This window comes from Vibrio sp. CB1-14 (assembly GCF_040412085.2).
Classification (GTDB): Bacteria; Pseudomonadota; Gammaproteobacteria; order Enterobacterales; family Vibrionaceae; genus Vibrio; species Vibrio chaetopteri.
In genome coordinates, this window is the sequence record NZ_CP115920.1 from 749,727 (window position 1) to 1,672,472 (window position 922,746).

Annotated in this window: 783 protein-coding genes, 31 tRNA genes, 3 rRNA genes, 2 other RNA genes, 18 pseudogenes, 3 riboswitches and 1 other annotated feature (1 of these 841 cut by a window edge); of the genes and pseudogenes, 467 read left to right on the forward strand and 370 right to left on the reverse strand. The window is 46.1% G+C overall.

Annotated features, from left to right (window positions below):
• Positions 1-66 precede the first annotated feature (66 nt).
• The 5 genes from PG915_RS03395 to gltB (PG915_RS03415) form a co-directional block, all read right to left on the reverse strand.
• A complete protein-coding gene (locus PG915_RS03395) occupies positions 67-507 on the reverse strand; it encodes a DUF1499 domain-containing protein (protein WP_353497872.1) in 441 nt (146 codons plus the stop codon).
• 81 nt (positions 508-588) lie between these two features.
• Complete coding sequence (locus PG915_RS03400; protein WP_353497873.1) at positions 589-2,001, reverse strand: FAD-dependent oxidoreductase; 1,413 nt, start codon at positions 1,999-2,001, stop codon at positions 589-591.
• Between the two features lie 18 nt (positions 2,002-2,019).
• Positions 2,020-6,483: a glutamate synthase large subunit gene (gltB, locus tag PG915_RS03405; protein WP_353497874.1), complete on the reverse strand. Its 4,464-nt coding sequence runs from the start codon at positions 6,481-6,483 to the stop codon at positions 2,020-2,022.
• A gap of 407 nt (positions 6,484-6,890) precedes the next feature.
• Complete coding sequence (locus tag PG915_RS03410; protein ID WP_353497875.1) at positions 6,891-8,360, reverse strand: glutamate synthase subunit beta; 1,470 nt, start codon at positions 8,358-8,360, stop codon at positions 6,891-6,893.
• A complete protein-coding gene (gltB, locus tag PG915_RS03415; protein WP_353497876.1) occupies positions 8,360-12,907 on the reverse strand; it encodes a glutamate synthase large subunit in 4,548 nt (1,515 codons plus the stop codon). Before gltB (PG915_RS03415) ends, PG915_RS03410 begins: the two co-directional genes overlap by 1 nt.
• Positions 12,908-13,432: 525 nt before the next feature.
• Here gltB (PG915_RS03415) and PG915_RS03420 point away from each other — a divergent pair.
• The 3 genes from PG915_RS03420 (at position 13,433) to PG915_RS03430 (ending at position 17,254) form a co-directional block, all read left to right on the forward strand.
• Positions 13,433-14,371: a TIGR01212 family radical SAM protein gene (locus PG915_RS03420; RefSeq protein ID WP_353497877.1), complete on the forward strand. Its 939-nt coding sequence runs from the start codon at positions 13,433-13,435 to the stop codon at positions 14,369-14,371.
• 68 nt (positions 14,372-14,439) lie between these two features.
• On the forward strand, positions 14,440-16,791 hold the full coding sequence (gene arcB / locus PG915_RS03425) for an aerobic respiration two-component sensor histidine kinase ArcB (protein ID WP_353497878.1): 2,352 nt from the start codon (positions 14,440-14,442) through the stop codon (positions 16,789-16,791).
• 94 nt (positions 16,792-16,885) lie between these two features.
• Positions 16,886-17,254 carry a hypothetical protein gene (locus PG915_RS03430; RefSeq protein ID WP_353497879.1) on the forward strand — a complete coding sequence of 123 codons (369 nt, stop codon included), beginning with the start codon at positions 16,886-16,888 and terminating at the stop codon, positions 17,252-17,254.
• 80 nt (positions 17,255-17,334) lie between these two features.
• Here the strand turns inward: PG915_RS03430 and arcA (PG915_RS03435) are convergent, their stop codons facing one another.
• Positions 17,335-18,051 carry a two-component system response regulator ArcA gene (gene arcA, locus PG915_RS03435; RefSeq protein WP_112459845.1) on the reverse strand — a complete coding sequence of 239 codons (717 nt, stop codon included), beginning with the start codon at positions 18,049-18,051 and terminating at the stop codon, positions 17,335-17,337.
• 329 nt (positions 18,052-18,380) lie between these two features.
• Here arcA (PG915_RS03435) and PG915_RS03440 point away from each other — a divergent pair, with 329 nt between their 5' ends.
• A complete protein-coding gene (locus tag PG915_RS03440; RefSeq protein ID WP_353497880.1) occupies positions 18,381-18,773 on the forward strand; it encodes a DUF3293 domain-containing protein in 393 nt (130 codons plus the stop codon).
• A gap of 95 nt (positions 18,774-18,868) precedes the next feature.
• Positions 18,869-19,351: a putative 4-hydroxy-4-methyl-2-oxoglutarate aldolase gene (locus PG915_RS03445; protein WP_353497881.1), complete on the forward strand. Its 483-nt coding sequence runs from the start codon at positions 18,869-18,871 to the stop codon at positions 19,349-19,351.
• Positions 19,352-19,386: 35 nt separating this feature from the next.
• Here PG915_RS03445 and PG915_RS03450 read toward each other — a convergent pair whose 3' ends face one another.
• On the reverse strand, positions 19,387-19,875 hold the full coding sequence (locus tag PG915_RS03450) for a ribonuclease regulator (RefSeq protein ID WP_353497882.1): 489 nt from the start codon (positions 19,873-19,875) through the stop codon (positions 19,387-19,389).
• A 418-nt stretch (positions 19,876-20,293) separates the two neighbouring features.
• Here PG915_RS03450 and thrA point away from each other — a divergent pair, with 418 nt between their 5' ends.
• The 4 genes from thrA (at position 20,294) to PG915_RS03470 (ending at position 25,989) form a co-directional block, all read left to right on the forward strand.
• Entirely contained in the window at positions 20,294-22,753 is a 2,460-nt protein-coding gene (thrA, locus tag PG915_RS03455; RefSeq protein ID WP_353497883.1) for a bifunctional aspartate kinase/homoserine dehydrogenase I, read from the forward strand.
• Between the two features lies 1 nt (position 22,754).
• On the forward strand, positions 22,755-23,717 hold the full coding sequence (gene thrB, locus PG915_RS03460; protein WP_353497884.1) for a homoserine kinase: 963 nt from the start codon (positions 22,755-22,757) through the stop codon (positions 23,715-23,717).
• Complete coding sequence (thrC, locus tag PG915_RS03465; protein ID WP_353497885.1) at positions 23,714-24,994, forward strand: threonine synthase; 1,281 nt, start codon at positions 23,714-23,716, stop codon at positions 24,992-24,994. Before thrB ends, thrC begins: the two co-directional genes overlap by 4 nt.
• A 164-nt stretch (positions 24,995-25,158) precedes the next feature.
• A complete protein-coding gene (locus PG915_RS03470; protein WP_353497886.1) occupies positions 25,159-25,989 on the forward strand; it encodes an arylamine N-acetyltransferase family protein in 831 nt (276 codons plus the stop codon).
• A gap of 120 nt (positions 25,990-26,109) precedes the next feature.
• On the opposite strand, the gene PG915_RS03475 is transcribed toward PG915_RS03470, so the two are convergent.
• Both PG915_RS03475 and PG915_RS03480 read right to left on the reverse strand, forming a co-directional pair.
• Positions 26,110-26,538 (reverse strand): GNAT family N-acetyltransferase, encoded by a 429-nt coding sequence (locus PG915_RS03475; RefSeq protein WP_353497887.1) that lies wholly within the window; start codon positions 26,536-26,538, stop codon positions 26,110-26,112.
• A gap of 168 nt (positions 26,539-26,706) precedes the next feature.
• Positions 26,707-28,191 carry a carbon starvation protein A gene (locus PG915_RS03480; protein ID WP_353497888.1) on the reverse strand — a complete coding sequence of 495 codons (1,485 nt, stop codon included), beginning with the start codon at positions 28,189-28,191 and terminating at the stop codon, positions 26,707-26,709.
• A gap of 278 nt (positions 28,192-28,469) precedes the next feature.
• Between PG915_RS03480 and PG915_RS03485 the strand changes: the two genes are divergently transcribed.
• A complete protein-coding gene (locus PG915_RS03485) occupies positions 28,470-28,823 on the forward strand; it encodes a DUF2799 domain-containing protein (protein ID WP_353497889.1) in 354 nt (117 codons plus the stop codon).
• An 83-nt stretch (positions 28,824-28,906) separates the two neighbouring features.
• On the opposite strand, the gene murQ is transcribed toward PG915_RS03485, so the two are convergent.
• Both murQ and PG915_RS03495 read right to left on the reverse strand, forming a co-directional pair.
• Entirely contained in the window at positions 28,907-29,836 is a 930-nt protein-coding gene (gene murQ, locus PG915_RS03490; RefSeq protein ID WP_353497890.1) for an N-acetylmuramic acid 6-phosphate etherase, read from the reverse strand.
• 8 nt (positions 29,837-29,844) lie between these two features.
• Positions 29,845-30,963 carry an anhydro-N-acetylmuramic acid kinase gene (locus PG915_RS03495; protein ID WP_353498657.1) on the reverse strand — a complete coding sequence of 373 codons (1,119 nt, stop codon included), beginning with the start codon at positions 30,961-30,963 and terminating at the stop codon, positions 29,845-29,847.
• 102 nt (positions 30,964-31,065) lie between these two features.
• Here PG915_RS03495 and nagZ point away from each other — a divergent pair, with 102 nt between their 5' ends.
• A complete protein-coding gene (gene nagZ / locus PG915_RS03500; protein WP_353497891.1) occupies positions 31,066-32,049 on the forward strand; it encodes a beta-N-acetylhexosaminidase in 984 nt (327 codons plus the stop codon).
• A 241-nt stretch (positions 32,050-32,290) separates the two neighbouring features.
• On the opposite strand, the gene btsR is transcribed toward nagZ, so the two are convergent.
• Both btsR and PG915_RS03510 read right to left on the reverse strand, forming a co-directional pair.
• Positions 32,291-33,016: a two-component system response regulator BtsR gene (btsR, locus tag PG915_RS03505; RefSeq protein ID WP_353497892.1), complete on the reverse strand. Its 726-nt coding sequence runs from the start codon at positions 33,014-33,016 to the stop codon at positions 32,291-32,293.
• Positions 33,013-34,716, reverse strand: coding sequence for a sensor histidine kinase (locus PG915_RS03510; protein ID WP_353497893.1), 1,704 nt, complete (start codon positions 34,714-34,716; stop codon positions 33,013-33,015). Before PG915_RS03510 ends, btsR begins: the two co-directional genes overlap by 4 nt.
• Positions 34,717-34,965: 249 nt before the next feature.
• Between PG915_RS03510 and PG915_RS03515 the strand changes: the two genes are divergently transcribed.
• Positions 34,966-36,039 carry a 3-deoxy-7-phosphoheptulonate synthase gene (locus PG915_RS03515; protein ID WP_353497894.1) on the forward strand — a complete coding sequence of 358 codons (1,074 nt, stop codon included), beginning with the start codon at positions 34,966-34,968 and terminating at the stop codon, positions 36,037-36,039.
• A gap of 8 nt (positions 36,040-36,047) precedes the next feature.
• On the forward strand, positions 36,048-37,175 hold the full coding sequence (tyrA, locus tag PG915_RS03520) for a bifunctional chorismate mutase/prephenate dehydrogenase (RefSeq protein ID WP_353497895.1): 1,128 nt from the start codon (positions 36,048-36,050) through the stop codon (positions 37,173-37,175).
• A 59-nt stretch (positions 37,176-37,234) separates the two neighbouring features.
• Here tyrA and PG915_RS03525 read toward each other — a convergent pair whose 3' ends face one another.
• The gene (locus PG915_RS03525; protein ID WP_353497896.1) at positions 37,235-38,242 is read right to left on the reverse strand and encodes a M23 family metallopeptidase; all 1,008 of its coding nucleotides are present in this window, start codon (positions 38,240-38,242) and stop codon (positions 37,235-37,237) included.
• Between the two features lie 148 nt (positions 38,243-38,390).
• Positions 38,391-40,058 (reverse strand): energy-dependent translational throttle protein EttA, encoded by a 1,668-nt coding sequence (gene ettA / locus PG915_RS03530; protein WP_353497897.1) that lies wholly within the window; start codon positions 40,056-40,058, stop codon positions 38,391-38,393.
• 302 nt (positions 40,059-40,360) lie between these two features.
• On the opposite strand from ettA, the gene sltY reads away from it, so the two are divergent.
• Positions 40,361-42,340 (forward strand): murein transglycosylase, encoded by a 1,980-nt coding sequence (gene sltY, locus PG915_RS03535; RefSeq protein ID WP_353497898.1) that lies wholly within the window; start codon positions 40,361-40,363, stop codon positions 42,338-42,340.
• Positions 42,341-42,412: 72 nt separating this feature from the next.
• The gene (trpR, locus tag PG915_RS03540) at positions 42,413-42,700 is read left to right on the forward strand and encodes a trp operon repressor (RefSeq protein WP_353497899.1); all 288 of its coding nucleotides are present in this window, start codon (positions 42,413-42,415) and stop codon (positions 42,698-42,700) included.
• Between the two features lie 56 nt (positions 42,701-42,756).
• Here trpR and yjjX read toward each other — a convergent pair whose 3' ends face one another.
• Positions 42,757-43,272 carry an inosine/xanthosine triphosphatase gene (yjjX, locus tag PG915_RS03545; protein WP_353497900.1) on the reverse strand — a complete coding sequence of 172 codons (516 nt, stop codon included), beginning with the start codon at positions 43,270-43,272 and terminating at the stop codon, positions 42,757-42,759.
• A gap of 191 nt (positions 43,273-43,463) precedes the next feature.
• Between yjjX and PG915_RS03550 the strand changes: the two genes are divergently transcribed.
• A complete protein-coding gene (locus PG915_RS03550; RefSeq protein WP_353497901.1) occupies positions 43,464-44,123 on the forward strand; it encodes an OmpA family protein in 660 nt (219 codons plus the stop codon).
• A 59-nt stretch (positions 44,124-44,182) separates the two neighbouring features.
• On the opposite strand, the gene pheA is transcribed toward PG915_RS03550, so the two are convergent.
• The 4 genes from pheA to bamD all read right to left on the reverse strand — a co-directional run bounded on the left by pheA (position 44,183) and on the right by bamD (position 48,565).
• A complete protein-coding gene (gene pheA / locus PG915_RS03555) occupies positions 44,183-45,373 on the reverse strand; it encodes a prephenate dehydratase (protein ID WP_353497902.1) in 1,191 nt (396 codons plus the stop codon).
• A gap of 10 nt (positions 45,374-45,383) precedes the next feature.
• Positions 45,384-45,505: a sequence feature (Phe leader region), on the reverse strand.
• 139 nt (positions 45,506-45,644) lie between these two features.
• Positions 45,645-45,977: a ribosome hibernation-promoting factor, HPF/YfiA family gene (hpf, locus tag PG915_RS03560; protein WP_112459827.1), complete on the reverse strand. Its 333-nt coding sequence runs from the start codon at positions 45,975-45,977 to the stop codon at positions 45,645-45,647.
• 287 nt (positions 45,978-46,264) lie between these two features.
• Positions 46,265-47,728: a lytic transglycosylase F gene (locus PG915_RS03565; protein ID WP_353498658.1), complete on the reverse strand. Its 1,464-nt coding sequence runs from the start codon at positions 47,726-47,728 to the stop codon at positions 46,265-46,267.
• A gap of 111 nt (positions 47,729-47,839) precedes the next feature.
• On the reverse strand, positions 47,840-48,565 hold the full coding sequence (bamD, locus tag PG915_RS03570) for an outer membrane protein assembly factor BamD (RefSeq protein ID WP_353497903.1): 726 nt from the start codon (positions 48,563-48,565) through the stop codon (positions 47,840-47,842).
• A gap of 130 nt (positions 48,566-48,695) precedes the next feature.
• Between bamD and rluD the strand changes: the two genes are divergently transcribed.
• The 13 genes from rluD to PG915_RS03635 all read left to right on the forward strand — a co-directional run bounded on the left by rluD (position 48,696) and on the right by PG915_RS03635 (position 61,461).
• On the forward strand, positions 48,696-49,670 hold the full coding sequence (gene rluD, locus PG915_RS03575) for a 23S rRNA pseudouridine(1911/1915/1917) synthase RluD (protein ID WP_353497904.1): 975 nt from the start codon (positions 48,696-48,698) through the stop codon (positions 49,668-49,670).
• Positions 49,670-50,398, forward strand: coding sequence for a peptidoglycan editing factor PgeF (gene pgeF / locus PG915_RS03580; protein WP_353497905.1), 729 nt, complete (start codon positions 49,670-49,672; stop codon positions 50,396-50,398). Before rluD ends, pgeF begins: the two co-directional genes overlap by 1 nt.
• Before the next feature lie 84 nt (positions 50,399-50,482).
• Positions 50,483-53,056 carry an ATP-dependent chaperone ClpB gene (gene clpB, locus PG915_RS03585; RefSeq protein WP_353497906.1) on the forward strand — a complete coding sequence of 858 codons (2,574 nt, stop codon included), beginning with the start codon at positions 50,483-50,485 and terminating at the stop codon, positions 53,054-53,056.
• A 524-nt stretch (positions 53,057-53,580) separates the two neighbouring features.
• Positions 53,581-55,130, forward strand: a 16S ribosomal RNA gene (locus PG915_RS03590).
• Positions 55,131-55,197: 67 nt separating this feature from the next.
• Positions 55,198-55,274 (forward strand) — tRNA-Ile (locus PG915_RS03595).
• Between the two features lie 41 nt (positions 55,275-55,315).
• Positions 55,316-55,391: transfer RNA gene (locus tag PG915_RS03600), tRNA-Ala, on the forward strand.
• 312 nt (positions 55,392-55,703) lie between these two features.
• A 23S ribosomal RNA gene (locus PG915_RS03605) occupies positions 55,704-58,588 on the forward strand.
• A gap of 127 nt (positions 58,589-58,715) precedes the next feature.
• A 5S ribosomal RNA gene (gene rrf / locus PG915_RS03610) occupies positions 58,716-58,832 on the forward strand.
• Together the 16S, 23S and 5S rRNA genes with 4 tRNA genes alongside form the textbook arrangement of a ribosomal RNA operon.
• 40 nt (positions 58,833-58,872) lie before the next feature.
• Positions 58,873-58,949, forward strand: a tRNA-Asp gene (locus tag PG915_RS03615).
• A gap of 36 nt (positions 58,950-58,985) precedes the next feature.
• Positions 58,986-59,062, forward strand: a tRNA-Trp gene (locus tag PG915_RS03620).
• 280 nt (positions 59,063-59,342) lie between these two features.
• The gene (locus PG915_RS03625) at positions 59,343-59,678 is read left to right on the forward strand and encodes a DUF1904 domain-containing protein (RefSeq protein ID WP_353497907.1); all 336 of its coding nucleotides are present in this window, start codon (positions 59,343-59,345) and stop codon (positions 59,676-59,678) included.
• Between the two features lie 179 nt (positions 59,679-59,857).
• Complete coding sequence (locus PG915_RS03630; protein ID WP_112460995.1) at positions 59,858-60,166, forward strand: hypothetical protein; 309 nt, start codon at positions 59,858-59,860, stop codon at positions 60,164-60,166.
• Between the two features lie 101 nt (positions 60,167-60,267).
• The gene (locus PG915_RS03635; RefSeq protein WP_353497908.1) at positions 60,268-61,461 is read left to right on the forward strand and encodes an ISL3 family transposase; all 1,194 of its coding nucleotides are present in this window, start codon (positions 60,268-60,270) and stop codon (positions 61,459-61,461) included.
• Between the two features lie 36 nt (positions 61,462-61,497).
• Here PG915_RS03635 and PG915_RS03640 read toward each other — a convergent pair whose 3' ends face one another.
• The 3 genes from PG915_RS03640 to rdgC form a co-directional block, all read right to left on the reverse strand.
• Positions 61,498-61,752, reverse strand: a complete 255-nt coding sequence (locus PG915_RS03640; RefSeq protein WP_042500690.1) for a YfhL family 4Fe-4S dicluster ferredoxin — start codon at positions 61,750-61,752, stop codon at positions 61,498-61,500.
• A 2-nt stretch (positions 61,753-61,754) separates the two neighbouring features.
• The gene (gene yegQ / locus PG915_RS03645; protein WP_353497909.1) at positions 61,755-63,137 is read right to left on the reverse strand and encodes a tRNA 5-hydroxyuridine modification protein YegQ; all 1,383 of its coding nucleotides are present in this window, start codon (positions 63,135-63,137) and stop codon (positions 61,755-61,757) included.
• 162 nt (positions 63,138-63,299) lie between these two features.
• Positions 63,300-64,208, reverse strand: a complete 909-nt coding sequence (rdgC, locus tag PG915_RS03650; protein WP_353497910.1) for a recombination-associated protein RdgC — start codon at positions 64,206-64,208, stop codon at positions 63,300-63,302.
• Positions 64,209-64,402: 194 nt separating this feature from the next.
• Here rdgC and phoB point away from each other — a divergent pair, with 194 nt between their 5' ends.
• The 4 genes and pseudogenes from phoB to PG915_RS03670 all read left to right on the forward strand — a co-directional run bounded on the left by phoB (position 64,403) and on the right by PG915_RS03670 (position 68,803).
• Complete coding sequence (gene phoB / locus PG915_RS03655) at positions 64,403-65,092, forward strand: phosphate regulon transcriptional regulator PhoB (protein ID WP_042500693.1); 690 nt, start codon at positions 64,403-64,405, stop codon at positions 65,090-65,092.
• A gap of 19 nt (positions 65,093-65,111) precedes the next feature.
• Positions 65,112-66,410 carry a phosphate regulon sensor histidine kinase PhoR gene (gene phoR, locus PG915_RS03660; protein ID WP_353497911.1) on the forward strand — a complete coding sequence of 433 codons (1,299 nt, stop codon included), beginning with the start codon at positions 65,112-65,114 and terminating at the stop codon, positions 66,408-66,410.
• Complete coding sequence (locus PG915_RS03665) at positions 66,410-67,378, forward strand: PstS family phosphate ABC transporter substrate-binding protein (RefSeq protein WP_353497912.1); 969 nt, start codon at positions 66,410-66,412, stop codon at positions 67,376-67,378. Before phoR ends, PG915_RS03665 begins: the two co-directional genes overlap by 1 nt.
• A gap of 131 nt (positions 67,379-67,509) precedes the next feature.
• A pseudogene (locus PG915_RS03670) lies at positions 67,510-68,803 on the forward strand (IS4 family transposase).
• A 90-nt stretch (positions 68,804-68,893) separates the two neighbouring features.
• Here the strand turns inward: PG915_RS03670 and ppx are convergent.
• Together ppx and ppk1 are read right to left on the reverse strand one after the other, a co-directional pair.
• Positions 68,894-70,426 (reverse strand): exopolyphosphatase, encoded by a 1,533-nt coding sequence (ppx, locus tag PG915_RS03675; protein ID WP_353497913.1) that lies wholly within the window; start codon positions 70,424-70,426, stop codon positions 68,894-68,896.
• Positions 70,398-72,512 (reverse strand): polyphosphate kinase 1, encoded by a 2,115-nt coding sequence (gene ppk1 / locus PG915_RS03680; RefSeq protein WP_353497914.1) that lies wholly within the window; start codon positions 72,510-72,512, stop codon positions 70,398-70,400. Before ppk1 ends, ppx begins: the two co-directional genes overlap by 29 nt.
• A gap of 287 nt (positions 72,513-72,799) precedes the next feature.
• Here ppk1 and PG915_RS03685 point away from each other — a divergent pair, with 287 nt between their 5' ends.
• The 4 genes from PG915_RS03685 to phoU are packed head-to-tail and all read left to right on the forward strand — an operon-like array spanning position 72,800 to position 78,226.
• Entirely contained in the window at positions 72,800-75,004 is a 2,205-nt protein-coding gene (locus tag PG915_RS03685; protein ID WP_353497915.1) for an ABC transporter permease subunit, read from the forward strand.
• Positions 75,005-75,024: 20 nt separating this feature from the next.
• Positions 75,025-76,671, forward strand: a complete 1,647-nt coding sequence (gene pstA, locus PG915_RS03690) for a phosphate ABC transporter permease PstA (protein WP_353497916.1) — start codon at positions 75,025-75,027, stop codon at positions 76,669-76,671.
• A gap of 2 nt (positions 76,672-76,673) precedes the next feature.
• A complete protein-coding gene (pstB, locus tag PG915_RS03695; protein WP_353497917.1) occupies positions 76,674-77,492 on the forward strand; it encodes a phosphate ABC transporter ATP-binding protein PstB in 819 nt (272 codons plus the stop codon).
• A gap of 38 nt (positions 77,493-77,530) precedes the next feature.
• Positions 77,531-78,226 carry a phosphate signaling complex protein PhoU gene (gene phoU, locus PG915_RS03700; protein WP_338163601.1) on the forward strand — a complete coding sequence of 232 codons (696 nt, stop codon included), beginning with the start codon at positions 77,531-77,533 and terminating at the stop codon, positions 78,224-78,226.
• A gap of 20 nt (positions 78,227-78,246) precedes the next feature.
• Here the strand turns inward: phoU and PG915_RS03705 are convergent, their stop codons facing one another.
• The 5 genes from PG915_RS03705 to PG915_RS03725 all read right to left on the reverse strand — a co-directional run bounded on the left by PG915_RS03705 (position 78,247) and on the right by PG915_RS03725 (position 82,142).
• A complete protein-coding gene (locus PG915_RS03705) occupies positions 78,247-78,750 on the reverse strand; it encodes a hypothetical protein (protein WP_353497918.1) in 504 nt (167 codons plus the stop codon).
• A gap of 85 nt (positions 78,751-78,835) precedes the next feature.
• Entirely contained in the window at positions 78,836-79,777 is a 942-nt protein-coding gene (locus tag PG915_RS03710) for a LysR family transcriptional regulator (protein WP_353497919.1), read from the reverse strand.
• Entirely contained in the window at positions 79,770-80,558 is a 789-nt protein-coding gene (ppk2, locus tag PG915_RS03715) for a polyphosphate kinase 2 (RefSeq protein ID WP_353497920.1), read from the reverse strand. The genes PG915_RS03710 and ppk2 overlap by 8 nt, the downstream gene beginning before the upstream one ends.
• Positions 80,559-80,591: 33 nt before the next feature.
• A complete protein-coding gene (locus PG915_RS03720) occupies positions 80,592-81,341 on the reverse strand; it encodes a copper homeostasis protein CutC (RefSeq protein WP_353497921.1) in 750 nt (249 codons plus the stop codon).
• Positions 81,342-81,533: 192 nt separating this feature from the next.
• Positions 81,534-82,142, reverse strand: coding sequence for a peroxiredoxin (locus tag PG915_RS03725; protein ID WP_042476179.1), 609 nt, complete (start codon positions 82,140-82,142; stop codon positions 81,534-81,536).
• Positions 82,143-82,329: 187 nt separating this feature from the next.
• On the opposite strand from PG915_RS03725, the gene PG915_RS03730 reads away from it, so the two are divergent.
• On the forward strand, positions 82,330-83,235 hold the full coding sequence (locus PG915_RS03730; RefSeq protein ID WP_353497922.1) for a hydrogen peroxide-inducible genes activator: 906 nt from the start codon (positions 82,330-82,332) through the stop codon (positions 83,233-83,235).
• 668 nt (positions 83,236-83,903) lie between these two features.
• Here PG915_RS03730 and PG915_RS03735 read toward each other — a convergent pair.
• Complete coding sequence (locus tag PG915_RS03735; RefSeq protein WP_353497923.1) at positions 83,904-84,374, reverse strand: CBS domain-containing protein; 471 nt, start codon at positions 84,372-84,374, stop codon at positions 83,904-83,906.
• A 255-nt stretch (positions 84,375-84,629) separates the two neighbouring features.
• Between PG915_RS03735 and queA the strand changes: the two genes are divergently transcribed.
• The 8 genes and pseudogenes from queA to PG915_RS03775 form a co-directional block, all read left to right on the forward strand.
• Complete coding sequence (gene queA, locus PG915_RS03740) at positions 84,630-85,682, forward strand: tRNA preQ1(34) S-adenosylmethionine ribosyltransferase-isomerase QueA (RefSeq protein WP_353498659.1); 1,053 nt, start codon at positions 84,630-84,632, stop codon at positions 85,680-85,682.
• 183 nt (positions 85,683-85,865) lie between these two features.
• Positions 85,866-87,011, forward strand: coding sequence for a tRNA guanosine(34) transglycosylase Tgt (gene tgt, locus PG915_RS03745; protein ID WP_353497924.1), 1,146 nt, complete (start codon positions 85,866-85,868; stop codon positions 87,009-87,011).
• 169 nt (positions 87,012-87,180) lie between these two features.
• Positions 87,181-87,510: a preprotein translocase subunit YajC gene (gene yajC, locus PG915_RS03750; protein ID WP_353497925.1), complete on the forward strand. Its 330-nt coding sequence runs from the start codon at positions 87,181-87,183 to the stop codon at positions 87,508-87,510.
• 20 nt (positions 87,511-87,530) lie between these two features.
• Positions 87,531-89,387, forward strand: coding sequence for a protein translocase subunit SecD (gene secD, locus PG915_RS03755; protein ID WP_353497926.1), 1,857 nt, complete (start codon positions 87,531-87,533; stop codon positions 89,385-89,387).
• A gap of 9 nt (positions 89,388-89,396) precedes the next feature.
• Entirely contained in the window at positions 89,397-90,344 is a 948-nt protein-coding gene (secF, locus tag PG915_RS03760; RefSeq protein WP_353497927.1) for a protein translocase subunit SecF, read from the forward strand.
• A gap of 193 nt (positions 90,345-90,537) precedes the next feature.
• A complete protein-coding gene (locus tag PG915_RS03765) occupies positions 90,538-90,930 on the forward strand; it encodes a DUF6973 domain-containing protein (protein WP_353497928.1) in 393 nt (130 codons plus the stop codon).
• Positions 90,927-91,268 carry a hypothetical protein gene (locus PG915_RS03770; protein WP_353497929.1) on the forward strand — a complete coding sequence of 114 codons (342 nt, stop codon included), beginning with the start codon at positions 90,927-90,929 and terminating at the stop codon, positions 91,266-91,268. The genes PG915_RS03765 and PG915_RS03770 overlap by 4 nt, the downstream gene beginning before the upstream one ends.
• Positions 91,269-91,305: 37 nt before the next feature.
• Positions 91,306-91,398, forward strand: a pseudogene (locus tag PG915_RS03775) (protein translocase subunit SecF); the annotation flags it as partial.
• A gap of 312 nt (positions 91,399-91,710) precedes the next feature.
• On the opposite strand, the gene suhB reads toward PG915_RS03775, so the two are convergent.
• On the reverse strand, positions 91,711-92,514 hold the full coding sequence (gene suhB, locus PG915_RS03780; RefSeq protein ID WP_353497930.1) for an inositol-1-monophosphatase: 804 nt from the start codon (positions 92,512-92,514) through the stop codon (positions 91,711-91,713).
• Positions 92,515-92,691: 177 nt separating this feature from the next.
• Between suhB and trmJ the strand changes: the two genes are divergently transcribed.
• The 21 genes and pseudogenes from trmJ (at position 92,692) to PG915_RS03885 (ending at position 112,527) form a co-directional block, all read left to right on the forward strand.
• Positions 92,692-93,423, forward strand: coding sequence for a tRNA (cytosine(32)/uridine(32)-2'-O)-methyltransferase TrmJ (trmJ, locus tag PG915_RS03785; protein ID WP_353498660.1), 732 nt, complete (start codon positions 92,692-92,694; stop codon positions 93,421-93,423).
• A gap of 111 nt (positions 93,424-93,534) precedes the next feature.
• Complete coding sequence (gene iscR / locus PG915_RS03790; RefSeq protein ID WP_042476234.1) at positions 93,535-94,041, forward strand: Fe-S cluster assembly transcriptional regulator IscR; 507 nt, start codon at positions 93,535-93,537, stop codon at positions 94,039-94,041.
• Between the two features lie 28 nt (positions 94,042-94,069).
• Positions 94,070-95,284, forward strand: a complete 1,215-nt coding sequence (locus PG915_RS03795; RefSeq protein WP_353497931.1) for an IscS subfamily cysteine desulfurase — start codon at positions 94,070-94,072, stop codon at positions 95,282-95,284.
• 33 nt (positions 95,285-95,317) lie between these two features.
• The gene (gene iscU / locus PG915_RS03800) at positions 95,318-95,698 is read left to right on the forward strand and encodes a Fe-S cluster assembly scaffold IscU (RefSeq protein ID WP_042476238.1); all 381 of its coding nucleotides are present in this window, start codon (positions 95,318-95,320) and stop codon (positions 95,696-95,698) included.
• A gap of 73 nt (positions 95,699-95,771) precedes the next feature.
• On the forward strand, positions 95,772-96,095 hold the full coding sequence (iscA, locus tag PG915_RS03805; protein WP_042476242.1) for an iron-sulfur cluster assembly protein IscA: 324 nt from the start codon (positions 95,772-95,774) through the stop codon (positions 96,093-96,095).
• Between the two features lie 56 nt (positions 96,096-96,151).
• Positions 96,152-96,667, forward strand: a complete 516-nt coding sequence (gene hscB / locus PG915_RS03810; protein ID WP_353497932.1) for a co-chaperone HscB — start codon at positions 96,152-96,154, stop codon at positions 96,665-96,667.
• Positions 96,668-96,690: 23 nt separating this feature from the next.
• A complete protein-coding gene (hscA, locus tag PG915_RS03815) occupies positions 96,691-98,541 on the forward strand; it encodes a Fe-S protein assembly chaperone HscA (RefSeq protein WP_353497933.1) in 1,851 nt (616 codons plus the stop codon).
• A gap of 18 nt (positions 98,542-98,559) precedes the next feature.
• A complete protein-coding gene (fdx, locus tag PG915_RS03820; RefSeq protein WP_006072576.1) occupies positions 98,560-98,898 on the forward strand; it encodes an ISC system 2Fe-2S type ferredoxin in 339 nt (112 codons plus the stop codon).
• Between the two features lie 15 nt (positions 98,899-98,913).
• Entirely contained in the window at positions 98,914-99,114 is a 201-nt protein-coding gene (gene iscX / locus PG915_RS03825; RefSeq protein ID WP_042476251.1) for a Fe-S cluster assembly protein IscX, read from the forward strand.
• 202 nt (positions 99,115-99,316) lie between these two features.
• Positions 99,317-100,612 carry an aminopeptidase PepB gene (pepB, locus tag PG915_RS03830; RefSeq protein ID WP_353497934.1) on the forward strand — a complete coding sequence of 432 codons (1,296 nt, stop codon included), beginning with the start codon at positions 99,317-99,319 and terminating at the stop codon, positions 100,610-100,612.
• A 52-nt stretch (positions 100,613-100,664) separates the two neighbouring features.
• Positions 100,665-101,090: a nucleoside-diphosphate kinase gene (gene ndk, locus PG915_RS03835; RefSeq protein WP_042476257.1), complete on the forward strand. Its 426-nt coding sequence runs from the start codon at positions 100,665-100,667 to the stop codon at positions 101,088-101,090.
• A 189-nt stretch (positions 101,091-101,279) separates the two neighbouring features.
• Positions 101,280-102,407: a bifunctional tRNA (adenosine(37)-C2)-methyltransferase TrmG/ribosomal RNA large subunit methyltransferase RlmN gene (locus PG915_RS03840; RefSeq protein WP_353497935.1), complete on the forward strand. Its 1,128-nt coding sequence runs from the start codon at positions 101,280-101,282 to the stop codon at positions 102,405-102,407.
• A gap of 514 nt (positions 102,408-102,921) precedes the next feature.
• Positions 102,922-103,862: pseudogene (gene rodZ, locus PG915_RS03845) on the forward strand (cytoskeleton protein RodZ).
• 8 nt (positions 103,863-103,870) lie between these two features.
• On the forward strand, positions 103,871-104,995 hold the full coding sequence (gene ispG / locus PG915_RS03850; protein WP_353497936.1) for a flavodoxin-dependent (E)-4-hydroxy-3-methylbut-2-enyl-diphosphate synthase: 1,125 nt from the start codon (positions 103,871-103,873) through the stop codon (positions 104,993-104,995).
• A 26-nt stretch (positions 104,996-105,021) separates the two neighbouring features.
• Positions 105,022-106,290 carry a histidine--tRNA ligase gene (gene hisS, locus PG915_RS03855; protein ID WP_353497937.1) on the forward strand — a complete coding sequence of 423 codons (1,269 nt, stop codon included), beginning with the start codon at positions 105,022-105,024 and terminating at the stop codon, positions 106,288-106,290.
• Between the two features lie 79 nt (positions 106,291-106,369).
• A complete protein-coding gene (locus PG915_RS03860) occupies positions 106,370-106,984 on the forward strand; it encodes a YfgM family protein (protein ID WP_353497938.1) in 615 nt (204 codons plus the stop codon).
• A 12-nt stretch (positions 106,985-106,996) separates the two neighbouring features.
• Positions 106,997-108,154, forward strand: a complete 1,158-nt coding sequence (bamB, locus tag PG915_RS03865) for an outer membrane protein assembly factor BamB (protein ID WP_353497939.1) — start codon at positions 106,997-106,999, stop codon at positions 108,152-108,154.
• A 175-nt stretch (positions 108,155-108,329) separates the two neighbouring features.
• Positions 108,330-109,814, forward strand: a complete 1,485-nt coding sequence (gene der / locus PG915_RS03870; RefSeq protein ID WP_353497940.1) for a ribosome biogenesis GTPase Der — start codon at positions 108,330-108,332, stop codon at positions 109,812-109,814.
• Positions 109,815-109,891: 77 nt separating this feature from the next.
• Positions 109,892-110,758, forward strand: a complete 867-nt coding sequence (locus tag PG915_RS03875) for an alanyl-tRNA editing protein (RefSeq protein ID WP_353497941.1) — start codon at positions 109,892-109,894, stop codon at positions 110,756-110,758.
• A 407-nt stretch (positions 110,759-111,165) separates the two neighbouring features.
• Entirely contained in the window at positions 111,166-112,164 is a 999-nt protein-coding gene (locus PG915_RS03880; protein ID WP_353498661.1) for a sensor domain-containing diguanylate cyclase, read from the forward strand.
• A 132-nt stretch (positions 112,165-112,296) separates the two neighbouring features.
• Entirely contained in the window at positions 112,297-112,527 is a 231-nt protein-coding gene (locus PG915_RS03885) for a zinc ribbon domain-containing protein (protein WP_353497942.1), read from the forward strand.
• Positions 112,528-112,542: 15 nt separating this feature from the next.
• Here PG915_RS03885 and xseA read toward each other — a convergent pair whose 3' ends face one another.
• Complete coding sequence (xseA, locus tag PG915_RS03890) at positions 112,543-113,919, reverse strand: exodeoxyribonuclease VII large subunit (RefSeq protein WP_353497943.1); 1,377 nt, start codon at positions 113,917-113,919, stop codon at positions 112,543-112,545.
• Between the two features lie 208 nt (positions 113,920-114,127).
• Between xseA and guaB the strand changes: the two genes are divergently transcribed.
• Positions 114,128-115,591 (forward strand): IMP dehydrogenase, encoded by a 1,464-nt coding sequence (gene guaB, locus PG915_RS03895; RefSeq protein WP_353497944.1) that lies wholly within the window; start codon positions 114,128-114,130, stop codon positions 115,589-115,591.
• Between the two features lie 152 nt (positions 115,592-115,743).
• Complete coding sequence (gene guaA / locus PG915_RS03900) at positions 115,744-117,297, forward strand: glutamine-hydrolyzing GMP synthase (protein WP_353497945.1); 1,554 nt, start codon at positions 115,744-115,746, stop codon at positions 117,295-117,297.
• Between the two features lie 260 nt (positions 117,298-117,557).
• On the opposite strand, the gene PG915_RS03905 is transcribed toward guaA, so the two are convergent.
• Complete coding sequence (locus tag PG915_RS03905) at positions 117,558-118,103, reverse strand: hypothetical protein (protein ID WP_353497946.1); 546 nt, start codon at positions 118,101-118,103, stop codon at positions 117,558-117,560.
• A gap of 280 nt (positions 118,104-118,383) precedes the next feature.
• On the opposite strand from PG915_RS03905, the gene PG915_RS03910 reads away from it, so the two are divergent.
• Complete coding sequence (locus PG915_RS03910; RefSeq protein ID WP_112460970.1) at positions 118,384-118,977, forward strand: acetate uptake transporter; 594 nt, start codon at positions 118,384-118,386, stop codon at positions 118,975-118,977.
• A gap of 139 nt (positions 118,978-119,116) precedes the next feature.
• Here PG915_RS03910 and PG915_RS03915 read toward each other — a convergent pair whose 3' ends face one another.
• The 6 genes and pseudogenes from PG915_RS03915 to thiD form a co-directional block, all read right to left on the reverse strand.
• Positions 119,117-120,664, reverse strand: a complete 1,548-nt coding sequence (locus tag PG915_RS03915) for an alanine/glycine:cation symporter family protein (RefSeq protein ID WP_353497947.1) — start codon at positions 120,662-120,664, stop codon at positions 119,117-119,119.
• 330 nt (positions 120,665-120,994) lie between these two features.
• Positions 120,995-121,657: a thiaminase II gene (tenA, locus tag PG915_RS03920; protein WP_353497948.1), complete on the reverse strand. Its 663-nt coding sequence runs from the start codon at positions 121,655-121,657 to the stop codon at positions 120,995-120,997.
• Positions 121,658-121,665: 8 nt separating this feature from the next.
• Positions 121,666-122,613: an ABC transporter substrate-binding protein gene (locus PG915_RS03925; protein ID WP_418641727.1), complete on the reverse strand. Its 948-nt coding sequence runs from the start codon at positions 122,611-122,613 to the stop codon at positions 121,666-121,668.
• A gap of 18 nt (positions 122,614-122,631) precedes the next feature.
• Positions 122,632-123,360, reverse strand: a pseudogene (locus PG915_RS03930) (ABC transporter permease); the annotation flags it as partial.
• A gap of 65 nt (positions 123,361-123,425) precedes the next feature.
• Positions 123,426-124,193, reverse strand: coding sequence for an ABC transporter ATP-binding protein (locus PG915_RS03935; RefSeq protein ID WP_353497950.1), 768 nt, complete (start codon positions 124,191-124,193; stop codon positions 123,426-123,428).
• Between the two features lie 4 nt (positions 124,194-124,197).
• A complete protein-coding gene (thiD, locus tag PG915_RS03940) occupies positions 124,198-125,025 on the reverse strand; it encodes a bifunctional hydroxymethylpyrimidine kinase/phosphomethylpyrimidine kinase (protein ID WP_353497951.1) in 828 nt (275 codons plus the stop codon).
• Positions 125,026-125,083: 58 nt separating this feature from the next.
• A riboswitch (TPP riboswitch) is annotated at positions 125,084-125,184 on the reverse strand.
• A 364-nt stretch (positions 125,185-125,548) separates the two neighbouring features.
• On the opposite strand from thiD, the gene PG915_RS03945 reads away from it, so the two are divergent.
• Entirely contained in the window at positions 125,549-128,071 is a 2,523-nt protein-coding gene (locus PG915_RS03945) for a glycosyl hydrolase family 18 protein (RefSeq protein ID WP_353497952.1), read from the forward strand.
• A gap of 145 nt (positions 128,072-128,216) precedes the next feature.
• Here PG915_RS03945 and ribB read toward each other — a convergent pair whose 3' ends face one another.
• Positions 128,217-128,879, reverse strand: a complete 663-nt coding sequence (ribB, locus tag PG915_RS03950; RefSeq protein ID WP_353497953.1) for a 3,4-dihydroxy-2-butanone-4-phosphate synthase — start codon at positions 128,877-128,879, stop codon at positions 128,217-128,219.
• Positions 128,880-129,062: 183 nt separating this feature from the next.
• A riboswitch (FMN riboswitch) is annotated at positions 129,063-129,207 on the reverse strand.
• 249 nt (positions 129,208-129,456) lie between these two features.
• Here ribB and PG915_RS03955 point away from each other — a divergent pair.
• From PG915_RS03955 to PG915_RS03970, 4 genes are all read left to right on the forward strand, one after another.
• A complete protein-coding gene (locus PG915_RS03955) occupies positions 129,457-129,966 on the forward strand; it encodes a GNAT family N-acetyltransferase (RefSeq protein WP_353497954.1) in 510 nt (169 codons plus the stop codon).
• Between the two features lie 66 nt (positions 129,967-130,032).
• Positions 130,033-131,097, forward strand: coding sequence for a threonine aldolase family protein (locus PG915_RS03960; protein WP_353497955.1), 1,065 nt, complete (start codon positions 130,033-130,035; stop codon positions 131,095-131,097).
• Positions 131,098-131,507: 410 nt separating this feature from the next.
• Positions 131,508-131,831 carry a helix-turn-helix domain-containing protein gene (locus PG915_RS03965; RefSeq protein ID WP_353497956.1) on the forward strand — a complete coding sequence of 108 codons (324 nt, stop codon included), beginning with the start codon at positions 131,508-131,510 and terminating at the stop codon, positions 131,829-131,831.
• Positions 131,831-133,087 (forward strand): type II toxin-antitoxin system HipA family toxin, encoded by a 1,257-nt coding sequence (locus PG915_RS03970; protein ID WP_367357778.1) that lies wholly within the window; start codon positions 131,831-131,833, stop codon positions 133,085-133,087. The genes PG915_RS03965 and PG915_RS03970 overlap by 1 nt, the downstream gene beginning before the upstream one ends.
• 368 nt (positions 133,088-133,455) lie before the next feature.
• Here the strand turns inward: PG915_RS03970 and PG915_RS03975 are convergent, their stop codons facing one another.
• From PG915_RS03975 to PG915_RS03985, 3 genes are all read right to left on the reverse strand, one after another.
• Positions 133,456-134,757, reverse strand: coding sequence for a type II toxin-antitoxin system HipA family toxin (locus PG915_RS03975; RefSeq protein ID WP_353497958.1), 1,302 nt, complete (start codon positions 134,755-134,757; stop codon positions 133,456-133,458).
• Positions 134,757-135,005 carry a type II toxin-antitoxin system antitoxin HipB gene (hipB, locus tag PG915_RS03980; RefSeq protein WP_017034177.1) on the reverse strand — a complete coding sequence of 83 codons (249 nt, stop codon included), beginning with the start codon at positions 135,003-135,005 and terminating at the stop codon, positions 134,757-134,759. Before hipB ends, PG915_RS03975 begins: the two co-directional genes overlap by 1 nt.
• 251 nt (positions 135,006-135,256) lie before the next feature.
• Complete coding sequence (locus PG915_RS03985) at positions 135,257-136,195, reverse strand: competence protein CoiA family protein (protein ID WP_353497959.1); 939 nt, start codon at positions 136,193-136,195, stop codon at positions 135,257-135,259.
• Positions 136,196-136,345: 150 nt separating this feature from the next.
• Here PG915_RS03985 and PG915_RS03990 point away from each other — a divergent pair, with 150 nt between their 5' ends.
• From PG915_RS03990 to PG915_RS04005, 4 genes and pseudogenes are all read left to right on the forward strand, one after another.
• The gene (locus PG915_RS03990) at positions 136,346-138,682 is read left to right on the forward strand and encodes a TOTE conflict system archaeo-eukaryotic primase domain-containing protein (RefSeq protein WP_353497960.1); all 2,337 of its coding nucleotides are present in this window, start codon (positions 136,346-136,348) and stop codon (positions 138,680-138,682) included.
• A gap of 42 nt (positions 138,683-138,724) precedes the next feature.
• Positions 138,725-138,916 (forward strand): MbcA/ParS/Xre antitoxin family protein, encoded by a 192-nt coding sequence (locus PG915_RS03995; protein WP_065606511.1) that lies wholly within the window; start codon positions 138,725-138,727, stop codon positions 138,914-138,916.
• 1,704 nt (positions 138,917-140,620) lie between these two features.
• A complete protein-coding gene (locus PG915_RS04000; protein WP_353497961.1) occupies positions 140,621-141,211 on the forward strand; it encodes a recombinase family protein in 591 nt (196 codons plus the stop codon).
• Positions 141,212-143,347: 2,136 nt separating this feature from the next.
• Positions 143,348-143,434 (forward strand): annotated as a pseudogene (locus PG915_RS04005) (recombinase family protein); the annotation flags it as partial.
• A gap of 330 nt (positions 143,435-143,764) precedes the next feature.
• Here PG915_RS04005 and PG915_RS04010 read toward each other — a convergent pair.
• The 10 genes from PG915_RS04010 to PG915_RS04055 form a co-directional block, all read right to left on the reverse strand.
• Positions 143,765-144,844: a 5-methylcytosine restriction system specificity protein McrC gene (locus PG915_RS04010; RefSeq protein WP_353497962.1), complete on the reverse strand. Its 1,080-nt coding sequence runs from the start codon at positions 144,842-144,844 to the stop codon at positions 143,765-143,767.
• On the reverse strand, positions 144,844-146,238 hold the full coding sequence (locus PG915_RS04015) for an McrB family protein (RefSeq protein ID WP_353497963.1): 1,395 nt from the start codon (positions 146,236-146,238) through the stop codon (positions 144,844-144,846). Before PG915_RS04015 ends, PG915_RS04010 begins: the two co-directional genes overlap by 1 nt.
• A gap of 156 nt (positions 146,239-146,394) precedes the next feature.
• On the reverse strand, positions 146,395-147,261 hold the full coding sequence (locus tag PG915_RS04020; RefSeq protein WP_353497964.1) for a hypothetical protein: 867 nt from the start codon (positions 147,259-147,261) through the stop codon (positions 146,395-146,397).
• A gap of 108 nt (positions 147,262-147,369) precedes the next feature.
• A complete protein-coding gene (locus PG915_RS04025; RefSeq protein WP_353497965.1) occupies positions 147,370-148,146 on the reverse strand; it encodes a M48 family metallopeptidase in 777 nt (258 codons plus the stop codon).
• The gene (locus tag PG915_RS04030; RefSeq protein ID WP_353497966.1) at positions 148,146-151,424 is read right to left on the reverse strand and encodes a type I restriction endonuclease subunit R; all 3,279 of its coding nucleotides are present in this window, start codon (positions 151,422-151,424) and stop codon (positions 148,146-148,148) included. The genes PG915_RS04025 and PG915_RS04030 overlap by 1 nt, the downstream gene beginning before the upstream one ends.
• A gap of 8 nt (positions 151,425-151,432) precedes the next feature.
• On the reverse strand, positions 151,433-152,218 hold the full coding sequence (locus PG915_RS04035; protein ID WP_353497967.1) for a retron system putative HNH endonuclease: 786 nt from the start codon (positions 152,216-152,218) through the stop codon (positions 151,433-151,435).
• Positions 152,218-153,552 carry an AAA family ATPase gene (locus tag PG915_RS04040; protein WP_353497968.1) on the reverse strand — a complete coding sequence of 445 codons (1,335 nt, stop codon included), beginning with the start codon at positions 153,550-153,552 and terminating at the stop codon, positions 152,218-152,220. The genes PG915_RS04035 and PG915_RS04040 overlap by 1 nt, the downstream gene beginning before the upstream one ends.
• Positions 153,553-153,631: 79 nt before the next feature.
• Positions 153,632-154,885, reverse strand: a complete 1,254-nt coding sequence (locus tag PG915_RS04045) for a restriction endonuclease subunit S (RefSeq protein WP_353497969.1) — start codon at positions 154,883-154,885, stop codon at positions 153,632-153,634.
• Positions 154,875-156,407 carry a type I restriction-modification system subunit M gene (locus PG915_RS04050; RefSeq protein WP_353497970.1) on the reverse strand — a complete coding sequence of 511 codons (1,533 nt, stop codon included), beginning with the start codon at positions 156,405-156,407 and terminating at the stop codon, positions 154,875-154,877. Before PG915_RS04050 ends, PG915_RS04045 begins: the two co-directional genes overlap by 11 nt.
• 6 nt (positions 156,408-156,413) lie before the next feature.
• Positions 156,414-157,013 (reverse strand): restriction endonuclease subunit S, encoded by a 600-nt coding sequence (locus PG915_RS04055; RefSeq protein ID WP_353497971.1) that lies wholly within the window; start codon positions 157,011-157,013, stop codon positions 156,414-156,416.
• Positions 157,014-157,168: 155 nt separating this feature from the next.
• Between PG915_RS04055 and PG915_RS04060 the strand changes: the two genes are divergently transcribed.
• Positions 157,169-157,927 (forward strand): PD-(D/E)XK nuclease superfamily protein, encoded by a 759-nt coding sequence (locus PG915_RS04060; protein WP_353497972.1) that lies wholly within the window; start codon positions 157,169-157,171, stop codon positions 157,925-157,927.
• Between the two features lie 13 nt (positions 157,928-157,940).
• Complete coding sequence (locus PG915_RS04065; protein WP_019823954.1) at positions 157,941-158,279, forward strand: hypothetical protein; 339 nt, start codon at positions 157,941-157,943, stop codon at positions 158,277-158,279.
• An 82-nt stretch (positions 158,280-158,361) separates the two neighbouring features.
• On the opposite strand, the gene PG915_RS04070 is transcribed toward PG915_RS04065, so the two are convergent.
• The 5 genes from PG915_RS04070 to smpB all read right to left on the reverse strand — a co-directional run bounded on the left by PG915_RS04070 (position 158,362) and on the right by smpB (position 163,849).
• The gene (locus PG915_RS04070) at positions 158,362-160,707 is read right to left on the reverse strand and encodes a hypothetical protein (RefSeq protein WP_353497973.1); all 2,346 of its coding nucleotides are present in this window, start codon (positions 160,705-160,707) and stop codon (positions 158,362-158,364) included.
• Positions 160,708-160,833: 126 nt separating this feature from the next.
• A complete protein-coding gene (locus PG915_RS04075) occupies positions 160,834-161,100 on the reverse strand; it encodes a helix-turn-helix transcriptional regulator (protein WP_065607447.1) in 267 nt (88 codons plus the stop codon).
• A gap of 416 nt (positions 161,101-161,516) precedes the next feature.
• Complete coding sequence (locus PG915_RS04080; protein ID WP_353497974.1) at positions 161,517-162,746, reverse strand: integrase domain-containing protein; 1,230 nt, start codon at positions 162,744-162,746, stop codon at positions 161,517-161,519.
• 182 nt (positions 162,747-162,928) lie between these two features.
• Positions 162,929-163,295, reverse strand: a transfer-messenger RNA (tmRNA) gene (ssrA, locus tag PG915_RS04085).
• A 68-nt stretch (positions 163,296-163,363) separates the two neighbouring features.
• Positions 163,364-163,849 carry an SsrA-binding protein SmpB gene (gene smpB, locus PG915_RS04090; RefSeq protein ID WP_112460957.1) on the reverse strand — a complete coding sequence of 162 codons (486 nt, stop codon included), beginning with the start codon at positions 163,847-163,849 and terminating at the stop codon, positions 163,364-163,366.
• A 175-nt stretch (positions 163,850-164,024) separates the two neighbouring features.
• Between smpB and PG915_RS04095 the strand changes: the two genes are divergently transcribed.
• A complete protein-coding gene (locus PG915_RS04095; RefSeq protein WP_338163649.1) occupies positions 164,025-164,465 on the forward strand; it encodes an SRPBCC family protein in 441 nt (146 codons plus the stop codon).
• On the forward strand, positions 164,455-164,817 hold the full coding sequence (locus tag PG915_RS04100) for an RnfH family protein (RefSeq protein ID WP_353497975.1): 363 nt from the start codon (positions 164,455-164,457) through the stop codon (positions 164,815-164,817). The genes PG915_RS04095 and PG915_RS04100 overlap by 11 nt, the downstream gene beginning before the upstream one ends.
• Before the next feature lie 63 nt (positions 164,818-164,880).
• On the opposite strand, the gene bamE is transcribed toward PG915_RS04100, so the two are convergent.
• From bamE to nadK, 3 genes are all read right to left on the reverse strand, one after another.
• Positions 164,881-165,240: an outer membrane protein assembly factor BamE gene (bamE, locus tag PG915_RS04105; protein ID WP_042500816.1), complete on the reverse strand. Its 360-nt coding sequence runs from the start codon at positions 165,238-165,240 to the stop codon at positions 164,881-164,883.
• A gap of 169 nt (positions 165,241-165,409) precedes the next feature.
• Positions 165,410-167,074, reverse strand: coding sequence for a DNA repair protein RecN (gene recN, locus PG915_RS04110; protein WP_353497976.1), 1,665 nt, complete (start codon positions 167,072-167,074; stop codon positions 165,410-165,412).
• Positions 167,075-167,289: 215 nt separating this feature from the next.
• Positions 167,290-168,174, reverse strand: coding sequence for an NAD(+) kinase (nadK, locus tag PG915_RS04115; RefSeq protein WP_353497977.1), 885 nt, complete (start codon positions 168,172-168,174; stop codon positions 167,290-167,292).
• A 155-nt stretch (positions 168,175-168,329) separates the two neighbouring features.
• Here nadK and grpE point away from each other — a divergent pair, with 155 nt between their 5' ends.
• The 4 genes from grpE to dnaJ all read left to right on the forward strand — a co-directional run bounded on the left by grpE (position 168,330) and on the right by dnaJ (position 174,135).
• Entirely contained in the window at positions 168,330-168,938 is a 609-nt protein-coding gene (gene grpE, locus PG915_RS04120; protein WP_353497978.1) for a nucleotide exchange factor GrpE, read from the forward strand.
• A 273-nt stretch (positions 168,939-169,211) separates the two neighbouring features.
• Positions 169,212-170,492, forward strand: coding sequence for a dicarboxylate/amino acid:cation symporter (locus PG915_RS04125; protein WP_353497979.1), 1,281 nt, complete (start codon positions 169,212-169,214; stop codon positions 170,490-170,492).
• Positions 170,493-170,773: 281 nt separating this feature from the next.
• Positions 170,774-172,687, forward strand: coding sequence for a molecular chaperone DnaK (gene dnaK / locus PG915_RS04130; protein WP_353497980.1), 1,914 nt, complete (start codon positions 170,774-170,776; stop codon positions 172,685-172,687).
• 305 nt (positions 172,688-172,992) lie between these two features.
• Positions 172,993-174,135: a molecular chaperone DnaJ gene (gene dnaJ / locus PG915_RS04135; RefSeq protein WP_353497981.1), complete on the forward strand. Its 1,143-nt coding sequence runs from the start codon at positions 172,993-172,995 to the stop codon at positions 174,133-174,135.
• A 91-nt stretch (positions 174,136-174,226) separates the two neighbouring features.
• Here the strand turns inward: dnaJ and PG915_RS04140 are convergent, their stop codons facing one another.
• Positions 174,227-174,643, reverse strand: a complete 417-nt coding sequence (locus PG915_RS04140) for a type IV pilin protein (RefSeq protein ID WP_353497982.1) — start codon at positions 174,641-174,643, stop codon at positions 174,227-174,229.
• 114 nt (positions 174,644-174,757) lie between these two features.
• On the opposite strand from PG915_RS04140, the gene PG915_RS04145 reads away from it, so the two are divergent.
• The 6 genes from PG915_RS04145 to PG915_RS04170 all read left to right on the forward strand — a co-directional run bounded on the left by PG915_RS04145 (position 174,758) and on the right by PG915_RS04170 (position 179,506).
• A complete protein-coding gene (locus PG915_RS04145) occupies positions 174,758-175,270 on the forward strand; it encodes a GspH/FimT family pseudopilin (RefSeq protein ID WP_353497983.1) in 513 nt (170 codons plus the stop codon).
• Position 175,271: 1 nt separating this feature from the next.
• Positions 175,272-175,880 (forward strand): PilW family protein, encoded by a 609-nt coding sequence (locus PG915_RS04150; RefSeq protein WP_353497984.1) that lies wholly within the window; start codon positions 175,272-175,274, stop codon positions 175,878-175,880.
• Positions 175,877-176,611, forward strand: a complete 735-nt coding sequence (locus PG915_RS04155) for a hypothetical protein (protein ID WP_353497985.1) — start codon at positions 175,877-175,879, stop codon at positions 176,609-176,611. The genes PG915_RS04150 and PG915_RS04155 overlap by 4 nt, the downstream gene beginning before the upstream one ends.
• A gap of 44 nt (positions 176,612-176,655) precedes the next feature.
• A complete protein-coding gene (locus tag PG915_RS04160) occupies positions 176,656-177,144 on the forward strand; it encodes a hypothetical protein (protein WP_353497986.1) in 489 nt (162 codons plus the stop codon).
• On the forward strand, positions 177,134-177,544 hold the full coding sequence (locus PG915_RS04165) for a type IV pilus modification PilV family protein (RefSeq protein WP_353497987.1): 411 nt from the start codon (positions 177,134-177,136) through the stop codon (positions 177,542-177,544). The genes PG915_RS04160 and PG915_RS04165 overlap by 11 nt, the downstream gene beginning before the upstream one ends.
• A gap of 402 nt (positions 177,545-177,946) precedes the next feature.
• Positions 177,947-179,506, forward strand: a complete 1,560-nt coding sequence (locus tag PG915_RS04170) for an AbgT family transporter (protein ID WP_353497988.1) — start codon at positions 177,947-177,949, stop codon at positions 179,504-179,506.
• 94 nt (positions 179,507-179,600) lie between these two features.
• On the opposite strand, the gene fghA is transcribed toward PG915_RS04170, so the two are convergent.
• Both fghA and PG915_RS04180 read right to left on the reverse strand, forming a co-directional pair.
• Positions 179,601-180,446 (reverse strand): S-formylglutathione hydrolase, encoded by an 846-nt coding sequence (gene fghA / locus PG915_RS04175; protein ID WP_353497989.1) that lies wholly within the window; start codon positions 180,444-180,446, stop codon positions 179,601-179,603.
• Positions 180,447-180,500: 54 nt separating this feature from the next.
• Entirely contained in the window at positions 180,501-181,625 is a 1,125-nt protein-coding gene (locus tag PG915_RS04180) for an S-(hydroxymethyl)glutathione dehydrogenase/class III alcohol dehydrogenase (protein ID WP_112461206.1), read from the reverse strand.
• 197 nt (positions 181,626-181,822) lie between these two features.
• Between PG915_RS04180 and PG915_RS04185 the strand changes: the two genes are divergently transcribed.
• Positions 181,823-182,692, forward strand: coding sequence for a LysR family transcriptional regulator (locus PG915_RS04185; RefSeq protein ID WP_353497990.1), 870 nt, complete (start codon positions 181,823-181,825; stop codon positions 182,690-182,692).
• Between the two features lie 7 nt (positions 182,693-182,699).
• Positions 182,700-183,275 (forward strand): tRNA adenosine(34) deaminase TadA, encoded by a 576-nt coding sequence (gene tadA / locus PG915_RS04190; protein ID WP_353497991.1) that lies wholly within the window; start codon positions 182,700-182,702, stop codon positions 183,273-183,275.
• Positions 183,276-183,355: 80 nt separating this feature from the next.
• On the opposite strand, the gene PG915_RS04195 is transcribed toward tadA, so the two are convergent.
• Together PG915_RS04195 and mltF are read right to left on the reverse strand one after the other, a co-directional pair.
• On the reverse strand, positions 183,356-183,493 hold the full coding sequence (locus tag PG915_RS04195) for a hypothetical protein (RefSeq protein WP_156110205.1): 138 nt from the start codon (positions 183,491-183,493) through the stop codon (positions 183,356-183,358).
• A gap of 338 nt (positions 183,494-183,831) precedes the next feature.
• Positions 183,832-185,406 (reverse strand): membrane-bound lytic murein transglycosylase MltF, encoded by a 1,575-nt coding sequence (mltF, locus tag PG915_RS04200; protein ID WP_353497992.1) that lies wholly within the window; start codon positions 185,404-185,406, stop codon positions 183,832-183,834.
• Positions 185,407-185,699: 293 nt separating this feature from the next.
• Here mltF and purL point away from each other — a divergent pair, with 293 nt between their 5' ends.
• Together purL and PG915_RS04210 are read left to right on the forward strand one after the other, a co-directional pair.
• Positions 185,700-189,599: a phosphoribosylformylglycinamidine synthase gene (gene purL / locus PG915_RS04205; protein ID WP_353497993.1), complete on the forward strand. Its 3,900-nt coding sequence runs from the start codon at positions 185,700-185,702 to the stop codon at positions 189,597-189,599.
• 193 nt (positions 189,600-189,792) lie between these two features.
• Positions 189,793-190,065 carry a DUF3622 domain-containing protein gene (locus PG915_RS04210; protein WP_353497994.1) on the forward strand — a complete coding sequence of 91 codons (273 nt, stop codon included), beginning with the start codon at positions 189,793-189,795 and terminating at the stop codon, positions 190,063-190,065.
• Positions 190,066-190,131: 66 nt separating this feature from the next.
• On the opposite strand, the gene PG915_RS04215 is transcribed toward PG915_RS04210, so the two are convergent.
• The 3 genes from PG915_RS04215 to tsaA all read right to left on the reverse strand — a co-directional run bounded on the left by PG915_RS04215 (position 190,132) and on the right by tsaA (position 193,479).
• On the reverse strand, positions 190,132-190,803 hold the full coding sequence (locus PG915_RS04215; protein WP_353497995.1) for a tellurite resistance TerB family protein: 672 nt from the start codon (positions 190,801-190,803) through the stop codon (positions 190,132-190,134).
• Between the two features lie 112 nt (positions 190,804-190,915).
• Complete coding sequence (locus PG915_RS04220; protein WP_353497996.1) at positions 190,916-192,631, reverse strand: proline--tRNA ligase; 1,716 nt, start codon at positions 192,629-192,631, stop codon at positions 190,916-190,918.
• Positions 192,632-192,780: 149 nt separating this feature from the next.
• Positions 192,781-193,479, reverse strand: coding sequence for a tRNA (N6-threonylcarbamoyladenosine(37)-N6)-methyltransferase TrmO (gene tsaA, locus PG915_RS04225; protein WP_353497997.1), 699 nt, complete (start codon positions 193,477-193,479; stop codon positions 192,781-192,783).
• 367 nt (positions 193,480-193,846) lie between these two features.
• Between tsaA and PG915_RS04230 the strand changes: the two genes are divergently transcribed.
• Entirely contained in the window at positions 193,847-195,433 is a 1,587-nt protein-coding gene (locus tag PG915_RS04230; RefSeq protein ID WP_353497998.1) for an AbgT family transporter, read from the forward strand.
• A gap of 134 nt (positions 195,434-195,567) precedes the next feature.
• A pseudogene (locus PG915_RS04235) lies at positions 195,568-196,879 on the forward strand (IS4 family transposase).
• Between the two features lie 61 nt (positions 196,880-196,940).
• Here the strand turns inward: PG915_RS04235 and PG915_RS04240 are convergent.
• The 3 genes from PG915_RS04240 to map all read right to left on the reverse strand — a co-directional run bounded on the left by PG915_RS04240 (position 196,941) and on the right by map (position 201,123).
• Positions 196,941-197,324, reverse strand: a complete 384-nt coding sequence (locus PG915_RS04240) for a DUF3461 family protein (protein ID WP_353497999.1) — start codon at positions 197,322-197,324, stop codon at positions 196,941-196,943.
• Positions 197,325-197,504: 180 nt separating this feature from the next.
• On the reverse strand, positions 197,505-200,129 hold the full coding sequence (gene glnD / locus PG915_RS04245) for a bifunctional uridylyltransferase/uridylyl-removing protein GlnD (protein WP_353498000.1): 2,625 nt from the start codon (positions 200,127-200,129) through the stop codon (positions 197,505-197,507).
• Between the two features lie 115 nt (positions 200,130-200,244).
• On the reverse strand, positions 200,245-201,123 hold the full coding sequence (map, locus tag PG915_RS04250; protein WP_353498001.1) for a type I methionyl aminopeptidase: 879 nt from the start codon (positions 201,121-201,123) through the stop codon (positions 200,245-200,247).
• 384 nt (positions 201,124-201,507) lie between these two features.
• Between map and rpsB the strand changes: the two genes are divergently transcribed.
• From rpsB to PG915_RS04355, 21 genes and pseudogenes are all read left to right on the forward strand, one after another.
• Positions 201,508-202,239, forward strand: a complete 732-nt coding sequence (rpsB, locus tag PG915_RS04255; protein WP_353498002.1) for a 30S ribosomal protein S2 — start codon at positions 201,508-201,510, stop codon at positions 202,237-202,239.
• A 129-nt stretch (positions 202,240-202,368) separates the two neighbouring features.
• Complete coding sequence (gene tsf / locus PG915_RS04260) at positions 202,369-203,214, forward strand: translation elongation factor Ts (protein WP_353498003.1); 846 nt, start codon at positions 202,369-202,371, stop codon at positions 203,212-203,214.
• Between the two features lie 153 nt (positions 203,215-203,367).
• On the forward strand, positions 203,368-204,099 hold the full coding sequence (gene pyrH, locus PG915_RS04265; protein WP_353498004.1) for a UMP kinase: 732 nt from the start codon (positions 203,368-203,370) through the stop codon (positions 204,097-204,099).
• An 83-nt stretch (positions 204,100-204,182) separates the two neighbouring features.
• Positions 204,183-204,740 carry a ribosome recycling factor gene (gene frr / locus PG915_RS04270; protein ID WP_042476355.1) on the forward strand — a complete coding sequence of 186 codons (558 nt, stop codon included), beginning with the start codon at positions 204,183-204,185 and terminating at the stop codon, positions 204,738-204,740.
• Positions 204,741-204,834: 94 nt separating this feature from the next.
• The gene (locus tag PG915_RS04275; protein WP_353498005.1) at positions 204,835-205,590 is read left to right on the forward strand and encodes an isoprenyl transferase; all 756 of its coding nucleotides are present in this window, start codon (positions 204,835-204,837) and stop codon (positions 205,588-205,590) included.
• Between the two features lie 12 nt (positions 205,591-205,602).
• Positions 205,603-206,445, forward strand: coding sequence for a phosphatidate cytidylyltransferase (locus PG915_RS04280; RefSeq protein ID WP_353498006.1), 843 nt, complete (start codon positions 205,603-205,605; stop codon positions 206,443-206,445).
• A gap of 61 nt (positions 206,446-206,506) precedes the next feature.
• A complete protein-coding gene (gene ispC, locus PG915_RS04285; protein WP_353498007.1) occupies positions 206,507-207,706 on the forward strand; it encodes a 1-deoxy-D-xylulose-5-phosphate reductoisomerase in 1,200 nt (399 codons plus the stop codon).
• 62 nt (positions 207,707-207,768) lie between these two features.
• Positions 207,769-209,128 (forward strand): annotated as a pseudogene (rseP, locus tag PG915_RS04290) (sigma E protease regulator RseP).
• Positions 209,129-209,175: 47 nt separating this feature from the next.
• A complete protein-coding gene (gene bamA / locus PG915_RS04295) occupies positions 209,176-211,614 on the forward strand; it encodes an outer membrane protein assembly factor BamA (protein WP_353498008.1) in 2,439 nt (812 codons plus the stop codon).
• 71 nt (positions 211,615-211,685) lie between these two features.
• Positions 211,686-212,186 carry an OmpH family outer membrane protein gene (locus PG915_RS04300; RefSeq protein ID WP_042500989.1) on the forward strand — a complete coding sequence of 167 codons (501 nt, stop codon included), beginning with the start codon at positions 211,686-211,688 and terminating at the stop codon, positions 212,184-212,186.
• A gap of 22 nt (positions 212,187-212,208) precedes the next feature.
• Positions 212,209-213,240, forward strand: coding sequence for a UDP-3-O-(3-hydroxymyristoyl)glucosamine N-acyltransferase (lpxD, locus tag PG915_RS04305; RefSeq protein ID WP_353498009.1), 1,032 nt, complete (start codon positions 212,209-212,211; stop codon positions 213,238-213,240).
• A gap of 179 nt (positions 213,241-213,419) precedes the next feature.
• Entirely contained in the window at positions 213,420-213,851 is a 432-nt protein-coding gene (fabZ, locus tag PG915_RS04310) for a 3-hydroxyacyl-ACP dehydratase FabZ (protein WP_418642295.1), read from the forward strand.
• A gap of 1 nt (position 213,852) precedes the next feature.
• On the forward strand, positions 213,853-214,641 hold the full coding sequence (gene lpxA, locus PG915_RS04315; protein ID WP_353498010.1) for an acyl-ACP--UDP-N-acetylglucosamine O-acyltransferase: 789 nt from the start codon (positions 213,853-213,855) through the stop codon (positions 214,639-214,641).
• 95 nt (positions 214,642-214,736) lie between these two features.
• Complete coding sequence (lpxB, locus tag PG915_RS04320; protein WP_353498011.1) at positions 214,737-215,879, forward strand: lipid-A-disaccharide synthase; 1,143 nt, start codon at positions 214,737-214,739, stop codon at positions 215,877-215,879.
• Complete coding sequence (gene rnhB, locus PG915_RS04325; protein ID WP_353498012.1) at positions 215,876-216,502, forward strand: ribonuclease HII; 627 nt, start codon at positions 215,876-215,878, stop codon at positions 216,500-216,502. The genes lpxB and rnhB overlap by 4 nt, the downstream gene beginning before the upstream one ends.
• Before the next feature lie 77 nt (positions 216,503-216,579).
• Entirely contained in the window at positions 216,580-220,059 is a 3,480-nt protein-coding gene (dnaE, locus tag PG915_RS04330) for a DNA polymerase III subunit alpha (protein WP_353498013.1), read from the forward strand.
• Between the two features lie 51 nt (positions 220,060-220,110).
• Positions 220,111-221,070 (forward strand): acetyl-CoA carboxylase carboxyl transferase subunit alpha, encoded by a 960-nt coding sequence (gene accA, locus PG915_RS04335; protein ID WP_353498014.1) that lies wholly within the window; start codon positions 220,111-220,113, stop codon positions 221,068-221,070.
• A 69-nt stretch (positions 221,071-221,139) separates the two neighbouring features.
• Positions 221,140-222,459: a tRNA lysidine(34) synthetase TilS gene (gene tilS, locus PG915_RS04340; RefSeq protein ID WP_353498015.1), complete on the forward strand. Its 1,320-nt coding sequence runs from the start codon at positions 221,140-221,142 to the stop codon at positions 222,457-222,459.
• A gap of 108 nt (positions 222,460-222,567) precedes the next feature.
• Positions 222,568-222,879, forward strand: coding sequence for a c-type cytochrome (locus tag PG915_RS04345; protein ID WP_353498016.1), 312 nt, complete (start codon positions 222,568-222,570; stop codon positions 222,877-222,879).
• Between the two features lie 174 nt (positions 222,880-223,053).
• Complete coding sequence (glnB, locus tag PG915_RS04350; RefSeq protein WP_042500895.1) at positions 223,054-223,392, forward strand: nitrogen regulatory protein P-II; 339 nt, start codon at positions 223,054-223,056, stop codon at positions 223,390-223,392.
• A gap of 65 nt (positions 223,393-223,457) precedes the next feature.
• Positions 223,458-224,306 (forward strand): endonuclease/exonuclease/phosphatase family protein, encoded by an 849-nt coding sequence (locus PG915_RS04355; RefSeq protein ID WP_353498017.1) that lies wholly within the window; start codon positions 223,458-223,460, stop codon positions 224,304-224,306.
• A 14-nt stretch (positions 224,307-224,320) separates the two neighbouring features.
• Here the strand turns inward: PG915_RS04355 and PG915_RS04360 are convergent, their stop codons facing one another.
• Positions 224,321-225,091 (reverse strand): DUF1853 family protein, encoded by a 771-nt coding sequence (locus tag PG915_RS04360; RefSeq protein WP_353498018.1) that lies wholly within the window; start codon positions 225,089-225,091, stop codon positions 224,321-224,323.
• 84 nt (positions 225,092-225,175) lie between these two features.
• Here PG915_RS04360 and PG915_RS04365 point away from each other — a divergent pair, with 84 nt between their 5' ends.
• A complete protein-coding gene (locus PG915_RS04365; RefSeq protein ID WP_353498019.1) occupies positions 225,176-225,934 on the forward strand; it encodes a Nif3-like dinuclear metal center hexameric protein in 759 nt (252 codons plus the stop codon).
• Positions 225,935-225,999: 65 nt separating this feature from the next.
• On the opposite strand, the gene PG915_RS04370 is transcribed toward PG915_RS04365, so the two are convergent.
• Complete coding sequence (locus PG915_RS04370) at positions 226,000-227,289, reverse strand: citrate synthase (RefSeq protein ID WP_353498020.1); 1,290 nt, start codon at positions 227,287-227,289, stop codon at positions 226,000-226,002.
• Between the two features lie 394 nt (positions 227,290-227,683).
• Here PG915_RS04370 and sdhC point away from each other — a divergent pair, with 394 nt between their 5' ends.
• From sdhC to sucD, 8 genes are all read left to right on the forward strand, one after another.
• The gene (gene sdhC / locus PG915_RS04375; protein WP_112480477.1) at positions 227,684-228,076 is read left to right on the forward strand and encodes a succinate dehydrogenase cytochrome b556 subunit; all 393 of its coding nucleotides are present in this window, start codon (positions 227,684-227,686) and stop codon (positions 228,074-228,076) included.
• The gene (sdhD, locus tag PG915_RS04380) at positions 228,070-228,417 is read left to right on the forward strand and encodes a succinate dehydrogenase, hydrophobic membrane anchor protein (protein ID WP_353498021.1); all 348 of its coding nucleotides are present in this window, start codon (positions 228,070-228,072) and stop codon (positions 228,415-228,417) included. Before sdhC ends, sdhD begins: the two co-directional genes overlap by 7 nt.
• Positions 228,418-230,184: a succinate dehydrogenase flavoprotein subunit gene (gene sdhA / locus PG915_RS04385; protein WP_353498022.1), complete on the forward strand. Its 1,767-nt coding sequence runs from the start codon at positions 228,418-228,420 to the stop codon at positions 230,182-230,184.
• 15 nt (positions 230,185-230,199) lie between these two features.
• Positions 230,200-230,910, forward strand: coding sequence for a succinate dehydrogenase iron-sulfur subunit (locus PG915_RS04390; RefSeq protein ID WP_353498023.1), 711 nt, complete (start codon positions 230,200-230,202; stop codon positions 230,908-230,910).
• A gap of 99 nt (positions 230,911-231,009) precedes the next feature.
• Entirely contained in the window at positions 231,010-233,817 is a 2,808-nt protein-coding gene (gene sucA, locus PG915_RS04395; protein ID WP_353498024.1) for a 2-oxoglutarate dehydrogenase E1 component, read from the forward strand.
• A gap of 29 nt (positions 233,818-233,846) precedes the next feature.
• A complete protein-coding gene (odhB, locus tag PG915_RS04400; protein WP_353498025.1) occupies positions 233,847-235,052 on the forward strand; it encodes a 2-oxoglutarate dehydrogenase complex dihydrolipoyllysine-residue succinyltransferase in 1,206 nt (401 codons plus the stop codon).
• Positions 235,053-235,235: 183 nt separating this feature from the next.
• Positions 235,236-236,402, forward strand: coding sequence for an ADP-forming succinate--CoA ligase subunit beta (sucC, locus tag PG915_RS04405; RefSeq protein WP_042476405.1), 1,167 nt, complete (start codon positions 235,236-235,238; stop codon positions 236,400-236,402).
• On the forward strand, positions 236,402-237,274 hold the full coding sequence (gene sucD / locus PG915_RS04410; protein ID WP_042476406.1) for a succinate--CoA ligase subunit alpha: 873 nt from the start codon (positions 236,402-236,404) through the stop codon (positions 237,272-237,274). Before sucC ends, sucD begins: the two co-directional genes overlap by 1 nt.
• An 88-nt stretch (positions 237,275-237,362) precedes the next feature.
• Here the strand turns inward: sucD and znuB are convergent, their stop codons facing one another.
• Both znuB and znuC read right to left on the reverse strand, forming a co-directional pair.
• Positions 237,363-238,166: a zinc ABC transporter permease subunit ZnuB gene (gene znuB, locus PG915_RS04415; RefSeq protein WP_353498026.1), complete on the reverse strand. Its 804-nt coding sequence runs from the start codon at positions 238,164-238,166 to the stop codon at positions 237,363-237,365.
• Entirely contained in the window at positions 238,159-238,947 is a 789-nt protein-coding gene (znuC, locus tag PG915_RS04420; protein WP_353498027.1) for a zinc ABC transporter ATP-binding protein ZnuC, read from the reverse strand. Before znuC ends, znuB begins: the two co-directional genes overlap by 8 nt.
• 79 nt (positions 238,948-239,026) lie before the next feature.
• Here znuC and znuA point away from each other — a divergent pair, with 79 nt between their 5' ends.
• Together znuA and PG915_RS04430 are read left to right on the forward strand one after the other, a co-directional pair.
• Entirely contained in the window at positions 239,027-239,911 is an 885-nt protein-coding gene (gene znuA / locus PG915_RS04425; RefSeq protein WP_353498028.1) for a zinc ABC transporter substrate-binding protein ZnuA, read from the forward strand.
• Positions 239,912-240,220: 309 nt separating this feature from the next.
• Entirely contained in the window at positions 240,221-243,559 is a 3,339-nt protein-coding gene (locus PG915_RS04430; protein ID WP_353498029.1) for a helix-turn-helix domain-containing protein, read from the forward strand.
• A 9-nt stretch (positions 243,560-243,568) separates the two neighbouring features.
• Here PG915_RS04430 and PG915_RS04435 read toward each other — a convergent pair whose 3' ends face one another.
• Genes PG915_RS04435 through PG915_RS04445 form a run of 3 tightly spaced genes read right to left on the reverse strand, consistent with a single transcriptional unit; the run spans position 243,569 to position 245,978 of the window.
• Entirely contained in the window at positions 243,569-244,546 is a 978-nt protein-coding gene (locus tag PG915_RS04435) for a biotin-dependent carboxyltransferase family protein (protein WP_353498030.1), read from the reverse strand.
• Positions 244,547-244,548: 2 nt separating this feature from the next.
• Positions 244,549-245,226, reverse strand: coding sequence for a 5-oxoprolinase subunit PxpB (gene pxpB / locus PG915_RS04440; protein ID WP_353498031.1), 678 nt, complete (start codon positions 245,224-245,226; stop codon positions 244,549-244,551).
• On the reverse strand, positions 245,223-245,978 hold the full coding sequence (locus PG915_RS04445) for a 5-oxoprolinase subunit PxpA (protein ID WP_353498032.1): 756 nt from the start codon (positions 245,976-245,978) through the stop codon (positions 245,223-245,225). Before PG915_RS04445 ends, pxpB begins: the two co-directional genes overlap by 4 nt.
• A gap of 650 nt (positions 245,979-246,628) precedes the next feature.
• On the opposite strand from PG915_RS04445, the gene PG915_RS04450 reads away from it, so the two are divergent.
• From PG915_RS04450 to PG915_RS04460, 3 genes are read left to right on the forward strand one after another with little or no spacing between them, the layout of a single operon-like run.
• Positions 246,629-246,856 (forward strand): FeoA family protein, encoded by a 228-nt coding sequence (locus PG915_RS04450; RefSeq protein WP_112480466.1) that lies wholly within the window; start codon positions 246,629-246,631, stop codon positions 246,854-246,856.
• Positions 246,856-249,126, forward strand: coding sequence for a Fe(2+) transporter permease subunit FeoB (feoB, locus tag PG915_RS04455; protein ID WP_353498033.1), 2,271 nt, complete (start codon positions 246,856-246,858; stop codon positions 249,124-249,126). The genes PG915_RS04450 and feoB overlap by 1 nt, the downstream gene beginning before the upstream one ends.
• Positions 249,123-249,353: a FeoC-like transcriptional regulator gene (locus tag PG915_RS04460; protein ID WP_353498034.1), complete on the forward strand. Its 231-nt coding sequence runs from the start codon at positions 249,123-249,125 to the stop codon at positions 249,351-249,353. Before feoB ends, PG915_RS04460 begins: the two co-directional genes overlap by 4 nt.
• Before the next feature lie 80 nt (positions 249,354-249,433).
• Here the strand turns inward: PG915_RS04460 and PG915_RS04465 are convergent, their stop codons facing one another.
• Positions 249,434-249,862 carry an HIT domain-containing protein gene (locus PG915_RS04465; protein ID WP_353498035.1) on the reverse strand — a complete coding sequence of 143 codons (429 nt, stop codon included), beginning with the start codon at positions 249,860-249,862 and terminating at the stop codon, positions 249,434-249,436.
• Between the two features lie 84 nt (positions 249,863-249,946).
• A complete protein-coding gene (gene argS / locus PG915_RS04470) occupies positions 249,947-251,680 on the reverse strand; it encodes an arginine--tRNA ligase (protein ID WP_353498036.1) in 1,734 nt (577 codons plus the stop codon).
• A 175-nt stretch (positions 251,681-251,855) separates the two neighbouring features.
• Here argS and PG915_RS04475 point away from each other — a divergent pair, with 175 nt between their 5' ends.
• A complete protein-coding gene (locus PG915_RS04475; RefSeq protein ID WP_353498037.1) occupies positions 251,856-252,452 on the forward strand; it encodes a VOC family protein in 597 nt (198 codons plus the stop codon).
• Positions 252,453-252,595: 143 nt separating this feature from the next.
• The gene (locus PG915_RS04480) at positions 252,596-253,411 is read left to right on the forward strand and encodes a hypothetical protein (RefSeq protein ID WP_353498038.1); all 816 of its coding nucleotides are present in this window, start codon (positions 252,596-252,598) and stop codon (positions 253,409-253,411) included.
• 69 nt (positions 253,412-253,480) lie between these two features.
• Here the strand turns inward: PG915_RS04480 and purU are convergent, their stop codons facing one another.
• Complete coding sequence (gene purU / locus PG915_RS04485; RefSeq protein WP_353498039.1) at positions 253,481-254,314, reverse strand: formyltetrahydrofolate deformylase; 834 nt, start codon at positions 254,312-254,314, stop codon at positions 253,481-253,483.
• 333 nt (positions 254,315-254,647) lie between these two features.
• On the opposite strand from purU, the gene PG915_RS04490 reads away from it, so the two are divergent.
• From PG915_RS04490 to rnd, 7 genes and pseudogenes are all read left to right on the forward strand, one after another.
• The gene (locus PG915_RS04490) at positions 254,648-256,606 is read left to right on the forward strand and encodes an ATP-dependent DNA helicase (RefSeq protein WP_353498040.1); all 1,959 of its coding nucleotides are present in this window, start codon (positions 254,648-254,650) and stop codon (positions 256,604-256,606) included.
• Entirely contained in the window at positions 256,607-257,308 is a 702-nt protein-coding gene (tsaB, locus tag PG915_RS04495) for a tRNA (adenosine(37)-N6)-threonylcarbamoyltransferase complex dimerization subunit type 1 TsaB (protein WP_353498041.1), read from the forward strand. It abuts the gene before it with no gap.
• 43 nt (positions 257,309-257,351) lie between these two features.
• Complete coding sequence (locus tag PG915_RS04500) at positions 257,352-257,669, forward strand: chromosome partitioning protein ParA (protein ID WP_353498042.1); 318 nt, start codon at positions 257,352-257,354, stop codon at positions 257,667-257,669.
• Between the two features lie 117 nt (positions 257,670-257,786).
• Positions 257,787-258,263: pseudogene (locus PG915_RS25085) on the forward strand (Slp family lipoprotein); the annotation flags it as partial.
• Between the two features lie 51 nt (positions 258,264-258,314).
• Positions 258,315-259,181: an alpha/beta fold hydrolase gene (locus PG915_RS25090; protein WP_418641685.1), complete on the forward strand. Its 867-nt coding sequence runs from the start codon at positions 258,315-258,317 to the stop codon at positions 259,179-259,181.
• Positions 259,182-259,341: 160 nt separating this feature from the next.
• Positions 259,342-261,042: a long-chain-fatty-acid--CoA ligase FadD gene (gene fadD / locus PG915_RS04510; protein ID WP_353498044.1), complete on the forward strand. Its 1,701-nt coding sequence runs from the start codon at positions 259,342-259,344 to the stop codon at positions 261,040-261,042.
• Positions 261,043-261,114: 72 nt separating this feature from the next.
• A complete protein-coding gene (rnd, locus tag PG915_RS04515) occupies positions 261,115-262,236 on the forward strand; it encodes a ribonuclease D (protein ID WP_353498045.1) in 1,122 nt (373 codons plus the stop codon).
• 68 nt (positions 262,237-262,304) lie between these two features.
• Here rnd and minE read toward each other — a convergent pair whose 3' ends face one another.
• From minE to minC, 3 genes are read right to left on the reverse strand one after another with little or no spacing between them, the layout of a single operon-like run.
• Entirely contained in the window at positions 262,305-262,568 is a 264-nt protein-coding gene (gene minE, locus PG915_RS04520; protein WP_353498046.1) for a cell division topological specificity factor MinE, read from the reverse strand.
• Between the two features lie 3 nt (positions 262,569-262,571).
• The gene (gene minD / locus PG915_RS04525; protein ID WP_353498047.1) at positions 262,572-263,384 is read right to left on the reverse strand and encodes a septum site-determining protein MinD; all 813 of its coding nucleotides are present in this window, start codon (positions 263,382-263,384) and stop codon (positions 262,572-262,574) included.
• 20 nt (positions 263,385-263,404) lie between these two features.
• Entirely contained in the window at positions 263,405-264,067 is a 663-nt protein-coding gene (gene minC / locus PG915_RS04530; RefSeq protein ID WP_353498048.1) for a septum site-determining protein MinC, read from the reverse strand.
• A 215-nt stretch (positions 264,068-264,282) separates the two neighbouring features.
• Here minC and PG915_RS04535 point away from each other — a divergent pair, with 215 nt between their 5' ends.
• Entirely contained in the window at positions 264,283-264,558 is a 276-nt protein-coding gene (locus tag PG915_RS04535) for a YcgL domain-containing protein (protein ID WP_353498049.1), read from the forward strand.
• Positions 264,559-264,582: 24 nt separating this feature from the next.
• Entirely contained in the window at positions 264,583-265,560 is a 978-nt protein-coding gene (locus PG915_RS04540) for a lytic murein transglycosylase (RefSeq protein ID WP_353498050.1), read from the forward strand.
• A gap of 100 nt (positions 265,561-265,660) precedes the next feature.
• Here the strand turns inward: PG915_RS04540 and PG915_RS04545 are convergent, their stop codons facing one another.
• Together PG915_RS04545 and folD are read right to left on the reverse strand one after the other, a co-directional pair.
• Complete coding sequence (locus PG915_RS04545; RefSeq protein WP_112461249.1) at positions 265,661-265,912, reverse strand: HPr family phosphocarrier protein; 252 nt, start codon at positions 265,910-265,912, stop codon at positions 265,661-265,663.
• A gap of 216 nt (positions 265,913-266,128) precedes the next feature.
• Positions 266,129-266,992 (reverse strand): bifunctional methylenetetrahydrofolate dehydrogenase/methenyltetrahydrofolate cyclohydrolase FolD, encoded by an 864-nt coding sequence (gene folD / locus PG915_RS04550; protein WP_042501001.1) that lies wholly within the window; start codon positions 266,990-266,992, stop codon positions 266,129-266,131.
• A gap of 205 nt (positions 266,993-267,197) precedes the next feature.
• Here folD and PG915_RS04555 point away from each other — a divergent pair.
• Positions 267,198-267,274, forward strand: a tRNA-Arg gene (locus PG915_RS04555).
• 176 nt (positions 267,275-267,450) lie between these two features.
• On the opposite strand, the gene PG915_RS04560 is transcribed toward PG915_RS04555, so the two are convergent.
• The 3 genes from PG915_RS04560 to PG915_RS04570 all read right to left on the reverse strand — a co-directional run bounded on the left by PG915_RS04560 (position 267,451) and on the right by PG915_RS04570 (position 269,772).
• Positions 267,451-268,497, reverse strand: coding sequence for a hypothetical protein (locus PG915_RS04560; RefSeq protein WP_353498051.1), 1,047 nt, complete (start codon positions 268,495-268,497; stop codon positions 267,451-267,453).
• A gap of 95 nt (positions 268,498-268,592) precedes the next feature.
• Positions 268,593-269,198 carry a helix-turn-helix transcriptional regulator gene (locus tag PG915_RS04565; protein ID WP_353498052.1) on the reverse strand — a complete coding sequence of 202 codons (606 nt, stop codon included), beginning with the start codon at positions 269,196-269,198 and terminating at the stop codon, positions 268,593-268,595.
• Positions 269,152-269,772, reverse strand: a complete 621-nt coding sequence (locus PG915_RS04570) for a hypothetical protein (RefSeq protein WP_353498053.1) — start codon at positions 269,770-269,772, stop codon at positions 269,152-269,154. Before PG915_RS04570 ends, PG915_RS04565 begins: the two co-directional genes overlap by 47 nt.
• A gap of 362 nt (positions 269,773-270,134) precedes the next feature.
• On the opposite strand from PG915_RS04570, the gene PG915_RS04575 reads away from it, so the two are divergent.
• The 6 genes from PG915_RS04575 (at position 270,135) to PG915_RS04600 (ending at position 276,813) form a co-directional block, all read left to right on the forward strand.
• A complete protein-coding gene (locus PG915_RS04575; RefSeq protein ID WP_353498055.1) occupies positions 270,135-270,761 on the forward strand; it encodes a DUF1007 family protein in 627 nt (208 codons plus the stop codon).
• Positions 270,751-271,680, forward strand: a complete 930-nt coding sequence (locus PG915_RS04580; RefSeq protein ID WP_353498056.1) for a hypothetical protein — start codon at positions 270,751-270,753, stop codon at positions 271,678-271,680. The genes PG915_RS04575 and PG915_RS04580 overlap by 11 nt, the downstream gene beginning before the upstream one ends.
• A 298-nt stretch (positions 271,681-271,978) precedes the next feature.
• The gene (locus tag PG915_RS04585) at positions 271,979-272,467 is read left to right on the forward strand and encodes a gluconokinase (RefSeq protein ID WP_353498057.1); all 489 of its coding nucleotides are present in this window, start codon (positions 271,979-271,981) and stop codon (positions 272,465-272,467) included.
• Positions 272,468-272,537: 70 nt separating this feature from the next.
• Positions 272,538-274,340 carry a phosphogluconate dehydratase gene (gene edd / locus PG915_RS04590; protein ID WP_353498058.1) on the forward strand — a complete coding sequence of 601 codons (1,803 nt, stop codon included), beginning with the start codon at positions 272,538-272,540 and terminating at the stop codon, positions 274,338-274,340.
• A 199-nt stretch (positions 274,341-274,539) separates the two neighbouring features.
• Positions 274,540-275,544 (forward strand): substrate-binding domain-containing protein, encoded by a 1,005-nt coding sequence (locus tag PG915_RS04595; protein WP_353498059.1) that lies wholly within the window; start codon positions 274,540-274,542, stop codon positions 275,542-275,544.
• A gap of 75 nt (positions 275,545-275,619) precedes the next feature.
• Positions 275,620-276,813 (forward strand): DEAD/DEAH box helicase, encoded by a 1,194-nt coding sequence (locus PG915_RS04600; RefSeq protein ID WP_353498060.1) that lies wholly within the window; start codon positions 275,620-275,622, stop codon positions 276,811-276,813.
• A 50-nt stretch (positions 276,814-276,863) separates the two neighbouring features.
• Here PG915_RS04600 and PG915_RS04605 read toward each other — a convergent pair whose 3' ends face one another.
• The 5 genes from PG915_RS04605 to PG915_RS04625 form a co-directional block, all read right to left on the reverse strand.
• A complete protein-coding gene (locus PG915_RS04605; RefSeq protein WP_353498061.1) occupies positions 276,864-277,316 on the reverse strand; it encodes an NfeD family protein in 453 nt (150 codons plus the stop codon).
• On the reverse strand, positions 277,313-278,248 hold the full coding sequence (locus tag PG915_RS04610) for an SPFH domain-containing protein (protein ID WP_353498062.1): 936 nt from the start codon (positions 278,246-278,248) through the stop codon (positions 277,313-277,315). The genes PG915_RS04605 and PG915_RS04610 overlap by 4 nt, the downstream gene beginning before the upstream one ends.
• Before the next feature lie 204 nt (positions 278,249-278,452).
• Positions 278,453-279,307: a co-chaperone YbbN gene (locus PG915_RS04615; RefSeq protein WP_353498063.1), complete on the reverse strand. Its 855-nt coding sequence runs from the start codon at positions 279,305-279,307 to the stop codon at positions 278,453-278,455.
• A gap of 383 nt (positions 279,308-279,690) precedes the next feature.
• On the reverse strand, positions 279,691-280,518 hold the full coding sequence (locus PG915_RS04620; RefSeq protein WP_353498064.1) for an SDR family oxidoreductase: 828 nt from the start codon (positions 280,516-280,518) through the stop codon (positions 279,691-279,693).
• A gap of 65 nt (positions 280,519-280,583) precedes the next feature.
• A complete protein-coding gene (locus tag PG915_RS04625) occupies positions 280,584-281,498 on the reverse strand; it encodes a TIGR01777 family oxidoreductase (protein WP_353498065.1) in 915 nt (304 codons plus the stop codon).
• 250 nt (positions 281,499-281,748) lie between these two features.
• On the opposite strand from PG915_RS04625, the gene PG915_RS04630 reads away from it, so the two are divergent.
• The 5 genes from PG915_RS04630 to yfcE all read left to right on the forward strand — a co-directional run bounded on the left by PG915_RS04630 (position 281,749) and on the right by yfcE (position 284,670).
• Positions 281,749-282,483, forward strand: coding sequence for a DUF1538 domain-containing protein (locus PG915_RS04630; protein ID WP_353498066.1), 735 nt, complete (start codon positions 281,749-281,751; stop codon positions 282,481-282,483).
• Complete coding sequence (locus PG915_RS04635) at positions 282,480-283,322, forward strand: DUF1538 domain-containing protein (RefSeq protein ID WP_353498067.1); 843 nt, start codon at positions 282,480-282,482, stop codon at positions 283,320-283,322. Before PG915_RS04630 ends, PG915_RS04635 begins: the two co-directional genes overlap by 4 nt.
• The gene (locus PG915_RS04640) at positions 283,312-283,662 is read left to right on the forward strand and encodes a P-II family nitrogen regulator (RefSeq protein ID WP_353498068.1); all 351 of its coding nucleotides are present in this window, start codon (positions 283,312-283,314) and stop codon (positions 283,660-283,662) included. The genes PG915_RS04635 and PG915_RS04640 overlap by 11 nt, the downstream gene beginning before the upstream one ends.
• Positions 283,659-284,063: a CBS domain-containing protein gene (locus PG915_RS04645; RefSeq protein WP_353498069.1), complete on the forward strand. Its 405-nt coding sequence runs from the start codon at positions 283,659-283,661 to the stop codon at positions 284,061-284,063. Before PG915_RS04640 ends, PG915_RS04645 begins: the two co-directional genes overlap by 4 nt.
• A 61-nt stretch (positions 284,064-284,124) precedes the next feature.
• The gene (gene yfcE / locus PG915_RS04650; protein ID WP_353498070.1) at positions 284,125-284,670 is read left to right on the forward strand and encodes a phosphodiesterase; all 546 of its coding nucleotides are present in this window, start codon (positions 284,125-284,127) and stop codon (positions 284,668-284,670) included.
• A gap of 89 nt (positions 284,671-284,759) precedes the next feature.
• On the opposite strand, the gene crr is transcribed toward yfcE, so the two are convergent.
• From crr to miaB, 9 genes are all read right to left on the reverse strand, one after another.
• Positions 284,760-285,269: a PTS glucose transporter subunit IIA gene (gene crr / locus PG915_RS04655; protein WP_042476521.1), complete on the reverse strand. Its 510-nt coding sequence runs from the start codon at positions 285,267-285,269 to the stop codon at positions 284,760-284,762.
• Positions 285,270-285,310: 41 nt separating this feature from the next.
• Positions 285,311-287,038 carry a phosphoenolpyruvate-protein phosphotransferase PtsI gene (gene ptsI / locus PG915_RS04660; protein ID WP_353498071.1) on the reverse strand — a complete coding sequence of 576 codons (1,728 nt, stop codon included), beginning with the start codon at positions 287,036-287,038 and terminating at the stop codon, positions 285,311-285,313.
• A gap of 137 nt (positions 287,039-287,175) precedes the next feature.
• The gene (locus PG915_RS04665) at positions 287,176-287,433 is read right to left on the reverse strand and encodes an HPr family phosphocarrier protein (protein WP_042476528.1); all 258 of its coding nucleotides are present in this window, start codon (positions 287,431-287,433) and stop codon (positions 287,176-287,178) included.
• Positions 287,434-287,731: 298 nt separating this feature from the next.
• A complete protein-coding gene (cysK, locus tag PG915_RS04670) occupies positions 287,732-288,700 on the reverse strand; it encodes a cysteine synthase A (protein ID WP_353498072.1) in 969 nt (322 codons plus the stop codon).
• Positions 288,701-288,894: 194 nt separating this feature from the next.
• Positions 288,895-290,400: an apolipoprotein N-acyltransferase gene (lnt, locus tag PG915_RS04675; protein WP_353498073.1), complete on the reverse strand. Its 1,506-nt coding sequence runs from the start codon at positions 290,398-290,400 to the stop codon at positions 288,895-288,897.
• A 47-nt stretch (positions 290,401-290,447) separates the two neighbouring features.
• On the reverse strand, positions 290,448-291,344 hold the full coding sequence (corC, locus tag PG915_RS04680; RefSeq protein ID WP_353498074.1) for a CNNM family magnesium/cobalt transport protein CorC: 897 nt from the start codon (positions 291,342-291,344) through the stop codon (positions 290,448-290,450).
• Between the two features lie 66 nt (positions 291,345-291,410).
• Positions 291,411-291,875: an rRNA maturation RNase YbeY gene (gene ybeY, locus PG915_RS04685; protein WP_353498075.1), complete on the reverse strand. Its 465-nt coding sequence runs from the start codon at positions 291,873-291,875 to the stop codon at positions 291,411-291,413.
• Positions 291,875-292,969 carry a PhoH family protein gene (locus PG915_RS04690; protein ID WP_353498076.1) on the reverse strand — a complete coding sequence of 365 codons (1,095 nt, stop codon included), beginning with the start codon at positions 292,967-292,969 and terminating at the stop codon, positions 291,875-291,877. Before PG915_RS04690 ends, ybeY begins: the two co-directional genes overlap by 1 nt.
• Before the next feature lie 116 nt (positions 292,970-293,085).
• On the reverse strand, positions 293,086-294,510 hold the full coding sequence (gene miaB / locus PG915_RS04695) for a tRNA (N6-isopentenyl adenosine(37)-C2)-methylthiotransferase MiaB (RefSeq protein ID WP_353498077.1): 1,425 nt from the start codon (positions 294,508-294,510) through the stop codon (positions 293,086-293,088).
• A 265-nt stretch (positions 294,511-294,775) separates the two neighbouring features.
• Here miaB and PG915_RS04700 point away from each other — a divergent pair, with 265 nt between their 5' ends.
• Positions 294,776-295,930: a 2-octaprenyl-3-methyl-6-methoxy-1,4-benzoquinol hydroxylase gene (locus PG915_RS04700; protein ID WP_353498078.1), complete on the forward strand. Its 1,155-nt coding sequence runs from the start codon at positions 294,776-294,778 to the stop codon at positions 295,928-295,930.
• Positions 295,931-295,941: 11 nt separating this feature from the next.
• Here the strand turns inward: PG915_RS04700 and PG915_RS04705 are convergent, their stop codons facing one another.
• The 25 genes from PG915_RS04705 to lolB all read right to left on the reverse strand — a co-directional run bounded on the left by PG915_RS04705 (position 295,942) and on the right by lolB (position 304,325).
• Positions 295,942-296,955 (reverse strand): lactonase family protein, encoded by a 1,014-nt coding sequence (locus PG915_RS04705; RefSeq protein ID WP_353498079.1) that lies wholly within the window; start codon positions 296,953-296,955, stop codon positions 295,942-295,944.
• Between the two features lie 222 nt (positions 296,956-297,177).
• Positions 297,178-297,262: transfer RNA gene (locus tag PG915_RS04710), tRNA-Leu, on the reverse strand.
• Positions 297,263-297,341: 79 nt separating this feature from the next.
• Positions 297,342-297,418 (reverse strand) — tRNA-Met (locus PG915_RS04715).
• Positions 297,419-297,459: 41 nt separating this feature from the next.
• Positions 297,460-297,544 (reverse strand) — tRNA-Leu (locus PG915_RS04720).
• Positions 297,545-297,598: 54 nt separating this feature from the next.
• A tRNA-Gln gene (locus PG915_RS04725) sits at positions 297,599-297,673 on the reverse strand.
• Between the two features lie 51 nt (positions 297,674-297,724).
• Positions 297,725-297,809: transfer RNA gene (locus PG915_RS04730), tRNA-Leu, on the reverse strand.
• 54 nt (positions 297,810-297,863) lie between these two features.
• Positions 297,864-297,938, reverse strand: a tRNA-Gln gene (locus PG915_RS04735).
• A 68-nt stretch (positions 297,939-298,006) separates the two neighbouring features.
• Positions 298,007-298,091, reverse strand: a tRNA-Leu gene (locus PG915_RS04740).
• Positions 298,092-298,145: 54 nt separating this feature from the next.
• A tRNA-Gln gene (locus PG915_RS04745) sits at positions 298,146-298,220 on the reverse strand.
• A gap of 51 nt (positions 298,221-298,271) precedes the next feature.
• Positions 298,272-298,356 (reverse strand) — tRNA-Leu (locus PG915_RS04750).
• A 54-nt stretch (positions 298,357-298,410) separates the two neighbouring features.
• Positions 298,411-298,485 (reverse strand) — tRNA-Gln (locus tag PG915_RS04755).
• Between the two features lie 51 nt (positions 298,486-298,536).
• Positions 298,537-298,621: transfer RNA gene (locus tag PG915_RS04760), tRNA-Leu, on the reverse strand.
• A gap of 54 nt (positions 298,622-298,675) precedes the next feature.
• Positions 298,676-298,750, reverse strand: a tRNA-Gln gene (locus PG915_RS04765).
• 51 nt (positions 298,751-298,801) lie between these two features.
• Positions 298,802-298,886 (reverse strand) — tRNA-Leu (locus PG915_RS04770).
• Between the two features lie 83 nt (positions 298,887-298,969).
• Positions 298,970-299,046, reverse strand: a tRNA-Met gene (locus PG915_RS04775).
• A 39-nt stretch (positions 299,047-299,085) separates the two neighbouring features.
• Positions 299,086-299,170: transfer RNA gene (locus tag PG915_RS04780), tRNA-Leu, on the reverse strand.
• A gap of 83 nt (positions 299,171-299,253) precedes the next feature.
• Positions 299,254-299,330, reverse strand: a tRNA-Met gene (locus tag PG915_RS04785).
• Between the two features lie 79 nt (positions 299,331-299,409).
• A tRNA-Gln gene (locus PG915_RS04790) sits at positions 299,410-299,484 on the reverse strand.
• A gap of 51 nt (positions 299,485-299,535) precedes the next feature.
• Positions 299,536-299,620 (reverse strand) — tRNA-Leu (locus PG915_RS04795).
• A gap of 38 nt (positions 299,621-299,658) precedes the next feature.
• Positions 299,659-299,735: transfer RNA gene (locus PG915_RS04800), tRNA-Met, on the reverse strand.
• 293 nt (positions 299,736-300,028) lie between these two features.
• A complete protein-coding gene (ychF, locus tag PG915_RS04805) occupies positions 300,029-301,120 on the reverse strand; it encodes a redox-regulated ATPase YchF (RefSeq protein ID WP_353498080.1) in 1,092 nt (363 codons plus the stop codon).
• An 11-nt stretch (positions 301,121-301,131) separates the two neighbouring features.
• Positions 301,132-301,722 carry an aminoacyl-tRNA hydrolase gene (gene pth / locus PG915_RS04810; RefSeq protein ID WP_353498081.1) on the reverse strand — a complete coding sequence of 197 codons (591 nt, stop codon included), beginning with the start codon at positions 301,720-301,722 and terminating at the stop codon, positions 301,132-301,134.
• Between the two features lie 120 nt (positions 301,723-301,842).
• Positions 301,843-302,793 (reverse strand): ribose-phosphate pyrophosphokinase, encoded by a 951-nt coding sequence (locus PG915_RS04815; RefSeq protein ID WP_042503361.1) that lies wholly within the window; start codon positions 302,791-302,793, stop codon positions 301,843-301,845.
• A 27-nt stretch (positions 302,794-302,820) separates the two neighbouring features.
• Entirely contained in the window at positions 302,821-303,693 is an 873-nt protein-coding gene (gene ispE / locus PG915_RS04820) for a 4-(cytidine 5'-diphospho)-2-C-methyl-D-erythritol kinase (RefSeq protein WP_353498663.1), read from the reverse strand.
• Between the two features lie 11 nt (positions 303,694-303,704).
• Complete coding sequence (lolB, locus tag PG915_RS04825; RefSeq protein WP_353498082.1) at positions 303,705-304,325, reverse strand: lipoprotein insertase outer membrane protein LolB; 621 nt, start codon at positions 304,323-304,325, stop codon at positions 303,705-303,707.
• A gap of 172 nt (positions 304,326-304,497) precedes the next feature.
• On the opposite strand from lolB, the gene hemA reads away from it, so the two are divergent.
• The 8 genes from hemA (at position 304,498) to ybaK (ending at position 312,427) form a co-directional block, all read left to right on the forward strand.
• Entirely contained in the window at positions 304,498-305,757 is a 1,260-nt protein-coding gene (gene hemA / locus PG915_RS04830; protein ID WP_353498083.1) for a glutamyl-tRNA reductase, read from the forward strand.
• A gap of 26 nt (positions 305,758-305,783) precedes the next feature.
• On the forward strand, positions 305,784-306,872 hold the full coding sequence (gene prfA, locus PG915_RS04835) for a peptide chain release factor 1 (RefSeq protein WP_353498084.1): 1,089 nt from the start codon (positions 305,784-305,786) through the stop codon (positions 306,870-306,872).
• 3 nt (positions 306,873-306,875) lie between these two features.
• Positions 306,876-307,730 (forward strand): peptide chain release factor N(5)-glutamine methyltransferase, encoded by an 855-nt coding sequence (prmC, locus tag PG915_RS04840; RefSeq protein ID WP_353498085.1) that lies wholly within the window; start codon positions 306,876-306,878, stop codon positions 307,728-307,730.
• A gap of 30 nt (positions 307,731-307,760) precedes the next feature.
• Positions 307,761-308,144: a SirB2 family protein gene (locus tag PG915_RS04845; protein ID WP_112462325.1), complete on the forward strand. Its 384-nt coding sequence runs from the start codon at positions 307,761-307,763 to the stop codon at positions 308,142-308,144.
• Between the two features lie 3 nt (positions 308,145-308,147).
• Positions 308,148-308,957, forward strand: a complete 810-nt coding sequence (locus PG915_RS04850; RefSeq protein ID WP_353498086.1) for a SirB1 family protein — start codon at positions 308,148-308,150, stop codon at positions 308,955-308,957.
• 17 nt (positions 308,958-308,974) lie between these two features.
• Complete coding sequence (gene kdsA, locus PG915_RS04855) at positions 308,975-309,826, forward strand: 3-deoxy-8-phosphooctulonate synthase (protein ID WP_353498087.1); 852 nt, start codon at positions 308,975-308,977, stop codon at positions 309,824-309,826.
• A 379-nt stretch (positions 309,827-310,205) separates the two neighbouring features.
• On the forward strand, positions 310,206-311,870 hold the full coding sequence (gene ushA / locus PG915_RS04860) for a bifunctional UDP-sugar hydrolase/5'-nucleotidase UshA (RefSeq protein WP_353498088.1): 1,665 nt from the start codon (positions 310,206-310,208) through the stop codon (positions 311,868-311,870).
• 80 nt (positions 311,871-311,950) lie between these two features.
• Positions 311,951-312,427 (forward strand): Cys-tRNA(Pro) deacylase, encoded by a 477-nt coding sequence (gene ybaK / locus PG915_RS04865; protein WP_042503374.1) that lies wholly within the window; start codon positions 311,951-311,953, stop codon positions 312,425-312,427.
• Between the two features lie 5 nt (positions 312,428-312,432).
• Here ybaK and PG915_RS04870 read toward each other — a convergent pair whose 3' ends face one another.
• From PG915_RS04870 to PG915_RS04890, 5 genes are all read right to left on the reverse strand, one after another.
• Complete coding sequence (locus PG915_RS04870; RefSeq protein WP_353498090.1) at positions 312,433-312,771, reverse strand: hypothetical protein; 339 nt, start codon at positions 312,769-312,771, stop codon at positions 312,433-312,435.
• Positions 312,771-313,295, reverse strand: a complete 525-nt coding sequence (locus PG915_RS04875) for a hypothetical protein (protein WP_353498091.1) — start codon at positions 313,293-313,295, stop codon at positions 312,771-312,773. The genes PG915_RS04870 and PG915_RS04875 overlap by 1 nt, the downstream gene beginning before the upstream one ends.
• Before the next feature lie 122 nt (positions 313,296-313,417).
• Positions 313,418-314,548 carry a 23S rRNA pseudouridine(2604) synthase RluF gene (gene rluF, locus PG915_RS04880; RefSeq protein WP_353498092.1) on the reverse strand — a complete coding sequence of 377 codons (1,131 nt, stop codon included), beginning with the start codon at positions 314,546-314,548 and terminating at the stop codon, positions 313,418-313,420.
• A gap of 71 nt (positions 314,549-314,619) precedes the next feature.
• On the reverse strand, positions 314,620-315,201 hold the full coding sequence (gene smrA / locus PG915_RS04885) for a DNA endonuclease SmrA (protein ID WP_353498093.1): 582 nt from the start codon (positions 315,199-315,201) through the stop codon (positions 314,620-314,622).
• 137 nt (positions 315,202-315,338) lie between these two features.
• Positions 315,339-315,479 (reverse strand): DUF3149 domain-containing protein, encoded by a 141-nt coding sequence (locus PG915_RS04890; RefSeq protein WP_042473952.1) that lies wholly within the window; start codon positions 315,477-315,479, stop codon positions 315,339-315,341.
• Between the two features lie 257 nt (positions 315,480-315,736).
• Here PG915_RS04890 and PG915_RS04895 point away from each other — a divergent pair.
• Positions 315,737-315,813 (forward strand) — tRNA-Pro (locus PG915_RS04895).
• Positions 315,814-316,085: 272 nt separating this feature from the next.
• On the opposite strand, the gene PG915_RS04900 is transcribed toward PG915_RS04895, so the two are convergent.
• Positions 316,086-316,499 (reverse strand): hypothetical protein, encoded by a 414-nt coding sequence (locus PG915_RS04900; protein ID WP_353498094.1) that lies wholly within the window; start codon positions 316,497-316,499, stop codon positions 316,086-316,088.
• 432 nt (positions 316,500-316,931) lie between these two features.
• Here PG915_RS04900 and fdhF point away from each other — a divergent pair, with 432 nt between their 5' ends.
• Positions 316,932-321,047: a formate dehydrogenase subunit alpha gene (gene fdhF, locus PG915_RS04905; RefSeq protein WP_353498095.1), complete on the forward strand. Its 4,116-nt coding sequence runs from the start codon at positions 316,932-316,934 to the stop codon at positions 321,045-321,047.
• On the opposite strand, the gene PG915_RS04910 is transcribed toward fdhF, so the two are convergent.
• The 5 genes and pseudogenes from PG915_RS04910 to PG915_RS04930 form a co-directional block, all read right to left on the reverse strand.
• Complete coding sequence (locus tag PG915_RS04910; RefSeq protein ID WP_353498096.1) at positions 321,028-322,161, reverse strand: EscU/YscU/HrcU family type III secretion system export apparatus switch protein; 1,134 nt, start codon at positions 322,159-322,161, stop codon at positions 321,028-321,030. The two genes, fdhF and PG915_RS04910, sit on opposite strands and share 20 nt — an antisense overlap.
• Positions 322,154-322,933 (reverse strand): flagellar biosynthetic protein FliR, encoded by a 780-nt coding sequence (gene fliR, locus PG915_RS04915; protein ID WP_353498097.1) that lies wholly within the window; start codon positions 322,931-322,933, stop codon positions 322,154-322,156. Before fliR ends, PG915_RS04910 begins: the two co-directional genes overlap by 8 nt.
• A 15-nt stretch (positions 322,934-322,948) precedes the next feature.
• A pseudogene (locus tag PG915_RS04920) lies at positions 322,949-323,500 on the reverse strand (flagellar type III secretion system pore protein FliP); the annotation flags it as partial.
• Positions 323,501-323,555: 55 nt separating this feature from the next.
• On the reverse strand, positions 323,556-323,945 hold the full coding sequence (locus PG915_RS04925; protein ID WP_353498098.1) for a FliM/FliN family flagellar motor switch protein: 390 nt from the start codon (positions 323,943-323,945) through the stop codon (positions 323,556-323,558).
• Entirely contained in the window at positions 323,938-324,351 is a 414-nt protein-coding gene (locus PG915_RS04930; protein ID WP_353498100.1) for a FliM/FliN family flagellar motor C-terminal domain-containing protein, read from the reverse strand. The genes PG915_RS04925 and PG915_RS04930 overlap by 8 nt, the downstream gene beginning before the upstream one ends.
• On the opposite strand from PG915_RS04930, the gene PG915_RS04935 reads away from it, so the two are divergent.
• The 15 genes from PG915_RS04935 to PG915_RS05005 all read left to right on the forward strand — a co-directional run bounded on the left by PG915_RS04935 (position 324,351) and on the right by PG915_RS05005 (position 339,637).
• Positions 324,351-324,662, forward strand: a complete 312-nt coding sequence (locus tag PG915_RS04935) for a flagellar biosynthesis sigma factor (RefSeq protein ID WP_353498101.1) — start codon at positions 324,351-324,353, stop codon at positions 324,660-324,662. The two genes, PG915_RS04930 and PG915_RS04935, sit on opposite strands and share 1 nt — an antisense overlap.
• A gap of 5 nt (positions 324,663-324,667) precedes the next feature.
• Positions 324,668-325,378: a sigma-70 family RNA polymerase sigma factor gene (locus PG915_RS04940; protein ID WP_353498102.1), complete on the forward strand. Its 711-nt coding sequence runs from the start codon at positions 324,668-324,670 to the stop codon at positions 325,376-325,378.
• Positions 325,366-326,232 (forward strand): flagellar motor stator protein MotA, encoded by an 867-nt coding sequence (gene motA / locus PG915_RS04945; protein WP_353498104.1) that lies wholly within the window; start codon positions 325,366-325,368, stop codon positions 326,230-326,232. Before PG915_RS04940 ends, motA begins: the two co-directional genes overlap by 13 nt.
• 48 nt (positions 326,233-326,280) lie before the next feature.
• Positions 326,281-327,228, forward strand: a complete 948-nt coding sequence (locus PG915_RS04950; RefSeq protein WP_353498105.1) for an OmpA family protein — start codon at positions 326,281-326,283, stop codon at positions 327,226-327,228.
• On the forward strand, positions 327,221-327,511 hold the full coding sequence (locus PG915_RS04955) for a hypothetical protein (RefSeq protein ID WP_353498106.1): 291 nt from the start codon (positions 327,221-327,223) through the stop codon (positions 327,509-327,511). Before PG915_RS04950 ends, PG915_RS04955 begins: the two co-directional genes overlap by 8 nt.
• A gap of 406 nt (positions 327,512-327,917) precedes the next feature.
• The gene (locus tag PG915_RS04960) at positions 327,918-329,375 is read left to right on the forward strand and encodes a protein adenylyltransferase SelO (protein ID WP_353498107.1); all 1,458 of its coding nucleotides are present in this window, start codon (positions 327,918-327,920) and stop codon (positions 329,373-329,375) included.
• A 148-nt stretch (positions 329,376-329,523) separates the two neighbouring features.
• A complete protein-coding gene (locus PG915_RS04965) occupies positions 329,524-330,252 on the forward strand; it encodes a response regulator transcription factor (protein WP_353498108.1) in 729 nt (242 codons plus the stop codon).
• A 3-nt stretch (positions 330,253-330,255) separates the two neighbouring features.
• A complete protein-coding gene (locus PG915_RS04970; protein WP_353498110.1) occupies positions 330,256-331,710 on the forward strand; it encodes an ATP-binding protein in 1,455 nt (484 codons plus the stop codon).
• Between the two features lie 139 nt (positions 331,711-331,849).
• Positions 331,850-333,103 carry an ABC transporter substrate-binding protein gene (locus PG915_RS04975; RefSeq protein ID WP_042498997.1) on the forward strand — a complete coding sequence of 418 codons (1,254 nt, stop codon included), beginning with the start codon at positions 331,850-331,852 and terminating at the stop codon, positions 333,101-333,103.
• Between the two features lie 119 nt (positions 333,104-333,222).
• Positions 333,223-334,152 (forward strand): carbohydrate ABC transporter permease, encoded by a 930-nt coding sequence (locus PG915_RS04980; RefSeq protein WP_353498111.1) that lies wholly within the window; start codon positions 333,223-333,225, stop codon positions 334,150-334,152.
• Positions 334,149-335,006, forward strand: coding sequence for a carbohydrate ABC transporter permease (locus PG915_RS04985; protein WP_353498112.1), 858 nt, complete (start codon positions 334,149-334,151; stop codon positions 335,004-335,006). The genes PG915_RS04980 and PG915_RS04985 overlap by 4 nt, the downstream gene beginning before the upstream one ends.
• A 5-nt stretch (positions 335,007-335,011) precedes the next feature.
• Positions 335,012-336,124: an ABC transporter ATP-binding protein gene (locus PG915_RS04990; RefSeq protein WP_353498113.1), complete on the forward strand. Its 1,113-nt coding sequence runs from the start codon at positions 335,012-335,014 to the stop codon at positions 336,122-336,124.
• 421 nt (positions 336,125-336,545) lie between these two features.
• Positions 336,546-337,544, forward strand: coding sequence for a TRAP transporter substrate-binding protein (locus tag PG915_RS04995; protein WP_353498115.1), 999 nt, complete (start codon positions 336,546-336,548; stop codon positions 337,542-337,544).
• Between the two features lie 75 nt (positions 337,545-337,619).
• Positions 337,620-338,273, forward strand: a complete 654-nt coding sequence (locus PG915_RS05000) for a TRAP transporter small permease (protein ID WP_353498116.1) — start codon at positions 337,620-337,622, stop codon at positions 338,271-338,273.
• 2 nt (positions 338,274-338,275) lie between these two features.
• Positions 338,276-339,637: a TRAP transporter large permease gene (locus tag PG915_RS05005; protein ID WP_112462278.1), complete on the forward strand. Its 1,362-nt coding sequence runs from the start codon at positions 338,276-338,278 to the stop codon at positions 339,635-339,637.
• A gap of 29 nt (positions 339,638-339,666) precedes the next feature.
• Here PG915_RS05005 and PG915_RS05010 read toward each other — a convergent pair whose 3' ends face one another.
• From PG915_RS05010 to PG915_RS05020, 3 genes are all read right to left on the reverse strand, one after another.
• The gene (locus PG915_RS05010; RefSeq protein WP_353498118.1) at positions 339,667-339,852 is read right to left on the reverse strand and encodes a hypothetical protein; all 186 of its coding nucleotides are present in this window, start codon (positions 339,850-339,852) and stop codon (positions 339,667-339,669) included.
• 85 nt (positions 339,853-339,937) lie between these two features.
• Positions 339,938-341,281: a sigma-54-dependent transcriptional regulator gene (locus PG915_RS05015; RefSeq protein ID WP_353498120.1), complete on the reverse strand. Its 1,344-nt coding sequence runs from the start codon at positions 341,279-341,281 to the stop codon at positions 339,938-339,940.
• Positions 341,278-343,104 (reverse strand): sensor histidine kinase, encoded by a 1,827-nt coding sequence (locus tag PG915_RS05020; RefSeq protein ID WP_353498121.1) that lies wholly within the window; start codon positions 343,102-343,104, stop codon positions 341,278-341,280. The genes PG915_RS05015 and PG915_RS05020 overlap by 4 nt, the downstream gene beginning before the upstream one ends.
• Before the next feature lie 536 nt (positions 343,105-343,640).
• Between PG915_RS05020 and tig the strand changes: the two genes are divergently transcribed.
• The 7 genes from tig (at position 343,641) to PG915_RS05055 (ending at position 352,544) form a co-directional block, all read left to right on the forward strand.
• Complete coding sequence (gene tig / locus PG915_RS05025) at positions 343,641-344,945, forward strand: trigger factor (RefSeq protein WP_353498123.1); 1,305 nt, start codon at positions 343,641-343,643, stop codon at positions 344,943-344,945.
• A gap of 105 nt (positions 344,946-345,050) precedes the next feature.
• Positions 345,051-345,674, forward strand: coding sequence for an ATP-dependent Clp endopeptidase proteolytic subunit ClpP (clpP, locus tag PG915_RS05030; RefSeq protein ID WP_042499015.1), 624 nt, complete (start codon positions 345,051-345,053; stop codon positions 345,672-345,674).
• A 123-nt stretch (positions 345,675-345,797) separates the two neighbouring features.
• Positions 345,798-347,078 carry an ATP-dependent protease ATP-binding subunit ClpX gene (gene clpX, locus PG915_RS05035; RefSeq protein WP_042474030.1) on the forward strand — a complete coding sequence of 427 codons (1,281 nt, stop codon included), beginning with the start codon at positions 345,798-345,800 and terminating at the stop codon, positions 347,076-347,078.
• A gap of 118 nt (positions 347,079-347,196) precedes the next feature.
• Positions 347,197-349,548 carry an endopeptidase La gene (gene lon, locus PG915_RS05040; RefSeq protein WP_353498125.1) on the forward strand — a complete coding sequence of 784 codons (2,352 nt, stop codon included), beginning with the start codon at positions 347,197-347,199 and terminating at the stop codon, positions 349,546-349,548.
• A 193-nt stretch (positions 349,549-349,741) separates the two neighbouring features.
• A complete protein-coding gene (locus PG915_RS05045; protein WP_006075676.1) occupies positions 349,742-350,014 on the forward strand; it encodes an HU family DNA-binding protein in 273 nt (90 codons plus the stop codon).
• A 185-nt stretch (positions 350,015-350,199) separates the two neighbouring features.
• Positions 350,200-352,059, forward strand: a complete 1,860-nt coding sequence (ppiD, locus tag PG915_RS05050; RefSeq protein WP_353498127.1) for a peptidylprolyl isomerase — start codon at positions 350,200-350,202, stop codon at positions 352,057-352,059.
• A 224-nt stretch (positions 352,060-352,283) separates the two neighbouring features.
• Positions 352,284-352,544, forward strand: coding sequence for a ComEA family DNA-binding protein (locus tag PG915_RS05055; protein WP_418642294.1), 261 nt, complete (start codon positions 352,284-352,286; stop codon positions 352,542-352,544).
• On the opposite strand, the gene rrtA is transcribed toward PG915_RS05055, so the two are convergent.
• Positions 352,534-353,091: a rhombosortase gene (gene rrtA / locus PG915_RS05060; RefSeq protein ID WP_353498129.1), complete on the reverse strand. Its 558-nt coding sequence runs from the start codon at positions 353,089-353,091 to the stop codon at positions 352,534-352,536. The genes PG915_RS05055 and rrtA overlap by 11 nt on opposite strands.
• Here rrtA and PG915_RS05065 point away from each other — a divergent pair.
• Positions 353,090-353,701, forward strand: coding sequence for a tRNA-uridine aminocarboxypropyltransferase (locus tag PG915_RS05065; RefSeq protein ID WP_353498130.1), 612 nt, complete (start codon positions 353,090-353,092; stop codon positions 353,699-353,701). The two genes, rrtA and PG915_RS05065, sit on opposite strands and share 2 nt — an antisense overlap.
• Positions 353,702-353,745: 44 nt before the next feature.
• On the opposite strand, the gene PG915_RS05070 is transcribed toward PG915_RS05065, so the two are convergent.
• The 3 genes from PG915_RS05070 to PG915_RS05080 form a co-directional block, all read right to left on the reverse strand.
• Positions 353,746-355,098: an anti-phage deoxyguanosine triphosphatase gene (locus tag PG915_RS05070; protein ID WP_353498132.1), complete on the reverse strand. Its 1,353-nt coding sequence runs from the start codon at positions 355,096-355,098 to the stop codon at positions 353,746-353,748.
• Between the two features lie 14 nt (positions 355,099-355,112).
• A complete protein-coding gene (gene yfbR, locus PG915_RS05075) occupies positions 355,113-355,697 on the reverse strand; it encodes a 5'-deoxynucleotidase (protein ID WP_353498133.1) in 585 nt (194 codons plus the stop codon).
• An 81-nt stretch (positions 355,698-355,778) separates the two neighbouring features.
• On the reverse strand, positions 355,779-356,993 hold the full coding sequence (locus tag PG915_RS05080; protein WP_353498134.1) for a pyridoxal phosphate-dependent aminotransferase: 1,215 nt from the start codon (positions 356,991-356,993) through the stop codon (positions 355,779-355,781).
• Between the two features lie 228 nt (positions 356,994-357,221).
• On the opposite strand from PG915_RS05080, the gene PG915_RS05085 reads away from it, so the two are divergent.
• From PG915_RS05085 to PG915_RS05115, 7 genes are all read left to right on the forward strand, one after another.
• Positions 357,222-358,529 carry an isochorismate synthase gene (locus PG915_RS05085; RefSeq protein WP_353498135.1) on the forward strand — a complete coding sequence of 436 codons (1,308 nt, stop codon included), beginning with the start codon at positions 357,222-357,224 and terminating at the stop codon, positions 358,527-358,529.
• Positions 358,526-360,244, forward strand: coding sequence for a 2-succinyl-5-enolpyruvyl-6-hydroxy-3-cyclohexene-1-carboxylic-acid synthase (gene menD / locus PG915_RS05090; protein ID WP_353498136.1), 1,719 nt, complete (start codon positions 358,526-358,528; stop codon positions 360,242-360,244). The genes PG915_RS05085 and menD overlap by 4 nt, the downstream gene beginning before the upstream one ends.
• 8 nt (positions 360,245-360,252) lie before the next feature.
• On the forward strand, positions 360,253-361,107 hold the full coding sequence (menH, locus tag PG915_RS05095) for a 2-succinyl-6-hydroxy-2,4-cyclohexadiene-1-carboxylate synthase (protein ID WP_353498137.1): 855 nt from the start codon (positions 360,253-360,255) through the stop codon (positions 361,105-361,107).
• Positions 361,108-361,119: 12 nt separating this feature from the next.
• A complete protein-coding gene (gene menB, locus PG915_RS05100) occupies positions 361,120-361,986 on the forward strand; it encodes a 1,4-dihydroxy-2-naphthoyl-CoA synthase (RefSeq protein ID WP_353498138.1) in 867 nt (288 codons plus the stop codon).
• Positions 361,987-362,180: 194 nt separating this feature from the next.
• Positions 362,181-363,185: an o-succinylbenzoate synthase gene (menC, locus tag PG915_RS05105; RefSeq protein WP_353498665.1), complete on the forward strand. Its 1,005-nt coding sequence runs from the start codon at positions 362,181-362,183 to the stop codon at positions 363,183-363,185.
• Complete coding sequence (menE, locus tag PG915_RS05110) at positions 363,185-364,627, forward strand: o-succinylbenzoate--CoA ligase (RefSeq protein WP_353498139.1); 1,443 nt, start codon at positions 363,185-363,187, stop codon at positions 364,625-364,627. Before menC ends, menE begins: the two co-directional genes overlap by 1 nt.
• 78 nt (positions 364,628-364,705) lie before the next feature.
• Positions 364,706-364,903 (forward strand): hypothetical protein, encoded by a 198-nt coding sequence (locus tag PG915_RS05115; RefSeq protein WP_353498140.1) that lies wholly within the window; start codon positions 364,706-364,708, stop codon positions 364,901-364,903.
• Positions 364,904-364,915: 12 nt separating this feature from the next.
• Here the strand turns inward: PG915_RS05115 and PG915_RS05120 are convergent, their stop codons facing one another.
• From PG915_RS05120 to PG915_RS05130, 3 genes are all read right to left on the reverse strand, one after another.
• Positions 364,916-365,842 carry a YeiH family protein gene (locus tag PG915_RS05120; RefSeq protein ID WP_418641656.1) on the reverse strand — a complete coding sequence of 309 codons (927 nt, stop codon included), beginning with the start codon at positions 365,840-365,842 and terminating at the stop codon, positions 364,916-364,918.
• 164 nt (positions 365,843-366,006) lie between these two features.
• Positions 366,007-367,881, reverse strand: a complete 1,875-nt coding sequence (locus PG915_RS05125) for an MFS transporter (protein WP_353498141.1) — start codon at positions 367,879-367,881, stop codon at positions 366,007-366,009.
• 15 nt (positions 367,882-367,896) lie between these two features.
• Positions 367,897-368,487, reverse strand: coding sequence for a TetR/AcrR family transcriptional regulator (locus PG915_RS05130; protein ID WP_353498142.1), 591 nt, complete (start codon positions 368,485-368,487; stop codon positions 367,897-367,899).
• Positions 368,488-368,779: 292 nt separating this feature from the next.
• Here PG915_RS05130 and PG915_RS05135 point away from each other — a divergent pair, with 292 nt between their 5' ends.
• A complete protein-coding gene (locus tag PG915_RS05135; RefSeq protein ID WP_353498143.1) occupies positions 368,780-369,661 on the forward strand; it encodes a Tim44 domain-containing protein in 882 nt (293 codons plus the stop codon).
• Between the two features lie 293 nt (positions 369,662-369,954).
• Positions 369,955-371,124, forward strand: coding sequence for a BamA/TamA family outer membrane protein (locus tag PG915_RS05140; RefSeq protein ID WP_353498144.1), 1,170 nt, complete (start codon positions 369,955-369,957; stop codon positions 371,122-371,124).
• Positions 371,125-371,195: 71 nt separating this feature from the next.
• Here PG915_RS05140 and pta read toward each other — a convergent pair whose 3' ends face one another.
• Positions 371,196-373,340 carry a phosphate acetyltransferase gene (gene pta, locus PG915_RS05145; protein ID WP_353498145.1) on the reverse strand — a complete coding sequence of 715 codons (2,145 nt, stop codon included), beginning with the start codon at positions 373,338-373,340 and terminating at the stop codon, positions 371,196-371,198.
• A gap of 131 nt (positions 373,341-373,471) precedes the next feature.
• Positions 373,472-374,668: an acetate kinase gene (locus tag PG915_RS05150; protein WP_112462262.1), complete on the reverse strand. Its 1,197-nt coding sequence runs from the start codon at positions 374,666-374,668 to the stop codon at positions 373,472-373,474.
• A gap of 335 nt (positions 374,669-375,003) precedes the next feature.
• On the opposite strand from PG915_RS05150, the gene yfbV reads away from it, so the two are divergent.
• Positions 375,004-375,456, forward strand: coding sequence for a terminus macrodomain insulation protein YfbV (gene yfbV / locus PG915_RS05155; RefSeq protein WP_353498146.1), 453 nt, complete (start codon positions 375,004-375,006; stop codon positions 375,454-375,456).
• 158 nt (positions 375,457-375,614) lie between these two features.
• On the opposite strand, the gene PG915_RS05160 is transcribed toward yfbV, so the two are convergent.
• Positions 375,615-376,709 carry a PQQ-dependent sugar dehydrogenase gene (locus PG915_RS05160; protein WP_353498147.1) on the reverse strand — a complete coding sequence of 365 codons (1,095 nt, stop codon included), beginning with the start codon at positions 376,707-376,709 and terminating at the stop codon, positions 375,615-375,617.
• A gap of 381 nt (positions 376,710-377,090) precedes the next feature.
• Here PG915_RS05160 and PG915_RS05165 point away from each other — a divergent pair, with 381 nt between their 5' ends.
• From PG915_RS05165 to malZ, 4 genes are all read left to right on the forward strand, one after another.
• The gene (locus PG915_RS05165) at positions 377,091-378,056 is read left to right on the forward strand and encodes an ABC transporter substrate-binding protein (RefSeq protein ID WP_353498148.1); all 966 of its coding nucleotides are present in this window, start codon (positions 377,091-377,093) and stop codon (positions 378,054-378,056) included.
• A gap of 94 nt (positions 378,057-378,150) precedes the next feature.
• Entirely contained in the window at positions 378,151-379,092 is a 942-nt protein-coding gene (locus PG915_RS05170; RefSeq protein WP_353498149.1) for an ABC transporter permease, read from the forward strand.
• Complete coding sequence (locus tag PG915_RS05175; protein WP_353498150.1) at positions 379,089-379,883, forward strand: ABC transporter ATP-binding protein; 795 nt, start codon at positions 379,089-379,091, stop codon at positions 379,881-379,883. The genes PG915_RS05170 and PG915_RS05175 overlap by 4 nt, the downstream gene beginning before the upstream one ends.
• Positions 379,884-380,020: 137 nt before the next feature.
• The gene (gene malZ / locus PG915_RS05180) at positions 380,021-381,853 is read left to right on the forward strand and encodes a maltodextrin glucosidase (protein ID WP_353498151.1); all 1,833 of its coding nucleotides are present in this window, start codon (positions 380,021-380,023) and stop codon (positions 381,851-381,853) included.
• A gap of 23 nt (positions 381,854-381,876) precedes the next feature.
• Here the strand turns inward: malZ and dusC are convergent, their stop codons facing one another.
• Complete coding sequence (dusC, locus tag PG915_RS05185) at positions 381,877-382,839, reverse strand: tRNA dihydrouridine(16) synthase DusC (RefSeq protein ID WP_353498152.1); 963 nt, start codon at positions 382,837-382,839, stop codon at positions 381,877-381,879.
• Positions 382,840-382,961: 122 nt separating this feature from the next.
• Between dusC and PG915_RS05190 the strand changes: the two genes are divergently transcribed.
• Complete coding sequence (locus PG915_RS05190; RefSeq protein WP_353498153.1) at positions 382,962-383,564, forward strand: YecA family protein; 603 nt, start codon at positions 382,962-382,964, stop codon at positions 383,562-383,564.
• A gap of 673 nt (positions 383,565-384,237) precedes the next feature.
• On the opposite strand, the gene dsbB is transcribed toward PG915_RS05190, so the two are convergent.
• Positions 384,238-384,780: a disulfide bond formation protein DsbB gene (gene dsbB / locus PG915_RS05195; RefSeq protein WP_353498154.1), complete on the reverse strand. Its 543-nt coding sequence runs from the start codon at positions 384,778-384,780 to the stop codon at positions 384,238-384,240.
• An 80-nt stretch (positions 384,781-384,860) separates the two neighbouring features.
• Positions 384,861-386,453, reverse strand: coding sequence for a Na(+)/H(+) antiporter NhaB (nhaB, locus tag PG915_RS05200; RefSeq protein WP_353498155.1), 1,593 nt, complete (start codon positions 386,451-386,453; stop codon positions 384,861-384,863).
• 690 nt (positions 386,454-387,143) lie between these two features.
• Here nhaB and fadR point away from each other — a divergent pair.
• Entirely contained in the window at positions 387,144-387,983 is an 840-nt protein-coding gene (gene fadR / locus PG915_RS05205; protein ID WP_353498156.1) for a fatty acid metabolism transcriptional regulator FadR, read from the forward strand.
• A gap of 45 nt (positions 387,984-388,028) precedes the next feature.
• On the opposite strand, the gene PG915_RS05210 is transcribed toward fadR, so the two are convergent.
• From PG915_RS05210 to metG, 3 genes are all read right to left on the reverse strand, one after another.
• Positions 388,029-388,817, reverse strand: a complete 789-nt coding sequence (locus PG915_RS05210) for a hypothetical protein (RefSeq protein WP_353498157.1) — start codon at positions 388,815-388,817, stop codon at positions 388,029-388,031.
• A 121-nt stretch (positions 388,818-388,938) separates the two neighbouring features.
• Positions 388,939-389,745 carry a hypothetical protein gene (locus tag PG915_RS05215; protein WP_353498158.1) on the reverse strand — a complete coding sequence of 269 codons (807 nt, stop codon included), beginning with the start codon at positions 389,743-389,745 and terminating at the stop codon, positions 388,939-388,941.
• 204 nt (positions 389,746-389,949) lie between these two features.
• Positions 389,950-392,010 carry a methionine--tRNA ligase gene (gene metG, locus PG915_RS05220; protein ID WP_353498159.1) on the reverse strand — a complete coding sequence of 687 codons (2,061 nt, stop codon included), beginning with the start codon at positions 392,008-392,010 and terminating at the stop codon, positions 389,950-389,952.
• 177 nt (positions 392,011-392,187) lie between these two features.
• On the opposite strand from metG, the gene apbC reads away from it, so the two are divergent.
• The 3 genes from apbC (at position 392,188) to PG915_RS05235 (ending at position 396,360) form a co-directional block, all read left to right on the forward strand.
• On the forward strand, positions 392,188-393,264 hold the full coding sequence (apbC, locus tag PG915_RS05225) for an iron-sulfur cluster carrier protein ApbC (protein ID WP_353498667.1): 1,077 nt from the start codon (positions 392,188-392,190) through the stop codon (positions 393,262-393,264).
• Positions 393,265-393,453: 189 nt separating this feature from the next.
• A complete protein-coding gene (gene udk, locus PG915_RS05230) occupies positions 393,454-394,095 on the forward strand; it encodes a uridine kinase (protein ID WP_353498160.1) in 642 nt (213 codons plus the stop codon).
• 165 nt (positions 394,096-394,260) lie between these two features.
• Positions 394,261-396,360 carry an AsmA family protein gene (locus PG915_RS05235; RefSeq protein WP_353498161.1) on the forward strand — a complete coding sequence of 700 codons (2,100 nt, stop codon included), beginning with the start codon at positions 394,261-394,263 and terminating at the stop codon, positions 396,358-396,360.
• Between the two features lie 63 nt (positions 396,361-396,423).
• Here the strand turns inward: PG915_RS05235 and PG915_RS05240 are convergent, their stop codons facing one another.
• The 8 genes from PG915_RS05240 to PG915_RS05275 form a co-directional block, all read right to left on the reverse strand.
• Positions 396,424-396,690 (reverse strand): hypothetical protein, encoded by a 267-nt coding sequence (locus PG915_RS05240; protein ID WP_353498162.1) that lies wholly within the window; start codon positions 396,688-396,690, stop codon positions 396,424-396,426.
• A 100-nt stretch (positions 396,691-396,790) separates the two neighbouring features.
• Positions 396,791-397,399 (reverse strand): cob(I)yrinic acid a,c-diamide adenosyltransferase, encoded by a 609-nt coding sequence (cobO, locus tag PG915_RS05245; RefSeq protein ID WP_353498163.1) that lies wholly within the window; start codon positions 397,397-397,399, stop codon positions 396,791-396,793.
• A 159-nt stretch (positions 397,400-397,558) separates the two neighbouring features.
• Positions 397,559-398,041, reverse strand: a complete 483-nt coding sequence (locus PG915_RS05250) for an arginine repressor (protein ID WP_353498164.1) — start codon at positions 398,039-398,041, stop codon at positions 397,559-397,561.
• Between the two features lie 199 nt (positions 398,042-398,240).
• Complete coding sequence (locus PG915_RS05255; RefSeq protein WP_353498165.1) at positions 398,241-399,251, reverse strand: ornithine carbamoyltransferase; 1,011 nt, start codon at positions 399,249-399,251, stop codon at positions 398,241-398,243.
• An 82-nt stretch (positions 399,252-399,333) separates the two neighbouring features.
• Entirely contained in the window at positions 399,334-400,245 is a 912-nt protein-coding gene (gene arcC / locus PG915_RS05260) for a carbamate kinase (protein WP_353498166.1), read from the reverse strand.
• A gap of 36 nt (positions 400,246-400,281) precedes the next feature.
• A complete protein-coding gene (arcA, locus tag PG915_RS05265; protein ID WP_353498167.1) occupies positions 400,282-401,502 on the reverse strand; it encodes an arginine deiminase in 1,221 nt (406 codons plus the stop codon).
• A gap of 542 nt (positions 401,503-402,044) precedes the next feature.
• On the reverse strand, positions 402,045-403,496 hold the full coding sequence (locus tag PG915_RS05270) for a YfcC family protein (RefSeq protein WP_353498168.1): 1,452 nt from the start codon (positions 403,494-403,496) through the stop codon (positions 402,045-402,047).
• Between the two features lie 361 nt (positions 403,497-403,857).
• Positions 403,858-404,487, reverse strand: coding sequence for a glutathione S-transferase family protein (locus tag PG915_RS05275; RefSeq protein WP_353498169.1), 630 nt, complete (start codon positions 404,485-404,487; stop codon positions 403,858-403,860).
• A 430-nt stretch (positions 404,488-404,917) separates the two neighbouring features.
• On the opposite strand from PG915_RS05275, the gene nikA reads away from it, so the two are divergent.
• From nikA to PG915_RS05305, 6 genes are all read left to right on the forward strand, one after another.
• A complete protein-coding gene (gene nikA, locus PG915_RS05280) occupies positions 404,918-406,504 on the forward strand; it encodes a nickel ABC transporter substrate-binding protein (RefSeq protein WP_353498170.1) in 1,587 nt (528 codons plus the stop codon).
• 107 nt (positions 406,505-406,611) lie between these two features.
• Complete coding sequence (gene opp1B / locus PG915_RS05285; RefSeq protein ID WP_353498171.1) at positions 406,612-407,556, forward strand: nickel/cobalt ABC transporter permease; 945 nt, start codon at positions 406,612-406,614, stop codon at positions 407,554-407,556.
• Positions 407,553-408,377 (forward strand): nickel/cobalt ABC transporter permease, encoded by an 825-nt coding sequence (gene opp1C, locus PG915_RS05290; RefSeq protein WP_353498172.1) that lies wholly within the window; start codon positions 407,553-407,555, stop codon positions 408,375-408,377. Before opp1B ends, opp1C begins: the two co-directional genes overlap by 4 nt.
• Positions 408,377-409,186 carry an ABC transporter ATP-binding protein gene (locus PG915_RS05295; protein ID WP_353498173.1) on the forward strand — a complete coding sequence of 270 codons (810 nt, stop codon included), beginning with the start codon at positions 408,377-408,379 and terminating at the stop codon, positions 409,184-409,186. The genes opp1C and PG915_RS05295 overlap by 1 nt, the downstream gene beginning before the upstream one ends.
• Entirely contained in the window at positions 409,180-409,962 is a 783-nt protein-coding gene (locus tag PG915_RS05300) for an ABC transporter ATP-binding protein (RefSeq protein ID WP_353498174.1), read from the forward strand. Before PG915_RS05295 ends, PG915_RS05300 begins: the two co-directional genes overlap by 7 nt.
• Positions 409,959-411,263 (forward strand): MATE family efflux transporter, encoded by a 1,305-nt coding sequence (locus PG915_RS05305; RefSeq protein WP_353498175.1) that lies wholly within the window; start codon positions 409,959-409,961, stop codon positions 411,261-411,263. Before PG915_RS05300 ends, PG915_RS05305 begins: the two co-directional genes overlap by 4 nt.
• A 155-nt stretch (positions 411,264-411,418) precedes the next feature.
• On the opposite strand, the gene PG915_RS05310 is transcribed toward PG915_RS05305, so the two are convergent.
• The 3 genes from PG915_RS05310 to PG915_RS05320 all read right to left on the reverse strand — a co-directional run bounded on the left by PG915_RS05310 (position 411,419) and on the right by PG915_RS05320 (position 415,101).
• On the reverse strand, positions 411,419-413,089 hold the full coding sequence (locus PG915_RS05310) for an ABC transporter permease (protein ID WP_353498176.1): 1,671 nt from the start codon (positions 413,087-413,089) through the stop codon (positions 411,419-411,421).
• A gap of 64 nt (positions 413,090-413,153) precedes the next feature.
• The gene (locus PG915_RS05315) at positions 413,154-414,116 is read right to left on the reverse strand and encodes an extracellular solute-binding protein (RefSeq protein ID WP_353498177.1); all 963 of its coding nucleotides are present in this window, start codon (positions 414,114-414,116) and stop codon (positions 413,154-413,156) included.
• 10 nt (positions 414,117-414,126) lie between these two features.
• Positions 414,127-415,101: an ABC transporter ATP-binding protein gene (locus PG915_RS05320; RefSeq protein ID WP_353498178.1), complete on the reverse strand. Its 975-nt coding sequence runs from the start codon at positions 415,099-415,101 to the stop codon at positions 414,127-414,129.
• Between the two features lie 428 nt (positions 415,102-415,529).
• On the opposite strand from PG915_RS05320, the gene PG915_RS05325 reads away from it, so the two are divergent.
• From PG915_RS05325 to PG915_RS05345, 5 genes are all read left to right on the forward strand, one after another.
• On the forward strand, positions 415,530-416,495 hold the full coding sequence (locus PG915_RS05325; protein WP_353498179.1) for a LacI family DNA-binding transcriptional regulator: 966 nt from the start codon (positions 415,530-415,532) through the stop codon (positions 416,493-416,495).
• Positions 416,496-416,606: 111 nt separating this feature from the next.
• Positions 416,607-418,340 (forward strand): glycoside hydrolase family 13 protein, encoded by a 1,734-nt coding sequence (locus PG915_RS05330; protein WP_353498180.1) that lies wholly within the window; start codon positions 416,607-416,609, stop codon positions 418,338-418,340.
• A gap of 59 nt (positions 418,341-418,399) precedes the next feature.
• A complete protein-coding gene (locus PG915_RS05335) occupies positions 418,400-420,028 on the forward strand; it encodes a PTS transporter subunit IIBC (protein WP_353498181.1) in 1,629 nt (542 codons plus the stop codon).
• Between the two features lie 85 nt (positions 420,029-420,113).
• Positions 420,114-420,920, forward strand: a complete 807-nt coding sequence (locus PG915_RS05340; RefSeq protein ID WP_353498182.1) for an endonuclease/exonuclease/phosphatase family protein — start codon at positions 420,114-420,116, stop codon at positions 420,918-420,920.
• A gap of 276 nt (positions 420,921-421,196) precedes the next feature.
• Entirely contained in the window at positions 421,197-421,664 is a 468-nt protein-coding gene (locus PG915_RS05345) for a low molecular weight protein-tyrosine-phosphatase (RefSeq protein WP_353498183.1), read from the forward strand.
• Positions 421,665-421,754: 90 nt separating this feature from the next.
• Here PG915_RS05345 and PG915_RS05350 read toward each other — a convergent pair whose 3' ends face one another.
• The 3 genes from PG915_RS05350 to sppA form a co-directional block, all read right to left on the reverse strand.
• Positions 421,755-422,963, reverse strand: a complete 1,209-nt coding sequence (locus tag PG915_RS05350; protein ID WP_353498668.1) for a NupC/NupG family nucleoside CNT transporter — start codon at positions 422,961-422,963, stop codon at positions 421,755-421,757.
• A gap of 403 nt (positions 422,964-423,366) precedes the next feature.
• The gene (gene ansA / locus PG915_RS05355; protein WP_353498184.1) at positions 423,367-424,380 is read right to left on the reverse strand and encodes an asparaginase; all 1,014 of its coding nucleotides are present in this window, start codon (positions 424,378-424,380) and stop codon (positions 423,367-423,369) included.
• Positions 424,381-424,486: 106 nt separating this feature from the next.
• The gene (gene sppA / locus PG915_RS05360) at positions 424,487-426,340 is read right to left on the reverse strand and encodes a signal peptide peptidase SppA (RefSeq protein ID WP_353498185.1); all 1,854 of its coding nucleotides are present in this window, start codon (positions 426,338-426,340) and stop codon (positions 424,487-424,489) included.
• Positions 426,341-426,629: 289 nt separating this feature from the next.
• Between sppA and PG915_RS05365 the strand changes: the two genes are divergently transcribed.
• The 3 genes from PG915_RS05365 to PG915_RS05375 all read left to right on the forward strand — a co-directional run bounded on the left by PG915_RS05365 (position 426,630) and on the right by PG915_RS05375 (position 431,438).
• The gene (locus tag PG915_RS05365; RefSeq protein ID WP_353498186.1) at positions 426,630-428,633 is read left to right on the forward strand and encodes an NADPH-dependent 2,4-dienoyl-CoA reductase; all 2,004 of its coding nucleotides are present in this window, start codon (positions 426,630-426,632) and stop codon (positions 428,631-428,633) included.
• Between the two features lie 162 nt (positions 428,634-428,795).
• Positions 428,796-429,344 carry an NAD(P)H nitroreductase gene (locus PG915_RS05370; RefSeq protein ID WP_353498187.1) on the forward strand — a complete coding sequence of 183 codons (549 nt, stop codon included), beginning with the start codon at positions 428,796-428,798 and terminating at the stop codon, positions 429,342-429,344.
• A gap of 129 nt (positions 429,345-429,473) precedes the next feature.
• A complete protein-coding gene (locus tag PG915_RS05375; RefSeq protein WP_353498188.1) occupies positions 429,474-431,438 on the forward strand; it encodes a DNA topoisomerase III in 1,965 nt (654 codons plus the stop codon).
• A 55-nt stretch (positions 431,439-431,493) separates the two neighbouring features.
• Here PG915_RS05375 and PG915_RS05380 read toward each other — a convergent pair whose 3' ends face one another.
• Positions 431,494-432,180 carry an SDR family oxidoreductase gene (locus tag PG915_RS05380; protein WP_353498189.1) on the reverse strand — a complete coding sequence of 229 codons (687 nt, stop codon included), beginning with the start codon at positions 432,178-432,180 and terminating at the stop codon, positions 431,494-431,496.
• A 59-nt stretch (positions 432,181-432,239) separates the two neighbouring features.
• Between PG915_RS05380 and PG915_RS05385 the strand changes: the two genes are divergently transcribed.
• The 4 genes from PG915_RS05385 to PG915_RS05400 all read left to right on the forward strand — a co-directional run bounded on the left by PG915_RS05385 (position 432,240) and on the right by PG915_RS05400 (position 435,836).
• Positions 432,240-433,151, forward strand: a complete 912-nt coding sequence (locus PG915_RS05385; RefSeq protein WP_353498190.1) for a histone deacetylase — start codon at positions 432,240-432,242, stop codon at positions 433,149-433,151.
• Entirely contained in the window at positions 433,148-433,642 is a 495-nt protein-coding gene (locus PG915_RS05390; RefSeq protein ID WP_353498191.1) for an NUDIX domain-containing protein, read from the forward strand. Before PG915_RS05385 ends, PG915_RS05390 begins: the two co-directional genes overlap by 4 nt.
• A gap of 81 nt (positions 433,643-433,723) precedes the next feature.
• Positions 433,724-433,921: a DUF2986 domain-containing protein gene (locus tag PG915_RS05395; RefSeq protein ID WP_353498192.1), complete on the forward strand. Its 198-nt coding sequence runs from the start codon at positions 433,724-433,726 to the stop codon at positions 433,919-433,921.
• A gap of 256 nt (positions 433,922-434,177) precedes the next feature.
• Positions 434,178-435,836, forward strand: a complete 1,659-nt coding sequence (locus PG915_RS05400; protein ID WP_353498193.1) for a PKD domain-containing protein — start codon at positions 434,178-434,180, stop codon at positions 435,834-435,836.
• A 97-nt stretch (positions 435,837-435,933) separates the two neighbouring features.
• On the opposite strand, the gene PG915_RS05405 is transcribed toward PG915_RS05400, so the two are convergent.
• From PG915_RS05405 to PG915_RS05415, 3 genes are all read right to left on the reverse strand, one after another.
• The gene (locus tag PG915_RS05405) at positions 435,934-436,377 is read right to left on the reverse strand and encodes a hypothetical protein (protein WP_353498194.1); all 444 of its coding nucleotides are present in this window, start codon (positions 436,375-436,377) and stop codon (positions 435,934-435,936) included.
• 12 nt (positions 436,378-436,389) lie between these two features.
• A complete protein-coding gene (locus PG915_RS05410; protein ID WP_353498195.1) occupies positions 436,390-438,168 on the reverse strand; it encodes a S8 family peptidase in 1,779 nt (592 codons plus the stop codon).
• Positions 438,169-438,488: 320 nt separating this feature from the next.
• Complete coding sequence (locus PG915_RS05415) at positions 438,489-438,983, reverse strand: peptidylprolyl isomerase (protein ID WP_353498196.1); 495 nt, start codon at positions 438,981-438,983, stop codon at positions 438,489-438,491.
• Between the two features lie 142 nt (positions 438,984-439,125).
• On the opposite strand from PG915_RS05415, the gene ascB reads away from it, so the two are divergent.
• Positions 439,126-440,556, forward strand: a complete 1,431-nt coding sequence (gene ascB, locus PG915_RS05420) for a 6-phospho-beta-glucosidase (protein ID WP_353498197.1) — start codon at positions 439,126-439,128, stop codon at positions 440,554-440,556.
• Between the two features lie 131 nt (positions 440,557-440,687).
• On the opposite strand, the gene PG915_RS05425 is transcribed toward ascB, so the two are convergent.
• The 4 genes from PG915_RS05425 to PG915_RS05440 all read right to left on the reverse strand — a co-directional run bounded on the left by PG915_RS05425 (position 440,688) and on the right by PG915_RS05440 (position 443,157).
• Positions 440,688-440,778: transfer RNA gene (locus PG915_RS05425), tRNA-Ser, on the reverse strand.
• A gap of 160 nt (positions 440,779-440,938) precedes the next feature.
• Positions 440,939-441,015: transfer RNA gene (locus PG915_RS05430), tRNA-Pro, on the reverse strand.
• Between the two features lie 65 nt (positions 441,016-441,080).
• Positions 441,081-442,901 (reverse strand): DUF3413 domain-containing protein, encoded by a 1,821-nt coding sequence (locus PG915_RS05435; RefSeq protein WP_353498198.1) that lies wholly within the window; start codon positions 442,899-442,901, stop codon positions 441,081-441,083.
• 28 nt (positions 442,902-442,929) lie between these two features.
• Positions 442,930-443,157, reverse strand: a complete 228-nt coding sequence (locus tag PG915_RS05440) for a YejL family protein (RefSeq protein WP_042474173.1) — start codon at positions 443,155-443,157, stop codon at positions 442,930-442,932.
• An 84-nt stretch (positions 443,158-443,241) separates the two neighbouring features.
• Here PG915_RS05440 and yejK point away from each other — a divergent pair, with 84 nt between their 5' ends.
• The 4 genes from yejK to asd all read left to right on the forward strand — a co-directional run bounded on the left by yejK (position 443,242) and on the right by asd (position 448,333).
• Entirely contained in the window at positions 443,242-444,240 is a 999-nt protein-coding gene (gene yejK / locus PG915_RS05445) for a nucleoid-associated protein YejK (protein ID WP_112462213.1), read from the forward strand.
• 89 nt (positions 444,241-444,329) lie between these two features.
• Complete coding sequence (locus PG915_RS05450; RefSeq protein ID WP_353498199.1) at positions 444,330-445,682, forward strand: Hpt domain-containing protein; 1,353 nt, start codon at positions 444,330-444,332, stop codon at positions 445,680-445,682.
• A 163-nt stretch (positions 445,683-445,845) separates the two neighbouring features.
• Positions 445,846-447,039, forward strand: a complete 1,194-nt coding sequence (locus PG915_RS05455) for a chemotaxis protein (RefSeq protein ID WP_353498669.1) — start codon at positions 445,846-445,848, stop codon at positions 447,037-447,039.
• 175 nt (positions 447,040-447,214) lie between these two features.
• Positions 447,215-448,333 carry an aspartate-semialdehyde dehydrogenase gene (asd, locus tag PG915_RS05460; RefSeq protein WP_353498200.1) on the forward strand — a complete coding sequence of 373 codons (1,119 nt, stop codon included), beginning with the start codon at positions 447,215-447,217 and terminating at the stop codon, positions 448,331-448,333.
• A 63-nt stretch (positions 448,334-448,396) separates the two neighbouring features.
• Here the strand turns inward: asd and PG915_RS05465 are convergent, their stop codons facing one another.
• Positions 448,397-449,251, reverse strand: coding sequence for an ion transporter (locus PG915_RS05465; RefSeq protein WP_353498201.1), 855 nt, complete (start codon positions 449,249-449,251; stop codon positions 448,397-448,399).
• A 196-nt stretch (positions 449,252-449,447) separates the two neighbouring features.
• Entirely contained in the window at positions 449,448-450,086 is a 639-nt protein-coding gene (locus PG915_RS05470) for a YchE family NAAT transporter (protein WP_353498202.1), read from the reverse strand.
• A 657-nt stretch (positions 450,087-450,743) separates the two neighbouring features.
• Between PG915_RS05470 and adhE the strand changes: the two genes are divergently transcribed.
• Positions 450,744-453,443: a bifunctional acetaldehyde-CoA/alcohol dehydrogenase gene (adhE, locus tag PG915_RS05475; RefSeq protein ID WP_353498203.1), complete on the forward strand. Its 2,700-nt coding sequence runs from the start codon at positions 450,744-450,746 to the stop codon at positions 453,441-453,443.
• 124 nt (positions 453,444-453,567) lie between these two features.
• Here adhE and PG915_RS05480 read toward each other — a convergent pair whose 3' ends face one another.
• The 3 genes from PG915_RS05480 to sodB form a co-directional block, all read right to left on the reverse strand.
• Positions 453,568-454,242, reverse strand: coding sequence for an SDR family oxidoreductase (locus PG915_RS05480; protein ID WP_353498204.1), 675 nt, complete (start codon positions 454,240-454,242; stop codon positions 453,568-453,570).
• 226 nt (positions 454,243-454,468) lie between these two features.
• Entirely contained in the window at positions 454,469-454,972 is a 504-nt protein-coding gene (locus PG915_RS05485) for a VC2046/SO_2500 family protein (RefSeq protein WP_353498205.1), read from the reverse strand.
• A gap of 111 nt (positions 454,973-455,083) precedes the next feature.
• Positions 455,084-455,668 carry a superoxide dismutase [Fe] gene (gene sodB / locus PG915_RS05490; RefSeq protein ID WP_042499104.1) on the reverse strand — a complete coding sequence of 195 codons (585 nt, stop codon included), beginning with the start codon at positions 455,666-455,668 and terminating at the stop codon, positions 455,084-455,086.
• Between the two features lie 299 nt (positions 455,669-455,967).
• Here sodB and PG915_RS05495 point away from each other — a divergent pair, with 299 nt between their 5' ends.
• Entirely contained in the window at positions 455,968-456,306 is a 339-nt protein-coding gene (locus tag PG915_RS05495) for a Grx4 family monothiol glutaredoxin (protein WP_353498206.1), read from the forward strand.
• Between the two features lie 748 nt (positions 456,307-457,054).
• Positions 457,055-457,798, forward strand: a complete 744-nt coding sequence (locus PG915_RS05500) for a methyl-accepting chemotaxis protein (protein WP_420884616.1) — start codon at positions 457,055-457,057, stop codon at positions 457,796-457,798.
• A gap of 70 nt (positions 457,799-457,868) precedes the next feature.
• Here PG915_RS05500 and PG915_RS05505 read toward each other — a convergent pair whose 3' ends face one another.
• Positions 457,869-458,936 carry a PLP-dependent cysteine synthase family protein gene (locus tag PG915_RS05505; protein WP_353498208.1) on the reverse strand — a complete coding sequence of 356 codons (1,068 nt, stop codon included), beginning with the start codon at positions 458,934-458,936 and terminating at the stop codon, positions 457,869-457,871.
• Positions 458,937-459,059: 123 nt separating this feature from the next.
• On the opposite strand from PG915_RS05505, the gene PG915_RS05510 reads away from it, so the two are divergent.
• From PG915_RS05510 to PG915_RS05520, 3 genes are all read left to right on the forward strand, one after another.
• Positions 459,060-459,521 (forward strand): Lrp/AsnC family transcriptional regulator, encoded by a 462-nt coding sequence (locus tag PG915_RS05510; RefSeq protein ID WP_353498209.1) that lies wholly within the window; start codon positions 459,060-459,062, stop codon positions 459,519-459,521.
• 172 nt (positions 459,522-459,693) lie between these two features.
• Positions 459,694-460,869: an iron-containing alcohol dehydrogenase gene (locus PG915_RS05515; protein ID WP_353498210.1), complete on the forward strand. Its 1,176-nt coding sequence runs from the start codon at positions 459,694-459,696 to the stop codon at positions 460,867-460,869.
• Positions 460,870-462,318 carry a coniferyl aldehyde dehydrogenase gene (locus PG915_RS05520; RefSeq protein WP_353498211.1) on the forward strand — a complete coding sequence of 483 codons (1,449 nt, stop codon included), beginning with the start codon at positions 460,870-460,872 and terminating at the stop codon, positions 462,316-462,318.
• 59 nt (positions 462,319-462,377) lie between these two features.
• On the opposite strand, the gene tesB is transcribed toward PG915_RS05520, so the two are convergent.
• A complete protein-coding gene (tesB, locus tag PG915_RS05525; RefSeq protein ID WP_353498212.1) occupies positions 462,378-463,238 on the reverse strand; it encodes an acyl-CoA thioesterase II in 861 nt (286 codons plus the stop codon).
• 222 nt (positions 463,239-463,460) lie between these two features.
• On the opposite strand from tesB, the gene PG915_RS05530 reads away from it, so the two are divergent.
• Positions 463,461-463,934, forward strand: coding sequence for a YbaY family lipoprotein (locus tag PG915_RS05530; protein WP_353498213.1), 474 nt, complete (start codon positions 463,461-463,463; stop codon positions 463,932-463,934).
• Between the two features lie 19 nt (positions 463,935-463,953).
• On the opposite strand, the gene PG915_RS05535 is transcribed toward PG915_RS05530, so the two are convergent.
• Positions 463,954-464,256, reverse strand: coding sequence for an MGMT family protein (locus PG915_RS05535; protein WP_353498214.1), 303 nt, complete (start codon positions 464,254-464,256; stop codon positions 463,954-463,956).
• A 51-nt stretch (positions 464,257-464,307) separates the two neighbouring features.
• On the opposite strand from PG915_RS05535, the gene PG915_RS05540 reads away from it, so the two are divergent.
• The 5 genes from PG915_RS05540 to PG915_RS05560 all read left to right on the forward strand — a co-directional run bounded on the left by PG915_RS05540 (position 464,308) and on the right by PG915_RS05560 (position 469,015).
• Positions 464,308-465,048: a hypothetical protein gene (locus PG915_RS05540; RefSeq protein WP_353498215.1), complete on the forward strand. Its 741-nt coding sequence runs from the start codon at positions 464,308-464,310 to the stop codon at positions 465,046-465,048.
• Positions 465,049-465,265: 217 nt separating this feature from the next.
• An RNA gene (ffs, locus tag PG915_RS05545) (signal recognition particle sRNA small type) lies at positions 465,266-465,362 on the forward strand.
• 122 nt (positions 465,363-465,484) lie between these two features.
• Positions 465,485-466,111, forward strand: a complete 627-nt coding sequence (locus PG915_RS05550; protein ID WP_353498216.1) for a TnsA endonuclease N-terminal domain-containing protein — start codon at positions 465,485-465,487, stop codon at positions 466,109-466,111.
• Between the two features lies 1 nt (position 466,112).
• Positions 466,113-468,029, forward strand: coding sequence for an integrase catalytic domain-containing protein (locus PG915_RS05555; protein WP_353498217.1), 1,917 nt, complete (start codon positions 466,113-466,115; stop codon positions 468,027-468,029).
• A gap of 2 nt (positions 468,030-468,031) precedes the next feature.
• Positions 468,032-469,015, forward strand: a complete 984-nt coding sequence (locus tag PG915_RS05560; RefSeq protein WP_367357779.1) for a TniB family NTP-binding protein — start codon at positions 468,032-468,034, stop codon at positions 469,013-469,015.
• A gap of 19 nt (positions 469,016-469,034) precedes the next feature.
• Here PG915_RS05560 and PG915_RS05565 read toward each other — a convergent pair whose 3' ends face one another.
• The gene (locus PG915_RS05565; protein ID WP_252011408.1) at positions 469,035-469,343 is read right to left on the reverse strand and encodes a helix-turn-helix domain-containing protein; all 309 of its coding nucleotides are present in this window, start codon (positions 469,341-469,343) and stop codon (positions 469,035-469,037) included.
• A 383-nt stretch (positions 469,344-469,726) separates the two neighbouring features.
• On the opposite strand from PG915_RS05565, the gene PG915_RS05570 reads away from it, so the two are divergent.
• From PG915_RS05570 to PG915_RS05590, 5 genes and pseudogenes are all read left to right on the forward strand, one after another.
• Positions 469,727-469,948: a hypothetical protein gene (locus PG915_RS05570; protein ID WP_353498748.1), complete on the forward strand. Its 222-nt coding sequence runs from the start codon at positions 469,727-469,729 to the stop codon at positions 469,946-469,948.
• Positions 469,903-470,160: pseudogene (locus PG915_RS05575) on the forward strand (tyrosine-type recombinase/integrase); the annotation flags it as partial. The gene PG915_RS05570 and the pseudogene PG915_RS05575, both read left to right, overlap by 46 nt.
• A gap of 93 nt (positions 470,161-470,253) precedes the next feature.
• Positions 470,254-471,672, forward strand: a complete 1,419-nt coding sequence (locus tag PG915_RS05580) for an SIR2 family protein (RefSeq protein WP_353498219.1) — start codon at positions 470,254-470,256, stop codon at positions 471,670-471,672.
• Positions 471,669-473,708 carry an ATP-binding protein gene (locus PG915_RS05585; RefSeq protein ID WP_353498220.1) on the forward strand — a complete coding sequence of 680 codons (2,040 nt, stop codon included), beginning with the start codon at positions 471,669-471,671 and terminating at the stop codon, positions 473,706-473,708. The genes PG915_RS05580 and PG915_RS05585 overlap by 4 nt, the downstream gene beginning before the upstream one ends.
• 182 nt (positions 473,709-473,890) lie before the next feature.
• Positions 473,891-474,103: a hypothetical protein gene (locus PG915_RS05590; RefSeq protein ID WP_353498221.1), complete on the forward strand. Its 213-nt coding sequence runs from the start codon at positions 473,891-473,893 to the stop codon at positions 474,101-474,103.
• Between the two features lie 40 nt (positions 474,104-474,143).
• On the opposite strand, the gene PG915_RS05595 is transcribed toward PG915_RS05590, so the two are convergent.
• Complete coding sequence (locus PG915_RS05595; protein ID WP_353498222.1) at positions 474,144-474,425, reverse strand: hypothetical protein; 282 nt, start codon at positions 474,423-474,425, stop codon at positions 474,144-474,146.
• A gap of 444 nt (positions 474,426-474,869) precedes the next feature.
• Between PG915_RS05595 and PG915_RS05600 the strand changes: the two genes are divergently transcribed.
• The 5 genes and pseudogenes from PG915_RS05600 to PG915_RS05620 all read left to right on the forward strand — a co-directional run bounded on the left by PG915_RS05600 (position 474,870) and on the right by PG915_RS05620 (position 481,165).
• Positions 474,870-476,081, forward strand: coding sequence for a TniQ family protein (locus PG915_RS05600; protein WP_353498223.1), 1,212 nt, complete (start codon positions 474,870-474,872; stop codon positions 476,079-476,081).
• Positions 476,082-476,083: 2 nt separating this feature from the next.
• On the forward strand, positions 476,084-478,171 hold the full coding sequence (locus PG915_RS05605) for a type I-F CRISPR-associated protein Csy2 (protein WP_353498224.1): 2,088 nt from the start codon (positions 476,084-476,086) through the stop codon (positions 478,169-478,171).
• A 6-nt stretch (positions 478,172-478,177) separates the two neighbouring features.
• A pseudogene (csy3, locus tag PG915_RS05610) lies at positions 478,178-479,214 on the forward strand (type I-F CRISPR-associated protein Csy3).
• Between the two features lie 8 nt (positions 479,215-479,222).
• On the forward strand, positions 479,223-479,825 hold the full coding sequence (gene cas6f / locus PG915_RS05615; RefSeq protein ID WP_353498225.1) for a type I-F CRISPR-associated endoribonuclease Cas6/Csy4: 603 nt from the start codon (positions 479,223-479,225) through the stop codon (positions 479,823-479,825).
• A gap of 1,040 nt (positions 479,826-480,865) precedes the next feature.
• The gene (locus tag PG915_RS05620; RefSeq protein WP_353498226.1) at positions 480,866-481,165 is read left to right on the forward strand and encodes a hypothetical protein; all 300 of its coding nucleotides are present in this window, start codon (positions 480,866-480,868) and stop codon (positions 481,163-481,165) included.
• 353 nt (positions 481,166-481,518) lie between these two features.
• Here the strand turns inward: PG915_RS05620 and PG915_RS05625 are convergent, their stop codons facing one another.
• On the reverse strand, positions 481,519-481,905 hold the full coding sequence (locus PG915_RS05625; RefSeq protein ID WP_353498227.1) for a hypothetical protein: 387 nt from the start codon (positions 481,903-481,905) through the stop codon (positions 481,519-481,521).
• Between the two features lie 505 nt (positions 481,906-482,410).
• Between PG915_RS05625 and PG915_RS05630 the strand changes: the two genes are divergently transcribed.
• The 7 genes from PG915_RS05630 (at position 482,411) to PG915_RS05660 (ending at position 493,396) form a co-directional block, all read left to right on the forward strand.
• Complete coding sequence (locus tag PG915_RS05630; RefSeq protein ID WP_353498228.1) at positions 482,411-484,639, forward strand: AAA family ATPase; 2,229 nt, start codon at positions 482,411-482,413, stop codon at positions 484,637-484,639.
• Positions 484,640-485,194: 555 nt separating this feature from the next.
• Positions 485,195-486,697, forward strand: coding sequence for a DNA/RNA helicase domain-containing protein (locus tag PG915_RS05635; protein ID WP_353498229.1), 1,503 nt, complete (start codon positions 485,195-485,197; stop codon positions 486,695-486,697).
• Positions 486,698-486,843: 146 nt separating this feature from the next.
• Positions 486,844-487,614, forward strand: a complete 771-nt coding sequence (locus tag PG915_RS05640; RefSeq protein WP_038229868.1) for a hypothetical protein — start codon at positions 486,844-486,846, stop codon at positions 487,612-487,614.
• A gap of 379 nt (positions 487,615-487,993) precedes the next feature.
• On the forward strand, positions 487,994-488,296 hold the full coding sequence (locus PG915_RS05645) for a hypothetical protein (protein WP_353498230.1): 303 nt from the start codon (positions 487,994-487,996) through the stop codon (positions 488,294-488,296).
• A gap of 109 nt (positions 488,297-488,405) precedes the next feature.
• On the forward strand, positions 488,406-488,789 hold the full coding sequence (locus PG915_RS05650; protein ID WP_353498231.1) for a hypothetical protein: 384 nt from the start codon (positions 488,406-488,408) through the stop codon (positions 488,787-488,789).
• A 553-nt stretch (positions 488,790-489,342) separates the two neighbouring features.
• Positions 489,343-491,031 (forward strand): ATP-dependent nuclease, encoded by a 1,689-nt coding sequence (locus PG915_RS05655; RefSeq protein ID WP_353498232.1) that lies wholly within the window; start codon positions 489,343-489,345, stop codon positions 491,029-491,031.
• A 490-nt stretch (positions 491,032-491,521) separates the two neighbouring features.
• Positions 491,522-493,396: a site-specific integrase gene (locus PG915_RS05660; RefSeq protein ID WP_353498233.1), complete on the forward strand. Its 1,875-nt coding sequence runs from the start codon at positions 491,522-491,524 to the stop codon at positions 493,394-493,396.
• 155 nt (positions 493,397-493,551) lie between these two features.
• Here the strand turns inward: PG915_RS05660 and PG915_RS05665 are convergent, their stop codons facing one another.
• Together PG915_RS05665 and PG915_RS05670 are read right to left on the reverse strand one after the other, a co-directional pair.
• Positions 493,552-494,967 (reverse strand): UvrD-helicase domain-containing protein, encoded by a 1,416-nt coding sequence (locus PG915_RS05665; RefSeq protein ID WP_353498234.1) that lies wholly within the window; start codon positions 494,965-494,967, stop codon positions 493,552-493,554.
• 9 nt (positions 494,968-494,976) lie between these two features.
• A complete protein-coding gene (locus PG915_RS05670) occupies positions 494,977-496,686 on the reverse strand; it encodes an ATP-dependent nuclease (protein WP_353498235.1) in 1,710 nt (569 codons plus the stop codon).
• A 108-nt stretch (positions 496,687-496,794) separates the two neighbouring features.
• Between PG915_RS05670 and PG915_RS05675 the strand changes: the two are divergent.
• A pseudogene (locus PG915_RS05675) lies at positions 496,795-497,190 on the forward strand (transposase); the annotation flags it as partial.
• 33 nt (positions 497,191-497,223) lie between these two features.
• On the opposite strand, the gene PG915_RS05680 reads toward PG915_RS05675, so the two are convergent.
• From PG915_RS05680 to PG915_RS05695, 4 genes are all read right to left on the reverse strand, one after another.
• The gene (locus PG915_RS05680) at positions 497,224-497,751 is read right to left on the reverse strand and encodes a hypothetical protein (RefSeq protein ID WP_353498236.1); all 528 of its coding nucleotides are present in this window, start codon (positions 497,749-497,751) and stop codon (positions 497,224-497,226) included.
• Positions 497,752-497,915: 164 nt separating this feature from the next.
• On the reverse strand, positions 497,916-498,836 hold the full coding sequence (locus tag PG915_RS05685; protein ID WP_353498237.1) for a DUF2971 domain-containing protein: 921 nt from the start codon (positions 498,834-498,836) through the stop codon (positions 497,916-497,918).
• A gap of 558 nt (positions 498,837-499,394) precedes the next feature.
• Positions 499,395-500,033 carry a recombinase family protein gene (locus PG915_RS05690; protein WP_353498238.1) on the reverse strand — a complete coding sequence of 213 codons (639 nt, stop codon included), beginning with the start codon at positions 500,031-500,033 and terminating at the stop codon, positions 499,395-499,397.
• 133 nt (positions 500,034-500,166) lie between these two features.
• Complete coding sequence (locus PG915_RS05695) at positions 500,167-501,870, reverse strand: site-specific integrase (protein ID WP_353498239.1); 1,704 nt, start codon at positions 501,868-501,870, stop codon at positions 500,167-500,169.
• 1,309 nt (positions 501,871-503,179) lie between these two features.
• Here PG915_RS05695 and PG915_RS05700 point away from each other — a divergent pair.
• Both PG915_RS05700 and PG915_RS05705 read left to right on the forward strand, forming a co-directional pair.
• Complete coding sequence (locus PG915_RS05700; protein WP_353498240.1) at positions 503,180-503,308, forward strand: hypothetical protein; 129 nt, start codon at positions 503,180-503,182, stop codon at positions 503,306-503,308.
• A gap of 21 nt (positions 503,309-503,329) precedes the next feature.
• Entirely contained in the window at positions 503,330-505,126 is a 1,797-nt protein-coding gene (locus PG915_RS05705; RefSeq protein ID WP_353498241.1) for a trypsin-like serine protease, read from the forward strand.
• A 355-nt stretch (positions 505,127-505,481) separates the two neighbouring features.
• On the opposite strand, the gene PG915_RS05710 is transcribed toward PG915_RS05705, so the two are convergent.
• Complete coding sequence (locus tag PG915_RS05710) at positions 505,482-505,625, reverse strand: hypothetical protein (protein ID WP_353498242.1); 144 nt, start codon at positions 505,623-505,625, stop codon at positions 505,482-505,484.
• Positions 505,626-506,583: 958 nt separating this feature from the next.
• Here PG915_RS05710 and PG915_RS05715 point away from each other — a divergent pair.
• The 3 genes from PG915_RS05715 to PG915_RS05725 all read left to right on the forward strand — a co-directional run bounded on the left by PG915_RS05715 (position 506,584) and on the right by PG915_RS05725 (position 509,272).
• On the forward strand, positions 506,584-507,513 hold the full coding sequence (locus PG915_RS05715) for an integrase domain-containing protein (protein WP_353498243.1): 930 nt from the start codon (positions 506,584-506,586) through the stop codon (positions 507,511-507,513).
• 389 nt (positions 507,514-507,902) lie between these two features.
• Entirely contained in the window at positions 507,903-508,349 is a 447-nt protein-coding gene (locus tag PG915_RS05720) for a hypothetical protein (RefSeq protein WP_353498244.1), read from the forward strand.
• 269 nt (positions 508,350-508,618) lie between these two features.
• Positions 508,619-509,272, forward strand: a complete 654-nt coding sequence (locus tag PG915_RS05725; RefSeq protein WP_353498245.1) for a DUF6538 domain-containing protein — start codon at positions 508,619-508,621, stop codon at positions 509,270-509,272.
• A 39-nt stretch (positions 509,273-509,311) separates the two neighbouring features.
• Here the strand turns inward: PG915_RS05725 and PG915_RS05730 are convergent.
• The 21 genes and pseudogenes from PG915_RS05730 to PG915_RS05835 form a co-directional block, all read right to left on the reverse strand.
• Positions 509,312-510,230: pseudogene (locus PG915_RS05730) on the reverse strand (IS5 family transposase).
• A gap of 360 nt (positions 510,231-510,590) precedes the next feature.
• Positions 510,591-510,741 (reverse strand): annotated as a pseudogene (locus PG915_RS05740) (integrase); the annotation flags it as partial.
• Positions 510,742-510,897: 156 nt separating this feature from the next.
• Positions 510,898-514,002 (reverse strand): efflux RND transporter permease subunit, encoded by a 3,105-nt coding sequence (locus PG915_RS05745; protein ID WP_353498246.1) that lies wholly within the window; start codon positions 514,000-514,002, stop codon positions 510,898-510,900.
• Positions 513,999-515,321, reverse strand: coding sequence for an efflux RND transporter periplasmic adaptor subunit (locus PG915_RS05750; RefSeq protein WP_353498247.1), 1,323 nt, complete (start codon positions 515,319-515,321; stop codon positions 513,999-514,001). The genes PG915_RS05745 and PG915_RS05750 overlap by 4 nt, the downstream gene beginning before the upstream one ends.
• Positions 515,322-515,446: 125 nt before the next feature.
• On the reverse strand, positions 515,447-515,797 hold the full coding sequence (locus PG915_RS05755) for an EF-hand domain-containing protein (protein ID WP_353498248.1): 351 nt from the start codon (positions 515,795-515,797) through the stop codon (positions 515,447-515,449).
• A 421-nt stretch (positions 515,798-516,218) separates the two neighbouring features.
• On the reverse strand, positions 516,219-517,304 hold the full coding sequence (locus PG915_RS05760; RefSeq protein WP_353498249.1) for a protein-glutamate methylesterase/protein-glutamine glutaminase: 1,086 nt from the start codon (positions 517,302-517,304) through the stop codon (positions 516,219-516,221).
• 5 nt (positions 517,305-517,309) lie between these two features.
• Positions 517,310-517,582, reverse strand: coding sequence for a CheR family methyltransferase (locus PG915_RS05765; protein WP_353498250.1), 273 nt, complete (start codon positions 517,580-517,582; stop codon positions 517,310-517,312).
• A 13-nt stretch (positions 517,583-517,595) separates the two neighbouring features.
• The gene (locus PG915_RS05770) at positions 517,596-518,132 is read right to left on the reverse strand and encodes a CheR family methyltransferase (protein WP_353498251.1); all 537 of its coding nucleotides are present in this window, start codon (positions 518,130-518,132) and stop codon (positions 517,596-517,598) included.
• On the reverse strand, positions 518,132-520,960 hold the full coding sequence (locus tag PG915_RS05775; protein WP_353498252.1) for a methyl-accepting chemotaxis protein: 2,829 nt from the start codon (positions 520,958-520,960) through the stop codon (positions 518,132-518,134). Before PG915_RS05775 ends, PG915_RS05770 begins: the two co-directional genes overlap by 1 nt.
• 10 nt (positions 520,961-520,970) lie before the next feature.
• Positions 520,971-521,483 carry a chemotaxis protein CheW gene (locus PG915_RS05780; RefSeq protein WP_353498253.1) on the reverse strand — a complete coding sequence of 171 codons (513 nt, stop codon included), beginning with the start codon at positions 521,481-521,483 and terminating at the stop codon, positions 520,971-520,973.
• A 147-nt stretch (positions 521,484-521,630) separates the two neighbouring features.
• The gene (locus PG915_RS05785; protein ID WP_353498254.1) at positions 521,631-523,766 is read right to left on the reverse strand and encodes a chemotaxis protein CheA; all 2,136 of its coding nucleotides are present in this window, start codon (positions 523,764-523,766) and stop codon (positions 521,631-521,633) included.
• 240 nt (positions 523,767-524,006) lie between these two features.
• Positions 524,007-524,261 carry a hypothetical protein gene (locus tag PG915_RS05790; protein ID WP_353498255.1) on the reverse strand — a complete coding sequence of 85 codons (255 nt, stop codon included), beginning with the start codon at positions 524,259-524,261 and terminating at the stop codon, positions 524,007-524,009.
• A 112-nt stretch (positions 524,262-524,373) separates the two neighbouring features.
• Positions 524,374-526,110 carry an ABC transporter permease subunit gene (locus PG915_RS05795; RefSeq protein WP_353498256.1) on the reverse strand — a complete coding sequence of 579 codons (1,737 nt, stop codon included), beginning with the start codon at positions 526,108-526,110 and terminating at the stop codon, positions 524,374-524,376.
• Between the two features lie 5 nt (positions 526,111-526,115).
• On the reverse strand, positions 526,116-527,621 hold the full coding sequence (locus tag PG915_RS05800) for an ABC transporter substrate-binding protein (RefSeq protein WP_353498257.1): 1,506 nt from the start codon (positions 527,619-527,621) through the stop codon (positions 526,116-526,118).
• Positions 527,622-527,633: 12 nt separating this feature from the next.
• Entirely contained in the window at positions 527,634-528,488 is an 855-nt protein-coding gene (locus PG915_RS05805) for an ABC transporter ATP-binding protein (RefSeq protein ID WP_353498258.1), read from the reverse strand.
• A complete protein-coding gene (locus tag PG915_RS05810; RefSeq protein WP_353498259.1) occupies positions 528,488-529,243 on the reverse strand; it encodes an ATP-binding cassette domain-containing protein in 756 nt (251 codons plus the stop codon). Before PG915_RS05810 ends, PG915_RS05805 begins: the two co-directional genes overlap by 1 nt.
• A gap of 202 nt (positions 529,244-529,445) precedes the next feature.
• Positions 529,446-530,750 (reverse strand): MATE family efflux transporter, encoded by a 1,305-nt coding sequence (locus tag PG915_RS05815; RefSeq protein ID WP_353498260.1) that lies wholly within the window; start codon positions 530,748-530,750, stop codon positions 529,446-529,448.
• 209 nt (positions 530,751-530,959) lie between these two features.
• Entirely contained in the window at positions 530,960-531,595 is a 636-nt protein-coding gene (locus PG915_RS05820; protein WP_353498261.1) for a hypothetical protein, read from the reverse strand.
• 9 nt (positions 531,596-531,604) lie between these two features.
• Complete coding sequence (locus tag PG915_RS05825) at positions 531,605-532,606, reverse strand: 5'/3'-nucleotidase SurE (protein WP_353498262.1); 1,002 nt, start codon at positions 532,604-532,606, stop codon at positions 531,605-531,607.
• 104 nt (positions 532,607-532,710) lie between these two features.
• The gene (locus PG915_RS05830; protein ID WP_353498263.1) at positions 532,711-533,670 is read right to left on the reverse strand and encodes a hypothetical protein; all 960 of its coding nucleotides are present in this window, start codon (positions 533,668-533,670) and stop codon (positions 532,711-532,713) included.
• A gap of 87 nt (positions 533,671-533,757) precedes the next feature.
• Complete coding sequence (locus PG915_RS05835) at positions 533,758-534,609, reverse strand: hypothetical protein (protein ID WP_353498264.1); 852 nt, start codon at positions 534,607-534,609, stop codon at positions 533,758-533,760.
• Positions 534,610-534,783: 174 nt separating this feature from the next.
• Here PG915_RS05835 and PG915_RS05840 point away from each other — a divergent pair, with 174 nt between their 5' ends.
• The 3 genes from PG915_RS05840 to PG915_RS05850 are packed head-to-tail and all read left to right on the forward strand — an operon-like array spanning position 534,784 to position 537,496.
• Positions 534,784-536,118, forward strand: a complete 1,335-nt coding sequence (locus tag PG915_RS05840) for a dihydroorotase (protein WP_353498265.1) — start codon at positions 534,784-534,786, stop codon at positions 536,116-536,118.
• A 24-nt stretch (positions 536,119-536,142) separates the two neighbouring features.
• Positions 536,143-536,499: a DapH/DapD/GlmU-related protein gene (locus PG915_RS05845; RefSeq protein ID WP_353498266.1), complete on the forward strand. Its 357-nt coding sequence runs from the start codon at positions 536,143-536,145 to the stop codon at positions 536,497-536,499.
• Complete coding sequence (locus PG915_RS05850) at positions 536,489-537,496, forward strand: CobW family GTP-binding protein (RefSeq protein WP_353498267.1); 1,008 nt, start codon at positions 536,489-536,491, stop codon at positions 537,494-537,496. Before PG915_RS05845 ends, PG915_RS05850 begins: the two co-directional genes overlap by 11 nt.
• Positions 537,497-537,564: 68 nt before the next feature.
• On the opposite strand, the gene PG915_RS05855 is transcribed toward PG915_RS05850, so the two are convergent.
• Positions 537,565-538,437 carry an aspartoacylase gene (locus tag PG915_RS05855; protein WP_353498268.1) on the reverse strand — a complete coding sequence of 291 codons (873 nt, stop codon included), beginning with the start codon at positions 538,435-538,437 and terminating at the stop codon, positions 537,565-537,567.
• A gap of 136 nt (positions 538,438-538,573) precedes the next feature.
• A complete protein-coding gene (locus PG915_RS05860; protein WP_353498269.1) occupies positions 538,574-539,857 on the reverse strand; it encodes a DEAD/DEAH box helicase in 1,284 nt (427 codons plus the stop codon).
• Positions 539,858-540,202: 345 nt separating this feature from the next.
• On the opposite strand from PG915_RS05860, the gene PG915_RS05865 reads away from it, so the two are divergent.
• Positions 540,203-542,392 carry a putative bifunctional diguanylate cyclase/phosphodiesterase gene (locus tag PG915_RS05865; RefSeq protein WP_353498270.1) on the forward strand — a complete coding sequence of 730 codons (2,190 nt, stop codon included), beginning with the start codon at positions 540,203-540,205 and terminating at the stop codon, positions 542,390-542,392.
• A gap of 285 nt (positions 542,393-542,677) precedes the next feature.
• Positions 542,678-543,313 (forward strand): murein L,D-transpeptidase catalytic domain family protein, encoded by a 636-nt coding sequence (locus PG915_RS05870; protein ID WP_353498271.1) that lies wholly within the window; start codon positions 542,678-542,680, stop codon positions 543,311-543,313.
• 91 nt (positions 543,314-543,404) lie between these two features.
• Here PG915_RS05870 and PG915_RS05875 read toward each other — a convergent pair whose 3' ends face one another.
• On the reverse strand, positions 543,405-544,799 hold the full coding sequence (locus PG915_RS05875; RefSeq protein WP_353498272.1) for a DEAD/DEAH box helicase: 1,395 nt from the start codon (positions 544,797-544,799) through the stop codon (positions 543,405-543,407).
• 269 nt (positions 544,800-545,068) lie between these two features.
• Here PG915_RS05875 and PG915_RS05880 point away from each other — a divergent pair, with 269 nt between their 5' ends.
• From PG915_RS05880 to PG915_RS05895, 4 genes are all read left to right on the forward strand, one after another.
• Entirely contained in the window at positions 545,069-546,451 is a 1,383-nt protein-coding gene (locus PG915_RS05880; protein ID WP_353498273.1) for an MATE family efflux transporter, read from the forward strand.
• A 440-nt stretch (positions 546,452-546,891) separates the two neighbouring features.
• Positions 546,892-547,104, forward strand: a complete 213-nt coding sequence (gene cspE, locus PG915_RS05885; protein WP_353498274.1) for a transcription antiterminator/RNA stability regulator CspE — start codon at positions 546,892-546,894, stop codon at positions 547,102-547,104.
• A gap of 326 nt (positions 547,105-547,430) precedes the next feature.
• Positions 547,431-547,577, forward strand: coding sequence for a hypothetical protein (locus PG915_RS05890; RefSeq protein ID WP_353498275.1), 147 nt, complete (start codon positions 547,431-547,433; stop codon positions 547,575-547,577).
• 1 nt (position 547,578) lies between these two features.
• On the forward strand, positions 547,579-547,779 hold the full coding sequence (locus PG915_RS05895; RefSeq protein ID WP_353498276.1) for a hypothetical protein: 201 nt from the start codon (positions 547,579-547,581) through the stop codon (positions 547,777-547,779).
• 270 nt (positions 547,780-548,049) lie between these two features.
• Here PG915_RS05895 and dgcA read toward each other — a convergent pair whose 3' ends face one another.
• The 8 genes from dgcA to mnmC all read right to left on the reverse strand — a co-directional run bounded on the left by dgcA (position 548,050) and on the right by mnmC (position 557,887).
• Complete coding sequence (gene dgcA / locus PG915_RS05900) at positions 548,050-549,015, reverse strand: N-acetyl-D-Glu racemase DgcA (protein WP_418642292.1); 966 nt, start codon at positions 549,013-549,015, stop codon at positions 548,050-548,052.
• 31 nt (positions 549,016-549,046) lie between these two features.
• Positions 549,047-550,051 (reverse strand): N-acetyltransferase DgcN, encoded by a 1,005-nt coding sequence (gene dgcN / locus PG915_RS05905; RefSeq protein WP_353498278.1) that lies wholly within the window; start codon positions 550,049-550,051, stop codon positions 549,047-549,049.
• Positions 550,052-550,159: 108 nt separating this feature from the next.
• On the reverse strand, positions 550,160-551,053 hold the full coding sequence (locus tag PG915_RS05910; protein WP_353498279.1) for a LysR family transcriptional regulator: 894 nt from the start codon (positions 551,051-551,053) through the stop codon (positions 550,160-550,162).
• Between the two features lie 133 nt (positions 551,054-551,186).
• The gene (locus tag PG915_RS05915) at positions 551,187-551,561 is read right to left on the reverse strand and encodes a diacylglycerol kinase (protein ID WP_353498280.1); all 375 of its coding nucleotides are present in this window, start codon (positions 551,559-551,561) and stop codon (positions 551,187-551,189) included.
• Positions 551,562-551,564: 3 nt separating this feature from the next.
• Positions 551,565-552,638 carry a DUF4056 domain-containing protein gene (locus PG915_RS05920; RefSeq protein ID WP_353498281.1) on the reverse strand — a complete coding sequence of 358 codons (1,074 nt, stop codon included), beginning with the start codon at positions 552,636-552,638 and terminating at the stop codon, positions 551,565-551,567.
• Positions 552,639-552,781: 143 nt separating this feature from the next.
• On the reverse strand, positions 552,782-554,605 hold the full coding sequence (locus tag PG915_RS05925; RefSeq protein ID WP_353498282.1) for a GGDEF domain-containing protein: 1,824 nt from the start codon (positions 554,603-554,605) through the stop codon (positions 552,782-552,784).
• A complete protein-coding gene (locus PG915_RS05930) occupies positions 554,602-555,678 on the reverse strand; it encodes an ABC transporter substrate-binding protein (protein WP_353498283.1) in 1,077 nt (358 codons plus the stop codon). The genes PG915_RS05925 and PG915_RS05930 overlap by 4 nt, the downstream gene beginning before the upstream one ends.
• Before the next feature lie 205 nt (positions 555,679-555,883).
• Positions 555,884-557,887: a bifunctional tRNA (5-methylaminomethyl-2-thiouridine)(34)-methyltransferase MnmD/FAD-dependent 5-carboxymethylaminomethyl-2-thiouridine(34) oxidoreductase MnmC gene (gene mnmC / locus PG915_RS05935; protein WP_353498284.1), complete on the reverse strand. Its 2,004-nt coding sequence runs from the start codon at positions 557,885-557,887 to the stop codon at positions 555,884-555,886.
• A gap of 175 nt (positions 557,888-558,062) precedes the next feature.
• Here mnmC and fabB point away from each other — a divergent pair, with 175 nt between their 5' ends.
• From fabB to purF, 10 genes are all read left to right on the forward strand, one after another.
• Positions 558,063-559,274 carry a beta-ketoacyl-ACP synthase I gene (gene fabB, locus PG915_RS05940; RefSeq protein ID WP_353498285.1) on the forward strand — a complete coding sequence of 404 codons (1,212 nt, stop codon included), beginning with the start codon at positions 558,063-558,065 and terminating at the stop codon, positions 559,272-559,274.
• Positions 559,275-559,516: 242 nt separating this feature from the next.
• Entirely contained in the window at positions 559,517-560,650 is a 1,134-nt protein-coding gene (locus tag PG915_RS05945) for a 4-phosphoerythronate dehydrogenase (RefSeq protein ID WP_353498286.1), read from the forward strand.
• The gene (locus PG915_RS05950) at positions 560,647-561,660 is read left to right on the forward strand and encodes an aspartate-semialdehyde dehydrogenase (RefSeq protein WP_353498287.1); all 1,014 of its coding nucleotides are present in this window, start codon (positions 560,647-560,649) and stop codon (positions 561,658-561,660) included. The genes PG915_RS05945 and PG915_RS05950 overlap by 4 nt, the downstream gene beginning before the upstream one ends.
• A 252-nt stretch (positions 561,661-561,912) precedes the next feature.
• Positions 561,913-566,202: a FimV/HubP family polar landmark protein gene (locus PG915_RS05955; protein ID WP_353498288.1), complete on the forward strand. Its 4,290-nt coding sequence runs from the start codon at positions 561,913-561,915 to the stop codon at positions 566,200-566,202.
• 222 nt (positions 566,203-566,424) lie between these two features.
• The gene (gene truA, locus PG915_RS05960) at positions 566,425-567,228 is read left to right on the forward strand and encodes a tRNA pseudouridine(38-40) synthase TruA (RefSeq protein ID WP_353498289.1); all 804 of its coding nucleotides are present in this window, start codon (positions 566,425-566,427) and stop codon (positions 567,226-567,228) included.
• Between the two features lie 175 nt (positions 567,229-567,403).
• Entirely contained in the window at positions 567,404-568,330 is a 927-nt protein-coding gene (accD, locus tag PG915_RS05965; protein ID WP_353498290.1) for an acetyl-CoA carboxylase, carboxyltransferase subunit beta, read from the forward strand.
• Between the two features lie 42 nt (positions 568,331-568,372).
• Entirely contained in the window at positions 568,373-569,647 is a 1,275-nt protein-coding gene (folC, locus tag PG915_RS05970; protein ID WP_353498291.1) for a bifunctional tetrahydrofolate synthase/dihydrofolate synthase, read from the forward strand.
• Positions 569,648-569,667: 20 nt separating this feature from the next.
• Positions 569,668-570,210, forward strand: coding sequence for an SPOR domain-containing protein (locus PG915_RS05975; RefSeq protein ID WP_353498292.1), 543 nt, complete (start codon positions 569,668-569,670; stop codon positions 570,208-570,210).
• 61 nt (positions 570,211-570,271) lie between these two features.
• Positions 570,272-570,760 carry a CvpA family protein gene (locus PG915_RS05980; protein WP_353498293.1) on the forward strand — a complete coding sequence of 163 codons (489 nt, stop codon included), beginning with the start codon at positions 570,272-570,274 and terminating at the stop codon, positions 570,758-570,760.
• Positions 570,761-570,796: 36 nt separating this feature from the next.
• The gene (purF, locus tag PG915_RS05985; protein ID WP_353498294.1) at positions 570,797-572,311 is read left to right on the forward strand and encodes an amidophosphoribosyltransferase; all 1,515 of its coding nucleotides are present in this window, start codon (positions 570,797-570,799) and stop codon (positions 572,309-572,311) included.
• 82 nt (positions 572,312-572,393) lie between these two features.
• Here the strand turns inward: purF and PG915_RS05990 are convergent, their stop codons facing one another.
• Entirely contained in the window at positions 572,394-573,269 is an 876-nt protein-coding gene (locus tag PG915_RS05990) for a LysR family transcriptional regulator (protein WP_353498295.1), read from the reverse strand.
• A gap of 355 nt (positions 573,270-573,624) precedes the next feature.
• Between PG915_RS05990 and PG915_RS05995 the strand changes: the two genes are divergently transcribed.
• From PG915_RS05995 to recR, 6 genes are all read left to right on the forward strand, one after another.
• Positions 573,625-574,719: a response regulator gene (locus tag PG915_RS05995; protein WP_353498296.1), complete on the forward strand. Its 1,095-nt coding sequence runs from the start codon at positions 573,625-573,627 to the stop codon at positions 574,717-574,719.
• 334 nt (positions 574,720-575,053) lie between these two features.
• Positions 575,054-575,428: a YbaN family protein gene (locus PG915_RS06000; RefSeq protein ID WP_353498297.1), complete on the forward strand. Its 375-nt coding sequence runs from the start codon at positions 575,054-575,056 to the stop codon at positions 575,426-575,428.
• Between the two features lie 158 nt (positions 575,429-575,586).
• Positions 575,587-576,132 carry an adenine phosphoribosyltransferase gene (apt, locus tag PG915_RS06005; protein WP_042499230.1) on the forward strand — a complete coding sequence of 182 codons (546 nt, stop codon included), beginning with the start codon at positions 575,587-575,589 and terminating at the stop codon, positions 576,130-576,132.
• Between the two features lie 12 nt (positions 576,133-576,144).
• A complete protein-coding gene (gene dnaX / locus PG915_RS06010) occupies positions 576,145-578,379 on the forward strand; it encodes a DNA polymerase III subunit gamma/tau (protein ID WP_353498298.1) in 2,235 nt (744 codons plus the stop codon).
• A gap of 119 nt (positions 578,380-578,498) precedes the next feature.
• The gene (locus tag PG915_RS06015; protein WP_042474318.1) at positions 578,499-578,828 is read left to right on the forward strand and encodes a YbaB/EbfC family nucleoid-associated protein; all 330 of its coding nucleotides are present in this window, start codon (positions 578,499-578,501) and stop codon (positions 578,826-578,828) included.
• A 23-nt stretch (positions 578,829-578,851) separates the two neighbouring features.
• Positions 578,852-579,451: a recombination mediator RecR gene (recR, locus tag PG915_RS06020; RefSeq protein WP_353498299.1), complete on the forward strand. Its 600-nt coding sequence runs from the start codon at positions 578,852-578,854 to the stop codon at positions 579,449-579,451.
• 121 nt (positions 579,452-579,572) lie between these two features.
• On the opposite strand, the gene aqpZ is transcribed toward recR, so the two are convergent.
• Positions 579,573-580,286: an aquaporin Z gene (gene aqpZ / locus PG915_RS06025; protein WP_353498300.1), complete on the reverse strand. Its 714-nt coding sequence runs from the start codon at positions 580,284-580,286 to the stop codon at positions 579,573-579,575.
• 84 nt (positions 580,287-580,370) lie between these two features.
• Positions 580,371-580,619, reverse strand: a complete 249-nt coding sequence (locus tag PG915_RS06030) for a YkgJ family cysteine cluster protein (RefSeq protein WP_353498670.1) — start codon at positions 580,617-580,619, stop codon at positions 580,371-580,373.
• 137 nt (positions 580,620-580,756) lie between these two features.
• On the opposite strand from PG915_RS06030, the gene PG915_RS06035 reads away from it, so the two are divergent.
• The gene (locus tag PG915_RS06035) at positions 580,757-581,194 is read left to right on the forward strand and encodes a YcgN family cysteine cluster protein (RefSeq protein ID WP_353498301.1); all 438 of its coding nucleotides are present in this window, start codon (positions 580,757-580,759) and stop codon (positions 581,192-581,194) included.
• Between the two features lie 77 nt (positions 581,195-581,271).
• On the opposite strand, the gene PG915_RS06040 is transcribed toward PG915_RS06035, so the two are convergent.
• The 6 genes from PG915_RS06040 to gap all read right to left on the reverse strand — a co-directional run bounded on the left by PG915_RS06040 (position 581,272) and on the right by gap (position 587,772).
• Positions 581,272-583,146 (reverse strand): BCCT family transporter, encoded by a 1,875-nt coding sequence (locus PG915_RS06040; RefSeq protein WP_353498302.1) that lies wholly within the window; start codon positions 583,144-583,146, stop codon positions 581,272-581,274.
• A 94-nt stretch (positions 583,147-583,240) separates the two neighbouring features.
• Positions 583,241-583,627: a hypothetical protein gene (locus PG915_RS06045; protein WP_353498303.1), complete on the reverse strand. Its 387-nt coding sequence runs from the start codon at positions 583,625-583,627 to the stop codon at positions 583,241-583,243.
• Between the two features lie 148 nt (positions 583,628-583,775).
• A complete protein-coding gene (locus PG915_RS06050; RefSeq protein ID WP_353498304.1) occupies positions 583,776-584,720 on the reverse strand; it encodes a ChaN family lipoprotein in 945 nt (314 codons plus the stop codon).
• 126 nt (positions 584,721-584,846) lie between these two features.
• A complete protein-coding gene (gene rlmA / locus PG915_RS06055) occupies positions 584,847-585,665 on the reverse strand; it encodes a 23S rRNA (guanine(745)-N(1))-methyltransferase (RefSeq protein ID WP_353498305.1) in 819 nt (272 codons plus the stop codon).
• 88 nt (positions 585,666-585,753) lie between these two features.
• On the reverse strand, positions 585,754-586,638 hold the full coding sequence (locus tag PG915_RS06060) for a D-hexose-6-phosphate mutarotase (RefSeq protein ID WP_353498306.1): 885 nt from the start codon (positions 586,636-586,638) through the stop codon (positions 585,754-585,756).
• 138 nt (positions 586,639-586,776) lie between these two features.
• Positions 586,777-587,772 carry a type I glyceraldehyde-3-phosphate dehydrogenase gene (gene gap, locus PG915_RS06065; protein WP_265673358.1) on the reverse strand — a complete coding sequence of 332 codons (996 nt, stop codon included), beginning with the start codon at positions 587,770-587,772 and terminating at the stop codon, positions 586,777-586,779.
• A 338-nt stretch (positions 587,773-588,110) separates the two neighbouring features.
• Here gap and msrB point away from each other — a divergent pair, with 338 nt between their 5' ends.
• The gene (msrB, locus tag PG915_RS06070; protein WP_353498307.1) at positions 588,111-588,533 is read left to right on the forward strand and encodes a peptide-methionine (R)-S-oxide reductase MsrB; all 423 of its coding nucleotides are present in this window, start codon (positions 588,111-588,113) and stop codon (positions 588,531-588,533) included.
• Positions 588,534-588,763: 230 nt separating this feature from the next.
• Complete coding sequence (locus PG915_RS06075) at positions 588,764-589,327, forward strand: hypothetical protein (protein WP_353498308.1); 564 nt, start codon at positions 588,764-588,766, stop codon at positions 589,325-589,327.
• A gap of 66 nt (positions 589,328-589,393) precedes the next feature.
• Here PG915_RS06075 and PG915_RS06080 read toward each other — a convergent pair whose 3' ends face one another.
• Positions 589,394-590,434, reverse strand: a complete 1,041-nt coding sequence (locus PG915_RS06080; RefSeq protein WP_353498309.1) for a polysaccharide lyase family 7 protein — start codon at positions 590,432-590,434, stop codon at positions 589,394-589,396.
• A gap of 629 nt (positions 590,435-591,063) precedes the next feature.
• On the opposite strand from PG915_RS06080, the gene PG915_RS06085 reads away from it, so the two are divergent.
• The 8 genes from PG915_RS06085 (at position 591,064) to pyrF (ending at position 599,050) form a co-directional block, all read left to right on the forward strand.
• Positions 591,064-592,026, forward strand: a complete 963-nt coding sequence (locus PG915_RS06085; protein WP_353498310.1) for an alpha/beta fold hydrolase — start codon at positions 591,064-591,066, stop codon at positions 592,024-592,026.
• Between the two features lie 61 nt (positions 592,027-592,087).
• Complete coding sequence (locus PG915_RS06090; RefSeq protein WP_353498311.1) at positions 592,088-593,158, forward strand: MBL fold metallo-hydrolase; 1,071 nt, start codon at positions 592,088-592,090, stop codon at positions 593,156-593,158.
• Between the two features lie 487 nt (positions 593,159-593,645).
• Positions 593,646-594,326 carry a (d)CMP kinase gene (cmk, locus tag PG915_RS06095; RefSeq protein ID WP_112478152.1) on the forward strand — a complete coding sequence of 227 codons (681 nt, stop codon included), beginning with the start codon at positions 593,646-593,648 and terminating at the stop codon, positions 594,324-594,326.
• A 120-nt stretch (positions 594,327-594,446) separates the two neighbouring features.
• Positions 594,447-596,117, forward strand: a complete 1,671-nt coding sequence (gene rpsA / locus PG915_RS06100) for a 30S ribosomal protein S1 (protein ID WP_353498312.1) — start codon at positions 594,447-594,449, stop codon at positions 596,115-596,117.
• A 195-nt stretch (positions 596,118-596,312) separates the two neighbouring features.
• The gene (gene ihfB, locus PG915_RS06105; RefSeq protein WP_237484779.1) at positions 596,313-596,597 is read left to right on the forward strand and encodes an integration host factor subunit beta; all 285 of its coding nucleotides are present in this window, start codon (positions 596,313-596,315) and stop codon (positions 596,595-596,597) included.
• A 206-nt stretch (positions 596,598-596,803) separates the two neighbouring features.
• Positions 596,804-597,085, forward strand: coding sequence for a LapA family protein (locus PG915_RS06110; protein ID WP_112461991.1), 282 nt, complete (start codon positions 596,804-596,806; stop codon positions 597,083-597,085).
• Positions 597,086-597,115: 30 nt separating this feature from the next.
• A complete protein-coding gene (gene lapB, locus PG915_RS06115; RefSeq protein ID WP_353498313.1) occupies positions 597,116-598,285 on the forward strand; it encodes a lipopolysaccharide assembly protein LapB in 1,170 nt (389 codons plus the stop codon).
• Between the two features lie 69 nt (positions 598,286-598,354).
• Positions 598,355-599,050, forward strand: a complete 696-nt coding sequence (gene pyrF, locus PG915_RS06120; RefSeq protein ID WP_353498314.1) for an orotidine-5'-phosphate decarboxylase — start codon at positions 598,355-598,357, stop codon at positions 599,048-599,050.
• An 87-nt stretch (positions 599,051-599,137) separates the two neighbouring features.
• Here the strand turns inward: pyrF and miaE are convergent.
• Positions 599,138-599,907: pseudogene (miaE, locus tag PG915_RS06125) on the reverse strand (tRNA isopentenyl-2-thiomethyl-A-37 hydroxylase MiaE).
• 56 nt (positions 599,908-599,963) lie between these two features.
• Entirely contained in the window at positions 599,964-600,725 is a 762-nt protein-coding gene (locus PG915_RS06130) for a DNA repair protein (RefSeq protein ID WP_353498315.1), read from the reverse strand.
• Between the two features lie 262 nt (positions 600,726-600,987).
• Here PG915_RS06130 and cysB point away from each other — a divergent pair, with 262 nt between their 5' ends.
• Positions 600,988-601,962 carry an HTH-type transcriptional regulator CysB gene (gene cysB / locus PG915_RS06135; protein ID WP_353498316.1) on the forward strand — a complete coding sequence of 325 codons (975 nt, stop codon included), beginning with the start codon at positions 600,988-600,990 and terminating at the stop codon, positions 601,960-601,962.
• Positions 601,963-602,039: 77 nt separating this feature from the next.
• Positions 602,040-603,236 carry a methyltransferase gene (locus PG915_RS06140; RefSeq protein ID WP_353498317.1) on the forward strand — a complete coding sequence of 399 codons (1,197 nt, stop codon included), beginning with the start codon at positions 602,040-602,042 and terminating at the stop codon, positions 603,234-603,236.
• A 94-nt stretch (positions 603,237-603,330) separates the two neighbouring features.
• Here PG915_RS06140 and ald read toward each other — a convergent pair whose 3' ends face one another.
• A complete protein-coding gene (gene ald, locus PG915_RS06145) occupies positions 603,331-604,455 on the reverse strand; it encodes an alanine dehydrogenase (RefSeq protein ID WP_353498318.1) in 1,125 nt (374 codons plus the stop codon).
• 156 nt (positions 604,456-604,611) lie between these two features.
• Between ald and lrp the strand changes: the two genes are divergently transcribed.
• From lrp to PG915_RS06175, 6 genes are all read left to right on the forward strand, one after another.
• The gene (lrp, locus tag PG915_RS06150) at positions 604,612-605,106 is read left to right on the forward strand and encodes a leucine-responsive transcriptional regulator Lrp (protein WP_004734558.1); all 495 of its coding nucleotides are present in this window, start codon (positions 604,612-604,614) and stop codon (positions 605,104-605,106) included.
• A 160-nt stretch (positions 605,107-605,266) separates the two neighbouring features.
• On the forward strand, positions 605,267-608,320 hold the full coding sequence (locus tag PG915_RS06155) for a DNA translocase FtsK 4TM domain-containing protein (protein ID WP_353498319.1): 3,054 nt from the start codon (positions 605,267-605,269) through the stop codon (positions 608,318-608,320).
• 34 nt (positions 608,321-608,354) lie between these two features.
• Positions 608,355-608,972: an outer membrane lipoprotein chaperone LolA gene (gene lolA, locus PG915_RS06160; RefSeq protein WP_353498320.1), complete on the forward strand. Its 618-nt coding sequence runs from the start codon at positions 608,355-608,357 to the stop codon at positions 608,970-608,972.
• A gap of 77 nt (positions 608,973-609,049) precedes the next feature.
• Complete coding sequence (locus tag PG915_RS06165; protein ID WP_420884617.1) at positions 609,050-610,339, forward strand: replication-associated recombination protein A; 1,290 nt, start codon at positions 609,050-609,052, stop codon at positions 610,337-610,339.
• A 103-nt stretch (positions 610,340-610,442) separates the two neighbouring features.
• A complete protein-coding gene (gene serS / locus PG915_RS06170) occupies positions 610,443-611,750 on the forward strand; it encodes a serine--tRNA ligase (protein WP_353498322.1) in 1,308 nt (435 codons plus the stop codon).
• A 209-nt stretch (positions 611,751-611,959) separates the two neighbouring features.
• Positions 611,960-612,226, forward strand: a complete 267-nt coding sequence (locus PG915_RS06175; RefSeq protein WP_353498323.1) for a DksA/TraR family C4-type zinc finger protein — start codon at positions 611,960-611,962, stop codon at positions 612,224-612,226.
• 56 nt (positions 612,227-612,282) lie between these two features.
• Here PG915_RS06175 and bioA read toward each other — a convergent pair whose 3' ends face one another.
• The gene (gene bioA / locus PG915_RS06180; protein ID WP_353498324.1) at positions 612,283-613,560 is read right to left on the reverse strand and encodes an adenosylmethionine--8-amino-7-oxononanoate transaminase; all 1,278 of its coding nucleotides are present in this window, start codon (positions 613,558-613,560) and stop codon (positions 612,283-612,285) included.
• A gap of 120 nt (positions 613,561-613,680) precedes the next feature.
• Here bioA and bioB point away from each other — a divergent pair, with 120 nt between their 5' ends.
• The 7 genes from bioB (at position 613,681) to PG915_RS06215 (ending at position 621,534) form a co-directional block, all read left to right on the forward strand.
• A complete protein-coding gene (gene bioB / locus PG915_RS06185) occupies positions 613,681-614,733 on the forward strand; it encodes a biotin synthase BioB (protein ID WP_353498325.1) in 1,053 nt (350 codons plus the stop codon).
• Positions 614,717-615,871: an 8-amino-7-oxononanoate synthase gene (locus PG915_RS06190; protein ID WP_353498326.1), complete on the forward strand. Its 1,155-nt coding sequence runs from the start codon at positions 614,717-614,719 to the stop codon at positions 615,869-615,871. Before bioB ends, PG915_RS06190 begins: the two co-directional genes overlap by 17 nt.
• Entirely contained in the window at positions 615,872-616,675 is an 804-nt protein-coding gene (bioC, locus tag PG915_RS06195; RefSeq protein WP_353498327.1) for a malonyl-ACP O-methyltransferase BioC, read from the forward strand. It abuts the gene before it with no gap.
• Complete coding sequence (gene bioD / locus PG915_RS06200; protein ID WP_353498328.1) at positions 616,672-617,349, forward strand: dethiobiotin synthase; 678 nt, start codon at positions 616,672-616,674, stop codon at positions 617,347-617,349. The genes bioC and bioD overlap by 4 nt, the downstream gene beginning before the upstream one ends.
• A 561-nt stretch (positions 617,350-617,910) precedes the next feature.
• Positions 617,911-619,128 (forward strand): glucose-1-phosphate adenylyltransferase, encoded by a 1,218-nt coding sequence (glgC, locus tag PG915_RS06205; RefSeq protein ID WP_418641588.1) that lies wholly within the window; start codon positions 617,911-617,913, stop codon positions 619,126-619,128.
• A 1-nt stretch (position 619,129) separates the two neighbouring features.
• Entirely contained in the window at positions 619,130-620,587 is a 1,458-nt protein-coding gene (gene glgA, locus PG915_RS06210) for a glycogen synthase GlgA (RefSeq protein WP_353498329.1), read from the forward strand.
• A gap of 149 nt (positions 620,588-620,736) precedes the next feature.
• Positions 620,737-621,534, forward strand: coding sequence for an alpha/beta fold hydrolase (locus tag PG915_RS06215; RefSeq protein ID WP_112462002.1), 798 nt, complete (start codon positions 620,737-620,739; stop codon positions 621,532-621,534).
• Here the strand turns inward: PG915_RS06215 and PG915_RS06220 are convergent.
• The 5 genes from PG915_RS06220 to torD form a co-directional block, all read right to left on the reverse strand.
• Positions 621,515-621,847 (reverse strand): putative signal transducing protein, encoded by a 333-nt coding sequence (locus PG915_RS06220; protein WP_353498330.1) that lies wholly within the window; start codon positions 621,845-621,847, stop codon positions 621,515-621,517. The two genes, PG915_RS06215 and PG915_RS06220, sit on opposite strands and share 20 nt — an antisense overlap.
• Positions 621,848-622,531 (reverse strand): TVP38/TMEM64 family protein, encoded by a 684-nt coding sequence (locus tag PG915_RS06225; protein ID WP_112462003.1) that lies wholly within the window; start codon positions 622,529-622,531, stop codon positions 621,848-621,850.
• A gap of 120 nt (positions 622,532-622,651) precedes the next feature.
• On the reverse strand, positions 622,652-623,242 hold the full coding sequence (locus PG915_RS06230; RefSeq protein ID WP_353498331.1) for a TfoX/Sxy family DNA transformation protein: 591 nt from the start codon (positions 623,240-623,242) through the stop codon (positions 622,652-622,654).
• Positions 623,243-623,357: 115 nt separating this feature from the next.
• Positions 623,358-623,445: riboswitch (cyclic di-GMP riboswitch) on the reverse strand.
• Between the two features lie 176 nt (positions 623,446-623,621).
• Positions 623,622-624,626 carry an HTH-type transcriptional repressor PurR gene (purR, locus tag PG915_RS06235; protein WP_353498332.1) on the reverse strand — a complete coding sequence of 335 codons (1,005 nt, stop codon included), beginning with the start codon at positions 624,624-624,626 and terminating at the stop codon, positions 623,622-623,624.
• A gap of 360 nt (positions 624,627-624,986) precedes the next feature.
• Entirely contained in the window at positions 624,987-625,625 is a 639-nt protein-coding gene (torD, locus tag PG915_RS06240) for a molecular chaperone TorD (protein ID WP_353498333.1), read from the reverse strand.
• Between the two features lie 280 nt (positions 625,626-625,905).
• On the opposite strand from torD, the gene torR reads away from it, so the two are divergent.
• The gene (torR, locus tag PG915_RS06245) at positions 625,906-626,616 is read left to right on the forward strand and encodes a two-component system response regulator TorR (protein ID WP_353498334.1); all 711 of its coding nucleotides are present in this window, start codon (positions 625,906-625,908) and stop codon (positions 626,614-626,616) included.
• Between the two features lie 414 nt (positions 626,617-627,030).
• Positions 627,031-629,505 (forward strand): Ig-like domain-containing protein, encoded by a 2,475-nt coding sequence (locus PG915_RS06250; protein ID WP_353498672.1) that lies wholly within the window; start codon positions 627,031-627,033, stop codon positions 629,503-629,505.
• Between the two features lie 85 nt (positions 629,506-629,590).
• Here the strand turns inward: PG915_RS06250 and elyC are convergent, their stop codons facing one another.
• Complete coding sequence (gene elyC, locus PG915_RS06255) at positions 629,591-630,499, reverse strand: envelope biogenesis factor ElyC (protein WP_353498335.1); 909 nt, start codon at positions 630,497-630,499, stop codon at positions 629,591-629,593.
• Between the two features lie 114 nt (positions 630,500-630,613).
• On the opposite strand from elyC, the gene cmoM reads away from it, so the two are divergent.
• The 5 genes from cmoM (at position 630,614) to pdxY (ending at position 638,936) form a co-directional block, all read left to right on the forward strand.
• Positions 630,614-631,396 carry a tRNA uridine 5-oxyacetic acid(34) methyltransferase CmoM gene (cmoM, locus tag PG915_RS06260; protein WP_353498336.1) on the forward strand — a complete coding sequence of 261 codons (783 nt, stop codon included), beginning with the start codon at positions 630,614-630,616 and terminating at the stop codon, positions 631,394-631,396.
• Between the two features lie 11 nt (positions 631,397-631,407).
• A complete protein-coding gene (mukF, locus tag PG915_RS06265) occupies positions 631,408-632,745 on the forward strand; it encodes a chromosome partition protein MukF (protein WP_353498337.1) in 1,338 nt (445 codons plus the stop codon).
• Entirely contained in the window at positions 632,726-633,469 is a 744-nt protein-coding gene (gene mukE / locus PG915_RS06270) for a chromosome partition protein MukE (protein WP_353498338.1), read from the forward strand. Before mukF ends, mukE begins: the two co-directional genes overlap by 20 nt.
• Entirely contained in the window at positions 633,466-637,914 is a 4,449-nt protein-coding gene (mukB, locus tag PG915_RS06275; RefSeq protein WP_353498339.1) for a chromosome partition protein MukB, read from the forward strand. Before mukE ends, mukB begins: the two co-directional genes overlap by 4 nt.
• A gap of 167 nt (positions 637,915-638,081) precedes the next feature.
• Entirely contained in the window at positions 638,082-638,936 is an 855-nt protein-coding gene (gene pdxY, locus PG915_RS06280) for a pyridoxal kinase PdxY (RefSeq protein WP_353498340.1), read from the forward strand.
• Positions 638,937-638,981: 45 nt separating this feature from the next.
• On the opposite strand, the gene rsmS is transcribed toward pdxY, so the two are convergent.
• The 4 genes from rsmS to dinG are packed head-to-tail and all read right to left on the reverse strand — an operon-like array spanning position 638,982 to position 642,530.
• Positions 638,982-639,140: a pleiotropic regulatory protein RsmS gene (gene rsmS, locus PG915_RS06285; RefSeq protein ID WP_353498341.1), complete on the reverse strand. Its 159-nt coding sequence runs from the start codon at positions 639,138-639,140 to the stop codon at positions 638,982-638,984.
• Positions 639,140-639,643 carry a primosomal replication protein PriC gene (priC, locus tag PG915_RS06290; protein WP_353498342.1) on the reverse strand — a complete coding sequence of 168 codons (504 nt, stop codon included), beginning with the start codon at positions 639,641-639,643 and terminating at the stop codon, positions 639,140-639,142. Before priC ends, rsmS begins: the two co-directional genes overlap by 1 nt.
• A 25-nt stretch (positions 639,644-639,668) precedes the next feature.
• On the reverse strand, positions 639,669-640,439 hold the full coding sequence (locus PG915_RS06295) for a sulfite exporter TauE/SafE family protein (protein ID WP_353498343.1): 771 nt from the start codon (positions 640,437-640,439) through the stop codon (positions 639,669-639,671).
• Positions 640,440-640,454: 15 nt separating this feature from the next.
• Complete coding sequence (dinG, locus tag PG915_RS06300; RefSeq protein ID WP_353498344.1) at positions 640,455-642,530, reverse strand: ATP-dependent DNA helicase DinG; 2,076 nt, start codon at positions 642,528-642,530, stop codon at positions 640,455-640,457.
• Between the two features lie 534 nt (positions 642,531-643,064).
• On the opposite strand from dinG, the gene PG915_RS06305 reads away from it, so the two are divergent.
• From PG915_RS06305 to PG915_RS06315, 3 genes are all read left to right on the forward strand, one after another.
• The gene (locus PG915_RS06305; RefSeq protein WP_353498345.1) at positions 643,065-644,036 is read left to right on the forward strand and encodes a porin; all 972 of its coding nucleotides are present in this window, start codon (positions 643,065-643,067) and stop codon (positions 644,034-644,036) included.
• Positions 644,037-644,211: 175 nt separating this feature from the next.
• On the forward strand, positions 644,212-644,895 hold the full coding sequence (locus tag PG915_RS06310; protein ID WP_353498346.1) for a DUF2057 domain-containing protein: 684 nt from the start codon (positions 644,212-644,214) through the stop codon (positions 644,893-644,895).
• Between the two features lie 240 nt (positions 644,896-645,135).
• On the forward strand, positions 645,136-647,442 hold the full coding sequence (locus tag PG915_RS06315; RefSeq protein ID WP_353498347.1) for an MMPL family transporter: 2,307 nt from the start codon (positions 645,136-645,138) through the stop codon (positions 647,440-647,442).
• Between the two features lie 23 nt (positions 647,443-647,465).
• Here PG915_RS06315 and PG915_RS06320 read toward each other — a convergent pair whose 3' ends face one another.
• From PG915_RS06320 to PG915_RS06330, 3 genes are all read right to left on the reverse strand, one after another.
• Complete coding sequence (locus PG915_RS06320) at positions 647,466-648,347, reverse strand: TonB-dependent receptor (RefSeq protein WP_353498348.1); 882 nt, start codon at positions 648,345-648,347, stop codon at positions 647,466-647,468.
• 145 nt (positions 648,348-648,492) lie between these two features.
• Positions 648,493-649,845: a DUF4397 domain-containing protein gene (locus PG915_RS06325; RefSeq protein ID WP_353498349.1), complete on the reverse strand. Its 1,353-nt coding sequence runs from the start codon at positions 649,843-649,845 to the stop codon at positions 648,493-648,495.
• A gap of 120 nt (positions 649,846-649,965) precedes the next feature.
• The gene (locus PG915_RS06330) at positions 649,966-650,403 is read right to left on the reverse strand and encodes a dCMP deaminase family protein (RefSeq protein ID WP_353498350.1); all 438 of its coding nucleotides are present in this window, start codon (positions 650,401-650,403) and stop codon (positions 649,966-649,968) included.
• Between the two features lie 301 nt (positions 650,404-650,704).
• Between PG915_RS06330 and PG915_RS06335 the strand changes: the two genes are divergently transcribed.
• Positions 650,705-651,484 carry a tetratricopeptide repeat protein gene (locus PG915_RS06335; protein ID WP_353498351.1) on the forward strand — a complete coding sequence of 260 codons (780 nt, stop codon included), beginning with the start codon at positions 650,705-650,707 and terminating at the stop codon, positions 651,482-651,484.
• Positions 651,485-651,527: 43 nt separating this feature from the next.
• Here the strand turns inward: PG915_RS06335 and PG915_RS06340 are convergent.
• Together PG915_RS06340 and PG915_RS06345 are read right to left on the reverse strand one after the other, a co-directional pair.
• A pseudogene (locus tag PG915_RS06340) lies at positions 651,528-652,920 on the reverse strand (IS4 family transposase).
• A 167-nt stretch (positions 652,921-653,087) separates the two neighbouring features.
• A complete protein-coding gene (locus PG915_RS06345) occupies positions 653,088-654,011 on the reverse strand; it encodes a pyridoxal-phosphate dependent enzyme (RefSeq protein WP_353498352.1) in 924 nt (307 codons plus the stop codon).
• Between the two features lie 446 nt (positions 654,012-654,457).
• Here PG915_RS06345 and arnB point away from each other — a divergent pair, with 446 nt between their 5' ends.
• From arnB to arnF, 7 genes are all read left to right on the forward strand, one after another.
• A complete protein-coding gene (gene arnB / locus PG915_RS06350; protein WP_353498353.1) occupies positions 654,458-655,618 on the forward strand; it encodes a UDP-4-amino-4-deoxy-L-arabinose aminotransferase in 1,161 nt (386 codons plus the stop codon).
• A 3-nt stretch (positions 655,619-655,621) separates the two neighbouring features.
• Positions 655,622-656,620: an undecaprenyl-phosphate 4-deoxy-4-formamido-L-arabinose transferase gene (gene arnC, locus PG915_RS06355; RefSeq protein ID WP_353498354.1), complete on the forward strand. Its 999-nt coding sequence runs from the start codon at positions 655,622-655,624 to the stop codon at positions 656,618-656,620.
• A gap of 24 nt (positions 656,621-656,644) precedes the next feature.
• The gene (gene arnA / locus PG915_RS06360; protein WP_353498355.1) at positions 656,645-658,627 is read left to right on the forward strand and encodes a bifunctional UDP-4-amino-4-deoxy-L-arabinose formyltransferase/UDP-glucuronic acid oxidase ArnA; all 1,983 of its coding nucleotides are present in this window, start codon (positions 656,645-656,647) and stop codon (positions 658,625-658,627) included.
• Complete coding sequence (arnD, locus tag PG915_RS06365) at positions 658,627-659,541, forward strand: 4-deoxy-4-formamido-L-arabinose-phosphoundecaprenol deformylase (RefSeq protein ID WP_353498356.1); 915 nt, start codon at positions 658,627-658,629, stop codon at positions 659,539-659,541. Before arnA ends, arnD begins: the two co-directional genes overlap by 1 nt.
• Before the next feature lie 227 nt (positions 659,542-659,768).
• Positions 659,769-661,421, forward strand: coding sequence for a lipid IV(A) 4-amino-4-deoxy-L-arabinosyltransferase (gene arnT / locus PG915_RS06370; protein ID WP_353498357.1), 1,653 nt, complete (start codon positions 659,769-659,771; stop codon positions 661,419-661,421).
• Complete coding sequence (locus PG915_RS06375; RefSeq protein ID WP_353498358.1) at positions 661,421-661,768, forward strand: 4-amino-4-deoxy-L-arabinose-phospho-UDP flippase; 348 nt, start codon at positions 661,421-661,423, stop codon at positions 661,766-661,768. Before arnT ends, PG915_RS06375 begins: the two co-directional genes overlap by 1 nt.
• On the forward strand, positions 661,768-662,193 hold the full coding sequence (gene arnF / locus PG915_RS06380; protein WP_353498359.1) for a 4-amino-4-deoxy-L-arabinose-phosphoundecaprenol flippase subunit ArnF: 426 nt from the start codon (positions 661,768-661,770) through the stop codon (positions 662,191-662,193). Before PG915_RS06375 ends, arnF begins: the two co-directional genes overlap by 1 nt.
• A gap of 35 nt (positions 662,194-662,228) precedes the next feature.
• On the opposite strand, the gene PG915_RS06385 is transcribed toward arnF, so the two are convergent.
• The 18 genes from PG915_RS06385 to PG915_RS06470 all read right to left on the reverse strand — a co-directional run bounded on the left by PG915_RS06385 (position 662,229) and on the right by PG915_RS06470 (position 685,209).
• Positions 662,229-662,870, reverse strand: a complete 642-nt coding sequence (locus PG915_RS06385; RefSeq protein WP_353498360.1) for a sugar transferase — start codon at positions 662,868-662,870, stop codon at positions 662,229-662,231.
• Positions 662,857-664,062, reverse strand: a complete 1,206-nt coding sequence (locus PG915_RS06390) for a glycosyltransferase family 2 protein (RefSeq protein ID WP_353498361.1) — start codon at positions 664,060-664,062, stop codon at positions 662,857-662,859. Before PG915_RS06390 ends, PG915_RS06385 begins: the two co-directional genes overlap by 14 nt.
• Positions 664,063-664,092: 30 nt before the next feature.
• The gene (locus tag PG915_RS06395) at positions 664,093-665,217 is read right to left on the reverse strand and encodes a glycosyltransferase (RefSeq protein ID WP_353498362.1); all 1,125 of its coding nucleotides are present in this window, start codon (positions 665,215-665,217) and stop codon (positions 664,093-664,095) included.
• Positions 665,218-665,390: 173 nt separating this feature from the next.
• Positions 665,391-666,815, reverse strand: coding sequence for a GumC family protein (locus PG915_RS06400; protein WP_353498363.1), 1,425 nt, complete (start codon positions 666,813-666,815; stop codon positions 665,391-665,393).
• A complete protein-coding gene (locus PG915_RS06405) occupies positions 666,812-667,933 on the reverse strand; it encodes a glycosyltransferase (RefSeq protein WP_353498364.1) in 1,122 nt (373 codons plus the stop codon). The genes PG915_RS06400 and PG915_RS06405 overlap by 4 nt, the downstream gene beginning before the upstream one ends.
• A gap of 12 nt (positions 667,934-667,945) precedes the next feature.
• The gene (locus PG915_RS06410; protein ID WP_353498365.1) at positions 667,946-668,674 is read right to left on the reverse strand and encodes an acyltransferase; all 729 of its coding nucleotides are present in this window, start codon (positions 668,672-668,674) and stop codon (positions 667,946-667,948) included.
• Positions 668,675-668,785: 111 nt separating this feature from the next.
• Complete coding sequence (locus PG915_RS06415) at positions 668,786-670,195, reverse strand: O-antigen ligase family protein (RefSeq protein ID WP_353498366.1); 1,410 nt, start codon at positions 670,193-670,195, stop codon at positions 668,786-668,788.
• Between the two features lie 169 nt (positions 670,196-670,364).
• Complete coding sequence (locus PG915_RS06420; RefSeq protein WP_353498367.1) at positions 670,365-671,414, reverse strand: glycosyltransferase family 4 protein; 1,050 nt, start codon at positions 671,412-671,414, stop codon at positions 670,365-670,367.
• Positions 671,404-672,915 (reverse strand): sigma-54-dependent transcriptional regulator, encoded by a 1,512-nt coding sequence (locus PG915_RS06425; RefSeq protein WP_353498368.1) that lies wholly within the window; start codon positions 672,913-672,915, stop codon positions 671,404-671,406. The genes PG915_RS06420 and PG915_RS06425 overlap by 11 nt, the downstream gene beginning before the upstream one ends.
• 130 nt (positions 672,916-673,045) lie before the next feature.
• A complete protein-coding gene (locus PG915_RS06430; protein WP_353498369.1) occupies positions 673,046-673,762 on the reverse strand; it encodes a chromosome partitioning protein ParA in 717 nt (238 codons plus the stop codon).
• The gene (locus PG915_RS06435; protein ID WP_418642289.1) at positions 673,762-675,825 is read right to left on the reverse strand and encodes an SLBB domain-containing protein; all 2,064 of its coding nucleotides are present in this window, start codon (positions 675,823-675,825) and stop codon (positions 673,762-673,764) included. Before PG915_RS06435 ends, PG915_RS06430 begins: the two co-directional genes overlap by 1 nt.
• Before the next feature lie 38 nt (positions 675,826-675,863).
• The gene (locus PG915_RS06440) at positions 675,864-676,739 is read right to left on the reverse strand and encodes an OmpA family protein (RefSeq protein ID WP_353498371.1); all 876 of its coding nucleotides are present in this window, start codon (positions 676,737-676,739) and stop codon (positions 675,864-675,866) included.
• Positions 676,740-676,785: 46 nt separating this feature from the next.
• Positions 676,786-677,118 carry an STAS domain-containing protein gene (locus PG915_RS06445; protein ID WP_353498372.1) on the reverse strand — a complete coding sequence of 111 codons (333 nt, stop codon included), beginning with the start codon at positions 677,116-677,118 and terminating at the stop codon, positions 676,786-676,788.
• Positions 677,119-677,407: 289 nt separating this feature from the next.
• On the reverse strand, positions 677,408-678,343 hold the full coding sequence (locus PG915_RS06450) for a glycosyltransferase family 2 protein (protein WP_353498373.1): 936 nt from the start codon (positions 678,341-678,343) through the stop codon (positions 677,408-677,410).
• A gap of 11 nt (positions 678,344-678,354) precedes the next feature.
• A complete protein-coding gene (locus PG915_RS06455) occupies positions 678,355-679,773 on the reverse strand; it encodes a lipopolysaccharide biosynthesis protein (RefSeq protein ID WP_353498374.1) in 1,419 nt (472 codons plus the stop codon).
• On the reverse strand, positions 679,770-680,957 hold the full coding sequence (locus PG915_RS06460; protein ID WP_353498375.1) for a glycosyltransferase: 1,188 nt from the start codon (positions 680,955-680,957) through the stop codon (positions 679,770-679,772). Before PG915_RS06460 ends, PG915_RS06455 begins: the two co-directional genes overlap by 4 nt.
• Positions 680,958-680,966: 9 nt before the next feature.
• A complete protein-coding gene (locus PG915_RS06465; RefSeq protein WP_353498376.1) occupies positions 680,967-682,634 on the reverse strand; it encodes an asparagine synthase-related protein in 1,668 nt (555 codons plus the stop codon).
• Positions 682,635-682,878: 244 nt separating this feature from the next.
• Complete coding sequence (locus tag PG915_RS06470) at positions 682,879-685,209, reverse strand: YgiQ family radical SAM protein (RefSeq protein WP_353498377.1); 2,331 nt, start codon at positions 685,207-685,209, stop codon at positions 682,879-682,881.
• Positions 685,210-685,371: 162 nt separating this feature from the next.
• Here PG915_RS06470 and PG915_RS06475 point away from each other — a divergent pair, with 162 nt between their 5' ends.
• Together PG915_RS06475 and PG915_RS06480 are read left to right on the forward strand one after the other, a co-directional pair.
• Positions 685,372-686,055, forward strand: a complete 684-nt coding sequence (locus tag PG915_RS06475) for a hypothetical protein (RefSeq protein ID WP_353498378.1) — start codon at positions 685,372-685,374, stop codon at positions 686,053-686,055.
• A 76-nt stretch (positions 686,056-686,131) separates the two neighbouring features.
• Positions 686,132-686,332, forward strand: coding sequence for a DUF4250 domain-containing protein (locus PG915_RS06480; protein ID WP_353498379.1), 201 nt, complete (start codon positions 686,132-686,134; stop codon positions 686,330-686,332).
• A gap of 90 nt (positions 686,333-686,422) precedes the next feature.
• On the opposite strand, the gene PG915_RS06485 is transcribed toward PG915_RS06480, so the two are convergent.
• The 4 genes from PG915_RS06485 to PG915_RS06500 form a co-directional block, all read right to left on the reverse strand.
• On the reverse strand, positions 686,423-686,911 hold the full coding sequence (locus tag PG915_RS06485) for a YchJ family metal-binding protein (protein WP_353498380.1): 489 nt from the start codon (positions 686,909-686,911) through the stop codon (positions 686,423-686,425).
• 28 nt (positions 686,912-686,939) lie between these two features.
• Positions 686,940-688,172, reverse strand: a complete 1,233-nt coding sequence (locus PG915_RS06490) for an EAL and HDOD domain-containing protein (protein WP_353498673.1) — start codon at positions 688,170-688,172, stop codon at positions 686,940-686,942.
• Between the two features lie 90 nt (positions 688,173-688,262).
• Positions 688,263-688,994, reverse strand: a complete 732-nt coding sequence (lpxH, locus tag PG915_RS06495; protein WP_353498381.1) for a UDP-2,3-diacylglucosamine diphosphatase — start codon at positions 688,992-688,994, stop codon at positions 688,263-688,265.
• A 39-nt stretch (positions 688,995-689,033) separates the two neighbouring features.
• Positions 689,034-689,528 carry a peptidylprolyl isomerase gene (locus PG915_RS06500; protein WP_353498382.1) on the reverse strand — a complete coding sequence of 165 codons (495 nt, stop codon included), beginning with the start codon at positions 689,526-689,528 and terminating at the stop codon, positions 689,034-689,036.
• 239 nt (positions 689,529-689,767) lie between these two features.
• On the opposite strand from PG915_RS06500, the gene cysS reads away from it, so the two are divergent.
• Both cysS and PG915_RS06510 read left to right on the forward strand, forming a co-directional pair.
• Complete coding sequence (gene cysS, locus PG915_RS06505) at positions 689,768-691,150, forward strand: cysteine--tRNA ligase (protein WP_353498383.1); 1,383 nt, start codon at positions 689,768-689,770, stop codon at positions 691,148-691,150.
• 61 nt (positions 691,151-691,211) lie between these two features.
• Positions 691,212-691,790: a thymidine kinase gene (locus PG915_RS06510; RefSeq protein ID WP_353498384.1), complete on the forward strand. Its 579-nt coding sequence runs from the start codon at positions 691,212-691,214 to the stop codon at positions 691,788-691,790.
• 86 nt (positions 691,791-691,876) lie between these two features.
• On the opposite strand, the gene PG915_RS06515 is transcribed toward PG915_RS06510, so the two are convergent.
• On the reverse strand, positions 691,877-692,719 hold the full coding sequence (locus PG915_RS06515) for an NAD-dependent epimerase/dehydratase family protein (protein WP_353498385.1): 843 nt from the start codon (positions 692,717-692,719) through the stop codon (positions 691,877-691,879).
• Between the two features lies 1 nt (position 692,720).
• Positions 692,721-693,605 (reverse strand): LysR family transcriptional regulator, encoded by an 885-nt coding sequence (locus tag PG915_RS06520; RefSeq protein ID WP_353498386.1) that lies wholly within the window; start codon positions 693,603-693,605, stop codon positions 692,721-692,723.
• Positions 693,606-693,702: 97 nt separating this feature from the next.
• Between PG915_RS06520 and PG915_RS06525 the strand changes: the two genes are divergently transcribed.
• Entirely contained in the window at positions 693,703-694,149 is a 447-nt protein-coding gene (locus PG915_RS06525; protein WP_353498387.1) for a PACE efflux transporter, read from the forward strand.
• Positions 694,150-694,257: 108 nt separating this feature from the next.
• Here the strand turns inward: PG915_RS06525 and PG915_RS06530 are convergent, their stop codons facing one another.
• On the reverse strand, positions 694,258-694,491 hold the full coding sequence (locus PG915_RS06530) for a TIGR02647 family protein (protein ID WP_353498388.1): 234 nt from the start codon (positions 694,489-694,491) through the stop codon (positions 694,258-694,260).
• A gap of 260 nt (positions 694,492-694,751) precedes the next feature.
• Between PG915_RS06530 and PG915_RS06535 the strand changes: the two genes are divergently transcribed.
• Positions 694,752-695,933 (forward strand): hypothetical protein, encoded by a 1,182-nt coding sequence (locus PG915_RS06535; protein ID WP_353498389.1) that lies wholly within the window; start codon positions 694,752-694,754, stop codon positions 695,931-695,933.
• 220 nt (positions 695,934-696,153) lie between these two features.
• Complete coding sequence (focA, locus tag PG915_RS06540) at positions 696,154-696,996, forward strand: formate transporter FocA (protein WP_353498390.1); 843 nt, start codon at positions 696,154-696,156, stop codon at positions 696,994-696,996.
• 112 nt (positions 696,997-697,108) lie between these two features.
• Here focA and PG915_RS06545 read toward each other — a convergent pair whose 3' ends face one another.
• The gene (locus PG915_RS06545; protein ID WP_353498391.1) at positions 697,109-697,285 is read right to left on the reverse strand and encodes a hypothetical protein; all 177 of its coding nucleotides are present in this window, start codon (positions 697,283-697,285) and stop codon (positions 697,109-697,111) included.
• Positions 697,286-697,525: 240 nt separating this feature from the next.
• A complete protein-coding gene (locus tag PG915_RS06550; protein ID WP_353498674.1) occupies positions 697,526-698,320 on the reverse strand; it encodes an ABC transporter permease in 795 nt (264 codons plus the stop codon).
• 428 nt (positions 698,321-698,748) lie between these two features.
• Between PG915_RS06550 and torE the strand changes: the two genes are divergently transcribed.
• The 4 genes from torE to PG915_RS06570 all read left to right on the forward strand — a co-directional run bounded on the left by torE (position 698,749) and on the right by PG915_RS06570 (position 704,493).
• Complete coding sequence (torE, locus tag PG915_RS06555; RefSeq protein WP_042499363.1) at positions 698,749-698,925, forward strand: trimethylamine N-oxide reductase system protein TorE; 177 nt, start codon at positions 698,749-698,751, stop codon at positions 698,923-698,925.
• Between the two features lie 42 nt (positions 698,926-698,967).
• Positions 698,968-700,149 (forward strand): pentaheme c-type cytochrome TorC, encoded by a 1,182-nt coding sequence (gene torC, locus PG915_RS06560; RefSeq protein WP_353498392.1) that lies wholly within the window; start codon positions 698,968-698,970, stop codon positions 700,147-700,149.
• 23 nt (positions 700,150-700,172) lie between these two features.
• Positions 700,173-702,635 (forward strand): trimethylamine-N-oxide reductase TorA, encoded by a 2,463-nt coding sequence (torA, locus tag PG915_RS06565; RefSeq protein WP_353498393.1) that lies wholly within the window; start codon positions 700,173-700,175, stop codon positions 702,633-702,635.
• Positions 702,636-702,738: 103 nt separating this feature from the next.
• The gene (locus tag PG915_RS06570; RefSeq protein WP_353498394.1) at positions 702,739-704,493 is read left to right on the forward strand and encodes a glycoside hydrolase family 36 protein; all 1,755 of its coding nucleotides are present in this window, start codon (positions 702,739-702,741) and stop codon (positions 704,491-704,493) included.
• A gap of 9 nt (positions 704,494-704,502) precedes the next feature.
• Here PG915_RS06570 and PG915_RS06575 read toward each other — a convergent pair whose 3' ends face one another.
• A complete protein-coding gene (locus PG915_RS06575; protein WP_353498395.1) occupies positions 704,503-705,732 on the reverse strand; it encodes a putative manganese transporter in 1,230 nt (409 codons plus the stop codon).
• A 220-nt stretch (positions 705,733-705,952) separates the two neighbouring features.
• Here PG915_RS06575 and PG915_RS06580 point away from each other — a divergent pair, with 220 nt between their 5' ends.
• The 3 genes from PG915_RS06580 (at position 705,953) to PG915_RS06590 (ending at position 708,010) form a co-directional block, all read left to right on the forward strand.
• Positions 705,953-706,858, forward strand: coding sequence for a manganese-dependent inorganic pyrophosphatase (locus tag PG915_RS06580; RefSeq protein ID WP_353498396.1), 906 nt, complete (start codon positions 705,953-705,955; stop codon positions 706,856-706,858).
• A gap of 130 nt (positions 706,859-706,988) precedes the next feature.
• Positions 706,989-707,375, forward strand: a complete 387-nt coding sequence (locus PG915_RS06585) for a DUF2750 domain-containing protein (RefSeq protein WP_042499372.1) — start codon at positions 706,989-706,991, stop codon at positions 707,373-707,375.
• Between the two features lie 101 nt (positions 707,376-707,476).
• Entirely contained in the window at positions 707,477-708,010 is a 534-nt protein-coding gene (locus PG915_RS06590) for a phosphatase PAP2 family protein (RefSeq protein ID WP_353498397.1), read from the forward strand.
• A gap of 67 nt (positions 708,011-708,077) precedes the next feature.
• On the opposite strand, the gene PG915_RS06595 is transcribed toward PG915_RS06590, so the two are convergent.
• Together PG915_RS06595 and yeiP are read right to left on the reverse strand one after the other, a co-directional pair.
• Positions 708,078-708,395: an HI1450 family dsDNA-mimic protein gene (locus PG915_RS06595; RefSeq protein WP_338164042.1), complete on the reverse strand. Its 318-nt coding sequence runs from the start codon at positions 708,393-708,395 to the stop codon at positions 708,078-708,080.
• Positions 708,396-708,398: 3 nt separating this feature from the next.
• Positions 708,399-708,965, reverse strand: a complete 567-nt coding sequence (yeiP, locus tag PG915_RS06600; protein ID WP_042499378.1) for an elongation factor P-like protein YeiP — start codon at positions 708,963-708,965, stop codon at positions 708,399-708,401.
• A 160-nt stretch (positions 708,966-709,125) separates the two neighbouring features.
• Here yeiP and PG915_RS06605 point away from each other — a divergent pair, with 160 nt between their 5' ends.
• Together PG915_RS06605 and PG915_RS06610 are read left to right on the forward strand one after the other, a co-directional pair.
• The gene (locus PG915_RS06605) at positions 709,126-709,905 is read left to right on the forward strand and encodes a nucleotidyltransferase domain-containing protein (RefSeq protein WP_353498398.1); all 780 of its coding nucleotides are present in this window, start codon (positions 709,126-709,128) and stop codon (positions 709,903-709,905) included.
• Positions 709,906-710,164: 259 nt separating this feature from the next.
• Positions 710,165-711,232, forward strand: a complete 1,068-nt coding sequence (locus tag PG915_RS06610) for a DUF3089 domain-containing protein (RefSeq protein ID WP_353498399.1) — start codon at positions 710,165-710,167, stop codon at positions 711,230-711,232.
• Positions 711,233-711,417: 185 nt separating this feature from the next.
• Here the strand turns inward: PG915_RS06610 and PG915_RS06615 are convergent, their stop codons facing one another.
• Entirely contained in the window at positions 711,418-713,796 is a 2,379-nt protein-coding gene (locus tag PG915_RS06615) for a DNA polymerase II (RefSeq protein ID WP_353498400.1), read from the reverse strand.
• A gap of 484 nt (positions 713,797-714,280) precedes the next feature.
• On the opposite strand from PG915_RS06615, the gene uvrY reads away from it, so the two are divergent.
• From uvrY to PG915_RS06685, 14 genes and pseudogenes are all read left to right on the forward strand, one after another.
• Positions 714,281-714,925 carry a UvrY/SirA/GacA family response regulator transcription factor gene (uvrY, locus tag PG915_RS06620; RefSeq protein WP_006075673.1) on the forward strand — a complete coding sequence of 215 codons (645 nt, stop codon included), beginning with the start codon at positions 714,281-714,283 and terminating at the stop codon, positions 714,923-714,925.
• A 13-nt stretch (positions 714,926-714,938) separates the two neighbouring features.
• Positions 714,939-716,773: pseudogene (uvrC, locus tag PG915_RS06625) on the forward strand (excinuclease ABC subunit UvrC).
• A gap of 48 nt (positions 716,774-716,821) precedes the next feature.
• A complete protein-coding gene (gene pgsA, locus PG915_RS06630; protein WP_353498401.1) occupies positions 716,822-717,376 on the forward strand; it encodes a CDP-diacylglycerol--glycerol-3-phosphate 3-phosphatidyltransferase in 555 nt (184 codons plus the stop codon).
• Between the two features lie 316 nt (positions 717,377-717,692).
• A tRNA-Cys gene (locus tag PG915_RS06635) sits at positions 717,693-717,766 on the forward strand.
• An 18-nt stretch (positions 717,767-717,784) separates the two neighbouring features.
• Positions 717,785-717,860 (forward strand) — tRNA-Gly (locus tag PG915_RS06640).
• Positions 717,861-717,924: 64 nt separating this feature from the next.
• Positions 717,925-718,011, forward strand: a tRNA-Leu gene (locus tag PG915_RS06645).
• Between the two features lie 26 nt (positions 718,012-718,037).
• Positions 718,038-718,113, forward strand: a tRNA-Gly gene (locus tag PG915_RS06650).
• A gap of 239 nt (positions 718,114-718,352) precedes the next feature.
• Positions 718,353-719,075, forward strand: a complete 723-nt coding sequence (locus PG915_RS06655) for a riboflavin synthase subunit alpha (RefSeq protein WP_353498402.1) — start codon at positions 718,353-718,355, stop codon at positions 719,073-719,075.
• Between the two features lie 501 nt (positions 719,076-719,576).
• The gene (locus PG915_RS06660; RefSeq protein ID WP_353498403.1) at positions 719,577-722,474 is read left to right on the forward strand and encodes a pyridoxal phosphate-dependent class III aminotransferase; all 2,898 of its coding nucleotides are present in this window, start codon (positions 719,577-719,579) and stop codon (positions 722,472-722,474) included.
• 21 nt (positions 722,475-722,495) lie between these two features.
• Positions 722,496-723,740 (forward strand): carboxynorspermidine synthase, encoded by a 1,245-nt coding sequence (locus PG915_RS06665; protein WP_353498404.1) that lies wholly within the window; start codon positions 722,496-722,498, stop codon positions 723,738-723,740.
• A 195-nt stretch (positions 723,741-723,935) separates the two neighbouring features.
• A complete protein-coding gene (gene nspC / locus PG915_RS06670; RefSeq protein ID WP_353498405.1) occupies positions 723,936-725,069 on the forward strand; it encodes a carboxynorspermidine decarboxylase in 1,134 nt (377 codons plus the stop codon).
• 122 nt (positions 725,070-725,191) lie between these two features.
• A complete protein-coding gene (locus PG915_RS06675) occupies positions 725,192-725,752 on the forward strand; it encodes a DUF1439 domain-containing protein (RefSeq protein WP_353498406.1) in 561 nt (186 codons plus the stop codon).
• 124 nt (positions 725,753-725,876) lie between these two features.
• Positions 725,877-726,326 carry a DUF1499 domain-containing protein gene (locus tag PG915_RS06680; RefSeq protein ID WP_353498407.1) on the forward strand — a complete coding sequence of 150 codons (450 nt, stop codon included), beginning with the start codon at positions 725,877-725,879 and terminating at the stop codon, positions 726,324-726,326.
• Positions 726,327-726,390: 64 nt separating this feature from the next.
• Entirely contained in the window at positions 726,391-727,338 is a 948-nt protein-coding gene (locus tag PG915_RS06685) for a DUF3179 domain-containing protein (RefSeq protein ID WP_353498408.1), read from the forward strand.
• 65 nt (positions 727,339-727,403) lie between these two features.
• Here PG915_RS06685 and PG915_RS06690 read toward each other — a convergent pair whose 3' ends face one another.
• Positions 727,404-728,078, reverse strand: a complete 675-nt coding sequence (locus PG915_RS06690; RefSeq protein ID WP_353498409.1) for a type 1 glutamine amidotransferase domain-containing protein — start codon at positions 728,076-728,078, stop codon at positions 727,404-727,406.
• A 133-nt stretch (positions 728,079-728,211) separates the two neighbouring features.
• Here PG915_RS06690 and PG915_RS06695 point away from each other — a divergent pair, with 133 nt between their 5' ends.
• Entirely contained in the window at positions 728,212-729,096 is an 885-nt protein-coding gene (locus PG915_RS06695; protein ID WP_353498410.1) for a LysR family transcriptional regulator, read from the forward strand.
• A 5-nt stretch (positions 729,097-729,101) separates the two neighbouring features.
• On the opposite strand, the gene PG915_RS06700 is transcribed toward PG915_RS06695, so the two are convergent.
• From PG915_RS06700 to PG915_RS06725, 6 genes are read right to left on the reverse strand one after another with little or no spacing between them, the layout of a single operon-like run.
• Positions 729,102-729,872: a LytR/AlgR family response regulator transcription factor gene (locus PG915_RS06700; protein ID WP_353498411.1), complete on the reverse strand. Its 771-nt coding sequence runs from the start codon at positions 729,870-729,872 to the stop codon at positions 729,102-729,104.
• A gap of 13 nt (positions 729,873-729,885) precedes the next feature.
• A complete protein-coding gene (locus PG915_RS06705) occupies positions 729,886-730,923 on the reverse strand; it encodes a sensor histidine kinase (protein WP_353498412.1) in 1,038 nt (345 codons plus the stop codon).
• The gene (locus tag PG915_RS06710; RefSeq protein ID WP_353498413.1) at positions 730,923-732,239 is read right to left on the reverse strand and encodes a hypothetical protein; all 1,317 of its coding nucleotides are present in this window, start codon (positions 732,237-732,239) and stop codon (positions 730,923-730,925) included. Before PG915_RS06710 ends, PG915_RS06705 begins: the two co-directional genes overlap by 1 nt.
• Positions 732,236-733,021, reverse strand: coding sequence for an outer membrane lipoprotein-sorting protein (locus tag PG915_RS06715; protein WP_353498414.1), 786 nt, complete (start codon positions 733,019-733,021; stop codon positions 732,236-732,238). The genes PG915_RS06710 and PG915_RS06715 overlap by 4 nt, the downstream gene beginning before the upstream one ends.
• On the reverse strand, positions 733,014-734,252 hold the full coding sequence (locus tag PG915_RS06720; RefSeq protein ID WP_353498415.1) for an ABC transporter permease: 1,239 nt from the start codon (positions 734,250-734,252) through the stop codon (positions 733,014-733,016). Before PG915_RS06720 ends, PG915_RS06715 begins: the two co-directional genes overlap by 8 nt.
• Complete coding sequence (locus tag PG915_RS06725) at positions 734,249-734,953, reverse strand: ABC transporter ATP-binding protein (protein WP_353498416.1); 705 nt, start codon at positions 734,951-734,953, stop codon at positions 734,249-734,251. Before PG915_RS06725 ends, PG915_RS06720 begins: the two co-directional genes overlap by 4 nt.
• Positions 734,954-735,148: 195 nt before the next feature.
• Here PG915_RS06725 and PG915_RS06730 point away from each other — a divergent pair, with 195 nt between their 5' ends.
• Complete coding sequence (locus PG915_RS06730) at positions 735,149-735,376, forward strand: TIGR02450 family Trp-rich protein (RefSeq protein ID WP_418641559.1); 228 nt, start codon at positions 735,149-735,151, stop codon at positions 735,374-735,376.
• 675 nt (positions 735,377-736,051) lie between these two features.
• On the opposite strand, the gene PG915_RS06735 is transcribed toward PG915_RS06730, so the two are convergent.
• Positions 736,052-737,437 (reverse strand): hypothetical protein, encoded by a 1,386-nt coding sequence (locus PG915_RS06735; RefSeq protein WP_353498417.1) that lies wholly within the window; start codon positions 737,435-737,437, stop codon positions 736,052-736,054.
• Between the two features lie 207 nt (positions 737,438-737,644).
• Between PG915_RS06735 and PG915_RS06740 the strand changes: the two genes are divergently transcribed.
• On the forward strand, positions 737,645-737,878 hold the full coding sequence (locus PG915_RS06740; RefSeq protein WP_420884618.1) for a BCCT family transporter: 234 nt from the start codon (positions 737,645-737,647) through the stop codon (positions 737,876-737,878).
• Positions 737,879-738,382: 504 nt separating this feature from the next.
• Positions 738,383-739,597 (forward strand): phosphoribosyltransferase family protein, encoded by a 1,215-nt coding sequence (locus PG915_RS06745; RefSeq protein ID WP_353498419.1) that lies wholly within the window; start codon positions 738,383-738,385, stop codon positions 739,595-739,597.
• Positions 739,598-739,672: 75 nt separating this feature from the next.
• On the opposite strand, the gene PG915_RS06750 is transcribed toward PG915_RS06745, so the two are convergent.
• Positions 739,673-740,602 carry a DUF808 domain-containing protein gene (locus tag PG915_RS06750; protein ID WP_353498420.1) on the reverse strand — a complete coding sequence of 310 codons (930 nt, stop codon included), beginning with the start codon at positions 740,600-740,602 and terminating at the stop codon, positions 739,673-739,675.
• Positions 740,603-740,667: 65 nt separating this feature from the next.
• Positions 740,668-741,321 carry a glutathione S-transferase family protein gene (locus PG915_RS06755; protein WP_353498421.1) on the reverse strand — a complete coding sequence of 218 codons (654 nt, stop codon included), beginning with the start codon at positions 741,319-741,321 and terminating at the stop codon, positions 740,668-740,670.
• 107 nt (positions 741,322-741,428) lie between these two features.
• Here PG915_RS06755 and PG915_RS06760 point away from each other — a divergent pair, with 107 nt between their 5' ends.
• The 6 genes from PG915_RS06760 (at position 741,429) to PG915_RS06785 (ending at position 747,707) form a co-directional block, all read left to right on the forward strand.
• Positions 741,429-742,241, forward strand: a complete 813-nt coding sequence (locus PG915_RS06760; protein ID WP_353498422.1) for a LysR family transcriptional regulator — start codon at positions 741,429-741,431, stop codon at positions 742,239-742,241.
• A 266-nt stretch (positions 742,242-742,507) separates the two neighbouring features.
• On the forward strand, positions 742,508-744,955 hold the full coding sequence (locus PG915_RS06765; RefSeq protein ID WP_353498423.1) for a DmsA/YnfE/YnfF family dimethyl sulfoxide reductase: 2,448 nt from the start codon (positions 742,508-742,510) through the stop codon (positions 744,953-744,955).
• 10 nt (positions 744,956-744,965) lie between these two features.
• Entirely contained in the window at positions 744,966-745,580 is a 615-nt protein-coding gene (locus PG915_RS06770; protein ID WP_042477459.1) for a DMSO/selenate family reductase complex B subunit, read from the forward strand.
• A 1-nt stretch (position 745,581) separates the two neighbouring features.
• On the forward strand, positions 745,582-746,424 hold the full coding sequence (locus tag PG915_RS06775; protein ID WP_353498424.1) for a DmsC/YnfH family molybdoenzyme membrane anchor subunit: 843 nt from the start codon (positions 745,582-745,584) through the stop codon (positions 746,422-746,424).
• Positions 746,425-746,505: 81 nt separating this feature from the next.
• Positions 746,506-747,114 (forward strand): TorD/DmsD family molecular chaperone, encoded by a 609-nt coding sequence (locus tag PG915_RS06780; RefSeq protein WP_353498425.1) that lies wholly within the window; start codon positions 746,506-746,508, stop codon positions 747,112-747,114.
• A 29-nt stretch (positions 747,115-747,143) separates the two neighbouring features.
• On the forward strand, positions 747,144-747,707 hold the full coding sequence (locus PG915_RS06785; RefSeq protein ID WP_353498426.1) for a 4Fe-4S binding protein: 564 nt from the start codon (positions 747,144-747,146) through the stop codon (positions 747,705-747,707).
• Positions 747,708-747,774: 67 nt separating this feature from the next.
• Here PG915_RS06785 and dbpA read toward each other — a convergent pair whose 3' ends face one another.
• On the reverse strand, positions 747,775-749,157 hold the full coding sequence (gene dbpA / locus PG915_RS06790; RefSeq protein ID WP_353498427.1) for an ATP-dependent RNA helicase DbpA: 1,383 nt from the start codon (positions 749,155-749,157) through the stop codon (positions 747,775-747,777).
• A gap of 120 nt (positions 749,158-749,277) precedes the next feature.
• Positions 749,278-749,748, reverse strand: a complete 471-nt coding sequence (locus PG915_RS06795; RefSeq protein WP_367357780.1) for a WbuC family cupin fold metalloprotein — start codon at positions 749,746-749,748, stop codon at positions 749,278-749,280.
• Between the two features lie 227 nt (positions 749,749-749,975).
• On the opposite strand from PG915_RS06795, the gene PG915_RS06800 reads away from it, so the two are divergent.
• The 8 genes from PG915_RS06800 (at position 749,976) to PG915_RS06835 (ending at position 758,581) form a co-directional block, all read left to right on the forward strand.
• Positions 749,976-750,149 carry a hypothetical protein gene (locus PG915_RS06800; protein WP_042498055.1) on the forward strand — a complete coding sequence of 58 codons (174 nt, stop codon included), beginning with the start codon at positions 749,976-749,978 and terminating at the stop codon, positions 750,147-750,149.
• A 215-nt stretch (positions 750,150-750,364) separates the two neighbouring features.
• Positions 750,365-750,961, forward strand: a complete 597-nt coding sequence (locus PG915_RS06805; protein ID WP_353498676.1) for a GTP cyclohydrolase II — start codon at positions 750,365-750,367, stop codon at positions 750,959-750,961.
• Positions 750,962-751,119: 158 nt separating this feature from the next.
• Complete coding sequence (locus tag PG915_RS06810; protein ID WP_353498429.1) at positions 751,120-752,379, forward strand: imelysin family protein; 1,260 nt, start codon at positions 751,120-751,122, stop codon at positions 752,377-752,379.
• 64 nt (positions 752,380-752,443) lie between these two features.
• Positions 752,444-753,841, forward strand: coding sequence for a di-heme oxidoredictase family protein (locus PG915_RS06815; protein WP_353498430.1), 1,398 nt, complete (start codon positions 752,444-752,446; stop codon positions 753,839-753,841).
• 9 nt (positions 753,842-753,850) lie between these two features.
• Positions 753,851-754,882 (forward strand): imelysin family protein, encoded by a 1,032-nt coding sequence (locus tag PG915_RS06820; RefSeq protein WP_353498431.1) that lies wholly within the window; start codon positions 753,851-753,853, stop codon positions 754,880-754,882.
• Positions 754,863-755,984 (forward strand): DUF1513 domain-containing protein, encoded by a 1,122-nt coding sequence (locus tag PG915_RS06825; protein WP_353498432.1) that lies wholly within the window; start codon positions 754,863-754,865, stop codon positions 755,982-755,984. The genes PG915_RS06820 and PG915_RS06825 overlap by 20 nt, the downstream gene beginning before the upstream one ends.
• 88 nt (positions 755,985-756,072) lie before the next feature.
• Positions 756,073-757,728 (forward strand): L,D-transpeptidase family protein, encoded by a 1,656-nt coding sequence (locus tag PG915_RS06830; RefSeq protein ID WP_353498433.1) that lies wholly within the window; start codon positions 756,073-756,075, stop codon positions 757,726-757,728.
• A gap of 199 nt (positions 757,729-757,927) precedes the next feature.
• Entirely contained in the window at positions 757,928-758,581 is a 654-nt protein-coding gene (locus PG915_RS06835) for an MBL fold metallo-hydrolase (protein WP_353498434.1), read from the forward strand.
• Here the strand turns inward: PG915_RS06835 and PG915_RS06840 are convergent.
• On the reverse strand, positions 758,578-759,249 hold the full coding sequence (locus tag PG915_RS06840) for a DUF2982 domain-containing protein (RefSeq protein WP_353498435.1): 672 nt from the start codon (positions 759,247-759,249) through the stop codon (positions 758,578-758,580). The genes PG915_RS06835 and PG915_RS06840 overlap by 4 nt on opposite strands.
• Before the next feature lie 210 nt (positions 759,250-759,459).
• Between PG915_RS06840 and PG915_RS06845 the strand changes: the two genes are divergently transcribed.
• The 8 genes from PG915_RS06845 (at position 759,460) to PG915_RS06880 (ending at position 768,211) form a co-directional block, all read left to right on the forward strand.
• Complete coding sequence (locus PG915_RS06845; protein ID WP_112461504.1) at positions 759,460-759,822, forward strand: MarR family transcriptional regulator; 363 nt, start codon at positions 759,460-759,462, stop codon at positions 759,820-759,822.
• A gap of 390 nt (positions 759,823-760,212) precedes the next feature.
• Positions 760,213-761,307, forward strand: coding sequence for a TRAP transporter substrate-binding protein (locus tag PG915_RS06850; protein ID WP_353498436.1), 1,095 nt, complete (start codon positions 760,213-760,215; stop codon positions 761,305-761,307).
• A 107-nt stretch (positions 761,308-761,414) separates the two neighbouring features.
• Positions 761,415-761,957 carry a TRAP transporter small permease subunit gene (locus PG915_RS06855; protein WP_353498437.1) on the forward strand — a complete coding sequence of 181 codons (543 nt, stop codon included), beginning with the start codon at positions 761,415-761,417 and terminating at the stop codon, positions 761,955-761,957.
• A gap of 10 nt (positions 761,958-761,967) precedes the next feature.
• Positions 761,968-763,251, forward strand: a complete 1,284-nt coding sequence (locus PG915_RS06860) for a TRAP transporter large permease (RefSeq protein WP_353498438.1) — start codon at positions 761,968-761,970, stop codon at positions 763,249-763,251.
• Between the two features lie 155 nt (positions 763,252-763,406).
• Entirely contained in the window at positions 763,407-764,756 is a 1,350-nt protein-coding gene (locus PG915_RS06865) for a cache domain-containing protein (RefSeq protein WP_353498439.1), read from the forward strand.
• Positions 764,756-765,391, forward strand: a complete 636-nt coding sequence (locus PG915_RS06870; RefSeq protein WP_042498079.1) for a response regulator transcription factor — start codon at positions 764,756-764,758, stop codon at positions 765,389-765,391. The genes PG915_RS06865 and PG915_RS06870 overlap by 1 nt, the downstream gene beginning before the upstream one ends.
• A gap of 445 nt (positions 765,392-765,836) precedes the next feature.
• A complete protein-coding gene (locus PG915_RS06875; protein WP_112461507.1) occupies positions 765,837-766,313 on the forward strand; it encodes a MarR family winged helix-turn-helix transcriptional regulator in 477 nt (158 codons plus the stop codon).
• Between the two features lie 326 nt (positions 766,314-766,639).
• Positions 766,640-768,211, forward strand: a complete 1,572-nt coding sequence (locus PG915_RS06880) for a BCCT family transporter (protein WP_353498440.1) — start codon at positions 766,640-766,642, stop codon at positions 768,209-768,211.
• A gap of 56 nt (positions 768,212-768,267) precedes the next feature.
• On the opposite strand, the gene PG915_RS06885 is transcribed toward PG915_RS06880, so the two are convergent.
• Positions 768,268-768,897: a CatB-related O-acetyltransferase gene (locus tag PG915_RS06885; protein WP_353498441.1), complete on the reverse strand. Its 630-nt coding sequence runs from the start codon at positions 768,895-768,897 to the stop codon at positions 768,268-768,270.
• A gap of 387 nt (positions 768,898-769,284) precedes the next feature.
• Between PG915_RS06885 and PG915_RS06890 the strand changes: the two genes are divergently transcribed.
• Together PG915_RS06890 and PG915_RS06895 are read left to right on the forward strand one after the other, a co-directional pair.
• The gene (locus PG915_RS06890) at positions 769,285-771,168 is read left to right on the forward strand and encodes a methyl-accepting chemotaxis protein (protein ID WP_353498442.1); all 1,884 of its coding nucleotides are present in this window, start codon (positions 769,285-769,287) and stop codon (positions 771,166-771,168) included.
• A gap of 125 nt (positions 771,169-771,293) precedes the next feature.
• Entirely contained in the window at positions 771,294-771,899 is a 606-nt protein-coding gene (locus PG915_RS06895) for a DNA-3-methyladenine glycosylase I (protein WP_353498443.1), read from the forward strand.
• Here the strand turns inward: PG915_RS06895 and PG915_RS06900 are convergent.
• Complete coding sequence (locus PG915_RS06900; RefSeq protein ID WP_353498444.1) at positions 771,891-772,694, reverse strand: fumarylacetoacetate hydrolase family protein; 804 nt, start codon at positions 772,692-772,694, stop codon at positions 771,891-771,893. The two genes, PG915_RS06895 and PG915_RS06900, sit on opposite strands and share 9 nt — an antisense overlap.
• A 112-nt stretch (positions 772,695-772,806) precedes the next feature.
• On the opposite strand from PG915_RS06900, the gene PG915_RS06905 reads away from it, so the two are divergent.
• Positions 772,807-773,487: a DNA-3-methyladenine glycosylase I gene (locus PG915_RS06905; RefSeq protein ID WP_353498445.1), complete on the forward strand. Its 681-nt coding sequence runs from the start codon at positions 772,807-772,809 to the stop codon at positions 773,485-773,487.
• Between the two features lie 112 nt (positions 773,488-773,599).
• Here the strand turns inward: PG915_RS06905 and PG915_RS06910 are convergent, their stop codons facing one another.
• The gene (locus tag PG915_RS06910) at positions 773,600-774,115 is read right to left on the reverse strand and encodes a glycine cleavage system protein R (protein ID WP_353498446.1); all 516 of its coding nucleotides are present in this window, start codon (positions 774,113-774,115) and stop codon (positions 773,600-773,602) included.
• A 408-nt stretch (positions 774,116-774,523) separates the two neighbouring features.
• Between PG915_RS06910 and PG915_RS06915 the strand changes: the two genes are divergently transcribed.
• The 5 genes from PG915_RS06915 (at position 774,524) to PG915_RS06935 (ending at position 778,848) form a co-directional block, all read left to right on the forward strand.
• Positions 774,524-775,702: an iron-containing alcohol dehydrogenase gene (locus PG915_RS06915; protein WP_420884612.1), complete on the forward strand. Its 1,179-nt coding sequence runs from the start codon at positions 774,524-774,526 to the stop codon at positions 775,700-775,702.
• Between the two features lie 93 nt (positions 775,703-775,795).
• Positions 775,796-776,182, forward strand: a complete 387-nt coding sequence (locus PG915_RS06920; RefSeq protein ID WP_353498447.1) for a hypothetical protein — start codon at positions 775,796-775,798, stop codon at positions 776,180-776,182.
• Between the two features lie 169 nt (positions 776,183-776,351).
• Positions 776,352-776,819: a hypothetical protein gene (locus tag PG915_RS06925; RefSeq protein ID WP_353498448.1), complete on the forward strand. Its 468-nt coding sequence runs from the start codon at positions 776,352-776,354 to the stop codon at positions 776,817-776,819.
• A gap of 106 nt (positions 776,820-776,925) precedes the next feature.
• Positions 776,926-777,327, forward strand: coding sequence for a DUF4345 domain-containing protein (locus tag PG915_RS06930; RefSeq protein ID WP_353498449.1), 402 nt, complete (start codon positions 776,926-776,928; stop codon positions 777,325-777,327).
• Positions 777,328-777,345: 18 nt separating this feature from the next.
• Positions 777,346-778,848 carry an arylsulfatase gene (locus tag PG915_RS06935; RefSeq protein ID WP_353498450.1) on the forward strand — a complete coding sequence of 501 codons (1,503 nt, stop codon included), beginning with the start codon at positions 777,346-777,348 and terminating at the stop codon, positions 778,846-778,848.
• Between the two features lie 58 nt (positions 778,849-778,906).
• On the opposite strand, the gene PG915_RS06940 is transcribed toward PG915_RS06935, so the two are convergent.
• The gene (locus tag PG915_RS06940; RefSeq protein ID WP_353498451.1) at positions 778,907-779,482 is read right to left on the reverse strand and encodes a TetR/AcrR family transcriptional regulator; all 576 of its coding nucleotides are present in this window, start codon (positions 779,480-779,482) and stop codon (positions 778,907-778,909) included.
• 164 nt (positions 779,483-779,646) lie between these two features.
• Between PG915_RS06940 and PG915_RS06945 the strand changes: the two genes are divergently transcribed.
• From PG915_RS06945 to PG915_RS06960, 4 genes are all read left to right on the forward strand, one after another.
• Positions 779,647-780,888, forward strand: coding sequence for a CinA family nicotinamide mononucleotide deamidase-related protein (locus PG915_RS06945; RefSeq protein WP_353498452.1), 1,242 nt, complete (start codon positions 779,647-779,649; stop codon positions 780,886-780,888).
• A 191-nt stretch (positions 780,889-781,079) separates the two neighbouring features.
• Positions 781,080-781,319: a hypothetical protein gene (locus PG915_RS06950; protein WP_353498453.1), complete on the forward strand. Its 240-nt coding sequence runs from the start codon at positions 781,080-781,082 to the stop codon at positions 781,317-781,319.
• 187 nt (positions 781,320-781,506) lie between these two features.
• Complete coding sequence (locus PG915_RS06955; RefSeq protein WP_353498454.1) at positions 781,507-782,526, forward strand: DUF2804 domain-containing protein; 1,020 nt, start codon at positions 781,507-781,509, stop codon at positions 782,524-782,526.
• Between the two features lie 28 nt (positions 782,527-782,554).
• Positions 782,555-783,427, forward strand: coding sequence for a sterol desaturase family protein (locus PG915_RS06960; protein ID WP_353498455.1), 873 nt, complete (start codon positions 782,555-782,557; stop codon positions 783,425-783,427).
• A gap of 110 nt (positions 783,428-783,537) precedes the next feature.
• On the opposite strand, the gene PG915_RS06965 is transcribed toward PG915_RS06960, so the two are convergent.
• The 6 genes from PG915_RS06965 to ubiG form a co-directional block, all read right to left on the reverse strand.
• Positions 783,538-783,747, reverse strand: coding sequence for a hypothetical protein (locus PG915_RS06965; RefSeq protein ID WP_353498456.1), 210 nt, complete (start codon positions 783,745-783,747; stop codon positions 783,538-783,540).
• A 305-nt stretch (positions 783,748-784,052) separates the two neighbouring features.
• On the reverse strand, positions 784,053-784,265 hold the full coding sequence (gene cspE / locus PG915_RS06970) for a transcription antiterminator/RNA stability regulator CspE (protein ID WP_353498457.1): 213 nt from the start codon (positions 784,263-784,265) through the stop codon (positions 784,053-784,055).
• 278 nt (positions 784,266-784,543) lie between these two features.
• The gene (yfaE, locus tag PG915_RS06975) at positions 784,544-784,819 is read right to left on the reverse strand and encodes a class I ribonucleotide reductase maintenance protein YfaE (protein ID WP_353498458.1); all 276 of its coding nucleotides are present in this window, start codon (positions 784,817-784,819) and stop codon (positions 784,544-784,546) included.
• Positions 784,819-785,952: a class Ia ribonucleoside-diphosphate reductase subunit beta gene (gene nrdB / locus PG915_RS06980; RefSeq protein WP_353498459.1), complete on the reverse strand. Its 1,134-nt coding sequence runs from the start codon at positions 785,950-785,952 to the stop codon at positions 784,819-784,821. The genes yfaE and nrdB overlap by 1 nt, the downstream gene beginning before the upstream one ends.
• A gap of 89 nt (positions 785,953-786,041) precedes the next feature.
• Positions 786,042-788,330 (reverse strand): class 1a ribonucleoside-diphosphate reductase subunit alpha, encoded by a 2,289-nt coding sequence (nrdA, locus tag PG915_RS06985; protein WP_353498460.1) that lies wholly within the window; start codon positions 788,328-788,330, stop codon positions 786,042-786,044.
• A gap of 548 nt (positions 788,331-788,878) precedes the next feature.
• The gene (gene ubiG, locus PG915_RS06990; RefSeq protein ID WP_353498461.1) at positions 788,879-789,589 is read right to left on the reverse strand and encodes a bifunctional 2-polyprenyl-6-hydroxyphenol methylase/3-demethylubiquinol 3-O-methyltransferase UbiG; all 711 of its coding nucleotides are present in this window, start codon (positions 789,587-789,589) and stop codon (positions 788,879-788,881) included.
• Positions 789,590-789,979: 390 nt separating this feature from the next.
• Between ubiG and gyrA the strand changes: the two genes are divergently transcribed.
• Positions 789,980-792,613 carry a DNA topoisomerase (ATP-hydrolyzing) subunit A gene (gene gyrA, locus PG915_RS06995; RefSeq protein ID WP_353498462.1) on the forward strand — a complete coding sequence of 878 codons (2,634 nt, stop codon included), beginning with the start codon at positions 789,980-789,982 and terminating at the stop codon, positions 792,611-792,613.
• 216 nt (positions 792,614-792,829) lie between these two features.
• Positions 792,830-793,396, forward strand: a complete 567-nt coding sequence (locus PG915_RS07000; protein ID WP_353498463.1) for a sugar O-acetyltransferase — start codon at positions 792,830-792,832, stop codon at positions 793,394-793,396.
• 61 nt (positions 793,397-793,457) lie between these two features.
• Here the strand turns inward: PG915_RS07000 and PG915_RS07005 are convergent, their stop codons facing one another.
• Positions 793,458-795,209, reverse strand: coding sequence for a methyl-accepting chemotaxis protein (locus tag PG915_RS07005; protein WP_353498464.1), 1,752 nt, complete (start codon positions 795,207-795,209; stop codon positions 793,458-793,460).
• Positions 795,210-795,359: 150 nt separating this feature from the next.
• On the opposite strand from PG915_RS07005, the gene PG915_RS07010 reads away from it, so the two are divergent.
• Positions 795,360-796,457: an ISAs1 family transposase gene (locus PG915_RS07010; protein WP_353498678.1), complete on the forward strand. Its 1,098-nt coding sequence runs from the start codon at positions 795,360-795,362 to the stop codon at positions 796,455-796,457.
• Between the two features lie 3 nt (positions 796,458-796,460).
• On the opposite strand, the gene PG915_RS07015 is transcribed toward PG915_RS07010, so the two are convergent.
• The 4 genes from PG915_RS07015 to PG915_RS07030 all read right to left on the reverse strand — a co-directional run bounded on the left by PG915_RS07015 (position 796,461) and on the right by PG915_RS07030 (position 801,280).
• Entirely contained in the window at positions 796,461-796,769 is a 309-nt protein-coding gene (locus tag PG915_RS07015) for a hypothetical protein (protein WP_353498465.1), read from the reverse strand.
• Positions 796,770-796,974: 205 nt separating this feature from the next.
• Positions 796,975-798,762: an ABC transporter ATP-binding protein gene (locus PG915_RS07020; RefSeq protein WP_353498466.1), complete on the reverse strand. Its 1,788-nt coding sequence runs from the start codon at positions 798,760-798,762 to the stop codon at positions 796,975-796,977.
• Positions 798,756-800,519, reverse strand: a complete 1,764-nt coding sequence (locus PG915_RS07025) for an ABC transporter ATP-binding protein (RefSeq protein WP_353498467.1) — start codon at positions 800,517-800,519, stop codon at positions 798,756-798,758. Before PG915_RS07025 ends, PG915_RS07020 begins: the two co-directional genes overlap by 7 nt.
• Positions 800,520-800,653: 134 nt before the next feature.
• The gene (locus PG915_RS07030) at positions 800,654-801,280 is read right to left on the reverse strand and encodes a DsbA family protein (protein WP_353498468.1); all 627 of its coding nucleotides are present in this window, start codon (positions 801,278-801,280) and stop codon (positions 800,654-800,656) included.
• A 145-nt stretch (positions 801,281-801,425) separates the two neighbouring features.
• Between PG915_RS07030 and PG915_RS07035 the strand changes: the two genes are divergently transcribed.
• Positions 801,426-802,061 (forward strand): SDR family NAD(P)-dependent oxidoreductase, encoded by a 636-nt coding sequence (locus tag PG915_RS07035; RefSeq protein ID WP_353498469.1) that lies wholly within the window; start codon positions 801,426-801,428, stop codon positions 802,059-802,061.
• 47 nt (positions 802,062-802,108) lie between these two features.
• Here PG915_RS07035 and PG915_RS07040 read toward each other — a convergent pair whose 3' ends face one another.
• From PG915_RS07040 to cls, 3 genes are all read right to left on the reverse strand, one after another.
• Positions 802,109-802,423: a DUF6693 family protein gene (locus PG915_RS07040; RefSeq protein ID WP_112461530.1), complete on the reverse strand. Its 315-nt coding sequence runs from the start codon at positions 802,421-802,423 to the stop codon at positions 802,109-802,111.
• A 56-nt stretch (positions 802,424-802,479) separates the two neighbouring features.
• Positions 802,480-803,685 (reverse strand): cystathionine beta-lyase, encoded by a 1,206-nt coding sequence (locus tag PG915_RS07045; protein ID WP_353498470.1) that lies wholly within the window; start codon positions 803,683-803,685, stop codon positions 802,480-802,482.
• A 116-nt stretch (positions 803,686-803,801) separates the two neighbouring features.
• Positions 803,802-805,256 carry a cardiolipin synthase gene (gene cls, locus PG915_RS07050; protein ID WP_353498471.1) on the reverse strand — a complete coding sequence of 485 codons (1,455 nt, stop codon included), beginning with the start codon at positions 805,254-805,256 and terminating at the stop codon, positions 803,802-803,804.
• A 472-nt stretch (positions 805,257-805,728) separates the two neighbouring features.
• Between cls and PG915_RS07055 the strand changes: the two genes are divergently transcribed.
• From PG915_RS07055 to PG915_RS07070, 4 genes are all read left to right on the forward strand, one after another.
• Complete coding sequence (locus PG915_RS07055) at positions 805,729-807,072, forward strand: sodium-dependent transporter (RefSeq protein ID WP_353498472.1); 1,344 nt, start codon at positions 805,729-805,731, stop codon at positions 807,070-807,072.
• An 85-nt stretch (positions 807,073-807,157) separates the two neighbouring features.
• Positions 807,158-807,844, forward strand: coding sequence for a TIGR01621 family pseudouridine synthase (locus PG915_RS07060; RefSeq protein WP_353498473.1), 687 nt, complete (start codon positions 807,158-807,160; stop codon positions 807,842-807,844).
• Between the two features lie 38 nt (positions 807,845-807,882).
• Entirely contained in the window at positions 807,883-808,815 is a 933-nt protein-coding gene (locus PG915_RS07065) for a class I SAM-dependent methyltransferase (RefSeq protein WP_353498679.1), read from the forward strand.
• 569 nt (positions 808,816-809,384) lie between these two features.
• Entirely contained in the window at positions 809,385-811,772 is a 2,388-nt protein-coding gene (locus PG915_RS07070; RefSeq protein WP_353498474.1) for a hypothetical protein, read from the forward strand.
• Between the two features lie 331 nt (positions 811,773-812,103).
• Here the strand turns inward: PG915_RS07070 and PG915_RS07075 are convergent, their stop codons facing one another.
• The 4 genes from PG915_RS07075 to PG915_RS07090 all read right to left on the reverse strand — a co-directional run bounded on the left by PG915_RS07075 (position 812,104) and on the right by PG915_RS07090 (position 814,222).
• Entirely contained in the window at positions 812,104-812,292 is a 189-nt protein-coding gene (locus PG915_RS07075) for a DUF1289 domain-containing protein (protein ID WP_353498475.1), read from the reverse strand.
• 30 nt (positions 812,293-812,322) lie between these two features.
• Entirely contained in the window at positions 812,323-812,616 is a 294-nt protein-coding gene (locus tag PG915_RS07080) for a Fis family transcriptional regulator (RefSeq protein WP_353498476.1), read from the reverse strand.
• 61 nt (positions 812,617-812,677) lie between these two features.
• Positions 812,678-813,547: a patatin-like phospholipase family protein gene (locus tag PG915_RS07085; protein WP_353498477.1), complete on the reverse strand. Its 870-nt coding sequence runs from the start codon at positions 813,545-813,547 to the stop codon at positions 812,678-812,680.
• Positions 813,548-813,763: 216 nt separating this feature from the next.
• Positions 813,764-814,222, reverse strand: coding sequence for an META domain-containing protein (locus PG915_RS07090; RefSeq protein WP_353498478.1), 459 nt, complete (start codon positions 814,220-814,222; stop codon positions 813,764-813,766).
• Between the two features lie 291 nt (positions 814,223-814,513).
• Between PG915_RS07090 and PG915_RS07095 the strand changes: the two genes are divergently transcribed.
• Positions 814,514-814,768, forward strand: a complete 255-nt coding sequence (locus PG915_RS07095) for a DUF1289 domain-containing protein (protein ID WP_353498479.1) — start codon at positions 814,514-814,516, stop codon at positions 814,766-814,768.
• 39 nt (positions 814,769-814,807) lie between these two features.
• On the opposite strand, the gene PG915_RS07100 is transcribed toward PG915_RS07095, so the two are convergent.
• The 6 genes from PG915_RS07100 to PG915_RS07125 all read right to left on the reverse strand — a co-directional run bounded on the left by PG915_RS07100 (position 814,808) and on the right by PG915_RS07125 (position 822,669).
• Positions 814,808-815,524, reverse strand: coding sequence for a 3'-5' exonuclease (locus tag PG915_RS07100; protein WP_353498680.1), 717 nt, complete (start codon positions 815,522-815,524; stop codon positions 814,808-814,810).
• Positions 815,525-815,532: 8 nt separating this feature from the next.
• Positions 815,533-817,422 (reverse strand): putative nucleotidyltransferase substrate binding domain-containing protein, encoded by a 1,890-nt coding sequence (locus tag PG915_RS07105; RefSeq protein ID WP_353498480.1) that lies wholly within the window; start codon positions 817,420-817,422, stop codon positions 815,533-815,535.
• A 99-nt stretch (positions 817,423-817,521) separates the two neighbouring features.
• Complete coding sequence (locus tag PG915_RS07110; protein ID WP_353498481.1) at positions 817,522-818,712, reverse strand: amino acid aminotransferase; 1,191 nt, start codon at positions 818,710-818,712, stop codon at positions 817,522-817,524.
• Positions 818,713-819,009: 297 nt separating this feature from the next.
• Positions 819,010-819,318 (reverse strand): hypothetical protein, encoded by a 309-nt coding sequence (locus PG915_RS07115; RefSeq protein ID WP_353498482.1) that lies wholly within the window; start codon positions 819,316-819,318, stop codon positions 819,010-819,012.
• A 205-nt stretch (positions 819,319-819,523) separates the two neighbouring features.
• Entirely contained in the window at positions 819,524-820,924 is a 1,401-nt protein-coding gene (asnS, locus tag PG915_RS07120; RefSeq protein ID WP_353498483.1) for an asparagine--tRNA ligase, read from the reverse strand.
• 125 nt (positions 820,925-821,049) lie between these two features.
• On the reverse strand, positions 821,050-822,669 hold the full coding sequence (locus PG915_RS07125; protein ID WP_353498484.1) for a methyl-accepting chemotaxis protein: 1,620 nt from the start codon (positions 822,667-822,669) through the stop codon (positions 821,050-821,052).
• 289 nt (positions 822,670-822,958) lie between these two features.
• Here PG915_RS07125 and PG915_RS07130 point away from each other — a divergent pair, with 289 nt between their 5' ends.
• Together PG915_RS07130 and PG915_RS07135 are read left to right on the forward strand one after the other, a co-directional pair.
• Positions 822,959-823,546 (forward strand): hypothetical protein, encoded by a 588-nt coding sequence (locus tag PG915_RS07130; RefSeq protein ID WP_353498485.1) that lies wholly within the window; start codon positions 822,959-822,961, stop codon positions 823,544-823,546.
• A complete protein-coding gene (locus PG915_RS07135; RefSeq protein ID WP_353498486.1) occupies positions 823,543-824,754 on the forward strand; it encodes a mannosyltransferase family protein in 1,212 nt (403 codons plus the stop codon). The genes PG915_RS07130 and PG915_RS07135 overlap by 4 nt, the downstream gene beginning before the upstream one ends.
• Before the next feature lie 63 nt (positions 824,755-824,817).
• Here PG915_RS07135 and PG915_RS07140 read toward each other — a convergent pair whose 3' ends face one another.
• From PG915_RS07140 to PG915_RS07155, 4 genes are all read right to left on the reverse strand, one after another.
• Complete coding sequence (locus PG915_RS07140; protein WP_353498487.1) at positions 824,818-826,179, reverse strand: L-serine ammonia-lyase; 1,362 nt, start codon at positions 826,177-826,179, stop codon at positions 824,818-824,820.
• A gap of 104 nt (positions 826,180-826,283) precedes the next feature.
• Positions 826,284-827,534 carry an aromatic amino acid transport family protein gene (locus PG915_RS07145; RefSeq protein WP_353498488.1) on the reverse strand — a complete coding sequence of 417 codons (1,251 nt, stop codon included), beginning with the start codon at positions 827,532-827,534 and terminating at the stop codon, positions 826,284-826,286.
• Positions 827,535-827,759: 225 nt separating this feature from the next.
• Positions 827,760-828,353: a CoA pyrophosphatase gene (locus PG915_RS07150; RefSeq protein ID WP_353498489.1), complete on the reverse strand. Its 594-nt coding sequence runs from the start codon at positions 828,351-828,353 to the stop codon at positions 827,760-827,762.
• A gap of 15 nt (positions 828,354-828,368) precedes the next feature.
• Positions 828,369-828,704 (reverse strand): Hpt domain-containing protein, encoded by a 336-nt coding sequence (locus PG915_RS07155; protein ID WP_353498490.1) that lies wholly within the window; start codon positions 828,702-828,704, stop codon positions 828,369-828,371.
• A gap of 323 nt (positions 828,705-829,027) precedes the next feature.
• On the opposite strand from PG915_RS07155, the gene PG915_RS07160 reads away from it, so the two are divergent.
• A complete protein-coding gene (locus PG915_RS07160) occupies positions 829,028-829,900 on the forward strand; it encodes a sigma-70 family RNA polymerase sigma factor (RefSeq protein ID WP_353498491.1) in 873 nt (290 codons plus the stop codon).
• A 47-nt stretch (positions 829,901-829,947) separates the two neighbouring features.
• Here the strand turns inward: PG915_RS07160 and PG915_RS07165 are convergent, their stop codons facing one another.
• Entirely contained in the window at positions 829,948-830,367 is a 420-nt protein-coding gene (locus PG915_RS07165) for a hypothetical protein (protein ID WP_353498492.1), read from the reverse strand.
• A gap of 120 nt (positions 830,368-830,487) precedes the next feature.
• Entirely contained in the window at positions 830,488-830,835 is a 348-nt protein-coding gene (locus PG915_RS07170) for a hypothetical protein (RefSeq protein WP_353498493.1), read from the reverse strand.
• A gap of 164 nt (positions 830,836-830,999) precedes the next feature.
• Here PG915_RS07170 and PG915_RS07175 point away from each other — a divergent pair, with 164 nt between their 5' ends.
• The 4 genes from PG915_RS07175 to PG915_RS07190 all read left to right on the forward strand — a co-directional run bounded on the left by PG915_RS07175 (position 831,000) and on the right by PG915_RS07190 (position 836,385).
• A complete protein-coding gene (locus PG915_RS07175) occupies positions 831,000-832,961 on the forward strand; it encodes an EAL domain-containing protein (protein ID WP_353498494.1) in 1,962 nt (653 codons plus the stop codon).
• Between the two features lie 33 nt (positions 832,962-832,994).
• Positions 832,995-833,960 (forward strand): hypothetical protein, encoded by a 966-nt coding sequence (locus tag PG915_RS07180; RefSeq protein WP_353498495.1) that lies wholly within the window; start codon positions 832,995-832,997, stop codon positions 833,958-833,960.
• A gap of 171 nt (positions 833,961-834,131) precedes the next feature.
• Positions 834,132-834,671: a heme NO-binding domain-containing protein gene (locus tag PG915_RS07185; protein WP_353498496.1), complete on the forward strand. Its 540-nt coding sequence runs from the start codon at positions 834,132-834,134 to the stop codon at positions 834,669-834,671.
• Positions 834,672-834,678: 7 nt separating this feature from the next.
• Positions 834,679-836,385: an ATP-binding protein gene (locus PG915_RS07190; RefSeq protein WP_353498497.1), complete on the forward strand. Its 1,707-nt coding sequence runs from the start codon at positions 834,679-834,681 to the stop codon at positions 836,383-836,385.
• A gap of 19 nt (positions 836,386-836,404) precedes the next feature.
• On the opposite strand, the gene pabB is transcribed toward PG915_RS07190, so the two are convergent.
• Positions 836,405-837,775 (reverse strand): aminodeoxychorismate synthase component 1, encoded by a 1,371-nt coding sequence (gene pabB / locus PG915_RS07195; protein ID WP_353498498.1) that lies wholly within the window; start codon positions 837,773-837,775, stop codon positions 836,405-836,407.
• A gap of 259 nt (positions 837,776-838,034) precedes the next feature.
• Here pabB and PG915_RS07200 point away from each other — a divergent pair, with 259 nt between their 5' ends.
• The 14 genes from PG915_RS07200 to mnhG all read left to right on the forward strand — a co-directional run bounded on the left by PG915_RS07200 (position 838,035) and on the right by mnhG (position 852,198).
• Complete coding sequence (locus PG915_RS07200) at positions 838,035-839,555, forward strand: fumarate hydratase (protein WP_353498499.1); 1,521 nt, start codon at positions 838,035-838,037, stop codon at positions 839,553-839,555.
• Between the two features lie 141 nt (positions 839,556-839,696).
• On the forward strand, positions 839,697-839,882 hold the full coding sequence (locus PG915_RS07205) for a hypothetical protein (protein WP_006073687.1): 186 nt from the start codon (positions 839,697-839,699) through the stop codon (positions 839,880-839,882).
• 132 nt (positions 839,883-840,014) lie between these two features.
• Positions 840,015-841,388: a YcjX family protein gene (locus PG915_RS07210; protein ID WP_353498500.1), complete on the forward strand. Its 1,374-nt coding sequence runs from the start codon at positions 840,015-840,017 to the stop codon at positions 841,386-841,388.
• Positions 841,385-842,404: a YcjF family protein gene (locus PG915_RS07215; protein ID WP_353498501.1), complete on the forward strand. Its 1,020-nt coding sequence runs from the start codon at positions 841,385-841,387 to the stop codon at positions 842,402-842,404. The genes PG915_RS07210 and PG915_RS07215 overlap by 4 nt, the downstream gene beginning before the upstream one ends.
• Before the next feature lie 129 nt (positions 842,405-842,533).
• The gene (locus PG915_RS07220) at positions 842,534-843,952 is read left to right on the forward strand and encodes an SLC13 family permease (protein WP_042498225.1); all 1,419 of its coding nucleotides are present in this window, start codon (positions 842,534-842,536) and stop codon (positions 843,950-843,952) included.
• A 6-nt stretch (positions 843,953-843,958) separates the two neighbouring features.
• Entirely contained in the window at positions 843,959-845,284 is a 1,326-nt protein-coding gene (locus PG915_RS07225; protein ID WP_353498502.1) for an ATP-binding protein, read from the forward strand.
• On the forward strand, positions 845,271-845,744 hold the full coding sequence (locus PG915_RS07230; RefSeq protein ID WP_353498503.1) for a response regulator: 474 nt from the start codon (positions 845,271-845,273) through the stop codon (positions 845,742-845,744). Before PG915_RS07225 ends, PG915_RS07230 begins: the two co-directional genes overlap by 14 nt.
• 48 nt (positions 845,745-845,792) lie before the next feature.
• Positions 845,793-846,143 (forward strand): rhodanese-like domain-containing protein, encoded by a 351-nt coding sequence (locus PG915_RS07235; RefSeq protein ID WP_353498504.1) that lies wholly within the window; start codon positions 845,793-845,795, stop codon positions 846,141-846,143.
• Positions 846,144-846,600: 457 nt separating this feature from the next.
• Positions 846,601-849,258, forward strand: a complete 2,658-nt coding sequence (gene mbhE, locus PG915_RS07240; RefSeq protein ID WP_418642288.1) for a hydrogen gas-evolving membrane-bound hydrogenase subunit E — start codon at positions 846,601-846,603, stop codon at positions 849,256-849,258.
• Positions 849,258-849,611, forward strand: a complete 354-nt coding sequence (locus tag PG915_RS07245; protein WP_353498506.1) for a Na+/H+ antiporter subunit C — start codon at positions 849,258-849,260, stop codon at positions 849,609-849,611. The genes mbhE and PG915_RS07245 overlap by 1 nt, the downstream gene beginning before the upstream one ends.
• Positions 849,611-851,116, forward strand: coding sequence for a proton-conducting transporter membrane subunit (locus PG915_RS07250; RefSeq protein WP_353498507.1), 1,506 nt, complete (start codon positions 849,611-849,613; stop codon positions 851,114-851,116). Before PG915_RS07245 ends, PG915_RS07250 begins: the two co-directional genes overlap by 1 nt.
• Positions 851,113-851,589 (forward strand): Na+/H+ antiporter subunit E, encoded by a 477-nt coding sequence (locus PG915_RS07255; protein WP_353498508.1) that lies wholly within the window; start codon positions 851,113-851,115, stop codon positions 851,587-851,589. The genes PG915_RS07250 and PG915_RS07255 overlap by 4 nt, the downstream gene beginning before the upstream one ends.
• Positions 851,582-851,905, forward strand: coding sequence for a cation:proton antiporter (locus tag PG915_RS07260; RefSeq protein ID WP_353498509.1), 324 nt, complete (start codon positions 851,582-851,584; stop codon positions 851,903-851,905). The genes PG915_RS07255 and PG915_RS07260 overlap by 8 nt, the downstream gene beginning before the upstream one ends.
• Positions 851,902-852,198: a monovalent cation/H(+) antiporter subunit G gene (mnhG, locus tag PG915_RS07265; RefSeq protein ID WP_042498239.1), complete on the forward strand. Its 297-nt coding sequence runs from the start codon at positions 851,902-851,904 to the stop codon at positions 852,196-852,198. Before PG915_RS07260 ends, mnhG begins: the two co-directional genes overlap by 4 nt.
• Before the next feature lie 296 nt (positions 852,199-852,494).
• Here the strand turns inward: mnhG and PG915_RS07270 are convergent, their stop codons facing one another.
• Positions 852,495-852,827, reverse strand: coding sequence for a hypothetical protein (locus PG915_RS07270; protein WP_353498510.1), 333 nt, complete (start codon positions 852,825-852,827; stop codon positions 852,495-852,497).
• 278 nt (positions 852,828-853,105) lie between these two features.
• Here PG915_RS07270 and PG915_RS07275 point away from each other — a divergent pair, with 278 nt between their 5' ends.
• The 3 genes from PG915_RS07275 (at position 853,106) to PG915_RS07285 (ending at position 854,850) form a co-directional block, all read left to right on the forward strand.
• Positions 853,106-853,561: a GNAT family N-acetyltransferase gene (locus tag PG915_RS07275; protein ID WP_353498511.1), complete on the forward strand. Its 456-nt coding sequence runs from the start codon at positions 853,106-853,108 to the stop codon at positions 853,559-853,561.
• Between the two features lie 113 nt (positions 853,562-853,674).
• Entirely contained in the window at positions 853,675-854,100 is a 426-nt protein-coding gene (locus tag PG915_RS07280; protein ID WP_353498512.1) for a phosphate-starvation-inducible protein PsiE, read from the forward strand.
• 63 nt (positions 854,101-854,163) lie between these two features.
• On the forward strand, positions 854,164-854,850 hold the full coding sequence (locus tag PG915_RS07285) for a glutathione S-transferase (protein ID WP_418642287.1): 687 nt from the start codon (positions 854,164-854,166) through the stop codon (positions 854,848-854,850).
• 4 nt (positions 854,851-854,854) lie between these two features.
• Here the strand turns inward: PG915_RS07285 and PG915_RS07290 are convergent, their stop codons facing one another.
• Entirely contained in the window at positions 854,855-855,646 is a 792-nt protein-coding gene (locus tag PG915_RS07290; RefSeq protein ID WP_353498514.1) for a CLCA_X family protein, read from the reverse strand.
• A gap of 289 nt (positions 855,647-855,935) precedes the next feature.
• Between PG915_RS07290 and PG915_RS07295 the strand changes: the two genes are divergently transcribed.
• Complete coding sequence (locus PG915_RS07295; protein WP_353498515.1) at positions 855,936-856,727, forward strand: class I SAM-dependent methyltransferase; 792 nt, start codon at positions 855,936-855,938, stop codon at positions 856,725-856,727.
• A gap of 109 nt (positions 856,728-856,836) precedes the next feature.
• Here the strand turns inward: PG915_RS07295 and PG915_RS07300 are convergent, their stop codons facing one another.
• From PG915_RS07300 to PG915_RS07325, 6 genes and pseudogenes are all read right to left on the reverse strand, one after another.
• A complete protein-coding gene (locus PG915_RS07300; RefSeq protein WP_353498516.1) occupies positions 856,837-857,964 on the reverse strand; it encodes an AI-2E family transporter in 1,128 nt (375 codons plus the stop codon).
• Positions 857,957-858,643 carry a potassium channel family protein gene (locus PG915_RS07305; protein ID WP_353498517.1) on the reverse strand — a complete coding sequence of 229 codons (687 nt, stop codon included), beginning with the start codon at positions 858,641-858,643 and terminating at the stop codon, positions 857,957-857,959. The genes PG915_RS07300 and PG915_RS07305 overlap by 8 nt, the downstream gene beginning before the upstream one ends.
• A 59-nt stretch (positions 858,644-858,702) precedes the next feature.
• Positions 858,703-859,578 carry an HlyD family secretion protein gene (locus PG915_RS07310; protein ID WP_353498518.1) on the reverse strand — a complete coding sequence of 292 codons (876 nt, stop codon included), beginning with the start codon at positions 859,576-859,578 and terminating at the stop codon, positions 858,703-858,705.
• Between the two features lie 10 nt (positions 859,579-859,588).
• Positions 859,589-859,792 carry a DUF1656 domain-containing protein gene (locus PG915_RS07315; RefSeq protein WP_353498519.1) on the reverse strand — a complete coding sequence of 68 codons (204 nt, stop codon included), beginning with the start codon at positions 859,790-859,792 and terminating at the stop codon, positions 859,589-859,591.
• Positions 859,793-861,394: a TolC family protein gene (locus tag PG915_RS07320; protein WP_353498520.1), complete on the reverse strand. Its 1,602-nt coding sequence runs from the start codon at positions 861,392-861,394 to the stop codon at positions 859,793-859,795.
• A gap of 10 nt (positions 861,395-861,404) precedes the next feature.
• A pseudogene (locus PG915_RS07325) lies at positions 861,405-863,611 on the reverse strand (FUSC family protein).
• Between the two features lie 224 nt (positions 863,612-863,835).
• Here PG915_RS07325 and PG915_RS07330 point away from each other — a divergent pair.
• Together PG915_RS07330 and PG915_RS07335 are read left to right on the forward strand one after the other, a co-directional pair.
• A complete protein-coding gene (locus tag PG915_RS07330) occupies positions 863,836-866,019 on the forward strand; it encodes an ATP-binding protein (protein WP_353498521.1) in 2,184 nt (727 codons plus the stop codon).
• A 393-nt stretch (positions 866,020-866,412) separates the two neighbouring features.
• Positions 866,413-866,751 (forward strand): HopJ type III effector protein, encoded by a 339-nt coding sequence (locus tag PG915_RS07335; RefSeq protein ID WP_353498522.1) that lies wholly within the window; start codon positions 866,413-866,415, stop codon positions 866,749-866,751.
• A 132-nt stretch (positions 866,752-866,883) separates the two neighbouring features.
• On the opposite strand, the gene PG915_RS07340 is transcribed toward PG915_RS07335, so the two are convergent.
• The 5 genes from PG915_RS07340 to PG915_RS07360 all read right to left on the reverse strand — a co-directional run bounded on the left by PG915_RS07340 (position 866,884) and on the right by PG915_RS07360 (position 872,396).
• Positions 866,884-867,792 (reverse strand): ABC transporter permease, encoded by a 909-nt coding sequence (locus PG915_RS07340; RefSeq protein ID WP_353498523.1) that lies wholly within the window; start codon positions 867,790-867,792, stop codon positions 866,884-866,886.
• Entirely contained in the window at positions 867,789-868,757 is a 969-nt protein-coding gene (locus PG915_RS07345; RefSeq protein WP_353498524.1) for an ABC transporter permease, read from the reverse strand. The genes PG915_RS07340 and PG915_RS07345 overlap by 4 nt, the downstream gene beginning before the upstream one ends.
• Positions 868,758-868,823: 66 nt before the next feature.
• Entirely contained in the window at positions 868,824-869,654 is an 831-nt protein-coding gene (locus PG915_RS07350; protein ID WP_353498525.1) for an ATP-binding cassette domain-containing protein, read from the reverse strand.
• Complete coding sequence (locus PG915_RS07355; protein WP_353498526.1) at positions 869,654-870,643, reverse strand: ABC transporter ATP-binding protein; 990 nt, start codon at positions 870,641-870,643, stop codon at positions 869,654-869,656. The genes PG915_RS07350 and PG915_RS07355 overlap by 1 nt, the downstream gene beginning before the upstream one ends.
• A 76-nt stretch (positions 870,644-870,719) precedes the next feature.
• On the reverse strand, positions 870,720-872,396 hold the full coding sequence (locus PG915_RS07360; RefSeq protein ID WP_353498527.1) for a peptide ABC transporter substrate-binding protein: 1,677 nt from the start codon (positions 872,394-872,396) through the stop codon (positions 870,720-870,722).
• A gap of 370 nt (positions 872,397-872,766) precedes the next feature.
• Here PG915_RS07360 and PG915_RS07365 point away from each other — a divergent pair, with 370 nt between their 5' ends.
• The 4 genes from PG915_RS07365 to PG915_RS07380 all read left to right on the forward strand — a co-directional run bounded on the left by PG915_RS07365 (position 872,767) and on the right by PG915_RS07380 (position 877,650).
• Entirely contained in the window at positions 872,767-873,444 is a 678-nt protein-coding gene (locus PG915_RS07365) for an ABC transporter ATP-binding protein (RefSeq protein ID WP_353498528.1), read from the forward strand.
• Complete coding sequence (locus PG915_RS07370; RefSeq protein WP_353498529.1) at positions 873,431-875,926, forward strand: ABC transporter permease; 2,496 nt, start codon at positions 873,431-873,433, stop codon at positions 875,924-875,926. The genes PG915_RS07365 and PG915_RS07370 overlap by 14 nt, the downstream gene beginning before the upstream one ends.
• Positions 875,926-877,029 carry a lipocalin-like domain-containing protein gene (locus PG915_RS07375; protein ID WP_353498530.1) on the forward strand — a complete coding sequence of 368 codons (1,104 nt, stop codon included), beginning with the start codon at positions 875,926-875,928 and terminating at the stop codon, positions 877,027-877,029. The genes PG915_RS07370 and PG915_RS07375 overlap by 1 nt, the downstream gene beginning before the upstream one ends.
• Positions 877,030-877,161: 132 nt before the next feature.
• Entirely contained in the window at positions 877,162-877,650 is a 489-nt protein-coding gene (locus PG915_RS07380; RefSeq protein ID WP_353498531.1) for a DUF3995 domain-containing protein, read from the forward strand.
• Positions 877,651-877,660: 10 nt separating this feature from the next.
• Here the strand turns inward: PG915_RS07380 and glpK are convergent, their stop codons facing one another.
• Together glpK and PG915_RS07390 are read right to left on the reverse strand one after the other, a co-directional pair.
• Entirely contained in the window at positions 877,661-879,178 is a 1,518-nt protein-coding gene (glpK, locus tag PG915_RS07385) for a glycerol kinase GlpK (RefSeq protein ID WP_353498532.1), read from the reverse strand.
• Between the two features lie 54 nt (positions 879,179-879,232).
• Positions 879,233-880,093 (reverse strand): MIP/aquaporin family protein, encoded by an 861-nt coding sequence (locus PG915_RS07390; RefSeq protein ID WP_042498305.1) that lies wholly within the window; start codon positions 880,091-880,093, stop codon positions 879,233-879,235.
• Positions 880,094-880,409: 316 nt separating this feature from the next.
• Between PG915_RS07390 and PG915_RS07395 the strand changes: the two genes are divergently transcribed.
• From PG915_RS07395 to PG915_RS07440, 10 genes are all read left to right on the forward strand, one after another.
• A complete protein-coding gene (locus tag PG915_RS07395) occupies positions 880,410-881,171 on the forward strand; it encodes a DeoR/GlpR family transcriptional regulator (protein WP_353498533.1) in 762 nt (253 codons plus the stop codon).
• A gap of 215 nt (positions 881,172-881,386) precedes the next feature.
• Complete coding sequence (glpA, locus tag PG915_RS07400; RefSeq protein ID WP_353498534.1) at positions 881,387-883,069, forward strand: anaerobic glycerol-3-phosphate dehydrogenase subunit A; 1,683 nt, start codon at positions 881,387-881,389, stop codon at positions 883,067-883,069.
• Positions 883,066-884,448: a glycerol-3-phosphate dehydrogenase subunit GlpB gene (gene glpB / locus PG915_RS07405; RefSeq protein WP_353498535.1), complete on the forward strand. Its 1,383-nt coding sequence runs from the start codon at positions 883,066-883,068 to the stop codon at positions 884,446-884,448. Before glpA ends, glpB begins: the two co-directional genes overlap by 4 nt.
• A gap of 23 nt (positions 884,449-884,471) precedes the next feature.
• Positions 884,472-885,698: an anaerobic glycerol-3-phosphate dehydrogenase subunit GlpC gene (gene glpC, locus PG915_RS07410; protein WP_420884619.1), complete on the forward strand. Its 1,227-nt coding sequence runs from the start codon at positions 884,472-884,474 to the stop codon at positions 885,696-885,698.
• 373 nt (positions 885,699-886,071) lie between these two features.
• Positions 886,072-887,259 carry a glycine betaine/L-proline ABC transporter ATP-binding protein ProV gene (gene proV / locus PG915_RS07415; protein ID WP_353498537.1) on the forward strand — a complete coding sequence of 396 codons (1,188 nt, stop codon included), beginning with the start codon at positions 886,072-886,074 and terminating at the stop codon, positions 887,257-887,259.
• Positions 887,260-887,263: 4 nt separating this feature from the next.
• On the forward strand, positions 887,264-888,382 hold the full coding sequence (gene proW / locus PG915_RS07420; protein ID WP_353498538.1) for a glycine betaine/L-proline ABC transporter permease ProW: 1,119 nt from the start codon (positions 887,264-887,266) through the stop codon (positions 888,380-888,382).
• Complete coding sequence (gene proX, locus PG915_RS07425; protein ID WP_353498539.1) at positions 888,375-889,382, forward strand: glycine betaine/L-proline ABC transporter substrate-binding protein ProX; 1,008 nt, start codon at positions 888,375-888,377, stop codon at positions 889,380-889,382. Before proW ends, proX begins: the two co-directional genes overlap by 8 nt.
• A gap of 390 nt (positions 889,383-889,772) precedes the next feature.
• Entirely contained in the window at positions 889,773-891,092 is a 1,320-nt protein-coding gene (locus tag PG915_RS07430) for a hypothetical protein (protein WP_353498540.1), read from the forward strand.
• A gap of 4 nt (positions 891,093-891,096) precedes the next feature.
• Positions 891,097-891,471, forward strand: coding sequence for a hypothetical protein (locus PG915_RS07435; RefSeq protein WP_353498541.1), 375 nt, complete (start codon positions 891,097-891,099; stop codon positions 891,469-891,471).
• A gap of 402 nt (positions 891,472-891,873) precedes the next feature.
• The gene (locus PG915_RS07440; RefSeq protein ID WP_353498542.1) at positions 891,874-892,434 is read left to right on the forward strand and encodes a hypothetical protein; all 561 of its coding nucleotides are present in this window, start codon (positions 891,874-891,876) and stop codon (positions 892,432-892,434) included.
• A 121-nt stretch (positions 892,435-892,555) separates the two neighbouring features.
• Here PG915_RS07440 and PG915_RS07445 read toward each other — a convergent pair whose 3' ends face one another.
• From PG915_RS07445 to PG915_RS07470, 6 genes are all read right to left on the reverse strand, one after another.
• Complete coding sequence (locus PG915_RS07445) at positions 892,556-895,381, reverse strand: glycine betaine ABC transporter substrate-binding protein (protein ID WP_353498543.1); 2,826 nt, start codon at positions 895,379-895,381, stop codon at positions 892,556-892,558.
• 431 nt (positions 895,382-895,812) lie between these two features.
• Entirely contained in the window at positions 895,813-896,016 is a 204-nt protein-coding gene (locus tag PG915_RS07450) for a hypothetical protein (protein WP_353498544.1), read from the reverse strand.
• Between the two features lie 20 nt (positions 896,017-896,036).
• The gene (locus PG915_RS07455) at positions 896,037-897,122 is read right to left on the reverse strand and encodes an ABC transporter ATP-binding protein (RefSeq protein ID WP_353498545.1); all 1,086 of its coding nucleotides are present in this window, start codon (positions 897,120-897,122) and stop codon (positions 896,037-896,039) included.
• 4 nt (positions 897,123-897,126) lie between these two features.
• Entirely contained in the window at positions 897,127-898,035 is a 909-nt protein-coding gene (locus PG915_RS07460) for a carbohydrate ABC transporter permease (RefSeq protein WP_420884613.1), read from the reverse strand.
• Between the two features lie 3 nt (positions 898,036-898,038).
• Entirely contained in the window at positions 898,039-898,932 is an 894-nt protein-coding gene (locus PG915_RS07465) for a carbohydrate ABC transporter permease (RefSeq protein WP_353498546.1), read from the reverse strand.
• A gap of 80 nt (positions 898,933-899,012) precedes the next feature.
• Positions 899,013-900,239 (reverse strand): ABC transporter substrate-binding protein, encoded by a 1,227-nt coding sequence (locus PG915_RS07470; protein WP_353498547.1) that lies wholly within the window; start codon positions 900,237-900,239, stop codon positions 899,013-899,015.
• A 256-nt stretch (positions 900,240-900,495) separates the two neighbouring features.
• Between PG915_RS07470 and PG915_RS07475 the strand changes: the two genes are divergently transcribed.
• Both PG915_RS07475 and PG915_RS07480 read left to right on the forward strand, forming a co-directional pair.
• On the forward strand, positions 900,496-901,500 hold the full coding sequence (locus tag PG915_RS07475; protein WP_353498548.1) for a LacI family DNA-binding transcriptional regulator: 1,005 nt from the start codon (positions 900,496-900,498) through the stop codon (positions 901,498-901,500).
• Positions 901,501-901,534: 34 nt separating this feature from the next.
• On the forward strand, positions 901,535-903,901 hold the full coding sequence (locus PG915_RS07480; RefSeq protein WP_353498549.1) for a GH36-type glycosyl hydrolase domain-containing protein: 2,367 nt from the start codon (positions 901,535-901,537) through the stop codon (positions 903,899-903,901).
• Positions 903,902-904,052: 151 nt separating this feature from the next.
• Here the strand turns inward: PG915_RS07480 and aroQ are convergent, their stop codons facing one another.
• Complete coding sequence (gene aroQ, locus PG915_RS07485) at positions 904,053-904,496, reverse strand: type II 3-dehydroquinate dehydratase (protein ID WP_353498550.1); 444 nt, start codon at positions 904,494-904,496, stop codon at positions 904,053-904,055.
• Between the two features lie 14 nt (positions 904,497-904,510).
• Complete coding sequence (locus PG915_RS07490; protein WP_353498551.1) at positions 904,511-905,350, reverse strand: shikimate dehydrogenase family protein; 840 nt, start codon at positions 905,348-905,350, stop codon at positions 904,511-904,513.
• A 347-nt stretch (positions 905,351-905,697) separates the two neighbouring features.
• On the opposite strand from PG915_RS07490, the gene PG915_RS07495 reads away from it, so the two are divergent.
• From PG915_RS07495 to PG915_RS07515, 5 genes are read left to right on the forward strand one after another with little or no spacing between them, the layout of a single operon-like run.
• Entirely contained in the window at positions 905,698-906,375 is a 678-nt protein-coding gene (locus PG915_RS07495; RefSeq protein ID WP_353498552.1) for a 4-carboxy-4-hydroxy-2-oxoadipate aldolase/oxaloacetate decarboxylase, read from the forward strand.
• Complete coding sequence (locus PG915_RS07500; RefSeq protein ID WP_353498553.1) at positions 906,368-907,441, forward strand: 4-oxalomesaconate tautomerase; 1,074 nt, start codon at positions 906,368-906,370, stop codon at positions 907,439-907,441. The genes PG915_RS07495 and PG915_RS07500 overlap by 8 nt, the downstream gene beginning before the upstream one ends.
• Before the next feature lie 18 nt (positions 907,442-907,459).
• On the forward strand, positions 907,460-908,338 hold the full coding sequence (locus PG915_RS07505) for an amidohydrolase family protein (RefSeq protein ID WP_353498554.1): 879 nt from the start codon (positions 907,460-907,462) through the stop codon (positions 908,336-908,338).
• Between the two features lies 1 nt (position 908,339).
• The gene (locus PG915_RS07510; protein ID WP_353498555.1) at positions 908,340-908,690 is read left to right on the forward strand and encodes a protocatechuate 4,5-dioxygenase subunit alpha; all 351 of its coding nucleotides are present in this window, start codon (positions 908,340-908,342) and stop codon (positions 908,688-908,690) included.
• Positions 908,691-908,692: 2 nt separating this feature from the next.
• The gene (locus PG915_RS07515; protein WP_353498556.1) at positions 908,693-909,532 is read left to right on the forward strand and encodes a class III extradiol dioxygenase family protein; all 840 of its coding nucleotides are present in this window, start codon (positions 908,693-908,695) and stop codon (positions 909,530-909,532) included.
• A gap of 412 nt (positions 909,533-909,944) precedes the next feature.
• Here PG915_RS07515 and PG915_RS07520 read toward each other — a convergent pair whose 3' ends face one another.
• The 7 genes from PG915_RS07520 to PG915_RS07550 form a co-directional block, all read right to left on the reverse strand.
• Positions 909,945-911,879 carry a TRAP transporter permease gene (locus PG915_RS07520; RefSeq protein ID WP_353498557.1) on the reverse strand — a complete coding sequence of 645 codons (1,935 nt, stop codon included), beginning with the start codon at positions 911,877-911,879 and terminating at the stop codon, positions 909,945-909,947.
• Between the two features lie 11 nt (positions 911,880-911,890).
• Positions 911,891-912,829, reverse strand: a complete 939-nt coding sequence (locus PG915_RS07525; protein WP_353498558.1) for a TAXI family TRAP transporter solute-binding subunit — start codon at positions 912,827-912,829, stop codon at positions 911,891-911,893.
• Between the two features lie 245 nt (positions 912,830-913,074).
• Positions 913,075-913,806, reverse strand: a complete 732-nt coding sequence (locus PG915_RS07530; protein ID WP_353498559.1) for a PIG-L deacetylase family protein — start codon at positions 913,804-913,806, stop codon at positions 913,075-913,077.
• 64 nt (positions 913,807-913,870) lie between these two features.
• Complete coding sequence (locus tag PG915_RS07535) at positions 913,871-914,875, reverse strand: aldo/keto reductase (RefSeq protein WP_353498560.1); 1,005 nt, start codon at positions 914,873-914,875, stop codon at positions 913,871-913,873.
• Between the two features lie 9 nt (positions 914,876-914,884).
• Positions 914,885-915,838: a Gfo/Idh/MocA family oxidoreductase gene (locus PG915_RS07540; RefSeq protein WP_353498561.1), complete on the reverse strand. Its 954-nt coding sequence runs from the start codon at positions 915,836-915,838 to the stop codon at positions 914,885-914,887.
• A 64-nt stretch (positions 915,839-915,902) separates the two neighbouring features.
• A complete protein-coding gene (locus PG915_RS07545) occupies positions 915,903-916,787 on the reverse strand; it encodes a DUF1932 domain-containing protein (protein WP_353498562.1) in 885 nt (294 codons plus the stop codon).
• A 118-nt stretch (positions 916,788-916,905) separates the two neighbouring features.
• Entirely contained in the window at positions 916,906-918,123 is a 1,218-nt protein-coding gene (locus tag PG915_RS07550; RefSeq protein WP_353498563.1) for a LysR family transcriptional regulator, read from the reverse strand.
• 416 nt (positions 918,124-918,539) lie between these two features.
• Between PG915_RS07550 and PG915_RS07555 the strand changes: the two genes are divergently transcribed.
• The 5 genes from PG915_RS07555 to PG915_RS07575 all read left to right on the forward strand — a co-directional run.
• Positions 918,540-919,544: a DctP family TRAP transporter solute-binding subunit gene (locus PG915_RS07555; protein WP_353498564.1), complete on the forward strand. Its 1,005-nt coding sequence runs from the start codon at positions 918,540-918,542 to the stop codon at positions 919,542-919,544.
• A gap of 62 nt (positions 919,545-919,606) precedes the next feature.
• Positions 919,607-920,104, forward strand: a complete 498-nt coding sequence (locus PG915_RS07560; RefSeq protein ID WP_353498565.1) for a TRAP transporter small permease — start codon at positions 919,607-919,609, stop codon at positions 920,102-920,104.
• A gap of 9 nt (positions 920,105-920,113) precedes the next feature.
• Complete coding sequence (locus tag PG915_RS07565; RefSeq protein WP_353498566.1) at positions 920,114-921,379, forward strand: TRAP transporter large permease; 1,266 nt, start codon at positions 920,114-920,116, stop codon at positions 921,377-921,379.
• Between the two features lie 9 nt (positions 921,380-921,388).
• The gene (locus tag PG915_RS07570; protein ID WP_353498567.1) at positions 921,389-922,315 is read left to right on the forward strand and encodes an AEC family transporter; all 927 of its coding nucleotides are present in this window, start codon (positions 921,389-921,391) and stop codon (positions 922,313-922,315) included.
• Between the two features lie 46 nt (positions 922,316-922,361).
• A protein-coding gene (locus tag PG915_RS07575; protein WP_353498568.1) for a Gfo/Idh/MocA family protein crosses the window boundary here: on the forward strand, positions 922,362-922,746 show its start. 689 nt of this gene lie beyond the right edge of the window; 385 of the gene's 1,074 nt are visible here — the first part of the coding sequence; the start codon lies at positions 922,362-922,364; its stop codon lies off the right edge, out of view.

The following is a 922,746-nucleotide window of genomic DNA, read 5'->3' on the forward strand; positions in this document are numbered from 1 at the left end:
AAACGTATTTTGGCGTGCAGTATAGCAACAGTCGCCGCGCTTCCCAACCTTTGCGAGATGGAGCGATTAGGGATTTGCGATGACTAATCCAGTTTCGATGAGCTTAGCGCGAAGCGCTTCAACTCGTTTTCTGTTTACGTCGAAATCGTAGTAGCCAATTCGTGCTTCGGAGCGCACTAGTAGCTCACCGTCTTGGATTTTAACCTCCATATCATCTACATACCGAAACACACTTGAGGTGTATTCCACGCGTAGATAGTTGCCTTCGAATGCAGCTACCTCGGCGTTATCGAAACTAAGCGCTACGGTTTCAATCTGATTGATGTTGGTATCCGGGGCGAGCTTAAATGGCGCGAGTTTAAATTCTTCACGGCTATCTTGGGTGGAGACGCAGCGCGGACTATCGCCGCAAGGCTCCTCAGTTCGATCTGTGGTGGTCTTATAGCCTGCACCGCAAGCGGTAAGCAAAATGACAGAAGAGAGGGTAATTAGCTTTGTTATTGTCATAACGTTCCCTTGCAAAATGTAGCGCTTTAAAAAAACCCAGCAGTAGTGCTGGGCTTAGTCTTGGTTTATGTACTGGCAACCCTATACTTCTAGGAAGTCTAGTATGCCTTCAGCGGCTTTGCGTCCTTCATCAATGGCCGTAACGACTAAATCTGAGCCTCGCACGGCGTCACCACCGGCAAAGATCTTCTTATTAGTGGTTTGATACATAAACTCTTGAGATACTGGCGCTTTGATGCGGCCCCATTGGTCAAGTTCGACGCCATAAGGTTCCAACCACGACATTTGATGCGGCTGGAAGCCAAATGCCATGATGACAGCGTCTGCTTCCAGCACATGCTCACTGCCTTCCACAGGTTCAGGTCGGCGGCGACCCGCGTCATCTGGCTCACCTAAGGCTGTTTTCACCACTTTCACGCCGCAAGCGTTGCCGTTGGCGTCCACTTCGATACCAAGCGGCTGAAGGTTAAACATAAAGTTAACGCCTTCCTCGCGAGCGTTTTTCACCTCTCGGCGAGAGCCTGGCATGTTGGCTTCATCACGGCGGTAGGCACAAATAACGCTGCTCGCCGTTTGGCGAATTGAGGTGCGCACACAGTCCATGGCTGTATCACCACCGCCAAGGACGACGACTTTTTTACCTTTCATATCAATAAACGGCTGCTCTTCACCTAGATCCATTACCTTATAGGTATTGGAAACCAAAAACGGCAGGGCATCAAAAACACCAGGAGCATCTTCGTTCTCTAAACCTGCTCGCATATTTTTGTAAGTTCCGACGCCAAGGAACACCGCATCGTAATCTTCAACTAAGCTTGCCATTTCAACGTCTTTGCCGACTTCGGTATTGAGGCGGAACTCAACACCCATCTCAGTGAAGATGCGGCGGCGGTTGAGCATGACATCTTTTTCTAGCTTGAATGATGGGATGCCAAAGGTAAGTAGGCCACCAATCTCTGGATAGCGATCAAATACAACCGGCTTGACCCCATTGCGCACTAAAATATCAGCCGCCGCAAGACCAGCGGGTCCCGCACCGATAATGGCGACCTTTTTATCCGTCCACTCCACATGAGACATGTCCGGTTTCCAACCCATCTCGAAGGCTTTGTCGGTGATGTATTTTTCGATGTTTCCGATAGTGACGGCACCAAAGTCATCGTTCAGGGTACATGACCCTTCGCAGAGACGATCTTGCGGACATACGCGACCACAGACTTCGGGCAGGCTGTTGGTTTGGTGCGAAAGTTCAGCCGCTTCGATGATACGTCCCTCATTGGCGAGCTTTAGCCATTGCGGGATGTAGTTATGAACAGGGCATTTCCATTCACAGTATGGGTTACCGCAGTCAAGGCAGCGATCGGCTTGAGCCGTCGCTTGCTGTTTAGTGAAGGGTTCGTAGATTTCCACGAATTCGATTTTGCGAATCTTAATCGGCTTTTTAGCAGGGTCGACGCGATTCACATCAATAAATTGGTATACGTTCTGGCTCATTATTCTGGCTCCTTCCAATTACTGTGCTTGAACGCGCAGCTCTGCAGCGCTTCGGCTTTGGTGACCAAGCAAGGTGCGAAGATCCGCAGCTTTTGGCTTGACGAGATAGAACTTCGGAATCCATTCATCGAAGTTCGCCAGAATGTGTTCGGCGTGCACTGAGCCTGTCTCTTCTAGGTGCTCAGCAATAAGGCCGCGCAGATGCTCTTGATGGATATACAAATCAGACAGCGAAATCGCTTCTACTGATTCCGTGTTGACGCGACCTTCAAAGTCGTCGTTACTGTCCATCACATAAGCAAAGCCGCCAGTCATACCTGCGCCAAAGTTAACCCCCGTAGCGCCAAGGATGGCGACAATACCGCCAGTCATGTATTCACAAGCGTTGTCACCGGCGCCCTCAATCACAGCAATAGTGCCTGAGTTACGCACCCCAAAGCGCTCGCCAGCGGTACCTGCTGCATACAATTTTCCGCCTGTTGCGCCGTACAAACAGGTGTTACCGACGATAGTGGCATCGTTACAAGTGAAAGTAGTACCGACGTGTGGTTTGATAACGAGCTTACCGCCCGCCATGCCTTTACCGACATAGTCATTGGCATCACCCGTTAGGTAGATTTCCACCCCACCAGCGTTCCAAACGCCGAGGGATTGGCCTGCAGTACCATCGAGATAGAGTTTGATTGGGCTGGTCGCCATGCCTTGGTTGCCATAGCGCTTAGCCACACTGCCAGAAAGTCTCGCACCAACAGAGCGATCGGTGTTTCTGACATCAAAGTAGAAACTGCCTCCGGATCTGTTTTCAACGGCCGTTTTGGTTTGCTCAACAATCTTCTGGTTAAGCTCTGCTTTATCAAAAGGTTGATTTGGCTCAGTCCAATACAGTGGATGAGATTGCGGAGACACTGGCGCTTCGAGAATGTTCGACAGATCGAGCTTGGATTGCTTCGCGGTCATCCCTTCGACAGCTTCTAATAAATCGGTACGACCAATTAAGTCAGTGAGCTTTTCTACCCCGAGTTCAGCGAGCAGTTCGCGTACTTCATCGGCAAGTCCCGTGAAGTAGTTGACCACCATTTCTGGTAGACCTTTGAAGTACTCTTTACGCAGCGTTTCATCTTGCGTGGCAACGCCCGTCGCGCAGTTGTTCAGGTGACAGATTCGTAAGAATTTACAGCCCATCGCGACCATAGGTGCAGTGCCGAAACCGAAACTTTCAGCACCAAGGATGGCCGCTTTAACAACGTCTAAGCCGGTTTTTAAACCCCCATCTACTTGCAATCGGATCTTATGGCGCAGGTTATTGGCCACTAGAGCTTGTTGCGTTTCAGCAAGGCCGAGTTCCCAAGGACAACCCGCGTATTTCACTGATGTCAGTGGACTTGCTGCTGTGCCACCATCATAGCCTGAGATGGTGATGAGATCGGCATAGGCCTTGGCAACTCCTGTGGCAATCGTGCCGACACCCGGCTCGGAAACCAGTTTTACCGATACCAGCGCGTCGGGATTAACCTGCTTCAAATCGAAGATAAGCTGGGCTAAATCCTCAATAGAGTAGATGTCGTGATGCGGAGGTGGGGAAATAAGCGTGACCCCTTGTACTGAGTGACGCAGCTTAGCGATTTCCGCTGTGACTTTATGTCCTGGCAGCTGGCCACCTTCGCCGGGTTTCGCCCCTTGCGCAACTTTGATTTGCAGCACGTCGGCATTGGTGAGGTAGTGTGGCGTCACGCCAAAACGGCCGGAGGCAATCTGCTTAATGCGAGAGTTACGGTTAGTTCCAAAGCGGCGGGGATCTTCGCCGCCCTCACCAGAGTTGGAATAGCCCCCAAGCTTGTTCATTGCCATGGCAAGCGCTTCGTGCGCTTCTGGGCTCAATGCGCCAATGGACATTGCCGCTGAGTCAAAGCGTTTGAACAGCTCCGTGTTAGGTTCAATTTGCTCAAGTGGCAGCGCGTTGTCCGCCTTTTTCAACTGCATCAGGTCACGTAGCATCGCGACAGGGCGGTCATTCACTTGCTTGGCATACGACTTGTAGTCGGAGGCTTCGCCCGATTTCACCGCTTGTTGCAGCGTACCAACGACATCAGGGTTGTAGGCGTGATATTCGCCATCGTGAACGTATTTAAGCAGGCCGCCATGTTCCACGGGTTTGCGTTTTGCCCATGCCTTGCGAGATAGGTTGAACAAGTCTTGTTGGAAGTCTTCAAAGCTTGCACCTTGAATACGTGTCGTTACGCCAGTAAAGCACAGGTCGACCACATCACGATGCAGACCAACCGCCTCAAACAGCTGTGAGCAGCGATAAGAGGCGATGGTCGAGATACCCATCTTTGACATTATCTTATACAGACCCTTGTTGATACCATACTGATAGTTTTGCATCACATTGCGGTAGCTCTTATCAATGGCACCATCATCAACAAGTTTTCCTAGCGCCTCATAAGCGAGGTAAGGGTAGACAGCAGTCGCGCCAAATCCAAGCAGAACCGCAAACTGATGTGGGTCACGAGCGGTTGCAGTTTCAACAATAATGTTGGCATCGCAGCGAAGGTTCGCGTCAATCAATCGAGTTTGTACCGCGCCAACCGCCATAGCTGCTGGAATAGGCAACTTGCCTTTAACAAGGGCACGATCGGAAAGCACCACCAGAACCGTCCCTTCTTTAACGACGGTCTCCGCGTGATCGCAGAGATCGAGCAGAGCTTGTTTGAGATCTTTCTCATTTGGATCGTAATTGATATCGAGGATCGTGTTGCGATAGTGCTTGTCACTTAGCTCAAGGAGTTGCTGCATATCAGAGTAAAGCAGTACTGGTGAATCGAACGTCACACGGTAGGCGTGGCCATCGGTTTCACAGAACACATTCATCTCTTGACCGACACTGGTTGCAAGCGACATCACGTGTTTTTCGCGCAGTGGGTCGATAGGTGGGTTGGTGACCTGAGCAAACTTCTGACGGAAGTAGTCAGTCACCAAGCGCTCTTTAGAGGAGAGCACTGCCATTGGAGTATCATCGCCCATGGAGCCAACCGCTTCTTGAGCCATATCGCCAAGCACGCGAAGAACCTGATCGGTCTCTTCGTTGGTCATAGCGAACTGTTTTTGATAGGTCTTCAGCACCGTTTCATCAAAGCTGCGCTCGCCAACTTGGTCATCTTCGAGAGCGCTAAATGGCGTTAACTTGTGGACGTTGTTTTCCATCCACTCGCGGTATGGGTGACGGCTCTTGAGATCGTTATCGATGTCATCTGAATGCCACAGTTCGCCCTCTTGAGTATCGACAACCAGCAGTTCGCCTGGGCCGACACGCCCTTTCTCTGCTACTTCATCTGGAGCGTAATCCCATATACCGACTTCAGATGCCAGCGTGATAAGGTTGTCTTTGGTAATCACGTAACGTGCTGGGCGTAAGCCATTGCGGTCAAGGTTACAGGCCGCATAGCGACCGTCGGAAAGGACGATACCAGCAGGGCCATCCCAAGGCTCCATGTGTTTTGAGTTGAAGTCATAAAAGGCGCGCAGATCTGCATCCATATCTGGGTGATTTTGCCATGCTGGCGGAACCAGCATTCGCATAGCTCGGAAGATATCCATACCACCAGATAAGAATAGGTCGAGCATGTTATCTAGGCTCGAAGAGTCTGAGCCCGTTTCATTCACGAAAGGAGCGGCAGTTTGTAGATCCGGTAAGAGTGGTGACGCAAATTTGTAGGCGCGAGCCTTTGCCCATTGGCGGTTGCCTTCAATGGTGTTGATCTCACCATTGTGCGCTAAGTAGCGGAAAGGCTGTGCCAATGGCCAACGGGGCTGAGTATTGGTAGAGAAACGCTGGTGGAACAAACAGATCGACGATTCCATACGAAGATCGGCAAGATCGAGGTAGAATCGCGGAAGATCGGCCGGCATGCATAGACCTTTGTAGACGATCACTTGAGTCGATAAACTACAAATATAGAAGTCTTGATCTTCCGTAATGCGTTTTTCAATGCGACGCTTAGCGATGTATAGACGTCGTTCAACATCTTGCTCCCGCCAACCTGCCGGTGCCGAGATAAAGACCTGAACAATATTGGGTAGCGAACTTAACGCGATTGGGCCGAGTACGTCTTCGTTGGTTGGCACGTCACGCCAGCCAGAAATGGTCAGCGTTTCTTTAGACAGTTCTTGGTGGATGATGTCTTTTGCAGATTGGGCTTTGACCGGATCTTTGGAGAGAAACATCATACCGACGGCATATTGCTTAGCCAAGTTCCATTGGTTTTCTTCTGCAATTAAGCGGAAATATGAATCGGGTTTTTGAAGTAATAAGCCACAACCATCGCCGGTTTTTCCATCTGAGTTGATGCCGCCACGGTGAGTCATGCGGTCCAGTGCTGAGATTGCGGTGCGAACCAGTTTGTGACTGGGTTGACCTTGCATATGCGCAATCAGGCCAAATCCACAGTTGTCTTTTACAAGACTTGGATCGTAAAGAGCCATTGCCTTTCTCCCTTTGAGCTTGCTGTCATCCTGACAGTAAATTAATGCTTTTTAATGACTTTTTATTGTTATGTGAGTCAAATTTTTAACTGTTAGTTATTAACAAATTGCATTTATTTTATTTTCACGAACTTCACAACGTATAGCTTATGGCAAGAAAGGTCAAGTTTTCAGAAATTTGTTGTGTATGTCTCGAAAAAACAAACAAATAATCTAGTTACTTTACAGTCGGTTGCTGTGTAAAAGGAGATAAGGTTAACAAGTTGCGCGTGATTTATGCGTGTCGCCCGTCAATGATGTGCTTTTGCCTAGGCTGAGTTATAGATAGAAAAAAGGCCAGCATAAAGCTGGCCAAATTAGGAAGGAATGCTGTTAATTACTTATCCGCGTAACTAGACAGTCTACCTTTAAGCGGAAAGCATCAACGAGTTGGCTTTCGCTTCTAGGTTAGTGTTGCCCATTAGGTATTCATCGATAGCACGCGCACACTCACGGCCTTCGTTGATACAGCGTACAACCAGAGACTGGCCAGTACGCATGTCACCTGCGGCAAATACACCTTGTTGGTTAGTTTGGAAGTTCTCTGCAGCAACGTTGCCACGCTCATCCAGTTTGATGTCAAGCTGAGCCAGCACACCGGTAGGTTCTGGGTGTAGGAAGCCCATTGCTAGGAACGCCATGTCACATGGGATCACACGTTCAGAGCCGGCTACTTCATCAAACCCAGGACGCTCACCTGGAGCGGCATCTTGCCAAACGATATCAGCGATACGAAGACCCGTTACTTGACCTTCATCGTTACCGATAAACTCTTTGGTTAGGATGTTCCAATGACGATCACAGCCTTCTTCGTGAGAAGTTGTGGTCTTCATGATCATTGGGTATTGCGGCCAAGGCATGTTAGCTGGGCGCTTCTCTGGCGGAATTGGCATGATTTCTACCTGAGTGACGCTTGCTGCTTTATGACGGTTAGAAGTACCTACACAGTCAGAGCCAGTATCACCACCACCGATGACCACTATATGCTTATCTTTCGCGTGGATCTCTTCACCTTTCAGATCCATGTCGTTAGCACGGCGGTTGTTTTGCGCTAGGAATTCCATCGCAAAGTGAACGCCGTTCAGCTCACGTCCTGGAACCGGTAGGTCGCGAGGTACAGTAGAGCCACCGGTTAGCAGCACAACATCAAACTCTTGACGAAGCTGCGCAGCGTTTACATCAACACCGATGTGTTGGTTAACCTTGAACTCAACGCCCGCTTCAGCCATTAGGTTGATCTTACGGTCAATGATATCCATGCCTAATTTGAAGTCAGGAATACCAAAGCGCAATAGCCCACCGACTTTCTCATCGCGTTCAAACACTGTCACTGAGTGACCAGCGCTGTTTAGCTGCTCAGCCGCAGACAGGCCCGCAGGACCTGAACCAATGATAGCCACCGTTTTACCCGTACGAGAGCGAGGCGTTTTTGGTTTCGCATAGCCTTCACGGTAAGCCGTTTCAACGATCGTCTTCTCAATGTTACAGATAGTGATTGGGTCTTGGTTAATACCAAGTACACAGGCACTTTCACACGGAGCAGGACACACACGACCTGTAAACTCTGGGAAGTTGTTTGTTGTGCTTAGGATGCGCCAAGCTTCTTCCCAGCTGTCACGATACACGGCATCGTTAAACTCAGGGATGATGTTGCCGATAGGGCAACCGTTGTGACAGAAAGGTACGCCACAATCCATACAACGAGAAGCCTGAGTATTGATCTTATCGCCAAACTCTTCGTTAAGAACGAACTCTTTGTTGTCTTCAATACGAACTGCTGGGTCGAGCTTCCCTGGAAGCTCGCGACCATGTTCTAAAAATCCAGTAGGCTTACCCATTATACTGCCTCCACTTCTTCCGTTTGAGCTTGCTCAGCTTCTGCTTTGCGCTTTAGTAGCACCGCTTTGTAGTCGCGTGGCATCACTTTCACTAGCGATGCAATGCTGGCTTCAAAGTTGTCTAAGAACGACTGAGCGACTTCACTTCCTGTGAACTCCACATGCTTAGTTAGCATGTCTAGTAGTAGTTCGCGATCTTCTTGTTCGATTGGGTCTAGGTCGACCAATTCTGGGTTTAGCTTGGTTTCAAAGTCACCGGCTTTATCCCAAACATATGCCACACCACCACTCATGCCGGCAGCAAAGTTACGACCTGTTGAGCCTAAGATAACCGCCACACCGCCAGTCATGTATTCACAGCCGTGGTCACCCACGCCTTCAACCACAACTTTCGCGCCAGAGTTACGAACACAGAAGCGCTCGCCAGCCATACCGCGGATGTACGATTCACCAGACGTTGCACCGTAGAAACAAACGTTACCAACAACGATGTTGTCTTCAGCAACAATGCTCGATTTCGCATCTGGGTACAGTACTAGCGTACCGCCAGATAGACCTTTACCCCAGTAATCGTTCGCGTCACCTTCTACTTCGAACTTCACGCCCTTAGCAAGGAAAGCACCGAATGACTGACCAGCGCTGCCGTTAAACTTAACGTTCATTGGCTGTGGTAGACCCTGGTCTTTGTAAACTTTAGAGATTTCGTTCGATAGCATGGTACCTGCAGAGCGATCCGTGTTGATGATTGGGAATTCAGCGTTAACGGCTTCACCCTTCTCAAGTGCTGGGATAGCCGCTTGAATCAACTTACGGTCTAGAACCTGTTCTAGGTTATGGTTTTGCTCTGTTTGGTTGTAAACACCGTCTTCTTCACGTGCAGGTTGAATGTGCAGAACTGGCGATAGGTCTAGGTTCTTGTATTTCCAGTGGCCGATGTCGTCACGGATCTTCAGTTTCTGAGACTGACCAACCATTTCGTCGATAGTGCGGAACCCAAGCTCTGCCATTACTTCACGCAGGCCTTCAGCCATGTATTGGAAGAAGGTGACGACATCTTCTACGCGGCCATCAAAGCGCTCACGTAGCGTTTTGTTTTGTGTTGCGATACCGACAGGACAGGTGTTCTTGTGACACTTACGCATCATGATACAGCCTTCAACAACCAGAGCGGCTGTTGCTACACCCCATTCCTCTGCACCTAGCAAGGTCGCAACGGCAAGGTCACGTGGCGTTTTCATCTGACCATCAGATTGAACCACGATACGGTTACGTAGACCGTTCTTCAGAAGCGTTTGGTGTGTTTCTGCCAAACCGAGCTCCCAAGGAAGACCAGTGTGGCGAATGGAAGACATTGGTGATGCACCTGTACCACCATCGAAACCTGCAATAAGGACAACGTCCGCTTTCGCTTTCGCTACACCTGAGGCGATAGTACCAACGCCTGCTTCCGATACCAGTTTTACGTTTACGCGACCAGCACGGTTCGCATTCTTCAAGTCGTAGATCAGCTGAGCCAAATCTTCGATTGAGTAGATATCGTGGTGCGGCGGTGGCGAGATTAGACCAACGCCTGGAGTGGAGTGACGAGTCGCACCGATCCAGTCATCGACTTTATCACCTGGTAGCTGACCACCTTCGCCCGGTTTTGCACCCTGTGCCATCTTGATCTGAATTTCTTCAGAGTTGGTTAGGTAGTAAGAGGTAACACCAAAGCGACCTGATGCAACCTGCTTGATCGCAGAGCGTTCCCAATCGCCGTTTTCTTTACGTTCGAAACGAGTTGGGTCTTCACCACCTTCGCCTGAGTTCGACTTAGCGCCAATGCGGTTCATTGCTACAGCAAGAGTAGAGTGAGCTTCGTACGAGATAGAGCCGAACGACATTGCACCCGTTGCAAAACGCTTAAGGATGCTTTCAATTGGCTCAACTTCCTCTAGAGGGATTGAACCTGCTGGGTTCTTAACAAAGTCTAGCTGGCTACGCAGTGTTGCAGCGTTGTCGCCTTGGTCATCAACCGCTTTCGCGTATTGCTTAAACTGAGCGTAATTTTTGCTGCGAGTCGACTCTTGTAGTAGCGAGATAGTTTCTGGGTTAAACAGGTGTTTCTCACCACGTTGTTTCCACTGGTAAACACCACCGACATCAAGAACTTGTACTGGGATCTCACGCGTTGGGAAGCCAACACGGTGACGGATCAGTACTTCTCTCGCGATGTCATCAATGGTTAGACCTTGAATACGAGAAACCGTGCCAGTGAAGTATTTCTCAACCACTGACTTGCTTACGCCAAGTGCCTCGAAGATCTGTGCACCGTGGTAAGACTGCAGCGTTGAGATACCCATCTTCGAGAAGATCTTCAGAAGACCGCCGTTGATAGACTTACGGTAGTTCTCGAACAACTCAGAGATGCTAGCTTCTGGATCAAGCTTCTTAGTGCGCTGTAGCTCTACCATAGTTTCGATAACTAGGTATGGGTTCACTGCGTTCGCGCCGTAGCCCACTAGTGTTGCAAAGTGGTGCGTTTCACGTGCGTCGCCCGTTTCAACCACGATGTCACACTTAGCACGCAAGCCTTTACGGATTAGGTGGTGGTGAACTGCGCCAACCGCCAGCATCGCTGGGATAGCGGCGTGGTTAGAGTTCACGGCACGGTCAGTTAGCAAGATGATTGAGTAACCATCGATAACCGCGTCTTCCGCGTATTGGCAGATACGTTTTAGGGCGCGCTCTAGCTTGCCTTCGTCTTCGCTAGCTTGGAATACGATATCCAGTGTCTTAGCTTGTAGGTGCTCATTATCGATAGCACGCAACTTCTCAAGTTCTGAGTTAGACAGAACAGGAGACTCAAGCTCAACTTTTTGGCAGTGCTCTGGCGATTCTGCCAGTAGGTTCTGATCTTTACCTAGGTAAGTGTTCAGAGACATCACCATACGCTCACGAATCGGGTCGATTGGTGGGTTGGTTACCTGAGCAAATAGCTGTTTAAAGTAGTTGGACAGATGTTGTGACTGGTGCGAAAGGATCGCCAGTGGCCAGTCAGCACCCATTGCAGAAAGTGGCTCTTTGCCATCTTTTGCCATAGGGACAATGATTTCGTTTACTTCTTCCGAGCTAACACCAAACGCTTGCTGTTTGTGCAGTAATTTCTCTGGAGAAGGTTGGCTGAATTCGTTGCTCGCATCTGGAAGCTTCTTCAGGCTAAGTAGGTTCTCTTCCACCCATTTCTGGTATGGCTGAGCACTTGCAATGCCATCTTTCACTTCTTCATCAGAGATGATACGACCTTGCTCTAGGTCAGCAACGAAGATACGACCTGGCTGTAGACGACCACGGAACTCAACGTTCTCTGGCTCAATGTCGACAACACCAGATTCGGACGCCATGACTAGGAAGTCATCTTTGGTCACGGTATAACGTGATGGACGCAGGCCGTTACGGTCAAGCGTTGCACCTACCTGAACACCGTCAGTGAAACAGACCGATGCTGGGCCATCCCATGGTTCCATAACGTTGGCGTGGTACTGGTAGAACGCACGACGGGTTGGATCCATGTTTTTGTTTTCTTGCCACGCTTCAGGAATCATCATCATTAGCGCGTGTGGCAGGCTACGACCAGACAGAACTAGGAGCTCAAGTGCCATATCGAAGTTTGATGAATCCGAGCTACCTTCTTGACAGATAGGAAGCAGCATGTCGATTTCTGCTTGTGTGAACAAGTCAGATTCGATGATAGCTTCACGCGCCTTCATCCAGTTCAAGTTACCGCGAACTGTGTTGATTTCACCGTTGTGGGCAATGTAACGGAAAGGCTGCGCTAGGCGCCATCTTGGGAAAGTATTGGTAGAGAAACGAGAGTGAACCAGCGCAAGTGCTGTCACCATCGTTGGATTTTGTAGATCTAAGAAGTACTGAGGTACTTGCTCTGTCGTCAGCTGACCTTTATACACCAACGTCTTGTAAGACATCGAGTTGATGTAGAAGTCATCACCGATGTTTGACACGCTTTCTAGACATACACGAACCGTGTAGTTGCGAAGGACGTAAAGCTTGCGTTCAAGTTCTTCCGGTGTGCAGCCAGGGCCGCCCGTTACGAATACGTGTTCAAATTGAGGCTCTGTGCTTAGTGGGTCAGCACCAATCATAGAGTTGTCGGTTGGCAGCACGCGGTAGCCAATCACTTCTAGATCTAGGCGCTGTGCATTGCGCTCTAGGATGTCACGACATTGTGCGCGTTTGTGTTCGTCTTTAGGGAACAACACAACACCTACACCGTATTTCTCAAACGATGGCAGTTTAATGCCAAGCTTCACGGTCTCTTCTAGCAAAAATTCGTGTGGCTTTTGAAGTAGGATACCTGCACCGTCACCGCTGCATGGGTCACAACCTTGACCGCCACGGTGCTCCATTCGCGCTAGCATATCCAGGGCTTGAGTCACTACATCGTGAGATTTACGGTTTTTTAGGTGAGCAACAAAACCGATACCACAAGCGTCATGCTCCAATTCAGGAGTATACAGACCTTGTGTATTCTGCTCTCTATCTACCATAGATACTTCCTTCCAGTTAAATCTAGACGCAATTAGAGTGTGTGATTGCGTCTTGTCCTTTGTAATTTTGATTCTTGACTGCCAGAGGGGGCAGTGTTCGAGTCCATTCTGCATCTCGCAGGAAAAGTGTCGCGAGAAAAACATTCCGTGGTGATATTCAATGTCTTCATTCCACAATCTAGTGAAATCTGTTGGTGGGAGTAGAATATCGACCCTAATCTACCAATTCGTACTGTAATAAAAACGGCAAATACAGCAGAATTGTGTAAGTATCCTACAATTTTGTCCTCGTTAATTCCAACGAAACTTACGTCTGTTACACATTTTTTTTATCTTGTTTTGAATATGTTTTATAACATCGGTGCAACATTTCGGGTTTTTTGCTTGTTTTTCTGCATATTTATTGATTTTGGTTAAGAGCGTTTAAAACGCTGATTGCTACTATTCATGGTTTTCTTTTGCAGGGATGTAATTTAGTTTCACAAATTAGAGTGAGATTCATTCTTATTAGTAGGTTTTTTGAACATGCAATTACATGAGTTAGTGAATACCATCGGCCAAGATCTGCAGCGTCGATATGGAGAAAAGGTTCACAAGCTAACCCTGCACGGCGGCTTTAGCTGCCCAAATCGCGATGGCACTATTGGCCGTGGCGGCTGTACATTCTGCAACGTGGCCTCTTTCGCCAGCGAAGAGACCCAGATCCAGTCTATTCACGACCAGCTTACCGACCGAGCCGGTGAGGTTAAGCGCGCTAAGAAGTATCTGGCGTATTTTCAGGCCTACACCAGTACCTATGCTGAAGTTCAAGTGTTGAAAAACATGTACGAAGAAGCGCTCAAATACGCGGATATCGTTGGTTTGTGTGTGGGAACCCGCCCAGACTGTGTGCCAGATTCGGTGTTAGAGCTACTTGCCGTTTATGTTGAGCAAGGCTATGAGATTTGGCTCGAGCTAGGTCTGCAGACAGCGAACGATCAAACCTTAAAACGCATTAATCGTGGTCACGATTTTGCGGTTTATGATGAAATTACCAAGCGCGCTCGCGCTTTAGGTATTAAAGTGTGCACGCATTTGATTGTCGGTCTGCCGAACGAAATCAAGCAAGATAATCTACAGACGCTAGAAAAGGTGCTGGAAACCGGTACCGATGGCATCAAGCTGCATGGCCTTCATATTGTAGAAGGAAGCACCATGGCGAAAGCTTGGAGAGCAGGACGCCTTGAAGCGCCAAGTCTAGAATTTTACTTAGATGTCGCCAGTGAAATGATTCGCCGAACGCCGGCCGAGATTGTTTATCACCGCGTTTCTTCCTCAGCAAGACGCCCAATGCTGCTCTCACCATTATGGTGTGAAAACCGTTGGCTGGCGATGACCGAACTTGGCAGAACTCTAACGGCAGAAGGTGCTCAGGGAGCACTGACCGAGAATCCGTTTACTTATCACAAACCTGTTCTCAAATAATTCGCCTTCCGTGTGCAAACTTGGGCTTAGTGATAGACTTAGCCCAGTTGTAACGCACGGAGTGCTGAATGAAACCCATCAAAAATCTCGCGCAATACTATGTCGACCTATTGGTGAAACTCGGTATTGTGCGCTTCTCTATTATATTGGCGCTAGCTCTTGTCGCCTTGGCCGTTGTGGTTCAGGTTGGCATTACCTTGGTACTCAATGGACGCGTTGATGATATCGACATTGTTCGCTCGGTGTTCTTTGGACTATTGATCACCCCTTGGGCGGTCTATTTCCTGTCAGTTGTGGTCGATCAGCTTGAAGAATCTCGTCAGCGTCTCGCTAAGATGGTGTCTAAGCTCAAGGAGATGCGCTCACGCGACCAAGATCTTAACCATAAACTTCAGCAAAACATTCGTAAGCTCAACCAAGAGATTGAAGAGCGTCAAAAAGCGGAAGAGGCTCGTGAAGAAGCGATGAAAGATCTCGAAAACGAAGTCTTTCAACGTGAACGTACCCAGCTTGAACTTGCGGAACGAACCGCGCTGCTGCGCTCGTTCATCGATGCATCACCAGACCTTATTTACTACCGCAATGCAGAAGGTGTGTTCTCTGGCTGTAACAAGGCAATGGAGGAGCTTACCGGTCGTAAAGAGCAAGACTTGGTCGGCCTCACTCCATGGGATGTCTATTCAGAAGAAGTCGCTAAACAAGTCGTGGAAACCGACCACAAGGTGATGGGTGATAATCAGGCACTGACGTATGAGCAGTGGCTGGAATACCCTGATGGCAAAAAATGCTTCTATGAGCTTCGTAAAGTGCCGTTCTACAGTAAGGATGGTCGCCATCTCGGGCTGGTGGGCTTTGGCCGTGATATCACCGAGCGTAAACGCCATGCTGAGTCATTGGAAAAGGCGAGCAGAGACAAGACCACATTTATCTCAACCATCAGTCACGAGCTTCGCACACCGCTCAACGGCATTGTTGGCTTAAGCCGCATGCTCCTAGATGGGCAGTTGGATGGTGAGCAGCGCAAGCAGCTGCAAACGATTAACGTCAGCGCCATCACTCTTGGTCATATCTTTAACGATATTATCGACATGGATAAGTTTGATAGACGCAAGCTTGAGCTATTCCCAGAGCCGTTGAACTTTGAAGATTTTGTCGCAGAGCTAGAGAGTATCTCAGGCTTGATGGCGGAGCAAAAAGGGCTGCGTTTCGACCTTGAGAGGCTTACCGACCTGCCGGAAGGCGTCGTCGTTGATGCAACGCGTCTACGTCAGGTAATTTGGAACTTGGTGAGCAATGCCATGAAGTTCACTAAGCAGGGCGGCGTGGTAATGACCATCAGCGCGGATATCGAGGATGGCCGCGCGTACATTACGATCGAAATTGAAGATACCGGTATCGGCATTCCGCAAAAAGAGCTCGATAAAATTTTTGCTATGTACTACCAGGTGAAGTCGGGCAAAGACAACCTGCACGCGGTTGGTACTGGTATTGGCCTTGCGGTATCGAAACAGCTTATCCAAATGATGGATGGCGATATTACGGTCGATAGTGAAGAGGGCTTTGGCAGTACGTTCACTGTGACCATCAATGTTCCATGTGCCGATGAAATGCAGCTTGCACCGGTTGAGGTGAAGCGACAAGGTAGCCTGCGTATTTTCTTACTGGAAGATATTGAACTTAACATAACCGTCGCACGTTCTTTGCTAGAGAGCCTTGGTCATAGCGTCGAAGTTGCCATGACGGGTGAAGAAGCGTTAGCGAACTTTAATCCAGCAAGTTTTGATTTAGCGCTGCTGGATATTCAGCTTCCAGATATGACGGGTTTCGATGTCGCCCAGGAGCTAAGATCTCGTTATTCTGAGGTACCACCGCTTGTGGCACTCACAGCCAATGTGCTCAAAGATAAGCAGGAGTACCTGACAAACGGCATGGATGATGCCATTAGTAAACCGCTCAGCGTGAAAGCGCTCACAGAAGTGATTAACAAATGTCACGGTGACGACACCTTGCAAGAGCCGCAACCAGAGGAAAAAGAAGTGGAAACGAATATCAACAGTGAAGTATTTAATCGCTTACTCGATCTGGACATGCTGGAGTCGTATGTCGATATTGTTGGCAGTGCACCCGTACTCGATAGCATCACAATGTTTGAGCAGATGATGCCAGACTATATCGATATCCTCGACTCAAATATGACGGCCAAAGATCAGCCTGGTATCGCCTCTGAAGCGCATAAGATAAAAGGCGCGGCAGGGTCGATTGGTCTTAAGCGTATTCAGTCGATTGCTCAAAAAGCACAGTCCCCAGAGCTTCCAGCTTGGTGGGAGAATATCGAAGATTGGGTTGAAGAGATCAAAAACGAGTATCAGAATGATATTCAGATACTAAAATCGTGGTTGGAAAGTAGGGAATCAAAATGAAAAAATAGTCTCAGCGGTCGCACTTTCTATCGCTCTTATTGGTTGTGCGTCATCACCAACAGGAAATGCTATCTGGGCATCCAGCGATACTGTCATGGTTGAAAAAGAAGCGGTGCGTTTAGAGTCGACGCTTTGGATTGATATGATGCCCAAAGTAGGGGAAACGTCGGCGCTGTTAAAAGAGCAAAATCTCTATGGGGCGCTCTATCTGCGTACCGATAAGCAGCTGCCTGCTGGGATGGACGTGAGTAAAGTCGTACTTAAGCAGGACGACATGGTATGGGAATTTGAAGGTGATGATTTTGAGTTGAGAACTCAATCAGAAAGTCAATGGGAAGTGGCGTTCAACTGGCAGCTTGAAGTCAACATCACCAAGCCTATCGATGTGGCGGTGCAGCTAACCGATAGTGGCCGCGAAATCTGGGTAGTCAACGGTGAAGTGCCAGTGGATACCGTGTATTAAGCTTTGCTTGTGAATAGTCAGAGAAAAACAAAAAGGGACGCGAATGCGTCCCTTTTCCATATTCAATAATCGATGGTCGATTACTCTTCTAGATCACCACAGAAGCGGTAACCTTCACCGTGAATCGTAGCGATGATTTCTGGTGTACCAGATACTGATTCAAAGTGCTTACGAATACGACGAATAGTTACGTCTACAGTGCGGTCATGTGGCTTAAGCTCACGACCAGTCATCTTCTTAAGAAGGTCGGCACGAGTTTGGATCTTGCCTGGGTTCTCACAGAAGTGCAGCAGTGCACGGAACTCAGAGCGTGGCAGCTTATAGCTGTCGCCGCTTGGGCTAACGAGTGAACGGCTGTTGATATCTAGAACCCAACCATTGAACTCGTATTTTTCAACGCTGCGTTTTTCTTCTGTCGCTGCGCCGCTGCTCATAGAGCGAGTCAGTAGGTTGCGTGCACGGATAGTCAGTTCACGTGGGTTAAATGGTTTAGTGATGTAATCATCAGCACCAATCTCTAGGCCAAGGATTTTATCAACTTCGTTGTCACGACCAGTTAGGAACATAAGAGCAACGTTAGCTTGCTCACGTAGTTCACGTGCTAGCAGTAGACCATTCTTACCAGGAAGGTTGATATCCATGATAACTAGGTTTACAGAGTTTTCTGACATCACCTGGTGCATTTCCTGACCGTCGCTGGCCTCGAATACAGCGTATCCTTCTGCTTCAAAAATGCTTTTTAGGGTGTTACGGGTTACTTGCTCATCTTCAACAATAAGAATCTGCGGGCTTTGCATCGGCGGTACCTAAATTAAACTTGTGAAAATTCTGTCTGTAGTAGAATAAATTCTAGGCAAAAAGTTAACATATAGGTAATGTTTCTTGGAGCTTTTACTCACCATCACTGAAACAGTTACGTTTTACGTCGCCATCCATGATGTTGCCAAAAAACGAGAAATCCCTGTAATCTCTTATTATTCTGCTAGGTCATTGAGGCGAATTCTATAATGTTAACAGCATGCTAACAATGGTCAAATGTTAATTCCATGCAGTTTGTTGATTTAAATCAATAGGCGCTTTGTAACAAATATTAATAGTATTGGGCAGAGGCTAAATTTTAGATAGTATGAGTATCGATGCACAACTTTGGAGTGCTTATTCAAGCATTGTGATGCGGTTTCTCACTGAGTGGGAATGCGAGAGCTACGCTGTTATAACGGCTTTTAACCCACGAAGCCGTAAGCTGAGTGATGAAGAAAACTGCATAAAAAACCGAGAGCTAGAACGAAATTTAGCAGATTTTCATCATGTAAGTGTAAACGTTGGTGACCCCAGCTTTGAGTGGGTGGAAGCGAGTTTTGCAGTGGACATCTCGTTTTCACAAGCGTGTGAGTTAGCGCAAAAATATGAGCAAAATGCCATCTACTGGGTCGAAAATGGTGTACTGTTTCTGGTCTCCTGTGATGAAGACCAGACGAAAAAAAATTTAGGCTTGCTGAGTCAGTACGTGCGTCAATGACCGTTTGGCTGGGCAAGTGAAAAGGGATTTTACTTTAATGCTCTCTAAAGGTGCGGCTATTTTTGCGTCTATTGAGCTATTATCACGGAGGAAACATGAGAGATATCACACCTGATATTTGTGACCAACACGAAGACAAAGTGATGCTGCTGAACATACCACTGCAAAACTTTGGTCAACGCGCTGCCTTTTGGGGCGAGATTGTCACGGTACGTTGTTACCACGACAATTCCATGGTGCGAGAAGTGTTAGGCCACGATGGAAAAGGGAAAGTACTCTTTGTTGATGGGAATGGCTCATGTGCGAAAGCGCTTTTGGGCGACCAGTTGGCGATCATGGCCATTGAGAATGGCTGGGAAGGCGTCATTGTTAATGGTGCCATTCGCGATGTTGCCGCAATGTCGGAGATGGATCTTGGGGTGAAAGCACTCGCAGCGTGTCCATTTAAGACGGAAAAGCGCGGAGCTGGGCAAATCAATGTCACACTGACCATGAACAATCAAATTGTTCAGCCTGGTCACTATGTGTATTCAGATTGGAATGGCGTGCTAATCAGTAAAGAAGCACTGGAATTTTAGTTTGTGAGCGATAACAGCAGTATCTAGATACTCAACTAAAAACGGAAACCTAGGCCGACTTCGACCCCTTGCTGAACCTTTTCAAAGTCAAAGGTGGCGTGAACGTCTAGGTTTTCTGTTAGCCTCATTCGGCTGGAAATCTCGGCCGCCATCGCACCTTGTGTTTCATTATTCTCTTCGTACTGATACCCGCGTAGCGTACTCTTCACAGAGATACGATCAGACACTTGATAGTTCACGCCACTTAAAAAACCACGATCATTGGTGATGTCTGAATTGTTGAGACGGGCACCAATGTAAACATCTAGAGAATCAAACACGGCATAAGAGTACCCACTATCAACGTTCCAAACATCAAATGAGTCTGCACCGCCGGATTTACTGCCGGAAGACAAGAAAAAGCTGTGGGGTGACTGGTTATGCTGAGAGGGAAGCGCTGGAAGCTCAACAGAGAGTGCAGAGGCGCTGAACAACAAACCACTAAAAAACAATAACGCTGAGGCGTATAAAGACACTGCTCTCATGGCACCACTCCTTGGTTATAGTTTTTATAGTTTATTGATTTCTAATTAAAGCACAGAATCTAAGCAAAAAGTTGTAAAACTATATAGCATTTAGTTATGTCTAAAGATCTCAAGTGCATATAAATGCAATAGTGGCTATTTTCATGGTTTTAAGAAAAAATCACATGATAAGCAACAAAAGCACAAATTTTGATTGACTAATCGCCAACAAATGCGGTACACGTATGGGTAAGCACATAACAGAATCTGAAGCACGACCTATTATGTTTAATCACCAGCACGTAGTAATGACCACCATTATTATTACCGACATTATCGTTGGGGCAGGCTGGTAGACGAAAGAAATTCAAAAACAAGGCCTGTATCACCGAGATACGGGCCTTTTTTTTACCTGTTTTGAGTATTTCGGGAGGAAAGGATGCGAGTACTAAAATTTGGAGGCTCATCGTTAGCCGATGCGGACCGTTTTTTAAGAGCGGCGGACATCATCGCCAACAATGCCCAGCAAGAAGACTTAGCCGTGGTGCTATCAGCACCAGGTAAAACGACCAACAAACTAGTAGCAGTCATTGAAACTGCACTCAAGAACAGTGAAGTTGAACTGCAAATCTCTGAACTAGAGACGTCATTCAATGAGTTGTTCTCCAACATTAAGAAAGTCCTCCCGAATATCGACAGCACAGATTTTGACAATCAAGTCAAAACATCGCTGTTCCAGCTTCACCAGTTCGTCCATGGCATTCGCCTTCTTGGCACTTGTCCAGATCATGTTAATGCTCGCATCATCTCTAAAGGTGAGCGCATTTCTATCCAGTTGATGAAAGCGGTGCTTATCGCGAAAGGCCAAGCGGCGGATCTTATCGACCCTGTGAAATACCTGTTTGCCAACGGCGACCACCTAGAAGCCATGGTTGACGTTGAAGTGTCGACTCAAAACTTCCGAGCGAATCCGCTTGCTGAGGGTGTTGTACACATCATGCCAGGTTTCACTGCAGGCAATGCTAAAGGTGAGTTAGTGACTCTAGGTCGTAATGGCTCGGACTACTCAGCAGCGGTACTAGCCGCATGCTTGCGTGCTGATTGCTGTGAAATCTGGACCGATGTCGATGGTGTTTACAACTGTGACCCTCGACTGGTTGACGATGCGCGCCTTCTTAAATCGCTTAGCTATCAAGAAGCGATGGAGCTCTCTTACTTCGGTGCTTCGGTACTTCACCCGAAAACTATTGCCCCAATTGCTCAGTTCCATATCCCTTGTCTTATCAAGAACTCCTTTAACCCACAGGGTGCGGGTACTTTGATCGGCCAAGACACTGGCGAAGACAACTTGCCAATTAAAGGTATCACCACGCTTTCTAACCTCATCATGGTTAACGTATCTGGCCCTGGTATGAAAGGCATGGTAGGTATGGCAAGCCGCGTATTTGGTGCGATGTCATCAGCGGGTGTGTCGATTGTTCTTATTACTCAATCTTCATCAGAGTACAGCATCAGCTTCTGTATTGAAGAGGAAGACAAGCTAGAAGCTGAGCGTGCGCTCAGTGAAGCATTCGAACTTGAGTTGAAAAACGGTCTACTTGAGCCAGTAGAGTTTATGGATGATGTTGCGATTGTGACGCTTGTGGGTGACGGTATGCGCACTTCTCGTGGCGTCGCATCTCAGTTCTTCTCATCACTTGCTGAAGTAAACGTCAACATTGTGGCTATCGCTCAGGGCTCATCAGAGCGCGCGATTTCAGCGGTTATTCCAGAAGATAAGATTTCTGAAGCCATCAAAGCTTGTCACGAAAACCTATTCAATTCTAAGCACTTCTTAGATGTGTTTGTTGTTGGTGTTGGCGGCGTAGGTGGTGAGTTGGTGGATCAAATCCAAAGACAGCAAGCGAAGCTGGCCGAGAAAGGCATCATCATTCGTGTTTGCGGTCTGGCAAACAGCAAAGGTGTATTACTTGATGGTAATGGTTTGCCGCTTGAGCAGTGGCGTGATCGCATGGGTGATGTCAGTGAAAAATTCACCGTCTCTAGCCTAGCTGCACTTGTTCAACGTAATCACATCATTAACCCTGTATTAGTGGACTGTACATCAAGCGAAGATATCGCTAACCAGTATGCTGAGTTCTTAGCTGCAGGTTTCCACGTAGTAACGCCAAACAAGAAAGCGAACACAGCAAGCATGTCATACTACCATCAGCTTCGCGATGTGGCTCGCAGCTCTCGCCGTAAGTTGATGTATGAAACGACAGTGGGTGCAGGTCTGCCAGTTATCGAAAACTTACAGAACCTGATTGCCGCTGGTGACGAACTTGAGAAGTTCAACGGCATCCTGTCTGGCTCTCTATCATTCATCTTCGGTAAGTTGGATGAAGGACTAACACTAAGTCAAGCAACCAATGTTGCGAAAGATAAAGGCTTTACTGAGCCAGACCCACGTGACGATCTCTCGGGTATGGACGTGGCACGTAAGCTACTTATTTTGGCACGTGAAGCGGGTATGGCACTCGAGCTTGAAGATGTAGAAGTTGACCAAGCTCTGCCACCAGGCTTTGATGATTCTGGTTCTATCGATGAGTTCATGGCTCGATTACCAGAAGCTGATGCTTACTTTAGTGAGTTGGTAGAAAACGCAGCTAAAGAAGGCAAAGTATTGCGTTACGTTGGCGAGATCGCTGACGGTAAGTGCCGAGTTCGTATTGCAGCTGTCGATGAAAACGATCCGATGTTTAAGATCAAAGATGGCGAGAACGCACTGGCCTTCTACAGCCGTTACTATCAGCCAATTCCATTGGTTCTTCGCGGCTACGGTGCAGGTACAGAAGTCACGGCCGCGGGCGTGTTCTCTGATGTGATGCGTACGTTAGGCTGGAAACTAGGAGTATAAGATGAGTGATAGCGTTGTCGTTTATGCGCCTGCCTCGATTGGCAATGTGAGCGTTGGCTTTGATGTGTTGGGCGCGGCGGTATCACCTGTTGATGGTACCTTGCTTGGCGATTGTGTTGAGGTGAGACCGGGCGATAAGCCGTTCGATCTTGCGGCCAAAGGCAGTTTTGTTGATAAGCTGCCAAGCGATCCAAAAGAGAACATCGTTTACGATTGTTGGAAGGTTTATGCCCGTGAACTAGACAAAAAAGGTGTGGCACTCAAGCCTGTGTACATGACGCTTGAGAAGAACATGCCGATTGGTTCTGGACTAGGTTCAAGCGCCTGTTCTATTGTTGCTGCGCTCGACGCTTTGAACCAGTTCCACGGTAATCCACTGAATGAAACTGAGCTTCTCGCACTAATGGGCGAGATGGAAGGTCAAATTTCTGGTGGCATCCATTATGACAATGTGGCACCTTGCTACCTAGGTGGCGTGCAGTTGATGCTGGAAGAGTTAGGTATCATCAGCCAAGAAGTCCCCTGTTTCGATGAGTGGTACTGGGTTATGGCTTATCCAGGCATCAAGGTGTCAACTGCAGAAGCGCGTGAGATCCTACCATCTCAGTATCGCAGACAAGATATCATTGCCCATGGTCGCCACTTAGCTGGTTTTATCCATGCTTGTCACTCGAATCAACCTGAGTTGGCAGCGAAGATGATCAAAGATGTCATCGCCGAACCTTATCGCGCTAAACTGCTTCCAGGGTTTAGCAAAGCTCGTGAATACGCTGCGACCGCGGGCGCACTAGCAACAGGAATTTCAGGCAGCGGCCCGACGCTATTTAGCATCTGCAAAGATAAAGATGTCGCGGACAGAGTGGCTCGCTGGCTAGAAGAGAATTACGTACAAAATAACGAAGGATTCGTCCATGTTTGTCGTCTCGACAAGCAAGGCTCGAAGGTAACAGGAAGTAAGCTATGAAGCTGTACAACATCAAAGAGAACGACGAGCAAGTCTCGTTTGGCCAAGCCGTTCGCCAAGGCTTAGGTCGTAACCAAGGTCTATTTTTCCCATCTGAACTGCCAAAGTTCGATGATGTAGACGCACTTTTGGCAGAAGACTTTGTCACGCGTAGTGCAAAAATCTTGTCTGCGCTGATCGGTGATGAGCTTCCAGCAGAAAAAGTGAATGAGTTGGTCGACAATGCATTCCAGTTCCCAGCTCCTATCAATCAAGTAAAAGACGGCGTATACGCGCTTGAGCTTTTCCACGTCCCAACATTAGCGTTTAAAGACTTCGGTGGTCGCTTTATGGCTCAGTCTCTGGCTGCAGTCTCTGATGGTGGAAAGATCACTATCCTAACAGCGACATCCGGCGATACGGGTGCGGCAGTTGCTCATGCGTTTTACGGCATGGAAGACATCAATGTTGTTATCCTTTATCCAAAAGGTAAGATCAGCCCGCTGCAGGAAAAGCTATTCTGCACACTAGGTAAAAACATCCATACTGTAGCGATAGACGGCGACTTCGATGCCTGTCAGGCGTTGGTTAAGCAAGCCTTTGACGATGCAGCATTGCGTGAAGAGATCGGCCTTAACTCGGCGAACTCAATCAACATCAGCCGTCTGATGGCGCAAATTTGTTACTACTTCGAAGCGGCATCTCAGATGTCTAAACAACAGCGTGAGAACCTAGTGGTGTCGGTACCAAGTGGTAACTTTGGTAACTTAACGGCAGGTCTATTGGCGAAAGCACTAGGTCTTCCTATCAAACGCTTCATTGCGGCAACCAATGCCAACGATACCGTTCCTCGTTACCTAGAAACGGGCGAGTGGGATCCTAAGCCAACGGTTGCGACAACTTCAAATGCAATGGACGTAAGCCAGCCAAACAACTGGCCACGTATCGAAGAGCTATGCCAAATCAAAGGTTGGGGTCTAGATACGTTAGGTAAAGGCATGGTGACGGATGAGCAAAGTGCTGAGTCAGTGCGTGATCTCAATGCTCATGGCTACCTGTGTGAGCCACACGGCGCGATTGCTTACCGCCTGCTCGACGAGCAACTGCAAGAAGGCGAAACCGGCCTGTTCTTGTGTACTGCGCACCCAGCCAAGTTTAAAGAAGTGGTGGATGATATCCTCGAGTCAGACATCGACCTTCCAGGACCTCTAGCGAAACACGCAGTGATGGAGCTGTTATCTGAAGATCTTGATAACGACTTTGATGCACTGAAAGCCGTATTACGCCGAGTTCAGTAATCAGATTTGTTGGTATCAATGCCCGAGCCTATGCAGCTTGGGCATTTTTTATCTTCAGTAAATGATAAAGAGCGGATAAACCGAATTGAAATCATTGACCTCAGGTTAGGTTGAGGTTTTATGCTTGTGGCCAATCAGCTTAATACCAAACAACAGGAACCCCCATGACACCAAACCAGTTGCAGCAGTACTTAGATAAATTGGATATCACGCTCTGTGGCGTAGATAGCGGTGTGGTGAGAAATACGTTTTTAGCCAGCAATGCCGATTTGAGCAAGCTGCAAAAAGCTCAACACCGCACGATCCCTTTTGAAAACTTTGATGTGTTTGCTGGTGACAGTATCAGTCTCGAATCTGAGGTGAGATTTGAAAAACTTGTCACGCACTCTCGCGGTGGCTACTGCTTTGAGGTCAATGCACTGTTTTTAGAAGTGCTTAAGACTTTAGGTTATCACGTTCAGCCTAAGCTTGCTCGCGTACACCTCTCTGGCACGCCATCGGGACGAAGCCATCAAGTGACGCTGGTGACGGTTAGTGAAGAGCAATGGGTTGTCGATGTCGGCTTTGGTTCGAATACGCCACGTGCGCCCATCAAGCTGGTGGCCAATGTTGAGCAACAGGCTGATTTCCAAGTGTTTCGGTTTATTGAGCTAGAGGACTTTGGCTACCTTTTACAGCGTAGAGTTGAAGAAGGGTGGCTGGATCTGTATAGCTTAGATTTAGCGTTTGCTGCAAAGGGCGACATCGAGCACGCCAATCACTATACATCGACTAGCCCCAATGCGGTGTTTACCCAGTCTATTACGGCGGCACTTGCTACTGCTGAGGGTAATGTGACGCTACTTGATACCACACTTCGTCATCGTCAGGGGGAGCAAGAAACTAAAGTGAGTGAGCTTGATAAACACGGTTATTTTGACGTTGTGGAGCGGGAGTTTGGGATAGTGGTACCTGAAGAAAAGCGAGCACTCATCTTAGCTCGGCTGTATTCATAAGCTGGTCACTGGGAGTGTGCTTTGGTGAGAATCTGTCTTTAAGAGCTGACTGAAGTTAAAAAGGCAAAGGGACACAATGCCCCTTGGTCTTTGATTGTGATTTCGTTGGGATCTTTCCAATTAGCTACTAAGTGTTTTTCGAAGCCCGATACGGCTGTGGCCTTTTGGAAAATCATCAAAGCGTGTGAATTCCACAAATCCCAGTTTTTGATAAAACACTGGCGCTTGCCAGCTTTGAGTCCACAACCAAAGCCCAGATAACTTGCTTATAATGGCATATTGCTCTGCGTGTTTCATCAGCTTACTGCCCATTCCTGTTCCTCGGCAGCGGTCATCGACCCAAAGTTCATCGATATACATCCAGTCCCAAAGAAGGTCTGCGGTCAATGCAGCAATTAGCTCACCATTGTTATCGCGAACTGTCCAATTGACATGCTGCTTGTCATAGTTTGGCGCTACCTGCATTTGACTATGAGACTCAAGACCTGCAGTAAGCTTACGTTGTGATTTGTCATCCAGGCGACCTTGGGTGAATTCGATATTAGGCATTGTGCACCTCTACTGCTTTATACGGGGGTTGGAAGATAGTGACCGCAAATAGTACTAGAGTTGATAGGCTTTTCCTATGAGTGTGAAAAAGCCCTCAACAGATGTTGAGGGCTTTAGAGTGTTCAGCTCAAATTTTGAGTTCAGTAGAACTTAGCGTTGAGGGATAACTTACGCCGTCTCTGTTTCACCGGTCGGTTTCTCTTCATCTGCCAGGTCAATATCACCTTTGCCTTTTGATTTCTTAATCACGTAGCCCGCGATAGAAAGTGAAGACACGATACCTAGGATGGTTGATAGCTGCATTGGCAGACCGAAGCCTAGTGTCGCGTTGTTCAGGATGAAGGTGATCACTACCGTTGTCATGAATACCGCTGGTACTGTGGTTACCCAGTGAAGCTTGTTGTGACGCAGCAGGTAAGCCGACGCAGTCCAAAGCATCATCACTGCTGTGGTTTGGTTTGCAAAACCGAAGTAGCGCCAGATAACACCGAAGTCTACTTGAGTTAGGATGCCACCGATAATGAACAGTGGGATAGCCATCATCAGGCGGTTACGCAGTGTCTTCTGCTCCATGTTGAAGTATTCAGCAAGGATAAGACGGCTTGAACGGAACGCTGTGTCACCAGAAGTAATCGGTAGGATAACCACACCTAGGAAGGCAAGCACACCACCAAACACACCCAGTAGACCGAATGACGCGCTGTAAACCACGTTACCAGGACCACCGTTCTTCACTGCTTCTGCAAGAGAATCGATAGAGCCGAAGAAAGATAGAGCCAGTGCACACCAGATTAGCGCGATAACACCTTCACCAATCATTGCACCGTAGAATACGAAGCGACCGTTCTTTTCATTTTCCATACAGCGAGCCATCAGCGGAGACTGGGTTGCGTGGAAGCCCGAGATAGCGCCACAAGCGATGGTGATGAATAGTGCAGGCCAAAGTGGCAGGTCATTCGGGTTCATGTTGGTAAACATGTCACTGATTTCAAAGCCGCCCATGATTTGGTGCTCGCTTGACAGTGCAACCGCCGTGATAAGGCCAACAGACATGAAGATAAGCAGCGCGCCGAACAGTGGGTAGAAACGGCCGATGATTTTATCTACAGGAACAATTGTCGCGATGATGTAGTACGCGAAAATAATCACTACCATAGTGGTCATGCTCATCGACATGTCCATTTGGTCGTTCACTAGGTTAGTAATCATGCCAGCTGGAGCTGAAACGAAAACCACACCAACCAGCAGTAATAGGACGATGGCAAAAATGTTCATAAAGTGTTTGGCGCCATTGCCTAAGTAACGACCGGTTATGGTAGGTACAGATGCACCGCCATTGCGAACAGACAGCATACCTGAGAAGTAATCGTGAACCGCACCTGCGAAGATACAGCCGATAACAATCCAAAGCATTGCTGCAGGACCATATAGAGCACCCATGATTGGGCCGAAGATAGGGCCGACACCTGCGATGTTCAGTAGTTGAACCAAGTAAACTTTCTTGGTTGACATTGGAACGTAATCCACACCGTCAGCTTTCGTATGAGCGGGGGTTTGACGTTTTTCGTTAATACCAAAGACCTTCTCAATGAAAGCCCCGTAGATAAAGTAGCCGCCAATCAAGGCTGCAACACAAGTTAAAAACCACAACATAACTGTTATCCCTAGTTTGTGATGACATTAATTTCTGGTAACTATTATAAAAATGATGAATTAACTCCACATTGGCTTATTCGGTCAGTGGCGAAATAGCTGATTAAGTGGTCAATAGCTAAGTTAAGTGGTTTTGCTGATAACTAAGCGGTCGAATTTATCGGCTGAGTGGCAGAATAAAAGCGTGAAGCGGGTCACTTTCGCTGTTTGAGAGTGGCAAAACTGCGTGAGAACTGGCATTGTTACCGGCAGACATTTATCGATCATAAAGGGAAATCATGAGAGCGCTAATCATCGTTGCGACCAGCTTGCTGGCATTCGGTTGTGCTAAAGGTGTGGACGATCTTGCCCAAGAAGGAAGCTGGGATCAGATCGGCTATCAAGATGGCGTGAGAGGTCAGCTATCTCGCAGTTATTCAGATTTGAATAAGCTCGGTGAAGCGGTGCATACTGAGTATGATGCGGGTTATCAGCGCGGTGTTATCGAATTTTGTGATGCCGACTTTGCATACCAAATTGGTTTGTCAGGACAGTACTATACGGGGGCGTGTGAAGGTCTGCCTGAAGCGCAGCGTTTTCGAATGGAATGGCAACGAGGCTGGACGGATTACTCTCAGCAAAGTGGCTTTTAATAGCGCCGATCGATCGCAGTAAAAAGGGTTAGCTTAGTGCTAACCCTTTTCGTTTTTATGAGCTTTAAGTTTAAGGTCACGTATTAACTAGCGCTTGTCTCGTTATCCACAGCCTTACGAAGAAACCCGTCTTGCTTTGTAAGCTGCTTCTCAGCATTGGCTTTGTCTAATCCCGTTAGAATCATGAGTATCGATAGTTTCACATCATAGTCCGTTTGTTTGAGTGCTGTCGTCGCAGCGTCTTTGTTGCAGTCGGTCGCTTGCATCACAATGCGCGTTGCACGGGCAACCAACTTTGCGTTGGTCGCTTTCACATCTACCATCAGGTTTTGATAGCTCTTGCCTAAGCGGATCATGCTTGCAGTAGTTAGCATGTTCAGAACCAGCTTTTGCGCAGTGCCAGACTTTAAACGTGTCGAGCCGGTCAGTGCTTCTGGTCCCACAACTGGGCTAATGGCAATATTCGCTACATTCGCAATATCAGAAGCGGGATTACATGACAGTGCCACTGACGTCGCGCCAACTTCGTTGGTATATTCAAGAGCACCAATCACATAAGGTGTTCGGCCGCTTGCCGCGATGCCCACCACCACATCTTTGTCGGTAAGCACGATATCTTTTAAGTCTTGCGCACCAAGCACTGGGTCATCTTCTGCCCCTTCTTTGGCTTTAAACATTGCCTCTTTACCGCCTGCTATAATGCCAACTACCATATCAGGGTCGGTCCCAAAGGTTGGCGGGCACTCCGATGCATCCAACACGCCAAGACGACCGCTGGTTCCTGCGCCAACATAGAGTAAGCGCCCCCCCTGTTTGAAGGCTTCTGTGATGGCATCGACGGCCTCGGCTATTTCTGGAATCACTTTTTCGACGGCGAGCGGAACTAGGCTGTCTTGCTGGTTCATACGCATCAGGATGTGCTCAGACGAGAGCAGATCGATATCCATGGTTTCCGGGTTGCGCCCTTCAGAGACGAGTTGGGAAAGCGCATTTAATAAAGCGTCGTTTGTCATAGTGAGTCCTAGTTAGCAGGGTAAAACACACCTAGCGATACGGCTTTGCTGGCGCCGGTCACCGAAGGTAGATTACTTGGTATTTTATTTATAAAACAGTGTGCCAGCCAAGCGAAGGCCATCGACTCCATGTAGTCACCGCTGATCGCTTCACTATCGGTAGAATCGACATGCCAGTTTGCGAGTAGCTCGCTCATGCGGCTCATGATAATCGGGTTGTTCGCGCCGCCGCCACAGACGAGCAGTTTTGGACAGGCACCAACGCAGTATGGCTTGACTGCTTGGGCGATGGTTCTGGCGGTAAATTCGGTGAGCGTGCGTAATACATCGTGGTTGTTAACGGCGCTATCTAGTTTTGCTAGCTGAGTTTGCAACCACTCACCGTGATAATACTCACGCCCGGTACTTTTTGGTGCGCTGCGCTTGAGGTAAGGGTCGGTGAGCATCTGTGCCAACAAGCTATCGTTAACGTTTCCTTGTTTGGCAAGGTGTGCATCTTGGTCAAAAGCTTGCAAGAACGCGTGGGAACACCAATGATCCAATAGCACATTGCCAGGCCCTGTATCAAATCCTACGACATCACCATTTGGTTGCAGAACGGATACATTGGCAATACCGCCAATATTAAGGATCACTTGAGTCGATTCACTGTCACTAAAAAGGTAGCGATGAAAAGCAGGTACTAAGGGCGCGCCTTGACCACCTAGCGCCATGTCTTTGCGTCTGAAATCACCGACAGTATTAATGCCAGTGAGCGCGGCAACCAGGTTGTTATCGCCCAACTGGGTGGTAAATGGCATTTCGCCGTCTGGCTGGTGAAAGACCGTCTGCCCATGGTTGCCGATTGCGGTGATGTCACCAGCGCTGTAGTTCGATTTAGCCAGTAGTGATTCCACCGCATGCACATAGAGTTTTCCGAGTTTATGGTCGAGTTCACCGACTTGTTTTAGGCTGGTGGTTTGTCCTTGGCATATCGCTAGCACCTCACTTTTAAGGGCGTCGGGATAGCTCAAGAAATCGCTGTCTACGAGACGAATCTGCTTGTCCCTAATCGCAACAATGGCGGTGTCGACACCATCTAGGCTAGTGCCAGACATGATACCGATATACAACGCTTCCTTTGACATCATAAACTTACTCCGTTTTTACGTAGCTTTATTGTAAATCAAAAACAATAGGAATAACCTCTGGGGATGCCCATTTGATAATAAATTTGCAGAGGAGCAACTATGGGACCGCTATGGATTGATGTGGCAGGCTACGAACTGACTGCGGAAGATCGCGAAATTTTAGAGCACCCAACCGTCGGTGGCTTGATTCTGTTTGCTAGAAACTACCATGACTCCGAGCAGCTTATTGAACTCAATCGACAAATCCGTCAAGCGGCGAAGAAGCCTATCGTCATTGGTGTTGATCAAGAGGGTGGGCGAGTACAGCGTTTCCGTGACGGGTTTACTTTGCTGCCGCCTGCGGCGCGTTATGCCAAGCTTAAAGACGAAGCCTTGGCGCATCAAGCGGGTTGGCTGATGGCCGCTGAGCTGATTGCTCATGATATTGATTTAAGCTTTGCGCCAGTCTTAGACCAAGGCGAGCAAAGCAAAGCTATTGGTAATCGCGCCTTTGGGGATAATTTCCAAACTATCGTGCAATACACCACTGCTTTTATGGCGGGTATGAAGTCTGCGGGTATGGCGACAACCGGAAAGCATTTTCCTGGGCACGGCGGCGTGACTGCAGACTCGCATCTTGAAACGCCAGTGGATAATCGAGACTCCATTTTTGAGGACGACATGCGTATCTTCCAAGCGCATATCAAAGCTGGCGTGCTTGATGCGATGATGCCAGCCCATGTGGTGTTCCCGCATTACGATGATAAACCAGCAAGCGGCTCAAGCTACTGGTTAAAAGAGGTACTTCGTAAACAGCTTGGTTTCAACGGTATCGTGTTTTCTGATGACCTCTCTATGGAAGGTGCTGCGATTATGGGCGGCCCTGCGGCGCGCGCCCAGCAAGCACTCGATGCGGGCTGCGATACGCTGTTAATGTGTAATAACCGCAACTCGACAATTGAAGTATTGGATAACTTGCCGATTACCAAAGTGAAGCAGGCAAGTCGCATGCTTAGAAAGAAGAACTTTGACTTAGAAGAGCTTAAGAAAAGTGCTCAGTGGAAAGCGGCGAATAGTAAGGTGTTGTCGGCGCTGGAAGGTTAGAGGGTCGTTTCAGGATTAGAACCCTGCCTGCGCAGGGGTGACGGCTATTTTAGGTAAATGGATCTAAAGAGCATGTCATTCCTGCGTAGGCAGGAATCTACTTGAGGCTTGGTGCGAGAGTTGAGTAGACCCCTGCCTACGCAGGGGTGACGATGCCTTTGGATATTGACTGGGCTCATAGGTAACAGTTCTAACCGGGCACATGGGTAACAAGTGCTAATGTGTAAGCTAGTTGAGAGAATCAGTGAAACCCCAACGTCTCTTTCAACGCCTTCAAATACCGGCGACTCACTGGTATTGGATGGTCACTTTGGGTAATGATTTCCGCCAGCCCGTTCTCCAATAACTTGATCTCTTTAATTGCCTTCACATTGACCAAAAACTGGCGATGACAGCGAATCAGAGATGTCTTGTCTTCAATCACTTTCAGTGTTAATTGCGAGGTGGCTTTCTGGGTCGCCGTTTGTACATGCACGCCAGACAGGTCACTGTAAGCAAACTCCACATCTTTAGTGGCAATAATGACGATACGGTTGTGACCAGAACAGGGAATTTGATCGAGTGTAGGCGGTGCGATGGGATCAAAGCTTTCTGTTTGGGTTGTATCGCGTTTGTTTAGGCGCTTGACGGTTTTAGCTAGGCGGCAAGGGTCGACGGGCTTGAGCAGATAATCGAACGCATTGTCTTCGAAAGCTTGGATTGCGTACTGGTCATACGCGGTGACAAACACGACATTCGGCATAGTATCTGGATCTAACATGCTCAAAAGCTCAATGCCGGTGATCTGTGGCATCTGAATATCGAGGAACACCACATCAGGTTTGTGTTGATTTATTTTCTTCAAACCTTCTATGGCGTTGCTGGCTTGATCGATGATCTCAATTTGATCAAACTCAGATAAAAGCTCAATAAGCTCCTCACGAGCAAATAACTCATCATCAATTACTATTGCGGTTAACCGTGTCATGAGGCGATAGCCGTCCTTTTATCGTCTGAATTTGCGGGCGCTGGAATAATAAAGCTCATCCGTGTGTGCTGGTGTGTTTCAACTTCAATTTTTAGCGCTGAGTCACGTCCAAATTGATTGCGTAGGCGTTTATCTACGATTTGCATCCCCAGACCTTGGTGATCTTGCTCAGGTGGCTGGTAGGTGCCAGCGTTATCTTCTACCGTCAGCCGATAACCTTGCTCACACGGTGCACTGAATATTCGAATTGAACCACCCTCGAGTAGATTAGAGATGCCGTGCTTGATGGCATTCTCAACTAGGGGCTGCAAGGTAAAGCTGGGCACGGTTTGTTCGAGTAGCTCGGGGCTGATATCGATATCCACTTCCAAGCGGTCGGTAAACCTTGCCTTCTCAATCGTGAGGTAAGCATTGACGTGCGCGAGTTCTTCTTTGAGGGTCACCGTTTCGATGTTTTGCTTGAGGTTACTGCGAAAGAACTGCGATAAATGCTGAATTAAACTGCGAGCCTTGTCTGGGTCTCGGCGTGTAATAGCACTAATGGTATTGAGCGCGTTAAACAGAAAGTGCGGATTCACTTGTGCATGCAGCAGTTTAATTTCTGCTTGATTGAGTAGGGTCTGCTTGTGGATGTAGTCACCATGCAGAATTTGGCTGGAAAGAAGCTGAGCAATGCCTTCAGCCATCGACATATTGATGGTTGAAAACAGTTTACGCTTCGGCTCGTACAGCTTTATGGTGCCAATAACCTCGTCTCCGGTACGCAGCGGTATGATCAGGGCCGAACCTAGCTTGCAGTCCTTGGAAATCGAACATTGATATGGGGTTTCTTTACCGTCGAGGTAGATGATGTCGTTGTTGTTCATCGAGTCGAGGGTGCTTTGTGATGAGATTGGGCGGTTCAGTTTATGGTGGTCGGCGCCAATGCCAACAAACGCTAAGATCTTTTCTCTGTCGGTGATGGCAACGGCGCCAACATTGGTCTCTTCGTAAATGATACGCGCAATTTTACTGGCGTTGTCGGAGTTAAAACCGTGCACCAAAATCCCCACTGAGCGCTCAGCAATGTTTAATGCGCGACGTGAAAAGGTTGCTGAGTACTCTTCAAAGATGGTTTTTCGATCTTGCAGTATGCTCATAAATAGCGCGGCGCCTACCGAATTGGCAATAATCATTGGCGCTGCGATATTAGAGACGAGCGTGTAAGCTTGATCGAACGGCTTAGCGACAATCAAAATAATCAACATCTGTACCACTTCGGCGACAAAGGTCACGTAGAACACCACTAATGGATTAAATAGCTGCTCTTTCTTGCCTTTATGAAGGAAGTAAAGGTGCATAATGCCGCCAATTACCCCTTCAGCGGTGGTTGAGATAGCACAAGCGACATCCGTGAAGCCGCCCAACGTGTAGCGGTGCATCCCCCCAGTAAAGCCCACAGCAAAACCGACGACCGGCCCTCCGAATAGGCCGCCCATTACTGCACCAATGGCTCGTGTATTGGCAATCGCATCGTCGATCTGAAGGCCAAAGTAAGTGCCAAGAATACAAAATGAAGAGAACAGCACATAAATGCTGAATTTATGACTCAAGCGATTGGTTACGCTAAACAGTGGCAGAAACAGCGGCGTTTTGCTGAGCATATAAGCTAACATTAGATACACACACATCTGTTGCAGCAGAGAGATAATTAAGTCCATGGATACCACCTCAACCTCGATGGTTTTATTGTAACCCAAGTACGAATAAAGAGGAGGGGAACATCTCTAAGTCTGATAGTAGAGTGAAAGCAGAATAGAGATAAGTTAGTGTACAATTATGTTTACGCTAAGTGTTTTTTAAAGTTTACGCTTGCATGTGTTTTTTATCTATGTATATTACCAATTAAAGCTTAGCCGAACGTGGAAGTGACAAAAGTTCGGTGTAAAAATAAATTTACAGGTGACGAGATGAAAAAGAGCGAACTCAGTAATATTAATATCAGTGACGAACAGGTACTGATTACGCCGGAACAACTAAAACAAAAACTGCCGCTTAGTGAAAAAGCGCGTAAGTTCATCCAAGACTCTCGTGAAACCATCGCTGACATCATCCATAAAAAAGACCATCGCCTATTGGTTGTATGTGGCCCTTGTTCTATACATGATGTGGATGCAGCAAAAGAATATGCTAAGCGCCTAAAAGCACTCTCAGAGCAGTTGAGTGATCAGCTTTACATCGTGATGCGTGTTTACTTTGAAAAGCCTCGTACCACAGTGGGTTGGAAAGGTCTTATCAACGATCCTCAACTTGATGGCACGTTCGACATTGAGCACGGTCTGCATGTAGGTCGTCAGTTGCTGGTGGAACTGGCAGAAATGGAAATCCCTCTGGCAACAGAAGCGCTTGATCCAATCAGCCCACAGTACCTAGCGGATACCTTCTCATGGGCAGCGATTGGTGCACGTACAACAGAATCACAAACTCACCGCGAAATGGCGAGTGGTCTGTCTATGCCTATCGGCTTCAAAAACGGCACCGATGGCAGCCTAGCAACCGCAATTAATGCGATGCAAGCGGCATCTTCAAGCCACCGCTTCATGGGTATTAACCGTGAAGGACAGGTAGCACTATTGACGACCCAAGGTAATGCTAACGGTCACGTAATTTTGCGTGGCGGTAAACAAACTAACTACGATTCAGTGTCTGTGACTGAATGTGAACAGGAGCTTGCCAAATCGAACCTAGACGCATCCCTAATGGTCGATTGTAGCCACGCGAACTCACGTAAAGACTACCGTCGCCAGCCATTGGTTGCTGAAGATGTTATCCATCAAATCCGTGAAGGTAACAAGTCGATTATCGGGCTAATGATTGAAAGTCACCTCAACGAAGGTAACCAGAGTAGCGATATTCCTCTAAGCGAAATGAAATACGGTGTGTCTATCACCGATGCGTGTATCAATTGGGATTCAACTGAGGCACTATTACGTCATGCTCATACTGAGCTTGTCCCATTCTTGGAAAATCGTATTAAGGAATAATGACATCCATGGCTGCTGAACTGAACGCATTGCGTGACCAAATCGATGACGTTGATAAGCAGATGCTTGAGCTTTTGGCAAAGCGTCTATCTCTTGTGGAGCAAGTTGGTGAAGTAAAGAGCCGACATGGCTTACCCATCTATGCCCCTGACAGAGAAGCAGCCATGCTGGCCTCTCGCCGTGAAGAAGCGGCAAAAAAGGGTGTGCCGCCGCAACTTATAGAGGACATCCTACGCCGCACTATGCGAGAGTCTTACGCCAGTGAAAAGGACTCAGGCTTCAAGTGCCTCAACCCAGAATTGCGCTCGGTTGTGATTGTTGGTGGTAAAGGACAGTTGGGTGGCTTGTTTGGTCGTATGTTTACCTTGTCTGGCTATCAAGTAAAAGTACTTGGCAGCCAAGATTGGGATCGCGCCGACGAGATCTTAGACAATGCCGGTCTAGTGGTAGTGACGGTGCCCATTCACCTAACAGAAGGGGTGATTGAGAAGCTTGGTAACCTGCCAGAAGATTGCATTTTGTGTGATTTAACGTCAGTTAAGTCTAAGCCACTCAATGCCATGCTTAACGTGCACCAAGGTCCTGTTGTAGGTCTGCACCCAATGTTTGGTCCAGACGTTCCAAGTCTTGCTAAGCAGGTTATTGTTTACTGTGATGGTAGACAAGACACAGAGTACCAATGGCTGCTTGAGCAGTTTAAAATTTGGGGCGCAAGTCTATGCCAGATCTCTGCTGAGCAGCACGACAAAGGCATGACGCTTATCCAGGCACTACGTCACTTCACCTCGTTCGCATACGGCCGTCACCTAAGCCAGCAGAACCCAGATCTTGATACTTTGGTGAAACTAAGTTCACCTATCTACCGCCTTGAGCTTGCTATGGTCGGCAGACTGTTTGCTCAAGATCCAACGCTTTACGGTGATATTATTATGTCGTCGGATGAAAACATTGAGATGATTAAGTGTTTCCACAAACAGTTCGGCGAAGCGTTAGCGCTGCTCGACAGCAAGGACAAAGCCCAGTTCGTGACAGAGTTTAATGAGGTCAGCGATTGGTTTGGTGATTACTCACAGCAATTTATGTCTGAGAGTCAGAACTTGCTCAAGCAGGCGAATGATGCGATTCATCGTGGCTAGTTGACTAAATATATCGAGTGAATGAGATAGAAAAAACGCAGCGAGTTAGCTGCGTTTTTTTAATTGGTTTGTTCGGTGTCTATCGCGTCGACTTCTTCATTGCCAGCGGTCTTAATCGATGAATCCACATAAGGCGCATTGGTCAGGTTAATCTGAAGCTTAACCACACTACTAACCAACTCAATCAATGGCGCCCATTGTACTTTCTTCTCTTTTTCAAAGACATAATCGAAGTTTTCTGGACTCCAATCGATAAAGTACTGAGGGTTTAAAGTACGACCCAAGAAGCGGATTTCATAGTGAAGGTGTGGGCCTGTCGAGGTGCCACTGTTGCCGCAAGTGGCCAGCACATCGCCTTTACTCACAAACTGACCGCTCTTCGCTTTGAACTTGTGTAGGTGAGCGTAAGAGCTCATAAAACCAAAGGCGTGACGCACGGTGAGATAGTTACCATAACCTTGGCGGCTGGGTCTTACGGTTTCAACGACGCCGTCTGCGGGCGCTAAGATCTGTTCACCAGTTTTACAGGTTAGGTCGATACCGCTATGTACATGACGCTTACCGGTAATAGGGTGTGTACGCCTGCCATAAGAAGAAGAGATGCGCTGATAAGTCATCGGACTATCATTGGGAATGAGTCTGAGCATGGTCGCGCGCACTGCTGAATCAATGGCTGCCGCATCAATGCGCTCTTCTAATGGCATCTCACTGTCATACTGCTCTTCATCAACAAGACCAAGTACCGCTTCCACATCGTTAACACGTTTACCCAGAAGCTGTAATGAATCACGTTTCTCTTCAAGCTCTTGAGAGAGCGCGTGCATTTCATTCACTTGCTGTTCCAGCTTCACCTCGAGCATCGCTTTTTCTTGATTAAGACTCGCTAATGAACCTTCAGTTGAGGTCAGTTCGAGTTGCGATTGTTGATATGAATAGCCAACTAAACCCAAGCCAACAGGAAAAGCCGCAGCAAGTAAGATCGCTGTATAGGTGCGCTTTTTCCCTAGGCGCAGCGTTCTCTTCTTTCCTTGTTGTGTCGGGATAACCACCCGGATCTTATTAGGCATAGTGACAGTTCATAAAAGACAGTGTGTCTATAAAATAAGGTGAATTTTCAGTAAATTTCGCTGATTTATGGTGCAAAATCACAAAAAAAGAGGGCGCTATTATCGGCGCCCTCTAGGAAAAAAACAAGTTTATCTCAAATATGGGTGATTATTTTGAGATACGCTTGTATTTGATACGGTGTGGTTCAGCGGCTTCAGGGCCAAGTGTCTTCTTCAACCATTCCATGTATTCGGTGTAGTTACCTTCGTAGAAGTTAACCTGACCTTCGTCACGGTAGTCGATGATGTGCGTTGCAATACGGTCTAGGAACCAACGGTCGTGCGAGATAACCATGGCACAGCCAGGGAACTCAAGCAGTGCTTCTTCTAGTGCACGTAGCGTTTCAACATCAAGGTCGTTGGTTGGCTCATCGAGTAGCAGCATGTTACCGCCAGCTTTAAGAAGCTTAGCAAGGTGAACACGGTTACGCTCACCACCAGATAGCTCACCGATGATCTTCTGTTGGTCACTACCTTTGAAGTTAAAGCGCGAACAGTAAGCACGAGCTGGGATCTCAAAGTTGTTGATCTTGATAATGTCAGCGCCTTCAGAGATCTCTTGGAATACAGTGTTACTGTCATTCATTGAGTCACGGAACTGCTCAACAGACGCCAGCTTAACGGTGTCACCTAGATCAATCGTACCTGAATCTGGCTGCTCAGTGCCGCTTAGCATTTTGAATAGCGTTGATTTACCTGCACCGTTGGCGCCGATAATACCCACGATAGCACCCTTAGGAATGCTGAATGATAAATCATCGATAAGTACGCGGCCGTCGAAAGACTTAGTCAGGTTGTTCACTTCAAGAACTTTGTCACCTAGACGCTCACCTGGCGGGATGAACAGCTCGTTAGTCTCGTTACGCTTCTGGTGATCGCCGCTTTGCAGTTCTTCAAAGCGCGCCATACGTGCTTTAGACTTCGCTTGGCGACCTTTAGGGTTTTGACGAACCCACTCAAGTTCTTTCTCGATGGTCTTTTGACGAGCTTTCTCTGATGACGCTTCTTGTTGTAGACGCGCATCTTTTTGCTCAAGCCAAGAGGTGTAGTTACCTTCCCATGGAATACCTTCACCACGGTCAAGTTCTAGAATCCAACCTGCTGCGTTATCTAGGAAGTAACGGTCGTGGGTAATCGCCACAACGGTGCCAGTATAATCAACAAGGAAGCGCTCTAGCCAAGCGACAGATTCAGCATCCAAGTGGTTGGTTGGTTCGTCAAGAAGCAGCATGTCTGGCTTCTCAAGCAGTAGGCGACAGATAGCAACACGGCGACGCTCACCACCAGAAAGGTGTTGGATCTTCGCATCCCACTCAGGAAGACGAAGTGCATCTGCAGCGCGCTCCAGTGCATTTTCTAGGTTGTGGCCTTCTTTCGCTTGAATCAGCGATTCTAGTTCACCTTGTTCTTTTGCTAGCGCATCAAAGTCTGCATCTGGTTCTGCGTAAGCCGCGTAAACTTCATCAAGACGCTTCATAGCGCCAGCAACATCAGAAACGGCTTCTTCTACGATTTCGCGAACCGTTTTTGACTCGTCTAGTACTGGCTCCTGCGGTAGGTAACCTACGTTAAGCCCTGGTTGTGGGCGAGCTTCACCATCAATGTCAGTATCAATACCTGCCATGATGCGTAGCAGTGTCGATTTACCTGCGCCGTTAAGACCAAGTACACCGATTTTCGCGCCTGGGAAGAAGCTTAGAGAAATGTCCTTGAGGATTTGTCGCTTTGGTGGCACCACTTTGCTCACGCGCGACATAGTATAGACGTATTCAGCCATTGCCGATCGTTCCTAATTTTGAAGTCAATAAAGTTTCTATTTTACACCACCGAGCGGAATCCTTTCAATTTTACTTCAGAGATTACTTTGAAGAATGCGTACATCGAATGCGCTACTGGCCCCAGTCGCCGCGTAACAAACAGTCAGAAACAAATTCTTAATGACAAAGCCATTGGAAAGTTGACCTATTTGGTCTTAAATTGAAGTTTGACCATGCACTCAACACTGGCTGACATAGCGGTACAGAAAACAATAACAATACTTCTCTTGGTCAACTGTTACAACATCGAAGGAACGGTTACATGAACTCTAAACAACGATACCGGAAGCCGCTCGTCAGTACCGCTTGCGGAGCTATCGTGACTTTGGCTTTACCAGCGCTAATGAGTAGCGCGATTGCCTCTGAAACTAATGCGTCAGCCTCTGAAAATAAGCTCGAGCGCCAGCGTGCAGCTTACGATATGGCGCAAGAACTGATTGATAGTAGAAACATCAACGGTTATAACAAAATCCGCCCGAAAATTGCGGATTACTCTTTAACACCTTATGTCGATTATCGCGTATTTTCGCTGCAGTTAGCTGACAAATCTGTATCGCAAGTGAACCGTTTTATCGAGAAACATCAGGCTTTTCCTTTTTCATCACGCATTCGAGCCCCCTATGTAGACCAGCTCGCCAGGCAAAAGCGTTGGGACGATTTGCTCTCGTTTCAAACCCGCTACCCAAGTGGTGAACGTTACCAATGTCACTACCACTATGCGCAGTTAAAAACAGGTAATACGGATTCAGCCTATGATGGAGCAAAGACATTGTGGAAAAGTGGTGACAGTGTTGATAGTGCTTGTGATCCTCTATTTGATTCGTGGACCAAAGCGGGGCTGCGCAGCGATGAACTGGTTCTCGAGAGAATGACACTGGCGTTTCAACGTCGCAATGGCTCTTTGATTAACTATCTGAATAAACAGCTCAAAACTTCCAAGGGCAAACAGCAAGGTAAGCAAATTCAAAGTTTGTTTAAATCACCGAAAATGGTGACCAAGTTTGCTTCAAGCAGCTTCCCTGAGCCCAATCGTTCCACTCTCACCGAACTTGCTTTGCAAAAGCTTGCTCGCAGTGACAAAGAGCAAGCTCGCACAGCGCTAGTTTCACTTAATAAAAACAGTCAATTGACCCCAGAGCTCAAACAATCGATGAATGAGTACGTGGCAATGCGGTTTATTACTACTGACTCAGATAGCGAAGCCAAATGGCGCGACAGTATTTTGGCGAAATCTAGCAGCGATGGATATTTAGAACGCCGCGCTCGACTAGCGGTGCAGCAAGCCGATTGGAGGGGGTTGGAGCAATGGATTGGTAAGCTCAGTGACAAAGCTAAGCAGACTAGTCGCTGGCAGTATTGGCTTGCGAGAGCGGAGATCAGTCGTGGCGATAAGGCGCAGGGTGAAAAACGGTTGGAATCAATTGTCGGGCAGCGCAATTTCTATAGTGCGGCGGCTGCAGTACAGCTTAAGCATTCGATTGTCTATCCTATTTCTACCACCACGCTCGATAACGCCGCGATAGCGCCATACCAAACGAGCTTAACACGCATCGAAGAGTTAATTGCGCGCGATAAAATTGCTGCAGCAAAATCTGAGTGGCGCTTTTTGCTGTCTAGAGTATCCACAACAGATAGAGAGATGCTGGCAGCGTATGCAGGCAAAAAGCGTTGGCATCATCTGACGGTGGTCGCAACCATTTCAGCTAAAATGTGGGACAACATGAGTCTTCGCTTTCCACAGGCACATGCATGGTGGTTTAACTTTTATGGCGAGAAGCTTGACCTAGACAAGGATCTTCTTATGTCTTTGGCAAGGCAGGAGAGTGCAATGGATGTGGAGGCTCGTTCATCTGTTGGCGCAAGAGGGGTTATGCAAATTATGCCCGCTACGGCTAAGTACACCGCTAAGAAGCATAAGATTGCCTACAAGCGCACTAGCGAGCTTTATCAGGTCGCAAAAAACATTGAAATCGGTTCGCATTACTTGAATGAATTACTAGGGAACTACGACTATAATCGTATTTTTGCGCTTGCGGCTTACAACGCTGGACCCAACCGCGTTAAGCGCTGGCGTGCGGCATCCGATGGTAATTTAGATGCTATCGCGTTTATAGAAGCGATACCGTTTAGAGAGACTCGTGGCTATGTTCAGAACATTCTGATGTTCCAGGTTTATTACCGTGATCTGATGGGTGTTCAGGGAAGTTTCCTAACCGATGCTGAGGCGAAAAGACGTTACTGATGACCCTGGGCTAGGCATTGGCGCGAGCTTGGGGTTAGAATGGAGTATTGCAAGTATCTAATGGAATGATTCATGGAACCTCAATACCAAGACTGGCAACAAGTTCTCGACCTGATCCAACGCTCACAAAGTACAGAGCAGCAAGCGCAGTTAATGACTCTTTTGTTGACTCCTGACGAACGTGAAGCGGTGACGGCTCGCGTCAACATTTTGTGTGAGCTGTTAAAGGGCGATTTATCTCAGCGTCAAATTAGCCAGATGTTAGGGGTGGGTGTTGCGACAATTACTCGTGGCAGTGCAGAAGTGAAACGTCTTGAGGACGCCGACAGGAACGCGCTTAGCGACTTATTACTTAAATAGCGAGACCTTTGAGTCTCGCTCATTCTTTTTATCGCTAAGCGATAGAAAATAGGCGGTTAGAAATGCTCGGGGTTAACGAAAGGAATTAAAGCCAGTATTAACGCTTGATGATACACCGAGCTTCGAGTGAGCTGGTGCTGTGTGAGCAGCGCAATGGCTCCACCTTTTTGCTTGATGTTGTCGGTACCAAATGTTTTGTCCATCACGTCTCCAAGCTCGACAGTGGGTGACAGCTGCTCGACGACCGCAGGGGGCAACATCAAACTGGCGCTTCGCGATTCACCAATCAAGCCTTGAGATTCAATCACCATCCACGCAAACGTGCAGCCGCCGTCAAGTCCGGCTTCTATCCCTATGTAATAATCGCTACCTTTCTTGACCTGCTTCGCGTTATTGACTCGGTTTACTGCACCGCGGTGTGTTTCTTCGTTATCCATGGGCTGATCTGCTACATCGCTAGGGACGCTGACGCCCTCAAACTCAAAACTTTGGTTCGGAAAAGCCGACTCAAACGCGCTTTTTACAGCATTAATTTTGGCGGGATTAAGAGAGGCAATGACAACCTTTTTCATGACAGACATATCCATGTAGAGAACGTAACAACCTAATTCTAACGTAAATCTTCCTTATTCATGTCATTAAATTTTTCAATATTCGTACTCTGGTAATGAGCTTATTTGAAGTTCAATTAACAACGAATATAATTTTTATAGTATGATGTTCTGTTTTTCTAGGTAAGAAGCATCGACAAGAGACAATGGATATGAAATTAAAACAAGTAGTGGTGGCTTTAGGGATTATGACGCTGGCAGGTTGTCAGGCAACGCAGCGTCAAAATGCCACAACCGGTGAATACGAAACGAACTCTGTAACCAAAGGTGCCGTAATTGGTGCCATTGCAGGCACTGCAGTGGGTATCGCCTCCGGTGGCGATAGTAAGGGCATTCTGTTAGGTGCAGCGAGTGGTGCTGCCATTGGTGGTGGCGCGGGCTACTACTTCGATCAACAGGAAAAAGCACTTCGCCAAGAGCTGTTAAATTCTGGTGTGCAAGTTGAACGTACTGGTGACAACCAGCTCGTACTTCGCCTTGAAAACGGTATTGGCTTTGCCAGCAACTCACACGCGTTAGATCGCAATATTCATAAAACGCTGCAAGGCGTGGCGCGTATTTTGGTTGAATACCCAGATACTAGTCTAGTGATTGATGGCTATACCGATAGCACTGGTAGTGCGAGTTACAATCAAGAATTATCTGAGAAGCGCGCTGAACAAGTTCGTGCTTTCCTCGTGAGCCAAAAGGTTGCCCCCGGCCGCGCAGTAGCGCGTGGTATGGGGGAGCGCTTTCCAATCTGTAGCAACTCTACGACGGAAGGACGCCAATGCAATCGACGCGTAGAGATCAAAATCTTGCCTCTTACATAAGCAGCGCTTTCTAAGATGACATAAAAAAATCCCTAGGTCGTGCCTAGGGATTTTTTGTTTTAGTCTTTCTTATCGGTCAGGTCTGGAATGACCGGTTTGACATTGTCGATAGGGTAGCAGCCAAGCACTTTTAAGTGCTTAGTGATCTTCACTAGCTCATCGACCGCGCACTTCATCGCTTCAGAATCCTTATGGCCTTCTACATCGACATAAAACATCTCTTCCCACGGGTTACCAATAATAGGACGCGACTCAAGCTTGGTCATATTGATGCCATAACGCTGCAGCACCAATAGGGTTTCCACCAGTGAGCCAGCTTCCTGTGACGTTGCCATAATGAAAGTGGTTTTCGCCGGAATTTGTGCAGACACTTCGACAGGCTTTCTCGCCACGATAATAAAGCGCGTATGGTTTTCTGTTTGGTTAGCAATATTGCCTTGAATAGATTGCAAGCCATAAAGCTTACCGCTTGCGGCATGACCAATTGCTGCTACGTCATCGCGATTTAACTGTTGTACCTTTTGCATCGCATCAGCAGTGCTCGCACAAGACTCTAATGTCACGTCTTTTAGGCGGCTCAAAAACTCACTACATTGCTGATGCGGCTGTGGGTGTGAATAGAGCGTTTTGATGTTTTCGAGACGAAGCTCTTTGGTTGCAACAAGACAATGTTCAATCGGTTGGGTGATTTCGCCAACGATATGCAGTGTCGTGTGTTGAAGTAAATCAAACACCTCGTTGATCGAACCTGAGCTGGTGTTCTCAATGGGAAGCACACCGTAATCCGCATGACCGGATTCAACGGTTTTGATGACTTCTTTAAACTGATCGCAGTTAAGCTCAACCAATTCGGTGTTCTTGCGCGAGAAGTAGTCACGACTTGCCAAGTGCGAGTATGAGCCTTTGGCGCCTAAGAATGCGACGCGTGCCACTGGCTTTCTGCTCTGGTCTGGGTTGGCGAGATTTTGCAGGTAGACCTGTTGAAGCAACACTGAGTCTTCAATGATAGTGTGAAAAATCTTGGTGATGTATGGCGCATCAAGCTCGTATTTATCTTTACCATTGTTAATCAGCTTGACGAGTAGCTGCTGCTCACGAGCGGCATCACGAACCGGCTTCGAAGTCTGTACCTTACTTTTAGCAACTTCAATACTGAGCTGACGGCGCTCGGATAGCAGTTGCAGCAGGTTGTCATCCAACTCGTTGAGTCGCAGGCGAATGTCGTCAAGAGAATACTTAGTGTCGGTCATCAAATAATCCTTATAAAAAGCCTCCCAATTGGGAGGCTTTCCGTTCGTTTTTGACTTTTCTTTCGAAAACGAAGAAGCCTCCAAGCCTAGTGGAGAAAAAAGAAGTCAAAAAAGAACAGAATAATTGGGCGCATAAATCGTTGTTTATCAGTTTGTATTGGCTAAGCCCCACAATAAGCAAGGGAGCATGGGGCGTCAAGCAAAAAAATAGCGCCCGTAGGCGCTATATAATGATGACTAAATTGAATTGCTATTCGCTAAGACGACCGAATTATTCGACTTCTTCTACTTCAGCTAGCTCTGGCTTCTCTGTGCGGCGAGCTTCCGGTTTGTGTCTTAGTTTGTTTAGCTGACGTTCTAGCTTCTGTTCAACCTCGTTCACGGCAGCGTATAAATCTTCATGAGTAGCGGAAGCGACAAGTTTGCCTTTGGGTACCGTAATGGCCGCTTCGAATTTCATCTGTTTGTTTGGCTCTTCGTTGAAAGCAGTTTGGCAGCTGATGATGTCGACTTGCCACTTTTCTAACTTCTTAAATTTGCTTTCGATATGCTCACGGATTGCAGAGGTGATCTCAATGTTTTTACCAGTGATGTTTACTCTCATATGTTTTTTCCTCTGTTGCATCCCTCATGGGTTAACTCCAGATTACTCATCCAGACCGAAAAGAACGTGATCTAGATCACTCTTGTGTAATGGTTTTTGATGTCCAAATCTAAATGTGATCTATCGCAAAACTTTGTATCGTTAACAGTAAAAAAGCCTTTTCTTTCCTCCAAAAGTCATTAATTTGGATAGAGTAGCGTTCTGAAAATTCCCCATTTTTGGCGACTTAGTACGACCTAAGAAAAGTTGCTGTCTATTAAATGCTCACTAATGAAATGTGATCTTTGTCACTTAACGGTTTCCTCCTTGTTACTCCCCAATACTCTGTAGAATTCAATGTCTTGATTTTTGGCTTGTTGCTCTTCGCGGATCTCCTGCAATGACTCCAACTGTTTGTAGATAACAAAGTACCGGTTGATGTTGGCCACATAGGTGACAGGCTCTGAGCTGATGTTGCGTCGCGCCATAAGTTCGACGTTGCCAAACCATTTATTGGGATCGTAACCGTGCTTTTCGGCTAAGCGTCTCATGCGTGATATGTTGCCGGGGCCAGCGTTATAAGCAGCCAGCGATAGATAGACTTTGTCATCTTCGCTAATGGCATCATCACTGAAATAGCGATCGCGAATAAAGCGTAAATATTTCACCCCAGCATGTACGTTGTTGTCGATGTTGTTGATGTTCTTTATGTTGACGTTCTGATCTCGTGCTGTGCTCGGCAGCACCTGCATAATACCGACAGCACCTTTTGGAGACACCTTGTTTTGATTAAGTTTTGACTCTTGAAATGCTTGTGCTGCAATCATTAGGAAGTCAAAGTCGTATTGGTCTGCGTACTTTTTAAATAGTGAAACCAGCTTCTCTAATTGATCAATGTTTTTGGGATCAAGCGCTTTGGCAAACCATGACGTGTTCTCCAGATACTTGTTATAGATAACATTACCTAGCAGCGTCCCCTCCTTAGCTGTTTTGATGTAAGCATTAACTTGCTCTGCAAGCTTCGGGCTACCTTTGCGCATCGCCCAAGCTATCTGTCCGCCGCTGCGCAGGGGAATGCCGCTGTGAATGTTCAAATCATCAAAGGTTTTGTTCCAGAAGTAAGCTTTGTGGCTATCAAGAACAGTAGCGCTGACTAAGCCTTGTTTGACCATCTCAACCAGTTCGTAATCTTGTAATGTTTCTTCTAAGTACTGAACCAATACAGGCGGGCGTCCGTCTCCGGTGAGTGTTTTATTGAGTTCTTGCAGACTCTCAAAATAGCTTGAACTGGCACGTACCCAGACTTCTTTGCCACTTAAGTCTTCGGGGCTTAAAAGAGTAGGGTAGTCGTCGCTGGTGATGATGAGCTCATCGATATTGTCGAGTATGGGGCGACTGAATTCGATTACGGCTTCACGGGCTGGGGTTACGGTAAGATTGGCAACAATCAGGTCGCCGTAACCATTGACCAGTGCAGGGATAAGATCGTCGCGCGGTACGGGTATGACTTGTACTTTGAGTTTGGGGAATCTTTTCTTTAGGTAATTTTCAAAGTGATAGAGCTGCTCGGCACCGATGCCTCTTGGTTGCCCTTTTTCGATGTAGTAAAAACCGAGATCGGCAGACACCAATACACGTAGTACTCGCTTTTCTGTGAACGTGTCTAAGTCCCCTGTATAAGGGGTGTTGCTTAATGGGCTTAGTTCTAGTGCTCGCAGTGGTAGCGAGAAGACAACGAAAACAAAAAACAGTAATAGTGCTTTCACTTCTATTCCTTTTTCACTACATATCTAATGATAACTATATAAATGAAAACGGATTTTCGCCAACTTAGACACAAAAAAAGCGCTGATAAGACAGCGCTTTTTTAAAGGTATAATCTATTATTGCGGGTTGAGTTCTATGAGCTTTTCAGTGCGCTCAACTTGCTCTTTCATGCCTAGCTTTTCGTAGGCTTGCTTTTGAATGCTGAGTGACTTACGCGCAGCTTCAGTATCTGGGTAGGTCTTTTGAAGCTCTTGTGTGCGGTTAATGGCAGCAATCCAGGCTTCACGTCGCAGGTAAAAATCTGCCGTTGCCAAATCGTAATTCGCGAGGCGATTCTTCAGTGCTACCATGCGCTTTGCAGCATCTTCGGCATAGGCACTGTTCGGATAGCGCTTCAGCAAGCGGTCGAAATCTGCGAACGCGGCTTTTACTGGCTCAGGGTCTCGGTCAGAACGGTCGATACGGAAGATATCGTGCATAAAGTTACGATCTTGCGCCATATGGCTTAGACCGCGCATATACAGAACCCAATCCGAACGCTCATGCGTAGGATTAAGGCGAGAAAAACGTTCGATGGTCGCAAGCGCTAATGGCAGGTCATCGTTCTTATAGTAGGCATAGATGAGATCAAGTTGCACCTGCTCAGTGTAAGCACCAAATGGGTAACGAGAGTCTAGTGCTTCAAGGCGCTCAATGGCCGACGTCCAGTTACCACTTTGCAGTGACTCTTGGGCTTCTGAATACAACTGAGACGGCGGGACATCTGGGACGGTGACTTCTTTGTCAGCACAACCAAACAACAAAGCTATAGAAAGCAAGCCTGTTAGTTTAAGTAGTTTCATACGAGAACGAGTTTCCTTGACGTAAATATTTTTCCGCTTCCATTACTTTTCTTGTCAGTAACAGATACAATGATGAGCTATATTATCCACACTCGTGGTATTAGTCCCAAGGTTTTTTAAAAAGTTCGATATGGCTCAGCAGATTGAATTAACAAATACAGTAAAAGACAGCCAGTTAGGTCAACGTTTAGACCAAGCTGTAGCTGAACTCTTCGCAGATTTTTCTCGCTCGCGCCTGAAAGAATGGCTACTTGACGGAAAAATTGCGGTTAACGGTGAAGTGGTTACCAAGCCTCGCACTAAGGTGATGGGCGGTGAACTGATTACCGTTCAAGCTGAACTAGAAGATGAAGAACGCTTCGAAGCGCAAGATATTCCTCTAAACATCGTTTACGAGGATGATGACATCATTGTTATCAATAAGCCAAGAGATTTCGTTGTCCATCCTGGAGCAGGGACACCAGATGGCACGGTTCTGAATGCGCTTTTGCATCATTACCCAGCTATCGCGGAAGTACCTCGTGCAGGTATCGTTCATCGTCTCGATAAAGACACCACAGGTTTGATGGTAGTGGCGAAGACGGTTCCATCGCAAACGCGTTTGGTTCGTGCTCTGCAAAAACGTAATATTACTCGTGAGTACGAAGCGATTGCGATCGGCAAAATGACCGCGGGTGGTATGGTGGATAAGCCAATTGGTCGCCATTCTACGAAACGTACGTTGATGGCGGTGAATGAGCTCGGTAAACCAGCGGTGACTCACTACCGTGTTGCAGAACACTTCCGTGAGCATACCCGTATTAGATTGCGTCTAGAGACGGGTCGTACCCACCAGATCCGTGTACACATGTCTTATCTACAGCATCCACTTTTAGGTGATACCGCTTACGGTGGTCGCGCACGCATCCCGCGCGGTGCAAGTGAAGAGCTAACGGATATGATCCGTAGTTTCGATCGTCAAGCGCTGCACGCGGTAATGTTGAGGTTTGCTCACCCAGTGACTGGCGAAGAGATGGAGTTCCATGCACCAGTGCCTGACGATATGGTGGCAATGGCAGAAGCGCTTCGCGAAGACACTAAGCTAAATAAAGAAGAAGACTATTAATGTCGACTCTTAAGCCAAATTGGCACACCGCACCGAATGTGAGTGCGGTGACTTCAACTCGAGAAGGCGGTGTATCAAAAGCGCCGTTTTCTGGGTTGAATCTAGGGATGCATGTCAGTGATAACCCTGCGGATGTTGAAGCGAATAGAGCTCAACTAGCTGCGTTAGCGAACATGCCAACCGCGCCAGTTTGGCTTAATCAAACCCACTCTACTGTGGTTGCCAATATTGCGACTCCCACTGATGTCGTTATCGATGCCGATGCGAGTTTTACGACTCAGCCAGGTGTCGTGCTCAGTGCAATGACCGCGGACTGTTTGCCGATTTTGCTAGCGGCTAAAGACGGCACTGCCGTTGCTGCTGTTCATGCCGGCTGGCGCGGCCTTGCTGATGGTATTGTTGAAAATGCAGTGTCTCTTTTCGAGACTGAGCTGCAAGCTTGGATTGGCCCTGCCATTGGCTTTGATAGTTTTGAGGTCGGTGAGGATGTTCGTGAGGCATTTTGTGCAAGTCATTCTGAATACGCTATTGCATTCAAACCCCACTCGTCATCAGGTAAGTGGCTGGCGGATCTAGCATCGATTGCTGAGATGAAGCTCAAGTCACTTGGAGTCAATTCAGTTACTCAGAGCGGGCTATGTACCTTCAAGGATCCTACTCGCTTTTATTCTTATCGACGCGATGGGCAAACTGGCCGTATGGCGAGCTTTATTTGGATCAACGCCTGATTTTCTATTTCCACTCTTGAAATCCTCAATGTGAGTAACCATCTTATTTGCATATCAAGCCGTATGTAATTAAAGGGGGTTGCTGTGCGCTTAGATCGATTTACTAGCAAATTCCAAGTCGCTATTTCTGATGCTCAGTCTCTAGCTCTAGGGCGAGACCATCAATATATTGAACCTGTCCATCTCATGGTTGCTTTGTTTAACCAAGAGGGAAGTTCTATTCGTCCATTGCTGACAATGTTGAACGTCGATGTGGTTCATTTACGTTCAAAACTGGCCGAGCTATTGGATAAGCTTCCAAAAGTGACAGGCGTAGGTGGTGACGTTCAGCTATCTAGTTCAATGGGTCAGCTCTTCAACCTATGTGATAAGGTGGCTCAAAAACGCCAAGATTCGTATATCTCATCTGAGATTTTCTTGCTTGCGGCTATCGAAGACAAAGGCGCATTAGGACAACTGCTTAAAGAGCAAGGTCTTACGGAAGCGAAAATCAACCAAGCCATTGAGCAGATTCGTGGCGGTCAAAAGGTTGATGACCCAAACGCAGAAGAAAAACGCCAAGCGCTAGAAAAGTTCACTATTGATCTTACCGAACGTGCTGAGCAGGGCAAACTTGATCCGGTGATTGGTCGTGACGATGAGATCCGACGAACGATTCAAGTATTGCAGCGCCGTACCAAAAATAACCCGGTCATTATTGGTGAGCCTGGTGTGGGTAAAACCGCCATTGTTGAAGGGTTAGCTCAGCGCATTATCAATAATGAAGTACCGGAAGGCTTACGTGGTCGCCGAGTTCTTTCCCTTGATATGGGCTCTTTGGTGGCTGGCGCTAAATATCGTGGTGAATTTGAAGAACGTTTGAAATCGGTACTCAATGAGCTTGCCAAGGAAGAAGGCAACATCATTCTATTTATCGATGAACTGCACACCATGGTTGGGGCGGGTAAAGGCGAAGGTTCAATGGATGCTGGCAATATGCTCAAACCAGCGCTTGCCCGAGGTGATCTGCATTGTGTTGGCGCGACTACTCTAGACGAATACCGTCAATATATAGAGAAAGATGCTGCACTTGAGAGACGATTCCAAAAAGTGCTGGTAGATGAGCCAAGTGTTGAAGACACGGTGGCGATTCTTCGTGGATTGAAAGAACGTTACGAATTGCATCATCACGTGGAAATCACGGACCCAGCGATTGTTGCGGCGGCCAGTCTTTCCCATCGTTACGTAACCGATAGACAGCTACCTGATAAGGCGATTGATCTTATTGACGAAGCCGCTTCAAGCATTCGTCTGCAAATTGATTCTAAGCCAGAGTCATTAGATAAGCTTGAGCGTAAAATCATCCAGCTTAAAATAGAGCAGCAAGCACTGAAAAACGAGTCGGATGATGCAAGTAGTAAGCGTCTCTCTGCCTTAAATGAAGAGCTGCACACTAAAGAGCGTGACTATGCTGAGCTTGAAGAAGTATGGAATGCAGAAAAAGCGGCGCTTTCGGGTACGCAACATATTAAAGCTGAGTTAGAACAAGCAAGATTGGATATGGATGTGGCAAGACGTGCTGGTGATCTAAACCGTATGTCTGAGCTTCAATATGGGCGTATCCCAGAGCTAGAGAAACAACTAGACCTAGCGACGCAAGCTGAGATGCAAGAGATGAGCCTGCTTCGTAACAAAGTGACAGACGCTGAAATTGCAGAAGTATTGTCGAAGCAAACCGGTATTCCTGTATCTAAGATGCTAGAAGCAGAAAAAGACAAACTGCTTCGTATGGAAGAGGTTCTACATAAACGCGTCATTGGTCAAGCGGAAGCGGTGGAAGTGGTTTCCGATGCGATTCGTCGTAGTCGTGCAGGCCTTGCCGACCCGAATAAGCCTATTGGTTCGTTCTTATTCTTAGGTCCGACAGGTGTGGGTAAAACTGAGCTGTGTAAAACGCTCGCCAACTTTATGTTCGACAGTGAAGATGCCATGGTGCGTATCGACATGTCTGAGTTCATGGAGAAACATTCGGTGGCGCGCCTAGTCGGTGCTCCTCCTGGTTATGTTGGCTATGAAGAAGGTGGCTATTTAACGGAAGCGGTGAGACGTAAGCCATATTCGGTGATCTTACTTGATGAGGTAGAAAAAGCGCATCCAGATGTCTTTAATATTCTTCTACAAGTATTAGATGATGGTCGCCTTACCGATGGACAAGGTCGCACGGTGGATTTCAGAAACACTGTCGTCATCATGACGTCGAACTTAGGGTCGTCGAGAATCCAAGAGAATTTCCAAGTTCTCGATTATGAAGGCATTAAGCGAGAAGTGATGGATGTAGTGACGTCTCACTTTAGACCTGAGTTCTTAAACCGTGTGGATGAAAGTGTGGTATTCCACCCACTAGGTCAGCAACACATTAAGTCGATTGCTAGCATTCAGCTTGAGCGTTTAGGTAAGCGCATGGAAGACAGTGGCTACTCGTTAGTCGTGGCAGATACAGCTCTCGATTACATTGCGAAAGTGGGCTATGACCCGGTATACGGAGCTAGACCTCTAAAACGAGCGATTCAGCAAAGTATAGAGAACCCACTCGCTAAAGAGATACTAGCAGGTAAGGTGGATCCCACTAAACCGGTCAAACTTATCGTCAATAACGACAAAATTGCGGTTGGCCAATAGCTATTACTAGCGTTTTGGCAAATAAAAGGGGAGGTCACTCCCCTTTTTTGTGTCTTTTTTGGGCGTTCTGATTCATTTGTGTGCGAATGGAAAGAAAAAGCGAATTTAGTGCAAATTAGCGCTTGCCAAGTGAATGGCGATCTCTATAATGCCACCTCGCTGACACGGGAACGGAGAGAGAAATCTCCAACGAGTCAGAAGGTCAAAAGCTTCTGAGGAAGCCAAGCAAAATAAGTTGAAAAAAGTGGTTGACACTAAAGCTTATCTCGCTAAAATGGCCGTCCGTTTTGAAGCAAGCTTCGAAACAAGCTCTTTAACAATATAAACCTATCAATCTGTGTGGGCACTCGTTGATGATAATCAAATTAGATACCTCGGTATCAAATTAGGTTTTCAATGAACTGAGTGACCAATCAAGTCGAAAGACTTGGCACAGTCAATTCATTATCGTTCTGTTGGAACGATAATAGCTTTAGATTACTTATGTAGTTTAAAGTCAGTATTCATTGAGCCGACAAAATCTTAAATTGAAGAGTTTGATCATGGCTCAGATTGAACGCTGGCGGCAGGCCTAACACATGCAAGTCGAGCGGAAACGAGTTAACTGACCCTTCGGGTGACGTTAACGGCGTCGAGCGGCGGACGGGTGAGTAATGCCTGGGAATATGCCTTGATGTGGGGGATAACCATTGGAAACGATGGCTAATACCGCATAATGCCTTCGAGCTAAAGAGGGGATCTTCGGACCTCTCGCGTCAAGATTAGCCCAGGTGGGATTAGCTAGTTGGTGAGGTAATGGCTCACCAAGGCGACGATCCCTAGCTGGTCTGAGAGGATGATCAGCCACACTGGAACTGAGACACGGTCCAGACTCCTACGGGAGGCAGCAGTGGGGAATATTGCACAATGGGCGCAAGCCTGATGCAGCCATGCCGCGTGTGTGAAGAAGGCCTTCGGGTTGTAAAGCACTTTCAGTCGTGAGGAAGGTGGTGTAGTTAATAGCTGCATCATTTGACGTTAGCGACAGAAGAAGCACCGGCTAACTCCGTGCCAGCAGCCGCGGTAATACGGAGGGTGCGAGCGTTAATCGGAATTACTGGGCGTAAAGCGCATGCAGGTGGTTCGTTAAGTCAGATGTGAAAGCCCGGGGCTCAACCTCGGAACTGCATTTGAAACTGGCGGACTAGAGTACTGTAGAGGGGGGTAGAATTTCAGGTGTAGCGGTGAAATGCGTAGAGATCTGAAGGAATACCGGTGGCGAAGGCGGCCCCCTGGACAGATACTGACACTCAGATGCGAAAGCGTGGGGAGCAAACAGGATTAGATACCCTGGTAGTCCACGCCGTAAACGATGTCTACTTGGAGGTTGTGGCCTTGAGCCGTGGCTTTCGGAGCTAACGCGTTAAGTAGACCGCCTGGGGAGTACGGTCGCAAGATTAAAACTCAAATGAATTGACGGGGGCCCGCACAAGCGGTGGAGCATGTGGTTTAATTCGATGCAACGCGAAGAACCTTACCTACTCTTGACATCCAGAGAACTTAGCAGAGATGCTTTGGTGCCTTCGGGAACTCTGAGACAGGTGCTGCATGGCTGTCGTCAGCTCGTGTTGTGAAATGTTGGGTTAAGTCCCGCAACGAGCGCAACCCTTATCCTTGTTTGCCAGCGAGTAATGTCGGGAACTCCAGGGAGACTGCCGGTGATAAACCGGAGGAAGGTGGGGACGACGTCAAGTCATCATAGCCTTACGAGTAGGGCTACACACGTGCTACAATGGCGCATACAGAGGGCGGCCAACTTGCGAAAGTGAGCGAATCCCAAAAGTGCGTCGTAGTCCGGATTGGAGTCTGCAACTCGACTCCATGAAGTCGGAATCGCTAGTAATCGTGGATCAGAATGCCACGGTGAATACGTTCCCGGGCCTTGTACACACCGCCCGTCACACCATGGGAGTGGGCTGCAAAAGAAGTGGGTAGTTTAACCTTCGGGAGGACGCTCACCACTTTGTGGTTCATGACTGGGGTGAAGTCGTAACAAGGTAGCCCTAGGGGAACCTGGGGCTGGATCACCTCCTTATACGAATAGATTATTGCGATGAGTGTTCACACAGATTGATTAGGTTTATGAATTAAAGACGATGCTTGGGTCTGTAGCTCAGGTGGTTAGAGCGTTCGCCTGATAAGCGAGAGGTCGGTGGTTCAAGTCCACTCAGACCCACCAATCTTCCTCCCAGATGATTGGCGATAAGCATCAACACTGATGGGGCTATAGCTCAGCTGGGAGAGCGCCTGCCTTGCACGCAGGAGGTCTGCGGTTCGATCCCGCATAGCTCCACCATCTTTAAGTGTTTTCTCTTTGAGAATATTTAAAAATGGTTTCTTTCTTTAACTAGAAAGCAAATCTCGTTCTTTAACAATTTGGAAAGCTGACGAATAACATTTGATTAATGTTATTCATTTAAAAGTTCTCAAATCCTAGATGATTTAGTCATTTAGGTACCAACACACATTCAAGTGTTCTTGGGAATAGCGAAAGCTATTCATATTTGAGTCCGGCAAAATCGAGTCTGCATCATGTATAAAAATTGCAGACAACTTTGGTTGTTTAACGACAATCTCGAGGTTTCTTTGAGACTCTTTGGGGTTGTATGGTTAAGTGACTAAGCGTACACGGTGGATGCCTTGGCAGTCAGAGGCGATGAAAGGCGTAATAACTTGCGATAAGCCCAGATTAGGTAGTAATAACCTTTGAGTCTGGGATTCCTGAATGGGGAAACCCAACTGCATAAGCAGTTATCGCTGAGTGAATACATAGCTCAGCGAGGCGAACCGGGGGGAACTGAAACATCTAAGTACCCCGAGGAAGAGAAATCAACCGAGATTCCGAAAGTAGCGGCGAGCGAAATTGGATTAGCCCTTAAGCTTTTAATGAGACAGACGAAGGCTCTGGAAAGTGCCGCAGTAAAGGGTGATAGCCCCGTAGTCGACATCTCATCATCAGTGAAATCGAGTAGGGCGGGACACGTGATATCCTGTCTGAATATGGAGAATTCATCCTCCAAGGCTAAATACTACTGACTGACCGATAGTGAACCAGTACCGTGAGGGAAAGGCGAAAAGAACCCCTGTGAGGGGAGTGAAATAGAACCTGAAACCGTGTACGTACAAGCAGTAGGAGCACCTTCGTGGTGTGACTGCGTACCTTTGTATAATGGGTCAGCGACTTATATTCAGTGGCAAGGTTAACCGTTTAGGGGAGCCGTAGGGAAACCGAGTCTTAACTGGGCGTTCAGTCTCTGGATATAGACCCGAAACCAGGTGATCTAGCCATGGGCAGGTTGAAGGTTGAGTAACATCAACTGGAGGACCGAACCGACTAATGTTGAAAAATTAGCGGATGACTTGTGGCTAGGGGTGAAAGGCCAATCAAACCTGGAGATAGCTGGTTCTCCCCGAAATCTATTTAGGTAGAGCCTCGGACGAATACTACTGGGGGTAGAGCACTGTTAAGGCTAGGGGGTCATCCCGACTTACCAACCCTTTGCAAACTCCGAATACCAGTAAGTACTATCCGGGAGACACACGGCGGGTGCTAACGTCCGTCGTGGAGAGGGAAACAACCCAGACCGCCAGCTAAGGTCCCAAATTATAGCTAAGTGGGAAACGATGTGGGAAGGCTTAGACAGCTAGGATGTTGGCTTAGAAGCAGCCATCATTTAAAGAAAGCGTAATAGCTCACTAGTCGAGTCGGCCTGCGCGGAAGATGTAACGGGGCTAAGCTATAAACCGAAGCTGCGGCAATGACTTAGGTCATTGGGTAGGGGAGCGTTCTGTAAGCCGTTGAAGGTGGACTGTAAGGTCTGCTGGAGGTATCAGAAGTGCGAATGCTGACATGAGTAACGATAATGGGGGTGAAAACCTCCACGCCGGAAGACCAAGGGTTCCTGTCCAACGTTAATCGGGGCAGGGTGAGTCGACCCCTAAGGCGAGGCCGAAAGGCGTAGTCGATGGGAAACGGGTTAATATTCCCGTACTTCTTACAATTGCGATGGGGGACGGAGAAGGCTAGGTAGCCTGGCGACGGTTGTCCAGGTTCAAGTGCGTAGGCTTGAGGGTTAGGTAAATCCGGCTCTCTTTAAGGCTGAGACACGATGTCGAGCTACTACGGTAGTGAAGTCATTGATGCCATGCTTCCAGGAAAAGCCTCTAAGCTTCAGATTGTAAGGAATCGTACCCCAAACCGACACAGGTGGTCGGGTAGAGAATACCAAGGCGCTTGAGAGAACTCGGGTGAAGGAACTAGGCAAAATGGTACCGTAACTTCGGGAGAAGGTACGCTCCTCGCGGTGAAGTCCCTTGCGGATGGAGCTATGGGGAGTCGCAGATACCAGGTGGCTGCAACTGTTTATTAAAAACACAGCACTGTGCAAAATCGTAAGATGACGTATACGGTGTGACGCCTGCCCGGTGCCGGAAGGTTAATTGATGGGGTTAGACTTAGGTCGAAGCTCTTGATCGAAGCCCCGGTAAACGGCGGCCGTAACTATAATCGATCCTAAGGTAGCGAAATTCCTTGTCGGGTAAGTTCCGACCTGCACGAATGGCGTAATGATGGCCACGCTGTCTCCACCCGAGACTCAGTGAAATTGAAATCGCTGTGAAGATGCAGTGTACCCGCGGCTAGACGGAAAGACCCCGTGAACCTTTACTACAGCTTGGCACTGAACATTGACCCTACATGTGTAGGATAGGTGGGAGGCTTTGAAACGAGTACGCCAGTATTCGTGGAGCCGTCCTTGAAATACCACCCTTGTAGTGTTGATGTTCTAACGTTGGCTCTTTATCGGGGCTGCGGACAGTGCCTGGTGGGTAGTTTGACTGGGGCGGTCTCCTCCCAAAGAGTAACGGAGGAGCACGAAGGTGGGCTAAACACGGTTGGACATCGTGTGGTTAGTGCAATGGCATAAGCCCGCTTGACTGCGAGAATGACAATTCGAGCAGGTGCGAAAGCAGGTCATAGTGATCCGGTGGTTCTGAATGGAAGGGCCATCGCTCAACGGATAAAAGGTACCCGGGGATAACAGGCTGATACCGCCCAAGAGTTCATATCGACGGCGGTGTTTGGCACCTCGATGTCGGCTCATCACATCCTGGGGCTGAAGTTCGATCCCAAGGGTATGGCTGTTCGCCATTTAAAGTGGTACGCGAGCTGGGTTTAGAACGTCGTGAGACAGTTCGGTCCCTATCTGCCGTGGGCGTTGGAAGATTGAAGGGGGCTGCTCCTAGTACGAGAGGACCGGAGTGGACGAACCTCTGGTGTTCGGGTTGTCATGCCAATGGCATTGCCCGGTAGCTAAGTTCGGAATCGATAACCGCTGAAAGCATCTAAGCGGGAAGCGAGCCCTGAGATGAGTCTTCCCTGGCACTTTAAGTGTCCTAAAGGGTTGTTCGAGACTAGAACGTTGATAGGCAGGGTGTGTAAGCGTTGTGAGGCGTTGAGCTAACCTGTACTAATTGCCCGTGAGGCTTAACCATACAACACCCAAAGGGTTTTGATTGGACTCAAAGCAAGAACAAATTGAATGTGTAGAGAACGCATTAACAGCTTTCCGGATTTATTGTTTTCAGATTTTCAGAAAATCTGAAGGCAAAACAGAATTTGCTTGGCGACCATAGCATTGTGGACCCACCTGATTTCCATGCCGAACTCAGAAGTGAAACGCAATAGCGCCGATGGTAGTGTGGGGTTTCCCCATGTGAGAGTAGGACATCGCCAGGCTTTGAATTTTGGACACTTGCAATAGCAAGTATGCCACTGCGGAGTGGTAGTTCAGTTGGTTAGAATACCGGCCTGTCACGCCGGGGGTCGCGGGTTCGAGTCCCGTCCACTCCGCCACTTATTTAGACAAAGTTAAGTCTTAAAAATAACTACAGGGGTGTAGCTCCAATTGGCAGAGCAGCGGATTCCAAATCCGCGTGTTGGGAGTTCGAATCTCTCCACCCCTGCCATATTCAAAGGCTCTGACTTAGGTCGGAGCCTTTTTCGTTTTTGCTTTTTCAAAGCAATGTGTTGGGAGCTGGGTCGCCGGCCCGGTCGAACCTCCGGAATGCCGGCCCAGTCCACCCCTGCCATCTTTAAAGCCTCGTCTTTCGACGAGGCTTTTTTACATCTGTAGTATTCAAAGGCTCTGACTTAGGTCAGAGTTTTTTTGTTTCCGCACTCCTATATTCTCGAATCTTATAGTTCACTGATATACTCATAATCATCATTACATATATGGATATGATTATGCCCCATTTACGTTTTAGAGCTCTGGAGTCAGAGATAGTCAAAACCCTTTCTAGCCCATTAGTTGACGAGCTTCAACCGCTTATGGATTGCCCAAGAGAAGACTTCACTATTGAACACGTTAGCTCAACGTTTTACTTCGATGGTAAGTTAAGTCACGCTTATCCGTTTGTGGAAGTGCTGTGGTTTGATCGTGGGCAGGAGGTGAAGGATAAGGTTGCTGTTGTTATTACTGAACAGATCCGATCTGCTCTGGGCAAAGAGCTCGATGTTGCAGTCATATTCGTCGCACTTGAGCCTGCAAGCTATTACGATAATGGTAGCCATTACGGTTAACTAACTGATTGGTATCGCTCTCACAAATGCGACTGGTGAAGTGGCTAGTTGTTGACTATTGTTATCAGTACTTCAGTGGATTAGTCGTTGTTTTCTAGGTTTTATTGTTTTCTTACTTAGGGCTGTTCTGCTGCTTTATAGGGGGTGTTCCCCTATGATTTTGGGTAAGGACTACTGTTATGACAATGATATCATCAAGGCAGTTTGCCCGATGGCTAAGAGAGAGGTTCGCGACGGAAAAAGACGGAGTGATCCTAACCAGAGAGGACATTAATCAATTATCTGGTAGGCAAAGCTTTACGTTAGGGTTTGTAAACGACATTCACTACGAATTGATGCAACATGGCATTGCCTTTGTGACTGATACAAGCAGAGAGAAATTCTATTTGATTCCCATAAACTCTGCGGAAAACTGGCGCAAAAAGCTGGAGATACAGTACGAGAAAGAGTTGTACTGCAATGTGTTCCCAATCGAAAAGTCTGGGTAATAAAAAAGGTTCATCGCGGATTAGCGGGGACTTAAAACAAAAACGGTAGTAAGTGATAAGGTTACATCGCCAAACACAACCTTACACAAACTACCGTTTTCATGCCGAATCATACTTTCCTATCATCGTTCTGGGAAGGCTTTCATGTCGTAAAGTCTGTCCAAACATCTTCTCTCATCACGATTACTCTCAAACCCAGTACGACTGCTCGATGTTCATGTGGGCAACATGTCCAAGCCACACATGATTCTCAGTGGCGCACGATTAAGGAAGCGATGATTCTCGGCGTACCCGTCGAGCTATCCCTACAAACAAGGCGTATCAAGTGTCCTGACTGCGGTATCAAAACCGAATCTATTTCTTGGCTTGAACCTTTCGCTCGCCTTACTAACCGCTTGCGTAGTTATATTGAACTGTTGCTGCCTCTTCTCCCTATCAAACATATTTCCCAAATGACGGGCGTTCATTGGCATACAATCAAGGAGATAGATAAGCGCAGGCTGCAAAATGTGGTGCCAGAGGTTAACTGGGCAGAGCTGAGACAACTGGTCATGGATGAGTTTGCTCTCTTCAAGGGGCATCGTTATGCCACTGTTATCGCGGATGCTAAGACGCATCAAGTGCTTTGGATAGGCGTCGGACGCAGCCGAAAAGATATCCGTCCCTTTTTTGAGTTACTCGGTGAGCATGGTCAGAACATAGAAGCCGTTGCGATGGATATGAATACGGCTTTCGACCTCGAAGTGCAACAACATTGTCCTAATGCCCGCATTGTGTACGACTTATTCCATGTGGTCGCTAAGTTTGGACGGGAAGTGATGGATAGAGTCAGAGTTGACCAAGCTAATCAACTCAAACATGACAAGAAAGCGCGTCAATGGATTAAACGTTCACGTTGGGTTCTCCTCAAAAACAGAGGCAATTTAGACAGTAAGCAGGAGAGCTATTTAAATGAGATCTTAACTATGAACAAGGACTTAATGGTGACGTATTTACTTGGCTCTCAGCTTAAAGAGTTGTGGAGGTGCCAGTCAGAAAGCGAAGCGGAAGACTTATGGAAGGTATGGTGGGAGCAAGTTCAAGAAAGCGGGATCAAACCGCTTATGGACTTCGCGAGAAAGCTCAAACCGTATCTTCATGGCATAGTTGCTTCTGCAAGTTACCCACTCAATACTTGTACGCTCGAGGGGATAAATAACAAGATAAAGTTAATCAAACGAATGGGCTACGGTTACCGAGATATCGATTATTTCTTTTTAAAGATAAAGGCGGCTTTCCCCGGAAAGCCGCGATGAACCATAAAAAAGCCTCCATTGGGAGGCTTTTTACGTTTAGGCCATGCCTTGAATAATCACGAACTTTTCTAACAGCTCTTCATCCGTTTCCACATGATTGGGATCGGTGATGATGCATTTCGTGATTGGGCATACCGATTGACAAGTTGGTTTCTCGTAATGGCCTTTGCACTCAGTACACAGCGCAGGATCGATCTCAAAAATCTCACTGCCCATTGTAATAGCGCCATTTGGGCATTCCGGGTCACACATATCGCAGTTAATGCACTTGTCAGTAATGAGCAGCGCCATGATTACTTACCCGTTGGGTTACGTGTATCTTGTCCTGAGTTTAGGTTACGCATAAGTAGTGCGTAGTCCAGATCCAATTCCTCTGGTACTGGAATAAAGACAAAGTGGCCGTTACCTTTCGCGTCATCAATGCTTTCTGACTTGCGGTTTTCCATCACTTCTAGGTTGAAGACAACGTTGCCTTTCGGTGTCATCAGCTCAAGGCTGTCGCCAACGATAAACTTGTTCTTCACTTCTACTTCTGCCAATTGACCACGACGTTTACCAGTAAATTCGCCAACAAATTGCTGAGAGTCTGATACAGAGTAGCCGTAATCGTAGTTCTGGTAGCTGTCGTGTGTGTGGCGACGTAGGAAGCCTTCGGTATAACCACGGTGAGCTAGGCTTTCTAGCGTACCCATTAGTGACTCATCGAATGGCTTACCTGCAACGGCGTCGTCGATCGCTTTTCGATACACCTGTGCAGTACGAGCACAGTAGTAAAAAGACTTAGTACGACCTTCAATCTTAAGCGAGTGAACGCCCATCTTCGTCAAACGCTCTACATGCTGAACCGCACGTAGGTCTTTTGAGTTCATGATGTACGTACCATGCTCGTCCTCAAACGCCGCCATTTTGTCTTCAGGGCGGTGGCTTTCAGAGAGCAGTACAACGTCGTCAATTGGTTTACCGCGACCAATTGTGGTCTCTGGGCGCTCGTCAACGACTTCAACAGCTTGAGCTTCTGGAGTGAACTCTTCTACGATTTGACCTGCATCGTTTTCTGTTGCTTTCTCAACTTTGTACTCCCAACGACATGCGTTAGTACATGTGCCTTGGTTTGGATCGCGCTTGTTGATGTAGCCAGACAGTAGACAACGACCAGAGTACGCCATGCAAAGTGCACCGTGTACGAATACTTCTAGTTCAGTTTCAGGGCAATGTTCACGGATCTCTTGGATCTCTTCTAGTGATAGCTCACGAGAGACGATTACGCGCTCGACGCCATTCGCAGCCCAGAATTTAACCGTCGCCCAGTTTACTGCGTTCGCCTGTACCGATAGGTGAATAGGCATATCTGGGAAGGCTTCACGAACCATCATGATAAGGCCTGGGTCAGACATGATTAGGGCGTCTGGACCCATTTCTACTACTGGTTTAAGGTCACGGATGAACGTCTTTAGCTTTGAGTTATGTGGTTGAATATTGCATACCACATATAGCTTTTTACCTTGAGCGTGCGCTTCATCGATACCGATTTTTAGGTTTTCGTGGTTAAACTCGTTGTTACGAACACGAAGGCTGTAACGAGGTTGACCTGCGTAAACTGCATCTGCGCCGTATGCGAATGCGTAACGCATGTTTTTGAGGCTGCCAGCTGGTGACAGAAGTTCTGGAGTAAACATTGCTTTATATCTCTAATCTGATTACAAGTCAGTGTTGTGCCACCTAATGGCACTAAGGGGCGCAAATTTTACGCTAGTATGGGGAGATTTCCAAGTTTTGAATCAGGCTCGCTACTCAAGAGCAACAGTTAGGGCTGAGAAGCGAGCTTGATAGAGAAGGGGTTATTGCTTAGGTAGGCCGCCTAACGCGTCGTACAAGTTAGGTAAGAAGGCACCAAATTCACCACATAGAAGTGAGAAGTCAGCGTCAATACGCGCAGCAGCATCTTCACGTGGGATATCATCGTTTTGATCCTTCAGCTCGTCACTGAATTTCAAGCGTTTGATACTGCCGTCATCGGCTAATATAAACTCGATACGATCTTGCCAGTTGAGCGAAAGTTTAGTCACAAACTTGTTGGCTTCAATGTGACCAAGGATTTCGTCGCTAGACAGCTCTTGTTTCTTACAGCGTATAACGCCGCCGTCTTCTAGGACTGATTTCAACTCAGCTTCATCAAGAAGGTTAAAACCTGTTGGTGCTTCGTTGGTTTTTACCCATTCGGTTAGCGTGTTCTCAATTGGCTGCTCTGGGAATGCTGGAATAACAGGAAGGCTACCCATGGTCTTTCGCAGTAGCGCAATCACGTCTTCAGCTTTTTTGTAGCTACTGGCATCAACAATCACAAAGCCTTCTTTCGGCATGATAAGAAGGTGAGTAAGATTGCTGCGGCTAAATGCACGTGGCAGAAGGTCTATGATGATTTCGTCTTTGAGATCGTCTTTCTCTTTCTTCTTAAGAGGGCGACCTTCTTGAGTCTCAAGTGCGTCTACTTTGCTAGCTAGAGAGTCTTTGATAACCGATGCAGGTAGCATTTTCTCTTCTTTTTTGGCGCACAGTAGAATTCGGTTTTCAGAAACATGGGTCATCATATCGCCATGCTTACCCAGTGCCGTGACCCAGCCAAACTTCTGTTTGTCTTGGCTACCACAAGGAGTAAAGCGAAACTCTTCAAGCTGCTGCTCTAGCTTATCTGCATTAAACTCAAGTTCCTTGTTGAATCGATAGACCAAACAGTTTTTAAACCACATATTACTCTCACCTTTAGAATAGATAGCTGCACATAATAGGCAATTTTGCTTAAATTGTCCTAGCTTAAATCTCGATTATCGCAATAGATCTTGTGCGAAAGTTATATTAAAAATTGTTTTCAATGGTCACAAAAGTGTCATAATAATTCTTGATAATGCATGAAGTTGATTAGATTCCAAAAGGTTATTCAGATATGTCTAGAAGGATCCTGGTGGTCGAGGATGAAGCACCAATTCGCGAAATGCTGTGTTTCGTATTAGAGCAGAAAGGCTACCAAGCTGTAGAAGCTGAAGATTACGATACGGCAGTTAACAAACTGGCTGAACCTTTCCCAGATCTTGTTCTACTAGACTGGATGCTACCTGGCGGTTCTGGCATTAATTTTATCAAGCACATGAAACGCGAAGAGCTGACTCGCAATATCCCTGTTGTGATGCTTACTGCTCGTGGTGAAGAAGAAGATAAAGTGCGCGGCCTAGAAGTGGGTGCGGACGACTACATCACTAAACCATTTTCACCAAAAGAGCTGGTTGCTCGCCTTAAGGCGGTGATTCGTCGCGTGACACCAACAGCACTCGAAGATGTGATTGATGTACAAGGCCTTAAGCTAGACCCAGTCTCTCACCGCGTTACCGCGAATGACCAGCCTCTTGATATGGGGCCAACCGAGTTTAAGATGCTGCACTTCTTTATGACTCACCAAGAGCGCGTCTACAGCCGTGAGCAGCTACTAAACAATGTATGGGGCACCAACGTTTACGTTGAAGACCGTACCGTCGATGTACACATTCGTCGCCTACGTAAAGCTCTTGAATCAGCAGGTCATGATAAATTGATTCAAACCGTTCGAGGCGCTGGCTACCGTTTCTCAACCAAGGGCTAGCATCGAACTGGAGAGGTAAATGGTTGAAAGGTTAACCTGGAAAAAGCTGGCCTGGGAGCTGGCTTTTTTTTACACCCCATGGATTGTCGTTGGGTGGATATTTGGATACATGCCGTGGTTGCTTCTGGTTGCCACGGTTTTGCAGTTGATATGGCACCTACATAATCAGCTGCGTTTGTCTGCTTGGCTGTGGGATGAAAAGCGCCTTACCCCGCCATCCGGTACCGGAAATTGGGAGTCGTTATTTAACGGCATCTATCGCCTTCAGCAAAGGCAGCGCCGCAAGCGCAAAGAGTTAACAAACCTTATCCGCCGCTTTAAAAACGGTGCGGAATCGCTTCCCGATGCCGTCGTTGTATTTAGAAGTGAAGGCAATATCGTTTGGTGCAACAAGCTCGCTCAACATCTATTAGGATTCCGTTGGCCTGATGATTCGGGGCAGCCTATCTCCAATTTGATCCGCACGCCTGATTTTATCAAATACATTAGTAAGCAAGATTTCTCCGAACCGTTAGAGATGCGCTCACCTCTAAACGTTGAGCGGATGCTCGAACTGCGTATTGTGCCGTACACAGAAGGAGAACACTTGATGGTGGTGCGTGATGTCAGCCAGCTGAAACAGCTTGAAGGCATGCGTCGTAACTTCTTTGCTAACGTTTCTCATGAGCTTCGTACGCCAATGACGGTGTTGCAAGGTTACTTAGAGATGACCGAAGACCCAGATATGGTTGTCGATCCTATGTGGACCAAAGCGCACGGTGTCATGACTGAGCAGCTCAACCGCATGAATAGTTTGGTTAACCAACTGTTGACGTTATCGAAAATTGAAGCTGCACCCATGCACGAGCTTGATGAGGTCGTTAATGTTCCCGCAATGCTTGAGGTGTTAGAAAAAGAAGCGGTGAGTTTAAGCGGTGACGATCAGCATAAGATCAGCTTCGATGTCGACAATAGCTTGCGCGTATTTGGTGATGATGATCAACTGCGCAGCGCGATTTCAAATCTGGTTTACAACGCAGTGAAATACACTCCACCAGGGGCGAATGTCAAAGTGCGTTGGTATCAGTCTTCTCAAGGTGCACATCTAGAGGTTGAAGATACCGGTGATGGTATTGAAGCGCAGCATTTGCACAGATTGACGGAGCGCTTTTATCGTGTCGATAAGGCGCGCTCTCGTGATACTGGCGGCAGTGGACTCGGCTTAGCGATTGTAAAACACGCTCTATCGCATCACGACTCACACTTGGAAATTCACTCTGAAGTAGGTGTGGGCAGTAAGTTCTCGTTCATTTTACCTGAACGATTGGTGGTTCAGTGATGACGACGTTAGTAGCGCGCGTCGCTAAGGGATTAATGTTGTGTGTACTGTTGTCGGGCACCGCTTTGGCACAGGAACTTCCCAAGTACAGTAAGCTCTCTGGCGTATCGGGTAACCTCTCTTCTGTAGGTTCAGATACGCTCTCCGGCATGACCACATTATGGCTCGAAGAATTCAAATATCTTTACCCAAATGTGAACCCGCAGATCCAAGCTTCTGGCTCGTCGACGGCGCCACCGGCATTGACCGAAGGGACTGCGCAGTTTGGCCCTATGAGCCGAGAAATGCGCTCGCGTGAAATCGAAGCCTTTGAGCGCCAATATGGTTATAAGCCAACAGCGCTTAAAGTCGCTATCGATGCAATTGGGTTGTTTGTTCACCTCGACAACCCGATTGAAGGACTTAACTTTAAGCAGCTTGATGCAATTTTCTCATCAACCCTTCGCTGTGGGGGGGCTGAGTATCTGCAAACTTGGAAGCAGCTTGGTATTGAAACACCTTGGGATGAACGTGCGATTCAAATCTTTGGGCGCAACTCTGTTTCCGGTACCTACGGCTACTTTAAGGATAAAGCACTATGTGGCGGAGACTTTAGACGTAATGTTAATGAGCAGCCGGGTTCTGCCTCTGTGGTGCAGTCGGTCGCTTCATCGATTAACACCATAGGTTACTCTGGGATTGGTTATCAGGTATCAGGTGCTAAGCTTGTGCCTATTGCCAACCATGGGGAGCAATACGTACTGCCGACTCAGGTGAATGTTCAGTCGGGGCATTATCCGTTATCGCGCTTTCTCTATGTGTACGTGAATAAAGACCCTAACCGCGCTCTCTCGCCGATTGAAGAAGCCTATATTCGTTATATCTATTCTCGAGAGGGGCAGCGGATCGTTCAGAAAGACGGCTATGTTCCGGTGAGTCTTGAGTTTGCAAAAGGTGAATTGGCCAAAGTGGGGCTGAGTATCGAATAATCTGGTGCTCTAACGGACAAAAAAAGCGGCCTATTTGCCTAATGCCGATCAGTTAACAACTAAATGATCGGTTGAACGATCCATTCAAAGTGTCAAAATCCGAGTGTATTCAATGCACTCGGATTTTTTTTATGTTTTTAAGACAGGCTCTTAACCAAGTTCATCAATTCTCTGCAGAGCAACTTTCGGGTTTATCTGATCTGCTTTCTCCAGAACTCATTTCCCAGTGTTTGGAAGATACAGGAATTACGACTATTCGCAGACGAAGGTTACCAATGGAAATGATGGTTTGGAGTGTTGTTGGGATGTCTCTGTATCGCCATTTGTCCATGGAGAAGGTCGTCTCGAAGCTGGATATTCTTCTCCCAGGTAAGAAGCCATTTGTTGCTCCGAGTGCAGTAATTCAGGCAAGACAAAGGCTGGGCTCCGATGTCATGAAATCCGTCTTTACTCAAACGCAGAAACTATGGAATGACAAAACGCCCCACCCAGACTGGCATGGTTTAACACTTCATGCGGTCGACGGTGTAGTCTGGCGAACCCCTGATACTAAAGACAATGATGAGCGCTTCAGTCGAACTCGGAATCAAAAGTGCTCGTCCGAATACCCTCAGATCCGAATGGTCTGCCATATGGAGCTGACAAGTCACCTTCTAAATAGTGCATCGTTCGACTCTACATCAAAGAGCGAAGTGGACTTAACTACGGAGCTCATTGAGCGCTCTCCCGACCATAGCCTAACTATCTTCGATAGAGGTTTTTACGCTCTAGGACTATTGCACCGTTGGCAGACAACAGGGTAGAGAGGCATTGGCTTATTCCAATGCGTAAAGGAGCTCAATACACAATGCTTCGCAAGTTAGGGCGTGGGCAAGAGTTGGTCGAATTAAAGCTATCCCCTCAAGCTAGGAAAAGTGGCACGATGCACCAGAAACACTGGAAGCTCGATTGATAACTAAGACTATTAAGGGTAAGGAGGTACGGTTGTTAACCTCGATGACTGACCCCTTGCGCTACCCAGGAAAAGACATCTCAGAGCTTTATGGACATCGATGGGAGATAGAGTTGGGTTATCGAGAGATGAAACAATATATGCTTCAAAACAACCTGACTCTAAGAAGCAAAAAGCCCGAACTAATAGAACAAGAACTGTGGGGGATGCTGTTGGCCTATAACTTACTTCGGTTCTTAATGTGCCAAATGGCCTACGACCAAAACAAGGTAATGCCTTACCAGATAGGCTTTAAACAAGCTTCGTTGTTCTTAATAGGACAGTTACAACTCCTTCCTGCCGTCGCACCTGGAAGAATCCCGGAGGTGATGAACTATATCCTAGATATGGCTGAGAGTTTTACGTTGCCAGAAAGGCGAGATAGGAGCTATCCAAGAGCGGTAAAAAAGAAGGCCCAGTCGCTATGCGACTAGGCCTTCTAAAAGGTGTTAGCTTCTTAACTTACAAGCATTAGGCCTATTTGCCGCTTTTTTTAGTTTTAGTTGTCAGTCACATCTAGGCGCTTAGAATACAAGATTCCAGCCTGCTGACTCCCAGTAGATTTGTTCGGTTTGTAAATCCGCTTGCAGCAGCTTGTTTTGCTCTAGCCAGTCGCTTTGGGTGCTGGTAAGTGTCCAAGTCTCATCGTCGATGGAAAGCTCAAGTGGCAACAGCTCCTCATTGCGCTGGCCATTAACGATGATCGCCAAACGCAAAATACCAATTAGGCCGACAATGTGCTTTTTCTTGAAGAGGGTAAACTCAGGCAGCTCTTGCAGTTTAAGCGCTTTGCGCTGAAAGCGGGTCAAGGTGGCGAGCACCAACTGCTGTTCGCTGTTAAAGCCAGGCATATTAGTATGGTTGAGAATATAACTCGAGTGCCGGTGGAAGGCTTGATAACTAATACTCAGTCCAACTTCGTGAAGCAGAGCGCTCCATTCCAATAAGCTGAACAATTCACTTTTCTTTTTAAGCCCCAGCGACTCGTGCACTTGATTCAAAAACTCGTGTGCTTGACCTCGCACTCGCGCGGCGTGCTCAAGATCGACAAAGTGTTTTTTGGCTAAGTTCTCAGCAGTGCGCATACGAATATCAGAGCGCTCAAAACGTTCTTCCATTTCATATAGTAAGCCTTCACGCAGCGCACCAGAAGAAAAGTGCATCTCTTTGATTTTAAGACTCTCGAAGATAGCGGTGAGAATGGCAACGCCTGCCGCAAACACAGGTTTGCGCTCAGGGGTTAGTCCTTGCAGTGCGATATCATCGATGCTGTCGAACTCACACAGTTTGTCGATGAGCTTATAAAGTCGCTTATTATTGATGATGCCATCTTCATAGCCAATCCCAACGAGCACCTCTTTGATGGCTTTGATGGTGCCAGAGGAGCCGAGCGACACTTCCCAGCCTTTCTTTTTGTAACGCGGCGTCAAAGCTTCAAGGCGTTGTCTGGCCGAGAGAATGGCTTTGGTGAAGTTCTTAGACGAAAGCTTACCGTTGGCGAAGTACTTACTGGTATAACTGACGCAGCCCATTTGAGTACTGTTAAGCAGCACAGGCTCAAACGCCTTTCCAATAATAAGTTCGGTACTACCACCACCAATATCAACGACTAACTTTGAGTTGGACTCGGTTTGCGTATGAGCAACACCGGCATAGATAAGACGTGCTTCTTCTTCACCAGGAATGACTTCGATGGGGAAAGGCAGAACATCACGAGCTTTTTGCAAAAAGACATGGGCATTGGCTGCGATACGAAGAGTATGGGTTGCGGCAATACGAACATTGTCGACCTCGAAGCCTTGTAGACGTTCGGCAAACATCGCGAGGCACTCCAGGCCTCGCTCCATTGCGGCGTCATCTAAGTTTCCATGCTCATCCAAACCGGAAGCCAGTCTGACGCGTTGCTTGTGCCTGCTGACTAGTTGCAAGTCTTGGTCGACGACTTTGGCGACCACCATGTGGAAGCTGTTTGACCCAAGGTCAATCGCTGCCACATCTTTGGTGATAACGTCATTCGTCGGTTGATCTTTAGTGTTCGTGTCCGTGGTTTGACTCATTATGTTCTAGTTTTTGTTTGCGTTTTCTAGTTTGCTTCTCTACCTGTTTAAGATAGTCGTAAATAGCAATTTGTGAACGAACTTTCTTGCGATTACCACGAGGAACATAGGTGTTGCTCATCTCTTTATCAATCCAACGAGCCTTTACCGTATCGGTAAAGTGGATGTTGACGATATCGATAATACGTTGCTTTAAGCGTTCATCTCGCACAGGTGCAGCCACTTCAATTCGGTGGTCGATGTTTCGCGTCATCCAATCTGCAGAGGAGATGTACACCTGTGGATCACCATCGTTATGAGCAATAATAACGCGAGGATGTTCTAAAAAGCGATCGACAATACTGATAATTTTGATGTTATCACTGACACCTTCAATTCCTGGTACCAGTGAGCACATACCACGGATGATCATATTGATTTTTACGCCTGCGCTGCTTGCTTCATACAGTTTACTCACCAGACCTTTGTCGACAAGGTTGTTTACTTTGAGCGTCAACGCCGCTCTTTTGCCGATTTGTGCGTTGGCGATCTCGGTATCAATTAAGCGATAGAGCTGCTTACGAGAGTTACGCGGTGAGACAATCAGTTGGTTAAACCTGACCGGACGATAAGGATTTTCGATATAACCGAACACATTGCGCACCTCATTGGTGATCTCTTGATCCGCAGTGAGCAGCGAAAAGTCGGTATAGATCCGTGCCGTTCTCTCGTGGAAGTTCCCTGTCCCTACGTGAGCGTAACGAACGATTTCTCCTTCCTCGCGTCGACTTATCAGCAGCAGCTTAGAGTGGATTTTCAAGCCCGGCGCACCGAAAATTACGTGGACGCCATTCTCGGTCAGTACTTTTGACCACTCAATGTTGGCCTCTTCATCGAAGCGAGCTTGCAGTTCTACCACCACAGTCACGCTCTTGCCATTGTGCATGGCATCAATCAGAGAGTTCATCAAACGTGAGTCTTTGGCAACACGATAGATGTTAATCTTAATGCTCAGCACTTTAGGGTCGAACGAGGCTTGGCGAACCAATTCCGTAATGTGCTCAAACGTGTGGTATGGATAGTAGAGCAGAATATCTTGAGCGCGGATGGCATCGAAGGTGTTGTCATAGCCGTCAAAATCAGCGCAGCGCATTGGCGGCAGGGGCTTATTTTCTAGATAATCACGACCGACATTAGGGAAGCCGATAAAGTCTTTGAAATTGTGATAGCGGCTGCCTGGGATCAAACTGTCGTAGTTCGAGATACCCAGCTTGTCACACAGCGTGGTTAACATTTCTTCTGGCATATCGCGCTCGTAAACAAAGCGTACCGGCATTGCCGTTAAACGCTGGCTTACCCCTTCTGACATTTGCTCTAACAGGCTGTGTTCAACCTCATGGCTTAAATCGTATTCTGCATCACGGGTCATTTTCATTGCATAACCGTTGAGCTCGTCGTAGTCGAAGAAACCACGAAAGAGTTCATCAAGGCAGTAGCGGATAATGTTATCAAGCAGAATGATGGTCTTACGGCGTTTGCCTTTTTGCTCCGGCACCATGACAAAGCGAGGTAGGTGATCGGTTGGGATCTCTAAGATCGCATATTGAGAACTGTCGTTGGTTTTAAGGTCGACGACGATATACGCGTACTCGTCTTTCAGAAACTGTAAAACATCAATGTCGTCTTTGAGCATAAGTGGGGTGATGTGCGGCAGCACTTCTTTTTTAAAGTACTTTTTAATCCACTTCTGCTGGGTGTCATCAAGCTGAGTTTCATTGACGAGGAAAATGCGTCGGCGAGCCATCTCCATGATCAGCTCGCTATACAGTTCATCAAAGCGCTGGTTAAGTTTGAGCGCCTTGCTTTGCATCTTCCCAAGCAGGTGTTTAGAGTTGTCATTAACGCCGCGGTCTTGGTTGATCAAAATACGACGTTTGACGTCTGAAAAACGAACTTTATAGAACTCATCCAAGTTGTTGGAAAAGATCCCCAAAAAACGGATCCTTTCGACCAGTGGAACTGTTTTATCCGCGGCTTCTTGCAACACGCGCTCATTAAACGATAACCAACTAAGTTCTTTTTCTATATAGAGTTTTTCTGCGCTCATGTACTCAACCACCGACGTTTGGGCTCACTACTGGGAAGCAGCAAAGCGGAATGTAAGATGAATCTTGTCGTGAACCTTAGAGATTGTATATGACATTTTTATTTCAAAAAGCGTGCAACGCGACACATTTCATTATTTTCAGCACCTTAGATGCTATGTAATATAACTGTCATCTAAACGAAATATTATGTTGAGGCAATTCGTGCATGCTGTTCACTTGCCTCTCGTCCTTGAAGGCAAACGCCTGATAACACTCAAACTGCATCATAAGAGAACATTAGTAGATTATGGCAACGGCCAATTTTTCACTTCATACCAAAGATAGAAAACGTCTGATCAAAGATCGTTTGGTGCGTTGGATCGTCTCATTTGGTGGCTTGAGTGTACTCGCTGGGCTTATCTTCATCTTCGTCTACTTAGCTTATGTCACACTGCCTCTATTTTCCGATAACGAGGTCACATGGCAGCCCGCGATCAGCTCTGATATTGCAGAAACGCCAGTTTTAACCTTAGTCAGCGATAGTGGTCATGACGGCTTATTCTTTTTTGCCGATGGTGGTTATATCCAACAGTCGCTTGTTACGGGTGAACAGACTTCACATCGTTTGCCAGATAACATTGTGCGCTTGCAGGCCGTCGATGAAAAAATACTGCTAGCGGTGGATAGTAAAGGTCGTTACGCCGCGCTAAAACCTAAATTACAACTGGATCAAAGTAGTGGTGATGCACAGTTGATTGTTCCTGATCTTGATGAGGAGCAATGGATCTCGCTGCCTAACGCGAAGCTGGTCAATGCAGTGGTCAATAAAGGTGAAACTGTCATTGCTAGTATCGATGAGCGCGGCATGCTGCAAGCTGGGTATTCACACCACGCCACGGAATCAAGCAGTGGTGAGTTCTCTTTTGCTACCTTACCAACCACGATTGAGGGCGCAAAAGAGCTGGTCGTTACGCCAGATGGTCGCACCTTATATGTTCGCTTCGGCAATCAGCTGGTGGTGATTAACCGCAATGGACATTCGCTATACGCACGTGAGGTGGTTGACTTATCGGCGCCGAATGGTGTCAACGTCAGTGGTGTACATTTGTTGTCTGGGGCATATTCGCTGCTGGTGCAATATGACAATCAGCAGGTTTGGCAATGGTTTGATGTATTGATTGAAGGCGAGCGTAAACTTACGCCGATTCGCTCATTTCAGTTTGATGCTGATATCGCGTTTTTGACGGCAGAGGCTACGAGTAAGGGCTTCAACGTACTGCTTGCGAGTCCACAGACTTCTGAATCAGCGTCAAACAGCTTTCAGTTGCAAAGTCTCTATACCACGAGCGAAAAGCTCGTTTCCGAGAGCCCAGTGCCTAGTTCAGACGTGCGTGATTTCGCCTTGTCCAACAATGGCCATTACGCGCTAGTGTTGTCTGAGGGTGCAATGTACCGCGCCTATCTACCTAATGAGCACCAAGAGATTTCGCTGAGTGCATTGTGGCAAAAGGTGTGGTACGAAAGCTACCCTGAGCCGGAATTTATTTGGCAAACCACCGCCGCTTCCGATGATTTTGAAGCCAAATACAGTCTGGTTCCGATTGCGTTTGGTACCATAAAGGCAGCTCTATTTGCGATGCTGTTTTCTGTGCCGATTGCGGTGTTTGGCGCCATCTACACCGCGTACTTTATGTCGTCGAAAATGCGCCGCGTGGTTAAGCCGACGATCGAGCTAATGGAAGCGTTGCCAACCGTCATTATTGGCTTTTTGGCAGGACTTTGGTTCGCCCCTATCGTGGAAACGCATTTACCGGCGATTTTGCTGTTGCTGGTGGCATTACCGCTGCTCTCTTTGTTGTCTGGCGCGGTGTGGTACGCCATCCCTAAAGCGTACACATCAAAGCTGCCAAGCGGCTTACATCCTTTCACCCTCATACCTGTCATCTTGATTGCCATCTATTTGGCAATGGCGTTATCTAGTGATATGGAAGTGATGTTGTTCAATGGTGATGCAAGAGTATTTCTCGCGACACATGGAATTGATTTCGATCAGCGCAATGCTTTAGTGGTGGGCTTTGCTATGGGCTTTGCGGTTATCCCAACTATTTTTACCATTGCCGAAGATGCCATTTTCTCAGTTCCCAAACACCTGTCTGATGGCTCGCTAGCGCTAGGAGCGACACAGTGGCAAACACTGATCTATGTAGTGCTGCTTACCGCCAGTCCAGGCATTTTCTCTGCGGTCATGATGGGACTAGGGCGCGCCGTTGGCGAGACGATGATCGTGCTGATGGCAACGGGTAATACGCCGATCCTCGATTGGAATATTTTCGAAGGTATGAGAACGCTATCGGCCACTATGGCTGTCGAGTTACCTGAATCTGAGGTTGGTAGCAGTCACTACCGCTTGCTGTTCCTGATGGCGCTTATCTTGTTTAGTTTTACCTTTGTAGTGAACTCGCTAGCGGAGTGGGTGAGACAACGACTCCGGGAGAAATACAGTGCGCTTTAATTGTATAGGGGAGCCGGAGCATGTTTAAGTGGTTCAAATCTGGGTCACCTTGGGTTTGGCTCACTGGTGGTGCGGTCAGCATCAGCTTGATTTCCGTGCTTGGTTTATTGCTGCTTATCGGTTGGCGAGGGCTGACCTACTTTTGGCCAGCGCCGCTCTATCAGTGGCAAGATGACCAAGGCGGGGCATTAATTGGGCAAGTCTATTCAAAGACTTGGGTACCCACTTACAATATTCCTAACGCACAGTTGTTGCTACCAACTGACATCCTAGAGCAGGGTAAGGTAGAGCGCTATAGCATCAAAGTGGCCAACCGAGATTTGTATGGCATCGACTTTGTGTCTCTGCTTTCATCACAGCTTCATGATTCTCAGACTCCAGCGGATCTGGTGGTGATTGAACGTACTCGTGGCGGAAACTTCTTCGGTCGTATCCTTGATCTTAAAGGTGTAGAGGGGCTACAAGAAACGGCGATAGCCGAGACGTTAACGTTTGAGCTTCAACAGATCGCGCTGATCCGCGATCGCATAGACGGTATTACCGAGCGCCGATTAAAAGGATTGAATCACCAACTTGAAGCTCTGCGTTTGAAGCAGCGCCGTGATAGCTTGAATGGCGTGCTGACGGAAGAGTTAACGCTTCGCTATCAGCAGCAAAATGCGATCATCCGGGAGCAACTGAGCCAAACTGACATTGAGCTTGACGAGCTAAGGGCTGAGTTAGCGAGCAAAACTTTGGTTGTCGAAGATATGCGCGGCGAGCGATTAGAAATTGGCCTCAATCGCGTGTTGGATTTTTGGTATCCGAATCAAATGAGCTACGCCGATAAGCTTTCTCATTGGGGACATCAGGTTTGGAAGTTCTTATCGGATGATCCGCGTGAATCGAACTCTGAAGGTGGCGTGTTTCCTGCAATCTTTGGCACCGTACTGCTGGTGATTATCATGTCGGTCATGGTGATGCCGCTCGGTGTGCTGGTGGCGGTGTATTTGCACGAATACGCTGAGAACAATTTACTGACGCGCATGATACGGGTCGGGGTTATCAACTTGGCAGGTGTGCCGTCGATTGTTTATGGTGTATTTGGATTGGGTTTTTTTGTCTACACCATTGGCGGCTCTATCGATTCTTTGTTTTATGCCGAGCGGTTGCCGGCGCCAACGTTTGGAACGCCAGGCCTGCTATGGTCATCGCTGACCCTTGCAATTTTGACGCTGCCGGTGGTGATTGTGGCGACAGAAGAGGGTTTAAATCGTATTCCAACGTCTGCTCGTCATGGCTCACTTGCACTTGGTGCTACGCAGTCGGAGACCCTGTGGCGAATCGTACTACCCATGGCAAGCCCTGCCATCATTACCGGCTTAATCTTAGCGGTTGCTCGCGCGGCGGGTGAGGTGGCGCCATTAATGCTGGTAGGCGTGGTAAAATTGGCATCAAGTCTACCGGTGGACTCACAGTTTCCGTTTTTGCACCTTGAGCGTAAATTTATGCATCTCGGTTTTCATATTTACGATGTGGGTTTCCAGACATCCAACATTGAAGCAGCGAGACCATTGGTTTACGCAACCTCGTTCTTGCTGGTTACCGTCGTGGTTGGGCTAAACTTAACGGCAATAGCGATACGAAATAACCTGCGTGAAAAATACCGCACACTAGGACAAGATTAACCATGTTTTCTATCAACCAGACTCTGGGCTATCCAACGCCTTTAGATGTGAACAACCTAAGTGATGAGCAAACTGCCATTGCTATTGAAAACTTGAACTTGTACTACGGTAATAAGCAGGCATTGGATGATGTATCGATGCGTATTCCCAAAGGACAAGTTACGGCGTTTATCGGCCCGTCAGGCTGCGGTAAATCAACCTTGCTGCGCTGCATTAATCGAATGAATGATTTGATTGAAGGGTGCACGGTTGAAGGTAAAGTGAAGCTTCATGGTGGCAATGTCTATCATCCTAAAGTCGATGTAGCGACGCTGCGCCGCCGCGTAGGCATGGTGTTTCAGCGCCCGAATCCTTTTCCTAAATCCATTTATGAAAATGTCGTGTATGGACTCAGGCTGCAAGGCATCAAAAACAGTCGTAACCTCGATGATGCGGTTGAGCGCTCTTTGCGAGCAGCTGCGCTGTGGGATGAAGTAAAAGATCGCTTACATGAAAACGCATTTGGGTTATCTGGTGGTCAACAGCAGCGATTGGTCATTGCCCGTGCTATCGCCATTGAGCCTGAGGTATTGCTGCTGGATGAGCCGACATCGGCGCTCGATCCTATCTCTACTCTGACTATTGAAGAGCTGATTAACGACCTGAAAACCAAGTACACGGTTGTGATCGTGACCCATAATATGCAGCAAGCGGCTCGAGTGAGTGATCATACCGCGTTCATTCATCTTGGAAAACTGGTAGAGTACGCCGATACAGATACTATATTTACTTCACCGATAGAAAAACAAACCGAAGACTACATCACGGGTCGCTACGGCTGATTGACAGGCTTTAGGGTTACAACAGGAAATTTTCACACATGCATTTTGGTCGTCATATCTCAGGTCAATTCAACGCCGAGCTTGAGTCTATTCGTACCCACGTTTTGACCATGGGAGGCTTGGTTGAGCAACAGCTGTCGTTTGCAATGCAGGCTCTGCATAAAGACGATATTGAGCTTGCCCGAAAAGTGGTAAGAGACGATCACAAAGTCAATGCAATGGAAGTGTCTATCGATGAAGCGTGCACTCGTATCATTGCCAAGCGTCAGCCCACCGCCAAAGATCTTCGTTTGGTGATGGCCATTATCAAAACCATAACGGATTTAGAGCGCATTGGTGATGTGGCAACCCGTATCGCGCGTGTAGCCATAGAGCAGCCATCAACTAAGCACCAAAAGTTCCATGTTTCTTTGGAGCCGTTATGCCGACAAGCCATTGCTATGCTGCATCAAGTACTTGACGCGTTTGCTCGCATGGACGTTGATGCGGCGGCAGAAGTCTACAAGCTGGATGATAAGTTAGACGCGGAATACGAAGCGGTGATCCGTCAGTTGATGACCTATATGATGGAAGACCCAAAGAACATCCCTAACATTCTTCAGGTCATGTGGTCAGCACGTGCTATCGAGCGTGTTGGCGATCGCTGTCAAAATATCTGTGAGTACATTATCTACTTCGTGAAAGGGAAAGATGTACGCCACTTAGATGAGAAGGCCATCAAGGACATTTTGTAATCTGTCGCCTCCGTTTCGAGTTAGAAGCGACCAACCACGCCAAAGCTTAATGAGAAGTGCGAGCCCATAGAGATGAAGGTGTTGCTCGCACCGAACACGTCATAATCAAAGCCGGTTCTTAGACCAAAGCTTGGATTTAGCATGTACACGTAACCCGCACTGATGCTAAGTCCGTTAGCACTGCGATTAAGCAACTCACTGTTGATGCGCTTCTCGCCACGATAGTTGGCGAGGCCGATCTCTGCTTGCAGTCCATAGTTCTCACGATCGCCAAACATATGCTGTAGGCCTAGACGATAAGAGTCGATGGTCTCGTCATAGCGGTCGGTATCGTAATACTTGCGCGCATAGCTTACGTAAACCGCATCCATTCCTAGAGCATCAGCGACACCAAGCTGAACGCCAGCACCGTTAAAAGCACCAATTTTTACATCTGGAGACAGATGGATGCTTTGCGCTTGAGCTTCCGACGCTATGGCGGTGAGGGGCAAGGTAGCAAGGATGGGTAGTAGCAGCTTTTTCATGGTCATATCTAATCGCAAACAGGAGGAGCGCCGATGGTAGCGGCTCCTGTTTATGCTGACTAAGTAGCGCCACTAATAGCTTTAATTAGCTGTGCTTATTGGCTTGCTGCGGCAATCTTTCTTCGATGATGGATTCTATCCATTTTGCTTTTGCAGAGTGGCGGTTTTTGTTGTGCAAGTAGCCAAATAGGCGCTTGGTATAAATCTGCCCATCTATTTCCACTTTGAGTGAGCGTAATTGGGAGTAATTGTGGATCGGAAACAAATTAGAATGCGGAAGTAGCATATCAGTAGATTCAATCACATCGATAAGTGCTAACAGCATCTCTGAGCGAAATCCCACTTTAGGTGTGTAGCCTTGTCGCTCTAGGATTTGGCTGGCATAGGTGAAGTGATCATTCCATCCCGGGGAGATAAGTGAAGCCAGCTCGTAACCGACGGAGTCTTTAGGCGTGATGAGTGGTTTAGTAATGGGGTGGTCTTGACGTACGATAATGCGCGCTTCTAAATCAAACAGAGGATCACGAGCCAGCTCTTTAGACAGATGTTCAAGATCGTAATGCACGCCGTAAAACACCTCTCCATTGCGAATTTTCTCCGCCGTGGTTTGATTCCAGCTGAGTAGCTCCAAATTTAGCAGTGGCGCTTGCTGCCTAAAAGCAGTAAATAACGCACCCGCAAGGCTTGTCATGACGATCGGAGCTAACGCGATGCGTATCGTCCCTGTAAGTGTCGCTGGATCAAACTCCTCCAGCTGATTGAGCGCTGCTTCTAAACCATCAACAAATGGTGCGATTTTATCCTCAAGATCTAAAGCAAAGGGTGTTGGCTCAAGGCCGCCTTGGACTTTGACAAACAGTTCATCTTCAAACACGGTACGAAGTTTTTGTAGAGCTTGGCTAACTGCAGGCTGCGTGACGTAAAGCCGTTCCGCTGCCTTACGGGTATTGCGCTCTTGCAGCAAAATACGAAAGGTTTTTAACAGATTTAGGTCGAGTCGACTAAACAGTTGCGTTGATTCAGTCATAGTTATCCGGCACAAACGATTGTTCTTCAATAGGTGTTCGCATATAGCCTTCTTTGTTGATTTCTGGCAAGTCAATCTCTGGGTAGGCGACTTCTTGGTAATCTATTTGGCCGAGCAGGTGAGTAATGCAGTTTAATCGAGCGCGTTTTTTATCATCGGAGGGGACTACCCACCATGGGCATTGCTTAGTATCCGTGTAAGAAAACATGGTGTCTTTGGCCTGCGAGTACTCTGCCCAGCGGTTGCGAGACTCCAAATCCATGGGGCTGAACTTCCAACGCTTAATCGGAGTATTTACACGCTCTAAAAAGCGCTTTTCTTGTTCTTCATCGGATACAGAGAACCAATACTTAAGAAGAATAATACCCGAGCGAACCAGCATGCGTTCAAACTCAGGGCAAGAGCGTAAGAACTCTTGGTACTGCTCATCGCTGCAAAACCCCATGACTTTCTCAACGCCAGCGCGGTTGTACCAGCTGCGGTCAAACAGCACGATTTCACCCGCCGCAGGTAGGTGAGCGACATAGCGCTGAAAATACCATTGGGTTTTCTCTTTTTCTGTTGGAGCGGGTAGGGCAGCAATACGACAAACGCGAGGATTGAGCTTTTCAGTAATGCGCTTAATGACGCCACCTTTTCCCGCAGCATCACGACCTTCAAATACTACAACGACTTTAAGCCCTTCTTGTTTGACCCACTCTTGTAGCTTAACCAGCTCGATCTGCAATCGAGCGAGTTCACTTTCATAGTGCTTTTTGTCCATTTTGCTTTTCTTGCCCATAGAAGTCCTTCTCCGATTTTCTTTGTGTTTGTTTTATAGAGAGTTTAGCACCCTAGTTACTGCGCGGATCTTGTCGCTACTGGTAACTGGGATGGCAAAATCATCAATATCGCCTGCCCCCATTTTGGCCTCGTTGGCGATAAAGTGCATTTTGCTGTTGCGAGAAGATTTGCCTGACAGGTGTACTTCCTGCACTTGGCTGGTGGTTATGATGGTGGCGACGTTATCGGCGCAAACACCCGCTCCGGCCATGAGAGATATGCGGCCATCCGCTTGTTTAACCAGCTCAGCTAACTTTGATGCGCCATCTAGCGCATTGGATGCCAACCCAGAAGTGAGTATTCGCTCACATCCCAGTGTAATCACGTCTTCAAGCGCCTGTTCTGGTTTTTTGCATTGATCAAATGCACGGTGGAAAGTAACGCCAAGAGCCAGCTCATGTGCCAGTTTCACTAGGCGAATTGAACGCGGCATGTCGATGTACCCGTCTTTGTCTAAAAGTCCAAGCACTACCCCTTGCGCGCCATATTTTGCAGCTGTACGAATGTCTTCTGCCATGATTTCGACATCATCACAGTCATACAGGAAGTCGCCTTGGCGAGGTCGAATCATGACGTAGATGGGAATGCTAGACGACTGAACGGCTTGTTTGATTAATCCTGCGTTTGGAGTAAGGCCGCCTAAAGCAAGTGATGAACACAGTTCAATGCGGGTAGCGCCGCCAGCGATGGCATAAGCGAGTGACTCGATATTGTCGATACAGACTTCAAGTTGGTAGCTCATTTTAATTCTCAATAGAAAGACTGCTATCAATATATCGCTGACCAAGAAATCTGAAAATAAAAAAAGCCCGAGTCGGTGACTCGGGCTTCGTTTTTTGGCTAACTCGTTTCTTCTTCAATGATTGGCGTGCGTTTTTCGCTTTATATTTGTCCAACCATCACCCCTGGTTTGAGCGCAGGGTGAAGGGTCGAATTACTTAGATAGGTCTTCTGCGTGCTCAGATAGGAACGCTGCAACACCTTTCGGAGATGCGTCCATACCTGCTTTGCCTTCTTCCCATTGTGCAGGGCAAACTTCGCCGTGCTTCTGGTGGAAGTTTAGAGCGTCAACCATGCGTAGCATTTCGTCGATGTTACGGCCTAGTGGTAGGTCGTTAACAACTTGGTGACGTACAAGACCGTCTTCGTCGATTAGGAAAGAACCACGGAAAGCAACACCTGCTTCTGGGTGCTCAACGTCGTACGCTTTGCAGATTTCGTGCTTAACATCAGCAACTAGTGGGTATTTCACTTGACCGATACCGCCATCTTCGATAGCAGTGTTACGCCATGCGTTGTGAGAGAACTGAGAATCGATAGAAATACCGATAACTTCACAACCTTTAGCTTGGAAATCAGCTAGACGGTTGTCGAATGCAATCAGCTCAGATGGGCAAACGAATGTGAAGTCTAGTGGGTAGAAGAAAACAACCGCTTTCTTACCTTTAGTGAACTCAGCGAAGTTGAAGTTCTCAACGATGTCACCGTTGCCTAGAACAGCTGCTGCAGTAAAGTCTGGGGCTTGACGACCAACTAGTACCATTTTTTTTGCTCCTAAATAGGGATAATTTCAAACCATTTCGGTTTGGTCCGTGTTTGTACGAGACAAACTATAGTACACATTGTAGTATTGAAAAAAGCGAAAATATTAGATTAATTCCATCGAAAAAAGCGATGAAGCCACACGGTCGATTCCTTTTTTGATATTGGTTCAAAAACAGGCAGTTGAAATGAATAAATGGCCAAGCTTAAAGCAGCTTCATTACCTGGTTACACTTCATGAAACCCGGCACTTTAGCGAGGCAGCTGAGCGCTGTTTTGTCAGTCAATCGACCTTGAGTAAGGGAATCCAAAATCTTGAAGAGCTTATCGGTTGTCCACTTTACGAAAAGAAAGACAAGAAAAGCCCATTAGTCTTTACTCAAGCAGGCGAGATGGTAGTGTCTCAAGGCCGTGAGCTGCTGGCTAAAGGCCAGGATCTGATTGAGCTGGGTAACCTCTGCCAAGGTGACGTGATGCAAGGTCAGTTAAAACTCGGCTGTATTCCAACGATCGCCCCTTTCTTATTGTGTGATTTGGTACAAGAGATCAATGCCCGCTACCCGCAGCTCAACTTACTATTAAGAGAAGATACTACAGCTAATTTGCTGGCGGCGCTGCGCCACGGTGAGTTGGACGTGCTCATCCTTGCGCTGCCAATGGATATTGGCACGATGGAAAGCTGCATTGTCGGCCACGACCCATTTAAGATGGTCATTAGCCGTAACCAAGCCGACAGTATTCGGGTGCCAATCAAATATGATGATTTGCCTGATGAGTCGGTCTTTTTGTTAGAGAACGAGCACTGCCTGACTGAACATGCGGTTTCAGCGTGTAAGCTCACTGAAAAAGAGAAGATCAACCCATTTAGCGCTACGAGTTTACATACCCTAGTACAAATGGTGGCTAACGGTTTGGGAACCACGTTCATTCCACAAATGGCGATTGATCACGGTTTGCTTGAGAACCAAAATCTCATCGTGATTGAGCCGCCAGGTCAACAGGCTCATCGCGATATTGGTTTGGTATGGCGACCAAGCTCCTCGCGAAGAGATTCGTTTTTGCAGCTTGCAGATGTGGTTTCTGAGTTGTTGTAGCCAGTTTTGTAGAAACCGATCGATATGTACTAGTGAAAGGCACCAGTTTAGGTGCCTTTTTTAGTATTTATAACTGGAGATTGGAATTATTTTCGAACCGTGAATCATGTCGGCGTTGAATTAGTTTTCAATCATTTCAGTGAGTTGACCATGTGAATTTTACACTGTGACATTTTGAAAAAGTGTTGTTGGCTTTGTCGATGCTAGTCTAGCTAAGTGGATAGGAGGGCTCTCGTCGTTGGCTGGTTTATACATACAACATTTCACAATGTTCTTTTTGAAATTAATTTACGTAACTCACAACGAAAATGACTTGAAATAGCGAGTTTGATACAGAAAGAGGAAACTATCGAATTCGCAAAAACACCCACTTTAGAGTTGCAACTCTAAAGTGGGTTACGGTAATGTAGATAGACGGTTTTGAGGTTTTTAAGGCAATGAGAAATCAGCACTTTGTATACTGAGCCATCAAAGAGTTGGCTTGCTAATTCGCCAAGCTGGAAAAACGACAGTTCATCACCTGTTGTTTAAAAGCTACAAATGAAAACTGATACTAAACCTGTTTTGAGCACTGCCCCTTGTGGTCGAATAAGACCACAGAATGTCGGTAGATTTGAGCGGCGTCAGCCGCTTCTTTTTTCTACAATTCCCCAACCCTAAGTAATGCCTTACGGGCTGACGCTTTCGCTATTATTTTCCGGTTGAATCTCTTCTGGTTCACTATCTTCTTGAAGCTCTAAAAGGTTGATTGCAATCGCGACAAAGTCACTGTCCGTGATAATGCCGACCAACTGCTTGTTATGTACTACAGGTAAGCATCCGACCTTATGTTTTTGCATATATAAGGCGCTTTCTTTCAAACCCGCTCGTGGTTCTGCGGTCATAATGTTGGTGCGCATCACTTCACTAAGCGGTGTCGACAGTGTGTAAGATTGATCGCTAGGTATTTTCTGCAATATGGACTCTTGCGCCGCGAGAACGTCACGCTGTGAAACAATACCTAGTAAATGACGTTCTGCATCGACGATTGGAATGTGGCGGATATCGAGCGCTTCCATCGTGTGTTTGGCGTCGGCTAATGAGTGAGACCGCAATAGGGTGTGAGGGTTGCGAGTCATCATGTCTTGGACCTTAATCATATGGCCTCCAACTCGTTCTGTTTGTGTACTTTAACTATAGGTTTTTTCACCGATTAAATCTGAGATTAACATCGTTTTTTGCCGTTTAACTCACAAAATATCCCTATTGATAAAATGGTTTAAATGGCGCGTGGTAATTCACTGGTTAACTGGTCGCAAACGTCGGTTCAGCTTGCTATTCCAACGGGTCACTTTATACTATGCGGCTGCGAATTTTTTCGCCGTTTTAGTCGCTTAATAAAGAAGATTGGTGTTATGCAAGTTTCAGATTTTCACTTCGAATTACCTGATGAGCTGATTGCTCGTTACCCAAAGGCAGAGCGTAGCTCAAGCCGACTGCTTCAATTGACCGGTAACACGGGTGAAGTTGTAGATGGAAACTTCACTGATATCGTCAGCCAAGTTCAGCCTGGCGACCTTCTTGTGTTCAATAACACGCGCGTGATCCCGGCACGTATGTTTGGTCGCAAAGCTTCTGGCGGTAAGCTAGAAGTATTGGTAGAGCGTATGCTTGATGACAAGCGCGTTCTTGCGCACGTACGTTGTTCAAAATCACCAAAACCAGGTACCGAGCTGTTTTTGGGTGAAAACGACGAATACCAAGCGATCATGACGGCGCGTCACGATGCCTTGTTTGAAATTGAAATGCAGTCAGATAAGACAGTGCTTGAGATCCTAAACGATGTTGGTCACATGCCATTGCCGCCATACATCGATCGTCCAGATGAAGATGCCGACAAAGAACGTTACCAAACGGTTTATAACGAAAAACCCGGTGCGGTTGCGGCGCCTACTGCTGGTCTTCACTTTGACGATAGTGTTCTCGAGCAAATTAAAGCCAAAGGCGCCAACTTTGCGTATGTGACGCTTCATGTTGGCGCAGGTACATTCCAGCCTGTTCGCGTTGAAAATATCCATGACCACCACATGCATGCTGAATATGTAGAAGTGCCTCAAGAGGTGGTGGATGTGATTGCAGAGACTAAAGCGAACGGCGGTCGCATTATTGCAGTGGGTACCACCTCGGTACGTTCACTCGAGAGTGCGGCGCAAGATGCACTGAAAAATGGTACTGAGCTGGTGCCTTTCTTTGGTGATACCGAGATTTTCATCTTCCCTGGCTATGAGTATCAGCTGGTGGATTGTCTCGTGACCAATTTCCACCTACCAGAATCAACGCTGATCATGCTGGTGAGTGCGTTTGCTGGCTACGACAATGTTATGAATGCCTACCTTCATGCGGTAGAGCAAAAATATCGCTTCTTTAGCTACGGTGATGCGATGTTCATTACCAAGAAAACGGCGTAGTTGACGCCTGTAGCGAGCGACAGTTTTTATTTCACTCAAGGACTCAGTGGAATACGGTAGGGAACACCAAAACCTTTCGCCAAACGAACTATGTTAGGTGAGCGGATCTAAGTGCGGCAAGCTACGCTTGTTAGTGCGTTTTAAGATTGAGTCAGACTGTGTCTCTGGCAATTTGGAGGCTTCGTGAAATTACAATACGAACTTAAGAAAAAAGATGGCCATGCGCGTCGTGGTCAGTTGACGTTTGAACGCGGTACAGTACAAACTCCGGCATTTATGCCAGTAGGTACATACGGTACCGTTAAAGGTATGACACCTGAAGAAGTACGCGGCACAGGTGCCGAAATTCTTCTTGGTAATACTTTCCACCTATGGCTTCGCCCAGGTCAAGAGATCATGAAGATGCACGGTGACTTGCACGACTTTATGAACTGGCATGGTCCTATCCTAACTGACTCTGGTGGCTTCCAGGTATTCAGTCTTGGTGATATCCGTAAAATCACAGAAGAGGGTGTGCATTTCCGTAACCCTGTAAACGGTGACCGTATTTTCATGGATGCAGAAAAATCTATGGAAATCCAAAAAGATCTTGGCTCTGATGTGGTGATGATCTTTGACGAGTGTACGCCATACCCAGCGACTCACGCAGAAGCGAAGAAGTCGATGGAAATGTCACTACGTTGGGCGCAGCGCTCTCGTGATCACTTCGACAAGTTAGACAACGAAAACTCGCTGTTCGGTATCGTTCAGGGTAGCGTATACGAAGACTTGCGTGATGTGTCGGTGAAAGGTCTGACTGACATCGGTTTCGATGGTTACGCGGTTGGTGGTCTTGCTGTTGGTGAACCAAAAGAAGAGATGCACCGCGTTCTTGAATTCACAACCCCTAAGCTTCCTGAAGATAAGCCTCGTTACCTAATGGGGGTAGGTAAACCTGAAGACTTAGTTGAAGGTGTTCGTCGTGGTATCGACATGTTTGACTGTGTGATGCCAACGCGTAACGCACGTAACGGTCACTTGTTCGTGACTGGCGGTGTGATTAAGATTCGTAACGCGACAAACAAAACTGACACAGGTCCTCTAGACGAGAACTGTGATTGCTACACTTGTAAAAATTACTCAAAAGCGTATCTACATCACCTAGATCGCTGTAACGAAATCTTGGGTGCACGTCTAAACACCATTCACAATCTGCGTCACTATCAAATGCTGATGGAAAGCATCCGTAAGGCAATTGATGAAGACCGTTTTGAGCAGTTTGTGGAAGAGTTTTACGCACGTCGCAACCGCGAAGTGCCACCACTAGATATGAAGGTCGACGCTCAATAGTTGGCTAAATAGTCGGCTATCCCTGCAATAGGTAACAAATCCTAGCTCTAGGTCACACTTTTTGTGCCTCTAAGCGAATAAGAAACATTGAGTTACCGTTTGCTTCTTGAAAAGATAGGGGGATAGCCCAATTTTGGATATGTATTTACATTAAAGAGGATGTTCTCCGATGAGTTTGATCTCTGCAGCTCACGCAGCTGAAGCAGCACCACAAGGTGGCGGTTTCGAAATGCTAATCATGCTAGGCATGTTCGCGGTAATTTTTTACTTCATGATTTACCGCCCACAAGCGAAGCGTGCAAAAGAGCACAAAAACCTAATGGCTTCTATGGGTAAGGGCGACGAAGTCCTAACTAACGGCGGTCTAATTGGTAAAATCACTAAAATCGCTGAAGACAACGACTACATTGCTATCGCATTAAACGACAACAATGAAGTAGTTATCAAGAAAGACTTCATTACTGCAGTGCTACCAAAAGGTACGCTGAAGTCTCTATAAAACAGCTATAGGATCTCGCTGTGCTAAATCGTTACCCTTTGTGGAAGTACCTGATGGTGATATTCGCCATTGCGGCAGCGGCGTTATACGCACTTCCCAATCTATACGGTGAAGATCCGGCTATTCAAATTACAGGGGCGCGTGGCGCCTCTGTTGATATGTCGACGCTGGATACTGTCACTAAAGCTCTTGAAGAAGAGCAACTATCTCGTAAGTCCATTGCTCTAGAAAATGGCTCCATTCTTGTTCGTTTCAATGATACTGATACTCAGATCAGTGCTCGCGACATTATCAGTGAAGCATTAGGCAAAGACTCTATTGTTGCACTTAACCTTGCTCCTGCTACTCCAAACTGGCTAGAGTCGATTGGCGCTGCGCCAATGAAACTCGGTCTTGACCTTCGTGGTGGTGTTCACTTCTTGATGGAAGTGGATATGGACGCTGCGATGGAAAAGTTGGTTGGTCAGCAAGAAGAGGGCTTCCGTAGTGATCTTCGTGAAGAGCGTATTCGTTATCGCTCTATCAGACCTGCAGGCAAAGATGGCGTAGAAGTATTACTTCGTGATGCTGAGCAACTTGCAGAGGCGAAGACAGTACTGGAAGCAAAATACCCAGATATGGACTTCTTCGATTCTGACTCAAACGGCCGCTTTGCTTTGGTCGCTCGATTCAAAGAAACTCGCCTTCAAGAAATCCGTAATTACGCTGTAGAGCAGAACATCACTATCCTACGCAATCGTGTAAACGAACTGGGTGTGGCAGAGCCATTGGTTCAGCGTCAGGGTGCGAGCCGCATCGTGGTTGAGCTACCAGGTGTTCAAGACACTGCGCGCGCGAAAGAAATTTTGGGTGCAACAGCAACACTAGAGTTCCGTGAAGTAGACAGTTCGGCTGACTTGGCTGCCGCAGCAAGTGGTCGTGCGCCAGCGGGTAGCGAGATTAAGCTTGATCGTGACGGTCGTCCGGTTGTGCTTAAGAAGCGCGTTATCCTAGGTGGTGCCAGCATTACTGATGCAAGCTCTAGCGCAGACGAATATGGTCGCCCACAAGTTAACATCTCGCTAGACAGCGAAGGTGGTAACAAGATGGCAGCGTTCTCACGTCAGAACATCGGTAAGCTAATGGCAACGGTTTTCGCTGAATATAAAGACAGCGGCAAGCGTACGCCAGAAGGCAAAGTTATCCTTGATAAGCATGAAGAAGTGATCAACCAAGCGACAATTCAGTCTGCACTTGGTCGTAACTTCCGTATCACAGGTATCGATTCTGCTGCTGAAGCCCACAACTTAGCGCTACTGCTTCGTGCAGGTGCTCTGATTGCGCCGATTTCTATTGTTGAAGAACGTACTATCGGTCCATCAATGGGTCAGCAAAACATCGATATGGGTATCAAAGCGTGTATCACAGGTATGATTGCCGTGATGCTATTTACGCTGGTTTACTATCGTCGATTTGGTCTGTTTGCCAACATGGCGTTGATGGCGAACATTGTTCTTATCGTTGGTGTTATGTCGATGATTCCAGGTGCGACGATGACGCTGCCAGGTATCGCTGGTATCGTACTGACGGTTGGTATGGCGGTGGATGCGAACGTTCTGATCTTTGAACGGATACGTGAAGAACTGAAAGATGGGCGTAACCCTCAGCAGGCGATTCACCAAGGCTATGCTAACGCTTTCAGCACCATCGCCGATGCGAACATCACCACCTTGATTACAGCGATTATTCTATTTGCTGTGGGTACAGGTGCGATCAAAGGCTTCGCGGTAACACTATCTATCGGTATTATTACTTCTATGTTTACAGCCATCATCGGTACACGTTGTCTCGTGAACCTGGTTTATGGCGGTAAGCGTATCAACAAATTGTCGATCTAAGGGTTAGTTATGTTTCAGATAATGAAAGCAGACAAAACGATCGACTTTATGCGTTGGTCAAAAGTTGCGTTCGTTCTATCCATTGTGATGATCGGTGCAGCTATTTTTACACTGTCGACGAAGTGGCTTAACTGGGGTCTAGACTTTACTGGCGGTACACTTATTGAGGTAGGCTTTGAACAGCCAGCAAACCTTGAGGAAGTCCGTTCAGCACTAGATGCGAAAGGCTTTGGCGATGCCACGGTACAGAATTTCGGTTCTGCTCGCGATGTTATGGTTCGTCTGCGTCCTCGTGATGACATGCAGGCAGAGGCGCTGGGCAACCAGATCCTAGATGCCATTCGCGTCGGCACGGGTGAAGACGTTGAAATGCGTCGTATCGAGTTCGTAGGTCCAAACGTCGGTGATGAGCTTACAGAAGCGGGTGGTCTTGCGATCCTTGTATCGCTTATCTGTATCTTGATATACGTCTCAGTGCGATTTGAATGGCGTTTGGCAGCGGGTGCGGTGCTCGCGCTTGCACACGACGTTATCATCACGCTGGGCATCTTCTCGCTTATGCAGATTGAAGTTGATTTGACGATTGTCGCAGCACTTCTAACGGTTGTCGGTTACTCACTCAACGATACCATCGTTGTATTTGACCGTATCCGTGAGAACTTCCGCAAGATGCGTAAGGGTGAGTCAGCTGACATCATGAACAGCTCCATCACGCAAACGCTAAGCCGTACCTTGATTACGTCTGGTACTACCTTGTTCGTAGTTATTGCACTGTTTACTCAAGGTGGTGCGATGATCCACGGCTTTGCGACTGCATTGCTACTGGGTATCACGGTCGGTACTTACTCTTCTATCTACGTAGCATCTGCGCTAGCTCTGAAACTGGGTATCCAGAGAGAGCACCTAATGCCGCCACAGATTGAAAAAGAAGGCGCTGAGTTTGATGAGATGCCATAAGGCAAATTGTCGGATTTGATGAAACGGCTCTGCATTTGCAGGGCCGTTTTTGTAACGAGGGTTTTTACTCAATTACAAAGCCATTCGATGTCTTTCCAATAACGAACGTTTAAAAGAGATTTTTCAACCTAACTTTATTACAAGAGTATTGTATTAGCTTCTCTATTTTGGACTGGAAGAAGGAGGTTATGTAATGCTACAACAGTACGAAAGACTCACAGAAGACGAGAAACTTTACCTGAAAAATCATCCTCATCATGTAGTTGCTATAGCTAGATCTAAAGATATTGCTTATGAGGAAACTAAAGTTCGATTTGGTTGTAACAGGTGCAATGACAAAAGCGATGCTTTTAGACATTGTTTTTGGTCAGCGATTTTGGCGAGAGATATTGGTTATAAGAATGCTTTAGAGTTTACATCAGCACATGAAAGCTCTGAGGACAACGACGCTTCAGAGAAGAATATGGATCTTCATAATAATCTTGTAGGGCTGAGGATTGGTTTATCAAGAGCAGGTGATGAAAAGTTGTCGCACTACTGTCGCACGGCTCTTTTGGTTGGGCGATTGAAGGTGCTTAGAGAATGAAAAAACTAACATTACTCATAGTCACGTTATTGATATCAGCCTGTAGTGAGGAAGTTACTTTTACTAACTCTGAACGCTCATTTGATAGCAATATTTGGAAAAGTTCTCCGAACCAACGCTACAGCATGCTAGAGGATTTTTACAAGCAATCTGCCATGACTCTAGATAGTAGTGAAATTATTGATAAATTGGGTCAGCCTGACGCGTACTATTTATATGATGAGTTTCCGGCATACCGCTTGAGCGAAAGCCAAGATTGTCTAGTTGCATTTGTGATTGATCGCTCGACAAAAAAGGTCTCAGAAGTGTTATTAGAGCCTGAAGGATGTATGGACTAAATTACTTTGGTTTCTGAGCTCTCCTATTTACTAAACATCTGCGCTAGCTCTGAAATAGGGCATCCAGAGAGAGCACCTAATGCCGCCACAGATTGAAAAAGAAGGCGCTGAGTTTGATGAGATGCCTTAGGGTATTTCTGTCCGAGTGCAGTGATCCCGTCATCCCACTAGCCGTGCGCCTGCGTACGCAGGGATCTACTCACAGCGATCACCAAGCCTCGAATAGATTCCTGCCTACGCAGGAATGACACACATGTAAGCGACAAGCACAAAAAAGCCACTCTTCGGAGTGGCTTTTCTTTTATCCAGGAAAAATGATTCTTAGTGAAAACACGTAACTTCCTTGGCACTAAACAAAAAAATCCCGACCATAGGTCGGGATTTCAAATTCAGCTGTGACGGGCTGTGCTTTCTTTTACGGAACTACTTAAGCTCTAAAGAATTACTTAAGGATAGCTTCGTTACCGTTTTCACGGATGTGTTTTAGCATCGCTTTCACGCCGCGAGCGCTTGAAGCAACAACGTTACCAGACTTCATGTACTCAGTACCGCCAGAGAAGTCAGTCACGATAGCGCCAGCTTCACGAGCAATCAGTTCGCCTGCCGCCATGTCCCATGGTTTTAGACCAAGCTCGAAGTAACCGTCTAGACGACCCGCTGCAACGTAACATAGGTCTAGAGCTGCAGAGCCAGCACGACGGAAGTCAGAGCACTCGTTGAACATAGAAGACATGATCTTGAAGTAGCTTTCAGAATGTTGCTTCTGCTTGAATGGGAAGCCAGTACCGATAACAGTACCTTTGATATCTTTAAGCTGAGTTACACGGATACGTGCATTGTTAAGCTGAGCGCCAGCACCACGTTGTGCAGTGAAAAGCTCGTTAACCATTGGGTCGTAAACACACGCTACTTCTGTTTTACCTTTGATGCGAACTGCAATAGATACAGCGAAAGTAGGAATGCCTCGAACGAAGTTATTAGTGCCATCCAGTGGGTCGATGATCCATTGTACGTCACTATCTTTACCTTCAATGAGTCCACCCTCTTCAGCAATGATGCTGTGGTCTGGGTATGAAGCTTGGATAGTGCTGATGATGATTGCTTCGGCGTCTTTGTCTACGTTAGTAACAAAGTCATTAGTGCCTTTCTGTACTGACTCAATCTTGTCAGTGTTTTCTAGTGATTTAGCAATATGGTTGCCCGCTTTACGCGCAGCGCGTATAGCGATGTTTAGCATTGGATGCATACGAATTTTCCCAACGGATGTTAAAGAACAAAAAGCGGCGCGAAGTATACCAAAGATTTGGCAAAAGGGAAGTGGTTATTTTTTGTGCTGTTAATTTTATGAATAGAAAGATCCTGACTACTTTAGTCAAGATTATGTTACCATTCTGCGATTGTGTAAAATGAGTGCAACGTGACAATGCTAGACAACGTAAAAATCGTCCTGGTGGGGACTTCTCATTCTGGAAATATCGGCTCGGCAGCTCGAGCGATGAAGGTAATGGGACTAAGCCAGATGGTGCTTGTGGACCCTCAATGTGAGGTAGACTCGCAGGCGGTTGCGTTGGCAGCGGGTGCGAGTGATATCGCGTTAGGTGCAAAAGTCGTTTCGACTTTAGAAGAAGCGGTGGAAGATTGCGGCCTAGTAGTTGGCTCAAGTGCACGCTCTCGTACTCTTGATTGGCCAATGATTGAACCACGTGAGTGCGGTAAAAAGTTTGCGGTCGAAGGCGAAAAGCATGCGGTGGCATTGGTATTTGGGCGCGAGCGCACCGGCTTAACCAATGACGAGCTGCAGCTGTGTCATTATCATACGTGTATTCCCGCAAACCCAGAATACAGTTCGCTCAATCTTGCTATGGCGGTGCAAACACTGAGCTATGAAGTAAGAGTTGCGCATTTAGAGCGAGAAGCTCAGCAGTACTCAGAGCCAAGTGAAGTCGATTATCCGCGTCACAAAGAACTGGAATTATTCTACCAACACCTTGAAAAAGTCATTATGGATACCCAGTTTATCTCGAAGGAGAAGCCGGGGCTTGTCATGAATAAGTTGCGAAGAATGTTTAGTCGAGCACGTCCTGAAACCACGGAAATCAATACGTTGCGCGGTATTTTAACCTCAGTTGAAAAAGCGATAGGGGTTAAAGAATAACCATTTCTTTTATTGGGTTAAATACCTGAGTATTTTAGTCAATTAAATACTTGACTAAAATACTCAGGTATGAAAATATTTATGCCACATAATCAATGTGGATAGTGTGATATGAGACTTACATCAAAAGGAAGATATGCAGTAACAGCGATGCTTGATGTCGCACTGCACTCACAGCAAAGCCCAGTACCTCTAGCTGACATCTCAGAACGTCAAGGTATCTCTTTGTCTTATCTAGAACAGCTGTTCTCCAAACTTCGCAAAGCGGGCTTGGTGGCGAGTGTTCGTGGTCCAGGTGGTGGTTACCGCTTAGGCGCAGAAGCCAACGAGATTTCAATCGGTACTGTCATCGCTGCAGTTGATGAGTCCGTTGATGCAACAAAATGCGCTGGCAAAGGAGATTGCCAGGGTGGTACACGTTGCCTCACACACACACTGTGGAGAGATTTAAGCTCTCGCATCAGTGACTTCCTAAACAACATCACTCTTGGTGAGCTGATGGTAGATAACGAAGTATTAGAAATTTCAGACCGACAAGACGTAGATCTCGCGGTAAATCATGGGTTCTCAAGAAAAAGTACAAGCACCGCACCCATCGGAATCAATGTTCGCTCGTAGTAGTGTCGCTTATACATTGGAGTAAAGAATGAAACTGCCTATTTATCTAGACTACTCTGCCACTTGCCCTGTCGATCCAAGGGTTGCAGAAAAAATGGTTCAATACATGACGATGGACGGTACCTTTGGTAACCCAGCGTCACGTTCTCACCGTTTTGGTTGGCAAGCAGAAGAAGCAGTAGATAACGCTCGTGAACAGATCGCTGATCTGTTGAACGCAGACCCTCGCGAAGTCGTATTTACGTCTGGCGCTACTGAATCTGACAACCTTGCTATCAAAGGTGCAGCGCACTTCTACAGCAAGAAAGGTAAGCACATCATCACGGTTAAGACTGAGCACAAAGCAGTTCTTGACCCATGCCGTCAGCTTGAGCGTGAAGGCTTCGAAGTGACCTACCTTGAACCTGAATCAAACGGTATTGTTGACCTAGCTAAACTAGAAGCGGCGATGCGTGAAGACACAGTGCTTGTGTCAATCATGCACGTAAACAACGAAATCGGTGTTGTACAAGACATTACAGCTATCGGCGAACTTTGCCGTAGCAAGAAAATCGTATTCCACGTAGACGCAGCGCAATCTGCAGGCAAACTGCCTATCGACGTTCAAGAAATGAAGGTTGATCTGATTTCAATGTCTGCTCATAAAGCATACGGCCCTAAAGGTATTGGTGCGCTTTACGTGCGTCGTAAGCCACGTATTCGTCTAGAAGCGCAAATGCACGGTGGCGGTCATGAGCGTGGTTTCCGCTCTGGCACATTACCTACGCACCAGATCGTGGGTATGGGAGAAGCCTTTGCTATCGCTAAGCAAGATATGCAGAAAGACTACGACCACGCAAAAGCATTGCGTGACCGTCTACTGAACGGCGTTAAAGATCTTGAAGCCGTGACAGTCAATGGTGACCTAGAGCAGCGTGTTCCACACAACCTAAACGTAAGCTTTGCGTTCGTTGAGGGTGAGTCGCTACTAATGTCGCTTAAAGACTTGGCAGTATCTTCTGGTTCTGCATGTACATCAGCAAGTCTAGAGCCTTCATATGTGCTGCGTGCACTTGGCCTTAACGATGAGCTAGCACACAGCTCGGTTCGCTTCTCATTTGGTCGTTTCACCACAGAAGAAGACATCGACTTTGCGATTGAGCAGATCAGAACAGCAGTAAACAAATTACGTGACATGTCTCCTCTATGGGATATGTATAAAGAAGGGATTGACCTAGACACGGTTGAGTGGGCACACCACTAATCTCACGGAAGTAGAGGATTCGAGGAAGTTATTATGGCGTATAGTGAAAAAGTAATTGACCACTATGAGAACCCACGCAACGTAGGTTCATTTGATAAGAATGATCCGGCTGTGGGAAGTGGTATGGTTGGCGCACCAGCTTGTGGTGACGTAATGAAACTGCAGATCAAGGTGACACCAGAAGGTATCATCGAAGATGCTAAGTTTAAGACCTACGGCTGTGGTTCAGCGATCGCGTCAAGCTCACTGGTTACTGAATGGGTTAAAGGCAAATCGATCGATGAAGCAGCAGCTATCAAAAATGCTGAAATTGCAGAAGAGCTAGAGTTGCCACCAGTGAAAGTACACTGCTCAATTCTTGCTGAAGATGCAATCAAAGCAGCGGTTGCAGACTACAAGAAAAAGCACGACTAAACTGCTTGGATAACCGAGCCCTTTAGCTTTATTAGATACAGTATCATCAAGAGAAACGAACAAAGGTTGTAGTATGGCCATCTCAATGACAGACGCAGCAGCGAGCCGAGTTAAGACATTTTTAGATAATCGCGGCAAAGGTATTGGACTACGCTTAGGTGTAAAGACCACGGGTTGCTCTGGTATGGCTTACGTTCTTGAGTTCGTTGATGATCTGGATGAAGGTGATTCAGTGTTTGAGCACTCAGGTGTGAAAGTGATCATCGATGCTAAGAGCTTGGTTTATCTAGATGGCACAGAGCTCGATTATGTAAAAGAAGGCTTGAACGAAGGTTTTGAGTTCAACAACCCAAATGCGAAAGGCGAGTGTGGTTGTGGTGAAAGCTTTAATGTTTAACCTTTGACGAGCTTGGCTGTTGTATCGGTCAAGCTCATTAGTTGCGAGTCAATGCTATGAACCATTTCGAATTATTTGGGCTACCTGTTCAGTTTCAGTTGGACGGTAGCCTTCTTTCTTCTCAGTTCCGAGAACTGCAAAAACGCTTTCACCCAGACAACTTCGCCACTGCCTCTGAGCGCGACCGCTTACTTGCAGTGCAGAAGGCTGCGCAGATTAATGATGCCTATGAAGTGCTGAAAAAGCCTATCTCTCGCGCCGAATATCTGTTGGCGGAGAACGGTGTCGATATTCGCGCTGAGCAGCAGACATTGCAAGATCCATTGTTCTTAATGGAGCAGATGGAACTTCGAGAAGAATTGGAAGATCTCGCGTCTTCAAGTGACCCTGAATCAGAACTTTTTGACTTTGAAGCTAAGGTCAGCAAAATGTTCAAGGTACAGTTATCAGAATTAGAAGGTCAGCTTTCGCAAGCTGAATGGCCTGTCGCTGCTGATAGCGTTAGAAAACTAAAATTTATCGCCAAGTTGCAAAGAGAAATAGAACAGCTAGAAGATAAGCTGCTTGGTTAATGGAAGCTCCCAAGGATATTTGAATGGCATTACTTCAAATCGCAGAGCCGGGTCAAAGCTCCGCGCCACACGAACATAAACTGGCAGCGGGCATCGACCTAGGTACGACCAACTCCCTTGTCGCGACAGTAAGAAGTGGTGAAGCCGCGACATTACCAGATGCCAACGGCAATAAGATCCTCCCATCAGCGGTTCGCTATGCGGATGACAGTATCACTGTCGGTATTGAAGCTCGTGATAACGCAGCACTTGATCCTGTTAACACCATCATTTCTGTGAAGCGTCTACTCGGCCGTTCACTTGCAGACGTGCAGGCTCGTTACCCGTCAATGCCATATTTACTGACAGAAAGTGATAATGGTTTGCCCGTTCTGCAAACCGCAGGCGGCGCAAAGAACCCGATTCAAGTCTCTTCTGACATTCTTAAAACACTTGGCAAGCGCGCAGAAGACTCTCTTGGTGGCGAGTTGGCTGGCGTGGTGATTACGGTTCCGGCGTATTTCGATGATGCTCAGCGTCAAGGCACCAAAGATGCTGCAAACCTAGCGGGTATGCATGTATTGCGTCTTCTTAATGAACCGACTGCTGCAGCTATTGCTTATGGGCTAGACAGTGGCCAAGAAGGCGTGATTGCAGTGTATGACCTAGGTGGTGGTACCTTCGATATCTCTATCCTGCGTTTATCGCGCGGTGTATTTGAAGTACTGGCGACTGGCGGTGATTCCGCACTGGGCGGCGATGACTTTGACCACCTCGTTGCCGACCACTTGCAGCAGCAAGCTGGCAAGTCTGAGCTTAATGCTCATGAGCAACGTGAACTACTGGACGCAGCTACACAGGCCAAAATCGATCTGAGCCAAAATGACGTTGCGACGGTAAACGTTCTCGGCTGGCAGGGTGAACTGACGAAGGCTCAGTTTGAAGACCTAATTCGTCCGCTTGTGAAAAAGACCCTGCTTTCATGTCGCCGTGCATTGAAAGATGCTGAAGTTGATGCAGAAGATGTTCTAGAAGTTGTCATGGTTGGCGGTTCAACTCGTACACCATTGGTTCGTGAAATGGTTGGTGACTTCTTTGGTAAAACGCCACTGACCAACATCAACCCAGATGAAGTTGTCGCAATTGGTGCGGCGATTCAAGCGGACATTCTTGCAGGTAACAAGCCCGACTCTGAGATGCTGCTGTTGGACGTTCTTCCACTGTCATTGGGTATTGAAACCATGGGTGGTTTGGTCGAGAAGATCGTTCCACGCAACACTACGATTCCCGTGGCACGTGCCCAAGAATTTACCACATTCAAAGACGGTCAAACGGCGATGTCTGTGCACATAGTGCAAGGTGAGCGTGAAATGGTGGACGATTGCCGTTCATTGGCTCGTTTCTCACTCAAAGGTATTCCTCCTATGGCAGCAGGTGCCGCACACATTCGAGTGACGTACCAAGTTGATGCGGACGGTCTACTGTCTGTAACAGCGATGGAGAAGAGCACGGGTGTTCAGTCGGAAATCCAGGTGAAACCATCTTACGGTCTCAGCGATGATGAAGTGACCAACATGCTCAAAGACTCGATGACTTATGCCAAAGATGACATGTTAGCGCGTGCATTGGCCGAGCAGCGTGTTGAAGCTGATCGAGTGATTGAAGGTCTTATCGCTGCGATGCAAGCGGACGGTGATACACTTCTAAACGAAGAAGAAAAACAGGCATTGGTTACAGCGATTGAAGCTCTGATTGAACTTCGCAATGGCGATGACGCCGATGCTATTGAACAAGGTATTAAAGACACTGATAAAGCGAGCCAAGAGTTTGCGTCACGTCGAATGGACAAATCCATCCGTGAAGCATTGGCGGGTCAATCAGTTGATAACATTTAGATCGAGGACTAAGTAGTCATGCCAAAAATTGTTGTTCTGCCCCATGAAGATCTCTGCCCAGAAGGCGCAGTGTTAGAGGCAAATGAAGGCGAAACTGTATTAGACGTAGCGCTAAAGAACGGTATTGGAATTGAGCACGCTTGTGAAAAGTCGTGTGCATGTACCACTTGTCACGTCATCATCCGTGAAGGGTTTGATTCACTAGAAGAGAGTGAAGAGCTTGAAGACGATATGCTTGATAAAGCATGGGGTTTAGAGCCTGAGTCGCGTCTAGGTTGCCAAGCGGTCGTTGCGGATGAAGATCTTGTGGTAGAGATTCCAAAGTACACCCTAAACCACGCATCTGAAGATCACTAATTAACTGGAGGATTCATGAGCTTAAAATGGACTGACTCTCGTGATATCGCTATCGAGCTGTGCGATCAATTCCCAGAAACCGACCCAAAAACGGTTCGTTTCACAGATTTGCATAAATGGATTACGGACTTGGAAGACTTTGATGACGATCCTAATCGCTCAAATGAAAAAATCCTCGAAGCTGTGATTTTATGCTGGATGGATGAGTACGATTAAACAGACTCACTAGTTAGTTTTACAAAAACGGGCCTTTGGCCCGTTTTTTTGTCGCACCATGTTACATTGTTATTAATTCCCATGGTGCAGTCATTGGTATTGTCTCTACATAGTGATAACATCATTTGATACACAGAATGCGACACAGCAGCTGAACTCAATCGGCAAGCTGCAATAATTAGATTTAAGACAAGGAGAGACCATGTCTAGCACAATGTCGGTATTTATTAGCCAAGAAGCGGCAGCGCCACAATGGGGCGAAAAGGCTATCATTTCATTCTCGGAGCAAGGTGCGACAATCCACATCGGTGAAGGTCACGATCTTGGCGCGATCCAACGCGCGGCTCGCAAGTTAGATTCACAAGGCATTTCAAACGCCACACTTGCAGGCGAAGGTTGGGATTTAGAGTCTTCTTGGGCGTTTTATCAAGGTTACCGTAATTCTAAGAAAAGCACTCAAGTTGAGCTTGCTGAACTAAACGAGCAAGATAAGAAAGAGCTAGACGCGCGCATCAAGGCGTCTGATTGGACGCGTGACATCATTAATAAAAGCGCAGAAGAAGTCGCACCGCGTCAACTGGCAACAATGGCGGCAGAATTCATTAAGTCAGCAGATCCAAAGCATGTGACTTACCGCATCGTTAAAGACAAAGATCTACTAACTGAGGGTTGGGAAGGCATTTTTGCTGTTGGTCGTGGCTCTGAGCGCACCTCTGCGATGCTACAACTGGATTACAACCCGACTGGTGATGAAAACGCGCCAGTATTTGCTTGTTTAGTGGGTAAGGGTATTACCTTTGATTCAGGTGGCTACAGTCTAAAACCGTCGAACTTTATGACGGCAATGAAAGCAGATATGGGCGGTGCGGGAACCATTACTGGTGGTCTAGGTCTTGCAATCATGCGTGGCCTAAACAAGCGTGTAAAACTGATCCTCTGCTGTGCTGAAAACATGGTATCGGGTCGCGCGCTCAAGTTAGGTGACGTAATTACCTATAAAAATGGTAAGACGGTAGAAATCATGAATACCGACGCAGAAGGCCGTTTGGTATTGGCTGATGGTCTTATCTACGCTAGCGAACAAAACCCAGAGCTTATTATCGACTGTGCGACACTTACAGGCGCAGCTAAAAACGCACTTGGCAATGATTATCACGCCATCATGTCATTTGATGACGAGCTAACGCATCAAGCGCTAACGAATGCGAACCAAGAGAAGGAAGGCTTATGGCCTCTACCATTGGCAGACTTCCATCGCGGCATGCTGCCATCGAACTTTGCTGATTTGTCGAACATCAGCAGTGGTGACTACTCTCCGGGCGCAAGCACGGCAGCGGCATTCCTGTCTTACTTTGTGGAAGACTATAAGAAAGGTTGGTTGCACTTCGATTGTGCTGGTACTTACCGTAAGTCGGGAACTGACAAATGGTCTGCTGGTGCAACCGGCATGGGTGTGCGCACACTCGCTCGTTTGCTAACCGAGCAGGCTAACAAGTAATTCAAGAAAATTATTACTAATAAAAGAACAACACGAAAGAAAAGGAACACCAATGGCCCTAGAAAGAACATTCTCTATCGTTAAACCGGATGCAGTTAAGCGTAATTTGATTGGTGAGATCTATCACCGTATTGAAAAAGCAGGTCTGTCTATCATCGCAGCTAAGATGGTTCATCTTACCGACGAGCAAGCAAAAGGCTTTTACGCTGAGCATGAAGGTAAACCGTTTTTCGATGATCTTCGTGCATTTATGACCTCTGGCCCAATCATGGTTCAAGTACTTGAAGGTGAAGATGCGATTTGTCGTTACCGTGAGCTGATGGGCAAAACTAACCCAGAAGAAGCTGCTTGTGGCACTATCCGTGCAGACTACGCGCTGAGCATGCGTCATAACTCAGTACATGGTTCAGATAGCCCAGAATCAGCAGCACGTGAGATTGAGTTTTTCTTTCCACAGTCAGAAATTTGTCCTCGTTAATTGAGTGCAGTTATGAGTAAAAAGGAGGCGTTGCCTCCTTTTTTATTACCTGATGCTTTTGTTGTGCAAAAAATGTTCACTTGGAAATGAACACCTTAATATTTTAGGGTTTTGTAACGCTTGTTGTAGGGGGCTAAAGCCTGTACAATTCGCGCCCTTAATACCATTTACCGTCATCGAAGAGGCACCATGACCACACAAAAAGTCAATCTACTCGATTTTGATCGCAAGGGCATGCGTCAGTTTTTCCAAGAGGAACTGGGCGAAAAAGCCTTCCGTGCTGATCAGATAATGAAGTGGATCTATCATTTTGGTGTCGACGACTTCGAGAAGATGACCAACATCAATAAGAAGCTGCGTGAGAAGCTGATTCGTTTGGCGGAAATCAAAGCGCCAACCGTATCTGAAGCTCAGCACTCTTCTGATGGCACCATTAAATGGGCAATGCGTGTTGGCGATCAAGACGTAGAAACCGTTTATATTCCTGATGATGATCGCGCGACGTTGTGTGTTTCTTCGCAGGTGGGTTGTGCGTTGGAATGTAAGTTCTGCTCAACGGCTCAGCAAGGCTTTAACCGCAACCTAAAAGTATCGGAAATCATTGGTCAGGTGTGGCGCGCTGCGCGCGAAGTCGGTCTTGAAAAAGAGACGGGTCGTCGCCCAATCACCAACGTGGTAATGATGGGTATGGGTGAGCCGCTGCTTAACATGAAAAACCTAATGCCAGCACTTGAACTGATGCTTGATGATCTGGGTTTTGGTCTGTCTAAGCGTCGTGTAACGGTATCAACCTCAGGTGTTGTCTCTGGTCTGGATCAGATGACGGGTCAAATTGACGTTGCGCTAGCGATCTCTCTGCACGCGCCAAACGACAAGCTTCGTAGCGAAATCATGCCAATTAACGATCGCTGGGATATCCAAGACTTTCTGGCATCTGTTCGTCGCTACATTGCGTCTTCCAACGCGAACCGTGGCAAGGTAACGGTTGAGTATGTGTTGCTTGACCATGTGAATGACGATATGGATCACGCACGCGAACTAGCGGAGCTTCTTAAAGATACGCCGGCGAAGATCAATCTGATCCCGTTCAACCCGTACCCAGGCTCTCCATATAAAAAGCCGAGCAACTCGCGTATCGACCGCTTTATGAAAACTCTAATGCAGTATGATTATACTGTGACGGTTCGTAAGACTCGTGGTGATGATATCGATGCCGCTTGTGGTCAGCTTGTCGGTGATGTGATTGACCGTACCAAACGTACGCAGCAAATTGCGGCTCAAAAAGGCCAGCAAGCAATACCGGTTAAAGCCGTATAATTCGCGTACTCAGATTGTGTTATTCAAAGCCAAGTTTCGACTTGGCTTTGTTGTATCCAGAGGTGAGTAAAAATAGCCGCTTCAATTCATCTCACAAACTCTGATCTTTGCCACATTTTCTAGATAAATAATTGAACAGTAACGGAACAAATATTGTTTTCGTTAATCAAATACTACGAAATGTAGCCAGAAAAATATGAGTCGTGTTAATTTTTAATCAAAATTGTCACTATTTGCGCTGTTTTTACTCTGGACATTTTAACTCGCGTGGAGAATCGACTATGATGAGCAGTTCCAATCGAGATGATGCTGGCTAACTCAATCAGTCAGACAGAAATCATAATAAAATCGAGCGCTTTACAAACAGAGAAGTGCCGCAGTTGGCCATTTGGGACTATGCTGTATTGAACAGCTAGTGCGAGCGATTTACCAAACTAAGATCACGAACACCAATTAAAAATAACGAACGAAGCGTGTTGTGTCGAAGTGACAACCAATAAGAAGTACAACATCAATGAGTACTGAGCAAAATAACGCCACAGAACAGTCACCGCAAGCCGAGCAAGTGATACTTGCCGGTACCATTCTAAAGCAAAAGCGTGAGGCATTGGGTCTTACGCAGAAACAAATCGCCGATCGCTTGCGTTTGCGTGTCGCGATCATTCAGAAAATAGAATCGAACGAGTTCGATGGTGAACAAGTTGCAACGTTTACGCGTGGCTACTTACGATCTTACGCAAAAGCCGTAGGTATTGACGAACAAGAGGTGCTCGGCACCATCGAAAATCACAGTGCAGCCCAGCACTCCGAACAGCCCATGCAGAGTTTTTCGAAAAAACCAATAAAGAAAGACACGATAGCCGCATCATGAAGCTCACTTGGGGTATTGGTGTGGTCATTATCGGTATTTCTTCGGTTTGGTGGCTGCAAAACCAACAAAAAGATACCTTGTCTGAAATCGCGGACACTACAAGCAATGATCCTGCATTTGAAGTGGAAGCCCCAGCAACTGAAAAAATCGCCACACTTGAGGCAGAGCTTGTTGCCAATGAGCCAGAAGTGAAGACGCTCGATGTGTCAGCGATCGTTGCCACACCTGAAGAGCCACAAATTGAAGCACCTGAAGCTAGCCAAACTGAAGCGCCTGCTGAAGTAGAAGTTGCTGAGGTAGTGGAGCAAGCTGAACCTGCTGTAGCGGAGCCAAAGCCTGCTAATGGGCTGACAAATCTGACGATGTCGTTCTCTGGTGATTGCTGGATCCAAGTGAAAGACGCTGATGGCAAAACGGTATCGACCGGCATTAAAAAAGCGGGAGACAACCTAAGTCTGGAGGGCAAAGCGCCTTTCAAAGTTATTTTAGGTGCGCCTGAGAAGGTTTCTATGACATTAGCGAGTGAACCTGTCGACCTTTCTGGGTATACTTCAGGCAAAGTAGCTCGATTCACCTTACCTTAGAAAACACTATGCATCACGAATCACCAATTAAACGTCGTCCCTCTACGCGTATTTATGTGGGCGATGTACCTATCGGCGATGGCGCACCTATCGCCGTTCAGTCAATGACGAACACGCGCACGACCGATGTAGCCGCGACGGTTGCTCAAATCAAAGCTTTGGAAAACGTAGGCGCTGACATCGTTCGTGTCTCTGTTCCTACCATGGATGCGGCGGAAGCCTTCCGTGAGATCAAAAAGCAGGTTTCTATTCCGCTGGTCGCTGATATTCACTTCGACTACCGTATCGCGCTGAAAGTCGCTGAATACGGCGTTGACTGTTTGCGTATCAACCCAGGCAACATTGGTAATGAAGAGCGTATTCGTTCGGTTGTTGACTGTGCTCGCGATAAGAACATTCCAATTCGTATTGGTGTCAATGGTGGCTCTCTGGAAAAAGAGATCCAGATGAAATATGGCGAACCTACGCCAGAGGCTTTAGTTGAATCTGCAATGCGTCACGTCGACATTCTTGATCGTCTTAACTTTGACCAGTTCAAAGTGAGCGTGAAGGCGTCAGACGTATTCCTGGCGGTGGACTCTTACCGCCTACTGGCTAAGAAAATCGACCAACCGCTTCACCTAGGTATTACGGAAGCGGGTGGTGCTCGTGCGGGCTCGGTGAAATCATCGGTTGGCCTTGGCATGCTGTTAGCAGAAGGTATCGGTGACACGCTGCGTATTTCTCTGGCTGCGAACCCAGTAGAAGAAATTAAAGTGGGTTTCGATATTTTGAAATCACTGCGTATCCGTTCTCGCGGCATCAACTTTATTGCTTGCCCAAGCTGTTCACGCCAAGAGTTCGACGTGATTAGCACCGTCAACGCACTAGAAGAGCGATTGGAAGATGTGATCACACCAATGGACGTATCGATCATTGGCTGTGTGGTTAATGGTCCAGGTGAAGCCGAAGTGTCTCATCTTGGCCTAGCCGGCAGTAACAAAAAGAGTGCTTTTTATGAAGACGGTAAACGTCAGAAAGAGCGCTTTGATAACGATGACCTCGTTAATCAGCTCGAAGCAAGAATTCGAGCTAAAGCATCGATGCTAGATTCCGCAAATCGCATCGAAGTAAATGAAGTAGAAGACAAATAATCTCAACGAAATTACGGTATTAAACTGTGGCAAAAACTATTCAAGCAATCCGAGGCATGAACGACTGCCTCCCAACACAATCTCCACTTTGGCAAAAAGTTGAGAATACAGTGAAGCATGTGGTCAGCGCATATGGCTACAACGAAGTACGTATGCCAATCGTTGAGATGACCCATCTATTCAGCCGCGCTATCGGTGAAGTGACCGACGTGGTAGAGAAAGAGATGTACACCTTTGAAGACCGCAACGGCGATAGCCTAACACTGCGCCCAGAAGGTACAGCTGGCTGTGTTCGTGCAGGTATTGAAAACGGTCTGCTTTACAACCAAGAGCAGCGCTTGTGGTACATGGGCCCAATGTTTCGTCACGAGCGTCCGCAAAAAGGTCGCTACCGTCAGTTCCACCAATGTGGTGTGGAAGTATTTGGTCTAAACGGCCCTGACGTTGACGCTGAACTTATCATGATGACAGCACGTCTTTGGCGTGAGCTGGGTATCGACAAGCATGTTCGTCTAGAGCTGAACTCTATTGGTTCTCTAGAAGCGCGTGCTAACTACCGTACGGCACTGATTGCTCACCTAGAGCAGCACGTTGATGTGTTGGATGAAGACAGCAAACGTCGCATGCATACTAACCCGCTACGCGTATTGGATAGCAAGAACCCAGACGTTCAAGCGATCTTGGTGGACGCGCCTGAGCTTTCTGACTATCTAGATGAAGAGTCGAAAGCACATTTTGCAGGTCTGTGTGAACTTCTTGACGCGGCAGGTATCGAATATACGGTTAACCAACGTTTGGTTCGTGGCCTGGATTACTACAACCGTACTGTTTTTGAGTGGATCACTGAAAGCCTAGGAGCACAAGGTACAGTTTGTGGCGGTGGCCGCTACGACGGCCTTGTTGAACAGCTTGGCGGCAAAGCAACACCAGCAGTTGGTTTCGCTATGGGTCTTGAGCGTCTTGTACTGATGATGGAAACGCTTGAACTGACCGACGTTCGTCGTAGTGTTGATGCTTATGTCGTTACGGCCGGCGAAGGGACTATGATGGCAGGTATGAAGCTTGCCGAAAGTCTTCGTGAAGCAATCCCTGGTATTCGAGTGATGAACCACTTTGGTGGTGGTAACTTCAAGAAACAATTCAAACGCGCGGACAAAGTAGGCGCGGTTTATGCACTTGTGCTTGGTGAGACTGAAGTGGCTGAGAATACGGTCGTCGTCAAAGATTTGCAGGGTGGAGAGCAAGAAACTGTTGCTCAAACCGAGTTAGCCGCTAAATTAGCAGATATTATTTAAGTTTAAACCCAAGACAATAGGCAGCGAGGTTTCAGCTGCCTATTCGTTTAGGTAACGATTTCTTTTAAGAGGACAGGAAGTGGAACTCTACGATTCTGAAGAACAACAAGTTGAAGCGATCAAAGACTGGTGGAAAGAGAACGGCAAAGCCGTTGTGCTTGGCGTTGTTGTTGGTCTAGGTGGTTTATTTGGCTGGCGTTATTATCAAGATTCCGTTGTCCAAGCTCAGGAAGCAGCATCAGAACAGTACAGCAAAGCGGTTGAGTCAATTGTAGCGAAAGGCGCAGATTCAAGTGCAGATGTACAAGCGTTTATCGATACCAGCAAAGACAGCGAATACGCGGTTTTAGCGGCCATGCAATTGGCAAAAGCACAAGTAGAAGCGGGCAACTTTGAAGATGCTTTGACGCAGCTTCAGTGGGCTCAAAGCACTACGAAAGATGCGGCGATTACTCCTTTAGTGACTTACCGTATTGCACGTCTAATGATTGAGTCAGGCGACAATGCGGGTGCTCGCGCTGAACTTGATAAAATCACTGATGCAGCCTGGGCTGGTCGCGTGGCAGAACTTCGTGGTGACATTGCGATTCGCGAAGGCGACCGTGATGCGGCGTATACCGCTTACACCGAAGCGCAGCAAGCACAAGATGCTAGCCAAGCGCTACAGCTAAAATTGGATGATCTTGCCAAGTAAGGGCTATAGCCGATGAATAGACTCGTTAAAAAGGTATTACTTTCTATCTCGGTATTAGGTGTACTTGCAGGGTGTTCGAGTGAAGAAGACACCATCATTATGGCACCGCTACCGACAGTGCAAAGTGAGTTTACTCCTAGCTCGGAGTGGTCTTCGAGTATTGGCGATGGCGTTGGAAGTTTCTTCTCAAAACTGTCTCCTGTCTACGCGTATGACAAGTTGTTTGTTGCCAGCCGTGAAGGTGAAGTGAAAGCTATGGATCCGGAAACGGGCAAAACCCTTTGGCAGGTGGATATCACCGGCGAGGTGACGGCTCGACTTTCAGGTGGCATCGCTGCAGCCTATCAAAAGCTTTACATTGGCAGTGAAAATGGCGAAGTGATTGCCCTTGACGTCAACACGGGTGAAGAGCTTTGGCGAGCAGAAGTGAACGGTGAAGTTCTGGCGATGCCTGTAGCGGATTCCAGCCTTGTTATGGTACACACCAGTCAAGGCGTATTGACGGCACTAGAACAAACAAGTGGTGAAGAGCGCTGGGCAATCAGTACCGATGTGCCGAACTTAACACTGCGAGGTGATAGCGCACCAGTGACGGTTTCTGGTGGTGTGTTCTGGGGTACCGCGAATGGTCGATTGGCGGCAGCCATCATTGATCGTGGTCAGCTGATTTGGCAGCAGCCTGTGGGTACGCCAAAAGGTGCGACCGAGATTGACCGCTTGGTGGATGTTGATTCGTCACCAATTATCTTGGGTGGCACGCTGTACACTGTGGGCTTCAATGGTCAGTTAATTTCGATTGATTTGCGTTCGGGTAATCCAATTTGGAAGCGTAACTACTCTTCTGCCACAGACATGGCAACAGACAACCGCAGCCTGTTTTTGATCTCAGAAACGGATCACGTTATTGCCGTTGATGCGCGTAGTGGTACAGAGCTTTGGGAGAACAGCCAGCTTGAGAACCGTCAGTTGACAGCTCCTGTGATTGTCGATGGTTACATTGTGGTGGGTGACAGTCTTGGTTATCTGCATTGGCTAGATCGTCAAACTGGCGAGTTTGTAGCACAGCAAATGACGAATGACAGCGGCATGGCGGTGGGCCCAACATTGGTACCTGGCGGCTACGTGATCATCAATCGCGACGGTGAAATAAAGAAACTCACCATTAACTAGAAAGCGTGATATAATTCACAAACGGCTCCTGGCTGATTTTCAGTTAGGAGCCGTTTTATTGCTGCGAAGCAAAAGGATCTTTTCGAGCTCGGACAGATAGAATGCGTTGTGGTTATAGGAAAACGAAATCATTTTTACCTATAACTACAATAAGAAATTAAGTGTAGAGGTTAATATGTTACCTGTTGTTGCCCTAGTTGGACGCCCAAATGTGGGTAAGTCGACACTGTTTAATAGACTGACGCGTACGCGTGATGCTTTGGTAGCGGACTTTCCGGGACTAACGCGCGACCGTAAATATGGTCAAGCTCAACTGGGTGAGAATGAGTTCATTGTTATCGATACTGGTGGTATTGACGGCACTGAAGAAGGTGTAGAAACCAAAATGGCGGAACAATCGTTAGCTGCGATTGAAGAAGCTGACGTAGTACTATTCCTTGTGGATGGTCGTGCGGGTTTGACCGTTGCGGATGAAGCGATTGCTAACCACCTACGTAAAATTGAAAAGCCAGCTTTTCTTGTTGTTAACAAGGTAGATGGTATTGATGCTGATGCTGCAAGCGCTGAGTTTTGGCAGCTAGGTGTTGAAAACATGTATCACATTGCTGCGGCTCATGGCCGTGGTGTTACCGCTCTGCTTGACCGCGCCTTGGATCCTTTCTTTGAGCACCTATCAGAAGCTGAAGGTGAAATCGAAGATCTGACCATGTTCGAAGATGAAGAAGAGAAACTCGACTATACCGAAGAAGAAGCGGAAGCTGAGTATAAGCGTCTTCAAGATCAGCCAATCAAACTGGCTATCATTGGTCGTCCAAACGTCGGCAAATCAACTCTGACTAACCGTATTCTTGGTGAAGAGCGTGTCGTGGTTTATGACATGCCAGGTACGACGCGTGATTCCATCTATATCCCGATGGAGCGCGATGGTCGTGAATATGTTCTGATTGATACCGCAGGCGTACGTCGTCGTAAACGTATCAATGAAACGGTTGAGAAGTTCTCGGTGGTTCAAACGCTAAAAGCGATTGAAGATGCCAACGTGGTGTTGGTGGTTATCGATGCTCGCGAGAATATCTCAGATCAAGATCTTAGCTTGCTTGGTTTTGCCCTTAACGCAGGTCGCTCAATTGTTCTAGCAGTGAACAAGTGGGATGGTTTGGATACAGACGTGAAAGAGCAGGTGAAAAAAGAGCTAGACCGTCGTCTAGGCTTTGTGGACTTTGCACGTATTCACTTTATCTCTGCGCTTCATGGTACAGGTGTTGGTCACTTATTCGAGTCTGTTCAAGAAGCGTACAAGTCGGCTACGACACGAGTAGGTACATCAGTGCTGACTCGTATCATGAAGATGGCAACAGAAGATCACCAACCGCCTATGGTTCGTGGTCGCCGCGTGAAGCTCAAATATGCGCACGCTGGTGGTTATAACCCACCAATCGTTGTTGTTCACGGTAACCTAGTGAACGAGCTGCCAGATTCGTACAAGCGCTACCTAATGAACTACTACCGTCGTTCACTGGAAATCATGGGTACGCCAATTCGAATTAACTTCCAGAGCAGTGACAACCCGTTCGAAGGTAAAACGAGCAAGATGACACTTTCTCAGGAGCGCAAGCGTAAGCGCCTGATGACTATGATGAAAGGTCGTCCTAAAAAATAAAGCATTAGCGTAATAACGCCCTCTGAATTAAGAGGGCGTTTTTTTGTGTTCAATAAAAGTCATGTTGTAAGGAAAGGTTGATGATCACAGCCACTAAGGTGCACTTTTGCCATCAAGTTTGGACGCTGGAAAGTCAGATCCAATTTCTCTCTCAAACCGAACAATATTGTGACGTCGTCGTCGCAGAGACGCCTTTTCATCCTGTTAGCCATATCTGGCCGGATCATCCAGCAGATAAAGGCATATTGTCGGCAATTGGTGTTGATTATGAGGTTATCGATTGTCTAGTTGGTGCAGTTGAAGTGGCCACTGGCGTTCTTTACGTTGCAGAGTCGATTCCGGTTAAGCGTGATACTGAAGGTTGGGTATTTGTCGTCGTTCATCGTATTGCAAAGGATGCCAAGCTGACCGCGAAGCAAAGCGTGACTCTACAAGTAGACAAGCAATATCAACAAAGCCTGAGCCGAGGACACAGCGCCGGTCATATTGCCTCACTCGCCCTGAACAAAGTATTGGCGTTAGCCTATTGGCGAAAAGATGCCGATCGAAAGGACGGCTTAGGACACTATGATTTTAATAGTTATGCTCAAGAGCAGAGCTTTGTATCGCCAAATCGCTGTTTTGACAACTATCGACTGGGTAAAACGCTGCGAAAGCGTGGCTTGAATACCGCACAAGTGTTGGAAGAGATCGCGGATATTGAAACTAAGGTTAATCAGCAGCTGCAAGATTGGCTAAGCGTACCAAGTGATGTAAAGATGAGGCTTGAGGGGCCATATTTGACCAGTTCTCGTTACTGGCATTGTCATTTGGGCGGTGTAGACGTTGTCATGCCTTGCGGTGGAACCCACATTTCGTCGACAAAAGCGTTTTCAAGAGTCAACGTCGTGCTTCGTGCTATCGATGGGAGTTATATCGAAATGCACACCGATGTAATTCAATAATGGCAAATGCGATCTTTTTATGAAATTCTTGTTTGGTCGGTTTTTTGTTTTTATTGTGGAATTTTATGCCGCCCAAAATCGAAATGCAGGATATGTAACTTATGCTTTCGGTGTGTGGTTATATAAATGTTCTTTTTTAAGCAGATCGCTGATCAAGCTGGCTTTTGAAGATGATCATATAAAGATCGTTTTCACGGGATCACCTTGTTCGGTGTATGTAAGGCTTTAAAGGTTAAATTACGTTCAAATATTCTTTTGGTCAATAGTTCATCTATCTGTCCCCTGTGTTAGTATGTGCTCGAAGCGCATAATAAACAGTCTGCTACCCGCTTTGCGAGAGTGATAAAGCAGTAAACAAAAAGACGCGAACTATGAACAAAGACTTGCTGATCGATGCCCATAAGGGCATGAATAACTTATTAAAGGATCTCGCACTGGGACTTCCCCAATCCCAGTTAGTGTCAAGGATAGTCAAGCTGACAGAACGCTTATTTCCGGACAAACGAGTATCAATTTTATCAATGGATGAAGAAACACATTGTTTGCACACTGTGGCAGCGCCCAATCTGCCTATTGTGTACACTCAGGCGATCGATGGTCTCGCCATTGGTGAACAGGTTGGATCCTGTGGCGCCGCCGCTTTTCTGAAGCGCTCAGTGATCGTTGATGATGTGACGCAACATCGTAACTGGCAGCCGTATATAGAGTTGGCGGATTCTGCCGACATTCGAGCCTGTTGGTCGGTCCCCGTCATTTCCACGCAGCAACAATGCTTAGGGACTTTTGCTCTCTATAGTAATAGCGCAGCGACACCGGAAGCCATTGAGGTTGAAATGTTAGAATCACTGGCCGCAGTGTATTCGGTGGCACTTGAGAAGTATGCACTTGAAGATAAGCTTACTTTCCAAGCTCAAATGGATCCTCTCACACACTGTTTAAATCGACGTGAGCTCCTTGAGAGAGTCGAGAAGAGTCATTGCTTTGACGGTAATATACTTGGCTGCTTTTTTGTCGACATTGATAAGTTTAAACACGTGAACGACGAATATGGTCATTACTTTGGTGACAAAGTACTTAAAGCGGTGGCGAAAGAGCTCAAGGAGATACTACCAACTCAAGCGGTACTCGGCCGTTATGGTGGTGATGAGTTTTTGGCGTTTTGTTGTTTTCCAAGCGAAGAGGAGGCTCGAGAGTTCTATGAGACTCTGAGTAGCGAATTGAATAAGCCAGTGACATTAGAGGAGACTAATATCTCTGTTAGCGTTGGATTTGCTACCAAAGAGTGTTGCTCTGATTTGCCGATGGACAAGTTGATCCGTAAAGCGGACGCTGAGATGTACAAAGTTAAACGACGCAATCGACGCACCGTGCCAATGACAACGTATTCTCAGATGCTTGCTTCTTAGCACTAGGTTCGCCTGTCTGTAGTATCTGGACGGAGCAAAGACTGAAAGGTGACTTTGATTCGCATCAATGCGGATTCTGCAATGAAAATCGTATGATACTAATATTAAATATTGCTAATATAGGTTTGAGTCATGACAAATCCACAAAATAGCTGTCCGGCTTGTCATCAAGAATTAGATTGGGATGGTCAGTACCACTGTAGTGACTGTCAACGCCACTATAAGAAGATCGGCTTTTGTCCCGATTGCGACGCGGAGTTAGAGAAGTTACAGGCGTGCGGCTCTGCAAGCTACTTTTGTAATAGCTGCAATGAGCTCAAGTCAAAGTCCCGAGTGAAATTTGCCTTTGAGACTGTTGACTAGGCAAGTCTGGCCAGATTAGCCGTTATCCCGTGTACGAATAACCTGAGACTCGATAACACCGTTATCGAGTTTCGTCGTTATGGTACTACCGACTTCGACAGAGTGGGCATTGGTGATCACTTGGCCATTACCGTCCTGAGTAATCGAATAGCCGCGCTGTAGCGTCGCGAGTGGGCTGACGGTATCCAGTTTTCCTGCCGTTACAGCAAACTGATGCTTGGCGGTATCGAGCTGTTTTTGTATCGCTTGTTTAAGCCGCGTTTGTAACTGTGTTAATCGATTCGATTGTTTTTCTAATTGACGATCTGGAGAGAGTGCCATCAATCGATGCTGCTTGTTGTTAAGACGCAGAGCTTCTTGCGATAGGCGCTGTTTCATTGCTGCACTAAAACGGTATTCAAACTCATCAAGAAGTTGGCTCTGTCTTTGCAGCTGATGTTTTGGGTGATGACTGTTTAACGCTTGTGTCAGTTCAGAAAATTGCTGTTTTTGCTGAGCAAGGTAAATCTGCATAGTATTACGCAGCCTTTGCTCTCGACTCTTTAGTGACTCATGTTTGTGTGACGTGTCATTACTGACTAGCTCTGCTGCCGCGCTTGGGGTTGGTGCACGAACATCGGCAACATAATCGGCAATCGTGACATCAATTTCGTGCCCGACTGCACTAATAATGGGGATTTGACTTGCAGCGATGGTTCTCGCCACGATTTCGTGGTTGAAGCACCATAAATCTTCCAGTGAGCCACCACCTCGACCGACAATCAATACATCACACTCGTTACGACTGTTGGCGCGGCCAATAGCTTGAGCGATCTCAATCGCTGCCATATCACCTTGCACAGTTGTTGGGTAGATAACGACTGGGAGGGATGGATCGCGCCTTTTTAGTACATCAAGAATATCGAACAGTGCGGCACCAGTTTTAGAGGTGATGATACCTACGCGTTTAGGATGTGAAGGCAGAGGCTTTTTCAGTGACTGTGAGAATAATCCCTCAGCCGCCAGCGACATCTTCAGCTTCTCAAATTCTTGCTGCAGTCTGCCATCACCTTCCGGCTGCATCGACTCAATGATCAGTTGGTAGTCGCCACGTGGCTCATACAAAGAGAGACGTGCTTTCACCAAAACTTGATTGCCATTGGTAGGCTTAAAGGTGACACGACGATTGTTGCCACGGAACATAGCGCACTTAACTTGAGCGCGTGAGTCTTTTAGCGTGAGGTACCAGTGACCAGAGACAGGTGCAGAAAAGTTAGAGATTTCACCGACTAACCATACAATTCCCATTTCATTTTCTAGTAATAAACGTACTTCGGAATTCAGACGAGAAACCGTGTAAATGTTCTGATTAGGAGAAGTTGACTGAGAAGTAGATCGCGGGGATAGGGACACAGCTAATCTCAAAGGCGTGAGTATGGAAATTAGCGGCAATATAATACATATCAAGGGGGTAATTGCAAATAAAAAATAGAAAAATGTGTAGCCAAGCGATTTCGTCGGGCGTATAATCCCACCGCAATATCTAATCCAAATCACCTTATTATGCGAAACGATAAGGGCGGATTTTTTCTTTAAACTCCTCTATTGTGAGATATTGCAAATGCTAAGAATTGCCAAAGAAGCGCTGACGTTCGATGATGTACTACTCGTTCCAGCTCACTCCACCGTTCTCCCAAACACAGCTGATCTTCGCACTCGGCTGACCAAGAATATCACTCTGAATATTCCAATGATCTCTGCGTCTATGGACACAGTGACAGAAGCGCGTCTTGCGATCGCGCTAGCCCAAGAAGGTGGCATTGGCTTTATCCACAAGAACATGTCTATCGAGCAACAAGCTGAGCAGGTTCGTCTAGTTAAAATCTTTGAAGCAGGTGTGGTGACTAACCCAGTAACGGTTAGCCCAGACGCATCTATCGCTGATGTGGTTGCACTGACTGACAAGCATGGCTTTGCAGGTTTCCCTGTTGTTGCTGAAAACAACGAGCTTGTAGGCATCATCACCGGTCGTGATGTTCGCTTTGTTACTGACCTTTCTAAGAAAGTAGAAGCAGTAATGACGCCAAAAGAGCGCCTAGCCTCTGTTAAAGAAGGTGCTTCTCGTGAAGAAGTACAAGAAGAGATGCACCGTGCACGTGTTGAAAAAGTACTGGTTGTGAACGACGAGTTTCAACTAACCGGTATGATTACAGCAAAAGACTTCCACAAAGCAGAACGTAAGCCTAACGCATGTAAAGATGCGCAAGGTCGTCTCCGCGTTGGCGCTGCGGTTGGTGCTGGTGCTGGTAACGAAGAACGTGTTAAAGCGCTTGTTGAAGCAGGTGTTGACGTTCTACTTATCGACTCTTCACATGGTCACTCAGAAGGTGTTCTAAACCGTATCCGCGAAACTCGCGCAGCATACCCAGAGCTAGACATCATCGGCGGTAACGTTGCAACAGCTGCTGGTGCTAAAGCACTGATTGAAGCTGGCGTAAGCGCAGTTAAAGTGGGTATCGGGCCAGGCTCTATCTGTACAACTCGTATCGTAACCGGTGTTGGCGTTCCTCAAATCACGGCGATTTCAGACGCGGCAGCCGCTGCGGAAGAATATGGCATCCCAGTTATCGCTGATGGCGGTATCCGTTTCTCAGGTGATATCTGTAAAGCTATCGTAGCTGGCGCATCTTGTGTCATGGTTGGTTCAATGTTCGCTGGTACTGAAGAAGCACCAGGTGAAGTTATTCTTTACCAAGGCCGTTCATACAAAGCTTACCGCGGTATGGGTTCTCTTGGCGCAATGTCTCAAGGCTCTTCTGACCGTTACTTCCAATCTGACAATGCAGCAGACAAGCTAGTACCTGAAGGTATCGAAGGTCGTATCGCTTATAAAGGTCGCCTGAAAGAGATCGTTCACCAGCAAATGGGTGGTCTTCGTTCAAGCATGGGTCTAACTGGCTCTGCGACTATTGAAGACATGCGTACTAAAGCTGAATTCGTTCGCATCTCTGGTGCAGGTCTAAACGAATCTCACGTACACGATGTTCAAATCACCAAGGAAGCGCCTAACTACCGTTTGGGTTAATTAATCGTTTAGGTTAATTAACCACTTAGGTTAATAGCGATAACGTAGTGACATAAATCCTACGTAAACGTTTGCTTTTTTCCTTGAAGCAAAGATAAGAGGCGGGTAAACTCGCCTCCGTTTTCAACACTTAGCTGATAAGATTGCCCAAAATGACGAAAAATATTCATGACCAACGAATTCTGATCCTAGACTTCGGTTCTCAATATACACAACTAGTAGCACGTCGCGTTCGTGAGATCGGTGTTTACTGTGAACTATGGAGCTGGGACGTAGAAGAAGCGGATATTCGTGAATTCAACCCAGACGGTATCATCCTATCTGGTGATCCAGAAAGCGTTACGGAAGACAACTCTCCACGTGCTCCTCAGTACGTATTTGATTCAGGTGTGCCAGTTCTTGGTGTGTGCTATGGCATGCAGACCATGGCAGAGCAGCTTGGCGGTAAAGTAGCGGGCTCTGATGAGCGTGAATTTGGCTACGCACAAGTTAAAGTATCTGGTGACTCTGCAATCTTTAAAGATCTTGAAGAAACTCAAGATGTTTGGATGAGCCACGGCGATAAAGTTGTTGAAATCCCAGCAGACTTCGTAAAAGTTGGTGAGACGGATACTTGTCCGTACGCAGCAATGGCAAACGAAGAGAAGAAATACTACGGTGTTCAGTTCCACCCAGAAGTGACACACACTAAGCAAGGCCTGCAAATGCTAGAGAACTTCGTTCTTGGCGCTTGTGGCTGTGAGCGTCTGTGGACGCCTGGCTCTATCATTGAAGACGCGGTTGCTCGCATTAAAGAACAAGTAGGCGACGATGAAGTGATTCTTGGTCTATCTGGCGGTGTTGACTCATCAGTAGTAGCGATGCTTGTTCACCGTGCTATCGGTGACAAATTGACCTGTGTATTCGTAGACAATGGTCTTCTGCGTCTAAATGAAGGCGAGCAAGTGATGGATATGTTCGGCGACAAGTTCGGTCTGAACATCATCAAAGTAGACGCAGAAGAGCGTTTCCTTACTGCACTTGAAGGCAAGTCTGATCCAGAAGAAAAGCGCAAGACAATCGGTCATGTATTCGTAGACGTATTTGACGAAGAGTCGAAGAAGCTAGAGAACGCGAAGTGGCTAGCGCAGGGTACGATCTACCCAGATGTTATTGAATCTGCAGCGTCGAAAACTGGTAAAGCACACGTCATCAAGTCTCACCACAACGTGGGCGGTCTTCCTGATGATATGGAAATGGGTCTTGTTGAGCCGCTACGCGAGCTTTTCAAAGACGAAGTGCGTAAGATCGGTCTAGAACTAGGTCTTCCATACAACATGCTTTATCGTCACCCGTTCCCAGGTCCTGGTCTAGGTGTTCGTGTTCTTGGCGAGATCAAGAAAGAGTACTGTGATCTACTGCGCCGTGCTGACGCTATCTTCATTGAAGAGCTACACAATGCAGACCTTTACCACAAGGTATCTCAAGCGTTCACTGTATTCCTACCAGTACGTTCTGTAGGTGTAATGGGCGATGGCCGTAAGTACGACTGGGTTGTTTCTCTGCGTGCTGTTGAGACTATCGACTTCATGACAGCTCACTGGGCTCACCTACCATACGACTTCCTAGGTAAGGTTTCTAACCGTATCATCAACGAAGTAGGCGGTATCTCGCGCGTGGTTTACGACATCTCTGGTAAGCCACCTGCAACTATCGAGTGGGAATAATCCTCACTTCATTAGTTAATAGCGAATAGTAAAAAACGTCACGGGTTGGAACTCGTGACGTTTTTTTGTTTCTGTACAATACCTAAAACCTGAACTAATCGACATACTTGATAGTCATTTTGATGTTTTGGATGAACAGTAATAAACACACAGCCAGCAACACGCTAGAATCTAACCCACCAGTTTCACTTCGATAGCTCGCTAAACTTAGACCCACAAGCAAAAATAAGCTATCAAGAATAATATGTCTCCATTTAACTTTACTCAGCGCCATAGTCTCTAACCTTAGTTCGCAACTTTATCTCGTTGTTCACATCTGACTCTATGTGGCGATTCGCAGAATAAATAATAGATAGAACGATTACTGATAACTTTGTACTTTTGACTGAATTAAAGTCTTTGAATAAATCGAGTACCGACTTAGCCCCTGCGACTTGCAAGAAGTTTGAGACATACTTGTGTTTTGCAAGCATTGCTTCTAACTCTTTGGAGTTTAGAGACCACAGCCCCCATTGCTTTTGCACCAAAGTTGTCGTTGCGATTTCCCCTCTCAAACAATCAGCTAATCTCTGATTTGATAGTCCGGAAATTAGTTTGAGAACGTCAGATTTTCCTGAGCGTTCCATTCTAGGGTAAAGAAGGGTGGCTAGCAGTGCTTTGACTTCATATTCGTTTCCGTGAATTGAGCACCAGCCAGGGAGATTTAGAACTTTAGCCAAAAATCGTGAACGTTCCACCGGAGATGAGGGTAGTCTATAAGGAACCCAGTGATAACTGTTGATGCTGCTGATACTTAGTTGATCCATATGCATACTTGCTTATTGATAGAGAGTTGTGACTTTACCTAAAAATAATTATGTTGAGCCTACTTTGTTTTTTCAATGCGAATGGTCTGGCGGAATCCTGTAACTAACACACAACAGAATTACAGTTAGTACCACAAGGAAATAGGTGCAAGTTGAACGTGTGATATATGCAATTAGTAAAACTTAGATTGCAAATAATGGATCTGCTCAACATTGGTATTTTGAATTAAAATTTTCCTACAAACTTTGTAACTAATTTTGAATTTAAGGCTCTTTGACAATGTCTAACAAACTCGCTAACCCAGCGCCGCTTGGCCTTATGGGTTTTGGTATGACGACCATTCTACTTAACATCCACAACGCAGGTTTCTTTCCTATTGATTCGATGATCCTGGCTATGGGTATTTTCTATGGCGGTCTAAGCCAAGTGTTTGTAGGCATGATGTGCTTTAAACGTGGTGACACATTCGGCACCACAGCTTTCACTTCGTACGGTCTATTCTGGTTAACGCTGGTGGGTATTATTGTTATGCCTTACATGGGCCTTCCAGCAAGCCCTGCGAAATTTATGGGCTGGTATCTACTGCTCTGGGGTGTGTTTACTGGTTTCATGTTCATCGGCTCACTTTGCTACCCAGTGGCTAAGCAAGTGGTATTTGGTTCATTGACCATTCTATTCTTCTTGCTTGCTGCACGTGATTTCTTCGGCAGTGAACTGATCGGTACCATCGCTGGCTTTGAAGGCATTTTCTGTGGTGCGAGCGCGATTTACTTCGCAATGGCTCAAGTACTTAACAACGAGTACGGCCGCACTATTTTGCCTATCGGTGAGAAAAAAGCGCCAGTAGCTTCAGCACACGAAGTGGCAGCATAATTTAAGTTTCATTCATTCGGGAACAGTGAATGATAAAAGGGGTAGCTAAGCTACCCCTTTTTCCTTTCTCATGATTTATTGGCTACTTCAGTCATCCCTGCGTAGGCAGGGATCTACCCAAAGCGATCGCCAAATCTAATTATGACGTCTGCGTCTGAGTCGACCCAGAATCCGCCGCCTGAGCCGCTTCAGGCTTTTTACCTGTCTTACGCTCGTATCGACCTTCCCAGTAATCTGCGTTCTTGATACCAAGAGCAACTGGGTTAAACGTATACTCTTCAACGCCTTCTTTTTGCTGCTTCTCGTAATCTTTAAGTGCAACGATAGCTGGTTTCGCGATGAAGAAGATAATCAAGATACCAACAATGTTTAGCCACGCCATGAGACCTACGCCCACATCACCCATTGCCCAAGCCATATTCGCTGTCTTTACGGTTCCATAGAATACAGAGGTAATCAGAACCAGCTTCAATAGGAACATCAGACCGCTTACCTTAAAGGTACGACGAATGTAAGCAATGTTGGTTTCTGCAATGTAGTAGTACGCCAAGATAGTGGTAAAGGCGAAGAAGAACAGTGCGAATGCAATGAACAGTTTACCCACACCTGGCATAGTGCTTTCAATTGCTAGCTGAGTGAACGCAGGGCCATTAGCGCCAACCGTTTCCGCTAGGTTTTGAACGAGGAATGTGCTCTCAGGACCGTGTACATTGTATGCGCCGGTGATAAGAATCATAAACGCCGTTGCAGAACAAACCAGCAACGTATCGATGTAGATAGAGAAAGACTGAACCAAACCTTGCTGAGCTGGGTGATCAACGTTTGCCGCTGCCGCAGCGTGAGGACCGGTACCTTGACCTGCTTCGTTAGAGTAAACGCCACGCTTAACACCCCAACCAATCGCAGCACCAAAGCCTGCCATTGGTGTGAAGGCATCACCAAGAATCATCCCCACGATACGTGGTACTTCACCGATGTTCAGAAGAATGATGACAAAGGCGATGATGATGTACGCAAGCGCCATAAATGGAACAACGATCTGCGTGAAATGTGCAATACGCTTAACACCACCAAAAATGATGAAGGCTAGAATGATAGAGATAACAGCACCAGTGAAAATTTTGGCAAAACTGATGGTACCGATCGCTGTTTCAATCATTGCGCCTGTGCCAAAGGCAGTTTCTACGGCATTACCAATACTGTTTGATTGAACGCCTGGAAGAAGCACGCCACACGCAAAGATAGTCGCAATCGCGAAGATCCACGCGTACCACTTCTGACCCATGGCTTTTTCAATATAGTAAGCAGGACCACCACGGAACTCGCCCTGGTCTTCCTCTTTATAGATTTGTGCCAGTGTAGATTCGATGTAGGCGGTCGCAGCACCGAAGAAGGCCACCATCCACATCCAGAAAACTGCACCAGGCCCACCAAAACCGATAGCCGCTGCAACGCCCGCGATGTTACCTGTACCGACACGCCCAGACAGCGAAACGGCCAGTGCTTGGAACGATGAAATCCCTTTCTCTGAGCTCTTACCTGATAGCAGTAGGCGCCACATTTCGAAGAAATGACGGACTTGTACAAATCGAGTAAGAATGGAGTAGAAAAGGCCAGCACCAAGACATAAATAAATAAGAGCGGGACTCCAGATAATCCCATTTAAAAAATCAACTAAAGACTGCATAGTTCTTCCCTGTAAAGCTTGGGATGAGGTCGAAACTCAGCGACTCATGGTCTGATTGTTCGACATCATTTGTTGATGCTCATCCTTTATCAATCGTCCTTGCTTGCACGAAAAGCATGACAAAGGTAAGCGCGAAGTGTTTGAACCTAGCAAACACGAACCGACATCCTAACTAACTTTGTTGCTAATGTTAAACGTGGTTGTAAATATTGTGTTAACGCGTGACTTTGGGCACAAAATCCGAAGTGGGGCTTGTGGATGTGATTTTTGTTTGTTAAGTGACCAGTAGAGAGATGAAAAAATGCCGACTCTAGGGTCGGCATTGAGGGTTTATTTTGTATCAAGACCTTGCTGCCAAAAGGCAATTTCCATTCTTGTTGCTGTTTTAAACACTTGTATGAGTTCGCGACCTCTTTGGCTATCTAGCTCAATCTCTTTGAGTAGTTTGTCTAAACGTTCAATACTCACCTGTACCCCTGATTGAAAATCTTCACCAGCATAAAGCTCAATCCAGCTGCGATAGGGGTTGCCTTCCAATACCGTGGTTGGTGACTCAATCAAGGCTTTACCGATGACGGCATAACCAATTGCGCAAGGGGCGAGCGCTGCATAAAGATCGACAAGCTCACCTGTCATACCCGCATCGAGTACATAACGGGTATAAGCTACGGTACCAAAGTCTTCGGTTTCAGCTTCCATGTCGGCTTCGGTGATGCCCCATTGACTGCAATAGGCGACGTGATGCCCAATCTCAGACTCAAGAAGCGCCGCAACGCTCGGCACAGCTTCCCGCATTTGCGTCAGAGTTTTCGCCTTATAGATAGCCAACGCGTAAGCACGGGCATATTGTTTTAGAAACAGAAAGTCTTGCTTGAGGTAATGCAAGTAGGCTTTCTGCTCAAGTTGACCAGTTGCTAGCTGCTGTACAAATTCATGCTCGGTATAGCCTTGCCATTCGACGCGGCAAGCATTGATAAGATCTTGGTGGTTCATAGTTGCTCCTAAAGCACCGGTACCATTGTTTGGGCAGTCGGCTTGTTAGAGATGATCTTGTGTTGGTACATAAACTCAGTGAACGCATCGTACTTGACGGCATCAATCGCTGATGGACGCAGTGCAAATCGAGTGAGTGTATCGCGCCATGCACGTTTATTAAGTTCGTTGTTGAGTGTGTCTGGCGCGTAAGCGACAAACTCGTTCCAAGAGTCCTGAGGGTGGTTAACGATGTAAGTGGTGGCTTTTTCAATCGCACGGTTAAACTTGGCAATCGCTTCTTTGTCATAGCTGTTTGCATTCGCGACAAATACCAACTCTTCATAGGTTGGAACGCCATGCTCTTCTGGGAAGAAGGCTTTTGGTTTGAAACCTTCCAGCTCTAGCTGATTAGTTTCGAAGTTTCGAAGACCGCCCCAAATCGCATCCACTTTGCCCGATGCCAATGATGACGACAGTGCCCAGCCCACATTGATGATCTGAACATCTTTATACTCGACCCCCTCAGTCTTTAGCATTGTGCCAATGGTTGCTTCCTCATTACCTGCGATAGCAATACCAATTTTTTTACCTTTGAGGTCAGCGAGAGAGTTAATCTTGCCGTTATCCAACACCATCATAGTGTTGAGCGGTGTGGCGATGAGTGTCGCGCTGCGAATAAGTGGCAGTCCGGCAGCAACGTCAATGGTTAGGCTGGTTTGGTAAGAGACCGCCATATCCACTTTGCCCGCAGCAACGAGTTTGGCTGGTGTGCTCGGATCCGCAGGCTCTTGGATGTTGACCTTAAGGCCTTGTTCCTCAAAGTAGCCGCGCTCTTTCGCAATCACAATTGGGCCATGGTTTGGGTTGACGAACCAGTCGAGCATCAGCGTGATAGACTTATCGGCTGCGTTGGCCGCGAATGTGGTCATGGCAGTGAGCAGTGCAGCCATAGCCTTCTTGGAGGTGAATGTCATGTGTTTTCCTTTTTGACTTTAGTTATTTTCCCACGGGATCAGACGCTTGAGCGCCCAGTCGGTAATAAAATAGAGAGAGACGGACACCGCCGCCAAAATGAACAGCGCAGCAAACATTTCATCAATGAGCATGCGAGCATTAGTTTGTAGCATGAGGTAGCCAAGCCCCTCGCTTGACCCCACCCACTCACCGGCAACCGCGCCAATAGGTGCAACCACAACGGCAACGCGAATGCCTGATGCAAGTACTGGCAAAGAAGCGGGGAGGCGAATATGCCAAAGCTGTCGCCAACGGTTTGCCCCCATCGTCTGCGAAAGATCTAGGTAACCAACGGGGGTATTTCTCAAGCCGTCATAACAGCAGGTGGTGACCGGAAAGAAAATGATCAGCGCCGCCATGACGACTTTAGAGGCAATTCCGTAACCCAACCAAAGCATCAAAATCGGTGCTAAGGCGAATACTGGGATGGCTTGGCTGGTGATAAGAATGGGGAGTAGCCAGCGCTTTACCGGCTGAAAAAGCAGCATTTGCAGGGCAAAGAATAGCCCCATTGAGAGACCAAGCAGAAGACCCAACAAGATTTCCTGGCTGGTCACCCAGGTATGCTTTAACAACACGTCATAGCGTTCTATGAGCTTAATAAACACAGCTTCTGGAGCGGGCAGGATGAAGCTTGGCATCTCAAAAACAACGACTATGCCCTTCCAGAGTGCCAAGATGATCACCAAGCTTATAAGTACCCGCATCATGGCACTTAAACCCTGCTTTGAGGCTTGTTTGTGGCTTCGATTAGCAATATCAGCGAGTGGCGTCATTTTAAGCCTCCCGATGTTGATTCTGTATGCGTTTTCGCTAGGTGTTCGAGTATGGACTGCTGAATCTTGGCAAACTCACCATCAATACATCGAGGGATGGCTTGTTTCGGAGGGATAATGCTATGCAGTCTGGCCGGTGCGCCGTTCATCACCAATATTTGCTCGCCTAACCGCAGCGCTTCTTGCGGATCGTGGGTGATAAGTAAAACGGTTTTGTCTTTGAGTAGAGTCGCGGCAAGCTGTTGCAACTTATGGCGTGTCACTGCATCAAGCGCGGAAAAAGGTTCATCCATCAATACCACGGGTTTGTCTTGCATTAGAGTACGAGCCAATGCAACACGCTGGCGCTGACCTCCGGATAACTCCGCAGGCCTTGCTGCTGCTTTCTTTGCAAGACCCACTTGCTCAAGCAGTAATAGCGCCTTTTGGCGTGTCACGTCATCGACTTTTTTGCCATTGAGCCTAGAGGCAAGGCACACATTATCGATCACGCTGAGCCAAGGCAACAGGAGATCTTGCTGCGCCATATAGGCGACTTGCCCAGAAAGTTCGGTCAAATTGGGTGTAAACACTGAGGCACGAAAATCGACTTTCTCGCTCAGTATTCCAGCTAAGTAGCGCAGTAGTGTCGATTTCCCGCAACCACTTGGACCGAGTATAGCGGTCCAAGTGGCGGCACTAAACTCAACGTTGAGTTCAGAGAATATCGGCGTTTCATCCCCTATATAGGTTAGGGTCGCGCCCAGTATGCGAATAGGCGTCATCGCATTAAGCGTCTTTATTCAGCGCGTAAAAGTGGTGAACGGGGCCGTGACCTTTACCAATGTCGAGTTCATCAGCGTGCGTTATCGCTTGAGTAATATAGGCCTTACCATGCTTAACGGCTTCGCTAAGCCCATGACCTTGAGCAAGAAAAGACGCGATAGCTGAGCTTAATGTGCAGCCAGTACCGTGGGTATTTTTAGTGGCAATTCGCTTGGTCTCGAAATGCTCAACATTCTCCGCAGTGATAAGTAGATCGTTGCTACTTTGCTCCGATTCTAAGTGTCCACCTTTAAGCAAGATGGCTGGTGTCTCTAAGTTACGCAAGGAATCTATCAATGCTTCCATTTGTTGCTGTGATTGAGGGACGTCAGTGCCCAGTAGAGCGGCGCCTTCCGGGAGGTTTGGCGTGATAACGGTCGCTAGCGGCAGTAGCTCCGACTTTAATGCATCAATGGCAGAACTCTCGAGTAGCAAATCGCCGCTGGTCGCGACCATAACTGGGTCTAGAACCACAAACTTAGGCTGGTACTCGCGAAGCTTTTCTGCCACGGCACCGATAATATTGGTGTCAGCAAGCATGCCGATTTTGACTGCGACAACATTGAGATCGGTGAACACGGCGTCAAGTTGCGCTTTTACAAATTCAGGGTCGATACCCAAAATACCAGTCACGCCTTGTGTATTTTGTGCCGTAAGCGCGGTAATAACAGAGCAAGCGTAAGCGCCCGTCGCTGAAATAGCTTTGATGTCTGCTTGAATGCCTGCGCCGCCGCCGGAATCGGAACCTGCGATGGTTAAGACAATTGGAGTGTTTTGAGATGTTGTCGCCATAAATGCTCCTTACTTGCGAAAGAGATCCATAGCGATTTGAAAGACACTGGTTGTAGCATCTTTGCTTTCTATAGTTCCCTACGCCAGTACTAACTGAATCAGGTTCAACGGGTCTCACCACATGGTGATCTCAGCAAAAATGCCCCCCGACTAATAAGGATGTCATTGTCATATAAGCGCAGCGATTTTTCCAGTCTTAACGAATAACAGCGCATTATTTGTGTCTCAGAACAACTTTCATTGCCTGGATGAATGCATGTGCCTGGTTGGATGTCTCTGTTGAATCTCTTTAGTGTTAATCACTTATGTGATGATCGAATTAAGAGAAAAATTCTGGGTACAGGATTGGATACTGAATGAAACTGCGTGAGACGAGTCAGTTAATTTTGAGTGGTGACTCGAAGTGAAATTTATTTTTGCGCAAAAAATAAACGCACCCGCCTATTAATAAATACCGATGTTCACACTTTGTTAACGTGTGTGAGCAGAGATACTTTTCGTCTTTCAAGGAAAGAGAATGACAATGAAAAAATTATTATTAGGCTTATCTGCTGTTGCGTTGGCAGTAAGTCAAGGCGCTGTTGCTGCTCCTGCAACACCGTCTATCGACGTCTATGGCTCAAACAATCTTCAGTTTTCTAAAATCCAGCTCGCGATGGAAACCACCTCTGGTTATAACCAGATGGTGCAGTACAAAGATGCCGCAGACATTAGCATCCAGTTCAACCAATGGAGTGGAACAACTGGCGATACATACAATATATATTTCGATGGTGTGCAAGTCGCGACCGGTTCTATCTCGGGCAGTCAAACACTGGCTAAGTTTAACTATGCACAAGGTGGTCGCTATCAAGTCGAGGTTGAAGCGTGTGATGCGACGGGTTGTTCACGCAGTGCACCTGCTGAACTTATTGTCGCGGATACAGATGGCGCACATCTACCACCGCTGACAATGAATGTGGATCCGAACAACAAAACGTTCAATACCGATCCAAATACCGTAGTCGGTACTTACTTTGTAGAGTGGGGCATCTATGGACGCAAGTTCACAGTCGACAATATCCCAGTCGATAACCTCACGCATATTATTTATGGCTTCATTCCAATTTGTGGGTCAAACGAATCGGTGAAATCCGTTGGTGGTAATAGCTTTAATGCACTAAAAACCGCTTGTCAGGGAATGCCTGATTACGAAGTCGTGATTCATGACCCTTGGGCTGCATACCAAAAAAGTTTCCCACAGGCAGGACATGAGTACAGCTCTCCAATTAAGGGGAACTATGCCATGATGATGGCGCTTAAACAGCGCAACCCGGATCTAAAAATCCTTCCTTCTATCGGTGGCTGGACCCTTTCTGACCCTTTCTACAGCTTTACTGATAAGGCCAATCGTGATGTCTTCGTTGCATCGGTGAAGCGCTTCCTACAAACGTGGAAGTTTTATGATGGTGTCGACATTGATTGGGAATACCCAGGTGGTCAAGGTGCCGCACCTGATCTTGGCGATCCATTGCGTGATGGCGATGCTTATGCAGCTTTGATGCAAGAGCTACGTATGATGCTTGACGAGTTGTCAGCGGAAACTGGGCGTACTTATGAACTGACATCGGCAGTGGGTGTGGGCTACGACAAAATTGAAGACGTGAACTACGCTGACGCGGTTCCACATATGGACTACATCTTCGCGATGACTTACGACTTCTACGGTGGTTGGAACAACGTACCTGGTCACCAAGCTGCGCTTTATTGCGGTAACTTTATGCGCCCTGGCCAGTGTGATGGCAATGGCGTAGATGCGGATGGCGTACCATACAAAGGCCCAGCTTACACAACCGACAACGGTATCCAATTGCTGCTTGCGAAAGGCGTACCAGCCAACAAACTGGTCGTCGGTGCTGCTATGTACGGTCGTGGCTGGGAGGGTGTCATGCCTGAGACTTTGACAGACTCAACCGATCCAATGACAGGTGTTGCAACAGGTAAGCTAAAAGGCTCGACGACACAAGGCGTGTGGGAAGATGGCGTAATTGACTATAAAGGTCTGAAAACGTACATGATTGGTTCAAACAATACTGGCGTTAATGGTTTTGAATATGGTTATGACGAGCTTGCTGAAGCGCCTTATGTTTGGAATCGCACGACAGGTGAGTTGGTAACCTTTGATGACCCTCGTTCAGTGATTGCCAAAGGTCAGTACGTTCGTGCACAAGGCTTTGCAGGTCTGTTCTCGTGGGAAATCGATGCTGACAATGGGGATATCCTCAATGCGATGCACGAAGGCCTAGCGGGCGGGACTCCGGTGAACCGTGCGCCAACAGCCAATGCTGGTGGCAATCAAACCGTAGTAGGACCTGCTACCGCAATCTTAGATGGTTCTGGTTCTCGTGATAGTGATGGTTCGATTGTCAGCTACGCTTGGTCGCAACCAGCGGGTCAGTCTCTCGCAGTGACTGGCGCGAATGCCGCTCAGTTAAGCGTGGATGTGGCAGAAGTGACGGTTAGCGAGCAATACAGCTTTACACTGACAGTGACCGATAACGAAGGTGCCACGGACAGTGCCACAGTTACGTTAACGGTTAATCCTACAAGCACTACACCAGTAAACACTGCGCCAGTGGCAGCTATTGCAGGCCCTACAATGGCAAATGCCAATGACGTTGTGACACTGGACGCATCAGGCTCGACTGATAAAGAAAATGATCCATTGACGTTTACTTGGGAGACGCCAGCTGGATTGGCTGTAGTCACCAATGGTGCACAAGTGAGCTTCACAGCTCCAAGTGTTAATGTCGATACCAACTATGTGCTAACGGTTGTTGTAAGTGACGGTTCTCTTACATCAAGTCAGTCACAGACTGTGACGGTTAAAGCCGATACTGTCGGGGCAACATGCGCAGCTCCTTGGGATGCAACAGCTGTTTACACTGGTGGACAAGAAGTGACGTACCAAGGTCATGTGTATTCTGCTAAGTGGTGGACGCAAGGTGATGAGCCAAGCAAATCAGGTGAATGGGGTGTGTGGAAAGATCTAGGTCCATGCCAGTAACTCGATGTTGTTAAGCCATCATAGCTCGCAAAAGGGTGTGCTGGGTTGTATGACACCTCTCCAATGCACCTAGCGAGTTGTGATGGCGCCATAGTAAAACAGCCGCTCAGTAATGAGCGGCTGTTTCTATTTTAAGTCTGCGTAGTTATGCTGACTTTTCACTCGCTGCCAGGCGATACTGAACCATGTCTTCTATCGTCAGTACGGGCATATTATGAAGCTTGCCGAAGGCAACGATTTCTGGTGCTTTCGCCATAGTGCCGTCTGGGTTGGTTACTTCACACAGGACGCCAAATGGAGATAGTCCCGCCATTTGCATAAGATCAATGGTGCCTTCAGTGTGGCCACGACGAGTCAGCACGCCACCTTGTTTCGCTCGAAGCGGGAAAACGTGACCTGGACGCGCTAGATCTTCCGGGCGAGCACCAGGCTGGCAAGCGGTTTTAATGGTTGTGACGCGATCAGCTGCAGACACGCCAGTTGTCACGCCGACTTTTGCTTCAATAGAGACAGTAAAAGCGGTTTGGTTAGCGCTGTTGTTGTTTTCGACCATAGGTGGCAAATCGAGCTGTTTGGCTTGCTCATTAGTCACGCATAGGCAAACAATGCCGCTACACTCACGGATCATCAGTGCCATCTGCTGGTTAGTGAGATGATCAACGGAATAGATGATATCGCCTTCGTTTTCACGATCTTCGTCATCGAGTAGCAATACGCCACGGCCTTCGCGAAGCGCTTGTAGCGCAAGTTCAACACGCTCTAAAGGTGTGCCAAAGTCGGCAAGAAGTGAAGTTTGGTTCTGATTCATGGTAATACTCCTAACTTTAAGTACCAGAATCAGGGCATAGATATGGGGACGCACCATCATCATTACTGACGTGGTTTATCCAAAGATAGAGCTAAAGCGATACGACAGTCATACCGCTAAAAATCGAGTTTAGACACATATAGTCTACCCACCCAATCAGCAACTGATAAGGTGACTCGATAGTCTTATCCTCTCCCATCCGGACTGTAACCGTCGGCTCTGGATTCACACCAGATCTGCTGACCCTGATACTCTGTATCAGGCGCTCGCGGGCTTATCATGATGATTTACCGCCGGTGGGGAATTTCGCCCCGCCCTGAGAATAGATGAATGTCATTTCGACCTCTAAATGGTAACGATAATTCAGTCAGTTGAAAACCATAATCTGGCTATGTGGTGTTTATGCCAGCAAAAAATCGATTGTGGCCGAATTCTTAGCTTTAATCTTCGCTAGCAAAAACTTTAGGTTTGCGTCACAGAGCAGAAGGATAAAACAGATTCGCATAACGGATTGTGAGCTACTATTCTCAAACACTCCTATAAAGACGCAGTTCGTCCAATCAAACAAGAGAATACAATGGCGCTCCATCTAGAAACTGAACGACTTATCTTAAGAGACTTCGAACTTGGTGATATTGAATCGTGGCTACAAATTACCTCGCACCCCAAGTATCAAACCTTCTATCCAAAAGAAGAATGCTCCCCAGAGTTCAATGCGCACTTATTGGAAATGTTTGTTGAGCAAGCGCATCAAGTCCCCCGCACTAAGTTTCAATTGGTGATTGAAGGCAAAGAGAGCCACCAAGTCATTGGTACTGTCGCGTTTCGTTTAGAGCCTAACGACCAAGCCTCGATTGGATTTGGTCTGGCGGTAGATAGACAAGGACGAGGGCTCGCAGTGGAAGCGATGTCGACGCTTATCGCTTATGGCTGTGAGCAGATGGGGGCACGCTGTATTTTTGCTGAGACTCGCGTCGGCAATAAAGCGGCGATTGCGGTCTGTCAGCGACTTGGTCTCCACAAAGTGAACAGTGAATCTAATGATCTCACGCAGATGAGTGTAATTCGTTTAGAGCGCTGTTATTGATCAGCTGTTAATGAATGATAGACCAGTGTTACCCTAATCGAACTCAATGCTAGATAGGGATAGACGATGCAACAACAATGTCAGATTTCGTTGCCAGGAAATAAAGAATACTCTCCAGCCAAGACGTTTGCTCAAATGTCTGCATGGTGTGAACAGCACCAAATCACGCATGACCGTTATGGGGAAGGGGAGTTAATACAAAGCTTCGAACAGAAGCTGGCAAAGCTACTTGGCTTTGACGCTGGGTTGTTTGTTATCACTGGTACCATGACCCAGCCGACGGCGTTGCAGATTGCTTGTGAAATGAAGCGCAACAATAAGGTTGCGATGCATCCTTCGAGTCATATCCAGCTGCACGAAAATCAAGGCTATCAGTTGCAGCAGCGTTTTAACCTACTTCCGGTTGGTAAGCCGTTTAAACCTTGGGTACTGGAGGATTTAGTTAAGATTCCAGACACGCTAGCAGCCGTACTTTACGAACTTCCTATGCGTGAAATCGGCGGACAGCTGCCAAGCTTTGAAGAGCTATCACGCATTAAAGCTCACTGCCGTCAAAACGATATCCACCTTCATATGGATGGTGCACGACTGTGGGAAACCGCTGCATACTATCAAAAGGATTACGCAGAGATATGCGAGGGCTTTGATTCGGCCTATGTTTCTATGTACAAAGGCATTGGCGGCTTAGGCGGTGCGATGTTACTCGGTGATCAAGCGTTTATCGACCAAGCGGCAGTATGGATGCACCGTCAGGGTGGCAGTGTCTATCACCGTACTCCTTATATCGTTGCAGCAGCTATGCAGTTCGAACAAAGGCTAGCCTTAATGCCCGCGTTATTCGAACGCACGGAGCAAGTCTACAAAATACTGTCAGAATTTCCATTGCTGAAGCTAAACCCAGTCAAGCCACAAGCGAACATGCTGCATATTCATCTACCTATTAGCCAAGACAAAGCAATAGCGCTTCGAGACAAGCTTGCCACAGAGCACAGCCTATGGATTGGCAACCCACAACAAGGCATGTTAGCAGAGCAAAGCTACATTGAGTGGTATGTGGGAGATAGACTACTAGACATGGCAGATGACGATCTAAGAGGTTATCTCCAGTTGATTGAGCAAGGGTGTGTTTAGCTTTTAGTCGGTGATAGACCTTTTGGCCTATCGGTGACCAAAAGGTCTTGATGCTTAAACGATTTGCTTGCTGCTAAGATACAAAAAGGGCGCTAACTGTTAAGTTAGCGCCCTTTTCAAACGCTGGCGTAAGTTGAATCTGTATTTTATACCATTGTTATTGTTGAATTAATGTCGATTTGATTTTTTGTTGTGTACCTTCTGGTGTACCCATTGGTTTTTGTTACCTCGATTTTTCTCATTTTTAAGCGTTTTTCTGAGCATCCCTCACTTTCACGGTAAGATTGAACAAACAACTTTTAGGTTGTTAAAAGATGCCGTGACAACTTAAAAGTTGTTATCGAACTCATATACAACTAATATGTTGTTAATGGCATTTGGTACAACTCTTTGGTTGTCTAGTGGGAAGAATGAAAAGCTTAGAAGAAATCTCAACCGTGCTCACTGAGCAGCGCAGAAAACTCGGTATTGAGCAAAAAGACATGTACATGCGAATCGGCATGAAGCAGCAACAGTATCAGCGCATAGAAGCGGGTAGTGACGTAAAGTTATCGACTTTACTTAGAGTGTTGGAAGGGCTTGATTTGGAACTTTCTATCTCGCCGAAGCAAAGCAAAGGGCATACCGCTCCAATAGAGGATGCTTTTAAAAGTCAGAGTCAAGAACCTAAAGGTGAGTCGTTGCACGACGATGAGGATGATCTAGGGTTTTGGTTTGGTTCTGAGGATAAATGATGAGTAAGCAGATAGAGAAGGTGGAAGGTCTAAAGATTCAGCTCCATGGTATCGATGTTGCTGTAATAGCCCATTATGCTGGTGGCAAAAATATACTGACTTTCAACCCAGACTTTGTCGCAATGCCTGATAATCTCCGACCAGTTTTTACTCTGAGGCAGATGCTTGACCCTACTTATTTGAACAAGCCGCAGATTAGAACCGATAAGATCCCTCCAGTCCTTTCCAATCTATTACCTGAGGGAGTATTAAGAGAACTGACGGCGAAAGCGCTTCGTTGCCACATCAACAATGAGTTTTCAATTCTTGCCTATCTTGGCTCCAACTTGCCGGGGGCAGTCATTGCCAAGCCGATTAAAGCGGGCGATGTGCCCGTTTGGGCATTGGAGCAGCGTTTGTCGACAGAGCCCCAGCAAATAGATGTGAAACATGCTAACACCAAGTTCTCTCTAGCTGGCGTACAGATGAAGTTCTCGTCATCTCATGTGGATGGTCGTTACCATATTGATCAGGAAATATCTGAAGACATGTGGATTATCAAGACGCCGTCAACCATCCACAAAGGTGTGCCTGTTAACGAATATAGCTGCATGAAATTGGCTGAGGCGGCGGGGGCTGATATTCCTGAAGTACGATTAATTGAGCTTAGTGAGCTAGAGGGCTTGCCGAGTATTAGGTTGCCAGATGAGCAGTATGCCTACGGTATTAAAAGATTTGATCGCAGCAGTGCAGGTCGTATTCATACCGAAGACTTTGCACAGGTTTTTGGCCTCTATCCGGCAGACAAGTACCAACGAGTCAATTATGAACAACTTGGCAATGTGCTCTATCGAACCAGTGCTGAGCGGTTGAAGGACATTCAGCAAATGGCAAGAAGGTTGCTAATAAACATCTTGCTTGGTAATGGAGACGCTCATTTAAAAAACTGGACGCTCATTTATGGCGATAGGCAATCTCCACGCTTGTCCCCGCTTTATGATGTGGTGTTTACCACACCCTATATCGAACACGATAGCCTTGCTCTCAACATGGCGGGCACCAAACAGTGGTTCGATATCACCATGGAGAGCTTCAAATTATGGTCAGAGAAAACAGGTGCGCCTTGGGTTGCCATCAAACCGCACATTCTGGATGTCATGGAAGTGGCGAGGACTCAATGGTTGTATCTGTTACAAGGCTTACCAATGTTGGATGAACACAAGGTTGCTCTCATTCAGCATTGGAAGCAGTTGAGTGCGGATTTTCAGGTCCTATAAAGGGAAAAGAGCCAACTTTTCTTCTCAAATTTGGTTGGTGTCATCTGAGATGCATGATTGACAACTATTGTTACTGAGCCGCTGGATACAAAAAGGGCGCTAACTGTTGAGTTAGCGCCCTTTCCAAACGTTTGGTGGAGCTGGCGGGAGTTGAATGGCTGTGCCAAACACCAATGCATAAGGTTTTAGAGTTAACGTTCTAATTTAATGTTACTTCAGATGTTACATTAAAATCCTGCTTAAAAAGGAACTGAACCCCCGTCTTTATATGCAATATTGATATAAAAAATTACTCAAGCATGGCTAAATGTTCTATCTGTCAGTGAAGTATCACTATAGCTTATTGCATCAGATATACTTTCTGAATACTAAATCTTCGAAAGTATCTTTGTAGCATTTTCAAAAATTGAATCTGAGATATTCTCAGGGAAATCTTCAGGTAGCTTTGCTTTTACTTGTAAGATTGCTTCGGGGAACTCATCTTTTAGCTCATTCAATATCTCTTGCATCTTATCTTGGCTGAAGTTTACAGCTTTAGCTGTATCCAGAAAGTGGCGAGGTAAGATTTTGTTAATTTCATACTTTTTCCCTCTAGTCGCTTTGAGTCCCATTGCTAGCTTGAGTTTTCTTATATTCAGACCTCGACCACCCAGAAGCGGGTATGCTGATAAAATATCGTAGAATGGAGTTAAACGATAACTCCCTCCCTTCTCAATATAAATAGAATAGTTCTTAGCATGCCCATCGGTTGCCCCTATAATCCACTGAAAAACTTGTAACTTCATGAAGTTATACTGATCTTCCAGAGCATTACTTGAACCCATTAGTAGCTTCATGATTTCCGAAATACCAGGGCCACCTTGAGATTCGTACTTGATTGATGATGGCATACCAAATACTTGGCACATGTCTTCTTGAGGTAGACGGAGTAAGTTAGCTTTATCTTTAGTCCAGCGTCTATCGAATCGCTCTACAGCTAAAGCTTTCAGGTTATCAGTTTTGAGCATGTGGACATTGGGAACTGCAAACCCTAGTGCTTTAGCCAACTCGATGCAAAGGTACTCATTTTCAACACTGTCTTTAAGATCTAATGTTGCGTTTGCTTGTTGTATTTCGCCAATTGGTAGTTTGATGATATGAGTTGTTGGAGTATTACCTTTGGGGATACACCACTGTTCATCAACGAATAGGAGTGCTGTTTTTTCTTGAGCGCCAGCCACTGATATCCTGAAGTCTTCTTCTTCTTCAACCATTCCGAGGGGGATATCGGATTTGTAAGCTGAGAGTACAGCATCCAACTTTTTATCATCTAAGACTTGGTAATTGAGTGGTTCATTTTTGTAAGGTTGTTCAGGAGAAATTAATGCAATAGCTCCGACGCTATCTTTACCAACTTCTTTGAGAAGATCGAATGGCTGCTTAGATGAAGCTTTATAACGAGCTACGATCCTATCTCTCACCTTTGGGCTATCAGGTAAAAGGTTGTCGAAGTAGTTGATGACTGAGTCTGAAGCTATAGGTGGCAGTTGTAATTTTAGAGACAATGATAGTGGTCGGGACTTGTCACTGGTTACCCAGGTCTTATCATACTGAAAAGTATGAGCACCATTCTTCTGTTTGTTGAGAGTCCCTACGAGTTCTCCGTTCATGTATGCGTTTAGTTTTTGCATTACCAGTTCTCATCATCTTGGCTATCTTGTGAACTTACTTGTGCTTTTTCCTGGATGCTCAGTGTCAGTTCCATCGCCTGAATAAGTTTAAAGAAAGTCGAAAGTGTTGTCTTATCAGGACTATTTTCGAAGTTTGAGATAGTTGCTTGCTTTATGCCTACCCTTTTGGCTAACTCTGATTGAGTCCAGCCGTTCTTTTGCCTTATTAGGAGCATCATGTCAGCGAGTTGCTTTGGACTATATATCATTTCTTCCAACCCTCTATAGAATTAAGGTGCGACTTCATATCTCTCATTATCCTCTAGTGAGGATACAGTAAAGTATATCCCTTGGTGGGGGTATTGTCTACCGTATCCCCACAAGGGTATTTTATAGTTGATATCCCTTTGTGGGGGTATTGGATTGTATGGTGAGACATAGGGAGCATCGGGTTCTGTTCATTTTTTTAGTTTGTTCATAAAAAATGAACAGGGGCATGAAATGAACACTTGATGTGTCTTTATCTCGAAGAGACTTCGCTAGCATACAGGTGGTTATGACATTTTGGGCAGGTAGGTTGCCCTGGCAATGAAGCTTGCCATTGGCAGTTACACATGATGCATTCGAATGTTGCTGTTTTTTTGGGTATCGCTGGCGGAGGATCTATCGATTTGTTTCTTGGTGCAAGCCAAGGATCGTTGTGCTGATAGGAAACTCGACTTCCATGACTAGAGTAACTAGTTGTTGAGTGACGTTTGACTCGATGGCTATCGATAGCTGAGTTCAAACGTTGATATGCTGCTTTTTGCATTGATGCCTTGCGGGGATGAAATACCCAGCTCTTAGATGACAGGTCATTTTGTAGAAAGAGCTTTAGTCTATCTAGTTGCCTAGTTTCAGCTCTATCTTCTTTAAATAGGTAGTGTGTATCATCGAGTTTTACTTCTAGCACACCACTTTGTTGGTTATCAGAAACATGAAGATCCGCTGGGAGAGGGCGATTTGGGTGGGTAAAATATACGACAAAACAGAAGCCTTTAACCTTACCAACAATGTCGACAATGCAACTTGAAAACGGTGCTTCCTTACGTACGTCTTCTAGTTCAATCGTTGTTTGTTTTGCTACCAGAAATTCCTCTTTGAAGTTAGTCCCTTTAGCCTGACAAGATACAACGCACTTGTACTCTGGGAGAGTAATTCTCATTCCCGTTTCGATAACTTGCCTTGCCATCATCCTGACGGAAACAAAGAAGGAAAAATCACACTCCTTATCGGTGTTATCCACTTTACGGGTTGCATGAGCAAAGTGCCATTGTTTCTCATCTCCTTGTCGAGCTATGAGTGGAGTTTTACAGGATGGGCAAATGCAGCCACATTTCTTTCCGCGAGCAACATCAGAGACATCCACGAAGGAATGGTCTTTGATTCTCAAACCAAATGGAACGTGTTGCATGGTCATGTGGCGTTATGCTTTAAATTGTTGGGTTATTGGTATCATAATAAGCTAGAAAGCTTGGCAAATATGTTAGACAGTTAAAAAAATGCTTGTGGTTTCTTATGTTTTAATACGCACTGACTTGTGTAGTCGGACCGACCGCTGGGACTAAATATGGATGAGCTTCAAAGGATTGAACAACAGATCTTAGAGCTAAGGGTCGAGCTAAGCCATTTAGAGCAGCGCCGCCAGTCTTTATTAGCTCAAAACGCCAGCTCGACGGCAGGTGATCAACATGAGTATTCTCCAGGACAAAAAGTTGCTTTATTCAAGGCCTACTTTAGGGGAAATGACTATTGTTATGCGCATCGTTGGCAGAACAATAAAGGGAGAAGTGGTTATGCGGTGGCGTGCCATAATGAATGGCAGCAAGGACTCTGCAATAAACCTAAGACTAAATGTTTAGAATGTCCCAACCAAGCGTTCAAGTCTTTAGATGAAGATGCGATCTATAATCACTTAACAGGGAAAGAAGTCATTGGCTTATACCCAATGCTATCGAACAACACATGTTGGTTGCTAGCCGTTGATTTCGACAAAAGTGACTGGCAATTAGCATCAATAGCTTATGTCAATGCATGCCGACAGAATGGAATTGATTGCCTACTAGAGCGCTCAAGGTCTGGGAATGGCGCACACGTGTGGATTTTCTTCGATAAAGCCATAGAAGCCAAACTAGCTCGTCAGTTAGGTTTTTTCCTCTTAGATGAAGCGATGAACATTCATGGTGTTTTATCTTTTGAGTCTTACGATAGGCTTTTTCCCAACCAAGATGTACTTCCAGTAGGAGGTATTGGCAATTTGATAGCTTTGCCATTGCAAAAGCAATCACGGTCGTGTGGTAATTCGACATTTGTTGACCAATCATTCGTTGCTTGTGCCGATCAATGGGCTGCTCTGGTTTCAACAAAACGTGTAGCGCCTGTAAAAGTCGAAGCACTTTTAAGTAATCGAACACATCACGAGCAGACATCGGCAGATAACTGTCAGCAACCCCCTTGGGAGCGCTCTCTACCCACTAGGAACGCTATAGAAGGTTGCCCTGAAGTGTTGCAAGCGGTTATTGCTAATCGACTCTATATCCCGTTGTCTAGTCTCCCTAACCCTTTAATCGCCCAGTTAAAGAAAGTCGCATCTTTCTCAAATCCAAAGTTCTTCAAGGCTCAGGGATTGCGCTTATCGACAAATGGAATTGCTCGGTTCATTTGTCTAGCGGAGATAGACAGCGGCTATTTGAGTTTGCCAAGAGGGTGCTTGGATGATTTGGAGGATATCTGTTCCTCTAATGGAATTTCGTTACAGGTAGAAGACAAGAGGATTGAAGGGCGGCTATTAGGCACTATTAAATTTGTTGGCTCCCTGCGTTCAGCGCAACGTAAAGCTGTTGATAAACTTCTTCAATATGACAATGGCGTACTTCATGCGCCTACAGCATTTGGCAAAACGATTACCGCCATTGGCCTCATATGCCAAAGAAAAGTTAATACGTTAGTGTTAGTTCACAACAAACAGCTCGTAGAACAATGGCAAGAGAGACTCAAGGTTTTTGCTCTGGGGGTTGATGTTGGAGTGTGGACTGGAAGCAAGAAAAAGCCAACAGGGCAGATCGATATTGCGACGTATCAAAGTTTGTTCAACAGGAGTGATAATAGTGTCAATGAACTGATTCAGGACTATGGGCAAGTCATAGTCGATGAATGCCATCATCTGTCAGCACCTCAATTTGAACGAGTTCTATCTGAGTCGCATGCCAAATTTGTTGTTGGGATAAGTGCTACTTTAGAAAGGCGAGATGGACATCACCCTATTATCTTCATGCAAGCGGGTAGGGTCAGGCATAGCATCAAGTCTGACCAAAGATCTCGATTTGTTCAGCGATTGGAAAAGAAAGCTTTGTTATTTGATGTGCCGCTAAGTTTGATTTCGGATGAACCCAAACCTCATATTTCTGATGTGTACCGTTGGTTGATGCTGCACTCTGAACGTAACAAGGTCATTATTGAGGACATTAAATATGAAGTTGGTAAAGGAAGAGTCCCTATCGTATTAACAGAGCGAAGAGAGCATGCCAATATAATATCTAAGCTACTTGATGATACGGGACTTAAACATCAAGTGCTTGTCGGTGCAATGAAAAAAAAGCAGCAAGCAGACGTCATGGAGAAACTAGCAACCACCGAAGTACTTGTTGCTACTGGGAGGTTTATCGGGGAGGGTTTCGACTTACCCAGGCTAGATACTCTAATTTTAGCACTACCAGTATCCTGGAAAGGTTCACTTATTCAGTATGTTGGTCGAATACAGCGTGAGTTTGAAGGGAAAGATGAAGTTAAAGTTATCGACTACGTCGACTCGAAAATCCCTATGCTGTCTAGGATGTTTAAGAAAAGAGATAAAGGTTATAGAGCGTTGGGTTTTGTGGAGGTTACAGACGAGGGTTTGCTTATATAGCAAGCCAAACCTAATCGGTTTGAATAGTTCGAGGTATAGGATATGGATAGTGTAACTGAAGTGAGAAAAGCCGCTTTAGAGATATTTGAAGAAGAAGGCTTAGCTGATGAATGGCTAAATTCCCCTAAATGGTTTTTTGATGGTTTGACAGCAGTAGAAATGCTACGAATGCCAGAAGGAAGAGATGCAGTCCTAGGCATTTTGGATCGAATTCGCTATGGTGATTTTTCATGAGATAGGGACAGCTATAAATACTATGATAATCAGGGCAGTTATATGGCTATTATATATTTTCATTATACTAGCTAAAAAATTTAAATTTTCATTAAGGATGCCCATGTAAGGGAGTCTATGTCGAATGATCATTCTTACGTGGAAAATATATTTTATGGATGAACAATAAATACTGGTGAGACTTTTTTAATTATGGATTGGTATACTCTATAAATCCAGTTCTGCTATCACCTGAGTACTATTAGTTTCTAGCAGAAAATTAAGTAATAGCATTATATATAATATGGAACATTTGAGATGAATTAATTTGCTCTATGGTAGAGCGGTTACCTGTTGATACTGCAAAGAGGTAGTGCGGTTATTATTGTGATATTTAGATGTCAAATGCTGCTTCAAGCACAGTAAGTGCCGTTTAGCGCACTAGAAGTGCGTCACAGCGCAGTGGTTTTTCATGTGTTTTTATGAACGTCTGTGTTTTTCAACAATGAATTCTTTTTTCGTCCTTATATTAAAGTTATAACCTTATAATAGCTATAACAGTTATAATGGTTGTAGCATAAATTAAATAATTAATAAATTGTTTTTTGTTAATATATTTTACTTTTTATTTTAAATGATGATTTTTAAAAATTAAAATCACATGAAACTACAATGGTGTGATGTAATAAATTATTAAATTTATACTGCACTCCACTAGAGCGAATTGATGATATTTAATTAAAATTAGTATTTTAATTATCGCTGCGGATCGGAGGTTTTTATCATTGTTTTCAATTAGTATTCTTAATTATTGTTAACAACGATAAAAGTACGATGATTATCGTTGTTGACGATAAATCTTAGGCTATTACTGTTATAAGCGATAAAGTCAGTAGTGTTTGTGCTTTGACCCAGAGCTGGGTCACCTTAATGCTGATCGAGTTTGCTGTTCAATGAAAGAGATATAAGACAGTGGTGTTTGTTGCTTTGACCCAGAGCTGGGTCATCTTAATGTTGATCATGTTTCCTATTCAGTGAAAGCGATATGAGGTAGTAGTGATTATCGCTCTGACCCAGAGCTGGGTCACCTTAATGCTGTTCGAGTTTGCTGTTCAATGAAAGCGGTATAAGACAGTGATGTTTGTGCTCTGACCCAGAGCTGGGTCACCTTAATGCTGTTCGAGTTTGCTGTTCAATGAAAGCGGTATAAGACAGTGATGTTTGTGCTCTGACCCAGAGCTGGGTCACCTTAATGTTGATCATGTTTCCTATTCAGTGAAAGCGATATGAGGTAGTAGTGATTATCGCTCTGACCCAGAGCTGGGTCACCTTAATGCTGATCGAGTTTGCTGTTCAATGAAAGCGGTATAAGACAGTAGTGTTTGTGCTTTGACCCAGAGCTGGCTCACCTTAATGCTGATCGAGTTTGCTGTTCAATGAAAGCGATATAAGACAGTGGTGTTTGTTTCTTTGACCCAGAGCTGGGTCACTTTAATACTGATCGTGTTTGCTGCTCAGTGAAAGCGATATGAGATAGTAGTGATTATTGCTCTGACCCAGAGTTGTGTCATTTATTGATAAATCACCAATGAGGTATCAACAAACATTCATTTGTTAATACCAATGAAGGATATGTCGAAAAAGGTATCACTAAGTGGCTATTGTGTATTTATGATACCTTTGTTATTGTTGATACTAGTTGTGATACCAATACCGAGGTCGATTATGAGTTCTGGACGTATATTTGCCTATTGTCGAGTTTCAACAAGTGAACAGACTACTGACAACCAACTTTTGGCGATTCGAAGCGCTGGATATGAAATCCAGCAGAATCGAGTAATTAGTGAAACTGTGTCGGGTTCTGTCCCTGCCATTGAAAGGGAGGCGTTCAAAACATTAGTTGAACATAAGTTAGAGGCTGGCGATAGCTTGGTTGTTTTAAAGCTGGATCGGCTTGGTAGAGACAATATTGATGTTCAACATACGATTAGTATGTTGATCGAAAAAGGCGTAACTCCCATTTCTTTAGATCTTCCCATAAAGGATCTAGGTTCTTCTGAAGGAAGACTCATGTTGCAAATGTTCTCGGCATTTGCGGAATTTGAGCGAAATAGAATTCGCGAGCGGACTATGGAAGGGCAAGCTCGTGCGAGAGCGGAAGGCAAAAGAGTGGGGCGACCTGAGGCTACAGCAACAACAGATAAAGTTCTGAGGTACAAAGCTCAAGGACTTAGCCAGTCTAAAGTAGCGGCAGCGACTGGTTTCTCATTGCCAACAGTAAAACGTCACTGGAACAAAGGAATAGAGGTATCTTAGTTTCAGGTGAGGTTTCTTGAATATGAATTTTACGAGTTCACTCGTGCCTTCTCTTCTTGTTGGGATTTTGAATGACATCCTAATTATTAATCCACTTAGTGATAGTTCTTTACATATGCCGATGGCAGTCTCAACACAACCCCAATTGACCTTTTATACAGAAGTAACCTCTATTTGTGTATCTATATAACTGATTTTATTGAGGTAAACATGGTTGTGCCGATGGGGGATAATGATGTTCATCCATGGACGTTTTCCCTGACCTCTGATGCTAATAGGTGATTTAGCGTCAAATTTTAAGGATTTGTGCTGGTATCAGCTCGACACAACCCCAATTGACCGATCATACACAATTCACCTCCATAAGTGTTTTTATCTGAATGATTTTATTGAGGTAAACATGGTTGTACCAATGGGCAAATAATGGTGTTCATCCATGGCTGTTTTCTCTGACCTCAGATGCTAATAGATGATTTAGCGTCAAATTTTAAGGGTTCGTGCTGGTATCAGCTCGTCACAATCCCAATTGACCGATCATACACAATTCACCTCCATTAGTGTTTTTATCTAACTGATTTTATTGAGGTAAACATGGTTGTACCGATGGGCAAATAATAGTGTTCATCCATGGACGTTTTCTCTGACCTCAGATGCTAATAGGTGATTTAGCGTCAAATTTAAAGGGTTCGTGCTGGTATCAGCTCGTCACAATCCCAATTGACCGATCATACACAACTCACCTCCATTATTGTTTTTATCTAACTGATTTTATTGAGGTAACCATGGTTGTACCGATGGGCAAATAATGGTGTTCATCCATGGCTGTTTTCTCTGACCTCAGATGCTAATAGGTGATTTAGCGTCAAATTTTAAGGGTTCGTGCTGGTATCAGCTCGTCACAATCCCAATTGACCGATCATACACAACTCACCTCCATTATTGTTTTTATCTAACTGATTTTATTGAGGTAATCATGGTTGTGCCGATGGGCAAATAATGGTGTTCATCCATGGCTGCTTTCTCTGACCTCAGATGCTAATAGGTGATTTAGTGCGTCAAATTTTAAGGGTTCGTGCTGGTATCAGCTCGTCACAACCCCAATTGACCGATCATACACAACTCACCTCCATTATTGTTTTTATCTAACTGATTTTTATGAGGCAATCATGGTTGTACCGATGGAAAATAATGATGTTCATCCATGGACGTTTTCCCTGACCTCTGATGCTAATAGGTGATTTAGTGTCAAATTTTAAGGATTTGTGCTGGTATCACTCGACACAACCCCAATTGACCGATCATACACAATTCACCTCCATAAGTGTTTTTATCTGACTGATTTTATTGAGGTAAACATGGTTGTACCAATGGGCAAATAATGGTGTTCATCCATGGCTGTTTTCTCTGACCTCAGATGCTAATAGGTGATTTAGCGTCAAATTTTAAGGGTTCGTGCTGGTATCACTCGACACAACCCCAATTGACCGATCATACACAATTCACCTCCATAAGTGTTTTTATCTAACTGATTTTATTGAGGTAAACATGGTTGTGCCGATGGGCAAATAATGGTGTTCATCCATGGACGTTTTCTCTGACCTCTGATGCTAATAGGTGACTTAGCGTCAAATTTTAAGGATTTGTGCTGGTATCAGCTCGACACAACCCCAATTGACCGATCATACACAATTCACCTCCATAAGTGTTTTTATCTGACTGATTTTATTGAGGTAAACATGGTTGTACCGATGGACAAATAATGGTGTTCATCCATGGCTGTTTTCTCTGACCTCAGATGCTAATAGGTGATTTAGCGTCAAATTTTAAGGGTTCGTGCTGGTATCAGCTCGACACAACCCCAATTGACCGATCATACACAATTCACCTCCATAAGTGTTTTATCTAACTGATTTTATTTAGGTAATCATGGTTGTGCCGATGGCAAATAATGGTGTTCATCCATGGACATTTTCCCTGACCTCTGATGCTAATAGGTGATTTTGCGTCAAATTTTAAGGATTTGTGCTAGTATCAGCTCGACACAACCCCAATTGACCGATCATACAGAAGTTACCCCATTCACATCTATATTGTATTGATTTTATTGATATAATCATTGTTGTGCCGAGAAGGAAGAATCTTGGTTCTTCTGAAGGTAGGTTTGGTAAGCAAATGTTTTCGGCATTTGCTGAGTTTGAGCGAAATAGGATTCGCGAACGAACTATCAAGTGATGTATGCTTTTAAAAGTGATTCGATTCTTGAGGAGTGACACATGATTGACTTTATCAACAATAACTTCGCACTTTTGACTGGTGTAGGCCTAGGTTTGTTCACAGGGATGGTTATAGCGTTGATATACGTAACGAAACATTATAGTTAAAACTCTTTGTTCCTAGCTCTCATTAAGTCGCACATGTCTGCTTGATGTTACTAGTAGCCCGAACTTGGTCTAATTCATCAATCAGGCTACTGATAGTTTTGTTGCTTCAGACTATACTCCTGAAATATGAACTTCACGAGTTTACTCGTGTCTAGTCGCCGTATTGGTAAAGTTAAAGTATCAGGTTTTCTAAGCGTTTTGTTATTTCACTCGGTTTGGCCATCAAATCAACAGTACAAAATCGTAGTTGATGCCCTTGTATTGTCACTACTTCATCATAATGGTCTCCCACTGATGGGTGTAAAAGCATTCCAGATGATGCCAGCGAAAGTAGATCCTGCTCTTTCTTCTGGCTCATGATGTACGTATAAAGTTGGTAAATGTACCCACTCTTAAACGTCGTATTATCGAAGCGTCCTTTTGTCACTATATTTGTGAATTTTGTATCGATGACAATTCGTTGCTTCAGTTGGTGATGATCCAGTTGAATGTCCAGCTCCATTGTTGGTAATAAAGAAGGTATGAGAGTTGATTCTTGTTCAACTTGCCATCTGAGCTGCTTGTTTGATGAAACCTTCCACCCCTGTTTTGGTAATGCTAGCTTGTAAAATCCAGCAACAGCTTTCTCGAATAGTTTCCTGACCCACTGTTCTTGTTTCTCTGGTTTGGGTAACAATTTAGACCCCATCGATTCACTGATTAGCATCATGCTGTGGATCAATTCAGCTAGCTGGATAATTTTTCGGTCTTCATTTTCATGCCGACCAAATCTTTCACTTGTGGGGCTGTATCCAACAATCTGTATGTCGCTAATACCTAGTTGTTTTAATTGCTGGCTAATTGCCTTTGAGCTAATGAGAAGGTTCTTATTTTTCGTTAGCTTTTGGAGTTTTTGTAAAGCATTTAGGGTATAGCGGTTGCGGGCAGTATCGGCTGACACTTCTTCAAAATGACAGAAAACTTTTCCCCGATAGAGTGACATTTTTCTTTCTGATTGAAGAGCATCTACTCTCCCTCTTACACGATTCAACTCATCTTTTCTGTTGATGAAAGACTTGGATAGCTCTCTTCTCATCCTAGACTCAAGGAGATCACAAAGCACTTTACCAACCAGTTCAAGCGCATCATGCTGCGATGCTTCTGAATCGGCTAGGTGCTCAGCTAGATAGCGACAATCAGACGCATACAGCATTAGCAGCCAGAGATTTTTAACTGGAATGATTCCAATTTTTTCCCGTTCCCAGTTACTCATTACAACCCTTCTAAAAGGGCTAATCGCGCGTTTTCAGCCGTTTCTATGGAATCAAACCAATATTCTTCGAGTAACGGGTAAATCTCTGTGTTAACAACATCAAAGAACCAAGATACAGGGTCAGAGATCTCACTACTAAACGATGGGGTGACATAGCTATGACCGACTTTAAATTGTTTTCCCAGTCTCTGATCGGTTTCAATGAGATTATTTAGGTGATCGATCCTTTGTTTAACGGTAAGCAAAAAAGGAATAGGGATCTGGTTAGCCGTTGAAACCCAATTCATCCATGTATCATCTAGGGTGGTTTCTAAAGTGAAAAATGCAAACCGACGTCTTAATGCCAAATCAACAAGGGCTAAAGAACGGTCGGCAATATTCATTGTTCCAATAACGTATAGGTTTTCTGGAATATAGACACGTTCGTTATTATTCTTCTTGTAGCTTAGGGCTAAGCCTTCACTTGGTGTTCTTTTATCTGCCTCCAAAAGTGTCAGCATCTCACCAAAAATTTGTGCTGGATTACCCCTGTTAATTTCTTCAATGACAACAACGTACTTTTGATTTGGATTCTCACGAGCCAGTTCAACAGCTTCTAGGAATGGTCCATCGCATAGTGTGAGTTTACCATCTCCAGATGGACGCCAACCTCTGACAAAATCTTCATACGATAGGTTTGGATGAAACTGAACGGCACAAAGATTCGATTCTTTTTTCTCGTTGATTAAGGCATATGCTAAACGCTTAGCTAACCAAGTTTTCCCTGTACCTGGTGAGCCTTGAAGAATGAGGTTTTTCTTATCCCTTAGTCTTTGAAGTAAGTGTGTCACGGTTTCTTCCGCTAGAAAGCAACCGTCATTGATGATGTTAGTGACATTGTAAGGTTCTAGATACTCGGCTGATTCATTGACAGAGCTAAGATCATCAACAATATCTTCGTATCCATACCATTCGTATTGGCCTCGTTTTAGGAAGCCAATAATTGACTCATCTCGTAAAATTTGCATTTGACGGTCTATAGTCATATCTGGTGTATTATTGTCGGGAAATAGACTGCTTAGCTCTTCCAAATACTCTGTATGAAATTGCTCTCTAGTGAATACTGCTGACTCATTTGATCGACAAAGTTGCTCAATACGTTCAAGTATTAAAGGCTTCCAACCATCTCGTTTATCTGGAGAGGTTGCTTCTTCACTGCTTTTCTTTGAAGGCTGCTGCCAAGCCTTTAGTGACAGCTCAGGATAAGAGTGAACAGGAAATTTTTCTTCTGAAAAGCGAATTTCCAAATTGTTCATCAGTGTTAGGTAATCTTTCGCACTACAACGAGCTTTAGCTCCCGTTTTACTTAAGTTGATCCCTAATGAACTCAGATAGTCTCGAGATTGCGTATCCAACGTAGGATATGTCCATGGCCTGATCCAAAATAGCCCCATAGTTAAGTTCCAACCTACACCCAGTTGGCTGGATACCTGATTATATAGAGTTGCAAAAGCATCTTGAGTATCTTCATTTTCAGAGTCTGCATACGTTAATGCAGATTCGAAAACGGACTATAGGTTATCGATATCTCGCTCACCTCGGTTTTTCTCATTAGCAAAGAACCATGACTTTTGGTTATTGAGGATAGGGATCGCTTCAAAGGATTCTAAAATAGGTTCATCTACGGACAAAAACTGGGCTAGGGCGCTAGCAAGAGCTTTGCGGTTTTGCTCAGTTACTCCACGGTTAAAAATACCCATTACGGTAAAGGGGCAAATATCATCGAGGTCTTTACCGATAATGTAAGAGAGCTGGTATTCGTTAGCTAGCTCAATGATAAAAGCAGTGAGCGCTCGACGATCATTTTTGTGCGAGAGCAGTTTATCTGCAAACGATTCATAAAAATTAGCCCACTTGAATCGAACATCATTTTTAGGTGAGTCTCCAAATCGTTCTTTCCAGTATGGAGCATTGGCAAATTTGCTGTAATCTTGTTGAGCACTCTTAAACGTAAAATCGAGAAGAGCTTTATTCATCCAGCTTGTATTATCGATACGCCAGACAGTTGTACGGTTGGTGTAAAAGTACCACTGCTTTGGCTCATCAAACTTTTCTAACCAGTCAACCTGAACTGTCTGTCCATCGTTTAAATTACTAGTGATCGTGCCGACGGCTTTAACCGCCATGACAGAAACCATATGTCCACGGTTATCAAATGGAAGTTCGTATTTACGTGTAAAAGCAGACTTAATGACGATTTTCTCGCCCTTTTGCATAGACCTAACTTGATCTAGGTATTTGTCACTATATCCATTCTTCCAAATACCTTGCTCAATAAAGTTATCGAGCTGGTCATCATCGCCGTAAGTTGCACCAACAAACCAAGCAGTATCAATTTGACCTTGTATTAGCTTTTCGTTGTTTTTATTGTCTATCACGAGATCCTATCCTTGTTTCGTTTTTAGTGCAGAGTAAAGGGTACATTGCTTTATACTATAACTCTGTACAATGTAATTTAGTTATATTTCAAATTCTTGTAAGCTATCTTACTCATTCAAATACAACTCAGCCATACCATCCAGTTTACTTTTTACTTCCTTCCAGTGTGGCATGACGCTCGTTAACAAGCGCCAGAAACGCTCACTGTGATTATGTTCTGCGATATGGCAAAGCTCATGCAGAATCACATAATCAATACACTCTTTGGGTGCTTTGATTAAGTGAGGGTTGAGCATCAAGTTACCTTTTGCTGAACAGCTACCCCATTGCTTCGCCATGGGAAGAACACGGAAGCTAGGTATTCCGTCAACCCAGGTCGCTTGTGGAAGCAGCTCCGCAAGACGTTCATGAAAAACACGTTCGGCACGAACTTTGTACCAGTTCCTTACCAAGGCTCGAACCATGGCCGTCTTGTCATCATTAAAACGAGTTAAGGTTACCAAGAGCTTACCTCGATTCATCTTTACCGAAGGTAAAGCCTCAATGTCTTCCACAACTTTAAGTACATATCTGCGCCCTAGGTAAAACTGCATTTCACCGCTGACATAGTGTTTAGGCTGAACATACTCTAAGTGCGCTCGAAACTCCTTGAGTGCGTCATAGATCCATTTGGCACGCTTCATTACCGCTTCATGAATATCTCCACGTTCGGTATCTTCTGGTGCGGTAATTGCCACTTCACAGTTAGGGTGAACTTTGATGGTTATCTTTCGCTTTTGGCCTTCTGTGACGGGCTTGCGAACGACTTCGTAGGTAACAGCCTCATCACCATAGATGAAGCTGTATTCCTCTTTATTGCCTTCATTTGAACTTACCGAAGTCATTAATGATGACCTGCCACACCCAGACGAGTGATTTGGATAATATCGGTAATAACCACCTTAGCTGTGTCCATACCGACAGCCTTAAAAAGCACAGGTAATAACTTACGACGAATATGGTTTTCAATCTCTTGTGGGTTAATTGAAAATTCAGCAACAGATGCCGTCACCACCTCATCGATTTGCATTGCATAATCGAAGCGTTCATCTTCACTTAGCGCATTGCTATCGGCTAGGTTTTTCAGGAATAACCCGTAGTAAGCTTGGACGTGACGTTTGATTTTTGGATCAAGTTCGGAGAAGCGGTCAATAGGCATACCTTCGACATTTCGCTCTTTAACTTGCTCTTCAAAATCAGCAAACAACAAGTATTGCTTCACTGGAGCATCAAACATCTCTTTAGCTTGTTCAATGGCTTGTTTTAGCAATTTAGAAAAGTATTCCTGAGCATATGGGTCATCAGCAAGATCCTGATCTATCATCTTAGTGACACGACCAGTGATAGCATCTTTTTTGTTACGAGCTTCATCGTCAGTCATCTCTTCAGGTTTGACATCTTTACCCATGTTACCAACTAAGTAGACGCCTTGAGACTCTTGGATCTCTACACCGCCAATGTGCTTATCCAGCATGGTGCGAATGTTTTCAGCGTACTCATCGTAGTCAACGGTTTCTTCCGCATCTTCACGGACTTGGCGACGCAACTCAGACATCGATTTCAACGTCTTTTTATACAGCTCACGCTTATCATCAAAACTCTTATCTTCAAAATATGTAGCTGATTGCAAAGCTACTTTCAGGCAGTTAGCAAACGTTGTGAGTGATGCATAAAAGTCCTCACGTTTTTTCAAATTGGTGTCGGTAAGCTGGCCATCAATCGTGTCAATCTTGGGTGCTAGTACTTGACGAAGCGCTTGTCCATCTTGCTTGTTCTGTACACCTTCAAACGTTGCCCATAGGTCACTATAGAATCCTGGTAGCTTCTTATATTCAGTGTCCATGCGGCTATAGAGACCTTTCAGGTCATCAATATCAAATCCGCCTTTGATGCGCTCTTCCAGCTCTTGATAGCTGGCAATCGACGCATCCAACTCTTTCAAGATGCCGCGATAATCAATCAAGTAACCAAATTGTTTTTTCTGATGGAGACGGTTTACACGAGCAATCGCCTGAATCAAGTTGTGTTGCTTCATCGGCTTATCGATGTAAAGCACGGTATTCTTGGGTTCATCAAAACCTGTAAGCAGTTTATCAACTACGATCATGATGTCAGGGCTATCATCTTTACCAAACTCATCAATGATGTGCTGGGTATAGGCTTTTTCATCTTGGCCAAATTCAGAATTAAGGACGTTTTCTTTCCACCAATTTTGCACTATGTCTTTGCTTTCACCATCGACTGTATCGTGGCCTTCACGAGTATCAGGCGCAGACATCGCAACAACAGAGGTTACTTTGCCTATTTGGTCGAGAAGCTTCTTATATTGGATAGCAGAAGCTTTTGAGTCACAGGCAAGTTGACCTTTCAAACCTTGGCGTTTGAAGTTTTGGAAGTGATCGGAAATATCATGGGCGATGAGTTCCAATCTACCTTCGGTTTGATAGATTTGACCTTTCTGAGCAAACTTTTTCTTTAAGTCAGTTCGCTGTTTTTCAGACAGCTTATCGGTGATACGGTCAAACCAAGCATCAATGGCTTTGTCATTGGTGCTGAGATCAGGAATGCGCTCTTCATACAATAAAGGCGTCACTGTTTTATCTTCTACCGCTTGTTGCATGGTGTACGAGTGGATGATCTTACCGAACTTGTTTTCAGTTTTATCATCTTGCAACAGTGGTGTACCCGTAAATCCGATGTAAGCAGCTTTCGGCAGGGCTTGTTGCATTCGAATGTTGTTCTCACCGTTTTGGCTACGGTGGCCTTCATCAACTAACACGATAATATCAGGGCTATTGTTGTAGCACTCTGGTAGCTCTATTGCCGTACCAAATTTGTTGATGATGGAGAAGATAATACGCTCGTTACCTTTACCGATTTGTTCAGCTAAGCGGCGACCCGTGGTCGCCATTGCCGATTTCTTATCTTTATCCGATAACGCACCGCCTGAAGCAAAGGTACGGGCAAGTTGGTCTTCAAGATCTACACGGTCAGTCACCACAACGACACGGCACTTGGCTAGCTCTTTAAGCCAAATAAGGGCTTTAGATAAGAAGACCATAGTGAACGACTTACCTGAGCCTGTTGTATGCCAGATCACGCCACCGTTACGTGCGCCCTGCTCATCAAAAGAGGTGACACGTTCTATTAATGCTTTAATGCCGAAGACTTGCTGATAACGAGCGACAATTTTACCAGCCTTTTTATCAAACAAAGTAAAAAGCTGAGTCATCTCCAATAGGCGGTCATGACGTAAGAGTGAGACTAATAAGCGGTCTTGGTCGGTCACCATTAAATCGCCACCCGCGATGAGTGACAGGTACTCATCACGCACTTTGGCTGAGCGGTGGTTGAAGATAAGGTCGAGTTTATCTTGTGCTAATGGAGTGTTCTTCAAACGTGCAAACGTCGGTTCGGTGATCTCTTCTTCTTTCCATTTCGCCCAGAACTTTTCAGGCGTTCCACAGGTAGCGTATAAACCTTCGTGACCATTTACTGAAAGTAAAAGTTGGCTATAGGCGAACAGGTGAGGGATCTCATCGACTTTTTGGTTACGGATGTTCTGCGAGATACCTTCAGATACGGTTGGCTTCCCTTCAGAAGAGGAGTCAGGGCGTTTCGCTTCTATCACAACCCAAGGTAATCCATTGACGAAACACACCACATCAGGAATACGCTTGCCTGTCCCATAAGCATTTTCTACTTCAAGCTCTTCAGTGAAGTGGTATTGATTGTTTTTTGGTGTTTCCCAATCAATGATGTCGATGGTTGGGTTGGTTTTCTTTCCATCAACAAACTCAGTCACACTAATGCCGTAGGTAAGTGCGTTATACAGCTTCTCGTTAGCCGCTTTTAAGCCTTCATTCATGGCTGGGTTAGCCAGTTCGTGAATAATTTTATCGATAGCGGCTTCTGAAAGTTTGTGCTCTGTTCCCATGAAGGAGTAAGTTTTGTGTTTGAGCACATCACGTAACACATCAGGAAGAATAACCACTGATTGGCTTCCACGTTTAGCCAAACATTCATTAGGTGGGATAAAGGTGTAGCCTAGATTACTCAGTAGCGTCAGTGCAGGGATCTTAGCACTCTGCTCTTCTCGGAAATTAGGTAAGTGTGTATTCATAGAGAGTCTCAATCTATCTGGGGGCAGTGCTGCTGAATTATTTGTTCACCCATTGCACCAAATAGTAACCTTGTTGCAGAGTGAAATGCTTGGAGTTGAGGGAATGGAGCTTTATTTATATCGTAGTGACAGCGTGGCGTTAGTGTAAGCTCACATTCAACCAAATTTGCAATAGCGTCGATAGCATTGGTATCAACCAACTCATCTATAATTTCTTCAATTTCTTTAAGCCAGCGTTCACGTTCAGCTTTTAAAAATGGAGCATTAAGGTTTAATATATCAATAGTATATTGAGCTTTGTTATGCTTATCCTGTGATAAGCCTGCTTTTGGTATAATGCTCCCGTCAAAAGTAAGGTAACTAAAATAATCTCTACAATTAGCTGATTGAGGAGAAATAAAGAGATTTGGGTCATATGAAAGATCAGGATTGTTATCCTTAAAGTGTCCCCCAAATCGTTGATTACCTGAATAACGCTGTAAATCATCACTATCGAGAGCACACCGTAGAAGGTTACCTTCATCAAAAGTTCTACCTGGATAAAGGTTTTTAGGCTGTTCATGTTCAAAGTGAGCACTTATATTATGGTGCAAACTCAGGTCGGCTAGGTTTAATTCGGTATAACAACATAGCCCATATTGCTCAATAAGCAATTTCTGACAGAGTAGATCACCTGTGTCGTTAAAGTTATGCCAAGCCTGTGTTGCCTCTTCTTTATTTGTCGGAACACCGTTATTTCTTTGAGCAACATCGAGGTTATGGTTTCCTCCTACATTTTTTCTGATCGTGCGCATTACCCTAGCAGTTCCTTACGTTTAATTGTTCGGTCTGCGGCTAATAGATCTGAATGATGGATGCCCATTAGTTCTTCAAGTTTCTGCCTCAGTGTTAAAGCCTCTGGTGTCTTTCCTAGCCCAGCATCTATTATGGCTAAGTACTTTTTTAGGATCTCGCTGTAATCTAGAGGTGGTCGACTATTTACATTGAATACATGGTTAAGAACGTAATTACTCGCTTCTCCATATGTGTTTCCAATAGGATTAGTTGCTTTGTCTTCTTGGATAATGAGGATTTGTTCTTTTTTAACGGTAGTTAAAACCTGTGGGCTGTGAGTAGTTACGATAAATTGAATTCTCGGGAATGCTTCAGCGAGGTTTTGCAGCACCAATTGTTGCCATTGAGGATGAAGGTGCATGTCAACCTCATCAACTAAAACAATACCATTAACATCGGATATAGCATGAGCGCCTAGAGTCGGGTTTAGTTGAATTGCTCTACGAGCAATATCCGCAATCATGCCAATCATATTTCGTACGCCATCACTGAGTAGTGATATGGGTACATTTCCTTGCTCTTTATTAGTGGCGACTACTTGTTTTGCTGATGGGGAGTAGTGTACGTTCGACCAGCCAGATGGCTCTAGAACAATATCTAGCGCTTTTTTTAATGCTAACAAACGATCGGCATGAACATTGCCGTTTACAAGGCTACCAGTATTCATTTGTTCTTGAATTAACATAGAACGTTCGAAGCTTGCCATTGTTTCTTGGTGCAACCAACTTGAAAAAAGCTTGTAGCCACTAGAGGGCTTGTTCCAATCTTTATAACCTTCTAACCTGCTAGTTGTTGAAAGGTTAGGCAGATCAGATGAAGGTTCAAAACTCTGATTCCACAACCTATCCGTACCGTAGCATGCAATTAATGGTAATCTAGGGTTTAGCCCATCTTGGACAAGTTTTTGCAGATGTTTTGATATATTGAGAAGCTCTGGAACTTTAGTTCCAGAGGTTTTTAGTGTATTGCGAGTTCGAGACCAGGTTATAGGGAATGCGTTGTGACTAGATTCATAGGCCTCAGCTTCGACTCTAACTGGAAATTGATACTCCATGGTAAAACCTTGGTCTGGAGAACCAATTTTACCGAGGTGGATATCATTGTTTCGAATAGCTCTATCTTTACTCGTCCCAAACCCACTCAGAAACTGGCCATAAGCAACAGAAATTGCATCTAGCAGTGAGGTTTTACCGTAACCATTAAGACCAACCAATACATTAATGCCAGGCTGAAAATCGCACTTAAACCGTTTGAAGCCTCGGAAGTTTTCTAAAGTTAATGTTTTTAATTTCATATCATTATGAACCCGTTAAATTTATCCCTTGCCCGTAACTGAAGTAGTTAATCCCCTCTCATGAAGAGGGGATACGCTATCAAGCAGCCTCAACCTCATCAACTTTCACGCGACGCTTACCTGTCAACAACTGCTGCATCAGTGCCTTTTTCTCTTGTTTGAAGTGAGCAAGTTTGGCATTCAGAATCTTTAGATTTTCTGAGCTTGTGTGTAGCACATCGGCAATACGCTCTTGTTCACCAAAACTTGGTACGGGTACTTTTGTGTTCATAAACTCAGTAGGTTTGATATTAAGTAAACCATTATTGCGAACACCTGTATTCACCAATGCACCAAGTTGTGGCTTTAGGTAGTCAGCCTCAAACAAATACTTAAAATACCGATGGTTTAGCCCTGCATTGAGCTTAAAGCAAACATACACATGAGGAACTAGACCAGTATCAAAGCTTTCTAGGTCAAAAACGCAGCCAAATTGATATGTTTTTGAATTTCCTTTGTTGTAAGCGAATTCTCCGCGCTTTAACAAAATATAATTTTTTACGCTTTCTCCTGCCATATAACGGCTATATCGATCTTCTTGAGTAACAAAGCCAGATAACGATGATATGGTTAAGATTGGGTGTGCTTCATCGTCAGATTTTTTCTGAATGCGTGTGGCTACCTCGTTTATCGTTTTGTACTTCCACTCCCCCTCAAACGCCTTACCTGTTTCAGGGTTGACCAAACGCTTCTTGCCCGTCAAAAGCTGCTGCATTAGGGCTTTTTTCTGCTGCTTGCTAGTTTTAATCAGCTTTTCAGTGGTGGTAATCGCTTTGTCCCATGTTGAGAGGATTTTGGCGATTTTGCGTTGTTCAGGGAGCGGTGGAACCAGCATTGGTAACTTTTCAAGTGTTGCTTTATTTAGCTTAAAGCGGCCTGCGCCTTGTCTAGAAAGAAAATTCGTAATATCTCTATGCTTAAAGTAATTAAAGAACCACTCTGAATCACAAAAAGTGGAACTTTCTAGTATGTGTGCGTGATTATTAACTGTGCATTTTCCTGAAATAAATTGTGTTTGAGCCATTGCCCCAAACTTCAGAAAGTGATCACCATCTTCTCCAATCAACGCATAAGTCCCATCTTGTTCATATTCTGAGATATAGCCTTGGACTTTAGTTGGCCCATAATATGGGTATTGACCTTTAATTGTTTCTCTTACTTCCTGACTAATAGGTTTTCGAAAGTTATTACGAATATTAAGAGCTTCATCAACTTTACATAACTGCCAGCCAGCTGGAACCTCTGATATTCGAGCTTGAATTAGATCTAATGGTGAAATTGAATCAGGCTTCATATCCTAGCTCCTTTAGGTAAGCTGCCATTTCAGCTTCTAGATCTGCGAGATCGTTTTGCAGTGACAAGCGTTCACTACGTACCGCAACCAAATCAATCTCTTCTTCTTCCTCAAAGGTATCAACATAACGAGGGATGTTGAGGTTGTAGTCATTCTCGGCAATCTCTTCTAGCGAAGCTAGGTATGAGTATTTATCTGTGGTTTCACGTGCCTTGTAGGTATCAACGATTTTCTGAATATTTTCAGGCGTTAATAGGTTCTGGTTTTTACCTGACTTGTACTCACGAGAAGCATCAATAAACAGTACTTTATTATCGTCTTTCTGTTTTTTGAACAGAAGAATAGCCGCTGGAATGCCTGTACCGAAGAACAGTTTCTCGGGCAGACCAATGACGGTATCTAGTAGGTTTTCGTCAATGAGTTGCTTACGGATTTTACCCTCTGAGGAGGAGCGGAATAGCACACCATGAGGCACAACCACCCCCATACGACCGCCTTTTTTACCTTGAGAAGCGGGCTTTAGCGTCTCAATCATGTGTGAGATAAACGCATAGTCACCTTTGGTTTTAGGTGGAATACCGCGACGGAAGCGACCAAAGTGGTCATTGCCTGCATCTTCAAAGCCCCATTTATCAAGAGAGAACGGAGGGTTCGCTGTTACTACATCAAAGTGCAGCAGTCCGCCTTCTTTGTCTTGTAGCTTAGGATTACGGATGGTATCGCCCCACTCAATACGGTGGTTGTCTTCACCGTGTAGGAACATGTTCATCTTAGCTAGTGACCAGGTTGAACCAATCGCTTCTTGTCCAAACAGAGCGTACTGCTTAGAGCCTGCAAAGTTGTTCTGTACTTGCTTACCACACTTCATCAATAGTGAGCCTGAACCACAAGCTGGGTCACAAATGCTGTCACCTTGTTGTGGCTCTAAGATAATAGAAAGCAGATCGGAAACCTCAGGTGGGGTATAGAACTCACCTGCCGACTTACCACTGCCTGCTGCAAAGTGTTTGATGAGGTACTCGTATGCGTTACCAATCACGTCTAGCGAACCAACGCGGCTTGGGCGCAGGTTTAGGGTCTCTTTACCAAAGTCTTCTAGTAGGTGGCGCAGAATGTCGTTTTTCTGCTTTTCGTCACCTAGTTTATCAGTGTTGAAGCTAATGTCTTGGAAGACATTCTTGAGCTTAGTGCCGTTAGCTTCTTCAATCGCATGTAGAGCTTGGTCGATACGAGAACCATTACCAGGCTCATGACGAGCTTCGTACAAATCCCAGAATGTTGAACCTACAGGGATTTTGAAAGATTGGCTTTCCATCATTTCTGAGATCAGCTCAGGAATGTCACCGTACTCTTCTTTAAGTTCATCGTATTTGTCTTGGTGAACATCAGAGATGTACTTTAGGAATAAGGTCGTCAGGATGAAGTCTTTATAGATAGACGGATCAACCGTACCTCGGAAGGTGTCACACGCTCCCCATACCGCTTTGTTGATGTCATCTTGATTGATTTTAGTGTGTGGCATGATTTCCTAGCCCTTAAATTGTTCAGAATTCTGGATTAAGTCAGTAGCTATAGCATTAAGTAGCTGCTGACGATTATTTATAAGCTTATGAAGTAATGCATTTTCTTTAATGCTTGCTGCATAAAGCTTGGCAATAGTGTTCTGTTTTTCTATCTCTGGTATCGATAGCTCAACATCGGCCAATACTGGCTTTCTAATGTTTGTTTGTGTGCTGCCTTCAGCACTCTTTCTAAAGTACTGCTGCACAGGCTTTTGATTGAGCTGCCAAGCCAAGAACATAGGGTTTATCTTATCGCGTTGCGATGACTTGATACGGATCTGAAACAGGCTAGGAGAACTGATTACGTCTTCTAGTTGTTCAGGAACGTAGGCTGCATAAGTTCTCATCCCCTTGGCAATGAACAAAACATCGCCTTGTTCAAGCCACATAGGCTGCTTCTTACCTGTTAATTCCGTTCTCACCAACTCGGTGCTTTGCAATTCACCCAGATCACTGATGTCTTTTGCTTGCACAACTTGAACAGAAGCATTTGGGTCATGCTTGATTGACCCGCGAAATGGGTAGCCAGCATGAATATCCGCTACCTCTGATAGTCGTAGTCTCATTCCAACACCTCAAATTTTAACTTGCACCCATTGTGGTTACTTTAAGCAAATACGTCAAGAAAAAAAATGCAGGAATAAAAAACTGCAAATTTTAAGTTGACTAAATTTCAAACCGATCATAAGATTATTTGCAGTAAACGAATGGAGCAAAAATCATGAGTGGACAAAAAGCAGTACAAAACGGTAAAGCATTTGAGTCAAAGATCTTTGCAGTACTTAAGCAAATCCCAGGCGTGAATGTGATTAAGGATATTCCATATCCATCTATCTACAGTGCTTATTCAACCAAGCATAAAACTAAGATGGAGTTCAGAGCAGAGAACATATCTCTGACATTTGAAACCTTGGATTTCCAAGGTAACAAGATCACCAAAACTCGCTTGTTCAACACATTGAACATTGAGTGTAAGTATCAGGAAGACTCGGGGACGACAGATGAAAAGTACCCACTGGTCTATGAGAACGCACTGATCAGTGATGCTGAAGCCACTCTATTTGTTTACGAAGATCCGTTGAAGAACATTAAGCGTGGTGCGTTGGAGTTTATGTACGACAAGGCACTGAACTCAGGTGAGAGATTAATAGTGATGGACTTTGATAGCTTCCTTGCGAATGTGAATAAGCAATATGCATTGGAGCTTGTTGCGGCAAGGTTTGAGCAAGGTTCTGAGCTATTTCAAGCTAATCACCCTAGGCTGAAAATGCTGGATTCATACTCTCGAAAGCGCTTCAACCAAGCGATGAGAAAGAATGAACAGTGTGGAGAGTTCTTTGACGAGTACCTAGATTGCCAACGTGATTTCCACAATTTTATCGCAAGGCATGGGGTACAAAGCCGTGATTACCTGCCGTATTTAAACAATTTAAGAACCTTACGAGCAGGGATCACTGAATGTTTACCAAACTTAAATTAAGGAGATTTAATCTATGACTGTAACTGAGAAACTATTGGCTGCTCTACTAGAGCGTGGTGTCTTTGATAACGAAGAGCAGAAAGTGTCAGGCATTGCTAAATTAGCTATTGAGAAGAGTTTCGATAGCCTGAGCCATGCTCAGAAGTATGTTCTATCACCATGGCTGTCGCAGCACTGTACAGGCTCAACTGACCCTGGTGGTCATCATAATGGCTGTTGCGTAGAGTTAGATGGCGATGAACTGCTCGAAGCTATCGAATTGGCAGATGACACCGAGTGTTTACAGTGTGATAGCTGCCGTAATGATGATTCATATTACGCACATCAGTACGACAAACTAATGGCTGAGTAGCCAACGGACACTTATGCAATACCATAAACGAAATGCATTATGTTGAATTGGGTTAGCAATTGGCTAACCCGTCTTTTATTGCTTAAGAGTGAAGGTAACTCAGATATCGCTTGGTGTGTTTTGCTAGCGATATTCGCGCTTTTTGATGCTTACCGCCATAGGGGCCGAAATGAAGCCCCAAGGATTTTAGTATGGCTTTAATCATGCGGGTAGCTTTATCAGTACTATCAACCGTTTTAACTTGAGAGTACGTTCCGAGATAGCAATTAAGCAATTTTTGATGTCTCTTTAGACTAGTTGCTATTTTTATAACATCGGACTTAAATATGAACAGTTGGGACTTTTCAACATCGAATTTGTAGCCCCTAAGTACAATCGAGTGAATGATTTTTGCTGATTCATGAAGGTTAGGATCATAGTTCTTTTTACTCGTTGTCAGATACTCATGTCTCACAAAGGGCAGATAATCAAACATCTCTCGATTAAACGACCAGTCAAATTCGACATCTTCACGCGTAACCGACTTAAGAAGGTAGATCTTTTTAACGTCGTATTTTTTTAAAGCGGCAATATCCAGTGAATTTTTCTCATTTGAACGAGTTAACTTTTGTTTTTTTTCTTTTGAAATGTCAGGGCTTTCGATGATTGCTTGGATAAAATGATCATTTAGCTTCTTTTTTTTCAATTGATATAAAAGAAAAGCGTCGTTTTGTCGATTTTGACCTGAACTGGTGACTTTTACATCAAACCCTAATAGCTCCAGAGTATGAAAAAGAGACAGTGCTAATGAAAAGTTTTGTTTTTCTTTTCTTTCAATGACGGATTTTTTCAATTTTTCTTTCTCTTTTTGGATCTTCAGTGCAGAGAAGTCACGGATTTGTCTGAACTTGTGAAAAGTCTGGACTGAAAAGCAAATTGTCGTCGCTTTTCTAAAACGCCGAGAGAAGTTGATGAGTTCTTGAGGGGCTAGGGTTTTGTCACAGATTACATGCACTTTATCAGTGTAATAGGTCTCAATAGAGAAACCTGAACCTAGGCAAGGGGAGGCAAGTATTGCCGCATACTTATGAATCTCATCATTTGGGGAGGCTAGGAAGGCTTTCTGTTCTGGGTTGTCCTTGTTGTCACCATGTACGACCAAAATATTTTGTTTTAGGGCGACATCTTCACAATCTAACCCTTTATGATTTTTAAACTCTAGATCTACGAGGGTTTGTTTAAGTGTTTGACGGCTGTCAAATAAAAACACTCGATCAGAAAGAAGTACCTTCTTAAGATCGGGTTGCTGAAGAAAGACGTCTTTACTTTGAATTTCGGCAGTGATGTGTCGGTAAGGGTTTTCAGTACATTCCATGACTGTTAGGTCACCTCGTATACCCCTTAGGAACTCAAGACTTATATTACTCAGATCAGCATCACCGACAATGACCTTTCTGGCATTGCGGAGTGCTTCACAAATGGCCTGGAAAACGAGGTCGGCATCCATCTGCGGGTTGTTACCTGAGCAGACTATGGCACTAAGTACTTTTTCAAATTCATCGATGATCAATACATCACAGTTGAGCGCTGCATTGAGTAGGTGTGGTTTGTGGATGCTGTTAATGACAAGCGCAAGAGAGTTTGCGCGTTCAATGCCGAACAGGGCATTAGATTGGTAATTTGTCGTATTGTTATTTTTACAAAACTGGTCAACAAGTGCAATTAAATGCGATACGTAGACAACCTTGTTCTTTTCACCAGCGTTTTGGGCGATAGGGCTGAATACATGCTTTGTCTTTCCAACTCCCGTCTTTGCTTTTACTGCAATAGTATGGCTTGCTGTAAAGCTAGGGTGATCGGTTAATGTGTTAATCGACGGCACTCTATATTGCCTAAAGCTGTGGTTGATGTTTAGATTTCCTTCAATCAATATTCGGTTATTAGCAATATATTGATCGAGGGACTGAGTGGCAACTTCACGATCTGATTCTCCTAGGTAGTAAGAAGTTAGATCTTTCGCTGTTTCAAAAGTTAGAGGAATGTATTTAATTGCAACGGAAGATACCAGTTGCAGCAACTCAGCGTCTTTTGTTGCTTGATAGCCTGCGTACAGGTATGCCAACTCATCATCTACCTTAAACATTTTGTCGTTGGCTGCATCATGTATTGGCAGCTTATGTTTGTAGAAGTTAGATCTAAATACATCAGCAGTTCGTGCTGTGTAATTTCTAGAATCAACGATAATACTGCTAATTTTTTGTTTTGCACCTAAGTAGTACCGACATATCTCTGGGATATTTGATATGACGTCATTAGGTGGTGCTACAACCTTGTCCCCAGTATCCGATGGACATTGAATTTTTGGGTGTGCTAACACCCTGACTGTGGACGATTCACTGTTAGATACTACTTGGTGACCGAACGATTGGCCGATTGCGATATTATTCATCTCTACCTCTTGAACTACTGCTAAGAGGAAAGTGGAGTATTTGTTAGTTATGTATATATATTTAGAAAAGCTCCACTTTCCCTTTTTATCTTTGAGCATGCTAAAGCATGCAATATCAACTAGTTGTTAAGCTGCTGATTGGTAGAAAGTGTTTTCGAGTAGAGATTGTCTCTGAACTAGTAAGTCAGAAACGGTTTCACGCAAATCTTGCCCTGTCGCCATAGCAAGGATCGTCATATCGACTTCATGCGAAAGAAAGCCAACGGAGTTTGCTCCAAGAGGTATTGAGGGCGGGAATGTGCCATCATTGATTTTGCGGTGAAGTGTCGCTTTTGAGAAAGGGATACGTTTTAGAACTTCAGTTTTACGTTCGATGCGGAAATTTGTGTTCATAGGGAGACTTCCAATTCATTTAATTACAGTTTGCGTAAGTTCTCTTAGTAGTTGCTCTGCATCTATGCTTGCCATTCCATTTAACATGGTTGTGCAACCCACATGTGTAGGTAGACAGATCCTATGTAAAAATAGAATTAGTTTGAATGTAAGCTTTTATGCGAAAGGAATAGTCTCAAGCACAAAAATTTTCTTTAAAACACAAGCGTAGAGCTAAAAATAGCTACTAGAGATATATAAATGAATCAAAAGTATTGCTGCGGTATACACCAAATTGAATTTGATGGTGTTTACGTGTTCTGTATTTGTCTCCTGTTGTTAAAGTTACTTATTCGTCTGGATGCATCTAGATATAATTTATTTGATGATCTTAAGTCAATGATAAGTAACTAAAACAATGTAAAGTGTGACGCTTGTCACGCTGGGGTGGGTTTGGCTATAGTGTTTGCGTTGAAAGAGGCGGTTAAAATGTAGTCACTCCACCAGGCCATGATGTTTCGGCGCTTTTCTAAGTATTCTGCGTTGTTATAGATGTCGCGAATAGTATTTTGATCAACATGGGCAAGACAAAGTTCGATTGCATCCTTATCAAATCCCTGTTCGTTCAAAGCTGTACTACCGATCGAACGCATACCGTGGCTTACTAGTATTCCCGCCATTCCAGCTCTCTTAATTACGGCATTAACCGACTGGCTATTCATATGGCTGCTTGGGGTTTTGCTACTTGGGAATATATACTGCTGTCCAAATGAGATGGGCTTCATGAACTCTAACAATTGAAGAGTAGCGTCAGTTAAAGGTATTTTATGATCCCGCTTCATCTTCATTTTTTCTTTTGGTATAACCCAAAGCCTTTTGTCAGTGTCAATTTCGCTCCACTCTGCGGTGGCACACTCAACAGGGCGAGTTAACGTATGAAGTTGAAATTCAAAGGCACAGCGAGTCGCCATTTTAGTATTTACTTTTGACATGGCGTTCATCAGAAAACTAAGATTTTTTGGTTCTATCGTTTTCATATGCATGGTTTTAGGTTTTCTGAAAACCTGTTTGATATCTGCTAATGGGTTAGCTTCAATCTTTCCCATATTAGTTGCGTAGATCATGACTTCATTTATACGCTGACAAACACGTTTGACAGTTTCTAATGAACCTTGTTGTTCTAAAGGTCTCAGTTGTTTAATGACAGTTGGAGCAAGTATATCGCGTATAGGTAGCTGTCCCAGGTTTGGGAAAATGTGCAGTTCTAGCGAACGCCAAATGTCGTCAGCATAGTCGCTTGATACAGAGTCGCGCTTTAATTCAAACCATTCCATAGCTACGGTTTTTAAAGTGTCTTCAACTGCAAGTTGTTCAGCCACTAACTTGTTATCTCTATGCGTTTTTGGATCTATCCCTTCCGCAACGAGTTGACGCATTTCTCGTGTCTTCTCTCTTGCAGATGCGAGAGTTATGTCTGGAAATACGCCGAGACCGATATTCTTGCGTTTTTTGGTCACTGGGTGGGTGTAATTGAAAATCCAAGACTTAGTGCCGTTGGGCTTTATTCTTAGTAGTAACCCGTTACCGTCACCTAGAGAGTATTCTTTGTCTTGTGGCTTCGATTTACTCACTTGCGTAGTAGATAAGGGCTTGATTGATTTAGCCATTCTGTCTTCCTCTGACTGATGTAACACTAGATTGGTAACACTGCTGGTGGTGTTACATCGTATGTTACTTTAAGACCGAGGTTTAGTGAAACGGTATGAGACGCGGTGATCTAGAGAGGCCTGATTTTATAAGGCTTCAGATACAAAAACGGGACATCCTGAGATGTCCCGTTCCAAACGTTTGGTGGAGCTGGCGGGAGTTGAACCCGCGTCCAAAAACCATTCATCATTGGTACTACATGCTTAGTCGATCTTTAAATTCACCACCAACCTGCGAACCGACACGCTAGTTAATGGCTATCCTGAATTGAATTTCGAACTTCATCTCTCAGGCGGGAGAATCCGATCTAGCTAGTTTGGGTTTGACTCTTTGTTGTTCCCCGTCTTACAAGCGGAAGCTAGGGCAAAGAGGCTCTGAGCAGGTTATTAAGCTGCTAGTGCGTAGTTTTCGTCGTTTGCGACTATTTTTTTGCGGCTTTTTACGTGGCCAACCGCCCCACGGCATGCACCTCAGACTTCAAAATTCCTGTCGAATCCTAAATCAGCCCCAAAGTGTTCTTCGCATGTTACCAGAAAAGCATGGCCTGTCTAGCACTGCGGAGTTTAACTGGTCAGTTTTAGCGCAAATTACTTTTCATGATTCGCGCTTTATCACGTGCCCAATCTTTTTCTTTCAAATCAGCACGTTTGTCGTGAAGCTTTTTACCTTTCGCGACGCCCACTTTGATCTTAGCCCAAGAACGCGACCAGTACATAGTCGTAGCAACAAGCGTCATGCCGTCACGGTTAACTAGACCAATAAGTTTGTCCAGTTCGCGGCGATGCAAGAGCAGTTTGCGTACGCGTGTTGGTTCGGCAACAATGTGAGTTGATGCTTGGTTAAGCGGAATGATTGACATGCCGCTGATGTAAGCTTGGCCATCACGTAGGAAAACGTAGCTCTCAGCGATATTCGCTTTGCCTGAGCGTAGGGATTTTACTTCCCAGCCTTGCAGTTCGATACCAGCTTCGATCTCGTCTTGAATGTGAAATTCGTGGCGAGCTTTCTTGTTCTGAGCGATGGTATTGCTACCCGCTTTATTCTTTGAATTCTTCTTTACCATAATGGCGTCATTATACGGCGAGTTTTTGCGTTTAGGGAAGGGTTTTATTTGCCAAGCTTTTGTTTTGTGTGAGCGCGCGTTACCTCCCGATTATTAAAGGGTATGAGCGTGTGACTTGAGCTAACAGCTGCTTAACAGTAGAATCGGAGGCAACCTTTTAGTTTGGGGAGTTTTTATGCAACAAGTGACTCGCTCGGCGCTCGTGATGTTTAGCGCTGATCAAATGTTTAACTTGGTTAATGATGTCGCCAGTTATCCTGATTTTTTGCCGGGCTGTTCAGGCTCGCGTGTACTAGAGACAACAAACTCAGCGATGGTTGCGTCGGTAGACGTTTCAAAGGCAGGGATCAGTAAAACATTTACCACTGCGAATACTTTGGTGCATGGAAGCGAGATTCTGATGGAGCTGGTGGACGGCCCATTTAAAATGCTTAAAGGCGTTTGGTCTTTTATTCCACTCGATGATCAGGCGTGCAAAGTTGAGCTAAAACTTGAGTTTGAATTCTCAAGTAAAATGATTGAACTGGCGTTTGGAAAGATCTTCCACGATGTCACGAGTAATATGGTGAACGCATTTACTAAGCGTGCCAAAGAGGTGTACACCTATGAGTGCTGACGCTCAGCTTATTCACGTAGAGGTGGTTTACGCCTTGCCTAATGAACAGCGTGTTTTTCAGTTGGTGGTTAATCATGAATCGACGGTGGAAGAGATTATCCAAAAGTCGGGCGTGCTGTCGGTGTATCCAGAGATAGATTTGTCGACCAATAAGGTTGGCGTGTTTAGTCGCAACGTGAAGTTGGACGCAACGGTAAGAGATAAAGACCGTATTGAGATTTATCGCCCGCTACTTGCCGATCCAAAAGAAATTAGACGTAAACGTGCAGAGCAAGCCAAAAACGCGGGCAAAGCCGATCCGGTGACGGGCGGTAAGCCATCGCCAGTTCGAAAGAGTGCAGAGGCAAGCTAACGCTATAGCTTCAATAGAAACGAAAAAAGCTCGCCTAGGCGAGCTTTTTTGTATTTTAACGATCTAGTTCAGTGCGTCGAAGAAGTTATCGCTTGCTTCGTAGTCGCCAGCGATAGACGCCAACACGCCGTTACCGTCAAAGTTGACGACTAGGTTCTGCTGAACAGAATCGTCGTGTCCCTTGGTTGCGTGGTAGATGTAGTACCAAGTATTCGGGTAGCCGTTTTCAATGAGCATTGGTGAGCCAAGAACGAAGCGAACTTGTTCTTTGGTCATGCCATAACGTAACTGGTCTACCGCACTCTGCTCAACGAAGTTGCCTTGGTTGATATCAATGCGATATACGATTTTTTCTATTACTGAACATCCTGTCAGCACACTAAGTGCTAGTGGTAATGCAAGTAACCACTTCTTAAATTGCATAGCTTTAATTTACAACGTCGATTTGTGAAACTGCAAAGATAATAAACAAGGATGAGCCAGAAGTAAAAACTTGTCTGCGTAAGATTGTCGCTCAAGCTCGGTTTTATGAGTTAAGCAACAATCCTCGGTTAATCTTGGCTTGCTAGGGAACTATCTCATCACAGTGCAATCACGCGGCGATCAGTAGCTCTTTAGCGTTGGCGAGTGTTGAGTCGGTGATTTGGCTGCCACCAAGTAGGCGAGCAAGTTCGGTGACACGCTCTTGCTCGTTTAGAGTCAACATACTGGTCTCGGTTTTATTGGCTTTGGTCGTTTTGGTAACAAACAATTGCTGATGGCCATGACCGGCCACTTGCGGCAAGTGGGTCACACACAGCACTTGCGTTGACTCACCAAGCTTACGAAGCATTTTACCCACCACTGCAGCAGTTGGTCCGCTGATACCGACATCCACTTCATCGAAGATTAGGCTTGGTGTATCGACTTTTTGTGCGGTGATCACTTGGATAGCTAAGGAGATCCGAGATAGCTCACCACCAGAGGCCACTTTGGCGATCGGCTGCATAGGCTGGCCTGGGTTGGTGGAGACCAAGAACACCACGCTATCCATGCCTGTTGGGGAAGGATGGTCAGATTGGAATGCGACATCAATGGCGAATTTGGCTTTTTCCATACTGAGTTCATGCATGCTTTGAGAAATCAGCTTGTTGAGCTCTTTTGCGTAGCGTCCACGAGATTTATTCAGTTTTTCACTGACTCTGACATAAGCATCAAAGTGGTTGGCCACTTCTTGCTCCATTTCTGCCATTTTTTCATCCGAGCAATCTAGAGCTTCGATTTGTGCGAGCAAGTCCTGATGGTGCTGGTATAGCTCCTCAGGCATCACATGGTGTTTACGAGCCAGCGACATGATTTTAGAAAAACGCTCTTCAACATAAGCCATGCGCTCCGGATCAACATCAATCTTGTCGAGATAATTGCGAAGCTCAGTATTGGCTTCCTCAATTTGGATGATGGCTTCTTCAATCATGTTAGGAAGTGGCGTTAGGCTAGCGTCGAGCTCGGCAAGCTGCAGCAATTTGCTGCTGGCGGTTTGTAGCATAGCAAGTGCGTTTACTTCATCACCCTCGTAGATGATGTCGATGGCTTGTTGGCACGTCACTGCCAATTCACCACTGTTGGATAAACGCTTGTGTTCTTGTTCAAGACCGGGGAATTCGTCTTCTCCAATCGCTAGCTCATTGAGTTCTTTGATTTGATATTCAAGCAACTGCAGCTGAGCCAGGTTGTTAGCACTGTTTTCTTTCAGTTTGGTGAGTGCAATATCGGCATTACGCCAGGTTTGGTACTTTGAACGAACCTGTTTAAGCAGTGCGGTGTGGCCTGCGTATTGGTCAAGCAAGCTGAGCTGATAATCACTCTTCATCAATTGGTGATGCGCATGCTGACCGTGGATGTTTATCAACAGTTGGCCAAGCGATTTTAGCTGTGACAAGGGAACCGGACTGCCGTTAATGAAAGCGCGCGAGCGCCCTTCTTTGGTAATGGTGCGGCGCAAAATACATTCAGTGCCATCAAACAGGTCATTGTCTTCGAGCCAGCGTGTCGCTTGTTGATTGTCCTCAATCGCAAAAGCGGCAGTGACTTCGGTTTTGTCTTCACCAGCACGTACAGCGCCAGCGTCGGCACGGCCACCTAAACACAGCCCAAGCGCGTCGATAGCAATGGATTTACCTGCGCCGGTTTCGCCAGTGATGGTTGTCATACCTGTACATAGTTCTAACTGCAGCGATTTTACGATAGCAAAATTATTAACACTTAGATGAGACAGCATTTTATTTACCTGTTTAAATGAACATTACTGTATGTAAGTTCAGTATATACTGTTTCTTTATACAGTAAAGTTGCACAGGTAAATTTTTATGTGACAGGACGCACTGTTGCCGATTATTTGATCGAAAAGAAAGGGATTTAACCGGCGGATACAAAAAAGCCTCAATGGCAATATTGAGGCTATCGATAGGAATGGAGGCTATCTATCTGATTTATTTAAAACAGTTTACTCGACCATCCGAGTTTATTTCGCAGTACGTGATAGTAGCTATAGTCTTTTGGATGGATCAGTTTTAGCGCGTTCGGACTTTGATAGATGTGGATTTCGTCACCAGGCGATACAGGTAGCGAGATTTGTCCGTCGCAGCTGACTTCTTGTGTGCCACGGTTATCAGGGGACACCACCAGCTTAATACGGCAGTTGCCATCAACCACCAATGGGCGACTCGACAAGGTATGTGGGAACATCGGTACCAATGAGATTGCATTGAGTTGTGATGATAATATAGGGCCACCGCCGGAGAGTGAGTAGGCAGTGGAGCCTGTTGGCGTAGACACAATAAGCCCGTCAGATCGCAAACTGAACGCGAATGAGTCATCAATATAGACTTCAAACTCGATCATGTGTGCGACTTGTCCCGGGTGAAGAACCGCTTCATTGAGTGCTGCGTTATGACTTTTTATTTGGCCGTGTCGATGAATTTCCGCTTCTAGGAGAAAACGTTTCTCCTCAAGGTATTCACCATTGAGCACGGATTCGAGTGCGGTTTCAAAGCCTTCAGGATTTAGATCTGTAAGAAAGCCAAGGTTGCCACGATTGACGCCAATTACAGCCACATCGAATCGAGACAGTACTCGAGCTGCGCCAAGCATATTTCCGTCGCCGCCAACCACAATAGCTAAGTCGGCTTCTCGGCCTATACGAACTAAGCTGAAGAAGTGCTGCCTTGGGATGTCGACAAGAATATCGATCAGACGATCATCGACAAGAACCTTGTAGCCTTTCGAGGTGAGCCACAAAAACAGCTCTTTATGGGTTTGAATGGCTTGCTGAGCTCGAGGTTTGCCTATGATGGCGATCACCTCAAAGGGTTTTTTCATATCACTTCCAAACTAATAGTGCTTGAATCACAAATCTTCATCCCCATAATATACCCAAAGTATGTATATATGCAGTGTTTGGTGCGATTTAGTTCCTAAGAATTGTGAGTGAGTCGTATTATGCATTGCCTTGAAGCGAGTATTCCGGAGAGACCATGAGCAACGAAGAAAACAAGGTAAATCAAGAAGAGCTAAACACCCAAGAAGCGGAAGCAAAACAGGAAGATGCAGAGGTGGTAGGTTCTGACGCTGACGTGGAATGGAACGAAGAATCCGAGCAAGACATTCAAGAAGCTAAGATTGCTCAACTAGAAGCGGCGCTACTGTCTAGCGAAGCGAAAGTGAAAGATCAGCAAGATTCTGTTCTACGCGCGAAAGCAGATATTGAAAACATGCGTCGTCGCACAGAGCAAGAAATTGATAAAGCTCGTAAGTACGCACTGAACAAGTTCGCTGAAGAACTTTTACCAGTGATTGATAACCTAGAGCGTGCTATCGCAGCCGCAGATGCTGAAAACGAAGCAGTAAAACCGATCGTTGAAGGTGTTGAAATGACGCATAAGACGTTTGTTGATGTGGTTGCTAAGTTTGGTCTAAAAGAGATCAACCCAGAAGGTGAAGCATTCAACCCTGAGCAGCACCAAGCAATGTCTATTCAGGAAAGTGCCGATCACGAGCCAAATACCGTCATGTTTGTTATGCAAAAGGGTTACGAGCTCAATGGCCGTGTTATCCGTCCTGCCATGGTAATGGTGTCAAAGTAGCAGATTATTTCTAGGGGTTGACACTAGAGGTTTATCCCAACGAATTTGCCTATTCTATAAAATGAAGCCTTATTGGCTTCATTTTTTTTGGTTTATTGTTCTAGTTTCTTTCAATAATTTGGAGTTATAAACTTTAAGAAATGGATAAGAAAATGTAAAATTTATGCTTTCATTTTGACTTCATATCTGTAATATCCCCTGAGCTTTCTATAAATAAGAAAGTAAATAACTATAAAAGTGTAGGGAATAAACACAACATTCTGGAGTTTTTGAATGAATAAATCACTATCCCAAAAGATCTTTGTAGGTCTATTTGCTGGCCTTTTGATTGGTACAGCGATTCAATACCTTTTCGCAGGTGTTAGCCTTTTTGACCAATATCTACTTGGTTTTGCAGAAGGCGTAGGCGGCATGTTCGTCTCTTTAATCAAACTACTCGTTGTACCATTGGTATACGTTTCTATCGTTTGCGGTATCGTAGAACTTAAAGACATCAACTCTTTCGGTCGCCTTGGCGGCAAAACCTTTGCGCTTTATATTCTTAATACAGTGATCGCGATTACTTTTGCACTTGCTATCGGTATGATCGTTCAGCCGGGTGCAGGCGCTAACCTAGGTGGCACAGTGGCTGAAGCTGTTGAGCTCACGTCAACCACGACACCTGATATCTTCTCAATGATCACCAACATTGTACCAAGCAACCCTATTCAGGCGTTTGCTAACGGTGACATGTTACAAATCATCTTTATGGCGATTCTGACTGGTCTGGCTATCCAAGCTCTGGATAAAAAAGGCGGCCCTGCTATCAACGCATTCAAAGTAGCGAATGACGTGATGATGAAGTTGATTGGTCTTGTAATGAGCCTAGCGCCTTACGGTGTATTCGCACTGATGATTCAACTTGGCGCAACGCTTGATGCCAACACATTAGCATCGGTAGCGGGTTATGTGGCACTGGTTGTGGGTATTCTTGTTCTGTGGATCTTTGTGGTTTACCCACTTATGGTTGGCGCAACGACGAAAATGACGCCAGCACAGTTTATTCGTGCGACACGTGAGCAGGTTCTGTTCTCGCTATCAACGGCAAGCTCTAACGCGACGATTCCAGTGACTATGCGTACTTTGACAGACAAGATTGGTGTGTCTAAATCTGTAGCAGGATTTGGTGTGCCACTGGGTGCGACTATGAACATGGCAGGCGCGTCTATCTACATCGCGATTGCGGCTATCTTCATCGCGAATGCCTTCGGTCAGCCTATCCAAATGGGCGATCTGTTTACTCTAGGCTTTACGGTACTACTACTTTCAATTGGTGCTGGTGGTGTTCCTGGCGGCGGTGTAGTGATGATTGGTGTTATCCTTCACCAACTAGGCTTGCCACCAGAAGGTCTAGCAATTGTTGCTGCTGTTGACCGTATCAACGATATGTTCTGTACTAGCTCAAATGTTGTCGGTGATACTGCAGTGAACACGATTGTTGCTGGTAGCGAAGGTGAAATTGGTGAGCCAGCAGAGCAAGAAGCTGACGCAGTGCTTGCTCAGAGCCGTGCGTAGTAAAAAATAGTTTCGCTAGATAAAAAACGGAGCCCATTATGGCTTCGTTTTTATTTTTCAAACAATTACAACGTCAGTCATTGGGTGTAAATGATGTTCAGATGCACAATGACAACAGAAAAAACTTAAACTTTTTTCACTTCTTCCCTTGAAAAGCATTTTGACGCCCTTATCTATGGGTCATACAGAAAACAAACCTATTGCGAGCGGACAGTTTTGTCGGCTCTCAGCCTCACACTGAGGCAGCAAACGAAACAATAGAATTATTCGGAGATAGCCTGATGGGTAAAATCATTGGTATTGACTTAGGTACTACTAACTCTTGTGTTGCGGTTTTAGACGGCGACAAACCACGCGTAATCGAAAATGCTGAAGGTGAGCGCACAACCGCATCGGTTATCGCTTACACAGACGGCGAAACGCTAGTAGGTCAACCTGCAAAACGTCAAGCAGTTACAAACCCAGAGAACACGCTATTTGCTATTAAGCGTCTTATCGGTCGTCGTTTTGAAGACGAAGAAGTTCAGCGTGACATCGAAATCATGCCTTACAAAATCGTTAAGGCTGACAACGGTGATGCATGGGTAGAAGCAAAAGGCCAGCAAATGGCTGCTCCTCAAGTATCTGCTGAAGTACTTAAGAAAATGAAGAAAACTGCAGAAGACTTCCTTGGTGAGGAAGTAACTGGCGCAGTTATCACAGTTCCTGCTTACTTTAATGATGCACAGCGTCAAGCAACGAAAGATGCTGGTCGTATCGCAGGTCTAGAAGTTAAACGTATCATCAACGAACCAACAGCAGCAGCACTTGCTTACGGTCTAGATAAGAAAGGCGGCGACCGCACTATCGCAGTTTACGACCTTGGTGGTGGTACATTCGATATCTCTATCATCGAGATTGATGAAGTTGAAGGCGAGAAAACATTTGAAGTTCTAGCAACTAACGGTGACACACACCTTGGTGGTGAAGACTTCGATAACCGCATGATCAACTACCTAGTTGAAGAGTTCCAGAAAGAGCAAGGTATCAACCTTAAGAACGACCCACTAGCAATGCAGCGTGTTAAAGAAGCAGCAGAAAAAGCGAAGATCGAGCTTTCTTCTACTTCTCAAACTGACGTAAACCTACCTTACGTAACTGCAGATGCAACTGGTCCTAAGCACATGAACGTAAAAGTGACTCGTGCGAAACTAGAATCTCTAGTTGAAGACCTAGTACAACGTTCTCTTGAGCCACTAAAAGTTGCTCTAGCTGATGCAGACCTATCAGTAAGCGACATCAACGACGTAATCCTAGTTGGTGGTCAAACTCGTATGCCTATGGTTCAAGCGAAAGTGGCTGAGTTCTTCGGTAAAGAAGCTCGCCGTGACGTGAACCCAGACGAAGCAGTAGCAATGGGTGCTGCGGTTCAAGGTGGTGTACTAGCGGGTGAAGTTAAAGACGTGCTTCTACTAGACGTTACTCCTCTGTCTCTAGGTATTGAGACTATGGGCGGCGTAATGACTAAGCTAGTTGAGAAGAACACAACTATCCCAACAAAAGCGAACCAAGTTTTCTCTACAGCAGAAGACAACCAGAACGCGGTAACTATCCACGTTCTTCAAGGTGAGCGTAAGCAAGCGATGTACAACAAGTCTCTAGGTCAATTCAACCTAGAAGGCATTCAAGCTGCACCTCGTGGTATGCCTCAAATCGAAGTTACTTTCGACCTAGATGCGGACGGTATCCTACACGTATCTGCGAAAGACAAGTCGACAGGTAAAGAGCAGAAGATCACCATCCAAGCGTCTGGCGGTCTGAGCGATGAAGACATCGAGAAAATGGTACAAGAAGCAGAAGCTAACAAAGAAGCGGACAAGAAGTTCGAAGAGCTAGCCGCTGCACGTAACCAAGCAGACCAAATGGTTCACGGTACTCGTAAGCAAGTAGAAGAAGCTGGTGAAGCGCTACCTGCAGAAGAGAAAGAGAAGATCGAAGCTGCAATCACTGAGCTAGAAGAAGCTCGTAAAGGTGAAGACAAAGAAGCGATCGACGCGAAAGTTCAAGCGCTAATGGCAGCGGCTCAGAAGCTAATGGAAATCGCACAGCAACAAGCTCAAGCACAAGGTGCGGGCGCTGAAGCTGGCGAACAGCCTAAGCAAGACGACGATGTTGTTGATGCTGAGTTCGAAGAAGTAAAAGACGAGAAAAAATAATTTCTCGTCGCTATAAAGCCCAATCTCGGCGTCGGAAATGCTCATTTGCACTTTCTCTATGAAAACTAAGCAAACTGCGCGTTTCCTCCTTGAGCTTGGACTTTATAGCTTAGAGAATTCAGTGAGCTGGGTTCTCGAAAAGTGATTGTTGCGGGCGTTTGGGGTAACCTTTACGCCCGCAAATTTGTAAACAGTGAGTTTACGAGAGTCATGTCGCTCTAGATAAGGACACCAATCTTTATCTAGAACGATACAATCCCCAAACAGCGTCGGGCTGTTTGTCGAAGTAATTGGTAACAAGCAATATGTCAAAACGTGATTTTTACGAAGTATTAGGCGTTGATCGTGACGCATCAGAGCGCGACATCAAGAAGGCGTATAAGCGTCTTGCGATGAAGTATCACCCAGATAGAAACCAAGGTGATGACACGGCGGCTGAGAAGTTTAAAGAAGTAAAAGAAGCGTATGAGATCCTAACCGAGCCTCAGAAAAAAGCAGCGTACGACCAATACGGTCACGCAGCCTTTGAACAAGGCGGCATGGGTGGTGGCGGCTTCGGCGGCGCTGGTGCTGACTTCGGTGATATTTTCGGTGACGTATTCGGTGATATCTTTGGTGGCGGTCGTCGTGGCGGCGGTGGTCATCGTGCTCAGCGCGGTGCAGACTTGCGCTACAACATGGAGCTAACGCTAGAAGAAGCGGTTCGTGGTATTTCAAAAGAGATTGAAGTACCTACATTAGTAGAGTGTGATACTTGTGACGGCTCAGGCTCGAAGAAAGGTTCTTCACCACAAACCTGTGGCACCTGTCATGGTCATGGCCAAGTTCAAATGCGCCAAGGCTTCTTTGCAGTTCAGCAAACCTGTCCGACTTGTAGCGGTACCGGTAAAATTATTAAAGACCCATGTAACAGCTGTCATGGTCAAGGTCGCTTACAGAAGACTAAAACACTTAACGTTAAGATCCCAGCCGGTGTGGATACAGGCGATCGCATTCGTCTATCTGGCGAAGGTGAAGCGGGAGAGCATGGCGCACCAGCCGGTGACTTGTATGTTCAAGTCCATGTGAAAGAGCACCACATCTTTGAGCGTGAAGGCAACAACCTTTACTGTGAAGTGCCAGTAAGCTTTGCTCAAGCTGCATTGGGTGGTGAAGTTGAAGTTCCGACACTTGATGGTCGTGTAAGCCTTAAAGTACCAGAAGAGACTCAAACTGGCCGTATGTTCCGCATGCGTGGCAAAGGTGTGAAAGGCGTTCGTGGCGGTGGCGTTGGCGACCTAATCGTGAAGCTTGTGGTTGAAACGCCAGTGAAACTGAGCGCTCGCCAGAAAGAACTTCTGCATGAATTTGAAGAGTCATGCGGTGGTGAAGCAGCGAACACGCATAAGCCAAAATCAGAGGGTTTCTTCAATGGTGTGAAGAAGTTCTTCGATGATTTAACCAGCTAAACGCTCGAAAACCTCAATTAAATCGGCCCGCGATAATGACAGTTATCGCGGGCCGATTGCTTTTCTAAAGGCTGATTTTGCACGCTCAGCTTTACCAGCATTCCAGTGGTGTCACATCACCATTGGACGTCAAACTCATGGTTTTATCCGCCCCAAGGCAGGTATCATCAGATTGGGTGGTCGTCGTTTGTGCGATGGCTTTAATGGTATAGGCGGCGCCAGCGCTGCTCACTACTTCAAATTGATAGCGGTTGACCTGAGATTCACACACAGTGCAACTTCCACCGGAAATAACAGATGCAAAGTTGTAGCCGCTACTATAAGTGCGTTCGAGCTCCAACTGCATTTCCAGTAAATCACCCAACGCGATCATTCGGTGACTTTCTCGTACCTGCTGCGTGTAGTTTGGGTAGGCAACGGAAGTCAGAATGCCGAGTATGGCTAATGTGATCAATAATTCGATCAACGTCAAACCTCTTTGTCTACTCCCGCCTTGTTTGCATTTCATTATTTTAAGTCAATCCAACCGACTATTTTAAAAGACTTTTCTAGTGTTCTCTGCTGCTAGGATTAACGCAAGTAGATAGGTTTGTTTGTTACCAGTTTCATAGGATTTTGGGAAATGGTTCGCGGCTTTACGTTTTTGGAATTGATCATCACAGTAGTGATCTCGGGTATTGTCCTTATGGCGATGGCACCGACGTTCACCGATGTCTCCAAATCGAACAAAGTAGAACGGGCAGCACTTGAGCTTTATGGCGTTATTGTACAAACACAAGCCGAAGCGATATTACGCAACGAGCCATTGTGGTTGCACTTTGAAGGTTTACCCGATGGTGCGTCTGATGGTAATTGGACTGCGGTGGTTGCCAACAAAGATAGCTTGTCTGACAGCAACGTAAAGCGGCTATTCACTATGTCCGGAGCGCCATTTGATGGCACAACCATTGAGCTCAATTTTAATGGCGAACAGCTCAAAATAGACCATATTACTGGTGCAGCGCGCGCGGCAGGCAACATCACGATTAAACCTTATCCACGTAGTGAAAAGCTCGCCAAGATTGTCAGTGACGCTGCTTCGGGGAGGGTGCGAGTTTGTCAAAGTGGCGGTGAATATGGGTTAGGGGGCTGCTAGGATGAAGCGTCAAAAAGGCATCACTATCATCGAAATGCTGGTGGCATCGACAGCAGGTATCATGGCTATTTCTCTGGTGGGTTCTTTGTACATATCGGTGCAAAACCATGCCTCCGATCGCTCTCAATTATTATTGCTAAATCAAGCTCTCGCCACGACGGCGCGCCGTATCCAAAATGACATGATCCGTGCCGGCTACAATGGCAAAGAAAGCAACAGCTGGGTGCCTTTTGGAGCGAGCACTACCATCTATGTGTCTCAGAGTGGGGCGGTGGCGCAGTATGCGTATCGAGATGATAGGGGAGAAGCGCCGATTGAGAACGTTGTATGGCAGTTCTCAGAAGAGGTTGGAAAGCTATCAATTTGCCGAGCTAAAACGAGCATTTCGACTGGAACTAAAGCGACTTCATTCTCCAATTCATCAGGTTGTACGTCTATTTTTGAGCCTAATCTTATAAAAGTAAATAATTTTTCTTTGGCGACTAATACGGTGGGAAGCCATAGTGCCACCCATCAATACGTCATTCTAACCATCGACGCGGAGCTTAGAGGAAATCCTAGTGTATTCAGTTCATTGACGCGACAGTTCATGGTGAGGAACGGCCAATGAAACAGCAAAACGGCGTAATTGCATTAATGACTACAAGCTTACTACTGGTCGTTGCACTTGTGGTGACAATGGGGGCTTATAAGACCTCGCTGTATGAAATTAAGCGAGCCCAGAATGAAGTGGAGTCTCGTAAAAACTATTGGAATGCGGATGGTCTATTGGAGTGCACGCTTGGATACCTTCGATCTTCAGGTAAAGAAATCGATGTACTTGAAGATACGTCAAACCGGCCAGAAGAGTTCACCTCAGCTTGTCTATCGAATCGAGGGAATGTCTCACTGGTAGTTTCGCAAGACATTGACTACGTTCTTAGTGCCACATCAAACACAAGTACACTCACTCGGACAATGGCCAACGGAGTTAATCAACCTAAGGGGGCTATTCAAGTCAGCGGTGATTTAGAGATGGTAGGGACTGTCACGATTACCCCAAGTGTTGGTGCTAAAGTCGCTGGACAGCCTGAAAATATGTACGAGTGTACTAGCGTACGTTTTTCTGATTCGTTTACTTTTAGGTATGACTCTCAAAAGGGTTTTGGTGATCGAGAATATGGTTACTCGACATCCTCAGTTAATGCCGAGAAAAAATGCCACAGTGATTACGTAACAACAATAGGCAAAGATAGCATTGTGGCATCTATAGATGCTTCAAAACCAACGGAATCCCCTGAATTTTCAAAAGACTTCCTACCAGATACCAAAATGGACTTATTTAAAGAGCTTTTGGGGTAGCGGGAAGCAAACAGAATGTTACGACGATATCTGACGATACAAAAATGTTTGTAAAGAAAGAGGTAAATGGTACTGACTGCAGCTCTCTGATATCTAGTCATTTTCCAGATGAGAAGAAGCGTGGGCTTTGGTTAGTTGGCAATTGCGAGATATCTGGCTCTATAGATAAAAGTGATACACATGGACAGATGTTAGTTATTGAGAATGGTGCCTTTGCTTTGAATGGTACATTCATTTTTAACGGTCTCGTTTATCACAAAGTAGACGCAACGGATACGTCAGTGGCATCTTCGATCAAGAGCTTCTGGCAAGAAAAACAAAACGACAATACTGTTTATAAGCCTTACATTACAAGCGATACCGTCGGAGTTCAGTTCTACTCTAGTACACCGAATGGGGGCTTGGTTATTGATACTAAAGGCGGAAAGTCAACGCTGGTTGGTGATATGAATCTTAACTTTAATGCTGGCTATCGCCCAACTTTCCTCAAAGGTGCCTATACCTGGAAAAAAGGAGCCTGGCGTGATTTCTAAACAGCGTGGTTTTAGTCTTGTCGAAGTCATGATTGCCATTTGCCTTGTTGGAATTGGGGCTCTTGGTTTAGTCAAGATGCAGGCTTATATTGAGCAGCGCTCCGATTTTGCTTATCACAGCATACAAGCGTTGGGTCTTGCGGAAGCGAAGTTCGAATGGTTTCGAACGCGCGGCGCCGATAGCGCACAGTCTGATATGCAAGTGGCAGATTTTGATACTGATATCATTGCTGGCTCTGAAAATCACCCCCCTTATATTGTGATCTGGAAAGTACCCAACGTCTCTATGGACGGAAATGTTAAAACGGTCCAAGTGGATGTCGATTGGATTGACCGACTAGGAGAGTCGCGACGTCTAAGTTTGAAAACTAAGATCTCACGTTATAGCGAGTTTGACTAGTCGTGAAAGTGTCCCTTCATGTTGAGCGCGACTTGTTAATTATTTAAATACGCCTTCGTTTGTTAATCCTCTGAATCATAAGCCAATACAGAAACAAGCCTACCTATTCCGCTCCTCTGTAGCCCTTCTCCCCTTTAGATTGAGCTCAAATTATAAGCTATCTTTATATTATCGGGTATTTTGCGTGCTAGTTAGATAATTGTTTTGCAATTGTGCGTTTTAGTGTTGGTTAAATGTTATGTTAATCGACGTATTTTGCAAAATAAGTCTACAAATATGGAAAAAGTTCCGAATTATCTACTCTTTTCATCTTTTTTAAATAGAATGGTGTCGCAGATTTTATGTCACAGTGAAACTTGCCTTGAGATTCACAAATAACAACATCACACACACGGAGTTACCATGAGTAACCAATCGATTAATCAAGCGCCTGCTCCAAAGCCGACTGGAATGGATCGCTTTTTAAACTTTATTGAGAAAGCGGGTAACAAGATCCCAGATCCTGCTATCTTGTTTTTCTGGGCACTCGTTATTGTTTGGGTTGCATCAGCACTTTTATCTAATGTCAGTTTCGATCTGATTAACCCACGTACCGGCACTCCTCTAGAGGTGACTAACCTTCTAACGGGTGAAGCACTAGCAAGCTTCCTTGCTAACATGGTAACGACGTTCACAGGCTTTGCGCCATTGGGTATCGTACTGGTTGCGATGCTAGGTGTTGGTGTAGCTGACTCTTCAGGCTTCATCACTACTGGCCTTAAGAAAATGCTGAACTTCACGCCTGCGAAACTGCTAACGCCAATGCTGATTCTTGTAGCGATCGTATCGCACACAGCAGCGGATGCAGGTTACGTTCTGGTTATTCCTCTAGGCGGTATCATCTTCCACGCGGCGGGTCGTCACCCACTAGCGGGTATTGCAGCAGCGTTTGCTGGTGTATCAGGTGGTTTCTCTGCAAACTTCATCCCTTCAGGTATCGACCCACTACTAGCAGGCTTCACGCAAACTTCTGCGCAAGTTCTTGATCCTGCATACATCGTTAACCCACTAGCAAACATCTTCTTCACTGGTCTATCTTCAGTGATCATTGTTGCTATCGGTTGGTATGTGACTGAGAAAATCATTGAGCCACGTCTTGTAAATACACCTGTTGATGAAGATGCTGAAGCAGCACCAGATCTAGGTACGTTCACAGAGACCGAATCTAAAGCGTTCCGCGCGGCAGGTTGGTCAATGATGGCGGGTATCGCACTGCTTGTGGCTGCGATCATTCCAGAGACCTCAGCGCTCCGTTCTCCAGAAGGTGAAATTACAGCGTTCTCTGCACCACTAATGAAGTCTATCGTTCCATTGATCTTCATCCTGTTCATCATCCCAGGCTATGTATATGGCCGTGTTGCGGGTACGTTCAAGACTAGCAACGATGTAATCAAAGCGATGTCAGACACAATGGCAACAATGGGCGCGTACATCGTAATGTCGTTCTTCTGTGCACAGTTCCTATCTGCATTTGGTCAGTCAAACATCGGTACTATGCTTGCACTTTACGGTGCTGAAGGCCTGAAAGCGATGAACCTACCAGGTCAGGCGACTATCGTTGGTATGATTCTACTGACGGCATTTGTTAACCTACTGGTTGGCTCTGCATCAGCGAAGTGGGCATTGATTGGTCCAATCCTAGTTCCAATGCTAATGGCGGTTGGTATCTCTCCTGAGCTATCTCAAGCGGCTTACCGTGTTGGTGACTCGGTATCGAACATCATCTCACCTCTAATGGTATTCTTCCCACTGGTTGTGGTTTACTGCCAACGCTACGTGAAGTCTACGGGTATCGGTACACTCGCTTCTCTAATGATGCCATTCTCAATCGCTATGCTGATTGGTTGGACTATCTTCTTGCTAGCTTACTGGGCTCTAGGTATCCCACTAGGTATCCAAGCACCTTACACTTACACTATGTAAGTTGAAGTAAGAGATTAAAAAGCCCGCCAGGTAGATTGCCTAGGCGGGCTTTTTGTTTTCAGGTTCTGAGTTAGATTTCCGCTGTTTTTACTCGCTAGCCTTTTAAGAACCCAGCGTGAAAGCGTAAATGGTCATCGATAAAGCTTTGGATAAAGAAGTAACTATGATCGTAACCAGGCTGCATACGAAGTTTTACATCACTGCCTGAGCTCTCGGCTGCGGCAAGCAATAACTCAGGTTTGAGCTGCTCTTGCAAGAAGCCGTCATCTTCACCTTGATCGACTAGGATAGGCCGTGTGGCTTGTGCCGCTTGCAGTAGCTCAACACTGTCGTATTGTTTCCAATCCTCGGTGTTGTTACCTAGGTAATGGCTTAGTGCTTTTTGTCCCCAAGGGCAGTTCATCGGATTGCTGATTGGGCTAAACGCAGAGATAGAGCGGTAGCGTTCACTGTTCTTCAAACCAATGGTCAGTGCGCCGTGCCCACCCATGCTATGTCCAGAGATAGAACGTACGCTGGTTACTGGAAAATGCTCTTCAACTAGCATTGGTAGTTCATCTACGATGTAGCTGTACATCTGGTAATGCTGATTCCAAGGCGCTTGAGTGGCATTGACATAAAAGCCCGCACCGAGTCCAAAATCGTAGGCACCTTCTGGGTCGTCAGGTACTCCTTCTCCACGAGGGCTGGTATCCGGTGCGACGATAGCAATACCAAGTTTGGCGGCTGCGCGAAACGCGCCCGCTTTCTGCATGAAGTTCTCATCGGTGCAGGTTAAACCAGATAGCCAATAAAGGACTGGAACTGGATTGTCGGCACTTGCCTCTGGTGGCAAGTAAATAGCAAAGCGCATTGAGCAGTTGAGTACATTAGAACTGTGTTGGTATTGCTTGTGCCAACCACCAAACACTTTTTCTTGGCTAAGGTTTTCTATTGTCATTCTATTAACCTAAATGAAAATAGGGCTCTGTATGCCAGAGCCCTAAGTCAGAGTTTAGTAGTGGATTACGGTACGAATGCTCTCGCCTTTATGCATAAGGTCGAAGGCTTCGTTGATGTTCTCCAGAGGCATAGTGTGAGTGATGAACTCTTGTAGCCCAAACTCGCCCGCCATGTAGCGATTTACGATCTCTGGAAGTTCACTGCGGCCTTTAACGCCACCAAATGCACTACCACGCCATACGCGGCCAGTTACAAGTTGGAATGGACGAGTGGAGATCTCTTGACCTGCACCTGCAACGCCAATGATGACAGACTCACCCCAACCTTTATGGCAGCACTCAAGTGCTTGACGCATCACATTGACGTTACCAATACACTCGAAAGAATAATCAACACCACCGTCAGTCATCTCGATGATAACTTCTTGAATTGGCTTATCAAATTTCTGCGGGTTAATCACGTCTGTTGCGCCAAGTTGCTGAGCAAGCTCGAATTTGCTTTCGTTGATGTCTACACCAATGATTTTGCTTGCGCCAGCCATGCGAGCACCGATAATTGCAGACAAGCCGATGCCACCAAGACCGAAGATAGCGACGGTATCGCCTTTCTCAACTTTCGCTGTGTTCAGTACTGCACCCATACCGGTGGTTACGCCGCAGCCAAGTAGACACACTTCTTCAAGCGGGGCTTCTTTGTTCACTTTAGCCAATGAAATCTCAGGTAGCACTGTGTACTCAGAGAACGTAGAGCAGCCCATGTAGTGGTAGATAGGTTGACCGTCTTTATAGAAGCGGGTCGTACCATCTGGCATCAAACCTTTACCTTGGGTTTCACGAACCGCTTGGCACAGGTTAGTTTTACCCGACTTACAGAATTTACATTCGCCACATTCAGCTGTGTATAGCGGGATAACGTGGTCGCCGACCTCAACGCTTGTGACGCCTTCACCAACCATTTCAACGATACCGCCACCTTCGTGACCAAGAATGCTTGGGAAGATGCCCTCTGGATCGTCGCCAGATAGAGTGAATGCATCAGTATGGCACACGCCAGTTGCAACGATCTTCACGAGTACTTCGCCAGCTTTTGGCAGCATGACATCGACTTCTTCCATTTTTAGTGGTTGGTTTGGACCCCAAGCGACAGCAGCACGTGATTTAATAAATTGTTCAGTCATGGTTTTTCCTTTTTCTTTTAAGGTCATGGTTTCAAGATCACGAATCTATACGTAAGAACACAAACGGCTAACTTACTAAGGTTAGTTCACTTCCCCCCGTTTGCATCGGATGCCAAGCAGTATATTTATTTCTTAAAAATGATAATTACGTAATTTTGAAATACACTATTACTATTTTGTAATAGTTGGATTTGTTCATGGCAAACTGGGAAGGCATCAATGAGTTTGTTGCGGTTGTGGAGACGCAGAGCTTTACTGCCGCAGCGGAGCGGCTATCGACCTCGGTCGCAAACATCAGCCGAAGAGTTAATGCATTAGAAGATAAACTCGCAGTAAAGCTATTTGTGCGCACCACCAGAAAAGTCTCGGTCACAGAAGTTGGGGCGACGTACTATCAGCACTGTAAACCCTTAGTTGAGGGTTTGATGTTGGCTGAGCTAGCCATTACGCAACTGCAAGCAAGCCCCACTGGAAGAATTAAGATGACTGCGCCTGTGACCTTTGGTGAGCAGGTGCTTGCTACGCTGATGCATCAGTTTTTACTGCAATATCCGCAAATCGAGCTGGATTTGGTGCTGTCGAATCAAAAGATGGATCTGGTCCAAGAGGGTTACGATCTCGCGGTGCGTTTGGGTAAGCTTGATGATTCGAGCATGATGGCACGTAAACTACTCGACCGACACATGTTTGTTTGCGCAAGTCCAAGTTACCTGGCGAAACATGGTGAGCCGCATACTTTGTCTGAGCTTAAACGACACCAGTGTCTTCGCGGTTCAACCAAATACTGGCGCTTTGAAGATAAAGGCACAGAACGACTGATCCATGTTGATGGCAGAGTGCAATGCAATAGTGGCTATGCGCTCGTCGATGCCGCGTTAAAAGGGTTGGGAATTGTCCAGCTTCCCGACTATTATGTGCAACCTTATTTAGAAACGGGTGAGCTGGTGGAAGTGTTGACCCCATATAGAGGTGACCAAGAGGGTATCTGGGCGCTCTATCCGCAAAATCGGATGCTAACCTCTAAAATAAGAACCTTGATTGACTATTTATCTGAAGCATTAAACTGAGAGCCTCATGACTGACAAGCCAACACCGCCCGCGATTTCGACATCTACCGAGTTTAGTGAACAAGACCATGCCTTCATGCGCCGTGCGATGGAGTTGGCCTCTCAAGCGGAAACTGAGGGAGAAGTCCCGGTTGGCGCATTGCTGGTTAAAGATGGCGAGGTGGTAGCGGAAGGTTGGAACCAGTCGATAGGTGCGCACGATGCCAGTGCTCACGCAGAAATGCAGGTAATACGTAAAGCAGGTAAGGTGTTGGAAAACTATCGACTGCTTGATACTACGCTGTATGTCACTCTAGAGCCCTGCCCAATGTGTGCTGGCGCGCTTTTACATAGTCGCGTAAAACGAGTGGTGTTCGGTGCTCCCGATTTGAAAGCGGGCGCTGCAGGCACAGTATTAAACTTGTTTGAAAGCCAAGCGTCTTATCACTATGCAGATGTTGAATCTGGGTTACTTGAGCAAGAGTGTCGTCATCAGCTGCAAGCCTTTTTTAAACGACGCCGAAAAGAGATCAAAACGGCTAAGCAAGAGAAACAGAGGCAAGAAAAACGACAGCAGGAGCAGATAGGGAAGAAAACCGATTAATAACTGAAAGGGCAATGAGGGGATATCTAGCAAACACCTGCGTGGCAGATGCTTGCTGTCTTTGCTTTGCAGCGTCTCTTCTACGAAGACAGTAGCTGCATAAACGAACGATGACGCCAAATAACTTTCTTCTTATTGTTTGCCATCATACGTCTGCGGCGGTTTGCGGCCACCGTCTTATTAAGGTGTTTAGCCTGGTTTCGTTTCTTCGCCAGCATAAAACAACCTCCTTTTACTACGGGTAAACCTCTCCGATCTAAATCCCTACGCACTGGGCGTATTCGATGTCCTTATTTGTGGAGCGTTGTCGGAGTCCCAAACACACGATTACCACTCAATAAGATAAGTAGTCAAAGCGTATGCAAGTGTTGGTTGGTACGGATGTACCTGCCAGGTGAGAGCGAATAATGCATCAGAACAATGGATTAAAACGAAGTATCACTACGATGTTCTCGCTGCTCTCAGACAGTAATGTACGGCCTTGCTGGTCGGATTTCAAGTGTGCGAAAGCAGTTTGTTTCGCACACATTGACACGGGTATAGAAACTCTCAATAGTTAGCGACCCGTATTACTACCTACGTTGGGTTTTACTAAGGTCTCGGCACCACTTAACGTGGAGTCCGAAGCAGAGACTGCACCTGATACAGGAGGCAGTGGCGGTATCACAATCAGTCCGTCGGTCGTCAATTCTTGCTCTGCTTGTTCGGCAAGCTGCTTGTCCACATGGCCAATGATACTTTGATAGTAGCGACGGATGTTTTCAACGTAGTTACGCGCTTCATCGCCACGCGCATAGCCATAGCGTGTTTGACTGTAGAATTTCTTCTGACGAAGCAGTGGCAGGCGATCTTTCACATCCGCCCAAGCATCCGGGTCGCCACCTTGACGTTTGGTCAGGCGTCTTGCATCCATCATATGACCAAAGCCAACATTGTAAGACGCCAGTGCAAACCAGATCTTTTCGTGTTCAGTGATGGAGTCTGGCACGCGGTCAACGATACGTCTTAAGTACTCAACACCGCCACGGACAGACTGCTCTGGATCCAGACGATTGGTGACATTGACGCTTTTTGCGGTTGGCAGCGTCAGCATCATCATACCGCGTACTCCAGTAGGCGACTTGGCAATTGGATTCCAGTGCGACTCTTGGTAGGCCAATGCCGCAATCAAACGCCAGTCGAATTCTTTAGAGTACTTCTTAAACAGCGGCGACCATTTAGGTAGTTTGTTGTCGAGAGCGCGAATGAAAGCGCGTGTATCGACGTAATCAAATACACCAATGTGACCGATATACTTCTCTTCTAAATTAGCCAGCTCGCCAGTTTGTTTAAGCTGGCCGAAGAACTCAATGAGCAGGGCATATAAGCTCTCATCTTCTGATTGGCGCATATACCAAGAAATCGGTTGGTCTTCGGTCATCTCGAAAGCGAGCGCCAAATCAGGATAGATACGTTGTGATAGCGATAGCTCAACCGAATCCGCCATAGTAAAGCGCAGTTTACCTTCTGACACTTGCTTAAGCAGGTCATTGACGTCTGCATTGGCATCGACGTAGTAGCGAATATCTGGATGCTGGCTGGCTACCGTGGCTAAGGTTTTTTCGAAATGTGAGTCTTTGACAATGGCAAACACCTCTTCGCCATCGGCTTTATCAATCAGCTCTTGTTGAGTATTCAGTAACTGCTCTAGGTTGCGCGGGCGCCACTGACCTTTTTTATACACCACTTGTTGGCTGACATAGTAGTAAGCAGGGCCTGCTCGAAAACTCTGAATACGCTCTGGCGACTGACTTAGGCCGGCGGCGATGATATCAATCTCGCCCTTTTGCAAAGCAGGAAATAGGCTCGCTTGGCGAAAGGCGGGTTTCATTTCTAGCTTCACGCCCAACGCATCGGCAAATTGTCTTGCAAGTTCGTAATCCAGTCCGGTTGGACCGTCGGGGCCGATGTAGTAGGAGAGCTGGTTATTGAGAGTACCGACACGAAGTACACCGCGCTCTTTGATGTTTTCTAATTCACTCTTTGGATCAGAATCGATTTGACAGCCGGCCAAGCCAATAGTGAGCAGACAGGCAGACAGCAATTTTAACCAGCGGCGGTTAGGCCAACGAACAACAGATGGACTTTGCATTAATTCATAGATCTCACAACGTTAGTGCTGCCTTTATACCAAAGCTGTGCGTGTTGGCAAAGCGAGATAGCAGAAACACCCGAGAACGGTCACTTTATAATCAATCTCTATGGTATTTCGGCAAAAGCAAAAAAAATGACGAAAACGTTTGCGCCAACGCTTACGTCACAAAAAATCCTCTATAATACCGCCGCATCAAGGTAGGAGAAATCGTTATAAGTTCAGTTTTTACTATTAACTGATTGAATTTATAAGAATTTCACCTAAATCAACTGCATAAGAGACCTAAGCACATGAGAATTTTGCGTGGTTCCCCAGCTCTTTCTGAGTTTCGTGTTAACAAGCTACTAGAGCTTTGTCGTGAACTAAACCTACCAGTAACAGGTATTTACGCTGAGTTTGCCCACTTTGCCGACCTAACGGCAGACCTGGATGCGTCTGAAGTTGAAAAATTAGAGAAGTTGCTGACTTATGGTCCAACTATCGAAGAGCACGAGCCAACTGGCACACTGCTACTAGTGACACCTCGCCCTGGTACTATCTCGCCATGGTCTTCTAAATCTACGGATATCGCGAATAACTGTGGTCTAGACAAAGTGACTCGTCTAGAACGTGGTACGGCATACTATGTAGAGACATCAAGCGAACTGACTGAGCTTCAACTTGTTGAGCTTAAAGCGGTTATCCACGACCGTATGATGGAAGTGGTTTTCTCTGATTTCGAATCAGCAGCAGCGCTGTTTCAAGTAGCAGAGCCAGCACCAGTTGCAGATGTTGATCTACTAACAGGTGGTCGCAAAGCACTAGAAGACGCGAACGTGACGCTAGGTCTTGCACTTGCAGAAGATGAAATTGATTACCTACTTGAAAGCTTTGTTACTAAGCTAGAGCGCAACCCAACAGACATCGAATTGATGATGTTTGCACAGGCGAACTCTGAGCACTGTCGTCACAAGATCTTCAACGCAGATTGGACTATCGACGGCGTGAAGCAAGACAAGTCGCTGTTCAAGATGATCAAAAACACATTCGAAACGACACCAGAGCACGTTCTGTCTGCATACAAAGATAATGCAGCGGTTATGGAAGGCTCTGAAGTGGGTCGTTTCTTCCCAGATCCAAAGACTCGTCAATACGGCTACAACCACGAGAAAGCGCACATCCTAATGAAGGTGGAAACACACAACCACCCAACAGCGATTTCTCCATGGCCAGGTGCATCGACAGGTAGCGGTGGTGAAATCCGTGACGAAGGCGCAACAGGGATTGGCGGTAAGCCAAAAGCAGGTCTTGTAGGCTTTACGACTTCTAACCTTCGCATTCCTGGCTTCGAGCAGCCTTGGGAAACTGACTTTGGTAAGCCAGGTCGTATTGTTAACGCACTGGATATCATGCTAGAAGGTCCACTAGGTGGCGCGGCGTTTAACAACGAATTTGGTCGTCCAAACCTACTTGGTTACTTCCGTACCTATGAAGAGAAGGTAACGTCTCACGCAGGTGAAGAAGTACGTGGTTACCACAAGCCAATCATGATTGCTGGTGGTATGGGTAACATCCGTGACGAGCACGTTCAGAAGAAAGAGATCCCAGTAGGTGCAAGCCTAATCGTACTTGGCGGTCCTGCGATGAACATCGGTCTTGGCGGCGGTGCAGCCTCTTCTATGGCGTCTGGTCAGTCTGCTGAAGACCTAGACTTTGCCTCAGTACAGCGTGAAAACCCAGAGATGGAACGTCGCTGTCAAGAAGTGATCGACCGCTGCTGGCAGCTAGGTGAAGATAACCCAATCGCATTTATTCACGATGTGGGCGCGGGCGGTATCTCAAACGCACTTCCTGAGCTTGTTGATGATGGTGAGCGCGGCGGTATCTTCCAACTGCGTGACGTACCAAATGATGAGCCTGGCATGAGCCCACTTGAGATTTGGTGTAACGAATCTCAAGAACGTTATGTCATGGCAGTAGCGCCAGAGAACATGGCAGCATTTGATGCTATCTGTAAGCGTGAGCGCGCACCCTACGCTGTAGTGGGTGTTGCAACAGAAGAGCGTGAACTTAAGCTTGAAGATTCACACTTCGACAACACGCCAATCGACATGCCGATGGACATCCTTCTAGGCAAAACGCCGAAGATGCATCGTGATGCGAAAACACTGAAAGTAGACAGCCCTGCGATCTCTCGCGAAGGCATTGAAATGAACGATGCGGTTGACCGCGTTCTTCGTCTACCAACAGTTGCAGAAAAAACATTCCTTATCACCATTGGTGATCGCACGGTAACGGGTCTGGTTGCTCGTGACCAGATGGTTGGTCCTTGGCAGGTACCGGTAGCAAACTGCGCAGTAACCGCAGCGAGCTACGATACTTACCACGGTGAAGCCATGTCTATGGGTGAGCGCACACCTGTCGCTCTACTAGACTTCGGCGCTTCTGCTCGTCTAGCGGTAGGTGAGTCTCTGACTAACATCGCAGCGACAGACATCGGCGATATTAAGCGTATCAAGCTATCAGCCAACTGGATGTCTCCAGCAGGCCACCCTGGTGAAGACGCAGGTCTTTACGAAGCGGTGAAAGCGGTAGGTGAAGAGCTATGTCCTGCACTGGGTCTAACGATTCCAGTAGGTAAAGACTCAATGTCGATGAAGACCAAGTGGAACGAGAACGGTGAAGACAAAGAAGTGACGTCTCCACTTTCACTGGTTATCACTGCATTTGGTCGTGTGAACGATGTTCGTAAGACGGTAACGCCGCAGCTTCGCACTGACAAAGGTGACTCATCACTTGTTCTTGTTGATCTTGGTAACGGTAAAAACCGTCTAGGCGCAACGGCATTGGCACAGGTTTACAAGCAGCTTGGTGATAAGCCAGCAGACGTAGACAACGCAGAGCAGCTAAAAGGCTTCTTCGATGCGATGCAAACGCTTGTTCGTGATGATAAGCTAGTGGCTTACCACGATAAAGGCGATGGCGGTCTATTAGTAACCCTTGCTGAGATGGCATTTGCTGGTCACTGTGGCGTGAAAGCTGATATCGCGGATCTAGGTGAGGACGTACTAGCAGCACTATTTAACGAAGAGCTAGGTGCGGTTGTTCAGGTTAAGAATGATGACCTAGAAGCAGTGACAGCGGTTCTAGCGGCTAACGGCCTAGAAGCGTGTTCGCACGTAATCGGCAGCGTAGAAGCGTCTGACGACTTCGTTATCACCTCTGGTGACGCTGTTGTTATCGAGCGTTCTCGTATTGAGCTACGTACTATCTGGGCTGAAACCACGCACAAGATGCAGTCACTGCGTGACAACTCAGCGTGTGCAGACCAAGAGCACGAAGCGAAGAAAGACAACTCTGACCCAGGCCTAAACGTTAAACTCAGCTTCGATGTTAAAGAAGACGTTGCAGCACCATACATTGCGACGGGCGCTAAACCTAAGATGGCTATTCTTCGTGAGCAAGGTGTTAACTCTCACGTTGAAATGGCCGCAGCGTTTGACCGTGCTGGCTTTGAAGCGACGGACATTCACATGAGCGACATCCTGACAGGACAAGCAGTACTTGAAGAATACCAAGGTCTTGTGGCTTGTGGTGGCTTCTCTTACGGTGACGTTCTAGGTGCGGGTGAAGGTTGGGCTAAGTCTATCCTGTTCAACGACCAAGCGCGTGACCAGTTCCAAAGCTTCTTCCACCGCGAAGATACCTTCTCACTAGGTGTATGTAACGGCTGTCAGATGCTATCGAACCTAAAAGAGCTGATCCCAGGTGCAGACCTATGGCCACGCTTCGTTCGTAACGAATCTGAGCGCTTTGAAGCTCGCTTTAGCCTAGTAGAAGTTCAGAAGTCTGACTCTATCTTCTTCGATGGTATGGAAGGTTCACGCATGCCAATCGCAGTTTCTCACGGCGAAGGCCGCGTAGAGGTTCGTGATAATGACCACCTAAATGCGATTGAAGCATCAGGTACAGTAGCGGTACGTTACATTGATAACAACGGTAACCCAACGCAGCAGTATCCAAACAACCCGAACGGTTCACCAAACGCAATCACAGGTCTAACGACTCGTGACGGTCGTGTGACTATCATGATGCCACACCCAGAGCGTGTATTCCGTACGGTTGCGAACTCTTGGGCTCCTGAATCTTGGGGTGAAGATAGTGCTTGGATGCGTATGTTCCGCAACGCTCGCGTGAACGTAGGTAAGTAATCGATCTGAGGTGATTGCCTCAAATGTTACAGCCAAATAGTTAATGAAGTCCTCAGTGGAAACACTGGGGACTTTTTCTATAAAAACTCTGAGCGTCAGCGCTGGATTTGTGTTCTAATACCGCGCTGGCTTAGGGATGGTCAGTATTACATTGCTGGAATATCCCTTAACAAAGTCTTTAGGAAATACATAAATGTCTGAAAATAAAAAATTTACTATCCGTCTAACGGAAAAGCGTAACGGCTGGTCTGCAGAGATCATGCGTCAAGTAACTTCTCGTCGCACGGTTGTGTCTAAGCGCGAGATGGGCTTTGAGAGCCAAGAGTTGGCTCAAGCGTGGGCGGATAAAGAGCTCGCTGGTTTTATTGAAAACCAAGCAAAGCGCAATGAGCGTAAAGCAGAAACTCGCGCAGCGAAAGCAGAAGCAGCTGCGAAAGCCGAAGCTGCAGCAGATAGCGAAGAGTAATCCTTTTTGCTCTGATGGTGGTTCCTAGGGATGCCCCTAGGAACGCATTGTCATTCTCAATTCAATCTACTGACTTACCTGAGCGTTCAGTTGCTCAACCAAACCACCCTCTAACCCAAGCTGGGTTGCCAACTCTTTCAAATAGGCCTTTTCCATAAAGTTTTGCTCATCGGCTACTAATAGGCTGGCTAGGTATATTTCGGTTGCGTGTTCTGGTGATACGGCCAATCGCGCGATTTCTGAAGGATCGAGAGGTTTCGCTATCTCCGCTTGAATCAACTGTTGCACTGATGCGTCAGCATCGATTTGGGTGAGTGCTTGTTCGATCTTAGCCATCTCTTGCTCGTCAATATGTCCATCTGCCTTGGCCGCTGCGATCATCGCTTTGAGCACCGATTCATCGTGTTGCGAGGTTTGGGTAAAGTTAGCTGGAGTTTGCGGTGAACTAGAAGGGTTGGACTCCCCTTTGTTGTAGTCGTTGTATAGCTTGTAAGCGAGTGCACCTAATGCTGCAGCGCCACCAACACCTAGTGCGGTTTTGCCCATTTTTTTGGTTTTCTTAGAGCCCACAAGCATACCGAGTAAACCTCCGCCTACCGCTCCAGCACCAAGAGCGCCAAGGGTTTTCTTATCACCGAGAGCTTGGCCGATGCTTGACGAGGACTGGCTCGCTTTCTGGGTGGTTTGATTGACGATATCTGAATTAAGGGCTTGGTTAAGCAGTGATTTTAGGTTCATCTATTACTCCTAGTCAGGTGGTATTCCACCATCATAAGAAAGCGAACATGAACAGAGTATGAAGGCAATAAAAAAGGCCGCATAGCGGCCTTTAGGATAATCTGGGTAACGATTAAGCTAGCTGAGCTTTCACGTGAGCCACGATATCGTCGATAGCAATTGGCGTTTTGTCACCAGTGCGGCGGTTCTTGTATTCGAAGTTACCTTCGTCCATGCTGCGGTCACCAATAACCACAGTATGAGGAACACCAACAAGCTCCATGTCAGAGAACATGACACCTGGGCGCTCTTTACGATCGTCAAATAGCACTTCGATACCAGCTGCAGTCAGTTCTGCGTATAGCTTCTCTGCTGCTTCTTTAACGCGCTCAGACTTATGCATGTTCATCGGTACGATCGCTACCTGGAATGGGGCGATAGCGTCAGGCCAGATGATGCCGTACTTATCATTGTTCTGTTCGATAGCAGCAGCTACCACACGAGAAACACCGATACCGTAACAACCCATCTCTAGGATAACGTTCTTACCGTCAGGACCAAGCACGCCACAGTTCATCTTCTCAGAGTAGTTTTTACCAAGCTGGAAGATATGGCCGACTTCGATACCACGCTTAAGCAGGATAGTGCCTTGACCACATGGGCTTGGATCGCCTTCTACGACGTTACGCAGATCTTCTACTTTACCAAGCTCAACGTCACGACCCCAGTTGATGCCAAAGTAGTGCTTGTCATCAATGTTAGCGCCAGCGCCGAAATCGTTCATTACCGCGACAGAACGGTCTACGATGAATGGCAGTTCAAGACCAACTGGGCCTAGTGAGCCTGGGCCTGCGCCAATTGCTGCGCGAATTTCTTCTTCTGTTGCCATTTCTAGAGGAGAGGCAACTTCCGCAATTTTCTCAGCTTTGATTTCGTTAAGCTCGTGGTCACCACGGATGATAAGGCCGATAAGCGGCGCTTCGATTTCATCAGAGGCTTTAACAAACAGCGTTTTCACTGTTTTCTCGATTGGCAGGTCGAACTGCTCTACAAGCTCAGCAATGGTTTTCGCATTCGGCGTATCTACCATTGTCATATCGATAGTTGGAGCGGCTAGCTCTTCTGCAGGTGCTAATGCTTCTGCTTTTTCGATATTTGCCGCGTAGTCAGACTCAGAAGAGAAGGCGATAAGGTCTTCACCACTTTCAGCCAGTACGTGGAATTCGTGTGAGCCGTTACCACCGATAGCACCGGTATCAGCGAGCACTGGACGGTAATTTAGACCCATGCGGTCAAACGCTTTGCAGTAGGCGTCGTGCATCGCTTCGTAAGACTTCTCTAAGCCTTCTTTGTCGATGTCGAAGCTGTACGCATCCATCATAGAGAATTCACGTGCGCGCATCACGCCAAAACGTGGGCGGCGCTCATCTCGGAATTTAGTTTGGATTTGGTACAGGTTCAGTGGTAGCTGCTTGTACGAGTTGACTTCGTTACGCACAAGGCTAGTGATCACTTCTTCTGCTGTTGGGCTAAGTACAAACGGACGCTCATGACGGTCAGTGAAGCGAAGTAGTTCATCACCCATCTTTTCAGATCGGCCTGTCTCTTCCCATAGTTCAAACGGCTGCACTACGGGCATCAAAGTCTCAACTGCACCTGCATTATCGATCTCTTGGCGAACGATGTTTTCGACTTTACGCAGAACACGTAGACCCGTTGGTAGCCAAGTGTATAGACCTGAAGCTAGTTTACGAATCATACCTGCACGCAGCATTAGCTGGTGACTTACAACTTCTGCGTCGTTTGGTGTCTCCTTCAGAGTAGAAAGAAGATAGTTACTGGTACGCATTTATGGGTATCCGTTCATCATGTTGATAGTAAATCTGGGCAGAGGTGCCCAAATTGAGTTAAGCCGTCTATGATATCAGCCAAATGCCTTTCTACCAAATGACTTTGCTAGCAAAAAGGTCTCATCAATAAACACCTAGAATCAGGCGTTTAGAGAGTCTCAATGGTGGTGACGTCAATGTGATCGCTATTGGCTTTAAACTTTACGTTCCAATCGAACAGTCTTACGCCATATTCTTTGTCATCGATCTTACCTTTTTTATAGGCAGGCCTTGGGTCTTGCGCCAATACTTCGCGGATGATTTGTTGCTTATGCTGGCCCTCTGGTGCCTTCGATAGAACCTCAACTGCAGAGGGTGAGAATGTCACCTCGGTTGCTTCCGGCTCGGATTCTGCGTACCCCCCTTTAGCATAAGTGATGGAATCGGAGTAGGGGATATAGGGTTTGATATCAATAATAGGGGTACCATCGACCAAATCGACGCTACCGACATCGATAAACACTTGTTGACCTTTCTGCCTTACCCCTCGAAATTCAACCGCAGACATCCCAATACCATTTGGTCTAAATGTGGCGCGGCTAGCAAGCACGCCAATGCGTTCATTGCCACCTAAGCGTGGAGGTCTTACCGTTGGTTTCCAGCCCGCTTCTAGGTTTTGGTCAAACAGAAATAACAGCCATAGATGTGAGAATTGATCGAGACCGCGAACGGCTTCTAGACAATTAATGTCTCCCTGTAAGGCAATTGAGGCCGTGGCACTTGGCACTAATCTGGGTTGCCTAGGGACGGCAAACTTCTCTTTATAGGGGGAATGAATGGTACCAATAGGGTGCAGAGAGTAGCTCATCGACTGAGTCCTGGTTCACATAATTCAATATCCATCATTTCAGACGCACGGTTTTTTTTCAATCTCGATATGTTGAGGTTTTTTTAGAGCTAATTCCCTGTCATAAGAGTGAAAAGATGAATATGTCACAAGAATGTTATAGTTTATTTTATATTTAGATCAATATAAGTCATTGTATAGTTGCTAACATAATGGTTGAAAATCGCACTGAATTTACAATTGGCAACATTTTAGGCTTTTATTATTGAGCTCGCTCACGTACCCTGCGCCTGCTTTTTACAAAGTTGTCAGAAATAAGACCGATGAGTGTCATCTGAACTAAAGAACTTTGTTAACAGCTAGGACAATATAAAAAAGGAGGGGACAGATGAGTTCATCTGCCACAATGAAACACAACAAGCCAAAAAAGCCTCTATTTACCCGTTTTCTAGACGGCGTTGAGTACTTGGGGAACCTATTGCCCCACCCAATCACACTATTTGCAATTTTCTGTCTAGCTATTCTTGTCATGTCTGGCATCGCTGGCTACTTCGATGTTGCCGTTGCTGATCCTCGCCCTGAAGGCGCTGCTGGTCGTGCTGCTAACGGTATGATTGAGGTTGTGAGCCTTGTTAATGCTGAAGGCCTACAGTTAATTGTGACTAACCTAGTGAAAAACTTCACAGGCTTCGCACCACTTGGTACCGTACTCGTTGCGATGCTTGGTGTAGCGATCGCTGAGCACTCAGGCATGCTTTCAGCTGCAATGCGTGGTCTAGTTATGGGTGCATCTAAGCGCATGGTAACGGTGACAGTCGTATTTGCTGGTATCATTTCTAACACAGCTTCAGAGCTTGGTTACGTCGTACTTATTCCGTTGGCAGCGATGCTGTTCCACTCTTTAGGACGTCACCCTCTCGCCGGTCTTGCTGCTGCGTTTGCTGGTGTATCGGGTGGTTATTCTGCGAACCTACTTATCGGTACGGTAGACCCACTGCTTTCAGGTATCACTGAAACAGCTGCGCAAATGATCGATCCAACCTATACAGTTGGTCCAGAGTCGAACTGGTACTTCATGTTCATCTCTACGTTCTTCATTGCGATTACAGGTGCATTCGTTACTGAGAAAATCGTTGAGCCAAAACTTGGTAAATACAACGATGAAGAAGCCTCAGAAGATTTGTCTAACGACAGCATGGGCTCTTTGACTGCGGTTGAGAAGAAAGGCCTAAAAATGGCGGGTATTGCGGTTCTAGTAGTGAGCGCAATTATCGCATCGACAGTTGTTCCAGAAAACGGCGTACTTCGTACGGCTGACGGTCAAGTTGCAGGCTCTCCATTCCTTAAGAGTATCGTAGCCTTCATCTTTGTATTCTTCGCAATCCCTGGCTTTATTTACGGTAAAGTAACGGGCTCTATGAAGAATGACCGTGATGTCATTGATGCTATGTCTAAGTCTATGTCTTCGATGGGCATGTACATTGTGTTGGTGTTCTTCGCTGCGCAATTTGTTGCCTTCTTTAAGTGGACGAACTTTGGTCAAGTATTCGCAGTAGCGGGCGCAGACTTCCTACAGACTATTGGTCTAACAGGTCCTGCACTGTTCTTCGCATTTATCCTAATGTGTGGCTTCATCAACCTGATGATTGGCTCTGCATCGGCGCAGTGGGCAGTAACGGCTCCTATCTTCGTGCCTATGCTAATGTTAGTCGGTTACGCTCCTGAGACCATTCAGGCGGCTTACCGTATCGGTGACTCGACGACTAATATCATTACGCCAATGATGAGCTACTTTGGTCTTATCCTTGCGGTAGCGACTCGCTATATGAAAAACCTAGGCATTGGTACGCTGATCGCGACCATGCTGCCTTACTCAATCTGCTTTATCGTAGGCTGGAGTATCTTGTTCTACGTATGGGTATTCCTTCTAGGTCTACCAGTAGGCCCTGGTGCGGCAACGTACTACACGCCTTAAGCGAAAGCTCAATTATCGATATGAAAAATGCTCCCAATAGGGTAATGCCGATCAGTTAACAACTAAATGATCGGTTGAACGATCCATTCAAAGTGTCAAAATCCGAGTGTATTCAATGCACTCGGATTTTTTTTATGTTTTTAAGACAGGCTCTTAACCAAGTTCATCAATTCTCTGCAGAGCAACTTTCGGGTTTATCTGATCTGCTTTCTCCAGAACTCATTTCCCAGTGTTTGGAAGATACAGGAATTACGACTATTCGCAGACGAAGGTTACCAATGGAAATGATGGTTTGGAGTGTTGTTGGGATGTCTCTGTATCGCCATTTGTCCATGGAGAAGGTCGTCTCGAAGCTGGATATTCTTCTCCCAGGTAAGAAGCCATTTGTTGCTCCGAGTGCAGTAATTCAGGCAAGACAAAGGCTGGGCTCCGATGTCATGAAATCCGTCTTTACTCAAACGCAGAAACTATGGAATGACAAAACGCCCCACCCAGACTGGCATGGTTTAACACTTCATGCGGTCGACGGTGTAGTCTGGCGAACCCCTGATACTAAAGACAATGATGAGCGCTTCAGTCGAACTCGGAATCAAAAGTGCTCGTCCGAATACCCTCAGGTCCGAATGGTCTGCCATATGGAGCTGACAAGTCACCTTCTAAATAGTGCATCGTTCGACTCTACATCAAAGAGCGAAGTGGACTTAACTACGGAGCTCATTGAGCGCTCTCCCGACCATAGCCTAACTATCTTCGATAGAGGTTTTTACGCTCTAGGACTATTGCACCGTTGGCAGACAACAGGGTAGAGAGGCATTGGCTTATTCCAATGCGTAAAGGAGCTCAATACACAATGCTTCGCAAGTTAGGGCGTGGGCAAGAGTTGGTCGAATTAAAGCTATCCCCTCAAGCTAGGAAAAGTGGCACGATGCACCAGAAACACTGGAAGCTCGATTGATAACTAAGACTATTAAGGGTAAGGAGGTACGGTTGTTAACCTCGATGACTGACCCCTTGCGCTACCCAGGAAAAGACATCTCAGAGCTTTATGGACATCGATGGGAGATAGAGTTGGGTTATCGAGAGATGAAACAATATATGCTTCAAAACAACCTGACTCTAAGAAGCAAAAAGCCCGAACTAATAGAACAAGAACTGTGGGGGATGCTGTTGGCCTATAACTTACTTCGGTTCTTAATGTGCCAAATGGCCTACGACCAAAACAAGGTAATGCCTTACCAGATAGGCTTTAAACAAGCTTCGTTGTTCTTAATAGGACAGTTACAACTCCTTCCTGCCGTCGCACCTGGAAGAATCCCGGAGGTGATGAACTATATCCTAGATATGGCTGAGAGTTTTACGTTGCCAGAAAGGCGAGATAGGAGCTATCCAAGAGCGGTAAAAAGAAGGCCCAGTCGCTATGCGACTAGGCCTTCTAAAAGGTGTTAGCTTCTTAACTTACAAGCATTACCCAATAGGGAGCATTTTTTTTGACTGGTTAAATAGGGAGTTACTTCAGTTTTTCTAAATCAGCCTCTATTTCGGCAATCTTGCTTGATACGACTTTTTCTAGGTGGCGAAGGTCGGAAAGGATCTTCTGTTTAACATCGACTTCTGTCGCTTCAATTGGCTTGGTAAGACGATTCAGTTCATCAATAACCAGTGTCAGGTTGCGATTGATTTCAGTGACTTGCTTGTAGTTTTGACTACTACTGTCAGTACGGACGTTTTTGACTTGCCTTGGATATTTGAACTTAACACTTTTCGCAAAGAGCTCGCCCTTCTGCTTACGAAAATAGATTTTTAACACATCTTTATGCGCTTCTTGGCGTAGGGAGTAACGCTCTATTTGTTTAGGATCTTGAATGCCTAAACCAATGAGGTTTGGATACATAGATGACCTCTTAGGTTGTGTGTTTCTTCTACAACTGTAGCAGGCAATGATTAGGGTAGATAGTTGATTAAAGTGCGGTTTACAGAGAAATGTGGAGGAGATCGCCTAAATGGCGATCTCCTTTGTGTGAAGTTACTGGTGAGTGAACTTTAACCAGTTACATGGGCTGGCTACACTGCCTTAACTAGTGATTTGCTCTGAAATGTTCTCTTGGAGCTTTTGCTTCAAAATCGCTTGCTCTTCATCAGTAAGACGTGAGCCATTCTCGCCGGTTAAGATAAATAAATCTTCTGCTCGCTCACCGATGGTGGTGATTTTTGCCCCGTGAAGGCTCAGATTTAACAGGGCAAAGGTCGCACCGACTTTAGCCAGCAAGCCCGGAGCATCGAGCGCCACAAGCTCCATTAAGGTACGCTTCTTACCTTTAGTTGGTAAAAAGTCGACTTTGGTTTTTACGTTAAAGTGTTTGAGGTTTCTTGGTGCGCGGCGCGTTTTGATCTTGGTTGGTCTACCATCCTCTAGCACATGGATGAGATGTTTGATGACCGCCGAATGACGGCTGCATTCAATGGCATCACCATGCTGATCAAGCACCATAAAAGTATCAAGCACAAAACCATCTTTACTGGTCATGATTTGTGCGTCATGGACGTTAAAGTTACGTCTATCGAGCTCTGCGACTACGGTCGCAAACAGAGCTGGTTGGTCTTTGCTGTAGACAAAGACTTCTGTACCACCTCGAGTGGCGTTTTTACTCATCAAAACTAACGGTTTGGATGGATCTTCAAGCTTGAGGATATGTTCGCTGTGCCATGCGATCTGCTTATGCGTATGACGCAGGAAGTAATCCGCCTTAAAGCGCTGCCATAGAACTTCTATTTCACGGGCAACAAAATTCTGTTTGCGAAGTAGGGCGGAAGCCAACTGCTGATTGTGACGAATACGATCCCGCACATCGACAGGGTTTTCCAACCCTCGGCGCAACACGCGTTGAGTAGAGTAGAAAAGCTCCGCCAATAAGGTGCGCTTCCAACTGTTCCAAAGTTCAGGGTTGGTAGCGCTGATATCAGCGACAGTTAAGCAAAGTAAATACTCGAGGTATTCTTCATCGCGGACTTTTTTAGCGAATTCTATGATGACATCGGGATCGTAAATGTCGCGGCGCTGAGCGGTCACTGACATCAGCAAGTGATTTTGTACCAGCCAAGAAACGAGCTTTGCTTCTGGTTTTGATAAGCCGTGCTGCATGCAGAAGTCATACGCTTCTACTGCGCCAATCTCAGAGTGGTCACCGCCGCGTCCTTTGCCGATATCATGGAAAATCGCCGCTAATATCAGCAGCTCTTTCTTGTGCATCCTTGGGTAGATTTCACAGCAGATAGGATGTTTGCTATAGCTCTCTTCAAGGCTATAGGTATGGATATGATTGAGAAGACGTACACTGTGCTCATCGACGGTGTAAACGTGGAACAGGTCAAATTGCATCTGGCCAACGATTTGGCTCCACTGTGGAAGGTAAGCCGCCAGCACGCCAAGCTTGTGCATCAATCGAAATGCGCGGTGAAGGGCGTTCGGATGGCGAACCAAGTCCATAAACTTTTCCCTTGCTTCAGGGATAGTGTGTAAGAACTTATTCAATCTGCGTCTTGCGGTGCGCAGCTGCCTTAGCGTTGCGGGGCTGACACCTTCAATACTGGAGTCGTTGGCGATATGTATAAACATATCGAGTATGGTCTCTGGGCGTGCTTGAAATAGCGCGGGCTTTCTGGCCTCAATCAGCTTGCCTCGACGTTGAAAGTCGTCATCGAGGATCTCGGCTTGCTGGATCTGACCTTTGTTTACGATGGCTTGATCGAACAGTTTGAGGAGCATCTTGTTGAGCTCAGCAACCCGTCTTAACGTGCGGTAGAACTCTTTCATCATGGTCTCTACAGCGACGTTGCCTTCACCGACAAACCCTAAGTTTTCTGCCACTTGTGCTTGGTGGGCGAACATCAGACGGTTGTCGTAACGTCTAAGCTCAATATGCAGAGCAAAACGCACTCGCCATAGGAAGTTCTGACACTCGACTAGCTCGCGGTACTCAGCATCAGTGAGAAAACCGAAGCGGCTCATCTCATAGAGCGACGTAGCACCAAAGTGGCTGCGTGCCACCCAGCTTAGTGTGTGGATGTCACGTAGGCCGCCGGGAGTGGACTTAATGTCGGGCTCAAGGTTGTACGTTGTGTCGTGATATTTAGCGTGACGTGCGCGCTGCTCTTCGATTTTTGCGTTATAGAACGTTTCTGAAGGCCAAAAGTTGTCGGAATCTATTTGTGCTTTTAATTGAGAAAAGGTGTCTTCGCTGCCGCACAGAAGTCTGGCTTCTTGTAAGTTGGTGGCAACGGTTAAATCGGATTGACCGATTTCAATGCATTCATCGACGGTGCGCACTGCATGACCGACTTCTAGTTTGAGATCCCAGAGTAAGGTGATGAACTCGCTGATAGTACTTTCTAAAGAGGTGGGTATCTTTTTACGTGATACCAGTAAAATATCGATATCAGAAAGCGGGTGAAGCTCACCACGACCATAACCCCCGACCGCCACTAGTGACAGATAGGTTTGGTTAGACAGTTCAGAGGCTGACCAAAGGCGACGTAATAGCTGGTCGATGTAGTCCGAACGGCCGAGCACCAGGTCGGTTATTGGGTGGTGATTGAGGAACTCTTGTTTTTGATGTTCGGCAAAGGTTTCGAGTTGAGCTTTGAGCTCTTGAATATTGAGTTGCTCATCACTGAGCGATGTTGGGCTTTGAAAAGTCATATGTGCAATCCGTGCAAGCAAAAAAATGTCACTAACAAGGGTTATACCAAAATAGGCCGGATAAAAAAATATCCCCAGCGAATGGGGATATTTTTACCAACGTGATAAGCGAAGCTTATAGGTTGTTCATGTGGCGAGGAATGCTTTCATCGCTACGCAGCGTGAGTACTTCACAACCTGTCTTAGTTACGACAATAGTGTGCTCCCACTGTGCGGAGTTTTTGCCATCGCCTGTGTACACCGTCCAGTCGTCTTCTGCGTCAATGCTGCAACCAAACTTACCAGCATTGATCATTGGCTCGATAGTAAACACCATGCCTTCTTTTAGAACGCGGCGGTCGTTATTCTTGTAGTGAACCACTTGTGGTTCTTCATGGAACTCAGAGCCGATACCGTGGCCACAGAAATCTTTAACAATAGAGAACTTGTTGCGCGGGTTCTTTTTGTTGTTCGCTTTAATAAACTTCTCAATTTCAGTACCGATATCGCCAACTGTTGAGCCCGGTTTAACGGTTTTCATGCCAAGGTATAGCGCTTCTTGTGCAACCATAGCTAGACGCTTGTCTGCAGGAGACACGTCACCTACTAGGAACATTTTAGATGTGTCACCGTGGTAGCCTTCAGGGCGAGTATCCAGCGATGCGTTTTCATCGTTAGGGATAATCACCGTCACGTCGACGTTTACAATGTCGCCGTTTTTAAGAACGGCTGGCTTGAGTTTACCTGTCGTGCCCATCTCGTCTTGTTGTGCCGGGATGCCGTGACAAACGATGTGGTTGATAGATGTACAGATCGATTTTGGATAACCGTGGTAATCGAGTGGCGCAGAATACGCCCCTTTTTCACGAGTATATTCAGCACAAATTCTATCTAGCTCCTCAGTCGTGACTCCCTCTTTTACATGAGGTTCGATCATTTCTAAAAGCTCTGCTGCAAGCTTACCTGCGATTCGCATTCTTTCGATTTCAGCTTCAGTTTTGATTTTGATAGACATCTGTGTTCTCTGTGTTTTAAATTGACGCGTTATTCTATCAGTGGCGAGATTAAGCGCAACAAGAATAACTCTCACTTCCCTGTTGATACGTAACTCAGTGTAGTTTGGGTTTGCTAAGAGTTCATCTATTGAATCGCTGTCACTTTGTACATTTATTGCGATTTTTCTGGAAATAGACCCCTTAAATATGGTATAAAGCGCGCCGATGACAGGACTTAGTCTCTTCACTCTCTGCAGGATAGTGGCGAGTTGGGTTGTGCATCAACATACTTTAATTTAAATCCACACACATTTCGTCACATGTTCCGGGGTGCTTGAGTAATCATTCATACCAAGTCGGAACCATGGGAAATGTGGAGGCCTAACCCCATAGAGGAATTTAAAATGGCAACTGTATCAATGCGCGATATGCTAAAAGCTGGTGTTCACTTCGGTCACCAGACTCGTTACTGGAACCCAAAAATGAAGCCATTCATCTTTGGTGCTCGTAACCGCGTACACATCATCAACCTAGAAAAAACTGTACCAATGTTCAACGATGCACTAGCTGAGCTAGCTAAAATCGGTGAGAAGAAAGGTAAAGTTCTTTTCGTTGGTACTAAGCGCGCTGCATCTGAAGCTGTTAAAGAAGCTGCAATCAACGCTGACCAGTTCTACGTGAACAACCGTTGGTTGGGCGGTATGCTAACGAACTACAAAACTGTTCGTCAGTCTATCAAGCGTCTAAAAGATTTCGAAGCACAAGCTCAAGACGGTACTTTCGAGAAACTAACTAAGAAAGAAGCTCTAATGCGCACTCGCGAAATGGAGAAGCTAGAGAAGTCTCTTGGTGGTATCAAGAACATGGGCGGCCTACCAGACGCTCTATTCGTAATCGACGCTGATCACGAGCACATCGCTGTTAAAGAAGCAAACAACCTAGGTATCCCAGTTTACGCTGTTGTTGATACTAACTCTAACCCAGACGGCGTTGATTTCGTTATCCCAGGTAACGACGATGCTATCCGTGCAGTACAGCTTTACCTAAACGCTGCTGCAGACGCGGTTAAAGAAGGTCGCAACCAAGACGTTGCTGCTGTAGCTGATAAAGACGGTTTCGTAGAAGAAGCTGAATAATAGCGGCTCAAGCCTAACTTAGTTTTGTCGACATGACTGTCGTCATATAGACTGAGTTATAGTTAGCATCAGGGGCCGAATGTGTGCCCCTGATTTTTACCTTAATTGGAATCAACTGAGGATTTAAGAATGGCAACTGTAACTGCTGCTCTTGTAAAAGAACTTCGCGAGCGCACTGGCGCTGGCATGATGGAATGTAAAAAAGCACTTGTTGAAGCAAATGCTGATATCGAACTAGCAATTGAAAACATGCGTAAAAGCGGTGCTGCTAAGGCTGCTAAAAAAGCAGGTAACGTTGCTGCTGAAGGTACTATTATCATTAAAGAAGACGCTGGCGTTGCTGCTCTTCTTGAAGTTAACTGCCAAACAGACTTCGTTGCTAAAGATTCGAGCTTCCTAGCATTTGCTAACGAAGTTGCTGATGCTGCACTAGCTGAGAAGCTTAACGTTGCTGAGCTTCAAGCTAAGTTTGAAGAAGCGCGTATCGCTCTAGTTGCTAAAATCGGTGAGAACATCAGCATCCGTCGTGTTGAGTTCATCGAAGGCGCTAAAGTTGGTTCTTACCGTCACGGCGACCGCATCGGTGTTGTTGTTGCTGGTGAAGCAGACGAAGAAACGATCAAGCACGTTGCTATGCACGTTGCTGCTTCTAAGCCTGAGTTCGTTAACCCAGAAGACGTACCAGCTGACGTAGTAGAGAAAGAAAAAGCAGTTCAAGTTGAAATCGCTATGAACGAAGGCAAACCTGCTGAAATCGCAGAGAAAATGGTTGTTGGCCGTATGAAGAAATTCACGGGCGAAATCTCTCTAACAGGTCAAGCTTTCATCATGGAACCTAAGAAAACTGTTGGCGAAATCTTGAAAGAGAAAGGCGCTACAGTATCTAACTTCGTTCGTCTAGAAGTTGGTGAGGGTATCGAGAAAGCAGCTGAAATGAGCTTTGCTGAAGAAGTTGCGGCGGTACAGAAAGGTTAATCCTTTCATGTTTTGCTGAATTCAAGACCGTAGCCAAGGCTGCGGTCTTTTTACGACTAGGCTAGTCGTTATTTTTTAGCCGTCATGAGTTGGGATTTAATCCGAGTCTCTACCCATGACCGTTAATCGATAACTCTTTGGAAGGTATACTCCATGACAACGAACCCAAAACCTGCTTATCAACGTATTCTGTTAAAACTTAGTGGCGAGGCTCTACAAGGCGAAGAAGGCTTTGGTATTGATCCTAAAGTCCTAGACCGTATGGCTCAGGAAGTAAAAGAGCTAGTAGAACTGGGTGTTCAAGTTGGTGTCGTAATTGGTGGTGGTAACCTATTCCGTGGTGCAGGTCTTGCGGAAGCAGGTATGAACCGTGTTGTTGGTGATCACATGGGTATGCTAGCGACTGTGATGAATGGTCTAGCAATGCGTGATGCTCTACACCGTGCTTACGTAAATGCGCGCGTAATGTCTGCTATCCCACTTAAAGGTGTATGTGACGATTACAACTGGGCTGATGCGATTCGCGAACTTCGTCAAGGTCGCGTTGTTATCTTCTCAGCAGGTACAGGTAACCCATTCTTCACAACTGACTCTGCTGCGTGTCTACGTGGCATCGAAATCGAAGCTGACGTTGTTCTTAAAGCAACCAAAGTAGATGGTGTATTTACTGCCGATCCAGTGGCTAACCCAGATGCAGTATTATGTGATAAGCTTTCTTACAACTCAGTTTTAGACAAAGAACTGAAAGTAATGGACTTGGCTGCATTCACATTGGCACGTGATCACAAGATGCCAATTCGTGTATTCAACATGAACAAGCCAGGTGCACTTCGCCGAGTTGTGATGGGTGAAGCAGAAGGCACGCTTATCAGCGACGCAGAATAAGAGTACACTCTTAACCAGAATTATCGAAGGACATAGCCTGAAAGCATAGTGGCTTTCAGGTTACTATTATTTAAGGTGATATTGTGATTAACGAAATCCAACAAGACGCTCAAGAGCGCATGGCAAAAAGTGTAGAAGCACTAAAAAACAACCTAACTAAAATCCGTACAGGTCGTGCACACCCAAGCCTTCTTCAAGGTCTATCTGTTGAGTACTACGGTGCGCCAACGCCTCTGAACCAAGTTGCTAACGTTATTGCTGAAGATGCACGTACTCTAGCAATCACGGTATTCGACAAAGAGCTAGCGCCTAAAGTTGAAAAAGCGATCATGATGTCTGACCTAGGTCTAAACCCAATGTCAGCGGGTACGGTTATCCGTGTTCCACTTCCACCACTTACAGAAGAGCGTCGTAAAGACCTCGTTAAGATTGTTCGTGGCGAAGCAGAAGGTGGCCGCGTTGCTATCCGTAACATCCGTCGTGATGCTAACGGCGAACTAAAAGCGCTACTTAAAGACAAAGAGATCTCTGAAGACGAAGATCGTAAAGCGCAGGACGAAATCCAGAAGATCACTGACGCAGCCGTTAAGAACGTTGACGAGTTGCTAGCAGCGAAAGAAAAAGAGTTGATGGAAGTCTAATTTTTCATCGATTGACTCTTGTGAAGACGCTGTGCTGACAGCACAGCGTTTTTTTATGCTACTCTGTTCGTCCCAATTATAACTACACTCTTTTATGCAGAACTCAGACACCTTCAACGAAGCCCTTCCTAAACATATCGCGATTATCATGGATGGCAACGGCCGTTGGGCAAAGTCCAAAGGCAAGCCTCGCGTATTCGGGCACAAAAAAGGCGTTTCCGCGGTTCGTAAAACGATTTCAGCGGCGGCTAAGCTAAATATTCAAGCCGTGACCTTGTTTGCGTTTAGCAGCGAGAATTGGCGTCGTCCTGAGGACGAAGTTGGCTTATTGATGGAACTCTTTATCACCGTTCTATCAAGTGAAATTAAAAAACTCCATAAGAACAATTTAAGGCTGCGCATTATCGGCGATAAGTCGCGCTTTAACGACAGACTGCAACGCAAAATCGCGGAAGCGGAAGCGCTGACCGAAAACAACACCGGTACGGTGGTCAATGTTGCAGCAAACTATGGCGGCAAGTGGGATATCTTGCAGGCGACAAAAACCTTGGCCGCGATGGTCGAGAAAGGCGAGTTGAATGCATCGGATATTACCGAAGACATGATCAGCCAAAATGTCACCATGTCAGACTTGCCAGACGTTGACCTACTTATCCGCACCAGTGGTGAGTGTCGCATCAGCAACTTCATGCTTTGGCAGATGGCCTATGCTGAAATGTACTTTATGGATGAGTACTGGCCAGAGTTTAACGAAGATACTCTCGTTAAAGCGATTACCTGGTTTATTAACCGCGAGCGACGCTTCGGGTGTACCGGAGAACAAGTCAAAGCGTTAATGGAAGCCAATTAAGGACGATTTGATTTGAAACAACGAATTATTACCGCCCTGATCCTAGCACCGCTGGTGGTCTGGGGGATCTTTTCTTTGCCACTTTTGTGGTTTTTAGGCCTTGTTTCCGCAATTACTATGATTGGCGTTTGGGAATGGGCACAGTTTACTAAAACTCCGTCTCGCTTACTTGCGATGTTGCCGACAGCAGGTGCACTGGTTGCCTCATTGGCTTTGGTTCCGTTTGATGTAGTGTCTCTCAATGGTGTTGCTCCTGCGCACATCGCGATTCTCGGTGTCGGGTTTGGTTGGTGGTTGCTCGCAAGTGGACTCGCGATGACATACCCTAGGTCTTCGGTACTTTGGGAGCGTTCTAACTTTCTTCGGCATCTGTTTGGCATTTTGACGCTCGTTCCATTCTTGTGGAGTATCGTTATTCTTCGCGGTCAGCACTATAACCTTGATCCTTACTATGGCTCTAAGCTAGTGCTCTTTGTGTGCCTGATTGTTTGGGCAGCCGACAGTGGTGCTTACTTTGCTGGTAAAAGCATGGGTAAGCGCAAAATGGCGCCAAATGTTAGTCCTAACAAAACCATTGAAGGTTTATTGGGAGGCATTGCGGCGGCGCTTATTGTGGCTTGGGGTAGCTCAACGATCTTTGATATCCAATTTGCCAGCTTCACCAGTATGGCTATCATTACTTTAGCGACAGTAGTGATTTCCGTATTAGGTGATTTGGTAGAAAGTATGTTTAAGCGTGTTTCGAAAATTAAAGACAGCAGTAACATCATACCTGGCCATGGAGGGGTGCTTGATCGCGTTGATAGTCTGACAGCAGCTTTCCCAGTCTTTGCCCTCCTATATCTCGTGTTTTAATGTTCTAAAGAGAGAGTGAATTCGTCACTCTCTCTTTGGTTTAACAGTGGTTGTAATTCGCATGCAAAATCTCACCATTTTAGGTGCTACTGGCTCTATTGGCGCTAGCACTTTAAAAGTTGTCTCGGAAAACCCATCAGCTTTCAATATCTACGCGCTCGTTGGCGGCAGAAATGTCACCAAAATGGCAGAGCTTTGTGCTGCATGGCAGCCTGAGTATGCGGTGTTGAGCGAAGAAGCGGATGCTAAGCAGCTCAAATCACTGCTTGTACCTGGTGCACGCACACAAGTGCTTTTTGGCGAGCAAGCCATGTGTGATGTTTCCAGCGCGAGTGAAGTGGATATGGTGATGGCTGCGATTGTTGGTGCTGCGGGTCTGATGCCAACACTTGCTGCGGTTAAAGCCGGTAAGCGTGTGCTGCTCGCCAACAAAGAAGCGTTGGTGATGTCAGGGCAATTGTTTATCGATGCTGTGCGAGAGCATGGAGCGTCATTACTGCCTGTTGACAGTGAACACAATGCGATCTTCCAATGTTTGCCAGCCCATATTCAAACTAATCTTGGCCATTGCCAGCTCAGTGACGCTGGGGTCAATCATATCCTTCTTACTGGTTCGGGTGGTCCTTTCCGCTACACTGATGTGGTCGAGTTGCCAAATAAAACCCCAGCTGAAGCCATTGCGCACCCCAACTGGTCTATGGGGCCTAAAATTTCCGTCGACTCAGCGACGATGATGAACAAGGGTCTTGAGTTTATTGAAGCACGTTGGCTGTTCAACACGTCCAAAGATCAACTGAAAGTGATAATCCACCCGCAGTCTGTTATTCACTCTATGGTTCAATACAGTGATGGTTCGGTATTAGCGCAGATGGGGGAGCCTGATATGGCCACACCAATTGCTTACTCTATGTCATATCCAGATCGTATTTCAGCCGGCGTTAAGCCGCTAGACTTCACTAAGGTCGGTGAGCTGACATTCCTTGAGCCAGACTATTCTCGTTATCCATGCTTGGCGTTGGCGATGGAGGCATGTTTCGAAGGTCAGCATGCGACAACGGCTATTAACGCTGCCAATGAAGTTGCGGTGGAAGCATTCTTAGCAGGAAGCATTCGATTTACCGATATAAGCTCAATAAATGAACGTGTTATGTCGAAAGTCTGCGCATCAAATGAATTTAAACAATTGGATAACTTGGAAACTATTCTTGAGCTAGATAGAATGGCTCGCAGTTATGCACGTGAGATAGCGCGCTCGTTTTAATTGAAACCTGTTTATCCTAGAACGGTATAATTTAAAGACCGGTTTTAGTAAGAGACCCTGTTATGACTGAACTTTTGTGGAATCTGGCGTCCTTTATCGTCGCACTTGGCATTTTAGTTGCCGTGCACGAATATGGGCACTTCTGGGTGGCGCGCCGCTGTGGCGTGTATGTCGAGAAGTTCTCGATTGGTTTCGGTAAGTCAATCTGGTCTAAAGTGGGCAAAGATGGCACGGAATACAGCATTTCTCTTATTCCTCTCGGTGGTTATGTCAAGATGCTCGACAGCCGTGTGGATGAAGTCTCTGAAGTAGATCACAAGTATGCTTTTGATAAAAAGCCTCTATGGAAAAGAACCGCTATTGTAGGGGCGGGGCCAGCATTTAACTTCTTTTTTTGCGGTTTTCGCTTATTGGTTAGTGTTCCTTATTGGTGTGCCAGCGGTGAAGCCAGTCGTTGGTCAAGTCACGCCAAGCTCGATTGCTGCGCAAGCTGGCATTGAGTCTGGCATGCAAATATTATCGGTTGATGGTAAGCAGACTCTCGATTGGGAATCGGTCAATCTCGGCTTGGTGTCACATATTGGTGATAACCAGATGACGATCACAGTGTCATCAGACAACCAAATAGGAATGGACAAAAAGTTAACACTTGATCTGCAATCGTGGAACTTTAACCCAGAAACAGAGTCTGCTATGGGGACGCTTGGTTTTACGCCGTTCACCCCTGAGATCAAGATGACCCTTGTCAATGTGAGTGCGGATGGCGCTGGCGCGACTGCAGGCTTGCAAGCAGGAGATACCATTACGGCGGTTGATGGTGCACAGGTAAGCGAATGGCAGCAGGTGGTCGTGGCAATTCAGGGAAGCGCAAACACGCCATTGCCTTTGACGGTTGAAAGACAAGGCGAAGCCATTGATTTGACCTTGGTGCCAGGTTCAAGAGAGCTGGCAGACGGTTCACAGATTGGTTTTGCAGGCATCGCTCCAGATGTAGGGGAGTGGCCGGAAAGCTATCGCTTTGATCTACAATACGGTCCTATTGAAGCGGTGGGTAAAGCCGTCGTTAAGACCGGACAAATTATAGAGCTCACCATCACTATGCTGAAGAAGCTTATTGTCGGTGATGTGGGGCTAAACAATCTGAGTGGACCTATCTCAATTGCCAAAGGCGCAGGTACCACAGCAGATTATGGACTGGTTTATTTCTTAGGTTTTTTGGCGCTAATTAGTGTCAACCTAGGGATCATCAATTTAGTGCCGCTACCAATGTTAGATGGTGGGCATTTGATGTTTTTTGCCATTGAGGCAGTGATTAGACGACCAGTACCAGAAAAAGTACAAGAAATAGGGTATCGAGTGGGAGGCGCGATTATCTTCTCATTGATGCTCATCGCGATTTTTAACGATTTTACACGCCTTTGATATCAGAATTCGGGCAGCAGTATTAGCAAGGAATAATTAGAGCAGGTATGGCGATTAAGCATATTCTATTCGCATCTCTACTGGCGACGAGCGTGTCGGCGAATGGGGCTGAGGATTTTGTTGTACAGGACATTCGTATTGAGGGTTTACAGAGGGTTGCACTGGGTGCGGCGCTACTAAAAATGCCTGTGCGTATTGGTGATTCTATCGATGGCAAAGACATTTCAGAAATCATCAATGCTCTCTACCAGTCCGGTAACTTTGAAGACATTAAAGTATTGCGCGACAATGACGCGCTGGTCGTTCGCGTTAAAGAGCGACCGACGGTAGCTAGCATCTCGTTCTCTGGCAACAAAGCCATCAAAGAAGAACAGTTGCAACAAAACTTGGATGCATCGGGTGTGGTTGTCGGTGAGGCTTTGGATCGTACGACCCTGAGCAACATAGAGAAAGGTCTAGAAGACTTTTACTACAGTGTGGGTAAATACAACGCAAAAGTTCAAGCGGTCGTGACACCTCTGCCACGTAACCGTGCGGACTTGAAGTTTGTGTTTACTGAAGGTGTCTCTGCTAAGATCAAACAGATCAACTTCATTGGTAACACGGTATTCCCAGACGAAGAGCTATTGTCTCGATTCAACTTGAATGTGGATGTGGCTTGGTGGAACTTCTTGTCTGACGATAAGTATCAGAAACAGGTACTGGCCGGCGATATCGAAGCGCTCAAGTCTTACTATCTTGATCGCGGTTATCTGAAATTCAAAGTCGATACAACACAAGTATCTATTTCACCAGATAAAAAAGGCGTATACATCACGCTGGGTATCGATGAAGGCGAAGCGTATCGAATTAAAGATGTGAACTTCCGTGGCCAGTTGATCGGTAAGCAAGCCGAGTTTGAGGGTATGGTACCGTTTGCTGACGGTGATACTTACAACGGCTCAAGCGTGACGGCACTGGAAGAGAACATTAAGCGTGTGCTTGGTGAGTCTGGTTATGCGTATCCACAAGTAAGAACCATTCCAGAGTTCAATGATGAGACCAATGAAGTATCGTTGGTGATCAACGTTGAAGCGGGCAACCGAATCTACGTACGAGATATCCGATTCACAGGTAATAACTCAACTAAAGATGAAGTATTGCGCCGTGAAATGCGTCAGATGGAGTCTAGCTGGTTGAACTCGAAATCGATTGAAACGGGTAAAAACCGCCTGAATCGATTAGGTTTCTTTGAAACCGTTGACGTCCAAACGGTACGAGTCCCAGGTTCTGAAGACCAAGTTGATTTGGTTTACGATGTCAAAGAAGCAAACTCAGGCAGCGTGAACTTTGGTGTTGGCTATGGTACAGAATCGGGTATCAGCTTCCAGGTTGGTTTGCAGCAGGATAACTTTGCTGGTACCGGTGATCGAGTTGGTATCAGTGCGATGACCAACAAATACCAGAAGAACATTACTCTTGATTACCGCGACCCATACTGGAACCTCGATGGAGTAAGTTTGGGTGGTCAGATCTTCTACAACGAATTTGAAGCATCGAAAGCAGGTATTATTGACTATACCGACCAAAGCTACGGCGGTACGTTGACTTGGGGTTTCCCGGTTGATGAACTTAACTACTTAGAGTTTGGTGGTGGTTACACTCATAGCCGTCTTGGTAATATTAAAGAGTACGTGCAGATTGAGAAATTCCTACAAGCACAAGAGAAGAACCGCGACGCTGAAGGTAACTTGATTACCGACGATTTCCACCTGACAGCAGCTTGGACACGTAACAATCTAAACCGTGGTCGTTTCCCTACAGCGGGCAACCATCAAAAACTTTACGGAAAAGTGACCGTACCTGGTTCGGATGTTCAATACTTCAAGGCACAATATGATGTCAGACAGTATTTTCCGATTACCCAAAGCCACAGCTTTACGTTATTGTTGAAAGGTCGTCTAGGCTACGGCAATGGCTATGGTCAAACGAACGGCAATGACAACTTGCTACCGTTCTACGAAAACTTCTATGTGGGTGGTTTCTCTACTCTACGTGGTTTCCGTCAGAACTCGGTAGGCCCTAAAGCGGTCTATAACGATCCAAATGGCGGTGGTTGTGGTAACGTTGGCGGTAACAACCCATGTTACTCTGCAACCGAGCAGTCAGTGGGTGGTAACGCCGTTGCATTGGCCAGTCTTGAGTTGATTGTACCAACACCGTTTGCGTCGGATGAATTCCGTAACCAGATCCGTACGAGTCTGTTTTTTGATGCAGCAAGTCTTTGGGATACTGAGTTTAGCTACCTAGCACCGGATCCAAATATGCCAGGCAAGCAATACTATTATGATTACTCCGATCCATCGAACTATCGTGCATCGGTTGGTGTGGCAGTTCAGTGGATGTCTCCGATGGGACCTCTGGTGTTTTCACTAGCGACTCCAGTTAAGAAGTTTGAAGGTGATAAAACAGAAGCGTTCACCTTCACGATTGGTAACACATTCTAATTCTGTGGCATTCACTCCCACAGCGTAAGCAACTACAAGTTTTTTAAACAGAGGAATCGACCTTGAAAAATATGATGAAAGCGGCTGGTCTTGGCCTAGTTATCCTTACCTCTTCAATGTTTGCTACAGCAGCAGAAGCGGCTCAGAAAATTGGCTACGTGAACACGCTACAAGTTTTCCAAGCGCTTCCACAACGTGAAGCAACGCTTCAAAAGCTACAAAACGAGTTCAAAGACAAAGCGGCTGAGCTACAAGCAATCCAAGCGGAAGCTACCAAGAAAATGGAAAAGCTACAGCGTGATGGTGAGCTTCTAGGTTCTGAAGAAGTAGAAAAACTGCGTATCGAAATTGGTCAGCTTGATAGCAAGTACAAGATCAAAGGCCAAGCTCTAGAGAAAGATAGCCAACGTCGCGAAGCTGAAGAAAAGCAAAAGCTATTCAAAACTATCCAAGAAGCTGTTGAAAAAGTCGCAGAGAAAGAAGGCTACGACATGATCATCGACATTCAAGCGGTAGGCTACGCGAAAGAAGAGTTTAATATCTCAAGCAAAGTTATCGACTCTCTTAAGTAATTAGTTAGCTAGTAGGAATAACATGACAGCATTGACGTTAGCACAGCTTGCTGAAATCACAGGTGGTGAATTACATGGTGAAGGGGATGTTCAGATCCACACCGTTGCCCCTATGGATCGAGCCTGCGAAGGCGAAATTACGTTTTTAACCAACGTTAAGTACGCAAAGCATCTTGGCGAATGCCGCGCATCGGCGATTATGGTAAAAGCTTCAGAACTAGAACATTGCAAAACCAATGCTCTTGTTGTTGCAGACCCGTATGTTGCTTACGCAAAAGTCGCTCAAGCGCTTGATAGTACGCCAAGCCCAGCTTCTGAAGGCATTGCAGCTAGCGCTGTAGTGTCCCCAGACGCCGTCTTGGGTAACAACGTTGCTATTGGCGCGAATGCTGTTGTAGAAGCGGGTGCAGAGCTTGGTGACAATGTGGTTATCGGTGCAGGTTGTTTCATTGGTAAAGGTGCAAAACTTGGTGCCAATACCAAGCTTTGGGCTAACGTTGCCATCTATCATGATGTCGTGATGGGGTCGGATTGCCTAGTGCAATCAAGTACCGTTATTGGCTCTGATGGTTTTGGTTATGCCAACGAAAAAGGTGAGTGGATTAAGATCCCTCAGCTTGGCACGGTGAGAATCGGTAATCGCGTTGAAATCGGTGCTTGTACTACGATTGACCGCGGCGCTCTGGATGACACTATTATCGAAGATAACGTGATCATCGATAACCAGATACAGATTGCCCATAATGTGCACATCGGATATGGCACAGCGATGGCGGGTGGTACTATTGTTGCTGGTAGTACTAAGATTGGCAAATATTGCCAAATCGGCGGAGCAAGTGTGGTTAATGGTCACATTGAGATCGCCGATGGTGTTATCGTCACGGGTATGGGCATGGTTATGCGCAGCTTGCCAGAAAAGGGCATCTATTCGTCCGGTATTCCTCTTCAGACTAACAAAGAGTGGCGAAAGACTGCGACTCGCGTTCATCGCATCGATGAGATGAACAAGCGCCTAAAAGCGGTGGAAAAACTGCTCGAGCAGCAAGAGGATTAATTCTCTTACTCAGCTCAATGAAAAAGGCTCGCTTAAGGCGAGTCTTTTTATGTGCGTGAACTTAGTTCAGGTTGAGCTTTGCTCCCTGACTGACACTGCGAGGCATTTGGGTATATAATGCCTCTAGATTAGCAAAGAATTGATATAGGATTTTTACTTTGAGCACCGATACTAAAACTATGAACATCACTGAGATCCAGGAACTACTGCCACATCGCTACCCGTTTCTGCTTATCGACCGTGTGACCGATTATCAAGAAGAAAAGTATCTGACCGCTATCAAGAACGTTTCTGTGAATGAGCCGCAATTTACGGGTCATTTCCCACAGTTGCCAGTATTCCCAGGCGTATTGATCCTAGAAGCAATGGCACAAGCGACAGGCCTATTGGCATTTAAATCGTTTGGTGCACCGAAGGATAATGAACTGTACTACTTCGCAAGTGTTGATAAGGCGAAATTCCGTAAGCCTGTTGTACCAGGTGATCAGCTTGTTATTGAAGTTGAATTTGTAAAAGAGCGTCGCGGTATTGCTGCCTTCAACGGTGTAGCAAAAGTTGACGGTGAAATCGTTTGTTCAGCTGAACTGAAATGTGCTCGTAGAGAGTTTTAATATGATTCATGAGTCTGCCACTATTCACCCTAGTGCCGTTATTGAAGGTAACGTCACTATCGGTGCTAATACCACTGTAGGGCCATTTACCTACATTTCGGGTGACGTCACCATTGGTGAAAACAACGAAATCATGTCGCATGTTGTGATCAAAGGTCACACAACGATTGGTAATGATAATCGTGTATTCCCTCAAGCGATTATTGGCGAAGAGAACCAAGATAAAAAGTATGGCGGTGAAGATACGCGAGTTATCGTCGGTGATCGCAACGTCATTCGTGAGAGTGTACAAATCCATCGCGGGACCACTCAAGACAAAACACAGACCGTGGTTGGTAATGACAACCTGTTGTGTGTGAATGCTCACATTGCCCATGATGTGATTGTTGGTAATCACACTCACATTGGTAACAACGCCATCCTTGGTGGCCACGTGACTGTGGGTGATTACGCTGGAGTCATGGCCTTGTCTGCGATTCACCCGTTCTGTACGGTTGGCGCTTACGCTTATGTGGGCGGCTGCTCTGCGGTTGTTCAAGACGTACCTCCTTACGTACTGGCTCAGGGTAACCACGCCACGCCATTTGGTCTTAACCTAGTAGGCCTTAAGCGTAACGGTTTTGAGAAGCCAGAGCTGCGTGCGCTACAAAAAGCGTACAAAGAGATCTATCGTTCAGGAAAGACACTTGCAGAAGTGAAGCCAGTACTTGAAGAAATGGCGCAAGAATGGAGCTCTGTGGGTCGCTTTGTTGAGATCTTGGAAGCCTCTGAGCGTGGCATTATTCGCTAGATCCGCGCACGACTAAGCTGAAAAGATCGCCAGTCTGACTGGCGGTCTTTTTCTGTTTTAAGAAAACCATAAATTTAAGCAAGTAGGGAACACCAATGGAACGACCATTACGCATCGGCATTGTCGCTGGCGAACTCTCGGGGGATACGCTTGGTGAGGGCTTCATCAAGGCGCTCAAAGTGCGCTACCCTGATGCTGAGTTTGTTGGCGTTGGTGGTCCAAAGATGATTGCCGAGGGTTGTCAGTCTCTGTTCGATATGGAAGAGCTCGCCGTTATGGGGCTGGTTGAAGTATTGGGTCGACTGAGGCGCTTGCTGCACGTCAAAGCTGAGTTGGTGAAATACTTTACCGAAAATCCTGTGGATGTGTTTGTCGGCATTGATGCGCCGGATTTCAACTTAAGGCTTGAGCTAGACCTAAAAAAAGCGGGCACCAAAACCGTCCATTACGTGAGCCCTTCCGTGTGGGCTTGGCGTCAAAAACGTATTCATGGCATCGCTGAAGCGACCAATTTGGTACTGGCGTTTCTACCATTCGAAAAAGCCTTCTACGACAAATTCAATGTGCCGTGCGAGTTTGTAGGACATACGCTCGCTGATGCGATCCCCTTGGAGTCAGACAAAGCCGCTGCGCAGCAGTTGTTAGGGCTAGATCAAGATAAGAAATGGCTTGCGGTACTGCCAGGCAGTCGTGGTAACGAGCTGAAGATGCTCTCCCAGCCATTTATTGAAACATGTAAGAAGCTCAATAACGACGACCCGAGTTTAGGGTTTGTGGTCGCAGCTGTGAATGATAAGCGCAAGCAGCAGTTTATCGAAGCATGGCAGCATTATGCGCCAGAGCTAGACTTTCATATTGTGCAAGATACAGCACGCAACGTGATCACAGCATCCGATGCCGTGCTTTTGGCCTCAGGCACTGTAGCGTTAGAATGTATGCTACTTAAAAGGCCTATGGTTGTCGGGTACAAGATGAATGCTATCACGGCATTTTTGGCAAAGCGTTTGGTGAAGACGAAATACGTTTCGTTGCCAAATATTTTGGCCGATGATGAGATAGTCAAAGAGTTCCTCTTAGATGCGTGTACCCCAGAAAACTTACATGCCGAGCTGACGCGCCTGCTCAATGGTGAAAATCACGATATGATTGAAAAGTTCACCGAAATGCATCATTGGATCCGTAAAGGTGCCGATAAACAGGCCGCAGACGCCGTACTAAAATTGATAGATAGATTATGACCAAGAAAAAAACGCCTATAGAACTGCCTTCTTTTGAATACCCGCAAGGCTATACCGCTATTGCAGGTGTGGATGAAGTGGGTCGCGGACCATTGGTTGGAGACGTCGTCACTGCAGCGGTTATCCTAGAACCGAATAATCCGATTGAAGGCCTTAACGACTCGAAAAAACTGTCTGAGAAAAAACGCCTCGCGCTGTATCCTGAAATTAAAGAAAAGGCGCTCGCGTGGGCGGTAGGGCGTTGTTCTCCTGAAGAAATTGATGAGCTCAATATCCTACAAGCGACCATGGTGGCGATGCAGCGCGCGGTTGCAGGGCTTAAGGTTCAGCCTGATATGGTGTTGATTGACGGTAACCGAACGCCAGAGCTTCCAATGGATGCACAAGCCGTGGTCAAAGGTGACCTTCGTGTTGCTGAGATTAGTGCCGCTTCCATTATTGCTAAAGTGGTTCGCGATCAAGAAATGGACGAACTTGATGCTCAGCACCCTGAGTTTGGGTTCGCTAAGCACAAAGGCTATCCAACTAAAGCGCATTTTGAGGCCATTGAGCAGCACGGCGTCATTGCCCAGCATCGTAAAAGCTTCAAACCAGTAAAGCGCGCCCTAGGTATTGAAGACTAGGTATTTAAGAGTAAAACAAATTAAGCACTAATGGCTCTGTGTAGCCGTTAGGATGTCATGACGATTTAGGATTCATTATGTCAGACCCCAAGTTTATACACTTACGTGTTCACAGTGACTTCTCAATGGTGGACGGCCTGTCTAAGGTACCACCACTTGTGAAGAAGGTGGCTGAGTTGGGCATGCCAGCGATGGCATTGACCGATTTCACCAACCTATGTGGCCTAGTAAAGTTCTATGGCAATGCTCACTCAGCAGGCATTAAGCCGCTGATTGGGGCTGACTTTTCGGTGCAATCGGATGAGTTTGGCGAAGAGCTAACTAGCCTCACAGTGCTTGCTTCTGACAACACAGGTTACAACAACCTAACGTTACTGATCTCCAAGGCATATCTTAGGGGTCATGTTCAACATCAACCTGTTATTGATAAGGCTTGGCTAGCTGAGCTGTCGGAAGGCCTGATCATCCTTTCAGGCGCAAAAGACGGTGAGGTGGGCAAAGCATTACTTAAAGGTAATCAAAGCTTAGCCAAACAGTGTGCGGCTTTTTATCAAACGCATTTTCCTGACCGCTTTTACCTTGAGCTTATTCGCACCGGACGTGCCGATGAAGAGAGCTATCTGCATTTTGCCGTCGACTTGGCGGAAGAGTTAGAACTTCCAGTCGTAGCGACCAACGAAGTGGTGTTCGTTGATAAAGAGCTGTTCGATGCCCATGAGATCCGCGTGGCCATTCATGATGGCTATACGCTCGATGATCCTAGACGTCCTAAGCGTTACAGCGAACAGCAATACCTGCGCAGTGAAGAGGAAATGTGCCAGCTATTTGCCGATATTCCAGAAGCGTTGCAAAACTCAGTGGAAATCGCTAAGCGCTGTAACGTGACTGTCAGACTAGGTGAGTACTTCCTACCTGCTTTCCCAACAGAAGGTATGAAAGAGACCGACTTCCTGGTGATGAAGTCGAGAGAAGGCCTAGAAGAGCGTTTGGAGTTCCTATTCCCTGATGAGCAAGTACGACTTGAGCGCAGACCTGAGTACGACGAGCGATTACAGATTGAACTCGATGTTATAAACCAGATGGGCTTCCCTGGCTACTTCTTGATCGTAATGGAGTTCATCCAGTGGTCAAAAGACAATGAAATACCTGTAGGTCCTGGGCGTGGTTCGGGTGCGGGTTCGCTGGTGGCATACGCGCTTAAAATCACTGACCTTGATCCTCTTGAATACGACTTGCTTTTCGAGCGCTTTCTGAACCCTGAACGTGTCTCCATGCCCGACTTCGATGTTGACTTCTGTATGGATAAACGTGACCAAGTGATTGATCACGTGGCAGAAATGTATGGCCGAGACGCGGTATCGCAGATCATTACCTTTGGTACCATGGCGGCGAAAGCAGTAATTCGAGACGTAGGTCGTGTACTTGGGCATCCATTTGGCTTTGTGGATCGTATTTCCAAACTGATCCCTGCTGACCCGGGCATGACGCTGCAAAAAGCGTTTGACGTCGAGCCTGCGCTGCCTCAATTGTATGACGCTGATGAAGAGGTTCGCGACCTCATCGACATGTGTCGCATCCTTGAAGGTTGTACTCGTAACGCCGGTAAACACGCTGGTGGTGTTGTTATATCGCCAACTACTATCACCGATTTTGCGCCGATCTATGCGGACTCTGAAGGTCATTTCCCTGTCACGCAGTTTGATAAAAACGACGTAGAAACGGCCGGCCTAGTTAAATTCGACTTCTTAGGTCTAAGAACCCTAACCATTATCGACTGGGCGTTAGGGCTGATTAACCCACGTCTGGAAAAAGAGGGCAAAGAGCCGGTTCGTATCGAATCGATTCCTCTTGATGATCAGCCGTCATTCCAGCTACTGCAAAATTCAGAAACCACGGCGGTATTCCAGTTGGAATCACGTGGTATGAAAGAGCTTATCAAACGTCTTCAGCCAGACTGTTTTGAAGATATCATCGCATTGGTAGCACTGTTCCGTCCTGGACCATTGCAATCCGGCATGGTAGATAACTTTATCGACCGTAAGCACGGGCGAGAAGCGGTTTCCTATCCAGATGAGACGTGGCAACACGAAACACTGAAAGAAACGCTAGAGCCAACTTATGGCATCATTCTTTACCAAGAGCAGGTCATGCAAATCGCCCAGATCCTAGCGGGTTATACGCTAGGTGGTGCAGACATGCTGCGTCGTGCGATGGGTAAGAAAAAGCCAGAAGAGATGGCCAAGCAGCGTGCTGTATTCGAAGAAGGTGCAATTAACAATGGCGTCGATGGCGAATTGGCGATGAAGATCTTCGACTTGGTAGAAAAGTTCGCAGGTTATGGCTTTAACAAATCGCACTCAGCCGCTTATGCATTGGTGTCGTACCAAACACTGTGGCTAAAGAAACACTACCCAGCAGAGTTTATGGCGGCGGTTATGACCGCAGATATGGATAACACCGAGAAAGTCGTCGGCCTTGTCGATGAATGTTTCCGCATGAAACTCAAGGTGTTACCGCCAGATATTAACGCCGGTTTATTCCGATTTAATGTTAACGATGAAGGTGCCATTGTTTATGGTATCGGCGCAATCAAAGGGGTGGGTGAAGGCCCAATTGATGCCATCATTGAAGCAAGAAATAAAGATGGTTACTTCCGCGACCTGTTCGATTTCTGTGCCCGAATCGACCTGAAAAAGGTCAATAAGCGCGTCATTGAGAAGTTGATCATGGCTGGTGCACTAGATAAGCTCGGACCTCATCGAGCGGCGTTAATGGCGTCGCTTAATGACGCAGTGAAGGCGGCGAGTCAACATCACCAAGCTGAAGCGTTTGGACAAGGTGATATGTTCGGCGTATTGACGGATGCGCCTGAGGAAGTGGAACACAAGTACACCCAAGTACCTGCGTGGCCAGAGAAGGTATGGCTTGAAGGTGAGCGCGAAACCTTGGGGCTTTATTTGACCGGGCACCCAATAAACGCCTATCTGAAGGAACTTACTAAATACACCAGTTGTCGATTAAAGGATGCCACTCCGACACGTCGTGATCAGTCATTGACCGTGGCTGGCCTTGTCATTGCCGCTCGTGTCATGACCACAAAGCGCGGTACGCGTATCGGTATCATGACACTCGATGATCGCAGTGGTCGTATGGAAGTGATGTTGTTCTCAGATGCACTAGATAAATATGCTGAATTGTTAGAAAAAGATAAAATAGTGGTCGTTTCTGGACAGGTCAGCTTTGATGACTTCAATGGTGGGCTTAAAATGTCCGCCCGCGAAGTTTTAGATCTTGGTAGCGCTCGAGAGAAATTTACTCGAGGGTTGTCCATTTCGTTGCTAGAGCAACAGATCGATGAGCGTTTTTACCAACGCTTCACAGAAATATTAACGCCTCACAAAGATGGCACAGTACCTGTTAATATTTACTACCAACGTGCAGATGCAAGAGCGAAGCTCACGTTAGGAACACAGTGGCGAGTAACGCCCAACGATGCGTTACTGGAAGAATTACAGCAGTTACTTGGTAAAGACCAGGTAGAACTCGAATTTAACTAATTGAGCTTGGGCACACATCGGTGCCTGAGCGGAATCGAAAAGGATTCATAGATGAGCTTGAACTTTCTTGAATTTGAAAAGCCAATTGCCGAACTAGAAGCAAAAATTGAAGCCCTGCGTGACGTGTCTCGTCATGGTGGTGACAGTGCAATTGACTTAGATAAAGAAATTGAACAACTAGAGAAGAAAAGCTTAGAGCTTAAAAAGAAAATCTTTAGTGACCTTGGTGCATGGCAGGTTGCGCAGCTTGCTCGCCACCCACAACGCCCATATACGTTGGACTATGTAGAGCACGTATTTACTGAGTTTGATGAGCTGGCGGGTGACCGTGCATTTGCTGACGACAAAGCGATTGTTGGCGGTATGGCTCGTCTTGAAGGCCGTCCTGTGATGATCATTGGTCATCAAAAAGGCCGTGAGACTAAAGAGAAAGTTAAGCGTAACTTCGGTATGCCTAAACCAGAAGGCTACCGTAAAGCACTGCGTTTGATGCGTATGGCTGAGCGTTTTAACATGCCAATTATCACCTTTATCGACACTGCGGGTGCCTACCCAGGTGTTGGCGCAGAAGAGCGCGGTCAATCTGAAGCGATTGCGATGAACCTGAAAGTGATGGCAGGCCTGAAAGTGCCGGTTATTTGTAACGTTGTTGGTGAAGGCGGCTCTGGTGGCGCATTGGCTATTGGTGTGGGTGATTACGTGAACATGCTTCAATATTCTACCTACTCAGTAATTTCACCTGAAGGCTGTGCCTCTATTCTATGGCGCGATTCAGACAAAGCCCCACAAGCTGCAGAAGCGATGGGCTTGATTGCTCCGCGTCTTAAAGAGCTAGAGCTTATCGATGAAATCATTGAAGAGCCACTTGGCGGCGCGCATCGTGATACGATTCAAATGGCAGCGAACATGAAGGCAACGCTACTTCGTCAGCTAGAAGAGCTAGAGCAGCTTGAAGAAGACAACTTACTAGAGCGTCGTTATCAACGTTTGATGAGTTACGGCTACTGCTAAGCCGATTTGGTTTATATAATAAGGCGAGCATGATGCTCGCCTTATTTTTTGTCTTTTGGGAAATTGTCTATGTCATTAGCGCAGCACTTTATTGATACCCTGCGGTGCCACCTGCCAGATGGCGGTCGTGTTGTTATCGGATTCAGTGGCGGGGTGGATTCCCGCGTTTTGCTGCATCTAGCGGCGCTTTATCGCGCTCAGCATCCTGATCTAGAGTTGCTTGCTGTGCATGTTCATCATGGTTTGAGCCAGTACGCGGATCAATGGCTAGAACAGTGTGAATTATGGGCTAAAGCAGAGCAAATCCCCTTCGTCGCAGAGTATGTATCTCTTGACCTAGAGAGCGGCGACAGCATTGAGCAATTGGCACGTGATGCTCGTTACCAAGTCCTAGCATCCCACGTTAATACGGACGATGTTTTACTGACCGGCCAGCACCTTGACGATCAAACTGAAACTTTTCTTCTGGCTCTTAAGCGAGGTAGCGGGCCCAAGGGGCTATCCTCAATGGCTCTGTCAGCCCCTTTTGCGTCAGGGAAGCTTTTGAGGCCACTTCTTGATGTGTCCCGAAGCGACATCGAGCATTTTGCACATACTCAGCAGTTAACTTGGCTTGAAGATGACAGTAACCAAGATACCCGCTTTGACCGCAATTTCTTGCGCCACAAAGTGGTGCCTGTCATTAATAAGCGCTGGCCTAGCTTTAACAAAGCGGTTCGTCGCAGTGCTCGATTGTGTGCGAAGCAAGAGCAGCTTTTGGCGGAGTTACTTAAGCCCGAGCTAGAGGCTTGTTTAAATTCGTTTCAAGGGGTTGAGATAGATACCTTAAGTCGCAGCTCTCCACTGAAACGAGATCAACTACTGCGCATGTGGCTTGAAGCGCAAACGTCAGCGCTGCCAAGCGAGATTCAATTGCAGCAGCTTTGGAATGATGTCGCCTTGGCTAAACCCGATGCAAATCCAAATTTGGTTCTGGCCTCAGGTAGCATTCGCCGATTCAAATCCCACCTTTACTGGGTAGCACCACAGGAAGATGTCACTCAGTGGAGCAAGTCACTAACGATTGAAACTCCCGTGCTATTGCCCGATAGGTTAGGCGAGCTAACGTTAGGTAACAGTAGTGAAAAAAACAGCTTGATGACGCTGAACCGCGCAGCTCTGACAGAGCCGATGGTGGTCATGTTTGAACCAGAAGGTTTGTCTGCGCATCCTCATGGCAGAGCGGGGTCACGTAAGCTCAAGAAGCTATTTCAAGAGTATCAAATCCCAAGTTGGCAACGCCGCCGAACACCTATTCTGATGATGGGTGACAAAGTGGTTGCCGTGGCTAACTTATTTGTAGACAAGGACTTTTACGGCTCAGATTGTGAACTCGTATGGGACAAGTGACCCTTTTTCATGTCACAATCGTAACTATAATAAACGCTAGGAAGCGGTACAAACCAGAGTAGTGTGGGCTGGTTCCGAGCAAATATGGACGTATCACAAGGAAAAGCAATGAAAAAGTTGATGATTAGCGCATTGGTAGCAGCGGGTTTGATGAGCGGTGCAGCAGTCGCAGGCGATGTTGCAGCGGGTAAAGCAAAAGCAGCAGTGTGTGCCGCGTGTCATGGCGCAGATGGCATCGCAGTGATCCCTGGGTATCCAAACCTTAAAGGTCAAAACGAGCAGTATTTGGTTACCTCTATTAATGCATACAAAAGCAAGCAGCGTAACGGTGGCCTAGCGGCAGTAATGCAAGCACAGGCATCAATGCTTAGCGACGAAGACATTGCTAACCTAGCGGCATACTACGCAAGCCTTAAATAGAGTGTTCTGAATGACACCTAGATGGTTCTAGCATGATGTAAGCGTAACAAAACAACGTGTTGCAAATAACTTTGATAAAAAGCTCGAAGCTGGCCTTCGAGCTTTTTGTTTTCGTTGATTGTTATCGCGACCTACCAGATAATGTCGTTAACAAAAGTGATGTAAGGGAAGAACATGAAAAAGATTGAAGCGATTATCAAACCATTCAAGCTTGATGATGTGCGTGAAGCATTGGCAGAAGTTGGCATCACAGGGATGACGGTTTCTGAAGTGAAAGGTTTTGGTCGTCAAAAAGGCCACACTGAGTTGTATCGCGGTGCAGAATACATGGTTGATTTCTTGCCAAAAGTGAAGCTAGAAATCGTGGTGGCTAGCGATGTTGCGGATCAATGCGTAGAAACCATTATTGAAACGGCACAAACGGGTAAAATTGGTGATGGCAAGATTTTTATCACTGACATCGAGCGTGTTGTTCGTATTCGTACCGGCGAAGAAGACGAAGACGCGATCTAAACCGCGAGTAGCACTAACATTAAAAGGAGTAGGCAACTACTCCTTTTTTACTTTTGGGGTGAGCGATGAAGTTGAAGTGGATTTTAGTTGGCGTATTAGCCGCAGTTTTTATGGCGGTAGGCGGCTTTCAGGTCGTGTTTACTGTGTCTGACACTCCCGAGATCACAACTGTTCGCGGCAATCAGGTTGATACTGAATTAAAGTGTTATCACAATCCAACGCCTCAGGCGCTCGATGATGAGGGACGACTCAATGTATTGGTTTGGAATGTTTACAAACAAAACAGGGAGAACCTTCTCTCCGAGCTAACAGAGCGCTCTCAAGACAGGCAGTTGGTACTACTTCAAGAGGCAAGCCTGGATGATCAGTTCCTCGATTGGCTTCAGCGTTCTGATTGGGGCAGTAACCAAGTCAGCGCCTTCAAAGCTTTTGATGTTTCAAGTGGTGTTCTGAATTTGAGTCGAACCATGCCAAAGGTCGCGTGTGCAAACCTTCAGGTTGAGCCATGGTTACAACTGCCTAAATCGGGTCTCTACGCGGAATATGCGCTCTCTAATGGGCAGACCCTGATTGCGCTGAACCTTCATTCAGTGAACTTTACCATTGGCACACAAGAGTACAAGCAGCAGCTCGAGTCATTTAAGCAAGTTCTTGAGTCTCACTCAGGGCCACTGCTCATTGCTGGCGACTTTAACAGCTGGAGCGAGTCGCGAATGGCAGTACTTAAACAAGCACTCAAAGACTATCAGATCCAAGAGGTCAAATTTACTCCGGATCATCGAAAACGTTTTGTCACCGGACTCCCTCTCGACCATATATTTTATCGAGGCATGACGTTGGAGACGATGAGCACGCCAGAGAGTGATGCATCAGATCATAATCCAATGCTGGCGGAGTTCGTTTTGGCTCAGTAACCGCCAGCGTTCGGTTACATACTGCTTTGCGGCCAGTCATCAGGGACGACAAACCAGAATTGGCCGCTTTTGGCTTGGCAATGGATAAAGTGCTTGGGTAGCGCCGACACTGAATCGTACTCTGCGCGTCGCGGATTTCCTGTTGCCCAAAGCGGTTTTTCTAATCGGTATATCGGTTCATCGATAAGATGAAATTGAGATTGGTAGCACCAATGGCCAGTAACGCGCTGTGGATTGATATCAAGTTCTAAGCAGCGAGTTGGCGTCTTTTCTGGGTCAAACGGGTTGATATACAACCGCCCTTGCATCAATAGGTGTTGAGAAGGGCTGGCAATATTAGGGAACTGAGCTTTGAACGCAGGGGTATCAGACATCTTTAGTTGATGCTCGAGCATGCGGCTCAATTTTTTGTCTAGTCTATCCTTTGCATTCGGTCCATACCAAAGCCCATCTTTTAGCAAATAGAACTTAATCGCTACCTCCCAGTGCTCGAGTTGTTGCTGGTCTGGTTTTTTAATAAGAAAGTCGATAGCACCCAAGGTACGACCATCTTGCTGCAGTTGTATCTCTTCAGCAAAGACGCTGTGGCTGTTACTTTGCTCAAATAAACGTCGGCACAGCTCCTGATAAAGAAACCCAAGCCTAGGGTTGCCTTGGTGCTCAGAATCGTCCTGAGAGTTTGATTGAGGGGATACCTTAGGGAAACCCCCAGCCACGCTCGAATGTCCCGTGACGAGGCTCTGGCTTTCGTTTATCCAGGTAATAAAGTCCCTGATGGTTTGCATAGCGTATTCTTTACGTTTTCCTTTCGACATTGCTAGAGTAAATTGCTATAACCACGGAAATCAAGAATTTGCTCAGGAAGTGCCATGAATAACCTAAAGCTTGAAGCTATCCTCAATGAAAAACTCTCACCGCAACTGATTAAAGATTACAGCCCAAATGGGCTTCAAGTTGAAGGTGCGACTGATATCAAAAAAGTAATTACCGGAGTCACGGCATCACAAGCGCTTATTGATTACGCAGTAAGTGTCGGAGCGGATGCCATATTAGTTCACCATGGCTATTTCTGGAAAGGAGAGCCAGAGCCAATTCGTGGCATGAAGGGCAAGCGTATTCGCACTCTCATTAAAAACGATGTGAACTTGTTTGGTTATCACCTGCCGCTTGATATCCACCCTGAGCTAGGTAACAACGCTAAATTAGCACAGTTGCTTGATATTGAGGTCATCGATGGCCTAGAAGGTCACCCACAGTCTGTTGCTATGTTTGGTAAACTGGCAAAACCTATCTCTGGTGCTAAGTTTGCGACTAAGATTGCAAAAGCCCTAAATCGTGAACCTCTGCACATCGCACCAGAGTTGGCTGACAAGCCGATTGAAACGGTAGGTTGGTGTACCGGTGGTGGACAGGATTACATTGAACTAGCAGCGTCAAAGGGGTTAGATGCCTTCATTTCAGGGGAGATTTCTGAGCGTACGACGTACACTGCACGTGAAATGGGTATCCACTACTTTGCGGCCGGTCATCATGCGACTGAGCGCTACGGCATCAAAGCGCTGGGTGAGTGGCTGGCAAGCGAACATGGTTTGGACGTTGAGTTTAAAGATATCGACAATCCGGTATAAAACCACCAATGAAATAAAAAGAGCAGCCTAGGCTGCTCTTTTGAGTTGTGATGTTGTGTTTATCGTTATTCGCGCTCGTGAAGCGGTTTGAAGTCACGCATTGATTCACCAGTGTAAAGCTGACGTGGGCGACCGATGCGGTTGTCTGGATCGCTGTGCATTTCGTTCCAGTGAGCAATCCAACCAACAGTGCGAGACATAGCAAAGATAACGGTGAACATAGACACTGGGATACCAATCGCTTTAAGGATGATACCTGAGTAGAAGTCTACGTTTGGATACAGTTTCTTCTCAACGAAATACTCGTCTGATAGCGCAATGCGCTCAAGCTCCATCGCAACATCCAGTAGTGGATCTTGAATGTTAAGCTCTTTCAGTACATCGTGACATGCTTCACGCATAACTGTTGCGCGTGGGTCGTAGTTCTTGTAAACACGGTGACCAAAGCCCATTAGGCGGAATGGATCATCTTTGTCCTTCGCTCGTTCGATGAACTCAGGGATCTTGTCTACAGAGCCAATCTCTTCAAGCATACGCAAACACGCTTCGTTAGCACCGCCGTGTGCAGGCCCCCATAGAGACGCGATACCCGCTGCAATACATGCAAATGGGTTAGCGCCAGATGAACCTGCTAGACGTACCGTTGACGTTGACGCATTTTGCTCGTGGTCTGCGTGTAGTGTAAAGATCTTGTCCATTGCACGCGCAACGATAGGGTTTACTTCGTACTCTTCGCAAGGGTTTGCGAACATCATGTGTAGGAAGTTCTCCGCATACGTTAGGTCGTTGCGTGGGTAGATGAATGGTTGACCGATAGAATACTTGTAGCACATAGCTGCAAGGGTTGGCATCTTAGAAATTAGGCGGTAAGCCGCAATTTCACGGTGTGAGTCATTGTTGATATCGAGGGAATCATGATAGAAGGCTGCAAGTGCACCAACTACACCACACATAACGGCCATTGGGTGAGCGTCGCGACGGAAACCGTGGAAGAAACTCGCGATTTGCTCGTGAACCATAGTGTGACGAGTAACAATTTGCTTGAACTCTTCATATTCTTCACGTGATGGGGCTTCGCCAACAAGAAGGATGTAGCATACTTCTAGGTAGTCTGCATTGTTAGCTAACTGATCGATAGGGAAGCCACGGTGCAGTAAAACACCTTTGCCGCCGTCGATATAAGTGATTTGAGATTCACAGGATGCAGTGGCAAGAAAACCTGGGTCAAATGTAAAGTAACCATTCGCTCCAAGCTTACGAACATCGACTACTTCTGGTCCGATAGAACCTTCCATAATCGGCAGCTCGATTGGCGCTTGACCTTCAATATGAAGGGTCGCTTTCTTATCTGCCATAACAATCTCCTTTGTTTATTATTTAATCCGTCCAGGATGTTTGTGTGCCAATTTTTTACTTTGGTTCGGAAGCAAAGTCAATTTCTATACGATGATGTGTGCACTTGTTATGATTTTTTATAGAAAAATGGTTAAAAATCTGTTCTGTGTAGCATATTTTGTTACATCAATTGTATTAGAATGTTGCCAACCGTATAGTTGCGGTGAAATTGTTGGTCCTAGCCTTTAAAAATCGAGTATACAAACCGAAGTGAGGTGGTTTTGGATTCTCATTTGTTAACATTGTTGCAACAATTATCTCCCTTGTAACACGAGATTTCTGTTAAGTTTATGTTAACTTTTGAGGCTTACAGACCAAAATTTATTCATAACAATAAATGCTCAATGGAGCTGAGTGAGCAAGCCCGTGAAAGAAAGAAAGTCCAGACCTGTTAATCTTGATTTACAGACAATTCGCTTTCCGATCACTGCAATCGCATCCATCTTGCACCGAGTGTCAGGTGTGATCACGTTTGTGTCGATCGGTATTCTCCTTTGGTTACTAGCCAAGTCACTCTCGTCCCCTATGGGGTTTGCCGAGGCAGTCGATATCGTCGACGGTTTCTTCGTCAAGCTTATTCTTTGGGGCATTTTGACTGCTCTTGCGTACCACATTGTTGGTGGTATTCGTCATCTAATCATGGATCTAGGTTACTTTGAAGAGCTCGAATCGGGCGCGAAAAGTGCCAAGGTATCCTTTATCGTGACAGGCGTTCTGTCGCTATTGGCGGGAGTTTTGGTATGGTAAACAACGTTTCATCATTCGGTCGTAACGGTGTCCACGATTATCTTCTGATTCGTGCGAGCGCCATTATTATGACCTTGTACACTATCTATCTTGTGAGCTTCTGCGCGTTTGCAGGAGACATTTCCTACGTATCGTGGACCAACTTCTTCGGTGGCACCTTCACTAAGGTGTTTACTATGCTGGCATTGGCATCTCTGCTTATCCATGCCTGGATTGGTCTATGGCAAGTTCTTACAGACTATATCAAGCCGACCATGTTACGTGGTGCGCTGCAACTGACGGTTATTGCAGTGCTGCTTGGTTATTTCTTCTCTGGTTTCTTTATTCTGTGGGGTGCGTAAGTGTCTATTCCAGTTCGTGAGTTTGATGCCGTAGTAATCGGCGCTGGTGGTGCAGGCATGCGCGCTGCACTACAAATTTCAGAGCAAGGCCTATCTTGTGCGTTGCTATCAAAAGTATTTCCTACTCGTTCCCACACCGTATCTGCCCAGGGTGGTATTACGGTTGCGTTGGGTAACTCTCATAAAGATGATTGGCAGTGGCACATGTATGACACGGTCAAGGGCTCTGACTACATCGGTGACCAAGACGCTATCGAGTACATGTGTAAGAATGGTCCTAAGTCGGTCATTGAATTAGAGAAAATGGGTCTACCTTTCTCTCGTTTTGAAAACGGTTCTATCTACCAGCGTCCATTTGGTGGACAGTCTAAAGAGTTTGGTGGGGAGCAGGCTGCACGTACTGCGGCAGCTGCAGACCGTACAGGCCACGCACTGCTGCATACTCTTTATCAGCAAAACATCAAGCACAAAACAACCATATTCTCGGAGTGGTATGCGCTCGATATGGTTAAGAACCAAGATGGCGCGGTTATGGGTTGTACTGCGCTTTGCATGGAAACGGGCGAGATTTGCTACTTCAAATCAAAAGCAACCATCTTAGCTACTGGTGGTGCGGGTCGTATCTACGCTTCAACCACCAACGCTCATATCAACACGGGTGATGGTGTTGGTATGGCGCTGCGTGCTGGCGTACCGATGCAAGATATGGAAATGTGGCAGTTCCACCCAACGGGTATTGCTGGCGCAGGTGTACTCGTTACCGAAGGTTGTCGTGGTGAAGGTGGTTACCTTCTCAATAAAGATGGCGAGCGATTTATGGAGCGTTACGCACCAAACGCAAAAGACCTTGCTGGTCGTGACGTGGTTGCACGTTCGATGATGATCGAAATTCGTGAAGGTCGTGGCTGTGACGGCCCTTGGGGACCACACATTAAGCTTAAAATGGATCACCTGGGTAAAGACGTCCTTGAGTCTCGTCTACCAGGTATCTGTGAGCTGTCTCGTACGTTTGCACACGTTGATCCAGTGAAAGAGCCAATCCCAGTTATTCCAACCTGTCACTACATGATGGGTGGTGTACCGACTCAGGTGTCTGGTCAAGCGATTAAACAAGACGCGTCTGGTAACGATCATGAAGTTCAAGGTCTATTCGCTTGTGGTGAAATCGCTTCTGTATCTGTACACGGCGCGAACCGTCTTGGTGGTAACTCGCTGCTTGACCTAGTGGTGTTTGGTCGTGCAACTGGTCTTCACCTTGGTGAGACGCTGGCTGCGCAAACTGAAGCTCGCCCAGCGACGGAGTCAGACATTGAAGCATCACTGGCTCGCACGATGCGCTGGGAGAACAGTGCATCGGGTGAAGACCCAGCTCAAATCCGTAAAGATCTGCAAACTTGTATGCAAAACAGCTTCTCGGTATTCCGAGAGGGTGATGCGATGGCAACCGGTCTAGAAGAGCTTAAAGTGATTCGTGACCGCTTGAAAGAAGCGCATCTTGCAGACAAGTCGAAAGAGTTCAACACCCAGCGTGTGGAGTGTCTAGAGCTTGATAACTTGATGGAGACTGCATTCTCGACTGCAGTCGCTGCAAACTACCGTACCGAGAGTCGCGGCGCTCATGCTCGCTTTGATTACCCAGAGCGTGATGACGAGAATTGGCTATGCCACTCAATCTACAACCCTGAAACTGAGCAGATGTCGAAGCGTGATGTCAACATGATGCCTGTTCACCGTGAAGCTTTCCCACCGAAAGCACGTACGTACTAAAGGGAGGACACTACTATGAACCTTAATTTCTCTCTTTACCGTTACAATCCGGATGCAGATAACAAACCATACATGAAAGACTACACCTTAGAGGTGGACGAAGGGTCGGACATGATGGTGCTTGATGCTCTGATACTATTGAAAGAGCAAGACCCAACGATTGCGTTCCGTCGCTCTTGCCGGGAAGGGGTATGTGGCTCCGATGGCTTGAACATGAACGGCAAAAATGGCCTTGCTTGTATCACACCGCTATCTGCGCTTGAGGGTGGCAAGATTGTCATTCGACCATTACCGGGACTTCCGGTGGTTCGAGACTTGATTGTCGACATGACTCAGTTTTATGATAACTACGCGAAAGTTAAACCATTTCTTATTTCTGAAGGAAATGTGCCGCCGTCGCGAGAAAATCTGCAAATGCCAGAAGAACGTGCTCACCTTGATGGACTGTATGAGTGCATCATGTGTGCGTGTTGTACGACGTCTTGTCCATCTTTCTGGTGGAATCCAGACAAGTTTATTGGACCTGCAGGTCTTCTCGCTGCGTACCGCTGGCTGATTGACAGTCGAGATACTGCAACGGATGAACGCTTATCAAATCTTGATGATGCGTTTAGTGTTTTCCGTTGTCACGGCATCATGAACTGTGTCAGTGTATGTCCTAAGGGACTTAACCCAACGAAAGCCATTGGTCACATCAAATCAATGCTTGTGAATCGTTCGGTGTAACAACAAATAAAAATTGCCGACTCGACGTCCCGGAGGGTCGGCTTCTTATAGCTCGGCGTAGACCGAAGCATACGTGAAAACTACTGGTTAAGGGAAAATATGCACAATGGTGTGATGAAGGCATGGCTCGAGTCTTCACACTTGGCAGGCGCCAATGCAACGTACGTAGAAGATCTCTACGAACTGTATCTAAGTGATCCCGAACAGGTAAGTGAGGAGTGGAGACGTGTATTTGATGGGTTGCCTGTGCAGCCTGATGTGGTTGAACAGCCGCATTCACGTGTCCGTGATTACTTCCGACGACTCGCTCAAGAAACAAAGCATTCAAGTGCTCAAGTAAGTGACCCCGAGGTCGATGCTAAACAAGTAAAAGTTCTACAGCTTATCAATGCGTACCGCTTTCGCGGACATCAAGCTGCAAATCTAGACCCTCTAGGTTTATGGAAGCGCCCAACGGTTGATGAATTGGAACCTGCGTTCCATTCGTTGACGGAAGATGATTTAGACGAAACGTTCAATGTCGGCTCTTTTGCTATTGGCCAAGAAAGCATGACGCTTCGCGATCTTCACAAAGCACTTCAAAAAACCTACTGCGGCTCAATCGGTGCAGAATACATGCACATGACAAACACCGCTCAAAAACGTTGGATCCAACAGCGTTTAGAGTCAGTGGTTGGCCAACCCTCTTTCGATTCCGAACACAAACACACTTTCCTAGAAGAGCTAACTGCGGCTGAAGGTCTTGAGCGTTATCTTGGCGCAAAATTCCCAGGTGCGAAACGTTTCTCGCTAGAAGGTGGTGATGCCCTCATTCCAATGACCAAAGAACTGATTCGTCATGCCGGTAGCCAAGGTATGCGCGAGGTGGTAATTGGTATGGCGCACCGTGGTCGCTTGAACATGCTGGTCAACGTCTTGGGTAAAAAGCCTCAAGACTTGTTCGATGAGTTTGCGGGTAAGCATGATGAAACATGGGGTACGGGTGATGTGAAGTACCACCAAGGTTTCTCTGCTGACTTTGCAACTCCGGGTGGTGATGTGCATTTAGCCTTAGCATTTAACCCATCTCACCTTGAGATTGTAAATCCAGTAGTTATCGGCTCGGTTCGTGCTCGTCAAGATCGCTTAGGCGACAAAGACGGTAGCATGGTACTGCCAATTACCATTCACGGTGACTCAGCGATTGCGGGTCAAGGTGTTGTGCAAGAGACTTTCAACATGTCTCAGGCGCGCGGCTTTAAAGTGGGTGGTACGATTCGAATCGTGGTCAACAACCAAGTTGGTTTTACTACCTCTAACCCACGCGATACCCGTTCAACCATGTACTGTACTGACATCGCTAAGATGGTACAGGCTCCGATTTTCCACGTGAATGCTGACGACCCAGAAGCGGTCGCGCTTGTTACGCAAATTGCACTCGATTTCCGTAACGAGTTTGGTAAAGATGTGGTGATTGATCTGGTCTGTTATCGCCGTCATGGTCACAACGAAGCGGATGAGCCCAATGCGACTCAGCCGTTGATGTACCAGAAAATCAAAAAACACCCAACGCCTCGCAAACTGTATGCGGATGTCTTGATTGAGCGTGACGAAAGCGATATTGAAACCGCTACGCAGATGATCAATGAGTATCGTGACGCGTTAGACCGCGGTGAAGTGGTGTGTAAAGAGTGGCGCCCAATGGCATTGCACTCAGTAGACTGGTCTCCATACCTCGGTCGCGATTGGGATGAAGAGTGGGGTGGCCAGGTTGGTACAGAGCGTCTTGTAGGCCTCGGTAACAAACTTGGACAGTACCCAGACAGTCATAAACTTCAAAGTCGTGTAAACAAGCTGTACAACGATCGTGCTTCGATGATGACCGGCGAGAAAATGATCGATTGGGGCATGGCAGAAACGCTGGCTTACGCAACCCTTCTTGATGACGGTAAGCGTATCCGTATCTCGGGACAGGACTCTGGCCGTGGTACTTTCTTCCACCGTCACTCAGTACTGCACAACCAAGAAGATGCGAGTACCTATATTCCGCTTTGTAACCTTCACGACAAACAAGGTCCATTCCAGGTCTTTGATTCGGTGTTGTCAGAAGAAGCGGTACTGGCATTTGAATATGGCTATGCGACCGCAGAGCCTAGTGGTTTGACTTTGTGGGAAGCGCAGTTCGGTGACTTTGCTAACGGTGCTCAAGTTGTTATCGACCAATTCATCTCTTCTGGTGAGCAAAAATGGGGCCGTCTATGTGGTCTAACGATGCTGTTGCCACATGGCTATGAAGGTCAAGGCCCAGAGCACTCTTCAGCGCGCTTAGAGCGTTACCTGCAGCTTTGTGCTGAACAAAATATGCAAGTGGTGATTCCATCGACGCCTGCTCAGGTTTATCACATGATTCGTCGTCAGGTAGTTCGCCCAATGCGTCGTCCATTGATTGTGATGTCACCTAAATCACTGTTAAGACATCCACTGTGTGTGTCTAGCATTGAAGACTTGGCAGAAGGCACATTTGAGCCGGCGATTGGTGAGATTGATGATATCAAGCCAGAAAACGTCAAACGTGTTGTGTTCTGTTCAGGTAAGGTTTATTTCGACCTGCTCGAACAGCGTCGCAACAACGAGCAAGATGACGTAGCTATTGTGCGTATTGAACAGTTGTACCCATTCCCACTGGATGATGTAAGAACCAAGATAGCCGCCTACACCAATGCTCAAGATTTCGTTTGGTGTCAGGAAGAGCCTCAAAACCAAGGCGCTTGGTATTCAAGTCAACATAATTTCCGCGCAGCTATCCCTGCGGGTGCTGACTTGAAATATGCGGGTCGACCAGCATCTGCATCTCCGGCCGTTGGTTATATGTCGGTACACTTGAAACAACAGAAAGCGTTAATTTCTGACGCGTTGACCCTAGATTAAGAACTAGAAGAAAAAAGGAAGAAACAGATATGACTATTGAAATTCTGGTTCCAGACTTACCTGAATCAGTTGCAGACGCGACCGTCGCAACGTGGCACAAGAAACCAGGCGAAGCGGTAGCGCGTGATGAAGTTATCGTTGATATCGAAACCGATAAAGTTGTTCTTGAAGTCCCGGCGCCAGAGGCCGGCGTTCTTGAAGAGATTGTCGAAGAAGAAGGTGCGACAGTACTATCTAAGCAGTTGATTGCTAAGATTAAGCCAGGTGCTGTTGCTGGTGAACCGACTACGGACACCACGGAATCTACAGAAGCATCACCAGACAAGCGCCATAAAGCAGCGCTAACGGAAGAGTCGAACGACGCTCTTAGCCCAGCGGTTCGCCGTTTGCTGGCTGAGAACGACCTTCAGGCATCAGACGTGAAAGGCACTGGCGTTGGCGGTCGAATCACTCGTGAAGACATCGAAGCGCACCTAGCAGCAGCGAAAGCAGCACCACAAGCAGAAGCACAGGCACCTGTTGCTCCAGTATCGGCTCGCAGCCAGAAACGTGTGCCAATGACTCGTCTACGTAAGCGTGTTGCTGAGCGTCTACTTGAAGCGAAGAACAGCACAGCGATGCTAACGACGTTTAACGAAGTGAACATGAAACCAATCATGGATCTTCGTAAGCAATACAAAGACCAGTTCGAAGAGCGTCATGGTATTCGCCTTGGTTTCATGTCTTTCTATGTGAAAGCAGTAACAGAAGCGCTAAAACGCTACCCAGAAGTGAATGCGTCTATCGATGGCGATGAAATCGTTTATCACAACTACTTTGATATCAGCATGGCGGTATCTACGCCGCGTGGCCTTGTGACACCAGTACTAAAAGACTGTGACTCTCTAGGTTTTGCTGACGTCGAGAAAGGCATTAAAGAGCTGGCGATCAAAGGTCGTGACGGCAAGCTAACAGTTGAAGAGCTGACGGGTGGTAATTTCACCATCACTAATGGCGGTGTGTTTGGTTCATTGATGTCTACGCCAATCATTAACCCACCACAAGCGGCTATTTTGGGTATGCATAAAATCCAAGAGCGTCCAATGGCGGTTGATGGCAAAGTAGAAATCCTACCTATGATGTACCTAGCGCTATCTTATGACCACCGTTTGATCGATGGTCGTGAGTCAGTAGGTTTCTTGGTAACTATCAAGGAACTACTGGAAGATCCAGCACGCTTGCTACTTGATGTGTAACCAAGCGTTGCTTTTTGTTTTGGATGTATAGACGTCCAAAATAAATGGAGCTAGACTAGCTCAACGTCTAGCTCCTTAGTAAGCCCACAAGAGGCGACTCTAACGAGTACTCCTACAGACGTACCGACATTCGGTATATGGAAATAAAAAATCCCTCAGGGATATAACAAATGGAATCGCACAATGAATTTGCATGAATATCAAGCCAAACAGCTGTTTGCAGAATTCGGATTGCCTGTACCAGAAGGCTACGCATGTGACACCCCACAGGAAGCGTTCGAAGCTGCTGGTCGTATCAGTACTGAAAAGAAAGTAGTTAAATGTCAGGTTCACGCTGGTGGCCGCGGTAAAGCGGGCGGCGTGGAACTTCACGACACCAAAGACGGTGTTAAAGAATTTGCTCAGAAGTGGCTAGGTAAAAATCTAGTGACTTACCAAACAGATGCGAATGGTCAACCAGTGACTAAAATCCTAGTTGAGGAAGCATCTAACATCGCTAATGAGCTGTACCTTGGTGCAGTGGTTGACCGCGCAACACGTCGTATCGTGTTTATGGCATCAACAGAAGGCGGTGTTGAAATTGAAAAAGTTGCGGAAGAGACACCGGAACTGATTCACAAAGCGGCGATCGATCCGCTGGTTGGCCCACAGGCTTACCAAGGCCGTGAGCTTGCGTTCAAACTTGGTCTTGAAGGCGACCAAATCAAGCAGTTTGTAAAAATCTTTATGGGTCTAGGCAATATGTTTGCTCAGTACGACCTTGCACTGCTAGAGATCAACCCATTGGTTATCACAGGCGAAGGCAACCTTCTATGTCTTGATGGCAAGATCAACATCGATTCAAATGCACTTTACCGTCAGCCTAAACTCCGTGAAATGCACGATCCTTCGCAAGAAGATGAGCGTGAAGCGCACGCGGCTCAGTGGGAGCTTAACTACGTAGCACTTGATGGCAACATCGGCTGTATGGTTAACGGTGCAGGCCTTGCAATGGGTACTATGGACATCGTAAACCTACACGGAGGTCAGCCTGCTAACTTCCTAGATGTAGGTGGCGGCGCAACCAAAGAGCGTGTGACAGAAGCGTTTAAGATCATCCTATCTGACAGTAACGTGAAAGCGGTTCTGGTTAACATCTTCGGCGGAATCGTACGTTGTGACCTAATCGCAGACGGCATCATTGGTGCAGTTGAAGAAGTGGGTGTTGAAGTTCCAGTAGTGGTTCGTCTAGAAGGTAATAATGCACCTCTAGGCTCACAAAAACTCGCGGAAAGTGGTCTAAATATCATTGCTGCAAGCTCGCTAACAGAAGCAGCGGAAAAAGTAGTTGCTGCAGCGGAGGGCAAATAATGTCTGTACTAATTAATAAAGATACAAAAGTTATCTGCCAAGGCTTCACTGGTGGTCAAGGTACGTTCCACTCAGAGCAAGCGATCGCTTACGGCACACAAATGGTCGGTGGTGTTTCTCCTGGTAAAGGTGGTCAAACGCACCTAGGTTTACCGGTATTCAACACTGTACGCGAAGCTGTTGAAGTGACGGGTGCAACAGCGTCAGTTATCTATGTACCAGCGCCTTTCTGTAAAGATGCAATCTTGGAAGCGATTGATGCGGGTATCAAACTTATTGTGACTATCACAGAAGGCATTCCAACGCTTGATCTTCTAGACGTGAAAGTGCGCCTAGACGAAGCGGGTGTTGTGATGATTGGTCCAAACTGTCCAGGCGTTATCACTCCTGATGAGTGTAAGATTGGTATCATGCCAGGTCATATCCACAAGAAAGGTAAAGTGGGTATCGTATCTCGCTCTGGTACGCTTACGTATGAAGCGGTTAAGCAGACAACAGACGAAGGTTTTGGTCAGTCGACGTGTGTCGGTATTGGTGGTGACCCAATCCCAGGTTCAAACTTCATCGATATCCTGAAGCTGTTCGAACAAGATCCAGAGACGGAAGCTATCGTTATGATCGGTGAGATCGGCGGTACAGCGGAAGAAGAAGCGGCGGCGTTTATCAAAGAAAACGTCACTAAGCCAGTTGTCTCTTACATTGCAGGTGTTACAGCGCCTCCAGGTAAGCGTATGGGTCACGCTGGTGCGATTATCTCTGGCGGTAAAGGTACAGCGGAAGACAAGTTCGCTGCGCTTGAAGCTGCAGGTGTTAAGACGGTTAAGAGCCTTGCTGATATCGGTAAAGGTCTAAGAGAAATTACCGGTTGGTAATGACTCACATTAGCTCTAGGTTTTAAATAGAGTTAAAAACAAAATTAAAAAAAGCTCCGGTCTTACGATCGGAGCTTTTTGTTTGTGCTTATGAAGTTTTTAGGCTTAGTCTCTTGAGGGAACAAGCTGGGCCCAGTAAGAAAAAGCCAGCAGCGCTAATGACCACCGATGGTCCCGCTGGTGTGTCATAAAACCAAGAGAGGCTGAGTCCGCAGAATACTGACACGATACCAATCGCTGAGGCTGTGAAGGCCATTTGCTCTGGAGTAGCCGTGAACTTACGAGCCGTGGCCGCCGGAATGATAAGTAATGACGTCATAATCAGCGCGCCGACAAACTTCATGCCGATGGCGATGACCAGACCGACCATCAGCATGATGACCAAACGCATAAGGTCGACATTCACGCCTTCTACAGCCGCTAGGTCTTCATTTACCGTCGTTGAGAGTAGTGGTCGCCAAAACACGAACAGCAAAGCGCCGATCAGAGTCACACCAGCATAGATGTAAATCAGATCGGTTGGAGAGACGGCGAGCAAATCACCAAACAAATAGCTCATTAAGTCAACTCGGACGTTATCGAGGAAACTGACGGCAACCAAACCTAATGACAGTGCACTATGCGCCAGGATGCCGAGCAGTGTGTCTGTGGCCACGAGCTGCTGCTTTTGTAGCGTGACCAGAATGACAGCCAATGCCATACAACAGATGACGAGAGCTAGGTATAGGTTGATATCAAACAAGAAGCCGAGCGCAAGCCCCATTAACGAAGCATGGGCGAGCGTATCACCAAAATAGGCCATTCTGCGCCAAACAACGAATGAGCCAAGTGGGCCAGCAATCAGAGCGATTCCAATGCCCGCGATAATGGATGGAAGCAAAAACTCAATCATGATGCGAGTGCCCATGTTTATGGTGTGAACATTGTGAAGCACTGCCTTCTACAGGGTCGCCTGCTAAATCATGATGGTGATGCACGTGCTGATGTTGATAGAAAGCCAGTGTTTCTTGAGTCGCACTGCCAAACAACGCTACATAAGATGGATGACGGCTTACCGTTTGTGGCGTACCTTGACAGCAAATATGATGGTGAAGACAAATCACATTGTCTGATTTGGCCATGACGAGATGCAAGTCGTGGGATACCATAAATACCGCACAGTTGAATCGATGTCTAAGTGTATCGATAAGTTCATACAGATCGATTTGGCCTTGAACATCCACCCCTTGTGCTGGCTCGTCGAGTACCAGAATATCAGGGCGATGTAGTAGAGCGCGTGCTAGGAGTATTCGTTGGGTTTCCCCGCCGGATAATTGATGCATGTTACTCGAGATTAGCTGCTCTGCACCGACAAGTTTCAGCGCGTCTAATCGCTCTTGAACACTGTATTTTCCTGCAAGTGCAAGAAAGCGCTCAACGTTTAGGGGCAAGGAATCGTTAAGTTTAAGTTTTTGCGGTACATAGCCAATTTTGAGCTTGCTAGCGCGGCGAATCGTGCCTTTATAGCGCTTCTGTAACCCAAGAATGACTTTGACTAAGGTTGATTTACCAGCACCATTAGGACCGATGAGGGTTAAAATTTCCCCTCGGCTAATGGTTAAGCTAATGTTATCTAGAACCTTTCGTTTACTGAACTCGACAGAGACTTGGTCGAGTGTAATCAGTTCGGACATGAATAGAACTCATTTGCAATTACGTCTTGTTATAATGTAACATTCTGAGCTATTGCAAGCCAGAAGGATTTTAAGCCCTATGTATCGTTACATTCCAGTTGTAGCACTTACTTCACTGCTTTCGTTTCAAGCACAAGCACTGCAAGTGCTAAATAGTATAAAGCCTTTTGAGATGATCTCCCATGAGTTGATCATCGAAGGGCAGTCTACCTCGTCGATTCTCAACGCGAACGCATCACCTCACGACTACGCACTTAAGCCCTCGGACGTAAAGAAAATTCGCAGTAGCGACATCGTGGTGTGGTTTGGACACGATCTAGAAAGCTTTTTAGCCAAGTCTGTCGAAGGCAATCCGAACTCACTCGAAATACAAGATCTGGATGGAGTGTCATTGAGGGAGTTTGGTGAGGATGGGGATGAGCATGGTCACGAAGGTCATGACCACGGTAGTTTTGACTCTCATGTTTGGCTTGGTCCAGAGCAAAGTCGTCAAGTTGCGCGTGCTATATCAGCCAAGCTTCAAGCGATTGATCCAGACAATCAAGCTGCGTACCAAGACAAGCTGGCCGCTTTCGAGCGCACCTTAGATAGAACCATTGAAGAGATCCACGTTAAGCTTGAGCCAATACAAGACCAAGGCTATTACGTGTTCCATGACGCTTATGGCTACTATGAAGAATTCTTTAAGATGAACAACCTTGGCCACTTTACTGTCAGCCCAGAACGTAAACCAGGTGCGAAAACGTTAATTTCCATTAAAACCACATTACGTGAACAACAAGTAAAATGTGTTTTTGCCGAACCACAATTCACACCAGCCGTAGTGAACTCGGTGATCCGAGGTACTGGCACAAAAGTTGGACAACTTGATCCACTAGGTAGTGATATTCCGGTTGAAGATGGTAGCTACTTTGTATTCCTAAAGTCGATGGCAAATAGCTTTAGTAGCTGTCTAGCACAGTAGCTATCAGCTAAGCAAAACTCGGTATGAACAACAAGATTTATATGTGTTCAACTGAGTTTTGCCTGTGATCGATGAGCCATTTAGATGGTTCTTGTTACCTTTTTTCTTTCATAACCCACACAAATCCAGTAAATTTACGATATTTATCGATGCAAATTAACTGGGCTCCTTTTGATACTCTCTGCTTCCTTATCACGCTGTTTAGTTTTTGCTGTTGGCCATAAAGCGACCAGCATGTGCTCACGCGTGCGTAAGATACTGAGTTGTGTCCCGTTATTATTCGCGTTATCGCTGCTGCTCGCTCCACAAATGAGCGTTAGTAAACCACTGCCGCCAGTATTCTATCCGCTGTCACTGCAAGCTAATGGCCAGTTTCTAGCGGCTAAGCAATTGTTTCCTGGTGTGGAAGGTGGACTCTGGTCTATCGATGTACACAATCGTGTCCGTTTTTATGACGGTACCCGATTTATTGAGCTCGATAACTTGGCGTTTGACAACAACGACGTGACTTTTTTTCGAGGACAGTTTTGGTATGCCAAAGCAAATAAACTGTTTTCTCGGCAGCCACTTGGTCAGGTCAATCAAGTCTTTACCACTAAATTAACTGAGCATATTCAATCACTGGGTCATGGTGGGGAATATGTCTGGTTCTCAACCGATAATCAGGTTTACCTTGGCAATGAACATCCATCTAGGTTTGAAATTATCTCAATGGATGAGTTTGAGCGTTTCTACGGTGGAGTTGGGGTGAACATTACGGCTGCGATAGAAACTCGCGGCGCGTGGTACATCGGTACCAATGTTGGCTTATATCGATGGCAATATGGTGAGTTAGATTATGTCGGCAACGTCCATCGGGGAGCCGTCTCTACATTGTTGCTTGAACCAGAATCGAATCGCTTGGTGATTGGGTATCATTCTGGCGTCGAGGTTTTCCCTCTCGATGAGCCAATGCAGCGTACTTTCTTCCCGCTTGGTCAACACGTCCTATCATTGGAAAGCACAGCCAGCCATTTTTGGGTTGGTACAGAGCAAGGCTTATACTGGCTTGAGCGAGATACCCTTGATCTTGAGCAGGTTGAGTTCAACCCTCACGACGAGTTTGGTCTAGCTGGCGACAAGATCTATGCCTTAGTCGCTGATGGCACTTTGGGAATGTGGATTGCCACCAACAATGGTGTTCGCTACTTCTCAGAATACGGCAAGTTGTTTGAGCGCATCTCGGTGTCAATTGACGAAAACCTCAATCGCCTTGAACCTAAACTCGAAGTCATGGAAAACCCACTTGGAGGGTACTGGGTTATCACCAGTAGCGCACTCTATGTCGTCGATGAAGAGGGTGAGTCCGCGATGATTTACTGGGGTAAGGTCTCATCGTTGGCACAGCGTGAACAGCATCTGTGGATAGCGACGAAGAGGGGGTTAATGCACCTTGATCTCGATGCTTATCAAATTACAGCTTTGAGACAAAAGATAGATAATATGCCCGCGCAAGTGGAGCATATTTCGCTTGGCAGCGGCGATACGCTTTGGCTCAATGATGGCCTACGCTTACTCAGCTTTAATGTTGAAACCGAGCGAGTCAATGATTATGGTGATGACTGGATAGTAAGTGAACACTTACCTGCGAAGGTTACTGAAATTTATGCATTGAGCGATAGTAAGGCGCTCGTTGGAACTGACCACGGCCTGTATATCATAGATGAAGGGCTTAGTCGTTATATCGGCGCTAGCGCACCATTTGGTAGCGTCACAGAGTTAGTAGCGGATGAACACCGAATTTGGGCCGCCAGCAGCTATGGCGCTTTTTTGTACGAAGATCAGAAACAGACCTTTACAAGACTAGAACTGTTCCAAGATAGCACCCGCCCTGTGTGTGTAACTCAAAGCGATGGGATTTTCTGGTTGGTCAGCTCTGCCGGTCTTACTGCTTATACAGGAACAGGAGAGATCGTCAGGCACTTGGGTGCTCCATATGGAGTGATTAGCAATGAGTTCATCAATGGTAGCTGCGCTTATAGTGAGCAGAGTGGTTCCATTGTGATTGGCTCGCGTTACGGCATTGTAGAGTTCGATCCGAAACGCATTCTCGATAACCCAGTACCGACACCTAGTGTATTAATATCTCAAGTGTCGGTGAGTAACACTGCTCGCCACCTTGGGGACGTTCAAGACGCCATTCCTAATGTTGGATATGGGGATTCGGTGGCGATTCAATTCAGCTTATGGCCATCAGCGCAAGGACACAGTCTTGTTTATCGAACCGGTGATGGTGACTGGCAAGATATGCAGGGTTTTCAACTTAATATTGATAAACCATCGCCGGGGCTACACAGCATAGAAGTAGCTGTGAAAGGGAATACGAGTTCTGAGTCGAGTGTTCAGTTTAGTTACCAGGTCAGCACCCCATGGTTTATGACGGGGATGTTTTACCTGTTAATGGCGCTGAGCAGCCTAGTCTTAGTCGGGGCGGTGATTTATTGGCGTTCTCGACGCATTCGCTTTATGAACCGCGCCCTTAAAACACAGGTCGCATTAAAGACTGAGCAGTTACAACATCAAAGTCGTGTGTTAGTCGGTAATAACCAGCAGTTGCGTAAAGCGTTTAAAATTCGTCAGCAACTGATTCAAGAGCTGGTAGAACAAGCAGCACAGCACAGTGCCAACTTTAAACTTGAATCCTTATCTAGCTTAAATTCAACGTCTGCTAGTAATTTTGATGGTTTAGATAATGTCAAAGCCATCTTTGATGAGCAAAGCTCCTATCCGTTGGTATGTTCAGTATCGAGTGTGCTCAATTTTACCGTCGATGCGTGGCGAAAAGAGCTCGATAGTTACGGGATCAAAGTAGAATTAAAGATGCTGGCAAGCAGTGACAACGTGGTGTTGGATACCTGCAATCTAGACATCATCTTCAACTCAATTGTTGCCAATGCACTGCGTAGAATGGTGCGTGGACAAGTGATCAACATTACCGTGGATGATGATGGTAGTAAGTTGAATGTGACGTTTGAGGACAATGGATTGCCGTTGCCGAACTTTAACTCGCAAAGCGCTACTGGGGCATTCGATGTGAAAGAAAGTCAGCTCGATTTTAGCCCTTCGAGCCTGCCATCCCATATTCATCGCTCTGGTGGTGAGCTTCAGCCGGTTGAGCGTGGAAACACAAACCGCCTAACCCTGCGTTGGATGCTATCGATTCAGCAGTTGCCCGCTAACTTGTCTTCACATTCAACTAAGTCGTCTTTGGAAACCGAAAGACCATTGATGAGCCTAGTGACTGAAAAAGAGATGCATGAAGTTAAGCCGGATAAGCATGAACAATGGAAACGGCAAGTTACTCAGCTGGTGGCCGAGCAGTATCATGATGCTGAATTTAGCACCGCCTCAGCAGCCAAAGCGTTGTTCATCTCCGAGAGAAGCTTCCAAAGGCGCTTCAAATCTCAATTTGAGCGAACCTTTACAGACTATCTGACCGATGTCCGCATGGAGAAAGCTTGCGAGATGCTTCTGCAAGGCGAAAAAGTCTCTGAAGTGGCTTTTGCTTGTGGTTTCAACGATCCGTCCTATTTCTCTCAACGTTTCAAAGTCTATTTTGGTGTCCCACCATCTAAGTTTGCCATGATGGACATGACCGAAGGCGACTAGTCGCCAATTCTAAAGATCAAAGTATCGATAGAATGCCTGTTGCTTCAAACGTTCGAGAGGCAAGGTGCTGAGTTTAAAGCGAAGCTTCTCTCCTGGTCTTAGCTGCGCTGCTTTAGCTAAATCACGAAAGGCAATCACGCCTAGTTTCTGATAGCCACCTAGGGTTTGATGATCGCTAAGCATAATAATGGGGTTACCATCTGGCGGTATTTGCACCGAGCCGGATAGGATCCCCTCAGAGATTAATGAAGGTAGAGTTTGAGTGAGTCGAGCGGTTTCACTGTCGCTGGATTTTAGCCTTATCCCCATTCGGTTGCTCTGCGCAGACACGGTATAGATTTGGCTTAGTAGCAATTCTCTAAGTGCTTTATCAAAGTGCTGGAACTGAAAACAAGGGAGTAAGTGCAAGGTTCTTACTCCGGCATAGCTTGGGATCGCACTTCTGGGGATAGGTTGCGAATTTTTGTGCTGAAGATCGTTTGGGTGACCAGGCAAGTTAGAGTTGACGGCTAAGCTGTCGCCGCAAGCGAGAGGTTGTCCAGAGTTTAAACCTCCTACGCCGTCGCGCTCCACTGTCGAACTACTGCCTAGGAAAGGCTCTATCGCAAAGCCGCCTGATACGGATAGGTAGCTTCGACAGCCGCTGCGAGGCACTTTCAGATGCAGCTCTTGTCCCTTTTTTAAGCTAAAAGGGCGCCAACTTTGAACGTGCTTGGCGACAATGCGTTGTGGCGAATGGACTTCCGCTAGACAATCTGCGCCAGTGAGTACCAAGGTTAAGTCTTGGTTGGCACGAAACTTAATCCGGCCTAGAACGATCTCTAGACTGGTCGCCGTCATTGGATTACCCAGTAACTTTTGTCCCCAACAGTGCGCATGCCAATCGGCGGCGCCGCCTTGTGTTAGTCCATAATGAGAGGCATTAGGACGACCCAAATCTTGCGTAGTGACGTGGTGTCCGGCGTTGATCACGACAAGTGCGCTCATTGCTACCCTCCTAAGCTTAAGAATGTGCGGTGGTCAATCGGCTCGAACCGCACTTTGTCACCAATGTTTAGTAACGATTGTTCTGGCGAGATCTTGTCAAATAAAGTTAGCGGGCAGTTACCTATGATTTGCCAGCCTCCAGGGGTATCACTGGGGTAAACAGCCGTTTGGTTGTTGGCAATACCGACACTGCCTTTGCGTACTCGAGTTCGTGGCGTTTGATGCCTTGGCATGTGCAGTGCTTTAGGCAGCTCTGCAAGAAAGGCAAAACCAGGGGTAAAACCAATCGCACAAACGGTATAGGTTGAGCTGCTATGCAGTGTTATGACCTCGTCGACGCTAAGAGAGCAATGCCGAGCAAGTGACTCCAAATCAGGGGCTACCTTGGGAGCGTAATAAGTCGGAAGGGTTTTTATATCCACACTGCTTGGCGGCGGCTTGTCAGCAAGATTAAGGTTTTGAATATAGTGGGTAAGTGCCTCTGCTGAACAATATATAGGGTGAAACTCAATCAAGAGGCTCGTGTAGGAGGGGGTGCAGTTGACCAGTGTTCCGGCAAAGGCTTGTTTTATCATGGCTGTGTACTGCCCAATGATAAAAGGTAAATCAAGGTCTATCTTGTGACCAAACTCAAGCAGGATGGCCGATTCACCCACAGGGGATATTAAAGGCTTGCTCACTGTTTACCTCCACCTACTGCTATGGCGCTATCGATTCGGATGCGCAGCGCCTTTGCCACATCAATTGACGCTTGGTTGTCACCGTGAACGCATAGGGTGTCAATGGTAAGAGTTACCGATTTTCCATCGAGGGTTTTAATTGGCGCACGGGCAATAAACGCATCGGCTTGAGTTAAAATCTGATCCTGCTGATGCAGGACAGCGTTGTCCATGCTTCTCGGTGCCAGCAGGCCTGACTTTAGGTAACTGCGGTCAGCAAAACCTTCAAAGATGACTGAAACCCCCTTGTCTGCCGCTAGCGCTTGATAATGTTGATGCTCTCTGGTTGCCAAGACCATTAGAGGTAAACTGAGCGATTGTGCTGCTGACAATAGGGCATTAAAAATCTCAGGCGAGGACATCATATCGTTATAGAGCGCGCCATGAGGTTTAATGTAAGTTACTTTCCCTCCTTGATGCTCGGCTATCGCTTTAAGCGCCCCTACCTGATAAAGGACTAATTGGGTAACCGTGTTGCTCTCCATTGCCATAGAACGACGGCCAAATCCTTGTAAGTCGGGATAGCCTGGATGTGCGCCAATGGTGACCTTGTGTTTCAGACACAATGCGACGGTTTTGGACATGTGTTCAGGATCTGACGCGTGAAAGCCACAAGCGATATTTGCCATATCCAGCAGTGGGATGAGCGTTGCATCACTGCCCATGTTCCAATGGCCAAAACTTTCTCCAACATCCCCATTTAACGTCAACATAAAACCACTTCCTTTTCTGTATTGAAAAGCACCAGCCGGTTACTTAGGAGTAAATTATGTCGTTAGGGGGAGCGATTTACAATTTGTGAAAAGAGGATTTGTGAGCCGAAAAGTTGTCAGTAAAGAATTTATGGAAAGAGTGATTAGAGCAGGGAAGTAATAAGCAGAAAATGTGCTGGGCAGTTTGTCGCAGGCAAAAAAAATCGCGGCATAGCCGGGGGACCATACCGCGGGTGTCAATGACACCTTCGCTTGCTGCCGGAGTGATATGGTCGCCCACATCACCTCTGGAATTTCGATTAACAGGAGCAGGTTGCTCTGTTGGAATTAACTATAAGTAATTCGACTTAATTTCCTTATAAAAATAACGGCAACTTACCATGAAGATCGCGCCATTTTATAGATAGTGTAATAAGTTGTTGTATTTTAATGTTTTTATATTTATTCAGATTCCATTTATGTCATTGTTTTGTCACCAAGATAGCGTTTTGGTCGACGTTTTGACGTAATTGACGGACATATTTTGACAAATAATACGTTTGCAATCCGGTTTAAATTGACATAGCGCAATGCGGAAAATAAGGTTACGCCTTTAGAATTACTGTTAATGTTAATATTTCTCATTACCAATCATAATTTGGGTGAATAAGATGAAGCTTGCTGATTTGAACATCGGAAGCAGTGGAAAGATCACTGCGTTGACAGGACTATCGAATGATGTCCGTAAAAAATTGATGGTAATGGGGTTATTGCCGAATACAGAAGTAACAGTGATTCGACGTGCCCCAATGGGCGATCCATTGCAAATTGAAGTGCGTGGTGTTTCGCTGGCTGTTCGCCAAGCTATTGCACAATCAATCGAAGTGGAGCCTGCATAATGAACTACACCATTCTTACTGTAGGTAATCCCAACAGCGGTAAAACAACCTTGTTCAATGGGTTAACCGGTGCCAAACAGCAAGTGGGTAACTGGGCGGGTGTGACCGTTGAAAAGAAAACGGGTCAATACAGTCATGCTGGTGATCATTTCGAGTTGACTGACTTGCCAGGAATTTACGCGCTTGATAGCGGTAACGATGGCAACAGTATCGATGAATCCATAGCATCGCGAGCCGTTCTTACTCACCCAGCAGATCTGATTATCAATGTGGTCGATGCAACGAGTCTAGAGCGCAGCCTTTATATGACCCTTCAGCTTCGCGAGCTTGGCCGTCCTATGGTGGTTGTGCTCAACAAGATGGATGCGCTAAAAAGAGAGCGTATTAAGCTAGACATTGCAGGGCTTGAGAAAGCGCTTGGCTGTCCTGTGATGACACTATCAGCCACTGACAAAGATCAGGTTCGTGCGCTAAAAGAGCGTTTGCATAAAACTGTCGTTCAAGGGCTGACCCTCGACGCACTGAGCATCAATTATGGCGCGGAGATGGAGCAGGCGATTGCTCAAGTAGAACCTATCTTTGTTTCAGAATCAGTAAGCCCACGTGCGCTGGCTATTCGCGGCCTAGAAAATGACGTAATGGTGCTTAATGCACTATCGTCAGAGCAAAGAGATGAAATCGTGCTAGCGGGCAATCAAACTGGTGTGGATATTGACCTGCAAGTTGCTGACACCAAATATACCTATCTACATGAGCAGTGTAAGAAACTGCGTCGCAGTGAAGGTAAGCTGAGCCGTAGCTTCACGGAAAAAGTCGATGGCTTTATTCTGAATAAGTATGTTGGCGTTCCTTTTTTCTTCGTGGTCATGTATCTCATGTTCATGTTCTCTATCAACATAGGTAGTGCTTTCATCGATTTCTTTGATATCGGTGTCGGTGCCCTGCTGGTTGATGGTGGACACTACCTTCTTGATGACCATTTACCGGTTTGGTTAGTGACGCTTATTGCTGATGGCGTTGGCGGCGGTATCCAAACGGTAGCGACTTTCATTCCTGTGATCGCTGCACTGTATTTATTCCTAGCGGTACTAGAGAGTTCTGGCTACATGTCACGCGCTGCGTTTGTGCTTGATAAGGTGATGCAAAAAATCGGCCTTCCGGGTAAAGCGTTTGTACCGCTTGTACTTGGCTTCGGTTGTAACGTGCCTTCTATCATGGCGACACGTACGCTAGACCAAGAGCGTGAGCGTAAACTCGCCGCATCTATGGCGCCGTTTATGTCATGTGGCGCTAGACTTCCGGTTTACGCGCTGTTTGCTGCGGCGTTTTTCCCAGACAGTGGCCAAAATGTGGTATTCGCGCTTTACCTACTCGGTATTGTTGCGGCTGTTTTCACAGGTTTAGTGCTTAAGCACACCATCTACCCAGGTTCGAGTGATAGTCCAGTGATGGAGATGCCTGACTATGAGCTGCCGACATTCCAAAACGTGATGATCAAAACATGGCAAAAGCTAAAGCGCTTTGTATTGGGCGCAGGTAAAACCATTGTTTTGGTAGTGACAATCCTAAGTTTCCTAAACTCAGTAGGTACTGATGGCTCATTTGGTAACGAAGACAGCGAAAACTCCGTTCTATCGAAAGCGGCTCAAGTGGTGACACCAGTGTTTGTCCCTATGGGTGTGCAGCAAGATAACTGGCCTGCAACTGTTGGTATTATTACCGGTATTTTTGCGAAAGAAGCAGTGGTTGGTACGCTAAATAGTCTTTACACCTCAAGCGAAGGTGAAGAGGGTGAGTACGATCTATTTGCTAGCTTGCAGCAAGCAGTCGAGTCTATTCCAGCAAACCTGGCAGACCTTAGCTACTCAGATCCGCTAGGTGTCGATGTCGGTGACCTGTCGGACTCATCTGCAGTGGCAGAAGATCAAGAAGTCGACAGTTCTATCTTTGGTAACTTAAAAGGCTATTTTGTTACGAGCAATGCCGCGTTTGCTTACCTCATCTTCATCTTGCTGTACACGCCATGTGTGGCAGCGATGGGTGCCTACGTTAAAGAGTTTGGTCAAAAGTACGCACGCTTTATAGCGGTATGGACTATGGGGCTAGCCTACGGTGGCGCGACGCTATACTACCAAGTGACTCACTTCGCTCTGCATCCAATGACCAGCGCAGCGTGGATTGTCGCTATCTTGGCCATTTGTGCCATCGTCTGGAAGCTGCTTAAAAGCCAAGGCAAGAAGCAGACCGAGCTGGAGATCCAAGTGGTATGATTCTGTCCCAGCTGAAAGCACACATTGAAGAAGACCCAGGCGTAAGTCGTCAGGATTTGGCAAAGCAGTTTGCTCTTAGTGAGGATGGTGTGGATGCGATGCTTGCGGTCTGGATTCGAAAAGGAAAGCTTTCAAGGACGGAAGACTGTGATAAGAAAGGACAGGTGGTTCGTGTGAGGTATCATGTGAATCAGGCAGATGGCCTCTCTTTGAGCGTAACAATGTAGTCTCAAAAACAATGTAATAGCAAAAAGCTCCGACACTGTCGGAGCTTTTTATTGGGCGAGACTTACGTACACCTGAACGGTTATGCTTTTTTGAATAGTTCACTATTCAAAAGTTGTGCTTGGATGCGTTCAGCCAAACTTAGCTGTTCGTCATCGCTGCGATACTCACCTTTTGCATTCCCCCAAAGCGGCCCTGGCCACGCCAAGTCATTTTTGTATCTTACAATATGGTGAACATGCAGTTGCGGCACCATATTTCCCAGTGCGCCGAAATTGAGCTTGTCTGGAGTAAACAGTGTCTCCAATGCTAGGTTTACCACTTCCGACTCAATTAAGAATTGTTGCTGCTCTTGCATTGGTAGGTGGTGCAGTTCGGTTAGATCGGCTTTTTTCGGGACAAGGATAACCCAAGGCACGGAGTCGTCGCGGTGCAGTAGTGCCAAACTCAATGGAAACTCACCAAGTAGGGTAGTGTCTTTTTTTAGTTGTGGGTGCAGTTCAAAGCTCATTGCGGTTGCTCACATCAAAAGGGATACAAAAAAGGCGAGTTGCTTACGCATCTCGCCTTCTATTATGAACTGTAATTCAACAAATTACATTCTTTCTAGTGTCTCGATACCCAGTAGATCAAGACCTTGTTTGATAGTCTTAGCAGTCAGTGCAGCAAGACGTAGACGGCTTTGCTTCACAGCTTCGTCTTCTGCAACTAGGATTGGGCACGCTTCGTAGAAGCTAGAGAATTGCCCTGCTAGTTCGAACAGGTAGCTACACATGATGTGAGGCTGACCTTCACGAGCCACTGACTCAACCGCTTCTTCAAATTGTAGAAGCTTAGCTACCAGTGCTTTCTCTTTTTCTTCAGTGATCTTGATGTCGCCAGTAAGCGCATCCATAGAGACACCAGCTTTAGCAAATACAGACGCAACACGCGTGTAAGCGTACTGCATGTATGGTGCGGTGTTACCTTCGAACGCAAGCATGTTGTCCCAGTCGAACACGTAGTCTGTGGTACGGTGCTTAGAAAGGTCTGCGTATTTAACCGCTGCCATTGCAACCGTGTTCGCAATGTTTGCTTTCTCTTCGCTAGCAAGTTCAGGGTTCTTCGATTCGATAAGCGCGTTTGCACGCTCGATAGCTTCATCTAGAAGATCCGCAAGACGAACAGTGCCGCCAGCACGTGTCTTGAATGGACGACCATCTTTACCCAGCATCATGCCAAATGCATGGTGCTCAAGTGTCGTTGATTCTGGCACATAGCCTGCTTTGCGAACGATAGTCCACGCTTGCTGTAAGTGCTGGTGCTGACGTGAATCGATGAAGTAAAGTACGCGATCCGCGCCTAGTTGCTCGTAACGGTACTTAGCACATGCGATATCAGTAGTGGTGTATAGGAAGCCGCCATCGCGTTTTTGGATGATAACGCCCATTGGCTCACCATCTTTGTTTTTGTATTCATCAAGGAATACTACTTGTGCGCCGTCATCTTCAACCGCTAGGCCTTTTTCTTGAAGATCTTTTACGATAGCTGGAAGCATGTCGTTGTACATACTCTCGCCCATAACGTCTTCGCGAGTCAGAGAAACGTTTAGACGGTCGTAGTTGCGCTGGTTTTGAATCATAGTGATATCAACCAGTTTCTTCCACATCTCTGCGCAGAACTCATCACCGCTTTGCAGCTTAACTACGTAGTTACGAGCGCGTACTGCGAATTCTTCGTCTTCATCGTAAAGCTTTTTCGATTCACGGTAGAAGGCTTCTAGGTCAGAAAGCTCCATTGAAACTTCACCAGACTCTTTTTGAACGCGCTCTAGGTTTGCGATAAGCATACCGAACTGAGTACCCCAGTCACCGATGTGGTTAGCACGAACAACCTTGTGGCCAAGGAACTCTAGAGTGCGAACAACTGCATCACCGATGATGGTTGAACGAAGGTGACCAACGTGCATTTCTTTAGCAACGTTTGGAGCCGAGTAGTCAGCAACGATAGTTTGTTGCTCTTGTGTCGCAACACCTAGACGAGCATCTGCAAGCGCTTCGTCAGCTTGCTTAGCTAGAAACTCTTCGCTTAGAAAGATGTTGATAAAACCAGGACCTGCAATTTCAGTTTTGCTAGCAATTCCATCTAGGTCCAAAACGTCCAGAACTTTTTGCGCGAATTCTCGTGGATTAGTGCCCAACTTCTTAGCAACGCCCATTACACCGTTTGCTTGGTAGTCACCAAACTGTGGTTTTGCAGATTGGCGAACAGCCGCAGGACTGCCTGCAGGTGCGCCAGCGGCTTCGAGAGCCTGAGATACTTTGTCGTTGATCAGTGCTTGGATATTCACACGCATTTCCTTCAAAACTTGGCTTCAATTCTTGGAATTGGATTTAATCTAGTAAATTGGCGCACATAATAGCAACTTTAGCGCCGCTCACCTAGGGGGAAAGTTTGTATTTTTTCTGATTCTAGCTCAATCCTGCTACTATTTAGCGTTTGATGACCAAAGTGAGCACAAAAAAATGCAACAAACCCTGATAGAAAAAGGTCTAGTGCCTTCTGTGATGTTGAATAAAATCGATGATTTTCTAGATAATATTCAGGCTTTATGCAGCCTATTAGCTATCGATTTATCTGCTTATCAAGCCGATCACATTGCGCTACGTATCAACGATGGTGAGTTGGCAAAAGCTGCGCATCACGCATGGCTCGACTACGGCAAAGTGATCTCTGAGGCGCAAATTAATGGCCGCCCGATTATTGTATTGGAATTCGACAACCCTATTACAAGTCATGGCTGGTCGATCGAGTGTTTGGAGTTGCCGTACCCTGCCATTGGCAAAACACATCCAGTTGAAGATTGGGAGCATGTTGAGTTTGTGGTGCCATCTGAGGCGCAGACAGCAGACGCATTTTTGCAAGACTTGTATGCGAAGTTTCCTGAATTTGGAAGCCAGCTAGAGAAGGCAAAAGCGCAAGGTGTGAAAGTGAAATTATCGAGCCCGAAAGGCGAAGGGGAGCGATTGGCTAACCCAACAGTTGCACTTAAATTCAATGGTATATGTATCAAGCTACATCCACACAGCTTGAAAAACATCGTGGCTTCTGAGCAAGAGTAATGACTTTTCTGAGCCTTACACTACGCTGATAAATCATGACATGATTGGTTGAAGTTTAAACACATCTGTGACGGCCTGATACCGATGAGCACGCATTAGCAAGCTACACTGAATAGAGTATTCAGTGGTGAAGGAAGCGACGCGTGCTGCAAAGGAAACTTATTCGTTCATTTTTATTAGGTTCAGCATGGCTATTGCTACTTAGCTTAACTAGCAATAGCCATGCTGAGGCGTTTGATTTTGATAATGCCCCCTGTGAGCGCAGCGCCGCTCGAACGGTTTCCAATGATCATCTAGAACTCAATCTTAATTTCTGTAATCAGCTAATACGCCATAATGGCAAAAAGAGTAAGTGGACGGATGAACGCATTGCCCCTTACCTGTCTGCAGCGAATCGCTGGCTAGAGGTGATCGTTGCTGTGGATGATCTCGAGCAGCACACTCTAGACATTAATTTTCATGTAGTCCCAATGGATAACGCCAATGGGATGGCCGGGCCCGAGGCGGAGATTGACGTCAATTGGCGGTTAATTCCCACCGAAGGTTCGGTGTTTATTGGTAGCCATACGTATCAGCCGGGGTTTGATCCTGTTGAGTTCAACGCCAATATTCTGCACGAAATGGGACATGTATTTGGCATTGGTGCCTATTCCATGGACTACACGCGCCGAGACAGCCAGCTTGGAAACCTGTTTATGGTGCGTGATAGTCAAGCCGTCAAACGTTTCAATGAGCAGTATAAAGCCAGTTTCCGTGAACTTCCTATCAGCGATGATGGAGGACATCTCTATGATTCTAAAGGCAGTGAGGACGAAAAACGTTACGATAAGAATGGGCAGCCTGTGCCGAACATGAGTCAAGAACTCATGGCCAACGGCACCCTAATTGGGCCTGTGACTTTGGGGATGCTGGACGACTTAGGCTATCAGGTGGACTATTCCAAAGGCGACTCTTACTAGCAGTAGACAAAAAAAAGCCGCTCTCATTTTATTGAGGGCGGCTTTTTTGAATCATGACAAGGTAACTCGTTATAAGATAACCGTCTTGTTGCCGTAGACGAACACGTGATCGTTAATCGCTTTGTTTAGCGCTTTCGACAATACGTTTTTCTCAACGTCACGACCTGCTTGCGCCATATCGGCTGCACTAAAGTTGTGATCTACTGGGATCACGTCCTGCTTGATGATTGGTCCTTCGTCTAGATCGTTTGTCACAAAGTGTGCCGTTGCACCAATGATTTTAACGCCGCGGTCATAGGCTTGCTGATAAGGTTTCGCGCCGATAAAGGCTGGCAAGAAACTGTGGTGAATATTGATGATCTTATGGTGATACTTTTCAACAAAGGTCGGAGTAAGTACACGCATGTATTTGGCAAGCACTAGATAGTCAGCATCGTATTGATCGATGGCTTCGAGCATTTTCGCTTCATGCTCTTCGCGGCTAAGACCTTCGTGAGAGACGCAGTGGTATGGGATATCAAACTTCTCTGTTAAGCCTTGAAGAATGTCATAGTTACCAATGACAGCGGCAATGTCGACATCTAAGCTGCCATCAAAGTTCTTCATTAAGATATCACCAAGGCAATGTGCTTCTTTGGTGACGAGAATAACGACGCGTTTACGAGATGAATCAACAAGCTTGCGCTTGGTGCCTTCTGGAAGCGCGTGGTCTAGGTCAGCAAGGAAGGTCTCATCGTTGAAGTAGCCCTCAAGCTCAGTGCGCATAAAGAAATGGCCACTGGTATTATCCACAAACTCATTGTTGTGAATAATATTGAGCTGGTGCTTGTAACAGATGTTGGTGATCTTTGAGATCAGGCCAGGTGCATCACTGCAATGCGTGAGAAGGGTTTTCTTTTCCATGATTTACTGCTTCCGTGAAAATATTGTTGTTACCTCGATACGAGCGACTCATTAGCGATTCAAACGCTTGTTGCGGACACAAACATTGAGTTGTGTAGGGCTCATATAAGGATTTAATTTGGGTGCGATCTATGAAGGTTGTACGCAATCTAACCGACATTATTAATCTATTCTGAGTAAGGTTTCAACAAAAGAAGTGACCTAAACAGGATTGTTATCGGGTGCAAGAAGACATTTTGCTTTTCAGAACCAGTTTGAGCGGGCTGATTTCAGTTTTTGAACTGCAGAGGGTTTGGGTATACTAGGCCAATTGTTTGCAATCAGCGGTGCCAAATGGGTTCACGTACAATCAACAAAGCTTTCGCCTCCGATGGCGCGCTTGGCTCGGTTATTCCGGGTTTTCAGCCTCGTCAACCTCAGCTCGATATGGCGAACGCCGTCGAACAGGCGATTGAACATCAAACCCAGTTGGTGGTTGAAGCAGGAACGGGGACGGGTAAGACATTTGCCTATTTGGTTCCAGCGCTGCTCAGTGGCAAGAAAACCATCATTAGTACTGGCTCGAAGAACCTTCAAGAGCAGTTGTTTCACCGTGATTTACCCTTGATGGTCGAAGCGCTGGGTTTTCATGGACAAGTATCACTGCTGAAAGGTCGCTCTAACTATTTGTGCCTTGATAGACTGAGCCGCCAAATGGTGGAGAGTCATACCACTGAAACTCAGACCGATTTGCTATCACAACTGGTGAAAGTGCGTTCCTGGTCATCGGAAACCAAGTCTGGAGACCTGGGTGAGTGTGACGCTATCGCTGAAGACAGCCCGATTATTCCAACGATCACATCAACCAATGACAATTGCCTAGGTAAAGAGTGTCCAAGCTATGAAGATTGCTTTGTGCTCAAAGCAAGGCGGCGCGCGCTTGATTCTGATGTTGTGGTGGTGAACCACCATCTTTTTATGGCAGATTTAGCCATCAAAGAGACCGGATTTGGCGAGCTTATCCCTGAAGCCGACGTATTTATCTTTGACGAAGCACATCAGATCCCAGACATCGCCAGCCAATATTTCGGTCAGTCCATATCGAGTCGCCAAATTCAGGATTTGTGCAAAGACATCGAGATAGGTTATCGCACCGAAGCGCGTGACATGCGTCAGCTACAAAAAGCGGGAGAACGCCTATCGCAAGCGGCGATGGAGATGCGAATCATCCTAGGTGACACTGGATTTCGAGGCAACTGGCGTGACGCCATTGCATCGCCGAACATCAAGCGAGAAATGGAACGCTTGATGGACGCACTGGAATTTGTCATTGAGGTGCTAAAGCTGGCCTTAGGCCGCAGTCAGCTCCTGGATACCGCGTTCGAACGTGCCAACTTAATCAAAGGGCGCTTAGAGCGTGTTTGTGATGTGACGATTACCGGTTATTCCTATTGGTATGACACCTCTCCGCGACATTTCAGCCTACATATCACGCCGCTGACCGTCGCGGATAAGTTCCATGAGCAGGTCGAAATGAAAGGTGGCGCGTGGATATTCACCTCGGCAACCCTCGCAGTTTCTGATGATTTTGGGCATTTCACGTCGCGTCTCGGCTTAGTACCTAAGCAGCAGTTTTCTCTGCCGAGTCCGTTTGATTATCCAGAGCAAGCAAGGCTCTGTGTGCCGCGTTATTTACCGGAGCCAAACAGTCCGGGACTCGCTAATAAGTTGGTGAGTATGTTGGCGCCCGTGATTGAGCAAAACCAAGGACGATGCTTCTTTTTGTGTACCTCACACAGCATGATGCGTGAGCTGGGGGAGAAGTTTCGTGAAACCTTGTCACTGCCTGTCTTGCTTCAGGGTGAAACCAGCAAGCAAAAAACGCTGGCAGAGTTTATGGAGCTTGGTAACGCACTGCTGGTAGCGACAGGGGCTTTTTGGGAAGGAATAGATGTTAGAGGTGACACCTTGAGCTGTGTTATCATCGACAAATTACCGTTTACCGCACCCGATGATCCCTTGCTTAAAGCTCGGATCGAAGATTGTAAACTGCAAGGTGGCGACCCGTTCCAGCAGGTACAAATACCCGATGCGGTGATTACCCTGAAACAGGGCGTGGGGCGCTTGATTCGCGACCAGAAAGACCGAGGGGCACTCATTATCTGCGATAACCGATTGGTGACGCGCGAGTATGGTGCGACCTTTTTATCCAGTTTGCCGCCGATCCCACGCACTCGTGATCTTGGTGTAATAAAACAGTTTTTAGCTCAGGATATGGCGCCTGAAGCGACAGAAGAACAAATTGAGAAATAAATGACTTACAAAATACTCGCGATCGATACCGCAACCGAAAATTGCTCAGTGGCTTTACTTGTGGGTGACACCACTTACGCACGCAGTGAACTTGCTCCACGTGACCACACTAAAAAAGTACTGCCAATGGTGGATGAGCTGTTGAAAGAAGCCGGTCTGACACTGGCTGAACTGGATGCGTTGGCCTTTGCTCGCGGCCCAGGTAGTTTCACTGGTGTGCGTATCTGTATTGGCATCGCGCAAGGTTTAGGCTTTGGTGCTGATTTGCCAATGATTGGCATTTCGACGCTAAAAGCGATGGCGCAAGGCGCTTATCGTGTTGGCGGCGCAACAACGGTCGCAAGTGCGATTGATGCTCGCATGAACGAGGTGTATTGGGGACGCTTTGAGCGTCTTGAGTCTGGTGATTGGCAGGACGTGGATCAAGAGCAAGTCGTTCCGCCGAGCGTGCTAGCTGAGAACCTAGAGAAAGATGAGCACACTTGGCTAACTGCAGGCACGGGTTGGGAAGCATACGCAGAAACGCTATCAACCTTAGCTATCGACACTGAAGCATCACAGGTTCAGTTCCCAGAAGCGCAAGATATTGCTTATCTTGCTCAGTTTGAACTGGCAAAGGGCAATACTGTTCCAGCAGAAGAAGCCAGCCCAGTGTATCTGCGCGATACCGTAGCTTGGAAAAAGCTGCCGGGCAGAGAGTAATCAAGGAGAGGGCTAGCTAGTAGATCGCTAGCCCGACTAGACTATGGTTTCGATAAATGGCTTACCTTCCATACCCAACTCGCGTAAGACACAAAAAGCCAATGCAAAAAAGGCAGTGTCGAAAGCCTCCACGTCTCAATCTTCGCAATCAACAAACCAATCTACCCAGGTCACCAAAGTCGCTCAAGCGGTGGCGCACTCGGTCAAACACTTATCCGACGCTGACATGGACAAGGCTCAGGTTCAGTATGATCTTCCGGAAGGCCGATCGAAGAAGGCACTGGAAGAGTATATGAATGTCATGAATCGAGCCAAGCGCGAGGAACTCCAACAGTTGCTTGGTGTCGATATCTATATATGATAATAAGAGTTATTTGCTTTAAGGCGAAATTGCTTTAAGACGAAATTGCCTTAGAGCCAACTTGCTTCAATTAGGGTACACCCAGTTATGAAAACACTTCTGAAACTCAGCAGTATTATGGCACTAAGTGCCGTTTTGAGTGCGTGTGGCAGTCTTCCTGACACGTTAGCGACCAACAATGAGAGCGTCGTCGCGACTTATCAAGGTGTCATGGATACCAAAGACAACACCGAAGTCCGCTTAGGCGGTGTTATTGATACGGTAAAAAACCTCGCTGATAGAACGCGCATCGAGGTGGTCAACCTTCCAATCGATAAGTACGGAAAACCTGACATCAGTGAAGAGCCTAATGGCCGCTTTATTGCCTATGTCGACGGCTTCGTCGATCCGATTACTTATGCTCAAGGACGTCTAATCACAGTCGGTGGTCATAAAGAGGGGCTTGAGCGCGGTAAAATTGGCGAGTACGAAGGTGATTTCCCTGTTATCAAAGCGTATGGTAATTACTTGTGGCGTGTTGAAGAGCGCCTAATCATCAACCGAGATTTTGGCGGCTATAACTCTTGTTGGGGCTACTATTGTGACGGCTTCTATTATCATGGCGGACCAAGTACCGGCAGAGTCATCAAAGAGGTTGAAGTAGGATTGGACTCTAGTTTCAAAGAACAGTCGCTCAAGATAGATGACAGAACGGTTGCCTACCTTGAACGCTCAACAATAAAAACGGCCGCCAAGACGGTCGTTTTTATTCATGGTTGGATGGATAATGCCGCTAGTTTTCACGCACTCTTTCCGCTTATTGAGCAGTATGCCCCTGATTGGCGAGTCATCGCGATTGATTTACCCGGTCATGGTCACTCGAGCCATAAAAGCGCGCATCACTTTTACAACTTTCACGATTACATTGACGATCTTCACCGCATTTTGGTTAAACTTCACGCGGTTGATGTCTGCCTAGTTGGTCATTCACTTGGTGCATTGATTGCGAGTTGCTATAGTGCAGCCTTTCCAGAAAAAGTGTCCTGTTTAGTTCAAATCGAAGCGCATATCCCACTTTCGGAATCGCCGCAGCTGAGTCCTGAGCGTTTGAGAAAAGGCATAGAAAGCCGAGAGCGCTGGCGAAATAAAACAGCCAAATCCATCCCTTCAAAACAAGATGCGATTGCGATGCGTAAACGCGCGACCAAACTCCCAACCGAAGCGGTACTGCCGATTGTCGAACGAGATCTTCGTCAGTCGGGAGATAAGTGGGTCTGGCGACATGATAGTAAGCTCAAATGCGAGTCAGTCTATCGGATGAGCGAGCCGCAAGCCATGGCGATTATGGAAGCAGTCACCGTGCCGCACCTGATAATACTTGGCCAGCGAGGTTACGCTTATTTGCAGCGCCCTGAGTGTTTGCAGCCGCTTCGTAACGCGCAGATTGAGATGGTAGAGGGTGATCACCATTGCCATTTGGAATCACCTGAGCAGGTATTTGAACTAATACTTGGACGAGTTAACAAAAATTAAACAAGTGTTTGAGTCTTTCGTGCGCTAACTGGTCTGCTGTGTTGTAATAGCAGGAATAATAAAACATTCATAGTCCCATAAAGTGTTAACAATATTTTAAAACAACACTAAGTTCTGCCTATGAAACGAAAGAGTGACCTTACACGCAAGGAGTAGAATTGTGGATAAACCTTGGCTTTCTCGATACCCAAGCGATGTGCCTGAGCAAATCAATCCTGATCAGTACCTCTCTCTAGTCGAAATGTTCGAACAATCGATTCACAAATATGCAGACCAACCTGCGTTCGTGAATATGGGTTCGGTAATGACATTCCGCAAACTGGAAGAGCGTAGCCGAGCGTTTGCAGCGTATCTGCAAAATGAGCTAAAACTGCAAAAAGGCGATCGCGTTGCGATCATGATGCCAAACCTGCTGCAATACCCAATCGCGCTATTTGGTGTGTTACGTGCTGGCCTTATCGCCGTGAATGTGAACCCTCTTTACACGCCGCGTGAGCTTGAGCACCAATTGAATGATGCCGATGCGAAAGCCATCGTTATTGTTTCAAACTTTGCCAATACGCTTGAGCAAGTCGTTGATAAAACGCCGATCAAGCACGTAGTACTGACAAGCCTTGGTCAGATGCTGCCGACCGCGAAGGGTACGATTGTTGATTTCGTGGTTAAGTACGTAAAAGGCATGGTACCTAAGTATGATTTGCCAGGAGCGATTTCATTTAAGAAAGCGCTTAGTAAAGGTCGTCGTTTGCAATACGTGAAGCCGTTTATGACGGGTGACGATATTGCCTTCTTGCAATACACAGGTGGTACCACAGGTGTTGCAAAAGGGGCGATTCTGACACACCGAAACATGATTGCTAACGTGATGCAGGCGAAAGGCATGTACGCGCCAGTGTTGAATGAGGGGCGTGAGCTAGTAGTCACAGCACTGCCGCTATACCACGTGTTCGCACTGACGGTGAACTGCTTACTGTTTGTCGAGATGGGCGGACAAAACCTGCTTATCACCAACCCGCGTGATATTCCAGGCTTCATCAAGGAGCTGCAAAAATACCCATTTACTGCGATTACGGGTGTAAACACCCTGTTTAATGCGTTGATTAATAATGAAGATTTCCATGAGCTGGATTTCCGTGGTCTTCGTTTATCAGTGGGTGGTGGTATGGCAGTCCAGCGAGCGGTTGCAGAGCAGTGGAAAAAGACCACAGGCTGCTTCCTACTGGAAGGTTATGGTCTCACCGAGTGTTCACCATTGGTTGCAGCATACCCGCACGATTTAACGGAATACAATGGCTCTATTGGCCTACCGGTACCATCAACAGAAGTGCGCATTGTCGATGAAGACGGCAACCCAGTGGAGGGTGACGGTAAAGGTGAGCTGCAAGTTCGTGGCCCGCAAGTCATGCAAGGCTACTGGCAGCGTGCTGAAGCGACAAAAGAAGTGATCAATCAAGAGGGTTGGTTGTCGACAGGCGATATCGTTGAGTTTGATAACGATGGCTTCTTGCACATTGTTGACCGTAAGAAAGACATGATTTTGGTTTCAGGCTTTAACGTCTATCCAAATGAAATCGAAGATGTCGTGGCGCTTAACGACAAGGTACTTGAAGTGGCGGCTATCGGTGAAGCTAACGAGGCCTCTGGAGAGCTCGTTAAGATCTTCGTGGTCAAGAAGGATAACTCTTTAACCAAAGAAGAGATCATCGAACACTGTCGTCAGCATCTAACGGGTTATAAGATCCCGAAACGTGTTGAATTTAGAGAGGATCTACCCAAGACTAATGTCGGTAAGATTCTACGCCGCGTATTACGCGAAGAAAACGACGCAAAACTGCTCAAGACCTCAGAGAAGACAGTTTAAGTTAACGTTTGATTACAATCAGTGCTAAAATGCCAGCCCGCAAAGCTGGCATTTTTTATGAAGAGAGATTGAGTGGAATACCAAATAGTAACAGAGTTTGCCGAGCTAGAGTCGGTATGCAGCAAGGCTCGTGAATCCGATGTCGTGATGTTGGACACCGAGTTCGTGCGCATTCGTACTTATTACCCAAAGCTGGGTTTGATTCAGCTTTATGATGGTGACCAGCTGTCTCTTATCGACCCACTCACAATCAGTGACTTCACTCCGTTCATTGAGCTTCTTAAAGACACTTCAGTATTGAAGGTGCTGCACGCGTGTGGTGAAGACCTTGAAGTGTTTGCTAACAGTTTCAACTGCATGCCTTACCCTATGGTGGATACGCAGATCATGGCCGCATTCTTGGGGTATGGTCTGTCGACAGGCTTCGCTGCCTTAGTACAAGAGTACCTTGATGTAGAGCTTGATAAGAGTGAGTCTCGTGCTGACTGGGTTGCGCGTCCACTCACCGATAAGCAGCTCGACTATGCGGCGGCCGATGTTTACTATCTATGGCCACTCTACTTTAAGTTGTTTGCAAAAGTGGAAGCTAAGCAATGGTGGGAAGCGGCGCAGCAAGAATCTGAACTGTTGATGCAAAAGCGCGGCAGAACGCCTAACCCTGAGAATGCCTACCTAGATATTAAAGGGGCATGGCAGCTTAAGCGTAAGCAGCTTGCTGTACTAAAGCCGCTGGCGACTTGGCGCTTGAATGAAGCGATAAAGCGTGACTTGGCCTTGAACTTTATCATCAAAGAGCAAGAGCTGTGGACGGTTGCCCGTCATGGCTTAAAAAAGCCAAAGCAGATGGAACAAGAGGGTATCGACCCAAGAGCGATCCGCCGTCACGGTGAGCGTATCGCAGCCATCGTTAAACATGCACAGCAAACACCTGAAGAAGATTTCCCAGAGAAAATCGAACGTCTCATGGACTTCCCTGGCTACAAACAAGTCTTTAAAACACTGAAAGATGAAGTGAAAAAGGCCGCCCAGCACAGCGGTTTAGCGACTGAGTTTTTAGCGTCTAAAAAGCAGCTAAATCAGTATTTATCTTGGGTGTGGAAGCATCAGCGCGATCCTGCCAAGCTGCCGGATGTGATGCAAGGTTGGCGATTGGAGTTGTTTGGTCGTCAGCTTGACCAGGTGATGGACGTTTAATCACCACGGACACAAGTTTAAAGCGCTAGTGATAACAAAAGGCTCGCAACTGCGAGCCTTTTTAATGTTTATTTGTCGTCTTCTGGAAGCTGCACGTTGAGCTCTAGAACCGAAATGTCATCGTCTTTGTGTTCGAACGACAGATCCACCATAGACGGATCAACGTCGACGTACTTAGCGATCACTTTAAGGATGTCTTCTTTTAGTTGTGGCAAGTAAGACGGAGAAGGTGAGCCTTCACTGCGTCTCTCTGCAACAATGATTTGCAAACGTTCTTTCGCTAGGTTTGCTGAGGTCTTCTTCTGTGGGCGGAAAAACTCAAGTAAAGACATAGCTTACCCCCCGAATAGACGTTTGAAGATACCTTTCTTCTGCTCTGTTAAGAAGCGGAAGTCGACTTGCTCACCTAGTAGACGGTCAACGGTGTCTGAGTACGCCATACCGGCATCAGACTCATCATCAAATATGACTGGCACGCCTTTGTTTGAGGCATTCAGTACTGCTTGGCTCTCTGGAATCACGCCAAGCAGTGAAATATGAAGGATCTCTTCCACATCTTCAACCGACAGCATTTCGCCTTGTGTTACCCGAGCAGGGTTGTAGCGAGTCAGTAGCAGATGTTGCTTAACCGGCTCTTTGCCTTTTTCTGCGCGGCGCGACTTAGAATCAAGAATACCAAGAATGCGGTCTGAATCGCGAACCGAAGATACTTCTGGGTTAGTAGTTACAATCGCTTCATCAGCGAAGTACAGCGCCATTAGAGCGCCTTGTTCAATACCCGCAGGTGAATCACAAATCACGAAGTCGAAACCCATTTCATCTAGGTCGTCTAGCACGCGGCGCACGCCTTCTTTGGTCAGAGCGTCTTTGTCACGAGTTTGTGAGGCAGGCAGAATGAAGAGGTTGTCAGTGCGCTTATCTTTAATCAGTGCTTGGTTTAGCGTTGCTTCGCCATTGATGACGTTAACAAAGTCATACACCACACGACGCTCACAACCCATGATTAGGTCGAGGTTACGTAAACCGATGTCGAAGTCGATCACAGCGGTTTTTTTACCTTTGAGCGCAAGACCCGATGCGATAGCCGCGCTCGAAGTTGTCTTACCTACGCCGCCTTTACCCGACGTTACCACAATAATGCGTGCCATTTATTGTTTTCCTTAAAATTCTAAATCGTTAGGATCTCGAAATCGAGTTGGTCGTCGGTCATACCGAACAGCACCTTTTTACCCCAATATTCACGTTCAATCTGATCGCTGAGCCAGTAGTTCCCTGCTATGGAGACGAGCTCAGCTTGTAGGTCGTTGCAGAGAATTTTTGCATCGCGTGAGCCACTCGCCCCGGCGATTGCTCTGCCTCTAAGTGTGCCATGGATGTGAATGGTGCCGTCAGCAATGACTTCGGCGCCCGCACTCACATGGCTTAATATGACAAGGTCACTGTTTTTGGCATAGATCTGTTGACCGGAGCGCACTGGGGTACGAACGATTTTGGTCGGTTCCATTTTAGCAGGCGCTTGAGAGGGCGCTTTACTCGCTGTCATCACTGCAAAACCTGCCTCTGAAGCAAGGTTTTGAATGCGTTTGTCCTGACAGCCTGTGATGCCCACAGCAATCATACCTATCTCTTCGATACCCAGTTTGAGGTCGATGAAACTAAGGTCACCCTCGACTTTGCTCACATTGATCACCACAGGTGCTGAGGCGAAAAAGGTGGGGGCTTGAGAGACTTTTTGTTGTAAAAATTGAACTGCGTTGGAAACATCGTTGTCAGAAAGATGCAACACCGATAAGGTGAAACTACTGCCTTTCAGATCTGGGGATTGAGACATTGATGATCAAATCCTTGTGCCATTGACATTGCTTTTGATTAGGTTTGCCAATGTAACCGTATCTAGAGGTCACTTGGGAATATTCATGTTATATTTCAACACTAGATACAGCAAGCTATCTTGCTCCTAAATGGATAATTAACTCTCAATTTTCCATAAACTAACTCAATTATTTCTTCGACTTGAGAAGATAGGCAACCACAAGAGATACAACCATGCTTTGTTCAATCTATAAAAGCACTAAAAAAGACGGGGCATACCTGTACATTGCTAAGAAAGACGACTTTACTCCAGTACCAGATGCGCTCATGGAGATGTTTGGTCGACCACAGTTTGTGATGGTCGTGAACCTAGCGGGTCGCACGTTGGCCGTGGTGGACGTGGAGAAAGTGAAAGCCTCAATTAACGAGGAGGGCTTTTTCTTACAATTGCCACCACCGCCAGAAAACTTGCTAGATAAATATAAAGAGCAGAAAGCTCAGCAAAAATAATCCGAATGCTCAGGGGAGGGCACGGTGAAAACGATATTGTCAGTGATACTAGGAGCAAGCCTAGCCACAAGCGCAGCCGCGCAACAAAAGGAATCCTTCGAGGAGTATGTCGCAGGCCTCAAGCAAGAAGCACGTGCCAAAGGGATTTCCGAGCAAATTTTAACAGAAGCCTTTGCTGGGGTTGAATACAAACCCAGAGCGGTAAAAGCCGACCGCAACCAGCCCGAAAAAAAGCTCACCTTGGATGAATACATTCCAAGAGCGGTGCCAGACTGGAAAGTCAAACAAGCGAAAGAGCTGCATGATAAGCACTACGCTGAGCTAAAACGTATTGGCGATGAGTATGGTGTCCAGCCGCGCTTTATTGTGGCGCTTTGGGGTGTGGAAAGTAACTTTGGCCGCTTCACGGGGAATTATCGCGTCATCGATGCACTGTCTACCATGGCTTACGAGGGACGGCGCGAAGCGTTCTTTCGCAGTGAAGCTCTTGCCGCTTTGACTATTCTAGAGCAAGGCCATATTGCACCAGAGGACATGAAAGGGTCTTGGGCTGGGGCGATGGGTCAAAGTCAGTTTATGCCAAGTTCTTTCTTGAACTTTGCTGCCGATGGCAACGGCGATGGTAAGAAGGACATTTGGGACTCGGAAGCAGACGTATTTGCTTCGACTGCGAACTATCTTGCGCAATCTGGCTGGGATGATAAATACACTTGGGGTCGTCAAGTCAAAGTGCCAAAAGGTTTTTCTCCAGAGCTGCAAGGTCGTGAGTCTGAAAAAGGCAAGCTATTGCAAGAGTGGAGCAAGTTAGGTGTTACCAAATACGATGGTCGTCCGTTGCCACAATTGGATGAAGACATCAAAGCGTGGCTCATTATGCCCGATGATGAAAATGGTCGTGTTTACTTGGTATACAACAACTACAACGTACTAATGAAGTGGAATCGTTCGTATTATTTTGCTTTAGCGGTGAGTCACTTGGCTGATCGTATTGCGATGAAGTAGTTGTGGTTGAAGGCGTTCTTTAAGTGTTAGCGCCGACACCATAATCAACAGAAAAGGGCTCAACGTACTCAGGCCGCGTACGTTGAGCCCTTTAATTATCTTAGCCAGTCACTTTTTCCAAGAAACTCGCCAACTCATCCACTGCCTGCTTATTGGCAGATTGAACCGTGACTTCAGTGCCTTTAACTAACTGCAGTGTTTGCAGTTTAAATAAGTTTTTGGCAGTGGCGGTTTTCCCTTTTGATACTATTTCGACATCTTCAGCGTACTGCTTCGCTTGTTTAACAAACTGTGCTGCAGGTCTGGTGTGTAGGCCACTTTCCGCTGTAATTACGGCATTTTTCTTATACATAGCGTTGTCCCCTCGTTAGTCGACGAATATCTCTGACTCTGTTTGTACCTAACGTGAGGTACGAATACTGTGACAAAGAGGCAAAGTTACTAATACAAGAGCAAAGTGTAGGGAAAAATGAGAGGGAGTTAACGTTATATGATTGATTTTTAGAGGGAAATGTCGTGCAACAAGCTGGTGGTAATAGTAAGGGAGCAAGCTCCCTTACTTGATGGATTACTTTTTAGCCGTGTGGAACTGCTCACAGGCAATCATGGTGTTCTCAATCAGGCTTGCTACTGTCATAGGGCCAACACCACCAGGAACCGGAGTGATGAAACTGGCGTTGTCTTTAGCTACGTCGTATTCGACATCACCAACCAAGGTGCCATTTTCTAGACGGTTGATACCCACATCGACCACCACAGCGCCTTTTTTGATCCAGTGGCCAGGAACAAAATTTGGTTTACCAACCGCGACTACCACCACGTCCGCTTGACGCACATGACTCTCTAAGTCTTTAGTGAATCGGTGACAGGTTGTTGTTGTACAACCAGCTAGCAGCAGTTCTAGCGTCATTGGACGACCAACAATATTAGATGCACCCACAATCACCGCGTGCTTACCACGAAGTTGAATGTTGTATCGGTCAAGGAGAGTGATAATACCTTTTGGCGTGCACGAGCGTAGCTTAGGAATGCGCTGTGCTAGACGGCCTACGTTGTACGGGTGGAAGCCATCGACATCTTTTTCTGGGATGATGCGCTCAAGAACGTGAGTCGTATCGATACCCGCAGGAAGCGGCAGTTGTACCAAGATACCATCAACTTCTGGGTCATTGTTTAGCTCGTCAACTAGGCTCAATAGCTCTTCTTCGGTTGCGCTAGCTGGTAAGTCGTAAGACTTAGAAACAAAGCCTACTTCTTCACACGCGCGGCGTTTGCTACCCACATAAACCTGCGAGGCTGGGTCTTCACCCACTAAAACAACTGCTAACCCCGGCGCTCGAAGTCCTGCGTCCGTTCTCGCTTTAACACGAGCGGCCACTTCTGAGCGTACAGTTTGAGAAATGAGTTTCCCATCAATGTTTTGAGCAGACATAATTTTCCTTGAGAAAGTTAATTGACTGTTATTTTTGTGTGCATTGTCCCAGAAAACTATTTCAAAAGCTACAACGCAAACGTTTGCATCGGTGTGTTTTTCGTCTTTTGCTGATATGTTGACTTTTTTTTGGGCGTTTAAACCGCTCAAAGTAATAAAGCCATTGATTTACCTCTCCTAACTCGTATAATCCTTTCCCTATAGCGCGCCCTTAGCTCAGCTGGATAGAGCACGTCCCTTCTAAGGATGTGGTCGTAGGTTCGAATCCTACAGGGCGTGCCATTCTTTCCCTTCTCTTATACTTTCCGTATATTTATTCTTAGGCTTTAAATTAACATAGTGCTTGCTGCTGTGGATTTCGTGTATCTGTCGGTTTTTCCTAGATGTTACTTTACGCTCAAACAAAAAAAAGAGCGGCAAGCTGTAAGCTCACCACTCTTATTCAATACCGTTTAAGTCTAAAAGTCTGGCTCTTGTGAGTAGAAGACTAATGAACTAAATGAGCCTACGTCTGCTGCAAAGCCTTGGTTAATATAGGCGTCTGATTGAGAAAATACTTTAACCATCGTTGTAAAGCCATCGGTTGCTGTGATGTGGAGTTGGTGGATGTATTCTGTCCCTTCTTCCTCAAGAGCAAGCAATAACACACCTTCATCATCGACCATCCACTCACCAGCAATATCTACAACGTCGTCTTTATCGCGAATTTCAAAATCGAACCAACCCAGTCTGCTGGCGCTATCCGTGTCTGTGAATACAAAGCGCTCGTAGTCGCCATCGCCGTCACCGCTGTATACATCATTTGCTTTGATGAGACGAGCTTCATCGAATTTCGCGTATCGTCCGCCTAGCGTCACACGGCACTCAGTGTCTAACAGCGTTTCTAGTTCCGTTTTGGTGACGGCATACTCTTGCGTTAGATTAGTTTCAAACTCAGGGTTATCTCGTTGCGTGCATTGCGTAGGTGTAAAGTCCTTGCCAAACAAAGAGCTGTAATACTCGGTTTCGTATTGTCCAGTATCGTCGTTGTAGTAGTAATCGTAAATGAGCGCTGATACGGTTTTTGCATCTTCTTCGAGTACTGTAATTAGGAAGTAATCATCACTATCACCCCAGTCAAAACGCGTTGCTCCGTCGACAGTAGTGGCCGTGCCTGAGTCACCACCCGCGCCAATATAATGGTACACAAATGTCCCATCACTTTGAGCTTCAAAAGAGCGAACTTGCGATTTGCTATTAACTCGGAAGTAGGTGCTGTCGTCGCTAAATGTGCTTTGGGTTGCACTCGGTGAACATGCAGCGACGGCTGCTCTGTAGTCGGCCTCAGTTGGAGCGACTGCTTCATCCACTGAGCAACTGGTGAGTGTGGTGAGTTCGAGTTGTACGCTATTACCAGAGCCAAGTGGGTCGCCACCTGATGTGTCGTCAGAGCTAGAGTTACAGCCAACCAGAAATAAAGTCATTAACGACGAAGCCAAAAGGCTTTTTTTCGAACGAATAGACATGACAAATTCCTTTGTAAATGTTGTTAGTGTGATGTTTATTTGTAACCAGAAGGTTGTCAGCTAAGTTATAAAACTCTCGATAAAATACCCATCCCCTACACGGGGGGGTAGACGGGACTGGTCAAGAGTGTTGCTATTAAATCTGATTGTGTGTGGCTGCCCGTTTTCACAAAGATCGACTTAATGTGGTCTTTAATTGTGTGTGCAGATCGCTCCAAGATAGTGGCGATTTCGTTTCGATTATAGCCCTTAGCGATAAGCTCGCACACGGCAGTCTCGGTCTCGGTCAGGCCGAATATGGCTTGTAGAAAGTTGGAATTTACGTGTATTGGGTGTTGTCGGTCGTACAGATACACCATGGCGCCTACTTCAAACTCATTGAATAGCGGCTGCTCTTGGTAGGGGGGAGTGTGCTCGATGCCAAATGGCACTAGCAATAGGGTTATGGGTGACTGTTTGTTGGTGAGGTGAGTCACGCGGCAGGCTTGTTTTGAGTCATCGCCGCGCTTTAGTACTTGAAAGAGGTTGGCGATATAATCTCGTTTTACCGAGATGTCTTTAATGGAAAAGCGTGCCTCAGATACGTCTAAATCACTATGTAGCTCACCAAGCTCAATGGCTTTTTGATTGACACAGATTAGCTCGCCTTTACTGTCATAAAGCAGTGCACCATGTGGGAGGTGCGCGACCAATTGCTGCAAATTTGGCTGAGTCTTTTCGAATGCCAGCAAACTGCTGATAGAGGACGAACGCTCTTTGAATATGCGGAATCAACTCGTTGAGAATCAACACATCATCGGTTGAAAAGGCCGTTACGCTCTTATCTCTATGAATACTGAGCATCGCAATCTGGTTTTGGATGCGACCAATGACAGCCGATGACACATCCAGTAGTTGATTGCCATCAAACCATTGTTCCACCAGTTTTTGGCTAGGCGTCAGGCTTTCAGTTGCCGGGCGGCCAATATCGCCGAGTAAAGTATAAAAACGACTGGGAGGCGCGGCATCAATATAGTCGTGAATATAGTTTCCTTGTTCCAAGTTCTTCTCAATGTACTCAATGATGACATCGGTTTTTGGTCCAGCAATCCAGGCACTTTCTACTGCTAGGTTATTGGTATTCTGAATGTGCAGCACGGCATCGGCTAGATTGAACTCGGTCACGAGTAACTCTAAGAAAGGTTGGAACCCCTGTTGGTGGGTGGGTGCTTGATAGAGTAGGTCAATCAAATCACTAAAACGAAACAGTGATTTCGTTTCAATGGTTTCGGTCATCGCTATTGGTCTTTGTTTATTAGGGTTCACCCGAAAAAATAGGCGTCTTATTACAACGTCCCAACCACGAATCTTGCAGGTAACCATCTCAATTAATGGGGTGTTTACGTTCTACTATATTAAGTATGCAGTTCGGTATCGTGCTAGTTTACTGACTGGTTTCACAGTTATAGTTGTGATGATGGTTTCATAATTAGAAAAAATGTGATCTTATGCACCCTTTCTTTGGGCGAGCGATTCGCATTTTTTGACAAAATCTCTGTTTTTTCCTTGGTGACAAAATGTTATAAAGTAACACTTAATTCCCTCTAGTGACTTGCGCCAAAGTTGATGTTGTAAGTCATATCGATAGAGAAATTTGTATGCCTCACCGTCTCTTGTTGTTTCTGATCGTGCTTGTCTATCCCGTGCATTCTTATGCCCATCCGCATTCATGGATAGGTAACGAATTGAAAGTGAATGGGGAGGGGAGTCAGGTAGACAGCATTACCATGACTTGGACGTTCGATCCATTTTCAAGTGCCTACGCCTTAGATGGCGATTTTTCGGTGTTTGACTATCAGAAAAGCGCGCAACAGGAAGCGCTAAGGCTGATGAGAAATCTATTGAATACTCATTACTTTACGTATTTGTATGCAGGTGGGACACCGCTCAAATTTCGCCTACCTGAAGTCTATTCGCTCAGCCGAAAAGGAAGACGAATGGTGCTCAACTTTACTTTGCCTCTATCACGGCTTGTGGATCTGAATAAAGAAGGCTTGGATATCCAAGTTTTTGATAATACTTACTATATTGACATTTCCTGGAAAAATCACTCAACCATTACTCTAGACGCGGCGTTGAGTTCGGAATGTCGCTTTGACCTAATAACCCCAACACCGTCACAAGATATTGTGGATTATGCGATGTCATTGGGTGTGGGCGATGTAGGTGATGATGATCTCGGTAGTCACTTTAGCCAAAAAGTGAGTCTCTCCTGTGGCAGCTAGTAAAGCGTTTCGCTGGGTAACTATGCGCTGGGTAACTATGCGGGGCGCAATTAAACGTTGGGCAGCTCTAGCGTTGTTTGCTCTGACGGCATTAGCAATAGTCAGCGTTATCAAAGACATCAATGTTATCCGTCATTATTTAGTGACAGTACAAAGAAGCTTGCTTGCCGGTTTATCTGACTATTTTGATCTTATTGATACCGGTGATAAACAGGCTGTAGCACTCACTTGCTTGTTTACTCTAGTTTATGGGTTTGTGCATTCTTTAGGGCCAGGACATGGCAAAAGTGCCGTGGTTTTTCTGGTATCGGCAAAGTCATACCCTAAGTTGAAAATCGTCGGTATTTGTTTGCTGTTAAATGTCATGCAAGGTGTGATGACAGTGGGTGTCGTTATGGTTGCGAACCAGATCTTCTCACTGGGTTATCGTCAGTCGCTAGGCTACGTGTCATCAATTAACCAATTGGTTGGCTTATTGATGATGCTGTTTGGGGGGTATTTACTGCTGAAACTAATAGTGACTTCAATGAGGCGAAAGCTAACAGTTAGCACCGATTTGTCTCCCCCAGAAAATAGGCATACGTCATCTCGAATTGGGCTATTTATGTATGGTCTTAGACCTTGCACAAGTACGTCATTGATCGCACTGTTCACTTTACTATGGTTTGATTGGAGTTTGGCAGCCGCGCTAGTGGTATGCAGTTTCGTTGGAAGCTTTCTAGCATTAACAGGCGTAGTCTTTATCAGTCGACGAATGTTGGACTATTCCTATCAGCGTATGAAGGTGGCAGAGTCAAGTGCTACGGATTATCGGTTTTGGGTCAAGTCAAGTCAGCAAGTCGCGTTGGCTGCATTTTATACTCTGGTGGGTTGGTTGCTTTGGACGACAGGACATCTGCAGGTCTCTCCGATCCTTTAATAATCGAGTAATAAGGGTTAGCAGGCAATACTCTATTGTCTTGCATAATTAGCGGGTTTTGTTCTATTGATAGTCTTAAGCTCTAAAGTAAGTAAAGGTACTTGTTACAAAAATCAAAGTGCGCTCGATTGCGGAAATAGAGCCTTGCAAACGACAAAGTGTGATGCAGACTACAAAAACATCCAGCTTAATATCATTGGTGATCTATCTCTCAGAATTTTCGTGAAGTTACCGGTAACATTTATTGTATTCCCAGAGCTTGCTCTGTGGTGGAAATAAGTCGTTGGGAGTGATTGATATGCATAAGAAAATAATCGTAATGGGTGTCTCTGGTTGTGGTAAGTCCACAATCGGAGAGCTACTGGCTCAAAGTTTAGATATTGAGTTTTTCGATGGTGATGATTTTCACCCTAAGGCGAACGTCGATAAGATGGCTCAAGGTATACCTTTAACCGACGATGATCGTCAGTCTTGGTTGCTAACTTTAAATGAGCTTATCCAGCAGAAAGATAGCTTGGTCATCGCTTGCTCGGCGTTAAAGCCAACATACCGAGAGATGCTCAGGCACAATGCGCCTGACTTAAAGTTTGTCTATCTGCATGCTGACTTTAAGACCATTTGGGATCGAATGTCCAGGCGAGAAGGGCACTACTTTAAAGGGCCAGAAATGTTGCAAAGTCAATTTGATGCTCTTGTCGAACCTTCTCGCAACGAAGCCATCTACATGGACATAGCTAACTCACCAACACAAATCGTGCGAGATGTCTGCACTCAACTTGGCGCGTAATGCGCCAAGTGACCCTAGATTGACCAATCACATTCACTTAAGTCACTTCATCTAAGTAAGGATACGGAACATGAAAGATGCGATCTTAAATGTTACCGATAACATTAAAAAGCGAAGCGTGAAAACGCGCAGCGAATATCTAGCAACTATCCAGGCGCAAGCAAACAGAGGTACGGTTCGCGCCTCTCTGTCGTGTGGTAATTTGGCGCATACTGTAGCCGCTTGCTCCAGCAGTCAAAAATCGACCATTTTGGATTTCACTAAAGCCAACATAGGGATTGTGACGGCGTACAACGATATGTTGAGTGCTCATCAACCATACCGAAATTATCCTGAGATAATTCAAAAGGCCGCCAGCGATTTAGGGCACAGTGCGCAGGTGGCAGGTGGTGTTCCTGCGATGTGTGATGGTGTGACTCAAGGTCAAGATGGGATGGACTTATCGCTGTTTTCTCGTGACCTTATCGCGCAAGCGACCGCCATGTCTCTAAGTCACAATACCTTCGATGCCACGCTTCTGCTCGGTGTGTGTGACAAAATTGCTCCAGGGCAGCTAATGGGCGCTTTAGCCTTTGGGCATCTGCCTACTGCTTTTGTGCCATCAGGGCCAATGGGCACTGGTATCAGCAATAAGAAGAAAGTAGAAGTCAGACAGAATTACGCAGCCGGTGAAGCAGGGGATAAAGAACTGCTTGATGTTGAGTGTCGCTCATATCATTCTCCGGGCACCTGCACCTTCTATGGTACGGCGAACACCAATCAATTGGTGTTTGAAGCCATGGGACTGATGTTGCCGGGCTGTTCTTTTGTGGCGCCTAACTCTGCGCTTCGTGAGGCGTTAACACAGCAAATCACCCGTGAAATTAGCGCGCAGACCGCGAGCTCTAAACGCTATCGCCCGCTTGCTGAAGTCGTCGATGAGAAGTCAGTGGTGAATGGGCTCGTCGCTTTACTTGCTTCTGGTGGCAGCTCCAATCACACGATTCATCTGGTTGCTGTCGCGAGAGCTGCGGGCTGGGTAATTACTTGGGATGACATTGATGCACTGTCTAGCGTTGTTCCTTTGCTGGCACAGATGTATCCAAATGGACCAGCAGACATTAACGATTTTCAAAACGCAGGTGGCGTGCCGACGCTGATAAAAACGCTTGCCGAAAGAGGGCTGTTTTATCTCGATGCGACACCCGTATTTGGCACTATGAATGACTATATGTGCTATCCAACGCTAGAGAGCGGAGGGGCATTGGTCTACAAAGCTGCTCCAGATAGTTTGGATGCTGAAGTCATTGCTCGTCCAGGAAAGGTATTCAACCCTCATGGGGGCATTAAGTTACTCGATGGCAATTTGGGTCGCGGCGTCATGAAGGTCAGTGCCGTTGCGCCGAATGACCAGACCATCACTGCTCCTGCTAGAGTATTCGATTCTCAACACGATGTAGAAAGTGCTTATCTTAATGGGGAATTTACCCATGATGTGGTTGTCGTGCTAAGGCATAACGGCCCTGCGTCAAACGGTATGCCTGAACTGCACAAGCTAATGCCAATCTTGGGCAATGTGATGAAAGCTGGTCATAAAGTCGCCTTGGTCACGGATGGAAGGTTGTCGGGTGCTTCCGGCAAAGTACCAGCGGTTATTCATGTTACTCCAGAAGCGACGCGAGGCGGCCCATTGGCGCAAATTGAAGACGGTGATGTCATTGAGGTAAACGCACAAGCGGGATTGCTTAACTGCCAACAATCGTTTGAGCATCGTGAGGCGACACTTAGCAGTACAAACCATGCCCAATTAGGTAGTGGACGTGAGCTGTTTCATTTGTTTAGACAACATGTCTCGAGTGCCGAACAAGGTGCTTCAATCTTATATCCTCAATGAAAGGACAACCAATGAATACTTGGACTATATCTGCCAGCGACGGTGTCGATGTATTGAAATCTATTGCTGCTGGAAATTTGAGCACAATTACTGAACTAATCCGCTAAGAGTGTGATCAATAAAACATTCATCTAGAAAAAGGGTTGCGATTGCGACCCTTTGTTGATTTGGTAAACTTGGTTGATTAGCCGAGGTAGACATGTCCAACACAAAAAAACGCCCTACACTTCAAGATATTGCCGATCAGGTCGGTGTGACTAAAATGACGGTTAGCCGTTACTTGCGAGATTCTAAACAGGTTTCCCAAGAGATAGGTAAGAAGATAGCCATTGCAGTGGATGAGCTGGGCTATGTTCAAAACCGTGCGCCCGATTTACTGTCTCGTGCCAAAAGTCGAGCTATTGGTATTTTGGTGCCGTCTCTGACGAACCAAGTATTTGATGAGATGATCCGCGGAATTGAGAGTGTGACCGAGCCTCGAGGCTATCAGTCGATGTTGGCTCACTACGGCTATAGTCCTGAGCAAGAGCAAGCGCGTATAGAAACCTTGTTATCTTACAATGTGGACGGGATTATATTATCGGAAAGCTATCATACTGAACGAGCTAAAAAGATCCTGCTGGCAAACAACATTCCCACTATCGAAGTGATGGATTCTGTGACACCGCCTATTCACCAAGCGGTTGGGTTTGATAACCAGAAAGCCAGCCGAGTGATGACTGAGCGACTCATCTCTAATGGGCGTAAGAATATCGTTTATCTAGGCGCTGGTGGTGATACGCGTACTCGACTGCGTATTGATGGCTATCGTCAAGCCGTTGAAAAAGCTGGATTGCCATTTTTGCCGGTAGCAGATGCGGTTAACTCTTCGTTTACTGGCGGTGCTGAGTTCTTACATCGTGCGCTGGAGACTTATCCAAATATCGACGCAGTAATTTGTACCAATGATGATTTAGCAGTTGGAGCGATGTTTGAATGTCAGCGAATGGGTATTAAGGTGCCCGAGCAGATTGCTGTCGCCGGTTTCCATGGGCTAAACGTCTCTCAAGCGGTATCGCCGCGTTTAGCCTCAGTGGTGACTCCTCGTGAAGAGATGGGACGAATCGCGGCGGCTGCGCTGTTAGATCGAATCGATAACCCTCAAGTGGAGTTCCAGAGAGTCATAGAATTAGACTTTGATATTGAAGCGGGTGAGAGCATTTAACCTTCAATAACATTGTGCATCAATCTTAAGCTCTATAGAATGCGCGGGTCTTCATCTTGATAAAGAGAACTCGTGATGTCTTTTTCTAACCTCGGCTTAAGCCAACCTATACTTGATGCGGTAGCGTCGCTTGGCTATCAAAAGCCAACCACGATTCAAACTAAAGCAATTCCGATTGTCCTAAAAGGTGAAAACCTGATTGCAGCAGCACAAACGGGTACCGGTAAAACGGCGAGTTTTGTGTTGCCCATTCTAGAGAAGCTAAGCCAAAGCGAAACCCAGCGTAAGAAGCGTGCTCGCGCGATCATCTTAACGCCGACTCGTGAACTGGCGCTGCAGGTAAACCAAAGCATTGAAGCCTACGCGCAGCACCTACCTTTAAAGTCGATGGCGATGTTTGGTGGTGTGGATTACGCACCGCAAAAACAAGCGCTGATTGATGGCGTTGATATTGTCGTTGCCACCCCTGGTCGTTTGATTGATTTGTACGGTCAGCGCGCGATTCATTTTGATGAGCTCGAAGTGTTGGTGTTAGATGAAGCCGACAAGATGCTCGATATGGGCTTTATTGAGGCGATCAATAAAATCATCGCACGCGTACCAGAAGATGCGCAAAACTTACTGTTTTCGGCAACGCTGTCTAACCCAGTTCGAGAGTTAGCAAAATCGGCGATCCGCGATCCGGAAGAGATCTCGATTACCAAGCATAGCGCGTCAAAGAGCAACATCAAGCAGTGGATTGTCACGGTCGATAAAGATATGAAATCTTCGCTGCTTAGTCATATGCTGCAAACGAATGACTGGAAACAAGCGCTGATTTTCATTGAGACTAAACACGGCGCCGCTAAGCTAGTGAGCCAGCTTGAAAAGCGTGGCATTGTCGCCGAAGCATTCCACAGTGGTCGTAACCAAAAGGTGCGTCAGCAATTAATTGAGTCGTTCAAGGCTGGTGAAATCCAATACCTAGTCGCAACGGGTGTTGCCGCGCGTGGTATTGATATTGAAAACCTACCTGTGGTGATCAACTATGACTTACCATACCCTGCTGATGAGTATGTGCATCGCATTGGTCGTACAGGTCGCGCTGAAGCCGCGGGTGAGGCGATATCGCTGGTCTCTAAAGACAATTTCAAGAACCTTTGTATGATTGAGAGCCGTTTAGGCCATTTGCTTGACCGAGTAGAAATTGAAGGTTTTGCACCAAAAAAACCGGTGCCAGTCTCGATTCTGAACTATGTACCAAAGCACAAACGCGAAGCAAAAGATTGATGAGAAAAATGCCCCTGATTTGAGTCAGGGGCATTTTTTATTCGGCTTTTTCAATCAGCTCTTTCAATCAATAGCGTAATGCCATCCACATCGATGACTTTGACTAACGTGCCCGAAGGTAAGGCTTTGTCACTGTAAGCAGACCAAGAGGTGTCACCTAATTTGATACGACATTTACCTCGATTGATGTCTTCTTCGAGTACGGTCGTTTGCCCCAGCAATTGCTTGTCTTTTTGGTTAAGGTCACGTTGCTGATCGGAGTGTTTATCGACCTTATGTTGTTTACGCCACCAAAGCCAGGTAAGGGCGAGGGAGAACACACCAAAGCTCACCCATTGAAGCTGCCAGCTGATAGGCACAAACGCCAATACAATGCCAACCAGCATCGCTGAGATGCCAAGCCACAACATATACCCAGCCGTGCCAAGCAGCTCGCCACAAAGTAGCAGTAAACCTAGGGCTAACCAGTGCCAATAGTTAACTTGGCTGAGTAATTCAATCACGCTTTGTCCTCATTGCTACTTGCTTTCGATTGGTTGAACATTTCCGCAATACCGGCAACAGAGCCCATTAGGCCGGTCGCTTCAAGCGGTAGCATGATGATCTTACCGTTTTCAGCCTGACCGATAGATTTCAGAGCATCGGTATATCCTTGAGCGATAAAGTAGTTCACGGCCTGCATATCACCTTGGGCAATCGCGGTTGATACCATTTCGGTTGCTTTCGCCTCTGCTTCGGCGGCACGCTCACGTGCTTCTGCTTGAAGTATAGCAGCTTGCTTTTCACCCTCTGCTTTAAGAATGTCGGATTGTTTATGACCCTCTGCTCGCAGGATCTCTGCTTGACGGACACCTTCTGCCTCTAGAATCTCCGCACGTTTATTACGCTCGGCCTTCATCTGCGCGTTCATCGCTGCGGTTAGGTCTGCGGGTGGTTGCACGTCTCGGATTTCAATACGAGTGACTTTCACGCCCCAAGGGTTGGTGGCCTCATCAACGATAGAAAGCAGTTTGGTATTGATGGAGTCACGTTGGCTGAGCATTTCATCCAGTTCCATAGAGCCAAGTACGGTACGCATGTTAGTCAGTGTTAGGTTGCGAATCGCGTGTTCAAGGTCGTTAACTTCATAAGCGGCTTTCGCTGCATCGACCACTTGCACAAAACAAACGGCATCAATAACGACGTTGGCGTTGTCGCGTGAAATCACTTCTTGTGGTGGGATATCTAGAACGCGCTCCATCATGTTTACTTTGTTACCGACACTATCGATAAAAGGAATGATGAGGTTAAGACCCGGTTTGAGTGAGTGGGTGTAGCGTCCAAATCGCTCCACTGTCCAGTTGTTGCCTTGTGGAACGGTTTTTACCCCTGCGACGATAAAGACAACAGCAACGAGAATAAACCCGCCAATAGTGATCATTGCATCAATAGCCATGACAATTTCCCTGTATTAAAAATGTACACATTCTCAATAGTATACAGTTTAGTTGAGACATTTATGTGTAATGAAGTGTATTTTTGCGATGGGTAATTATTTGTTGTATCAGTAGTTTATACGGAAGGTTAACAAGTGTTGCTCATACCAATACGAAAAAAGGGACGCAAAGGTCCCTTTTATGAATCACGGATTGTCTTGCGACTAGTACAGCAAAGAATACAGCTGACGACGGTATTTTGCGGCAATTGGGTTGCCTTGACCGAGTGCCGACAAGATATCCATAAATGATTTTTTCAATTCGCCATCAAGGGCATTTAGGTTGCGGCTTAGTGGCGTCCACATAAGCTCAAGTGCCTCTTCATCACGGTTTACTTGGTGATATTGCAGTGCCAGTTCAGCGACGAGCTTGAGGTCTTCTGGGTTTGCTTGTAGCGCTGCTTCAAGTGATTGAATCTCTGGGCTATCCGCCGCTTGTTTGTGCAGCTCAAGTTTCGCAATCAAGCTCTTGTAGAAGTTGTCTTTGTACTCCATTGGGATGGTATTAAGGACAGCTTCTGCTACATCAAACTGATTGGTTTCCAGTAGACATTGCGCAAGAGCGAGTTTGATTTCGCCTTTCTGTTTGTACTCGTCTGATAGGCTGTTGAATAATTCAATCGCGGATTCGTACTCACCCTGCTGAGAAAGCTCTAGTGCTTTGCGTGCATTCAGCTCATCTTCACTTGGTAGGTGCTTAGCCAGCATAGCTTTCACCGCTTCGATAGGCTGAGGGCCGCCTAGGCCGTCAACAGGCTGGCCATTAACAAACAGAGCAATGGTTGGCAGTGCTTGAACCCCAAACTGACCAGCGATAGCTTGCTGCTCTTCACAGTTGAGCAGTGCTAGGGAGAAGGCTCCGGCGTATTGCTCAGTCAGCGCTCGCAGTGATGGGATGATTTGCGCGCTTTCTTCACTCATTGGTGCCCAAAAATGGATTAGCACAGGCGCGGTCATTGAGCCTTCTAATACTTGGCGAAAGTTTTGTTCGTTTAACTCCACAATGGTCGCAGGTTGCATTGAGTGTTCCTTGTAGGTGATGTCTATCGTTCTTAGTTCAAGATTGGTATCAATGACCGAAAATTCAAGGTTATGCGCAGAGAAATGGGAATATTAGATACCAAAACGCCGCGTCGTAAACGCGGCGTTAATGGATTCCAGAACGGCAGCAAGCAAAGGTGTCTAGAACATTACGAAGTAAGCTAGTGTAACCCCCACAGCTAACCAGTTAAGCTGATTTAGCGTCATTTTCGTTGTAATCCACGTGAATGCTGTGAGTTAGATATTGCTCTGGCATTTTGTCTTTAGGTAATGATACCTGAAGAAGTGATGCGCAGTGTGGTTTCACCACGGTGGTTAATATAACGACTTATTGTGACACTAAAATTACAAGTGATCGTTTTTTATGCAGCCTTTCGCAGAATAGGATCTAACCACTTGCTAGGAAGGATCCGTTTTAGTACAGCGAACACTTTGGTTGGCGTAGTAATACGATAGCGCAGTTTTGGTGACTGAGATTCAAGCGCATGCAGCAAGGGCGGTACGCAAGACTCTGGTGGTAGCACGAATTGGTTACCAGAGGCGTCTGCAGATAGGCGGGTAAGCTGCTGTTCGTATTGCGCTCGATGCGGGCTTGATTCAACGTTAATCCATTGTAAAAACGCACGCTTAGCATTGGCTCTAAATTGGGTTTCGATAGGGCCAGGCTCAATCAGTGAAATGTGTATACCGGTTTGGTGTAGCTCTAGGCGCAGTGTATCTGTCCAGCCTTCTAGGGCAAACTTGGAGGCGTTGTACGCGCCGCGATATTTCATGGCGGCAAACCCCAGCACTGAGCTGTTTTGTATGATGCGGCCTTCACCTTGCGCACGCATGATTGGGAGAATTTGCTTGGTGAGTTCATGCCAGCCAAAAACGTTGGCTTCAAACTGCGCTCGTAGTGCATCGGTTGGTAGATCTTCCAGCGCACCTGGTTGGCCGTAGGCGCCATTGTTAAACAGGCCATAGAGTCGACCTTCAGTCAGGGCAAGGGTTTTTTGAACGGCCAGTTTAATGGTCTTGGGATCCGCTAGATCAAGCTGTATGCAGGTCAATCCTTCTTGCTGAAGTCGTGTCACATCCGCTTCTTGGCGGCATGATGCGATGACTTGGTATCCTTGTTTTTGAAGTGCATGTGCGGCGACATAACCGATGCCGCTAGAACATCCTGTGATGAGTACTGACTTGGCCATTACTTAACTAACCCTATGATTTATTTTCAACTACCTTACCGATACTTCATAGGGAGTAGCAAGTATTACCGTGCATTAGTGATGATGTTTTTTAAAGCAGTATCGATATGTGGGAAAGAGAAGTTAAACCCCATCTCCGTGAGCTTCTTGGGCTTGGCTCGAACGCTGTCAAACAGCAGACAGGAAGACTCACCCATTGCGAGTTTCAAAGCCCATTTTGGCGTCATCAAGAAATGTGGCCTTCCCAATGTGCTTGCCAGTGTTTTACTGAACGTTGCGTTAGAGACGGCGTGAGGCGCACACAGGTTGTAAGGACCGACGGCATGATCGGTCTCAAGCAAGAAAACAATCCCACGCACCATATCTAGGAGGTGAATCCACGGCATGTATTGAGAACCATCACCGATAGGACCACCAACCCCCAGTTTGTATGGCAGCATCATTTTCGCCAAGGCGCCGCCACCATCACCGAGTACCACCCCCGTTCTTAGTATGCACACGCGAGTATGATCCGATTGGGCACGCATAGCGATTTCCTCCCAACGATCACACACAGCATGAGCGAAATTGTCTTGGTGTACTTTTAAGCTTTCATCAAAAGGGTGATCTTGTTGATCGCCATAGTAGCCCACCGCCGATCCGCTGATGAAGGTCGAGGGTGGTTTGGTACTGGCATGGATTAACTCAACGATCTTTTCTGTTACCTTCCAGCGACTATCGCAGATGCGCTGTTTTTGAGCCGCACTCCAGCGTTTGTCTGCGATAGGTTCTCCAGCCAAGTTAATGATGGCGTCAAATTCGTTAAGGTCGTTATAAGTATCAAGGGAGTCAATGTAGTCAATGTTGCCAAGGTCGGTGTGATTGAGGATACGTTTAGCTGTGGCAACGTCGCGGGTAAGCAGCGTCACACTGTGAGTCGTGAGGTGCTTGATTAGCTCACGTCCTATAAAGCCGGTCCCGCCGGTTAATAACAGCTTCATTCTCTCTCCTCTAAAAGTAGCTCACTGCTACCAGACACGCCTCGTCGCGGGCATTTGGCTTTAAATATAGCAATGAATCAGGGAATTAACTAACCCAACTGCAGCGGATGTTTATATGTAGCACAGCCGCTTTGGTTCACAAAAACTGCACTCTTTTTGTAGCAGCACTGACAGTGCCTCGTATGTCACACTTTCTTACACTTTTCTTTGCCATCATTAGTTTAGTAAAGGCTGAATAAGGGAGGTGCCCATGCAAGGTTTGAAATCACTCCTTGGCGCTATGATAAATAGCTTTAAGGATCTTATGCCCATCGTCCTTGTCGTATTGTTCTTTCAGCTTGTGGTTCTTCAAGAGCCTCTCCCTAATGTCCTCTCGATTCTATTCGGCTTACTGCTGGTTGTGCTTGGTCTGACTTTTTTTGGTTTTGGCCTTGAAATGGGGCTGTTCCCCATTGGGGAGACCATGGCGCAATCTTTCGCCCGCAAAGGGAGTGTATTTTGGCTCATGGTGTTTTCTTTTTGCCTTGGATTTGGCACGACGATAGCGGAGCCCGCGCTAACTGCAGTCTCAGCGGAAGCCGCAGAGGTTGCTGCAGAAGGTGGCATTATTCCTATGACCGAAGACTCAATGCAAAGCTATGCCGATGGGCTGCGTCTTTCAGTAGCGATTTCTGTTGGGTTAGCCATAGTACTTGGCGTGCTGAGGATACTTAAAGGTTGGCCTATTCATGTGTTGATCATTGGCGGTTATGTTGGGGTGGTGGTGTTAACTTGGTTTGCTCCTGAATACATTATCGGTGTTGCCTATGACTCGGGCGGGGTGACGACATCAACCATAACCGTTCCTTTAGTTACCGCGCTTGGGGTTGGCTTGGCTAGCACAATTAAAGGCCGCAATCCTATGCTGGATGGCTTTGGACTCATTGCCTTTGCCTCTTTGTTGCCCATGATGTTTGTGATGGTTTATGGGATGGTGATGGTATGAGTTTTGTTTGGGAGTTTCTACACACGCTACTCATGACCATTCGTGATGTTACGCCGATCATGGTCATTATCTTTGGCTTTCAATTTGCCATTCTCAAAAAGCCTATCGCTAACCCGGTTAGAGTCATGATTGGTTTTGGCTATGTGATTGTTGGTCTGAGCCTATTTTTAGTGGGCCTAGAGCTTGCGTTGTTCCCACTGGGTGAAACCATGGCAATGCAGCTCACTGCGCCAGATTTTCTTAATCAAGTGCGTATTACCTTAGACGGGGCTCTCGAGTGGATAGATTACTACTGGGTTTTCTTGTTCGCGTTTTGTATCGGCTTTAGTACCACCATTGCAGAGCCTTCGCTGCTCGCAGTTGCGATAAAAGCGAACCAAGTGTCTGCAGGGGCGATATCGGTGAATGGCCTTAGAATTGCGGTTGCACTTGGAGTGGCGGTTGGTATTGCTCTAGGTAGCTATCGTATTGTTGTCGGCGATCCTATTCACTATTACATCATTGCCGGCTACATACTGGTGGTGATCCAAACCTATTATGCGCCGAAATTTATTGTCCCACTTGCTTATGACTCTGGTGGGGTGACGACGTCAACGGTCACAGTACCACTGGTGACGGCGTTGGGTCTTGGCCTTGCATCGACCGTACCCGGCAGAAACCCAATGATAGATGGCTTTGGTCTTATCGCTTTTGCGAGTCTATTTCCGATTATCTCTGTGATGGCGTATGCCCAACTTACTCAATATTTAACGGCTCGTTCTTCTGTCAATCCTAGTTCTACAGAGGAGCAGGACGCCGAACATCATCTTACTTCTAAGGAGAAGAACAATGCGCTTTAAACTGATCCTTGCCTTTGTAGAAGATAGCAAGACAGAGCAGGTACTAGACGCAGCTCGTGATGCGGGTGCGACCGGTGCGACAGTAATCAACCATGCCAGAGGAGAAGGCCTCAACAAGAAGCAAACCTTTTTTGGTCTGACGTTAGAGGTGCAAAAAGATGTAGTGCTGTTTGTGGTCGAAGAGCATTTGTCTCGCCATATACTAGAGACGATTAGCCAAGTAGGGGAGTTTGACCAAACGTCGGGACAAGGGATTGCAGTGCAAATAGATATAGAAGATGCGGTGGGTGTCGCTCATCAAGTGGAGACATTGACCAAAGTCGTGGAGGACGAACTATGAGTCAACAGAAAAGAGTAAGCGTACGCGATGTGATGGCTAACACCTATGTGGTGGTCGATGGGCTAAAAACGGTGCACGATGGGATTGTGCTGGCGAAAGAGCACCGAGTGAAAGCGCTGGTGGTCGAAAAGCGCAGCGATGACGATGAATTTGGTATTGTGCTAATGAATGATATTGCCAAAAAGGTATTGGCACGTAACCGCTCTCCGCAGCGTACCAATATCTATGAAATTATGACTAAGCCTGCCTTGTGTGTCGATCCGAATATGAATGTGAAGTACTGCGCGCGATTGTTTGAGCGATTTGGGATCAGTAGAGCGCCAGTGATTGAAGACGGGCGTGTAATCGGTATGGTTAGTTACAATAACATTGTTGTGAACGGGATGCTCGGGCTCGATTAGCTCTGCACCGTGTCGGTAAGTTCGATACAATAGCGACAAAGAAAGTGCTGGAGAAAAATCAATGAAACTGTTCTTTGCGTCGGACTTACACGGCAGCCAAGATGCCACTGAGAAAGTGCTGGAGCATTACCGCCGTTCAGGGGCTGAACATCTGGTTATATTGGGGGATGTCCTCAATCATGGCCCAAGAAACCCTGTGCCAGGCAGTTACAACCCACCGAAGGTTGCTGAGCTTCTCAATGCGTATAAGCAAGAGATTATTGCGGTTCGCGGCAATTGTGACAGCGAAGTGGATCAGATGCTGCTTGAGTTTCCAATGATGAGCGATTACGCCTGGGTGATGTTGCCGACTGGGCAGCGTTTATTTCTAACCCATGGTCACTTGTACAACAGTGATAAGCGTCCGCCGCTCAAGCAAGGCGATGTCCTTGCCCATGGTCATACTCATATTCCAGTTGCCGAATGGCAAGGCGAGCAGATCATCTTTAATCCGGGGTCGATTACGTTCCCGCGCAATGAGTTTGCGGCGAGCTTCGGTCTATTAGAGGATAATAGACTCAGTGTTCAAACCTTTGATGGTGACGTACTGGCCTCTATCGAGTTGTAAGCCGACTCATTACCAAGATGAAACGCCAAACAGCAGGCATAAAAAAACGCAGCGATTATGCTGCGTTTTTTCTACTTCGAGATAACTAATTACTTAGTTACACGTAGTACAGGCGTTTCGCCAACAGTCACGGCACCAGCAAGCTTGTTAAGCTCTTTGATTTCGTCCATGTTAGAGATAACTACAGGCGTTAGCGTTGATTTCGCTTTCTCTTCTAGAAGAGCTAGATCGAATTCAATGATAGTGTCGCCAGCTTTAACAGTTTGGCCTTCTTCAGCGATACGCTTGAAGCCTTCGCCTTTCAGTTCAACTGTGTCGATGCCGAAGTGAACAAATAGCTCGATGCCGTCGTCAGATTCGATTGAGAACGCGTGGTTCGTTTCGAAGATCTTACCGATAGTACCGTTTACAGGAGCTACCATCTTGTCACCAGCTGGCTTGATTGCAATACCGTCACCAACGATTTTCTCAGCGAATACTACATCTGGCACATCTTCGATGTTTACGATTTCACCAGATAGAGGTGCGATAATTTCGATTGCACCAGTGTCAGCGCTGTCGTCAGATACTAGCTTCTTCAGTTTGTCAAACAGACCCATGTCGTGCTCCTAAAGGTTTGATTTTAATCTAGTCAATTATATTAGCAGTTTGTCTTTTCTGCGATAAATTTTTCGACGTGCGCTTCAATTTCTGCTGCAGTCGCCATTTGTAGCGCTTCATCAGCCATTGCTTTAACTTCAGAGAAGTTAGCGTTGCGGATTACTTTCTTAACCTGAGGAATTGAAATACCGCTCATACTAAACTCGTCTAGGCCCATGCCTAGTAGAAGTAGAGTCGCACGCTCGTCGCCAGCAAGCTCACCACACATACCAGTCCACTTACCTTCTTTGTGAGAAGCGTCGATCACTTGCTTGATTACTGTTAGTACAGCAGGTGATAGTGGGTTATATAGGTGAGAAATCAGCTCATTACCACGGTCTACAGCTAGAGTATACTGAGTTAGGTCGTTTGTACCAATACTAAAGAATGAAACTTCTTTCGCAAGGTGGTGAGCGATTGCTGCAGCAGCAGGAGTTTCAACCATTACACCGGTTTCGATGTTTTCGTCGAATGCTAGACCTTCAGCGCGAAGTTCTGCTTTGTACTCTTCGATTGCTGCTTTCAGCTCACGGATTTCTTCAACAGAAATGATCATCGGGAACATGATGCGTAGCTTACCGTGTGCAGATGCACGTAGGATACCACGTAGCTGGTCACGAAGGATTTCACGACGATCCAAGCTGATACGCACTGCACGCCAGCCAAGGAACGGGTTCATTTCTTGAGGTAGGTCTAGGTATGGTAGATCTTTATCACCACCGATATCCATAGTACGGATGATTACCGCGTGACCGTGCATTGCTTCCGCAACTTCTTTGTAAGCTTGGTACTGTTCTTCTTCAGTAGGAAGAGCAGTGCGGTCTATGAATAGGAATTCTGTACGATACAGACCAACACCTTCACCGCCGTTACGGTTGATGCCATCACAGTCTTTCACAGTACCGATGTTACCGCAAACTTCTACACGGTGACCGTCTAGAGTTTCTGCTGGTAGGTCTTTAAGTTTTGCTAGTTCCTCTTTTTCTGCAAGGAACCCTTCACGTACCGCTTTAGCTTCGTCAATCTCAGCTTGAGTTGGGTTAACAATGATCTTGTTGTTCATTGCATCAAGAACCAACATGTCGCCGTTGTTCACTTTCTTAGTGATGTCGTTAGTACCAACAATCGCAGGAAGTTCTAGTGAACGTGCCATGATAGAAGTGTGCGAAGTACGACCGCCAATGTCACATGCAAAACCAAGAACGTAGTCTAGGTTGATTTGCGCTGTTTCAGATGGCGTTAGGTCGTAAGCCACTAGGATAACTTCTTCATCGATGTCGCCGAGCGAAACGATGTTGATACCTAGTGCATTCTTAACAAAACGAGTACCGATATCACGGATATCAGTTGCACGTTCTTTAAGGTATTCGTCATCTAGAGATTCTAGTGCAGTCGCTTGCTCTTCGATTACCGTGTAAATCGCATTGTCTGCAGATAGTTTGTCTTTCTTGATGAGTGCTAGGATTTCTTCTTCTAGCTCTTCATCTTCAAGAAGCATGATATGGCCTTCGAAGATAGCCTCTTTCTCTTCACCAAAAGTTTCAAGCGCTTTTTGCTTAACAACTTCTAGCTGTTGAGCTGACTTGTTGCGAGCGTCAAAGAAACGCGCAACTTCTGCTTCAACTTGGTCATCTGAAATAGTAGACGTGTTTAGAACAATTTCGTCTTCTTGAAGTAGTAGTGCTTTACCGATAGCAATACCAGGAGATGCTAGGATGCCTGAAATCATAGCTTTACCTTTATATGGTCTAGTGTATCAAAGATTGGATGGTTTTTTAGCCACTTATAATATGTAGCTGATAGCCCGAGCCATTTCCAATAAAGCCATTCTGTTTTCACAAAATGGCTTTAAGGAGAACTGGGTTCTTAGTGAAGCTCAGGGATCAGAGCTACTAGGTGGTCAACTGCTTGTTGAGCTTGTGGGCCTTCAGCAGCGATAGTGATAGTAGTGCCTTTAACTAGACCAAGAGTTTGTAGTTTGAATAGGCTTTTCGCGCTAGCGCTTTTGCCGTTAGTAGTCACAGTGATGTCAGCGTCAAATGCTTTTGCTTCTTTAACGAACTGAGCAGCCGGACGAGTGTGAAGGCCGTTTTCTGCTGTGATTTCTACTTGCTTCTCGTACATTTTTTATACCCCAATTGATTTATTTTATGTTTAGTTTCTAGACCAAACAAAGCTTATCGTTAAATGTTATGCCCAGCTATAGTGCAAAGGTCGTAACTGTTAAGAATTGTGTCGGACTAGAATTGTAGGACATGATTGCAGTCTTCGCCGTATGCATGTCCTACGAAATTCGGTATTCAGCCTATTTATTTTTAAGCTTAAAATAAAACTGTCCTGATATTACCAAAGGCTGACAGAGATTCAACAAAAAAGCCCCTTAAAGGGGCTTTTTTCGTGTAAAAATTGATTTAGCTACATATTACTGCTGAATCTCTTTATCAGTAAATATACCTGCGAACAATGCTGAACTTAGGTAACGCTCACCTGAACTTGGTAGTACAGTTACGATTGTTTTTCCTTTAAATTCAGGAAGTTCTGCTAGTTTGTTGGCCGCCACAACCGCTGCGCCAGAAGAAATTCCAGCAAGGATACCTTCTTCTTCCATTAGGCGACGTGCCATTTCGATAGCTTCTTCTGAGGTTACCAGCTCAACACGGTCTAGAAGCTCTAGATCCAAGTTTTCTGGGATAAAGCCTGCGCCGATGCCTTGGATTTTGTGCGGTGCTGGTTGGATTTCTTCACCTGCTAGTGCTTGAGTGATAACTGGTGACTCTGCTGGCTCTACAGCAACAGAAACGATAGCTTTACCTTTCTCACCTTTAATGTAACGGCTAGTACCTGTGATAGTACCACCAGTACCAACACCTGCTACGAATACGTCCACTTCACCGTCGGTTGCATCCCAGATTTCAGGACCCGTTGTTTTCTCGTGGATTGCAGGGTTTGCAGGGTTGTTGAATTGTTGAAGCAGTAGGTACTTCTCTGGGTTAGAAGCAACAATTTCTTCTGCTTTCGCAATGGCACCTTTCATGCCTTTTGCCGCTTCCGTTAGCTCAAGGTTTGCGCCTAGTGCTTTTAGAAGTTTACGACGCTCAAGACTCATAGACTCTGGCATCGTTAGTGTTAGTTTGTAGCCACGAGCTGCTGCAACGAAGGCAAGTGCGACACCTGTGTTACCACTGGTTGGCTCAACAAGCTCTACGCCCGCTTTTAGACGACCGTCTTTTTCTGCTTCCCAGATCATGTTAGCACCGATACGGCATTTAACGCTGAAGCTAGGGTTACGCGCTTCTACTTTTGCAAGAACGTTGCCGTTACTTACTTTGTTTAGGCGAACTAGAGGGGTGTTACCAATCGTCAGGGAGTTATCTTCGTAAATCTTGCTCATTCTATGTTCCTTCATTCAACCGTGGTGGTTATTGATTACCTGATAAGAATATGACTTTGTTTGGCAACGTAAAAGAACCAAATAGTTATATATTATGGAAGAAAGTTTATCGGTAGGCGTTTGAAGTGCTGTAGGAATGGTGGAAAGTCCCTTAGTGGCTAAGCGCTAGCGCGGCAAGCCACTAAGGACTGGGATTAAGACTGACGACGTAAAACGCCGAAACCAAGACAAAGTGCGACCCAAATATAAAGTGGCCAGCTGCCAACTTCTCGGTACCAGGTTGTCCCATCAGTTGGGGTGACTTCTGTACGGAGAACCGAGGTTTCAAACTGAGGAACCTCGGCAATAATGTCACCTTTATGATCGGTGACTGCCGTTACGCCATTGTTGGTTGAGCGGATTAATGGCAAACCGAGTTCTAATGCTCGCATACGGGCAATTTCCATATGTTGCAGTGGGCCGATAGAGCGGCCAAACCAAGCATCATTGGATAGGGTTAGCAGATAGTCAGTGTCGTCAGTCACGTTTTGTCTAACTTGCTCTCCAAAGATGATCTCATAACACAGAGCTGGCGCGAGATGCATGCCGTTAGCCACAATGTTTGGCTGCACATAAGCACCACGGCTGAATGATGACATTGGTAAATTAAAGAACGGTGCAATCGGCCTTAAAATGTCACCAAACGGTACAAACTCGCCAAATGGCAGTAAGTGGTGTTTGTGGAAACGCTCATCCATATCCAACTCGTAGTCACCGTAAGGCGTTTGGCCGACCACTAAGATGCTGTTGTAGTATTCACCAGAATCCGTTCTGTTGATAACCCCTGTAATCACCGCAGAGTTGTTCATCTTAGCGGCGGAATCTAAGTTGCTCAAAAATGAAGGCAGCTCGAATTCCATTGCAGGGATTGCCGCTTCTGGCCAGATGATAATATCCGCATCCCAGTTTTCACGAGTGAGATCCGTGTATTTCATGATGGTTGGCCAGCGATGATTCGGAAGCCACTTTTGTGCTTGGTCGACATTACCTTGAATCAGCGCCACGGACTTGGTTCTTTGATGAGCAGGCGTGACCCATTCATAGTTTCGAAGGCCAAATCCGGTTGCTAATACCACCATAGGTATGAGTAGTAGTTGCCACTGCTTTGAAGTCGCTAGATAAGCAAGACTCCCTGCCATGATGATCGAAAGCAGTGTTATAAGTTCGACACCACCGATAGGCGCAAAGCTGCCAAGGGGAGAATCAATTTGACTGTATCCCAGCCACAGCCACGGAAATCCTGTCATCACCCAGCCGCGTGCCCAGTCAAATACAAGCCATAATGCTGGCGCCGCAATAAAATAGCGGGTTTTGTTTTCTGATGGGAAAAAGCGATTGAGCGACCATGCAAAGAGCGCAGAATAGATGGAAAGGTAGCCGACAAGCAACGCCATTAGAAATAGGCTCGCTATCTTTGGCATACCACCGAAGGTATCGATGCTGACGTGAACCCAACTGATTCCAGTCGCAAACTGACCAAGCCCCCATGCGTAACCAGTCCAAAGCGCGCTTTTTCTGCTTCGGCCACGGATAAGTAGCATAAGAAGGAAAGGGCTGACAATGGCAAGAGGCCAAAGCTGATACGGCGCAAAGGCGAGCGTTGTGCTTGCGCCAACAAAAGCGGCCCCAATGGGCCGCAGTAGTCGAAGACTTTTCTTCATTTATGGTTTTCTCACTTATTCGGTGAGCTTAAGGTTGAGGTAAGTGTTTACTCTTCAACGCTTGAAGCAGTTTCTTGGTCCGGGATAGTCACTTGGACTTGAACCACACGACGGTTATCCGCCGCTGTCACCTTAAAGTTGTAATTTTCTATTTCAACCACTTCACCGCGAATCGGTAAGTGACCAAATGCAGTCATGACTAAGCCACCGACGGTATCCACTTCTTCATCACTAAAGCTAGAGCCAAACGTGTCGTTAAACTCTTCAATGGTGGTGAGCGCTTTCACAGCGAACGTGTGCTTACTCAGTTTTCTGATATCTAGCTCATCGTCGTCATCGAACTCATCTTCGATTTCACCAACGATTTCTTCGAGAATATCTTCGATGGTCACCAGACCCGATACTCCGCCGAATTCGTCAACAACAATGGCCATGTGATAACGCTCTTCACGGAACTCTTTCAGTAGGCGGTCTACACGCTTACTTTCAGGAACCACTACAGCAGGGCGGATCACTTCTTCAATATCAAATGGGGCGCTGTCAGAGCCCAAGTAACGGAGGAGGTCCTTAGCTAAGAGGATGCCTTCTACATGGTCTTTATCTTCACTGATGACTGGGTAGCGTGAGTGCTGTGCGTCGGTCATTAGTGCGATCAGTTTATCGAGGTTATCGGAACGTTCGATAGTGACCATTTGCGAACGTGGCAACATAATGTCGCGTACTCGCATTTCAGAAATTTCCATAACACCCTCAAGCATGTCGCGGGTGTCGTGGTCAATTAGGTCGTTTTCTTCAGAGTCGCGGATAACATCCACGAGCTCTTGGCGATCTTTTGGCTCTCCTTGAAAAATTTGACCTAGGCGCTCAAAGAAGGACTTCCTACTCGGACCTTCAGATTTTTTACTTTTTCCCTCTGGCTGAGAGGGAGAAGACTCTTCGTTCATGACTTCTCAATTCAGAATGCTACCAGATGTGTGATAGCGCACATGTGTAAAGGCGAGTTTTTGCCTCTACTCCTTTTCTGCAAGATATGGGTCTTCAAAGCCCATTTCAAGCATAATTTCAGTTTCCAAAGCTTCCATTTCTTCGGCTTCTTCATCTTCAATATGATCATAACCTAGCAGATGAAGACTGCCATGTACAACCATATGTGCCCAGTGTGCGTTCAAGGGCTTTGACTGCTCAATGGCCTCTTTTTCCACCACTTGGCGGCAGATAATCATATCGCCAAGGAGGTCTATCTCTACGCCTGGAGGCGCTTCGAATGGGAATGAAAGCACGTTAGTCGGCTTGTCTTTACCACGATACTCGTGATTGAGTTGGTGGCTTTCTTGCTCGTCAACGATTCGGATGGTGAGTTCCGCTTCTTTTTGAAACGGAATAATGGTTTTATCTAACCAGCGCTGAAACTCATCAGCGCTTGGCAGGCCTTGTTCTGATTCGACAGCAAGTTGTAAATCCAGTTCAATGCTCATTATTTACTTTCCGAAGGTGTGCTTGTCGCCGCGGCTTTGTCGAGTAACGCTTGTGCTGCTTCTCGCTCTTCACGACGTTTGCGCTCTATCTCTTTGCGAGCTTTTGAATCTTCCGCTTCCCACTTTTCGTAAGCGTTCACGATACGAGCGACAACAGGGTGGCGCACTACGTCGTCTGATTGGAAGAAATTAAAGCTGATTTCATCGACTTCGTTAAGCACTTCGATAGCATGACGAAGACCAGACTTCGCGCCGCGTGGCAAGTCAATCTGAGTCACGTCACCGGTGATGACTGCGCGCGAGTTAAAGCCAATACGGGTCAAGAACATCTTCATTTGTTCAACCGTCGTGTTCTGACTCTCGTCGAGAATAATAAACGCATCGTTTAGAGTACGGCCGCGCATGTAAGCAAGCGGTGCAACTTCAATTACGTTTCGCTCAATCAGTTTTTCAACACGCTCAAAGCCAAGCATCTCGAACAGTGCGTCATAAAGTGGGCGCAAATATGGGTCGACTTTTTGGCTAAGGTCTCCAGGTAGGAATCCCAGTTTCTCACCGGCTTCAACCGCTGGTCGAGTTAATAGAATACGGCGGATCTCTTGGCGCTCCAGCGCATCAACAGCGGCGGCAACGGCAAGGTATGTTTTACCTGTACCGGCAGGGCCAATGCCAAAGCTGATGTCATGAGTGACCATGTTTACCAAGTACTGTGCTTGGTTTGGTGTGCGTGGCTTGATGATGCCTTTTTTGGTCTTAACAAAGACTTCTTTACCGTGAGCAATTTCCGATTCGGTATTTTGCTCAAGTACGCCGGACTCTTTGACTGCTAAGTGAATCTGCTCAGGTTCAATATCTGGAGTCTGACCACGAACAGGTGCAGTGTCTACGTAGAGTGATTTAATGATGTCGAGTGCAGCAGCACTAGTATGTGGCTTACCAACGATAGTGAAGTAGTTGCTTCTGTGGTTTATTTCGACACCTAAACGGCGTTCTAAGTGTTTGATGTTGTCATCGAAAGGACCGCACAAGCTGGACAGACGGCGGTTGTCTGAAGGTTCTAGATTGATTTCTAGAGTTACGATTTGATTACTCAATGTTGCCTCGCATGTTGCCCCTTAAGGGCGATGAACGGAGCCCGATTTTGACCGGACTCCACATTTTTTCCCATATCACTCCAAAATAGCACAATGGAGCGCTTTGGGTATAGGCATTAAGGCGTAAAGGTAGCCACACCTAGCTCATCTTCGCGTTTGGTTTTCGCCATCATTTGCATTGGTGAAATCACAGAGCGAAGATCCATATCTTTTTCAGTTCTTACGAGCTCACCACGAAGAGAGTTCGCAAACACATCGGTAATTTTCACATCAACAAATTGGCCGATTAGCTCAGCGCCACCTTCGAAGTTTACAACACGGTTGTTTTCAGTACGTGCTCGTAGTTCCATTAGGTTTTTCTTTGATGGACCTTCAACAAGAACGCGTTGCTCAGTGTCTAGCATTAGACGAGAGTAGCGCATCGCTTGTGTGTTAACGGTTTGCTGTAACTCGTACAAACGATCTTTCTTAGTTTGCTCAGGCAAATCACAAGGGTAGTCAGCTGCCGGCGTACCAGGACGTGGTGAGAAGATGAAGCTAAAGCTCATATCGAAATCAACGTCTTTGATAAGCTTCATGGTGTCTTGGAAGTCTTTGTCTGTCTCACCAGGGAAGCCAACGATAAAGTCAGAACTGATTTGAATATCAGGACGCGCTTTACGTAGCTTACGAATGATAGATTTGTACTCAATCGCCGTATGAGGACGTTTCATCATCGTAAGGATGCGATCTGAACCGCTTTGCACCGGAAGGTGCAGGAAGCTCACAAGCTCAGGCGTGTCTTCGTATACTGCGATGATGTCATCGGTAAACTCTAGCGGGTGGCTAGTCGTGAATCGAATACGGTCAATGCCATCGATTGACGCGACTAGGCGCAGCAGTTCCGCGAATGAACAGATGTCGCCATCGTGCATTGGGCCGCGGTAAGCGTTAACGTTTTGACCTAGAAGGTTCACTTCACGAACGCCTTGCTCTGCAAGCTGTGCGATTTCGTATAAAACGTCATCCATTGGACGGCTAACTTCTTCGCCACGTGTGTATGGTACTACACAGTAAGTACAGTATTTTGAGCAGCCTTCCATAATAGAAACGAACGCAGTTGCACCTTCAGCGCGAGGCTCAGGTAGACGGTCGAATTTCTCGATCTCTGGGAACGAGATATCCATAACAGGTACTTCGTCGTTTTGCGATTGTTTGATCATTTCAGGTAGGCGGTGCAGAGTTTGCGGGCTAAAAATTACGTCTACGTATGGCGCTCGTTCGCGGATGTGGTCACCTTCTTGTGTCGCTACGCAGCCACCAACACCGATCACAACGCCTTCTTTCTTATCTTTCAGTGTTTTCCAACGACCAAGTTGGTGGAAAACTTTTTCTTGCGCTTTTTCACGGATCGAACAAGTGTTCAACAGTAGTACGTCTGCTTCCTCTGGCACTTCAGTTAGCTCGTAGCCATTTGCAGCATTAAGCAGATCGGCCATTTTTGATGAATCGTATTCGTTCATCTGGCAACCCCAGGTTTTAATTAGCAGTTTCTTACTCATCACTATCGCTCGTCAGTTATGTAAATCTTATGCTGAACTATTGTTCAATTTATAGCCACCATCTCGGCGGTAAGCGGCGTATTGTACTGCTTTAAAAACCGCCTGACTAGGGGTAGGGTAAAATCTCTTTGAGAGCTTATATTTCAATTGGTACACGTCGAAATTAGCCCTCACAAAAGCAAGGATTTTGACGGGAAAAAACTCGCGCTTTAGCAAGTCGCTACGTACAATGAGAACACATTGATTTTAAGACAGTATTAGCACTATGGAACAGTATGAAATAGTCGTCGTAGGCGGTGGAATGGTAGGAGCAGCTCTTGCTCTCGGTCTTGCAAAGCAGGGGCGTTCAGTTGCCGTTATTGAGAAGTTCACACCGAAGCCATTTGAACAAGCCCAGGCGATGGATTTGCGTGTGTCTGCTATTTCACATCGTTCTGTTGATCTTCTGCAATCTTTAAATGCTTGGGACGCGATTCAAGACACCCGAGTCTGTCCGTACGCAAGGCTTGAAACATGGGAGGCAGACAATTGTCGAATTCGATTTAATGCCGACGAACTCGCACTCCCGCAGTTGGGTTATATCGTTGAGAATCGCATGATTCAACTAGGCCTTTGGGCTCAGTTCGCACGTTTTGAGAACCTCAAAGTCATTGAAGGTGATGGTGTTGAGAGCTTAGAACTTGCTCCAAATGACTCCAGCATCACGCTTGAATCGGGTAGGGTGCTTAAGGCGCGTTTGGTAGTGGGCGCCGATGGTGCTAACTCGAGAGTGAGACAATCTGCGGGCATTGGTATTACCGCCTGGGACTATCGCCAGGAATGTATGCTAATCAATGTTGAAACTGAGCTACCACAACAAGATATTACATGGCAGTGGTTTACACCAAGCGGTCCTCGTTCGTTTTTGCCTCTGTGTGGTAATCAAGGCTCGCTGGTTTGGTATGATGCTCCTAAGCGTATTCGACAGTTGAAGAATATGAATCCCGCTCAGCTAGAGTTGGAGATCGCTACTTATTTTCCGGCGGAACTCGGGAAAGTGAAAGTGCTACAACATGGTTCATTTCCACTGACCCGTCGTCATGCTCAAAGTTACCATAAGCAGGGTTGTGTTATCGTTGGTGACGCTGCACACACGATTAATCCTCTAGCGGGACAAGGGGTCAACTTAGGCTTTAAAGATGTAGAAACACTGCTCGAATGTTTTGAGTCTAAAGGGGTGACACAACAGGCGCTGGTTCAATATGAGCGTTTACGTCGCCCAGACAACCTACTTATGCAAACAGGCATGGATGTGTTCTACAAAGGCTTTAGTAATACGTTGCCGCCTTTGATGTTTGCACGTAACGCCATACTTAAGTTGGCGGAGCACTCTGGGCCAATTAAACAACAAGTGTTGAAATACGCCATTGGCTTAAAGTAATCAACTAAGCACTAATTCCCAATCACTAAGCACGTCGGGGCAATAACATCAGGTAGGCTTGAATGCCAATTGGGCTTACCTGTTTTAGGGTCGAGCTCGAATATTGAAACGTTATTTGAATGCTGATTGGCCGCGAGCAACCATTTGCCATCTGGCGTGATACTGATATCTCTAGGAAATGCCCCATGCGTCTTTACATAGCCTTGATATGCAGGATGCTCCGGCTCACTCACATCAAACCAACTTATCACAGACTCCCCACGACTGGTTAAGTACACATAACGTTCATCGACCGAGAGTTTAATGGCCGCTGCCGCTTCGTGGCATGAATGCTCTGGAAATGCAGTGATAGTAGTGACTATTTGCCACTGTTGTTTTGTTAGGGCAATCACTGTCAGAGACTCGTCGAGTTCACACAATACAAAACCGAATAGGCCATCTTGGGTAAAGCTGACATGTCTTGGTCCGCTTCCTGGTGGTAATTCCAAACGTTGAGGCTGTTGAACTTGTTTGCCTTCACAGTGGTAGAAGGTAAGCAAATCGATACCAAGATCGACCGTGACCAATTGAGTCGTGTTAGGAATAAACATCACTTGATGTCCATGGGGTGATAGTTGGCGAGTAGCGTGAGGACCTTGGCCATAGTTGGATAGCTTGGCTATCCGTTGCCCTATCTTTCCTGCAGGCTCCAAAGCAAACAGTTCGAAGTCTCCAGTTCCGTAGTAGGCAACAGCGACTCTATCAACAGTATCGGAAATTGCGACATGACAGGGCGCATCCCCGTCTAGCATCACTTTTTGAGAATATTGCTCATCGCCTGCAAGAAAGTGCAAAGCAGCCCCTTCCGCTTGAAAAACCTCAGACACTACATAAAGGCCATGTTGAGAATGGGTAAGGTAAGAGGGATTAACGACATCAGTTTTGACGGAGGGTGAACTTACTGCACCGTTTGTTCCGAATTTGACTTGAGAAAAGCCAAGATGGCCTTGTTGTGAATATTGACCAATATATACGTTAGACTGCATATCGCTGCGAACCACTTCAATAAATAACCATATGGAACAAGAATCTGCGTGACGATGCAATTTGGATAGGGGCAATGGGAAAATCTGTGATGAGTGTTGCGAAAGATAATGCGAGTTAGTTACTTTTAGCAGGGTATTGAGTTTTCACTCACTGTATCAAAGAGTAAGTGACAAAGACATAGAAGGAAAAAAGGCTCGTCAAATGACGAGCCTTCTTAATGATGGTGCGGAAGGAGAGACTTGAACTCTCACACCTTGCGGCGCCAGAACCTAAATCTGGTGCGTCTACCAATTCCGCCACTTCCGCAACAAATCTTTATAGCTAAGAGAGTAATTGGTAAAACTCAATCTCAACGTTGTCTGGTAAGTATAACTTACAATATAAATGGTGGCTACGACGGGATTCGAACCTGTGACCCCATCATTATGAGTGATGTGCTCTAACCAGCTGAGCTACGTAGCCACTCTGAGTTCTTTCGAACTTCTTTGTCTTTCAAAGAAAGATGGTGCGGAAGGAGAGACTTGAACTCTCACACCTTGCGGCGCCAGAACCTAAATCTGGTGCGTCTACCAATTCCGCCACTTCCGCATCAATTCTGTAGTCTTAGCTGATGATTGGTGAATCAGCTAGACGTTGTAATAGTGGCTGGGCTACCTGGATTCGAACCAGGGAATGCCGGCATCAAAAGCCGGTGCCTTACCGCTTGGCGATAGCCCAACAGATTGTTTCAGATGTCAATCACATCACTCTATGTTTCAAGAGAAATAATGGTGCGGAAGGAGAGACTTGAACTCTCACACCTTGCGGCGCCAGAACCTAAATCTGGTGCGTCTACCAATTCCGCCACTTCCGCATCAATTTTGTAGTCATAGTCGACGATTGGTGAATCAACTAGACGTTGTATTAGTGGCTGGGCTACCTGGATTCGAACCAGGGAATGCCGGCATCAAAAGCCGGTGCCTTACCGCTTGGCGATAGCCCAACTGGATTGTTTGATATGTCAATCACATAGCTCTTTATTTCTAAAGGCTCTTTATTTCTAAAGAAAGATGGTGCGGAAGGAGAGACTTGAACTCTCACACCTTGCGGCGCCAGAACCTAAATCTGGTGCGTCTACCAATTCCGCCACTTCCGCATCAATTTTGTAGTCTTAGCTGACGATTGGTGAATCAACTAGACGTTGTAATAGTGGCTGGGCTACCTGGATTCGAACCAGGGAATGCCGGCATCAAAAGCCGGTGCCTTACCGCTTGGCGATAGCCCAACAGATTGTTTCAGATGTCAATCACATCACTCTATATTTCAAGAGAAATAATGGTGCGGAAGGAGAGACTTGAACTCTCACACCTTGCGGCGCCAGAACCTAAATCTGGTGCGTCTACCAATTCCGCCACTTCCGCATCAATTTTGTAGTCATAGTCGACGATTGGTGAATCAACTAGACGTTGTATTAGTGGCTGGGCTACCTGGATTCGAACCAGGGAATGCCGGCATCAAAAGCCGGTGCCTTACCGCTTGGCGATAGCCCAACTGGATTGTTTGATATGTCAATCACATAGCTCTTTATTTCTAAAGAAAGATGGTGCGGAAGGAGAGACTTGAACTCTCACACCTTGCGGCGCCAGAACCTAAATCTGGTGCGTCTACCAATTCCGCCACTTCCGCATCAATTTTGTAGTCTTAGCTGACGATTGGTGAATCAACTAGACGTTGTATTAGTGGCTGGGCTACCTGGATTCGAACCAGGGAATGCCGGCATCAAAAGCCGGTGCCTTACCGCTTGGCGATAGCCCAACAGATTGTTTCAGATGTCAATCACATCACTCTATATTTCAAGAGAAATAATGGTGCGGAAGGAGAGACTTGAACTCTCACACCTTGCGGCGCCAGAACCTAAATCTGGTGCGTCTACCAATTCCGCCACTTCCGCAACAAACTTTGTAGTTAAGAGAGTAATTGGTATAACTCAATCTTAACGTTGTACTTGAAGGTAAACCTACAAGTTTCAATAAATGGTGGCTACGACGGGATTCGAACCTGTGACCCCATCATTATGAGTGATGTGCTCTAACCAGCTGAGCTACGTAGCCACTCGAGGCTCTCGCCTTACTGTTCTTTCAAAAGAAAGATGGTGCGGAAGGAGAGACTTGAACTCTCACACCTTGCGGCGCCAGAACCTAAATCTGGTGCGTCTACCAATTCCGCCACTTCCGCAACAAACTTTGTAGTTAAGAGAGTAATTGGTATAACTCAATCTTAACGTTGTACTTGAAGGTAAACCTACAAGTTTCAATAAATGGTGGCTACGACGGGATTCGAACCTGTGACCCCATCATTATGAGTGATGTGCTCTAACCAGCTGAGCTACGTAGCCACTCTTGAGAGCGAGAGAATATAATACAAACTCGTCTCATGTGCCAAGGTTTTTTTCCAAAAACTTGCCACTTTAAAAATGGCTGGGCTACCTGGATTCGAACCAGGGAATGCCGGCATCAAAAGCCGGTGCCTTACCGCTTGGCGATAGCCCAACAGGATTGTTTACTATGTCAATCACATGGCTCTTTATTTCTAAAGAATAATGGTGCGGAAGGAGAGACTTGAACTCTCACACCTTGCGGCGCCAGAACCTAAATCTGGTGCGTCTACCAATTCCGCCACTTCCGCATTATTTCCTAAAAACTCTAAAAAGAGTGCTTAGGAAATGGTGGCTACGACGGGATTCGAACCTGTGACCCCATCATTATGAGTGATGTGCTCTAACCAGCTGAGCTACGTAGCCATTTCCATATTGTTGATTCTCTTCGAAAGTTGCCTTATCGCTGAGAACGGGGCGCATTATGCGGAGTTGAGTGTGATGCGTCAACTTTTTTTGTGAAGAAATTCGCCAAAAAGTGCCGTTCGAACCTTTTTTAATCAAACCGCTCTGTTTCTGATCTAAATCAGCTAGATAATTGTCGATTTTCTAAGGTGCTATTGGTTTCGATATGGAGTCTTATTGTGAGTTGATAGACCTTGTAAAACAACAAAAGCCAGCAGTTGCTGGCTTTTTAAACAATAACGAGTGTGAAGAAATTACACGTTGAAGCGGAAGTGAACTACATCACCATCTTTAACGATGTATTCTTTACCTTCTAGACGCCATTTACCTGCATCTTTTGCACCAGACTCACCGTTGTATTGAATGAAGTCGTCATAACCAACAACTTCTGCACGGATGAAGCCTTTTTCGAAGTCAGTGTGGATCTTACCTGCGGCTTGCGGCGCAGTTGCACCAATAGGGATAGTCCAAGCGCGAACTTCTTTAACGCCAGCAGTGAAGTAGGTTTGCAGAGTCAGTAGTTCGTAACCAGAGCGGATCACTCGGTTAAGACCAGGCTCTTCAATACCCATATCAGCTAGGAACTCTTCGCGATCTTCGTCGTCTAGCTCAGAAAGCTCAGATTCGATAGATGCACACACCGCAACAACTACGTTGTTTTCTTTTTCTGCGTACTCGCGTACTGCATCAAGATACGGGTTGTTCTCAAAACCATCTTCATTCACGTTTGCGATGTACATGGTTGGTTTTAGCGTTAGGAAGTTTAGGTAACCAACGGCTGCTAGCTCTTCTTTTGCAAGATCAACAGTACGCGCCATGCCACCTTCAGTAAGCACTGGTAGTAGCTTTTCAAGTACGGTGAGCTCGAATTTCGCGTCTTTGTCGCCGCCTTTTGCTTTCTTAGCATTACGCTGAATTGCGCGCTCACAAGAGTCTAAGTCAGCAAGAGCTAGTTCAAGGTTGATCACTTCGATGTCTTCGATTGGTGACACTTTGCCTGCAACGTGAACGATGTTTTCGTTCTCAAAACAGCGAACTACGTGACCGATCGCGTCAGTTTCACGGATGTTCGCTAGGAATTTGTTACCCAGACCTTCACCTTTAGAAGCACCAGCAACAAGACCTGCGATGTCCACAAACTCCATTGTTGTTGGAAGGATCTTTTGTGGATTAACAATTTTCGCCAGCGCGTCTAGACGTAGATCTGGCACAGGTACCACGCCTGTGTTTGGTTCGATAGTACAGAACGGGAAGTTTGCTGCTTCGATACCAGCTTTAGTCAGTGCGTTAAACAGAGTTGACTTACCTACGTTTGGTAGACCAACGATGCCACATTTAAAACCCATGATTGTAAACCTTATTCAGCTTTGAAGGTGTGTAAGCGATTTTGTGCTTTTGTCAGGCCATCTTTCAGTAAGATGTCGAGACTGCGAACGGATTCATCGACAACAGCATCAAGGCATTCTTGCTCTTTTGCTGGCGCTTTACCGAGTACATAACCTGCTACTTTGTCTTTGTGCCCAGGATGGCCAATACCAATCCTTAGACGATAAAATTCTTTATTGTTGCCCAGCTTGCTAATGGTGTCTTTTAAACCATTGTGCCCGCCATGACCGCCACCTTTTTTGAACTTGGCAACGCCTGGAGGTAAGTCTAGCTCATCGTGAGCGACCATGATCTCTTCAGGTTTGATCTGATAAAACTTCGCAAGTGCAGCAATAGCTTTTCCAGACAGGTTCATAAATGTGGTGGGGATTAACAGTCGTAAGTCACTGCCATTCACCAGAATTCGACCCGTGAGACCGTAGAACTTTGGTTCGTTTTTCAAAGTGACGTTATGGATACGAGCGAGTTCCTCTACCACCCAAGCACCGGCATTGTGACGCGTACGAGCGTATTCAGGTCCAGGATTGGCAAGGCCTACAAGCAATTTTATCTGCTGAGTCAACGTTAAGATCTCTCTTGAATCTCAAAAGCGCGGTATAATAGCACACTAAATTGGCACAAAAAATGTGAATACAAAAAAACCACTTCGAAGGGAAGTGGTTTTTTCATTTCTAGGCGAGAATTACTTTGAAGTAAACATCGCAGAGATTGATTCTTCGTTGCTGATGCGACGAATAGCTTCAGCAAGCATGCTAGATAGAGTTAGCTGAGTTACTTTACCAGTCGCAGCCATCTCTTTTGTTAGCGTGATAGAGTCAGTCACGATAACTTGGTCTAGAACAGAGTTCTTGATGTTCTTAGCAGCGTTGCCAGAGAATACAGCGTGAGTAGCGTAAGCGAATACACGCTTAGCACCGCGCTCTTTAAGCGCTTCTGCTGCTTTACATAGCGTACCGCCAGTATCGATCATGTCATCAACGATCACACAGTCGCGACCTTCAACATCACCGATTAGGTTCATCACTTCAGATACGTTAGCGCGTGGACGACGCTTGTCGACGATCGCGATATCGATGTCGCCTAGTGCTTTAGCTGTTGCACGAGCACGCACAACACCGCCTAGGTCAGGTGAAACAACCACTGGATCTTCTAGACCACGCTCAGCCATGTCTTCAAGAAGGACTGGTGTACCGAAGATGTTATCTACAGGTACATCGAAGAAGCCTTGAATCTGCTCTGCGTGTAGGTCGATTGTAAGAACGCGGTCAACACCAACGTTTGAAAGGAAGTCTGCAACAACTTTTGCAGTGATTGGCACACGTGCAGAGCGCACACGACGGTCTTGACGAGCGTAACCAAAGTAAGGAATAACAGCAGTAATACGGCCTGCTGAAGCGCGGCGCATTGCATCAATCATTACCACTAACTCCATTAGGTTGTCGTTAGTTGGCGCACAAGTTGACTGAATGATGAATACATCACTACCACGAACGTTTTCGTTGATTTGAACAGCGACTTCGCCGTCAGAGAAACGGTCAACAGTAGCATCTCCTAGAGAGATGTATAGACGGTCAGCAATACGTTGGGCTAGTTCAGGTGTTGCGTTACCAGCAAATAGCTTCATATCAGGCACGGTGGAAACCTCAGGGTTGCGTCCAGTTTAAACAGATTGTAATAGGGCTAACTCATAGTTAGCCAGGGTCTCTAGTAAAGGAGAGCGGTTGCACCCTTTCGCCACATAAGCGGAGACGGTGTCAGGAAGCAGTTCTAGGACTTTTTGTGCATTTTCCTGAGTTTTAAACTCGGAAAACACGCACGATCCAGTACCCGTCAATCTTGACGGCGCGTATTGTAGCAGCCATGAAAGTTGGTTATCAACCTCTGGATACAGCATTCGGACAATTTTTTCGCAATCGTTTCCGTAGGGGCTGTCTAAAAGCGTTGTCAGCTCTTGCTTCGGCGTATTTCGCGTCAGGTCAGGATGCGTAAAGATATCCACGGTCGCAATGCTCACTTTTGGTTTGACAACCAAATACCAAAGCTCTTCGGGTTCTGCCGCGCTGAGTTTTTCACCAACGCCTTCTGCAAATGCGGCGAAACCACGTACAAATACCGGTACATCAGCACCGAGTGCGAGACCGATTTCCGCCAGTTCATCAACACTAAATTGGGTTTGCCATAAGAAGTTTAGCGCAACCAATGCCGTTGCTGCATTCGATGAGCCGCCGCCAATACCACCGCCCATTGGAAGTATTTTATCGAGTCTAATATGGGCGCCATAAGAGCATTGGGCTTTCGCTTGAAGCGCGCTAGCCGCTTTCCAAATGAGGTTATCTTGTGTGGCTACCCCTTCGATTTCTGGCGACAGGGTAATGTCACCGCTGTTGTTGGCGGTGATTTCTAGTGAGTCGCAAAGATCAATGAATTGGAACAGAGTTTGTAATTCATGATAGCCATTGGCCTGTCGCCCTGTGATGTAGAGAAACAGATTGAGCTTAGCCGGGCTTGGCCATGTGGTAGTGTTGGTGATCATGGTACGTTTGGTCACTGTTTGATAGTCCATTTGGAAACAACGAGGTTGAGCTTGGTGTCATCTTGCACTAGCTGCATTCGAGTTGGCATCGGCAGTGTGCGGGTCTCATCTTCGAGTGTGAAACTGCGATACTCGGTATAGTTAAGCTGCCAAGCCTTCCTATTTAGCTGTTTGGTCAGGCTTGCTACTGTGTTGAACTCATTGAGCTGATAGCTATCAGCGGAGTTTGGTTGACCAATAAGCCAATCTGCCAACTGCTCAATTGGAATGTTGAGCCCTGTTAACTGGTAGATAAGCAGGTTAGCATCTTGGCCTGATAGCTTTTGGTCGTCATAGGTTTCAATAAACGCGCCATTGGGTGTCGACGTAAGGTTGAAGACCGTTTGGCCGAGAAAGGTGGTTAGGCGAACTTGAGTCAAATTCGCAGAGTATGTCCAATAGAAGTTCAAGGTTTGGCGCTGCTCTGGCGAAATGTAGCCAAGTTTGCCACTGGCCTTATATTGGGTAAGGGCGTTGAGCTCAGCTCGGTGAGCTTGCCATTCGACACTTTGTGGCTCGGGTGGCATTGTGCTACAGCCAAACAAAAACAGTGCCGTCAATGTGTAAAACAGGCGACGAAAAAGTCTGTGCATAGGAAACTACTTACGTGATGGATTATTGTGCAAATTCAATACAATATTGACAGACTATAGCATCAATCCCACAAACTCAGGAAAACATATTGGTCAGAGTCTTTCAATAAGTGGTGCCATCAAGTAAAATTCTGCCCTATTTGTCAAATCTGTATCAGAGAATTCGCGTTACATGTCATTGCTTGCTATTGGTATTAACCACAATACAGCGTCAGTGGATCTGAGAGAAAAGGTGGCGTTCCCACCGGAAAAACTCGACCGAGCATTGAATGAGCTGAGAGACAATGCCAAAGTCAATGGCTCGGTAATTTTGTCGACCTGTAACCGCACAGAAATCTACTGCGACACCGGTGATACCAATAAAGCACAACTTATTGATTGGTTGGTGCGCTTTCACGACGTGCCAGCAGAGGAGTTAAAGCCTTCTTTGTATGTGTACGAAGAGCAAGCGGCGATCAAACACTTAATGCGTGTGTCTTGTGGCCTAGATTCATTGGTACTGGGTGAGCCACAAATTCTTGGTCAAGTTAAACAAGCCTATAGCGACGCTCGTGACCACCAATCGGTTGAAGGCGGTATAGAGAAGCTGTTCCAAAAGACCTTCTCTGTTGCGAAACGTGTTCGCACTGAAACCGAAATTGGTGGCAGTGCGGTTTCTGTCGCTTATGCGGCAACGACACTGGCAAGACAGATCTTTGAATCTTTGGCGGACTCAACCGTGTTGCTGGTAGGCGCTGGTGAAACCATCGAATTGGTTGCTAAGCACCTCGAAGGACAAGGCTGTAAAAAGATGATCGTCGCCAACCGAACCAAAGAGCGCGCAGAAGTGCTCGCCACCCAGTTCGGTGCGCAGGTTATTGCGCTGAATGATATTCCCGAGGTATTGCCACAAGCCGATATCGTAATCAGTTCAACAGCGAGTCCATTGCCTATTATTGGTAAAGGCATGGTAGAGACCGCGATTAAGAAGCGCCGTTTTCAACCAATGCTGCTCATCGATATTGCTGTACCGCGTGACATTGAGTCACAAGTCGGCGAGCTAAATGATGCTTACCTTTACACCGTTGATGACCTACAGTCTATTGTCGATAGCAATATCGAGCAGCGTAAAGTAGAAGCCATTCAAGCTGAAGCGATTGTCAGCGAAGAGAGCGCGCAGTTTATGTCTTGGATGCGCTCATTGCAGGCAGTGGATAGTATTAGGCAGTATCGCAAACAAGCGAATGACACTAGACAAGATATACTTTCAAAAAGCTTACAAGCATTAGCAGCAGGGGGAGACCCAGAAAAAGTGCTGTTAGAGCTCAGTAATAAATTAACAAACAAGCTTATTCACGCGCCGACCAAAGCGCTGCAAGATGCTGCTGAGCAGGGTGAACCTGCAAAACTGGCAGTTATCCGACAGAGTTTGGGTTTAGACCAAACGAAATAAGCCTCACCCCGAGAAAAGACGCAATTATGAAAGCCTCCATTCTAGTAAAATTGGAAACTCTGGTTGAACGCTATGAAGAAGTTCAACATTTACTTGGTGACCCTGGTGTTATCGGTGATCAAGACAAGTTCCGTGCTCTATCGAAAGAGTACTCTCAGCTTGAAGAAGTGACCAAGTGTTTCCAAGCCTACCAGCAAGCGCAAGACGATCTTGAAGCGGCTGAAGAGATGGCAAAAGAAGACGATGCAGAAATGCGCGAAATGGCTCAAGAAGAGATCAAAGAAGCAAAAGCATCGATCGAAACGCTAGCGGACGAGCTGCAAATTCTTCTTCTTCCAAAAGATCCAAACGATGAGCGCAACTGTTTCCTAGAAATCCGTGCTGGCGCGGGTGGTGATGAAGCGGGTATCTTCGCGGGCAACCTATTCCGTATGTACTCTAAGTTTGCAGAGAAAAAAGGTTGGCGTATTGAGGTGATGAGCTGCAATGAGTCAGAGCAGGGCGGTTATAAAGAGATGATCGCTAAAGTGTCTGGTGACGCAGTTTACGGCACAATGAAGTTTGAATCTGGTGGTCACCGTGTACAGCGTGTTCCAGAAACAGAATCGCAAGGTCGTGTTCACACGTCAGCATGTACTGTTGCGGTAATGCCTGAGATCCCAGAAGCGGATCTGCCAGAAATCAAAGCAGCGGATCTTAAGATTGATACCTTCCGTGCATCCGGCGCTGGTGGTCAGCACGTTAACACCACTGACTCTGCTATTCGTATTACCCACTTACCAACAGGTACAGTGGTAGAGTGTCAGGATGAGCGTTCACAGCATAAGAACAAAGCGAAAGCGATGGCTGTACTAGCAGCACGTATCGTTCAAGCTGAAGAAGCTCGCCGTGCGGCAGAGGTTTCTGATGCTCGTCGTAACCTACTAGGTTCTGGTGACCGTAGTGACCGTATCCGTACTTACAACTACCCACAAGGCCGTGTGTCTGATCACCGCATCAACCTAACACTGTACCGTTTGAATGAAGTAATGGAAGGTGAAATGGCAAGCCTTATCGATCCAGTACTTCAAGAACACCAAGCGGATCAGCTGGCTGCGCTTGCAGAGAACCACTAATTCATGTCGCTAGATATGTCTATAGAAGCGGTGCTCAAACGAGCATCGCTTGTTCTTTCTGAGTCAGGTAGTGACTCGCCAAGTCTAGATGCGGCAGTATTGCTCTGTCACGCCCTTGAAAAGCCGCGAAGCTACTTGCTTACTTGGCCAGAAAAAGAGCTAACCCCAGAGCAGGCGACTCAGTTAGATGCGCTAATGGCAAGACGCACCGCAGGTGAGCCAGTCGCGTATATTCTTGGCGAGCGAGAGTTTTGGTCATTGCCACTCAATGTTGCACCTAGCACGCTGATTCCAAGACCCGATACCGAGCGTTTGGTTGAGCTTGCCCTAGATAAAGCGATGCTTATCGATGGTGATTTGCTTGATTTGGGCACGGGCACTGGCGCAATTGCGCTTGCTTTGGCATCGGAGCTTCCAAAACGTCAGCTTCAGGGGGTAGATTTTCAGCATGAGGCGGTTGAGCTTGCCAAAAGTAACGCCGACAAACTGAATATTGGTAATGTTCGCTTTGCTCAAGGCAGTTGGTTTGCGCCGATTGACCAGGGTCACAAGTTTGCGATTATTGTCTCCAACCCACCTTATATCGATGAAAACGACCCCCATCTTTCTCAAGGGGATGTGCGTTTTGAACCATCGTCGGCATTAGTTGCAGAAAACAACGGTCTGGCCGATATAGAAACGATTACAGCGGCTGCGCCAAGTTATTTGCTTGATGGTGGCTGGCTTCTGTTCGAACACGGCTTTGAGCAGGGAGACGCGGTAAGACGCATCATGGAGCTCCATGGTTTTACCGAAGTTACTACAGAGAAAGACTACGCCAACAATGATAGAGTGACACTCGGAAAGTGGCACCCATAACAACCAAAAGAAAGTAAGAGAGACGCTCATATGTATGAAGGATTAAAGCATTTTCACTTGTTGACGATTGCGATTTCAGTGGCCTTATTGTCGGTTCGATACGGACTGATGATGATGAATTCTCCAAAAGTGAATTTACCGTTCCTAAAACGCTTCCCACACATCAACGACTCTCTTTTATTGCTTTCTGGTTTTGGCCTTATTGCTTACACCGGCTTTGTCCCTTTTACTGATGCAGCGCCGTGGATGACAGAGAAAGTAACCTGCATTATGGCCTATTTTGCATTGGCCTTTTTCACGTTAAAGCTGGCAAAGAACAATTTATTAAGAACATGCGCCTTTTTTGGTGCGCTAGGGTGGCTATTGATGGCAGCGAAGATTGCCATGTTAAAAACGCCATTCCTAATGGGGTAAACCATGATTGAACTGTTTGACGAAGATTTTGATGCGATAGAGTTAGCAGAAGGTGCACTGATCTTAAACAAAGCAGTGGATCCTGAGACGCAGCAGCATTGGGCTGGACTTGAACTCGCGCGCTTAGCCAAAGAGGCTGAGCAGCAACTGTTTCACGAAGTTGATGATAAGCAGCGTTTAGATGCGCTGCTTCGCCTGTTTTATGCTGAATGGCAATTTAAAGGTGATGACGATGAGTATTTCTCATCGGACAATGCCTTCATAGACAAGGTATTAGAGCGCCGTAAAGGTGTGCCAGTGAGCCTTGGTTCTATTTTGCTCTACCTTGGCAGTAAGCTTGGCTTACCCATGGAAGCGGTCACTTTCCCGACTCAGTTTTTGGTGAAAGTGTGTTGGCCGAATGAAGCGCCAGTTTACATCAACCCCTACGATGGTGAGTACGTTAGCAAAAAACGTTTACAGGCATGGCTTATCGGTCATGAAGGACCACTTGCCAAGCTCGAAGCTAAGCACCTTGACACAGTTGATAATCCAACCGTGATTGGTCGCTGGTTAGCACTACTGAAAAGTGCGCTGCTACGTGAAGAGAAATACACATTAGCTCTACAATGTACCGATTTGGCTCTGACGTTTGTACCGGACGATCCATACGAAATTCGCGATCGCGGCTATATTTATCAACAGCTAGATTGTCATCAAATTGCGGCAAGTGACTTTCAATACTTTATTGACCAATGCCCAGATGACCCTGCAATCGAATTACTGAAAACACAGGTGACTGCGATTAGCCGCACCCCTGTGACCCTTCACTAAACTCAGAGAATAACAACATGGAAATGAAAACCGTACACGTAGGCGATATCCCAGTTGCGAATGACAAGCCTTTCACGCTATTCGCGGGTATGAACGTATTGGAATCACGTGATCTTGCGATGCAGATCTGTGAGTACTATGTGAAGGTAACAGAGAAGCTGGGCATTCCTTACGTATTCAAAGCTTCATTTGATAAAGCAAACCGCAGCTCTGTGCACTCTTATCGTGGTCCAGGTCTTGAAGAAGGAATGAAAATCTTCCAAGAGCTGAAAGACACCTTTGGCGTGAAAATCATTACTGACGTTCATACAGAAGCGCAAGCTCAACCTGTCGCAGACGTAGTGGATGTGATTCAGTTACCAGCATTCCTAGCTCGTCAAACGGATCTTGTGGAAGCGATGGCTAAGACAGGTGCTGTGATCAACGTGAAGAAACCTCAGTTCATGAGCCCAGGTCAAGTTGGTAACATCGTGGATAAGTTTGCTGAGTGTGGTAATGAAAATATCATCCTTTGTGAGCGCGGCTCTTGCCACGGTTACGACAACCTGGTGGTTGATATGCTTGGTTTTGGTGTAATGAAAAAAGCCTCAAATGGTAGTCCAATCATTTTTGATGTAACGCACTCACTGCAAATGCGTGATCCATCTGGCGCGGCTTCTGGCGGTCGACGTGAGCAGACGGTTGAACTTGCGAAAGCAGGCCTTGCGACGGGCATTGCTGGTCTATTTATCGAGGCGCATCCAGACCCAGACAAAGCACGTTGTGACGGCCCATCGGCTTTGCCACTCGACAAACTAGAGCCGTTCTTAGCTCAAATGAAAGCGCTGGATGATTTGATTAAAGGATTCGATCATATCGACATCAAATAGTCTCTAGCGATTCAATAGAAAACAAAAAGCCAGCTTGTTATCAAGCTGGCTTTTTCATGTTAACTAATCCTGTTGGGCAATCGTTTCTTCGCAGAAAAATTGATCTTAACTGGTTGAATAGCTCGCTCTGTAGCGTCTCTATCCAGTACAGTTTCCGAGCAGCAACATATATTACTGACTATTATGCCAACGAGTTTATATCAACTTGTGATATAGATTACATAAAAGTGAAATCAGAATGTTATGTTTGATAGCTTACTTTAAACTAACGCAAATTTTGTCGATGTTTTTCTTGGCATTTTAAAATGCTTATCGGCAAAAAGTGAGTTATTTCAATATGCTCTAGGCAGTGGATCCCCAAAGTTCAAAAGGTATGACAATGAAAAAAAGCCTTATGTTTAAGTCCGTACTCAGTGCGGCTATTATCGCGTCACTAGCAGGATGCGCAACTCAACCCGAGCAAGAATGGAATGCTGATGAAACGTATAAGCTAACCATCCTGCATACCAATGACCATCACGGTCGCTTCTGGCAAAACAAATATGGCGAATATGGCATGGCAGCGCGTAAGACGCTAATCGACCAAATTCGTTCAGACGTGGAAGCAGAAGGCGGTAGCGTATTGCTACTTTCTGGTGGTGATATCAACACGGGTGTGCCAGAGTCTGATCTTCAAGACGCTGAGCCAGACTTCAAAGGCATGAGCATGATTGGTTACGATGCGATGGCGCTAGGTAACCACGAATTTGATAACCCACTTGAGGTTCTGTTTAAACAGAAAGAGTGGGCAAACTTCCCAATGTTGTCTGCCAACATCTACGACAAAGAAACCGGCGAGCGCCTGTTTGATGCTTACCACATGTTTGATAAGCAAGGCATCAAGATCGCGGTTATCGGTCTAACGACAGAAGATACGGCAAAAATTGGTAACCCTGAGTACATCGGTGGCATTGAATTCCGCGATCCAAAAGTAGAAGCGAAAAAGCTTATCGCTGAACTAAAAGAGACAGAAAAACCTGATCTTATTTTCGCCGTTACTCACATGGGTCACTATGAAAATGGTCAACGCGGTGTTAACGCACCAGGTGACGTAGCACTAGCACGTTACTTGAATGAAGGCGAATTAGACATGATTGTGGGTGGTCACTCACAAGAGCCTGTATGTATGGAAGGACCAAATGTCGTTAAGAAGAACTTCAAGCCGAGCGATGAATGTAAGCCTGATATTCAAAACGGTACTTGGATTGTTCAAGCGTACGAGTGGGGTAAATACGTCGGCCGTGCGGACTATGAGTTCAAAAACGGCGAGCTGAACATGGTGAGCTACGATCTTATTCCTGTGAACTTGAAGAAAAAAGTCAAAGTTGATGGTAAGAAGCAGCGCGTATTGGTTGAAGATGAAATCAAGCAAGATGCAGAGCTACTCGCTTTCCTATCACCATTCCAAGAAAAAGGCCAAGAGCAGCTAGGGGCTAAAATTGCTGACACAAACGGCAAGCTTGAAGGTGACCGTAATGTCGTTCGCTTTAGCCAAACTAACCTAGGTCGTTTGATTGGTACTGCACACATGGAACGCGCAAAAGCGGACTTTGCTGTGATGAACTCTGGTGGTGTCCGTGATTCTATCGCTGAAGGTGATGTCACTTATAAAGATGTACTGATCGTTCAGCCATTTGGCAACATCATCACTTATACAGACATGACAGGTGCAGAAGTTCTTGATTACCTAAATGTTGTTGCGACAAAACCAGTCGACTCAGGTGCTTATGCTCAGTTCGCTGGCATTGAAATGACAGTGGGTAAAGAGTCGGTTTCTAACGTTGTTATTAATGGCAAAGCGCTGGATCCTAAAGCGACTTACCGCTTTACCGTTCCAAGCTTTAATGCGGCAGGTGGCGATGGCTATCCAAAACTGACAGGTCACGCAGGTCACGTCAACACAGGCTTTGTTGATGCAGAAGTACTAAAAGAGTACCTAGAAGCGAACAGCCCAATTGATGTGAACAAGTATCAGCCAAAAGGCGAAATTGTTTATAAAAACTAGACTTTAACTGGTTTTTATTCAATAAATAGAACGGTGCCGAAAGGCGCCGTTTTTTTGGTCTGCGAGTTTTGGAGTAAGCAATGACCCCGGCAATCAACCTAGCAAAAAAGAAGAAAATCACTCACACCGTTCATCAATACGATCACGATCCTCGCCATGAGAGTTATGGTTTGGAAGCGGTAGAAGCACTAGGGCAAGATCCCGCCACTGTATTTAAAACCTTACTGTTTGCTATCAACGGTGAACCGAAGAATTTAGCCGTTGCCGTTATTCCTGTGGCAGAAAAGCTCAATTTGAAGTTGGCAGCGAAAGCCGCTGGTGGTAAAAAGGCCGACATGGCAGATAAAGACATTGCCCAGAAAACAACAGGTTATGTACTTGGTGGTATTAGCCCTTTAGGCCAAAAGAAAGCATTACCGACGTTTATTCACAGCTCCGCCGAGAGCCTAGAAGCGATGTGTGTGAGTGCAGGAAAACGCGGGTTGGAGATTGAGTTAGCACCGACTGATTTGGCGGCACTAACTCGAGCGAAATTTGTGAACTTATGTGAAGCTTAAGTTACTTAAATAGCCTTCACTTTCATTAGCACGTAAATGGTTAGCTGCGAGATAGCCAGTACGACAAGATTTTCTCTTAGAGTAAGTAGGCTTTCCCATTGAAGGTAAGAAATATAGTTAGAGGTCAGGCAGTAAATTAGAGACGTAAACGCCGCTACAGCAGATTTTGAACGTGTAATGCCGACATTAATAGATGTACATTGCTTCGCGATGATAAAGGCTAAAACTAGGGCGGCAATATTGTTTCCTTGGAGCATAGAGAGCGAGAGTACATCCCCCAATATTACCGAGAAGGTAACTAAGATAAGATAGCTAAACGCAATTACTGAAATGTACTTAGTCATTAAATACGTCTCTCGAGCTCATTAGAGTATTTTTGGGTTTCGTAATATGAAAACTCATGTACACCTATCAACGCAATGGAAGCGATTAATGTCGCTAAGTTTCCAGAACTTGCGCCGTTTTTTATGATCATCCAAGCGGAGCCTGCGGTACCGTATAGACCTGGGTTTGCGCCTACAATGCTAGACCATCGATTGAATTGATTGTGAAACTTTAGAAGCTCTGCCAGTTCTTCATTTGTTAGTGACCATTCAGCCCATTGTGGGTTTATCAACGCGTCTGTGCATTTAGAGATCAGAGAGCTTTTCAATTGATTGTGTTCTAGCTGGTGGATGGAAAGCATAGCTTGTTGGCGAGATTGCCTGTCAAGCTGTCGATACATGATAGTACCAGCCATAGCCAAGGATATTTTTGATGCGTCGCCTTGTGCTAGATGAAGAGGAATATTGAGTATGCTGCTTAGATATCGAACCGCTTCTGTGTTGTTTTTGGGAAGATTATATCTAGCTAGAAAGTCGCTTTTCATATTGAGCCCTAATCGAAGTTTAGGGCTCAATTACAACTTATAGTTACCTTGCTAACCTATTTGTCAAATTGAACGCTGCGAGGCGTATCAATCAAAGTAGTAATATCGTTACTTAGGATTTACTACTTTTTCAGCGACAAAGTCCCACCGACACGAGGCTTACGTTGTCCCGAATCTGACTGACTGGATTTCGGGCTGACGGGCTTTTTAGCTACAGGTTTGGCTGGGCGAGATTTATTACCAGAATGACTCGGTTTACGCTGGCTAGGTTTGCCTCCACGACCACCTTCATCACTGCGTTGGTTGTCTGAATCAGAATGACGACGCTTGCTTGGGCTACGGCGGTACTCATCGGCACCGTGACCAGAATACGTTTTCATGTTGTCACGGTTGTTGCGACTCGCTGAGCGCGGGTTTCTGCCGTCACGCTGGTTCTTCTCAAACTCAGCTTCTCGACGCGCATCGTGCAACTTAGCATCGGTAGCCTTAGTGATACGGCGACCCTTAGCGTCTTTGCGTGAAGCCTCTTCTGTACTGACAGAGCCCTCACACATGCGCAGAATTTCTGCCACTTCTTCATCGCTTAGGTAACGCCATTTACCGTTAGGAATGCCATCGATAGAGATGTTCATAATGCGCACGCGACGCAGCTTTAGAACGTCATAGCCTAGCGCTTCACACATACGGCGGATCTGACGGTTGAGGCCTTGTGTCAGCGTAATACGGAACGAGAACTTGGTCTCTTGCTCAACTTTACACGGCAAAGTGACGGTATCAAGGATAGCGACACCTGCGCCCATCTTTTTGATGAAGTCTTTGGTGATCGGCTTATCGACGCGGACGACGTACTCTTTTTCGTGGTTGTTGCCAGCACGAAGGATCTTATTCACGATGTCACCGTCATTGGTTAAGAAGATAAGACCATCGGAAGGTTTATCTAATCGGCCAATAGGGAAGATACGCTTGTGGTGACCAACAAAGTCGACAATGTTTCCAGGTACATCACGCTCGGTAGTACAGGTGATACCTGTCGGCTTGTTTAGGGCGATGTAGATCGGCTTTTCCTTGCTACGAACAGGTTTACCATCAATCTCAACATCATCGCCAGGTAGCACCTTTGTGCCCATTTCCGGCACCTTGCCATTGATCGTTACGCGTTGCTGCTCAATGAGCCTATCCGCTTCACGACGCGAGCAAAAGCCCGTTTCACTGATGTATTTGTTGAGACGTTTTCCGTCAGCAGGGTTCGACATGCGAGGTTATCACTCTATGTTGGTCAGTTTTAAAGGTCGCGTATTTTATACCCAACCCAGCGTTAAGTCACTTAACTCGTGCGTTTTTGATGGCGTTCGCGATTCTCAAGCTTCTTTTCTTGGCTCTTTCGAAGCATGACATACACTGCACCACTACCACCATGAAAGCGTTGGGCGCTATGAACACACTGGACATCTTTGATTTGCGTTAGCCAGTTTGCCAAGTAGCTTTTCATAAGAGCGGGCGGGTTTGAACGCTCCCCGCGGCCATGGACAATAATCACGGTGCGAATATCCATGCGCATACATTGCTGCAAGAACTTAATCACCTCATCACGAGCTTCTTTCAGTGTTCGCCTGTGTAAGTCGAGTTTAGCTTGAAGTGGGTACTTGCCTAGTCTGAGCTTGCGATACACCCCCTCCTGCACACCATCACGCTTGAACTCGATAATGTCGTCAGGCTTGACCATAGGTGCATAGTCGATGGAGAGATATTCAGGGTCTTGCTCAGATAGCCAAAGTGCGGCTTGGCGCTTTGCTATTTGCGCGTCAGAAACCTGGTGGGACTTTTTCAGTTCGACGGTGTCGTGCTGGATAGGCTTTACATCGCCCATCATTTGTTGAAATAGGTCTAGGTCATCGTCTTGAGACATAACTGCATCTCGAAATAAGCCAATTTAATGGCAGTATATACGAAGTCAGCACAAAAGTGAGAGCATAAAAACCGGAGTGAACAGGCGATCCACTCCGGTGCATAGCAGTTATCTATTTACATAGACGCTAAGCGATTCTAGTGAGGAGATTTGTCATTCATTACTTTATATATGAAGAAAGCACCGTAAAACAGCATCAGACCAAACGCCCCAAAGATGACAATCATCGAAGACAAGCCCACTGCATTACCAAATAGGAGATCAAGCCAAAAGTCCATGTTTCCTCCAAAAAGTAGTGAAGACAGAGTTACGTTAACGTTTGGTGCAAAAATGAACACTGATCTGGATCAATTGTACCCAGACTGTTAATGGCCTGTATGTTAGTGTGTGTATTTGGTCACATTTTTCGTGCTTCTGGCTAGTTGCTGACCAAACAACTCGGTTTTAGTAAAAAGATGCCATAAAAGCCTTGCACGCCTCAGAATTATCAGTAATATACGCATCCGTTGACAGGCAATAAGCCACTCAGCAATCTCGGTGAATAGCGCAGCTTGGTAGCGCATCTGGTTTGGGACCAGAGGGTCGGGGGTTCGAATCCCTCTTCACCGACCATTTTTAGAAAAGCCTCGCTATTTAGCGAGGCTTTTTGCGTTTTGGCGAAAGCAATTTTGTAAACGATGTGCCCGGTTTGTACAAGATCGCAGTGAGCAGGCGATGCGACGTAGGAGCTAGTCTTGGTTCTCCCCCTTGATAACGGGGCGCGTAGCTGGGGGAGTTAGAGGGGGTGCTCTTGGTTTTTTATCTTTAATTTTAGAGTGTTAAAGATATAAGAGCACCCCTCCCAGCCTCCCCTTATTAAGGGGAGGAGCAAAAGATCGTCTACTTTAAACCGCAACAACTTCACGGCGCGCTATTACCTTACCAATAACCCCTTCAATACCCAACACTGCAAAAATAATCGCAAAAAACGCCACAACGCCACCAAACGCACCAGTAAATGCAACATGCTGACCAAATAGCATCGCAATTACACCCATGGCCACAAACTTAGAGCCAACCAAAATAATGTATGAAGACACGCCGCGTTTGAGCTTTGGCATCGTTTTGTGCGTCAGGAAATAGGCCGCCATCACTTTCTCCAAAGAAATAGCTCCTTTTAGCATTCCTGCCAGTATGACCGAAGCCAGTACCGCTACTTCTAGGCTAGCAATAAATACCCAGTCCCAAGATGCGTTTAAGACCAACATAACGATAGTGGTGATAACAGAGCTGATGGCGATATCTTTAAGCATTTTCATTGATTGATTCCTCTTGGAGTAGTTCTTGCTGACGTGCTTAAAGTACCAATTACAGGAGGACTACTTTTACCATTTTACGCCATCAGCGGATGCTGATTAAGTGTTATTGTCACACATTTGTTGGGTTTATTTTGACCTTTAAAAGTGTGTGGTTATACTAAAGGCAGTTATGCTCCTATTTGTAAATCCCCCTTTGCGGTGGACCCCCTGAGAGCGAAAAAAATTCTCATTTTAGATTTGTTCTACCACTGTGACGACGATCACAATCAGCTTGGTTGCTGACGATTTGCTGTACCTGCCACATCTTTATCGATTTGCCCGCTAGATGGATCGCGGCAAACTTATTGGTGTTGATTTTGGGTGCGATCCGTCTTGATGCCACTCGGCATTCACAGTGGGCTAATAACCATCTGTCTAAAAAGAGATAGCTCTATGAATGTAATTATCAATGGTCAGTCTTACCTACTGCGTGACAGCAAGAGCATTCTTGATGTGGCCAAAGATATCAAAGTGGATGTTCCGTCACTGTGCTCAATCAGCAAGCATGCAGAGAAACAATCGTGCGACATGTGTGTGGTCGAAGTTGTCGGCCAAGGGGTGGTTAAAGCTTGTGAAACCCAAGTGCAAGATGGGATGACCATCGTTACCGAATCCACCCAACTCAACACATTGCGCCGTCAAGCGCTCAATAAAATATTCGCGGATCACAACGCCGATTGTGAAGCGCCATGCAAAGTCGCTTGTCCTGCGAATGTTGATATTCAAACTTACCTCTATCACATCGCCGAGGCCGATCATCATCAAGCAGTGAAAGTCATCAAAGACACACTGCCTATGCCCATCTCCATAGGCCGAGTCTGCCCTGCGTTTTGTGAGCACGAATGTCGCCGAAGCTTAGTCGATGAGCCGCTGGCCATTCGTCAGCTTAAGCGCCACGCTGCCGATATTGACTTATCCCTTGCGGAACAGTTCGAGCCATCAAAGCTGCCTTACAACGGCCATCGAGTCGCCATCGTTGGTGCTGGCCCTGGTGGTCTAGCTTGTGGTTACTATCTCAGTTACCAAGGTTTCGCTGTCGATGTGTTTGAATCTATGCCGCAAGCGGGCGGTTGGCTGCGTTACGGGATCCCAGAATACCGTCTGCCTAAAGATATCCTAGACAAAGAAATTGAGCTGATGTGTCGAGGTGGGATGCAAATTCGAACCAACACTGTGCTTGGCAAAGATGTCACTCTTGATGATCTGACCGCCAATTATGAAGCGGTTTGCCTTGCTGTTGGCGCAACCAAAGCGGTGAACATGCCTTATCCAGGCTCAGATTTGGATGGCTGTATTCTTGGTGTTGATTATCTTAAAGATCATATGACCGACAAGCACTTTACCATGGGTCGTAAAGTGGCGGTGATTGGTGGCGGCAATACTGCGATAGACTGTGCGCGTACCGCTATCCGTGAGGGGGCAGACACCACGATTATTTATCGTCGTACTCGCAATGAAATGCCTGCCGAGCTGCATGAAATTGAAGCGGCTGAACTTGAAGGCGTGAAGTTCAAGTTCCTAACCAACCCCAAGAGCAACGTGGCTGATGAAAAGGGTAGAGTTAAGGCCATTGAGCTGGAAGTTATGGCGTTGGGCGAACCTGATAGTTCAGGGCGCCGTCGCCCAGTGTCTACTGGTGAAACCCAGACTCTTGAGTTTGATACCGTTATTTCTGCTTTATCACAAAAGCCGGATGTGGAGTTCCTAAAAACTGCCCGCCAATCTCTCCCGTTGACCGATTGGGGAACGGCATCCGCCGATGGTGATTCCATGCACCATGGCTACAACGTCTATAGCATCGGTGATTTTAGGCGCGGCCCTGCGACGGCCATTGAAGCCATTGCCGATGGTAAAAAAGCCGCCGACGCCATTGAGCGCTACATTCTCGAAGGGCATTTTAAACCGGAACCTGCGCCGTTTAATAGCCGAAAAGCTGAGCGATTAACCGAAGTTCGCCAAGCGGAGTATTTGCAAGAGCGCGCCAAGTCGAGAGCCAAAGCGACTCATCTCGATGTTGAACTGTGCCAAACCAGTTATCAAGAAGTGGAACTGGGAATGACCGATGCGGACGCAATCGCAGAAGCTGCTCGCTGCTTAGAATGTGGCTGTCAGGCGAACACTCAATGTGATTTACGCGATTATGCCAGTGAATATCAGGTGGATTATCGAGAAATTGATACCGAAGATCGCAAGATGTTCCCGGTGGACAAATCCAGTGAGTTTATTGTGTTCGATGCTAACCGCTGTATTAGTTGTGGTTCGTGTGTGCATGCTTGTCAGACTGAATCAGTACATGGCATTTTAAACTTCTCTGAATCCGCACATAGACCCTCCTTCCCAGATGGCGCCACAATGGGGGACAGCAACTGCATTCAATGCGGTGCTTGTGTTCAGGTATGTCCAACAGGGGCGCTGGTGGATAAACGAGATAAATCTCACAGCCGTGTAGAAATGCTGACGCCAGTCAAAACCATCTGTACCTATTGCGGCGTGGGTTGCCGCGTTGAAATGTATGTTGATGCGGCCAACAACAAAATTCGCTATGTGAAAGGTGACCCTACGTCGCCGGTCAATCAAGGTATGCTATGCGTGAAAGGTCGATTTGGTTTTGATTTCATTCATAGCGATGAAAGATTAACCACGCCTCTGATCAGAAAAGCTGGTGAGCTTGTGCCAGCGTCTTGGGATGAAACCATTAGTTACGTGGCGGACAAACTGACCAAGATTAAGTCGATGTATGGCAGTGATAGTCTAGCCGGGTTCTCATCAGCTAAAACCACCAATGAAGATAACTACGCGTTTCAAAAACTGTTTAGACGAGAGCTGGGTACCAACAACATTGACCACTGTGCAAGGCTTTGTCACTCATCGACGGTGACCGGCCTTGAAGCCTCATTTGGTAGTGGTGCAATGACCAATGATATTCCAAGTATTGCGCACTCTGACGTCATTTTTATCATCGGCTCTGATACCAGTGCAGCGCACCCAATCATTGCGTCACATATCAAACAGGCGATTGCTGGTGGCGCTCGCCTTCTTGTCGCGGATCCGAAACGCATTGATATGGCTGACCACGCAGAGCTCTATGTACGCCATCGTCCCGGAACAGATGTGATGCTACTCAATGCCATCATGCATGTTATCGACAAAAATGGCTGGCACGATCAAGCGTTTATCGATGAACGCACCGAGGGGTATGAATCGTTTGTCACTGAAATCCGAAAACCAGACTACAGCCCAGAAAATGCGGCGCTCATTACCGGTGTGGCCGCGTTTGATATTGAGCGTGTTGCCGAACTTATCGGTACTGCTAAAGTAACATCTGTGTTTTATTCGATGGGCATCACTCAGCACACAACGGGTCATGACAATGTACGTTCCATTGCTAACTTGCAAATGCTCTGTGGCAATGTTGGTGTTGAAGGTGGCGGTATTAACCCGCTTCGTGGTCAATCAAACGTACAAGGCTCTTGTGATATGGGGGCGCTGCCAACCGATTTCCCAGGCTATCAAAAAGTCACCGATCCAGAGGTGCAAGCGAAGTTTGCCAAAGTATGGAACAGTGACAACCTGCCAACCGAGCGCGGTAAGACGCTGACAGAGATCATCGACGGAGCCTGTGATGGCGACATCAAAGCCTTGTACGTGATGGGTGAGAACCCAGTATTGAGCGACCCAGATCAAGCACACGCGGTGCATGGTTTAAAATCTTTGGACTTCTTGATAGTGCAAGATATCTTCCTCACCGAGACCGCGCAGCTAGCCGATGTCGTATTGCCTTCCTATTCCTTTGCCGAAAAAGCGGGGCACTTCACCAATACCGAACGACGAGTACAACGTTTGGTACCGGCTGTACAAGCCCCGGGCGAGGCGCGTGAAGATTGGCAAATTATCCAATCTATCGCTAATGCGATGGGTAGCGATTGGCAATATGAGTCGGTTCAGGACATCACCGAAGAGATCGCTGATGTGACGCCGCAATACCACGGTATTCGCTGGCAGTCGGTGGGTAAAAATGGATTGCAGTGGCCGTGTAATAACGTTAAGCCATTTGGTACTCGCATTATGCACCAAGACCAGTTTATTCGTGGTAAAGGTGCAATGGCAGCGATTCCATTTGAGTATGCGGCTGAGCTTCCGGATAAAGAGTTCCCTATGGTCCTCACCACAGGTCGCTTGCTTGAGCAGTTCCACACTGGAACCATGACGCGTAAAACCAAAGGGTTAGATAACCTTGCGGGGCCGCGCATTATGATGAGTGTAGAAGATGCCGAGGCGATGGGCGTCGCGAATGGCCAGCCAGTTAAGCTAGTGTCACGCCGTGGTGAGATCTCCGCGCCAGCGTTTGTTACTAAACGTATGCAGCAAGGGGTAGTGTTTGTCCCCTTCCATTTTGCAGAATCGGCGGCTAATAAACTCACTAATACGGCAACCGATCCTCACGCCAAAATACCCGAGTTTAAGGTATCGGCAGTCAGATTGGAGCGGGTCACTCAGGCGGCGATGTAGTATCACTCCAAGTTTTTAGGATATCGAAAGGAGGCAAGCCATTGGGCTTGCTTCTTTGCCCTTGGCGCCATGCTTTTAGCTGATTGACGTAGGTAAGAATGTGCGCCACGGCAACGAACAGTTGATTGGGCACCATTTGATCGATTTGCGTGGTGTGATAGATAGCTCGGGTCAGTTCTGGGCTTTGCACGACTTCAACTTGATGCTTTGCCGCGAGTTCACGTATGTATACTGCTACATCGTTTTTTCCTTTCGCAACGACAAAGGGTGCTTCGGCTTGGGAGAGGTCGTAGACAAGTGCCACGCTATAGTGGGTTGGGTTAGTCAGTACGACACTGGCGTTCGGCACTCGCTCGTTGGCACCTCGTTTGGCATTCTGTGTTTGGATCTGCCGAATACGCGCTTTTACCTCGGGTCGCCCTTCTTGCTCTTTGTGCTCATCTTTTACCTCTTGCTTAGTCATTTTCATTTGCTTGGTGAACTCATGGCGTTGATAGGGAAAATCAATCAGTCCAAACAGTAAATAGCCCAAATACTCGACAGTAATTGAGCTTACAGTCGCGAGCACATTATCAAACGGCGCGCTAACAAGGCCGGTAATCACAGCCATGTACTGATTGATGACCCAATAGAGGATGGCGAAAAACAGCGACACCTTTACCGTATTTTTTATCAGCTCGACCACAGACTGGGTCGAGAAGATGCGTTTCAGTCCTTTGAGCGGGCTGATGCGCTCAAGCTTCGGTGCCAGCAGAGTCGGACTGTACACCCAGCCTCCCAATAGTGTTGAGCCTAAAATTGCGCTAATGAGCTGGTAGATCAACAGAGGAAAGAACAGCATGATCATCGCAAACAGTGCTTTGCCGACTAGCTCAATAAGCAGATGAAACTGGCCAATGATACTGATATCGAATTCATAGCAAATCAAAAACAGCTCAATCAAAGTTTGCCCAAGTCTATCTATGTTCAATACGTAATAGGCGACAACGACAACTAGCGTGAGTGAGGAGACAAAGTCTTTAGCTCTGGGGATCTGACCTTCCCGACGTGCCTTAGCCAACTTGTGCTGGCTGGGCAGTTCACTTTTGTCACCGCTGTCCTGATTATCAGCCATTCGGAAGCCTCAAGATGTAATTGAGGTGTCGATTAAGCTCCAGTGCCAATTCAAAGTAATGATCGCCAATCCCAGTCAGCGACGCCATCATGGCAAAGAGCCCCAGTAACATAGTCATCGGAAAGCCAAGGGCGAAGACGTTAAGCGCTGGTGCTGCCTTATTCATTAATCCAAAGGTGATGTTACTGAGTAGCATGACAACAATCGCTGGGGCGGCCACTAGCAGCCCGGTTGCGAACATCCACGACACCATTTTGAGAACATAGTCGATGCTGGTAAAGGGAAACAGAGAGTCGAGTGGCCAGTGGGTGAAGCTGTTTTTAAGTTGCAGCAACACAATAAGATGACCATCGATGGATAGAAATAGCAGCATCGCAGTGATAAACATAATTCGACCGATAATCGCGATGCTTACCCCATTGGCTGGGTCGTTCATAATCGCCATTGCCAGCCCCATTTGCATGGATATCGCTTGCCCAGCTATTGAGAAGATGGTGAAGAAAATCATCACCGCAAAGCCGATGAGAAACCCAAAGATCAATTGGTAAAGCGTGAAGATAATCGCGTCAATGGAGAATGGGTTGAAAGGGGGAACCGTGTCGATCATGGGAGCGAGTAGCAATGAGAATACAAATGCGAACAAAATTTTCACTCGCATCGGTATCGCTTTGTCGACGAAAAAGGGTGCAATCACAAACAGACCCGTTAAGCGCACAAATGGCCACCAAATCAACCCAAGCCATTGCGTGATTTCGGTAAACGTGATGACCATGGCATCACCCTACCTCAGTAGGAATGGCAAAAACAACATAAAGCCTATCTGAAAGGCCACTTTGAGTTCGCTGAGCAAATAGGCAGGCAAAAGAATAAGAAAAGGGATGGCTTCCTCGTCAGCGATTTTGGTTTCACCAGCGATCTTGGTGACTTGCTCTAGCGCTTTGCGCTGAGTTTGGTCGAGCATATAGCGCCGCAGCGGCTTCTCGGCGGTTTTGAGTGCTTGAATCAAGGTAGCTTCGCCATTGCTATAGGGCACGTAGGCGTCGTCGTAGATTTTTGTCCATACTGGGCGCATGATGAGCAGGGTAAAAATGAGCGCAATGCCGACCAGCACTTGATTGGGCGGGGTTTGCTGCAAGCCCAGAGCTTGACGAAGAATGGCAAGCACAATCACGATGCGAGTGAAGCTGGTACACATGATGACAAACGCAGGTACAAAGCTGAGCAGCGTCATCAAGATCAGAATTTGCAGTTTTACGCTGTATTCTGTGCCATTGTCACCTTGAGTCTCGGTTAAAATGGTCAGCCCCTCGGCGTTCGCGAGGTAGGGCATTAGAAGCATTGAACAACCAACCAACCTTAGTGCGATTCGCAATGATCGTGTCATGAGCGCTTACCTACTGACTTGGCTTTTTAATGATGCTAAGCAGCCTGACACCATACTGGCCATTTTTAGACACGATCTCACCAGTGCCAAAAGAGGTGCCGTTAATTTTAATATCCACAGGATCGCCTTCGTGTTTCTCTAGCATAACAACACTGCCTGATTTGAGGTTGAGCAGCTCATCCAAGATCAGAGTCTTACGAGCAACCTCAACGGTGATATCGACCGGAATACTTTTTAGCAGGTTCACACTGCTTGCCGGCGAACTCTCGCTGGTATGCAGTTCTTCGTCTTCGAGATCGTCAAGATCCAAATCTAAATCGTCGAGATCAGGCAGTTCATCTTGTAGGTTCATGTCTTCGATGGAGACGTCGAGGTCTCGCGTTGGTTTGTTTTCAGCCATCGATCTTCACTCCCAGCTCTGAGTCTATGGTTTGCAGTTTGCCAAAAAAGGTCGGATGTCCGTTGACCTTGATGGTGAGGTTTTTACATAGCGTCAAAGGCAGTACATCACCCGGTGCCAATTTTGACAGCTCGTGCAAGGTGCACTGACCCGTTAACAGCACACAACCTAGCTCAACAGGTTGATAGCGCAGGGTGTTGAGGATCTCGTCTCTATCGAAGGTTTCATTGTTGCCGAGCATTTCCCGTAGCTTCTTCACATAGCGATCGTCGATCATGATGGTGATCGCTATCTCTTGATGATCGACACGAAAAACAATGTTGACCCCAACGTTGGACGGCTCGTGTTCAGTGTTGTCGAGTAGGTAGTGTTTGGCGTCAGCCGTCATGATGTTGGCAAGTGCCATTGGATGTACCTTTAGAGCAGGTTGAAGTTCAGGTGGATAACGTGCTGGTACCCATCAATCTGGGTAACCGCCAAAGTTTATTGCTGCTGGATGTGTCACTGTTCACGCCCAGTAGCAATGAGATCTACTTGAATGAGCAGCGCAGTCGAATCAAAAATCGAATCATTAAGAAATTCAGCGTGAAAGACAGGGAGTACTTTTTCAATAAAGAGTTTATCTATGTGATACAAGACGACCTCAAAGATGACCTATCCGAGGTAGCGTCTTTGCAGGTGGGCGATGTGCTCGTGACTAAGGCTGTGTTTCAGTAGGTGGCATGATGTTACTGCAACCTAAGTATCAACACACTCAAACCGAAGAGGAATCAAGCATTCAAGAGCTTGAGAAGTTGGTGTTGCAGAAAAACTTAAAGCTCATTAATAGGCTCTTGTACCAATACCGTTACGCCGTCGACGAAGGGACGTTTGAAGACTTACGCCAGACCGCCATGATGACCTTGGTCATTGAGCTGCGAAAGTTTGATCACGTTGCGAATGATGATTTTAGACGCGCGGTCGCAGTGAGGATCCGAGGTGAGTTGGTGGATGAACTTCGGCGGCGTGATTATATGGAGCGTGACAAGCGTCAGCTCGTCAACCGTATTAAGTTTGCCCAGCAGAAGCTAGTCCAGCAGCTTAACCGAGAGCCTACCACCGTTGAAGTTTGTCACTTTCTCGGTATCGAGGACAGTGACTTTCAAAAGGCCATGAGTCTGGTGGATGTATTTGATGATATTGAGCTGGAAAATGTGGTCACGGCAGTGCCGGAAACAGACCGACAGTTGCTGTTTGAGGAAGTCAGAGAGGTGCTAGAGACCTTGCCGGAAATGGAAAAACGAATTCTGTATCTGGTGTATGTCAAAAGTCTCAACACCAAAGAGGTGGCATTGGTACTCGATGTCAATGAAACCAAGGTGCATAGATTAAAGCATCGAGGGTTGGACATTCTGAAAAGCAGAATGAGGGAGAGTGACGCATGCAAAAGTTGATAGGTGTTGTCGTCGTACTCAGCGTCATTTTTGGTGGCTTTATTTTCCTAGGTGGTAAATTTGAGTTCATCTTTAAGTGGTCTGAAATCATTATTATTTTTGGTGCTGCCTTTGCGAGCTTATTAATGTCGACAACATCGGGCACGCTCAAGTTAATGACGCAGCAACTTGGGTTGGCTTTCCGAGCCACACCTCACAATAAAGACTACTACCAAGAGCTACTCTCTTTGATGTTTGAGCTTATCAATATTGCGCGGGTGCAAAACATTAAGGCTCTTGATATCCACGTAGAGAATCCGGACTCCAGTAAGATTTTTGCTAAGTATCCTATGGTGACTAAGGATACCTTGACCACTAATTTTATTATCGATTCGTTCAGGCAGGTGATCACCGGTAAGAAGTCACACCATCTACTTGAGGCGTTTTTAGAAGAAGAAATTGAACACCTTGAAGACGAATACACCAAGCCGTCTGAAAAGCTGCATGCTACCGCTGAGGCAATGCCTGGGCTCGGCATCTTAGCGGCGGTGATGGGGATCATTTTAACCATGCAAGGCTTAGATGGTGAGATTTCTGAAATCGGTAAAAACATTGCAGCGGCATTGGTGGGAACCTTTACTGGTGTATTTGGTTGTTACTGTGTTTTAGGGCCAATGTCGAGCAGCATCAAGGATGTGTCAGAAAGTCAGGTTGCGCCACTGCAGTGCGTGAAATCGATATTGTCTGCTTACTCTCAAGGTCAGTCGGCGCACATGTGTGCTAACGCCGGTAGGAAAAATATTGAAACCCGCTATAAACCGTCGTTTGTTGAGCTGGAAAAAGCCGTAGAAGTGTTGCGTTCTCAGCCGTCTTAATGCAACAGAACCGCTCACAACCTAATCCCAACCAAGGGAGGAGCCGCTATGGAGCAGCCCATTGTTTTTGCCAGAAAAGGCCGCAAAAAACGTGATCCTCTGCAACATGGTGGCTGGAAGGTTGCGATGGCCGATTTGATGATCTCTCTAATGTGCTTGTTCTTGGTGCTGTGGATTTTACAAGTTGTCGATGTGGAAGATCAGAAGAAGCTGCTTAACTACTTTGCTTATGGTAACGATCCGATTCAGCATCATGGCACAACGGAAACCGGCGGTAACTCGGTGAATCCGCTGCCACTGCCTTCGGTCGCCACTTCTCATTACGATGCCGATCTGCATCGAATTAATGATACATCGGTATTGTCCGGTGAGTTTAACAGTCAACAAGAACTTGAAGTGCTCGCCGAGCGGGTTAAACAGCAGCTAAGCGGTATTGATGCGCTGGGTAGCGTTGCGGTTGTCATCACGCCGCAAGGTCTAAAACTGGTGATTGCTGATTCTGAAAAAGGGCCAATGTTTTATCGCGGAGGCGCTAAAGTCACACCGTTTTATCAAGACTTGTTACTCAGCTTGGCTCGGCTACTTTCCAGCATTGAGAACAAAATGATCATCACAGGTCACACCGATGCAAGCCGCTTTAAAGGTGGACGCACGACCAACTGGGAGCTATCGAGCAATCGAGCGAACAGTGCTCGTTATTATCTCGACAAAGGAGGGCTACAAGAACGACACATCTTTCAGGTATCCGGAATGAGCGATACGGCGCCGATTGATCTCGATAACCCTAAGTCTGGCATCAACCGGCGTATCGAGTTGTATATTTTGACCGCTGAAACTCTACGTCAGCTCAACAAAGTTTATAAAGAGTTTGCCGCGTTCAGTTTTAATGAGCAAAAGCTCGATTCTCTGATAGACAGTTCAAAGCAGCAGGCGATTCGAGAAGCGACAAGGAATCAGCCAATCACGCCTTTCGAGGTAATGAAACGCTATGACTAACCTAGTGATCCCCAGTACCAACATGCGTAAGTGCCTTGCGTGGCTCATTGTTGTTGATTATCTGTTGATCGCCTTTTATGTCTATCTGGCGACCAGCTTACTCTATTTCGATGTTTTCTTGATTGGCGTGCTGATTGCGGTCTACAACCTTCTTATGGTCACTTTTGTGGTGAAACAACCGGCGGGGTTTATTACGTTATCCCGTGACAAACACCTAGTATTACCGATTTGCTTTGCCGCATTCTTAGGATCAGTGATTGTGGTCTTGACGGTGTTTTGGTGAAAAAAGTTGGCTCAATTTCAAATAATTGTGCGACGTATGTTGTAAAAATGCCCGTCTCGGCCTATATTGTAATCGTAGTGTAATAAAAAGGAGATATTGCCTATGCATCAAGAAATGATTCAACCTACCAACCTTGGCGTTATTAGTCGCACTTGCCTTTTCTCTCTAGGTACAGTGATCGCAATTCTTGCGATGCTCTAATAACAATACTTCTTAGGGGACAGCCCAAACGCTTCGATTCACTGCATTCTCTGTATTTAGCAGTTACCGCAGACAGCAATCTTCGCAAATGGGCGTTCCTCTAGGCGAAACCACACACAATACCCACACTTTTCGTTTCTTTTTTAAACCCTTCTAGTCGCTATACTCATATCAATTGTCTTTGATATCTCGTAATGAGACCGATATGCCGCTGCTAGATCGAATCGCGATTACTCACCGATACACAACGTTGCCTTCCGGCTTCTATCGCTATGTTTTGCCCACTCCCCTCGACAATCCAAGATGGGTGATTTGGAATCAACCACTTGCTGAACGGTTTGGCTTTCCCGGTAACGCTAATCAATCTTCTGAGCTTTTAAAAATTTTGTCTGGCACCTCCTTCGCTGAACAATTTAAACCATTAGCGATGAAATACGCTGGGCATCAGTTTGGCATCTACAATCCAGATTTAGGTGATGGACGAGGACTATTGCTTGGGGAGTTGATCTCGGACTCTGGCAGCGTATTCGATCTACATTTAAAAGGGGCAGGGCAAACGCCTTACTCACGCTCGGGAGACGGACGCGCAGTGCTGCGTTCAACCATTCGTGAGTATTTGTGTAGCGAGGCCATGGCAGGATTGGGCATTCCAACCACTCGTGCCCTTGGCATGATGGTCACAGATACGCCTGTGTATCGAGAGAAGGTTGAATCAGGCGCGTTACTACTTCGTCTGGCCGAGACCCATATTCGTTTTGGCCATTTTGAACACTTCTTTTATACCGAGCAGCACGATCACTTACAGCATTTAGCAGATAAAGTGATTGAGTGGCACTTCCCTCAATGCCAGCACACGAAGCAGCCATATCTTGCGATGTTCGAATGTATCGTTGCATTAACAGCCGACATGATTGCCCATTGGCAAGCAAAAGGATTTGCTCATGGGGTGATGAATACCGATAACATGTCGATACTCGGCCAAACCTTTGATTATGGCCCATTCGGATTTATGGACGATTATGAGCCAGGCTATATTTGTAATCATTCAGACTATCAAGGGCGTTATGCGTTCAATAATCAGCCCTCTATCGCACTGTGGAATTTGACCGCTTTAGCGCAGGCGCTCACTCCTTTTATCGTGCGTGCAGATTTAGAGCGGGCACTTGAGCAGTTCACTCCAAGGCTTCAAAGCCAATACAGCACCTATATGCGCGCTAAGTTTGGCTTAGTTGAAAAATACCCAGAGGATGGTGCATTTTTTAATGATAGCTTCGCGTTCATGGAGTCGGAAGGTGTCGATTACACTCGTTTTTTTAGAGCTTTATCTTGTTTAGATAGCCATGATAGCGCTTCGATCATTGATTTGTTTGTAGATAGAACCAAGGCAGAGAAATGGCTCAGTGAGTACTTATTGCGCTGTGAAAAAGAGGCTCTCAAAACACCTGAGCGCTGTGAGCAGATGCGTAAAGCAAACCCGAAGTACATCCTGCGGAATTACTTGGCTCAGCAGGCCATCGATAAAGCCGAACAGGGGGACTTTTCACTCGTTCATACACTCGCAGATGTGTTAAAAACGCCTTATGATGAACAGCCCGAGTACAACCATTTGGCAAAACTTCCGCCTGAATGGGGCAAGAGAATGGCGATTAGCTGCTCTTCTTAATGTAGGTAAACGTTCAAATTGGGTACTTCCATGTCATTTTTGTGAACTTGAGCAAAACTAAGTAGCAAAATTTATAAACGAATCAATAATAACTCCTAGCTAAAACCCTTACACTGTATAGATCGCAGTGCAGACTTAAGGGAACATAATGCAGGCTAAGACGCACATTTTAGTTGTGGATGATGACGAGGAAATCCGTCTATTACTTGAAGAGTATCTGACTAAAGCAGGCTTTCAAGTTTCAGGGGCGGAAGATGGCGTTGAGATGGAGCTGTTCATCAAAGCCAAGGGGTATCCTGATCTCATTTTGCTAGATGTGATGTTACCTGGTGATGATGGTTTCACCCTATGTCAGCGAGTGAGACGCGAGTCCCAAGTGCCTATCATCATGTTGACCGCAGTATCCGATGAAACCGATCAGATCATTGGCCTTGAGATTGGTGCTGATGACTACATCGCCAAGCCGTTCAGCCCAAGACAGTTAATGGCTCGCATTAAAGCTTTGTTACGTCGCGCGCATATTCATGAAGATAAGCATGATGATACGCCGCCAAGAACCATAGACTTTGGTGATTGGCACCTCGACACTATTGCTCACCGAATGACGAATAGAGCTAATGGGCGCAGCCACGATCTTTCCGGTAGTGATTTTGCGCTGTTGATGCTGTTTCTATCGCGTCCGAATGAAATTCTTGACCGAGATACCATCTCTTTTGCCACGCGCGGCCGTGAAGCGCTGCCTTATGAACGTGGGATTGATGTTCAATTGAGCCGTATTCGTAATCGTCTTGGAACCAGCAAAGCGTTTCCTCACTATATCAAAACCATGCGTGGTAATGGTTACATCCTTTCAGTGCCTGTGGAATACGGTCAATAATTCATGTCTAGAACACGCTGGTTCAAGCGATTGAGCCCGAACTCTCTGGTCGCTCGAACGCTACTGCTGACTCTGCTTGCAGTTTTTTGCTCTCAGAGTGTACTGACTGCCATTTGGTATCAGAAAACCAAGCAGGATGAACTCTCTGGTATTCGCGATACGTCAGCCAGCATGGCGACTATGTTTGCTTCTACCGTGACCTTTTTTCAAAAGTTACCGATTAAGTACCGTCATATCGTGCTGGATCAAATCCGCAATATGGGGGGAACTCGTTTCTTTGTTTCCTTTAACCATGAAGAGCTGTTGGTTGAGCCCATTCCAGATACGCCGCTAAAAGAAGCGGCGATGATGTCGGTGAAAAGGGTGCTGATTGATAAGCTTCCAACCATCGAAGCGGTCAAAGTGGATTTCTCAAAGGCTGAGAATCTCAGGTTACTTAAAAACGATATTTTTCTTAATGATTTACCGAGGTCGTGGGCTCACCATACGTTGACCTTGGGACCGCTAGATCCACCGATTTTGGTAGTACAGCTCAAGCTTAAGAAAGGTGAGTGGATTTATATTGCGGCTTTGCTGCCTTCCCCTTACATGCAGCTCGATGATCAGTTTTTCTCTAAAGATCAGTTGGTGTTTTTGGTTATTTTTACCTCACTGATGCTGCTTCTGACATTTTTGCTCGTGCGAGCGCAAGTGAAACCACTGAAACGTTTGGCGAAAGCCGCCAATGAAATGAGCATGGATATTGATCAGTCGCCACTCAAAGAAGAGGGTGCAACAGAGCTGGTTACCGCAACCCGGGCATTTAATCGCATGCAAACCCGGATTAGAAAATATGTATCTGACAGAGAGCATTTATTTTCTTCCATCTCCCATGACTTAAAAACGCCTATTACCCGCTTGAGGCTTCGCGCTGAACTGCTTGATGATGATGCCAAGCGTCACAAGTTCAACCAAGATCTTGATGATTTAGAGATGATGGTTAAAGGTGCTTTGCAGTGTGTGCGCGATACGGACTTGCATGAGAACAATGACTTTGTCGATCTCAATGAGATGATCAGAAACGTCTCGGAAACCTACAATCAGGTGCACACGCAAGTGAGTTTTACGGCGCTGCAAATGGAGCCAGTGGTACTTAAACCTTTGGCGATTAAGCGTGTGTTAACCAACCTCATCGACAATGCAGTGAAGTACGGTAAGCATGCTTTTGTATCCATCGAAGAGAATCCGACATGGATCGTTATCACAATTCTAGACAAAGGTAACGGCATTCCAGAAGCGCAATTAGAAGCGGTTTTTGAGCCTTATACTCGTCTCGCGAATGATAAAGATGGGCACGGTTTAGGTCTTGGAATTTGCCGCAACATCTTGCACGGTCTGGGCGGAGACCTTGTGCTACAAAATTCAGAGCAAGGTGGTTTAGAGGTGAAAGTCTATATTCCACCTAATTTAGAAGCTTAGTGATAGATTTCACAGTGTAACACCTCTGTTACTTTGGGTTAACAGTTTGTTGCAATGAGGATTGCTGGTTTTTTCTACACTGTGTATCGAACAGGGGCAAGAATAGCCCTTTGTCTAATCCAATACATGGAAGATAACAATGAAAATGAATAAAACCCTACTGACTCTATCCCTCGCTGCTGCCACCCTACCTTCGCTGTCTAGTGCTGGTGAAGTGGAAGTCCTTCACTGGTGGACCTCTGGTGGTGAGGCGAAATCCGTACAAGAGCTGAAAGCGATGCTAGAAGAGCAAGGTCACTCTTGGAAAGACTTTGCTGTTGCAGGCGGTGGCGGTGAAAGTGCAATGACGGTACTTAAGACTCGCGCAGTGTCTGGTAACCCACCTTCAGCGGCACAAATCAAAGGTCATGACATTCAGGAGTGGGGCGGCTTGGGCTTCCTAACTAACCTTGACAGCGTGGCACAATCTGGCGGCTGGGATCAAAGTGTTCCTAGCATGGTGACTGACATCATGAAATTCAATGGTGAGTACGTAGCAGTGCCTGTCAACGTCCACCGTGTTAACTGGCTTTGGGCTAACCCAGAAGTTCTGCAAAAAGCTGGTGTTGAAGTGCCGAAAACGCTGGATGACTTTTTTGCTGCAGCAGAGAAAATCAAAGCCGCAGGTTTTATCCCTCTCGCACACGGTGGCCAGCCATGGCAAGACGCAACCGTATTTGAAGCGGTTGCGCTAGATGTACTAGGTTCCGATGGCTATCGTAAAGCGTTCGTTGACCTAGACATGGACACGCTATCGGGTGACAAGATGGTAGAAGTCTTCACCAAGTTCCAAAAAGTGCATGACTACATCGATGCGAACTCTCCAGGTCGTGACTGGAACGTTGCAACCTCGATGGTTATCAATGGTGAAGCGGCAATGCAGATCATGGGTGACTGGGCGAAAGGTGAGTTCACTGCTGCTGGCAAGGTACCGGGTAAAGACTATATCTGTGCTCCAGCTCCGGGTACAGATGGCCAGTTCACACACAACGTCGATAGCTTCGCATTCTTTGAAATCAAAGATGAAAGCAATGTAGCGGCGCAAAAAGCTCTAGCAGCAACAATCTTGGATAAGAAGTTCCAAGAAGTGTTCAACCTCAACAAGGGTTCCATCCCAGTTCGTACCGATATGGACATGAGCGCGTTTGACCAATGTGCTCTGGACTCAATGGCGAGCTTCAAAGCAACGGCGAAAACCGGTGATCTTGTACCGAGTATGGCTCATGGCATGTCGACGACCAGTTACGCTCAAGGTGCTATCTACGACGTAGTCACAAACTTCTTTAATGATCCAAAAGCGGATCCAAAAGAAGCAGCACAAAAGCTAGCGAAAGCAGTTAAAGCGGCTATCTAGTCACTTCCTCCTAAACTAAGCGTTAAAGCTGACTCTCTCCCTTGAATTAGGGAGAGAGCGGTGCCTTGCACCTTTAGCGCTTGCTCAATTCCGAAAGCAGTTATCAGTAAGGAAAAGTTATGGAGCAGGCTTTGAATGCACAAGACTCGAATAAGCAGTCCGCGCCAAAACTCAGCTTGGTAGATCGCCTTCAAAATTGGCTACCCAAAATAGTCATGGCACCCACCATGCTGGTTACCGTAGTGTGTATCTACGGGTTCATCTTTTGGACCGCGGCGATCTCATTAACCAACTCGCGTTTTCTCCCCTCGTTTAACTTTGTCGGCTTTACTCAGTATGAGAAGCTGATGGAGAACGACCGTTGGATCACTTCTATTACCAATCTTGGTATTTTTGGCGTGTTGTTCATGCTAATTGCGATTGTCCTCGGTGTGGGACTCGCAATATTGCTTGACCAAAATATCCGCCAAGAAGGCGCAATTCGTACTATCTACCTCTACCCGATGGCACTCTCTTTCATTGTCACAGGTACGGCGTGGAAATGGATCTTAAACCCAGGTCTCGGCATCGAAAAACTCATGCATGACTGGGGTTTCGAAAACTTTAAGTTTGATTGGCTGGTCAACTCCGATATGGCGGTTTATACCCTAGTGATAGCGGCGGTTTGGCAATCATCTGGCTTTGTGATGGCGATGTTTCTAGCCGGGCTTCGCGGTATTGATTCGTCGATCATTAAAGCGGCGCAAATCGATGGTGCAAATTTGCCAACTATCTATTGGAAAATCATTTTGCCTTGTCTGCGCCCGGTGTTCTTTAGTGCAGTCATCATTACGTCTCACATCGCCATCAAGAGCTTCGACTTGGTGACTGCGATGACCGCAGGCGGCCCTGGTTACTCCTCTGACTTACCAGCGCTCTTCATGTACGCACACTCATTTACTCGTGGTCAGGTTGGTCTCGGCGCAGCGAGTGCCATGATGATGCTCGCAGGGATATTGGCGATTTTGGTTCCGTACTTGTACTCAGAGCTTAGGGAGAAGAAATCATGAATACGTCGATGAATCTCTCAAGACTTTTTATCTACTCGGCGTTGACTTTCTTCTGCTTAGTATACTTGATGCCATTGTTTGTCATGGCCATTACGTCATTTAAGACGCTGCCTGATATTAAAGCCGGCAACCTGATGTCGCTACCAACAGAGTGGGTATTTGACGCATGGAGTAAAGCATGGAGTAGCGCTTGTACTGGCGTGAAATGTGAAGGGGTGAAGAGCTATTTCTGGAACTCATTCCAAATGGTGATCCCGGCCGTGGCAATATCAACCTTGCTTGGTGCGTTCAACGGTTACGTGATCACTAAGTGGAAGTTTCGAGGCTCTGATCTGTTTTTCAGCTTGCTACTGTTCGGGTGCTTTATTCCATTCCAAGTAATCTTGCTACCAATGGCGGCGCTACTTGGAAAGCTAGGTCTCGCGAACACAACTGCGGGTTTGGTAGCGGTACACGTTATCTATGGCATGGCCTTTACGACACTGTTCTTCCGTAACTTCTACATTGCGGTGCCAGATGAGCTTGTCAAGGCGGCCAAACTGGATGGTGCGGGCTTCTTCACTATCTTCTTTAAAATCCTGCTGCCACTTTCGACACCTATCATCATGGTGACAGTGATTTGGCAGTTCACCTCAATTTGGAATGACTTCTTATTCGGGGTCGTCTATTCAGGCTCAGAGACGCAACCGATAACGGTGGCACTCAACAACTTGGTCAACACGAGTACGGGTGTCAAAGAGTACAACGTTGATATGGCCGCTGCGATCATCGCTGCGTTGCCAACGCTGGTGGTCTACGTACTGGCAGGGAAGTATTTTGTTCGCGGTCTCACTGCGGGTTCAGTAAAAGGATAATCAACATGGCAACATTAGAACTTAAACAGATCCGCAAAACCTATCGCAATGCGGACAACGAAACCCTTAAAGGTATCGATATCAGTATCGACTCCGGTGAGTTCCTTATCCTTGTAGGGCCATCGGGCTGCGGCAAATCGACCTTGATGAACACCATTGCGGGTCTTGAGGATATCAGCGCAGGAGAAATTGTGATTGATGGTCGCGATGTCGCTCAGGTGCAGCCAAAAGATCGTGATATTGCTATGGTGTTTCAATCTTACGCCCTTTATCCAAACATGACGGTACGTGGCAACATCGCCTTCGGTCTAAAAATTCGCAAGATGCCCCAAGAGCAAATTGATGCCGAAGTTAATCGCGTTGCTGAGATGCTACAAATCGACCATCTTCTTGACCGCAAACCATCACAACTTTCTGGCGGGCAGAGACAAAGGGTAGCAATGGGCCGAGCGCTGGCGCGACGTCCTAAGCTTTACTTGTTTGATGAGCCGCTGTCTAACCTAGATGCGAAGCTGCGTGTTGAGATGCGCCATCAGATTAAACGTCTCCATCAGCAGTTAAATACGACGATTGTGTATGTAACGCATGACCAAATCGAAGCGATGACGCTCGCTGATCGCATCGCAGTCATGAAAGACGGTGAGTTGCAGCAACTGGGCACACCCAAAGAGATCTATAACGAGCCAAACAATATGTTTGTCGCAGGATTTATGGGTTCACCATCGATGAACTTCATCAAGACACGTGTTGATTTGGATGAGAATGATAAGCCGATTATTCGTGTGTTCTCGGGTGACAATGAGCAGCACGTCGTCGCACTACCAGAATCTTTGCGTCCACAAGACGGCAATGAGATTGTGATTGGTCTGCGTCCTGAACACATTACTGAGAAGCTTGAAGACGAGGCAGTCGTTGCGACTCAAGTCAGCCTTAAATTGGAAGTTCTTGAGCCAACGGGGCCTGATGTCATTGCTATGGTTAAGGTTAATGACCAAGAAGTCGCGTGTCGTTTGTCTCCTGAGTTTGATGCCAGTGTGGGGCAGGTGGCTCCGTTGTACTTTGATATGTCTAAGGCGGTGTTTTTTGATGCTGTGACTGAGGAGAGGTTGTTGGTGTAGGGCTGTGGGGCTTGATGCTTCGCGTTTTAAATCAGTTAAAAGCAAGAAGAGCACCCCCTCTAACTCCCCCTTATAAAGGGGGAGAACAATAGGCTAGCTTCTATCGTCGCATCGCTAATTATTCAGTTCAGGCGATGCGGCAGCGAGCCGTCTGTTCCTCCCCTTAATAAGGGGAGGCTAGGAGGGGTGCTCTTCTTTTTCCTCTACTCCCCAACAAAACTTTTCGGCCATTTCCCACCAATCCCGCAACTCCTCATGTGTCACTTTCCACCCATTCTCCAACCCCAGAATCGCTTTCAGTTAAGCGATTGCTCTCTATCTATCTGAAAAACAAAAACTATCCAACCCTGGCACCCTTATTGCTCCTTAATACCCATCAGTACCCATAGACGGGACTGCATCAATCCAAAGGAGAATAATAATGTTAAAGCCTCTATCCCTACTGTCTGCCTCTGCTCTTGCACTTGTTAGCTTCAATGCCGCTGCGAACTGTGATCCGGGTGAAATTGTCATCAAGTTCAGTCATGTAACCAATACGGACAAGCACCCGAAAGGTATCGCTGCGTCATTGCTCGAAGAGCGTGTGAATACTGAGATGAACGGCAAAGCGTGTATGCAGGTATTCCCTAACTCGACACTGTACGATGACAACAAAGTTCTCGAAGCCCTTTTGAACGGCGATGTTCAACTTGCCGCTCCTTCACTTTCTAAATTCGAGAAGTTTACTAAGAAATACCGCATCTTCGATTTGCCATTCTTGTTTGAAAACGTGGAAGCGGTGGATCGTTTCCAAAACTCAGAATCGGGTGAACAACTGAAAAATGCGATGAAACGTCGCGGCCTACAAGGACTTGCGTTTTGGCATAACGGCATGAAACAGATGTCGGCGAACAAGCCGCTTTTGGTACCGAGTGATGCGAAAGATCTGAAGTTCCGTGTTCAGGCATCAGACGTACTGGTTGCGCAGTTTGAGCAGTTGGGTGCTAACCCTCAGAAAATGTCGTTCAAAGAAGTGTATGGCGGCCTGCAAACTAAGGTTATTGATGGTCAGGAGAATACTTGGTCAAACATATACGGTAAGAAATTCTTCGAAGTACAGGACGGTGTTACAGAAACCAACCACGGCATTCTTGATTACCTAGTCGTGACTTCTCGTGAATTCTGGGATGGCATGCCAGAAGACACCCGTAAGCAGTTTGCACAAATCCTAAAAGAAGTGACGGACACCCGTAATGCTGAGTCAACCAAGGTAAACCTAGCCAACAAGAATAACATTGTTGAGTCGGGCGGTGTGGTGCGTACTCTAACGCCAGAGCAACGTCAGCAATGGGTAGAAGCGCTTCAACCAGTATGGCAGAAGTTTGAGAAAGACATCGGCTCTGATCTTATCGAAGCGGCGCTAGCGTCTAACCAACAATAAACATTAAGTCGTACATGGCCTCACCGGATGTGAGGCCATCTCCCTGTCCCAATTATTACAAAAGCGATGTATCACATGGAACAGTCTCTTATTTCTCGTATTGGTAAGGTCACCGATGCCTTTGAAGAAACGCTGATCGCGTTCTTTCTTGGTGCGATGACGCTGTTGACCTTTGCCAATGTTATTTCTCGTTATGTGTTTAACGACAACATTTTGTGGGCACTTGAACTGACCGTCTTTATGTTCGCCTGGATGGTGCTGGTTGGTGCGTCCTACGGTGTGAAGAAACACTTCCATATCGGTGTAGATGTGGTGATCAATATGGTGTCGGAGAAGCACCGTAAGCTGTTTGCTATCTTGTCTGTTTTGGCTTGTCTAACATTCTCTGTCCTACTTCTCATCGGCTCATGGAACTATTGGTATCCGTTTGTCACCGAGAGAGCTTGGTATGAAACAGACGATATCCCTATGCCTGAAATGTTCCAGTTCTTAGCTGATTGGCTTAATGAAGGTGAGCGTTATGAAAAAATGCCTCGATTTATCCCCTATATGGCGCTTCCTATTGGCATGGCATTGCTGACTTTCCGATTTGCTCAGGCGGCCTACCAAATCTTTAGTGGAAAACTGGATCGACTAATCGCAGGCCATGAAGTGGAAGAGGATTTAGAAGCACTAAAAGCTGAGATGCAAGATAACGCGTTTGATAACGTCAAGGACAAGGATAAATAAGCATGGACATTCTATTACTCTTTTTGATGGTGATAGGCTTTATGCTTATCGGGGTGCCGATCGCGGTATCACTTGGCCTATCGAGTATTCTATTTCTTTTGATGCATTCAGACGCATCATTGGCGTCGGTGGCGCAAACCCTGTTTAATGCATTTGCCGGTCACTACACACTACTGGCGATTCCCTTCTTTATTTTGGCATCCAGTTTTATGTCCACGGGCGGTGTGGCGAAACGAATTATCCGCTTTGCGATTGCAATGGTAGGCTGGTTCCGTGGTGGTCTTGCGATGGCATCGGTGGTGGCTTGTATGATGTTTGCGGCTCTGTCTGGCTCGTCGCCAGCGACGGTGGTCGCCATCGGTAGTATCGTAATCGCAGGTATGATCAAAAACGGCTACACCAAGGAGTTTGCCGCAGGGGTTATCTGTAACGCGGGCACTTTAGGTATCCTTATTCCACCTTCCATTGTTATGGTGGTCTATGCGGCTGCAACCGATGTGTCAGTAGGCCGTATGTTCCTTGGCGGCGTTATTCCTGGGCTACTAGCGGGTCTCATGTTGATGATCGCCATCTACATTGCCGCAAAAGTAAAAGGGCTTCCCAAGCAACCATTTGTGGGCTGGAAAGAGGTGTTTGATTCTGCCCGTGAGGCGAGTTGGGGTTTGTTGCTGGTAGTCATCATTCTTGGTGGTATCTACGGCGGGGTATTCACCCCTACGGAAGCAGCGGCAGTGGCAGCGGTTTACTCGTTCCTGATTGCCAATTTTATCTACAAAGATATGGGGCCGTTTGCGGATAAAGAAAATACTAAGCCAGTGCTTATTAAAGTGTTTGAGACCTTTGTGCACAAAGACACCAAGCACACGCTTTTTGAAGCGGGTAAGCTCACCATCATGCTGCTGTTTATCATCGCTAACGCACTGATCCTTAAGCACGTGCTGACTGAAGAACGTATTCCACAGATGATAACCGAATCCATGTTATCTGCGGGCTTGGGACCTATTACCTTCCTGATTGTGGTGAACGTTCTGTTGCTTATTGGTGGTCAGTTTATGGAACCGTCAGGCCTACTGATTATTGTGGCACCCTTGGTGTTCCCAATTGCTATCGCGCTTGGCATCGATCCTATTCATCTAGGGATTATGATGGTAGTGAATATGGAAATAGGCATGATAACGCCACCTGTTGGGCTCAACTTGTTTGTGACGGCGGGCGTGGCGAAGATGTCGATGATGGGCGTAGTGAAAGCCGCACTGCCATGGGTGGCCGTGATGTTCTTGTTCCTGATTATCGTGACTTACGTGCCTTGGGTGTCAACTTGGTTACCAACGACCTTGATGGGCCCGGAAATCATCACCAAGTAAGTTAGAACCAAAAAAGCAAAAGGAGGTCGTTAGACCTCCTCATCAATATGCTTACCATAATTCTCGCGCGGATCGGATTGAAAACGTCTTTCATACAGAACACGTTTTGACTTTACCTTGCGTCTTTCCTCAGCAGCGACACGTTGCTCAACGTAAAAAATGCCATCTATCTCAACTGTGTCAGAAATGAAGGGCACTTTGGTTTTTTCCCCCATAACGACTCCTTATTAATAATCTTGTATGCAACTCTTTGGCTACACTTTCAAGTATAGGAGATATGTATCACAGTTCTACCTTATTTTAGCTGTCGCTTTTGTAGGACTCTTTAATAAGCTGATATTTCTGCATTTTATCGTACAATGTTTTTCTCGGGACATTGAGCTTTTCCATGGTTTGCTTGATGCTGCCATGGGTGTCGATGAGAGCCTGCTCAATGACACTTTTTTCAAATAATCCCACCTGTTCAGCGAGGCTTTGGCCACGCTCTTGGTCATCATTTTGGGCATTACCGGCTTGAATTTTACCAAGCAGGACAAAACGCTCGGCACAGTTTCTCAGCTCTCTAACATTACCAGGCCAATCATGGCTGATTAATTGGCTGAGTTCTGCCACGGAGAGTGCGTTGGCGGTTTTGCCATAACGCGATGCTGCGACCAGTTGAAAGTGGTGAAAAAGCGCTGCGATATCATCTTTTCGGTCTCGAAGCGGGGGGAGGTCAAGCGTGACGATGTTGAGGCGGTAATAGAGATCTTGGCGAAAATCACCCGCCAATGACGCTTGGTTGAGATCTGCTTTGGTTGCTGCGATGACGCGAATATTTAGTGGGATGAGGGTATTGGAGCCTACTCGCTCGATAGCGCGCTCTTGTAATACACGTAGCAAGCGGATCTGTGCCTGCATTGGCATTGACTCAATTTCATCAAGAAATAGTGTGCCCCCTTGGGCATGTTCAAACTTACCAATCCGAGTATTATCTGCACCAGTAAATGCGCCTTTCTCATGACCGTACAGTTCGCTTTCAATTAAGTTTTCAGGCACTGCACCACAGTTGACGGCGACAAAGTTAGCATCGCGCCTACTGCTTTGCTCGTGCAGCGAACGGGCGACCAACTCTTTCCCTGTTCCCGTTTCACCAAAGAGCAGAATATCGGCATCAGTATCGGCAATCATCCCAATCGTCTCACGCAGAGTTTGAATTACAGGGGTGTCGCCAATGATCCTCGGACCTAGCGTTTGGCTTGCCTTTAGAGAACGTTTTAGCTGTTCGTTCTCTAAAGTAAGGTGACGCTTTTCAATTGCTCTTTGGGTAGTCTCAATCAAGCGTTCAGCGGAAAACGGTTTTTCAATGAAATCGTAAGCACCATCTTGGATTGCCTGAACGGCCATGGAAATATCGCCATGCCCAGTAATCAAAATTACAGGAATACCATCGTAATGATGACTGATGGTGTTGAGTAGATCTAAACCTGACAAACCTGGTAAGCGAATATCGGAAATTATGGCCAAGGGCGTTTCTTGCTTGAGAGCGAGTAGGGCATCCTCAACACTGGCAAAACACCTTGCGTCGATATCGGAAAGCTCGAAGCTTTGTTCCAAGGCGATTCGAATATCAGATTCATCATCAATAAAAAACACTTGGCTCATACAGGCTTCCTTGTGGATGTTTTGGCGGGTTGATTGGATGCTTTTATAGATTGTAGAAACGGTAGCTCGACGCTAAAGCGCGCGCCACCAAGAGCGGACTCGCTCACATGGATGTGTCCATCGAGGTTGTGAATAATTTGCTGTGAGATCGAAAGCCCAAGCCCTAAGCCGTTTTCTTTGGTGGTGTAAAAAGGCTCAAACAGGGTTGGCGAGGAGTAATCGGCCAGTCCCGAGCCAGAATCGTCAACATGGATCATGACTGCCGAATCGGTGAGCTCTATAGTTAAATTTAACCGCTTTTCGGTGCAATTCTCCATCGCTTGCATGGCATTGGTCATTAGATTGATCAGCACTTGTTCAAGTTGAATTGGGTTGATGAGGACTAGGATATCTTGCTGATCGACGACGCAATCCAGTTTAACCTGATGGCTCTTAAGCTGCGGTTGGATAAGCTCAATAGTCGAAAACACCACGGGCGCCAATTTCACTTCACTAAGTTCATTGGCATCACTGCGTCTGGCAAAGGATTTGAGCTGCTGACTGATCTTGGCCATTCGCTCGGTAAGGGCAACAATACGGCTAAGGTTATCTTTAGCTCGATCGACTTTGTGTTTGTCGATAAAGCGCTGACCATTTTCAGCAAAGCTGCGGATAGCGGCGAGTGGATTGTTAAGCTCATGGCTAATGCTGGCCGACATCTGCCCTAGCACCGCCAGTTTGGCTGCTTGAACCAACTCATCTTGAGCTTGTCGAAGCGCTTTTTCGGTTTTGACACGCTCATCAATTTCTACATGTAACTTCGCTGTTCTTTCCATCACTTGAAATTCAAGTTTTTGCTTCGCTTCTGCTTGCAGTTGCTCGATTTGCCTGTGGCGGTAGCGGCGATTTTCGGCAAGGGCGACGAACAGATAGATTGAAATAAACACCAAAGCCAGCACGCTGATAAAACCGAACAGGTCGACGTAGAGCGCAGATAGTGGCGTCAGCACGCGCAGTATCAGATTGGGAATCCCAGACTCCCGTTGAGTGGCTAAGTAGTGCTTAGTAAAGAGGTTCCCTTTGGGATTGGTAAGCAAGGTAGTGCTTGCCAACAGGTCACCTTGAAAGCCGAGGCTTTTGATATGGGTTTGCAGATATTGTCTAGAGTCTCGGACGGTGGTGAGTGTGTCTTCGTCAATATTCGTTAGGCTGTTAAATAGCCACTCAGAGTCGCTAGACATAAACACAATGTTGTTGCTATCGGTGGCCACGTAAATGCTGGTGTCGCTTTGCCAACTTCGCTCAATGGAAGAGAGATCCATTTTCACCACGACCACGCCGATGTGGTCTGCGGCATAAGTTACGGGAAACGAGTAATAGTATCCTCTCTGTCCTGAAGTAGAACCCAGCGCAAAGTAGGCGCTCTGTTTGCCTTCAATCGCATATTGAAAATAAGGGCGAAAAGCAAAGTTCTTGCCGACAAAGGAATGGGGAAGGTTCCAGTTACTCGAAGCGATAGTGTTACCGTAGCGGTCTAGCAGGTATGTGTCGGAGGCAAGAATGATTTTGTTCGCTTGCTGCAGGTAACGATTGGTCACTTCAATTTGAGCCGAGTTATTGGGTGCTTGCAATGCATCGACTAACTCTTTGTCTTGAGACAAAAGTTGGGGAATATGACGGTATTTGTCGAGCTTGCTATCTATTGTTTCAACAAAGCGATTGAGCCAGTTTTGATGCTGTAATTGCATCGTCTCTAAGCTGTGATGCCAGTACCAATGCCCCGCTGCAGTGGAGATAAAAACAAACAGCGCTATAAAGCTCACTAAAATTCGTTTTAATCGCATGAAACTACCTCTACAGCCTAACACCTATAGGTTAACGAATATGACTAACTTGTGGCGAAAAAGTTATGAATTCTGAGAGGTGGAAAAGCTGCAAAACAGGAGCAAGATCTCTTTTTTAGTCTTTCACTAAAAAAAGCCCTTCAATCTCTTGAAAAAGACGATATTGTCCCCATTTCAATGTGGACTTGGGAGAAAACAGCAATGATTTCCCAATTCTTTGAGTAATTAGCGACAAAAGCGTCGATTGACCCGACTTCGACTCGACAGGGTAGGTGGAGATCGCTAGAATGTCGCGTCTGAAATTTTGTCCTGAGACTAATCAGAGATGCCTTTAAGTTGACCCGTTCAGCATGACGAAGACGTCACTCATTAGTCCGATAACCAAAGCAAGGTGCTCTATAAAGTGCCGCTGACTGGTTATCGATGCTCATTTTAAAGAAGTACCTTTGGGTACTAACAAGGATGAAGCGGAAATATCTTAGAGATATTGACGCTCATACGCTCAGCCAACACTGAGCCAAACTGAGGTTTATACAATGCAAGTTACTGTTGAAACTCTAGAGGGCCTAGAGCGCCGTCTAAACATTACTGTTCCTGCTGCTAACATCGAAGACGCAGTGACAGCTGAACTACGCAACATCGCGAAAAACCGTCGTTTCGATGGTTTCCGTAAAGGCAAAGTGCCAATGAAGATGGTTGCTAAAATGTACGGCCAAGCAGTACGTCAAGACGTGATGGGTGAAGTTATGCAACGTCACTTCATCGAAGCAATCGTTTCTGAAAAAATCAATCCAGCAGGTGCACCAACTTTCGCTCCTGTTGAGAACGAAGCTGGTAAAGATCTAGTATTCACTGCAACTTTCGAAGTGTACCCAGAAGTAGAACTTAAGGGTCTAGAGAGCGTTGTTGTTGAAAAACCAACGACTGAAGTACAAGACGCAGACGTTGAAGAGATGATCGAAACTCTACGTAAGCAACAAGCATCTTGGACTGACGTTGAAGAAGCTGCTGAAGACGGCAAGCGTGTAACTATCGACTTCACTGGCTCTATCGACGGTGAAGAGTTCGAAGGCGGTAAAGCTGAGAACTTCCCACTAGAGATGGGCGCTGGTCGCATGATCCCAGGTTTCGAAGACGGTATCCAAGGTAAGACTGCGGGTATGGAATTCGAAATCGACGTAAACTTCCCAGAAGATTACCACGCTGAAAACCTAAAAGGTAAAGCGGCTAAGTTCCTAATCAAAGTGATCAAGGTTGAAGCTCAAGAACTACCAGAAATCAACGACGAGTTCGTTGCTAAGTTCGGTGTTGTTGAAGGTGGCGTTGACGCTCTTAAAGCAGAAGTTCGCAAGAACATGGAGCGCGAGCTTAAGCAAGCAATCAAGAACCGCATCAAAGAGCAAGCTCTTGACGGTCTAGTTAAAGAGAACGACATCGACGTTCCTGCTGCGCTAATCGATCAAGAAATCGGTGCACTACGTCAGCAAGCTGCACAACGCTTCGGCGGCAACCCAGAAGCAGCTGCACAGCTTCCACGTGAGCTATTCGAAGAGCAAGCTAAGCGCCGCGTAGTGGTTGGTCTTCTTCTAGGTGAAGTGATCAAGTCTGAAGGGCTAGAAGCTAGCGATGAGAAAGTGAAAGAGCTTATCTCTGAAATGGCAACGGCATACGAAGATCCATCAGAAGTTATCGCTTACTACGAGCAAAACGAGCAAATGATGAACAACATGCGCAACGTTGCACTAGAAGAGCAAGCGATCGACGCGATCCTAGCTAAAGCACAGGTTTCTGACAAAGAAGTTAGCTTCAACGAGCTAATGAACCAACAGCCTGCAGCGTAATAAGCAATATCTTGTATAGAAGGTTGACTTAGAGTCGACTTCTCTGCTAACAATGGTCCGTATGATGTTTATCATCCGGGCCATTTATTTTAGGGACATAAGAATATGAGCTACCAAGAAAAAAATGCAATGTCGCCAATTATGAACGCGCTAGTACCTATGGTGGTTGAACAAACTTCCCGTGGCGAACGCTCTTACGATATTTATTCGCGACTACTAAAAGAACGAATCATTTTCTTGACTGGTCAAGTGGAAGACAACATGGCGAACCTCATCGTCGCCCAAATGCTTTTCCTAGAATCAGAAAATCCTGACAAAGATATTTTCCTTTACATCAACTCACCAGGCGGCAGTGTTACTGCGGGTATGTCTATCTACGACACCATGCAGTTCATCAAGCCTAACGTCAGCACGCTATGTACTGGTCAAGCATGCTCGATGGGTGCTTTCCTACTTGCTGGTGGTGCGCCAGGTAAACGCTTTGCGCTACCAAACTCTCGCGTAATGATTCACCAACCACTTGGTGGTTTCCAAGGTCAGGCGTCAGACATTCAGATCCACGCGCAAGAGATCCTGACAATCAAAGAGAAGCTAAACAAACTTCTTGCTGAGCACTCGGGTCAACCAATCGAAGTGGTTGAAAAAGATACTGACCGTGACAACTTCATGTCAGCGGCTCAAGCAGCTGAATACGGTATTATCGACGAAGTTTTAACCCATCGCGGTTAACCCGTCATCGTTTGAGTGAAATAAGACTGGATTGCTGCCCTTGAAAAATGAATTCTCGGGCGCAATATAGTCTAAATTGATATACACTCAAAACATAGAAAGTAAAGGCTAAGAGGTTAGCGAATGACAGATAAAAGCAAAGAGGGCGGTAGCGGTAAACTGTTGTACTGCTCTTTCTGTGGTAAAAGTCAGCACGAAGTTCGCAAGCTAATCGCAGGTCCGTCTGTTTACATTTGCGATGAATGCGTTGATTTATGCAACGACATTATCCGTGAAGAAATCAAAGATGTGCTGCCGAAGAAGGAATCTGAAGCGTTGCCAACGCCAAGAGACATTCGCGCGCACCTAGACGATTACGTAATCGGTCAAGACTATGCGAAGAAAGTTCTCTCTGTTGCCGTGTACAACCATTACAAGCGCTTGCGCAATGGTGATACAACGGCTGACGGTGTTGAACTCGGTAAGAGTAACATCCTTCTTATCGGTCCAACGGGTAGTGGTAAAACGCTACTTGCTGAGACGCTTGCACGTTTCCTTGATGTTCCATTCACTATGGCCGACGCAACAACACTAACCGAAGCCGGTTATGTTGGTGAAGACGTAGAAAACATCATTCAGAAACTACTGCAAAAGTGCGACTACGACGTAGCAAAAGCAGAGCGTGGCATCGTTTATATCGATGAAATCGATAAGATCTCACGTAAGGCTGAAAACCCGTCAATCACACGTGATGTGTCTGGCGAAGGTGTTCAGCAAGCACTACTTAAACTGGTTGAAGGTACTATCGCTTCTGTACCACCTCAAGGTGGTCGTAAGCATCCACAGCAAGAGTTCTTGCAAGTGGACACGTCTAAAATCTTATTTATCTGTGGCGGTGCGTTTGCCGGCCTAGATAAAGTGATTGACCAACGTGTAGCGACAGGTACGGGTATTGGCTTTGGCGCGGAAGTTCGCTCTAAAGACGAAACCAAAACCGTTGGTGAGCTATTCACTCAAGTAGAGCCAGAAGATTTGGTGAAATACGGCCTTATCCCTGAGTTCATTGGACGTCTTCCGGTCACAACGACCCTGACTGAACTTGATGAAGATGCACTTATCCAAATCCTAAACGAGCCTAAGAACGCCCTGACTAAGCAGTATGGCGCGTTGTTCGAGCTTGAAGGTGTTGAACTTGAGTTCCGCGAAGATGCACTGCGTGCTATTGCTGCCAAGGCAATGGAGCGTAAAACAGGTGCTCGTGGCCTTCGTTCAATCCTTGAAGGCGTGCTTCTAGAAACCATGTATGAGCTACCATCGGCAACCGATGTGAGCAAAGTGGTTATCGATGAAAGCGTGATAAATGGCGAGTCAGAACCGCTACTTATCTACACCAACAACGACAATCAAGTGGCAAGCGCAGAGTAATTTGCCAAGTTCACTCAAAAAGGAGGTATTGATTACCTCCTTTTTTTATTTTCTTTATTGAATCCAACGATTACGCCCCCATATACTGAAAATAATACTAAGCGGAAGAGAGAATAATATGAACTTGGAACGTTCCGAGCGTATAGAAATCCCGGTATTGCCTCTGCGCGACGTTGTGGTTTACCCACACATGGTGATTCCTTTGTTTGTTGGCCGCGAAAAGTCGATCAGCTGTTTAGAAGCTGCGATGGACAATGACAAGCAAGTACTCCTAGTAGCTCAAAAAGAAGCAGATACTGAAGAGCCAAAAATTGATGACCTGTACACTACAGGTACAGTGGCGACGATTCTACAGCTGCTCAAGTTGCCTGACGGTACAGTGAAGGTACTGGTTGAGGGTCAACAACGAGCGAACATCAGCAGCTACCGTGACGAAGACTTTTTTGTTGCGGATGCAGAATTCCTAATTACTCCTGAACTTGAAGAGCGTGAAGAAGAAGTCATTGTGCGCAGCGCGATTGACCAATTCGAAGGCTTTATCAAGCTCAACAAAAAAATCCCACCAGAAGTGCTCACCTCTCTGGGTGGAATTGATGAAGCAGCGCGTCTTGCAGACACCATCGCAGCACATATGCCATTAAAACTTGCTGACAAACAGCAAGTGCTTGAGCTACTTGATGTGACTGAGCGTCTCGAGTTCTTGATGGGGCAAATGGAATCTGAAATCGACTTACTTCAAGTTGAAAAGAGAATCCGCGGCCGCGTTAAGAAGCAGATGGAGAAATCTCAGCGCGAGTACTACTTGAATGAGCAAATGAAGGCTATCCAGAAAGAGCTGGGTGACCTTGATGATGCGCCAGATGAGTTCGAGACGCTAAAAGCGAAAATCGAAGAATCAAAAATGCCGGCGGAAGCAAAAGAGAAGACAGAACAAGAGCTGCAGAAGCTTAAGATGATGTCTCCTATGTCAGCGGAAGCAACCGTGGTTCGCAGTTACATCGATTGGATGGTAGGCGTACCGTGGGCGAAGCGCTCTAAGGTTAAGAAAAACCTCGCTAAAGCAGAAGAAGTACTGAATGAAGACCACTACGGTCTAGAGCGCGTGAAAGAGCGCATCCTTGAGTACTTAGCGGTTCAAAACCGCATTAACAAGCTTAAAGGCCCAATCCTTTGTCTTGTTGGTCCTCCAGGTGTAGGTAAGACTTCTCTAGGTCGCTCTATTGCAGCCGCAACAGGTCGTAAGTACGTTCGTATGGCGCTTGGCGGCGTGCGTGATGAAGCGGAAATCCGTGGTCACCGTCGTACCTATATCGGCTCTATGCCCGGTAAGCTGATTCAGAAAATGTCGAAAGTGGGTGTTAAGAACCCGCTGTTCCTGCTTGATGAAATCGATAAGATGTCATCGGATATGCGTGGCGACCCTTCATCTGCTCTGCTTGAGGTTCTAGATCCAGAACAAAACAATGCCTTTAACGATCACTACCTTGAGGTGGATTACGATCTGTCTGACGTCATGTTTGTGGCGACGTCGAACTCGATGAACATCCCTGGCCCTCTTCTAGACCGTATGGAAGTGATTCGTCTGTCAGGTTATACCGAAGACGAGAAGCTTAACATTGCAACGCGTCACCTTGTATCGAAACAGGTACAACGCAATGGTCTGAAGCCGCACGAGATTGAAATTGAAGACTCTGCGATCATCGGCATCATCCGTTACTACACTCGCGAAGCGGGCGTACGTAGCCTAGAGCGTGAAATCTCGAAGATCTGTCGTAAAGCGGTGAAGAACATCCTGCTTGACCCAGCACTGAAGAAAGAGACGGTCAACCAAGACAATCTGAAAGAATATCTTGGCGTACAGCGCTTCGACTACGGCAAAGCTGATGACAGCAATCGTATTGGTCAGGTGACTGGCCTCGCCTGGACAGAAGTAGGCGGCGACTTACTGACTATCGAAACAGAATCGATGGTTGGTAAAGGCAAGCTAACGCAAACGGGCTCACTTGGCGACGTGATGCAAGAGTCTATTCAGGCTGCGATGACGGTCGTTCGTTCTCGCGCTGAAAAGCTAGGTATCAACACTGACTTTTACGAGAAGCGTGATATCCACGTACACGTACCAGAGGGTGCAACACCTAAAGATGGCCCAAGTGCGGGTATCGCTATGTGTACCGCGCTGGTTTCAAGCTTGACGGGTAATCCAGTGAAAGCAGAAGTGGCGATGACAGGTGAAATCACCTTGCGCGGCGAAGTACTGCCAATTGGTGGCTTGAAAGAGAAGCTGCTTGCTGCACACCGCGGTGGTATCAAAACCGTGTTGATTCCAAAGGACAATGAACGTGATCTAGAAGAAATTCCTGACAACGTAATTGCTGATTTGAAGGTAATTCCTGTTCAATGGATCGACGAAGTTCTTGAGGTAGCACTTGAGCGAGCACCGCTTGGAGCGGCGTTTGAGCCTGTAAAATAGTGATGTGCCCCAAATTTAGCTAAAAGAAATACGCTGATAAGTAAAAAAAGCTTGTCAGCGTTTTTTTGTGGCACTAACTTTAGCTATGTAACTCTGAAGCCCTTGATGGACAAGGCTTGGAGTCTTTAACTACGAGAATGGAACTAACGTTACCTTTAAAAATAATAATTGGGTAACAGAAAGGGGAAACACAGTGAACAAAACACAATTAGTGGAAAAAATCGCAGAAAACGCAGATCTATCTAAAGCTTCAGCTGGTCGTGCACTAGACGCTTTCATCGAAGCAGTTAGCACTACTCTAGAAGAAGGTGATCAAGTGGCTCTAGTTGGCTTTGGTACATTCAGCGTACGTACTCGTGCTGCTCGTACTGGTCGTAACCCAAAAACTGGCGAAGAGATCCAAATCTCTGAAGCTAAAGTTCCTGCATTCAAGGCGGGTAAAGCGCTTAAAGACGCTTGTAACTAATCTTTTGTTGCAGTTGGTTGTAAATCTTGGATTGACTGCACAAAAATTAAGCTTTCAACAAGCTTGATCGACAAATAAAGTCGAACCTTTTTTAAATATGCGCATCTTACTGATGCGCATTTCTTTTTCTGATATTATCCCATGCAGTTGAAGATAACCCTTCCTTTCTGGAGAGTAATAAAATTATGATGGAGCGAATTCGCGAGGGCGTGAATAGCATCGCGGTTAAAATTATCTTAGGACTCATTATTTTGTCTTTTGTGTTTGCAGGTGTTGGCAGCTATATCGCTGGCGGTATCGGTAACACAGCTGCCAAAGTGGGTAATGTTGAGATCGGTCGTGGCGAGTTTGAGCAGGCGTATCAAAACGAGCGTAATCGTATGCAGTCGCAAATGGGCGAGTACTTCTCGACTCTACTTGGCGACCCAAGCTATGTCGCTTCTTTCCGTAAATCGGTACTCGATCGCATGATCGACGATGTGCTCATTGAGCAACACGCGGAATCTCTAGGTCTTCGCATCAGCGATTCTCAAATTCGTACTATGATGCTTGAAATGCCGCAGTTTCAAAACGACGGCAAATTTGACTCAGAACTTTACCAAGCAACGCTACGTCGTGCCGGTTTCACTGCTGACAGCTTTGCAGAATACCTTCGTCGTGACCTAGTGCGTAGCCAATTGCTAAGCGCACTTCAAGGCAGCGAATTCACATTGCCAAGTGAAATTGAAACACAAGGCAAACTGCTGACTCAAACACGTGACATTAAAACTCTTACGCTATCGCTTGAAGAGTTTGCTAACAAAGCCGTGATTACAGACGAAGAAGTCCAGCAGTACTACCAAGAAAACCCTGCTCAATTTACTCGCCCAGAGCAAGTAAAAGTATCTTACATCGAGCTATCAGCACAAGCGCTTAAAGACAGCGTAACAGTGACAGATGAAGATGTTACGCAATACTACGATGAGCACCTAGATAAGTACTCGACGGATGAGCAACGTGAAGTTAGCCACATTCTTGTTCAAGGTGATGATGAAGCGAAAGCACAAGCTATCCTTGATGAGCTAAATGCAGGCGCAGACTTTGCAACGTTAGCGCAAGAAAAGTCTGAAGATATCGGCAGTGCTGAAGAAGGCGGTTCACTAGGTTGGATTGAACGTGACGTTATGGATACTGCGTTCGAAGAAGCCGCATTTGCACTGGTTAACGTTGGCGATCGCACTGGTCTGGTTAAATCTGACTTCGGTTACCACATCATTCAATTGGACGCGGTTAAAGCATCAGAATCTAAGCCACTTGCTGAAGTGAAAGCTGAGATTGTTGCTGAGCTTAAAGACCAAGTTGCGATTGATGAGTTCTACAGCCTGCAAAATGAGCTAGAGAAAGTCGCGTTCGAATACCCAGATTCATTGGATGACGCAGCAGAGGCCGTTAACCAGAAGGTGGTAACGACTGACTTTATCTCGCAAATCGATGCACCTGAAATCTTGAAGTCAGCGACAGTGATGCAAGCTATTCAATCACCAGAAGTGAAAGAAGATGGCCTGAACTCTGAAGTGATGGAAGTGGCTCCTGAGCACATCATTGTGGTTCGTGTTGACGACCTTCGCGAGCAAACTGTACTTCCTATCGAAGAGGTGCAAGAGCAAGTTGAAACTCAGCTAGCGAAAGTGAAAGGTGAGCAAGCGGCAATGGAACTTGGTGTTCAACTGGTTAATGAGCTTAAAGAAGGCATATCGGATGCGCTTAACGCAAACGGTCTAACCTTTGGTGAGCTAGAAACTATCGATCGCAGTTCACCTCTAGCAGGTACTGTGTTCGCAATGTCTAAACCAGAAGAAGGTGCAGCAAGCTTCGCTCAAACTAAAGACATGCAAGGCAATGTTGTTGTCGTTGAACTGAACAAAGTGATGTCAGATTACAACAGTGCTTACAACGAGCAAATTGGTGCACAGATGATTCGTGAGGCGACTCAGCAAGACATCAGCTCTGTGATTGCTATCCTACGCAGTAACACTGAAATTGAGTACTTCCTAGACGCTCAATAATCAGGTGCTCAGCTATTACCAGCTCGGTAAGCTGAGACAGTATTAGTTCATTCACACTTGAATGTAACTGATAGTTCAATAATAACGGACTGCTTATGCAGTCCGTTATAGTTTCACCCTGTCAGACTTCCATCCAAATTCGCTTCCATTATGTTGGCTCACTCCTAAACCAACTACAAATAGGGACAATCATGAAATTACTAACAACACTTTGGCTTGCAGTTATGTTGCTAGCGGCGCCTACCGCCACTGTATGGGCCGCTGACGGTGACAAACTGGAAGGTATAGACATTACGGTAAATATTAACCAAGCCGAGCCAGAGGAGCTGGCAGAGCTCTTAAAAGGAGTCGGTATTGAGAAGGCGCAAAAGATTGTTGATTATCGCAAGCAGCACGGTAAGTTCACGTCTGCTGATGATTTAACCCAGGTCAAAGGCATCGGCGCAGCGACGGTAGAAAAAAACCGCGACCGAATTACCCTTTAACGGCTGCGCTGCGATAGTGGTAGAGTAGTGCCAATCCAAAGCCCGCGGCTAATCCAATAGCGTGGGCTTGTACTGCCACATTAGCTTCAATTAACGCTGATGTTGCCGCCGACCCACCAAAATACAGCTCCCATCCTACTTTCACCCCCCCACCAATCACCAACAGCCAGCTTGATTTTCGACTCTCAAGAGACTCTTTAAGCGCCCAAAACGCGAAGATAGCGTGCAAAATGCCAGAGAGTCCCAAATAGTAGCTGAGTGAACTAAGGAGCAGACCAGTGCCAATTACAGCGGCGCTGAAAAGGGTGACTGACATTAGGAGGCGCCAGTTGGGACGAAACAGATAACAGATCACCCAGAGAGCGGCTAGGTTCATGCCAAGGTGTGCTAAGTTGGTGTGTGAGAAATTTCCTGTTACTATCCGCCACCACTGGCCGGAGTATATAGCCAGTTTGTTCCATTCAACCCAGTTCTGTAGCGCAGGGATTTGCAGTAATGCGCACAGTAAACTAAACAGCGATAGCCTTATGACGAAAGAAGTGTCCATGTCTCGTTATTGTCCAAAATGCCTCAAAGCTAAGCGGGCATGTATTTGTCAGTGGATAGAACGCATCCACTGTGACACACAATTGATCATTTTGCAGCATAGCAGTGAAGAAAAGCGGCCACTGGGTACGGCACGCATTCTGTCGCTTTCCCTTAAGAATGCACGTTTGTTTATTGGCGAAGATTTTAGTCTGCATGACGAGCTCAATACGTTACTGGACGATAAGCGCTATCAAAGTGTGGTTCTCTATCCGGGAGAGGGTGCGCGAACAGTGTCTGAGGTGAAAACTAAGGCGGGGCATAAACCGCTCCGCGTCATACTGCTTGATGGTACGTGGAAGAAAGCCTTTAAAATGTGGAAGCTATCGACCAACTTACATTCGCTAGCTCTTGTAAAACTTGCCGATGATTTGATAGGTGACTACCGTATTCGAAAAGCCCCATCAAGTAATGCGCTGTCGACGGTTGAAGCAGGCTTTCATCTGCTTGAGTCGATTGAACCTAATGTCGACTTTACGCCGTTAATTACAGCGTTCAATGAGATGATCGGCTTTCAAATCGACAATATGCCAAAAGGTGTGTTTGAGCGAAATTATTCAGGGAAGCGTTAGTTCAGGGAAGCGTTAGTGGCGACTTAACGCTTCCCTGGCTTATCTTAGCTTGCCGCAAATAATTGCTGATGCATCTTCTGCGCATAGCCATCGGTCATGGCCGAGATGTAGTCGGCGATGACGCGCATGCCATCGTCATGCTGGCCACAGGCTTTTCTCCACAGCTGACACGTCGACTCAGGCAACAGTCTCTCAGGATCGGCGCTAAAGGCTTCAAACAGATCCATAATGATTTGCTGCCCCTTATACTCAAAAATTTGAACCCTTGGCACTTGAATCACATACTGACTAACGAACTGTTTGAGCACATCAAGCACTGCAGCCATCCCTTCTTCAAGGTAGGCGTTATATGCCAGTAGCGGACTCTCAAATTGGCTGTCTGGTATTGGCTCGACTCTAATACTGGTCAATAGCGCATTGACGATACCGCCAATGGCGTCCTTGCGTTCATAGTGCTTACCGGAGAATAACAGCTCAGAGATAGAATCAATATTTTGGGTTAACCAGTTTGGTTCTAGATTTCTTAACGCTTCTGCCGCACTTTGCTGCCATCGCTGCTCATCAATAAGCTCCAGCACAATCGCATCTTCCAAATCATGGACGCCATAAGCGATGTCATCAGCAAGCTCCATAATGGAGCAATCGAGCGATTTAAATCGAGTTTTGCGATGTCCTAGAGGTGATGTTTGCTGTGCGCGCATGGTCTGAAATAGCGCCTTGTCGGGCGGGGTTAACGGCTGCAGTACCCAATCGAACTGCACCGAGTCTTTATCGTAGATACCCTTTGCTGGCGACCAGTCTTTGGCTTTCAACTGACGCTGATTGGCCACAGCATGAGGCTGCTTGTCCGTGCGCGTTTGGCTAATAAATGCAGGGTATTTCAAAAGCCCTAACAAGGCTCTTCTAGTCAAGTTCATCCCGTGGGCTTCAGTATAAGGCTCTAACTGGGTCACGATACGAAACGTTTGGGCGTTACCTTCAAAGCCACCATACTCTCGCATCATATAGTTCAGTGCTACTTCACCACCATGGCCATAGGGCGGGTGGCCAATGTCGTGCGCCAGACACAATGCCTCGATTAACGCATCACTTGGCATTAACTCTGCGAATTGTGGCTGCTTTTGCTTGAGCTGGGCCACAATGCCAGAGCCGATTTGCGCGGCTTCCAGAGAGTGTGTCAATCGGGTGCGATGAAAGTCATTCACGCCCGTGCCATGAACCTGCGTTTTTGCTTGTAAGCGGCGAAATGCAGCAGAGTGAAGAATGCGTGCTCGGTCGCGCTGGTAAGGGTCGCGATGATCGTTGCGGCGAAGTTTGTGCTCGTCACTGTGCCTGACTTGCCAGATGTCTAATGGATCAAGAGAAATGGCGTTTGGAGTGCAGTTACCTAATGTCATTATCTCTCCTGGTGCTAGCTAATTTCGTCGAGTGACAGTTCGAAGCTTGGGGCGAAAGTGTGAAGGAAGTAATCCATCTCCGGTGTTTTTCGTTGTTGCAGCGTTTCATCCAAGCGTTTCTTGGCGAGCGCGTACTCATGATTGCCTGCGCTGAGTTCTTCAAGGCATTTGAGATACGCACAGATAGAGTCCGCCTGCTTCACTATTTGTGAGTCCTCTTCGTGAGCGGCGTTGGAGAGCAAAAATGGCTTAAAGTCTTCTTGAAACTCATCCGGCAGAAGTGACAAAAGTTTGTGCTCGGCAGCGGCTTCTATCTTTTTGTATTCTTTGGCGATTTCTGGGTTGTAGTATTTAACTGGCGTAGGTAAATCACCGGTCAATACTTCGCTGGTGTCGTGGTACATCGCTAAAATCGCAATGCGTTCTGGATTGGTATTGCCACCGAACTTCTTGTTTTTGATGATGGCAAGGGCATGAGCGACAAACGCGACTTGCAGGCTGTGTTCGGAGATATTTTCGGTAGAGACTGAGCGCATGAGAGGCCAACGTTGGATCAGTTTCATGCGAGCGAGGTGAGCGAAAAAGTGACTTTCTTTCATACAACGTTTTCCCCTTAATCCGCGCCCAGTAAAGGTTGGGCGCGTATTAAGAATAGGCTTTATTGTATCAATATGAAAGAGTTACTGACTGTAGGTAGACAGGAACTTCTCAAATCGGCCAATCGCCATTTCCAAGTCTTCCACATGTGGAAGAGTAACAATTCTAAAGTGATCCGGCTTCGGCCAGTTAAAGCCAGTGCCTTGTACCAGCAACACTTTTTCCTGCTTGAGGAAGTCGAGTACCATCTTTTGATCGTCTTTGATGTTGTACATCTTAGTGTCGATTTTCGGGAAAAGGTACATTGCGCCTTTTGGTTTGACGCACGATACACCAGGGATCTGAGTGATCAACTCATACGCTTTATCGCGCTGCTCAAGTAAGCGGCCACCCGGTAAGATAAGCTCATTGATACTCTGATAACCCCCTAGCGCGGTTTGAATAGCATGCTGCATAGGTACGTTGGCGCAAAGACGCATCGAAGCCAGCATTTCAAGGCCAGCGACGTAGCCTGTTGCCATTTCCTTTGGTCCGGTCATGAACATCCAGCCGCCGCGAAAGCCACAAACGCGATAAGACTTGGATAGGCCGTTGAAGGTCATCACAAGTACATCTTCTGTTAATGTTGCGACTGAAGTGTGAGTGGCACCGTCATAAAGAACTTTGTCGTAAATCTCGTCAGCAAAGATAATCAGTTTATGCTGGCGTGCAATTTCGATGACTTCTAGCAGGAAATCACGACTGTAGACTGCGCCGGTAGGGTTGTTCGGGTTGATAAGAACAATGCCGCGCGTTTTTGGCGTGATTTTCTTCTTGATGTCATCAAGATCCGGATACCAGTCCGCTTCTTCGTCACATAGGTAGTGCACCGGGTTGCCACCAGAAAGTGACACCGCTGCAGTCCACAGTGGGTAGTCAGGAGCGGGAACTAACATTTCATCGCCGTTGTTTAACAACGCTTGCATCGCCATTACAATAAGCTCAGAAACGCCGTTGCCAATGTAAACGTCTTCAACGTCGAGGCTGTGAATGCCCTTGCGTTGGTAGTGTTGAACTACAGCTTTGCGAGCGGAGTATATACCTTTAGAGTCACAGTAACCTTGTGAAGTAGGCAGGTTTCTGATGACATCGACTAGAATTTCATCAGGGGCGTCAAAACCAAACGGGGCTGGGTTACCGATATTGAGTTTCAGTATTTTATGTCCCTCTTCTTCCATGCGCTTAGCATGTTTGAGTACAGGACCCCTAATGTCGTAGCAGACATTATCGAGTTTTGACGACATCCCGATATTTTTCATTGTTTAATTCCTAAAAATTCGATAATTTCTTTACTAAATTACACCAAAATGGCTTTTGAAAGAATAAAAATCTGATCAAAGTGGAAAATAAAGCACGCTGCCAAAAGGCGGAGATGTGAGCAGGTTGACATCATGAGCAATTAATCGCCTTGTGGCTTGATCTATAGGGTTGGTAGAAATAGAGTATTTCGTGTATATAGGAACAAATTTTAAGGTTATGAGGTTGATTTGTCTCAGTTAACAACAGCTATCGCTCAACTTGTCAGCAAACTTGAAAATGCCCCACAAGGTTGTAAACGACTGGAGCAAGGCATCAAGGGACGTCCCAAGTCTCACTGCATCGACTGGCTGGAAGCGCAACCTCATTATCCGAAGTTTTATTGGCAATCCCGCGACACTCGCGAAGAGGTAGTGGCGCTAGGTCAATTACACACATTCTCTGAAGCCGCTCCCGCTTACACTATCTTGGCAGAAAACCAGCGTGTATGGGGTGGGCGTTCCTTCGATGGCCATACAGACAAAAATCGCCGTTGCATGTCAGCCTTTTTCTTCTTGCCGCAAATTGAACTGATACGCTTCGATCAAAACTGGCGTATTGCCGTTAATATCAGTATGAGCGTCGAGAAAGCAATAGCAGCGCTCAAGCAGTTGGTAATAGATGTTGCCGAGTTGCCACCGCTTGCCACATCCATTTCGAGCCTAACTCATACTCCTAATGAGCAGCAGTGGCACCGACTCGTTGGTGACGTGCTAACGGGCATTGAAAATAATCAGTTCAAGAAGGTTGTACTCGCGCGCAAAACCACGGTTGATGTCAAACAGCCTATTTCACCAGCACAATTGCTCAAAGCCAGTTATCGAGAAAATCATCATAGCTTCCATTTTATGATGGTGCTTTCCAAAGAGTTGGCATTTGTTGGCTCGACACCAGAGCGGCTCTATCGCCGAGTGGGTCAACAGCTTGAGACGGAAGCCTTAGCGGGCACGATCGGTCGCGGTGATAATGCGGCGGATGATATGAAGCTGGCTAACTGGCTGACACAAGATGTGAAAAACATCAACGAAAACCAATACGTGGTTGATGACATTTTGCAAAGCTTAGCACCTCATTCCGACGAGGTTCATTTAGAACAAGAGCTTCGTTTAGTACGTCTTCGAAAGGTGCAGCATTTAAAGCGCAATATTGTTGCTCAGTTAAACAAAGGCATAAATGCGGTACAGCTACTGCAAGCACTTCAGCCGACAGCGGCGGTCGCCGGTTTGCCTCGCAAAGAAGCGATGGCGTTTATTGAACAAAGAGAGCCGTTTGCTCGGGGCTGGTACGCAGGCTCTGTGGGTTATTTAAGCCATGAGCGCGCTGAGTTTTGCGTTGCCATTCGCAGCGCTTTACTAATGAAAGATGAGGTTCAATTGTTTGCCGGTGCGGGCATTGTTCCTGGTTCAGTTGCCGAACACGAATGGCAAGAGTTAGACAAGAAAATGTCGACATTGCTCAGCCTTATCTCTGATAACCCGTCTCTTGGAGTGGCTTCATGAGCAACCATCAAGCCGCGCTCAATCGTGTTTGGACACAAACATTACTGGAAGAGTGTTATCGCCAAGGCGTAAGACATGTTTGTATTGCTCCAGGCTCACGTTCAACGCCGCTTACTTTAGAGGCGGTTGAACATTCAGGGCTCACTCTTCACACTCATTTTGATGAGCGCGGCCTCGGTTTCTTTGCGTTGGGGCTGGCTAAACGTACGCAAAGCCCAGTGGCCGTTATCGTCACTTCTGGTACCGCTGTTGCGAATTTATTGCCGGCAGTGGCAGAGTCCAAGCTCACCAAAGAACCATTGATATTACTTACGTCCGATAGACCTGTAGAGCTTGTCGGCTGCGGTGCTAACCAAGCTATCGAGCAAACAGGCATATTCTCTTCGCATGTGAGTTACGCGCTTGATTTGCCTTCGCCATCGACACAAGTGCCTTTGCCATGGCTTCTCACCTCCATCGATTATGCTTTTGCTGAGCAAAGACTGCGTGGCGGTAGCATTCATATTAACTGCCCATTCCCTGAGCCTCTTTATGGCGGGGAAGATAAAACAGTATTTGCTGACTACCTAGCCAGCGTTAGTGCATGGCAAGCAAGCAGTGATTGCTTCTCTGGTTACACCGAAAACAGGCTGCATAATATCGCCCAAGACGCTGAGTCACTCGACCTTGTTTCGCGTAAAGGCGTTATCGTTGTTGGCAGCGTTCGCCTTGCTGAGGCAAAACAGGCGCTAGCGCTTGCTAATCAGCTTGGTTGGCCGGTGCTTTGCGATCCTCAATCGGGTGTGAGCGAGCGTTGGCAGCGCTATGATATTTGGCTGCAAAATAAAGCGGCCAATGCTGAGCTGGCGCAGGCTGATTTTATCTTGCAAGTCGGGTCAAGACTGGTGTCAAAGCGATTATTGAGCTGGATTGATCATCAAGCCGAAGCAGGGTGCGAGTACGTACTACTTACCCCTGTGCTTGATCGGCTAAATCCAAGTCACCTCAGACAAAAGCAGCTTTGTGTCAACGTTAAGGATTGGCTCAGTGCGGCATTAAAGGTGCTTTCACAAGCTCAACATTCAGGCTGGGCAGAGTCGCTCATTGATGCTTCAGAAGCGGTGAGGTCGAAATTCCTTAGCACGCCACATTTAACTGAATTTGATGTGGCGAGAAGTGTTGAGGCGCTGCCAGACAGTGTGGATTTGTTTATCGGTAACAGTTTGATTGTACGCTTGGTTGATATGCTGACGTCTCTGCCTGCGATTGAAACCTACAGTAATCGCGGAGCTTCCGGCATCGATGGTCTGGTGGCAACGGCAGCTGGAGTGCAAAAGGGGAGTGAACGCTCGTTAGTGTTGTACATCGGTGATACTTCACTACTTTACGATTTGAATTCGTTAGCTCTGTTCTCACGCTCTAATAAACCATGTGTGATTGTCGTGACCAACAATGATGGCGGCGCTATTTTTGACATGCTTCCCACGCCATCAGAGCAGAAGTCACAGTATTATCAAATGCCTCATGGTTACCAATTTCATCATGCAGCGGCGCAATTTGGTCTGCGCTATCATGCGCCACAAGACAAATCTGAATTAGAGTCTGCTGTGGCTCACCATCTCTCTCAGGGTGAAGGTACTTTGTTATTAGAAGTGACCACTCAACCTAACGAAGTTGGAGAGATGATTCGCCAGCTTGGGAGAAGTGTGGCTAATGATGTTAGTTATGCCCAATGACATCCGTTATGCCTACACCTGAACGGTTAGCGTATCGCTATACACCCGCCCACTCATCGCCCGAAGCGCCTTTGGTGGTGTTTGTTCATGGTTTTTTAGGGGCAGGTGATGACTGGGATGCGGTCAATCAAGTGTTACCTGAGTATCATCGGCTGACGATCGACCTTCCTGGTCACGGAAAAAGTTGCCCAGTTCAAGGCGTAAGTTTTGATCAAGTTTGCAGAATGATTACTGCGACAATACTAGACTGTATTCAAGCACATAAATTGAGTGCAACAATGCCGGTTTGTTTGGTTGGTTACTCACTTGGTGCACGCCTTTTGATGTATTTGATGACCAAGCACCGCGCGATACACGAAACAATTAATGAACTAAATGTTAATGGCTTAGTGATTGAAGGAGGCAATTTTGGCTTGCCTGACGATGAACAAAAAAACGCGCGTTGGCGTAGCGATAGCCTATGGGCTCAGCGCTTCAAGCAGGAAGAGATTGGCGCGGTTTTGGCCGATTGGTATCAGCAAGCGGTGTTTTCCTCACTAAATCATGAGCAAAGACAACTTTTGATTGCTAAGCGCAGTGTTAACCTTGGGAGTGCATTGAGCGACATGTTGCTGGCCACGTCATTGGCGAAGCAGCCTGACTTACTCCCGAGCGTGAAAGCATTGTCGTTCTCAGAACATCGCAAACCACTCTATATCTGTGGTGAGTTCGATAACAAATTTACTCAGCTTGCCATTGGCAGTGGGCTTGATTACGAACCTATTGCCAGTGCAGGCCACAACGTACACAAAGAGCAGCCACGGGCTTTTGTCTTGCGGCTGCGCACTTATCTAGAACAAATGAGCTTAGGCTCAGTAAAATAATTGGAATAGATCATGGCTAAAACCGTTGGATTAACAGAAGAAGAGCTATACGCACCCGTTGATTGGGCTGATGTAACGGGTGACTTTGAAGAGATCACCTATCACAAGTCAAAAGATGGCATTGCAAAAATCACCATAGCTCGCCCGCAAGTACACAATGCGTTCACGCCACGTACCGTCAATGAAATGATCAAAGCGTTAGCGGATGCACGCTACGATGAAGGTGTCGGCGTTATTATCCTAACTGGCCTTGGTGAGAAGGCGTTCTGCTCTGGTGGTGACCAAAGCGTTCGTGGTGACTACGGCGGCTACCAAGATGATTCAGGCACTCACCACTTGAATGTATTGGATTTCCAGCGTCAGATCCGTACTTGTCCAAAACCTGTCATTGCATCGGTAGCGGGTTGGGCCGTTGGTGGTGGTCACGTACTGCACATGATGTGTGATCTAACGATTGCTGCAGACAATGCGCAATTTGGTCAAACTGGACCAAAAGTTGGCTCGTTTGATGGTGGTTGGGGCGCGTCATACATGGCACGTATCGTTGGCCAGAAGAAAGCGCGTGAGATTTGGTTCCTATGTCGTTTCTACGACGCACAAGAAGCCGTGGACATGGGACTGGTTAACACCGTTGTGCCAATTGCTGATCTTGAGAAGGAAACCGTACGCTGGTGTCGTGAAGTACTTCAGCACAGCCCAATGGCGCTTCGCTGTCTGAAAGCGGCATTGAATGCTGACTGTGATGGACAAGCTGGTCTTCAGGAGCTTGCGGGTAACGCAACCATGATGTTCTACATGACAGAAGAAGGTCAGGAAGGTCGCAACGCGTTTAACGAAAAACGTCGCCCTGACTTTGACAAGTTCCCAAGAAACCCATAACACAATTGTAATGGCTGCCTTTTGGCAGCCTATTTACGTTTGGTAGCGGTTGGTTGAGAGAGCGCTCAATATAGTGCATGAATACCATTTTTGGGGAACTCTTAGCCCATGCCGCGGCCTAACCCGGTGTATTGTTCATAGTCACCGTTCTTCTCAAGGTGGCTGTGATGACTTCTTATGAAGTGGGAACGACCATGAGACAAGCAAAACTCTATCGCTACTGTCTGCCTATGGACAGCGGTGTTATTCTTCGCGAGCAAAAGCTCACTGCAAGGGAAGGGTGGGTTGTAGAACTCAGTGACAACGGCCGCGTTGCATTGGGTGAAATCGCCCCGTTACCTGGATTCAGTCAAGAGTCGCTAGAAGCGGCTGGCGTTCAAGCTCAAGCCCAACTCGAATTATGGGTACACAATCAACCTACCGATATCGAAAGCTGTTACCCATCGGTGGCGTTTGGTCTCTCGGCAGCATTGCTAGAGCTCGGCGGTAAGCTACCTGCGGAAGGTAACTATCGAGCAGCGCCACTGTGCAGTGGTGACCCAGATGAGCTGATCCCTAAGCTCAATAACATGCAAGGCAAGAAAGTCGCCAAGATTAAGGTTGGCCTTTACGAAGCTATTCGTGATGGGATGATTGTTAGCCTGTTGCTAGAATCCATACCAGACCTCACATTAAGGCTCGATGCGAACCGCTCTTGGACGCTAGAAAAAGCTAAACAGTTCGCTAAGTATGTCGCGCCATCGCTAAGGCAGCGTATTGCCTTTATAGAGGAGCCTTGCCAGCAGCCCGGCGACAGTGTGTCGTTCGCGATAGATACTGGTATTGCTATCGCTTGGGATGAGACCTTGCAAGCCGCGGTTCACCAGAGTGATTTTGCGGTCAAACACCTTACAGGCGTGAAAGCACTGATTATAAAACCGACCTTAGTTGGTAGTATCGACAAGTGCATGGCGCTGGTCGAAGAAGCAAAAGCGCACGCCATTCAAGTGGTGATAAGTTCTAGCCTTGAGTCGAGTGTCGGACTTGGGCAGCTTGCACGATTGACAAATTGGCTCAATCCAGAAGAAACACCAGGGCTGGATACGATGCAGCTATTTGGCGCTCAGCTTGAAACGCCATGGCCTGGATGTTTGCTGCCAGTACAAACGCTGGCAGAGCAAACCGTGTATTGGCAGTCACATGGCGATAATGAGGCTTAATGACGTCCGTTAATCCACCGCTCCCTCTTTGGGAGCATTGGGCGCAGCTCACTCCGAACAAGATTGCGATTAAAAATCAAGCTCACGCTATGACGTGGCATGAGCTTTGTGAGCAAATTCAATCACTCGGCCAGTACTTAGTTGAACAAGATTTAGCACCTGGTGATGTCGTATGTCTTGTTGGCAGAGCTGAGCAGAGCTTGGTACTTCGATATCTTGCCTGCCTCGCTCACGGCGTTATTCCTGCCTTGCTCAATGACCAACCCAAGTCTCAGCTTATCACTAAATTTGATACCTTGTATCGCACTGATGAGCCGGCGAATGTCTGGGGTAACTGTCAATGGGATGAGTTAACGGCTCAGCGTGATGAGCATGAGCATGAGCTTTATCGCATCGAAAGATCCGATGATGACAGCTCTAAAGCGAACTCACAGCTAACAAATGCCATTGAGATGACCGAACCCGTTGTCTCGATTGTTTTTACCTCTGGCTCTACGGGGCTACCTAAAGCTGTCGCTCACAGTGCATCTAATCATCTCGCATCGGCAGCGGGCTTATTGCAGCGCTTTCGCTTTACCGCTGATGACTCTTGGCTGCTTAGTCTACCTATGTTTCATGTCTCTGGGCTTGCCATAGTTTGGCGCTGGCTAACTGTGGGGGCAACGCTCAACATTGCTTCTGGAAACTTTGCCGCAGATATTGCGAATGTCACTCATGCATCGCTCGTTGCCACTCAGCTCAAGCGAATCATCGATAATCAATGGCCAACCTCGCTAGAACGCGTGTTGCTTGGTGGCAGTCAGATTGCGCAGACATTAGTGGAAAGCGCAGAGGCTCGTGGGATTGAGTCTTGGATGGGCTATGGCATGACAGAAACCGCATCAACGGTGACAGCAAAGCGTGTCGATGCGATTGCTTCTTCAGGTACATTGTTGCCACACCGAGCATTAAAAGTGGAGAACGAGCGTATCTATGTTGCAGGTGACACTCTCGCTCGTGGCTATTTTGTGCAAGGAAAGATTAGCCCGCTTGCGCTGGAGTCTGGCTGGTTTGATACCAAAGATCTTGGCTGCTGGAATACACAACGAGAGCTGTGCGTCATCGGCCGCGCTGACAACCTGTTTATTTCCGGTGGTGAAAATGTTCACTGTGAAGAGGTCGAAGCAGCGCTGAATAGTTTGAGCTTTATCAGTCAAGCAATAGTAGTGCCTGTTGAGGATGAAGAGTTTGGTGCGCGGTGTGTGGCTTTGGTGCAGGCAAAGAGTCAACCTGAGCTTAGCAAAATGCGTGATTTACTCACCCCTCTGCTGGCTAAATTCAAACACCCAATTGGCTACTTCTTAATGCCAAATCAACTGACCTCGTCAGGGATCAAAGTCGCTCGTCGAGACGTCAAGCAGTGGCTCGCTGCTTCTCAGTCGGATTTTATTGTTATTTCATAGTCCAAATCGGCATTGTTCATTCCAAGCAAGGCTCACCATAATATCCATTATTGAATTGGCTAAGCGAGACGGAAGGGAATGAACAAGCTATTAATGATTGCGATAGGATTGCAGATAGGTCTTGCATTAACCTCTGAGGGATTGTCGCAAGCGCTTGCAGAGTTAACTGCTTTTTTGCTCACAGCGATCCTTTACTTAAACCACAAGAAATCAAAGTCTGCTTCGAACAAGAATGCTCTATCGCCTTCCACTGATATAAACAACATCAGTACCTAATTAACAGCCTGCTTAAGCGAACAAAAGCCAGCTAAGAGACGTTATCGAAATTAGTAGCCACATCGTGATCCCAAATAACATAGGCTTACTGCCCGCTTGTTTGAGCCTTTGGATGGATATGCTGGTTCCAATCAAGAATAGACACACCACCAACAACTTTTTCGATACATCGAAAATGCCGTTATACGCCCATTCAAATTGAGGTAAGTAGTCACTAACCAAAATGGCGCCGCAGTAAAAGAAGATAAAGTAAGGGATCGTTAGCTTGCTGTTTTTGTTGCGAAACAGCATCGCACTCACTAGCGCAACAGGAATTATCCATAACGCTCTGGCAAGTTTCAATGTCGTTGCTGTGGTAAGTGCTTGCTCACCATACGCAGATGCCGCGCCCACGACCGATGAGGTATCGTGGATGGCGATAGCAGCCCATGTACCAAAGGTATGCTGATCGATTGATAACGCATGGCCAATAACCGGAAAGACAAACAGCGCAAGCGAGTTCAATACAAATACGGTCGCGAGCGCAATGGCAATACTTTCGTCATCGGCATCAATAGCAGGGGCAACCGCGGCAATGGCACTGCCACCGCAAATCGCAGTACCTGACGAGATCAAATAGCCAGTGTGTTTATCCAATCCCATTTGCCTTGCTAGAGCCCAACCAATCACCAGCGTACCAATGATGGTGGCGATAATAAGGCCGATACCGTCACTGGTTGCTTGCAGAGCTTGGTCAAGGTGGATACCAAAACCCAAACCAACAATCGAGTAAGCAAGTAACTTTTTGGTGTATTTGGCGATAGGAATATCGTGCGGCACTAAGCTAAAAGTGGTGAGAAGAAAGCCAAAAATCAGCGCCATTGGTGAGCTTACCCAAGGGGTCAAACAAGCAATAATCCCGAGGAAGAACAGAGGGTAAGAGCGTAGTTGGGATATCATCAAAATCCTTACAAACAGCAAAAGCGCTAGCTAATAGCAGTTGAAATGCCAATCAATAGTTAGCGAAGTGTAGCGAGAGTTTAAGGTAAGTAAAACTAAATAAAATTTAACGGGCGTTCAGTAAAACTAAACGCCCGTTAAATAGGTTAATAGTATTGCTCCGGCTAGCGGTAGTCACCACGCAGTTCAGACACTTTCTCGAACATGGTTTGGCTTGATGCTTCTTCGGGAAGTACGGGCGTGCCCGCTTCTAGCTCCAGTTTCGCTCTAAATCGAGTTGGTAGTCCTTTACATGCACGTCCTTTGTGACGACTGAAGTAGCTTCCCCACAAACCCTTAAGCGCCATCGGGATGACAGGAACTGGCGAGCGCTTTAGCACAATATCAATACCGCGCATAAACTCATTCATCTCACCATCGGCAGTCAAACGGCCTTCAGGGAAGATACAAACAATTTCGCCAGCCGCGAGTGCTTGCTCAATCTCCACAAAGGCGCGGCGAATCGTGCCTTTGCGTTTGGCTGAAATTGGGATCACGCCTGCACGTTTTAGGAAGCGACGCACTGGTTTGAAGTTTGCGTAGTCCTCTTCCATAACAAAGCGGATTAAGCGCGGACTTGCCGCACTCATGACCAACGCATCCATGTAACTCACATGATTACAGACAATCAGCGCGCCGCCTTTCTCTGGAAGGTGATGCAGGTTTTTGTGGCTGATGCGATACATGATGTTCGTAAGAATCCAAATCAGAAAACGCACTACGAAGACTGGTGCTTGCAAAAACAGGTAAGTAGCCATCAAAAAGTTAAGTGCTGAAAGCAGGATAAACAGCTCAACAATAGAAAGTCCCAGCACTGAAAGGCCAACAATACCCAGTACTGCACTACCAACCATAAATAAAGAGTTGTAGATATTGAGAGCGGCAATGACACGGGCGCGCTCTGTCGGTTTCGCCTGCTGCTGCATTAACGCATACAAAGGAACGATAAACAGACCACCGGAGGCACCAAGAGCAAGCAGATAGCCGAACACGGGCCACAGTGCTGTGTGCGAAACAAACTCGCTAAACGATGCAAACTGCGGAAGCTCTTCGGGTACGGCAAACGCCATCAATGCACCAAAGATAGTGATACCAATGCTACCAATTGGCACAATGCCGACATCAATACGGTTTTTCGACATTTTGTCACAGAGCATAGAGCCAAGGGCAATACCGACAGAGAATAACGCCAATAGGAAAGAGACTGCGGCCTCATTGCCCATCAAATGGATCTTAGTGAAGTTCGGGAATTGCGTTAAGTAAGCCGCGCCCAAAAACCAAAACCAGCTAATCGCCATGATGCATTGGAACACCACTCGATCTTGGTGAGCGATCTTGAGCGTTTCTTTGGTTTGCTTAACTGGTTGCCAGCGGAATTTAAGATCTGGATCCGCCGCGGGTGCATTGGGGATTGAACGACTCGATATATAGCCAGCCAATGCGAACACAATCACACTGGCTGCCGCCACATATTTAGCGCTCTCAGAGGAGGCAATAATGCCCGCACCCAAAGTACCCAATAGAATCGCGAGAAAAGTCCCTGTTTCTACCAACGCGTTGCCCGATAGGAGTTCGTTTGGTTTGAGTTGCTGTGGCAGTAGCGCGTATTTTACCGGGCCAAAAAAAGCAGACTGGGTACCCATCAAAAATAGCAACAGTAGCAGAATACCATAGCTTTCGGTGACAAAACCAATGGCGCCAAGGCACATGATACCAATCTCCGCTAGCTTAACTTTGCGGATGAACCACGACTTCTCGTATTTGTCAGCCAGGACACCTGCGGAAGCAGAGAACAAGAAGAAAGGCAGAATAAACAACCCTGCAGCAAGGTTGATGAACAAGTTGCTCGAAATAGGTAGTACTTGTGGGCCAGCGAACGCAACAAAAAGGAGTAGAACGTTTTTAAAAATGTTGTCGTTGAATGCGCCGAAAAACTGAGTAACAAAGTAGGGCATAAAGCGTCTTTCGGTAAGTAAAGACGCAGTTTTGGTGTTAGGCATTACCTTTCCTTTTAATTACCAGCTTTTGAGGTAATTTGAGATGAGATCTTTGATGAGCACACTGCCATCAATAGGTTCTGAGGTGAAAAACTTGTCATCGACACTGAGTAGCGTGATACCGTGCACGCCAGCCCAAAGTACACGACTAGCCTTCATGACGTCAGTCGGTAAACGTTCTGGGCGAAGCTCAGACAATAAATGCTCCAACATACCAGTCATACCGTCGATGCGCTGCGACTGCCACTCTGGAAGTTGGTCACCATTCATGTTGTGCTCAAATATTAATTGCCAACGATACGGGTACTTCTTTGCAAAATCATGATAGCAAATAGCCAGCGCATACAAGGCTTGCTCAGCGTTGTCCGTTTTTTCGATGACTAGTTTCGATTCTTGGGACAACTCGTCTACGGTGCGAGCAACGGCATGAAGTAACAGTAAATTGTAACTGCCGAAAATATTCACCAAGGTGCTAGGAACATACCCTATAAGCGTGGCTATCTTGCGAAGACTCAGCGAGTGATAGGAGTTCTCGTTGAGGTAATCCCTGACAGTAGTCAGCGTCAGGTCGATAAGTTCTTCCCGGGTATGATCGTTTCTGCGAGCCATTGTGATGGATTCTTAATTGAACACGGTTCGTTATTTTAGTGTTGAGACAGGTTAGCGTCAACAAATGAAGCCAGTGATTGCAAGGTTGCAACGCACTTTTGAGATAGTTGTCGGTATCACAGTGTGTTCTTGAAACAATGTCATTGTTGGTGTGTATACCGTAACAAACGTGCAATATTCTGAAACAAGTCCGAGCATCTAAAGCGTTTCTTTAATGCTAAGCTCAGTATATGATGCGTAGTAAGTCGTAATAGGACTTACGATGTAATGTGACAATAACGAAAGGTTGAGAATGAAACGTTTATTTTCTTTCGTCGCACTGCTAGTACTGGCAGTGGCGGTGAATCCGGTAGCCGAAGCAAAGAAATTCGGTGGCGGTAAATCATTTGGTAAGAGCTTTAAAACGGCTCCGGCTCCAAAGCAGCAACAACAAAATACCAATAACATCAGTCGCCAAGATCAGAATAAAGCTGGAAGCAGCAAGAAAGGTCTGATGGGCGGTATTTTAGGTGGTTTGCTTGCTGGTGGCCTTTTAGCTGCCTTCTTTGGTGGTGCTTTCGAAGGCATCAACTTCATGGATATCTTGATTTTTGGTTTGATTGCTTTTGTGATCTTCAAACTGATGCGCGGTATGCTGGGGGCAAAGCAGGGTAGTATGAATCAGCAGGGGCAGCAGCCGGCGTTTGGCGGTCACTCTCGTCAACAGTTCGAGCAGCCTTCAAACTTCCAGAACTTTGAACAGCCAGCATCAACGGCTTCAACAGGTGGCTTTGGTGCAGCTGGACACAGCGAAGTGCCTCATAACTACCCACCGGGCTTTGATCAAGCTGCATTCCTAAATGGTGCTCGCGAGCACTACCGTATTCTTCAAGGTGCGTGGAATCATAACGAACTACACACGATCGAAGAGTATGTATCAGCAAGCTTGCTGCAAGATCTTATCAGCGAACGAGCTAAGCTTGAAGGCGAGCAGCACACTGACGTGATGTATGTTGACGCTGAGGTTGTTCGTGCCGATTACGACGCCAACAAAGCACAGTTGAGTCTTCAATTCTCTGGTCGTTACCGCGATACAGTTGAAAACATCGAAGAAGACATCGAAGATATCTGGCACCTTGAGCGTGATTTGACCCAGCCAAATGCGCCATGGCTAATCGTTGGTATTCAAGGTTAAGGCTTTGCTGTTATGGCGGCAGGTTATAATGGGCCGCATATTTGGTATGTGCCAACAGAAAAGTTTCGTCATCCCTGCGAAGGCAGGGATCTACTCATAGCGCACACCAAGCCTTAACCTAGATTCCTGCCTGCGTAGGCGCACGGCCAGTGGAATGACGAATGATACAAAAGGCGAGTTACGATTAAAAAACTGCAGAGTAAAATCTGCAGTTTTTTTACATTTGAATCGCCGCAATCTGGCGTTTTTCCTCTATAATCCTGCCTTTGCTATCAACCCCATTATTCCCAATCATGCGAACCTTATTTGCTCAAACTACATTGTTGCTGACATGCAGTGCAGCTACCTCTCTTTCGTTGGCTGACGATCATATTGTGCCCCTTGTTGAGCACACTCCAAACCCAACCACAGAGAAGCTTGATCGCTTTTTAGGTGTGTTTGGTGCGGAGTCGGAATACGATGCAGATAAAGGTCTCAACTCAAGTTATATTCCTGCGGTGTTTTACAAGCCAGAGCAAGGCTTGGGGCTTGGACTCTTGTATGTGGGGTTATATGGTGACCCGAGTGATGGTGCTGGTCAGCCTTCTTCTATGGTGATCAACCCGTATGCGTCATCGAATGGCTCTATGGGTATTACGTTCAGTAATAAGCACTTTTACAATGGCGGTGATAACCGCGTTTACACCGATATTAAAGTGTTTGATGACGCAGCGGTTTATTATGGTCAGGGCTACGAAAACGGGCAGCAAGACGGCAATAAGGTTGATTTCAAAGAGCAAGTGATCGATGTAAAACCAACGTGGCTGACTCGAGTTTCTGGTGACTACTTCTTGGGCTTGGGTGCCAATGTGAAATCGGTGCGCCCTCACGATAAGACGTTTGAAAATCAAAACCTTGATACCATTGCTAATGAGCTCACCGATAACACCAGCTATGGTGTGTTTGTCTCTAACGTGTTTGATACCCGAGATAACGTAACCAACGCGACTAAAGGTACCTTATTGCAAGCCGATTTGGGTTTGTATCACGATGCCACTAACTCAGAGAACTTTGGTAAGTATTCGCTTAAGGCTTCTCAATATCACTCGTTGGCGCCGGTGCCGGGATTATTTGCATGGCAAGTGCAAGCTAACTTAACCTCAGGCAACGTCCCTTGGAATCAACTGCCAGATCTTGGCGGTGCAGATGCGATGCGAGGCTATATCCTTGGTCGCTATCGTGATAACCAAATGATGATGGGACAGGTAGAATACCGTTTACCAGTGTACTGGCGAGTCGGTGTCGTTTTCTGGGGCGCGGCGGGTACGGTATCAGAAAATGTATCCGGGCTGTGGGATAAAACGTTAGCGAGTGCTGGTACTGGCTTTCGATTCAAAATCAAAGACAAGGTCAATGTGCGCGCGGATATCGGTTACGGTGAGCATGGTGGCACCTTCTACTTCCACGTCAATGAAGTGTTCTAGTTTGCTCTCATCAAACCTCAAATACTAAAAAGCCTCCATTCGGAGGCTTTTTTCATTCAGCTAGAACAAAATTACTCTTGCTCTTGACCCGATTGAATCGCAGTAAGTGCAACTGTGTAAACGATGTCGTCTACTAGCGCGCCACGAGATAGGTCGTTAACTGGCTTGCGCATACCTTGCAGCATTGGACCGATAGACACTAGATCTGCCGAGCGCTGTACCGCTTTGTATGTTGTGTTACCCGTGTTTAGATCTGGGAATACAAATACTGTCGCTTTACCAGCGACTGGAGAGTTAGGTGCTTTAGAAGCTGCTACGTTCTCCATGATTGCCGCATCGTACTGTAGAGGACCGTCGATGATGAGATCAGGACGCTTCTCTTGAGCCAGTTTCGTTGCTTCACGTACTTTATCTACGTCAGCACCTTTACCAGACTCACCAGTCGAGTAAGAGATCATTGCAACGCGAGGTTCGATACCGAATGCTGCAGCAGAATCTGCAGATTGGATAGCGATTTCAGCAAGTTGCTCAGCTGTTGGATCTGGGTTGATCGCACAGTCACCGTATACCAATACTTGATCAGGCAGAAGCATGAAGAAGATTGACGATACGATAGACGTACCAGGAGCAGTCTTGATGATTTGGAACGGAGGAACGATAGTGTTCGCTGTTGTGTGAACAGCGCCAGATACTAGGCCGTCAACTTCGTTCGCTTCAAGCATCATAGTGCCTAGGTATACAGAATCTTGTAGCTTCTCACGAGCCACAACTTCAGTCATACCTTTCGCGCCACGCAGTTCAACCAAGCGAGCAACGTAGTCTTCACGTACAGCATCAGAATCGATGATAGTTACGCCAGCACCTAGCTCAACGCCTTGCTGTGCTGCAACACGTTTGATCTCTTCTGGGTTACCAAGAAGTACACATTCCGCGATACCGCGCTCAGCACAGATAGCCGCAGCTTTAACTGTACGTGGCTCGTCACCTTCAGGAAGAACAATACGCTTGCCAGCACGGCGAGCAAGTTCAGTTAGCTGGTAACGGAATGCTGGTGGACTTAGCTTACGAGTACCAACAGTACCCTCTAGTAGAGAGTCGATCCAAGGGCCGTCAATATGACCAGCAACGTGCTCGTTTACGAACTCGATACGCTCTTTATCATCTGCAGGAACTTCTAAGCTGAAGCTCTGTAGGTTCAGAGAAGTCTGCCAAGTGTTACCTTGTGCTTTAAAGATTGGAAGACCAGTCTCAAGCGCAGGCTTGATAAGGTCAGCAATCTCAGCAGGAACGTCGTAGCCGCCTGTTAGTAGGATAGCGCCGATTTCCACACCGTTCATTGCTGCTAGCGCCGCTGCAACGATTACGTCTGGTCGGTCAGCAGAAGTCACAAGTAGAGAGCCTGGTTTGAAGTGCTCAATCATGTTTGGCAGTGAACGTGCACAGAACGTAATGCTCTTGACACGACGTTTTGCGATGTCACCTTCGTTGATGATTTCAGCGTTTAGGTGCTCAGCCATGTCGACTGCACGTGTTGCGATCAAGTCGATCTTCCAAGGCACACAACCTAGAACACGAATTGGGCTAGTGTTGAAGATTTGCATCACTTCAAGGTTAGCTTGCTGCGCTGTGTCTGCATCGTCGAAGATTTCAGAAAGATCTGGACGTGTACGACCTGCTTCATCAACCGGTGCATTTAGCTTGTTGATGATAACACCAGAGATCTTCTTGTTCTTGGTGCCACCATAGTTAGAACATGCAACTTCGATACGCTCTTTAAGCTGGCTCGGGTTGTCTGTACCTGGAGTCGCAACGAATACGATTTCAGCGCCAAGTGTCTTCGCGATTTCTTCGTTGATTGCGTTTGCAAACGGGTGCTTACGAGTTGGTACAAGACCTTCGATAAGTGTTACGTCCGCATCTTTGTTGATTTGGTTGTAGCGCTCAACGATTGTTTCTAGAAGCACGTCTAGCTTCTCGTTACCAATCAGGGCTTCTGCTTCTGACATAGGAAGTGGTTGACCCACTTTCATGTCGCTGCTGTTACCTACGATAGAAGAAGTTAGATCTGGCTGATCGCCACCGTGGCGAGGTTGAGCAACAGGTTTGTAGAACGATACGTTTACACCCTTACGCTCCATTGCACGCAGGACACCCATGCTAACACTGGTAAGACCGACACCAGCGCTAGTAGGTACAAGCATAATAGTACGGGACATTCTTTGAGTACCTCAAACTATATATATGGGGGAAGAAACTCTGTGATTCGATGAGTTGCAAACAAGCGCAAGCAAGTGTTTCACTGAGCCCTATAAGAAAACTGGCTAACCTAGGTTAGCCAGTTTGAACATTAAAGACCTGCTAGGCGTGCAGTGTCTTCAGCGATGACTAGCTCTTCGTTAGTAGAGATAACCATTGCCGGGATACGGCTGCTTGCTGCAGTGATAGTACCTTCGCCGCCGAAACGAGCTTTAAGGTTAGCTTCACCGTCAACTTCGATGCCGAATACGCCTAGACGGTTTAGAACCATTTCACGGATTGGTGCAGAGTTTTCACCGATACCACCAGTGAACACGATAGCATCTAGACGACCGTCAAGAGACGCAGTGTAGCCAGCTACGTATTTCGCTAGGCGGTGGCAGAACACGTCCATTGCACGTGTTGCTTCTTCTTTCTCACCGTAGTTGTCTTCAACGAAACGGCAGTCAGAAGTCACTTCAGTTAGACCCAGAAGGCCAGACTCTTTAGTTAGCATGTTGTTGATTTGCTCAACAGAGTAACCTAGTGCGTCGTGCAGGTGGAAGATGATCGCAGGATCGATGTCACCACAACGAGTACCCATTACAAGACCTTCAAGAGGAGTTAGACCCATTGAAGTATCTACAGATTCACCGTTTTTGATAGCACAAACAGAAGCACCGTTGCCTAGGTGGCAGTTGATGATGTTCAGTTCGTTAGCTGGCTTACCAAGTAGCTCAGCTGCTTCACGTGCGATGAATAGGTGAGAAGTACCGTGCATGCCGTAGCGACGGATGCCGTGCTCTTTGTACAGGTTGTACGGTAGAGCGTATAGGTAAGACTCTTGAGGCATAGTTTGGTGGAACGCAGTGTCAAATACCGCTACGTTCTTAAGCTCTGGGAAGTTGTGCTTCGCCGCTTCGATGCCGATGATGTGAGCAGGGTTGTGAAGAGGTGCAAATGTTGCAGAGTCTTCGATACCTTTAAGTACATCGTCTGTGATTAGCGCAGAAGATGTGAATTGCTCGCCACCGTGAACGATACGGTGACCGATAGCGCCTAGGTTTGCTTTTAGCTCAGGCTTAGAAGCAAGGATAGTCTCTACCATGAACGCTAATGCTTCTTCGTGAGCAGCGCCGTTACCTAGTTGAGCTTCGTGTTTACCATCAAGTTTCCACTTGATACGAGCTTCTGGAAGGTGAAGACATTCTGCAAGACCTGTTAGGTGCTCATCACCGTTTTCTGCATCAACGATGGCGAACTTAAGAGAAGAACTGCCGCAGTTTAAAACTAAAACCAGCTTAGACATTAGAGGTTACCTGTATTTTATCTGATCGGGGATCAAGGATGTAAACGTATCTCAAGACTGAGAGGCAGCAAAAAATGCCTATCACTCTTGGTCATAAAATCATCAATTGCCGTATAATAATATGCGATTTTTCCAAGAAAACCACATTAGCGTCCTTGCGACGGTCATCTCGACGGTTGCCTATTTTGTAAATAAAGACAACAATGAGATTGAGGATTCGCAAAGAATAACGATAATGGCAGAAGATAACAAAATAAATTTGAAAGAATCTTAACTTCCGTCAATATTTTGCTGATTTAGTTGAATAGTTCAACTTTTTTTTAGTGAGGTTAGCTATGAGCGAGAGAGCAAGTCTGACTCAGAGTTTAAAAAATGGTCAAAAGTACATGGAACTTTGGCCGATGCGTAAGGAGCTAACGCCCCTGTTTCCAGAGCAGCGCATCATTAAAGCGACGCGATTTGGCATTAAAGTGATGCCTGCGGTTGCAGCCATTAGTGTGTTAACGCAAATGGCCTTTAACAACGCTCATGCGTTGCCACAGTCGATTGTGATTGCGTTGTTTGCGATTAGTATGCCTCTACAGGGGATGTGGTGGTTGGGAAATCGCTACAACACACAGTTGCCTCCAGCTTTGGCGTCTTGGTACCGTGAGCTGCACCAAAAGATTATTGAATCGGGCGGTGCGATGGAACCAGTAAAAGCGAAACCTAAATACAAAGAGCTTGCCATTACGTTGAACCGTGCTTTTAGGCAGCTTGACAGAAGCGACTTCGATCGCTGGTTTTAGTAACAATTGATTAATATGTAAACACAAGCCCCGCTCGCAAACGAGTGGGGCTTGTTCGTTTTAGCAACGATGGTCGTGCAGTTGTAACACCTTTGTATAGAGTGTTGGCTTAATGTTGTCACTACTATCGCGGTCATTTAGCCGTTATTGGACTGTCGTTATTGGAACTGGCGACTAATCCTATAAATCGCGCCACTATCAGTGCTAAACCATACGTGACCGGCCGAATCGGTGGTGATATCTCGTACTCTCTCTCCAAGCTCTTCGTAGTAGCGTCTTTCTTCTAATACTTGGCCTGCTTCGTTGATATCTAGGATGTTGATGTGCGTGAGTTTCAGCGCTCCTATTAGCAAGATGCCATTGAGCCTTGGAAACTCCTCGCCCTCATACAAATGCAGCGACCCTGGTGCAATGGAAGGAATGTAAACTTTGCTTGGTGGTTCAATGCCTTCTTTTTCTTGCGCCTCTCCAGCATTGATGGGCTCCCAATACTCTTTACCGTGTGAAGTAATTGGCCAGCCATAGTTAAGACCCGCTTTAACTAAGTTGAGCTCATCACCGCCTCTTGGGCCGTGCTCTATCGTCCACAATTGAGCTCGTTTGCTATCAAACACCAACCCTTGTGGATTGCGGTGGCCGTAAGAGTATATCTCTGGAGCAAAATCTTGGTTGTCGACAAACGGATTGTCTTTTGGAATTGATCCATCTTGATTGAGGCGAACGATGCTACCGGCGTGGTTATCGGTCTGCTGAGCATTATCCCTGTCACCTGCATCACCTATGGTCATATAGACCAAACCTTCCTCATCAAAAGCGATTCGGCTGCCAAAGTGGCGACCAGAGGTGACCGGCACATTACTGGTGAATAGATCTTGCCAGTTTGTGAGTTTGTTGCCATTGAGAGTCGCTTTCGCAAGAGTGGGGGCTCCCCCTTTATCGACAGGTTTCGCGTAGGTGAAATAATAAACGTTGGCTTCGGATGGGCTTGGGTGAATGTCCATCAGGCCACCTTGGCCAGAGGCATAAATCGCAGGTAGCCCACTTATCGATGTTTGCTTGCTACTTTTTGTATCGACAAGCAGCATTTGACCTTCCCTTAACGTCACCAATAGTTCCGAGTCACCTACAGTCAGAATTGACCAAGGAACCCCATTCACTGTGGTCACTTTTTCTAACTGACTGCCTTCAAACTCTCGGGCTATCGAGGGCATTGCCAATAGAAAAATCAGAGGTAAAAGAAGTAATGGACGCATGCTAAAAGTTCCCTCGCGACTGGGTGTGAACAACTCGTTGACGATTACGCTATCTGTATGAATATAGACATCTTTCACAGAATTGCATTCACAAAGCTTCACTTTTGTCAAAAATGGATTACGCTGATTTTTGAGTAAATATTAGTCGCATGTATCGCTGTATGTACGCATTTGTTTAAATGTTGGTTGCGAAAGCACATGGATAGCACGTTTATCTAATGTGAATGTTAATAATACCTTTCAATTTGGTTGTCTTGCTGGTAGAAGTAGCAGGGAGTCAAAAAATAATTCACGAAGTGTAAATTAAATAATACACACTCATTCCCCATTAGTGAGTAGAGTGCCTCTGCTCATTCTGGGTTGCTTAATCAAGGAGTTAAGATGAAAGCAAGCAAGATCATTGTCACTGCAGCATTAACAGGTGTGGCGTTGCTGTCTTCAGCCAGCATCATGGCAAAAACAGCAAAAGTCGCGGTATCGCAAATTGTTGAACACCCTGCGCTCGATGCGACACGCCAAGGTTTGGTCGACGGTCTTAAAGAAAAAGGCTACGAGCAAGGTAAAAACCTCGAGTTTGATTATAAAACTGCGCAAGGTAACCCAGCGATTGCAGTGCAAATTGCTCGCCAATACGTGGGTGAGCGCCCAGACGTGTTAGTGGGTATCGCGACACCAACAGCTCAAGCATTGGTTTCTGCGACACGTGATATTCCAGTAGTGTTTACCGCCGTTACTGATCCTGTGGGTGCGAAACTGGTGAAAAAGCTTGAACAGCCAGGTAAGAACGTGACAGGTCTATCGGATCTATCACCCGTCGATCAGCACGTTGAGCTTATCCAAGAGATCATGCCAAATGTGAAGAGCATTGGTGTGGTTTACAACCCAGGCGAAGCGAACGCAGTGAGCTTAATGAAGCTATTGAAAGAGAGCACAGACAAACGTGGTATTGAGCTAGTGGAAGCTACAGCGCTTAAAAGTGCCGATGTCCAAACCGCGACTCAAGCTATTTCAGCGAAATCAGACATCATCTACGCGCTTATCGATAACACGGTAGCGAGTGCTATCGAAGGCATGATTGTATCGGCTAACCAAGCGAAGACGCCGGTTTTTGGTGCGGCAACGTCGTATGTTGAGCGTGGCGCTGTGGCGAGTCTTGGTTTTGATTACTACCAAATCGGCGTGCAGACAGCAGACTACGTAGCGCAAATTCTTGAAGGTACTGAGCCAGGTAAAATCGATGTCAAAGTGGCAAAAGGTTCGGATTTGGTGATCAACGCAACGGCTGCGAAAAAATTGGGTCTTTCTATCCCTCAAACGGTGATGGATCGAGCAACAAGCGTTAAGTAAGTCTTGCATTGAGATGAAGCTGGATCTTCGGATCCAGCTTTTTTGTTAAGTCTTCTTTTTTAAACAGCAGTTGTTAAACAGCAGTGGAGTAGTTATGTCTGCTTTTGCATTTTTTGGAGCTCTTGAAATTGGTCTTATTTACGGACTGGTTGCACTGGGTGTCTATCTTACTTTTCGCGTTCTCGACTTTCCTGATCTGAGTGTTGATGGCAGCTTTCCTATGGGAGCCGCTGTGGCAGCTACCGCGATTGTTGCCGGTATTAACCCTTGGGTAGCAACAGGGATGGCGATTATTGCCGGAGCTGCAACGGGCTGGGTGACCGCCTTTCTTGCAGTGCGCTGCGGTATCCTTCACTTGCTTGCGTCTATCCTCACGATGATTGCGGCATTCTCGATCAATATTCGTATCATGGGTCGACCAAACATGGCCTTGCTTGGCGAAGACACCATTTTGACTCCGTTCGAAATGATGGGTGATGCCATATATGTTCGCCCGCTGGTGGTTGGCGTGTTAGTGCTGATTTCAGCTTGGTTTGTGGTACGACTGCTGAACAGCGACTTTGGTTTGGGTCTTCGTGCCACAGGCGTAAATGCACGCATGGTTAAGGCTCAAGGGGCAAGTACCTCATTTTACACCTATTTCTGCTTAGCACTATCAAACGGCTTTGTCGGCTTTGCTGGTGCACTTTTCGCACAAACCAACAGTTTCGCTGATGTCACATCCGGCGTGGGTACTATTGTTGTGGGTCTGGCTGCGGTCATTTTAGGTCAAACGCTTATTCCTGGTCGTAAGATTTGGGTTGCTGTAACTGCAGTCATTGTTGGCTCTGTTCTGTATCGTTTGGCCGTCGCCTTTGCCTTGAGTTCGGGCATGTTTGGCCTGCAAGCATCCGACCTAAACTTGGTCACCGCCGTGCTGGTGGCAGCTGCGCTGATTGCGCCAAAGATAAAAGGAAACCTAAAAGCAAAAAAGGTCGTAAAGCCTGCTAAGAGTAAAGCGGTCTCTCAACCAGGCAACACGGGGAATGCAGCATGATTCGACTAGAAGATATTCAAGTTACCTTTAATCCAGGGACGGTTTTGGAAAATCGTGCACTGAAAGGGGTGAACCTAGAGGTGCCAGAGCACCAGTTTTTGACGGTCATTGGCTCTAACGGTGCTGGTAAATCAACCTTGCTAGGTGCGGTTACGGGTGAAACGCCGATGGTCGGTGGGCGTGTTCTCATTGATGATATGGATGTGACTCGCCAAACCGTCGATCAACGTGCTAATCAATGTGCACGAGTGTTTCAAGATCCTTTAGCCGGTACTTGTGGTGATCTCTCTATCGAAGAGAACATGGCACTGGCCTACATGCGTGGCAAAAAGCGTGGCTGGAGCTTGTCGCTGTCGAGTAAACGTCGCAAGCTGTTCCAAGAGCGCATCAGCATTCTAGGACTTGGACTTGAAGACAGGCTCGGGGACAACATTGGATTGCTATCTGGTGGTCAGCGTCAGGCGGTAAGCCTAGTTATGGCAACATTGTCAGACAGTAAGTTGCTGCTATTGGATGAACACACTGCGGCACTCGATCCACGCATGGCGGCGTTCGTTATTGATCTCACCAAAAAGGTTATTCAAGAGTTTAACCTCACGGTAATGATGGTGACGCACTCAATGAAAGATGCACTCGCTTGTGGCGATCGAACCGTGATGCTGCACCAAGGCGAAATTGTCCTCGATGTAGAAGGCGATCAGCGTGCCAATATGCAAGTGCCAGACTTATTGGAAATGTTCTCCAAAGTACGTGGTGAAGAGCTCGCTGACGACAGTTTGTTGCTCAGCTAATCATCATTGTTTAAAGGTCTCAGCCTCCCGAGCTAAGCCTACAATCTGTGATCCCTCTTCAATTTGAAGGGGGAATTTTTCTTCAGCCGATTCTTCTACAATTATCCTACCTCGTTCCCTATAACAGAAGAATCATAATGAATCAGCCATTTTTATATCATCCGCAAACCCAAGATGGGTTAGTGCGAGAAGGTGATAAACTCACTATTCGTCTATTTGCTGAGCAAGATAAATTTGAGTCAATAAAGCTTCGTCATGAGCCGGACAATGAAGAATATCTAGTCGAGCTTAGTAAAGTTGGTACCAAAGGTCAGCTAGACATCTGGCAAGCAGCATTGCCTCTGAGTGCCGATAAAGATGTGACTTACTATGTGTTTAAGGCACTGACTGCGACGGGCCAATATTGGCTCGATGCGCGCGGCACTCACAGCCGTATGCCGGGGCGAGAGTATCATTTCAAATATAACCGCGCAGATCAGCCACCAAGTTGGGTTGCAGAGCAGGTGTTCTACCAGATCTTCCCAGATCGCTTCTGTAATGGCGACCCGAGTATTGGCGTTGAGACTGGCGAGTACCAATACCCAAATCGCAATCGTGAGTCAGTGAAGAAACAGTGGGGAGAGCCAGTAGGCAATCATGGCAGTTCGGGCGCGGTTGAGTTTTATGGTGGCGACCTAGCTGGTATCGAATCTAAGTTGGACTATCTGCAAGATCTCGGGATAACCACCTTGTACCTCAATCCGATTTTCACCTCATACAGTAACCATAAGTACGACACGGTGGACTACTATTCGATCGATCCTAAGTTTGGTACTAATCAACAATTTGCCGAACTTGCAGACAATTTGCATCAAAGAGGCATGAAAGTGGTGCTCGATGCAGTTCTCAATCACACCTCGGTCGCTCACCCATGGTTTGACGTGTTAGAGGCGAGTAACGGTGCTTACACCTCTGCAGACAGTCCCTACCGAGACTACTACTTCTTTAATGGTGACTCTAAACAGTATGTGGGTTGGAAAGGAATCGATACGCTACCGGTTCTAAACTTCCACAATGAAGAAGTACGCGATCATATCTATCGTAGTAAAGACTCTGTGATCAAACATTGGTTGAAACCACCGTACAATATAGACGGCTGGCGTTTTGATGTGATTCATATGCTGGGTGAGGGCGAGGGCGCAGCAAACAACGCCCATTATGTGAGGGCGTTTCGTGAATCGATGAAGTCGGTGAATCCTGACTCCTACATGCTGGGTGAGCATTTCTTTGAAGCAACTCAGTGGCTACAGGGCGATCAAGAAGATGGCGCCATGAACTACTATGGTTTTGCCCATCCACTGCGCGCGCTTCTCGCTGGCAAAGATATTGCGTTTGATCCTATCAACATCGACTGCCACGAGTTTTTAAGCTGGCTTCAAGAGGCAAGTGCTAAAGTGCCATGGAGCAACCAGCTATCTCAGTTAAACCAACTCGATAGTCATGATACGGAACGTTTTATTACTACCTTGGCTGGCAATGACAATCGTCTTGCCATCGCCTTACAGCTTCTGATGACCTACGTAGGCACTCCGTGCTTATACTACGGTGTGGAAGTCGGGCTTGAGGGGACGCATGATCCCGATAATCGTCGCTGCTTCCCATGGGAGCGAGTGGAGACAAGTTCGTGGCTACCGTATTGCAAGCAATTGATTTCGCTTCGTAAAGCATCAAAAGCACTGCAGCGAGGTAGTTTTGTCCCGCTTTATGTTGATGAGTTTAGCTTGGTGTTCGCCCGTCAACTGGACGATGAAGTGGTGATTAGTGGCTTTAATCTAGGGACAGACGCTGTGCAGTTTTCGCTGCCGGTTTGGAAGCTAGGGCTTGAGAGTGCCCGTTTTGAATGTGCATCGACGGGCAGCAAATCTGAATCAATTGATGGTGTGTTAGACGTCACTATCGCAGCAGAGGGCTCTCTGCTGCTGACACACTAACTAGATTGACTGCGGCAAGGTGATTACTGCGATAAGGCCGCAAGCATCTTGTCGCGGTATTGCTGGATGTGCTCGACAATCGGTGCCGCTTTGTTAAAGGTGCGGATCTCACGAAATAGCTCAGCGGCTTCTGGGTATTGCTGACGAAGATACGAGAACCACTGCTTAACGCGGTTTGGATAGTAAAGCCCTTTATCGCCTTTGATTTCATAGGTTGAATAGACCAAAAGCAGCTCAACCACTTCATGCCAAGGCATCACTGTATGGTTGTGTTTGACCACGTTACCGAGGTTCGGCACATTGAACGCGCCGCGGCAGACCATCAAAGAATCCACGCCTGTAGTTTCAATGCATCGCTGTCCATCGGCGTAGTTCCAAATCTCACCATTCGCGATAAGAGGCAAGTTGGTTTTGCTGCGAATCGCGTTGATGTATTCCCATTTGATCTCGCTAGCTTTATATCCGCCAGTTTTGGTGCGTGCATGTACGGTAAGTTCATTGGCGCCTGCTTGTTCAATCGCATCAACAATCTCAAAGCAGTCATCTGGATTTTCCCAGCCTAAGCGAATCTTAGCAGTAACGGGAATAGAGGGGTCTACCGCATCTCGGCATGCTTTAACTACGCTATGGATAAGCTCTGGGTGCTGCAGTAACGCCGCGCCGCCTTTGCTCTTGTTGACCAGTTTTGCAGGGCAGCCAAAGTTGAGATCAATCCCTTTCGCGCCAAGTGACGCTGCTTTAACGGCGTTTTCCGCCATCCAACGGGGATCTTGGCCGAGAAGCTGAATATGAACAGGTGTACCGGATTTGGTCATGGAACCTTGAGCCAGTTCAGGACACAGGCGATAGAACACGTGATCAGGCAAAGCTTGGTCAACAACGCGAACAAATTCAGTCACACAAAGATCGTAGTCGTTGATCTCGGTAAGAATTTCTCGCATTAAATGATCTAACACACCCTCCATCGGGCCCAAAACAACACGCATACCAGTTCTCATCATATTCAGGGAGCGGGGATTCTACCCGTTATAGAACAAAGAATCGACCATTGTGTTTCTAGGGCGAGGTAAATATACTTGCCGAAAATTTTGATTGGTGTAGTGAACAAATGAAATTCATCGAGCTTCCTGTCGACTGGACAGGCGAATCTAGCGCGTTTATTGAAGGCGCAATCCTAGCCGCTAACTTTGCTGCTGAGCCGCTAAAACCAGAGGCTTGGTTATCTTCAGTCATCGGCGATTTTACATCAGAGCAAGAGACTTGGGTCGTTGAACACCTGCATGCTCAATATGCGCTTCTAAAAACCAATCAATACGCATTGCTGGCTTTGCTTGATGACAACCAAGAGCAAGCGGCAGACTTTGCTGAGGGCTTCATGACGGTTTGGCCGGTTGTTGAGACGCAATGGCAAGGTAAAACGCTATCTGATGGCACAGAGCGCATGCTTCAAGCTCTGTTGACGACTTTGATGTTAGCAATGGACGAAGAGCAAACGCATGCTCAAATGCGTGAAGCGGGCTTTGAGCAACTGCCAACCTATGCAGACTTGGCGCCGCAACTGGATGCGATGGTGAATGAAGTCGCAATGGCGGCGGATGAGATGATGGTTGGGCATCAGTCTCAAACGGTGAACCCGTTTAAAGGGGTTGGGCGCAATGATGCTTGTCCTTGTGGTAGTGGCAACAAGTTTAAGAAGTGTTGCGGTAAGTAATTAAGCGATGCGCAGCGAGCCAGTAGTTCCTCCCTTTAATAAGGGGAGGCTAGGAGGGGTAAATGCGTAGGATTCGAAGCGTTCAGAGGGTCAGCTTGGGTAAAGAGCACAGGTGACAAATCTGAATTGTTACTTGTCGCGACTCCGCCGCAGAGACCCCCTCTAGCTCCCCCTATCTTAGGGGGAGAACCGCAGGCTAGCTCCTATCGTCGCACCGCCTTTTGATTAAGCGACGCGCAAGCGAGCCTTGGTTCCTCCCTTTTATAAGGGGAGGCTAGGAGGGGTAAATGCGTAGGATTCGAAGCGTTCAGAGGGTCAGCTTGGGTAAAGAGCTCAGGTGACAAATCTGAATTGTTACTTGTCGCGACTCCGCCGCAGAGACCCCCTCTAGCTCCCCCTATATTAGGGGGAGAACCATGGGCTAGCTCCTATCGTCGCACCGCCTTTTGATTAAGCGACGCGCAAGCGAGCCTTGGTTCCTCCCTTTTATAAGGGGAGGCTAGGAGGGGTAAATACGCAGGCCTAGAAGCGTTCAGAGGATCAGATTGGGTAAAAAACTCAGGTGACAACTTTGAATTTTTACTTGTCGTAACTTCACCGCAGATACCCCCTCTAGCTCCCCCCTATATTAGGGGGAGAACCATAGGCTAGCTCCTATCGTCGCATCGCCGTTTTATTGAAACCCACGATGTCTAGCCGATGGCACTTTCGCACCCTGCGAAATTACAACAATCGCCAACGCAACCAAGTTACCCGCAAAGATAACAACCAGCCACTGAGGCATAGAGAGCGACAAGAACTGCCACACCACTTTTGAACAATCGCCATAAGCTTCAAACAACCATGGTGCCCATTCGTTTAATGGTGCCCAATCTGGGAACGTCACAAACAAATCACAGGTCTTAAATGGGGAAGGGTTGAACTGATAGTCCACGTGCTCAAGTGATAGTGTTAGACCTTTGATAGAAGATGCTCCCCACGCGCCTAACCCAAGCCATCTCAGCAAGGTATTATTGGGGTTAATCAGGCCAATTAACGCAGCACCGCCGATGCCAAACATCGCAACGCGTTCGTAGATACACATGACACAAGGGGCGAGTTGCATTACATGCTGGAAGAAAAGAGCGCAGATTTCGAAAAAGATAATCGCTAGAAGCAGCAATCCCCAAGACCATCGCGTCTTTGAAAATGCCTTAATGTTCGCTAGAAGTGTCACTGTCACGTCCTTGATAAATAAAAAAAGCTCTGAATACTCAGAGCTTTTTAACGTGGAATAGTTTCACAATCAACTAAAAATTAGTGTCCAGATGAGATAGCGCTCTCAACTACTGCACCAGTGTGCTCAACAATCCAACCTGCTTCATAGAACCATGCAGTCATTGGCTCAACCAGGTAGATGATGCCAAGAAGACCCACAATCGATAGGACGATGGTGTATGGCAGTGCCATGATAACCATACGACCGTAAGAAAGGCGGATAAGCGGTGCTAACGCTGAAGTAAGTAGGAATAGGAACGCTGCTTGACCGTTTGGCGTTGCAACAGATGGTAGGTTCGTACCTGTGTTGATTGCAACACCCAGTAGGTCGAACTGGTCACGAGTGATCACGCCATCAATCAGCGCTGTTTTCACTTCGTTGATGTAAACAGTACCGACGAATACGTTATCGGATACCATCGACAATAAACCGTTAGCAACATAGAACAGTGCAAGCTGAGTGCCTTTGTCTTCGATGTGAAGAACGGCGTCAATGATTGGTTTAAATAGACCTTGGTCAACAATCACAGCAACGATGGAGAAGAATACAGCAAGTAGTGCAGTAAACGGCAGCGCCTCTTCAAAGGCTTTACCCATTGAGTGCTCTTCAATCACGCCGGTAAACGCCGTTGCTAGAACGATAACTGATAGACCGATAAGACCAACTGCTGCTAGGTGCATTGCCAGAGCGACAATCAGCCATACTGCAATTGCGCCTTGGATCCAAAGTTTCGCCACATCTTGCTTGGTACGCGATTTACGTTCTTCACGATCGAATTCAACTAAGATGTTACGCACGTTATCAGGCAATTCTGCGCCGTAACCAAACACACCGATTTTCTCTACAATGAAACAGGTAGCAAGGCCACAGATAAGTACAGGCCCCGTAACAGGTAGCATGCGAATAATGAACTCACCAAACTCCCAGCCTGCTTGACCGGCAATGATAAGGTTTTGAGGCTCACCAACCATAGTCATAACGCCACCTAGTGCTGTACCCACACCGGCATGCATCAATAGTGAACGTAGGAATGCACGGTAATCTTCTAGATCGTCACGAGTCAGATCGGTGATTTCACCGTCATGAGTGTGGTCGTGAGACGAGCCGTAGTTCTTACCTGAAGCCACTTTATGGTAGATGGAGTAGAAACCAACTGACACGCTGATAACAACCGCAATGACCGTTAGTGCATCTAGGAATGCAGATAGGAAAGCCGCAGCAAAACAGAAGGCCAAAGACAACACAGCCTTCGAGCGAATGCCAAGCAATATCTTAGTAAAGATGAACAGCAGGAGCTGTTTCATAAAGTAGATACCAGCAACCATGAAGACCAGAAGCAATAATACTTCTATGTTGTTGATCAGTTCATGCATAACCATGTCGGAGCTTGTCATGCCAATTGCGACAGCTTCTATGGCGAGTAAACCACCAGGTTGTAGCGGGTAGCACTTAAGTGCCATAGCAAGAGTGAAAATGAATTCCACAACAAGCAGCCAACCTGCAACGAACGGGTCAACGAGGAAGAAAACAATAGGGTTGATGATTAGGAAAGCGATGATCGCTAGTTTATACCAATCGGGTGCCTTACCAAGAAAGTTCTTGATAAATGCATTTCCAAGGGACATCGGCATGGGAATACTCTTATGTTGTTATTAATCGACAGTAGCAAAGGGTACGAAGAGTATTTGAGTGGGCTTCCAAATAAATCGGCAGAATTAAAAAACTTAGAAAACGAACAAAAATCACGCACTGCATAAACGGAGTGGGGAGTATGTTCACTTGCCAAGTCCCTCAGCTGCTAAGCACTCCTTGCTTCGCCCGAAAAGATACTCCTCGGTAAGATTTAGTCAACAAAAATTACCTTTAGACATAATGAAAAAGGCACTTTTTGCCAAAAACGCGATCTATACGAAATAAGCTAGGTATAGCTGCAGTCAATGGTTGATTTTTTTCTTTGTTGACCGTGTTCTGAATGAAACACTGCTCTAGGATGATATGACAATCACAGCTGTCAAAAAAGCATGTTTTTTAGGCGAATTCTTACCAATTCATCGGAAATATCTTATTGATTGATCAGGCGAATGAAGTTCACTAACATCATGCAATTCAGGAGTTTGTAATATTAATAAAAAGTAAATACTCATGTAATATTCATGCTTCGTACCCATAAATGGATATAGCTGTCTAAATGTCAAAATAGAGTTATTACTCCATTTTGTTATTGTTACATAGATAAGTAGTGTAGGTTTACCAAAATCTGGAAGTAGTGGTATGATGAGTTTCATGTAACGATAAATACAATAGATTGGAAACACCCCATAATGGTAATTAAGGCGAAGAGCCCAGCAGGGTTCGCTGAAAAGTATATTATTGAGAGTATCTGGAACGGCCGTTTCCCACCAGGCTCAATTCTCCCAGCTGAGCGAGAGCTGTCAGAACTAATTGGGGTCACACGAACTACGCTGCGTGAAGTGTTGCAGCGACTAGCCCGTGATGGCTGGCTAACTATCCAACATGGTAAGCCAACCAAAGTAAACCAATTCATGGAGACCTCGGGTCTGCATATTCTTGATACGCTCATGACGCTTGATGCGGATAATGCGACATCGATCGTTGAAGACCTGCTTGCGGCTCGCACTAACATCAGCCCAATTTTCATGCGCTATGCATTTAAAGCGAACAAAGAAAATGCTGAACGCACTATCGAAGGTATCATTGAGTCTTGCGAAAGCTTGCTGAATGCAGAGTCTTGGGACGCGTTCATTGCGTCGTCACCGTATGCCGATAAACTCAAGGCGCACGTAAAAGATGACGGCGATAAAGATGAAGCGGCACGCCAGGCATCGCTCATCGCTCAAACCTTTAATTTCTACGACTACTCGTTGTTCCAGCGTTTGGCGTTCCATTCTGGAAACCAAATCTATGGTTTGATCTTCAATGGTCTTAAGAAGCTGTATGACCGTGTTGGCTCGTACTACTTTTCAAACCCAGAAGCACGTACTTTGGCACTTAATTTCTATAAAGAGCTGTTAGAGGTATGCCGCACGGGAGATCGTGACAGACTGCCTAACGCTATTCGTCAATACGGTATGGAAAGTGGCCAAATCTGGACTCAGATGAAGACCACACTGCCGAGCAACTTTACAGAAGACGACAGTTAATAGACGTTGATTACGAATAGAAAAAACCGCCGATTGGCGGTTTTTTTATGCCACTGCAATTTTCGGCAGTGTTGAGTAAATCGACTGTGCCACCGTCGTGACCGAGCGGTCATAGCAGTGAAAAATAAGCTCCGACAATTGTGAAGTTATGCGGTATAGACGCTGCTTAAACTCATCAGCTGAGCTGTCTGCGTCGACATCGGCAATGCGCGCCAGTAAATCCTCATGCAGATGCTGCTGCAAGCTTAAATCTTGGCTGATGTGCAGCGCACTGAGCTGGTGGCTTAATTGCTTAATCAGACTACGGATTGCGTTCTGACTGTCTTTTTTTCCCAGCGTTTCAATGTGCAACCGTAATGTGGTGAGCGTGTCCATGTAGGGCACAATGGCCTGCCAGCTTTTGCGCTGAGTAGGCAGCAGGTGAGTTTGGCCATCTGCTTTTGCCCAAGTGGAGATGGTACTTTGAACCAAAATCAGCGCATCTCGAATCAATTGACTATGCACCAGTTGATTGTCTCGCACAGTTTGCTGTTGCCAGTGTTGAAGTTGCTGCGTGACACACGCCTTAATGTCGCTAAATCCATCTAGGTGATGCAGAGCACGGCTCTCTAGCAGTAGCTGAAGTTGGACACGTGCACTAGTTTGCTGCCTTTGGTTATTGTGTCCGAACAATAAGCTGTAATGGGTCGCTTCTCGGTGCATTCTCAGTAAGGCGATTAGCTTTCTCAGATCTGCTAAACGTCGATAGTAGCATTCGTGACTCACGCCACCTTCTGGCGTCAAGCTGAACATGCGGCGAACCGCGCTGGATGTTTTTCCTAGAGAATATGTCATTGTCGCCTCCATGCGAACGGGGTTAACCCAAGGTTGTGCTTTCATCGAGACCTATTGAAATGGTGCCTTGGGTTATATCCTTAATAGCCTACTTCTTGATTATGAAAGGTAAGTGACAAACTCAGACCGTCATTATGTTCGGCACTGGTTGATAGAGATCACTCGCAATTTCACTGACCAGTCCGTCATAACTAGAGAAGATGAGCTCTGACAACTCGGCTGTAAGTTGGTACATAAATTCTTTGTCCAGTGGCGTATCTGGATTTTCAATTAAGGCTTCAATTTTACTGACCGTGGTGCTGTACATAGGTGATGGAACGCTCAATGGTCCAACAAGGCTAAGGTGATTTACTTTGCGGTGCATTTGCTTACAGTAGTGAAGAATGCGCTGCCTGCCGAGTTCAGAGTCTGTGCCATCAATACAAATACGTAGCTGAGTCAAACAGTCCAATGAATCGATCACGCCTTGCCAAACATTACGATATTCCTGTTCTAGTTCCTCTCGCTCTGAATCTATTAGCCAAGCGGTGAAAATTTCGTCAACCAAGAAAAGGGTTTGACGGATCAGTTTGCCGTGGACAATTTGGTTCTTACTGACAGTGTGTTTCTTCCATGAGCGAGAAAGCAGTTTGACGTTGCTGTGTAGCACTCGATAGAGCGGTTTGTTGTCAAAGTGGGCAATGTTGATCAGTTTGAGACAGCATTCTTCCATCGCCATTTCAATTTTTTCCAGGTGTTTGATCTTCTTCTGATCAAACATTAATTGATAGTGAGTCGCGGTGCGATGCTGGCGAATTAGGGTGATGAGATCACGCAGTTGCACGACCAATTGATATTTACGCTCTACCTTGGCCTCGGTGATTTTTGCATAGCGATAAATCGCAGCCAAAATAGCCACGGATAAGACTAGAGATATCAATACAAACATAACGACCTCCTTTATGTCGTCTAATGTCTTCAAGAGATATAGAGCAAAGGGAGTGCCAAGATGGAATATTGATATAAAACAGTAACTTAATACTTTTGGGGTAGGGAGAGGTGCTGCGTTTTGGTGCAATTGCACATTATCTGTGAATTAAGTCACAAAAAAAGCCAGCAAGAATGCTGGCTTTAGTCTAGCGATATTAACGTGTTACATCACACGCATGCCTGGCTGAGCACCTTCGTGTGGCTCAAGGATCCATAAGTCGCTACCACCAGGGCCTGCGGCTAGGATCATGCCTTCAGACATACCAAACTTCATCTTGCGAGGCTTCAGGTTTGCTACCATAACAGTTAGCTTGCCTTCTAGTTCTTCTGGTTTGTATGCCGACTTAATACCAGAGAATACTTGGCGAGTTTCTCCGCCAATATCTAGCTGGAACTTAAGTAGCTTGTTCGCTTTTGGCACTTCTTCACAAGAAATGATGCGAGCAATACGCATGTCCACTTTGGCAAAGTCGTCAAACTCGATCTCATCAGCGATAGGATCTTTATCAAGCTCAGTTTGGCTTGCTTTGTTCTTCTCTGCTTCCGCTTTTTCTTTCGCCGCAACTTCTGCTGCCGCGTCTTCTTTAGAAGCTTCAATCATCGCTTCTACTTTCTTAGGATCGATGCGGTTAAACAGGGCTTTGAACTTAGTGATTTCGTGACCAGTAAGCGGCGCGGCAATACCTTCCCATGTTAGCGTTTCGTTTAGGAATGCTTCTGTACGCGCTGCCAAATCTGGCATAACTGGCTTCAGGTACGTCATCAGAACGCGGAATAGGTTAATACCCACTGAACAGATGTCTTGAAGCTCTTGGTCTTTGCCTTCTTCTTTAGCAACAACCCAAGGTGCTTTCTCGTCAACGTACTGGTTTGCTTTGTCAGCTAATGCCGTGATTTCACGGATTGCACGACCAAACTCGCGAGACTCGTAAAGCTCTGCGATGCGGTCAGCGGCTGCAACGAATTCGTTGTATAGCTCAGGCTCAGCAAAGTTGTCAGAAAGCTTGCCTTCGAAACGTTTGCTGATGAAGCCAGCGTTACGAGAAGCTAGGTTAACAATCTTGTTGACGACGTCAGCGTTAACACGTTGCGTGAAGTCTTCCAGGTTAAGGTCTAGATCGTCAATACGGCTGTTTAGCTTAGCAGCGTAGTAGTAACGTAGACACTCAGGATCCAAGTGGTTTAGGTACGTTGCCGCCTTGATGAAGGTGCCTTTCGACTTAGACATCTTAGCGCCGTTTACCGTCACGTAGCCGTGAACGAAAACGTTATTTGGCTTACGGAAGCCACTGCCTTCGAGCATTGCTGGCCAGAATAGGCTGTGGAAGTAAACAATGTCTTTACCGATGAAGTGGTAGAGCTCAGTCGAGCTGTCTTTTTTCCAGTACTCATCGAAATCGAGGTCGTCACGTTTGCCACAAAGGTTTTTGAATGACGCCATGTAGCCAACAGGGGCATCTAGCCAAACGTAGAAGAACTTGTTCTTTTCGCCTGGGATTTCGAAACCGAAGTAAGGTGCATCGCGAGAAATATCCCACTGCTGCAGACCTGACTCGAACCACTCTTGCATCTTGTTCGCTGTTTCAGATTGAAGCGAGCCAGAGCGAGTCCACTCTTTTAACATGCTTTCAAACTGAGGCAGGTCGAAGAAGAAGTGCTCAGAGTCTTTCATGACTGGTGTCGCGCCAGACACGGCTGATTTAGGATTAATCAGTTCAGTTGGGCTGTAGGTTTCGCCACAGTTATCACAGTTGTCGCCGTATTGATCTTCCGACTTACATTTCGGGCAAGTACCTTTAACGAAGCGATCCGGTAGGAACATCTCTTTTTCTGGGTCAAACAGCTGAGAAATAGTGCGGCTAGAAATGAAGCCATTCTTCTTCAGCTCAAGGTAAATATGAGATGCCAACTCGCGGTTCTCGTCTGAGTGCGTGCTGTGGTAGTTGTCAAAACTGATATCAAAGCCAGCGAAGTCTTTCTGGTGCTCTTCACTAACTGCTGCGATCATTTCTTCCGGCGTGATCCCCATCTGCTGAGCTTTCAGCATGATTGGTGTGCCGTGAGCGTCATCAGCACAAATGAAGTTTACTACGTTGCCACGTAGACGTTGGTAGCGCACCCAAATATCCGCTTGGATATGCTCAAGCATATGACCTAGGTGGATAGAGCCGTTAGCGTACGGAAGTGCACAAGTGACCAACAGTTTTCTTGGATCGGTTGCCATACTTAGTTTCGCTTTCTTTATTCAGAGTAAAAATATTGGCTAATACTACATGATGCGTGGCATGACTCCAAGGTATCCGACATCAATCTCCCCAACTTTTTTAGGGTTCTGGTTCGGCCAAGTGAGTGCTAATCTTAGGAAGATTAGCAAAAGACTAACAATAATAAGGAATGCATGATGCGCACGTTCGAATCGAAACAAGATTTTTGCCAATGGCTAGGGGAGTTCAGCCACTCAAACCTCAAGCTGGGATGGAGTGAAGTCCCTGATGTGGTTAAGGTTGCAGCCTCGGGTGAGTTTCAAATTGCTCTGCCGTTTGCCAACCTCTCTGCGCGAGAGGCGTTAGCTCGCTGGATTGAGGGCAAGCAAGCCTCTGGCAAAGTTGCTAAGTTTCCTTTCTCCGTATCCGCCAGTACCAAAGCACTAGAAACCACGGTCGCGACGGAAATCAAAGGCGTGAAAAACGTCATTGCGGTAACTTCGGCAAAAGGTGGCGTGGGTAAATCGACGACGGCGGTCAATCTAGCATTGGCAATCAGTCAGTTGGGAGCAAAAGTCGGTATTTTAGATGCCGATGTATACGTCCCTTCTATCCCTATCATGCTTGGTCAAATCGATGCGCATCCAGAGGTGCGTGAAGGCAAATGGATGCAACCAGTGCCGGCACATGGTATTTACACGCAATCTATTGGGTACCTGATGAGCACTGACGATGCAGCAATTTGGCGTGGCCCTATGGCGTCTAAAGCATTAGCTCAGCTTCTTAATGAAACGGAGTGGCCAGATTTGGATTACTTGGTTATCGATATGCCACCGGGCACAGGGGATATTCAGCTGACCTTATCTCAGCAAATACCGGTAACGGGCGCACTTATCGTTACTACGCCGCAAGATCTTGCTTTGGCGGACGCGATTAAAGGCGCAGCTATGTTCGAGAAGGTTTCGGTACCTGTGGTCGGTATTGTAGAGAACATGAGCTATCACATCTGTAGCCAATGTGGCTCTAAAGAGCACATTTTTGGGGCTGGCGGTGCAGAGTGGATGGCGGCTAAATTCGGTTTGAATCTTCTTGGTCAGGTACCACTTCATATCGATATTCGCGAGTCGATTGATAATGGTGCGCCAACGGTAGTTTCACAGCCAGAAAGTGAGCATGCAACCATCTATCGAGAGCTTGCTGAAAGAGTCTGCTCGGATCTATTTTGGAGTGGCAAACCGAAACCAGACTCAATCTTGTTTAAGATGGTCGAATAACTCGATATGAATTTGATTGGTTATTAAGCAAACAGTGCGTTGGTGGGTAATCGATTGCATTTTTTCATTCTTCGATCTGAGACAAAATTGAACGTCAAATAAGTGAGATATCGACTAGTATCTATTGAATGATGTCCATATAATTACGCGGTTTTGTCCTCACCACCATATATGTACTAGGTGCAAAGAATGTCTGATAATAATCAATGTGTCATCGTCGGTATCGCTGGCGCTTCTGCTTCTGGAAAAAGCCTCATCGCGAGCACTATCTATAATGAACTTCGCGAGAAGGTTGGCGATCATCAAATCGGTGTCATCACGGAAGATTGTTACTACAACGATCAAAGTCACTTGAGCATGGAAGAGCGTGTTAAAACCAACTACGACCACCCAAATGCTCTTGACCACGATCTACTTTGTGATCACCTAGAGCAGTTGATCAATGGTGAAGCGGTTGAAGTACCAGAGTACAGCTACACTGAGCACACACGCACTGAAAATAGCACCTCTATGACACCAAAGAAAGTGATCATCCTTGAAGGTATTCTACTGCTGACAGATCCTCGTCTACGTAAACTCATGCACGCGACAGTGTTCATGGATACACCACTTGATATCTGTCTACTGCGCCGCGTTAAACGTGACGTTGAAGAACGTGGTCGTACAATGGAATCTGTTTTAAAACAGTACCAATCGACAGTTCGTCCTATGTTTATGCAGTTTATTGAACCGTCAAAGCAACACGCGGACATTATTGTTCCACGTGGCGGTAAAAACCGTATTGCAATCGACGTGTTAAAAGCGCACATCGCTAAACTACTTCGTGCATAATCCTGACTCAGTTCGGATTGAAAACGCACAATGAACGCGGTGAGAATGTCCTATAATAAATGGGTGCTTGAACGGCGTTTAAATTGCTTTATTTTTTAACTAATTAGTGGCACTTTATGTGCCACTTTTTGTTTTTAGGTTTTCAGCCTTGCAAGGAAGTTGCTAATGAAAAAACTCCTCCTCATTCTCGCCATCCCAGTGCTGGTGATCGTGTTGGGTGTCGCCGCACTGGTGATGTTCGTCAACCCTAATCAGTTCAAACCTATGCTCGCTGAGCAAGTGAAAAACCAAACCGGTCTAGAGCTTGAAATCAGCGGTGACATCAGCTGGCAGTTCTTTCCGTCGGTAGGCCTAGAGCTCGGCCAAACTAGCCTTAAAAACCCACAAGGTTTTCAAAACCCAAATCTATTTAGTGTAAGCCAAGTCGGCGTCAGTGTGGCTGTGATGCCGCTACTCGATAAAACGTTGGAGATTGGCTCGATAACGTTAGATGGCGCGCAGGTTTATTTAGAAACCCTTAAAGATGGCAGCTCAAATCTTGATGCCTTGACGGCAGCGCCGCAAACAGAGACGGTTGCAGATCCTGCTGCGACCAGCGATGCGCCAGCGGAAGCGTCCACATCAGCCGCCGATGGATGGCAGATTTCTCTATCTGGTGTCACAGTGTCAAATGCGCTGCTTGAGGTATCAAACGCGCAAACAGGGACTTTCACTAAGCTTTATGATGTGGGCTTGAATGTGACCGAGTTCGCAGTCGACCAATGGACGACGGCGAACTTTGAGCTTAAAGGCCAAAATAACGATCAGCAGTTCACAGCAAAAGGTATCGCTGACTTTAAATTGGCGCAGGGCTTTGCTGAGTATGCACTTAAGAATATTGAGTTTGATGCAACCTACAAGGATGCGGCAAACCAGATTCAGCAAGCGCAGTTAAAACTGGCGACGTTTGAATTTGATAAGCCAAATGCCATCGATTTCTCAATGAAAGGCAATGCTGCTGATCTCACCTTTGATGCGAAAGGCGGTACTACGTTTACCGTTGATAAAGCCATCTCACTGGTTAAGCTGAGCGGTTTATCATTGGATTCGACCTTAAACGGTGCTGCGTTGCCGCAGTCGCCTATGAAAATCACCATGGCTTCGGATCTCAGCTTTGACTTGAATAAAAGCTTCCTTGATTTTGTATTGCAGAAATTGACCGTCAATAAGATTGAGCTGGATGGTAAAGCAACGGTGCAGTTGGCGGACATCCCTAAAGTGCGCTTCTCACTGCATAGCCCAAATATCGATTTAGATGAGTTTTTGGGCTTGAACCAAACAGCTGCTAGCACTGACTCTAAAGGTGGTGAATCTGGAACGGGTGATTCGGGAACGAGTGCGCCTGCACAAGAGGTTGAACCTGATTTAACGGCGCTTAGCGGTTTGGATGTTCAAGGTAAGATCACTATCGATAAATTCAAAGCGGGCAATGCTCATATGCAGCAAGTGAAGACCGATTTTGCTGTGAATCGCGGCGTGGCTACGCTGAACTCTTTCAGCTCGCAGCTTTACGGTGGTTCCATTACGGCAACTGGCAAGCTGGATGCGCGCAAGTCACCAGCATCATACAGCGCAGTGAAACGTATCAAAGGCGTCAAAGTGCAGCCATTGCTGGTTGATGTGGCAAACAACGATATGTTGGAAGGCACGGGCAATATTGATGTTAATGTCAAAGGTAAAGGTCTTGCACCCACTGCGATGAAGAAGAACTTGTCGGGTACGGTGAAAATCAACTTTGCCGATGGCGCAGTTAATGGTATCAATGTGGCGCAGCTTATTCGTGAAAACTACGCTCGCTTTAAAGGCCAGTCTTTGGATGGAGAAAAAGGCCCTAAGAAAACCGACTTTAGTGCGATGAAAGCAACACTCAAGCTCGCCAATGGTGTGGTGTCGACTAATGATATGACGGCGGAATCGCCGCTACTGCGTGTGAAAGGTGATGGCTCTGCTAATTATATTAATGAGACGGCTGACTTTGTCGTGAGCACTTCGGTTGTTGGTACCCTTGAAGGGCAGGGCGGCCAGAATATCGATGAGCTGAGAGATGTCACGATTCCAATTCGAATCACCGGTGCGTGGACGGATCCGAAATTTGCGTTGGTGTTTGACGATGTGCTCAAAGAGAAAGCTAAAAAAGAAGTCGAGCGTGCCACTGAGCGATTAGGCATTAAAGATGAAAAGACGAAAAAAGCAGTAGATAGCCTGCTGAAAGGTCTCTTTAACTAACCTATCTTTTTAAACAAAAAATGCCAGCCTTTCGAGGCTGGCATTTTTCTTATCGGTATGTGGTTACCAGTGTAGGTCGAGATCTTGTTCTGTCTCGACGATGGTTTCCCATTGGGTAATCAACTCAGCAACTGTTGCCATGTCGACCATTTTGCTATCGATCGCACCATCGGGTCTGCGAATGGTTAGCGATATGCTTGATGGCTCTGTGCTGGGTTCAACGTCGTCCCAACACTCTGTGGAGTCCTGCATGCTTTGTATTGGTCCCCATCCTAGGACAAACTGATGCTCGCTCGTATGCATCCAAAGGGTCAGAGTACAACTTTCCATAAAACTCTCCGTGTTAATGTTATGTTGCATTTGTGTTTAATTTAAACGAAATGCAAACCATTGTCATGCACGAATTATCCTATTTTGTACCCCATATGAGTTACCAATCAACACCTTTAAGTGCTTTCACACCAGATTCAAAGGCGTGTTTAACGTTTTTCACTTCGGAAACGGTGTCCGCCATTTCAATCAGTGTTCGATGCGCGGCGCGTCCGGTGATAATGACTGACTGCATAGCAGGGCGCTTATTAAGTGCCTCGACGACTTCATCAAGCTCAATATAACCATAACTCACCATGTAGGTCAGTTCGTCAAATAGGACGACATCAATAGACTCATCTTGCAGCATACGCTTGCACTCTTGCCAGACGCCTTGAGCCGCTTCAGTATCCGCAGCTTTGTTTTGGGTTTCCCAAGTAAAGCCCGTCGCCATCACCTGAAATTCAACACCAAGCTTTTCGAGTAGGTTACGCTCACCGTTGTCCCATGTCCCTTTGATAAACTGTGCCACTGCACACTTTTTGCCGTGTCCAACGGCGCGTGCGACTGTGCCAAACCCTGATGTCGATTTTCCTTTACCGTTTCCGGTGATGATCAGTAGCAGGCCTTTCTCAATTTGAGCATTGGCGATTTTCTGATCGACATTCTCTTTGACTTTCTGTTGGCGCTCTTTATGACGCTGCTGCTTAGACTCTTCCGACATTGACATAGGGGTTCCTCAAATTTGTTGTGTCTAAGCTCCATCATAAAGCAAACCCAAAAAAAAACGGGATAAATCCTAAGGGATTATCCCGTTTTATGTACTGGTTTGATTTTGCGTTTTGCCTTTTATCCTTTGTCTTTTCCCCTTTGCTTCTTAGTAAAGGTGCTATGCACCTAATCGCGCTCGCACGACTTGCTCACAGCGATCGACATCTTTGACATGTTTTGGCACCACTAAAATGGTGTCGTTGCCTCCGATAGTTGCGAGGATGTCGGCGTGTGGGTCGATATCGATGAGTCTCGCTATCAATTGTGCACTACCAGGGTGGGTCTTGATCACCACCAACGATTGATTGTTAGTGATGAGTTCGATTTGAGAAGAGATAGAAGAATCAACGCGAACCGAGCTGCTTTCTGAGGTTAAGCAGTACGCTTTTTTGCCACAAGCATTTTGCATTTTGACAACGCCAAGCTGGGCAAGAAGGCGTGAGACTGTAGATTGGCTGATCCCATGGTAGCCAAGAGCGACAAGGGCTTGCCTAAGTTTGTTCTGGGTTGTGAAGCTTTGTTGTTGCAGCAGATTTTTGCACACTTCGGTGAGTTTTTTCTCATCGACAGTAGGGTTGTCTAAATCAGGAGTGTCGTACATGTTTCACCTACTAAATAGTAAAACTCATCCTTGAGGTGGTTTTATGTGTTGTTATTTATTATTAATAGCAACTCATACACTATCAAATTGTGAAAAAGTAAAATATATGCCCATTTCTCATTTTGACTGCAGGTTATTGTTTAATCACTCAAAAGCGAGAGAAACCCCTCGCTTTTGTTCGTGCTATAGAATAAGTGGATTATTGACCTAATGTCGCCACCATAACGGCTTTGATGGTGTGCATTCGATTCTCTGCTTCATCAAACACGATAGAGTATGGAGACTCAACCACTTCATCGGTCACTTCACACCCTTGTGATAGCTCTGGGTAGTCAGCGGCTAGGCCTTTACCCACGATGGTATCTTCACCATGGAAGGCTGGTAGACAGTGCATAAACTTCACGTTTGGATTGCCCGTCGCCTTAATCACATCCATATTGACTTGGTAAGGCAGCATTAGCTTGATGCGCTCTGCCCAAGCCTCTTTGGCTTCACCCATGGACACCCATACGTCGGTGTACAGGAAGTCACAGCCTTGCACGCCTTCTTGCACGTCTTCGGTTAGGACAATCTTCGCCCCTGTGTCTGCTGCGATGGTTTGGCATTGCTCAATCAGAGACGCTTCAGGCCAGAATGCTTTTGGCGCTACAAGGCGGATTTCCATACCCATTTTTGCCGCACCTACCATGAGTGAGTTACCCATGTTATTGCGCGCATCACCAAGGTACGCGAAGGTAATCGCACTTAGTGGTTTGTTCGGAGAATGCTCCATCATAGTCATAAAGTCAGCCAGAATTTGAGTTGGGTGGAACTCATCGGTTAGGCCATTCCAAACAGGCACGCCAGCGTACTGACCTAATTCTTCAACGATTGATTGACCATACCCGCGATACTCGATGCCGTCGTACATTCTGCCCAATACACGAGCGGTATCTTTCATCGATTCTTTGTGGCCAATCTGAGAACCGGTAGGACCAAGATAGGAGACTTGCGCGCCTTGATCGAATGCTGCAACTTCAAACGCGCAGCGGGTGCGAGTCGACGTTTTTTCGAAGATAAGCGCGATGTTTTTACCTTTAAGGCGTGGCTGCTCATATCCGTTGTACTTGGCTTTTTTTAGCTCAATGGACAGCTCTAACAAATGACCGATTTCGCGAGGCGTGAAATCAAGGAGTTTTAGGAAGTTACGATTACGAAGATTGAAAGCCATAATAGTGTCCTTTTCTGTCTTAGCGGTGGCTCATACCGCTTAAATTGAGCCAGCGCGTCATATCATTGTGATGGAATGTGAATTAACGTTTGGTAATAACTGTGCCTGCATTGCCTTCTAGGATGCGAAGGCCGTCTTCTAATGAGCCAATGCCAACCATTTTTCCGCCTTGCTGAATGAACTCACAAGAGGCGTCAATTTTTGGCCCCATTGAGCCAGCATCAAACTGATACTGGGAAAGCTCTGCTGGTGTCGTGGCGTGCAGTGGACGCTGCGTTGGTTGACCCCAATCGAGGTACACCGCATCGGCGTCAGTCAAAATCAACAGACGATCTGCGTTGAGCTGCTTCGCTAGGAAGGCAGCTGACATGTCCTTGTCTATCACCGCTTCTACGCCAACCAACTTGCCCTCTTTGCGCGTAACCGGAATACCGCCGCCGCCAGTACAGATTACTAAGTGACCTTGTTCTATCAACGAAGTAATCGCTTCATGTTCAATAATGCCTGTTGGCTGAGGGCTTGGTACCACACGTCGGAAATGCTGTCCGTCTGGTTTAATCGTCCAGTGATATTTCTCAGCGAGTTCGCAAGCTTCTTGCTTCTCATAGATCGGACCAATCGGCTTAGTCGGATTTTGAAACGCGGGGTCTTTCGGATCGACCGTCATTTGAGTCAGCATGCAGGTGACGTTTCTATCCGGCATTTGGTTTTTGAACTCTTGCATCAACATGTAGCCGATCATGCCTTGCGTTTCGCTGCCAAGTACGTCGAGTGGGTACGGGTTGACCTTTTTGTACTCCAGTCCTTGCAGCGCCAGTAAACCAACTTGAGGGCCATTTCCATGCACCAATACGACATTATATTGCTCAGCAATTTTAGCGATGGTGTTAACCGCGACTTCAATATTGTGTCTTTGTACTTCCGCTTCGAGTGGCTCGCCTCTTTTTAGCAGTGCGTTACCGCCAAGAGCGACGACAATGGTTTGTTTTTTCATAGTCTTTATCCAGAGCATTTGAGTCTTTGGGAATGGTTAAATACCATCACGTTCAATAGGACAGCTCATGCAGCGAGCGCCGCCACGGCCACGGCCAAGTTCATCACCTGGGATGGGCAGTACAGTGATACCGGCTTTGTCGTATTTCTCATTGGTGTAGGTATTGCGCTCGTAGCCAATGACCACACCTGGCTTCACGGTAAGTACATTGTTGGCATCGTTCCACTGCTCCCGTTCGGCTTCAAAGTTATCGCCACCGGTAGTAATAAGATTGAGCTTGTCGACTTGCAGCGCTTTTTCGATAGTTGAGATGTACGAGCTTTGCTGAGCGGCTTTGACGCGACCAGATTCATCACCGGTTAAACTCCAGCACTTCACATCATCTGGAATCACATTCGGATAGACCGAGAAAGTATCTTCACGCATGTGTGTCATCACGGTATCGAGATGCATGCAAGAGCGATCTTTTGGAAGCTCTAATGCGATCACTTGTTTTGCCTCGCCATGTCTAAACAGACTAGACGCTAAGTGCTCAACGCCCTGCGGAGTGGTGCGTTCAGACATACCAATCAGAACGGCGCCTTTACCAATGACCAGCACATCACCTCCTTCGATAGTCGAGTGGTCATACGCCAAAGGTTCATCACCGAAGTACTTAATAAAATCTTGACAAGCGAACGTTGGATGCCAGCGGTAAATTGCACGAAGATGGTTGGTTTCGCGTTGACGGGCGACTTTCGCCATCGGGTTAATTGACACGCCGCCATATACCCAGCATGAGGTATCGCGGGTAAACAGATGGTTCGGTAGTGGGTCGATAATGAAGTCGTTCTTTTTGTACAGTGATTGCAGCATTGAAGATGATTCAAGTGACATTTCACCGAAAGACAGACCGCCAGTAAGCACTTTCGCGAGCTCAAGGTTTGGCAGGTCGCCTAAGTAGCATCTCACATCATTCGCGAAGGTTGCGCCATAGCGAAAATCGGATACTTGGGTGTTTAGCAGCCAATCTTTCGCCTCTGGAATCGCTAGTGTTTCTGCGAGCAAGTGAGTCAGTAGTAAGACCTCAACGCCCTGGGATTCTAGCGTTTTTGCAAACACGTCATGTTCTTCGCCGGCTTTCTCGACAGCAAGCACATCATCGAAAAGGAGCTGGTGGCAGTTTGATGGAGTTAAGTGTGTGAGAGCACGGCGTGGACGGTGAATTAACACGCGACGTAGCTGACCAACTTCAGAACCAACATAGAGTTTATTCATAATCAAGTCTCTCTAATATTTATTAAAACTCATCGAGTTTTATGTAGGGTATTTATTATTAGCTTCGCTGTGGTGGTTATAATATGAAGCAAAATATTCAAGCCGTATTAGATCACGATCACACATATTATCGCTGCAAACTATTGTTATTTGAGGGTGCTGTTAACAATATCTATTCGGAATAAGTTGAATAGACAATGGGTTAAAATAGGACTTTTATGGGAATAATATGCAGGCTTTCTTGCCAAGATAGTGAATTGTTCAAGGATGGAAGAAATTCAATTCGCATTAGTTTATTTAATGGTGGTGGCTAATGCGACAAAATATGCATCGCCCTCTACTAGTTAGTGGTTTTTCTCACGTCAAAACGCCATTTGTTAACAGGATTTCAATCAAATATGTGATTCATATCACTGTTTAGTCTCAACCCAAGACCCAAGACCCAAGACCCAAGACCCCAGAGCCTAGAACCTTGAGCCGGGTTTAATACAAAAAAGCCCGCTGACAGGCAGCGGGCAACACATTGGGGTAATTGAGTTTAGTTAGCCGAGTAGGGTACCTAGGCTTAACATGACGACGCAGAACACGGTTAGAATTGCCATAAGCGGTGCGACCCACTTGAGCCATCGCGCATAAGGAACTCGCGCTATCGCGAGGCCTCCCATGACCACTGCCGAGGTTGGGGTGATGAGATTGACCAGCCCAGACGCCGATTGATAGGCAGTAATAACCAGATCTCGTCCAACACCTGCAAAGTCACCCAGTGGCGCCATAATTGGCATGGTGAGTACCGCAAGCCCTGACGTTGACGGCACCAAGAAGGACAATAGAATTTCTAAGAAGAACATGACGTTAATAAACACCACGGATGAGAGCCCGGTAACGATATGTTCGGCGGAGTTCAGTATGGTATCGGTGATCATGCCTCTATCCATCACCACTACAATACCTCGCGCAATACCGATAATCAGTGCCACGCCCAACAAATCGCGTGCTCCTTCAATGAAGTTATCGATAAAGGATTCTTCACTCATCTTAGCGACGAGACCCACCAAAATTGATGCGGCCAGGAACATGGCTGAAATTTCGGCCATCCACCATCCAGCAACCGATACGCCATAAATCATCACAGCAAATGAGCCACCGAAAATGGTGAGAATGACTTTACGGGTAGCGGTGAACTCTAGCGATTCATCGCCTTTATTGCCAAGGAAGTGTGCTTTATTTTCTTCGTACTTATCGTAAACAATCGATTTGGTTGGATCGGCTTTGACCATCTTGGCATAGCGCATCACATAAGCAACGCAAATTACCCAGCCAACAACCAACATCGCCAGACGCAACATAATGCCCTCAGTAAAAGGTATGCCGGAGGCGTTAGCTGCGATGACCGTTGCGAATGGATTAATGGTTGAGCCCAGAACGCCGATACCAGCGCCAAGCAAAATAGTCGCTGCGGCTACTAAGGGGTCAAATCGCGCAGCCATCATGACCGGCACCAGCAAGGTATAAAATGGCAGCGACTCTTCCGCCATGCCATACACAGTACCGCCAGCGGCAAACAGCGCCATGAGGATGGGGATCATTAACTCTTCTCGCCCTTCAAGGCGGCGAGTAACGCGTTCGATACCGGCATCAATCGCGCCGGTTGCGGTGACAAGACCTAAGAAACCACCAATGACGAGCACAAATAGCGATACATCGATAGCACCAGCTTCATAGCTGTTGTGGTCGTAAAAGCCGTCAATCGGTGCAAGTAGCACATCAATAGGGGTTTGTGGATTGCTTTCTACACTGGCGTAGGTGCCAGCAACTGGGACTTCTCGACCTAGGTCTTCATTCATTTCCCGCTCATATTGGCCGGCAGGAATGATCCAGGTCATCAGTGCCACGATGGCGATCAGCGCAAATAATATGGTGTAGGCAGAAGGGAACTTGAAACGAGTAAAAAAGCCGCCAGACTTTTTCGGTTCTTGGACGACGTGGGCGGTCATAGCATTCTCCTTAGCAGGAAGTGCTTTCTTCCCGCTTAGCTGTACGTTTAACGTTCAATTACCACATTGAAGCTATAAGAATTACTAATCTAAGTAGTGGCTAAAAAGTACTATGGATAGGCGGAAATAACTTTAGACTTGCTCACAAAAAACCATCGGTAAAAATAACGACAGTTTTTGTGGGGATATTAAATTCGAAGGGATGAAAAAATATGGGGTGACGTAGTTGATAGACTATTACGTCACCCATTAATACGGATATTTATGCAAGAAATCGATATTTATGCAAATTGTTAATTTGTTGATGTTGGTCAATAAATAACTCGGTTTAGAATATTCACTATATCGACCATTAATGCGTTTAAGCGCTTGATTTGTCGTATTGAGCTTCAAGCTCTGCGGCTTTTTGCGCGGCAGGACGCTGTTGAAGCGTCGCGAGATAAGCGGCCAATGCAGGATAGTCGCCAAGAAGCTCTAGCTGAGCAGCCACCTCGACAATCCAAGACAACAGAATATCAGCTGCGGTAAATTGCCTGCCAACCAACCAAGTATTGGCTGTTAGGTGATCGTTGAGGTACCTCAAGATCAGCGCCAACTCTTGTTTACTGTAGCCATCGAGAAAGCGTGTTTCAGTGCCGTCAATCTTTAGGAAGTAGTGGAGTAAAAGCGGCAACGCAGCTGAGCTTTCTGCGAAGTGCAGCCACTGTAAGTAAAGCGGATACTCCGCTGAATCTTGCGCTGGTGCAAGAGAGGCGGAAGAAAAACGCTGCGCCAAATACTCGGTAATGGCACCGGATTCCGCCAACACTTGGCCATTTTCTTCGATAACCGGTGACTTACCCAGCGGATGAATCGCTTTGAGCTCTGCTGGTGCTAAATTGGTCACCGCGTCACGTTGGTACGCTTTTACTTGGTAAGGAACATTAAGTTCTTCAAGTAGCCAGATAATACGTTTAGAGCGTGATTTGTTGAGGTGATGGAGAGTAATCATGAGTCGCTAACCTCTTGCGTTATGAGTTTGTGTATCCGTTTGTTTACGTAGCACACTAGCAATCTGGAAGTTAAATTGTGAACAATTTAATTGTGAGCAATTATTGCTGCTGAGTGCTTGCATGACTTTATGGTGATGAGCTCTTTCGCATCATTGATTTCTGATTTATCGATAAAAAAAATGTTGCAGTTGTGACTGCTAAGCGCAAGTTATGTATTGCAGATGCAAATCGTTTTCAATTACCTTCTCATTAAGGTTAACTTGATCCAGATTAAAAAATTAGACTAAGCGTGCTGTAAAATTTGTATGTAAGTAGACACATCGTGTCGCCAATACTTTGCATCTTAGAACGCCGAGAATACCGTCATTTCAAATCTCTTGGATGCGACAAGATAGCCCTGTTACAACATTAGGACTTAAGGTTTCGTTTATGCCATTAAAAAAATTTATCACCGTTAGCGCGGTCGTCATATCCGCCATTCTCCCGATTCAAAGTACGCATGCTCAGGAAAGCACTCTGACGCTGGCAAACTATCGAGATATTCGTGACCTTAACCCACATCTGTACGGTGGTGAGATTTTCGCGCAAAACCTGATTTTTGAGGGTTTGGTTCACCTCGGTGAAAATGGTGTCTTAGAGCCATGGTTGGCGACAAGCTGGAGTACGTCCGAAGACGGCAAAATCTATACCTTTAAACTACGAGACGACGTGACGTTTTCTGACGGTACTAAGTTTGATGCTAGTGTTGTTAAAGCAAACTTTGATGCTTTGCTGGATAACGCAAACCGTCACACTTGGTTGGAATCTATCCGCCTGATGGTAGAAGTTGAAAAGTCTGGTAAAGAGAGTGTTCGCATCGTTGACAGCAACACGGTTGAAGTTGAGTTTGCTGAGTCCTACTACCCATTTCTCGTTGAACTCGGTGTGACACGTCCGTTCCGTTTTCTTTCTCCGAAATGCTTCAAAGATGGCGCGACGAAAAACGGAACTAGCTGTTATGTGGGAACAGGTAGCTACGTCCTAACAGATAACGTGGTCGATCAGCGTGCGACGTTTGAACGCAACGCAAATTACTGGGGTCAGATACCTCAAGTTGACAAGATCATCGCGAAAGTGATTCCTGACAACCAATCACGCTTGCTGTCACTGCGCAGTGGGGAAGTGGATATGGTTTACGGCCTGCAATTAATCAGCGCGCAATCATTCAAGCAATTTGAGAAAGATCCGCGCTTTGGTACGACGCTTTCAGAGCCTGTTTCGACCCGAATGCTGATTCTGAATTCGACCAGAGAAAATCTAAGTGATACCCGAGTACGTCAAGCGCTTACTCATCTAACCAACAAAGCGATCATTGCCGAACGTATCATGCTAGGTTTGGAAAAGCCGGCCGACACGCTATTGGCAAACAACGTTCCTTACGCAGATATCGACTTGACACCGTATCAGTATGACGTTGCACAAGCCGAGAAGCTGTTGGATGAAGCTGGTTGGAAGAAAGATGGCAAAGTACGCAAGCTAAACGGCAAGCCTTTCGAGATTACACTTTCCTACGACAGTGACAAAGTTGTGGAACGCACGATTGCACAGTATTTGCAAAGTGAATGGTCTAAAGTGGGCTTGAAAATGAAACTCGTTGGTGAGGAAGAGCAGGCTCACCGTGATCGTTTGAAACATGGTGACTTTGATCTTTCGTTCAATATCTCTTGGGGTACCCCTTATGATCCGCAGTCTTTTCTTGGCGGTATGCGTAAACCCGTTTACGGTGACTATGAAGCGCAACAAGGTATCCCTGAGAAACAAGAGATCGATAGTCGCATCCTTGAAGCACTAGAGTCAATTGACGAGACAGAACGTCAATCCCATTACAGCTACGTACTAAAAACGCTGCATGAGCAAGCAATCTACATTCCAATCAGTTATGAACAAAACCGCACCATTTTCAACAAACGTGTAGAAGGCGTCAGCTTTAATCCGTCTCAGTTTGAGATTCCGTTACAACGCATGTCTGTTAAGTAACCTTATTGCTAAAGCGACTTAACCCGTTACACCTGTGACGACTGACACTCAGATTTGAGTGTCAGTCTTTTTGTTTTCTGATTAACCAAAGTCGAGAAAGTATCTGCATGGCAAAATACATATTAAAGCGGCTACTAAGTGCAATTGTGACACTTTTCTTTGTCTCGTTTATCGCGTTTGCTTTAGTCAATATCATCCCCGCAGACCCTGCGGAAGTCGCATTGCGAGTGAATGATACGACACCAAGTCCTGAAGCGATTGAAGAAATTCGCTTAGAGCTTGGCTTGGATAAACCCTTTCTAGTTCGTTATGTAAATTGGTTAGGGGCATCATTACAAGGCGATTTTGGCGCATCCTACACCAATACTAACCGTTTAGTTTCTGACGAACTCGCTCGTAGCTTTCCACACACGTTAAAGCTAGCTGGACTGTCATTGATCTTGTTGGTGTGTGTGAGTATTCCAATGGGTGTGCTAAGTGCTGTTTACAAAGACCATTGGTTTGATCGTATTGTACGTGTGTTCATTTTTGCCAGCACAGCAATGCCAAACTTTTGGCTTGCATTCATTTTGATTTGGTTGTTCTCGATTTACATGTACTGGCTACCCAGTAGCGGTGCGTCGACATTTAGTCATTTTATTTTACCTTCGATTACCTTGTGTATGGCGTATGTGGCGACGTATATCCGCCTAATCCGAAATTCAATGTTGGATTCAATGAATCACAACTATGTGGTCTACGCACGAGCCCGAGGGATTGCTGAGTATCGTGTAGTTTGGAAGCATCTTCTCAAAAATTCTTTGCAAACCTCTATGACGGCACTGGGTATCGGAGTCGTACGACTTATCGCCGGGACAGTGGTGATAGAGAGTATTTTTGCGATTCCCGGCTTGGGCAGGCTTGCGTTAGCCGCCATTTTTAATCGTGATTATCCAATTATTCAGGCGTACATATTAGCGATGGGTAGCTTATTTGTTGTCTCTAATTTGCTCATCGATATATTACATACCGTCGTAGACCCTCGTTTGAAGTCAGGAGGTAAACACCAATGATGCAACGTCTCTTGGGCAACAAGACGGTGATCGTTTGTTTGCTTATTCTCTCCGTCATTTGTTTGATGGGGGCATTTGCGCCGTTTATTGCACCGCATGACCCAAACTTAGCGGATGTCATTAATACACTCATGCCTATGTCGGCAGAGTATCCGCTTGGTACCGACCATCTAGGTCGCTGTGTTTACTCACGTCTACTGTTTGGTGTGCGTACGACCCTTTATTACTCCTTATTAACCATGATTATCACGGCATTTGTCGGTGGTTTCATTGGCGTTGTTTCGGGGTATGTTCGAGGAAAGGTCGATGCAGTCATCATGCGCGGCTGTGAAGTTATGCTGTCGTTTCCGTATGAAATTATCGTATTGAGCATTGTTGGTATTATGGGACCCGGCATTACCAACATCATTGTAGCGAACTTCATTGCCAAAATTGCATGGTATGTGCGCATCGTTCGCAGCTCAGTCATCTCATTCAACCATCAAAATTACATTCTGTATTCGAGAACGGTAAAAACACCGCAAAGCTTTGTTTTCCGTAAGCACTTAGCACCTAACGTTGCTGCTGAAGTCATCATTCTTGCAACCTTGGATCTAGGGTGGATCATTTTAAGTATTTCAACCCTGTCTTTCTTGGGGCTTGGTATTCAGCCACCAACACCAGAATGGGGAGCGATGCTTAGTGATGCAAAAGAGGTTTTGTTCTCAAACCCCGAGCAAATGCTGATTCCCGGCGCAGCGATTATGGTGGTGGTTGCGTGTTGTAACTTGCTGGGGGACTCGCTTAGAGACGTGTTAGACCCAAAAACGGAGCAGCGTTGATGTTAGAACTAAACAATCTTACCGTCGCAATTGAGAGACCAGTACATCGAGAGTTGGTTTCCAATGTGAGTTTTACCCTCAAAGAAGATCAGTGCTTAGGTATTTTAGGTGAGTCAGGTAGTGGCAAGAGTCTAACCTGCAACGCGATTAACGGCTTGTTGGGTGAGCAGTTCTCTATTGCTGGTGAAGCAAAATTTGATGACCAAGATCTATTCACCATGACACCAAAACAGCGTCGTCAAATGCGTGGAGAGACAATTTCGATGATCATGCAAAGTCCAATGACGGCCTTCAATCCACTATTCACCATCGGCAATCAGGCGATTGAGACGATTCAGCAGCATTCGGCTATGAGTCGTAAAGAAGCTACGGAGTTGTTCTGCGATGTGTTAACTCGAGTGAACCTAAAGTCTGTTCAATCTTTGCTGAAAAAGTATCCCCATGAGCTCAGTGGCGGAATGTTGCAACGTATCATGGTAGCGCTTGCCTTAGTGTTAAAACCTAAGTTGATCATTGCCGATGAACCGACAACGGCCATTGACTACATTTCTCAACGTGAAGTGATCAAAGAGTTGCAATTTGTTCGTGAACAATTTGGTACCAGCCTCATTTTTGTCAGTCATGATTTGAGTTTAGTGTCGCACATCGCTGATAACGTTATGGTGATGAATCAAGGAAGAGTGGTGGAGTATGGTGATACTAAGCAAGTATTTACTCACCCACAAAGTGAGCATACTCGTTACTTAGTTGATACGCGCATGGCATTAATTAATCGCTTTAAGTCAGTAATGGAGAGTCAGCCATGTTGATTGATGTTCAAAATGTCACCAAGGCTTTTAAAAGCGATGATAGTTGGTTGTTCTCGAGTTATCAGCAGGTGCTTAACGGCGTCTCGATCACGGTGAATGAAGGGGAATGTGTTGGTATAGTCGGTGAGTCGGGCAGTGGGAAAAGTACGCTAGGTAAAGTCCTTCTGGGCTTGGAAATAGCGGACAGTGGTGAGGTAGTGTTGGGGCAAGCCATTGAAGGCTTGCCAACCCACAAAGCCATCAGTGTGGTTTTTCAAGATTACAATACGTCAGTGAATCCGCGCTTGACGGTTCGGGAAATCATTAATGAACCCCTAATAACAGAGAGCATAAGCAAAGCACAGCGCGAAGCTATGCTCGTGGAACTCCTCGAAGAAGTCGGGCTTAAGCCTGAAATGCTAGACCGTTATCCTCATCAGCTTAGTGGCGGGCAACTGCAACGAGTGTGTATTGCTCGCGCTATTGCACCCAATCCAAAGTTTATCTTACTCGATGAGGCGGTAAGTTCGCTTGACGTTTCCGTCCAGGTTCAAATACTCGATCTTCTACAGAAGCTAAAGAAACAACGCAATATTTCCTATTTGTTTATTACCCACGATATTGCTGTCGCGAGCTTTCTATGTGATCGCCTGATGTTTTTTAAAGGTGGACGAATTGTTGAGCATGTTGAGGACATGCGTGACTTAAAACACGTTCGAGACCCCTACACCAAAGAATTACTGGAAGCGGCAGGATATCTAGAGATCCCTTTTGAAGCTGAGATGAATCAACAATGAATTTGACACATAAAGACTATTTTAAGATTGCATTCCCATTTATTGTGTCGACGGTCACCCAGCCTCTATTGGGAGCGGTTGATACAGCGGTCATTGGTAAGTTAGGTGTTGCAGAGCTTATTGGTGGCGTAGCCATCGGAACGGTCATCATGAACACGTTATATTGGTTGTTTGGTTTTTTCCGAGTGAGTACGACAGGTCAAAGCGCTATTGCTCTGGGCAAAAACAATCAAACAGAGCAAGCTAGCAGTTTATTACGTCCCTTGGTGCTCGCATTATTTGTGGGTTTGAGCTTTGTTTTTATGCAGTCTTTGATTTGGCTCGGGGCTGAGTGGGTCATTTCCCCAGAGCCGGTCGTTGGAGAGAATGCCAAGATCTATTTTGACATTATGATCTACGGCGCTCCTTTCGTTCTGCTTAACTACACCATCATCGGATGGTTAATGGGTCAGGCGAAAGCGAAGGAGACCTTGTTCACCCAAGTATTTGGCAACGTGCTAAACATTATTTTAGATCTGGTGTTTGTACTCTACTTTGATATGGGGATAGCGGGAGTCGCTATTGCCACTCTTATTGCTCAAATCACCACCTTTGTTATTGGTGCTGTCCTCGTTCTCAAAACGTGCCAGTTCTCGCTGCTTGACTACGTTCGCACCACAAAAATGTCGCGTAAGGATCTGAGTGTCATTGTTTTCTCAAACCTTGATTTGTTGCTCCGCACGGTCTGCATACTGGTGTTTTTTAACATGATGGCTCGTGTTGGTTCACAGTTGGGAGCCGATGTACTGGCAGCGAATGCAATATTGATGCAAGTCACCTTCATTGCCAGCTACTTGTTTGACGGCGTGGCGAATGCATCCAGTGTTTTTGCCGGCAAGTCTGTGGGACAAAAAAATCCCCAACTGCTTAGCCGTGTTATCAAACTGAATGTCCAGTGGACTACTGGCTTTGTCATTGTATTATCGCTACTTTTGGTCGTGTTTAAACAGCAGTTGGTGATGCTCTTCACCACTCTACCAGAACTAGTTGAGATCTATTCAACAATGAGCCCGTGGCTCATTGTGTTCCCGCTGGTGGCAGGCTACGGACTGACTTTTTATGGCATTTTCACTGGAACAGGGACGACTAGACCGGTGCGCAATTCAACTTTCGCGACACTGTTGGTCTTTTTAATTGTTCAGTTTGTTGGTGTTCGGTACTGGGGCAATCACGGACTATGGCTGGCTTTTACACTGTTTTATTTGGGACGCTTCATTTTTCTCTATCCATATATGAATCAAGTAAAACAAAAGTGCCAATAATCTGTTGAGACGTTCAAATATGCCCCTTGGGCATATTTGAACGTGTTCCCTTAAAGTAAAAATTTATACTGTGACTGTTCTTTTAGTAGACGTTGAATTCTAAATCAGACTCTTATCAAAATTAACTGCACACATTTCATGGTAGATGCAAAGAATTATCGCTCTCTGTGTCGAGATTCTATTACCTTTAAGCCAGCCAGCATGGATACCGTTACAGAAACGACCACTAATGCCATCGCCATTGCTAAGCTGGTGTTGCCCTGGTCAAACTCACTAAAAATAAAGGTTGCGCTGGTTTCAAAGCCGGGCGGTTTCACCATGAGAGAGCCAACCAATTCACGTTGACCGATGATAAAACTCATTGCCCAGCCTGCTATTACCCCGGGTAGAATTAGTGGCAGTGTAACTCGACTAAATCGATAGAATTCAGAAGCACCTGATACCTTAGCAGCATCGTCAAGACTGCTGCTGATTTGCTCTGCAGCCGACTTTACATACTGCACTGTATAGGGAAGGAACAGAACAACATACGTGATGATCAGCATCCCTTTGGTGTTGTAAAGAGGAAAGGGGTTACTTGGTGAGTTCCAGAATAGAATCAAACCAAAGACAACAACGATCCCCGGCACCGTATTGGACAATAAGCTCGCAAAGTCGATGACTTTCGTTAGGTGGGATTGTCCACACACCACCGTCAATCCATACCAAATCCCGAGTGCAGTACAGATGGTCGCGGCATATAGACTAAGCTGAATACTATTTAGCAACGCGGAAAACGCCTCGCTGTCGAAGCTAAAGACTTGCGCGAAGTGTCTAAAGGTTAAGTTATCCCAGCTAAGTCCAAATCCCGCTAAATCGATGAGTGCGGTGGCGGTTATTGAGAAATAGGGAATACCAATTGATAACGCAAGTATAAAAGCGATGACCAACCAACAAGCGCTGCGTTGCCAAGGCGATAACGCAATAATTCTTAGTTTGTTCCCCTTGCCCGAAATGAGCTGGTATTGGTAATTGTTCGAGATATAGAGCTGTCCCATCCACATCAACATACTTGTTGTTAGCAAGACCAAAGAGAGCACCGATGCTTTTACGAAATCTATCGGCCAAGTCGAGGTAAAGCGGTGGATTTCCGTTGTCAGCACGTAATAGCCTATCTGCTTACCCAAAGTTGCTGGCGTGCCGAATTCTGAAATTGTTTTGACGAATACCAGTAATGCCCCCATTAGGTAGCCTGAAATCAACAGCGGCAAGAAAACTTTGACCAGGATTCTTAGCTTGGATGCACCATATATGATTGCCGCTTCTTCAACACTAGCATTGATTCTCAACAAGCTATTTTTGATAACTAAGTACATGAATGGGAAAAGCGACAGGCTCATTATTAACACCATGCCAGCCAATGAGAAGAAGCCAGTCTGTAATCCCGCCAAGCCAGGTAATAACTGCTCTAGATAACCCCTCGGGCGCATAAAAATCATCCACCCCATAGAGTCGATAAACGGTGGAGTCATGAATGGGATCAAGATGACGATATCTAGCCATTTATGGTGACCGATCTCTGTTTTAGCTGTAATCCATGCCAAAGGGGCTGCAAACAATGTTGCAACGATGGTGACTAAAAAAGCGAGTTGAATAGAGTTCCAAAGCACACCGAGTGTGTAGCTATCAACAAGTTGTCGAAATAAAGATGTCAGGTGCCAATGCCCATCTTGGTAGGCGCTATTGATAAGAATCGTACCCATTGGCATTAGCACTAAGATAATGAGGCTTAGCAACGCCAATAACGTGGGTTTATTGAATGTATCTTGGGATTGGAGTGTGTTCATAGAGATCTGATATAAAGCGAGGCGGCGGTAAAAGAGGAGAGGTTAACCCTCTCCTTGAGGTGGGTTAGCGAAACATCGCGCTAAACTTCTTAGTGACGTTTGCTTGATTTTCAAACATCCAATTCCAGTCATAATCCAGTTGCTTAATCTCAGCGTAGTCTGGGCGAGATGGATCCGCTTTTACATCACTACGACCAGGTAGCAGCAAGTTCTTAGCAACAATGTTCTGTGCACGTTCAGTCAGCAGGTAGTTAACAAATACCTCTGCTTGTGGTTTATTTTCGCTAGATTCAAGCACCATGACTGGTCTTGGTGCGATTACAGTGCCCTCAGCCGGGTAGATAACCTGGATTGGATTTCCTTTGGCCTTTTCGCCGTATCCCATGTAATCGACGCCAGCCAGTACGACACTTTTCGAGCCATTAACCACTTGGTTCAGTGCCGGACGGTTTGCACCATTAACATCGATATCGTTTTCTTGCCATGCATTGAATAGTGTCCATGCTTTGTCCGCATCATTAGCTATGACACCAGAGATAAAATCCAAAGCAGAGCCTGATTCAGTTGGGTCAGGAATAACGACTTGTCCTGCCCAGTTGTCTTCAGTGTAAGTTGTGAGTGATGCTGGGGCATCTTTCACCAGACGGGTATTGTAGGTAATCCCTAAAGCCGAGCCTGAATACGCGAACAGCTGATTGTTACCATTCCATCCATCATGCAGTTTATCTGCGTTTTCTGGAGTAAAGGTATGTAAAAGCCCTTCGCTCTGAAGACCCATTGCCGCTGGCCAAGAGGCTAAAATAACCACATCTGCGACCGGGCGAGCTTCTTCCGCTTTTAATCGTCCCAAGATTCGTCCAGTCGTTGCTTGGTAGACTTGAACTTTGTTGCCCGAGACTTTTTCAAAGTCTTTTATTAGCTGGTTTGCTAGTCCTTTAGGGCCTGCGGTATAGAGCGTGAGATCTGCAGCGGCAACCGCGCCCGACACAAGTCCAAGGGCGAGAGCTAGTACGGATAGGTTTTTCATCATCATTTCCTTATAAGTGAATTCTTTGAATATCTTCAGGGGCGCAATAAAGAGATATTACTTCTCCAGGGGTCGGTCGCTGTGATGCGAAGAAGTGCCACTTCTCTCCTGCAACATTGGCCTCAACGAGATAGTGCTGCCCTTGGAATCGAGCGTTGATAATCGAACCTTCAAACTGCAAATCATTGTCATTGGCAGCAGCATGAGGTTTCAGCTTTTCCATGCGGATAAAGGCATGGCCTTGAGGGCTAGGAAGACGATTGCTCTTCCCTATAAACTGAGCGACAAATTCTGACTTAGGATGGTGATAAATCGCCTCCGGTGAGTCGAACTGTTCAACTTGACCAGCATTCATGATGACCACTTTATCTGCCATAGACATAGCCTCTGCCTGGTCGTGTGTGACATAGACAGCGGTCAATTGGTTATCTTTGAGGATTTGTAGCAATAGGTGCTGAATCTGATCTTTAAGAACTGCATCAAGCGCTGAAAGTGGTTCATCAAGCAGAATCAGTTGTGGTTTGGTAACTATGGCTCTCGCGATAGAAACGCGCTGTTGCTGACCGCCAGAGAGCTGGCTTGGAAATCGTTTAGCGAACGAGGCTAACTGAACTTGTGCCAGTGCATCGTTTACTCGCTTATCCAGATCTTTGGTGTCTTTTCGTGCACGTAGGCCAAATGCAATATTCTCATAGACAGTAAGGTGTGGCCAAAGCGCGAAGTCTTGAAACACCATTCCAAGCTTTCGATCTTGAATAGCGATAGATTCATTCAACTCACCGTCGAAAACACTACGCTCATTGATTTTAATTTGTCCTGAAGAAGGGTGCTCTAATCCTGCTATGGATCGGAGTAATGTCGTTTTTCCGCATCCAGACGGCCCAACGAGTGCGGCCAATTCACCTTGATTTAAAGATAGATTGATGTCGCGAAGCGCACTAACGTCACCGAAGCTTTTATTGAGGTTTTTAATCGAAAGGCTCATGCCATGTCACCATAATTCCGTTTGATGACAATCATTCATGAGTTTTATTAATTAATGACTCAAATTACGTGAAGCTTTTGTTTCGTTTCAGTCCCTATCTCAATGAACTTGCGTACTAGAGCGTGAGTTATGGGGTTGATGTGCCTAATTTTTAAGAGAAAAGTCATATTCCTTTAATCATTGTTGGCACACCATATTCTATCCGTCAGTATTGGGGGGCTGGCTTGTTCAAGGTATGCTCCCTCTCTGGTCTTGCGTGTAGATCCGAATCTTGTGAGTAAAAATCGAGCACTCATGCTCACACCCAGTTGTATTTACTGTATTGTAAGTCAATATATTGGATACTATACCGAAGTGACTCAACATAACCCTGCATCTTGAAGTCACTTTGGTGTATGACAATAGTGCATTATTGAAGGAAGTATGTAATGAGTAAAAAGATGACAATGGCTGCGATTTCAAGACAGCTTGGAATTTCAACAATGACTGTGTCACGTTACTTTAATGGCGGTTATGTTTCGGCTGAGAACCGCCTTAAAATTGAAGCTATCGTCAAAGATAGTCATTACACACCTAATATATTTGCTCGCTCTATTCGTAGCCAATCCAATATTATTGGTTTCGTCGCGCCTCGTATCGAGTCATATACGACGAGTTTAGTGATTAAAGGGGCGCTGGCTGCTGCCAACGAATCACAAGTACGAATGCTGTTTCATTCCACAGGGTTTAATCATGAGTCAGAATGCCAAGCTGTGAGAGAGTTTAACGGCTTAAATGCACTTGGCACGATTATTATCGCTTCAAAACACAGTGTTGAAGAGACTTTTTATCGAACCTTAGATAATGTGTTATTTATTGGCAAAAACTCTCCCCATCATTGTTGTTTATATTACCCCGATCACGCTGCTATTAAAGCACTCGTCTCCCAAACCATTACTCAACTAAAACAGCAGCAAGCACCGCTGGTAGCCGTAAATTATATTTACGATGAGCGTATGCTTTCTAGCCGAACTAAGTTGATGCAAACCACCATTACCGATACCGTACCCGAGTTAAATTTTTCACTGCAAGCCTTAGCCAACTCTGAGGAAAAAACCGACTACCAGGCAGTTCAATTACAGCCCAATCATGTCTACTTTTGCGCCACCGATAATATTGCCATTCGTTTATATCGTCGCGCCAAAGAACAGCAACTCAAGATTGGTCATAACGTATGGATTGTAGGCATGGGCGACTATGATTACAGCGATCTGTTAGTCCCGAGTCTGACTACTGTGGCTTTTAACTACTATCAAGTGGGCTATCAAGCTGTCAAAAAATTGATAAAGCGCGATTTCAGTTCCGTCGAAGGCACATTTGACCTAAAAATGAGAGAAAGCTCACAGTTCTCTTGAGGTTATGAGGGCTACCTCACAGTTTGTCTGAAATTATATTGAGTCTAAACGCAATCCATTTAACCTCATGTGTTATCGATAACACATAGCATAACACAAAGCATAACATTGATGATTTGCGCCAATAACAGACATTCAAGCCCACTCGAGTGGTGGAAAAAAGCGACCGCCTACCAAATTTATCCCCGTAGCTTTTATGATACGAACCAAGACGGTATTGGTGATATCAATGGAATCATTACTAAGCTGGATTACCTAGCTGATTTGGGCATTGATTTAATATGGATTTGCCCATTCTATGCATCACCGAATGATGATAACGGTTACGATATTAGCGACTACCAAGCGATTCATCCTGACTTTGGAACCCTGGAGGATGTGGATACACTGATCGCTGCTGCTCATACGCGTGGCATTCGCATCATTATGGATTTGGTGATCAACCATACTAGTGATGAACATCCATGGTTCATCGAATCTCGAGATAACAAAAATAGCCCTAAGCGTGATTGGTATATTTGGCGTGATGGTTGTGAGCCTACCGATGAAAAACTGACTTGCGATCCAAACAACTGGGAAAGTATCTTTCATGGCAGTGTATGGGAATATGATAAAAAAACGGCGCAGTACTACTTGCACCTATTTTCCAAAAAACAACCGGATCTGAATTGGGAAAACCCTGAAGTTAAGCAAGCACTATTTAAAATGATTCATTGGTGGTTGGAGCGCGGTATTGATGGTTTCCGTGTTGATGCAATTAGCCATATTCAGAAACAACCAGATTTACCGTCTTTACCCAATCCAAAGGGTGAAAAGTATGTCTCCTCGTTTGATTATCATATGAATGTGGCAGGTATTGAAAAGCATCTGCATGAGTTAAAACTGCAGGCGTTTGATCCCTTTGGCATTGTGACAGTTGGTGAGGCCAATGGGGTTACTGCCGATAACGCATTACCGTGGGTTGCCGAAGCGACCGAGCAGGATCAAGGTGGCGTTTTCAACATGATTTTTCAGTTTGAACACATGAAGCTATGGTCGGAAGAACAAAGCAACGAGCGTTTAGATTTGGTGGAGTTCAAACGCATTTTATCGCGTTGGCAAGATGCATTAGAAGGTAAAGGTTGGAATGCGCTTTATTTAGAAAACCATGATCAAGCACGTAGTATTGATACTTTTGCCGACCCTAATTCTAGGTATGCCAGTGCTACCGCATTAGCGAGTTGTTATTTCTTGATGAAAGGGACTCCGTTTATTTATCAGGGCCAAGAGATTGGTATGGTAAATCATCAGTTTACGTCTCTTGACGAATTTAATGATGTGTCTGCTAGAAATTTAATTCAAAAACTATCTCAACAAGGTCAAAGTGACGCAGACATCTTAGCTTTGTTAAATCAGGTATCTCGCGACCACAGTCGCTTGCCAATGCAATGGAATGACCAGAATTTTGGCGGTTTTTCTGAGGTGCAACCTTGGTTCTGGGTCAATCAACAGCACGCAGATATCAATGTTGAGCAACAACAGAAAGATCCAAATTCGATTTTGAGTTTCTATAAGAAACTGATCGCTCTGCGTAAGTCAAATGTAAGTTTAGTGGTTGGCCGCTATCAATTGCTGCTAGCTAGCGATCCCAATATCTATGCTTATCAACGTGTTGGTCAAGATATGACATGGACCATTATTACCAATTTAAGTCCACAAGAGAGCATCGTTGATATCGACTGCACGCAATTAGGCGAATTAGTGCTTGATAATCAGAATATCAAAAACGAACACGTTCGCTCTGATTTTATAGCGACGCAAATTGTCCCGGCTTATGCAGCGTATATATTTGCAAGAAAACACTAATTTATATTTATCGCAGGGCATTTATAAAGCTACCCTGTATTTAAAACAAGGAATCATTTATGAGTAAGTTACTGTCGTTTGATTTTTGGCAACGATTTGGGAAATCCCTTATCGTTGTTATCGCGGTGATGCCAGCCGCGGGTATCATGATATCACTCGGTAAAGTTGTCGCAATGTATGCCGGTGGTATTGGCGCTATTGAAACACTAGGCGCTATTATGGAAAACATAGGTTGGGGGGTTATAGTTAACCTTCACCTATTATTTGCTGTCGCTATCGGTGGTTCATGGGCTAAAGAAAGAGCAGGAGGCGCATTTGCTGCTCTGATTGCCTTCATCTTAATCAACCGCATCACCGGGGTTATATTGGGCGTGGACAACGCTATGCTCAGTGATCCAGAGGCGGTTGTGATGAGCCTATTTGGTTCTGAGTTACCTGTCTCTCAATTCTTCACTAATATTTTGGGTGCTCCTGCTCTAAATATGGGTGTGTTTATCGGTATTATGTCTGGTTATTTAGGTGCCAACTTATTTAACCGCTATCATGACTTCTCTCGCTTACCTCAAGCATTAGCATTTTTCAACGGTAAGCGTTTTGTACCTTTTGTAGTTATTTTCTATTCGATGATTATTGCGTTTGCTTTATCAATCGTATGGCCTTTAATTCAAGGTGCACTTAATGATTTTGGTCAATGGATTGCAACCTCTAAAGACACAGCACCGATCACTGCTCCTTTCCTATATGGTACGTTAGAGCGTTTATTACTGCCATTTGGCTTACACCACACTTTAACTATTCCGATGAATTACACTGAGTTGGGTGGTACTTATGAGCTTTTGACTGGTACGAATGCGGGCTCTAGTGTTTATGGTCAAGATCCATTATGGCTTGCTTGGGTTAGCGATCTAAATAATCTTAAATTAAGCGATCCGACAGCTTACCAACATCTACTAGATACAGTACATCCTGCACGTTTTAAGGCAGGTCAAGTTATTATCGCAGCGTCTTCATTGATTGGTATTGGGCTTGCCATGTATCACTGTGTTGATGGTGACAAGCGCGCACAATACAAGCCAATGTTTTTATCTGCGTGTCTTGCAGTGTTATTAACAGGTGTAACAGAGCCTATTGAATTCATGTTTATGTTTATTGCTCCTGTTTTGTATGTTGCGCATGCGGTGTTAACAGGGGTTGCATTTGCGTTGGTCGATGTTATGGACCTACGTGTACATGCCTTTGGCTTGATAGAATTAGTCACTCGTATACCTATGATGGCTTCAGCGGGCATCGGTGGTGATTTGGTTCGCTTCGCATTAGTCTCTATTGTTTTCTTTGGTGTTAACTATGGATTATTCCGTGTGCTTATTGTCAAATTTAAATTGCCAACACCGGGACGCATGGGTAACTACCTCGATGACAGTTCGGAATCCATGTCAGAAGATGAGAAGATGGAAACTATTATTAAGAATTTAGGTGGCCGTACCAATATTGCTGAAATTGATGCTTGTATGACACGCTTGCGCGTTACAGTTAATGATCCGCAGTTGGTTGCCGAATATGAGTTATGGAAGCCAACAGGAGCACTTGGCGCTGTGATTAAAGAGCAAGGAGTACAAGTTATTTATGGTCCTGGAGTGGATGTCATTAAATCTAGATTAGTTGCGAAGTTTTCAGCACAACCAGCGTAATTATTTCTCTATTTAGATAGAGTAACATCGAAAAACGCAGCCTTGCGCTGCGTTTAACTCACGACAATCAATAAGTGAATAATAAATGAAGTTAATGACGTTAAATACCCATAGTTGGCAAGAAGAGAAACAGCTAGAAAAGTTGGATGTGGTAGCGCAAGCCATAATCGAGCAAGGGTGCGATGTCGTTGCATTACAGGAAGTGAATCAACATCAAGACAGCCCGGCTGTTGATGCCAATATATTAACGAATCACACTGTGTTCGCTGATAACTATGGTTATTTGTTACAGAAAAAGCTCATGGAATACGGTTGTCACTACCAACTTACATGGGATTTCGTTCATCAAAGTTATGACGTATATCAAGAGGGACTGGCATTCTTGACGCGACTGCCGATTATCGAACATGAGGTCATTGACCTAAGTGATAATTATGATGTGAACTACTGGAAACATAGGCGAGCAGTGCGTATTAAGGTTACTTCTCAACAAGGCGATTTCAATCTTTATAATTGTCATTGCGGCTGGTGGAATGACTCAGAGAACTCATTTGAGGATCAGTTCAACCAAATAAGTGCGACATTATCAACGGAATTGAACTTTCTATTAGGCGATTTCAACAACCCAAGCCATATGCGTAATGAAGGTTATGATTATGTTTTACAGCGCGGTTTGATAGATTGTTATGAAATAGCAGAAATAAAAGATACTGGAACCACTGTAATTAAAAATATTGATGGTTGGGAACAAAATATCCAAGCGCTTCGGATTGATCTGGTTTTTAGTAATCAACCAGTGGTGGTAAGGCAGCATCAGGTGATTTTTAATAATGACTTTTATCCGGTTGTATCGGATCACTTTGGGGTTCTGGTGGAAGTAGACATTACTTAATGTTTATTAACTTGTCGCATTCCGTTTGGTGATTGCTTTTTGCTCTTTATGATAAATAAAACTGACAAGCAGCCTTTGAACGCATCGAAAGTTATAATATATCTATTTTTCAATTGGTTATTTGAAATTGAGTTTACGGGGATAACTTTTACTTTGATACGAAGTGGTAGTTTTGAGGGCAAAATCCCTCCAAAACTATTCACAAGCACCTGATTTATCAACTAAAATTTTTTGTATCTTTGACGTGAAAATTGGCCGAAATTAGGTGTTAACTCTATGAATAATAAAAAGAAACCATCAATCCTAGTAGTATGCATGGGCAACATTTGCCGCTCTCCTACTGGTGAAGCAGTTCTTCGTGCGCGCGCTGAGCAAAGTGGCGTAGCTGTGACAATAGATTCAGCAGGTACGATTGGGTATCACCAAGGAAATACGCCAGACCCAAGGTCTAGACAAGCGGGGGAGGCGAGGGGCTACTCGTTTGCTGGTATTCGAGCACGGCAGGTCACGGATGATGACTTTGAAGCGTTTGATATGATTTTGGCGGCGGATAGAGATAACTTGGCGGATCTTAAACAGCTTTGCCCGGCGCATTTGCAATATAAGTTATCGCTGTTTCTGAGCTATGGTTCATCGAGTCATACTGAGATACCCGATCCCTATTATGGTGGTGACCAAGGGTTTGAACTGGTGTTGGATTTGATTGAGGACGCATCGGATAGCGTATTGGCGAAGTTTGCATAGCGTTTGACGCGCCACGCATTACCAAGCGGGGAACTGACACCTTATTTGAGCTTGAGGTATCAGCTCCCCTGGTTGTACGTTAGCTAAGCTTTACAGCACAAAGAATAGACCAGCAAGGCAAGCACTCATTAGGTTAGCGAGTGTGCCGGCTAGAACGGCTTTAATGCCAAGGCTTGCAACATCAGAGCGGCGTTCTGGTGCCATGGACGCGATCGCGCCAATTTGAATTGCGATAGAGGCGATGTTGGCAAAGCCACAAAGAGCAAAGGTGATGATGACCTGAGTTTTGTCAGACAGCATGGCTTTTGCTTCCACAAAGTCGATGAAGGCAACAAACTCATTTAAAATCACTTTCTGACCGATAAATGAACCTGCTGTCAGTACTTCACTAGAGTCCACACCGATTAGCCAAGCAACAGGCGCAAACACGAAGCCAAACAGCAGCTCCAATGTCATACCTTTGCCACCAAACCAGCCAGTGATAGATTCAATAGCAGCGTTTAGCATTGCAATCACACTGATGAAAGCAACAAGCATCGTACCAACCGCAACAGCGACTCTCATGCCGTTCATTGCGCCAGCAGCGAGCGCGTCAATGATGTTGCTTTGTTTGCTGTCATCGAGTTCAATATTGCTATAGTCAGACGGAGTTTGTTGCTCTGGTACAAGCAGCTTAGCCATCATCAACGAGCCTGGCGCGGCCATGAAGCTTGCGGCGATGAGGTACTTGAGTTCAACACCAAGTCCTGCATAACCGCCAAGCACGCTTCCCGCGACCGATGCCATACCGCCGGCCATTACGGCAAATAGCTCTGAGCGTGTCATTGTGCCTAGAAATGGGCGAATAAGTAGCGGTGATTCACTTTGCGATAAGAAAATGTTGCCAGTAGCTACCAGCGATTCAGCTTTGCTGGTGCCAAGGAATCTTTGCAGGCCGCCACCGATAATGCGAATGGCCAGTTGCATGATGCCAAGGTGATAGAGCGCCGCAATCAGTGCACTGATGACCACGATAATTGGCAGTACGCGAATGGCAAACACGAAGCCGTTTGTAGCTAAGTCGCCAAACAAGAACTGAATACCACGGTCTGAGAAGCTAAGAATGGTGGCTACGCCGCTGCTCATGGCGCCGAGAATATCTTTGCCAAGTGGAAATGCGAGGACAAACGCTGCGACTAGCGATTGTAGAAGTAGGGCGCGAAGTACGGTGTTCCAATTGATTGCTGAACGTTTTTCAGAGAATAGGTACGCGATAGCAATAAGCGAAACGATGCCAAGGAGGCTAGAAAGAATAGCGATCATTGAGCAGCACCTCCAAACAGTTGAATGGTCGATGTGCCAAAGTGATACCAAGAAGCCGCCAGTGATGGACGCGGAAACCACATAGTGTGGTAGGAATTGAATAAAGTTGTCATTGAGTAACCTTTACAAGCTGTGAAATAAGCTGGTCCGATTCCTTGGGGTCATTCACAGATCCGTGGTGACGGCTTGTATTGGTTGTGTTCAGGCTTTCACCTGACAAACGGCGCGGGAGTATATAGAAATAAATGAAGAATGCACGTGCTAAGCGTGAGTTGTATGTCTGTTTGACTAAAAGGCCACCAGTTCGCCGGCTTTTAGTAACGGTTAGGCTATGATTAAGAGTATATAAAAAAGCCGCAGTGATACTTCACTGCGGCTATAAAGATGGGCGAAAGAGAGATTACTTACTCATTTCACCGCGCAGTACTTCCAGCATTTGCGCTTTAATCTGCTCATAACTCAGGTTTTGACTAAGCAGATAGTGAAGCTTGGCAAGCGCTGCTTCTGGCGTCATATCGAAACCGCTGATAACGCCGGCATCAGCCAGAGCACAGCCTGTCGCATAACCGCCCATGTTCACTTTACCCGCCAAACACTGAGTTAAGTTGACTACCAATACGCCACGCTCTGACGCTTCTTTCAGGTGCGCCAAAAGCTCTGGATTTTGCGGTGCATTGCCCACTCCAAACGTCAGCAAAATCATTGCATTAACAGGTTGCAGCAAGGTATTGCGGATCACTTCGTGTGAAATACCCGGGTACATAGTGATAACGCCAATAGGCTGTGGCGTGATGTCATGTACCTTGAATTTACCTTCCGGCTGTTTGTTGATTTCCACACCACTGCTTAGCTGGATATTAATCCCTGCTTCTAAAAGAGGTTGCAGGTTTGGTGAGGTAAAGGCATTAAAGCCATCAGCGTGTGATTTTGTGCTGCGGTTACCGCGCATCAGCTGGTTATTGAAAAACAGCGTCACTTCGTTGATTGGATAATTGGCTGCGATGTGAAGCGCGTTCAGCAGGTTTGCTTGGCCATCTGAGCGAAGCTCTGCCAGTGGGATCTGCGAGCCAGTAACTATCACAGGCTTGCCAAGATTTTCCAGCATGAACGACAATGCCGAAGCGGTGTACGCCATGGTGTCGGTGCCGTGGAGGATCACAAAGCCATCGTAGTTGTCGTAGTTGTCACGAATGTCGTCGGCGATCTGTTGCCAGTCAGCAGGCGTCATGTCTGAAGAGTCGATGAGCGGCTCATATTCATGAATAGTGAACTCTGGCATCTCTGGACGATGGAATTCTGGCATGCTCGCCAGTTGCTTTTCCATAAAGCCCGCGACAGGAATGTAACCATGATCGGACTTTTGCATGCCGATAGTGCCGCCAGTATAGGCGATGTAGATGTGTTTACGCGTCATGACAGACATTACTTTGAAACTGGGAACAGGTGGGGCGATTATAACCAAATCAAACAAAAGAGCCACCGATTGGTGGCTCTAAAGTAAGGTTTAGCAGAGTTATCCGCTATTGGACATTACAGGTCAAACAGAGAACGTAGTAGCCTTTTGGATCGTTAAAGCTTTCCATGAGACTTGCGTGCTGCTGAAGCTCTGTTGCAACTGGCAATAGGCTTTGTGGAACCCAAGCTGAAATATCAAGCCCTAAGCTGACTTTCACCTGCTTCATGAGATCCTGTACAAACTGCTGTGCAGGACTCAGTGGCTCTTCTACCCAGTACACGTCATATGCTTCTAAGTTAGCCAGCTCTGCGGCGCGAGCGATAGCATCATCAAAGTCACCAATTCGGTCAACAAGGCCGTGGTCTAGCGCATCTTGGCCTGTCCATACACGACCTTGAGCGACGCTGTCTACTTCTGTCTGGCTCATATTACGGTTATCAGACACTAGAGTGATAAAGCGTTTATAACCGTGCTCAATACCCATCTGGAATGCAGCCGATGCGCCTTCGTTGAGGCCACGCGTCACACCCACACCCGAGAACGGTGAAGTGCCAACGCCATCTGTGTTGACGCCAATGTTGTTGAGCCCTTTTTCAAATGTAGTGATAACGCTAAAGATACCAATTGAGCCGGTGATGGTTGTTGGCTGAGCCATGATCTCATTCGCGCTCATTGAAATCCAATAGCCGCCAGATGCAGCAACGCTCGACATAGATACCACAACAGGCTTGCCTGCATCTTTCAGTGCTTGAACTTCATTGCGAATAACTTCCGAAGCAAAAGCGCTACCGCCCGGGCTGTCTACACGTAGCACAACCGATTTTACGCTGTCATCTTCGCGAGCTTGTTTAAGCAGCGATGCAATGGTGTCACCACCAATCGTGCCTCGTGGCTGTTCGCCATCCATGATTGATCCGCTTGCCACAACAACGGCAATTTGGTTGTCAGGCTCTGTTGGCAAATCAAACGGCACGCTTGCTAGATACTCGTAGTAGCTCACGGCATTAAAGCCACCGTCACCATCGCTGCCAAAGGCTTCGATCATGGCTTCATTGACTTGCGGTTTAGTCACCAGTTCGTCAACTAACCCTAGCTTTTTAGATAGAGCGGCAAGGTCACCATCGACGTTTTTCAGCGACGCTAAGAAATCATCCATACTTGGCGTGAGCACGCTTGGCTCGATTTCGCGGTTTGTTGCAACATCATCAACATAAGCGCCCCACAACTGAGTCACCCAGCGAGTTGCGTTGGCTTTTGCGTCTTCTGACATGTCGTCACGAAGGAATGGCTCGACCGCGGATTTGTAGGTACCCACGCGGAACACGTGTGTAGTGACGTCGAGTTTTTCAAGCAAGGTTTTGAAGTACATTGAGTAGGCACTGTAGCCACGGATCAACACTGCACCATCAGGGGCAAGGTAGACTTTGTCGGCGTAGCTGGCGAGGTAGTATTGGCTTTGATTGTAAAACGCGCCATAGGCATAAACCGGTTTGCCTGTTGCTTTGAACTCGTTGATGGCTTTCGCGATGTAACGCAGTTTGGTTAAGCTGGTTTCCGGCATTTCTCGCAGCGAGAGAACCAGTCCTGTGACTTTGTCATCTTGAGAGGCATGGCGAATGGTGTCGACAATATCAAAAACAACGTTCTCTTTTGGAAGCTCTTGGCCAAACAGTGAGCCAGTGAACGAGTCCATCGGGTTGACGTAAGTGCTTTGTTCGACAATGGGGCCTGAAAGGTTCATGACCAATGCGGTGTCTTTCTTCTCGACCGCTGGTGGTGCATCACTTTGGGTGAAGGCAAAATACACCATGGCGATCACAGCAAAGAAAAATAGATTCACTATGGCGAGGCGAGTGAAGTTAATCAGCTTCCAAATGCCTTTGAAAATCATACCTATAAAACGAAATACTTTTTTCATCATCTCTCCACATCACAAATGTGAGTGTTTATGTCCTTTAACATCAATTACTAGTGTAGCGCTGAGGTTAACAATTCGCAGTATCAATTATGTAATTGTACGTATGTGACGCTGACTTCTATCAGCTTGAGGGTTAACTGAATATAAATTAGAGACTTACCATACTAGATGAAGTTCAAAGAATCAGAAAGTTTTTCTGTTTATGTTGTAAGAATGTAAACGCTAGTTTGATTTTTTAACCTTTACATAATATTCTGGTCAGACCACAACAACAATAAATGGATCTGCCATGTACCCGAATTTACTTAAGCCACTGGATTTAGGATTTACTCAACTTAGAAACCGAGTGCTGATGGGATCAATGCACACTGGTCTTGAAGAGCATAAAGAAGGTCTACACAAGCTTGCTGCGTTCTACGAGGAGCGTGCAAAAGGTGGGGTTGGGTTAATAGTAACAGGCGGTTTCGCGCCTAACCTTCGTGGTCGCCTCGCCCCATTTGCTGCAGAGTTTAGTAAACCGAAGCATGTTAAAGCACACAAAGTGGTCACTGAAGCAGTTCATAAACATGGCGGTAAAATAGCACTGCAAATCCTCCACGCAGGACGATACGGCTATCATCCATTCTCTCAAAGTGCCTCCAAAATTAAATCACCGATCACGCCATTTGCTCCGAGTGAAATGAGCAGTCGTCAGATTTGGAAAACCATCGACGCCTACGCCAACAGTGCCTCTTTGGCGCGAGAAGCGGGTTACGACGGCGTTGAGATCATGGGCTCAGAAGGTTACTTCATTAACCAGTTCATCTGTAAGCGTACCAATGTACGATATGATGAGTGGGGTGGCAGTTATGACAATCGCATTCGTTTGCCGTTAGAAATTGTCAAAGCGGTTCGCGCGGCTGTCGGAGAGGATTTCATTATCATCTTCCGTCTTTCTATGCTGGATCTCGTTGAGCAGGGCAGCACCTTTGAAGAAGTCATTCAACTGGGTAAAGCGCTTGAGCAAGCGGGCGTAACCATCATTAATACCGGTATTGGTTGGCACGAAGCAAAAGTACCGACTATCGCGACGCAAGTGCCACGCGGTGCTTTTACTTGGGTAACCGAGAAAATTCGTCCACACCTTTCTATTCCGGTAATCACGACCAACCGAATTAATACCCCGGATGAGGCAGAACGCATTCTTTCATCTGGGCACGCCGATATGGTCTCTATGGCGCGACCTTTCCTCGCCGATCCCAACTTTGTAGCCAAAGCCGAGCAAGGTGAAGCTCACTTCATAAATACTTGTATCGGTTGTAATCAAGCATGCCTAGATAATGCATTTAAAGGTAAGCGAGCGACATGCTTGGTGAACCCGCAGGCGTGTTATGAAACGGATTTGATCATCAAGAAAACGGTGAACAGCAAAAACATCGCGGTTGTTGGCGCAGGGCCTGCTGGACTGGCTTGTGCAACCATGTTGGCCGAAAAAGGGCACTCGGTTGATTTGTTTGAGAAGAGCGATCGTATCGGTGGCCAGTTCCGACTTGCTATGCAGATCCCAGGCAAAGAAGAGTTTAGAGAAACGATCCGCTATTTTGCCAACCGTATTGCTCAGACTGGCGTTAAGCTGCATCTCGAAACCGAAGCGACGGCTGATCTATTAAAAGAATACGATGAAGTTGTAATGGCAACAGGCGTTAAGCCTCGCATGCCGAAGCTAGAAGGCATCGACAACAAAGACAAGGTCATTGATTACCAAACGGTAATTCGCGATAAGACTTACCTTGGTGAAAACGTTGCGATCATGGGCGCTGGCGGCATCGGTATTGATATCGCAAGTATGATTACTGAGCCGCATGGTCAAACGCTGGATGATTGGCTACACGATTGGGGCATTGATAAGAATATCGATCATCCTGGCGGTTTGTACCCGTTCCCAGATTCGACGACGGACACCAATGTATGGGTGATGCAGCGTAAAGAAGGCCGCGTCGGCAAAGGTCCAGGTAAAACCACAGGTTGGATCCACAAAAAGACCCTTGAGAAGCGCGGCGTCCATCTACTTGGCGGTGTCACTTACGACAAGATTGATGCAGAAGGTCTTCACATCACGGTGAAGGGCGAATCAAAACTCATCCCTGCCGACAAAGTGGTGATTTGTGCCGGACAGGAACAGGTGAAGCCGTTTGAAAATCAATGGCCGGAGTTTGGTGACAAGCTGCATGTCATTGGCGGTGCGGACTATGCGGGTGAACTTGATGCCGTGCGAGCGATTCGACAAGGTGTTGAGCTAGCCGCCAAGCTATAAGCAAACTAACACAGTCCGAACCAAAACTTCTGGGCTGACGTGCTTGCTGCTGCACAACTGGCACGTCAATCCAGAGCCACTAAATGAGATCGGTTCTCATTGTTGGTGCGTAAAGGTTAACGTTTTGTTATTATGGCGAAACGATAATAAGAGGTATGTGTTATGGATGCTTTAGACCTGTTGCTTAACCGACGCTCAATAGCCAAACTTTCCGACCCCGCACCAGAAGGGGTTGCACTAGAAAATATCATTAAAGCGGGACTACGAGCTCCCGATCATGCTGGATTGACGCCTTGGAGATTTGTTCTCGCTCAAGGAGACGGTCGCCAGAAACTCGCTGATATACTTGCTAACGCCGCTACTCTTGCGGGAAGTGACACCGCTGTTATAGAAAAAGCACAGAAAGCGCCGTTTCGCGCCCCACTGGTGATCACGGTTATCGCCAAGGTGACGCCGCATGAGAAAGTGCCTGCGTTTGAGCAACACCTATCAGCAGGCTGCGCGGTACAAGCGATGCAAATGGCCGCGGTAGCACAAGGTTTTCAAGCGTTTTGGCGTTCAGGAAAATGGATGTTTGATGACACTGTCCGCCAGGCGTTTGAGCTTGAAGGTGACGATCAAATTGTTGGTTTTCTCTATGTCGGCACCCCTGGATGCACGCCAATGAAAGTGCCAGAGCGAGAGCTTGGCAAATTTGTGCAGTTTTTATAACAGCGGCTTTTTATAGCAGCCGTTTTTTGTAACCGAGATGGATTAACTGGCTATTTATACAGTTTTTTCTTGATTCGCAAAGGTAAGCTTAGTTAAGCTTACCTTTATTTTTTCGACTCATTTCATTTTATGACGCGTCTCTTCATTGCAGAAAAACCCAGCCTTGGCAGAGCGATTGCCGCCGCCTTACCTAACCCTCAGAAAAAAGGGGATGGGTTTATTCAATGTGGGAACGGCGATGTCGTTACTTGGTGTATTGGACACTTGTTGGAGCAAGTTGAGCCAGACGTTTATGACGAGCGCTACAAAAAATGGAATCTCGCCGATCTTCCGATTGTGCCCGACCAGTGGCAGTTAAGACCGAGAAAAAGCGCCTCCAAGCAGCTTACAGCGGTTAAGAAGTTACTTAAAACCGCGACGCAAATCGTCAACGCCGGTGACCCAGATAGAGAAGGGCAACTGCTGGTGGATGAAGTCATCGATTACTGCAAAGTCCCTAAGTCTAAGAAGGAGACCGCTCAGCGCCTGCTGATCAGCGACCTTAACTTACCTGCGGTAAAAAAAGCGCTCAATAATATGCGCATGAACCGCGAGTTTGTGCCTTTGTCAGTTTCTGCATTGGCGCGTTCACGTGCTGATTGGCTCTATGGCATGAACATGTCCCGCGCTTATACTTTGCTTGGTCAAAAGGCTGGTTATCAGGGCGTACTGTCAGTTGGACGTGTGCAAACGCCGGTATTGGGATTGGTCGTTCGCCGAGATGAAGAGATTGAGAACTTTGTACCTCGTGATTATTTTACTTTGCACGCCTTGATCCCATACCAAGACAATGGCCCCGCATTCGATATTCGCGCCAAATGGCGACCGAGTGAAGCGTGTAAGCCATGGCAAGATGAAGAAGGGCGTGTTCTTAATCGTAAACTGGTCGAGAACGTGGCACAGCGTATTCAAGGTCAGCCCGCTAAAGTTATTAAGTCCGAGCATAAGTCAACCAAACAAAACGCGCCGCTGCCTTATTCTCTGTCAGCGCTGCAAATTGACGCCGCGAAACGCTACAACATGAGTGCGCAACAAGTGCTGGATGTGTGTCAGGCGTTGTATGAGAAGCACAAGCTGATTACTTATCCGCGCTCAGACAACCGCTACTTGCCAAAAGATCACTTCTATCAAGCCAAGGACGTACTCGCGGCGATCAAAAACAACAGCCAAGAGTATTCCGCAGCGGTTGATGGTGCAGACAGCAGTCGCAAGTCTAAAGCTTGGAATGACAGTAAAGTGGATGCCCACCACGCGATTATCCCAACGCCTAAAAAGACAAGCATGGTGCTCTCTGGATTTGAAGAGAAAGTCTATGGCTTAATTGCACGACAGTATGTGATGCAGTTTTATCCGGCCGCCGTGTATGCCGAAGCCATGTTGGAGTTCGATATTCAGGGTGGTCAGTTCGTCGCAAAGGGCAAGCGTCTGCAAGAGCCTGGGTGGCGAGTATTGCTAGGTAATAGCGCTAATGATCAAGAAGAAGGTGTGGATGCCGTTCCACCGCTTGAGGTCGGCACCGTTCTCACGTGTCGTGAGGGGCAAATTGGTGAGAAGAAAACCGAGCCACCGCGCCACTTTACTGAAGCCACTTTGCTGCAAGCGATGACCGGCATCAGCCGTTTCGTTGAAGATAAATCACTGAAAAAGATCTTGCGTGATACCGATGGTATCGGCACAGAAGCGACTCGCGCAGGCATTCTAGATACGCTATTTAAACGCCAGCTACTAAGCCGTCAGGGCAAGTCTGTGATGTCGACACCCGCAGGTCGAGGTCTTATCCATGCGCTGCCTGATGAATCAACCTATCCAGATATGACGGCGCATTGGGAGTTTCAGCTACAAGGTATGACGGAAAAGACCCAGTCGTATGGGCCTTTTATGTCGGATTTGAATGTAAAGCTGGATCAGTTGATGGGGCAAGTGAAAACTGGCCCGATTCCAGACTCGCTGCGTAATCTACCGAAAGTGGAAAAGCCAGCTTTCAAAAAGTACAAAAAGCGCCGCGCCGCAGGTAGCTCAACAGGAAAGCGCCGCAGTAAACCTAAAGCGAGCTAATTGATCGCCCGCTGCTAGTATTTTTAGTTATTAATAGCGCTACCAAAGTGGAGAGTTACCAGGGTAGCTCTTCACCTTCAAAGTTCAAAAACTTACCAGAATCATCCAGAGAAGCATTGCGGATCACCTTGTACAAACCGCTTGCTGATGCTGAGGTGGAAATAAGCGCATGTGGTCCGCCCATCTCGGTTTGCACCCAGCCAGGGTGGAGCGCCAGTACGGTAAAGCCTTGCGAGGTGAGATCGTTACTCAAGCTTTTCACGACAGAGTTAAGCGCTGCTTTTGATGAGCGATAGACATAACCGCCACCGGAGGTATTTTCTGTCATGCTGCCAACCTTCGATGACAAGCAGGCAATGATTTTCACCGACGAATTGATGAGTTTTGGATACAGCAATTCAGTAAGTTTAAGCGGTGCGATACTGTTGATTTCAAATACTTTGCGCCATTCTTCGACATCGGTATTACCGAAGCCGTAGCCTTTCGGACCGTAGTAGCCTGCGTTATTGATGAAGATGTCGATGTCCGGCAACGTTTGCACTAATTTCGCTACCGCGCCGTAATCAGTCACATCCAGCGTGTGCGTGGCTAGGTTCGATTCGCTCACTTCCAGAGAAAGCAGCTCGTGAGCGGAACTGGCGCTGCGGTAGGTGGCATGAACCTTAAAGCCGGACTCTAAGTACTTTTTCGTCAAAGCGAGGCCGATACCTCGATTGGCTCCGGTTATGAAGACGGTTTTCATGTTGCTCTCCTAACGCTACTATGTTTTTGTGTCTTTGATTTAATTGAGAATAGAATACTTTGATTCCACTCATCTATCACCCTATTTACTCTGCGCTGCCATTGCCTGATGGGCATCGTTATCCAATTCGTAAATATCAGCTGCTTTATGAGGCGGTCGCAGAGCGCTATTCCAACTCGTCGCTATTTCGATTTGTCGAACCCCAAGCGCTTAGCGTGGCTGATATTAAACAGACCCATTGTCATACCTACACCGATAATTTAGTGTCTGGACTCCTGCCAGCTGCGAACATGCGCCGTATTGGCTTTCCTTGGAGTGAGAAGCTTATCGAGCGCACGCTGATTTCAACGGGTGGCACGGTACTCGCCGTTAAAGAAGCACTCGAAAATGGCTTAGCCATTCACTTAAGTGGCGGGTATCATCATGCCCATTTTGATTATGGTAGCGGTTTTTGTCTGTTTAATGATTTAGCCGTTTCGGCGCAGCACGCGATATCGCAGGGCATCGATAAGGTACTGATTATAGACAGTGACGTTCACCATGGTGACGGCACCGCATCGTTGATGGCACAAAACTACCAAATCATCACACTCTCACTGCACTGTGATAAAAACTTCCCTGCGAGAAAACCCGATTCTGATTTCGACGTGCCATTTATTAAAGGTGCTGAGGATGACGATTTTTTGCAGAGCTTTAAGCAAGTGGTGCAATTTGCTCTCGATATTCATCAGCCTGACTTGGTGATCTTTGATGCTGGCGTTGATATCCACCAAGACGACGAACTTGGTTTCTTAAATGTCACCCTTGATGGCATACGTGAGCGAGACCGCTGGATGCTCGCTACTTGTCAGAAGCGTAACATTCCGATTGCGTGTGTGATTGGTGGTGGTTATCGCAGTAATCACGCAGATTTAGTGCCGATTCATATGTCGCTCATAGAAGCTGCGGCTAAGTTAAAGGAGTTAACATGAAACATCGCATTCGCGCCGCAGGGATAGCGGTTAACGACAATCGCATTTTGATGCTGCGCGTAAAAGATCCCTACTCTGGCGAATACTGGATCCCACCAGGTGGCGGCTTTGAAGCAGGAGATATCAGTACTAAGCAGAGTTTGGTACGTGAGTTCAAAGAGGAAACGAACCTGGATGTCGATGTTGGCGAGCTCATTTGCGTGCGTGAGTTTTATGAGACTTCGGCAGAGCGCTACCATGTTGAGCTGTTTTATCACATTCCTGATTGGCAAGGTGAGCCTGGCCTTGGAAATCTCGTGGGGCTTAATGATGAAAGCTATATTCAAGAAGTGAAGTGGCTTGCTATTGATGAACTGTCGACCTTAAAAGTTTTCCCAGCAAACTTGGCGCAAGATGTGCTGCCGATAATTGAAGATCAGCGTTTTGCAACGCACCTTGGCAGCTACGTACAAGGTAAAGGGGATGAGATTAATGTTCTCGATGGCGAGTAATAGTGCTTAGCAGTGGATTAACACCCAAGAGAGCGCTATCATGCGCAGCCCATGAAAACCCGCTAGAGAATAGAGCCGTTTATGAACAGAAAGAAGAAGGTCATCCAGATCCTGAAAGCGAAAGCGAAAAAAGGCAACGCTAAAAATCAGAAAAGCAACAAGCCGCGCTATATCTCAAAAGCTGAGCGCGCCAAAATGGAAGCGGAGCAAGCGGCGAATTCAGAGCAAGCTGAAGTGGTTGAAACGGTAGAAGCTACGGAAGGAACTGCAGATTCGTAGGTGTTTCAATCATCCTACTTTTCTCAAGCTATCCCGACGTCCTAACTTCACCTCGTCATCGTCACTTTGGCTGAACGTAGCTAGATTCAAATCACAGAGCCTGTAATTCGAGTAACATATCAGTTACGGTTGAGCCTATATCAACTCGTAAAACCTCATACTCACCACCAAATCATCCGTTAGGTTCCAATAAGCCTGACTACTGTGAATGTGTAACACCTAGGTGTTTAACTCATTCACAGTAAGGAACCTTTTCATGGATCGACCACTATCTGGCTCACGCTTGACTATTTGGCAAGGGTTGAGCTTAGCGCTAGCCGTGTCTAGCTTGAGTTTTTCTTCCCACGCACTGGTTAATGGCCAAACTGAGCTGCCTAGCGTTTCTAGCATAAGTACAACCAATCACACCCTAAGCGTGAGCTCTGAACAAACGGAATCGGCTCTTGTTACCTCAGAAGTGTTTGGTTTTTCTGAGCCAGGTGCGAGCTTTATCAAAGTGCATTTTCGCGATGTGGTATTGGCTGAAGGCGCAGCGATTGAAGTCGTGAGCAGTGACGGGAGTGAGCGTTATGTCTATAGCGCGAAGCACAACACCCCGATGACAATTGATAGTAGTCAAGGTGATGACGGCGTAACGCAGTTCGCTGCCATGTCGATAGCCGGTGATGCGGTTGAAGTGGCACTGATAGGCGAGGGCAGTGCGGTCGTTGACTATATTCAAGTTGGCTTACCTCAAGGCCAGCTTGAGCAAGTGATCAACGCGAGTCCTTCCGGAGAGGAGTCAATCTGTGGCTCGGATAACAAGCAAGCTGTAGCGTGTTTTGATGATAAATATGGGAAAGAGGTGGAGCACAGTAAACCTGTTGCGCGCATTCTCATTGGTGGTAGAAGTCTATGTACCGCGTGGCGTGTTGGTCCCAACAACCATATGATGACCAACAATCACTGTATTGAGTCGGCGAGTGAAGCTGCAAACACTGAAGTATGGTTTAACTATCAGCTCAGTCAATGTGGTGGCAGCCGAGGCACGGTAGTGAAGGTGCAAGCCGACAAGCTGCTGGAAACGGGCTACGACTTGGACTTTAGTCTGTTTACTGTTAAAAACTTTTCGACCATTCAATCCTTCGGTTATCTTGGCCTCGACCCACGTATTCCAAGCTTGTTAGAGACCATTTACATACCTCAGCACCCAGGTGGTCGTTTGAAAGAGCTTGGCGTAGAAACAGACAGCGGTGCACGTTGTGTGGTAGACCGACCGGTAACCAACGGTCGCGGCAGTAATACGGATTCTGGCTATCTTTGTGATACCGAAGGCGGCTCGTCGGGCTCTCCGGTACTGGCCGCGAGCAGCCATCGTGTTGTTGCCTTGCACCATTTGGGCGGCTGCTACAACAAAGGCGCCCACATCAGCAAAATTTGGCCTTTAGTTTCCTCGCACTTTCCGGCTGGTGTCCCTACTAGCAATGTCGGCAGCCCATCGGGTGGTAATCAGGCTCCTATCGCTCAAATGGATGTGAATTGCACCGCACTCTCTTGCCAGTTTAACGCCAATCAATCTAGCGACTCTGATGGCAACATTGCCAATTACAGCTGGCGATTTGGTGATGGGGCGAGCAGTCAAGGCGTAAGCGTCAGCCATAGCTACGTATCATCGGGGCAATACACAGTGGCACTAACTGTTACCGACAATCAAGGCCTGTCAGACTCTACAACTCAGGTGGTCAGCGTACAAGACAGTTCCAATGGCACTTGTGGTGCGCTCACTTCGTGGTCGGCTTCTCAAACTTATTTAGGCGGTGATAACGTGCAACATCAAGGCTCTAAATATCAAGCTAAATGGTGGACACGCGGTGATAACCCTGCTGATATCTCAGCGCAGTGGGATGTGTGGACGTTGGTCGGGGCTTGTCAGTAGATAGAAGCTGAAAATTGCAGTATGTCTGACAATAGTAGAGATGCTAATGCTCGTTTAAATGCCTCACGTTTGTAAGGCATTTTTTAGTCATTAAGCGCTACTGCTGCAAATATTTACTACTATTGAGCTCAATCTTTGATGCTTTCACGCGACTATCCGCATTGAGGTAATCGCTGATCGCGAGTAGATCTTGGCCTTGTGATGCACGAAGCACTGCTGACTCACCTTGTGCGAAGACCACTTCAAGCTTTAGCTCGGTAGCAACTGCTTTGGCATCTTTGGCATTGTCGACGGTAATAAACACCAGCCCAGTCGCCTTGGAGACGTTACTGAATGGGTTTTTAAACACTTCATCACCCACGTGGAGTTCAGCCACGTTAGCAATTTCGTCGACGGATAGCGTGCGATACGGTTCGCCATTGACTTCTAGCGCATTAGAAGGAGCAAAGAGATCGGGTGTTGCTTGTTCGGCTAGCTGTTTTGCATTCGCACTGGAGACTGCCATCGTTAGCGCAAGAATTGAGAATGTAATTGTTTTCATGAGGTGGGCTCCTTAATGACCGAAGATACGCATAGACCAGTTTTTGAGAACGCCTGGTTGTGTGTTGTTGGCCATTGGCACTTCAAAAATAGTGGACGAGTTGAAGTAAGCTAAGTATGAGAACACTTCATCACCGTTGGTATCGATAGCGCGCAGTGTCCATTCGCCTTTCGCACTTTCACCATAGAATTGGTTCGATAACATGAGCTGATTCTCGTAACCCGCTACGCCTGGCTCAAGCGATTGGCCAACTAAGCCATTACGAGGGGTTTGCAGTACTGAGCGAGTACCGGAAGGGGAGATAAGCTCAATGGCTAGGTCTGGTAGGCGAGTATGATCGAGTGTTAGCTTGACCTGTACTGACTCGACCGTGAGTTCATCGGAAACGCTAATTGATGACTCGCCTCCTGCTAGGCTCGCATCTGGCACTGTGACTTTAGAGGCATTGTTAACCCATGGCGTGATGATCTGCGGTGGTAGGACATTGTTAGTCATACGAGCGCGTTTCATCGCTTCATCTAGGTTAACCGCACCAAACCCATAGAAGGCATGAAAATCAACACCAGCCGCGTTTTTCTGCCACGGGGAGATCGCTTGGTAGCTCACCAGTTGACCTTCGCTGTTCACAAAGTCCAGTGACACGCCGGGATCGTCTGCATCGGTAACACTTGCGGTCTCTGCGAGTAAAGCACGGACATCGCGCGCGGTTAACGCGTGGTTGGTTGACATGATTGTTGCAATCGCACCGGAAGTATTCGGCGCCGCAGAAGAGGTACCGTTCATGGTGCTGGTGTAGTTACAGTTTGGATCGAACTCAGTGCCACCATGCAGGCCATTGATACCTAAGTCGCTGCTGGTGTTTTGTCCTTGCTCACAGCCCATTAGGTCTGTGGTGACCATTGCAGGGTAATCTTGACCGTATTCACCGGCAGGTGCCGCTACCCAGACGTTCGTACCGACAGAAGAGTAGCTAGTGCGAGTGCCATCGGCTCTGAGCGCACTGGTAACGAGGTTGTAGTAGTTGGCGTTGTCGTAAGACTGCTGAGAGTTGTGCATTGGCAGTCCCAGATTATTGCCTCCGGCAAAGAAATCTTTAGGCAGAACAAAGAAGCGACCGGTATTGAAGTAGCGATAACCATTGCCCGCTGATTTAACGAATATTGCCCCGCGTCCCCATGCGTTATAGCTGCTGACATCTTTCATCACGTCCAGTTCAAGCTTGAACTCAGGATCAGTCTCATCAAATGGAATCGGTGTGGTAGGGCTAAAGCCATAGCTTTGGTTAAACACGCGAACATCGCTGGTAGACGGGTCTGCACCGTGAGATATCAGCCAGCCCTCGACGGTTTGGCTATCAAGCCAGTTAAAGCTCACTAATGAAGAGCGAGAAGCAACGCCACGGCCGCCTTCACCATTATTGCCCACAGCGCTTATCAAACCAGCAACAGCGGTGCCGTGACCATTTTCATCAATAGGGTAGTCAATTGGAAATTCGGAGTCCTCGACTAGGTTTCGGCTACCGGCAACCACGTTGGCAGCTAGATCTGGGTGATCAATTTGCACCCCGGTATCAATCACGGCGACCTTCACACCAACACCAGCAATTCCCATCGCTTGGGTGAGCTGTGTATTTAGGTCATTGCCGACAACACCAGGATTGGCAGCAAAGGAGGTTTGCCCGGTGTTATTTAAATGCCATTGTTCAGAATAGAGTGGATCGTATGCGGATGCTGTAGGGACAATCCCTACGGTCAGCATCGCCGCAAATAAACGACTAATGCGAATTTTCATTTGTGACCTCATGTCTTTATTTAGAATGTTCCTGTCTGATACTCCTTAAGACAGGCGAGACTAAATTAACGAGGAAACATGGCTGCGAAAACCGTTCACATTGTGTTTACATTCGTTTTTCGAGGCATCACATTGTATTTTGTTGAAATGTGCCCTGTTGCATACTGGAGTTGCATGAAATCAGCGGATTAGAGGAGGGGAAAGTTCATTAGGTAACAACGTTAACAGTCAGTCAATGAGTGTTAGTTACACGCAACAATACTCATCACGTTGGCCTACAGCTGAAGAGTTACTGTAGGCCAACGTGATGTGTTTTGGGGTTAGTCAACGATGGTGACTTTGTTGATTTTAATCGTGTCTAGCGGCACATCATCATGACCTTTTTTTATGCCAGTCATGGCTTTACCAATGTTGCTGACCACGTCCATTCCCGCCGTCACTTTGCCAAACACCGCATAGCCCCAACCGGAGTTTGTCTTACCGGTGTGATCCAAAAAGTCATTATTATCTAAGTTGATAAAAAACTGAGCTGTCGCCGAGTGCGGCGCATCGGTGCGAGCAAAGGCAATGGTGCCGGTTAGGTTTTTAAGACCACGGTTTGCTTCATTAACGATAGGTGCGTGAGTCTCTTTTTCGGTCATGTCTTCGGTATGACCACCACCTTGGATCATAAAACCGTCAATAACACGATGGAAAATGGTGTCTTCATAGAAGCCTTCTTGGCAATAGCGCAGAAAGTTTTTTGAACTGACAGGCGCTTTGTCCATGTTAAGTTCAATTTCAATGTCGCCATAGGTCGTCGTTAAGATAATCATGGTGGTACTCTAGCTGGTTGAAGTTATGATCGGTTGAATTAACGTTGATTGTAGCAGGTTTCAGATTCGAACTAATGGGTTGTATTTAGAATAATTGCATCTCTTTCGAGTGAGGTGGTTTTTGTTGTTTTCGAGGTACTCAATGTCAAATATCCAATTTCCAAAAGATTTTCTATGGGGCGGGGCGATCGCCGCAAACCAGTCAGAAGGTGCTCATTTAGCTGGTGGTAAGGGGCTCACAACGGTCGATATGATCCCCTATGGTGACAACCGTATGCCAATCAAGCTTGGCCAAGTAGATAGGGCCGCTCTATCTGAAAATGAGTTTTACCCAAGTCATAACGCCATCGACTTTTACCACCGTTACAAAGAGGATATCGCTTTATTGGCTGAGATGGGCTTTAAAGTGTTTCGCGTCTCTATCGCCTGGAGTCGCATCTTTCCTAAAGGTGATGAGTTAGAGCCGAATCAGGCTGGGTTGGACTTTTATCGAAGTGTGTTTGAAGAGTGCCAAAAAAACGGTATTGAGCCTTTAGTCACGCTTTGTCATTTCGACGTTCCAATGCATTTGGTTAACACCTACGGTTCATGGCGCAATCGAAAAATGATCGAGTTCTTCACTCGCTATGCAAGAACGTGTTTTGAGCAGTACAAAGGGCTGGTGAAGTATTGGCTGACTTTTAACGAGATCAATATTCTTTTGGCGAGTCCGTTTTCTGGTGCAGGACTGCTGTTTCAAGAAGGTGAGAATCATGATCAAGTGAAGTATCAAGCGGCTCACCATGAACTCGTTGCTAGTGCGCTTGTAACAAAAATAGCGCATGAAGTTGATGAGCAAAACCAAGTCGGCTGCATGCTGGCTGGTGGCAATTTCTATCCATATTCTTGTAAGCCAGAAGATGTTCTGATGGCGATGGAAAAGGATCGTGAGAACCTGTTTTTTATTGATGTTCAGTCTCGCGGTTATTATCCGTCTTACGCTCAAAAAGTCTTTGACCAAAAGGGTGTGGTGCTAGAGACGGAAGAAGAAGACTTTGAGATCTTAAAGAACACTGTCGATTTCATCTCGTTTAGTTATTATGCCTCTCGCTGCGCTTCCGCTGACATGAACGCTGGAAATACCAGTGAAGCGAACGTAGTGAAGTCGATCAAAAATCCACACCTACCGGCTAGTGACTGGGGATGGGTGATAGACCCTACGGGTCTGCGAATCACTATGAATACCCTATATGACCGCTACCAAAAACCGCTGTTTTTGGTTGAAAACGGATTGGGCGCACACGATCAATTAACTGAAGATGGTCAAGTGAACGATGACTACCGAATTGACTATCTACGCGAGCATATCATCGCCATGCATGAAGCAATGGAAGATGGCGTTCCACTAATGGGATACACACCTTGGGGGTGTATTGACCTTGTGGCAGCCTCGACAGGTGAAATGAGTAAACGCTATGGCTTTATCTATGTTGATAGAGACAATCTAGGTAACGGCAGTTTGAACCGAATTCCTAAAAAGTCGTTTTATTGGTACAAGCAGGTTATCGCCAGCAACGGCAGCGATTTATCGTAGGTTTTGCGGTTAGCGATAAAAGGGCTGTCAGGCGCAGTCCTTTTTAGTTTCAGCATTTAGCTGCAACACTTCGTGGGCCTGGATTGCTAAAACGAAAAAAGCCGCTGAATTATCAGCGGCTTTTTAGAATGTGGCGGAGAGATAGGGATTTGAACCCTAGAACCGCTATTAACGGTTGCCGGTTTTCAAGACCGGTGCTTTCGACCACTCAGCCATCTCTCCGTGTTGATGCGCATAATAATGGGCATCTTACTGTTTGTAAACCCTTATTTTTACTGTTTGCTCTATTTATAAGCAACTGATTCAAAATAATGGTTTGGGTGTCTAAAAACTACACATTTAAGTAGTAAAAAGCCCTAAGACGAGTCTTAGGGCTTGAATATGGTCGGACTGACAAGATTTGAACTTGCGACCCCCGACACCCCATGACGGTGCGCTACCAAGCTGCGCTACAGTCCGATGGGTTTAATCTAAACCAGAGTGTTTTACTGGTCAAGGGCAATTCATGTGATTAACTGCTTGATTTACTGACTTTTAGCGTAGAAACGTTGCAGTTCCGTGAAGCCTTGCATCAAGATAGGAAGCTTCGGATTCGTGTTATCAAGCTTGTTGTAATCTTTATCATACAGGCTGTAGTTACCAAACTTGTCGACTACCGTGGTGTCATTTGCAGTCACCAAAGCGAGCTCTCTTGTATCACCTGCGATGATCCACTTACGTTTTCTTTCATCAAACAGGTTGCGTCCGCTGCTGAAGTTCTTCACATTGGTGGACACACCGCTAAGATCTTCCAATATGGTCGCAGCAAGATCGAGGTGACTGGTCATATGTCCGTAGTCGGCAGCAAGTTTACCTGGCCAATGAATAACCATAGGCACACGCAACTGATATTGACTGTAGTTGGTATTCGAACCCCAACTTCGAGTCTTCGTTTCGTTGAACTCGGTACCGTGGTTTGACGTCAAAATCACGATGGTACTTTCTAGCAAGTCTTGATCAACTAACGCTTGCAGAATTTTGCCAAACTCGGCATCAGCAGCGGTAGCTGCGGCTGAGTAAGCACTCACAAAGCGCTCTTCGGCTGTTTGCGCATTACTTTGTGATTGGTAGTCGCTAAAGTTATCAACAGTGGACAACTCAATAAAGCCAAACCATGGTTTGTTTGAACCATTAATAATGGCATCGCTCCACTGCTCAATGGCCGCATTGTCAGAGATGGTTTTATCCAGCGTTTCCGACTTGGTTGCGGTTAAATCAACCATTGGGAATTTTCTGAAGATGGTCTCGCTGTAGAGGTCGTCTTCAAAGTTATCACCACTATAAAGCTCAAATCGGTAACCTTGATTAGCAAGTACAGACATCAGCAAGGGTTCAGTTCCCTGAGACTTAATGCTGCTGGCGTAGCTGCTTGGAAGACCATAAAGCAAGCCGAAAGCGCCAAAGTCGTCATTGCTTGAGCTGTAGTGGTTAATGAAGTTTTGATTGTTGAGAGCAAATCCGTACGCGACAGGCATGGTCTCTGGATTCAGCATGTCACTGCGAAGGTTATTGATACTGACAATCAGTACATTCAAATTCTCAGAGCGGCGATTGAACTCAATTTCTGTTAGCGGGTAGCGAACCAAATCCGCAGCGCCTTCGTTATCTTTAAGTTTCTGCAGGTATTCTTCTCTGTCCAGTAAGCCATGTTTCTCCATAAATGACTTCGCTGTCATCGGGTAGGAGAGAGGGAAATTGGCTTTTTGCACGGTGACAGGGTTATAGAAAAACGCGTCCGCCCAAATGAAAATTAGGTGGCTAGCGATAAAGCACACGAAAAACAGCGCAGCCAATGGGCGGCCGACATGCTTATGAGACAGTTTGCGCTGTTTGCGCCATACCCATTCCGCGAGCGCAAGCTCAGCTAAGAAAATCGGTGGCAGGACAATGAACAGGTGCTGTAAATCGGAGCTAATGGTGCTGTTTTCGTCGCTAAATAGCAGATCCCAAACCACCGGAGACAAGTGCAAATTGATGGTTTGATAAGCCTGGGTATCAATTAATAGGACAGTGAGGCCAAATGTAGCAAAACACACCGCAATCAATCGAAACAGTTTTCGCGAGGGAACAATAAAGGTCAGCGGAAACAGCACTAACAGATAGAGGGCAAATACCAAAAAGCCAAAGTGGCCGATCCACGATGCGAACAAGTAAAACTGTCCCAGCAACGTATCAGGCCACGGAGAAGAGGCGATATAGCGGGTACCGACCAGCATTGCCGCAATTATATTAAAGAACGCAAACCAGTGACCCCAGCCCACTAGGCGGGAGACCTTTTCTCCGTATGAATTTTCGCTATCTACCATCTGCCGTGTAATCTATCCGTTGTCGAGATTAGTGTTGATCTTTAGTTTCTAATGATGAAATCAAAGCTTTAGAGAATTTTTCCGCAATTGCTTGGCGTTGTGAAGGAGCAACGTTTTGATTTAAGACATTGGTTGCGATATTACCTGCAATCATAAGTGAAAGTTCCGCGCTTGCACCGTGCTTGTCTAGAACAGCGGCAACTTCGGCAAGGATGTCTTCAACTTGTTGATCGGTATATTTAGATGTAATTGGCATAAAGACTCTGCTAATGATAATGAAAGCGGCTTATGATACCCTACTCTGCATCACAAACGAAACAGCAACCATGATAAATTCACAATGAGTTTGAACCTATCTAACGTTATTTTACACCAGTTAGCGATAAATGAGCAGGAAGAGCTTGTCGTTCAGTATCGCGAAGAGATGTTGCACAACGACAATTCAACCGAAACCTTAGTGGCTGAACTGCATCGTGTGTTTAATTCGAAAGCGGGAAAAGGATTTGGTTCCTTTACCAGTGAGAGTGATTTTCAGATTTGGCTAAGTGAGCTACTTAAAGGTGAGAAAGACTTTTACAGCTTCTCTCAGCAAAGTGCCGAGCGCCTTAAAACCGAACTAGCAAAATACCCATTTGCGGAAGCGGGCACACTGGTTATGGCTCAGTATCAATCGTTAGCAACGGATTACTTGTTTATCGGTTTGCTGCCATCGTACAACAGCTTGCAAGTGACGGAAGGCTTAAACATCGGTTCAATCGACTACCTTGATATCGCAAAAATGGATATCGCGGCACGTATCGATCTAACCAGCTACGATTTGGACAAAGGCTCAAATCGTTACCTCACTTACATTAAGGGTCGCGTTGGACGCAAAGTAGCGGACTTCTTCCTAGACTTTTTACAAGCCGAAGTAGGGCTTGATACTAAGCAGCAGAACTCTTTGTTGATGCAAGCGGTAGAAGATTACTGTGCCGACGCTCAGCTTGATAAAGATGAAACCGTCAACTACAAAAAGCAGGTCTACGATTACTGTAATGATCAGCTAAAAACAGGCGACGAAGTGCAAATCAAAGAGTTATCTGGTGAGCTTCCAAGCAATGAAGGTTCGAGCTTTTTAGATTACACTCAAGAACAAGGCTATGAATTGGAAGAGAGTTTTCCAGCTGATCGCTCGACTGTACGCAAGCTCACAAAGTTTGTTGGTGCCGGTGGCGGATTGAATCTTAGTTTTGATAGCCTGCTTCTAGGTGAGCGCGTGTTTTACGATCCAGATACCGATACTCTTACTATCAAAGGCACACCGCCAAACCTAAGAGATCAACTGACTCGAAATCGTTAAGCAGATAAAAAGCGCTACTTTGTAGCGCTTTTTTGCAGGGTCAAGAAAGGCCAGGGATAAGCCTTATTGTTGTTGAGAGGGAACGACGGTTGAATGTATTAAAACGTCTTAATGGCTTTGCCGTAACCATCGTGCTGCTATGGTCTATTGCCGTGACTACAGTGGTGTATATTTCGTCGCAAGAAGAGAAAATTACTCATCTCATTGACGAGATCTCGTTTAGCATCGACAAGCTAAGACAAACCCTTTTCTTAGCCCAACCTTATCGCTCACGTTTCTCTGAGCAACTCGAGCTTGAAATACAGCTTATACATGCCCAAACCGTGCAGCTCAAATCATTGACTCAATCGGATTTGCTCTCGGATGTTTCTCATACCGTCTATCTACTCGAACGATTTGTAGAGCAGGCTCAGCTTCTAGCGCAAGATGAAGCGCGTATGGATACTTTTGTTTCCAGCATTAATGCCAAACCAACACGGTTAAGCCAAGCGGCGATTTCGCTTAGTGACCGACTCTCTGCGGTGGTGCTGGATACCTTATTCAATGACACGGTTGAACCGCGTCAGGTGTATTTGAAGCTTGAAGATATTCAGCGCGAAGCTTATGGGCTTTCTGGTGGTGACCGCGTACACGTTTTGGAGCTTAACTCTCAAGCATCGGTGCTGTTGTCACAAGCGGCGAATACTGAGTTTCTGGTCGAGCGTGTGGTTAACCACCCTGTTATGACAGAGCTATCGCTGCGCGAACTGCAATCTGAACGCATAGTGAATGAACAAGTACTGATCGTCGTATTGGTCAGCCTTGTGGCGATTGTTTGTTTATTGCTGTGCAGTTTCAAAAAACAGTCTGAACCACTGCTGGCAAGTGGCCGTGATGACTTGGATGGCTATGAACCTGTTTCGGTGACTCGCGAGCCACAATATGCACGGGCAAATAGCGCGAATGAAACATCAAAGGGACAAGCCGAAGAAGTCACACAACCGCATGACGTGACGCCGTCTTTTTCAAAGATAGAGCCGGTGAATGAAACAGAACAAGTAGAGCTAGAAGTCGTTCGTGACGAGGGTATCTCCGCACCATCAGAGGCGGCTGAAGAGGGCGCGCCGATCCAGTTTTCTGAAATGCTCAATACCTTGGATGGAGACAAAGAGTCGATGCTGCTACTGCTAGGCGTTTTTGTTTCCGAGCACAGTCAAGATGCAGATAAACTACGCAGTCTTGCTGATAGCGATATTGACCAAGCGACCCGCGTCGCACATACCCTAAAAGGGGTCTCTGGCAGCATCTTCGCAGAGCAGCTCCGTCAAACCGCAATCACCGCTGAGCTGCAACTAAAGCAAACCCAATCCATAGACTCTGAGGCGATAGAGAAACTAGAGCTGCGTCTTAAACAAGCGATTGTGTCGGCTGAAGACTACATCTCCAACCAAAGTCAACAATAACGTCTAGTAAATCGCGAAATTTAGACTATAAATATCAATAGTTAACGTGAATTTTACCTGGGTTATTTATAGTGGCGATAATATATGGCTAAGTGACTTCACCATACAGGTGAAGTGACTAGACAATCGCTACTTTTCAACGTTGAGGCTTACGATGAAACCAATGCACCGCTTGTGCTGCGCACTTCTAATGCTGTTTATTTCTCTAATTTCTGGCTGTTCATTGCTAGAAGTTCAGCTCGATAGCCAAACTACGCCACTGACGAAACAAGAACTCAATATGCGCTTAATGACGCGCGAGTTTAGTCGTGAGTTCTTCACTCAAGTTGAAGCGACATCCGATTCTTTAGCCGCCAAGTACGATGAAACTGACATTGTGAATCAATCTCATATTTTACTATGGAAGATTCATGCTGAAGAAGGGTTAGGGCAGTCAGCCTATCAAGTGTCTCCTACCGCTGGCCTAATTGATACTTGGGTATTCACGGTTCAGATGGAGCAGTTTTTCACGAAAGGTAACGGCAAAACACTGTTTGTCACTGAAGAGGCTACACAAACGGCGACTAAGTTGAGTCAAGAAATCGATCAGTTGGCAAAGTCGTTATTTAAATCGGATAGTTATGGCACAACCAAAGTCTTTGTTGACCAATTTGCGGCGCTGCATCCGTTTGAAAACTTGAGCTTTGCTCGTGTGCCGGCTTATCGCGAGTGGTTAAAAGCTCAGGGTATTGATGAAAGTGAAGTGACGACAACCCTTGGCACCATGCCAGAAGCGCTTTCCGATGTGTCTGATAGATTGTCGTTGATGTCGGAGCAAACACCTAAGCTGATGACGTGGAAAGCCCAGCTTATCGCACTCAATAGCAATGTCAGTGGCGATGATATCCACGGCGCGATTAAGAGCTTCCAAATCAGTGCCGATGCGTTTAAAGACTTTGTTGAAAATAACCCTGAATACATGCGCGATTTAGCTCAAAAAATGGCGATTGAGCTTCAGCCGCTACTCAACGATTTAGACGTTAAGACCCAAGATAAGCTCACACAGCTCAGTGCAGAGCGACAAGCACTGGATGACATGGTGGCGCGTGAACGTGAAGAGCTTATCAAGATGATTGAGCGTGAGCGTAAAGAAATAGCGGTCATCGTAAACAGCGAGCGAGAGTTGTTTGCTCAAGATCTCGATAAAATATCTCAAGATGTCTTAACTCTTGCTGTCGAAAAGCTCATTCAGTTGATTAAGAGCACTATAGTCTATTTCATTCTGTTTATTTTAGTGATCTTCTTTGCTCCCTTAGGACTTGGTTATGCCCTAGGTAAAAGGGCTCAGTTGAGAAAAGAAACCAAAATAACAAGCTAGTAGTAAAAGGGCTCCGAAAGGAGCCTTTTTACTAATTACTAAACGGTTATGGAGTACTAACTGGTTGGGTTTGTGAAAAAAGTTACTTTAATTTGTGAATTAGCTCTTGTGTTATGGCTCGGAAAATTTTATAGATGGGGGAGCCTTTATTTCAATTCACACGGAGAGTAATTCAATGAGAGTAGGTTTAGTCGGTTGGCGTGGCATGGTGGGTTCGGTACTAATGCAGCGCATGGTCGAAGAAAAAGACTTTGATGTCATCGAGCCCGTATTCTACAGCACATCTCAAATTGGCATCCCTGCACCAAACTTTGGTAAAGATGCTGGTCTTCTGCAAGACGCTTTTGATATTGAAAGCCTAAAACAACTGGACGCTGTGATTACCTGTCAGGGTGGTAGCTACACTGAGAAAGTCTACCCAGCGCTTCGTCAAGCTGGTTGGAAAGGGTACTGGATTGATGCTGCTTCTACTCTCCGTATGGACAAAGATTCAATCATTACCCTAGATCCAGTGAACCTTGGTCAAATCCAAGATGGCCTTATTAAAGGTACCAACACCTTTGTTGGCGGTAACTGTACGGTTAGCTTGATGCTTCTTGGTCTTGGCGGTCTTTATGAGAAAGGCATGGTTGAGTGGATGAGCGCGATGACTTACCAAGCAGCCTCTGGCGCAGGTGCTAAGAACATGCGTGAGCTTATCTCTCAAATGGGTGTAGTAAATGACTGTGTGACTTCTGAACTCGCCAATCCTGCAAGCTCTATTCTTGATATTGACCGTAAAGTGGCTGAGACTATCCGCTCTTCTTCGTTCCCAACGGATCAGTTCGGTGTGCCACTAGCAGGCTCGTTGATCCCATGGATCGATGTGAAGCGTGAAAACGGCCAAAGTAAAGAAGAGTGGAAAGCCGGCGTTGAAGCGAACAAGATCCTAGGCTTGCAAGACAGCCCAGTTCCAATTGATGGCACATGTGTGCGTATTGGTGCAATGCGTTGTCACGCACAGGCGCTTACTATTAAGCTTAAGCAAGATGTACCGATGGATGAGATTGAAGAAATCATCGCTACGCACAACGATTGGGTGAAAGTGATTCCAAACGATCGCGACATCACTGCACAAGAGCTTACACCTGCGAAAGTGACGGGTACGATGTCTATCCCTGTTGGCCGCCTAAGAAAAATGGCAATGGGTAACGACTTCCTAAACGCATTCACTGTGGGTGACCAACTATTGTGGGGCGCGGCAGAGCCGTTACGTCGTACATTGCGCATTGTCTTGGCTGAGAAGGCCAGTTAAGCGTCATAGCTTGGTTGAACCTAAGTTTGAAAAAGCCCTCTTCTGAGGGCTTTTTAGTGTCTGCTATTTTAAATCTTCGGAGTCTACTTCAACCACTCTCTTTTCTGGTGTTGCTAACTCACTCCCACAGTGCTTGCAGTGCAGCGCATCACTCTCATGGCCGGATTTCGAGCAGTTTGGGCATTTCACTAAGTTTCGGTGAGTTTTCATTTCCTGGTTGAGCTCTGCGGTAATTATCCCGGTAGGAACGGCCAGAATGGAGTAACCAAGCAGCATAGTCAGTGAAGCTAGCCCTTTGCCAAGTGGTGTACTTGGCACCAAGTCTCCATAGCCAACAGTCGTAATGGTCACAATCGCCCAATAGATACTTTGTGGAATGCTGGTAAATCCGTTCTCAGGTCCTTCTATGACAAAGATCAAAGCACCAAAAATTGTCACCAATATCGCGACGGTACTGAAGAAAACGAGGATCTTACGGCGTGACATTAACAGTGAACGCAGCAGAATATTGGAGTCTTGCAGGTAGCGAACCAACTTGAGGATACGGAATATTCGCATGACACGAAGTAGACGTATCACCCCCATAAAGGTGGCCGATGGGAAAAGCAGTGCCAAGTAGGTTGGGAGAATCGATAGTAAGTCGACTACACCATAGAAGCTGGTGGCGTAGGCCTTAGGTTTTGGTGAGCAATATAAGCGCAATAAATACTCAACGGTAAATATCGCGGTGAAGAAATATTCAAGCATCACAAAGGTCTGATCCCACTCTGTAGCTAACCCTTCGATAGAGTGCAGCACTAACACCGTTAGCGAAATCAGAATGGCAATGATAAGGGCAATATCAAAAATTCGACCCGCTCGGGTGTGATGACCAAAGATAATGATGTAAAGCTTGTGCTTTAAGCGGTTGTTTTCCATAGCAAGAGTCTATAAGCCTTCAATATGGCTAGTATATACCCAAGTAGCGCGAAGGGGCAGTTTTGCTATATCTAGTGCTACGTCTGGTGCTCTGTCGGTATGTCAGATGCAGCCATACGGTGTATAGAGGCAAATCAAGCATCCTTGGAAAAGAATGCTTGAAGAATTTAAACAAGTGATGAAATTGAAGGGTAGGTTAAGCGAGGCCAGGGAAAAGAGCTTTTAGCCCGTTGGCCATAAATTCAATGCCCAGCGCACCGAGGATCAGACCCATGATACGCGTGATCACGTTGATACCTGTTTGTCCCAAGAAGCGAACAATGAGCGGAGCCGAGCGATACAGTAACCATGAGCAAAGAGCAAAGACGATGATACTGATAATGATGCCAACCGTTTCCACCATGTCTGGATACCGAGCACCATAAACAATGGTCGAACTGATTGCACCAGGACCCGCCATCAAAGGCATGGCTAGGGGCACAACACCAATCTGCTCTTTACTGACGTACTCCGACTTTTCTTGTTTATTCTGTTTATCTTCACCGAGCTTACCCGACATCATCGAAAAAGCGATGCTGAGAAGTAGCAAGCCGCCCGCAACTCGGAACGAATCGAGAGAAATACTGAACATATCCAAAAGTATCTGACCTGCCAGTAACGAGGTGATCAGAATAACGGCAACGGCAATATTGGCCGTCGCAGCCGTTTTGTTCTTGTCTTCTGGAGACATGTGGCTGGTTAAAGACACAAAAATTGGCATGATCCCAACAGGGTTTACCGCAGCGACCAAACCTAAGAAAAACTGCAAATAGATTGCAAATTCGATGCTACTCATAGACGAATCTCGATGATAGAAGAGGGACACAATGCAAGGCATCTATGCCCGGGTAAAAAGTGCGGCTAATGTACGACATTGTGGGCAGAGAATCGACTAAAACTTGATGACTATTTTTAACGTATAACACCAATGAATCAGCCCTTCGGAGTGATGTGAAAATATGAATGGAATATGAAGGAAAAGTTCGTGCCACAACTGAGGTAACATACCTTTTTGTTGCCAAAGTGTTGCGCTTGTCTAATTTTGATTATTTTTGCGTCATGGGTTGAAAGGAACCAATGTCATCTACATATACTTAGTAGCACGATGGCGACGTTTTACTTGTTTTTCTGGTACGAAAGTGAAAATTTTTTACACAATTTGCTAGGGTTATGAAAAAAAAATACTGATCGGTGTTTTTTTGTTCTTGGTATTTTACCCGGGTAACACCTTAAAAAACAATGTCTTACGTCACGAAACCCTTTGGGGTTACTACTATGTAGGTAAATTACTTTTCAGAACTGATCTGAGTCAATTTTTTTCAAAGCGTGAAAGATTATACTCAGCTCTGAAAGCAGTTTACTAAGTAGAGTTGTTCTGTAGTTAAGAGTTTCATTAGCAGAAGTAGCTAACTTACTAAAAAGTTTTTAGTTTTTTTATTTTAGGAGATTCCTTATGCCTGTAACAAATATGGCTGAACTAGATGCAATGGTTGCACGCGTTAAAGCGGCACAAGCAGAATTTGCAACTTACTCTCAAGAGCAAGTTGACAAGATTTTCCGCGCAGCGTCTCTAGCAGCTAACCAAGCTCGTATCCCTCTTGCACAGCAAGCGGTTGAAGAGTCTGGTATGGGTATCGTTGAAGATAAAGTTATCAAGAACCACTTTGCATCTGAGTTCATTTACAACAAATACAAAGATGAAAAGACGTGTGGCATCCTTGACGAAGACGACAACCTAGGTACTATGACTATCGCAGAGCCTGTAGGCATCATCTGTGGTATCGTTCCAACAACTAACCCAACTTCTACTGCAATCTTCAAATCTCTAATCTCTTTGAAGACTCGTAACGGTATCATCTTCTCGCCACACCCACGTGCGAAGAACTCTACTAACGACGCAGCGAAACTAGTACTAGACGCAGCAGTAGCAGCAGGTGCTCCAAAAGACATCATCGGTTGGATCGACCAACCATCTGTAGAGCTTTCTAACGCTCTTATGAAGCACGACGACATCGCTCTTATCCTTGCAACTGGCGGTCCAGGCATGGTTAAAGCAGCATACTCTTCTGGTAAGCCAGCAATCGGTGTAGGTGCAGGTAACGTTCCTGTAGTTATCGATGAAACTGCTGACATCAAACGTGCAGTGGCTTCTATCCTTATGTCTAAAACGTTCGATAACGGCGTAGTTTGTGCTTCTGAGCAGGCTGCAATCGTTGTTGACTCTGTATACGACGAAGTTAAAGAGCGTTTCGCTTCACACAAAGCATACGTTCTAAACAAAGCTGAAGCTGAGAAAGTACGTAAAGTTCTTCTAATCGACGGCAACCTAAACGCTAAGATCGTAGGTCAACCAGCTCCAGCAATCGCTGAGATGGCAGGCGTTAAAGTTCCAGCTGACACTAAAGTTCTAGTTGGTGAAGGTCTAGGTAAAGTTTCTTACGACGACGCATTTGCTCACGAGAAACTATCTCCAACTCTAGGTCTATTCCGCGCTGACGACTTCGAAGACGCAGTTGCTCAAGCGGTAACTATGGTTGAAATCGGTGGTATCGGTCACACATCTGGTCTGTACACTAACCAAGACGTAAACGCTGACCGCATCCGTTACTTCGGTGACAAGATGAAGACTGCACGTATCCTTGTAAACATCCCAACTACTCACGGTGGTATCGGTGACCTTTACAACTTCAACGTAGCGCCTTCTCTAACTCTAGGTTGTGGTTCTTGGGGTGGTAACTCTATCTCTGAGAACGTAGGTCCTAAGCACCTAATCAACAAGAAAACTGTAGCGAAGCGAGCTGAAAACATGTTGTGGCACAAACTACCTAAGTCTATCTACTTCCGTCGTGGTAGCCTTCCAATCGCAATGAGCGACCTAGAAGGTAAGAAGCGCGTATTCCTAGTAACTGACCGTTTCCTATTCAACAACGGCTACAGTGATGAAGTAGTGAAGCTGCTTAAAGCTCAAGGCATGGAAGTTCAAACTTTCTTCGACGTAGAAGCGGATCCAACGCTATCTGTAGTTAAGAAAGGTGCAGAAGCAATGCAAAGCTTCCAACCAGACGTAATCATCGCTCTAGGTGGTGGTTCTCCGATGGATGCTGCTAAGATCATGTGGGTAATGTACGAGCACCCAGAAACTCACTTCGAAGAGCTTGCAATGCGCTTTATGGACATCCGTAAACGTATCTACAAGTTCCCTAAAATGGGTCAAAAAGCTGAGCTTGTATGTATCACTACAACATCTGGTACTGGTTCTGAAGTTACTCCATTCGCAGTTGTTACAGACGACGAGACTGGTGCTAAGTACCCACTAGCTGACTACGAACTAACTCCTAACATGGCTATCGTTGACGCGAACCTTGTTATGAACATGCCTAAGTCTCTAACAGCATTCGGTGGTTACGATGCAGTAACTCACGCTCTAGAAGCTTACGTATCAGTTCTAGCGAACGAATACTCTGACGGTCAGGCTCTACAAGCACTTAAGATGCTTAAAGAGTACCTACCTTCAAGCTACGCGAACGGTGCAAACGACCCTATCGCTCGTGAAAAAGTACACAACGCGGCAACTATCGCTGGTGTAGCATTTGCGAACGCATTCCTAGGTGTTTGTCACTCAATGGCTCACAAGATTGGTGCTGAGTTCCACCTACCACACGGTTTGGCGAACGCACTACTAATCTCTAACGTTGTTCGTTACAACGCGAACGACAACCCAACTAAGCAAACTGCGTTCTCTCAATACGACCGTCCACAAGCACGTCGTCGTTACGCTGAAGTAGCTGACCACCTAGGCCTAAGCCAAGCTGGTGACCGTACTGCTCAGAAGATTGAACGTCTACTAGCATGGTTGGAAGAGCTTAAGAAAGACCTAGACATCCCAACTTCTATCCAAGCTGCAGGTGTTGCTGAGTCTGACTTCCTAGCTAAGCTTGATGAGCTAGCGGTTGAAGCGTTCGATGACCAATGTACTGGTGCGAACCCACGTTACCCACTAATTTCTGAGCTTAAAGAAGTTCTGAAAGCGGCTTACTACGGTAGCGCATTCGTTGAAGGCGAAACTTTCGAAGGTACAACTGTTATCAAGAAGAAAGCAGACCAAGAAGCGAAGCCAGCTGCTAAAGCTAAAAAAGAGAAAGCTGAAGCTTAATTCAGTAGTAGATTTTCGCTAGCACGAAATTTACGGGAAAAATGACAAAGCCCCTTCAGAAATGAAGGGGCTTTTTACGTTTAAGGAGAGTAGGAGTACAGCCGTATTATTTGCGTTGGTTTATCTAAGTTTCTGCGCTCACTACACGTCCGCTAAAGTAGTCGTTGCTGACTATGTATTCTGTAGTCCGTGTCAATTCATCTTGGATCTGAGACCAGTTGCCATTGGCATGATGGCTATGGCTACTTACAGGTATCACACCACCCACTCGAATGTTGTGCTGCTTCAGCTCTTTCGCCCAGCTCTTAGTAAATCCAGTCACCATCGATGTGGTATTGTCTAAATCACTGTAATACTGATCGGGCTCCTGGGCGACCACATTGACAATCACGCCTGATTGGCTTTGTGACATTCGCTCTGCGGCGACTTGGCCAAACAAGAATAGGTTGGATGCCAGTAAGGAGAACTGGGTAATGAATTTACCGCCCGAGTGCCCACCGGTCAGGGTCTGTTTCGGTAGGGAAGTCCAATGGTTAACTAGAACGTTCGGGGCTCGGCCTAGTCTGGATTCGATAGAGGAAAATAATGTCTCGATGGTTTGAAGCGATAGGTCACTCACGTGTGCCTTTTCCACTTGCTCAGTGACCTCTAAGCAGCGTCGGTAGGCTGAGGTCAAATTGCTTTCATCGATATCGCATAAGACGACATAAGCGCCAAGCCTAGCGAAATGCAGAGCGATCATCGCACCTAAGCTGGTACCAGCAGATGTCACTAACACGACTGAATTTTTAATGATCATGTTTATCCCCAAAAAGTAGGCTACTAATTACGTATGCCATTCCTTAGGTAATAACTTGGTAGAAAAACTGTGATTCAAATGTGAATAACTTCAAGTTTTTGTGTATAGAAAGCAGAAAGGTTTGGTAACTTTGCATTGAATCACACTCTGAACAGAAAGAGTGGTCAGCGTTACATTAGAAGCCACTAAAGAAATGTGGTTTTAAGAGAGGGTTGTAGTGAGGGAACTAAAGTTGAATGGATAGCGCGTCTTTTCGATTAGCCGTGGTCAATTGGTTGTATAGCACATCAACGGTCGGTTTTGGCAATGATTTCTGACCCAGTTGACGTCGTGTATGACCTGATAGGTTGTGATACACCTCTTCCGCAAGACCATGGGTATCAGTTGGACTATAGTTCAAAGGCTCTGGTGTGCTGTAGTGCTGAAGCTTCGCACTAGAGAGGCCGCCATCATGAAATTGTTTAGCGATAGAGGCAGACACTGCGTAGTCATCTAGCTCACCTTGCAGTTTCTGAGCTGTGGGTACGTCAAAGCGTTTTCTTAATATTGCTTCATCGGTGACGTTGGTATCGACATCCTCGGTGACTGCCGTCTCACGCGAGTCTTGAGAAAACATAGAGAGCATTAGAGCAAAGTCGGCACGTCTGCCTTGTTCTACGGCGCGATTCAGCGACGTACCACATTGCAGTTCGTTAATTAAATTTGCTTTGTCTAAGTGATGAATTTGCATAAAGCCCTCTCGTTACAATGACTTTATCGGCAAGAGGGGAGGGAGCTTTAGCCTAGAAATAAAAAAAGACCTGTCGAGACAGGTCTTTAAAAGAAACTTAGGAAGAGCTGATTACTTAGCTAGGTTTTCTTCTACGAATGCCCAGTTAACGAGTGCCCAGAAACCATTCATGTAGTCTGGACGAACGTTACGGTAATCGATGTAGTAAGCGTGTTCCCATAGATCTACTGTTAGTAGTGGAGTTACGCCTTCTTCTGTTAGTGGAGTCGCTGCGTTAGACGTGTTAACGATGTCTAGAGAACCGTCAGCTTTCTTCACTAGCCAAGTCCAAGAAGAACCGAAGTTGTTGATTGCTGAATCAGTGAACTTCGCTTTGAACTCTTCGAAAGAACCGAATGCTGCGTTGATTGCGTCTGCTACTGCACCTGTTGGTTCGCCGCCCGCGTTTGGCGCTAGGCAGTGCCAGTAGAACGTGTGGTTCCAGATTTGAGCTGCGTTGTTGAATACGCCACCAGAAGAGGTTTTCACGATCTCTTCTAGAGTTTTACCTTCAAACTCAGTACCAGGAATTAGGCCGTTTAGCTTAACCACGTAAGTGTTGTGGTGCTTGCCGTGGTGGAAATCTAGAGTCTCTGCTGAGATGTGTGGTTCTAGAGCATCTTTTGCATAAGGAAGTGCTGGTAGTTCGAATGCCATTGCTCGCTTCTCCATTGATTATTAGAGGGTTTTTACCCTGATTGCTTCCAAGTATATTTATTGTTGAGTCATGTGATGACCGACTGCTTGCTATTTTAGCAAGTTTTTACTTTATTAAAAGAGTCCGTGATAAAATAATTGTGATGATTTGTTTACATCACCTTTGTTTGCAAGGTATTTGGGTATACTACATCACAACCTAGTAACAAAGATATAACCACACTATTAATGTGCTTTTTATTCTGCGGCGATTCGCTAGAATGTGAACACATTCGCAGTACAAGTATTTCGAGGACGTAATGGAAACGATCGACAAAATTAAGCAGCAAATCGAAGAGAACACGATTCTTCTTTACATGAAAGGTTCACCTAAGCTACCAAGCTGTGGTTTCTCTTCTCAAGCGGCTCAGGCATTGATGGGTTGTGGCGAAAAATTCGCTTATGTAGATATCCTACAAAATCCAGATATCCGTGCTGAACTTCCAAAATACGCACAATGGCCAACTTTCCCACAACTATGGGTTGAAGGTGAGCTAATTGGCGGCTGTGACATCATTATGGAGATGTTCCAGAAGGGTGAACTTCAGCCGATCATTAAAGAAGCTGCAGCGCGTAATGCTGAGGAAGGGGACGCTTAATTCCTTTAGGCTTTTAAGTATTCCGGCTACCGCCGCATCGCCAGCGAAAACATAAGTGAGGCGCAGCGAGCCAGTAGCTCCTCCCCTTAAAAGCGGGGCGCGTAGCCGGGAGGTTGGGAGGGGTGCTTTTGTTTTTTAACTTACTGAAACGCAAGTGAAAAACCTAAGAGCACCCCCTCTAACTCCCCCTTGTAAAGGGGGAGAATAGCAGGCTAGCGGCTACCGCCGCATCGCCAAAGAAAACACTCACCCAACACCCCTCAAGTCCATACCCTATTCGGGTGATACCACCGTCCCCCAATCACAACTTACTCTTCCAGCCATTTTCATTTCCCGCATCAATGCTACCGTTATAAGACAATAACGATAAATAAAGCACGAACCGAAAAGTGGTCTTATGTTTGCATCAAAAAAACAAGTACAACAACTCCAGCAGCAGTTGCAGTCTGAAACCGAACAGAAAGATGCCTTCGCTTGCCAACTGGCGCAATTGCAACAAGAGTTAGCTGACAAAGAGCAGCAGATACACAAATTAGAATCCCAGCTAGAGAAGCAAAAACAGCGCTCGCGACTGTTTTTAAGTAGTGTGACTTCACAGCTTGTTGGCGCCACAGCCAATATCGAGCAGGCTAATAATCAACTGATCAACCAAAGCGATCAATTGCAGGCCAATCTGGGTGTGTTTGATAGCACTCAACAGCAGTTGGAAGAGATGTATCAATCTTTGGATCAAGTGTCGCAATCGGCAATGGCGAGCAAAGAAACCGTCGCTGCGCTTCAAGTGCTTACTGGTGATATCACGCAATTTATTAGCATCATTCACCAGATCTCTGAACAAACTAACTTGCTTGCGCTTAATGCTGCTATTGAAGCGGCTCGAGCGGGTGAACATGGCCGCGGATTTGCCGTGGTTGCAGATGAAGTGCGCTCATTGGCGGGTAGAGCGAATGAAGCTGCCAGCGAGATCTCGGGTTTGGTCGAGCGAATTGAAAGCAGCACCAACAAAGCGGGTGAAAATATCGAACTCGTGTCGGCTCAGGTGGCGGATGCCTCTACGGGAGCCGCTGATATCGTAAGCGATACTCAATCGATTCTGTCGCTTTCTTCTGACACTGTTGATGTGATTTACACCACCACAGTGGACATTTATGCCTCAAGCGCCATCGCGCAATACACCAACATGTGGGCGACTGCGCATTCTAAACTGATTGGCGCTGACTTTGATGCATCACTGCTGACGTTAGGTGAACACGACACGATTTTTGGTCAAATGATTGCTGGCCATGAGGAAACACAGCAGTTGGCATCGGTTGGTGATCCATTAGAGTACTTCCATATTAAGGCAACCGCGCTTCACGATGGGCTGAGAATGGTTGCCGATGGCAGTCATGATGTAGGTATTGTGGAGCAAATGGATATTGCGTATCGCGATTTAGTTTCTTACATCGCTCTAGCGCAGGATAAAGTGAAAGCGTCTTACGAACATAAATAACGCATGGAAAAAAGGGAGTGACGAATCACTCCCTGCCAACTGATGGTTTTTATTTAGTTAAAGACCGCTGTTAAGCCAACTCACCGGTCGCTTCGAATGTCTCGAGCTTATCCAGGTAAGGTCGCAGATCGCCAATATTGTTATTAATCCACTCGTGGTTGTAGTAAGTATCCAGATAGCGCTCGCCACTGTCACACAGTAGAGTCACAATTGATCCCGTTTCACCACGCTTTTTCATTTCACTCGCCAGTTGCAGTACGCCATAAAGGTTAGTACCAGTAGACGCGCCGACTTTACGACCTAAGGTTTTCTCTAGCCAATGAATCGTTGCAATACTTGCCGCATCCGGAATGGTGCGCATTTCGTCTACTACACTAGGGATAAAGCTTGGTTCAACACGTGGACGACCAATGCCTTCAATCTTGCTGCCACAGTCGCCAGTGATGTTGGCATTGCCTGTTTTGAAGTAGTCATGGAACACTGAGTTCTCAGGATCAACCACACACAGTTTGGTGTCGTGCTGCTGATAACGGATAAAGCGTCCAATGGTTGCAGACGTGCCACCTGTACCTGGGCTCATCACAATCCAGCTCGGTACCGGATGATCTTCCATCTTCATTTGGCTGAAAATAGAGTTAGCAATGTTGTTGTTACCACGCCAGTCAGTCGCACGCTCAGCATAAGTAAACTGGTCCATGTAGTGACCGTCTAACTCTTCAGCAAGTCGGCGTGACTCAGCATAGATTTGATCTGAACGATCAACCAGGTGTGCTTTACCACCGTAAAACTCAATTTGTTCGATCTTTTTGCGTGCAGTGCACTTTGGCATCACAGCAATAAATGGCAGCCCAAGTAGACGCGCAAAGTACGCTTCTGATACAGCGGTACTGCCAGAAGAAGATTCAATGACTGTTGTCTCAGGGCCAATCCAACCATTACAAATCGCGTACAGAAACAGGGAACGTGCTAAACGGTGTTTCAGTGAGCCCGTCGGATGTGTGCTCTCGTCTTTTAGATAAACATCAATCCCATCAATGCTAGGCAAATCCAGTTTGATTAGATGTGTGTCAGCTGAGCGTTGAAAGTCAGCTTCAAGTTTACGAACAGAGTTGTTAATCCATTGATGGTCAGTACACATGGCGGCGGTTTCCTGCTTCACGATTTCGATGATGATAATTTACCTACTAACTGGGAGAAAAACTTTGCTATATTTACTTTGTTTTCGCTAATTGGTAGAAAAATTTTCTACATTGGAGCTATTTTGGATATAGATAGTACAGATAAGAAGCTGTTGTCGCTGCTCCAGCAAGATGGCACGTTGTCATTGAACGATCTTGCTGAAGCCGTAAACCTCACGACAACGCCGTGCTGGAAGCGCCTCAAGAAGCTTGAAGAGAGTGGTGTGATTGATAAACGCGTCGCGCTTGTAGATCCTGAGAAACTGGGGTTGTCGTTTACCGCGTTCGTGCAAATAAAGACCACAAATCACTCTCATGAATGGTATCGAGCGTTTGTCGAAACGGTGTCATTGTTCCCAGAAGTAATGGAGTTCTACCGGATGGCGGGGGAGTATGACTATATGATGAAAGTATTGGTAAAAGACATGAAGTGCTTTGATGAGTTCTATAAGAAATTGGTCAACAGCATAGATGGATTGTCTAATGTCACATCAACCTTTGCGATGGAGCCATTGAAATACACGACGGCGCTGCCAATACGTTGATTCGCCAATACGTCACTTTGCCAATATATTGATTTGGTAATAGTTCTCAACTTAGACTCGGCAGCCTTGCCAGCTCTGAGTAATCACTCTATAACCTATAAACAGTTCTACCTATCAGTTGATAGTAGCGGCTCAAATATAGGTTGATTGGTAAAGACAAAGGAGTGTTTTTATGCTGCATCAGATGTTGGTCTCGGTGAAAAAACCGTTTATCAAAATGGTGCCTGTTCCCGAGCCTCAGTGTATAGTTGGTAATGGTAAAGTGCTTGATATAGCGAGCTATTGCCGTGATTTTTCTGTGACCAACCCCTTTATCGTTACAGACAGCGTCCTACGTGGCCTAGGATTGCTTGATGGTATGCTAGAAGCATTAAAGCACGCCGATATGCCCTTTACCGTGTTTGATGAAGTAAAGCCCGATCCTGACTACGCGACGGTTCGCGCTGGGGCAGAACGTTATCGTCATTCTGGCTGTGATGGGATTATAGCGTTTGGTGGTGGTTCTCCCATTGATTGCGCGAAAGCCATTGCGGCAAGTGTAAGAACCAAGAAAGATGTCGCAAAGCTTCCTGGCTTACTGAAAGTGCATCGCCCAATTATGCCGTTAATTGCCATCCCGACAACCTCAGGTACTGGCTCTGAAGGGACGGTTGCTGCGGTTGTCAGTGATATAGAGTCCAAGGCCAAACGCGCCATAACCGATCCATTTTTAGTTCCTAAGGCAGCTGTGCTTGATTCACAGATCATGCTAGGTCTTCCGCCGAAAATCACTGCAGAAACCGGTATCGACGCACTCACGCATGCGATTGAATCCTATCTAAGCCAATACGCCAACGCCAAAACCGAAACCTTGTCGCTAAACGCGATTACCGCGATTTTTGAATACTTGCCTCGGGCGTACCAAAATGGTCAAGACAGCGAAGCAAGAGAGAAAATGGCCGTGGCCAGTTTTGAAGCGGGTTTGGCGTTTACTCGCACCTACATCGGTTACGTCCATGCCATCGCCCATCAGCTTGGCGCGTTTTATCACGTGCCTCATGGTAGAGCGAATGCCATGGTGCTGCCACATGTTCTCAAGTTTATTGTACAAAGAGATAACCAGAGGCTGACAACGCTGGCGCATAGCCTCGGTTATAACAACAGTCAGGCGTTGATACAGGATGTCGAGCAGCTTTTGGATTTACTGAACATCCCAAAACACATTGCTGAGTTAAGAGCAGAGGACATCCCGGCGCTTGCCCAGCAAGCAATTAAAGAAGCCTTCGGAGAATATCCGGTTCCCGAAGAGATGAACGTTCACCAATGCCAACAATTATTAGCAGCGTTACTTGTTAAAGGAGCACAATAAATGAGTATGGTTACCCTAAATGAACAGCAAATGATGACGCGACTGCAAGAGCAGCAAGCTGCGTTTAAAGAAGCGCCGTTTATCAGTCGTGAGCTAAGAAGGGCGAACTTACTCAAGCTCGAAAAAGTATTGCGAGATAACCAAGAAGCCATTTGTGGGGCGATTGGCAAAGATTTTGGTCACCGCTCGTCAACTGAGACGGCGTTGCTCGAACTGTTTTCCTCCATTGAAGGTATCGTCGATTCTCGTAAGCAGCTTAAGAAGTGGATGCGTGACAAAAAACGTCATACCTCGATTTGGTTCTGGCCGGCAAAAAACAAAGTGGTTCCTCAGCCTCTGGGGGTCGTGGGGATCATCGTGCCATGGAATTACCCACTCTTTCTAGCGATTGGGCCAATGACGGCAGCGCTAGCTGCGGGCAACCGTGTGATGGTCAAAATGTCAGAAAATTCCCAGCACCTTTGCGAAACGCTAGCCAAAATCTTTTCGAGCGCGTTTACCCAAGATGAGATTTGCTTTATTGCTGAAACGGGCGGTACCGGACAAGCGTTCGCTAAGCTTCCTTTTGACCATCTGATTTTTACCGGCTCTGGTGGTACGGGGCGTAAGGTAATGGCTGCCGCCGCCGAAAACCTAACACCAGTGACTTTAGAGCTTGGCGGTAAATCGCCGACTATCATTGGTCCCGATTACGATGTTAAAAAAGCCATCAAACGGATTTTAGGGGGGAAAGTTTATAACGCAGGGCAAACCTGTGTCGCCCCCGACTATTTGTTGGTGCCAGAAGAAAAACTGAACCAGGTAGTGAAAGCCGCGAAATCGGTGATGAAAAGCCGCTTTAAAACCATCGACCATCCTGATTACACCGCAGTGATTGATACTGTCTCTTTTGACCGTTTACAGGAAACTCTAACGCTTGCAAAAGAGGGGCAGGGGGAGGTGATTAACCTTATCCCAGCGAGTGAGCCGGATCCTGAGACGCGCCGTTTTCCTCTTCATCTGGTTGTTTCACCAAGCACCGATGAAGCTGTGATGACGCGTGAAATCTTTGGACCGATATTACCGGTGATCACTTACAAGTCGATGGACGATGTTTATCACTTCATTGGAGAGCGTGATAGACCATTGGCACTGTACCTATTTTCTGATGACAAAGAGCTGCAACATGCAGTGATGGAAAACACCATGTCTGGCGCGTTGACCATTAATGAGGTGATGATGCATGTGGCTCAGCATGACTTGCCGTTCGGTGGTGTAGGACCAAGTGGGATGGGACATTATCACGGTAAAGAAGGGTTTGAGACTTTTTCAAAAATGCGCCCAGTGATGCAGCAAGGTAAGTGGGCGTCGACAGGCTTTTTGTATTCTCCGTATTCTGGGTTTGCAAGACGCGTTATTAACTATCTGATTAATCGAAAGTTTGGTAAATATCCAAATCCGAAACAGTAACGCGAATCACGGTAAACTAAAAAACGCGCCTTATCGATTTGATAAGGCGCGTTTTCGTTTTACTCGTTAAATCGAAGCACACCTTCTTGAATCGTCGAGGCAACCAGTTCACCTTTCTGGTTAAAGATCTCGCCTCGTACTAACCCACGGGAATTGCTCGCGTTAGGACTATCAATGGCATACAGCAACCACTCGTTAGTGTTCACTGGACGGTGGAACCACATGGAGTGGTCAATGGTTGCCATCTGGAATTTAGGCGCGAAGATAGAGACGCCGTGAGGGTGCAGAGCGGTAGTGAGGAAGCGCCAGTCAGAAGCGTAACCGAGCACATACTGGTGAATGAGCTCATTGTTTGGAACCTCACCGTTAGCACGGATCCAAAGATATTGCTTGGCTTCAATCTTCTCAGGTTTCAACGGGTTAACAACGTGTACCGGACGCACTTCTATCGCTTCTTCGCTGCAGAACACTTCACGGATTTGCTCTGGCAAGAAATCGGCAATGCGCATCGCCAGCTCTGATTCAGAGGCAAAGTTCTCAGGTCCTGCTACTTCTGGCATTGTGCTTTGGTGTTCAAAGCCTGGCGCCTCACAGTGATAGCTAGCCGTAAGATAGAAAATAGGGCGACCATTTTGAATCGCTTTTACGCGACGGGTACTAAAACTGCGGCCATCTCGAAGATTCTCAACATCGTAGATAATCGGTTTTAGCGGATCGCCCGGGTAAAGAAAGTAGCTGTGGAATGAGTGCACGGTGCGATCTTCTGCCACTGTATAGCGCGCAGCAGACAGTGCCTGACCAATGACTTGGCCGCCGTACACTTGAGGTAAGCCTAAGTGCTGGCTTTGACCTCGAAATAGCCCTTGCTCTAATTGTTCCAATTGCAACAGTTCGAGTAATTCAGTTAATGGTTTGCTCATAGATAGGTCTTTTTCTTGTACGTAATGGGCAAAGTGTGGATTTTACTGATGGATTCGTCAAGGGATACGGAGGTTTGTAGGAATAGAGTGGTTTTTTCCGCAAAATGACCGAGCTTGAGCGTCGCAACTGTAGAATTCTGTTATCTTTATTGCATAACGTAGCGATGTGTTTCTAATAAAACTATCGCTAACAGAGTTAATCGCCCCATCAAGTGAGGTTTCATGAAACTAATAAAATTTGGCGCATTGGCGCTTATCCTTGGCCTAGCTGGCTGCCAAACTGCACCTCAATCAAACCCGCAAACGGAAGTCGAAAAACCAACCTCTGCGGAGCAAGAAACTACTGTCTCAGAGCAAGAAACAATGGCATCAGTAAAAGGCACCATCGCTTACCGAGAAAGAATTGCGCTACCGGCTGATGCTGTTGTAACGGTGAAACTTCAAGACGTATCGCTACAAGATGTGGCGGCGAAAGTGATCAGTGAGCAAACCTTCACAACGGATGGTGCGCAAGTGCCGTTCGATTTTGAATTAAGCTACGACACTCAAGAGATCAATCCAAAGCATACCTACAGTGTGAGCGCACGTATCGAAGTGGAAGGTAAGCTGCGTTTCATCTCTGACACCTCTTACCCGGTTATTACCGATGCGAATAGCACTGAGCAAGTGAACTTGTTGCTGGTGGGTGTGAGATAACGAACATGCGTTGGCAGTCTTAGGGCTGCCAACCAAATTCTTTTAAGCGCACTCGCCCCTTCACTGAAAACTCCACGCCTTCTTCCATTAATATCGATCTCTGTCTCAAAAACGAATCTCCCTTTAGAGAGATTTCTCCCTTGCCGTTGATGACACGGTACCAAGGTAAGCGGCTACCTTCAGGCAAGCTACCAAGCGCCTTGCCAACATGCCTTGCGTAGCCCGGATAGCCCGCCATTTTTGCAATCTGACCGTAAGTTGCTACTTTCCCAAATGGAATTTGGTGAATTACTGCAAAGATTTGCGCCTTGAATTGATCCATACTGAAACTGTCCCAGATTTATTTGCCATGGAAAGGTATGAGGGGGGAGCTATGGTATTTTCGGTGTTTCAATTCGTAATCACAAGTGTGCTGGCGATGATTTGTGCTAGAACCATTGGTGTTACTGAAGGGGATATCCCCGTCCTTGCGGTGATGATTCCTGCTCTATGGTTACTGCCTCAAGGCGGTGTCGCTGGTCTAATGCTGCTCGCATCTATGATTGTTTATGGCCTCACGCTTCCACTGCAATCTATTGCGATGTCAGTGGCGGTGTGGATATTACTCCCGGTCTTTATGGTTGCGTTCTCTAAGCGCAGTAATGTTTGGGTAGTCAGTATTGTTGGGCTTATCGTCCTCACTCTGAATGTCGGTATTATGCTGACGCAGTCAGCAGGCAAACTAGGCGGAACTCCGATGGTGACACTTGTACAGGGGTTCTCGGTTTTTGTTGCTTGGTTCGCGGCGAGAAACTGGAAGGGCTCAACGGAACACAGCTGGTGGTCACTGCTCCTAATCTTACCCATGTGGGCTGCGGGTTTGCCTTATGCGGCATTAATCTCGCTATGTATGACGGGTATGCTCGCATCAATGGAAAGCCTAGGCAGGCTAAAAACCTTTAAGTGGAATAAGCTACTTTGCTGGACGCTACCAACGGTTGGTTTCGCGGCGATAGTTGTGGTTCCAACGATTGATGTTCCTAAACCTGTCTTCGTTGTTTGGCTGTGTCTGCTTGGCACTGCGTGGATGACTGACTACATCATCAACATTGATGAAGAGCACCAAGGGACATAATCGTGTTAAGCAAGGGACATCGATGGGGATAACCTGCGCTCAGCAGCTTCACAAACGAAGCAATGTTGGGCGCTTTGTTTAATCTGTAAGCACTTAACAGATAAAGCAAACAGTTTTGCTCGCAAGCCCTTGCAATCATCGCCCCGATACCAGATAATCCTCCCACGCTTTGCAGCAGTGAACCTTCACAGCGCAACAGCAACAAAATCTATGGAGGCCCTGGTCCTCCCGCAACAATAGCTCGTGAACTCGGTCAGGTCCGGAAGGAAGCAGCCGCAGCGAGTGACTTGTGTGCCGGGATGTGGCTGGGGCTTCCACCCATCTAGCTGTTGTTAAAAGCATAACCTGTCCCAATAAAACCATAACTTGTCCTTTTAAAACCCTTAAAGTGTCCTAAGCTTATTTTGGTTGTTTTGCTACAACAAAAGGGACGCATATGTATATTCGTAATCTTCGCAAGCCATCGCCTAATAAGAACATCTACAAATTCTCGAGTCTCAAAAACCGAGATGCTGTCATGTGTGAGGGTAGTCTGGAGAGAGACTGCTGCTATCATTTCGAATATGATCCAGATGTAGTTCACTACGAATCTCAGCCAGAGGGTTTCTACTATGACTTCCATGGGAAAAAGCGCCCTTACACTCCTGATTTCCTAGCTACCTATGTTGACGGTACATTCAAGTATGTGGAAGTCAAACCACACTCGAAAACGTTATCTAAGACGTTTAAACAAGAATTTGCTGCTCGTAAAGAGGCTGCCAATCGAAGAGGATTTGGTCTTGTTTTGGTGACTGATAAGCAAATCAGAGATGGGTACTTTCTCAAAAACTCAGAGTTGGTACATCGGTATAGTGGATGTATCGAAGGCGATGAGCTTGCATTCAAAGTGCATTCGTATCTGATTTCACAGGAAACAATGAAAATCAGTGATCTAGCCGTCTCAATTGGAGAGTCCGTCGGTCGGGTGTTCGCTTCTGTTTTAAAACTGATTGCAGTAGGAAAAGCCGGTGTTGATTTAGATATCGCTATGTTGAGTGAAAGTACAACTGTTTCGGTGAGATGAAATGGTTGGTCGATTCCATGATGAGTTCGAGCCAGAGTACAACGAAGATTCTGAAACAGAACATGAGCTTTTGCCTGAAACTCAGACCGAACGTCTTAAATACTCGAGATTACAGTCGACACAGATTATTGAGCGAGATCTCTCTTCATATCCTGAGGAGCAGAAGAGCAAAGCGCTCGAAAGGTATAAATTGCTATCCTTAGTTGCGAATGAACTGAGCGGAGGTTGGACTCCTAAAAACCTCAACCCCCTAATTGAAAAACACTTCTCCAAAACACGTCTTACCAAGAAACCTAGCTATAAATCACTGCAACGTTGGCACAATTCATTTGTTGACTCGAATGGAAGTTTTACTAGCTTGGTCGATAAAAACCACCTTAAAGGTAATCGAGAAGCCAGAGTTATTGGCGATGAAAAATATTATGATGAAGCTCTGAAGATGTTCTTAGACGCAAGGCGACAGTCGATTAGAGCGGCATTCATCTTTTACAGCGACAGGATAACAGTAGCTAACGATAAGATAGTCGCCGGAAAAATACCCAAAGTCTCATATGAAGCGTTTAAGAAACGTATTCGCAAAGAGGAGCCATACAGCGTCGCGCTCGCTCGGCATGGGAAATACTACGCAGATAAGCTCTATAACTATTATCAATCTGTGGATATGCCGACTCGAATTTTGGAACGAGTCGAAATGGATCATACCCCCTTGGATTTGATTCTATTGCATGATGACCTCATGGTGCCGTTGGGTAGAGCACATTTGACACTGCTCGTAGATGTTTTTAGTGGGTGCATAATCGGCTTTCATCTAGGCTTTAAAGCTCCTAGTTATGTGTCGGCATCCAGAGCCGTTATTCATGCGACAAAAAGTAAGAGCTACATTTCTGAAATGCCTATTTCATTCAACAATGAATGGCTTTGCGAGGGGAAAATAGAGAACTTGGTGGTCGACAACGGTGCGGAGTTTTGGTCAAAAAGCTGGGAGGATGCATGCTTGGAGGTTGGGATAAATGTCGTTTATAACAAGGTTCGCAAACCATGGTTAAAGCCATTTGTTGAACGTAAATTTGGTGAAATTGTTCAAGGGATTGTTGGCTGGGTGCCGGGTAAAACATTCTCTAACGTGCTGGAAAAAGAAGACTACAAACCAGAAAAAGATGCAGTCATGCGTTTTAGTACCTTCGTAGAAGAGTTTCACCGTTGGATAGTAGACGTGCACAATGTTAATGCTGATAGTCGTCATAAAAGAATACCAAACCTTTACTGGGAGAAAAGCTATGACGTTTTACCACCATTAAAACTCTTACCCGATCAGGAGCAAGCATTTAGTGTCGTTATGGGGATTCTTCAGTATCGAAAACTGACAGATAAAGGCATTAAGTTCATGCATATAGACTATGACTGTGTAGCGTTGTCTGATTATAGGAAGACGTACCCCCAAACAAAAGAGTCGTTGAAAAAGAAAATAAAAGTAGACCCAGATGATTTATCCGCTATCTACGTATACCTCGAGGAGCTTAAAGGATATGTGAAGGTTCCAAGTAAGGATCCAATTGGTTACACCGTTAGATTGAGCGTTTGCGAGCATGAAAAGATTTTGGCGGCTCATAGAACCTATATAAAAGGCGAAATGGATGTACTGTCATTAGCAAAAGCTCGACTAGCTCTGCATGACCGAATTGAGTCAGAACAAGCAGACTTAATGCAGTTAACGCATTCTGAACGCAAGCGAAAAGTGAAATCGACTAAGAAAGTTGCAGAGATATCCAGTGTTAACAGCGATACCCCTCACTCCAAGCTGAGTGATAGAGCGTCAAAATCAAGCTTTGGTATCTCAGAGCAGGAAACCAATTCTCAAACAATTCCGCTAGAGAACTTTAGGTCTAAATGGAACGAGCGCAAAAACCGGAGGGAATAGTTGTGACCACAGTGAGAAGGAATTTGGAGCGGGATGAAGTTTTAGCAAACTATCATGACTCTTTTTCAATTTACCCAGAGGTTGAAAAAGTCCTCTCTGGACTCGAGTGGATAATGAGACGCAGGAAGTTTGGCACTTTTGCGCCATCAATGCTTCTGACAGCTGGCACCGGTGCAGGAAAGACAGCCACAATTAATCATTTTATCGAGAAAAACTTATCAAGGAATGAAGTTCTTATTACTCGTGTAAGACCCACGTTACTTGAGACTTTACTATGGATGGCCAAAGAACTTGGAGCTTATAGAAATAGCAGAGCTAAGCCTTCAGAGATCGGGTTAACGGATTGTGTGATTGAAACATCGAAAAGAGTTGGGCTTAAATTATTAGTGATTGAGGAGTGCCAAGAGTTGTTTGAACGAACCAGTCATAACCAGAGGCAGGATATTAGAGACCGTCTCAAAATGATTAGTGATGAGTGTCATTTGCCGATTGTGTTTGTAGGACTTCATAGTGCTGGACTAATTTTAGAAGACTCTCAGTGGAATAGGCGAATTATGGTTCGACGCACACTCCCTTACATTAAGATCACAGATGAGCCTGCAATTGACAATTATTTAGATGTTTTAGATGCTCTCGAAAAGGCAGTGCCTTTAAGATTCAAGGTGCCGTTGACAGACGTTGATTTCGCAATGAGATTGTTATCGGCAAGCAAAGGTGTACTTGGTGAGATTAAAGAGTTAATTGCAGCCGCACTAGAGGTCGCTTTGGAGAAAAAGAAGGACTGTATTGACGAGGAGGACTTTGCTGCTGTTTACGAGAAAATTAACGATCCCAATGATACAAATCCTTTCACTGTGCAGATAGATGCTCTAACTATTGAGCAAATAGCTTCTTATGAAAATTATGTCACCGATGCCGAGACTGGTGAACTTTGTTTTGTAAAGCAGGTGTTTAGCAAATTATCGATACAGCAACTTGTTGGTTAGTGAGCCATCTTGCTTAGAGTTAACTAGGTTGTGTCAGTTTTTCTAATAGGGTCGCCTTCTCTTCATCACTCAGCTTATCAATCGCACACGCCAACTCAGCACTCAACTCATTCCTACAGAAAAAGTAATTCAGCGGCACATCTAACTCTTCAGCCATGCGTTCAAGCGTACCAATGTCTGGCACGTGCCTACCTTTCTCATAATGGTTCATTCGCCCGCTAGCAGAGCTTGGTTCCATACCAATTTTCACCCCTAAATCTTTTTGGGTGATCTTGGCTTTTTTACGCGCAGCTTTGAGCCTCGCTGGGATTGGGTTGTCTTTTTGCACTTAGACATTTCTTATCAACTTTTCGATAACTTAGATTGTCTAAGTTTTACTGATTTTTGTATACTTAGCAATCCTAAGTTTTGATGCGTATGAATGATCAAATGACACAGCCCCAAAAAATCAATGTCTACATGTTTAACCTCATGATTAAAAAGGAGAAAAGCAAGTAAGAAGGTGTGCTTGCTATTGTGCTCAGTGACGTCGAAGAGTATCAATCTTTGATGGAACGATTTCTGAAGAAAAAAGATATGTTTCTGACCATGTTTACTGAAAGTAAGGAGTATTCCGCTACGTTGTTGGGCAAGATTATTGCCTTATCTAAGGCTCTATTGGTGTCCAAAACAGAAGACTCACTCTCATGTTGAGGTTATGGCAGGAAGGGGATGTTGTCGCTGCAATCGAAAAGTATAAGACTTCAACAAGGTACTTTTTGTCAAGTGACGCTCGGTGGCGGTAAAACGGCGATGGCAGCTGAACTGACGAAGTGCCTAATTCGAGAGGACAAAATTGACCTTGTTCTATGTTTCTCTCCATCTTTCATCGTCGCACTTGGTATTAAAGAGATGGGGGGCAGCCCATCTCCTATCACTACTAAACCACATTAGTAAACAAATGGGTGACCGATATCGGCTTAGACAAAACGCAATACGGGACGCACTCATTGCGACGAACTAAAGCTTCTTTGATCTACTCCAAAACCAAGAGCTTACGTGCTATCCAGTTACTTCTTGGTCATGCTAAGTTAGAAAGCACGATTGAATACCTTGGTGTTGAGATTGAAGATGCGCTGAGGATTTCGGAGAGTTGTGAGACGTAAGAGTCAAGGCCAATGGCTTAAGTTGTAAACAAAATGGTCGTCGTTTGTGTCCCCCAACGCTAAATCTTTCACACAAGTATAAGAAGTATATTTATGACTATTCAGCACATTAAAGTTGGCAGTGTTCCCGATATTATTGAGCTAACACCAAACCCCAATCAGGAAAGTGACTTTCATCCTTTTACCCTATCAACGAATAGCACATGGGGAGAACAGGGCTCTGAAGTATCAATAGAGAAATTACGCCAAAATATCGAGCCTTGGTTAACTGCTCTTTTCCAATCCGAACATTTAAATCTATTGATCGGTGCAGGTTTAAGTACGTCTATTCAAATGTCGGCTACGGGTGCACCACCCGCAGGAATGGGATGGATCAGTGATCTAACTGTCTGTCAAAGCGAAATAAATAGATCCGCTACAAACGCTGCCACTGCGGCTGGGCGCGCACAGGGAAATATAGAAGATCAAATTAGAGCTATTAATGAACTTATCAAAGGACTTGAGATTCTGACGGTATTGAATACCCCGCAACCTGTAAACCCTCCAGCTCCATTTGCAGCCTATAGAGACCTAAAAGCTGATTTAGATTCGATTAAGGGGGAGTTGTCTCGATGCCTAGGTGAGTTCTCAAAATCTGTCAGTACCGGAGAATACTTAATTAAAAGTGCTGAACCAGAACGGAAAGAAGAAACTTTCAATTATCTTGTGAGCTTCTTAATGAGCTTTGCGAGTAGAACCGCCACACGCGATAGGTTGCATATTTTCACAACGAATTACGATCGAATTATCGAAGTTGGTGCTGAACTTGCTGGTTTAAGACTCATAGATCGTTTTGTTGGAAGTATCGCTCCCGTTTTTAGATCATCAAGGTTAGAAGTTGATTATCACTATAACCCTCCGGGAATACGTGGGGAACCAAGATATTTAGAGGGTGTAGCCCGTTTTACTAAGCTTCATGGGTCTCTTGACTGGCACGAGCAAGAGGGTGCGATAAGGCGTTTTGGTCTACCTTTTGGAGCACGCTCTGTTGAGCCGTTTCTAGAAGCTGAAGGTCACGAAAGCAGTAGCTATGAACAACTAATGATATACCCTAATTCAGTCAAAGACAGAGAAACCGCAGAGTACCCCTATGTTGAGCTATTTAGAGATTTAGCAGCCGCAACTAGTCGTCCAAACAGCACGTTGGTCACGTATGGCTATAGCTTTGGTGATGAGCACATAAACCGCGTAATTGAGGATATGCTAACAGTTCCATCTACCCACCTAGTAATTATCGCTTTCGGTGACCCACTTGGAAGAATTATGAGTTTCATCAGAAAAAGTGGAAGAAAAGCGCAAATCACGTTACTGATGGGCGATCACTTAGGAGACCTCAAAACTTTAGTTGACAACTATCTACCCAAACCAGCCATAGATAAAGCATCAATAAAGATGGCTGAGCTTCTAAAACAGAGAGGTTTCGTCCAGTCAGAATCCTCAAATAATACAACTACCCCTGAGGTAACACTATGAGTTACCTACCAATTGAAAGATTAGAGCAGCTACGAATCGGAACTGTTGGTTTTGTATCACCGAGCGAAATTAGAGTATCCTTAGAAATAGACTCCCCAGATTCTGTGTCTCTCCAAGGAGGTTCTCCTCGCAATTTCCCGAGAATAAACAGCTATGTCCTGATAAGCAGCGATGAGGGATTTCTTGTTGGACAAGTTGAATGGATTGCGGTCGAACATTCGCCTTATCCTAAAAGAAAAGGCTTGCAAGATTTTGGCTTGATCGATCTACCTTTCCCACTCAAAAAGCTGAGTATCAATCCTGTGGGCACATTGAGAATCGATAGAAAAAGTGATGGATTCAAGTTTTCTAGAGGCACTGATGCATTTCCCTCTGTTGGTGATTCAGTCCTCCTGCCAACTGACCAACAATTAAGATCGATAATCGAATCAGGTGAGAATAGAAGAGTTAAGATAGGTGATAGTCCTTTAGCCAATAATGCAGAAATTAAAATTGATCCCGACAGACTTTTTGGGCGACACGTAGCTGTTTTGGGTAACACCGGAAGTGGGAAATCGTGCTCTGTTGCCGGGTTGATCCAATGGTCGTTAGACGCTGTATTACGACAGGAGCAGACTCCGAATGCGCGATTTATAATTTTGGATCCTAATGGTGAATACAATCGAGCATTTGGCCCACTATCAAAATATAAAGGACATTTACTACGCGTTGAGGCTAACTCTGAGGCAGGAGAACTAGATTTAAAAGTACCTTCATGGCTATGGAACAGCTCCGAATGGGGAGCTTTCACTCAAGCAAGTTCAAAAGTGCAGCTCCCTTTACTACGTCGTGCTTTGAGAGCCATGAGAAATGATGTTTTGTCTGCAGATGACATAACAATTCAAGCAAAACACTTTTGCGGGATACTTCTCGTTGCTATGAGGCAACTAGCAAGTCAAGGTCAGATATATGTAAGTGGCGGTCATGCCAAGGGCTTGGTTGAGAGCTTGATGTCATGGGAAAGTAGTCTGTCCACGTTAAACGAGAAAATTGCCAGCCAACCTTTCAACAGCTTACTAAGCACTATAAACACTTTTCTGTCCTCTAGAAGAGGAATACAGTGGCCTGCTAAGCCAGAAGTCAGTGATACAGACAGGTTGATCGCTGATTTAAAAGAATCTCATGTCGCTCTTGGTGGTGATGAACAAGAACTACTTCCTAAAAGTGAAGATACACCCGTTCGTTTTGAAGGGGATGACTTTGTCGCATACCTAGAAGCTTTAGCACAAGAAACAGGAACAGAGCAGTTCGTAGAATTTCTTTTAACTCGAATTCGTACAATGTTAGGTGATACTCGAATTAGTGCTGTCACTAAAGATTCGGATCAACCTATTAGCCTAACAAACTGGTTAGACACTTTTCTTGGGAAAGACACGCATGGTGCAATAACCGTGATCGATCTCTCTCTCGTTCCAAATGAAATTATTCACCTCGTAACAGCAGTTATCTCTAGAGTAACATTTGAAGCCCTTCAACGTTACCGGAAAATGAATGGAAAACCACTTCCAACAGTAATGGTTGCAGAAGAAGCCCATACATTCATCAAACGCTATAAGGAAGAAAGTGAGAGCCAATCTGTCTCCGATGTGTGCTGCAAAGTATTTGAAAAAATCGCTCGTGAAGGGCGTAAATTTGGCTTAGGGCTAGTAGTATCATCCCAGCGACCTTCTGAACTATCCCCGACGGTTTTATCTCAATGCAATACTTTTCTATTGCACAGAATCAGCAATGATAGAGACCAAGAACAAGTCCATAGACTTGTTCCCGATAACATGAGGGGCTTATTAAGGGAGCTTCCTTCGTTGCCATCACGCCATGCAATTTTACTAGGATGGGCTTCGGAGTTACCCGTTCTAGTTCGAATGAAAGAACTGACTGAAGAGCAAAGGCCACAGTCTGATGATCCTGATTTCTGGAACGTATGGTCTAATTCAACAGCGGAACCTCGTGAGGTAAACTGGCAGCTCATTGCAGAAGAATGGCAAAACCGAGACTAATCATACCTCTCACTTAGCGCTAAAGATGTACCCTTATAATAAATTTAAAAGGTTAACTACTCTAAGGCGCTTTTGTCCCACAGAGACGAACAATTCGAGTTGTTGTTTGATATTTGTACTGCATGCATAACCACTGGTATAATAAATGTGCAACTTTGCACTTAACATCCAGAGGTGACATTATGGGAAGAAAGCGCGTAAAAGTAACACAAGAATCCAGCTCAGGTCGTAACACTAACTTTCATGATAATTACACTGGTGAAGATATGACGAGAAACCAGTTTGTTAAGAAGATAGAAGGTGGAAATTACGCTAACTACCACATTAGAAAAATCAATGGGGTAAAAACCCCAGTATCAAACCCAGACCCCAATAAAGATAACAATTTAGATTAGACTCTCAAGGGAAGGGATTCCCATGTTGTTCTGCATTAGATTACTTTCGAGCAAGTCGACAGAATGAGTTTTTCCCATCATTTTTATATTCAATCCGACCTTGATCTTCCAATGAACGAGCTAAAACAGCAAAAAACCAACCACGTTTGCCTTGTGTTTTACTGCCCTGAGGGTAGCTATCCTTGTTTAGATCTAGATTGTCTTTGATAAAAGTGATTGGAATCCAACCATCTTGAAAAGACGATGAATGTAGTTCGATAAAAGAAACAACTACATCATTCATATCACTCATCAAGCGGTCAATTTGGTTCTTATGATTCATCGATTTTTACCTCACACTCAAAGTTCAAATTCATCTTACCATCGTCCCGTAACAAATGAAGAGAGAATCGAAAATTGCTTTTGTCCCGAAGCGACCTAGCATTTATTTCTAAATGCTCACTACTAATGCATAGATATTACCAACGTCACATGAGTTAAATTTGGGGAAATCACGATTCATTGAAAATGTGAGTTTGATTGTCGAAGCTGATAATAGGGCGATGTCGTGTTAAAGGTTCCAGCCAACATTGTACTCTTATAGATAAAAGCAAGCTAAGCTTGTGTGTCAATAGCATTTAGCAACCAGATTATGATAGTCATGAAGATTGTTACAGCTTAGTGTGACGCACCAGATCAGGTTAACAGATTTGCAGACTTTAATTTGCTTTTTGTGCCAAGGAATCTAACACTAAAACTTAGATATTCTAAGTTTTAGTGGTGGTGTATGGATACGAACATTGAGCTTTACCCTGATGAATCGCTTGAAAGCTCTCTGTTGCGCTTGAGTCAGCATCAAGGTTATGAGAGTTACTCTCACTTCGCAGAAGATATTTGGCATGAGACGCTAAACTCAAATGAAGCCATCCCCGGTGCTTTCCCACTAGACCTCAATCGCGTAAATATCTATCACGCTCAAACCACAAGTCAAATGCGGGTTAGAGTGCTTATCCAACTTGAAAAGCGACTTCAGCTTAATAATTATGGCATTCTTAGGCTTGCGTTAAACCACTCTAAATCTGGGTTCTCTCCTGATTATAAAGCTGTTCACCGTTTTGGAATCGATTACCCTTTCTGTTTTCTTCGAAAACGTTTTACGCCGATTTGTCCACGTTGCTTGGCTGAAGCACCTTACATTCGACAAATTTGGCACTTCGTTCCTATTAAAGCTTGTGAAAAGCACCAATGTGAATTGATTGATCGCTGTCCTGAGTGCAAATCGTTACTCGAATATCAAAATACCGAGAGCATTACACAATGTGAGTGTGGTTTCGACCTGCTAGAAAGCGAGGTTAAAGCAGCACCGAACGCGGAATTAATGACGGCAAAGTGGCTAAGTGGAGAGAATAGCTTAGAAGCAGGTTTGATGAGCAAAGCAATGACCATATCAGAGCGATTCGGTATTCTACTTTGGTATTTAAATCGGTACGGTGACACAGATGATATTAGCTTTGACTCATTTGTTGATTATTGCTCGGCTTGGCCTACTGGTCTTGAACAAGAGCTCGATGCGTTGGTTGAAAAAGCGGATGTTATTAGAATTAAAGACTGGAGTAACGTTTTTTTCTCAGAAGCGTTCGGTAGTGTACTGAAGGGTTGTCGTCATCTACCAAGCCGAGAGTTAGGTAAAAATGTAGTTTTGACGGAAGTGCTCAATCACCTTTCTAAGCTTGTTGCGGACAATCCTGTGTCATCGAAGGGAAACATTGCAGATGTGCTATTAAGCCCTTTAGAGGCATCTACATTGCTTTCTTGCACAACGGATGAGGTGTATCGGTTGTATGAGTTCGGTGAAATCAAGGCGGCTATCAGGCCGCGTATGCACACCAAAATAGCCAGCCATGAGTCCGCCTTCTCTCTAAGAAGCATTGTAGAAACAAAGTTAACTCGAATGTGCTCGGAAACCGATGGGCTTAGCGTTTATCTACCGGAGTGGTAAGCATGACTAAACTAGCAGATTTGCTGGTAATCGAAGATGTTGCGGTAAAACAAGCGGCAATGAAAAAATGGTTTATGCCGTACACCGCAGATGTGGAAGTTGATGGGTTTGAGGAAGCGGCGTTAACGGTACTAGTTAACTTAAGCTCTCATCAAAAAGGTGATAAATGCAATGATTGGTTAGATAAAGTCCGTGCGAAGCAGCATTTAAACGACTCGGATAACATAGAGTCATCACTGGCTGAATTGAAATGGCTTCACTCGCATAATCTGAAGTTTCCGGACTGCCGCGTAAGAGAGCAAAGGCTCATCGCAAAACCGCTTCCAACGGAAGAAGTGTTTATTTCGGGAAGAAGTCTTGAACCGAGTTTAGGCTGGGCACACAACTCAGCATACTACCGACATGTATTGTGGTTATTGAATCCTTTTCGTTGGCAATCCAAATCAACCAATGTTCTCACGTTGGTGCGAGAAGGACAGCCGATTTGGTTGGCGTTGTTGCAAGAATTTGGATTAGAGGTCAAATCGCTCGTCGCTTTGCAAAAGGCGATTAACGCACAAGTTCCAGATTCAACCTTTCCAACATCAGTCAGTCCGTATAGTAAGCAAATGCGATTTCCGTGCGGTGATGATTATGTTTCTATCACGCCAGTCGTGAATAATTCAATACAGCGAGAGTTAGAAGTTCGGGCTCGTGATAAAAACCGTAAGCTTAGTTTTGTGACGTCATCACTGCCTAATTCTGCCAGTATTGGTAGCTTGTGTGGGAGCCTTGGCGGCTTTATGAAAGTGATGAACTATCCGCTTGAGATTAAACCAACACAGCAAGCTACGTTGGCAGCAAGCCGCAGCAAAAGTGGGCGTTACCTTGATGACTATCAGGTGACGAATTATCAGATTTGTCAGGTGCTCAATAGGATGATTGGCGCCGAACCCCTTAAAACCAAAAAGCAAAGAGACAAAGCGCGTAACGTTCAAAGCAAGATCCTAAGAAAGCAGATAGCGCTATGGATGCTGCCATTGATTGAACTGCGAGACCGAGCCGATTTAACCCCAAGCGAACGCCTTTTAAAACATGACGATCCTTTAGCCTATGATTTTTTGACGCTGCCAGAAGTAGAGCTGAAATCACTCGCAACGCAATTCAACCATCGGCTTCACTATGCGTTTCAGGAGAATAAATTTACTCATAAGTTCGCCTACCACCCAAGGCTGCTACAAGTTGTTAAAGCTCAGATAGTGTGGGTACTTAGCCAATTGAGCAAACCAAGCACTAGTAATGAGATGGTCCAAAGCGAGCAATACATTTATCTTTCTTCCATGCGAGTTCAAGATGCCGTGGCGATGAGCTGCCCATATTTGTGTGGCGCACCATCACTTACGGCCATTTGGGGCTTCATGCACCACTATCAAAGAGAGTTTAATCGGTTGATTGGAAGCGACTCATCGTTTGAGTTTTCAAGCTTCTCATTTTTCGTTCGAAGTGAAGGTATACGGTCTACTGCAAAACTGACCGAGCCGAACTCAGTGGCAACCAAACGAACGGTTTCTAACGCCAAACGCTCAACGATTCGCAGTGAGAGGTTAGTCGATTTAGAGATAGATATGGTGATTCGAGTCCATGGTAGCGAGCGATTGTCGGACTACGTATCTGAGTTAAAAGCAACGTTACCAACGGCATTTGCGGGAGGATATTTATTTCAGCCGCAGATTTCAGCTGAAGTTAATTGGTTGACAACGTTTAGCAGCCAATCTGAACTGTTTCATATTATCAAGGGCAATCCGGCTTACGGGCGTTGGCTGTACCCTATTGAGCAGCAACCGATTAACTTTGATGAACTTGAGGAAATGATTGTCGATGATAGCGATAACATCCCTGCTTCCCTTGGTTATCATTTGTTAGAGAAACCGGCAGTCCGTGCGAACTCTATAATGGAACATCATGCCTATGCTGAGAATGCGTTAGGGATTGCGAAGCGAGTAAATCCGATTGAAGTTCGATTTAGTGGGCAAGGTCACTATTTTGAGCGAGCGTTTTGGTCGATAGAATCCAGTGGCGAAACTATTCTTATAAAAAACTATAGGAATTAGATGCTTATGGATTTGTGTAGCCAGCTTAATTATGTTCGTTCTCTGTCCTCAGGGAAGGCGTATTTTTACTACTTATCAAAGAATGATGAGATGTGTCCTATTGGTGTTGATAGAACACGATTACGAGCACCAAAAGGAGGATATGCTGAAGCGTACAAAGGCAGTAATTTCTCTCCTAGAAACGTGGCACCTCAAGATTTAGCTTACGCTAACCCCCAGTATATTGAAGAGTGCTACGTTACACCCGGGGTAGATGATATTTATTGCGCTTTTTCTCTTCGTATTCGAGCCAATTCCCTAAGCCCTGAGGTTTGCAATGACAATGGTGTTCGCGATGCGTTGCTGTCGCTGGCCGCTACCTATAAAGAGCTTAATGGCTACCAAGAGCTGGCGCACCGTTACGCCAAAAATATTTTGTCAGGTAAATGGCTGTGGCGAAATAAAGAATGTCGAGGTTTGTCTATTGAGGTGACGACGAGCGACAAAGGAAACATAGTGGTGGAGGATGTCACTAGGCTCTCTTGGTATGGTAAATGGGATGAACCATCTGCGCAAAGCCTTGAGCTGTTGACGGCTTATCTGACTCGTGCGTTGTCAGAGCGTTCTGAGTATTTCTACATGGATATTCGAGCCAAACTGTCTGTTGGATGGGGAGATGAAATATACCCGAGCCAAGAATTTCTAGACAGCAAAGAAGATGGGGTGCCGACTAAAAAATTAGCAACGATAGAACTGCAAAATGGTAAAGAAACCGTTGCGTTTCACGGACAGAAAATTGGTGCTGCACTGCAATCAATCGATGATTGGTGGCATGAAGATGCAGACAAACCTCTACGGGTGAATGAGTATGGTGCTGATCGAGAGTATGTGATTGCGAGAAGGCATGTTGCGTTAGAAAATGACTTCTATCATTTGATCAAAGACACGGAGGCTTGGACCAAAAAATGAACGAAACCCAAGTTATTTCTAATGAGGTTCACTTCATTATGTCCGTATTGGTCAAGGGAGGTCTATTCAATGGTTCAAGTAGTAAGGCTAAGTGAGGACGAGTATGAAGCAACGGTATTACTTCTATATACGCTACCTTCCATCAGAGGCAGACTGTGGCCTACTTGCAGGGCGGTGTATCAGTCAAATGCACAAGTTTATGGTCAATAATAAACAGGCCATGAACCAAATAGGAGTGAATTTCCCGAGCTGGAGAGTCGATTCCATCGGTCATACCATTGCTTTTGTTTCCGAAGATAAAGAGCTTTTGATTGGATTGTCTTTTCAACCTTACTTTTCTGTTATGAAAGAAGAAGAGCTATTTGAACTATCAGCTGTTAGCGAGGCTCCAGAAGGAGCTGCTGAAGTGAGGTTTGTCAGAAACCAGACGATAGGTAAAAGCTTCATTGGCTCTAAAAAGCGAAGAATGAAACGCAGTATGATTAGAGCAGAACAAACAGGTGCTGAGCCATTACCCGAAGCAGATGAAGAGCGCGAGGTTGAACATTTTCATCGAATTCCAATTTCTAGTGGCTCATCTATGCAGGACTTCATTTTACATGTTCAAAAAGAACATGTTGGCGAGCGCGTCCGTGCTAGTTTTAACAGTTATGGCTTCGCCACCAACCAAGATAAACGAGGAACCGTACCTGATATTCACTTTTGACCCTTTTTTAAGACAAGTATTTTATCTCTAATGAAAACAGAGAGTTACAAAGGTGGTGTAAAAAAGGGTATTTTTGGATTTCTGTGACGTAAATATAGGACTATCAGGCGGTTATGGTCTAAAGTTTACAGTGATCTGCCGCATAGGCAGCTAAGAAAGGATGTTCAATTGACGCCGAACGCGCCTCATTGTGATCTGCCGCATAGGCAGCTAAGAATAGGTCAGGAAGAAAGCAACCTACCTGCTGAACAAGCAGTAGATAATCAAAACCATTGAGTTTCGGCTCGATGGTTTTTTGTTAGGTAGTGGCGCAATTCCATGAAGAGTGAGGCGTATTGAGTGTTGCTGACCGAACAGTGAATGTGGATGTTCTTTGGCCAATGTGCTGACGCATTTATGCCACATTATGAGTTTACACTTGTCGAACTCGTTCTCCTGCGATTTGCCGCATGATTTAGTTTTGCTAATACCTGAATGAACAAAAGATGGGTTTTACCAAATTAGCCTTTTTTGGATAAACGGATTTGCCTGCTCAGGCCTACTCCCTGAAACATACTACGAATCGTACGCTGATAGTTCACTAGAGTGCATAAACTCACACCTTAGGTATGAAAATGCGCAATTGAGTAAACCACATGGTTCACTGTTGTCCGCCATTGTCCATCATTGTCCATGCGTGGACAACAGTGGACAATGAAGAACAATGGCTCCATAAAGTCGTCTGTTAAAGTCACTGGCACGCTTTTGCCTCGAAACGTGTTTCACACCATCCCAACCACCATTGAGCAGATTCTCCACGCAATAAGTCAATATTTACCCACTTGTCTGTATCAACAAAATATCAATACGCATTTATAGATACAGCCTATAAAACAACAACTTAACCAACCCACTATATGATAGTGACTATAACGTAGTGGGTGCGGTTCATTGTCAATAATGTATGATTGTTTGTGCCCTGAGTCGCAAAAGAGTTAGTAGCCCCTACAACCCAATTAATTCACTAGTAGGCTGCTCCTTCCAAAACACAGGGGGTATGAATGTTATTTTGCGTTAGTGATTGGTCTAACGACGAAATAGTAGAGGCAGGTAGCTCATTAGAGGCAGCCATAATGCTAACAGGTGATGTCAGGTTAAGGGCGATTCTACCCAGTGAGTTAAGTGGGGCAACTGTGGTTTGTGCTATGTGTGCTCCCTATGAGGGCTGGTTGGAGGCGACTATGGAGACATGCCGTGATGACATGGCGCGAGTGCTAATACTAGATTCGTTCGAGTCAACCGAACACTTTACACCACAGCCATTTGGCATTACGTTATCGATTCATCTCACGTTCAAATAATTCAATATGCTCCCCGATAACATGAGCGAATATTAAAATAATGTCATCATGGTCACTGGCCATATCCATGATGAGACCCATCATCTCTGCCCGTTCGAGGATTTATGATTCCGTTTCAATAGGTTGGGACGTAAAATGCCTGAGTTTTGCGACACTATCTGGATAGTTGACCGCAACCCTATTCAGGGCATCAAAAAGATCCTTGTACTCATGCACCGAGAGTTTTTTTGTATTCATTATCCACCTCAAACTTCGAATCGCCGTTTTCGTGTATACACAAAATGGGCGTAACGGCCCCAACAAGGCTATGAATCGCCGTTTTTGTGTAGACACATTTTGGGCGTAATGCGCCCTCAAATCTGAGAGTCGCCGTTTTTAGAAAGATTGTGGACGATTGGAGCATCGTCCGATAGCACAATCCTGTAGGTTCCATGCTGATAGATGCCCACGATATATGTGTCGCTACCGAACTCTGTCCATTGATTGTGCGAATTAAAATAGGCCACAATGCCGATGAGCTTCACTAGGGTGCAATGGGATATGTCGATATCGGAACGATTTACATAGCCACAGAACCTGTAGAACTCTCGTTCTCCATTTTTCCTCAGTGCCGGGATTTCCGAGCCAGATATAATTGATGATGGCTCGTATTGGCTCCCATCCTCTTCCAACACCTGATATATCCGTTCAACAGTGACACCTAGTGCCTTCGCTTTTGCTGCCAAAATGTATTGCTCCATAGTTCTATCTCCGAGATAACATGGCTGTATAAATATACAGTAACGTTCCTAGATTCGCTATGGAGAATGGTGTTAAAGTTTAGAGTAGGGAGGGGTTACTTGGTGTTTATTATGCCCATTATGTTAAATTACTTATTTAGTTGTCATAAATGCCACTTTCATTCCACGCTGAGCTAAAAAGCTCCAAAAAGGCAACATACAAAGGAGTTGAGCTTTGCTTTTCGAGGCCTTAAATTTGCTTACGAAACGAAACTTATGAATACCTAATGAGACGAAATGGGGTTAGGGTTGATTAGGAAGGTAAAAGCCCCAGAAGTCTATTTAATGCCAATCACTTTAGATAAATGGGTCTAAACGTAATCTGTCACTATCGTTTACTCGATGTGACCATGCCTTACAGGAAGCTCTAAATCAGTTTTGCCCCATTTCGAGTTTCCACAACAATCTTGCAATCTTCCTTATCAGTAAATAGCCCTAATTTTCCTAATAGTACGTAACGCAGCAAATGGCTGACTTAAATGCAAAAAAGTTTGGGATATTGGAGAAAAAGCACAGTTTTGTCAGGATATCCCCCATAGAATCGCACTTTATGCAACTTGCTGCTATTGTGGCGAGCTTAGATACTGAGCTTTGTATGGGATTTAATATGCTAATAGACATAACTAACTGCAATAACATTGACAGTGCCAGCTTAGAAATTGAAAAAGGCAAACTGAACATAAAATTTGCCCCGAACGGCACAGGCAAGAGCACTATAGCCAAAGCTTTAATCTCTAATAATGATGAAGACAAGCTTTCTGAGCTGATGCCCTTTAAACTAAGAACTGATAATCCAGATGAGCTAAAGCCTCAGGTGACAGTTACAGAAGAGTTGAACACGGTAATGTGTTTTAACGAAGATTATGTTAGTCAGTTTACATTCCAGTCAGATGAACTCTTGAGTAATAGCTTCGATATATTTATTCGCAATGAAGCATATGTTGAGACTGAGAAAGAGATTGAAGAAATTGTTAATAATATCAAGACGTTGTTCTTGGATAACGTTGAGTTAGACACGTTAATTGCAAACCTGAAGGAGTTAGGAGCCGCTTTCAAGCTTACAAAAAAAGGAATTTCAAAGGCCTCGACTGGTATGAAAGGCTTGTCTTCAGGAAATAAAATTGAACATATTCCTGCTGGTTTAGAGGTATATCAGCCGTTTATTAGAAGTTCTAGCAACGTAAACTGGATAGATTGGCAGACCAAGGGACAAAAAGAGTTTTCTGAGATATCAAATTGTTGCCCGTTTTGCTCTAGTGACACGCAGGAAAAAAAAGAGCAGATAGAAAAAGTTGGGAAGGAATATGATAAAACAGTCATCAAAAACCTTGTTGGCATAATCGCTGTCATAGAAAAGCTAGGAGATTATCTTTCAGATGATACTAAAGAAAAGCTAACGGTAATAACCTCTCTACCCAATGGTTTAGGTAAGGAACACGAACAATTCTTAAGTGATATAAAAAACCAAATTGATAACCTCCTTGAGAAGCTTGAACTACTTAAAAAACTCAATGGGTTCGATTTCAAACAAGGTGAAAAAGTTAATGAAAAGTTAATTAGTTACAAGTTGGATTTGCAATTTTTCGCCATTATCGACTCAGAAAAGACGCAAGCAGCAATTGTCTCAATTAATGATTCAATTGATGACGTCAGTAAACAGGCGGGCAAGCTTCAAGGTAAAATCAGTATGCAGCGGGCAGGAATGCAAAAGCTCATTAGTAAGCATCAAACAGATATAAACAACTTCTTGTCTTACGCTGGGTATAAGTATGCAGTCGAAATTTCTGGTGAGGATGACCAATCGCAGTTAAAGCTTCGACATATAGATTACAATGATTTTGTTAGTGGAGGTGATCAACACCTAAGCTTTGGTGAAAGGAATGCCTTTGCAATCGTCTTATTTATGTATGAATGTTTAGCTAAAAAGCCAGACTTAATTGTATTGGATGACCCCATTTCATCTTTTGATAAAAATAAGAAGTACGCAATATTAGAGATGTTGTTCCGTAGGAAGTCAAAAGAGTGCTTACAAGGTGACACAGTCCTGATGCTAACGCATGATGTTGAGCCAATTATTGATACCGTCAAAGCTGTTTCTGATCAGTTTAATAATACAGTGAGGGCATCTTTCTTAAAGTTTACTCAAGGGGAATTATACGAGCAGTCAATAACAAAGGCTGATATCAAGACTTTTTCTCAGATCTGTAGTGGAGTAATAGATAAAGAGTGTGATGTAATCCTCAAGCTCATTTATCTTCGAAGAAATTATGAAATCTTGGATGACAAAGAAGATGCTTATCAAGTGCTTTCGAACTTGTTCCATCTAAGAGAAGTTCCTGTTGATAAAAGGGAATCTATCGTTGGTGAAGAGTATCCTGAAATGGATGAAGAGAAGTTTGATTTAGGCTGCTCAACTATTGCAAGTAGAATCACCGATTTTGACTATGCTGCGACATTGGAACGTTTGAAAAATCAAGTTGCTTTAAAAGAAATTTATGAAGGATGTGGCAACGGTTATGAAAAGCTGCAAGTATTTAGGCTGTTTAATATGGATGTTAAAAACTCTGTCATACGTAAATTTATTAATGAGACTTACCATATTGAGAATGAGTACATCTGTCAGCTTGATCCCAGTGAGTTCGACCTCATACCTGAGTATGTCAGGATAGAATGCGATAAATATTTAGAAATATAGTGAATTAATTAAGGTTCTACTCCAGTAATACTGAACACTTAGTTAAGCGACTTTTGCCATACTTGAATTAATTCATTGAATGTTAAATTAGAGATGGTGCTGACATTCTGTCCATTTTCGAGTCAGCCCATACCTGGCTGGCTCATTTTTGCCCAACTGCGTGCTGACGGGGTAGATCATCGTAACGCAGATCTGCCCCATTACGTGTTTCAACTGATTCAATATACACTGCACCAAAGCGCAGTTTGACCTACTTTTTTTCATATAATTATGTGGCCAAATTTCCTCATCCACTACAGTGCAGTGTTTTACAAGGGGGAATAGGATGAAGAGTCATGCAAGTACAAGGATCGACTACCTGACACACTGAAAAGTAAGTTAAAAGCTAAAGACAGAATACCTCGTTAATGGTATCTGCGACAAACAGATAGCCCTGAACTGTGGTTAGGTTGTACGTGATTGTCTTAACCGTACTTTATTTTCACAGTAGTACTGCCTATATCTCAGATTTTTTGCAGGTGGCTTGCCATAAGGCACTTGTTTCATGAAAATTATGTGCTTAAACGTTTACAACTGATTGGCAGACATTTAGTGAAAAGTATAAACATCTTATCGTTAGTTCAAGCTAAAGCATCTCTGGATGATAACGTCTTTGATGATTTGGTAACTTTCCATAAAATCGGTATCAACGATGCCGAAATTGAGGATCTTAAACAGTTGGTTGAAACTGTTTGGGGTGAGCTAGAAAACCCAATTCATCTAAATAATTTCTTCGTTGGTTATACTATCCCACAGATTGGGAAGGAATTTGATTTACTTAGGTTTAGTGATGACCTTGTGGTCAATATAGAGCTTAAACGAGAAAGTACAGAAGAGAAAATTAAAAAGCAGTTGCTAAGAAATAAATATTATTTGAGTTACTTACAGCGTGAAATATATAGTGTTACTTTTGTCTCTACTACTGGCGAGTTCTTCACTCTAAATGATGATGACGAGCTAGAAGCAAGCTCGGTTGAAGAGTTAGCTGAAGTTCTTGGTGGTCAGGAATCTCTAGAAATAAGAAATTTAGACCAAGAGTTTGACCCGTCTGACTATTTGGTGTCACCATTCAATTCTACTGATAAGTTCTTAAATGAAAACTATTTCCTAACAAGTCAACAAGAGAACATTAAAAATCAAATATTGAAAGAGCTTGATAAGAATAAAACAAGCTTTATTTCACTGATTGGAAGTGCTGGTACAGGTAAGACTCTGTTAGCATACGACATTGTGAAAGACTATGTTGATGGTAACTCTGCCCTCATTGTTCATTGTGGACAACTTAATGATGGTCATCGGGCTCTTATCGATGCAGGGTGGGATATCATATCGATTAGACACCTCGATTCCAGAAAGCTCTCGGATTACGACGCAATATTCGTAGATGAAGCGCAACGAGTTTACAAGAAACAATTTGAAAAAATTGTTGATGAAGTGAAAGCTGAAAAAATTAACTGTGTTTTTTCATATGATCAATTGCAAACTCTGTCAAATTCCGAAGCTAGAGCGAATATTCATGGGAAGATAAGTAAGATAAAGGGATTGGTTTCTCATAAGCTGTCTGAAAAGATTAGGACAAATAAAGAGATCTCTAACTTCATAAAATGTCTTTTCGATAAGAAGCGATATATAGATTTCACCTATTCAGGTGACATTGATTTCGAATACTATGGTGAGATAGATGATGCTCGTGAATATATATCTTCATTAAGAGAAGGAGATTGGGTAGTCGTTAGGTTTACACCTTCGCAATATAATAGAGAACATCACAAAAAATATTCAGATTGTAATTGTCAAACATCTCATGAAATCATAGGTCAGGAATTTGATAATGTAGTCATCGTATTGGATAAGTTCTTTCATTACAATGACAGTGATAACCTAGACTATAGTGCTTATGCCTATTACAACCCAGTAAAAATGCTCTTCCAGAACATCACTCGAACTAGGAAAAAGCTAAAACTCATCGTTATAGATAATGATGAGATCTTGGGAAGATGCATGAAGATCTTGGGTTAAGTGTATGTTGAGAAGGCTATGTAGATTCACACAACAAGTTGATACTGGTTGAGTTTCATAGTAAATAGCATCAACATAGACGGGATGTAAAGATGGAAAAGGCCTATCTATAAAGCGTAATGAGCCATCGGTACAAAGGAATTACTATGGAAAATTTAAATAACCCAGCAAAGCGAGTTTTGCATCTTGTTAATCAGGTGAAAACTAAGAAAGATAATGTTCCTATGTCGGTTGCATGGGGTGAGGTTTTTGGGCTTGATACTGAGCTTGTCAAAAGAGATCCACATGAAGTGTATGACAAACTAATGTTAGTTCGAAAAGAAGTAGAACTGGTTGAGCGCTTAATGAAACAAACAACATTTAGTAGCAACCTTTACCAGCCATATTTGGACCGAGTTAAAAGTACTATCTCATTAACTAATGTTTCAGCTTCATGGAATAATTACAAAAATAAATTGAGTACGGATACGATCTTAGCATTAGGATACTGTAGTGAGATACTAGAAGACGAAGATCCTGTAGATAAAGAAGAGTTAGAGGCAATTTTAAGTTCTATTCAGACTTTAAGGCAGGATATCGAAAATAGCTCTATCTCATCTGGTATGTACGATTTCTTGATGAGTCAGCTCAATATCATTGAAAGTGCTATTCAAAGTTATCCAATCGTCGGTGGGGCAGCCTTAAAAAAAGCATTTTCTGAGGGCTTTACTGACCTAGCATCGAGAGTCGATGATATCTCTGACGGGGCTGAAAATGATCATGAAAAAGCTTCAAATGTAGCTAAAGTATGGGGTAACTTGAGAACGGCAGCTAAAGGTATAGCTGAAGCAGACAAAATGGCTAATGCATTACTAGGTTTATACGAAAAAGGACAAAATGCAGCAGAACCACTACTAGACCTTCTGTCTGGCTCATAAAAAACGACTATGGTATCAAGATACTTTTTCTAACCTGACGCAAGCACTTTAGAGCATGTGCACTAACGCGTTTCTGTCCAGAGGCGTGTCATCATGATCGTCGCTGGCACGTTTGTGCCCCATTCCTGCTTAGAGTAAATGCTTGTTCATAGTTCGTTCATCTTAGTTTCCCTTACGTCTTCTTATCATGCTTAACCGATCTAAGCCTCACAGGTTGTTAACACGCAAAAAAATTTCACATTGACAATGGTAAAATAGTATGAATTTAAGTGAATGCATAATTTCTTGCATTAAAGTATTCCGATCTCGGAATTTTTTCGCTTGACCATTCCTCGTAATTTACCTTAAGGTAGAAGCTGAACGATAAGGAGCTAAAGTAATGTCAATGTACACCCCGCCAGAGACGTCCGTGAGATTAATCGAAGCGATTGAGAAGAGGTTTGATGAGCAGCCTTTCTACAGGTTTCAGATGTCGGTGAAAGGGGTTTCTACAATGGCTGAGCGCCCTTGTGTTGACAGCTCCTTTTTGGCCGCATTGGCATCAGAGATGTTCAGTAGGGGGTGGTGCATGTTTCCTGTATCACATACTTCATACTGCTTTATCAAGTCCGACAAGGCTGAGGGCTGGCGCAAAATTAGCGGCGACCGCATGTGTGAGATTCTCGCGGAAGCCGATAAGTAAATGGCGGTTGATGCGGCAGGTATAAAATCGACAATTGGGAAAATATTGAAGACTGTATAGTTAAGAGAGGATTGGGATGGGGATCAACAGACCTACTAAACGAAAAGCGATGAAGGAAGTAGCAAAAAAAAGCAAGCCAAAGAGTACTCTTCGCGGGTTGAAAATTGTCATATCTGACTCATCAAGATTTACTCGTGAAGAGCTAGATCAGTTAAGGTATGCTATTGCTAAAGTGTTAATAAAATTCGGCGACAAGAAGATACTTCCTTCGTTCTGCCGAGCAACAGGGATCACGATAGATTATTTGCAGAACCAATTCGGGAACACCATTTACCTAGCGAGTAAAGAAGAACGCCGACTGGCTAAAGAGATGCTCGATAATTTGCAACCTAAAGCAATGGATGGGGCGATTACGCTATCGTCAACTTACAAAGAGGTGAGTGAAGAACAGTTCAAAAGAAGACTGTACACAGTTCGTACCCATATAGCATAATTTTATGCCCTTATGCCCTTATGCCCTTATGCCCTTATGCCCTTATGCCCTTATGCCCTTATGCACCCAGTTAACCTTCATTTAGGTGAATAGTTTTTTTAAGGGGGCAGTGAATAGATATGTAGTAGAAAGGTGAATTTGGCCACTTTTTCATGGTGAGTTATTTCTCTATTGGCTCCATAAAAAATAAGCTTAGGCATACCTGAGTTAATTCATGGCTCTCTAATTTAGCAAACTCACTAACACGTTTCTGTCCAGAGGCTTGCTGGTTGAGGCTCTGGCACACTTTTGCCCCATTACGTTTTAAGTATAGATTTTTGTAAACTCCATGCTAGTCCGAGTTGGGCTAGATTTTCTAATGCTCAATACTAACTTACGTGCAGTGCCACTGGTGGCAATCTGGCTAAAGTGATAAAGTATTTTCTCTATGTATCAATAGTTTCAAGAGAACAATTTTATCTAGAAGTTATGTGGCACAGAAACAAAATCATGCCCAAGTAACCATCCAATAATTATTGCTTCTCTCAACGGACATCGGGATATTAACTAACATATGCAGCTTATTTATTTTTCAGTTACAAACTTTCGAAGCATTACCGCAGCTCATAAGATTTCCCTTCATGAGACAACTGTTCTTATCGGTCGAAACAATGAAGGAAAGTCAAACATCCTAAAGGGCTTGGATACTGCCATGACAATATTGCAGACCCATGCGATCAAGGCAAGAATTGGGCGCGTACCATTTGCTCGTAGTAGAGATGAAAGCTATTGCTGGAGTAGAGATTTTCCGATTAGCCTTCAAGGCAGGAAGTCGGGACTACAGACCATATTCAAACTGGAATTTACTTTAAATGATGAAGATATTGATTTGTTTAGAGAAAGTGTGAACTCAAAAATTAATGGTTCTTTGTGTTTAGAAATAAAAATTGGTAAAGATGATGAGCCAAATATTCGTGTTGTAGAAAAAAGAGGTAAAGGTGGTAAAACGCTAAACTCCAAGTCTTCTAAAATTGCTGATTTCATAGCTAGAAATATCGTTTTTAACTACATTCCAGCCGTACGAACAGATGCTGAAGCTATGGATGTTGTACGAAAGATGCTATCTAGAGAGATGCGCATGTTAGAAAAACAGGAAGCTTATAAGAATGCACTTGACACTATACGGAAAATCCAAGAACCTGTTTTGAAAGAGCTAGGAAATAAAATAAAACTTCCTCTTCAAGAGTTCTTGCCATCAGTTAAAGATGTGACTATTGAAATCCCTGAAGATGCTCGGAGAGTTTCCCTACGTAGCGATTTTGAAATTATTGTTGATGATGGAACCCCAACGAGTCTAGCTTATAAGGGGGACGGAGTTAAGAGTCTAGCGGCTTTAGGCTTGCTCAAAGATCGAGCTTCTACTACAGGGGCATCAATAATCGCGATTGAAGAACCTGAGTCTCACTTGCACCCAGCGGCAATACATCAACTAAATTCCGTTGTTACGTCATTAGGGAACAATAACCAAGTTGTGTTAACGACGCATAATCCATTATTTGTTGATAGAAATGAGATCAAATCCAACATCATAGTTGATTCAGGAAAAGCGACACCAGCAAAAAGCACCAAGCAAATAAGAGATATTCTAGGTATTAAAGCTTCTGATAATTTGACTAATGCTAGTTATGTTTTGGTCGTAGAAGGTGAGGACGATGTTATTGCTCTGAAAGCCATTTTGCCCACACTTAGTGACGTAATTGGTAAAAGTATCAAAAGTAACTTACTTGTAATTGAGCAGATCGGTGGTGCAGGTAACTTACCCTACAAATTAACCTTATTAAGTAATTCACTTTGTGTTTATCATTGCTTACTTGATAACGATGATGCAGGAAGAGAAGCTTTCGAAAAAGCGGAAAATGAAAAGCTAATATCTATTAAAAGTAACACCTTTATTACATGTAATGGCTCACCCAACTCAGAGTTTGAGGATTGCCTGAATGTCAGCTCTTATGCTAAAGCTGTTTTGGATGAATTTGGAGTTGATTTAACAACAAATGCTTTCAAGGGAAACCAAAAGTGGTCAGATAGGGTAAGAAAAGTTTTTCTTACTAATGGTAAGCCTTGGAATGACAAAGTCGAATCGGACGTAAAATACGTAGTTGCGAATGCGGTTAAGAAAGCGCCTAATGATGCTTTAAATGCGCATAAACGAAACTCGATTGATGCATTAGTAGAATGCTTAGAGTCTCTAATAGGGAGCTAGTCTAACACGTGGGGATTATCGTTGTGCAATCAGCGCTTAATCCTTAATGTGACTGAGCTAAAAGCTTTCCAATACTTATATTAATTCATTGATGATCAATTTAAACAATTTACTAACACATAATTGTCCAAAAACGATTTAGACAGCTAAACGATTGACTGCTAAGCGATTGAGTGTGATCACCAATCGATTTTGTGGTATCGGTAATGCAACGAATGCAATAGAGCAGCAGTGGCTTTATTATGTAACTTTCTTTCAGTGTGGTGCTCAGTTTCGTGTACGTTTAAAATTGGGACGCTTTATGGTTTTAATTTGGGACATTTTATAGTTTTAACTTGATTCTAACTTATTGATTTTAATGTGTTTGATTGGACGCCTTATGGTATTAACGACACTAGCGTTTAGTAATTTGTAATCAACGAGTTATAACGCACCACACCTTTCAAATAGCATAGAAAACGCGACTGGTACTGAACTTAGGTACTGAGCTATGCGCTATCTCACTCAATCTAGTAATCATTCTTGGACTTTCCGTTTCCAATTTCCTCGGCGTGTTCGTGACTATTTTTATGGTCAATTTGAATATAAATATTCGTTGGGTAAAGTGACGCCAAGAGAGGCTCGTTCGAAAGCTCTAGAGCTTGAAAAACGGCTTGTTGACGTCATTTGCAGGGTAGAAGACGCGATAGATCGACCGTCGTCTTGTGAAGGAATAGAGCTTGTCACTTGCCAACTGGTTGCCAGAATGAAAGTGGATATGTTCCTAGCTGTAGACGCATACAAAAGGATTTCAGCTTCGCCAAGGCTTCAAGGCGCACTACGAAGGTTAATGTCAGGTAAGGACAAGCAGACCCTCTCCTTATCCGCTTTTAGAGACCTACAATGCATCCATAAGCTGTATCCAAGCACCACATCACCAGATACAAGAGCCCAGCAAATGTGGGCACTGATTTCCGACGAATGTTTGACCTGTCAGGAACCCTTCAAGAATAAAGCACAAAAGATGCTTGTTCGTCACTATAAATTAATGCTGGAAGCTCGTAACAGTTTGGAATATTTCGACTTTTCACGATTTTCGAGAGTACTGAAAGCACTAAGGCAAAACGCTGTCGAGAGTTCAACGGAAGCTGCTCCAGGTGAATGTTTCGAGGAGTTTGAGCAACATCCCCCATTAAAAAACATTGCAGTTGATACCCCTGCTGACATAACTGCTTCGAAAGCGCATGAAAGAGAAGGTAACACTGGTGCAGTGAGCGCGAGTGAGGTGGATATCCGGTGGTATTGCGAACAATACCAGACACACCGAAACAACAAATTAGGGGTAAGAAAAAATAGTGAAGGTGTGGCGCTAGAAGCACAGAAAACGGTTGAGATGTGCCTTCTTGTTCATGAGCTTATTGGGGTTCACGATATTACTCAAATCAACGTCACCCATGCAGATCATGCGCTCTCACAGCTACGAGCGTTTCCTAAAGTTTCCAACTCTAAAATTAACAAGAAACGCTTCCATGCTTTTCCAAAGCATCAATGGGTTAAAATCAATCAAGGTGCCGGACTTGAGGTGATTTCAGAATCGACAGTGGGCAGATACATTGAGAAAACCTCAACGATCTACAGTTGGATACGAGACAATTTTCCTGTTCAATCTATCAACCCCTTCTGCGGTTTGGCATCTAAAAGCGGTGGACCAGTGCTAGATGAAGAGGACAATGTTGCATCGTTTAGCAAAAACGACCTTGTAAAAATATTCAGTCAACCCATTTTCACCGAACATAAAATCAAAAGACATTACACCAAGCGGATTCCCAAATATTCACAATACTGGATGCCTCTCATCGCGCTTCTCAGCGGAATGAGACCTAACGAGATTGCTCAGCTCAAACGCAAGGATTGCGTTCTCAGAGACGACATACTGTTCTTCCAGCTATCAAATCAAGATGAAGACCAATCTCTAAAGAACAAACGCGCACAACGAGCAGTGCCAGTGCACAGCAAACTGATCGAGTTGGGCTTTGAGCGATTCATTGAACCACTTGCTTCTGAAGAGCGGCTGTTCCCTGAGCTGTCCTACAGCAAAAAGGAAGGCTATTACAAATCGTTTGGCGAGTGGTTCAAGAGATATTTTTCTAACTACATTGACTTAACTGGCGAAGGGAAGCGGTTTTACAGTTTCCGCCATACGTTTATCGATCAGTTCAAGCAGCGAGGCTCTATAGCAGCGGTACCCGCTTCGATTGTTGGCCATAAGAATGGAAGCATCACTTACGATACCTATGGCAGTAAAGCAGATTTGGCTACTTTGAGGAACTACATTGAGACGGTGAAATTTGATGAAGTCCTTAAAAAGGTGAAGCCTTTGAAGTAGAGCGGCCAATGTACCTCTGGAGATAGAATTATAAGTGGAACACCCTGGTGCAAGCGTGATGGTGTGGCCAGTCTTGCGGGCTCACACCGGTCTTGCGGACTCAACAGCTCATTTTTGGACAAAAATGAGTTAGCTTAACACCTGCAATAAAGCATTCATGGGAGTGCTGTAGCTGAGCTTGCAATAGATATGGTTTTAGCGCCTCTTGATAAGGCAACATACAAATTTTGGCTATTCATGTTACTTACATCAATGATTAAGCTGTGATCTGCTTCCAAGCCTTTAAGCAATAAAGTACTGCCTATAGCCAAATTTGGAATACGGGTATCACCTCGTTGACGTAGACTTTCTCTGGCTCTTTCCATGCCCTGTTTGAAGCTCAAGGATGGCTCACAAACAACGCTATTTATGGCACTCTTTAATGCACTGAATGCAGCACGTCGATAAACTCTAATATTATCATCAGCTTCAACAGCATTCATAATTGCCAGAAAGTTAGCTGCTGTTTTCGATTGAATAAATACGACTATTGCAGCTTCGGTTAGACTTGGTGCGTTCCTGTTTCTACCAGCTAATATTGTCCTTATTCTTGGAACCCAATGTGAATTTCCCATTCCAGTAGCCAGTGAACCAAAAATACTGATTACGCAAGTCGCTAATTGCTCACCCAGTTCAACGTCTAGTCGCTCAGAAAAAGTAACTAAATCTCTTAAGTCAACGGGCTCAACCACATCAATCCCGTTATTTTGGCTCGCATATAAATGTCGTGAACTTGCGTTGATTGAGTTACCAATAACAAGTAAAGAATCTTGGGGATAAGCGTTTCTAAGCTGGTATTGTGCCGTACTTTTCAGACGCATATTTTCTTGATGATTTTGACTCAGTTGAATATGCGATACTGAGTTAGGGCTATGTGTTAAATCAATATTGTTTCCGGCTACCAACCTCCTACGGCATTCCAACACCCACTCACCCAGTTCTTGGTTTTGTGCATTTATCCAGCGCCAAGGTGTATTCAATTCGGTTAGCAACGGGAAATAACTTAAGACCTCTGCTTGCCAACTGGGAATCTGTGTACCTCGAAAATTGAAAATCAACTGCATAGGATCCCCTAAGACTGTAGTTGGGATACACTGTGAAATAGAGCAAACAATATTGTGTTGCTCTTGGTTACAGTCTTGGTATTCATCAACAATCAGCCGTGAGTATGATGCTCTGATCACTTCATGCAGACTTCCAGTAGCCAAGTAGCGACTTACTGCATTTCTTAACTCAGGGTAATACGTTCGAGAGTTTTCAACGGGTGAGGCTATTTGACAATTTTGGCTAAAACTACTCGCTATTCTCACCGACCAGCCATCAATAGTCGACAATACATAGTTCTTTGCTGGAACATTTGCCCTAGTAAGTCTCTTTCGAAGAGCTGCAACGCCAGCAGTTGTGTGGGTTAAAACCAGATATGGCTTAACAGGTGGAATAGCCAAAGCTTCAACAATTAATTGAGTTTTTCCGCATCCTGCTGGAGCTTCAATAGCTCCAATTTCATTTTCTAATATGATTTCTGCTGACACTTGTATTCCCTATTGTCGTGCCCACACAAGAAGGTTATCTAACACTTGAGTAAATTCAGGTTGTATGGATAGTTTGTTGGGCCAAAGAACTGTTTCTGCAACATTTCCCATAGGCTCAATGTCTTTGAACCATTCTTTTTTCTTTGCTGCTAGACCAAGATACAGTCGGTGAGCATCATGAGGAGTCTGAGTACAAATTGAGAGGTTAAACTGATTTTCAGATGCATTTGTAATGTGTGCATTTACCGCGTTATTAGTTTTTCTCTCAACTGCAATATTTAACAATTGCGGAATTAGATTAACGTGGCAATTATTAAATATTGCCTGCTCAGTAGCTTGGCTATCACCCCATTCAAACATAGGTATGCCCAGTTGTATTGCTTCGTTAATGGATGCTTCCTGCTGATCATTGATATCTGAATCTTTAAATATTGCAACAGGGTAACCTAACTCATTAAAGACTTTAGCTCGCTTAAACATATGACTACCGCCGCCATCTGTGTGCATAACACCAAGCGATTGGATGCTATGCTGCCCCTGTACTTGCTCAACAGCATCAATACCATTTAAAAGTCCAATTTCTGTTTTTCCTTCGCAGACTATTACTTTATTACTCAAAAATGCCTCTGCACATACTCGCAAAGTTGATTGATGCTCGTCACTACCATTCATCGAATACATAAGGTGATTTATTTGAGGTTGCCCGGCTACTGAAAACTTCCTCAGAATATGTAGCTGTGACGATTTTAATTCTCGGAGAACAAATGGGGAATGTGTTGTGATAAATACTTGTTGTATTGGTTGCTGTTCTTTTGCACCGATTTCTTTTAACAAACGACTGATTCTAAATGGCTCAAGGCCAAACTCTACCTCATCAATGATCAACAGTTTTGAGGTGGAAACCAATTTTTGAATTCCCGCTAAAAGCAATCTAGTAGAGCCTGTACCCATTTGCCTAACTGGCGTTGCATTAGCATCATGTAAGCTCACTGCGCCATGCGAAACTGAAACACTCGACACATCAAGTAAAGCTTGTAGCTCACCTAAATTTACGCCGAGTGAAGATGCTACACCTTGAACACTTGCGAGTGCATTGTTAATCCCATCCACATTTTGCTGTGCAAAGGCTTGTCTGGCATTGCGAGAAACTTCGGTGAGTACTTCACTTACATCAAATCTATCGTCTAATAGCTTGTTTAGAAGTGAGTTACGCCCCCACGTAAAATGGCGCGAAGACCCTTCCCCTAATCTGGTGGGTGATATTAGCTCCCTGTGACTCCAAGGAAGCCTCTTCTCTAGTCCTTCCTGAGCAGCGCGATGCGAATATAAGCCCCAGTCTGGGTCTAAACCTTTATCCACGACTAAACTAACTGTAATAACAGTTTCCGCGCCTGCCTGAGGTTCGTCGTAGAATTCCTGAGTAGCAAGGTTGTAGGAACGGAGGAAACTACCATAGCGCTCAATGCTTAGAAGTTCGTCATTTAAGCATCCTAAAGTGACATAAATTTCAATTCGATTATCAACATTGGCGTTATAAAAATCAGCATCTGTAAAACTGATATTTCGCCTAGCACCTAGACAAAAGTCAATTGCATCAAGGATGGAAGACTTTCCTGAGTCACCTGGACCAATGATGCAATTGACACCTTCTGTTGGATACCAGTCTAGAGATTGAATACCTCTAAAATTACGTATACCGATGTGACGAATAATCGACATGAAACTTCCCAGCTCAAATTTCTTTCTTAATTACAGAAACATAACTTAATATGCATCAAAACGCAAAGCTCCCCCGCTGAGACCGATGCTTTCGTTCTATATAGCCATGAATACCAGACTAAAAACACAATATTGCAGAACGTTCTAGGGATAGGAAACATCGTCGCGGAATCTATAATTGGCAACGTACCAAAACTTGGCTACATCACGAATAAACAAGCGGTGTCACTGATAGGTGTCGCTCCAATCACACGCGAAAGTAGACGCTACAAAGGTAAGCGCATAATCCAAGGCGGTCGAGCGCAAGTACGAACCGTTTTATACATGACGATGATGTCAGCCATGCAATTTAACCCTGTTTTCAAAACCACTTATTCACGACTTTTAGAAGCTGGGAAACCCAATGAATTGGCTATCATTGCCTGCGTTCGCAAGATGATTGTAATACTGAATTCAATGTTACGAGATGGCGTCATGTTGGATGAAAATATAGCCAAAATTTAGCTATTGACGCCATAGTCGTTTGCAATATGCGTGCTAATTGATACCAAAATCTTTGGACAAAGAACTCATTAGTGATTGATTTGCTGCAATCAATCTTTCTTTGTCATAACCACTTTCAAATGATTCAAAAAAACTAGGCTTCCAATTATCAAGCCGTTGATAGCGTTCAACTTTAGCGATAATACCAGCGTCTTTACCATGACCTCGATATGCCTTAAAAGACACCTTGATAAACTGTTGATATGCTTCAAAAGCTTCCTTAGACCAATAGGGCTGTGTTGAATGAAAAGTCTTATCCACTTTTCGTTTGCACTCTAAGATGTCTGTAGGTGTGTACTCTTTCCAATCACCCACTCGAAGTATGTATGAATATATAGTATTAATTTCATCTTGTACCGAAGCGTATATCGCCGCACGTTTTTCGATAATCGCATGATCAAGTTGCAGGCGACTCTTTATCTTCTCCAAACGTTTATGAACCCAAAAGCCTGTCAAAACGATCACTAATAGCGGCATAAATGCAGAAATTAGTGGAGCATATTTCAGCAATGAATCAATCATGAAAACTCCGTTTTTATATCTTTACACAGGAAGCATATACGCCGCATTAACGTGTGAGCAACGCTACCACGAAACTTAAACAAACCACCATAAACACAAAACCCAACGATGGCACAAAAAGTGCCAAGCGTTGCGAATCACTCTTAAATGCTTTGTAAGTTTTCTTACTCTCGGTGTATTGCATCCATTGAACGCATATAATCTTCGAGCTGCCCTGCTTCACTTAATAACCGGAATGGATTACCTGCTGCTGCATCAATCTCATGAGCTTCCGTAATGCTGCACCAAGGACACATTTCATTACCACCACTAACTGGCTCTTCACAATTATCACATAGTTCGTCATGGGCAAGAATGTCTCCATCCTTAAAAGTGCATATAGTCCCGTCATATGATCTGAAATACGGCTGAGGATGGCTTTTACCAATGACCAGTTGATACCAATCAAGCCCCCATTCTTCTACCGCTTCTTGACTTAAAGTAATCAAATTTTCATCAGATTTAGGACCTATAATAACTGATACTAAGCAGTCCATTGGAATATACAATATATCGTTACCAGCCACTTTCTCGATAACACCTGTTGTATCCACAAATCTTAACTCTTCTTCATAGCTCCATTGAGCGTATTTAGAAAAGTATGCTTCGGAAAAGGCAAAACGCTGGAGGTCATATGTGTATCGTGGTTTTTTTAGTTCTGCAGCTCGCTGAACAATGTCCCCAAGCGATTTATGAGGACCTTCACGATAGTCGACGTCCCAAAACGGATTTCCGTCAAAATGTTGTTGGAGTTTTTCTAAATCAAACTCAATTGCGAAACCTGTATGATTATTAGCATAGTGAGCCCACATCGGAGATACAATAGGGGACTTGGAAAAGCATGAGGTAGGAAACTGAGGCATCTCCTGAATGACGTCACTATAGAACGCTAAATATTCAGTTGGAATATTCAAATCCATTGCTAGGAATAACTCGTAAGGGTCATTGTAGTCCTTAGGCAAAGAACATTTAACACCACAAAAACCTTCTTTATCAAAAACCAACTCAAAAACTGAACTTCCAAAGTATTTGTATATCTTGCTCATAAACGCTACCTATTAACCTCACTAAGTACTCAGAAAACTGACGCTTTTTAGACGGATTTCTTCCGTATTTGCATTCCGTCTATATTGCTGGCGTCCATTATGAAACTCAACTGGTATCAACTTGTTATGTGACTAGATCTAGAGTTATGGGGGCGAACTACTTAAAAACCCGTAGAACAGAACAAAGCACGGATTAGATTAACTTGTTTTATTGGTGTACTGCTCAGGTGTTCCGTTTGCAGGTTCTGTGAAGGTTTGGGGCAATTATGAGTTATGAAGCGCCGACTACCAAGGTTCTTCGCCAGCGTTTCAGAAAGAGGGCGATTATTACGTTACCATGCGGTATTGGACTTGCTAACAGCAGCGCCGATGCAATATCTGTAAATGAACTAGAATGCGAAACAGCTTGTTTCCCAATTCCATCTTTATCCAAATTGAGATCCCAAGACTTTCTCAATACTGTTTGTTTTGCTTACGATAGGTCAAGCATGCTGGCAAGCTACGAGCATCACTCACACTATGTCAGCGCTAGTCAGCATGCTTGATTTTAGATGCGGTCTATGAAGAAGATGCGGAACGGTTTTTAAATCGTCTCCAAGTTGAGATTGAAACGCCAGCGAGTTCGCATGCTTTAACTTGTGATAGTTGGTTTACCTCAATGTACTTGTCTACTTCTAAACACTTGTCCACTGTTTCTTGAACTTGTTGTTTACCCTTAAAGTTCGCCTTGTTCTGAGCTATGCCTTCAGCTTGTCGCCTACGTCGGTCGATGTAGTCTTTTGAGGCCATTGCTGCAAGAACATCGAGCATCAAGTTATTTATCCCTTTCAGGACGGCGCTCATCACTTCGCTGGTTAATTGGTCTACTGACGGAGTTAATATTTGATAACTCGTTGGTAAGTCAATTGCGACCACTCTCAACCCATTGAATTTCAATTTATCTTTAAGCTTTTCCCAATCTTCAGTTTTCATTCGTGTTAAACGATCGACTTGCTCCACTAGAAGAACGTCACCTGCGAAAGAGTCTTCAATTAGCCGGTTGAGTTCAGGTCTTTCGTAAATTCGACCACTAGCCTGTTCTACGTAAAATTGTTCGATAACGTGGCCTTGTGATTCTGCAAAGTTGCGCACATATTCTTTAGCTCGCTCAGCATTCTGTTCGCTAGTCGATGCTCTTAAGTAAGCTCTAATTTTCATCACTACCCTTAATGAGTCTTTTAGATACCTTTAAGCACTATGGTTCATTTAGCTACCCTAGCAACCTATATGAACGCGATGGGTTCATGGTGAACTAGGGTAGACTTATATGAACTAGTTTCCTTGAAGTGGGTTACTCTAGCCACTCGAATGGCTTTACTTGTTCAAGGTAGTGATCAAATTTGATTGTTTCGACAGCCTCCTTGAGTTTCTCAAGTTCAGCTTTGCTACCGTAACGGTCATACGTAATTGTGCCGTTTTCGTGCCCAACCAAAGCAGCGGGCACCGCAGCGAGTACACCAGACTGTTTAAAATGGTTGATAAAATTGTGTCGGAAGCTAGAAAATCTTTTCTTCTCTGCTGAGAGATTAATTAGCTTAGAGAAGTATCGACTAAACCACTCGCCATGATTTTTATAATAACCGCCTTTTTTGCTATACGTTAGTTCAGGAAAGAGTAGATCATCTGAATGAAAACGTTGAAGATACTTTTCGAACCCTAGTGACAATAGTGTTGAATGCACTGGTACTAAACGCTTAGCTCTTCTATTTTTCAACGATTGATCTTCATCTGAGTTTGATAGAGCAAAATGCAAAATTCCATGTTTGCAATGAATGTTCTTCGCTTTTAGTTGCGCTATTTCATTTGGGCGCATACCTGAAAGTAGCGCAATAAGCGGCAGCCAGAACTGACTGTAGTTATAAATTTTCTTTGTTTTGTGTCGCTTTATCGTATGTGATGTAAAAATAGGCTGAGAGAAAATAGTCAGTAGATCCTTTTTCTCAAAGGGGTTTACGTCATCACATTCATAGTAGTTCTCCTTTTTCGTTCCTAATCCACTGAAAGGGCTTTGTGTTTTGACTATGTGTTTATCTATCCACTTGTAGATAGTAGCCGCCTTTTCTAAATAACGGCCAACAGTGCTTTCCGAGATAACTTCTCTTCCCACATTTTCATTGATTTTTATCCACTCGGAAACAGGGTACGGACGGAATACCTCCTCGTCATGCTTTGAACTTCGAATTTTAGGTAGCATTCTTAGCTTTTCCAAAGCTAAATCTCCATCGTCTACAGTCAAACTAGTTACATCAAACTTGCCTATTAGCTCATGAACTAACAAACACATCCTAATTGTCGATAGCGCTTCAATAGAGTTACCATCCTTATCTTTTTTAAGTCTTATGTCGTTGTTTTTTCTCCTTAAATATTTTTCACAGAGAGCTTTAATGTCGTTAGCATCAACGTTGTAATCTATTAATGGCGTGGTACTGCTCTGAGACGTGTGCTTAACGGTTTCCAGTTCATGGATATGTTCGCCTTCTACAGTTGGGATCTGTGTACTTTGAGCTGATTGTGAGAGAGGGTTATTAAGCATGGATGCTACAACAAGATTGATTTTCTCGTATTGAGTAGTCTCGATAGCGTGACGAGCTTGCAGCATTAGCTTGTAGTGGTCTTCTAAATAACACAAAATTGTATCGTGTGTAGTATCTCCTAAGTTGGGGTAGCTATGCTGAATCATCTCCATTCGTTTTAAAGCTCGAACTAACGGAGACTCTTGCTCTGGGTATAAATCATGGATGAACTGTAGCGTTTTGAAACCGGCTAAGTTTGAAATCCCAATACTTGGCTCTGGGGTACGGCGTTTAGTACACTCTTTGAGCATATCATGCACCTCACTTGACTCACTCAGCTTACTATATGCATGAAGAACGTCGCTCGAATCTTGATTAGCCAGCATTATGATCTGTGTCTGAATGGACGATAAGTCCGACATTAAATCTGAAGCTTCTATCTTTGATTCGCTCTTGTTGTGCTCTATAACGCCAACGACCATTAATTACCTCTCCAAGTCATTGTTTTGCAGCCCAGTTGGGTACGCAAGTGTCAATCTATAATCTAACCAGCATTGAACAATTCCTTGTTCACATGCCTAGGTCAGGGAAACTCAAGCCGAAAGATATCGTAGGGAAGTGTGAGGGGGATTAGTGTGCGAGCATTCTGCGAGATAGCTCCAGAGAATATAGAATCACTAGGGTGTTAACTATTGCCCGCTCCTGGTTCGGAGGTGAAAGTAGGGTTTGTTAGTTGACTAGTATGGACGTTTCGAAGCAGCAGAAGTGTCGGTGTAGTGATAAACACAGGAATGCCCCAAAACCGGCTGTTAAAGACCAATATCACATCGATTTGAGAGGGCATAGGTAATTATCAAGCACAACTGTTCTAGAATTATGCTTTCTCTTTTTCTTAGTACGACCGATTGGATTAGATTCAATCTATATTCGGTGCTGCCAAAATTGGTGACAACTTTGGAACAGCTGGCTTAATCGATATTGCCAGTTGTTTCGCAGGTAACATTGGGCGTTTACGATCATGCTATTCAAAATTCGTGATCACGTCATGGAACCGCTGCCGATGGATTGCGCAGTAACCTCATCATTAAGAGAGTAATGGTGTCAGGTAAGACCTTTCCCTAACCGAGGGTCATAGGCAAATATTATGAGAAAGTAGTCTGATGCGCCCTAGGCGCGTTGATGTGATTAATTTAGACCATCTGAATCACAGGGAGCGCTGGGTCGTTAGTGCATTGAGCCTCGCTTTAATCGAGGTGAAGTCAGATGCTTCCGGTGTCGCTGGTTCTTCAGGTTGTGCAACATCATACTAATTTTATACTGTTGGTATGTTTCCTTTTAAGTTTGTTCGAAGGCGATAAATACTCTTTAGAATTGTTGAAGTTACTGTTTCTTTCTTGGGCGATGTTGTGGCGCTTACAAAGAAGGTTGTTTGATTTTTGTTAATACCATTTCCATGTGCTATTGGCTGTATGTTTGTCGATAGTTAATATGAAGAGAGGTGGTTAGAGTTTGCGCGTTGGTGTTCACTATTTAAACGGTTGTTTACGGCAAAATAGGATGAAGTGATCAAGTTCAAATAAATGTCTTTTCTATTTATGCGTGATTATTTATTTAGGTGATGTATCACGATCTCGTAATTGCAATGGCTGATATATTTCAAAGTTAAATGCGTCACCACTCATTTGTTTCGTGAATATTATTATGGTTGTGTGAATGATGCAAATTTGTATAAATTCATTCTTATCATAGACTTCGCTATGATTTTAAAACTTCTGTTTTATTGGTGTCAGAATGAATGAATTTAGAAAAAATAATATAGTAGCAATAGCAATTTTAACAGTAACAACAATCCTGCCAGAGGGAGCAGCTTGCGGTGGTGGTTCTAGTTCTAGTGGCGTTTCTTCTTTATTAAACGCTTAGCAGCACATACAGAGGTATATTATGAAAACCCTTTCAATGGCAATTGCACTAGCTCTAACTCTAACCACTTCAGTTTCTGTTACCGCAGCAGACGTAGCCCCTATGATTGGCGGCGAGTTTGTGGAAACCGTTCCTGGGCACTTGTACGACGATTCGATTCTGCACCTTCGTGTGCATGGTCAAAAAAATGGTTACCCTAACACCGTCTCTTGCGGTGCAGGCGTTATCGGCGGTAAATGGTTACTTACTGCGGAACACTGTCTAGACGATCTTGACGGAACCATCACTCTTACTCAGAGTAATGACCGTAATGATTACGACAAACAGTCAACAATGAACGTAACACACCACACCACTCGAAATCCTCAGCGTTACGCTGAACGACTAGAGTACTTAAAGGCGTATTACCAACATTATACACCTACCGATGACACGTATGGTAAACCGCTTTACAGAGACAATGAAGAACAGATCACTGATGACTACATTCAAGAGGTACTAGCATTACCTTCGGATACTATCATTGGTAGCAATCTTCATGGTGAAACAAACCACCGCGGTCAACATGTTGACAATTGGGCAGACTTTGCGATTTTAGAATTGGAAACACCAATCACACACAAAAACCCATCAGCTATAGGTTTTTTACGTGATACCGATTTCAACGAAACAATCGTAAAAGGCAGTGAGTTTACCTTTCAAGGATGGGGACAGGACAGCGACAGACGCACGCCTCGATACATCCAGCAAGGTGACTTCACATTCTATCGAAGTGATCTTCAAGCTCATTATTTCCGTGATCGTTGTGATGAAGATAATGTCACACACTGTTACATTACTTACGAACCAACTTTCTCATTGCAAAATAATGGCGATAACCTTATGAGCGTGCTACCAGGTGACTCTGGTACACCCCTCAAGCGTGATCACACGTTCTACGGAGTAGCATCATTCGTAAGCCTTGGTAGCTCAGTCCAAACTGCAGATTCAAACTTTTTTGAGTTTGGCCCGCATAAAGACTTTATTTTGGATACGATCAACACGATTGTTACCCCAAATCTACCGGTTATCGAAGTACCTGCAACAGGCTTTGGTGAAACTATTCATTACAACATCCAAAACCTAACGCACAATGACGCCAGACTCAACCTAGTTGAGAGCGGCACTATCATTGCTGATGGCTACGCTCGTATTATACACGCCTGTCAAAACACACTGAGTTCATTTGACAATTGTGTTATTGACATTGAATTACTTTCGGCGCAAGACGGTTATTTCAACTACAACGGCGAATATTCGTTCGAAGTGGCAGAAATCAACGGCGAAGCTAGAACTATCAGCCTTGATATTCCAGTTTCAGACGTAACACCAATTGTTGAAGGTGACAAATTTACTAAAGATGGTATGGAAGTGACCTTCCAAAGCATTAACAGTAAAGTCGAGATGGTAAAAGCTGAAAATGACATGGTCGTTCAGTTCTATCTATCCGAGGTGGTCGACATGGACAGCGTGAGCGTTTCTCTACAAGATGCGGGTGGTATTTACGACTTCAATGGCAATATGCTTAACACTTGTGAAACCAGCCACAAGAACAGTGATCTTGTTCAATGCAACATCGCAATCTCTGCGTTCACTCACAGTGATTCGATGTTTACCTTCAAACTTGGCGACCAAGAAACAGCGATCGTTGAAACTACTATTAGCTTCATCACCGATCCTGGCACTGATGGCAACACAAACTCAGGTTCAAATGGCGGCTCATTTGGCATCTTTGGTTTATTTGCCCTGGGTCTTCTTGGCTTGTTCCGCAAGAAATAACTAATACCAAGCCCTCTTTGTGGGGGCTTTTGACAAAGGTCTAGCTTTTAAGCTGGGCCATTTTCCCAAATGGGAGTATCTAAATATGGGTGCCCCGATATGCTTCCAGAGCTTCCCTGCAATAATGTGAACTCGAAGTAGCGATCGTGGGGTTGCTCATTCCACACCCCGTAAGCGCCAGTTACTCAGCGTATTGAGGGGTAAACCAAAGCTATTAGGCCTTGGTTAGATTCCATGGTAGAAGCGCTTCTATATCTTCGATCGTCTCGGCGTACGGTATGCAGTGAAAGTTGTATGTACGGTTCTTAGGGAGACGGCACTTGATAACAAGTGTCGTCCACCCGACAAAAGCGCTTTACGCTATCAACATAGTGAGTGTGATCAATATAGTAAGACTATCAATATAGTGCACCCTAGAGACCGCTGCGATAAGCGGCTCTTTGGTGGCAGCATCAAGACTCTCACTAGTCCCCCCGAAGTCTTTCACTACTTTTGCCATATGAGAATTGCTCCATTGCAGTTATAGACTAATTTTTCTGGGACAGCACTACCGCTTTGTATTTTTTCAGTCAGGTGGCAGTCAGTGGTTTCGGATAAGAACACCTCATAATTTTCATTCCTTATTTCCACGTAAAGCAAAATTGCATCTATGACTTGAGTGACGGTTAACAGCGTTACGGCTAAAGCCACGACCAGTACTAACATTATTAAAGTTGAGCGCATTGTGACAACAACATCGTGCTTGGTTGAACATGTGAATGTTAGCCCGACTCTACATGCCCACAAGCTACTAAGCGAGCCAAAAAGAATTCACAACACCGTCAATGAAGTTAAGTTTCTAGCATACACATATACGGTAGCCCAATGCAGGGTTTAGCTTTTGCCTACCCAGGCTTCAATGGAGAAACCGATACCAAAATGACTTCGTCTAATTTCACTATAGAAATTAGACGAAGAGATAAAATCGACCGCTCGTACAAGGAGAACGGGCAGTGCAGAACATTACTTATAGAAGTAGCTGGAAGTTCAGCGTTATTAGGTGATCGAGAAACGGTGGTAAGCATATTTTTATTGGCGTTATCACTCAGACTGCCAACTCGATACATAACGTGACAAGCACAAACTTAAAACATAGCCCCTGATGGTGGAATCAACGCCTAATTCAGCTGTCGACTGAGCCATCAGAGACGTCATTTTTAGAATAGAAAATGTCGTCACCTCTTATTTGGTGAGGATGCAAAAAGCCCTCGATTCCGCACATGGAAGAGCATCAAATAACTACCGACGTATATCATTTATCGCTACAGCCGAATGGCTGCGCAATCAGCTATGTCATACATAGGAGAATATCAACGGAATACAGGAGAAAAATACAAATGAACAGGAAATACTCAGGGCATACTCTGAACCGAGTGCGAGATTTTACAAAACCCAACTTTTCGTTGGGATCTCGAGACATGGAGAAAGCACTGATCAATGCTTCACTAGAACAGCAAGGAGGAGTTAAGAATAATACCCACAGGTCCAGGTTGGCGGCAATTCGTGATTTTTCAGTTTTTTTGAAGGTTAATACAAGAATTAAGAGGTTGAATCACATAGACAAAACAACCGTGCTTCAATATGGAGAGCAGCTTCAGGAACGTTATGAAGTTGGTACTCTTAGCCCTGTGACGGCAAGAGACTATCTCAGTCATATAAATAGAACCCTAGCGCAGGCGAGAGGTGATGAAACTTGCGTTGTTAGAGCTACTGCAGATTTAGGATTCGTGCCCAAATCAGGGGTTGCGCAAACAGATGGTTCCATAGCTGAACGTATCCATCAGCGCATACTCCATGGTGTTAGTGAAGAATTAGGCTTAATTATTCGGTTGCAACGAAAATTCGGCATGCGATTTCGAGAGGCTTGCCTGCACGATGCCCAGCAATCGTTACGAGCGTTAGCAAAGAACGAAATACCCACTATCTCTAGGGGCACGAAAGGAGGCCAGTCTAGGTCGATGCCTGTTGAAAACACCGAGCAATACAGCCTATTAGTCCGAGTGGCAGCTTACCAAAAAGAGCATAAGACACACACTCTGATTCCTGACGGCCGCGGTTTTAAAAGCTTCCAAAGTTATGCGTGGCGTGAAACAAAAGCAATAGATGCTCTGTACCTTACTCATGGAGAAAGGAAATTCTTCGCCACTGAATTTTACGCAAGAAAAATTGGGGTTCGATGTCCAGTGCAATCAGGGATATCACATGGTAAAGAGCACTTTGCCTTCATAGCCAAAGAACTTGGTATTCCAATCGAGCATGCGCAGAGCTTAGACCGTATAGTTCGGTTAGAGTTGTCAGAACTCCTTGGGCATCATCGCGTTGAGATTACAAACGCCTATCTAGGATAATGCCGTGAACAAACACACTTTTAAACAAGTAATGACGGTCATGGCTCCGTATCGTAAAAAAGGCATCCCTTTCCGCCAGAAACAAATCAAAAGATTAATTTCGATACTGGAGGATATTTTTCAGCACGAGAAGTACTTAAGCGAGCAAATCCACAAAGTTGGGAGGCGTCAAATAATTGGGTACTGGGAGAGGACTAAACATGAATCAAACCAAACCCGAAAAGAAAAGTATGCAATTCTAAAGCTGTTCTTTGAGCAAGCACACCTAAGGGGTAGAGTGCCATTTCCTAAGTTGGATTCGTAAGTAAAGCAGAAAAATGGCTCAACACACTTACGCAATTCGATAGTTGACCATACGACATGCATAACTAAAACGTGGAGGTAAAGTTATGTATGAAAATATCGGCTCAGAAAACAATCGTTACTCATTGATAATTGAGCAAATGGATGAGGCATACGGTGTGTTCGATTGGATTATCGACAATGGTCGTGATGCAGACTACCGAGCTAGAGAAACTATCGAGCGGATAGCGACTAAGTTCTGGGTTATCGGAAAAGATGCTCATGGAGCTCAGTTTGATCTAAGACTACTAACGCCGGAACAGGCAGAGGAAATCGTCAACGCAATAGTGTTTTCTTCGTGTGGAGAAACCAAACTTGCGTTGAATGATCTTGTTCTTTTTTCATTCGCTTTGAGTGTGTTCCGTACACACATCATGGTAGAAGATTATGAAATGGAAGATTCTCTAGACTCTGATGGTCACAGAGGTTTAGTGCTTAAAGAAGAACACCTTCGAGAGCTTTGGCCGTGGGATCGACTCTTTATTAAAGGTTGAAGTGAGTGAATGTTAGAAAAAACAGATGCCTCGGGTGAGGCATTTTTTAACTCTTGAATCCAACAAATAAAGGTACTAGGATGGGGTACTGAAGCAACATTTATATACCTATGTCGATTTTCTAACTGCATGAAAATAAAAGACTAAAATTGCCATTTGGTCATGTGGCTGGGGCTTCCACCCTTCTACTACTTTATTCTTTATTTTCAACAACTTAATTTCCTCCATATCGCTAGAAAGCAAATTGGTACTAAACACTGGTACTAAACATGCGCTATCTCAGCCGTAAATCATCCGGAATTTGGTACTTTCGTTATCAAATACCCAAAGCCTTTCAAACTCAATTCTCTAATCGAACTGAATTCAAAAGATCCTTGCACACCAGAGATTACCAGCGTGCTGTTTTACTTGCTCTGAAGCTAGAACTTGAACTTAGGCAAAAGATTGCTGATCCCGAAAATCAATTTGACTCCACACATACCAATGTCGAACCTGTCTTAGAATCTGCTACGACTCAATGTAGATTACAAGAATCGAAGAGCTCTACAGGTGATCTAAAAGGGTTTACCTATGAAGAGGCTAAAAAGCCAAGCATTGAGTTAGAAGATGCCTTAGCTAGCTATGCAAAGGAAAAGCGTGCCAAAAATGTTGGTGAGTCCAGTATTAAAGATGTAGCTTCAAACGTGAGATTAGTACATGCCCTCATTGGCACTACAAATCTTTGCGAAGTAACCCGTGATGATGTGATGGATGCCATTGAGCTTTTACGTTCCCTTCCGAAAGATCTAAATAATCCAAGAAATAGAAAATACTTTGGTGGAATGACGGTACTTGAAGCCATTGAAAGAAATAAAGAGTTTGGTCTACTAACCATTCTTGACGTTACGACGGCACGATACATACAACGAGGCCTTGTTGCGTAATTCGGACAGAAAACTTAACCGCCTGAAATTGAGTGATTATTAAACAACATACTGAGTTTCAGGCATACCAAGCCCTGTCAGCTTGTTCAGCGCTTTAATCATGGCGTAGGTTTCACCAACCTGAGCATTGTAGTTTCTTAGGCTTAACCTTCCACCTAGCAACTGCTTCACACGATACATGGCTGTTTCAGAGAGCGAACGCTTATGATAACCATACCGCTTTTTCCACTTCTTGTTGGAGCCGTAGAGTTTTTGGCAACCCACGGCTAAATTGCGAGGATGTCCTTGTTCCCAGAAGGCAGCCCCTTCTCTTGGTGGGATAAGCGGAACAGCTCGCTTAATCCGTATAGCATCATGGCAACTCCTTGTGTCGTAAGCACCATCTCCAGATATCTCGACGATTCGTCGACGTGTTTGCTTGAGCAAATTAGGAAGGACTTCTGCATCAGTGACATTAGATAAGCTCAGCTCTGCTACTATCTCGTGAGTGCTTGTGTCAACTGCTAAATGCAGTTTTCTCCAGACTCTACGCTTCCCGTCAGTACCATGCTTTTTGACCTTCCATTCACCTTCGCCATAAACCTTGAGACCAGTAGCATCGATGGCCAGATGCTGTATCGCACCTCTGGTTTTAGTTTTAAATGAAACCTCAACTTCCTTAGCTCGACGGCTTATACAGGTGTAATGTGGACAAACAAGCGGTATGTTAGCCAGCTTAAATACAGAGTCTAGAAAGCCTTGCAGCGCTCTCAATGGCATAGAGAAAACACGTTTTACCATCAATGCGGTAGTAATGGCTGAGATCGCTGAATCGACGAGGCCTGCCGCGCTTACTCTGTTTGCTTTGCTTCCACTCGCGTATTGCTTCTTCATCAATCCAGAAAGTGAGTGAACCACGGTTGATTAGGGCTTTGTTGTACTGTTTCCAGTTAGTTGTTTTGTAATGAGGTTTCGGCATAAGGCTACGATGATTAACTGATGTAGCCGATCAGATCGTAACTTCCTGATTTAGTTCCATCGAATTACGCAACAAAGCCGCGACCATGTGTGAGAGATAAGCGGAGATTGTGATGCGCTCATTTCATTGTGACAAGAACTTTCCTGCGCGTAAGCCTAGTTCAGATTACGATGAATAGAACGTCTAATTAAATGCATGAGCTTATACAGGCCAACATTAGTATGCCTAGGTGTAAATCTAGTCACTTTCGATAGGGCTCTTCCTACCCAAAGCTTACAATGGGGCACAGGCTTTTCAGAAGAAAAGAAAAGCCTGTATCAGCGCTTATCAGCAGTCTGTTTTCTCAGAGCGTCTTCTAGATCAACGAATAGTGTTATCTAGCTTCGAATGCCCAAGTAAGATCTGTACCGCCCTAATGTTTTTTTGTTCTAGCATAGATCAAAGTAGCTTTGGTGCGGCGTATGGAATGAGTACCATAGTAGTCCGCATTCAATCCAAGTTTTACAGCCCAAATTGATCGATTGGCCGAGATGTAGCAAAAGTCAGATTAACGGTAAGCAAAAAAACAGCAGTCAGTGATAGGGTTTAATTGACAAATAAATCCTACACAAACTACCGTTTTCATGCCGGGCTGAATGACTCGATTCAGCATGTACTCTCAAGGGCCTCAAAGGGCAGATTGAGCATCTTGTGCCCATTTGGTCAGCTTTAAATCGTCCAAAATAAGCAGCACGCAAGGCACAACAATTGACGCGAGTAACGTCGTCGATACTAAGCCAAACGCAATACTGGCAACTAACGGGATCAAAAATTGAGCCTGTGTACTGGTTTCGGTTAACAGTGGAAGCAAGCCTGCGAATGTGGTTAACGAGGTAATAAATATTGCTCTGAATCGGTCACGCACTGCCACTTTACACGCATCGATCAAACGCTCGCCTTGAGCGATGTTCTGCTTAATAAAATTGACCAACAAAATGTTGTCGTTGACGACGATCCCCGCCAAGGTTGCGAAGCCCACCAAACTTGGAATGGTTAAATCGAACCCCATGCCCAAGTGCCCCCATACCACACCAATCCAGCCCATCGGTATCGCCAATAGCACAGCGATAGGTTGAGTGTAACTTTGGAACAAGAACACCAAGATAAGATAGATACCCACCACGCCAAGCGCAAAGAAGGTCGCTAGTGAGGAGCCCGTATCTGAGCTTTCTTTGTCCTGACCTTGAGAGGCAAAACTGACCTCTGGGAATTTCTGTTGAATTTGCGGAACAAATTCACTATTGAACTGCAGCATGATTTCACGCGCATTGGCAACACGGGTATCGATATTGCCTTGTACAACCACAGTGTTCATCCCATTAATACGGTGAATTCGCGAGAAGGCTTGCTTTCTGTCAAATGTCGCCACACTTGATAGCGGAACAAGGGTTCCATTGCCTGCCGTCACCATCAAATTATTCAACTCATTCAGGCTAGCTTGGTGCGTAAACTCATCCAATCTCACACTAATATCCACCAGCTCACCTTGTTGGAAAACCGTCAGATCAGTACTGCCTTTTACCGCGCTGCGCAGCGTTTGAGCAATGTTGGAAGCATTCACCCCCATCACACCAGCTTCATCTTTAAGGTTGACATGAAATTCGGTTCTACCCTCACGCAGATCGGTGGAGAGGTTATAAACACCGTCAAATCCTTTCAACCATTTCACAAGCGAGCGGCTGACTTGATTGAGCTGTTCAAACGACTCACCCTGAACCCGAATATCAATGCCATTGCCAGCGATACCGCGTTCTTTGTCGGTAAACTTGAGTGAAACCACATCGGCAGTAGGGCCTACTTTTTGTTTCCAATCTTGGATCAGCTCTTTAATGCTCTGTTGCCTAAACTGCGCTGGCAGTAGATCGGCACTGACGGTTGCCATATGCGGCCCCGATTCATTGGCATCAGCATTTGAGTTGAACATGATGGTGGTGCTCGCGACCAAAGGTTGTGAGCTTGGGTATTTCTCTGCGTATTCTTGGTTGAGTTCATCAAGCGCGCTAGCCACCTTCTCCACCACCGCCTCTGTCTGGCTAAGTAAACTGCCTTGAGGGAGTAAGATACGCGCTTGCAGTACGTCACTTTCTAAGGCCGGCATGGCTTTGAATTTCAGCCAACCTGACGAAATGGAAGCGGTTGAAATCATCACTACCATCACCAATATCCCTAGTGAAAGATAAGGTGCATTCATCGCCTTGACACTCACTGGCATAAAGAATCTGTCTCTGATGTTTTCAAAACCGGCAATGAACTTGTCCCGTATTGGATTAGAGCGCAATTCAGTATGGCTGTGTGCCAAATGAGACGGCAAGATCAAGAAAGCTTCTATCAGACTGACGAGTAACGTAATCAATAACACGATGGGAATGTAGCGTAGTACTTCGCCCATATTGCCTGTGAGAAACATCAGCGGCCCTATCACCATGATGGTGGTAGCAAACGATGCAATCACACCTGGCAAGACTTGCTTGGTACCTTCAACTGCAGCGTCAAACGCGGGGAGTCCTTGTTGCCTCTTGGCGGCGATGTTTTCTGCAATGATCAACGAGTCATCCATTAACAAACCAATGGCAACAATCAGCCCAACCAACGTCATCATATTCAGGGTATAACCGAGAAGTTGTATCGCAAAAATGGCGCCAAGGAATGAAACCGGCAGCCCCATGGTGACCCAAAAGCTAAAGCGAATATTAAAGAACGCCCACAACATCAAAAATGCCAGTGCTAATCCCTGCACGCCATTGCTGGTGAGGATTCTCAGACGCTCAATAATATTGGTGCTGGAATCTTGGGTGATGGTTAAAGCGACGCCTTGAGGGGCTTTCGCCTGTTCTTTTTCAACGATGCTGACGATCGCATCCTTAACCGTCAAGGTATCTTGAAATTGTGTTTTGGACACCTGGAGCAAAGCAGCACGCTGACCATTGAACAGGATTTGATTTTCATCGGTAGTGAACTTCTGTTGAATAACGGCGACATCACCGAGGCGAACCTGAGTCCCCGCCTCACTGGATTTAATCACGATATTTTCGAAGTCTCTGACGTTGCTGCCTAAGTGGTCGAAGCGGACACTGATCTCTTCCAAGTCATTACTAAATACACCAGCAGGAGTGCTGATACTTTGCTGTTGTACCAGATTGGACAAGTCAGACATACTCAGGCCGTACTGTTGCAACTTCCACTGCGATACGCGAATTTCTATTTCTTGATCCGCAAAACCACTCACGGTCACCTGCGCGATAAGAGGGCTCTCTTTTAGTTTGTGCTTAATTTGTTGGGCATAGAGATATAAGTCCCTATCTGACATATTGCCGGTAATAGCGACACTGGCCACCGTTGCCACCCGGTCTAGTTTCGACACCGTAATCTGCTCAACTCGATCCGGAAAATCATTGATTGCGTTAACCTGCTGTTGAATATCACTGGTTAAGGCGTCGATGTCTTCATCATCACCAATTTCCACATTGGCGATGACCAAATTCTCTCTGGCATCACAGCTTAACTCTTTCATTCCACTCAGCTTATCGAGTGAATCTTCCAACGGATAACACACTTCTTCCATCATATCAAATGGCGACGCACCCGGATAAACGATCCGAACCTCAATATTTTTGGTCGGCGTCAACGGAAAAGTGTCTTTCTGCAGTTTGGGCAAGGCAAAAAAACCTAACAGCAGTACCGCTATCATCAGGACGTTGGCGCCAGTAGCGTGGCGGGCGAAAAAAGCGATCATAGCTTGCCCTCTTTCTGAATCGCATTTGCGGTTTTAAATCCGCTCTGCGTATCCAACCAAAGGCCGATTTTCTCATCCGGTTGCGGTTGTAAAGCCATCCCCTCAACGGCAGGTGAAAGTTTACTTAGTACAACCACATCACCGAATTCCACGCCAGATTTGATCACCGCTACCTGCCCTTGGACGAAATCAATCCTGACAGGTTTGCTTTTCAGTTTACCTTCAGAGACAGTGTAAACTTTACCGTCATGAATGGCGTTTATCGGTAGCAAGACTTGTTGCTCCATCATCGGTGCTTTAATCGTGACTTTAACGAAAGTCCCACGAATAAGTGGTGGCTTCTTCCCGGGAATGGCTTGCTGATAAGGCTGATTGATTTGCGCGACTAGACTTTGACTTTGAGTCTGAGCATCAATTTCACCGCCGGAACGGCTGACCTCGGCAGGCCAAGTGATCACTTTATCGCCAGCTTGGAGCTCGACTGTCGCGCTCAAGTTGCTATGCACATCTTCGTCAAGCGAGTCTAAGCGATTGGAATTTCTCAGTGGGCGCATTTTACCAAGCGGAAACTGCGCACGTACCTCGACGGCATCGATACCATCCGCTTTGAACAGCAACTCCCCCTTGTTGACATACTCAGCAAGCCCAACCAAGGTTTCGACAATGCGAATATCAAACGGAGCTTTAATCACGGTTTGTTCAAGATCACGGTTTGCAAGCGCAAGTTCCGTTTGTAATACCTTCTGCTGCGCTTGATTAATCGCCAGCTGGTTTTTTTGAGTCTGAAGTTGTTGCTGGCTACTGAGCAAGTCTTTAGTCGCGCGGTCTTTCTCTGTTTTGGATATATGCCCTGTCTCACTCAGTTTGATTGATCGGGCATATTCAGACTGTTGTACCTGAAACTCTTTCTCTGCGATCTTAAGAGAATCGATAATGGTTTGATTCGTTAGCATTAGTACTTCAAGCTCTGCCTGCAAGCGGGCAATGGTGAGTTGATAAGAGGCAGGATCGATTCTGAGGATTTCGCTGTCTTTATGAATAATGGCACCAGTTTTGTATTGCTCCGAAACCCATACAACTGCACCGTCGAGTTCGGACTGCGCCTGCCAATCTTGAGCAGGTTCGGTATGCCCATATCCGATGGCTGAAGGTTGGATGTTTCGTGGCTCAACTTTCAGCACCCGTACCACCTTTTTAGTGGCAGCACTGCTCGCTTTAGGCGGTTCGGCTTTCATGCCCGGTGCCACCACCAATAGCGCGATGCCCAACAAGACAGGTGGAATTAACAGAGCCCTTTGTAACCAGCTATACCTAGTCATAGCGATTCCCTTACCATATACATTAGCTTTACCTTAAGTAAAATTAGCACACCAACATAAGCATGCTTTCTTCCTTGATCTCAAAATAAGTCAGGCCTCACAAATGGAGGCCTGCTTGAATTGAGCTATTGATTGTTTTTGCCTTTGCCCATAATATTTTGGGGGTTCGCCAAGCCTTGATGAGCGTTAAACTCTTGTTGAGAGATAGCGCCATCCGCGTTGCTATCTAACGAAGCAAAACTTTGGCTTTGATTGATATTTTTTAACGTACGCCCCTCTTCCGCTCGCTGTGCGATACGCTCTGAGCGTGCTTGATTGAACTCGGCTTCGGTTATCTTGCCATCACCATCCAGGTCAAACTGTGAAAATGCTGGACGTGGCATATTGTTGTTTATGCCTTTATTCATTCCACCTGCCACTGCTCCGAAGGCGATAACAATACCGAGTAATGCAATGATCGTGCTTTTGATTTTCATGACGTTTTCCTTCTCTTTATATCATTATTTAAGAATATACTAATATAGGTAAGGTAAGGTAAGGTAACGTCATGTGATGTAAAGGAGTGTAAAGATAGCTAAGTAGATATCGATTTATGTTCTTATCGGTTCGTAAGTACAGCGCAACAGAAATAATGAATTTTCTGTCGCTATTACTCTGGTAAGAGTACAGGCATAGCTATTTCCAAATGGTTTCCAAATTATCCCAAACTTTCAGCCACCGAAACCGAAAAGCCAATGATATAAAATCCCTCGTTTCGAAAAATATGGCGATTTTTAGACATTCAGAGTGTTTTCGAACTTTTGCCCAGCAGTTTGCCTTGCAAATATCCAACAGACAAGGGATTACTTTTAGTAGGGCAAACACATATTAACAGCATGTGAACAAGTATTAACTCTGTCAAACATCAGGAGTAACGGTATAAGAGTTAAGTTGAAGCAGTTCTTCCGCTATATCCTCAAGGGGTACTTCTTTAGACACTGCCCCTAAGTTGTTCGCCGCTCTTGGCATGCCGTACACCACACAGCTTTGCTCATCTTGCGCGTAGGTCATAGCGCCTGCTTGCTTCATTTTTAATAGGCCGCGCGCACCGTCTTTTCCCATCCCGGTAAGAATGATACCGATGCCCCTTTTTTCTGCTTGCTCAGCGACGGACTCAAATAGAACGTCAACCGAAGGTTTATGGAGATTGACTGGTTCGTCATCGTTGAGCTGTGTGTAAAAACAGCCGGCGCGTTTTTGTATTTTTAGATGGTAGCCGCCGGGCGCAATGTAGACGTGGCCAGATTTGATCACTTCATCATGGCGCGCTTCTTGTACTTGAACCGAGCATAGACCTTGTAGCCGTGAGGCAAATGAACTGGTAAAGCCTGAAGGCATGTGCTGAGCAATGACAATACCGGGGCTATTTTCCGGCAGGCATCGAAGTAGTGTGGTAATGGCTTCGGTTCCCCCAGTTGAAGCGCCAATGGCAATGAGTCGATGGGATACTTGCCCTGTCGACACTGGTGCTGACTCTTGTTGCAATGTCGGTCTTAGTGGTGATGAGTAGCTTTGATTATGCATGGTTTGCTGCGCGCGTTTGAACTGAGACTTCGCTTCTCTTAGTTTTTTGATCACCTCTCGTGCGAAGGAATCAATATGGCTTGCTGACACTGCGGATAAATTTGGCTTTTGAATGTAGGACGCTGCGCCCAGTTTGATGGCTTGTTTGGCGAGTAGTGGGTTATTGGAGAAAAGCTGAGAAATGACGACAACTGGCATAGGACGCAGGGTCATAATTTTGCCGAGAAACGCAAGACCATTCATACCAACAAGTTCGATAGCAAGCGTAACTACATCGGGCTCGACTTCTTTAATCAACGCTCTGGCTTGGTGAGCGTCATGGGCGATGCCAACTACCGTCATGTTGGTCTGACTACTGATGATGCTTTTTAGATGTTGGCAGGTACCATTATTAGAATCGGTGATCAGTACTTTTAGCATCGTTGTTATACTCGTCGGTAAGCGGTTTGTTTTAGCAGCTTGAACGGCGTTTGCTCCGCAGGGCAGCTTTCAGAGTGACCGAGAAACAGTAAGGCGTCTTTCGGCAAATAATTCGCGAACTTAGTCAGGATCGAGTACTGGGTCTCTCTGTTGAAATAGATCAGTACGTTACGACAAAAAATGGTGTGAAACTGCTTTTGCATTGGCCATTGATGATCCATAAGATTCAGTCGCTTAAAGTGCACCAACGCTTGTATCTCTGGCTTTACTTCGTACATTTTCGCCGCTTTATTAAAGTGAAAGAAGCGTTTTTTGCTCCTCACACGCGCTGCCTAATTGCTCCAATGTATAGCGTCCATGCTTGGCGGTCGCGAGCACTTGCGTGTTGAGATCGGTTGCCAGTATCTTGACCGGAGGCTGATAGCTTTCAAACGCCTCAGCCATGGTGATGGCGATGCTATACGCCTCTTCACCGGTTGAGCAGGCACTGCACCAGATCCGAATCGGCTCAATGACTCTATTGCCAACATAATGGTCGCGAACATGCTGCTTGAGGAGCGTGAAGTGATAAGGTTCGCGGAAAAAATAGGTCAAGTTGGTGGTGAGCGCGTTGACAAAGTACTCCCACTCAGCGTGGTACTGGTCGTTAAGTAAGGCAATATACTGAGCAAAACGGCTCAGTTGATGTGCTCTTAATCTTCCGACTAGCCGATTGTAGACCAGTTTTTTTTTGTTGCTGTGAAGGTCAATGCCCACTCTTTTGTAGATAAGGGAGGCGATCGCAGAAAAGTCGTCATCGGTATATTCAAAATGAGTATGTACAATCATCAAAACTCAGCCCAGTCCTCGTTGTCACTATTTGAAAGTAAGCGTGGACTGACGGGTCTTAAATGGCTCTCCTGAGTCGGAAGTTGCACCTCGCCAATGTCACTGACATTTTGATCTCCGGTATCAAACACCGAGACATAGAGTGCTAAGTTAGCCACCTGTTCTTCGAGTGAGCTTGCAGCTGCTGAGCCTTCTTCCACCAAAGCAGAGTTTTGCTGGGTCACATCATCGACTTCTAGTATTGCTTGTGTCACCTGATCGATCCCCGTGCTTTGCTCAACTGAGGCTTGGGTGATCTCTTCTATCAGCTGCGCCACATCTTGAATGGAATTAACCACACCAGAAATAGAATCACCGGCTTGTGAGGCCAGTTTCGAACCGGTCTCAATCTTATTCACTGAGGAGTTAATCAGGCTCTCTACTTCTTTGGCCGCTGCAGCAGAGCGCTGCGCTAAGTTACGAACTTCGGTAGCAACAACAGCAAACCCACGTCCTTGCTCTCCTGCTCGAGCGGCCTCGACGGCGGCATTGAGAGCGAGAATATTGGTCTGAAAAGCAATGCTGTTAATGACGGAGATAATGTTCATGATCTCTCGTGAGCTGGTATGGATTTCTGACATGTTATCAACCACCTGCTTAACCACTTCGCCGCCCTTACGTGCATTGTCTGAGGTTTGTTTTGCGAGTAGGTTGGCTTGTTTGGAGTGCTCGGAGTTTTGTTTTACGGTAATCGTCAGCTCTTCCATGCTGGATGAGGTCACTTCTAGGCTGCGCGCTTGCTTTTCTGTGCGCTGTGCGAGATCGATGTTACCAATGGCAATTTCTTTGGTCGCAGTATTGATGGTATCTGCCGAGATTTTGATGTGCTGAATCATCTCTTTAAGCTTGCTGACAGTAAGGTTCGAGCTGGTTTTAAGCTCGCCAAACGCACCAGAATAATCGGCGCCAATCTGTGCGGTAAGATCGCCTTTGGCTAACGCAGACAGCACGGAAACAATGTCAGCCAAACTCACTTCGCTTATCTCTAGCAAGCGATTCATGTTGCCACACAGCATGGTGAAAAATGGGGTCTTGCCATCAAGCGCCATGCGTTTTGTGAAGTCACCATCAACGGCTGAGGCGATCACGTGCTCAATTTCTTTCTCGACCGCGATCTCTGTGGTGCGATCTGACCATTCGGTCACATAACCAATGTGCTGGCCTGATGCGTCGATAACAGGATTACTGACGATGCGGAAAATGCGGCCGTTGATATCCACTTCCTGCACCTGCTCTTTATTGGCTGAATGTGGCTCTTGCTCGAATCCACTCGCAGGGCTGAGCTGGTGGGGTGGAGGGCAGAGCCCAGGAATATTTAGATCTTTGATTTTGGATCCCACAAGCTTTGTGGCATCAAAATCAGGAGCTAAGGTTTGGAATTCTTGCTGGGCTTGCTCAAACATACCTTCGATGGCTGGATTGACGTAGATAATGGCGTGGTCACTGTCTTCAATCATCATGTTGGTACTCACGTTGTCTAACGCGATTTTGATTCGCGTCGCCGAGACTGCTTTTTGGCGTACGCTTTCCATGCTATAGGCTAATTGAACTTTCATGACTTTGAGTGACTGGAGAACTTGGCCAATTTCGTCGTTGTTTTTGATATCAATGTCAAACAGATAGTCCTGTTTGACCAGTCGTTTAAAGTAACGGCGGATATCTTTGAGTCGACGATTGATGTCGTGGCTAAACAGATACGCAAACACCAAGTAGATGCCGATAAACAACAGAGTGATAGCCGAGGCCAAGGCGACTTCAAACCAGAATACCTGCTTACTTTGATCGTAGATTTCCGCAGATTGAACTCGGTTCTCGCTAATCAAAGCGCCGAGATTGTCTTCGTAGCTGGTGATTTCTGAAATGGCGACAGAAACGCGAGTTCTAAACAGTTCACTGTCGTGAAGGCTGGCATCGCTTGACATCAGTATGCTGTAAATTTCAGGCAGAGTCGTGGTTGCAAGCAGAGTGCTTTGGTTGGCGATGACTCGATACTTTTCGATGATGGAGGCGTGTTCGGTATCAAACTTATTGATCAGTGCTTCGCTGAGCTGCTCTAACTCTGTCGTGTTTTGCTTGAGCTGTTGTCCCGCGGTGATGCGATAGTCGAAGCTGTTGGGTAGCAGTAGAGATTGCAACAATAAACGATTCTCTATCCAGAGTTTGTCTATGCTGTGCAGTCGGCTGTAGGACTCGATATGATTATTGTAAAGATGCTCGACAGCTTCTTTTTCAGTGTACGAGCTGTGTATGCCGATACCGAGGACAGTAAGCAGGGCGACAGTGGCCATGGCCACTAAGCCAAACAGGCGTTGTTTAATGGTGAGTGCACGCAGCGGGTTTGTTCGATGTTTTTTCACCACCTTACCACTTTGTATGGTGTGGTCATCTTGTTCGCCGTCTTTGAACTTCGCATATTGCGCTTTGACATTATCGAGTTCGGCTTTATCGGGCATGGAGCGAACAGACATGAAACCAAGTTGATTCCCGTCTTTATACAGGGGTGTGACATCAGATTTTACCCAGTAGAAGCCGCCATTTTTTTGTTTGTTTTTGAGGATCCCAGACCAGCAGTTGCCGGCTTTGATTTCGCGCCAGAGATCTTCAAACACTTCTTTCGGCATGTCTGGATGGCGAACAATGTTGTGCGGACTTCCGATTAACTCTTCTTTGGAGAAACCGCTGACGCGGACAAAATTGTCATCGGCAAAGGTAATGCGCCCAGACATGTCCGTGGTTGACACCAGTATCTCGTTCTCTTTGATAAGGTATTCTTGGTCATTGTTACTCATGGGCATAACCTTACTGATTGTCGTGGACAAGCGAAGCGTCACTATCGAGTTGTTCGAACAGTGCCATGTCACGGCTGGTCATAAGTTTTTGGATGTGAATTAGAATAAGCATGAGCTCGCTTTGCGAAGCGAGCCCTTGAATGTATTTGGTATCAAGGGCGCCAGCAAAGTCGGGGGCGGGCTGTATGTCGTTGGCGTCGATGGCAACCACATCGGCGACGCTATCGACCACAATGCCAACGATACGCTCACCAATATTGAGAATAATGACGACGGTCATGTCGTGATAGCGTACATCTTCTAGCTGAAACTTGAGCCGCATATCTACAATGGGTATCACTACGCCACGAAGGTTCATGACCCCTTTGATGTAGGGTGGCATGTTGGCGATGGCAGTCACTTGACTGTAAGTAATGATCTCTTGAACCGTGAGAATATCGATGCCGTAATATTCTTCACCAAGCCAAAAGGTTAAGTAGCCTTTTGCGTCGGATTGGCTGTCGTTGTCGGAGGCGCTGTTCACTATTTTCGCTCCTATTTCCAAAGTGGTTATCCTTTGCATTGGGTTAATGTCACTCTTAAGGTGAGCACATTATGAGCAATAAACTGATAGAGTTGAAAATAGTCTAGGAAATAGTTGGCTTATACCAAGTTAACTTGTTGATAGCGGTTATTTGCAGTGCAAGGTATCTGGCTGGCGAACCAAATCGGCGACATCTAAGATCAGCGAGACTCGCCCATCTCCCATGATGGTGGCTCCGGAAACACAAGGGATTTTGCGAAAGTTGTTTTCTAGGTTTTTGACCACCACTTGTTGCTGTCCAAGCAAGCTATCAACAAATAGAGCAATGGTTTTGCTGCCGTGTTCGAGTAGCACCATAATGCCATTGCTAAGGTCGGTGATGTCGGTGTCTAGATTGAAGAAGTTATGCAATCGAAGCACTGGGATGTAGTCATCGTGTACTTTTATCATGGTCTCGCCGCTGTTGAGTTTTTTGAGGTCGTGCTGTTTTGGTTGCAGCGATTCAACAATATTAGACAATGGAATGATGTAGACATGCTCACCGACACTGATCGACATCCCTTCGAGTATGGCAAGGGTAAGCGGCAGTCGGATCGACATTCTGGTTCCGATGCCAAGAGTAGAACTTATTTCTACTGTGCCTCCCATACTCGCGATATTACGTTTGACTACGTCCATACCCACACCTCGACCAGAGACTTCGGTGACTTGTTCTGCTGTTGAGAAACCGGCAGAAAAGATCAATTGAAATATGTCCTGCTCGCTCATGTTTTGAGGCAGTGTCAGCCCGTTATTTTTGGCTTTGGTGAGGATTTTTTGTGGATCGATGCCTGCACCGTCATCATCGACATGAACAATGACGTCACCTCCGCGATACACCGCAGACAATGTGATCGTGCCGTGGGAGGCTTTGTTGAGTTTCGCTCTTTGCTCTGGCGCCTCGATACCATGGTCAATACTATTGCGAACCAAGTGTGTGAGCGGATCGACCAACATTTCGAGCAGTCCTTTGTCGAGCTGTGTTTGCTCACCCTCGATGTTGAGCTGAATCTCTTTTTTCAGGGCGTGGGAAAGATCTCGTACGATACGTGGAAAACGACCAAAAACGGTGCCGATGGGCATCATGCGTACCGACATGACGGTGGCTTGAAGATCTCTGGTATTCGCCTCTAGCTGGTTGAGTCTACCGGCAAGCAGTTCGTTGCTGTTTAGCCCTAAATCGAAGGTGAGTTTTTGCAACATAGATTGAGTGATGATGAGCTCACCCACTTGGTTGATAAGCAGGTCAACTTTTTGCGTGCTCACTCGAATTGAGGACGACTCCAGAGACTTGGTCGCTGGGATCGCGCGTTGACTACTGTCGGCTTTTTTCGGCTGTGATATGGGGCTAGAGGGCGGTGCTGGCTCAGAATTGGGGAGTATTTTGCCGCGCCACTGGTTTATTTTTTTCTCTACTAGCTCGGCTTTCATTGGCTTTAACAGGTAATCATCCATTCCCGTTTCTATACACCTTTGCTGCTCTTCATCTCCTGTCATTGCGGTCATGGCGATAATGGTGACGCTCTTGTGACTCTCTCCCGCCGCGCCTTGTCGTATCTTTTCAGTTGCTTGATATCCATCCATCACCGGCATTTGGCAATCGAGGAGAATCAGTTGGAAAGGTTCGTCTTGCGAGGCCTCTAAGATTTCTAGTGCATGCTTGCCATTCTCTGCAACCTCTACTGAACTAAAACCAATCTTGTTTAAAGTGAAACTGGCGACTTTTTGTATAACCTTACTGTCCTCAACCAACAGGATTTTGATGGTTGATTTCTCCGCCGCGGACAAGGGTGCGCTGGTAGAGAAAGGGGCGGCCTCTGAATTTGTTGGTGGAGAATCTGGTGACACTGTTGCGCGCTGCAGCTCATCACACAGCGTATCGATTTGCGATTTGAATGACGCTGAGTCGTGATCGGCTTGATATGAGCCTTTGAGTACGTCGAGTAAGTCACGGGCATTAAGTAGCGCATCGACAACGGCTTGGGTGAGGGTAATTTGATGATTGCGCATCTTATCGAGCAAGCTCTCGAGAACGTGGCTGACGTGAGTAATATCGTCAAAACCAAAAATGCCAGAGCCGCCTTTTATCGAGTGAACTGCTCGAAAAATAGCGTCAAGCTTATCTGCCAAGTCAGGCTCGTCATCATTTTGGTTCATTTCAAGTAATAGGGATTCCATCTCTTCAAGATGTTCAGCCATTTCTTCAAAGAAAATGAGTTCGAATTGTTGGTTAGATTCCGACATCGCACATTGCTTCCTGCATTCTGAGAGTCTGTGAGCGTTCCAAATAATGAAGAACAGTCTTCAGCGAAAAGGAAAAAGGTTACATATCAGTATGGTTGGCAATAGGGATATGTTCAATTGCGTTCATTATCAAGGGGTAGGCGAGGGTGTTGGAGTTGCGCGAGTTATAGCGGCGGAATGCAGGTAATTGAGCGCGCCAATTAAGAGAGTGTGGCGCGCTGAATCTATATTTTGGTCAACTTATCCAAGCAGAATGGAGGTTTCCAAAACGTGCTGGGCATTGTCCAGTAGCTGCGGATACTTGGTCATCAACTGCTTATATCTATCGTCGATTGACTCAAGAGCACGCATCGCTCCAAACATTTCCACAGTTTGCTCCGGCTGCAGGCTGAGAAGCGTTTTCAAACCTTCTAGGGAAACGTGGTTTGCTGATTCGACTTTAGCGATCGCACCGTCGATCATTTCGAGGGTAAGGTGAGTGTTGTTATTGTTCATTATTAGGCTTTTATATTGAGAGCGATGTTAGATCTTAATGATCTCAAAATTTCGTGTTGCGAGATGTTAATCTTGTTGCACGCGTTTTACCTTGATTCGGATCATGGACAGCTTAATCATCAAACAACAAATTGATGGCAACACCCATCATAACAAGACCCGCTATGGGTCCCATCACACCCATTGGTGCTCGCTCGATATAGGGTAAGTTCTCGGCAATCATCAAGCCCCACTCTGGTGAAGGGGGCTTGGCACCCAGACCAATAAAGCTCAGCGCCGTAAGGCTTAAGGTAATCACTGGCAATCTTAGTAATGCGTGCCTTAGTAGTGGTGGCATAACGTAAGGCAGAATGTAATGCCTTAGCACCTTGACGGAACCCGTTCCCCAGATTGGGGCTAAGTGGGTATAGGGCTGGGCTCTGGCCTCCGCAATTAGGCTTGAGCAATGTGCAGCGAGCGGTGCCCAAGAAACAAAGACGATGGCGATCATTGCGCTACTCGGGTGCATCCCGGTTACACCCGCAACCAACAGACCGGCAATAATGTAAGGGACGCCCTTAGTAATCTCGATAAGACCTTGGCTTATTCTGGTGTTGAAACCCAGGATGATGCCAACAAATAAGCTGAGTAAGGTCGCGATAAAACCTTCTTTGAATGTCGATAGCATGCCTGCACCAATGCGAGCCATTAAGTCTCGGCCGATACCGTCGGCGCCGAGCGGCGCTTCAAGGCTTGGTGCTGCCAATCTAACGTATTGGCTAGTATATGGGTCGTGAATTAGCGACCAAAAGACAACCAGAAATAGAACGGCAAAAATAGAGTAGGCTGTGAGGCGTTTGCCCTTACTCGAAGTAAACGAAAATGTTGTGTGGCTGCTGATCAATTTGCCACTTTTTAAACTCTGCCCAAGAATCCATTGTTGTATGAGTAGCCCAACACTACTAATAAAGATGGAGATCAGTAGCAGTACTAGAAGCCCACCTTGTAGCATCGGTAAATCTTGCGCCTTAGCTGCGCCAAGAATGAGTCGGCCAATACCTGGAATCGAAAAAATCTGTTCTACCGCTACCGCGCCGCCAGTTAGACCTATCATGATCATCGAAATCTGAGGAATGAGGCTGCTAATGGCGCGTTTAACGGCAAATCTTAGGATTTGGTTTGGGCTCACATTCGCACTCAGCCAAGTAATGACCCAAGGCTCGTTAAGAACGCGTTGCAAGCTGTCTCTGAGGAGTCGGCTAAACAAACCACTGGCAGGCAATGCCAGAGCGAGGCTTGGCAGCCAGATATCTTGCCAGCTCTGCCAACCATAAGGTGGAAATAGACCCAGCCAGATGGAGAAAACCAGTATTAGTACCGAGGCGATGACATACTCTGGCAGCGATATCAGTACCGTACTCAAACTGTTGTGAGTTTGAGCGAGTTTGTTGGCCTTCCATCGATAGAGCGTATGCAGTAAACCAAGTCCGCACAGAAAAAATGTCAGCCCGAGTGCGAGTGACATTAGGAAAAGTGAGGTAGACAATGTCTGCTGAATGCCATCTGACACTGATGTGCCATCTATCCAAGACACACCTAAGTCGCCCTGAAGGGCATCACCCAACCAATCAATTAGCCTTTCTGTGGCAGAACGATCGAGTTGAAGGTCCTCTCTAACCGCCGCAAGTGCTTCAGGCGTCAGCATATGTTGCTGACCAGCACGTGCTCGAAGGATAGATTGGCTTGGGTCGATGCCGGCAATATCCGGCATTAAACCGACAAGAATAACAACGACAATAAGTGACGCCAAACGCGATAGCCATGGGGCGATTGCGTTTAACGATAGTCTATGGGCACCAGCAGGCATCATTGGGTTTAGTTAACCTTGGTTTGTGCGTTGATTAGACGACGCTCGCTTGGATCGCGAACCGCATCCGTTACACGCTCACTTTCACCTTGAACCACACGCTCGTGCAGCAGTGGGATCGCAGCGAACTCACCAAGAATTTTTTGCTCAGCAGTAATGATCGCCTTTTGACGCTGTTCACCAAGAGGCTGAAGGTCTGCGTGAGTCAGTGCTTCATCTACGGTCTCTGAACAGAATTGACCTAGGTTGAATGAGCCTTCACAGCCGAAATCGCTCTGCATGTATGCCACTGGGTCACCCGAATCTAGTACGGTCGCACGTGACAGGATGAACGCATCAAACTTGCCAGAAAGTGCATCGTTTTCAATTTGTGCGTATTCACGGATATCAAGCTCAACCTGGAAGCCTGCTACTTCTAGTTGCTGCTTAAGTAGTGCTGCAACTTCTGGTAGCTCTGCACGGTCGGTAAAGGTACCGATAACGATTTTCTCACCGTTGGCTTTTTTACCTTCTTCTAGAGCTGCTGCTTCTGGACGGATTGGTGCAGCCCAAGCGAGAGCAGGACCTAGCAAGCCTTCTGCGATATCAGCGTGGTTTTCGTAAACGGTACGAATGATCTGTTCACGATCAACCGCTGAAGCTGCCACCTTACGAAGCTCAAGCTGGCTAAATACCTCAGACTTGTTGTTGAGGTAAAGCGTGTTGGTGCGCGGCATCGCTACTTCGTGCAACAGGTTTTCATCTAGTGTCGCGATTTGGGAAACGGGTACGGCTTCTACAACATCAGCTGTACCTGTGCGAAGTGCTGCTGCGCGAGCAAAGCCGTTTGGTACGTATTCTGCGATAACGGTTTCAATCTTAGCTTTCTCACCCCAGTAGCCATCAAAACGCTCTAGTTTTGCGCTGGTGGTGCCGTTGATTTCTACTAGTTCGAATGGACCAGTACCTGCACCTGTTGGGATGACGCGGCCGTTATCTTGATATGCGCTGGTAGCCAGAATCGCCAACTGAGGGCTGGATAGTCGGCTTGGGAGCAGTGGGTCGTTGAAGGTCGTTTTGATCTCAACGTGGCTTGCATCCAATGCGGTCACTTCAAGGTCGATACCGTCAAGAATACGCGGCTTGGGCGCAGCATCGAGCGCCTTTTGAAGTGAGTTTACGACTGCATTAGCATCTAGCGTTGAACCGTCGTGGAATTTAACGCCTTCACGAATGGTAAAGTGCCAAGTTAATGGATCGACTTGTTCCCATACCGTAGCGAGCATTGGCTCTGCTTCTGATTTCGGCGTTAGGTTGATAAGCGTTTCCGCCGTGCTCCAGCGAGATAGCTTGAAAGCATCGTCTGAAAGTGGCGATAGACCAGTACGCGGTGGCTGCATCATAGCAACACGAATCTCTGATTTTGCCGCTGTGTCGGCTGCTGTATTTTGAGCTTCTTCTTTAGAATCAAAACAGCCTGTCAATGGCAAAGCTAAAGCAAGCGCACATGCTAGTTTAATGGAATGGAAACGCATGGTGAGTGTTCTCTATTGTGTTTGTGAGTTAGTGTTGTGTTTATTTATCGCTGAAGATAGCGATTGGGCGTGGATTAACGCCTTGGTTGTTGGGTGAGTCGGGGAGGTCATGATGCGAGCTGCCTCATCATGTTCCACGATTTTCCCTTGATCTAAGACGACTATGTCATCGCACAATGCATTGGCTGCGTCGAGGTCGTGTGTGACTAAAATGAGTTTGAGTGCTCTTTGTTGTTTGAGCGTGTTGAGTAGATCAATAAGTCGCTGGCGGTTAACGGGATCAAGGCTGCTGGTAGGTTCATCGGCAACCAGCACCTCTGGCTCTACAATAAGCGCTCTAGCAATCGCGACACGCTGTGCCTGACCTGTGGAGAGCTGGCTTGGTGTTAGAGCGATTAGTTCAGGTCGAAGCCCAACCTCTTCCAGTGCTCTCTGTGCTTTTTGCTGATGATTGCCCTCAATACCCAGACTTTCCAGCGGTTCAATCAACACTTGAGCAACGGTGTAATAAGGGTTGAGGCTAGTATGTGGCTCCTGCGGGATCAGCTGGATTTGCTTACAAAGCGCAAGCCGCTCATTGCTAGAGGCGATAGGCAGAGTGTGTCCCAACACCGTGATGCGACCTTCTTGTGGAGCGCGTAACCCAAATAAGAGTTCAATCATAGTGGACTTGCCCGCACCAGAAGGGCCGACAATCGCAACGCTGCGCTCAGCAATCTTTAGCGAAACCTGATCTAGTGCTCTAAAAGGCTTACCGCCCAACCACCTAGGCACTGAGTAATGATGCACGCCTACATGCTTAAACAGCACGCCTGATGCTTCTGCGTTTTCTGCTCGAAAGGTTTGCTGAGAAGAAATGGCTTGCATCAGATCAATCCCCTTAAAGCTTTGCAAAAATCATGTGAACTACATTCAAGTGCGTGGCGGGGTTCGCCGTAAGCGATAACTCGGCCTTCATCAATAACCACCATTTTGTCGCACTCTAATGCACTGTGGAGATCGTGGGTGATCAGGATACCTGCCATGTTGGCATTTCGAACACTTTCGCGGATTAGAGTTAGGATCTCTTGTTCCGTAACCGGATCAAGCGCACTGGTTGGTTCGTCTGCAATTAATAGAGATGCTTTACTTAGCAGTCCGATCGCGATGCAGATTCGTTGTCTCTGACCTCCGGATAACTGGCTTGGGTAAAGCTTGAGGATTGCAGAAGGATCAGAAAAGCCAAGTCGCTTAAGTAGCGCGACGATAGAGCTTAGCTCGTTTGCTTTAGGCTTGGTACGCCAACCTGTATGTGCCAGTGTCAGCTGAGCCTCGACCGCCACCAAAGGGTTTAGAGCCTGCAGAGCATCTTGAAAAATAAACGCTGGACGCTGCTCTGGTGCTCGCTCTATCAGGGACACATTACTGACGTTGGTACCCGCTAAGAAGATATCGCCTGAAACCGACATCGAGTCTGGAGTAAAGCCAGCAATTGCCTTTGATAACATTGACTTACCGATACCAGATGGTCCCATTACTGCAAGCATTTCTCCCGCGTTGATGTCGAACTGAATGTCTTGGAACAAGACACGTTCTTTTGACTGGATTGAAAGCTGATTGACAGTAAGGATTGAGGGGGTCACGGAATGGCTCTGATAGCTTATGTTATAACGTAACAATGGTATCATTCCCCTCGTTCACTGAGAAGTGTGAAAGAGCGCCAATTTTGTATCTTATCGATATTAATTAGCTCAAATGACTAATTTAAAAGCGCTCTTAATGAGCGCTTTTATCAATGTGTTTTAGTTATTTTTTTAGTGTATGGATAGCGTTGTCTGTCTCTACCTATATACACTTCTTTTTGACTTGAGCTATGAACGGATACAAGAAAGCAATACGACCACAATAGAACAGGGTAAAGGCGAGCCAAAGTCCATGATTTCCCCATAAATCCACGCTAAGTGCTTGCACGACAAGAAACACAATTAGTGTCGCGATACTTGAGTCTCTGACAGGCCTTGTCGTTCCTGTACCCGTAAAGATGCCGTACACGGTCAAGCCGAAACCTGCCACTAGAGGGAACATTAGTAGCCATGGCGTCATTTCCTGATACAAGTCGACGATGGTCTCTAGGCTTGTAAATAGGTAAACCCATTGAGTCTGAAATAGAGCGATGACGAGTGTGAGCAGAATAATTAAGCCAGCAGTCCATTGAAAGTTGAGCCTCAAAACGCGATCAAGCATGGATGGATTTTTTTCACCGACTGCTTTTCCTGCGAAGACACTCGATGCATTCGCCACGCCGTCAAAAAGGTAGCTGACGATAAAGGTTATCTGCATCAGGATGGCGTTAGTCGCGAGAGTGTCGGTACCATGCTGAGCGCCCGTTCGTGCCATCATGTTGAAGAAGGTGAGCAAGCAAATCGTGCGCAGCAGTAGATCTGTATTTGATGAGACGATGGTCGCAAGATCGCTTTTGCTCATCTTTGATGCTGACATGAGCGATGACAACGATACCCCTGAAGTTCTCAGAACCAAACTCATACCGATGGCAAACATCACTATTTGAGCGATTAAACTTGCATAGGCAACCCCGGCGACGCCAAGGTCAAAATGCAATACAAATACAGCATCAAGCACGATATTAAGAACGTTGCCAAAGACTTGGGTATAAAGTGTTTCTTTCGCTTTCGCTTGACCCATCAACCAACCGATCACCGTGTAGTTGAGCAGGACAAACGGGGCGCCAAAGATAAGAATAGAAAAGTAGATCTCAGCTTGCTGCGCCACATCGGCTTCGGGTTCAATAATCCAGAGAGCACCTTGCCAGAGCAAAGATTGCAGGACAATAAACACCAGGCCAACTGAGGCTGCGAGTACAAACGGTCTCATCAGGCTGCTTGCCAGAAGACTTTGATCACCTCTTCCAAGAGCCATCGCACTTTGACCCGTCGTGCTGACGCGAAAGAAGCCAAACAACCAATACAAGGTATTCATAATTACCGTACCGACGGCAACGCCGGCAATAAGCTCAGCAATGCCTAACTGGCCGATGACGGCAGTGTCTACCGCGCCAAGCAGTGGCTGAGTGACGGTAGAGATAATAAAGGGCAGGGCAATCTTGTAATAGTCTTTGTGAGAGATAGTCATAATAGATAGTAGCGAGTGGCCAGCGATAGCACTTATTGATGGCAATGAGAATGATTTGCGTTAGAGGATGATAGTCGGTTCCGTGAGCAGTGTCACCAAAAGAATTGTGGATATTGATTGAAAGGTTAGAAAGCCAGCAAAGAGAATACCGCCCCAGATGTCGACCTGAGACGGTATTTGCGATGGTACTCAGTATGTTAGGGGGGCGACTAACCTTTAAACCAGTAGCCGCCTAAAAGTGGGTTGGATGAGGTTACTTTGAGTGTGTCGCCATCCGTTTCAAGCGTCTGAGGTTCAATCATGACTAATACCTCTTGGTCAAAACAAAAACCAGCTTCAAATTTGACCTCGTTGGCACCCATTTTCTGGCCGGCTTGCATGCAATTCGCTAGCTCAACATAAATCTGCTCACCAGATTGCACAATTGTGAGCCTAGACTCTTCTGAATTGCGGTATGTGCCACTTAGCTCTTCAATAGCGATCCAATCAGTTGGAGCGTGAGTTCGTAACTCAACACTATCTGATCCCGATTCACAGTGATACACACCGTTTAACTCACATTGGATCTCACCTTGATTGAAGCTTAGCTTACCAGACTGTTCACTGTAGTCGCCGGTGTAGACGGTTGATGATTCATTAGCGTCGGTCACGGTCAGGTAAAATGCGCCTTCGTTGACAGTAAGCCCCAAGTGCATTGGCTCTGAATCTATCAGTTGGCTACCTACGTATTGACCCTGGTAGGTAGAAACAAAGTCACCTTGGCTCATTGCAGAGCTTGAATCTGAACTGTCGTTACAGCCTGCTAAAACCGCGGTCGCAGCACTCAGTAGTAATAGCTTTTTCATGCCGACTCCTTAAAACAGTTCGTTTAGCTTGTAGCGAACCCACTCTGACTTAGCTACAGAACCCTGAACGTTAGCTTGAATCGCACTGATGGTGACATATCCTTGGCCAACAGCAATACCTTCACTGTTTTCTGACTGATCAGCGTAGTTCGCGTCTGAATCCATGCTGATGCCTGCTTTGTCTTTATACATGCTTCTGGCGATAGCCATGGCTTCGTCCATCGTCAGACTTGGGTCATGTTTCATCATTTCTATTGCGACGTAACCCATAAACATGTCGCTTGAGGCTAGGTCGTCGGTGAACTTGACAATCATGTTGTCGTGGCCTGCGTTCCAACCCACTTGGGTGTGTTTGAATCCGCGATGATTCGCTGGATCTTCAGGAATGTTAACGTTGAGACCAGTGAACTTAGGCAATAGTGGTGCGCCGTCTGCTGTCTTTTCAACAAGTTGATCAAGAAGCTCAACAACGATGTTTGCAACGTCTTGTGCTTTGCTGGCTTCGCCATCGTAAGCGCTTACAGCAATCGCAGGGATGCCACGTGCAATAGAGGCATTAGTTGCACCAAGCGTACCCGACATGTTGGTTGAGTAACCCACGTTGTTGCCTTCATTAGGGCCAGAGATAACGAGGTCAGGCTGCTTGCCCCAACGCTCCATAGCGTAGACATCGATACCATACAGCGCAGCCATTGTTGGTGTGCCTTCTGTGTAGTCTTCGAAAGCGACGGTTGTGTCAGTATCACCCACACAAACTTGGTCTTTGTCGAGTTGAGTTCGGTCAACCGATACTTCTTTCATAAAGTGGATAGCTCCACCTTTGCCACTTTGTCCTGTGCATGGCGCCGACATAATCACGTCGTGTCCCGCTGCTTTAAGTGTCGTATGAAGAGTCTGAATATTGGTCGTGGACCAGCTGTCATCGTTAGTTAAAACAATATTCAGTGCGTTTGCTTGAGCACAGATCCCTAAACCGATTGCCAATGTCAACGCAGCAAACTTGGTGTTCATAGTATTTCCCTTTGTGTGCTTGAAAAGTTGATAGTTAAGCTAGAAGGGATTGATGACGGTTATGTTAAAACGAGATTGCTTAGTGGTTAGAGATGTCTCTAAGTTTAAGTATTTGTTTTTATGATAAAAATATCCTTGTTTAGTTGATGTTGATAGCGACCTGTCTTTGGGTCACGGCTCTTTTGGAACAGATAGGGATTCGCTAATTCACCAAAGTACGCCAACATCTCATCTTTAATTTTGTTTCGGTTTTGATCGAGCGTTTTAGCTTTTAATCCGTGCAGCTCAAGCTCATTAATTGCTCTGGCATGCCCACCAAAACAGCGCATGATTTGCGCCAGTTCTCGACCCTTGTCAATATCGGGCTTTGAGATTGAAGGATTGATGTAGGCAGGAAGGTCGTCGATGCTCCTTTTTACATACCAGTAGTAATAGAAAAAAGGTGTTTTAGGCATCAGCAGTGTGTGGCCATCTAAACTGATTGACCGTTCGAGCAAGTTGATGGTTAGTAACGAAGTAGGCACCGATTGCGTGTTACTGGGTTCAGACTGACTATCGGCTGCAGTCTCTATCGAGAGCGAATCTTTTTGGCTTGGCAATGGCTCCAACTCGACATCATATTCATGCCCCGTTGTAGCAGGATCTAGTTTGGTGCGCTTGGTTGCTGATGAATGCAAAACGCAATAGGTACTAGCTGTACACAGTGCGCTGATAGCAATCATTATGGATAAAGATAGGTTTGAGATTGGCGAGGAGATTATCCAATTCAAAGCGTAATGCTCATCCCCCAGTTTAAAGAGAAGATCCGCCGAATATTGCGACGTGGCTGCAGTTAGAGATATCTCTAAAATTTCGATGTTGTTAATAATAGGCGAACCAAACACTGAAAATAAACGAAAAGACTCAATCCAACGCTTCAATACGGATTCAGAATGCACTAACAGCTGTGTGACGTCGTAGCTGTTCACAAGCGCATCATTTAGAGCAACTGGTAAATGCTGAGCAAGCAAGGTTTGGATAGCAAAATGTAACGCGAAGTCATATAGGTACATCAAAGCACCCAAAACAGCTACGCCGAGACAAGTCGATAGTACTAGCGCTTTTTGCTTTTGGGAGACGGAGGCAAAGGACATGATCTTTAGGTCTTCTTTTTATTGGGTGCAGTTGTCAATGTTGATGTGGGTGTTATCTAACAGCTGGTGCATTGGCTTTGATTGCCTCATCTTCGTGAGTAGGGATACGCTGGCAGCACATTTGATGGAGTTAGGAACCGCGTTGGAAATGTACCAACTGCCCGCTGAAGGGATGGTCTTCAATTCTATACGTTGTCCTTCAGGCCATCCCGTAAGTTCAGGCTCAATACCGATCGCTGGGATAAAATCGACGCTCTTTGAGGTGAACGCGTTGATAAGATCATTGCGGTGATGAAACCAGTGTGTGTTGGTGTTATCTAATGTGACGCCGCGTTTTCTGAGTTCTACTTCCGGAATCAAAAATCCAGACTGGCTGCGCTTATCATCGAGAAGACCTATGTTTCTTTTGTATAAGGTGGCCGCCGACAATCTATTGATGGGGATATGAGCGTATAGATAGACGGTGTATGGGGGGAGAATTAAACCTTGCTGATAAAATGTTTCATGATCAGGTAGCAAGCCGTTTAGTACTCGCGGTCGACTAAATAACATATCAAACTGCTGAGAGAGGATGTCGTCAGAGGAAATATTCTCGCGTGGTTTCCAGGATAGTTCTACATGAGCATAGTCGCTGCCTATAAGCACAGATTCGCAAAAAAAAGTCGTCAGTTCGTTGGCTTGCCAGTCTGACGGTGTGTAGATGCGAAACGTTTGGTCGCCTATTGGCTTGATGACATTACAGCTGAGTTGATTGAGATTAAGTGGTGCGCTTGTCACAAGTGAATATGGCATGACCAGCAAAATGCCAATCGATGATAATGCGATTAGGGCTGTCCATAGCACTATTATAAAACGGGAGTTGTTGAGCATAGTCCTTCCTTGATAATCAAAGAATCGTACGCGACCAATGTTACGCTTGAGTGACTAGGGTAGTGCTAACTCTCCTTTAGTAAAGATTGCGCAGCAAAAATGTTATGTTATAACATTTCCCTAAATTATCTCGAGTGAGATAAATAGAACTTACAAAGGAGATTAAGTAACCCCATGTCATCAACGCTAATCATCAACGCAAAAGTCGTCAACGAAGGCGAAGTTCGAGAGACGTACGTGCGTATCAAAGGACAACGCATCGAGCAGGTTGCAGCAAATCTTAGTGCTCTGCCTAACGAGCTAGTGATTGACGCAAAAGGGGCCTACTTGATGCCTGGCATGATTGATGACCAGGTACATTTTAGAGAGCCAGGGCTCACTCATAAAGGCTCGATTGCAACGGAGTCATTGGCTGCAGTCGCTGGTGGTATCACAAGTTATATGGAGATGCCCAACGTTAGCCCTTCGACTACAACCATTGAAGCGCTTGAGCAGAAATACGCTATCGCTGCAAAAAATTCTGCCGCCAACTATGCCTTCTATCTTGGTGCGACAGAAGATAATTTGGAGCAAATCAAAAGACTGGATCCTAGCAAACGCTGCGGCGTGAAAGTCTTTATGGGGGCATCAACAGGTGATCTCTTAGTGGAGCATCCGGAAGCGTTAGACAAGATTTTTCGTGATTCTCCTGTATTGATCGTAACGCACTGTGAAAGTGGCGCAGTGATCGCTGAGAACAAAGCTCGTTTGCTTAAGACTCACTCTGAATTCACCATTGACGATCATCCTTTACTGCGTGATGACAAAGCATGTTATGCCTCTTCATCTTATGCGGTCGATCTGGCGAAGAAACATCAAAGTCAGCTGCATGTTCTGCATATCACGACAGAAAAAGAGTTGAGCTTGTTTGAGGCTGGTCCTGTTGCCGGAAAGAACATTACCGCTGAGGCTTGTGTGCATCATTTGTGGTTTACCAATCTAGACTATGCTGAGAAGGGTAACCTCATTAAGTGTAATCCAGCGGTCAAATATCAAAGTGATCGTGATGCGATTATTGAAGCGATTAAGGCGGGTCAAATCGATATTATTGCAACTGACCATGCCCCACATACGTTTGAAGAGAAGCAAGTTGAATACGACAAAGCACCAGCGGGTTTGCCATTGATGCAGCACGCACTGCTTACACTTATGGATCACGTCCATTACGGTCGATTGAGTGTGAGTGACGTGGTCGAAAAGACGGCGCATAACCCTGCCATTCGTTACGGAGTCGAGAACCGAGGGTTTATTCGTGAAGGTTACTACGCTGACCTTGTCTTGATTGATTGTGATTCAGTCACACCAGTGACACACGAAAACAGCTTCTACCATTGTGGCTGGTCACCCTTTGCTGGGCACTCTTTCGCATCTCGCATTAAGCGTACCTGGGTAAATGGTCAAATAGTATTTGACGACACCCAACCACTGCTCGTAGATTCCAATGCTATGCCGCTGTCGTTTAGCCGCTAATCCTGAAGTTGTAGAGGCACCAAAATGTTAAGAAAAAACCCAACTGGTCATATGCCTGTCGTATCCGAAAATGCCTTTGTTGATCCTACCGCGATCATCTGTGGGAAAGTTGTCATAGAGGACAATGTGTTTATCGGCTTCAACTCCGTCGTATTTGATACCGTGATTGGTAAAGGCTGCGTCATTCGCCACAACTGCGTTATTGATGGACTAGACTTGCCTAACGACTTCCATGTTCCGCCAATGACGAACATTGGCGCTGACTTTGATCTCAACAGCATTTCAAAAGTACCACCAAAGTACTCCGCTTTTTCAGAGTCTGTTGTGTCAGCGAACCACACGTTAGTGCAAGGTTATAGGAGAATCGCAAATGAGCTCTGAGAGCACGGTTATTGAAAGCGTACCAACGAACATCATCACCGGCTTTCTTGGTGTCGGCAAAACATCGGCAATCTTACATCTACTCAAGAATAAACCTGCAGATGAGCGCTGGGCTGTCCTTGTGAATGAGTTTGGAGAGATCGGTGTCGATGGCAGCTTAGTGCAAGGACAATCTGGTGAGGCCGAGCAGGTCTTTATTCGCGAAGTGCCTGGCGGCTGTATGTGCTGTGCAGCGGGACTTCCAATGCAAATTGCGCTTAACCAGCTATTGCACGAGGCCAAACCTGATCGTTTACTTATTGAGCCGACAGGGCTTGGGCATCCCAAAGAAGTACTCGAAGTGCTGTCCTCTGAACATTACCGAAAAGTGTTATCGCTGCAAAAGACACTGACGTTGGTTGATGCTAGAAAGCTTTCTGATACGCGCTACACAGACCACGCAACATTCAATCAGCAAATAGCCATTGCGGATATCGTCGTAGGTAGCAAAATTGACTTGTACCAAGCCGACGAGAAGCAATCACTGAAAAACTATGTAGAGAAGGTAGGCCATCCTGAGGCTCAACTGATATTTGCAGAACATGGCAATATTCCGTTTTCGGCCTTTGAAGGAGCAACACTCGCGAACGATCAGCATCACCATCATCACCATCATCATCATTCTTCAAAACCGCTTGCGTCTGAATTGCCGATGCCGGAGAGCGGTCTGATCAAGGCAGAGAATGAAGGGGAAGGATTTAAGAGTGTTGGCTGGCGATTTGCACCAGACAAAGTGTTTGACCGCCAAAAACTAGCGCTGCTGCTCTTAGACTTGGATGTCGAGCGTATGAAGGCGGTGTTTATTACCAATATGGGAATTTTTGGTTACAACCTGACATCAGACGGGATAACCGAAATGGAGCTGGATGATTGTGCCGAAAGTCGAATTGAGTTCATTGCTCATAAGCTTGATGAGAGCATCGAACAGCGACTCCTTGCTTGTGTCACCAGTGTTTAGCAGTCTTATATCTCAATCACTCTGTACTTAAGTAAACAGGCGGGACTTTAGTCCCGCCTGTTTGATCTCTAGCTCACACGGACGATGCGTTTCTCTGCCATCGCCATCGCAATATTGCTCTGACAATAAGCACTCTCATTGATGAAGTGGGGATAGACGGTTTCTTCACCTTGCCAGTGCATATCGTAGCCAAGGAAGGTTGCTAGAATAGGTTCGCCCGGTTCGACGGCGACAAAGTCACGGCCACAAAGCGTTGGGTGGACGGTCGCAAGGCGCATTCCATCGATATCGAGTGGAAACATGACCTCTTCAATATATCCATAAGCCTCATAGTCGCTGAGCTTAACTGTATGGTTTAAGTTTGTGTTTTCTATGTAGTCGAGTACTGCGGTGAGTAAATTCTTCATTAGCTCAAGCGTTTCGTACTTGAGGGAGCCATGAGCTTGCGCGCCGACTTCAAGCATTAATCCATGCTGACCAGTCGTACACAAATAAGGCTGGTCTTGCCAAGACTTACGATCTTCAAACAGGATATTCGCTTCAGGCATGCGCTGTTTGATGTAGGCGCCCATCTTTGTGTAGTAAGGGTCGCTGGAAAGTAGAATCAGGGTTGCGCCCATATTGCTGGTGGTGTTGTGTAGGTCAATAATCAATTGATTTTCATTGCCAGCGTGTTGCTTAACAAACTCAGCGGCCAATCGTTTTTCGTTGGCATCCGATGTTAAATCCGCAGCAGAGAAGGCACGATTCAAGTCTATGTCGACAAAGCGAGTATTTTTCTTCACTGCAAGAGGGTTAGCGACCGTGCTTTTGACCTGAAATGTTGATCGGTCGGCTTGATATACGCCATCCCGAATGAGTTTTTGTAAGTAAAGACCTGAAAGCTCGTTGCCATGTGTGCCAGCAACAAGTAGTACCTGATTAATTGAGGGGGGAGCCATATTTAGATCTACCAAATTTGAATATTTGAATTGTTATAACATAACATTTTAAATAAAATCTAGAGTTGGCTTAGTAATAATAAAAAAACGCCGCTGACGTACACGTAAGCGGCGTTCTTAGAACAGTTTAGCGTTTTTACTCGCCTTTAGATTTATTGCGGATTGCACGCATCATCTTGAGACGGCGCTCTGCAGAGCTTTGCTCTTGCTGAGGATTGTTCTTACGACCTTGGCGATCTTTATAAGCAGGCTTGCTGTGCATCTTTGTCAGCAGGGCATCACGGCTTTTTGGCTCGTAGCCAGCAAGTTGGATACGTTTGATACGCTGCTGAATGAGGTTTTCAACCTGAACCAGCGTTAGCTCTTCATCACGACTTACAAAAGAAACAGCATGGCCTTGTTGTCCAGCACGGCCAGTACGACCGATGCGGTGAACGTAATCTTCGGCAAGGAATGGCATGTCGTAGTTCACTACGTGCGGTAGACCTTGGATATCAAGACCGCGCGCTGCAACTTCTGTCGCGACCATGACACGTGCTTTGCCCGACTTAAATTCTTCTAGTGCACGGCGGCGTGAGCTTTGTGCTTTATCACCGTGGCAAAGAACCGCCTTGATGCCATCAAGCTTAAGCTCCTTAACGACGTCGTTTGCGGTTTCTTTGTAGTTTACGAATACTAAAACTTGCTGCCAGTTTTTACGGCCAATAAGTTCCGAAAGTAGCTCTAGCTTGCGCTCTTCATCAACAGGGTAAACCACGTGGAAAACCGTCGCTGCGGTTGAGTTTTCTTCGTTTACAATAATGCGCTTCGGCTTGCGAAGAAGATCTTGTGCTAACGCATTCATTTGCGCTGAAGAGGTTGCAGAGAACAGCATGGTTTGCGGATGCTCCGCGATGCCGCTCATGATAGTGCGGATAGCGCCGATGAAGCCCATATCCAGCATGCGGTCTGCTTCATCGAAAACGAGGAACTCAAGGTTTGCGAGGTTGAGATTACCAAGTTCAATGTGCTCAATCAGGCGGCCTGGGGTTGCTACCAACACATCAGTACCGTTCTCAAGCTTGCGCTCTTGAGATGACATTTTTGCACCGCCGTAAACAGCAGTGACCTTTAGGTCAACATACTTAGTATAGTCAGCAATATTGTTGGCAATCTGATCAACAAGCTCGCGCGTTGGCGCCAGAATCAGTGCGCGAGTAGTCGCACGGCCAACTTGCTTTGGTGCATCCAGCAATTGCTGGATGATTGGCAAAGAGAATGCAGCCGTTTTACCCGTTCCCGTTTGTGCATGAGCAAGGATATCGTGTCCGCGACGTGCATGAGGGATCGCCTGTTGCTGAACAGGGGTGAGTTTTTCATAGCCGCACTCAGTGAGGGCTTGTGCTATCTCTGGTGAAAAACCTTGTGATGAAAATGACATTCTATGTTCCTAAAAGCAGATGACCGTGTTCTCTTGACCACAACAGAGTAAGTTTAGAGCGTCATGGTCAAGATGGCCGCTGATTATAAGGGAAATCTCGCGCTATGTGGCGACTAATTTCGGATCTTTTCATGATCGAGGGAATGAGCCTAGCTAATACCTAAGGGTATGTCTCAATTTTGCTACTTTAAACCTTGAGTATTAGTCTCGACTGGGCTCTTACAACAAGACTCCTATACTGATTCGAAAGTGAACTCGAATAGTGTCTACTAAAGGTGCCACAGATAACTAAGTCCGTCTTTGTTAACTACCTATAGATACAAGAGTTTTACCATCGGATAGGGGATGTCAGTGATGAAAGCCGGTCACCATGGGCACGCGCTCCATCTAAAGCAGCAGTTAGAGCAGCACTTGGATAGCGAAGATGAGAGTTGCAAAGTACAAGCGAACTTGAATAGCGCGTTTCAACGACGATGTCCGGCATATCTCGATGACATCGTTCAACCTCTGCTCAACCACTGTAGCGATGGCCTTATCGTGATGGATAAAAGTGGCGAGTTGGTGTGGTACTCGGATCACCTTGCTAGCTTGTTCGCACTTTCTAGCGATCTTGCTTTCGAACAGATCCTTTCCTCGTTACCAGCCCCAATAGAAAAGTTTATTCGAGACTACAGTGTTTCAGTTAGACAAGCAGATGGCTTTGGCGTGCGTAACTTTGATTTGCGAACCCCAAGCTCTGCCTACAATTTGGCAAAAGGTCTTAGTGGCTCGGGAAATGTGCGGGTGTGCCGCTTTCCATTAACAGTGGGAGGCGAGCTGTATGGCAGCGGCTTTATTGTTTCCGATGAAACCCAAAAAATCGCGAATCGTCGTGACATTGAGCTTGCGATGCAGGTATTTAGTGAGGGTAACCAAGCCATTATTATTACCGACAAAGAGCACGTGATCACTTTTGTTAACCGAGCTTTTAGCGACATTTCCGGTTACCAATCTGCCGAGGTCATAGGCCAGCATGTGAGCTTGTTTTTTGACTCTGATGAGAAAAGCTATTTTGGTCGAGAACAGCTCAAACATCTTGCTAGGGATCATTATTGGGAAGGCGAGCTCCAGTCAATGTCAAAAGAAAGGGTGCGCTATCTTCAATGGGTAAACATCAGTGCGTATCCAAAGCATGCGGACAAACCAAGTAACTATATTGTTGTATTTCAAGATATGACAGAATCCAGACGCCGAGAAAAGCGCATCGAGAAACTTGCGTATTACGACACATTAACCGGATGCGGCAACCGCTTAGCGATGCGAAAATTCTCAAGTCAGTTGATTCAAGACAGTCAAAGTAAAGGCACTCCAAGTAGCTTTGCACTGCTGTTTATTGATATTGATGGCTTTAAGCTTATCAATGACACCTATGGCCATGATGCCGGCGACAAAATTCTCAAGTACCTCACACGTCGAATTAATGGGATTACTCGTCGTAGCGATCGCCTGTTTCGTATTGGTGGTGATGAGTTTATCTTGTTTTTAATCGATGCGGATGCCAGCCTGACACAAAGTAAAGCACAGCAAGTTATCGATGTGATTACGCGTCCTTTTCAGCTTGATCGAAATGCCATTGCGACCTCAATTTCTATCGGCATTGTCAACTACCCAGAAGACGGTCAAGAGCTGAATAGTTTGCTCAAACACGCGGATGCAGCGATGTACAAAGCAAAAGCCGTGGGTAAAGGAACATTTGAGTACTGTGATCCTGAGCTATTGAACAAGTTTAGTCGCGAGTTTCGCATCAAGAAGCAGCTCTATATGGCACTCCAGAATCAGGAGCTACAGCTATACTTTATGCCGCAGGTCTCAATGAGTACCGGAGAAGTGGTGAGTGTTGAGGCACTTATGCGTTGGACGAATAAGGAATTTGGGCAACTTTCACCGGCAGAATTTATTCCTATCGCCGAGCGTAGTGGGATGATTCACCATTTTACCCGCTGGGTAATAGAAAACGTGACGCAATCTTTAGACACCTTGTCACAAAGTGGACTAGAGATGATCCCATGCTCAATTAATATCTCGCCAGCGGATTTTGCTAGCGCAACATTTTTTAACTCATTGACTGAATTGATAAAAAATAGTCACCCGCAACATATAACACTGGAGATCACGGAAACATTATTAGTTGAAGATAGAGAAGAAACATTAAATAAGTTGCTGAAGTTAAAAGATATCGGTGTCAGTATTTCATTAGATGATTTTGGAACGGGCTTTTCTTCAATGAGCTATCTTACTGATTTCCCAATAGATGAGATTAAAATAGACAAAACCTTTGCCGATACTTTGCTACAAAGTAAGCGCTCGCAGGATATTTATCATGCTTTGATCCAGCTCTCAAACTCGTTAGGCTGTCGATGTGTGGCTGAAGGGGTTGAAAATAATGAGCAGTTTGAATGGCTTAAGAGTAATGGCTGTGATTTATCACAAGGCTTTCTACACTATAAACCTATGCCATTGAGTGAGTTGCAGAAGTTATTGAAGACTCGGCATTGAGTGCATCACATAGTTTTTGGCGTTTATTCGATAGTAAGTAAAAATGAAACTGAGTGAGTATTTAACTGTGTTCACTAAGCAAAGTTGTTTATTTGGTTGTGGCAACTTATTGATGTTAAAAGCATTGGTTTTATAGAGTTTGTTTATTTCACGATCGTATTCAAATAATGATGTAAAAATCGGTAAATACGATTCTAATTGCCGAATAGTTAGGCTATTATTGGCAACTTGTCAGGACAGTGACGTCCAGTATTTAAATTTAACTTAGCTTAACTTGTTGTAATAATGGTAAAAAGTATTTTTTCGCCGTTGTGGGTGTTGGCATTGACGGCCGTTGTACTGTTTTCCCACAGCGCACGTAGCGAAGTAAAATTAGAATCAGGTACGATTAAACGTATTTATAGCAGTGCACAACTCGACGGAGTGGTTGATTTTCAATTATTTAAGGATGCGTACCTTGCTTATGAGAAAACCACCAACCGCAGTAAGTCGTTGTTGACCATCATCGACTATTCAAAACCATCGACGGAAAAACGCTTTTTTGTCATTGATATGGATAAGAAATCGTTAGTGTTTAACACTTATGTCTCTCATGGCGTGAACAGTGGTGAGAAAACAGCGACTAAGTTCTCTAATATTATTAACTCTCGCAAGACATCTTTAGGCACCTTTTTAACCGATTCGACTTACTATGGCTCGAACGGCTACTCTTTACGCTTGGATGGATTGACGAAAGGTATCAACGATAATGCTCGAGAGCGTTACATTGTTGTTCATGGCGCAGATTACGCGAATGAGTCGTTTCTTAAGCAGAATGGCTATCTAGGGCGCAGTTGGGGCTGCCCGGCATTGCCTGAGCATTTGTCGCGACAAATTATCGATACTATCAAAGGCGGAAGCGTTATTTACGCGAGTGCTTAATATAATAAATAGCTGAGTTTGAATAGCTTAGTTAATTGATTAGTAAGAAAAAGGCTCACATATATCGTGAGCCTTTTTTGTATTTGGTAAATTAACTTGGTTTCGCTTTATTAGGGCGGGAGCGATTTGGTCTTGGTTTGCGAGACTTGTTCGCTGCTTGTTCACCACCACTATTTGGCTTGCGCTTGAAACTTCTTGGCTTGCGTGGCTTGTCTGAACCTTTGTTTTCCTTTGAAGCTGCGCCGTTGCCTTGCTTTTGCTGACCTTGTGCCTTCTGCGGCTGTGGCTTTTTCGGCTTCTTAGGTTTTTTCGCTTTGATTGGGCGAGTATCGAGTTTTGATTCCGGCAGCTCATGAACGGGTTTGAAGCCCTCCAGTTCATGTCTTGGCAGCAACTTACCAATCAAACGCTCGATAGAAAACAGCTCTTTCGCTTCGTCTGCACAAACCAGTGAGTAAGCGTTACCCGTTTCACCAGCACGGCCAGTACGACCGATACGGTGCACGTAGTCTTCAGATACGTTTGGCAAGTCGAAGTTGACCACCTGTGGCAGCTGAGGGATGTCCAGACCGCGCGCGGCGATATCGGTGGCGACCAATACGCGGACTTCACCACTTTTAAAGTTAGCCAGCGCGGTCGTGCGAGCACTTTGGCTCTTGTTCCCGTGTATTGCCATAGCTGTAATGTCTTGGCCTTCTAGGTAACGAGCAAGACGGTTGGCACCATGCTTAGTTCGGCTAAATACCAGCACCTGCTTCCAGTCACCATCGTGGATAAGCTTGGCAAGCATCGCGGGCTTTTGCTTTTTATCAGCAAGGTAAATACTTTGCTCAACTAATGCTGTGGTTGAGTTTGGTGGCGTCACTGACACTTCTACCGGATCGTTGACTAGGCCTTTGGCTAGGTCACGGATCTCGTTTGAGAAGGTGGCTGAGAATAGTAGGTTCTGACGCTTTTCAGGTAATAGGTCGAGAATCTTTTTAATGTCACGATAAAACCCCATGTCCAGCATTCTATCGGCTTCATCGAGTACCAGTACTTCCAATTGAGAAAACTTGATGGCGTTTTGCTGATACAAATCCAACAGGCGACCTGGTGTTGCCACCATAACATCGCAACCTTTGCGGAGCTTCATCATCTGTGGGTTAATTTTTACGCCACCGTATACACACTGAGAAGTCAGTGGTAGATGAACGCTGTATTTGAATACGCTCTCGTGAACCTGTGCTGCCAGCTCGCGAGTCGGCGTTAAAATCAGCGCGCGAATGTGGTTACTCATGACGCGAGTACCGTTGTCGAGATTTTGAATCAGTGGTAGAGCAAAGCCAGCGGTTTTGCCAGTGCCCGTTTGAGCGGCTGCCATGACATCTTTGCCTTCAATGACGGCAGGAATAGCTTGCTCTTGGATGGGCGATGCTTTCTCGTAACCTAATTCTTTAATCGCGCGCAGAATAGGTTGGGAAAGACCTAAAGAATCAAAACTCATAGTGATACTCAGTTTAAGAAAAGAGGAGGGCAGATCGCCGTGACGTGCCGTAAACCCAAGAATAGGGCAAGGCGGGCTATTCTGCGTGGTTTTGTGATGAAGTTCAATACAATTTTGGTTGCATTATTTCAGCGATTTAGGCCCAAAGCAGTATTGAATTTACCCGCTAAGGTGTTTATATTGTCGCCGCCTTAGACAGGCACACCCTAAAATGCACACTCGCCATCCCGCCTCCATTGGTGCATTTATATTGGTGTTAGAACTTTCCCATGCAAACGACAATGCGTCCTTTAAATCGCTTTACCCGTGAATCGGGTGCTCTTATGAACCTGTCGGTTCCTATTATTCTTACCCAGCTTGCTACTCAGGCAATGGGTTTTGTTGATACAACCATGGCTGGCCAAGTCAGTGCGGCTGATCTTGCCGCGATTGCTCTGGGAGCAAGCTTGTGGATCCCGGTACTTCTTCTGCTACGCGGCGTTATTATGGCTTTAACGCCAGTGGTGGCGTTTCATCGAGGTGCTCGTGATTTTGATAGTATCTCTATCGAGTTCTTCCAAATGGTATGGCTGGCGCTCACTTCAAGTGCTTTGTTGATTGCCTATTTGGTTAGCGCAAAACCGATCCTAGAGTGGATTGGTGTGGCATCGGAAATCATTCCTATTGCCAGTGATTACGCTTACGCATTGGCGTTCGGCGTGCCCGGGATTGCGCTGTTTTATACCTTAAACGGCTTTTGTGAAGGTATGAACAATACCAAGGCGCCAATGATCATTTCTGTGATTGGCCTATTAGTAAACATTCCTGTTAACTATGTGCTTATTTACGGTAAGTTTGGCTTCCCTGAACTGGGCGCTGTAGGTTGTGGCTGGGCGACCAGTTTGGTGTATTGGTTGATGTCTGCGCTGCTGTACTCATACATTCGTGGTCATCACCATTTTAAAACCATCATTCGCTTTAGCGATGTAAAGCTAAGGCTTGCTGAGATCTTCAACCTATTAAAGCTAGGTTTGCCTATTGGGATGAACATTGCGGTGTGCGGCAGCATCTTCGCAGTGATTGCACTTTTGATTGGTAGAATTGGCGCAGAAAACGTCGCAGCAGCACAGATTGCGCTTAACATTTCAAGTATGACCTATGTGATTCCAATGAGTATCTCTTTTGGTATTACCATTCGTGTTGGCCACGCTTTAGGTGCAAAAGATGACGCTGGCGCAGTGGAGCGAAGCAAAATCGGTATCGTGGTCGCGGCAATGTTGTCACTGTGTTCGGTGGCGATGTTCTTGCTGTTCCCGGATTGGATTATTCGTCTTTATACCACTGACCCAGCGGTGAGCGCGACGGCGGCTACCTTGCTAGTATTCACTGCTATGTATCAGTTTAGTGATGCGCTGCAGACCTCTGCCAACGGAGCACTGCGTGGCTATAAAGATACCAAGGTTCCGATGATTTTGGCGATTGCTTCTTATTGGGGCTTAGCTCTGCCGCTCGGTGTAGTGTTAGGACTGACGGATCACATAGTACCTGCCATGGGCGAGAAAGGCTTTTGGGTGGGTATACTTAGTGGATTGACGTTTGCTGCGTTACTCATGTTGCTGCGTTTACGAACGGTGATAAAGCGGCGTGATGCGCTGTTGGTAAATGGTGTTTAAACGATTGTACCTAGAATGAAATTGGGCGCGATAGATAGAGTTATTTATCGCGCCTTTTTCGTACCAAGGGCTTTCATTATATAGTAAGGAGTTCGACTTTCTGTAAGAAGGCTTCTGTTCCAACCCGCTATCGTTAGCATTTTGTGACTTCCAGTACCGATAGATTGTTGAATGTCCCAATAAAGGTATAGAGTGTTTGCATTTAACTGTATAATTTATAAAGAATAAAAAATATACAAAGAAATGTATATCTATTTGGTTGATACAGTGTATAGTGTAGCTCAGCTCAAACAGTGAGCTATTGATAACTTATTTAGTTCAAGCTTTTCTCAGTTCTCTATCGATTTGATTCATCATCTCTATCCTGCCCTGCGATACCTTTTTCTTCATTCCTTATTTAGTAGCTCTCTTTCTAAAATAATTAAACTATCGAGATATACATGTCAAATAAAACAACTGGTTCAGTAAAATGGTTCAACGAAACAAAAGGCTTTGGCTTTATCGCACCAGATAATGGCAGTGCTGATGTATTTGTTCATTTTAGAGCAATTACCAGTGACGGCTTTAAAACACTAACGGAAGGTCAAAAAGTTTCCTTTAACGTTGAGCAGGGTTCTAAAGGTCCACAGGCAGCAGACGTTACTGCACTGTAAGAATTCTGATGAGATCTTTTCGACTTTCTAGTAACGGAAAGATCTCTATCTTAGTACTATGTTTTGCGCGATAAGAATCAACTTAAGAGCAAAATCTAGTAGTATCAAGTTAATTACTATCTTTATCACAACAACATACCCTGGTCTGCGACCAATAGTCAGCTTAATAACGACGTTCTGACACGTCATATTCCTCACAGAGGGAATGTCAATTACTTAAACTTGCATTTCTTTTGTAGTGAGTTGGAACAAACAGGAAAAATACTAAACTCCCAAAATATGGTCTTAGGGAATTTTTATATTTCTTAAATCAAGGAGATTAGTCATTGAAAAAAACAACAGCTCGTAAAGTCAAAAAAGAAATTGTCGATGATAATGAAAATGAAGTTCGCAAAGATACTATTCATGAAGTAAGAAAAAAGATCGAGAGTATTCTAATAGAACGTGAGCGAAAAAAATTATGGGATCTATAAAATGAGAAAACCTGCAAAGAAATCAAGTAACAGAAACCGCAAGAGCAGCTTTGAAGAGAAGTTTTCCAATATGGTCGCTGAATATCAAACAGCGAAAGAAGTTTTAGATTCTTTGGTTGAAGGTACACCTGAGTATAACAAGCAAAAAAGAATCTGCGATAAGTTGTTTGCTAGTGCTGAACGGTTTATCAATGCAAATTAAATCGCTCTCTTTTAATCTGTCCTAAAGAGCGATCAGTCCTAAAGCGCGATTGAAGGAAGCAGGTGTGAACTCGGACTACTTTGGCACTTATTCTATGCGATGTATAAAATCAGGAATGGACTGCTATTGCAGTCCGTTATGCTTTCTAAGCGTGCCGAATAACCTCTTGCAAACAAGTGAATGTGTCTCTTAATTAGTATGCAAGTAAAGCTCAAATAATGTACCTACCGACTCTAATAGATACACTATGTTTCCAGCTTTGTTATTTAATCATAACTTCAACTGACCTTCTCGAAAGGTCAAACCATTCTCCACATCACTCCCAAGTAGCACCGGACCATCTAAGTCAACAACTTCAGCATTGGTCGCTATCGGTAATGCGGCCTTCATGGCGAGTGACGAGCCAAGCATACAGCCACTCATAATACTAAGTCCTACTAAACGCGCATCTTTTTCGAGTGCTAACGCTTCGGTAAGGCCGCCGGTTTTATCGAGCTTAATATTGATCATTTCATAGCAATCAACCAGGTTGGAAAGTTGTTCTCGGGTATGACAGCTTTCATCGGCGCACAAAGGAATAGGATGCTCAATCCCTTTGAGTAGATGGTCTTGGCCACTTGGCACCGGTTGTTCAATCATGGTGATATTGAATGGCTTAAGTGATGCAAACAATGTACTAAGGTCAAGCTGAGACCAAGCTTCGTTGGCGTCTATGATTATCTTCGAGTTTGGTGCTACTGCGCGGATCGCAGCGATCTTGTCGACGACGGCTTGATCGTCGAGTTTCACTTTGAGCAGAGTTGCCCCTTGGCTCACATAGTCCTTCGCTTGCTCAGCCATGCTGGTCAGTTCTGCTACCGATACCGTCATAGCTGTTTCTATGCTTGGTGCAATACTAAATAATGGGGAAGGGAAGTGACTGTCAGCAAGTTGAGCTTCCAAAGCCCATAATGCACAATCTACAGCATTTCGCGCGGCACCGGCTGGGAAAGATTGCAGACTAAGCCTTGCTTCATTTGGCGTCATTGCTGTGAGCGCTTTAGCAAATTCGGTTATTTGATCGATGACAGATTCGACAGACTCACCATACCTTGGATAAGGAGTACATTCCCCCTCTGCTTCAAAGTCTTGATAGCGCAAGGTGACACGAACTAGCTCTGCATGCGTCCTCGTACCGCGAGAGATGCTAAACGGTTTTGCCAGTTTAATAGAGTGATGATGAGCGCTAATAGACAGCATGTAATGAGCTTCCTTACTGTAGTCAGGGTTAAAGTGAGCGAACACGATCTGCGATTGCATCGACACCAAATCGAACAGGGTCGGTGACGGGCATGCCGAATTCTTCGCTCCATTCTAGACACAGCGCTTTCGCTTCTTTGCCAGAAATGTTTGAGGTGTTGAGACAAATGCCAACAAACTGCACTGCAGGGTTAGTAACTCGCGCTGCCATTAAGTTGGCCTCGATGGTTTGCTCGATGCTTGGTAGAGCCGCGTGAGGTAAGTGACGAATGTGCTCGCGTCCGACTTCATGGCACAGTACCAGCGCATCGGGTTGAGCACCATGGAGTAAACCTAAGCTTACGCCAGCGAAAGAAGGGTTAAACAGCGAACCTTGGCCTTCAATAATGTCCCACTCATGTTCGGTAAAGCTCGGGCTCAGCTTTTCAACCGCACCAGAAATAAAGTCTGCGACCACAGCATCGACCGAAATGCCCTGGCCTTCAATTAGAATGCCGGTTTGCCCGGTTGCTTTAAAGCGCGCTTGGCAGCCTTGATCGACAAGGGCTTTTTCAATTGCGAGAGCGGAGAACATTTTGCCAACCGAACAATCTGTGCCGACGGTCAAGAGGCGTTTTCCTTGGCGCTTTTTGCCTGTGCCAACATCAAGCTGAGCATCGTAATGCCGAACGTCAAACAGTTGTATGGCGTTTTGGGTAGCAAGTGACGCGAGCTCGGGAATATCACCAAGGCGTTGATGCATGCCAGAGGCAATATCAAACCCAAGCTGCGCCGCTTGTACAAGCGTTTCGACCCAACTTGGCGGGATAACACCACCGGCATTCGCTGTGCCAATAACCAGTGTCTTAGCACCCATCGCTTTTGCGTCTGCCAATGATAGAGGCTCAAGGCCGAGTGATACTGTTTGCTCAGTCAGTCGTAACTCACCCAAACAGGCATCTGGTCGCCATTTAACGATGCCGCGCGCTGTTTTTGCTGCTAGAGGGTCGGTCACGTCCCCAAGGAAAAGTAGGTAAGGTTGAGCAATGTTCATATCGTCCCTCATGAATCTTGATAAATGATTGGTGAATCAGAGCTATCAAGATAGCGAGGACGAGGAGCACAATCGAATACTCTAATGTGTGTCCTCTATAACATTAAGTTATGGGCTGGTGATCTCCGAAAGCGTTTCTAGAAACTGCCTACTGGCAATCGACATAGGGTGAACATCACTGGAAAGAAGGGATACGGAGCAATCAATGTTGTCAGTTAACGCGACACGCATGAGATTGGGTTCAAGCGCATATTGCTGCGCAGTCCAAGGGTCGACAATGGCGATACCGCTGCCGAGTTTGGCAAGCTCTGCGCCTGCACTGTAGCTTCTGACGCGAAATGTCGGCGTAAAATTTGCTTTGTGAGCGGTTATCGAATCGTGCAAGCGCATGCCTAGTGGATCGCGTTCATCGAGTGCAATTATGCCGATGTCACTATGAAGCAATGTTGAAAGTGAGAGTGATGAGAGCTCGGGACTCAGCGCTTTATGATGCTCACGACTAAGGAGCACGGTCATAGATTGCTGCAGTAAAAGGCGATGTGATATGCCCGCAGGTGTTTCGCGGCCAAACGTGATGGCAAGATCGAGCTCATTGTCGAGCAGCGCCTGACATAGTTCGGCGTGATTACCCGTAGTGAGGTCAATAGAGCAGGCGTTTTTCTGGGCAAACTCAGACACTAAAGGGGTGAGCAGCTTAGTGGCTAGCACCGGCGGTGCACCAATACGGATATGTTGATGTCCAGCTTTAACTTTGTTGGTCAGAGTTTGGAACTGACCAAGCTGTCGATAGATCTTTTCCACTTCAGGTAGCAGTGTCTGCGCTTCTTGAGTCGGAACTAGCCGTCCTTTAATGCGTTCAAACAGTGAAAAGCCAAGTTGCTGTTCGGTGTGAGCCAATACGCGCGTCACGTTGGGCTGGGAAACATGCAGATTTCTGGCAGCTCCCGATACCGTTCCGGCTTGCATGATGGCGTAGAAGACTTCCAATTGTCGAAGATTCACAGTGGCTCCAAAGGCGCTAACTCATTAACAATCACTGTAATGCAAACAACAGAACGAAAAAAGGCTTGATCGCGACATGATCAAGCCTATCTGTTTCTTCTACCCAATGGTATTTGCTATTGGGAAGTGAGTGTTAGCTGAAATGAGTCCAGAGAATTGAGCCCCACACCATCATGGCGAGGCCAATGGCTAGAAACACGGCCGCTGAGCCGAGATCTTTTGCACGCCCCGATAGCTCGTGACGTTCAAGCCCGACACGGTCTACCACGGCTTCCACCGCAGAGTTCATCAATTCAACAATCATGACAAAGATAACACTGCCCACGAGGGCGGCTTTAGCGAACAAAGAGACATCTAACACAGCTGCGATGATGACTGCAAAGATCAGCGCTGCACATTCCTGGCGAAATGCCGCTTCGTTTTTCCAAGCAGCAATGAGGCCGTACCAAGAGTAACGAGCGGCGTAAATAACGCGCTTAATGCCAGTATTTTTTTGAATCTCAGTCATGGTTTAGTTCAACTTTAAAGTAAGTGCGTCGTTACGATTGTTCTCGTGCTTATCATCAACAGATTTAGAAATGTCGCCAATTGCTTGGAACTCTTCGTGAGTCCAAACGGTTTTATCTTTCAATGACGCCGGCAGTATATCAAACGATTGAATATTGTCAGCTTTTACCAACTGCAATTGTCCGTATTGCTCAAGCTTAGCAAACTCAGATAAGCTCAGCGGTGTGCCGTTAGAAACCACGTTTGGAATCAAATTCAAACTAAAGTGATAATCTCGCGTTTTCACCACCCATTTGTTTGGCAGACGTTTGCTGCTGTCCCACCAGATGCCATCGATCTCTTTAAGCTTTTCGATACTGGTGTCTTCATCTTGAGCGTCAAGCATCTTAAGGTGCTTACGGAAATACTCCGGCATCAGAACGATGAACGCATCTTGGGTAATGTCTGGATTAATTCGCAAAATCTCATAGGCGATGAGTGCACCGAGCATGTTCGAGTAGAGATCTTCTGGCGAAAACGCCGATGGATACTCTTTAAAACCGCCCACAGAAACTAGGCCGTACCATTGTGCAATTTCATGCCATTGAGCAAGACGAAACGCGAGCAGTGCGGCTAGTTTGGCTTCATCGTCTTGTTCTGTGTCTAGTTGGTCTAGGTTATTAAATACGATGTGACGGTCACGCAGTTCAGGCGTAAGGTTCACTTGATAGTTGTCGCTGTTGCGCTGCTTAAGAGAACGATATAAATAGAAGGCAAAATCCGCGGTATCTCTGACGTGTGCGGTATCAATAAAGCCGCCTTTATTGGTGAAAATGAGTCCATTCACTTCGTCAGATGCGCCAAATAGGCTGCCGACAACACTGGCTGACCCATCGTTGAATACGTGCGCATCGACATCTTCGGTATTAAGAACGTTCTTGATCGAGTAGAAAGGAACCGGGACGCTTCCTAGCTCTGCTTTAAGGCCAGTTCCAAAGGCGCAGCATGGTCTGATCCCTACTGGTACGGTCTCGGAATCCGCGAAGCTTGGCGCTGCAGCGGTCAGAGTAAGACTCAGTAGCAATAGTATTTTTGTCATAGGTGAACCAAATCAGTGAGTGGAACAAAAAAGCGCAAGATTGTGCAGTGTACGCACCTGCTGTTTGTCAAAAAAATGCAATAATTTGTCGTGAGGATAATAACCGTTTGAATAAATAGTATTTACCATTTGCTGCCAATTCGCTAATCAAGGTTTGACGGCTCAGATTGAACCTGGTTTCGCCCGTTTTGTTTTGCTCTGTATAAAGCAGCATCGGCGCTTTCCAATAATTGCTGCGTTGTTAGCTGTTCTTCGGCGAGCTGATGAGCAACGCCAACAGAAATCGATAGCACGTTGAACGGATTGTTTCCTGAATGTGGAATGTTGAGTGATATTATTTCTTGGCGCATTTTTTCCGCCAAGGTCATGGCTTCTTGAGCTGAGACATTGACCAGCAGGGCACAAAACTCCTCGCCGCCAATACGCGCGACCATATGACCACAAGGTACAAGCACTTGCTTTAAAGTGTTGGCCACATAACGCAGCGCAAAATCACCTTGAACGTGACCGTACAGGTCGTTGTATTGTTTGAAGTGATCGACATCAATCATCATGGTAGTAATACTACTGACAAAGAGGCTATGAGTATGATGTTCAAGCTCGCTCATGAATGGGCGGCGATTCGGCAACCCAGTTAGCTCGTCAGTTTCTGCGGCGATGTGTAAACGTTGATTGGCCTCTATAAGTTCCTCTTGCAGCGCGGTCATTTCTTTTTGGCTGCGTAGCCGCAGATGCATTTCACTGACTGTGGTTGAAAGCCGACTTAAAATGGCTCGCTGCGTGTCACTCCAGTCATGTGCGCCATGGATATTGGAAGCAATAAGAAGGCCAAATATCGCTTTACCATCGATCAGGGGAAAAATGGCTACCGAATCGATTCCTAGCTTCTTCATCATGCTGTACTCAGAATCCGCTTGGCTCTTTAGAAACTCAATGTCATTAATCACAATAGGTTCTAGAGAAAGTAGACGACGTTGCAGCAATGCCATCGAGCCGATATTGAACCCCTCGAGGTAAGGGTTTTTACTCCCATCTGCTCGCCATGAATAGCGATAGTGCGCAATATTGTCGTCAATAGTGAGTACGCTGAGTCTGTCGATGTCGAGCAAACGGCCTATGGGCTCAAATGCACGGTACATAACTGTCGCCATGTTGTCCTCGCTGCAGGTCAGAATATTGAGTGACATATCGGCGAGGATACGATGCAGCTTACTTTGGGTTTTGTAGGCTTTGGTTTGAATCTCGATGCTCTGCTCGAGTTGATTCTGATGATGAAGCAGTTGTCGCTCTGTACGTCTTTGTGCCGCTATCGCGCGCCTTGAAGCGTTATTGAGGTTTTGCAGTGCTTTCGCAACGTAGGAGAGCTCATCTTGACGCTGAGTCAGACTGTTGGGCAGCTTTAATTTACTCGACGTTTGAGGGTTGATGGTTTTTGATATCGTATAAAGCTCGTTAAGCGGTTTAGTGACTAGCGAGTAAACCACCACCACAACAATGGCGATGATCACTAAGGCTTCTAGGGTGTTTAAAAGAAATCCTAATGCTAACCGAGATAATACTTCTTCTTGAATCTTTGAGTCGTCAATTTGATAGGACAAGGTACCGAGCATTCTACCGTGGTGGCGTAGATCATAGCTGTGAGTCGTCGAAGTTAACGGTTCGGATACGTTGGCATCGAGCATGGTGCCATCGGTACTTTTGAGCTGAATATTCTGGATGTTGCTGTCTTTACTGACGCTTATTAGCAGTTGCTCCAGTTGACGAAGATCCAGATCCCAAAGCGCCTCTGAAATCGGGTAATACAGGGAGCGTACATGGCGCAGGGTATTATCTTCGGCCTGCTTCATTTCTTGTTGATAGTCGACGTAGGCTTGGATTGAAATGTTTAATAACGCCAATAAACCGGTCGCCACCACCATGATGGCGATGATTTTGTGTCTGAGTGTTTTCATAGGGAGCGATGTCACTTGAGCTCCTCAGACTTGGGTACAAATGGATCGATAGGGTTTTGTTGAATGTCGATTTTTCGGAAATCTATCCGCTGCCAGTCTTTATCTTTTAATATGTTGTAGAACTCAGAGGGATAAAGTACCGGTTGGAACAAATTGTATTTGGTGCGCTGTGGCCAAGGTTCATTGTGCAAATAGTGATGGATTTTGACTAACGACAGACCCACCGCGGTGAAATGGCCTCCCGCCAGAGAGGAGACTTCGCCCTGTGCCAATGCGTTTAACACTTGGTTGGATGTGTTGATTGTCCCAACAAAGATGTCACTGCCGATTGGGATATTGGCTTCTTCGATGGCCTTAATCGCGCCAAACGCCATGTGATCGTTGGCTGTCCATAGGTAGCGTACGTTGTCATGTCTATTCAACAAGATTTTGGTCTGTTCATAGGCAATGGATTCCGACCAGTCTCCGTGCACGCGTTGGGCTAAGGAAGTATTCTCATTTTGCATGATAAATGATGTTGCCCCTGCCTCTCGATTGTTGGATGCAGGAGTGGTTTTATCACCAGAGATGAGTAGAAAGTCACCCGGCTGTCCTCTGCCTTTAACAAACAGATCCTGTGCACTGACAAACCCGATATGATAGTTGTCTGGAAATACCCCAGGTAGTAGACGCTTGGACCAGTCAGGTATGTTGGAGACAAGTCGTTTGTCATTGGATGATAAGTCATTGAGTGCAAAAGTAACTTTGATTTGTGGCGACGTTATGGACTCCAGCAAGGCGAGTCCTGCCCCTTTTTCGTTCACGAGAATGACAAAATCCGGAGTGGGACTTTGCTGCAATCTTTCGACAAGCTCTTGACGGGTGAGAAGTCGGTCACGTTTACCATGGATGATCTCGAGCTGTAAGCCCAAAGCATCTGCCGCCGCTTGTGCATAGAGGTCGACATCATGCCAAAAGCTCTCTTGCGCAAACCCGGGGTTTACGAACAACACTCGGCTATCAGCTTGATGCGGCGTATTGTCGCCTTTTGCTGCAATGGCTGTGCCTGATAATAAACAGTAGACGCAAAGCGCCCAAATCGCTCTCATAACAACACTCCCTGTGTTAGAGAAAATTATGGAAGTGATTTGTTAAAACGTCGAATAGTTGTGAGTGAAATCACATGAATGAGGCAGGAGTCTCAATTATAAAACGTTGGATATCAGGGGGAAAGTAAATGGGTAATATGCAGTTTGGTGCCTAACTGGTAAGAAATTAGAGGGTGCCGGGCACCCTCTATATTCGCTTTGAAACTTAGCTTAGTGGCTTAGCCTTATTAATGCGTTTTATCCAGGTTCTTGAAGGATGAAGCTCATTGAGCACATCGACTGGCAGTGGCAGTGGGTCGCCACAAACCTCGGAAGCTAGCAGTTCGGCCAATAGTGGCGCTGAGCTGAGCCCACGTGAGCCAAGACCTAACATGCAGTAAAGTTCAGGGTGCTGAGCTAATTGAAGGAGCTGACTGCCTTGCTCATCGTAAGCATGGCTGAGCGCTTCAAAATTGGCCACTTGGCCGACAAACGGCAAATGATCTCGGCTGACCGTACGGATCCCTTGGCGCGATTGCTTGTCGCTGGTGTCGACCTCGTTCACCCAATCTACATTAGGTACGCACGCTTTCAGTTTGTCGCCATTTTCTTGCTGGGCTGTCGAATCAAAGTCGGTATTGATGTGCTTACGATCGTAACTGGCGCCTATACAGTGCGTCATGGTGTTTGGATTGTGAGGTGTCATATAGCCGTCGTAACACAAAACCGACTTAATCGCTTCGAGTGTTTTTGTGGTTGGAATGTGGCTGACTTGTCCTTTTACTGCGGTCAGATGCAGCGCTTTGGTTTGAGCAAGATGGCTAAACTCGTGACCATTGGCAATAATGACGGCATCAAAATTTGGGCTCACTGGCAAGTTAGAACCATTAACTTGCCAGTGACCGTTATCGACTTGCTCAATCGAATCAATTTCAGCGTTGAAATGCGCGCTAAGTTTGCCACTGTTTGCGTAGTGGCGAATAAGGCCTTGAGTTAACTCAGCCGGGCAAAGCCATCCCCCTAGCGGGTAATGAACGCTAGCGTGCGGCGAGGCTACGCCAATCGCTTGGCTGGTTTGCTTTGCATCGAGTTGATGAATGAGCTCGCTTGGGAAATTGCCTTCGAGCATACGTGTAAGCTTTTGCTCTGATTTCTCATCCCACATGAGCTGCGTGACACCGCACCAATCATGGTCAAAATCAAATTGGTTTGCCGCTTGTTCGGCGAATTGTCTCGCATATAAAAACGCGGGTGCGAAGACGCGTGACACGCCACGATGTTCGCCATTGAGGAGTGGGTAGACGGCGCCTTGTCGATTGCCAGACGCACCTTCTGCCGGTTGTGAATCTTTGCAAAACAGGCTGGTTTGAATGCCACGCTTCTCTAATGCGGCGATTAAGGTTGCGCTGGCAACACCACCACCGATGATGGCGACGTGTTGTGGACGCGGTTTTTCACTGCGATAGTAAAGAGGTTCATAGTTACTATAAGGCTGCTTTTGTGCGATGTGACCAACAATCATGTCGCGTTTGGTGCCAAAGCCTTTGGCTTTTTTCATCTCAAAGCCCGCTTCAATCAAACCGCGTCGGACAAATCCGGCAGCGGTGAACGTGGCGCAGGTGCAATCTTGTTTGGCAAGTTTCACCATGCCATTGAAGAGGTCTTGATTCCACATCTCTGGGTTTTTGCTAGGCGCGAAACCATCAAGGAACCAACAGTCGACAACGCCTTGTGATGGGGTTGGCACGCTTGGTAGGCAGTCTTTAATGTCACCAAACCAGAGATCGAGTGTGATGGCGCCATCAGCGAGCACAATTCGGTGGCATTCTGGCACGGCGATAGGGTAGTGGGCTTGCAGCTGCTTGGCATAGGTTGCCAGCTCCGGCCAAGATTCATGTGCTTTGATCAGATCTTGCTGAGATAATGGGTATTTTTCAAAGCTGATAAAGTGCAGCTCTTGCAACGCCGCGTTTGGGTTTTGTTGTCTGAATTGTTCAAACCACTGCCATACTGCGAGAAAGTTCAGTCCGGTGCCAAATCCTGTTTCCGCAATGACAAAACGCGGCTGCTCGAAATCGTGCCAACGCTCTGGAAGTCGGTTTTGCTTCAAGAATACGTAACGAGTTTCTTCTAAACCATTGACATTGGAGAAGTAAACATCGTCAAATTGATCGGATACCGGGGTGCCCGACTCATTCCAGTCGAGTTGCGCATGAGTGATGGAAGTCATAATTTTGACACTTATCTCGTGTTATACCCCTAGGTAGAAAGTTATCACAACTACATTTAGTGGGGCATCGATAGCATTTATTGATGCGAATTGTACGAATTTATGGGAAAGCTGACCACTTTTATCCTGTATCTTCGTTATCATTTAGCCGTTTATGAATTTATAGGAATGTCACATGAAACGAGTCGTAATTACCGGTATGGGTATTGTTTCGAGCATCGGTAACAACGTTGAAGAAGTTTTAGCGTCTCTTAAAGCAGGCCGTTCTGGTATTAACGCCTCTGAGCAATTCAAAGAGATGGGCCTTCGTTCTCAAGTTTGGGGTGATTTGAAAATTAACCCTGCTGAGCATATCGACCGTAAAAAAATGCGCTTCATGGGCGACGCAGCGGCGTACGCATATCTTTCAATGGAGCAAGCGATCGAAGACGCAGGTCTGACAGACGATCAAGTTTCAAATGACCGCACAGGTATCGTTGCAGGTTCTGGTGGTGCGTCTGCACTTAACCAAACACTTGCAGTGGATACACTACGCGCCAAAGGCGTGAAGCGTGTTGGTCCTTACATGGTACCTCGTACTATGTCATCAACTGTGTCAGCGTGTCTGGCAACACCATTTAAAATCCGTGGTGTGAACTACACAATGAGCTCAGCATGTGCAACGTCAGCTCACTGTATCGGTCACGCGATGGAGCTTATCCAACTTGGTAAGCAAGACATCGTATTTGCTGGTGGTGGTGAAGAGCTAGATTGGTCACAAACTATGATGTTTGATGCCATGGGTGCACTGTCTACTAAATACAACGAAACCCCAGAAAAAGCATCACGTACTTACGATGCGAACCGTGACGGTTTTGTTATCTCTGGTGGCGGCGGCATGGTTGTTGTTGAAGAACTCGAGCACGCTCTTGCACGTGGCGCAAAAATCTACGGTGAGGTTGTGGGTTACGGTGCAACATCAGACGGCTACGACATGGTAGCACCATCTGGTGAAGGCGCAGTGCGTTGTATGAAGATGGCAATGCAAGATGTTGAGGTGATTGATTACGTGAACACTCACGGCACATCTACGCCAGTAGGTGATGTTAAAGAGCTTGGCGCTATCCAAGAAGTCTTTGGCGGCAACAGTCCTGCTATCTCAGCAACGAAAGCAATGACTGGTCACGCGCTAGGTGCGGCAGGTGTACACGAAGCGATTTACTCAGCGCTGATGCTACACCATAGCTTTATTGCACCAAGCATCAACGTTGATGAGCTAGACGAAGCGGCAGAAGGCCTAGATATCGTCACTGAAACTCGTGAGCAAGAGCTAAACACGGTGATGTCTAACAGCTTTGGTTTCGGTGGCACGAACGCAACACTAGTACTGAAGAAGTACCAAGGTTAACCCTGGCTAATCAGTTCTATGATTTCCAGAGCTGACTGGTGAAAACCAGTCGCAGACGCAAGTTTTAATCCCTGGAGAGCGGGTTAAAATCCTTTTGTTCTGGATCTTGCCCAGCCAAATGGCTGGGCATTTTTGTACCTGAATTTTGCTATGCACTATCTTTCTTTCCCACCTACTCGACACATGCTGCTATATCTTGCACAATTCAGCCTATTGTAAGGACAACCCCTTTGGAACTTCCCATGAAGATTATTGTTGATGAGGCAATGCCTTATGCCGTTGAGCTGTTTAGCCAACTCGGAGAAGTGATCGCCAAACCTGGCCGCGAGTTAACGGCTGACGATCTTGTTGATGTTGATGCGCTTATGATTCGCTCGATCACTAAGGTTAATGAAGCGCTTTTAGAAAAGGCCAATAAGCTTAAATTCGTTGGCACCGCAACCGCGGGAATGGATCATGTTGACCAAGCGCTTCTAGAGCAGCGAGGTATTTTCTTTACTGCCGCTCCAGGTTGCAACAAAGTGGGCGTGGCCGAGTATGTTATCAGTAGTTTGATGGTTATTGCTCAGCAGCAAGGTTTCTCTATCTTTGATAAAACAGTGGGTATCATTGGTTGTGGCCAGGTAGGTAGCTACCTGCAAAAGTGCTTACAAGGCATTGGAATCAAGGTTCTACTTAATGACCCACTCAATGAGCAGCAAGGCGACCAAAGAGTCTTTACTGAGCTTGATACTCTGTTAGAGCAGGCAGATGTCGTCACTATGCACACGCCGATCACTCGAGAGGGTGAATATCCAACGCATCACTTAATCAACCAGGCGCGTCTTGATAATTTTCGTGCAGACCAAATTTTAATCAATGCTGCGCGTGGTCCTGTTGTAGATAACCAGGCACTCAAACAGCGCTTACTCAAGCAAGATGGATTTACTGCCGTTCTTGATGTATTTGAGTTTGAACCAGTGGTTGATTTTGAGCTACTACCTCTGTTAACGTTCGCGACCCCTCACATAGCGGGCTACGGTCTTGAAGGCAAAGCACGTGGTACGACCATGATCTTTAACAGCTACTGTGAGTTTTTGGGAGTATCTGAACGTGCAAACCCTGATGCACTTTTACCCGTTGCTCCAATCCCAGAATTGACGCTAGATCGTGCGTGGGATGAAGCAACGCTGCACAGTATGACGCAGATAATCTATGATGTACGCAAGGACGATGCGATTTTCCGCCGTGAAATTCACAGCGAAAATGGCTTCGATAAAATGCGTAAACTTTATTGGGATAGACGCGAGTATGGCGCTGTCCTTGTTAAGGGTGACGAGTCTTGTAATCTCGCTCCATTAGCAGAACTAGGATTTCAAATCGAGGTAACTAAATGAGCCAACAATTTAATATCGCTGTATTTGGAGCAACAGGTGCTGTAGGTGAAACTATGGTCGAAGTGCTACAAGAACGTGAGTTCCCGATGGGTGACATCTACCTACTTGCGAGTGAGCGCAGTGAAGGTAAGACTTATCGTATCAACGGTAAAACAGTGAAAGTTGAGAACGTAGAGAACTTCGATTGGTCACAAGTCCATATCGCACTGTTTTCTGCAGGCGGTGAGCAATCAGCAAAATGGGCGCCTATCGCGGCAGATGAAGGTGTGGTCGTAATCGATAACTCTTCGAACTTCCGCTACGACTACGACGTACCGCTTGTGGTACCGGAAGTGAACCCAGAAGCAATTGCTGAGTTTAGAAACCGCAACATTATTGCGAACCCTAACTGTTCAACAATTCAAATGCTGGTTGCGCTTAAACCGATTCACGATGCGGTTGGTATCGAGCGCATCAACGTAACCACCTACCAATCGGTTTCTGGTGCAGGTAAGAGCGGTGTTGATGAGCTGGCAGGTCAAACAGCAATGCTACTAAACGGCAAACCTGTTGAACCCAAAGCATTTAGCCAACAAATTGCGTTCAACTGTATTCCACAAATTGACCAGTTCATGGATAACGGCTACACCAAAGAAGAAATGAAAATGGTGTGGGAAACGCAAAAGATCTTCAACGATCCAAACCTAATGGTTAACCCAACCTGTGTTCGTGTGCCAGTATTCTATGGACATGCAGAAGCCGTGCATCTAGAAACGAGCGCGCCTATTTCTGCAGAGGAAGTGGTGCAATTACTAGAGCAAGCTGAAGGTGTTGAAGTCTTCCATGGTGAAGATATGCCAACTCAAGTTCGTGATGCGGGCGGCAAAGATCATGTGATGGTCGGTCGTATTCGCAATGATATAAGCCACCACAGTGGTGTGAACTTGTGGGTTGTAGCAGACAACGTCCGTAAAGGCGCAGCGACTAACGCGGTGCAAATTGCAGAAGTACTGATTCGCGACTACTTCTAATAGGTCGAACGCCCCTCTCTTGTTCTGCGCTGTCTGCGAGGCACTGAGTGGTGCTTTATGCACCATTGCTGTTACTTTTTTAATCAAAGGCTCCTTTTTAGGGGCCTTTATACTGTTAACCAATGTGAAATTGGTACCGATATCATGCTTGAATCAAGTTTTTTTAAAGGCTGACCTATAGTTTTGGAGCTAATATCCGATATAGTAACGAGATAATTTTTGTAATTTATATCGCAGACAGCTGAGCCTTCCATGCATCAAATTTTAAAGCCTTTGTTAGTGACGTTAGCACTAGCAGGAGCGACAACTTCTTTATCTATCAGCGCTGATACTATTCGATTAACCGGGCCTAACGGTGAGGTCATCTCGACTCCGCAATATTCGCAACCTGTTCGTCAACTTGCCAATCAAGAAAGCGGTGCACCTGCGCGCTACTATGGTCCTACTGCCCAAAATGAAACCTTGTGGTCGATTGCTTCACGTTTTAAGCCATCTGGTGCCAGTGTTCAGCAAACCATTTATGCATTCTATGAACTAAACCCAGGCCAATTCGAAAAGGGTAATATTCATCAGTTGTCGCCAGGCAGTGAACTTCGTATCCCATCTAGTGCGTTGATAAATCGTGTTGATCTGCAAGAAGCGCTAGCGGTTCTAGCTGCGCATCAGGCCAAACTAAACCAACCTGCATCTGTCGTTGCGTCTCCACGAGCGCCCATGCAGCCGAAACCTGAGCCACAAAAGCTTCAAGTCAAGCCAGAAGCAGTCACAACGCCAACTGCAGCAAAACCCGAGCCAGTTAAGCCAGTTGAAGCAACACCTAAAGCCGAATCGGAAGTGATTACCAAAGCGCCGGATGTTCCGAAAGCGCCTGATGTAACTGAAGCGTTACGAGAAGAACTTAGTCGCTCGGAAAGCGAACTTTTGTCTTTAGAAGAGCGAAATCACCAACTGAGGTTGATGCTTTCTGAAGTTCAACACGAAGTGGAAGAACTAAAAACGGAAGTGGATAACGAAGAGCGTATCCGTACTGAAGTCGAACGTCAGCTTAGTGAAGAAAAGCGTAAACAGGCTGAAATGGCTCGATTGGCGCCAAGCCAGCTCGATGTTTGGCTCTCTAAACCGTGGTTTGTTGCTCTGCTAGCATTTGTACCAGCGCTGCTTCTTGGCCTTTTGGTGATGGCAATATTACGCTCTCGTAAACGTCGAAATGATGAGCCAACTGCGCAGCTTAATGAGGCTCAAACTGAAAGCTCGGATAAACCGGCTATGGCCGCAGCAGCAGGTGCTGGTGCGGGAGTCGCCACTGCTGCGGTTGCCAGTGACGACGATGATGAGCTGTTCTCCGATGACCTATTAGCAGGCTTGGATGATGAAGCTGAAGAGAGTGATGTAAGCCAAGAAAATGATGAGAATGATGTGTTCGCCGACCTTGATGAGGCGGATTTTGATTTCAATCTAGATGATGAAGATGACCCATTTGCCAGCATTGATGACGATGGAGAGCTCGATATTGGCGTAGTCGACCTTGATACTAGCAACAACGGCATCAGTGTTAAAGATGGTGAGAAAGCGCTGGGCCTCGAGGAAATGGAACGTGCGCTCAACGACGTTGCAGTGCCAAGTGATGATGAAGAGTTGGATTTCAACCTTTCTGACGAAGATGGAGACGACAGCAATAATGTCGTTTCACAAGATGACTTAGATAGCCTGTTTGCAGACTTTAGCTTAGATACTCAAGGTGATACCGAGCAAGAAAGTAACGCACAGGTTGATGCTGAAGAGCTTCTGGAGGAAGACAGCGCGTTAAACCAAGCGCAAATGGACGAACTGCTCGCTGGCGACGACTTTGACCTCGATGAAGGCGATATCGATTTGGATGATCTTTCCGCCGACTCTCCATTGGCGTCTCTGGAACAAATCATTGCAGAGGAAAGTGACGCCGATGACGAGCCTCAATCTTCAGATAACTTGTCGGAGAGTGTAGATAACGACGATATTGACGATCTCTTTGCTCAGTTCTCGCAAATTGATGCGACTCCTGACGCTGTGCCTGAGCCTCAGGGTGAGTTAGATAATGGCGATGTCGACTTGCTTGACGACATGCTTACCGGTGACTTTGAGCTCTCGGATCTGGATGACTCAGACTTAACTCTTGATGAAGTACTGTCAGAAGAGTCTGCGTCGGTAGATGAAGATGAGGATGTGCAGCTTCTTGCTGATGAAGAAACGGAGCTGGATGAGAATAGCACTGAGTTATTAGATGAAGTGCTATTTGAGAGCAGCCTATCAGATGCTAAAGATGACACTGTTGAAGATGACTTCGACCTGGATCCATTTGGCTCTGATGATCTACTTGGATCAGACATTAGCGATGAAGAAATGGATGCGTTGTTTGCTGCCAACGTGCCAGAGCCTATGTCCCACCAAGACCCAAGCTCTGAGCAGCTACCACAAGACTCATTGAGTGATGACGTCGAGTTAGCAGCAGAGTTGGATGATGAAGGCACTACAGAGTCACTGTCATTGGAAGATGAGCAGCTTGGTGCCAATGAGCTTGATCTCACTGAGGCGTCAGTCGCCGAGGCTGAGCTTCATCAAGGTGATGAGCCAATGGTTGACGCTGCCGATGTCGATCCGCCTAGAGCCGACTTGTCAGCAGATGAGCGTACTGAAGAAGCTTTTGACGCTAATACTGAATCGGACGTGTTTGATGAGGAAGTAGAGAGCACTCTAGCGCAACAAATCTCCCATCAAGCAGACGACTCTTTAGCTCAAGAGTCTATAGCCTCTGAGTCAACTTCAACCGATCACGAATCGTTTGAGCAACTTGAAACATCGGAAACTGATGATGCTTTTGAAGTATCGTCACAAGATTCAAACGTTAGCTCAATAGCCGATGATAGTGCAGAGCCAGAAGCCGTTGAATCGCCAGAGCTCACTCCTCAGGTTGCTTCTGATACGGACTTTGACTTTGCACCAGAAATTGAGAGCGGTAGCAACCTTTCTCACCATGAAGATGACAGTGAGCAGTCTCGAAAAGAACTGGACGCATTGGTAGCCAATGAATTTGGGTTACCTCAAGATGATGATTGGGTGGAGGAAGAGCCTCAACAAGATCCGCTTGCTAACACGGCGCAAGAGGACGATGCAGATTTCCTCGCTAATGCCCTGCAAAGTGAATACGGCGAAGAACAAGCGTTTGCCGATGCAGAGGGTGACTCAGATGATGAGCCAGTGCCTGAAGACTCTTCTGATGCAGAATTGGCTTTCAGTGACGATGAGCTGCCAGAGTATAGCGAAGATGACGCGTTTGCTGATGCCAATCTCAGCAAAGAAGAGGTATTGCCAGAACCTGCGTCTGAGCCACTAGACTCCTTTACAGAACAAGAACCACAAAGTGATGCTGCGAGTGAGCTTGAGACGGACTCATTCTCTGAACCTGTCGCAGAACTAGATGCCGACAGTTTGGTTGAGAATGCTGCTGAGAGTGATGACCATGAGCTCGGAGATGTTGCTAGTGATGAAGTCGCCGACCTACAAGTGCCAGAACAGGCAGAAGCAGAACAGCAAGTAGCAGAAAACCCAGTTAGTGAGCCATCATTAGCATCCAAACAAGACGCATTTGATGATTTTGAGTTCCCAGAATTTACAGAGCAAGACGCCTTGCTTGATATGGATGAAAGTGAGCCTCTGACAGCTGAGAGCCCGGATGTGCAGCAAGCGGATAATCATGACTTTGAGGATGATTTCTCGCTTGAATCACTCCCAGAATATGATGAGCAACAAGCAGCTGTGGATCTCGAACCAGAGGATCAACCTTTGGCGTCTGCACCAGAAATGGTGGGTGAAACGCTAGATCATTCGGAAATTGATGCACTTGCAGATGCGTTTAGCATGGTCGATATGTCAGCGATTGAACAAGAAGGCAATCTCGACGAACTTTTGCAAGACAGTGAAGGGGCGACATTCTCAAACATCTCACCTGTGGATCAAACGACAGCGGACAGCGCTGGTCTTGATATCGATGCCATGTTGCAAGAGACAGCAGGGTCTGAGGCTGGTGAAGACTGGAATGGCTTTACCCTTACCGATGAGCAGAGAGCTGCCATTAACCATGACATTCCAGATGAAGAGCAAGCGATTTGGAGTGGCAACGATGTAGGAGCTCTTGCGAAAGCGTCCGATGAAGATTGGTCTTCACAAGATCCTGTCGCTGATTTTGATGCTCAAGAAAAGCAATTTATGACGATTGATGAGCTCATGGCTCAAGTCGATGACGGAGAGACGTCTGAGCAAGAAGAGGAAGAACTTAAGCTCGATGTTGGGTTAGATGAATTCCCAGATGTCATTGGACCGATTTCTGAGGTCGATGTAGACTCAGATTCTGAGGCTGCAGGTAATCTTGATATGGCGAAAATCTACATTGAGATGAATGATTTCGAAGGCGCGGTAAAGCTACTCGAAAAAGTCTTGCTAGAAGGCTCAGGACAAGTTGAGCAAGAGGCGAAACGGTTACTTAGTAAGCTCTCTGAGCATCAGTAAAATCCAAAAAAACGGTGGCTTGCCACCGTTTTTCTTTTTTGGGTAAACCTAGATTCGACGATATTCAAAAACTGAGTGTCGCCATTAGGTCAGGTTTTGGTTATGACCTTTCGTCGATGACTAGTAATTAATGACCGAGCTTTCACAGGCTGTGGCTTTATACCAAGTAGAGTTGCGTATATACTTTGCCCCCTTTGACAAATCACAGATGCAGAGTTAACTATGAAAGTTGCATTAGGTATTGAATATAACGGTGAAAAATACTTTGGCTGGCAAAGACAGCGCGAAGTTACCAGTGTTCAAGAAAAACTGGAAAAGGCGCTATCTATTGTTGCCAACGAACCGATCGAGGTTCAGTGTGCAGGGCGTACTGACGCCGGTGTACACGGTACAGGGCAAGTGGTGCACTTTGAGACATCTGCGATACGTAAGCCTGTTGCTTGGACGATGGGCGTTAATGCAAACCTACCCAAAGACATAGCGGTGCGCTGGGCAAAAGAAGTTCCAGAAGCGTTCCATGCGCGCTTTTCTGCAACCGCTCGTCGCTATCGTTATGTGATCTTCAATCACGATTTACGTCCTGGAATTTTATCTTCTGGTATCAGTCATTATCATGGCAACTTGGATGTAGAAAAAATGCATCAAGCAGGGCAGTACCTACTTGGTGAAAATGATTTCACGTCCTTTCGTGCAGTGCAGTGTCAATCTCGTAGCCCTTGGCGCAATATCATGCACTTAAACGTGACTCGCCACGGGCCTTACGTGGTGATTGATATTAAAGCGAACGCCTTTGTTCATCATATGGTGCGAAACATTACCGGTAGCTTGATTGTGGTCGGTAGAGGTGAGCAGCCACCTGAGTGGATAGAGTGGTTACTGGCGCAAAAAGATCGCAAATTGGCTGGCGCTACGGCGAAAGCTGACGGTCTGTATTTGGTCGACGTCGATTATCCAGATGAGTACCAGCTCCCAGAAATGCCAATTGGTCCGCTATTTTTGCCGAATGATTTGAACTCTGGTTGGTAACTAGGCTCCAAACAGTGAAAAGTTACCGTGATCAGGAGTTATGGCTTGGTCACAAGGATAGGTACAACCAGTTTTTTATCTACAGTTTGGCTCTAATATGGTTTAATCCCACGGCATTAATTAGAATTTCACACTTTCGCCATTTTGGCGGGGGTAACAAGAGAAAAGGTCTTCCATGAGTTGGCTTGAAAAGATTTTAGAAAAAAGCAACATCGTTAGCTCGCGCAAAGCATCTATCCCAGAAGGTATCTGGACTAAATGTACATCATGTGAGCAAGTACTTTATCACGCAGAACTAGAGCGTAACCTTGAGGTTTGCCCTAAGTGTAATCACCACATGCGAATGAAAGCACGTCGTCGTCTAGAAACGTTCTTAGACGAAGGTAACCGTGTTGAACTCGCGACTGAGTTTGAGCCTCAAGACAAGCTTAAGTTCAAAGATTCAAAGCGTTACAAAGAGCGCCTTTCTGCAGCACAGAAAAACAGTGGTGAGAAAGATGCCTTGGTTGTTATGCAAGGTGAATTGCTTGGTCAGCCAGTAGTAGCGTGTGCATTTGAGTTCTCATTTATGGGTGGCTCAATGGGCTCTGTTGTTGGTGCTCGCTTTGTACGCGCAGTCGAAGCTGCAATGGAAAACAATTGCGGTCTTGTTTGTTTCTCAGCAAGTGGCGGCGCACGTATGCAAGAAGCGCTAATGTCGCTAATGCAGATGGCAAAAACCAGTGCTGCACTTGAGCGTCTGTCTAAAAAAGGGCTTCCATTTGTTTCTGTAATGACTGACCCAACCATGGGCGGCGTTTCAGCAAGTCTTGCTATGCTGGGTGACATCAATATCGGTGAGCCAAAAGCGCTTATCGGTTTTGCTGGCCGTCGTGTTATCGAGCAGACAGTACGTGAAGACCTTCCTGAAGGCTTCCAACGCAGTGAGTTCCTACTTGAGCATGGTGCGATTGATATGATTGTTGATCGCCGTGAAATGCGTCAGCGCGTAGGTAGTCTGCTTGCGAAAATGACTAACCAAGCGTCACCGCTTGTGGTTTCTGTGGAAGATTCTCCACAAGAACCTGCATATGAAGTACCAGAAGCGGACGAAAAAGGGTAAAGTACTCACTAAGTTATCAAACGTTAAGATATTGACGGCTAAATGAGTTCACAATCCATTCCACAAGCCACATCGACACTACAGATGTGGCTTGATTACTTAACCAGTATTCATACCAGTGCCATTGATCTTGGCCTAGACCGAGTGTCCGTCGTGGCACAAAAAGGTCAACTTACCAAACCAGCCCCAACCGTTATCACCGTTGCCGGTACCAATGGCAAGGGGTCGACTTGTGCATTAATGGAAGCCATCTTATTAGATGCGGGCTACTCTGTTGGTGTCTACAGTTCTCCCCACCTAATTCGTTACAATGAACGTGTACGTATCAACGGCCAAGAACTGCCTGACGAGTCACACACCCAAGCTTTCGACTATATCGAAAAGCTGCGTGGTGATGTCAGCCTGAGCTTTTTCGAGTACGCGACATTAGCGGCTCTTAAGCAGTTCCAACAGCACAAGGTGGAAGTTGTGCTGCTTGAAGTTGGTCTAGGCGGTAGGCTGGATGCGACGAACGTGGTTGATCATGATGTGTCGGTGATTACCAGCCTTGCAGTGGATCACGTCGACTGGCTGGGTGATGACATCAACGTTATCGGTTTTGAAAAAGCGGGCATTTATCGTTCCGGAAAGCCGGCTATTTGTGGTCAGCCGAAACCGCCTGCAACAGTACCTGCTCATGCCGATGACATTGGTGCAGAGTTCTATCAAACGGGTATTCAGTTCGACTATAAGCAAACCTCAGACACGACTTGGAGCTGGCACCACGGCACCTTCGCGCTAGAAGATTTACCTATGCCGGTTCTTCCGCTGATGAATGCCAACACAGCGCTGATGGCGCTGGGTGCTGCCAATTTGGACATTACCGACCTAAACATTGTTAACGGTCTTAAAGACGCTCGTCTGGCCGGACGAATGCAGGTAATCGCAGGCACGCCAACCACCATTCTCGATGTCGCGCACAACCCTCACTCAGCAGAGTATTTAGTCACTCAGCTTAATCGCTTGTATCCCAACACTCGATTTAAAGTGGTGATGGGTATGTTGCATGATAAAGATATCGCCGAAACTATCCGAGTTTTGAATCCTCTGACAGAGCATTGGTATCCTGCATCATTGAGTGGTCCAAGAGCTGCATCTGCGGACGAGCTATGTGCTCATCTTGATTCCAACCAAACTCTGACTCGCTATGATTCGCCTGTGGCGGCATTTGAAGCGGCGAAATCAGATGCGAAACAAGACGATCTGATTTTGGTCGTGGGTTCATTCCATACGGTTGGTGAGGTGTTGGAGCACTGCGGCGGTAAAACCGCAGAGTAAAATCGAATCTAGGAGAAATCATGGCGAGTAAATTCCAAAGCCGCTTAGTGGGCACCATCGTACTGGTGGCAGTCGGGGTGATTATCCTGCCAGACCTGCTTGACGGTAAGAAGCTTCACTACAAAGAAGAATTTGCCAGCATTCCACTTAAGCCAGAAATTAACGCTGACGTGGAATCGTTTGAAGTGTTGGAGCCAGAAGAGGACATTTCGGTACTTCCAGAAGCGCCTGTACAGGCTACTGTCGGCGAAGAGATCATTCAAGAGCCTGAAGCGGATATTGTCAATGTGTCAGCGCAAGAGGTACCAGAGCGTAACGATTACGCTGATAGTGCTTGGATTATTCAGCTGATGGCACTGAAAAATGCCGATAATGCTGCGGCACTTGTGAAAGATCTGCAGAAGCGCGGTTATCAAGCTCACGTGAAGCAAGAAGAGGCCTTTACTCGCGTGATTATCGGTCCAGATGTTTCAAAAAGTAAATTAGAGAAGCAGTTGATTGAATTAGAGGAAATTACCGGCTCTAGAGGTCAACTGCTCAAATTTAAGCCACTAAATCCATAAGAAAACGTTTGCGTCGCTCATTTTTCTGTTAAAATGCGCGCCAACTTGAGATGAAGAATTCATGAATTGGTTAGATTTTGTCATTTTGGGTGTGATTGGGCTATCGGCCTTGATCAGTTTAGTTCGCGGTTTTGCCAAAGAGGCAATGTCGCTTTTGATATGGTTTGGCGCGTTTTTTATCGCCAGTCAGTACTACGCAAAATTAGCGGTGTACTTTTCTAATATCGAAGACGACATGTTTCGTAATGGCGCCGCTATCGCTGCCTTGTTTGTTGCGACCTTGATTGTCGGAGCTCTCATTAACTATGTCATAGGGCAGTTGGTTCAGAAAACGGGACTCTCGGGTACAGACAGAGTACTTGGTATCGTATTTGGCGGTTTGCGCGGTGTGCTTATCGTCTCAGCGGTACTGTTCTTTGTTGATACCTTTACCACGCTGAATAACAGCGAGTGGTGGGAAACCTCAGAACTGGTTCCACACTTTAAATTGGTCATTGAGCCGTTTTTTGAACACATCGAAGCAACTTCTAGTTTCTTGTCTGGCGCTTAGCGGCGTCAGCTAATGTCGCAAATCGAGGATTAGGACATGTGTGGTATTGTTGGAATCGTTGGCTCAACGCCTGTGAATCAGTCTATCTATGACGCTTTGACCGTTTTACAGCATCGTGGCCAAGATGCCGCTGGTATTGTTACCATAGAAAGCAATCGTTTTCGTCTGCGTAAGGCGAATGGTCTAGTTAAAGACGTTTTTGAAGCGAAGCACATGCAGCGCCTTCAAGGTAACGTAGGTATTGGACATGTTCGTTACCCTACCGCTGGTAGCTCTAGCGCTTCTGAAGCACAACCGTTCTACGTAAACTCTCCGTTTGGTATTACCCTGGCACACAACGGTAACCTCACCAACGCACACGAAGTTCGTGAAAAGTTGTTCGAAAAAGACCGTCGTCACGTAAACACGACATCGGACTCTGAAGTTCTGCTTAACGTTCTTGCTCACGAAATTGATACCGTAAAAGGCAACGTGACGTCGGATGACGTTTTCCGCGCAGTGACTAATGTTCACCGTGCCATTAAAGGTGCTTATGCGGTTGCGGCGATGATCATCGGTCACGGTATGATTGCATTCCGCGATCCAAACGGTATCCGTCCTCTATGTTTAGGTAAGCGTGAAGTTGAAGGTAAAACCGAATACATGGTCGCGTCTGAGTCGGTTGCTCTGGATGCAGTAGGCTTTGATTTTGTCCGTGACGTTGCGCCAGGTGAAGCGATTTACGCCACATTTGATGGTGAGCTATTCACCCGTCAATGTGCAGACAATCCTAAACTAAACCCATGTATCTTTGAGTTTGTTTACTTTGCTCGTCCGGATTCATTTATCGATAAAATCTCGGTATACAGCGCGCGCGTTGAAATGGGTAAGAAGCTTGGTGAGCGCATCAAAGATGAGTTTGCTGACCTTGATATCGATGTTGTTATCCCAATCCCTGAGACTTCATGCGATATCGCACTGCAAATCGCTCAAGCGATTGATAAACCATACCGTCAAGGCTTCGTTAAGAACCGCTACGTCGGTCGTACCTTCATCATGCCTGGTCAACAGCAGCGTAAGAAATCAGTGCGCCGTAAACTCAATGCTATCCGTTCTGAGTTTAAAGGTAAGAACGTACTGTTAGTCGATGATTCTATCGTTCGTGGCACAACATCAGAACAGATCATTGAGATGGCTCGTGACTCTGGTGCTAACAAAGTGTACATGGTCTCGGCTGCGCCAGAAGTTCGTTTCCCGAACGTATACGGTATCGATATGCCAAGTGCTAATGAGCTTATTGCTCACGGCCGTGATAATGATGCAATCTGTAAGCAAATAGGTGCCGATGCGCTAATCTACCAAACGGTTCCAGATCTTTTGGAAGCGGTAGGCCTAGGTAACCCAGATGTTAAGCAGTTCGAAGCCTCAGTATTTAATGGTGAATACGTGACGGGTGATATCGATCAGTCGTACTTGGATTACGTTGACTCATTGCGTAACGATGATACAAAAGTCCAGCGCGATATTCAGCAAGATTTAGCTAACTTAGAGCTTCATAACGAAGGCATCTAAGACGCTCTTATCTAAAAGAAGCACAAAAAAACCAGAGCCTTGGCTCTGGTTTTTTATTGTCTAGCGATTATGGTCTAGAAACTTAGTGAAGAGAGTAATCGATGACGAAATCGATAAACAAACGCACTTTTTCGGGTAAATGATCTTTGTGGTTGTAGAGCATGTAGATGTCACGCGGGTTGGAGCTCCACTCTGGCAAAATTCGCACCAAATCACCGTTGTCGATGTGCTCTTGAATCATCACATCTGGCATCAAGGTAATACCCAGTCCAGCGGAGCAGGCACGACGCACTACATTGAGGCTGTTAGCTTCAAATCGAGCTTTAGTATTGTTGATGATGGACTCGCCACTGACGTTCTTAAGTTGCCATTTAATCAGTGGTGCACCTTTGAGTAGTCGATGAGATGAGAGCTCTTCAGCGTGCTTAGGCTCGCCATATTTGGCTAAGTACTCAGGCGTTGCGATTAAGACATCTTTGACTGTGCTGAGTTTGCGAGCGATGAGGCTAGAGTCGCGCTGCGGTCCAACGCGGAAAATGACATCCCACTCAGTCGGGTCAAGTTGATCTGCGTGATTGCTCATGGTCAAATCAAGGCTGATGTCTGGGTACTGAGCCATAAAGTCATTGAACATAGGCATCATCAAACGCTTAGTGAGGTTCGATGGTGAGGAAATCTTCAGTTTACCCGATGCCCCTTTACACTCGTCGGCAATTTCTTCTGACGCAGAGGTTAGTCGTTGCAGTAAAGGTGAGCACTCATTGTAAAAGCGTTCGCCCGCTTCAGTCAGTGACAGTTTTCGCGCATGACGATTGAGCAAGCGAAGGTTCAACGAATCCTCTAGTGCCTGAATGCGTCGAGTGATTGTTGCAACAGGTATCATGGTCTTACGAGAAGTTGCTGTATAACTCCCATTTTCCACAACAAGTCGGAACAGATTTAGATCATCGAGTTTCATATATTCAACTATTTGTAATTATTGGTTTTTAATATAGTCCAAAACTTGGAAAAGCCACCGGGTTTTCAGTCAGACCCTCTCAAGAAATTTCGCGTATTTAGATATTAAGTACGGGGAAATCAGCGAATTGGACACTTTTATAGCAAAACCGAGAACACAAGATAATGCCACAATTGGGGGCATTTGTATAAAAGTGGATTTCTGCCTACAGTTAAAGTACTCAGGAACGGAGTATGTCCTGTTTTCAATAGTCAATGAATTGCATCATTGTAGCGTTTCCTTACGATACGACGTTTGATGTAAACCAAAAATAATAACAATTACACGCTCAATGGAATTTGTGAGGCGTAGTCTTATGTCTAAAACTGACAGTCAAGTTGCTGTGGCTATCGAGCAGCAACACAGTGCTAGGGTGATGGTCGTTGACGATGACCCAGTATTTAGAAGTGTAACCAGAAAGTTCCTGGAAGCGATTGGTCACCAAGTTGTTGAGGCTGGAGATGGCCTCGAAGCCCTCAAAATGCTAGGTGAGGTTCAGCCTGATCTTGTTCTTTGCGACTTAGCTATGCCGCTTTTGACAGGCATGGAGTTCACCGAAGAGGTGAGAGTGGAGTATCCGTCACTGCCAGTGATCGTGATTTCCGCTACAGGGGATATGGGCGATGTAGCCAAAGCGCTGAGAATGGGAGTGAAAGATTTTCTAACCAAACCGCTCAGCGATTATCGCTATCTCGCTGAAGCTATAGAGGTTGTACTAGAAGAGAGCTCAAGTACTGCCGAGCAATCCGACTTTGTCAGCCGTTGGTTCCGGTTGGACGAGGATGGCAGTGATAGTGAGCAGCAGGAACAAGAGCTTCATTGGCACTTGGATTACTTACAGCAAAATCCAAATGCAGCAAGAGAGTTACTTACAGCGCTGCTTCCGGAGAAAGACTCATCGCTGGGAGCTTGGCGTAGTAGCTATCGCTTGCTGCAGTCCACGACCAGTTTGCCATTGGTGTTTGATTACAGTTGGTTGATGAGTGGGCAGCTCGCTTTCTATTTAGTCGATGCCGATTCCGCCGACCAAGGAGGCGTGGCAAGTACCTTGCTGGTTCGGACTTTGTTTGATGATTATGTACGTCGCTTACAGCATAACTCCATTGATTTGAAAGGTTTGGCACGTAATTTAGAAAAAGGCATGGCATGCGCCAGAGGAGCCAGTACTGTAGAAGCCTTGTTTGGCACCATCGATCTTGCTGAAGGCTCGGTGTCTATATTGCCAGCGGGTCTAGGTTGTCGATGGGATAACGGCCAGGCACAGTTTAACATCGCAGGAGGGCGACGATTGGGCGATAATTGCTTGAGTAATTTCATGACCAAAGATCTCGCGCTTCAAGAATCGGGTAAGTTGACGATGAGTCGAGTTGGATCCAGCAGCTTTAGTTGGGATATTGGTTTGATGGTGTAATCGCTCGTTTTAAGGGGCAACAATACCCCTACAATTACTCGGTTTTTGACGGGTTGTAATTGAGTTATAGTAAAAATGTTAACGCTTCGGGAGGCAATTGCCTCCCTTTTTCGTACACGTTTTAGCCCAGTTCAAGAGCTGAATTTTAGCCCAATCTAAGAGCAAGAGTCATGTCAGATCAAGAATTCAAAGAACCTTACAACATTTTTTACTTTCTAGGCTTTATCGCCGCATTGCTAATCCCAACACTTCCCGCTACTCTGACTTGGATCAGAGTAATGAACGGATACGCAGGTTTTTGACCATAAAAAATTTGACCACTGTAAAGCGCTTAATGTGGAACACAGTGGGTACTATTTCTGTAGTTTTGGGTGTGGTTGGAATAGCCCTTCCTCTATTACCAACGACCCCCTTTCTCCTTTTGGCTAGTGCGTGTTTTTTTCGTGGTAGTCCTGCCTTCCATCAATGGCTGCAATCGCATCCCAAATTAGGCCCTATCATCACCGATTGGGAACAAGATCGCTGCGTAACGAAAACTGTTAAGCGCCGAGGTGCAATGCTTATTGTTGCTAGCTTCTCAATATCTATCTTTGTCGTTAAACCGCTTTGGTTAAAACTTATGCTGTTGACGGTGTTTGTGGTCACTTTTGTCTTCTTTTTGCGGATTCCTGTGAAACCGCCCGTTGCTGAACACCACGAAAATCACTAACATTAGAAGGTTGTGTGCCCACTTTAAATGTGGGCGTTTTACTTAATACCTTACAGAATGAACGTATCTAGCTTGTTGTTGCCATTTTTCGGCGGTGACATGCCAAGACCCGTACTCTGAACGACAGGCACCCAAAGACCTTTCCAGAGATCAATACTATGACTATCGACAAAATTTCCCTTATTAAAGCAAGCATCAAAAGTATTCCAGATTACCCAAAACCAGGGATCCTGTTCCGTGATGTAACCAGTCTGATGGAAGATGCAGCAGCCTACAAAGCGACAATTGAGCTATTGGTAGAGAAGTACAAAGACCAAGGCTTTACTAAAATTGTTGGTACAGAAGCTCGCGGCTTTCTGTTTGGTGCGCCACTAGCACTTGAACTAGGGTTAGGTTTTGTTCCTGTTCGCAAGCCAGGTAAATTGCCTCGCGAAACTGTGGCGCAGTCATATGAGCTAGAGTACGGCATGGACACACTAGAAATTCATACAGATGCTATTGTTGAAGGTGACAAAGTGTTGATGGTAGACGATCTACTGGCAACCGGCGGCACAATCGAAGCAACAACAAAACTTATTCGCCAATTAGGTGGTGAAGTTGCACACGCTGCTTTTGTTATCAACTTACCAGAAATTGGTGGTGACAAACGTCTTGAAGCGCTGGGTATCGACGTATACAGTCTGTGTGAATTTGAAGGCCACTAATTAGGACGCCTCATGAGTTATCTCGCGTTAGCCAGAAAATGGCGACCAAAGAAGTTTTCTGAAGTAGTAGGACAGACTCATGTCCTGACTGCTCTTGAGAATGCGCTAGACCAGAACCGACTTCATCACGCTTACCTGTTTAGCGGCACGCGTGGTGTGGGTAAGACGACGATTGGTCGTTTGTTTGCCAAAGGTTTGAACTGTGAAACTGGCATTACGGCAACGCCTTGTGGTGAATGTTCGAGCTGTAAAGAGATCGATGAAGGTCGCAGCGTTGATTTATTAGAAATCGATGCCGCATCTCGCACTAAGGTAGAAGATACTCGTGAATTACTGGACAACGTTCAGTACAAGCCAGCACGCTCCCGTTTCAAGGTTTACTTAATTGACGAAGTGCATATGCTGTCTCGTCATAGCTTTAACGCGCTTTTGAAAACGCTTGAAGAGCCACCAGAGTACGTGAAGTTCCTTCTGGCGACGACGGATCCTCAGAAACTGCCGATGACCATTTTGTCACGCTGTCTGCAGTTCCATCTAAAGCCGATTACCGTTGATAACATTCACCAACAGCTAGAGCATGTGCTGAGCCATGAACAAGTTGAGCAGGAGCACAGAGCCTTGTCGCTGCTTGCTCATGCCGCTGATGGCAGTATGCGTGATGCGTTGAGTCTGACCGATCAAGCCATTGCGCTTGGTAATGGCCATGTTACTACAGAAGTGGTGAGCCAAATGCTCGGCACTTTGGACACCGCACAAGCTCTGCAACTGCTTGACTCAATTGTCACAGGCGATGCACAGCAAGTGATGGCGACGTTATCAGTTCTAGCCGACAACGGCGTTGATTGGGACATTCTGCTTTCTGAGTTAGCGACACAGCTGCATCGTATCGCTATGGCTCAAGCACTACCAACCAGTGTGGATGGAGAAGTCGCTGACGGAGACAAAGTTCGTCATCTTGCGACAGTGTTGCCTGCCACAGATGTGCAGCTTTACTACCAGATTGCCCTTAAAGGCCGCCAAGATCTGCCATTCTCACCGTCGCAGCGTGTTGCGGTGGAAATGACCTTGCTAAGAATGCTGGCCTTTAGACCCGTGACTGAATTGCAAGCGAGTGAAATAACCGCAGCGACCTTGTCTTCAAAAGAAGAATCTTCAAAAGCAGTGTCTTCAAAACACGTGCCGTCACAACCAATGCAGCCACAATCTGTGCAACCTGCTACGAATGTCAATCTGGCGCCACCTCAGACTGCACCGGTAGAAACCATGTCGACACCACCAATGTCACATACTCAAAGCGCGCCACAGTATGCGGGTTCTATTCCTCAGTATGATGAAGGGCCTGAGCCGTACATTGATACCTCGCAAATGAGTTCTTCTCAGCCGCCAAGTGCACCGCAAGGGTATCCACAGCAATCATCGCCTGTGGCTCATCCCTCGCAGAATCAGCCAGTACCACCGCAAGGGCAATCAGCAAGCGCGCCAGCACCAAGTGGTGGTTCGCAAAATACCAGTGCTCGTCCTGCTGCAGGTGGTCTACGTCATCAGCTTCGCTCTCGTAGACAGGCTGGTGGGCAGAATCCGCAAAGCTCAGGAGCGACTCCTGCAAAAAAGCCTAAAGCGTCATCTGAACCAAGCTCCGTACTAGAGCGAGTTGCAATGCGTACTCAGGGTCGTGTCCAAAGCTCGGCTCCGGTGTCAGATGTCGCAGCGCCACAAGTGCAACAACCGACTTCGAATGAGCCCTATCAGTGGCGACCTTCGAATAATGCAACTTTGCAAAAGAGTGAGCCGACGATTAAACCGTCGACGCTAAAGAAAGCACTTGAGCACGAGAAAACGCCTGAGATGGCAAAGCGTTTGACCGAAGAGGCCGCTGTCCAAGATAAGTGGGCGGAGATGATTGAGAAGCTGGAAGTAGGTAAGTTAGTTCAGCAACTCGCACTCAACTCAGTTTACGCTATCGATGGTACTTCGATTCAGCTTGGATTAAGACCCACCCACGCGCACTTGAACTCGGATAAAAACCAATCCGAACTACTTGCTGGGTTAAATGTCTTACTACAACAAGAGTGTCATTTGTCCATTGAGATCTCTGAGCAAGGCATAACGCCGCTTGAGCTTCGTGAGAATTTGTATCAGCAAAAACTCTCGGATGCAGCGCAAAGCCTACAAACGGATCCCAATGTGCAGTTCATGTTGACGCGTTTTTCCGCGCAGCTGGACGAAGAAAGCATTCGACCGTTATAAGTCGCTTGGCGACGTGATTTGTACTCAATGGGTACAGGGATTGTCGGTGAGCAGGGGTTGCATTTGATGAATGAGACCCCATGTTATTAATTGAAACATGAATAAACCGAGAGAAACCTATGTTTGGTAAAGGTGGTATGGGCAACCTGATGAAGCAAGCCCAGCAAATGCAAGACCGCATGCAAAAGCTTCAAGAAGAAATCGCGAACATGGAAGTAACTGGCGAGTCTGGTGCTGGCCTTGTTAAGGTGACTATCACTGGTAGCCACAGCACACGTCGTGTTGAAATTGACGAAAGTCTAATGGAAGACGACAAAGAGATGCTAGAAGACTTGATTGCAGCAGCATTCAACGACGCAGCTCGTCGTGTTGAGGAAACTCAAAAGGAAAAAATGGCGTCAGTAACGGGTGGTATGCAACTTCCACCTGGCATGAAAATGCCGTTCTAATTGGAAGATTAGAGACGTAATTAATGCGAACTAGCCATATGCTGGAGCATTTGATGGAGGCCTTGCGATGCTTACCTGGGGTTGGTCCCAAGTCTGCACAACGCATGGCCTTTCATTTGTTACAGCGTGACCGAAAAGGTGGCTTACAGTTGGCGGACGCACTCTCAAGTGCCATGACTGAAATCGGTCACTGCCAGCAATGTAGAACCTTTACTGAAGAAGAAGTTTGCCATATTTGCAGTAACCCAAAACGCAAAGAAAATGGTCAAATGTGTGTTGTAGAAAGCCCTGCGGATATCGCAGCAGTGGAAGCAACCGGACAGTTTTCTGGTCGTTACTTTGTTCTGATGGGGCACTTGTCGCCATTAGACGGTATTGGACCAAGCGATATTGGATTAGATGTATTGGATTACCGTTTACGACAGGGTGATATTGGAGAAGTGATTCTTGCAACTAACCCGACAGTAGAAGGTGAAGCCACTGCACACTACATTGCAGAGCTTTGTCATGAACACCAAGTGTCAGCTAGCCGCATCGCTCATGGCGTTCCGGTAGGTGGTGAGCTTGAACTTGTTGATGGCACAACCCTGTCGCACTCTCTTATGGGACGACAAAAGATCTAAGCAATTCAAAAGATCTAAGCAATTGTGCAAACGACTCTATATAAAAAGGCGCGAATTATCGCGCCTTTTCTGTATCGGTTATCTAGGTAACCTTAATCTGTTGTTGATTCTGTATGCCGGTCTATTCACTGTTATTACTGATAAGTGAGCGATAGATCCAGGCACCTATGATGGCCCCTATGATAGGCGCGACCCAAAATAGCCAAAGCTGGGCAACTGCCCAATCCCCAACATACAGCGCAACACCGGTACTTCTTGCTGGGTTAACAGAGGTATTGGTGACCGGAATACTAATGAGGTGGATAAGGGTTAAACAAAGACCAATGGCAATCGGAGCGAAACCTTGTGGTGCTCTACTGTCGGTCGCCCCCATAATGACCAGCAGGAACATGGCTGTCATCACTACTTCGGTGACCAGTGCTGAGGTGAGAGAGTATTGTCCTGGAGAGTGTGCGCCATAGCCATTGGAAGCAAAACCTGAGCTTACCGCATCAAAGCCGGCTTGCCCGGAAGCGATAACATAAAGCACGCCGCCAGCCAAAACGCCACCAATAACTTGAGCCACGATGTACGGCACTAGCTCTTTCGTTTCGAAACGCCCGCCAGCCCATAAACCAATACTCACTGCGGGATTTAGGTGGCAACCAGAAATGTGTCCGATGGCAAAGGCCATGGTTAAGACGGTTAAACCGAAGGCGAAGGATACGCCGAGTAAGCCAATACCAACATCGGGGAAGGCTGCCGCTAATACTGCACTGCCACAGCCGCCAAGTACTAACCAAAATGTGCCAAACAACTCTGCCAAATACTTGTTCATTTCAGATACCTTGTGCATGGGAGGTTTATCTGACAATAGTCTATTTGGTGAAAATCGCGAATCTCGGATGGAAATTAGCTTTAAAACAACGGATAAAAACGGTTATGTGAGCCTTTCGAGCTCAAAGATATTGTCCATAGCGGCACGATCACTGTCACCACAGACGTCTGGACAAGCTTTGAAACTCAGACAAACTTTAGGGCGCTCGGGTTTTCCAAACAGTTTGCAAAGGTTGTTGTCATCAAGTTGAACGCAGCGCTCGCCGCTTGGCTTGCCTTTTGGCATGCCTGGAATAGCAGAAGAAATACTTGGGGCGATACAACACGCACCGCAGCCTAATCGACAATCCATCTTAACACCCTCGATAATGAAGGCGGCGAGTTTACCAGATGCGCTAGAATTGTACATATGTGAATCATCCATCAATGCTTGCAGTTTTTAGCCTCTAGAGGTATAAAACGCCTCCAATGATGAAAAGGGTAACACGAATGAGCAATGCGTTTTGGGAAACCACGCCACTTGAAGAAATGAGCGAATCACAATGGGAATCTCTATGTGACGGTTGCGGTAAATGTTGCCTGCATAAACTCATGGATGAAGATAGCGATGAAGTCTACTACACCAACGTAGCTTGCAGTTGGCTCAACAGCAAAACGTGCTCGTGCAAAGACTACCCGAATCGTTTTGAATCAGGCGAAGAGTGCTTGAAGCTAACACGCGATAAAATTAGCGAGTTCAATTGGTTACCAGAAACTTGCTCTTACCGTTTGCTTTCAGAAGGTAAATCGATCCCAGAGTGGCATCCTCTAATTACTGGCTCCAAGTCAGCGATGCACGCAGCAGGCGAAAGTGTTCGCAACAAAGTCGTGTATGAAATTGATGTTGTTGATTGGGAAGACCACATCCTCAATCACCCTTCACGCTAATTACAGGCGGTAAGGCTTCATCCAATAAAAAAGCAGGCTGAGACAGCCTGCTTTTTTGGTTTTTAGTTATCCGCAATTTAAGCGCCAGCACACACTTCGGTAAAGCGTGAGCGAGCGTCTTGTGCCGCTAGCGATGATTGCTCTTTGTGTTCTTGTGCTTCAGTGAGAGCACTTAGTGCTTCTTCAAGCAGCTGTTGAAGCTCTTCAGGGATCGCCTTGCTTTCGTCCCCAGAATGTTCAAGAGCGTAGGCGCGGATGCGTTTTTTCACTTTAAACAGCGTCTGCATTGCCGCGCGCTCTTCATCGGCAGCGACTTGTGCAACGTCTCGGCACTTCTCAAAGTTCGCAAGCGCAACGCCTTCATGAGACCAAGGATCAAACTCAGGTAGGTCTTCAATATTGATGGTTGGTTCGACGTAATCTTCTTGGTGACGAATATCCAGCGTCGTTGCTTTCACAGCGGAAATCATCAGCATTACAGCAATACCAAGTAGTGGCAGACCACCAACAATGGCAGCAGTTTGTAGTGTACTTAGTCCACCTAGGAACATCAGTACCGCAGGCATAAAGCTTAGCGTGAATGCCCAGAATAGACGGTTCCAACGCATAGGTTCTTGAGTCACATCTTTTTGCACCACAGACGCCAGAATATAAGAGATGGAGTCGAACGTGGTTGCGGTAAAGATAATGCAAAGTAGCGTGAACAGCAGAATGATGAACCAAGAGAATGGCAGCTCTGAAAGCATCGAGAAGATCGCTTTGGTCGCGCCGTGTTCATTCAAAATACTGACAATGTCGAGTTGCCCAGAAAGCTGTAGCGATAAGCCGTAGTTGCCCAGGATAATAAAGAACAAGAAGCAGCCACATGAACCAAAGAATAGTGAACCTGCGACCATTTGCTTGATAGTGCGTCCTCTTGAAATTCTGGCTACAAACAGTCCCATACTTGGTGCAAATACTAACCACCAAGCCCAATAGAAAATAGTCCAGTCTTGTGGGAAATGGGTGTCATCGAAGCTGCCGTAGCCACCGAAGGGCTCTGCCCATGTTGCCATTACAAAGAAGTTTGACATCATGCGGCCGATTGAGTCTAGGCCAGTCTCTAGAATGAAAATGGTTGGACCCAGCAGCAAAACGATAGCGAGCAGTAGCATCGCACCCCAGAAGTTGATGTTGCTGAGGATCTTGATGCCTTTTTCCATACCTGCGAAAGAAGAGTAAGCAAAAATCGCAGTACAGATAGCTAACACACCAATTTGGGTATAAGTCGTTTGTGGTAAGCCAAACAGAACACTCAGACCTTCACTGATAAGCGGTGCCGCCAGACCTAAAGTTGTTGCTGCTCCGCCAAGAAGACCAAAAATAAACAGAACATCAATAAGCTTACCCAGTGCGCCATTGGTATGCTTTTCGCCAATGACTGGAATCAATGCGCTCGATACCTTAAGGGCAGGTTGCTTACGAACATAGAAGAAGTAAGCAATAGGCAGTGCTGGGATCAGGTAAATTGCCCAAGCAATCGGTCCCCAGTGGAAGATGCCGTAGGTTGCTGCCCAGCGGATAGCTTCTTCACTGCCTGGCTCTAGTTGAAATGGTGGTGATTGGTAGTAATACGCCCATTCAATACAGCCCCAATAAAGAATACTGGCACCGATACCGCCACAAAACAGCATGGCAGCCCAAGATGAGGTCTTAAACTCCGGCGCTTCGTCAGGGTCACCTAGTTTGATTTGGCCAATATCGCTAAAAATGATGAATATCATGAAGAAGAGGGCAGCGAGGCCAAGTGCTAGATAAAGGAAACCGAACTTGTCGGTCATAATCAGTTTTGCTTGCGCAATGATATCAGCGCCTTGCTCTGGGAACAGGATCAGCGGAATGATAACAGCGAGTAAAAGTGCGATAGCGCCAAAAAAGGTTGGCTTATCGATGAGTTTAAAATAACGTTCCATGCGATGTTTTCTAAGTCAAATAACATCATTATCATTTGAATAACATCACACGCTCAAATCTGGTTATCTATCGTGACAACAAAAGAGCGTTGTTTTATACCAAGGCGAGTATTAACGCCCCAACGGTGATGGCTGCAGATGCATACTGACCCGCCGAGTAGGACGAATCTTTTTGCTCTTCGAGATCGTCAGGGTGATCCATGCCTAGTGCACCATGTGCAAAAGAGGTTACCGTCTTACCCATGCCATCGTCTTCATCTTTATCCGTTGCTTTATCGGTATTGTTAGGCTTTGGTGTTGCTGACTCTTCTTGTTCAAATAGCGCTTTTGCTTGCGGTGAGATAGAGACACTGTCGCCACCACGTTCACCTTGCGGTGTCGGCAAAGTATTGCCACTAGATTCTGCCTGTTTGATGGTGTTTGCTGCGGCACTGCCAAGTTGATTGGTTGGCGCAGACATGCCGGAATTGACGCTCTGCATAGCTATCTCCATTTGTGCTATCAATTACTATGTCGTCATTTATGGCAAAATCTTTATAAAAATTTCTCTAGGTGAGACATAGAACCTGTTTATCATTGATAGCTAAGCAATAAGTACGCCAAAAAGCGGACTTATTGCTTCAAACGCGCTAGTCACAGGTGAGCGTGTCACTACGTTTATGTAGGTGCTTATAGGCTTGCATTTGGTTCTCTTTTTGCACATATCGAACCGGTGGCGCGAGAACCGAGAGTTGAAAATCTCTTGAGTCACTGGTTATATCTGTGACCGGAGTAATGACGGCGATGTTAAGGTTAGGTGCTAGAGCTTGTATTTGCGCTGCTGTTCCGAGAGCGTTTTCGGTGTGAAACTTACCAGCAATGTGCATGACTTGCGTACCTGGGTGCTGGTTGATGTAGTCAACGATGCTCTCTGCCATGGTAGCGTCCCACGTCAACTGAGCGGCATATTGGCGCTCAGTTTGCTCACTATCGCCATGGTGCATTGAGGCCATGAACTTGTCTTTGTAGGCTGAAGAGGAGGTATCAATGCGCTTTGCAACTAAAGTTCGCTCATTACTGTCCAACTTTTCTAAGTAGTTAAGTCCTTCACGCCCTATACAGCGAACAAAGCTCTTAGGTGCATTACTGGCAATGATATCGAGTTGGTTTTGCTTAGCAAGTTCCACAAGCGGTCGATAATCGCTTTCATAGTTTGGCCACGCGTTTCCTTCGCGTATCAGCATTTGTTCGCCAATTTCTGATTTCAAATATTGATCGACAATAGGCTGCTTATCTCGAGTGAACTGTTCCATCGAAAGCGCAAGCTTGGCGTTGTTGTTTACAAGCTGTTTTAGAAGATTGGTCTGAAAGCGATGCACGCCACTGTGCGTATGCCACTCTCCAATGAGGATAACATCGGCACTTTTTAGGTCGACCGGTAATGATGAAAGCGAAACCGCTAAGCCTTGTGGAGAATACAGCTGATAATCGTAGAAGGAATTAACGGATTGAGCTGGCTTGGACAGGTCATTTGAAGGTGCGCTGCTACAACCGGCGAGCAGAGCGAGTGACAGGGCGATAGGGTAAGCTTTCATAGGGACTCTCTTTAATAAAAAATAGCCTTCAATGGAAGGCTATCTTGAAAGTACTATGGTAAACGAGAACCGCGCGTGACTCAACGCAATTGAAAATTAATATCATTACCAATTGGAGTTTTGGTTTTAACTCTTGCGATATACTCTTACCATAAAATCGGCACGACAGTCGAAGTGCTCGGTCTGTTGCAGCTTCTCTCTTAGCTCTTGGCTAGCTTTCCAAGCAAATGGTGTCATTTGCAAAAGGTCATACGCTTGCTGGCCGTTAAGGTTCATTGTGTAGTCGAGCTTAGCCTCAGAAACTAGGTCGAAACCTTCAATCACTTCAGCAGCTTCATCGTGAAGTCTCACATCTTGATAGATAAGTTCGCGAAGCTCATATAAGTGATGACTGCCTGGCGTGACCGTAATCATCAGTCCGTTAGCTTCGATACAGCGGCTCAGCTCGTCATGTTTGCACGGCGCATAAATACGAATCACCGCGGCAAGACTCTCTTCAGAAAAAGGTAGCTTATGACTAGAGGCAACGCAAAAATTAACCTTGTCGTAGCGCTTAGAACCGTAGCGAACCGCGACTTTGGAAATATCGAGGCCATAGACGGCAAAGTCGGGATTATCGCCTGTCAGCTCGTCGGCAAAGTAGCTGGTGTAGTACCCTTCGCCACAACCGATATCAAGGATATTGCCTTTAGTTACGGTTAAAGATGAACCCAATATGTCGGCGACTTTATCTCTCATGGGAGCGTAGAAGTCGTGTGCTAGGAATGTGCGCCTTGCCTGCATCATCTCTTTGTTGTCACCTGGATCTTTTGAGCGCTTGTGTTGCACAGGCATAAGATTGACATAACCTTCTTTGGCTTTGTCGAACTGGTGATTATTGCTACAGCGATAACTGCGCTCGTCTAGAGCGAGTGGCTGCTGACACAGAGGGCATTGATAAGACATAGGTTAGACTCGACGAAAATTTTCGTAAGTCTAACCATATCAAGGAAGGGAAGCAATTCAGTCGGCTGAATTCCTTCAGGTTGGCAGATTACTTGATGAAAATCTGTGTCGCTAATTGGTGGCTTTCACCGGGTGCAAGCTCTTTGCCAGCTTCCAGTGAGTCAGCATGAAGTGTTGACTCAATACAGAACATGCTGAGGTAGCCGTCATTGTTCATGTCACCCATAGATTCCGCACCTTGTTTCCAAGGGTTCCAAAGTACTGCTGAGTTGTCGCCGCTATTGCATACTGCCAGCTTGCGATCGAATGCATTGTCATGCAGTACGATTTCATCAGATGGAGCTGTGTAAACGCGGTCGATGGTATCGGAAAGGGTAAGCACCTCTTGGCCTTCACACATTTTGCCATCAAGTAAGCCATCAATGTAGCTAGAGCCCATGCCAGTCACTTCCATCTTCTCGATGTCACCTAGATTGAGGTAGGTGTGCAGAGCGCCAGAGAAACGCCACGAAGTGGTGTCAGTGTTGGTGATGTTTAGCGATACATTTAATGAATCGCTCACTTCCACGTTTAAGACCAATTGGAATTTATGTGGCCAGATATCACGGGTAGCGTCAGTGTCGGTCAGGCCAAGGCTAACAATTACACCTTGTTCATTTTCGCGGTGCTCAATGAGCTCCCAAGTACTGTTGCGCGCAAAACCGTGAGCCGGTGCTGCTACTCGGCCAAACCAAGGCCAACAAATTGGAATACCACCGCGCAGTGCCGCTTTGTTGTCAAAGATGGCGTCTTTGCTCATCCAAATCAGATCTTCTTGGCCTGCTGGCTTAAATGAAATGACATGGCCACCGTGTAGAGAGATGGCAGCTGAAGCTTTAGGGTGAAGAACGCGAACCACTTTATTGTCACCAATTTGAGCGATAGTGACATAGTCAGAGAGAGCGGTCAGGGTAGGTAAAACAGACAAATCCATAGTGTAACTTCCTAGGTTAAGTCTCTGGTTCCTAGGGCGAGGGGATAGCTCCCAGGTGTCGATTGGACCCAGAAACAGATACTAAAAAGGCGACCCTATGAGTCGCCTTTATTACAAATATTCAGCTAAAAGCTTACATTACTTAGAGATGTGAGCTACTAGGTCTAGAACTTTGTTTGAGTAACCGATTTCGTTGTCGTACCAAGATACAACTTTAACGAATTTGTCAGTTAGAGCAACACCAGCTTTAGCATCGAATACTGAAGTTTGAACTTCACCGATGAAATCTTGTGATACTACTTGGTCTTCAGTGTAACCTAGAACGCCTTTAAGCTCGCCTTCAGATGCTTCTTTCATAGCAGCACAGATTGCTTCGTAAGATGCAGCAGTCTTAAGGTTAACAGTTAGGTCAACTACAGATACGTTAGCAGTTGGTACACGGAAAGCCATACCAGTTAGAAGGCCGTTTAGTTCAGGAAGAACAACGCCTACTGCTTTAGCAGCACCAGTTGAAGATGGGATGATGTTTTGAGAAGCACCACGACCACCGCGCCAGTCTTTAGCAGAAGGGCCATCTACAGTTTTTTGAGTTGCTGTAGTAGCGTGAACTGTTGTCATAAGACCAGATTCGATACCGAACTTGTCGTTAAGAACTTTAGCTACAGGAGCTAGACAGTTAGTAGTACAAGAAGCGTTAGAAACGATGTCTTGACCCGCGTAAGTTGAATCGTTCACACCCATAACGAACATTGGAGTTGCGTCTTTAGAAGGGCCAGTTAGAACAACTTTCTTAGCACCAGCAGTGATGTGCTTACGTGCAGTCTCGTCTGTTAGGAAAAGACCTGTTGCTTCAGCAACTACGTCAACACCGATTGCGTCCCATTTTAGGTCTTCTGGGTTGCGCTCTGCAGTTACACGTACAGTTTTGCCGTTAACGATTAGGTTACCGCCTTCAACTTCAACAGTACCGTTGAAACGGCCGTGAGTTGAATCGTACTTAAGCATGTATGCCATGTACTCAACGTCGATTAGATCGTTAATACCTACTACTTCGATGTCGTTGCGCTCTTGCGCTGCACGAAATACGAAACGACCGATACGGCCAAAACCGTTAATACCTACTTTGATAGTCATTATAGTTGCTCCACAACTTAATTTCTGTTTAAAGATAACTGGTAGTAAAATTACAGAATCCAGTCACTAACTTCAATAGATAATCGGAATTAATTTGTCTAAAGTCAAAAAAAAGTGTCGCTTTTCTTAACATTCGGTATTAAATGACGTTTTTTTGAACTTAGCTCGTGACTCTGTAATGATTTGCTTGATGTATTTAACCTTGGGGACAAGGTGAGTTAACATGTTAGACACACTTTGGTGGGTAATTGACAACAATGTGCTACAACCAAGTTTATTACACGTAATAAGTGTGCGCTGATTAAAATGTAGACAATAAAAAAGAGGGTGTAAAGGAGATGACTGGGGAAAACAAAAATAGAGCCAAGCCAGACCAACACTGGCGTGAGACGCTAACCGATGAGCAGTATCGTGTTTGTCGCCAACAAGGTACCGAGGCTCCATTTACCGGGACACTGCTTCATAATAAGGACACAGGGCTATACCACTGTACCTGTTGTCAGGCCGAACTGTTTCGGTCAGAAAACAAGTATGACTCAGGGTGTGGGTGGCCAAGCTTTGATGAGCCTGTCAGTGAGTCCGCGATTCGTTATATAGACGATCACAGTCACGGTATGACACGTGTTGAAATACGCTGCAGTGCTTGCGACAGTCATTTAGGCCATGTATTTGAAGACGGGCCTCAAACTACAGGGCAGCGCTTTTGCGTCAACTCTGTGTCGTTAATTTTCAACAAAACTGATCAAGACTCCGTAAATTAGTCACTAGCTGTACCATTCTTTCATATCTGTCTTATCTGTCTTATCTGTCTTATCTGTCTTATCTGTTCGCGTCGTTGGGTGTTTACCACACCCAACGATTCCTGAAGCCATTCTTGCTCTATTTTTGCTCTATGATGACATTGTAAAAGCGTGAGCTTCTAGAATGCGCCCAACATTACATTCATAAGCTCTTTGCATTAAGCAAGAGCAGCAAACACAAGAACACCAGTATGAAAAACACACCGTTTATCGTTGCCCTTGTTGCAGCGTTATTTATGAGCCCTTCTTTTGCAAACACGACCGCTGGTGGCGAAGAGCAGTGGCAAATTGTAGAAGAGGATCAAGCAGCAGCGCCATCTTCCGCATCAACATCAAAGCAGCCTGCAACGAAACAGACTGCATCTACGCAAAAATCTAAGTCAAGTTCTGGCTCGTCATCTCGCCGTGGTGGTAATTCAGGATTCAAACTTGGTATGGGTCTAGATCAAGGGCTAAGCATTGTTGGTCAGATCAACAATACGATTAACTTTGCGGTTGGTAACGATGGCATTGCTGCAGATTACATCTTTAATCGTGGCAGCTTTGGTGGCGATGTGCCTTTTAATTGGTATGCAGGTGTTGGTGGTCAAATCAAACGCTCTGACAAATTTGGTCCACGCATTGCGCTTGGCGTTGAACTTCCGTTCGCAAGAAACTGGGATGGCTACGCACAGTTAACCCCGAGCCTGATGTTTGACAATAGTGACCTTAAGTTAGGCATTGGCGCAGGCATTGGCGTTCGCTACAGCTTCTAAATGCCCGATCAGATAAAAACAAAGGGAGCTCAACTGAGCTCCCTTTGTTTGTTTAACGGCTAGGGTTTATTGATTTAGCTCTAACTGGTAGAAGCTTGCTTTAACATAGTCACCTGCATCCATTCCGCGCCACTCACAAGAGGCGCTGCTTTTCTTCGTATTACACTGGTTGTATGCGCCCGCTTTGAAATACATCCACGTATTTCCGTAACCTTGGTCAACGTCGTGGCCTTGGTAGTTACCCGCTTTTAGATCAACATCGAAAGTTTTGACGATTTCGTTATCCGTGCCCGGGTTCTTGGTAAACGTAAGGTGCATCATATCGCCTTCAACGTTCACACTGTATGAGAAGATTTCACCAAGTTTGATACCCTCTTTTGGATCGACAGATCCTTGTCGCAAGTTGTATTCACCGAATACGTTGTGGCGAATGTCTTTTCTCAGCTTTTTGCCGTTCTCATCTTTCGCGTTTTGAAGATCTTTGGTTGGGTTCAACTCGTAGTTCCATACCAATGAACCGTGTTCATGTTCAGGGAGCTTACGATAGACAATTTTAAGAGGCTCATTTTTAGCCGCATGGATCTGGCCAATCACAACACCAAATGCACCGTTATGACTGTATTTACCGCTTTCACTTACTTGATCAACAGACAGTGTCGCCTTTAACTCACCGCCAATCGCACCATATTCAGAGGCATTTGGATGTGAGGCGATAACAAAGTTATTGCTTGGCTCTCCGTAATCAGTTGCAAGCATAGCGCGCAACTCACTTCGTGTATTTTTACTGTTGGGTGTGGTTGGTGCATCGTTCGGTGCCACAAAAACAACCGCGCCAGACTCTTTGTCCGTATAGAACCACTCCGGATGTACATAAGGTGTCTTAGTATCACCAAGTTGCTCTTTTGCTATCTCAAGTGTCTTACCTTTGCGTGGTCCTTCGGTAGTGAGTACTGGTAAATTAATTTTCCAGTTAGTCATATCGAAGTTTTGTGACGGTGCTTTGTTAGGGTCAAGGTTGTATTGGGCTGCAAGTGGAGACTCAGTAGCCGCAATAGCAGAACCCGCAATAATACTGGTGGCAAGTAGAGTGAGGGGCAATGATTTCATTATCGTTCCTTTGGTAAGCAATCATTAATGGGTATGCTTAGGATGTTACTATATTATTGTATTACAAAAGTGTGATTGGGACGAAATATTGAGTACTTTGGTATTTGCTAGGTGAGATAAAGCCGCAAACTGTGATTTGGTAGGAAGTTTTGTGTTTAATCGGAGGGACATTGGTTGAGCGCTAAAGTGGGCTCGGTTAGCCACCTTTATATTGCTTCAGCTTGCTAGTACACCGTCATTCCGCACTTGATGCGGAATCTACCCAAAGCGTGCTCTAAAGTTTATAGAGGCGCTGTCACTGTTAAGTAGCAGTGAGAATCTTGGATTACGGTGTTCACACGTTGCCAGACAGTTTTCTAGCAAACTTTTGGACATTAGTAGCACATTTGCCGAATTTGTCGTCATTCCGCACTCGATGCGGAATCTACTGAACGCGCACACCTAGAGTTAAAAATTGGTTATCGGTGATTTTTATTCCCTAACAGGTGTAACTCATATTTGGACATAAATGAGTTTCGGCAATTAGACTTTTAGTATCTAATGGATGGACTGAAATAAAGAAAAACCGCCTAACACTGCGCTCAAAATTCATGTTGAAGGTCAAATTACCCGTTACTCAAGGATGAGAAATGAAGAAACTAAATCTATTTGATACGCTCAATGCTGCCTCACTACTGCTCGTCTCTCCGGAATGGCCTAAAGTGAAAGCAGCTCAAAAGCGAGCGCAATCGTTTGAAAACCCTGTTGTCAATATACAACTGGAAATACGAAATATTGCTGGGCGAAAAATTCGCTTGGCAGAAGCAGGTCCCGTTGACGCACCAACAGTTGTTCTACTTAGCCCATTTCCGGCTAGTATCCTCAATTTTTCCGGTTCTTGGGAATCGCTCACTGCCAATTTCAGAGTAATCGCAATAGATTTACCCGGTTTTGGTGGCTCTGAAGGTGATCGTCATGATATGACGCCAACCGCACAAGGAAATCATCTCGCTGCAATCTTTGACGCTCTTGAACTGAACGACATTCACCTTGTCGCTCCTGATGTAGGAATGGCCTCTGCCCTTAGTTATGTGCTCGACCACGAACACAGATTAACCAGTATGGTGATAGGCCACAGTATAGGTAATCCCAACCCCGTAGAGCTTGGTTTTATGATCGATATGCTGGCCAAGTTTGGTTTCATGCGAGCCACTACCTCCCTACTAGGTGCAGGTCCACTGATTGCGTATTCTGCCAAGATTGGGGCTGTGCGGCATCAAGCCAACGCCGTTGAAATCGATGATTATAAGAGATCCTATGCGGGTAGGGCGCCTGAAGTAATACATTGGTTTAAAGATTTTCATGCAAAGTCAGAAGCAATTGCGGCACGCCTAAGTGAAATTCAGCTCCCAACATTAGTATTTTGGGGGGAATTAGATGTGCTATTTGATGTCAGTAATGCTGAACGTATCCATGCAGCACTACCGAAAAGTAAACTACATATTCTTCCTGAAGCAGGTCACTTTTCATGGGCAGATCAACCGAAAATGTTCGCCTCAATGATTGATAGTTGGGTCGTTAGTGAGCACAAACAGATTGATGTTTCTGCTTGAATTTCCCAATTAACCTGTTGTTCTGGAGTAATAAGTGCCGATCCTTCAGATAAGGAAAAACATGAAGTTTAGCTTGTTGATGTTAACCTGTTTTGCCCTAATTGCTTGCAGCACTCAGGCAAACTATAACTCCGAAGCAAATTACCAGTCTGGCAAGTTCTACAACCCAGAGCAACAACCCAGTGAGGTTGGATTGTTTGACGCAATCAATTCCATCTACTTCAATAGTAGTGAGTACCCTCTTCCTTCTGAGCCTCTGCCCGTTAAGCCTATATTAATAAGCAACATGGAGGCGAGTACTGAACCTTCGATGGTCAAGTTGGGGCACTCCAGCGTCTTACTTCGCCTTGATGAAAAGTATATTTTGTTTGACCCAATGTTTTCTGAGCGCGCTTCACCTGTGAGCTGGGCTGGGCCTAAACGCTATACCCCGCCAGCACTTTCTTTAGACGCTCTTCCACAGCTCGATGCGATAGTGATCTCACACAACCACTTTGATCACCTAGATGAGCAGACTATAAAGGCTTTGATTGAACGTACAAGACATTACTATGTGCCGCTTGGCATTAAACCTCTAATGATTCAGTGGGGCGTACCTGCGGAAAAAGTAACCGAACTCGGTTGGTGGCAAGAAGCTCAACATGACAATACTCTTATCGTCGCTACGCCTTCACAACATTTTTCTGGCCGCTCACTCACCGATAGAAACGAAACACTGTGGGTGTCTTGGGTGATTATACATGACGATTTACGTTTATATTTTAGCGGTGACTCTGGCTACTTTTCGGGTTTTAAAGATATTGGTGACAAATACGGCCCTTTTGATGTGACGTTAATGGAAAACGGTGCTTACAATAGTTTATGGCAGTTTGTACACTTGTTCCCGAAACAGACTGTGCAAGCCCATCGCGATCTTCAGGGGCATTATTTAGTCCCAATACATAACACTACATTTAACTTAAGCAATCATGCGTGGTTTGAACCACTCGAGAAGATGGAACAAGAGGCACGGTCTCATCAGGTAGAACTCGTCACTCCCATGTTCGGCGAAGTGATGACACTGAGTACGATGAATGAATTTACACAGCGTTGGTGGAAGGCGTATCTGCCGGGCACTCCATCTGCGCTGTAAGCTTTAAGAAATGCTTCAACGAGACCTATATGACAACAACACTAACCATCAAAAGCATTGCTAGCTCGTAAAGGGGCAAAAATCAGTTAGCGATTCAGTCCCTTTCAGACCTGACTCATCCGAAAATGACCAACCTTCATGACCTTCTTACAGCAATATTCACCAGCCCTCATCCATCATCAGCTCAAAAACGGAATTTGTGTTTCTCGATATGTTGCTAGGCAATCTAGGCGCTTGTGGGGGACTCTATAGTTTGTGTCATTTGTCGGAGCAGTACCAAAAAGGTGACTATAGTGGGTACACTTTGCAGCTCGACGTGGCTGAGCGGCGCTACCGAAGTGTTTTGCTTATAGGATGGTCTCAGTAATCAATAGATTGCATGAGAACATAGAGTCAAACTAGCAAAGACATAGCAACTTAAGGCTATAGGGTATATAATTCTGCGCCGTAAAATTAACAACAATAATGTGACAACGTGGAGTAGAACATGTCCTTAAACACACCAGTGATTACTGTGGATGGACCAAGTGGTGCTGGTAAAGGCACACTGTGTATGCTGTTGGCTGAAAAATTAGGCTATCACTTGCTGGATTCAGGGGCTATTTACCGCGTTTTAGCATTAGCGGCGATTCACCACGGAGTAGATCTAGAATCAGAAGATGCTTTGGTACCGCTAGCGATGCATTTAGATGTACAGTTTGTTGCTGAAGGCGAACTGGTAAAAGTGATTCTGGAAGGGGAAGATGTGTCTGGCGAGCTTCGTAAAGAAGAAACCGGCAATGCAGCTTCCAAAATAGCGGCACTGCCACGCGTACGTGAAGCATTATTGCGTCGTCAACGTGCATTTAACATTGAACCTGGATTGGTTGCTGATGGCCGTGATATGGGCACAGTGGTTTTTCCTGAAGCACCTGTAAAAATCTTCTTAGACGCAAGTGCGCAGGAAAGAGCGCAAAGGCGTTTTAAGCAGTTGCAACTAAAGGGTTTAGATGTTAGATTTGACGACCTTTTGAGCGAGATCGAAGAACGAGACTACCGAGATCGCAACCGAGCGGTTGCCCCTCTTCGTCCGGCTGATGACGCTCTTGTGCTAGATTCAACCTCGCTAAACATCGAGCAAGTGTTGGAAAAAGCGCTACAATATATCGAATCTAAACTCACTAAGTAGCCTTTAATAGGCACTGACTTGGTGGGCTTTGAGCTGTTGGTCGCAAGGATGATGACCGACTAAATTATCAACCCCATGCGGTAGGATGCCCATGGACGTTTACTTATTGAAGATTAAATAATGACTGAATCTTTTGCTCAACTCTTTGAAGAGTTTCTAAACGAAACAGAATTCCAACAAGGCAGCATCGTTAAAGGTACTGTAGTAGCTATCGAGAACGGTTACGTTCTTGTTGACGCTGGTCTTAAGTCTGAGTCTGCTATCCCTGCTGAACAGTTCAAGAACGCTGCTGGCGAACTTGAAGTTGAAGTTGGCGCTGAAGTTGACGTAGCTCTAGACGCTGTTGAAGACGGTTTCGGTGAAACTCAACTTTCTCGTGAGAAAGCGAAGCGTCACGAAGCTTGGATCGTTCTTGAGAAAGCTTACGAAGAAGCTGAAACTGTTGTTGGTATCATCAACGGTAAAGTTAAAGGCGGTTTCACTGTTGAACTAAACGGTATCCGTGCTTTCCTTCCTGGTTCTCTTGTTGACGTACGTCCTATCCGTGACACTGCTCACCTAGAAAACAAAGAGCTAGAGTTCAAAGTTATCAAGCTAGACCAGAAGCGTAACAACGTTGTTGTTTCTCGTCGTGCTGTTATCGAATCTGAAAACAGTGTTGAGCGTGACGAACTTCTTGAAACTCTACAAGAAGGTACTGAAGTTAAAGGTATCGTTAAGAACCTTACTGACTACGGTGCATTCGTTGACCTTGGCGGTGTTGATGGTCTTCTACACATCACTGACATGGCGTGGAAGCGCGTTAAGCACCCATCTGAGATCGTTAACGTTGGTGACGAGATCCTAGTTAAAGTTCTTAAGTTCGACCGTGAGCGTACTCGCGTATCACTAGGTCTTAAGCAACTAGGCGAAGATCCATGGGTAGCAATTGCTAAGCGTTACCCAGAAGGTCACAAGCTAACTGGTCGTGTTACTAACCTAACTGACTACGGCTGCTTCGTTGAAATCGAAGAAGGCGTTGAAGGTCTAGTACACGTTTCAGAAATGGATTGGACTAACAAGAACATCCACCCATCTAAAGTTGTTAATGTTGGCGACGAAGTTGAGGTTATGGTTCTTGATATCGACGAAGAACGTCGTCGTATCTCTCTAGGTCTGAAACAGTGTAAAGCTAACCCATGGCAGTCATTCGCTGAAATGCAAGCTAAGGGCGACAAAGTTACTGGTAAGATCAAGTCTATCACTGACTTTGGTATCTTCATCGGTCTAGAAGGCGGCATCGACGGTCTAGTTCACCTATCTGACATTTCTTGGAATGTTGCTGGTGAAGAAGCAGTTCGTGAGTACAAGAAAGGTGACGAGATCTCTGCAGTTGTTCTAGCAGTAGACGCTGAGCGTGAGCGTATCTCTCTAGGCGTTAAGCAAATGGAAAATGACCCATTCAATGCTTACGTTGCAGACACTAAGAAAGGTACTCTAGTAAACGGTACTGTTACTGCAGTTGATGCTAAAGGTGCTACTATCGAGCTAGAAGAAGGTGTAGAAGGTTACATCCGCGCTTCTGAAGTATCACGTGACCGTATCGAAGATGCGTCTCTAATCCTAAGCGTTGGCGACAGCGTTGAAGCGAAGTTCACCGGTGTTGACCGTAAGAACCGCGTAATCAACCTATCTATCAAAGCTAAAGATGAAGCTGACGAGCAAGAAGCAATGGCTTCACTGAACAAGCAAGAAGAAGGCGCGTTCGGTAATGCTATGGCTGATGCATTCAAAGCTGCTAAAGGCGAATAATTTACGCCATTAGTGAAAAAGGAGCCGTAAGGCTCCTTTTTTTTGTTTTTATCTTTGCGAAATTTAGACTATTATCAATTTATACAGGCAGTTAGTGCATTGTTGATGTAGAATATATGTAGACCGCTGTCCGCTGTAGTATGAGACATCGAAGATAGAGACACTAAAGATTAAGAGTAACGAGGGTAACTACCTATGACTAAGTCTGAACTGATAGAAAGACTCTGCGCGGAGCAAACTCACTTATCCGCAAAGGAAATTGAAGATGCGGTAAAAGATATTTTGGAACATATGGCCTCTACACTGGAAAGTGGGGATCGTATTGAGATCCGCGGTTTTGGTAGTTTCTCGCTTCACTACCGTGAGCCACGAGTTGGGCGTAATCCTAAAACAGGCGATAAAGTGGAGCTAGAAGGTAAGTACGTACCACACTTTAAGCCAGGTAAAGAGCTTCGTGAGCGTGTGAACGAAAGTCTATAGAGCTTCTATCTTGATGAAACGGCATACTTTTTAGTGTGCCGTTTTACGTTTAGGCGAGCGGCTTTGATGAGCTTCAATTGCTTGGATAAAGAATAGGCTAGTTGCTCTAAATATCACTTAGATTATCAAGATAATTGCCTTAGACCATGGTGCGCTGAGGCAAATTCCTGCATAATCGAGCTATCCAATAACTATGGCACGAGCATATGAAGATTCTAAAAATAATTGTACTCATCGCATTGTTCCTGGTAACCCTAGCTCTGGGTTCTCAAAACCAGGAAGTGGTAACCTTCAACTACTTGTTAGCGCAAGGTGACTTCCATCTCTCGACGCTGCTAGGCAGTGTATTCGTGGTTGGCTTCGTGGTTGCTTGGTTAATTTTTGGTAGCTTACACCTGAAGTCTCAAATGACAGTGCGTAAGCTAAAGAAGCAGCTGGCTAAACAGACGCCTTCTGAATCAAAAGAAGTCGCGACTACCAGCAATTAATGAGATAAAGGGTTAAGGTCGATTTAATTAATGCTTGAGCTATTATTCTTGCTTTTGCCTATCGCGGCGGCCTACGGTTGGTACATGGGCCAGCGCAGTGCTAAGCATGATCGCCAAGAGCAATCGCATCAGATCTCTCGTCAATACATGACGGGCCTTAACCTATTGTTGTCAGATCAGTCAGACAAAGCGGTCGATCACTTTATTGAGCTTCTTCAGGTCGACAACGAAACGATTGATACCCACCTTGCTCTCGGCAACCTATTCCGTTCTCGCGGTGAAGTTGACCGTGCTATCCGTATTCACCAAAACCTCATTTCTCGATCAGGACTTACCATCGATCAGAAAAACCTCGCTTTGCAGCAGCTAGCAAAAGACTACATGGTGTCTGGTTTTCTAGACCGAGCAGAGAAGATCTTTGTTCAACTGGTCGATGAGCCCGAACATCGCGAAGCAGCATTAACTCAGCTGCTTGCTATCTATCAGCAAACGAGTGAGTGGCATAAGGCGATCGAGGTTGCGAATGCGCTGCTGAAAATGGGCAAAAAGCGTATTAGAAACAGTATCGCCCACTTTTGGTGTGAGCTTGCCATGATCGAGAAGGCCGATGGCAATACCAACAAGGCTATTCAGAACTTTAAGAAAGCACTGGCCGTGGATCCTCGTTGTACTCGAGCGAGTATTTCATTGGGTAAACTCTGTCTTGAAGACGAAGATTATCCAAAAACCATTTCCTACATGGAGTCGGTGCTCGAGCAAGATAAAGATTTTATTAGTGAAGTTTTACCTACTTTAGCAGAGTGTTATCACCACCTTGGCCAAGAACAAGGTTTGGTCGAGTTTCTAAGAGCCAGCATCGATAAAGGGGCAGGGGTCTCTGCAGAATTGATGCTTGCTCAGCTTGTTGCCCAGCATGACGGCACAGAGGCCGCACAAGCGCTATTAACGAGGCAGTTGGTGCGCAGCCCTACAATGAAGGGCTTCTATCGTTTGATGGATTATCACCTTGCCAACGCTGAAGAAGGCAGAGCGAAAGAGAGTTTGACGACGTTGCAATCTCTGGTAGGTGAGCAGCTAAAGACAAAGCCGCATTATCGATGTCGTAAATGTGGTTTCTCGACGCATTCATTATATTGGCATTGTCCTTCATGTAAGGGATGGGGTACGATCAAGCCCATTCGAGGGTTGGACGGCGAGTAGCCAAGACCAAAACAGATTTGTAATGCAGCACTTAGGTGCTGCTTTTTTTGAGTAAAACGAGGAGCGAAAATGATTGACCAAAAAGTGATTGTTGCACTGGATTATGATAACCAAGCCGATGCATTAGCTTTTGTCGATAGAATTGACCCAAGTTCTTGCCGACTGAAGGTGGGCAAAGAGATGTTCACACTATTTGGTCCTGAGTTCGTTCGAGAGCTACACAAGCGTGGCTTCTCAGTATTTCTAGATCTTAAGTTTCATGACATTCCTAACACCTGCTCGAAAGCCGTTCGCGCTGCAGCGGAAATGGGTGTTTGGATGGTAAACGTTCACGCTGGTGGCGGCGAGCGCATGATGACAGCATCTCGCGAGATCTTAGAGCCTTACGGTAAAGATCGTCCGTTACTGATTGGTGTAACGGTGCTGACTAGCATGGAGCAGTCTGATCTAGCGGGTATCGGTATTGATGTAGCACCTCAAGAACAAGTACTTCGCTTAGCGAATCTAACAAAGAATGCCGGCCTTGATGGTGTGGTTTGTTCGGCGCAAGAAGCAAGCATGCTTAAAACAGAGCTAGGTACAGAGTTCAAGTTGGTGACGCCAGGTATTCGCCCTGCAGGCGCTGCAGTGGGCGATCAAAAGCGTATCATGACGCCAGATATGGCAATCCAAGCCGGTTCTGACTATCTCGTGATTGGCCGCCCAATCACTCAAGCTGAGGATCCTGCTAAGGTTCTTGCTGAGATCAATGCTTCTTTAAGCTAATCGCCTCTCTAGGTTAAATGCCTCTCTACGTTAATCGATAGAGTAAAACTAAAAATGCCAGAGCTTAACAGCTCTGGCATTGTTGTATTAAGCGGGTATACCGCTGTGAAACTTAAAGTCGGTATCTGGCGAGGAAATCAGCTCAGCTTCCACCTTACCTAAGTAAGCAACTCTTTCACTGATGTCTTTGCCTGCCACTTGCTCTGCCAACGTCAAGTAGTCTTGATAGTGACGAGCTTCAGAGCGAAGCAGGGACACGTAAAACTTCGCGATATCATCGTCCATAAACGGCGCAAGTTTGGCAAAACGCTCACAAGAGCGTGCTTCGATATAAGCCCCAATGATCAGTTTGTCGATAAGTGTGTTGGGTTCATGCGTTATCATGTGGCTAAGCAGCCCCTTAGCATAGCGACTTGCCGGTATTGGCTCATAGGCAATACCTTTCTTTCCATGATTTCCAACACTTGATAGAAGTGATGCAACTCTTCTTTGATCAGTAGAACCATTTTGTCGATCAAATCTTGGCTATAAGGTGAATCAGACTTAGCAATGATCGACTTAGAAATATTACTTTTGCCCTTCAAAGAAGCCATGTCACCAATACGGCGATACGCAAAGTCTTCATAGGGCTTGAACCATTCAAACAGTGCTGAGCTGCTCTGTTTATCAACGGCATACTTGCGAATTAAGTACATTGCGGATTGGCCGGCTTTAAGCTCACACAATAGGTGATCAATAAGGATCACTGGTAGGTTTTCTGGGCGTTTAGCCTCTTGCACCCAAGCATCTGGAGTCGAGCAGTGCAGAAATTGATTGATGGGTTCTAAAATGGTGTCGATTTGAGAGGGACTGATCATGGCTAATTTCGTTGTTGTTGAATTAAAAAAGGCCGCGCTTGCGACCTTGGTTAACTCTACCACTTTTTCTTCTCACCAAACAGAGCATTGATGTCGTCGTCTCGCTCGCTGTTGGCTTGTTGCTGTTTCTCCTCAGCCTTGGCTTGGCGAGAGTTTTGCAGCTTGTCGAGCATCTCGGTGAGCTTCTCTTTGGCTTGAATGGAGTAGTTGTCGTTCTTCGAGCTTAGCGCATCGATCCCTTTTTTCAGCAGCTGTGCCGCCGTACCAGGCTGTCCTTTGGCCATAGAATCATGAGCACGTTTGACGACGTTCTCAATGTTGATGCGGATCTGGATCGTTTCAAGGCGCGCATTTTCAACCATATAAGATTGGGTATCCATACGTCCTTTGTTGTGTTCAGTGCGAACGGTATCGCGCAGGCGTTTGACCAGTTTCAACATAATGATCGCTTGCTTGTCGCTGGTTGGCACTTTGAACGATGTGGCTTCACTGCCTTCGTAGTTTTCTTGCAGTTGCTGAATTTGTGTCTTTGCGGCCTCGACGCGTTGCACTAAGTGTTTGTTCTTAGGATCCAACTCATGCATATTCGTAACGGCATCTAAAATGCGGTTATGAAGACATAGCATTAGTTCTTTGCTGTATGGCAAGTAGCTCGCACCACTGATCAGTTCTTCAGTGGCATCAATCAAGGCAACATATCTGGCCGACTCTTGCCTTCTAGTGGCTTCGGCTTTTAGTTTGTATTGCAGCATGATGTTGTAGCCCAGTACCAAAACCAGCAAAAGGGCGACGAGCGCAATAATTAAACCAATATTCATAACGTTTTGTATCTACAGTGAGTTTCCCTACAGTCTAATGGGACAGGATACACCAAAGGCTAACTGACCAACACTGCAAAGTTGTTGAATTGGTCATAATCCGAGGAAAACGTGGAAACTTTCTGAGCGGGTTTGAGAGGTAGAACAATTCCTATCCAAAAAAACTGTTAATCTGTTTAGTAATTCGTTATAACTATTGATTATATGCTTAGGCTGGCGGTGGTGAGCTGAGCCGAATTTTGACAAGGATGAAGACGAGCAGATGAAGTTACAGCAGTTAAAGTACATTGTCGAGGTGGTGAACCATAATCTAAATGTGTCCGCGACCGCAGAAAGTCTCTATACCTCTCAGCCTGGTATCAGTAAACAAGTCCGCTTGTTGGAGGACGAATTAGGGATCCAAATCTTTGAGCGCAGCGGTAAGCATTTAACTCAGGTGACCAATGCCGGCGAAGATATCGTTCGAATCTCTCAAGAAATTCTGTCTCGAGTTGAAAGTATCAAAGCCGTAGCAGGGGAACATACTCATCCTGAAATGGGTACATTGAACATTTCAACCACGCACACGCAGGCGCGCTACGCGCTCCCTGAAGTCATCAAAGGGTTTACAGCTCGTTACCCGAAAGTATCGCTGCACATGCATCAGGGCACGCCATCGCAAATGTCAGAAGCCATTGCGAAAGGCACTGCAAACTTTGCTATCGCAACGGAAGCGCTGCACCTTTACCAAGACGCGATCATGCTACCCTGTTATCACTGGAACCGCTCTATTGTGGTACCCAAAGACCATCCACTTGCACTAAAAGACCGCGTAACGATTGAAGATCTCGCGGCCTATTCTTTGGTGACCTACGTGTTTGGCTTTACTGGACGTTCAGAGCTAGATACGGCATTTAACAAAGTAGGACTGACACCAAAAGTTGTCTTTACAGCAACGGATGCCGATGTAATCAAGACGTATGTACGTATGGGTATCGGTGTTGGCGTTATTGCCAGTATGGCGATGGATGACTCTCAAGATACGGACCTTGTTGCTATTGACGCTAGCCATATCTTTGGAGCGAGCACCACTAGCATTGGGTTTAGAAAAGGCACCTTCTTGCGCTCGTACATGTACGACTTTATGGAGCGATTTGCGCCTCATTTAACCCGTCCAGTGGTGGAACAGGCGATATCACTTAAGTCGAACACCGAAATTGAAGAGATGTTCAGAGATATCGAATTGCCGATTCGATAACACAAAGTACTTTTGTTAGTACTCACTTCCCCCTACAATCCATGCAGTTTCGCATTGCCTGAAGAATAGGGGGAAATGTGCGCCAGCAATTTGACCAACTTACCGCCATACTCAAAGCCTACCAAGATTATTGGCGGCATGATCCCTTTATTCAAATAGTCAGTGGTCAGCTTCCTTGGCAATCACAGCATCCAGCTTTATCTGAGTGGCTTTCTGAATGCTCCCCAGAACACATCCAAACCTTGAAGCAGTCTCCGTTACAGTGCGCAGAGGCGCTTAGCCCGTTCATACCCGAGTTACATGCGCTTCAACAGGCTGCCGTGATTGATTCGATCGGCGAAGCTTCCCATTTAACTCTTCCCCGTGGCCTCGATTCTGGCGTACCAGGGCGCAAGCTTGAACAAATTCGCCAAATGGGTTCTGCATGCATCCATAACCATCATGGTAGCGAGTGGTTAGAGTGGTGCTCTGGTAAAGGTTTTCTTGGGCGTATTCTTTCCTCTCAAACTGAGCAGAAGGTGACGAGCTTTGAATATCAGCAAGCCCTTTGTGACGCTGGGCAGCATGAAGCTAACAGACGTGGTTTAAGCATGCAGTTCGTACAAGGTGATGCATTTGATGAGAGTTCTAAGCAGGTATTCAATGCCAATCAACATGCGGTTGCATTGCATGCGTGTGGTGATCTGCATGTCACGCTGATTCATCATGCTATAGGTGCTAGGCTTCCAGCACTCACTTTGTCACCTTGTTGCTATCACTTAATTCAAGACGAACAATACCAACCTCTATCTGAGCTAGGTAGGCAAGCCGAACTGTCATTAACAAAGCAAGAGCTACGTATTCCCCTTCAGGAAACCGTCACAGGTGGTGAACGCGTGAAACGTCACAGAGAGCAAGAGATGGTGTTTAGGCTTGGCTTTGATGCGCTCTGTCAGCAAAATCAGGTTACTGAGGGATATGAGCCGGTACCGAGTATCAAAAAGTCGCAGCTTTCTGATGGATTTGAGCATTTTTGTCATTGGGCAGCAGCGCAGAAGTCACTCACTATACCCCAGGTTGATTTCGAGCATTTTGAGCGGGTTGGGCAGGCGCGTTTTTGGAAGATGGAAGCGCTGAGCTTGGTGCAAAGTGTGTTTCGTCGTCCGCTTGAGGTGTGGCTAGCGCTGGACAAAGCCTTGTATTTGAAGTCTCACGGCTATCAGGTGAGCTTGTCGACTTTTTGCGATACTGCCACTACTCCGCGTAACATACTGCTGCACGCGTTTAAGTCATAGCGTCAGATAAGTTAAGCGTAAAACGCAGGCACAAAAAAACGGGCAATAAGCCCGTTTTTCAATTTGGATGTCGTTCTTTGTGGTTAAAGACCTATTAGTTGAACATCGCAATAGCCGTTGCTGGCTCAACGTATTCAAGGTCAAAGCTTTCAGCCACTTCTTTACACGTTACTTTACCGTGAATCACGTTTAGACCATCTAGGAAGCCTTTATCTTCAGTAAGTGCTTGCTGGTAGCCTTTGTTCGCGAGCTTGATGATGTAAGGTAGCGTCGCGTTGTTCAGTGCAAACGTAGAAGTACGAGCAACCGCACCAGGCATGTTAGCGACACAGTAGTGAACCACTTCATCAACAATGTAAGTTGGCTCTGCGTGAGTTGTCGCGTGAGAAGTTTCGAAGCAACCGCCTTGGTCGATAGCAACGTCAACCACTGCCGCACCTGGCTTCATCTTCGCGATGTGTTCTTTGGTGACGAGCTTAGGTGCAGCAGCACCTGGGACTAAAACAGCGCCGATTACGAGATCTGCTTCTAGAACATGCTTCTCAAGTGCGTCTTCTGTAGAATAAACAACTTTTGCGCGACCCTGGAATTCTTCATCCAAAACGCGTAATGTATCAATATTGCGGTCGAGGATTGTGACGTCTGCACGCATACCAACAGCCATGCGAGCAGCGTTAGAGCCAACTACACCGCCACCAACGACGACGACTTTCGCCGGTTCAACACCTGGTACACCACCAAGTAGTAGACCACGTCCACCATTGGACTTTTCGAGTGTTTGTGCACCAGCCTGTATAGACATTCGCCCAGCGACCTCTGACATTGGTGCTAGTAGTGGCAAACGACCCATATTATCTGTTACAGTCTCATAGGCAATGCAGACAGCTTTGCTTTTGATTAGCTCTTCAGTTTGTGGAAAATCTGGTGCTAGATGGAGATACGTGAATAAAATTTGTCCTTCACGTAGCATAGCACGCTCGACAGCTTGGGGTTCTTTGACCTTTACAATCATCTCTGCTTTCGCGAAGACGTCTGCAGCGGTAGGAAGAATGGATGCGCCTACAGCGATGTAATCATCGTCTGAAAAACCGATACCGGTGCCAGCTTGAGTTTCAATGTAAACTTCGTGGCCGTGTGAGATTAGTTCTCTAACGCTCGCCGGAACCATACCAACTCGGTACTCGTGGTTTTTAATCTCTTTAGGTACGCCAATTATCATCCTGACTCCTCATTATAATGTGGTTGTATTAACTGTTTGTAGGGTGTTATTGTCGAATTAATGTCTAGTATAGAAGCTAATACACAAAATTTGATACTGTATATTACAGAGTTGTAGTATATTTTTTTGCAAGGAAGTAACAAGGTGGAATAAAAAATGGCAGACAACTATAAGAAGCCGTCCAAGGAACTAGACCGTATCGATCGCAACATCCTCAATGAGTTGCAAAAAGATGGTCGTATTTCAAACGTCGAACTCTCAAAACGTGTAGGGTTATCGCCTACACCATGTCTAGAGCGTGTACGTCGTTTGGAGAGACAGGGTTATATTACGGGCTACACCGCACTCTTAAATCCGCAGTACTTAGATGCTTCACTACTTGTATTCGTAGAGATTACATTGAACCGTGGAGCGCCAGATGTATTTGAACAGTTCAATACAGCGGTACAGAAGTTAGACGATATTCAAGAATGTCACCTAGTATCAGGTGATTTCGACTATCTTTTGAAAACAAGGGTGTCGGATATGGGCGCATATCGTAAACTCTTAGGGGATACTTTGCTTCGCCTTCCTGGTGTGAATGACACGCGAACCTATGTGGTTATGGAAGAAGTGAAACAAACTAACCAGCTTGTGATTAAAACGCGCTAGAGACGGCGTTTCCAAGTCTGACAAGAAGTTGACTAAAGTTATGATAAAGCATGCTTTATTCTCGAGTCAGATTGGGTTTTAATCCTCATTGTGGTTAAATCAATGAATACACCGAGCGGCTTTTGCCGCTCGGACTGTTTTCAATAATTAGATGTTGGTTATGTTCAAACAGGACAAAAAAAGAGTCGAAACGATTATCAAGACGAGTGAAGAGCCTCAGGCGACTCGTCTAAACGGATTTCAGCGGTTAAGAGAATGCTGTTTCATCTTAGCTGTACTTACCTCTATTCTACTCGCTGTAGCCTTATTCACCTTTAGTCCGGCGGATCCCTCATGGTCACAGACTGCATGGGGTGGTGACATTCAAAACGCTGGCGGCTTTGTTGGTGCGTGGCTAGCGGATACTCTATTTTTTGTTTTCGGCTCTTTGGCATACCCAATCCCTTTCATCATAGCGTTGAGTGCTTGGGTCTTTTTCCGCAATCGTGACGAAGATGATCCGATTGATTTGATGATCTGGGGTACGCGTTTACTTGGACTAACCGTTCTTATTCTGACGAGCTGTGGCCTTGCTGACATCAACTTTGATGATATCTGGTACTTCTCCTCAGGTGGCGTAATTGGAGATGTTTTAACCAGCCTGTCTTTACCAACGCTGAATGTGCTTGGTACGACTTTGGTGCTGCTATTTCTTTGGGGAGCGGGCTTTACACTACTTACTGGCATCTCTTGGCTAAGAGTCGTCGAGTGGATCGGTGATAGCGTGCTATCGATGAGTGCCGCATTGGTCAACAAGGTTCGTGGTACCAAAGAAGAAGTATATGAGCCTGTGCTTGACGACCAAGAGTCCGATGACACAGAGGAGCTCCCACGCTTTAGCGCAGACAGTGCAGTACAAGAGGCTCCGGCTACCAGCAAGAAGCAATACAATATTCATGTTCCAGAGTCGACGCCTTCGGTTGCGACAGAGCCTGAACCAGCCTATGACCCACTGTTTGCAAAACCAGAAGACGACACTGCTTCACAAGAATCAATCGCACCGCAAGTAACGTCAGCGCCATCAGAAGTGAGCGCGGTTGAAACAGTACAACCTGTTGAACCGGTAGTGTCGGGTTCTCTTCAATCTCAGCCACCTCAGGTAGAACGCACTCGTCAGCTTGGTGCGACTATTGAAGAGTTGGAAAATGCTGCTCGCTCTAGTGATGACTATGCGAATCAGGGAGAAGAGCCTGAGTCGCCAGCGTCGAGTGTTACTGCGTCAGTGGCGGCAACAGCTCCAGCTGCGGCAATGGCAAATGCAGAACAAACAGCGGCTCCAACATTTGAAGAGCCAGGTAATCACCAGACCATGTTTGCTCATGAGCCTCAACCTGAACCTTTGGCTAGTGAACAGCCAATTAACCAACAAGTAGAGTCATCAGCCTATGCAATGGATGAAGCCACGCAGCAGGTGCACCCTCAGCCTTCGATATATGAAGAAGTTGAAGAGGTAGAGGATTTTACGCCTCCATGGGTTGATACTGCTGATATAGATGTTGAGTCTTCAACATCACATATTGAACCGACAGTAGATTTCGATGCTATCGATGCAGAAGCCGAAAACGAACCTGTTGATCAAGATGTCGAGGCGTTCCAAAACATAGTGGCCGAGGCGCAAAAAGCGCAAGTGGCAAAAATGAATCCATTCTTGGTTCAGCGGGATCAGAATTTACCTAGACCAGTAGAGCCGATGCCAACGCTAGAACTTCTCTACCACCCAGAGAAGCGAGAGAACTTTATTGACCGAGAAGCGCTGGAAAACATTGCTCGCTTGGTTGAATCTAAGTTGGCGGATTACAAAATCAAAGCGGAAGTGGTGGATATTTTCCCAGGCCCAGTGATTACCCGCTTTGAGCTGGATCTTGCTCCTGGTGTAAAGGTAAGTCGAATTTCTGGCCTTTCAATGGACTTAGCACGCTCACTGTCGGCGATGGCGGTTCGTGTAGTGGAAGTCATTCCGGGCAAGCCGTATGTTGGTCTTGAGCTGCCAAACATGACACGTCAAACCGTTTTCTTCTCAGATGTGGTTGGTAGCCAAGCGTTTATCGATTCCAAATCACCAACTACCGTAGTACTCGGTCAAGATATTGCAGGTGAAGCAGTGGTGGCGGATCTATCGAAAATGCCACACGTGCTTGTCGCGGGTACAACCGGTTCAGGTAAGTCCGTGGGTGTTAACGTCATGATCTTGAGTATGCTTTATAAGGCAACGCCTGAAGACGTACGCTTTATCATGATTGACCCGAAAATGTTGGAGCTTTCCATCTACGAAGGTATTCCTCATCTTCTTTCTGAGGTGGTAACCGACATGAAAGATGCCTCGAATGCACTTCGTTGGTGTGTGGGTGAGATGGAGCGCCGTTACAAGTTGATGTCAGCGCTTGGCGTTCGTAACATCAAGGGCTTCAATGACAAATTGAAAATGGCAGCAGACGCAGGTCATCCTATTCATGATCCTTTGTGGCAAGAAGGCGACAGCATGGATCCAGAGCCGCCATTGCTTGAGAAACTGCCATACATCATTGTTGTTGTCGATGAGTTTGCCGACCTAATGATGGTCGTGGGTAAGAAAGTAGAAGAGCTCATTGCGCGTTTGGCACAAAAAGCACGTGCTGCTGGTATTCACTTGATACTCGCAACTCAGCGACCGTCGGTAGACGTGATCACCGGTTTGATTAAAGCCAACATTCCGACTCGTGTCGCCTTTACGGTTTCGACCAAGACCGATTCACGCACTATTCTCGACCAAGGCGGCGCAGAATCCCTGCTTGGTATGGGTGATATGTTGTATCTGCCACCGGGCTCTAGTCATACAACTCGTGTACACGGTGCATTTGCGTCTGATGATGATGTGCATGCCGTGGTGAATAACTGGAAAGCACGCGGTAAGCCGAACTATATTGATGAAATCACCAATGGCGAGCAGTCTCCAGAGACGTTGCTACCAGGTGAAAAGATGGAAGGTGACGAAGACATGGATCCACTGTTCGATCAAGTTGTCGAACATGTTGTTCAGTCACGTCGAGGTTCTGTCTCAGGTGTGCAGCGCCGATTTAAGATTGGTTATAACCGCGCTGCGCGTATTGTCGAGCAGCTAGAGGCTCAAGGTATCGTAAGCGCACCGGGTCATAACGGTAACCGCGAAGTCCTCGCGCCAGCGCCACCAAAAGAATAATTTCGATTCGCCTTAAGAGGTAAGAGGAAATCAAATGAAGAAATGGTTTAATGCCGCGATGTTAAGTGCTTCAGCAATAGGTTTTTCAGCCCTGGCTTTTGCAACGCCGCAAAAGGAGCTTAGTGAAAGGCTTCAATTGAATGATGGTTTTAGCGCGACTTTTACTCAAGAAGTGACCAGTCCTGATGGGGATGTTGTTATGGAAGGGGAAGGCAATGTCGATATTTTACGCCCAAGCATGTTTCGCTGGGTGACGACACTGCCTGATGAAAACGTTCTGGTATCCGATGGACAAAACCTGTGGTACTACAGCCCATTTATCGAGCAGGTCAGTATTTACAATCAAGAGCAAGCAACAGAGCAGACGCCATTCGTGTTACTGACACGTAATCGTGATAGCGATTGGGACAACTACAGCGTCAACCAAAAAGGCGATGTATTTACTTTAGTCCCAACGGCCGTCGACTCAACGCAAGGCCAATTTCAAATCAATATCGATAGCAAAGGCATTGTTCATGGCTTTAATGTGATTGAGCAAGATGGCCAAAAAGGCCGCTTTGTTTTCGATAACATAAAAGTGGGCAAACCTGCCTCAGACCGATTTACCTTTGTAGTTCCGGATGGTGTCGAAATTGATGACCAACGGAACTAGGTAGCTAGGACGTTATCGTGAGTAATTTCAGTTTTGATTTTTCAGGGGACGAAGATTTTCGTCCCCTTGCTGCTAGAATGCGCCCAGAAACCGTTGAGCAATATATTGGTCAGCAGCATATTTTGAGTGTGGGGAAACCGCTAAGACGAGCGCTTGAGGCTGGGCAACTGCACTCAATGATTTTGTGGGGACGACCTGGCACCGGTAAGACAACGCTCGCGGAGGTTGCTGCTAATTATGCCAACGCAGAAGTGGAACGTGTGTCTGCGGTGACTTCCGGCGTTAAAGAGATCCGTGCGGCAATCGAGCGTGCTCGAGAAAACAAACTCGCTGGCAAACGCACCATTTTGTTCGTCGATGAGGTACATCGCTTCAATAAAAGCCAGCAAGATGCTTTCTTGCCACACATCGAAGACGGCACGGTCACCTTTATTGGTGCCACCACTGAAAACCCGTCATTTGAACTCAATAACGCACTGCTTTCACGCGCAAGGGTGTATAAGCTCACCTCGCTCGATACTGCTGATATTTTGCTGGTACTTGAACAAGCAAAAAATGATGAGCGGCGTGGCCTAGGCGCAATCGCCGCGAAGTTCCATGACAATGTGCTTGATCGCCTTGCCGAGTTGGTAAACGGTGATGCAAGGATGTCATTGAACTACCTTGAACTTCTGTACGATATGGCGGAGGAGAACGAGGCTGGTGAGAAAGACATTACACTGCCGTTACTTGCTGAAGTCGCCGGAGAGAAGGTTAATCGTTTCGATAACAAAGGTGACATTTGGTACGACCTGATTTCTGCTGTGCACAAATCGATTCGTGGCTCCAACCCAGATGCCGCTCTGTATTGGTCAGCAAGATTGATAGCAGCAGGTTGCGATCCTTTGTACATCGCGAGGCGTTTATTGGCGATAGCGTCAGAGGATGTCGGAAATGCTGACCCAAGAGCGATGCAAGTTGCTTTATCCGCATGGGACTGTTTCACTCGTGTAGGTCCTGCTGAAGGTGAGCGGGCGATTGCACAAGCGATTGTCTATCTTGCGTGCGCACCAAAGAGTAATGCAGTTTACACTGCGTGGAAGCAAGCACTGCGAGATGCCCACAATCTCCCAGAGTATGAAGTACCACATCACTTAAGAAACGCCCCTACGTCTTTGATGAAAGACATGGGCTATGGTGCAGAGTATCGTTATGCACACGATGAGCCGGGTGCGTATGCCGCTGGAGAGCGTTACTTGCCTCCTGAAATGGCGGGTACCTGTTACTATGAGCCTACAAATCGCGGGCTCGAAACCAAAATTGGCGAAAAGTTAGATTATCTGGCGGATTTAGACGCAAAAAGCCCACAAAAGCGCTATGAAAAGTAGTGGCTTTTCGTTATCTTTACTCGGTTAACAAATCAATATCTGTCCTTGGTTAGGAATTGACCAGGGACAGAGTTCTTCACAACTATAAAGCATAGGATTGGCAATGCTGGATTCTAAATTACTTCGTACAGAGCTGGATGAAACAGCTGAAAAATTAGCACGTCGCGGCTTCGCGCTAGACGTAGAAACTATCCGTAAACTTGAAGATCAACGTAAGTCGATTCAAGTAGAAGTTGAGAATTTACAATCCACGCGTAACTCCATTTCTAAGCAGATCGGTCAGAAGATGGCTGCTGGCGACAAAGAAGGCGCTGAAGAGATCAAAAAGCAGATCGGTACACTAGGTAGCGATCTTGAAGCGAAGAAAGAAGAGCTAGCAGCGGTAATGGCTCAACTTGAAGACATCACACTTTCTGTGCCTAACTTGCCAGCGGACGATGTACCACAAGGTAAAGATGAAAACGACAACGTAGAAATTTCTCGTTGGGGTGAGCCTAAGACTTACGACTTTGAAGTAAAGGACCACGTTGACCTAGGTGAAATGGGTGGCGGTCTAGATTTTGCCAGCGCAACGAAGATCACTGGTGCTCGCTTTATCGTCATGAAAGGTCAGTTCGCTCGTCTGCACCGTGCTATCGCACAGTTCATGCTTGATCTTCATACTGAAGAGCACGGCTACACAGAGATGTACGTACCGTATCTAGTAAACGCTGACAGCCTATTTGGCACAGGTCAGCTACCTAAGTTTGGTAAAGATCTGTTCCATACAGAGCCACTGACTGAAAAAGCAAGCGATGAAGAGCCACGTAAACTGTCTCTAATCCCAACTGCTGAAGTGCCGGTAACTAACCTAGTACGCGATACCATCTCTGAAGAGGCTGATCTGCCACTTAAGATGACTGCTCACACACCATGTTTCCGCTCTGAAGCAGGCTCTTATGGTCGTGACACTCGTGGTCTTATCCGTATGCACCAGTTCGACAAAGTTGAACTGGTTCAAATCACTAAGCCAGAAGATTCAATGAATGCGCTTGAAGAGCTAACCGGTCACGCAGAGAAAGTTCTACAACTGCTAGAGCTTCCATACCGTAAAGTGGTTCTTTGTACTGGTGACATGGGCTTCGGTGCTCGTAAAACTTACGACCTAGAAGTTTGGGTTCCAGCGCAAGAGACATACCGTGAGATCTCTTCTTGCTCAAACATGTGGGATTTCCAAGCACGTCGTATGCAAGCTCGCTTCCGTCGTAAAGGTGAGAAGAAGCCTGAGCTTGTTCACACACTAAACGGCTCTGGTCTTGCAGTGGGTCGTACTATGGTAGCTATTCTTGAGAATAACCAAGAAGCGGACGGCCGTATTGCTATCCCAACTGCGCTACAGAAGTACATGGGCGGCGCTACGCACATCGGCTAATGTTAGCGATACACAAGTTTCTAAGCTCGGCATTGCCGAGCTTTTTTTTGCCTTGTGATTCTTATCTCTCGACTATCACCAATAGGATTATTACCAATTTGTAATAGTCTTTATGTATTTGATGTGATTATCAAGTCAGCTTAAACAACTATAATACCCACCTCTGCTGCGGAGCGTGTTTGTTTCTCACATAATGAGGAGGGGATGTTATGGCCGTAGGGTGGGCAAATGACGATAGTGTCAGCCAACAAATTCAAAATACCATAGACGATGAAATTTCAAGGGTTCGCAGTCTTTCAAGCCAGGGTGTGAGTGCCGAGTTTTGTGATGAATGTGGGGAACCTATTCCACTAGCAAGGCGAACCGCTATCAAAGGTGTGAGACTCTGTATTGAGTGTCAGTCAAACCAAGAACATCATCGTTACCGACAGGCTCTGTTTAATCGTAGAGGAAGCAAGGACAGCCAGCTCAGGTAGTGCTTGTCTGGGAGAAGCATTGAAAAGCGGTTGCGTTAGCAGCCGCTTTTTTGCTGTTAGTTGAAACACTCTTCATTCTTAAGAGCCGTCTCGATTGCTGCCACCAACCTTTCAATATGCTCTGGCTGACTAATGTAGGGAGGCATCATGTAAATGAGCTTACCAAATGGTCGTATCCAAACTCCTTGCTCAACAAAGTGTTTCTGAATCACTTCCATATTCACCGCTTTATGGGTTTCGACCACACCGATTGCGCCCAACCAACGCACATCTTTTACATTCGAATAGCGTGTTAGTTTAGGCAGTAATTCTGCAAACAGGGATTCAATACTGCTCACTTGAGACTGCCATTCATTGCTCGCAACAATATCTAAACTCGCGCTTGCCACGGCGCAAGCCAGCGGGTTACCCATGAAGGTCGGGCCGTGCATAAAGCAGCCAGCTTCGCCGCCACATACTGTGTCTGCTACGTGTTTACTGGTTAACGTGGCTGACAGTGTCATGTAACCGCCGGTGAGAGCCTTGCCGACGCACATGATGTCTGGCTGGATGTTGGCGTGTTCGCTGGCAAACAGTTTCCCGGTGCGGCCAAAGCCAGTCGCGATCTCATCAAGAATAAGTAGGACACCATGCTTATCGCAGAGCTCTCTCACACGCTGCAGGAAAGTAGGGTGGTACAAACGCATTCCGCCAGCCCCTTGCACAATAGGTTCAAGGATCACCGCAGCGACTTCAGAGTGATGAGTATCCATTTTGCATTTGAAATCACTGATGTCCGCTTCTATCCATTCGTCCCAAAAACCAATCTCTGGAGAGTCAGCGAAGATATGCTCAGGCAAAAATCCTTTGTACAAGCTATGCATGGAATTATTCGGATCGGTCACTGACATGGCAGCAAACGTGTCGCCATGGTAGCCGTGGGAGAGAGTGAGGAACTTTGGCCTGCGCTCACCACGAGCGTGCCAATATTGCAGCGCCATCTTCAGTGACACTTCAACCGCTACCGAACCCGAATCGGCCAAGAAGATGTGCTCCATATTATCGGGTGCAAGCTGAAGCAGCTTCTTACTGACGTCAATGGCAGGCTGGTGGGTGATACCGCCAAACATCACGTGGGACATTTGTTCACTCTGAGATTGCAGTGCTGCATTGAGCTTAGGGTGATTGTAGCCATGAATGGTCGACCACCAAGATGACATCCCATCGACGAGCTCTGTTCCATCCTCCAAAGTCAGATGAACGCCTTTAGCGGATACTACGGGATAACAACTAAGGGGATTGAGTGTGGAAGTGTAGGGGTGCCAAATGTGTTTTTTGTCGAAATCTAAATCCATGAAATTCGGTCGCTTAACTTTTAACCAAGTGTAAACTTGTGCTTGTGGTCGGTGTTGACAGTGTATCGCTTGTCGGTACACTAGCCAAGACTAAAAACAATGAGAGCAAAGGATTTAACTGTGGAAGTACGACACGATTGGACGCATGCCGAAGTGCAAGAGCTGATGAGCAAGCCATTTATGGATCTATTGTTCGAAGCGCAAACTGTACACCGTCAACATCAGCAAACCAACCATGTTCAAGTTAGCACCCTGTTATCGATTAAAACCGGTGCTTGCCCTGAAGATTGTAAGTACTGCCCACAAAGCGCACGCTACAAAACCGATGTTGAAGCAGAGCGTTTGATGGAAGTTGAGCGCGTACTTGATGCTGCGCAAAAAGCCAAAAATGCAGGCTCGACACGTTTCTGTATGGGGGCGGCGTGGAAGAACCCCAAAGAGCGTGATATGCCTTTGCTCACCGATATGATTAAAGGCGTCAAAGAGATGGGTCTAGAAACCTGTATGACGCTAGGCATGTTGACGCCCGATCAGGCAACGCACCTTGCAGATGCTGGTCTTGATTACTACAACCACAACCTTGACACTTCTCCTGAGTTTTACGGCAATATCATCACGACCCGAACTTACCAAGACCGTTTAGATACGCTCAGCCACGTGCGTGATGCCGGTATGAAAATCTGCTCAGGCGGAATTATTGGCATGGGTGAGAGCGCCAATGACCGCGCGGGCTTGCTTATGGAACTTGCCAACCTTCCTGTTCAGCCAGAAAGTGTTCCAATCAACATGCTGGTTAAAGTTAAGGGAACACCGCTTGAAGAAGTGGATGATGTCGAGCCTTTTGACTTTATTCGTCTTATCGCGATTGCACGAATCATGATGCCGAACTCAGCGGTTCGTCTCTCTGCAGGACGTGAAGACATGAACGAGCAAATGCAGGCGTTATGCTTTTTGGCTGGCGCTAATTCTGTGTTCTATGGTTGTAAGCTACTTACCACACCAAACCCAGATGAAGATAAAGATCTTCAGCTGTTTAAAAAGCTCGGGATCAACCGTGAAGAAACCTCACAAAAACCGGATGAGGTGCAAGAAAACGATCTTCTTGACCAAGTAGTGAGCCGAGTCGCTGCGCGTCCTACCAAAGACGACCTATTTTATGACGCTAGCGTTTAATCAGCGCATTCATAAGGCGCTGGAAGAGAGAAAGCAGAGCGACTTATTACGCTCTGTCATCGCCTTAGAAAGGGGTAACCAAGCGGTTTTTCAAAACAATGGTAAGTGGTTTGATAATTTCTCGTCCAATGACTACCTCGGTTTAGCGGCGAGTGATGAGCTCAAACTTTGCTATCAGCAAGCCGTAAGTGACTATGGCGTTGGCAGCGCAGCATCACCGCTGGTGACGGGTTACTCAAATCAGCATCAAAGCCTCGAGTCTGCATTAACGGAATGGCTAGGGTATGACAGTGCGCTGTTCTTTTCTTCCGGATTTGCCGCTAATCAAGCCGTTGTTTTTGCATTGCTGCAAAAGGGCGATTTGCTGCTTCAAGATAAACTAAACCATGCATCATTGATGGAAGCAGGGATGCTGTGTGACGCTGAAATGAAACGCTATCGTCACTGCAATCAAGGGCACCTTGCTCAGTTGCTGCAGGCCGATAAGCCCATGATGGCAGTAACAGAAAGTGTGTTTAGTATGGATGGCGATATTGCCGATCTTGATGGCTTTGTCTCTCTGTGCAAGCAAGCGGGTGCGTTGTCCATGATTGATGATGCTCATGGTATCGGCGTGATTGGCGAGCAGGGCAATGGCGCAGTCGGAATGACAAGTAAACGCGCAGATATTCTGGTCGTGACATTTGGTAAGGCATTTGGCCTTAATGGTGCCGCTGTATTGTGCTCACGAGAAATGAAAGATTACCTAACTCAATTTGCGCGTCACTACGTTTACTCAACAGCGTTTTCAGCCGCCCATGCTGTGGCGATTACCAGAGCAGTCGCGATGATTCAAACGCAGCAATGGCGTCGAGAAATGCTGATTGAACTCGGCGCTATCTATGATGAAACGTTAAATGGAACGGCAGGTTTTGTTGCCACTAAAACGCCAATTAAACCTTGGCTGGTTGGCGAAGAAAGTGATGTTTTAGCACTTTGCGCTGCGTTAAAGCGTGAGCAGAGTTGGACGACGGCCATTCGACCGCCAACGGTACCCAAAGGCTCGGCGCGACTCAGGATTACGCTATCAGCCGCCCATGAAGCGAAGGCCGTTCAAAAACTTGCTTTCAATTTAAAACGACATTCGGAGGGATGCTAAATGTCAGAGGTATTAGCAAATCTTGTGAATTATCAGACCAATAAAGCTGCGATATCGGAGTCGTTTAGCCGCGCTGCTAGATTTTATGACCAGCACGCCGAGCTTCAGCGTTTGGTCGCTGATCGTTTATTGGCTTTGCTACCAAACGATTTGACAAGATATCGTGTTCTCGATTTAGGCTGTGGTACTGGGTATTGTTCTAAAGCGTTGTTGGAGCGGGGAGCGAACGTTGTATGTGCTGACTTGTCCAGTGAGATGCTTGCTGTTGCCGAACAGCGCTGCGGTGTCGAGCGAGTTCACTACCAAGTCGCTGACGCAGAGGCGCTGCCATTTGAAGACAATCGTTTTGATATCGTGATATCAAGCCTTGCATTACAGTGGTGCAGTGATTTAGCTGTGCCGCTTAGTGAGATGAAGCGAGTGACAAAACCCGGTGGAAGCCTACATTTTTCAACGCTTCTTGATGGCTCTTTACTGGAGCTGAAGCGTTCATGGGGCAAAATTGATGCATATCAACATGTCAACGACTTTACCTCTCTCAATCAGGTAAAAATTGCGTTAGCGCAATCTGAGTGCATCCACCATCAACTAGACTTGCCGAAAATAGTTATGTGGTATGAAACCGCTTTTGGTTTGATGAAAGACCTAAAAGGAATTGGAGCAACGCATGTTGAAGGTCGCTCCAAAGGGTTTACCAGTCGAGGTGCATTGAAGATGCTCGAACTGGAATACAAGCAGTACGCAAATCAAAACGGCCTATTACCCGCCAGTTATCAAATTTGTTTAGGATCAGTTGCATTATGATGAAAGCACTATTTATTGCAGGTACGGATACTGAAGTTGGGAAAACCGTTGTATCAAAAGCGATATTAAGTGCTGTTGGTGCACAAGGAAAAACGACGATAGGGTATAAGCCGTTAGCAGCAGGGTGTGAGAAGACCGAGCAGGGGTTACGTAACTCGGATGCGTTGCATCTCCAGCAGGCAGCGAATCTGAATGTTGATTACGATCTCGTCAACCCGTATGCATTGTCTCTACCAGCATCACCTCATATCGCGGCGATTGCTGATGACGTTGAAGTGGATTACCAAGTACTCTCTAACGTGCTAGAGCAACATAAACAAAACAGTGATTTTGTGCTGGTAGAAGGCGCAGGTGGTTGGCGCGTACCGGTATCAAAAGACGATTGCTTGTCGACTTGGGTTAAGCAAGAGAAGTTACCAGTCGTGCTTGTTGTGGGTATCAAGCTGGGTTGCTTGAGCCACGCGATGTTAACTGCTGAAGCCATCAAAGCGGATGGACTTGAGCTGGTTGGTTGGGTTGCGAATCGTGTTAACCCAGGCGTTGAGCATTATGCTGAGATCATTGAGATGCTGGAAAGCTCGATGGGCGCACCGAAACTGGGTGAAATTCCTTATGTACCTGGCTGCAAGAAACGAGATTTAGGTAAGTACATTAATCTTGAAGTCATTCGTTAATCAACGAGTAACAAATTAAGCGCTTTGCGCTTTAAAAAGCCCCTTGCGTATCAATTAACGCTTGGGGCTTTTTTGTATTGATTTCATACATAATTTATTAACTCCAGTCCGCTTTTTAATCAAATGTAACACTTTTCAAACTTTTTAACTGGTCATATCACTTTAGCCCTCTGATTTTTATTAAGTTTTATCAATTTACGCGATTTGGTAAAATCAATGTTAACTCTATGTGTTGAACGGGTAATCTCGGTATGGCATTCTGTGACGAAGCACAAGAGTTTCAATGCAATTGGGTTCAATGCTTAATATTGAGCGATAGTCCATTGTAATCTCGCCGCAAAACGATAATTTAGTGAAAAACCATACGAAAGTTATGGAGCTAATAAGGCCAAAAAACAAGCAAAATAAGGCCTCTCAAACGAATTGTATACAAGATTCAACGTTTGAATGATCGGTGTAGTAATCGACATTGTCATCCGTTAAAAACGACGCTAGATACCCCCCAATATATAACCTAAGTATCTAGCAACATGGAAAGCTGAAATAAAAACGGAGAAATCAATGGCTGGTGTTTTAGGAATGATCCTTGCTGGTGGCGAGGGTTCTCGCCTTCGTCCTCTTACGGAATCTCGCAGTAAGCCTGCAGTACCTTTTGGAGGCAGTTACCGTCTTATCGACTTTGCGCTCAATAATTTCATTAACGCGGACTTGATGAGAATTTATGTTCTTACCCAATTTAAATCCCAATCTCTCTATCAACACATGCGTAAAGGCTGGAATCTGACGGGGATTACCGACAGATTTATTGACCCAATCCCAGCGCAAATGCGTGACGGAAAGCGCTGGTACGAAGGGACTGCCGACGCTATCTACCAAAACGTTCGATTCATTGAACTGGCTAACCCTGAGCATGTCTGCATCTTCGGCTCTGATCATATCTATAAAATGGATATTCGTCAGATGTTGGACTTCCACAAACGTACCGAAGCTAAGCTGACCGTTTCTGCTCTGCGTATGCCACTCGCCGAGGCCTCTGAGTTTGGCGTTATCGAAGTGGACGAAAATGGCAAAATGATCGGCTTTGAAGAGAAACCAGAGAACCCTAAATCGATACCAGGTCACCCTGACATGGCGCTTGTGTCTATGGGTAACTACATTTTCGAAGCAGAGAGTTTGTGTAATGAGCTTCGCATTGATGCGGAGAATGAAAACTCAAGTCATGACTTCGGTAAAGACATCATTCCTAAGATGTTCCCTGAAGGCAGTGTTTATGTGTATGATTTCTCTACGAATAAAATTAGTGGTGAGAAGGATACTACTTATTGGCGCGATGTAGGTACCATCGACTCTTACTGGGCAGCTCACATGGATCTACTCCACGAAGACCCGGAGTTCTCGCTTTATAACCGTAAGTGGCCTCTACATACTTATTACCCGCCTTTGCCACCTGCGACGTTTGTCGATGCTGAGCACCAAAAAATCAAAGTGACGGACAGCTTAATTGCTGGTGGTAGTTACGTTCGTGGTTCTTCTATCTACAAATCGGTACTGGGTTTTAGAAGTAATATTGCTGCTGGTTCTGTAGTGAGTGAATCTGTTATTCTAGGTGACGTTAAGATTGGTGTGGGTTGTACAATCAAGCGCGCAATCATAGACAAAAATGTTGAAATTGCCCCTGGAACTGTGATCGGCGAGGATCTCGAGCTAGACGCGAAGCGTTTCCATGTGTCTCCAGGTGGCATTGTTGTCATCAAAAAAGGGACAAAAGTTGGATTCTAGAATGAGAAACATAGACGTATGGTTTCCAGTTTCAGAAGTTCAAGGGCTGATTAAAAGTGGAGGCTTGGCGGATGTCGCCAAGGCTCTGCCGAAAGCGCTTCAAGAACTTGGCAAGGAGGTAGCGATTACGCTACCTGGCTATCAGAAATTACCTAATAAGGATCAGTATGAGTTTGTGCTTGCCACTGAGCTGGAGCATTGGCCTCATACGCCTTATCAAGTTAAAAAAACCTATCTCGATGGGGTAGAAGTATACGTGATCGAGTGCGATCGCTATTTCGACCGCCCAGAGCTTTACGCTGAGCACAACCGAGCATACGCAGATAACGGCGAGCGCTTTGGTTTTTTCGCGGCTGCGAGTTTAGACGTTCTACCAAAGCTTGGTATCAAACCTGCAGTTGTGCATGCTAACGACTGGCATACAGCCCTCATCCCATTTCTGCTAAGAACGCGTTATGGCGAAGACACGCGCTTTGATGGTACGAAATCGGTACTGACGGTTCACAATGCCATCTTTAAAGGCATCTTTTCATACAGCCAGCTGGAAATCATTCCAGAGCTCCATCTCTCTGGAATGGAGTTTCTGCAATATGGTGAAGGTTGGGTGAGTACGCTGCGTGCGGGTATTGCCTTTGCGGACAAAATCAATGCGGTTAGCCCAAACTATGCCGCTGAGCTAGTGACGCCGCTAGGCTCTCATGGCCTTGTTGACGATTTTGTTCATCGCTCTAAAGATTTGCATGGCATAGTGAACGGGTGTGACTACTCTGAGTGGAACCCAAAACATGATGCGTTCTTGCCTGCCAACTACGGTGATGAGCTAGAAAGCATGTTGTCTGGGAAGCTCGCTTCTAAGACAGCACTTCAGCAAGAGTTAGGACTGCCTGAACGCAACGTTCCTATGGTGGGCATGGTATGCCGATTAACGCACCAAAAAGGTTTCCACTATATCTTGCCAATTTTGGACAAGTTCCTAAAGAATGATGTTCAGGTAGTGATTATCGGTACCGGTGAGCCACAAATCGCGTCTCATTTGAACGACCTTGCTGAAGAGTTTTCAGACAAGCTCAAGTTTGTTGAAGCTTATAGCAACCGCTTTGCTCACTTAGTTGAGGCTGCCTCGGATTTCTTCTTGATGCCTTCGGAGTTTGAAGCGTGCGGTCTTAATCAGATCTACAGTATGGCTTATGGCACTTTGCCTATCGTACGTAAGGTGGGCGGGCTTAAAGATACAGTGATTGATTTTGATGACGATCCAGTGAATGCAACGGGTTTTGGTTTTGATGAACCCTGCCATGATGCATTGCTGATTGTTCTGCAACGTGCACTGCTATTTTATCTGCAGCACCCTGAACAAATGCATGAAATGCAGCTACGTTCAATGCGTAAGGACTTTAGCTGGACTGAATCAGCGAAGGAATACATTAAGATGTATGACTTGGCACTCAGTCAGCAGTAAGCTCACTTTAAAAAAGCGGCAATCGCCGCTTTTTTTCATTTTTTAGCTACACTTATTAATCATTTTTACCAAATTCATCGATAGTTTTTGCCTGTCGTTAGGCGAATTATGGTAACTTACTTCCAATTGCATCAAGAATATTGAGTACTATGTCAGAGAGTTTGCTGTTTCATAAAACGTATCAACACCCTACCAGTAACGAGTGGGTGGTTTTTGTGCATGGCGCCGGCGGTAGTTCAAATATCTGGTTCAAACAAATCCGTGCTTATCGTGAACATTTCAATCTGTTGTTTATAGACCTTCGTGGCCACGGTAAGTCGAATCAGTTTCTAAAAGACATCATGTCCAATAAGTACACCTTTAAAGAGGTGACAATGGACATTGTGCGCGTATTGGATCATTTGAAAATTCAGTCAGCACATTTCGTTGGCATGTCTCTAGGAACTATCATCGTTCGCAATATTGCGGAGCTCGCGCACTCAAGAGTTCGCTCTATGGTGCTAGGTGGCGCTGTAACGCGTTTTAACACGCGTTCGCAGATCTTGGTGAAGATAGGCAACTGGAGTAAGCACATGATCCCTTACATGTGGTTATACAGCCTATTTGCTTACATTGTGATGCCACAGCCGGGTCAAAAAGAATCTCGTCACTTATTCGTACGTGAAGCGAAGAAGTTGTGTCAGAAAGAGTTTAAGCGCTGGTATCAACTGACAACAGAAGTGAATCCGCTTAACCGTTACTTCAAAGATCGAGAGTTGCCGATCCCAACTTTGTATTTGATGGGTGATAAAGATTATATGTTTATCAAGCCGGTCAAAGAGATGGTGGCTGAACACAAGTCCAGCCGACTTTTAGAGATTAAAGATTGTGGTCATGTGTGCAATGTTGAAAGGCCAGACGAGTTCAATAAGCACTCGATAGATTTCATCAAGTCAGTGGCATCTTAACTTGTTTTGGGGTTTGACAGTTCCAGCAAACCTCAAACTGTCCCTCATTGAGCTCATTACATGCAAAGCAATGCCAATCTGCGTGATTGGCATATTGGGTTTTTAACTGCCACTGCTTGATAATGGCTTTTGCCATCATTGATTGCTCAGTATCGAACAGCCAAACATAAGGCAGTGAGCTTTCGTCAAAAGGCACTTCACCTCTTAGCCCAAATACTCCCTCTCCGCGCACTTCGCAATGTATGCCCTCTGAAGCCAGTTGCTGCTGCACGATGTGAGTTTCTGGTGGGTTGTTGCCGATAAAAATCTTCATCTATTCTTGTACCTGCGGTGAGCGAGACAGTCGCGCCATGATCCATTTAGCGATGAGCGGGAACAAACCAAGTAGTGCAAAGGAAGCCAATACTGTCGGTGATACAATGCCAGACAGGCTATCAATGTTGGCAAGTTGCGTACCTGCGTTTAAGTACACGGCCGTACCAGGCAGCATACCAAGTTGACTCACCAAGTAGTATTTTGATGCGCGGATTGGCGTCAGACCCATCAATAGGTTAATCAAAAAGAACGGGAATACTGGGATGAGCCTAAGTGAGAACAGGTAAAAGGCACCGTCTTTTTCGACCCCTTTATTAATGGTATCGAGTTTAGAACCAAATTTACTCTGCACCCAGTCGCGAAGTAGGAATCGACTGCTCAAAAACGCCAATGTCGCGCCAATAGTGCTCGCGAAAGAAACCAGTAATAGACTTGTCCAAAAACCAAACAATGCAGCACCTAGCAAGGTAACCACTGCAGCGCCTGGAATCGAAAACGCAGTAATCGCGATGTAGGCAAAAAAGTAAGTGAGTGCCGCAGTAACAAAATTGGCATCGATGTACTCAGCCAGTGCGGCTTGCTGCGCTTTGGCGTTTTCGAGCGTAAGATGTTGACCAAAATTAACGCCTAAAAATACGATGATGGCAACCAGTACTAATCCAAGTATTAGCTTCTTGCTCATGACGATATCCTTTGTAATGTCTTAGTATTAGTGTAGTAGAAAGGGAGTGTGACCTTTTCCTTTCATCTAATACGAAAAAAATCAGCCATAAGGCTGATTTTTTATTGGGAAAACCAAGGGTTAGTTGATTAAGCTAGCAAGCTCTTCTCGTTTGGTTTGTGGTATCACAGACCAGTGAGTGCCGTTGATGGCGCCTTCTAGTGCCCATAGTAACTCGAGCCCAACTGAGCTAGAGTGGGTTCTTTGGATGGCTTTAAATGCCTCAACAGCGCCGTGCTGCTGTAGATCGCCCACAGATTCGATACCGGCTTTTTTAAGCATACGCTCAGTTGCCAGTCGTAAATTAGGAAGATCCTTTAATCGGTTTGGCTTCGCTTCAGACTGCTGCTCTTTTTCAGTTTTTGCAAACGCGAGCGCCTGTTTAGCATGAGTCAAGATAGCGTCTTGATCTTGCCAACAATCGTCTGGTAGTGCGAAGTACTTGGTTACCACGGGAAATCCACGCTTTTTATAAACGTATGGTTTGTAACCTAGCTTTTTAAAGGTGGAAATGGTCTGACGGTCAGTTCTGATATGTAATTTGTTATTCACTGCTAATGCAAACATCGTATCGTCTACGAAGATGCCAAATCCGCCGAACATGGATCGAGACTTTACTCTTCCAAGCTGAGCGAATAACTGCATTGAATCTTTTAGTATAGGATTATCCATGCTTATTCTTTTCTCGGTGTTATTGATTGTGTCACCAAAATCAGGTCCGAGAGTATAGCAAACGGGTGTCAGAGCTCTGTTAAGCCACTGCTATAACTGAGTCTTTGCCCTTGCCATCGGCAACCCCGCTACCTATCAATAAAAATTGGTTTAGGCCGGTGGCTTTGCGTCCCACCCTTTCAGATGGTTTGCCCTGTGCGTGACACATATAGCATATAGGAAAACTACGTAAGTTATTGATATGTGATCTTTGGAAATGTGATCTTAGTTCAAATAATGTTTGGTTGTTTGTGCCTCAAGGTGAATAAAAAATTGACAGCAGTAGGGGGGAATTTTGAATAGAGATCAAAAAGTGCCGAAATCGGCACTTTTGTCAGCGTTAGGTTAGGGCTTTGACAGAGTCACGTTCTACAATTTCTGGGTGCATTTCAAAAATGCGTTTTTCGTGACCTTTATCTTTGATTCGTTCTAGTAGAATCTCAAAGGCATTTTTACCAACACGTCGCTTCGGTTGGTGAACCGTTGTCAGCGGTGGCGAAAAGTATTCAGCCAGTTCAATATTGTCATAACCGATAACAGAGATATCTTCAGGTACGTTTACACCAAGCTGTTGAAGGCGACTCATAAGTCCAAATGCCATTGTGTCATTAAAACAGAACACGGCCGTTGGTCTCTCTTCCATTGCGGCGATGCGGTTAGCGGCGATTACCGCAGTATCACATTCAAAGTTACCTTCAAGAATACGATCTTCTTTCATCTCAATGCCGGCTTCCGCCAGTGCACGTTTATAGCCGATGATGCGTTCTTGGCATACCGCTTTTTCTAGGTGACCACTTAGACAGGCAATATCGGTATGACCTTTCTCAATCAAAAACTTAGTCGCTAGATAGCCACCTTCCTCTGAATTATCGATGATCTTATCGGCTTGAGAGCTCTCTGGACCCCAATCCATGATCACTTTTGGAATGTCTGCGTGACGGTCAAGCATCTCAAGAAGCTCTTCAGTCAAGTCGGAACACATCACCAAAATACCATCGACGCGTTTTTCTGCCAGCATGCGAATGTAGTCACGCTGCTTCTCGTAAACACCACCTGTGTTACACAAAATCAGTGTATAGCCTTGGCGATAGCAGTAACTTTCAACGCCATCGATAACTTCTGAGAAAAATAAGTTGGTCGATTGGGTGACCAACATACCAATGGTTTTAGTCGAATTGCACTTCAGGCTACGAGCAACAGCACTAGGCGCGTAGTTGAGTTCATCGACCGCCGCCATCACTTTTTCTTGCGTTGCTTCTGCAACAAAACGAGTTTTATTAATTACATGGGATACTGTGGTCGTGGAAACGCCAGCAAGTCGGGCGACATCTTTAATGGTTGCCATAGTGATATCCTATTAGTCGCGGCTTATTGAATTAGTGAGTAAACGTTTGTGCCGCTTTAATTTTAGTGGTTCCAGCGCTTTTGTGAATAAACGGATGTAAAAGCGGAAACCGGCAAGTGTATGCAAGCCTAGGCAGAATCAACAAATTGAGCTCAAAGCTCGATATTGCCACCTAAGTGGAGATGATTTTCTGTAATACCAATGGGCGATTGCATTTAAACGGCGAATTGTAGTCGCAGCTTAGTGAGCTGGCAATCATTTATCCCACAAATTTATAACTAAGGCGCAAAATTGACTCAGATGACTGAAAACCACGTTTGCGCCTTTAGTATGTGTCGCACCTATCAGTTGAAATCGGAGTTAGTCGTTTTCATCCGCAAGGTAGGTCAGGTCTAACAGACAGAAGGCGTGCAAGAGGCTTGCAGCAGCAGAGTAGAAGCCAAATTCATCAAACTGTTGGCACTTTTTAACAAACTGAGGCAACCAACTCATGAGATGAGTATTGATGAAGTCCGCTTGTTCGTGCAGTGCGTCGTTCTCCAGTTCGTTCGAACGGATGATAAGGTTACCTAGAAAATCGAGTTCGATGGCAAGGTGATCCGCTGGCTCATTGAGATCTTTATTTACTGCAATACCGTACTTGGCGAGTAGATCTGCCATTTCTTGCGCAGGTTGGTCGTTGAGTAGGCCAGAAGTACCAATGTACATTGAGGCATAAGGCAGTGCGCCATGCTTGTCGGTCTTTAAAAACAGATCACAAAAATCGGCAGAGAGCTCCAATTGAGCATCTTCACGTACTTGCAATCTATTGAGCGAATCAGTGAAGGTTTTGATTGGCTCCGACAGCGATGGGTTTTCACCAAGTCCGGTTAGAAACGAACGTATTTCTGGGCTGTGGTATTTGCTTAGCTCATCGTCGGTCAGCTCAGAAGCAAACAAGCTTGATAGCCACCAATAGATTTCCGCACGTTGCTCATTAAATGCTTTGATTTCTTGCATTTGTATTGTCTCCAAAAATGATACTTCTATTTTAGCTAATAAAGATGAATAGCAATAACGTGTTGTGTGAATAAATAAGTTAATTTATTAAAAAATATGAAAAATAGTGCTTTGTCAGATGTTTGTGCGATTTGGTTTTTGTTGCATATGCTATTCGACGGTTTTGGTTGTCTTGAATCAAAAAAAAGTAGGTTTGTGCTGTTCGATGCTGTAGTAGACTAGAATTGTGAATGGTTATGAATAGAATGACACGGTCATTACAGATTGAGATAGTACAGATATGAAATATCACGTTTTGGTTGTAGAAGATGACGTAGTCACTCGCAGTAAGCTCGCTGGCTATTTCGAAAATGAAGGCTATTTGGTCAGTGAAGCCCAAGATGGCAATGAAATGCGTCAGGTTCTGCAAGAGTCGAGCATCGACTTGGTGATGCTTGATATCAATCTTCCGAAAGAAGATGGCTTAATGCTGACTAGAGAACTGAGAAGTCAGTCTGATATTGGTATTATTTTGGTGACCGGTCGCACTGACAGCATTGATAGAATCGTTGGTCTTGAAATGGGCGCGGATGATTACGTCACCAAACCGTTTGAGCTGCGTGAGCTGCTGGTACGAGTGAAGAACCTGCTGTGGCGCATTGCGCTAGCGCGTAAGCAGCCGGTGTTGGAGTCATCCACTCAAAATGAGCATGTCATTCACTTTGGTGAATGGGCGTTTGATAAGCAGCGTCGTTCTTTAAGCAATAACGGTGATCCGGTTAAATTGACGAAGGCGGAATATGAGCTTCTGGTCGCACTCTCGACGTATCCGAATCAAGTGCTGAGCCGTGAGCGGATTTTAAATATGATCAGCCACCGAGTAGATGCGCCAAACGATCGAACGATTGATGTGTTAATTCGTCGCATGAGAGCGAAAATGGAAATGGATCCTAAGAATCCACAGATTTTTATTACCGTTCATGGTGAAGGGTACATGTTCGCTGGCGATTAACATTAATAGACAGTTAACACCTTGTATTAGCTCCAGTTACCAAAAAGGTAACTGGAGCTTTTTTTATGGGAGCAAGTTTGCCTTCTGCCGCGATATGTTGCTCCGTTACCGATTTTTTTTGTTAGATGACTCGCGTAGTGTTTCTCTTCCTTTTTCGCAACCCGAGTTGACGGATTTGTTGAACTAATTTGAAGAGGGTTGCTTTGATAATGTCGGGCTGGTGTACGGTTGGCGCGTCTTATCGAACCTAACTCAACTTCATTAAAACTTGGTTCAATAAAAGGATGTTCTATGACCAATGTGATTTCTCAACCCAAGCTTACTGCTGCGCACAAACCAGCGGCGGGATTTAGGTTTGCAGCATTACCCGCAGTGGCCTTGTTAGCTGCAAGTTCACTTTACACAGCCCCTGCAATGGCTTTTCAATGCAGCGCGTTGGCGGTTTGGGATCCCTCTGCGACGTACAACGGTGGCAACGAGGTTCAATGGCAGTCTGCGGCTTATAAGGCCAATTGGTGGAATGTGAATGTCGATCCCGAGCAAAATTCAGCGCCTTACCAAGAGTGGTCGAAGCTTGGTGATTGCTCCAGCGGCGGCGCGAATATCGCTCCGTCTGTTTCAATTCTCTCACCAGAAAATAATGCACAGCTAGCGGTTGGTAATGTCGTGACCTTCTCTGCCACGGCAGGGGATACTGATGGCACGGTAACTGAGGTCGTGTTTGCTTTAGGTGGGGTTGCTTTGGCAACGCTAACAAGTGCCCCTTATACGACTGACTGGCTGACAGAATTGGGTAGTTACCAGTTAACGGTAACGGCAACAGACGATAAAGGCGCAACGACTGCAGCTTCTCAGTCATTTAGTGTTGCTGATGCCACTAACCAGCCACCAAGCGTAACGCTTCAAACCTCTAACTCTCAGGTCAACGTAGGCGATCAAGTGACTTTGACCGCTTCACCTTCGGATAGTGATGGCACCATTACTCAGGTCGATTTTGTGGTAAGTGGAGCCGTCGTTGATTCTGTCACCACACCACCATGGCAAACGGTTTGGAGTGCAGCTTCTGCCGGCGACTATGTTATCGAGGCTGTCGCGACCGACAATGCCGGAGCTCGCTCTCAGTCATCGTCAGTCACCGTATCAGCCATTGAATTTGCTGGTGGTAAATGTGCTGATGCCGCGGCCTATATTGCTGGCACTAGTTATCAGAGTGGACAGAATGTCACTAATAACGGCAGCTTGTATCAATGTTCGGTGGCTGGATGGTGTTCATCCGACTCGGCATGGGCGTATGAGCCTGGAACTGGCCTGTACTGGGAAGATGCGTGGAACAGCCTTGGGGCTTGTGCAACCGCTCCAGAAATTACGCTTGTCTCGCCAAGTGAAGGTCAAACATTATTGCTAGGTGCAGATGTAAACATTCAAGCTAGCATAAATGATGCTGATGGTACTGTAGTCAGTGCCGAAGCGAGCGTTAATGGCGCTTCATTAGGGCTACTTTCCGCTGCGCCTTATCAATGGACGTGGAATGCAATCGGCTCTGGAGAAACAACCGTTACGGTTGTGGCGACAGATGATGAAGGCAATACCAGCCAAGTTAACCGTACTGTGTCAATAACAGACCAGCCTTTGGTTACCGAGATCACTTCACCGGCTTCAGGCGACGTTGTCGCGGTAGGCAAAGCGGTCACGGTGACTGCTGATGTCAGCGCGCTACAAAGTGATGTCTCCAGTGCTGAGCTCTTCGTCAATGGCTTGTTAGTTGCAACGGATAATACGGCTCCTTATCAATTTAGCTGGACACCAGCAGCTATAGGCTCTTATCAGCTCAGTGTGACAGGTAAAGATACACAGGATAACTCAGCATCTTCAACCAGTGTAACGGTATCAGCTAAATCCGTGGTGCAGCCTAGGCACAAACTGATTGGCTACTGGCATAACTTTGTTAATGGCGCGGGCTGTCCGATCCCACTGAATCAAATGTCGAAAGATTGGGACATCATTGATATCGCGTTTGCTGACAACGATCGCAACAGTACCGGCAGAGTCCATTTCAACCTATACAATGGCGATATTCGCTCGAGTTGTGCACCAATAGATCCTGTTCAGTTCAAGCAAGACATCAAGGTGCTACAAGCAGAGGGTAAGATCTTTGTTCTGTCACTTGGCGGGGCTGAGGGGACTATTACACTAAATACAGATACTGATGAAGCAGCGTTTGTGGAGAGTCTAACGGCCATTATCAAAGAGTGGGGGTTTGATGGTTTAGATGTCGATTATGAAAGTGGCTCGAACCTTGTTCATGGTAGCCAGATCCAAACTCGCTTGCCGCGTGCATTAAAAGCGATTGAGACGAACATTGGCGGTGATATGTATCTGACAATGGCGCCAGAGCATCCTTATGTGCAAGGTGGAATGGTTGCTTACTCAGGGATATGGGGCGCGTATATTCCGCTTATCAATGAAGTGCGTGACACGCTCGATCTATTACATGTTCAACTTTACAATAACGGTGGGCTTGCTAACCCTTATACGACAGGAGCCGCACCTGAAGGGTCTGTAGATATGATGGTAGCAGCATCGAGAATGCTCACCGAAGGTTTTGAGCTTGCAGATGGCAGCCAATTCCTGCCACTTCGAGATGATCAAGTCGCTATTGGATTGCCGTCTGGACCGAGCAGTGCGAATTCAGGGCAAGCGCCAATTGCCAATATCGAAGCGGCGCTCGACTGTATGATCTCGCTGAATCGCTGTGGAACGATAGTACCTACAAAAACCTCGCCTAACTTTGGCGGTGTTATGACTTGGTCGATCAACTGGGATCAGCACGACGGTTTCAACTTCTCTGTTCCGGTGAAGGCGAAGTTGGATCAATTGAACGCACGATAATCACCAATGGTGGCTACATATGTGAGTTTGACATAGTAAAAGAGCCTCGCAATGAGGCTCTTTATTTTAGGGGAACTTTTAAAACTTACTGACTGGTAGCCGCTGCTTCATCGCTCTCGGACTCGTCATTTGGCGCAAGCTGTTGTTCAATTTCTTGCTGTTCTAATTGCGCGGGTTCTGCTGATTCGGTTTCAAACTCAGAGACCGAAAATGACAAATCTTGCATGCTCTCATTAGCAACCCAATCTCGTAGGCGCTGCCATAGTTGACCTAAGGTTTCATGCCAATAGCGCTCAGTCTGTTCAAGATAACGAGCTTGAGGTGTGTAGCGACTCCAAGCCTGCTCTACGTTCTCTTGAGCCAAAAAGTTTGTAGGCGCAGGATATGGGTTAAGGCCGGCGGCCTCAAACTCATACATTGCTCGCTGCATATGACTGGCTGATGTTACTAAGACCAGCTTTTTGCTTTGTACAAACGCCGATGCTTGTCTTGCTTCTTCCCACGTGTCTTTGGCAGCTTCAAGCAAAATAATATCGGGCTTTGCTACGCCAAGTGCGAGCGCTACTTTCGCCATGACTCTGGCATGACTGACATCAGTGCCACCGGCATAGCCGGACAAAATCAGTTTGCTTCCAGGATACATGCGCATGACGCGAATGCCTTCGGTTAAGCGCATCAAAGAAGTGCGAGATAACGCTGACGTTGGAGGAATATCGTCATCCACCACGTGACCACCGCCAAGCACCATCACATAGTCAATAGATTCATTAATGGGTAAAAAAGCGCTGTATTCACGCTCAAGCGGCATCAATAAACGGCTAGAGAGGGGCTGGAATGCAATAAGAAATGTCCCACACAGCGATACGAGAACCAGCAAGCTTCCAAACTTACGTCTTGCGGTAAACATGATAAGAAGCAATCCCAAGAAACCAAGGATTAGCATAGCAGGTAAAGGCATTAGTAATGCAGACACCAGCTTTTTCAGCTCAAACATAGAATAATAGTCCGAAAAAACACCACTTAACGCTAAAAAAGGGACTTGCCCCTTTATTCCTGTCACTTATATGACAGAATAGCTGTACGACTGGTTATCTTAACTCAATAAACCGTGATGCAAGACCGTAATTTCGACGATATCGCCCACAAATTTGCAAAAAATATTTACGGCTCCGAGAAGGGAGAAATCCGCCAAACTATTGTTTGGGAAGATTTAACCCAGGCTCTTGCCGTGCTGGATGATACTAAAAAAACACTCAAAGTATTAGATGCGGGGGGTGGATTAGGTCAAGTTTCGCAGCGTATCGCTGAGCGCGGACACCATATCACCTTGTGTGACCTTTCTTCGGAAATGCTTAAGTTAGCCAAAGCAGAGGTTGAAAAAAACGGGTTACTCTCGCAATATCACTGGATCCACAGTCCAGTACAGCGTATTGCTGAGCACATGGAACAGCAAGTTGACCTAACTTTGTTCCATGCAGTGATGGAGTGGTTGGCTGACCCAAGGCCGGCCCTCGAAGCGGTATTACAACAAGTGAAACCTGGCGGTATCGCTTCTGTCATGTTTTACAATCATCATGGATTGGTATTTAAGAATGTCATTTGTGGCAATATTCCTCATGTATTAGATGGAATGCCGCATAGAAAAAGATTTAAGCTTCAGCCACAAAAAGGGTTGAAGCCTGAGGACGTGTATCAGTGGGTTGAAGAAGCCGGGTTTGAAATATGTGGCAAATCTGGCATTCGTTCATTCAGTGATTATATTGGCAATATGCAATACATGGGAGATTACACCGCTGAAGATGTTCTAAAACTGGAACAACAGCTGTGTCGCCAAGAGCCTTATCTCTCCATGGGTCGATACATACATGTATGGGCTAGGAAAAAACAATAACAGGAAAGACCATGAGTGATAACACTCTAAATGCTGATGACCGACCGATAGACGAGCTAGTCGGATGGGTCAAACAGCATGATTTTGCGTTGAATCTTTCCACTGAACGGTTGGCATTTCTCATCTCCATCGCGGTGTTGAGTAATGAAAGATTTGATGAAGAGCTGGGCGAGGGCGAGTTGCATGATGCATTTAAGATCGTCACCGGGCAGTTTGAGCAAACAGGCGAAGCCACCGCGTTTCGTGCGAACAATGCGATTAATGAACTGGTCAAGCAGCGCCTATTAAGCCGCTTTACCAGTGAAGTCAACGATGGGGCGAGCATTTACAGGCTCAGCCCTCTTGCCATCGGTATCACCGATTATTACGTCAGACATCGCGAATTCTCCAAGTTACGACTCTCAATCCAGCTTTCAATGGTGGCAGGTGAGATGGCAAAAGCCATTGAAGCCGCACAAGAAGGCGGGACGGTTGCTCATTGGCGTAAGAATGTATTTGGCGTGTTGAAATACTCGGTTGGCGAGATTTTCGATCAAATCGATCTTAACCAACGCGTAATGGATGAACAGCAGCAGTCGGTGAAACTTCAGATTGCAGAGCTGCTTAACAAAGATTGGCGCGAAGCGATCAACAACTGTGAGACTCTGCTTTCGGAAACTTCAGCAACGCTACGTGAGCTGCAAGATACGTTGCAAGCGGCGGGCGATGAGCTGCAAACCCAGATTTTAGACATTCAAGAAATCGTCTATGGCGATGATGAGCTCGAGTTCGTTGGTGAAGCTTTGTTCGGCTTGCAGATGAAACTCGACCGCATCATTAGCTGGGGTCAACAAGCGATTGATTTGTGGATCGGCTATGACCGCCATGTGCACAAGTTTATCCGTACTGCGATCGATATGGATCAAAACCGCGCCTTTAGCCAAAGGTTGCGCCAATCGGTCACAGACTATTTTGACTCACCTTGGTATCTCACTTATGCAGATGCCGAGAAGCTCACCGATCTTCGTGACGAAGCCCTTGTACTTCGCAATGCAGAAGTGACGGGTGCCGTGCCACTTGAAGTGGAATACGAAGAATTTGAACAAGTAAATGATGAGCTCGCTGAGCGAATTGGAGACATGCTTAAAGTGCATAAAGAACAAGGCTCTCCAATCGATCTTAGCTTGGTGCTACGCGACTACCTCGCGTCACATCCACATACTCATCATTTTGATCTCGCAAGAATTGTTGTAGACCAAGCCGTTCGATTGGGTTACTCCCAGTCTGATTACTCGGCTATTCAGCCAGATTGGCAAGCTATTAACGATTTTGGCGCAAAGGTACAAGCAAATGTTATCGACAAATATTGACGAATACATGCCAGAGAAGCTGGCAAAAGCGATCACCAACCCGCTGTTCCCTGCATTGGATAGTGCATTGCGTGCGGGTCGACACATTTCATCTGAAGACCTAGATAATCACGCACTGCTTTGTGATTTTGAGGTTGAGCTGGCCAGTTTCTATCAGCGCTACAACACCGAGTTAGTGAAAGCGCCGGAAGGCTTTTTCTATCTGCGCCCACGCTCGACGACATTGATCGGTCGAAGCGTTCTTTCAGAACTTGATATGCTGGTAGGTAAGGTACTGTGTTTCCTTTACCTAAGCCCTGAACGTCTTGCGCATGAAGGTATCTTTACTAACCAAGAGCTTTATGAAGAAATCCTAGCGCTTGCGGATGAAAAGAAGCTGATGCGCCTAGTGACTAACCGTGCGACTGGTTCGGATCTCGACAAAGAGAAACTGTTTGACAAAGTACGTACCTCACTGCGTCGTTTACGTCGTCTAGGGATGACCATTTCCATTGGTGATACCGATAAATTCCGTATCAGCGAAGCGGTATTCCGCTTTGGCGCTGACGTTCGTGTTGGTGACGATATGCGTGATGCGCAGCTTCGTCTCATCCGTGATGGTGAAGCCGTGGTGCATACACAAGCACCATCGCAAGGCAGCTTGATCCCAACGGATGAAAGCAGCGACTCGGTTGAGTCAAATGACAACGATACAGAGAACAATCAACAGGAGGCGGACGCATGATTGAAAGAGGTAAGTATCAATCGATGACGATGGTCAACTGGAACGGCTTCTTTGCGCGTACCTTTGACATCGACACTCTAGTCACCACGCTTTCTGGTGGTAATGGTGCGGGTAAATCCACCACTATGGCATCGTTCATTACGGCGCTGATTCCAGACCAAAGCCTTCTGCACTTTAGAAATACCACGGAAGCGGGTAGCTCTCAGGCGTCTCGCGACAAGGGCTTGTACGGTAAGCTTCAGCCTGGTACCTGTTATTCTGCGCTGGATGTGGTGAACTCACGCAACCAACGCGTTTTGTTCGTGGTTAAGCTACAACAAGTCGCAGGTCGTGATAAGAAAGTGGATATTAAGCCATTTATTGTTCAAGGTTTGCCGAGTAGCGTAAAACCGACCGACATTCTGATTGAAGCGGTATCGGATAATCACGCTCGCGTGCGTCCAATCAATGAAGTCAAAGACGCTGTAAGCGCAATGGAAGGCGTGCATTTTAAAGCCTTTAACTCGATTGTGGATTACCACGCGCAGATGTTTGAGTTTGGTGTGCTGCCAAAGAAACTGCGTAACAGCAGCGATCGTTCTAAGTTCTATCGTCTGATTGAAGCCTCGCTCTACGGTGGTATCTCGAGTGCAATTACTCGTTCACTTCGTGACTACCTACTGCCACAAAACGGCGGCGTGAAGAAAGCGTTCCAAGATATGGAATCTGCGCTTCGTGAAAACCGTTTAACGCTAGAAGCGATCAAGACCACCCAAGCTGACCGTGATCTGTTTAAGCATCTGATCACCGAGTCGACCAATTACGTGGCAGCTGACTATATGCGCCATGCTAACGAGCGTCGTAACAAGCTTGAGACAACGATGAAGCTTCGTGGCGAGCTGTTTGGTTCTCGTCAAACGCTTATCGCGCAAAACGAATTGCTCAACAAAGTTCAGCAAGAGCTGACGCTGTTAGTTGAGAATGAATCGGGTCTAGAGCAAGATCATCAAGCGGCGCAAGACCACCTATTGTTGGTACAAAACGCGCTTCGTCAGCAAGAGAAGATTGAACGCTACCAAGAAGATCTTGAAGAGCTGAATGAGCGTCTTGAAGAGCAGATGATGGTCGTAGAAGAAGCGACTGAGCGTAAGCTTACCGCTGAAGAGCAAGCGACATTTGCTGAAGAAGAGGTGGATAGCCTTAAGACTCAGCTCGCTGATTATCAGCAAGCGCTGGATGTTCAGCAGACGCGTGCACTGCAATATCAGCAAGCGGTACAAGCCCTTGAGAAAGCACGTAACCTGCTTGAGAACGAATCATTGAATCAAGATGGCGCAGCAGAAACACTGAGCCAACTAAAATCGCAAGAATCACAAAGTACTACTGAGCTTCTTGAGCTTAAACACCGCCTTGACATGTCATCGGCCGCTGCACAGCAGTTTGAACAAGCACTGTCGCTTGTTAAGCAGATTGCGGGCGATGTAGGGCGCAGTGAAGCGAGCCAAGTTGCGAAATCGGCGATCAAGCAAGCGGATGAGCATCGTCAGCTACTGAAAAGTGAATCTCAGCTTCGCGCGCAATATCGTGAACTTGAGAAAAACATTGAGCGTCAGCAGCAAGCGCAGAAGCTTGCAAGCGAACTTGGTGATGCAGGAATCCGTGTTGATAGCGAAGCGGATCTCGAAATGGAAGCGGAGAGCCAACGCGAGCGCGTGCTTGAGTGTGAACAGCAGCTTGAAGCGATTCGTGGAGCATCTGGCGAAACAAAGCAGCGCGAACAAGAGTTTGTGTCTGAGATCAGCAAGCTAGAAGGTTATGCGCCGAAATGGATCAAGTCTTTTAATGCGCTTGAAGATCTTTGCGAGCAAAGCGGCATGGAGCTGGTGGATCGTGCAGATGTCATCAGCTCAATGCAAACCACTAATGACAATGAGCGTAAGACCTCTTTCGAACGTGACTCGCTGGCGAAACGCCGTGAAGAGCTAGAACTTGAGATTGAACGCCTTGCCTCCCCTGGTGGTTCGAACGATCCTCGCTTGAAAGGTCTTGCCGACACGCTTGGTGGCGTTCTGCTGTCTGAGATTTATGATGATATCACTATCGGTGATGCACCTTACTTCAGCGCGATGTACGGCCCTGCGCGTCATGCCATCGTGGTATCAAATCTCGACGGCATCAAAGAAAAGCTGGTTGAGCTTGATGATTGCCCAGAAGATCTTTACATCATTGAAGGTGACATCGATGCCTTTGATGACAGCTCTTTCGATGCGGATGAGCTTGATGGTGCGGTGTGTGTTCAGCTTAACGAACGTCAACTACGTTATTCACGCTTCCCTAAGATCCCATTGTTTGGCCGTGCAGCACGTGAACAGCGCTTAGAGCTACTACGTGAACAACGTGAAGAAACGGTAGAAAAACACGCAAAAGCGGCGTTTGATGCACAAAAAATGCAGCGCCTATACCAAGCGTTCAATGCGTTCGCAGCAGAGCACATGCAGCTGGCGTTTGAAGCGGATCCTGAAGTGGAACTGGCACGTTTACGCGAGCTTCGCAGTCAGGTAGCACGAGAGCTGAATGACAACAAACAGCGTGAGCAACAAGCGAGTGCGCAGCTGTCGAAATCGAAGCAGTGTGTGACCTTGCTGGATCGTCTATCTATCAGCGCGAACGTGCTATTTGATGAGACTCTGGTTGAGCGTCATCAAGAGCTTCAAGCTCAAATTGAAGATCTCAATGGCGCTAAGAGCTACATTCAGCAACATGGCGCGGCGGCTGAAAAACTGGCTGCGGTAGTCAATGTTCTCGACAGCGATCCAGAGCAATTTGATGCGCTGACTAGCCAATATCAAAATGCCGATAAAGCCCTGCAAACGCTAAAAGCACAGATCTTTGCCGTTGCGGATCTTGCTGAGCGTCGTCCTTACTTTGCTTATGCAGACTCAATGGACATGCTCAACCAAAGCAGTGAATTGAGCGAGCAGCTCAAAGCGAAACTGGTGCAAGCGGAAGCTAGTCGTGCACGTCTACGTGAAGGGCTAAAGCAGGTTCAAGAACAAGCGAACCAGTACAACCAAGTATTGGCGTCACTTAAGAGCTCGCACCAAGCTAAGTTAGAGACGGTTCAAGAGTTCAAAGCTGAGCTTCAAGAGTATGGCATTGTCCCTGACGAATCAGCGCTTGAACGTGCCGAGAAGCGTCGTGATGAGCTACACCTAGCACTGCAAACTTCTCGCACTCGCAAGTCTGAGTATGAGAAGACGATGACGTCGACAGAGCTTGAGATGAAGGGTCTGGCTAAGCGTCTTAAGAAGGTTCAGAAAGAATACATTGAACTGCGCACCTACGTGGTTGCCGCAAAAGCGGGTTGGTGTAGCGTACTTCGTCTGGCGAAAGCGAACGATGTTGAGCGCCGCCTGCATAAGCGCGAACTGGCGTACATGAGCGCGGGCGAGCTTCGCTCTATGTCGGATAAGTCTTTGGGTGCATTGCGTCTTGCTGTCGCAGATAACGAAGATCTTCGCGATTCACTTCGTCAGTCTGAAGATACTTCGAAGCCAGAGCGTAAAGTTCTGTTCTACATTGCCGTCTATCAACACCTTCGCGAGCGTATTCGTCAAGACATCATCCGTACTGACGATCCGGTAGAAGCAATTGAAGAGATGGAAGTGGAGCTAGCGCGCCTAACAGAAGAGCTAACTCAGCGTGAAAACCGTCTTGCGATCAGTTCTGAGTCAGTGTCGAGCATCATTAAGAAGACGATTCAGCGTGAACAGAACCGTATTCGTATGCTAAACCAAGGCTTGTCGAACATTCACTTTGGTCAGGTTAAAGGCGTTCGTTTGAATGTGAAGATCCGCGAAAGTCATGAGCAGTTGCTGGTGGCGCTAACGGGTGAGCACAAAGATCTGTTTGAAACCTCGCGTTATACCTTCTCGGAAGCGATGGCTAAGCTATTCCAACGCGTCAACCCGCATATCGATATGGGTCAGCGCTCGCCGCAAATATTGGGTGAAGAGCTGCTTGATTATCGTAACTACTTAGAGCTAAGCGTTGAAGTAAATCGTGGCTCTGACGGTTGGCTGCAAGCGGAATCTGGCGCGTTATCAACAGGTGAAGCGATCGGTACCGGCCAGTCAATTCTGTTGATGGTAGTGCAGAGCTGGGAAGAAGAGTCTCGTCGTCTGCGTAGCAAGGACATTCTGCCGTGTCGCCTGCTGTTCCTAGATGAGGCCGCGCGTCTGGATGCTAAGTCGATTGCGACGTTGTTTGAGCTATGTGACCGTCAGGGTATGCAGCTATTGATTGCAGCGCCAGAAAACATCAGCCCAGAAAAAGGCACCACCTATAAGCTTGTGCGTAAAGTGTTTAAAGACCATGAGCATGTACATGTAGTGGGTCTGCGTGGCTTTGGTGAGAACAAGCGATTAGAAGATGCTGAACAGCTCGTTGAGCAAGCAACGGTTTAGTGATTAGATTCTAATTCAGTAAGCAAAATCCGATATTGGTGTCCAATATCGGATTTTTTGGATCTGTAGTACTCAATTTGTTTTTAATCTGAAACTTGTCTGCATGTCAGACCCACCCCATATTTAAGGGGTGATAAGAATATTTTATCCTGCTGTGAGGAGCATTCATGAAAGGTATCATCTCTATCCAGTCTCATGTCGTGTATGGGCATGCAGGCAACAGTTCGGCCGTTTTCCCAATGCAACGAATGGGGTTTGAGGTTTGGCCTATTCATACGGTTCAATTTTCGAATCACACTCAATATCAGCAAGGCTGGAAGGGTAAGGCATTCTCCGCAGATGATATATCTGAGTTAGTCTCAGGCATTACCAATATAGAGCAGCTTAAAAACTGCCAAGCGATATTATCTGGTTATCAGGGAAGTGCGGATCAATGCCTCGCAGTTCTTGATGCAGTTCGCCAGGTCAAAGCTCAAAACCCTAATGCGATTTATGTGTGTGATCCTGTCATGGGCGATCCAGAGAAGGGTTGTATTGTTCCGCAAGGTACAACTGAATACTTGGTCAACGATGTGATGCCAAGCGCTGATGTCATTGTGCCGAATCAATTCGAGCTGGCTCAGTTTACCAATATGGACATCACTGACTTAGAGACTGCGGTAGCTGCCTGCCATGAGGCTTTATCGCGTGAGCCGAAAATGGTGTTGGTAAAACATCTACATAGTGTTTCTGATGACCAGTTTACCATGATGCTGGCGACAGAAGCGGGGTGCTTTATTGCGCAGCGTCCTCATCTTAAGTTTGCTAAGCAGCCAGTGGGAGTAGGGGATCTGATTTCTGCGCTATTCACCGCCGGACTTTTGAAAGGCTGGTCGGCCGAGCGGGCATTTGAGCATGCCAATAACGCGAGTTATGCGGTACTTAAGGAAACGCAGCAAAGAGATGAATGGGAGCTGCAAACCATTGCGGCGCAGGAAGAGTTGGTGGATCCAATGGAGCGTTTCCCAATCACTAAGGTGTGATAAAGAAAAACCGAAGCGAAGGTGCTTCGGTTTTTACCTAGAGGCCTACTCACTGTCGATCTTTTTGAGGAGATCGCCTTTCACAATTTCAAGTGCCTCTAAGGCGACTTTTGGGTCGATCTCATTGCTCTCGAATAAGAAAATCAGATCCACGGCGAGTTTGATTTCCTCTGGAGCACTGTCTAAGCCTGTTTCATTCGACATTAGATAAATTTCATCCTTTGATTGATCGTGTATTGAATCTGGTTCATAGCGCTGCGGCACCGTTGCAATCTTTGCTCTGTTTCTATGAGTGATTGCTCATCATGCGGGTTTTGTTCTTTGTCGCGAACTAACTGACACAGTTTTTGCTCCCAAACCTTATGCTGAGCAAGTGACGCTTTAAGTTCAGCCAGTGATTTCTGCTGAGTGGGATCTTGTTTAATGTTGAGAGGCGCTGCGAGCACTCTCTCGAGCGCTTCCAACTGACATGAAAACTTCTCTACCAGTGCTTCAGACGTACCTTGGTTTGTTGAGTGCTGACTGAGTGTTACGATTTTGTTGAGCAAGGACGTCGTTTCAATGACACAAGGCAGGGTACGAAAGCCGCCTGATTGAAACAGATGCTCATCAAACAGTCGTACTTTTTCCTGCTTATTTGAATCATCAAACGCTTTGGCTTTTTGCTTGAGAATTCGTAATCGTGACTTGAGTTGCTCGAGTTTCATCAGCCGTATACTCTAATGCCGTGGCCTATAGCCATGCGTCATAGGCAAGTTTGATTGCTAGGATACTCACTACCGTTACAAAGATAGGTCTAATAAACTTAGCACCAAATCGAATTGCCGAATGCGCTCCAATATACGCACCAGCCATCAAACAGACGCCCATGGTCAAACCAAGTACCCAGTTAATATGGCCGAGCACCGCAAAGGTTATCAGCGAGGTAAAGTTACTGGTGAAGTTCATCGCTTTGGATAGGCCAGAAGCAAACAAGATGTTTAAGCGATACAGTGCCATTGAGCTTACTGTCCAAAACGCACCAGTACCAGGTCCCGCTACCCCGTCGTAAAAGCCAAGCGATAATCCTTGAAGATACTGCTTGCGGTTGAATTTAGGACAGCCAACGTTAACTTTGCTGTGCTCTCCTTGAGGAGAGCGATGGAATACGGTGTAAAGCGCCGCGGCTAGAATCACCAGCGGTAGCACTTTTTCTAGCCACTCGGTGCTGATCATATCGACAACTAGTGTGCCGAGTGTCGCTCCAAATAACGTCGCTACGAAAGCTCGGCGCCAACATTCAGGCTTAAACAGTCTTTTTCGATAATAGGTAAAAGCCGCCGTCGACGAAGCAAAGGTCGCAGCAAGTTTATTGGTGCCAAGAGCAATATGAGGAGGAAGCCCTAATGACAGTAGTGCTGGCACGGTCAACATGCCACCACCGCCGGCAACAGCATCAATAAAGCCCGCAGCAAAAGCCACGATTGCCAAGATAACCAACATACTTGGTTCGATAAATTCCATCGAGACGAATGACCCTTAGTATTCTATTTTTCTTTTAAATGGGGGTAGGGAATCAAGCAAAGATTTGCCATACCTTTTAGTGACGATTCGCCTATCCAGAATATAGAGGGTGCCACAGTCCCTTTCTTTCCTCAGCAAACGGCCAGCCGATTGTATCAGCTTTTTACTGGCTTCTGGAACTGTAATCTGGAGAAATGCATTGCCACCTTTACTCTCGATGTATTCTGCATGCGCTTGCTCAATCGGCGATGTTGGAACTGCGAAAGGGATTTTGGTAATCACTAAGTTTTCAAGCAGTTCACCTGGCAAATCCAATCCTTCAGAAAAGCTGCCTGTACCAAAAAGAACGCTAGTTTTTCCACCTTGAGTCAAGGTTTTATGTTTATTTAGAATTTCTGAGCGTGATTTTTCGCCTTGAATCTGCAAGTGCCAGCCTTTGAGTGCAAATTTTGTTCTCAGTTCATCGGCCACTTTGTTCATTTGCCAATAGGAAGAGAAAAGTACCAGATTGCTTTTATCCTGTTCGATAATGTTTGGAATTTTTTCGATAAGCTCATCAGTAAATTGCGGGGCTTGTGGCTCGTTTTTCATCTTTGGCACGATTAGTTCTGCTTGTTCCGCGTAATTAAATGGTGAAGCGAGTGCTAAGAACTGAACTCCATCATCCTCTTTTTGGCTGATCCCCGATTGGTGGCAGAAAAAAGAGAAAGAGTTGAGCGCGCGCATGGTTGCTGAAACGAGTACGGCACCGACACAACGTGACCAAAGCTGTTGATCTAACTGCCAGCCCACTTCTAGAGGGGCAACACTGACCAAGTGGTCACCTTCACGCTCTTTGCTTTTCTCAATCCATCTGGCGAGGGGTGCACCTTTCTCTTTTTGCGGCTCTGCCATTAGACGCCAAACGGCCGCTAGATTGTCGAATCTCTGGATATAAAAGCCCAGCTCGGCCAAAGCAGGCTCTGCGAGCTTGGCACCGATTTCACCATCTTTTAATCGCTCAGAGATGAGGTCTGCAATCTTTGCCGATGCCTGAGCTCCTTTCTGTGAGTATTGCTTGAGTACCTTAGCTTGCTCTTCCAGCCATGAAGGGAGCTCTCCGTTTTCGAATCGACAGCTATCTTCTTCAAAGGCGAGGCCTGTGCAATAGGTGTTTACCTCTCCAAGCAGGGGGATTAATTGCTGGATAGCGTCTTGTAGTTCATTTCGAAAACGACCGACACGCTTTTCATCGGCTAACCCTGAGAATTTACTTGCTGATTGGTTGAGCCTTTCTAGCCAAGTACCCGCACCTTTTAATGTCGCTGAAGCAGAGGCATGGTCTCTAGCGACATGTGGAAGGTGATGCGCTTCATCAAAGATAAAGATGGTATTTTCTGGTTCGGGAAGAATGACGCCACCACCAAGATCGGCATCTGCCATTACTAAGCTGTGATTGGCAATAATGACGTCGTTTTTATCCAGCTCTGAACGTGCCTTAGAAAATGGGCATCCCCTGTGAGCAGGCAAACTGTTATTACAACTATGCTTTTCACTGACAATGGTTTGCCAGATAGCGTCATCAATAGGCTTTGGCCAAGAATCTCTATCACCATCCCATTTACCCTGAGCCAATTTCTCGTACATCAGTTGCAATTGAGCGATATCCGCTGCTTTTGGCTTGGTTTCAAACATCGCCATTTGCCCGCCGTCTGCGCCGCAAGCGACGGCCAGTTTTTCGGTGCAGCAGTAACGCTGTCTGCCTTTTGCAATGATAAAAGAGAAGCTTTGGTCCGTGATACGCCTAAATAGCGGCAAATCTTTATTCAATAGCTGCTCTTGAAGGGCAACGGTTGCGGTTGAAATCACCACTTTGCGATTGTTTTGCACCGCCACAGGAATGGTTGCCATTAAATAAGAAAGACTTTTGCCAATTCCGGTTCCTGCTTCTGCCACGATCATGCGTGTTGACTTGTGATATTGACCACACAGAGTTTTAGCAATCTCTGAAACAAGGTAGTTCTGAGCACGCCTAGGAACAAAGTTATCGAGTTGGGTTTGAAGGTTTTGATAACTCTGGCGAATGGATTTTTGGATTTTACTGGTCAGCATGATGGGCCCTACTTAGACGAGCGGGGAGTGTACCACACTTCAAGGTGTGAAAAATATCGGCAAATAAGCGCACGTTTACAGCTGTTATTTAGATCAAAATCACAAAATCCGAGTGAACTTTTACTTAAGTGGATATTTTTTATTTTGTAAAAAATATAAAACTCCAAAAAATATATGTTGCTAGTTATTTGTTCTGTTTATTGGTTGGTTATTGTGTATTTAGGGGTGGTTTGTGTAGGTTTGGGCTTGGAAAAGGATTCTGTAGTTACAATTGAATGCTGTTCGAAAAACTTGCACTCCATCACGCGCATTTCCTTAACTTGTTGATTTTGTTGTATTTATATAATTTTGAGTTTTTTATTTAGAGTGTTTGACAAGTCCTTATAACTTTTGCATTCTTGGTTTCGAGATTTAAAGACGCTAAGTCACCCAAAGGACAAAAGGTTGTCGTTCTTCTGGAAGATTTAGACGTCACATATATTAAAAAAGGGAACCGAAAAGGAATTCCCATCTAAGAAAAGGCAGTGGATTATCATGAAAAAAACTCTAGTAGCGCTATCAGTACTAGCGGCAGCTGGTTCTGCGCAAGCAATCGAACTATACAACCAAGACAAAGTTACTGTTAACATGACTGGCGACGTAGAAATCGTTTATGTTAAAGGTACAACTGACGGTGATGAGTTCCAACAAGAAATTCAAGATGCTGACTTCGGCTTCGACACTCGTTATGCAGTGAACGATGACGTACAAGTTGGTGCGTTTTGGGAATTCTCAGGTGCTGACACAAATGCTGATGCATCTGTTGGCGACGTATACATGGGTCTTTATTCTCAATCTGTAGGTTCAATCAAGTTCGGTAAGACAGCTACTGCTCTTGATGATGCTGGTATCGGTTCTGATTACCAATTTGGTGTTTCTTCTTTCTTCAGCAACGGTACTCCTTTCGCAGGTCACGAAGTAGTTAAGTATGAGTTAGACAAAGGTAACTTCTACGGTACTGTAGCTTACATGCAAGACAAGCAAGGTTATAACGGCCTAGGCAAAAACGGCAATTTCTTTGATGCTAAACTTGGCGCTCGCGTTGCTGACTTTGACTTCACTGGTTTTGTTGGTCAAGCAGAGTTTAAAGAAGCAGGCCTAACAGACGCTGATGGTGTTGCTATCGATGGTTTGAAAGAAACTATCTGGGCTCTTGAAGCTCGTTACGCTGGCGTAGAGAACCTAAACCTAGAACTAGGTTACTACAGCTTAGGTGCTGACCCTAAAGATGCTGATTCTCAAACTGACGGCTCTATTGCAGCTGCGGCAGATTACACTCTAAACTCTTGGAAGTTCGCAACTGGTGTTAGCCAAACTAACCCAGACGAAGGCGACAAGGTTGTTAACTGGTTCCTAAATGCGGGTTACGCATTGGCTCCATCTACAACAGCTTACGCTGAAGTTGGTGGTAACAACGGTGATGACTCTCAAACTGGTTTTGCTGTAGGCCTTAAAGCTGAATTCTAATCTAGCTTTGATATAGGTTATTTAAGCCACCCAATCGGGTGGCTTTTTTGATCGTTCGATCAAATTATGTCTCAATAAAAGTAAAAAAAGCTTTTGTTAACTAATTGCTGTGGCATGATTGAACGCGTACCGAGTGTTTATAGGTGTAAAGGCCTAATTAAGGAGAGTTAATAACGTGAAGAAGTCTGTTATCACGATTTTATTGGCAGCAAGTTCTGCTTTCGCTGCAAGTGCTGCCACGTTAACGCCAATGAATGGTGTGTCATTGCTGTATGTGAATGGCCAAGAGTCTGAATCAAAAATACGTTCCAACGATGTCGAATCCGGAACCACTCAGGTTGTGGTACGCATGGATAAAAAAGTAGGCCGTGGCAGCAGCCAGTCGGTTTATACTTCTGCACCTTATGTCATCACATTTAATATCACCGGTGATGAGGTGAAGATTAACCACCCAGTCGCTCGAAGCAAGCAAGAAGCGAGCGCTGCATTTCGTTTACCAGAGCCAGAGTGGCGTATCACTCAAGATGGTAATTCACTACCTTATACGACAGAAAAACTGAAAGGACGCGAAGGTGTACTTCCTTACTCTGGTATGAATGAGCTGATTGCCGATTACAACGAGCAGCGTGGTATTACTTTCGGCGGTGAGTCTGCTTCTGAAGTGGCTTCAGTAACCGCTACTGTGGCGGCGACAGCAACAACGGCTGTTGCAGCATCTACTCCGAAGGCGGTTGAAAAACCTCAAGCAGTGAAGGGTGATGCTAGATCCAGCAATATGGAACAGTTACAAGCGTTGTACTTAAAGGCGTCGAAAACTGAACGCAAGGAATTTCGCAAGTGGATGATTGACCAAGAGTAATTGACTCAGTCTATCCAGCTTTGCAATTAGGGGGCTAAATGCCCCTTTTTTATGTCTTGCTAACAGGAATCTAACTATAGTTACCCCAAAATTAGGTTATGATTACTTTATTGTTCTGTATCTAACATCAACCTCGTGAACCGTCTATTCTCTCTTATTCAGCGCTTTCCTAAGCTTGTCCTTCTTTTTGTCACTCTCATTACCAGTGTAGCTATCTGGTATGGGCAGCAGCATTTTAGGATGAATGCCGATTTATCTTCATTAGTAGAACAAAATGGAGCTTGGGTTGACGATCTTAACTATTTAAACGACACGTTTCCTGAATCCGGTAATGTCACTGTATTGGTCACTATTACCGATGGTTCAGACCTAAAAGAGCACGTCGTCTCAATAGAAAAACAACTGCGTAACCAAAAGATCTTTAAAGAGATCTTTGCTCCGCAATTATTGGCTTGGTTTGAAGAGCACCCGTTAGGGTTTGTGACTCAAGACGAGTTTGAACGTATCGAAGCCTTTACCCGCGACACAATCAAGCCTGCTGCACTTGCTGCTCAATCAGGCAGTCTTGATCTTTATTTGGCCGAACTCGCCCAAAGCGAACAACCGAACTTAACACCGCTTTTAGAGGCAATAAACAACCAATCAGTTGACTGGGCAAAACTGGCTCAGAAAAATCTGACAAAGCCCACGGCGTATGCCATCACGTTAGTTGCAGAACCAGACGCATCAGCGACGGAACCGAATCGCGCTATTATGGAGGCCATTCACCAGAGCATTATAGCGGCGGATTTACCATCAAACGTCGACATTAAAGTTACTGGTCAGGCGGCACTCGATTTTGATGAAATTGCTGATGCCAACAACAGCATCGCTATAGCCGGTAGTGCTTCATTAGTCGGTCTTATTTTGATTTTGGCGATTGGTATCCGCTCACTTCGAGTGATAGTCGCATGTTACTTGACGGTATTAGTTGGTCTAGCTTGGACATTTGCGGCAGGTCTGGCTGTTATTGGGCACTACAACACGATCTCTATTGTATTTATGGTGATGTTTATTGGCCTTGCAGTCGATTTTTCCATTCACTTATGTCTTCATATTCAAGAGCTTAGGGTAAAAGGAGAGAATGACTCGTTAGCGATGCGCGATGCGATTTCTCATTCGGTTCGACCTTTGTCACTGTGTGCGCTTTCTTCGGCACTGGGCTTTTTAAGTTTCTATCCAACCGCTTATACAGGGCTTGGTGAATTGGGCGTTGTGTCTGCTCTAGGTATGGTGCTTGGCCTTGCTGCAACCTTTATCATTATCCCACTGTTCTTTATTTTGTTTGGCTATCCGAAAGTTCGTCATCAACGAGATACGCACCGTTTCGCTTGGTTCGGAGAGCAACTGATGCGCTTTAAAGGCACGGTGTTTAGCTTAGCGATAGCATTGACGGTCGTCATGGGATACGGCGCGACACAGTTTAAGTTTGATTTCTCAACGTTGGTTTTGAAAAACCCTCAGTCAGAGTCTGTGTTGGCTCTAAATCAATTGCAACAAGAGGGATTGGGCTCAAGCTATCAGCTGTTTGCCATTGCTAAAAACCAGCAGCAAGCTGAGCAGTGGCAGGCTAGTTTGATAAAGCAACCTTCGGTGGCTTCGGTTAGGGTCGTGAGTGATTTTTTGCCTAAAGATCTTGAGAAGAGAACCGAGCAGCTGCAAGCGTTGTTCACGCAGTCAGACATAGCGACGCCAATGAGCTATCCAGAATTTGTGGAGATGGCGAAAACTCAACGTTGGCAGGATAGCGAGCGCTTACCTGATACGATAGATAGCGCTTCTGTCTCGGAGCTTCTATTTGCTGGTCTATCAACTAGCTTGAATACACTGACGCAGTTTGAACCCGTGACTATTGAGTCGCTGCCAACCGATTTAAGTGAGCGCTATATCAGTCAGCAGGGTGAGTGGCTAGTGGTGATCTCTCCAAGTGAAGATATGACTAATGTCGATGCTTTGGATAAGTTTATTACCGAGTCTAAGCAAATCGCACCGAATGCTACAGGTAGAGCTGTTGCTGAAAAAGAAGTGGGCAGCATTATTGTGAATGCGTTTCAAGCGGCAATCATGATGTCGGTGTTTGGGATTGCACTGATTCTCATTTGGTCGGTTGAGAAAAAACGTGATGTGTTACTTATCTTTATTCCACTGACGTTGGCGTCACTATCGACTTTAGGGTTGATGCACTGGCTCGGGTTATCGATGAACATGGCCAACATCATAGTGATCCCGCTGATCTTTGGTCTGGGTGTGGATAATGGCATACACATCGTGAAGCGTTTTCGTGCGGTGAGAAGCTTGGCGGCATTCTTTAAAACCTCGACACCGAAGGCGTCACTAGTAAGTTGTTTAACCACGCTAGCAACATTTGGTGCTTTGATCGTTGCTGATCACCAAGGGATGCATTCCATCGGGCTGGTACTTACTATCGCATTAAGCTGTATTTTGGTGTTTAGTTTAACGCTATTGCCACTATTGCTAGAAGTGACAAAGAAAAAGCCCATTGAATAATGGGCTTGATAACTCTTTAAGGGTTAGAAACGAGCATCTAGGGTGACGAAGAAGCTCTTACGTTGACCGAAGCCAAGCTCACTTATTAATACCCAGTTTGGGGTGAACTCATATTGCGCGCCGACTAGACTATTCCAGTTGTTGGCGAGGCTTTGCGTCACAGTGAACTTCGCGTCATCTAACATAGGCAAGGCACCGATAGAGCCTAGCGGTAAGTCTTTGACATTACCTGTTAGGGTTTGTTCTATGTTTTGGTACTGCGCACCTACCCAAGCTCTAATTGGCCAATCACTGTTTCGGGAGAAATCCCATCCGATTCGCGGTGACACAACTATCGAGTCAATTTCACCATCAATTACGGTGAGACTGGTTTTCGTGTAACTTGCATCTACAAGCGCGAAAAAGCTTTCGTACCCACCTGCAATCACAGTACCTATACCATAGGTATAACCGTCAAGATCCAATCGAAACGGTTCGTTCAAATTATCGACTTCAATCGGGATAGCAGGCAGAGGAGGCAAGAGGTCGAGCTCACCTTTAACGGAGGTGATAGTCGTTTCTGAATAACCATTGAGTTTACCGCCAATAGCGTAGAAATTCAGAAACGGTAGAACCCAAACGTCGGCTTTCAATGTCAGAACTTCGGATTCTTGATAACCTCCTTGTGTGCCTATTTCCAAATTTTGTACTTGGGAAGGCAAACCGGTAAGAGCAATCGAGTTGACATTGATACCTTGAGACACATTCATATAACCAAGACTTAACCCAAAAGCTTCAGGCAGGGTGTAGCCTCGTTCTTCAGCTTCTTTCTTGAATAGTGGTAGCTCTATCGCTGAAGCTAGGCTAGGTAGCAACAGCGCCGCCAATGAGAGCGCTTTTAGGGAAAATTTGGCATTAAATGTCATAGGGGTGTCTACTTAAAATGGTTGAAGATATACATCAAGATTATAGGTTGGCGGATTGTAGATGAGCAAAGTCTTGATGGAAAGAAGTTTTAACCATAAAAAAGGTCGTGGTTAAAACCACGACCTTTTGACCATAGGGCGTCTGTTATTTATCGATGTTCAACGCAATAGAATCTTCTGTGGCGAACGCCGTAACAACATTACCGTTGGCTAGCGCCGGAACGTTTGTGTTGGTAAGCAGTATGTTGGTTGTACCTGCCTCTGCCACCGCTAAATCATAAGTTCCTGCCGCGACTTTGAGAACGGCAGTATCTTTAAATGATACGCCTTTAAGGACTGCTGTATCCGCTGAAAATGCACCGCCGTCAGCAACCGCATGGATGTCCACGAGCGCTGCCGCTGCAGTCGGGTTAGCATGCACTACTCGGATTTTCGCATAGGTTGCAATGCCGCGAAGGTCGTCTTCAATAATTAAAGCTTCTTGAGAGCTGTCATTTAAACGTCCCACGGCGAAAATGGTAGTTTCCGAACCTGCGGAGAAGGTGGCGCCCGGGACGGTGATGACTTGTGGTGAAGTTGTACCAGTAGGTGCAACGGCAACATCGACCGTTCCAGGTGCAATCGCTGTCCCAGCAACGTTCTCATACGTCAGATTGGTCAGTCCGGCAACGGCTGCGCCATTTGCTAGAATATCTACAGGTGGCGCGTCTTCAATGGCATGGCCGGCACGCACGATGGCTTTTTCATCAGTGTCTCTGAGTACTGTGACAGAACTTCCGTCTGCGACTAACAGATTCACAGGTGAGTCACCCATAGCACTGTTCACTACGTTGGGTACAGCGGTGACCATCAAATCTGTGCCGCCGGGTAAATCTAACTCACCACTGTCGAATACGACGTCTGCATCAGTATTTTGGCCGGTCGGAGTTATGCGTATTCGATAGGTGCTGGCTGGGACTGTAATCGGTAGGTCGGCCGAATCTATCGCAAATGCTAAACCCGAAACGCCAACTGTAGCAGTACTGATACTGGCATCGGTGGTCAGGTGAATATCAACCGCACCAACGTCAGGGTGTGCATGTAAAACATCAATGCGGACTGAATTACTATCGGGTTTGATTCCAGAACGTGCCAATATAACTCCCTGCAGTGCCGATGTTTTGTTGAGAGCAAAAACATCATACTGCATGTCAGGAGCAAAGTTTACGCCAGGTACGGGAAGCACTTCGCTAGCGCTACCGTCGGTGCCGATAGCCTCGACTGACAGGTCATACGTACCTGAGTCGACAGTTATCAATCCGCTACCCTGCTGGTAGTCGACGTCTGTTAACCCACTCAAAATAGCGCCATTCGCTTTGATGTTTACCAGTGGTGCATCAGCGCTGGCGTGTGTCACGCGAACTTGAGTGGTTGGGTTAGAAGGGTGATCGGAATCGCTGCCACAGCCGACGATGGTGATTGCTGCGGCTGCGATAACGGATGTTTTTATAATATTCATGGTAAGCCTCTATGCTCATGTTATTCGCAAAGAGGCTTACGGCACCAAAATCAAATAAGTTCAAAGTTGATGGTAAAATAAACTATTGGTAAAGCATGCAGTTTCATAAATGAGGTAATGCTAATCTTCTATTGGTAACCAGTCCACGGTTACTCCAGCTTGATCGAACATATCTTGGCTTAGTGAAATTTTTTCGCCCCAACGTGATAGAAAATCGTCAGTTTGCGCAGGGCAGTGGACAACAGAAATGCCTGTTTGAATGATTTTTGCGGCACAATTTGGGCACGGAAAATGTGTTACCCAAATCTCACAACCGCCAAGATCTCGCTTTGCAAATAGAATCGCATTTTCTTCAGCGTGCAATGTCTTCAGGTATTTAGTCTCTCGCTCGTCCACTTCAGCACTATCGGAAATACCATGTGGATAGCCATTAAAGCCAACAGAAACGATACGGTTTTGCTTGGTAATGACTGCGCCTACTTGTGTTGATGGATCTTTACTCCATGAGCCAACTAATTCAGCCATTTGAATAAATCGTTTTGCCCATTTAGACGCCATAATTACTCCAGTGTTTGTTGTGTGCTTGGTCGTGTTGTTATTGCGTTTAAGTCTACAAAATAACGACAATGAAAACGAGTGCTATTTGTAAACGATTACAGTTTTAGATGCGGTGTTCGTGTTACTAAGATTTACAATCAATAGAGACATATTGTGCTGTCTATAATGTAACCTTTAGGGAGAGATTTTGTGATCTGGTCGGGATTCTGTGTCAGAGTAACGACAATTATCAATAATTTGCTGAGATCATTAATAATCATATGGCAGAATTTGACGAATTCTTTAAGGATGGGAAAAGATAATGCGAAAAACACTGTTAGCGGTTTCACTATGTGGTCTGTGTTTTAGTGCAAGCAGCTTTGCGTTTGTTCAGGATTGGTCAAAGCGAAGCAACCAAGAAGTGACAACGGAAGCCAAGCGCGGCGACCTGTTTGCTCAGATCGAGTTGGGCGACCGCTATGCGACCGGCAATGGCGTAGAAGAAGACGACATCACTGCGGTTGAATGGTACCGAAAGGCCGCAGCGCAAAAAAGCGAAACGGCGATGTACAAGCTTGGCATGATGTACGATAACGGTCACGGTGTTCCTTATGATGCGAAAGAAGCAGCAACTTGGTTCGAAAAAGCGTCGCAAAAAGGCAGCGTAACAGCGCAGTACTACTTGGCTGGTATGTACAAATGGGGACGTGGTGTTCCCAAAAGTAATGAAAAAGCAGTCGAGTACTATCGCTTAGCGGCAGAGAAGGGTTTTGATGTTGCTCAAAACAGCCTAGGTGTGATGTACGCAAAAGGGCTCGGCATTGAGAAGAACGATGAGGAAGCGGTAAAATGGTATCGCCGTTCGGCTGAAAATGGCTACGCTTATGGACAACGAAACCTCGCCTATAAATACTCACTTGGTGAAGGAGTAGGGCTTGATAATGTTGAAGCCTATGCTTGGGCATCGGTCGCTTCAACAAATGGCTATAAGACTGCTGAAAAACTTCGTGATGATTTAGCCCAAAAGCTGAGTGAAGCTGAACTTGCGGTTGCGCAGCAAAAAGCGACAAAGTACTTAGCAGAGCACTCCTCTCATCAATAGTCGCCAAACAATTAAGAAAGGAAGCCAAGTGCCTGTCTCTTGATCACAAGTCTGCTCGTTCAAGAGACATCGCTAGTTCATAGCCTTCAAGGATGGTTTGTAATTTGAACCATCCTTCCCATAACACTTGGACTGATGCTCGCCCTGTTCGCTTGGTGTTTTTCCACCCTCCCAACCTAGCAAGGCTTTCATAAGCCCAATGGGTATCTGGTACTTGGGTTGGCAGTGGCTTCCCTACGGTTTTGAACCATAATAGCTTCCACGCTTTATGACCTAACACCACTTCACAACTCATCACATCACCTTTTGGCTCAACATATTTCATAAAGCGTAGTTGAAGTAATCTTGTGGCAACAAAGGCGAGTATGACGCTCATTCGCTCAAGGTTTTCACCACACTGCATCCTTAACGCCTCTACGTCTGTACCACCGGTTTTCCAGACTTTGTGATAGTCTTCGACAAGCCACCGATGCTCGTAATAGCTGATGACCGCTATAGCGTCATCATACGAGTTTATTACTTCAGACGTCAGCAGGTGCCACGCCAATTTATCTTTATCCTCTCCACGCTCAATGCAACTCACATAGTAAAGTGGGATATCCGGTTCAGACACTTTGTTAGCGGGTGCTTTAAGAGTGACTGGAGCATATCGAATTTCCAGCTCAACATCTCTGGCCTTACGACCACCTCGTTGAGGAATATTCAGCGTTTTAAGGTCTACTACTGGCAGTTTGTTTGAGTAGTCGTAAAGCTTCTGGTCATGTTCTTTAATACATCGACTTTGCATCGAACGCACGACAAAGCGTTGCTGCTGTTCTGTCTTATAGGTCAGGTATTCATAGATGTCAGCCTCTCTGTCACAAACGGAGATAACCGAAGATAGGTGCTCACCTAGGCGAGTTGACATATTTTGTGAGGCTTTTTCCCCACTTGTAACTTTCTTTCTCTTTGTAGGGGCGAGACGCATGTTGATGACCTTGCCCTCGTTTAGAGATGTCTCGGCTCCAGCGTTGTTGCTCAATAAGACCGACTACCTGATGAGTATTAGGTGCGAAAAGTAAGATAGAGTGAGCAAGAAGAGCACGACTTCGGTTGCCTTAATTCGTATGTCCAAGAGTATCTCGTACACTTTTGTGTTGGTAAGTAAGTGAGGTCGTATCTTCTAGTGCCAATAGTAACGAGTGGTCTTGCGCATGCTGAGCGGTGACTTGAAAGCCTGATTCAGCGATATCGTTCGGTTGGATTTGGTCATTACGGATAAAGCGGTAAGCGCCTTCCATATCTGCGGGTGAAATAGCAAGCTTAGACACGGCAACGCCTGGTTGATTAGCAAGTGAAGCAGCCATTGATATCAATCGTTGAGTTCGTCTAGGGTCGTTAAGCTTTGCCAGACCAAACTGTACTTGTGCCCACTTCATTGGTGTTAAGTTTTCCATATTAGCTACCTAATCAATATTGCTTAAGTGATCAGATCGCAGCCTTGGAAAAGAGTTCAAAAAAAATCCCCGAACTAAGTTCGAGGATTTGTGTATAAGAGACAGGCCAAGTGCTTCCTTTTTACTTTCAGTTGAGTGGTTTTATGACTGAGTAGTCGAAAGATGATTTACCAGCCGGCTTGATGGTCGCCGTATTTGCGTCGATAGCGAGCTAACATGGTTTCATTGCCAAGCAGGCCTCCTTGGTGGACATAGAGGATGGTGGTGTCGATACTCTCTTCTAGCCAAGGAAGTAAACAGCGCCACATCATTGGGTCATAAAGTAGATCGAACTCGATATGTGTCTCTTCCTGCAATGCTTGCCAAAGTTCATAGTCTTCTTGGTATAGTTTTCCAAAGTGATGTTTAGATGGCAGTCCGAGTATTGTCGGGTAGTACTCAGTCTCGCCAAGTTCTAGAAACTGGGACAGTAGATAGTCTTTTCCTGATACGCAAGGGCAGGTTAGCACCTCTATACCTTGTGGTTTTAACTGCTGGCTAAGGTAGAGTGCAGTGGTGCCCGTTCCAGATGGCAGCGCAACTTTGATGTTGCGACCCTTTTCAAATCTTGACCAAGACAAAATCTCATCGGCGAGTTTGCTGATTCCTAGCTTAGCATCTTGAAAATGCCCCCCTTCGGGAATGATTAAGCACTCTGGGTCATTTTCATGCTGCTGCGCGATAAACGCAGAAGGATGTGGCGCTTTTTCACCAAACATGTCTCGAAGCGAAATCACTTCAGCTCCCAGCTCTAAGGCGGTGCGATAATTTCCCATTGGTTTTTCGTCCAACCAAGCTGGTTTATGAGCCACATAATAGGTCAGTTTGAGCCCTTTTATTTTGGCTAAGGCAGCGAGCGACGTGAGCGAGTTTGCTTGAGCGGAACCCCAACCAATGAGTCGAGTTTTTCCTTTCAGTGGCTGCTCAAGCGTAGCCATAAATTTTCGAGCTTTGTTGCCATTAAAGTGTCCGTGAAGCAAATCATCTCTTTTGAGGAAAAAATGATGCCCCTGAAAGTGGTGTTCGGTGACTGGGCTGCCATTGAGTTTCATGAGCGCTACCTTTATGTGACACTGGGCAGTATATGGGCAGCGAAGTGTACTCTTTGATGTTGATAGTTACAAACGAAGAGACGACAAATCGTTACATAGTTAAACCAGTTGCTGTGCCAGAATAGCCAGTATAGGGATAGCTTGTCTGCTCGCTAAATTGACACAAACTTGACGTTGCGCCATTTTGCCGGTTTTTTAGTGAAAAATTGCGGGGCAAACGTTCAGTTGTGAGGCTTTCTTGGACGAAACGCGTAATTAGCGCTATTTTGCTAATGAAAATGGGTGAACAACGATTTGTTTTGCTAATGGTTGTCGACTATATGTACAGAATGTCAATATTTTGTGTGGTAAGTCGATATCAAGCCTTTTAATTCTTTGAACGCCCTAGTAAACTTTAGTGTCAAATTTTCGTGCACAGCGTCACGAACTAACTGTGAGTTTAAAAAATGAGCCAGTCCTTTCTTCCATTATGTCGACCTGCTGTCGACGAGCAAGACATTCAGTCTGTTGTGGATGTCCTTCGTTCAGGTTGGATCACCACCGGTCCTAAAAACGCAGAATTAGAATCCAAGATCTCTCAGCATACCGGCGCATCACACAGCGTAGCGCTAAGTAGTGCGACGGCAGGCATGCATCTTGTTCTTCTTGCTATGGGTATTGGACCAGGCGATGAGGTTATCACGCCTTCACTAACTTGGGTTTCAACGGTCAACATGATTACCTTGGTAGGTGCCAAACCTGTCTTTGTTGATGTGGATGCTGATACCTTAATGACAGACGCAGCGAAGATCGAGCCACTTATTACTGATAAGACGAAGCTGATCATTCCTGTTCACTATGCAGGTGCTGCGCTGGATCTTGACCCTATTTATGCTCTTGGTGAGAAGTACAATATTCCAGTGATTGAAGATGCAGCGCATGCACTCGGCACGGAATATAAAGGGCAGCCAATTGGTCACCGCGGTTCTTGCTTGTTCTCAACGCATGCTATTAAGAATGTGACGACAGCAGAAGGCGGCATTTTTACTACTCACGATGCTGAGTTGGCTGATAAAGTACGCCGCCTTAAATTCCATGGTTTAGGCGTAGATGCCTTTGACCGCGAAACACAAGGTCGTGCACCGCAAGCTGAAGTGGTTGAACCTGGTTTTAAGTACAACATGCCAGACATCTGTGCCGTGCTTGCCCTTGGTCAGATGGACCGTATCGCTGAAATCACCGCCAAACGCACCGAGCTTGCACTCTCTTACCGCGGTAAGCTTGAGTCAATCAAAGGTGTTACCCCTCTTGGTTTGGCTTCCCACGATCACAAGCACTGCTGGCACCTAATGATTGTCAGAGTGGATCCTGCGGTTGCTGGTTTGACTCGTGACGATCTTATTGCAGCATTAAAAGAGAAAGGCATTGGTGCCGGAATTCACTTTAAAGCTTGCCATACTCAAAAATACTACCGCGAGAATTACGCGGAGCTGTTTGGGGACATTAACCCAAATCTTCATAATACCGAACGTAACAGTAATCAAATCTGCTCGTTGCCGCTTTTCCCTGATATGACTCAGGATGATGTAGAGCGTGTAGTGAGCGCCGTGTCAGAGATAATTGGATAAACCATGAAACACACTGAAGCCATTAACTTCGTGTCTATCGTTATACCGGTATACAACGAAGAAAACTGTCTACAAGAACTGATAGAACGCACAACGAAAGCCAGTGATAGCCTAGGTAAAGACTATGAGCTGATCCTAGTCGATGACGGCAGTCGTGACCGCAGCGCAGAAATCATTGAGCAAGCATCGGAACAAGAGGGGAGCCACGTTGTTGGCGTTATCCTTAACCGCAACTATGGTCAGCACAACGCGATCATGGCGGGTTTCGAGCAGGTTCGTGGTGATTTGATTATTACTCTCGACGCAGATCTTCAAAACCCACCAGAAGAGATCCCAAACCTAGTTGCTAAGGCTGAAGAAGGTTTTGATTCTGTCGGTACGGTACGTAAAAACCGTCAAGACAGCGCGCTTCGTCGTTACCCATCGAAGCTTATCAACAAGTTGGTGAAACGCTCTACTGGCGTTGAGATGAATGACTATGGCTGTATGCTTCGTGCATACCGTCGTCACGTTGTTGATGCGATGCTTGAGTGTCATGAACGCAGCACCTTCATTCCAGTTCTAGCAAACGGCTTTTCTCGTCACACGACAGAAATCGACGTTCACCACGATGAGCGTGCAGATGGCGAGTCAAAATATAGCTTTATGAAGCTTATTAGCCTAATGTTTGACTTGATCACCAGTATGACAACCGCGCCATTGCGTTTGCTAAGCATTGTTGGTGGTGGTATCGCTGCGGCGGGTATCGCATTTGGCATTATCTTGATGCTGATGCGCATTATGTTTGGTTCTGAGTGGGCAGGCGATGGTCTGTTTACGTTATTTGCTATCCTATTTGTGTTTGTGGGTGCGCAGTTTATCGGTCTTGGTTTACTCGGTGAGTACATAGGCCGCATATACTCTGATGTTAGAGCGCGCCCTCGTTTCTACGTGCAAGACGTGCTGGTGGGTGAAGCCACTAAGCAAGCGCGTGAAACTGATGAATTAAAGAATAAAGAATAAGATTTATATCCAGAGGAATATTCCATGAAAGTAGTCGTGTTTGCCTACCACAATATCGGTTGTACTGGTGTTCGTAGCTTGCTTGAAGCAGGTGTAGAAATCGAAGCGGTATTCACCCATGTTGATGACAGCAACGAGAATGTATTTTTTGAATCTGTAGCAAAACTTGCAGCCAAAAACGGTATTCCAGTTTACGCACCAGAAGACGTGAACCACCCACTATGGGTTGAAAAGATCCGTGCAATGAAGCCAGATGCATTGTTCTCATTCTACTATCGCAACATGATCAGCCAAGAAGTGCTGGATATTGCACCAAAAGGTGGCTTTAACCTACACGGTTCTCTGCTTCCTACTTATCGCGGCCGTGCCCCAATCAACTGGGCACTAGTAAACGATGAGACAGAGACAGGTGTAACGCTACACAAAATGGTTCAGAAAGCGGACGCTGGTGATATCGTAGGTCAAGAGAAGATCGCGATCACTGACGAAGATACTGCTGAAACGCTTCATAAGCGCATGAACGTTGCATCTAGCGACCTGCTAAGCAAAGTATTACCAACAATCGTTGATGGTTCTTTCAAAGCAACTGCTCAAGACGAAAGCAAAGCAACTTACTTTGGTCGTCGCACTCCTGCTGACGGTGAGATTAAGTGGTCAAACGATTCTCGCACCGTATTTAACCTAGTACGAGCTGTGACTGAACCATTCCCAGGTGCATTCACTTTCCTAGGTGAGCGTAAGCTTATTATCTGGAACGCAGAAGCAAGCGACAAAACTTACGACGTGACTCCAGGTACTATCGTAGCTACATCACCACTGACTATCGCTTGTGCTCAAGGTTCATTGATTGTTAAGTCTGGTGAAGCGGAAAACGGTCTTTACCTAGGTGGCGAGCAGCTAGCTGCTGAGCTTCACCTTGTTGAAGGCATGCGCTTTGGTCCTCAAGCAAGTGCTCTTATTAACGCTAAGAAGCGTCAAAAGGTACTTATCCTTGGTGCAAACGGCTTCATCGGTACTCACCTAACTAAGCGTCTACTAGACGACGGTGGTTACGAAGTTTATGCAATGGACATGAATTCGAACCAAATCGAAGAGCACCTAAGCCACCCAGATTTCCACTTCGTTGAAGGTGATATCACTATTCACAACGAATGGATCGAATACCACGTCAAGAAGTGTGACATTATTCTTCCACTAGTGGCTATCGCAACACCAATCGAATACACGCGTAACCCGCTTCGCGTATTCGAACTCGACTTCGAAGAGAACCTGAAGATCGTTCGTGCGTGTGTGAAATACAACAAGCGCATCATCTTCCCATCGACGTCAGAAGTGTACGGCATGTCGACGGATCCTGAGTTCAACGAAGATACATCACCACTGATCGTTGGTCCTATCAACCGTCAGCGTTGGATCTACTCAGTATCTAAACAGCTACTTGACCGTGTTATCTGGGCTTACGGTAAGAAAGATGGCCTTAAGTTCACACTATTCCGTCCGTTTAACTGGATGGGTCCACGTCTAGATAGCTTGAACTCTGCACGTATCGGTTCTAGCCGTGCGATCACTCAGCTTATCCTGAACCTAGTTGAAGGTACGCCGATCAAACTGATCGACGGTGGTGAACAGAAGCGTTGCTTCACTGACATCTCTGAAGCGATTGAAGCGCTATTCCGCATCATCGAGAACAAAGAAGGTCTGTGTGACGGTCAAATCATCAACATCGGTGCACCAGAAAACGAAGCGAGCATCAAAGAGCTTGCTGAGACATTGGTTGAGAAGTTTGAGAACCACCCACTGCGTGATCAATTCCCTCCATTTGCTGGCTACAACCTAGTAGAAAGCAAAGCGTTCTACGGTGACGGCTACCAAGACGTTCAACACCGTAAACCAAGCATCGCAAACGCGAAGAAGCTGCTTGATTGGGAACCAAAAGTTCACATGAACGACACAATCGAAGAGACGCTAGATTTCTTCCTTAAAGGTGCAGTAGCAGAAGAGAAGTAATGGAACAGAATGAAGTCACTAAAGTCGGTCTTCGTATCGATGTAGACACTTTTAGAGGCACCAAACTTGGTGTACCTAAGCTACTCGAAATATTCGAGAAGCACGGAGTGAAGGCTTCATTCTTCTTTACTGTTGGACCTGATAACATGGGGCGCCATATATGGCGCCTTTTGCGTCCTGCATTTTTGAAGAAGATGCTTCGCTCAAAAGCTGCGAGCTTATACGGCTACGACATTCTGATCCGTGGCACTATTTGGCCAGGACCTGTCATTGGTAAGAAGCTCCGTCACATCATTGAAGCGACCGATACTGCGGGTCACGAGATTGGCCTACATGCTTGGGATCACCACAAATGGCAGATGAAAACTGACACTATGTCAGCAGAGCAACTGCGCAGTGAGATCACCAAGGGCTACGATATACTAAAGGCAATCACTGGTCGTGACCTGCCTTGCAGTGCGGTTGCCGGTTGGCGCTGTACAGATCAAACTTTGGTCGAAAAAAACGCATTTCCTTTCCAATATAACAGTGACTGTCGTGGTGATTCTATCTTCTCTCCAGGTGAGGGTATGGCGCCGCAAATTCCTGTTACACTTCCTACTTATGATGAGTTAGTCGGCCAAGACGGCGTCGACAATAGCAACTATAACGACGCTATTCTTAAGCTCATCAAGCGTGATGCTCTAAATGTTTACACCATTCATGCGGAAGTTGAAGGGATAGTTTGCGCTGACATGTTTGAAGAATTGATTGTCAGAGCTAAGCAACAGAATATAGAATTCGTGCCCATGATAGATCTGCTTCAAGAAGCAGAGATGCCACTTCCAAAAGATTCGATAAAAAACATCGAGATGGAAGGGCGAGAAGGGTGGCTAACGCACCAAGCGTCTTTTGTTGAGCGCATGGGGCTTTAGTTACGGCGAGTTGGGTTTTAGTTTCGTGTGCGCTGTTTTTAACCCCTCTAACTCCCCCTTATCAAGGGGGAGAACCGGACAGGCAAAGCCTGTAGCTTTTGCTCCTCCCCTTAATAAGGGGAGGCTGGGAGGGGTAAACAGCGCGTAAATAAACAACACAACAACATTATCAAGTGCCATCAATCAGAGCCCATGATTTCATGGGCTTTTATTCAATTGGATGAAGAATGCAACAATCACGAATTAACTGGGCGGTCTGGGTACCGCTGTTTTTTATCGCGCTTTACATATTACCGCTCGACTTACGTCCACTGTGGTCTCCGGATGAACTTCGTTATGGTGAGATCTCTCGTGAGATGGTCGCGTCAGGAAACTGGATTGTTCCTACCTTCAACGACTTGCGCTATTTTGAAAAGCCGATCATGGGCTACTGGTTCAATGCTATTGCTCAAGTTGTGTTTGGTGATACCAATTTCGCAGTGCGTATTGCGTCAGCATTGGCAACCTTAGGTGGTGCACTATTCCTAGTGTCGCTGGTAAGCCGTATGGCTGATCGTCGTCAAGGTTGGTTAACTGCAGGCGTGTTCTTGAGCATGTTTATGGTTGCCGCAATTGGTACCTACAGCGTGCTCGATGGCATGCTCGCATTTTGGCTAACGGCTTGTTACGCGTCGTTCTATTTTGCGACAGAAGCAACGAGTACCAAGCAGCGTTGGCTGCACTATGGCCTCGCAGGTTTCTTCTGTGGTTGTGCCGTTCTTACCAAGGGTTTCCTTGCTCTCGCACTACCCGTGATTGTGGTTGTGCCATATATGATTTTGCAAAAGCAGTTCCTTGAGATCCTTCGTTGGGGCTGGTGGGTGATGCTAGTGGCATTTATTACCTGCCTGCCTTGGTCACTTGCAGTACATGCTGCCGAACCTGACTACTGGAATTACTTCTTCTGGGAAGAACACATTCACCGCTTCTCTGCAGAAGACGCACAACACGCAGCACCGATTTGGTATTACGTTCCTTTCTTATTCTTGGGTACGCTTCCTTGGGTATTTTGGGCGCCATCAGCCACAATTCAGTTGAAAGGCGAGCTTAGCAAGCCACTGATCCGTTACTCAATTTTGTGGGCGTTGATGCCATTTCTGCTGTTCTCTTACGCGAGTGGTAAGTTAGCAACCTATATTCTGCCGTGTATGGCACCTCTTGCGATTCTGCTGACGCACGGCATTCTTAAAGCGTATAGCAAGAAAGCGAAAGGCTTAACGATTGGCTCGCTAGTTAATGGTGCGTTCTTCGCGATTGTGGCGATCGCTCTGATGGTTATGTTCTTTATGGGTAAACTGCCACTAGATGAGAGCGAGTCGTACCGTCCATGGATTGCTCTGTTTATTCTAGGTTTCTGGGCAGCGTGTGCATTTTATGCCGCTAAAGCTAAGGCATTTGAGCACAAGTTTGCAGCTTATATGCTCTCTCCATTGGCGCTGTTTGCGTTGTTCTCAACCGTGGTACCAAACACGACCATTGACTCAAAAATGCCAGGTCGCTTTATGGAAGAGTTAGCACCGAAAGTTACCGATGAAATGGTGCTGATTGCTGATTATCCAGATACCATGTCTGCACTGAACTGGTATCTAAAGCGCACCGATGTCTACCTAACGAAAGGTATGGGTGAAGTTGATTATGGTTTGGCTTACGATGATGCGAATCATCGTTGGGTACCATTTGCAGATCTTGGTGACTTTATTAAAGAGAAGCAAAAGACGGCACCAGTGCTACTTCACTTTAGGAACTTGCCTGCATTGCCAGCTGACTTCCCTGTCGCAGATGATCACGTTGATCGTGGTCGCTACCATGCTCTGATCTTCAATAAAGTACCGGCTGAGTAATGACGGTACTGCTGTACATCATTTCCGTTCTGGCTAGCTCGCTCAGTCAATATTGGCAAAAGCGAGCTGCTATGTATTTTGAAGAGAACCCACAGCTGACGATGATGGGTAAGCTATTTAGTTTTCCAATGATCTTGGGCATCGGCTTTTTGGGTACCAGTGCGATTACTTGGCTTGGCGTGTTGAGCCAGTGGGACGTGTCAGTCGCTTACCCTCTGCTCAGTGTCAACTTTGTCATCATGTTATTGGTGTCTAAATTTGCTTTTGGTGAAGTGATTGTGCCAAGACAGTGGCTTGGTGTCATGATGATCATGATTGGTATCGGTATCATTGGGGGCGCGCACTGATGGTATTGAAAGATCTCAAAACTGGGCTTCCTATTGCGCTGGTTAGTGTGCTGCTTATTTCGGTCGCACAACTAGCAATGAAATGGGGAATGGGTGGATTGTCCGCAGGGTGGTCAACTCTACAACCAGCTCTGATGGCAATCGATGTGATAACGGTTGTGGCTGAGTTTTGGCCTGCGTTACTTTGCGTCGCTTTCGGTCTTGGTTGTTACGCGCTGTCTATGGGATGCTGGGTTATGGCATTGAAGCACTTACCACTTGGTGTTGCTTACCCGTTGCTCAGTCTTAGCTATGTCATAGTTTACGCTTTAGCGGTTACACTTCCTTGGCTTGATGAGCCATTTAGCTGGGTGAAGCTTTCTGGCATCGGCTGTATTCTCCTTGGCCTCATTCTCATCTTTACTGCAAAAAAATCCAGCTCTTGAGCTGGGTTTTTTAGATATTGGTCTGAGGTTACGTGTTAACGACCGCGTCCATCAACCATGATTTTCAGCGTCTTAAACACAATATGCACATCCGTCATTAGCCACGATTTATACGATGATAGGGACAGCGCATAACTGTGGTCGAATCCTACTTTGCTGCGCACATCCTCAATGCATGTGTCATAACCTTGGTTAACTTGAGCAAGTCCGGTGATGCCTGGGAGTACGTCATAAGTGCGTTCAACAAAGAATGGAATATCGTTTTCTAGTCTTTGATAGAAGTCCGGGCGCTCTGGACGTGGACCAATGAGCGACATATCTCCACGAAGTACGTTAATAAACTGTGGCAGTTCATCGAGACGCGTTTTACGCAAGAAGCGGCCAACGGGTGTAATACGAGGGTCGTTTTCTGTTGCCCAAGTCGCCCCTGTCCGTGATTCTGCATCGATGTACATGGTTCTGAACTTCAGCACGTGGATAAAGTCCATTTTTGTTGGGCTCCATTTACCAACGCGAAGCTGCTGATAAAAAATTGGACCTTTTGACGTCAGCTTGATCGCTAATGCAACTGGGATAAAGCAGATACCGAGAATGAGCATGCCTACACTCGCGCCGACCAAGTCAAAGATACGCTTTGAGGTACGAATCAGAGTTTTTTCCATATTAACCTTTTTCATGTTCACTCTCCTGTTGTGGTAGACGTTTCCATGCACCGTTCTCTAAGCCGATCAGATAGCGAAGACCACCAATTAAGTTTGCAGTATGTCCAACGACTAGGTACGTAAATGCACGTACTAGCTTAACGGACTGTAGTTTTGGGATAAGTACGCTGATGGCTACTGAGCCATAGAGCGCCACTTGTAGTAATAGAAAGCTGGTAAATAGTGCACTGCTCGGTGCCAATATGGCTGAGGTAATCAGGCAGATGATCATCAAGTAAGGGGTTAGCACTCTTAGTCCTTTTCCAGAAAAGAAGGTGAGGGCCGTGCCCTTGTGGTGCGGTGCAAACAGTGGCAGTAAGGCGATAATTTGCTGCATGTTACCAGCAGAGATTCGTAATCGACGTTTAAAGTCTTGGCTAGTGCTACTACTTTCCATCTCAATGGCGTTCATATGCGGCTCGTACACAGCACGATAGCCACGACGAACGATGTTCATCGGAATAATGAAATCATCATTGATGGTGTTGTAAGGCAGTGCTTCAAATAAGTTTGCTCTAATGAAGTAGAGCGCACCATGAGCACCAATCGTAGAGCCCAGAGTAGACTCGCTGTATTTCACCTGATTCTGGTAGCGCCAGTAAAGGGACTCACTGCGCTCATCTTGCTCTAGTAGCTGATAAGTTGAGTTAACCACACCAACACTGCTGTCCTGAAAGTGATGGGCGGCGAGCTTTAGAGCATCGATTGAAATCAATGCCGACACATCGGAGATACATGTGATGTCAGTTTCAATCGCTGACAACTGTTGATTAAGTCGGAACACCTTTCCTTGGTTATCCGCATTGTCGATGATCCTAAACAGAGTATCGCAGCAGATGGCCTCTTGTATGGTTTCTTCCGCAACAGTGATGGTGTTGTCAGTACTGCCGTCGTTGATAATGATGACTTCTAGTTTATCGCGTGGATAATCGAGTACTGCGCAGTTGCGGATCTTATCGGCTATCCATTTATCCTCGTTGTAAGCAGGGATGACGATAGTGATCGATGGTAACGCCGCATTTTTGTCTACTTTATAAAGCGGCACCCGCTTTGCTTTAGGTAGCGGATGACGTGATGCCCACCATTTCAGTAACAAAGGGTATATAGCATGGTGGTAGACAATAAAAAAAGCACTTGTCCAAAATAAGCTGATAAGTAGTGTTTGCATATCTATTCCTTGAGTAGCGTCAGTCATCAGTTATGCCTTAACCGCCAGTGCGCGGTAAGCTTGGCTCATGGTGCGAACATCGTTGTGCTCGACCACAAAATCTCTCGGTGTAAATAAGTGGCGAGTCGCAATAGCTTTCTCGAGTGTGGCCAATAGTGAAAAGACGCGTTTCGATTTCGTCGTGAGACCGGAAAGAGGACACAAAGTTTCTCGCGCTGCACCGACATCGGTTACCACAACAGGGATATTGCACGCCTGAGCTTCAAGTGGAGACAGTGGAAATCCTTCACAGCTTGATGGTAAGCAGAATAAGTCCAGTGACTGATAAAAACTTGGCATATCGCTCACTAATCCCAAGAAGTGAACGCGATGGCTGATGTTTAGATGCTCGCAAAGCTGCTTTAACTCTTGCTCTAAAGGCCCGGCGCCGGCAATCGCTAAGTGCGTGTTCTCAGGTAGTCGTGATACTGCTTTAATGAGCGTAGTATGGGACTTAACCGGAACCAATCGGCCAGCAGTACCAATAAGTAGAGTGTTTGCTGGTAGCCCTAGAATGCGTCTCGCGGCAGCTTGGTTAGCAGGAACAAAGCGATTGCAGTCGATTCCATTTTTAATCACCTTTGACTCTGTAAATGGAAACAGCTCATTCAACTGTTTGCTAACTTCGTCCGCGTCTGCCACTAATATAGGGTTCACTAATTTTAACGCTATCGTTTCAACGTGGCGACGTTTGGTGTTTTGCAGGTGCCACATGTCGTGTTCAGTATGAATACAAGTTGTGATGCGCGCCATTCTCGCGGCGATGCCGCCGTAAAGAAGTGAGCCTATATGATGAGTGTGAACTACGTCGGCATTTAGCCTTTTGAACTCGGAGCTAAGCTGTTTGATGAGTGATAGCTGAAGGCCTTCTGCTTTGTCTAAGAACACTAACTGCGACTGGAAATGTCTCAATATAGGCCAGTGTTGAATCGCTTGTTGCTGAGTACCTTCCAAGCTAATGATGTAGCAGCGCTCGTGAGCGGGGGTTTGTTTTAGGAGCTCAATGACCATGGTTTCAAGGCCGCCTGGTGCTAAATGCTGAACAATATGCACTGTGGTCAGTGTTGCTTTTCTGCCTTGAATCCTTGTGGATTGATTGTGCTGAGTTGCCATCATTCTCGTCTCCTTACTTGTATAATTCGCCGTTCTCGTTGTGTTGCAAATTAACGATGGCAGCGCTGGTTGCTAGAAGAATTGCACTTAGTGTGCCAAGAATTTAATAACAGCTAAAACATAGGCTTATGGAAGGTTGCATGTCATTTCTCGAAATGACATGCAATTTAGCAAAACTAGAAACTGATTTTGGGAATAGCTGTGATGACCAACAGCTTGGCGTCTTCGAGTTGCTGGCGACGGCGAATGGTCGTATCAAATAGCTCGAGGAAGATCGCGGTGCCAATCCCAAGTGCGATCCCTGCAATAACCCCTAATATTGCGAAAACGATAGCTGGCAAATTGGTGGAGCTGCTGGGTGTGTAGGGTAAGTCAATCACTTTTACGCGTTTATTCTGCTCGAATATACCCAATGAGCCGGTAAGCTCAGCCATTTCGTAGCGCTCGACCAGTTCATCATACAGTTCGCGCTTTAGCGTGACGTCACGTTGCAGGCGCAGCAACTGCTTGGCGTTGCTACCATAGTTTTTCGCATTTTCGGTAAGCTCGGCAATCATCGACTCTAGGCTTGAGGTCTCTTGTTTCAACGACTCGTATCGTCCGCGCACCATTTGAAGGTTTTGAAGCTGGGTAATCAACAAGGGTTGAAACTCGCGGCTACTGCCGGTACCTACAGCGCTGGCAATGTCCCATAGCTGGTCGGAGTCTAATCCAGTTTGTTCACTGCTTAGCAATATAGAGCGCTCTTGCTCTAGCCTTTGCAATTCACGGATCTTGGCCTGTACGGCGCTATGAGAGGCGGTGTACTTGGCTTTGAGCAGAGTCAATTCGCTACGTATTTCAATGATTTGTTCTTCTAAACGGCCAACGATTGGATTGGTTTTTGAAAGCTGCTGATCTAGGGTTCCGAGACTTTTCTCAATACCCGCAAGCTCAGCCTGTTTCTCTGCAAGCTTTTGTTTGAGTTTAGCCAGGCGGCTTAAATTCTCACTTTGCATCTCAGGCGTGGCAGCTGAGTGCGCATTATAATACTCCGCCAATGCTTGCTCCGCCTTTTCTAAGGCTTGTTTGCGCTTCTCAATATGAATGGTTAGGAATTCGCTCGAATCGCGTATAGATGACCGCTCAGGGGCAAGCAGCTCTTCAATAAAATGCACACTAACTGACTCAAGCAAAGCTTTCATGCCATCGGGTGAAGAGGCAGAGTGCTCAATTTTGATAAAGTCTTTACCCAGCTGGTTGACCGTTAAGTTGGACGAGATATTAGCAATGATTTGATCTTGCTCGTAGGGACTCATGGTGTCGTTAATAAGATTCAAGTCGCTTGCGACCGAGAGCAACACATGACGACTGTTGAGCAGGGTTTTTAGTGCCGATAGACGTTCTTTGAGCATGGTAGATACCGCAATATCTTCAAGAAAAGGGTTCATTTTCGCAGTTTCTTGAATCAACATGCTGGTGTGGGATTTGTATTTAGGTGGCGTCATCGCGCCAATTGCATAAGCAATGATAGGCATCACTAGAATAGGGATGACAATCGCGTAACGGCGACGCCAAGCCGCCGTAAGCATTACCAATAGACGTATTTTAAGCTCGCTCATAGTGCCTCCAAATACAGCTCGAGTGTGCTTGCTCTATTGTCCCAGCTGTCGCAGTCGACTAACCCTTTGGGTAGGGAGTAACTCTCGTTGGCGATTCGATTTAGTGTAACCACCATGTCTTCGACATTGTTAACCACATTCACGTGTTCGCGGTAGCCTGTAAGAGCTGGAAAGTCGGTACTGACTACAGGCCTTCTTGCCGCTAGGTACTCTTTTAGTTTTAACGGATTGCACGCCTTGATTTGCTCATTGAGTACAAATGGCAGCAGGCTAACGGTCCAATGCTGACTGTAGCTTGGCAGCTCATGATGAGGCTTTGCTCCGAGATAAAACACGTTATCTGCTGCGGCAATAGGCAGCTTACTAAGCTCAATTTGGCCGATAAAGACGAAGTCCCACTCTGGCAAAGCAGCAATGGTTTGGTTGAGCAGTTCATAGTCGAGCCAATTTGATAGACTGCCGTAAAACCCTGCAATCGGTCTGCCTCTATTGGGTAAATCTAGCGCGCGCTGGGCTGGTTTAGAAAACTGCTCGCTATCTACGCCATGGCTGAGTAAACGGGTTTTATGGCTCGGGAACTTTGTGCATAGCTTTTCGCTGGCGGTGATCACTAAATCTGCCTGTTCGACTAGTCCGTTTTCATGTTCGAGAACGGTTTCGTGATCCACGCCGGCCAGAGCGCCAAAGTCATCACCGCAGTAATAAACAATTGAACGCTGGCCAAGGAGCGCACATACATCGGATGCGGTGGGTAGTGATGTCCAAACAATAGGATCGTTAAGCTGCAGCTCATCGATCATCGGCTTGAGTTGGTGCGCCATCGCTTTTGCTGCTAGCTTACGGCTCCAAGCCGCTCGCGGTGCTGGCAAGGTGTGAATATTAGCGATAGTCATGCTAGCGGGCTTATTTAAGCGCGTGGGCTGAAACTGGCTAGCTTTACCCTTACCAAGTACTTTGCCAAGTGCGCGTTTCATATCATTTGTCGTTAAGCGCGGCTGCCTAAGGCCAATCGAATTGACCCATAATACTTTTCTTTTGCTCGCTAAGCGCTTTATCAAATGCTGCGTACTGGAAGGTAGCGCTCCGTAATCTTCACCGAAAACAATCAGATCTCGCATTGCTCTATCCTCTTATTGGGTGATTTGTTTGACTGCTTTGGCCGGTGAGCCAGCGGCGATCACATTAGCCGGTAAATCGTGAGTTACCACGCTCCCCGCAGCGACGATAGTCCCTCTACCAATCGTCACGCCAGGCTGAACGGTGACCCCTGTTGCTAGCCATACATCTTGTTCTAAAACAATGTCACCCAGCCTATGGTCTTCATCTGGAGCTCCCAAAGCACGCTGCTCGGCATTTAAAGGGTGCCCTGAATAGCCAAACAGCTGACAACGGCCAGCAATACGCACGTTGTCTTGAATTTCCACTTTTCCTGCTACGGCAATGGACACTTGCCAGCCGATATCGACATTACTGCCAACTTTGAGGGTTGGAATGACTGATCGGTCTGGATGAGGGGTGGTGCGGCCACTCAATGTGGTGTGACCGGATACACGGCACTCATTGCCAAGCTCAATTTTTAGTGGGCCGGTCACCAAAGGAAGACCGCTGTAGAGATAGAGTGAATGACCGCAGCGAGCAAGGCGTCCTTTAAATGCTGGCGTGTAAATAAAAAGGCGAGTTATCGTATCGAAGCCGCCTTTTAACATCGTGATGAGACGGTACATGACTTTGTTGTAAACACTTGGGGTTGGGATCCCTGCTGCGCGCGCTCGTTTCAACATGGTAAACAGGCGACGCATTTTAGGATTTGGGTGGCTGCGAAGCCAAGTTTTGAAATCAAATGAAGTTGCTGTAGCCATAATCATGTTCCTTGTACTTTCCATGAACTAGCGAGATGTAGTCATTTCCAACTGTGTCCTTTGTTCAATTCAAGAACTGAGCCAATAATTTTTTGTAATAAAAACAGATGATTACTTTTGTTCTGAGTCAGAGGTTTGGCTTTTCTCAAATTGAGAAGCGATTTGTGAGACGGCTATGGTGAGTGCAGCGAGAATATAAATCGGCCATACGAACCCTTGTGTTAAGAAGGTTCCGGATACAAAAGTGCCAACAAGCCCGCTGTAAACGGCCATGGCCATTGAATGAAGGTAAGGAGGGATATTTTCACCACTATCAAGGTTTCTAAGAGTTTGCCTAGCGCACTTAATCAAACTGGTAATAAACAGTAAAAAGACCGTTAGGCCGAGAAAGCCAGACTCTGCGAGTACGCCGAACCAGGTACTGTGCACGGCGTGGTTGAGTCCATCCCAATGAGGACTATAAAAGAAGTAGTTGTAGTAGAAGTTGTCTAAGCCAACCCCGAGAAGGGGATTATCGACGGCCATTTTAAATGCCGCTTCCCAAGCATAGACGCGCCCCATAGCTGACTCGTCGATACCCGACTCGGCAGCGCCCCCTGAGGAGCGGCTTGAAATACCGGCAACAGCATAGAGTATCACCGCGCCAAAAAAGCCCAGCGAACAGAACAGCACTTTCGATTGGATAAATCGCCAACCGAACACGCCGAATACAGCGAGCGAGCCAAGCAGGCCGCCTCGACTTTGGGTGGCAAGAACTGCGAAAAATAGAACGATGGAAGTGGTGGCTGCGAGCAATCTCATCGGTATGCCGACGCCTCGGGTAGTGGCGGTGGCAACGGTAAAGGCCAATGGGAACATTAACACGAGTGCTAAATCATTCGGGTCGCCAAGCATAGAGCCAAAGCTGCGTCCGATTGTGACTCGTGAGCCTTCAACCAGACCTATACCGTTTATCGAGTTGGATAGCGCTTTACAGCCGACAATGAGCCCTGCAATAACAATGGCGAAAGAGAATCGCGACAGTTCTTTTGATGACGTGATTAGCCAAGATACCGCAAGCGTCATAATGATGATTTTTACATAGTTGCCGGTGAACATTGAGATGGCCACGCCTTTGTTTGACGCAAAAGGGATTCCTATGATCACGAGCCCCCAAAATACCAGCAACCAAAAGTAGGTGGGATGCCAATAGAGTCTTAGTTTTTGGCTAAATACTGTATGCCAGATGAGTGCGGCTAGTGCTCCAGCAGACAACATCAATGGAATCTTAAGAGGGTATAGTACTGGGAATACTTCATGAATGCGGAAAAACGAAAACACGATAAACAAAGTCACTAGCCAAAATGTTTGACTAAGTACCACCAAGATTCCAATCGGTAACAGCGCGACCACTAGGCCAATCACAGGATGTGGTGCCAACACCCACGCTGCCCCAACCAAACCACACAAAACCAAACTCAGCACAATGTGTTTGCTGTGTTTAGCATGGTCGGTTGAAGGTGTGGCGGTTGATTGAGTCATAGTTACCTAGCATTGTGTCAGTTGTTAGCTACTAACTAGGCAAATAGAGTGCCAAACATCGGAATGCACCGCAGGCCTTGTGTAGTGGGATTTCTGGAGGGAGTGGAATAAGTTCTAATTAAAGAAACAGAGTGTTTCTCATTTTGGGAATCAAATTGAGTGGTGAGATTTACGCTTTGAGCCCATACACCCCGAGCATCGTCGGTATTACTACATCGGTAGAGTAATTGAGTTCAATGGTTTGCTGGGCGTGATACTTGATTTGCGAGCGTTTTGCGTCTGAAAGTGAAAACCAAGTGTTTAGTGTGGCTCTCATATCTTCGGGAGATGAGGTAATCCAGCCATTGCTACCAGTATCAATAACACTAGGGAGCTCACCAAGCTCGAAACTTATCACTGGTATTCCTCTAGACATGGCTTCTAGTGCTGCCATCGGTAACCCTTCATAGCGAGACGTGATCAGAAGAAGGTCGACGCTTTGCCAAACCTCATTCATATTGGATTGGTGCCCGTGAAACTGCACGTTTGGCGGAGCAATCTCTTTTAATAGCGTTTCCATCGGTCCTGAACCATAGATATGAAAATCCTGGCTTGGAAAGTGTGTGGCCATTTCAATAAAGGTATCCGGACCTTTTTCTTCACTTAGCCTGCCGACAAATGCGACACTGCGCGACGCAAGTGACACAAGCGGCGCTTTGGGAACAAAGTTTTTTACTAGTATGCTTCTGTAAGGAAGCTTCGATTGAATAGTACGACTAACGCAGATACGTTGTTCGCTGAGGAAAGCACTGAATCTATCGAGAGCATCATAAAGTTTGACGCGACCTTTTGGGGTTTCTCCAGCGTGAAAGCTTGAAACAATACGAATTGAGTTGGTATAGCCAATAAGGCGAGTGACTCTCGCTAAAAGGCTGCCTTTATAACCATGCGTATGAATGACCGCTGGGCGTTGATTGTGCTGCTCAGCGCTAGAAATGGCCTCTTTCAGACGCAACAGAGGGTGAGTGTTGGGATACTCACGGCTCAGGGTCATGGTAGGAATTGAACTCTGGTTTAGCGCCGTTTCTAGCGGAGGAACTGGGTGGTATTCGTTGGAAAATACCACTTTTACCTGGTAGTTATGGGCGAGCAGTCCCTTGGCGAGCTCCAAGACATGAGTCTCTATGCCGCCAAATGAGCGGCTATCGAGCAGTAACCAAATCACCGGATTAAGAGGCACTGTCTTCGGCTTCCCATGCTTGTTTTTTACGATATACGGTGGAAGGGCTGAGTTCTAGTAACACCGCTGCATTGAGTACATTACCATCGCAGTAGTCAATGGCTTGCTGAATGGTCTCACGCTCTATTTGCCACATCGGACGAATGGTCACCCCCTGAGCGTTGCTTAGTTCTGCATTTGGCGGGGTGTTACTAACTGCGCTCTCCATTGACATAGAAGTAGAGGCCATTTCAGGAGCTGCTTCTACTATCGGGCTAGGCGCTGGGCTGGTCTGCTGTACGACAGAAAGTCGGCTATTGGGTGCGTGCGAGGCCGATGGTTTAGTTGCAGTTGAAGCCATGACTTCGGGTGGTAGATGTGATACTCCGAGAGACTTTTCATCATTAAGCACCACAATATTACGGATAATATTTTGCAGCTGACGCACGTTGCCCGGCCAAGTATAGCGTTTCAGATAGCGCTGTGCTTCCTTCGCTATGGTTTCAAACTTGCGTCCATCTTGCTTAGAATAGATACGTAGGAAATGTTCGGCTAGCGTGACGATGTCACGGTCACGCTCTCGAAGTGGCGGCATATGGATGGGAACAACGTGGACGCGATAGTAAAGATCTTCTCTAAAGCGGCCTTCTTGAACCTCTAAAAGTGGGTCACGATTGGTCGCGCAGATAATGCGGACATCTACTTTGTGCTCTTTGGTCGCTCCCAGAGGTGTGAAAGTGCCTGTTTGTAGAAAGCGCAGCAGTTTTTTCTGCATTTCTAAATCCATTTCACAAAGCTCATCCAAGAATAAAGTGCCACCGTCAGCGAGCGAGGCGGCGCCTTTACGGTCAGTTGCTGCACCAGTAAAGGCGCCTTTAACATGACCAAACACTTCGCTTTCCATCAGATCTTTGGGAATAGCACCGCAGTTGATAGCAACAAATGCCTTGTCTTTGCGGTTACTTTCATTGTGAATGGCATTGGCGCAAACCTCCTTACCTGTGCCACTTTCACCAATGATAAATACACTGGCGTTAGTGTCGGAGACCGCATCAATGATTTTATATACCCCCTGCATTGGGATACTGGCACCAATAAAATCGTGGAAGCGTTCGCGATCCATTTTTTGCTGAATATCATCCAGCATGGTTTCAAGCTCAGCTTGCTTAAGGTGGATCTGGATCGAGGTTTTGAGTCTGTCAGCGCGGATGGGTTTCTCTAGGAAATCTTTCGCGCCTTTTTGAATTAACTTCACTGCCGTGTCTACGCTACCGTGCGCGGTAACGACCACAACGGGAATGCTAATATTCTTCTCTTCAAGCCACTCCAAAATCTCGTCCCCTTGCATATCGGGTAGCTGAAGATCGAGGATGATAAGAGAAGGGATCGTACGTTCAAGTATGCGCTTTGCTTCACCGCCTGTTGCGGCATGAAGTAAGTCGAAAGGTTCATTCTTTAAGTATTGTTTGTAGAGAACGGCGAGAGAAGACGAGTCCTCTACCAAGAGTACCTTGGGTGTCATACTTACAATCCTTTGTTTGATTAGGCGCTGTTCTTTTAATGATAGTACATATTGTCAAATTGCAACAAAGTATCGTCTGTTAAGGTACTGAATAATAACAATTTGACCAGGAGTTTCTCAAAATGAGTGCTCAAATCGATTGAGATAGGAAGCGGTTATTACGAACTTTGGTTTTCATCCAGTTGGTTACACGATTGGGTAGCCAGCTCAAGCGATCGATTTCTCTACAAATCTCACTGGCAAGAGAAGGTTGATCTCGATAGTTGAGCACGGAACCCAGCAGTTGAACTGACGTGGCGTCATTTAATATTTGTGTCGCTTCAGTCACCTGATTGGTCATAGTGACGCCGCTTAGTACCACTAAATAGGTGCCGTCGCAGGCATTGGCTACGACTTGAGCCGGTATATTGTTTTGATTAACGTTGAGAATGGGGGAAGTATCAAACACGACGCGGTCATATTCTTCCAACCAACGCTCTGTTTGCTTGCGAAGCTGAATTGGGTCTTTAAACTGCAAACGTGTTTTCGGGTCGCTTGGTACACTGACACCCAAAAATACTTTGGGAGACGAGGAGTCACTGTTTTGCTCCTGAAGTAATTGACTAGAGGTATCACTGTTTTCCGAAGGTATATTAAAATCGAGTGGTACTAAACTAGGTCGAAACACATTTAAATCGACGAGCAGTGTTTTGTAGCCAGCCAGCAGATAACGTTCGGTTAGCGCTTTTGCTAGTGTTGTCGTACCTTCTCCACTATTACAAGCGGTCAGGCAAATAGAGCGGCACTGCTTTAACTCGGCATTTAGATACAGCTCTTCAATCTCAGCATGAGTGGCAGGTATCGTCATCACAGGGCTCCGATAATAGCAATTGTCGAAACGATTCGGAAAATATCGGTGAGACCTAGGCGTGCTTGCTCAGCAAAGCTGTTGCGGCGATCGGGTACATAAACGGTATCGCCAGCGCGAAGTACAGGTAGCATTCGAATGTCTGCTGTTTTACTAAACTCAACTAAATCAAATGAGCGAGCTTGCCCTTGGCAGCACGACATATTGACGATGCTGATTTTACTGACATAAGCACGCTCATCCGGCCCGCCAGCTTCGGCTAAGATATCTAAAATTGTCATGTTGTCATTAAACACATAACGGCCTGGGCTTTTCACTGCACCAAGTACTCGAACCGTTTTTTCTTTCGGTTTATCAAGCCAGTTCTTGTTTTTCTCCGGGACATAGATGGTGTCACCCGGTTTCACTAGCGGTAAAATGGACTCATCACCTGTTTCAAAGTAAGTCGACAAATTGAGCCTACTTACTTTTGCATAAGGCTTGTCGCGATGTGTCACACGAATGTTGTGAATGTCGGCGTCTTTGGTTGGTCCATCTGCAGCTGAGAGAATATCGAGGAAATGCATCTCATTGGTAAAGCGATAGCGGCCAGGCGCATTGACTTGACCAAATACGTAGATGGAGGCGTCAGAGCTTTGTCTTACCCACTGAGCTTTGTTGTCAGAAGGGTCTTGCGGAAGATCGTGTACCCTTACTACCGCGCCCGCGCCAATAAAAGGCAGCTCAGATTGTGGAGCGCCTTTTTTAATAAACTCATCGAGGTTAAACACAACGGTTTTTCCGCCGTTTGCCACTTCGATTTTAGAGGTGTCTGCTCGCCCTTTCGGACCTCCAACGTGTGCCAACAAATCCATCAGATCCATTTCATCTGACCATTCGATGCGACCGGGTCTTACTACTTCGCCAATGACATTAACAGCGCGGTCAGGTGAGATTTTTAACCATGACTTTTCATTGATATCTGTTTTCTCTGGTACAAAAATCGCATCACCAGCTTCAATAAGGGGCGCTTGAGCAGTGCTTAGACCTTCGGTGTAAGCTGTCAGATCAAAAGGTATAATTGAACCGTCAGATTTAATCACACGCATTTGACGAGATTCTGCAAAACGCGTTGGGCCGCCGGCATTGGCCAGAATATCCATAAATGTCGCGCCGGGCTTACCCTCGAACGCACCTGGTGCTGCAACTTCACCCATGACATAAACGGTGTTCGAGCCGGATTTAATTTCCTCTTCCTGCTTAGGTACAAAGATGGTTGCGCCTGGCTGCAATGGCGGGAGTAGTGAGGTGTCACCACTGTCTAAGTAGCGTTTTAAGTTGAAAAGAATAGGGGAGTTATTGCTGATAACTCGAATTTGCTCGACGCTGGCATAACGTGTGACACCGCCTGCACGCATGAGTACATCGACAAGATCGGTATTGGCTTTGTAAGAAAAAGAGCCCGGTGCGTTGACCTCACCAAACACCTTGATCGCTTGACGTGAGTCTGCACTGTCTCCAGAGTCGGCGAGCTTTGCTGCGTCAAACTCTTGCTCAACATTACCAACAAGCGGTGAAGCAGGGACAAAAAGGATATCTAAGGACTCCAGTGCGGGTAGGTCGCTGTCATCACCAGTATCAAGGAACTGTTTGTAATCAAACTCAATGCGATCTGCGCCGCGGCGGTGAATCATTTTATTGAGCTGCGCCCCGGCTCTCAGGCCGCCAGCGGCTTGCAGAGCCATTTGTACGTTTGAGTTGTAAGGGATGGTGTACTCCCCGGGCGCCTCAACATAACCCTGTACGGAAATCAGGATCTGACGCTGGGCGATGAACACTTTGACGTTGCTGGTATCGCGAAAGATCGTGCCAAGGGCATCAACTACGACAGACTCAAGCTGGGTTTCATCAAATCCGGCGACGAAGACTCGCCCGACTTCAGGAAGATTGATACGACCGCGTTTGTCGACTTGAAATGCTCGGTTAAGGCTCGACTCTCCGGGTAGATCAACTTGGATAAGGTCGCCAACTTGAACATTTTTTTCGTCGGCGAGTGCAGCAGGGCTGAGCACAACGACGATCATTGCCAATAGCAGTGTTGCTAGGGTATTGAGAAGCTTCATCATTGTGCTCCTTTGTTAGCAGCTCCATTTCCAGTACGGCTACTTTCTGTTGTGCTATAACTTTCTGTAGCGTTATAGTTATCAGCAATGACATCAACGCTTACGCGTCGGTTGGTGAGCATGACGCCCGGTGTGTTTCCTTGATACAAGGGCAGCTCTTCACCTAAAGAATGTGTATCGATTCGATTAGGCGCTAATCCAAAGATAGTAAGGTAACGTTTTACTTGTTGCGCACGTCCTTTGGCGATTCGCTCGTTGTATTCTTTAGTCCCGGTCGCATCGGCGTGGCCTGTGACCGACAGTCGAATGTTCGGATACTGTTTTAAAATGTTAGCTGCCTCTGCTAAGTGACCCATATATTTAGGGTTAACTTCAATCGAGTCATAGGCAAACTGGTTGTCGACGTTTAAAAGGTTGTATATGCGTCTTACCACCGACATTTGGTCATCAAATGCCGCTCCTTTCGCTGGTGGTGCGCAGGTTGCTTGACTTAATACGTAGTCTAGTCGTAGCTCTAGGTCGTTCAATTTTTTTCGCTGAATAACGATGTCGTTGGCGGCGTCAATCCATAGACCGCCCTCAAGCTCTCGTGCGATACGGTTTTGCTTCTCCTGAGCTTGCAATACTGCGGCAGGAAAGCACCATTGAGCGCCTTCTTGGATGAGAGAATCTAAGTGGAGTTTGGTCAGTTTCCAATCGAAGCGTAGCCCATGCTCCGGACCGAGTGGTTCATCAGGCATGACAGGTGAAAAGTCGGATCCTACATATTGTTCAGCAATGCCTCCGGTTCCATCATCAGGATAACTGGTACATGCAACCAGAAGACTTGCCAAAATACAGGTTAATGCTTGTTTAATACCCGTGTTTACTTCCATGTAGTGACCACCTATTTTGCCAACTTTTTAGTCTAATATTTTGAGGCTATAAGTACTCGTTGCTGGCGTGAGTATTGACTGGAATCGCCTGACCAATTCGAAGTAACTTTATGATTTGCAGGGGCTGTCCTGTGACATTTTCCAGACGCATTTTTCGTTCACGTTCAACGAGTCGCTTATACAAATAAACAATAGCACCGATGCCAGAAGAATCCATAAAGCGCACTTGTTCTAGGTCGATTTCCACTTCTTGGTGTCCATCATTGTGAATGATGTCATCAATTTGAGCTTGAGCCGATCGGCTGCCTCGAGCATCAAAATCGCCTAAAACTTTTACTTGAAGGGTTTGAGTGTTGGTTTCTGCTTTTAGTAGTTCCATGGTCTTGTCCTCGTCCTGAATGGCCAAATTGTTTCTACACTGATTAGATTGCATGGAGTGTGCCAATTATTTAGCTGTTTACATTCAATGGCTTAGGTGTGTTCTGGTGTGTGTTTATCAAATTGAACTCGTGATTCTCAAATTGAAAATCGAAATTGCAGGGTGAGAAGTGAGAGAAATTTAGCGGAATGCGTTAAAGAAGTGAGTTGATTACAGCCACAAGTATGTTTAGCTTGCTCTACCACTCAGGCCGTTGGCAGGGCAGGCTAAGCGGCAGAGCAAGATTCATTTAATAGATGATGGCCGTTTTCACCATAGCCTTGAAGCGGCGAACGCTAGGGTAGGTGATGAAAGTTTGCACATGTTTTGCTGTGCGATGGAAATAACCTTTGTGCTGCGAAGCATACTCACAATAGGCGTCCATCAAACGCTCATCAACAAAGCGCTTTGCTTTAGAGCACTGAGCTTGAGCAAAGCTGACGTGACGCTGAGCAATCGTCTTCATCGCCTCAATGCGTTTTGGCACATTGGAAGAGACGCTGCCTTGGCGCATCAGGTAGTGCATACGAATTTCGTTGGTAAACGACACGTCGCCAGCTTCACTGAGCTTTAACCACAGATCCCAATCACTGGCACTTGGCAATTCACAGTCAAACCCTTGTACTTGAAGGTAAGCATCACGTCGACACATGACCGAAGAAGTGCCGACAATATTCTCTTTAAAAAGCATCGCGGTTGCATGGTTTAGCATTTGATAGCCGGTAGTGGCAGATTGCGATTCAATGTGGCGTTGAAACTCGGGCCAGTATTGAAAGCACGGAATGATAAACTCGTTAGCTTCATTGATATGCTCGTAATTGGTAAAGCTGAGTACGCAATTTGGGTGCTCACTCATAAAAGCCACCTGTTCGGCGAGTTTACTGTGTGTCCACAAATCATCAGCATCTAAAAATGCTATCCACTCACCTTTGGCTTGCGCTACGCCAAGATTGCGAGCGGCGCCAGGCCCTCCACGCTCACTTAGAATGAGTGAGATATGTGGATGGGTCTTACTTAACTCAGTTAAGTACTCACGCGAACCGTCCGTGGAACCATCGTCAACGAACAGGATTTCGTAATGGGTATAAGTCTGCTGCTCAATGCTTTGTAAACACTGAGGAAGGTACGCCAAACAGTTGAAGTTTGGAATGACAATACTGACGATAGGAGTTGAATGTGAAGTCATGTTGGAATTCCTTATAAACGTTTAGCGAACGTATCAGTGCGGATTGAGTTGTCGGCTGGTTTTGCTTTAGGTCGCCAGTTCTGCATCAGCCAAAAGCTGAATAGAGCCGTTTGTACTAGCCAGCCTGCTACCAGATAGATTGGTGAGAATTGGTTGAGAGCGATAAAACCTGTTGCCCAAGCTAAGTGAGTAGCAAGTTGTATGTAGTGATGATTCAGCACCAGGCGCTTTTGGCTGGCGCGGTCAAAGAGATAGGCACGAAGCGCATAGAGCACGACAAAGGCAAACACAACGCCTTGTATTCCAAATAGCCAACTTGACAAGGTAAACACAGTGAGTGCTGCTACTGCCATAATAGTGTTGATTTTTAGAACAATTTTCGGCTGTTTATCAATGTAGCAACCTGTGGTCAAGGTATGGGAAATTTGCTTAAATGCGATGCCTAGCGCTAGCCACGGGATCCATTGTGATGCTTCGTGATAGCGTGCTGGAAACCAGTTTTCAATAATAACCGGTGCGAACAGAGCAATACTCATCGCGAACCAAATGGTGGTGTGGCAAAGGGTTTCAGCGATTTGGACTGTTTTGACTTTGCCGTTATCTTCATTAAGTATTTGAAAGCGTTTTGGAAACCACCATAGGGTTAGGGGTTCGCACAGAAAGGCAACAATAAGGGCAAATTGCATCGCGATAGCGTATTGAGCCAATGATTCTAACCCCACCGTCGCTGCTAAGATCCAGCGTTCAGCACCTGCTGCGACAAATAATAGCGATCCAGAGAAGATAAGAGGTAGCCCATAGTGCCTCATTTGCTTTGCGACGTGAGCGTCCCAGCTAAATGAAAGTGAACACCATTGTTTGACTAATAGAAGGGTTGCTAAGTACAGAGACGAGAGTAGACCGGAGAGCAACACGCCAGTCAATCCTAAACCGTAATGTAAGAAAGCAAAGGTTAAAACGGCTTGAATCATAGCTTTGCTACTTGTTAGCAAAAAGAACAAGCGAGCATTGTCGACTAATCTTAGCCATGTTAGCGGCATGTTGATGGCACTGCTGATAATGAGGGTCAACGTGACCAAAATAAAATCTGTGCTGCTGATTTGTGTCCATGTGGACAGCACAAAAAGACCAATTGGTACGGCAGCGATGAGCGCCATGACTGCGATAGTGAGCTGTTGAATCGTGGCGGTGCTGTTTAACGTGTCAAACGCGTTGCCTTTTGCCTCTCCTGCTTGCTTGTACAGCGCTTCTATCAAACCAAAACCAAGAATAATGCCACCAACGTTTAATATGGACAGCCATAGATCAAGCTGACCGTAGTCCGTGGTAGACAGCGCACCTGCAACAATCGGCAGCATGATAAACGATACGCCTTTCATCAAAACTAGCCCTGCGGCGTAGTAGAGCGACTGTTGGATAGCGCGGCTCATAGCGTGGCTCCTTGTAACTGGTAGTTGCTTTCAATAGCGGTGGCCAGTTTTTTCGCTGAGTTGCGAGCACTATAAAGTCGAGTCACACGAGTTCGCGCCTTGTCTAGTTGGCTCATTCGCTGCGAAGTGGTCAGTGAATACGTTTTGACGATGGCGGCTGCCAAACTTTGTGGGTCTTTTGGTGGTACTAAGAGTCCGGTACCTTCAACGATCATCTCTTTGCAGCCCATGAAGTTACTGCAAATCACCGGCAGTCCGAGTGCCATCGCTTCTTTTACCACGACTGGTCCTGTGTCTCTATCGCCGTCACGAGCTTCACAAAAAGGGGTGCAAAGTGCTAAGTAGTGTGCGGCGTTATCAATAATCCATTCGGAAGGACGGCTACCAAGAAAGTGTACTTGCTCAGCAATGCCCAACTGATGGGCTAGCGCGACAAGCAGGGACTTCTGTTCACCATCCCCCACAAGATCCAACATCGGACGTTCATCATCCGGAAGTAGCGACATGGCTTGAAGAAGATCAATCAGCCCTTTTTTCTCGGTTAGGCGGCCGACAAAAAGTAAACGCCCATTGTGATGTTGACGAGGATGAAATGGATAGCGGCTAAGTTCGATCCCACATTCAACCAAATGAACTGGGTGGTTAGGTGCAAGCTTTAGAAACTGGTCACACATATCTTCACAAACGCAGACTGAAAAGCTGGAAGACTCGAGCTTGAGAGCCAAATCGGTCGGGCGCGCATAAACATCGTAACCGTGACCGACAAAAGAGACCTGGCAACCTGAAAGCTGACTGGCCGCAATCGCCGTCGCTGCGGTATGCAGAGCAAAATGCGCGTGCAGGTGGTTACATTCATTGTCCAGTGCCACTCGTGCTAGCTGTCCTGCACTGCGGATCAATGACTTCTTTGGAAGGCCGTTTTGACGAAGAATGAAGGACAGTGCTTTGACGCTTCTAAGTGGGTTGCGAAGCCAAATGGCGAGTGCCGAAAAATTGCTAACGCTAGAAAGAGCAATAGCCTTATCAAGCAGCGGCCTATCAACAGGCTGACCACCATCTTGATGGATATTGAAGGCAAAGGGCTTCACCTGATATCCCAGAGCTTCCATCGCACGTATCTCTGTGCCGACGAAGGTTTCTGATAGAACAGGGAAATCACTGAGTACGTAACCTAAGGTTTTCATTGCTCTCTCCTATGCGCCAGTGATGGACTGAATAGCAGTTAGCGGCTTCGATTGCGACCAAACCGCGCTAAAGCCTAGAGTCGGTAAATGCTGCTGAACGCATTGCCATGACTGATCATCATTGATGTTGCTCAGGCAGTTCATCTGTCGCAAGCTGCGCTCGATGGTACCGCGAGACAAGTGCTTTGCTAGCTCGCTATAGTTGTACATCGGCGTGCTGTTTTTGCCCCAGTTTTCAATGCCTAGTCGGCTCGTCAATGCAGGGTAGCGGTAGCTGAGTGGTAATCCGTGGCTAAGCGGCTGATCTGTTTTGTCCCAGCGAATATTGGCAAGTTTTGGAGATAGTTTCTGTATCGCTTTTCGATGGAACCGACTCGCGAGCTTATAGCGCACTGGCAAGTGAGCAATTTGATACAGAGCATCTTTGTTGAGAAATGGATGGCTGCGAAGGTAGTGCGAATCTAACATTTGCTGGCCGCAGGCGACAAAGCGAACCACTCGATTTTGTAGATAGAAATTGTCCAAAAAACGTGCTGCCGTATCGAAATCATGGGCGTGGCGTTCAATGATTCTATTTAGGTCATTGAGCATGGTTTCTTTGTATTGTGGTGCATAGTTGAAGAACGGTGTGGCTGATTTCGAATACTCTTCTCGAATGTAACGCTTCGCTCGCTCCATCAGCGACGTGTGACCTACCATGCCTTGACCAAAGATACTGAAACCTGGAAAACCCCGGTCGTAGTAAAACGCTCTTGCCACTTCAGCACCGGTGCCGGTGAGAAGCATGCGTCCAGAGGTTTGTGCTAAAAGTGAGGAATCAAGAATCGAATGAGCATGATGGAGAGGGACTTCTCCATTTCCTAGATCCGCGACACGTTGAATGTTGCTAGGGTCAGTTGGCGTCGCGAACTCGTTTCCAGTAATCAAACGAAGCCCTGCGCACTCGGCAAGGTTTTTGGCAATTTGATGGTCACTAGAGAGAGGTGAGCCGTAGGTTAGCGTGGTTGGTTTTTTGCCAAGCGCTGTGGCTGCGGAAAGAATCAAGCGAGAGTCAAGCCCGCCACTTAATGACACCATTGGCTCACTGCCGTAGTTAAACGCTTCGCGAACGGCTTCGACAAAAGCCTCCAACGCATCGTCAAAACGGGTGATGTCGTTATCTAAAATCGGGATGTCTTGATGAGATTGGATGTTAGTGCGCTCAGAATCGATAGTGACTGTTGTACGCCCATTGAGGCAGCGGATCTCATTCCACAATGTCTGCTCATCAAACAACTGGCCGAACGCTACCAAAGTGCGTTGAGCGCTAGACGTTTTCGGTTGGTGATGTGTAAAGGTGCTCAGCGCTTGACGACTGGTATAAACCGCGGTGTTGTGTTGATGTTCGCCAATCCAAACAGGGAAGATGCCAAGACGATCTGTGCATGCTTGTACGGTTTGCTCATTGCTATCGACTACAATCCAACTTCGACCCCAATAAGACTGACTGCGGTTTAAGCTCACATCGGCGATAATATCAGCATCGCTGGCAGCGCTGGCAGGGTCACCCCAACAAATCACGGTTTTATGGCCAAGCTCCCAAATGGTCGCGCTATCCAGTTCGCCATCATTGGCCGTGTTAGTAATTTCGACTGCTTTGTTGGTCGCTTTAGGAATTGTAATTAGATAATGTGCCATAACCCTGCCTCAGAAGTTCTATTGATACCTCTGTATTGCAACAGCCGTGCCCAAATTTAAATATAATAAATACAGTTGGTTACGTTTTGATCTTGAAGTGGTAATGGTGTTTTTTCATTTTGACAATCAAAATCAGATTGAGAATTTGCACTGAGATGGGGTTAAGAGCGGGTAAACAAAAAGAGAGCCACAAGTGACTCTCTTTCATGAAGCTACGATTCGCTAAATGTTGGAATCGATGGCGTTAAGCGCGAGCTCGGCGTTTAGGAGCGCCTTTACCGTTTGGTTTACCTGCAGGCTTGCCACCTGATCTTTGTTGACCATTTGGTTTGCTGTTTGGTTTACCGTTGCCTTGCTTACCAGGGCCTTGAGCACCATTACCTTGAGTGCCATGACCTTGATTCTGACCAGCTGCTGGGCGTTGACCCGGCTTCTTACGTCGCTGACCATCCGTTCGGATGTCCGGTTGTCCCTTCGTGTGCTTGGTAGCAAATCGATTGGCACCATGACGGCCGGATTTACGGCGCTGTGCTGGCGTACGTGAGTCGATATCTTCAGCAGGTACTAGGCAGCTTGGTTTGTCGCCAATTAGATATTGCTTACCCATGCTGACTAAGGCTTCACGGATCTGCGGCCAGTTGTCTGGATCGTGATAACGTAGCAAGGCTTTGTGCAAGCGACGCTGACGTTCGCCCTTCGCCACTGGCAAGTCTTCACGTTTTTTGTATTTGACGCGTTTCAGCGGGTTCGTTTCTGAGTAATACATGGATGTTGCATTACACATTGGCGACGGATAGAAGTTCTGAACTTGGTCACATTCAAAGTTGTTCTTTTTCAGCCACAGTGCCAGGTTAAGCATGTCTTCGTCTTCTGTGCCTGGGTGTGCCGAGATGAAGTATGGGATCAAGTACTGTTTCTTACCTGCTTCAGCGCTGTATTTTTCAAACATCTCTTTGAAGCGGTCATAGGTACCCATACCTGGTTTCATCATCAGATCCAACGGGCCTTTTTCCGTATGCTCTGGTGCGATCTTTAGGTAGCCACCTACGTGGTGTGTCACGAGTTCACGAACGTACTCTGGGGATTCAATGGCCAAGTCATAACGAACACCAGAGGCGATCATGACCTTTTTCACTCCATCAACTTTACGCGCTGCGCGGTATAGGTCGATAGTGTGTTTATGATCCGTGTTGAGCTTGTTACAGATGCCTGGGAACACGCAAGAAGGACGTCGACAGTTTGCTTCCGCTTTTGGATCAGAGCAGCCTAAGCGATACATGTTGGCTGTTGGGCCGCCCAAATCAGAGATGGTACCAGTAAAACCCGGTACTTTGTCGCGGATCTCTTCTAGTTCCCCAATGATTGATTCTTGAGAGCGGTTTTGAATAATTCGTCCTTCGTGTTCAGTGATCGAGCAGAACGAGCAACCTCCAAAACAGCCACGCATAATATTAACCGAGGTTTTGATCATGTCGTAGGCAGGGATCTTGGCTTTACCGTATTTAGGGTGAGGTACACGCGCATATGGCAGGCCAAACACGTAGTCCATCTCCTCTGTGGTGAGCGGAATCGGTGCTTGGTTTACCCAGAGCTCGCGGTTGCCATGGCGCTGAATCAGCGCACGACCCGAATATGGGTTGGTCTCAAGGTGCATCACACGGCTGGCATGAGCGTAAAGGATACGGTCATTGTTGAGCTTCTCGAAGGGTGGCAAGCGCACAGCCGTCGAGACTGCATCATGACGAGATGGGCGAATGGTAATCGGTTTCGCTTCAGCTTCAGCTTCAGTCTCTGATTTGTTGGTGTCGCAGTTTGATTCCACCTGATATGGGTTTTGTGGCACGAATGCTTTACCCGGCTTTTCAATACGCGATGAGTCAATGATGGTGTATTGCTCTGGTTCAACCGCCAAATTCACTGCTGTGCCGCGAATATTGGTCATGTCAGCCACGCTTTCACCATCAGCTAGTCGGTGCGCAACTTCTACCAGTGCACGTTCTGCGTTACCAAACAGTAGAATGTCGGCTTTGGCGTCAAATAGCACTGAGCGACGAACTTTATCTGACCAATAGTCGTAGTGAGCAATACGGCGCAAGCTGGCTTCAATACCACCCAGTACGATAGGAGTTTCTTTGTAGGCTTCTCGGCAGCGCTGAGAATACACCAGTGTTGCGCGGTCTGGTCGTTTACCACCTTCGTTGTTTGGTGTGTAAGCATCGTCGTGGCGCAGTTTTTTATCCGCGGTGTAACGGTTGATCATTGAGTCCATGTTGCCAGCAGTGATACCGAAGAAGAGATTCGGCTTACCTAGGCTCATGAAGTCATTCTTATTGCTCCAATCTGGCTGAGCAATAATACCAACGCGGAAGCCTTGTGCTTCAAGCAGGCGACCAATGATAGCCATACCAAAACTAGGATGATCAACATACGCATCCCCCGTGACAATAATGATGTCACAGCTGTCCCATCCAAGGGCGTTCATCTCTTTTCTGCTGGTGGGCAAAAAAGGAGCAATACCAAAGCATTCCGCCCAGTATTTTTTGTGCTCATGGATTGGGGTGATGTCGTTGTGCATATTTTAACCTCTAGTTTTGAAGGCGGGCATTATATACTTCAATCCCAGTGACTTCAAAGCCCAAACAAAGTGTGGTTATTTTGCTGTATGACGAGTCAATGGTATTCGTCCTCAAGCTGATATATCATCAGCGCCAATGATTTTTGCTTTGAACTCATACCCATGATTACTGCTGTTTTGACATTACTTGCGCCGGCACTTTCCGTTGCGATGCTCGTACTAACTCTTATTTTAGCAAAGGGCGACATTTGCCCCGGACAAAGAGGCCGTATTCACAAGTTATTGCCAGCTATAGGCATACTTTGGCTTGCCATCGCTTCTTTGAAGATTGAAGCTTTTTTAGTGGTGTTTGCGCTGTTCTATTTCTATTCCAAAGTTCAAACAGGTAAAACCCGAGAGAAAGGGCCTTTCTGGGCTCTGCATCTTGCTAACGGTATGGGGATGACCTTCTCAGTGATTTTGATCGCTCAGCAGCCAAATCTCGCTCAATCTATGTCGCTTGCCAGTGCAGGATTATTGCTAGGTGCGGCGTTTGCCCATTTACTGCTGACAATGGCTAAGACACGACTTCAGGCCTTTCATCGCATCTTACCGGTGTCAGGCGTTGTGTTTGCGATGCTATTGGCATTGAGTTTTGTGTTTAATGCTTATCAGTGGGAGCCTGAGGTTGTTGCTAACTATACTCCAGCGGTGATTATCTCTTTGCTTATGCTAATGGCTGGCATCGTGATTTGGAGCTGGCACATTATTCGTCACCGAGCACCAGCGAAAGGTCAGCTTGCCGTCGCGTTTTTGAGCCTTTTGGTGACCAACATTGGGCTGTTGCAGCTTTATTGGCTTGCTTGATCTGTAAACCAAGTCACTTTCTATTCCGTAATAAACAGCTAGTCTTTAAGGGCAAGCTTTTTTATGGAGTGCGGTTATGGATCTAAGTAATGTGAGCGGTTTTGACAGTATTATCTTGCTTGGTATCGTCAACGAAAAATTGCGCTTAGAGTGCGACTCGTTTGATGAGTTGGTGAGCATGTATGAAATGGACGTAGAAGGCGTGGTAGGTAAATTGGATATGCTCGGTTACCAGTATGACCCTTTGACCAATCAGTTCAAAGCGTACCATCGCTAAATCGCTAACCATAGAAAAAGGTCGCATAATGCGACCTTTTCGTTTTTATAGAGCCTGTTTATTATAGAACTCTTTATCTATTCGGGCTCATTAGCCGCAGCATTTTTTGTGCTTTTTACCGCTGCCACACGGGCAAGGGTCATTGCGACCTACTTTCACCGATTCAACGGTTAGCGGTTTAGGTGGAATGCTGTCATCGATTTCACCATCGACGTAAAACCACTGGCCTTGTTCGAATAGAAAGCGCGAACGCTCTGCCAAGCAGTACTCATAACCGTTGTCTTTAAGAAAAGCGCGAAAGCTTACATAGCCTTCGTTTTCATGGTTGCCACTCTCGCTGCCAATGACTTCAAGCTTGAGCCAATCACTGTTTATAGAGTCAGCGATTGCTTCTCGCTCATTCTCTGCATGACAACTTGGATGATAGGTCGCGACAACAAAGTCAACATCCTTGGTTAAGTGGGCGCTATAGCGCGCGCGCATCAGCTGCTCAGGCTGTTTCGCTAGGGTGACATCTTGGTGGATGGGGTGGCAGCATGTTTCGTAGCTTTGATTACTGCCGCAGTAGCATGGTTTCATGATTAATCTTTGATTTGGTGTTTAACGTTCAAACGTGAACGTGGTACTCGGACTCAATTGCCAGTAGGTCTTCAGTCCATTTAATAGCGTCATCATAATGCTTCGCGAGCTTTTCGTCACTGACTTCTAGTTTGTCGCGATAAGCTATCACCGTCATCCAATCGGCATTCTCGTACGCTTTGACCAAGGACAGAATGTTGCCAAGTGTGCCTTGTTTCGTCACCAACGCTGATTTAACCATATGGTCGATAGGCATTTTTTCTACCAACTCTTCTAAAGGCTGGTCAAACAGCGAGTCTAACAATGAGAACATACCAGTGAGAAAGCCAAGGCCTTCGTCGAGATTAGTATTCATGTCGCTAAGCAGCAGCTCACAGAAACGAGCGCGTTGAATTGATAGGCTATACAGGCTATCTGGCTTGTCGTCTTGGGTTGACGTAATCGCCACCAAGGAGATGAATTTTCTAAGACGCTCTTCACCTAGGTAAACTAAGGCTTGCTTGAACGATTTGATTTCTGAGCGGATCAGATACGAGGCATTCACAAACGTTAGTAGCTTGTACGACAAGGTGACATCAAGAGAAATGAGTCGTTCTAGCTCATCGTAGTTGATGTCTTGGTTAGCTATCTCTTTACAAAGCTGAACGACCGTCAGGAAAGAAGGTTTGATTTGCTTACGGCGAATCAACTGCGGACGACTAAAGAAATAGCCTTGAAACTGATCAAAGCCGACTTGCTTGGCAAGCTCAAACTCTTCGTAGGTTTCCACTTTCTCAGCCAGGAAAGTAATATTGTGAGGTCGCAGTCTTTCGATAAGTGCTTGAGCCTTTTTCAACGAGTACTGGCGAATATCAATTTTGATAATCGATGTATACGGCAAGAAAGGTAGCCACTCTTTGCGTGGAACAAAATCATCAAGGGCGATGGTGTAACCCGCTTGGGACATTTTCTTAATCGCAGCAAGCAGCTCAGCAGTCGGCTCACAACTTTCTAAGATTTCGATAACCAGATTTTCTTTAGGGAATAGGGTCGGGACTAAGTTCACCAAGCTTTGGTAAGGGAAGTTCACGAAACCCAGTTTATCGCCTATCGTACTGTAATGTGTTGCCAAGAAATGCTCGGAGAGAAGTCGGTTGGTGGCCAGTTCTGGGTCAATATCTGGAAAGGTATTGTTAGGACCGTCCCGAAATAGCAGCTCATAGCCAACAGTTTTTTGTTCGCTATCCAAGATAGGTTGTCTAGCGATGTACGAGTATTTCAAATTCTGCATGGTTATCTCAAAAACGTTGACTCATAGTAACGTTTTATTACTTTCTTTGACTATGAAACTATTGGAATTTCGAGGGGTAGTTCATGGTTTGTTAAAAAAACGGCGCTCAAGACACTGCGATTCTGGCTCACACACTAATACCGAGCCTTGTTGATACCAATCGCCGAGCACGATTCGTGTTGCGGGGTGGCCTTGGACGGTGAACTCATGTGTTCCTGGCCTGTGCGTGTGCCCATGGATCATAAGATCAGTGCCAGTCTCACGAAGCAGCGCTTCTACTTCGTTTTGGTTAACGTCCATAATGTCGAGTGACTTACTGGACTTGACCTCTTTGATATCGCCCTGGATTTTATTTGCAATACGGCGTCTTGTAAAGAACGGAAGGCGATTAAATAGCCATTGCAGCCAAGGCATATGTACTTTGGCGCGAAACTTCTGATATCGCACATCATCAGTACATAGCGTATCCCCATGTAATATCACCGCTTTCTTACCGTATAGGTCGATGACACTGTGTTCATCGAGAAGGGTAATACCGGTTGCTTTGCAAAAACGCTTTCCCAACAAAAAGTCGCGATTACCTTGAATAAAGTAGGTATCGACGCCGTGCTGAGTCAGAGTAAGAAACTCTTGCTTAATCATAGCGGCAAAAGGAGAAGGGTCATCGTCGCCAATCCAAAATTCGAACAGATCACCGAGTACATACAATGCATCTGCGTGAATGGCTTCTTCGCGCATAAACTTAACAAAGCAATCCGTGGTTTGGGGTAACTGAGGGGAAAGGTGTAAGTCAGAAATGAATAATGTTGTCATAATATACAGCAAGGGAGGGCAAGCCCTCCCTTTTAACGATTACTCTTGAATCGTAGAACCAGTGATGATCACTTCTTCTAGAGGTACGTCTTGGTGCATACCCATAGAGCCAGTGCTCACACCTTTGATCTTGTTAACGATGTCCATGCCTTCAACAACTTCTGCGAATACACAGTAACCCCAACCGTCTAGGCTCTCAGAGCGGAAGTCTAGGAACGTGTTGTCGTTTACGTTGATGAAGAACTGAGAGCTCGCAGAATGCGGTTCCATAGTACGTGCCATAGCCAAAGTACCTACTTTGTTGCTAAGGCCGTTGTTTGCTTCGTTTTTAATTGGAGCACGAGTCGTCTTCTCTTTAAGACCAGACGTCATGCCACCACCTTGGATCATGAAACCGTCGATAACACGGTGGAAAAGCGTGTTGTCGTAGAAACCATCGCGGCAGTATTGTAGGAAGTTTGCACTTGTTTCTGGTGCTTTCTCTTCGTTCAATTGAATTTTGATGTCGCCGAAATTAGTGTGAAGGGTGATCATGATGAATACCTATTCCATTTTTCTATTTTGAAGCCATGATTCTAGCTTAACTCCCTGCACAAGCAATAGCAGAAAGCGGGATATCTGCAATAAAAGGAACGCTTTTTATACAATGGATAGTGTTAGCTGCAAAAACTGCCGCAAAAAGCCGAGATTTCTTCGCTAATTGACTCCATTCTACGTAGCTTTATGGTTATAATCGCCGATACATTTCAAACGTAATAGTTCAGATAGAGATCATGTTAAAAATATACAACACACTGACACGACAAAAAGAGGAATTTAAACCTATTCATGCAGGCAAAGTCGGCATGTATGTCTGTGGGGTCACTATTTACGATCTCTGTCACATTGGTCACGGTCGTACTTTTGTTTCATTCGATGTGGTATCCCGTTATCTTCGTTACGTCGGTTATGACCTAACATTTGTACGTAACATCACGGATATCGATGACAAAATCATCAAGCGTGCTAACGAAAATGGTGAGTCTTGTGAGTCGCTAACAGAGCGCTTAATTGGCGAAATGCACGCAGACTTCGATGCATTGAACATGAAGCGCCCAGACATTGAGCCTCGCGCGACTGAATTCATCGCAGAGATCATTGCGCTGGTTGAAAAGCTAATTGAGCGCGGTTTTGCCTACGTCGCTGATAATGGCGACGTGATGTTCGAAGTCGGTAAGTTTGACGAATACGGCAAGCTGTCTAAGCAAGATCTTGATCAACTCCAAGCAGGAGCGCGCGTAGATGTAGAAAGCGCAAAACGCAGTCCGCTTGATTTTGTACTTTGGAAAATGTCTAAACCAGGTGAACCTACATGGGAATCACCATGGGGCGCAGGTCGTCCTGGTTGGCACATCGAGTGTTCGGCAATGAACTCATCGATTCTCGGTGACCACTTTGATATCCACGGTGGCGGTTCGGATCTTCAGTTCCCACACCACGAGAATGAAATTGCTCAGTCTTGCTGTGCTCACGATACCCAGTACGTGAACACTTGGATGCACAGTGGCATGGTGATGGTAGATAAAGAAAAAATGTCTAAGTCACTAGGTAACTTCTTTACGATCCGAGACGTTCTTGGTCACTACGATGCAGAAACGGTTCGTTACTTCCTAATGTCTGGTCACTACCGAAGCCAACTTAACTACAGTGAAGATAACCTAAACCAAGCACGTTCAGCACTTGAGCGTCTATACACGTCACTACGTGGTTTGGATGTTAATGCAGAGCCTACAGGCGGTGAAGACTATGTGACTCGCTTTACGACAGCGATGAACGATGACTTCAATACTCCAGAAGCGTACTCAGTGCTGTTTGATATGGCGCGTGAGATTAACCGTCTGAAAACAGTTGATATGGCAGAAGCGAGCCAGCTTGGTGCGCTAATGCGCGAACTGGCTGATATCATTGGTATTTTGCATCAAGATCCAGAAGCTTTCCTTAAAGGCGATGCGGGCGATGATGACGAAGTGGCGGAAATTGAAGCGCTGATCAAACTTCGTAACGACTCTCGTGCATCGAAAGATTGGGCGAATGCCGATCTGGCTCGCGATAAGCTGAACGAACTGGGTATCATCCTAGAAGATGGCTCAGAAGGCACGACGTGGCGTCGTAAATAACCGTTTTGATAGCCCTAGCTTGCTAGGGCTTCTTTTTAGTTTCTAATTTTGGTGATACGTTTTGGCTCAGATGTACTTCTATTACTCAGCAATGAATGCGGGTAAATCGACGACTCTTCTTCAATCTTCTTTTAACTATCAAGAACGTGGTATGACGCCACTTATCTATACCGCAGCGTTGGATGATCGCTATGGTGCCGGTAAAGTCAGCTCTCGTATTGGTCTGCAGTCGGAAGCTCAGCTGTTTCGCGCTGAGACGAATCTTTTTGATGAGATTGCGGCGATCAATGCTGAAACCCCAAGACACTGTATTTTGATCGATGAGTGCCAGTTCTTATCCAAGCAGCAGGTGTACCAACTTACCGAAGTAGTGGATAAACTGAATATTCCTGTGCTTTGCTATGGTTTGCGCACCGACTTCTTGGGTGAGCTTTTTGAAGGCAGTAAACACCTTCTGGCATGGGCGGACAAGCTCGTTGAGCTAAAAACGATTTGTCACTGTGGCCGTAAAGCGAACATGGTGATCCGAACGGATGAGCACGGTAACGCGATTGCAGAAGGTGACCAGGTTTCTATTGGTGGCAACGATAAGTATGTGTCTGTTTGCCGTCAGCACTACAAAGAAGCGCTTGGGAAGTAATGTAAGTTATTGCTTTATTGTATGAAAGAGAGCCACTTTATGTGGCTCTCTTTTTTTGGACTGAGTAATTACAATGCTTCTAGTGATTACAATGCGTCTAGTGTACTTTGATATTTGAAATGATAACCAAGGTTTTGTAGCTTCTCGCTGGAGATGGTTTTATCCGGCGTTGAGTTCACTAAATTAAGCGATGTGTCCAACCCCGCAGCTCTTAATGCCGCTCGGTAAAACGTCACCTTGTCACAGGATGCAGGTGTGGTGGCATTTACGACACTCGAGCTGATGTTTTCAAGCGCGAAAATGATCGAGCCGATGGCATCATCAAGATGGAGCATATTGGCGGTCGCTTGATCGCTGACGCTTTTGAGCTTGGAAGCGAAGCGCGACGGGTGGCGGTTTGGGCCAAATAATCCGCTGCAGCGCACGATGGCGTAGTCGAGTGTCGAGTTACGAACGTACTCTTCGGCCGTTAACATGATTATAGCTTTAGCGCTAAAATCGTCGCGGCCTTTGGCAATCGGTAGGCGAGCCATGTCTTCAGTCATTAACTCTGCTCGGTCAGGGTAAACAGATGTTGAGCTCACCATAATAATCTTGCTGATGTCGGCATCTTTAGCAAGTTGGCATAACGTATCCCATTGTGAAGCGTAAAGTGCGCCGCCACCTGTTCGAAAGCCCGGCGGGAAGCAGCCAATCAGCGTATCGGCATTCAACCCTCTTAAGTGGTCTAAGGTGGCGAGCTTTTTATCGTCATTGGTAAGCTTGGCCAAATCGAGCACAAAGCCGTCAATACCATGGTGAGCGAGCTCGCTGACTCCTTGCTCTGTGGTACGTGTTGCGGTGACCCGATAGTTTTTGTTATTGAGCGCTTTTGCTAGGGGCAAACCAAGCCAACCAGCACCAACGATGACGACATTATTCTGGTTCATGTTAACCCTCTTTGAAGTTCTGTTTCAGCAATTCCCTTAAACGGCGATGGCCAAGATCATTACTTTTGCTTGAATGCTGAATAATACTGACGTTAATCATGGCAGAGATTTTCTCAAACTCTACCGGAACAGGGACGATGACTCCTTGCTCAAGCGCCGACTTTGCAAGGTAAGTGGGTATGTATGTCCAGCCAAACCCAGCAATACACCACTCAAGTAGCATTTGGTAGCTGTCCGAATACCAAATATCTGGACTCAACGCATGATGTAAGCTACTTGTTTTGTTATTGCGAGAGCTGATCGACAATTGGCGATGCAAGCTCAAAATCTCAAGATGAGGGGCGACGGTTTGCGCTAGCGGATGAGACGCTGAGACATAAACGTCGAACTGAAGTGACCCGATACTCTCGAAATCGAGCGAAAAGGGCACGGAAAGATCTTCATGAATGATAGCGGAAGTGGCTCTTCCGGTTTGTACCATTTCGACCGCATCACAGCTTGAAGCAAACAATAGCTCTAACTCGAGTCTTGGAAACTCATCTGATAGCGCTCGAATGATAGGCGTAACCCAGCCAAAAGAAATGCCCTCGTCAATGGTCAGAACGATAGGTTGGATCTCCTTTTGCGTCAAACTATCGACGCGTTCGGCAAGTCGACCATGCTGGACCATGGCGGCTCTCGCGTAGGGTAGCAGCTTTTCTCCCTCTTCAGTAAGAACCGGGTAGCGACCTCTTCTATCAAACAACTCAACCCCACAGTCAATTTCCAGGTTCATAATATTTTGACTCACGGCAGATTGTACCTTGCCTAATTTTCGCGCTGCACTCGAGAACGACCCAGTTTCCACTGTAGTGATGAAGGCTTCGATTTGTTCCACACTCAACATATCAGTTATCCTGATGTTACCTAACTGTCTATGACACTAAGCATAATTGATAATACATCTATTGCTAGTGCTGATAGCAAAGTTAGGGTGTAATTATATGAATGTAAAAGAAAGAATTTTTCACGCGATGCTATTTGAAGTTACGGCTTTAACCATCATTATTTCTGCTGCTTCGATGCTGGCGGGTGTTAAGTCAACGTCAATGATGGCCGTGGGTATTGGAATGAGCGTGTTTACCGTTATTTGGAATTATTTCTATAACGTACTTTTTGACAAGTTAGTTCCAGGGTGTCGAACGCAAAGAACGTTGGCAGTAAGAGTTGGGCATGCACTGGGCTTTGAAGGTGGGCTGATTTTCTTCACGATTCCCGCTATCGCATGGGCATTGGGTGTGACGCTTTGGACAGCACTTATGATTGAAGCTGGTTTCTTAGTGTTCTTTTTCTTCTTTACCGCTGCATTTAATTGGGCGTATGACAAGTGGGCGCCTTATCAGCGGCTAGTATCTTGGTGGAACGCTGGTACCGATTATCAAATACGTTAGAACGAGAATAAAAACTCTGAGTGAGTGGAGTTGTTTCTAAGGTAGTTAGTATAAATAGGAAGTGGCAACGGATTACCGTTGCCACTTGAAGTTTCAGTGAGCCAACATTTATGAGCTCAATACGCGTAGGATTTTATCCGCGTGCTCAGCGGTCTCAATCCCTTCATCTGTCAGGTATCCACCGTCCGGTAGAGTACAAAGCCCTTTTTCATACAGTCGTTGGACTGCTTTTTGCATATCTTCATTAGCATCATGGTGCACTTTTATACCGGTTGCCGAACTGCTGATATCAAATTTAAGCAGTAGGTTCATCTCTGCGAGATGCTCAGGCGTGAATTTCATAGATTTGCCTCTTGGTTGCGTTTCTTCCATCAACATAGTGGGGAAACAGCACATTGACAATCGCCGAGTGAGGAAAGTGTTAGCTTGCACCGCCTTCTAGTAAGAATTGGTAAAAATTTCGCACTAAGTGGATGAATTATAACCGATTAGAATGCGCCGAGATGTATTTAGTGTTGAATTTGAATATAGTGAGTTGTTTTTGCTTGCTGCACGCTTGGGAGCAGGCTTACGGGATGCGTTGTCCCAGATTAGGAGAGTAGATGTCTACGCGCAAATTAATTGTGGTATTGCTGTGTGTTTTGGGCGTGGCCTCTTGTGCGAGTACGCCGCCAGTTAACGATGCTAGGGCGAATTTAAGCCCCAAAGAGCTGGAGTTGACGCGGAATAAAGAATTTGAACAGCTGACGGCAACTTATACGTACTGGTCGAAAGCGTTGGAAGGTGCAGAGTCGCTGCGCATCTATGCCCCAGAGAATTACCGAGAAATGATGTCGTCTTGGAAGAGCGCTCATGACCTTTTTATTGAGATCCGCAAAGATCCCAATCAAATTGACAACAAGCACTCGGTATTTTCCAGTGAAACATACGCCGTCGGGTTTCGAGATCGCATTAATACCGTTGAGTATAACTACCGAGCGATTCAAGGCTTGAAGAAGCAAGCAGATGAACTTTTAGCGCCGGCTATGACAGAAATGGCTTACCTCCAAAAAATAGAGACAGGTCGTTACTTTAAGCATGCGATGAATACGTTAAGCCGTGACTATCAGCGCCTGTTTGAGCACTTGGTGGTATCGGAAGTGGATCTCGCGACGAGCTATCAAGAGCGTTTTCTTAATCATGCCAAAGCCCTTGAGATACGCGTGATTGATGCGAAGTACGTGAAACCACTAGAGCAAAAGCTTGCGACATTAGCGAGTGCTCGTTACAACGTTTTGGCGCCGGTGAGTTTTGGTTATGTGGAGCAGGGCATTCAGGAACTGTCTGAGTTTGTCACACAATCACCACGCGCGTTTGTCGAGATTGATGAACAAGTGGAACGAATCGACTTTCAATTTCGACGTTTAGAGTCTGTTGTGCAAGAAGTGACGAAACTTATCAATGTAGAGAAGTCTCAGTTTGAGCCGTTTGTGCTTGAGGCAGAATCTCGAATGCACCACATTTCCTCTGCCGCGAAAGGCAATGACTATCGTGATCAGTCGTTATCAGCGCAGTCGAGTCGCATTGCTCATGATGTGGAGCGCTTGAAGGCGGCTGACAACACCCGAGCGCTCAAGAAGGAAAATGCATTGCTGAAACAGCAAATTACATTGCTTCAGAAGCGCAGTGACAGTGTTGTCTCTCCTGATGAGGCGCAGGTAGCCCAAGATGTTGCCGCGCAAAATAGAGCTGAAATAGAGACGTTGAAAAAGCTGGTCAGCGCCCTTCAGGAACAAGCTGAGTAAGCTTTCCAAAACGCCGCGATTTGAACTGACTCCCAATCTTATCTCCAAGCGCTCGCTTCATTGACTCAATGATTGAGCGCCGCTTTTTCCTACGCGCTTATTTGTCGTAACCACCATATTTGGTAAATAACATTTTACCGCCAAATAAATCTTGCTTTATTGATGGATTGGAGTGATTATCCGCGCCCGTTTTAATTGTCACAAAATATGTAAGAGAAAAATGGAAATCAATCAATTTGATGCGCTGTTGCCACCACAAATGGCAGAGCGTGCAGCAGAAGCTGGCGTAGGTAAAGCGACAAAAGATCCGATGAAGTCTTTCCTGTTAGCAATCACGGCAGGTCTGCACATTGGTATTGCGTTTATTTTTTACACCACCATCACGACAGGAGCCGGAGACCTACCCTGGGGACTGACTCGTTTTCTTGGTGGCCTGGCGTTCAGTTTGGGTTTGGTTCTGGTCATTATTACCGGTGGTGAACTGTTTACCAGCTCCGTGTTGACCCTTGTGGCAAGAGCGAGTGGCAAAATTACCTGGCGTGCCCTGTTTAAAAACTGGATGGTGGTTTACGTTGGTAACATGCTAGGTGCATTGTTCCTTGTAGGTATTATGTTGACGGCAAAGCAATACATGTTTGATGGCGGTCAGGTAGGCCTTAACACCATGCATATTGCCCAGCACAAGCTTCATCACGATTTTTGGCAAGCGGTAGCACTTGGCATCATGTGTAACGTATTGGTCTGTGTTGCGGTATGGATGACGTTTAGTGGTCGTACTTTGACTGATAAGATCATCGTGATGGTATTGCCGGTGGCGATGTTTGTCTCAGCAGGTTTTGAACACTGCATAGCGAACATGTTTCAAGTACCGATGGCGATTGGCATCAAAAATCTCGCATCACCTGAGTTTTGGCAAGCTATAGGTGCGACACCGGCAGAGTTTGCGGATCTAAACCTAATGACGTTTGTTGTGAATAACCTAATCCCAGTGACGTTAGGTAACATCATCGGCGGTGGCGTGTTTGTTGGCATGTTGTATTGGTTGATCTACTTACGCGACTAAATCCACTGCGATTAGATCCACTACGATCCAACAGATGCCTAGTTCTATGTAGAAAGTAGTTGTATGCAAAAAGCAGTTGGATACAGAGCAAAAAGGGCGTCTACGCCCTTTTTTAATGCCTGTCAGTTATTAGTGAGCCATCCTGTGCAAGCCAACCTTTTGAGAGGTTGAAAGGTGAAGAGAGGCCATAGCCATGATCATCGGCATCATTGAGTGCGTCGGGTGTGTCGATAAGCCAATTGCGAGCGACATCGTCTTGACTCGGCCTTGTACATAATTCATCCAACATCTTCTTCATCCTTGAGTTGCTTAGCTTTCAGAATCCTGTGCGACGAGGCAACTTTGCTATTTGCCCCTTGTTTTGCTGATAAACTAACCATAATTGATGACAAGAACATGACGCTGGGGATCTTTTGGCCGTTTACAGGCATGTATATTGATAAATAGCGTAACTTCAGAGACTTGGTTATCCACATATCCTGTGGATAACCTGGTTCAAACTTAGTGAGTAACCGCGAAAAGTGCTGAATTAGCCACTTGTTTGAGGACGAATTTTTGGCTTCCCAGAGGCATCGAATCCTCGATAGACCACAAGGTTTAAGCAGACGACGATAGAAATACTCATCATGACCCAAATAGCCATCATAATGACCAGCTGATACTTCACAGCTACGACCGGACTCGCACCGCCTAAAATTTGACCAGTCATCATCCCTGGCAGTGAGACCAGTCCAGTTGTGGCCATTGTAGCCAGAATAGGCGCTAGGGATTTCTGAAGCGAAACTCGGACAAAAGGCAATGTGGCGATAGAAATCGGCGCCCCAAGTGCGATGGAGGCTTGATACTCGCTCCAACGGTTTTCTAACGCGCTGTAGAAGTTCTGAAGCGCAACAATGTTCCCTCCTAAGCTATTACCAAGCAGCATGCCGGATAAAGGTATCGCGTATTGCGCGCTATAGAATGGGTCTGGTTGTACAGTGACAAGGCAAAGCAATGCCAGAATTGGGAACAGCCCAATACACAGTGCAAATACCAAAAAGCTGACAACCGGCCGTTTTGGTAGTTTTGACTTTGCGGCTATCGCGTTAGCACCGACGATAATCATCACCAGCAACCACACCAAGTTGACGGCAAAGCTATCTAAGTAAAACAAATATTCAAGATAGAGCCCCACCAGAGCTAACTGGATTGCCATTCGAATAAGCCCAACAGTGGCATCTTTTCCTATTTCTAGCTTGTAGTAGTTGTTGATGGCGTAGGGGATGAGCAAGGTGGTAGCGAATAGCGCGATCTGCCACCAACTGATATCAATAACTTGCTGCATGTCATGCTCTGTATCTGGGGAAGTTAGTGTCAAAAGTGTACCCAAATTGGCCTCATCATTCACGTGGTTTAAATACGCCTGGAGTAACAAAAAAACAACAAACGACGTGCTGTTGGGGAGGGGGACAGGCTAAAAAAGTTGGTGGAGTTATTGGTAAGAATGTGTAAATGTTGTGGTTATGTAGCTATATTTACATGTGGGTAACAGTATTAATCTGTCATATCTGTTCATAACTTTACACATCAATCTTTAATTAAATACAACTCGGGATGAACTCAAAAAACTGTTGATTAACAAGGGATGAGAGGACGGAATTGATTGAACCTTACTCCTAGTATGGTTTAGCATTTTCCCATAGATGTTTTAAATAATTGAGTGTCCTTCGTGGAATACTCGTGGACTGGACAACATACAAGATAGGCAAATGTATGAGTGATGTTAACAAAGTAGAAAGTGCGGAAAAGCACGGGATGGAGTGGAAGTCGTTTTTCTTTATCTGTGCCGTATTTTTCCCTCTGTTGAGTGTGGCTATCGTTGGTGGCTACGGATTTATCGTTTGGATGCTCCAAATGTTCGTTTTCGGCCCTCCAGGCGTGCATGGCTAATTTGTAGCCAAACCCGTTCAACAAGTTTCAAGAGAGTTAGTCATGAAATCCTTTTTAATTAAACTTTGGCGCACCATCAGCCGCCCTGCAGTTCACATCAGCCTTGGTGTGCTAACCGCGGGTGGTTTCGTTGCTGGTGTGGTTTTCTGGGGTGGTTTTAACACCGCGCTTGAAGCAACTAACACAGAAGAGTTCTGTATCAGCTGTCACACCATGCGTGATAATGTATACGTCGAGCTTCAAGAAACCGTTCACTGGAAAAACCACTCAGGTGTTCGTGCCACTTGTCCTGATTGCCACGTTCCACATAACTGGACAGATAAAATTGCACGTAAAATGCAGGCTTCAAAAGAAGTATTTGCACAGGTTTTTGGCGATTTAGATACCCCAGAAAAATTCGAAGCGCGTCGTCTAGAGCTAGCGCGCCATGAATGGGACCGTTTCTCTGCCAACAAATCTCTAGAGTGTAAAAACTGTCACAACTATGAGTCTATGGACTTTGAGCAAATGTCTCCGACTGCTCGCATTCAAATGAAGTCAGCGGCTGAGCGTGATCAAAGCTGTGTAGACTGCCATAAAGGTATTGCACACAACCTGCCTAAAGATATGGCAGCGGCAAGTGGTATTGTTGGTGACCTAGAGCAAGTAGCAAGCAGCACGTCTTACTCGAAAGGTCAGAGCGTAGTGTCTATTCGTCACCTACCACTTTACACCGATGAAACAGGTTCAACGGAAGCGGGTCTACTTAGCCCTGCAAGTAAAGTTGAAATCTTGGATGTTAAAGGTGACATGATCAAAGTTGAAATCGATGGCTGGCGTAAAGCGAAAGGCTTTGGCCGCGTGATTCAAGAAGACTTTGGTAAGAACATCTCAACAGCCATTCTTTCTCGTGAAGTGTCACAAGGCGCTGACGTGAATGTGGGCGAGAAGAAAGAAGACGAGCTAACGGGTCTTCCTTGGGAAGAAGTTGCCGTTGACTTATGGATGAAACAAGAGTCTATGGTGACTGACTTCACTCCAATTTGGAACGCAGCTGGTGAAGCGTATCAAACCAACTGTTCTACTTGTCATACACAACCTGACGTTGCGCACTTCAGTGCAAACGGCTGGGTAGGCATGCTAGACGGTATGATCGCGTTTGTGAACTTCGACACTGATACAGAAGCACTTGTTCTGAAGTATCTACAGAAGCACTCTTCAGATTACTCTGAAGGCCACCACTAATAAACGTCAATTGGAGTTAAAAAATGGCAATTACAAGAAGAAGCTTCCTTAAAGGCGTGGCGGGTTCGAGTGCAGCAACACTGATAGGTCCGAGCCTACTGGCGTCAGCGACTGCAAGCGCTGCAGAAACAGACGGCACTTGGAAAGTATCTGGTTCACACTGGGGCGCGTTTCGCGCCCGAGTGTGGGGCGGCAAAGTTCAAGAGATCAAACCGCTAGAAGTGGATAAATACCCAACAGACATGTTGAACGGTATTAAAGGCATTATTTACAGCCCATCTCGTGTTCGTTACCCAATGGTTCGCCTTGATTGGCTGAAGAAGCACAAGTACGCACCTGAGACGCGCGGTAACAACCGTTTTGTGCGTGTGACTTGGGATGAAGCGCTAGATTTGTTCTACCGTGAACTTGAGCGCGTGCAAAAAGACTACGGTCCTTATGCTCTGCACACAGGTCAAACAGGTTGGCGTCAAACCGGCCAAATGCACAGCTGTACTAACCATATGATGCGTGCAATGGGTCTACACGGTTACTCAGTTAAGAAAGTAGGTGACTACTCAACAGGTGCGGGTCAAACCATCCTGCCATACGTGTTAGGCTCGACGGAAGTTTACGCTCAAGGTACATCTTGGGAGCTTATCCTAAAGAACAGTGACAACATCATTCTTTGGGCAAACGACCCAGTGAAAAACCTTCAAGTTGGTTGGACATGTGAAACGCATGAGTCGTTTGCATACCTAGAGCAGCTTAAAGAGAAAGTCGCTAAAAAAGAAATCAACGTTATCTCGGTTGACCCTGTTAAAAATAAAACGCAGCGTTACCTAGAAAACGACCACATGTATGTAAACCCACAAACTGACGTAGCCTTTATGCTAGGTCTGGCTCACGTGCTGTACAACGAAGATCTATACGATAAGAAATTCATCGAAACGTATTGCCTAGGTTTTGATGATTTCATTAAGTATGTTCAAGGTGAAACCAAAGATCGCGTGGAGAAGACGCCTGAATGGGCTGCTGAGATTTGTGGTGTACCCGCTGACAAGATCCGCGAGTTTGCTCGTATGCTGGTTAACGGTCGTACGCAAATCCTGTTCGGCTGGTGTGTTCAGCGTCAAGAACACGGTGAGCAACCATACTGGATGGGTGCAGTACTGGCTTCAATGATTGGTCAAATCGGTCTGCCAGGTGGCGGTGTGTCTTATGGCCACCACTATTCAGGTATTGGTGTTCCTTCAACAGGGTTTGCGGCTCCAGGCTCGTTCCCGTTGAACATCGATCAAGGCCAAACACCTAAGTACACCAACCAAGATTACAAAGGCTACAGCCGCGTAATCCCAGTTGCTCGTTGGGTGGACAGCCTTTTAGAGCCAGGTAAGAAGATCAACTCAAATGGTTCGGTTGTGACCCTGCCTGACATCAAGATGATGGTATTTAGTGGTAATAACCCTTGGCATCACCACCAAGATCGCAACCGCATGAAGAAAGCGTTCCGCAGCCTTCATACTGTTGTGGCGATTGATTTTGCTTGGACTGCAACGTGCCGCCACTCTGACATCGTGCTACCAGCATGTACTCAGTGGGAACGTAACGATATTGACGGTTACGGTGCGTACTCAGGCCGTGGTCTGATTGCGATGCATAAGCTTGTCGACCCGCTATTCCAGTCTAAGACTGACTTCCAAATCATGACGGAACTTACTCGTCGTTGGGGGCGCTCTGAAGACTACACGCGTGGCATGACAGAAATGGAGTGGGTGAAATCACTTTACGACAACTGTAAAGAAGCCAACAAAGGTAAGTTTGAACTTCCAGAGTTTGCTGAGTTCTGGGAAAAAGGCTTCCTAGACTTCGGTACAGGTAAACCTTGGGTTCGTCACGCAGATTTCCGTGAAGATCCAGAGATCAATGCATTGGGTACACCATCTGGCTTTATCGAGATCACGAGCCGTACTATCGGCAACATGAACTACGAACACTGCCAAGAGCACCCAATGTGGTTTGAAAAGTCAGAACGTTCGCATGGCGGTCCTGGCTCTGAAAAACACCCGTACTGGCTACAATCTTGCCACCCGGACAAGCGTCTGCACTCACAGATGTGTGAATCAGAAGAGTTCCGTGCGACTTACACTGTACAAGGTCGCGAGCCGATTTACATCAACCCAACAGATGCTAAAGCCAAAGGCATCAAAGATGGCGATGTGGTTCGCGTATTTAACGACCGCGGTCAACTACTGGCAGGTGCGGTTGTAACAGACAGCTTTGCTTCAGGCGTGGTTCGTATTGAAGAGGGCGCATGGTATGGTCCACTTAACGAGAAAATTGGCGCATTGGATACCTATGGCGATCCAAACACCCTGACGCAAGATATCCCATCGTCGGAGCTTGCGCAGGCAACGTCAGCGAACACTTGTTTGGTGGACTTTGAGAAGTTTGTAGGCAAACTTCCACCAGTGACCTCGTTCGGCGGCCCGATCGAAGTGGTATAATGCAGGTAAGTGCTAACTAGTACACAAAACCCATCGGAAACGATGGGTTTTTTTATACCTGACAATATACTCATTAGGTAACCTATTTAATTGTTGAGTAACAATGACTGAGTATATTTCTGTTTTACCAGAGCTCGATGCTTTGGCGATCAATCCCGACATTGAGATCAAGTTAGAAGGCTCTGAGTTAACGTGTCACTATCGCAGCGTTTTTCCGCGCGCCTTGCCTTCTCAAACGGCGTTACTGCGTTTTGAAAACCAAGTAGAAACAGGCGCTCAACTGCTTGGTGATGGGTTTCAGATGCTCTGCCAGACGGCTGGCTCACCGACAGCTTTAGTGGATGTCGGCCGCTGTCCTGACAATAACGCCAGTTATCGGCTCTATCCGCAGGATGCACCTAAACGCTTTTACAACTACCTAGTTGTGGAGCAGTCAACCGGCTTTCAATTGTACGGTTTCACATCCTGCCATCGCTTTGCCGGCTACTTTGAGCTTGATCAGACACATCACGGCATTGATGTGGTGGCTTACATCGACGGCGAAGAGAGCGAACCACAGTTTTGGGAGACCAATCAACTAGAATCGCTTGTTGTGATCCATGGGAGCAGTTTAGAAAGTGTCTATGAGCGGTATGCTCAGCACATTGCCAACCATCACCCGGCTCGAAGTGGTGTCACGCAGTCGAGCCCAATCGGATGGTGTTCGTGGTATGCCTACTATGCCGAAGTCACTAAACAAAATGTCATCGACAACACGCAAATCATGACAGAGCAGCTTAATGACTTACAGTGGGTATTGCTCGATGATGGCTATCAAGCTTTTATGGGAGATTGGCTAACGCCTTCTGATAAGTTCGAGGGGGGAGTGAAATCGCTCATTGCGGAGATCCGAGCTCAAGGCAGAAAGCCTGCCATTTGGCTAGCGCCGTTTATTGCTCAAGCGGAATCAGAGATTTTCCAGCAGCATCCAGAGTGGTTTTTGAAACACCCATCTGGTGAGCTTTTGAAAGCGGAAGACATCACCTATGGCGGTTGGCGCTGCACACCTTGGTATATTTTGGATGCGACACATCCAGAGGTGCAAGCACATTTAACTCGTGTTGTTAAAGTGATGCGCGAAGAATGGGGCGTAGAGCTTTTCAAACTTGATGCAAACTACTGGGGCACTCTAAAAGGCGTGCGTCATCAAAGAGGGGCGACGGGTATTGAAGCTTATCGTCTTGGGATGGCAGCGATCAACGAAGGGGCTGGCGATGCGCTTGTACTCGGCTGTAACGCGCCAATGTGGCCTTCTCTTGGGCTAGTCGATGCGATGCGAGTGTCCGATGATGTTGAGCGACATGTAGAGCGTTTTGAGCAAATCGCGAAAGAGACGTTCTATCGCAGTTGGCAACATCAGCGCTTGTGGCTCATTGACCCAGATTGCGCTACGTTCACGTCACTGCCGAATCAAGGAGCAGACCGCAGCGCGTATGAGTTTCATCGTAACGTGCTTTTAGCGGCGGGTGGTTTGCTGCTCTCTGGTGATCCTCTGCCTGAGCTAACGCCTTTTGCCGAGGAAACGTTGGCACGGCTGATCGCTCGTCAGCATCAAACCAGTCGCGCCTCAGTCTTTAGCTCGTTGACCCTTAATCATGCCACGCTTAAGTTGTCCGAAGAAAGACGCTTGCATAGCCTATTTCATTACAATGATGTGGTCAGTGAGTACACCCTAACTACCGAGTTTCCAAGTGATTGGTACGATTTTTGGACTGGTGAGAAGCTCAACCAAGAGCCTGCTCAGATACAGATCGTCCCTATAAACCAAGGACTCAGTAGTCGAGCGGTCGTATCAATCGTTCACTTGCCGGTGGCGTAAAGGGCGCGGTTAGACTTCAAACAGCCAATAGTACCCATATCCTACTATGAGCGCTGGTAGCGCAGAGTAAAAGGTCGCTACCAGTGCTGCTTTAGGCGCCAGCGCAATTGCTGGGAACAAAGCATCTCCATCATTAGAAAGTGCATTCGATATCTGTGCAGACATTGGCACAACACCGCCAAGATATAAGCTGGTCACCAGTATTTGTGGACCACAACCTGGAAGCAAGCCCACGAGCATACCGATCAGCGGCATGTAAACGCCGTATCCTGATAGCGAACTCGCCATATCGATCTTGGCGAAGTGAATCGATAATTCGAAAGCGAGAAATGCTACGATCACCCAAGCGCTGACAAAGTGCGTATCTTGCGCTGCTTTTTGCATTGGGTGTGAGGCAGGGCGTTTGTCATCTTCAGCTACAGCACTTTGATAATCCTTAATCTCTTTGGTAAATGCCCACAGAAACATCATCACGACGGCGAGCACCGCACCGATCCATTCAATCGTGCCCTCTGGGAGACTGAAAACCGCATTGACGTCAACTTGAAATGACATAGCGAAGGCAATCGCAACGGTTGGGACGATGAGCCAAGTCCAAAATAGCCCTTGTAGATTGATTGCTCTGTGCTGCAAAGGGTTCGCTGCGTTTTGCGAGCAACAATCAACGCTTGCTGCCAGACTATTGACTATATTACTCATTTTGCTGTCTGGATTAGGTCTTAGGAAGTCGTCGGCGTGAATGCGATTGACGATTAAACCTGTGATGGCTCCGACAACAACGCCAAGCGCCATCATTCCAAGTCCAACACTTGGCTGACTGGCTATCAATAAGAACGCGGCATCACCCATAGTGGCAGTCAGTACGGCAACAACAGAGCCAAACCCCACGCGGCCAGCAACAAACTGGGTGGTGACGATGATGGCGCCTCCACAGCCTGGAAGGACGCCGAGCATTGAAGATATCAATACCTGGTAGGTGGGTGATTGATGGTAAAGCGCCACCATTCGGTGCTGACTTGACATCATGCGGGCGACTTGGTGGTAGATGACTAAGGTGAAAGCAACATACGTCGATACTGCCCAAAATGCATCCGCGAGGGCATTCATCGTAACGTCACGCGTTGCGCTTGTGATGAGCAACAGTGTCAGAGCGATCGGGAGAATCAAGCGTTTATACTTAGGCTTGAATTGGTCAACGCTGAGGCCATTGACGACAGTAGAGTTTGTCATGTGAAGCATAACTTTCACCGATAGTAAATGCGAATTATTCTCAATAGTATGCTGATGATAGTAATTCTCAATGGCATTTGTGTATTTTATTTACCTTCTATGAAGGGGAAAGAATCCCGCTAATCGCACATCAACCGATGACAAATCGAGAAAATCAGGTAAAGTATCGCCCCTGTGAGAGTAATACAGGCGAACTCGCCTGAATGATCAGAATTAGTTAGGAAGCAAAATGATTTTAGTTGTCGGTCATAAAAACCCAGATAGTGATAGCATTTGTGGTGCACTTGTTGCCGCAGAACTTCTAAAGGCTCGTGGTCTTGAAGCGACGCCAGTTCGTCAAGGCGAGATTAACCGTGAGACGCAACACATTCTTGCAACAGCAGGCGTTGACCAACCAGAACTACGCACAAGCGTTGCTGGTGAAAAAGTTTGGCTAGTAGACTACACAGATCTAGCGCAAGCACCAGACGATATCAACGAAGCAGAAATCCTAGGTATTGTTGACCACCACCGTCTAGGTGATGTGATGACAGTAAACCCTCTTGAAGCTTGGATCTGGCCTGTAGGTTGTACTTGTACCATCCTATTTAACCTATTCAAGATGGAGCAAGCAGAAATCACTCGCCCACTAGCGGTTCTAATGATGTCTGCAATCCTATCTGACACAGTAGGCTTCGCATCTCCAACTTGTACTCAAAAAGACAAAGATGCGGTTCTAGAGCTAGCACAAATCGCTGGTGTTGAAGATCTAGACGCGTTCATCAAAGATCTACTGATCGCTAAAACAAACATTGAAGGTCTATCTGCTGCTGAACTAGTAGAAAAAGATCTTAAAGCGTACCCATTCAATGGTCGTGATGTGGTTGTTGGTCAGGTTGAGCTTGCGACACTTGAGCAAGTTGATGGCATGATCGAAGCACTAGAAGCTGACCTAGCTCGCCGCTGCGAAGAAGAAGGTCTGGCTTTCGCTGCAGTGATGCTAACTGACATCACAACCGCTCAAACTCGTCTAATCTCCAAAGGTGAATGGGCTGAGAAACTGATTAAGCATGAGAAAGACGGCATGCTTATGATGGAAAATACACTAAGCCGTAAGAAGCAAGGCTGGCCTTGGCTGCAAAACGAGCTAGTGTAACTTTTCACTAAGTCTTACAAAGCCCTAGTTACCGTGACTAAACGTCATAGGTGCTGGGGCTTTTTAATTCCGCTATTCTAAAGTTAAACTTAACCTTTAGAGCTACAAATAATCAAAAAGGTGCGCTGCAATGGCATTAGAACAACATCAAATTGATGAGATTTCTCGTTACGATGAAGAGAAGAGACTGAAGTACAGTGTAAAAACCATGGTGCAAGAACGTCAAATCTGGATCCTGACTGACGAACACGGCTGCGTGATGCTCAACACAGAAGATGAAGATTGCGTGCCTGTATGGCCGAATCAAGAGTTTGCGGAGCAATGGGCGACGGGCGAATGGGATAACTGCAAAGCCGAAGCGATTTCACTGAACAAGTGGCACAGTCGCTGGACGTATGGCTTAGAAGACGATGAGCTTGCCGTGGTTGTATTTCCGAATCAAAACGAGGAAGGCGTGGTGCTATTCCCAGACGAGTTTGACTTTGAGTTAAAAAAACAGGCGAGTAAAACGCGCTGAAAACTGGCACCAATAAAGCGTAATCAGGCACTTCACACAGTAGGCAGAAAAACAAACATAAGGTAGACTTATCATCCCTTTACTTCTGCTTACTGTTTGTTATGTCGCGACTTTTTTTACTTATCTCTAGTTTAGTATTTACTTCCTTTAGTCATGCTTCCAACAAAGAAGCGTGGGACACGTTCAGCGACATTGGGGCTTATGGCCTTGTGGGACTGGCCGCAGCAATGCCCGCCTATCAAAAAGATTGGGAAGGGGTTTGGCAAGCTGGCCTGAGTATCGGTTCCGCTTCTGCGATTGGTCTGATTGGCAAACATACCATTGACGCGCCGCGTCCAGACGGCAGCGACAACAAAAGCTTCCCTTCGAATCACACCGCGAACGCCTTCGCATCCGCAACAACCCTTTATATCCGTCAAGGATGGCAAGTCGGTCTGCCTGCCTATGGTATGGCAGCCATGGTAGGGGTAGGACGCGTGCAAGCAGACAAACACTATTGGCGAGACGTAGCGGCGGGTGCTGCCCTTGGCGTTTTGACGGGCTGGGTATTCACCGACAAGTTAGATGAAAACCTTCAGGTGATTCCTTATGCAAGCTCGCGTTCGGCAGGAGTGTCATTGACGTACGTTTGGTAACACTGCACTGTGATAGCAGCCAATAAAAAGCCCAGCATTGCTGGGCTTTAAGCGATGTGTGGTAGCGTTAGTCACGCTTCCAAAGAATATGGCAGAACTTATTGTCAGGATCACGGCTTACGAGCAAGCGCGCAAACACATCATCTAAGACATCGTTTTCTTCGTTCACAAGACCAATGCGGACTTCTGCATAGCTCTCATCAACGTCAAAGCCAACGTGCTCCACCCAATCTGCGCCAGTTTCAACAATCTCCGCTGCACCGCGGTCATCGAATTGCGCAGTGAAAAGGATAACGTCGGCTGCTTCCAGATTATCTGGTGCCATCTCTAGGAAGATATCGTATGCCGCTTCAATCACGTCATCGTATGAAATCAGTTCTGACATAACTTACGCTCGGTTCATGTATTTGCGTTCTGCAGTGTTGATCACTACGCGGTCACCCTGTGCGATGTACTCAGGTACTTGCACTGTCAGGCCTGTTGATAGACGAGCTGGCTTAGTTCGAGCAGACGCTGAAGCGCCTTTGATTGAAGGGTCAGTTTCTTCGATCACTAGCTCAACAGACGATGGTAGCTCAAGGCCAACCGCACTGCCGTTCACTAGGATAACTTGAACACCTTGTGTGTCTTCGTTGATGAACAGCAGGTCATCTTCGATGTCATCGTGCTTGAACGTGAACTGGCTGTAGTCTTCGTTATCCATGAAGATGTACTCATCACCATCAACGTAAGAGAAAGTCACGTTGCGCTTGTTCATTTCTACCGTTTCAAGCGTGTCATCTGATTTGAAACGCTCATCAACTCTAGAGCCTGTTGCCAAATCCGTACAACGTAGCTTGTAGATCTTTGCGCCGCCACGGCCACCAGGAGTGGTGACTTCGATATCTTTGATTAGCAACGTTTTGCCATTTGACTCAATCGCAAAACCTTTTTTAAGCTCACTTGCCTTAGGCATGGAATATTTCCTTCGTTTTTTTGTTTAGACAGTCAATTATACGTTCGAAATCTAGGTTTGCTCAAGAAGGGAATGACGTCTCAAGCACGACAATTCAACGTTGAATCCCAAAATCGGCAATCGTAGAATAGGGGAACAATCAAATCGACCAAGTAACGACGTGCAAACCCAAGTATCAACCCAATCGCTAATTCACTATGCCATTCCACAGCCAAGCTATATACCAGTCATTGAAGACCTAATAGCGTGCCTAAAATCGGGACTGAAAGAGAGCCTGCATAGCGTTTATGTCTATGGGTCCGTGGCGAATGGCACCGCGATACCAAACGTATCGAACCTTGATGTGGTGTTGATCACTCATGCGCCTTTCTCGGCGAGCCAAAAGGCATTGTTTAACTCGATTAATTGGCGGTTTCAAAAAGACTTTCCTTTTGTAAAAGGGCTGGCCATTCGTACTGCTCTAGTGAGTGAAGTGGCGTCACTTTCGGCTCTGTTTACTTGGGGTTTTTTACTCAAGCAGTGCTGCACCAACGTGTACGGTGAGGATTTGTCAGAGTGCTTTGGTGATTACGTGCCGAGCTGGGAAATTGCCAAGCAGTGGAATATGGATATCGAGCAAAGCGCTGCATTGCTTAGAAAAGAAGTTGCTTTGGCTGAAGATGCGCAGTCGCAAGCCGATGCTCAGCGCAGGTTAGCGAAAAAGCTACTCAGAGCAGCCTACGGTTTGGTGCTTCATAGAACCAAGCGCTGGTTAGATGATCCTCTAGAAAGTGGTAGGGCATTTCTCGAGTTCTACCCACAGCGCGAGCAAACCGTTGAGCGCCTCGGTATTTTGCTTGGCGGACGGGTAATACCAAAACGCTCAGTTGTTGGCCTTGTGGATGACTTCGCTCCCTGGCTTGTCAAAGAGTATCAGAAGACCGAGTTTAAGATTGGTTGAATGAGCACTATCATTTGGATAAATGTATCGGAAGACAATAAAGTTTGTCACTTCTGCTCTGTCAGTTCACTTGGCAGAGATTTATGTGAACCGGCTATAGCAAACACGCCTTTGCCCCAAACTTTCTCAGAACTTCCGAACGGAACACCTGACCTGTAGAAACGTTAACCTAATCAGTACTATCCATAAGCTCTCTGCTATATTTGCAATGTACGTTACGGTGTCTGCTGTTATGTCTATCCACCTGAGTGGAGTTATCATGAAAAAAATCATTCTATTAGTAAGTGTTTTATTAGTTTCTTTCATAGTGTTTGTCATAGGGCCAAAAACAATACTGTTGCTTTTAAATTACCCAATGCACGATTTTGGCGATAAAAAAATAACTGATGCACCAAATTACGCACTTGAAAGTGATTGGGAGTTATATGGACAAGAGCCTACTCAAGATTTAGGGGTCGATGTGTTTTTTATTCACCCAACAGGATATTTTAGAAGTGAGCATTGGAATAGCCCTTTACTAGAAATGAGTGCTGCTAGTCATAATAGAAGTTGGATGATGGCTAATATGGCTGTTGTTTTTAGTGACTTTTCTGTATATGCACCAAAATATAGAGAAGCATCAATTTACGCTTTTTTTGATGTGGAAGGCCAGAATGGCCAATCTGCCCTAAACCTTGCATATAGTGATGTAAAAGCTGCCTTTTATGCTTTTCTTGAGAAAACTAACGGTAGGCCATTTATTATCGCAGGGCACAGTCAGGGATCAGCGCACGGCATTAGATTATTAAAAGAAATTGAAAAAAGTTCCTATTCTTCTCGACTAGTTGCAGCCTATTTTCCTGGTGGCATACAAGCATCGATGGTCACAGAGTTGATTACTCCCCTTTGCTCTAAAAGTACAGAAACCAGCTGCTACGTTGCATGGTCAACTTATGGGGCTGACTATAAGCCAAATGATGACGAATTAAGGGATCCGTTCGTTTGTGTTAACCCTATTTCTTGGATTATTGATGGTAGTGCAGAAAAAGAAGAACATCTAGGTATGGTTACTGAGGTTGGCCAAGTTAGTTTTAAGGTCATGGGTGATGATCGAGTTCCCGACTATACCTTTACTCAACTATCACCTCCAATATCAAAGTATACGGATGCAGATTGTGATCAAGGAGTACTTCGAGTCCATATACCTAATCCTGAAAGTTATAAAGTATTTAGTGATAATGACTATCACAATTACGATTACTCTCTTTTTCATATGGATGTCAGAGAGAATGCTCGGTTAAGGGCGGAGCAATATCATGAAGATTTTAATAGTAAGGCGCGTAATTAAAAATGCATAACAAGAGGATATGTCAGATTTATTTCGATATCCCAAACAAATTTTTGTCCAAAACTGTTTCAGAAAGTGGTCAAATTCTAGCTTTTTATAGCCCAATAATTGCTTGAAAAGGCGCGTTTCCGATCAAAGTTTGTTGTCCTCCGACAAAATGCTATTGTTTGAACAAAACCTAGCAGTTAGAACAGCCCCATTTGTGGTGCACTCAAATCATCGAAGTTCATGCCAATAAACGGCAAGATAGCCTCCGCAACTGGCCTTAACTGCTTATCAATGTAGTGTTGATAGTCGATGGGTGAGCGTTGATACTCTTTTGGTTCAGGCCCATTAACAGTTATCACGTACTCGATGCGCCCGCGATTTTGATATTGTAACGAGCGTCCTAATTGTTGGTTGATATCATCCGCCATTCTAGCTGCTCGTACTTGTGGCGGAACATTCTTTTGATACTCGTGCAGCTTTCTACGTAGTCTTTTCTTATACACCAGTTGCGTATCATATTCACCCCGTAGCGTCGACTCAACAAACTCTCGAACATAGTCAGCAGGATCTTGATGGTTAAACACCATCATATAAAGTGTTTGCTGAAACGCCTGTGACAGCGCCGTCCAATCGGTACGCGCACTTTCCAATCCTTTAAAGATGAGGCGTGCATTATCACCTTCACCGATTAGGCCTGCGTAGCGTTTTTTAGAGCCAGTTTCTGAGCCGCGTATGGTTGGCATTAAAAATCGTTGATAATGTGTTTCGTACTCTAGCTCTAAGATCGAAGTTAGGTTGTACTCTTGCTCGAGATGCTCAGTCCACCAATGGTTGATCGCCTCAACCAGTTCGTTGCCGACTTTATCTGCTTCTTCTGGTGAAAAGGCAGCGTTTAATGACACGAAAGTAGAGTCCGTATCACCATAAATTACCTGATAGCCTTTCTCTTCAATCAGTTTTTTGGTGGTCTTCATGATTTCGTGTCCACGCATCGTGATGGAAGAGGCTAGCCTTGTATCGAAAAAACGACAACCCGATGAGCCAAGCACGCCATAGAATGAGTTCATGATGATTTTAATGGCCTGGGAAAACGCCTTTTCATTGTTGATTTTTGCGACATCACGCGCCTTCCACAATTCTTGAATTAAATTTGGAAGAAAATGCTGCATTCTATGGAACTGACCTCCTCTAAATCCTGCGACGGCTTGGTCGTCATCTTTGCCGATTTCAAGCTTCAGGCCTTCTATTAAGCCCATTGGATCAATCAAAAATGAGCGGATAATCGAAGGGTATAGGCTCTTAAAGTCGAGAACCAAGACAGAATCATACAGGCCGGGAATAGAATCCATCACATAGCCGCCAGGGCTTGCCACCCAGTTCTCAGGATGCAAATTAGGAGCTGCGTAGTGAGCGCGGTGCAATCTAGGTAAGTAAAGATTGGTAAAAGCTGCCACTGAGCCCCCGACGCGGTCGAGTTCCACTCCCGTCAACTTGGTACGTTCAATGACAAACTGTAGCAGGTGGGTGTGCTCAAAAATACGGTTCACCAGCACGCAGTCTTGTAAGTTGTACTTGGCAAGTGAGGGCTTGTCTTTGCGGAACATGGCGTTGATTTCATCCATGCGATCATGCACGTTGTGGATGGCTTTACCTTCTCCGAGCAGTTCTTGAGACACAGACTCAAGCGACCAAGAACGAAAGTTATAGGTCGCGGTTTTAAGGGTATCTATCCCATCTAACACCACCCTACCTGGCATAGTGATAAAGCTTTGCTGGCTAGAGGGCAGAGTGCGGAAGTAGATTTTTTGTGTATTGCGTCCAAGTGAGAGTACAACGTTATTGAACTCAGCTCGCTTGTTGAGCAATTTGAAGTCGAAATCGATAACGCTCCAACCGACAACCACATCGGGGTCAAACGTTTGAAACCAATCATTGAGCGCAAGCAGCAGCGATTTCTCGTCATTAACCCATAGGGTAGGCGTTTCACACGCTTGTGGTTCGCCAATCATAATAACGCGGCTGTCGCTTGGACTATCAAGACCGATGGAATAGAGCACGCCCTTTTCCGAGCATTCAATGTCGAGTGACACGACTTTGAGCTCTGGTTGGTAATCGTGAGCCTTACATTTAGCTTCTGTTATACGTAGGAATTGGTTCGGCCGACCTGGATTGATGGTTTCTGCACGTCCTGATACCGCTAAGCTGCCCTGAATATAGCGTTCCATCAAAAAGCGGTCTGCCAGTTTAATGTCGGCTTCCAGTACGAGAATATCTGCCGCTATCAGTTTTTCATTCAACTGGCGAGCGGCGGCGATAGAATCGCTGTATACCGCTATCAGGTCTTTGCCGTCAAAGCTCGACATCTCTATTTGCTTGAAATTGACGGTGAGCCTTGCATCGTGCGCTACGTTTTGAACATGGCCTCTGTCATCATTTGGTACGAAAAAGACGGGTTTTTGTCCTTCGATGAGAATCTGCGCGGGCCCTTGAGGTGTGGATAGCCACAATTCTATTTGCGAGCCAAAGCGAGTATCTCTGGCTTGGCGGGTTAATAAAAAACCTTGATGAATGTCCAAATGAAGCAAATTCCTACATGATGCGCTGAGCTTGAGTAAATTTTGTGCAAATTCTTACACAATGATAGCCCTGAGTGATAGTCAAGTGTAACAAAGGTCCCACTAGAGCCAAAGTTTCTCAAATTGGGCTAAACTTTAGTAGCAATACTAGATTTCTAGAATAGTGATTTATATCGATATTTTGCAATTATGTAGCGGATAATGTGATAGGTGTTTCATAGTGGGTTAAAGTGGATTTATGCCCATAAATCGGGGGGTTACGTTAGAGATAACTAATGGTTGTATGATTTGTAACCTAATGATTTTAAAGTTTTTATGATTGACGACGTCGAATCTTCGTCGTAATGTGTTTCGCAAACTATGCGCCCGTGCACGATTTGTATGGGAGCTTTTAAACGTAAGATGAGGTATGATAGTCAGCCATGCTGCTATCCACTAACCTCAAGTGGTCGCAGAGCCAATAGATAAGTGTGGAGATACAAGTTTGATTAATGTTTTCCTTGTAGATGATCACGAACTGGTTCGCACAGGGATACGACGTATTATTGAAGACGTCCGTGGAATGAATGTGGCAGGGGAAGCTGACAGTGGTGAAGAAGCCGTAAAATGGTGTCGTAGCAACCATGTTGACGTCATTTTAATGGATATGAATATGCCTGGTATTGGTGGACTCGAAGCGACGAAAAAGATCCTTCGCCATAATCCAGACATTAAGATCATCGTGTTAACTGTGCATACGGAAAACCCATTTCCGACAAAAGTTATGCAGGCAGGTGCCGCAGGCTACCTGACCAAGGGCGCTGCGCCAGATGAAATGGTGAATGCCATTCGTCTTGTTAACAGCGGCCAGCGCTATATCTCCCCTGAGATTGCTCAGCAGATGGCGCTTAGCCAATTTTCATCAGCATCAGAAAACCCGTTCAAAGATCTCTCTGAACGTGAACTTCAGATCATGATGATGATTACCAAAGGCCAAAAGGTAACGGATATCTCAGAGCAATTGAGCTTGAGTCCTAAAACCGTGAATAGCTATAGATATCGACTGTTCAGTAAGCTTGATATCAACGGTGATGTTGAACTGACCCACTTAGCGATTCGACATGGAATGCTAGATACTGAGACCTTATAGTTGAGACAGTATCGTGTCGGAACCCATTTTTGACTCAACATCATTCCTCAAAACCGTAACTAACCAACCCGGCGTCTACCGTATGTATGACGCCGAGTCGGTCGTTATCTACGTTGGTAAAGCCAAAGACCTCAAAAAGCGCCTTTCTAGCTACTTCCGCAAGCGAGTAGATAGCGAAAAAACCCGCGCGCTGGTCAGCAACATCCACAAAATCGATGTCACGGTTACACATACCGAAACCGAAGCGTTGATCCTCGAACACAACTACATCAAGCAGTACCTTCCCAAATACAATGTATTGCTTCGAGATGATAAGTCGTATCCTTATATTTTTCTGTCAGGCCATAAACATCCAAGGCTTTCCATGCATCGAGGGGCAAGACGGAAAAAAGGCGAGTACTTTGCCCTTATCCAGACTCTGGAGCCGTGAGACAAACCCTACACTTGCTACAAAGGATTTTCCCTGTTCGTCAGTGTGAAGACTCTGTCTATGCCAATCGAAGTCGACCGTGCTTAATGTACCAAATTGGTCGCTGTGCGGGGCCTTGTGTCAGCACTATCATTTCCGATGATGAGTACGATGAATTGGTTGGTTTACTGCGTTTATTCTTGCAAGGCAAAGACAAAAACGTAGTGCAGATGCTGGTGGAGAAGATGGATGAGGCGAGTCGCAATCTAGCCTTTGAACAAGCCGCTAAGTACCGTGATCAGATCCAAGCCATCCGACGTGTTCAAGAGCAGCAATTTGTCTCTGAAGACAGTGACGATGACATGGATGTACTGGGTTTTGCTCAGGAAAATGGTGTGGCTTGTGTCCATATCTTGATGATTCGCCAAGGTAAAATCTTAGGCAGCCGTAGCCATTTTCCTAAGATCCCAAATAATACAGAGCAAGCTGAAGTCTTTTACAGCTTCTTGAGTCAGTATTACCTTAATCATTCTGAATCACGAACGATTCCAACGCGGATCATTCTGAATGACGGTTTGGTTGAAGACGTCAATGACATGTCGAAGGCCCTGACTGAAATTGCCGGTCGCAAGGTTTTATTCCATATCAACCCAACTGGCGCACGAGGTCGATACCTTAAGCTATCGAACACCAATGCACTTACAGCGATCACCACTAAGATCAACCATAAAATGACGATCAATCAGCGCTTCAAGGCCCTTCAAGAGGCATTGAGCATTGAGAACATCACTCGCATGGAATGTTTCGATATCAGTCATACCATGGGTGAGAACACCATTGCCTCTTGTGTTGTATTCAATCAAGAGGGGCCGGTGAAACAAGAGTATCGCCGATACAACATCACAGGTATAACCGGTGGCGATGACTACGCCGCAATGGGGCAAGTCCTTGAGCGTCGCTATTCGAAGCAAATCGATGTCGACAAAATCCCCGATATTATCTTTATAGATGGTGGTAAAGGGCAGCTCAATCGCGCTGTTGATATTGTGTCTGAATACTGGGACGATTGGCCGAAGCGCCCACTAATGATGGGTATTGCTAAAGGTGTAACTCGTAAACCGGGTCTGGAGACTTTAATTACTCCTGAAGGGCGAGAGTTTAATTTACCGAGTGACGCGCCAGCGCTGCATCTTATACAGCATATTCGTGATGAGAGCCACAATCATGCGATTGCGGGACATAGAGCAAAACGTGCGAAAGCTCGTCGTACCAGTCCGTTAGAGGGAATTGAAGGTATCGTCCCGAAACGTCGCCAGTCATTGCTGAAATACATGGGTGGCTTACAAGAGCTGAAACGTGCAAGTGTAGAAGAAATCGCCAAAATACCAGGAATTAGCAAATCTTTGGCAGAAAACATCTATCAAGCATTGAAACAGTGATGAAAATCCCGCAACATAAACAGGCAGTAAAATAGAGCCGATAATAATATGCGTTTAAACATCCCTAACATTTTGTCTTTGTTGAGATTATTTCTCATCCCCGTGTTCGTCGTTGCTTTCTACCTTCCGTATAGTTGGGCGCCGTTTGCCGCCGCTATGATTTTCTGGGTGGCAGGCTTCACTGACTGGCTCGATGGGATGTTAGCGAGAAAGCTTGGGCAAACGTCCCGTTTTGGTGCTTTCATTGATCCGGTCGCGGATAAAGTCCTAGTGGCCACCGCACTCATTCTCATCACTGAACATTACCATTCCATTTGGGTCACCATTCCTGCTGTGACCATGATTGCCCGAGAAATCATTATTTCAGCACTGCGTGAGTGGATGGCCGAGATTGGCAAACGAGCAAGTGTGGCAGTGTCTTGGGTGGGCAAGGTCAAGACTGTTTCTCAAATGTTTGCGCTCTGGGTTCTTATTTGGCGTTATGACGATTGGATGATTTGGGTAGGTTATGTGGCGCTGTATGTCGCGACTGTTTTGACTTACTGGTCAATGATGCAATACCTAGCGGCAGCAAAAGACGATTTGCTTAATGCAGATGAGTAGTTAGCGGATTACTTCAACAGTATTTAGCACAGTATGAAATTTGCAGGAGTAGGTGCCATAAGGACTAAAAGTCGACTCAAATCAAACGTCTCGGCTAGGTGTCTTTTGGTAAGTTGACAAGTTTACTAGACCTAAATGTGCATGTTTTTGCTAGAAAATTGAGCAAATTAGCGGTTTTTGGGTATTTCTTGGTCAAACGATTCAAAATATCAAAAAACGTGTTGACTCATTTTCCTGATTGCGTAAAATGCCTCCCGTACTCAAGAGGAACTGCTTAAAACGAAAGTGAAGAGCAAAACTTCAAGAGTAACAAAAAGGCGCCTTGGCAGAGTGGCTATGCAGCGGATTGCAAATCCGTGGACCTCGGTTCGACTCCGGGAGGCGCCTCCATTCTCTCTTAGAGAATATGCGACACTAGCTCAGTTGGTAGAGCGCAACCTTGCCAAGGTTGAGGTCACGAGTTCGAACCTCGTGTGTCGCTCCAAATATAGTGATATGGCCTTGAAGGCGGTATCAAGATGGTGTCTCCATCGCAAAGGATTTTGCGTGCCCTGGTGGTGGAATTGGTAGACACAAGGGATTTAAAATCCCTCGACGTTCGCGTTGTGCCGGTTCAAGTCCGGCCCGGGGCACCATCTCAATTTAGTCTGAAAAGACAAATGCGACACTAGCTCAGTTGGTAGAGCGCAACCTTGCCAAGGTTGAGGTCACGAGTTCGAACCTCGTGTGTCGCTCCAAACACTAAAACCCCAGCAGAAATGCTGGGGTTTTCTTGTTTCTAGCGATGTGCATTAGTCTCGCCTGAGGTCCCGGTTTGGGAATGAGGTGAACCTCGTGCCCGCATCCGGTCGAGTCGCTCCAAACACTAAAGCCTCAGCAAAAATGCTGAGGCTTTCTTGTTTTAGCCTTTATCTTACTGATTCTTTTTGCAATGATGTCCGTACTAAAAGCACTCTAATCGTTAATCGAGGCCTCTATGTTTACCGGTATTATTCAATCCGTCGCCACCATTGATAAAATTACAGATCTTAATGGTATCCGTACTTTTGAAATTGACTTTGAAGAAGGCTTTTGTGTCGATGTCGAAATTGGCGCTAGTATTGCTGTGGATGGTGTCTGCCTAACGGTAACCGAGATCCAAACCGACAAGCGTTTATCGTTCGATGTCATGCTGCAGAGTCTCAACATCACCACACTGAGTTCATTTGAACAAGGGCAAGTAATCAATGTTGAACGTGCGGCTAAAGATGGTGCGGAAATTGGTGGTCACCCGCTATCGGGGCATGTGGACTTTAAAACGCCTCTAGTGGCCGTAGAACAGCAAGAAGACAACTATCGCATCAAATTCCAACTGCCCAAAGAGTGGAAACCTTATGTATTCCCTAAGGGTTATATCGCAATCAATGGCGCGAGTTTGACTGTGTCTGAGGTCGATAAACAAGAGGGCTGGTTCGATGTTTGGCTTATCCCAGAGACTCGCCGCATGACGACTTTTGAAGGCAAGGGTGTGGGCGATGACGTTAATATCGAAATTGAAAGGGGTACGCAAGTTGTCGTCGATACGGTGCGAGACACTATCGCAGAAACATTAGGGCCGCTTCTACCTATGTTTGAAAAGTTCTTAGAGCAGAATGGTGTGGATGTAGACGCGATTGGCCATGCGACTACTAAGAGCTTGAGCGATAAGAAAGATCAGTAAACATGTTAAAAAAAGCCGCCTCCAACGAGGTGGCTTTTTTTATGGTATAGGTTTGATATCGTTAACAAATGCTTTATAAATTGAGCAATACTTCCACTGATAAAACGGTTGCGATGATAATGAGTTTTATGTTACTTTCCCGCCCAATCTCGGAATGAATCTGGGGGATACGCGTCGTAACCATTCAAGCTGATTGTGATACGACGTAGGGTAGGTACTGGTTATGCCAATAATCAGTAGACGGGATACTGATGCCTGGACAGGCATATTTATGGGAAACCCAACATTGAAACACATTAACTCTCACTCAAAAATCAGCTTTGTACTTCCAAACTGTGTATTACGCGTAAATCGTAGTATCACAGAGCCTTGATTCTCAACATCGATCTATTTTCCTAGCGCGTTTGCGTTGGGCTTCGTCACATCTGTTATTCAGGTGGGGCTCGTTTTGTTGTTCGCGTAACAGCTAATTCTGTGCGCGTAAAATCAGGTTACAAGTAAATGAGTACAGCATTCGAATTTGATTCCAAAGAATTCGCGTCTTCGATTTCCGTGCAAGTTCCGCATGTCGAAGGCACCTACGATCTGACCCCAGATCAAGTTCTACTAGACCAAGCTGAGCATGAATCAGAAGTACGTTCGTATCCGCGACGTCTTCCGATTGCCATTAAGCGCGCTTATGGTGCCTTAGTGGAAGATACTCGTGGTCAAATCTTCTTAGACTGTTTAGCCGGTGCAGGCACCTTGGCGATGGGGTATAACCACCCTGAAATAAACCAAGCTCTAAAAGAGCAGCTAGATTCTGGTCTGCCATACCAAACGCTCGATATCACTACAGAAGCTAAAGACCGCTTTATCAAACGCGTAAAAGGCTTCCTGCCAGAGCAGTTTGCTGTGGATTCAGTGATTCAGTTTTGCGGCCCTTCTGGGGCTGACGCAGTGGAGGCGGCCATCAAGCTTGCCAAGCAAACTACCGGTCGCAACACCATGTTTGCCTTCCGCGGTGCGTATCATGGCATGACGAATGGCACCATGGGCATGATGGGTAATCTTGGTACTAAGGCGCGTCGCACCGGACTGATGTCCGATGTGCACTTTATGCCATTCCCGTACAGTCTGCGTTGTCCGTTTGGACTCGGTGGCGATGCGGGCGCTAAGCAAAGCATTCGCTACATTGAGCGTCTTCTCAATGACGACGAAGCAGGCATCATGAAACCTGCGGCAATCATTGTTGAGCCAGTGCAAGGTGAAGGTGGCGTGATCCCGGCTCCGGCGTTTTGGCTCAAAGAGCTGCGCAGGATCTGTGATGAACATGAAATTCTACTGATTCTGGATGAGATCCAGTGCGGTGTGGGTAAAACGGGTTACCGATTTGCCTTCGAAGAAGCGGGAATCAGCCCAGATATCCTTTGTCTTTCCAAAGCGATTGGTGGCGGTTTGCCAATGTCGATCTTGGTGTTCAACAAAAGTGTCGATACCTGGAATGCTGGTGAACACACAGGGACATTCCGTGGTAACCAATTAGCGATGGTGTCGGGTGCGAAAGCGCTTGAGATCATCGAGCGAGATAACCTTGTCGAGCACGCCAGTATTGCAGGCGAATATCTGCGCCTTGGTCTAAACAAAATCAAAGATCGCGTGAACTGCATTGCCGAAGTTCGCGGCAAAGGCCTGATGCTAGGCGTTGAAATCGTTAAACCAAGCGGCGAACACAACAAGTTTGGTGAGCCTGTTGCTGATGGCGGGCTGACACTCGCGATTCAACGCGCTGCGCTCGAGCGCGGTCTAATGGTTGAAAAAGGTGGTCGTGACGGCTCAGTCATTCGTTTTCTGCCACCACTTATCATAAGCTTTGAGCAGATTGACTTTGCGCTGCGCACTATCGAAGAGGCGATCATTGTTGCTGGCGGCGGCGAGAAAACCGAGCAAGAGGCGAAGGAATCTAGCTGGCGAAAGCACTTCATCCATACTGGTGAGCAAGGTGCCACTGAGTTTGCCCAGGTGATGAATCACACCACTCAAGCGATGAAAGAAGTGTTTGAGAAGGTCAGCAAACCATACTCTGGGTTGGATCCGAAAACGCTCGAACACCTTATCAATGACGTCAATCTTGATAGTCAAAACAACAGCCTACAAAGCGTTGTGGATGAAACAGCAGGACTTGTTGCTGAGCACTCAATCTTCACTCAACACCCAGACTGTATTGCTCATTTGCACACGCCTCCGCTGATGCCTGCGGTAGCAGCAGAAGCCATGATTGCGGCGCTAAACCAGTCAATGGATTCTTGGGATCAAGCATCTGCAGCAACGTATGTTGAGCAAAAGGTGTTGGATTGGCTGTGTGAGCGTTATGGGCTTGGCGAAAGTGCGGATGGCATTTTCACCAGTGGTGGTACGCAAAGTAACTTGATGGGTTTACTGCTCGCTCGTGACCGTATTGCGGATATCACTGACGGTCACTCTATTCAGAAACTGGGTCTGCCAAGCTACGCCGATAAACTGCGTATCGTATGCTCAGACAAGTCACACTTCACGGTACAAAAGTCAGCGTCACTGCTTGGTCTTGGTGAAAAAGCGGTGCACTGCGTAGCAACTCACGACAATGGCACGATTAAGACAGATGCCTTGCTCGCTGATATCACAGCACTTAAGGAAGAAGGACTCATCCCGTTTGCATTGGTTGGCACCGCTGGCACTACAGACCACGGCGCGATTGATGACCTAGCTGCCCTTGCCGATATCGCCGCTCAGTTTGGTCTTTGGTTCCATGTTGATAGTGCTTATGGCGGCGCTCTGATTTTGAGCAGTCATAAAGATAAGCTCCAAGGCATCGAAAAAGCCGATTCCGTGAGTGTTGATTTCCATAAGCTGTTCTATCAAACCATCAGCTGTGGCTCACTGCTTGTTAAAGACAAAGCTAACTTCAAATACCTGCTTCATCATGCTGATTACCTCAATCGCGAACATGACGAGCTGCCTAACTTGGTTGATAAATCTATCGCAACAACCAAGCGTTTTGATGCTCTGAAAGTCTTTATGACGATGCAAAACGTCGGCCCAGATGCGTTAGGTGAGATGTACGATCATCTGATGGATCAAACTCAGCAAGTGGCCCAGTTGGTCGAAGCTCACCCTCAGTTTGAGCTGTTGGCTAAGCCGTCTCTATCGACTGTACTCTTTAGGGCGACAAACACAGAAGCCGCTGACTTAGAGCAACTCAATAAAACGATTCGTATCGAAGCGCTAACTCGCGGTGTGGCGGTACTAGGGGAAACCGTCGTAAACGGTCATTCGGCACTGAAATTTACAATTCTAAACCCTTGCTTGAAGCTATCGGATTTTGAGGCGCTTCTAAACAATATTCATCAATTAGCCCTTGAGCTAACTAACTCTCACTAAGAGAAAAAGGAAACAAAACAAATGGCAATTCTACAAATTGGTGCTGGTGGTGTTGGTTGGGTAGTCGCACACAAAGCGGCTCAAAACAACGATGTATTGGGTGATATCACTATCGCTTCACGCACTGTAGCGAAATGCGAAAAAATCATCGAGTCAATCAAGGGCAAAAATAACCTTAAAGATCCAGGTAAAAAGCTGGAAGCGCGTGCCGTTAATGCGGACGACGTTGAAGCGCTTGTTGCTTTGATCAATGAAGTAAAACCGGATCTCGTGATCAACGCTGGCCCTCCTTGGGTGAACATCACCATCATGGAAGCGTGTCTACAAGCGAAGGTGTCTTACCTAGATACATCCGTTGCGGTTGACCTCTGTTCTGAAGGCCAACAAGTACCACAAGCGTACGATTGGCAGTGGGGTTTCCGCGACAAGTTCAAAGAAGCAGGTATCACAGGCATCTTAGGTGCGGGGTTTGATCCAGGTGTAGTAAGTGTTTTTGCGGCATACGCTGTTAAGCACTTGTTCGATGAGATTGATACCATCGATGTGATGGACGTCAACGCAGGTGATCACGGTAAGAAGTTCGCGACAAACTTCGATCCAGAAACCAACATGCTTGAAATCCAAGGTGACTCTTTCTACTGGGAAAACGGTGAGTGGAAACAAGTCGAATGTCACTCTCGCATGCTTGAGTTTGATTTCCCGCTAGTCGGTAAACACAAGGTTTACTCTATGGCGCACGATGAAGTGCGTTCAATGCAAGAGTTTATCCCAGCGAAACGTATTGAGTTTTGGATGGGTTTCGGTGACAGCTACCTAAACTACTTCAACTGCATGCGCGATATCGGCCTACTAAGCCCAGACCCGCTAACACTGCACGACGGTACAGTCGTACAGCCATTGCACGTGCTTAAAGCACTACTGCCAGACCCAACCTCTCTAGCACCGGGCTACACAGGTAAAACGTGTATTGGTACTTGGGTTCAAGGTAAGAAAGACGGTAAAGAGCGTTCAGTCTTTATCTATAACAATGCTGACCACGAAGTGGCGTATGACGACGTTGAACACCAAGCAATTTCTTACACCACGGGTGTTCCGGCTATTACTGCGGCACTTCAGTATTTCCGTGGTAAGTGGGCAGAGGCTGGCGTGTTTAACATGGAACAGCTAGACCCAGATCCGTTCTTGGAGACAATGCCAGAGATTGGCTTGGATTGGCATGTTCAAGAGTTGGAAGTAGGTGCGCCGGATATTCAGGTTTTGAAGTAGGGGTTTAAGAGCACCCCCTCTAGCTCCCCCTTATAAAGGGGGAGAACTACTGGCTCGCTATCGCATCGCTAGTATATTAGGCGACGCGTCAGCGAGCCGTCTGTTCCTCCCCTTTATAAGGGGAGGCTAGGAGGGGTCAATCCACCAACCCAAAAACCTGCTAAAATCCCCCAACCATCACCCGGAACGCAAACCATGAACAAATCCCTACTCAAAACCCCATACTTCATGATCAACGAATCCAAGCTGATCGAAAACCTAGAGAAAGCCAAACACCTCAAAGAGATCTCAGGTGTCAAACTGGTGCTCGCGCTGAAGTGTTTCTCAACATGGGGTGTTTTCGACATCATCAAACCATATCTCGATGGCTCAACCAGCAGTGGTCCGTTCGAAGTAAAACTTGGTCACGAAACCTTTGGTGGTGAAACGCACGCCTACAGTGTGGGATACACCGAAGACGATGTTCGTGAAGTCGCGGATATCTGTGACAAGATGATCTTTAACTCTCAGTCTCAGTTGGCGGCTTACCGTCATATTGTGGAAGGCAAAGCGTCTTTGGGGTTAAGACTTAATCCGGGCGTTAGCTATGCGGGACAAGATCTGGCAAATCCTGCGCGTAAGTATTCTCGTCTTGGCGTGCAAGCTGACCATATTGATACATCTGTATTTGAAAGTATCGATGGCGTCATGTTCCACATGAACTGTGAAAACAAAGATGTGGATGCATTTATTGCTTTACTTGATGCGATTTCAGAGCAGTTTGGTGAGCATCTCAACAAACTCGATTGGGTGAGTATGGGCGGCGGCGTATTCTTTACTTGGCCTGGCTATGATATTGCAAAGCTTGGCGCGACGCTAAAAGCATTTTCTGACAAACACGGTGTTCAGATGTATCTGGAGCCGGGTGAAGCCATCATCACCAAGACTACCGATCTTGTGGTGACTGTGGTGGACATTGTCGAGAATGACAAGAAAACCGCCATTGTTAACTCAGCAACTGAAGCGCACCGTTTGGATACCTTAATCTACGATGAGCCGGCATCCATTTTGGAAGCAAACCCGGAAGGTGAGCATGAGTATGTGATTGGTTCGTGTTCTTGCCTTGCTGGGGATCAGTTCTGTGTGGCTAATTTTGATGAGCCGCTAAAAGTAGGTCAGCAGCTACACATTATGGATAGTGCTGGCTACACCATGGTGAAACTGAACTGGTTTAATGGATTGAAGATGCCATCTATCTACTGTGAGCGCTCTTCAGGCAACATCGAAAAACTTAACGAGTTTGGCTATGAAGACTTCAAGCGTTCACTGTCTCAGTGGTCCGTGAGCTAGTCGTTTAGTGAACATTTGAATGGCACAGGCAAGCACTTAGGGCTTGCCTGTTTTTTTATAAGCCCCTATCTTTTAACAAGATATGCGGTATGCGCTTCACTTTTCTCAAGGAACCTTTTCTGATGAAGAAACCATTCTCTGCCAAGTTATTTGGGCTACTCATAGTGCTGTTAAGTCTGTCTGGGTGCGTTAGCTACAGTATTACTGAGCAAGAGATGACCGATTACCTTAACCAAAACCTCAAGCTTGAACAGGCAGTAGGAATTGAGGATATGCTGTATGCAAAGGTGTCAGTTGATGACTTAAAAGTGAATATTGGACGCAGCGATAAAGACAGAGTTGCAGTGTTCGCCAATACCACAGCCGAACTGCACATGATGAGCCAACCAGAGATTAACTTAGATCTGGATATTGAGTTTAGTGCCATACCGAGCTACAAGAAAGAGACGGGTGAGGTGTTTCTCAAATCGCTTAGACTAGAGCGCTTAGATGAAGATGGCTCTGTGCTAACCCCGGAGATCAGGCAGCTAATCAAGCCCGCTGTCGCGTTGATTGGTAATGCCGTGTCGAGCTATCCGGTGTATCAGCTTGATGAAACCACGGTGAAGCAATCACTGCTTAAATCTTCAAGCCCTGAAGTGAAAGTGGAGAATAATAAACTGGTTATCGATTTTTTTGAGTAAATCGAGGTTTTTGAAGCAGTAAGTGATCTGGTTTGACCAGGATGGACTATTATGGGTAATTTATTCAATTAATTGGAAAAATGGCGCGAGGATACTCTTTCCGCCAACAGCAAAAGGACTCTTCATGATCAGCAAAATTTTCACCACTCTGATACTCGTTCTTATCGGCTACATGTTTTACAAAAATAATAGCATGCCGTCATATCTAGGTGTGGATGATGGTCAGCTAGCTAGAATGCCTTCTACTCCAAATGCGGTTTCTTCACAGACCAAGATTCCAGAAAAGCAGGTGCCACCTATCGCGTTTGACGACTTAGCGACAGCAAAATCTCGCGCATTGGCAGCGCTTAAAACCTTGGGTCGCAATGAAGTTGTTACGGACAATGGCGACTACGTTCATGCAGTGTTTACCACGCCTTTGATGCGCTTTCATGATGATGTAGAGCTGTATTTTGACGCTGACAACGGCGTAATGCACTACCGCTCTCAGTCTCGCACCGGATACAGCGATGCAGGTGTGAACCGTGCGCGCTATGATGAGTTTGTAAAAGCGTTTCAGCAGACTAACGGCTGATTTCTGAAAGCGATTCTCCTCACTGGCGGTCTGATTATTTATCTGCTGCTGTGAGGAGAGCCACATGCGTTCTATTCTTCCTGTACTTTCATTTGTTTTCTTTCTGCTTGCCCCTTCCTTTGGACTTGCGAAATCCCTTAATGGCTTTGAGTTAAACAACGCCACCGTACCTCTGAATTTGATTCAAAGTGGAGGACCGCCTCGGGATGGTATTCCTGCGCTTACTGATCCGAAGTTTGAATTAGGCAAGACCGCAAAAAGCGTAAAGCCACGTGATGTGGTGCTGGGTTTGATGATTAATGGCGAGGCGAAAGCCTACCCGCTGAATATTCTGAACTGGCATGAGATCGTCAATGATACTGTGGGCGGAGAGCGAGTTCTAGTGAGCTACTGCCCACTTTGCGGCAGTGGAGTGGCGTTTAGTAGCAAGCCACAAGGGAATGAAAAGCCTGAGCTAGAGTTTGGTGTGTCGGGTCTGTTGTATAGCTCGGACGTGCTGATGTATGACCGTGAAACCGAGTCGCTTTGGTCACAAATCCATGGTGAAGCAGTTGCAGGGGCGCTGGTTGGCAGCAAACTTAAACAAATCCCAATGTCTCTGTCTCTTTGGTCAAGTTGGCTGCAACGTTACCCTGATACTAAGGTACTGTCGACGGAAACAGGATATCGGCGTGACTACGAGCGCGATCCTTATGCCGGTTATGCTGAGCATCCTAATCTCTATTTTCCCGTGGCGAATCAAGCGCCAAGTCAATACCACCAAAAAGAAATGGTGTTGGGTGTGCTGCTCGGTGATAGTGCCGTTGCTTTTCTATTCAGCGAGTTAGAAAAGCAAGACAAGATGAGTTTTGAGTATTTGCTTGGTAATCACACTTATACCATTCACTGGGATAGTCATAACCAGTCAGCTTGGATAACCGACAAAGACAGACAGACCTTAGCCTCAACTTTGCTATTTTGGTTCGCTTGGTATGCCTTTTATCCTGACACCCAAGTCTTTAGTGCATCTTAAAAATAAGCCCCTAGTACGCATGGGTACTTTTGGGGCTGGTTGTTTATTGCTTTATGTAGCGCACCTTATTCGCTGAGGTTTTCAACTAGTGCTTTACCCACGGCGTGGGCGCTTGTTGGGTTTTGGCCAGTGATCACGCGATCATCAACGATGACCAATTCTTGCCAAGGCTGCACTTTAGTGTAGCGACTGGCAGTACGTGCAAGAGACTCTTCTAGCAAGAATGGAATAGCATCGATAGTACCAAAGTCGACTTCTTCTTCACGAGTAAAACCTGTCACTGACTTAGAGGCCAACAGCTTTTCACCATTGCTCAGTGTGATTGGCAGTAGGGCACCTGGACCGTGACATACCGCAGACACAATGCCACCACTTTCATAGTGTTTCGCTGCAATTGCTGCGAAAGACTCGTCTGTAGCGAGATCAGACAGCAAACCAAAACCACCTGGATAGAAAATAGCGTCGTAGTCTTCTACGTTGACTTGCGAGACTGGAATCGTGTTGTTAATGCGGTTTTGGAAGTCATCGTTTGCCAGCAGTTCGGCATTGACGCTATCACCTTCGATATCTGTGCCATATAGCGGCGCTTGACCACCTTTGATTGAGGCAATGTCATACTCGAACCCCGCGGCTAGGATTTCACTGAGCGCATGGGTTAATTCTGGCGCGTAGGTACCGTTGGCTTGTTCGGTTTCACCTAGCGTTGCGTGATTGGTCACTGGGATCAGTACTTTTTTCATGATTCATTCCTTTTGAGCAGACGGGCTTTTTATTGTACGAATTAATATTAATTGCAAATCAGATGGGTGATAATTGGCGAATTAGGAAAAACATTATTGCTAAATAGCAAAGATAGGCATTGCCGAGGTCATTATGGAGAGCTTTGAAGGGATCAATGAGTTCGTTGCTGTTGCGGAAAGTCACGGTTTCTCGGCTGCGGCCAAGCAGCTTGGTTGCAGCACTAGCCATGTAAGTCGCCAAGTATCGAGATTGGAACAGCGGGTAGGAGTGGCTTTGCTGGCGCGCTCGACCCGAATGGTCAGTTTGACCGATGCCGGACAGGTGTATTACCAGCAATGTAAAGAGCTGGTCATTGGCTTACAGCAAGCAAACGAGCGTTTATCTTCTCAACATATTGAGCTTAGTGGCACGTTGCGCGTTAGCGCCGCTGGTGCATTTGCAGAAAATCATGTCGCGCCTGCTCTTATGGTGTTTGCTAAGCAATATCCAGAACTCACGGTTGAGATGGACTTTAATACCCGTATGGTGAACTTCATCGAAGATGGCGTTGATTTTGCGATTCGCTACGGCCGTTTGAATGACTCTGGGTTAGTGGCAAGAAAGCTGGTGGACAGACCGATGGCCGCCGCCGCAAGTCCGCAGTACTTGTCACAATACGGTGAGCCAACGCACCCCAATCAACTTGCCCAGCATAGCTGCATAATTGCCAATAATGACCATTGGCAGTTTGAGAAAGAAGGTACTCCCATGAGCGCTATTCGAGTCAGCGGTCGTTGGAGAAGCAACAACTCAAACGCATTACTGCAAGCGTGTGAAGAGGGGCTGGGTATCGCCTATTTGCCTCGAAGCAGTTTTGGGGATGCATTATCTACCGGCAAATTAACGCCCGTTCTAGAGCCCTATTGGGGCAAAGGTTCGAGCAGCTGGATTGTTTATCAGAATCGCCGATTTTTGCCCGTAAGAGCAAGAATGGCGATTGATTTTTTAGTGAATTACTTCGCTGATTGGCAAGAATGAGGCAGCTACTTGAAAAGGTGTTGCAAAGCACGGCTGACAGGAAGTTTGCTTCCAGCCACATAAGCGTTCATTTTTCCGGTGAGGTCTTTTTTCACCTTCTCGAGCTTATGAAGATTGATCATCGTTGAGCGGTGAATTTGCCAAAAACAGTCTGGGTCAAGCTGGTTTGATAGCTCTTTGATGCTGCTACGCAGCACATATTCCCGCTTGTCATCGGTGATTAAGGTCACGTACTTATCTTCGGCTTTTAAGTAGGCGATATCGTCGACCGACACCAGATGAATCTCATCCTGCTTACTGGCTTTAAGCCACTTTGAGAACTGTGGTGTTGCATTCAGGGACAGCTTTTCCAAATTGGCCATGAGCGAGCTAAGCTCTGGGGCTGCGCTATGTGAAGACAAGCGCGACTTAGCTTTTTCACATGCATCAATAAGCCTTGTTTCATCAATGGGCTTGAGTAAGTAGTCAATAGCATTGGCTTCAAAAGCACTGACAGCATAGTGATCAAACGCGGTGATAAAGATGATCAGCGGCGCTGGTTTATCGCTGTTTGAAGAACGTTTAGCGACCTCGCGCGCCACATCCAGTCCGGTTTTTCCCGGCATTTGAATATCCAAAAACGCGACATCGATGTATTCCTTTTCGATGGCGGAAAGCGCTTGTTCGCCGTTTTCACATTTCGCAACGACTTCGAGCTCAGGCCAAGCCTCTGCGAGCAGTTTGTCTAGGTGGAATCGGAGCAGCGGTTCGTCGTCAGCAATCAGTGCTTTTATCATAGTTCATCCAACATTATTGAGCGTCGAGCGGTAAAGTAATAGTGGCGGTTACACCACCCTGTGCGTTTTCCGTGATGGTCAGCGTGGCGCGGCCTTGATACATGGCATTGAGCCGTGATTTAGCATTCTTGATCCCAATACCGTGGCCTGCATTGTCGCTGTTGGCTGAGAGGCCTAATCCGTTATCAACGACCTTTATTACGCATTGATTGCCTTTATTTTGTGCCTCAATGGCAATATTGCCTCCTTTGACACTAGGCTCAATACCATGCTTGATAGCATTCTCTACTAGAGGTTGCAGTAGATATGGCGGGATCATCAGATGGCTGGCTTCATCTGAAACATCAAACGTTGCCGTTAGTCTGTCACCTAAACGCGTTTCTTGGATAGCGAGGTAGGCTTCCAATAGTTTCATTTCCGAGGCGATGCTGACATGACTACTGCGGTGGCCTGTCATGCTGGCGCGAAGAAGTGTGGTCAGCTTATCGAGCATTACTTTGGCCTGCTCGGGATTGGCATCAACGAGCACACCAACATTAGCTAAGGTATTGAACAGAAAGTGTGGCTCGATTTGACTTTGCAATTGCTTAAGCTCTGATTCGACTAAGGCTTTTTCTTGTTCTATTTGGTTGCGTTTGCTTTGCTCTAGAGCTTGTTGCAGTCTCATTTTCTGCTCTTGAGCATGAAAAAAGTAGAAGCAGATTGAGGTAAATATAATGCCAAGGAAAAAGATCGGTTTTATGCCGTTCCAAACATCGAATCCCGGATATTTACTCACCCAAAAATAAGCATTTACCGTACCGAGCGCGACAGCTACTGATAGAGTAATGGCGAGTGATAGAGTGCGCTGCTGATTCAGTGTCGGCACAAAACGAGCAAGCGCCCAAGACATGAACACGGCGCTGTAACCATAGCCTAAGCTTATCATCAGGTTTTCGTAATAAGGTGCAGACCAAATGGAAGCGGTGATCACCGCGATTAATGCGCAGAACAGGGTTGTGAGCAATAATGAGCGAGCCCAGCCATTCTCTGCCATTGGAATAGTCATCATTAGAAACGTCCTTTTAGATTAATTAGTATGTTATAGGTATCAGGTAAATTTGCATACACGCTATTCGTTGCCCCGGTCACGAATCGAGCGGCAAGTTCCAGGTTAAAACGGGTGTCTCCTGTATCAACCACATCAAAATCGAGCCACTGAGTAGCGATAATGCCGCCATCCTCAGGCGCTAACATGATATCCAGTCGCGGGTGCATGCTGCGTAGTAGGTCGCTGTCTTTACTCCATTGCCACTGACGCCAGAAAATAGGGTCAAGCCGGCCGTGCAGCATGACGTTGTGCTGTACGATGTTTTGCTGGCTGTAGCCAAGGGCATATGATTGAGAGATGGGGTTAAGTTTCGGGTCATTGATGCTGGCATATTGAAACGCGCTATCCCATTCAGATTGACTCCAAGCTCGCGAGTCATACCAATACTCACCAATCACACTCAGGCCGGATTCGTGCGACCATGTGCTTCCCACTAATACTTGGTTGGCATTGTTTTTCTCGGTGAGTCTAGCTGGTTGATTGGGTGTGATGTCATAGCCTTGATAACGGCGCGAATAAGAAACCGATGCGTGTGCTGACCATGCTTGGTTGAATACATTAACCAGACTCCCCCCAAGCAGTCCCTGACGAACATTGTCGTAATAGCCAATCATTTGCAGCTCAAGGTCGCCAAGTAAGCGGTAGTATTTGCCACCCAGTCCTTGTTGTTCGATAGCGCGGCCATACTCTGAGGTGTCGAGTTGGCTCCAGCTTGAGTCGGTAGCGATGAGCGTCCATTCCGACTCCAATCCATAGTGAGACAGCGCCAGTGTGCCCGCACCTTCTTCTATCTGTATTCCTACTGGATTTCGGCGATAGGGGGTAAAAATGTCCAGCACTCGGTAGCCATAACCAACTCCCCAATCGATACGTGCCTTGCCTATGAGAAAGTCCCATTCCGATTCACCGAGCGTTACGCTGGTCTCGTAAGTCAGCGTAGAGATGACCGCATCGAATTGGCGTTGGTTATGGCCGTTGGGCGCATTGTCATAAAGAGATGTGCTAAGCAGAGCCACATTGGCGCTAACCGAATGAAACTGCGCATTGATATCGAGTAGGGCATTCACTTGCTCGTGGCTGCGATCGCTTTGATCTGGCAAGAATGCACTGTCGCCGCCACCAATGGACTGTAAGTTCACTTGATAGTCGGTTTCAATATCGAGTTCATCCCACGAAGACTCTGTTGCGTTTGCTATGTTTGCGTTTAAAAGAAGAACCAGCGCCGCAGGCACCCAAGCAATACGATTGGGTGCAGCTGAGCTAACTTGGGTTTTCATAGCTCAACTCGCTTGTTTTTAGATAGGTACGCCGGGTTGTAGTACTTATCGGCGAGCTGGTGCGGCGTAACCTGTTGATAGTCGATGACCGTCTTTTTGTCGGTTTGGATTTGGTCGAGTAAGACCATAGTGACTACGCGTCTTTGGCCTTCCCGCTCTCCAGATTCAAACAGCGCCTTTTTGGCCAGTTTGCCAGAAGTGAGGTAGAGGTCGGCACGCACTGGAAAACCGCTTTGCTTTTCGACCCAAAGGTCAATGGACTGATAACTTGCACCCGCTGTTTTTGCCTTTAGAGATAGCTGCAGCGTAGGCTCTGAATCAGCACCGATAATGTCACTTTGCTCTGAGATGATTTCACCCGTGTAATCTTGACTCCAAGTAAGGGTGGAGACATCGCCCACCGACGCATCACCCAACAGCTTTTGCATCGGTGTGATGCGGATTGGCCTGCGACTTTTCGGCATGACTAACCAGTAATTATCACCAAGCATCAACATCTTTTGACCTTGCTCGACTTTGGACTTAAACAGCACCAAAGATTCGCGTTCTGGCCTCAGATACACTTCATACTGGCGAGTCTTATCCAGCTCGCCATCTTGATACAACGCTACTTGGGTGACAACTTTAGAAGCGGCGTCCTCTAGGCGGTAGTCATCGGCGATCGAAAGTATCTCAGCAGCGCTGGTATCTTTAGATATAGTGATTGCTTGCGCTTGCCAGCTGGCGCAGATTGTGACTAGTGATGCTATTAATAGCGGCTGTTTTCGAATCCAATTAAACATAAGCAAGTGCCTCCGTAATAGGTCGTTTGGTGCCTTTGCGTGCGGAAATAAAGGCGGCAAACACGCAGATGATGATGACAGCGATGCCTGCGGAGGTAGCAACGTTCAGTGAGAACACCAGCTCCAGTGGATAGCCTTCGCTTCGTCCAGGTGGAGGTGGCATTTGAATGTTGGCAACTTGAAGGAACAGGGTTGTGAACCAGGCAAACAGGGCGCCCGCAACGCTGCCAATTATTCCGATGAGTATCGACTCACGGACAAACATCGCGATGATTTCTCGTGGGTAACTGCCCATCGCCGACAAAGCGCCAATTTCGCGGGTACGTTCAGAAACGGTCATCGACATAGTGTTAAACAGCGCCACAAATACCACTAGACCAAGCACGATACCGAGGACACCAAAGATGCCGTTGTAAAGGCCGCGAACCTTGTTGTAGAAAAACGCGCGCTCGTACCATGGGGTGAGTTGCAAGTTTGAAAATGCAGGATCGCTGTTGAGTGCTTTTGTCACTGCCATTGAGGCGGAGTCTGTCAGTTTGGTGTCGTCTAGGTAGATAGATACGGCGCTGACTTTGTCACTGGCGAGTAGTGACTGTGCACTCGATAGGCGAACATGAATCTGGCGTTTATCAAGTTCAGGAACGCCAGTGCTGTAGGTGCCCACAACTTGGAAATCCATCGCATTGAGCACACCATCGGTTGTCGTGGCAAGCAACGTTACCCAGTCCCCAACGCGAACGGACAGGTTATTGGCCAGTTCATTGGCAATCATAATGCCGTCTTCGCTGGACTCGGTAAGTGCGCTGCCGGTTTGCAAACCGATGAAATCTTCACGCAGAACAAACTCACTGGGCTCAACACCATTGCCGACAAAAATAGAGGATTTTCGACCATTGGAAATCAAACCAGAGAAATAGATCCTAGGTTGAATGCCCTTAGTTTCGAGCGTTTGGCTAAGTAGTCCGTTAAGCGTTTGATACTGAGCGATACCATTTTGCAGTGGCATCTCTTCTTCACGCTCAAAGTAGCCAGGCTGGCTTAAGGTGATGTGGCCAACATCATTCGCTGTGGAGCGCTCGAGTGATTGATAGGTAAACAACCCAAAACCGGCAGCGGCAGTGAGCGCAAAGATGGCAATTGCAACGATGATCAATGACAACAGTGTGCGGCGCTTGTTTCTAACCAGATATAGGCTCGCGGCTTTAAAGCCCTGTAGTTGTGATGAAATCATGCGATCTCCTTACTTAGCACAATCGGCTGATGTTGTGGCATGGAAGAAAGCGTGCCGTCGACCAGTTCAATGGTGCGGTCACAGCGGCTGGACATACGACTGTCATGCGTGGCGACGATGAAAGTCGTGCCTTGCTCATGACTAAGCTGTTTCATTAACTCAACGATTTGCCCTGCAGATTTGCTGTCTAAGCTGGCGGTTGGCTCATCGGCTATGACCAATTGCGGGCTGTGAATCAAAGCTCTAGCGATGGCAACACGTTGCTGCTGGCCGCCGGAAAGGTGGTCGGGACGATGGTGTTTGACCTCTCCAAGTCCCACACGCTCCAGCCATTGCTCGGCAATTTGCATACGCTCTTGATAAGAGGTTTTGTTGAGCATGAGCGGATAGGCGACATTTTCGAGAGCCGTCATTACTGGAATTAGGTTAAAGCGCTGGAACACGAAGCCAATATTTTCACGGCGGAAACGGGTTAATGCCTTGCCGTCTTTGCTCATGGTGTTACCTGCGAAAGAAATCTCACCATCATAATCAGTGTCGAGTAGCCCTAAGATATTGAGCAGAGTACTTTTCCCTGACCCCGACGGCCCACACAAGGCAACGATCTCGCCAGTCTGAATCGTGCCAGAAATGTGTTTGAGCGCTTCTACATGATTTGCACCCATGATGTAGCGTTTATGTAGTTGATGGAACGTAATCATATCGACTCCTTGCGATACTTTTCGATTGGTGTGTGTTCAATTTACTGAGTCGGACAGGGCATCGCTTCGTGATGCGACAAATGGTGATTTTTGGAGATAAACGGTTAGTGATGGAGATAAATGGTTCTCAAAGAATGATCGAATTGTCAGGGGCTACGTTGAAAGAGAAGAGATTCACAATGGGTATTGATAAGCATGAATTCGACAATAAATAAGTTTAATCCCAACAAGTTACTGAACAGCAAGTGGACAGCAGTGACACCGAAACAGAAAGAGAAGCACTTCATTGTGGTTGAAGTAGAGCGCGATGAAGAGGGCATTGTGATTGGTTGTCAGTTAGAGGCGATTATGTCGAAGCGAGTGATAGAGATGGATTGGTGTGAGTTGAAGGATAGGGAGAGTTGGTTGCAGGGGTGGAAGTGAGGGGCGTGTTTATCTACCTTCGGACTAGATACTATCCCCCACGTTTAGTTAGCGTCATTCCTGCGCAGGCAGGAATCTAACCGCAGCGGGTATTGACTCGCCTTTTAACCTTGAAAGCTGAGTTGACCGACGTTGTTACACCAGTAGGTATTGATCTGTTGCTAATGCTCGCTTTTCCGTAACGCATTTATGCCCCATTCCGTTTTGGCAACTAGGAAGGATCTCTTCTCAGTTGCTTTCCAATCCACAAGTATTCCTCGCAGTTGAACAGTTGCCAAATTTGCAACAGTTGCCTGAGTTGTGAAATCGTTCAGTTGTTGCAGATTATGCAACAACTTCCGCCTGATCCAATTGTGCAACAGCTTGTTGCACAAATCAGCCTTAGGTACTTCCCAAAAACATGTTGAGATAGCAGTAGGTCTTCGTAAGACTAATTTGGTCAACAGGATGTTGGACAAACTCTAGTGTTCAATTATGCAAGAGGGTCTTGCACAATTGCGAAACAAGTTGTTTCGTAAATCATCTCTGCCCCTTTATGTTTTAGTTAAATCTATCAATAGCATAAGTGGAAGAGTGAAACGGTCTACTTTTTCTCATCCGCCAGTGTCGAAAACTCTACCGTCCGCACATAGTGCGGACGGTAGATATGACCTAAAGGCTGTTAGGTTTGGGTAATTATGCTTGTTCCCAATGTTTCAGCAGGTTTTGCGCTAACTGTTCATCTTGGATGAAAACAGAGAAATTAGTATCACGAACTTCATCGTCTACCACTATAAACAGTGATGGATTGTCGACTACTTTGCTGAAGTGATAAACCACATTATCATCGTTTAGAATGACTAGTGTTAAACGCTGTGGGGAAGTCTGTTCGAGTTTCCAAGAGTGTGATATACCATCAACTTCAACCAAACCGATGTTCTCCTCTCTATTGAAGTTAATGAAAGTATAGTGCGACAGCCTAACGTCAGAGTCTGTTTCATCTCTAGCAACATCGAGCAAACGGGTAAACGTGCGTCCAGTAAGCTCATCTGCATCAAAGCTGAGGCGGTTGTCATAATCCGTAATATCAGTTGTGGTGTAAAAGTTAATAATTTTGGGTGCACTTAAGTCACCCCAATTCAAATCGGGATAAACTAATAGACTTAACTCGTTCGTCAAATACAAGTATTCTGCAGAGTGTGAACCGAAGTCGCCATTAAAAATCTCCATTCGGTTTTGCTCTACTTTATAAGGGTCACAGAATTCGTCATCCCCCCAAGTAATGTCGCAAACTTCGGTCTCATTGAAATACGATGTCATAATACCAGTCTGATTTTGTTGTGGATTATGAAGCGAACCCTCGTACCAAAATGTTGACCCTGGCTCACCGATTAAATGATCTTGTAAATCAGAAATTACTGTTTCTCGTTCGATAATATCCCCACGCACAACAAAGTCTACTTTATCCAATTCTTGTGGTTTTTGGATTGAATCACGGAATTCGTCTATTGCCGCTGTTAGATGTTGTGCGAGTTCAAGAGTTGTGTAGTCTACAGAGCCAAGGTCTTCTGTTAGCTCTAAAGCAACGCCACGCGCAGCAGCGTGTGAGCGATAAGCCTCTTGATTCATCTCTGATTCTTTTAAGGCAATATAGTCTCCTGCAATTACAGAAGGCTCAAGGTTTAGTGCAAGGGCAACGTCAGGTACCTCCATATTGTTTTGAAGCGCTAAAGTAGTAAAAGGCGTAATGTATTCAGACCCCGCTGGTGCAGTCATAGAGTATGAGTGTGTGCTATAACCAACGCGGTCTTTATCTTGGCTCATACCCGCAGTCACGGTAGCGATTAATGGGTAATCAAGATGATTTTGGGCAATGCTGATTTCGCCATTTGCATTAGTTTTACCCAGCACTTTGTTACATTCGCCATCAAAACTTGTGTCTATACATACTGTAGCCGACTGTAAGTAGCCATCGATGACTTTAATTGTTTTAGTTGAAGGTGGTGTTTCATTGTTACCCCCACCACAACCGTATAAGGAAGCCGCTAAGAATAGACTGATCGTTGGTTTAGTTAGTTTCATTTTACTTTCCGTTGTTAGTAAGGATTGCTAGTATAATCAGCTCGTTATGTAGCAACAGAGTTCGAGAGTGAAACATGTGTAACGTTATGAAAGGTATGTAATTATTAGTGGTTAAGTGTCATTGATATGTTGTTCATTTAACCCAGCATAGTAACTTTACATATTATCGACCTCGTTCATGCTTAGGATGACATACCGAACAGCAAGCTGACTTTTCAATTGATAGTTAACTTGATCACTGTTCTAGTTCTCGCAAGATTAACGCCGCCTATAACGACTTTTGGTTCGGGTACACTTGTTATCAATACACTGATATCAAAGGATGAAGATAATGCTTCGATTTCACAACACATTGGCTGGGTAATTGCAATTTTTGATATCACTAGCTTGTTATTAATGAGTGGAGGCATGACCGCTATTCAATATATCTGCATCATATAGATTGGATACCAAGTTAAGCACCTTTCCATACCGCGAACTAATCCGAAAAGAGAGAGTGCTCCGAAGAGCGTAACTCAGAATTGTCCAAAAAAGAGCTAGATACCCTGTAAGGCATGTGTGATCACCAAGCGATTCTGTCGTACAAAGAACTCCTTAAACACCTGGTGTGCGCGTTGAGTAGATTCCGCATCAAGTGCGGAATGACGAAGCCTTTAGCGGTAGTTGCAAAGGTATAGCTATGAATGAAAGAGTCTCTCGTAGTATGACTGTCATTGGTTCACTTAGAGACCGATTATTCGCTTTGAAAGATCCGCACGTGAGTAAGGGCGACGGATGCTTAAGTTAGTTCACAGCAATCGAAGTAAGAGTGCTTTGTACAAAGGTCACTTAGCATTCCAACTCGCACTTACCATTAATTACCCTTTCCCCCTGCCGTTTTGCTCCCTTTCCCGCTAGAATACCCTAATCACAACCCACTCACTTTCCGAATCAATAAGGATTGCCATGAGCAGCCAAAACGCACTATCTAGCGATATAGTGATTGTCAGTAACTCTTCCGATAACCCGTTTGCCATTGATGTCGCTTATGCGATGGGGCAGCATGAGGACATCTCTGATGTCATCAGTATGAAGCACTTCATGAATACCGAATTTTGCCCGCGCTTTATCTCCGATGAAGATGACATGGACAATATCGGCAATAGCTTAGAAGGTAAGACGGTCGTTATCGTCAGCACTGGGAATCTTGTGACCAGTCGTCAAGAGCTAGCGATGCACAACTTTATTATTGCGCGTGCTGCCAAAGAAAACGGTGCGAGTCGTGTGGTGCTGGTGGAGCCAGACCTGTTCTTTTCTGCGCAAGATCGTGGTGCGCGTCCGGAGCTTGGTGATACGGGCGGTGAACGTTCTGTGTCGGATATCAAGAAGTTTGATGGTCAGCCGTTTACCGCACAGCTTTATGCGCAGTTGTTGAAGCTGTCTGGCGTTGATGATGTAGTGACGGTACACAATCACTCAGACTCAGTGCAAAAGATGTTTGGCGATGTGTTTGGTGGCCGCTTCTATAATCTCATTCCTTATCAGATTTACGCGCATTACCTGCTCAATTCTAATATGTTGAACTACGGCCCAGATGGCGAAGGTTTGGTACTTTGTGCGCCAGACAAGGGGGCACGTGATTTCGTTAAAGAGATGTACAACCGAATTGGTTTGAGCAAAGCCAAATTCATCATGTTGGATAAAGAGCGCACCGCTGAACGTAAAGTTGAAATCACTCTACACAAAGAGAGTGAAGACACGTTCGAAGGTTTGGAAAAGTCGAGCATCGTACTCTTCGACGACATGGTTCGTACTGGGTCAACCGTGGTGAAATCGTGCCAGTTCCTGCAGCAGCTTAAACCTGAGAACATGGTGTTTACCGTCTCTCACTTCTACGCGAGCACCGAAGGTCGTGAGCGTATGTCGCACCCTGCATTGGGCGAGATTCTGACGCTGAATACCATGCCGACCATTCTTAACCGTGACGAACAAGGTCGCCTGCGTAAGAAGATGGTGGTACTGAAGATTGAGAAGTACTTGGCGCAGGAGCTAAGCAAAATCTTAGATATTCCGCAGCGTTTGGAAGAAGAAAATCCATATAAGATCGACATGTCTTCTAAAAACCCGCGTTTCCAGCGCAAGATTTGGTTCTCTGATCAGCTGTCTGAGCTGAAAGGCTAATTCAAGCACCATATTGATAGTCCAACTTTGGGCTGGCAACTTAGTAACGGCACATTCCCATAAAGAGTGTGTCGTTTATTTGTTTTTGAATGCCACAAAACCTTGGTGAAGGGCAAAGCACACTGCGCCGAGAACGGCACCGCTTGCGAGATGAATCATACTCGCGCCGATGCTCTCCCAGAATAGATCTAGGCTAGGAATATGATTAAATGTGTCCGCTTGAGCGGCGCTTAAGTGTTCCAGCCAGGGCAGGGCGTGGGCGATAATACCACCGCCAACTAGGAACATGGCGATAGTGCCAACAATACCCAGCGCTTTCATTAACCACGGAGCAAACTGTAGCAGACCCATGCCAAGCTTTTGTTTTATCGAACTCTTGTTGGGGTTGTTATTGATAAGCCATAGCCCTGCATCATCAAGTTTGACGATGATCGCTACCAAACCGTAAACACCTGCGGTGACTAATACCGCTACCACACTTAAGCCTATCGCTTGCATGGTAAGGGACTGCGCCATCATAGTACCCAGCGCAATGACCACAATTTCAGCAGAGAGAATAAAGTCGGTGCGAACGGCGCCTTTCACCTTTTGTTTTTCGTAATCGGCGAGTTCTTCTTCGCTCATGGCTAGAGCTGGATGATTACTGGTTGCTGTTGACGTTTCGCCGCGATGGCTCCACCAATGGTGCACCTTTTCAAAGCCTTCATAGCAGAGAAAGGCGCCACCAAGAGTAAGAAGGGGTGTTATTAGCCAAGGGGCAACCAAGCTAATCAAAAGTGCAGCGGGGACTAAAATGACTTTATTAAGCAGGGAGCCCTTTGCTACTGCCCACACTACCGGCAGCTCTCGCTCGGTAGAGACGCCGCTGACTTGCTCTGCGTTCACCGCTAGATCGTCACCGAGCACACCAGCGGTCTTCTTAACCGCAACTTTGGACATGACCGCCACATCGTCCATCAGTACGGCAATATCGTCAATCAGAGTCAGTAAACTTGCGCCAGCCATGAAGAGGTTCCTTTAAGTAGTATTTACCTGTTTTACCATGGCTTTATTGTAGTTGATGTTAAGCGCTAGGCGCAGACTTCTTCGCCAGCTTCATCTTCTATCACGATGTCCGTCTCAGAGCTTGCCTCTGCAAGCCATCGCAAAATGGCGCCACTGGAGAGGACTTTTTCTTGATAGTGCTTTGCAGGTTCAGATAGCTCAATACCATAGGTTCTAAATCTGAGTGCGACGGGAGCATACATAGCGTCAGCAATGGACCAGTCGCCAAATAGCCATTGTTCTCGATACTGGCTCATTTGCTCTGACCATAAATCATCGATTCGTTTGATATCCGCACGGGCCGCTTGGCTTAATTCAACCTTGCGACGAGCGCGGCAGTTCATTGGTAGCTCATTACGAAGCGCCATAAAACCTGAGTGCATTTCACTGACTACGGCACGTGCTTTGGCGCGCTCTATGATAGACCCTGGCCAGCAGCGACCATCAAGATATCGCTCGTTGACATATTCCATGATGGCGAGTGAATCCCAAGTGGTAATGTCGGAGTCGACTAGGGTAGGCACTTTGGCTGTTGGTGTTACTTCGGCAAGTGTTTGATAAAACTCGGGAGTGAATAGAGTGAGCTTTTCCACTTCCACGTTTATATTGTTTTGAGCAAAGATAAGCCAGGCTCGTAGTGACCAACTCGAGTAGTTTTGGTTTGCAATATACAGTTTCATGTCGCCTCCTTTCTTGGTTTGATTTTCATCATAATCAATGGTTTGATGGGTGACTAACGCATAGTTTTAATGAGTGCCATCAATGGAATCGATGGGTGGAGAGGGTTATGGATATTGAAGCGCTACGCAGCTATTTGACGTTTTCGGAAACGGGCAGTTTCACTCGGGCGGCGAAACAGATCAATCGAACGCAGTCTGCGTTTAGCGCCCAGATGAAGAAGTTAGAAAGTGAAGCGGGGACGCCACTGTTTGAGCGTCAGGGGCGTAATATGATGCTCACAGAAGCAGGGCTAGCGCTAAAAGCACATGCGGAGCAAATCTTGGCGCTGCATGATAAAGCGTTGCATCAAGTTCAGAAGTATCAAAATAAAACCTCACTGAGGCTCGGCTGCCCCGAAGATTACAATGAAACCATTCTTCCAAAAGTGATCAGTGCCATCACTCAAACGGAGCCGACTTGTTCAGTTCAAGTTTACTCTCAACCCAGTGTCGTTCTAAGAGAGTGGCTCGATGAAGGGAAAATCGACGCAGCGATAGTGACAAGAGCACCAGACAGTGAAGAGGGTTATTGGCTTGAGTCCGATCGCGGAGTGTGGATTGCTGCTGAGGATTTTAATGTCTCTCAAAGGCCGCTGCCTTTGGTGCTGTTTCAAACCGACTGTAAATACCATGCTGCTGCTATTGATATTTTGGCGAAACGCAGTGTTAGCCATCAACTCATCGCATGCTGCAATACGGCATCCGCCCAACGGTCGTTGGTCTCTGCAGGGCTTGGCGTCGGGGCGATGGGGCAACTGAGCGTCAACAAGGATGTGGTCATTATAGATAATATGCCGCCACTGCCTAATGTCGACATAGTGCTGCTCACAGGAGCCACTGCGCACCCTCTGATAACACAGTTATTTATTGCTGAAATTTAGCTCTGTTTAGGGGAGATAGATGGATATGTAATACGATTTGTTCGTATTACATATCTAGAATAATTATCAATATATTCTGTGGTTAAACGTAAATGTTATAATTTATTTGTTTTTATAAACGTCTGTTCTAAAAATATTCTACCAAATGAAAAGTTTTTGTCAGAAATTACCTATTAAGTAGTAGAGTTGATTTTCGTCAATTGTTTCCAGTTTTTTCGTTTGTAACATGCTTGTGATGATGCATAACTATGACTGAGCATGTCTATATGAATAATAAACTGAAGCAATTACTGACGCCGTCGTTGACGCGTCGAGGGTTCATTAAATCCTCGTCGGCCATCGGTGGTCTCGCGGCAGCGACCAGTGCCATCTCTCTCCCCTTCAAATCTGCACACGCAGAAACCCAATCAGCACCAAGTGATGAAAAGGTTGTTTGGAGCGCTTGTACAGTTAACTGTGGTAGCCGATGCCCACTGCGCATGCACGTAGTCGATGGCGAGATCAAATGGGTCGACGCCGATAACACCGGTACCGATGATTACGTGAACAAAGATGTGCAAGTGCGCGCGTGTTTACGTGGTCGTTCAATGCGTCGCCGTGTCTACAATCCGGATCGCCTGAAATACCCAATGAAACGCATTGGTGAGCGCGGTGAAGGTAAGTTTAAGCGCATCTCTTGGGATGAAGCATACACGGAGATCGTCAATAGCCTAGATCACATCAAAAAAGAATACGGCAATGAAGCGATCTACTTGAACTATGGTACGGGTACGCTCGGCGGCACGGTTACTAAGTCTTGGCCTCCAGGTAAGTCTTTGATTGCTCGTTTGATGAATCTAACCGGCGGTTATTTGAACCACTATGGTGACTATTCGACAGCACAGATTGCTAAAGGTTTGAGCTACACCTACGGTGGTTGGGCGAATGGTAACTCCTTCTCAGATACAGAAAATAGTAAGCTGATTGTTCAGTTTGGTAATAACCCGGCTGAAACGCGCATGTCTGGCGGCGGTTTGATCCACCACTTAATTGAGAGCAAAGCGAAATCGAACGCGCGCATGATCATGATTGATCCGCGTTACAACGATACAGCAGCTGGCCACGAAGATCAGTGGATCCCAATTAAACCAGGTACGGATGCGGCATTTATTGCTGCGATGGCGCACGTGATGATCAAAGAAGACTTGGTTGACCAAGCGTTCCTAGACAAATACTGCGTCGGCTACGACGAGAAGACCCTGCCAGCGTCGGCACCAGCCAACAGTGACTACAAGTCATACATTCTTGGCCTTGGTGAAGATGGCATCGAGAAGACGCCTGAATGGGCTGCACCGATTACCGGTATTCCTGTCGATATCATTATTCAGACGGCTCGCGAAATCGGTTCAACCAAACCGTGTGCCATCTATCAAGGTTGGGGTCTGCAACGTACTCAAAACGGTGAGATTGCCTCTCGTGCTATCGCTATGTTGGCGCTGTTAACGGGCAATTTAGGTATTCATGGTGGCGGCTCTGGCGCTCGTGAGTCGGATTACAACATTCCGTTTGTTCGTTTCCCGACCCTTGAAAACCCTATTCAAACGTCTATCTCTATGTTCCTTTGGACAGATGCGATCGTGCGTGGCCCAGAAATGACGGCAACTCGCGACGGGGTGCGCGGTAAAGATAAGCTTGATGTGCCAATTAAGTTCATCTGGAACTACGCAGGTAACTGCATCATCAACCAGCACTCTGATATCAACCGTACCCACGACATCCTACAAGATGACAAAGCGTGTGAGATGATTGTGGTGATTGACAACCATATGACGTCTTCGGCTAAATATGCGGACATCATCCTACCAGACCTGACCACGTCAGAGCAGGCGGATTTCTGTATGGATGGTAAAGCGGCGAACATGCCTTACTTCATCTTTGCAGACAAAGCGATTGAGCCTCAGTTCGAAGCACGCAGCATCTACCAAATCTGTTCGGATCTTGCTGAGCGTATGGGTGTAGGTAAAGAGTTTACCGAAGGTCGCGATCAAGAAGGTTGGCTGCGTCATCTGTATGCTGAAACCTTGAAGCTAGACTCAACACTTCCGGATTTTGAAACGGTTCGCAAGCAAGGCATCGTTAAGCGCAGTGACCCGAATGGACACTATGTGGCTTACCAAGCATTCCGTGAAGATCCAGAGAACAATCCACTGACGACTCCGTCTGGCAAGGTTGAGATTTATTCTGAAGAACTAGCAAGACTAGCAGCGGAGTGGGAACTGCCAGAAGGTGATGTGATTCACCCGCTACCGATTTATGTGAGTACTTCTGAAGGCTGGGACTCGCCTCTACGTAACAAGTACCCGCTTCAATTGACCGGTTTCCACTTTAAAGCTCGCTGTCACTCAACTTACGGCAACGTTGATGTGCTTAAGCAAGCGGCTCAGCAAGAGATGTGGATCAACCCAATGGATGCAGAGCGTCGTGGAATCAAGAATGGCGATCGCATCAAGATCTATAACGACCGTGGTGAAGTTTGCATCAATGCGAAAGTGACGCCTCGAATGATGCCTGGTGTTGTGGCATTGGGCGAGGGCGCTTGGTACGCACCAGATGGCAATAAGGTGGACCACAATGGTTCAATCAACGTGTTGACGTCTCAAAAGCCAAGTCCATTGGCGAAGGGCAACCCGCAACACACCAACCTTGTCGAAGTTCAACTGGTTAAGAAGGCGTAAGGACTAACTCATGAAACAATACGGTTTTTATATCGACTCGAGTAAGTGCACTGGCTGTAAAACCTGTCAGTTGTCTTGCAAAGACTTTAAAGATTTGGGTGTCGACCGCAGTTTTCGCCGAGTGTATGAATACGCTGGTGGTAACTGGGTAGAAGAGAACGGTACCTACCGTCAGGATGTGTTCGCCTACTACACCTCTATCGCATGTAACCATTGTGATGAGCCAGCGTGTGCAAAAGTGTGTCCGTCTGGTGCGATGCACAAACGTGAAGATGGCTTTGTCATCGTAGATGAAAAGGTATGTATTGGCTGTAAACACTGTGCCAATGCGTGCCCTTACGGTGCGCCACAATACAGCAAAGAAAAAGGTCACATGACCAAATGTGATGGCTGTTTTGAGCGCGTGGCAGAGGGTTTCGAGCCGATCTGTGTCGGTTCATGCCCGCTGCGAGCGTTGGAGTTTGGCCCGATTGCTGAGCTTCGTGCCAAATACGGTACTAATGCTGATGTGGCACCGCTTCCGTCTTCGTCACTGACGAAACCTAATATTGTGATCAAGCCAAACCGTCATGCGCGTCCAACTAATGACACGACTGGTCACCTAGCAAACCCTAAGGAGGTCTAAGATGGGATGGCATGAATGGCCTTTGATTTTCTTCACTGTATTTGCACAAACCGCGGTGGGTGCATTTATCGTGATGGGTCTAATCACACTGTTTGGCAAAGCAGATGCGCACGTGAAAACGGGCATTACTCGTAACATGTTCTTTATCTGGGTGTTTATGGGGCTAGGCTTTATGGCTTCGACTATGCACTTGGGTAGCCCAATGCGTGCCATTAACGCGTTGAATCAAGTGGGTACCTCGTGGCTTTCGCGCGAGATTTTGTTTGGTTCAATGTTCTTTGGCTTGGGAGGCATCTATTGGTTGTTGTCTGTTATCGACAAGGGCAGCGAAGCGATTCGCAAAGGCTTGTTGGTCGTGGCAATGTTGATTGGTGTTGTGTTTATGTACGCAATGACCAACGTATACATCATTGATACTGTACCAACTTGGGATACGCCGTTTACCGGTCAATCCTTCGCACTAACGGCAGTGGTGTGCGGCGTGATGCTGTCACTTATTCTGATGCGTGGCGCGAAACTTGAGTGTCCTAAGCTTGGTAAGATCACGGCGATTGTTGCATCTGTTGCAGGCCTAGCGCTTGTGATGACGACGATATCTATGATGGGTTCACTACCTAGTATCCATTCAGCAATCGTATCAGCCGCTGAGCTTGTGCCAAACATGGCAGAAATTCAGAACCTACGTTTTGTGTTGGTATTTGCTGGTATTGCTGCTTGGGTTTGGGCAATGCGCTCTGAATCGCGCTCAATGCCAATCGCGGTGGTGGGTTTTGCAATGGTTATGGTTGCAGAGCTCATTGGTCGCAGCGTGTTCTTCGGTCTTCACATGACCGCTGGCATGTAATGAGTGAAGAGGGTAGGCGCTTGTGCCTACCCTCTATTACACTCAACTTTATTGTTTAGAATAACTTGGTAATCTCAGTTCATGTCACAATCAGACGTTATTGATCTTCAAAGCCTTCAGACCATGGCCAAGGTGTTTGGCTCACTTTTGTACTTCCCGCTTACTGATAGCAACAACCAAACTTTGATTAAAGCTCTTTCGGAAGATGAAGCGCTGGAGAACAGCGATATTCAAGCCTGGTGTAAAACAGCGCTAACAGAATTGCCAGAAGCACTAAATCAAGACTTCTTCTTGCTGTTTGAAGGCGGAGAGGTGATGTTGGCACCGCCTTGGGGCTCTGTGTATACCGACAAAGAAGAAGTGATTTTTGGTGACAGTACCGTTGCCTATCGCCAGTTCTTGCGTGAGTACGGCATTGAGCTTGATACAGGCATGCGCGAGCCAGAAGACCAGATTGGTTTGATGTTGTTTGCGGTTAGCCAACTTATTGAGCAACAACAAGATGTCGAAACGGTTAAAACGTTACTGACCGAGCACTTGCTAACGTGGTGTTACCGCTACTTTGAATTGGTACAACAGCATGCCCAAACCCAAAGCTACAAACAGTTGGCAGGCTTGGTTTCTCTATGGTGTGAAGTGGTACAGGATGTGCTCGACATTACGCCTAATGCTGTGAAGCTGTATCGTTAAAAAATACACCCATCTATGGTGAGAATATTATGAGTCGTGATGAGCAATACGTAAAAGCCTATATGGAGCACAAGACGATAAGCCGCCGTGGTTTGTTTCGCGCTCTGACAAATGGCGCGACTCGTAATCCGACGGAGACTGATGACTCTCTTGCGTCAAAGTTGAATGCTGAAAAGGTAGTTAGAGTGCTACCAAGACCGCCAAAAGCGATTGACGAGGTACTGTTTCAGCAAATCTGCGACGGCTGTGGTGAATGTCAAAAGGTTTGCCCTGAACAGGTTATTTCTATCCAAGGTGGGTTGGCGCAGCTAACGCTGGACTATGGGTATTGCAGTCAGTGTGAAGAGTGCGGTAAAAGCTGTCCAACAGGCGCATTGCACGGAAGTGTAATGGATAACGGCTTGCGACCAAGCTTTTTAGAAAGCTGTCAAAACGCACTGTTTGGCGATTGTTATTTGTGTCAGGAAGCATGTCCTCAAGACGCCATAGAACTGGAAGACTTGAGTTTACCCACCGTAAGTGAAAGCAAGTGCGATGGATGCGGACGTTGCAAGCAAGGCTGTCCATTTTCATCCATCGCTCTATCTCTATAAAGCTGGGTCTCTATAAAGCCGAGCCTCTATAAAGTATTGACGCTATAGAGCTCGGCCTCTATTAACGTCACGCTTTAATGATACGAGCGCGGAAGTTACGCCCCTTCATCTTGCCGTTAGTGATTTTACCCAGCGCTTTCTTCGCAATGGATGTTTCTACCGCAACGTAAGCGTTCATAGGGAACATATTGATCTTACCGATCTGGTTGCCTGATAGAGTCTTGTCGCCCGTCAACGCACCTAGAATATCCCCAGGACGTAGCTTCTGCTTTTTGCCACCTAGAATCTGAATTGTGGTCATCGTTGCCTGATAAGGGCGGTTTGATGATGCTGGTGGTAGCGTGCTTGGCTCAATAGGCAAATCTAAGTACTCATCGATGCGTGCTACACGATAAAACTCTTTCTCACTGTAGAAGCTAAATGCCAAGCCTTTGTTTCCCGCACGACCAGTACGACCGATACGGTGCACATGCACTTCAGGGTCACGTGATAGCTCGTAGTTGAATACAGCGTCAAGGTTGTCGACATCAAGGCCACGTGCAGCAACATCGGTTGCGACAAGGATAGAAACACTCTTGTTAGCAAACTGAACCAGTGCTTGGTCGCGGTCACGTTGTTCTAGGTCACCATGAATATCAATGACGCTAAAGCCGCGATGGTGAAGCTCATCCGCCACATTCTGCACTTCTTTCTTAGTGTTACAGAACACAACCGCAGACTCTGGTTGGTGTGTTAGTAATAGAGTTTCTAACGCGTTGTCACGCTCTTCTGTGGTATCAGTTTGATAGAAGAACTGCTTGATGCTTGAATGATCGTGTTTGCTCTCTACCTTCACAACCTCAGGCTGCTTCATTACCGTTGATGCAATGGTTTGAATCTGCTCTGGGAAGGTTGCACTGAATAGTAGCGTTTGACGATTGCTTGGCGCTTCACCGATGATGGCATCGAGTGCGTCTTTAAAGCCCATTTCCAGCATGCGATCGGCTTCATCCAACACCAATGTATTGAGCTCTTCAAGGTTGATACGACCTTTTTCAAGGTGATCAAGGATACGACCTGGTGTACCGACGAGAATATGAGCGCCGTGCTCCAGAGAGCCAATTTGCGGCCCCATTGGCATTCCGCCACATAGCGTTAGCACTTTGATGTTGTGGATACCACGAGCTAGGGTACGGATTTCTTTTGCAACCTGGTCAGCAAGTTCACGCGTTGGGCAAAGCACCAATGATTGCACACGAAAACGCTTTACGTTGAGGTTGGCAAGTAGGCCAAGTGAGAATGCCGCCGTTTTACCTGAACCGGTTTTTCCTTGACCGATGATGTCTTTACCATCGAGGATTTTTGGTAGTGAGTCTGCTTGAATCGGTGTCATTTTAGCGTAGCCAAGGCTATCCAAAGTGCTCAGTAATTCAGTAGGTAGATTTAGTGTGGAAAATGCCGGAGTGGTCACGAGGTATCCTCAGTCAGCGTTAGGGAGCGAGTATTATCAACATTATGGTCGATGTTACCAGCAAAAACATGGCTGACGGAGGACATTTAACCAGCGAAGTGATCAGGTTACCTGTGAAGGTTACGCTGGTAGCGCTGTTCTCATCCAGTCGCGGTACTCATTAGCGCCGTCTTCACCTTCTGCAGGAGACCAAGGCGCGAAATCTTCTTGAGGCGTTGGGATGTAAGCCCCTTCTTTGATTTCTAGACCGACAGTACCAGACTCCATGCATGCATAACCGTGCCATGTACCTGGTGGAATTTCGATAGCGCGGTTGGTTTCTGGTGATAGGCTGTGACGCTGAACTACGTTGCCTTCGTCATCGAAAATAAGTAGATCAAGTTGACCTTTAAGTACCAAAAACAGCTCCCATTTGTGCTCTTCACGGTGGCGGTGAGGGCGCATGTAAGTTTCTGGCTCAGTTGAAATGAACAGGCGCTGCACACCCGCGTCCAATTGTTCGTGTAGGTTGTGATGGCTGCGCTTGCGCGGTGCTTGTTTCGCGTTTTCAGAAAACGTGTCGAAGTCTTGGTTACTGATGATTTTCAACATTGCTTTTACTTTATTAGTTGGTGTGCCGTTATTGTACAGTGGCATCAAAAAAGTTCAGCACAAAAATAGCGCTATCGTCCGGGCAAGGTTAAATTTTAGAAAAAACTATGAAAAACGTAGGCAAAATGTGATTGCAGTTCCAGAGATTGGTAAAAAAGCTGTACGATCTGATCAGAATGGTATGATGCCTAAGCATCGGAGTGTCTTAAACGTAAGGTGGAACAGCAGTGGAAGCAGTGATCAGCCAATTAAAAAAAGACTTTTACGCGCACCTTCAATCTTCAAATGGTGCTAGCGCATCGAGTACCTCGAAAACTATGTCTTTGCTAACGAAAGAAGAATTGGCAGAGCTGGAAAACGTTTGGGTTCAGCTAGCAGTATGGAAGCAAAAGCAAGCTTAATCAGCGTATTAACTCCAACAAATTCTAAGCCCTGAGTGATTCACTCGGGGCTTTTTTCATTTTACAAAAGTACCAATTGTTATAATATAACATTTTCCTTGGTGATCTTATTGTTGAAAAGTGCGGTATTAGCCCCCATAGTTCCCATATTGGAGAAACAGACTATGGCTGAGATAAGCTCACTGATAGCCTCAGAAAATCTAGTAGGAAATACGATGGCGGAAGTACGTGCCAGAATAGAATTAAAAGTCGGTGCAAAAAGCGACATCGACGCGGAAATGCTCTCTTTTCGCGGCTTAGAGACCGACAAAGAACACGTTGCTATTATCTTTAAAGCAGCAGACAAAGACCAAGCGCTACCTTTAGTGCGAATGCACTCTGAGTGTTTGACGGGGGATGTATTCCACTCGTCTCGTTGTGACTGTGGTGAACAGCTCGAAGAGACCATCCAAAAGATGGGGCGTGAAGGTGGCATCATCTTATACTTGCGCCAAGAGGGGCGTGGTATTGGTTTGTACAACAAGCTAGATGCCTACAAGCTTCAGTCTGAAGGCATGAACACATACGAAGCGAACAACCATCTTGGATTTGGTGATGATTTACGTGATTTCACCGAAGCGGCTCAAATGCTCAAAGCATTAGACATTTACTCAATTCGCTTAGTTACCAATAATCCCAAGAAAATCCGCGAGCTGCGCGAGCATGGTATTAATATCGAAGATGTCGTTAACACCAGTGCTCACGTGAAAGATGGTAATGAAAGCTACCTAAAGGCCAAAGTCTCACACGGTAAGCATCATCTCGAGCTCTAGGGTAGCTTGTTAACATTTTGAATAAAAACCTCACACATGTGAGGTTTTTTGTATTCACTGTTGAAAATAAATTGTAACTAGGTATTATCGCGGTTGATAGTGTTAATGATAACTATTCGCACTAAATAATAAGAATTAAGCTCAACAAGGATGCTTTCATGAATGTAACAACCGCAGTGAAGGGCGCAATTGCCGCCTCGTTTCTTATCACGTCTACCTCTGCTTTTTCAGCAGTCACTAAAGATCAAGTTGTCGAGCATTACGCCGATCTTGCTCATGCTGTGTTTACTGATGCGCGTATTACAGCGCAAGAGTTAGACACATCAATTAACACATTTTTAGCTTCTCCATCGGAAAAAGGCCTTGCTGATGTGAAACAAGCTTGGCTTGCTTCACGCGTTCCGTATCAGCAAACAGAAGTGTTCCGCTTTGGAAACTCGATTGTTGATGATTGGGAAGGTCAACTCAATGCTTGGCCTCTTGATGAGGGACTTATCGACTACGTAAGTAGTGACTATCAGTACGAACTTGGCAATGAAGGCGCACAGGCGAACATTGTTGCTAACAAAACTCTTAAGATTGGTGCAACTACATTAGATGTTGCGAGTATTACTCCTCAAGCTATTGCAGATCTAAACGAAGTCGGTGGCTCAGAGGCTAACGTGGCGTCTGGCTACCACGCCATTGAGTTTCTTTTGTGGGGTCAAGACCTGAACGGCACTAATGCAGGTGCCGGAGAGCGTCCTTACACGGATTACGTTGTAGGTGAAGGTTGTACAAATGGTAATTGTGAGCGTCGTGCTGAGTACCTAAAAGCGGCTTCTGTTCTTTTGATTCAAGATCTTCAGTGGATGGAAAAGCAATGGTCTGCATCAGAGAAAGAGAACTACCGTACAGAGCTTCTTGCTGACAAAGCCGACAATGGTCTACGTAAAATGCTGTTTGGTATGGGCTCGCTATCGCTGGGTGAACTGGCAGGTGAGCGTATGAAAGTGGCACTAGAGGCAAACTCAACAGAAGATGAGCATGATTGTTTCTCTGATAACACTCACAACTCTCACTACTATAACGAGCAGGGGATCTACAACGTCTACACCGGTACCTATGTGCGTGCTGACGGCACGTTAGTTGATGGTCCAAGCATTGCTAACCTTGTAGAGCAAAAAGATAAGAGCGCAGCGAAAGAGATTCAAAAGCAGTTGGATTTGGCTCGCGCTCAAGTAGGCAAACTTGTCACTTCTGCAGAAAAAGACAACCAGTACTTTGACCAACTGATCGCCTCAAGCAACCCACAAGGCAACCAACTTGTGAATGAGACGATTATTGCACTTGTTGCTCAAACAGGTTCAATAGAACGTGCTGCGGGTATTGTAGGTATTGATAGCCTTAGCCCAGATACAGCTGACCACGAGTTCTAATCATAATAAAAATCTATGAAATGGGGGCGCTTGCCCCCTTTGTTGTTCTATTTGTGAGTGCTGTATGTCTAGATCAAACATCATCTGGGTTGCGCTTTTTGCGCTAATCTCCACGTCCGTTTTTGCAGAGTCGACTCCTAGCCGTCTTTCTGGTGGCAAAACTACGGTTAAAAAAAACGGTGCCAACGCCTTTTCAATGCCAGCGGCTAACTTGCCGATGAGCAAACGTCTCGATTTTAGTGTCGGAAACAGTTTCTTTCGAAACCCTTGGGTTCAAGCGCCCGCATCGACGGATGCTCGTGATGGTCTAGGGCCTTTATTCAATACTAATGGATGTCAAAACTGCCACATAAAAGATGGTCGTGGACACCCACCAGAGCAGAACGACCAGCATGCGGTGTCAATGTTAGTTCGCCTGAGTATTCCTGCAACGACGGAAGCACAAAAACAAGCAGTAAAAATGTCAGGTGTGATTCCTGAGCCAACTTATGGTGGTCAGCTTCAAGACTTTGCTCTTCCTGATATGGCGCCTGAAGGCCAAATACACATTACTTATGACGACGTCGCGATGCGATTTGAAGATGGCACCACGGTGATGCTTCGTAAGCCAAACTTAAAGATCGTTGAACTTGCTTATGGAGATATGCATCCAGATGTAATGATGTCAGCTCGCGTCGCTCCACCTATGATCGGCCTTGGGTTGCTTGAATCCATTCCTGAATCGACCATCCTAGAGTTTTCTAAGCAGCAACAACAGGACACAACGTCTGTTGCTGGTATTCCTAACTATGTGCTTGATGTACGAACTAAAGAGATGAGCCTAGGACGATTTGGCTGGAAAGCGGGACAGCCGAACCTAATGCAGCAAAATGCGGCGGCATTCAACGGTGATGTTGGCTTAACAAGTGCATTGTTTACAGAAGAAAACTGCACTGATAAACAAGATTTGTGCACCGAGAGCCTAAGTGGCGGCGATCCTGAGGTAAGCGACAACATTCTTGATTTTGTTGAGTTCTATACACAGCACCTTGCCGTTCCACAGCGTCGTAATATTGATAACTCAGAGGTGCTAGCTGGAGAAGCACTGTTTAAAAGAGTGGGTTGTGACAACTGTCATCGAACCAGTATCCAAACGGCGAAACGCGAAGGCTTACCTGCTTTGTCGAATCAGACAATTCATCCTTATACAGACATGTTATTACACGATATGGGGGAGGGGCTTGCTGATGGTCGTCCGGAATACGCTGCATCTGGCTCGCATTGGCGAACGCCACCACTATGGGGTATTGGGTATACCGAAGAAGTGAATGGTCACACGTATTTTCTTCATGATGGCCGTGCTCGTAACTTAACCGAGGCCATTTTATGGCACGGCGGTGAAGCTCAAACTTCAAGAAATCAGGTGCTAGCAATGAGCAAGAAAGAGCGTGAAGCGCTGCTTGCTTTCTTAAATTCGCTATAGGGAACAGTGATGTATTATCAAAAATCAGTGACCATTGCGGCTTTAGTTCTACTGGCAGGGTGTCAATCATCAACCAGTACAGACAAACTGCGTCCTCAATCGAGCAATCACCAAAGCCAAGGTGTGTATGAGATCCAGTTTGAATCTGCTCTGCGCTTTAATGATTCTATGCTCAAACTTCGCAACCAATCTGCGCGTTATTGCGAGTCTCAAAGCAGCCTAAAAGATGTGAAAATTGCTTGGCAGCAGGGGATGGAGAGCTGGATGCATCTTCAAGGGCAGGAGCGAGGTCCCTCAGAAGCGCTTGAACAAAACTGGAACATTCAGTTTTGGCCCGATAAAAAAAATACCACAGGCCGCAAGATGGCTACGGCGATCAAAACCAAGAGTTGGGATATGACGTCGATTCAATCTCAGAGCGTGACAGTTCAAGGGCTTGGCTCTGTGGAATGGCTGTTATATGACGGTGCCTCAAGCATGAGTGAAGGTGGTAAGGAAGATTGTAGCTTGCTTAAAGCGGTTACTGACTCTCTGGTCGATCGTTCAAACACTGTTTTGCAGGCTTGGATCACAAACCCATGGGCCGAGTTAGATACCAAAGCATGGCATGCGGAATATTTAGCGTTACTCACCAATCAGCTTGATTACAGCATGAAGAAGCTGTCTCGTCCGCTTGCGAAAATTGGCGCACCACGTCCGTATTTTTCAGAATCTTGGCGCGCTAAAACTTCGCTGTCGAATCTAAAAGAAAACCTAGTGGCAATGCAGGCTTTGTATTTGGCCGAAGGAAGTGGTCTTGACTCCATTCTGAGAGATAAAGGCGATGAAGCACTCGCTGACGATATTGCTCAGCAGTTCCAAGATACGCTAGAAACATGGCCACAAGAATCGAGTCTATTTGATATGTTGCAAACTAAATCGGGTTACCGAACCGCTTTGGCGCAGTTCAACAAGCTGGAGCAGCTCAAATATTTGATTGGTGAAGAAGCGGCTATAAATCTGGGTGTTGTTATAGGGTTCAATGCAACAGATGGCGATTGATAGAGCTAAGCGTAATCTAGCTAAAGCATTGGCAATGGGGACGCTTTCGCCCTCATTGCTAGCGGGCTGTGTAACGAATAGCACTGCGGCTAAGAGCAACGTTGAACTAGGCTGCATGAATACAAACCAAGTATTGATTGGTGGAGCGATTCGTCGCCAAGGTCAATTTGAGGCCGTGGTTTACTCTCAACTGGGGCAGTTTCAACATCATATCCCTTTGCCAGCGAGAGGACATGGGGTAGCGATAGCACCATCAAAGCATCACGCTGTGATGTTTGCTCGTCGTCCCGGCAGTTATGCGATGGTTTTTGACTATCGAGATGGAGAAGAAAAGGCACTCATTCCTGCGGAAAACAATCGTCACTTTTACGGTCATGGGGTGTATTCAAACGATGGTCGTTGGTTATACGCTACTCAAGGAGAGCGTGCGACAAGCCGAGGCATTATTGGTGTATACGATGCCGAGAATAGCTACAAAAAAGTTGCCGAGTTTTCTGGGTTTGGGGTCGGTCCGCATGAAATCATTATTATGTCTGATGGCCGGTTGGTAGTTGGTGTCGGCGGGGTTCATACTCAAGGGAGAACACCGATTAATTTAGCAACAATGAAGCCAAGCCTTAGCTATTTGTCAGGCAATGGGGAGTTGCTTGATCAAGTGATGCTGCCAGATCACCATAAGAGTATTCGGCATTTGGCTCATGATGGCGAGCAAACCGTGCTGTGTGGTCAGCAGTATCGAGGCGAGCCAGATGATTATGTTCCATTAGTTGCCATGCATCGAACTGGTGAGTCTCTGGTTGAGCTCGGTGGTGAACCAGAGCAGTGGGCGCGCTTCAACCATTATGTGGCGAGCATCGCGGCAACAGATTCTCATATCTTAGCGACATCGCCACGGGGCAATTGTTATGGTATTTGGGACAAATCCTCTCTCGATCTTTTAGAGATCAATGTGTTGCCGGATGCCTCTGGCGTGGTGGTTAAAAATGACCAGTTATATGTAAGTTCTGGCGTTGGAAAGGTCGTAAAAATAAATGCGGATCTCACCAAGAATGCCTTTGTCTCGGGGATTCAATGGGATAACCATTGGAGTGCTATCACATAAATGAGACGCTAACTGGTTTAAAATAAATTAGCACTTTCCAAAGTGTGATTTCTGCCATACTTAAGACTCTGTCTAAGGAGGTGGGTAGATGCGAAACTGGTTAATTTTGCCGAGTATATTGATCTCGGCATTGTCAAGTTCAGTCGCCGTTACAGCGGCGCCAGACCAGCTCGTGTCTGATTCTAGCGAACTTACCTCTTATTCTGTTAAACATATTGAACCGATTCTGAAATCGAGCTCAGCAGAAGCCTCTGAAAAGATTGAATCGATGCCTAGCATCGACAGCGAGTTCCTTTATCCACAACTGGTGGAATATGTCTATTCTCGCCTAGAACGAGCAACGCTTTGGGCGGATGTTGAGCTGAATGCTCAAGTTAACCTTCAACTTGATGTCGTACGGTTGGCTGGTTTTAGTCCGGTGTTCGAACATCGTGTCGCTTTAATGCAAGCTGCCTATCAGCAGCAGGATGCTGCTTTATATGACAGACTGACCACCGACACGTTTCTGCTTTACATGAGCTATGTCGCTGCTGCGGCGGATAAAGGCAAAGAGTGGTATTTCACTACCGATTTGAATGAGGTGATGCCAAGGCCTTCTGCGACGGAAGTAGATTTGTTGGTCTCTGCCTTTGAGGCTGGTACGGAATCGGAATATGTTTTAAGTCTCGCCTCACCAATGCTTAAACAGCCAGGGTTTGAAAACGCCTATATTGACCTGGTTGTTAAGTCTCAACTGGATACGCCATTGTACGAACAAACGGGATTATTGCGCATGGGGGACGTGCTGATGCCGCAACAATATGAGTTGCTGGTCGAACGTTTACAAGCGTCGGACGTCGAGGTGTTGATTCGCGATGATTATATGTTTGATGAGTCGCTAGATTTTGCAGTGCGCGAGTTTCAGCGTCTCTATGGACTTAATGACGACGGAATTATTGGGCCAAATACTGTCGAATGGTTGAATAAGTCTTCCGATGACAAACTTAGGATCTTAGCGTTGAACTCAGAGCGCTCCCGTCTATGGCCAGAGCAGCGTCAAAACATCATTTTGGTTAACGTGCCGAGCTTTCAGCTCAAATATTGGGATGAAGGTGAAACGCGATTCGAGTCGAGAGTCATTGTCGGTAGAACCAGTCGTCAAACTCCCATCTTTGAAACCAAAATGGATTCATTGATCTTGAATCCTACCTGGAATGTACCATGGAAGATCATGGTGAAAGACATTATTCCTAAAGTGAAGCGTGATCCGACCTATTTGTTTTCTCAGCGCTTCGAAATTTTGGAAGGCTGGAATAACCAGAACAGGATTGATCCAACTATGATCAATTGGAGCGAGGTCAACGCTAGGCGATTTCCATATCGAATGCGCCAGAAAGCCGGTGAGCTCAATGCGCTCGGCCAATACAAGTTCAACACACCGAATGCGCAAGCCATTTTCTTGCACGACACGCCAAGTAAGCATTTGTTTGATGAAAGTTTACGTGCGTTTAGCTCGGGTTGTGTCCGGGTCGAACATGCAGACCAATTTGCTGAAGTGTTGCTAGAGGTGCAGGGTAAGAGTTTAGAAGATGTCGCGTCCTCGCGTCCCAATAAAGCCATTGCCTTTAAGGAGCGAATTCCGGTGCACATTATCTATCAAACAGCTTGGCTCGTAGACGGTAAGGCACACTTCCGCGGTGACGTCTACCGTTACGATGACAAGCGCAACCCAGTAGAAGAGGCTGCCTTATCGAGTAATCGATAATCAAACAAACCTCACTTTGATAAAGAGCCATCGTGCCAGTTTTGCCACGGTGGCTTTGTTGTCTCTGAAATATAATGGTAACGAGTAGGGCATCGTCTAATCACTGTCTTGATTTTCACTGTTTGGCCAGCGGCACAGACTTGTTATTCTTCTATGACAGTGTCATAGTCGCCTCAGTTTACAAAATATAGGGTTTATCATGAGTCTTAAGTATCAAATCGTACCGGTCACTACCTTCGCGCAAAACTGCTCTATTGTATGGTGTGACGAAACTATGAAAGGTATTGTGGTTGATCCAGGTGGTGACGTAAAACAGTTGCTAGCCTTGGTTGAACAGCTTGGCGTAACGATTGAGAAGCTAGTTTTGACTCACGGTCACCTTGATCATGTTGGTGGTACGGTAGAGATGTCCGAGTCTCTTAAAGTGGACATTATCGGCCCGCATAAAGCGGACAACTTCTGGCTTCAAGGTTTGGAAGGTCAAAGTCAAATGTTTGGCTGGCCATTAACGGAAGCGTTTGAGCCAACTGAGTGGCTAGACGAAGGCGATGTGGTTACTTTTGGTAATGAATCTCTAAGTGTTTACCACACGCCGGGTCACACACCAGGTCACGTGTGCTTGTTTAATGAAGACGCTAAGGTCGCGTTTGTCGGTGATGTTCTGTTCAATGGCAGCATCGGTCGTACTGACTTCCCTCAAGGCGATCATGCAACACTGATAAACTCGATAAAAACCAAGTTGTGGCCACTGGGTAATGATGTGAAATTTGTACCAGGACACGGCCCAGAGTCTACGTTTGGTCGTGAGCGTGTCTCTAATCCCTACGTTGCTGATGAGATGCCTCTTTACTAAACCTCACTCCGGCTTGCCGCTGCTTGATAGCGGCGAGCCAATCCCACAAAATCTTCTCCTGCTCTATCTAAATCCGCTTCGGCAATAAATACGTCGTATCCGTAAAACTCTCTTTGATGTTTCATACGATTGGCAAGCATGGCCAGAAGTCCTTTGTATTCGATGCCGCGCTCATCGACAAAGGGTTCAGCGTCGAGAACAATGTCTTCAAAGCTCTTGGCCGGTGAGGTTTGCTGTACGCCGATATAAAGTAGTGCACGTTGGCTAAGTAGAATATCGGTGGCAATACGCGGACAGATGGCATCCAAGTAGGGACCATATTCTTTCACTCGAAGCCCAATCCAGGGAAGGGGCTTATGCCAGCCCTCTTGGTGTTGAGTACAGATCCCAATTCTCTCGACATTCGCCCAACGAAGAACCCAGCCACCCTTAAACAAATGCTGTTGAAGATGAGAGTTGGTTAGGGTAAACGTGACGCGACTTTTTTGTAGCATAAGGTAAGCAAATCCCGACACACTTGCGAAAATGGCAATGAACAGCCAGGCGTGCTCCCAAGAAGGTGAGAGTAACAAAAAGCAGAAACACACCAACGCGCCCACGCCAGCCAACAGCCTGACAGTAGGAGAGTCCCAAGTATAGTGGTGATTGCTAAGATGTAATGTGTCCATAATCGGTGCCATCAATGAATACTAATCTCACTTTATACTGGTGAAACAACCACAAAGTTTATTGTTTAAATAATAGTCATTGTTGGCTCGGGACGGCATTTTTGTCTCGAGTTTGTGTCAAGACCCTACAAAAGCATTCAAAATTTTGGTATAAAACGCGCTTCAAATTTTGACCACTGCCTTGATGCAGTGAATTGGAGAGAAAACTCGATGAGACTTGCTCATAAGCGCAAAGTGCAAGCAAAATTGCAAAAGCGCATTAAAGCGGTAGTTGCCAACACAGCCGCTGCAACAAAAACAGCAAAGCCTGTTGTAGCAAAAGCACCTGTAGTTGAAACCGCAACTGCGACAAAAAAAGTTGATGTAGCCCTAACTCCTAAACAGCAACAAGTGCTAGACATCGTTGCTAACAACGCTGAAGGCATCAACCCGAAAGGTATCGGCCTTGCGGCTGGCCAAGAAGATGCGAAAGCAGCCTCTTGGGCAACTGGCGCTCTAAAGAAACTTCTTGAAGAAGGTTTGGTGGCTAAAGAGCAGCTAGCGGGCAACAAAGTGATCTACAAAGCGCTATAAGCGTTCACTTTACCCAATTTCAAAAAGACCCCTTTCGAGGGGTTTTTTTGATCCTGTCGTTTGGAAAATTGGGAGATGTTAGCGACAGATGTCACAAAAGTAGCCATCCTGTAATATCTTGCTGATAATAAATGCGTACGTGTTTGTCTCGTTCTAGATTTCTTTCTGAACACTCTAACCTGTTGATTTTTATTTGTCTTGAGTAACTACCTCGTTTATCACCTACGTAGTAATACGTAATACCAAGGTCGAAGTCGATCTGTTGATAATCTTATTACTGCGTGCTCGCACTAATACACCTTGCTGGGTTTTCCATCCATAGTTATCTGGAATGTGAAACTTGGAGTCAGTTACTGACTTCAAAAAGGAACCTACTCAAGGAACTGAATAATGAGTCTAATCAAGAAATCAGTATCACGTGTCATGAAGAGCACGGCTATCGTAGCTGCAACCTGCCTAGCGTTTGTTGCTGGAAATGCCAGCGCTGACGATAAAGTCTATCGCCTAAAACTTGCAGAAACTTGGGGGCCAAACTTCCCAATTTTCGGTGATGCAACGAAGAACATGGCGAAAATGGCCGAAGAAATGTCGAACGGTCGTCTGCAAATTCGCATCGATTCGTCTAACAAACACAAAGCGCCGTTCGGTGTGTTTGATATGGTGAAATCTGGTCAGTACGACATGAGCCACTCTGCGTCATACTACTGGAAAGGCAAGGTGCCAAATACCCTCTACTTTACAACGATGCCTTTTGGTATGACGGCACCTGAGCAGTATGCGTGGTTCTACCACGGCGGTGGTATGCAGTTGATGGAAAAAGTGTATGACCCACATAACTTGCTGTCTTTCCCTGGTGGTAACACTGATGTACAGATGGGCGGTTGGTTCCAGAAAGAGATCAACAGCGTAGAGGACTTGCAAGGTCTGAAAATGCGTATCCCAGGCTTCGCGGGTGAAATCCTAGCTGAAGTTGGCGCTAAACCAACGAACATCGCATCGGGTGAATTGTACACATCTCTAGAGCGTCGCACGATTGACGCGCTTGAGTGGGTAGGCCCTTCACTTGACCTTCGTATGGGCTTTCACAAAATTGCTCCGTACTACTACACAGGTTGGCATGAGCCAGCAACAGAGCTTCAGTTCCTAGTTAACAAACGTACTTGGAATAAGCTTCCGGATGACCTGAAAGCGATTCTACAAATCGCAATGAAGACAGCCGCGTACGACATGTACATCCAATCGACTCACGAAAGTGGTAAGAACTGGGCGACTATCCAAACTGATTACCCTGACGTGAAAGTGAAAGACTTCCCGAAAGAAGTTATGGATGCGCTTCGTGATGCCAACGACAAACTGCTTAAGCAACACGCCGACAAAGATGAGATGGCGAAAGAGATCCAAGCATCACAAGCAGCTTACCTAGAGCAAGTGCGTTCTTGGACTGATATCGCGTCGAAAGCTTACCTAAACAAGTTCGACGACTAACCCCCCAACTCAAGTGGCGTAGCTCCTGCGCCACTTTCTTTTACACCCATTGTCATACGCCCTAATCATAACTATTAACGAATCACGGCGGATAGGCGGAAAGTTGTATGCGTAGTTTAATTTATATCGAAAGACTGTTTAACAAGATAGCCGATGTGCTCGGGTGGCTATCCAGTATTCTTTTTCTTCTTCTGTTAGCAAACGTGGTTTATGACGTTGTCATGCGCTACGTCTTTAATGATGTGTCGATTGCCTTCCAAGAAATGGAGTGGCACCTGTTTTCAGCGGTGTTCTTATTAGGTGTGCCTTATGCCATAAAAGCGGGCGGTCACGTTCGTGTGGATGTGTTCTATGAGCGCTTATCTATGAAGGCGCAGGCCATTATCGACTTACTCGGCACCTTTATCTTTTTGTTCCCATTTTGCCTATTGGTCGCTTGGTACGGTATCGACTTTGCGAAAGAAAGTTTTGAGCTTGGTGAAACTTCCGGTGACCCAGGTGGCTTACCTTATCGTTGGGTGATTAAAGCGATGATCCCATTGTCCTTCTCATTTATGGCGATTGCTGGCTGCGGATTGGTGCTTCACTCATTGAACAAGTTGTTTAATCCGCATTTGATGTACGCAAAGTCTTCCGACGCTAAAGAATAAGGACGTTCTCATGATCGGTATTGTGATGTTTTTTGTAGCCTTGTTCGCGCTACTACTTGGTTTCCCTGTCGCCTTCACCTTTGGTGGCATTGCATTAATTTTTGGTGTTTGGGCTGAAGGCATGGAGATGTTTGCCTTTATGCCATATCGAATTCAATCCATCATGGAGAATACGGTACTCATGGCGGTGCCTCTGTTTGTCTTCATGGGGTTGGTGCTTCAAAAGACGCGCTTAGCAGAGCAGCTTTTAGAGTCAATGGGGCGCTTATTTGGTGGTGTGCGAGGCGGAATTGCTATCTCTACGGTGCTGGTGGGTGCATTGCTGGCCGCATCAACGGGTGTGGTTGGTGCTTCTGTTGTAGCAATGGGTCTTATCTCTCTGCCTGTCATGCTTAAGTACAATTACGACAAAGGGCTTGCCTGCGGTACGATTTGCGCATCGGGTACCCTTGGACAAATCATTCCGCCTTCTATCGTACTCATCTTGCTTGGTGATGTGTTGGGTGTGCCGGTTGGCGATCTATTCCAAGCGGCGCTGTGGCCGGGGTTTGTTCTAGTTGGCGCCTACGTACTCTATATTCTTATCTATGCCAAGCTGAACCCAGAGAGCGCGCAGCCAATCCCACGTGATGAGTCTATTTCACGCTCAGAAGAGGTGAAAACGGCACTTAAAGCTATAATTCCACCTTTGGCGCTGATCGTAGTCGTACTGGGCTCGATATTCGCCGGTATTGCGACGCCAACAGAGTCTGCAGCACTGGGCGGCGCTGGTGCGATTGTGTTGGCTGTGCTTTATCGTCAATTTAGCTGGAGCATGCTTTACGATGCGTCCAAAGAAACGGTAAAAGTGACGGCGATGGTGTTCGCAATCTTGCTTGGTGCGACCGCTTTCTCAATGGCGTTTACCTACACTGGCGGCGATATGCTGGTGGAAGAGTGGATGCTAGAAATTCCAGGTGAAAAATGGGGCTTCTTGATCATCACTATGCTGGTTATCTTGATCCTTGGTTTCTTCATCGACTTCGTTGAAATCTGCTTCATCATCGTACCTATGATTGCGCCAGTCGCCGAGCTGATGGGTATCAACATGACGTGGTTTGCAATCTTGATTGCGATGAACCTACAGACCTCGTTCTTAACACCACCATTTGGATTTAGCCTGTTTTATCTTAAGGGAGTGGCGCCAAATGGAGTCACGACACGTGATATCTATCGAGGCGTGATGCCATTCATCGCGATACAGATAGTGGTGCTAGCTTCTCTCCTCATCTTCCCAGAATTCTATGGAATGTGATCGCCTTGGCGTAAGCTCAGCATAGCGTTTCATTTCACCGCCACTCGTTGGTAAGGTTAGTAAAGCTGCACTTAGTGCAGCTTTACTCGTAAGTGCAAAGGTGAATGCAGTTAAGGGGCGAATATAGCAAAAGGCGAATTTAGGAAAGGATTTCTATGCCGTTAAAAGCCAAACTGATTCTACTGACGTTGATCCCGCTGGTCATTGTAACCGCGAGCGTCAGTTGGATTACTCTCTACCAAGCTAAGGCATTGGGCGAAAAGGAAATCAGCATCTTTCGCGAGAGTCTGATCCGCACTAAAGAAGCCGCATTGAAAGACAGTGTTGAGCTCGCTTTTGATGCTATCGAGCAAGCGTATCTAGATCCTACTTTGTCGGAGCGAGAAGCGAAGGTCGAAGTGAAAGCGATTTTGAACCGTCTTCGCTATGGAACAGACGGCTATTTCTTTGCTTACGATAAGATTGGCACCAACTTAGTCCATCCCATCATTCCCGAGTTGGTGGGACGAAATCTACTTAAACTTCAAGACCAAGATGGCGATTACCTGATAGAAGCTCTGCTGTTTCAAGCGCAAGCGGGCGGCGGTTTTCATCAGTACTTGTGGCAAAAGCCCTCGACTGGGGAAACGGTCACCAAGTTGAGTTACGCTGCGTGGCTTGATAAATGGGAGTGGATGATTGGCACAGGTTTGTACATTGAAGATGTGGCGCAAGAAGTGGCGGTGCTGCGCGCGGCCATCGATAATAATATCGAAACCACCATGTTTTCTATTGTCACCATTTTTGCCGTTACAGTTGCGGTGATCATTGTATTAACGCTGGCGATCAATTGGCACGAACATAAGCTTGCTGATAAGAACCTTAAAGAGCTGGCACATAAGACGGTGATGTTTCAAGAAGATGAGCGCAAGCATTTGGCGAGGGAACTTCACGATGGCGTGAATCAGTTGCTGGTGTCGAGTAAGTGTCATTTAGAGCTGATGGACACGGGCAGTGTGGATGACCGCTCTATGGATCATCTCAAACAATCACAAACCTCGCTGTCAGAAGCGATTATGGAAGTAAGACGTATATCTCATCATCTAAGACCAAGTGCGTTGGATGATATTGGACTTGAAGCCGCCATTACCACCTTGCTGCAAGACTTTAAAAATTACTCGATGGCGGAAACAAATCTGGTACTTGACGCCAATACACCCAAACTGAAGTCTGAAGTAGCGACTACACTGTATCGAGTAGTGCAGGAGTCGTTAAACAACATCGAAAAGCATGCCAGTGCGACTGAAGTGACGGTGTTTCTCAAGCAGTTTGGTGAAGTTCTGCAACTTATTGTGTCTGACAATGGTGTGGGTTTTGATGTTAGTAGCGCAATGAATAGCCGCGGAATAGGGCTGCGTAATATGCGCGAGCGAGTCGAATTTATCGGTGGTGAGTTTGAACTGATTAGTGAGTATGGCAAAGGAACAGAAATAACCGTATTGTTGACGGTAGAAGGAGCGGTGTGATGGACGACCGAATTAGTGTAGTGATTGTCGATGATCATCAAGTAGTGCTTGAAGGATTTATGGCGCGTTTAGAACGCGAACCCGATATTGACGTGGTGGCAACAGCCAGTAATGGTGTGGAAGCGGTTGAAGTTATCAAACAATCGATGCCAGACGTCGTATTGATGGACGTCAGCATGCCAATAATGAACGGCATTGAGGCAACGGAAGTATTGAAAGCTGAGCTGCCGAACGTTCGCGTGTTAATGCTGACCATGCACGACAACCGTGAGTATATTATGAAGGTGATGCAGGCTGGGGCGGTCGGCTACATGCTTAAAGAAATTTCTGCCGAGAAAATGGTTCAAGCCATTAAGACGGTTCATCAAGGGTCGACGTATTTTTGCGAGTCGGTAACCCAAACCTTATTCTCTCAAGACATCACTCCAACAGCGGTAAAGTCCAACCCGCTGAGCCGCCGTGAAGAATCGGTTTTGACTTTGGTTGCGCAGGGTTGCAGTAGCAAGAAGATCGCTCAACTGTTGAATATTTCTTATCGAACGGTCGAGACGCATCGCCAGAATATTAAGCATAAGTTGGACTTGCATTCTACGGCAGAGTTGGCGAAGTATGCGTTGGAGAATGGTTTGTCCTAGTGTCAGGAACACTGTTTTTAAAATAGGCAGCTACTAACGTCGCATCGCCAGATAAAATATCAGCGAGGCGTAGCGAGCCAGTAGCTCCTCCCCTTTATAAGGGGAGGCTGGGAGGGGTGCTCTTTGTTTTTCAACTTATTAATATGCAAGAGAAAAGACCTTAAGAGCACCCCCTCTAGCTCCCCCGGCTACGCGCCCCGTTATAAAGGGGGAGAACCACAGGCTAGCTTCTATCGTCGCATCGCCTTTTGATTGAGCGATGCGCAAGCGAGCCAGTAGTTCTTCTCTGATAAGGGGAGATTAGGAAAGGGGTATAATGCGACGCAATCACAACAACCAATCCCCCTAATGTGATCTCACATAATTTTTATCAAATTTCCCGCACATCAACAGCAAAGTTCTGTTATAAAGTGCCCGCAATATCAGTGAACGTTTGGAATTAGTTTTGGAAAAACACGAAGAAGTCTTAGTAGCGTTACGTCAGATCATTCGAGCTATCGATCTACATTCGAAGAAGCTCAAGAAAGAGTGTGGTTTGACTGGCCCGCAATTGATCCTCATGAATACCATTCGAGATATGGGGGATGTGACCATTCGTGAGTTGTCGAATTCCACTAATATTAGCCAAGCTACCGCGACGACGATTATTGATCGTCTAGAAGCGCAGGAATACGTCCAGCGTGTGCGTAGCCAACAAGACAAACGCAAAGTCCACGCGGTATTGACTGAAAAAGGCCAAGAAGTGCTGAAAAATTCGCCGCCGCCACTGCAAGATAATTTCGTGAACAAGTTTCAAGCGTTGGAGAGCTGGGAGCAGACGCTGCTTCTCTCGTCTATCCAGCGTATTTCATTGATGATGAACGCTGACGATCTTGATGCAGCCCCCGTTCTGCAGCTCGATAGTAATATATCGAAAAACTAAAATACTATCCGGGTCTGATGATTTTTTGTTCGCTTATCAAGCCCGGCTTTCTCATTCCTCACACCGTCATATCGTTTTTTATTTCTCTACTCTGTATTTAGAAACGCCATACTCTTTTGAGTACTAATCTTTTTTATCTCCAAGCTGTTTGCTTAAAATATCGCCATAAAAATCACATATTGTGAAATTACACTTATAATTTGGTAGAGTACTGCGCTGAAAAGTAGATTAATGCATGTTCTCAGCGATTTTTGTATGCCAATGTCGCCGTTATATAGAACGTTAAATGCTTTGAGTTGAAAGCAATTTGGTCATAGAGAGGATTCATGACAAAGGGTATTGATAAGTACAGTATTGATAGTACTGACTACACAATAGGACAGGATAATGTCCAAAAGTGGGGGTTTGATGTTCACAACCCAGTATTTGGGATCAGTGCAGGTTTTATTGCGCTTCTCCTAGTAATGACCGTGATTGTTGATGCTGAGACGGCAAAGAGCGCACTTGATGGAATTAAGTGGAGCATCATCAACAAATTTGACTGGCTATTCATGTGGTCTGGCAATATTTTCGTCGTTTTCTGTTTAGTGTTGATTGTGACGCCTTTCGGAAAAATCCGCCTAGGCGGTACTGATGCTGTCGCCGATTATTCATTCATGTCCTGGCTTGCGATGCTGTTTGCCGCAGGTATGGGTATTGGCCTGATGTTTTGGAGTGTGGCTGAGCCAGTCGCTTACTTCACAGGATGGTACGAGACTCCGCTTGGCGTAGAGGCGAATACAGAGCAAGCGAAAGAGCTTGCGCTGGGAGCAGTGATGTTCCACTGGGGTCTACACCCTTGGGCGATTTACGGCGTGGTAGCGCTATCACTGGCGTTTTTTGCGTACAACAAAGGCTTGCCTCTTTCGATGCGTTCAATCTTCTATCCAATTTTAGGTGATAGAGCTTGGGGCTGGGCAGGGCACGTAGTTGATATCCTAGCGGTACTTGCAACACTCTTCGGCCTTGCAACGTCACTGGGTTTGGGCGCACAGCAAGCGGCGAGTGGTATTCAGCACGTATTCGGTATTGAAGCGGGCATGACGCTACAGGTCATCGTTATTGCGGTTGTGACACTGCTGGCGGTTGTATCGGTGCTTCGTGGCATTGACGGTGGCGTGAAAGTTATCAGTAACATCAATATGATCGTGGCGTTCTTGCTGCTGATTTTGGTGGCGCTCATTGGCTATGCGGTGACATTCGCCTCTATTCCAGACACCCTGTTTGCTTACCTAAAGAACATCATTCCATTAAGTAACCCACACGGTCGCGAAGACGAAGCTTGGATGCACGGTTGGACTGTATTCTACTGGGCTTGGTGGATCTCATGGTCCCCATTCGTAGGTATGTTTATCGCACGTGTTTCTAAAGGCCGTACTGTCCGTGAATTTATTACAGCAGTACTGATTGTCCCAACCACTGTGACTGTGATCTGGATGTCTGTGTTCGGTGGTTTGGCCATCGATCAAGTTGTGAATCAAGTAGGTACGCTTGGTGCTAATGGTCTACGTGATGTACCGCTGGCGATGTTCGAAATGTTCGATGCGTTGCCAATGGGCACGCTGCTTTCGATCATTGCTGTGATTTTGGTATTGGTATTCTTTATTACTTCGTCAGATTCTGGCTCTTTGGTTATCGATAGCATCACAGCGGGTGGTAAAGTCGATGCGCCAGTTATTCAACGTGTATTCTGGGCGTTCATGGAAGGTGCTATTGCGGTTGCGCTTCTTTGGATTGGTGGCACAGAGGCGATTGCGGCTCTGCAAGCAGGTGCTATTTCATCCGCACTACCATTTACTGTTATCTTGCTCATGATGTGTGTGAGCTTGCTAATGGGTATGAAGACAGAGCGTTACTAAGCAGCTAAGCTGACTATCAAATAAAACTAAAAAGAGCGGTCGATGACCGCTCTTTTTTATGCTTTGAAATCGCGACTCGCCGCTTCTAGTGCGTCTATGTTGGATGCGCAAATCAATGGTTTTAACGCATCAAACTTCTCGGGACTCCAATCGTATATCTTGAGCGCTATAAGCCTGTGAATTGTCGTTTCATCGAACCGATATTTTATAATGGCGGCTGGGTTTCCACCAACAATCGCATAGGGTGGGGCATCTTTGGTTACGATACTATTTGCCGCGACGATGGCGCCTTCTCCCAATGTCACTCCCGGCATCAGCATTGCTCTCATACCTATCCATGCGCCATCTCCAATGTAAGTATCGCCTTTTGATTGGTAGGCCTCATCAATAGATTCCATAAAAGGGTAGAGCGAAAACCAATCGCTGCGATGGGTATGATTGCCACCCATCAGAATGACGGCTTCCGCACCGATACAGACATAGTCTCCAATATATAACTGGTCGATAGGCCAACGCGGATCGCGGTCTTTGGTGTGTTCATCACCATGTAAATAGCGCACGACTGATGCTTCAAAACCATCATCGTAAGCATCACTGTAATAGCTATGTGACCCTTTTATATGAATGTTCTGGTTTTTGACGGTTTGATGGAGAAGTTCAAATTGTGTCCAGTGTTTATTCTTCATTGTTTACCTTAGGTTGTCTAAGTGGATTACTCCAAATGGAGTAATGGTGTTAGATAGCCCTTCAGCTAATGGATAAAGGGTCGTTTGAGGTAAGCAATGATGACAGCAACCAGAGGCAACTGAAAAAGGTGTTCAGGCATGTTTGCGTCCAAATAAGGGTAGGAGCTCGCAAGTATAGCTTTTATCAGGTGTGTTTGGTCGCACCAAAAATGGAATAAATGTTTGTTATTTGCGGGTAGTCAAGAATATGACGTTGTTACATCATCTTAAGTCAATATATTGCCTCTCGATTTTGCCTTTAAATATGTATATTATTCGACCGCCATTTGCCAATTCATAATTTAAGTGAATGGTCAGTAAATCCTATAAATAACAGAATAATAACTTATGAACCTATCATTAAGACAAAAGCTCATTGCCGCTACGTTGAGCGCAGTGATCATTATGGCTTTGGCTTTGACCATCCTTTCTGCCAATCAACTCTCTTCTCAAACCAATGCCGCGATCACTGCGCGTGCAAATAATGTATCGTTTGCCGCCGTTGAAGGTATCAAAAATTGGATTGATATTCGTAAAGACATCGCTAGCGCGTTTAATGGTTTTGCTGACCAAGAGGACAACGTACCTTACTTGCAACAAGCGCGTATTGCTGGTGGATTCGATGACATTTTCTTTGGTACGCCTGAAGGTGACATGTATCGCTCTCATCCAGAGCGCAACCGTGCAGATTACGATCCAAGAACCCGCCCTTGGTATCAAGACGCAAAAGCCGCCAACAAACAGATTATTACAGAGGCGTATCAAGATGCGATTACCAATGCGTTACTAGTCACGATTGCTGAACCTGTACGTACACATGGCAAAATGGCTGGCATTGTGGGCGCTGACGTGCTGATTGATCAGCTAGTCGATGATGTGATCAGCCTAAACGTGGGTGACAATGCCAGTGCTATGCTGATTGACCTGACTAACGGCACGTTTCTCGCGCACCCAAAAAGGTCACTGCTGCTGAAACCGGTCACGGCGCTAGGCCAAAACTTTACGACTCGTACTATTGAGCAGAAAGTCGCGGACCGCTCAATCTTGGAACTAACCCTAGGTGGCTCTGAGAAGCTTATGTTGTTCTCGCAAGTTCCAGGTACCAATTGGGTATTTGCTATTGAATTAGACAAGGCTACAGAGCTTGCAGGACATAAGACGGCATTGACGCAACTTGTTGTCACTTCATTGATTATTTTGGTGTTTGTCGCGCTTATTGCTTCATGGCTAATGAGTTTCTTGGTAAACGATCTGGCTCGCGTATCGAAGGCGCTCAAGGAAATTGCGTCTGGTGAAGGTGACCTAACTCAGCGATTGGAGCCGAGAAGCAAAGATGAAGTGGGTCAGCTAGCGCGTAACTTCAATACCTTCGTCAGCTATATGCACGAGACTATTATGCACTTGAAAGATGTCTCAATCGCATTGTCTGAACAAGCTAAAGACACGGCAACGCATGCTCGTGTTCGAAGTCAGCGTATTCAAACTCAGCAAGATGAAATTAACATGGTGGCGACCGCAATCAATGAGATGGCCGCCGCGACACAAGAGATTGCGAACAACGCAGACATGACTGCGTCGAACTCGTCTGAGGCGGTAGGAGCAAGCACTCATGGTGCGGGTCAGGTGTCGCAAACTCAAAACTCTATTCAGAACTTGGCTGCTGAAGTCGATGTCGCTACATCCGTTATCCAAGAGCTTGAAGTTCATGGTAATAGCATCAATACCATTCTTTCGACGATTCAGGATATTGCTGAGCAAACTAACTTGTTAGCACTGAATGCTGCGATTGAGGCTGCTCGCGCAGGAGAGCAAGGCCGCGGGTTTGCGGTTGTGGCAGATGAAGTTCGTGTGCTGAGTCAGCGCACTCATGCTTCTACCCAAGAGATCCAAAGCACGATTGAGACCTTACAAGGCACAACAGCGAAGGCTGTTGGTATTATGGGCGACAGCAAAGCGTTGGCAGTAACCAGTGTTGATGATGCCAATAGCGCAGCAGCAAGTTTGACGCAGATCCACGCCGCAGTTGAGCAAATTAGTGATATGGCTGCGCAAATAGCTACCGCTGCCGAAGAGCAAGCTTCGGTTACGTCTGAAATTACCCGCAATACGCAAGGCATTCGCGACGTCTCTGATGAGCTGGCAGAAGAAGCGCAAGAAGCGGCTCAGCAAGCGGTTGAACTCTCAGACTTGTCGCAGAAGCTAGAAAGTGAGATTGGTCGATTCAAGATCTAATCAACTGTAGATCTAAACACTGCTTTTAGAAAATCACGGCCTGTGTCAGTACCTTACTGGCACAGGCCGTTTGTTAGGAGTATGCTGAACTCTAGTGAAAATGGATTGTAACGGAGATACCGAACATGGCTAATCGCTGCCCTTGGTTGGATGAAACTAAACAATACTATGTGGAATATCATGATCAAGAGTGGGGCGTGCCCGTTCTTGATGATAGAACCTTGTTTGAGTTTCTGGTGTTAGAGTCTGCTCAGGCAGGATTAAGCTGGTACACCATTCTCAAAAGGCGTGACGGGTACCGACGTGCGTTTGCCAATTTTGATGTAGAGAAAGTGGCGGCCTTTACCGAAGAGGATGGGCTGCGCTTACAGCAAGATACCGGCATCATTCGTAACAAGCTAAAAATCAGCTCGACGATTACCAACGCTCAATACTTTATAGAGATTCAAAAAGAGTTTGGTAGCTTTAGCGACTATCTGTGGTCGTTTACCGATCACAAGGTATTAGTCAGCAGTTATAAGGAACTTGAGGACTATCCTGCGACCTCGAAGGTATCGGACGCGCTCAGTAAAGACCTTAAAAAGCGTGGCTTTAAATTTGTTGGCTCTACTATCATCTATGCGTTTCTCCAAGCCGCAGGGCTTATCAATGACCACAGCCTCGACTGCTATCGACGCCAAGAGGTCATCGATAGCTACCAAGCGTCAGGTTTAGAATACGAGTTAGTTTGAGCCTTGAATGGTATTGGTGACTGTACCGATACCGTCAATAGAAACGCTAACTACATCTCCAGCATTGAGCGAACGTGTGCGCCCCGGCGTTCCTGCAAAAATCATGTCGCCTGGATTCAGTGTAATGTAGGTACTTATATATGAGATAATTGCAGGTACATCGTGAATCATATTGGCAACGCTTTCTTGCTGCATCACTTTGCCGTTTAGCGTGGTGGTGATGACTTGGTCTTTAATCGCGACATCGCTAACGATAAAACTAGAAACAGGGCCAAACCCTCGAGCGCCCTTTGCACGCCACCACTGAAGGTCTTGTCCTTGCCAACTGCGCTCAGTGAGGTCATTACCCGCTAGATATCCGAACACACACTCCAATGCAGATGTCTTATTGACCTCTTGGCACGGTTTGCCAATCACAATAACGAGTTCACCTTCAAAGTGGACATTGTTGGCACCTTTTGGGAAGGAGAGATCGCCACTTATTCTTACTGAATCGATGGATTTAAAGAAAATTTCTGGTTTAGCTGCACCTGAATTGCCGGCATGGCTTCTAAAGTTGAGCCCTACGGCGTAAACGCTGCCACTCGTTAACGGGGTAAGAGGTGTTGCTTCTGATGCCTTGATGGTTTTTAGCGTTTTGGGATTATTGAAAGGAGAGTCAGACAAGATGTCATAGAGCTTTTGGTTTTCTTCAGCGACTTTGACCCAATGCTGGCTGCCTTTATATTCAACTCGACCAAATTGCGCGGCTATAACGTTTAGTGGTAGTAGAACAAAAATCAAAAGCGCTCTCATAAGGGCTATCCTTAGCTAGATTCCAAGTGTCAGTAACGAGTATAGTTACGAAATACCTCTTTTATGGTTCATTTGATTAAGTTGCATTTTTAGCAGTAGGTAATGGAAATTTATGGAAAAGTTTGATTCGATTTATGCGAGATCAGCAGAGCGAAAAGGGGGAGAGCGGGGACTTGAGTCTATTGTTTCCAAGCCTCTTACGCGAGACGAAGTTGCCGCCATTCCTGAGGACCGTTGGTTGTCTGCTTTTTCTATGAAGGTGTTCCAAAGTGGCATCTCATGGAAAGTAGTGAGAAATAAATGGCCTAACTTCGAAGAGCACTTTTTCCAATTTCGTATTGACCCATTGCTCATGCTTTCTGAAGAACAGTGGGAACAAAAAGCGCAAGATCCTAAAATTATTCGTCATATGACCAAGGTGATGTCCATACCAGCCAATGCAGCGATGATTCAGCGAGCACGCTTTGAACATGATTCTTTCGCCCAAATGGTGGCAGATTGGCCAAAGGAGTCGATAACGGATTTATGGGCACATCTGAAAAAACACGGCGCTCGTCTGGGGGGAAACACCGGACCTTATGCGTTACGACAATTGGGTGTAGATACCTTCATTTTGTCTAATGATGTGGAAGGGTATCTTCGTAATACCAACATTATTGATTCTGGAAGAGGTACTAAACGTGCTATGACTGCTGCAAACAAAGCCTTCATGGAATGGCACCAGCAATCAGGTCGTTCGCTGTCTGAGATAAGCCAAATCATTGCCTATGGGTTTGGAGACAATCGCGTTTAGATTGGATTGGTGTACATTGTAAGTAGACCCCTGCCTGGCGCAGGGGTGACGATAACATGTAGATGCAATTCACTAAGGCTGACTGTAAAAATCAGCCCAATAGCGAATCATTTTAGGACTCAAGAATCACACGAGTATCTTCGCTCAACGCTTCAAGTTCACTCGCTACATCTTCTATTTGCATCGCAGGCGGGATCTTTAGAGCCATGTTGGCGGTAAACAGGCTAGAGCCGATACCACCGCCGCCGGCAAGAAACACGCGGTGACAATCCATATCTAAAATACGAATATCTTGTCCATCTAAGAATTGAGTGATTTCATTGACGATACCCGCTCTGTCATTGGCGTCGAGTCTTAGTTGGAAAACTGTCTCCTGCTCATGACGATGCGGATCCGTATCTGAAATCTGGACGAGCAAACCTTGTTGATTGTTGAAGGCATCTTTGACAACTTGCGCATTGTCGCTCGGAAGCTCGACTTTGATGACAGCGGCGACGTTGTCTTCAATAAAGTTCACTTTACTCACCAGCCATTTCCCCCCGTTTTCGTGGGTCACTGATGCGAGGTTTTTAATGGTGGCTGGGGTCGCTTGGCCAACAAAGTTGACGATAAAGGTACTACTGCTCATACATTTCCCTCCACAGGTACAAAACCAATAACTAATTGATTAGTTAACTCCAGTTTAGATCTAAAACGCTCGCCACGCATGATTGACCTCAAGGTTCACACCAAAAAACCTCCATGAGTTTAGGGAAGTGCAATTAACTCCACAAAACTCATGGTTTTTGCAGCGCTGACAATCAGTTATTCAGCAGATCATTTTTCAAATAACTTCAATTGACAGTTCTCTGACACTTATTAACTAGACCGACCGGTTTGTTTTATTTAATGTGTAATCACTTCCTGAGGAGAACTGACATGAAAACCGGCGTTAAAGCTCACAACGTTAGCCAGCTGCTTGGCCCAGAAGACAATGAATTCAAACGTGCAGTGCTTGCTTCACTGTGCGCCTAATTAATCGTTTGGAGATGAAATTATGAACAATAACTTTATGTTTAATATGCGAACTGCGATCTTGTCTGGTGAAGACTCAATCAATGACATTCCTGATCAACTAGCAGCGCGTGGTGCTCATCGAGTACTGCTATTGAGTGATATTGGATTAGAGACGGTTGGTCTAGTGAATAAGCTGATTGGCGTTTTCGAAAACAACATGCAAGTAGAGCTAGTCGGTGTCTATACCGACATTAAGGCTGACGCGGGCTGTGATGACATAAACAAGGCCGTTCAGTACGCCAACAAAGTGAAAGCAGACAGTATTGTGGCGCTGGGAGGTGGCAGCGTGATTGATGCTTCTAAAGGTATCAAGTACTCGCTAGAGCACAAACTTGATGACATTCGTGAAGCTATCCGTGGTGGTGGACGTATTGATGTTGGATCACATGTGAAGCCCTTTACCATTCCACACATCGGTGTACCGACTACAGCGGGAACTGGTGCTGAAGCCTCACCCATTGCCGTGTTTTTCAATGACGTTGAGCAAATCAAAGCGAGCTTAGTCGTGTCTGGCCTTGAATGTGATCTTGCGGTACTAGACCCAAAACTTACCCTTGGCTTGCCTATCCCGCTAACGGTGTCGACAGCGATGGATGCATTAACTCACGCCATTGAAGCGGCTTCATCTCCAATGAGTAATGCGTTTACCGATGCGTATGCAGTACAAGCGAGTCGCCTGATACTGGATAACCTGCCAATAGTGGTCTCTGATCCCAATAATATCGAGGCGAGAACGGAACTACTTCAAGCAAGTACTATGGCTATTTCGGCGTTTTACTCCTCATTAGGCGGCATCCCTATTCACAACTGTGCGCACGCGTTTGGTGCGATCGCTCACATCCCCCATGGTGATGCGAACAGCGTGTTATTGCCAGCGGTGATCGAGGCTCTACCGGAATTCTATCTGCCAAGTATTGATAAGGTCGCGAGTATTTTTGGACTGTCTCAAACGCTTACTGCAGAGGAAAAGCATCGCGAAGTCGTACTGTCCTTGCGCGCTTTCCAAGTACAAGTGAAGGCTCATCAAACCTTTAACAATTGGAGTTTGAATACAGATACGCAATCCGAGATAGCGCAAGGTATCGAGAAAGACATGAGCTTCCAGTTCTATGCGATTCCCAAGCACAAGATTGAGCAAATCTTGGCGGCAATCTGTTAACTCGAAATCAATACAGTATCAAGGATGGTTCTCTTACCTATGTCCTACAACCGTGCGCCTTTAACTAAGGTTTACACACCTTGGAGATTAACTATGTTTTTTACAAAATACGTCGAAAAAATGCTGCTTATCACAGGTATCGGTACTTCTGCAGCGTTAGCTTATGCTTTCTTCCCACAATGGGCTGTCAACAACATTGGTCAGTTGCCTTATCTCGAGCAAGATTTCATTTTCTATCAGCACTGGGGAATTATGGTCGGCATGATGGGCGTCATGATGATAGGTGCTGCCTTCAAGCCCCAATGGCGTCAAAGCATTATGCTTTACTCTGCGATTGAGAAGGGGTTTATGGTGAGTTTGCTGCTAACCAACCTAGGTAATCCACATATCAACGGCTTCATATTGGCAGGCGTTATGGATACTGTGGTGGTGCTTTGGACTACTGGTGGGAGCAAAAAAGGGCAACAGACGTTTCCATAGCAATACGCTAGGAGGCTGAGATGGGCAACGTGAATCTTTACGCAACCCTGGATTGAATTATCTATGTGAAGACTGGCAACAAATATTTCATCATATCGCCCCGATTATTACGCATATACTTTCCATTAATGGGCTTGAGGTTTCTGCCAACCGCTAGAGTGAGATTGTGATGGAAAGTTACCTGCTACTGGGCTTAGCAATGGCATTACTCAGTATTTGGAAAACCTATTCTGGGCCAGCTTTGGCGGCATTTGTTGGGTTTAGCTATCCGGAAATGCTGCTGTTCAATGCACTCCCTGCATTGGTTGCAGGCTATTTTGGTTGGTTTGTGGGACGATATTCGTTGCTTCTATACTCGAGCAGAAACTTGCGACCTTTTCGGCCTAGGTTGCGCCGTTTTGTTAAGGCATGGAAGCGTTATGGCAACACCACTATGGCCATGCTGGCTCCGGTTTTGGTTGGCATCCCCCTCTATACATTGATCGCTAAACGTCTGCGTCAATCCTATTCCGCAACCTTTGTCCTTCTGGCTGCATCAATATTGTGGTGGAGTGGATTGAGCTACGGTTTGGTCAGCGCTTTTGAACTGGGTGAACAGCTAAACCTTCAAGGATTACTTGATAAAGTGAGTCTCTAATCTCAAACCCACTCTCGACACAATTTTATATAACCGATTGGAGTGCAGTTAGAAATTTGATTTTCTGGATGTAACTTCTAGTCTTTTGTGAAAGAGGAGGCGACATATGACGAACGTACAAAAGTTTTTACTTCTCGCAGCGGCTGGCTTAACCCCAATAGCACTCTCTTATGGCTTGAAGCCTAACCTTTCATTGCCGTTTTTATTCGACATTGATGCTAGTGCAACCAATGTTAGCCACATATTTCGAGCGGTGATGGGACTGTACTTGGCTTTGGTAATTTATTGGTTAATGGGCGCATTCGGATCTCTGTTTTTGGCTCGGTCAGCGCTACAAAGTCTTGTTGTCTTTATGCTCGGGCTTGGCATTGGGAGAGTTTTCAGCATTGTTATCGATGGTATGCCGCATTGGCTACTCGTGGTGTATTTATTATTGGAAATTGGCTTTGGTTTAGTAGGCCTATTTCTTCTTAGAAGTAGCAAACAGGAAACACAGTACGTAGGATGAATGTATAAGGGAGGCAGGATGCATCGTCACATAATTAGATCTCTATTGGTCATATTTCTGGGGTTTACCGCGCTAGCAAATGCAGAGGATAAGCCGCCAAATATTTTTGTTATTTTTACTGATGATATCGGTATTTCAAACCTTAGTGCTTATCACCGTGGTGTGATGAGCAGTGAGACGCCAAATATTGATAGTATCGCTGAAAAGGGCATGCTACTTACCGATTATTATGCCCAGCCATCTTGTACCGCAGGGCGTTCGGCATTCATTACTGGGCAATTTCCTGTTAGAACCGGTATGCATACTGTGGGGCTTCCGGGCAGTCCGGTAGGGCTTAACCCTGATACACCAACACTACCAGAAATACTCAAAACGCTCGGCTATACCACTGGCCAGTTTGGTAAAAACCATCTTGGCGATTTGGATGCGGTACTGCCTACGATGAATGGCTTTGATGAGTATTGGGGATGGTTGTATCACCTAAACGCAATGGAGTACACCGAAGATCCAGACTGGCCTAAAGACGAGGCTTTTCAGAAGTTTGCTCCTAGAAATGTGATTCATGCGAAATCTGATGGTAAAGGAGGGCAAACCATCACCGATGATGGCCCATTAACCACAGATCGAATGCGAACCTTAGATGACGAAGTGAACAAACACGCCATCAACTTTATTGAGCGAGCCGTTAAAGACGACAAACCGTTCTTTACCTGGTACTGCCCGTCAAGAGGTCACGTATGGACTCACTTGTCACCAGAGTATGAAGCTATGCTTGGCCAAAACGGCTGGGGACTTCAAGAAGTGGTGATGAAAGACCTTGATGATCATGTAGGGGAAATGCTGGCCAAACTCGAGGAGTTGGGTGTTGCAGACAATACCATAGTGATCTTTACCGCGGATAATGGACCTGAGATTATGACTTGGCCGGATGGCGGCATGACACCATTTCATGGTGAAAAAGGCTCTACTTGGGAAGGTGGGGTGAGAGCGCCATTGCTTGTGAGTTGGCCAGGAAAAATTCCAGCTGGAAAAGTTCACAATGGTATGTTTGACGGTATGGACTGGTTGCCAACGCTCGTTGACGCTGCTGGTGGACCGAGTGATCTTAAAGAGCAGATGTTGACGGGGTATGAGGGTTACAAAGCTCACTTAGACGGTTACAACCAAATGTCGATGCTAACAGAGCAAGGATCTTCAAACCGTAAAGAGATCATCTACTATGAGCGCGATAGGTTGCAAGCGGTGCGAGTCGGTGATTGGAAAGCGCACTTTATCGTTCAAAACCATGGTTGGGGCGGTCCAAAAGAAGAGCTTAATGCGCCACTGCTGTTTAATCTTCGCCGAGATCCTTACGAGCGAGCTGCGGAAGAGTCGGGTATGTACATCAACTGGATGGGTAAAAAAATGTGGGCATTTGGGCCTGCTCAAGCTGCGGTTAAGCAGCACTTAGAGACCTTTAAAGAGTGGCCGCCACTTACATTTGAGCCTGAGGCCGTCGATGCATCAGGTATAGGACGTTAAATGACAAAGGGCTGGAAACAGCCCTTTCTTATAGAGATTTGATGGTGCTTAGGAATAGCTATTTACTACCGACTAACTGCGCAGTTTCACGCATCGCCTGTTCTAGATGCGATCGGTCTTTTTGGATTGCACAAAGTAAGGTTGCGCCTAACCATTTAGCATACAGTGAACGGGACGCCTCATAGGGCTCAGGGACTGACATGACACCTAGCGAATTACCTTCAGTAAAGTAATCAGCCATACGATTAATCACTTTCTCTGCGCCTTTGTCGAGCTCAGATTGCATGCTTGATGATGTCCCAGCTATCTCACCTGAGAGTTTTACTACTAAGCACTTGACCTGAAACTCGCTCGTCACTTTAGAGTCGGACCAAAATTCGAAGTATTTTAAAACTCGCTCTGCAAACGGCACACTTTCATCACTAAGGTATGAGATCACAGTTGTGAGATGATCCTCGAAGTAGTCTTTTAGTAGTTGGCGTCCGAAGTCTTCTTTCGATTTGAAGTGATGATAGAACGAGCCTTTGGTTGCATTGGCTTGTTGGATTATCTTCATGATGCCAATACCAGCGAATCCATGCTCACTGATAAGCTCAAAACCAGCATCAAGTAGTGTCTGTTTTAGATCTGCCATGTATCACTTCCCATACGAGTTGATTCAATATTATAACGATGCCCATACCGACCGTACAGTATGGTTAGGTTAATGTTCTGCTAATCCAATGATTTGCTTGGTCAACGCTATTGCTATTTCCTTTACTCATGTCATTCTTAAAGAAAAACAAATAAGGAGAGATCATGCCTAAAATAGCGATGCTGAGTACTGGAGAAGAGGTTCTATATGGTGACATTGTGGATACCAACGCCGCTTGGCTCAGTCGTGTCTTTTATGAGCATGGGTTTTCCATGTATAAGCGCTCAACGGTAGGCGATCAGCGAGCGTCTTTGCTGCAAGAATTGGTAATGTTGAGTCTCAACTTAGACGTGGTCATTGTGAATGGCGGTTTAGGACCTACATCGGATGACTTGAGTGCAGAGGTAGCAGCGGAAGCAGCGGATGAGCCTTTGGTATTGAATCAAGGGTGGCTAGATAACTTAAAATCCTTCTATGTAAAACGCGGTAAACTGATGCCTGAGAGCAACATCAAACAAGCGATGTTGCCTGCGAATGCTTCAGTAGTGGATAACCCAATCGGCACCGCTTGTGGCTTCAAAATGATGATTAACGATTGTCTGTTTTACTTCACGCCTGGTGTGCCGAGCGAGTTTAAGAAGATGGCTATCGAGCAGATCATTCCCGATCTAAAAACTCAGTTCCCGAATCAACAGGGCAGAGTATGTCGACGTATCTATACGTTTGGTCTGTCTGAATCTGGTATTGCTGACACGCTATCGCATTTACAGCTTCCTGCCGATTATGAGCTTGGTTACCGCTCTTACTTGCCGTTCATTGAAGTAAAGTTGTTTGGACCGTCTGATGATTTAGAAACGGGTGCCCGCGTACTCGCCATGATAGAGAAATTGCTACACAGCAATGTGGTTAGTGTTGATGAACCTATGTTGGATCGTATTGGGCAACTGGTTGAGCTGCATAAACCGATTATCGCTATCTCGGAACACTCCACCAAGGGTTGTTTAGCATCTTGGTTGCAAGACAGTGAGAAAGTATCGCAGTGTTGCGGGGCGACGTGGATCTTAGGTTCAAAAACCGCGTCTCCGTTAGATCGTGATAGCGAACAATTGGGCGCAACGTTAGCGCTTGCTGGAGCGACCAAAGGGAACTGCTCGGCCGATATCGCCATCTCGACTGGTAAACTAGAGAATGAGCAGTTCTCTGTTGCGATCTCAACACCAAAAGGAGAGTGGGGGCAGACACTCAAACTCCAAAGAAGCTATAACCAAAAGAGTGTCAAAACCGTGATCAGTACGGTAGCTGGCGACATGCTACGTCGATACCTAGACAATCAACCGATGTTTCCTGACTATGGGTTCTTGACTAGAACCCAAGACATATTCCTGCCGCTTGATAAGCTGTCTTGATTCATTGGTGCTGAAATGCGATTGGTTGAATATGCTATTTAGTTATTTATATATGAAAATTGGATCTAGCTCACAATAAACTGATCTCTAAAGGGAATTTCAAATTCTCATTTTTGAGAGTAGCTGTTTTTCTCCAATTGATTAGAATCAATGTTCACCCTAAATATAGTGGTGTGCAGGAGGGGGGAGATATGATCCAACAATCTAAAATAAGAGTGTTTTATCAAGTAGCTAATGAGCAAATCATGCTTGGTGAAGCGTTCAGTAAAAAGTATGGTGATATAGCAGCTATGTGGTTGAAGGCTCCTATGGAAGAAATCCTGTCCGACGATGGTTTCCGAATCTCGCTTTATGACGATGGTGGTCGTCATGTCGCCGATAAGAGCGTATCTATGGGTACCGCCGATTCAATTTTGTCGACAGTCGATTAAAAAAATTCATTCCTTTTGGGCTGACCTATGCGTCAGCCCTTTCTTTTTGTGCCACATTATTCACGTTGTTCTTAACGAATTTTATTGAAACTGTGATCGCTTTGGTGCTTTTGCTCTAACGCTCGTCTAGAACATAGAATTTGACTCATACTTGTACAATCTATCACCACACTATAGGTGTTCGAGTATGGAACTCTCGTCAATTCAGCAAATTAAAACCTTAATCGATGAGACTGGTCGCCCATTGCAGGGATATCTCACTTCAATACCAGAGCAGCTGGACGTAGAGAGTTTTCGCTATTTCTCTACCATGGACAAACAGCGCAGTTCGGTCGCTAAGTATTTCCACTACAAACAGTTCCAGTTCATTAGCGTGTTTACGCCAGATTATGTCATTGGGTTTGCCATTGCTGATATACGTTATGTAGGCAACAGCTTCTGTTATCTCTATGACATCAAGCGAGATGAGTTGCTTGAACAAAGTTGGCTTCGGCCTTTGGGGCTCGGCTACACGATGACGCCGTCGCCTTGGCAAGGGAAAGCCGTATTTAACGGTGGTGTTCTCGCTTTGCAAATCGAAGAAGGTGTTTGGAGTGTAGTCGTTAAGTCTAAGCATTTCTCTATGGACATCACTCTGACGCCGCCCAGTCATGACAGTGCTCCAATCATGGTGTGCTCACCGACTGGTTACTCAGGCTGGACCTATACTCAGAAGCACAATGCGCTGGATGTCTCTGGCAGTTTGAGTGTAGCTGGCAGTTCAGTGTCGCTGAGCAATGCGCGGGCTGGCTATGACTTTTCTGCGGGGTTTATGCGCCGTGAGACAAGTTGGCGTTGGGCGAGTATCAGCGCAGATTCTAACGGAACCCGAATAGGGTTAAACCTCGCGGCAGGCGTGAATGAAACTGGAGTGAACGAAAATGCCTTATGGATAGATGGGCAAAGAATACTTCTTCCTGCTGTACTGTTTGAATTTGACCGTCAAAATCCAGATTCTGCCTGGCGAATTTATGATTCTAATGGACAGATTGACCTTCGCTTTAGCCCCAAGACCGTGCGTAAGGAGCAACTCAATCTGTGGTTACTTAAAAGCAACTTTCGCCAATTTATAGGTATGTTTTCTGGGACTATTTCATTATCAACCGAAAAGACCTATCAGATCGAGAACGTATTGGGTCTGACGGAAGATCATTACGCCAAATGGTAAACGTTGACCCGAGAGAGTAGAAAAAAGGATGAGTATGGAAACCCTCGCCGACAAACCTGAATTGTTATTAATAGCTCTAGCACCCATTTTTATTCTCATGATGGGACTGGAGTATTGGTTTGGGCAAAGAAGCGACAAACTACCAGCATCAGCGCGATACACTGTTAAAGAGTTAGTCTGTAATTTTTCTCTAGCGGGACTACATCAACTGTCTGACTTATTGGCGGGTTTGTTCATCGCTAAGCTTTATTTGCTTGTGTTTGGGTGGAAACTATTTGATATAGAAATGTCGCTTACGATGTTCCTGTTACTCATGGTGCTACAAGATTTCTTTTACTACTGGTTTCACCGCGCCAGTCATCGAGTGCGTTGGATGTGGGCGGCTCATGTCGTTCATCATAGCTCAGAGAACATGAATTTCAGCACCGCGTTTCGCCAAAGCTTAATGTATCCGCTGGCTGGCATGTGGTTATTTTGGATGCCCCTCATCATTATTGGCTTCGAACCTAAATGGGTAGTGTTCGTGGTTTTGCTTAACTTGGGGCTTCAATTCTTTGTACATACCCAGTGGATTCGTAAACTTGGCCCTTTAGAATGGGTGTTTAACACGCCCTCCCATCACCGAGTACATCATGGGGTCAATGCTCAGTATATCGATAAGAATTATGCTGGCATATTAATTGTTTGGGATCGTATTTTTGGGACGTTTGAACCAGAAGTTGAAGAGGTTCGATATGGTATCAGTAAGCCGGTGAATAGTTTTAACCCTTTTGTGGTTACGTTTCGTGAGTGGAATGAAATAGTGAGAGCGCTGTCTCGAAGAGACATGAGCTTCAAGCAAAAAATGACGATTGTCTTATCGCCACCAACAGACAGAGATGTGGGTAAAATAGTCAAGTAAGGTTTGAATCTCACTATAGAAGTCGGCTCAACGAGGGCACCTTCTAACGGTACGAGTTGGCTATAGTGAATTCACATGAAAAGCTTAAAGAATCTGGGGTGAGGAATGCCCTAGGTTAACAGGGAAAAGTGACCAATAATCTGTTCATGTCGGTCTGTGATCACTCCACATTGGGTAAGTTCACAGTAGCTGAAGTCTATATGTAAGTCTTTGGTTCTCGCTTTACTTAGAAAGTGTCTAAGTAAGATATCGCTATTGAGTTGATGTGTTTCGGTTTCCCAAATGTGGTTATCGATGGTGGATTTGAATACTATTTTCATGAATCTCCGATTTTAAATTTCTGGTATGTTTGCTTGCTTCACGATTTTGATAAAACCAGAAGCGCTTTCTGCCGATGGAACGAGACATAATTTGCCTTATTAGTTGGTTTGAATATAGGTGTAGTGCACTCAGTGTTATAGATTAACTCAGTGAGCTTGCTTGTTGAAAAATGTGTAGCGAGAACTTAGAGAGGTTGGACTGTGCTAGAAGATTTCGAGAGGCTTGCAGTACGGGAGCGATTAATTACTGAGCGGTAAGCAAACAAGTGGAACAGTCAGCAACCGCTCCACTTGTTTTTGAACTATTACAGAGCTACAACGTTTGCAGCTTGCAGGCCTTTTTGGCCTTGTTCTACTTCAAAAGACACTTTTTGGCCTTCTGTAAGTGTTTTGAAGCCTTCAGATGCGATAGCACGGAAGTGAACGAATACGTCTGCACCGCCGTCGTCTTGAGATAGGAAGCCAAAACCTTTCTCTTCGTTAAACCATTTTACTACGCCGTTTACTTTGTTAGACATGATGTGTCCCTTATTACTTAAAAAATTGATGCAAAATTGCATGAACTGCTGGGTTTAGACTTATTAAATACATCGATGAAGCATAGGGAAACACTGAGGATTACAACAATAACGAAGAGATTCTGAGAGTTTTACTTTTACAACTGAAGATTTCACTTAATACCGCTAAACAGCAGAAGGGGCTCAGTATGGGGCTTACTTCACCGGATGTAAAGGAATAATTTGTAGTTAAAAGTAAAAAGCGGCTCGATTGAGCCGCTTTTATGAGAGGTGCTGAACTAAGCACGCTTCTTTATTTGATGCGCAATATTGTCGAGCTGAATGTCAGTTTTCGCACGACAAATACAAGGCAAAATCTCGTTTGCTTGTGTGTAAGCCATCGCAAACCCTACGTACTCCACTTCGCCAGAGACCAATGTGCAGCGACAGGCACCGCAGTGACCATCTCGGCAGTTATACTCTGGCTCTAACCCAGCTTGTTCCATTGTCTCTAGGACGGTGTTGGAAGGGTTAGACTCGATCGTGGTGATAGAGTTTATCTTGATGGTTGGCATTAAAGTTCGAAGCCCTCAAAGTCGTCTGCGCTTACTTCGTTGTCGATTTGACCGACAAGGTAAGAACTGATTTCTGCTTCTTGCGGTGCAACCTGTACGTTATCAGAAGACAGCCAAGCATTGATCCAAGGAATTGGGTTCGATGTTGCTTCTGGGTAAGCGGCACCAAGACCAACGGCCTGCATGCGAACGTTGGTGATATATTCAACGTATTGGCATAGGATGTCTTTGTTTAGACCAATCATAGAGCCGTCTTTGAACAGGTACTCTGCCCACTCTTTCTCTTGCTCTGCCGCTTCTTTGAATAGGTCGAAACAGTCTTGCTTGCATTCTTCAGCGATTTGCATGAATGAGAAATCGTCTTGACCGTTGCGAAGCAGGTTAATCATGTGCTGAGTGCCAGTTAGGTGCAGCGCTTCATCGCGAGCAATAAGCTTGATGATTTTCGCGTTACCTTCCATCAGCTCACGCTCTGCAAATGCGAACGAGCAAGCGAAACTCACGTAGAAACGAATCGCTTCTAGTGCGTTCACTGACATCAGGCATAGGTACAGCTTTTTCTTCAGGTCGTACAAGTTAACTTTAACTTCTTCGCCTTTGATGTTGTGCGTACCTTCACCGAAACGGTGGTAGTCGTTTGTCGCTTGAATCAAGTCATCGTAGTAATGTGCGATGTCTTTCGCACGCTTTAGGATGTGCTCGTTTTCAACGATATCGTCAAAAACCACACCTGGATCGTTAACGATGTTACGAATGATGTGCGTGTATGAACGAGAGTGGATAGTCTCAGAGAACGACCATGTCTCGATCCACGTTTCTAGCTCAGGCAGTGACACAAGCGGTAGCAAAGCGACGTTAGGGCTACGACCTTGAATCGAGTCTAGAAGCGTTTGGTACTTCAGGTTACTGATGAAGATGTGCTTTTCATGCTCTGGAAGCTTGTTGTAGTCGATGCGGTCGCTTGAAACGTCCACTTCTTCTGGACGCCAGAAGAAGCTAAGCTGCTTTTCGATCAGCTTTTCAAAAATTTCGAATTTTTGTTGGTCGTAACGCGCAACGTTGACTGGTTGACCCAGGAACATAGGTTCTTTAAGCGCGTTATTTTTAGTTTGGGTAAAAGTACTGTAAGCCATGATGCTGCAATCCTTTTTAAGCCCTTCCCTCACAAGGAAGGGCAGAGAAATCTAATCTTAAATGCTGTATTGAATGTGTGCTTTGCACATTAGATCTTACAGCCACCGCCTGCACAATCGTCGTCTTGCTCGACCACTGCTGCTTTGTCGTTCTGGTCGTCTTTCGCGCCGTCACGAGTATTATGGTAGTAAAGTGTCTTCACACCAAACTTATACGCAGTTAGCAGGTCTTGAAGCAGTTTCTTCATTGGCACTTTGCCACTATCGTAGACGCTAGGGTCGTAGTTAGTGTTGGCAGAGATAGCTTGGTCAACAAACTTCTGCATGATACCGACAAGGTGCAAGTAACCATCGTTACCACCGATGTTCCACAGTAGCTCGTAGTTCTCTTTTAGGTTGGCAAAATCTGGCACAACCTGCTTCAGGATACCGTCTTTCGACGCTTTCACTGATACGTAACCACGCGGTGGCTCAATACCGTTGGTTGCGTTAGAGATCTGCGAAGAGGTCTCTGAAGGCATTAGCGCAGTCAGTGTTGAGTTACGTAGACCGAACTCCATGATTTCTGCACGTAGCTCATCCCAATCGTAATGAAGTGCTTCGTCACACACGAGATCAATGTCTTTCTTGTACGTGTCGATTGGCATCAAGCCTTTCGCGTAGTTTGTCTCGTGGAACGATGGGCAGCGACCTTGCTCTTTTGCAAGCTCGACAGACGCTTTCAGTAGGTGGTACTGAATCGCTTCGAACGTGCGGTGAGTGAGGTTGTTTGCGGAACCATCCGAGTACTTAACACCATTTTTCGCCAGGTAGTAAGCGTAGTTAATCACACCAACACCCAGAGTACGGCGGTTCATGGTTGAACGGTATGCCGCTGGTAGTGGGTAGTCTTGGTAATCGAGCAGTGCATCAAGTGCACGAACCACTAGGTCAGACAGATCTTTCAGATCGTCAAGCTCGTTAATCGCACCCAAGTTGAATGCAGATAGCGTACATAGCGCAATCTCACCTGATTCGTCTTCCACGTTTTTCAGTGGCTTAGTTGGCAGTGCAATCTCAAGACATAGGTTAGATTGACGAACTGGTGCAACCTTCGAGTCAAACGGGCTGTGAGTGTTACAGTGGTCGACGTTTTGGATGTAGATACGACCGGTAGACGCACGCTCTTGCATCAGTAGCGAGAATAGCTCGACCGCTTTCACCGTCTCTTTCTTAATTGACGGATCGTTCTCGTACTTAACGTATAGACGCTCGAACTCATCTTGGTCTTCGAAGAATGCGTCGTAAAGACCAGGAACGTCTGATGGCGAGAACAGCGTAATGTTGCCGCCTTGAACAAGACGTGCGTACATCAGTTTGTTCAACTGAACACCGTAGTCCATGTGACGTACACGGTTCTCTTCAACACCACGGTTGTTCTTAAGAACCATTAGTGATTGTACTTCGCCGTGCCACATAGGGTAGAACACCGTCGCCGCACCGCCACGCACACCACCTTGAGAACAGCACTTAACCGCTGTTTGGAAGTATTTGTAGAATGGAATACAGCCAGTGTGGAACGCTTCGCCGCCGCGGATTTCAGAACCCAAAGCACGAATACGACCCGCGTTGATACCGATACCTGCGCGTTGTGATACGTAGCGTACGATAGAGCTTGCCGTCGCGTTAATAGAATCTAGGCTGTCACCACACTCAATCAGAACACAAGAGCTGAACTGACGAGTAGGGGTACGTACACCAGACATAATTGGTGTAGGTAGAGAAATTTTAAATGTCGATGTTGCATCATAAAAGCGCTTGATGTAGTCAAGACGCGTCTCTTTTGGATACTTGCCAAATAGACAAGCCGCAACAAGGATGTATAGGAACTGTGCACTTTCGTAGATTTGACCGCTTACACGGTTCTGTACGAAGTATTTACCTTCCAGCTGTTTGACCGCAGCGTAAGAGAAGTCGTGATCGCGAGTGTGGTCGATGTAATCGTCCAGCTCTTCAAGCTCAGCTTTAGTGTAGTCTTCAAGCAGGTGCGCGTCATACTTACCCATTTCAACCATTTTCGACACATGGTCGAACAGCGCTGGTGGCTCATACTGACCGTACGCTTTTTTACGTAGGTGGAAGATAGCCAAGCGAGCTGCTAGGTATTGGTAGTCTGGTGCGTCTTCAGAGATAAGGTCTGCTGCAGACTTGATGATAGTTTCATGGATGTCAGACGTTGTAATGCCATCGTAAAACTGGATGTGAGCCTTAAGTTCCACCTGCGATACAGAAACGTTGTCTAGGCCTTCGGCAGCCCATGCGATAACGCGGTGGATTTTTTCGAGATCAATACTTTCTTTGCGGCCATTACGTTTAGTAACGGAAAGTTGCTGGTTCATTCTGAGGTGTTCCCTAACAAAACAATATGAAACCTTGCTTTTATGAAATTTTGTTGAGTCTTAGCGAAGGCTTCGTGATCAATGTCACCCTATGAAAATTGGCTTCCAACACAAGATATAGGGGTCATTTGGTTTACGGGTTACAAGATAGTGCTATATAGCGAGATTTTCAAGTTCGGCGATTTGAGGAAACTGTGGATAACTAGGGGAAAGAAAAAAATACGTTAGTAGATACTTACCATGGAAGTTAGACCCGTATTAGTTGTACAAAAACACGTGCTAGCAGATCGGTTTCGTTTTAAACAATGTGAAAAAAAATTCCTTGATCTTTGGCAAGTTTTGGCTGTTATTGATGAGGAGATTAAAAGTGCGATTTCAGTACACAAAACCGACGAAAGTGTCTTGTTTTTGTAAACAAATTGTGGCCGCTAGTTAACGTGATTTGCAGCACTAATTTGGCGTGCAATTTCCGCTCGCCAAATTGGTGCTGGTACTAGATATTGTGTTTGATTAGTTCGTGTCTATGACCAACTAATACACTGCAGCCTTTAGAGAGACTTTTCAGTGTAGACGATGTAGTTAACGTCTACACGTTTACCTAACTTGTAGCTATCCGTTAGCGGATTGTAGGAGAGGCCGGTGATGCCTTTTTCAATCAGCTCGGTGGCATCAATCATCTTAATAAGCTCAGAAGGCTTGATGAACTTGTCATGGCTATGAGTGCCGTCTGGAACAATTTTAAGTAGCTTCTCAGCACCAACAATGGCAAACAAGTAGGATTGTAGGTTGCGGTTAAGCGTAGAGAAGAACACTTGACCACCAGGCTTGACGAGTTTGGCACAAGAAGCAATAACGGATGCTGGATCTGGAACGTGCTCAAGCATTTCCATACAGGTCACTACGTCGTATTTACCCGCGTTTTCGGCAGCATGCTCTTCAACCGTGCTTTGAACGTAGACGAGCTTAGTGCCAGTCTCTAGGGCATGTAAACGCGCGACTTCCAGTGGCTCCTTGCCCATATCCAGGCCAGTGACATTAGCACCTTGCTTGGCCATGCTCTCTGCCAAGATACCGCCACCACAACCCACATCGAGTACGGTTTTGCCGAAAAGGCCATTGGCTTTTTCTAACACATAGTTAAGGCGCAGTGGGTTGATTTGATGCAGAGGTTTAAACTCGCCCTCTAGGTCCCACCAACGGCTTGCCATCTCTTCAAATTTTCTGATTTCGTCTAGATCGACGTTTTGTTGCTTATCCATCTGTGCCAATTCTCTGTTCCGACAATTCTGTGTTCCGATTAACTTTAGCTCCGTTCATGCGTAGTTCTGTTCAAACGTAGCTCCGGCCATTTTTCACACCGGTATGGCGCGGAAGTATACCGCAATTTCAATTGGGAAAACCTACCCAGTGAGCATAATTGGTGCATTTGTGGCTTGCGGCCTACTTAGCTCGAACATTTTGAGTGTTTTTTCGCCATTTTTCAGAGCCATAGATTCAAAATGTGCAAATTGTGGACGTTTGAATCACAACCAAGGTCACAACATAATAAAAGGGAAGGGAAAGTGATGCCGAACCCACTATTCTTGTGTTATATTTTGTCACCTTATACGTATCAATATACGATCAAAATATAGAGGGATATTGGCTCTATGAGCGATCTAGCTAAAGAGATCACGCCCGTAAACATAGAAGATGAGCTGAGAGGCTCATATCTCGACTACGCGATGTCAGTTATCGTGGGTCGTGCTCTTCCAGATGTGCGTGATGGCCTAAAACCAGTACACCGCCGCGTTCTGTTCGCGATGAATGTGCTAGGTAATGATTGGAATAAACCATATAAAAAGTCTGCCCGTGTTGTCGGCGACGTAATCGGTAAATATCACCCACACGGTGATAGTGCTGTATACGACACTATTGTTCGTATGGCTCAGCCGTTCTCGCTTCGCTACATGTTGGTAGATGGTCAAGGTAACTTCGGTTCCATTGATGGCGATTCAGCGGCGGCAATGCGTTATACCGAAGTCCGCATGGCTAAAATCGCTCATGAGCTATTAGCAGACCTAGACAAAGAAACCGTTGACTATGTTCCTAACTATGATGGAACAGAGCAAATTCCAGCGGTTCTGCCGACTAAGATTCCAAACCTACTAGTAAACGGTTCTTCTGGTATCGCAGTAGGTATGGCAACCAACATTCCACCGCATAACCTCAATGAAGTTATCGATGGCTGTTTGGCATACATCAAGAACGAAGACATCTCGATTGATGAGCTTATGGATTACATCCCGGGCCCAGATTTCCCGACAGCGGCACTGATCAGTGGTCGTAAAGGCATCATCGATGCTTACAAGACGGGTCGTGGTAAAGTCTACATGCGTTCTAAAGCAGAGATCGAAGAAGACAAGAATGGCAGAGAAACCATCATTGTTACCGAGATCCCTTATCAAGTGAACAAGGCTCGCCTAATCGAAAAGATTGCAGAGCTTGTTAAAGATAAGAAAGTAGAAGGCATTAGCGCACTACGTGATGAGTCTGATAAAGACGGTATGCGCATTGTTATCGAATGTAAGCGTGACGCAGTAGGTGAAGTGGTTCTAAACAACCTGTACTCACAGACTCAGCTACAAACTACGTTCGGCATCAACATGGTTGCCCTAAACAATGGTCAGCCACAGCTGTTCAACCTTAAGGACATGCTGAAGTGCTTCGTTGATCACCGCCGTGAAGTTGTGACTCGTCGTACTATCTTCGAACTTCGTAAAGCAAGAGACCGTGCTCATATCCTTGAAGCGCTATCCCTAGCCCTTGCGAATATCGATGAAGTTATCGAGTTGATTAAAAACGCACCAACACCTGCAGAAGCAAAAGTTGGTCTGGTTTCTCGTGGTTGGGAACTAGGTAGCGTAGCATCAATGCTAGAGCGTGCCGGTACTGACGCGGCTCGCCCAGACTGGCTAGAAGACCAATACGGCATCCGTGATGGTCTGTACTACCTAACTGAGCAACAAGCTCAAGCGATTCTAGAACTTCGCCTACACCGTCTAACCGGTCTAGAGCATGAGAAGATCCTAGAAGAGTACAAAGCACTTCTAGAAGAGATTGCAGAATTAATGCACATCCTTTCTAGTACAGAGCGCTTGATGGAAGTGATCACCGAAGAGCTAGAAGAAGTTCAAGCGACCTACGGTGACGAGCGTCGCAGTGAAATTACGGCTGCCGTTCATGACATTGATATGGAAGAGCTGATCGCTCGTGAGGACGTAGTAGTAACGCTGTCTCATGAAGGTTACGTAAAGTATCAGTACCTAAGCGACTACGAAGCTCAGCGTCGTGGTGGTAAAGGTAAGAGTGCGACTAAGATGAAGGAAGAGGATTACATCGAGCGTCTGCTTGTTGCTAACACTCACGACAACATCTTGTGCTTCTCAACTCGCGGTAAGACTTACCGTCTGAAAGTATATCAATTGCCACAAGCGAGCCGTACTGCTCGTGGTAAGCCTATCGTTAACATTCTTCCACTAGAAGAAGGTGAGCGTATCACGGCTATCCTGCCAGTGTCTGAATTCAGCGCTGACAAGTTCATCTTCATGGCGACTGGCGACGGTACAGTGAAGAAGACATCACTAGACCAGTTCTCTAACGTACGTGCTAACGGCCTAATCGCTGTGAACCTGCGTGACGATGACTCGCTGATTGGTGTGGATATCACTAACGGCGACAGCGATGTGATGCTGTTCTCGAAGCAGGGCAAAGTGGTTCGCTTTAGCGAAGACAAAGTCCGTGCAATGGGTCGTACAGCGGCAGGTGTTCGCGGTATGAAGCTAGCTGACGATGACCAAGTTGTGTCTCTGATTGTTCCTTCAAACGAAGGCGACATTCTAACCGTGACACAAAACGGTTACGGCAAGCGTACTGAGCTTGAAGAGTACCCAACTAAGGGTCGTGCAACGCAAGGTGTGGTTTCAATCAAAGTCTCTGAGCGAAACGGTCCTGTGGTTGGCGCTGTCCAAGTTGAAGAAGGCGACGAAATGATGATGATCACCGATGCAGGTACGCTAGTACGTACTCGCGTTGCAGAGGTGAGCCAAGTCGGTCGTAACACTCAAGGCGTAACACTAATCCGTACGGCTTCTGATGAGTCTGTAGTGGGTCTACAACGCATCGATGAAGTGGAAGAGCTAGCGGAACTTGAAGGTGAAGAGGGTACCGAAGGCGCGGTAGCAGATGCTGCAGCAACCGATACTCCTGAAGCACCAGCAGCGGACGACGCTTCTGAAGAGTAATCAGATACTCGAATGATAGAAAACCTGCCTTATGGCAGGTTTTTTGATCTAATCACTTCAATTAGTTATCTATATCGCTACATGTATTTATGCCAAAGTCTTTCTGAAAACTCGGTTTGATTAGCTTTCTACTCGCGTGTAGAGATGGATGAAAAGCGATGTGGGAGAGTGCTACAATGCCGCTCATAATAACTCACTAAGAACTAAAGAGATAACATGACCGAATTTGAAAAGATGCTTGCTGGCGAAGAGTTTGATGGTGGCTCGGAGAGCATTAATAAAATCCGTCAAAATGCAGCGGATTTACTACAGGCCATCAATCAAAATACTAACGAAGCGCAACGTGGTGAGCTGTTTCAGCAACTCATGGGGAGTATGGATGGATCTAGCATTATTCGTTCACCTTTTTACTGTGAGTTTGGTAAAACGATTTCGATTGGCAAGAAAACCTTCCTCAACATGAATATCACCATACTCGATGGCGCGAAAATCACCATTGGCAACAACGTGTTGATTGGTCCCAATACCCAGTTCTACTGTGCAAGTCACGACTTAAACTACTTAAAACGCCGCAGCTGGGCGACACAATGCACCCCCATTGCCGTCGAAGATGATGTGTGGATTGGGGGCAATGTGGTGATAAACCAAGGTGTGACTATTGGCGCTCGCTCAGTGATTGCAGCGAACTCTGTGGTTAATTCTGATGTACCACCAGACTCGCTTTACGGTGGCACGCCCGCCAAGTTTATTCGAAAGATTCACGAAAATGAGCAGGAGAGTTAGAGTCTTTCTTGTATAGAAAAAGGGCTCAAATGAGCCCTTTTGATGTTTCATCGCAAAGGATTTAGCTTACTTTAAATTTACCAATCGTCTTTTTAAGCTCTTCCACCATTTCAAGCTGCTTGTCGATTTTGCTTAGCATCTTGCGTGTGTCTGCGACACTGTCTTCGGCTAGCTGATCCACAGAGACGGTCTGCTGACTGATTTCGCCAGAGGCAATAGCTTGCTCATTCACCATGGAGGCGATCTCTTGAGATTGAGAGTCGATCATTTCCATCGTTTGATGAATTTCGCGTAGCTTATTGTCGACTTCAGCAATCATATCCACGCCTTGCTCGGTTTTAGAGCGGCCAATGCGTAGTGAATCTACCGCGTTAGCCGCAGAGCTTTGTAGCGTGGCGATGATGCCTTCAATATCAACAGTAGACTGTTGAGTGCGCTGGGCGAGGGTACGAACTTCATCGGCAACGACCGCAAAACCACGCCCTTGCTCACCAGCGCGAGCAGCTTCAATCGCGGCGTTGAGCGCGAGTAGGTTCGTCTGCTCGGCGACGCCTTTAATTACCTCAAGCACACTAGTAATGGCGGTAGCATTGTCATTAAGAACGGCAACCACTTCCTCTGATTTTGAGACATCTTGGTAGATGTCATTCATCAGATTGCTTGCGTCGTGAGTCAGTGTTTGACTCTGCTGAGAGCTCGTTGACGCATCTGAAGCATGCTGTTGTGCTGTCTGTGCATTGTCCGCAATACCACTGATCGTTTGTGACATTTCCGTCGAAGCTGTGGCGATTTGCTCAATGTAGCTTTTTTGACTAGCGATGGTGTTGCCAAAGTGTTCAGCGATACGATGCAGTTCAATCGCGTCGTTAGTGACTTGCTCAGTGGTTCGAAGGCTAAGCTGCGTGGTCTGCTGGATATCGTTGACAAAGAGGTTAAACGAGCGACTCAGCTTGCCTAGCTCATCATCATGTTGGTATTCCAAACGCTGGGTTAGATCGCCTTCGCCCACAGCTATATTGTCCATAGCGGTGACAACATTATTTAAAGGTTTAGTTAGGAAGCGATTAATAATGACTAACATAGCAATGCCACTGATGATCAGCACCAACAGAATTACCGTGACGGTTCCCCAAAAAGTAGCTTGAATTGGATCGGTAATTAAGCTCTCTGGCACCATGAAGCCTACACGCCAATCAAGTTCGAGAGTTGGGTCAGTAACGGCTTCGACAAATACTAGGTGCGGCTCACCGTTAAATGATACAGAACCTATAGTTTGTAGCTGGCGGCTGACTTGACTTTGAAGCTCGGCAAATCCAGAGGTATTGGCAAACACTTTGTCAATGTCGGCGAGCTTCGGCAGTGTCGACATGTCAATACGGTCTTGAGTATCGTTAAATGCGATGATGTCACCATCCGAAGCAATTAAAAAGCCAGTACCAACACCTTGATAGCGCATCTTATCAATCAAGCCTTGCTTAATCTCTGTCCCTAGAATATCAATTCCCAAGACACCAATAAGCTGCTGCTTATTATCTTGCACCGTGGTTTTAATTGAAGTAACAATACTCTTATCGTTAGCATCAATTTGTGGTTTTGTAATGAAAAGACGGTCTTTTTCTAGTGCTTCAAACCACCAAGGTCGCTTGGTAGTGTAATAGTCAAGGTTGTTATAACGGCCGTTGAGATCGAAATATTCATGAGTATTGGCTGGAGCGTAGAAGACCGACTTGATCAGTGGATCGTGCTTAGAAATAGATTGAAAGGTATCAACTATCGACTGATAGGTAGGGTCGCTATCAGGGCGAGATCTCACGTGATTTATAGGGTTTAATTGATTAAATACCAAACAGAGTGGTCAATTTATGTTCACTTGCATCAAAAGATTAAATATTCTTTATTTTCGACTGAACTAATCCTGATTTTGTTGATCGGACCATTATCTATTTATTACTCGACCTACAAAATGACACTTCTTGAACGCCTTAACCGCATACCTGATCCACGTAATGATATTAACGTTAAACACGACTTAGTTGATGTCGTTTTTCTAGTATTTTCTGCTGTGCTCAGTGGTGCTACAGGATGGAAGTCCATTCAAGAATTTGGTGAAAGCCAAATTGACTGGTTGAGACAATATCGAGGATTTGAAAATGGTATTCCCAAACGACACTGCATTGCTAACATTATCAGTGCATTAGATAGTGATGCTTTACTCGAAGCCTTGTTTGAATGGTTGAATTCTGAACGAACTCGAACAGAAAAATCGGTTTTAGCAATAGATGGTAAAGCTTTACGTGGAACTAAAACAAATGGGTTAAAAAGCATGTTACACGTTGTCAATGCGTATGATGTTGAAAGTGGGCTAATGCTTTATCAACAATCTACTCATGGCAAAGGTAAAGAAATCAGTTTATCTCGTGATGTTCTAGATGCTTTAGTCCTAAAAGAGGCAATAGTCACCTTAGACTCGCTGCATTGCTTAGCGCCAACGATGGCACAAATCAAGGCAAAGAAAGGCGACTTTACAATCCAGCTCAAAAAGAACCAGCCGACACTTTTTGAGCATGTGACAGAAGCTTTTTTAGCCGTTTATAATCAACCAGATAACATGGCGGAATGTATCCAAGAAAATGAAGGGCATGGTCGCAAAGAATGGCGGAATATCATGCAGATAGAGGCGAATCTTCCACCTGAGTTGAAAGAAAAGTGGCCTCATATAAAAAGCTTTATTGAAGTGGTAAGTGAGCGCACTTGCAATGGAAAAGGAACAAGAGATTCACGTTGGTATGTTAGCTCATTAGAGGTTGATGTTGAACTGGCTGCTCGGACAATCAGAGAGCATTGGTTGGTTGAAAACCAGCTTCATTGGGTTCTTGATGTGGTATTCAGAGAAGATGAACTAAAAGTAAAAGACCCAAATGGAGCTGCTCATTTAGCGGCATTTAATCGTGCTGCGTTGAACACGATAAAGCAGGATGAGAGTGACAAAGATAGCTTGGCTGCCAAACGTAGAAAGTCAGGTTGGTCTGGTGAATATCGCTCAAAAATAATCTTTGGCTAATATTTATTCAAAGTGGAATCCCGCCCTGGGGTCGCTATCTATGTTAGAACCCCGCTGAGTATAGTTGGCAAACCAGTTGTTAATAAACGGGTTTTCTGCCAAAGTTGTGACCACACGTGAGCGCTCGCGAAAGAACTCGTGAATGGAGCGTACGGTTTTCTCAGTAACTAACTGAACTTCCTGAGTTACTTGACTCTCTACAGAAGCGGAGCGCTGATTAACAATAAAATAGGAAGCGAATATCGATATCGTTACCATAATAGCGGCGATCGCTAGCACTAACTTCTTAGCGATCGAGTCCATCAATCTCATAAATACTCCTTAAATTTAGAAGATTGCACGTATATTTTTGGGTGTCCTAGTGGATAGGCGGCTATTTTCACACAGACAGAAAATATTTAAAACAAAATATAAGGCAGAGTAACCAAAGCTGGCATTGCGGTCATGAGAATGATGGGTTTTATTAATGATGTCATTAGTAAATGTAGTTTTAACTAATGACATCATCGGAATTGGATTACATATTAATCACATTTATTTGATCTAGGCTGCCACCTTTAGATTCATTTAGCAGACTTGCGTATAGTCCATTAAATTCGACGAGTTGCTGATGATTGCCACGTTCGACAATTTCGCCCTTGTCGAGCACAAGAATAATGTCAGAGTGTTTAATGGTACTTAGGCGATGTGCAATGGCAATGACGGTTTTGTCTTGATACAAACGACTCATTGCTTTTTGGATTAAATCCTCTGTAATGGAATCGACAGAGCTGGTGGCCTCGTCCAGCATCATGATTTGCCCGCCTTGAGCGATAGCCCGCGCGAACGAGATCAACTGCGTTTGTCCAACCGATAGGTTTGCGCCATTTTTGTCGAGTTTAAAGTCGTAATTATTTGGGAGCTGATCGATAAAGCGATCTGCATAAACATAGCGTGCAGCTTCTACAACTTGCTCGCGTCCGACGCTTTGCTTACCAAGCGCAATATTGAAATCAATGCTTTGTTCAAACAGGTGAACATCCTGCATCATCATAGAGAATAGGTGAGCACAATCTTCTGCCGCGATATGTGACAGCTCAATACCATTAAGCAAAATACTGCCTTCATAATCGCGATAGGTTTTCGTGATCAAACGCATGATGGTTGACTTTCCAGAGCCCGTAGAGCCCACCAATGCGACTTGATGGCCTTTATTGAGGGTAAAAGACACCTTGTTGAGCACATAAGGCCCATCCTGTTTATACCTAAAGCTGACATTGCGAAACTCTAAGCTTTGGAACTCTGCGAGCTTTGGCTTTATCTCATCACTTGGTAGCAGTGTATGTCCTTCTTCCTCAAGCGGTTCTACAAATAGCTCCTCAATATGGTCAAAAGCGGCAAAGGAGCTTTGAATAGACGCAATTTGAGAGGTGAAGTCTCGGATCGGAATGAACACTTTCTCAAGTGTGTTGATAAATGCAATCAATACACCTAGCGTAAGCGAGGCTTCAAGCACTTGGCCAGAGCCAAACCAAATCATTAGTGCGATGGTGATCGAGGTGACGCCAGAGATAAACGCGAACAAAATCGCATCGTATTTGTTCACCTTCATCTGCGCAGCTAAAAACTCATCAGTATAGCTTTGGTATTTGGCCTCTACTTCTTGCTCGGCGCGATATAACTGAACGGTTTTTACACCGAGCAGCACTTCTTGCAGGTACCCAATACCTCTCGCAAGGGCAGAACGGGTAATTTGATGCATTTGGCGTAGGCGATTACGCACATAGACGGTTAAATAAATCACAGGTGGCATCACCACTAATACCACCATAGTGAGCTTCCAATCGATAACCAGCATCATGATCAAAAGTGCAATGGTATTTAGACTGTCTCTCACTAGTCCCACAACGGCTTGAACAAACGAATCACCAATGGTTTCTAGATCGCTGGTTAACCGCGACAACGTGATACCAATTGGTGTGTTATCGAAGTAACTGCGCGGCAGTTTAAGCACTCGTGACACCAGCACAGAGCGCATGTCGGCAATGGTGTGTTGACCAGTTTTACGCAAGTTGTAGGCATAGGTGGTATCAACGATGTAACTGACAATCAGCACTGCAACTAAGTAGAGGATAGGCGTGAGCAACCCATCAACGTTACTGTGGGACAGGTAGCCATCGATCACTTGGATAATCAGCCATGGAAACAGCAAACTGCACGCGATGGAGAGCGGCAACATGGCGACACCTATCCACGCCGTACGTCGATAAGGCTGAGCAAACTGGAAGAAGTGTTTGAGGTACTTTACATCTAACCCTTTTAACATGGGTTTGCCTCCGTTTCAGTTTGCTGTAGTAGCCAGGTCTCTTTGTAGTAATCACAGGTTTTTAAAAGAGTCGCATGGTCGCCTTTGGCGAGTACTTTGCCTTCGCTAAGCACTAAAATCTCATCCATATATTCCAAGGCATTGACGCGATGAGAGACGACGAGCACCGATTGATGATCTAATCGAGCAAACAGACCTTCGAGTATTTTCCTTTCTGTTTCGTAATCCACAGCCGAGAGCACGTTGTCCATAATAAGCAGATCGCAAGGCTCAAGCAGCGCCCTTGCAATACTCAAGCGCTGCTTCTGCCCACCGGAAAGCATAACGCCTTTTTCGCCTACCACGGTTTGCGCTTTTTGCTCAAAGCGTTCCACGTCGCCAGCGAGTTGACTCAGATCCAGTACACCTTGAACATCGTCGTCGCCAATCGTTCGACTCCCGCTACCGAACTTGACGTTTTCTGTGATGGTTGCCGAGAACAAATATGGATCTTGAGTAATGGTTTTTACAAAGCGTCTCAAATCATTTCGGGAGAAACTGGTGATGTCGCGATCGCCTAGAAAAACTGAATTACTTGGTACATCGAGATGGTGATTAAGACAGTTCACTAGGGTCGTTTTTCCGGCGCCAATGCTTCCTAAAACCCCCACTTTTTTACCTGGTGGAATATCGAAACTAATGCCATCAAGTATAGGAGCATCGTCTTGCGAATAACGGTAGGTGAGATTGCGAACCGAGAAAGCCTCGCCTTTAAGGGTATTAAGCGTTTCTTCTGGCAAGGCTTGGGTGTCAATCTCTGGCACTTCGGCGTTCAAGATAGTTTGACAGCTGGTGATGCCAACCATACCGCGCTGATAGATTGTTGCGATTCGCCCAAGTGCCATTAGCGGTATTGAGAGCAGTACTGAGTAGGTCAAAAATGCGGTGATTTCGCCAAGAGTCAGCTCTTGCTGCATCAACATGTAGCCACCAAGACCTAAGATGAGAATCTTCATAACACTGTTGGCGTAATCCAACACGGGCATGTAGAACACCTGAATGCGAGTCAGCTTCATTTGGCATCTGAGTAGCTTTTGATTTAGCGCGTCGGTTTCGGTTTGCACCCAGGCTCCCATTTGCTGACTTTTTATTAAATCAATGGCGGAAAGGTAGCTCATCAGTTCAGCAGAATACTTTTGTAGACGGCGCATATGCTCCATGTGCAGATCTTTCATCTTGGTAAAACCAATGCGAAAAATCACAAAGGCAATGATAATTGGGATCACCGAATATAGAGTCAGCTCCGGTGAAATGCGCCACATCCATAGTGGAGTTAATGACAAGGCCAGTAGGGTATTAAATAGCTGCAGAAATCCGACACCAAACATCAATCGGATCCCCATTAAGTCATTATTAACAATAGAAATCAGATGTCCCGAAGCAAACTGACTGTGGAACTCATTTGGGAGGCGATTAAGTTTTTTTAGCAGGATGTTTTTTAGCTCAGCTTCCGTTATACGCCCAGGGTTGAGGCCATAAATACGCGATAGTATGCGCGTAATGATCATCGCAATGGCCATAACGACGACGATGGAAACGTAATATTGCATTTGGCCATAGCCTTCGCTGCTGATGCCATCAAGAAGATCGATCGCTAATTGAATGTAGCGTGGGATCTCTACTTGTAACCAGTTAACGAGGAAAATGAAAAAAATCGCTAGCAGATAAGAGGTGCGATTCAGACGCAAAAAATACGCAATAAACTGGGTTTTGGTCATTTGAGACTTTCTTGTCGGTGAAACAGTTGGGTGAAGAAATAATTTGGCTCATCAAATCACATGCATGAATAAGTGTACACGTGACACCCCTAAAAAGCAGCAGACTGTAATATTGATGGTCAAACAATAAAAAGTTAGTGAGAGGTTACTATCGAGCGTACCTGTGACACAGTGACTTCAGGATGTTGGTAATCGACTGGCAGCTCCACAATTGCGTTACCTTTAGATAGAAATAGCGAAGGGAAGCTGTTGCCGCCAATACTGCGAGCAAAAGCGATCTCTTGGAGCAAAGCTTGTTGTGTTTCTTGAGCGGTGAGATCTCGCGTAAAGCGGTTCCTATCTAGACCAATTTCGGTCGCGATGTCGATGAGTACGGAATTATCGCTCGGGTTTTTCGCTTCAAGATAGTAGGCACTTTGTATCGCCGCGTACATTTCAAACTCGGTATCTTGAGCACGAGCAGCAATAATCGCTCGGCAAGCTGGATAGGTAGCACGCCTTGGTTCGTTGAGCGTCCAAAAATCATGATTAAACTCGGTTCCCAAGTAGCTCTCAATTTTGCGCCAGTACTCAGCTATCTGAGTTCGCATCTGAAGGGGCATCGGCGTATCAGTATCTTCAGCCAGCCCACCTAAAACGTAGCGGATTTCTACGTCGTCGTGCAGCGAAGCTTTGATAGCCTCCCACGTAGGTTTATAGCCCCAACACCATGAACACATCGGATCGTAAACGTAGTAAAGAATGAGAGAAGGGGAGTTCATATTGGGTTTCCTAATCGACGTGTCCATGTCTAAGTGCTTACCTTAGCATGGATGGATTTGAGCACAAAGGCGCGTTGTTTGATGCAGATTATAGATTTATCCTGATGATGATGTAAATTGTTCGCATTATCAAAAGGGGTGAAAAATGAAAACAATTGTGATTTTTGGTGCCAGCAGTGGGCTGGGACTTGCTGCGGTGCGTTATTTTGCGAGTCAGGATTTCAATGTTGTTGGTATAGCGAGAAATCCACAGAAAGAAGAAAGCCTAGGCTCACTTTGCCAACAGCTTATTGCCTGTGATGCCACAGATGTTAACGCAGTGGAAGCTGCGGTCTCGCAATTGCCAAAGGACGCTGTTGTGTTGTCTACCATGGGCAGTTTTCGGTCAGACAAACCAGTAGACTACATTGGACACAGGTATTTAGTAGATGCTCTGGAAAGGCAGGGCATTAATCGTCTGTTATTAGTGACTTCGTTAGGATGCGGAGATTCATGGCAGTATCTTTCAGAGCGTGCGCGAGTAGGCTTTGGAGCTGCAGTACGAGAGAAATCGTTAGCGGAAGCGTGGCTGGCGAGTAGTTCACTCGATTACACTATTCTACGACCGGGCGGACTTAAAGATGGTGAGGTGACAGAGCGAGGGGAATTGTCTCAACATGTGGAAGTTCATGGTGCGATTCATCGCAGCGAAGTTGCACGCTTAGTGCACCAATTATTGTTGAATGATGCAAGTATCGGTCAAATTTATCAATGTGTTGATCCAACTGTTAGTTACTACTAACGAGAAAAGGCAGGAGAATCCCTGCCTTTTGTGTTTCCAAAATGAGGTTAGTCTACGCGGGTGTTGTTGAGCGCATAATTCCACACACGATAGAAATAGAAAATGTAGCCAATGCCTAACGTCAGTATCGATATCACAAACCACAATAGCACGTGGCCGAGGTCGCTAAACAGATCGATATCGCAATCCATTTTTCGCTCTCTTCCCATATCATCGACCACATAGGTGCGGTTGAGAATGAACTTGGAGAAAGAATAAGGGAAAAAGAACAGTGCGATACCAAAAGTGATGAAACTTAATATCAACCAAATTAACAAATGACCGAGAATATCTAAGATGGCGACGTCGGCTTTGAGTCTCATTCGGATTTCCTTTAGTAAAAAAATGGCTTTCAATCTGAAAGCCATTTAAACAAACATTATTGAGTAACGGTTTTCTCTTGAATCACCGAATTATAGCGCTCAAAACCGGTTTTTAGATCTTCTATTAAATCTTCGACACTTTCCAATCCGATATGAAGACGAACGAGAGTCCCCTCAAAGTTCGGGTTGGCGACGGTGCGCAGTGAGTTAAAGCTCTTTGGCTCATTGGCGAGAATAAGGCTTTCGAAACCACCCCAGGAATAACCCATGCTGAAGTGTTTCATGCCATCCAGTAGCGCAGTAGTCGCTCGTGGGTAGCTCGATTTCAACACGAATGAGAACAAGCCGTTACCGCCAGTAAAGTCACGCTTGAAATACTCGCTGCCAGGGCAAGTATCAAGAGCAGGGTGGCGAACATGATCCACCTCAGGACGCGTGGCTAACCACTCAGCGACCTTTAAACTGTTTTCAGCGTGTTGACGCAGTCTCACATCCAGCGTGCGGATGCCACGCAGGCCAAGATACGCATCATCAGGAGAAACACACTGACCCATAAGGTAGCTCTGCTCGCGTAGTTGATCCCAGTATTTTTCGTGAGTAACAGCGGTACCCAGCATCACATCTGAGTGACCCACGATGTACTTGGTCGCGGCTTGAATCGAAATGTCGACACCATGCTCAAATGGAGAAAAGTTGACGCCTGCTCCCCACGTGTTATCCAGCATAACAATCACGTCGTGCTCATGAGCGATCTTAGCCATACCTGGAACGTCTTGCACTTCCATGGTGATAGAGCCTGGGGATTCTAGGAACAGAATTTTGGTGTTTGGCTGGATAAGATCTTTAATACCTTGGCCAATCATTGGGTCATAGTAAGTGGTCTCTACGCCCATTTTCTTCATGATGCTGCCACAGAAGTCACGAGTTGGCTCGTAGCAAGTGTCGACCATGAGAATATGATCGCCGGTCTCGACAAAGGCAAGAATCGCATTTGAGATAGCCGCTGTGCCACATGGGTAGAGCGCACAGCCAACACCGCCTTCGATTTCCGTCATCGCATCTTGGAAAGCAAAATGCGTATTGGTGCCACGACGACCATAAAACAGGGTCTTATTGGCGCGATTCACCGTAGCGTGATGCTTTTCAGCGACAGTATCAAAGACAACGGTAGAGGCACGTTGTACTGGCGGGTTCACGACGCCATTTGTCCACTTTTTATCGCGGCCAGCGGTGACAAATTTGGTGGTTTTGCTTTCTGACATTAAGGATCCCTGTCTGTATTCAAACCGCAATGTGTTTGAGATTAATGCTTAGATAACAGCAATAAACCATGAAGGCCAAAGAGTTGCAAGTCTTTGGCCTTCTTCTGTCCTTATGATCAGAGCAGTGGGTTGAACAGGTAGAACAGTCGTTCGAAGAAACGGTGATAGATACTGCGTTGTTTCCACTTGTTGTAGTCGACTAACTCAGCGCTCTCGATGTAGTGGCTTTGCAGCTGATGCATTTCGAGTGTGAAGGCTGGGTCTTCGACCGCAAGTGTTACCTCAAAGTTGAGCCAAAGGCTGCGCATATCCATATTGACGGTACCCACTAAGCAAAATAGCTCATCAATCACCACCGATTTAGTATGCAAAAGACCACCATCAAACTCATGGATTTTCACTCCTGAGGAAAGCAGATCCGTGTAAAAAGCGCGTGATGCCCATTTCACCATCATGGAATCGTTGTTTTTCGGTATCACCAGTTCAACATTAACGCCGCGCTGTGCTGTGGTTTTGATGGTTTCTAATAGATCGGCACTTGGTACAAAATAAGGCGTGGTGATGCGCACGGACTTTTCTGCCTGATGCATAGCAATGGTGAGCACCTGACCAATCAACTGATCTGGCATACCTGGTCCCGATGGTACGACTTGAACCGGTTTCGAATCCTCTGGAATATCGATTTGGCATTCTGGCTGCACAGGTAGTTGGCGGTCACCGGTTTCTACTTCCCAGTCCCAACAGTGAATAGCAGAGAGCACATTGACGGTTGGCCCTTCAATACGAACCATAATATCAATCCACTGACCAACCCCAGAGCTTTGCTTGAAGTATGCGGGATCGACCATGTTCATAGAGCCCGTATAGGCGACTTCATCATCAATAACGATGATCTTACGGTGCTGTCGCAGATCCAAACGACGCAAGAAAATACGCCATGGTGAAACCTCAAGCCCCTCAACTAACTCAATGCCGCCATCGCGCATCATGGTTGCCCAGTGGCTGCGGAAAAAGGTTGGACTGCCTGCCGAATCCAGTAAAACTTTGACGTTTACGCCTCGTTTTGATGCTTGGATAAGTGCCGCCGCTACTGAGTCAGCCAACCCACCAGGGTACCAGATGTAGAACACCATTCGAATGCTGTGCTTGGCGTTCTCGATATCATCAATGACCGAGAGCAAGATTTCTTGTGGGGTGGTTTGCAACTGCAGTTCATTGCCACACAAAGCGGGAATACCCATGCGCTTGTTGCACAAGTTATCGATCTTAGAAATGTGCGTACCCATATTGTCGGGTACGTGAGCATTACAATGGTTTAGTTCAAAAAACCACTCTTCAAAGGGCTTAAACATGACGCGAGCGCGTTCAGCGCGTTTACGGCCAAGGTTGAGCTCACCAAACATGAAATAGCAAATCACGCCGACCACTGGAATGATATAAATCACCATTAGCCACGCAAGAGAAACACTGACTGCACGCCGCTTGAGCACGACCCGCAATGTCACACCGGCAACGAGTATCCAATACAAGCCAATGCCTGCGAGTGTTAGAAAGTGATAAACCTTGTCCATTTAGCCTCGATAGAAAGACAGTTTTGGAAATAATAATCTCAGAATCAAGTATTTGGAATAGTTAACTGTCTGTCAAATATAACTAGTCACTGCTGTGAGCACTAAGAGTTAACAAACGTGAGATAAAAGTTTATAGCAATGGAACTGATTAGAGCAAAGTATGGCTTAGGGAGGTCATTACGTTGACATTCGATGGTTTAGTGGCCGAACTATAGTGAAATAGAATGCAAAATAGCCAGATAATAGTTTTGGCCTTCCAATTGTAAAGATTACCTGTTTTACTTGCTACCCATTCGCAAAACTCCTATAAAAAATGCACTGTAAATTATATTGTACAGTCTTAATTTGGGAGCTGCTAAGACTTCGCACAAGGAACAATGATTGCTAGTTAGTGATGGTTTGCGTTGCTATTTGTATCAAGGACAGCCAACTTTACATTTCACGTCGCTGGGCGACGGTTTGGTACGAAACAATGACAAGTTCCGATAGAGGACAATTCACTTCCCGCTTTGGTTTTATAATGGCTGCGGCGGGGAGTGCAGTAGGTTTAGGTAATGTGTGGGGCTTTCCAACCCAAACGGCGACCAACGGTGGAGCGGCATTCTTGCTGGTTTACCTGTTTATGATGGCGCTGTTGGCGTTTCCAATGTTGATCGCTGAGCTGACAATTGGTCGTTATGGTCAATCAAACCCAATTGCATCGCTTCGCAAAATATGGGTGAAAAATAAGCCGGTGGCTGCCATGTTCGGTGTTATCGCGCTGCTCACTGCTTCCATGATTCTTAGCTTTTACGCCATTCTAGCTGGCTGGCTAATCGGTTTTGGTCTTGCGCCGATTGCTGATGTTATTGGGCTAAATGGTGTGGCTGACTGGCTAGTGACGTTCGGCACAGCTCGTAACGTAAGCTTAACTGTGCTGTTCATGTTGATGACGGTGTTCGTTGTTAGACGCGGCGTTTCCGATGGGATCGAAAAGTGGTCATCTCGTTTGATGCCAGTTCTTTTTGTGCTTTTCATTGCTCTAATTGGCTACATCTTTACCCAAGATGGCGCTATGGACGGACTGGAAATGTATCTCGTGCCGAAATGGAACCACTTAAATGCTAGTCTTGTGGTTAACGCAATGGGCCAGGCGTTTTTCTCATTGTCACTTGGCGTAGGCGCAATGATGGTATACGGCTCTTACTTAAGTAAAGACATCAATATTCCGAAAACGGCGGGGCAGGTGGCGATCATCGATACAGGTGTCGCGTTTATGGCGGGTTTGCTGATTCTTCCCGCTATGTTTGTTGCTAAAGAAAATGGCGTGCAGATTTTCAATGAGCTTGGTGAGCTTATTAGCTCTGGTAACCTGGTGTTTGTGGTACTGCCAGCGTTATTTGATTCCATGGGGCTCGCTGGTGAAGTCATTGGTATTGCGTTTTTCGCCCTTATGGTTATCGCGGCATTAACATCCTCTATTGCTATGTTAGAAGTGCCAGTGTCTTGCCTTCAAGAAGAAGCGAAGATGTCTCGCAACAAAGCAACCAAGATCTTGGGCGGCACTATTTTGCTATGTAGCGCTATTATTGCTGCTAACTTTAATGCTTTGTTCGACTTAGTAGCGACCGCCTCTACGGTTTATATGCAGCCGCTTCTTGGCGTGGTGTGGGCTGTGGTTCTTGGTTGGATTTGGAGCCGTAACTCACTGCTTGAGGAAATCAGACAAGGCAACCCAGAAATTGAACAGACCTGGTTCTGGAAAATTTGGCCTTGGTATGTGAAGTTTGTGTGCCCGGCGGCAATCTTAATCGTGTTTGCTTATCCTTTCCTCTGATCAGTTATTATCAGAAAACCAAAAGCTGCTCTTCGGGCAGCTTTTGTGTATCATCCGAGCCAAACAATTCAAAGTTACGCCTTTCATGTTCGATATTCAGTTTGAAAATGATGATTTTGTGGTCATCAACAAGCACCCGGGTGTTAGTGTTCACAAAGATGACGGGGATACCATGCTGGTGCAAGAAGTGGCGACCTTCCTTGGTTGTCCGCCTCTATTTTTGGTGCATCGCCTCGACAAAATGACTTCGGGGTTGCTTATCCTAGCCAAACGCTCCGAGGTGGCCGCCGAGTTCTCGCAACTGTTCCAGCAACGTCAAATGGACAAGTTCTATCTGGCGATTGGCAGCAAAAAGCCGAAGAAAAAGCAGGGTACAATCTCAGGGGATATGGAACGTTCTCGTCGTGCTTCTTGGAAGTTGGTAGCAAGTAAGAATAACCCGGCAGTGACACAGTTCTTCTCCTCAGCAGGCGAAGAAGGTGAGCGGGCATTTTTATGTCGGCCATTAACAGGAAAAACTCATCAAATTCGCGTGGCGCTTAAATCAGTGGGCTCTGCGATTGTGGGTGATCCCATTTATGGCCAGAGCACAGGCGTTGATCGCGGCTATCTTCATGCTTACGCGCTGCGCTTTACCCTTTTTAATCAAGCGTATGAGTTTATCAGCGATCCAAGAAACGCAAAACTAGGTAGTAAATGGAACAGCGCAGCTTTGAATAGTGCAATTGAGCAATGGTCTAAACCGTGGGAGTTAGTATGGCCGAAGAAATGATTTCATCACAAGACAATCAAGAGCCACAAGGTCAAGTGATGCAGGCCGAAAAGTTGGGGGTGTTCTTCGAACAAGTCAAGTCCGCTTTAGCTTCTTCGCCAACTGAGGTTCGCCGTTTGTTTCACGGCCGTGGTAAGTGTTTCCCTGGTTTAGAGCAATTGACTTGTGATTGGGCAGCGAATCAGTTGTTGGTGAACTTGTTTAAGCCTGTTGATGAGATGTTCCTAACGACACTGCAACAAGGTTTAATGGAGTTAGCGGTTTCAACTATTTGGGAAAAGGCGCAAGGTAAAGCGATAGTACTGCAACACCGATACAGCGATGGCGCGCCTTCAGAGGTGCTTTGGGGTGAACTCAATAACAAACCTGTGGTTGAAGAGCTAGGTTGTCAGTATCAACTCGATATTGGTCGCAACCAAAACTTCGGTCTGTTTCTTGATATGAGAAATGGTCGTGAGTGGGTGAAGTCTAAAGCGGAAGGTAAGCGTGTTCTTAACTTATTTGCGTACACTTGTGGCTTTTCAGTCGCGGCGATAGCTGGTGGTGCCGAGCATGTGGTTAACGTCGATATGGCGCGTTCATCGCTCAACAAAGGGCGCGACAACCATCGCCTGAACAACCACGATCTTAGCCAAGTGAGCTTTCTTGCCCACGACATTTTTAAGTCTTGGGGGAAAATCAAAAAATATGGCCCGTATGACATTGTCGTGATTGATCCACCGTCATTTCAAAAGGGCAGTTTTGCGCTAACCAAAGACTATAAGAAGATCTTAAGACGTTTAAATGAGCTGATGACACCTAATGGTGAGGTGATGGCGTGTGTTAACTCGCCAGCGGTTACTCCGGATTTTCTGATTGAAGGCATGGCTGAGGAAGCGCCGCAGTTGAGTTTTGTCGAGCGTTTACCAAATCCTAAAGAGTTCGCGGATGTAGACCCGGATGCAGCCTTGAAGGTGTTGCTGTTTAAATAGTGAAAATAGCACTCTATGAGTGCTATTTTTTGGTCTGAAGACTAGAAGGTAGGTGTTGATGGACAATATTGTTGGTTCAGATTTGTGCTTCTATGTCTCGAATAGTGAGATAGGAATAGCAACGTTTTAACATTGGCGGTACAGCCCAAATTCTCGTCATTCCGCACTCGATGCGGAATCTACCTAACACGCTTACCGAAACGTTATTTGGGTGCTGCCGTTGACTGTCATTGCCTCACATTGCCTCACATGGTTTCTAGCTCACTTTTGGACAAAAGTTACTTAGAATTATCATTTAAATTAGGAAAATGCGGATAACTTTAAGTATGAACTGGTCGCTTAGTGAAGTTTTCGGCTTTACTGCCACAAATCACTCGCTAATATCTACAATTCGTCACAAAATCCAGCACCGTTGCATATAATGACACCCCTGCAAGTAGCTGATTCATTCATTGCAAAAATACCCACTATGCGCATAGTGTGATAGAAAACGCAAATAATACTATTTGCGATGCAAGTGAGAGCCCGTGGAAATACCATCTAGACAGCTTTAAAACCAAGGAAATATAATGAAAACAACAAAATTTTTTGCTTTGTCTATTCTTGCTGGTGCTATTACGGGCTGTGGGGGCGGTAGTGATAGCAGTGATGCTGGCGAAATTACTTCCCCAACAACCACCCAGGTGGCTGGTACTGCAATTAGTACTACTCCGTTGAATTTGTCGCAGGTCTGTTTAGATTTCGATGCAACTACAAGCTGTAGTTCTAATTACCAAACCCAAACAGATACAAGTGGTAAATTTGCATTCGACGTATCGGAAAAAGACAGTGCGAATCTTGACACTGCTGTTATTACCGTAATTACGCCCAGTGCCCTGACCCAAAATACACCAGTAATATTCTCAGCTTCAACTGCAATACAAGTCGCGGAAGATACTATTGACTATCAAAGCTATCTAGCACTTACGTCTAATAAAAACAACGTTATTGTTTCTCCACTAACTTCTCAAGTGGCAGATAAAGTAACCCTGAATGGTAACAAACAAGTTGAAGATCTTGAGAGCGTTTTGAAACGAGCGGTTTCAGAAGTGAAAGAACTGAATGAAATGACAGATGTTGCTGATGAAGTTTTGTTTGGCAACTATCTCAATGCTTCAGATGATATTACTTCCAGAATAAGAGCTAAAGCTGCACAAATTAAGCAGTGGAGGCAGCGAGCAACTGAAATCAAAAAGCAACTAAAAAGCGATCCTAACTATAGTGAATGGAAAATCATTAAGCCTGTTGTTTGGAATGTATACCAGTATTCTTATCATACTGGAGAGTACATCAATCGTTATGAAGAGTACATTTACCTTGCTAAGCACAACCAAGGCAATCTTGTAGAGCGCTATGAGGGTAAGCAATGGTTACTTGACACTGAAGGCAATCCAGATCTTAACGCGCTGCTGCAGACTTATACCGAAGATAAAGCTTGGAATGATGACCAGATCACTGAACGTACATACTGGGAATTTGATTACAACCAGGATAGCGTTTTTGCTTTCAAAGGTGAAAAGCTTGCTAAAGGTAGCTACTCAAAAACTTCGAGTGGTCGACACTCTATCGTAATGAAGGAGCTCTACAACGAGGGTGACCCTAGCACTGAAGGTGGTTGGAGTCAAAAAAGGCAGTATGATGAATATTGCGACTTAGAAAGCGAGTTCGACAAAATAGAACAAAGCGAGGCTTTGGACGTTTGTGTCGACATGTATCAAGTTCGTGAGTACACCAATTATACGGACGCGACCAAAGGGGCTGTAAATCAAGACTTAATGACTGAGTACAAGAAGCCAAACGGCGAAATCACACTCCCGATAGCTATGGACTATGTGGCTTACTACGAAGAACGTGAGCACTATTGGACTCTTGATGGTGGCCAAGGCACAGATATTCGCAAAGATTGGAATGCAATTAATAAGTCAGGCATTGAATTAGATCAACCACCATACAACCAAGTTCAAAGTAGTTATTTAGCTGCTGACGGTAATCGTTCAATCATTGACCAGGTTCCAATTTGGCGCGATCAAGCTTCAGCGAAAGAAAGCACACCAGCAACCATCCGTTTGCTTTCTCAAGTAAACCCTGTAAGTTGGGGGAACTTCAGCGAAGCATATGTGTATGAGGACGCACAAGAGTCAGATACTCAAAAGGTATTTAGCTCCATCACTGTACCTCTTGATATATCTGCGCGTTATGACAGTAACCGTCAAGCGGACATTCAACTAAACCTTCCTCATCTAAGCGCCAGTGGTGCACCTGAAGAAGTGATACTTCAAAGCTTGGTACAAAACAAGTCGACAGGTGTTTTAACAGCACAAACAACCTTTAAGCCAATTACACCAGTCGCTGATATTCACAGCTTGGAAGCGTCGTTTGGCCCTACACAGATAATGAATGTAGAAGCTTCTGTTGATCCTGTAACTGCCGTTCACGGAATAAACCGCACCACACAATCAATAAAAGCTAATGGTACAGAGTTCAGCAATACTGTTCCTGCGTTCACCGAAGGTTATTACGGAAGTACGTGGAATGTAACAAGTAGTGATTTGCCCGAAAACTTGATGGAACTTCTATTCAATGGAGGTAGTAACTTCGAATTTGCAGAGTCAACCAATATAAATAGTAGCGCTCTAAACCGTATTATGTGCTGGGATCACGACGTTGACCGAGTCGATATGGATCTGATGTACCTTAATGCTGGTGATCTAATCCTAACCGTTTACTGTAATGGAAACTGGATGAACAATGAAAATGAAGGTTCTCTTTCTGAATCTCCGAGCCAATATCTGCTAAAAATGACCACTCAGTTAGATGAGAATGGCAATTTCTCAGCGACATTAAATCACTGGAAATACGGTGAAAACATCTTCCTTGATATGCCTAATTCTTATACTTTAGAGTTTACAAAATTGTAAGCAATTGAACCCACCAACCCAACAAGGCGAGTCAATCCGCTCGTCTTGTTGGTCAATTAACGAAGTGACTGAATTAACATCGTTGCTCGGCAAAAACTCCACTAACTTTCCAAGTTTCACCTATTAGTAAAACTAAGTCATTTGATAGCCCATGTAAGAGAAGCCCCGACTGGTGCTTGCACATAATGGGGCAAAACCACGTTTAACTCCGAAGCAATTACTCGCGGTGACTAGATTCCTGCCTGTGCAGGAATGACGGAAATATTGGTGCTGGGTCATTTTCGAGTTAGGCTGGCGAACTCGAATGTGGGCAGATTTAAGTTGGGAGTTTTCAATTATCTCTACTCGCATTCGTTTGCAACAATCTCTTTTTAAGTTCCTTCTGAAGTGCCTTTGTTGCGTAAGGCTTCATGTTTTTCCATTTTTGGCACTCTTCCCGAGTTCTACCGCAACCCAAACACCATCCTTTGGAACTTGAAAAATTACAGACGCCAATGCAGGGACTTTGTTGCTTCTTCATACCGTATGTCTCTTTCGCGTAATTTAACTTTTAACGTGTTTCGTAATTGATTTGCTTACCCACGTTTTTTATTTGTACGCCAACCTGATTAAACGCATTTTGGATGCTAGTTGAAACGTGTTGCTGGCCATCGCTTGTCAAAAAGTTGGTTCTATCTTGGTTCGATTCGAATACACAGATAATTTGTAAGCTCTGTGGGAAGGACTGGAATTTGACCGTGTGAGTCACCCAAAGAAAACCTTCGTAGTTTTTTAGCGTACCTTCACAAACTTCGGTCAACACTTCTCTGATTAGATTATCAATTTTCTTATCAGATTTACGCATCAAGAAAACTTCCTATTTATAGTGGGTGAGTAACTATGATGGCATACTTACTCATCCATTATTAGCAAAAGTGACACTCTTCCTGTCGATACTCGAGTTTACCTGTCAGATGATTGACATGGCTTCGCCCTTCTTCCATACCCATTTCATAGCCTTTATCGAGTAGAGCTTTTTTCATCGTTAAGCGCTGCACAGGAAAGTCCTCGGTTGGGGTGATGACTCGAACCACGCAATCTTTGGGTGGGTTTTTAATAAACAGCAGCGAGTCATTGTAGTTTTCAGCACGTTTTGCCAGCGCTAGCCCAATGTTTGGATGCTTCGTGAATAACTTTTTCATTAGCCAACCTGCTTTAGGCTTTGGCATTTCATAGCTTAAAGGGTGCGATAAAATCACAGTGATGTCTCTTGCTCCGCGGCGATAAGCTTCACGTACTGGAATCGAATCAGCCACGCCGCCATCGGTGTAGCAGCCGCCATCAAAACAAGGAGTCTCTTTGTAGGCAAGGGGCAGCGAAGCGGTGGCTTCAATAGCCTTGGCGATATTGTCTGGCGTGATTTCGTAGTAATCGGGACGGCCAGTGGCGATATTGGTGGCTGCAGCGATAAAAGGAGCCGATGTAAACACGCGCTCCAGATCCAAAGGAAATCGGCGATTAGATTCTTCATAGAGCCATTTCACATCGACCAAATGGCCGCCAGAAACAAATCGACGTGGGTTGTAGAACTGTTTGCTGGTCGCCAACTCAGTAATGACTTGATAGCTTCGAGTTGGTGCATTGCCTAAGTAACTAAGTAGGTTGGAAGCACCCGCAGAGACGCCGAGAACAAAGTCATAAGGGCGATAGTCTTGCTCTAAAAATGCATCGAGTACGCCGGCTGCGAAAATGCCGCGCATGGCGCCTCCCTCGACAATGAGTGCTTTGGTGGTCATGGGTAATCTCGTTTGGTTCAATATAGCAATTCAATATGTCGATAAGATACGTGCTTTGCTGTGCGAGAGATAACTGGATGTGGTTATTCTTCCAATAGGCAAAACCAATGTTGTAAAACCAATGTTGTAAAGCAAAGGTTGGGTAAGAGCCGAGGGTAGGGAAGGGATACAAAAAGGCCTCGCATAAAGCGAGGCCTCCTAGATCATGTGTTTGGCTTAGTTTACCCAGTCTTTTAGCTCAAATGTTAGCGTATGCGCTTGGCCTTTAAGCTCTAAACCGTTCTGAGTGACAGTGATTTCACTCCAGTCAGAAAGGGTTTGAGAAACGGTTCTTTCGATGTCCATTGCCGCGCCTGGGCACATTTTCATCGTCATACCCATTTTTTCAATGCGGAACTGACCGTCTTTCAACTCACCTTGACCGAAGAAGTTATTACAACCTGCGTTGCCGTTGGCTGTCATTTTTTCACCGATTTCTAGGCGTGGCGCTTCGCTTTGCTCTTCGATTTGAATTGGGTTGCCATCAATTTGAACCAGATTCCAGTTATGGTGCTGAAGATCCTGAGCGGTAACGGCTTTCATTGGCTCCTCCTGCTTAGCATCGTTTGCGGCACAAGCCGTCATAAGAACTGGAAGCGCAACAGCTGCGAGTACCTTCTTAGAAAAAATCTTCATATTTATTGCTCCAACTAAATGAAATTGCTGACTAGCGTATCTAATAAAACACTGTTTTTTGTCAGGAGTAGGTTATCTTTAGTATAGTGGGATTTCAACCTAGGATGTGGAAGTTATTGTATATCCATGTTGCAGGTATGGCTACTGACCGATAATTCAGACTATTCTTACTTTCTGAATTTTAAGCTTTGTAAGGTGGGTGCTAGAGTAATTGAAGGGCGAAAACAGAGGTATAGCGAGGCAGAGCAATATTTGCCAGCCAGATTAATGATTGGATAGCAAGGAAAGTGAATGGAACAGCTTGAGTTTTTTACCGTGCCGAGTCCTTGTGTTCGAGTTTGTACGGTGGATGAAAGGGGGTATTGCCAAGGATGTATGCGCAAGCGGGAAGAACGTTTTAATTGGCTTTCTTATACGTCGGCACAGCAGCTGCATATTATCAAACTTTGTCGGCAGCGATATCGTCGTAAATTAGCACAGGGTAAAGTCCCTGTGCCAAATAAAGTTCTCGAGGAGGAAACAAGCCCGCAGCAGGACTTGTTTTAACTAACACCTAAACCCAAGAATTAAGGCAAGACCGAGGTGTCAAAGCCAATAGTCACCAAGTACTTTGGTTTCATTGTCCTGATAGGCCATTTGCGCCTGAAGCAACTCTGCTGTTGCAACAGCATCCATCAGAGCGTGGTGAGGTGGGTAGTCTGGCAACCCATAGCGGCGACGTGTTTGACCTAAACGCACCGAATCCGCACGCTTACCTTTGAGCTTATTGACTATGCCCGCCGTTAATTTCTCTTGATAGTCCGACTCTACCTGCATGGTGTCGACAACTGGGAACTCAATACCTTCACCGAGCATTTTCTTCAATGCACAGTTTAAAAAACCGCGTTCAATGGGGCGGTAATGCACTACGATGATTTTTCCAGCTAAAGCGTTGAGCACGTCGGCCAATATCTCATTCAATGTAGGCGCATCAATCAAGTCATTGTGGGTGATGCCGTGAATGACCACAGACTCTTCTTCGAGTTTAGCTTTTGGTCTTACTGTCCAATGAGCGGCTTGACGGAGTTTAACTCGAGAGAGTGTAAATGGGACTAAACCAATCGACAGAATCCCATCTTTTTCTGGGTTAAGTCCTGTCGTCTCGAAATCCAAGGCAACAAAAGGCACTTCATTCAAAGGGGTTTCTGGTGACGGTAAGCCTGCAGCATAAAAGGCTTTGAGCCTGTCATCTTTGGCACGCTCACTAAGTTGTTCGAACTTACTGTTCCATTGCACTGCCGGAGCTTTAAGGAGCTTCTTTATCATATGACCTACTTAAAGTTGTTACTGGCTTGATAGCGGAACTTCAGGAAGTTCTGACCGTTGCTCAAGATTTGGAACGCATCTTTGAGATTGCGTCTTTCAAAGTCGGACAGGTTCTCTGGCTCGACGTTGTTGTCTGGCTCGATACCTTGCTCGACGTCGAGCGCTTGGTGTGAGATACGCACCATTGAGATAAATTCGAGGGCATCTTTAAGATCACGTGCGCGACCCTTGGGTAAAATCCCTGCCTCGTGGATGTCATCTAGACGCTCAAACGAGTTAGTTGAGCGTGAGCCGACCGCGAGGGCGTGCACACGGATAAGGTCAACCAAAGGTGCCGTACCACGTCGTTTAAGGTTGATAGAGTTGTTATGACGGCCATCCTTTTCCATCACAAAATCTTTAAAGAAGCCTAGAGGCGGCTTGCGGTTAAGCGCATTGCGTGCCAAACAGGCAAGGAAGCGGTTGTTGCGTCTCGCGCGTCTGACAATGAAGCTGTTGAGTTGCTCAGCCCATTTTAGCTTGCCATATACGCCATCTAGATCAAAGAAGATAGAGGCATTGAGTAGGGCTTTCGGGTTGGGGTCATCAATCCAATCAGCAAAGCAGGCTTCCCATTCTTTGCGGGTCATTCGCCACTCGGGATTGGTTGCCATGATATCGCCGGTGCAGTAGGTGTAACCGCAGTCCGCTAAACCATCGCAGATAAATTTGGAGAAGGCTTCAAAGTACTTACCGTGCTTGGCTTTATCATAGCTGTCATCAAGAATAATGGCATTATCTTGATCTGTGACTATGAGCTGCTCATCACGTCCCATAGAACCCAGTGCTAAGAAGCAATATGGGATCGGTGCTTGGCCTAATTCTTCTTCTGCGAGTTCAATGATACGCTGTTTAAAGCTTCGTCCGATCACCGACATTGCAGTGCCTACCATGTGGGCGTTAGCATCTTCATTCACCAAGCGCACGAAACTGTCGCGAACCTGTTCAGACAGTGCTTTGAGTTCTTCAATGGACTGTTGCTGGAAGATACTGCTTACTAGCAGCAGCGAGTTCTGCGATTCGTAACGAACGATATCGGTGGTTTCGATGATCCCCAACGGTTTTTTGTTTTTAAGCACCGGTAGATGATGGACGTTATAACGAAGCATGGTGAGCATGGCTTCGTAAACGTACGCGTTGTGATCAAGTGAAATTACGTCAGTAGACATGACAGAGGAGACTTCGTCTTGTGGATCTAGGTTTTCCGCAAGAACGCGTGTGCACAAGTCTCTGTCGGTAATAATACCGACGACGGGAGAGGAGTCATCTTCATCACTTTCGACGATTTCAGGGTCGATAATGAGCAGTGATGACACTTGTTCATCCGCCATAACGCGCGCGGCATTTTGGATACTACTGCTACGTTCAATAGTCGGTGCATCTCGGGTCAAAAGGGTTCGAACTTTTGATGTTGTAAGGTCGTTGGTGTTCTCATTGTTCGAGACGGTTTGCCGCAATCGAACCGTATCTTCTACTTCAACAAAGTCAGCGAAGGAGTCAAAGCCATCATATAGCTCCTGAAACACTTCAGCGGGAATGCAGTACACCAACGTATCTTCGACGGCTTTGGCGGGGAAACGTACCTTGTTGTTGGTAAGAAGACCCATTTGACCGAACAGATCGCCTTCATCAATTCGGTTGTATAGCTCACCTTTACGGCGGTAGATTTCGACGACGCCGCTGCGCACCATAAACAGATCTTGGATATCGTCACCAAAATGAATGATTGGGGTGTCTTCACGATAGTAGCCAATCTCGATTTGCTGTGAGATGTGTATCAGCGTTTCTTCAGGGAGTTCATCGAAAGGGGGATGAGAGGCCAGAAAGTTCTGGATTTCAATCAGTTCAGCGTCCATGACGAGCCTTATCAAATGGAGTATCTGTTAATACTACACGCTGAAACCAAAAAGGTCAGCTTACGCTGACCTTTGAGTTAATATTTTGATATTAGGACATTAAAGTACCGCAGCGATACCTTTACATAGTGGTCCCATATTTGATTTGGTCATGCCAGCAACACTGATACGGCCAGAGCCAACGATGTAGATAGCAAACTCTTCTTTCAGACGGTTCACTTGCTCTTTGCTTAGGCCAGAAAAAGAGAACATGCCGTTTTGGCGCTCGATAAAGCTAAAGTCTGCGTCAACGCCTTCTGCTTTTAGTGTCTCAACAAACAGTTCGCGCATATCTTGGATGCGATCACGCATCTCAGCGACTTCTTGTTCCCATTCAGCGCGCAGTGCAGCATCGTTAAGGATGTAAGTAACAACCGCAGAGCCGTGTGCTGGTGGGTTAGAGTAGATAGAGCGAATGATGCTCTTAACTTGAGAGAAAGCCGTTGTTGCGATCTCTTCTGATGCTGCGACGAGTGTGAAGGCACCTACACGCTCGTTGTAGAGACCGAAGTTCTTTGAGAATGAGCTCGCCACTAGGATTTCTGTATTGTACTTAGCAAATGTACGTAGGCCTTGTGCATCTTCTTCTACGCCTTTTGCAAAGCCTTGGTAAGCGAAGTCAAATAGAGGGATAAGACCTTTGTCTGCGACAAGTTTCGCTAGTTGCTCCCACTCGTCACTTGTTGGATCGATACCTGTTGGGTTGTGACAGCAGCCGTGTAGCAGAACGATGTCGCCTGCAGATGCCTGCTCTAGGTCCGCAACCATGCCAGTGAAATCTTTGTCTTTGCTTTCTGCATCGTAGTAACGGTATTGCGCGGTTTCGATACCTGCTGCGCTGAATACGCCGTTGTGGTTCGCCCACGTTGGGTTACTGATCCAGATTTTTGCATCGCCAAGTTGGCGCTTGATGAATTCACCAGCAACTCGCAGTGCACCCGTACCACCCGGAGCTTGAGCCGTTTTTGCGCGTTTTTCAGTTACGATTTCAGCATCTGCACCGAACAGCAGTTTTTGTACCGCTAGACCGTATTCAGCTGTACCTTCAATCGTTAGGTAAGATTTGGTTTTCTCCGTTTCTAAAAGTGCTGCTTCCGCTTTCTTTACGGTCGCTAGAACAGGGGTTTCACCTTGCTCATTCTTGTAGATACCAACACCTAGATTGATCTTTTCAGCGCGAGCGTCTTTTTTAAACTCTTCTGTTAGACCGAGGATAGGATCAGCGGGTGCTGCAACAACTTTTTCAAACATATTCTTCATCCATGTTAATTGAAGGGGGCGAAAAACCATTGGTAACGAAACGGTTACTTGGTGACAACAGCCTATTTATACCTTTCAAGGCTATACCTGACAACCACATTAAAGAAGAAAACAGAAAATTATTTTGATTTGAAACAGAAAAGGGAACAAATTGGGTGTTTGTGTATGAAAAGGTATGGGTTTATCGCTAACATACGGGGAGAAAGGTGTCACTAACGTGCTTTGCGCTGATGAATGTGAATGGCAGTATCTGCCAATCTTATAGCTAGACACGTTAGTGATAGCGGGTTAGTCGTCGTGGCCTTTCAATTGGTGCTCCGACTCAACGGCTTGAGTTTCGATATCGGGATTTTTATCGAACTTACTTTTCGCCCAATCATTAAGATGCTTCAGTATTGCGCTTGCAGCATGCTCTTTCGTCGCCTCTTCACTACTGCCAACATCTAGGTCTTGTTTAGGGTGTAATCCTGTTTCATCTTCTGCGACATGTAGCCAATCTGGGTGCCAATAGTAAGGCTGGCCGCTTGTGGACTCCCATTTATGTACGCCGTTGCTTTCACCGGAGTATTGGATATCGTTCTGTGTAAACTTGCCCATCAAAACACCTCGTGTTGTTGTTTTTCTTTAATCTAAATGTAGTGTGATTTTGATGGTTTACCAATGTAAAAAGTGCTTCGAAAACGAAAACTAAACACGCATTAATAGTGACTTTAAAACGGTATATCGAGTAATAAAAAAGACCACCTGTTGAGGTGGCCTTTGAAATAGCTAATTTGTGCGACTAACTGTTCTACGAAACAGCTTAGAAGTTCGCGCTACGTGGTGTACGTGGGAACGGGATAACGTCACGAACGTTGCCCATGCCTGTTACGTAAGACACTAGACGCTCAAAGCCAAGACCGAAGCCAGCGTGAGGTACTGTGCCGTAACGACGTAGATCGCGATACCAGTTCATGTGCTCTGGGTCGATATTCATTGCACGCATACGGTCATCTAGAACGTCTAGACGTTCTTCACGCTGTGCACCACCGATGATTTCACCGATACCTGGTGCGAGAACGTCCATCGCTGCAACCGTTTTACCGTCGTCGTTCAAGCGCATGTAGAATGCCTTGATGTCTTTCGGGTAGTTCTTAACGATGACTGGCGCTTTGAAGTGCTCTTCCGCTAGGAAACGCTCGTGCTCAGAAGACATGTCGATACCCCATTCAACTGGGAATTCGAACTCACGACCAGAGTCTAGAAGGATTTGGATTGCGTCTGTGTAGTCAACCTGAGCAAAGTCAGCATCTACGAACTGCTCTAGGCGAGTGATTGCTTGTTTGTCGATGCGCTGAGCAAAGAACTCAAGATCATCACGACGCTCTGCTAGTACCGCTTTAAACACGTACTTAAGCATGTCTTCAGCAAGCTTAGCCACGTCTTCTAGGTCTGCGAATGCAACTTCAGGCTCAACCATCCAGAACTCCGCTAGGTGGCGGCTGGTGTTTGAGTTTTCTGCACGGAACGTAGGACCAAACGTGTAAACCTTGCTTAGTGCACACGCGTAAGCTTCGGCGTTCAACTGGCCAGATACGGTTAGGAACGTCTCTTTACCGAAGAAGTCTTCGTTAAAGTCTACGTCGCCTTTTTCAGTGCGAGGTAGGTTCTCAAGGTCTAAAGTAGACACACGGAACATCTCACCAGCACCTTCAGCGTCAGACGCTGTGATAAGTGGCGCAGAAGTCCAGAAGAAACCTTGCTCATGGTAGAAACGGTGAATCGCTTGAGATAGACAGTTACGAACACGCGCAACCGCACCAATCACGTTAGTACGTGGACGAAGGTGTGCTACTTCACGTAGGTACTCGATTGAGTGACGAGTCTTAGCCATTGGGTAAGTGTCTGCATCTTCAACCCAACCAACTACTTTAACGTCAGTCGCTGCAAGCTCAAAGTCTTGACCTTTCGCTGGAGATTCTACGATTTTGCCCGTTACTTCCACGGAACAGCCAGTAGTCAGTTTTAGGATTTCTTCTTCGTAATTATTAAGATTATTTGGGACCACGGCCTGAATCGGGTCGAAACAAGAGCCGTCGTAGATGGCAAGGAAAGAGATTCCAGCTTTGGAATCACGACGCGAACGGATCCAGCCGCGAACAGTTACTTCACTGTCTACCGCTAGCTTACCGCTTAGTACGTCAGTTACAGGCGCGTAAGTCATGTTATTAATCATCTCCATGGAGGTAACAATACAACCCAATGATTATTGACCAATAATTAGTCAACTCATTGGGTTGCTACTAAATTTCTTTTCAAAGGGACATATTACCTGTCAATTTTCACGGTTCAACCTTTATTGTGGTTATTAAGCATAAATTGATTAAGTAATGTCTCCAACTGATGAGAAAGCTGTTGTAAGTCCATGCTGATTTGATGCGTTTGGGTCGCGCTGCTGGATGTTTCGTTTGCATGCTCCGTGATTGTGGCGGTTTTTTCACCGACACTTTCACTGGTTTGGCGGTTGGCTTGGATCTGATCCTGCACTTGACTAGCAAGCTCTGTCGTTGATTCAATTTGCGACACTACGGTCTGCATTTTGCTAGCGAGGGCTTGCACTTCATCAGCGCGCTGGTGGGCAGTGTCGGACACTTGATTGACTGCGTTAACTGAGAAACTACTGCCTTGTTGGAACTTGGCAATAATGGTTTCAATATCGTTGGTCGCTTCTGTAGTCCGACTGGCAAGGGAGCGAACTTCATCGGCGACAACGGCAAAGCCTCGGCCTTGCTCACCCGCACGTGCTGCTTCAATGGCAGCGTTGAGAGCCAACAGATTCGTTTGGTCAGCAATGCCTTTAATGGTGGATAGGATCGCAGAGACTTGTTCCGTCTGCTCATTGAGCTCAGAGATGTGCGTTGAGACTTCTGTTATATCTTGAACCAAGGACTCAATATCATCACTGGCGTTTTTCGCTTCCACGCTACTTAGACGAGTGAGCTCACAGGTTTCCTGCATTAATTGTGAGGCGCGCTGTGTTGCTTCGCTGACCGTTGCCTGTTGCTCTTTTAGCATCTGCATGTTGGCTTCAACCGCAGCGGTTTCATCAAGCTGACGCTTGGCAGTCGATTCATTGTTTTGCGCGATGTCAGTAAGTTTGTCGGCATTGCCACTGACGGTTTGAGCGGTCGACTGCACTTTGACTAGGCTATGTGAAACAGTATCTAGGAAGTCATTGATATCATTAGTAAGGTCGCCAACTTCGTCGTTTTGCTTGCCTTCTAATCGGATGGAGAGATCTTTGCTTCCACTCACTCGCGTCATAAATTTCGATGTAGTTTGCACCGGACCCACGATAAAGCGTCTCGCAATGAAAATGGTCGCGAGGTAGCCGATAAACGCTATGGCAGCCATAATGGCGACGGCAATCGCGGTGCGCTTGTTGATCATGCTATTTACATGACTGAGATTATACTCAATTCGAATTGCGCCCAGCACTTCACCTTCTTGAGACATGTGGCAAGCAATACAGTTGGTGCCGCGGTAGTTCTCGCTGGCTTTCATTGGCAATGCAACGACGAGGCCTTGCCCCCATTCTGCCTTAAATGGCTCCAACACGGTTTCTCCAAGTAGGGCACGTTTATCGATATCATCAAGCGCAACTTGATTGTCTAAACCTGGGCCGTAGAGTTTGCTCACAGCATCACCACGAAGCACTCGGACATTCTCGATATTCTCTTGAGCCAGAGCTTTACCTCGTAACGTTTCTTTTTGTGCCATGGTGCCGGTAAGCATCATCATATTCAAACTATCAAAATAGTTACTGGCTTTATCCTCTAGCTGCTCACTGAGTACCGAATAGATAAGGTTACGTTGCTGGTTGTATTGATAAGTGGTTGAAATGACAACGACGGTGCCAAAAACCAAGATAAGTGCGAGTAGGAGTTTATTTGTTATAGTGAGTCGCATAGTTATAATGTTAATTGTATGGGCTGACGGGGTGAATATTAAGTTAATAAATACTTAATGGAAAAGTGGATTTGTGGCAAAACCTCGAAAAGCTCATGGTTTTTAGTGCAAACTGCTTCAAAATTGAGAAATCACCCTTCATACGTGGTCGTACCATCACACTTATCAATTGATGCCGATTGACTATCACGAGGTCATCGAAACTTCATCAGTTCTTGACTCAAATCTGACAGGGTAGTGTGTTGTAAGGCGTAAAAATGAGGTTTGATGTTATTGAACGTTATCCAGCATGTCTTCACAACCCACTGAATTATCAGTAAACAATAGCTTCGCTAAGGTGAAAGCACAGGTACTTCGACCATTCGTATTCGCGTTGTTTATCACGCTTTCTTTGTATTACGTGTGGGTCTTGTATCTTGCCGTTCACCCGAATGTGTCAACGGCTTACCAGACCTATTACATCGACAAGAAAACTCGCTATTGGGGCCAAGAGAATATAGACCTCATTTGGCCTGAAATGGGGACTATCAATGTCGCAGAACCATCGCCATTTTTGAGCCGCCAAGGTTGGGAATCCTTACCGCAGAGAGAAGGTAGGGAGTTAGTGCACGATGCGAGCCTCTACTTTAACTTCGAAAAAACGCCACATAGCCCTGTTCGAATTAAAATTTCGCTTAATCAATCGATTACTGAGCCTGTTTATATTTCAGCAAACCAAGGCAGAAAGGTCATGTTGATGCCGTTAGAACTCAATTCACTAGAAACGACGTTACCCGCAAGTGTATTTTTGCGCGCTCAGCCAATTCAACAACTGCGATTTGAAACTGACGCCAGTTTGAATGTCCGACAGGTGACGATTACGGAGGCGGTGCAATGAGTATGACCAAACTGACCATGACAAATCCACAAAACGTTGCCGATTCTACTTTATTGCAAGAACAAACACGGTACGTTGATAAGCATTTACCAAGCTTGACGATTTCTAAGCAGCAGTGGATAACCCTAGTGGTTGCAGTTCTGTTCAGTCGTACGGTTTTCTATGCGCTAGGACTGATTGGAACGCATGCGTATAACCCAGAAACGGTTGTTAATATCGATATATGGCAACAGGTATGCCGTTTTGATTGTATGTGGTTTCAACGTATTGCCGATGATGGCTATGCATTGTTCCCGACTTATATGAAAGGTGGCAATGCGGCCAATTGGGCGTTTATGCCGGTGTCACCTTTGTTGGGCAAGCTGATGGCACTGTTAGTCAGAGACACCAATCTCGCGCTCGTTTTGGTTTCCAACCTGACATTTGTACTCAGTGTGGCTGTATTCCTGAAAGCGCTAAAGCAGTTAAGTTTCAGTGAGGAGATGCAAGACATCGCCATTTGGCTACTGTGCTTTTCTCCCTATGCGGTTTATGCCATGTCTGGCTACTCCGAGCCGCTTTATATCGCTCTCATCAGTGGCGTCTTCATTGCCTGCTATCGACAAAATTGGTGGGCAGTAGGCATGCTTGGGTTGGTAGCTGCGATCACTCGAAACTTGGGTGTCATGTTGGTGTTTTCAGTATTGATAGTGGGCTTTCAGGCTTATGGAGCGAGCAGTTTCTATCGGTTAAAGAACAATGCGCTCTCGGTAATTGCTGCAATTTGGTTGATTCCTCTGGGCTTCTTTAGCTATATGGCTTACTTGCATTTTCATATGGGGGATGCCCTGGCCTTTGGGCATATCCAGATTGCTTGGGGTAGGGAGTTCAGTAATCCAATTGAGTGGTTGGTTTATGGTGTGAAAACCGGAGGAGCAAAGCTCTATTTGGTGCTGGTATCGCTCATAGGATTCGCACTTAATGCTTACCTTTTCGTGAAAAAACGTTATGCAGAAGCGACGTTTATGCTCATCAATCTATTGATCCCGCTGTCATCGGGTGTGAATGCAATGCCGCGTTATATTTTTGGCTTGTATCCAACCTACTTAGCAATCATGCTCCTGCTTGAACGCTATCCAAAAGCGCGAATGCCAACCTTATTGACAGGTGCGGCTATCTCGACTTTTTTTGTCATTGGTTTTTATTCCAACGTATTCTTTACCGTGTAGATGCAAAAATGCCAAAACTGATTAGGTTTCGGCATTTATGTTATTGAGCGATCTGCAGGCCTATTAACAAACCACTTTAATCGCTAGACCGCCTTGCGACGTTTCACGATATTTCGCGTTCATGTCTTTGCCCGTCTCGAGCATGGTTTCAATCACTTTATCGAGTGAAACACGTGGAGCAGAAGCGCGGCGAAGAGCCATACGTGTCGAGTTAATCGCTTTTACAGCAGCGATACCATTGCGCTCGATGCACGGTACTTGTACTTGGCCTGCAACTGGGTCACAAGTCAAACCTAGGTTATGCTCCATAGCAATTTCAGCAGCCATACAAACTTGCTCAGGGCTGCCACCCATGAGCTCAGCAAGACCAGCTGCGGCCATTGAACATGCTACGCCAACTTCACCTTGGCAGCCTACTTCTGCACCAGAAATAGATGCATTTTGCTTGTACAAACCACCGATTGCGCCAGACGCAGCAAAGAAGCGGATGTAATCTTTCTCGGTGACGGTTTGAATGAACTTGTCATAGTAAGCCAGAACACCTGGAATGATACCGCATGCACCGTTCGTTGGTGCTGTAACCACTCGGCCGCCAGCTGCGTTCTCTTCGTTGACCGCAAACGCAAACATATTAACCCAGTCAACGACGGACATTGGATCCGTTGTGGTTTTTTCTGATGTGATCAATTGCTGACGAAGCGCTGCAGCACGGCGTGGAACGCGCAGAGGACCTGGCAGAATACCTTCTGTATTCATACCACGTTCCATACATTCGCGCATGGTGCGCCAGATGTTCGCAAAGTAAGTGCGCGTCTCTTCATCAGAATGAACCGCGTGCTCATTTGCCATCACGAGTGTGCTAATAGAAAGACCGTTGTCTTTACATAGGTTAACAAGCTCTTCAGCAGAGTTGAACTCATAAGGCGCTTTGAGAGCAGAGACCTCTTCTTTGCCAAAGTTTTCCTCGTCAACGATGAAACCACCGCCAATTGAGTAATACGTTTTCGAGTAAGCGAGCTCTTCGTCGATCCACGCGTGGATCTGCATACCGTTTTCATGCAGCGCTAGGTTGGTTGAATGAAAGTTCATTCCGCCTTCACGAGGGAAGGAAACCGTATGGCAATGCATACCAACCGGAAGACGTTCTGTCTCTTCTACGCGTGCAATAAATCCTGGGATAGAGTCGATGTCGACTTTTTCTGGCGAGTTACCTGCCAAACCCATGATGATAGCGATATCTGTGTGGTGACCTTTCCCTGTCAGTGATAGTGATCCATAAACATCTACAGTGATCTTGGTGATGTCTCTTAGCTTGCCCATAGTGCGTAGGTCATCGATGAACTCTTTACCGGCTTTCATCGGACCGACGGTGTGTGAGCTTGAAGGACCAACACCAATTTTGTAGATATCAAAAACACTGATCATACTGTTTTGCCTCTAGAAAAGCCCCTATACGAAATAGGGGCTCAAATTATCGTTATTGTGTATCGAGATACGGTTTAATCGAGATGTTCAATTGACAGCGTCAATTAAAAAGCGCCGTAGATTACCGAAGTAATCGCCGCAACACCACAAATTGCTGTAAAGATTTGTACAGGCGCTGAAGTTTGGAGCTTCGCCATCGCTGGCACTTTCTTCATTGCGTATACAGGCATCAGGAATAGGATAGCTGCGATCATCGGTGCGCCCATGGTTTCAATCATGCCAAGGATGCTTGGGTTGATGATAGCGACGACCCAAGTTGTAACTACGATGAATACTAGAGACGCTTTCTCAATTTTACCGATTGGCGCTTTAGAGCGAGACTTACCAAGACCCACTAGACCTTCGTGAGCACCAAGGAAGTGACCAAAGTAGCTTGAGGTAATCGCTGCGAAAGCAACAACAGGGCCAAGGATAGAGATAAATGGCGACTCGTGAACGTTAGCAAGGTAAGACAATACAGAGATGTTTTGCTCTTGTGCAATCGATAGTTGCTCTGGAGACAGAGATAGCACTACAGAGAATACGAAGAACATAACAAAGCCCATCAACATCATCGCAGCACCGCCAGTGATCATGTCTGTTTTCTTCACAGCGTCGTCACCGTATACGCGACGTTGCTCTTTAGAGAACTGAGAAATGATTGGGCTGTGGTTGAATGAGAATACGATGATAGGGATAGCTAGCCAGATAACTGAAGGCATTGAACCCCAATCAGGGCTAACGCTCATCATTGATGTATTCCAGTCTGGAATTAGGTAAACAGACAGAGCTAGAAGGATGAATACCAATGGGTAAACCATTGCAGACGTCGCTTTTAGCATTAGTTCTTTGCCGAATACAACACCACATGTCATTGCAGCGATAAGACAGCCAGATAGCAACCAGCGTGGGATAGACTCCATGCCCATTTGGTTTACTAAGAACGAATCTACTGTGTTTGTGATACCAACACCGTAGATTAGAACAATCGGGTAAATGGCGAAGAAGTAAGCGAAAGTAATAAGGTTTGCACCCGTTTTACCAAAATGCTCTTCAACGGTGTCAGTGATATCTGCGTCTGGGTTTTTAGCAGAAAGTACGAAACGCGCTAAGCTCTTGTGCGCAAACCATGTCATTGGTGCTGCGATTAGGGCTAGGATTACTAATGGCCAGAAGCCGCCAGCACCCGCTTTAATAGGAAGGAAAAGTACGCCAGCACCAACGGCTGTACCGAAAAGAGAAAGTGCCCACGTGAAATCTTTGTAGGTCCACTTAGACGGAGCGCGACTCGCTGCCGCAGTAGTTGTGGTAGTCATAGTTAATACTCATTTTTTGGGAACAGGAAATAAGTCGGCCGCAATATTGCACGTAAATTGCAGCCAAAAATTAGATCTAGGTCATGGTTTGCGTTGGCTTATTCATTGGGGCTATATTTTGCAGGTTTAGTCACGTTTTTTTCGTGCTACTGATTAGGTGGGCTGATGGATGGCATTAGTAAAACTAATGCCATTTTAGGCAAACGATTGGCTTTTTACTTTTATTTAACTTGGTAAAAGTTGAGTCTGTAGGTTTTCGATGATCTGTGCTGTTACGCCCCAAATAAAGTGTTCTTTATAAGGAATAGACAAAACACGGTGGTTCTGTCCGCGAATTTGAAAACCTACAGCCGAAAGATTGGTCGGGGAAGCGAGAAACTCCAGTGGTACCTCGAATAAGTAGTCGACTTCGTTAGTGTCAATTTTAGGTCGATATTTAGGCTCAATAAACGCGAGTACCGGTGTCACGTTGAACGCCGTGACGGTTACGAGCTTGGGAAGGTAGCCAATCACGGAAATATGATTGCTACTGATACCTATCTCTTCTTCTGTCTCTCGAAGTGCTGTAATGATAGGGCTTTGATCACTTGGCTCTACCTTACCACCAGGAAAGCTAATCTGGCCTGGGTGGTGTTTTAAATGACTGGCTCGTTTGGTAAGGATGACATGAAGCTTGGCTTCACGTTCGACTAACCCTATTAACACACTGGCTTCACGCAGAGAACCTTTGTCTATGTTTGCGGTACGTAGTTTAGTCTCTTTATGGTAGTCCTCGGTTTGTTGCAGTTGAAAGCGCGATAAAAACTCAGATTTCGTCATACTACTATTCGCCAACTACACCATTGATGCTAAATATTCGTTGATTTGGTTTTTGATAACTTCCAATTCTTGAATCACGAATTGAATATCCGCCAATTGCGGTGTATCGCCACCGCGAGTCGCAGTTTCTATCGCTTCTAACTTGTCGACGGCTTTGGTTTCGCCAAAGCTTGCGAGAATACCTTTTAAAGAGTGGGCAGTGATAAACAGTTCGCTCCAATTTTGCTCGTTATAAAGCGATTGTATTTTGTCTGCACCGTTTTCATGTTCTTCCATGAATGCCATAAATACGGCTGCGATGATGTCCTCGTCATTGTCCATGTAGCTGCGAAGTACGTCGAAATCTATCATCCTGCTGTCCTTTTATGCTGTTTATCGTTTTTCCTGACTGAGTTTGTTTCATTTCAGTCACAAACTCAGTTACTTAACAACAATAGTATAGTTTATTAGAAATGAAAAACTGCCAATCATGAAGATCTAAACTTGATCTTTGTAATCGCTGCTCACCTAAGACTTTGGTACTAATTCGATCATTAATTGACTAAACAGTATGAAGTAAATTTTGATGCATAGTATAAAGGAGACTACTCTTGATCATGCGACGCACCTCAAAAGATCAAAACTAATAATTATCTATAGAGTTGGCGGGGTTGCAGACAGATATGGAGATTGCCATGACTACTAGGATCGAAAACGCAAAAACTGACGGCTTAGACAGCAATGTAGATTTCTACTCCAAGTATATTCAAGATGTCGTAGGTATTGATTTGCTGACACCGGAACAAGAATACCATTATGCTACGCTAGCCAGGCGCGGGGATAAGGCAGCGAGGGATGTACTCATTGAATCCAATCTTCGTCTTGTGGTCAAGATTGCGAGGGGTTATACAAAACGTGGCTTAAATAATCACACCATCCTCGATTTAATCGAAGAAGGAAATTTAGGCTTGATCAAAGCTATCGATAAGTTTGAACCTGAAAAAGGATTCCGCTTCAGTACGTACGCCGTATGGTGGATACGCGAAAGCATTGAGTCTTCTTTGATGAATACTGGTAGAACGGTACGCTTGCCAGTTCATGTGATCAAGGAAATCAATCGATTGTCACGTCAAACTAATGATATGCGCTCAGCTCTGAAAAGAGCGCCGTCTGTCAAAGAGATTGCCGAGCAAACTTCGAATTCACAGCAACATGTGAGTGACCTTATCCATATGAGTGGATTTATCGAGTCTAGCTCCTCAGTAGATATCACGGATAAGGAGTTTCAGAGTCTAGATACGTGTCGCTCTGACGCTATTCCCGAACCTTACGATACTTGCCACGATGAAAAGCTTCTGCAAAGTTTGGAAAAAGTGGTTTTATCACTACCGGACAAGTATAGAGATATTGTGATTCATCGCTTTGGACTGTTTGGTAAACAAGTACTGACGTTAGACTGCCTAGGTGAAATGTATGGGCTTTCTAAAGAGAGAGTACGTCAACTGCAGCAAGAAGGTGTGACCAAGCTTCAGGGCAAGCTCAAATTTGATGGCTGGGTAATGAGGTGAGTAACTTTTGTTGCTAGTTGCTAGTTGCTAGTTGCTAGTAGGTGACACTAGTGATGCAGCCATGACTTCGATTGTGTCGCTTCGGCAACTGACAGTACTTCTGTTAGACGTTGTTTGACTGAACAGTCCTGTAAACATGATAAAAAGCGAGTGAGGGCAGCGAAATACACACGGCTACGACAAATTTCAGCCAGCGTCTGTTCAAGGCGCTGAAGTCTGGTTGTTTTTTGTTGCTGTGATTGTGATTCCCAATCACCTTTAATATTCGCCAAAGATTGAGCGCAGCAATATTGTTCAAAGAGAGTATCCTCCCCAATTAACGGGCTATAGCCACTGACATACCAGGCTTCGACCATTTCCCTGATCTCAATTTCTTCCTGCGGTATCTCTTTCTCACTCAAAGTTTGGCCAATTGGTACCACCTGAGTATAGTTGTGATCGAGCTTATCCTTGACGTATTTGTACATAGTAAAACTTATAAAAAGTACACGTTAACAAATTACCATGCGTACCCTAAAAGCGCTATTGATATTTTGAGTATTAGTGCTAGTTGCAGAGATAATTAAATCCCCAATAAAAATAGTGTTTTATGGGTGGCTCACTTTATGCAGTAAATAGTGAACGTAGCGAAACTCTAGTGATTCTGATTGCCATTGCGACGTAATACGTTTCACTGCGCTTTGGTATGCCCGACATCGCATCAGCAGTGTGAGTGTTTTGGTTAACCGCTTAAATTCGTCTACACGTTGCCAAAAGTTAATTTGCTCCAGTTGATCTTCGATAAATGGAACAAAGCCAGCTTGATACCAACAATCAAGAACTTCTCGAATTTCGAACTCTTCTTCGGGTACATCCCCGTGCTGTAGCACTTTATCGACAGGTGGAGGGGTACGATACACATCGTCATATAGGTCATCGACATACACGTAATCCATCGTACCCCTCCGCTACGCAACAACATGACAATAACCTAGAACGCATTGCACTGCATTCAAGTAAATATCAGCTTGAATTTGAGTTTGTTTCTTCTAGATTGTTTTGGTGCGAGAGGGAAACTCATAAGCACCTCAGTTGGCTAATAATTCAAAGAGAGATCGACATGCTAGCGAAGCAGGCTGAAGTGAAGAAGCTGTTCTGGTCAGAGCATCTTCATGACATAACTACTGAAGTGTCAAAAGGCGAGTTTTGGCAGAGGGTTATGAACTTTGATACCCGTCATTCTCATGTCAATCCACCTTCGATTGACAGTATTAACCACATACTCACTTTGATTCGCGACGTCCAATTTGACGGTGCACCAGCCGCCGTACCTATTCCACTCGAGACGACCGGCGGTGAGTTGATTGTAGTGAAATTTGAGATCTACTTGGTCATTGATAATTTGGTGAAAGGCAGTGTAGAAGTGTTATCACACACGCTTTCAAAGATTGCCTGCACTGAGCTTTTGGAGCATGTGCTGGACGATCCTGCTAGAGGAGTCATGATCACCGATGATAAACACCGAGTGCTGTTTACCAACGAGAAGTTGTGTCGAGATCATGGTACATCCTCACTTGCGTTATTGGGACGCAGTATTAGTGAGGGAGGGCTGTTCCATAGTGACAAGCGACATATTGAAGCATTTCAAAAACGTATTGAGCGTGAGGTGAAATGGCGCGGAGCGATGATTACTAATGCGAAAGAATCACGCTCTATGTTGGAGATGGTTCATATAAAACGCGTTGAGGTAGCGCAAGAACACTGCTTTTATATTTACAGCTTTCTAGGTGAACATCGGAACCTAGTAAAAAACAACGCGCCAGATGCAGCCAGTATCCCTAATTTGGAGGAGATGGACGAAGTGGCGTTTAGAAACAGCGCCAAGCAGCTTTCCTCTCAAGGAGGCAAGTTCATCGTAGTGAGTCTACATCCTCGCTTTTACAGTGAGCTAGAGGTGGAGTCACGCCAAAAAGTGTATGCCGCACTTCAGTCGTTTCATGACGCCGATAGTTTTGGCTATATTGGCAGGAATACATTTGTTGTCTTGCTTCGAATACGTGAAGACGACGTTGAAGACGTCACCACAATCAATATGTGTATTAAGCAGTTTTTCACAGGTTTGAGCAAGCATCTAGATGACCATTTGATCAATGATATCTCTGATGGACAAATTGGGGTTGCGTTACATGGCTTCAATCAATGTGCGATGGACGAAGTGATTTCTCAGTCTGTTCAAGCCATGTTTGTTCATGACTCTCAAGCTAGTAGCGTGAACTTTTATGATGAAGTGCTGGTGCAAGCAAGTATTCGTCGTAGAAAGTTGGAAAATTTACTCATTGAAGCGGTTCAAAACAAACAAATAGATGTTCATTTTCAGCCGATTGTGGACACTAAAACCAACCAGATCGTGAAGTTGGAAGCCTTGTGCCGCTTCCAAATCGAAGAAGTGGACTATTGTGTTCAGGAGATGATACACCTTGCTGAAGAGCTAAAGATGATCAATGCCATTGATATGATTGTTGCTGAGAAGGCCATTAAAGCATTTGTTCAGCTCGATGATGCAGTGGAGCAAAAGCTAACGCTGTCGCTCAACTGCTCGATTGCTGATACTGAGTCTCACCATCTTCAAGAGTTGTTTACTTATATAAATGAGTCACCAGTTGCGAATGATGATGTCACAATTGAGATTACAGAAACGTCCTATTTCGAGAAGAACATTAATAACTCCAACCTATTGGAGCACATTCGTGACTCAGGGGTAAAAATTGCGGTTGATGATTTTGGTACAGGCAACTCTTCGTTTTCCTACTTTAGCGATTTTCATTTTGATGAACTAAAAATTGATCGCAAATTTATTACTAATATCCATCAGATAAAACAGAAGTTTTTTGCAGTTAATATGCTAAGACAGCTGTCCCATGACTTAAACATCAAGGTGGTTGCAGAGGGCGTCGAGAACTCTGAGGAATTAGAAACGCTCAAGCTAATAGATGTGGATTTTATTCAAGGTTATTTCTTCTACAGACCAATGACTGCCGAGCAGGTTCAAGAGCACCTTACCGGCAGTGGGTATGTCGACTAACTCTATATTTGCTCCAAGTATTAGGTGATCATTATGGGACGCGGAGAAAAGCACGGAAGACTTATTCTACAACTCGCTTGTAAAACTCTAGTGTTTACGCGAGAGTTTATACAAAGCTGCTCCAAAAAGTTAGAGTTCATAGAGCCAGAGTATGTGATATGTGAAAATCCGAACGGGGTGTTTAAGGACTTTGGTAATGGTTTTTACGCGTATCGTAAACAGTCAAAAGATGAGCAAACGCTAGTATTGAAATGCACTGTGGGCAGTGTGACTTTTCGGGTTAATTGCCCTATTGCTTCAGACAAAGTGTTGAGTGTACCTGAACATCTAGACTTGCCGTGCTCAGATATGAGTGAATTAACTTTGCGCAGACAAGCCTCGTCTCTTTCAGGTTACACGGTGCTCAGTGACGGAACCTTAATGATTCCCATAGAAAGCTTGTGCCGACACGCATCCGGAAAATCGTCTGATAAAGTGAAGGTCTCTTTTTTGGGCGTCGATGACATAGAAAGAGGCTACACTTTTAGTGTCACACCACACTATTTGTTAGTCTACCCCAAGCAAACACTATTGGCTCCGAAATCAAAGCTGTGTCACTTGAGCCTTTTATTCAAGAGTTTTGGTTCTGATGAGGTCACCAAGGTTATGAGCTGTTTTGATTTTTCTCGTTTCTCTAGTTTGTTTACCTCTAGGCTATCCTTGTCTCTCGATACCAAGTGTTTTGAGCAAAAAGCACTGACGCAGGTAATCCCTTCATTGTCGAGCCCTATTGCTTTTGTTGAGTCTGTTTTCTGTTTGGACGGTCAGCAGTTCCTAGTCCCACAAGCTGATGGTTCGTTTGTGGATAAAGAGGAGAAAGCGGTATCAGTCAATCCAAGGCGCTTTGTGTACTCGATTTGTGATGGCGTAGAGCATGTTGCGACAGGCATTGCGGTCGCAAATCTGCCAAGGCTGTTACAGGTGACAACCAAAAGGCGACAAACGAATGCTGAGTATTGAAGGTATAGCTTGAGTCGGTCGTGCGTACCCGTATAGCGATGCTGAAAAGATCTCGTCTCCTTATTAGTTGATATTTAACAATATATGGAAAACAACCAAGAATTGTCCTAATACTTTAATAAGTCACAGTAAACACCCACCTCGGGCGTTCCACTAACAGGGAGAAGATGAATGAAAGGCATTATTTTTACTGAATTCATGGAGTTGGTTGAAGAGAAGTTTGGCTTGGACGTACTGGATGAGGTGTTGGAGATGTCTGGTGATGAGGGCATTTATACTGCGGTTGGCAGTTATGACCATCGAGACTTAGTTAAGCTTATCGTCAACTTGAGTAAAAAAACCAACATTGCTCCAGAGACGCTTCAGCAAGTATTTGGACAAACTGTGTTCAAAACTTTACTCGCTGCTATCCCGCAAAATGCCAGTATTGGGACGAGTCGTTCTACGTTCCAGTTTATTCGCCACGTAGAGGACTATATTCATGTTGAAGTGAAAAAACTCTATTCAGACGCTGAACCTCCCAAATTTTACTTCATCAGTGAGTCAGAAACCGACATGGTGATGGACTATCAAAGCGCGCGCTGCATGTCCCATGTTTGCTTGGGGCTGATTGAAGGTTGCGCTGAGCATTTTGGTGAGAAACTCAATGTTGAGATGACGCCTCAGTCCGACGATAATAGTACTGTCAGATTCAGCCTCACGTTGGTGTAAAGATACTATGCCCAGCAGTTCGGCGATCGAGCGCAAACTTAAACGAGAAATAGCCGCGAGAAAAGCAGCGGAAGCCTTACTCGAACAGAAGAGTTTAGAGCTTTTTAATGCTAATCAGCAGCTTGAGGTTGCACTCAAGCAAACGGAAGCACGCTCCGAAGCAAGTTTTAAACGTCTGGAGTTTCAGCAGAAAATCGAGCGTATCCTTATCCATTTCGGTCGGATTTTTTTGCGTGCCAACCTAGATGATGTACTGGTCGTGGATCTGGTTAATCAGCTCTCGGAAGTGACGGAAGATGTAGCATGTGCCATCGCTTTGCCAAGTGAGCTCCTCCCGGCAGTTACCCAATCTCACTATCAAACGACTAAATATGCCCAGCTTATTGTCGCCGAGGGCTGTACGACATCTTGTATTTCTATTGAACTTGAGCAGAAGGTGATTGGTAAGCTTGAGTTAGGCGTTATTGAAACCACGTTTGATATGGACTTTGTTAACAGTCAGATGTCACTGGTATGTGAGTTACTGGCCAGTTCGATTAACCGTCAAGTTATCAATCAACGCTTAGTTGAGTCAAAGGATCGTGCAGAGGCGTCGGAACGTTCGACTAGAGAGTTTTTGGCGATGATAAACCACGAGCTTAGAACTCCTTTAAATGGATTGTTGGGTAGTGTCGAGCTATTGGCGGATACGGGATTATCAGATGCACAAAAAGATCTTCATCATAATCTCAGCCAATCGGGTCAACTACTGCGATCCATCATCAACGACTTACTAGATTTCAGCAAGATTGACGCCGGTATGCTTGAGCTTATCGAATCAAAGTTCAGCTGGAACACTTTAGAGTCGACCTTAAAGAGTATTTTTGAACATAAAGCACAAGAGAAGCAGATTGGATTTACAATTAAAACACAGAATTTGGATAGCCAGCAGATCAACGGTGATTTAGAGAGAATTACTCAGATATTTGTAAATTTGATTGGCAATGCGATTAAGTTTACCGACAAAGGCGATGTTAGTGTCCATGTGGAAAATAGCGCCAATGGCCTTCAGGTATCCGTGACAGATACTGGTATCGGTATTAGTGAATCGGCTCAAAAGAAGTTGTTTCAGCCCTTTACTCAGGCCGATCGCTCTAGCTCGCGTAACTATGAAGGAACTGGGCTGGGGTTAGCTATTTGTCGCCGCTTGGTGGAGTTGATGGGGGGTAATATTTCGCTGGAAAGTGAACTCGGTGTCGGTACTACGTTCCATGTATTTCTGCCCCTAAAAACGGAGTTGATTGAAGAAAAAACTGAAGCAGTTCAAGCCGATAGTAATCAAACATTAGACTTTTCAGCGTTGAAGGTTCTTGTGGTCGACGACATAAAGATGAACCAAGTTATTATTACTAAGATGTTGAGTAAATTGGGTATCTCGCCTGACTTGGCGGTTAATGGCCTCGAGGCGGTTGAGCATGCGAGCCAGCAACAATACGACATTATTTTTATGGATTGTCGAATGCCGGTCATGGATGGATTTGAGGCGACCAAACGACTGCGCAGTGCGGAATATCGTAACCCAATAGTGGCTCTGACCGCTGGTACCACAACGGAAGAGCGTCAAAATTGTTACGATGTAGGGATGGATGACATACTGTCCAAACCCTACACCGCAAAAGATCTTACTCAAACATTGGCCAAGTGGGGGCCAAATTGGGGACTTGAAGCGATTTAGTGCTAGACCCCATCGAGTGTCATAAGCCGTCTAGTATAGGCAGTATCTTGCCTAGCTTGTGGTACGTCTCTTGATACTCATCGTCACAGTCACTGTCGGCCACTATGCCACCGCCCGCCCAAGCATAAATCTCACCGTGCGTCGCAATTAATGTACGAATAGTAATGCTGGTATCCATTACGCCATGGGCACTGATATAGCCAATGCTGCCGCAGTAGACACTGCGTCTGTGCGGCTCAAGCTCTTCAATGATCTCCATAGCTCGAACCTTTGGCGCACCAGTGATTGAGCCGCCAGGGAAGCATGCTCGCAATAGGTCAGTAGCTTGATATTGGCTATCCAGTTCTCCCGTTACCGTGCTCACTAAATGATGAACAGCAGGGAAACTTTCAATATCAAATAATTTTGGCACCTTTACAGAGCCCGGCTTAGCCACGCGGCCAATATCGTTTCTCAGCAAATCGACGATCATCAAATTTTCGGCTTGATCTTTTGGCGCGTTAGCCAGATCGATTGCACTATTTTTGTCTTCAGTGGGGTCAACAAAACGTGGTCGGGTACCTTTAATAGGTTTAGTTTCAATGACGCGGTTATGAAGCTGCAAGAAACGCTCGGGTGAGATGCTTATAATCGCACTGTCTTCCAAACGGATAAATGCACTGAATGGTGCTTGATTGTGTTCATCTAAGACTTCAAAGGCATGCCATTCACTGCCAGAATACTGAGCACAGTGTCGCTGGGCTAGGTTTATCTGATAGCTATCACCGGCAGAAAGATACTCTTTTACTGAGTGGAAGCGTTGTTGATAACCGGTCTGGCTCATGTTGGATTGCCAAGGTGTGGTGAGCTGAAAAGGCAAGAGTGCTTTGGCCTGTTGGCTCTGCAGCCAAATGAGCTTATTATTTGGCTCAATACCGATAATCACTGCTTTTTTCTGCTGGTGGTCGACCATCAGTGCCCAGTCGTAGATACCAATCGCCATATCTGGGGCGGCAATGTCATGATTTGCGGTCTCAGGAATACGTTCTACTCGTCTGCCTAGATCGTAGGCAAAGTACCCTAGCGCGCCGCCTAAAAACGGCCACTCGGTTTCTATGTCAGTATGCCCAATCTTTTCTGCAATCAGGTCATTGATAAGCGTGAATGGATCGTCGCTACGCGTTTCTTCCGCTCCATCATAGTGAATTTTTGATAGCTCACCATAGGTCTGCACCGTCACAACTGGCTCAGCGACCAAAATATCAAAACGATTGTTTTCATGTTTTAAAGTCGAGGACTTCAGCAGCATAGCCCAAGGGAGCTGCTCGATAGTGGCAAAGTATTGTTTGGCTAAATCTGGCTGATAAGGCAGGTCAACGAATTGAATAGATTGGCTTTCTTTTTTGTTCATTTGCTTAAACTGTGACAGAAACGTTGTCGCACTCATGGCGCATAGTGGAAAGCAAGAGTATCATATTTTCACAACAAAAAGTCGGACATTTAGCCCTGATAACACTATGGTTAAAGTGAGTGGTACTAAGCGCTCTACTCGAAGTAGTCACTCGCTTGCTGATGGTTTTTGATAGACCAATAGTTTTTAACAGATCAATGAGTTTGATAGGTCAAACAGTTCGGCCTCCTGGAAGCTAAAATTATAAATGAGGTATTCAATGGCGGTTATTCGTAAAGAAGATGTGATCAGCTCTGTTGCTGATGCATTGCAATACATCTCGTATTACCATCCCCTCGATTTTGTTCAAGCCCTAGACAAAGCTTATCAAAAGGAAGAGAGCCAAGCGGCGAAAGACGCGATTGCTCAAATCCTAATTAACTCTCGCATGTCAGCAGAAGGTCACAGACCTATTTGTCAGGATACAGGTATCGTGACTTGTTTCGTGAACATTGGTATGAACGTTGAATGGGACAGCGACCTGACCGTACAAGAGATGATTGATGAAGGTGTTCGTCAAGGTTATACCAACCCAGACAACCCACTTCGAGCATCGGTTCTTAAAGAACCTGCGGGCAAGCGCATCAACACCAAAGACAATACGCCTGCCGTTGTGCACATCAACATGGTGCCGGGTGATAAGGTCGAAATCCAAATTGCGGCTAAAGGCGGCGGTTCTGAAAACAAAACTAAGATGGTGATGCTTAATCCATCAGATGATATTGCTGAATGGGTAGAGAAAACATTGCCAACGATGGGGGCTGGTTGGTGTCCACCGGGTATGCTTGGCATCGGTATTGGCGGTACGGCAGAGAAAGCTGCGGTGCTGGCAAAAGAGTCGCTAATGGAGCATATCGATATTCAAGAGCTTATCGACCGTGGCCCACAAAATGCGGAAGAAGAGCTTCGTCTCGACATCTTCAACCGAGTGAACAAACTCGGTATTGGTGCACAAGGTCTTGGCGGCCTAACGACGGTTGTTGATGTGAAAATCAAAACTGCGCCAACACACGCGGCGTCAAAGCCAGTGTGTATGATTCCAAACTGTGCAGCAACGCGCCACGTTCACTTTACGTTGGATGGCTCGGGACCTGCCGAGCTTACGCCACCTAAGCTTGAAGAGTGGCCAGATATCACTTGGGAAGCAGGCGCGAACACACGTCGTGTGAACCTTGATGAAATCACTAAAGAAGACGTTCAAGAGTGGAAAACAGGTGAAACAGTACTGCTTACCGGTAAAATTCTGACAGGTCGTGATGCAGCGCATAAGCGCATTCAGGGCATGTTAGAGAGCGGTGAAGGTTTGCCTGAAGGTGTAGATTTTAAAGGCAAGTTTATCTACTACGTAGGTCCTGTTGACGCAGTCGGCGATGAAGCTGTAGGCCCTGCTGGCCCAACAACATCGACGCGTATGGATAAGTTCACCGACATGATGCTGTCTGAAACAGGCCTAACGGGCATGATTGGTAAAGCCGAGCGCGGCCCTGCGGCGATTGAATCTATCAAAGAGCACAAAGCAGTCTACCTAATGGCGGTAGGCGGCGCGGCTTATCTCGTTGCGAAAGCGATTAAGAAAGCGAAAGTGGTTGCGTTTGAAGATTTGGGTATGGAAGCGATTTACGAGTTTGAAGTCGAAGACATGCCAGTCACGGTTGCGGTGGATTCAAGTGGTGCTAATGCTCACCAAATTGGTCCAGATACGTGGAAAGTGAAAATTGCGGAAGCGGAAAGCGCATCCTAATTTGAGTTTAAAAAAGTGAGTGTGTGAAGACATACTCACTTTTTTTTATCTATAATTCAGACATATACCCAAGTAGCTTTTTGGCATATTGAGGCAATTAGGGTATATACTCAAAGAAAAAGAACCAAGGAGAGTGCAAACATGCCTCGATTTATACAAATATTACAAATCGCGTTACTACTAGTAGTGGGTTTCTTTGTTGGCTATGACTTGATTTTACACGGCATCAGCATCTTCAATGAAAAGTACGTCACGATGGCGTGTGTGCTGACTGTACTGCTTGAGATTGCTCTGTTTGTTATTTACAAACTCATTGAGGATGATTAGTGCCAATTGGCCTATCTAAAAATCTCTAGAAACGCTCTAAACCCCTGAACTGTATCAGGGGTTTTTTGTTCATATTTGGTTAATCTCGTATAGTGCACACTGTTCCTCGTCTTTTGTATTGGAGTAAGTTGAATGAACCGCATTGGTCAAGAAGTCTCAGATTTGTTGCATCGAAGCCTAGATTCTCACGTTCGAATTGCTGTTACCGGTTTGTCCAGAGCGGGTAAGACCGCTTTTATCACCTCATTGGTGAACCAGTTACTTCATACTTCCACTCACGACAACTTGCCATTACTTGAGTGCGCGCGAGATGGGCGACTCATTGGAGCAAAGCGCGTTCCTCAGTCTAATTTAATGGTACCGCGCTTTGCCTATGATGATGCCATGGCACAGCTTCACGCTGAGCCACCAGAATGGCCGCAGCCAACGCGAGATGTGAGTGAAATTCGTTTGGCGCTGAAATATAAGCCAGCGAAAGGAGCGAAGCGTTTAATCAGCAAAACATCGACTCTATTTATTGATGTTATTGACTATCCAGGAGAGTGGCTGCTGGATTTACCTTTGCTTGACCTTTCCTTCGAAGAATGGAACGAGCTGCAGTTTGCAAACTTGTCTGGTATTCGTAGCGAATGTGCACAAGCTTGGCTCGCTGCACTGGAGACATTTGATGGAAAAGCAGAAGCTAACGAGAAAGTGATTGCTGAGATCTCTCAGGCCTTCACGGATTATCTGTTTGCTTGTAAAGATCGTGGCCTCCATTGGGTACAACCCGGTCGCTTTGTGTTGCCCGGTGAGCTTGCGGGTGCACCAGTGCTTCAGTTCTTCCCATGCAAGTCTCTAACGGACAAAGCAGAAAAGAACAGCGGTTACGCCATGCTGAAACGCCGCTACGAAGAGTATCAAACTAAAGTGGTTAAGCAGTTCTATAAAGAGCACTTTGCTACCTTTGATCGTCAAATCGTACTGGTGGATTGTCTGCAGCCATTGATGGCGGGGGACGAGGCATTCAATGATATGAAGCAGGCGCTTCAGCAGATCATGAAAAGCTTCCGTTATGGGCAATCGAATTTGCTAAGACGCTTGTTTGCTTCGCGCATCGACAAAATACTGTTCGCTGCGACAAAGGCAGATCATGTAACACCGAATCAGCACGGGAATTTAGTCAGCCTTTTGCAACAGATGGTTCACCCAGCATGGCAAGAAACGGCGTTTGAAAATATTGAGATGAGCTGCATGAGCGTAGCATCTATTCAAGCAACGGAAGCCGGGTTTGTCGGCAATGGCAGCGACAGCTCTCCAGCATTGCGTGGCACGACATTGGATAACCAAACATTCACGCTGTATCCCGGTGATGTACCTGCAAGACTACCGAAGCCTGATTTTTGGCAGCAAAGCGGGTTTGAATTTACCTCATTCAGGCCTCTAGCGAGTGCGCAAGATGCACCTTGCGGTCATATTCGCCTTGATAAAGCGATGCAGTATTTAATTGGAGACAAACTTCGATGAGTGATATGAAAAACAGAAAAGTCTTTGATGAAGATTTGTCTAATGGAGAGCCAACATTAGACATGAACAGCCAAAAGCTGTTTGAGCCTGAGCAAACTTTCGTTCCCGTTGAACAGGTTGCTGTTGAAGACGAAGGTGATGCCGAGTTGGAGAAAACCATTCGCGGTAGCAGCAAGAAAGGTTGGATAGCGACGACATTTCTGACTGCGTTTGCAGGTCTCGTTGGCTGGCAAGCTATTGATAACGTGGTTACCGCGGCAACGACAGGCGACTATCTATCACTTGGCTGGTCTGCTCTAGTGACTGGCGTTGCTGTCATGGGTATCGGCGCCTTTGGTAAAGAGCTCTTTAAACTTCGCAAACTGAAGAATCATTTTTCAGTGCAAGAAGAGGCGCAAGCTTTATTAGACAATGACGCGGTAGGCAAAGGCGAAAAATTCTGTCAAAAGCTTGCTCATGAGGCGTCTATACCTGCAGAGCATCCGGCTTTTGATCGTTGGCAAAATAGTGTGCACAGTGCCCATAGCGATGCGGAAGTGCTCGATATGTATCAATCTATGGTGCTGACAGAGCAGGACAAGAAAGCAATGGCGTCGGTCTCTAAGCTTTCTGGTGAAGCGGCGATTTTGGTGGCGTTAAGCCCACTCGCGATTGCTGACATGCTTCTAATTGCTTGGCGTAACTTCCGTATGATTGACAAAATCTCTGAAATCTATGGTGTTGAGCTAGGTTACTGGTCGAGATTGAAGCTGTTCAAATTGGTGTTGGTGAACATAGCGATTGCTGGTGCAAGTGAGCTAGCCATTGAATCGAGTGCTGACATATTGTCGATGAACCTGGCAGAAAAACTGTCTGCACGCGCAGGGCAAGGTTTAGGTGTAGGTTTGGTGACGGCTCGTTTAGGATTGAAGACCATCAATTTAATGCGTCCGATTCCATTTAAACAGGAACAGATACCGCGACTTGGCTCAATTAGAAAGTCCGTGGTTGAAAGCCTCAAAAACAAACTGAGCTAAATTGATACTCAAATCACATTCCAAGAAACTTGATGATATTTATGAGGAAACTTTGATCCTACGCTAGTCCAAACTGGCTTAGTGGCGTGATACTGCTCACAGTAATTTATTCTCAGGACGAGCAGTATCATGCAAAAATATCTGAAGTATATCATTCCGATATCGATCCCATTGATCGTATTACTTCTACCATTATCCGCATTCCCTTTCGAAGGATTGACCATAGTTCAGCAGCGCGTCATCGCCATCTTTTTATTGGCCGCGCTTTGCTGGGTTTTTGAGCCGATTCCTATCTACGCCACCTCCGTTGTCATTATTGTTCTCGAGCTTTTGCTGGTGTCCAACAAGGGTGTTTATTTGTTTAGATCGGGAGAAGGGCAGCCACATTTTGGTGAACTTCTCAATTACAACGAGATCATGGCGACCTTTGCGAGCCCAATCATCATGCTGTTTTTGGGGGGCTTCTTCCTTGCTATGGCGGCAACGAAATACCGTCTTGACGTCAACTTAGCTCGCGTATTGCTTAAACCTTTTGGAAGCGACCCGAAGTTTGTCATGTTAGGCTTGATGTTGATCACCGGTATCTTCTCGATGTTTATGTCGAACACGGCGACGACCGCGATGATGCTCTCGATTCTTACTCCGGTTATTGCAGTGTTTGGCCCTAAAGATCCGGGTCGTATCGCGTTTGCGCTGTGTATTCCCGTTGCCGCTAACATTGGTGGTATTGGTACGCCAATTGGTACGCCACCGAACGCAATTGCGCTCAAATACTTAGTGGGTGACAACTACATCAGCTTTGGTGAGTGGATGGCATTTGGTGTGCCGTTCGTCGTTGTCATGATGGCGCTGGCTTGGATGCTGATTAACTTCCTGTACAGTGCTGATCAAAAGAAAATCGAACTGTCGATCAAAGGTAAGTTCCTTAAAACTCCAAAAGCCATTATGGTGTACATCACGTTTGCTTTGACCATTATCCTCTGGCTAATGGGCTCAACACACGGTATGAACTCATACACAGTTGCGCTTATTCCGGTCGCCATTTTCTCGCTGACTGGCATCATCAATAAAGAAGATCTGAAAAAGATCTCGTGGGATGTACTATGGTTGGTATCAGGTGGTATCGCGTTGGGTCTAGCGCTTGATAAAACCGGGCTTGCTCGCCTCGTTGTTCACAGCATTCCGTTTGATGAATTCTCTCCTTACGTTGTGTTATTTGGCGCTGCATTCCTATGTTTGGTTATGGCGAACTTTATGTCCCATACCGCAACGGCAAACCTATTGATGCCTATCATGGCGGCACTAGGTACCTCAATGACTTCTTTAACGCCGTTAGGCGGGGAGTTGACACTCATTCTTGTCGTTACCTTTGCTGCATCACTCGGTATGTCTCTACCGATTAGTACGCCGCCAAATGCATTGGCTCATGCGACAGGCCATGTACAAAGCAGTCAGATGGCACGCGTTGGCGTGATATTGGGTGTGGTGGGCGTATTGCTGAGCTTTGTCTTAGTGTGGCTGCTGCACGCAGTTGGACATATAGGGTAGGTGCCAATGGATTTGTTGGTTCGTCATTATTTTTCAGAGCCAAGTCGTCAAGTTACTTTCGATGCCGAAGAGGTGGTGCTGCGCCAAGAAGCGCACAATGACCGTCTGTATTACGTGCTAGAAGGAGAGCTTGAGGGCTACTTTGAAAGTGAACAAGATGGCAAGCTCACGAAGCTCTTCAATGCCTCGAATGGGGCATTTATTGGTGTGCACAGTTTCTTTTCTGGCACCTGGGTCGCTTCATCGACGGTGATTGCTAAAACCAAAGTGACGCTGGCTTGGATAGATAAACATACTGAGCCAGTCGAACCGCAGCAATACGGTCCATTGAGTGCCCAGTTTATGCCGGTGATGGTCAATGAGTTATCAAGACGTCAAAGGCGCGCTAAGCAAGAAGCACTAGCCAAAGAGAAAGCGCTTCAACGCCTGCATACTGCGGAGCAGATGACCACCTTGGGTCAATTAGCAGCTGGGATTGCACATGAGTTGAATAATGCCATTGGCGTGGTGAGCAGCAAAACAGAACGAATGCAGCAAGATTTGTTGCAACTCCTTGAAGAGCTACACCCGGAAGTCAGTGGCTATTTCGATGTCGGTCTGATGCTTGGTCAAACGGTTTCTTCCAGTGAGGTACGCCGAATTGCCAAGCGTCACCAAAGTGATTATCGCTTAGAGAGAGACACGGCTAAGCAACTGGCGAGAGCGCTAGGCAATAACCCAGTCCCCGAGTCTTGGTTGCATGATCCTCAGAAAGCGCTCAAATACTGGGGGATGGGACGGGATCTACACGACCTCAAAATTGCTGCGAGGCATACCGTTGGCATCGTCAAATCTGTGAAGCAACTCGGGCGTACTGATGGTGAGCCCGATGAGCTGCTTGATATTAACGATACCATCAATAAAGCACTGGCACTGTTGCAAAGTGATTTGAGAAGGGTGTCAGTTCGTGTTCAACCAGCGGTTCTGCCGTTAATAAAAGGGGCATCGACGGAGTATGTGCAGATTTGGAGCAACATTTTAAAGAATGCTTGTGATGCACTTTCCCAAACGGATGCGCCCAATATCGATATTCAAACGAAGTTTGTGAATCAACGTATTCTGGTGACCATTGCCAATAATGGACCGGAAATCGATGAGTCCACACGCCGAAAAATCTTTCAGCCTAACTTCACAACAAAAAAAGGCGGACTGTCTTTTGGCTTGGGGTTAGGACTATCAATTGTGAAAAGAATCGTCAGCGAGATAGGTGGCACGATTGCTGTTAAAAGCGATGAAACACGCACTATCTTTCGCGTCAAGTTACCAGTAGGAGAAGCATATGGAGAAGCTTAACGTCATTTGTGTGGATGACCAGAGAGAAGTACTCAGCGCCGTCATTCAAGATCTTGAGCCGTTATCGAGCTGGCTAAATATCGAGGACTGTGAGTCTGGCGAAGAAGTGTTGGATCTTATTGAAGACCTTGATGCGGAAGGTGAAAGTATCGCGGTGATTGTCTCGGATCATGTGATGCCGGGAATGACAGGGGTAGAGCTGTTGACTGAGCTTTCAGGTGACAGTCGATTCAAAGAAACAAAAAAGGTGCTGCTCACTGGTCAAGCGACGCACTCAGATACCATTACTGCGATTAACACTGCGGGTGTCAGCCACTACTTTGAGAAGCCTTGGAAGGCCGAAGAGCTTGTGAGTTGCGTTCGTTCATTGGTAACGGCCTATATATTTGATCGCGGTTTTGACTATCAGCCGTATCATGAACATCTAGACCAAAACATTGTGCTAGAGAGGCTACGCTAGACTTGTTTTAGACAACGGCTGCTCAGTGTGATGCTCAAGGAGGGAAGAATGAAGGTTATGTTTCGCTATATTGTACTTAGTTTATTGTTTGTTTTAGGGGCAGCTCATGCCAGTGAACGAGCAAAACAGGGCTGGCAAATGATTGAGCAAGGCGCAATGGTCATCGACGTTCGTACGCCAGAAGAGTTTAACGCTGGGCATTTAGACCAAGCCGTCAACTATCCACTTTCTGAGTTGGACAAGCACATCGCTGCACTCGATAAGTCTCAACCTATAGTGCTTTACTGCCGCAGTGGTAATCGCTCTGGGCAAGCATTGGCTTATATGGAGTCTAAAGGCTTCACAGCACTTCACAATGCAGGTGGGTTAAATGAGATAAACATCGAATCCCCACAATAAGCTATCGCTTGGCACTCCTCGCCCGAAATGTGGTCAATCATTTCGGGCGTTTTACTTTTTACTACGCCACACTTAGCCGTTTATCCCTATCTTCAGGGGATACTCACGTTATTGCTTCCTCCGCTTGATTTCCCTTGCTGTGACAGTTCGTTACAAATGCTCATGAATTTTGTTGAGATCGCAATACTTCGCTGCAAATAGTCGAACTTTTACATCTAAAGAAACGCTTCTTTTAACTCTTCAATCAAATCTTACAGTTCCTACCTAGAGCCTTGTAACCATTCGAGGATAGAATTAAGTTCGAATTTTGTATTGCATATGTGGTTTTTGGTTCGGAATTTCCGATGTTTTTATCAGGGAGCCCAAGAAGGGAGAAAGACAACCAACTCACTATGTGCAGAGAAAGAGAGAAGTGAGTGTTAACTTGAGTATCGAGAGAGCCGTAATAAATAGCGGGATACAAAGCCAGAGCAGCGGTAGAGGCCAGAGTTCGTCGTCTCCGCTATTTGGCCTTTTTGCGTTGTTTCCGTTTTTGATCTTAACAACCGTCTTGTCGTTGTATGATCCTCAGGGCGTCAGTTGGAGTTTTCCTTGGGTTCCGAGCCTAGGTCTGGCGTTAAGTTTCCGGCTGGATGGACTATCGTTTCTGTTTGCTTGCTTGATTAGCGGTATCGGTACTATGGTGCAGATCTATGCGCTGGCTTATCTTAAAGAGCACAAACAGAGACTCGCATTTCACTGTTACTTGACCGCGTTTATGGTCGCCATGCTTGGCGTTGTTCTCAGCGATAATGTGTTGCTGTTGTTTGTATTTTGGGAATTGACGACGGTTACCTCGTATCTGCTCATCGGCTTTAACCACGAAGCGCTCAAGTCTCGAAAGAATGCGCTGCAATCACTGCTTATTACTGGCGCTGGTGGTTTAGCACTACTTGCTGGCCTGATTATGCTTGGCTCCATGGCAGGCAGCTATGAGCTGACCAGTATCTTGGCGCAAGTAGGCGAGATCTCAAATCACGCTCTGTTTTTACCTTCTTTGGTTCTTATATTGTTGGGCGCGCTAACCAAGTCTGCTCAATTCCCGTTTCACTTCTGGCTGCCTAATGCAATGGCAGCGCCAACGCCAGTGAGTGCTTATCTGCACTCCGCTACAATGGTTAAAGCGGGTATCTACCTGCTGGCAGTGGTATCACCCATCTATTCTCACTCAGAGGTCTGGTTCTATACGCTGACCTTACTCGGCGGTTTTACTGCGTTGTGGTGCGCGCTGATGGCGCTCAAGCAAACTGATTTGAAACTCATGTTGGCATACAGCACCACTGTAGTACTCGGAAAGCTGACCTTTTTGCTTGGTATTGGAAGTGACTTAGCACTTAAGTCGGCACTGATGCTGATTGTTGCTCATGCCCTGTACAAAGCAGGCCTGTTCATGGTGGTCGGCAACATTGATAAAGCAGCGGGCACACGTGAAATCAGTCAGCTTCGCGGTTTACGTTCTGTGCTAAAAATCAGCTTTGTCGCCGCGGTTGTTGCTGTGCTTTCGACCTCTGGTGTGCCGCCTTTACCTGGCTTTTTGGGTAAGGAGTACATGTACAAAGCGGGGTTGGAAGTCAGCAATTGGGCAGTCTTTCTGATGGTATTAGTGAATGCGCTTACCGTGACACTGGTTATGGCGCTGTTAATTAAACCTTTTACTACACGTCATCAAGGTGAGCCGACACAAGTTAAGCCTGTTGAACTCAATAAAGGGTTGTGGATGCCACCATTTATGCTGGCCATCATCAGCGTTTTGGCGACGCTCATTGGTCTAGGGTGGCTTAATGAGCAAGTGATTATTCCTGGCGTGACCACGATAGCGCCGGTGTCGACGCCTGAGCCAGTGAAAATGTGGCATGGTATCAACACGCCGCTCATCTTGAGTGTTGTGACTTTGGCACTGGGCGTGCTGCTTTATAAAGTGTATCCGTCACTGACCACATTGCTTGATCGTCAGTTGTCAAAAATGCCGTGTGCAAATCGTGTCTTCGATAATCTGCTGCACGCTATGGTGAGCTTTGCGAAGTGGCAAACGAACTTGCTTCAGACAAAACGAATGAGTGTTTATGGGTTGCTCTCATTTGGCGCTCTAGCGGTGCTGCTCATCACTCATACTCCAATGTCACTTAGCCAGTTTGCAGGTCGATTGGAGGGCATCAAGCTTTACGAACTTGTGATTGCTGCTCTACTCATCGCGTCGTCCTTCGTGGTGATTATTTCCAGAACAAAATTCTTAGCGGTCGCAGCTCTCGGCATGATTGGCTTCATGACCACTTTGGTGTTCATGATTTATAGCGCACCCGATGTCGCTAAGACTCAGCTATTGGTTGAAACCTTGATGGTGGTCTTCTTAGTACTGCTAATGCGTCATGTGCCAAAGCTATCGACAGTGAAGCAGCACTCTAAAGGTCGCCGCGTCCTACATGCTTTGGTTGCGGGTTCAATTGGCGTTGCTGTCACTATGATGCTGATTTCTATTACCGCTGATCCTATCGATATGTCGGTCTCTCAGTTCTTTAATGAGCAAAGTGTGCCGGGCGGTCATGGTCGCAACATCGTCAACGTCATTCTGGTCGATTTCCGCGCCTTCGATACCTTTGGTGAGGTACTGGTTGTGGCACTAGCTGGCCTGTGTGCTGTGAGCCTGCTTAAACCCGGCAGTGTACCATCGACCAAAGTGAAATCACTTATCTTGGGAACGGCATCGCATATTGTTGCTGCACTCATGCTGGTGTTCTCACTCTACCTATTGATGCGCGGGCATAACTCGCCAGGAGGTGGTTTTATCGGCGCGCTGATCGCCGTCATTGGCCTGTCATTGCTTATGTTCGCGGAGTCTCCACAGTATGTGCGAGAAAGGTTGCATTACGCGCCGTTTAGCATCGCTATGCTGGGTGTCTTTATTAGTTTTGCCGCAGGTGCTGTGAGCTTAGTGTTTAATCTGCCATTCCTAACGGGTTTGTGGTGGAAAGATGTATTGCCTCTGGGTACGCCATTAATTTTCGATATTGGTATTTATCTAGGTGTCATTGGTGGGGTGATGGGAATGATCCTCCATGTAACGGAGGAGATGGACTGATGGAAATGTTGTGGAGTGTTGTTGTTGGAGTGTTTGTCGCATCTGGGATCTATTTGATGCTGGAAAGACACCTACTTAGAGTCCTATTTGGCCTGATTTTACTAAGTAGCGCCGTCAATCTTGCCATCTTTAATGCAGGTCGATTAACACTAGGAAATCCGCCGCTCATTGATGCTGATTCTGTCGTGCCACATATGGATGCTGCGAACCCGTTACCACAAGCGCTGATCTTAACGGCCATTGTGATTGGCTTTGGGCTCTTAGTGTTTGCTTTGGTGCTGTTCTACCGCGCTTATGAAGAAACGCAGTCAGCAGATATTGATGAAATGAAGTACTCAGAGGAGCAGGTGTAATGTCAATGTGGTTAACCTTGCCTGTTATCATGTCTGTCTTGACCGCTGTGTTAGTGTTCTTCGCCAGACATAACCATAAGCTTGCTGAAGCAGTAAGTGGTACCAGTGCACTGTTTACTTTGCTAGGCAGTGTGTTGTTACTGAATGGCGTTTTAGACCACGGCCCTCAAGCAGTCGCATTCGGCCAGTGGGCAGCGCCATTTGGCATCGTGTTCGTCGCCGATTTTTTAGCGGCAGCGATGGTGGTCATTACCGCCATTATCGGTGTGGTAAGTGTGTTTTATGCCATGGCGGATCTAATGCAGAAACCGTCCTACGGCGTATTTCATTCGCTGATTCATGTGCTTTTAGCAGGTGTGTACGGCGCATTCTTAACCGGTGATATCTTCAACCTTTACGTTTGGTTTGAAGTTATGCTGATCGCGTCATTTGGTCTTATGGTGCTGGATGCGAATCGTAAGCAAGTTGATGGCGCGGTAAAGTATGTAATGCTGAACTTTATCTCGACGCTGATGTTCTTGTTGGCGATTGGTCTGCTATACGGCGCAACCGGTACGCTGAGTTTGGCTGATTTACACAGTAAGGCTGCGGACATTGCACCACAAACCAAGGTATTGCTTGCGGCATTATTCCTGTTTGGCTTTGCGGTTAAATCGGCGTTATTTCCATTGTTTGCGTGGCTGCCTGCGTCATACCACACGTTGCCAAGTGGTGTAGTGGCTCTATTCGCTGCGCTACTGACCAAAGTGGGTATTTATGCGCTAATGCGTGTGTTTACCTTGGTATTTCCTTTGGCCGACAGTGGTTGGCAGCCTCTGATGATTTGGGTGGCTGCGCTGACGATGCTGACAGGCGTACTGGGAGCCGCGAGCCAATACAATGTAAAGAAAATCCTCTCTTTCCACATCATCAGCCAAATTGGCTACATGGTGATGGGACTAGCACTGTATACACCGCTTGCTTTGGCGGGCGCTATTTTCTACATCGTGCACCACATAATCGTCAAAGCGAATCTGTTTTTGATAGGCGGTCTTGTGGAGCGTAAGCATCAAACTAGCGAGCTAAGTGAATTGGGTGGCATGTACAAAGCGACGCCTTGGCTTGCGTTCTTGTTCTTAGTACCAGCGTTTTCACTGGCTGGCTTCCCTCCATTATCAGGGTTTTGGGGCAAGTTCTTGGTCATCAAAGACAGCCTGCAAAACGAGTACTACATGCTAGCTGGTGTCGCACTGTTTGTTGGCCTGCTTACTATCTTCTCAATGACCAAGATCTGGAGTGAGGTGTTTTGGAAGGCTAAACCATCTAAGCAAGAAGGAGAGGTGCCGGTAGAAAAACTGTGCAACAAAACCAGAGCGCTTTATTACGCGCCAATCGTTGTGTTGACTTCAATGACCTTGGTTATTGGTTTTGCAGCAGAGCCGTTCTTTCAGTTTGCCTTTACCGCAGCAGAGCAACTTCTCGAACCTAGCGCTTATATCAACGCCGTTTTAGGAGGTGGCGCATGAACTATTTCTTCCTAAATGTCTTCTTGGGTGGCGCATGGATGATGCTCAATGGTGAGTATACCGGCTTGAGTTTCGTCACCGGTTTTGTGGTGGGCTATTTCGCTCTTAGGTTGAGCCAGCCGTTTGGGCTTAAATCGAGTTACTTCAAACGGTTCAGTGCTTCGATAAAGCTGTTTCTTTATTTTTGCTACGAGATGCTGGTGTCCGCCGCTCATGTTGTGTGGGACGTTGTCACGCCCACCCATCTAAGTGATCCAGACATCATTTATGTGCCATTGGATGTCACCTCTGATCTTGAGATCACGCTGCTGGCAAACATGGTGTCACTTACCCCAGGCAGCTTGAGTCTGGATGTGACTGAAGATAAGAAACATTTGGTTGTTCATGCCATGTTCGCACCAGATCACGACGATGTGATTCGCTCAATCAAGAATGGGATGGAAAAACGAATTCTGGAGGTGACACGTGGATAGCTGGCTGTCATTTAGTATCAATTTTGCCTATGTAGGCATGCTGTTTAGTTTGGTGTTGGTGTTTATCCGATTGATTAAAGGGCCGACGCTCGCTGACCGAGTGGTTGCACTGGATCTTATTGCCTTTATCACGGTTGGTTTTATTGCTGTGCACACACTAGCGAGTGGCCAAAAATCACTACTTGATGTCGCGATAACTCTAGGTCTAGTCGCGTTTTTAGGCACTATCGCGTTTGCTGGATTTATTGCAAAGCAAAACCAGCAACAAAATGAAGCGGAAAATCAGAAGAATCTTGAGCAAGGGGGCAAGTCATGACGTTTTTAACTGGGCTTTTACTCTGTTTAGGCACTTTTTTTGTGCTGGTGGCGAGTATTGGGGTACTGCGTATGCCGGATCTCTATACGCGAATGCATGCCTCGACTAAAGCAAACACCATGGGGCTGACCGCATTATTGGCTGCTGTGGCAGTAGGTATGCCAGACGTGACCGTTGTCTCCCGAGTTCTCGGTACCATGCTGTTTATCCTGTTGACGGCGCCAGTCGCTGCGCACCTACTCAGCAAAAGCATGTATTGGAATGGCTACAAGATGTGGCGAAAAGATAAGTAAATTGCCGAGTGCCTACCTATCTCTGGATAAGCACTCGTGCACTATCGGTTTTTTAATCGTGAAACAAAAGGAGCGTTTATGCGCAGAAAAGAAATCACCTTACTAGTGATAGCCTGTGTTTGCTTTTTGGTAACCTTGGTAGTGGGTAAGTAAAGGTTATCGGAAAGTGGTGTTTGCGGGATTGAGCTAGAAAGCTCGCAGATACGAAAGCACTCGCCCTAAATGCAGTATCGATGTGCGTTAGGTTTTCATCATCGATACTGCTTATTCGCTGTTATATAGAGCCAAATTAGTTCTCAGTCACTAAAATCAAACGCTGGATAAGTCACTCGAATTCGGCGTTGTTCAGACATCAAACGTTTGAAAGATAATGTCTCAGTGAGTGAGATGATCGCTTGCTGCGCATCATTTTTTAGCACTGCGCCCGCGACACTGTCGCTGGTACCATCATTAAATGCAATCTCTCCTTGGAATATGTACTCCGCATTCAGCGAAGCCCGCTCTGTTGAAATAACAATATTACTTTCTGCAATCTGCAATACCTCGTAACTGTGATTGGCTAAATGCAGCGTTGGTCGCTCTTTAGTTGGATAGGTAAGTCGATAGTGACGCCTTTGATTTTCACTCATGGTTTTCGATCCTAACGCGAATGATGTGAAAACAAGTTAGTAGATATTAGGTGCTAGTCGACCTTTCCAATCAATTTTCATGATTAATGATAAATAGGTCGCACTTTGTTGGCCAAATGAGTGTCGAATGCAACATCAAAGAATGATGTTTACAATGCGATGTAAGCAGATTGGCTTAACGTTTTCTGCCCAGTCCCCTGATGTGAAGCTGGTATTTGGTCATCAGCTTCCATAGTTGCTAAGATGCTTTGCTAGTTTTATTTACTAAGGAAAGTCGCATGACGATTCACTACCGACAAGCACAATCATCTGATCTCGCTGAGTTAATACATCTATTGGCTGATGACCCATTGGGAGCAAAACGAGAGGATATTAGTTCGCCGATAAATGCTAAGTATCTACAAGCAATGGCCGCAATTGAACAAGATCCAAACAATGAACTCTGGGTCGTCGAATCAGAGAGCAAGGTAGTTGGTATGTTGCAGCTCACTTTTATCCCTTACTTGACTCATATCGGCAGTTGGCGCTGCTTGATTGAGGGTGTCAGAATTGTCAAGCAAGTTCGAGGGCAGGGGTTAGGAGAAAAGATGTTCGTATATGCGATTGAGAGGGCACGTGAACGCGGCTGTAATCTGGTACAGTTGACTAGTGATAAACAGCGACCTGACGCGTTACGTTTTTACGAGAAGTTAGGTTTTGTTGCCAGTCACGAAGGCTTTAAACTCGCTTTATAGCGGTTTAGGAATTATTGAAACCAAGAAAGCGTGACTGCATGGTGATGCGTATTCTTTGTTGCAATAAAAATGTGCTAGAGTAAAAACATAACTAACAATAACTTAGAAAGTTTATGCCTTCACATTTACCTAAATCGTTTAGTAAGCCGTTTTTAAAAATATTTTATGTGCTCGAAGCCGTGCTGCTGGTGGCGATTACGCTTGCCACCATTTACGCCATGGTTGAAGAGTTCATGCACGTCTTTACTGAACGTCGAGTGCTGCTCACTGATATCCTGCTGATGTTTATTTACCTAGAAGTTCTCGCTATGGTGCAGCAGTTCGTCGTGAACGGAAAAATTCCAGTTAGATATCCAATCTATATTGCCATGATGGCCATTGCTCGCTATATCACACTTGGGATGAAAGAAATGGACGCAACCATAGTCGTTTGGCTATCGGTAGCGGCATTTGTTTTGGCGGCCGCGACTTTGCTTATTCGAGTAGGGCATCATTACTGGCCCTATGTGGATAGAGATAACAACAAGCCTCAAGAGTAATTCGAGTGGTAAGATAGTGGTTTATGAGGCACAAAGCTTCAGAGGATGTTAATAATGGAATCCATGCCCATTCTTTATTCTCTGCACAATTGCCCTTTTGCAATACGTGCTCGGATGGCGCTGATTAAAGCGCAGCAACGAGTACGTATTCGCTCAATTAAGCTAGACAATAAGCCCACCGAACTCCTGCAAGCCTCTCCAAAGGCCAGTGTGCCAGTACTCGTGGTTTCAGAAAATCAGCAATCGCTGTTGGCTGATGAGACGCACGTTCTGGAACAAAGTTTGGATATCATGGTTTGGGCGTTGTCGAAAAATGATCCTCATGGATTATTGGGAGAGGATAGTCACAATCAGCTTCCAATTATGCTGACATTGATTGAGGAATTTGAACGAGATTTTGACCCAGCACTCAACGCGTTTGGATGCGCTAAACGCTACCATGAAAATTCAATGAACCCTCTGCGGCAAGAATGTGAGCGTGAGCTGGCCAAGCTCGAACTTCGTCTTTCAGAGCACCCGTTTCTGTTTGGAGAGCGCGAAAGCCTCGTTGATATCGCCTTACTGCCATTTATTAGAAAGTTCGCTCGTATCGACAAGCAGTGGTTTCGAGAAGCGCCTTATCCCAAGGTACGTGACTGGTTGACTCGTTATCTAAATAGCCCGTTTTTTTCCAAAGTCATGGCAAAGCAGCCGCTGTGGTCAGTAGAGCAAGCTGATGTCTATTTTGGTGACTATCAGTTTAAGCGTTGAAAAGCTATCGGCTTAGCGCTTCTCCAAGCGGTTTAAAGTATGCCAGCAGTGCATCACTGATGGTTTGGCGATGGTGCATATCTGGATACAACGCGATAAGATCTTGTTTCTCGGTACCTGCAACGAGGTACGAGTTTTCAATCTCTGAGCATGATTCAATGACAGCCTCAAATGCTCGAGCCATCATTTCAGTTGGCTGAGAAAAGTAGTTGGCACCTGCGGCTTGATCTGCTTTGACACTTCGAGAAACATAGTCGTGTCGATCCAAACCATCACTGCTTAACAGCACAGTATCAAATACGTTAAGTAACCGTTCATTTAAAGGATGAGGTAAGTGTTTAGTATTGGTAAGCCAACAATCACTCGCGAACAGTATTTTTGTCTGCGGGCCTGAACGGTCACCAATATCAAAGGCTTTCTCTGCAATGTAATGGTCAAACGCGTGCCAGAATTCGTGCGCTAGGGCGCCAGCGCCCGCATTTTTAGCAAGTGCCAACTCTCTCTGATTGGGAGCATAGTCCGCCTGTACTCCTTTACGGCCACCAGTGCCAAAAGCAAGATTCAGATTGCCACGCAGGCCGATAGCCTTGGCTGGAAGTGCGAGGAAAAACGCCAAATCAGCCAATGAATCAAAGATAAGGTTAGCGGCGAGATCTTTCTCTTCCGAGTTTACCCAACTTCCAACACGGATGCTGCCAATGCCAAACGTCTGCTTGATATTTAAAAAAGAAACCTGTTCGCCATGACGATAGTCAGGGCCCTTTCGCGTTTTATATTTGAAGTTGGACAGCTGCATAATAGGGTAAGAATAGGAACTAAGGTTGCTTAAGTCGTCTTTACACGAGTGTGTGGCGTGCTAGGGAGTATATACCCAAGTGAGACTCAGATGTAGGCTTGGTGTGATTGCAATGAATGTTCATGTGGTTTACTTGGTTATGGGTTTAGTGGCATATTGTTGCTAAGTGACGGTTTTACAAGGAAAGGTTATGCCTCAAGCTCATCTTATTCGCCACGGGGAAACGGTCTGGAATGCAAAACTGGTCACACAGCTAAATCTTCAATCATAAAAATTAAAGGACTTCGCAATGGATGCATTAATTGCCCAATATACCGATGCAGACGAGCATTCTCGCTTGACTCGTCAGTATATTACCCAGCTTGAATACGATACGACTATGCATTTACTGAGTGATTATCTTGGCAAAGGGAAACAGGTTAGTGAACTGGGTGCAGCGACAGGTCGTTATTCTCTAGAGTTTGCTAGTCAGGGGTGTCATGTTACTGCCGTTGAGTTAGTACCCGATCAAGTGCGTTTGCTAAAAGAGAATGCTTTGAAACAAGGTTTAGCGCTAGATATCCATGAAGGGAATGCTTGCCATGTGCCTTTTATCGAGGATGAATCTCAAGATCTATGTGTCATCTTGGGGCCGCTTTACCACTTGAAGACTGCGCACGAGCGTCAGCAAGCGATTCAAGAAGCTAAGCGCATTTTGAAGCCTGGTGGAGTGCTTGCGATAGCTTATATTTCTAAGTTTTTTGTTGCAGGATTATTTGCTCAACGTTTTCCTCACCTGATTACGCCTGAGATACTTGGTGAATTGCACTCAAAAGGCACCGTTTCAAATCAGGAAGCGGATGGTTTTTTCAATGTTGGCTACTTTGCTTCACCAGCAGAGATGGAGTCGCTAGTCAAAGGAGCAGACTTTCAAGTCACAGCTCATGCATCTACAGATGGCTTTAACCGATATTTAGACCAAGGAGTTAATCGATTTACACCCACTCAATACCAGTCTTGGCTTAACTATCACTTAGCAACCTGCCAGGAACCGAGCTTATTGGGTGCAAGTAATCATGGCCTTGTTATTGCGGAAAAATAATTCATCATCTTCAAAACCAACATAGCCTTGTTGTTAGCGGTAACGCACGAACAAGGCCATGTATTCGCAGATCTTTGATTAAGTTTCTAAAAACAATCAGAGACAAAAGTTATATTCGGTAGTCTTCGACCTCTTCCTTACTTTGCTTTAACTCGGTTAGCTCACTCTGCGTTTCATAGTTTATCCAGAACAAGAACAACTCATACCAAATCGCTAAGACAATTGCCCCCAAGAACAAGCCTATGATGCCCGCAAAGAGCATCCCGCCAATAGCACCGATTAGGATGATAGGCATCGGAACGTCAACACCACGCCCCATTAACATAGGTTTTAGGAAATTATCAGAAAGACCGCCGGCCAATGCCCAAATCGTAAATATTGTGGTGCTGGTGCCGTCGCCTGTTGAATAAACGTAGAAAATGACCGGAGCGACAATCAAAAGCGCGGGAAGCTGAGCGATACATAAAATCAAGGTTGCAAGAGTAAGTAAACCAGCGGCTGGTACTTTGAATACAAACATCGCAGCGCCAATAATAGCTGACTGAATAAAGGCAACACCGACAACGCCCAGCAATACACTGCGAATGGTTGCGGCCATTAAGTTCGCCCACTGCTCTGCTTTTTTACCAACGGTTCGTACCGCGACGGTTTCTAGTGCACCAGATATTTTTTCTGCGTGAGCCATAAAGCCGCCGGCTATCGCCAGTGAGATGATGAACATGATAAGACTTGTCAGTGCGCCACCAAGGATAGAAGCTATGGTGCCTAAGAAGCCTTTAATTTCAGGCAAGAACTGCTGAATGCCTTTTTCAATGTTGGTCGCAAACAAGTTCCAGATACTATACAGCTTGTCACCGATGATAGGGATTTCGGCGATTTTGTTTGTTGGACCTGGGATCTTAATCTCACCGCTTTGCAGTACCTCCGTCGTATGTGCAACGCCGTCATAAATTGAGCCTGACACCAACACAAATGGGATAACTAGAATTGAGATACCAATCAAAGCAACTAGTGTAGAGGCTAACCCTCGCTTGCCACCAAGCGAACGTTCAAGCTTTTTAGTGACGGGCAATAAGGCTACGGCAATGATTGCCCCCCACAACACCGGAATAATGAACGGCTTAATGATGTCGTAAGTAAAACTGAGCAAAAGTACGAGTAAGCCGATTCGAATAGCCGACTCCACCATATTATTAACAAAGAGCTTGCTTTGACGTTGTTCGGTTTGTCTATCCATTTTGTTGTTCCCTGTGTTGCAAGTTTGCACTGACTAAACTCGAAACGACGATGGCCATATAAAATACGCCTACAATCGCCTCTAAATACACCACTACTTGAGCCAGTGGCGTCACTGGACTTATATCACCATAACCGAGAGTGGTTAAGGTAACGAAACTAAAATAGGCAGCATTGGAGAAGTTCTCTCCCCAAGAAATCGCTTCCATACCGGTAAATGCGCCAGGCGAATATTCAATGACTACCAAGTAAACGATAGCCCACATTAAGCCAAGCAGGAGAAATAATGCGACTGAGCCGATGACTTTGTTGGTATTTACCTCGCCATGAAACAGTACCTGCTTTGCTGTGGATTTGAATGTTCCAAAGAAGAAGCAAAAGGTGAGCGCCAGCATGGCGATATCCATTTCACGCCGCTCGAATATGAGTTTGAAAATAATGACGGCAACCCAGAATAGAGCGAGTGTTTTCAGAAGTCGTGACCAGTTTTTATCAAACCTAAGGCTCGCAAAGCAGACGATAAAGGTAATGACAATTGTGACTTGAAGAACACGCTCGATAGCACCACTACCCACAACTTCTGCCAAAGCACCGCTAATCAATAAGGCAATTAAGGCGAGAGTCAAATAGAAGAAATTGTTTTCTTCATTGATGTTTTTAAGGCGATTTCCTACTTTCATGTTATCTATCCTTGCTGCTTTGCCACCCGTTTCCATATTGTTCACTAGCGTGTGGCACCTTATTCAGTGTCTTCCATCACCATAATAGAAGCCGATAGACCAAATCTTAGATGAACCCCTTCAGGTAATTCCTTAATCGAAATACGCACCGGAATACGCTGCGCGAGTCGAATCCATTGGAATACAGGGTTTACGTTAGGCAGCAAGTTGTAACCCACGGTGCCATCTTTTGGCGCAATCCCCCAGCCAATGGAGTCGACCGTTGCTTCTAAATGCGTGTCTGGATGCGACATTAATGTCACCCGAGCATCACTACCTGGTTTGATTTGTGGTAGTTGGTTTTCTCTGAAAAAGCCGAATACCCAAAAGCTATTTTCGTCAATCAGCGCCAATAACGGTTGGTTAGTCACCGCTTGCGTACCAGTGCGAATGTCGAGGTTGGAAACAAACCCATCGACAGAAGCCACGACACGGGTATAGCTTAGGTTAAGCTTGGCGGATTTCAGTTTTTCTTCCGACGCTTTGATTTTGAGTAGGGACTCTTGATAAGCGATTTCACGTCGAATCAGATCTTTGTGCGATACTGCGCCTTTGTCTTTTTTACGTATATCGAGCAAGCGGTCGTATTCGATTTTTTTGCCCTTTGAGCTGATGATGGATTGCTCAAGTGCTACTTCCGCTTGAGCTAATGCAACCTGGTAAGTCTCTGGGTCAATCTCAAAAAGAAGATCGCCTTTCTGCACTCTTTGGTTATCTGTAATAGCAACGTTAACAATGGGGCCTGAGACACGTGGCGCGACTTTGATTATGTTCGCCCTTACTTGGCCATCGCGCGTCCAAGGGTTATTGAAATAGTCTTGGTACTTCTGATACCCAAACCAGGCCGCGCCGCCAAGTATGACTAAGTTCAGGACGATAATAATGGATTTCTTCATTCGGAGGCTCCTAAAACCTAATCACAAAGTGGTCGAAGGCAACAACGTACATCACCACGATGGCGAGGAACGTTAGTGAAGGGAATGCGACAAATCGCGACAACTTAGTTTTGTTCATAATGATCACCGTAATCCATGTGGCAACAATCGCCATACACACGACGAGAGTTAGCGGTGAAAAATAGATATCGCCCCAAGCGAGTTCGTGTGGCATTTACGGCTCCTCCTTGGTGGATGCGGTTCTAAACATCATTTCTGGTACAAGGGTATTCTCTTGGTCTAATTGGTTATCCCAATCCGTTCTTTTTTGCATCTGCTCAATGTTGTCTGGAGACACAAAGCTCTGTCCGGATTGAATTTGCCAACCGCCCCCGAGTGACTTGTAAAGCGCGACGACCTGGTTGGCGACGTTGCCCTTGATTTGTGCGTAGCTATCTTCACTGCGAGTCATTTTCTCTACCGAATTGAGCAGGCGTTCAAACGAGATTTGGCCGTTCTCATATTGAGTAAGAGAGATATTGAATGCTCGCACCGATGCGTTGACCGATTGAAGACGAAGTGCTTTTTGCTCGACATAGAGTTCGTAGGCTTCCATGGCGTTAGTGACTTCTTGCACCGCTTGTAGAACCTTCTTGTTATAGTTGGTCATGGTCTCTTGGAAACGAGCGTCTTCGAGGCGAATGTTATTTTTAACTCGGCCGTATTGAAAAATGTTCCAGCTAAAGGAAGGGCCTGCAACTAATGTCAGTGAGTCATTGAAGCTAAAGCTCGAACCTGACGGAACTGAGCTGTCGATACCAATCGAGCCAAATAAGGAAAAGCTAGGATAGAGCGCGGTTTCTGCCACACCAATTTGTGCACTTTGGGCATGAGCTTGAAGTTCTGCGACTTGCAGATCTGGACGTCTCATGACCAAGCTTGCGTCGATATTGGAGGCAAGTGCTGGCGCCTCGGGCACAATTGAACCATCGTCATCTTCTGATATAAGAGACTTAGAGCCTGATGAACGAAAACGTTGTTCATATTCAGCGAGTCTTTGATTCATCCCTCCTTCAAGTAAAGGGTCGACCTGTTCTGGCAGCAAACCGAGCAAAACAGCAAGTGCGTTGCGTGCCTGTAACATGGCAATTTCAAGCGCGGGTAGTGCCGCTTTGGTGGTGAATAGTTGGTTTCTCGCCTGCTGCACGTCGAGCTCGGTGACGTTACCGGACTCAAATTGTACTCGAGTGATGTTGACAACACGCTCTTGAATTTCGATGTTTCGCTGCGAAAGTAACATGCGCTCTTGGAACGAACGATAATTGATGTAGTTGCGAGCCACTTCTGAAGTGATGGTCACCAATATATCGTTATAAGAGGCAATAGAGGCGTAGTAGGTTGCCTGCGCGGCTTCAATACCGCGAGCGTATTTTCCCCAGACGTCTATTTCCCAACCTGCATCGAAACTGATGGCGGCGTTGTTAAAGGAACTTTCATTCACATAGGCTCGAGCCAGGTTGCCCGATATTGCCTGTGCTTGTGGGTAACGCAGACCATCGGCAATGCCTAATACGGCTCTGGCCTGTAAGATTCGAAGTCCAGCGGCCTCGACATCTAGGTTTTGCTTAGCGGCTTTCTCTACAAGTTGATTGAGAGTCGGGTCGTTAAATTGTTGCCACCAGTTCGCCGTTGATTGTGTGCTCGATTCTGTTTCACTGTCACTCCATGACTGAGGAAGCACCACCTTGCTGCTCGGCTCAAATTCAGGGCCAAGTGTGGTACAGGCAGTCATCAACATAGTCGTAATAAAGGCTATGAATAGCCGATAGCTCATCATTATTTCGTCCCTAAAATCGATGCATTTTGAGGTTCTTCAAATCGATATCTCGACCAGCCTCTTCAACATTTTTCAGTGATTCATACAAGTTTCTTTTTAAATGAAGAAATAGGTAGAAGCCAGCAATGTCATTTTTGTCTATCTCGTCCAAGTCGAGCGACTCGAAAAAGGTTTCGAGAGCTTGTTCCGCTTGGGTGTAGTCTTGCTCAGCTTGCTCGAAATAAGCATGGCTATTTGATCGAGCGATACCATTCACCTCGAGCCCATGCACTCTGACGAGGCTTGGTAAAACAGTATCAATGTGAGTCTCTCTAAGCTTAGTAATCAATGAGTTATTTTTCAGAATTGTTTGTGCAGCAACGAGGTTATTCACATGTCCTATTAATACTCCGCAGCGTTTGGCGTAGTGAACTAAGTGTTGTTGGCTATTGTTATCGAAATAGCTCACGTCGACCTTACTTGCCCAAAGCACCAGCTTTTTAGAGGCGACATTGGCGGTTTTGACGTGTAATGCGAGGCGCAGCCTTGTTAGCCAGTTTGGTTTGATATTTTGCATGCCGAGCAGCAAACGGTGTAAGTGAAAGAAAAGTCGCTGCCTAACGGTTAAAAATAGATGCTCCGCTTTGCTGGAAAAAGGAAAGTAGTGCGAAAACACTATCATCAGCACCACAAGGTAAAATAAGGTCATGACGGTAAGAATGATGCCAAAGTGATAGGTCATAGTGTTGTCTATCCCAAGCACAAACATACCCAACATAAAGAAGATGGTGATAGGCCCTTTAAATAGGTAAAAGCCGATAAAGGTATAAATAAATAGGAACAGTGCGAGTTCAATTCCGAGCTCTAGCGCGGGCAAAATAAACACATAGGCGGGGATAGCGAATAAAAAACCGAATGTGAACAGAAATCCCAGCGCTTTAGGATGAAGCGGCATAAAAGACAGGACAGCCATAAATATGGTGGAGAAAATCACAAAGCTGTAACCACCAGGTGGGTTAAACATAATCCATAAACCACCTGCGACCCAGTAAGTGACGAAGACTTTAATCGATGTTTTAAAGTTTTCTGCATCCCACCACAAAAAGGCACTAGGCATTGGAGGAAGCGTTTCTTTAAACGACACCACTTTAGTGATAGAGTCAATACAGCTAACCGCTTCAGCAAGCTTACCTGCGTTACCATAAAGCCGATTCAATAGATAGCCCAAGGTCAACACCGACGCCCTGGAAAGGTGACCGCTTGCTGCCAATTTTGCTTCATCAACTTGCAGCTTCTTCTCTTCAAAGCGAAATGACTCTCCACCCTCAGGAGAATCTAAAAACTGCTGACTTTGCGAGAGCAGCGTTTCAATTTGCGCGACAAACGCAGGGAACTCGGCCAAGTAATCATTGGTGTCTTCATGGTTGAAGCGCGCGCTTGACGCAGTCGCAAGGAGTTGGGTAATTTTCTGACTGTGGTGGATGACCAATTTCCACTCATGCATGTACGCGGCGACTTCACTACTCTCCTTTCTTATGACGTTGAAGCGCTGCTCAAGCGTGGTTTGTGCGGCGAAGAGTTTTTCGACTAGATCGTCGATGGATGGAGTCGTGTTTTCGGCATAATCACGTTCACCAGTTTCGTCTTTTATCTCATTTGGTTGAACATCATTCGAAGCGGAAGTCGCCATACCTGGTAAAGATGAGGAAATTGCGGCGAAGGTTTTTTGTTGGATGTCTAAGGTTTCTTGAAGCAGCGCAGTGAGGTTTTGCTCTGCTTTACTGGGGAATAAATAGACGCCAACCAAGGTGTATATCGTCACTCCAAATACCGTCATATAAGCACGGTCGACACCATACAGAAATGCACCTTCGGCATCGCCACCGTTTGACATCATTAGCGTCATGACAGCCGTCAGCATGAGTAGAGTAGGGTCGCTTTGATAGGCGTTGCGAAAGTAAAAGATAAACGACACCACAATAGACACGCTTAACATATACAAAAATCGGTCTTGAGCAAAAGCACCCACTAAAATAAGACCGATGACTGCACCGGCAATAGTGCCAAGTACTCTGAGGCTGCCTTTTTCAAAGACTCACGCTGACTCCCCGTCGATGCAATGAGCATAACGGTAGTCGCAGCCGTGGAAGCTTGAGGCCATCCCATAGCAAAAGGTATGAGATAAGCGAGAGTCAAACTTAGCGCCACCTTAGTGGCAAATCGCGCTTTGCTGTTCATTATCCTTGAATTGAAGAGGGGCTTAACAGAAATATAGACGTTAAATAATGATTTGGGTGGCTAACATCAAGAAATCTAAAAACTTTAGTGTGTTTGGTGAACTGCCACGACCCTTTTAAAATAGAGCGCTAAGCTTGTGGACTTTCGTTTTTTCGTGAAGTTGTACTGCATATCTGTACAAAATCTCCTAGATTCATAGAAGTGACCAGTAAAAGGGACTTAACGTGCTGAAACTAAAAGGGCTAAGTGGGAGAACGTTAGTATTGATATACACGACTTTCGTCATGTGTGTATTCGCTATTGCTTCTGTCGTTATTTTAGGTCGAGAATCTAAGCACGCGATAGACTATCTGCAAACAACTGGATCGAATTTAGAGCTGCAAGCCGCGAAGTTGTTTGTTGAAGAATACTTAGACAATGCAAAGGCGCGCGTGAAACTGGCGTCGAGCAATAAAGACATTATCGGGTTTCTTGAAGGTAAACAGAGCGTCAACCTTGATTCGACTTTACACCGTTATGAGGGAGACACTCGTTCCGTTTTGTTTGCGGTGTTTAACGCGGATAGGGAAGTCCTTTTTGAAGACAAGTTTAGGCACCCATCTCGAACCAATGAAATCCGTATTTTTAATGAAATGAAGCAAATGGCGTCGAACCTTATTACGCCAGCGCCAGTTTACCTTCTCCATAATGATACCGATCATATTTGCATCAAGATCTTCATGCCAATAATTAGCAACGGCAACTTCGTCGGAATGGTATTTGGTGAGACGCCAGTAGATTATGACGAACTGTTTGGGGAATTGATCGACCCCAAAGAGCGCTGGTACGCGTTAACACAAGGGGATGTCTCTGATTACGTCACTCAAAACGAACTTGGTGCCTGGCTTGTGAACTCTACACCTGTCGCTAGGGCGGGTTTGACGCTAATGCAAGGTGTTAACCCCAAATCTTTAGAGCTGCAATTAGATAGTTTCATGGGGCATATTTACAATGCGATTGCGGTTGTTATGGGCGTCAGTTTTCTACTTGTCTTGTTTGCTGGAAACAAAGTACTGGTTAACCCTCATAAAGAACTCGAAATATCCCAAAAAGAGTTAGCGGAGAAAAACAGCGAACTCATTCTTCAAGAGCGTGAGAGTAAGCTACTAGCAACGGTAGTTAAAGCCGCTAGAGATGCTGTGGTGATTACAGATAAACACGGCGCTATTGAATGGGTCAACCGAGCGTTTGAAGAGATGACTGGCTATGCGTTGGTGAGTGTGAAAGGCAAAATACCTGGTCACTTCTTACAAGGTGACAATACTGACCCGCAAGCGAAACAACGCATTGCGGAATCCCTATCTAAAGGGCTGCCAATCAAAACGGAAATCTTGAATTATGACTCTCAGGGGAAAGAATACTGGGTGGATATCGATATCACACCGATTAGCGATGAGAATGGTGTCATTGACCGATATATTGCCATAGAAAGGGACGTTACTGAGTACAAAAAATTAGAGAGTAAACTAACCACCACAGCCAAAGAAGCGAATGCTGCAAATGAGGCGAAATCCGCATTTTTGGCGACGATGAGTCATGAAATTCGAACACCAATGAATGGAGTGCTCGGCCTAACCCAAATCCTAGAAAAAGAAATTACCGACCCTAAACATCGAGAAGCACTTCAACTCATACTAGGCTCTGGCAACCATCTTATTTCTATTCTCAATGACATCTTGGATATCTCAAAGATCGAAAACCAAGCGCTAGTGCTAGAACATACCCAGTTCAAGATGCAAGAAATACTCGCCCCAGTGAACAATACCTATCAAAGTCTCTGTTCTGAAAAAGGTCTGCTGTTTGAAATTCATGATAAAACCGATCCGGATACGCTGTTTGTTGGCGACCAGGTAAGGCTGAGACAGATTTTACTTAACTTGGTTGGCAATGCGCTCAAGTTTACTCAAAAAGGATCGATTTCAGTCTCTGTGTCTAATCGAGGCGAAGGACAATGCGAGTTGGTTGTCAAAGACACGGGCATTGGGATCCCCCCAGAGAGAATAGACAGTGTGTTCGAGAAATTTGAGCAAGCGGAAACCTCTACAACACGCCAGTTTGGAGGTACTGGGCTAGGGCTCTCGATAGTAAAAAGCCTCACCTTACTGATGGGCGGACAAATAAAAGTGAACAGTGAAGTGGGGGTGGGTTCCGCTTTTTCGGTTCAGATCCCTCTGCCAGCGATTAAGAATAAGGTTGATGATGAATTGAGTATTGATCCTATTGATGCAGATTTCTCTGTCTACAGGGTACTGCTCGTTGATGATAATGCGATCAATCGAATTGTTGCCGCCAAATTTTGTCAGTCTTTAAATATCGAAGTCGAAAGCTGCGCCAACGGCGCAGAGTGCTTGGGAAATGTTCGACCCTAATAAATACAACCTGATCATATTGGATAATCACATGCCAGTAATGAATGGCCCGAGTGCGGCATCAGAGATACGAGAAAAAATATGGCGATGGTGTATTAATATTCGGATGGACAGCGGATGTTATCAGTGAAAATCGACAAGAATTTCTAGATAGTGGCGTCAATACGGTGATTGCTAAGCCCCTTATTAAGAAAGACTTTGAGAAGGCATTGTTAACTCATTTAAAAGACATTCAAAGTCGCTGATATGAGAGGAATGTTGATTGTTGGCTGATATTTAATCAGTTGGGCTTGCGTATTTCCTCTCGAACCCTTTTTCTTTTCTAACTGCCCCACATTTTATTGCGCCAATGATATAGTGCGAGCTCAGAAAACGAGTAAGGGATACTAAAAAATGGAACAATTTCTAGCACTGCTGGCTACACAACCAAACGAAGTGATGTTTGAGCAAACGATGCACGTGATTGACGAGCACTTTGATTTTACGCCAGTGAGCTTTGTAAACGGGGACACGGAGAATCAAGCCGGTCAAAACAATGGCTCGTGCAAAATCTTCGCTTTCGCTCAAATCAAAGAGCTGGATGAGCAATCAACGTTGGCGTGCTTTGGCCAATACTATCGCGAAGATGTTCTGAAAAATCCTGAAGGTACTGATCATGCCAATATTCGTAACTTTATTAAGTATGGCTGGGAAGGCGTAAAATTTGATGGGGTAGCGTTGGCTGCTAAATAAGATTTTTGGTGTAGCGATACATTGCATAAATTCCGCTATCACTCACAGCAGTAAAGATGTAGACATTGGTTTTTGTGTACCTCGCAATAATAAGCAGGGAAAGAGCACCGCCACTTTCCCTGCTAGTGAATACTAAGCTTTCGGATCAATCGCTTCCTGCAAACCATCCCCCAAGAAGTTAATCGTAATAACGGTGATGAGCACCATCACACCCGGGTATACTGCCGCCATTGGGTAATGCCACATGGCTTCACGAGCGTTTTGTAGCATGTTGCCCCAAGATGGTGTGGGTGGATTGATGCCAAAGCCAAGAAAACTCAAAGCACTCTCGGTCAGGATTGCTCCGCCAATGCCAAGTGTCGTGGCGGTAATCACTGGAGCGATGACATTAGGTAGGATGTGCTGCCTCATTACAAACCAGTGGCTTGCGCCGTAACCGATAGCCGCTTGCACATATTCTCGGTGTTTTACGGATAGGGTGTTTGAACGCACTAAACGTGCAGCAAATGGCCAGCCTAATAGTGAAATCACCACCACTAAACGGTAGACACTAAAGCTATCACTACGTACTAACTCTTCTGAAAAGCCAAGCTTGGTCATGTCGATACTCTGGATCAAAATCAGCAACATGATGCCAGGCAGGCTAATGATGAAGTCAGCACTGCGCATGATAATGGCATCTACGCGGCCGCCATGATAACCAGCAACAACGCCCAGCCCTGTGCCAATCACTGAGGTTGCAATGGCGGCAACAAAGGCAAACGTAAGGGATACCTGACCACCCAGAAGGAGGCGTATCAAAATATCACGGCCAAGTTCATCAGTGCCAAGTTTGTGCGTGTCGCTCGGGGCTTCGAAACGGCTAAAGAGATTGTCTTCGAAAGGATCGACACCCAGCCATTGACCAATACTCGTAGCGTTGAAGCACAGTATCGTCATTACAGTAAGGATTAGTAAAGAAGCCATTGCTAACTTATGACGAGATAAGCGATGAACGATTTGCAGCCAAGGGTTTTGGCTTCTTGCTGCGAGTGCGGTCATGACGGGCTTCCTCTGGTCAGATCAATACGGGGATCCACTTTGGAGTAGAGAATGTCGGCGATAAAGTTCATCACTAGAATGGCGGTAGTGGCGACCATAAAACAGAGCATGGCGACGTTGTAGTCACTACCGTTAATCGCATCGACAGTGAGTTTACCTATACCAGGCCAACTAAAGATGGTTTCGGTCAGTACCGCGCCGCTCATTAATGCCGCAATATCCATTGCGAGCACGGTGATCATCGGTAACATGCCGTTTTTAATGCAATGCCTGAAGAGTACTCGTGTTGAAGAAGCGCCTTTTGCTTTTGCGGTTCGCACAAAATCTTGGCGAAACACTTCCAGCATACTTGAGCGCATAAAACGTGAAATAGAGGCAATGCTGAGTAAGGTTAGGCTAAGGATAGGTAGGATCATATAACGCAGCCTATCAAAACCTTCAGCGCCATCGGCTTCTCCCGTTCCTCCTGCGGGGAAGATGGGGTACACCACCGAGAACAGCATGATCAGCATTAGCGCGAGCCAAGCCGCAGGTGTAGATAGAAATAGATAGGTGATGCCACTAATCAGGTAATCGGTGAAGCGATTTTGCTTTACGGCACACAGCACACCAACGGGTAGCGCAATCAGTATAGAGAGAAGCGTGCCGCACCCAACCAAAATGAGGGTGTTTTTCATCGCTTCCCAAAGCACGGATATAGCGGGCTGAGAGAACATGCGGGAATAACCTAGTTCACCTTGCAGGGCATCACCAAGCCAATGGAAGTAGCGAACATAGACCGGTTTATCCAGTCCTTGCTCTGCTTTAAGTCTTGCGACGTCTTCAGCGGTAATATGGGGGTTATTTTGTACCATGAGATCGATAGGATCGCCTGGCATTAATCCCATTAAGTTGTATGCAGCAAACGAGGCCAGCAGAAGAACCAGCAGCATTTGCAGCAATCTTGAAAATATAAATCGTTTCATAAAATGCGTGTATCCATACGGGCATAAAGCCCTTACATCTAATGGCTTAAACCAGTGGCCAACTGTTTAAGCGGTTACGGTTTGCTGAGAGCGATTTCGCCTGCGCGTGTTGCCAATGTCCGGAACAGCGCTCAGTAGCTCACGGCTGTAAGCGTGTTTGGGGTTCGCAAAAAAATCAGCTTTGGAAGCGTGCTCGACAATGGTTCCGCTTTTCATTACCACCACTTCGTGTGCGAGGTGGTAAACCACCGCCATATCGTGGCTAATGAACAAGAACGCAATACCGTGCTCCTGCTGCAAATCTTTAAATAGATTGAGAATTTGCGACTGCACGGACACATCTAGTGCCGAGAGTGGTTCATCGGCGATGATAAGTTCAGGCCTTAGCATCAATGCTCTGGCAATGGCGAACCGCTGCCTTTGTCCGCCGGAGAACTCATGAGGATAGCGGGTAAGAACGTCTTCTCGCATGCCCACCCAACTTAAGACTTCGATAGCGCGGGCACGCTGTGATTGCTTGTTCCCTATGCCGTTGACTTTCATCGGTTCAATCAGTGAAGAGAGAATCGGCATACGCGGGTTCAACGCGGAGTAGGGGTCTTGGAACACAAGGCCAATGCGTTGTCGTAATCGACGCTGCATATGACTAGGCAATCTAGACACCTCTTGTCCTGCGAGAAATATATCGCCGGAATCGGGACGCTCTAACATGCTGAGCATGCGGCCTAACGTCGATTTTCCAGAGCCTGATTCACCGACAATCGCGGTGGTTTTTCCTGACTCAACCTTGAGGGAAACATTGTTGGTGACATGAAGGGTTTTCGGTTTTCTTCCAAACATCGAGCCTGCCTCAAGGAGATAGTGCTTGTGCAGGTTACTGGCTTCGAGCAAAGTCATTAGGTCGCGCCTCCTTGTTGACGAAACATGGGCTGTTGTAGCGCCGAATCTGATTGAGCCGCTTTCGTGGCTTGTCTTTGATGATTGCGCTTCTCTGCTTTCTGCAAGTAGCTATCGTAGAGCTCTGGGCAGCGGTCACGAAAGCTGTAGTCTTCACTTCGTTGATCGAGTGGTGGTACGCTGCCGGGAATAGCAGGTAGCCTGTCCACATCGACGCCGACTCGTGGGATCGTATCGAGTAGTGCTTGCGTGTAGGGGTGCTGAGGGTTATCGAAAATCTCATTTACATCGGCGATTTCAACGACACGTCCCGCGTACATCACCATGACACGATCCGAAATTTGCGACACTACACCAAGAGAGTGACTGATAAATTGGATCGCCGTTCCCGTGGTTTCTCTCAGTTCTTCTAGTAGGTCGAGCACTTGCGCCTGAACCGTCACATCAAGCGCTGTTGTCGGTTCATCGGCAATCAATACTTTCGGCTTACAAGCGAGCGCCATGGCGATCATCACTCTCTGCCTCATTCCCCCTGATAGCTCATGCGGATAGGCATTAGCACGCTTTTCAGGGTACGGAATGTGAACTTGTTTGAGCATTTCGATGGCACGATCACGTGCTTCTTTGGGTGAGCTGTTTTCGTGAATAATGAACATTTCGGCGATCTGATCCCCGACTTTCATTACTGGGTTTAAGGCGGTCATTGGCTCTTGGAAGATCATGCCAATGCCTTCGCCACGGATATGCTGATACTGCTTTTCACCCAGGCCGACAAGATTTCTTCCGCCAAAACGAATATCACCAGACAAGGTAAGCGATTTATCGAGTAGCCCCATAATGGCAAGAGAGGTGAGTGACTTTCCGCAGCCAGACTCACCGACGACGCCAAGGATCTCTCCTGGCTTGATTTGATAGCTGACATCCTTAACAGCAAAATGCGGCCCTAGGGCCACACTCATATTGCGGACGTCTAAGATAACTTCATTCATAGACACTTCATTCTTAAAAATGGACACCGCTTAGCGGTTTCGATGCTTATTCATTTCGAACTTTAGAATTCGAAATCTAGTTTGCTCGACTCCAGTTTTCAGACCAGTAGCTTGAGTAATGTTGGTGTCCGGTTGGCTCAACATTAACCAGCCATTTTGGAAGAATGTAACTGTCTGAACGATAGTAGAGAGGCAGTGCTGGCAGCTCTGTCGCATACAGATTTTGGAATTGCTTCCAAAGCTCAGTGCGCTTCTCTTTGTTAAGCTCGCCATCGATGGCTTCTAGAATGCGATCCATTTCTGGATTGCTGTAGCCAGCGTAGTTTTGTCCTGCCCATTGATTGTCTTTAGTTGGGATGTAATCAGAGTGCAGAATGGTTAACGGGGGGTTTTCTGGTGACGAGCTCCACGCAAACATAGCTAGACCTTTGTGTTTGCGCTCAGTCAGGGTAGTACCAAAGTACACGCGTGCAGTTTGGTTATTAATGTTTGCTTTGATGCCGATTTTCTTCCACTGACCTTGAGCGAATTGCTGTACCAACTCACGTGTTTTGTTGCCCGCAGTCGTCATAAACTCAATTTCCAGCGGCTCACCATCTTTCATTTGCACGCCATTGACTAGCTCATAGCCTGCTTCTTTCAGTAGTTGATTCGCTTTTTCTGGATTGTAGTCGTAGGTCGGTGTTTCAGAGGTATAGATGCTATCCAGTGGACTTGTATCTGAGTTAGCAACTTGCTGTTTTCCATCGAATAGTTTGTCGGTAATTAGCTTGCGATCTAGCCCAAATAATAACGCTTGGCGAACTTTTACTTCCGACAAGTGAGGATTGTTGAGCTGAACGTCCAAATGCTCGTAGAGAGATGCAGGACGAATATCGACGTTAAACCTGTCGCCAAATTTTTTCTCAAATTGTAGTGCTTGGTCGAGAGTCAGACCCAATTCGCCAGGGATGTAGTCGACGTCACCGGAAAGCAGATTGGCTTGCAAGGCTTGAGTGTCAGAGACGGTTTTGAGTGTCACTGTATCAAAATGCGGTTGTTTGCCTTTCCAATGTTTGTTTCGGGTCATTTTAACGAACTGACCTTGTTTGAGCTGCTCGATGATATATGGGCCGCTGTATAGGCCAGCCAAGGTTGGCTCTGTCACGAACTTGGTGTTGAGGTGATAGTTTTTAGAATTGCTTTCAAATACCGCTTGGTCGATGTGAGCGGGCAGAATGTTTGGGATATAGTCAGCGTTATATTTGAATGAAACGCGGTCGACATAGACATTCACTGTATGCTCATCGACAACTTCAAGCTGTTCGATCTGCTGCATAGTCGTCAACTCAGGGTTGCCTTGCACGTCAGGAGAGGTGACTACTTTATGCCAAAACACCATGTCTTTCGTGGTGATCGGAGTGCCGTCGCCCCAATAGAGATCAGATTTGAGTGTTACACGCATCTTAACACCTTGTTTGCTCTCACCTTCTTTGGCATGCGGCCTATCTACGATTTGCGCTAAACCATTTTCGAAGCTAGGGACTTCTTCACAATAAAAGCAAACGAGCTCCCAGTTTTGGTCGTACCCAATGGTTTCGCGATTAACAAAACCTTTGGTGTAGGCTTTTGCCACCATGCTGTCGATGTCAGGGTGCAGAGTGGCAGGGTATTGCGTAATACCGATGGTGAGCTTGTCGTTTGCCGCGAATGCTGAAGTTGAAAGCAATGCAGAAGCACAGGCGAGTGCAAATGCGGTTTTTTTAAATGGCATCTGATTTCCTTATCTTATTTTATTGACTTCAAGTCTGACGCCTGAAGTTAGTTACATCCGTGTCACCCTAAATTCACATTTACCGGTTTAAATACGGCGGTGTGTGTAGGTGCATATCTTGTCCACCATAGTGGGATGTCCATTGCCAAGCAACTCAATGGGTTAGTTGTTCGGCCGAATTGCATTTCATGTCACATTTCCCATTTATTTAGTGAACTAAAATCAAAAAGTGTGTGCTTTCTTGTCTTATCTAGTTGTGTTAATTACATTTTATTAACTGAATTATCACCTGGAGGGTTGGTGTGAAGCCAGATTGAATGCGTATCAGCATTGTGTTCTCAGCGTTAGTAACAAATCCTAAGGAGCCTCTATGCCCAACAGTGCGTTGGTTTCTCTAAACAGTGTTAACAAGCAATTTGTTGATGGCAATGAAGTGCACGCGGTGCTTAGCGACTGCGAATTGGTGATGGCTACCGGCTCGAGCATTGCTCTAATGGGAGCGAGCGGGAGTGGCAAAAGTACGTTGATGAACATCATTGCGGGCTTTGAGCCTTTAAATTCAGGAAAGCTAGTTCTTGATGGCCAAGATACGAGTCAATGGCGAGATAGTGACTGGAGCGATTTTCGCATCCACAAGTTAGGTGTTGTGTTCCAGCAGTTCAACTTATTGACGCCACTCAATGTGCGTCAAAACATTGCGTTTCCGCTGTCTCTTGCTCAAATGCAATGGAATGATTGGTGTGATTACTTAGTAGAGACATTAGGGCTAAGTGGACTACTGGATAGACATGTCGCGGCGTTATCCGGTGGGCAGCAGCAAAGAGTTGCCATCGCTCGAGCGCTTGCTAGTCAGCCTAAGTTGCTTTTAGCAGATGAACCAACGGGTAATTTGGATGAGCAATCGGGCAGAGAAGTCATGCAGCTTTTGGCCGACATTACCCAGCAAGGGAATACGGCGGTGCTTTTGGTCACGCACAGCGAGGAGTGTGCAGCTTTTATGCAGTCGAGATTACGTTTAGTGAACGGACAGCTTTATGACGCGAGTTAAGCTTTGGCATCTTGTGCTCGCACTGCGTGTTTATGCCCGTCATTATCTACAAGCTCCATTGCAAGCCGCCTCTATACTGATTGGTATCGTGCTTGCGGTGATGCTGTTTGTTGCGGTGCAAGCGATAAACCTAAATGCAAAGCGCAGCTACGCTGATGCCGCAGAGCAACTGAGTCTGCCTGCCTCGCAATTTATCATCCCTCCTACTGGACAAAAGTACTTCTCAAACGATCTCTATTTTCAGCTCAGGCAGGCTGGGTTGAGCCAATCACTGGCGGTACTTGAAGGACGCGTTCGCTCATCCGAAGGTCGGCGATATTCAGTGCAGGGCAGTGACGTCGTTGCGGCTGTCACCGCGACGATGAACCGTGGGAGAGAAGACGGTAAACAACCGATTTTTCTGTTCGACCAGCAATTGCCATTGACTGACATGCTTCAAGGTGAACCCATCGCTTTGGTGAGTGAACAACAGTTTGAGCAAATGGGGCGCCCTAGCCAGTTGATACTCGATGACACCAAGACACAAATTTATGCCGTGCCAGATCAATGGCAACTGGGTAATCGAATGCTGGTGGACATTAGCTTCGCGGAGCGTTTACTCAATCGCTCTGGGCAGCTTAGCTACATAGCGGTGTTTGGAAGTCGCAGCGCGCAGGAGAAGCAATGGAAGAGCCTCGTCGCAGCGCAAGGCCAGTGGATTGAAAATACTCAAAGCAGCGATCTCGATTCACTGACCGATAGTTTCCACCTAAATCTAACCGCAATGAGCATGCTGGCTTTTTTGGTAGGGCTGTTTATTGCCTACAATGGCGTGAAGTACAGTTTGTTAAAGCGCAGGCGATTGCTGGTTCAGCTGCAGCAAGCGGGACTTCAATCCACAATCGTCTTTACTGCTTTGTTGGTTGAGCTGACCATCATGGTTCTGCTTGGATCCTTGCTTGGTTTTATATTCGGAATGCAGTTGAGTCATTGGCTGCATCCAACGGTAGCATTGACGTTGGAGCAGCTTTACGGCGCCACGCTCTTGCCAGGTTCTTGGCAATGGAGCTGGTTGTTTCAAGCCCTCTCTATCACGTTGACCGCTGCACTGGTGGCATGTTGGCAACATTTTCGGGGTAGCGTTCAGCAACCTTTATCAATACACAGTGGCTATTACGCGCTTCCAGAACCACAAAAGACCACCCAGCTATTGGTTATGGCCATTGGTTTAACGATGTTGGCTGTAGTTGGACTCGTGCTCAGTCATCATTTTCGGGTCACTATGCTTTGGCTTGGCGTGTTGGTGGTTGCTACGCCACTATATCTGCCTAAAGGCTTATTGTTGCTGAGCGCTTGGGCTGAAAAGCTGTTTACCAGTGGGTTGAAGCATTATCTCGTCGCTGAGCTTAAAGAGTTGGTTGCGCCGTTATCTCTCGCGATGATGGCACTGCTGCTGGCCATGACAGCGAACCTGGCGATGAATACCCTAGTGGTGAGTTTTGAGCATACATTGAAACAGTGGCTAGAGCAGCGCCTTCATGCGGACATTTATATCAGTCCCGCTCAAAGTGAGATGAGCAGTATTCAAAGTACGTTGCAGTCTATGCCAGGAGTAAGTGCCATCTTCACTCAAAGCTATTTAGATACGACGGTTTCTAACCTTCCAACCAAGCTCGGCACCAAAAACACGTTAACACTTGAACAAACGATGGTCGTTAAAGAAATGGTGGACGACTTCTGGCCACGTTTTTATCAAATGGAGCTAGCGGCTATCAGTGAACCAATGGCAGTGAAACTTGGATTAGCCCTTGGTGATGAGCTAGAAGTGGCGGAGCTAAACACTGCGCTTGAAAAACCACTAAAAGTCGGTGCAATATTTTATGATTACGGTTCACCAACAGGGGAGCTATTGATCGCTCCCGAACTTTGGCAGCGCGCTGAATTTTCGCCTGTACCCACTAGCTTGGGTATTGAATCAGAACTTGATAGCGATGATATGCGCAGGCGATTGATGGACGAGTTTGGGTTTAGTGACAACCAGCTCTACGATCAACAACAAATCAAAACCATAGCACTCGAGATTTTCTCACAGACATTTGCAGTCACTAAAGCATTGAACGGCGTCACGTTGATGGTGGCCGTCATCGGGTTGTTTAGTGCTTGTTTTATGCTCATAGAAGCGCGCAAAGCTGCAATAGCTAGGTTGTATGCGCTTGGAGTACGCAGTCGCGTGCTGCTGGGTATGGTTGTGATGCAAATGGTGGTTTTGGTCTGCTTTACCTTATGTCTTGCACTGCCACTTGGTGCTTTGGTGGGTTACGTGTTAACTGACATGGTAACGCTGCGCGCGTTTGGTTGGAGCCTGCAATTTGTTTGGAGTTGGAGCGATATTGCGATGCTATCACTTGTGAGTATCGTAACGGCATCAGCGGCGACGGCATTGCCGTTGTGGCGTTTGGTGAAACGTCCAGCAATGTCGAGTCTTCAGAGCGAGGTGCTGTAATGAAAAATAGAGCCTCGTGTATTTTGGTGGCACTATTGCCACTCTTACTTCTATTGAGCGGTTGCGAGGAGCCAAAGCCTCAAGGGTTTGGTGCTTTACTAGGTCAAGATGAACAAGGCTTTACTAAGGTCACAGCCAATCGAAATATCGAGTTTCCTAGAGATCATCAAGCACATAAAGATTTTCGCTACGAGTGGTGGTATGTCACTGCAAATTTAGAAAACAGTGCAGGCGATACTTTTGGCGTTCAATGGACACAGTTTCGAATTGCTTTAGCGCCAGAAGAGCCGCAAAACATAGAAAAACAAGAGGCAAATTGGAACAGTACACAGATATACATGGCGCACATTGCAATCACCATGCCAACACTTCATCTTACAGAAGAGAAATGGTCTCGCGCCCATCCAAAAATGGCAGGTGTGACTGAGCGGCCATTTCGTGTGTACTTGGATGATTGGCAATGGAATAGTGAGTCCGACGGCATGTTCCCCGCCACACTTTCCGTTGCTGCAGATACATTTAGCTATGAGCTTTCACTCTCTAGCGAGTCAGCCTTTCAGCTTCAGGGTGATAATGGATACAGTGTAAAAAGCGCCGATGGTAGAGTTGCTTCACATTATTACAGCCAGCCGTTTATTGACGTCACGGGCTCAATTCAAGTGGAAGGGCAAACACATCAAGTGACAGGGCAAGCTTGGATAGATCGAGAATGGAGTTCACGTTTTTTGCTCGGTTCTCAGCAAGGTTGGGACTGGTTCGCACTGAGGCTAGACACAGACACTAGCCTGGTGGTTTTTCAGCTCAGAGATAACCAAACAGGGGAAGCTAACTATGCTTATGGCCGATTGATGTATCGTGACCGAGAAGGAATCACCATTAGCGCAGATGAACTCTCTCTAAAGGTAAAAACATACACAGACCTCAATGGCCACCCGCACCCGACATCGTGGCAACTCGACATACCAACGCACGAACTATTTTTGACGATAGATGCCATTAATCCCAACGCTAAAATGCCCTTGACCGTACCTTACTGGGAAGGACCTGTGCACATAAAAGGTTCTCATGAAGGTCTAGGGTATATGGAGCTAACGGGTTACTAAGCCTTGTAATGTCGTTCGAGACGCAAACTTTAATGTAACGCACGTAATTGGCGTGCTTCGACTTGGTTTGCAATCTCCAACATAGTACACCTCTCTGTAGATGACTTAGGTATTTAAAATTGGAGAGGGTTCATGCAGTCGCTCGTAGCTTTATCGATGTTTTCGATTCTATCGATCATCGCGTTGATTCACGTGTATTGGGCGTTTGGGCGTAAAAAGGGCGTTCAATTGGCGATCCCCAAATTAGAAGGGAGTAATGCGTTTACGCTGGGTGCTGGGGTGATATTTTTAGTGGCGATTTGCCTTTCGCTGTTTGCCTCACTGTCTTTAGGGTTAATAGAGTTAGTATTCATCGAACCTGAGCTGCTCGAGTATGTTCAGTGGGCAGGTATTGTTGTCGGAACGATTTTTATTTTAAGAGCGATAGGCGACTTTAACTTGGTTGGCTTTACCAAAAAAACAAACAGGGTGATTTTGCCGTGCTTGAGAATGTGCTCTATTCACCGCTGTGTTTATTGCTTGGCTCGGGCTACTTCTATCTGGTCTGGTGTGGAGAGACGTAATAGTGAACAAACGAAAAGAGCGCACCGAGGTAGTTACACTTCGAATGCGCTCCAATGACTAATCGTGACTATTTTTCAGCTTGAGTAAACTCAGACCAGCTCAATACACCTTGTACTGCGCGTTTCCAACCGCTATAACGAGTTTCACGCTTTTCTGCATCACCAGATGGAATAAAGGTACGGTCGATTTCTGCTTTACCGGATACTTCCTCCAATCCCTCCCAGAAACCGACAGCAATACCAGCGAGGTAAGCTGCACCGAGTGCAGTGACTTCAACCACTTTTGGTCTGTGTACTTCTGTGTTCAATAGATCCGCTTGGAACTGCATCAAGAAGTTGTTCGCAACTGCACCGCCGTCTACACGTAAAGAGGCGAGCTCAATGCCGGAGTCAGCTTGCATGGCATCAATCACGTCACGGCTTTGATAAGCAATACTTTCCAATGTCGCTCGGATGATATGATTCGCTCCTGTCCCGCGCGTCATACCAATAATGGTACCGCGTGCGTAAGCATCCCAGTACGGTGCGCCAAGGCCAGTGAAGGCTGGAACCACATACACGCCATTACTCGACTCTACTTTGTTCGCAAAGTACTCAGAGTCTTTCGCATCACTCAATAGCTTCATTTCATCGCGTAGCCACTGAATAGATGCTCCTCCCATAAATACAGAGCCTTCAAGCGCATAAGCAAGATCGCCTTTCGGGCCGCATGCGATGGTCGTTAGCAAAGAGTTTTTAGAATTAATTTTCTCTTTACCGGTATTCATCAGCATAAAGCATCCTGTGCCGTAGGTGTTTTTCGCTTGTCCTGGTTCTACACACATTTGGCCGAATAGCGCCGCTTGTTGATCACCTGCAATACCGGCAATAGGGATACGTGTACCGCCTTTACCACCAATGTTGGTTTGGCCGTAAACTTCTGAAGATGGTTTCACTTCTGGCATCATAGAAAGTGGAATATCAAATTCTTTGAGAATGCGTTCGTCCCACTCAAGCGTATTGATATTGAAAAGCATGGTACGTGATGCGTTGGTGAAGTCAGTCACGTGGACGCGGCCTTGAGTCATCTTCCAGACTAGCCATGTGTCTACAGTACCAAACATCAGTTTGCCTTCTTCAGCAAGGTCGCGTGCATCTTCGACGTTATCGAGGATCCATTTAACTTTCGTGCCTGAGAAGTATGGGTCGAGTACCAGACCTGTGTTCTTACGAACATATTCTTCAAGGCCGTCGCGTTGTTTAAGTTCTTGACAGATTTCTGCTGTGCGGCGACATTGCCAGACAATGGCGTTGTAGACTGGCACACCCGTTTCTTTGTTCCAAACGATGGTCGTTTCACGTTGGTTGGTAATGCCGATAGCGGCGACTTCATCTGAAGTGATGCCCTTTTGGCCAAGTGCTTCAATCAGAGTGGAGCTCTGCGTGGCATAGATCTCTAGCGGATCATGCTCAACCCATCCAGCTTCTGGATAGATTTGAGTAAATTCTCTTTGGGCGACACTGACAATATTAGCGTCATGGTCAAGTACGACCGTTCGTGAGCTGGTGGTGCCTTGATCAAGAGCGACGATGTATTTCTTAGTCATAGTAGTGTCCTTTTGATTTCGTTGTAATTATCTGTAGGGGATAGAGTTAACTTATTAAACGTGTGCTTCCGTGTCGTTGACTTCAGCTTCTTCCTCGCACTGCGCAGGGCTAGTGCAACCGCCAGCAGCAGGAAGGTAAGCGCCAATCACTTTTGGATATAGCCAGCCGCCAAATAGGCCGCCTGCGATAGTGGCAAAAATAGGAACAATGAAATATGGGATATCTTTCGCTCCCGTCAGTGCATAATCCCAACCAGCAAAGTAGGCAAATAGCTTAGGACCGAAGTCACGTGCAGGGTTCATCGCAAAGCCGGTCAGTGCACCGAGCGAACCACCAATTGTCGCAACAAGTAAACCAATCAACAGTGGTACCATCGCACCGCGAGATTCGCCGCCGTTATTGCTATCACCAAACGCTAAAATGCCGAACATGAGAACTGCTGTGATGGTAAATTCCACCGCTGCTGCGCCTAAGAAGGACAGAGAAGCGTGAGGGTAGGTAGAGAAAATACCTGCTGTTGCGAGTGCTTCAGGTGTATCTCGTGCAACGCCGTTGGCAAGTTCCCAGTCGACAAACAAGTTGCTGAACAGTCCATATACCAACGCCGCAGCGCAGAATGCACCTGCAACTTGCGATGCGATATAAGGTAGTACCTTATGCTTTTCAAACCCGTGGAACGCAGCAAGAGCAATGGTCACCGCTGGATTGATGTGAGCACCAGAAACACCTGCGGTGCAGTACACAGCAAGCGCTACGGCTAAGCCCCATACGATACTCACTTCCCATTGGCCGAACTCAGCACCGGTTAACACTAACGCCGCAACGCAGCCGACACCCCAAAATATAAGCAAGCCAGTACCAATAAACTCTGCGATACACTGGCCGAGTAGCGCAGGATCTTTTTTTATACTCATAGTTCTTTCCTTGGTCTTGTTTCATATGCATATCAAATGTGCGCTGGGATTGTAGCTGATTAGACCAGTTAGAAATCCGGCTTAGATCTCATATGTGCGTACGAAAGTTAAAAATGTTCGTATTATGTTCACAATTGTTATCCAAAGCACATTTTATGTTCGTTTAGGTTATTTTTCGCGAAATAGAGCAGAGCTTCGTTTGCTTTAGCTGTAATCGAAGACAGTAATGGACAGATTTGGTGTAGCGACTATTTAAAACCTTACCAATACCAAGTAAACTCGAGGTTCACCATGGTTTTAACGCGAGGGAGTGTGGTTGAAAGCGATAAAAAGACATCAGGAAATCATTGAATTGGTGACCACGCATGGCTACGTCAGCACGGAAGATTTGGTTGAAAAGTTTCATGTGAGTCCACAGACGATTCGTCGAGACTTAAACGAATTGGCGGATGCGAACAAAATCAAACGTAATCACGGTGGGGCAACCATTGTGACCAGCTCTGAAAATTCGTCCTACCAAAGCCGCAAAGTCTCCAGTCAGGCAGAGAAAGAGCGGATTGCTGCGCAGCTCGTCAAACACATACCGAATGGTGCCACACTGTTTATCGATATCGGTACCACGCCAGAGGCCATTGCTAAAGCGCTATTGGTTGAACACAGTGACTTGCGTATTGTGACCAACAATATCAACGTTGCATCGATGTTGATGCACAAAGAAAGCTTCCGTGTCATCTTAGCAGGAGGTGAAGTTCGTGGTCGCGATGGCGGCGTCACAGGAGAGTCGACCATTGATTTCGTGGCTCAGTTTAGACTCGATTTTGGTATTTTAGGTATTAGTGGCATTGATTATGATGGCTCACTATTGGATTTCGATTACCATGAAGTTCGAGTAAAACGCGCGATCATTGAAAACAGTCGGAGCGTTTTGTTGGGAGTCGACCACAGTAAGTTTGGTCGCAATGCGATGGTGAAACTGGGTGGTATCGAAGAAGTCGACTTGGTCATCTCTGATATGAAACCACCAAAAGAGATCTGCAATGTTCTGAAAGATAATGAGATTAACGTCGAAATTGCTTAGCGTCTGATAACGAGTCGTGACTTGAGAGACCAGCCTTTATGGCTGGTTTTTTTGTATCTGTGTTTTGTAGTCATGGCATTTATCAAAATTAAAGGTTTTTACCGAAACCAAATTGCGCGATTAAATGTTCGAACGAACATTTGTGAGCAAAATCCCGAAATTTATTGAGTTTTAATGCCACACTAATTGTGCGTTAATTCAATGGGTGGGATGCAATGAAAGCAATAGCTCGATATCAAACAGAGGTGATTGTCATAGGAGGCGGTGCAACAGGATCTGGCATTATGCGGGACTGCGCATTGCGGGGCATTGATTGTATTTTGCTCGAGCGAGATGACTTGGCCTCTGGTACAACTGGCAGAAATCATGGTTTATTGCATTCTGGTGCTCGTTACGCTGTCACTGATCCTGATTCTGCAATGGAGTGTATTGCTGAAAATCGCATCTTAAAGTCCATTGCCTCACACTGTATTGAAGACACTGGTGGTATGTTCATCACGCTTCCAGAAGATGAGCTCTCCTTTCAAGACGAGTTCGTTGCAGCGTGCGATGTTGCCGGAATCGAAACCGAGCGAATGACAACCAAAGAAGCGTTACTGTTTGAGCCTAACGCCAATCCAGCAATGCTCGGCGCGATTAAAGTACCAGACGGCACCATTGACCCATTTAGATTGTGTGCTTCAAACGTACTCGATGCCAAAGAGAGAGGCGCTAGGCTATTTAGCCATTGTGCTGTGACATCTCTCATCCGAGAAGGGGATCGAGTCATTGGTGTTAATGCTTTCAATACACGCACTCAGTTACCGTTTGAGGTGTTTGGGCAAGAGGTCATCAATGCTGCTGGTATTTGGGGACAGACAATATGTGAGTATGCGGATCTCAGCGTAAAAATGTTCCCAGCTAAAGGATCTCTTCTGATACTCGACTACCGCATCAATAACCGAGTCATCAATCGTTGCCGCAAACCGGCGGATGCCGATATTTTGGTACCTGGCGACACCATTTCTCTCATCGGAACCACATCCGAACATATCGATTACGACCAAATAGACGATCTTCGCGTGAGTGCCGATGAAGTCGATATTCTACTGGAGGAAGGTGCAAAGCTTGCGCCAATTATGAGCCAAAGCCGGGTGCTACGTGCTTATGCGGGTGTCAGACCTTTAGTTTCACTCAGTGAAGACACTAGCGGGCGTAATATCAGCCGCGGCATCGTTCTTGTTGATCACGCGGAGTTTGACGGCCTGCATGGCTTTACCACTATTACTGGCGGCAAGCTAATGACATATAGGCTCATGGCGCAAATGGCGACCGACAGCGTCGCGAAAAAGCTTGGCAACACCATTCCTTGTATCACGCACACCACACCTTTGCCTGGCTCTTATAGTGCCCCAACTCCTGCTAAGAAAACCGCAAGTATCGCAAAGCCTGTTTATCACTCTGCGATTGATCGACATGGAGAGCGGGCACTGGCGTTTTTATCTGATGACCAAGCCAGCCAGTCTGTGATTTGTGAGTGTGAGATGGTCACTGCAGGTGAAATTGAATACGCGGTAAAAGCGTTGGATGTGCATAACCTCGTCGATTTACGTCGAAGAACAAGGTTGGGAATGGGGCCATGTCAGGGCGAAATGTGCAGCTATCGAGCAGCCAGTCTATTGGCCGACTACGGTAACTTTTCGGGGTACGAAGTTGGAGAGATGCTGCATGACTTTCTTGAAGAGCGCTGGAAGGGCACCAAACCTGTACTTTGGGGCGATGCTCTGCGGGAGGCGGAATTTAGCTACTGGATATATCAAGGCTTATTTGGGGCCGGGGATTTTGAGCTCAAACAAGATGATGTGAATCACTACGAAACGAAACAAGAGACAGATAAGGAAGTGGAGGCTGAGCAATGATTGATTATGATGTGGTTGTCATTGGTGGCGGCCTTGCAGGGTTTAGCAGCGCTTTAAGATGCATTGAGCGTGGACTCAAAACCGCCGTGGTTTCTCATGGTCAAAGTGCAATGCATTTTTCATCTGGCTCTATCGATGTGCTGAGTCATTCGCCAATAACTGGCGAAGCAGTGAGCAATCCTTTTAATGAAATTGCTGAGCTTGCTAAGACTTCGTCTTTACATCCTTACGCAAAGTTAGGTGAGAAACGGGTCTTCGAGTCACTCAGCTGGTTTCAACAGTTGATGAGCAAGCATGGGCTGCCTTTGATACATCAAGATTCATTGGATAATCACTATCGAATCAGCAGCCTAGGCACACTAAAGTCCACATGGTTATCTCAACCTTACGTATGGCAACTTGATCAGAAATTTGCGGCTCTCAATCAGATTGAACGAGTAATCTTAGTCTCGATTGAAGGTTTCCGAGATTTCCAGCCGGAGATTGCCAAAGCCAAGTTGGCGAGTTTACCAATGTTCGCTGACAAAGAGCTGCTCACAGTAAAAATCACGCTTGATACATCAGGTATAGCTCAAAGAAATTGCCACGAATTTCGTTCTATTGATGTGTCTCGGCTGCTGCGTCAAGAGGCTGACTTTAAGAACTTTTGTTCCCAGCTTAGGCAAGTTGCCACGCCGAACGATTTGGTACTAATGCCTTCAATCCTTGGCAATGGAGATGGCTTAGTACTGATGGAAAAACTGGCCTCTGAAACACATCTGAAGTTTCATGAAGTGCCCACTATGCCGCCGTCCCTTTTGGGTATACGAATCGAAGACACGTTAAGACGAGCATTTATTGAAGCGGGTGGTGCACTTCATGTTGGCGACGAGGTGACGCACGGTGTGTTTAAGCAAAACGGTGACCAGCTTTCGCTTGCGTGTTTGTATACTCGAAAAATGCGAACTGTACCTATCAATACGAAGCATGTGGTGCTGGCATCAGGGAGCTTCTTTAGCAAAGGCCTGAAAGCGGAGCATCATAAGGTGAGCGAGCCTATCTTTGATTTAGATATTGAAGACATCGGTGGGCGGGAATCATGGTATTCAAAGCACTTTTTCTCACACAAATCCCATCCATTTATGAACTTTGGTGTGTCAACTAATCGGGAACTCAAGCCCCTTAAAGCGCATCAGTGCATAGACAATGTCTATTGTGCAGGCTCTATTCTTGCTCATTATGATCCTATTGCTCATGGCTGTGGCGGGGGCGTAGCAATAAGCACTGGTTTCCATGTTGCCGATGCAATCGCTGAAAGCCAGGTGTTAGCGTGTTATTTACAAAAATTAAGCCATTCACAGCAGCCCAATCAATCACCAAAGAAAGGAGCGCTAGTATGACTGCCGTACGCCCAGCTGAACTAATCGCCGTCGCTAGCCTTAATGGTGATGAGCAAACGAAAACCTTTGAGAACTGCATTAAGTGCACGGTGTGTACCGTCTATTGTCCAGTCGCAAAAGCCAACCCTGAATACCCTGGATCCAAACAATGTGGCCCTGATGGAGAGCGTTTGAGACTGAAAAGCCCAGAGTTTTTTGATGATGTACTTAAGCTCTGTACTAACTGCAAGCGCTGTGAAACTGCTTGTCCCTCTGGGGTGCGTATTGGCGACATTATTGCTTCCGCGCGAGGAAAGCATGGACGCAAACCGCTGAGTCTGACAACGGCAAGAGATTTCGTCCTGAGCCATACTGATCTGTTTGGTAGCTTAGCCACTCCGTTTGCCCCTATTGTAAATAAGCTAACCGAGCAAAGCCTCGTGAAAAAGGCCATGCACCATACGATTCAAGTGCATGATCATAAGTCTTTACCTAAGTATTCACATGGTACTTTCCGTCGTTGGTACAAAAAACACGTCGCCGATCAAAGCCAATATCGCCGGCAAATCAGCTATTTTCATGGTTGCTACGTTAACTATAACGATCATAGTGTTGGCCAAAACTTCATCCGTGTTATGAACGCGATGAACATTGGTGTCCAACTATTAGAGCGAGAGAAGTGTTGTGGAGTGCCCTTGATTGCCAACGGTTTTCACGCCAAAGCAAAGAAAAACGCAGAGCTTAATGTAAGTCAGTTGGAGAAAGCGTTAGAGAGCCGCTCTGAGTCGGTGATCTCAACGTCGTCGACCTGTGCGTTTACCTTACAAGAAGAGTATCCCCATGTACTCGATGTCGATAACCAGAAGGTTGCTGACAAAGTACATCTATTTAGCCGCTTTATGTTCGGTGAGTGGCGTGAGGGCAACATACCAAAAATGAAGCCACTGAATAAGCGTATTGTGTATCACACACCTTGCCACTTGGAGCGTAGCGGTGACCATATCTTTACTATTGAGCTTCTAAAAATGATCCCAGGTCTGGAAGTGCAAGTGCTAGATAGTGAGTGCTGCGGCTTGGCCGGAACTTATGGTTACAAGCGCGAAAACTACGATGTATCAATGAAGATAGGTCACGGCTTATTTGAGAAAATTGATCACTCACAGGCCGATTTGGCGGTTTCTGATTGCGAAACTTGTCGTTGGCAAATCGAAGAGAATACTGGGTTATCTTGTGTACATCCTTTGAGTCTCATTGTGGAAGCACTTGAATGATGAAAATATGCTTAGTGTTGAGTGTATCTATCCGTGAGCTTTGGCGAAACGGATAGGATAAAGGTTAGTGTTCTAATTATTATTATGTGCTTGGTGAAGTGGCTAGCACATAGAAAGCGGTTTGCCAATTGTTGTTTTTATTATCAAAAACTTAAAATTATTTGCAAAGGTAACATTTAATCTCGCACTAGTTGTATGGTTTTGTAATTAATTCAGTGGTTTAACTAACTTTGTGTGAAGTGGATCGTATATCTAAATCACTAATTTATTGATGTTTTTTAGTTGTTAACAGAATGCTATACCTTGAAATTAACGTCGGCTTTACTTAGAGTGCTAAACGTTACATTACAAAGTACTTTAAGGACAACTCAACATGGATCCCATTCTGGAAGTTAAGGGACTGTATAAAGTGTTTGGGGAGAACCCGGAAAGGGCATTCTCACTCATAGACAAAGAAGTTGATAAAGAAAGCATCTTTGAGCAGACAGGTCTAACCGTTGGCGTAAATGATGTGTCTCTTTCGATTAATGAAGGTGAGATCTTCGTCATCATGGGGCTTTCTGGCTCAGGCAAGTCTACCCTTGTTCGACTTCTTAACCGTTTGATCGAACCCACCAAAGGCAGTGTCTACCTAAAAGGTAAAGACATAGCGCATATCTCTGAAGAAGAGCTACGAGAAGTTCGCCGCAATAACATCTCGATGGTTTTTCAAAACTTTGCTCTTATGCCTCACATGACCGTCATTGAAAATGCGGCGTTTGGTCTGGAACTTGCTGGCGTCGAGTCTGATAAACGAAATCGTTCTGCATTGTCAGCGCTTGAACGCGTAGGTCTTGATACTTATGCTGAATCTTACCCTGACGAACTGTCTGGAGGTATGAAGCAGCGTGTCGGATTGGCTCGTGCACTGGCGTGTGACCCAGATATTCTACTAATGGACGAGGCATTTTCCGCTCTCGACCCTCTTATTCGTACTGAAATGCAAGACGAACTTATCCGTCTGCAGAACGATGACAAACGCACCATTGTATTTATTTCACATGACTTAGATGAAGCTATGCGCATTGGGGATCGTATTGCCATCATGCAAAATGGTGATGTGGTACAAGTGGGCACCCCGGATGAAATCCTTCATAATCCAGCCAATGATTACGTGGAAGCCTTCTTTAGAGGTGTGAACGTAGCCAGCGTCCTGACCGCCAAAGACATTGCCCGTAAGAAACCTGCTGCTATGTTCAGAAAATCTGAACACGATGAGCCTGGTTCTGCAATGCAACTTCTAATGGATCATGATCGTGATTTCGGCATTGTTGTCGATAAAGCGTCGAACTATTCAGGCATAGTGTCACTCGACTCATTGCGCTTAGCCTACAAAGAGCAGCGCTCTTTGGCGAGTGCGCAGCTTGAGGAATCGGTAACTCTTCAGCCGAATCAACCAGTGAATGATGTATTAGGCGTTGTGGCAAGCGTTCCATACCCAGTTCCAGTGGTAGATGATATGGGCAATTATTTTGGTGTTATAACCAAGTCACGTCTATTACAAACACTGGATAAGGATTAGTCATATGTCATCTGAACAAAACAATAACGATCCTTGGGTGCAGACAGCACAGCCAGCAAGTGATCCGTGGGCCGATACTTCACAATCTCAAAGCGACCCATGGGCGCAAGGCGGCGAAGTAGCCCCTGCGACCGAATGGCTTACATCAGAAGCTGTTGAAGAAAAGCAATTTGATGTGCTTAATCCTTTCCAGGATGCGGTATTGCCTCTAGATAATTGGGTGGAATCTGGTTTGAACTGGCTGGTCGAGCATGGTAGGCCTGTATTTCAAGCCATTCGAGTTCCTATCGACTTTATCTTGATGTCATTTGAGACTGCGCTGGTATCAACACCCGCGCCATTCATGCTGCTCATTTTATTCTTGTTAGCGTGGCAGTTCTCAAATCTGAAGCTCGGTGTATCAACTTTGGTATCACTGATCTTTATCGGCTTAATTGGTGCTTGGTCTGAAGCTATGACCACGTTATCTCTAGTGCTTACTTCCGTATTCTTCTGTTTGCTTATAGGACTCCCGGTCGGGATATGGTTAGCGCGCAGTGAAACGGCTGCAAAGTTTATTCGACCGATTCTCGATGCTATGCAAACCACGCCAGCATTCGTGTATTTGGTACCTATCGTTATGCTGTTTGGTATTGGTAACGTCCCAGGGGTAGTGGTGACGATAATCTTCGCTTTACCACCTGTTATACGATTAACCATTCTAGGTATCCAACAAGTGCCAGAAGACCTGATAGAAGCAGGTCACTCGTTTGGAGCGAGTAAAAAGCAAATGTTATATCGCATTCAATTACCTTTAGCATTGCCAACTATCATGGCCGGTGTAAACCAAACTCTGATGTTATCATTATCCATGGTAGTCATTGCCTCGATGATTGCAGTAGGCGGTTTGGGGCAAATGGTACTGCGTGGAATCGGCCGTCTTGATATGGGCTTAGCTGCTGTGGGCGGCTTAGGCATCGTTATTCTAGCCATTTTGCTTGACCGTATCACTCAGGTTCTTGGCGTCAATGCGGGTAACACTAAATCACGATGGTACCAGAGCGGACCAATCTCATACTTTTACAAACTTAAAACCAAAAACGTTATATCGAATCAATCTATTAGGAGAACGACCAATGAGTAATTCATGGAAGAGTGTGCTGACTGCGAGTACATTGGCGACTATTACTATTGCAGGTCAAGCTGTTGCTGCAGCGTTACCAGGTGAAGGTGTGTCTATTCAGCCTGTACAATCGACAGTGGCAGAAGAAACGTTCCAAACTTCTATCGTAAACCGGGCTCTTGAAGAGCTTGGCTACGATGTTCAGCTAACTAAAGAAGTGGACTACAACGTTGCTTATACTTCTGTTGCTAAAGGTGATGCGACGTTTCTTGCTGTTGGCTGGTTCCCACTTCACGTTGATAAGTACAACATGTCCGGTGGTGATGATAAGTTTTACCGTGAAGGAGTGTACGTGAGCGGTGCGGCTCAAGGCTACCTAATCGATAAGAAGACCGCAGATAAATACAACATTACCAATATTGCTCAGCTATCTGATCCAAAAATTGCTGCACTATTTGATGCGAACGGTGATGGTAAGGCCGATTTGACAGGCTGTAATCCTGGCTGGGGCTGTGAGTTAGTTATTGAAGAACAGTTAAGTGCGTATAAACTTAGCGATACCGTGACACATAATCAGGGCAACTATGCCGCTATTATCGCTGATACTATTTCACGTTACAAAAAGGGTGACCCAGTGTTGTACTACACTTGGACTCCATATTGGGTGAGTGGTGTGCTAGTTCCAGGTAGAGACGTAGTATGGCTTGAAGTGCCATTCTCCGCACTTCCTGGTGACCGTAAAAGCGTTGATACCGCACTATCAAATGGCAAGAACTATGGGTTTGAAATGAATTCAATGCGCATAGTAGCCAACAAAGAGTTCGCACAGAGCAACCCGGCGGCAGCTAAGCTATTTGAAATCATCAAGCTCAACATCAACGATGTGAGTGCTCAAAACATGATGATGAGTCAAGGTAAGGGCAGCCCTGCTGATATCGAAGCGCACGTAAACGGTTGGATCAAAGCGAATCAAAAACAGTTTGATGCTTGGGTAGCAGAAGCGAAAAAAGCAGCAATGTAATTGATTTAGTCTAACTAAGCTCCCCCAAATTGTCATGAAGGCCTCCCAAGATACTAGGAGGCCTTTTTTTGAATAGCTATTCCACAACGGCCATTGGTGTTCTTTGCATTCACCAAAGACCGCTTTGATTGAGTTTTCCTTAGTTAAAAAGTGAAGGTGAAGAAAGCTGGCTGGTTCACTTTATACATGTACGTTATACGTTTATGATTGAAATTTAAAAGAATTAGTATAGATTGGTGAGCAAATTTCTGACAAGGCTGTGACTAATTGGCAGTGCGCGAATGGATCAACGTTCACTCTCCAATATAGCTTAAATGACGCTATTTGGTACCATGAAAAGTTCAAACTGACGGCTAAATATACAACGTAGTAAGTAAGCTAGGATGGCCTATGAATCGTTACGGCACCATACGATTATCAACATTTTCCCCCATTAGAACTCCGCTCAACTCTAACAGTGAGCTTCGCTCTTCATTAAGTAGTAAAGAGCATCTACGTCTCAAACACAGACTAGAAAGAGTGTTTCATACACACTTTGAGCCCGTACAGCAGGTCAGGAATGACGGCTACAACAACATTGATTGTGACAATCATCCTTACTTCTTTCAAGCGATGTACTCAGGTAGTGTTGACCTCATTCGAACCGATGAATACATATCATCAAGAAAATTATTCCCTTGGTGGAAAAAAGCACGGCTGATTCGTAGTGATGTTCATTTTTTTGACGATACTGTAGGCGTATTGCATTTGGAAATCGATCTAAACATCGAAACCGATGAAGATGCTGAGTATTTATCCCGTGGAGAGATAGATAGCGATCTGTCAGAATTGGCAAACATTGCCTATCAATACTCTCTTAGGCCAGCGTTCAACAAGATTGCAAAAACATTGAACCTGACTAGCTACGACCATCTTATACAACCGGACAAGTTTAGGATATTCAACGACATCAGTTTTGAGCCCAACAAAAATGAGCACCAAGGAGTAATGTGGACGGGTCGCATGATATTTAGCCCTTTGGAACATTCGGATTCTTTGCTAAATATACTTCGCTCTTGGGTTGGGCTTGAGGAATCAGATGAGTTGGATGGGTATTATCTCGGATCCGGAAACATTCTTGTGCTCGATTATAAATCGGTCGAAGACTGGTACCGAGTTCAGCTCGTTTGCCAATGCTATAACGCCATACTCTATCTTCTAAACACCAAGCTAAAACGGACCTATGCAGAGATAACTGAGCGTGATGAACTTCGTTCAGGAAGCCGCAGAGAGTTAAGTTCAACCCTAAGTAGAACTCAGCGTTCATTGGAGCATATTGAATTTTGTAGCCTTGAGTTCAAAGATGCTCGAATTGGCACTCAGTCCAGTCGTCGCAAACTAATGAACCATTTTTGTGAAGCCTGGAGCTTAGAAGAACTTCAGGAGCTCACAATTCAGAGAGCAAACCTTATTAGTATACGGATAGACGCTATACTTGGTGAGCAGCAAGCAAAAATCAATAGAACTGTTGAATACCTATTATCGGGTATTGGCTGTTTAGCTATTGTCGACCTCACCATTAGTCTGATTTCAGCCTCTGACAACTTAGAACAAGATGACATTCCTGGTGTGTTTGACGTATTTAGCTCTATTCCTCATGATGGCTCTGCGTGGATGTCGATTGCAATCGTCAGTTTTATCTTTCTCTACTTGTACAAACAAAGGAACTGAGCCAATGGTCGCCAATACCAGAGTTCGATTTGATGTTTGCTTTACTGTAAACTCGCGCCAACAAGTTACACCCGTTTGTCAGCAATTAGGCTCCAGTTTAAGTAGACTGTTCGGAGGAGTTACTTTTTATAATAACGCTGAGGGAGCGATAGGATATTGGACTGCAGATAGTCATCTGTTCCTCGAAGAATATCCTACCGACGCAATGAGTGAGCCTTTGGTGGTGTTCTCTGTATCTGTGCTACCAGATCAACAAACATTTGCATTTGAACATATTAAGAGTGAGCTACAACAGATCAAAAATACCTTCCTTACTAATTCGAGTTACGTCCATATTGAAAGTCAGGTTGTAGAATCCCATCATTTCAAACTCGACTAACCCTTTTACACTCTCTGAGCGTCCGTTCGAATCGGTAAAAAACGTTCACGGCGCTCATTTGACTCCTAATCACCTCTCCGAAGTATGCAATCTTTGAATAGCTACCTACATGAAAGTAGCGGCTGTAAGTTTACTTTTGTTTGGTGACTATAAAAAACCATCACTGCCACTTTTCTTTTCGGCTCATGCTAATTAGCGATGAACCTTTTTTCGTTGAGCATGACTTTAGGGCAAAATGAGGTGTGTAAAAACACATTTTTGTAAAATTGACAGTGTAAAAATTTTGTTGTGAAATTGTGTGTAAAAAAGCGCTATTCTAAAAATCAAGCGGTAACCAAACGGTCATAAAGAAGTAATAGAGCTTGGTTAATGCAGTACTCAAAGCAGCTGAAGGAATAGACTATGAACATGCAAACATTCGATAAGACAGAGCAACAAAACCCACAAAACTTTATCGCACAAGCCGTGTTTGCCGTTGAAATGGTCGACGCAGGTGAGCCTACGCAAAAGCAGAAAATGGCCAAGCAGCTCCTTGATACGCTGTTCCCGCTAGAGATCGGTTCACACGAAGACGTAGTGAGTTACGAAATCAACTACCGCCACGTACAAGCCTTCTTCAAAAACGGCCAGCACAGCGGTTTACGCCACAACAAACACTTTGTTGCTTACACTGGTGATGAGTGCAACCCTGACAACATCTTGTTCCGCGACGAAAGTGGCACGCATGTAGAAATGACCATCGCCCGCAGCAAAGGTACAGGTTGTCTTGAACTGGTTGAAATTGATGATATCCAAATCGAAACATGCACGACATTTGGTGCATACAAAGAGATCGGATTACGTCACTGGGTTAGCTTGGTAAAAGGGGACGAAAAACGTCACCCATCGGCGAGTAATGAAGATAAAGAATATGTGGCTAAAGGTGGTGATGATTACTGTTTGACCTTTAGTTACGCTTGTTGATTAAGCCAACAGACAAAAGAGCCCCAAGCAAAGTGGGCTCTTTTTTGTGTGCTGTCTGAAACTTCATTGAAGGATCTATGTCATTACAATATCGACTACGGATTCAACTGGTACGTGCCTTTTAGTTGCTGTCTGACAAAAGCTTGAACCCTGTCAACCACTCTAGAACGGTGTCTTGGTTTTTTTCTATCCACTTTTCCGCAACTGTATCGACCCTTCCACCTTCTTGAACCTCTGCAAGCATTTTAACTAAAGACTTATTACTGATGACGAAGTTGTTCATCAGCACTTCAAGAGCGGCTTGCTCTTTAACCAAATCACTACGATAAGCGATTTGAATAGTACTCCTTGGCCAAGAGGTTCCTCTGTTTGGTTCGATTTGTTCGCGTTGAACAACTATATCTTGCCAAAGCGCGCTATTGTGGGGTTTTGACTCAATAAAGTGGACGTGCTGGTCCACAAATACGGCATCTGGATAGTAGCAAAAGAAAAGGCTTGGAACTTCATTTTGATTGTTCCTTGAATGCAACATTTGGAACACTTCGCTATCAAAAATATGGTAATTGTAAGAGGTATCTAGGCCATAAGCACTTAAGCGCCTCTGTTCTATCTCTGTCGACGACCAGCTGTCTGCACCTACCCAGATATCACCTTTACCATCACCGGTTAGATCGAAGCGAGCAATCATCTCTGGAGCGTTCAAATTATCCATAGTCAGTCGCGGGCTAGATTGGTGCCCATAATCCGTATAACACAATCCTTGAGAACCATTGGTTGACTCACCTCCTAAAGATACAGAACCGAATGCTTTAACATAACGACGAACAAGGTTTGGATTATTCTCAACCCAAAACTCTGGATGGATATCGACTAAACCTTTGTCCAAGTCCATTTCTTGGAATGCTTGTTGATTGGACACCGAACGAAGTGAGGCATCTAGCTCTGTATGCTGGTTTATGATTTTAGTGAGGATATGCCCCTTTATTTGCGCGCTTGGCCAGTCTAGTAGAGCTATGTTCACTTTTGTTTTAGAAGCAGGGTTGTTGGCCAACACCAACGGAGATGCTTCTATAGAACGCGTTTGTTCAAGAGAAGTGTAAAGAAATGCATAACCAAATCCACCAATTAAGAAAGTGAAGATACTAAATATCCAGTAGCCCCCCTGTTTGTTTGCCCCAGCAATGGACTTTTCTTTTATCAACGAAGATATTATGGATTCTAGTTCAGAACTCCTTTTGTCATCGACACCAAAACTAAGTTTCCCTTGAACATACCGTACTAAGTTAGTACACATGATGGCATGGTCAGGTCGGAGGGTAGTAAATTTATCACGTTCGAAAATGATGAGTAGCAGATAAATCATCGATGTACCGACAATCAAGGCAAATAGACTTGAAGAAAGTGTTTCAGGTCGGAACAACAGTGAGAAGATAACATTGGTGCCTCCCAACAAAAACAGGATGACAAACTCTTCAGTCGGTAAGCGATCACTTTCCATTGTTTGTAGCTTATCCCCGACTTTAAATAAGCCGAGTAAATCATCACGTGTTTCCGAGTTTTCCTGAGTATAGGAGAGCAGTTTGTATTTGAGGGTTTGGGTTCTCTTTTGCATTAACCGGAGTTCTTTTGACGACTTAAAGGCACGCAGGAAGCTAAAAAGATTTGTGTATGTATATTGTTTAAGTTCAGAAGGAAAGGGTTGAGTCGTTGTCACATTTTTATCGTTGTTTAGGCGCTCTACAATACGCATGGCATATTCGCTAAACTCACCTAGTAAATTCTCTCGCTCCCTGTTTAATGCAGTCGTTCGCTCAAGTGCAAAAGTTGCAAGTAGCACAAAGAATACCGTAGAAACAGCTAGCAGGTCGTAGTAGTTGTCGATAGAGGCGGCTGGCGCGAAAAGAATCCAAACTCCGATAAAACAGACCGAAGCGAACAGAATAAGTAGCGATGACTTAAGCGGATATTTCAAGACCAAGAATACGTTCGAGGCCACTATCAAAACAGACGCTACAGCTTCGTATTGATTAAGCAAACGGCCTTGCATGATCGCGAGGATAATTACAGCACCAACCGGCATCAAATACCATAATGCACTTATCGAAGCGTTATCCGCTTTGTATACAGATAAATCGTAAATAAGGCTCCCAACCGCCAAAATAACCACACCAACAAACGAAAGAAGTAATAAGTTTATTGGGTCAGGATCAGGCACTTCTTCTCCTGAGAACATCAGTGCGATGATAAGAAGAGGTGCCGCAATACTTCTTACTCCAGCTTCTGTCAGCAAGCCTCGCTTAAAACTACTTAAACGGAGCTTTTGGCAACTTGAGATTTCACTCCACGCATCCATGCACTTCATCCGAAAATAACAGTTAACCGCCATCGCAATGCCACCAGCTAGTGCAAAACCAATCGTCTGTAACATCGGGCTATCAAGCAAAATCCAGTCGGCTAAGTCCATATTCGGCGCTGTCAGGACTATAAAACCACCAAAGGCAGTAGCAGGAAAAATGTAGTCGCTTATAGTGACTTTCCGCTTATCTCGCCTTAACGCTGTATCAATTAGGAAAAATAAAATCGGCCACGTCTCGAATATCAAAATAGCAATCACATCGAACTCTTTCGATGTACTTAAAGCTGCGTACAGTAACAGGTGGTTAGTACAAATCAGAAAACCAGAACAAAGTGTTGGAACCAGTAGTTTTGAGATATTTGAACGGTTATATATGTCACTTAAACCCACTCTACTTTTGCCGAAAAACAGAAAGACAGTAAAAAGAATAATGCAGATCGCAGCAAATGAGTGAGCCACAGCAGCGACATAAAAAACATTACTTAGGTCGATTAGGTGGTTCACGACAGGTGGGTATAGCATCCACAAAAAAACTGCTGCTAACATGAGCATCACAGGGTGACGCAAAAATAAAATCAGTTTAGAACTCACTTATATGTGCCTTATTCGAATAATCCATTACTGAATGCCCTGTAAATATGTCGAGCCACTATTGTCAACTAGTTAATCTATACTAATTGTGCATTAGTTCAATAGTAACATAGGTACACAACAACCAGTGTAAAGCGTTAGACACTTCAAGAAACAGGCTCCAGCGAGAGTTAACTAGCTATGGGGCGGAGTTCATTTTTGATGTTACCCGGTGACATGAATAGTTGCTACGTTAGTGACAACAATAAATTTGCAGGGATCTCGCATTGGCAGAAGTAGGCAATTAGCTTCCTTACAGTCAGTAAAAGAAATGAGAACAAACAACCCAACCATAGTATCTGTGGTTGGGTTGTCTTATTTAGGTAGATAATGCAGTAAATAGAAGCATTAAGGCAGGGGGCGCCTGATATCATATGTAAACTTAGCTCTTTCTATTCTTCACTACGATTGCTACTAATCAAGTGATTCGATGCTGCCTCAGCCAATAACGCACCACCAATCACCAAAGTTTGGTAATAAGCAGGCACGAGAATAAGCATCCCAACAGTCAGCGTCATGATAATCAGCGCACCTACAAATGAACGCAGTACTTGGCCTTCACCGCCACCAATCGCAGTACCACCAATTAACACCACAAGAATAGCCGTTAATGAAGCTAAAGCCTAAGCGTAGTCTGTGAATCGAAAATTGAGCAGTTGTTTGCATCAACATTGACCGTAACTTGATCGCCAGCAGCAATGCTCTCTTCCGAGGTGATTCGATGAGACAACGTATGCTGGTCGCTAAATTTCGTCCAGACTAAGGTATCGGATCCCATTGGTTCAACGAGTTCAACTTGACCGACTAGAGCGTTATTGGCGGCATTTTCTTTCACCATTAAGTGCTCTGGTCTAATACCAAGTGTGACATTCATTTTATCCTCAGGAGGCTGCGAAAATGGATAGTCAGTGACATCGACGAGTAAACCGTGAGAGTTGAACGTGATTGCCTGTTGAGTCACTTCCAACTGCCCTTCGATGCAGTTCATCGCAGGCGAACCCAGGAACGTAGCAACAAACAGGTTTTGTGGCTTGTTGTAGACATTGTGCGGGGTATCCAGCTGTTGGATGATACCGTCTTTCATTACCGCGATACGATCCGCCAGCGTCAGTGCTTCAATTTGGTCATGAGTGACATAGATCATGGTGGCATGGAGCGTTTTGTGAAGCTTTTTGATTTCCAGTCTTAGCTCAGCTCGAAGCTTTGCATCTAGATTCGACAGAGGTTCATCAAATAGATAGATATCGGCATCACGAACCAAGGCACGACCAATTGCCACACGTTGGCGTTGTCCACCTGAAAGGGCGGAAGGCTTACGCTTTAATAGTGGTTCGAGCTGGAGCAATTTAGCGGCCCACGCCACTTTCTTATTGATCGTCTCTTTGTCGACACCCGCAATACGAAGGCCAAATGACATGTTCTTTTCAACACTCATGGTTGGGTATAGCGCGTAGGACTGAAACACCATGCCAATCCCGCGATCTTTAGGATCCGCCCACGTCACATCTTTGCCATCAAAGTGTATCGAACCACCAGAGGTATCAATCAGCCCACCAATGGCATTCAATAGAGTGGATTTGCCACAACCGGAAGGACCAAGGAGTACTAAAAACTCTCCGTCATTGATGGCAAGGTCTAGTTGGTTGACGATCTTGATTGAGTCGTAGCTGATATCAAGTTTGCTAATATTTACGATTCCCATAGCGTTATCCTTTAACTGCGCCAGAGGCGATACCACGCACAAACCAGCGTCCTGATGCGACGTAAATGATCAGTGGTACGAGTGATGTAAGAATAGTGGCGGCCATGTTCACGTTATAGGCGCGCTCACCAGTGGTGGTGTTGACGATGTTGTTCAGTTGAACCGTCATTGGAAGGTTGTCGTTGCCCGCAAAAACCAAACCAATTAAGAAATCGTTCCAGATATTAGTCACCTGCATGATCACCGCAACGATGATGATGGGCACTGACATAGGTAGCATGATGGTGAAGAACACTTTGAAAAATCCGGCGCCGTCGATACGAGCGGCATTAAACAGCTCCATTGGCAACGTACTGTAGTAGTTTCTAAATAGTAGCGTCATGATCGGCATGCCGAAGATAACGTGTGAAACCACAACACCCGTAAGCGTTCCATAGATCCCGATATCGGCGTAAACGCGAATCAGCGGGTAAATAAACACCTGATAAGGGATAAATGCCCCAAGCAAAAGACACGCAAACAGTAAGTTAGCGCCTTTTATTTTCCAAAACGAAAGGGTATAGCCATTGATGGCGCCAAACAGCACCGAGATGACCACGCTAGGGATTAAGATACGGACGGAGTTCCAAAACCCCACTTGCAGACCACTACAATCAAGGCCAGTACATGCGCTGCTCCAAGCTACTTTCCAAGCGTCCAACGTGAAGTTTTGTGGTAGGGCAAAGATTGAAGACAGACGAATCTCTTCGAGTTCTTTAAAAGAAGTGACTAGCATGACGTAGAGCGGCAGCAAGAAAAACAGGGCGGTAATGGTCAGAAAACCATAGACACCAATGCGTCCCCAACGGGCTTTAACAGACATGACGCGTTTGCTGGGTGTCGCACCCATTGTAGGTGAAAGAGTCGCAGACATAAGTTACCTACCTTGTTTCTTGATATAGTTCGAGTAAATAAATGGCGTAATCAAGCACAAGACCGTGGTCAACATAACCGTTGAAGCTGCGGTGGCAAGGCCGATATTGGCGCGCTCGAATAGGTTATCCATAATGAACTTTGCTGGAACTTCACTGGCCACGCCAGGGCCGCCACCTGTCATCGCGACTACAACGTCATACATTTTGATGATGCTAATCGACAGCAATACAACGGTTGTAATAATCATTGGGCGCAACATAGGTAAAATAATGCTGATGTAGACACGCCAAGTGGGAATACCGTCTATTTTTGTCGCTTTCCAGAGATCGTCATCAATGCCACGAAGACCTGCGAGGAGCAGCGCCATGACCAGTCCGGCACCTTGCCACACTGCGGCAATGACAACGGTGTACAGCACCATATTCGGATCGACAATCCAGTCAAATGTGAACGATTCCCAACCAAGAGATTGCATGGTGTTTTGAATGCCTAACTGAGGGTTAAATATCCACTGCCAAACCAAACCCGTCACGATAAACGACATTGCATAAGGGAATAAAAAAACGGTTCTGAAGAAGCTTTCGGCTTTAATTTTCTGGTCAATAAACACAGAAAGTAGAAATCCGAGTACAAAGCAAATCGCTAAGAAGAGAAAGGCGATGATCAGTAGGTTTTCTAGCGAGACGATCCAACGGGATGTGCTAAAGAGTCGCTCATATTGAGCAAAGCCAACGAAATCGTTTCTTGGCAACATTCTTGAGCTAGAAAACGAAAGACGTACTGACCAAACCATCGTACCCATATAGGCAATCATGACCGTTAATGCCATGGGTAGAGCAGCCACATAGGCTAGGGCGTTACGTTTTAGGTGTCTTTGCACCGCAGCAACATTCATGGATGCACTCCAAAGTAAGTCTTAATGAGGAAGCATTTCATTGAATGGCGCACCGAGGTGCGCCGTTAACAACAGTGAGATTAATCGCGAAGTGCTTGAGTGAAGATGGCGACTGCCTTATCCGTCGTCATGTTCTGTGTGTTCCACACCTCAGTGACGGCGTCTTTTAAAGAGCCATACAGGTACTCTTCCATTAGCATTGAGCCATCTGGGACTTGACGCTCAGCCACTTTGAGGATGGCTGCGCCTTTTTGAGCACAGATATCCATGTTAGACACATCAATATCGGTACGAACTGGCACTGAGCCTTTCAGGTTATTGAATTTTACCTGTGTTTCTGGGCTCAGCATCGATTCCACCAGTTTTTTCTGAGCTGCGACTTGTGCGCCATCGTCCGTTTTAGGGAAGACAAAGACATCCCCGCCGACAATATAGAGTGAGTCGTCACCGAGACCTGGGAAACAGCCGTAGTCTTGACCAGGGATCTTGTTAGCTTGAGTGAACTCACCTTTTGCCCAGTCACCCATAATCTGCATACCCGCTTTGTCGTTGATGACAAGGCTCGTTGTGTCATTCCAGTTACGACCTGGTGAACCTGCATCGACGTAAGGCTTAAGTTTCAGGAAGGTATCGACCACCTGTTTGAATTCGTCGGAATTTAGTGTTTTTGCGTCGCGCTTACCTAGTGCATCTAGGTAAAGTTGCTTGCCGCCGACATTACTTAGAACCGTTGCGAATAGCAGGTTCTCTTGCCAATTCTGACCACCAAGCGCAAGTGGGATGTAGCCTGCAGATTTGAGTTTATCTAGGCTCGAGAACAGTTCGTCCACCGTTTGTGGTTCTTTATCAATGCCCGCTTTTTCAAATGCATCTTTCGAGTACCAGAACCAACCAGGCATATGAATGTTGACCGGAGCGGCATAGAAGTGTCCGTCCACTTTAATGGCGTTTAGAGTTGGTTCAGGCAGGATCTGTTCCCAATTGTTGGCCGTCGCTACGTCATCGATGTTGTTCAGCATCCCTTCAGCAATCATTTCATGGTATTGCTGAGAGGTATTGAATAGCGCCGCTGTGGTCGGAGAGCCACCTAGCATACGGTTCATCGCTGCACTTCGGGCATTAGAACCTCCAGCAACCGCACTGTCTTTCCAAGTGCCGCCTTGCGCCTCAAATGATTCTGCTAACACTTTGATAGCTGCTGATTCGCCGCCGGAAGTCCACCAGTGCATAACTTCGGCTTCTTCCTTGGCAATAACCGGAGATGCGATAAGTCCAATGATCGTAGCGAGCGTAAGTTTCTTCATCATGGGGATACCTTTTGTTTTCGTTATTGTGCCTGTTTTTGTAATTGGATTGGTCGTCATGGAATGGATTCCAATTATTTATTTTATAACGCTCATTTCCGTATTGTTCTAGAGGTTTTTTGATTGATTTATAAACATGTGTTACCGGTCACATTCCATGTAAAAAGCGCAATTTTTAGCAAAATTGGCTGTATAAGTGCCCGATATCGCTTTAGTATTAACGATAAGTCATCAATTTAACCAACGTGAGTAAAACCTAATGGCAACAATAAAAGACGTGGCAAAACTCGCAGGTGTGGGTGTTGGAACTGTTTCCAGATACTTGTCTGGGAGCGCGTCAGTCTCATCCGCTTCTGGGGAAAAAGTAGCGTCGGCGATGGCGGAGTTAAATTATCGGCCAAACAGTATGGCGCGCTCACTATCGTCGAAGCGCTCAAACATTATTGGTCTGTGGGTGCCTTCTTTTTCGGGCTCCTTTCATCGAAAGATGCTGCAAACCATCGAGCGAGAGCTACGAAAACGCGATAAGCATATTATTCTCGCCAATGCCGAGGATGCGAAAACGGATAAAGAGCGCATCGGCTGCCTAGATTACTTAATTGAACGTGACTGTGATGGAATTCTGATGTCGTGTCCGGAGCTTTCTGTTGTCGAGCTGGCACGGATTGAGGCGCGTTATCCAAAAGTGGTGTTTATAAACAGAGACATTGAAGAGCTGATTGATAAGACCTTTTGTGTAAATCACTACCAAGGAGGCCGATTAGCAGCAGAACACCTTATAGAGTTAGGGCACAAAGAGATTGCCATCGTGACAGGTCGAATGAATGCCCAAGATGCACTCAGCCGACACCAAGGGTTTATTGATCGATTAGCGGAAGAGGGTATCGAGGTTGATGCCGACCTCATTGAGCATGGTGGTTACAGCTTTGAGCTTGGTAAAGAAGCCACGCAGCGCTTAATAGACAAAAAGCGCCCATTTACTGCGCTTTTCTGTGGAAATGACAACAGCGCAATGGCTGCGATTGCCACTTTCAACAAACAGGGTATTGCGGTTGGCAAACAGATGTCGGTTGTCGGTTATGATGACATTGATATCTCTCAATATACGTCGCCAGCCATGACGAGTGTGCGCATTCCTTTAGAAGATATCTCTATCAATGCCTGTCACCAGCTCCTTAACTTATGCTACGGGGAATCTCTCCCTATCCAAACACGTTTTGAGCCGACACTGTCGGTTCGAGAATCAACTCACTCAGTAAAATAATCGCAAATAAAGTTGTACTTCAGAGGGAGATAGAATGACAAACTACATTGAAGCTGGCGCACGATTTTCGCTAGACAGCCCAACGTTGGTGCCAAATTCAGCGGGATACTTGTGGAACAAACATATGATGATTCACATGAATTGTCAGGGCTACGCTGTCGCTCAATATATGAATCCAGAGCCGAAAAAATACGCCCATAATCCGAACATGGCGGCGACGAGTTTCATGCAGCCGGAGCAACCTTATTTTGCACACCATCCGGGACGTTTTTTCTATCTTCGTGATGACGAAAGTGGGGAGCTATTCTCTGCGCCATTTGCGCCTATCAAAGCCGAACTAGACAGCTTTGAGTTTCAACCTGGCCTCAGTGATATTAAGTGGAAGATCAAGCACTCGGATCTTGAACTGGATATGACACTGACACTCAGCCCGGACTTGGCTGCAGAGCTATGGCATGTCAAGGTGCGTAATAGTGACAGCCAATCAAGAAAGGTGTCACTGGTTCCTTATTTCCCAGTAGGATACATGTCCTGGATGAACATGGGAGCACACTTTGATGATGAGCTTAACGCCGTGGTGTGTACGTCTATTACTCCCTACCAAAAACTTGAAGATTACGCGAAGAACAAGCATCTAAAAGACATCACGTACTTGGCATCCGATGTTAAGCCAACGTATTTTGAGACCAGTTTGCCTCGATTTGAGGGGCAGGGTGGCCTTCACAACCCAACAGGACTGAGTGATAAACGCAGTCTAAGTGACCAACCAAGTCACTACGAAATGCCAGCCTGTATTATGCAGTTTGAACTAGACCTACAGCCGGGAGATGAGAGCGAGTACAACTTTGTTTTTGGCCCTGCGCTGGATAAGCAGGAGATTGCCGAAACGCTTGACCTCACCTTAAGCGACAATAAAGCGCATGCAGCAGCGGATTACGCTAGCTACATTGAGTCGGGCAAAGGGGTTTTAAACATATCAACGCCGGATAAGATCTTTGATCAGTTCGTCAACAACTGGCTACCCAGACAGGTGTTCTACCATGGCGATACTCATCGTCTAACTACCGATCCGCAAACGCGTAACTACCTGCAAGATGGGATGGGAATGGCCTATGTTAATCATGAAGCGACAAAACAGGTCATCCTTACGTCACTGAGCCAGCAAAAGCGCGATGGTGAAATGCCTGATGGCATTTTGTTAACTCCGGAAGCAACGCTGAAATACATCAATCAAATACCGCACACGGATCATTCTGTCTGGCTTACCTTGATCCTTGAGTCTTACATTAACGAGAGTAATGACTGGGCGATTCTCGATGAACGACTGACGTGGCATGATTCTGATGACAAGAGCACCGTCTTAGAACACATGAACATGGCAATGCGCCATATGTGCGGCGCACGTGACGAACGTGGTTTGCCTTATATTGCTCAAGGTGACTGGTGTGACCCTATGAATATGGTAGGGCCAAAGGGTAAAGGCGTTTCCGGCTGGCTCACTCAAGCACTCAGTTTTGCACTGCAGTCTTGGATACGTTTATCTCGAGATGTGAATGACGCTAACGAGTTGGATAGGTTCCAACACACCGTTGATGAGCTCGTTGTGATTGCTGATGAGTATCTATGGAAGGGAGATTGGTACGCGCGAGGAATTACCGATGATGGGGTAACATTCGGAGTGCCAGAGGATAAAGAAGGGCGTATTTTCTTAAATACCCAAAGCTGGGCATTCCTTGCCAATATGCCCAATGCACTGCAAACCGAGAGAATGTTAAAGGCGGTGGATGAGCAACTGGATACCCCATACGGCGTGATGCTGTGTGCACCAGCATTTACTGCAATGCGTGAAGATGTGGGTCGCGTAACACAAAAATGGCCAGGCTCAGGAGAGAATGGCTCCGTCTACAACCATGCCGCTGCGTTTTATGCAGCAAGTATGTACCATATTAATCAGTCAGATAGAGCCTTTAGCACCTTGCGTAAAATGCTGGCCGATCCAGAGTGTGAGTCTTTTGTTCAAAGAGGACAGCTGCCACTTTACATTCCAAACTACTATCGCGGTGCGTACTATCAATATCCTGACACTGCGGGCCGTTCGAGTAACCTCTTCAATACCGGTACAGGGGCTTGGTTCTATCGTCTAGTTATCGAAAATCTATTCGGCCTTAAGGGCTGTCGGGAAGGGCTGGTGATTTCCCCTCAACTGCCTACTGAGTGGCAAAAGGCGAGAGTTAAGCGTGAATTTAGAGGCGCGATACTTGACGTTGAATATCAATTGGTGAGTGATAAAACCCAGGCTTGTATTGAAGTTGATGGAGTGGTGCTATCGAGTAACTTGATCGAGGATATTGCTGCCGGTAAGCATTATTCAGTGGTGGTTAACTATCACAATGGTGGGTGAATAGTGGGTAGTGCACATTAATGACATCTAATAGCTACTAGGTACAGGAAAACCTCCAAAGTCAGACTTTGGAGGTTTTTTTTAAGTTATTAGTTACTGCATTTTTGTCTTTTTGAAGACTAAGTAAGATGCGATTTTCGTTAATAAATGTCTATCGATCCAATAAGAAGTTGATTGCCAATTTATAGCCTTTCGTTCCCATGCCAATGATAGTGCCCGCAGCAACGGGAGAGATATAGGAGTGATGACGGAAGGTCTCACGGGCGTGTACGTTAGAAATGTGTACTTCGATTACAGGAACATCGACGCCTTTGATTGCATCGTGTAGAGCGATTGACGTATGAGTATAAGCGCCAGGGTTGAACACCACGCCATCACAATGCCCTTGCTTGAACTCAGCGCCAGCTTTATGAATAGCATCAATCAAATGGCCTTCGGTGTTGCTCTGTAAGCACTCTGTCTCATAGCCATACTCTGAAGCCACTTTACGGCAGTTTTCCTCAACATCGGCAAGTGTTTCGTAGCCATATTGCTGTGGTTCACGGGAGCCAAGTAAGTTTAAGTTGGGGCCGTTAACTATCAGTAGTTTTTTCATGGGGTAGTTCGTCCTTAATCTAGTTTCGAAAGCTGCGAGTGTTTAATGGAATCGAGTTGTTCTTTAGTGGGGGTTTCACCAGTAAAAAGCATGAAGGCATCATTGGCTTGGTGGAAAAAGAGCTCGAAGCCACTTAATACGTCAATAGACGCGCGCGATGCGGCGATTGTAAATTTTGTAATGTGAGGCGTGTAGACGGCATCAAACACCCAAGACTGTTCTTCAAGCCACGACGAGTCGATAGGGCACCCAGGCGTAGAATAATGCCCAACAGGAGTGCAGTTTAGAACCCCGTCGGCGCGTCTTATGTAGTGTTCGAGGTTCGACTCATCTAAGTGAATGGTATCGATGCTCTCGTTAGAGAGCGCCTGTTCAAGCTCAGCGACTTTGCTCGGTTCTTTATCGTAAAGGGCAATTTGAGTAGCCCCTAAATCGACAAGTGAAAAGCAGATAGCTTTGCCGACACCACCACACCCGAGTAAAACCACATTACCTGGCTGTTTGGAACGAAATTGCTTAAATGCGGTGATAAACCCACTGTAATCGGTGTTAAAGGCGACAATTTTGTCATTTCTTTTAACTAGGGTGTTGGCTGCATTTACCCTTTGCGCACATGGGGCGATGCTATCGGCTGCAATGAGTACTTGTTCTTTGTATGGGTAAGTGACATTGGCAGAATCAACATTGCCGTTAAACAGTTCGAGAGTATGTTGTTGTAGCTCATGAGCGCAGTTTGTTGTGAGTTCGTCCAGCTCATAGTTCAAATCTATATTAAGTGAGCGTGCCAGCTGATTGTGAAAAGCAGGGGATTGAGAGCGTTGGATGTTCTGTCCAATAAGTCGGCATTGAATCATAGTTCATTCCTTGTTGTGTTTTCATCACGCTATCAAATGTTGTCCGTTTGCGATAATTGCTTTTAATTAACACCTATTCATTTTTGTAGAACCACTTGCAGCGGGGTTTTAATCCCTCGCGCTGTCCGAAGTAAATGTCACTTCTATCTCAAAATCTTATACCTTGAGAAATAATTGAAATATCGCATTACCAACCTGGCCGCTATAGTGGCTTTAGTCATTCAGCGCGCCATTTACGGATGCTTTTGGCCTCATTTTACTCAGTTTTTCAGCCTTTGGGCTTTACGGCTTGAAGAGCAAGAACAAACCGTATGTTCAGATATTTACAAGGATAATAAGGTATTAACATGCAGAACAATCTTGTAGTCCAACACATTCAAAGACCAGATAAAAATGTGGTTGAGAGTTTACGTAAATGTGGTGTCGCCACGATTCATGAATCGCAGGGCCGCAAGGGGTTACTTGCTCATTACATGCGCCCGATTTTCCAAGGCGATGCCGTAGCAGGCTCTGCGTTGACCATATCGGGTGCGGCTGGTGATAACTGGATGATGCATGTGGCGATAGAACAAGCGCAAGAGGGTGACTTCTTAATCTTTGCGCCAACATCACCGTCGAATCACGGCTACTTTGGTGATCTTCTGGCTACATCAGCGCAAGCTCGTGGCGTGGTGGGATTAGTGATTGAAGGCGGCGTGCGCGATACTCGTGATTTACGAGAAATGAACTTTCCAGTTTGGTCTAAAGCCGTATTTAGCGAGGGTACAATCAAAGAAACTCTTGGTTCCGTAAATGTTCCGCTGACGTGTGCCGGTGAGCTTGTTTATCCTGGCGATATTGTAGTGGCTGATGATGATGGTGTAGTGGTCGTTCGACGCGAAGAAGCTGAAGAAGTACTGCATGAATCATTAGCTCGCATGGAGCGTGAAGAAGACAAACGGGTTCGTTTGGCCAATGGTGAGCTAGGTCTGGATATTTACCAAATGCGTGACCGTCTGGCTGCGAAAGGGCTGAAATATGTCTAGTCCTGTATTGAGTGCCCCTTGTATGTGGATGCGTTCGGGTACGTCAAAGGGTGCTTACTTTCTCCGTCAAGATTTACCCAGCAATGACAAGCAACGAGATGATTTTTTGCTATCAATCATGGGTTCGCCAGATGTAAGGCAGATTGATGGTATTGGAGGCGCTGATCCTCTTACTTCAAAAGTGGCGGTCGTAGAGCCTTCAACACGTGAAGGCGTCGATATTGATTACCTATTTTTGCAAGTCTTTGTGGATAAAAAGTTGATCAGTGAGAAGCAAAATTGCGGCAACATTTTAGCAGGTGTCGCGCCTTTTGTCATTGAACGAGGATTGGTGGAAGCGCAAGAGGGAGAAACCTCTGTTCGGATCTTTATGAAGAACACGATGCAGATTGCTACGGTGACGGTTCAAACTCCGAATAAGCGAGTCAGCTATGTTGGTGACTGCGCCATAGACGGCGTACCTAATACGTCTGCACCTATTGCGGTCTGTTTTGAAGATACTGCTGGCTCGAGCTGTGGCGCACTACTTCCAAGTGGCAATCACGTTGATGTGATTGAAGGGGTTGAAGTTACGTTGATTGATAGTGGCATGCCAGTGGTGGTGCTAGACGCGAAAGACTTTGGGCTGACTGGAGATGAATCACGTGAAGCACTCGATGACAATGTGGAGTTAAAGCGGCGATTGGAGTCGATTCGCCTAAAAGCGGGGCCGTTGATGAACTTGGGAGATGTGCGAGCGTTATCAGTGCCGAAGATGGCGCTGGTTAGTGCTCCACAGTATGGCGGAGCGGTATCTACCCGCACGTTCATACCACATCGCTGTCATGCTTCCATTGGCGTTTTAGGTGCCGTCAGTGTAGCAACGGCATGCATGTTGCCAGAAACCCCAGCAAGTCGAATTGCCAAAGTCACTACAGAAGATCCAATTAAGATGGATGTTGAACACCCAATAGGAAAGATGAGTGTGGTGTTGGACGTTGAAAACAATCAGGTAAAGTCCGCGGCCATTCTTCGAACAGCGCGTAAGTTGTTTGATGGAACCGTATTTGGACAGCAGACCTACTGAATATAACAAGGAAGAAAAATGGACGCTGATTACTTACCATTCCACCCTAATCCAAGCCAGCCTAAATTTGTCGTACCTGAAGGCGCGGTGGACGTTCACTGTCATGTGTTTGGTCCAGCTTCAAAGTTTCCCTACTCACCTGCACGCAAGTACACGCCTTGTGATGCATCAAAAGAGCAGCTGTTTGCGCTACGTGATTTTCTTGGTTTCAGCCGTAACGTTATTGTACAAGCTTCTTGTCACAGCACGGATAATCGAGCTTTGGTTGATGCGCTTGAAACCGCTGGTGATCTCGCGCGTGGCATCGCCTTTGTTGATGAGACGATTACCGAACAAGAGCTCTCTGAAATGGACAAAGCAGGTGTTCGCGGAGTGCGTTTTAACTTTGTGAAGCGCTTGGTGGATACCGTGCCAGTCGAAAAACTAAGAGCTATTGCCGATAAAATTCGCCCGTTAGGTTGGCACGTGGTTGTCTACTTTGAGTCGCAAGACATTGACGATGTCATTCCATTCCTTGAAGAACTCAACATGACCGTAGTGATCGACCACATGGGGCGCCCTAATGTCGAAAAAGGTATCGATAGCCCTGAGTTTGGAAAGTTTATCTCTTTGATGGAGCGCAATCCAAACATCTGGTGCAAAGTAAGTTGTCCTGAGCGACTTACACATACTCCACCAGATTATTCGGATGTTGTGCCATTTGCTAAGACCCTGGTTGACTTATTTCCAAGCCGAGTGCTTTGGGGGACGGATTGGCCGCACCCTAATATGAAGTCACATACGCCAGATGATGGTCACTTAGTGGATGTGATCCCTCAAATTGCAACGACTGCACAACAGCAACAGATGCTGTTAGTAACCAATCCAATGAAACTCTACTGGCCGGAGAGTGTGTAACATGACTTACTTAAATAATAAACCTATCCCTGGTACTACGATGTTTGACGGCAAGATGGCTTGTAAAGGCTACGGCCTAAATAAGATGTGTCATTCGCTCAACGAGCAGTGTGGTCGTGACGAATTCACTGCTAATGAGATGGACTACTGCGACAAATATGGCTTAACAGAAGCTCAGAAAACAGCGATTCAGCAACGTGATGTCTTAGGGCTTATCCGCGAAGGTGGCAGTATTTACTATCTGGCAAAATTCGTCGGAATGTTGGGTCTAAATATGCAAGACATTGGTGCATTACAGACGGGTATGACAGTAGAAGAATTCAAACAAATGTTAGTAGAGGCGGGGAAATAATTATGGCAAAAGTTGTTGGTGGTATTACTACCTCTCACATTCCTTCAATTGGTAAGGCTATTGAGAACAATCTACAGCAGACAGACTATTGGAAGCCACTGTTTGATGCCTACCCACCTATCCATCATTGGCTTGATGAGGTTAAGCCGGATGTAGCCGTTGTTTTCTACAATGATCATGGCTTGGAATTTTTCTTGGATAAAAAGCCGACATTTGCGATCGGTGCTGCACCTTCTTATAAAAATGCCGATGAAGGTTGGGGGATTCCGACTATTCCTGAAATTAAAGGCGACCCAGAGCTTTCCTGGCATATCTGTAACCAGTTGGTGGAAGATGAATTCGACATTACGATTTGCCAAGAAATGAAAGTAGACCATGGGTTAACGGTTCCGATGCAGCTTATGTGGCCGAACTTTAGCTATGGTCATATGAAGGTGATCCCTGTTTGCATCAACGTTGAGCAACACCCAATGCCATCGCCGAAACGTTGTTTTGACTTCGGTAAGGCGATAGGTAAAGCGATCGAAAGTTACGACCAAAACCTTAAAGTGGTTGTGCTTGGTACAGGAGGGTTGTCGCATCAACTTGATGGCGAACGCGCTGGCTTTATTAACAAAGAGTTTGATCTTTATTGTATGGAAAAACTCATTGATGATCCCGAAACACTAACCAAACTGTCGATTTACGATCTGGTCGAGCAAGGCGGTGCACAGGGCGCGGAATTGATTATGTGGTTAGGCATGAGAGGCGCACTAACGGGTGAGTTAAATGTTCTTAAAAGTAGCTATCATGCGCCTATTTCAAATACAGGTGCAGGTACCATGCTGATTGAGAACAATTAGGCATAAACGTCTAACCGTTCTCTTTTTTGAAACCTCAAGCAGTGATGCTTGAGGTTTTTTAGTATCTAGGGAAAGCGACGACTCCGGACACGCTCTGATACTGCATCAATCGAATAAGAGGCTTTAGCGCAGCGTAAGCTATCGGCAGAGTCTTTTGCGAACAACCCAGTTACTAAGGAGGCCGCGAAATACAAGAGTGTTGAATGGGCGTCAGAGCTAGAACCGGAGCCAAAGCCATGAAGAGAAGAGGCTTGGTTAGCCATGGTGCTGGCGCACTTAACGACACAAAAAAGGCCAGTCGATTCAACGACTGGCCTAACATGTTTTCTAGGTTCTAGGTTCTAGGTTCTAGGTTCTAGGTTCTAGGTTCGAGCTCAGGAAAAGGGCTTTCCATTGTCCTCGATGTTAGTGTCTAAACAATGTGAGCCATTTGCTGCTTGGTTTTAGCGCGTACAAGGAAGCATAGCGCGACAAACAAAATGAAGCCCAACGCTCTAGTTAACACTATCGGCGTACTAAAGTTAGTTGCAGCCTCTGGCCAAGCGATAAAAATCGCAGCAGCGATAAAGCCGCTTCGTTTCATCCATGTCAATGGAACACCTAACCAGCCAGAGAAACCAATACTCATGGATATTGTTGCCATAGTCGCTAGGGAGATAGCCACTACTATACTTAAACCATCACCGATCAGTAACACGCCTGGCATAGTGACAAATAAGAATGGGATGAGTAATTTAACAAACCCTAAACGCATTGATTCGATGGCCGTCTCATTGGCGTCTGCTCCTGAAATTGTGGCTGCGGCATACGCTGCGAGTGCGACTGGTGGCGTAATTGCTGACACCAAACCAAAATAGAAAATGAACATGTGGGCGGAAATCGTTTCCATGCCCAGTTGTGTCATTGCAGGCGCAACGAGAACTGCCAAGAGAAGGTAGGCCGCTGAGGTTGGCAGTCCCATTCCAAGAACAAAAGAAGCGAGTGCCGTTAACAGCAAAACCGTCCAGAGACTGCCGTCACCAACGTCAATGATAAGGCCAGAAATCATCAGACCCATGCCCGTTAAGTTCAAAATACCAATCACAATACCCGCAGAGGCCACAGCCGCTACGATGGGCAGTGTATTGACCAAGGTGTCCTTGCAGGAATCAATCAGATCGACCCAGTTAACACGAGTCTCTGGCTTCCATGGACTAATAACCAGGCCGGCAATAATACCCATGACCGCCGCTTGGGTTGGTGACTGTCCGGAGATCATCAGACCCACTAGGACGGCCAGAGGCAATAGCAGGTAAATCTTAGTCTGCAGGGTCGCTTTAAGTAGCGCCCAACCCGCCTCAGAGTCGGGTTTAAGACCTAATCGGCCTGCTTCTAAGCGCACTGAAATCATTAGTGCGAGTAGATATAGCAGTGCAGGAACTAAGGCAGCCAGTGCGATTTCTGCGTAAGGAACACCGATCATTTCTGCCATTAAGAAGGCAGCAGCCCCCATGACAGGTGGCATGATCTGTCCTGCTGACGAGGCGGCGGCTTCTATTGCGCCTGCTAATTTCGGGCTGTAGCCAACACGCTTCATTAGGGGGATAGTGAATGTACCCGTGGTGACCACATTTGCTACCGCACTGCCATTGAGAGAGCCGAGCAAAGCGCTCGACAGTGCAGCGGATAATCCAGGACCACCCTGAACGCGTCCTGTTAGTCCTCTAGCGATATCAACAAATACGGCTCCGGTTCCTATCTTGGTTAGTATGGTTCCAAATAAACCGAACAAGAAAATGTACTCTACGGCGACCCCCATAGGCACACCATAAACACCTTCTGTTGAAAGAAGCAGTGTTGATGTTAATCGGTGCAGATCATAGCCACCGTGTCCGTACTCACCTGGAATTAAGTCACCAAAATAGACATAAGTAAAAGCAGTAGCCATTAAAATGATCAGAGCTCGGCCAACGGCCTGCCTTACAAATACAAAAATGACTAAGATGAGGGCGAGGAATACCCAAATGTCTTCAGAAACGGACATCGCACCACGCATGATGATGTCAATATAAGAGTTCCATAAGTAGGGGCCGGGAATTAACGCGATGAGGGACAGCAAGTAGAGACCAGTCCGTAGAAACACTGACTGTGTTTGGGAGGCGTAGAAAACCATGGCCGCACAAGCGACTAAAGAGAAAAATGATGAACGTAAAAGTAGGGCAGTGATGCCCCCGTAATAGGCGCCGTAAAGAACAAGACCAGCCGTCGCAACGGCTAATACACTGAACAAAATAGATACGACAAGTTGCTCCTTCCAACCTAAGGACTCAGATGGAAGAAGCAGACTTGAGAAAGAGGTCTGCTTCATAGAGAGTTCCTTTAGTTAGTTTTAGACTCGTCGAAGTATTGTTTCGCACCCGGGTGCAAATCGATAGGGGTCGTTGGAGCGGTTTCTAATTGGATATTTTTAGCTTGGGGATGCACTTGTACCAGCTCATCCAAATTAGAGAAAATTGCATTGGTAATGCTGTAGATTTGGTTTTTGTCTACTTTACTACTGGTGAACAAAATCGCCGGGTCATTAATAACCGTAACTGGCTCTGCAATATCAGAGTAAACCCCTGGCTGCAATTGAGCGACTTGATAGAAAGGATACTTTTCGACCATGCTTTGAAGCTTCTCTTTATCGGCGGAAAGTAGCTTCATATCTACTTGAGAGTTTAAATCGATGAGAGAAGAGGTTGGCGCACCGGCTAAAACAACTGTGGCATCAACCTGACCACTAACAAGCGCTTTCACGCCCTCAGTGTATGATAAAAAGCGTGGGGTTATCTGTTTGAAAACGCCATACTCTTCAAGCAAACGCTGCGTGATAACGGCAGCATTACTACCCGGAGGACCTACACTCACACGCTTTCCCTTCAAGTCGTCAAATGAGTTAATCCCTTTACCTTTGACCGTTGCCACTTGCAAAACCGCCGGATAAAGATACGCGACACTTGCTACATCTAACGCCCCGGTTCTTTCAAATGGTCCTTGTCCATTTTTAGCTTCAAACAGTGTGGAGGAAGAAGAGAAGCCGATCGTCATTTGGCCAGCAGCGACTCTGTGGTTGTTTTCGACAGATGCGCCAGTCACTTCTGCGCGAGCGGTTGTATCGTCAACATGTTTGTTTACGGTTTCTGCGATACCCGCACCGATAACGTAAAATAGACCGCCAGTGCCGCCCGTACCGATTGAAATGCGCTCAGTAGCAAGTGAAGCGCTAGAAGTCATTACAGCAGTGAGCAGCGCTGCAATTAGGATGTTCTTTTTCATGTTTGTCTCGTCCCTGGAGTAGTAATTTTATAGTCGTGGCGAGTGTAAGCTGACCTGCCCAATAATATATTGAAGGTGGGACTTACAGATGTCTTAAACTTGTTATTTGTAATTTAATCCCCACATAAGTGGTCGATTTTGTGATCGTTGCACTATTGCCTCAATCGTGAGGCAATAGAGATATGCGTACAGTTTTATTGCTATTGTTTTGAGTGTTTTAATGCACTCATACACAATTATTCGTGCTACAGCGAGTCGACACATTGCGGGAAGATAGCCTGAAAACCTTCGGCATGTTGACAGCTTCGGCCACCTGCTTGTCCACCAGAGTTTCTTCTAAAGTGATTGCCGCGATTTTCAGCAAGATTTTCATAAAAAGTCCATAGATGTTCCTGACCTTGCATGCATTCGATGGCCGCTTTTTTGCTTTCCCACACTTCAGAGATGTCTAAGAAGGTATTAGGTTTCCATTCCATTTGCTCACTTTGATGTGGTTCGAATAGGTAAACCTGTGGTGCACCAAGTACTTTTTCACCAGGGTTATGACCCCATGCTTGAGCGATCATTCGACATTGAAGAGCGATCTCAGTGGCGTACATGTGATCGGTGTTGTAAGGATCCCATTTAGAGTGCGTCATGATGAACTCAGGTTGAACTTCACGAATTAGGTCGACGATTTGGTATTTGCCTTCTTTGTCGATTTCAAGAGGGTAGTCCCCGAAGTCGAAAAAACGAATGTCGCTAACGCCCAGGGCAGCAGCGGCAGCGGTCGCCTCTTGATGACGGATGCGTTTAACATCTTCAATTGTCATTCCTTCTTGCTTCCATAGCTTTGCTGACTCGCCACGCTCGCCATAAGAAAGACAAGCGATGGTCACTTCATAGCCGAGTTTTTGATGTAAGGCGATGGCTCCGCCACAACGCCATACGAAATCGGCAGAATGGGCACTGATTACTAAAGCTGTTTTCTTTGTCATGTTATTAATCCTTCACTTTCTTTATCGCTCTTTTTTGAGCTTGTTTTCATTGTTTGGTTTGAGGCTAATACTCTTCGGTATCAATCTCTGCTTGTGTCTGTGTGTTGTACCTGCTGCCGATAAACGCTGTTTGCGGCACAGTACGTTCAATTTGATCCAATAGAGCGCTTGAGATTGAATATTGCTGAGCATTCCAGTTGTCTTCTAAGTGCTTGATGCTGGTGGTGCCGGGCAATGCAATCGAGTTGGGTGCTTTTGCTAGTGTCCAAGCTAATGCAAATTGCGCCAATGTTGGGGATGGCAAAGAAGTATTTTCTTCTGCAAACATTGGAAGCAGGCAAGCAAACTTATCGACTGTCGCTAAGTTAGTGCTGAAGTGATCGTCATTGAAGCGCGGCATAGCATTACGAATATCTCCTGCGACAAATTGATTGCTTTGCAATTCACCACTGAGAATTCCACGTCCGACAGGGCTGAATGAAACAAACGCACTGCCAAGCCCACGACACTTATCAATCACAGCGATTTCAGCATTTCTAGACCATAGGGAATACTCCGATTGCACTGCTGCAATAGGGTGGATGCAATGCGCTTTTTCAAGTGTGGTTGCCGACACTTCAGATAAGCCAATGTGTTTAATCTTGCCCTCGTCGACGAGTCTTGATAGCTCGCCCACACTCTCTTCTATCGGAACTGATTTGTCCCAACGATGCAGGTAATAAAGGTCGATCACATCGGTATTTAATCGACGGAGTGCTTGCTCACAAGTCTGGCGAAGGGTTTCAGGGCGACCATCTATGGTGCGTTTACCATTCGCTCCTTTGAACATGCCGCACTTACTTGCAAGCAAATATTCATTGCGGCGATGTCCCACCGCTTTAGCTAGCAGTTGCTCGTTGTCTCCGAACCCATACAGCGCAGCGGTATCTAGCATGTTGCAACCGAGATCTAGTGCTTGGTTGAGAAGTTCAATACCGTGTTTCTCAGTCGGTGGTGTCCCATAGGCGTGGGACAGGTTCATACAGCCTAATGCCACTGGAGCTAACGTAGTTCCGCCAATCTTTCGCATTCGTCGTCCCTACTGTTCTTGTAGTTGTTGTTCAAGTTCATGTAGGGTTTCCATCGCGGGTAAGCAGCTTGCAACGCTGGAATTAGGTTCGCGACCTGTGCGGATAGCGTCGATAAACTCTCTATCGATCAGTTCGATACCATTATTCGAAACAGCAACACCTTCAAGCGAGATAGGGTTCTCATTGCCATCAAATAAGTCGTCATAACGTGCAATGTAGGTTCCCTCATCGCAGATATAACGGAAGAAGGTGCCAAACGGTCCATCATTGTTGAATGACAAAGACAGTGTACACAGCGCGCCTGATGGGGTTTTCATTCCAATGCTCATGTCCATGGCAATGTTAAGTTCAGGATGAATCGGTCCTTGCATTGCTTGAATTTTGGAGGCTTTTTGACCCGTTTGATATTGGAAAAGATCGACGGTATGGCAAGCGTGGTGCCAAAGTAGGTGATCAGTCCACGTTCGCGGCTCTCCCTTAGCGTTGGTATTGGTGCGGCGGAAGAAATAGGTTTGAACGTCCATTTGCTGAATAGTCAGTTCACCTGCGGCGATTTTGTTGTGTATCCACTGATGGCTAGGGTTGAAGCGACGTGTGTGTCCAGCCATAGCAACGACACCGGTTTTCTTCTGTGTTTCAACGACTTTATAGCTGTCCTCGATATTGTCAGCCATTGGTATTTCAACCAAAACGTGTTTGCCGGCCTCCATACACTGTATTGCTTGTTCAGCGTGCATTTGGGTTGGCGTCGCAAGGATCACTGCTTGGAAGTCGTCGGACTTCAGCGCTTGTTCGAGAGAACTGAAGCCTTGTGCTGCTTGATATTTCTCGGTAATTAGCTGGTCAAGCTTGTCCTGCTCTGGTGCCACCAAGGCAGTTACATTGACGTCTTCGATATTACGTAAAGCTTCGAGGTGTTTTTGACCAAAAGCGCCGGTTGCGCCTACGACACACACGTTCATAATCATTCCTTTTATATTCAAGCGATGTAGGGTTTGGATTGGTAATATATTTTGCATTCGCGAGTTAATTTGGCGCGTGCAAGTGTTTGATTATTTCATCTGACAGTTCTTCCAAGGGCAGTTGCTGCTCTTCTATAGGCATAGCGCCCAACATCTGATGCCAGTTCATGGCACCCGTCACCATAGAGTGGTTTATCTTGAGATCCTTCAGCAATGCCTCGACTTCTTTCAGCTCTGAATGTCTTCGCTCTCCGTGATTTAGCATTCTTTCCATGTGGTAGCGACTCAGTTTAGCCAGTGCCAGCTCAGGGTAGGTGTCGCTCAAGGACTTAAGCACTTGTTTTTCCACTCCCGACTTACGTGCAGCAACAAGACATTCGGTAGTGAGTGCTTCAAAGCCTTTGACGAGTATGGAGCGCAGTATTTTAATGCTTGATGCATCTCCAACCCTCTCTGAGATGACTTGCGTCTTAAACCCCAAACTGGTGAGGTAACTGGCGGCTTGTTTTGCTTTAGGACCTGAAAGGTTAACTGGAATCGCTGGAGCGCTGTGAAGTACAGGCGCCATGATAGCAACATCAACATAGTTTGAGCCTTGTTGTTCAGTTAGCCTTGCAAGCTCTTTTTTTGTTTGTGGAGAGCAGGAGTTACAATCCAAAACCAGCTGCTTGTGACCCAGTGACGGGATGATATCTTTTATTGCTGTTTCAGCCTGGTCTGCTGTTACAAGAGAAAACACGACTTGCGCGCCATGAATAGCCTCTTGCGCTCTAAATGTACCTTGGACGCCATAATCGATATATTCGAGAAGTTTTGTTTCCCTAGATATGGATCTATTTGTTTTTATGTCAAACGCATTCATTATTTCTGGGGCTTTATTGCTCCAAGCGGAAATAAAAGATTTCGCTGCTTCACCAAAGCCAATAAATGCAATTCTTGTGACCCTCACTATAACCACCTTGTCGTCTTTAATTATTTTGGTTACAGCAAAACAGTACCATTGGCCATTCGGTATGGATAATCAATTAAAGAGTAAGGGTATTCAATTTTGGGAAAAAGCGGTCGAATTAGACCGCCATTTTGACGCCGTTTGTTCTTAATAATTGCAGGAAATGTTTTTGTACAGAGGTAGCAAACCAGTTCTTGCGAACGGTTAAACCAATAGGTCGGGACTGATCGTCGCCTTCAAAAGGTAGGGCAGTTAGGTGTCCTTCTTTGAGTTCTCGTTGAATTTGATGTTGGGAAAGTAACGTCAACCGATCACTGCCTAGTAGCAGCTCTTTTACCAGCATCTGTGAGCTGGCTTCTACCAGTCGATTTGGCACTTCGATATCACCTTTAGTAAAAAGATCTTCGAACATTTTTCTCGTTGGCGTTGCTTTTGATGATACCACCCAACTGGATTGCTGTAGATCCTCTAAGCTGACATGGTCTTTTTGTGTTAGAGGGTGGTTTGCTCGGCAAAGTATGGTGTTTTTGGACTCGAATAATGTTTCTTGGCGGATGTCAGTGCTTGGTATAGGAAAGCGTAGTGCGCCAATTAAGATGTCGATCTCGCCATACTTTAAGTGGTTAAGAAGATCTTTATAGGGGCCATCAATAACCTGTATTTGGCAGTCTGGGTAAGCTAAGGAGAATTCATTGATAGTGCTCGGTAGTAGGCCTGTTCGAGCAAGAGGTAGGCAGCCGACAGTGATGGTACTACTGTGACGATTACTTAACAGGTCAACTTCATCAAGGCCTTGTTTTATTTCAACAAAAGCAAGCTTACTTGCTTTGTTCAGAACCGAACCCGCTTTGGAGAGCGTAACACCTGTGCTGGTTTTTTCAAACAGCGTGAAACCGAGAATATGTTCAAGATCTTTCGATGCTCGGTATACAGATGATTGGGATACTTCCAGGATTCGACTGGCCTCAGTAAAGCTCTGTCCATTTGCTACGGCGATCAATGCTTTTAATTGGGTTGTCGTGATATTGAAGAGGTAGCGTTGCACACTGCTTTTACGTTGTTTGGTTGCAACTTTGAGTGCGTCAGCAATGCCTTGGCTTATGTTTTCTAGTGCTCGGTCAATTCGAAATGCGAACGTTTTTCCTTGTTCTGTGGGTTTCATGCCGTCGCTGGTGCGCTCGAACAACTCGCTATTGATGTTTTTCTCAAGTTTGGAGATGGCTTGGGTTATCGCGGGCTGAGATAGAAATACAGAATCGGATGCTTTGCTAATACTTCCCGTATGCACGACTTCAGAGATAGCTCGTAAGTGACGTAGATTAGGGATATTAAACATGCAGTTTCCTTAAGTGATTAATTTAACTTAGATGTGTTGATAAGGATGTCGAGACCAGCGATAAAACTAAGAATGATATATAGATATCACTTACAAACACTGTGCCTTTACTGAATGACCTATTAGTAACGGAAAATAGGCGTTTGATGAAGGTGATAACGGTACAATGTTTCGAAAGTGTGACTTAATTCTCTATAATGAATGGCTATTCTCGTGATGTTTATGACTATTTATTGATGGTGTGTAGGTTATTTGCTCCATCTTAAGTTGCTGTTTAAAAAGGATTGTTTTTGTTCTTTAAGTTCTTATAAACGGTATTGTTATCTAAATTTTGAATAATGCTTTCAGTAAGTGAATTTTAACTTGTTAAATCCAAGTGTTAGTTTTATCGGCAATGAAACAGGAGGTTCTACCCGATGAAAACTATAAAAACTGTATCCCTTGCCGTATCCATGGCTTTCGCTGTAAACACTCACGCTGCTGACATCGATATTTCGATTGGGCATGTTGATTCTCAAGATTGGACTATCTCTAAGAAAGGTGCTGCGACACAAGTATTCAAGAATATCGTTGAAGCGGAATCGGGTGGTCGAATCGCCGTTAACATCTATCCATCTGGTCAGCTCGGTGGTGAGACCGAGCTACTACAGTCAGCGCAAGAGGGAATGCTGACGATGGCGATGGTCTCTGGGGCATACTCTAAGCTCTGTAAAGAAGCTAACGTTTTAGAGATTCCTTATCTTTTCCCATCGGCACCGGTTGCCTGGGAAGTGCTAGATGGTGAATTTGGTCAGAAACTAAGCGAGCAATGTCTTAAAACAACCGGTTTACGTAACTTAGCGTACGGTGAAACGGGCTTTCGTCACTTCACTAATTCAAAGCGTGAGATCAAATCCCCAGATGATCTACAAGGTCTAAAAATTCGCGTAATGACAACACCGTTGTACGTTGAGTTACTCAAGTCGCTAAAAGCGGAACCAACGCCAATTGCATTCCCAGAAGTGCCAGCGGCTTTGACTACGGGTGTCATAGACGGTCAAGAAAACCCAGTTAGTGTTATCAGTGCGAACAAGTTCTACGAGCTGCAAAAGTACATCACACTTGATGGTCACGTCTATGGTACCGATTTCTTGTTAATGAATGAGGACTTCTATCAGAGCCTATCTGATGCTGACCGAGCCATCATTGATCGCGCGTCTAATGTAGCAGGAACCGTCGGCCGTGCGATTCAGCAAGTCAACTCAGCAGAGGGGCTTGAAGTTCTCGCACAAAAAGGCATGAAGATTACGTCGCTGACACCAGAGCAACAGAAGCAGTTCCGCGATCAAACGCAACCAGCGGTTATCAAATGGCTAGAGGGTACGGTTGACTCTAAATGGATTGATGGGGCGCTTCAGGCTGTTGAGGCTGCAAGCAAGTAAATCTATTTACTGCGGCACAACGCAATGTCGTGCCGCGGTTCTCTGCTAGGGGAAGGGTAATTATGATGGAACAGTATAAAAAACTCTTAGCGTTTTGTGCGGGTTCATCACTATTTGTACTGTTTTCGGTGATGTTAATTACCACCATCAGTCGCTATTTTTTTAATACGTCGATCTTATGGGGTGAAGAACTGTGCAAATACTCGATGATTTACGGCGTTATGTTTGGTACGTCGCTGTGTTATTTAGAAGGGCTACACATTAAGTTTGCAGTCCTCGACTCAATCAAATCAAGCTTGTTTCAAAAAGCTCTGGAAGTCATCGTTGATATTTTAGTACTGGTGTGTGCGGGTGTCATGACGTATTCCGGCTACCTTTTTGTGATGAAACGCGGTGGCATCGAGTCCCCAGGAATTGGCGTGAACATGTATTACTTTCAGGCCGCGTTAGTGGTAGGCGGCATTTGTTTGATTGTCTCAGCGTTACTGCGCTTGGCCGAACATGTGAAAGTACTGCGTAATCAACAGACTTCTTCTCGTTTAACTCAAGGCGACGTATAAGGATTTACTATGCCATCAATAGCTTTAATGGGCGGTATGCTCGTATTTGGTGTTCCTCTGGTATTTGCCATTATGTTGGCAATGTCATTTTACGTAGCGAGCACTCCTATCTCAATCAGCTTGGTAGCCCAGCGCATATTTAGCGGCTTAGATTCATTCTCGATTCTTGCTGTGCCACTGTTTGTTTTGGCTGGTGAATTGATGAATAAAAGCGGCATCACAAATCGCATTATTGACTTCGCTAATGCGCTGTTTGGTCACCTTCGTGGCGGTCTCGCTCAAGTGAATATTTGGTCCTCTGTTATGTTCGCGGGTATTTCCGGTTCTGCCGTCGCTGATACATCTGCTCTAGGGCGTGTGTTTATTCCTCAAATGGAAAAAGAGGGCTACAGCAAAGCGTTTTCCTCTGCGCTGACCGCAGCCTCATCGGTTATCGGTCCTATGATCCCACCGAGTATTCCGGTAATAATCTATGCATTGATCGCCAGTGGTGTTTCTGTCCCTGCATTATTCCTGGCGGGTATTGTACCGGGTATTTTGTCGGCCATCGCACTGTCTACTTTCGTGTTCTTCTACGCGACTAAGCACAACATTGTTGGTACGACCCAAAGAACGAGTCGCCGTAAAGCATTGGTCAAAGCATTTGTTCCCTTGAGTATGCCAATCTTTATTCTCGGCTCTATTTTGTTGGGAGTGGTTACCCCAACGGAAGCTGCAGCTTTCGCCGCTTTCTATGCGCTATCTGTGGGTATGTTCTTATATAAATCGATCACGATTAAAGACTTACCAGAAGTATTTATGCGATCGATGCGTGACTCATCCATTGTGCTGATTTTGATTGCTGTTGTGTCTGTCGCGAACTGGCTATTAACATTCTCTAGAGTTCCTCAGTTTATTAGCCAACAGGTATTGAGTTCGATTTCTGACCCAATCATGTTCCTCATTATGGTTAATGTCATCCTCTTGGTTGTTGGGTTATTTTTGGAAGGCATTGCCGCAATGCTGATTCTCATTCCAATCTTCCATCCAATAGCAATGAGCTTCGGTATCGACCCAGTCCATTTTGGCATTGTGGTGATTTTTAATCTGATGATTGGTTTGATAACGCCGCCAATGGGGATCTGTTTGTTCGTGTCGAATACGATTTCTAAGGTGGGAATAGCCGCTATATCTAAGCAGGTAATGCCATTATTTTTGCTTGAGGTGTTGGTATTGTTCTTTATTACCTTCGTGCCCCAAAGCGTCCTCTTCTTACCACAATTGCTCGGGTATTAGACGCTAATAATGTTTGTTCTAGAAGTATTACTGCCACTCATATTGATTGTAGTGGCAGGGTTTCTCTCAATCAAAAAACGGCTTTTTAGCCAACAGTTTGTCGCGGAAACCAGCAAGTTCGTGCTGTATGTCTCACTGCCTGCGGTCATAGTCAGCAGTTTAACAAGCATAGAACTCACTCAAGTCATCGACCTCAACTTTATGTTGATTTATGCCATTGCTGGTTTGGTGTCGATGATAGCCTCGATAGTGATAAGCCGTTACATGTTCAAATTTAACTGGACTGAGAGTTACATCAACGGGCTAGGTAGCGGAATGCCCAACAGTGCATTTGTGGGCTTGCCTATTGTTCTCTCGCTTTATAACGGTCAGTACGTTGAAGCGTTTTTAATGTGCGTGCTGGTGGAGAACTTAGTGTTTATTCCCATTAGCTTAGTGTTATTGGAGTTTGCTCAGGGCAAAAGCGCAGGTTGGAAAACTCAGATCATGGGCGTGCTGGAGCGCGTATCCAAAAACCCCATTATCTTGGCGATTCTGTTTGCACTTATGGTCAATATCACCGGTGTCACGTTGCCAAGTTTTGTTGCTGATAGCGTATCCATTTTCGCAACAACATCGGTGGCATTAGCGCTGTTTGCCATAGGTGGGGCATTGGGGCAGTCACTGCAGTTTGAGCAATATAAACGCATCGCATTTGTGTCGTCTATGAAGCTGGTTTTCTTTCCCTTGGTGGCGTTGATGCTGTTATCGCAACTGCCAGTTGAGGGGGACATGCAATACGTACTACTGATTTTTGCAGCGGCACCAATGCTATCTATCTATCCAATTCTTGGTGGCTGTTATCAGCAGCAGCGCTTTTGTTTAAATACGTTGATCGTCACCACAATAGCATCGGGTTTTTCGCTGTCAGTCGTTATCTCACTTACCACATCATAACTATAAACACGCGCCAGAGCGCGTAACGTAAATAAAAGGTTAAAACATGAAACAAGTTAAAATAGCTGTTGCTGGAGCCGGTTTGATCGGAAAAACTCACATCAAACTTGTGTCGGAAAATAATCAATCGACGTTGTCGGCCATTGTTGACCCATTTCCGAGTGCCCAAGCGATCGCGAATGAATATGGCGTGAAAGTTTACTCGAGCTTGGAGGAACTGTTTGCGCAAGACAAACCCGATGGTGTCATTCTTGCCACTCCCAATAAACTACACGCGATCCAAGCCCATGAATGTATCCAAGCTGGGGTGCCTGCTATTGTCGAGAAGCCGGTGACAGATTCCATTGATGATGCGATTGAGCTGTTTAAACATGCCAAGCGTGAAGAAACCAAAATGCTAGTTGGCCATCACCGTGCATATAGCCCTTTAC

What these genes read in the sequence shown, in the direction of transcription:
- PG915_RS04390 (WP_353498023.1), top strand. Translation starts at nt 230,200, where the DNA reads ATGAACCTTAATTTCTCTCTTTACCGTTACAATCCGGATGCAGATAAC.
- PG915_RS04360 (WP_353498018.1), bottom strand. Translation starts at nt 225,091, where the DNA reads ATGCAAACCATCAGGGACTTTATTACCTGGATAAACGAAAGCCAGAGC.
- PG915_RS06590 (WP_353498397.1), top strand. Translation starts at nt 707,477, where the DNA reads ATGTCGCGACTTTTTTTACTTATCTCTAGTTTAGTATTTACTTCCTTT.
- arnB (WP_353498353.1), top strand. Translation starts at nt 654,458, where the DNA reads ATGAGCCAGTCCTTTCTTCCATTATGTCGACCTGCTGTCGACGAGCAA.
- PG915_RS05375 (WP_353498188.1), top strand. Translation starts at nt 429,474, where the DNA reads ATGACGCGTCTCTTCATTGCAGAAAAACCCAGCCTTGGCAGAGCGATT.
- PG915_RS05585 (WP_353498220.1), top strand. Translation starts at nt 471,669, where the DNA reads ATGAGTTACCTACCAATTGAAAGATTAGAGCAGCTACGAATCGGAACT.
- tig (WP_353498123.1), top strand. Translation starts at nt 343,641, where the DNA reads ATGCAAGTTACTGTTGAAACTCTAGAGGGCCTAGAGCGCCGTCTAAAC.
- PG915_RS07275 (WP_353498511.1), top strand. Translation starts at nt 853,106, where the DNA reads ATGACGATTCACTACCGACAAGCACAATCATCTGATCTCGCTGAGTTA.
- PG915_RS03525 (WP_353497896.1), bottom strand. Translation starts at nt 38,242, where the DNA reads ATGCCTAATAAGATCCGGGTGGTTATCCCGACACAACAAGGAAAGAAG.
- glpB (WP_353498535.1), top strand. Translation starts at nt 883,066, where the DNA reads ATGATTGATTATGATGTGGTTGTCATTGGTGGCGGCCTTGCAGGGTTT.
- PG915_RS04025 (WP_353497965.1), bottom strand. Translation starts at nt 148,146, where the DNA reads ATGACTTCGGTAAGTTCAAATGAAGGCAATAAAGAGGAATACAGCTTC.
- PG915_RS04985 (WP_353498112.1), top strand. Translation starts at nt 334,149, where the DNA reads ATGAATACGTCGATGAATCTCTCAAGACTTTTTATCTACTCGGCGTTG.
- PG915_RS06410 (WP_353498365.1), bottom strand. Translation starts at nt 668,674, where the DNA reads ATGGCTACAGCAACTTCATTTGATTTCAAAACTTGGCTTCGCAGCCAC.
- asd (WP_353498200.1), top strand. Translation starts at nt 447,215, where the DNA reads ATGAGAGTAGGTTTAGTCGGTTGGCGTGGCATGGTGGGTTCGGTACTA.
- torD (WP_353498333.1), bottom strand. Translation starts at nt 625,625, where the DNA reads ATGCAAGAAATCAAAGCATTTAATGAGCAACGTGCGGAAATCTATTGG.
- PG915_RS04635 (WP_353498067.1), top strand. Translation starts at nt 282,480, where the DNA reads ATGAGTTTTGTTTGGGAGTTTCTACACACGCTACTCATGACCATTCGT.
- rluF (WP_353498092.1), bottom strand. Translation starts at nt 314,548, where the DNA reads ATGTCGAACCCTGCTGACGGAAAACGTCTCAACAAATACATCAGTGAA.
- znuB (WP_353498026.1), bottom strand. Translation starts at nt 238,166, where the DNA reads ATGATTGAGTTTTTGCTTCCATCCATTATCGCGGGCATTGGAATCGCT.
- menE (WP_353498139.1), top strand. Translation starts at nt 363,185, where the DNA reads ATGACGTCCGTTAATCCACCGCTCCCTCTTTGGGAGCATTGGGCGCAG.
- PG915_RS07170 (WP_353498493.1), bottom strand. Translation starts at nt 830,835, where the DNA reads ATGGATTACGTGTATGTCGATGACCTATATGACGATGTGTATCGTACC.
- PG915_RS06795 (WP_367357780.1), bottom strand. Translation starts at nt 749,748, where the DNA reads ATGTTGAAAATCATCAGTAACCAAGACTTCGACACGTTTTCTGAAAAC.
- PG915_RS06345 (WP_353498352.1), bottom strand. Translation starts at nt 654,011, where the DNA reads ATGAAACTCAATGGCAGCCCAGTCACCGAACACCACTTTCAGGGGCAT.
- PG915_RS04870 (WP_353498090.1), bottom strand. Translation starts at nt 312,771, where the DNA reads ATGACTAAGTACATTTCAGTAATTGCGTTTAGCTATCTTATCTTAGTT.
- PG915_RS06710 (WP_353498413.1), bottom strand. Translation starts at nt 732,239, where the DNA reads ATGAAAACCCAAGTTAGCTCAGCTGCACCCAATCGTATTGCTTGGGTG.
- PG915_RS06920 (WP_353498447.1), top strand. Translation starts at nt 775,796, where the DNA reads ATGTTTTTTACAAAATACGTCGAAAAAATGCTGCTTATCACAGGTATC.
- PG915_RS04460 (WP_353498034.1), top strand. Translation starts at nt 249,123, where the DNA reads ATGATTCTGTCCCAGCTGAAAGCACACATTGAAGAAGACCCAGGCGTA.
- PG915_RS06585 (WP_042499372.1), top strand. Translation starts at nt 706,989, where the DNA reads ATGGCATTAGAACAACATCAAATTGATGAGATTTCTCGTTACGATGAA.
- mltF (WP_353497992.1), bottom strand. Translation starts at nt 185,406, where the DNA reads ATGCAAAGTCCATCTGTTGTTCGTTGGCCTAACCGCCGCTGGTTAAAA.
- PG915_RS06655 (WP_353498402.1), top strand. Translation starts at nt 718,353, where the DNA reads ATGTTTACCGGTATTATTCAATCCGTCGCCACCATTGATAAAATTACA.
- thrC (WP_353497885.1), top strand. Translation starts at nt 23,714, where the DNA reads ATGAAGCTGTACAACATCAAAGAGAACGACGAGCAAGTCTCGTTTGGC.
- udk (WP_353498160.1), top strand. Translation starts at nt 393,454, where the DNA reads ATGTCTGATAATAATCAATGTGTCATCGTCGGTATCGCTGGCGCTTCT.
- arnT (WP_353498357.1), top strand. Translation starts at nt 659,769, where the DNA reads ATGCAACAATCACGAATTAACTGGGCGGTCTGGGTACCGCTGTTTTTT.
- PG915_RS05070 (WP_353498132.1), bottom strand. Translation starts at nt 355,098, where the DNA reads ATGACATTAGGTAACTGCACTCCAAACGCCATTTCTCTTGATCCATTA.
- ppk1 (WP_353497914.1), bottom strand. Translation starts at nt 72,512, where the DNA reads ATGAGCGCAGAAAAACTCTATATAGAAAAAGAACTTAGTTGGTTATCG.
- apt (WP_042499230.1), top strand. Translation starts at nt 575,587, where the DNA reads ATGACTATCGACAAAATTTCCCTTATTAAAGCAAGCATCAAAAGTATT.
- sppA (WP_353498185.1), bottom strand. Translation starts at nt 426,340, where the DNA reads ATGAAAAAAGTATTTCGTTTTATAGGTATGATTTTCAAAGGCATTTGG.
- bioD (WP_353498328.1), top strand. Translation starts at nt 616,672, where the DNA reads ATGATGAAAGCACTATTTATTGCAGGTACGGATACTGAAGTTGGGAAA.
- PG915_RS07220 (WP_042498225.1), top strand. Translation starts at nt 842,534, where the DNA reads ATGCAAAAATATCTGAAGTATATCATTCCGATATCGATCCCATTGATC.
- PG915_RS05680 (WP_353498236.1), bottom strand. Translation starts at nt 497,751, where the DNA reads ATGATTGATTCATTGCTGAAATATGCTCCACTAATTTCTGCATTTATG.
- hipB (WP_017034177.1), bottom strand. Translation starts at nt 135,005, where the DNA reads ATGATATATAGTCCAAAGCAACTCGCTGACATGATGCTCCTAATAAGG.
- fadR (WP_353498156.1), top strand. Translation starts at nt 387,144, where the DNA reads ATGGTAATTAAGGCGAAGAGCCCAGCAGGGTTCGCTGAAAAGTATATT.
- PG915_RS04665 (WP_042476528.1), bottom strand. Translation starts at nt 287,433, where the DNA reads ATGTACGAGAAGCAAGTAGAAATCACAGCAGAAAACGGCCTTCACACT.
- crr (WP_042476521.1), bottom strand. Translation starts at nt 285,269, where the DNA reads ATGGGTCTGTTTGACAAACTGAAGAAGCTAGTATCTGACGACAGCGCT.
- PG915_RS07480 (WP_353498549.1), top strand. Translation starts at nt 901,535, where the DNA reads ATGACAAACTACATTGAAGCTGGCGCACGATTTTCGCTAGACAGCCCA.
- rpsB (WP_353498002.1), top strand. Translation starts at nt 201,508, where the DNA reads ATGGCAACTGTATCAATGCGCGATATGCTAAAAGCTGGTGTTCACTTC.
- PG915_RS04365 (WP_353498019.1), top strand. Translation starts at nt 225,176, where the DNA reads ATGAATAACCTAAAGCTTGAAGCTATCCTCAATGAAAAACTCTCACCG.
- iscA (WP_042476242.1), top strand. Translation starts at nt 95,772, where the DNA reads ATGGCCATCTCAATGACAGACGCAGCAGCGAGCCGAGTTAAGACATTT.
- PG915_RS04060 (WP_353497972.1), top strand. Translation starts at nt 157,169, where the DNA reads ATGAGTGGACAAAAAGCAGTACAAAACGGTAAAGCATTTGAGTCAAAG.
- PG915_RS04145 (WP_353497983.1), top strand. Translation starts at nt 174,758, where the DNA reads ATGGTTCGCGGCTTTACGTTTTTGGAATTGATCATCACAGTAGTGATC.
- metG (WP_353498159.1), bottom strand. Translation starts at nt 392,010, where the DNA reads ATGGCAACCGATCCAAGAAAACTGTTGGTCACTTGTGCACTTCCGTAC.
- PG915_RS07105 (WP_353498480.1), bottom strand. Translation starts at nt 817,422, where the DNA reads ATGGACGCTGAACTGATTGAAATCCAGAACTTTCTGGCCTCTCATCCC.
- PG915_RS07255 (WP_353498508.1), top strand. Translation starts at nt 851,113, where the DNA reads ATGAACTATTTCTTCCTAAATGTCTTCTTGGGTGGCGCATGGATGATG.
- PG915_RS05310 (WP_353498176.1), bottom strand. Translation starts at nt 413,089, where the DNA reads ATGAACACACTCCAATCCCAAGATACATTCAATAAACCCACGTTATTG.
- PG915_RS05345 (WP_353498183.1), top strand. Translation starts at nt 421,197, where the DNA reads ATGAATAATAAAAAGAAACCATCAATCCTAGTAGTATGCATGGGCAAC.
- PG915_RS06770 (WP_042477459.1), top strand. Translation starts at nt 744,966, where the DNA reads ATGAAACAATACGGTTTTTATATCGACTCGAGTAAGTGCACTGGCTGT.
- PG915_RS03725 (WP_042476179.1), bottom strand. Translation starts at nt 82,142, where the DNA reads ATGGTACTAGTTGGTCGTCAAGCCCCAGACTTTACTGCAGCAGCTGTT.
- pyrH (WP_353498004.1), top strand. Translation starts at nt 203,368, where the DNA reads ATGACAACGAACCCAAAACCTGCTTATCAACGTATTCTGTTAAAACTT.
- cspE (WP_353498274.1), top strand. Translation starts at nt 546,892, where the DNA reads ATGTCAAATAAAACAACTGGTTCAGTAAAATGGTTCAACGAAACAAAA.
- PG915_RS06415 (WP_353498366.1), bottom strand. Translation starts at nt 670,195, where the DNA reads ATGACTCAATCAACCGCCACACCTTCAACCGACCATGCTAAACACAGC.
- guaA (WP_353497945.1), top strand. Translation starts at nt 115,744, where the DNA reads ATGACGAAAAATATTCATGACCAACGAATTCTGATCCTAGACTTCGGT.
- PG915_RS03710 (WP_353497919.1), bottom strand. Translation starts at nt 79,777, where the DNA reads ATGACTGAATCAACGCAACTGTTTAGTCGACTCGACCTAAATCTGTTA.
- PG915_RS07000 (WP_353498463.1), top strand. Translation starts at nt 792,830, where the DNA reads ATGACCGAATTTGAAAAGATGCTTGCTGGCGAAGAGTTTGATGGTGGC.
- PG915_RS07065 (WP_353498679.1), top strand. Translation starts at nt 807,883, where the DNA reads ATGCAGGCCGAAAAGTTGGGGGTGTTCTTCGAACAAGTCAAGTCCGCT.
- PG915_RS05020 (WP_353498121.1), bottom strand. Translation starts at nt 343,104, where the DNA reads ATGCGATTAAAACGAATTTTAGTGAGCTTTATAGCGCTGTTTGTTTTT.
- PG915_RS03550 (WP_353497901.1), top strand. Translation starts at nt 43,464, where the DNA reads ATGAAATTAAAACAAGTAGTGGTGGCTTTAGGGATTATGACGCTGGCA.
- PG915_RS06890 (WP_353498442.1), top strand. Translation starts at nt 769,285, where the DNA reads ATGAACCTATCATTAAGACAAAAGCTCATTGCCGCTACGTTGAGCGCA.
- purL (WP_353497993.1), top strand. Translation starts at nt 185,700, where the DNA reads ATGAGAATTTTGCGTGGTTCCCCAGCTCTTTCTGAGTTTCGTGTTAAC.
- PG915_RS06680 (WP_353498407.1), top strand. Translation starts at nt 725,877, where the DNA reads ATGATCAGCAAAATTTTCACCACTCTGATACTCGTTCTTATCGGCTAC.
- PG915_RS06305 (WP_353498345.1), top strand. Translation starts at nt 643,065, where the DNA reads ATGAAAAAAACTCTAGTAGCGCTATCAGTACTAGCGGCAGCTGGTTCT.
- PG915_RS07060 (WP_353498473.1), top strand. Translation starts at nt 807,158, where the DNA reads ATGTTCGATATTCAGTTTGAAAATGATGATTTTGTGGTCATCAACAAG.
- pstA (WP_353497916.1), top strand. Translation starts at nt 75,025, where the DNA reads ATGTTTAAGTGGTTCAAATCTGGGTCACCTTGGGTTTGGCTCACTGGT.
- PG915_RS07570 (WP_353498567.1), top strand. Translation starts at nt 921,389, where the DNA reads ATGTTTGTTCTAGAAGTATTACTGCCACTCATATTGATTGTAGTGGCA.
- nhaB (WP_353498155.1), bottom strand. Translation starts at nt 386,453, where the DNA reads ATGCCGATGTCCCTTGGAAATGCATTTATCAAGAACTTTCTTGGTAAG.
- lpxD (WP_353498009.1), top strand. Translation starts at nt 212,209, where the DNA reads ATGACAGCATTGACGTTAGCACAGCTTGCTGAAATCACAGGTGGTGAA.
- PG915_RS06525 (WP_353498387.1), top strand. Translation starts at nt 693,703, where the DNA reads ATGAATGTAAAAGAAAGAATTTTTCACGCGATGCTATTTGAAGTTACG.
- PG915_RS07495 (WP_353498552.1), top strand. Translation starts at nt 905,698, where the DNA reads ATGCAGAACAATCTTGTAGTCCAACACATTCAAAGACCAGATAAAAAT.
- ispG (WP_353497936.1), top strand. Translation starts at nt 103,871, where the DNA reads ATGCATCACGAATCACCAATTAAACGTCGTCCCTCTACGCGTATTTAT.
- PG915_RS07465 (WP_353498546.1), bottom strand. Translation starts at nt 898,932, where the DNA reads ATGAATGTTGCTGCGGTGCAAAGACACCTAAAACGTAACGCCCTAGCC.
- tsaB (WP_353498041.1), top strand. Translation starts at nt 256,607, where the DNA reads ATGACTTACAAAATACTCGCGATCGATACCGCAACCGAAAATTGCTCA.
- rluD (WP_353497904.1), top strand. Translation starts at nt 48,696, where the DNA reads ATGGCTCAGCAGATTGAATTAACAAATACAGTAAAAGACAGCCAGTTA.
- PG915_RS07290 (WP_353498514.1), bottom strand. Translation starts at nt 855,646, where the DNA reads ATGCAGCTGTCCAACTTCAAATATAAAACGCGAAAGGGCCCTGACTAT.
- PG915_RS04355 (WP_353498017.1), top strand. Translation starts at nt 223,458, where the DNA reads ATGAAGTTGAAGTGGATTTTAGTTGGCGTATTAGCCGCAGTTTTTATG.
- PG915_RS06110 (WP_112461991.1), top strand. Translation starts at nt 596,804, where the DNA reads ATGAAGATTCTAAAAATAATTGTACTCATCGCATTGTTCCTGGTAACC.
- PG915_RS06035 (WP_353498301.1), top strand. Translation starts at nt 580,757, where the DNA reads ATGAGCAATGCGTTTTGGGAAACCACGCCACTTGAAGAAATGAGCGAA.
- PG915_RS04275 (WP_353498005.1), top strand. Translation starts at nt 204,835, where the DNA reads ATGCAGAACTCAGACACCTTCAACGAAGCCCTTCCTAAACATATCGCG.
- PG915_RS07535 (WP_353498560.1), bottom strand. Translation starts at nt 914,875, where the DNA reads ATGCGAAAGATTGGCGGAACTACGTTAGCTCCAGTGGCATTAGGCTGT.
- pheA (WP_353497902.1), bottom strand. Translation starts at nt 45,373, where the DNA reads ATGACCGACACTAAGTATTCTCTTGACGACATTCGCCTGCGACTCAAC.
- PG915_RS04055 (WP_353497971.1), bottom strand. Translation starts at nt 157,013, where the DNA reads ATGAGACTACGACTATCAGAGGTAGCGGATATTCATGCTGGCTACCCA.
- dnaK (WP_353497980.1), top strand. Translation starts at nt 170,774, where the DNA reads ATGGGTAAAATCATTGGTATTGACTTAGGTACTACTAACTCTTGTGTT.
- PG915_RS05305 (WP_353498175.1), top strand. Translation starts at nt 409,959, where the DNA reads ATGAATTTGACACATAAAGACTATTTTAAGATTGCATTCCCATTTATT.
- PG915_RS06955 (WP_353498454.1), top strand. Translation starts at nt 781,507, where the DNA reads ATGGAACTCTCGTCAATTCAGCAAATTAAAACCTTAATCGATGAGACT.
- gyrA (WP_353498462.1), top strand. Translation starts at nt 789,980, where the DNA reads ATGAGCGATCTAGCTAAAGAGATCACGCCCGTAAACATAGAAGATGAG.
- torA (WP_353498393.1), top strand. Translation starts at nt 700,173, where the DNA reads ATGGCAATTACAAGAAGAAGCTTCCTTAAAGGCGTGGCGGGTTCGAGT.
- glpA (WP_353498534.1), top strand. Translation starts at nt 881,387, where the DNA reads ATGAAAGCAATAGCTCGATATCAAACAGAGGTGATTGTCATAGGAGGC.
- PG915_RS03735 (WP_353497923.1), bottom strand. Translation starts at nt 84,374, where the DNA reads ATGATTAAGGTCCAAGACATGATGACTCGCAACCCTCACACCCTATTG.
- PG915_RS07475 (WP_353498548.1), top strand. Translation starts at nt 900,496, where the DNA reads ATGGCAACAATAAAAGACGTGGCAAAACTCGCAGGTGTGGGTGTTGGA.
- PG915_RS04925 (WP_353498098.1), bottom strand. Translation starts at nt 323,945, where the DNA reads ATGGCTGAAAACAAACCAACGCGAGACCTCGACGTCTCCATCGAAGAC.
- PG915_RS05755 (WP_353498248.1), bottom strand. Translation starts at nt 515,797, where the DNA reads ATGAAAATCAAAAGCACGATCATTGCATTACTCGGTATTGTTATCGCC.
- PG915_RS04345 (WP_353498016.1), top strand. Translation starts at nt 222,568, where the DNA reads ATGAAAAAGTTGATGATTAGCGCATTGGTAGCAGCGGGTTTGATGAGC.
- PG915_RS05930 (WP_353498283.1), bottom strand. Translation starts at nt 555,678, where the DNA reads ATGAGAGCGATTTGGGCGCTTTGCGTCTACTGTTTATTATCAGGCACA.
- rnhB (WP_353498012.1), top strand. Translation starts at nt 215,876, where the DNA reads ATGACCAAGAAAAAAACGCCTATAGAACTGCCTTCTTTTGAATACCCG.
- PG915_RS04170 (WP_353497988.1), top strand. Translation starts at nt 177,947, where the DNA reads ATGAGTAACCAATCGATTAATCAAGCGCCTGCTCCAAAGCCGACTGGA.
- PG915_RS05140 (WP_353498144.1), top strand. Translation starts at nt 369,955, where the DNA reads ATGCGAACCTTATTTGCTCAAACTACATTGTTGCTGACATGCAGTGCA.
- aroQ (WP_353498550.1), bottom strand. Translation starts at nt 904,496, where the DNA reads ATGAAAAAACTACTGATAGTTAACGGCCCCAACTTAAACTTACTTGGC.
- PG915_RS06430 (WP_353498369.1), bottom strand. Translation starts at nt 673,762, where the DNA reads ATGACGATACCTGCCACTCATGCTGAGATTGAAGAGCTGTATCTAAAT.
- grpE (WP_353497978.1), top strand. Translation starts at nt 168,330, where the DNA reads ATGAGCAACGAAGAAAACAAGGTAAATCAAGAAGAGCTAAACACCCAA.
- PG915_RS03885 (WP_353497942.1), top strand. Translation starts at nt 112,297, where the DNA reads ATGACAAATCCACAAAATAGCTGTCCGGCTTGTCATCAAGAATTAGAT.
- PG915_RS05625 (WP_353498227.1), bottom strand. Translation starts at nt 481,905, where the DNA reads ATGGAGCAATACATTTTGGCAGCAAAAGCGAAGGCACTAGGTGTCACT.
- lon (WP_353498125.1), top strand. Translation starts at nt 347,197, where the DNA reads ATGAACTTGGAACGTTCCGAGCGTATAGAAATCCCGGTATTGCCTCTG.
- PG915_RS04640 (WP_353498068.1), top strand. Translation starts at nt 283,312, where the DNA reads ATGCGCTTTAAACTGATCCTTGCCTTTGTAGAAGATAGCAAGACAGAG.
- PG915_RS03990 (WP_353497960.1), top strand. Translation starts at nt 136,346, where the DNA reads ATGGATGAGCTTCAAAGGATTGAACAACAGATCTTAGAGCTAAGGGTC.
- pepB (WP_353497934.1), top strand. Translation starts at nt 99,317, where the DNA reads ATGTCTAGCACAATGTCGGTATTTATTAGCCAAGAAGCGGCAGCGCCA.
- PG915_RS04140 (WP_353497982.1), bottom strand. Translation starts at nt 174,643, where the DNA reads ATGAAATGCAAACAAGGCGGGAGTAGACAAAGAGGTTTGACGTTGATC.
- PG915_RS07500 (WP_353498553.1), top strand. Translation starts at nt 906,368, where the DNA reads ATGTCTAGTCCTGTATTGAGTGCCCCTTGTATGTGGATGCGTTCGGGT.
- PG915_RS05215 (WP_353498158.1), bottom strand. Translation starts at nt 389,745, where the DNA reads ATGTTTGTATTGATATCTCTAGTCTTATCCGTGGCTATTTTGGCTGCG.
- PG915_RS07350 (WP_353498525.1), bottom strand. Translation starts at nt 869,654, where the DNA reads ATGACTTTGCTCGAAGCCAGTAACCTGCACAAGCACTATCTCCTTGAG.
- PG915_RS05520 (WP_353498211.1), top strand. Translation starts at nt 460,870, where the DNA reads ATGAGTATGGTTACCCTAAATGAACAGCAAATGATGACGCGACTGCAA.
- adhE (WP_353498203.1), top strand. Translation starts at nt 450,744, where the DNA reads ATGCCTGTAACAAATATGGCTGAACTAGATGCAATGGTTGCACGCGTT.
- PG915_RS05015 (WP_353498120.1), bottom strand. Translation starts at nt 341,281, where the DNA reads ATGAGCCAAGTGTTTTTTATTGATGATGAATCTGATATTCGAATCGCC.
- PG915_RS07490 (WP_353498551.1), bottom strand. Translation starts at nt 905,350, where the DNA reads ATGATTCAATGCCGACTTATTGGACAGAACATCCAACGCTCTCAATCC.
- PG915_RS04630 (WP_353498066.1), top strand. Translation starts at nt 281,749, where the DNA reads ATGCAAGGTTTGAAATCACTCCTTGGCGCTATGATAAATAGCTTTAAG.
- PG915_RS06405 (WP_353498364.1), bottom strand. Translation starts at nt 667,933, where the DNA reads ATGCGAGATCTGATTGTTTTCGGTGAAGATTACGGAGCGCTACCTTCC.
- PG915_RS06445 (WP_353498372.1), bottom strand. Translation starts at nt 677,118, where the DNA reads ATGGAACTACTAAAAGCAGAAACCAACACTCAAACCCTTCAAGTAAAA.
- PG915_RS05580 (WP_353498219.1), top strand. Translation starts at nt 470,254, where the DNA reads ATGACTATTCAGCACATTAAAGTTGGCAGTGTTCCCGATATTATTGAG.
- thiD (WP_353497951.1), bottom strand. Translation starts at nt 125,025, where the DNA reads ATGGCGACAACATCTCAAAACACTCCAATTGTCTTAACCATCGCAGGT.
- PG915_RS04100 (WP_353497975.1), top strand. Translation starts at nt 164,455, where the DNA reads ATGAGTGCTGACGCTCAGCTTATTCACGTAGAGGTGGTTTACGCCTTG.
- PG915_RS05715 (WP_353498243.1), top strand. Translation starts at nt 506,584, where the DNA reads ATGGAGAAAGCACTGATCAATGCTTCACTAGAACAGCAAGGAGGAGTT.
- murQ (WP_353497890.1), bottom strand. Translation starts at nt 29,836, where the DNA reads ATGACAAACGACGCTTTATTAAATGCGCTTTCCCAACTCGTCTCTGAA.
- PG915_RS03480 (WP_353497888.1), bottom strand. Translation starts at nt 28,191, where the DNA reads ATGTTGTGGTTTTTAACTTGTGTTGCAGCCTTGATTGGCGGCTACTTT.
- PG915_RS07520 (WP_353498557.1), bottom strand. Translation starts at nt 911,879, where the DNA reads ATGAAGCAGACCTCTTTCTCAAGTCTGCTTCTTCCATCTGAGTCCTTA.
- rrtA (WP_353498129.1), bottom strand. Translation starts at nt 353,091, where the DNA reads ATGGACACTTCTTTCGTCATAAGGCTATCGCTGTTTAGTTTACTGTGC.
- PG915_RS07080 (WP_353498476.1), bottom strand. Translation starts at nt 812,616, where the DNA reads ATGCGTAAATCTGATAAGAAAATTGATAATCTAATCAGAGAAGTGTTG.
- PG915_RS06845 (WP_112461504.1), top strand. Translation starts at nt 759,460, where the DNA reads ATGAGACTTGCTCATAAGCGCAAAGTGCAAGCAAAATTGCAAAAGCGC.
- dnaX (WP_353498298.1), top strand. Translation starts at nt 576,145, where the DNA reads ATGAGTTATCTCGCGTTAGCCAGAAAATGGCGACCAAAGAAGTTTTCT.
- pyrF (WP_353498314.1), top strand. Translation starts at nt 598,355, where the DNA reads ATGATTGACCAAAAAGTGATTGTTGCACTGGATTATGATAACCAAGCC.
- PG915_RS05530 (WP_353498213.1), top strand. Translation starts at nt 463,461, where the DNA reads ATGAAACTAATAAAATTTGGCGCATTGGCGCTTATCCTTGGCCTAGCT.
- PG915_RS05440 (WP_042474173.1), bottom strand. Translation starts at nt 443,157, where the DNA reads ATGCCAATTACATCTAAATATACCGATCAACAAGTTGAAGACATCCTT.
- PG915_RS04430 (WP_353498029.1), top strand. Translation starts at nt 240,221, where the DNA reads ATGAGCGTTAGTAAACCACTGCCGCCAGTATTCTATCCGCTGTCACTG.
- PG915_RS07515 (WP_353498556.1), top strand. Translation starts at nt 908,693, where the DNA reads ATGGCAAAAGTTGTTGGTGGTATTACTACCTCTCACATTCCTTCAATT.
- PG915_RS06945 (WP_353498452.1), top strand. Translation starts at nt 779,647, where the DNA reads ATGCCTAAAATAGCGATGCTGAGTACTGGAGAAGAGGTTCTATATGGT.
- PG915_RS03665 (WP_353497912.1), top strand. Translation starts at nt 66,410, where the DNA reads ATGACGACGTTAGTAGCGCGCGTCGCTAAGGGATTAATGTTGTGTGTA.
- PG915_RS05395 (WP_353498192.1), top strand. Translation starts at nt 433,724, where the DNA reads ATGAACAGAAAGAAGAAGGTCATCCAGATCCTGAAAGCGAAAGCGAAA.
- PG915_RS05465 (WP_353498201.1), bottom strand. Translation starts at nt 449,251, where the DNA reads ATGGAAAACAACCGCTTAAAGCACAAGCTTTACATCATTATCTTTGGT.
- glgA (WP_353498329.1), top strand. Translation starts at nt 619,130, where the DNA reads ATGAGAAACATAGACGTATGGTTTCCAGTTTCAGAAGTTCAAGGGCTG.
- clpX (WP_042474030.1), top strand. Translation starts at nt 345,798, where the DNA reads ATGACAGATAAAAGCAAAGAGGGCGGTAGCGGTAAACTGTTGTACTGC.
- PG915_RS05000 (WP_353498116.1), top strand. Translation starts at nt 337,620, where the DNA reads ATGGAACAGTCTCTTATTTCTCGTATTGGTAAGGTCACCGATGCCTTT.
- PG915_RS04095 (WP_338163649.1), top strand. Translation starts at nt 164,025, where the DNA reads ATGCAACAAGTGACTCGCTCGGCGCTCGTGATGTTTAGCGCTGATCAA.
- PG915_RS04210 (WP_353497994.1), top strand. Translation starts at nt 189,793, where the DNA reads ATGTCTGAAAATAAAAAATTTACTATCCGTCTAACGGAAAAGCGTAAC.
- arnA (WP_353498355.1), top strand. Translation starts at nt 656,645, where the DNA reads ATGAAAGTAGTCGTGTTTGCCTACCACAATATCGGTTGTACTGGTGTT.
- PG915_RS06320 (WP_353498348.1), bottom strand. Translation starts at nt 648,347, where the DNA reads ATGACATTTAATGCCAAATTTTCCCTAAAAGCGCTCTCATTGGCGGCG.
- hpf (WP_112459827.1), bottom strand. Translation starts at nt 45,977, where the DNA reads ATGAGAGTAAACATCACTGGTAAAAACATTGAGATCACCTCTGCAATC.
- gap (WP_265673358.1), bottom strand. Translation starts at nt 587,772, where the DNA reads ATGACTATCAAAGTAGGTATTAACGGTTTTGGCCGTATCGGTCGTTTC.
- PG915_RS05950 (WP_353498287.1), top strand. Translation starts at nt 560,647, where the DNA reads ATGAGCCAACAATTTAATATCGCTGTATTTGGAGCAACAGGTGCTGTA.
- PG915_RS07175 (WP_353498494.1), top strand. Translation starts at nt 831,000, where the DNA reads ATGCTAGCGAAGCAGGCTGAAGTGAAGAAGCTGTTCTGGTCAGAGCAT.
- PG915_RS07530 (WP_353498559.1), bottom strand. Translation starts at nt 913,806, where the DNA reads ATGACAAAGAAAACAGCTTTAGTAATCAGTGCCCATTCTGCCGATTTC.
- PG915_RS04150 (WP_353497984.1), top strand. Translation starts at nt 175,272, where the DNA reads ATGAAGCGTCAAAAAGGCATCACTATCATCGAAATGCTGGTGGCATCG.
- PG915_RS07470 (WP_353498547.1), bottom strand. Translation starts at nt 900,239, where the DNA reads ATGATGAAGAAACTTACGCTCGCTACGATCATTGGACTTATCGCATCT.
- PG915_RS06905 (WP_353498445.1), top strand. Translation starts at nt 772,807, where the DNA reads ATGGAAAAGTTTGATTCGATTTATGCGAGATCAGCAGAGCGAAAAGGG.
- PG915_RS04035 (WP_353497967.1), bottom strand. Translation starts at nt 152,218, where the DNA reads ATGCGCACGATCAGAAAAAATGTAGGAGGAAACCATAACCTCGATGTT.
- PG915_RS05725 (WP_353498245.1), top strand. Translation starts at nt 508,619, where the DNA reads ATGCGCTATCTCAGCCGTAAATCATCCGGAATTTGGTACTTTCGTTAT.
- PG915_RS05295 (WP_353498173.1), top strand. Translation starts at nt 408,377, where the DNA reads ATGTTAGAACTAAACAATCTTACCGTCGCAATTGAGAGACCAGTACAT.
- lpxB (WP_353498011.1), top strand. Translation starts at nt 214,737, where the DNA reads ATGGAACGACCATTACGCATCGGCATTGTCGCTGGCGAACTCTCGGGG.
- PG915_RS04980 (WP_353498111.1), top strand. Translation starts at nt 333,223, where the DNA reads ATGGAGCAGGCTTTGAATGCACAAGACTCGAATAAGCAGTCCGCGCCA.
- PG915_RS06330 (WP_353498350.1), bottom strand. Translation starts at nt 650,403, where the DNA reads ATGGCGTCTAAATGGGCAAAACGATTTATTCAAATGGCTGAATTAGTT.
- PG915_RS06880 (WP_353498440.1), top strand. Translation starts at nt 766,640, where the DNA reads ATGACAAAGGGTATTGATAAGTACAGTATTGATAGTACTGACTACACA.
- PG915_RS06730 (WP_418641559.1), top strand. Translation starts at nt 735,149, where the DNA reads ATGAATTCGACAATAAATAAGTTTAATCCCAACAAGTTACTGAACAGC.
- PG915_RS06425 (WP_353498368.1), bottom strand. Translation starts at nt 672,915, where the DNA reads ATGACACCCAAGGTACTCTTGGTAGAGGACTCGTCTTCTCTCGCCGTT.
- PG915_RS06810 (WP_353498429.1), top strand. Translation starts at nt 751,120, where the DNA reads ATGAATGTAACAACCGCAGTGAAGGGCGCAATTGCCGCCTCGTTTCTT.
- PG915_RS07540 (WP_353498561.1), bottom strand. Translation starts at nt 915,838, where the DNA reads ATGAACGTGTGTGTCGTAGGCGCAACCGGCGCTTTTGGTCAAAAACAC.
- PG915_RS05340 (WP_353498182.1), top strand. Translation starts at nt 420,114, where the DNA reads ATGAAGTTAATGACGTTAAATACCCATAGTTGGCAAGAAGAGAAACAG.
- PG915_RS07030 (WP_353498468.1), bottom strand. Translation starts at nt 801,280, where the DNA reads ATGAACTCCCCTTCTCTCATTCTTTACTACGTTTACGATCCGATGTGT.
- PG915_RS05485 (WP_353498205.1), bottom strand. Translation starts at nt 454,972, where the DNA reads ATGCAAATTCATCACTTAGACAAAGCAAATTTAATTAACGAACTGCAA.
- PG915_RS07360 (WP_353498527.1), bottom strand. Translation starts at nt 872,396, where the DNA reads ATGCCATTTAAAAAAACCGCATTTGCACTCGCCTGTGCTTCTGCATTG.
- PG915_RS06435 (WP_418642289.1), bottom strand. Translation starts at nt 675,825, where the DNA reads ATGATCGTCGTTGTGCTCAGCCCTGCTGCACTCGCCGACGAAAAAAAT.
- yegQ (WP_353497909.1), bottom strand. Translation starts at nt 63,137, where the DNA reads ATGTTTACTCCAGAACTTCTGTCACCAGCTGGCAGCCTCAAAAACATG.
- PG915_RS04845 (WP_112462325.1), top strand. Translation starts at nt 307,761, where the DNA reads ATGTATGAAGGATTAAAGCATTTTCACTTGTTGACGATTGCGATTTCA.
- PG915_RS06910 (WP_353498446.1), bottom strand. Translation starts at nt 774,115, where the DNA reads ATGAGCAGTAGTACCTTTATCGTCAACTTTGTTGGCCAAGCGACCCCA.
- PG915_RS05605 (WP_353498224.1), top strand. Translation starts at nt 476,084, where the DNA reads ATGACTAAACTAGCAGATTTGCTGGTAATCGAAGATGTTGCGGTAAAA.
- PG915_RS05895 (WP_353498276.1), top strand. Translation starts at nt 547,579, where the DNA reads ATGAGAAAACCTGCAAAGAAATCAAGTAACAGAAACCGCAAGAGCAGC.
- PG915_RS04850 (WP_353498086.1), top strand. Translation starts at nt 308,148, where the DNA reads ATGATTGAACTGTTTGACGAAGATTTTGATGCGATAGAGTTAGCAGAA.
- PG915_RS06080 (WP_353498309.1), bottom strand. Translation starts at nt 590,434, where the DNA reads ATGAAATCATTGCCCCTCACTCTACTTGCCACCAGTATTATTGCGGGT.
- sdhD (WP_353498021.1), top strand. Translation starts at nt 228,070, where the DNA reads ATGGTAAACAACGTTTCATCATTCGGTCGTAACGGTGTCCACGATTAT.
- cysS (WP_353498383.1), top strand. Translation starts at nt 689,768, where the DNA reads ATGTTAAAAATATACAACACACTGACACGACAAAAAGAGGAATTTAAA.
- PG915_RS05125 (WP_353498141.1), bottom strand. Translation starts at nt 367,881, where the DNA reads ATGCCTAACACCAAAACTGCGTCTTTACTTACCGAAAGACGCTTTATG.
- PG915_RS05800 (WP_353498257.1), bottom strand. Translation starts at nt 527,621, where the DNA reads ATGCGTTTCCATTCCATTAAACTAGCATGTGCGCTTGCTTTAGCTTTG.
- PG915_RS05595 (WP_353498222.1), bottom strand. Translation starts at nt 474,425, where the DNA reads ATGAATCATAAGAACCAAATTGACCGCTTGATGAGTGATATGAATGAT.
- tyrA (WP_353497895.1), top strand. Translation starts at nt 36,048, where the DNA reads ATGGCTGCTGAACTGAACGCATTGCGTGACCAAATCGATGACGTTGAT.
- PG915_RS06940 (WP_353498451.1), bottom strand. Translation starts at nt 779,482, where the DNA reads ATGGCAGATCTAAAACAGACACTACTTGATGCTGGTTTTGAGCTTATC.
- PG915_RS07205 (WP_006073687.1), top strand. Translation starts at nt 839,697, where the DNA reads ATGCCTCGATTTATACAAATATTACAAATCGCGTTACTACTAGTAGTG.
- rlmA (WP_353498305.1), bottom strand. Translation starts at nt 585,665, where the DNA reads ATGTCTTATCAATGCCCTCTGTGTCAGCAGCCACTCGCTCTAGACGAG.
- PG915_RS03730 (WP_353497922.1), top strand. Translation starts at nt 82,330, where the DNA reads ATGAATAAATGGCCAAGCTTAAAGCAGCTTCATTACCTGGTTACACTT.
- PG915_RS03495 (WP_353498657.1), bottom strand. Translation starts at nt 30,963, where the DNA reads ATGTCAAAGGAAGCGTTGTATATCGGTATCATGTCTGGCACTAGCCTA.
- PG915_RS05915 (WP_353498280.1), bottom strand. Translation starts at nt 551,561, where the DNA reads ATGACTGAGATTCAAAAAAATACTGGCATTAAGCGCGTTATTTACGCC.
- PG915_RS05435 (WP_353498198.1), bottom strand. Translation starts at nt 442,901, where the DNA reads ATGGTAGATAGCGAAAATTCATACGGAGAAAAGGTCTCCCGCCTAGTG.
- PG915_RS03965 (WP_353497956.1), top strand. Translation starts at nt 131,508, where the DNA reads ATGAAAAGCTTAGAAGAAATCTCAACCGTGCTCACTGAGCAGCGCAGA.
- PG915_RS05640 (WP_038229868.1), top strand. Translation starts at nt 486,844, where the DNA reads ATGGAAAATTTAAATAACCCAGCAAAGCGAGTTTTGCATCTTGTTAAT.
- PG915_RS05150 (WP_112462262.1), bottom strand. Translation starts at nt 374,668, where the DNA reads ATGTCTAAGCTGGTTTTAGTTTTAAACTGCGGCAGTTCTTCTCTTAAG.
- PG915_RS05300 (WP_353498174.1), top strand. Translation starts at nt 409,180, where the DNA reads ATGTTGATTGATGTTCAAAATGTCACCAAGGCTTTTAAAAGCGATGAT.
- PG915_RS05380 (WP_353498189.1), bottom strand. Translation starts at nt 432,180, where the DNA reads ATGAAAACCGTCTTCATAACCGGAGCCAATCGAGGTATCGGCCTCGCT.
- PG915_RS05760 (WP_353498249.1), bottom strand. Translation starts at nt 517,304, where the DNA reads ATGCTAAAAGTACTGATCACCGATTCTAATAATGGTACCTGCCAACAT.
- PG915_RS06090 (WP_353498311.1), top strand. Translation starts at nt 592,088, where the DNA reads ATGAAGTTTAGCTTGTTGATGTTAACCTGTTTTGCCCTAATTGCTTGC.
- pta (WP_353498145.1), bottom strand. Translation starts at nt 373,340, where the DNA reads ATGTCCCGTACTATTATGCTTGTACCTACTAGCGCTGGTGTCGGTCTT.
- PG915_RS05480 (WP_353498204.1), bottom strand. Translation starts at nt 454,242, where the DNA reads ATGATCATTAAAAATTCAGTCGTGTTAGTGACATCTGCTGGTACCAGC.
- tenA (WP_353497948.1), bottom strand. Translation starts at nt 121,657, where the DNA reads ATGAACCACCAAGATCTTATCAATGCTTGCCGCGTCGAATGGCAAGGC.
- PG915_RS07010 (WP_353498678.1), top strand. Translation starts at nt 795,360, where the DNA reads ATGACACTTCTTGAACGCCTTAACCGCATACCTGATCCACGTAATGAT.
- PG915_RS07510 (WP_353498555.1), top strand. Translation starts at nt 908,340, where the DNA reads ATGACTTACTTAAATAATAAACCTATCCCTGGTACTACGATGTTTGAC.
- PG915_RS06175 (WP_353498323.1), top strand. Translation starts at nt 611,960, where the DNA reads ATGGCCGTAGGGTGGGCAAATGACGATAGTGTCAGCCAACAAATTCAA.
- PG915_RS07130 (WP_353498485.1), top strand. Translation starts at nt 822,959, where the DNA reads ATGTCTTCACAACCCACTGAATTATCAGTAAACAATAGCTTCGCTAAG.
- tilS (WP_353498015.1), top strand. Translation starts at nt 221,140, where the DNA reads ATGTCATTAGCGCAGCACTTTATTGATACCCTGCGGTGCCACCTGCCA.
- PG915_RS04940 (WP_353498102.1), top strand. Translation starts at nt 324,668, where the DNA reads ATGATGTTACTGCAACCTAAGTATCAACACACTCAAACCGAAGAGGAA.
- PG915_RS04070 (WP_353497973.1), bottom strand. Translation starts at nt 160,707, where the DNA reads ATGAATAATATCGCAATCGGCCAATCGTTCGGTCACCAAGTAGTATCT.
- hscB (WP_353497932.1), top strand. Translation starts at nt 96,152, where the DNA reads ATGAACCATTTCGAATTATTTGGGCTACCTGTTCAGTTTCAGTTGGAC.
- accD (WP_353498290.1), top strand. Translation starts at nt 567,404, where the DNA reads ATGAGTTGGCTTGAAAAGATTTTAGAAAAAAGCAACATCGTTAGCTCG.
- bioC (WP_353498327.1), top strand. Translation starts at nt 615,872, where the DNA reads ATGTCAGAGGTATTAGCAAATCTTGTGAATTATCAGACCAATAAAGCT.
- PG915_RS04615 (WP_353498063.1), bottom strand. Translation starts at nt 279,307, where the DNA reads ATGCAACCTGCGACCATTGTGGAGTTAAACGAACAAAACTTTCGCCAA.
- PG915_RS06475 (WP_353498378.1), top strand. Translation starts at nt 685,372, where the DNA reads ATGATTACTGCTGTTTTGACATTACTTGCGCCGGCACTTTCCGTTGCG.
- ybaK (WP_042503374.1), top strand. Translation starts at nt 311,951, where the DNA reads ATGACCCCGGCAATCAACCTAGCAAAAAAGAAGAAAATCACTCACACC.
- PG915_RS04595 (WP_353498059.1), top strand. Translation starts at nt 274,540, where the DNA reads ATGTCCAACACAAAAAAACGCCCTACACTTCAAGATATTGCCGATCAG.
- PG915_RS07185 (WP_353498496.1), top strand. Translation starts at nt 834,132, where the DNA reads ATGAAAGGCATTATTTTTACTGAATTCATGGAGTTGGTTGAAGAGAAG.
- clpP (WP_042499015.1), top strand. Translation starts at nt 345,051, where the DNA reads ATGAGCTACCAAGAAAAAAATGCAATGTCGCCAATTATGAACGCGCTA.
- PG915_RS04010 (WP_353497962.1), bottom strand. Translation starts at nt 144,844, where the DNA reads ATGAGTAACTGGGAACGGGAAAAAATTGGAATCATTCCAGTTAAAAAT.
- proW (WP_353498538.1), top strand. Translation starts at nt 887,264, where the DNA reads ATGTCATCTGAACAAAACAATAACGATCCTTGGGTGCAGACAGCACAG.
- PG915_RS06220 (WP_353498330.1), bottom strand. Translation starts at nt 621,847, where the DNA reads ATGAAGATTTTTATCGGCAACAACCCACCAGAAACTCACATCGTGCAG.
- PG915_RS06550 (WP_353498674.1), bottom strand. Translation starts at nt 698,320, where the DNA reads ATGCAGCAAGTTATTGATATCAGTTGGTGGCAGATCGCGCTATTCGCT.
- fghA (WP_353497989.1), bottom strand. Translation starts at nt 180,446, where the DNA reads ATGACAATAGAAAACCTTAGCCAAGAAAAAGTGTTTGGTGGTTGGCAC.
- PG915_RS06895 (WP_353498443.1), top strand. Translation starts at nt 771,294, where the DNA reads ATGGCTAATCGCTGCCCTTGGTTGGATGAAACTAAACAATACTATGTG.
- PG915_RS04930 (WP_353498100.1), bottom strand. Translation starts at nt 324,351, where the DNA reads ATGGCACTTGCCAACATCATGACGGCTGACGCCAAACACTACCTACTC.
- PG915_RS05010 (WP_353498118.1), bottom strand. Translation starts at nt 339,852, where the DNA reads ATGGGGGAAAAAACCAAAGTGCCCTTCATTTCTGACACAGTTGAGATA.
- odhB (WP_353498025.1), top strand. Translation starts at nt 233,847, where the DNA reads ATGACTATTGAAATTCTGGTTCCAGACTTACCTGAATCAGTTGCAGAC.
- PG915_RS04185 (WP_353497990.1), top strand. Translation starts at nt 181,823, where the DNA reads ATGGCAAACTGGGAAGGCATCAATGAGTTTGTTGCGGTTGTGGAGACG.
- PG915_RS05555 (WP_353498217.1), top strand. Translation starts at nt 466,113, where the DNA reads ATGGTTGGTCGATTCCATGATGAGTTCGAGCCAGAGTACAACGAAGAT.
- mukE (WP_353498338.1), top strand. Translation starts at nt 632,726, where the DNA reads ATGTTATCGACAAATATTGACGAATACATGCCAGAGAAGCTGGCAAAA.
- PG915_RS06760 (WP_353498422.1), top strand. Translation starts at nt 741,429, where the DNA reads ATGGATATTGAAGCGCTACGCAGCTATTTGACGTTTTCGGAAACGGGC.
- menC (WP_353498665.1), top strand. Translation starts at nt 362,181, where the DNA reads ATGAGACAAGCAAAACTCTATCGCTACTGTCTGCCTATGGACAGCGGT.
- PG915_RS05720 (WP_353498244.1), top strand. Translation starts at nt 507,903, where the DNA reads ATGTATGAAAATATCGGCTCAGAAAACAATCGTTACTCATTGATAATT.
- purF (WP_353498294.1), top strand. Translation starts at nt 570,797, where the DNA reads ATGTGTGGTATTGTTGGAATCGTTGGCTCAACGCCTGTGAATCAGTCT.
- PG915_RS05055 (WP_418642294.1), top strand. Translation starts at nt 352,284, where the DNA reads ATGTTGCTAGCGGCGCCTACCGCCACTGTATGGGCCGCTGACGGTGAC.
- PG915_RS03935 (WP_353497950.1), bottom strand. Translation starts at nt 124,193, where the DNA reads ATGACGCCTATTCGCATACTGGGCGCGACCCTAACCTATATAGGGGAT.
- PG915_RS06865 (WP_353498439.1), top strand. Translation starts at nt 763,407, where the DNA reads ATGCCGTTAAAAGCCAAACTGATTCTACTGACGTTGATCCCGCTGGTC.
- pdxY (WP_353498340.1), top strand. Translation starts at nt 638,082, where the DNA reads ATGAAAGGTATCATCTCTATCCAGTCTCATGTCGTGTATGGGCATGCA.
- yfcE (WP_353498070.1), top strand. Translation starts at nt 284,125, where the DNA reads ATGAAACTGTTCTTTGCGTCGGACTTACACGGCAGCCAAGATGCCACT.
- PG915_RS03720 (WP_353497921.1), bottom strand. Translation starts at nt 81,341, where the DNA reads ATGAGCTACCAACTTGAAGTCTGTATCGACAATATCGAGTCACTCGCT.
- PG915_RS05315 (WP_353498177.1), bottom strand. Translation starts at nt 414,116, where the DNA reads ATGAAAAACCTATCCGTACTAGCTCTCGCCCTTGGACTTGTGTCGGGC.
- PG915_RS03510 (WP_353497893.1), bottom strand. Translation starts at nt 34,716, where the DNA reads ATGGACTTAATTATCTCTCTGCTGCAACAGATGTGTGTGTATCTAATG.
- PG915_RS07380 (WP_353498531.1), top strand. Translation starts at nt 877,162, where the DNA reads ATGCAGTCGCTCGTAGCTTTATCGATGTTTTCGATTCTATCGATCATC.
- PG915_RS05630 (WP_353498228.1), top strand. Translation starts at nt 482,411, where the DNA reads ATGGCTGACTTAAATGCAAAAAAGTTTGGGATATTGGAGAAAAAGCAC.
- PG915_RS07250 (WP_353498507.1), top strand. Translation starts at nt 849,611, where the DNA reads ATGTCAATGTGGTTAACCTTGCCTGTTATCATGTCTGTCTTGACCGCT.
- PG915_RS04215 (WP_353497995.1), bottom strand. Translation starts at nt 190,803, where the DNA reads ATGAACCTAAAATCACTGCTTAACCAAGCCCTTAATTCAGATATCGTC.
- PG915_RS05255 (WP_353498165.1), bottom strand. Translation starts at nt 399,251, where the DNA reads ATGGCTTTCAATCTTCGTAATCGTAACTTCCTAAAACTCCTTGATTTC.
- PG915_RS06745 (WP_353498419.1), top strand. Translation starts at nt 738,383, where the DNA reads ATGAGCAGCCAAAACGCACTATCTAGCGATATAGTGATTGTCAGTAAC.
- proX (WP_353498539.1), top strand. Translation starts at nt 888,375, where the DNA reads ATGAGTAATTCATGGAAGAGTGTGCTGACTGCGAGTACATTGGCGACT.
- minD (WP_353498047.1), bottom strand. Translation starts at nt 263,384, where the DNA reads ATGGCACGCATTATTGTGGTAACGTCGGGTAAAGGCGGCGTAGGTAAG.
- PG915_RS04045 (WP_353497969.1), bottom strand. Translation starts at nt 154,885, where the DNA reads ATGAAGCCTGATTCAATTTCACCATTAGATCTAATTCAAGCTCGAATA.
- asnS (WP_353498483.1), bottom strand. Translation starts at nt 820,924, where the DNA reads ATGACTTACGCGCCTGTAACTGACGTACTAAGCGGTAAGCTAGCGGTA.
- PG915_RS05765 (WP_353498250.1), bottom strand. Translation starts at nt 517,582, where the DNA reads ATGTACGAAGTAAAGCCAGAGATACAAGCGTTGGTGCACTTTAAGCGA.
- PG915_RS03960 (WP_353497955.1), top strand. Translation starts at nt 130,033, where the DNA reads ATGCAACAACAATGTCAGATTTCGTTGCCAGGAAATAAAGAATACTCT.
- ansA (WP_353498184.1), bottom strand. Translation starts at nt 424,380, where the DNA reads ATGACGCGTAAACACATCTACATCGCCTATACTGGCGGCACTATCGGC.
- PG915_RS03625 (WP_353497907.1), top strand. Translation starts at nt 59,343, where the DNA reads ATGCCCCATTTACGTTTTAGAGCTCTGGAGTCAGAGATAGTCAAAACC.
- PG915_RS03420 (WP_353497877.1), top strand. Translation starts at nt 13,433, where the DNA reads ATGCAATTACATGAGTTAGTGAATACCATCGGCCAAGATCTGCAGCGT.
- PG915_RS03970 (WP_367357778.1), top strand. Translation starts at nt 131,831, where the DNA reads ATGAGTAAGCAGATAGAGAAGGTGGAAGGTCTAAAGATTCAGCTCCAT.
- PG915_RS06130 (WP_353498315.1), bottom strand. Translation starts at nt 600,725, where the DNA reads ATGAATATTGGTTTAATTATTGCGCTCGTCGCCCTTTTGCTGGTTTTG.
- PG915_RS06725 (WP_353498416.1), bottom strand. Translation starts at nt 734,953, where the DNA reads ATGATTACGTTCCATCAACTACATAAACGCTACATCATGGGTGCAAAT.
- PG915_RS05850 (WP_353498267.1), top strand. Translation starts at nt 536,489, where the DNA reads ATGAGCTCTGAGAGCACGGTTATTGAAAGCGTACCAACGAACATCATC.
- torC (WP_353498392.1), top strand. Translation starts at nt 698,968, where the DNA reads ATGAAATCCTTTTTAATTAAACTTTGGCGCACCATCAGCCGCCCTGCA.
- PG915_RS06385 (WP_353498360.1), bottom strand. Translation starts at nt 662,870, where the DNA reads ATGAAAAAGGTTAATATGGAAAAAACTCTGATTCGTACCTCAAAGCGT.
- PG915_RS04975 (WP_042498997.1), top strand. Translation starts at nt 331,850, where the DNA reads ATGAAAATGAATAAAACCCTACTGACTCTATCCCTCGCTGCTGCCACC.
- PG915_RS06400 (WP_353498363.1), bottom strand. Translation starts at nt 666,815, where the DNA reads ATGAGCGAGCTTAAAATACGTCTATTGGTAATGCTTACGGCGGCTTGG.
- cspE (WP_353498457.1), bottom strand. Translation starts at nt 784,265, where the DNA reads ATGTCTAACAAAGTAAACGGCGTAGTAAAATGGTTTAACGAAGAGAAA.
- ppk2 (WP_353497920.1), bottom strand. Translation starts at nt 80,558, where the DNA reads ATGGGCAAGAAAAGCAAAATGGACAAAAAGCACTATGAAAGTGAACTC.
- PG915_RS04080 (WP_353497974.1), bottom strand. Translation starts at nt 162,746, where the DNA reads ATGGCTAAATCAATCAAGCCCTTATCTACTACGCAAGTGAGTAAATCG.
- PG915_RS04545 (WP_112461249.1), bottom strand. Translation starts at nt 265,912, where the DNA reads ATGTATAAGAAAAATGCCGTAATTACAGCGGAAAGTGGCCTACACACC.
- nspC (WP_353498405.1), top strand. Translation starts at nt 723,936, where the DNA reads ATGAACAAATCCCTACTCAAAACCCCATACTTCATGATCAACGAATCC.
- gltB (WP_353497876.1), bottom strand. Translation starts at nt 12,907, where the DNA reads ATGGTAGATAGAGAGCAGAATACACAAGGTCTGTATACTCCTGAATTG.
- PG915_RS05775 (WP_353498252.1), bottom strand. Translation starts at nt 520,960, where the DNA reads ATGAGTAACAATGACCAAGAATACCTTATCAAAGAGAACGAGATACTG.
- PG915_RS06855 (WP_353498437.1), top strand. Translation starts at nt 761,415, where the DNA reads ATGCGTAGTTTAATTTATATCGAAAGACTGTTTAACAAGATAGCCGAT.
- PG915_RS04030 (WP_353497966.1), bottom strand. Translation starts at nt 151,424, where the DNA reads ATGAATACACACTTACCTAATTTCCGAGAAGAGCAGAGTGCTAAGATC.
- PG915_RS06520 (WP_353498386.1), bottom strand. Translation starts at nt 693,605, where the DNA reads ATGTTGAGTGTGGAACAAATCGAAGCCTTCATCACTACAGTGGAAACT.
- arcB (WP_353497878.1), top strand. Translation starts at nt 14,440, where the DNA reads ATGAAACCCATCAAAAATCTCGCGCAATACTATGTCGACCTATTGGTG.
- PG915_RS05190 (WP_353498153.1), top strand. Translation starts at nt 382,962, where the DNA reads ATGAAATTCATCGAGCTTCCTGTCGACTGGACAGGCGAATCTAGCGCG.
- PG915_RS06230 (WP_353498331.1), bottom strand. Translation starts at nt 623,242, where the DNA reads ATGGATAATCCTATACTAAAAGATTCAATGCAGTTATTCGCTCAGCTT.
- PG915_RS04950 (WP_353498105.1), top strand. Translation starts at nt 326,281, where the DNA reads ATGGAGCAGCCCATTGTTTTTGCCAGAAAAGGCCGCAAAAAACGTGAT.
- PG915_RS07135 (WP_353498486.1), top strand. Translation starts at nt 823,543, where the DNA reads ATGAGTATGACCAAACTGACCATGACAAATCCACAAAACGTTGCCGAT.
- folC (WP_353498291.1), top strand. Translation starts at nt 568,373, where the DNA reads ATGAGTTCACAATCCATTCCACAAGCCACATCGACACTACAGATGTGG.
- PG915_RS07300 (WP_353498516.1), bottom strand. Translation starts at nt 857,964, where the DNA reads ATGGATAGACAAACCGAACAACGTCAAAGCAAGCTCTTTGTTAATAAT.
- PG915_RS05365 (WP_353498186.1), top strand. Translation starts at nt 426,630, where the DNA reads ATGTACCCGAATTTACTTAAGCCACTGGATTTAGGATTTACTCAACTT.
- serS (WP_353498322.1), top strand. Translation starts at nt 610,443, where the DNA reads ATGCTGGATTCTAAATTACTTCGTACAGAGCTGGATGAAACAGCTGAA.
- ppiD (WP_353498127.1), top strand. Translation starts at nt 350,200, where the DNA reads ATGATGGAGCGAATTCGCGAGGGCGTGAATAGCATCGCGGTTAAAATT.
- msrB (WP_353498307.1), top strand. Translation starts at nt 588,111, where the DNA reads ATGACTGGGGAAAACAAAAATAGAGCCAAGCCAGACCAACACTGGCGT.
- znuC (WP_353498027.1), bottom strand. Translation starts at nt 238,947, where the DNA reads ATGTCCGAACTGATTACACTCGACCAAGTCTCTGTCGAGTTCAGTAAA.
- PG915_RS06675 (WP_353498406.1), top strand. Translation starts at nt 725,192, where the DNA reads ATGAAGAAACCATTCTCTGCCAAGTTATTTGGGCTACTCATAGTGCTG.
- PG915_RS06750 (WP_353498420.1), bottom strand. Translation starts at nt 740,602, where the DNA reads ATGGCTGGCGCAAGTTTACTGACTCTGATTGACGATATTGCCGTACTG.
- phoR (WP_353497911.1), top strand. Translation starts at nt 65,112, where the DNA reads ATGGTTGAAAGGTTAACCTGGAAAAAGCTGGCCTGGGAGCTGGCTTTT.
- mukF (WP_353498337.1), top strand. Translation starts at nt 631,408, where the DNA reads ATGAGTGATAACACTCTAAATGCTGATGACCGACCGATAGACGAGCTA.
- PG915_RS04125 (WP_353497979.1), top strand. Translation starts at nt 169,212, where the DNA reads ATGAATAAATCACTATCCCAAAAGATCTTTGTAGGTCTATTTGCTGGC.
- PG915_RS06440 (WP_353498371.1), bottom strand. Translation starts at nt 676,739, where the DNA reads ATGGAAGTAAACACGGGTATTAAACAAGCATTAACCTGTATTTTGGCA.
- PG915_RS03640 (WP_042500690.1), bottom strand. Translation starts at nt 61,752, where the DNA reads ATGGCGCTGCTCATTACTGACAAGTGCATTAACTGCGATATGTGTGAC.
- PG915_RS06785 (WP_353498426.1), top strand. Translation starts at nt 747,144, where the DNA reads ATGAGTCGTGATGAGCAATACGTAAAAGCCTATATGGAGCACAAGACG.
- PG915_RS07045 (WP_353498470.1), bottom strand. Translation starts at nt 803,685, where the DNA reads ATGTCAGAAAGCAAAACCACCAAATTTGTCACCGCTGGCCGCGATAAA.
- PG915_RS07340 (WP_353498523.1), bottom strand. Translation starts at nt 867,792, where the DNA reads ATGACCGCACTCGCAGCAAGAAGCCAAAACCCTTGGCTGCAAATCGTT.
- yeiP (WP_042499378.1), bottom strand. Translation starts at nt 708,965, where the DNA reads ATGCCTAAGGCAAGTGAGCTTAAAAAAGGTTTTGCGATTGAGTCAAAT.
- PG915_RS05955 (WP_353498288.1), top strand. Translation starts at nt 561,913, where the DNA reads ATGCATCAAATTTTAAAGCCTTTGTTAGTGACGTTAGCACTAGCAGGA.
- PG915_RS05790 (WP_353498255.1), bottom strand. Translation starts at nt 524,261, where the DNA reads ATGAACAATAACAACACTCACCTTACCCTCGAAATGATCGACGGTGCG.
- PG915_RS05795 (WP_353498256.1), bottom strand. Translation starts at nt 526,110, where the DNA reads ATGATGCCTGCTGGTGCCCATAGACTATCGTTAAACGCAATCGCCCCA.
- PG915_RS07335 (WP_353498522.1), top strand. Translation starts at nt 866,413, where the DNA reads ATGGAACAATTTCTAGCACTGCTGGCTACACAACCAAACGAAGTGATG.
- PG915_RS06950 (WP_353498453.1), top strand. Translation starts at nt 781,080, where the DNA reads ATGATCCAACAATCTAAAATAAGAGTGTTTTATCAAGTAGCTAATGAG.
- pabB (WP_353498498.1), bottom strand. Translation starts at nt 837,775, where the DNA reads ATGAACAAAAAAGAAAGCCAATCTATTCAATTCGTTGACCTGCCTTAT.
- opp1C (WP_353498172.1), top strand. Translation starts at nt 407,553, where the DNA reads ATGATGCAACGTCTCTTGGGCAACAAGACGGTGATCGTTTGTTTGCTT.
- PG915_RS06215 (WP_112462002.1), top strand. Translation starts at nt 620,737, where the DNA reads ATGTCAGAGAGTTTGCTGTTTCATAAAACGTATCAACACCCTACCAGT.
- PG915_RS06085 (WP_353498310.1), top strand. Translation starts at nt 591,064, where the DNA reads ATGAAGAAACTAAATCTATTTGATACGCTCAATGCTGCCTCACTACTG.
- fabZ (WP_418642295.1), top strand. Translation starts at nt 213,420, where the DNA reads ATGAACATCACTGAGATCCAGGAACTACTGCCACATCGCTACCCGTTT.
- PG915_RS05975 (WP_353498292.1), top strand. Translation starts at nt 569,668, where the DNA reads ATGGCGAGTAAATTCCAAAGCCGCTTAGTGGGCACCATCGTACTGGTG.
- PG915_RS04240 (WP_353497999.1), bottom strand. Translation starts at nt 197,324, where the DNA reads ATGTATCCAAACCTCATTGGTTTAGGCATTCAAGATCCTAAACAAATA.
- arnF (WP_353498359.1), top strand. Translation starts at nt 661,768, where the DNA reads ATGGTATTGAAAGATCTCAAAACTGGGCTTCCTATTGCGCTGGTTAGT.
- arnC (WP_353498354.1), top strand. Translation starts at nt 655,622, where the DNA reads ATGAAACACACTGAAGCCATTAACTTCGTGTCTATCGTTATACCGGTA.
- dnaJ (WP_353497981.1), top strand. Translation starts at nt 172,993, where the DNA reads ATGTCAAAACGTGATTTTTACGAAGTATTAGGCGTTGATCGTGACGCA.
- PG915_RS07270 (WP_353498510.1), bottom strand. Translation starts at nt 852,827, where the DNA reads ATGAGTGAAAATCAAAGGCGTCACTATCGACTTACCTATCCAACTAAA.
- ribB (WP_353497953.1), bottom strand. Translation starts at nt 128,879, where the DNA reads ATGAATCAGAACCAAACTTCACTTCTTGCCGACTTTGGCACACCTTTA.
- PG915_RS05690 (WP_353498238.1), bottom strand. Translation starts at nt 500,033, where the DNA reads ATGAAAATTAGAGCTTACTTAAGAGCATCGACTAGCGAACAGAATGCT.
- PG915_RS05335 (WP_353498181.1), top strand. Translation starts at nt 418,400, where the DNA reads ATGAGTAAGTTACTGTCGTTTGATTTTTGGCAACGATTTGGGAAATCC.
- PG915_RS04160 (WP_353497986.1), top strand. Translation starts at nt 176,656, where the DNA reads ATGTTTGTAAAGAAAGAGGTAAATGGTACTGACTGCAGCTCTCTGATA.
- PG915_RS05170 (WP_353498149.1), top strand. Translation starts at nt 378,151, where the DNA reads ATGTCTGCTTTTGCATTTTTTGGAGCTCTTGAAATTGGTCTTATTTAC.
- elyC (WP_353498335.1), bottom strand. Translation starts at nt 630,499, where the DNA reads ATGTTTGAGCTGAAAAAGCTGGTGTCTGCATTACTAATGCCTTTACCT.
- rsmS (WP_353498341.1), bottom strand. Translation starts at nt 639,140, where the DNA reads ATGTCGAATGAAACAGGCTTAGACAGTGCTCCAGAGGAAATCAAACTC.
- sucA (WP_353498024.1), top strand. Translation starts at nt 231,010, where the DNA reads ATGCACAATGGTGTGATGAAGGCATGGCTCGAGTCTTCACACTTGGCA.
- PG915_RS07320 (WP_353498520.1), bottom strand. Translation starts at nt 861,394, where the DNA reads ATGATGAGCTATCGGCTATTCATAGCCTTTATTACGACTATGTTGATG.
- folD (WP_042501001.1), bottom strand. Translation starts at nt 266,992, where the DNA reads ATGTCTGCTCAAAACATTGATGGGAAACTCATTTCTCAAACTGTACGC.
- smpB (WP_112460957.1), bottom strand. Translation starts at nt 163,849, where the DNA reads ATGGTAAAGAAGAATTCAAAGAATAAAGCGGGTAGCAATACCATCGCT.
- pgsA (WP_353498401.1), top strand. Translation starts at nt 716,822, where the DNA reads ATGCGTTTAAACATCCCTAACATTTTGTCTTTGTTGAGATTATTTCTC.
- PG915_RS07375 (WP_353498530.1), top strand. Translation starts at nt 875,926, where the DNA reads ATGAAAAATAGAGCCTCGTGTATTTTGGTGGCACTATTGCCACTCTTA.
- arnD (WP_353498356.1), top strand. Translation starts at nt 658,627, where the DNA reads ATGGAACAGAATGAAGTCACTAAAGTCGGTCTTCGTATCGATGTAGAC.
- PG915_RS07200 (WP_353498499.1), top strand. Translation starts at nt 838,035, where the DNA reads ATGGCGGTTATTCGTAAAGAAGATGTGATCAGCTCTGTTGCTGATGCA.
- secF (WP_353497927.1), top strand. Translation starts at nt 89,397, where the DNA reads ATGTTTCAGATAATGAAAGCAGACAAAACGATCGACTTTATGCGTTGG.
- PG915_RS05175 (WP_353498150.1), top strand. Translation starts at nt 379,089, where the DNA reads ATGATTCGACTAGAAGATATTCAAGTTACCTTTAATCCAGGGACGGTT.
- PG915_RS07040 (WP_112461530.1), bottom strand. Translation starts at nt 802,423, where the DNA reads ATGAGACTCAAAGCCGACGTCGCCATCTTAGATATTCTCGGTCATTTG.
- PG915_RS05870 (WP_353498271.1), top strand. Translation starts at nt 542,678, where the DNA reads ATGGTAAAAAGTATTTTTTCGCCGTTGTGGGTGTTGGCATTGACGGCC.
- PG915_RS03985 (WP_353497959.1), bottom strand. Translation starts at nt 136,195, where the DNA reads ATGACCATGCAACACGTTCCATTTGGTTTGAGAATCAAAGACCATTCC.
- PG915_RS04910 (WP_353498096.1), bottom strand. Translation starts at nt 322,161, where the DNA reads ATGGCTGATAATCAGGACAGCGGTGACAAAAGTGAACTGCCCAGCCAG.
- PG915_RS06450 (WP_353498373.1), bottom strand. Translation starts at nt 678,343, where the DNA reads ATGACTTCACATTCAACTCCTATCGTCAGTATTGTCATTCCAAACTTC.
- ptsI (WP_353498071.1), bottom strand. Translation starts at nt 287,038, where the DNA reads ATGATTTCAGGCATCCTAGCATCTCCTGGTATTGCTATCGGTAAAGCA.
- PG915_RS06250 (WP_353498672.1), top strand. Translation starts at nt 627,031, where the DNA reads ATGGCTTTTCAATGCAGCGCGTTGGCGGTTTGGGATCCCTCTGCGACG.
- btsR (WP_353497892.1), bottom strand. Translation starts at nt 33,016, where the DNA reads ATGACACGGTTAACCGCAATAGTAATTGATGATGAGTTATTTGCTCGT.
- fdhF (WP_353498095.1), top strand. Translation starts at nt 316,932, where the DNA reads ATGAATGTAATTATCAATGGTCAGTCTTACCTACTGCGTGACAGCAAG.
- iscU (WP_042476238.1), top strand. Translation starts at nt 95,318, where the DNA reads ATGGCGTATAGTGAAAAAGTAATTGACCACTATGAGAACCCACGCAAC.
- fliR (WP_353498097.1), bottom strand. Translation starts at nt 322,933, where the DNA reads ATGGTCATCACGTTTACCGAAATCACGCAATGGCTTGGGTTGATTTGG.
- PG915_RS07560 (WP_353498565.1), top strand. Translation starts at nt 919,607, where the DNA reads ATGATGGAACAGTATAAAAAACTCTTAGCGTTTTGTGCGGGTTCATCA.
- PG915_RS04600 (WP_353498060.1), top strand. Translation starts at nt 275,620, where the DNA reads ATGTCTTTTTCTAACCTCGGCTTAAGCCAACCTATACTTGATGCGGTA.
- glnD (WP_353498000.1), bottom strand. Translation starts at nt 200,129, where the DNA reads ATGACTTTTCAAAGCCCAACATCGCTCAGTGATGAGCAACTCAATATT.
- recR (WP_353498299.1), top strand. Translation starts at nt 578,852, where the DNA reads ATGCGAACTAGCCATATGCTGGAGCATTTGATGGAGGCCTTGCGATGC.
- PG915_RS05645 (WP_353498230.1), top strand. Translation starts at nt 487,994, where the DNA reads ATGTCAATGTACACCCCGCCAGAGACGTCCGTGAGATTAATCGAAGCG.
- PG915_RS04075 (WP_065607447.1), bottom strand. Translation starts at nt 161,100, where the DNA reads ATGAACACAAATTTCCGCATCGAACGTAAAACTGAAGTTCTAAAACGT.
- PG915_RS05750 (WP_353498247.1), bottom strand. Translation starts at nt 515,321, where the DNA reads ATGACTAGGTATAGCTGGTTACAAAGGGCTCTGTTAATTCCACCTGTC.
- miaB (WP_353498077.1), bottom strand. Translation starts at nt 294,510, where the DNA reads ATGAGTAAGAAACTGCTAATTAAAACCTGGGGTTGCCAGATGAACGAA.
- PG915_RS05825 (WP_353498262.1), bottom strand. Translation starts at nt 532,606, where the DNA reads ATGAACACCAAGTTTGCTGCGTTGACATTGGCAATCGGTTTAGGGATC.
- PG915_RS07190 (WP_353498497.1), top strand. Translation starts at nt 834,679, where the DNA reads ATGCCCAGCAGTTCGGCGATCGAGCGCAAACTTAAACGAGAAATAGCC.
- PG915_RS04965 (WP_353498108.1), top strand. Translation starts at nt 329,524, where the DNA reads ATGCAGGCTAAGACGCACATTTTAGTTGTGGATGATGACGAGGAAATC.
- PG915_RS05550 (WP_353498216.1), top strand. Translation starts at nt 465,485, where the DNA reads ATGTATATTCGTAATCTTCGCAAGCCATCGCCTAATAAGAACATCTAC.
- PG915_RS06040 (WP_353498302.1), bottom strand. Translation starts at nt 583,146, where the DNA reads ATGGAACGTTATTTTAAACTCATCGATAAGCCAACCTTTTTTGGCGCT.
- PG915_RS06830 (WP_353498433.1), top strand. Translation starts at nt 756,073, where the DNA reads ATGCGAAACTGGTTAATTTTGCCGAGTATATTGATCTCGGCATTGTCA.
- PG915_RS07460 (WP_420884613.1), bottom strand. Translation starts at nt 898,035, where the DNA reads ATGTCTGCGACTCTTTCACCTACAATGGGTGCGACACCCAGCAAACGC.
- PG915_RS05535 (WP_353498214.1), bottom strand. Translation starts at nt 464,256, where the DNA reads ATGGATCAATTCAAGGCGCAAATCTTTGCAGTAATTCACCAAATTCCA.
- priC (WP_353498342.1), bottom strand. Translation starts at nt 639,643, where the DNA reads ATGAAACTCGAGCAACTCAAGTCACGATTACGAATTCTCAAGCAAAAA.
- PG915_RS04230 (WP_353497998.1), top strand. Translation starts at nt 193,847, where the DNA reads ATGAGTTCATCTGCCACAATGAAACACAACAAGCCAAAAAAGCCTCTA.
- PG915_RS07245 (WP_353498506.1), top strand. Translation starts at nt 849,258, where the DNA reads ATGGAAATGTTGTGGAGTGTTGTTGTTGGAGTGTTTGTCGCATCTGGG.
- lolB (WP_353498082.1), bottom strand. Translation starts at nt 304,325, where the DNA reads ATGCACAGACTTTTTCGTCGCCTGTTTTACACATTGACGGCACTGTTT.
- PG915_RS03445 (WP_353497881.1), top strand. Translation starts at nt 18,869, where the DNA reads ATGAGAGATATCACACCTGATATTTGTGACCAACACGAAGACAAAGTG.
- PG915_RS05415 (WP_353498196.1), bottom strand. Translation starts at nt 438,983, where the DNA reads ATGATTATCTTAACGACGACCTATGGCGACATTGAAATTGAACTTAAC.
- PG915_RS03485 (WP_353497889.1), top strand. Translation starts at nt 28,470, where the DNA reads ATGAGAGCGCTAATCATCGTTGCGACCAGCTTGCTGGCATTCGGTTGT.
- PG915_RS05515 (WP_353498210.1), top strand. Translation starts at nt 459,694, where the DNA reads ATGCTGCATCAGATGTTGGTCTCGGTGAAAAAACCGTTTATCAAAATG.
- PG915_RS05620 (WP_353498226.1), top strand. Translation starts at nt 480,866, where the DNA reads ATGTTATTTTGCGTTAGTGATTGGTCTAACGACGAAATAGTAGAGGCA.
- PG915_RS05685 (WP_353498237.1), bottom strand. Translation starts at nt 498,836, where the DNA reads ATGAGCAAGATATACAAATACTTTGGAAGTTCAGTTTTTGAGTTGGTT.
- PG915_RS07455 (WP_353498545.1), bottom strand. Translation starts at nt 897,122, where the DNA reads ATGGGAATCGTAAATATTAGCAAACTTGATATCAGCTACGACTCAATC.
- PG915_RS07525 (WP_353498558.1), bottom strand. Translation starts at nt 912,829, where the DNA reads ATGAAAAAGAACATCCTAATTGCAGCGCTGCTCACTGCTGTAATGACT.
- glgC (WP_418641588.1), top strand. Translation starts at nt 617,911, where the DNA reads ATGGCTGGTGTTTTAGGAATGATCCTTGCTGGTGGCGAGGGTTCTCGC.
- mukB (WP_353498339.1), top strand. Translation starts at nt 633,466, where the DNA reads ATGATTGAAAGAGGTAAGTATCAATCGATGACGATGGTCAACTGGAAC.
- smrA (WP_353498093.1), bottom strand. Translation starts at nt 315,201, where the DNA reads ATGTCTCAAGACGATGACCTAGACCTATTTCAACAAATGATGGGCGAT.
- PG915_RS06965 (WP_353498456.1), bottom strand. Translation starts at nt 783,747, where the DNA reads ATGAAAATAGTATTCAAATCCACCATCGATAACCACATTTGGGAAACC.
- PG915_RS05880 (WP_353498273.1), top strand. Translation starts at nt 545,069, where the DNA reads ATGCAAACGACAATGCGTCCTTTAAATCGCTTTACCCGTGAATCGGGT.
- PG915_RS06935 (WP_353498450.1), top strand. Translation starts at nt 777,346, where the DNA reads ATGCATCGTCACATAATTAGATCTCTATTGGTCATATTTCTGGGGTTT.
- PG915_RS06530 (WP_353498388.1), bottom strand. Translation starts at nt 694,491, where the DNA reads ATGAAATTCACGCCTGAGCATCTCGCAGAGATGAACCTACTGCTTAAA.
- proV (WP_353498537.1), top strand. Translation starts at nt 886,072, where the DNA reads ATGGATCCCATTCTGGAAGTTAAGGGACTGTATAAAGTGTTTGGGGAG.
- PG915_RS04585 (WP_353498057.1), top strand. Translation starts at nt 271,979, where the DNA reads ATGCATAAGAAAATAATCGTAATGGGTGTCTCTGGTTGTGGTAAGTCC.
- PG915_RS05080 (WP_353498134.1), bottom strand. Translation starts at nt 356,993, where the DNA reads ATGAAAAATATCGGGATGTCGTCAAAACTCGATAATGTCTGCTACGAC.
- PG915_RS05980 (WP_353498293.1), top strand. Translation starts at nt 570,272, where the DNA reads ATGAATTGGTTAGATTTTGTCATTTTGGGTGTGATTGGGCTATCGGCC.
- ychF (WP_353498080.1), bottom strand. Translation starts at nt 301,120, where the DNA reads ATGGGTTTTAAATGTGGCATCGTTGGTCTACCAAACGTAGGTAAGTCA.
- motA (WP_353498104.1), top strand. Translation starts at nt 325,366, where the DNA reads ATGCAAAAGTTGATAGGTGTTGTCGTCGTACTCAGCGTCATTTTTGGT.
- PG915_RS06480 (WP_353498379.1), top strand. Translation starts at nt 686,132, where the DNA reads ATGGATCTAAGTAATGTGAGCGGTTTTGACAGTATTATCTTGCTTGGT.
- thrA (WP_353497883.1), top strand. Translation starts at nt 20,294, where the DNA reads ATGCGAGTACTAAAATTTGGAGGCTCATCGTTAGCCGATGCGGACCGT.
- PG915_RS07110 (WP_353498481.1), bottom strand. Translation starts at nt 818,712, where the DNA reads ATGTTTGAAAAAGTTGTTGCAGCACCCGCTGATCCTATCCTCGGTCTA.
- tadA (WP_353497991.1), top strand. Translation starts at nt 182,700, where the DNA reads ATGACTGACAAGCCAACACCGCCCGCGATTTCGACATCTACCGAGTTT.
- PG915_RS06050 (WP_353498304.1), bottom strand. Translation starts at nt 584,720, where the DNA reads ATGAAAGCTTACCCTATCGCCCTGTCACTCGCTCTGCTCGCCGGTTGT.
- PG915_RS06685 (WP_353498408.1), top strand. Translation starts at nt 726,391, where the DNA reads ATGCGTTCTATTCTTCCTGTACTTTCATTTGTTTTCTTTCTGCTTGCC.
- PG915_RS05500 (WP_420884616.1), top strand. Translation starts at nt 457,055, where the DNA reads ATGGCGAGCAAAGAAACCGTCGCTGCGCTTCAAGTGCTTACTGGTGAT.
- lpxH (WP_353498381.1), bottom strand. Translation starts at nt 688,994, where the DNA reads ATGACAACATTATTCATTTCTGACTTACACCTTTCCCCTCAGTTACCC.
- PG915_RS06720 (WP_353498415.1), bottom strand. Translation starts at nt 734,252, where the DNA reads ATGATTTCATCACAACTACAGGGCTTTAAAGCCGCGAGCCTATATCTG.
- PG915_RS03945 (WP_353497952.1), top strand. Translation starts at nt 125,549, where the DNA reads ATGAAAAAATTATTATTAGGCTTATCTGCTGTTGCGTTGGCAGTAAGT.
- nadK (WP_353497977.1), bottom strand. Translation starts at nt 168,174, where the DNA reads ATGAAAAAACCCTTTGAGGTGATCGCCATCATAGGCAAACCTCGAGCT.
- PG915_RS04970 (WP_353498110.1), top strand. Translation starts at nt 330,256, where the DNA reads ATGTCTAGAACACGCTGGTTCAAGCGATTGAGCCCGAACTCTCTGGTC.
- PG915_RS06695 (WP_353498410.1), top strand. Translation starts at nt 728,212, where the DNA reads ATGGAGAGCTTTGAAGGGATCAATGAGTTCGTTGCTGTTGCGGAAAGT.
- PG915_RS05920 (WP_353498281.1), bottom strand. Translation starts at nt 552,638, where the DNA reads ATGACAAAAATACTATTGCTACTGAGTCTTACTCTGACCGCTGCAGCG.
- PG915_RS06780 (WP_353498425.1), top strand. Translation starts at nt 746,506, where the DNA reads ATGTCACAATCAGACGTTATTGATCTTCAAAGCCTTCAGACCATGGCC.
- PG915_RS06925 (WP_353498448.1), top strand. Translation starts at nt 776,352, where the DNA reads ATGGAAAGTTACCTGCTACTGGGCTTAGCAATGGCATTACTCAGTATT.
- PG915_RS06460 (WP_353498375.1), bottom strand. Translation starts at nt 680,957, where the DNA reads ATGAAAACCTTAGGTTACGTACTCAGTGATTTCCCTGTTCTATCAGAA.
- PG915_RS06570 (WP_353498394.1), top strand. Translation starts at nt 702,739, where the DNA reads ATGACTGAGTATATTTCTGTTTTACCAGAGCTCGATGCTTTGGCGATC.
- PG915_RS06000 (WP_353498297.1), top strand. Translation starts at nt 575,054, where the DNA reads ATGTGGAACACAGTGGGTACTATTTCTGTAGTTTTGGGTGTGGTTGGA.
- ettA (WP_353497897.1), bottom strand. Translation starts at nt 40,058, where the DNA reads ATGGCTGAATACGTCTATACTATGTCGCGCGTGAGCAAAGTGGTGCCA.
- dinG (WP_353498344.1), bottom strand. Translation starts at nt 642,530, where the DNA reads ATGCTGACCAGTAAAATCCAAAAATCCATTCGCCAGAGTTATCAAAAC.
- PG915_RS05005 (WP_112462278.1), top strand. Translation starts at nt 338,276, where the DNA reads ATGGACATTCTATTACTCTTTTTGATGGTGATAGGCTTTATGCTTATC.
- PG915_RS03995 (WP_065606511.1), top strand. Translation starts at nt 138,725, where the DNA reads ATGGATAGTGTAACTGAAGTGAGAAAAGCCGCTTTAGAGATATTTGAA.
- mnmC (WP_353498284.1), bottom strand. Translation starts at nt 557,887, where the DNA reads ATGACTTCCATCACTCATGCGCAACTCGACTGGAATGAGTCGGGCACC.
- rpsA (WP_353498312.1), top strand. Translation starts at nt 594,447, where the DNA reads ATGACTGAATCTTTTGCTCAACTCTTTGAAGAGTTTCTAAACGAAACA.
- der (WP_353497940.1), top strand. Translation starts at nt 108,330, where the DNA reads ATGTTACCTGTTGTTGCCCTAGTTGGACGCCCAAATGTGGGTAAGTCG.
- PG915_RS03410 (WP_353497875.1), bottom strand. Translation starts at nt 8,360, where the DNA reads ATGGGTAAGCCTACTGGATTTTTAGAACATGGTCGCGAGCTTCCAGGG.
- PG915_RS04155 (WP_353497985.1), top strand. Translation starts at nt 175,877, where the DNA reads ATGAAACAGCAAAACGGCGTAATTGCATTAATGACTACAAGCTTACTA.
- PG915_RS07125 (WP_353498484.1), bottom strand. Translation starts at nt 822,669, where the DNA reads ATGCGACTCACTATAACAAATAAACTCCTACTCGCACTTATCTTGGTT.
- yajC (WP_353497925.1), top strand. Translation starts at nt 87,181, where the DNA reads ATGAGTTTGATCTCTGCAGCTCACGCAGCTGAAGCAGCACCACAAGGT.
- PG915_RS06850 (WP_353498436.1), top strand. Translation starts at nt 760,213, where the DNA reads ATGAGTCTAATCAAGAAATCAGTATCACGTGTCATGAAGAGCACGGCT.
- PG915_RS07180 (WP_353498495.1), top strand. Translation starts at nt 832,995, where the DNA reads ATGGGACGCGGAGAAAAGCACGGAAGACTTATTCTACAACTCGCTTGT.
- ascB (WP_353498197.1), top strand. Translation starts at nt 439,126, where the DNA reads ATGTCAAATATCCAATTTCCAAAAGATTTTCTATGGGGCGGGGCGATC.
- PG915_RS05250 (WP_353498164.1), bottom strand. Translation starts at nt 398,041, where the DNA reads ATGTACGACACTCCTGATTTAGACAACCCTACTGTCGATGAGAAAAAA.
- PG915_RS06595 (WP_338164042.1), bottom strand. Translation starts at nt 708,395, where the DNA reads ATGTCAGAACTGATTTCATACGATGACGTGATTGAAGCGGCATACGAT.
- PG915_RS07145 (WP_353498488.1), bottom strand. Translation starts at nt 827,534, where the DNA reads ATGACTACCACAACTACTGCGGCAGCGAGTCGCGCTCCGTCTAAGTGG.
- dusC (WP_353498152.1), bottom strand. Translation starts at nt 382,839, where the DNA reads ATGCGTGTTGTTTTGGGCCCGATGGAGGGTGTGTTAGATCATTTAATG.
- prfA (WP_353498084.1), top strand. Translation starts at nt 305,784, where the DNA reads ATGAAAGCCTCCATTCTAGTAAAATTGGAAACTCTGGTTGAACGCTAT.
- PG915_RS04955 (WP_353498106.1), top strand. Translation starts at nt 327,221, where the DNA reads ATGACTAACCTAGTGATCCCCAGTACCAACATGCGTAAGTGCCTTGCG.
- PG915_RS04995 (WP_353498115.1), top strand. Translation starts at nt 336,546, where the DNA reads ATGTTAAAGCCTCTATCCCTACTGTCTGCCTCTGCTCTTGCACTTGTT.
- PG915_RS07020 (WP_353498466.1), bottom strand. Translation starts at nt 798,762, where the DNA reads ATGTTAAAAGGGTTAGATGTAAAGTACCTCAAACACTTCTTCCAGTTT.
- PG915_RS07115 (WP_353498482.1), bottom strand. Translation starts at nt 819,318, where the DNA reads ATGGGCAAGTTTACACAGAACGATATCCAATACTCCGGTGAAAGCAAC.
- PG915_RS05330 (WP_353498180.1), top strand. Translation starts at nt 416,607, where the DNA reads ATGATTTGCGCCAATAACAGACATTCAAGCCCACTCGAGTGGTGGAAA.
- PG915_RS06665 (WP_353498404.1), top strand. Translation starts at nt 722,496, where the DNA reads ATGGCAATTCTACAAATTGGTGCTGGTGGTGTTGGTTGGGTAGTCGCA.
- PG915_RS05995 (WP_353498296.1), top strand. Translation starts at nt 573,625, where the DNA reads ATGTCTAAAACTGACAGTCAAGTTGCTGTGGCTATCGAGCAGCAACAC.
- trmJ (WP_353498660.1), top strand. Translation starts at nt 92,692, where the DNA reads ATGCTAGACAACGTAAAAATCGTCCTGGTGGGGACTTCTCATTCTGGA.
- fdx (WP_006072576.1), top strand. Translation starts at nt 98,560, where the DNA reads ATGCCAAAAATTGTTGTTCTGCCCCATGAAGATCTCTGCCCAGAAGGC.
- aqpZ (WP_353498300.1), bottom strand. Translation starts at nt 580,286, where the DNA reads ATGCACAAGGTATCTGAAATGAACAAGTATTTGGCAGAGTTGTTTGGC.
- glnB (WP_042500895.1), top strand. Translation starts at nt 223,054, where the DNA reads ATGAAAAAGATTGAAGCGATTATCAAACCATTCAAGCTTGATGATGTG.
- PG915_RS06225 (WP_112462003.1), bottom strand. Translation starts at nt 622,531, where the DNA reads ATGAGCAAGAAGCTAATACTTGGATTAGTACTGGTTGCCATCATCGTA.
- PG915_RS07280 (WP_353498512.1), top strand. Translation starts at nt 853,675, where the DNA reads ATGCCTTCACATTTACCTAAATCGTTTAGTAAGCCGTTTTTAAAAATA.
- iscX (WP_042476251.1), top strand. Translation starts at nt 98,914, where the DNA reads ATGAGCTTAAAATGGACTGACTCTCGTGATATCGCTATCGAGCTGTGC.
- nrdB (WP_353498459.1), bottom strand. Translation starts at nt 785,952, where the DNA reads ATGGCTTACAGTACTTTTACCCAAACTAAAAATAACGCGCTTAAAGAA.
- PG915_RS07140 (WP_353498487.1), bottom strand. Translation starts at nt 826,179, where the DNA reads ATGATCAGTGTTTTTGATATCTACAAAATTGGTGTTGGTCCTTCAAGC.
- lolA (WP_353498320.1), top strand. Translation starts at nt 608,355, where the DNA reads ATGAAGAAATGGTTTAATGCCGCGATGTTAAGTGCTTCAGCAATAGGT.
- PG915_RS05745 (WP_353498246.1), bottom strand. Translation starts at nt 514,002, where the DNA reads ATGATCGCTTTTTTCGCCCGCCACGCTACTGGCGCCAACGTCCTGATG.
- PG915_RS05495 (WP_353498206.1), top strand. Translation starts at nt 455,968, where the DNA reads ATGGAAACGATCGACAAAATTAAGCAGCAAATCGAAGAGAACACGATT.
- PG915_RS05860 (WP_353498269.1), bottom strand. Translation starts at nt 539,857, where the DNA reads ATGTCATTTTCATCACAAGGTTTTTCACCAGAGATAGCACAAGCCCTC.
- cysK (WP_353498072.1), bottom strand. Translation starts at nt 288,700, where the DNA reads ATGAGCAAGATTTACGAAGATAACTCCCTGACGATTGGTAACACCCCT.
- PG915_RS05275 (WP_353498169.1), bottom strand. Translation starts at nt 404,487, where the DNA reads ATGATTACTCTCCATCACCTCAACAAATCACGCTCTAAACGTATTATC.
- PG915_RS06455 (WP_353498374.1), bottom strand. Translation starts at nt 679,773, where the DNA reads ATGAGCCGCGCTATCCAACAGTCGCTCTACTACGCCGCAGGGCTAGTT.
- PG915_RS03795 (WP_353497931.1), top strand. Translation starts at nt 94,070, where the DNA reads ATGAAACTGCCTATTTATCTAGACTACTCTGCCACTTGCCCTGTCGAT.
- PG915_RS05455 (WP_353498669.1), top strand. Translation starts at nt 445,846, where the DNA reads ATGCACCGCTTGTGCTGCGCACTTCTAATGCTGTTTATTTCTCTAATT.
- PG915_RS06390 (WP_353498361.1), bottom strand. Translation starts at nt 664,062, where the DNA reads ATGCAAACACTACTTATCAGCTTATTTTGGACAAGTGCTTTTTTTATT.
- PG915_RS05785 (WP_353498254.1), bottom strand. Translation starts at nt 523,766, where the DNA reads ATGTCGGAATCTAACCAACAATTCGAACTCATTTTCTTTGAAGAAATG.
- tsaA (WP_353497997.1), bottom strand. Translation starts at nt 193,479, where the DNA reads ATGAGCTACTCTCTGCACCCTATTGGTACCATTCATTCCCCCTATAAA.
- PG915_RS06765 (WP_353498423.1), top strand. Translation starts at nt 742,508, where the DNA reads ATGAATAATAAACTGAAGCAATTACTGACGCCGTCGTTGACGCGTCGA.
- lpxA (WP_353498010.1), top strand. Translation starts at nt 213,853, where the DNA reads ATGATTCATGAGTCTGCCACTATTCACCCTAGTGCCGTTATTGAAGGT.
- PG915_RS05945 (WP_353498286.1), top strand. Translation starts at nt 559,517, where the DNA reads ATGAAGATTATTGTTGATGAGGCAATGCCTTATGCCGTTGAGCTGTTT.
- PG915_RS04370 (WP_353498020.1), bottom strand. Translation starts at nt 227,289, where the DNA reads ATGGCAGATAAGAAAGCGACCCTTCATATTGAAGGTCAAGCGCCAATC.
- corC (WP_353498074.1), bottom strand. Translation starts at nt 291,344, where the DNA reads ATGAACGAAGAGTCTTCTCCCTCTCAGCCAGAGGGAAAAAGTAAAAAA.
- PG915_RS05210 (WP_353498157.1), bottom strand. Translation starts at nt 388,817, where the DNA reads ATGACATATTCTCTAGGAAAAACATCCAGCGCGGTTCGCCGCATGTTC.
- edd (WP_353498058.1), top strand. Translation starts at nt 272,538, where the DNA reads ATGAAAGATGCGATCTTAAATGTTACCGATAACATTAAAAAGCGAAGC.
- PG915_RS06660 (WP_353498403.1), top strand. Translation starts at nt 719,577, where the DNA reads ATGAGTACAGCATTCGAATTTGATTCCAAAGAATTCGCGTCTTCGATT.
- znuA (WP_353498028.1), top strand. Translation starts at nt 239,027, where the DNA reads ATGTATCGTTACATTCCAGTTGTAGCACTTACTTCACTGCTTTCGTTT.
- torR (WP_353498334.1), top strand. Translation starts at nt 625,906, where the DNA reads ATGAAATATCACGTTTTGGTTGTAGAAGATGACGTAGTCACTCGCAGT.
- cls (WP_353498471.1), bottom strand. Translation starts at nt 805,256, where the DNA reads ATGGACAAGGTTTATCACTTTCTAACACTCGCAGGCATTGGCTTGTAT.
- phoB (WP_042500693.1), top strand. Translation starts at nt 64,403, where the DNA reads ATGTCTAGAAGGATCCTGGTGGTCGAGGATGAAGCACCAATTCGCGAA.
- lnt (WP_353498073.1), bottom strand. Translation starts at nt 290,400, where the DNA reads ATGAAGAAAAGTCTTCGACTACTGCGGCCCATTGGGGCCGCTTTTGTT.
- hscA (WP_353497933.1), top strand. Translation starts at nt 96,691, where the DNA reads ATGGCATTACTTCAAATCGCAGAGCCGGGTCAAAGCTCCGCGCCACAC.
- PG915_RS05835 (WP_353498264.1), bottom strand. Translation starts at nt 534,609, where the DNA reads ATGCTCAACAACTCCCGTTTTATAATAGTGCTATGGACAGCCCTAATC.
- menD (WP_353498136.1), top strand. Translation starts at nt 358,526, where the DNA reads ATGAGCAACCATCAAGCCGCGCTCAATCGTGTTTGGACACAAACATTA.
- PG915_RS04300 (WP_042500989.1), top strand. Translation starts at nt 211,686, where the DNA reads ATGATGAAAGCGGCTGGTCTTGGCCTAGTTATCCTTACCTCTTCAATG.
- PG915_RS05470 (WP_353498202.1), bottom strand. Translation starts at nt 450,086, where the DNA reads ATGAGTAGCATCGAATTTGCAATCTATTTGCAGTTTTTCTTAGGTTTG.
- PG915_RS07095 (WP_353498479.1), top strand. Translation starts at nt 814,514, where the DNA reads ATGGAACAGCTTGAGTTTTTTACCGTGCCGAGTCCTTGTGTTCGAGTT.
- PG915_RS06535 (WP_353498389.1), top strand. Translation starts at nt 694,752, where the DNA reads ATGTCTACGCGCAAATTAATTGTGGTATTGCTGTGTGTTTTGGGCGTG.
- sucC (WP_042476405.1), top strand. Translation starts at nt 235,236, where the DNA reads ATGAATTTGCATGAATATCAAGCCAAACAGCTGTTTGCAGAATTCGGA.
- bamB (WP_353497939.1), top strand. Translation starts at nt 106,997, where the DNA reads ATGAATAGACTCGTTAAAAAGGTATTACTTTCTATCTCGGTATTAGGT.
- PG915_RS07550 (WP_353498563.1), bottom strand. Translation starts at nt 918,123, where the DNA reads ATGTTTAATATCCCTAATCTACGTCACTTACGAGCTATCTCTGAAGTC.
- PG915_RS06775 (WP_353498424.1), top strand. Translation starts at nt 745,582, where the DNA reads ATGGGATGGCATGAATGGCCTTTGATTTTCTTCACTGTATTTGCACAA.
- PG915_RS05600 (WP_353498223.1), top strand. Translation starts at nt 474,870, where the DNA reads ATGGATACGAACATTGAGCTTTACCCTGATGAATCGCTTGAAAGCTCT.
- PG915_RS07070 (WP_353498474.1), top strand. Translation starts at nt 809,385, where the DNA reads ATGAAAACAACAAAATTTTTTGCTTTGTCTATTCTTGCTGGTGCTATT.
- purU (WP_353498039.1), bottom strand. Translation starts at nt 254,314, where the DNA reads ATGGAAAAGAAAACCCTTCTCACGCATTGCAGTGATGCACCTGGCCTG.
- tesB (WP_353498212.1), bottom strand. Translation starts at nt 463,238, where the DNA reads ATGAGCAAACCATTAACTGAATTACTCGAACTGTTGCAATTGGAACAA.
- PG915_RS05130 (WP_353498142.1), bottom strand. Translation starts at nt 368,487, where the DNA reads ATGGCTCGCAGAAACGATCATACCCGGGAAGAACTTATCGACCTGACG.
- PG915_RS07505 (WP_353498554.1), top strand. Translation starts at nt 907,460, where the DNA reads ATGGACGCTGATTACTTACCATTCCACCCTAATCCAAGCCAGCCTAAA.
- PG915_RS07295 (WP_353498515.1), top strand. Translation starts at nt 855,936, where the DNA reads ATGGATGCATTAATTGCCCAATATACCGATGCAGACGAGCATTCTCGC.
- PG915_RS03630 (WP_112460995.1), top strand. Translation starts at nt 59,858, where the DNA reads ATGACAATGATATCATCAAGGCAGTTTGCCCGATGGCTAAGAGAGAGG.
- PG915_RS05135 (WP_353498143.1), top strand. Translation starts at nt 368,780, where the DNA reads ATGAAACGTTTATTTTCTTTCGTCGCACTGCTAGTACTGGCAGTGGCG.
- PG915_RS06335 (WP_353498351.1), top strand. Translation starts at nt 650,705, where the DNA reads ATGCGAAAAACACTGTTAGCGGTTTCACTATGTGGTCTGTGTTTTAGT.
- PG915_RS05650 (WP_353498231.1), top strand. Translation starts at nt 488,406, where the DNA reads ATGAAGGAAGTAGCAAAAAAAAGCAAGCCAAAGAGTACTCTTCGCGGG.
- PG915_RS04645 (WP_353498069.1), top strand. Translation starts at nt 283,659, where the DNA reads ATGAGTCAACAGAAAAGAGTAAGCGTACGCGATGTGATGGCTAACACC.
- map (WP_353498001.1), bottom strand. Translation starts at nt 201,123, where the DNA reads ATGTCTATCAAAATCAAAACTGAAGCTGAAATCGAAAGAATGCGAATC.
- PG915_RS07430 (WP_353498540.1), top strand. Translation starts at nt 889,773, where the DNA reads ATGAATCGTTACGGCACCATACGATTATCAACATTTTCCCCCATTAGA.
- guaB (WP_353497944.1), top strand. Translation starts at nt 114,128, where the DNA reads ATGCTAAGAATTGCCAAAGAAGCGCTGACGTTCGATGATGTACTACTC.
- PG915_RS07285 (WP_418642287.1), top strand. Translation starts at nt 854,164, where the DNA reads ATGCCCATTCTTTATTCTCTGCACAATTGCCCTTTTGCAATACGTGCT.
- yfbV (WP_353498146.1), top strand. Translation starts at nt 375,004, where the DNA reads ATGAGCGAGAGAGCAAGTCTGACTCAGAGTTTAAAAAATGGTCAAAAG.
- iscR (WP_042476234.1), top strand. Translation starts at nt 93,535, where the DNA reads ATGAGACTTACATCAAAAGGAAGATATGCAGTAACAGCGATGCTTGAT.
- PG915_RS06165 (WP_420884617.1), top strand. Translation starts at nt 609,050, where the DNA reads ATGCGCCCAGAAACCGTTGAGCAATATATTGGTCAGCAGCATATTTTG.
- PG915_RS05165 (WP_353498148.1), top strand. Translation starts at nt 377,091, where the DNA reads ATGAAAGCAAGCAAGATCATTGTCACTGCAGCATTAACAGGTGTGGCG.
- PG915_RS06060 (WP_353498306.1), bottom strand. Translation starts at nt 586,638, where the DNA reads ATGGATTTGTCTGTTTTACCTACCCTGACCGCTCTCTCTGACTATGTC.
- cas6f (WP_353498225.1), top strand. Translation starts at nt 479,223, where the DNA reads ATGAAGCAACGGTATTACTTCTATATACGCTACCTTCCATCAGAGGCA.
- bioA (WP_353498324.1), bottom strand. Translation starts at nt 613,560, where the DNA reads ATGGATTTAGATTTCGACAAAAAACACATTTGGCACCCCTACACTTCC.
- PG915_RS03475 (WP_353497887.1), bottom strand. Translation starts at nt 26,538, where the DNA reads ATGCCTAATATCGAATTCACCCAAGGTCGCCTGGATGACAAATCACAA.
- menH (WP_353498137.1), top strand. Translation starts at nt 360,253, where the DNA reads ATGCCTACACCTGAACGGTTAGCGTATCGCTATACACCCGCCCACTCA.
- PG915_RS04475 (WP_353498037.1), top strand. Translation starts at nt 251,856, where the DNA reads ATGCAACAAACCCTGATAGAAAAAGGTCTAGTGCCTTCTGTGATGTTG.
- PG915_RS06470 (WP_353498377.1), bottom strand. Translation starts at nt 685,209, where the DNA reads ATGCACAACGACATCACCCCAATCCATGAGCACAAAAAATACTGGGCG.
- PG915_RS05700 (WP_353498240.1), top strand. Translation starts at nt 503,180, where the DNA reads ATGAATGAATTTAGAAAAAATAATATAGTAGCAATAGCAATTTTAACA.
- yjjX (WP_353497900.1), bottom strand. Translation starts at nt 43,272, where the DNA reads ATGAAAAAGGTTGTCATTGCCTCTCTTAATCCCGCCAAAATTAATGCT.
- PG915_RS04220 (WP_353497996.1), bottom strand. Translation starts at nt 192,631, where the DNA reads ATGCGTACCAGTAACTATCTTCTTTCTACTCTGAAGGAGACACCAAAC.
- PG915_RS07435 (WP_353498541.1), top strand. Translation starts at nt 891,097, where the DNA reads ATGGTCGCCAATACCAGAGTTCGATTTGATGTTTGCTTTACTGTAAAC.
- dgcN (WP_353498278.1), bottom strand. Translation starts at nt 550,051, where the DNA reads ATGAACATTGCTCAACCTTACCTACTTTTCCTTGGGGACGTGACCGAC.
- PG915_RS03925 (WP_418641727.1), bottom strand. Translation starts at nt 122,613, where the DNA reads ATGACATTCACCTCCAAGAAGGCTATGGCTGCACTGCTCACTGCCATG.
- malZ (WP_353498151.1), top strand. Translation starts at nt 380,021, where the DNA reads ATGAATCAGCCATTTTTATATCATCCGCAAACCCAAGATGGGTTAGTG.
- PG915_RS03905 (WP_353497946.1), bottom strand. Translation starts at nt 118,103, where the DNA reads ATGGATCAACTAAGTATCAGCAGCATCAACAGTTATCACTGGGTTCCT.
- arcA (WP_112459845.1), bottom strand. Translation starts at nt 18,051, where the DNA reads ATGCAAAGCCCGCAGATTCTTATTGTTGAAGATGAGCAAGTAACCCGT.
- PG915_RS05840 (WP_353498265.1), top strand. Translation starts at nt 534,784, where the DNA reads ATGTCATCAACGCTAATCATCAACGCAAAAGTCGTCAACGAAGGCGAA.
- PG915_RS06315 (WP_353498347.1), top strand. Translation starts at nt 645,136, where the DNA reads ATGAATGCCGATTTATCTTCATTAGTAGAACAAAATGGAGCTTGGGTT.
- truA (WP_353498289.1), top strand. Translation starts at nt 566,425, where the DNA reads ATGAAAGTTGCATTAGGTATTGAATATAACGGTGAAAAATACTTTGGC.
- menB (WP_353498138.1), top strand. Translation starts at nt 361,120, where the DNA reads ATGGCTAAAACCGTTGGATTAACAGAAGAAGAGCTATACGCACCCGTT.
- PG915_RS07015 (WP_353498465.1), bottom strand. Translation starts at nt 796,769, where the DNA reads ATGAGATTGATGGACTCGATCGCTAAGAAGTTAGTGCTAGCGATCGCC.
- PG915_RS05590 (WP_353498221.1), top strand. Translation starts at nt 473,891, where the DNA reads ATGGGAAGAAAGCGCGTAAAAGTAACACAAGAATCCAGCTCAGGTCGT.
- PG915_RS03685 (WP_353497915.1), top strand. Translation starts at nt 72,800, where the DNA reads ATGGCAACGGCCAATTTTTCACTTCATACCAAAGATAGAAAACGTCTG.
- PG915_RS04890 (WP_042473952.1), bottom strand. Translation starts at nt 315,479, where the DNA reads ATGGACTTTTGGCTTGATCTCCTATTTGGTAATGCAGTGGGCTTGTCT.
- PG915_RS04560 (WP_353498051.1), bottom strand. Translation starts at nt 268,497, where the DNA reads ATGTCTATTCGTTCGAAAAAAAGCCTTTTGGCTTCGTCGTTAATGACT.
- opp1B (WP_353498171.1), top strand. Translation starts at nt 406,612, where the DNA reads ATGGCAAAATACATATTAAAGCGGCTACTAAGTGCAATTGTGACACTT.
- focA (WP_353498390.1), top strand. Translation starts at nt 696,154, where the DNA reads ATGGAAATCAATCAATTTGATGCGCTGTTGCCACCACAAATGGCAGAG.
- feoB (WP_353498033.1), top strand. Translation starts at nt 246,856, where the DNA reads ATGAACTACACCATTCTTACTGTAGGTAATCCCAACAGCGGTAAAACA.
- PG915_RS05400 (WP_353498193.1), top strand. Translation starts at nt 434,178, where the DNA reads ATGGATCGACCACTATCTGGCTCACGCTTGACTATTTGGCAAGGGTTG.
- PG915_RS06715 (WP_353498414.1), bottom strand. Translation starts at nt 733,021, where the DNA reads ATGTTTAATTGGATTCGAAAACAGCCGCTATTAATAGCATCACTAGTC.
- PG915_RS06395 (WP_353498362.1), bottom strand. Translation starts at nt 665,217, where the DNA reads ATGATGGCAACTCAGCACAATCAATCCACAAGGATTCAAGGCAGAAAA.
- ispC (WP_353498007.1), top strand. Translation starts at nt 206,507, where the DNA reads ATGCAAAATCTCACCATTTTAGGTGCTACTGGCTCTATTGGCGCTAGC.
- PG915_RS06500 (WP_353498382.1), bottom strand. Translation starts at nt 689,528, where the DNA reads ATGATCACCCTTCACACTAATTTCGGCGACATCAAAATTCAATTGAAC.
- PG915_RS07160 (WP_353498491.1), top strand. Translation starts at nt 829,028, where the DNA reads ATGACTACTAGGATCGAAAACGCAAAAACTGACGGCTTAGACAGCAAT.
- PG915_RS05710 (WP_353498242.1), bottom strand. Translation starts at nt 505,625, where the DNA reads ATGGCAAAAGTAGTGAAAGACTTCGGGGGGACTAGTGAGAGTCTTGAT.
- yejK (WP_112462213.1), top strand. Translation starts at nt 443,242, where the DNA reads ATGAGTTTGAACCTATCTAACGTTATTTTACACCAGTTAGCGATAAAT.
- PG915_RS05855 (WP_353498268.1), bottom strand. Translation starts at nt 538,437, where the DNA reads ATGGCTCCCCCCTCAATTAATCAGGTACTACTTGTTGCTGGCACACAT.
- cobO (WP_353498163.1), bottom strand. Translation starts at nt 397,399, where the DNA reads ATGTCAATGTCGGAAGAGTCTAAGCAGCAGCGTCATAAAGAGCGCCAA.
- PG915_RS04000 (WP_353497961.1), top strand. Translation starts at nt 140,621, where the DNA reads ATGAGTTCTGGACGTATATTTGCCTATTGTCGAGTTTCAACAAGTGAA.
- PG915_RS05410 (WP_353498195.1), bottom strand. Translation starts at nt 438,168, where the DNA reads ATGAAAATTCGCATTAGTCGTTTATTTGCGGCGATGCTGACCGTAGGG.
- PG915_RS05820 (WP_353498261.1), bottom strand. Translation starts at nt 531,595, where the DNA reads ATGAAAAAGCTATTACTACTGAGTGCTGCGACCGCGGTTTTAGCAGGC.
- PG915_RS07225 (WP_353498502.1), top strand. Translation starts at nt 843,959, where the DNA reads ATGGATTTGTTGGTTCGTCATTATTTTTCAGAGCCAAGTCGTCAAGTT.
- PG915_RS06805 (WP_353498676.1), top strand. Translation starts at nt 750,365, where the DNA reads ATGGCGGAAGTACGTGCCAGAATAGAATTAAAAGTCGGTGCAAAAAGC.
- recN (WP_353497976.1), bottom strand. Translation starts at nt 167,074, where the DNA reads ATGCTGTCTCATCTAAGTGTTAATAATTTTGCTATCGTAAAATCGCTG.
- PG915_RS07210 (WP_353498500.1), top strand. Translation starts at nt 840,015, where the DNA reads ATGAACCGCATTGGTCAAGAAGTCTCAGATTTGTTGCATCGAAGCCTA.
- PG915_RS03400 (WP_353497873.1), bottom strand. Translation starts at nt 2,001, where the DNA reads ATGAGCCAGAACGTATACCAATTTATTGATGTGAATCGCGTCGACCCT.
- PG915_RS03880 (WP_353498661.1), top strand. Translation starts at nt 111,166, where the DNA reads ATGAATAACTTATTAAAGGATCTCGCACTGGGACTTCCCCAATCCCAG.
- PG915_RS05390 (WP_353498191.1), top strand. Translation starts at nt 433,148, where the DNA reads ATGAAACATCGCATTCGCGCCGCAGGGATAGCGGTTAACGACAATCGC.
- PG915_RS07025 (WP_353498467.1), bottom strand. Translation starts at nt 800,519, where the DNA reads ATGACCAAAACCCAGTTTATTGCGTATTTTTTGCGTCTGAATCGCACC.
- PG915_RS04040 (WP_353497968.1), bottom strand. Translation starts at nt 153,552, where the DNA reads ATGAAATTAAAAACATTAACTTTAGAAAACTTCCGAGGCTTCAAACGG.
- PG915_RS07215 (WP_353498501.1), top strand. Translation starts at nt 841,385, where the DNA reads ATGAGTGATATGAAAAACAGAAAAGTCTTTGATGAAGATTTGTCTAAT.
- PG915_RS06295 (WP_353498343.1), bottom strand. Translation starts at nt 640,439, where the DNA reads ATGGAATTTATCGAACCAAGTATGTTGGTTATCTTGGCAATCGTGGCT.
- arcA (WP_353498167.1), bottom strand. Translation starts at nt 401,502, where the DNA reads ATGAATAAACTCTATGTTGGTTCTGAAGTTGGTCAGCTACGTCGCGTG.
- PG915_RS04990 (WP_353498113.1), top strand. Translation starts at nt 335,012, where the DNA reads ATGGCAACATTAGAACTTAAACAGATCCGCAAAACCTATCGCAATGCG.
- PG915_RS03705 (WP_353497918.1), bottom strand. Translation starts at nt 78,750, where the DNA reads ATGAAAAAGCTGCTACTACCCATCCTTGCTACCTTGCCCCTCACCGCC.
- PG915_RS04195 (WP_156110205.1), bottom strand. Translation starts at nt 183,493, where the DNA reads ATGCTGGCGAAGAAACGAAACCAGGCTAAACACCTTAATAAGACGGTG.
- PG915_RS07315 (WP_353498519.1), bottom strand. Translation starts at nt 859,792, where the DNA reads ATGCCACACGAACTCGCTTGGGGCGATATCTATTTTTCACCGCTAACT.
- PG915_RS06030 (WP_353498670.1), bottom strand. Translation starts at nt 580,619, where the DNA reads ATGGATTGTCGATTAGGCTGCGGTGCGTGTTGTATCGCCCCAAGTATT.
- PG915_RS05695 (WP_353498239.1), bottom strand. Translation starts at nt 501,870, where the DNA reads ATGGTCGTTGGCGTTATAGAGCACAACAAGAGCGAATCAAAGATAGAA.
- PG915_RS07090 (WP_353498478.1), bottom strand. Translation starts at nt 814,222, where the DNA reads ATGAAGATTTTTTCTAAGAAGGTACTCGCAGCTGTTGCGCTTCCAGTT.
- PG915_RS05875 (WP_353498272.1), bottom strand. Translation starts at nt 544,799, where the DNA reads ATGAGTTTTGATTCTTTAGGTCTTTCCCAACCTATTCTGCGCGCGATT.
- PG915_RS06900 (WP_353498444.1), bottom strand. Translation starts at nt 772,694, where the DNA reads ATGAGAGCGCTTTTGATTTTTGTTCTACTACCACTAAACGTTATAGCC.
- yfbR (WP_353498133.1), bottom strand. Translation starts at nt 355,697, where the DNA reads ATGAAAGAAAGTCACTTTTTCGCTCACCTCGCTCGCATGAAACTGATC.
- PG915_RS06485 (WP_353498380.1), bottom strand. Translation starts at nt 686,911, where the DNA reads ATGAAACCATGCTACTGCGGCAGTAATCAAAGCTACGAAACATGCTGC.
- PG915_RS05570 (WP_353498748.1), top strand. Translation starts at nt 469,727, where the DNA reads ATGTTGTCGCTGCAATCGAAAAGTATAAGACTTCAACAAGGTACTTTT.
- PG915_RS07305 (WP_353498517.1), bottom strand. Translation starts at nt 858,643, where the DNA reads ATGAAAGTAGGAAATCGCCTTAAAAACATCAATGAAGAAAACAATTTC.
- PG915_RS03770 (WP_353497929.1), top strand. Translation starts at nt 90,927, where the DNA reads ATGAAAAAACTAACATTACTCATAGTCACGTTATTGATATCAGCCTGT.
- PG915_RS06155 (WP_353498319.1), top strand. Translation starts at nt 605,267, where the DNA reads ATGTTCAAACAGGACAAAAAAAGAGTCGAAACGATTATCAAGACGAGT.
- PG915_RS05405 (WP_353498194.1), bottom strand. Translation starts at nt 436,377, where the DNA reads ATGAAAACAATTACATTCTCAATTCTTGCGCTAACGATGGCAGTCTCC.
- bamE (WP_042500816.1), bottom strand. Translation starts at nt 165,240, where the DNA reads ATGCAATTTAAGAAGTGGTTACTTGCATTACCACTAGCACTTAGTGTG.
- gltB (WP_353497874.1), bottom strand. Translation starts at nt 6,483, where the DNA reads ATGGCTCTTTACGATCCAAGTCTTGTAAAAGACAACTGTGGATTTGGC.
- lrp (WP_004734558.1), top strand. Translation starts at nt 604,612, where the DNA reads ATGGCAGACAACTATAAGAAGCCGTCCAAGGAACTAGACCGTATCGAT.
- PG915_RS05505 (WP_353498208.1), bottom strand. Translation starts at nt 458,936, where the DNA reads ATGTGTACTGACCATCAATGGATTAACAACTCTGTTCGTAAACTTGAA.
- PG915_RS05865 (WP_353498270.1), top strand. Translation starts at nt 540,203, where the DNA reads ATGTCAGTGATGAAAGCCGGTCACCATGGGCACGCGCTCCATCTAAAG.
- PG915_RS06580 (WP_353498396.1), top strand. Translation starts at nt 705,953, where the DNA reads ATGATTTTAGTTGTCGGTCATAAAAACCCAGATAGTGATAGCATTTGT.
- cysB (WP_353498316.1), top strand. Translation starts at nt 600,988, where the DNA reads ATGAAGTTACAGCAGTTAAAGTACATTGTCGAGGTGGTGAACCATAAT.
- rdgC (WP_353497910.1), bottom strand. Translation starts at nt 64,208, where the DNA reads ATGTGGTTTAAAAACTGTTTGGTCTATCGATTCAACAAGGAACTTGAG.
- PG915_RS04050 (WP_353497970.1), bottom strand. Translation starts at nt 156,407, where the DNA reads ATGCCACACACTAAAATCAATCAAGATGACATCAACAAAGCGGTATGG.
- PG915_RS04900 (WP_353498094.1), bottom strand. Translation starts at nt 316,499, where the DNA reads ATGAAAATGCTTAAAGATATCGCCATCAGCTCTGTTATCACCACTATC.
- PG915_RS07355 (WP_353498526.1), bottom strand. Translation starts at nt 870,643, where the DNA reads ATGAATGAAGTTATCTTAGACGTCCGCAATATGAGTGTGGCCCTAGGG.
- PG915_RS06575 (WP_353498395.1), bottom strand. Translation starts at nt 705,732, where the DNA reads ATGCTTCACATGACAAACTCTACTGTCGTCAATGGCCTCAGCGTTGAC.
- PG915_RS05235 (WP_353498161.1), top strand. Translation starts at nt 394,261, where the DNA reads ATGAAAAAACTCCTCCTCATTCTCGCCATCCCAGTGCTGGTGATCGTG.
- suhB (WP_353497930.1), bottom strand. Translation starts at nt 92,514, where the DNA reads ATGCATCCAATGCTAAACATCGCTATACGCGCTGCGCGTAAAGCGGGC.
- PG915_RS06915 (WP_420884612.1), top strand. Translation starts at nt 774,524, where the DNA reads ATGAACAATAACTTTATGTTTAATATGCGAACTGCGATCTTGTCTGGT.
- PG915_RS05655 (WP_353498232.1), top strand. Translation starts at nt 489,343, where the DNA reads ATGCAGCTTATTTATTTTTCAGTTACAAACTTTCGAAGCATTACCGCA.
- nikA (WP_353498170.1), top strand. Translation starts at nt 404,918, where the DNA reads ATGCCATTAAAAAAATTTATCACCGTTAGCGCGGTCGTCATATCCGCC.
- PG915_RS04875 (WP_353498091.1), bottom strand. Translation starts at nt 313,295, where the DNA reads ATGAAAAGCGACTTTCTAGCTAGATATAATCTTCCCAAAAACAACACA.
- PG915_RS06515 (WP_353498385.1), bottom strand. Translation starts at nt 692,719, where the DNA reads ATGAACCAGAATAATGTCGTCATCGTTGGTGCTGGTTGGCTTGGTTTG.
- PG915_RS04180 (WP_112461206.1), bottom strand. Translation starts at nt 181,625, where the DNA reads ATGACTGAACAATTTATTAAATCACGTGCTGCTGTCGCTTGGGGTCCA.
- PG915_RS07555 (WP_353498564.1), top strand. Translation starts at nt 918,540, where the DNA reads ATGAAAACTATAAAAACTGTATCCCTTGCCGTATCCATGGCTTTCGCT.
- PG915_RS05320 (WP_353498178.1), bottom strand. Translation starts at nt 415,101, where the DNA reads ATGAGCCTTTCGATTAAAAACCTCAATAAAAGCTTCGGTGACGTTAGT.
- PG915_RS03910 (WP_112460970.1), top strand. Translation starts at nt 118,384, where the DNA reads ATGTCTAACAAACTCGCTAACCCAGCGCCGCTTGGCCTTATGGGTTTT.
- PG915_RS03430 (WP_353497879.1), top strand. Translation starts at nt 16,886, where the DNA reads ATGGTTGAAAAAGAAGCGGTGCGTTTAGAGTCGACGCTTTGGATTGAT.
- pgeF (WP_353497905.1), top strand. Translation starts at nt 49,670, where the DNA reads ATGTCGACTCTTAAGCCAAATTGGCACACCGCACCGAATGTGAGTGCG.
- PG915_RS07345 (WP_353498524.1), bottom strand. Translation starts at nt 868,757, where the DNA reads ATGAAACGATTTATATTTTCAAGATTGCTGCAAATGCTGCTGGTTCTT.
- minC (WP_353498048.1), bottom strand. Translation starts at nt 264,067, where the DNA reads ATGTCTCAATCCCCAGATCTGAAAGGCAGTAGTTTCACCTTATCGGTG.
- PG915_RS05065 (WP_353498130.1), top strand. Translation starts at nt 353,090, where the DNA reads ATGTCTCGTTATTGTCCAAAATGCCTCAAAGCTAAGCGGGCATGTATT.
- bamA (WP_353498008.1), top strand. Translation starts at nt 209,176, where the DNA reads ATGGCGATTAAGCATATTCTATTCGCATCTCTACTGGCGACGAGCGTG.
- PG915_RS05805 (WP_353498258.1), bottom strand. Translation starts at nt 528,488, where the DNA reads ATGCAAGCCATTTCTTCTCAGCAAACCTTTCGAGCAGAAAACGCAGAA.
- PG915_RS04960 (WP_353498107.1), top strand. Translation starts at nt 327,918, where the DNA reads ATGCCGCTGCTAGATCGAATCGCGATTACTCACCGATACACAACGTTG.
- PG915_RS04625 (WP_353498065.1), bottom strand. Translation starts at nt 281,498, where the DNA reads ATGAAGCTGTTATTAACCGGCGGGACCGGCTTTATAGGACGTGAGCTA.
- ihfB (WP_237484779.1), top strand. Translation starts at nt 596,313, where the DNA reads ATGACTAAGTCTGAACTGATAGAAAGACTCTGCGCGGAGCAAACTCAC.
- PG915_RS03955 (WP_353497954.1), top strand. Translation starts at nt 129,457, where the DNA reads ATGGCGCTCCATCTAGAAACTGAACGACTTATCTTAAGAGACTTCGAA.
- PG915_RS04065 (WP_019823954.1), top strand. Translation starts at nt 157,941, where the DNA reads ATGACTGTAACTGAGAAACTATTGGCTGCTCTACTAGAGCGTGGTGTC.
- ispE (WP_353498663.1), bottom strand. Translation starts at nt 303,693, where the DNA reads ATGATCACCAACACTACCACATGGCCAAGCCCGGCTAAGCTCAATCTG.
- PG915_RS03440 (WP_353497880.1), top strand. Translation starts at nt 18,381, where the DNA reads ATGAGTATCGATGCACAACTTTGGAGTGCTTATTCAAGCATTGTGATG.
- dnaE (WP_353498013.1), top strand. Translation starts at nt 216,580, where the DNA reads ATGTCAGACCCCAAGTTTATACACTTACGTGTTCACAGTGACTTCTCA.
- PG915_RS06610 (WP_353498399.1), top strand. Translation starts at nt 710,165, where the DNA reads ATGAAAAAAATCATTCTATTAGTAAGTGTTTTATTAGTTTCTTTCATA.
- PG915_RS04490 (WP_353498040.1), top strand. Translation starts at nt 254,648, where the DNA reads ATGGGTTCACGTACAATCAACAAAGCTTTCGCCTCCGATGGCGCGCTT.
- ubiG (WP_353498461.1), bottom strand. Translation starts at nt 789,589, where the DNA reads ATGGATAAGCAACAAAACGTCGATCTAGACGAAATCAGAAAATTTGAA.
- PG915_RS07440 (WP_353498542.1), top strand. Translation starts at nt 891,874, where the DNA reads ATGAACATGCAAACATTCGATAAGACAGAGCAACAAAACCCACAAAAC.
- PG915_RS06840 (WP_353498435.1), bottom strand. Translation starts at nt 759,249, where the DNA reads ATGGACACATTACATCTTAGCAATCACCACTATACTTGGGACTCTCCT.
- PG915_RS06690 (WP_353498409.1), bottom strand. Translation starts at nt 728,078, where the DNA reads ATGAAAAAAGTACTGATCCCAGTGACCAATCACGCAACGCTAGGTGAA.
- PG915_RS03840 (WP_353497935.1), top strand. Translation starts at nt 101,280, where the DNA reads ATGACCACACAAAAAGTCAATCTACTCGATTTTGATCGCAAGGGCATG.
- pstB (WP_353497917.1), top strand. Translation starts at nt 76,674, where the DNA reads ATGTTTTCTATCAACCAGACTCTGGGCTATCCAACGCCTTTAGATGTG.
- PG915_RS03635 (WP_353497908.1), top strand. Translation starts at nt 60,268, where the DNA reads ATGCCGAATCATACTTTCCTATCATCGTTCTGGGAAGGCTTTCATGTC.
- tsf (WP_353498003.1), top strand. Translation starts at nt 202,369, where the DNA reads ATGGCAACTGTAACTGCTGCTCTTGTAAAAGAACTTCGCGAGCGCACT.
- PG915_RS06835 (WP_353498434.1), top strand. Translation starts at nt 757,928, where the DNA reads ATGAGTCTTAAGTATCAAATCGTACCGGTCACTACCTTCGCGCAAAAC.
- sodB (WP_042499104.1), bottom strand. Translation starts at nt 455,668, where the DNA reads ATGGCATTCGAACTACCAGCACTTCCTTATGCAAAAGATGCTCTAGAA.
- PG915_RS05120 (WP_418641656.1), bottom strand. Translation starts at nt 365,842, where the DNA reads ATGATATCCCAACTACGCTCTTACCCTCTGTTCTTCCTCGGGATTATT.
- PG915_RS04570 (WP_353498053.1), bottom strand. Translation starts at nt 269,772, where the DNA reads ATGACCGAAACCATTGAAACGAAATCACTGTTTCGTTTTAGTGATTTG.
- mnhG (WP_042498239.1), top strand. Translation starts at nt 851,902, where the DNA reads ATGACGTTTTTAACTGGGCTTTTACTCTGTTTAGGCACTTTTTTTGTG.
- PG915_RS05770 (WP_353498251.1), bottom strand. Translation starts at nt 518,132, where the DNA reads ATGATTGTACATACTCATTTTGAATATACCGATGACGACTTTTCTGCG.
- PG915_RS06325 (WP_353498349.1), bottom strand. Translation starts at nt 649,845, where the DNA reads ATGAATATTATAAAAACATCCGTTATCGCAGCCGCAGCAATCACCATC.
- bamD (WP_353497903.1), bottom strand. Translation starts at nt 48,565, where the DNA reads ATGAAACTACTTAAACTAACAGGCTTGCTTTCTATAGCTTTGTTGTTT.
- fabB (WP_353498285.1), top strand. Translation starts at nt 558,063, where the DNA reads ATGAAACGAGTCGTAATTACCGGTATGGGTATTGTTTCGAGCATCGGT.
- PG915_RS06735 (WP_353498417.1), bottom strand. Translation starts at nt 737,437, where the DNA reads ATGAAACTAACTAAACCAACGATCAGTCTATTCTTAGCGGCTTCCTTA.
- PG915_RS06930 (WP_353498449.1), top strand. Translation starts at nt 776,926, where the DNA reads ATGACGAACGTACAAAAGTTTTTACTTCTCGCAGCGGCTGGCTTAACC.
- PG915_RS06820 (WP_353498431.1), top strand. Translation starts at nt 753,851, where the DNA reads ATGTATTATCAAAAATCAGTGACCATTGCGGCTTTAGTTCTACTGGCA.
- PG915_RS05540 (WP_353498215.1), top strand. Translation starts at nt 464,308, where the DNA reads ATGGTATTTTCGGTGTTTCAATTCGTAATCACAAGTGTGCTGGCGATG.
- PG915_RS04450 (WP_112480466.1), top strand. Translation starts at nt 246,629, where the DNA reads ATGAAGCTTGCTGATTTGAACATCGGAAGCAGTGGAAAGATCACTGCG.
- PG915_RS05270 (WP_353498168.1), bottom strand. Translation starts at nt 403,496, where the DNA reads ATGACCGCCCACGTCGTCCAAGAACCGAAAAAGTCTGGCGGCTTTTTT.
- PG915_RS04535 (WP_353498049.1), top strand. Translation starts at nt 264,283, where the DNA reads ATGCTTTGTTCAATCTATAAAAGCACTAAAAAAGACGGGGCATACCTG.
- PG915_RS06375 (WP_353498358.1), top strand. Translation starts at nt 661,421, where the DNA reads ATGACGGTACTGCTGTACATCATTTCCGTTCTGGCTAGCTCGCTCAGT.
- PG915_RS05660 (WP_353498233.1), top strand. Translation starts at nt 491,522, where the DNA reads ATGCGCTATCTCACTCAATCTAGTAATCATTCTTGGACTTTCCGTTTC.
- PG915_RS07085 (WP_353498477.1), bottom strand. Translation starts at nt 813,547, where the DNA reads ATGACCACCAAAGCACTCATTGTCGAGGGAGGCGCCATGCGCGGCATT.
- ppx (WP_353497913.1), bottom strand. Translation starts at nt 70,426, where the DNA reads ATGAGTCAAACCACGGACACGAACACTAAAGATCAACCGACGAATGAC.
- PG915_RS05115 (WP_353498140.1), top strand. Translation starts at nt 364,706, where the DNA reads ATGAACAAGCTATTAATGATTGCGATAGGATTGCAGATAGGTCTTGCA.
- ybeY (WP_353498075.1), bottom strand. Translation starts at nt 291,875, where the DNA reads ATGAGCATTGAACTGGATTTACAACTTGCTGTCGAATCAGAACAAGGC.
- PG915_RS07230 (WP_353498503.1), top strand. Translation starts at nt 845,271, where the DNA reads ATGGAGAAGCTTAACGTCATTTGTGTGGATGACCAGAGAGAAGTACTC.
- PG915_RS07390 (WP_042498305.1), bottom strand. Translation starts at nt 880,093, where the DNA reads ATGAGTATAAAAAAAGATCCTGCGCTACTCGGCCAGTGTATCGCAGAG.
- PG915_RS06815 (WP_353498430.1), top strand. Translation starts at nt 752,444, where the DNA reads ATGTCTAGATCAAACATCATCTGGGTTGCGCTTTTTGCGCTAATCTCC.
- PG915_RS03765 (WP_353497928.1), top strand. Translation starts at nt 90,538, where the DNA reads ATGCTACAACAGTACGAAAGACTCACAGAAGACGAGAAACTTTACCTG.
- PG915_RS03395 (WP_353497872.1), bottom strand. Translation starts at nt 507, where the DNA reads ATGACAATAACAAAGCTAATTACCCTCTCTTCTGTCATTTTGCTTACC.
- trpR (WP_353497899.1), top strand. Translation starts at nt 42,413, where the DNA reads ATGGAACCTCAATACCAAGACTGGCAACAAGTTCTCGACCTGATCCAA.
- PG915_RS05990 (WP_353498295.1), bottom strand. Translation starts at nt 573,269, where the DNA reads ATGAAACTCGATGATCTAAATCTGTTCCGACTTGTTGTGGAAAATGGG.
- nrdA (WP_353498460.1), bottom strand. Translation starts at nt 788,330, where the DNA reads ATGAACCAGCAACTTTCCGTTACTAAACGTAATGGCCGCAAAGAAAGT.
- PG915_RS06885 (WP_353498441.1), bottom strand. Translation starts at nt 768,897, where the DNA reads ATGAAGAATAAACACTGGACACAATTTGAACTTCTCCATCAAACCGTC.
- PG915_RS07235 (WP_353498504.1), top strand. Translation starts at nt 845,793, where the DNA reads ATGAAGGTTATGTTTCGCTATATTGTACTTAGTTTATTGTTTGTTTTA.
- PG915_RS03915 (WP_353497947.1), bottom strand. Translation starts at nt 120,664, where the DNA reads ATGCAGTCTTTAGTTGATTTTTTAAATGGGATTATCTGGAGTCCCGCT.
- PG915_RS05845 (WP_353498266.1), top strand. Translation starts at nt 536,143, where the DNA reads ATGTTAAGAAAAAACCCAACTGGTCATATGCCTGTCGTATCCGAAAAT.
- ald (WP_353498318.1), bottom strand. Translation starts at nt 604,455, where the DNA reads ATGATAATTGGCGTACCTAAAGAGATTAAAAACCACGAGTACCGAGTT.
- PG915_RS07035 (WP_353498469.1), top strand. Translation starts at nt 801,426, where the DNA reads ATGAAAACAATTGTGATTTTTGGTGCCAGCAGTGGGCTGGGACTTGCT.
- PG915_RS07165 (WP_353498492.1), bottom strand. Translation starts at nt 830,367, where the DNA reads ATGTACAAATACGTCAAGGATAAGCTCGATCACAACTATACTCAGGTG.
- PG915_RS07370 (WP_353498529.1), top strand. Translation starts at nt 873,431, where the DNA reads ATGACGCGAGTTAAGCTTTGGCATCTTGTGCTCGCACTGCGTGTTTAT.
- PG915_RS06190 (WP_353498326.1), top strand. Translation starts at nt 614,717, where the DNA reads ATGACGCTAGCGTTTAATCAGCGCATTCATAAGGCGCTGGAAGAGAGA.
- PG915_RS06825 (WP_353498432.1), top strand. Translation starts at nt 754,863, where the DNA reads ATGCAACAGATGGCGATTGATAGAGCTAAGCGTAATCTAGCTAAAGCA.
- PG915_RS06860 (WP_353498438.1), top strand. Translation starts at nt 761,968, where the DNA reads ATGATCGGTATTGTGATGTTTTTTGTAGCCTTGTTCGCGCTACTACTT.
- PG915_RS04575 (WP_353498055.1), top strand. Translation starts at nt 270,135, where the DNA reads ATGCCTCACCGTCTCTTGTTGTTTCTGATCGTGCTTGTCTATCCCGTG.
- hemA (WP_353498083.1), top strand. Translation starts at nt 304,498, where the DNA reads ATGTCATTGCTTGCTATTGGTATTAACCACAATACAGCGTCAGTGGAT.
- phoU (WP_338163601.1), top strand. Translation starts at nt 77,531, where the DNA reads ATGCATTTTGGTCGTCATATCTCAGGTCAATTCAACGCCGAGCTTGAG.
- purR (WP_353498332.1), bottom strand. Translation starts at nt 624,626, where the DNA reads ATGGCAACCATTAAAGATGTCGCCCGACTTGCTGGCGTTTCCACGACC.
- PG915_RS06705 (WP_353498412.1), bottom strand. Translation starts at nt 730,923, where the DNA reads ATGATGACTATTCCAATGGCAGAGAATGGCTGGGCTCGCTCATTATTG.
- nagZ (WP_353497891.1), top strand. Translation starts at nt 31,066, where the DNA reads ATGGGACCGCTATGGATTGATGTGGCAGGCTACGAACTGACTGCGGAA.
- ndk (WP_042476257.1), top strand. Translation starts at nt 100,665, where the DNA reads ATGGCCCTAGAAAGAACATTCTCTATCGTTAAACCGGATGCAGTTAAG.
- yfaE (WP_353498458.1), bottom strand. Translation starts at nt 784,819, where the DNA reads ATGCCAACCATCAAGATAAACTCTATCACCACGATCGAGTCTAACCCT.
- PG915_RS06545 (WP_353498391.1), bottom strand. Translation starts at nt 697,285, where the DNA reads ATGTTGGATGAATTATGTACAAGGCCGAGTCAAGACGATGTCGCTCGC.
- arcC (WP_353498166.1), bottom strand. Translation starts at nt 400,245, where the DNA reads ATGAAAAAACAAACCATTGTCGTCGCTCTTGGCGGTAACGCACTGCTA.
- PG915_RS06015 (WP_042474318.1), top strand. Translation starts at nt 578,499, where the DNA reads ATGTTTGGTAAAGGTGGTATGGGCAACCTGATGAAGCAAGCCCAGCAA.
- cmk (WP_112478152.1), top strand. Translation starts at nt 593,646, where the DNA reads ATGTCCTTAAACACACCAGTGATTACTGTGGATGGACCAAGTGGTGCT.
- PG915_RS06045 (WP_353498303.1), bottom strand. Translation starts at nt 583,627, where the DNA reads ATGCAGAGCGTCAATTCCGGCATGTCTGCGCCAACCAATCAACTTGGC.
- PG915_RS04445 (WP_353498032.1), bottom strand. Translation starts at nt 245,978, where the DNA reads ATGTTGACGTTAAATGGGGATGTTGGAGAAAGTTTTGGCCATTGGAAC.
- PG915_RS06870 (WP_042498079.1), top strand. Translation starts at nt 764,756, where the DNA reads ATGGACGACCGAATTAGTGTAGTGATTGTCGATGATCATCAAGTAGTG.
- PG915_RS05370 (WP_353498187.1), top strand. Translation starts at nt 428,796, where the DNA reads ATGGATGCTTTAGACCTGTTGCTTAACCGACGCTCAATAGCCAAACTT.
- PG915_RS03975 (WP_353497958.1), bottom strand. Translation starts at nt 134,757, where the DNA reads ATGCAAAAACTAAACGCATACATGAACGGAGAACTCGTAGGGACTCTC.
- PG915_RS06075 (WP_353498308.1), top strand. Translation starts at nt 588,764, where the DNA reads ATGAAAAACACACCGTTTATCGTTGCCCTTGTTGCAGCGTTATTTATG.
- PG915_RS04620 (WP_353498064.1), bottom strand. Translation starts at nt 280,518, where the DNA reads ATGGCCAAGTCAGTACTCATCACAGGATGTTCTAGCGGCATCGGTTAT.
- accA (WP_353498014.1), top strand. Translation starts at nt 220,111, where the DNA reads ATGAGCTTGAACTTTCTTGAATTTGAAAAGCCAATTGCCGAACTAGAA.
- PG915_RS07365 (WP_353498528.1), top strand. Translation starts at nt 872,767, where the DNA reads ATGCCCAACAGTGCGTTGGTTTCTCTAAACAGTGTTAACAAGCAATTT.
- PG915_RS04500 (WP_353498042.1), top strand. Translation starts at nt 257,352, where the DNA reads ATGGTTTCGATAAATGGCTTACCTTCCATACCCAACTCGCGTAAGACA.
- PG915_RS07155 (WP_353498490.1), bottom strand. Translation starts at nt 828,704, where the DNA reads ATGATAGATTTCGACGTACTTCGCAGCTACATGGACAATGACGAGGAC.
- PG915_RS05325 (WP_353498179.1), top strand. Translation starts at nt 415,530, where the DNA reads ATGAGTAAAAAGATGACAATGGCTGCGATTTCAAGACAGCTTGGAATT.
- apbC (WP_353498667.1), top strand. Translation starts at nt 392,188, where the DNA reads ATGCGCACGTTCGAATCGAAACAAGATTTTTGCCAATGGCTAGGGGAG.
- queA (WP_353498659.1), top strand. Translation starts at nt 84,630, where the DNA reads ATGCAAGTTTCAGATTTTCACTTCGAATTACCTGATGAGCTGATTGCT.
- torE (WP_042499363.1), top strand. Translation starts at nt 698,749, where the DNA reads ATGAGTGATGTTAACAAAGTAGAAAGTGCGGAAAAGCACGGGATGGAG.
- PG915_RS06960 (WP_353498455.1), top strand. Translation starts at nt 782,555, where the DNA reads ATGAGTATGGAAACCCTCGCCGACAAACCTGAATTGTTATTAATAGCT.
- PG915_RS05160 (WP_353498147.1), bottom strand. Translation starts at nt 376,709, where the DNA reads ATGCGTCCATTACTTCTTTTACCTCTGATTTTTCTATTGGCAATGCCC.
- PG915_RS06700 (WP_353498411.1), bottom strand. Translation starts at nt 729,872, where the DNA reads ATGATAAAAGCACTGATTGCTGACGACGAACCGCTGCTCCGATTCCAC.
- minE (WP_353498046.1), bottom strand. Translation starts at nt 262,568, where the DNA reads ATGTCTTTACTTGAGTTTTTCCGCCCACAGAAGAAGACCTCAGCAAAC.
- thrB (WP_353497884.1), top strand. Translation starts at nt 22,755, where the DNA reads ATGAGTGATAGCGTTGTCGTTTATGCGCCTGCCTCGATTGGCAATGTG.
- glpK (WP_353498532.1), bottom strand. Translation starts at nt 879,178, where the DNA reads ATGACTAAGAAATACATCGTCGCTCTTGATCAAGGCACCACCAGCTCA.
- PG915_RS07055 (WP_353498472.1), top strand. Translation starts at nt 805,729, where the DNA reads ATGACAAGTTCCGATAGAGGACAATTCACTTCCCGCTTTGGTTTTATA.
- sltY (WP_353497898.1), top strand. Translation starts at nt 40,361, where the DNA reads ATGAACTCTAAACAACGATACCGGAAGCCGCTCGTCAGTACCGCTTGC.
- PG915_RS04705 (WP_353498079.1), bottom strand. Translation starts at nt 296,955, where the DNA reads ATGCAGTCTAACGTATATATTGGTCAATATTCACAACAAGGCCATCTT.
- PG915_RS04465 (WP_353498035.1), bottom strand. Translation starts at nt 249,862, where the DNA reads ATGAGCTTTGAACTGCACCCACAACTAAAAAAAGACACTACCCTACTT.
- PG915_RS04700 (WP_353498078.1), top strand. Translation starts at nt 294,776, where the DNA reads ATGGAACAGTATGAAATAGTCGTCGTAGGCGGTGGAATGGTAGGAGCA.
- PG915_RS07150 (WP_353498489.1), bottom strand. Translation starts at nt 828,353, where the DNA reads ATGACGAAATCTGAGTTTTTATCGCGCTTTCAACTGCAACAAACCGAG.
- lapB (WP_353498313.1), top strand. Translation starts at nt 597,116, where the DNA reads ATGCTTGAGCTATTATTCTTGCTTTTGCCTATCGCGGCGGCCTACGGT.
- PG915_RS06465 (WP_353498376.1), bottom strand. Translation starts at nt 682,634, where the DNA reads ATGGCACATTATCTAATTACAATTCCTAAAGCGACCAACAAAGCAGTC.
- PG915_RS04610 (WP_353498062.1), bottom strand. Translation starts at nt 278,248, where the DNA reads ATGGCTATTGATGCAATGATCACTATTGGCGGGTTTATTCTCGTTGCT.
- PG915_RS03515 (WP_353497894.1), top strand. Translation starts at nt 34,966, where the DNA reads ATGAAAAAGAGCGAACTCAGTAATATTAATATCAGTGACGAACAGGTA.
- PG915_RS07310 (WP_353498518.1), bottom strand. Translation starts at nt 859,578, where the DNA reads ATGAAGAAATCCATTATTATCGTCCTGAACTTAGTCATACTTGGCGGC.
- PG915_RS04435 (WP_353498030.1), bottom strand. Translation starts at nt 244,546, where the DNA reads ATGAGCGCACTTGTCGTGATCAACGCCGGACACCACGTCACTACGCAA.
- PG915_RS07075 (WP_353498475.1), bottom strand. Translation starts at nt 812,292, where the DNA reads ATGAAGAAGCAACAAAGTCCCTGCATTGGCGTCTGTAATTTTTCAAGT.
- PG915_RS05815 (WP_353498260.1), bottom strand. Translation starts at nt 530,750, where the DNA reads ATGACTATCTCTCACAAAGACTATTACAAGATTGCCCTGCCCTTTATT.
- PG915_RS06755 (WP_353498421.1), bottom strand. Translation starts at nt 741,321, where the DNA reads ATGAAACTGTATATTGCAAACCAAAACTACTCGAGTTGGTCACTACGA.
- sucD (WP_042476406.1), top strand. Translation starts at nt 236,402, where the DNA reads ATGTCTGTACTAATTAATAAAGATACAAAAGTTATCTGCCAAGGCTTC.
- PG915_RS03450 (WP_353497882.1), bottom strand. Translation starts at nt 19,875, where the DNA reads ATGAGAGCAGTGTCTTTATACGCCTCAGCGTTATTGTTTTTTAGTGGT.
- PG915_RS05240 (WP_353498162.1), bottom strand. Translation starts at nt 396,690, where the DNA reads ATGGAAAGTTGTACTCTGACCCTTTGGATGCATACGAGCGAGCATCAG.
- PG915_RS05670 (WP_353498235.1), bottom strand. Translation starts at nt 496,686, where the DNA reads ATGTCGATTATTCGTCACATCGGTATACGTAATTTTAGAGGTATTCAA.
- kdsA (WP_353498087.1), top strand. Translation starts at nt 308,975, where the DNA reads ATGGAAATGAAAACCGTACACGTAGGCGATATCCCAGTTGCGAATGAC.
- ushA (WP_353498088.1), top strand. Translation starts at nt 310,206, where the DNA reads ATGAAAAAAAGCCTTATGTTTAAGTCCGTACTCAGTGCGGCTATTATC.
- PG915_RS07565 (WP_353498566.1), top strand. Translation starts at nt 920,114, where the DNA reads ATGCCATCAATAGCTTTAATGGGCGGTATGCTCGTATTTGGTGTTCCT.
- PG915_RS03470 (WP_353497886.1), top strand. Translation starts at nt 25,159, where the DNA reads ATGACACCAAACCAGTTGCAGCAGTACTTAGATAAATTGGATATCACG.
- PG915_RS05705 (WP_353498241.1), top strand. Translation starts at nt 503,330, where the DNA reads ATGAAAACCCTTTCAATGGCAATTGCACTAGCTCTAACTCTAACCACT.
- prmC (WP_353498085.1), top strand. Translation starts at nt 306,876, where the DNA reads ATGTCGCTAGATATGTCTATAGAAGCGGTGCTCAAACGAGCATCGCTT.